A 922,746-nucleotide genomic window follows, 5' to 3' on the forward strand; every position below is an offset into this window, starting at 1 on the left:
GCCAGAGATTTCCTCAGAAAAATACGATTCTATTATTACTTCTCCTCCTTATTGTAATCGCTATGATTATACTCGTATCTACGCTTTGGAATTGGCTCTATTGGGAATAGATCAACTACAATTAAAACAATTACGTCAACAAATGCTTAGTTGCACTGTTGAAAATAAACCCAAAGAGTTACTAAAAATAAATGAACAATGGTCGCCAGCCATTGCCATAACTGATCGTCAAAAATTATTAGAAAGTGTCCTGGATTATTTAGAGGAATTAAAATCAAGCAAGGCCTTAAATAACCATGGTATTCCTCGGATGATCAGGGGGTATTTTCTGGAAATGTCTTGTCTAATTTATGAATGCTTTCGGGTTATGAAATCCTCTGGTATTTTCTGTATGATTAATGATAACGTTCGTTATGCGGGAGCTAGTATTTCTGTAGATTTAATTTTGTCAAAAATTGCTGAAGAAATTGGATTTAAAGTAGAAAATATTTTAGTAGTTCCTAATGGAAAAGGTAATAGTAGTCAGCAAATGGGATGTCATGGTAGAGAATCTTTAAGAAAATGTATTTATGTGTGGAGAAAGCCTTAATGGAAAAACCCTATCTCTTGCATTTAAACCAAAGTTGTGATTTGGATACTACCTATGAAGCTATCCGTTCAGGATTTATTACTCTAGCCTGAGAAAAAAATCAGAGAGCTACTCCTTTAATTGCAGAAGCAAGAACCTTAAAAATTATTGCCCAAACTGTAAACAATGCTAGAGATTTGCTAAACATCCCAGATATTCAAGCGGCTTTATTAACTGCATCGGGAATTTCTGATAAAGCTAAAAATTATTTACATCCCCAAGACAAGGTAGAAGCAATTCAAGAATTAATTGTCAATTTTCTGGAACCTGCGGGGACTAATTTTGTTGAGGAGTTAGTCTATAGATTTCTATTGATTCGGGGTGACACTTTAGGAGGAATCATGAGAAACGCAGGTGGCTCCTTAGCTCAAAGTAAATTTACTCGTTCTCTATTAGCAACTTTAAGAGTAGCAGGGATTGCTTATGATTGGCTCAATTCTAGTAATAATCAATGGAGAGCAGCTGAAGAAATGACACCTAATCTAGAAATCTTGGTTAGAGGTGTTAGCTGGTTAAATAACAGCCAACCAAGAACAATAATTTATAATGTCAATGTTCCCCTTGTTAATAACAACAATATTGATTTGTGCCTTTTAAAATGTGATTCGACGCAATTAGCTAATCAAAAAATCAAAAAACAAACCTTACAATCTCCTGATTTATACATTGCTTTGGGAGAATTGAAAGGTGGTATTGATCCCGCAGGAGCAGATGAACATTGGAAAACTGCTCGTACTGCTTTGCAGAGAATTGATGATGCTTTTAGAAAAATCTCTAAGCATCCTTATACTTTTTTTATCGGCGCTGCTATTGAACCAAAAATGGCTAGGGAAATTTATCAGCAATTAGAGACGCAAAAACTCACCAATGCCGCTAACTTAACCAATGATAATCCACTGGTTTCAATTATCCGTTGGCTATGCCATCTTTAACCTAGTTAACATCTAGAAAACTACACCTCAAATAAAGAAGTTATTTCACCATTAAGATAACTGCTGTAATTAACCTGCGTTATGGAATAAAATTACAATATATAGCGTTTACCAATCTCATGAGGTACACTAAAATCTTAACTCATGACTCCTAACTCCTCAAAACCTAAGACTCTGCACCTCACAACTATGGGAATTGCTATAGTAATTTCAATTAAGATTGAGAATATCAATGCCAGAGTCCATAAGAGTCTAACTGGTCTAGAGTGTATCAGACTTATCTGAAAGGACTATAAGATAAACTTCGCAGAATATACACACTCCTCCCCCCTGTTGCACCAAAAGCTACAATTTAATAAATCTTTACATTCTTCTCCCCTTAGTCCCTCCCCTTCGGGAGCGATAGGTTAGCATAGAGTGGGTGAAAACAATTTTTCTCCATTGATTTCGGGTATCTCATGCGTATTCAATGGGATGAAGCCAAACGACAGCGAGTTTTAACAGAACGTGACATTGACTTCACTCGGTTAAACGATCTGCTTTACAAACCTTACATCGAAGACCAACGCTCTGAGCAGCCAGAACAATATCGGATTGTTGGCTTTGCGGGCGGAACGTTAACAACATTCATTGTAGAATACAGAGTCGATGAAGTCGGTGATTACATTTGGGTTGTCACCGCTTGGAAATCAACTAAACAGGAGCGCAAAAGCTATGAGGAAACAGTCAACTGAAATTAAAGATATTGAGGAAATTGCTCAACAAGCACATCTAGGGAAAGATGTCTCTGAGCATTTCACAGGTAATTTTCAGGTTAAGCAACAAATTAATCTTGATTTTCCCCCGGAATTACTAGGAAGCATAGATGTAGAGTGTCAATTGCAGAACATGAATCGTCAGGATTGGATCAAGATGGTTTGCGTTGAAAAACTCCGTGCAATTCAATCTAGCAGAATAGCCAATACTGTTTAGTGGGGTCAAAGTATCCTACGCTACAATTTAATAAATATTTACATTTCTCGACTGGCGATTCACACAGTTGGCGAATCTCCATTCCTACAAATTACAATTGAGTTAAGATATTCATTTAATTTAAACAGGTGAGCGATGAAATCAAAAGTCAGTATTGAAATAGAAAAGAGAGAAGGAAGATATTCTGCTTACAGTCCTGAAATTAAAGGATATATAGCAGAAGGAAATTCTTTCAAGCTCATGAATCATTTTTAGCGGGTCTAACTCTTTACCAAAATCGTCCTGACAAAGAATATAGTCTCATTGATTGTATCTCTATGCAGACGATGCGAGAACTGGAAATTATCGAGATATTGACCCATGATCAACATTTTACTCAGGAAGGTTTTGTCATTTTGCTATAGTGCAATCGCCCTCGATTCTTAAGGTATTTAATCAAGTTATTAATTACTGACCCGATTCGATCGCTCCTTCGGCCTCATGGACAATTGCCCTCAATCGATCTAAAGTTTTCTGGTCTACCTGCGTCCATAATCCCCGTTGTTGAGCCTCTAATAATCTTTCGGCCATATCTCGCAATGCCCAGGGGTTTTTCTCCTGAATAAATTGTTGTACCTTCTCGTCAAATAAATAAGCTGCGGCTACTCCCTGATAAATAAAATCCTCCACTAGGTGAGTAGTGGCAGAGTAGGCAAAAATATAATCTACGGTCGCAGCCATCTCGAAAGCGCCTTTATAGCCGTGTCGCATCACTCCCGCTATCCATTTGGGGTTCACTACTCGCGAACGGTAAACGCGGCGAATTTCTTCCTCTAGACTTCTGATGCGGGGATTTTCTGGACGGGAATGATCACCAAAATAGGTGACGGGATTTTTGCCGGTTAAGGACCGGACACTGGCAGTTAAGCCGCCTTGAAATTGATAGTAGTCATCGGAGTCGAAAATATCGTGTTCTCGATTGTCCTGATTGTGCAGCACTATCTCTAATTCTTCCAGTCTATTTCTCAATACTTCCGGTAAAGAATGGGCAGTTCCTTGACTATCAATTGCATAACAACTCCAGTTAATATAAGCATTAGCTAAGTCTTGATCATTTTGCCAGTTTTGTGACTCGATTAACCCCTGTAAACCGGCCCCATAAGCACCCGGTTTGCAGCCAAAGATTCTGGCAGTAGCTCTCAGTTTCGCCTCTTTTTCTCCTAAGCCCTGACTTAGCCAAAACTCTTTCTCTGTCTTCACTTTCGCCGCTAAAGGATTAATTTTTTCCTCTTCCTCTTGACAAGCTACCGCATTTATGCAAGAATTAAGAAGATGTAGTATGCTGGGGAAACTGTCCCTAAAAAAGCCCGATACCCGAACGGTCACATCAATTCGAGGACGGCCTAAGCTAGACGGGGTAAGGATTTCAAACCCGACCACCCGACGGAAAAAACCATCCCAAAGGGGACGAATTCCCAGCAAAGCCATGACTTCGGCCACATCTTCGCCACTATTTCTCATCGTCGCAGTTCCCCAGATAGAAATCGCCAAAGTGCGGGGATATTCGCCATTTTCTTGGGTATAACGTTCAATTAGTGCCTCTGCGGCCTTTCTTCCCACTTCCCACGCGGTTTCTGTGGGGATTGCGCGGGTATCGACAGAATAGAAATTTCTGCCAGTGGGGAGAACATCGGGACGGCCGCGGGTAGGAGCGCCGGAAGCACCACTGGGGACGTATTGGCCAGCGAGACCTTTTAAGAGATAGGTAAGTTCATCGGGGGTTTGTTTTAAAGCAGGAATTAACTGATTTTCTAGCCAAACCAATTCTTTTGCCGTATTTTCGCCTAGAGGTTCAATTTTCTGGCTAATTAAATCCTGAGCGAGACTTTCCAGATAGGTAGTAGTATCGTTATATTCCGTCAGGGGGTCGCAGTCGAGATGGAGGTCAAGGGCGATCGAACGGGTTAAACCGGGGCGGTCGGGACTAGGAGAACGAGCGATCGATTGGATTAAATCAATTAACTGCTGACCCTGGGGACATTGACCGAAGATATGTAAACCGTCGCGGATTTGTGCTTCCTTGAGTTCACAGAGATAACCATCCACGAGGGTAAGAAATTGACCAAAGGAAGCGCTGGTCGCAACGCGCTCGCTACGCGAGATCGTGCCTAGCTCTCGATCGAGATTAGTTTTCGCCACCAGATCGTTAATCCGCTTGCGAATCAGAGCTAAACGAGAAGGATCAAGAGATTCTGCCTGATAATATTCATCGATGAGGGACTCTAACTTTTCCCAATCCCCATACAATTCCGCTCGCGTCATTGGGGGAGTGAGATGGTCGATGATAACAGCTTGGGAACGTCTTTTAGCGTTGGAACCTTCTCCGGGGTCATTGACAATAAACGGATAAAAATTCGGCAGCGACGAGAAAGCAATTTCGGGATAACAATGGGGAGAAAGAGCGAGACTTTTCCCGGGCAGCCATTCTAAATTGCCGTGTTTACCGAGATTAATCACAGCAGTGACTTGGAATTCCTGTCGTAACCAATGGTAAAAAGCGAGATAGCTGTGGGTAGGTTCCAGGTCGGGGGAATGATAATTAAGAGTCGGGTCAAGGTCATAACCGCGAGAAGGTTGAATACCGATAAAGACATTACCTAACTGGATGCCGGGGATAGGAAAATCCCTGTCTGGATGTCCCCAACGGTCAAGCAGAGCGCTTTGATTATCGGGGGGAAGGGAGGAGAAATAATCTAGATATGCTGCCAGGGAGAGAGATTGATAGATAGGTTTTAATTCCCTTGTCTCCGGGTCATTAGTGATACCGGAAATAAGCAATCGCATTAATTCATCGCTATGGTCGGGGAGGTCGGTGAGAGTATAACCTTGGGTTTGTAATGCGCGAAGAATTTCCAGACCACTAGCGGGAGTATCTAAACCGACTCCGTTAGCGATACGACCATCCTTATTGGGATAGTTGGGGAAAATGAGGGCAATTTTTTTCTGGGAGTTGGGAAGGGAGGAGAGTTGACAATAGTTTGCGGTTAAATCAGCGACAAAATCAACCCGGTGGGGGAGGGGTTGATAGATAACTATTTCCGTTTCTAGTTTCGGATGTCGGGTGAGGACAGATTTAAAGGAAATAGCGCGGGTGATAATTTTGCCATCCATTTCCGGTAAAGCGATATTCATGGCCACATCCCGGGGGGAAAGACCTTGATAACCCTGTTGATAAGCTTCTAAACTACTGCTGCTGAGGATAACTTGGAAGATGGGTTTATTGAGGGACTGCCAGAAGTGATGATTTTGTTTGTCTTCTGGTCGCTGGATAGAGAAGCTAGTGGTATCGAGAATTAGGTCTGGGGGATGGTGGGAAAAGAGGGTTAATAGTTCCTCTTGCACTTCAATTTCCCGGACAGAGGAGAGAAAGATGGGGACAGTTTCAATGTTTCTTTGGGTGAAAGCGCTGATTAAAGCATCGATAGCTTTGGTGTTACCCGCGAGATAATGGGAACGATAGAAAAGTATCCAAGTCCTTGCTTGGGGTTGGGATAGGGTTATCTGGGAATAGATTCCCAACCTAGGGACAACCCCAGGAGGAAAAGGGAGATAGTCGAGATGGAGACAGGTATGCGCGATAAATTTACAAGCATTAATCCAGTTATCTATCCCTGCTTCCGTGAAATAGCACCATAACTGATTAACAGTAGTTAGGGAAGCAGTGGAATGACTCATCAACTCTAAATCCGGTTTATCCTCTCCCGGGAGGACAAATAAACTCGCACCGGTTTCTTCGACAATTTCCTTAACTACTTCCAACCCGTAGGACCAACTCCCCCGTCCCCCCAATAAGCGCAGAATAATCACTCTTGCTTGGGATAGTACCTTGTCCCCATAGTTATCGATACTGTATTGCTGCTGTAACTGCGATAAATTCAGGGCGCGAATTGCGGGAAAATTATCGGGTAGATGGTCGATAGCTGCCGCTAGAGTTTGAATATCGGTATCGGCCATAGTGAGGAGGACAATCGGGGCCGGATTTTGGTCAATAATAATCACCCCTTCGGTATCTGCTGTCCAACCACCCGCTTGGGGAGCAATACGATGCATAAGTTTTGAGAGTCAGGTTAAATAATGATTAGGTTTTGAGAATCAGGGTCTCGATCGAGGGATCATTCCTAGGTAGATAGAGATGATTATATCTGTCTGCGGCAATTTAAAGAACAGGGAATAGGGATTAGGGGATAGGGATTAAGAAAAATCTTCACTAAAACCCCAACCCCAGTCCCCTTAATGATGACTGGGGTTTGGGGAAGTGGGAAAGTGGGGAAGTGGGGGAATTTCAACTAAAACCCTAAAACCCTAAAACCCCAACACCCTAAAACCCCAACACCCCACCACCCTATCTCCTGCCTTCTGATAACTGATAACTGATGACTGATAACTGATGAATGATAAATGAACGCTTCTCCCGCTTATGTTTGCTCTCAAGTGTTGTCATCTACTCACCTCGAACAAATTCGTTCTTGGTGGGGACAGTTGGCAATACAGGTGACAGGGCCGAGGATTAGTCTCAGTGAAAGAGATATTCCCCCACAGACGGGGGAAATCTATCAACTCTTGCTTTCCACTGACCTACAAGCTTTATTGTTAGCCAGTCCCCAAGGGCATAATTTTCAGTACGAAGTCCGCATTAGTTTTGAAACGAACACGATTAAAAATTTTCTGCAAGGACTGGCCGTCAAGTCTCTCCACCACCCGAAAATTCAGCAGGGTTATCAAATTTTAAATTTGCCTCTATCCATTAATGTCAGCAGTTTTCAAAATAAAATTTTAGTCAAAATTCTCTCGATAATTTCTGCTCCGTCTGCTGATGGGGGTTGTCCCCGCATCTTCTCCGTTTGTCAACCAGTAGAAGCTGCCCTATCCCAACAAATCGAACAGGAAAGATTATTAAACCAAGTCATCACCCAAATTCGTCAGAGTCTGGAGTTACCGGTGATTCTGGAAACCGTGGTTAGGGAAGCGCGGGAATTTCTGCAAGTGGACCGATTGTTAATTTATCAATTTTTCCCCGATACCGGTGAGGGAAAGGGAAAAATAACTTCCGAGTCGCGCATTTCCGACCAGATAAATTCCGTGTTAAATTTAACCCCCGAAGACGATTGTTTTTCCTATATTCCCCAATACAAGGAAAAGTATCGTCAAGGATTAATTATGGCCGTGGATGATGTGGATGTTAACTATTCTTCTTCCTTCTGTTTGTCCGAATTTTTGCGACAACACCAAGTGCAATCAAAATTAATCGCCCCGATTGTGGTACAAGAAGAATTGTGGGGTTTATTAATTGCCCATCAATGTCAACAAAAACGCCGATGGTTGCCGCAAGAAAAGAAATTTTTAGGTCAGATTGGGGAACATCTCGCCATCGCTATCTATCAAGCGCAATTATATTCCCAAGTCCAGGAACAAAAAGATATTTTTGAGTGCCGGGTAATAGAAAGAACCCAAGAATTACAAGATACTTTAATGGCCGCAGAAGCAGCTAACCTCTGCAAAAGTGAATTTTTAAATAATATGAGTCATGAGTTATTAACTCCCCTAACTTGTATTATTGGTTTGTCCAGTACCCTGCAAAAATGCTCGGCAGCCAGTAATTTTTTACCTCCCGACAAACAAAAACACTATCTACAAGTGATTCAGGATAACGGCAATAAACTATTAGAATTAATTAATGACTTGCTTAATTTCTCGCAAGTTTCGGCAGGAAAAGCCGTTTTAGATATTAAACAATTTTCGCTAAAATATCTCTGTAATCATGTTTTAGAGATTATCAAAATGGAGGCAAAAAATAAAGAAATTAATCTGATTTTAGAGATGAAAATCGCCGAAAAAGAGCATTATTTTTATGCCGATTATGATCGAGTTCAGCAGATACTTTTATACTTGTTAAAAAATGCCCTGAAATTTACCCCCGAACAGGGTGCTGTCACGCTGAGACTGTGGAAAGAAGGTAGTCAGGTCATTTTTCAGGTAGAAGACACGGGCATCGGCATTCCTGCTCAAAAAATACCGCTTCTGTTTGAAAAATTTACCCAATTGGATGGCTCTCGCAAACGTCGTTATGGTGGTGTGGGATTAGGATTGGCTTTAACTAAACAATTAGTGGAACTCCATCACGGCACGATCGAGGTAGAATCTTGCTTAGATAAAGGTTCCATCTTTACCGTCCGTTTACCTCAACAAAAGCCCCCCAAATCTCAACCCCAACCCTCGGATCATAATCCCCATTTTAATCACCACCATCCCACTGTAGTTTTAATTGAAAGTGACGAAGAAATTGCCAATCTTATTTGTGAGTTATTGATGGTGGCACATTATCAAGTTATTTGGTTAATCGATAGTGTCTCCGCTATCAAAAAAATTGAGATCGTGCAGCCAAGTATTATAATTGTCGATCGGAAAATGCCCGATATATATCATCTCTGTCATCTCTTAAAAAAATCCAGCCAAACTCAAGCCAGTAAAGTGCTAATCTTGAATGATACCCCCGAAATCAGCGTTGATTTCCTCGGTCGTCATGGCATTGACGACTATCTCCTCAAACCGATTCAACCCTCCCTATTGTTGGAAAAAATCCGCTATCTAACCGCTTTATAAGTAGGGTTTGCGGCAAAAAGTTTTTCGGTGGGGGTAGGGTGTGGGGTGTGGGGTGTGGGGTGTCGGGTTTTACCCATTTTCATCTGGTCAATTTTTTATCTTTTCGCCAGAAAATAGGACTTGAAAACTAACTATAAAATAGCTAATTTTCAAGTCCTTAATTGTAGGAATCCTAGGCTAAATTAGGATTCACTCTCGATATAGATAAATAACAAACCCATCACTACGGCTGGCATTAACCAACAGACGATCGGGATTAAAATCCAAGGCAGATAAGAAGCTGCGTAGGCACCAGTCATGTCAAATGCTCCTAGGAAAAAAATAAGGAAATGATAACAGGTAGAAAAAGGGTTAATTATTGATTAAAAACCCCGCGCATGATGCCATCAACGACACCAAGATTTTCTAGGAGGAAATAGGCCACAAAAGCGCCACCCATACCACCAATAAAGAAACCAGCGGCGAATTGACTCCAACCTTCCGCCGATTTCAGAGGATCACCACTAGCGGCCTTACCTTGGAAGGAGACAAGACCATAACTAGCTAAACAACCCGTAGCCAAGAGAACCATGGCCAAAGCGGGGATTAAGCCGCCAAGATTAGCATATTCCGAGTCTCTCAGGGGACCCAGGACAACCCAGGGACCACCGAGGAAATAACCGTGGGCCATACCCACTTCTAGACCGCGCAGAATCGGAGCTAGACCGGGACGATAGGCAGGTAAGTTACCAATAAAAGCTTTGGTAAAACCAGAAGCGGAAATGGGGGTAGCTAGATGACCAATGAACGGATCATCATTGTAGGGTGTCACCACCTGTTTGTATCCAGTTTCAGCCATTGTGTTTGAGTTCTCCTTTTTCCGATCAACAGGAAAATTGATCATAAAACTTTAAGATTACACTTTAGGCCTAAGAATTACTTCAAGCAACCCCATCGATCGAGTTTTCAAGGGTTGACGGCTGAAACTCTCACAATTCGTTACATTTCTCTCGGCAGACAGGTGTTGGGGGTTGGGGTGATGGGGTGATGGGGAGACAAATTCATAATACTTTAGTTCTGGTCTTTCCTTCTCTACTCTAGACGGCTATAACTTGCATTTTTTACTCAAAGACAAGGCCGATTTCATCATCCCCATCCCCGGGTTCAACTTAAGTGGGTGGGTGGAATTAAATATAAGATGAACGTAGGTTGGGCTTCGGCCGTGAGCTTTTGCCGAACGGTTGAAGCATGAAACCCAACGCCCGATTATGTTACGAAGTGCGCTAACCCATCCTACAAATAATTGTCCCTCCCTACTTAAGATGGAAGTTCTTTGGTTAAAGAGTCAAAAAATACCGCACCAAAAAATTTGTCAGTTAGCAGGAATCTCGCCAAATACCTTATTAACTTATCTTCGAGATGATCAAGAAGGCGGAAGAGAAAAATTAAAAGAAATCAACTTCTATCGCCTTAAAAGTGAATTACAGTCTCAAAGAGAAACAATCAAAAAATATTTTGAGAAGAATCCACCAGCCACAATAAATGAAGCGGTGTATAGAAGAGAATAATTGACAGGAATAAAAGGAAGTCCTCCCCAAGTAAGGAAATTCTTAAAATCCCTGGAAATGAAATGTTTAAAAGTAGGTTCTCTTCCTTCTAAAGCTGACCAGGATGAACAAGAAGACTACAAATAAAAAAAGCTAGAACCGAGACTAAATAATGCTAAAGAAGGAAAAAGGGCTGTTTTTTTTGTTGATGCCGCTCCCTTGGTTATGGGAGTTTTTCTCGGTATTGGTGTTTTGAGAGACTTTTCGTTAAGTCCCCGAACGGGCGTAAATGCTTTAATGTTTTAGGAGTATTAAATGGGATAACTCATGAAGTTATTATGGTAACAAATGACACTTATATTACAGCAAGTCTGTGACTTCTTAAAAAAATAGCTGGTTTAGGACTAACTATTCCCATCACTCTAGTGATAATGCCCGCTATCAAAAATGTAAAATTGTTGAGAAATTTGCTCTTTGTCAATAGAGTTACTCTATCTGCCGTCTTATTCGCCTAATCTAAATTTAATTGAAAGGCGGTGTAAATTGGTCAAAAAGAAATGTTTGTCTGGTCAATATTATGAAAACTTTTCTGAGTTTTATTCCGCTATTGATGGATGTCTGAATGATGCCCATCTGAAACATAAAAAAGAACTTGATTCCTTGCTCACTCTACGATTTCAGAAGTTAAATAAATCTCAGATTATCAACGTCTAAAGTATATAAAGACACTTTTTAGACCAATTCTCCAAAGTCTGACTACAAAAGTTTGCTCTCCCAATCATCCCCAACTGTCTAACTTAAAAGCAGTAGAACCTAGAATAGAAAGACTTTTAACTGAAATATTCGCTCAGGACTAAAAACACCCGTGTCTGCGGTTCAAATCTGCGTCTTAGCATTGATAATCCGACAATATTCTGCCAAAATAAGCACCTGACAGGGTGTTTCACCCCCATCCTTCCTGGGGGATTTTCGATGACAATTCCTGAGAGCTACTATATCATGGTAGATCACCTGTGATTCCTCAGACCGGCCAAGATAAAGATGGCAACAGGCAAAAATTAGGAAAAATCAGCGACAATCGAAACGGCAAGAGCAAAAAAAATTCTATTCTAGATTGACCCTTTCAGCAGACCAACTATCTCACCCTTCTAGACAACGACCGTAAGGATAACTTCTATGGCGCAACAAAATAACCTAAAAATCGACAATATTCAGCAAATTGATCCCTATTGGGGTCCCCCATGGCTCGTAGAAGAACGGGACGCTTGCGGAGTCGGTTTTATTGCCGATGTGCGCGGTTCGGGTAGCCATCAACTGATTGAACAGGCACTTTCGGCCCTCGGTTGTTTGGAACACCGGGGAGGCTGCAGCGCCGATCAGGATTCCGGTGACGGTTCTGGTATAATGACCGCTATCCCTAGAGCTATCCTCGCTCCTTGGTTCGCCGAAAATGGCTTAAATATGCCAGAATCTGAGCGTCTAGGGGTGGGTATGGTCTTTCTTCCCCAAGCAACCCAAGAACGAGCCGACGCTAAAGCACATATCGAGGAAATTGTCAATAAATATAATATTAAGATTTTAGGCTGGCGTACCGTTCCCGTCCGTCCTGAAACCCTCGGCCGACAAGCAAGGGAAAATCAACCCTTTGTCGAGCAAATTCTGGTTACTTCCCCCGATTTAGCCGGTTCTCAATTCGATCGCCTACTCTATATTGCCCGTTCTGAAGTCGGGAAGCAACTGGCCGATGATTTCTATTTCTGTTCCTTTTCCTGTCGTACCCTTGTCTATAAAGGCATGGTAAGGGGCGAAATCCTGCGAGAATTCTATCTAGACCTACAAAATCCCGCCTATAGCAGTCAATTCGCTATTTATCACCGACGTTTTAGCACCAATACCCAACCAAAATGGCCCCTCGCTCAACCGATGCGCTTATTGGGTCATAACGGCGAAATTAACACCCTTTTGGGCAATATTAACTGGATGTCGGCCCGGGAACCCGCTTTAGAAACCGAAGGTTGGACCCACGAAGAATTACAATCCCTGACCCCCATTGTTAACCCCGCTAACAGCGACTCCTATAACCTCGATAGCGCCCTAGAATTATTGGTGAGAACTGGTCGCAGTCCCCTAGAAGCAGCTATGATCCTAGTGCCGGAGGCCTACAATAATCAGCCGGATTTACAGGATTATCCCGAAATTATCGACTTTTACGAATACTATAGCGGTTTACAGGAACCCTGGGACGGTCCAGCTTTACTGGTATTTAGTGACGGGGGAATCGTCGGCGCTTGTTTGGATCGTAACGGTTTGCGACCGGCCCGTTATAGCATTACTAACAACGGTTATATCGTCGTTTCCTCGGAAGCGGGAACTATTCCCCTCAATGAAACCACCATTATGGAAAAAGGTCGTCTCGGCCCCGGTCAAATGATCGCAGTTGACCTAGAAAAAGGCGAAATTAAGCGTAATTGGCCGATTAAACAGGAAATTGCCCGAGCTAATCCCTACGGTGAATGGGTGCAATCCCAACGCACCTTGATTGACAAAGAAACAGCGATAGACATTCCCGCTCCCAGCAATCTCCTTCCCCTGCAAACCGCTTTCGGTTATACATCCGAAGATGTGGATATGATTATCGTTCCCATGGCAGAACAGGGAAAAGAACCGACTTTCTGTATGGGTGATGACACTCCCCTAGCAGTCCTCTCCAGTAAACCCCATCTTCTCTACGATTACTTTAAACAACGTTTTGCCCAAGTTACTAACCCTCCCATCGATCCTTTACGGGAAAGTTTAGTCATGTCCCTGACTATGTATCTGGGACGACGGGGTAATATCCTGAAATTGGGGGTTGATGACGCACATTTACTGAAATTAGACTCTCCTCTGCTCAATAATGCGGAATTAGCCAAAGTTAAAACCTCTAGCTACAAAACAGCCGAACTTTCTACCCTTTATGATCTGACCACCGGACCGCAGGGATTAGAAGATGCGATCGCTAATTTGTGTGCTGAGGCCGCCAAGAAAGTAGCATCGGGAGCGGAAATTTTAATTCTCAGTGACAGAATTAATCCTATTGACGAAAAAACTAGCTATATTCCCCCTTTATTGGCCGTTGGTGCTGTCCATCATCACCTGATTCGCTCACACTTGCGTTTAAAAGCTTCGATCGTTATCGATACGGCCCAATGTTGGAGTACCCATCACTTCGCTTGTCTAATTGGTTATGGTGCTTCCGCAGTTTGTCCCTATCTGGCCCTAGAAACGATCGCCCAGTGGTGGATCGAGCCAAAAACCCAGAAATTGATGGAAACCGGCAAATTAGAAGCTATTAGCCTCGAAAAAGCCCTAATTAATTACCGCAAATCCGTAGAAGCAGGATTACTGAAAATCCTCTCGAAAATGGGTATTTCTCTGCTATCTTCCTACCATGGGGCGCAAATTTTCGAGGCGATCGGATTATCAGCAGATTTAGTTAAACTAGCTTTTAACGGTACTACCAGTCGCATCGGTGGTTTAAGCATTGCTGAAGTGGCCCAAGAAGCGATCGCATTCCACAGCAAAGCTTTCCCCAATCTTACGGCCAAAAAACTAGAAAACTACGGTTTTGTCAACTACCGTCCGGGGGGAGAATACCACATGAATTCGCCAGAAATGGCGAAAGCACTCCATAAAGCAGTGGCTGCTCACTCCCAAGGTGAAGGATATGACCATTACGAAACCTATCGTCAAATCTTGCAGCAAAGACCTCTCACCGCTTTACGCGATCTATTAGAATTTAACAGCGATCGCGCCTCAATTGCCATCGAGGAAGTAGAATCGATCGAAAGTATCCTGCAACGCTTCTGCACAGGGGGAATGTCCCTCGGTGCCTTGGGCCGGGAAGCACACGAAACCCTAGCGATCGCCATGAATCGCATCGGAGGTAAGTCCAATTCCGGAGAAGGAGGAGAAGATCCGATCCGCTACACCAGCTTAAGCGATGTGGATGTAGAAGGACATTCCGTGACTATGCCCCATCTAAACGGCTTAAAAAACGGTGATACGGCTAATTCGGCCATTAAACAGATAGCTTCGGGACGTTTTGGAGTCACTCCCGAATACTTAATGAGTGGAAAACAGCTAGAGATTAAAATGGCCCAAGGAGCAAAACCGGGAGAAGGAGGTCAATTACCCGGGAAAAAAGTCAGTCCCTATATTGCCATGTTACGGCGATCGAAACCGGGAGTAACTTTGATTTCTCCCCCTCCTCACCACGATATCTACTCGATCGAAGATTTAGCGCAATTAATCTACGATTTACACCAAATTAACCCCCGGGCCAAAGTTTCCGTCAAATTAGTGGCTGAGATCGGTATCGGCACAATTGCGGCCGGAGTTGCCAAAGCTAACGCTGATATTATCCAGATTTCCGGACACGATGGTGGTACAGGTGCATCACCCCTAAGTTCGATTAAACACGCGGGTAGTCCCTGGGAATTGGGAGTGACGGAAGTGCATCGGATGTTAATGGAAAATCAACTGCGTCATCGGGTGATTTTGCGCGCAGATGGGGGACTGAAAACCGGTTGGGATATCCTCATGGCTGCTCTCATGGGTGCGGAGGAATTCGGTTTTGGTTCCATTTCCATGATTGCCGAGGGCTGCATCATGGCCCGCGTTTGTCACACGAATAATTGCCCTGTGGGAGTCGCTACCCAGCAGGAACGTCTGCGAGCTCGTTTTCCAGGAATTCCCGCTCATGTGGTCAATTTCTTTACTTTGGTGGCTGAGGAAACGCGGCAATTATTGGCGAAATTAGGCTATCACAGTTTAAATGAGGTGATTGGCCGGGCAGATCTGTTAAAAGTGCGCTCCGATGCTCGTTTAACTAAGACAGAATCCCTCAATCTCGATTGTTTGTTGAATTTACCCGATGGCCGAGACCGCTCTTGGTTGCAGCACGAGGAAGTACATAGTAACGGTGCTGTTCTCGATGACGAGATTCTAGCAGATAGCGAGATTAAACAGGCGATCGAGCAACAGGGAACCGTCAGCAAAACCTACAGGATTGTCAATACTGATCGCTCCGTCGGGGCGAGAATTGCGGGGGTAATTGCCCAAAAATACGGTAATGACGGCTTTGAAGGCGAAATTAAGCTCAATTTCCAGGGTGCAGCTGGTCAAAGTTTCGGATCATTTAATTTACCCGGTGTCAATCTCCATTTAGAGGGAGAAGCTAACGATTATGTGGGTAAAGGCATCTACGGTGGCGAAATTGTCATCGTACCGCCCCAAAACGCCAACTATCAGCCAGAAGATAACGCTATTATCGGTAATACCTGTCTCTACGGGGCCACCGGTGGGGTATTATACGCTAATGGTCGCGCTGGTGAACGTTTTGCTGTCCGCAATTCCACCGCGAAAGCAGTTATCGAAGCGGCCGGGGATCACCTCTGTGAATATATGACCGGGGGGGTAATTGTCGTGCTTGGTTCCGTCGGTCGTAACGTCGGCGCCGGGATGACGGGAGGATTAGCTTATATTCTTGATCCGTCCCTACCGGAGAAACTTAACCCCGAAATTGTCAAGATTCAACGGGTTGGCACGGCTGCCGGTGCGGAACAGTTAAAATCTTTAATTGAGGCCCATGTAGAACGCACTAATAGCCCCAAGGGTAAGTTAATTTTAGCTAATTGGGATAGCTATCTCGGTCAATTCTGGCAAGTGGTTCCCCCCTCGGAAGCGGATAGTCCCGAAGCGCAAATTAGCACGGAGAAAACCTTAACTTCGGTGTAATTTCTTTGGGGTGCGTTGCGCTTTGTCAACGCACCCATTGATTAATTTTTTGACTGCGGAGTTGATTAATGGCCATCCCCACCACCTATACTAGCTATACCCAAGCACAAGAACATTTTGTGCCGTATCTCCGATAAAATACCCCTTGACTTTTTGAAAAATCCATGGTAGAATTTACCAGACACTTTAGATATACTTTACGCAAGACCGTAAGAACTCAAAATGCCAAACATTAATAAGATTTTAGGGGATTCCGCCTATAGCTTTAAAAAGTTATTGCCGCAAAATATTATCGATTCTTTAAACCAGAGTTCTTTATATAAAATTTTACGGGAGAAGCGACTTACCAGTCGAAAAAGTTTATCGCAAGCTGCACAGGACTACTGGGTCATTAATGAGGCCTTCGATCACAAAGAGAAGGGTTATTTTGTCGAGATAGGTTCTGCGGATGGGATAAAAATCAATAACACTTATTTGTTAGAAAAATGCTATCAATGGTCGGGCATTTGTATTGAGGCAAACCCGATATATTTTGAACAGCTAAAAATAAATAGAAGTGCTATTTGCTTGAATGTTTGTGTGGATGACCGAGAGAAAGAAATTGATTTTATTTGCAGCGATCTTCATGGAGGAATTATCGATGAAGATACCGATAACAGAAAAAAAAACATTAAAAATGCAGAAGTCAGACTGTTAAGAACGAAAACTTTAGCGAATATTTTAGAGGAACACAAAGCTCCCGAGGTGATCGATTACCTGTCTATAGATGTAGAAGGTGCTGAAACGAGAATTCTCGCAGATTTCCCCTTTGACAAGTATATTTTTAATAGTATGACTATCGAGAGACCGAGTGAATTTCTGCATAACCTGTTAATCCAAAAAGGATATATATGGGTTAAGTTGATTCCTGGATTGGATAGTTTTTACATTCATAAATCTTTTCAAAAAATCTATGGATTAAATCAATGCAGTTATTACAGAACTTTGCGATCTATGTATTAGAGATTCGGCACTCTGTTCGTAACTGGGTAATTATTCTTAACTGGGTGATGTTCCTGCCACTTTTATGAATCCCCTCGTCAATTATTTTCGCAATCTGCAAGAAATCCACTCCTCCCAAGCATCGGTAAAAGAAACCTCCTACTACGGCACTTTCGAAACTCTCCTTAACGAAATCGGTAAAACCCTAAAACCGCGAGTTGGGTTTCATGCTTCAACCCAACCTACGTTCTGCGGAGTTGATTAATGGCCATCCCCACCACCTATACTAGCCATACCCAAGCACAGGAACATTTTATTCAGGTTTTAGAACAAGTAGAACTGGGAAACTCGATCGTTATTGTCCAACGTCAGGGTCATCATGATGTGGCCTTGATTGCTGCTGACGAATTATCCGCTTTATTAGAAGAAGTTTATCTTTTGCGCTCTCCAGCTAATGCTCAACGACTTTTTCAGGCCTTAAATTGGTCAAAAGAAGGATTATCTCAGACAGCTGCCACCACTTCTCTAGAAGAATTACGTCAAGAATTGGAGACCGAGATTGAGCAAGAAAAAGCCACAGAAGTCTGAAACCGAAATTGTGCGAGTTTGTCCTGAATTATCCCTAATCCAGTATCTCCAAATTGATTATATCGGGGCATATTAACATTAATTATCTAGACTACAGTTTTTATCGCTGCATAAGTCGGAACATTTGGTAAAATTAGGATATATTTACTTTGGCTATCTCTGGTGTCATCATTTTGCAATGACAAACGAAAAACTCAGATTTATCGATCTTTTTGCTGGTATTGGAGGATTTAGATTAGCTTTCGAGAGCGTTGGTTATGACTGTGTATATTCTTGTGAAATAGACGATAACTGTCGAAAAGTATATTTCAATAATTTTCAAGAAATTCCCGAACAAGATATTAGGAAAATTGCTATCCATGACCTGCCTGATTTTGAAGTGTTGACAGCAGGATTTCCCTGTCAACCCTTTAGCATTTCTGGAAAACGAGCCAGATTTAGAGATACAAGGGGAACTCTATTTTTTCCCATCTGCGAAATAGTGGAATTAAAGCAAGATACAAGCAATCAATCAATATTTAGCATCTTCTTAACCTCATCTAGAGAATAAGTTTGACTATTTTTTTCTTCTTCTTTTGCTTGTATTAAATCTTCCAAATCCTCTAAGTCTTCTAAGATTTCTTTAATTTTCATAAACTCCTCATAAGTTAAAACAGCAAATTCTTTTTTGCCATTTTTGATTAAGAATTCAGGATGTAATTCAATCATTGTTTTCTCCTTAATTTAATTGTAGATATTTTGTCGATGTTTAACACGATAAATCACTAAACTGATTTCTTCAACCTCAAATAGAATTCGATAGTTACCCACCCTTAACCGATAATTAGGGGTAAAATTCTTTAATTGCTTGACATCTCCTTGTAAATTATCCTTCAATGCTTCAATTTTAGCCATAATCCGAGTCCGATCTTGAAAAGAAAGTTTTTCTAAGTCTTTGATAGCTTTAGGCTTGAATTGAATTTGATATTTCACATTAGACCTCTTGCATAAATCAGAGAAATTGACGATTTCTAATTTTCGATTTTGGATTGAGGTATTTAGGACTTTTGCCAGAAATCTATTAATTGTACCTCAATCAGGTTGAGGTGGGCTATCAAGCCCAAATAAAACATCTTATAGTGATGGGCAAACCTTAGAACAAGCAGTAAGGTAGATGTTGTCAAGTTAGGACATCTAGTTGCACCAGGAGCAAGGAGCAGTCGTCCTAATGTAAATTTTTGTTACAAAAGCTGGCATTTCTGGGTTTGATAAGCTATTAAGCATTTAAATTGCTTGTTGAGATCAGGCAAGGGGGGGAGATTCAGCTAATTGCCTAATTAATTTTTGAGGGTTCAAAAACGGCAAAAATAAGGATTAAATGGCATAAAATATGTAAATAGACTATTTAGTTAATTATTATTCATTCTTAATTCTCCTGACGACCGACTCCTAACCCTAACAACAATTGATTTTTACAAGACTCCTCATGAATCCCCTCGTCAACTATTTTCGCAACCTGCAAGAAATCCACTCCTCCCAAGCAGCAGTAAAAGAAACCTCCTACTACGGCACTCTCGAAACTCTCCTCAACGAAATCGGTAAAACCCTAAAACCGCGAGTGCGCTGCATTATCAACCTCAGAAATCAGGGTGCGGGATTGCCGGACGGGGGACTTTTTAACGTCGATCAATTCCCCAAAAATCAAGAATTAGAGCCTTTTACGGCGGTTTTTCCCGAAAGAGGCGCGATCGAGATTAAGGGAACCAAAGAAGATGTCAAAAAAATCGCCGCCAGCGAGCAAGTACAAAAATACTGGCAAAAATACGGTCAAGTATTAGTCACCAATTATCGCAATTTTCTGCTCATTGGTCGCAATAGCCAAGGTCAACCGGTAGAATTAGAAGCCTATAGTTTAGCCCCGTCAGAAGCCGAGTTTTGGCTAAAAACCTCAAATCCATCCAAATTTGCCGCCGAACAGGGTGATAGCCTCTTAGAATACCTAAAGAGAGTGCTTTTACAGGCGGCTCCTATCACCTCACCGGCTGATGTTGCTTGGTTCCTCGCTTCCTATGCGCGCGACGCAAAAGCACGTTTAGAACATCATTCCGATCTTCCCGCTCTGGCCAATATTCGTCAAGCTTTAGAAAATGCCCTAGGTATCAAATTTGAACAGGAACGCGGAGATAAATTTTTTCGTTCTACCCTCGTGCAAACCCTCTTTTATGGTTTATTTTCTGCTTGGGTATTATGGCACAAGCAAAACCCCGATCGCCAGGATAATTTCGATTGGAAATTAGCAGCCTACTATCTCCATGTTCCCATGTTAGCGATTCTTTTTGAGCAGATCGCCGCACCGAGTAAGTTAAAATCTTTGGGATTAGTAGAAGTTTTGAACTGGACCGGTGCAGCTTTAAATCGAGTCCGACGAGAGGAATTTTTTCGTCAATTCGATGAAGGACAAGCGGTACAGTATTTCTATGAACCATTTCTGCAAGCTTTTGATCCCGATTTACGCAAGGAATTGGGAGTTTGGTACACTCCTCCGGAAATTGTTCGCTATATGGTAGCGCGAGTCGATCGAGTTTTACGAGAAGAATTAAATATCGAGGACGGTTTAGCTAATCCCGATGTTTATATTCTCGATCCTTGCTGTGGAACCGGCGCTTATTTAGTCGAGGTTTTGCGCTACATTACCGATACTTTACAGGAAAATGGCGCGGGTGCTTTAGCCATGGCTTTGGTGAAAAAAGCAGCCATAGAAAGAATTTTCGGTTTCGAGATTTTAACCGCTCCTTTTGTCGTCGCTCATCTACAATTAGGTTTATTCCTGCAAAGTTTGGGTGTACCTTTAATAGAAGATAGTGAACGCGTCGGGGTTTATCTGACTAATGCTTTAACCGGTTGGCAACCCCCAGACGAGGAAAGCAAACAGAAAATTCAACAGCTACAATTAAATTTTCCGGAGTTAAATCAGGAACGAGAGGCAGCTGATGAAGTTAAGCGCGGTAAACCGATTTTAGTTATTCTTGGTAATCCTCCCTACAATGCTTTTGCTGGAACCAGTCCCACGGAAGAAGCAGGTTTAGTGGAAGTATATAAACAGGGTTTGATCTCCGATTGGGGGATTAAAAAGTTTAATTTGGATGATCTCTATGTGCGCTTTTTTCGTTTAGCAGAAAGATGTATCTCTGAAAATACCGGTAAAGGAGTTGTTTGTTATATTTCTAATTTTTCCTATCTCGCTGATCCTTCTTTTGTGGTGATGCGGCAAAGATTTTTACAAGAATTCGATCGTCTTTGGTTTGATTGTCTTAATGGTGATAGTCGGGAAACAGGAAAGTTAACCCCCGAAGGTAATCCCGATCCTAGTGTTTTTTCTACTCAATACAATAAGGAAGGAATTCGAGTCGGGACAACTATCGGATTAATGGTAAGAAAGGAAGTAAGGAATAAAAATATTGATGTCTATTTTCGCCATTTCTGGGGAGTTTCTAAACGAGAACAGTTATTAGATAGTTTAAATAATCAAGATTTTGATGATTTTTATCAAGTCTCTAACCCAGAAAAGTCTAATCGCTATTCTTTCCGTCCCTCCGATGTTTCTTCTCACTATTTAGCATGGCCAAAGTTAACAGATTTATCTTGTCAAGATTCATCATTAATTATTCCATTACAGGGTATGGATGAAGATCGTGCAAATGCACTTATAGATTGTGAGCAAGATGTTTTATCATTAAGAATGCAAAAGTATTTTGATAAAACAACTGACTGGGATGAATTTTTAACTTTAAAAACTGGGTTAAGTCGAGATAGTGCGTCTTTTGATGCTAAAACTGTACGAAAAAAAGCACATCAATTAGATTCGTTTAAAGAAAATAACCTAAAAAGATATAATTTCCGTCCCTATGATACAAGATGGTGTTATATTACTTTAGCCCCTAATGTTTGGAAAAGAGTAAGGCCAGATTTATATGTACAATACACATATAAAAATTTATTTTTATTAAGTCGTTCTAAAGGAGTTGCTCAACCAGAAGGAATTCCATTTCTATTTACTCAAAGTCTTTTTGCTAGGGATTGTATGAGAGGTCATGCAGTTGCATTTCCCATGTTAATTTATCCTTCTGCGAAACATGAAGCAAAAAAACAAGATAAATTATTTAATGTTGAAAGTTATACAACTGTTAAAATAACAGCTAATCTCTCGGAGAAATCTCGTCAATACTTAAAGCAAATTGGTATTAATAATCTCGAGGAAAATATTGAGAATGCTTCCTTAATTTGGCTGCACGCATTAGCTATTGGTTACTCCCCCTTGTATCTTCGGGAAAATGCCGACGGTATTCGTCAAGACTTTCCAAGAATTCCCCTTCCCAAGAGCCAAGAATTATTAATTAAATCTGCCGAACTAGGACAAGCGATCGCCTCTCTTTTAGACACAGAAAATTCCGTTATAGGAGTGACAAAAAAACCGACTCCTGCACTGCAAAAAATCGCCTTGATTTCCTGCACTGATGGGGTAAATTTAAACCCAGATCAGGGAGATTTAATTATTAACGTCGGTTGGGGACACGGGGGTAAAAATGGCGTGACAATGCCGGGAAAAGGAAAAGCGATCGCAAGACAATATACGACCGCAGAAATGAGCGTAATTAGCCCAGAAATGCGAAAATTATTAGGAACAAAAACCTATGATATTTATCTCAACGATCGAGCCTATTGGCAAAATATACCATCCCGGGTATGGGAATATACCATCGGGGGTTATCAAGTCATTAAAAAATGGCTAAGTTATCGCGAGGAAAAATTATTAGGACGGGGATTAACTATCCCAGAAGTGCAGGAAGTAAGCGAGATGACTAGAAGAATTACTGCGATTATTCTCTTAGAATCAGAACTAGATGATAACTATCAAAATATCAAAACAGCCGTGTATTCTTTTTAATTAAATGATTGAAACCTGTCATTTCCTAGAATTGGTTAAAATCAAGCTATAGACCAACTCGGAATCGGCACGATAACAGTCTGACAACCCTGCTACAGCAAAACTGTGTTAAGATTTAAACAGATATTCAACGCAATTATATGAGTAGCTTTTTTCCTATGGTATTAGGTGAACTGGACTCAGAACAGTTATCAAAAGTTGAAGATCTTTGGCTTTTTTGGCTTGGGTTGCTCTAGAACCGGGAAATTCTCAAAATGCGATCGCTTAAGTTAGAATAGAGAGGTTCAGTTTCAGGGATGAAAAAGGTAAAATAGATTAAAAGCTTACAATTTTCTAACTCGCTGCTATGCCAGTCACTAGCCAAGCTCTTAAGCAAGACCTTGACCAACTAACTAATGATCAACTTCAGCAAGTTGCTGACTTCATTGCCTTTCTCAAGTTCCAAGATAAACGCCGCCGGATCATTCTCGATCCTAGTCAACTTGCTTCCCTTGCGACTGATTTCACCGAGGAAGACCGCATCTTTGCCGAGACTGGAATGGATGATTACGCGGTGATGCTTGCTCAGGAAGAGCATCCATGACTCAACAGCTTAAACGTGGGGAAGTTTGGTTAGCAAACCTCAATCCTGCTCAAGGTTCTGAGCAGGCAGGCATTCGTCCTATCATTATTTTCCAAAATGATATTGTTTCTCAATTTTCCACAACAACCATTACTATTCCCCTAACGACAAACCAACGCCGTGCTTCATTACCAATCTGTATGTTGATTAGACAGGGAGATGGCGGGTTATCGCAGGATTCAGTCGCACTTTGTTTTCAAATTAGAGTGCTAGACAAGACCCGTTTAATTCAGCGGTTAGGACAACTTAGGACTGAAACAATAGCTCAACTAGAAGATGTTGTGTTGGTAACATTAGGATACCAATTATGAAGATACTACGATCACCGATCTTGTCGGGTGCAAAACCCCGCAGGTAAGGCACCAATAATATCTTTGAGGCTCATCCCAATAGTTTTCTCTAGCTTCGGGAATTTCTCTGAAGAACCGGTAGGCGTTAGGCTGTATTTGTTATAACATCAATGCCCCGTATTGTTCTCGGTAAAACCCCACACCCCAGACCCCACACCCTACCCCCACGAAAAACTTTTTGGGCAAACCCTAATTATCGCCCCCTGAATAGCCATCTTTGCCCCGGGCGAGCAGCGAATGATTAATAATTTCTTTGTAAACGGCAAAACCGATAAAAATTTTCTATCAAAAAACTGGCAAAAATTGGCAGGACGAAAAATGCTGATCAGCTTGGAACATCTGAGATAGAGCATCGTCAATCTGGACATTCAAAATGTCACCAACTTGCCGTGATCCCGGTGCTAATAGTCCGAGGGAGACTTGCATGATTGCAAAATCTAAGTTAGTCTCTCTTAAAAGTCACCTTTAGGTATTTTGACTAAAAAGAAAGTGGCCTAACTTCTACTCTAGCCTCAAGGCTAATGCTGAAAGCTAGAATCATCGGCTTAATTGACTGGCTCTAGCTAACTCTTTACACCACAGGAGGTCTGTTTGAAAGAGACTTTTATCCACAACCCCATGACATCCGCTACCCCAGGGCAGAATTGCACTGCTGAGTCCAACCGAGTCCGTTACTCAGCTGCCCTGCTGGGATTAGCGCTCTCTCTGGGAGTACCTAGCATTCTCAACTCCACCTCAGAATCAGCCCAGGCCGCCAGTTCTCTACCCTTGGCATGGGAAGTGATCGACCTGTCCCCAAAAGCCAAGGATGCGGGCAAAAAACTAAAAGAACCGCAAATAATCCAATCCCCAGCACTTGCCACCGTCAAATTCATCGCCACATCAGTAGTTGAGCATCAGGTAAAACCGGGAGAATCCCTGTGGAGTTTAGCCGACACCTATCAAACCACCCCCACAGCGATCGCTAGTAGCAATAATCTCTCTCCCCAATCCGATCTGATTATCGGACAAACCTTAAAAATTCCCACTCCTGAGCAGTTGCCCCCAGCAGCAACTCCTGAGCAGTTGGATAGTTCTTCTGCTAGTCTGCGTCAAACCCGTCAACGTCTTCAAGAAAGTTTGGCCGCCTTGCGAACCGAGGAAAACCCCCATCAGTCCAATTCTGGGGAAACGGTAATCGTCACTGAAACTACCGCTCTCGTTCCCGATAATTCGCCAACCGGTGTCGAGATTCCCGTTATTGCTCCCGAAGAATCCCCCCGACCAACCAGCCAGGTGATCCCGATTCCCGTTCCTACCCCTGAAAGCGATCGCCCGATAGCCACAATTCCCGTTAATCCTCCCTTAACCAGCAGACCGGAAATTCCCAGCGTTGCCCTACGAAATCCGGCTCCTGTGACTGAAATTCCCGCCCTTCCCAATCCTCGCGTCATAGTTCCCCCAGAAAACCAAGTTTATCGGGTTCGGCCAGGGGATACCTTAAACACGATCGCTCGCGCTCTCGGCATCACCCCCGCCGAATTAGCCAGGGAAAACGGCATTGACAACCCCAACCGGATTAAAGTCAATCAAACCCTAGTGGTTCCCGATCGCTCTGCCAACGCTAGAGTTAATCAAAATCTTACCCCCTTAGTCGGCGATCGCCCGAGATTGTCCTTTAACCCCAGCAATCAGCAAAATTTGCCCGCCGCCACCGCCAGCACCGGGAGGGGGCAATTCCCCGAAAATATCACCGGCAGCTATCGGGAAAGATTGCGCCAAGAGGTGGCTAATCTGCGGGAAACTAACCTTTCGGAAACCCAGAAAAGTATCGCTATTCCCGTCGATAATCCCACAGAAACCCTCGATGATCAGCAAATAACCCCTAATCCCCAATGGACTGCCCTTCGTTCTCGTTCTAACCAAAGCACCCCCCCCACAGATTATCGGTTCGGCCCCTACCAATGTGGAAGAATATAATGACCGCCTACGAATTCCCGTCGGCGAAACCGTAGAACCTTCCCTTCCTCCCCTCGCTAATCCCGATGAGCATTTACCCAATCCCACCCCTATTTTTACCGGCTTTATCTGGCCCACTAGGGGTGTGTTAACCTCCGGTTTCGGCTGGCGCTGGGGCAGACCTCATCGCGGCATCGATATCGCCGGTCCAGTGGGTACACCGGTTGTGGCGGCGGCTGCTGGTGAAGTAGTCGCCTCCGGTTGGAATTCGGGCGGTTATGGCAATCTGGTGAAACTGCGTCACCCCGATGGTAGCACCACTCTCTATGCCCATAACAGCCGTCTTTTAGTGCGTCGCGGCCAAACTGTTCAGCAAGGCGAGCCAATCGCCCAGATGGGTAGCACCGGCTTTAGCACTGGCCCCCACCTACATTTCGAGATTCACCCCTCCGGCCGGGGAGCAGTTAATCCCATGGCTTTCCTGCCAGGTAGACGCTAAAGATGGCCAGAAAGGGAAGAAAAAATCTTCCCTTTTTTGCTCTTGTGCAATTGGGTGATTGTGTGTTATGATTGATGACTGTGTAAACAACGGCTTAGTAGCTCAGTTGGTCAGAGCAGGGGACTCATAAGCCCAAGGTCGGCAGTTCAAATCTGCCCTGAGCCATCGGAATAAAGCTCTTCTAGGGAACTTCTTGGAAAGTATCCCGACAATTTTTTGGGTCTTGTTGGGTCTTATTAGTCCCAAAAAATGAGATACTACCGTTTGTTGTTTGGAAACGGGGAAAATATTATCTTAAGGTCGATAACAACGGAACTTCGCAAGAGTGTCCTAATTGTGGTGCGTTCACTGGTAAAAAGTCGTTATCGGAAAGAGTTCACCGGTGCGATTCTTGCGGTCACATCGAACCAAGAGATACGGCATCAGCGAAGGTAATCGAGAACCGAGGAAAAAACGCGGTCGGGCTGACCGTGTTAGAAAACGCTTGCGGAGGCGGTCGGTTGGGGGTCGTTCTTACTACCATACCCCCTTTCTTTCGATACTTCGGTGGTCTAGGCTTGTTAGGTAATAATAAATCCGAGGACAGGCACTCATGCAAGAGGCACTCATGCAAAAGGGGGAATAGATAAGTACCTAAGCAAAATTAAGGGACTGGCGTGGGAATAATATCCCAGCTTTGAAAATCGCTCTGTAGAAGAATCAGACCAGCCAGATGGCACAGGATTCAAAGCGCAAGTCCCTTATTGGAAGGTGGCTCTCGAAGGCTCTCGCCCTACTTAGGGTGATCAGCAAACCCCCTCCGCGCGGAGGGCGCAGGTTCCAGGCGCCCCGACAGTAACGGATTTTGTCCACAATGTAGGGGCGAACTGCGTTCGCCCAAAAGGTACATTATCAAAGCGCAAGTCCCCTAGTGCGAACAGGAAACGCTATAACACGAACGCTTTTTGCTGTGATTAGTAAACAGTAATCAGTGATCAGTGATCAGTAAACAGTAATCATTAATCAGTGAAAAGACAGCAGGAAACTTCTATGTAATGCTGCTCACTTAAAACTCAAATCTGATAACTGATAGCTGTCTCGGAGTCTCGGAGTCTCGGAGTCTCGGAGTCTCGACTAAGAAATTAATTTTGCACGACTACTTAATCAGTTTTTAATAACCAGATTTAGTCTCAAATATGAGATGCACCCTCGGTAAATGGCGAGAAAGAGTGATTACCTAAGCAAAAAAAGGAAGAAATTAGCGCTAATTTCTTCCTTTTATATAAAGGCTGCTAAGTTTGGTCAAAAGTTGTCAAAATATTTGACATAATTGCCACTTTATGGTAAGAAATAGGGTCATTTTTGTCCCGTAAATTTTAAATTTCATCCCATCCAGTTAAGCCAGAAGACATAACATAACTGGTAACGGTTGCTTCAAAAAAGTTAGCTTTGGTGTGGCCTTCTTTTTTGGTATCGGAGAAGCGTTCCAGATGGGTATAGGGACTTTTGCTATACTTTTCTTCCCTGTATAAAGGCTCAAGTCCGATCGCTTTCAGCCGAATATTAGCGAGGTATTTGGTGTACTGTTCGGTACTGTATTCGGTAATACCTAAAATGTCGTTGCCAACAATGTGATTTGTCCAGCGACATTCGTGTTTAACGGCAGTATCGAACATCTCATAAATCTGTTCAACGGAATAGGAGAAAGTGGCCATAGCTTCCGGAATAAGTTTCTGATACAAACGGACGTGACTTAATTCGTCCCGGTTGATCATTTTGAAAACGTCAGCACTACCCGACATTAGCTGTCGAGAAGCGAGATTATAGAAAAAGATAAAGCCGTTGTAAAAGTACAAACTCTCCAGCAAATAATCGGCGACAAGGGCGATAAAATAGCTTTCAGTAGTTTGTTTGTCGATATATTGCTGGTAGAGACTAGCAATAAATTCACAGCGATCCCTGAGAACTTTATCAGTGCGCCAAAAGTCATAAACTTCGCCTCTGCGAGCGGAGGGAATAATCGTTTCAATTAAGTATTGATAACTTTGATTGTGCATGGCCTCTTGAGAAATTTGTTCCGCCATACAAAGACTAATTTCTGGGGCAGTGACGCTACCTTTTAGGTGGGGAATATTACAGGTTTGTACGGAATCAAGAAAAGTTAGATAGGACAAAATACCATCATAAGCAGATCTTTCTTCGTCGGTAAGATGCCCGTATTCAGTCACGTCTTGAGTGATATCTAATCGTTGCGGAATCCAGAAATTTTCACGCATTTGTTGATATAAACCCACCGCCCAAGTGTAGCGGACATCGTTTAATTGCATCAGGTTGGTGGTGTTACCAAACCAGATCGAACGGTTTTCGATCGCATCATCTCCCGCCGGATTGAATATCGGGGAAATGGGCATTGAATGGGGAGAATTAACTAAATGTAAGGACATAATTGCCGTTGATTGAAAGACAGGAATTGATTGACTCGGATATTACTGCTTGATTTAGCCAATCACCTAAATTATCCTCAAAATAAAGATTAACTCTCTTTTTTCCATGAACAGGTCTATCTCGCCGATACTTCCTGACGGCCTGCAAGGGACAATACCGCATCAGCTAAGTTAGGATTGATAGATTGGTTGGTTGTGGTATTCATGGCTATTAGGAATCAGCAGCTACGTTCACTATAGCAAAAGTCTGATAGACTGTCACTATCTGTAATAATCATTCGGGGGCGTTGCTGAATTAAGGTATGATTAGGCGAAATGGCGAGCATTCGGAGGAAAATAATTTCTATGATTTGAATAAGGAACTGGAACATCTTCAAATTTTAGGTAGTGAATTAGTAATCGAATTGAATGTCTTAGCATTTGTTCAGACTTAGAATAACAAAGAGTTTTTCGATGTAGCCTAGCCAAATAATGTCTTAGCCTAGTATTTTCTCCCTCTACTCTAGTCATATAGGTTTGGCTAATAATCTGATCTCCGTCGGGGATAAAATTAGGATAAACTTTCCATCCATCTTTCACCTAAAAATGACATTTCCACCGACTAACAACTTCCCATAAGTCCGCAAAAGTTTTAGCACTATGTTGCCGAAGGCACTCGCCTTGCGAGACCGCCTAAAACCCATCCTAAAATCCCTGTTTTAAAGTGGTCTACCGCTGTCCATAACCAGATTTTGTTTTTTTTGAGCCGACAAATGTTTCTAATTCATCTAATTCTCCCACATCGGGAATTGTTTGTGGGTCATAATAATCCGGTAAGAGTTTGCCGACTTGTTTAATCCAATTCATCCCAGTTTAACTCCGGGGACAAGGAGGAATCATAACGATAGGTGACAGGGGGTTTTTTCTTCTTGAAGTGGAGTTCTGTGCCAATATCGGGGCGCTGGGGATGTTCCTCACCATGATTATAACCCCAAGAGAGCCGAAAAAAAGCGAACTTCTCTAGGGAGAAATTCGCCTTAATTTCCAGAAATTCTGAATTTATTAATTAGGCACGAGCTTCGAGACGACCGTAGAAAATGCCGCGAATTTTCACTTCTTCAGCATCTTTTGCCCCTAAATCCGTGTCGGAAGGCTGTTCACTTTCAAAAACACCAGCAAACTCGCCAGTAGAAGCGTCAACTTTAGTCACCTGTAAAGACATAGTACCTTTACCCAGTTCCGTCGCTTTGACGTTAGCACGCTGGAAATCTTGACTATCAGCACTAGCGGGTAAAGCGACAGCATTATCATAACCCGTCACCACACCCCGACCTTTGGGATCCAAGAAACCAGCACCACGATAGGAAGGAACTTTAAAGTCGCCTTCAAAATCGGTGGAACTGTTAATCGAGCTAAATCCGGCCTCGGTTTTGCCAGTGAAACCTTTAATCGTAAAGAAGAGGGGAACTCTTTCACCTCCGGGTAATTGTACGGTAATGGGTTGGAAATCAATACCGTCTTCTTCCTTGAGGGTTAAAACACCATCTTCGCCTACGGTTAAGGTCGCTGTCATCTGTTCTAAACTGGTGGTATCTCTGGTTAAGAGTTTACCCGGGATAAAGGTGGCCGCTTCCCGCTTATTAATGGGTTCACCCTTGACAAAATATTCTTGGGGTTCCAAGCATAAATCTGTCACCACATAACTTTCGCCGCGTTCTAAGGGGAGAGTACCCCGGGTAAACTCGGAAATCTGCGGACATTTGTTAGCTAATCCCGTGTTTAAAATTTCATCATAGGTTAGCTCGTTTCTATTCAGGACGGCACTAGGCGCGTCGCTACAAGCTGTCAACACCCCTAAGCACAAAGCTAAAAAGGCAACTAACAAGGCACGAAATCTCATCTATGTCAACCTCTCTTTGTCAATCTTTACAATTACTACCCTTGATCCATAGCCTGATGAATCATCGAATCGGTTGCGCCAATTCACCGAAACCCAGTTTATCAAAGATCAGTGACCATTGAGAAGATGGGAGACAGGGGACGGCAGACGGGAGACAGGAGGCAAAAGGCAAAAGGCAAAAGGCAAAAGGCAAAAGGCAAAAGGCAGCTTTGTTCTCCCCACACCCCACACCCCACACCCTACACCCTACACCCTACTTCCCCACACCCCACACCCCACACCCTCTTTCAAGTCAGGAGACTCCAAGTAACTCATAACTGATGACTGATATGATTGGTGTGACTGTTTTCAGATGCAGAAATTTCAATGAATAGCCCATTGCCGGGAGATAATAGCCAATTAGATAGCCAACTAAATTCCCTTGTCACGACGGTGACAGCGATCGCCAAAGAACGGCAGGGAGATTGTAAGGGTTTGTTAATGTTGCTGCGAACTTTAGAAAATTTACATCGGCAAATTCGCGAGCAGATGTTTGAGCCATCTTTACCCAATACCCGCAAGGAATTATACGGATTACTCCGGGATATCGAGGAAACCGGGGGATGGCCCTATATAGAACGGATGAAGTTACAAATGTTAATAGAAAAATTATTAGCCAGTGAAGTCGGCGCGCTCGAGCCGGCGGCAAAAACCGATGATCGAGAAACCTGAAAAGGTATTGGGTTTTTAGGGTGTTAGGGTGTTGGGGTTTTGGGGTTTTAGGGTTTTAGGGTTTTAGCTGAAATTCCCCATTTCCCCATTTCCCCATTTCCCCATTTCCCCATTTCCCCATTTCCCCATCTCCCCATTTCCCCATTTCCCCATCTCCCCATTGCCTATCGCCAAGGGGTACGGAGCGGGGTAAAGTATTGGGAAAATGGATATTTTAGGGGTAGTTCGTAAATCATGACCACCGTGAACCCGATTAAATTTGGAACCGATGGCTGGCGCGGGATTATCGCCGCCGATTTTACTTTCGATCGAGTCGCTCTGCTCGCTCCCTTGGCGGCTCAAGTTTTGGCGGATAATTATGGTCAGATCACCGGTTCGCGGACGATGATCGTCGGCTATGATCGGCGGTTTATGGCGGAGGATTTTGCTCAAACTGCGGCGGAATCACTTCAAAAAGCCGGTTTTGATGTGCTTCTCTCCCAATCCTACGCTCCCACTCCCGCTTTTAGTTGGGCAGCTCGCTCAGAAAATGCTCTCGGTGCGATCGTGTTAACCGCCAGTCATAACCCAGCCAAATATCTCGGTTTGAAGGTAAAAGGTTATTTTGGTGGTTCTGTCTCGCCGGAAATTACCGAACAAATTGAAGCTTTATTGTCTAATCCGCCGCAATTTAACGCAAATACAGGTAAATTAAGCACTTTTGAGCCATGGTCAAGTTATTGTCAGGGTTTACGCCAAAAAGTTAATATTGCCGCTATTGCCAACGCGATCGAATCGGGACAACTAAAAGTTTATGCCGATGTCATGCACGGTGCGGCGGCTACGGGTTTAGAGCGTCTTTTGGGGGTGGAGATCACGGAATTACGCCGCAATCGCGATCCTTTGTTCGGTGGCGGCTCTCCGGAACCTTTACCGAGAAATTTGAGGGAAATCATCGATAAACTGGCTCACAGCGCAAATTTAGCCCCTTTGCGAGTAGGTTTGGTCTTCGATGGGGATAGCGATCGAGTAGCGGCGATCGATGGTCGGGGGAATTTTTTAAGCACCCAAAATCTCATCCCGATTTTAATCGAGCATTTAGCTGGCAAAAAGGGAATGAGAGGGGAAATCGTTAAAACGGTGAGCGGTTCCGATTTAATCCCCAAATTAGCCAGTTTATACGGTTTATCGGTCTTTGAAACCCCGATCGGTTACAAGTATATCGCCGATCGAATGTTGACCACTCCTGTGTTAATTGGTGGGGAAGAGTCGGGAGGTGTCGGTTATGGTACTCACATTCCCGAACGGGATGCTTTATTATCAGCTTTATACGTTTTGGAAGCAGTGGTGGAATCGGGCCAAGATTTAAGCGATCTTTACGCGCAATTACAGGATAAAACTGGTTTTCATTCTCAGTATGATCGCATTGATTTACCCCTAGCTAATATGGAAGCTCGCGATCAGTTAATTACTGCTTTGGATAACGATCCCTTAAGGGAAATTGCCGGTAAACAAGTCACTGATTGTAATACTATGGACGGCTATAAATTCCGTTTAGAAGATGGCAGTTGGTTGTTAATTCGCTTTAGTGGCACAGAACCAGTTTTGCGTCTCTACTGTGAATCTTCAACCCTCGATCGAGTTGATGAAATTCTCGCATGGGCAAAATCTTGGGCTACCTATATCTAGAATTTTACCGGGGCGGTACGACGATCAATTAAAGTACCGCCATCAACACTTTTGCCAGTCCTTAGCCGATAATTTTAAGCCAGATGGACATCCTTAAACGCCCCTAGCTGTTCTAGTAATTGCTGATGAGCCGGGTTATGTAGTAGGTAGGGATGATTGTAACAGATGGTGACGAGGGCTTGCAGATCATCCACTAAATCCTCAGCTGCAATGGATTCCTGGGGTTGATTGAGGAGAATAACTTGGATTTTGAAGAGACTGCACAAACCGAAGATAAAATCATGACAAAAGCGACTCACACTTTCCGCATGGTTTAAAACTAGACATTTCACCTCGCGGCCACAAATCATCTCCACTAGACGCATAAAACCAGGGTGATTGTGGCTGACTCCGTTGCCGATATCGGTGAGAATTTTAAAGGGTTGACCCTGTTGATGACAAAAGTCTTCTAACACTTTTATCTGGGTGTCTAATTGGGGTTTTTGTTCAGGTCGATTAACACGAGCATAGCCAATAATAGATGCAGTTTCTTGTCCAGATTGTAAGAGGTCTTCCCGTCGAAATCGGCGATGACCGCCGTAGGTAGGAATTGGGGAAATTTTACCCTGTTTTTCCCAGCGCCGAAGGGTTTTGATGCTAACTCCGAGCAAATCCGAGGCTTCCCGAATAGTGATGAGTTTATCCATATATATAACTCAGTTTTAAATTAAAGAAACTTATCGAGAGAGAATTGTCCAACTTCAGACAGTCAGTTGTCCACTTTCATACTGTGATCACCTGACACCAGTGATTGTGTATGAGTTAGGCAAATTAATCATCCCCCTTTGGATAGAGATATTAAACGGGACTTTTTTCTTTCTAAAACCTGAGTTTGTCCGGGGGTTTTGGGGTATGTCAACTCGTTATACCAAATTTCTAAATCCATGACAGACATCCACGCTCGAATGCTTGCCAAGCCTGCATTCGTTGTGACGCGAATAAAGAAAAATGGTATCCTATTGGTGATTTTCTCTCACTTAAGGTGAGCAGCAGAAGTTGTTCAAAGAGGGCGAAGGCAATTCGCCCCTACAATAATATTATTTCGCCAATGGTAGGGGCGCACCGCGTGCGCCCAAAATGTAATATAGATATTTCGACAAAATTGAGATGCACCAGGCATAACCATCTCTGTCATTACTTTTGAAAAATGGTATTAGGGAGTTGATTGCTATCGAACTCCAGTTTTAACGATCAAAACTGTTAAGTTTTATACATTGTCCCTCTCTTGATTAAGTTTTGTAACAATTTGAGAGATTTTTTTTTAAAGTAGAGTCTGTTGATTTGTCCAACTTTCACCAAAAAGCTTGGGTATATTTGTCAACTTTTGGGTAGTTATGCCCAAGAAAAACTGCTATAAATTGGCAAAAAATAGATAAATATTGCCGAAAAATAAATAATTTGCTAAAACACAGGGTAAGCGCATCTTAACAATCCTCAACAAAATGAACTTTATGTGAGTTGCTTACCCAGAGGGGGATTCAGGAATATTTGAGGAGAATTTGCCATCTCAATTTTTAAGCAAAAATCAACCAAATGTTAAGAATTCCTAACTATTTTGATTGACTGGTATCACTTGAAATGCCCCCACAGCAAGCGTATGACAAAATTGGTCAATGGTCAATAGCGTTTGAGCTGCGCTCACCCTGTTCTAAAACACTTGCTTTTTTTGAAAAGTTGCGCTAGAGTTCTATCAAGTCAAACAAAAAGTTATCAGCGAGCTTAACGCTTGCTTGACTTTTTTTGATGGCTATAGTACACACAATTAACGCTGGATAATTCAGTTATGATGACAACCAACAAATTAACCAAAACTTTTGCTTCTGGCTCCCTAGCCATCGGGGTTCTCGCCGGCGCGGTGCTTACCGCTACCAGTGCGAGTGCCGCCAGCATGATGTTAACTTGGGGGGAATGGACGGGAACCCCAACTACTCCCGGTACTCCTCTTCAAGTCGGCGACAAAATAGTTACGTACGTCTCGGGCTCCACTGTAGCCGATCCGCTGGATGATGTTGAGCTGATGGAGATGGGCGATCATTATTATTTCATATACGATGCCACGACTATGGCTTCCCCTAATGCCAATATGAGTGATGGGTCTTTCACATATACAATCGAGGTCATTGGCTCCCCCGATTATATTGTCGGGGTTGACCTAGATTCAGACGTATCATCCAACTACGGGACTGTAACCGAGACATTTGCTGAGATACCTGGGCTCTTCTTAGTTTCAAATAACGGCTCACAGGTCCCTGGTAGCGGTTTCATCGGTATTGACCCCATCAAAAAGTTGACCGTCACAAATACCCTAACTGATCCTATGAGCCCCGATGAAGGTCTATTCCAATTCCAAAATTCTTTCCACCAAACAACCGTTCCCGAACCGGGTACTATCCTCGGACTTCTGGCAGTGGGTGGTTTAGGATTGGTTTCCCGCTTCAAGAAACAAAAATAACAGTTACCAATGTCTCGTACACATTGATAACTGTAACGTTGAACAAGAATAGCTAAAGGTTAGATGCCCTGTTTGGTTTTCTAGCTTTTAGCTTTTCCCATAAGTGTTGATTCTAACGCAAGCCAAGACTTAATTTTTGTTTTTGATCAACTTCTGTAGGGGCGTACCGCGTACGCCCTACCTTCCCAGGCAATCCGGGCAAGGCAATTCGCCCCGACGGTGGGGAAAATTCGTATTCTGTAGGGGCGTACCGCGTACGCCCTACCTTCCCAGGCAATCCGGGCAAGGCAATTCGCCCCGACGGTGGGGAAAATTCGTATTCTGTAGGGGCGTACTACGCCCTCCCTTCCCAGGCAATCCGGGCAAGGCAATTCGCCCCCACGGTGGGGAAAATTCGTATTCTGTGGGGGCGTACTACGCCCTCCCTTCCCAGGCAATCCGGGCAAGGCAATTCGCCCCCACGGTGGGGAAAATTCGTATTCTGTGGGGGCGTACTACGCCCTCCCTTCCCAGGCAATCCGGGCAAGGCAATTCGCCCCGACTCACATCAGCCATTTCTAACCATGACTGAGTTACACCATGCTTTGAAAACAAGCGCAGATTATCAAGCGTTACCAGCTAAAGTAAGCCAGTTAGTATTAAAACAAGTAGCAAAAACCTTTAAATCCTTTCAAAAAGCACAAGAACAATTCAAAAAATCGCCCAATAAATTGACAGGAGAGCCGAAATTACCCCGCTATAAAGATAAGAAAAAAGGTAGAAACGTTTAGTAAATATATTATTGATCAATTACTAGATCATCAAATTAACCTTTTAGTTATTGGTCAGAATCAAGGCGGGAAACAAAACCTTAATATTGGGGATAGAAATAATCAGGCATTGGTGAATATTCCTCACTCAAGATTTATTTAACAACTAACTTACCAGGCAATTTTAGTCGGAATAAAAGTCATGACAACTAATGAAAGCTATACGTCTAAATGTAGTTTCTTAGATTGGGAACCAATTGGCAAACAAGAAAAATATTTGGGCAAGAGAGTTAAAAGAGGATTGTTTAGAAGTTCGTCAGGTTATCTCTATGGAGCAGATATTAATGGTTCGTTAAATATAGGGAGAAAGGTAGTCGGAGAGGTTGCATTTAGCAGGAATCCGATAGAGAGGCTTGTAGTTAGCCCTGTACGGGTCAAAGCGTACAAAGCTGATTTAAAGTGCGACGTTCGCGTACAGAATTAGTAACTATGGCTTACTCGACACAGCAGTTAATTGAAATCCTCGAGCGAGAAATGCACGCCACTTGGAAAGGGGAACGTCTCTTACTCTCCCCGGCAGAGCGCATTGATCATCCAGCGATCGCCAAGGCGATCAATCTAGAAAAGGTGGGCAAAGTCTTCGCCTATCAGGATTTTCGCCGCCAAGTTCACGATTATCAACAACAATATCAGGTTTCGGGCATTATCTGGCGTGTTTGTCAATGGGGCGATCGCACTCTCCGTTATCCCGAAATTCATAATCAATTAGTTGCCGTGGAGGGTGACAAGGAAATTCTCATGGCTGCCAAAGCCTCCGTTTTAGAGTTTTGGAACAGTATCACCCCTAATATGAATTTTTGGTTGGCGCTTAACTCTCGTCGTCCCATTGCTGCCGATTCTCTAGCAGAATTAGTCGCCCAGTCCGAATGGGCGGAATTAGATGTGGCGCGCACGGAATTATATCTCGGCCTCTGTTGGGGTAATCCTTTAGAACACCAGTATCAATGGGCGCAACCCTTTTCCGGTTGTCATCGCATTATCGCCGCCGTCGATGAACCTAGTTCGATTAAGGTATAAAAGGCGATTGATGTCTTGGGAGATGGGAATTGGGGTGTAGGGAGAAAAAAGCTGATCACTGAATACTGACTACTGATCACTGATTCCTGATCACTGACTTGAAAGAGGGTGTAGGTTGTGGGGTGTGGGGTGTAGGGAAGGAAACCTCTTTCATCTGTGGGGGTGAAAATTTTTTCATCGGGACTGATTACTGATTACTGATCACTGATCACTGATCACTGATCACTGTCTCCTATTGTAAAGTTTTGTTAATTTTTCTGGGATTAGGGCATTTTGTAAAAATAGATACAGAATTGTATGTTATATATATTAGTGGGTGATTAAAAAAGTTCAAAATGCGATTTGCAGATCGGAGGAAATGATTATGTCTACAGAACAACAAGCTCGCGCCTTAATGATGCGTCACCACCACGCCGTCAAAAATCGTCAACAATCGATGTTAGACAGAAGTGCTTCTGAAATCGGCATTGACAATGACAATGGCTACGGAGAAACCGTTCAACGTCGCTTCTCGGCCGACTTTTCTTCACAAACTTATGATCGCTCTGGTGCTACTCTGAGTTAGGCTCTTAGATTTCGCCAAAGTGTAAGCTTTCAATCTTAGAATTAAGTTAACAATCAGCCCACACAAACCGAGATCGGAAGGTGTGGGTTTTCGGTTTTTAGAGATAGGGGTCAGTTCTGGGCCGATTACGGGGTTTCATCGGGATTTATGCCTAATTGCCGTAATTGCGCCGCTAAACGTTCCGCTCGTTGACGTTCGCTTTCAGCCTGTTGATAGGCTGCCTGGGCGCGTTGACGTTCGATTTCAGCATTCTGACGTTCTATTTCGGCTAATTCCGCAGGTAGGAGAATTAAATTGCCGTCTAGGTCATAAAAACGTAGCCAAGGGGCTTCTTCTCGTTGGATGCTGCCCATCCAGACTCCTAACCATAATCCCAAACGTTGACACCATAACCAACCGCGCTGGTCGGGAATAATTTCTTGATAGCACTGATTTTGGTCTAAAGTCCAACCTTGCAGGGAAGTGGCATCAAAGGGATTATAAACGAAGTATTGGGAACAGCGAAAAGTCCGCTCATAGAGGTTTTTTTTGGTAGTTAAATCGATTTTTGCGGTGCTTTCTGACATTAATTCCACGATCACATCGGGATAACGTCCGTTTTCGTTCCAAACCACCCATCCTGGTCGTTTATAACTACCATCGATATCGAGGACAACGAAAAAATCGGGGCCACGAAAATCTTTATTAAAAACCCGCTCACGGCTAAAGTAAATAAACATATTACCGCCAACAAAAAAGTCTTCTCGATCCTGATAGGCTTGTTCGATAGAATCGATTAAGACATTCATAGCCTTGCGGTGACGGTGCGTTTCCAAAGGTTCTCCATCATCAAAAATCAAGTCTTCTGGGGGAATGGGTGGTTCTTCCCAATCGATAACTGGAGGAGTGAGGGGTTGAGTCATCGGGGTTACGTCCGGGATAGAGATGGTTTTATTTTATTTGTAAGACGAGGCGATATTTAGGTTGTCCGGTTCTCAATTTTTCCATAGCTTCATTCACCCGGGAGATAGGATAGGTTTCTGTCACCGGTTCAATGTCATGGCGGGAGGCAAATTCGATCATTTTACTGATGGTACTGGGACTACCCAAAGGACTGCCAGAAATCGATTTTTGACCCATAATCAAGGGAAAAGCATAGGTAGCCATGGGTTCAAGAACAGCCCCAACAATATGCAGACGACCTTTGGGACGTAAACAGGCGATATAAAGACCCCAATCGAGATTAACGTTAACGGTAGAGATAATGAAATCAAAGTAATTTTGTACCGATTGCAAGGCTTCGGGGTCTCTGGAATTGATAAAATGAGTCGCACCTAGTTCTTTTGCTTCTGTTTCTTTGTCAGGACTACTAGAAAAAGCGGTTACTTCGCAGCCCCAAGCTTTGAGGAATTTTAAGGCTATATGGCCCAATCCACCAATACCAATGACACCAACTCGGGCCGTGGGTTTAATATCAAATTGCACAATCGGATTAAAGACGGTAATACCACCACAAAAAAGCGGGCCAGCTTTGGCCGCATCCAACTGCTCCGGTAAGGGAACTAACCAACTATGATGGGCCCGGACTCTTTCGGCAAAACCGCCATGGCGACCGACGATAGTTCCTTCGGCAGTGGCACAAAGGTTTTGATCCCCCGACATACAAGTTTCACAGGTGGAACAGGAACGGGAAAACCAACCAAGACCGACTCTTTGCCCTATCTTTAATTCTTTGACTTTAGCACCAAGAGCGGCGATCGTACCGACCACTTCATGACCGGGGACAAAGGGATAGGTGGTCAGTCCCCAATCGTTATCGAGCATACTTAGGTCACTGTGGCAGATGCCGCAATATTCCACCGCGATTTCTACATCTTCATCCGCTAATATACCCGGATCGTAGTCAAAAGGCTCTAGTTTTCCCCCTTTTTCTCGGGCAGCATAGGCTCTAATCATGATTAAGTCCTCTAGAATGGGTTTATTGGTTATCTTATCCTAGATTTATCTGAGTATGGCTTATCTCTCTTCTGTCAAAGTGGCAAAACCCTTGTGATTTGTCAATCCCAGAACCTTTACCTAGACGGCGATCGCCCAATTATTTTCTATTAAGAAATCTATTTTGAGGTCAAATCGCCGGAATAACCATTTCATCAAGGGTTCGGCGATCGCCGTCTCCGAGAGTGACAAAAGAGACTCCACTAGCGATGGCCAAATAATCAAAAGCGTTATAAGACTTCCTGCAAAAGTAAGTTATCAAGGCACTATAGGCTCAAAATATCTAAAAAATCAGATAAATTTGACATAATACTCGTTTTTATGGTTATTATAGTTGTCTATTGTCTTTTTTCTCCTCTTGTTGACCGTTGATCGCCTCAGAGTCTCCTCACCTAATACCATTTTTCAAAAGTAATGGCAGAGATGGTTAATTGCTCTCACCCCCAAACACCCCCCCGATGTCGGGGGGCAGGGGGTAGGGAAGATGCCTGCCACGAATAAAGAAAAATGGTATAATGGAAAATTTTTGATTTTTGCAGGAGAGACTTTACCAACAAGTTTTGTTAAGATCGGATAAAAGTTGTCCCGTTTCATCTGGGCCAGATTAGACGAGGTAAAAAGCCCCTTGCCAATTTAGGGATAATTTTTGTCAGCGATTGTATTCTACATAAATACCGTTATTATTAGAGCGTCATGGGAAAAGTCATCGGCATCGACTTAGGGACAACCAACAGTTGCGTTGCTGTACTCGAAGGAGGTCAGCCGATTATAGTACCCAACTCGGAAGGGGGAAGGACAACCCCTAGTATCGTGGGATTCGGCAAAGGCCAGCACCTAGTGGGACAACTGGCCAAACGTCAAGCGGTCACTAATGCCGAAAATACCGTCTATAGCATCAAACGCTTTATCGGTAGGCGTTGGCAAGACACCGAGGCAGAAAGGGGACGAGTTGCCTATCGTTGCCAACGCGGTCGTGATGATACCGTCAATATCAAAATTCGCGATCGGGAATTTACCCCCCAAGAAATCTCGGCCATGATCCTGCAAAAATTAAAGGCCGATGCCGAGGCCTATCTGGGAGAACCGATCAAAGAAGCCGTGATTACAGTTCCCGCCTATTTTACCGATGCCCAACGTCAAGCCACTAAAGACGCGGGGATGATTGCGGGACTAGAAGTATTAAGAATTATTAACGAACCCACCGCCGCCGCCCTGGCCTACGGTTTAGATAAACAAAACGAAGATCAACATATCCTCGTTTTTGACCTAGGGGGAGGAACCTTCGACGTTTCCATCCTGCAACTGGGCAATGGAGTCTTTGAAGTGAAAGCCACGGCTGGCAATAACCATCTTGGGGGGGACGATTTTGATAACCTCTTAGTGCGGTGGCTGATCGAGAACTTTCAAAGCCAAGAAAACATCGATCTAGCCAGCGATCGCATGGCCATCCAAAGACTGCGAGAAGCGGCCGAAAAAGCTAAAATCGAGCTTTCTAGCCTGATTACCACCTCGATCAATCTCCCCTTCATCGCCGCTGACGAAACCGGCCCTAAACACCTAGAATTGGAACTAACTCGCGCTAAATTCGAGGAATTAACCAGAGAATTAGTGGAAAAAACCCTCGAACCCGTACAACAGTCCCTCAAAGATAGCGAACTGCAGCCTAGCGATATCGATTCGGGTCATTCTCGTCGGTGGTTCCACTAGAATGCCCGCCGTACAGCGATTAATCTCCCGTTTCTTTTCTACCGGCCAGATCGATCGCTCTGTTAACCCCGATGAGGCCGTTGCTTTGGGGGCGGCGATTCAAGCTGGAGTTTTAGGTGGAGAAGTGAAAGATGTCCTCCTACTCGATGTCACCCCCCTTTCCCTCGGCATTGAAACCCTCGGCGAAGTCTTTACCAAAATTATCGATCGCAATACCACTATCCCCACCAGTAAATCTCAGGTTTTTTCCACCGCTGCCGACGGTCAAACTTCGGTGGAAATTCAGGTTCTGCAAGGGGAAAGGGCTATGTCCCGGGATAATAAAACCCTCGGTAAATTTCTCCTGACGGGAATTCCTCCCGCCCCTAGGGGTGTGCCACAAATCGAAGTGGCCTTCGAGATCGATGTCAACGGCATCTTAAAAGTGGCCGCCAGCGACCAAGGCACCGGCAAAGAACAAAGCATTTTAATTAGCCATACTGGAGGGCTGAAACCGAACGAAATTGAAAAAATGCGCCTAGAAGCCGAAAAATACGCCGAATTTGATCGCCGTCGTCTGCAAATGATCGATATTCGTCACCAATCCGATAGTCTTTTCCATAGCTACGAAGTCACCCTCAGGGAAAACAGCGAGTTAGTCGCCCCCGATATCCGGCAACTAGCCGACCAGAAGCGGCAACAGTTGGAAATCGCCCTGCGCGACCCTTCCATATCCTCAGAAAAGCTAAAAACCACCCTGGAGGAATTTCGTCAGATTGTCCTCGAAATCGGTACCCGCATCTACACGGGGAGACAAGAGGAAAACCAAACCCGCAACGGTACTGATTTTGAACCGATCGATGTTACCCGAGAACTGACTCGACCTACCCGCACCCAAGCCACCTCCTTGAATACCTTCACCGAGGGGCCAACCCTCTCCCACAATAGAACCAGAACCTATAGTAATCTGGGAACTAAATCCACCAAATCGGGCAGTGATGATCCTCCCTACGATGGGGACGAAATGAGCGCCAGTGACTACGAGGCCGTAGATTAAAAAGTGATCAGTGATCAGTCATCAGTAATCAGATGTGAGTTTTCAGCTTTTTTCTCCCCTTCTCCCCACACCCCACACCCCACTTCCCCACTCCCCCACACCCCACTTCCCCACTCCCCCACTTCCTTACCAAAAAAATAGTAGGGATAACCCAACTAAACTATTATGTATAGTTTGTTAAAGTAACAACTAGACTTAAACTTTATTTATAAATTGCCAGCAGAACCATAGCCCCCTATGCCCACTGATTACTACGAAATTCTAGGTGTCTCGCGAGATGCCGGCAAAGAGGACATCAAACGCGCCTATCGTCGTCTCGCCCGAAAATACCATCCCGATGTTAACAAAGAACCAGGAGCCGAGGAACACTTCAAAGAAATTAACCGCGCCTACGAAATTCTCTCGGAACCAGAAACCCGCAATCGTTATGACCGCTTTGGTGAAGCTGGGGTTTCTGGGGGCGCTGCTGGTTTTGATGCCGACAATATGGGCGGTTTCGCCGATATCTTTGAGACAATCTTTAGTGGTTTCGGGGGCATGGGCGGCCAAGCAACCGCCCGCCGACGCACAGGCCCTACCCGGGGCGAGGATCTACGTCTCGATTTTAGACTAAAATTCCGCGAGGCGGTCTTTGGCGGCGAAAAGGAAATCCGCATCCGTCATCTGGAAACCTGTCAAACCTGTAAAGGCAGTGGGGCCAGACCGGGGACCAGTTCCCGTACTTGTACTACTTGCAATGGTGCTGGCCAGGTGCGTCGCGCCACCCGTACTCCCTTCGGGACTTTTGCTCAGGTTTCAGTCTGTCCCACCTGTGACGGTGCTGGAGAGGTGATCGAGGAAAAATGCGACGTTTGCGGCGGTTCCGGACGCAGACAGGAAACCAAAAAACTGAAAATTACCATCCCAGCCGGGGTTGACAACGGCATGAAATTGCGCGTTGCCCGGGAAGGAGACGCAGGACTTAAAGGCGGGCCGCCAGGGGATTTATTCGTTTATCTAACCGTGGAAAACGATGGGGAATTTCAACGGGAAGGCAATGATATTAAATCGGATATCACGATTAGCTATATCCAAGCGATTTTAGGATGTACCATTAAAGTTAATACTGTAGATGGCCAAGAAGACCTGACTATCCCTGCTGGTACTCAACCGAACACCGTACTGATTTTAGAAAATAAAGGGGTTCCCAAATTAGGCAATCCCGTCAGCCGCGGTGATCATCGTATTACCGTTAAAATCTCGATTCCTACCCGTGTCACCGGAGAAGAACGGGATTTACTGGAAAAATTAGCAAAAGTTGGCGGGGAAACCGTGGGGAAAGGCGGAATCGAGGGATTTTTAGGTAATATCTTCCATAAATAGGGCTGGCTGAATAAATCTGAAAACCTTGTCGGATAATGTCTTTGGGCTTTTTTGACATCAAAAAGTGCCTTAGCTAGGAGTGATCGGGGGGGAAAATTCAGGGACTTTTTCCCCGAAAATTAGGTAATTGACCCCATGAAAATGGGGAAAGCCCCACACCCCACACCCCACACCCCACACCCTACCCCCACGAAAAACTTTTTCAGCAAACCCTAAATAACTATGACTTTAGACCTGCGCGGCACTCCCTGCCCAATTAATTTTGTCCGCACAAAATTACAATTAGAGAAAATGCCCGCCAGAGAACGGTTGGAAGTCTGGTTAGATGCCGGGGAACCGATCGAACAGGTTCCCACTAGCCTGACAGTGGAGGGTTATCAGATAGAATCGATCGAAGACCGAGATAGCTTTTTTGTTCTCAAAGTCTATCGCCCCGATTCCTAAATGCTAGATGCACAATTAACCGATTTATACGGCACAGTGGTGGCTGTACAGGCGAATTTCTATCAGGTACGCTTGGATTCTGTCGTTATGGGCGAGAATCTTCTCTGTACCCGTCGCGCTCGCTTGCAAAAAATCGGTCAATCGGTGATGGTTGGTGATCGGGTGCGTGTGGAGGAGGCCAATTTTGATGATCGGCAGGGCGCGATCGCAGAAGTCCTCCCCCGCAGTACCGAGATTGATCGGCCGGCCGTTGCTAATATCGAGCAGATTTTGCTAGTTTTTGCCCTTGCTGAACCCGTCCTCGATCCTTGGCTGATCAGTCGTTTTTTGGTGAAAGCTGAGTCCACAGGCTTAGAAATTGCCGTCTGTGTCAATAAAATTGATCTGGGGGAACCCGAACAAATAGAGTTCTGGGGCGATCGCCTAGCTAGTTGGGGATACCAGCCTTTTTTTGTCAGTGTGGAGAAAAATCGGGGATTTGAGGCTTTATTGGCACAATTAAACCATAAAATCACTCTCTTGGCCGGTCCATCGGGGGTGGGAAAATCGAGTTTAATTAATTGCTTAATTCCTGAGATTAATCAACGGGTGGGGGATGTGTCGGGAAAACTGCAAAAAGGTCGTCACACTACCCGTCATGTGGAGTTATTTGCTTTACCAAATCGGGGTTTATTGGCCGATAGTCCAGGGTTTAACCAACCGGATATTAAGTGTTTACCGGAACAATTAACTTTTTATTTTCCGGAAGTGAGACAGCGTTTAGCTTTAGGAAATTGTCAATTTAATGATTGTACTCACCGTCGGGAACCTAACTGTGTGGTGAGAGGAGATTGGGAACGTTACCAACATTATTTAGAGTTTTTAGCAGCAGCGATCGCACGAGAGCAGACATCACAGAAAACTAGCACAAAAGAGTCAAGTTTAAAGTTAAAAATTAAGGAAGCAGGTCAAGAAACCTACGAACCGAAATTGGCTAATAAAAAATATCGTCGTCCTTCTCGTCGCGGCAAAAATCAAGGTCAGGAACGCTACGAAAATAAAACTCTCCAAGATATTTATAATGATGATTCTGAATAGACTTGGTTAAGTTGGGTTGACAGCAGTTATCTTAATGGTGAGATAGGAAGTTTTCCTTTTTGTATTCCCCACAATTACCCTAAAAATTATATTCACACCTAAATTGTGACTTTTGACCGAGGCTGAGGTTGATTTTTTTAAGCATTATTGCCATTCTGACTTCTAAGAGCCGAAAATAAACAGAGACGACCCAAACCTAAGATTGCTGGTGAGAAGGTTTCCTGACTGGGGGCGTCTAGATTGCAACCGGCAAATTCTTGCTGTATTCCCGTTAAGAAATAGGGCCAAATGGTCAAGAAAAAATTACCGCTAAAAATTATTCGATCGATATCCTCAAGACTTTTTTGCTGTTTTTCTAACAAATCATTAACTTTTTGTCTTAAATTATCTATATATGGTATAATGACCTTCTTATTTAAATCGGTGCGACTGACCGTCCAAGTATGACTGGCTAGAGAGGAGGTAAATTCGCTTTCTTCTTGAAGGATTAATTTAGTTAATCTAGCGGCTGCCAGTAAAGATTTTTTTAAGGGATTAGTATCGGTGAGATCGGAGGGGGAAAGAGGCAAAAAAGAACGCCAGAGAGGATAAATTAAGTGAGAGAGTATTGCCCGTTCATAGGTGTTTTCCCCGTAGTTAAAATGGCTAAGAGCGATCGCTTGACGGGATAAAGAGCGAGTTTGCGGCGGGACTTCCAGCAGTGCTAAAGTGGTAGTCTCCCGTTTCCCTTCGATAACCAGTAGGGTTTGGGTTTGGGGTTGGTCGCTAGTGGGAATATAGGCCAGAGCAGTGGCGATCGCTGTTTCCAGACTAGAGAGGCGATCGGGGGGTATTAGTTGCGCTGTGAGAAGGGCTTTTTTCAGGTCATCCGTGGGGGTTTCCCCGTCATCGGTGATAATAATAGCTTCTAATCGCTCTAGGGCTTCCCAGAGCCAAGAATCGGCAATAAAATCCCGATTAGATAGCCAGCTAATTAGATATTCGTCCACCTGGGAGCAGGGTAAGCGATCGCTTGTTCCCGTTGCCAGACTCCAAGAAAGAGGATAAAAATCGATCAATCCTTGGCTTTCCCGAAAAAAGACAACTTTTACCCCCTCTGGTTGCACCTCCATTCCTAGGGACCAACGGGCAACTTCAAGGGTTCGATCGGGGAATAATAAGGGAGAAAGCAGCGCTCTGGCCGATTCTAAATGTTGACGAGTAGCGATAATTGTCTCGGAAGTAACTTCTTGCGGGTTAACTAGAGAAGAAATCACCTTGGCAAGAATCCGATCGATCTCGGTCAGTAGGGAGGAAAAATCCTGTTTATTGGTCACTAGATAACTAAAAATACCCACGACTTTCCATTGTAGAATCACCCACCTAAAACGAACAAAATTTAAATATTAAACTATGGAAGAAAAACGCTATCCTGCCGAAAAATCAGCAGAGATTCAAAAATTATTGGATACCGCCATTTTATTTGTCGGTTTACCCCCTGAAGCCCTCGATCGAGTTACTTCTCATGTTGTCACCCGCACTCATCCTGCTAATCAGGCGATTTTATTAGAAAATGATTGGGGTGGTTCGGTTTACTTTATTCTCGATGGTTGGGTGAAAATTTGTACTCACAATGCGGAGGGCAAAGAAGTCACCTTAAATATCGTCGGTAAAGGGGAAATAGTCGGAGAAATGGCCGCTTTAGACGAATCTCCCCGCTCCACCGATGCTATCACCTTAACCACGGCCACAATTAGCAGTATTCCCGCCCAAGATTTTGTTAATCTGCTCAAATCGGAACCTTTAGCGGGAATTCGTCTTTCTCAGTTAATGGCCAAGCGTTTGCGTCAACTTAACCGGCGTTTACGTTTACGGGAGGCCAATAGTCTCTCGCGAGTCGCCGATACTTTACTCTTTTTAGCCGAAGGTCAAGGACAAAAAAGCGGCCAGGGTACGATAATTCCCAATTTACCTCACCGGGAATTGAGTGGTATGAGTGGCCTGGCCCGGGAAACCGTAACCCGAGCTCTGACCAAATTGCAGAAAAAAGGCCTGATTCAACGACAGCAGGAATCTCTCTGTATTCCCGATCTGGCCGCTTTAGAAAAAGCGATCACCTAAATTCAGTGATCAGTGATCAGTGATCAGTTATCGGTTATCATACTAAATCCGGTTATTAAAGACTGATTATCTATTCCTCCTTTTGCCTATTGCCTATTGCCTCTTGCCTATCCTGATATGTAGCCTATAATCAACGGATTTAGTATGACTGAAATATTAACCGATTTTGGAGTAGTGCTGGTGACAACAGCCAGCGAAACGGAAGCGGCTAACTTAGCGATCGCCTTACTGAACGAGCGCTTGGCAGCTTGTGTCAGTATTTACCCAATTCGTTCCATTTATCGTTGGCAGGGACAGATTGAAAACGAGCGCGAATGGCAATTAGCGATTAAAACCGATTTAAAGCAGTTTGAGCAGTTATCGGCGAAGATACAGGAACTTCATACCTATGCAGTCCCAGAAATCATCGCTTTACCGATTGTGGCGGGTTCTCAGACCTATTTAGACTGGTTAGCCTCCCCTACGGGTGGGGTGTCAGAATAGACCAATCGGCAACTTGAGCGAAAAAAATCTATACAATTCTTAATAAACTATCTCAGGAAGCGCAAAAAGTTTTAATCTAGATGCTGATTAAATGTTTAAACATCTGGTTTTAAGACCGATCGCCTCCACGATTGGAGAACTCAGCACATCGTCAAGGGAGATAGTTAAAATCCAATGAGTCTTAAGGCAAGCGGTGGCAGCTCCTTAGCGCGTCCCCAACTCTATCAAACCGTCCCGGTATCTGCCATTACCCAAGCAGAACAACAAGACCGCTTTCTCGATAAACCCGAACTCAATGAACTGATCGCCTACTTCCAATCGGGGAGCAAGCGTTTAGATATTGCCCAAACGCTCACCCGGAACTCCGATCTGATCGTCTCGCGGGCAGCTAACCGGATTTTTACCGGTGGTTCACCCATGGCCTACCTAGAAAAAACCCCCCGTGGAAGAATTGGCCCTGGTGGGTGCGGGTAAAGTTACCAACGTCCAGGAAGGGATGAAATTAGGAACCGTTACCTACGCTGAAAGCGGGTCCGGTGGCGGCAGTGGCCTTCTCGGTGGCTTAAAGGGGATTTTCACCTCTAGCGGCCCGATTCCCCCCGGATTCCGACCGATTAACGTCTCTCGTTACGGTCCGAGCAATATGCAGAAGTCCCTCCGGGATTTATCCTGGTTCCTGCGTTACATTACCTATGCGATCGTGGCCGGTGATACCAGTATCCTGATCGTTAATACCCGCGGTTTAAGGGAAGTTCTCGAAAATGCCTGTTCTATTGATGCCACCATCGTGGCCCTACAAGAAATGCGGGCCGCTTCGATCGAGTATTTCCAAAGAGACAAGGATGCGGCCACTTTAATCAGTGATTATTTCAATATCCTACTGGGGGAATTAAAAGCCCCCACCCCCTCTAATAAACTGCGTCAGCGTCCCAGTAGTGACCAACAGGGTTTAAGTCTTCCCCAAAGCTACTACAATGGCGCCGAAAAACGACAAAAGTTTGTCATGAAAACTGGTTTATCGGAGTCGGAAAAATCTTCGATTATCAAGGCCGCGTACAGACAAATTTTTGAACGGGACATCACTCGCGCCTACAGTCAGTCCATTTCTGACCTAGAATCGAAGCTGAAAAACGGCGACATCTCGATGAAAGAATTCGTCCGTCGTCTCGGTAAATCGCCTCTCTACCGCAAACAGTTCTTTGAACCTTTTATCAATAGTCGCGCCCTAGAATTGGCTTTCCGTCATTTCCTCGGTCGCGGTCCTTCCTCCCGGGAAGAAGTGCAGAAATACTTCTCGATCGTCTCTAGCGGCGGTTTAGCGGCGTTAATCGATGCTTTAGTCGATTCTCAGGAGTATTCCGACTATTTCGGCGAAGAAACCGTTCCCTATCTCCGGGGTTTGGGTGCAGAAGCACAGGAATGTCGTAACTGGGGGATGCAGATTGACCTGTTTAACTACAGCGCACCTTTCCGCAAAGTTCCCCAATTTATCACCACCTTTGCTAAATACGATCGCCCCTTACCGGATCAGCACGTTTACGGTTCCGGAAATGATCCCCTAGAAATCCAATTTGGGGCAATTTTCCCGAAAGAAACCCGCGAACCCAGTTCTAGTCCCGCTCCCTTCAGTAAGGATACCAAACGTATCCTCATCCACCGCGGACCGGCCACTAATAACCAAAATAGCAACCCGGGCGCCCGAGGTGAATTCCCCGGTACTTTGGGACCGAAAGTTTTCCGTCTCAATAACGAGTTACCCGGTTCTAGCAATGGGGTAAGCGTTAAATTTGGCGAAAGTTCCACCCAAAGAGTGATTTTAGCGGCTTATCGTCAGGTTTTCGGTCGAATGCCCTACGAAGGTCAGCGTTTATCCGTGGCCGAGATTAAGTTAGAAAATGGCGATATTACTCTGCGCGAGTTTATCAAAACCCTAGCTAAATCCGAGACTTTCCGGAAAATCTACTGGACTCCTCTCTATGTGGTGAAAGCGATCGAATATATTCACCGTCGTCTGCTCGGTCGTCCCACCTACGGCCGTCAGGAAATGAATCAATACTTCGATATCTGCTCGAAAAAAGGCTTCTATGCTTTAATCGATGCCATTATCGATAGTCCTGAATACACGGAAGCTTTTGGTGAAGATACGGTTCCCTACGAGCGCTATCTAACTCCCCAAGGGATGCAGTTACGGATGGTGCGTTTGGGTAATCTCCGCGAAGATATCGGCCAAAGAGTTGATCAAGAGGAAACCCCGCGCTTTATTGAATTGGGTACACCTTCGGTCTCGATTCGCACTGAACCCGATATTCAATCTCGTGTCGGTCAAGGTGTCACGGTTCAACGGGAACAAACTAAGATCTTTAAACTGTTAACTAATCTCGATAAAGTTGCCGTACAAAATACTGTTCGCGCTGCCTATCGTCAGATTTTTGAACGGGATCTAGAACCCTATATCATCAATGCCGAATTTACCGCTTTAGAAAGTAAATTAAGCAATGCTGAGATCACGGTGAAAGAGTTTATTGAGGGTTTAGGTTGTTCGGATCTTTACCTGAAAGAATTCTATGCTCCCTATCCGAATACGAAAGTAATTGAATTGGGAACCAAGCACTTCTTAGGTCGCGCTCCCTTGAATCAAAAGGAAATCCAGAAATATAACCAAATTCTGGCAACTCAGGGATTAAAAGCCTTTATCGGTGCTATGGTTAATAGCATGGAATACCTACAATTATTTGGTGAAGATACGGTTCCCTATCGTCGTTTCCCGACTCTACCGGCCGCTAATTTCCCCAATACGGAACGGTTATACAATAAGCTGACCAAACAGGATAGTGAACTGGTTGTTCCCAGTTTTAAACCAGTAGTTAAGGTCGGTGGTTAGTTAGTCCTTGAAGTTAGTTAATTTAGCTCGTGTTCAACACGAGCTTTTTTCGGGACAAATTACTGCCCAAAATTTATCATCGTCAATCAAGGGGGTAACAATGAGCCAAATTAAAGTTAAAAACTTCGGTCCAATTAAGGTGGGTTTAGTAGAAAATGATGGTTTTATCGACGTTCGGAAAGTAACGATTTTTATCGGTAATCAAGGAACTGGAAAAAGTAGCATTGCTAAATTAATATCAACATTAAGCTGGTTGGAAAAAGCTCTATATCGTGGAGATTTAGAAGAAAAATATGTGACTAAATATAATCGTTTTGTTAAATCTTTTTGTCAATACCACAATTTAACCAATTACTTTTTACCCGCAACCCAAATTGAATACAATGGAGATGTTTATAGAATTAGTTTTGAAAATGCTAAATTATCGATCGAGCGTACTGATAATCCAAAGTATCGAGTACCAAAAATTATGTATATACCAGCAGAGCGAAACTTTTTGAGTGCAGTAAGATGGCCAGAAAAACTCAAAGGACTGCCAGAATCATTATATACTTTCTGGGGAGAATTGGATCGCTCACAACAGGAATTATCTGGCAGTTTGACTTTGCCAGTAGGTGAGGTTAAATTGGAATTTGATCAACTCAATAGACTGGCCAAGATTGTGGGTAGTGATTATCAACTAAATCTATCAGAAGCTTCCAGTGGTTTTCAGTCTTTTGTTCCTTTATTTCTCGTTTCTCAAAATATTGCTTTATCGATTAATCGAACTCAAGAAACTTCCCGCAATCAACTCAGTGGAGAGGAGCAAAAAAGATTAAAAATGGAAATCGAGAAAATTCTCTCTAATGATAATCTTTCCGATGACCTAAAAAAGGCAGCACTAGAAGTGTTATCTTCTAAATACCGCAATGAGTGTTTTGTAAATATTGTGGAAGAAATTGAGCAGAATCTATTTCCCCAATCTCAGAAAAAGATTTTATATAAATTATTTGAATTTGCCAATTTAACCCAGGGAAATAAACTAATTTTAACTACTCATAGTCCTTATATTATCAACGATCTAACCCTAGCTATCAAAGCGGATAAAGTTATCAAAAAAATCCTATCATCAGCGATTTCTAACGCCGATTATCTCCAAGAAAAGCTCAACCAAATTGTCCCGAAAGCCTCTTGTATAGCGGCAGAAGATGCTATTGTATATGAATTAACAGAGCAAGGAGAAATCCGAGAACTTGCTACATATAATGGTTTACCTTCTGATGAAAATTATCTCAATCTTTCCCTGGGAGAGACAAATCAGCTTTTTGATGATTTACTAGAAATCGAAGAACAGTTATGAAGATAAATTTCTTTGATAAAAAATGTCAGAGTCAAACCCATCGGCATAAATTTGGAATTTGTGATCCGCCATCTCCCTCAGAAAATCCCGCTTATTTAGATACAGAAAATCCCAGTGATTGGATTGCTATTGTGGAAAACTCTCAAGAAATTGAAGTGACATTTACCGCTATTGATAAATGTATTGAAATTAGAAAAGTCGATGGTAGTGCTATGGATAAACGCTGTGAGGGAATGCTGACCTATGCCAATTGTTTGATTTTTGTAGAATTAAAAGAACGAAAGGGGAAAAATTCGGGGTGGGTAGGAGACGGAGAAAAGCAACTGAGAAACACAATTCGGCTATTTATTGAAAATCATGGTATAGAGGATTATTCGTCCAGAAAAGCCTACATTGCTAATAACAAAAAGCCTACCTTTCAGACTTCACAAACGGAGAGGATGGAAAAATTTCGCCAAGAAACTGGGTTTAGATTAATCATTCAAAATATCATCAAAATTGACTGATTTAATTCTCTTTGATTCGGTGGCTCTGAAGATATTGATTTTCTAGAGTGTAGAGATATCCTAGTTTGATGTTGAATCTCACATTGAATCCGTTGCCAAGCTGTGATAAACTGCTCACTCAAGGAGCGCAGAATAGAACCAGCTTCTCGAACACCGGCTTGAATTTCTAGTAACTTGATTATTGAGTCTCTGTCCTCAAACTTTTTCTAGGTACTGGTCAATCCTAATTTATACTAAATCTGGTTATTAAAAACTGATTATTTATTCCCCCTCTTGCATGAGTGCCTCTCCTGATATGTAGCCTATACTGTATGAATCAGTGTTATATTGGTAGTTAGGATGTGGGAAAAAGGCAAAGAAACGGTTACGAGAATGAAGTTTATTCACTGGAAAAAGCAGCAGTTATTGATGATTTTTGTCCTAGTGCTGGCAATTTCAGTTGCGTGGGGGACAATTTTGCCTATTTCTACTCAAACACCTCCTGCACCTAATCCTTGTGAACAACTTAGGGTAGATATTCAAAATCGAGCAAAACAAGATGCAGAAGCTGACCGGTTGAATTTTTTTAATACTGATAAAAAGAAAAAGACGATTGCTGATATTTTAAATTTGTATAAAGAGGCAAATTCTCAAGCTTCTTGTTTTCAACAGACTCAATTATGGGATATCTATGAACAACAATATGATATTCATAAATATCCTGCCTGGATACCTGTGCTTGCTATTCTTGTTTTGGGTGGTATTGTGGGGACTGTTATTAGTGGAATTAAATATAAGATGAACGTAGGTTGGGCTTCGGCCGTGAGCTTTTGCCGAACGGTTGAAGCATGAAACCCAACTTCACCAATTCTTTCACCACTTAAAATCCTTAAGGCGTGTAGCTTACAAGCTACACTACAGCAATATACAACAGATTGCTATCTGTTGTACGAATCGTAAGACCGTACCGAGGGTTCGAATCCCTCCCTCTCCGTATTTTTTGGGTATTTTCGATGACCGCTCACCATGATTATTTCTGCTCTGTATATGGTCCGGTTGCCTCTTGGCGTTTCGGCAGTTCCCTAGGCATTGATCCGATTGGTTTAGTTTCCACCTGTTCCTTTAACTGTGCCTACTGTCAGTTAGGAGAAATTGAGCAAAAAACCGAGCAACGAAAAATTTTTATTACTAGCGAACAAATTAGCAGGGATTTAAGCACTTTTGCCCCTTGGGACGTGGATATAGTCACTCTCAGTGGTAGCGGGGAACCCACCCTCGCCCTCAATTTAGGGGAAATACTGGCCACCGTCAAGGAAATGACCAAGCGGCCGGTGGCGGTCTTAACCAATAGTACCCTCTTGGGAGATGCCCAAGTGCGTCAGGACTTGAGCAAAGCTGATATCGTCGCCGCTAAAATCGATGCTGTTTCCGAGTCCCAATGGCGACGGGTTAACCGTCCAGTTCCCGGTCTGGATTGGCAGGAGCTTTGGTGGGGATTAAGACAATTTCGCCAAGAATGGTCGGGAAAACTAGCAATTCAAACCATGCTACTGGCCTCTTGGTCGCCCCAAGATCAAGACCGATACATCGATTTGATGCAACAGCTACAACCAGATGAAATTCAACTTAACACCCCGACCCGTCCCCGGGCCAGACAAAGACAATTAGAAACCCGCGGTAATAATCCCCTCACCGCTGCCGACGGAATGCAAATTCTCAACCCCGTAAACGCTGAAATATTGGCAATTTGGGCGGAAAAAATGGCAAAGGCCACGGGAATTACCGTGCGCTGTGTGCCGCTTACCGACACGGGTCTCTAGGGCTTCGGCCGGGGTTTTTCTTCTTTGGGTTTGATATTAAAATAGGCCTCCATTACCTGACGTACCATAGGTGCGGCCACTTTACCACCACCACCGCCGGAATGTTCCGCAAAGGCGACCACGACAATTTCGGGCTTGTCGAAGGGTGCGAAAGCTCCAAACCAAGCGTGGGACTTACCCGGAGGTGCTTCTGCCGTGCCGCTTTTGCCCGCTATGGGCGGTAAAGCGGGGTCTGATAGGGCCCGCCCCGTTCCTTCCGCTACCACGGCTCTCAGGGACTTTCTCAGGGTGTCTAGGGTGCTAGGTTTCATATTCAAAGACTTTCGCCATTCCTTAACATCCCGGGCATCCTGTAAAAGGTGCGGTTTCACCAAAAAACCACCGTTAGCGGGGACAGCAAACATCACAGCTACCTGTAGGGGAGTCGCCAGGGTAAATCCTTGACCGATCGACATATTAATCGTATCCCCTACCGACCAATCCCAGTTTTTAAAATTACGCAGTTTCCAATCGCGATCGGCAATTAACCCCGGGGTTTCTTCCGCTAATTCTATACCAGTTTTCTGACCGAAACCGTAGCGCCGAGCCATGGCAATTAAAGCCGGCCCCCCCACTCCGCGACCAATTTGACCGTGAAAAGTGTTACTACTCATGGCCATGGCCCGGACAAAACCGATCGGACCAAAACCAGCGTGATTCCATTCTCCAAAAGCTGTCCCCCCCACATAAAGGGCGGCAAAGGTATTTAAGACCGTATTGGGGGGAAATTTCCCCGATTCCATGCCGGCAGTGGCAGTGACGACTTTAAAGGTGGAAGCGGGGGGAAATCCTTGCAGGACGCGGTTAACAAACGGGTTGCCCTCCGCTTGCAGTTTTTTCCAAGTGGCGGTGGTAATTGGGGCCGAGAACACATTGGGATCGAAACTAGGATAACTGACCATGGCCCGCACGGAACCATCCCGGGGATCGATCGCCACGATCGCACCTTGGCGTTTTCCTAAAGCTGCCTCGGCGGCTTTTTGGAGTTTTAAATCTAGTGTCAGGGTGACATCTTGCCCCGGTTTAGCAATTTTTTGGCCGAGAATTTGGATTACTTGTCCCGATCCGTTGACCTCTAACTGCATTCCCCCCCATTCTCCCCGCAATTTTGACTCGTAGGCGGCTTCTACACCCATTTTACCGACGACATCTCCCAACCGGTAGCCCTGGGGTCTTTTGGCTTGATATTCCTCCGGGGTTAGTTCCCCGGTATAACCGAGAATATGCGCCCCGATTTTGCCATTGGGATAGTAGCGCACTGATTCCACGTCCACTTCAATGCCGGTTAATTCGTCTTTGTATTCCTCTAGGGCGATAATTTGGCCTGGAGTTAAACCCCTAGCAATCCGGATCAGGGTGGAGGGGTTTTCGTCCGCTTCGTTAATGCGTTTTTCTAGGTCGCTTTTGGGAATTGCTAAAATACTGGCTAAACGGTCAAGATTGAGTTTTTGGGCGGGATTACGCTGGGATTTGGGCCAAATATAGGCCGCATGGGTTAAACGGGCCGTAGCCAAAACTTTGCCATTGCGATCGAATAAGTTGCCCCGGACTGGGGGTTTGGGAAGAATGCGAATCCGGTTATTTTCTGCTCTTTCTCGGTTAAATTGCCCTTGCTGCAGTTGTAAATAGGCCAATCGTGAGCCAACTCCTCCTAGCAGGACAATGCTAATTAAGCCCATAATTAGCCATGACTGACGCTGACGACCGACCGAACACCTATCTTTGTCTTTGATTTTATTCTGTAATTTAGGCGGCGATGGCCGCGTCAGCGCGGTGAGCGGTTTTTGCGGTTTCAGTTTGACTTTGGTTTTTGATAGGAGTCCGCTATTACGCATTTGCTTAAAGTTAAAAGTTTAAAAGTTATTGGGGCAGTTATCAGTTATCAGTTATCAGTTATCAGTCATCAGTTATCAGATTTGAGTTCTAAGTGAGCAGTATGTATTAAGTGAGCAGTATTAAATAGTAGTTTGCCACTGTCTTTTCACTGATTACTGATTACTGTTTACTGTTCACTGAAAAGGACGCAATACTAGGTGATTTAGCTCCTCTGTTTACTAAAGTTAAGGGTATCCGCAATATATCTTAACAAAATCGGAGTAAATACAAAGGAGTGGAAGGAACCACACCAGACACAGAGGACACAAAGATTGATCGCTTCTATAGTAAGGGACTTGCGCTTTGATCATGTACCTTTTGGGCGAACGCAGTTCGCCCCTACATTGTGGACAAAATCCGTTACTGTCGGGGCGCCTGGAACCTGCGCCCTCCGCGCGGAGGGGGTTTGCTGATCACCCTAAGTAGGGGGAGAGCCTTCGAGATGTTAGGGACTTGCGCTTTGATCATGTGCCATAGGGCTGGTCTGGTTCTTCTACAGAGCGATTTTCAAAGCTGGGATATTATTCCTACGCAAGTCCCTAAGTTAAACTGATCACACAAAGAATAAGAGAGCCAGGAAACTGGCGCATACATTAGGAGTCTTTTGTCAAGTATTTCTTAACCTAATGTAACATTATCCCTGCTCAAAATGTAATCACGCTGCGGATAGAATCCCCTTGTCGCATCAGGTCAAAGGCCTCGTTAATTCTTGCCAGAGGTAGAACATGGGTGATTAAATCATCAATGTTAATCTTGCCTTCCATGTACCAATCGACTATTTTTGGTACATCTGTACGACCCCTTGCCCCACCAAAAGCCGTACCTTTCCAGACGCGTCCAGTGACTAATTGAAAAGGACGGGTACTAATTTCTTGGCCGGCCCCGGCTACACCGATAATAGTGGCAACACCCCAACCTTTATGGCAACATTCCAAAGCTTGACGCATAATCTGGACATTGCCGATACACTCAAAACTATAATCGGCCCCACCTTTAGTTAAATCCACCAGATAGGCCACTAAATCCCCCTCGATTTCTTGGGGATTAACAAAATGAGTCATCCCGAATTTTGCCGCTAAAGCTTGTTTCTGGGGATTGATATCGACCCCGACAATCATATCGGCCCCCACCAAACGGGCCCCTTGAATAACGTTTAAACCGATACCTCCCAGACCAAAAACCACCACTTTTGCCCCCGGTTCCACTTTAGCGGTATTAATCACCGCACCGATACCTGTAGTGACTCCGCAGCCGATATAACAGACTTTTTCAAAGGGAGCATCGGGGCGAATCTTGGCCAGGGAAATCTCCGGCAGTACGGTATAGTTAGCAAAAGTCGAGGTTCCCATGTAGTGATAAAGAGGCTGACCATCGAGGGAAAAACGACTGGTTCCATCCGGCATTACTCCCCGACCTTGGGTAAGACGAATCGCTTGACAGAGATTGGTTTTAAAGCTGAGACAGTATTCGCACTGACGACATTCGGGAATGTATAGGGGAATCACAGGATCGCCCACTTTCAGGCTAGTGACACCTTTTCCCACTTCTACCACGATTCCGGCCCCTTCATGGCCTAAAATTGAGGGAAATAAGCCTTCAGGATCGGCCCCAGAGAGAGTATAGGCATCGGTGTGACAAACTCCCGTGGCTTTGATTTCTACTAACACTTCCCCCGCTTGCGGTGGTGCTAATTGTACCGTTTCAATAGTTAGGGGTTTTCCCGCTTCTAGGGCAACTGCCGCTCGAACATCCATAGGCTCAAAGCAATAGGTTTTTTCCAGTATAATACCGTTAAACTGCTGAAGAGTTGTAATAGAACAATTCTCAACTTATCTCTATGTTAGTCCTCACCATCCGCGAAGAAGGAATTAACGATGGTGGCTTTACTGCTAGTCTCAATTTTGATAGCGGTAACAGCTACCCAATTACGGTTACTGACCCCTTTACTAACCAAGAAGAAAAACAACTAGAATGGTACTTTGAGGAATGGTTAGTATTTCCCACCCTAGACAGGGATAAAGCGCAAAAAGCCGCCAACAGCGTCCAAAACTATGGCAAAACCTATTTAAACAGGTTTTCCAGACTAATTTAAATGCTTATGGGGAATATCGAGACTTGCGAAAGCAGTTAAGTCAACTGCAAATTATTATCGAAAGTCAGTCGCCAGAATTTCAAGCTTTACATTGGGAAGCGCTGAAAGATCCTGATTTACCGCGTCCCTTTTCTATAGATTGTATCATCTCCCGCCAGCGTCGAGGGGCTACAGTTGTCCCGGTGCAAATGGCCACTTATCCTACTATCAATCTTCTGGTGGTGATTGCGCGTCCTAATGAGGAATCTGATGTTAACTATCGCACGATTTCCCGTCCTTTGGTAGAACTGGTAAATAGTAGTGAAATACCAGTAAAAATTGATATTTTGCGTCCCGGAACTTATGAATCACTAACCAGACATCTGGATGAGAAGGGAGAAGGATACTATCATGTTATTCATTTCGATGTTCATGGCGAATTGATGAAGTATGAACAGTACGAAAGACAGGTTCACGGGGACTCTTGGCGCTATCAAAGGGGATGGGGACTGGAGGATTTAGCAGAATATGAGGGAGTAAAAGCTTTTCTGTTTCTGGAAGGAGAAGAAAAAGGTCAAGCGACTCCGGTAGAAGCGACGGAATTAGCGAATTTACTCACCGGGAAAAATATCCCTATTTGTATTCTCAATGCTTGTCAGTCAGCAAAGCAAATTTCCCAGGAATCAGAAGACTATCGGGAAACCAGTTTAGGGAGTCGTTTGATGACTGCGGGAATGCAAGCTGTGGTGGCGATGGGATATTCGGTGACGGTTTCTGCAGCTAAGTTGATGATGAAACCAATTTATCAGCAATTATTGAACGGAAAAGACCTAACGGAAGCGATGCGAAAAGGACGGTTAGAGTTATTCAATAATAAGCAACGCCGCGCCTATTATAATACGATAATAGATTTAGAAGATTGGTTATTACCGGTGATTTATTGTCGCGGTAAAATTAATCTCAATTTGCGTCCATTTACTCCAGAAGAGGAGGAAAAATACTGGGAACATATCGGCAATCAATATGTCTTTCCTTTACCAGAATACGGCTTTGTGGGAAGGGATTTAGAAATTCTCAAAATGGAAAAGGCGCTGCTGAAACATAATATCCTTTTACTCAAAGGAATGGGAGGGACAGGAAAAACTACTTTACTCAATTATCTACGAGAATGGTGGCAGAAAACCAACTGGGCGACCCATATTTTCTATTTTGGTTATGATAGAAAAGCTTGGACGTTAGAACAGATTGTCTATGAAATCGGTCAGGGAATTTATAATCGCTTTGAACAGGCGAGTTTCCAAGGGATGAACCTGAGAGCGCGGGTAAAGAAACTAGAACAAAAACTCCGCAGTGAGGCGTATATTCTCATTTTAGATAATCTGGAGTCGGTGACGGGACAACCGTTAGCAATTCAGAATACTTTACCGGAGAATGAGAGGGAAGCAATCGCCGAATTTCTCAAGAATTTGGTCGGGGGAAAGACGAAGGTGATTTTGGGTTCTCGCAGTGAGGAAACTTGGCTGCAACGCAGGACTTTTAAGGAGAATATCTATCAGTTGCAAGGATTAGACCAAGAGTCGAGAACTGAATTAGCGGAGAGAATCTTAGAACGTCAGGCAAAGAGTCGGAAAAATGCGATTAAAAAGGATAATTATTTTAAACGCTTGATGAAGTTGTTGGCGGGGTATCCGTTGGCGATGGAAGTGGTGTTAGCGAATCTGAAGCGACAGTCACCGGAGGAGATTTGGCAAGGGTTACAGTTGGCGGAGTTAGTTAATGTGGGGGATGAAGATAAGACTAATAATATCATCAAGTGTGTGGAATATTCCCACAGTAATTTGTCGGAGGAGGCGCAGAAGTTGTTACTATGTTTAGCGCCTTTTAGTGGGTTTATTCACCGGGGTGTTATTCCTGAATATAGCCGACAACTACAGCAATTAGAACCCTTACAAGGCTATCAGTTTGATCAATTTGATGCAGCGATAGAAGAAGCGATTCATTGGGGACTGCTTTCGCCGATGAGTGAAGAATTGTCGAGTTTTTTGACTATTCAGCCCATTTTTCCCTACTTCTTGAAGACGAAGTTAAAGGAATTAGCACCAGAGACACAAGCAGCAATTTGGGAGGGTTTTAAGAATCATTACCGAGGCTTGGCAGATTATTATAGTAAATTACTAGATTCCAAAAATCCGCAAGAGAAGCAGTGGGGGATATTGTTCTGCCGCTGGGAGTATGAAAATCTGTTTAATGCTTTGCAGATTTGTTTGAAGAAGCAGGAAAATATTCATATTTTTTTCTGTTTACATCAATATTTCGCTGTTACTAAGGATGTTAGTAACAGACTGAAACTATGCGAGAGTGTCTGTCAGGCTTGTCAAACTTATCCTGAAGAGATTAAAACTGGGATAATCGGTGGTAATATTGCCAATGCTTTGGGCAATCTCGCCATCGCCTATCAAGATACAAAAAACTATGAACAAGCGAAACAGACCCTGCTAAAATTTATTGAATTAACTCAAAATCTCCAAGGGGTGGACGAGCAAAAAAAAGCCTATTCATTGGGTTCTGGATATCACAATTTGGGAATGGTAGCGCAACAATTGAGGGAATGGGTGCAGGCGGGGCACTACTACCGGCAGGCTCTCAAGATTTATATTGAATATGGGGATCGCTTTTCCCAAGCCAGACCCCTGCACAATTTGGGAGCCGTAGCACAAGAATTGAGGGAATGGGAGCTAGCCCGAAGCTACTACCAGCAATCCCTTAAGATCAAGATTGAATATGGGGACCGCTTTTCTCAAGCCAGCACCTTGCACCAGTTGGGAAACGTAGCGGCAGAATTGGGGAAATTGGAGCAAGCCCGAAGCTACTACCAGCAATCCCTTGAGATCAAGATTGAATATGGGGACCGCTTCTACCAAGCCATGACCCTGCACCAGTTGGGAAACTTAGCGCAAGAATTGAGGGAATGGGAGCAAGCCCGAAGCTACTACCGGCAAGCTCTTGAGATCTACATTGAATATGGCGCTGCCGGAGGCACGCAAAGCGCCCGCTATGAGCAAGCCAGCACCCTGCACAATTTGGGAAGGGTAGCGCAAGAAGTTGGGGAATTGAGCCAAGCCAAAAGTTATTACCTGCAAGCCTTACAAATTTGGGCAGAATTTAACGATAATTACAGCGTACAAACCTTTTCTTTGCCCCGTCTTGTTGCTCTTTATCAGCAAACGCAAGATGAGGAGATTTTCGTTGCTGTGGCTGATATTTTGGGGGTTGGGGTTGAGGAGGTGCGGGGTTTGGTCTAACTCCCCCCTAATACTAAATCCGGCTTTAAAAAGAGAGGGTGATGGGGTGATGGGGGGGTGATGGGGTGATGATCCTCCCTCACTCCCTCACGAACCTGGCTTGTTGTTGCGCTTCAGCGCTAACTATTTCGGGCTTGCTGAAAAAGTAAGGGCGAAGCATTCGGATAGGAAATCTACGGTTTCAGCGATAGGTTATCGCCCGAATGCTTCGCCCCTACAATGTTGTGATCTACGGATGAGGTGTAATAGCGAGAATAGTGATTTCCCCCGAATTAGGCCCATAACACCAGAAAATTCGATAGGCTCCTGGTGTATTCTGTTGGGCGTAGGCCTCAAAAACCTTCTGTGTCGGAGCGTAAGGGTTATCGAGAGAATTAAATTCATGGGTCTCCAGGCCTGGATGTCTTGGGTTTGCACTCAGGAGTTTGAGAGCTTTTGTTACCTGTTTGTAGAGACCCTCTTGTTTCGATGCTTTTGTTTTACCTTGAGCGAAGCGAGTCCTTTGAGCCTGTTCCGCTTCTGCTCGCAATTTGGATAGAGTATTTCGAGCTTCCTGTGTCTGTCGTAAAGAAAAACTCACCTACTCCTCGACCTCTTCAGGAATAGATGCAGCAAACTCAAACATAGCGTCTAAATCGACTGTTTCTTCAGCAAAATCTCCCCTGCGGGCTTCTGCGAGTCCCCGTTTGAGCGACTCGCGGACACTAGGATTCTGAAAAGCCCATAGTTCTCCCTCTGGAATCGCCACCATGGGAACCAAAAGAAGCTCCCCGCTTGCATTCATCAGTATTCGATAGTGACGGTTGCTACATTCAGTCCCAAGGCTAATCTGTCCCCAAGCATCAGCCTGAATATCTTCTTTAATGAGCGAAAAATTCTGATACTCCATCACGTCTCCTCCTCTCTTCATATACTTATTCTAGATAAGTTACCCAATTTGGGCAATAGGGTTATGTCCATTTAGCTCCTCACTATCTAAAGAAAACAGGTTAAACTTGTTCGGGCTAGAGCCTCGACAACAAACCCAGTTTGTAGTCGAAGCTCTCTTCGCTAAATTCTCTCCCCTTTCCTTGTAGGACAGGGTTCAGGGGAGAGGTCAATAATTAAGAACCCAATGCGATCGCAATATCTGGTAAAGATCAAGTATAATTAAGATAACCATGTTACTTAAAGAATAAAGTTAAGTTTGAATCTTCAATTGGTATAAATTATGCAACTCGAAGACTATTTTAATTTTCTTGCTCCTAACGATATTCGGCTAAAAGGAACCCGCGTCGGTATTGAAACTATTTTACACGATTTCATTTACCAAGCCAAAACTCCCGAAGAAATTGCTAATACTTATCCATCTTTAACCCTCGAACAGGTATATGCGACGATTCTTTATTATCTTCATGATAAAGAAAAAGTGAGCCAATACATCGCCGACTGGCTAGAATGGGGGCGAAAAATGCGAGAAGAACAGCGAAAAAATCCTCCGTCTGTGGTTGAACGACTGAGAAAATTGAAAGCTGAAATAACAGCCAAGCAGAAAGCTAATGACACTGAAATATTTAATTGATGAAAATGTTAATTCGGTGTATCCTCAACAATTGCGTCGCCGAGAACCAGAAATCATTATTCGAGTAGTTGGTGAACCAGATACACCAAAATTAGGTACATTAGACCCAGAAATCTTGATTTGGTGTGAGGTGATGGGATTTATTTTAGGGACAAATAATCGTGCTTCTCTGCCAGTACATTTAATAGAACACTTCAACCAAAACCGTCACATTCCTGGAATTTTTATTCTCAATCAAGATTTAAGTATTGGTGATAACTTGTTATAATTAATTGTAATTGCCAAAGGTTCTTTTGACAAGGAATATGAAGACCGAATTGTACATTTACCGTTAACTTAATCAAAGCCAAATGACCTTCTAAAGAAAACAGGTTAAACTTGTTCGGACTAGAACCTTGACAACAAACTAGGTTTGTTGTTGCACTTTCTTCGCTAAACTATGATTGACTTTGGAGGTTTTCTAGCTCTTTAGTAGCTTGTTGCCAATAGGCTAATTCTTCCTTTATTTTCATATTTTTAATGTCTTCATAGATTTTTTCGCTACCTAAACGTTTTATTGCCACACAATCAAATTGCTTAACCTTCATAATTAATAACCTCCAGAGGTGAATAAATATCTAGCTGTGAATATCCCTTGATTACATTAATAGCACGGTAAAGAGGAATTTTTTGAAAATGGACGATATGCTTAAAATTCCAACTCACAATCATTGTACATCCAGCAACACTTGCTAAAGCAACATGAAGCGCATCTAACATTGATTTCTGAGTCACCACACCATAATCAATATAAGCTTGCCTCAGTTGTAAAGCAGATTCAGTAATTTCAACTAACTCTGCATAGGTTATAACCTCTGCAAAAAATTGTCGAACCTTCTCAGGAGCAGGTTCAATTTCTCTTAAAACAACTGAAGAATTTATCAGGATTTTTTCGGCTTTTCTTGGCTATTTCAGCCTAATTTGTCCTGACAAGCTCAAGAATACGAAAGTTTTTGTCTAGAATTGCCCGGCCTGAGAGGGGAATGGTAAAGTTAGATAAGAAAATTAAAGATGGTGTGATTAAAATGAAATTTGCTGCTAGTACCTATTTTTCCCTGCTGCGCCATTGTGCCGTTCCTTTGCTGTCGATCGCTACTTTTACGCCAATTCTCTTAACTTATTTAGCCAAGGAAAAAGCAGAAACCCCGCAACCGCAGGCAAATCTAGAGACTTCCGCCTTTCCTTCCCCTATTATCCCATCTCCGATCGCACCCTTAATCGCGCCATCGCCGAAACTATTCCCCTCCCCCCAATCTTCTGCGACTCCAAAATCAGCACCCTCTCCCCAGTCTTCCCCCTCCGCGCCGAAAAAATTAGCAGCATCGGTTCGTTCCCCCAATACTTCCCCTAATACTTCCCCCGCTGCTGCTGCCAAACCGGTGACTAGACAACCTTTAGCGGTTCCCGCTAATTATACGCCGCCGGTCCTAGAAATTCGCGTGGCGATCAAAAGGGATGTGGCCAGTGTTTTGATGGGAGTTAACGGACCGGCGGTGATCACCGATCGCCAAGGTCGCGGTTTAAAAACGATTGCCACTAACGAGGGTTTACCGGTCATTCCAGAGGCCAATGGCTTAAAAATGGGCGATTTATCGCTGCCAGAGGTGATTTTTGTGCAGCCCACCAGTGCCGATGGTTTAGTTTATGTGGATGATAGTTGGTATCGGGGCAAAGTGCTGCTGGTGGCCCAAGGCGATCGCTTATTAGTGGTCAATCAGGTTAATTTAGAGGCCTATCTCTATAGTGTGGTGGGGAGTGAAATGCACTCCAGCGCACCAATGCACGCTTTAAAGGCACAGGCGATCGCCGCTCGCTCCTATGCCCTAGTACATATAATCCGCCCCGCTAATGCTTGGTTTCATCTGGGCAATAGCCAACGCTGGCAGGTATATAAAGGCATTCGCTCGGAGTATCAATCGACTCACCAAGCGGTTAATGCCACTGCTGGGCAGATTCTCAGCTATAAAGGCGGTGTAGTCGAGTCTCTTTATGCTGCCACCGATGAAATTGTCGCTTGGGCCCACGGTGGTCGCGGCATGAGTCAAACTGGAGCTTATAAATTAGCGGAAAAAGGCCTAGATTATCAACAAATTCTCGGTAATTATTATCCCGGAGTTGGTTTAGCTCGTCTAGTTCTCCAAAATTAGATTGATTGGCTTTCTCGATCGCTGGTGCTAGGCTGTTGACTATAGCAGGGAGAAATAGTTGAGCATTTGTACTAAAATTTCCAACAGCTTGCCGACCTGTTTCTTCTAGTTGATAACTGATAACTCAAATCTGATCACTGATAACTGATAACTGATCACTGATAACTGAAATGCCGACGATAGCAGATTTCTAGTAACCGTATTACAATAAACTTTCAAAATGCTATAGCAGTAAATCTCTCTATGAATAGCCCCTTTCTTGACTACCTCAACGGTCCCAAGCATCCCGTCCTCGTCTTTGATGGAGCGATGGGAACTTCCCTACAAAGCCAAAATCTGACGGCCGAGGACTTTGGTGGGGCAGAATACGAAGGGTGTAACGAGTATCTTGTCCATACGAAACCTAGCGCCGTAGCGAAAGTCCACGAAGCTTTTTTAGCAGTGGGTGCGGATGTGATTGAAACCGACACCTTCGGGGGAACCTCGATAGTTTTAGCCGAGTATGATTTAGCCGATCAAGCCTATTATCTCAACAAAAGCGCCGCCGAACTGGCCAAAGCTTGCGCTAATAAATACTCTACCCCCGAAAAACCCCGTTTTGTGGCGGGTTCCATGGGACCGGGGACAAAACTGCCCACTTTGGGTCATATTGACTTTGATACGCTCAAAAATGCCTATGTGGAACAGGTAGAGGGTCTGTACGATGGCGGGGCAGATTTATTATTAGTAGAAACCTGTCAGGATGTCCTGCAAATTAAAGCGGCTTTAAATGCTATTGAAGAAGTATTTCAGAAAAAAGGTCAACGATTGCCCCTCATGGTTTCGGTGACGATGGAAACCATGGGAACGATGTTAGTAGGAACAGAAATTAACGCCGTTGTCTCTATTTTACAACCCTATAAAATTGATATTTTGGGACTTAACTGCGCCACGGGTCCCGATTTAATGAAACCCCATATTAAATATCTCTCGGAAAATTCCCCTTTTATTGTTTCTTGTATTCCTAACGCTGGTTTACCGGAAAATGTCGGCGGTCAAGCTCATTATCGCCTCACTCCCCTAGAATTAAAAATGGCTTTAATGCACTTTATCGAAGATTTGGGAGTACAAATTATCGGCGGTTGTTGTGGTACTCGTCCTGACCATATTCAAGCTTTAGCGGAACTAAGTCAGGGTTTAACTCCGAAATCTCGTCATTATCATTATGAACCCTCCGCCGCTTCTATCTACAGCACCCAACCCTATATTCAAGATAATTCTTTTCTCATTGTCGGGGAAAAATTAAACGCCAGTGGTTCTAAAAAATGTCGGGAACTTCTCAATGCTGAAGACTGGGATAGTTTAGTATCGATGGCGAAAGCGCAGGTAAAAGAAGGGGCGCATATTCTCGATGTCAACGTCGATTATGTCGGCCGGGATGGGGTGCGCGATATGCACCAATTAGCCTCTCGTTTAGTTAATAATGTCACCCTACCTTTGATGTTAGATTCCACCGAATGGGAAAAAATGGAAGCGGGTTTAAAAGTAGCGGGGGGTAAATGTATCCTGAACTCCACTAACTACGAAGACGGGGAACCGCGTTTTTATCAAGTCTTGGATTTAGCGAAAAAATACGGCGCGGGGGTAGTAATTGGAACCATTGATGAAGAAGGAATGGGCCGCACTGCCGAGAAAAAATTCCAGATAGCTAAACGGGCCTATTATGCGGCGATAGAATACGGAATTGCTCCCTACGAAATCTTTTTTGATCCTCTAGCTTTACCGATTTCTACTGGTATCGAAGAAGACCGAGAAAATGGCAAGGCTACTATCGAAGCAATGGGCCGAATTCGCCAAGAATTGCCCGAATGTCACATTCTTTTAGGTGTGTCTAATATCTCTTTTGGCTTGAATCCGGCAGCGCGTCAGGTATTAAATTCTGTCTTCCTCCACGAAGCGATGCAGGTGGGGATGGATGGGGCAATCGTCAGCGCCAATAAGATTCTTCCTCTGGCAAAAATTGAACCAGAATATCAGCAAGTTTGTCGGGATTTAATCTATGATAATCGTCGTTTTGATGGCGATATCTGTGTTTATGATCCCCTGACCAAATTAACCGAATTATTTGCGGGTAAAACCACTAAAAAAGACCCCTCTAGTAATGCTAATTTACCCGTGGAGGAACGCTTAAAACAGCATATTATTGATGGGGAAAGATTGGGACTGGAAGAAGCTTTAAAGCAAGCTTTACAGGACTATCCACCCCTAGATATTATTAATATTTTTCTCCTGGATGGGATGAAGGTAGTGGGGGAGTTATTTGGTTCGGGACAAATGCAGTTACCTTTTGTTCTCCAATCAGCCCAAACTATGAAAGCGGCCGTGGCTTTTTTAGAACCCTTTATGGAGAAGAAAGAGGGGGATAATAATGCCAAAGGAACTTTTATTATCGCAACAGTTAAAGGGGATGTTCACGATATCGGTAAAAATTTAGTTGATATTATCTTGACCAATAACGGCTATAAGGTGATTAATTTGGGCATTAAACAACCCGTAGAAAATATCATCGAAGCCTACAAAGAACATCAAGCCGATTGTATCGCCATGAGCGGTTTATTGGTGAAATCGACGGCTTTTATGAAGGAAAATCTAGAGGTTTTTAATGAAAAAGGAATCACCGTTCCCGTTATCCTTGGTGGGGCAGCTTTAACTCCCAAATTTGTCCATGATGACTGTCAAAAAACCTACAAGGGACAGGTTATCTATGGTAAAGATGCCTTCTCTGACCTGCATTTTATGGATAAATTAATGCCCGCTAAAGCTGAGGGTCAATGGGATGATGGCAAAGGCTTTTTAGCGGAGTTTGCCGAGGCAGAAAAAACTACGGTTGTCGCAGAAGAATTAAAGGTTAATCCCGATACTATTTTTACCGATGGCACTGTGAACCAAGAATTAGTTATTGATACCCGTCGTTCGGAAGCGGTGGCAGTTGATATTCCCCGACCAACACCGCCCTTCTGGGGTACTAAAATATTAACAGCAGCAGAAATTCCCATCGAGGAGGTTTTCTGGTATTTAGACCTACAAGCTTTATTTGTCGGTCAATGGCAATTCCGCAAACCACAAAGCCAATCGAAGCAAGAATACGACCAGTTTTTACAGGAAAAAGTTCATCCAATTCTAGCAGCATGGAAAGAGAAAATTGTCAAGGAAAATTTACTAAACCCCACATTAATTTATGGTTATTTTCCCTGTCAGTCGTCCGGTAATTCCCTCTTAATTTACGATCCCGAATCGATACAAGCGGGCGAAAAACCCGAAAATCTGCAACCGATCGCCATTTTTGAGTTTCCTCGCCAGAAATCTGGTCGTCGTCTCTGTATTGCTGACTTTTTCGCCCCGCAGGAATCCGGTATCATCGACGTTTTCCCGATGCAAGCGGTGACAGTGGGGGAAATCGCCACGGAATACGCTAAATCTCTCTTTGATGCCAACGAATATACCGAATACCTCTATTATCACGGCATGGCCGTCCAAACCGCCGAAGCTATGGCTGAATGGACCCACACCCGCATCCGTCGCGAGTTAGGTTTCGCCGAGTTCGATCCTGATAATATCCGCGATATACTACAACAGCGTTACCGGGGTTCTCGCTATAGTTTCGGCTATCCCGCTTGTCCCAATATTCAGGATCAATACAAGCAATTAGATCTGTTAGGATGCGATCGCATTGGGATGTCTATGGACGAAAGCGAACAATTGTACCCAGAACAATCCACCACCGCCATTATCACCTATCACCCCACCGCTAAATACTTTAGTACCTAATCAGTGACCAGTGATCAGTGATCAGTGATCAGTTATCAGTGATCAGTGATTCAGTTATCAGGTGTGAGTTTTTATCGGTAAAACCCCACACCCCACACCCTACACCCTACACCCCACACCCCACACCCCACACCCCACACCCCACACCCTACACCCCACACCCTACACCCCACACCCTACACCCCACACCCCACACCCCACACCCCACACCCTACACCCCACACCCTACCCCCACCGAAAAACTTTTTCAGCAAACCCTAATTAGGGCAGCCATTCCAGTAAAATTCCCAGGGAGCTATCTTTACGAGCGCGGGAATTTTGGGCTTGAATATCGGCAGCTAAACGTAAATTAGAGGTAATCGCATAACCAACCGAAAGAGTAGTCAATCCCACCTCGTTAGCACCCCCTGGGGAGATAAAACTCTGACTGACGGTGATATCTGCCGCCCCCGTGCGAGAAAGGGCTAATTTGAGCTTTAATCCTAAGTTAAGCCCATCGGTGCTGTAATTTCCCGTTTGAATGTAACGATAGCCCACCATGGGAGCCAGATTGACATAATCGCCCAAAGGGAGGAAATAGTATTGTAAATTTGCTCCTATGGCCGTCCTTTTGCCGTTAAAAGCCGTCTGATAATCGCCACTTAGGGTTAAACTGGTTTGACCGAAAAACACATCTTCTACCCCCAAAATCACGCCACTGGAATTATCGCTAGAAGGAAACTCGGCATATCCTAAACGGATACGAGTGCGAAAACTAGGATCATTGCGAATATCTTCGGCGATATCGGGTATTTTTTCTAACCAACGCTCTAAAACGGGGCTTTCTTGCCGAATTTTCGGGTCTAAGTCTAACTCCGTTTCTGCCCACACCGGACCAATCGCCCCCCATAATAAACCAAGAGCGATCGCATTTACAGAACAGCAAGAGAGCTTAAACATGATCTGCATTATAATCAAAAAAGATCAGATTCCCCGCTATTCTTGAGAGGACGAGGGGCAGTAGGAGCAGCAATAGTGGTCAGAATATTAAAACTTTCGCAATTAAGTAGCGCGGAACGGGCAAAACTTCAGAAAAGAGCCGAGTTAGATATTGATAACGCCCTCAAAGTCGCTCAAACGGTGATAGAAACCATCCGCGAGCGGGGAGATGCCGGCGTTGTGGACTATGTGCGGCGTTTTGACTACGAGGGTGCGACGGTAGAAAATATCAAAGTCAGCGAGGCAGAATTTGAGCAGGCTTTTCAGTTAATTGAACCGGAAGTGAAAACCGCTATTGAACAGGCTTTCCGGAATATTCAAGAGGTACATCGTCGCCAAATGCCGGAAGAAATACAACTGGCAGAAATTGAAACGGGTGTCTTTGCCGGCGAAAAAATCTCTCCTATCCCCAGTGTGGGTTTATACGTTCCCCGGGGCCGCGGCGCTTTTCCCTCGATGATGTTAATGTTAGCCATACCGGCAATGGTGGCAGGAGTGGAAAGAGTTGTGGTTTGTACTCCCCCCGATAAACAGGGCAACGTGGAACCGGTTTCTCTGGTGGCGGCGCGCATGGCTGGAGTCAAAGAAATTTATAAATTAGGGGGCGTACAAGCGATCGCTGCTTTAGCTTTGGGAACAAAAAATATCAAAAGGGTTGACAAAATTACCGGTCCGTGCAGCGTCTATGGGGCGGCGGCCAAGCGGTTACTGTTCGGCACTGTGGATGTGGGTTTGCCGGCAGGTCCGAGTGAGTCGATAGTTTTGGCCGATGAGTCCACCGATGCCCGTTTAGCGGCCTTGGATTTATTAATTGAAGCGGAACACGGGGCGGATTCGGCGGCTTTATTAGTCACCCACTGTGAACAGGTGGCGATCGCTGCTAGTGAGTATGCACAGGAATACCTGCAAAAACTCCCGGATTGGCGACGGGAATTCTGTGAGGCGGGTTTAGCCGCCTATGGGGGCATAATTTTAACCGATAGTTTGCAGCAATCCCTCGATTTTGTCAATGAGTACGCCCCGGAACATCTAGAGCTTTTAGTTAGTAATCCTTTTGCCATTCTGGGCAAGATTAAAAATGCTGGAGAAATTCTCCTGGGCAATCATACTCCTTCCTCTATGGCTACCTACGCCATCGGGGTAAATGCTGTGCTGCCGACAGGAAGTTTTGCTCGTTCCTATTCGGCGGTTTCGGTTTATGATTTTCTGAAACGCTCCACTTTGGCTTATGTCACCCCTGAAGGCTTTGAAAAGTTAAAAGAAACCACAAAAACTTTAGCCGAGTACGAGGGTTTTCCCGCCCATAAATTAGCAATTCAACACAGGGAAATTTTACTCTAAATACAGGGAATAGGAAACAGGGAATAACTCTGATTTATTATCCTGTCTCCTATCTGCTACTATGATAAGAGCAGAGAATCAGGTAAGCATTTTATGAAAAAATTAATTGTTATTTTAATTCTGGGTTTTCTGAGCGAACAAATATCAATAAAATCACCAATTTCTGGCAATCAAACCCTCAATAATTTAGCCGTAGCTAACAACAATAATCGTCCCAATCCCCAGAAAAAACCTAGTCCTTCTCCACAATTCCGCTGCGATGGTAGAACTCACTGTTCCCAGATGACATCCTGTGCAGAAGCAACTTTTTTCTTGAGAAACTGCCCCAATGTCAAAATGGATGGAGACGGTGATGGAGTTCCCTGTGAAAGTCAATGGTGTGGAAAAAAATCCTCAGAAAAATGTTGGGAAAGTTCTCAAAATAACTAATTTTGGTTCCTCACCCCAATTCTCTTACTTCGAGAAAGAATCGGGGTAGAAACAATTAAGAAGCGGTAATCACGGGAGAATTAAGATATTGATAATTCCAGTCCGATTGTTGCCAAACGCGACCATCAAGGGCAATTTGTTCGATTAAACTAGCTAATCGTAAAGCTTTTAAAGCTTGTTCCCCACCGACAGAAGGTTGGTCCCCACCGCGCACACAATGAACAAAATGTTCTAATTCCGCGTGTAGGGGTTCAATATTGCTGGTATAAACTTTTTCAATTAAACCATCTTGACGGTAGAGAACTTGACCGTAATCGGTGCTATAGTTAGCGGTGGTTTGCCGGTGAATGAGGATTTCATTATTGAGAAAATCCGCTTCTGTGAGAGAATTTTTACAGTGGGCCGCTAAACGGCGAATCTTGCGATGAGTCACCTTACTAGCGGTTAAATTAGCCACTACTCCATTACTAAAACCAAGGGTGGCAGTGACATAATCGAGATAACCGGAATCAGTGGCAGCGCGACTACCACTAGCGGTTAATTTCACCACAGGAGCGGCGACTAATTCTAAAATTAAATCTATATCGTGGATCATTAAATCTAACACCACCGACACATCATTAGCGCGCTGGGAATAGGGACTCATGCGATGGGATTCAATCGCTAAAATCTCCTCGGTTTTCAAGACTTTCGATAACTCTTGGAAAGCGGGATTAAAACGCTCGATATGACCCACTTGCAGGATACAATCGTGATCGGCTGCTGCGTTGACTAAAGATTCCGCTTCACTAATACTAGCGGCGATCGGTTTCTCGATCAAGGTATGTACTCCCGCTTGCAGACAGTCCATCCCGACTCGATGGTGTAACCGCGTGGGGACAGCGATACAAACCGCATCTACCCTAGGTAAGAGGTCTAAATAATTTTCAAAAAAACGGACTCGGTATTTACTGGCAGTTTCCAGTCCCTTTTCGACGTTGACATCGGCCACCCCGACGAATTCCACGTCTTTTAATAAACTCAGGATGCGACTATGGTGTTGTCCCATGTTACCGACCCCGATAACCCCGACTTTAATCGGTTTCAGTTGATTTCTATTACCCGGAAAGTTTGCTGGTTGATTGGACATGAATTTTAGACTCCTGTGTTCACACTCCTCACACCACTTGATTAAATTAATCAAGCTGATTTTGTCCATTAATTACCAAGATGGTATCATGGTTATCCAGATTCTGACACGATGTCGGTGTCAATGGGGGTTCTAAGAAGATTTTCTGATTTCATCTGCGGGTTTTTACTCCTAAATGCTTATCAAAACATCATCCCTGAGTAGCGAGGACTACATTCAGCTAAATTTTAACTATGGACAATTCAACGGATTTGAACTCCTTACGGGGATTAAGTGTTTTTTTGCTAGGAATGATGGGGGCCGGCAAATCCACCCTGGGAGAGTTGCTTTCCCGACGTTTACAATATCGTTTTTTTGATACAGATATATTAATAGAAAGGGTCGCGGGAAAGAAAATCAGGGAAATTTTTGCCGACGAGGGAGAAGCGACTTTTCGGGAGTTAGAAACCCAAGTTTTGGCCGAATTATCCTCTCTGACTAAAACTGTGATTGCTACCGGGGGAGGGATGGTTTTAAAACCGATAAATTGGAGTTATCTTCGTCACGGTTTAATGATTTGGTTAGATGTTCCTCTGGAAGTCTTGGTTAAACGTTTAAAACAAGATACCTCTCGTCCCTTGCTTGAGTCCACTGATTTAGAAAGTAAACTGGAATTATTATTAGAACAAAGACGAGGACTTTATGCAGAAGCAGATCTTCGGATTGTTGTTTCTGACCTAGATACACCTGCTGATATCGTTGAGAAAATTTTAACAGCAATACCGACGGTGATTAAAGATTTTCATCCAGAAAGGGATCATAACTAATGACAGCAGCTTCAATTTTTGATTTACCTGAACTAATTCCTGACCGAGAAATTCTGGAAATTTTGGCCCAAAGTCAGGCTATTCGTCTGGAAAGAATTATTTCCACTGGTCAAACCACTCCCATCGGTCAATGGTACGATCAATCTGACTTTGAATGGGTAATTTTATTACAGGGTTTTGCCGAGATTAGTTATGAAGATGGCAGCCGAGTTAATCTGCAAGCAGGGGATTATCTACTGATTCCTCCTCACCAAAAACATCGAGTCGAATTGACTAGCAATAATCCCCCTTGTATTTGGTTAGCTATCCATTATCGCTAGTAAAATCTAGTTTCTAACTAGGGTCTGCTGAATAAATCTAAAAACCTTGTTGGATAAGACTTTTGGACTTTTTTCCCCTCAAAAAGTGCCAGCCATTGGAGTGATCGGGGGTAAAATTAAGGTACTTTTTCCCTGAAAATTAGGTAACTGACTACCTCAAAATCGGTAAAACCCTACACCCTACACCCTACACCCTACACCCCACACCCTGCCCCCACCAACAAACTTTTTCAGCAGACCCTGACTATTGCCAGCGATCGAATAAATCGGTTAAAACGATATTAGAAAACAAAAAACCTTCAGGGTCGCTTAATCTGACCCTGCTATCCCCCTCAATTATTACTAGATTACGCTGTTTATGCGGCTCTAAGACCTCTAAAATTGTTTTTTTGATTTCCGAACCAAAATTAGCTTCAATGGCGGGTAAACTCACTCCTTCCGCTAACCTTAACCCCAGCATCAAGGTTTCGAGAAGATCATCGATAAAACTATTTTTCTCCACCTCAATTGGGCAGCCTTCTTTCACCCAAGCGAAATATTCACGACTTTTGCGCGGACGGGTAAAACGTTGTTGATGAAGATAACTAGCAGCCCCCATACCAAAACCGTAATAGGGACGATTTTCCCAGTAAACTCGATTATGGCGGCATTGATAACCCAGTTTAGCATAGTTAGAAATCTCGTAATGTTGATAACCAGCTAAAGCTAGTTTTTCACCAGCTAAAACATACATTTTCGCCGTGGTTTCATCATCGGGTAAGGGTTTTTTCCCCGGTTGATACTGTTTACCGAAAGGAGTAACCGCTTCTAAGACCAAATCGTAACAGGAAAGATGGGCCGGCTGCAGTTCGATCGCTTTTTCTAGGGAATTTTCCCAATCTGTGAGGGTTTGTTGTGGCAATCCCGAAATCAAATCCAAACTATAGTTAACTATTCCCAATCCCCGAATTAATTCCACTGCCTGATAGATATCCTGAACAGTATGCGATCGACCAGAAACCTGTAATAATGGTTCTTGAAAAGCCTGTACTCCTAAACTAACCCGATTGACTCCTGCGCTAAGATAACCCTGTAATTGTTCTAAACTAAAGGTAGCCGGATCAATCTCCATAGAAATCTCTATATCGGCCGCAAAATCAAACTTTTTGGCTAAAGTATCTAGAATTGTCCCTAATAATTCCACTGGTAACAGGGAAGGAGTCCCCCCCCCCAAAAAAAATTGTTTCTAGAGGTTTCCCGGTTCCCTGACTAAGGCTAATTTCTTGTTGTAATATTTCCCCATACTCAATCACGGGGGGAAAAGTCGCTGGATTGGTGTGATTACCGACGACAAAAATCGGGAAATCACAGTAAAAACAGCGCCGACGACAAAAGGGAATATGAATATAAACCGAGGTTACGGGGTGAAAATAGGACATTAAAGCAGTTATCAGTGAACAGTGAACAGTAATCACAGAAAACGGGTTTCTCGGAGAAACCCGTTTTCTACTCATGCACTCATGCAAAACGGAGAATAAATAATCAGTTTTTAATAACTGGATTTAATATCCTACAGCCTTTCTCGTCAAGGTGAAGCAGAGACTAACCCTTGCTAATCAAGCATTTTAGATGCAAGAACGAACCTCATCTATCTGAGAAACGCTGTAACTCGCATCTGATAACTGATTCAAGGCTGAGGACTGTAATTTCGTTTATCTTCGTTAAGATGTATTATGGCTGGGGAGAACATCTCCTAGAATGAAAGCAACTTTCCCGACACAAATTAGGAGAAACCCACGGATATAATATAAAAGCATCCATACTCATTATTTTATCTACCATCATTCCCCTCTATCCTCTCTGGTATTATCCCCATGCTTGATGCTGTCATAATTTTACTATTCGTCTTCGCTATTGCCAGTATTGGTTATAGTGGTGTGGACTTGCTGCCGGTTACTGTCCAGTCGCAAATCAGCAATATTGAAGCTTTACGCTGGTTATCGGCGGGTTTTGCCTCAATTATTGGTTTAGCCCTTGGTTTAGTTGCCCAAACTACCTATCGTCGTCTAGAAATCCAAGTACGACAAACTCCGATCGAAGTTATTTTAACCCGTTCGGTCGGTCTAGTTATCGGTTTGTTGATTGCTAATCTGATCCTAGCTCCGATTTTCTTCCTACCGATTCCCAGAGAATTCTCGTTTATCAAGCCGATAATCGCCATTTTAGGCAGTGTTATGTTTTCCTATCTGGGGGTTAGTTTAGCTGATACCCACGGTCGCACTTTTTTGCGTCTGATTAACCCCAATAGTATGGAATCAATTTTAGTGGCAGAGGGAACCCTGCAAGCGGCCGCCACCAAAGTTGTTGACACCAGTTGTATTATCGATGGTCGTATCGAACAATTGTTAGACACGGGATTTGTCGAGGGACAGATACTCATTCCCCAATTTATCCTTCAGGAATTGCAACAGTTAGCGGATGGCAGTAACGACCAAAAACGAGTTAGAGGAAGACGAGGATTAGATATCTTAAACCGGATGCAGCAAGAATTCCCTGATCGCATTGTCATTCATCCGGCCGATTATGAGGATATTAGCACTGTAGATGCTAAATTAGTCCATCTTGCCCAAGAAATTAACGCCACCTTGCTCACTAACGATTATAATCTCAGTAAAGTGGCCAATCTGCAAAAAGTCACCATCTTGAATGTCAACGATCTCGCTCAAGCAGTACGCCCGATCTACTTGCCCGGGGATACGTTGGATCTGAAAATTCTTAAAGCAGGAAAAGAACCCACCCAAGGCATCGGTTATCTAGAAGATGGCACGATGGTAGTGGTAGAAGAAGGAAAAGATTATCTAGGGGGAGAATTACGGGTAGTGGTGACATCTGCACTGCAAACCTCTGCTGGACGGATGATTTTTGCGAAACCCCAAAATTCCCTGATTGCTTAAAGGGAATAAAACCTAAAAAAGCCTCAAATACAGGGCCAGAGGGGATTGTATTTGAGGAATTTCATTTTTTAAGGGAAGTTAAGTCACTAACTGAACCATCTAGCCAATTTATATCTAAGGGACTTGCGTGGGAATAATATCCCAGCTTTGAAAATCACTCTGTAGAAGAATCAGACCAGCCAGATGGCATATTATCAAAGCGCAAGTCCCTTTTTGTCCACAATGTAGGGGCGAACTGCGTTCGCCCAAAAGGTACATTATCAAAGCGCAAGTCCCTAAATTAGGCCGGTTTATTGATTACAGCCATGGACTGACGAGCAAAACCGAAATAACTATCCCAGAATTGTTTCTGACTATCGAGGGCAACTTTGGTGGCGGTTTCTTGGGCGGTTAGATAGGATTTAACCCATTCTTGTTGATATTCGAGGGATTTAACCAAAGTTTCCGGAAACTCAAACACTGATGTAGTCGAGGGAACACCATTACCCCAAGCGGACAGAAGCAGTTTCTGCCATTCGGCTAGGTATTTTTGGTATTCTTCAAGATAATTGGTGTTCATAGAAGTCAAACCGCTAACTAGCCCATCTGGAAGGAGATGGTGAGAAAGTGGGGCGGTGTTGCCACCTTCTCGAAAGCAAAACCGGTGCCGAGATAAAATATAATATTCTATCCCTTCTTTAATTATAACCTGAGTTTGTGATCAGCCCCAATCTTTATGAGATCGCCGTCAGCCCGTCCTATTTTTTGGTGACTGGGAACTAACGCTAAAATAGTCCTACTCTAGCCATTTTCTCCCAACTATGATCGATCGCCCTATTCATGTAATTGGTGGAGGATTAGCGGGGACTGAGGCGGCGTGGCAGATAGCCCAAGCAGGTATTCCCGTGATCCTGCACGAAATGCGCCCAATTCGCTCTAGTCCCGCCCATCATAGCCAATTTTTAGCCGAATTAGTCTGTAGTAACTCCTTTGGTGCCATGGCAGTGGATCGCGCTACTGGGTTACTCCATGAAGAATTACGACGCTTAAACTCTCTAGTTATTGCCCAGGCCGATCAGCATAGTGTCCCCGCAGGAGGGGCTTTAGCGGTCGATCGAGGGGTCTTTAGTCGAAATTTGACGGAAATCTTGGCCAACCACCCTCTAATCACCTTAAAACGTCAGGAGATCACGGAAATTCCCCGGGATGGTATCGTCGTTTTAACCACCGGACCGTTAACCAGTGCTGCTTTAGCCGCAGATCTGCAAAATTTCACGGGTCTGGACTATCTGAGTTTTTTTGATGCCGCTAGTCCGATTATTCTAGGGGAATCGATTGATCAATCGATCGCTTTTCTGGCCTCTCGTTACGATAAAGGTGAGGCCGCCTATCTCAATTGTCCCATGGATCGGGAACAATACCTGCATTTCTGGCAAGAGTTAAAACAGGCAGAACAGGCAGAATTAAAGGATTTTGAGCGAGAAAATGCCAAATTTTTCGAGGCTTGCCTACCAATCGAAGAATTAGCCTGTCGGGGAGAAGATACCATGCGTTTTGGTCCCCTGAAACCGGTGGGATTAGCGGATACCAGATATCCGGATCAACGTCCCTATGCAGTTATACAGTTGCGAATGGAAGATAAAGCGGGGCAATTGTGGAATATGGTGGGATTTCAAACTAATTTAAAATGGGGTGAACAAACACGAGTTTTCCGTCTGATTCCGGGGTTAGAAAAGGCCGAATTTGTCCGCATGGGGGTGATGCACAAAAACACCTTTATCAATTCTCCCCAGTTATTATCCTCCAGTCTCCAGTTTAAATCGCGACCGACGCTATTAGCGGCAGGACAGTTAATCGGGACGGAAGGCTATACGGCTGCGGCTGCTGGGGGATGGTTAGCGGGAACTAATGCCGCTCGTTTAGCTTTAGGATTAGAAACGGTGACATTGCCGACCACAACGATGATGGGATCATTATTTGAGTTTATCAGCAGTGCCGAACCGAAACATTTTCAACCGATGCCGCCAAATTTTGGCATTTTGCCAAATTTTACCAGAAAAATCCGCAATAAACGGGAACGTTACGGTCAATATGCCGATCGCTCTTTGCAGGATTTAGAAGCATGGATGAATCAGCTAAAAACTCCCTGTCTCGTCTAACTGTCAATCGCTAAATCGATCGCCCATAATAGAGAAGGAACCTATTTCTTTCTCTATCGCTATGCCAAACCCCGATTTTTTCCCTCCCCAATCCTACAGTCAAGAGGATGTGCAGGAAATTCTCTATTTGGCTATCTCCCGTCAAGGGGATAAGGGAGAAATTACCCGTCAACAGTTGTTAGAAATTGCCGACGATTTAGCTATTGAAGTTAAAGACTTAGAAGCGGCGGAAAAGGACTGGCAAGAGTCAAAAATGCTCAGTTATAAGCGGCAAGAATTCGATCGCTTTCGTCGCGAGGAGCTAAAACATAAAACCGTTCGCTATCTGATTATTAATAGTTTTTTTCTTACGATTAATTTAATTGGTGCGGGAACAATTTCTTGGGCAATTTATATCTTTTTGCTGATGGGTTTACCTCTTTCTCTCTCGGCTTGGAAAACTTTTCAAAATCAAGGAATTGCCTACGAAGAAGCATTTCAACGCTGGAAAATTAAGGAGGAAATGAAAGAGTCTTTTACAAATCTTTGGACACAAATTAAAAAGTTTTTACAGTTTTAATACTGTTGCCAAATTAAGCCTTTTTTGTTTTTGTGAACCACAGAGACACAAAGGACACAAAGTTGAGCTTTGCACGACTACTTAGGGTCTGCTAAATAAATCTAAAAACCTTTTTGGGTAAGACTTTTAGTGTCCTGTTTTGCTCTCACAGGTGCAAGATTTTGAGAGAATCGTGCTTCAAAACCTTGCGTCTTCATCGGCCCGCGTCCTGTAGGGGCGAAGCATTCGGGCAATAACCTATCGGTGAAACCGGAGATTTTCTATCCGAATGCTTCGCCCGTACTTTTTCAGCAAGCCCTACTTAGGGTCTGCTAAATAAATCTAAAAACCTTTTTGGGTAAGACTTTTAGACTTTTGGCAAATCAAAAAGTACCAAATATGGGAGTGATTGGGGGGAAAATTCAGGTACTTTTTCCCTGAAAATTAGGTAATTGACCCCCTCAAAATCGCTAAAACCCCACACCCCACACCCCACACCCCACACCCTGCCTCCACCAACAAACTTTTTGCCGCAAACCCTACTTACTGTCATCAAAAATATCTAACTGCTGCAGAGAGGGGGAATTATCCGACTTAACTGGTTTAATTTTCTTAATTCCTTGACGCAAACCGATGGCAATTTTACTATGTTTTTCGATTTGACCCATCACCTGCATGGCACGATCGATCACAGAAGCTGGTAAACCGGCTAATCTCCCCGCTTCGATACCGTAGGACTTATCCGCGCCTCCCGGTCGTACTTGGTGCAAAAATACTATCTCATGGGGTAATTCCTTGACTGTTACCTGATAATTGGCCACATTCTCTAAAATTGAGGCTAATTCATTCAGTTCGTGGTAGTGGGTGGCGAAAATCGTCCGCGATTGCAGTACCGTGGCTAAATATTCCGCCACAGACCAAGCTATGGATAAACCGTCAAAAGTGGCTGTCCCCCGGCCAATTTCGTCTAATAATACTAATGATCTCTCCGTGGCGTGATTGAGAATATTGGCAGTTTCGTTCATTTCCACCATAAAGGTGGATTGGCCGGTAGCGAGGTCATCCACAGCCCCCACCCGGGTGAAAATGCGATCGCAGATAGAGATTTTGGCCGACTTGGCCGGGACAAAACTGCCGGTTTGGGCCAACAATTGAATTAATCCCACCTGTCGCAGATAACAACTTTTGCCACTAGCATTGGGACCGGTGAGAATAATCAAGTCGGGGTACTCTAAACCCTCCTGATTGCCCAAATTAATCGAATTCGGCACAAAAAAGCCAGCCCCAAGGGATTGTTCCACCACGGGATGACGACCATCTTTAATATCGATAAGACGACCATCTGCGATTTCCGGGCGACAATATCCCTGATAAACGGCGATTTCTGCCAATGCTGCCAACACATCCAAAGCGGCGACTTTTGTAGCCACTTCCCGAATTTCTGGGGAAAATTCGGCCACTTGACGGCGTAAATCGCTAAAAATCTCGTATTCTAATTTATTTAATTCATCTACTGCCGTCAGAATTATATTTTCTTTCTCCTTTAACTCGGTGGTGATATAACGTTCCTCATTGACTAAAGTTTGCTTACGCACATAATCTTTTGGAGCGAAATCGGCTTTACTGCGGGGTAAACTGATATAATAACCGAAAGTTTTGTTATAATTAACCTTAAGATTACTGATACCCGTTCTTTCTTTCTCTGTCGTCTCTAGATTCTTAAACCAATCGATTACTTCCTGATAGTCGCGCCGCAGGGCATCCAATTGAGCATCAATTCCCTCGCGAATCACCCCCCCTTCCTTAAGGTGCAGCGGAGGAGATTCCACCAGATGCGCTATCACCTGCTGGCCTAATTTTTCCAAATCGGCGGGAATTTGCTGTAAAGCTTTCAAATAGGGCGAATTTCCCGAAGCAACCAAAGCCGCTAAATCGGCCAATTTGACTAAAGATGCCGCTAGGGAAAGTAAATCGCGGGCGTTAGCAGTTCCTGCACCAACACGACCGCTTAAACGTTCTATATCGTAGATTTCCCTTAATTTTTGCCGAATATCTTGGCGCAAGGAAGGATTATCCTTTAACTCTTGGATAGTATCTTGACGAGCGCGAATACCGCGAGAATCTAAGAGAGGTTGCAGTAACCAACGACGTAAAGCGCGACTACCCATGGCCGTACAAGTGCGATCAATAGCCCATAATAGAGAACCATAGAAGCTACCATCGCGCACCGTTTGGGTAATTTCAAGGTTACGACGGGTTTGCCCATCTAAAATCAAAAATTCCGAGACAGAGTAGGTTTTTAAGGGTTGTAGGGGGACTTGATTGGCTTTTTGGGTATCTTCAATGTATTCTAATAGGCCTCCGGCGGCGCGAATGGCGAGGGGTAAATGTTCGCAGCCCATCCCCTCTAGGGAACGCATTTTATAGGTGATTAGGAGACGATTTTTCGCTTCTGTGAGAGTAAAGATAGTTTGGGGACGGAGAGAATAACAAAAACTATCGGGTAAACAGGGGGGGAGATGGTCGGATTTTTCCCCGGGGCGCAAAATACGGTTTAAATCGGGGGCATTGATGGGAAAAAGGATTTCTGAGGGCTGTAAACGGGTTAATTCTAGGCTTAAAGCCGTTAAATCGCTGGCTTGGCTGGTGTAGAATTCTCCGGTGGAGATGTCTGCATATGCTAATCCCCAATTTTCTCCGGTAATCACCACAGCAGCCAGAAAATTATTCTTTTTTGCGTTTAACATTCCCTCATCGGTGAGGGTTCCGGGGGTGAGCAGTTTGGTGATAGCGCGTTCTACTAGCCGTTTTTCGGCGGCTGCTTCCGTTGAATCCTCTACTTGGTCACAAATCGCCACCGCATAGCCTTTTTCTACCAATAAACGACTATAGCGCTCTAGGGCGTGGTGGGGAACCCCAGTCATGGCCACTCTCCCAATACCTTTACCTCCTTCCTTGCTGGTAAGAACTAATTCTAATTCTCTGGAGATAATCACCGCATCCTGAAAGAAACACTCGAAAAAATCGCCCACACGATAGAGTAAAAGGGCATTGGGATAGGTTTCTTTTACCTCCACATAATGCTGGTACATGGGGGTGAGTTTACCGCGATCGAGTCCGCGATAATCACGATGGGGCTCCTTATTGGTAGCCGGTGGTTCTAGGGGAAAATCCGAGGGGAGAGTCATGGGTGAAAGAAAGCTGGACAATTCTTTATTCAATTTACCGCTCTTGAGAACCTACGATCAAAGAATCCCAATAGCCTAAGCTGCTGGTTCCTGTTATTCAACCCAGGGATTAATATCTGAGCTATCTGGGTGGATTTGACATCATTCCCCGTCCGAGAATTATATTTTTGTTAATAAGTAGTCGTGCAAAATTAATTTCCTAGTCGAGACAGCAGACTCCGAGACTCCGAGACTCACAAGACTCACAAGACTCCGAGACTCACAAGACAGCTATTAGGGATCGGATTTGAGTTTTCAGTTCACTGTTTACTGATCACAGCAGAAGTCTGACGGAGTAGTGGCTTAGATGTGTAATTAATTGTGCTTAGATACTTAACAGTTATTTTTAAGGGGTGGGCTGCAGTCTTTTATTATAAACTTCGTCGGGATTAATTGAAGTGATTATATCTTCTAAATCGAATTTTCGCAGGGTTTTATCTTTGGTATTGACCTGATAAACCAAACGATTAGTGATATCTAATCCGGTTAACCAATTACTATAGGGATGATAAGCTCCCGTGTCGATATCTAACCAACCGGCACCGGCGACTAATTGCCCCGGACTTACCTCCGGAAAAGTAAAAGTAATCGTGTGGCCAGTGATAATTAATTTATCGCCAAAAAAAGGTTCTGGCATACTGTGGAATTGATCGCGGATCCAACAAAAATGAGTGGCATCTTGTTCTTCGAGGGGCAAATCGGGATGAACCCCGGCATGAACCAGCCAAATATCGCCTAAATCGAGGTAAAGAGGCAATTTTTTCAGCCAATCGATGTGATCTTGCGGTATTTTGTGGTTATAGCTCACGAGAGTAGCTTGACCGCCGCTATAAAGCCAAGCCGGCAACATTTCCCCCATCAGTCCTTGGCTGCCCAACACTTCTAGCAGCATCTGTTCATGATTGCCCAATAGACAACGATAGCGGTGTTGACGAACGAATTCGACCACTTCGGCGCTATTGGGACCACGATCGATTAAATCGCCCAAGAAATAAACCGGTTCCTTTTCTTGAGGTGCGATTGCTTCCATTAGCTGCAAAAGAGCATCGTATTGACCGTGAACGTCACCGATGATGATTCGACGGGAGGACATGGTGGTAGAAGTTGGGTATCTGTGTTATTGTCCCCAGAGCGGGACTGATTCTAATATGCCCAGTTGAGACTTGGAAATTAACATTGATTTAGGGATTAGGGAAATGGGGAAATGGGGAAATGGGGAAATGGGGAAATGGGGAAATGGGGGAATTCAACTAAAACCCTAAAACCCTAAAACCCCAACCCCCTAAAACCCCAACCCCCAACCCCCATCACCCAACACCTAACCGGTCTAAATGTTAAGTTAAGTATCGAAGAGCGGAAGAGCGGCCGTTTCATCACCCAGTAGTAATATAATCACTGAGTTATCAACTTTGATCCTTGAGTATGACTGCATTCACCACAACCCCCACCCTTGCCAATTTGCCCGCCAGTGACAGCCGTAGCCGCGTCAGTGAATTGATGAAATCCCTACAGGATGAAATTTGTCGGGGATTAGAACAAGTGGATGGACAAGCAAAATTTATCGAAGATAGTTGGCAACGGCCCGAAGGTGGCGGCGGACGTTCGCGAGTTTTGCGGGAAGGGGCAATTTTTGAACAAGCAGGGGTGAATTTTTCGGAAGTTTGGGGGAAAGAATTACCTCCTAGCATTGCCAAACAACGGCCCGAGGCTGCCGGTCATCAATTTTATGCCACGGGAACCTCGATGGTCTTGCATCCTCACAATCCTTATATTCCCACGGTTCACCTCAATTATCGCTATTTTGAAGCAGGTCCGGTTTGGTGGTTTGGCGGTGGCGCTGATTTAACTCCCTACTATGCTTTTGAAGAAGATGCTAGTCATTTTCACCGCACTTTTAAACAGGTTTGCGACCAACATCATCCCGAATATTATCCCGTTTTTAAGCGCTGGTGTGATGAATATTTTTATCTCAATCATCGTCAGGAAGCCAGAGGCATCGGCGGGATTTTCTTTGATTACCAAGACGGTTTAGACCCTCTCTATCGTGGTCCTTTTGCCGAAAGTGATGCCGCTATCTATTCAGAAAAATTATCTCCCCAACAACCCCGCAACTGGGAAGAAATTTTTAGTTTCATTAATGACTGTGGCCGGGCTTTTCTACCCGCTTACGTTCCCATTGTCCAGAAACGGCGCTCGACGGAATACGGCGACAGAGAACGTCAGTTTCAACTCTATCGTCGCGGTCGTTATGTAGAATTTAATTTAGTTTATGATCGTGGCACAATTTTTGGGCTGCAAACTAACGGTCGTACCGAATCAATTTTGATGTCTTTACCTCCTTTAGTCCGTTGGGAATACTGTTATCAACCAGCACCCAACACCCCAGAAGCAAAACTCTATGATGTCTTCCTAAAACCCCAAGATTGGGTTAATTGGCAAGGTTAAATCAGTTATCAGTTATCAGTTATCAGTTATCAGTTATCAGTTATCAGTTATCAGTTATCAGTTATCAGTTATCAGTTATCAGTTATCAGTTATCAGTTATCAGTTATCAGTTATCAGTTATCAGTTATCAGTTATCAGTTATCAGTTATCAGTTATCAGTTATCAGTTATCAGTTATCAGTTATCAGTTATCAGTTATCAGTTATCAGTTATCAGTTATCAGTTATCAGATTTGAGTTTTAAGTGAGTATTATGTATTAAGTGAGCAGTATTAAATAGCAGTTTCCTACTGTCTTTTTAGTGTTTACTGATCACTGTTTACTGATCACTGTTTACTGATCACTGATTACTGTTCACTGAAAATACTTCCCAATTCATAATTCATAATTCATAATTCCCTTCTCCTTTTCTGGTTATCTGTCATTTGTCAAGTAAATAAATCTAAAAATTTTGGCTAATTTTTGGACACCTCTCCATACTCGTCTGGAAACCACGGTGAAAAAGGGACAATTACTACCTAAAAATGCGTCTCTGTTAGTGGCATTGTCGGCCGGTCAGGATTCCCTCTGTTTAGGTCAATTATTGCTGGATTTGCGCTCTCGTTGGGGTTGGCAACTAGCGATCGCTCATTGTGATCACCGTTGGTCCTACGACGGAGGATTAGTGGATCATGTGCAGAAAATCGCCGAAATTTGGCAATTACCTGTTTATATTGCCACCGCACCTCCCATGGCGGAAACGGAAGCCAAAGCACGACAATGGCGTTATCAAGCTTTACAAACAATCGCCCAAGAAGAGGGTTTTAATTATCTTCTCACGGCACACACAAGGAGCGATCGAGCGGAAACTTTTCTTTATAATCTCATGCGCGGGGCCGGTAGTGATGGACTTTCTGCCTTAACTTGGTGGACAAGTTTAACCCCAGATATTTTTTTAGTCCGTCCCCTCTTAAATGTCACTCGCGGGGAAACTTTCGCTTTTTGTCAAAGTCGAGAATTACCGATCTGGTATGATCGAGCTAATGAGAATTTACGCTATGCTCGCAATCGCATCCGTCGGGAATTATTACCCTACCTGCAAACTAATTTAAATCCCCAAATCGAAAAACATCTCGCCCAAACTGCCGAAATTTTGGAAGCAGAAAGCGATTATTTAGATAGTATTGCCCGGGATATTTTTCGTCAGGTTATCGATCTAGAGCAACAAAGACTCGAATCGCTCCCCTTTACAAATTCTACCTCTAGCGATACAAAGACGAGTGATTCGTTTATTTTTGGCTCAATATTTACCCTCATCGCCTAATTTTGCCGAAGTTGAGTCAGTGGTTAATCTCATTACTGGTGTTAATCGCGATGCCACTTCCTCCTTAACCGGTAAAATTCGGGTAGAAGTACAACAAAATTGGCTACATATCAGTTATCAGTTATCAGTGATCAGTTATCAGTGATCAGTGATCAGTGATCAGTGATCAGATTACAGTTTTAAGTGGACAGCATTAGGGGAAAACTTCGCTACTTTCTTTTCACTGCTTACTGTTCACCGAAAAAAACCATCTCCCCATTCTAGTTATCTCTAGCTAACTTTTACAGCAATTGGTTTAAGAAGAAACTATAATTAGTAATACAATTAAACTAAAAATAAAATTGCTGTGGAATAATGAGCGAAACTAAAGTAATTAATCGAGAAAATTTACTGGTCAATCTCCGGCAACAACTGCGCGCAGGACAACAGGAATTAGCCGATTGGCAAGGGGGAAAAATGGCCATTTCTGCGGTGCCGGGGGCGGGAAAATCCCACAGTTTGGCCGTAGCTGCCGCTATGGTTATTGCTCGTGAGCAACTTCATGCTAAAAAACAGTTAATTATTGTCACCTACACGCGCTCGGCTGCCGCTAGTATTAAAGCTAAAATTAAACAACGCTTGCAAGATTTACAACTTTCAGCCCAAGGTTTCAGCGTCCAAACTCTGCACGGACTGGCCCTACAATTAGCCCGTCGTTACCCGGAATTATCGGGATTAGACCTCGAATCTTCTACCTTAGTTATTCCGACTCCTAGCCACAGAATTATTAGAAACTCGGTGGAAAAATGGCTAATTGCCGATCCAATTCGTTATCAAAAGTTATTAGAAGGAGTAGAATTTGATGGGGAAGAAACCGAAAGATTACGCCGTCAATCGGTGCTGAGAACCGAAATTTTACCTAGTCTTGCCTATGGGGCTATTCATGAGCTAAAAAGTTCGGGATTATCACCGCAGCAAGTCTGGGAATTAAGCCACTATACCGACGATAATTATCAAATTCTCGCTATGGCTAGTGGTTTGTACCAACAGTATGAAATCCTGATGCGTCAGAAAAACTACATAGATTATGATGACATGATTTTAGGAGCCTTGCGAGTATTAGAGGAAGAAAAAATTCGCCGACAATGGCAAAAATCTGTCTTTGGAGTCTTTGAAGATGAGGCACAGGATTCTAGTCCTCTCCAAGAAAAACTAATTACTATTTTAGCAAAAAATAATGACAGGGAAACACCTAATTTAATTCGCGTCGGCGATCCCAATCAAGCCATTAATTCTACCTTTACACCCGCCGATCCTGTTTACTTTAATTGGTTTTGTGAAAGTTGTCAAAACGAAGGCAATTTATCCACTATGAACCAAGCAGGTCGCAGCAATACTAAAATTATCGAAGCTGCTAATTTAGTGTTACAATGGGTCGATCGAGATTGGAAACAGGGGAAAGATAATCATAAAGTTACCGAGGCTCCTTTTCGGGTTCAAGCGATTATTCCCGTCAGTGCTGAAGATCCCCAACCTAATCCAGTTAAGGAGGGAAAAGGATTAGAAATTTATCAACCCGATGACATTTATCAAACAGTAGAATTAATTGAAAAACGTCTAGTTAAATTACTCCAAGAAAATCCTCAACATAATGCGGCTATCCTCGTTAGAGAAAATCGACAAGGACACTTTTTTGCTCAAAAATTCGCCCATTTTTATAAAAGTTATCAAATCAGAATTTTTGAAGCTAACGAGATCGATCGCTTTTCTCAAATTCCCGCCGAAATGCTGAAACTATTAGCTTTTGTCGAACGTCCCCACTCTCCCGATTATCTCAAAGCGGCTTTAGAAGTGCTACAATTTAGGGGTTTAATTACTGCCCAAGACTTAAATCCTTTAGTTACCTATCCCGAACAATTTCTTTATCCCACTCCCCTCGATCCTGAACTGAAATCTAACGAAAAAATTGCCCGTCGTTATTGTTGCAGTTTACTAAAAGCTAGATTAGAATTACCCCATTATCAACTCCTATCTTTTTTCGCTATGACTCTCCAATATTCTGGGTCGGAATTAGCTACATTGCAAAAATTAACCGCCCGTATTTATCAGGAAACTGCTGGTAATAGTTCTCTAAAAAATACAATTAATACTCTCAATGAAATTATCGCCTCTGAGCGCTTTGAAGGAGTGGAAGAAGATAACGATGATTGTTATACTCGTCCCGGACAACTGACGATTATTACTATGCACAAAGCCAAGGGTTTAGACTGGGATTATGTTTTTATTCCCTTTCTTCACGAAGATATTATCCCGGGTAAACCTTGGGTTCCCAATGGGGCGAAATTTTTGGGAGATTTTAGCCTTGCAGAAGTGGCCAGAGCGCAAATTCGAGCAGCGGTTCACCAACGCTATTTAAACCCCGACAGAATACCAATTATTCCCCCACCTTTAAGCGCTTGGTTAGAAGCTGGACAACTTAAAAAAGCCGAAGAATACCGACTTCTATATGTAGCGATGACGCGAGCAAAAAGACTTTTATGGATGTCGAGTGAAAAAAAAGCTCCTTTCCGTTGGAACACTTTTCGCGGGGATGAAAGTAGTCAATTACAGGATAAAAATCCCTGTCCTGTCTTTCCTGTTTTAATCAATGCTTTCCCCGATTCTTTCTGTGTTTAACTGTTGCTGCAGCGTCCGCGGATAAAGAATTAGGAAGACAAACCACCAGAGGAGTATGGGAATAGATAGGAGTAGGGTTAACCAGAGACGCTGAGTTAAAAACCAACACCCAGCAATCAGGGTAATTCCTGTCAACAGAATCGACCAAGGTTGACACCAACGGGGTTTGTGGTCCCAAACGTTATCGGATTTCGAGTTAGACATTGGTTAAGGTTCGGTAATTTACTAACTTGATTTTATCGTACCTGACTATTCAGATCACTGCTATAATTTTGGGTAATTCTATCCATAGATTTTCTTATCTCTAGACAAACTAAGCTAAATTTTCCTATGATTGATGTCTTTTACCCGATTCCCAAGCTGTTAGATACTATTCTGACAGAGATTTATGCTGAAAATCGCCGTAAACATGAAGAAAGAATGGCAGAATTACAAATAATCTCTAATTCCTCCCTTCGCGATGCCTACGCTCAACAGCTATTATTAGATCGATTTCTTGCCCCCGTGGAAAATGCTCAACATAGCATTCAAAATGCCGCTAAACACGCTCAGTATATGGCAGAAATAGTTAATTATTATCATCACGATCACGGCTGTAGTCAAGAGCAAGCTCAAGAAATATCCCGTCAATTTCGGGTTTTAGCGGTTAAAATTTCTCAAATTGACTCTCTTTACGATTTAAAAATCATTTATCAAGTGGTTACTGTTTTCACCCAGCAATTATCAAGATTTAAACACCGAGAAAGAAATTATTCTTGGGAAAGGGAAATCAGAAAGGGCATTTTAGATCCCTTAAATACCTGCATTGCTGTGGAGAAAAATTTTCAAAGACGGATAGCTTTGATGACTGGTGAACCCGCATCAGCTAAGGTAAGTAGGATTGATTCATATTAGGGTTGATTCAAGGTAGGGTTGATTCATGAATCAACCCTACTAGGGTTGGGGGGGGGTTGCCTTTTGCCTCGTCTCAACAAGCAATTTAAATTAGGAAGAGCTTAGTTACTGACTCTAGGGACATTTTTGGGGGAGTTTTAATACAAAGTTCCCCCAATCATAGCTGCTAATAAAATAAAACCGACCCAAACATTTTGACCGAACATTTGACCATAAACTGGTTTAGGTAAATCCGATTGACGTAACAGCCGGTATTGACGCAACCAAGCGATCGCCGCTAGAACCAACCCTAGCCAAAAAGAGGCTGATAACTGCATTTTTTGCCCCTCCCAAGCCAATAAACCCACTGTCAGGGCAAAAAAGACCCCCACAGCTTCTGGAGCGTATTTGCCGAAAAATATGGCACTAGAGTTAATACCAACCTTGAGATCATCCTCTCGATCGGACAGAGCATAAATTGTATCAAATGCCAATGTCCAAAAAATCACCGCTCCCCATAATATAAATGTATTACTATTTAAGGACCCGGTGACGGCACTCCAACAGATTAAAACCGCAAAACCCCAAGCGAGAGAAAGAACCAATTGGGGTACAGGAAAAAAACGCTTGGCCAGAGGATAGCAGATAATCAAGGGAACGGCGGCTAAACATAGGCAAAAACTCAGGAAATTGAGATATAAAGCTAAAATTGCGGCGCAAAAGAAAGCAATCAGAGCGATAATCAAACCAACCTTGATCGATAAAGCTCTGGCCGCTAAAGGACGGTTACGGGTGCGATCGACTTGTGGATCGATATCCCGATCCCAAAGATCGTTAACCACACAGCCGGCAGCGCTAGTAGCCAAAGTTCCCAAAACGATCACCCCGATCAAGGGTAGTGGTGGCACCCCGTCTGCCGCCAAAAATACCGCCCATAAAGCGGGAACCATCAAAATTAACCTACCGGCGGGTTTATCCCAGCGCAAGAGGCGAATAATCGTCATCCAAGTGGGTTCTAGATCGGGTTGGGATATAGTCATAATTTCTCGTCAAAAGTAGAAACTAGGAGTTAACGGGGGAGTGGGGTTTTGGGGAAGTGGGGTTTTGGGGAAGTGGGGAAGTGGGGTTTTGGGGAAGTGGGGTTTTGGGGTGTGGGGTGTGGGGTGTGGGGTGTGGGGTGTGGGGTGTGGGGTGTGGGGTGTGGGGTGTGGGGAGAACAAAGCTGCCTTTTGCCTCCTGCCTTTTGCCTCTTGCCTTTTGACTTTTGCCCCTTCTGACAGGTAGCATAATGCTCAAAGGACTTAACCTGATTACCAGCCCCAACTATTGGGAACGCCTTTAAACGGACCAACCACATCGGAGGTTATCCATCCCCCGTAAAAGTTACCCGGTTGCGGTTGTACTAATTCCCCGTCGGCATAACAAGCGGTCATTTTGGCGGGATAAAAAGCCAAATAATTCTTAATTGCCTGAAACTCTGGTGTCGGGTCCGGATAATACCAAGCGGCGTTAATTGCCTGTTGATCCCCAACGGTGATATTGTAATATCCCGCTAAACCTTTCCACTCACAAAAAGACTTTTCTGCTGTCGCTTGCAGGTATTCCATTTTAATATCTTGGGGTGGTAGATAATAAACTGGGGGATGACTGGTTTCTAGAACTCGATAACTGCTTTTAGTATCGGCAATTATCACGCCATTAAAGATAATTTTTAGGTGTTTAGGCGATAATTCTAGGCGCGGGGGACGCGGATAATCCCAGACGGATTCCTGTCCTGCTTTTGCTGGTATCGGTTGGGGACGAAACATAATTTTTCAAGTTTATAGGGCCAGTAGGGGCGCATCGCGTGCGCCCAAATGTAATATAGATATTTGTACAAAATTGAGATGCACCCGATTACTTTTCACTGTTTACTGTTTACTGATCACTGAAAAGAGTTTTCTCAGGGTTTCCACTCGTTCTCGATTGACATTTAAATCCGATTCTCCTAACCGGGAGGCCGAGCGAACATCGATCGCATTTTTGTTAGGATTGAGAGAAAATTCCAGATCATCGACAAATCCCATCCATTGACTGCTAAATTCGGCGTAGAGATAGTTACTGTCTTGGCTAATAATTTTAGTTCTCGGTTGGGAAGCGATAATTTTAGCTAATTGCTCGATCGCTTTTTCACCGCTACCCTGATAACTAAGGGGTTCGATCGAATGAACCTGATCCTGACTCTGACTACTAACACAATTAGGAGTGGCCGGACAAGGGGCCAGTTTACCCTCCCTGACTCCCAAATAATCGGGACGAGTACCGGCGAATAAACTGACGCTATCGGGAGCAATTAACCTAATTCCTAGCCAGATGAGCAGTATTCCTAGGAAAATAAACGGGGTTAGCCGGAAAGATTTTTTCACCTTGTCGGAAGTTTCAGTCATGCTAGTCTTACAGAATCACTTCAATTAACTTAACATTGATAGGTGTGACAAGATCAGGAGATAGAATAAGATGTTTCTCGATGAATTACAACCCGTTGTTAAAGAACTGATTCAACAACCGATCGCTTTTTTCGGTGGTTTTGCCTCGGGATTACTGCGCTTGAAACTTTCGGACGATCCCCTCAAAAAATGGTTAGAACAGCAGGGATTAGTCAGTTTTAACGACAATAATCAGGATAACGGCAACGGTCCCCAGTCGATCTCGATCGATTAGGGATCAGGGGTTAGCTGTCGGGGATAAGGGTATTCTCCCATCCCCAACACCCCCCGCTTACCACCCCATCAGCTTAACTTTCGGCTGAAAGTAGATAAATTTCCTCGGCTACTCGTTTTAAGCGTCTTAATTGCGCTTCCATATCCTTTTTAGTCCATTTGGCGGCGAATTGCTGGAATCCCCACCCCACAACCGGATTAGGAATGGCAAACTCAAAACGATTGATTAGACAAGTGCCGCGATCATTGGGTTGACATTCCCAGCGATCGCATCCGCAAAAAAAGCCTTCAAATTGCCAGACAATTAATCCAGGTTCTCTTTCAATCACCGTACTTTTTAGCGTTGGCTGAATTAGGGGGATTTGAATCAAAAAACGACTTCTACCACCGATATCGGTCTTCCAATCGCCGATAGGTTCACAAACTAACACTGGATTCAACCAACGACGCATTAACTCTAAATCCGTGATACAACGCTCCACCGTCGTGGCACTAGCTTTAATCTGAATTGATTGTTCAAATACTTGACAAGATGACATTGATCTGCTTATAAATTGCTGGCTGAGAATTTCAGTAGTCGGACAAAAATAAAGTTAACTGTGCAGACAAGGCAACAGTAAGGGTTTCGTCCTTGGTTACATTTCTTAACATAGTCTTGTTTATAGCCTTTCTCATCAAGATGAAGTGTAACCTAATTTGCTATGGACGACCGGCGATCGACTCCCCAAAACGAAAACTTCCTACCTCACCATTAAGATAACTGCTCTCAGGCTCACTTTTTCACTAGCTTGAGCAACTCTCGAAAACGTTGGCGTAAACTCTCGATATTAACTGATAATAACATTGGTATCGATAACAAAGCATCTAGTCATCTTCATTTAAGAGAGATTCTAAAATTTCAGAGGTTAATCCTCTCTCTTGCGCTTTTTGTCCAATAGTAGCCATCGTTTTATATAATTTGTCCAGAGATTCTTTTCTAGATGAATTTGAAGATTGAACATAAAAAGCGATTTTTTCTGCTATTTGACGGCCTGCCGATTCCAGCAATTATTAGAAACGCCGAAGTCTAACCATTATGAGCGGAATTAATCGCGAGATTTTTCTTGACACTAAGCATATTTCTAAACATCTACCGAATACTCCACAATCACGGAGATTACTGTTACGAGGACGAGCTATTCATGTGTTTAAAGATGAAGATACAATGCTACGAGTTATTCAGGCTATCATGGAAAGGGGTGAATACACGGGAAATATTCGTAACTATGAACGCTATGGGCTATTTTTTGCCGAAGCGATTGGTTGTCGAATTAGCCCAGATGGTTTAAAGTCTTCTTTATTCTACGGCGAGGTTAAGATTAATGCAAACAACCAATATCACGCAATTCCTCGAACCCGACCTAGTGAAGGATAATTGGCGCTTCCTAGAAGTTTGGGTGGATTCTATGCAGTCGCCTCCCTATATCCTGCTAGTGTTGATCGATAAGGCGAGAGGGTGTTATGTTTTTGATCCTGCTGAACAGTACCGTCTCGTCAAGGCGTTTCCAGATTATGAAGAGGCTCAACTCTGGCTCTTGGAAGATGAATACGAACCGATTGAAGGACGATTATCTAGTGAGGAAAGCGCTTAGATTTGTTTAAACTTGTCGTTTGGAATAAAGTCAGAATATCGCCTGACCAGCGCCGTTAGGGTAAGCGCCGAGATAGTTACGAATGGAGTCAGGTTTGTCTAGAAAAGGGGTTTCTTAAAATCCCGACTTCAGGCTTATTGGGTAAAGAGAATCCCTTGGCATAAAGTACCCGATTAGCTTGGGCAATCTCGCCGTAGAATTGGCGCACTTACCACAATCCTAGCATATTTATTTTAGTCGAAGCCATCGGATTAGTGCAATGAGATCGCCATTTATCGAAAGACGACCAAGTAATACTAAATCCAGTTATTAAAGACTGATTATTGAGGATTTGCTGAAAAACTTTTTCAGCAAATCCTAACTATAACCTCAAGCTCACTTTTTCACTAGCTTGACAAATTCTCGAAAACGTTGGCGTAAACTCTCGATATTAGCCGATTTTCCGCCATAACGCCAATCAACGTAGGCGCAAGCAATCTCCTCGATAATATTCGCCACTGGGGGCGGTTGGACGCTGCGGGCGGCGGCAGCGTATTCTAAAGGGGTTTGAGCGGGATGTTTGCCATAACCGGCTTCTGTTAAGATTCCTAACATTTGCTGGTATAAACGCTCGATTGGTGGTAGTGTTGCCAACTTGCGACCCCGACGCCAACGATGGAACTGTCCCCATCCTAACCAACCAGCGTAAGCGAAGACGACCCCGACTAAACCGCCGAGAATTCCCCCCAAAAGACTGCCGGAAATAAAGCGCCATAACCAGGCCAATAACTGACCGATAGTAACGATAACATTTTCCCAAATCAGACCGAGAAAACCCGTTACTGGAGAGGGCAACCATCCGGCCACCCATTGCCAAAATTGCTTGAGGACGCTAAAAGGTTCCGCTTCCTCAAAGGATGGGGGAATTAATTCGTGGCCCGGGATAGGATCGAAAGTGTACCAACCGTAACCAGGAAAAAACACCTCTGTGATAGCGTAAGCGTCCGTATTTTGGACAACATAAAAGCCAGTGAAAGGATTAAACTGGCCAGGGGCAAAACCGGTGGCTAATCGGGCAGGAATACCGATCGAGCGTAACATAATCGTTAACACGCTGGAAAAATGATCGGCGTAACCCCCCTGAAAACGAAACAAAAAGGCCGAGACTAAATCCTCATTTTCGGCTAAAAAGGGCAAATCGGCTTTTAATTCGTAGTTTTGCTTCAATGCTTGGGCTAAATATAGGGCCTTCTCGTAGGGAGAGGTTAAAGGTTTGGGAGATTTGGCCAGCAATTCCTCGGTTTTTCGGCGGACTTTCGGGGCAATTTCGGCAGGAATTTCTAAATAATGCTTGAGAATAGCCTTCGGGTAAGTTTCTGGTGCTGACCGCAGTTGGCTGCGATTGCGTTCCGGCACTTGTGAGATTACAGTATAAGTTAGCCCTTCCGCTAACCCCCCCGGCGACCTCAGGCTATTTTCTCGGTCTAGAGATACCTGTCGGGTAGGAAAAAAGAGAAACTGGGGCGAGGTAAGAGCAGGGATAATATTTGGTAAACTGGAGACAATGCTGTAACTTTGGACTACCTGATGGGTTTTGGCCTGGGTTGCGGGTAACGGCACAAAAAAGCGATAGGACCAACTACTGCGATTTAAATCCTCTACCTCTTGATCTCGCGAGATTTCCCACCCTTGACCAGTATAGCGATCAAAGGCCATGGCGCGCCAGAATCCGGGGGCTTGAGAACGTACCCGCATGACTGTCTGGGGAGTCATACTTCCCCGCAGATTTTGGTTGATTTGGCGGTTAAAACCGTAATAAAAGGTAGAATCTAGCTGTCCTGACCCTGTAGCGGGACTATTACCGCTATTTACGCCACCATTCCCCGTTTCACCCTCGCGCACATAGCCGGGGTTGACGATTTGTCGGTCTCCCCGTTCAAAATCCTGATTTTCCATACCTTCGGGACTATTGACGGGAAAAGATTGAATTTGATAACCCGGAAAACGCGGCATCAGAGCAAAAATTGTCAATCCCAAGAAGAGAATTGTCAGGAAGAAAATCCCGAAACTTTTGGGAGAAAGGGGAGAATTTTGCAGGGAAACTAATTTTTTTGTGGCTAGACGCGGGGGTTTCTTTGAGAAGAAAGGGAGACTCTGATTGAGATTATCTAAACCTAAACGAGAACGATAGTCTAAAACTAGGGTAGGTAGGGATAAAAGCAGAAAGAGGATTAACCAAGGCGCAAAAGCGAGGGTTTGGGAGATTGTCCCGGCGACTCCCAAGAGAATTAAACCGATTACCATAGAATACCCTAAATCTTTGCGTCGGGGCAGGTCAAAACTATGGAGAATTTGCAGTTGAATTAATAATTGTGTTAGGGCAATGCGACTATCCTGCATCGCAACGATATTACCCAAGAATAGCGCCAACACCACTAACATTCCGATCGCTATACAAAATTTTGCCCCGATATTGCGCTTTTTCCTGCGTCGCCAACTCCAGATTCCGCCGATAATACTGAGAGGAACCGCCCAAATACTGGTATAACTATCGGTAGCCACATCGGTGGCGATAATACCCACGATTACTAAAGCTTGCACCAGAATTCTTAAAATAATCGATTCCTCGGTTTCTGGCAAGGGAGAAGATTCTATCTTTTGCCAGAGGGTTTTTAAGGAAGGTCTTGGACGAGCGGCACTGCTAACCATAGGGTAAATTGGGAGAAGGACAAAGAAGTTAATTTTATATTTCCCAGTTCACATCTCGATCGCTCCCTGGGGTAAAGTGGATTTTAGATGTCAGGAGTCAGGAGACAGGAGACAGGAGATAGGAGATAGGAGATAGGAGATAGGAGATAGGAGATAGGAGATAGGGAGATAGGGAGATAGGGAGCAAAAAGCTGATAACTGATGACTGATGACTGATGACTGATAACTGATTACTGATTACTGATTACTGATAACTGATAACTGATAACTGACCTATGATAGCCGTTACCAAGCCTGAAATTTTACCGTTACTTCATCCCCTGATTGGACAATTAGCCACAGCAATTCTGTCCGACTGGGAAAAATATCTTGATTTGTCGCCCTTTGAGTTGCCGGAAGGTTTAGGCTATGTGGAGGGACGTTTAGAAGGGGAGAAATTAATTATCGAGAATCGCTGCTATCAAACCCCCCAGTTCCGCAAAATGCACCTAGAACTGGCTAAACTGGGCAATGGTTTGGATATTCTCCACTGTGTTATGTTCCCCCGTCCAGAATATCCGCTGCCGATGTTCGGATGTGATATAGTCTCCGGCAAAGCGGGAATCAGTGCCGCTATTGTGGATCTTTCTCCCACCAGTGGCGATAAAACCCTCTCTAGTGACTATAATCAAGCTTTAGCGGCTTTACCTAGGGCCGATTTCGCCCAAGCTCGTGATTTGCCGCCTTGGGGTCATATTTTCTCCCAATATTGTCTGTTTATTCGTCCCGAAACCGCCGCCGAGGAACGACAATTTTTACAAAGAGTAACAGATTTCTTGACAATTCACTGCAAATGTGCTAGGGAAAGTCAGCCTCTTTCCGGGGAAGAAGCGCGTATTTATTTACAGGGACAACGGGATTATTGTAGTCAACAGCAGAAAAACGATAAAACTCGGCGTGTACTAGAAAAAGCCTTTGGTTGGGAATGGGCAGAGCGTTATATGACGGGTGTTCTCTTTGATTTGCCCGATTAAGTAGGGAGGCACAATTATTTGTAGGATGGGTTAATGGTATAAAACCCTACACCCCACACCCCACACCCCACAACCTGTCCCCAGGAAAAACTTTTTTAGCAAACCCTAATTAGGCCAGAAGTCTCTTGAAACTTAACAATATTAACAGACAAGGACGGGAGAATAATTGCTAGATTGGGTTAGGTACAGTTAAATGTAACCGCGAGAACAAGCGAAAAAAAGGCGGTTTTCCCAGGTAAAACCGTCAAAAGGCCTTAGCTTAATTTCTCGATTCTGACGATTAAATAAATATTAAAACAGCCGATGAATCTAACGAACTTTCCTTGGTTAACTGCCATCATCCTTTTTCCCATCGTCGCCGCTTTATTGGTTCCCATAATTCCCGATAAAGACGGTAAAACCGTGAGATGGTTTGCTCTGACGGTGGGATTAATCGACTTTGCCCTAATTATCTACGCTTTCTATACCAGTTACGATTTCGCTAATCCCAATCTGCAATTAGTGGAAAGTTACCAATGGTTGCCCGAAATTGACCTAAGATGGTCCTTAGGAGCCGATGGCCTCTCCATGCCTCTGATTATCTTAACGGGATTTATCACCACTCTGGCTATATTAGCGGCTTGGCCGGTGACTTTTAAACCGAAACTATTCTACTTCCTGATGCTGTTGATGTACGGGGGACAGATTGCAGTGTTTGCCGTACAGGATCTGTTACTGTTCTTCCTCGTCTGGGAATTAGAATTAGTCCCCGTCTATCTCATCCTCTCTATTTGGGGCGGTAAACGCCGTCTCTACGCAGCCACCAAATTTATCCTTTACACCGCCGGAGGCTCTCTCTTCATCCTTGTAGCGGCGCTGACGATGGCTTTTTATGGCGATACCGTCTCCTTTGACATGGTGACTATTGCTGGTAAAGACTTCCCCCTGAAACTGCAATTATTCCTCTACGCTGGTTTTCTGATTGCCTACGGGGTAAAACTGCCGATTTTCCCCCTTCATACTTGGCTACCGGATGCCCACGGCGAAGCCACTGCCCCTGCCCATATGTTACTAGCGGGAATTTTGCTTAAAATGGGTGGTTATGCGCTCCTACGCATGAATATGGGGATGTTACCCGATGCTCACGCCGTTTTCGCTCCCGTTTTGGTGATTTTAGGGGTAGTTAATATTATCTACGCCGCCTTAACTTCCTTTGCCCAACGCAATCTTAAGCGCAAAATTGCCTATTCTTCCATCTCTCACATGGGATTTGTCCTGATTGGTATGGCTTCCTTTACCGATATTGGTACAAGTGGGGCGATGTTACAGATGATTTCCCACGGACTGATTGGGGCGAGTTTATTCTTTATGGTCGGTTGTACCTACGATCGCACCCATACCCTGATGTTAGACGAGATGGGCGGTGTCGGCAAGAAAATGAAGAAAGTTTTTGCCATGTGGACCACCTGTTCCCTCGCTTCCCTGGCTTTGCCTGGGATGAGCGGTTTTGTGGCGGAATTAATGGTATTTATCGGTTTTGCCACCAGTGATGCCTATAGTCCCACTTTCCGCGTTATTATCGTCTTTTTAGCGGCTATCGGTGTCATTCTCACCCCGATTTATCTTTTGTCCATGTTGCGAGAAATTCTCTACGGGCCGGAAAATAAGGAATTAGAAGAACACCATGCCCTAGTGGATGCGGAACCCCGGGAAGTCTTTATTATCGCTTCTCTATTAGTGCCAATTATCGGCATTGGACTCTATCCCAAAGTGGCCACGACAATTTACGATGCTACTACCAATAAATTAACCGCCCTAGCGCGTAATTCTGTCCCCAGTTTAGTGCAACAGGCAAAGGCAAAAACCGCTAGTTTCTCCCTTTATTCCCTAAAAGCCCCGGAAATCTAAGAAGTTATCAGTTACCAGTTATCAGTTATCAGTTATCAGATTTGAGTTTTAAGTGAGCAGTATTAAATCCCACTTTCCGCACTTCTTAATATTCAATTGATAATTTTTACTAATATTAAATCCGGTTATTAAAGAATGATTATTTATTCTCCCTTTTGCCTATTGCCTTTTGCATGAGTGCCTCTCCTCATAACTAGCCTGTACTCAACGGATTTAGGATTATTATACTTTTAATTGATTGTGTCATTATTTTAATGCGATCACTACCGAGTACAGCCTGGAGAATTATGAGAATTGGTCCCCACTGGAGCAATCGCACCCACAGAAGATTAGGCGGTCGCAACGCGCTCGCTACGCGAGACCGCAACATAGCAAAATATAGGAGTTTAGCTCATGTCTAACGAAACCGTGACTTATTTCCTAGAAGCTGTTCTGACAAGGATTGAGGGGAAAATAGACAAAATCGATGAACGATTAACCAAAGTAGAAATAGGACAATCGGAGTTAAAAGGGGAGATTAAAGCCTTAGGGTTTAAGGTTGAGGGCATCGATAAAAGATTAGAGAAAGTAGAAAACGAACAATCTGTTTTAGTTAAGTCTGTTTCTGACTTACAGGGATTTCGGGGGTTAATTTTACCTCTGATTGTTGGGGGAATTAGTGCCGGTATCGGAGCAATAATCACCGTTAGTATCAGATTTTCTCTACTCGGTGGCAACCCCTAAATAAGGCGATTGTAACATAGCAAAATATAGGAGTTTAGCCCATGTCTAACGAAACCGTGACTTATTCCCTAGAAGCTGTTCTAACAAGGATTGAGGGGAAAATAGACTCTCTACAAAGGGATGTCAATCAAAAATTCGACAAAATCGATGAACGATTAACCAAAGTAGAAATAGGACAATCGGAGTTAAAAGGGGAGATTAAAACCCTGGATGAGCGACTAACCACAGAAATTAAAGGATTAACTGCAAGAGTCGCTAATCAGGAATTTACCAATCGAGGGATTCTAATCGCTTTGGTTGTTGCTATTTTAGGAGGGGCAGCTAAACTTTTTGGTTTTCTTCCCAATCCCTAACAGAGATCTAATTAGGAAGTTGCCGTTTTCTTTTCACTGATAACTGAAAAATCCCCACCCTACCCAATCACCTCATGTAAATCCGTCGGTGCGAGATGAGGATAAACCACTTCACCATCTTTAAACCAAATAATGCGCCCGGAATTACGCGCCACATCAGCCTCGTGAGTTACCATGACGATAGTAATGCCACTGTTATTCAATTCCGAGAAAATGGCCATCACCTCTTGGGTAGTTTTCGAGTCCAGCGCGCCCGTCGGTTCATCGGCAAGTAATAATATCGGTTGATTGACAATTGCCCTAGCAATAGCGACGCGCTGCTGTTGTCCCCCCGATAATTGATTGGGTTTATTGTGCAGTCGATGATCTAATTTTACCTTCGTTAAAGCAGCGATCGCTCTTTCCTTTCTTTCTTGGGGAGGAACCCCACCATAAATCATCGGTAACATGACATTTTCCAGCGCACTCATCTGGGGTAAAAGATGGAATTGCTGGAAAACAAAGCCAATTTTGCGATTGCGAATCTGAGCTAAATCCCCATCCGGCAGCGTGGAAACGTCGAGATTTTCTAGATAATAAGACCCCGAGGTGGGACGATCAAGACAGCCGATAATATTCATGGCTGTGGATTTTCCCGAACCCGAAGCGCCCATAATAGCGCAATATTCCCCTTTTTTCAGGCTTAAATTGACGTTATTGAGGGCTTTAACCATGGTTTCGCCACTGCCGTAGATTTTAGACACATTTTCGAGGCGAATAATTACCGGCTGATAGACTTCGGCTTGATCGTTGCGTTCGCTGAGAGAGGAAGTATCAAAACTCATCGAAAAATTGGGTCTGAAACCCCCTCCTTTTAGGTTGGCTTTACTGTTAAATACTAGCGCATTTACACCATATATGCTAGAACGTGAGGTATGGAGAAAGCCTATTCGTTTCGATTTTACCCCACAGCAGAACAAGAGTCGCTATTGCGGCGCACCTTGGGCTGTGTAAGATTAGTTGACAATAAAGCTCTCCATGTCAGAACACAAGCTTGGTACGAAAGACAAGAAAGAGTAAGATACAGTCAAACATCTTCAATGTTAACCGAGGGGAAAAAACAAGAAGAATTAGACTTTTTAAACGAGGTTAGCTGTGTCCCTTTGCCACAAGGTTTAAGATACCTACAAACAGCTTTGACTAATTTCTTTACTGGTCGTACTAAGTATACTAACCTTAAGAAAAAACATCGGGAGCATCTCACCTTTGTAACCCCTAAATCAGGTTTTTATGTCAAGCTATTTTGAAAGCCTTGCTAGAAACCAGTTTTATGGATAAGTATAATTACTCACTTGCATAAATGAGATGCTCCCAAAACATCAAGGAGGAAGTGCCGAATTTACTAAGTCTGCTTTTAACTTCAAAGACAGACAAATCTATTTAGCTAAATGCACGGAACCTTTACCTATTCGATGTTCAAGACAAATACCAGAAGGATGTGAACCAAGCACAGTAACAGTCATATTACATCCTTATTTCTGGACGTTGGCATATCTCAATAAGATTTGATGATCCAACAATTAAGCCATTACCAGTAACAGATAAAGCCATTGGGATTGACCTAGTAATTAGTAGCCTTATGATTACCAGCAACGGCGATAAAGTATCTAATCCTAAGCATTTTAAAAACCATTATCGGAGACTGCAAAGAGCATCGGAAAAGCCTTTCTAGAAAACAAAAATAATCAAAAAAACGAAAAAAGTGAGAATAAAAGTAGCCAAAATTAACGCTCAAATTACCGAGAGTAGAAAAGACCATTTACACAGGCTAACCACTCAATTAGTTTGTGAAAACCAAACGATTGTGGTTGAGGATTTAGCCGTCAATAATATGGTCAAAAACCCGAAATTATCTCAGGCAATATCTGATGTAAGTTGGGTAGAAATTACCCGACAATTAGCCTATAAATGCCGTTGGTAAGCTGTTGACTATCTAAATTACTCGTTAAGACTGCACCGGAGTGCCGGAGTTGGGAGCGCCGGAGTTGGGAGAATAAATAAAAGCTGACTACTGACTACTGACGACCGGCTACTGACTCCTAAACCTAACAACAATTTTTGATTTTTACAAGAGGTCTACTTTTTCCCTGAAAATTAGGTAATTGACCACCTGAAAATGGGTAAAACCCTACACCTAGCACCCCGCACCCCACACCCTGCCCCCACGAAAAACTTTTTGCCGCAAGCCCTATCTAGCCTGACAAGTCTAATGACCCAGAAAACAAGGAAGCGTGAGCGATTCATGTTAATTTTTATTAAGAAGCGATCTTTGATGAGAACAGACAACTATGAACTTCGAGATTCCCAGTGCCGTAAAAACTTGGTCACAATTTGGTCATCCCATTCTAATGTGGGTTTTATTAGGATTAACTATCTATGCGCTCTATTCGGGGCTACAATGGCGACGGACGCGTACAGCAGATAAAGACCTAAAAAAAGAATTATTGCCCCAGGATTTTCGCACTAAACACTATCAAATTGGCTCCCTAATCCTCGCTTTAATGGTCTTGGGGACGATCGGGGGTATGGCGGTAACTTATATTAATAACGGTAAATTATTTGTCGGTCCCCATCTGCTGGCGGGTTTAGGGATGGTGGGTTTAATCTCGATCAGTGCCGCTTTAGTACCTTTAATGCAAAAAGGCAATGAATTGGCTAGAATCACCCATATTACCCTTAATGCCGTCATTTTAGGTCTTTTTGGCTGGCAAGCCTTCACAGGAATGGATATAGTCCAGCGTATTCTCAGCAAAATGTAAGAAAATCTGAAAAGATAGGATGCGTCATCAGACGCATCCAACCCTAAAAAGTGCTTTCAAAATTAATCACAAGTTATAGAATCTTTCTGACGGGTAGAAACAAAAAGCAAAAAATCAAATAAAGAGATAAGTAAGTCGTGCAAAATTAATTTCCTAGTCGAGACTCCGAGACTCCGAGACGGGAGAGGGGAGACGGGAGACGGGAGACTCCGAGACAGGATACAGCTATCAGGGATCGGATTTGAGTTTTCAGTTCACTCAACCCCTTGCAAAAGTCAAAAAGTAATCAATAATGATATGCAAGGGTTAATTATTGCCCCCACGGCAAGAGTGCCTCTGGCCTGACTTCCACCAAAAGTCTGTTTTTAGGTTCGGGAATTGTCAAAACCGAGATGTAGTTACTCGTTGAAGGCCACAAAGGCTAAAATATGGAGTGTTATTTATGAGTCATTTATCCCTATCCGAACAGATTACCGAGGAACTTCTGGCAATCCTGATCGAAGAAGAAGACACCTATCCCTGGGATGTAACCGCTGTTGATAGTAATGATCCCTTAGACGTGACAGAAACGCCTTTTTCTCTGTTTGAAGGCTTAGATGTGACGGCGATAGAGGTACAAGCTGATAGATTCTTTCGCAATTTACACCAAAAATTCCCGACAGTTTCCGTTTCACCCCGGTCTAATATCTTTGATAAATTTGCCTCTTTACTGCCGGCCGAACATTTAAATCGTCTAGTAGAAAGTGCTGAAAATCTAGTTAATAGTCAATTAGATAACTTTGATCGCCTTGTTGTTTGTCTTAGCGATCTCTTTCCCCAATGGTCTCCAGAAGATTTACAGGTTTTTGCGCGTCCCTACGCCTATACTATGCGTAATGCCCAGAGCGAAACCACTATCGAAACCGAAAATTGGCAAAATCTTTCCGAAATTGAACAAATTCGACGGAGTGCAGCCATCGCCAGCCAGATTTTCCGCGACTTGTCTTCTCCTGAATAGTCATCTCATTTTATTTTGCACGACTACATTAGGTTACACTTCATCTCTAGGAGAAACCCTATAAGTACCTAAGCAAAATTAATTACACATCTAAGCCGCTACTCCGTCAGCTTTCTGCTGTGCTCAGTAAACAGTAGATCTCTTGCATAAGTCTAGACAAAATAGGATAAAATAGTCCAAGAGTTAAGATTGAAAGATGACTTACGAACAAGTAAAAACTTTAAAGCCAACAGAGTTCAAACACTTGTGTGGCGTGTATCCAGATACATTTAAGGATATGGTAACAGTCCTAAAGGCAGAAAAAGTTTGGCAAAAAAAGACAGGTAGACCTAGCAAATTGAGTACGGAAGACCAACTACTAATAACAATAGAATATTGGCGAGAATATCGCACCTATTTTCATCGGGGAAATAGTTGGGGTGTTAACGAATCAACGGCGTATAGAATTGTTAGGAAAGTAGAGAATATTCTCATCAAATCAGGTCTGTTTAATCTACCAGGGAAAAAAGCCCTATTAGAAAGTAATAGTGAAATAGAAATAATAGTGGTGGATGTGTCAGAACAGGAGATAGAAAGACCCAAAAAAAAACAGAAATCATACTATAGTGGCAAGCAGGGATACCACACATTAAAGTCGCAAGTCGTTGCCGATCAAAAAAGCGAGCAGGTAATCTGTGTCCGTTGTGAGAAAGGAAGAGTCCATGATTTTCGACTGTGGAAAGAGAGCAAAATAAGGTTAAATAAGGAAATAGAAATATTAGGGGATAAAGGCTATCAAGGAATTCAGAAAATCCATCAAAACAGTCAAATTCCTCATAAAAAAAAGAAAAAAGAAAAACTAAGTAAAGAGCAAAAAAAAGCCAATCGTCAGTTATCACAACGGCGCATAGTTATAGAACATATTCATCGTCGTCTCAAAATATTTCGGATACTTTCATCAAGATACAGAAATCGCAGACGGCGATTTGGTCTGAGATTGAATTTGATTGCTGGTATCTACAATTACGAACTTCGTTACCGACAAAAGGATATATCTTGATTACTTTTGCAAGAGCTCTAATGATCACTGACGAAGACAGCAACGGATCGGGTTAAGCGGTAATTCTGGTCAGGGATTGCCCTTGATAATTTTTGGTAATAATCTGGTGAATAGATTGGAAAAATTGCCGACAACGATTATTAGTTCTCAGGGGCAATTCATGATTTTTTACCAATAAATCAATCTGAAGTTCCGAGCTAGTGGGAGGATGAATAAATAATTCCACTTTCACTAACTGGGGAAAGAGAGCATCGTTAGGAACCTCCGATAAAAGCAAGACATCGGGCCGGCGCTTGATGATTTCAAATTCACCCAAACTTAATATATCATCGTATAAAAACCCGGTCTGATGAGGAGAAATCCCGACAAAATAGGAACAGCAATAGCGAGCCATGGCAGGGAAAAGATGATAAATTGGTCAAGGTTAATCGGTCAAAATCAGGCCATTGAACTACTACAAAGAGCGCTTGAAGTCAATTCGATCGCTCCCGCTTACTTATTCGCCGGCGCTAAGGGGATTGGACGCAATCTAGCAGCAAAATGTTTCTGTCAAGACTTGTTAACTAGAGATCGATCTCCGGAAACAAGGGAATTAATCCTGAAACGCTTTCTCGGGGGCAATCATCCCGATTTACTCTGGATTGAACCCACTTATCAACACCAAGGCAAACTGCTCACCGCAAAAGAAGCACAGGAAAGCAATCTCAAGCGCAAAGCTCCCCCGCAAATCCGCATCGAACAAATTCGCGAGATTACTAACTTTTTAAGTCGTCCTCCCCTCGAATCGGCCTGCTCTGTGGTGGTGATCGAGGAAGCAGACACCATGACGGAAGCGGCGGCAAATGCGCTCTTAAAAACGCTTGAGGAACCAGGAAAAGCCACTTTAATCCTAATTGCTCCTAGTCCCTCCTCTTTACTACCCACTCTCGTTTCTCGCTGTCAACAGATCCCTTTTCAGCGTCTTTCGGAAGAAAATCTCGCTCAAGTCCTGCGCTCTAACGGACACGCTCGCGTTCTCAATTATCCGGCAATTCTCGGTTTAGCTCAAGGTAGCCCGGGAGAAGCGATCGCTGCTTTAGAGTTTCTCGACAGTCTCCCCCAAGATTTACCGCGATCTTTCAGCAAATTTCCCCTAAGACTCTCCCAAGCACTGGAATTAGCCAAAATTATCGCTCAAACTCTTGACACGGAAACCCAATTATGGTATGTGAGTTATCTTCAGTATGAGGATTGGCAACGACGACGAGAGCGATCGATTTTAGAAATCTTGGAAAAAACCCGCCGGCAGCTGTTAGCCTACGTTCAACCCCGTTTGGTCTGGGAATGCACTTTCTTGGCATTGGCCAAGCTATCCACCGCCCAAAAGTCTTAAAATTGTTATATTTATCGATCGAGTGGGGAGAAAGACCATGAAAATCAAATCCTTAGTTTTGCTGATTCTGTTAACCTTGACTACGGTTTTAGGTGCTTGTCAGGGAGGAAAACAAGCCGAAGAACCGAAAAACGTCCCTACCACGGTGCAATCACCGCAAACAGACGCAGATGACGATGAAGACGGGGAAAATCGGCAAAAAGACGATGATAATGACCAGAATAAAGACGATGATGATGACGATGATGATAACTAAATCCCTAGCATAAAAAAATCGGGTGAGTCTTAACCCACCCGATCGCCTATGGATTGAAATCAACCTATAACTGTGGTACAAACTGTTCTTTTTCGGGAACGTAGGCGTATTCAGCCACAATTTGCCGGAATTCTTCCCCATTGATCGTTTCTTTTTCGATCAGCAGGTCCACCACTCGATCGATCACTTCGCGATGATCGCGGACAATTTGCCGAGAAATTTCATGGCAGTGTTCCACGATTGAGCGCACCTGATCATCGATGCGAGTAGCGACCTTCTCAGAATACTCGGAACGAGTCATCAAACCGCCACCGAGGAACACCTCACCCCCTTGACTTTCTAGGGACAAAGGACCCAAATCGCTCATCCCGAAACGAGTCACCATCTGACGCGCCATATCAGAGACTTGCTGTAAATCGCCACCGGCACCGGTAGTCACCTCATCATAGCCGAAGATTTCTTCCTCGGCCGCGCGACCACCTAAAGCACCGGAAATCCGGGCCATTAACTGCGCTTTCGTGGTTAAACCCTGTTCTTCGTTGGGAGTGAACCAAGTTAAACCCTGGGCCTGTCCCCGGGGAATCAGAGTCACTTTCTGGACGGGATCGTGATCTTTTAAGAGCGTACCCACGATCGCATGACCCACTTCATGATAAGCGATTAAGCGCTTGCTCTTGCTATCCACTAAAGGAGTGCCTTCCATACCAGCGATCACGCGATCTACCGCATCATCTATCTCTAACAGGGTAATGGCTTCTTTACGACGACGGGCGGTTAAAATTGCCGCTTCGTTCAGTAAATTGGCTAAATCTGCCCCACTGAACCCCGGAGTGCGACGGGCGATCGCTTCGATGGAAACGTCGTTGGCCAGCTTTTTATTGCGGGCATGAACGTCTAAAATCTCTAAACGACCTTTAAAATCGGGTGCATCGACGGTTACTTGGCGATCAAAACGGCCCGGACGCATGAGAGCGGAATCGAGAACATCGGGGCGGTTAGTGGCGGCAATGATAATAATTCCCGTATTCCCCTCGAAACCGTCCATTTCTGTCAATAATTGGTTTAGGGTTTGTTCCCGTTCATCGTTACCACCACCGATACCGGCACCCCGTTGACGACCTACTGCGTCAATTTCATCGATAAAGATCAAACAGGGAGCATTTTCTTTGGCTTTTTTGAACAAATCGCGCACGCGAGAAGCTCCGACACCGACGAACATTTCCACAAATTCCGAACCGGAAATGCTGAAGAAAGGTACACCCGCTTCACCGGCGATCGCTTTAGCTAACAGGGTTTTACCTGTACCCGGAGGACCAACTAAGAGGACTCCTTTGGGGATTTTGGCACCGACGGCGGTAAATTTCTCCGGTTGTTTGAGGAAAGTGACGACTTCCTGTAATTCTTCCTTCGCTTCGTCAATTCCTGCCACATCATCAAAGGTGATGCCGGTTTTCGCTTCCATCTGGAAACGAGCTTTTGATTTGCCAAAACTCATCGCTTGACCGGGGCCGCCTGGCATATTATTAGAACGACGGAACAGGAAAAAGAGAGCCGCAATCAGCAAAAAGGGGAAAAGTAGATTACCGAGGAATCCCCACCAAGCGCCATCATTCCGCATCGGGTGTGCATCGAAACTAATTTTAGAATCGCGTAAACGGGCGATTAAATCGGGGGAATTGGCCGGTAAATCGACCCGTAGGCGTTGTACTCGGTTTTCTAGTTCTGGATCTAGGGCCTGTACGATCGCCGTTCTGCCACCTTCGTAGAGATCGACGCTAACAACCCTACCACTGTCTAGGTATTCTAGAAAGCGTCCGTAGGTCATGCGGGTAGTGGCGGTGTTATTGCCGATATTACCGGTGGCCGTGGCAAAAGTGCCTTGCCAGAGGAAAAAACCGACCACAAGGGCGGGCAATGTCCACAGTAAAATCGTTTTCCAGGATAGTTTCATGTTTGTTTAGTGGTTCTAGGATAAAGATTTTTGCTTAACTCATTTAGCTGTTTTTGTCAAGGATTTTACGTTATTTTTTCGAGATTAATCCCCGCAGCCAATTAAATCTTAACTAAATGTAACGTAATTCTCATAATTCTGACAACAATGATGACGAGAGATTTTTTTAGTTCATTTGTTCTAACAAGGTCTCATGGTTTCTGCGAGCAGCTGTACTGAATTTAAACTGCCTAAAAGTTAAGTAGGGAGGCACAATTATTTGTAGGATGGGTTAGCGCACTTCGTAACCCATGCGGGCGTTGGGTTTCATGCTTCAACCCAACCTACGTTCATCTTATATTTAATTCCACCCACCCACTTAAGTACTATATCTATTAATACTAAAATGGCTCTCCTCGACTTTGTGTGATAATCAGCGCTTATCATTCGTAGGAGTCTTGCCAGACAAGGCTTTAAAGACTATATTTCCCGAAAATTATCGGCTGCATCTCCTATATGTGACTTTCCCTCACCTATAGGTGAGCAGCAGCAGTTATTCAAAGAGGGCGAAGGCAATTCGCCCCTACAATCATATTATTGCGCCAATGGTAGGGGCGCACCGCGTGCGCCCAAATGTAATATAGATATTTCGACAAAATTGAGATGCACCCAAATTATCCCTATTCTTCTTCCTTCCACACAAAAACCAGAGGAGCCCGAAAATCATCTCCAAAATCCTAGAATTGCTTCTTTTTCCCATATTTGATAATTTTGCTAGATGTAACCAATTAAAGATAGAGTTAGTATCTCAACAAAATTTTTACCCTGATTTGACCTTTATTCACGAGCCAACAGGAGCTAAGTTTGCTGTGGATAGAAATTACTGTTAATGAGGAGAGTGTTTAGTGAAGTTAACGCCACTGGTGCCACCGATTAAGTGTCAAGGAATTAAAACTAAATTGGTAAAAGATGTTAAAAATATTGTGTCTGATCTGAGCTTTGGGCGTTGGATAGAACCCTTTTATGGATCGGGAGTGGTGGCTTTTAATATTAATCCCAAAAAGGCTTTACTTGCGGACACAAATACTCATATTATCCAGTTTTATAATAATCTAAAAAATCAAGTTATTACCAGTAACACTGTCAAGCTTTTTTTGCAAGAAAATGGTCAAAGTCTTAAGGAGCAAGGAGAAAGTTATTATTATCAAGTACGAGAAAGATTTAATCAAGCTCCTAATTCTCTAGATTTTTTATTTCTCAATCGCTCCTGTTTTAATGGGGTGATGAGATTCAATCGGAAGGGACAGTTTAACGTACCTTACTGTCATAAATCAGAACGATTTTCTCAAGCATATATTACCAAAATAGTCAATCAAGTTATTGCCATAGAAAATATTCTGATTAAAAATGATTATACTTTTCAAGTTGCTGACTTTCGAGAGACTTTATCTGATTGGCAAAAAACAGACTTGATCTATCTCGATCCTCCTTATTTGGGGAGACACGTCGATTATTTTAACTCTTGGTCTGAAGAGGATGAAGATTGTTTGGTGACTATTTTAAAGGATATTTCTTGTCGGTTTATTTTGTCCACTTGGCACAGTAATCAGTTTAGAAGCAATCCTTTAATTAAAAAAAATTGGAGTGCTGATCAGTTTTATATCTATACTAAACAGCATTTTTATCATGTGGGTTCCACAGAAAAATTACGTCATCCGATCACCGAAGCTCTCATTACTAACTTTAACATTTCCTTGTTGCCAGAGCGAGGAACTGATTTGCAACAACTGTCATTATTCCCATCGACAGCAGAAAATGAGGGAGTGAGAACAGTCTAGAAGATGCCTAGTTGCTAATTCTCACTCCTTACTATTTATCCTTGGCTTTGGCGCAGATGTTCGTTAATTTGGCGTTTGCGCTTTTCTTGGGGGGTAGTGCTAGTAATTTCGCCAAAATCTTCGCTACTCATGGAAAGATGGGACATTATCTTTCTTTTGCGCTCTTTAGCAGTTAATTCCGGTGAAGGAGTTACTGGAGGCGGCGCTGCCACGGGGTCCGCTGCCACCGGAGGAGTTTCCACAATTGGCAGCGGTTTTTTGGGAATATAGTCAGCACCAGTGGTACTTCTGGAGAGATGATCGAGAATGCGCCGTTTGCGATCGTCAGTAGCCATAACAATCTTTGCCAGTCTAGTGTGAACTTTTGTAACTATCACCTATTGTCAAACATCCCTATCTCCTTGAGAAGTCAAGGGAGATTTTATTTTGAGGGATTGAAGACATATAATAACCTGCGATCGCATTTATCTGGCCGTGGAACTGGAGGTCTTCCCGCCCAAGGTGATAAGATAAAAAACTAAGTCTTTGAAAATATGACAAAGGATTTATCTATCATGACACCCTCTTTAGCTAACTTTCTCTGGAGCCTTGTTTTAGGTGCGGTTATCGTCCTGATCCCCGCCACTATCGGTTTGATTTTTATCAGTCAATACGACAAGATCAAACGGACTTAATTTAATCTAACTCTAAATGCCCAGACCGATCCGTCTGGGCATTTTAGCTAATTTTGGAACTGGCAAGAGCGATCGCACCGACTACCCGATATCCCTCTGTGCGTAAAACCTGCACAGCTTCCTCGATCGTGGTTCCCGTGGTATAAATATCATCAATTAAGAGAATCGGCACTGATTTCGGTAAATTTTTCCCCAGTTGAAAAGCCGCTTGCATCGTCTTTTTTCTTTCCTCGGCTGCCAGACTAAATAAAGCTGCCGTGTTCTTAATCCGAATTAATCCGCGACTAGCCAGAGGATAACCGGTTAAACGACAAAAACCCTCGCCAATAGCTTCTGCTTGATTAAAACCCCTTTCCTTTAACCTTTCTGGGTGGAGAGGGATAGGAATCACCGTCAAACGTTTATCGGTGAGGGGAGGACGAAGCAGCCAAGTTTCCCCCATGCAACTGCCCAGCAAAGAGCCGAGAGCGGGATGGCGATCGTATTTCATTTTAGCGATCGCCTGTTTTAATTTACCTTCATAGCGTCCCCAGATAAACAGGGGAATAGAACCACGCCAGAGAAAAAGAGGGTTATTCTGACGATAGGACTGTAATTGTCGCCCACAATCACGGCAAAGCTCTCGCTCGCTCTGCCGTTGACAAAGAGGACAGGGAGACTTAAGAAATAAAGCGAGAAAAGGTTCGAGCATGGGAAGCAAAAGTTTTAGCTAGATGCTGATTTCCATCGTCAAAAACGGTCAAATAATGGGGATTACTCCGCTCGATCGAAAGACTGATTCCTTGCGCTCCTTCGGACTCTAGATCTTGGAGATAACCCCCCTGATGCTGTTCTGCTTCCTCAAAAGAAGCAAAGGGACCAAAATAGTAGATACAGTGGGGGGAGAGCGAGGTAATTTTCAGCCACCAAGGTGTATTATCGTCAGAAATTTTATTTGTCTGCAAGAAAGATAAAATCATGTTCTGGTATTGATAGGGTACAGGGATTGCAGGAATCAAGGATAGGTTTGAGGAACTTTGCCCCCATAATTCCGATTTGCTGGCCAAAAAATCGAGCTTTTGGCCAAAGAGAGTCTTTTTATCGTATTAGAGTAACAAGGGGATCGCTCGCAAAATCGAAAGAGATTCTAAAAATTCCCCTCAGCCAAGGGGAAGCGGATCGAGATAGGATAGTAAAAAGTTTTTTTGTAGAAAGCTAAGGGGATCAGATAACTATGAGCCAGATCACAAACACGGATAAGAGTCTTGAGGCGATGAAGAATTTTGCCGAACAGTACGCTAGACGTACAAATACTTACTTCTGTAGCGATCTCTCGGTGACAGCGGTAGTAATTGAGGGATTAGCGCGTCATAAGGACGAATTAGGCGCTCCTTTATGTCCCTGTCGTCACTACGAAGACAAAGAAGCGGAGGTAAAAAATACTTTCTGGAATTGTCCCTGTGTACCGATGCGGGAACGGAAAGAATGCCACTGTATGCTATTTATTACCCCCGATAACGAGTTTGCCGGGGAAGAACAGGTAATTTCCCTCGACTATATCCAAGAAGTCCGCGAATCGATGAAGGGGCATTAGTTAGGGTAATGACAGCCAGCGCTTTTGGGCAAGGAATCGACGAATTTAATCGCCAGCAATTCTATGCTTGTCATGATACCCTAGAGGCTTTGTGGATGGAGTCCGCAGAGCCTGAAAAAACCTTTTATCAAGGCATTTTGCAGATTGCTGTCGCTTGTTACCATCTAGAAAATAATAACTGGCGCGGGGCGGTAATTCTTTTGGGAGAAGGAGTTAGACGTTTACAACACTATCAACCCGATTACGAGGGGATCAACGTGACGCACTTGGTTGGGGAGAGTTTGGATCTATTAAACTTTTTACAGAATCTCGATCCCCAAGCTTTACCGGCAGTGCTAGAAGGGATGAAAAGCAATCAGGAACATCCTCATCCCCACCTCGATCGATCTATCTGTTCTCTGCCGAAAATCCTCAAAAGTCATCCCGTTCTCTAAACAGCTAGATTAGTTAGTCAATACAATTACCTCTAAGTAGGTGGGTGTTAAAAATTGTCAGCACCCCCCTTATCAAGGGGGGATTAGGGGGGGATCAAAGACAAAATCTATCTTCAATTTAATTGAAACCATTTACTTATAGGTGACATTTCTATGAGAGCAAGATACACAAAAATCAGCGGATGGCTAGTTGCCCTCGTTTCTGCTGGCTTAATGGTAGGATTGGGCAATTCTTCCCTAGTTAAAGCACAGCAGAACATTGTACCCGGTAATGCCATGACAGTGCGATCGGATATTCAAGAGGCGAACTCAAAAACGGGGGTAATTACTGCTCGGGGTAACGTACAAGTGTTCTATCCCGCCCGCAAAATGCAGGCCACTTCTGCTCAAGCTCAGTATTTTAGCCGCGAACGTCGTTTAGTGATGACGGGTAATGTTTACGTTTTGCAGGAAGGCAACAGTATCCGCGCCGAAACGATGACTTATCTAGTCGATGAGGGTAGATTTATCGCTACTCCCCAAACCAGTCAGCAGGTGGAGTCAATTTATTTAGTCCAAGATAACGAAACCTCTCCCCAACCGGCTGCTTCCCCGACACCCGCACCCCTACCTTCCCCTTCCCTCCCCGCTGCCCCAATTATTAACCCGCAGTGATGGGGAGTCAGGAATCAGAATTCAGAAGGAGATAGGGTGATAGGGTTTTGGGGTGATAGGGTGATGAGACAGCTTCCCCACGTCCCCACTTCCCCATTTCCCACTTCCCCATTTCCCACTTCCCCATCACCCCACTTCCCCACGTCCCCACTTCCCCACTTCCCCATTTCCCACTTCCCCATCACCCCACTTCCCCATCACCCCACACCCCACATCCTACACCCCACATCCTACACCCCACGTCCCCACTTCCCCAACCCCCAACCCCCAACACCGGATAAAGATGACTTTAGTATTAGAAAATATCCATAAATCCTACGGTAAAAGGCTCGTGGTTAACCGAGTGAGTATTACTGTTGCCCCGGGGGAAATTGTCGGGTTATTAGGACCAAATGGTGCGGGGAAAACTACAACTTTTTATATCGCCACGGGATTAATTAAACCGAATCAAGGGCGCGTTTGGCTCGATCAAAAAGAAATTACCAAATTACCCCTTAATCAGAGGGCGCGTCTGGGTATTGGCTATCTGACGCAGCAGGCCAGTATTTTTCGTTATTTAACTGTATCAGAAAATATTCAGTTAGCCCTAGAACAGTCGGGGGTTCCCTTTTCCCAACGGGCAAATCGTCTCTATGATTTATTAAAAGAATTTCGCCTCGATAAGATTGTTCGCACAAAAGGAGCTTACGTTTCCGGAGGAGAAAGAAGAAGGACAGAATTAGCCCGCGCTTTAGCGGTGGGAGTCAACGGGCCAAGATTTTTGTTATTAGATGAACCTTTCGCTGGGGTGGATCCGATCGCTGTGTCTGAAATTCAAGCGATGATTGCTGGTTTAAGGGATCGTCAGATGGGAATTTTAATTACCGATCACAATGTGCGAGAAACTTTGGCTATCACTAATCGGGCTTATATTATGCGCGAAGGGCAGATTTTAGCGTCAGGAAGTGGCGAAGAACTTTATAATAATCCTCTGGTGCGTCAGTATTATTTGGGTGATAATTTTTTCAGATAATTGTTATTAATAAAAAACGCTATATTATATCATGAAAGTTGGCAATTGGCAAGGAAATTTAAGTAGAATACCCGGATTTAGCATCTTAGACCGCTATATTTTTGTCGAGTTATTATTGCCCTTTCTATTTGGTATGGGTTTATTCACTTCCCTGGGAGTGGCGATCGGCACTTTATTTGATTTAGTGCGACGGATTACTGAATCGGGTTTACCCTTGACTTTGGCCCTAAAAATTCTCTTATTAAAAATGCCAGAGTTTATCGTTTTAGCCTTTCCCATGTCGATACTTTTAGCGGCTTTAATGGCCTACAGTCGTTTAGCCAGTGATAGCGAATTAATTGCTTTTAAAAGTATTGGAATTAGTGTTTATCGCCTAATAATTCCCGCCATTGTGCTAAGTTTAATAGTGACGGGATTAACCTACGTTTTTAACGATTATGTGGCTCCAGCTGCCAGTTATGAAGCTAATGCTACCATGACGAAAGCTCTGCGACCAAATCGCAAATCTTTTATTGAAGATAATATTATTTATCCTGAATACGGCAAAGTGCGGCCAGCGGATGGAGGGGAAGCGCAAACGGTATTAAGAAGGTTATTTTATGCCGAAAGATTTAACGGTCAAGAAATGTTAGGTTTAACTATTCTCGATCGCACCCAACCGGAAGTTAATCAAATTATTACCTCAGAATCAGCTGCTTGGAATATTGAAAAAAATATCTGGGATTTTTATAACGGCACAATTTATCTAATTGATCCTAATGGTTCCTATCGTAATATTGTCCGCTTTCAACATCAACAATTAGCCCTACCGCGTACCCCTTTAGATTTAGCTTTTCGAGGCCGAGATGGTTCAGAAATGACCCTGAGACAAGCGCGGGAATACCTAAAAATACTGGAATTAAGTGGCAATCCCACCAAAATTAGAAAATTACAGGTTCAAATCGAGCAGAAAATATCTTTACCCTTTGTTTGTTTGGTTTTTGGGATGATTGGGGCAGCCTTGGGATTACGTCCGCAAAATTCTAATAAAGCCACCAGTTTCGGTATTTGTATTGTCCTAATTTTCTCCTATTATCTCCTATCTTTTGTCACCAGTTCTTTAGGAATTGGCGGAATTTTAACCCCCTTGATGTCTGCTTGGTTGCCCAATATTTTGGGATTAACTGCCGGGGGAATTTTGTTGGTTCAATCAGCTAAGTAATCGATGGTTAGCCGCAGGAATAAAAATTGATAATCATCAAATTTCTAAAGCTAATTTATACAAACGACTGCGGGACAAATTAGTAACTTGTGCTAATTGTTTGCTGGCTTGCGATCGACTAACTCCCCGTTCTATAATTTGTTTTAATTCCCGTTTCAATTCCTCCTCGGATAATTGGATAGTATCGGCCTGATTATTGCCCATAACTACGATCGTAAATTCTCCTTTAGGAGTTTTATTCTCCAGATATAAATTAATGGCCTCGGCGATAGTTCCTCGCCAAATTTCCTCGTAAAGCTTGGTTAATTCCCGACCTAAAACTATCTTTCTCGTTTGGCCAAAAGTTTCCCGTAAATCCTCCAAAGTCTTAATAAGTTTGTGAGGTGCTTCATAAAAAACCATCGTTCTCGTTTCGGTTTTTAAACTCTCTAAGCGCTCTTGTCTCAGCTTTTCCTTACCTGGAAGAAATCCTTCAAAACAGAATCTTTCCGTGGGTAATCCCGACACCGCTAAAGCAGTAATTACCGCCGTTACTCCGGGGATGGGAACCACTTCGATATTAGCTTCTATACAAGCTTTAATTAACTCATAACCCGGGTCAGAAATCCCCGGCATTCCTGCATCAGTAACCAAGGCGATATCCTCACCTTGGCTGAGATTATTTAATAACTGATCGAGACGGGAAAGGCGATTGTGTTCGTGATAACTAATTTGAGGGGTCGGAATATCAAAATGCTGTAATAATTTGCCTGTGTGTCTGGTATCTTCGGCAGCAATTAGAGCGACTTTTTTGAGAGTTGCCAGGGCCCGCAAAGTCAGATCGTCTAAATTGCCGATCGGCGTTCCCACCACATACAATTTACCGAGATTATTCATAAATTGGCTAAAAATAGGCTAAGTAGGGTTTGCTGAACAAGTTTTTCCTAGGGGTAGCGTGTTGGGTGTGGGGTGTTGGGGTAGTGGGGAATTTAGCTGAAATTTCCCTAAATCCCTATCTCCCTATCTCCCCCAATCCCTTTACTGTTACCAGAGTGCCTGATCTCAACAAGCAATTTAAATGCGCGGGCAGCTTACCGATTTTCAGGTGGTCAATTACCCAATTTTCAGGGAAAAAGTCCCGGAATTTTCCCCCCGACCACTCCAATAGCCGGCACTTTTTGATTTCGAAAAAGTCTAAAAGTCTTATCCAACAGGGTTTTTAGATTTATTCAGCCAACCCTAAATAAACTGCACAAGTTATTGAGAAAAAATCGGTAATTGCTTTAATTTTTGCCTTCCTGCGTCGATTTGAGCGGGGGAAATTGACGACGTAAAAGCAAGGAATTACTCACTACCATAACCGAACTAAAAGCCATCAAAGCTGCTGCTAGGGCCGGACTGAAAGCTAGACCCCAATGGGGTAGTAATAAGCCACCGGCAATGGGAATAGCAAAGGTATTATAACCCAAAGCCCAAAAAAGATTTTGTCGGATTTTTTGCCATGTGGCCAGACTTAAATGCAGAGATTGCACCACATCCTCTAGGCGATCGCTAATTAAAACGATCCCGGCCGTTTCCATGGCCACTTCCGTGCCACCGGCCAGAGCAATACCGATGTTAGCCTGTCCTAGTGCGGGAGTGTCATTGATACCATCCCCGACCATAGCGACGATTTTGCCTTCTTTTGTCTGTAGGTCGGCAATTAAGGCGGATTTTTCGGCGGGAGCAACTTGGGCATAAAATTGACTAATACCCAAACTATTAGCGATCGCTGTCACCACTTCTTGGCGATCGCCACTGAGTAAAATCACCTCTAAACCGAGTTTTTGCAACTGATTAACGGTTGTTTGAGCATCGGGACGCAATCGATCCTGAAAAGCGATCGCGCCGAGTAATTGTTCTTCCCTACCCAGATAAATCACCGTTTTACCCGCTTGTAAAAGCTCTTGAATGGAAGGGATGGTTTCATCAATTTTAATCCCGTTCTGGGCTAACCATTGCCGATTTCCTAGAACAATTTTCGACCCCTGCACCCTTGCCGAAACTCCCAATCCGGCCACAGTTTGAAAATCTTCCCCCGTCAGGTTAATAGGGGGAGTAACTGCGTCTAAAATCGCCCGAGCGAGAGGATGATTAGTACCACTCTCCACTACTGCCGCTAATTGTTGAATTTCCAGGGGATTAAGCGCAGAAAAACTCAAACAATCGGTAATTTCCGGATGACCTTGGCTGAGGGTTCCCGTTTTGTCAAAAACCACCGTTTGCAGTCGCGAGACGGTTTCCAAAACATCGCCCCCTTTAATTAAAATGCCCCGTTCAGCTGCTAAACTGGTTCCCACCAGTAGGGCCGTTGGTGTGGCTAAACCAAGAGCGCAGGGACAAGCGACCACAAGCACAGAAATCGCTAATTTTAGGGACAAAAGTAGGGGAGAAGTGGGTTGAATCATCTCGTGGTGTCCTGTGGTTGACCCTAACACCTCTGGAAAGAGCCTAGTTCCCCAAAAATACCAAAAGAGCAGCACAATTAGGGCAATTATCATGACTCCGTAGGCAAAATAACCCGCTACCCGGTCCGCTATCTTCTGCACCGGGGCCTTGCGAGTTTGCGCTGATTCCACGGCTGCGATAATCTTAGCTAGGGTGGTATCGGTTCCCACCTGACGAGTTTGCACGGCGATCGCTCCAGAGAGATTGAAACTGCCAGCAATGACTAGCTCTCCCATTTCCTTAACCACCGGCAGCGATTCCCCCGTTAACAAAGCTTCATCTACTGTGGTTCTTCCCTGAATAATCTCCCCATCCACGGGAATTTTTTCCCCGGGTAAGACGCGCACCCATTCCCCGACGCGCAACTGTTCCACCGGAATCGCCACGCCCACACGGTCATCTGTACTACCAATCAGGTGAGCCACTGCCGGTTGTAGGGAGGTAAGCGCTTCTAGGTCTGCGGCAGCGCGATGACGGGAATGCGCTTCTAGAGTCCGTCCGAGGAGAATAAACCCTAACAGCATGACTGGTTCATCAAAAAAGCACTCTAGACCGAGATTAGGCAAGATAAGAGCCAAACAACTGGCTATATAGGCGCTACCTGTGCCTAAACTAACGAGAGTGTTCATATTTGGCATCCCGTGCCGTAATCCGCGCCAACCATCGATGAAAATATCGCGACCGGGGAATAAAATGGCTAGGGTGGCTAAAGTCCAGTGAAAAGCAATACTTTGAAAGATGGGGATTTCCGGTCCCCCGATGTGGTGTAAGTGACCAATCAGGGAAAAAACCAGTAAACAGCAAGCGATCGCTAATCGGTATAATTGTTGTTGCCGTTCTTTTTGTTGGTTTTGCCGACGTTGATTTTGTTGGCCAAGGGGAGTCGATGCGGTGCGCGGTTGGGTGGGGAATCCGATTGCGGTTAATTTTGCGGCTAATTGCTCTGGTGCGATCGCATCTGGTTGGTATTCAATCACGGCAATTTCCGTGATTAGGTTAACCCGGGCCGATTTTACCCCTTGATTTTGGCTGAGTTGTCTTTCTACGGCACTCACACAGCCGGCGCATTTCATGCCTTTTACGTCTAGAGTAGCGGTTTTTAGTCCAGTTTCGGCGGCTAGGATCATGGAAAAAGTAGGCAAGGATGGTCTTTACTTCTATCCTAGAAATTCTCGGCCGATTTTTAAACTATTTTGGCGTGTAGGGTTACAGATAGATGAAATTTCATTAGAGATAGCTGAAATTTCAGGTAGCCGATCTTGTAGGGTGGGTTAATGAAATGTAACGCACCTTATCTAATGTTCAAAATTCGTGCGTTACGCTGACGCTAACACACCAGGCGTTGCTGATTTGAGATATGAATCTTCTTTTGTGGGATTTTTAAAACCTAGACCCAAACTAACTTTTGGATGGGTGCAAGGTTGTCATTCATACCTTGATTCAGCAACGCCCTAATTGCAATAAACGTCCTGTTTCCGTGATCTCGATGTGACGACCGACGCGATGGAATAATTTCACCCCGTATTCACTTTCTAGGGAGGCAATGGCGGCACTCACGGCCGGTTGGGTGATATATAATCAAGGAAAGTCTTCCCCTCGCTTTCTTGGCCTTGTCCTTAAGCTATGGATGGACGCTTTTCCAGCAGCAACCCAAATCTATTTGAGTTTTGATTTAATACAAATACATCTAAAAAGAAATTTTAGATTTTTTCCATACCATCTATAACTCAAGTGCCATACAATAACATCATCTTCTTGACCGTAGCCATCTCGATCATGTTATTTTTTCTCAAATCACCAGTGACGGAAAGCAAGACCAGCATTACACCGAAAAAAGTCAATCCCAATCGAGTCCGCGATCATCTGGCCAATGAACGCACCTATCTGTCTTGGATGCGAACAGCGATCGCATTAATGGGTTTTGGTATGGTTATTCTGCGCTTACGGGCCTTTCATCCTCCCCTGGTTCCCCGGCCCGGTTATGGTTGGAAATTAGGCTTAATGTTTGCTTTAGTGGGTTTATTGACCGTATTTTTGACCACAGCCCATTATTTTACAGTCAGACGAGATATAGATGAAGATACCTACGAACCAGCCGCTCGATGGGTGGTACTATTTAGTTTAGCGATCGTTATTCTCGGTGCGGGAATTATCTATTTTGTCGCCACCAGTCCCGATCTGTTGATCGGTAGTATGATGACTTTCGAGTCAACTGTGGGGGTTAGGTGGGTTGGAGTAGGCGCCAACTGACCGTGACTAGAACCGTATAAAGCAGTATTTTTAGGGCATTTTTGGGCAAATATTCCGATAATCTTGCTCCCACTACCACCCCCGGTATCGCACCTAACCAGATGGGAAGTACCAGATTCCAATCTACCGTTCCTAATCCCAGATGACCGATGGAAGTACAGGTTAAGAGGATGGACGCTTGCGATAGATCTGTACCGACTAATTTGCGAGAATCAAGGTGAAAAAAGGTCATCAAGACCAATGCAAACAAGGAACCACTGGAAATACTGGTTAAACCGACTAGATAGCCTAAAATTGCCCCTAATACCGTTGTTTTTATCTGACCCGATCGAGTGGTTAAATCTAATTTTGGCCAGGACCAAGGGGACAAATCGGGAAAAAATAAGGAGATTAGTAGTTCTAGGGCCGCTAGGACGGTCACGATCATCAAGACAAGACCGATGATATGAGGCAACCATTGATCGAGATTGAGGGAGCTATTCTGCTGAAAATAGCGAAAACCGACTAATCCTAACAGAGAACCGGGTACACTGCCAATTACTAGCCATTTTACCACCTCTAACTCGATCGTTTGCTGTTGCCAGTGACGAACGGTGCCGACCACTTTCATCAACCCGGCCGCTACCACATCGGAACCCACTGCGGTGGTAGCGGGAACCTGAAATACAAAGATCAATAGGGGTGTAATCAAGGATGAACCGCCAATTCCCGTTAATCCCACGACAATTCCGATAAAAAAGCTAAATATTGTCAATAAAGAATAGTCCATTTTTGCCTCAGTTGTCTCTTTTCTCCGGTGCGTTTCTGGTCGTTAAGGGACAAAATTAGTTAATTAAGCCTTTAAAAGAGCAAAAAACAGTAATAGTAAGCTTTTATCGCTGTTTAATCTTTAGGGAATCTCCGAATCGAAACTTAATTTTCTTGCTATCTTGTAAAATATGAGTGTATTTTAATACGATTGCGATTGAATCATAGTTAAAATACTGTCAAACCCTATACATTTTTTTGCCAGAGGATTAGCTACCGTGAGCATCATCATCGAGCGAGTATCGAAGAAATTCGGCACCTTTACCGCTTTAGACAACATCAACCTAGAGATCAAATCGAATCGTCTGGTGGCACTGCTGGGGCCGTCCGGTTCAGGAAAAACCACCCTCCTGAGAGCGATCGCAGGATTAGAACCCCCCGACACAGGCAAAATTATCATCAACGGCAAAGACACAACCAATTTAAATGTCAGAAAAAGGAATATTGGCTTTGTTTTTCAGCATTATGCGCTTTTTAAACACCTGACAGTGCGTCAGAATATCGCTTTCGGTTTAAAGATTCGCAAAGCTGCCCCGAACTATATTCAAGAACGAGTGGATAATCTCTTAAGTTTAATTCAATTGCAGGGATTAGGCGATCGCTATCCAGCCCAACTATCCGGGGGTCAACGTCAACGGGTTGCCCTGGCCCGGGCTTTAGCGGTGGAACCGGAAGTATTATTATTAGATGAGCCTTTTGGGGCCTTGGATGCCAAAGTTAGAAAAGAGCTAAGGGTTTGGTTGCGGCAGTTACACGAGGAAGTTCATGTCACCAGTGTTTTTGTCACCCACGACCAGGAGGAAGCCATGGAAGTGGCCGACGAGATCGTAATTTTCAATGAGGGTAAAATCGAACAGGTGGGGACTCCCGATCAAGTGTACGATCATCCTGCCTCTGCTTTTGTGATGAGTTTTATTGGCCGGGTGAATGTTTTGCCACCGACCTCGGCTGCACTGTTCGAGCAGCTGGGAGGGGGTACTAACGGAGTTAAGATTTTTATTCGTCCCCACGACCTAGAAATTCTCTATTTTCCCAATGGGTCTAGCATTGAGGCAAAAGTCGAGCGCATTATCCATCTGGGTTGGGCCATCGATGTGGAATTAATTCTACCGGATCGCTCTCTCCTGATTGCCCATCTGAATCGAGAACAACTGGCTCAACTCCATCTCCAAGTCGGGGAGCAAGTTTATGTTCGTCCTCGGGATGCTCGCGTTTTTAGTTAAAAGTCACCCTTATTGTTAGCACCTGACGGTCGCAGGATGAACAGCGATTATTTCCGGGTAACGGCTAAAATCGTCAACATTAAAGGTCAGAATATGTGTAATACCATTTTTCTTTATTCGTAGCAGGCATAACCGGGTGCATCTCCTGCTGGTGATTTTCTCTCACCTATAGGTGAGCAGCAGAAGTTGTTCAAAGAGGGCGAATGCAATTCGCCCCTACAATCATATCATTGCGCCAATGGTAGGGGCGCACCGCGTGCGCCCAAAATGTCATCTAGATATTTCGACAAAATTGAGATGTACCAGGCATAACCATCTCTGTCATTACTTTTGAAAAATGGTATAAGGTCATGAACGCACATGGCTGCTACTAGCTTCGCATCATGTACCTGCACACCCTTGACTGAATAGGTGAAGACCAAGCGTTCCCATTCGGGATAAATAGCGGGCAGATCGTCAATAATGGGAAAAAGTGACTTTAGGCGATCGATTTCCGCCTTGGCTGCGGCCACTGTGCGTCCTAAACCATTTCTATTAATTGGACGGGTGTAAACGTTCCAAAACTCGATTTAATTCTGTAGTGCGATATAGAGTTTTTCTCCTTGTCCCAATCATAGACTTGTCGCACCCACAGCATCGCCATACATGATGTGATCGGGTTCCGCACTTCGCAATAAGACATTAGTATCAACTAAAAAAGTCACAGTCACTCATCGTCATAGATACTATCGCGACTTACGGCATAGTCGGATAAAAGTGCGCTGCCTCGATCGTGACTACTTGCCCAATCCCGAAAAGCTTGCGCTCGTTCCGTCGGTGTTGCCGTCTCGTAAAAAGGTGTTTTTGGCTCTATCAGTTGTTTTAGCATTGTCTCCAAGAGAATTTCTACCTTTTCTGGTGATTGGTGGCTAATTCTTGCCAAAATCTCGGCAATTGCCTTTAAATCTTGCTGATGGGCTTTTTTGAAGTCTAGCAGCATTTCCGATCCCTCTCCATCTAGCGATCGCTGAGAAAAAGGGGTAATTTCCATAGATATCGCTCTCCTTGAAAACCGCTAAAACTTGATTCTGCCATAAAAACTTTTTTTAGAATAGATTGGGATCGACACCGATCGCCCCTTCACCGTCCGCATCTTGCAGGTTAGCACCGTCTAAACGAGTATTAGTGAGAGTGGTGGTAACGGCCTTAGCGATGGCAGCATGGAAGCAAGAAAAAACTGTGATTAGCAATAGACAGAAGGCTGTCAGTAGCGTCGGTTTCATCGTTTTTGATCTCCTTGAGTGATCTTTTTGAGTCTCTGTTTTCACTCTAGGCAATGGCTTTAATAAAAACAAATATTCTTTGTTTTCAAATCGATAAATTCCCTTTATGCAAAGCTGGGAAACCCCCTCGCCGTTCCATCACTTTTATTTATTAAAACGACAATTAAGAATATTTGCTTTTATGCTTGTCCCGTACCTAAGTTGATGGTGGCGGTCTCGTTAAGTTGGGGCTTTTTTAAGCGTGTTGTGGTGGAATAGGTCTGGCAGCAAGGGATTTTCTCAATTTTTTAGGAGCGTGTCAATCGTTATACTCCGGGAGGATGGGCGACCGTGACATAATTTGGGACTAGGTACGGTAAAAGTCGCTAGTGAACCCCGTTAGCCTTGGAGACTTCCTTGCTAGACACCATTTCCACCCTATCCCCAAAACTAACAGCGATCGAATCCACGGGAAATCCTCTCCCGAAAGTTGCTACTTGTTCCTCCACCTGTCGTTACTGTCGGTTTTATAAGTTTCAGGGGAGAGGAAATGGCTATTGTCAACGCTTGGGAGTCCCTGTTCACAGTCATTGGCGCGCCTGTCCTTTGATTTGTCCACCTTTTGCCCCTTCTTGGGAAAGGTCGGAAAATGGGCAATTCTAAGTAGTTATCTGGATTTTACCGCCTGTATCGAGCAATTTTCTCCCCATCCCGCTCCGTGCGAGGATGGGGTTTTAATCGAAACCGATGCTTTCCACTCCACCGCTATCGGGACTGGTGGCGACAAAATAGAGAATTCCTGAGCCTAGACAAGCGATTCGCTATACTAAAGCAAATAATCCAGACTTGAGCAGGTTCGTAGCTATTACTATCGATCGCCCGCCGGATGAGAAAATAGTGGCGCGTGGCGATGACAACGGTTAATAATCCCACCATAGCGAAGACAAAACCCAACAACCAACCTAGTCCCAGAGATGACGAAGATACTGTTCGTAAACGCAAAATGACCAGACCAAAACCCATCAAAGCGATGGCAGCGCGCATCCAAGACAGATAGGTGCGTTCGTTGGCCGAATGATCTCGCCAGTAATCAGGGTTAAATTTCTGCTTTGTCTTTTGGGATTTAAACAGCATAGAGGAGTTCCTAGCAGTGAAATTCAATAAAATCAAGTATTCTTTCTTCTGGTTTTAATAAATTGTTTTTATCATCTAGTTTTTCGCTTATCTTTAGCCAATTCAAGGGACTTAAGCAGATTATCATCCATAAATAGGGGGAGTTTACCGTCCCATTTTTCGATCGCTTTGTTCTGTAAAACTTCTGGACTTAAGGAATCTTGGAGAATGCGATGAGCTGCCGCCTCTCCCTTGGCCAGATTGATTTTTACTTCCGATTCTTTCAGAGCTTTCAGCACCATAAAACCGGCTTTTTTGGCCTCCTGTTCGGCAATTTGTTTGGCTTCCACCGCATCGGTAAAGCGATCGGAAAAGTTGACATGAACCAAAGAAATATCATCCACACCGATATGATAATTTTTCAGTCTTTCGCTCAAACGATGATCTACTTCTCCTTTCACCTCCTCCCGTTTAGTAATTAATTCTTCGGCGGTATATTTAGCCATAACTGCCTTAAGAATTTCCTCCACTGCTGGATCGATCACTCGTTCAATGACAGCCGCTTCATCGCCAATTTGTTGAAAAATATTATTAACTTCTGATGCTAAAATATGCCAATTCAGGGCCACATCTGTAAATACTTCCTGTAGGTCTTTGGAGGAAGCTTCGGCCGCTATCTGTTCTTTTTGGATTCTCACACTTAGTTTTTTCACCGTGTTAACAACAGGAATAATCCCATGGATTCCCTCATTAAGTATTTTCTCCTGTACTTGACCGAAGACCATTAAAACCCCTCTTTCTCCCGCATTGACAATCACGAAGGGATTAAAAATAATCGCCAAAATTAATAACAAAAAAAAGATATTACTTGGTCTAGCTAAAAGACGAATTTTGAGCATTTTAATTGAGAATAGAGATGGTTAATAGGATAGGTTTACAAATAAAAGGGCTGATTTTATCTTCGTAATCAGTGACAGTTTTATCTAGAAGAATTTCAGCAACTAGAAAATGAAGATTTAGTCTCGTCCTTTTCGTCCCGTCTGGCTGGCAAAATATCGGGAAATACTGGTCTATTTATAGTTATCATAGTCGCCGATTAAATGTCTTAGAAATCATAAATTTAAACGAGCATTTCGTTAGTTTTAGTCATAAATTTGATCAAAAAGGCATTTATTTATCCAAGAAAGTAATCGGGGTTATCCAGAAGCAATTATAACAAAATTTCCCTTGTCTTAAATGGTACATTCTCATTTCACCAGTCTAGCTGGTACTTTCTTTTATAGCAATTACCTTAACACAATCTAGTTTCGGCATAAACGATATTTTGTATAAAGGATATCTCAATAAATTGACTCACAAAAATGGCTATGGTAGAACCCTAAATACAGTAAGCGGATAAGCCTAACTGTACCTAATTCCATCCCCTAACGAGGTAATTTAATCACCCTTTTTCCTTGATCTGTGCGATCGAGGAATTTACCCTTTATTTTCGTCCGTGAGTATCTATGTCTGACCGTTACCGTTTCGAGACGCTGCAAGTACACGCCGGCCAGGAACCTGCCCCCGGAACTAACGCCCGCGCCGTTCCCATCTATGAATCGGTTTTACAGTCGATTCAACAACCGACGGCGATCGTGGCGATCGATTCGGATCTTCTTTATCCTCCCGTAGAACAAGAGGAGTTGGCGAAATATATCCCCAATTCGCAATTATTCTGGTTGCGATCGCCGCACGGTCACGATGGGTTTTTAATGGATGGCGATATGGATGCGTTGAATGATCTTCTCGTGGCTTTCCGTTTAGAAAGGGGAACTCGTGACGGTTGCGGGTTCGGGATGGCGGGGTAGAGGGCGATCGGCGTTGCTGCGCTGGAGGCGAGTGTGGTAAGGTTGTTATGATATAATCATTAGATAACATCGTACTGTTAGTGGATAAGCTCCTATGGCTTGTAAAGAGAATCACTTAACTGATTGGAAAATCACCAAACCTATTCTGATTAATAAAGATAACTCTAAAAAAATTTCCGATTCTTTTTCTTTTGATAATTATTTTAAAAAAGAATCAATCAAGCTTTTTTTGTTAAAAAATAAAATCGTCATTGTCAACTATCGCAATCAAAGTTTTTTTAGGAAGGTTGATGAATGTTTGACAAAAATTATTGAAAATTTATACGAAAGCAAAGTTTTTTTTGAATCTATTTCTTGGCAATCTGCAAAAACCAATGACGAAATAAACAAAGAAATTAAAGACATAGCTGGCAACATTAAAATTCTTTTTGAAAAAAGAGAATGGCATCAAGTCTACAATGCAATAGATCATGCAATTTTTGCAATTAAAAGTTTTGTTGAACTAAATTCACAAGACGCTACATATATCGACCGCGAAACCATCGATTTTTTAAGAGAAAAAGCTATAAATTTATATCGAGATTTTCGTATTCTCGATAACAATTGGAATTCTTTAAAAATAATTATCGCAAAATATTGCAGTTATTCTGAAAGAGATTTATTTTATCTAGAAGAAGATTTTTTAAAAGTTTTTTCAGAAAAATTAGAAACGTTTGGTGACAAGCTAGAAGATTACATTGATTTTTTTGATATTGAAACTCTTCAAGATATTCAAGTAATAATGAGCGATATAATCGATCAGTCTCGTAAAAAAAATATAGATTTCAGTACGCCGACTGATTCCAAAAACTCTTTTAGAGTTCGGATTCGCAATGCGGCTGGATTTATTGACAGACTAATTGATTTTGTGGTTGAAGAGTCGGAGTCCGAAGATCAAGAGATTCTGGAAGTGATCGCTAATCACAGTAATTTTACTTTTTTGAAAGAGGAAAATATAAAAGAGGAGTATGTTAAAAATTGAATCAAGTGTCCGTTTTTTATAAAAAAGGAGATGTGGTATATGCTCCCTTTCCCTATCAGGATAATACAGAAGAAGAGAAAGAAAGGCCTGTTCTAATCCTCGCTCCTGTATTAGAGGGAAAAGGGTTTATCTGCGCTTACATAACTAGCAATTCTAATAAAAGATCGGGGATGATCGAAATTAAGCGGAGGGATTTTAAAGAAGGACATCTAGATGATGAATACAAAGCTTCTTATGTTAAACCGGACCGCATATCCACACTTGATAGAGAATTATTTAGAAGAAAATGCGGGACTTTGAGAGATGAAGTCGTAGATAAAATTATTCAAACTCTTATTGAATTATTGCAAAAACCGCCTCAATCACCTCCCTCCCCTAAAAGTATAGAACGGCCTCCTAAACCTAAAAAGAAGAATTTTTAAAATAAAATATGCACTAAATCTGATAATCCATGACGAAAACCACCTTACCCCCCCGTGCGTTGGCACTTAAGGCCGCAGTCATCTTCTTGGGATAGGGGAGATTGAGATTATTCATCAACTCCACGAAATCCTCGCGGTCGCGGCCAGCGAAACGGGGATTCCAGTGCTTTTCCTCACCGATCGAGGAGACCGTTCTGCCCAGATAATCGTGACAGGGGTAAACTAGCGTATCGTCGGGGAGGGTGAACAACTTCTCCGTTACCGTCTTGTATAACACCTCCGGCGAACCGTTCTGAAAATCGGTACGACCGCAACCGCGAATTAAGAGTGCATCCCCCGTTAATAGGCGTTTTTCATCGATGAGATAGGCTATATGACTATCGGTGTGGCCCGGAGTGGCGATCGCTTTTAGCTGCTGACCTGCCACAATCCAGATGTCGCCATCGCGTACATAACCATCGATATCGCTCACTTCGGCGTTTTCGGGAACGAGGATCGAACAGTTGGTTAACTCCCGTAAGCGGTGCGCTCCGGTGATATGGTCGGCGTGGACATGGGTTTCCATGGTGTAGCCTAGGTTTAACCCCAACTGCCAAAGAATCTGCCGATCGCGATCAACCTGTTCGAGGACCGGATCGATTAAAATCGCCTCCCCCGTACCCGAATCAGCGATCAGATAGGTGTAGGTACTCGATTCCCTATCAAAAAGCTGACGGAAAATCGGCGCTGCCGGCCGGAATGCGATCGAGTAGGCCGCGGGGAGAGAAATTCTCTCTTTCAGCGATCGCAACAACTCCCGGGCCAGTTCGGCCGCCTGTAAACGCAGTTCGGGAATGGCGGTGGTTTCCCAGAGATCACCTTTGCGGGGATTTCCCAAGGTGTAGAGCGTTGGCGATGCCGTACCGTCTGGCCTGAGAATCGCCCCGTTGTCCGCGGTTTCGATGCCACAATTCAAAGGATGGGGACGGATTAACCCCCGTTGGCGAAGATGAACGACGAGGGGATCGGTTATGGTCGCGTAATCGTTACCCGCGCCGGTACAGTTAATGATTCGATCGACCGGTAGGTTTAACAGGTTTCCCGTTCCCCGTTGACGGATAGTAACCTCTACACAGCCGTTTTTATCCTCAGCAGTTTCAATTCTTCCCGCATGATAGGTTAATTGTCCCGATTCTACGGCCTGATCGAGGATACCGGCGATCTCATCGGCGACGCGATGGCGAAGAACCTCCCAATAGGCTTTCAGGTGGCGTAGAAATCTGGCGCGTTCGGCTATCGGCAGAGAATGCCATAGACCTTGAGATATAGGACGTAAGGCGTTTAAAACGGCGCGCCAGTCGTGACCTTGACTCTCTGCGCTTTTTACCTCCGCGCGAATTCGCCTTAGGAGTCCCCGCGCGGTCTTGGGTGCGGTTTCGAGGGTAAGGAACGGGGGATAGGGATCGGTGGGTCGGTGCGATCGGGGGAGCAGGCCATGACGGGAAACCGCGTGGATTTTGCCCGTGAATCCCCTTTGTGCCAGGGAAACCACCATATCCACCATCGTTAACCCCGTACCGACCAGCAGCATCGTCCCGTCGGGTTTTAGCTCGGTGAGTGTCTCCGTCTCCCAAGCGTCGCGGAGAGAGAGGGAATTGAGAGACGCGAGGGGTTGGGGAACCGTTGCGGGAAAATTGCCCAGCGCCAGAACTACTTTAGCGGCACTGATTTTCTTGCCTCCTTTGAGGGTAATCGTCGCTTTTTCCCCGTCGAGTACCAGATCGATCGCCGCATCGGTAAATGTTTCCAGACGGTGATCGGCAATGGCGTTGTCGCGCGCTTCTTCTAGGATCGATCGGATGTATTTGCCGTACACTAGACGCGGTACGAAGCTGGCCGGATCGATCGATCGATAGCCGTTATCCGCTAACCAGTGGAGGAAATGTTCGGGATCGTCCTCGAAGGCGCTCATTTTGCCTGCGGGAATATTGAGCAGGTGGCCGCTGTCTCGCGTTCCGTAGGCGATCCCCGTACCGAGGGGTTTTCGGCGCTCGATCAGGGCGATCGATAATGGAGTCCCTGTGTCGCGCAACAGGTTCGCTGTCACGAGGGAGCCACTAAATCCTCCCCCGATAATGGCGATGTCGAAAGTTGCAGAAAATTGATTCCGGTCAATGTAGCTCATAGATAAGGGGTATGGTAAGGGTGTCCTTGGGGAGATAAGATGCGTTTAGTTGAGCATTTCGGTCATCGATAGGCGATGCCCATTTGTTGAAAAATAGTATTAATTCGCCGATGTCGGTTTTTGCAGGAAGCTTCGGCCGCTATTTGTTGTTTTTTAATTGTCATAACAAATCCTTTTATAACTTTTCAAGAGGATTTAGTATTAGTTAGTCTAGCTAAGTGGCTGGGTGGAATTAAATATAAGATGAACGTAGGTTGGGTTGAAGCATGAAACCCAACGCCTGCTCATGTTACGAAGTGCGCTAACCCATCCTACAAATAATTTTGCCTCCCTACTTAAAAGACGATTTTTAGGCATTCTTGGTTAAGACATTAAAAATAAACGATAGGATCGGCTGTCAACTAATATATAAATCCCTAGAGAAATATAGATAAAAGGACTAATTTTATGTCCGTAGTTTGTAACCACTTTAGCTATCCTGGGATGGGTAATCAAAAAATAGCCTAGGATGCACCAAATCCCCATCATGAGATAAAAAACTATCATGATAATTAAGACGCGCATCGGGGAATTATTGGCAAAAAGAGAGGTATAGATACCAATATTATCACCACCATTAGCCACGGTCACGGCAGCAACGTAATAGGTTTGGGAGGGAAAACGAGGAACAAAGGAGCGATTTTTAGAATAATTAACATCTTCTCTTACTTCTTGAATGTAATCCTCATTTTCCCTTGACAAAAGTTGTTTAATGCCGATAATCAAAGGTATAAATCCTAATAGACCAATCCATTCTTTAGACACCAGTAACCCAAATAGTAAACCGAGGGAACTAGCTAGGAGAATCAGGGTAAAACCGAGGTATTGACCAACAATCAGGTGTCGAGGTCGAAAATTAGCATTAAGTCGCGAGAAAAACAACATTAGCACCATCAGATCATCAAGATTTGTGGCTACAAAACTCGTCACGCTAGTAATTAAAAGGGTTACTAACCAATTCATAGATTGAAAAAAGAGATAATCCTTCCCATTCTAAATCTCGTAGTGCCAGATGTCCTCCTCTCGTAAAAGAAGACGATGGACGGGAAGACGTTCCACGGCCCCCTGTTGTTCTAGACTATTAAGTGCGCGGGTAATTGTGACTCTAGTGGTTCCTAATAAGTCAGCGATATCCTGATGAGTTAGACGCACATCAATTAATTGTCCAGTACCAGTTTGTTTACCAAATTGATTACCTAACCATGACAGTAATTTCACAACCATAATATCAGTACGTTTGTAGCTACGAATAATACTTAGTTCTTGTGCTTGCTGAAGATGAGACAGCAGAATTTCTGCCATTTGATAACTCTCAACTGTGGAAAAGGAAACTGCTTGCACAGGAGTGATGCACTCAACTTGATAGGGATTGACTCTCTCTAGGGTTTTGCCAACAAAATTGCCGGGTCCCCACAATCCCAAGACGATCAGGGTTCCATCTTCTAACCAGGTGGAGGTTTTTACGACTCCACTCTCGATTTTCCAGAAATTAGGGTTTCTAAGGGGCAAAATCGCCCGATTATCAAAGTGCCAGCGATGGGGGGTTGATGGTTGATAGGTAAGCGTCATGATTGATAATTAATTTTGATTAGGTACTTAGCTAGTCAAAAGCACAAGGTCGTCGAGAAAGGGGCTTTTTAGACGAGTTAGTTTTTTTGGGAGAATTTTGGGGTAAAAACGATAATTACCCCAAAAAAGACTGATTTTATGCCCTTGCAAGCCCTATTTATTTCGGGGTGCTAGTCTTCTCCAGTTCCGTGGTAGCCGAGGAGATCAGTTCTTGCCAAGCTCGATCGCTTTCCTGTAGAGTTTGTTTAACTGCGTCGATGGTCTTTTCCACGCGAGTTTTCAGGAAAGGGGAAGCACTGTCTTTGAGTCGTTCGGTGTCGTCGGCCAAGATATCGATCGTCTCGGAGGTATTAACGAGGCTCTTTTCTAGGGTAATAAGGTTGTTTTGCAGGGTTTCACTGAGTTTAGCCCCGGATTTGCTCAATTTTTTCGTAAATTTACTCACTTTTTCCCCTAGATCGTCAATATTGTCCGCTAAGTCCTCTAGGTTGTCCTGTTGAGCTTCGATAATCTTCTTGTCGAGAGAAGGAGCGGCCAGTTGAGCATTTAGGTCATCGATAGCCGATTTTGTCGCTTGGATGGCTTTTTCATAGGCAATTTGGGCATCTTCCAGAATTTTTGGGCTAGAAACCTCATTTTTTTTCTTGACCGGTTCCACCACAGTGCCACCCGTTGCCGTTGCACGGTCGATGACGGCCAACTGTTCGGGGAGTAGCGGCAACGCGATCGCATTTCCTCTTCCCCCGAGGAGCAAAGTGACAGTTAAGAGGAAAATCAGCAGCCGGACAACTTGATTTTTGAGGCTTTGAAAGCTCTTATTTCGGTTAATCATAATTTAATTTTCTCCTGTTCAGAAAAATTTTTACTCTATCTAGATTTTATCATATCAAATTTTTATTTGATCAGAAATTTTATAAATAACTTATTGTATTTTTTTAACCAATAAATTGCAGATAAAACATAAGCTTTTTGAGCCAAAAGCCATTACAGAAAAGCTTTTACTCTCTTAATAAAATTAATTTTTATCGCTTTTTTTTATTAATGAGACGCTGAACTATCCGATGAATCTATTTCTTGATTAATCGGAGATATTTTCTTACGAGCTTTAATATATTTGGCTAAGGGTTGTTTTTTCTTCAGTCGTTTAATGCCACTGAGGGTGGAGAGAGTGAAAAAAGTTCCCACCAGAACCATCTGCCATAAACCGCAACCGGAAGCGGCGCCTAATCCTGCCGCTAACCAGATAGTCGCCGCCGAAGTCAAACCTTTCACTTGTACCTTATTTAGTTCCCGATGGGATTGTTGTAGGATGATTCCCGCCCCTAAAAAACCGACACCAGAAGCGACCCCTTGAATAGTACGACTGAGAGCATTAGAAGACGCATAACCCACATCTCCCTCCGCTTGTAGGGGAATCATCACGAACATGGCAGCCCCGAGACTAACGATGATAAAAGTTCTCAATCCAGCCGGACGACCGCCTCGCTGTCGGTTATAACCAATCAGACAGCCGACGGCCATAGCCATACTCAGCCGAAAAATAATCGTTTGCCAATCTGTCGAGTCAAAAAACATTGCTTAACCCATCAAATGAGATAAAAACTTCGCCTAACCAATCAAAGCCTTTTCCAGATACCGCTTTTAATCGTTCCTATTCTCGATCCCGATCGATAATCGTAGTAAAGTCGGTGTTATACCTCGTTTTAAGCCTTCTTTTTCCGGCATTGTCCCGTGAGTCATCAAAGAGGGATAACAGACCAAAGACTGTCCTATTAGTCGATATCTTCGAGGTCTTTAAATAGGGCCGTGCTGAGGTAACGTTCCCCGAAACTAGGCTGAATCATGACGATTAATTTATCTTCGTTTTCAGGTCTTTTGCCCACCTGAATTGCCGCCCATAAAGCCGCCCCGGCCGATATGCCCGATAGTAGTCCCTCCTGACGAGCTAACCGTCGCGCGTAGGCGAAAGCCTCCGTATCATCGACGATAATCACCTCATCGATTAATTCCGGTCGGAAAATTGCCGGAATAAAACCGGCCCCGATACCCTGGATTTTGTGTGGTCCAGGTTGTCCTCCCGATAAGACGGGACTATTAGCGGGTTCAACTGCGATCGCTTGACATTGGGGACGACGGGGTTTAATGGTTTCGGCAATACCAGTAATGGTTCCCCCGGTTCCCACGCCACCAATAACGATATCCACCAGACCATCGGTATCGGCCCAGATTTCTTCGGCGGTGGTTTCCTGGTGAATTTTCGGGTTGGCCGGGTTGCGGAACTGTTGCAAACTATAGGCGTTGGGGGTGTTTTCGACTATTTCCTCGGCCCGGGCGATCGCTCCTTTCATGCCTTGGCTACCAGGGGTTAACTCTAATTGCGCCCCGTAAGCTTTTAACATTGCCCGTCGTTCTAAACTCATGGTTTCGGGCATAGTCAGGACTAAGGGATAGCCTTTGGCCGCCGCTACCATGGCCAGGGCGATGCCGGTATTGCCGGAAGTGGGTTCCACCAGAATTGTTTTATCGGGGTGAATTAGTCCGGCGGCTTCAGCGTCCTCCACCATACTGACACCAATGCGATCTTTAACCGAGGCGGCGGGGTTCATACTTTCCAGTTTCACCACGATGCGGGCTTTTACTCCCTCTGCCACTGGGATTCGATTCAGTTGAACTAGGGGTGTCCGTCCTACCAATTGGGTGATGTCTTTTGCGATCGCCATAATCCCACTTGCTTTATACTTGTTGGCTATTTTGATTGTATATGTATTTAAAATGTTTTGCAATACTTTTGAGTTAGAGTAGGTGGGTTACGGCAAATACCTAGGGTTGGCTGATGAGCTTTGCCGAACGTCCGAACGCCCTGAAAATGGATAAAACCCCACACCCCACACCCTAACCCCACCAACAAACTTTTTGCCGCAAACCCTAAGTAAATATTCATACACAGCAACAATAGAACTAACTGTAACTTAGCTAAATGGATTGAAAAGCAAAATCTCGCAGCCTTCAAAGTCACGAATATTGTGCGTTACTAAAGTCAGTTTATGAATTTTAGCTGTTGCGGAAATTAGCATATCAGCTTCAGAACGAGTTTTGCCTTGAGTTCTTAATTTTACTCGTATTTCACCTGCATATAAAGCAATTTCAAAACTAATTGGTAAGTACCGCGCGCAAAATTAATTACTCATTTCCCTGTAAAGCTAAAATCGCTGTATTTTTTTTCTGTTCCCTGTTCCCTTTCACGACCAAGATTAGCCATTTGTTTAATTTTCTTCCAGTTAAGTAGATATTCATATTATAACCAACCATCACCTGCATCGTACAAATTTACTGAGTAGATAAAAATAAACTTGAGTCAACGTGAAAAAACTGTCCTAACTTTACAGCTTGTTTTTCTGTTATTATTTGTTTGCCAATAAGAATATCAGAAACTATTGTTCTTGAACCTAGTATATCTGATAAATCTTTTTCTTGTAAGTTGTTAGCTTCCATGAGTTCCCAGAGTATTGAATGGGGTTCTGATTCTTCAATGGGATAATTCTCTTGTTCGTATTTTTCGATTAAAGTCAAGAGTAAATTTAACAAGGTGGTTTCTTCTAGACTTCGATTTTCTCGATGAGATAAGGCTTCAGCTAGGGTAATAGCCTGTTCGTTTTCTGCATCGTTTTCTATCACTTTTGGTAGATACTCGGCTAGTAACCTTCCGTAGGTATCACAGTCCAAAGTAAGGGTCATTTTTCCACTCATCTTTGTCATACTCCGCGTGAGTCAAAATGTACTTGATGTAAATTACTTGGTCTTTGTAAACGATATCTACAATTAGACGATAGCGATTACCTTTGATATTAAAGACCGTGAAATTACCAACTGCTTCTGCTTGAGAATACACAGCTTGAACTTCAGCCAGGTTTTTCCACTCTGCTTTACTAGCAATTTTATACCAAGTATTAATGGCATTGGCAGCATCAGCGTGTTTTCCAGAAAATCGCCGCAGTTTTTTACGGCTGATGATGTGCATATTCTTATTGATTTAGAATAGCTCTTGTATTCTAGTTTATCATAGCCTTACTTGCGCCAGGGTGAGAGCATCTCAAAAGCTATTGACAATTGGCCAATTTTGTGATCCGCTTGCTGTGTGGGCATTTCAGGTGATACCAGTCAATCAGAATAGTTACGAAATCTTCACATTTGGTCGATTTTTGCTTAACAATTGAGATGGCCAATTCTCCTCAAATATGCCTGAATCGCTCTCTGGGTAAGCAACCTATATAAAGTTCATTTTGTCAATGATTGTTAAGATGCGCTTACCCTGGTAGATATTGGGGAGGATTATAGGCAATTTTTCATCTAAATTTATTTTTCTCTCAATTTCATCCTTTACCTATCTAGTTTTCTCACTTTTGTCAGCCTTAAAGTTGTACTTACAAATAATTAACTTTTTTTTACGGTGTAATTGACATTCCACCCCTTTTAAGATACTCTATAAATGTTGTATGTCTGCATTATGGGGCGATTCAAAATGTTTAACTGCAAAGTTTATTTACACCTTCCTTTAGAAGAATATCCATATACTGAAATTGCTTCTTACGATTTTGATCCAGGCCTACAAATTGGGGATAAAGTTAATGTTAAGGATTTAAAATGGCAAAAAATTCAAGATAATTTCTATGTACTTGCAGCCAAAAGTTTTTCCTTTGAAGCAATGGTAATAATTCGCCAATATATAATAGAACCTAAACGACCTACAAAAGATTCTCTTTTTTATTTAGAGATTGGACTAGAAATGGCAGATAAAGAAAAGCTACCAGAATTAGCAGAAATTATCAAATGTAACGAAAGTAATTCGTAACCGTTCAGGGGGTGACGAAGCCAGAAGTAGGCGTAAATATTTATTATTAAATAATTGTTTTCGTGCTATTCTAGTTCTTGCTGAATGGCAATAGATGGTATTGATGAGGCGTTGCTGAATTTACAGTTGATCAACTAGCTAAATGGATGACTCCAAATCCAATTGTCTCCTTCTGAGAAAGAAGCGATTAGATGAGTTTCTAGAGCTAATTATTAATTTCCTCTTGGGTGTCGATCGCCTTGGGTGTCTTTAATAACTGTCGCCACCAGAGATGAACTAGGAGAGACCAAGCGATCGCTAAAAGCCAAGCGGCAAGGATATCACTAGGAAAGTGAACCCCTAAATAAAGACGAGTCCAAGCAATAACCAAAACCAAGGGAATCCCCAGTAAAACTACCCCTAAAAACCAGCGCGTTCTCCAAGATAGGATCAGTAAAGAAACCACTAACAGGGAACTAAATAAAGCATGACCGCTAGGGAAGGAAAAATCATCGGGTAAGGGATAAAATAACTGCCAAAATTGCGGGCGATTCCGACGAAAAAGCATCTTGAGGTTATAACTAATTGCCCAACCTCCCGCCATAGTTACAAGGAGATAAGCGAAACCATACCAGTATTTTTTTAGGGCAAAAATCAGCAGTAAAATTGTCAGTATCGGGGCTACTCCGCAATAAGTACCTAATCCCGTTAGTTTTATGGCCAAAAAGTTTAGGTTTAAATTAGCGGTTTGATGAATAGATAGCATCAGGGATTTTTCCCAAGCAAACCCTTGGGGATACTGGCCAATAGCGATCGCTAAATCCGTAAAACTTAGCGATGCTAACAAGATGGCTAAGAAAATTAAGCTATTGTTTAAGTAGGTTTTGGGAATCACGGGGAAAAAGTGGCGATCGAGGATAACAGGGGCATTTCTAATACCTGAAAATGGATCAAGACCAGAATAACTAATGTATAGGCAGTCGAGGAAAGTAATCCATTTCTTAATTCTTTTGGCCAATTGCGTTCTTTTTTTTCTCCACCGATTAATTCTTTCGTCCCGAATTGCATTAGCAGAATTCCCACAAGATTAGATAACCAATAACCAACCATGGCCGCGGGTAGAAAAAAATCGGCGTGCAAGCAAGCAATTAAACGACCGAAACCGTAGGCGATCGGCAGATTAAAAATTAGATCGTTCCACCAACACAGGGGCGATAATAAGTAACCAATCAATACCAAGCTTCCGTTTTTGATTTTGTCAAGTAGATACATCTTTTTTTAGCTACTAACTATCAGTTTTGTTTTTTTTGCCATCAGCAATCAACTATCTCTGCTATCTAGCTGACAGCTGATGGCTCACTACTAATTAACGCTGAATTTGGTCAAAAATCGCCCCATCAGCGAAGAATTTTTTCTGGATCTCCTCCCAGCTACCGATCGCCGTATAGGAGAACAGATTCGGCACTTTTGGGTATTGTTTACTAAACTCTTTAGCCACATTAGCATTAACCGGACGGAAACCCACCTTGGCGAATTCTCGCTGCGCTTCGGGGGTAAAGAGAAATTGGGCAAAAGCTGTCGCTACTTCCCGGGTTTTGCGTTTATCAACTATTTTATCCACTACGGCCACGGGCGGATCGATCGAAACATTGACCGGAGGAATAGTATAGGAAAAACCCGTTTCTCCTTTTTGACGGGCCAGAATCACCTCGTTTTCGTAGTTAAGCAGCACATCCCCCTGATCCTGTTTAAAGAAGACATCGCTGGCTTCCCGGGCATCTTTGGGTAGTACAGGCACGTTTTTATAGACATTGCGGACGAAATTGGTCGCTTGTGCTTGATTGCCGCCAGTTTGAGTTACCGATCCCCACAGGGCCAGAAAATTCCAACGGGCTACCCCAGAGGTTTTCGGGTTGGCAGTGATGACTTTAATCCCCGATTTGGCTAGATCTGGCCAGTTACGGATTCCTTTGGGATTGCCCTGACGAGTAACTAAAGCTACCACGGAACGAGTGGCGATGCCGTTATTGGGTAATTCTTTCTGCCAACCGGGGTTAACTAAACCCGCTTTTTGCAAGCGTTCCACATCAGAACCGATGGCCAAATTTACCACATCTGCATCTAATCCGTCGATAACAGCGCGGGTTTGGGAACCAGAGCCGCCATAACTCTGTTTAATCACCACATCCTGTTTTTTCTCTCTTTTCCATTTGTTGACGAATAGAGGAATGATTTTTGAGTAGGCCGATTGAGTCACCGCGTAGGAAACTAGGGTGATTTCCACGGTTTTTTGTTTAGCTTGCTGTTTATCCGGACCTGCCAGCAGATTACCCGATGCCGATAGGGGGGTAAAAGCTAGTCCAATTCCCGTTGTGACGACGGCAGCCGTAGCTAGAGAAATAAAAGGTAAGAGGGTTTTCGGTTTTGGGGATCTAGGCTCATGGATCACGATGTCATCGGCTCCTTTGTTTATTTATGGGAGATTGCTAGGTATTTTCTCTAGAATTGTATTCTATGCGAAATAAAAAACATTTTCAATACATCAAAGAAAAAATTATACTGTTTGGGTTAGATGCCAATAAATCAAGCCATTAATAGCTTTATTAGCTTAAAAAACTGGAAATATTCGATTTATAACCCTTAAATGTGCCTTTAAATCTGCCTGAAGCCTCTTTATGTTTCCAGAATAGAGATTTTATCGTTTTTATGGAGAGGACTTGCATTAGGGAAGGCACCCTACAGCGATAGCGATCACACTGTGTTATACCCGATCGCTTTGGCAATCACTTAATCTTGACGATCGATATGATGTAGCGTGTGTTAGCGTTAGCGTAACGCACGGATTTTGAACATTGTATAAGGTGCGTTACATTTCATTAACGCACCCTACAAGATCGGCGATCTGCTACGCCGTGCCTTCGGCATCGCACTGAAACAATCCAGTAGGGTGTGTTAGCGTCAGCGTAACGCACGAATTTTGAACATTATATTAAGGTGCGTCACATTTCATTAACGCACCCTACAAGATCGGCGATCGCACTTTTGGTTTTACCAATGTAAAGCAATCCCTGATATAGCGCACCTAAATGAATTGTGAAAAAGCATCGTATTTCTTAAGGTTAGGAAAATTAAATAATTGAAATTTGGCAAAAAACTCGAACAAGCGTTTAACCACTCGAAAATTTTTGGCCAACCAATAAAATCTTCTCAAAAGATTTTTTAACTGTAGCCAAATTGCTTCTACTGGATTTTCTTCGGGAGCGTATCGGGCAAATTTATGACAGGTAATCTGCCAATCTTCTGGGGATAAACCCTGATTTTTTTCAGTAAGGAATTTGATCATCTCTTCTCCCGAATGATAGGAAGCTCCATCCCAAATAATCAGTATTTTTCGCCCAGGGTTGCTTTGAATTAGTTTTTTCAAAAAATCTACTGTATTCTCGACCTTCCCTGCTTTGTAAGGAGCTAAAATAAATTCTTTTTCCACTAAATTTAAAGCTCCATAATAAGTTTGTCTCTCTTTTTCATTCTTAATTTTTACCAAAGTTCTTTCGGGTAACTCTGAGGGATTTTGACCTTCTTTTAGTCTTTCTTTAATAAAGTTCCAGAGATGACCTAGAACATCTTTCCAGACCAGATGACATTCATCAAGCAAGTACACCGCAAGCTTTCCCGACTGAATCTCCTCTTTTTTGCTCTCCAATAATTGACTGATTTCTTCATTCTTTTTTTTTACCTCTTCTGCATCTTTTTTCGGGTTTACTTGTTCCGCCTTTTGCCAGCTAATTCTCGCTTCTTTTAGCAATTGGTAGTAGCTCTGTCTCGATTTAAACACAACCTCATAAGTTTCTAGTACATAAGTTTCTAGCTCCCAAATATCCCAGTGACTCTGGTTGATAATCCATTGAATTAATTCTTGTTTTTCCTCGGCATTTAGATAGGGTCTCGAACCTTTATACTTCAAGATAATCCCCTCAATTCCTGCTGAAATAAATTCCTTTTTCCATTTAGCAATGAATCCGGGGGTCACTCCAATAATTTCTTGAATTGCTCTATAAGCGTATCCCGACAAAGCCAGCTTAACCCCTAAGGCTCTTTTCAGTTCCCGGGAATCGGGATTAGTTTTGATGAACTCTTCGAGAATTTGAAGTTCTGCTTCCATTTGATTCTCCAAACACTTATATTTGTCTTCCTTTTATTCTAAAATATTTCGGGATTGTTGTCGGCATTCTAGTTTACATATCATTTAGGCGCACTATATCTATGCCTGACTGCGTAAATGCCAGGACAATCAGGAATGTCGCTAAAATCCCGGCTCAAGGGTTGGCATTGCTCAAAGGGAGTAAACGCAATTGCATCCAAGACGCTTCTTGCTTGGTTTTGTATTTCAGAGTTGTTCGTTGGCACGGAAGGTAGATTGTCGGTTGTCGAACTGATCATGCCACGGAAAAAGATGCTTTACATTTCATTAACGCAGCCCACAGGCACTGCAATCGCACTACAATATCCGCGTACTGCGATCGCAGTGCCTTCGGCATCCCACTTAGACTCACAACTTCAATCAATGAGCATGGTGCGTTCCCCAAAATCTATTGGTGGAACAGTGGGACTTGCATTAGGGAACGCACCCTACGGCGATTGCGATCTATTCAGAAACTGGCCGCATAACGGCTAAGTTATGCCGTGCTTCTCACCGACAAGACTGCGATCGCCTTAATTTTCAAGCGTAGCCGACAATATCATGGAATGAATAACCGACCAACCCCCTTGTAATTATCAATATCTACAGCAATTTCGATCAGTCGTTCAGCGCGGCGCTCTCTATACTCAGCTTCACTCAAACGATCGAGATTTCCAATCGTCAACACTGGAAACGAGTTCTCTGTGTTCTCTTCTCGCATAACCTGCTCAAGCGAATCACCACCCTTCATATTTCGGTTAGCAGTAAGAATCATCAACTCGTGTTCTTGAGCATAGCGCCAGACTACGCGATCGCTACTTTCCATCGACAATCCAACCTCTCTAAAGGTGACAAATTGGACAGACTGAAACTCAAGCCAACCACGTTTTGCCAATATACCAAGAAAAATCAGCGCATAACCGTCGAGGTTGTAGTCAACTAAGAAAGTCATTGTTTTTGTGCAGCACGTCTGGCTCTCTGCCCCTCAAGCTTCGCCCAAAACGCTTCTTGTCCGGGCTTATGTGGCATTGCTGCAATTCGAGCAAAGCGTTCACGGTTACGATCTTCCCAGTACTGGCGAATTTCTTCCCTATTCTGAAGAACCTCTTGATATTCAACCTCGACCTGAGCTTGGTTTGCCTCAATGTAGGACAAAGCTGCGTCAATTTGCGCGTCCGTGAGGTTAAACGTGTCACGAATCAGTTTAGGAGGATAATCAGCTTTTAGGAGATCGATTACAGCATAAAGGCTAGTGCGCGTGCCAGCGATCGTCAGCCCACGCTCTGTACGGATAATTTTCGCTTGTTGGTTTGCCGTCCAGGTCATTCCCTTAGCTCCTTAGAATCCACTTAATGGTCAATAGTTTCACCAGACAAATATTGGTCAATTTTTTCTGACCAATCAGGTTCACCCTGTAATTGCAGAGACTGAGCAGTTTCCAGAAACGTTTTAGGTGATTTTATTTCATTAGGTAAAACACTTTCAATGATAATTGTCACCCTCGTGCCTGCGGCTAGGTTTAAGGGTTCTTCCAATTGAAGGCTTTGCTATTTAGCCCTGTCATCGCCCGTATTAAGCGATCTTGTTTGAGTATCCTTTCTATATCTAGCATTCTTGGATTTTCTGATCATTGCTTTTTTTCTTATTATCCCTTATAACCCAACAAGTCTATTGTTTATTGTAGGGGCGAATTGCATTCGCCCTCTTTGAATAACTTCTGCTGATGACATTTTGGGCGCAGGCAGTCATTGGTGTCAACTTAAGGGAAGAGGTTCCCATATTTGTCGATGGAGAGCCTCTTTCTCTCGATGTCGCTGACGTTCAGCTTTAATCAGTCCAAAAAGTTGAGCGCGTTCGGCTAAATAGCTTATTACATCTGGGTTTTCGCCCCGAAAGAAAGCCTTCGCTACATAGTAAAGGCTTCTAAAAACCATCTCGACAGAAATTTTTTCTTGCGGCTGATGGAGAGCTACAGCCACATCTTGAACTATCTGAGTGAGAACAGTATAGAAAATCAAGGTAGTGAGAATTTGGATTTGTACGCCGTTAGTGTGTCCAACCCATAAATAGGTCAGTCCTAAGAGTCGCTTAGTTAAGAGAAAAGCTTCTTCTATCTGCCATCTTCTTCTATACAAATCACCAACTTCCTCAGCAGATAGTTGTTCAGAATCAAGCACATTTTTCAAATAATCATACCAAGTATTTCCCCAAAGAACTGAGACTAATCTGACGGTCGAATGGCAAGGATTAGAGCGATACTGACCGAGGGTAATAATCTCATCTCGGTAAAGTTTTCCTGCGGACAAAACTTGCTTTATTTGGTAAGATGTTTTCCCCCTCATGCGGGTAAGAAAATATTTTCCTTCCTTAGTAAATTGGTCAAACCACGGAAAACTAAAAAAGCCTAGGTCAACGACTAGCAAGCCTGATGTAGGTAGCTCATTTATTAATTGTTCTGCCCATACTTTATCGTTACATCTCTCATTTTTCTGATACCATCCTGTCACAGGTACTTGCGTAAATGCCTCAACAATCATCATTATTCTTCCAGCCAATTTCCCAGATTCTTTCTCGGAAGCTTTCAGCCTTTTCCTCAGATGCTCTAGGGTTGAGCCATCGGCTATCCAAATAACACTGAATTTTTATCTCACCTTTTGCCATTTCTCAGCTAGGCTAATTTTCCCTGACATTTCTTTTCTTTTTTCTCAAATATTTCTCAGCAGCAATACCAAGATTTCCTTAGGTAAGCTCATCAATCTTTTGGATACAGCTTGCTTACTTACTTTTAGAGGTTCTACCCAGAGTAATCCTTCCTCTTTTAAGACTCTTACAGCTTCACTTAATCCCGCTATCTGGCGATAGACTAAGCTATCCAATAAGGCGACCACCACGGGTAAGGTTAATAATCTATCTCTCATGATTTTTTCATGATTTCCTCGCATATATTTTAGCGGCGTAAATAATCTTGGCTCTAGGTATTTTTTAAGTTCTTCTATTACTTGTGGGATTTCTGGGCTTGGGCATTGATGTGGTCGCCGCAAATCTGGATTCCCCTGTTTTCTCGGTCGTTGCTTAGAGCGCTTTTTCACTGACCCACCTCTGACTTCTCCGCCTTATTTTACCATTTTTTACTGCCTTCCTCTTGGATAATCAGCTACTTTTTATAATTAAGCTTCTTGCTTAAGTTGACACCAATGGCAGGCAGTGCGCCCCTACCATTGGTGCAATAATATTGTTTATTGTAGGGGCGAATTGCATTCACCCTCTTTGAATAACTTCTGCTGCTCACCTATAGGTGAGGGAAAGTCACAAAATTGAGATGCAGCTGATAATTTTCGGGAAATATAGTCTTTAAAGCCTTGTCTGGCAAGACTCCTACGAATGATAAGCGCTGATTATCACACAAAGTCGAGGAGAGCCAATAATTTTAATTTCCTCCTCGCCTAATCCATAGAGTTTATTGCTTGCTTGTCCTGACATGGCCGATTATCCTAGGTTCGAGGACGACTCGAATTCTGGTACAGGGGAATTAAGGGAGGGATTAACTGCGGGATTACAAGAGAGGAGTTTGGGGGATGGGGTGAGAGATAGCGAGAATTTTTGCTAATTTTGAGCGAGTTTTCTCGATTTCTCCCTCTAACAATCCCGTGATAGTTTTGCCAGTTTTCACTAAAAGAAAAGCTTGGTCACTGCAAGGGGTTAGGATCAGATGACCCTGGGGACTGCGAATAGCAATTTGTTCCAGATCAGACCAGCTTAATTCCTCTTTTGTGTTATTGGCAAGATAGAGCATTGTTCCTGCTAAGATTAAAGCGCTATTCTGTTCCATGCCGCTCGAATCAGTCAAAGGTTGACCCTGGGGAGAAACAAGCATGATTGCCTCGATAGCGAGCGGTTTTTCGGCTAATTCTTGCAGGATTTTGGCAACTTCTGCCTGGTAATTTGGTTCCCTAGGCAAGGTATTTTTAGAGTTATCATAGTTATTATCGGTGGGATGTTGTCGTTCTTTGGTTTCTTTCGAGGAGATAAACCATTGTAGGGGTTTTTCTTCCCGCAGTTGCCGGTGGCTAAACAGACGAATATCTTTAGAAAGTTTAATCCCCAATTCAAAGGCCTTGGCATGATAATTGTCTGCTAAAACCACGGTGTCAAGGGAGATTTCAGCCTCATCTCTGGAAATACGTTTTAGGGGACCCGCTTCTAGACAGGCAAGGATTTTAACCAGTTGTTTCGAGTCGAGTAGCTCCTGTAAATAATAACAATGAAAGTAGGGGATATCCCCACGACCAAATTCATCCTTACCATCGTTAATTAACCAACCAAAGAGGGTATTATGGGAGTCAATTTGATGGACATAGACTCCTTTAAAGTTCCCGTCTGGAGGATTATAGTTGTCCCATAACTGAGAGACTATATGTTGATAAAAAACCTCTTGAATCCCTAGGGGGACATTGGCACCAGCGATATATTTAAATCCCAGTTGTGAGAAACTGCTATAAATCAGTTGTTCAACGATAAAAGACATGATCTCTAACGTTTAAGCACTCCTGCGCGCTTTTATAAATAATTTTCACACAATTGTATCTTGTTTCTAGTTTTTGGAGTCGTATTTTAGATCATTTCTCATCAAGACGATGTGTAACCTAATTCGGTATCGACCACCGAAGACCGACTCCCCAACCAAAACGAAAACTTTGTACCTCACCATTGAGATAACTGCTATCAGGCAGTCAGCAGATTTTTGAGAGATTTTTTGGCTAATCTTGGTCTAGATGGATCGGATTGCTGGTCATTTAGGAAATGTTTACCAGTTGTTGATCGATTTGAGACAATAACCAAGACAGGGAGTCTAAAGCTTGATTTGCTTGCAGTGTGCCTTGCTGGGAATCAATTAAAACTGTTGAGTAAAAAAAACGGTGATCAACTTTTTGCTCTCGCAGTTTTTGCTCTAATTCTTGCACTTTTATTTGTAAGTTTTGCCAGCATTTTTTGTCCGAGATAACTAGATCACATTTGCTGATAATAATGCCTAAATTAAACTGGATTTTATTATAATTAATTATCTCGATCAAGGTTTGAAAAATTTTCAGGTAGTTATTAGGCTTCTCTGCATCATTTAATAAACTTGGCGCTTCTAAAAACAGCAAACAAGCATCAGCCTGTAAAGCCATATTGACAAAAGCTAAATTATAGATTTGACAACTTTCTCCAGGTACATCCCACCAGCGAATTGTCGCCATTTTCTCTGAGCGATCACCGCTATTTTTCTCTAAATTAAAATCAAAGTTACTGATTTTTAAAGTGGCGGGGGGATATTGACCTGTTCTAGCGACATAATTGAGAATTTTTTCAATATCTTCTTCGCTTTCTTCCTCTTGAAATCTCAAGACAATATTAGCCTGATTTCCCGAAGTTGCTTGATTTTTGAAAGTCTGATAAGATGACGCTAGGAAAACTGTTTTTCCTGCGCCTCTTTGACCGATACTGAGAACTGTATAAATTTTGTTTTCTTTACTAAGATTTTCCTCATTATTAGTCATTTTAAACCTCTAAATAAATTGAATGAAAACAACAGAGAAGAAAAACTGACTTGAGATTAGTTAATCTTCTTGGCTCAACAATTACAGTTATTTTAACAGTAATTGAACTTGCTCTGACTGCTTGAGATGGAAATTTGGAGATTAAATTTTCCTGATTTTTAACGACAAAAGCCACAGCAAATCAGTAGAGATTCCCTCGCTATATTCCCAAGCAATCTCACCCATAAGATAATAAACACCCCCTAAGGCCCTAGGGTAAAGAACTTATATAACTTTTTTAACACAAACGATGATTGTTGTCAATTTAATTCCCCGATTCCCAGATAAAAACTATCGCCATCCCCAAAAAAATAGAGAGACGTTGTTATAATCAACGTCTCTAGATCAGCAATTAATGAATCAGGGCAAGCCCAGCTGTTTTAAAAAGAGGATTACTCACTAATTAACCGAATTATTGCCCACTTTAGTCACCGAAAATGCTATTTAAAACTCCTGAAACGATCGAAACTACGATCGAACCAAATAAAGCGGCAAAAAATGATTTTACCTCAAAGCCACTGATAAAATAGGAGGCTAAAGAAAAGGAAATGGCATTGACCACAAAAATAAATAACCCTAGGGTCAAAATAGTTAAAGGCAGGGTAAAAAGAATCAACAGGGGTCTAATAATAGCATTAATTAAACCCAAAGCGACAGCGGCTATCAATGCCACGGTAAAATTTTTAATTTCTATACCGGGTACTATTTGCGCTGTAATCAATAAAGAGACGGCGGTAATCAACCAACGGAGGAAAAAAGATAACATAAGTCCATCCAGCTAAGATAGTTCATCCTCATCTATTTTAATCGCTATCGCCACTTAAAGGGGCGGGGGTTTTCGGGGGATGGGAAAGAAAACTAATATTGACTCCTTCTTCTGCTCGAAAACCAGAGAGGGAACATAGTATCGGTTACACTCAATACTGACACTCCCAGAAAAGAGGCAGCACTAAAGATGATATCTAGAAAAAATTTTAGCCTGAGCCAGCAAGGGGGAGCGACTGCTATTTTAATGCTGGTGAGTCTGCTTTCTCTACTTTTAGTCCAACCTAGTTTAGCATCTCCATGGCCACCTAATTCGGTAATCGCTGCTGCCCGTCAAGATTTGAGTCGGAAAACCAAGATATCGGTTAATCGCTTGCAAATTCAAGCAGCACAACCACAAACCTGGCCCGATGGTTGTTTAGGATTAGCTAAACCGGAAGAATTTTGTACTCAAGCATTAGTGGAAGGATGGCGAATTATTCTGACTAATAACCAAAAAACTTGGGTTTATCGCACCGATAGCAGCGGCGCTAATCTCCGCTTAGAAAAGTGAATTTCCCCATTTCCCTTGATCTTTTCCGGCTGCTTTTTGGGCATCCTCAAAGCAGTTGGTCCGGCAGAAGGAGATAATATGTTTTTAGCACATCGATCGATTATTGGCACTCGTTTGGATGCCACCAGTTATCAAGATGCTTGCGATCGCATTCAGTCCTGGGTGGAAAATAATCTCTCCTGCTATATTGTCGCCGCTAACGTCCATGTGGTGATGATGGGTTATTGGCACAAGACCTATCGTCGTCTGATTAATGGCGCTAATCTGGTGACACCGGATGGAATGCCTCTCGTCTGGGGATTGCGCTTACTGGGGATTAAACAACAAAGTCGCGTCTATGGTCCTGATCTTATGTTAGCCTGTTGCGATCGAGCTGCCCGCTGCCAAATCCCCATCTATCTCTACGGTGCCACAGAAACAACCCTAATTCGTCTGCAAGCCAATCTTAGACGGCGTTTTCCTGATTTAATTATCGCTGGCAGCTATTCCCCCCCTTTTCGTCCCCTCAGCGACGATGAAGAGGCGCAAGATAGGGACAGAATCCAGCAATCTGGCGCTAAATTGGTTTTTGTCGGGTTGGGATGTCCCAAACAAGAACAGTGGATGGCCCGACAGCAGGGAAAATTAAAGGCTGTTATGTTAGGAGTCGGCGCCGCTTTTAGTTTCCACAGTGGTGAAGTGTCTCAAGCACCAGGTTGGGTGATGAAAATCGGCTTAGAATGGCTCTATCGTTTGTTTCAAGAACCAGGTCGTCTCTGGCAACGCTATTTAATTAATAATCCCAGTTTTTTGCTTCTTTTTGCCCTACAACTCCTGCGAGGCCAGGAAAAGTAAACGGTAATCCAGTCAACAGCCCTCAACTATCGTTAAGATGGATAGGAGAAGGCAAAGTTTTATCTACGTTTAGGAGTTCCTGCTAACGATGACACAAGCTACTCAGACTCAAGGAAAAGGAATTTTACTCAGTGAGGCCGCCCTCAAACACCTTACCACGCTCAAAGAGCAACAGGGTAAGGATTTATGTCTGCGCGTGGGTGTGCGTCAAGGTGGTTGTTCGGGAATGTCCTATATGATGGATTTTGAGCATCCTAGCAATATTAGCCCCCAAGATGAGGTTTTCGATTACGATGGCTTCAAAATTGTCTCTGATAAAAAAAGTCTGCTCTATCTCTACGGTCTCATGTTAGATTACAGCAACGCGATGATCGGCGGCGGTTTCCAATTCACTAATCCCAACGCCAGTCAAACCTGCGGTTGTGGTAAGTCTTTCGGCGTTTAATATTTCTCCAGGGTGATACCTTTCACCCCCGCCTCCCAGAGGCGATTTTTTTTGGCCAAAACCCTTGACAAAATCGGAAACTTGCCTTACCCTTTTTGTAGGGTGGGAATCCGTGCCTGCCTGCAAACTCTTCATTGGTACATTTAAAAACGGTATAGACCGATAGGCTATTCTGGCAACATGAGGATAAAGTCTAGGTGAGTCGCTGGTCGGAGAGAGGAATGTAAAGATATATTAAAATATATCTATTTTAGGATAGAGTTCGGAGGGGAGGGGGCAAAATTTCATTATCTTCCCTGCATAAGCTGGCTGACCCAGCTGCGAGGAAAGCGTTCCCACTTGTAAAAATCCTTTACTTTCTCATGAATATTAATAACTTGTCTAATTCGTTGCTTGCAAGCGCCGCACTTGGACTGGCGACTGCTCTTAGTGCCTTGTCACCGCAAGTGGCCCAGGCACAGGTAGGGGCGGTGATCTTTAACAATGCCGATCCATCTCTGGCCTCCGTCGCTCTTGGTGTCAATGATGCCGGTCATCTGAATTTTTCAGCTCCATTAGGCTTCGGTCCCGTCAATGCAGGGGCGACCGGCTTGTCCTATCGCTTCCCCGATGGAACCTGGCGGGATGCCACCTCCCCAGGTTGTCTCTGTGAAGGATGGGGCGTGGCTGTCACCGATCCGTTTGGCAGCCGCGTGGCTGGTTGGGTGAATCAATCTTCAGGCAGCGGAGGGCTGACGGGGGGGTCTTTTGGTTCCACGACCACAACAGCCTCCTCTTTCATTCAATTGGCCGACTATCCCGTTGACATTGGGCACTTCTACGGTGTTTCCTTAGTCCCCAATGTGTTTCAAGGCAACGTCACCATCACAAACAGCGGCACGGAAACAGTTACTGATCTGGTTTATCGCCGCGTGATAGATTGGGATGTGCCACCCGCTGAGTTTTTTGAGTATGTGAGCCACTTTGGGGTGGAAAGCAATCTCGAATCCGCCGGTGGCAAGGTGCGCTTTGCCAGCAACAACGGCTTCGCCAGTTCAGATCCGCGCTCAGACCCAGGAGAAATTTTTCTCTCCGATTCTTCAATCAATGTTGATTTCTTCCAAAAAGGATCGGCAGACCAAGGTTCCGTCTTTGATTTTGCCTTTGGTGATCTGGCCCCGGGTGAGTCCCGCACCTTCAATATCTTCTATGGAGCGGCTGCCAATCTCGCCGATGCCCAAGCGGCGATAGCGAAGCTTAAGCCAGATGTATGGTCCTTCGGTCAGTCCGCGAATTCAAGCTATATCCCACCAGAGGAACCAGTTGCCCCAGAGGAGCCAGTTGCCCCAGAGGAGCCAGTTGCTCCCGACGAGCCGGTTGATCTATCAATAGGTTTGCCAGTTGCTCCCGACGAGCCGGTTGATCTATCAATAGGTTTGCCAGTAGTTGAGAAATTCGCACCCGACTTTTGGTGGAAGTGGAAGAACACCCCCGCCGATGACTTGCCCACCTTTCTCTTTGCCTTTGGTGGTGTAGGTGGGGTGGAGCCTGGTACCACCCCTGGAGAGCAGGTGCTGCCTTTCGTACCAGCACCAGGCGAATTCGTTTTCCCTGCTCCCACCCCCCCCTATTGGTCTGACCCACCTTTTGTCCCAGAAGTTGGCTACTATCTTGGCTCGGGTGGGTCTTCCAGCGTCAAACCCATCTTCCTTCCCATCTCCCTTGATTTCACACCCAAGGAAGATAGTCTAGTCAAAGCTGGGCCACTGACGATGAAAGCGGTTCCCGAACCCAATTCTCTTCTTGGGTTGGTTGCCCTCGGTACTCTCGGCGCAGCTTCAACCCTCAAGCACAAACTCAAACCCTCCCAATCCACCACAAAAGAAACCACAAAAGTCGGCTAAATTGCCCACAAAAATACAATAAATTTCCCCTTCATTCAGTCAATTGAGGGGGGGTATTTTTTGGTATTCCTCCCTCAATTGACTGAATCCGGTTATTAAAGACTGATTATTTATTCCCCCTTTTGCCTCTTGCCTCTTGCATAAGTGCCTGTCCTGATCTGTAGATCTGGCTGAATAAATCTAAAAACCTTGTTGGCTAAGACTTTTAGACTTTTTGTCGGCGTTGCATAATAGAGATATGAATGGAGGAAATCAAAATGCAATGCCCTGAATGTGAATCTACCCATATCCGTAAAAATGGCATCAATAAACAAGGTAAACAAAATCATATTTGCGTCACCTGTAGTCGTCAATTTATTGATAGCTATGAAAAACAGAAAGGCTATGACGAAGAAACGAAGCGAGAATGCCTAACTGCCTATGTTAAAGGGATGGGATTTCGAGGTATAGAACGGTTGAAGGGAGTTCATCATACAACGATAATTAATTGGGTAAAATCTGTGGGAAATTTATTGCCAGTCGCCTATGACCCGGAAACAATTCCTGAAGTAGGGGAACTAGATGAATTGGAAACCTTTGTTGGCTCAAAAAAAAACAAAATCTGGGTGTGGACAGCCGTTGACCACTTTAAAAAAGGAATTTTAGGTTGGGTAATCCCCAGACCATAGTAGCGAAACGTTTCGCCCCTTATGGGAATTAGTTAAGTCTTGGGGATGCTATTTTTATGTGAGTGATGGATGGTCAGTTTATCCATGTTTTATAGCAGAGGGCGACCATATAGTTAGGGTATGCTGAAAAAGTTTCTCGTGGGGGTAGGGTGTGGGGTGTGGGGTGTAGGGTGTAGGGTTTTACCAATTTTCATCTGGTCAATTACCTAATTTTCAGAGAAAAAGTCCCTGAATTTTCCCCCCGATCCCCGCAATGGCTGGCACTTTTTGAGGGTAAAAAAGTCTAAAAGTCCTATCCAACAAGGTTTTTAGATTTATTCAGCAGACCCTAGTTAGTAAGACTTATATGACCAGAGTAGAGGGTGAGAACACAGGTTTAAGACATTATCTAGCCCGATTGCATCGCCAAACACTCTGCTATTCTAAGTCTAGAGAAATGTTAGGATACTCTATTCGTTTATTAATTCATTATCTGAAGTTTCAAGAAGTGCCTATTCCTTACTGATTCATAGCTTGATTCAGCAACGCCAAAAACCGTAAACTGTCTAAGTCGATTTCTGATGCTTCTTGGTATCAATTCACTGAATGGTTGAATTATTTTGCTAAGATTTATCGGATTGTCTGTGTTGCTGTTCCTCCCCATTTTACTAGCCAAGATTGTTCAGTTTGTGGTACGAGAGTTCAAAAAACATTAAGCACTAGAACTCATCAATGTCCTAACTGTAAAACAGTCTTAGATAGGGATCATAATGCAGCAATCAACATTCTTAAAAAAGGGTTGCAATACTTGGGAAATCATCTCAATGCCTCGACTTCGCTCGGCATTGACACTGAGCGAAGTCGAAGTGTCAACGGTACTGTTGGGCAAACAGAAACCGACCCAAACGCCTTGGGAGAGTCCGGTCTCTGGATTCTTAATGGAGACATTGAGAATCTAAGCTGTCTCGTTGAAGCACGGAATTTCCGATAGTGATAGGGAAAGAATCCCCCGTCACAGCGTAGCTTGACGGTGGGAGTATGTCAAAGGAACGTCAACGAGCGGAATCGGTTTTAGAACAAGTGGAACAGTTACGGGCGCGTTTGAGAGGGTTAGGAATAGAACTCAAGGAGATTTAGCGAGGGAAGCGGCGGACCGGAAACTTCAACCCCCTACTGCGGTTAAATTATCGTTTTTGTTTTAACGTTGAACCGATTCCCAACAGTCCGAAACCTAGCAATCCTAATATCGCAGAAGGTTCGGGAATGGGAGAAGCGTCAAGGGTTATGTTATCGAAATTGGTCTGAGTCCCCAATGATGTCAGACGAATTTGTAATGGCTGACCGATGAGGGGATCGCTCCTACCACTGGTATAGTTAACGGTGACAGGTGCGAAAGTGCCGGAAACGGGAATAATACTATTGTTAGAGGCTAGAACTGTATTTCCAGCTAAAAGTTCGATATTGTAGCCCGGAAAGGAAACATTATTTCGGCGTCCGACAAACGCGCCCAAAGTATATTGCCTGTTCGGTTGCAAAACTGCGGAAAGTTGCTGGGAGATACTTCCGCCGTCACTGAAGGCTACTTGAACTCCATGGGGAACTGGTTGATCGTAATAATTATTTCCGCCATCAGCAGCTTGAGATGCGCTTGGATTAAAAACCCCCTGAACTGCCCCACCGGATGAGCTAAGTACCCAGTTAGTGATGTCATTGTTGCTAAAATACTGACCACCGGGCTGTTGAGGAGCGGTCGGGGCTTCAAAGCTAGGATTCAATACGGTGACAGATGCCGCCTTAACCTGCACCTGCGGAACAATCATCAAGCAAGAGGAAGCGATCGCTATTTTTAAAAATCCTAGCTTATCTCCCCACCCGAAAATGATTAATTTAGCTAATGTTCGAGTCATAACGTCGATACTCCAAACGAAGGTAATTTTCGATGATTTTAGCAGCACTGCAAACTTTTAGCAACATTTCAGAGCTTGCCCGATTCAGCGAGCGTTACTTTTTCCGAAACCGAGGGGGAAAATTGGCGGGACAGATCTCGCCTTCCGCGTTACAGAGCGATCCCCGAAGAGCGTGATCGCCGATATTGTATTGCGATTGCTGATTTGGTAGGATGCGTCCCACGCACCATTTGCATTTGAAACTAAAAATGCTCCGTCACGCGCTCGCTAACACATTCTAGGTTATTCGTCGCCAATGTTGCGGGATTCACCGTTCGCTTAATTTTTTAAGGAAGGAGCTTCCAGTCCGGTATTCTGGGACTGCTGCGGCGCTGACATCTCCCCAAATCCTAGAGCCAAAAAAGACAGGCAGGGAGCCTGTCTAGAAAACCAAGCAAATTACCTATCAGCTTCTGAAGGCAAAAGGCAAAAGGCAAAAGAAAGAATCTGGCAATTCTCTTACCTAAAAATAAGGTTAGAAACTAAGTAGGGTCTGCTGAATAAATCTAAAAACCTTGTTGGATAGGACTTTTAGACTTTTTTACCCTCAAAAAGTGCCAGCCATTGCGGGGATCGGGGGGAAAATTCAGGGACTTTTTCTCTGAAAATTAGGTAATTGACCAGATGAAAATTGGTAAAACCCTACACCCTACACCCCACACCCCACACCCTACCCCCACGAGAAACTTTTTGCCGCATACCCTAAGTAGATCAAAGCTTTTAGCTTAATAAATTAGGTTTTAGTTTCTGGAGAGTTGGCCACAAATAAGGAGTTTTTGGCGTCAAATTTCCAAGCAATACCATCGGGATCTCTGATGCGACTCCAATCGGCAAATTCTGTTTCCGATTTATTTTTTTTGTTTCTACCCAAAACGGCTGGGGTAACTCCTAAACGTTTAGCCAAATCCGCCAAACTCATCGATGAGATGGTTTCAGATACAGTGGTTAGAGATTCTTCCCTAACTTCTGGTTCTGATTGGGATAAAGAACTGGCAGAACTGTTCAAACTAGGATTAATTATCTCCTCCGGTTCTTGAATTACCGTTTCTTGAACAGCGATCGCTGCGTTTTTTTCTTCCTCTTTTTCCTCAAATAATTTACCTAAATTAGTCAGAGGTTGGGAGGAGGAAATAACAGGAACCTCCGAGACAGAATTTTCGCTTTTCTCGGCGACAATCAGAGAGGATTTAGCCTCCTGGGATTGTTCTAAATTGGTCAGAGGTGATCTCGAGGCAGTAATCGCAGGAATTTGTTTTTCCCCTATTTCTTCTAAAGAGGGGTCACTCTCATCAAAAATACTACCCAAGGTACTGGCGGTGATAAAGTAATAGGCCATACCCTGATCGCCTACAGCTTTTTTTTGCGCCCCAAATTCCTCAGCTTTTTTGTCTAAAAATTGTCTAGCTAATTTGGCCGTGAGATTGGCTTTTGCCGATAGGTCAATCGGGGTAAGACAACCTTGATTGTCCTGTAAAAGTTGATTGAAATAGGGGTTAATCACCGTCGATAATTTTGACCAGCGATAGTCTTGCCACACCTTGACTGCAAGAGTTAAGAGGAAGACAAGTAGGATCAATGGCCAAGCGGTAAAAACAAGGATGATCAGCACCGCTAGGGGAATGATGAGGACGAGAAACCCCGCCGTTTGACGATCGATAATTTTTCCAGTCATAATTTCATAAGCTGCCACAATTAAAATTCTTAATGGCTAGTTTGACTATCTCCTGCCATAAGTGTATATGACCAGTTTAGGCTTTATTGGTCACGCCGGTTAGTTCTAGTCGTTCAAACAGGGCAAATCTTGCTTTCAGGGCCAGAGAATCATCAAGTTTTGTTAAAAAAATAGGCTTTTGATACTTTTGTTCTAAAGCTTTTTCGATTAACCAATCGGCTAAAAAGGGATTTTTGGGTAGTAAGGGACCGTGAGCATAGGTAGCGATCGCATTGTGGTAAAATGCCCCTTCATAACCGTCCTCTCCGTTATTTCCGTAACCGGTAATCACCTTTCCTAAAGGAGAAACGGTCTGTAAATAGGTACGACCCCCGTGATTTTCAAAGCCAATTACTAGCGGTTTTTCCCCGGTCATAGCTTTAATTTCCTCCGCTAAGGGAGAGGCCGTAATTTCAAAAACCACGTTACCGATACAGCGTTTTGCATCCGGTCCAGGATGTTTACTTACTAGGTCTAATAATCCCAATCCTTCGATTCTTTGACCGAAAGCTGGTTCGTAATAATGTCCTAATAATTGTGGGGAACCACAGGTAAAAACCCCCGGTATTCCAGCCGATAATTGTTCTTTCATCGCCGCTGCTTTTCTCCCCTGTAAATCCCGCATAACGATCTCCTGTTGCCGATTCCTGCGCCCCACCCCCAACAATTATATCTACTTGATAAAATGTCTCGGCTTCTGTTTGAGCATCTAGGGGAATAATTGTCACAGAAATATCACGCCATTGACATCTTCTTTGGATAGTAATAACATTACCTCGATCGCCGTAGGTACTCATTAAGGTCGGATATAACCAGCCGATTTTTAGTTCTAGTTCTTGCATAATTTCTTAGGGAATGGGGAAATGGGGAAATGGGGAAATGGGGAATGGGGAAATGGGGAAATGGGGAAATGGGGAAATGGGGAAATGGGGAAATGGGGAAATGGGGAAATGGGGAAATGGGGAAATGCAACTAACACCCTAACACCCTAACACCCCAACACCTAACACCAATCTTCACTCTTTTCTAATTTCTACAAAATCTTTCGTCCCGTGAGAATCTCTCGTACTTCTAACATAGCAGAATAGGTAGGTAAAATATGTAAAGTTTCTTCATTTTTGGTGTTATTAAGGGCAATTTGGATCGCTTTTTTTAAATCGGATTCAACAATTAAATTAACGGGAGAAGCGAGACTATCCTGACTATATTGTAAGCGTAAAGCCAGATCATAAAGTCGATCGCCCGTTACCACTAAAGTTGTTCCCAAACGGGTTAATTTTTCCGTATCCACATCCCAAATCCAAGAAACATCCGTACCGTCGGGGATGCGATCATTGAGAACTAAGAGAGTAGTAGAAGACTTTTCTTTCTGTAAAATATCAGCCACTGTGCGAATTGTTTCATTCATACCCACGGGATTTTTAGACAGTAAAATTCTAACTTTTTTACCCTCAATTTCTAATTCTTCGGCTCGACCAAAAGCCGCTTTAAAACCCTGAACTGTCTCAAAAATTTCTCGATCTTTAATCCCCAATTCCTGGGCTACTAAACCCGCCGCTAAAGTATTATATTTATTATAAACACCGATTAAAATCTGCGGCCAATCGTGACTATGAAAAGCAGGACTACTCTTTTTAAAGCCGCAACTAGGACAGCTAAAATCCCCTAAATGGGAGAGATAAACTCCGCGATAATCCAAAGAAGCACCACATTTAGGACAGTAAATAGAATCGACAGCATGGGGAATTTCTTCCAGATATAATTCTGGCTCACTTAAGCCAAAATATACAACTCTTTGGGGCAGTTGTTGACCCAAATGGGAAAGGGTGGGATCATCAGCATTGAGAATCACTAAAGTATTGGTGGGTAGGGGAGATATGGCTCCTTGCCAACGGCGACTAATCGTATCTACTTCCCCATAGCGATCGAGTTGATCGCGAAACAAATTGAGAGCTAAAATAGCGCGAGGACGACAATCTTTTAAAACCAAAGGGAGAATATTTTCATCCACTTCTAAAATGGCATAATCAGCCTTTAAAGTGCCGAATAAATTGGCATCGGCTAATAAAGCAGTGATTAAACCATTAATTAAATTCGCCCCGGTGGTATTATGGGTGACTTTTGCCCCCTGACGCTCTAGAATAGTTCTTAGGAGTAGGGAAGTGGTAGTTTTTCCATTCGTGCCAACCACCAAGATTACCCCCCGTCGGACTTGCCCACAGAGTAGCGGTAACAAACGGGGATGGAGACGACGGGCAATTTCCCCCGGCAAGACGCTGGCAGCCCCTAAACGGAGTCCTTTAACCAGAGCAGTAACGGTTTTAGCCACCGCTACGGCTATCCCTAAACGGATGCGATTCAAACAATTGCATGAACTGAGATTCTCATAACTGTTTCGTGATTTTACCGCTAAAAGAAGACCGGTAAACGGGGTAAGTTCCCATTGATTCTTTCCTGCCGACAAAAAAGACAGCCTATAATATAGGTAAGGTGCGAAACGTTTAGGCATGAAACAAGGCTGAAATGCCCGAAATAACCGCCTAGTAAGGTCTTCAGTCCCCTGACTGAATCTAATAGGTCAACCTCGACCAACCTTATAACTGTTTATATGTCCCAACGTTTAGTATCACCCGATACCAAACTAGGCAAGGGAACTCAAGGTCAATACACTTTGTAACAATTATTTACAATTGCTACAAAGGTGAGAGTAACGGCGATAGCCACCCCCAGATTCAGAAGTCACGACTCTGAGACTGAAGCGGGGAACGGAAGGCTCCTAGATGTAACCTAACATCCGAACCGAGACCACTGCCAACCATCCATGATTAGGCGTGAGCCAAATGTCTGACCTGAACCATCGTAAATATTAAGCAGTGAAACAGGTTGACACACTGCGTTCAAAAGAATAAGGGGAATAGTAAGGAACTCTTACAATCACTTACACAGACCTTTAAAAGTACCCCGATGGAGAGGACAAATCTAAAGATGGAACGCCCATATAAACGGAACGTGATAAATCCTTTTAGGCTCTGAGTATCGGTCGAAATACTCAGTAGTGACAAGTGTAAGCGCAAGCCTTTAAGGGTGTGAGATGTAACCAAAAGCCAACGCCTGACAGTAATAGTCAGGATATGCTAACAGGTTACGGTTTGTCTGTAAGGATAGAGTCTAGTAGGAGTCTATAGGACGAAAGCGAGAGAAGGTAAAGGATTCGGGAAACCGAAAACCACTAAGACTACGAATGTATGGAAGGCTATCCACTGGGCGAAAATCCAAAGATATGTTTTCAAGCTCCAAAAGAGAATATACCAAGCGGCTAAATCGGGACAGGATGCAAAGGTTAGAAAGTTGCAACGTCTATTAGTGAAATCATACTACGCTCGTCTATTAGCAGTACGCAAAGTAACCCAAGATAATCAAGGAAAGAAAACAGCAGGAGTCGATGGAGTGATAGCAGTATCCCCAGAACAAAGGCTAAATCTAACCGAAGAAATCAAGGGAACACTGAAAGCAAAACCGTTAAGAAGGGTGTGGATTCCTAAACCCGGTAGGGATGAAAAACGTCCACTAGGAATACCAACCACCAAAGATAGAGCTAGACAAGCGTTGGTTAAGTTGACGCTTGAACCAGAATGGGAGTCAAAAATGGAAGGAACCAGCTATGGTTTCCGACCCGGAAGGTCTGCCCATGACGCAATATCAAGGATATACACCACCATTAATACAGGTAGCTACTTTGTATTAGATGCCGATATTGCCAAGTGTTTTGACCGAATTAATCACGACTTTTTACTGTCTAAAATTCACTGTCCAAGTTCCCTGAAAAGAGACATTAAACAATGGCTCAAAGCAGGAGTATTGGATAACGGCGCATTTGAAGAAACAGATACAGGGACACCCCAAGGAGGGGTAATAAGTCCACTACTAGCCAACATCGCACTGGATGGAATGGCAAGATTGACCGAAACACAATTCCCTAAAAGGAAGAATAGAAATCAAGCTGTTCTAATAAGATACGCCGATGATTTTGTAGTGATTTCACCATCACTAGAAATTATTGAACAGTGCCAAACTGCCATTTCCGAATGGTTAAAACCGATAGGATTAGAACTCAAACCAGAAAAAACCAGAGTGTGTCACACACTTAACCCCATTGAGTACAAGGGGAAAATAGAAGAACCCGGTTTTGATTTCTTAGGATTCAATATCAGACAATACCCAGCCGGAAAATACAAAGCAGGTAAAATAACGAAAGGAATACCTAAAACATTCCTAACCCAGATTAAACCTAGCCAAAAAGCAGTTAAAGCCCACACAGAAGCGATTAAAGGTGTAATCAAGAAATACAAAACAACACCTCAATCAGCCCTGATTAGTCACTTAAACCCAATCATTAGAGGTTGGGCTAACTACTACTCAGGAGTAGTATCTATGGATACCTTCAATAAACTAGATTACACAATCTGGTTAATGTTAAGGGCATGGACAGTATCAAGATGCGGTAAAGCGAACTACAAAAAGCTGAGTAATTATTTTAGACCGGGAACAGTCAAACTCAGCGATGGGAAAGAAAGACACGAATCCTGGTTATTTCAAACCAAAGACGGGTTTCAATTATGGAAGCATAACTGGACTCCAATTGTCAGACATACCTTAGTACGCACCGACGCTTCACCTTACGACGGAAATTGGACTTACTGGGCGACCAGAAGAGGACAAGCAATCGACACACCTACAAGAGTAGCCAAACTACTTAAGAAGCAACAAGGCAAGTGTAGCCGATGTGGACAATACTTTACCCCCTCAGATTTAATTGAAGTTGACCACATTCACCCTATCAGCTTAGGCGGAAAGGATGAATACAAAAACCTTCAATTACTACACCGCCACTGTCACGATGATAAATCGGCAACTGATGGAAGCCTTAAATCATCTACATTAACATCATCAGAAGTTAGTGTAGATAATACAAGGTCAACCAAAAGAAGTCAAGTTGTATCCTTAACAAGGGAACAGTTAAACTAGGAGCCGTGTGAGGTGAAAGTCTCATGCACGGTTCTGAATGGGAGGGGAGGTCGGTGACGACCTTCTCGACCCCTAATTTTGGGGCCGATTCTACCGCACACGACATTTTAGGGCTAGAGCTTATGGGTTTATTGACAAGATTGGGGATTTCACTGGGATTACTCGCCCTAGGTGGTACTGTGGGGGTGCTAGGAAATCAGTATTTAAGCAGAAAAGCGCCCCTAGAGGTAAATAAACCGCCAGCAATCCTCCCCGCTTCCCTCTCTCTCCCTGTTATTCCCCAAACCGACGGTAATGTTAATTTTATCGCCCAGGCCGTGCAGAAAGTTGGGCCGGCGGTGGTGCGGATTGACTCGGCCCGGGAAGTGGCCGACCAAATTCCCGAAGAATTTAAACAGCCCTTTTTTCGGCGCTTTTTTGGTAATGAAGTGCCGATTCCCAAGGAGCATTTGGAACGAGGAACCGGTTCTGGGTTTATAATTAGTACAGATGGACTACTTTTAACTAATGCCCATGTGGTGGAAGGGACAACCCAAGTAAAAGTGACTCTGAAAAACGGTCAAACTTATCAGGGTAAAGTCCTAGGGGTTGACAATATGACCGATGTGGCCCTGGTGAAAATCGAGGCGGAAAATTTACCGACGGTGACTTTTGGCAAGGCCGAAACTTTAATACCTGGGGAGTGGGCGATCGCAATTGGCAATCCCCTAGGCTTAGATAATACGGTTACGGTGGGCATTATTAGCGCCTTGGGCCGGACTAGCAGCGAAGTGGGGGTTCCCGATAAACGGGTTCGTTTTATTCAAACCGATGCCGCTATTAACCCCGGCAATTCTGGTGGTCCGTTGCTAAACGCCAAGGGGGAAGTTATCGGTATTAATACGGCAATTCGGGCCGATGCCCAGGGTTTAGGGTTTGCCATTCCCATCGAAACCGCCCAAAAAGTGGCGGGACAGCTATCTAGCAAGGGTAAAGCGGAACATCCCTACATCGGTATCCACATGGTGACGCTAACCCCAGAATTACGGCAGCAATTGAACGAAACTAAAGAATTAAACTTTAATATTGACCAAAATGAAGGGGTAATCGTCCTGCGAGTGGTGGAAAATTCCCCCGCCCAAAAAGCCGGAATGCAAGCGGGTGATATCATCGAAACTGTGGCAGGAAACCCCGTTAAAACCGCTTCCGATGTGCAGCAAGGTGTAGAAACCAGTGCGATCGGTGGTAATCTGGAAATCGAGATTAACCGCAGGGGTAAACAACAAACTCTCACCGTTCAACCGGGGGTTTTTCCCAGCAAAACTAGCGATTAACCATCCCAACCGGTCAAGGGGCGACTCCTTACCCTACACTGGGAGGAGAGAAAATAGCAGCGGAGCGATCGAAATTGAGGCAGCGGTTACACTTAAAACTATCAATTGGGCGCGGGGCTGCCCTCCTAATCGGTTTGCTGGGATTAACGGCCTGTCAACCTCCCGATCCGCCGACAATTTCGCCGACAGCATCGCCTAAAATTGAGGAAACTGGCCGCTTAATTCTCAATAATGCCACTTTAGAACAGGCTAACCCTTCGGGACAACCCCTCTGGAAAATTCAAGTCAAAAAAGCTACCTACACCCAAGACCAAAAAATCGCCCGTCTGGAAAATGTCAAGGGTAATATCTATCAAGATGGGAAGGTGGTTTTACAGGTTAGTGCTGACCGCGGTGAAGTCTACAAGGAAGGCCAGGAAATTCTCCTCAAAGATAATATTGTGGCTGTGGATCCCCGCAATAAAGCCATTATTAACGCGCCCGAATTGCGTTGGCTACCCAAGGAAGGTATTTTAATCTCCCCCAAAGGGATCAAAGGTAGTCATCTACAACTAGAAGCCAAGGCGCGCCAAGGACGCTACGACACGCGCCAAGAAAAACTAGAATTACAAGGTCAAGTGGTGGCTACGGCCAAGGAATCTCGTGTTGTCCTGCAAACCGAGCGCCTGTACTGGGAAATTCCGCAACAGGTCATTAGTACCGATCAAAAAGTCGCTTTTGATCGCTATATTAGTAAAACTATTATCGATCGCCTTACTGCTATCGGCGGTCGTTGGGAAAGAAAAAATAATCAGGTTATCCTCCAAGAAAACCTCGAATATCGCTCTTTAGAACCACCTTTACAGATTTCTGGTTCTCAGGCAATTTGGAACTATCAAAATCGTACCCTAACGTCTGAGCGCCCCACGGAAATTTTTCAATATCAAGATTCAAATCACTATTACCGGTAATCGTGTGGTGGTGGAATTAGGCAATCGCATCGCTTATCTCAAGGATGGGGTTAAGGGAATTAATCAGAAAACTGGGGCGCAATTGTATAGTCAGATCTTAACTTGGAAAATGTCCGAAAAAATTGTCGAGGCCGAGGGGAATATTATCTATGAACAACAGGAACCAAAATTTAATCTCACCGGCGATAAAGCGATCGGCACCTTAGAAGATAATAACATTGTTGTTAGTAGTAGCTCCCCCGATCGAGTTGTCACCGAGATTTATCCTCGTTAAAGATTTATAGGATCTTCTCGACTTTTTGTGATAATTTTTGCTTATGGAATCGTGAAACGTTTACTGGGAAAGACTTTATCCACGTCCCAAGGAGCAAAATCGATTAAATCCCTGCTAATTTGTTCGCTAGTCATAAAAATTTGCAGAAATAATCCTGGGGAGCAGTCAACGACAATACCGAAAGAAGACGGAGAGGGAGGGATTCGAACCCTCGGTACGGTCTTACGATTCGTACAACAGATTAGCAATCTGCCGCATTCGACCACTCTGCCACCTCTCCAAGATGACATTGTTTTATTCTAACATGAAGGGCCGATTTTTGGCAAGTAATTTTTGGGCAGTTAATCCCTTAAACGACCATCCTCCATATTGACAATACGAACGGCAAAGCCGCGCCAAAGGCGATCGGCGATGTCGAGAATCCGGTTATCGTGGGTGACAAGTAAAATCGTGCAACCTTGTTCTTTTGCCAATTTCTGCATGATTTCCACCACATCACGCCCAGATTGTTTATCTAAGGCCGCGGTCGGTTCATCAGCGAGGACTAATTTGGGATGACTGACGAGGGCGCGAGCGATCGCCACCCGTTGTTTTTGTCCCCCCGATAGATCATGGGGATAATAATCAACGCGGTCCCCTAAACCCACAGATTCCAAAATTGCCGTGGCTTTTTGATCGAGATCTTGTTCTAAAAACTCCTCGTGCAGTTCCAAGGACATCCTAACGTTTTGTTTCGCTGTCAGGAATTTTAGTAAATTATGTGCTTGAAAAATATAGCCAATTTGTCGGCGAATTTTCAGCATTTTGCCCTTAGCAATTCCTAACATTTCTTGGCCGAGAATTTTTAAACTGCCCGCTTGTGCCGATCGCAAACCTCCCATTAAACTCAATAAAGTAGTTTTCCCCGATCCCGAAGGACCTGTTAAGATGACAATTTCTCCTAGATTAATATTAAGATTAATATCAAATAATACCTGTTTACGCAGTTTTCCTTCGCCAAAATAGTGGTTAAGAGAATTGATAGATATAACAGGTTCTAATGAAGTTACAGATTCAATTTGCAGCATTTCCATAGTTGTAACTATCCTCGAAACTAAAAAATATCAGCCGGGTCAGCAGAACGCAGTTTATTCATGGCGATCACTCCAGAAACAGCACACATAATAATTGTCAATATTAATACCATGACAGCACGACTAACCTTCATCATAATTGGTAATTGAGTAGCACTATAACCAAGTTGATACAGTCCGATCGAAAAGAAAAAGCCTGGAATATAACCTAAAATAGCTAATAATAATGAAGCCTGTATTAAGACACCGAGTAAGTAGCGATCGCTGTAGCCCATAGCTTTCATAGTAGCATATTCTGGTAGGTGATCTGATACATCAGCATAAAGAATCTGATAAACAATTACAATACCAACAATAAACCCTACCATTACCCCTAAACCAAAAACAAAACCAATCCCTTGAGCTTCCCAGTAATTAATCTCATTTTGAGCTAATTGAGCCGGAGTAAACACTTTCACATCTTTGGGTAAATTAGCTGTCAATTGTTCCTGAATTTTTTCAACAGAAGCTCCTGATTTTAACCTAATCAAACCCATAGATATTCTATCAGGTTTATTATCGGGAAAGAGGTTAAGAAAAGTCGAATCGCTGGTAATGACATTCCCATCAGTTACAAAAGAAGCTCCTATATTAAATAAACCTATCAAATCTACTGTTTTATCATTCATCTGGATTTCTACATTTCCTTGCTGTTTGAATAAATCAGTCATTGGTCCGTATTCTGGTCGAGATCCTTGATCAAATAGGATTCGGTTGAGTTGGTTTAACTGTGATTGATGTGACTTAATTTCTGTAGGGAGAAAAGGTGGATTAACAGGATCAATTCCCCAAACTAAAATATTGCGATTGATTTGAGTTTCAGGATTGCGCCACTGAGCAAACCCTATATAGATAGGTAAAACTGATTCTACTTGTTCATAAGCGAGGGTTTGAAATAATCGTTCTCTCGGAAATTGTTTAACCAAGTATAGGGTTTGAAACTGAGAGTTTACTAAGACTAGATCCCCTTGTAAAAGTTGATGAGATTTCGCAGCACCATCAAACAAAGCATCTAACATTCCTAATTGGAAAAACATAAGAATATCAGCAAAGGCAATTCCAGCGATCGCAACGCTAAGACGAATTTTTTCTTTCATTAGCTGAAGTAAAGCTAGGGGGGTTTTACGGAACAGTTTCTTGGGCATATATTGGCTCAATATTAAGGGTTTAAGAATTAGGATTGTCAACTTGTATTTCTACTTGTACTTGCAAATTAGTTAAGCTGGCTACCCGTTGACTATCTTGAGAATTGAGACGAATTTTGACTTCTATGACTCGGCGATCTAGGTTTTCTCCCGGTTGACTACTAAAGACATTTTGCCGATTTACTTGTAAACCAATTTGAGAGACAGTACCCTTTAATTTACCCGAAAAAGCTTGGCTAGTAATGACAGCTTGTTGTCCCAGTTTCACTTTATCAATATCAGTTTGATACACCTCTGCTACAGCCACCATATCATTTGTTTGTGCCAGTTCTAGCAAACCAGAATCACCAATTTTTTCGCCAACTCGCGTATGAATTTTGAGAATTTGTCCGTTAATAGGACTCTTGATGTAAACTTGATTTAAGTTAATCTCTGCTTGTTGTAAATTAGCCAAAGCGTTATCAACTTCCGCTTGAGCAATTTGTATATCAACGGGACGAACTTCAGCCACTTGATTAAGGGTGGCTTTTGCTTGTTGAATTTGCTGTGTTCCCGTTGCTTTAGTGCGCTCTAAGTTAGCTTGGGCTTCAGCAATTTGTTCTTGATAAGTATTGAGAATACGTTGAAGATTAGCTTGAGCTTCTTTTAAAGATTCTTGCAGAGTTTTTTGTTTGAGACATTTACTCTCATAATCAGAATTTGAGACGACTTCATTTTGATATAAAATTTGATAACGCTGACATTCAGTTTTAGAATTTTCTAGTTCTGCTTCTAACCGAGAAATTGTCGCTTTTTGTGTAGCTGTTTCTCCCTGTAACTGTGCTTGTAGTTTGGCTATGGTTGCTTTTTGTTCCCTAGTTTGTCCCTCTAAATCAGCTTTAGCCTTTTCTACCGTCGCTTTTTGAGCATTAATCTCTCCAACCTTTGCCCCTGCTTTAACTTGAGCTAGACGCGCTTGAACTACTTTTAACTGTTCTTGATTTTGTTTAACTACTGATTGTAAACGGTTACGAGAATCTAAAATGGCAATTACTTGTCCGGCTGATACTTTTGACCCCTCTTTAACTAATAATTGTTCCACGCGATCACCATCTAAAGGCAAGGGAACATCGAGACGAATAACTTCACTTTCAGGTTCCAATCTTCCCAAAGCGGCTACTTTACTAATAGGGGGTGTTGTTGCTTTTGATTCAGGGGTAGCTTGACTACTCCATCTAAGGGGCAAAACTTGATAAACTACACCCACACTGATCACAGTGGTGGCAACAGCAGCAACGGCTAAAATCCAGCGTAAAGGATGGGAATGCTTACATAATGAATCAGTTTTCATGGCTATTTCTTCCGTTTTGTTTTTGCTCTAGATAACTGGTAATCATGTTTAGTTTTCCTCAACTGCTGGATTATATTATATCACACATCCGTTATAAATAATTTAGACACAAAATAGTGACATTTTAGATACTTTTGTGCAGTTTATTCTTGGTGTTCTTAATAAAATATTAATGATTATATAAAGCTAAATTGTCATCAATAAGCCAGATAAAAATTTTGCTTCTATCTGGCCAAATTTGTTTAAGTTTTGATAGCTACTAATGCACAAAATTTATGCTTAACTACCACGGGATTTTGAGAGTAAAATCTCTGATTAGCATAACCAACAAAAGTCTCAAAGATTTGAGGGATTAAAGCCGGATCTAAGGCATCGATAAAACCAGCAGATGCCACAGATTTTAGCATATAATCAGCTATTTGCTCTCCATTAACACAAGGAATAATAACTTCACCATTCCATGCGTTTTGTGATTTAAGATGACCATGACCAAAAGTTTTAATCAAGTAATCGTTATTTTTAGGAAGATTGATATTTATATTTTTGATCATTGCATGAGGATAATCCATTAAAACCTGGGTGAATAGATCAGAAACATCTTTTAAAGAGGAAGAGGTATTGTCAATCATTCCGAAAAAACCACCTGTTTTTAGCACTCTTTCTAGCTGTTGTCTCAAGCGAGTATGATTCATATAGCAAGTTCCCCAACCACAAACCAAACCATCGAGACAATTAGAAGATAAACTCTCTAAAAATGAAAGGCCATCTAACTGAACAAAGCGAATATTGTTCAAATTTTGATTCAAAGCTTTTTCTTGATTTTTTTCGAGCATTCCAGCCGAGAGATCAACAGCAATTATTTGACCTGTTTGTCCAACTGCGTGAGCTAATTTGGTAGTAAAAAATCCAGTACCACAAGCAAGATCGACAATAACTTGGCCTTCTTTAACTGGTAATTTTTCCCAAAGTTCTAAAGCACTACTGCCAAGATTCCGAGAGTAGTAATCGTCGAAAGACACAGCCCCTTTATCATAATCAGCAATAGGGTTAGAATTCACTTGGCTTAGTTTTACCTTAGCAACTTGATAGATCAGCTTTGGCATTTTTAAAAGTGTCGTCATTTTTTTGCCTCTAAATGATAAAAATCAAATAAGAATAAAAACGAGAAAGAGAAAAAAACTAGAGAACACCAGATTAGAATGAAAAACTGGATAGCTATTAGCTTTGAATCTTTTTCAATTCATCAGCAACCGTTGCAACCGTAAAACGAATTTGCTCTTCGCTATGGGTACAACTAATGAAAAAACGTAACCGTGCCGTTTGTTCCGATACAGCCGGATAAATTACAGGTTGAACATTAATACCCCGATAGAAAAGAGCTTGAGAGAGTTGGATACATTGCAAAGAATTGCCAATAATTACAGGAATAACAGCAGAATCGTAGCTTAGTCCTGTATTCAGTCCCCATTCCTTGGCTAACTGGAGAAACAGTTTGGCTCTTTGATGTAAAAGTTCTACACGCTCAGGTTCTGAATTTAATAATCGAATGGCGGCTAAAGCTGCTGCTGCATTGGGTGGGGAAATGCCAACGCTATACACAAAACCGGGAGCAGTATATTTGAGATATTCAACTAGAGCATGGTTGCCGGCAATATATCCACCACAACTAGCGAAAGATTTACTTAAAGTCCCCATCCACAAGTCTACATCTGTAGGGTTAACTCCGAAATACTCCCCAATACCATGTCCTGACTTTCCAAGTACACCAATGGAGTGAGCTTCATCAATCATTAAAGCTGTCTTATAGCGTTTCTTAAGTTCAATAAACTGAGGCAAGTTGGCAATATCACCATCCATGCTATAGACCCCTTCAATAACAATCAAAGCTTTTTGATAGTTCGACCGTTTATCTTTAAGAATTTGTTCGAGAGCTTGCCAATCATTGTGAGCAAAAGAGAACAAATTTGCTCCTGAAAACAAACAACCTTGGAGAACACTATTGTGACTGAGGGAGTCATAAACAATTAGATCATCGGAACCAAAAAGATGACTAATAGTAATGACATTAGTGGAGTGTCCTCCCACATAAATGATCGCATCTTCTACCCCGAGTAAATTAGCAATTTCCTGTTCTAATTCTCGGTGGATGGGCTTTTCTCCTGATGCTACGCGACTAGCTGAGACAGAAGTTCCATAACGATCAATAGCATCTTTAGCCGCTTGAGAAACCTTCGGATCTCCAGACATCCCCAGATAGTTATAAGTTGAATAATTAATCAGTTCTTGCTCACCAATTTGAGTGATATTGCGAGCGACTCCTTGATGAACTTTGAAGTAGGGGTTTTGTAACCCGATGGCTTCAAGTTGCTTCAATTGCTGCTTCATTTGTTGGTAAGCGGGCTGTTGATCAAAGTTAGAAAAATCAACTAAATTCACTGGGGTTGAATTAGCTTTTTCTGTTTGACTCCGCAATTTTTCAAGAAGTTGAAGTTTTTGCTGGGAGGAAAGATTAGCTAAAGTTGGGCTAATATTAGTCATTGTGAAATCTCCTTAGTTAATTATGATGATACAGAATTTAAGAGAGCATCAATTTCTTGAGCCGTTAACTGGTTGAGTTGAGCTAACAACTCCTCAGAAATTGACTCCTCATCTACTGAATTAATGACAGAAACAGGAGAAATAGAGATTTTCTCGGTTAATTGTTCATTCACAAAAACGGCTAGGGTAATCACAGTAACATCTTCAGAAAACTTAGTGATAGGAATATCAACTCCCAAATCAACACTGAGCTTAGTTCTCATTTCAACAGCCATTAGGGAGTCAAAACCCATTGTTTTTAGGGGCTGTTCTAGGTGGATTTGCTCGGCATCTATCCCTAGACTCTTAGCAACTACACCTTGAATATGAGTGAGTAAAATTAAAATGCGATCATTACTGTCAGCCTCTTGCCACTCGGATAAAATGGGTGACTGAGTGCTTGCTAAGGCATCGTTTTCTCCGACATCTTGTGCTAATTGAGCCAATAAGGGAAGGATAAAAGGAGATGAACTCAGCAATTTTGACCAATCAACCGATAAGACCCCGATTTGAGCTAGATCTTGATTAATTAACTCTCCGAATATCTGTAAACCTTGCTCAATTCCTATGGGATTAATCCCCTGACTTGTAAAGCGAGTGTCTAGAGTCGCTGCCATACCGACCAAGGCCCAAGGACCCCAGTTAATACTTAAGCCGGGTTGCCCTAAACTGCGGCGATAGTGAGCTAGAGCATCCATAAAAGCATTAGCCGCAGCATAGTTAGCTTGACCTGCTGAACCCAACAACGAAGCCATGGAAGAAAAACAGACAAAGAAATCTAAAGGCAAATCCCCAGTTAAACAGTGTAAATTCCATGCTCCTGCTACTTTAGGACTCATTACGCTGTCAAAGCGTGGCCAATCTAGCTGTGATAATAAACCATCGTCTAAAACACCTGCAGCATGAACAAGACCACCCAGAGGGGGTAAGGATGATTTAATCTCATTGAGTAGTTTGATAACATCTTCTTGCTTAGAAACATCGGCTTTGAGGACTAGAACCTGAGTTCCTGTTTGCTGGAGTTGTTCAATAACTGCTTGAGTCTCGGCAGTTGGTTCACTTCGTCCGGTTAGAACTAAGTATTTAGCACCTTGAGAAACCATCCAATCAGCTACTTTTAACCCTAATGCTCCTAAACCTCCAGTAATTAAATAACTGCTATCAGAACGGATTTTCTCCAGTTTACTTGTGCTAGAGGTTTTGGTACTATGCTGCACCAGTCGGGCAACATGACGGATTCCTTGACGATAAATCACCTGATTTTCGCTGTCAGGAGCTAATATTTCGGCTAACAGAGGGGATTGAATCTGATTTTCTGAAGCTTCTAAATCCACACATACACATTGTAATTCTGGATGTTCTAGGGCGATCGCTCGTCCCAGTCCCCATAAAGGTGCGTGTTGAAGTTCTAAGGATTTTGCGGAAGAATCTAAGCTTTGGGTGTCTTGAGTCACTAACCACAGACGGGGTAATTTAGAACCTTGTTTTTGCAGTAATGCTTGAACTAAAGATAAGACACCACCACAACCGATAACTTGCGCTTGTTGTAAAGCTTCTAGAGATAAATCTGTAGATGAATGACTTTCACAACTCCATAAATGAACTATTCCTTTTAAGGGAGGTTTATTTTCTAAGCTCTCTTGGAAAAGTTTGGTAAAATCATCAGCAACAAGCGGATTAACCGTATAACTTTGTGAGGTTAGCTTCTGATAGTGAGAACCAACAGAAACCATAATACAATATTCACCTAATTGTGTCAGTTGATTGGCTAAAGATGAACCAATTCCATCACCAGTAGTCAATAGTAACCAAGTGCCAAGATTTTCGGCTCCGGTTAAAGGTAAGTTCAAATCACGGTTTTGTGGTCGCCAAACTATTTCATACAACCAGTTTTCTGCCTCCTCTTTTTGCAGAAATCGTCCTAGTATTTGGGAACTAACACGCTTGACTGATAATCCTTGAATTTGAGCAACTAGTAGGCCACTGTCATCAAATAGATCCACATCTGCGGTGATAGTTTGGGAAGGCTGAGAATAGTCTTGATTTAACTTAACTTGACTCCACAGATGAAGGGGTACAGAACCATAGACTTGATATTTCTCTAAACCTACTGGTAGGTAAGCACCCAGTTGATCTTGTCCTGATAAAGCTGCCCCTAATACTTGTAAACTAGCATCCAGTAAAACGGGATGTAATTTGTAGTTAGAAACTTCATTAACTAAAGATTCTGGTAACTGAATTTTTCCCAGAGCCATTCCTTGATCCTGCCACAGGTCTGTAATGGCTTGAAAACTTGCTCCGTAGTCCATTCCTCGTTGTTGTAATTGTTGATAATAATCTTCAACATTTACGGATTCAAGAGAATCAATTGATAAGTTTTCTAAGTTGACTGGACTGGGTTGAGTAATATCGGTTACTTTGATAATTTTACCCAAAGTATGAAGTGTCCAAGAATCGCCAACAGGATTAAGACTAAAGATTTCAAAGGTATAAGTCTGGGAATCTTGAGGAGTCAGAATTAACTCGATATTTTTGACCTGATTTCCCTCTAGAAATAAGGGCTGTTCAAGGGTTACATCTTCTATCCTGATCGAGTCAGATTTAAAAACATTTATCCCAGCGACAATAGCCATTTCTAGGTAAGCAGTAGCAGGGAAAATAGTGGTTTTTTGAATCCGATGGTCTTGGAGATAATTGGGGCAATCTTGACTGATTTGAGACGCAAAGATAATTGGTTTTAGTGGCGAATGTAACCGTTTTCCTATTAAGGGATGAAAATGTCCATTGCCATTGCTAGAGTATAACTCAAATTGCTGAGTACCCTGAGGATTGTTGTCAGAAATATGTCCTTTACCATTGGTTGACTCAACTCTTGTAGTTGAGCAGTCGGACAATATACTCTCATGGCAATACAATTGTCGGCTAAATTTATAAGTTGGCAGACTCAAACGATGATAGGAATAATCTTTTGAAAATCCAGTCCAATTTACAGGTGTTCCTTTAACATATAATTCTGCCAAACTTTGTAACATTTGTTGCCAATCTGATTTTCTAGATCGCAAACTTGGCAACCATACTCCCTTGCCTTCTGGAATACAATGACTTCCCATTCCTATTAAAATGGGTTGGGGACCAATTTCTAGATAAACCTCATAACCGTGGCTCGCTAGTGTATTCATTCCTGCGGCAAACTCTACGGTCTGGCGAATATGATTTACCCAATAAGAAGGCGTAGCTATTTCGGCTGTCGCTATTTTACCAGTGACATTAGAAATTAAGCTAATATTTGGTTTTGAGTAGGTGATTTCTCGGGCAATTTTGGCAAACTCGGCCAATATTGGCTCCATCAAAGGTGAGTGAAAAGCATGAGAAACTTGTAAGGTTTTTGTCTTCACCCATTCGGTATCTAAATTAGCGACTACTGCATCAACGGTTTGACTGTCCCCAGAAATAACAATGCTAGATGGCCCATTAATAGCAGCGATAGAAACCTGTTTTTCATAAGAAATAATGGCACGTCTGACAGTTTCTTCGTCGGCAGTAACCGCTACCATTTTACCGTTAGACGGTAATGCTTGCATTAAACGACCTCGATAAGCGATGAGTTTTAACCCATCTTCAAGACTGAACACCCCGGCAATGCAAGCGGCCACATATTCTCCTACACTATGACCCATAACTGCACTAGGTTCAATACCCCAAGATTTCCATAATTGAGCGAGTGCGTATTCTATGGCAAATAAGGCGGGTTGGGTGTAAGCTGTTTCATCTATGGGTGAGTTCTCTCCCTCTTGAGGATAGAGAATAGATAGCAAAGGTTTGTCTAAATAGATACTAAGAATCTCTTGACAGTGTTCAAGGGTTCTACGGAAAGTAGGTTGAGTCTCATAAAGTTCCCGGGCCATATTGATATATTGTGACCCCTGACCTGTAAAAAGAAACGCAATTTTCTGGTGTTTCTGGTGCGATAGTTCACCGGTCAAAATTCCCCCAGCTTCTTTGCCCTCAATAATAGCCTCTAACTGGGATTGTAATTGAGTTAAAGACTCAGTTTGAATAGCTAAACAATGAGGAAAATGCGAGCGCCCCACATCAGCACTAAAGCAAAAGTCTTGTAAGTTGATTTGCGGATTTGCTTGAAGATAATTGTGATAACTTGATACTAATTCTCGCAAAGATGACTTAGTTTTAGCGGTAATAGTCAAGATAGCAAGAGATGGTTCATGTTGCTCTTGCTCCAAGGTTTCTGGAACAAATTCTTCTAAAATAACATGAGCATTAGTGCCACCAAAACCAAAAGAAGATACCCCAGCTAATCGCCCTTTTTTACCCTTTTTCCAAGGCTGTAATTGAGTAGGAATAGATAAGGAAGTTCCTTCTAGAGAAATATAAGGATTGAGTTTTTGCAAATGAAGGTGAGGAGGAATTTCACGATTTTGTAAAGCGAGGCAAACTTTAATCAGTGCGGCAATTCCTGCGGCTGCTTCGAGATGACCAATATTAGTTTTTACAGAGCCGATCCAACAGGGCTGATCTAATTGACGATCCTCCATTAATACTTCTTTGAGAGCATTAAGCTCAATCGGATCCCCTAAAGATGTACCTGTACCATGAGCTTCCACGTAGCTAATATCTTTGGCGCTTACCTGAGCTTTGGCTAAGGCTTTTTTAATAACAGCTTGTTGAGCTTGTTTATTGGGTGCAGTTAGTCCATTACTGTGACCATCTTGATTAACTGCTGAACCGCGAATAATTGCATAAATGCGATCGCCGTCTTTAATAGCATCCTCTAGACGTTTGAGGATAACTACCCCACAACCTTCACCCCTGACATACCCATCAGCACTTTCATCAAAGGTTTTACAGTGACCATCAGACGCTAACATCCCTGCTTTTGAGAAATTAATGGTTAATTGGGGAGATAGGAGCAAATTTACCCCGGCTGCTAATGCGAGATGACATTCCCCATCGGTTAAGCTCTTACAAGCTTCATGGACAGCAACTAACGAGGAAGAACAGGCCGTATCTATAGCTAAACTAGGTCCATGGAAATCGAGGAAATAGGATAAACGATTAGCGGCCACGCAAAAAGCGTTACCTGTACCATAGTAAGCATCTATAGACTCATTATCTTGAGATAACAAGCGAGCATGATCATTAGTGCTGATGCCAATAAATACACCTGTTTGACTCCCTGCTAAAGTTTCCGGGGCAATACAAGCATTTTCGAGAGCTTCCCAACTGACTTCTAACAGAAGTCTTTGCTGGGGATCCATATCCACTGCTTCCCGAGGTGCAATACCAAAAAACTGAGGTTCAAAATCATAAACATTCTCTAAAAATCCCCCCCATCTGGTGTTTAGATGCCCAAAATCTTGGTAATTCCATCTTTGAGAAGATACTTCTGTTATTCCGTCTACTCCTTGGCGTAATAGTTGCCAGAATGTTTCTGGATCTTTAGCTTTGGGAAAACGACAGCCAATACCGATAATAGCGATCGGTTCATTTTGAGGTTGTGATGAGGTTTTTTGAGCGACTGTGGATGCAGTTGTAGCTAGAGCTTCAGAACTTAATCCATTTAGGGCTAAATAGCGAGCAACTGCATGAATGCTAGGATATTCATAAACCAGCATGGGAGATACACTTTTTCCGAGCCATTGCTCAAGCTCTCCCGAAAGACTTACTGCCGCTAAAGAACTCAGTCCATAACTTGCTAAGTCTTGTTGAATATCTATTTTTTCTGGTGCTATTTGCAAGATCTCTGCAACTTTTTTAATTAGCCACTCTTCAATTGCTTCTTGGGTATCGGACACAATTTGATTCTGACTGACCTCAGAGAATTCTTCAACAACCTGATAACTTTTGACTTGTTTTAGCAGAGAGTTAATATCTGATTTAAGCTGCTTAAATCCATTCTTATGTTCAGGATTCTTACTCCAATCCCCAATCACATTAAGAGTTCCTGCTAGGAAACTAGCTCGGCAAGCTTGACGTTGAATCTTGCCACTAGATGTCTTGGGAATACTTGCTGTTTTCAGCAGTGCCACGGCATAAACATCTAGTTGATGTTCTTCGGCAACAGAGCGAATAATTTGCTCAATTACCGCTGGTGAGTCTAATTTACGCAGATAGCTTCGTTCGACTTCTTGAACAACTACTAGCCTTTCTTGACCAGCAATTTCCACTGAAAATACTGCTCCACACCCTTGCCGCAATCCCGGGTAACTTTTTTCGACGGTGGATTCAATATCTTGAGGATAATGATTACGTCCTTGCACAATAATTAAATCCTTGAGTCTTCCTGTGATAAATAACTCACCAGCCAGTAAAAATCCTAAATCTCCTGTCCGCAGAAATGGCCCAACCTGGGTATCAGCTAAATAAGCTTTGAAAGTTTCTGCTGTCTGTTCGGGTCGATTCCAATAACCCTGAGCTACACTATCACTAGATACCCAAATTTCTCCTATTTCCCCATCTCGACATTCAGTTAAAGATTCAGGATTCACAATTACAATTTTTTCTGATAACCAAGCGTGACCACAACCAACTAATAATTGAGCATTCGGGGGTTGAGAGTTAATAGTAACGGCACTATTTTCTAAAAGAGCTAATTTATCAACTGCTGCAATCACGGGAGATTGATTTTTAATTCCCCCCGACACAAATAGAGTAGTTTCAGCCATCCCATAACAAGGATAAAATGCCTCTCTCTTAAAACCATAATCAGCGAAAGTATTAGCAAATTTTTCTAAGGTAGCTGCTCGAACAGGTTCGGCTCCAGTAAAAGCTACATCCCAACAACTTAAATCCAGATTTTCTCGCTCTTGAGGGTTAATTTTATCAGCACATAATTCGTAAGCAAAATTAGGACCGCCACTACTGGTAGCGTTGTAGCGAGAAATAGCCTGTAACCATCGGAGCGGTTTTTGGATAAATGCTTCTGGAGGCATAATCACACAAGGAAATCCGACGTACACTGGTTGTAATACGTTACCAATTAGTCCCATATCATGAAATAGTGGCAACCATCCCACACCAATAGTTTCGCTTGTATGTCCAAAGGCAGAAGCAATCAGTTTTTCATTATGAAGTAAATTTTTATGACTAACCATAACTCCCTTAGGCATACCTGTGGAACCAGAAGTATATTGTAGGAAAGCTATGTCCTCTAAAGAAAGATTCGGTTTTTGCCAGTTTTCTGCTTGCTTATCCGGGATGTTATTAGTAGCTAGGCAAGGTACTGTTACTAACTCAGGGTCACTCGAAAATTTTTCCTCAATAGTATTTAATAAGGATGTAGTAGTTAAGGCCAGTTTGGCTTGAGCATCTTTAGTTATTGCTTGTAGTCGAGAGAGCTTTTGATTACGTCGGGGAGGATAAACGGGAACGGCAATAACACCCGAGTATAAACAGGCAAAGAAAGCAATGATAAATTCTTCCTCCGATGGATAGAGCAATAAAGCTCTTTCTCCCGGAGTCATTTGTAACTGAAGTCGAGCCGCCAAAGCTTTTGCTTTTTGCTCTAATTGCTGATAAGTCAGTCTGGCGGTTTCTGTTTCTCCATTAGCCAAAAAGATATAAGCTGTTTGCTCGGCTTGCTGCAATGCTCTCTGGTTCAAAATATCTACAAAAGTAGAAATGTCCTGAAAAATTTCGCCTTCGCCTTGAGATTTTGACTCTACAGATAGATAAAGCATTTTTCCTCTACAACTGATTTCTGAAGTTCTTTTAACATAAAACTAATTACAAGGCCATCGCACGCACTTCAACATAACCTGACAATTGAGAATGGCAAAAAGTTTTGCTGATACAGGGTTTTGGCTTTTGATTGAATATTTGCTTTAGTATTGCTTACGTCAGGTTTATGACTGTTTCGTTACAAAGCAAAAGTCTGAAACGTTTGCATGGTCAATGGTCGAGGCCAAGCTGTATCTGTCAAGAGGTCTTTTTATGCGATTACCCTATCCCTCCTCAAAGACTGCTTACTGTTTTTTATTTTTACCGCTCCCACTTTTATTCTAGCGGCTTACCCTAAGTAAAAATACTTAGTTAAACAAAATTTAATTATTTAATTGTCAAGTCCGGTAGTAATTTTGTAACCGTTCAGGAGAGGTGTCAAGCCACCAGTGGCATTGACTCTGTGGAAGGACTCTCTTGGGGCAGCAGAGAAGGAGAAGCACTGCCTTTCCTAGAGGCGCGAATCGCTTCGGTCATAAGTACCGCGCGCACAATTAATTACACATCTAAGCCGTCAGCCGTCAGCTTTTTCAGTGATCAGTAAACAGTGATAATTACTATAGACAATGACGATACCGACGATAAAACCGACTACTGTACCTAAACCAAAGATAAAACCAATCGCTGTACCATTTGCCCAATAGGTTTTTTCCCTTTCAGCAAATTCTTTTAAAGTAAGGACTATTACTTCATTTTTAGGGAAAAGTGCCTGTAAATTGGCCTTAACTGCTTCGATATTTGCCCCCGGTTGCAGTTTAATCAGTCCTAGATCGATTTCGTGGGGTTGGCGTTCAGGAAAGAGCCTTAAAAAGGTAGAATCACTGCTAATGACGTTACCATCGGCAGCAAAGGAGGCACCAAGGGTAAAAATTCCCGCTACCTGTACCTCTTTTTTATTTAACTGAACTGTCAAATCGGGGTTTTTCTGGAGTAAATCGGCAATTAGACCGAATTCTGGTCTTCCTGCTTGATCATACAAGACGCGATTTAACATCTTTAGATCACTGGATTTTTGATTGACTTCTGGGAGAGTAAAAACCCGTTGACTGGGATCAAAACCAAAGACTAAAGTAGTTCTTTCTAGGGCAGTTTCGGGATTGCGCCACTGGGCAGAAGCAATATAAACTGGGGCTATAGATTGAATGCCCTCGACTCTTTTAGCTTGGTATAAGCGATCGCGAGAGAAACTTTTCACAGCAAAGAGGGTATCAAATTGGGGATTAATCAGGACTAAATCCGCATCGACGACATAATGGGGTTTAACGGAAGCATCAAATAAGGCATCCCGAAACCCCAACTGTGTAAAAATTAGGAAGTCAGCAAAAGCAATCCCGGCAATAGCCACAATCAAACGGGTTTTCTCTCGCGTCACCTCTAACCAAGATAGGGGCGTTTTTTTGAATAGATGGGTTAGTTTCATTGGGTGTTGGGTGTTGGGTGTTGGGGTTTTGGGGTGTTGGGGTTTTGGGGTGTTGGGGTTTTGGGGTTTTAGTTGAAATTCCCCACTTCCCCACTTCCCCACTTCCCCTAAAACCTACTCATTGATAGTTACAATTACTTGGGAATTGGTTAAACCTGCCACTTTTTGACTGTTTTCGCGATCTAAGGCAATGCGGACAGAGATAACCTTGCGATCGAAGTTTTCTCCTGGTTGATTGCTGAAGATATTTTGTTGGTCAACTTTTAAAGCAATTAAGCGCACTTTTCCCGTAATTTCGCCCTTAAACGCCGATCCGGTAATCGTGGCAGTTTGTCCCTCGCGAATTTTCTCGATGTCGCTTTGATAGATTTCGGCAATTACTTCCATGCGATCGGTTTCAGCGAGGTCAACAATTCCTTGAGCGCTGATTTGTTCCCCGATACGGGTATTGACTTTAATCACTTTGCCGGTAATTGGCGATCAAATATAGGCCTGATTTAACTCGGTTTGGGCTTTTTTAACGGCAACTAGGGCAGCATTTACCTCCGCTTCGGCTGCCCGCACATCGACTCCCCGCACTTCCGAGACTTGATTTAAAGTGGATCTGGCCTCTTTGAGCTGCTGTTGACCGGTGGATTCAATCCGGGCTAGGGTAGTCTTGGCTTCTTGTATCTCTTGTTTACCTGTCCTTTCAATTCTTTCTAGGGTAACTTTTGCTTCTGTGAGTTGTTGATTACTGGTTTCTAAATTCAGTCTTTTACTATCAAAACTAGAGGCGGAAATTGCTCCTTCTTGATAGAGTTTTTCGTAGCGATCAAATTCAGCTTTGGCATGGCGATATTCTGCTTCTAATTTGCCAATTGTCGCTTTTTGGGCAGCCCTATCCCCTTCTAATTGCGCTGTTAATCTTTGGATAGTTGTCCGTTGGGTTGCTTGATCTCCTAACCATTGTGCCTCGATTTTCCGCACGTTAGCAGCATTAGCATCGATTTCTCCGACTTTTGCCCCAGCTTTCACCTGTTCTAGCTTGGCTGCGGCTACTTTCACCTGTTCTTGTGCCTGTCGCAGGTTATCCTCTAATCTTTCCTGACTTTCGAGAATGGCGATTATTTGTCCCGTTTTGACGCTATCTCCTTCATCGACTAATAATTGCTTGACTCGATCGGAATCAAGCAACATCGGAGCAGATATGCTGATAATTTCTGTCCTCGGTTCAATTCTGCCTAAAGCGGTGATTTTTTGCGGTGCGGGCGACGCAATTACAGGGGTTTTGGTTTCGGGTTTGGTGGCGACTTGGGAAAGACTATAAAAGGTAGTTATTCCTAATAATCCTGTGCCTAATACTATTAACCCGATTATTAACTTTTGATTGGGTTTCACAAAAGTTTTGCCTTTCATAATTTTTTAGTTAATAAGTGATTGTTGGGGGTTAACAGTTTTTCTGTAAATAGGGAGTCAGAATTTTACCTAATAATTCCATTTGTTCATCGATCGCAATCTGTTCATTGCACCACAGGCGCTCTAATATCAGTCCATTAATAACGCTGACAACTAACCAAGCTACACTCGGATCGCTAATACCTAAAATCTCGATTACTGCCTGATGATAGCGGCGATCAACACGCTCAAAAAGTTGACTACGACTCAGTTCTTCTCGTCCTTGGTATTGAGAATAATCAATCCATAAGAATAATTGTTTGATGCAGGAATCCTCGCGATTAGTCATAAATTTTCCGAGAATTTTTAGCTTTTCTATCAGGGTTTTTCCTCGATCAATCTCGACTTTAGCTAATAAAACATCCTGCCGGCACATCTCCTCGACTAATTGCTCGAAAAGTGCCGCTTTACTGGGAAAGTAGTGGTATAGCGTTCCCGTGGACACTCCCAATCCTTGCGCTAATTCTCTCGTCGTCATGTCAGCATAGCCTTTCTCGGCAAAGAGTTCGGCACTTTTTAAGAGGAGTTCTTTTCGGTATTGTTCTACGTCTACTATCTTAGGCATAAATTTAATATTTAGCTTAAGATTACTATAAATGGGGAAATCGGTCGTCCCTTTGCCTGTATGCTAGAAAGAGGAGCTAATTCGTTATTGAGCGAGCTTTTTCGCAAGGATTGACAGTATGGGTAATATTCACGAGCAGTTATTAGAGGAATTAGCCGAAGTGGAGTGGAGTGACTTGATCCCCCATGCTCAAAGGGATGCGCTGATCCTGGTTTCCGATTCCCTCAATTTAATCGAAGTAGCAGAAGCGATCGCTGGTGATCAGGTTGCTCAAGTGCAGAATTGGATCGGTGAAAAACTACTCGAAAAACCGACACAAGAGCAATTAAGCGATTGGAATTCCCATCCCGATAACCTTTTTAATACACTAATCGTGCAACCTTTTGTGTTAATTCAGGCGGTAGTTTAGATGAAAAAATAGGAGGCTCTTCGTTATTCTTTATGCTAAATCAACAGACAAGATGCCAAGATAACATACTTCTAACCCAAAAATTCCGAAAGTTTCTAAAGCCATAGCCTCGCCGTTTTATTAGTTTAAGAGTGGTGATTCGGTAGTAGTGATGGCGGCTTAATCCTTTGCTTTGCTGTGCATTGTAGTCATGGATAAAATACCAAAGGGCTCCCCAACGTGATTCTCCATTTTTTTAGAGAAAGATAGACTCTCTCTCACCAGCCGAGAAATCCTTTGTCGACAGGTATTATTTAATCTTTCAATAGGATTAGTTTGACCAGTTTCTTTCCCGACCGGTCGATGACGTTTACTGGGAATTACTGTCTTATAGTACTCCCAAAAGTCTGTGTAAGCAACCGCACATTGTCGGTAAACGCCTGGTAAACTGGCCCCAAAGTTTTTTGGCTGATTGACGACTCCTATCTCCGCGCATAGCAACCAATAATTTCTCTTGTCTTTCTATCAATTAACCGCCAAATATAAACTTTTATCGTCTTAGAAAAAACAAAAGACCACATCTCATCACATTCTCTAACCAATTTACCTTTTGGTTTGTCCGAAACCTTTATTTGACGGGGGACAGCCGCCAGTTTATTGTTGACATAATTTTGTAACCATGACCAACTTACTCCTGTTACTCTAGCAATTCCTCGTCAGGAAATTCGTTCAAGCAAGAGTTGATCAATTAATTGTTTAGTTTCGTCAGAGACGGTTTTATTAGTGGGATTGATCACAAACGGTTGACCACATTCTTTACATTGACGTTTGGGTTTTCCCTTATGAATAGAACCATTCTTGATCCTATGGTGAGAACCACAACGCTTGACAGGGGAATAGAGGTGAACTAGGGGGGGTATTTTGTTCGGTGCCAGACTGATATTTCAGTAAGCCAGACAGGAGCCAGAAAAAGATATTTATCAGAAAAGTCATGAGCAAGCTAGAGGTTTAAAGACTGAGCGGGTTCCAATTATTTTTATTAATAAATATTTTACACAATTCATACCAGGTAAGCAAGAGAGCTACGCCACTACTACCGAATCATTACCATGAATAGAACCATTCTTGATCCTATGGTGAGAACCACAACGCTTGACAGGGGAATAGAGGTGAACTAGGGGGGGTATTTTGTTCGGTGCCAGACTGATATTTGAGTAAGCCAGACAGGAGCCAGAAAAAGATATTTATCAGAAAAGTCATGAGCAAGCTAGAGGTTTAAAGACTGAGCGGGTTCCAATTATTTTTATTAATAAATATTTTACACAATTCATACCAGGTAAGCAAGAGAGCTACGCCACTACTACCGAATCATTACCTCCTGCACGAACTTTTCTTTGTTATCATCCTGTGCATAGACTTCGGCATAGGCACGAAGGATTGAGTTGGAGCCGAAGACAATATCTGCCCGTGTCGCCGTCCATTTGACCTGATCCGTCTTGCGATCGCGGATTTCATACAGGTTCTTACCGGCTGGCTTCCATCGGTAGTTCATGTCCGTCAGATTAGACCTCCTGCAAAAATAGGAACTGATTATGTACAATAAAGTAAAACACTCAGAAAAACCATGACTTACGAAAAAGTAAAAAATTTGAATCCAGAAGAGTTTAAACGCTTTTGTGGAGTATATCCTGAAACATTTAAGGATATGGTGAAGGTTTTGGCTGCCGAAAAAGTTCTGCAAAAAAAATCGGGAAGACCAAGTAAATTAAGTCTAGAAGACCAAATCTTGATGACCTTAGAGTATTTACGGGAATATAGTACTTATTTCCATCTCGCAATTAATTGGGAGATTAATGAGACAACAGCCCTAGGAATCACTAGAAAGGTAGAAAATATTCTGAGCAAATCTGGATTGTTTAATCTGCCAGGAAAAAAGACAATTCACCAGGTCAATAGTGACCTAGAGGTAGTGGTAGTAGATGTAGCAGAGCATGAGATAGAAAGATCTCAAAAAAAGCAGGAAGATTACTATAGCTGGAACCAAGGCTATCATACAATAAAATCGCAAATTCTTGCGGCTCAAAAAACAGGAATGATAGTCTGTACCGCTCATGGGAAGGGAAGAATACATGACTTTAATCTTTGGAAAAATAGTCAAATTGGGATCGATAAAAATATTGAATGTTTAGCAGATAAGGGCGATCAAGGAATTCAAAAGCTGCACAAAAATAGTAGAATTCCTAACAAAAAAAAGAAAAATCAAGAATTAAGCTTAGAAGAAAAAGAATTTAATCGCCAGTTATCAAGAGAAAGAATTGTTATCGAACCTATTCACAGAAGTCTGAAGAGATTTAGAATTTTATCATCAAGATATAGGAATCGGAGACGACGTTTTGGTCTGAGATTTAATTTAATCGCTGGCATTTACAACTACGAACTTGCTTTAGGCTATCATCAAGTAGCTGAATAAGACTTTTGCAGGAGGTCTATTTAGTCTAAACTCCAAGAGTTAGTCTAAACTCCAGTGGAAAGCTTATGATGTATGGATTTCAGGGTTCTTATCCCCCTGTCAGTACATATCCCCACGCTGCGATGATGAACAGCGTGGGGATGCATATTAAGGGTTAGGCCGGCGTTGTCAGATCAGAATATGAAAGATGCAATGCAATCCTTGCTATCAAAGTAATTTGAGTTCCCAGCTGATTCGGATCATCTTTCAATTTGACAACGCCCATATTAAGGGAGGGTTAGGCCAGATCAAAGCGGTCGGCATTCATCACCTTCGTCCAGGCTGCCACGAAGTCCTGCACGAACTTTTCTTTGTTATCATCCTGTGCATAGACTTCGGCATAGGCACGAAGGATTGAGTTGGAGCCGAAGACAATATCTGCCCGTGTCGCCGTCCATTTGACCTGATCCGTCTTGCGATCGCTGATTTCATACAGGTTCTTACCGGCTGGCTTCCATAGGTAGTTCATGTCCGTCAGATTCACGAAGAAGTCGTTGGTTAATACGCCTTCGCGATCGGTGAACACACCGTGCTTGGTCCCGCCATAGTTGGTACCCAACACACGCATACCGCCAACCAGCACCGCCATCTCAGGGGCAGTCAACCCCATCAGTTGGGTGCGATCGAGCATCAGCTCTTCGGGTTTGACGGCATAGTCCTGCTTGAGCCAGTTACGGTAGCCATCGTGGATGGGTTCCAGCGGTTCAAACGATACGGCATCGGTCATCTCGTCCGTTGCGTCGCCCCGGCCAGGGTAGAAGGGAACGGTAATGTCAAAGCCAGCAGCCTTGGCTGCCTGCTCGATGCCGACACTACCCGCGAGGACGATGACATCCGCGACGCTGGCACCGGTATCCGCCGCGATGCCTTCCAGGACGGCCAGCACCTTGGCCAGACGGACAGGTTCGTTGCCTGCCCAATCCTTCTGCGGGGTCAGACGGATACGTGCCCCGTTAGCCCCCCCACGATTGTCCGAACCCCGGAAAGTTCTGGCACTGTCCCAAGCGGTGCATACCATTTCGCTAATGCTCAGACCGCCGGCTGCAATTCTGGCCTTCACGGACTGAACATCATAGCTAGCGTTCCCAGCGGGAATCGGATCCTGCCAGATGAGGTCTTCTTGCGGCACATCGGGGCCAATGTAACGAGTCTTTGGCCCCATATCCCGGTGGGTCAGTTTGAACCAGGCTCGCGCAAAGACGTCAGCAAAGTAGTCGGGGTCATGGTAGAACCGTTCGGAAATCTCCCAATACTTAGGATCCATCTTCATGGCCATGTCGGCATCGGTCATGACCAAATTGCGGCGGATTGTGGGGTCTTCAACATCAGTGGGTTTGTCTTCTTCTTTGACATTGATGGGTTCCCACTGCCACGCCCCTGCCGGACTCTTCTTCAGATCCCAGTCGTAATTCAGCAGCATGTGGAAATAACCGTTGTCCCATCGGGTGGGATAGGTCGTCCATGCGCCTTCAATGCCGCTGGTTACGGTGTCGCGACCAATGCCACGATGGGTCTTGTTGATCCAACCCAAGCCCTGTTCTTCGAGATCGGCGGCTTCGGGTTTTGCGCCAAGCAACGCAGTATCGCCATTACCGTGGCATTTGCCCACCGTGTGACCACCGGCGGTGAGGGCGACGGTTTCTTCGTCGTTCATGGCCATACGGGCAAAGGTTACCCGCACATCATGAGCGGTCTTGAGCGGGTCAGGATTACCGTCCACACCTTCGGGGTTAACGTAGATCAACCCCATCATCACGGCAGCCAGTGGATTTTCGAGATCCCGCTCACCGGAATAGCGGCTGTTGGGATTGTTGCTGGGGGCGAGCCATTCCTTCTCCGACCCCCAGTAAATATCTTTTTCAGGATGCCAGATATCTTCCCGTCCAAAGGCGAAGCCAAAGGTCTTCAGCCCCATAGATTCATAGGCGATGGTGCCAGCGTAGGCAATCAGATCCGCCCAACTGAGCTGGTTGCCATATTTTTTCTTGATGGGCCAGAGCAGACGGCGCGCTTTGTCCAGGTTGACGTTATCTGGCCAGGAGTTAATGGGCGCAAAACGCTGATTGCCGGTACCCGCACCGCCGCGACCATCCGCGATCCGATAGGTACCCGCTGCATGCCAGGACAGGCGGATCATCAGACCCCCATAGTGACCCCAGTCCGCTGGCCACCATTCCTGGCTGTCTGTCATCAGCGTGTGCAGGTCTTTTTTGAGCGCGGTTACGTCAAGTTTCTTAACCGCTTCCCGATAGTTGAAGTCTGCCCCCATCGGGTTGGTCTTGCTATCGTGCTGACTCAAAATATCGAGGTTGAGTACCTTGGGCCACCATTCCATGTTCGACATGCTAGCCGTCGTAATACTTCCATGCATCACCGGGCATTTGCCACTGGTGGTTGTCGTATTGTCATTCATCTTCAATTTCCTCTGGTGAGTTGATATACATTAGGACTTACGCATTGACAAAGTAGTAAAATAGTGGGTGTTGCTGAATCAAGGTATGAATGCCAACTGTGCGTCGTATCCAAAAGTTAGTTTGGGTCTAGGTTTTAAAAATCCCAGAAAAGAAGATTCATATCTCAAAGCAGCAACGCCCATATCTCTATTATGCAACGCCCGCCAATTTAACTTCTAGATATGTGCAAAATTGACATTCATATCTTGATTAAGCAGCGCCTAATTGTGCAACCTTTTGTGTTAATTCAGACCATAGCTTAGATAAAGCCAAACCCCCCAATCCGACAAGATTGGGGGGTTTTGAGGAAAGAATAATCCTGGCATCGAGCTATTGTCCCGGTCGGCAACCCGACAAGTATCTTGGCCACGGTGAAGTTTCACAACCGAGTTCGGGATGGAATCGGAGTGGTGCCATCACGTTAAAGACACCAGGAAGGGTAGAACCCTCAAGACTGCAAAAGCTAGGGAAAAAGTAAAGAAGAATGAGGTCAAGCCCTCGGTCGGTTAGTACTCCTCGACTGCACTCGTTACCGAGCTTCCATCTAGAGCCTATCAACGGGTAGTCTACCCGAGACCTTACTGGCTTAATGCCATGAGAGCAATCATCTGGAGGTGGGCTTCCCACTTAGATGCTTTCAGCGGTTATCCGCTCCGCACATGGCTACCCTGCGTTTACCGTTGGCACGATAACAGGTACACCAGCGGTGCGTCCTTCCCGGTCCTCTCGTACTAAGGAAGGCTCCTCGCAATGCTCTTACGCCTACACCGGATATGGACCGAACTGTCTCACGACGTTCTGAACCCAGCTCACGTACCGCTTTAATGGGCGAACAGCCCAACCCTTGGGACCGACTTCAGCCCCAGGTTGCGATGAGCCGACATCGAGGTGCCAAACCTCCCCGTCGATGTGAACTCTTGGGGGAGATCAGCCTGTTATCCCTAGAGTAACTTTTATCCGTTGAGCGACGGCCCTTCCACGCGGTGCCGTCGGATCACTAAAGCCGACTTTCGTCCCTGTTCGACTTGTGGGTCTCACAGTCAAGCTCCCTTCTGCTTTTGCACTCTATCGTCCCATTTCCAACGGGACCGAGGGAACCTTTGCGCGCCTCCGTTACCTTTTAGGAGGCGACCGCCCCAGTCAAACTGCCCACCTGAAACTGTCTCCCGCCCCGATTAGGGGTCAGGGTTAGAATTCTAGCCTCGCCAGAGTGGTATCTCACCGTTAGCTCCACCCTCCCCACGAGGAGAGTTTCAACGCTTCCCACCTATCCTGCGCAAGCGAAGCCCGAAGCCAATTCCAGGCTACAGTAAAGCTTCATAGGGTCTTTCTGTCCAGGTGCAGGTAGTCCGTATCTTCACAGACAATCCTATTTCGCCGAGTCTCTCTCCGAGACAGTGCCCAGATCGTTACGCCTTTCGTGCGGGTCGGAACTTACCCGACAAGGAATTTCGCTACCTTAGGACCGTTATAGTTACGGCCGCCGTTCACCGGGGCTTCGGTCGTCAGCTTCAGATTACTCCTGACCAACTTCCTTAACCTTCCGGCACTGGGCAGGCGTCAGCCTCCATACTGCGTCTTACGACTTGGCGGAGACCTGTGTTTTTGGTAAACAGTCGCCTGGGCCTATTCACTGCGACCCTCTTGCGAGGGTACCCCTTCTCCCGAAGTTACGGGGTCATTTTGCCGAGTTCCTTAGAGAGAGTTATCTCGCGCCCCTTAGTATTCTCTACTTCCCCACCTGTGTCGGTTTCGGGTACAGGCAATTAATGATTAACGTGGTTCGGGCTTTTCTAGGAAGCCTGATCAACGCCACTTCCCTCCCGTGGGAGGTGGGACTCGCGTCTTAGCTCCTGGTGTTTTCGCCACCTCTCATCGCCTCGACTGCTTGCACTGGTAACCAACATCCAGCTGACGTTGACCTTCTCCGTTCTCCGGCACAATCATTAATCGGTACGGGAATGTTAACCCGTTGTCCATCGACTACGCTTTTCAGCCTCGCCTTAGGTCCTGACTGACCCTCCGCGGACGAGCCTTGCGGAGGAAACCTTGGGGTTTCGGGGTGTGGGATTCTCACCCACATTTTCGCTACTTAAGCCGACATTCTCACTTCTATAGAGTCCACAGCTGCTTGCCGCTACTGCTTCACCCCCTATAGAACGCTCCCCTACCACTACAATGTAGTCCACAGCTTCGGTAGATAACTTAGCCCCGTTCATTTTCGGCGCAGGAGCGCTTGACCAGTGAGCTATTACGCACTCTTTTAAGGATTGCTGCTTCTAGGCAAACCTCCTGGTTGTCCATGCACTCCCACCTCCTTTCTCACTTAGTTATCATTTGGGGACCTTAGCTGGTGGTCTGGGCTGTTTCCCTCTTGACGATGAAGCTTATCCCCCACCGTCTCACTGGTAGTTTTTTTAGCCGTATTCAGAGTTTGCCTCGCCTTGGTACCGGTCTCCCAGCCCGCGGCGAAACAGTGCTTTACCCCGACTAAACTTCCACTACCGCTGCGCCTCAACACATTTCGGGGAGAACCAGCTAGCTCCGAGTTCGATTGGCATTTCACCCCTAACCACAGCTCATCCGCTAATTTTTCAACATTAGTCGGTTCGGACCTCCACTTGGTTTTACCCAAGCTTCATCCTGGCCATGGTTAGATCACCCGGGTTCGGGTCTACAAATTATGACGCTTCGCCCTATTCAGACTCGCTTTCGCTGGGGCTGTGGGGTCTTCCCCCTTCACCTGCCATAACCTGTAAGTCGCCGGCTCATTCTTCAACAGGCACACGGTCAGACGTTCAATCGTCCTCCCATTGCTTGTAGGCTAACGGTTTCATGTTCTATTTCACTCCCCTTGTCGGGGTTCTTTTCACCTTTCCCTCGCGGTACTGTTTCTCTATCGGTCACACGGGAATATTTAGCCTTACCTCGTGGTCGAGGCAGATTCACACGGGATTTCACGTGCCCCATGCTACTCGGGATGCAGTTAAGCTGGTTCCTTTTTCGACTACAGGACTTTCACCCTCTCTGGTGCGGTTTTCAGCCGCTTCGTCTAAATTTCCCAGTCTTTTGTTACTGTCCCACGACCCCAAGTTCCGCAGAACTTGGTTTAGGCTGTTCCCTTTTCGCTCGCCGCTACTGGGGGAATCGCTGTTGCTTTCTTTTCCTCTGGCTACTAAGATGTTTCAGTTCACCAGGTTTGCTCGCTCCACCCTATGTATTCAGGTGGTCGTGTTTAGGGTTGCCCCATTCGGATATCTTCGGATCAATGCTTGCTTCCCGCTCCCCGAAGCGTTTCGTCGGTAACTACGTCCTTCTTCGCTTCCGTGTGCCTAGGTATCCACCGTTAGCCCTTATTAGCTTGACCTTGCGGTCTTCTTTTTTGGCTTTTTCACCTAGCTCTATGCAGTTTTCAAGGTTCCTCTGGACTCTTTACTCAGAGCCAGCATTCTCTCTTACTATGTCAGTAAGATAAGGTGCTGATTCCTCGCTTCTCTTGTTTTTGCCACCTGTACAGGTGGGCCATCCTGGACTCGAACCAGGGACCTCACCCTTATCAGGGGTGCGCTCTAACCACCTGAGCTAATAGCCCTTGTTCCTGATTCAGGTCTTGTTTGAACCCAGAACCTAGTTTGAAAGCCAATTTTGCCTCGCTCCGACCTTTTGGGATTGATTCTTGGTAGCGACTACTTTTTTTTCGTCTCCTACCGGAATTAGGTCTCCCTTTAAGGAGGTGATCCAGCCACACCTTCCGGTACGGCTACCTTGTTACGACTTCACCCCAGTCACTAGCCCTGCCTTAGGCATCCCCCTCCTTGCGGTTGAGGTAATGACTTCGGGCGTGACCAGCTTCCATGGTGTGACGGGCGGTGTGTACAAGGCCCGGGAACGAATTCACCGCCGTATGCTGACCGGCGATTACTAGCGATTCCTCCTTCATGCAGGCGAGTTGCAGCCTGCAATCTGAACTGAGGCCGGGTTTGCTGGGATTCGCTGGCTCTCGCGAGTTCGCTGCCCTTTGTCCCGACCATTGTAGTACGTGTGTCGCCCAAGACGTAAGGGGCATGCTGACTTGACGTCATCCCCACCTTCCTCCGGTTTGTCACCGGCAGTCTCCTTAGAGTCCCCAACTTAATGCTGGCAACTAAGAACGAGGGTTGCGCTCGTTGCGGGACTTAACCCAACATCTCACGACACGAGCTGACGACAGCCATGCACCACCTGTGTTCGCGCTCCCGAAGGCACCCCCAGCTTTCACCAGGGTTCGCGACATGTCAAGTCTTGGTAAGGTTCTTCGCGTTGCATCGAATTAAACCACATACTCCACCGCTTGTGCGGGCCCCCGTCAATTCCTTTGAGTTTCACACTTGCGTGCGTACTCCCCAGGCGGGATACTTAACGCGTTAGCTTCGGCACGGCTCGGGTCGATACAAGCCACGCCTAGTATCCATCGTTTACGGCTAGGACTACAGGGGTATCTAATCCCTTTCGCTCCCCTAGCTTTCGTCCCTGAGTGTCAGATACAGCCCAGTAGCACGCTTTCGCCACCGATGTTCTTCCCAATCTCTACGCATTTCACCGCTACACTGGGAATTCCTGCTACCCCTACTGCTCTCTAGTCTGCCAGTTTCCACCGCCTTTAGGTCGTTAAGCAACCTGATTTGACAGCAGACTTGGCTGACCACCTGCGGACGCTTTACGCCCAATAATTCCGGATAACGCTTGCCTCCCCCGTATTACCGCGGCTGCTGGCACGGAGTTAGCCGAGGCTGATTCCTCAAGTACCGTCAGAACTTCTTCCTTGAGAAAAGAGGTTTACAATCCAAAGACCTTCCTCCCTCACGCGGCGTTGCTCCGTCAGGCTTTCGCCCATTGCGGAAAATTCCCCACTGCTGCCTCCCGTAGGAGTCTGGGCCGTGTCTCAGTCCCAGTGTGGCTGCTCATCCTCTCAGACCAGCTACTGATCGTCGCCTTGGTAGGCTCTTACCCCACCAACTAGCTAATCAGACGCAAGCTCTTCTTCAGGCCAATTAGGTTTCACCTCGCGGCACATCGGGTATTAGCAGTCGTTTCCAACTGTTGTCCCCGTCCTGAAGTTAGATTCTTACGCGTTACTCACCCGTCCGCCACTAGAATCCGAAGATTCCCGTTCGACTTGCATGTGTTAGGCACGCCGCCAGCGTTCATCCTGAGCCAGGATCAAACTCTCCATGATGAATCGTTTGATTCTTTTGACTTTTTTTCGTCTCCCCCTTGCGGGTTTGACTTCTTTGTTATAGAATTGCTTCTAAACGAGGCTTTTTTTGCTTGGCTTTCAAACTATTGTTTTGTCTAGGTTCGAGCGTCGTTTGTTTCGCTTCGCTTTCGCTTGGCTTCAACCGCGCATTTACCAATGTATCTAACTTCCCCATGTTTGTCAACCCCTTTTGGCAAAATTTTTTGATCTTTTTTCTATCCCTTGCTACGTAAGCCTTTCAGCTTTTAGGGTTTTTTGGTAGTCCTTGGCTCAGAACTATTGGTGCGGACACTTTAGTTTACTTGTACTAAATATTTTCCTCAATTTAATTTTTTCTTCAGTACCTCTCGATCGCTGGGTCGATTTTGGGGTATGGTTCCTTGAGAATGTATTTTCTGAAAGGAAAGCCCTCATGTCTCGCCGCGCTGCTTTACAATCCTATTTACTGGTGCGTTTACTCCTAGCTCCCTTGATGTTATGGACGATTGTGACGGTGGTTTTTCTGCTGATGCGTGTTGCTCCAGGTGATCCCACGGATGCGATTTTAGGCAACCGCGCTCCTGAAAGTGCCAAAAATGCCCTAAGAGAACAGTTAGGACTGAATAAACCCCTATTTTTCCAGTACCTAGACTATATTTTCAATCTAATGCGTCTCAACTTAGGAGACTCTTTAACCAGTAAGGGGGTGACGGTATGGGAGATTATTGCTAAACATTTTCCAGCGACGGTGGAACTAACTTTTTATGGGATGCTAATTGCGGTGATAGTGGGAGTCGGATTAGGAATTATCACTGCTTCTCGTCCGAATACTCCCTTGGACGCGGGGGGGCGTTTATTTGGACTGATAACCTATTCCTTGCCGATTTTTTGGGTGGGAATGCTCTTACAGCTAATTTTTGCGGTACAGTTGCGCTGGTTTCCTTTGGGGACTCGTTTTCCTTTGAGTGAGACTCCACCCCAAACAATTACGGGTTTATACACCTTTGATAGTCTGATGACTCTACAACTAGATAAGTTGCCTACGGCATTGTATTATCTAGCCTTACCTAGTTTTACTCTCGGCATTCTTTTGAGTGGGATTTTTGAACGGATGGTGCGAGTTAATCTGAAACAAACTTGGCAAGCGGACTATGTAGATGCGGCAAAAGCGAGAGGAATACCAGAAAAAACGATTATGGTTGCCCATGCGCTGAAAAATGCTCTAATTCCTGTAATTACTGTCTTAGGATTAACTTTTGCGGCTCTTTTAGGTGGTGCAGTCTTGACGGAAGTTACTTTTTCTTGGCCGGGTTTGGGAAATCAGTTATATCGGGCGATTTCTCGGCGGGATTACCCAACAGTGCAGGGATTAATGGCTTTTTTGGCGACAATAGTGGTTTTTGCCAGTATTTTGAGCGATCTAATCAATGCTTACATTGATCCTCGCATCCGTTATTAATCAGGGAGAGGGAATTATAGATTATGAATTAAGTAGTCATGCAAAATTAATTACCCAAATAAAAAATTAAGAAGTATAATACATGAAGAAACGAAGTAGCAGGAAAATACAATGAGATTTATTAGAGACCTAAACCCCGAGAGCCAGAAAATGCTAGAGAGAATTTATCGAGCTAGTAAACATCATCAAGTAAGAGAGCGAGCGAAATGTATACTCTTAAGTTTTCAGGGAACCACGATAGAAGAATTGAGCGGAATATTTGGAGTTACGAGAAAGACCATCTATAATTGGTTGACGGTCTGGGAAGATAGAAAACTAATTGGTTTTTATAATCGTCGAGGAAGAGGGAGAAACCCTAAATTGACAGAAGCACAAAGCCAACAAGTTATTGACTGGGTAAAAGAAGAACCGAAAAGCTTAAAAAAAATCCAGATCATTCTTGTAGAAGAATGGAAATTAACCGTAAGCAAAGACACGATAAAAAGACTAATAAAAAAAATCAACATGAGGTGGAAAAGGGTGAGAAGAGGGGTGGGCAAAACCCCTGATGAGTGGGAGCTTGAGGTCAAACTACCTATTTTAGAAGAACTCAAAAAACAGGAAGAAAGAGGAGAGATTGAGATAGGATATTTGGATGAAATGGGATGGGATTCAAAGCCTTGTATTCCTTATGCTTGGCAAGAAGAAAAAACCACGATAAAGTTACCACCAATTGAAGGTAAAAGACTAAATATTTTAGGAATAATGAAACGAGATAATCAATTATTTTATGAGACACAGGTCGGAACGGTTACTAGCGAGATAGTTATCAATTTTCTGGATAAATATTGCCAAAATATACAGAAAAAAACTGTCATAATAATTGACCAAGCTTCCATTCATACCAGCGATGCATTTATCGAGAAACTTGAGGAATGGGAAAAGAAAAACTTGAAAATATTTTGGTTGCCCACTTATTCACCTCATTTAAATTTAATTGAAATATTAGGTCGATTTTTAAAATATGAATGGATTGAATTTAGCGCCTATAAAGACCGAAAGAGCCTCCTCGCTTACGTTAAAAAAGTGCTGGACAATTTTGGAGGCGAGTATGTAATTAATTTTGCCTAGGTACTTAATAGGCTCAAACTCTTGTCTAAGATCGTATGGACATTCACTCAAAGACCATGTAGTCATAAAGATAGATTCATCCAAATTTATAACATTATCACTAACATTAGATGCTGCTCCAGAGAGCCATTTTAGGTTACTTAACGTTTCTGTATTAGGACAAGGTAGAAAAACATTTTTCAGATAAAATTTTTGAATGGCACACATTACTGGAAGATCGTAAATAAAATACTTGTTCGTATATCCAAGATTTTTTAAAAGTCTAAAAAAACTACCATAGCCACCACCAAATTCAACAATTTCTTGGAGATGATAAGACATTAATATTTGTGTATTCCAAGAGTCTAATCAAATGATATCCATGCTGAACCAGCAGTGGACTGCTTAAAGGATAAGAGGGATCTAAAAATGGTTTTCCTACCGGGGATTCAGTGAGTGCATTCTGGGCTCTTCTGGTTTTCGTGTGTTAATTTTTGTTATGAATTAAAGCAAGCAAACAGCTTAAGTCGAAGATGTTGAAAATTGGTAAATCCATAACTCATTCTTTTAATAAGCTTTATTTTGGTATTCATTCCCTCAATTAATCCGTTGGTTGTCTGATTTTCAAAGTAATTACAAATACCCAGCAAATGCTTCTGGATCATGCGGGCACTACTTTGATATAATATTCCGCCTATTCTTATCCATTTTTCCAATTTTCTCTCAGCACCTCTGAAGGTTCTACTACTTTGATAAATTTGTCTAATTTCTTCTTTCATTTCCCAGGCTATTCCCAAGCAGGGATGTTCTTTTAAGATAACTTCTAGTTGTTGTTTTTGCTCGTCCTTTAAGTCCTCTTTATTCTTCCATAATAAATGAGGTAATCCTTTTTCATGCACCCCCATTAACTTTCTCAATTTATTAAGCTCGTCATTGATGATAGCCATTACATGAAAACGGTCATAGATGATTTTAGCATTGGGAAATAATACCATTTTTCTGGCTCTTCGGGAATTGTTATGCAAATAATTAACTTAAAATAAAATTCAATGAGAGCAACTACGCTCAAAAGTAGCTGAAATTCATACAGGAAACGACTTAAGGCACAAATAGATTAATACCAAAAGATAGACAATTGAGTTAAGATTTGATATAATAGCCAAAAACGAGATTATTTTACTTATGATACTTGACAAATTTTTGAACCTACAAGGAACCTGTATTCAAGGCTATCGACACCTAGAAAATATCGGTATAGTTTTCCGAATCGAATCGAAAAATCAAAAAGCAGCCTGTCCTCGTTGTGGGTTAGAGAGCGATAAACTACACCAAAATCATCGACATTTAGTCAAAGATTTACCGCTCTCAGGTCAACCAGTGTACCTACAAGTTAATCGTCGTCAATTTAAGTGCGATAATTGTCGAAAACCCTTTAGCGAAGAGTTAGATTTTGTCGCCAAGAAACGAACCTATACGAAAAGACTAGCCGAGAATATACTCGAACAATTAAAAGAAGGAGATATTTTAAATGTTAGCCGAAGAAATGACGTAACGGAAGAAGAGATTCAAAGAATGATAGAGGACATAGCTGAAGAAATTACAGAGACAGACCTATCGAAATTAAAAAGACTAGGAATTGACGAAATCGCTCTAGTCAAAGGACAAAAAAATTATTGTGCGGTTTTAGTAAATTTAGATACGGGAAAACTAATAGCTATTCTAGAGAAGCGAACACAAGAAGAATTGAGGGAAACGCTTACGGGATGGGGAAAAGAGGTGTTAGAGCAAATTGAAGAAGTCAGCATAGACCTTTGGTTGCCCTATAAAAATTTGGTGAAAGAATTGATACCATCGGCCGAGGTAGTCGCCGATAGATTCCATGTAATGAAACAAATTAATCAAGAGTTAGACGAACAGAGAAGAGCAGAAAAAAGAGCGGTAGAAGCGCAGAAAAATAAAAAACAGAAAGCGGAAAAAGAAGCGAAGCTAGAAGTTTTAAAGCGAAGTAAATATAGCTTGTTAAAAAATGAAAAAGATTTAACGGAAACCCAAAAAATCAAACTAGAAGCTATCAAAGAAAATTGACCAAGTTTGAAAAAGATGCAGGAATTAAAGGAAGAATTTAGAAAGATTTATGAAACCTCAGAGAATCCGACAGAGGGAATGCTATCTATCTCAGAATGGTTGGCAAAATCCTCCAGTGTTTTTACCAAGAGTTGTCAAACAATCCGAAACTGGTTTGGAGAAATCATTAGTTATTTCGAGCAAAGGACAACGAATGGGGTGGTCGAGGGAATCAACAATAAACTTAAACTAATAAAACGGAGAGCCTATGGCTTTAGAAACTTTCGGAATTTTTGGGTTAGAAGTATGTTGTCTTGGCATCTTGTCTGTTGATTTAGCATAAAGGGTAACGAAGAGCCATTTTTCTTTATTCGCGTCACAACGAATGCAGGCTTGGCAAGCATTCGAGCGTGGATGTCTGTCATGGATTTAGAAATTTGGTATAATTCCTTGATCACTGCCGTAAATCCTGACCACATATCGACGCTCACTTCTTTCACCTTCTCCCGAACTGCGTCTGGCTGTGCTTTTAAGGCTTCCATTAATTCTTCTTGCTTATGTCCTTTAATCACATCTAGTAAAATTTTCTTGTTCAGATCTACGACCGTTGTTATGAAATCTTTATGTCCTTTTAAGTTACTAAATTCATCCAAGCTTATTCGTTCTGGTGCTTCCCACTCTTCCTTTTCTAGTTCTTTAGCACAGTGATTAAATATTAACTCAACTTCTTCCCATCCTCACCCTTCTTCTCGACTTATTTCTTCGATGCTACAATTTTTTACTCTCTCATAAATCATCGATTCATAGCGAATTGTCTGAGGCTGTCTTAATCTGATAAAACTCAGTCTTTCGCTGATATACTTTTGGCACTTTTGACAATGAAACTGGCGGCGTGGTACCTCTAAATATACCGGATTGCCTAATCTTGACAAATCTCTGACTAGATTATACTCTGTCTGATTGATTCTGTCCAAGGTTTGATGGCAATTCGGACATTCAATTGTTTCATTTAAAAGAGCGAGCTTTAGGAAAATTGTCTGAGCAATTTTTTGATAATTGACCACTGTTACATTTGGTAAATCGAGGAGTTGCTCAAAATTTATCCACATAACCCACCTCCTGTTCTGTGTTACTATTATACCATGCTCACACAGAACCTAGAAGAGCCCATTCTGGATAGCTGCCGTAAATTTATCGGAACTGAATATGTAGTTTAAATACTGAAATGAGAGTCCAAACTGATTGGGATGTACTATCCCACTCATTTTGGGAAATCTCAAAAATTCAGATGGATCGCCATTTCTAAAACAAGATATTATCTCATTACAATAATTTCTCCATGCTTCAGATATTTTTGAATTACTAAGAGTGAAGTTAATTTCTTCGATCAAATTATCAACAAAATCAAGTTTTGGAGATTCATAATTATTGATCGACTTTGAAATTAGTCTTCTTTTAAGAGAATTTAGCTTTCTTGTGATTAAATTCATGATCTTTTTCTCTAAAGGCAGATATACAACATTAAGTTAACTGCTTGTCAACAACATCTTGATAACTGCCAGATTTAACCATGCGCCCCTTTTCCATCAAATAAATGCGATCGCAGTGTTCCACTGTTGACAGGCGGTGAGCGATGATAATCAAAGTCCTCGTCCCGGCGAGTGACTGAATGGACTCATTGACCAGCCGCTCCGTTTCATTATCCAATGCTGCTGTCGCTTCGTCAAGTACCAAAATTTCCCGCTGGTGGTATAGCGCACGAGCAATTCCTACCCGTTGGCGCTGTCCCCCCGACAGGCGCACCCCCCTTTCCCCCACTTCAGTCTTGATACCATGAGGAAGTTGCTCCACTAACTCTGTCAATTGAGCCGAAGCGATCGCCTGTTGCAGTCTCTCTCTATCAATCAGTGAATCAGGAACGCCAAAGGCAATATTTCTCTCAATTGTATCGTCAGTCAGAAAAATTGACTGCGGGATGTAGCCAATTAAATTCTGCCAGGAACGAATATTATCATAGATAGATACCCCGTCAACCTGGATGTCGCCGCTTTCAGGAATGAGTAGTCCGAGAATCACATCCACTAAAGTTGTCTTACCTGCTCCCGATTTGCCGATAAGTGCAATCGATTCACCTTTTTTAAGGCTCAATGATATATTTTCAATAGCTAACTTGGATGTGTTAGGATAGCGATAAGTTAGATGCTTCAGATCGACTAGATTATTAAAGGACATAGTGGAGGTTCTACTGGATTTTGAACCAACGAAGTTATCGAATGAAAGCAGAGGCTGAGTTGTTACCTCTTTGTCTGCTTCCTTCAAATCTGAGTAGAGTACTTCAACCGCATGAGTTCCAGTTTGCAATTGTCCAATTGCTGCTATAAGCTGGCTTGCTGCGGGAATTAAACGAATTGAAGCGATTGCAAATACTGCCAGTGTTGACGTAATTTCTTGGAAATTTTGCTTCAGGAAGAGTTGAGAAATAGAAATAAAAAACATGACTACCAAAACCAAAAGAGTTTCAGTTAGGATGCGCGGCAGCATTTGAGCAGTATGTGATAAAGTATCTACCCTGGCATATTTCTGAGCCTGTACCTTCATCTGCGCCAGAAAGTAAGATTCACAGCCAATGATACGAGTTTCTTTGATACTCCCTAAACCGTGGTTTAGCAAGCGGATCATTTCCTGATTAGCTTCACTCGATTTTTGACCCCATTGCTTAAATTTATGCCTGAATTGATAAAACAGTAGGGATATGGGTAGGATTATCCCTAAAAGCATAATCAGTAGTAATATATTGGTTTGAGCCAGTAACCAAATGAGAACTGTTAAGACAATTAGATTAGATATACTGCTCAGTAATGGCAGCAGGCAATTGTGTAAAAAATGATGGGTCTCAAGAACAATATTCTTAATAAAGCTTGAAGTGTTTCTCTGCAAGTGAAAAGTATATCTAACTGTCAAATAAGCTTTCAGCAATCTTGTAAATAATTGTCCTCTTTGAATGTTACAAAAATCTCGGATATAGAACTGAGATAAAAAGTAAAGTAGCGATCTGAAACAGTATATTATAGCAATAACTAAACCGAGCAAGGCGACAAACTGCCCTGGAGATTGAAAGCCAAATTTAATATAACTCCAATCCAATACAGGTATTTTTTGAATGTAGCTCGGATTAGAAGCCAAGTTTAAAAAGGGAGCGATCAAGCTAATTCCTAAAACTTCTAAAATAGAGGAAAATATAAAGGTTATAATTAACCAAGGAAGTTGCTTTCTAACGCCTTTTAAAAGATACCAAACTTTTGATAAATAGGAGATCATTACTTGCTTCCTAAATTTAATTTGCTTAAGTTGCTACAGTTTATTTATTGATTTAGAGTAAACAATGCCTGTAACTATCTTTGGATAATAATTTTAGCCTTTTGGTGGGCAATGCCATCCTACCTTTAATTTTGTCAAGGTACTTATAAATTGGTTCTTCGGTTCGTGTTATGCACTGGACGGGGTTATAAGGGGTGAAACCCTTATAGAGAAAGACATTGATGCGATTTTTGCCAATTGTTTTAGCTCTAGAACGAACTAATCAATTAAGTCTCTTGCCAGATAAGGATTTAGTCGATTTATGCCCCCCGATCGAACCATACCAAGTAACGAAGAACCCAAAAATTATTCATTCGGCCTCCACGTCAATTCCCATTGCCTTCAGCTGTGCCGCCATGCGCTCTACCCTCCGTTTGGCTTGTTCGGCTCTTTCACGCTCCTGTTCGGCTCTTTCACGCTCCTGTTCGGCTCTTTCACTCCCCCACAATAGTAAATTTCCTGATTGATCCCACCAGCGCAACCAATGAGCCGTTACTGCTGCTTTTTTCCCCTGCCATACTCCTAGAAATAAACCGATTTCTGCCAGCCAGTAACGATAATTTTCATCAGCTTTCTGTAACTCATACTTGCCTGCTACTAAGCGATAAACTTCTAATTCCCCGATTGGCGGTTGAAAAATAATATAGACAGGTACTTGTAAGATTCGCTCATAGAAATACCACTTGCCATAGGGATAGTGGGGGTTGAGAGAATACTCCCCTCCCTCCGTTTCTGAGATGAATTCCATGACAATTGCTGGCACTTCCCCTTCTGCACGGGGCGTGTAGCTGCGGCGAATTTCTCCTTCTCGGATAGGTGCTACTGCGGGTACATAAACCCAATCGGGAGCTTTTACTACTGTCTTACCGCCAACGGTGGCGCAAATGCCAAAATTAGCAGCAATAAGACTCGCTTCCACAATTAAACCCGCTAATTCCAAAGATTCTCGCAAAGCCGCCGCGAGGAGGGGTTGTCGGGTGCTTTCCACTGGTTCATCAGGGAGGACAAAATCCGCTGGCAATTTCTCCCAGGTAATGGGGGGTAAAGTATCAGAGGTGCGAGGTGCTAATGGGATTGTCATTTAGGCTCTCGTGTGATGCTGGTTATGGCGGTTTAGCTTCTCCTGATAGCAGCTAAGGATTGCTATTGGCAAGATAGCACATATTTTATTAATCTTAGGGACTTGCTTTAAATTTTCGATGCGATTGCGGGATCATTTCAATATTTTATACCATTTTTCTTTATTCGCGTCACAACGAATGCAGGCTTGGCAAGCATTTGAGCGTGGATGTCTGTCATGGATTTAGAAATTTGGTATTAGAGACGGGTTAGCCTTATTTTGGTGAGAGCAAACCCCGACGCACAAGGATTAGAAGAAGAATTACTGGCGCTTAATCTCCTGGTTTAATTTGCCGAATCAAATAGCGAACTTCTGACAGCAAAACCTCAAAACGCTTGTCTGACTCTTCCTGTCTTTGCCTGATTTCGGCAATTTCTGCTTGCCGAGCTTCATTTTCTCGCTGTTGTTGAGCGGCTATTTGTAACAGTAGACCTCCTGCAAAAGTCTTATTCAGCTACTTGATTATAGCCTAAAGCAAGTTCGTAGTTGTAAATGCCAGCGATTAAATTAAATCTCAGACCAAAACGTCGTCTCCGATTCCTGTATCTTGATGATAAAATTCTAAATCTCTTCAGACTTCTGTGAATAGGTTCGATAACAATTCTTTCTCTTGATAACTAGCAATTAAATTCTTTTTCTTCTAAACTTAATTCTTGATTTTTCTTTTTTTTGTTAGGGATTCTACTATTTTTGTGCAGCTTTTGAATTCCTTGATCGCCCTTATCTGCTAAACATTCAATATTTTTATCGATCCCAATTTGACTATTTTTCCAAAGATTAAAGTCATGTATTCTTCCCTTTCCATGAGCGGTACAGACTATCATTCCTGTTTTTTGAGCCGCAAGAACTTGCGATTTTATTGTATGATAGCCTTGGTTCCCGCTATAGTAATCTTTCTGCTTTTTTGAGGTCTTTCTATCTCAGGCTCTGCTACATCTACTACCACTAGCTCTCGGTCACTATTCGCCTGGTGAACTGTCTTTTTCCCCGGCAGATTAAACAATCCAGATTTGCTCAGAATATTTTCTACCTTTCTAGTGATTCCTAGGGCTGTTGTCTCATTAATCTCCCAATTAATTGCGAGATGGAAATAAGTACTATATTCCCGTAAATACTCTAAGGTCATCAAGATTTGGTCTTCTAGACTTAATTTACTTGGTCTTCCCGATTTTTTTTGCAGAACTTTTTCGGCAGCCAAAACCTTCACCATATCCTTAAATGTTTCAGGATATACTCCACAAAAGCGTTTAAACTCTTCTGGATTCAAATTTTTTACTTTTTCGTAAGTCATGGTTTTTCTGAGTGTTTTACTTTATTGTACATAATCAGTTCCTATTTTTGCAGGAGGTCTAGTACCCTGCAACCCCTCCTAGCGGAGGCTCTGCGAGAATCGTTAGAATTAGCGACGGAAGGGGAGACAAGACAGTAGTGAGATCTGGAGTGACATCCAGCGGCGATCGCCTCTATAATTATCTATAATTTAAGCAGCTATTGAAACTGAGAAGAGAGAAAAACAAGCCATGACAAGAAGGGATGGGGAACGGACGAGATGGACAGATGAAATGCTAGATGAATTAGCAGACTCAGTTTCGGAAGTCAAAGACTCGGTTTCGAAATTGAGAGAATCAGTTTCAGAATTGCGGGAATCAGTTTCAGAAGTTAGAGATTCAGTGGAGGGGGTAAGATTAACGGCACAAGCTCTGCTACAAATCGCAGCACAGCAACAGCGTAATATGGATGAAATGAGACAAAGACAGGAAGAGTCAGACAAGCGTTTTGAGGTTTTGCTGTCAGAAGTCCGCTATCTCATTCAGCAAATTAAGCCAGAAAATCAATCGTAAGCTTGAGGAAACTGGCGGTGATCGCGTGTACAATTAAAGTCGCAATCTAAAATAAAACTATCTCAAGTCAATGACTAGAAAGATCAAAGTAGGATTTTACTGCCAGAATGATGGTTATGCCAATGTCGATTGCCGGTTTCCAGAAAAAGGCAACCCTGGCATTGGCGGAACTCAGTTTACTGAAATTGCTACAGTATATTACTTGAATAAATTTTATCCAGAACAGCTTGAAGTTTTGCTGTTGGCAAATCTAACAGAATTATTGCCACCTTCTTTAGAAGTCTCTCAAGTAGTAGACGTGGTAGATGCAGCATTGAAAAGTGAAAAAACTGGATGTGATATATTGGTTTTTAGAACTAGCTTTTTAACCAATGAGTTTATTCAGAAAATAGACAAACTCAAAGTAAAAATTATCGCTAGATCTAATAACTATCCAACTATTTTTGAATTAAATCAAATAGCAAATTGTCCAAAGATAGAGTGCCATGTCTGTGTTGGACAAGAACAATTAGATCTTTTGCGAGATCATAGAATTCTTGAAAAATCAACCAGAATTTTTGATTTGTTTAATTCTGAAAATTTTATTCCTAAAGATAAACCTGTAAAACAAGGAAACACAGTTGTATATATCGGAAGCCTCATTCCAGCTAAAGGATTCCACTTGCTTGCCAGAGTCTGGCCTAGCATTATTAAAAAGAGACCCGATGCAAAACTAATTGTAATTGGCAGTGGGAAAGTCTATAATCGGAATCAGCAATTAGGAAAATGGGGAGTAGCAGAAGAAGAATATGAAGCGAGTTTCATACGCCCATTTCTATCTGATAAAAATGGTGATATAATCAAGTCTGTTCATTTTGCTGGACTTCTAGGCGAGGAAAAGATTCAAATTTTGCAAGATGCTGATGTGGGAGTTGTCAATCCTACAGGTGGTACAGAAGTCTGTCCAGGAAGTGCATTGGAAATTCAAGCTTGCGGTACACCTGTCGTTTCCGCCGCTAAATGGGGATTGCTCGATACCGTAGTTCATGGTAAAACAGGATTATTGGGAAAGAGTGATAGAGACTTAATCAGAAATATTATTTATTTATTGGATAATCCTGACATAGCTAGACAATTTGGTCAAAATGGGATTGACTTTGTCAGGGAGAAATTTGACTACCGATTAATTATTAAAGAATGGCTAGAATTATTTATTGATGTCTATAATAATAGACCAGCCAAGCCACAGCCGATGAAACCTAATTATTTATATCAGGCTAAGTTTCTGAGAGAAGGTATGCGAATTATTAAAAAGAACATTCCCTTATTGCGTGGCGTTCCTTCTTTAGTTGAGATTAAATCTCAGGTGAAAGCATTTATTGGTAATCTATAAATACAAATTAATTTGGAGTAATTTAATGAGTAATTTTAATTTACAAACCTTAAGTATTGCGCCCAATCGCCAATCATCAAAAGTAACTAAAATAATTATAAGCGCAGTTTTTTATATCTGTCTCTCTTTAATTTTAATCTGGGGTTTCTCGATTGATGAAACTTCAGCCAAAGCTGCGAATATAACTATTATTCCTGGAATGTCAATAGCCCCTCTTATCCTTGCTGCTGCTACGACATTATATTTCGACAAAGAGTCACGCAAGTTGCTACTTAGTAAAACTGTTCTTTTATATACTTTTTTCATTGTTGTTTATACTGTAATTGGCTGGAGAATCTTTGGCAATAATTTAGAGGCAATTATTGCTGATTTATCGGTCTTTCGGGGGTTTTATTTGGGTTTATTTATGTTTCGCTTGATAGTTAAATCTTATAATCCAAAATTACAACTTCTCGCCTATCTAGTCCTTACAACTTTACTGATTGTCTTCGCTCACATACAAGCTATTAATAATTCAGGAATATCAATTAATGAAAGTATATATGGACAAAGAATAAATACTGGCGTGGAAACTGTTTATTTGATTTTTCTTCAAATACCATTTGCGATTGCCATAGGTATAATAGGTAGGCAGAAATTGCCTTGGGCAATTCTACTCTGGATAATAATTGGAATAAATTTCCTTTTTGTGGGATTGATTGCTGCCAAGAGATTTGTCATCGTATCTACAAGTATTTTATTGTTATCTTCAATCATTCCATTACTTTTTAAATTATCTAATGGAATTATAAGCAAATCATCATCTATTTTAAGTGTTAAGAAACTAAAGAAAATACTGTTTTGGACTTTTTTATCCCTGGCAATTGTGTTGACAATTGAATTCAGTTTTGATGTTAGTTCAGCATTTTTGAATCTATCAGTGTTTAAGAGATTTGAAGAAATTTCACAAGTAGATCGCTCCTCCGAATTACGAGTTGAAGAAGCTATTGGAGCAATTCAAGGTCTGCAAGATTTCGAGTTAATAGTAGGTAGAGGAATGGGTTCAGTTACTTTTGCGCCTAATAGAAATAATGAAGATACTATCTGGTGTCATATTGGAATATTCACGTTTTTACTCAAGGGTGGCTTAGTCTTATTTTCTTTTTTTGCTTATATTTTTTATGTTAAATTCCCTTGGCTGTATGTAAAAGCTTTGCTAAAGCCTAGCACTTTAGCTCCCAAAAAACGGACTGCTTTGCTAACTGTCTTGCCTGGAGTTTTTGCATGGTCAATATCCATATTAATGGAAGGAAGAACTACTCCAATTTTTACCATTGCATTAGGATTTGGTCTTGCTGCTTACTATCATTTTAAGAAGTATGGTCTCCGCCTTTAATCCTCTTGTAGCTTAGTGGTGCAGAAAAGTCAGTTGAGCCTCAACCCGAGAAAACTGTAACCCGAGAAAACTCAATTTGACAAGCTGGCGTTGCTGATTTGAGATATGAATCTTCTTGTGTGGGATTTTTAAAACCTAGACCCAAACTAACTTTTGGATGGGTGCAAGGTTGTCATTCATACCTTGATTCAGCAACGCCAAAATTAAAAATTAAAGATGCTGCCTGCAAAAAAAGTCGGTTCTTCGGTTTGTCTTATGCAACAGACAGGGTTACAAGAAATGAAACTCTTATAGAGAAAGACATTTGGCGATTTTTGTCAATTGTTTTCGATCTAGAGCGAACTAATCAATTAAATCCCTTGCCAGATAAAGATTTAGTCGATTTATGCCACCCTATCGAACCATACCAAGTAACGAAGAACCGAAAAGTCATGACACAAGAAGATATTAAGGTGATTATCCACCAACGAAATGCCCGAAATTCTGCAAGATAGGGAAATGCGGGACGATTACGACAGTAGTGTTGGTGCTTTGGGAGCGATATGGGAACCGCACTCGGAGTAATCTTTCCGCGATGCTCTGAAAGCAATTTTAGAAGAGTCTTTCGGAGTGCAGGTGATTAATGTTACTGAATAGGATGACGAAGGCAAAGTCTTTGGCAGGCCAGACCAGATAGAATTGGATTTGTTAATCAAAAATGGACTGTTGATAATTGGCGAAATCCAATCCTCCATGAGTAAAAGTACAATTTTATCAGCAGCGACACCAACAAGAATCCAACTGCAAGATAGTTATTTCACTGATGCTAGATTTCAAGGCGCAGCAAGTAGCTAAAAATTTAGGAATAGAAGTTTATAGTTCTGTAAGAGATGGAGAAGTCAGTTAATAACAGGAAGGTTAAGGAAGATAAATAGTACAAAGAAATTATCAAGTGATCGCTACTTGACAAAACGGACAAGATTTGTTAATATCAATCTGATTCAATTTATATCATTAATAAAACGGCGAGAAATGTCCAATATTTTATATGATTCTGATTTTGACTTGTGGATTGAGCAGACAATCCAACAATTAAAAGATCGTCAATTTGAACGACTAGACGTTGAACACTTAATTGAGGAATTACAAGACTTGGGCAAGTCAGAAAAAAGCACCTTAGAAAGTAACTTAATGGTTTTGTTGGCTCATTTACTCAAGCTCAAGATACAAGGCGATGCGCCTGATACGATGACAGGCAGTTGGTATGATTCAATCAACGAACACCGGCAGCGAGTTCAAAAAAGCTTACGAGATACTCCATCTCTCAATCCCTATCTGTCAACAGCAGTTTCCTCAGTCTATCCACACGCTCGCCAGCTGGCAATTAGAGATGGAAAAAAAGCTAAATTTGGCGTTCGCATACCATTAGAAAATGAGTATCCAATCACCTGTCCTTTTTCAATTGAGCAGCTCTTGGATGATGATTTCTACTTAAATGCGTCTTAGCCTAGAATTGTGATATAACATATAGTAATCCCCTAAACCCTTGAGAACAAGCAGCTGAACAGGGGGCTTAAGCCCCCTGCCCGTTCACGACTCATTGAGAATTGCTATAGCCAGTCAATTAAAGTAAGATTTGTCTGAAAGAGGGCAAAAAATCTAGGAAATCTAAATAACTAACCCCCAAAATATAGGAGAGAAATATGGAAACTCTAACTATTAGTCAACCAATGCAGTTAACTGCATTACCCACGCAAGATGAACTTCCCTGCGATGATGGAGTACCGATGGAAACTCAAAGGCATAAATGGCAGATGGATCTGTTAATAGACACTATATCCCCTTGGCTAGACCGACGAGAAGATGGTTATGCCAGTGGCAATATGTTCGTCTATTTCAGTACAGCACAACTTAAAAATCAAGACTTCAAAGGACCTGATTTTTTTGCCGTCTTAGGCGTACCAAAAGGGGAGCGAAAAAGTTGGGTTACTTGGGAAGAGGGAAAAGCCCCCGATGTAGTGATTGAACTACTCTCAGAAAGTACCACCCAAATAGACAAAACCGAGAAAAAAAAGATTTATCAAGATAAGTTACGAGTGCCTGAATATTTCTGGTACGATCCTTTTAACCCTGAAGATTTTGCCGAATTTATCTTGGTTGATGGCCTATATGAACCACGGCAACCCAACGAGAAAGGATGGCTAATCAGTGGTCGTTTGGGATTAGCTTTAGTTCGTTGGCAGGGAGAATATAGAGGGGTAACAACCGTCTGGATTCGCTGGGCAACTTTAGATGGAATATTGTTACCAACCGAGCGAGAGTCGGCTGAGGAAGCACAACAGAAAGCTGAGGAAGCACAACAAAAAGCTGAGGAAGCACAACAGAAAGCTGAGGAAGCACAACAGAAAGCTGAGGAAGCACAACAGAAAGCTGAGGAAGCACAACAGAAAGCTGAGGAAGCCGAAGAAAAAGCCGAACGATTGGCGGCTAAACTTAGGGAATTGGGGATTAATCCCGAAAGTCTCTAACTTCCTCTGGGCGGATTTTGGCAAGACTCCCCCGGTGGGGTACTTCATTTTTGCATCGGCATTTTCACCAATGGAAAACGAGGAATTGACGACCGTTCCGATTTATTTAATTTTGGGGGATTTCAGGAACTAAAAAATCAGAACTACTTATACTAGGTTAAGGTTCTACACGGGGCGATTACTTGTCCTCACGAACAGGATATTTGTCCTGATAAGCTTTATTTGGATTCAATCAAAGAAGGAGATACCTAATAGTTTAGGCTAATTCTCGCCTTGCTCAACCGTCGCCGGGGAAAGACTCGAGGATTTGTGCCGCTTTGGGTTGACAATTTGGCGGGGATAGTTCAAGATAACAGAAGTTGACAGTAAATTCGTCTATGACTGACTTCCCACTGACCACTCCTGTCGCCTTGCTAATTTTTAATCGACCAGACACGACGGCGAGGGTGTTTGAAGCCATCCGTCAGGCTAAACCACCTAAGTTATTAGTGGTTGCCGATGGTCCGCGTCCAGATAGAGCCGATGATATTGAGAAGTGTAAAGCGGCTCGTGCTGTTATCGAGGGTGTGGATTGGGATTGTGAGGTGTTGACGAATTATTCTGATTTAAATTTAGGTTGTAAGAAGCGGGTATCAAGTGGTTTAGATTGGGTTTTTGAGATAGTTGAAGAGGCGATTATTCTTGAAGATGATTGCTTACCACATCCTAGTTTTTTTCGATTTTGTCAGGGATTGCTTGATTATTATCGAAATGATAAAAGAATCATGGCTATTTCAGGGGATAATTTTCAGCTTGGTAGAAAGCGCACGGAGTACAGTTACTATTTTTCTCGCTATAACCACATTTGGGGTTGGGCAACTTGGAGGAGAGCGTGGCAATATTATGATGTTAAAATGAAGCTATGGCAAGAAGTTCGTGATGGTAACTGGCTTGAGTCTATTTTGGGAGAAACTCAGGCTATGAAATACTGGAGGAAGATTTTTCAAACTGCCTATGATAATAAAGTTGATACTTGGGATTATCCCTGGACTTTTGCCTGTTGGATTCAAAATGGTCTAACCATCTTGCCGAATCAGAACTTAGTTAGTAATATTGGGTTTGGCGAGGGTGCTACTCATACTGTTAATAGTGTACATCTTTTGGCTAATATACCTGTAAAAGCCATGATTTTTCCCTTAAAACATCCCCCCTTTATAATGAGAGATACGATTTTTGATAGTTTTTCACAAAAAAACATCTTTCAAAGAAATAGAATCGTTACCGTTAGAGAAAAGTTACGAAATAAGTTACAATCATGGAATTAAATTATAAATTGTTGTCTCTTTTCAAAAAAGTTACTAACCGATTAGGTATCAATATTACAAGGTACTATCCTGATGAAGTCAGGAGATGGTCACGAATCCAAGCATTCTTGAAAAGAACCGCCTCATGAGTTCAAACCAATTGGTTTCAAGGGATGGTTGAGCATCCCGTAAGGGGAGACGATTCAGCCATCGATAATGATAAGCTGTTCGTAATTTAAATTGGGCGTTGCTGAATCAAGATATGAATGCCAACTGTGCAGGTTCCCGTGCAAAAGTTAGTTTGGCTCTAGGTTTTAAAAATACCAAAAAAGAAGATTCATATCTCAAATCAGCAACGCCTTTCCGACTAATCTCTAGAACCTATTCTCCCGATACTTTCTTCCTAATCGCTGAAATGCTTGTCAATTCTTAAATTTAGAATTGCTGGTTCCACTAGCCTAGAGTTGACAATTTGGTCAGGGTGGCTTAGAATACCACGAGTTGACAGTAAATTCGTCTATGACTGACTTCCCACTGACCACTCCTGTCGCCTTGCTAATTTTTAATCGACCAGACACGACGGCGAGGGTGTTTGAAGCCATCCGTCAGGCTAAACCACCTAAGTTATTAGTAGTTGCCGATGGTCCGCGTCCAGATAGAGCCGATGATATTGAGAAGTGTAAAGCGGCTCGTGCTGTTATCGAGGGTGTGGATTGGGATTGTGAGGTGTTGACGAATTATTCTGATATTAACCTGGGATGCAAGAATCGAGTATCCAGTGGATTAAATTGGGTTTTTGACACGGTAGAAGAAGCGATTATACTTGAGGATGATTGTGTATCCGCCCCGACCTTTTTTCGATTTTGCGAGGAACTGTTAGAATACTATAGACATGACCAGCGAATCGCGGTGATATCGGGAAATAATTTTCAGTTTGGCAAAAAACGCACAGACTACAGCTATTACTTTTCCCGTTATAATCATTGCTGGGGTTGGGCGACTTGGCGACGAGCATGGCAGTATTATGATGGTGAAATGAAACATTGGCCACAAGTGAGAGATGGTGATTGGTTGACCGCCATTTTAGAAGAAACTCAGGCTGTCAAATACTGGACTAAGATTTTTCAAGCTACTTATGATAATAAAAATGATAGCTGGGCTTATCGATGGACATTTTCCTGTTGGATTCAAAATGGTCTAACCATCTTGCCGAATCACAACTTAGTTAGTAATATTGGGTTTGGCGAGGGTGCTACTCATACAGCAACGAAAAATAGTCGATTGGCTAATATTTCTAGACAAGAGATGATTTTTCCCCTAAAACATCCCCCCTTTATCCTCCGTGACGTATCCTTAGATAAATTTACTCATAATAGTGTTTTTAAAGCTAAATCATTTAGCTTACAGCAGTTATCTTATAGAGTGAGGTGGGAAGTCTCTGGTTTTAGGGAACAGGGAACGAGGAACAGGGAACAGTAGCTGGTCGTCCAGAGATGATGCCAAATCCTGTCATACTTCATCTTTATGAGAAAAGCCGTATTCAGAAAGGTAATCTCAAAAGCTTCAAAGCAACTTTCATAAAGTAGCTTTAAGATTCGATTCTAAATTGACAACTGTTAATCGTCATAAGATTAGTAAAATTGTATTTATTATGTCAGATTCTAGCCATAAACAGCCGATATGTTGTCCGATAAGTGGAAGCTCAGATATTGTTGCAGTTGAAAAAATATCTGTCAAGAATTTATCCCAGCTTTATCAAAAAATACTTAACGGCAATGATATAATTTCCGAGTTTACTGGTAGCGAAGAAATAGACTTATATCACTGTCCTGAATCCGATCTTTATTTCTTTTATCCAATGATAACGGGAACGGAAAAATTTTACGAAAAGCTACAGAAGTTTGACTGGTATTACCTAGAGGAAAAAAATGAATATGATTACGCCAGTAAGTTGATTAAACCTTCCGATTGTGTCTTAGAGATAGGCTGTGGAAAAGGAGCTTTTGCTCAAAAGATAGATAGCCAAAACTATACAGGTCTTGAATTCAGTCAGAAAGCAAAAGACCTAGCTAAGGGTGGTGTTAACATAATCAATGAATCAATTCAAGATCACGCTGTTTACTCACCCAAAAAATATGATGTAGTTTGTGCTTTTCAAGTGCTAGAACACATAGGAGATGTTCACTCTTTTATAGAATCTAGCATTGCCTGCCTGAAACCAGGGGGAATTTTGATATTTTCAGTTCCCAGTTATGATTCATTTAGCAAATATGTATCCAACTTTTTTCTTGATATGCCACCTCATCATGTTACGCGGTGGACTGATACAAGCTTAAAAAATCTAACGAAATACTTTCCCATTGAAAATCTAGAAATTTCGCATGAACCATTACAAGAAGTTCACAAATCATTTTATGCGACAACTATTGTCAAATTGGCATTGTTTAAGTTTCTTGGAAAAGATATAAGGAACATCGATTTTGGCATTACCTATAAAATCCTAGATATAGTTAGTAGAATGATAGGAAAGATTTTTGCTAAAGGTTTGATTTCTTCCGAATTATTTCCTCGAGGAATATCTGTGGTGAGTGTTTATCGTAAAATTTAGATAGATAACGTATAATTTTTGACGAATTGCCAACGAATATAGTAAGCTAATGAAACTCTTAAATTTTGGCTGTGGCTCTACTTTTCATCCCGCTTGGGTGAATATTGATATAGCGTCATCTTCACCAGAAGTTAGAGAATATGATATTCGTAAAAACTTGCCCTACCCAGATGCTGAATTTGATGCCTGTTATAGTTCCCATGTCTTAGAACACTTTCAACAAGATGAGGCAAAAAAACTGCTAACTGAATGTTACCGAATTCTTAAATGTAAGGGTGTAATAAGAGTCGTTGTCCCTGATCTCGAAGCAATAACTAGAGAATATTTGTCCACTTTAGAAAAAGTCGATTCAGGGATTAAAGAAGCAGAACCTAACTATGACTGGATGATGCTGGAGCTTTATGATCAAACTGTTCGCGGTGTTGGCGGAGGTAAAATGAAAGATTTTTTGCTAAACCCCATTATTAATAATAAAGATTTCGTGCGTTATCGAATTGGTGTGGAAGCGCAAAAGTTTTGGGAAATTCCACCTGATCAAAAGTCCCTGATCGAGAGAATAATGGCTAAGAGTCCCGCTTGGTTTTTACAGAAACTGAGAATTATCATAGCTAAATATCTAGTAGCACTTGTGGCAGGAAATCAAGCTAAAAAATCTTTTGAAGAGGGGATATTTCGGAATTCAGGGGAAATTCATCTTTGGATGTATGACCGCTATTCCTTAAAGCGGCTGCTGGAGCAAGTGGGATTTATTGATGTGCGTGTTTGTCGTGCTGATGATAGTAGAATACCAGATTTTAATAGTTACGGTTTAGATATGATAGAGGGCAAAATTCGCAAACCAGACTCTTTATTTATGGAGGCCATGAAACCCGAGAGATAACTACACTAAATTCAACTTCGGAGTGGCTAAGGAAAAAGGGAGCATCTCACTTATGCAATGAGTATTAATATTTATAGCAGTCAAAAACTAGAAAATCTTCAACTTGATCACAAAGAGAAATGGCGTTGCTGAATCAAGGTATGAATGACAACCTTGCACCCATCCAAAAGTTAGTTTGTGTCTAGGTTTTAAAAATCCCACAAAAGAAGATTCATATCTAAAATCAGCAACGCCATGAAACCTTAACGGAAAATTCATTAGGTGAGGATGGGTCGGTTAAATCTACTCGGTTGATCGTGGGAAATTCCGTCACCGTTACGGGTGAGCATCCCAGAAAAGGACAGACGGGGGAGATAACTGCGTTGCCCAATCCCTAAGCGGCCATCATCCTTTTCGACGATGGCAACAGGGAAATGTTAGGTTCGGACTTCCTTTCCCCAAAAACCATCGATGTGGCCGCTAAATTTCAGATCAGGGAAGGGCTGAATTACAGGGCCGGTAACGGCTGTGAGTGTTATGTCAGGGTAGAACAGGCTACTTGGGAGCGGCTGCTACGATACCGAAATCGCATCGGTACGGCAACCCTCGATGGGGCTATCAAACGAATGTTAGAAAGTATCGAGAACGGCCCACCCTAATACCAAATTTCTAATACTAAATCCGTTGAGTATAGGTAACATATTAGGATAGGCACTCATGCAAGAGGCAAAAGGGGGAATAGATAATCAGTTTTTAATAACTGGATTTAGTATTACTTATTCCAACTGACGGTTCGCTCATTTTCCACATATAGTGTTTTGGATTAAGCTATCCACTGTCTGTATTGGCATAAGTTGAACTAATACCAATACAGGTAGGTTTGATCAGTCATTGAAACACTACCTAGGGCTTGCTGAATAAATCTAAAAACCTTGTTGGATCAGACTTTTAGACTTTTTTTCCCTCAAAAAGTGCCAGCCGTTGCGGGGATCGGGGGGAAAATCCCTGGACTTTTTCCCTGAAAATTAGGTAACTGACCACCTGAAAATAGGTAAAACCCCACACCCCACACCCCACACCCCACACCCCACACCCTGCCCCTAGGAAAAGCTTTTTCAGCAAACCCTACCTATAGTGATTCCCCAACCGAGAGTACACTAGCGGAAATTAGATATTGGCAACGATCTCGCCGAAAGGAGCGAGAACCTGAACGGGTTGGGGTCGGATCGGCGCGCTCTCTACTGGTAAACGGGGAAACAACAGTTCGGCAGCCCGGTAGGCTTCCTCTAGATGGGGATAACCGGAGAGAATAAACGTCTCGATACCGAGATCTCGGTATTCGAGCAGACGGCGCGCTACCGTATCCGCATCCCCCACGAGAGCGGTTCCCGCCCCCCCGCGTACCAAACCCACCCCGGCCCAGAGATTGGGGCTAATTTCCAAGGCGGCGCGACTGCCGTTGTGCAATTGACTCATCCGCCGTTGCCCTTCCGAGTCCATGCGCGCGTAGGCGTTTTGGGCGGTGGCGATCGCTTCCTCGTCTACATAGCGGATCAATGTCTCCGCCGCCTCCCAAGCTTCGCTGGCCGTTTCCCGGACGATAACGTGTAAACGAATGCCGAATCGGAGCGTCCGACCGCGGGCCTCGGCTAAACGGCGCACGGTGATGATTTTTTCGGCCACCGCGGACGGGGGTTCGCCCCAGGTCAGATAGACATCGACGTGTTTAGCGGCGATCTCGTGGGCGATGGGCGAGGAGCCACCGAACCAAAGGGGTGGGTGGGGCTTCTGTACGGGGGGAAACAGGACTTTTCCTCCCTCGATCCGCAGGTAATCGCCTTGAAAGTCCGTGTTCGGTTTCGATAATAGTTGTCGCCATACCGTTAGAAATTCATCGGTTAGACGGTAGCGAGCATCATGGTTTAAATGTACGCCATCTCCCGCCAATTCCACTGGATCGCCTCCCGTGACGACGTTAATTAGTAAGCGCCCCTCGGAAAGGCGATCAAAAGTGGCCGCCATTCTCGCCGCCACCCCAGGAGAAACTAACCCCGGCCGCACCGCCACGAGAAAGCGCATCTGTCGCGTGTGCGTGACAAGGGTGGAAGCGACGATCCACGCGTCCTCGCAGGAACGCCCGGTCGGTAAAAGCGCACCCGTGTAGCCTAAATCGTCTACGGCACGCGCAATCTGCAACATATATGCGAAAGTAACGCTTCTCCCGCCGATCGCCGTTCCCAGATAACGTCCGTCGCCGTGGGTCGGGATAAACCAGAGTAATTGCATGGTCGGTATCCTTCGTGTAGAAATAATAACACATTAATTCTATCGAAATATTGTATTTTAAAAAGTATCATCTGGACGAAAATTTCTGTTACCATTTGCTCGGAATTTGACGGGTATGAACGGGTATAAAGTATCTCAAAAATTTTTATAGAACTTGAGCGTACCGATTAAATTTTTCCTCTGGAAAATAACCATTAGAGAGTTGGCTCGAAAAAGAAACCTGATGGAAATGGTAATCTAGTTCGAGTAAATTATAGACTAGCCGTAAAAAATAATCGTCCATCCAAAAATCTACGTCAAATAATGAGATACCGTATTGTCCATCTAACCTACGATTGAGGGTTTTTAATAGCCAAGACCATTGGGGTTTTAGGGTGGGATCGGTGTGGTTTCCAGAGCCAGGAGCGAAGAACTGAAATACCCGATCAGGACAAACCACTGTTACATCGTTTAACAACTTGATCGCTCTTGCGGAATCCGAATGAAACCAATGATTGGCGATTACCAAGTCCTGTAGGTAAGCGATAACAAGTTTGGGGTTTTCTTTGAGAAACCGCGATCGACAAACAATGCCTCTAAGGGAAGGAATTCTTAAACCGAAATTTTGATCTAGGGGTAATTTTTTGGCTGAAACGTATTCTTGAAAAATAGAAGTAAAAGTATCACAACATACATGGGCATCTATTTGTTTTTTTCTCAAGCTCATACTTGCCGTATGTGGATCTTCATTAACCAAGTGACAATCTCGACTGATCTCCAGTCCGTACAGGTTAAAAAGAGTGATAATAAATCGATGCGCATTGGAACCAAATAAGGTGGAAATACGCTTGCCTCTTAGTTCTGGAACTGTGGCGATTGGAGAGTCTTTAGGAAGCAGAATCCTCATATCTTCACCGAAAATATTATAAGAGGCAATCCCGATTAGTTTAGAACCGAAACTTAGATTGTTAAAAAAAATAGTACCATTGTTTAAAAGAGAAATATCGTCTAAAATACAGATATCTAAATCTCCTCTTTTCATTTGTTGATTCATTTGTTCACCACAAGCGAATTCAACGATCTGTAAGGTAAAATTTCGATCGATCTCGATATTTTTCTGAAAAATTGGTTGTTCGTTGGACTCTCGCTGTAGATCGAAAACATATTTAACTCCATAGCTGGCGATAAACTGTCCGATCGAATCCCGTTGAATTCCAACTCTGAGTATATTTTTCGTTGGCAAAGTATCGCTGGCAAAAATAAGATTCGGTTGAGGGGAAATTGCTAAATCATCCTGATCGATGCGAAAACTTCTAACCAAACTTTCTCCTAATATTAATAGCTCGCTAAAATGAGGGACGTGCAGATAGACTCCATATTCGTTGACATCCTGTATAGGTATTATCGATGCTGGATAATTCAAGAGTGAATTAAATTGGCAAAAATCAGGCAGGATAGTTGATTTATGGCTTTTTTTCAGAGAATCGAGAAGTTCTTGATAACTTTCAATGATTCGTACATCCCTTAGATAGTTTAATACAACTTGATTTTTACAAAGCTCTTGATAAATTTCATCTAAAAGAAGCAAGTCGGTTGGGTTTATATCTGAGATTTTAATCGATTTTTTGCCAGGAAATAGATCATTCTTACCGAAAGAAATCAGTTGGAAGCGGTGGGTAGTTAGTCTAGTACAATGATGTTTATCTTTATAAGCGGAGAAACTGTTGAGCATAATATCAATGTTTTTGGGCGAGGATTCGGCCAATAAACCTTGAGCGGATAGGGAAATCTCTTGAATATTTCGACTTGGAAAGCAAAGCTGAAATCGTCGCCAGTAATGTTTTAACCAGACTTCTACAATTAAAGGGGTAGCACCGAGAATTAAGTCTTCTCCGTCGGCACTTAAGGTCAGCTGAAACTCTCGTTGAAGGGTTTCCACAGTTTCTATCACCGGAAAGGTTTGAGAAATTAGCTTTCTACCCTGATTGGTTAGTTTGATCGAGCCAGGGGAGCGATTAACTAGCAATACTCCAAAATAATCCTCTAATTGCTTGACTTTTTTGCTAATTAATGATTGACTATAGCCCAATTGATAGGCCGCTTTAGAAAAGCTACCAGAATCATCGACCGTCTTGAGAATTTTCAGGTGATTTAGGGTAATGTCTTACGAGGTAATTCGACTCATAATTCACCGAGAAATTAAAGGATAGGGGTGTGAGTATCGATCGATCACCTGTTGATGAAAATAGAGAGCATCTTCCCGGGTGAATTCAAACTTGAAGATAATCAGGTCAACCCCGATAGATTCGTAGTCTCTCAAGCGACGGATCACCGTCTGTGGATCGCCGACAAATCGAGCCGAGAGGCCAAGATTTGCCTCGATCGTTTGACCGATATCTAGTTTATTGTGGGCTACTGCATTGGCATCGATTTGTTGTTGGAAATAACGAATTTTTCCAGTGTCGGCAGAGCGATAAATCTTGTCTAGTCTGGACTCGGCTTCGACCGTGGTAGGGCGGACAATGGCGAAAGCGCTCATCGCTACTTGAATCTGCCGTTGATAGCGATCGCTCGTCCATCGTTTTACCTTCTCCACCAGCGCGGCCGTTTTTTCCAGATCATCCGCATTAATAAAAAGATAATCCCCCAAACGAGCCGCTAGATCGATCGCTCGTTCCGATTCTCCCGCCATAAAAACGAGAGGAAGCGGTGTCGGTCGCTCGGCTAAAATGCCCTGGGTGATCGTGTAATATTTGCCCCGATAATTAAAATCGGCAGTCGTCCATAATCCCCGAATAATCTGAAGATATTCTTCTAATCTAGCGTAGCGATCGCCGTGGGAGAGCCAAACATCACCGTAGCTTTCCACTTCTAGTTGCCACCACCCCGCGATCCCGCTCAAACCGAACCGGCCTCCATCGGGTTGATTCTGGAGAGCGGCACTTAGCTTGGCCACCACTGCGGGCAATTTAAACCCCGGTTGTACGGCCGTGACGATTTTAATCTCTTGGGTCGCTAAACTCACCGCGCCGGCCGTGAGCCAAGCGTCAGTTACGTCATGATCCGGCCCGTGTACCGCATTGAGATAGTGTTCGGGAATGTAGTAGAAATCATAACCCACTCGATCGGCTTGAACGGCCAACTCGACCAGATCGCAAATCGACCAATTTCTCTCCGGATTAATCACTCGCAACCATCCACCACAAACGGGGGCCCAAATTCCAAACTGAAGCGGCATAGGTGTTTTCCAATACCCACGAGGGAGACGTGTTTTTTAGGAGCCATCACTCTATCATGTTCCTTCCGCAGAAGCGTTATCTTTCCTTATAGTTACTAATTCTGTCCGCAAATATTGCATCTAGAATTAGCTTTGTACGCTTTGACCCGTACTGGGTTAACTACGAACCTCTCTATCGGATTCCCGCTAAAGGCGGCCTCTCCGACTACCTTTCTTCCAATATTTAAGGAACCATTAATATCTGCTCCATAGAAATAACCCGACGAGCTTCTGAATAGTCCTCTTTTAATTCTCTTGCCTAAATAGCTTTTTTGCTTTTGAATAGACTCTAAGTCCAAGAAACTACATTTAGAGGTATAGCTTTCATTAGTTGTTTTGACCTCTATTCCTACTAAATTTGCTTTATAGGTAAGTTGTTCGATAAACCTTGAATGAGGAATATTTACGAATGACTGGTTATTTCTATCTCCAATATTAAGGTTTTGTTGACCGCCTTGATTATGACCAATAACTAAAAGGTTAATTTGATGAGCTAGTAATTGATCAATAATATATTTACTAGCGGTGTGGAGGTAATAATCCACCTGGCAATTACGCTTTAAAGTTAAACCTTGTATTCTTTTACTGGTCTTCTGTAGACTGGGTAATTCCGATTTGAGTTTAGCTAGTGTCTTGTTGTACTTTTGATTGCAGGATTTTAAGGCTTTTCCACATACTAAAGTTGGCGGAAATTCGGGAATATTAGAGGTAACAGCAGCTAGGTTATTTAAGCCTAAATCGATAAAAGCATATCTTTCTCCCTCTTGACTTGATGAGGAGGGTTGTTCATAGACAATCTCTAAACAATAAGCACCCAATTTAGGAATAATCCTGACCTCTAAGACTTCCTTTAAATTAGTTTTAAATTCTAAATTAGTCCCTGATAGCTTGATTAAACCTTGCTTCAACGCTTTTTGAGAAATGGCTTGATAGTTATAAGTTAAAACGTTTCTACCTTTTTCCTTGTCTTTGTATCTTGGCAACTTAGGCTCTCCTGTAAATTTATCTGGCGATTTTTTGTATTGTTCTTTCGCTTTTTGGTAGGATTTAAAGGTTTTTTCTACTTGCTTTAATACTAACTGACTTACTTTGGCGGGTAAGGCTTGATAATCTGGACTCATTTTTAAGGCATGATGTAACTCAGTCATTGTTAAAAATGGTTGATGTGAAAAGAAAACTTGACGGTTTAAATAAACAGCACAATTATACAGATTCTTCGATAAAAATCCTAATTTATCAATTACTGAATAATTTTTGTGATTAAATTTAATTAGATGTTTTTGAACTAATTTCATCATTCTCCTCAAGGCATTTAATTAAACATTCTGTCTTTCTATTTCGTCGTCTTAATGAGTATAATCGAGCGCAAAATGAGGTAATTATGCTCACGAAGTCTTGCCTTAAATCGTCTTTTCTTTCTTCTGCTAGATTAACGACCTCTAGCTCTCTATTTGTTTGAGTTAAAAGAACTTTCAGATAATTAAACCCTACTCTGCTTAAACGATCTTTATGTTCTACGACAATCAAATTATAATCAGTTTGTTCTAGAAGTTTTAATAATAGCTTTCGATGCTCATTGACTCCACTTCCTACTTCTTTAACTACTCGAACAATTTGATAGCCTTTCGCCCTACAATAAGCTTCCAATCTTTTTGCCTGAGTCTCTAAGTTAGATTTATTTTCTGAACTAGAAACTCGCGCATAAATAGCTACTTTATTTTCACCGCAAGAACGGTCATCTTCAAAAATAATAATTGTTCCTGTAGGAAGACGTTCTCCTTGTAACTGCCCTCGATTCCACATTCTCCAAGCAGTGTCATAACTGATCCCTTTCTTCTTAGCATAATCTGATAGTTTCATGTGAACTGCAATGTAAACTTGTACTAACCATAGTAGCAGTTGTTTGCAGTCATTTGCATATATTTTTTTACAAAACTTTACAATACCGAAATTCCTCTTGTCTATCACGATTTGGAATATTAGGTATTGAGGTTCGATTGGAGTACCCCTGGAAGACGCACCGTATTCCAAAATGGCATAGAAAAAGTCAATCGGGGTGTATCAAACTACGACGTCATCCTTGACTAGTGATTACACTGAAAGGCAATCAACTATATTTCGGTCGAATTACAGTATTCCTCTGCTCCAGGCTTGAGACAGAGCGAGTTTTGACCCCGATATAGGTAACTCGAATCTTGCTAGAAACAGCATTCTAAAGACTTGAGTTAGGGTGCTTGGCGATCGCTAAAAACGGGATCGCTCCTCCAGACGAACACGAAAGAGATCGTCCGAAATGACCGTGTACACCGGATTCTCGCGAACGGTGAAGCGATCGAACCAATAGTTTCCATCACGGAGTAACCGAATCATGGTAGATATTAAGTTCGCTTACTGGGTTCCCAATGTTAGTGGCGGGTTAGTGGTGAGTAAAATCCCGCAAAACACCGATTGGACCTACGATTACAACGCTTGGCTGGCACAGACTGCCGAAGAAGTCGGGTTCGAGTACGCGTTAGCCCAAGCCCGATTCATCGCCAGCTACGGCGCGGAGTATCAACTAGAGGCCTTTGCCACCGTCGCCGCCCTCGCCCCCGTAACCAAGAAAATCACCCTAATCGCCGCCGTCCATCCCGGTTTATGGCATCCCGGGGTAGTCGCCAAAATCGGCTCGACGATCGATGTCATTTCCAAAGGTCGTTTCGCCCTCAACATCGTCAGTGGCTGGTTCAAGGGTGAATTCACCATCTATGGTGAACCTTGGCTCGATCACGATGAACGCTATCGACGCTCCGAGGAATTCATTCGCATCCTCAAGGGACTGTGGACAGAAGACGAATTCCACTTCAAAGGGGATTTTTATCGCATCAATGGCGGTTGGGTCAAACCCCGCCCCGTTAATAATCATCCCCATCCCGAAATCTTTCAGGGAGGTAACTCCAAAGCCGCCCGACAGATGGCCGGTCGGGTATCGGACTGGTATTTCATGAACGGCAACTCGATCGAGGGAGTCCGCGAACAGATCGAGGAAGTTTCCGCCCTTGCCCGTCAAGCCGGCCGTAGTATCAAGTTCGGTCTCAACGCCTTTATCCTCGTCCGTGATACCGAAAAAGAAGCCCACGAGGTACTGCGGGAGATTATTGCCAAAGCCGACAAAGAAGCCGTGCAAGGATTTGGCGAAGCAGTCAAACAAGCGGGCTCCGCCACCAGTGAAAAAGTGGGAATGTGGGCCAACTCGAACTTTGAAGATCTAGTACAGTACAACGATGGATTCCGTACCGGACTGATCGGCACAAAAGAACAGGTAGCCGAAAAAATCCAGCAGTTTCACGCCGTGGGGGTCGATTTGATTCTCGGTGGTTTCCTGCACTATACGGACGATTTACCCGCCTTCGGTCGCGAGGTGATCCCGCTCGTGCGGCAACTGGAATCCCGTCGTTCCCCCAGAGAAGAGTTCGCCCTAGTTTAAGCGAAAGAAAGAAATACACTAAGGAAAAAATCAAATCGTAATGGAAGGGATTAGTCTCGCTAAGGCAGCTCTACTTGGACCGAGCGAGGGAATTGTCACCCTGATCGCGTTAGGTCTGGCTATGTTGATTGTTTCCTACTACGCTAAGTGGAAACTGGTAAAAAACACCCACGATTTTGTGATTGCCGGTCGCAAGCTGGGTTTAGGATTCGGGATTGCCGGCTTACTTTCCGTCTGGACTTGGGTGATCGGGATTTTACTGCCGATCGGGGTCACCTTTAAGTACGGATTATCGGGCTTATTTTGGTTTACCGTCCCCAATGGTGCAGCGGTCATTGCCGTGATTCCCTTTGCCAAAAAGTTACGGCGATTGATGCCCCACGGTTATACTATCAGCGAGTTTATCTCCGCTCGTTACGCGGGAGCAAAATTGGCTCGCGTGGTCGTAGTCGCTGGTATCCTCTTCGGGGCGATCCAAATTGTCACGGTGAATCTCAAGGGAGCATCCCTGATGGTGGCGACGATCTTCGGTCTTCCAGAGGGGGTAGTGGCAACCATCTCCTCGATCGTTATTCTCCTGTACATCAGTTTAGGGGGACTCTGGGCATCCATGGCTACTTCTACCTTGATGTGTCTGCTGATTATGGTTCCCTCTGTCCTGGTCACCACGGCGATCTTAGGCCAGGTGGGCGGGGCGGAAGCCTTGTGGCACACCGTACAGAGTCAGGGCGGCGAACTTCTTTCGGTGACGCGACCGGATGCCTTCCAGAATTTCGGCTTAACCTTCGCCCTCGCGCTGATTACCGCCACGATCGCAGGACAGGAATTCTGGCAGGTGGCTTGGGGGATCAAAGAACGGGAATTAGGCAAAACCTTTTTCTGGGGTGGGGGACTCTACTATGTGGTCGCCCTCTGTCTAGGGGTGGTAGGGCTGGTGGGCATCGCGCTCAAGGTGGATCTGGCCCGGGATATTGGTGGTGATCCCGCCGCATTGGGTCCTTTTTTGATTTCCCATTTAGGCTTGCCCGATTGGGTGATCTACCTGTTCGTGATCATTGTGCTGTCGGCCTGCTATTCCACCTGTGACGGCACATTGGCGGCGGTTAGTTCGGTTTCTGCGGTGGATGTGATCAAGCCCCTGTTCCCCGATATTTCCGATCGCTCCCTCTTCGCTTGGACGCGGTTTTCGATGGTCTTAGCGGCGGGAATTTCGGTGGCGGTGGTGCTATCGGGAATCGATCTGGTGACGCTGGTACTGGGGACTTCCATCATCCGCGCCGCCGTTCTCGTACCCCTGATACTGTCGATCATCTGGTCGCGAATGAATGCCACGGCCTTTACCGCCGGGACGATCATCGGTCTGATTGCCGGGGTTTTCACCCTCGCCAAGTTCGGCGAGGAGATCGGTACCTATACGGTAGTCGCAGTCAGCACGATCGTCCCAATTGTGATTGCCTTGACCAATTCCCGACGCTTCGATTACACCCAACTACGTCAGGCACAGGATCTATCCGAGATACCGGACACTTCTTCTGTCGCGCTGCGATAAGTTTTCACAGAATCACGATCATGAATAGTCTCTTGCAGATGATACCGCCCTCCTTGCGGACTTGGGCGAAGCGGCTCGGCTATTTCCTGGGCGGCACGATACTCACGGTTTTCTATGCCGGAGCGGTTCCCGCCCAAAGTCTCCCTAGTCGTCCCCTAACTCAAAATCCCTATTCCCCGACCACCATTATCGCCGGTGTTATTGCCGCTATCATCACGATTTTCTTTCTGCGGGGAATGTATCTCGTCTTGACCTACGCTTCGGCAACCTATGGACTCGAAGAGGAGGAAGAAGAGGGGAATCTAGAAGGGAGCCAGGAAAACAATGCCTTACTCTCTGGAGCCTTCGGTTGGATTATCGGTTCGGCTCTGATCATTACTTCCTACGGATTCGGCGGTCGGTTCTTGTATATCGGCCCGATCGTCTGTTTGCTCGGCCCTCTCGTTCCCATTTTCGCCATGAACCGCGATATCCAGAAATACCGGCAAGTTTTGGCCCGTAGGGCGAGATATCAGTCCTCGCGCTCTCTGTATTAAAAGCTAGGCCACTCTATCTCACAGTCTAGGAGTAGTAACCATGACCACGTTAGTAAATGTTGAAACGGAACCGACCGCCCATCTGATTCAAGACGATCGAGAAGCGATCGCTATGGCCAAAGAACTGGCCGCAGAATTTCTCCAAGAGGATTCCCTCCGCGATCGCGAACGCCGTCTACCGGTGGAGGAGGTAAAAAAATTCTCGCGAAGCGGGCTATGGGGGATCATCGTTCCCAAGGAATACGGGGGTGCGGGCGTATCCTACGCCACCCTAGCGGAAGTGATCGCCATTATTGCCGAGGCGGATTCTAGTTTGGGACAGATTCCCCAGAATCACCTCTATATGGTGGAAGCGATCCGGCTCGACGGTACGGAGGAACAGAAGCGATTTTTCTTTGACTTGGTACTGCAAGGCAAACGGTTTGGGAACGCCTTCTCAGAGATCGGCACCAAGTCAGTGACGGACGTGCAAACCAAATTAACTCCCTCGGGCGATGGCTACGTTCTCAACGGACGCAAGTATTACTCCGCCGGCGCCCTGCTGGCCCATTGGATTCCCACGATCGCCGCCGATGAGAACGGCAATACGATCGTCGCCTTTGTGGAACGGGATGCGGAAGGCTTGACTCTGCTCGATGATTGGACGAGTTTCGGTCAACGCACCACCGCGAGCGGCACGACGATTCTCGAAAATGTCCGGGTGAAACCGGAACACGTCATCCCTCACTATCTAGCTTTTGAACGGGCGACCCCGATGGGTGCGGTGGCACAGATTATCCAAGCGGCGGTAGACGTGGGCATCGCCAAGGCCGCCCTGCGGGATACCCTGTATTTCGTCCGCAACCATACCCGTCCCTGGGTGGATAGTAACCAGGAGAAGGGTTTTGAAGATCCCCTGACTCTCTACAATCTGGGCAACGTGATCCTACAGACCCATGCGGCGGAAGCCCTACTACGTCGCGCCGGGGAATTTATCGACGCGGCCTATGAATCCGGGTTAGAGGAGGCGAAAGTAGTGGCATCCTCGATCGCCGTCGCCGAGGCCAAAGCGATCGCCACGGAAGCCTCCCTACTAGCCACCAATAAACTCTTTGAACTGGCTGGCACGAAGTCCACCCTACAGGAATTTAACTATGATCGCCACTGGCGCAATGCCCGCGCCCACACCCTCCACGACCCGGTGCGCTGGAAATACTATGCGATCGGCAATTACTTCCTCAACGGTGCCAACCCGCCCCGCCATCCTTGGCTATAAGTCCGCAGGAGCAAGGGAAGCGCCCTCCCTCTCCTCCTGATTTCTACCTTCGATCGGTCACACTACTGTAGAGGAAATATGAGTGTTGCCCATCCGCTCCAGAAACGGAATATCTGGAAAAATCAACCCTTTAAGGGACTCTTGGTCATCGGCATTATCGCTGTGGTCAGTCTGGTTTTTGAACTGATCTTCACGGGCGTATTCGCTCTAGATGTAAACGAAAAATTAGTTTATATCACCCTCTGTTTTGTCTGGTGGTGGCATCTGGGTTTTTCCCTAAATGGCTATCCGGGTTCTCGATTTTTTTCCCATCGCTTCGGACGGGGAACCGTTAATTTAGCGATCTTGCTGCTGTTGGTCTATCTCACTGGAGAAGCGTGGAAATTTATCTTCACCCCCGCCCGTCTCACCGATACCCCCGTAGGTTTGTGGGGACAAACCGCGATTGTTGCCGCCTGTGCCAGTCTGTTCTTTTTCGATAACACGATCGTGGCTTCCGAAGAACTCCAAGACCGACATCCCACCAGTGGATTTCTCAACATCTTTTTTGCCGTTTTTATGGTCGCTCCCGCCCTCACTTTTCTACCGCAAATCTGGGGATTAAAACCGTTCTATATTCCTTGGTACTGGTATCCCCTCTCCACGGTATTCGGTAGTTTTTTCGAGCGCTGGCCGCTCGATCAACTGGGCCTAACCATGCCGCGTCTGGGCTTTCGACCTACCGGGGCGGTATTATTTCTCACCCTCCTGATGGCGTTTTTTCTCCAGCTGGCGGGGATGGATTTATTCACCACGGCGACCGGGCCGACCTTCGCCGCCATCTGGACAACGGTGGGTTTGGGTTTACTCCATTCGTGACAAGTTAAGGTCGTGCATCCTTTGTCAACTAGGTAATTACAAAATGTTACAAACCCTCAAAGTGCTTGCTAGTTCTAGCTTTGAAGGGTTCACTCCCGCACCGCAATCGCCACACTCCCTCAACGATTTGCGAAACTTGGAATAGAAAAATCCTCCTCCCGATGGTGAGACCTGATGAGTACAAAGCGCAAAACCAATCGTGACCACGCCAAAAAAGTCCAGCGTCCGATGGTGGAAGATGAAGCGATAGCAAACCAATTAGAAAACCTAGTTAAACCAGCCATAACCGCCCAAGAAAACTATTACCGTCAACTAGGATTAAGAGACCGGATTCTTAACCTCCCGTTGATGGTAGCGGCGGTATTAACTCTACTGTGGCGGGATGTAGCTGGAGTTAGAGAACTAAGCCGAATGTTAGCCAGAGAAGGGTTTTTATGGTGTTCACCCATCCAGGTAAGTCAACAGGCAGTTTCCCAAAGATTCTTAACCTTTCCCTCTCAATTGTTCGAGGGAGTCTTCAAGGAATTGCTCCCCCAATTAAGACAAGCTTGGCAGTGGAGAAATAAGCGTCCCCTGCCCGAAAGTGTTCAGTTGACCTTAAGCAAATTCGAGAGAATTTGGATAGCTGATAGTTCCACCTTAGAAGCCTTGTTTCGGAAACTGAAAAGCTTGGCCGATGTACCCCGAGGACAACTAGCTGGAAAAATGGCTATAGTAATTGATTTAATGAACCGACTTCCTGTAGAGATTTGGTTTCAAGAAAATCCGAAAGCTTCTGATACTAAGTTAGAATCGGATTTGTTAAGCTTAGTCAAGACCAACACCTTGCTGTTAATGGATCGAGGCTTCTATCACTTTTACTTTTGGCAGCAACTAATTGACCGGGGGATTCATTTTATTACCCGCTTGAAGAAAGGAGCCGCGATTCAAGTCCAGCAAGTTTTTACCGATAGTTATGGGCTTCGAGACCGCTTAATTCGCCTCGGCTCAGGAACTAAAGAGACTCCTTATATTACCTTACGTCTCCTTGAAGTGCGTTCGAGAAAGATTTGGCATTCCTATCTGACTTCAGTGCTTGACCCCAATATTTTACCTCCCTACGTTGTCGCTGATTTGTATCGACGGCGTTGGCGAATCGAGTCCGCATTTAACACGGTGAAACGACTGCTGGGGCTAAGTTATTTGTGGACTGGTTCTCTTAATGGAATTAAGTGGCAGATTTGGGGTACTTGGCTATTTTATGCGGTTTTAGTAGATTTAGGTGATGCTGTCGCTGACGAACTTTCTTTACCCTTTGACCGTATTTCTTTAGAAATGATTTATCGCGGTCTGTATCATTTTTAGGTGGCGCACCAAAAAGGCTTGGCTTCTGACCCCGTGAAGTATTTTGCCGCACCGGAGAATCGAGATTTAGGTATTGTTAAACAGCAGCGAAAACCCAATGTCAAACTTATTGTCGCCCCTTTTCCTGACCGACAACGAAGTTCGTCTGAATTCTTCTTCCAACCTTTTTCCCAAACCCCCTTGACAACTGGCATCCAGGCTTAACTTGTCACCAATGGGGCGACATCGAGTTCCTACGGGTTTGATCGCTACTGGCGGAATCTACGAACTTTTACCCTTCATGATCCTGTGGATTACAAAATTCGCGATCTGGGCAATTGGATTGTCAATGAAAAATTCCCAGAACCGAATTTTTATTCTTAATATAGCGGTATTCGCTTGAGTGAGATACAGGCAAAGTCTTGCCTAGACTGACTTATAGCTGGTTGCAGTATACCTCATTCGACTGCATACCGCTATATTAAAAGAGATGGAAATTTAGAATCCAATCAAGGAAAGTTTACTTTATTCTCTTTTCCCATACCAATAGGAACTACTGGACAAGTAGCGGCTAAATTAAGAGATATTGTGGCTGAAATTGTCAGCATTGCTCAAAGTTATCAATGTCCGATTGCTTGTGAGAATTTAGATTTTAGTAAAAAGAAAGCCTCGATACGCCATTGCTCAAAAGGCTACAATCGGATGCTGAGTGGGTTTATTTATGACAAATTCCGCGCCTTTTTGGTAGCCAGAGCCGAAAAGTACGGCATTGAAGTGGCTTTTAAAAATCCTTTTGCCACTAGCACCATCGGCAGGATTAAATAGGGTCTGCTGAAAAAGTTTTTCGGTGGGGGTAGGGTGTGGGGTGTGGGGTGTGGGGTGTAGGGTTTTACCGATTTTCAGGTGGTCAACTACCTAATTTTCAGGGAAAAAGTACCTCAATTTTCCCCCTGATCACTCCCATGCCTGGTACTTTTTGATTGACAAAAAGTCTAAAAGTCTTACCCAACAAGGTTTTTAGATTTATTCAGCATATCCTAAATATATGCCCAAATATGGTCTAAATTCGGCTTCTGCCGCAGCTATGGTCATAGCCCGAAGAGCATTAGGGTTTATTGAACGAATACCCCGTTCTTATTGGTCAGTTTTGGGGGTAGTCTCACCAGAGGATGGGGCTACCTCTAATTGGGGTCTATGGGGTAAAATCTGTAAGCTTTTAAGCGGACAGAAAATTTCTAGACACCAAATGTTTACACAAGCAAACGTCCTTGAGGTATTGCGTGATGCAGTTTCCCGAAGCGGAAAGACTAAAAATAAGTCTCGAAGGGGAAGGAAGGTCAAATCCACTTCTTGATCAGTAGCTTCTGTAGATAGTCCATCAACTAGGGAGTCACCGATGCCCCAATCCTGTTAATCTTATAATATTTTATAAGATTTTAATAGGTTTTTAGAAGGTGGAGACTAATCTTGAAAGTTATACATCTCAACACTAATGATCTCGAAGGAGGGGCGGCACAAGCAAGTTATCGCTTACATACAGGTTTGCGGGGAATCGGTATAGATTCTCAAATGCTGGTTCAAAGGAAAATCAGCGATGTTCCAACAGTAATTGCTCCTGCGACTAAAATAGAAAAAGCAGTCAGTCAAACACGACCGAGCTTAGATTTACTTCCTGTTCTTTTATACTCTAATCGCCAACGGACTCCTTATTCTATCCAATGGCTTCCCGATCGCCTTGTTTCTAGAGTAGCCCAAATTAGTCCAGATATTATTAACTTACACTGGATTAATGCGGGATTCTTACAAATTGAAACCTTAGCCAAATTTAAGCAACCTCTTGTTTGGACGGCTCACGATATGTGGCCTTTTACTGGTGGTTGTCACTATAGTGGAGAATGTAATAAATATACTCAGTCCTGTGGTCATTGTCCCCAATTAAAAAGTCAGCAAGATGGGGATATTTCTCGTTGGGTTTGGTGGCGAAAAGCCAAAGCTTGGAAAAATCTCAATCTGACTATTGTTACCCCCAGTCAATGGTTAGCATATTGTGCTAGAAATAGTTCTCTATTTCAGGATTTACGGATAAAAGTAATTGCCAATGGTTTAGACATTCAAAGGTATAAACCAATCGAGAAAAATACTGCTCGCCATCTCTTAGGATTACCCCAAGATAAACAGCTTATTCTCTTTGGTGCTATGACAGCAACAAGCGATAACCGAAAAGGATTTCATCTACTGCTGCCTGCTATAAAAAAACTCAGCCAATGGGAAATATGGCAGCATAAATTAGAGTTAGTGGTCTTCGGAGCCTCTGAACCAGTTAATCCGCCTGATTTTGGCTTGAAAACTCATTATTTAGGCAGATTAAATGATGATATTTCCCTAGCTTTAGTCTATGCCGCCGCCGATATTTTTGTCGCTCCCTCAATTGAGGATAATCTTCCCAATACAGTCATGGAAGCTCTCGCTTGTGCCACTCCCTCTGTTGCTTTTAAAATTGGTGGAATGCCTGATATGATTGAACATCAACAAAATGGTTATCTGGCTCACCCCTTCGAGGTGGAAGACTTGGCACGGGGAATTAATTGGGTATTAGAAGATACAGAAAGGTATAACCAACTGTGCATTCGGGCAAGAGAAAAAGTAGAACAAGAATTTACTCTTGAGATTCAAGCATCTAAGTATTTAAAGCTGTATAATGAAATATTGTAATATAAGCAACCTAGAAAAATTGCCTCTCTTTTCAATAACAGAAGCCTAAAAGCGCATAAATTCTTCGATCATTCTCAATAAGCTTGATTCATTACTTAATTCAAAAAATGGAGGTTATTAAACCGTGAAATCAATAGAAACCTTAGAAATTCCTGTAATTATTGCCTATTTTGGTGGGAAGCCAAATTATTTAAAGTTTGCCTTGAAATCAGCGGCAAACTTTAATAATACAGTTGTGCTTATAGGAGATGACACCAATAAAAGCTTTTGGAGAAATCACTGAAATACAACTTTAGTACGGTTTGATAAATATGAAAATTTTCAGAAATGCTATGTTCATATGTCAACTAATTCTCAAAAATTTGAAATTGCTTGTTTTAGAAGATTTTTTTGTTTGGAGAAATGGATGAAAGAAAAAAATGAAAAAAAATATTTTTGTTAGATGGCGATATTGTGACTTTTGCAGATTACTCAGAGCAAGTTTATTCAAATTTTAGTAATGATTATATAGCTGCTTTAATGACAACCAAAAATCAAGATAATTCTAGATGGGTATCTTCTCCTCATTTTTCATATTGGACGCTTGAGGCATTGGAGGATTTTACGAATTTTTGTATTGAGGCATACAGCAATAAAAATATACTAGATAAACTTGAAGAAAAATATCAAGGGCATATTGAAAACAATAAGCCTGGAGGAATATGCGACATGACCCTATTATATCTATGGTCTAAAGACAATCCCAAAGTAGCTAATCCTACTAGAGTAATGAATAATATGACTCTAGATATCAATATTAATTCATCAACTAACTACTTAGAGGATGAATAATAAATGCAATTTGGTTTAAAAAAACTTATATTCAATCCTTATGGATATAATAAAAATTTAAATAAGGAGATAAAATTTTTGTGCATTCATTGTCAGGGAGGGGCTAAAGGCGTGATGAGATTTCTGTATTATAAACAATTAAGAGATTTTTATTATATTGGAAACCTTGTTCGAGTAACTAAAGGAAAAATGAAGCTCTTAATCAAAAAGATTATAAGTAATAAATGAAAATAATAAAATTTGGAAGGATGTTGCAAATGGATGGTATTTTCTTTAAACCAGATTAGATTTTTAATATGGTAAAACATGAGCAAAGTTATTTGTTGATATCCCTCAAATAGTGCTACACTATGTACACAATGCGTACACAACGAGAGAGACATCCAAAAAAATCTATACCCCAGTCCTAGCAATGATATTCCTACTTGGTAATGCGATTTCTTATCCTTTTAGCTAAACAGCAACATTGCTCCTATGAAATTATCCTCCATTCCGACAAAACAGTACATCGAGCAACGAGAAGAAGAATATTGGCTCGAAGGAACTCGTATCTCCCTTGATTCAGTTGTCTATTCTTTCTTGAACGGAGAATCCCCCGAAAGCATTGCCCAAAATTTCCCACTCCTTTCCCTCGGACAGGTTTATGGTGCGCTCGCTTTCTATCTGGCCAATCGAGAGCTTGTCGACGCCTATCTGAAAAAAGGTGAAGCCGAGTTTCAGCGACTACAACAGTCTTGTAGAGAAAGGAGTCCTTTGCTGTACCAAAAATTGAAGGCAGCTCAAGCCGATAACATATGTTTAAAAAATCTAATTTCCTAGAAGAAGGCTATAATCACCATAGTATTTTGCCCCATCTCAATTCTAGCCAGTAGATTATTTTCCCCAGTGCCAGAGGAAAAAGCCCCATAAGTCTCATCACCAGCGTGACTCCGATGACTTCAACTATTGCCCCTTCTCCACTTTCACTGCCCACCCAAGATGAATTGCCCTGTGATGACGGCGTTCCCATGGAAACCCAACGACATAAACTCCAGATGGATATCCTCATGGACACCTTGTTACCCTGGTTAGCTGCTAGGGAAGATGGCTATGTAGGCGGCAATATGTTCGTTTATTTCAGTGCCGCACAGTTAAAAAGCGAGGAATTTCGCGGTCCCGATTTTTTTGCTGTCCTGGGGGTTCCCAAAGCGGAAAGAAAAAGTTGGGTGGTTTGGGAAGAAGGGAAAGCTCCCGACGTGGTTATCGAACTCCTTTCCGAAAGTACCGCTCCACAGGATAAAACTGAAAAGAAAGCCATCTATCAAGACCGTTTGCGAGTGCCAGAATATTTCTGGTACGATCCCTTTAATCCTGAAGACTGGGCGGGTTTTATCCTCAGAGACGGCAACTACGAGCCATTATCTCTAGAGGAGGGAGAAAGATTTTTCAGTGAAAGACTAGGGTTGTCCTTGGTACGCTGGCAAGGGGAGTATAAGGGAGTCGAGGCAGTGTGGTTGCGTTGGGCGACTTTTGCTGGCGATTTACTGCCCACGGAGTCAGAGCTAACCGAACAGGAAAGAATGCGGGCCCAACAGGAGAGAATGCGGGCCCAACAGGAAAGAATGCGGGCTGAGGATTTAGAAGCATTGCTTCAACGCTATCGAGAGCGTTTTGGAGATTTGCCCGAATAAATCTAGATATTGACCTGCTAAGTAGGTGGGTGGAATTAAATATAAGATGAACGTAGGTTGGGTTGAAGTATGAAACCCAACGCCCGCATGGGTTACGCTACCGCTAACCCATCCTACAAATAATTGTGCCTCCCTACTTAGTAACCAATCATCCCTTTAAATTAATTAAGGACTGGAGGATTGTTGATAATAACTCTCCAGAAAGCTAATAGGATAGGAATATGAAGCATGGACAACCAATAACCTTAGAAAACTCTTGTTTTCTTTCTGGGAGGAAACTGGTTAAAATTTTCTTGACAAGAAGTTGAACATCGGGTACAATGCAACGAAGCTAATTCTTAGATCGGGTCTTGAACCACTTGGCTAGTTACATTGCCTATTATAAATAACAGGCAGCCTTAAGAGAATTTTACCAAGAGTTAATGAAAGGCAAACAGCTAGTAACAGTTTGATAAAGGATACCAGTTTCGAGTTGGCGTTGACGATAAAACAGGGCAGTAAATATTAGTCGTGTAAAGGTTGACAATGTTAAAAAAATTACTTAACCGTATGCAAACCGAACAGGGGAGAAAAAATATTAAATTTGCCCTAGCCAGAAAAATATTCAATCCCCTCTTAAGAAATATTGGCTACACCCTAATTACTGACCATTTCTATCAGCCGATACCCAACCGTCAGGAAATTATGACATACGCGGGCAAAGAAAGGCCTCTTAGCTCAATTGAATGGCATCTAGACAAGCAAACTGAACTGGTTAAGTATTTACTGGAAAAATATGGTTTGGAATTTAACAATAAAGAAATTTTTTCAGCGTTTGGTTATTCTGAAGATAGTTCTGGCCTTATTAGTGGCGATGCAGAAGTCCTCTATGCTATGGTCAGAGAAAGGAAACCCTCTCAGGTAATTGAAATTGGGTCGGGTGGTAGCACTAAAATTATCGCCGCAGCTTTAAGAATGAATTTTAGAGAAAATTCCCAAAAATCACAACTGATCTCGATCGAGCCTTATCCTCAAGATTTTTTAAAGGACTTTGCTAATGTTAGTAAAGATTTTCTAGAATTTAGTTTGCTTACCCAGAAAGTAGAAGCCGTAGATTTGTCTGTTTTTGAATCCCTGCAAACCAATGATATTCTGTTCGTTGATTCTAGTCATGTGTTTAAGTCTGGTAGTGATGTGGAGTTTGAATTTCTTCAAGTTTATCCCCGTTTACAAACAGGAGTCTTAGTTCATATTCATGATATATTTTTTCCCTATGATTATCCCATCGAATGGAATCTAAAAGAATCGAGATACTGGAATGAGCAATACTTTCTAGAAACTTTTCTACAATTTAATAAAAAGTTTCTAGTTTTGGCATCCTTATCTATGGTATCTTATTATAATAATTCCGTATTTCTTGATAATATCAATGCTTATAATGAGGAGCGATTACCCGGTTCTTTCTGGATGATTGCTTGAAAATTACTCACTATTAAAAAATTATGACAACAATTAATCTTAATCATAACTTTTCCACGACTCGTCTGATGACTATGGAGATGCCAGTTATTGTTAACGATCCTTCTGCAAAAGTGCAATCTCATTTATTTTCGCCACCTAATCCAGAACGCAAGGGAGAAGGAGGATTAAGAACAAAGGGATATTTCAAGCAGTCCTACAGGGAGACAAGTGAGGTATCGGAAAAATTTGCAGTTCCTTTGGTTACTATTATAACGGTAGTTTTTAATGGAGAAAAGCACTTAGAGCAGACAATTCAGAGTGTTATTAGCCAGACTTACGATAATGTTGAGTATATTCTCATAGATGGCGGTTCTACGGATGGTACGGTTGATATTATTCGTAAGTATGAAGATAAGATTGATTATTGGGTGAGTGAACCAGATGCAGGAATTTCTGACGCTATGAATAAAGGGATAAGTTTAGCAACAGGAATTCTAATTAATCACTTACATGCAGGGGATAAATTTGCTGCTGACACAACCCTGTCGTCAGTGGTTTCATCTTATAATTCAGAAGGCTGGCGATGGTGTTTCGGTAATCAACTACTGAGAAGTCCTACAGACGATGCTATAGTGGGTTGCTTCTGTCCTCCTAAATTTAGTCAAAAACTACTTCACATAGTAAATACAATTCCCCATCCAACTGTTTTTTCTGAACGAGCTTTGATAGAAGAAGTAAATGGGTTTGACAATAATTATAAATGTGCTATGGATTACCATCTTTGGCTCAGGTTCACTCAATTATCAAAACCCAAACAATTTGATTATGCCACTGCTGAATTTTTACTGGGGGGTCGCTCCTCAGATATAAAATTAGCATTGAAGGAGGAGTTTAGAGCTAGAAAGGAAGTTTTAAGGCAGTCAAAACTAGAATTATTACTCTCTTTGGCAGTAGTAATAATGCGATATATTAAGCGACAACTGCGAATCACTACATTTGTCAAAAATAGTCCGGCATAATGGCAGTGAAGATAGATAATAAAAGTTGGGAGTAAATACCATATATGAAAATCGCTTATATTATTCCTCGTCTCAAAGATAGTGGTTTAACGAGAATACCCCTGTGGCTGTCTAATAGTTTTTATCCTGAGCTTGAGGTGAAGGTATTCTACTTCAGTGAAACTAATTCTCAAGAAAAATGCCTCAGCTTTAATGCTCCTGTTCAAAAAATAAGTTTCAACGGCTTTTGTCAAGAATTAAAAGATTACGATATAGTCCACTCCCATGGATTAAAACCCGATCTGTACCTTGCTATTAATTACCATAAGATTAAAGGCATAAAGATTACAACCATTCATGGCTATCACGTCGATGAACTTAGATACGAAAAAGACTCTCTACTAGGTTATATATGGGGAAATTTATGGAACCTAGCTTGCCGAAAATTAGATTTAGCAGTTTGCATAAGTCAGACAATGGAAAGATACTATCAAGGACTTGGCTATAAAAATACCACTGTAATTTACAATGGAATAAAAAAAATATATGACAGTAGAAAGACAATCAAAGGCAGTGATATAAAAACTGGAGATAAAATTGTCATAGGTACAGTTTCTATCCTAAATAAAAGAAAAGGAGTAGAGCAAATTATCCAAGTATTACAGAAAAATACCCTCTACCATCTCATGGCAATAGGGGGAACATCTCAAGACATTAATCGATTGCAACTCTTGGCAGAAAAACTAGGAGTTGATCAAAGATGTGTTTTTACAGGCTATCGAGAAAATCCCTGGGAAACCGCGATTAATATTGACGTTTTTGTTTTTCCATCTCGCTCGGAAGGATTTGGTTTAGCTCTAGTGGAAGCCGCTAATTTAGAAATTCCGATTATCTGTTCTGATATTCCGACATTTAGGGAAATTTTTGGAGAAAATGAAGTAACTTTTTTTCAGCTTGATGATATAGACGACTTGAACAACAAAATACTTATGCTAGATGAAATTAAAGACAAAGTTTCTCTGGCTAAGTTAAAAGCCGAAAAACTTTTTTCTTTGGAAAGTATGTGTGACAATTACTATCAGGAGTACAAAAATTTAATTGATGCTAATTAGCAACTATGAACTATAACCATATATGAAAATAAAAGGAGGCTCTATTGAGATGATTGGGATTTGTAATTTATGCGGTTCTGTGGTGGTTCGGATACATCTAGGATATTTTGGTACTCGTTGTTTAAACTGTAGATATACTAAAATTAATAGAGCAGTTGGTTTGACAATTGAATCTCTAAATTTTTCAACCAGTACCTCTGTTTACGAGTTGTCTTCTCGCGGAGCTTTGTATAAATTCTTAAAAGGTAAATTTAAAAATTTATACTTTTCTGAATACTTTGATGATGTACCTCTAGGGTTGATGAAGAAATCTGTTGTCTGTCAAGACGTTCAAAATCTTCTTCTCAACGACGAATCTTTTGATTTAGTGACTTCCACCGAAGTTTTTGAGCATGTTCCTGATGACAGCAAGGGGTTTTCTGAAATTTACAGAGTCCTAAAAAAAGATGGATACTTTATCTTTACCGTGCCTTTATTAGATAACCCGAAGACAGTTGAAAGATGTTTCTTACAGCCTGATGGGACTATCATACATCAACTTGAGCCTGAGTATCATGGCGACCAAATTCGTGGACAGGGAAGAGTTCTTGCCTTCAGAAATTACGGATTGGATATAACTAAACGGTTAGAAAGTTGTGGTTTTCATGCTGAAATACGTCTAGTAAACTCGATGCGCAATGTAATTGAAAAGCAGAAGGTTATTATAGCCCAAAAAATATAGTTCTACGACTGTCACTAAAAAATCAGCTGGAGATGAGAATAAAATGTTAATTTCCTACAAATACAACTTTCTTTTTATCCATAATCCCAAAGTAGCGGGGTCGTCTTTGGAGAAATCCCTGAGAAAAACTATCTTAAATGACTGGGAATATTTTAACTATAAAATTGATTGGGTATTAGGGAGAATTAACTTTCGTTTGGGGAATAAAGTTAATCTTCGCAATTACCTTTATTCTGACCCTATGGGTTGGGTTTATGATTCTTTTAAATTTCCTCAAGGCTATTTGAATCCTCACGCTTCAGCCCTAGATGTTAAAAACCTAATTGGTCAAGATAAATATAATGAACTTTTCAAATTTGCCTTTGTCAGAAACCCTTGGGATTTAGAGTTATCAATATATAAATATATCTGTTGGAGAAAGCTGCATCCTTTACATTATGTGGTTAGATCGATGAGTTTTGAGGAATATATATATTGGAAAGCTCAAAGAGGGATAGGCCTGCAAAAAAGGTTTTTAGCTGATGAAAATGGCGAGATTATCCTGGATTTCATCGGTAGATTTGAGACTTTACAAAAAGACTATGAGAAAATACTAGAATTGCTTAAGTTACCAAAAGTAAAACTAGCAAGCGTCAATCAAAATTATCAACGTCAGCGAGACTACAGGAGTTATTATAACCAAGAAACCAAAAATATTATTAGTGAACATCTCAAGGAAGATATAGAACTGTTTGGATACTCTTTTTAGTAAAAGATAGCTTTAGATACTTATGCAACTTACGGCCTCCCTTGTCCTTTACAAAAATGACCCAGAGATAGTTATTCAAGCAATTAAATCTCTGTTCAGCACACCAATAGAAATTAATTTATCAGTAGTAGATAACTCTCCCAGCGATGAACTCAAAAAAATTTTTGATAATTTTCAGGAATACGATATAGATTATTACTTCAATAAGGGTGATAACGTTGGTTTTGGCAAAGCACATAACCTAGCTATTACTAGAGCTAAAAAGTATGATTATCATTTAGTTATCAATCCAGATGTTTATTTTGATAATAATGTGATAACTGAGCTTATCCACTACCTCGATAAGCATCAAGATGTGGGATTGATTACTCCAAAAATATCTTACCCTAACGGGGACATCCAATACCTTTGCAAGCGTCAACCTACGGTTTTGACCTTATTTATTAGACGTTTTATACCAAAAAAAATGCAATTTCTTTTCAAAAAGAGATTGGACTGGTATGAAATGCGAGATATCAGCTACAATCAGATAATGGAAGTACCGATTATTAGTGGCTGTTTTATGCTATTTAACAGAAAATATTTAGATGAGATTGGCTACTTTGATAAAAATATGTTTATGTATTTTGAAGATTATGATTTGACCCTTAGAATGTCTAAAAAATACAAAACCATACTTTATCCCCATGTAAATATTTATCATCATTGGGCAAGAGGAGCGCACAACTCTACTAAACTGGCTATAGTTTTTGCTCAATCGGCTGTGTATTTTTTTAATAAACATGGGTGGAAATTTTACTAAACTTAATTGAATAATTAATAATGAAAAACGTTTTAGTTACAGGTTCTACTGGTTTCATTGGCAGCCACTTACTGCCAACTTTACACCAACATAATTGGCAAATAACAGCTGCAATTCGCCAGAAATTTGAGTTTCCCGCATCCCTGTCAATTAAGGCTATTCAGGTGGGTGAAATTGATGATATAACCGATTGGCAAGAAGCATTGCTAGGCATTGATACCGTTATTCATCTAGCAGGACGCGCTCATATCCTTCATGAGACTATTGCCAATCCAGAAGCATCATTTATAAAAGTTAACACTAAGGGTACTATTAACCTAGTTAAGCAGTCGCTAAAAGCGGGAGTTAAACACTTTATTTTTGTCAGTTCTATTCATGCTATGGCTTCCGAAAGTGATGATATTCTTAACGAAAATTCTCCCTGTCATCCTGATAGTCCTTATGGTGGTAGTAAATCGCAAGCAGAACAAGCTTTAATTAACCTTGCCAAAGATAGTAACATGACTTGGACAATCCTTCGTCCTACTCTAGTTTATGGGCCAGGTAATCCGGGTAACATGGATCGCTTGATGAAACTAATTAAACAGGGATTACCCTTGCCTTTTGGTGCGGTAAAAAATCGCCGCAGTTTTGTCTTTGTGGGTAACTTAGTTGATGCCATTATTACCTGTTTAGATCATCCTAATGCCGCTAATCAAATTTTTTAATTAGCGATAACCAAGCTGTTTCGACTCCCCAATTAATTCGACTCATTGCTCAACAAATTCAACAACCCTGTCAATTGCTGCCCGTCCCCACTACCCTGCTTAGATTCTTAGGTTATCTGGGTGATAGGGTAGAATCTATAACAGGGAAAAACCTCCCTTTTAATACCTATAATATCGATCGCTTGCTTGGTTCTCTTACCGTTGACTCTAGCTATATTCAAAAAACCCTGGATTGGCAACCTCCCTTTACTTTAGAGCAAGGATTAGCTCGAACAATTCAGCCAGAAAATTAGTGATCAGCTGGTCAAAAAGGCTTCATAATTCAAGTTCCGCTTTGACAAAATCGGCAGTTTTGTGGAGAGAAAACCCTACTTTGGTCGCTATCATCTGCATAGCGCGGTTATCCCTTAAAATTTGCCCTTCAATTGCCTCTAATCCTTCCTTTTTGCCAATAGTGACTAAACATTGTAGTAATTCTGTACCAATGCCCTGACCTTGATAGTCATCCCTAACTAATAGGTCAAATTCTGCCACATTAACGCCATGTAGTTTATTTAAGCGTCCTATAGCGATAATTTCTCGATCTTCCGTCTGATCGTTATTAATCTCTACCACTAAAGTCATTACTCGATCGTAGTCGATAAAACAAATGTGCGTAAGACGATCATAAGCGGTTTGGCGATCGAGATTGACAAGATGAAAATAACGATAATAAATGGTTTCTTCCGAAAGATATAGTCATTTCAATTAAGATTGAGAATATCAATCCCAGAGTTCATACGGATTTTGTCGGTCTAGACTGTATCAGACTTATCTGAAATGACTATAATGATGGAATTGTCGCACTAAAGGCTATCATTTCAGTTATTCTCGTCTGGGTGATCAGAGCTAAATCTAAGGGTGTGTTATAATGAATAAGTTTCAAACATAGTCTAAGGGTTATTGCCAAGAAAATTACTTTTTTAGGAAAAAGTCATTATGAATATGAGTAAGAAAAAAATATGCTTGACAACCTTAGCCATAGGTTCTAAATATAGGAAACACGCCCTACAACTTGCAGAAGATATTCACCACTGCTCACCAGATACGCCTTTTGTCGTTCTTACTGATAATCCTCAGATATTTGTTGGTATGGATTCGGTTATACCAATAAAACATGAAATTCAATCCGTAGGAATTTACCACGATAAACTCGACTGTATAGTAGAATCTTTCAAACAAGGTTTTAACTGTTGTATTTTTCTGGATGCTGATTGTCGCCTACTAACGGATATTACGGCATCTCGTCACTGGCAAGTTGGCCTAACCGCAAAAAGTTGTCATGACTTGAAAAGATATGTGATCAAAAATTCTGGGCAAAAGTCATCTAGGCTAATTTACGAACTAGCAGAAAAATATCAATTTTCTATAGAAGAATGTAAATTTATCTCAGAGTGGATATTTGTTGTTTGTCGAGACGAGCAGAATGATCAAGCAGATCAATTTCTACAATATTGGCGAGAAATCAGGGATTATATGGAAAATAATCGAGTTTTTGCGGGCGAAGGAGCGGCTATGGGCATAGCGTCCAATTTAGCTGGTTGGCCAGTTTATCATTACGATACCGGCTATCCCAATGAATCAGAGCGACATCAGATTGTTGATGCTTATAAGGACAGAATGTTCTATAAGAGAGAATCTATACCTGACCATCTCAAAGAAACGATTAAGAAACTAGATGAACAAAGGCTTGAAATTGAAAAACAATCTCGGTTATCCGCCAAAATTAATAAGCTAAAAAATCAATGCTATCAAGAGTTAAGATTTATGCGACTTAAGATTATATACCTTGCCAATTTACTAATTTAGTGATGGTGGCAATAGGAGACAATCATGAAAATCTTTTCCCCAATTGCCGCCTTCATTCTGAGCAAGAAAATAAACCATTTGCTACATCTTTTTTAAAGTCTTGAAGTTTTTCCTCTAGTTGATTAGTTAACATTTCAATGCGAGAATCCTTGCTCAAAACTGGAGACCGAGACAGGGCAGCTTGTTTCAGAGCTTGAGCAGCTTCTTTTTGGCGACTCCAATCCCTAATTGTCCGAAAAGGAGTTAGAATGTCCAGACTTTCTTTAGGGTGATGTAATCTTTTCATCCGAATAGGTTGATATTCTACACCGATCGAGGAACACCAATCTTGCCATTTAAAAGCAAGAATACTGGAGTTAGTAGTAATTGGCAGCCAAGGTACGCGAAGGGCATCAGCAATAATAGCACCGTGCATAGCTTCTGCTAATAAAATTTCTGTCTCACTAATACTTGATAAAACTTGCTCTACAGACCATCTAGGATCTATATAACCAAACCCTAAATTTTGACAAACGGTTTTCCATCCTTGGCCCGCAAGTTCATAATGAGGCATATAAGAAAAACGATATTTCTTTGGGGCCTGATTAGAAAAAACTTGACGAATTAAGACAGCACCATCAGTTATCGCTAGTTTCTCAGAAATGCCTAGGGCTTGAGCCGAAAGTAATCCCCTAACACAATAAATTGTATAAGACTCATCGAGCTTTGGAAACTCTTTTCCATAGCCGACACCCGTACCAAAAATAACAATTTTACGAGCATATCTTGTCCTTTTTGGTAAACCATTATTAATTAGGCTACCAATACCCACAAAGGCAACACTAGCATCCTCATCTAGAATACCAGGAATCAGTTTTTCCCAAAGCCAAGGATTAAGCTCATCTCCAAAGTTCCTCTCGCCATTAGGCAGTTTATAGTAACGTAGTTTCATTGTCCTAAATTCTCCAGTATTTATCTATTTTTATGCCGTCAAACCACCTTCAGGACAACTACCGATTCAGCCTCTAGGAAGGAAAACAACAACTAGGCTAATCTGATCAATCACCATGAAAATAATTTAGCTTGTGAGAATTATATAATAAGTTTGCCAAAATTTATCTGGCCATTGCTTGATCAGCTGGTCAAAAAGGCTTCATAATTCAAGTTCCGCTTTGACAAAATCGGCAGTTTTATAGAGAGAAAACCCTACTTTGGTCGCTATCATCTGCATAGCGCGGTTATCCCTTAAAATTTGCCCTTCAATTGCCTCTAATCCTTCCTTTTTGCCAATAGTGACTAAACATTGTAGTAATTCTGTACCAATGCCCTGACCTTGATAGTCATCCCTAACTAATAGGTCAAATTCTGCCACATTAACGCCATGTAGTTTATTTAAGCGTCCTATAGCGATAATTTCTCGATCTTCCGTCTGATCGTTATTAATCTCTACCACTAAAGTCATTACTCGATCGTAGTCGATAAAACAAATGTGCGTAAGACGATCATAAGCGGTTTGGCGATCGAGATTGACAAGATGAAAATAACGATAATAAATGGTTTCTTCCGAGAGATAATGGTGAAATTGTCGCACTAAAGGCTCATCTGCTGCTCGAATCGGACGAATTAGCACTTTTAAGCCTCTTTTCGTCGTCCAAGGTTCTATATAATGTTCGGGATAGGGACGGATTGCCGGATGAGATAACTTTTCTGGGGGAGTAGTTGGAGGATGAAGAAGGATAGAGGCGGAAAGAGCGATTAATTGCTCTGAATCGGCAAAAAAGGGATTAATATCGATAGTTTTAATGCGAGGTTGTTCACTAACCAGGTGACTAAATCTAACGATTATTTGCTCTAAATTCGCTAAATTAAGCGATTTAAGCCCATTTAGTCCCTGAAAAGCCCGATAAATCTTGGTTTTTTCTAAAAGTCGGCGCGCGAGATTAGTATTTAAAGGAGGTAGAGCGGTGGCGTAATCTTGAAAAATATCGACTAAACGGCCACCAGTCCCGAAAATTATCACCGGTCCGCACTGATCATCGTAATTAGAGCCGATAATTAACTCATATCCTCGATTTATCTCTAACATCGGTTGAATAATCACCCCGAAAAAATGCTCCCGACCCACTTGTGCGCTAATATTAGCTTCGATCGCCTGATACGCTTGCACCACTGCCCTAGGGGAAAAAAGCGGCAATTGTACCCCACCCACCGCGCTTTTATGGATAATCGTCTGGGAATGCAGTTTCATCACCACGGGATAACCGAGAGATTCAGCGAGATTAACTGCTTCTGCGGCACTTTCAGCGATTTCAGTGACAAGAACAGGGATTCCATAAGCTTTCAGTATAGCTAAAGACTCTGGCTCACTGAGAATTGTTCTATCCCCTACTTGCTCGATAATCTGGCTCACTAAAACTCGATCGGAGCCATTTTCCCGAGAATTGGCTAAAATTGGCGTTTGATAAAGACCGCGGAGATTCTCTTCATATTTCCAGAGCAAATTAAACACCCGGGCCGCCGAATCGGGATAGCGATAGGTGGGGATACCCTGCTGATTTAATAACGCTACCCCCTCTGTAATGCCCTCCCCCCCCCATCAAACTTGCTAAAATGGGTTTTTTAGTCTTTTGAGCAATTGAGGCAATGCTAAGGGCAATTTCTCGCAGATCGGTGTTAAAGCGAGGCGAGAGAATCATCAACACCGCATCGGTATGAGCATCCGCTAAAGCGATCTCTAGGGCGCGAGCGTAGCTATCGGGATCGCTGCTGCGACGCAGATCGATGGGATTTTGTGGGACAATATCCGCCGGAAAAAGAGGAGCTAGTTGCGCGATCGTTGCGGGGGTAAGGGTTGCCAGTTGTCCATCTTCCGCCAGTAAAGCCGAGGCCGCTAAAAGAGCGGGAGCAACACCATTGCTGATGATTGTCAAGCGTTTTCCCCGGGGAAATCGGGGAATTTTCCCTAAAACTTGCGTGATATTCAAGAGATCGGCCATTCTTTGTACTTCCACGATGCCAGAGCGAGCAAAGGCAGCGGAGAGAGTTAGTTGATCGCTGGTCAATTTGCCAGCACGGGAAAGATAAGTGGGGTCAAAGTCGGTACTGTGGCGACTAATGGCGATAATTGGTTTATTTAGGGCAACTTCTCGGGCCGAGGACAGAAAAGAGCGGGCATTATTCAGGGATTCCAAGTAGATAACGATGCTTTTGGTTTGGGGATCGTCTCCTAAATAATAGAGTAATTCGCCCCAATCCACATCTAAAAGGACTCCGAGGGAGATAAAGTGACTAAAACCGACATTTTCGCTTAAACTCCAATCAAGCACGGCAGCAGCGATCGCACCACTTTGACTAATCAGGGCAATTGAACCGGTTTTCGGCAGGATGGGGGAAAAGGTGGCGTTAAGATTTTGGCTTATATTGCAGATTCCTGAGCTATGGGGACCGATGATGCGTAATTTTTGACCAGCGATCGCTTTAATTTCCCTGAGTAAATTTTCCCCCATCTGGCCAGTTTCCCGAAAACCCGTGGAGAGAATCAGGGCGCATTTAACCTGTTTTTCGACAGATTGGGCGATAATAGCGGGAATTTCTGGAGCGGGAGCGGTGATAATTACCAGATCGATCGCCGCCTGGATATCCTGTAAACTGCCATAGGTGGGAAGATCGAGCCGGTTTTCGGGGTGAGGATTAACTAGATAAATGCGGTGCTGACCGGGATTATCATGGAGATTATTTAAAAGAGTGCGATCAAGTTGGGGATTTTGGCCATTAAATCCCACCACAGCGATGGTTTTTGGCTCAAAAAAGGCTCTTATGGTTTGATGTTCGCCACCACGAGCATCTAAGATGGAATTTAACATAAGTGGGTGGAATTAAATATAAGATCAACGTAGGTTGGGTTGAAGCATGAAACCCAACGCCCGCATGGGTTACGAAGTGCGCTAACCCATCCTACAAGTAATTGTGCCTCCCTACTTAAGTAGGCTAGGAGGTATTTAAACCGGTTAGGGACTTGCGCTTTGATAATACCATTTTTCTTTATTCGCGTCACAACGAATGCAGGCTTGGCAAGCATTCGAGCGTGGATGTCTGTCATGGATTTAGAAATTTGGTATAATGTACCTTTTGGGCGAACGCAGTTCGCCCCTACATTGTGGACAAAATCCGTTACTGTAGGGGCGCAAAGCTTGCGCCCTCCGCGCGCAGGGGGTTTGCTGATCACCCTAAGTAGGGGGAGAGCCTTCGAGAACCCCCTTCCAATAAGGGACTTGCGCTTTGATCCTGTGCCATCTGGCTAGTCTGATTCTTCTACAGAGCGATTTTCAAAGCTGGGATATTATTCCCACGCAAGTCCCTTATTGTTCCAGTGTTCCGGTGTTCCCCGATCGACCTAGACCAATTCTAGCTGTTTAATCAGGCCTCGATCGGTGTAATTAATTTTGTCTAGGTAGGGTTGGCAATAAAACAGCCCTAGCCGATGAACATTTTCCCCAAGAGATCTAGTAAACTATCTGATGCTGTAAATATTTAGAGACAGACGATGGAACTGGAATATCCCGAGGATTTGAGATACCTAGAAACCCACGAATACGTCAGACTCGAAGGTGAAATCGCTACCTTGGGAATTAGTGCTTTTGCCGTCGATCAATTGGGTGATATCGTGTTTCTGGAATTGCCCGAATTGGGAGAGGCGCTAGAATTAGGTAGTAGTTTCGGCACGATTGAATCGGTAAAAGCGGTAGAAGATCTTTATCCTCCCGTATCGGGAACCGTAGTTGATCGCAATCAAGCGATGATTGACTCCCCCGAATTAATTGCCGATGATCCCCACGGGGAGGGTTGGTTATTAAAAGTGCGGGTAGAAAATCCCGATAATGCCTTGGCTGATACCCTCTCCGCTAGTGAATACCGCGCCCAAGTAGCAGGGGAAAGTTAACTAATATTAACAACAGGGAGCCAGACCCTCACACTATCATAATCATAGAAAGAATTGAAAAAACAGGAAGCGATCGAGTCTTCCTGATTTTTGTCTCTAAACCGTGCTGAGACGAAATTCTTGCCCGAATCGAGTCAGGTTTCACTATTTACCCAATCTATGCTAAATCCTAATCTCGCGGCGATCGAACTTTCCAAAGAGGAGGTTCAACGCTACTCTCGACACATTATTCTGCCCGAAGTGGGCTTAGAAGGTCAAAAAAAACTAAAAGCCGCCAGTGTTCTCTGCATCGGCACCGGGGGACTCGGTTCCCCGCTTTTACTCTATCTAGCGGCGGCTGGCATCGGTAGAATCGGTATTGTTGACTTCGATATCGTCGATAGTTCCAATCTGCAACGTCAAATTATTCACGGCACTTCCTGGGTAGGTAAACCGAAAATTGTTTCCGCTAAGGACAGAATTCTAGAAATTAACCCCTATTGTCAGGTGGATTTGTACGAAACCCGCATAAGTTCCGAAAATGCCCTTGACATTTTAGCCCCCTATGATGTAGTCATCGACGGGACCGATAATTTCCCCACCCGTTATCTGACTAATGATGCTTGTGTTCTTCTCGACAAACCCAACGTCTATGGCTCAATTTTCCGCTTTGAAGGACAAGCAACCGTTTTTAACTACCAAGGCGGTCCCAACTACCGCGATCTCTATCCCGAACCGCCACCACCGGGGATGGTTCCCTCCTGTGCCGAAGGCGGCGTTTTAGGGGTTTTACCCGGAGTAATCGGCACAATTCAAGCCACAGAAGCCATTAAAATTATCCTCGGCGCTCCGGATACCCTCAGTGGTCGTTTACTGCTCTACAATGCTTGGGAAATGAAATTCCGTGAGTTAAAATTGCGTCCGAATCCCATCCGTCCCGTCATTGAAAAACTAATTGATTACGAACAATTTTGCGGTATTCCGCAAGCGAAGGCACAAGAAGCAGCAGAACAGCAAAAAATGACAGAAATAACCGTAGTAGAGTTAAAAGCACTAATTGACAGCGAGGCCAATGATTACATTCTCATCGATGTGCGTAATCCCAACGAGTACCAAATCGCTAATATCCCCAACTCGGTATTAATTCCCCTACCCGATATCGAAAATGGTTCGGCAATTCCCAAAATTAAGGAATTAGTCAACGGTTATCGTCTCATTGCCCATTGTAAGATGGGGGGACGTTCCGCTAAAGCCCTCGCTATCCTCAAAGAGGCAGGTATCGAAGGAATTAATGTCAAAGGTGGCATCAGCGCCTGGAGTCGCGAAGTCGATTCCTCTGTACCAGAATACTAAACTTAGCAGTCAGCCTTATCAGTTATCGGTTATCAGTGATCAGTTATCAGATGCGAGTTTTTAGTTCACTGATTACTGATTACTGTTTACTGATAACTGAACAACCCCCATTGCCCTTGAATCTGTTAAGATCAAGCCCAGTTAGCCTTAAAATCTTCGGTGTGAGCAGACCATGAAAAACCATATTAAAAAAATTGCTAGTTGGAGCGCGATCGCTACTATTTTCCTTGGCCTAGTAGAAATGAACCGAACAGCGATCGCATTTGGCAACAATAATCAATTTACTGGCTGTATCAGTCAGATTGTCGGCACGGGAGTCAGTCCCCAAGATGCTGCCAGTGCTTGTTCAGAAGCATTAATTCCCAAAGAATTATCCCGCTGTGTGGTGATGATTAAATCCAAAACCCCGATCGATGGTAATCTGGCTCTGCAAGCTTGTTTTCAAGTGCGTCGTCCCATCGACCTGGGTCACTGTGTGGTCGATATCCATCGCGCTGCCCCCTTGTTTGCCGCTAATTCCCCCAAACAAACGGAAACAGCCAAGGAACCCGATAAATTAGGGATTTCTACACAGATTTTGGATTCCTGTCGTCAAAGTTTATTACCCAGTCGCTTTTCCCAGTGCGTTATCGCTGTCAGTCGTGGTGTGGACAAAAATAACCCCTCCCAAGCTTTACAAACCTGTTTAAGTGCCGAGGATTTCCCCAGAGATCTATTCCCCAGTTATCCCCAAAATCAAGACCAGAGACCTTAATCAAGATTATTTCCACGAATGTTCCAGATTCCCTACCCAAACTCGTAGCGGGGTAGGGAGGGAATTAAAACTATGCCTTTAAGTTGGAATGAAATTAAAAATCGCGCCATCGCTTTTCAAAAAGAGTGGCAAGGAGAGACTTCAGAAAAAGCAGAATCTCAATCTTTTTGGAATGAGTTTTTTCATGTCTTTGGCATTTCACGGCGTAGGGTAGCCAGTTTTGAGCAACCGATAAAAAAAGCAGATAATAAACAGGGTTTTATTGATTTACTCTGGAAAGGAACGATTTTAGTTGAGCATAAATCGAAAGGGAAAGATTTAGAAAAAGCCACACAACAAGCTAAGGATTATTTTCCCAATTTAAAGGAACATGAGTTACCGCGTTATATTTTAGTCTCGGATTTTCAACGGTTTAAATTATATGATTTAGATTCGGGCAATCAATGGGAATTTGAATTAAATAATTTTGTTGATAACGTTCATTTATTTGATTTTATTGCGGGTTACGAAAAGCGAGTTTATAAAGACGAAGATCCCGTCAATATTCAAGCGGCCGAGTTAATGGGAAAACTTCATGATTGCCTGAAAGAAATTGGTTATATGGGGCATGATTTGGAAGTTTATCTAGTACGTTTATTATTTTGTTTATTTGCCGATGATACGGGTATTTTTAATCAGGGAATTTTCTGGGAATATATTGATCTACATACCAAAGAAGATGGCAGTGATTTGGCGATGCACATTGCTTCTATTTTTCAGATTTTGAATACACCAGAAGAAAAAAGATTAAAAAATCTCGATGAGAATTTAACTCAATTTCCCTATGTAAATGGCAAGTTATTTGAGGAGTCGTTACCTTTAGCGGCTTTTGATAGCAAGATGCGAGTCATGTTATTAGAAGCTTGTGCTTTTGATTGGGGAAAAATTTCTCCTGCTATTTTTGGCTCTATGTTTCAAGCGGTAATGAATCCAAAAGAACGACGCAATTTAGGGGCGCATTATACCTCCGAGAAGAACATTCAAAAGGTGATTAAACCCTTATTTTTAGATGATTTACACAGAGAATTTGAGAAGATTAAAGGCAATCGCCATAAATTACTAGAATTTCACAAAAAGATTGCTAATTTATATTTTCTTGATCCTGCCTGTGGTTGCGGCAATTTTTTAATTATTACCTATCGTGAGTTACGGGATTTAGAGATTTTAGTATTACAGGAATTAAATAAAACGGGACAGTTAGTAACAGATATTAGTACCATTATTCAGGTAGATGTTAATCAGTTTGCTGGTATTGAATACGATGAGTTTGCGGTAAGAGTTGCTGAGGTGGCGATGTGGTTAATTGATCATCAGATGAATATTAAGGTTAGTAATACTTTTGGTCAGTATTTTGTGCGTTTACCGTTGAAGAAAGCGGCAAAGATTGTTAATGGAAATGCTTTGCGGATTGATTGGGAGGAAGTTATATCAAAAGAGAAGCTCAATTTTATTTTAGGAAATCCTCCTTTTGTGGGGAAACAGTTACAAAATGCCCACCAAAAGGCTGACATGAATCATGTTTTAGGAGACGTTAAAGGAGCAGGTGTTTTAGATTATGTGACGGCATGGTATATTAAAGCAGCTGAATTTATTCAAAATAGTTTAATTCGTTGCGCTTTAGTTAGCACAAATTCTATTTCTCAGGGCGAACAAGTTGGGATTCTTTGGCAAGAGCTTTATCAAAAATATAAAATTAAAATTCATTTTGCCCATCGAACTTTTAGCTGGAGTAATGAAGCAAAAGGAAACGCCGCAGTTCATTGTGTTATTATTGGTTTTGGTCTAGAAGATATTGACAATAAACGCATTTTTGATTATGCTGATATTAAAGGTGAACCAACAGAAAGAAGGGTTAAAAATATTAATCCATATTTAACAGAGGGAAATGATTTAATCATTTTAAAGAAAATAAAACCTATTTGTAATGTGCCTGAAATGCTTAAAGGTAGCCAACCTACTGATGGTGGTAATCTTTTAATGACTAACGAAGAAAAAGAAGAGTATCTTAAACAAGAACCTGACGGCGAAAAATTTATTAAACCTTTTATTTCTGCTGATGAATTTCTGAATAATAAAAGACGCTGGTGTTTTTGGTTAACAGAAATACAGCCTAAAGAATTGAAGCAGTTACCCCTATTATTAAAAAGAGTAGAAGCTGTTAAAGAAATGCGTTTAGCTAGTTCTAAGCCTGCAACAGTTAAATGGGCGCAGTTCCCAACATTATTTACTGAAAATAGGCAACCTGAAACTGATTATGTATTAGTACCTAGAGTTTCATCAGAAAATAGAAAATATATTCCGATGGGCTTTTTTAATAAAAACATAATAGTTAGTGATACCTGTATTGCAATTCCAAGTGGGAATATTTATCATTTTGGTATCTTAACTTCAGAAATGCACATGACTTGGGTTAAATATGTTTGCGGACGATTAAAAAGTGATTACCGTTATTCAAACACCATCGTTTATAATAACTACCCCTTTCCTGAAAATATCACCGACAAACAAAAACAAACCGTCGAAACTTGCGCTCAAGCTGTGCTAGATACAAGGGTAAAATATCCCGATAGTAGTCTTGCGGATTTATACGACCCTTTAACCATGCCTCCTGACCTGATCAAAGCTCACCAAAAACTTGACAAAGCCGTTGATTTGTGTTATCGTCCCCAACCTTTCACCAGTGAATTAAACCGTATTGAATACCTCTTTGAACTCTACGAAAAATTAACCGCTCCCCTACTCCCTACCAGCAAACAAAAACCCGCGAAAAGAAAAAATCCTCAATAACAGTCAACAGTGGAACAAACTGATATAATAAAAATGCCAGTAAAAGATATTTATCATGATACCGTGAGAACTGCCCTAGAGAAAGAAGGCTAGACAATTACCCATGATCCACTAATTATTCGCTGGGGAAAACGATTAAAATTATTGATTTTTGACGAAATTGAGGAGGTTATTTTAAGATGGATAGTTTAAAAATGAGACAAATTATTATTGAATCTCTGCGTTATTATGCAAACTTGCGCTATGCTACTGGTGAGGTAAACCGACTCCAAATTATTGACAAAGACTCTGATAACTATCTAATTCTCTTAGAAGGTTGGGATAACCGCGAAAGAGTACATGGCTGTTTACTTCATTTACAAATTATTAACGGTAAAATCTGGATACAACCAGACGGAACTGAAGACGGTATTGCCGCTGATTTATTAGCCGCCGGTATTCCTGAGGAGCAAATTGTCCTTGTCTTTAAACCCGAACATATTCGACCCTATACTGAATTTGCTCTAAAATAGTACAGTAAAATGCCCTTGTATTTCTCTGTCTGACTTCTCACCTAATAACGGTTAACAGTGGAAAAAACTGATAACTAATAACTGATAACTGAAGCTAGTTTCTACTTAGCCTAGGGCGTTGCTGAATCAAGCTCTGAATGCTAATTGTGCATCCTATCCACAAGTTAGCCTAGTCCTAGGTTTGAAAAATTGCCTAGAGGACAATTCCTACTTAAAATCAGCAACGCCAAATTATCATCACCTAAACCACTTTCTAGCCTAATTAATTAATAGGGCCATTTCCAGTTAGTAATCTCGTCCTTATCGATACCATTGGTAAAAGCATAATCGAGGTTGTCGATAATGGCATTTTTCATGCGTTCTTTCACATGACCGGCAGCAGAACCTAATTTCGGCACGCGATCAATGACATCAATTACTAAATGAAAACGATCAACTTGGTTACGAATCGCTAATTCTAGGGGAGTATTAATATTCCCTTCTTCTTTGTAACCGCGCACATGAATACGTTCTTGATTGCTGCGACGGTAGGTAAGTTTATGAATCAGCCAAGGATAACCGTGGAAATTGAAGATAATTGGCTTATCGGTGGTAAATAAGCTATCAAAATCCCGTTCCGATAAACCATGAGGGTGTTCACTTTCCGACTGTAATTTAAACAGATCAACCACGTTGATAAAGCGAACTTTTAAGTAAGGGAATTCCTCCCGCAGAATTGCCGTTGCCGCTAAAGATTCTTTAGTGATAATATCGCCACAGCAAGCCATAATTACATCCGGTTCATCGGGATTTGTGCCGTCATCATCGTTACTTGCCCAATCCCAAATACCGATACCTTTGGTGCAGTGTTTAATTGCTTCTTCAATGGTCAAGTATTGCAGGTGTTTCTGTTTATCAGCAACGATAATATTAGTGTAATCCTTGCTCTTGAGACAGTGATTAGCCACACTTAATAAACAGTTACCATCGGGGGGAAGATAAACCCGCACCACGTCGGCACTTTTATTGGTGACTAAATCGATAAAACCGGGGTCTTGGTGACTAAAGCCATTGTGATCCTGCCGCCAAACCACCGAGGATAATAACAGATTCCAAGAGGAAACAGAAGCGCGCCAAGGCACATGATTTTTGCAGATATCGAGCCATTTAGCGTGTTGGTTGAACATGGAATCGATAACGTGGGCAAAAGCCTCGTAGGAGTGAAATAAACCGTGACGACCGGATAATAAATAACCCTCTAACCAACCGACTAAAGTATGTTCACTCAGCATCTCCATCACACGACCATCGGGAGATAATTGGCTACCATCTAAATCCTCTGGATAGGTATCAGCTAACCAAGCTTTTTTAGTCACTTCATAGAGAGCCGCTAAACGATTAGAAGCAGTTTCATCGGGACCAAAAACGCGAAAATTAGTCATATTATTTCGCATTACATCTCGCAAAAACACCCCCATCACTCCCGTATTTTCTGCTTCCACTTGGCCCGGATGGGTGACAGCCACGGCATATTGACGAAAATCGGGCATTTTTAGGTCTTTACGCAGCAATCCGCCATTAGCGTGCGGATTAGCACTCATGCGACGATGACCAATAGGAGCGAGTTCTTTAAATTCCGGCTTAAATTTACCCGTGGTATAGTCAAATAATTCCTCCGGGTTATAGCTTTTCATCCACTCCTCTAATTTTCTCAAGTGGTCGGGGTTTTCGTGCATAGCACCCATGGGGACTTGGTGAGCGCGCCAGAATCCTTCTACTTTATGACCATCAACGTTTTTCGGACCTGTCCAACCCTTAGGGGACCGGAGGATAATCATCGGCCAGGGGTAGCGTTTAGCAACTCCCGTGCTGCGAGCTTCCTGTTGATAGGAGCGAATCTGATTGATACAGTGTTCTAGGGTAGCGGCCATTTTTTGATGGCAGTGGAGCAGGTCTTCATCTTCCTTGCATTCGACGATGTAGGGAGTGTAACCGTAACCAACAAAGAGACTTTCTAACTCGTGGGTCGAAATACGGGAGAGAATGGTGGGATTAGCGATTTTATAACCGTTTAAGTTTAAAATTGGCAGTACCGCACCATCGCGAATCGGGTTAAGGAATTTATTCGAGTGCCATGCGGTGGCAAGGGGACCGGTTTCTGCTTCCCCATCACCAACGACCACGGCCGTAATCAGGTCGGGATTGTCAAAAACAGAACCGTAGGCATGGGAAACACTATAACCTAGTTCGCCGCCCTCATGGATAGAACCAGGAGTTTCGGGGGTGACATGACTACCGATGTGACCGGGAAAAGAAAATTGTTTAAAGAATTTTTGTAATCCTTCCTCGTCTTCACTTTTATCGGGGTAAATTTCCGAATAGGTTCCTTCTAGATAAACCGGACCGAGTACCCCCGGCGCTCCATGGCCAGGACCGGCCATAAAAATCACATCGAGGTCGTATTTTTTGATTAAACGGTTGAGGTGAACGTAGGTAAAACTTAAGGCCGGACTTGCTCCCCAGTGACCAAGTAAGCGATACTTAACGTGTTCGGGTTTAAGATGTTCCTTGAGCAGGGGATTATCGCGCAGATAAATCATACCTACAGCTAAATAGTTACAAGCGCGCCAATAGGCATGGGTTTTATAGAGTTCGTCTTGAGAAAGGGGATTTTGTTCTGTTAAGGGTCTTTCTGGTGCGAATACCATGAATATTTCTCCGATATCTATGAAGGATGAGATTAAGAGAGTTGATAGACAATTTCTCCAGATTATCGAGAAGGTCAACTCTCGGCCGGTTTTCAAACTGTAATCAAGAGTCTAACCTTTTGGGGCGCAAAAAACTATTAAAATAAACTATATTTTGCTGATCTGGCTTGGCTAATTTATGTCAGTTGGACGGCGTTTTTAAATGGCTTTTAAAGGAAAATTAATGTCTTCTTAACTTAGAGAGCAATAAATTCTCGAAAAACTTTTAATGATTTTTTAATGTCAACTTTTCCCAAAATACTATAGGATTACACCCTAGTTTGTCGGGAAGAGCCTAATTAGGCTTTCTCGATGCCGGTGGTGGGGACTACTAGGATAGCAAATTTATTATTTTTTATCTTGGAAGCACTGAAACTTAAAATCTTTCTATACTTCATCTAGCGATCAACAAAAGCTGATTAGCATATATAGTGATTCTCTACAGGCCAATCAATTCTCAAATTATTTTTTCTTGATCGTGCCTAAGCTTATCGCAGCTGCAAAGGAGTTTTTTTCATGACAAAAGTAAGAGTCGCTATCAACGGATTCGGTCGTATCGGTCGCCTCGTTTTTAGGGCGGGTATCCAAAATCCTGATTTCGAGTTTGTTGGTATTAATGATCTCGTCCCCTCCGATAATATTGCCTATCTGCTCAAATACGACTCCACCCACGGACGTTTTCAGGGTACGGTAGAAGCGAAAGAAGATGGCATCGTCGTGGATGGTAAGTTTATCCCCTGTTACTCGATTAAAGACCCCGCTCAACTGCCCTGGGGTGCAACCGGGGCCGATTATGTGGTTGAGTCCACCGGTTTATTTACCACCGCGGAAGGAGCAGCAAAACACCTAGAAGCAGGGGCCAAACGGGTAGTTATCTCCGCACCCACCAAAGATCCCGACAAAGTTCGTACTATTGTACTAGGTGTTAACGATGATGAATACGATCCCGCTAAGGATCTGATCGTCTCTAACGCTAGTTGTACCACCAATTGTTTAGCCCCGATCACCAAAGTTATTAACGATAACTTCGGACTAGCGGAAGGATTAATGACCACAGTACACTCGATGACCGCCACTCAACCCACCGTGGATGGTCCATCGAAAAAAGATTGGCGCGGTGGTCGCGGCGCGGGTCAAAATATTATCCCCTCCTCCACGGGGGCAGCCAAAGCAGTAACCCTAGTTATTCCTTCTCTAAAAGGCAAATTAACCGGTATGGCCTTCCGTGTGCCAACTCCCAACGTTTCGGCGGTGGATTTAACCTTTAAAACCGAAAAAGCCACCAGTTACGAGGAAATCTGCGCCGCGATGAAGGCCGCCAGCGAAGGACCAATGAAAGGTATCCTCGGTTATACCGATGAGGAAGTGGTATCGAGTGACTTTATCACCGACCCCCGTTCCAGTATCTTTGATGCTAAAGCTGGCATTCAACTTAATGCCAATTTCTTTAAGGTCGTCTCTTGGTACGATAACGAGTGGGGTTATTCCTGCCGGATGTTAGACCTGATGAAAATGATGGCAGCTAAGGAAGCAGTCCTAGTAACAGCCTAAATCAGTTATCAGTTATCAGTAATCAGTAACCAGTGAACAGTAAACAGTAACCAGTGAAAAGACAGCACTGTTAATGCCATGAGACATCTCCAAGAGTGAAACAAAATAGTTCTATGGCTGAAATGTATGTCTTTGTCTATTTAATATTGCTCACTTAATAAGTAGGTGGGTGTTAAAAATTGTCAGATCCCCCCTTATCAAGGGTGGCAGGGGTATCCCCCCACTTAATACTCAAATCTGATCACTGATAACTGATCACTGATCACTGATAACTGATAAGATGAATCCAAAATTTAAAGATATTACCGCTTGGGAACAGGCACAATTATTAATGCAACCTGCATTTATTCGGGTGCTGGATAATCTGCGTAAACAGTTAGAAAATTCCCTCTGGAAAGGAACCTATACAGAAATTCAAGATCCCTATCCCAGTTATCTGCTCTGTTTGACTTATCTCGATCGCTCCGTTACTGTAAATATTTGGGAACTTTGTTTTCAAGTCTGTTTTCTCGATTATCCCACCGATGAGGGAGAGACCGTCACCATCGATACCAGTCTCCTCGACCCCACCGGTGAACTAGATTGGCAGAGTTTGGAAACGAAAACCGAGCGTATTATTAACCGATTATTCGCTAATTTACCGCAATGAAAGCAGAGTTAGAAACGATCAAGGCAGAGTATGCCGCTAATTTTCTGAAAAATTACAGTAATGACCCCCAAAGTTTAGCATCCCAAACAATTTTAATCGATCGCTCCGATTGGGGTTTATTAGAATTAAAAGGCCAAGACCGACTGCGTTTTCTCCACAATCAAACCAGTAACGCTATCGATCGCCTGAAACCGGGTCAGGGTTGTGAGACAATTTTCCTTAACTCTACCGGTCGTACCCTCGATTTTGTCACAGTTTACGCCAGCGATGATTCCCTCCTCATCCTCGTTTCTCCCCCACGTCGTCAATTTTTACTGGAATTGATCGATCGCTATATTTTCCCCTTCGATAAGGTGGAAATTAGCGACTTAACCGATAATTTTGGCATTTTCACCCTAATTGGTACTGAAAGCGGGCAATACCTGCAAAAAATCGCCATTCCAGAGCAGATTTTAACGGGGGTGCAGCATAGTCATTATCTCCTTTCTGACCCCCCCCTAAGACTGGCCGTCGGCACCGGCTTAGACCTACCCGGATATACTTTAATCGTTGCCGCCGCCGAAGCAGGTTCCCTCTGGGAAAATTTAATAAAAAATGGCGTTATTCCCGCAGATGCACAGGTGTGGGAATACCTGAGAATCCATCAGGGCCGACCGGCTGTCGATCAAGAATTAACCGAAGATTATAACCCTTTAGAGGCCGGTTTATGGCGAGCGATCGTTTTTGATAAGGGTTGTTATATTGGTCAAGAAACTATCGCCCGTCTCAACACCTATAAAGGCGTAAAACAAAGACTTTGGGGCATAAAACTCAGCCAACCCGTCCCTAGCAATACCCCGATTATTTTAGAAGCGCAAAAAGTCGGTTTACTCACCAGTGTGCTGGAGAATTTTGGCTTGGGTTATGTGAAAACAAAAGCGGGAGGAGAGGGTTTAAAAGTACAAATCGGCGAGGCAACAGGAGAATTAATCCCTTTACCCTTCCTCTCTCACGAATACCCCTTTCAGTGAACAGTGAACAGTAAACAGTAATCAGTAATCAGTAAACAGTAAACAGTGAAAAGACAGTAGGAAACTTCTATTTAACACTGCTCACTTGAAAACTCAAATCTGATAACTGATAACTGATAACTGATAACTGATAACTGATAACTAATAACTGATAACTAATAACTAATAACTGATAACTGATAACTGAAAAAGTCCCTAACCCCAGCGACTAGCGATGGGCATTCGCCAACCAGTGCCAAAAGCGCGATCGCTAATTTTTAGACCTGGGGGAGCTTGTTTGCGCTTAAATTCGGCATTTTTAACTAATTTAATCACTTTCTGCACAATTTCAGGCTCAAAACCGGCGGCGATAATTTGTTGGGCGGATTGATGGCGATCGATTAATAGTGCTAAAATAGCATCTAAAATCTCGTAGGGAGGCAAAGAATCTTGATCCTTCTGATTGGGTTTTAATTCAGCACTAGGAGCTTTATTAATCACATTGAGGGGAATAATTTCCCCGTGCCGATTTAACCAGCGACAGAGGGAATAAACCCTGGTTTTCGGCACATCAGCAATCACTGCTAAACCACCATTCATATCACCGTAAAGGGTGCAATATCCCACCGCCATTTCTGATTTATTGCCAGTGGATAATAGTAAATGACCGAATTTATTAGAGAGAGCCATTAATAAATTACCGCGAATGCGTGACTGAAGATTTTCTTCAGCAATACCGAAATCAGTCCCAGCAAAAAGACCATCTAAAAGTTGATCATAAGCTGTCATAATTTCTTTAATTGCTAACTTCTCACTTTTGATACCTAAATTATTAACTAAAGCCACTGCATCGCTAATGGAATGGTCGGAACTATAGGGAGAAGGCATCATCACAGCGAGAACATTTTCTTTACCTAATGCGTCGGTGGCAATAGCGGCAACTAAACTGGAATCAATGCCACCACTCAAGCCAAAAATTACCCGTTTAAAACCGCATTTCTGCACATAATCTCGCACTCCTAAGACTAAAGCTCGATAAATTTCCTCATCTTCATCGACGGGTAAAGGATGAATAACTGCGGGTAACAAATCTTGATTAAACTCGATCAATTCTAGGCTAGAAGTAAATGCTTGGGCGCGATAAATCACTTCTCCTTGTCTGTTAAAAGCAACGCTATCACCATCAAAAATTAAATCATCATTACCCCCCACTTGATTGACATAAACTATAGGTAAATTATATCTAGTGGCACTATGGGATAATAAAGATTCTCGCAATTTTTGCTTACCGACACTGTAGGGAGAAGCGGAAAGATTAACGATTAAATCCACTTCCAAATTAGCTAAATCGGCGATGGGATTAACCGCGTATTGACGCTGACCCCAAAATTGTTCATCATTCCAAACATCTTCACAGATAGTCACACCGATTTTACAATTATTTTCTGTTAGTTGAAAATATTGACTTTCTTTCCCAGAAGCAAAGTAACGATCCTCATCAAAAACATCGTAGGTAGGCAATAAACGCTTGGTAAAAATTTGTTTAATCTCTTGACTTTTTAACAAAGCTATGCTATTAAATAACGGCTTTTCTCCCCGGACCGTTGCTGAGGAATTTTTTTCGACAAAACCGACTAATACAGCTAATTTTTCTGGTAATTGTTGGGACAATAATTGCAATTGTCGAGACATTTTCTCAACAAAACCCAGATTTAATAATAAGTCTCTGGGAGGATAACCACAGAGGGATAATTCTGGGGTTAAAAGTAATTCCGCTCCCCGATTAAATGCCGTTTGAGCAGCCTCTAAAATTCTTTGGGCATTTCCTTCGATATCTCCAACAATGGGATTTAATTGAGCGATAGCAATTCTCATATTTTTTCCTATTTAAACAAAAACTAACGGTTGCTCTTTAAAGGGAGCAAAAGCTTCTTCATCAAAGCGATATAAACTAGCAGGACGACCAGCACCACGAGAGACTTTTAAACCCATATCTTTGAGAAATCCTAATTTCAAGAGCCGATTTCTGAAGTTAGAATAATCACTAAAATTTTTACCTAAAATTGTCTCATAAAATTGATAAAGATCATTTAAAGTAAATAATTCTGGTAAAACCTCAAAAGCGACGGGACTATATTCTACTTTATTGCGTAATCTTCGCCAGCCATATTCTAAAATTTGACCGTGATTAAAGGCTAAATTTGGCACTTTATCAATCATATACCAAGTGATATTATAATCCCGTTCAGTGATTAATTTTGCTGCTTCAAACCGCACTAAAGCGAAGTAACTCACCGATAGATAACGTTTCCCAAAACTCTCGGCCGCTGCCGGGAAATCTCCCTCTGGACTGCCAAAAGTATATAACTGTTCTAGATAGAGATTATTGACGCTAATTTTCTCGGCTAAAATTCGATAGGCTGCCGTTTCCAGTGATTCCCCATTTCTCACTAAAGTTCCGGGTAAACTCCAGTAATTACTAAAGGGTTCTTCCCGTCGTTTAATCAGAAGCACCAGCAGCCGATTTAATTGGGTATCAACGGAAAAGATCACGTTATCAACTCCGACTTTAAAATCAGCTAGAGATTTATTAACTAGGGTATTTAGCGGTTTCATGCGTAAAGTTTTTGACCTTCGATATAATCTTTAATCGGTGCAGGAACAGCCTGTTTATCGCCTTTTTCTCGATAATCTGTTGAGGATACAGCTGGAGCAAATACATCGGCAATCAGACAATCACCTCCTAATTTTTCCAGTTGTTCAATATCATCTTGATTAATAGGATAGCCGGGACGAGGAATCACGAGAATTTTGACTTTTTCTAGTAATTCTTGGCTGCGATACCAGTGCCTAATTTGTCCGGCTAAATCCGAACCAATGACTAGGGTATATTCCTCCTGTTCTCCCCAAATTGCTTGCGCTTTTTCTACACTAATTAAACTACGTCGATCGCTTAATTCTCGTCGCAGTTGTATATTATCTCTTGGGGTTTGAATATCCCCGATGAGCAAATTTAACATCCTCAGACGATGTTCGAGACTGGTTTGATGATTTTTAAAGGGATTATCGGCAGCCCAAACCGCAACGATATCGTACTGTTCCGATAACCATTTTAGTATGGCTTGATGACCGGCAGTGGGAGGATCGGCACTGGTTCCAAAAAGGGCAATTTTAAGCATAGGATTCAATTGCTTGCTCACTGAGGGATTAGTTTAAGTCTGCTCAAGCTTGGCAAAGATTAACTTCTCCCCATTATAGTTGATTTTACCAAAATAGGGCAAGAGGATCAGTAATCTCCTGCAAAAGTAAGTTATCGAGTCGCTATCGGGTGAAAATATCTAAAACCCCGGATAAATTTGACATAATCTTAGGTTTTACGAATAGGATAGTTATCTCTTATCTTTTGTCTCCTATCGCTGTTCATTCTTTTTTCGGTGATATTTTAAGTTTTGCTGTAAATTTGACTCCAAATTCCATTCCCAACTCTAATTCAGCCTCCCATTCGAGATTCCGTTTTTTGCAAGCATTATTAAACTCATCATGAACTTTATCAATCAACTGGCTTAAGTCATCAATTGCCTGCTCAGGATCGATGAAGAGTGGAGCTAAAATCACCGACTCATCTTCACTCTCGCCAGATTTTTCAGTATTTCGACTCAGATCATCTCGTTGTACAAAAACGATTTTAGGTTCTAAGGAAACAATTTTGAGTTTTTGAGTTGGCTGGAGATTATCAGACACTTAATCTTTCCTAAATCTTGATGAATAATAGAGGAAACCACGTTAAAGCGAAATAAATAGCTTTTCTAGTTTAATAGTTTTTTGAGGATAATCAATGATTACCTTTAATTCTTTGAGAATGTCCCCTCCTAAAATCCCATCAATATAGTATTTTGAGAATACTCCCGGAAGAGAGCCAAAAAGAACTTCTGTTTCGCTAAACAAAATAGAACCTATTTCCAGTCTATCAAGCCTAGCAGTCCTATACCAAGAACTACCCGTTACACCACTTCCCCTAGCAGATGATTGAGATGTAGGTAAATCTAGAAAGTCTAATAAATCTGGATGAAAGACAGTCCCCTGTGACCCCGTATCGAGTAAGACATTAACCGTTCTTCGGTTGTCGTTAAACTCAACAGTGACTGCAATCACCCACATAGACAATCTTTCAAGATTGTGGTCTCCCTGAAATGTATGTTCAACGACAATGACGGCCATGTAGAGTAAAGATGATGGAGCAAGGATAAAAGCTGTAGCGTTGATAGCCAAGAGGCTCTTCTAGGTTCTGTGTGATCAGTTTAACTTACCATAGAAGCGATCGATCTTTGTGTCCTTTGTGTCTTTGTGGTTCGTTCCACCCCCTCGCTAGGAAGAATGTATCTTATGAATACATTTTACCCACCAAATCCAAGAGAGCCGCCAAGACTCGTTATCAACTTTAAGCAACTTTACTTCCGTCAACAAGACCTGTATAAAACAAATATAAGTCTCCCTTCAGATGTTTAGTCTCTTGTATCAGCTTACTTTTATCATCTGAATACCCAATAACCTTACCTTTCTCTGGCCAGCCATATTTGTCGCACCCAGTGATCTCTACGACCACCCATTGATCGGGGTAATAGGATGAGACATCGGCTATACTCAAATCTTCTGTTTTGTGGCTAAGTGTCTTCATGTCCGAGTTTGTGGCTTCTAACAGGCTCCCCTCTAAAATATATCCATTAGAGATAAGAGGTCAACCAACAATTGTTGCAAAGCTAAACCAACAATTGTTGCTATCATTAAACAATAATTGTTGGTACTCCATTTCAAAATATGCTAACTAGCTCGAAAGTACAGCCATGAAGATGCTCTCGTCAACTCTCCCATCACTATGCGATGCCCAAAAGCAGGCAAGAAACTGTGGTTTGGATATACCCAAGCTAGAAGCTTTGTTGAAAAAAATCGAACCCTTATCTGATAAATATAAGGGGATATTTTATCTGGCGGCTGCAGGACTTTATTCCGCCGATGACTTGGCTAAAATGTTCAATCATAGCCAAAGAAATCTAAACGCGGATTTCAACAAAAATCTAGGATCCCATCTTAAGGATTACCTTGAGTTAGATGACAGTGAGCGTCTGGGAATTACCTCTCTAAGAAGAATTCTTTTCAGGAACGGTTATTGCGTCATTGAAGATATTTTGACAACTAGATACGCAGAAAATTCGGAATTAGAACGATCTGCCTCATACACAATTAGTACAGAATCAGACCACTGAAAACTAGCGCATTTTTGAGGAGATTAATTTCAAATGAAAACTGAAAATTTATTGGACGTAACAAAATTGGCCAGTGGCCATCTTGACACAAGTGATGTATTGGTATTGTTAGCTCAACTAAAAAATGAAAAGGATAGAGATCGCCGGGCGGAGATTATCAGAACAATAGGACAATACTATAATCCTGAATCTCAAGCAACTCAAATCTCTGAGCTTCAAGTAATAAAAACGCTTTTAGATTTGGGAAATGATGTAGGTTCTGATGATTTTTTTAAATACGAAATTAAGCTTAGTTTGCATAAAATTTCGTACAAAATTGCTGCTCACTCTGATGTAGATATTGACTTTTTTCTCAAAAATCTAGCAATATTTCAATCCCAAGATAACAATTCTCAAGCTCCAAAAGTATTAATTGATGCTGATCTGATTGAAGAGTTTTTATTACGAAATCAGACGACTCTTAACAGGGAAGCTACTAGGGTTATGGGACTTGTTTTAGAGGGAAAAATTAATCCTTACATCGGCGAAATAGGATTAATCAAAATTTGGCATAATATCAAAAATCTGAAATCTCAAGAATATGCCAATCGTTCGATCATTGAACTTCTGAGTAAGATTAACGTCGGCCAAGTTAACTTGAAAGACATTGACCTAGAAAAATATCCCAACGTTAACTTAAAAACGGCAATTCAAGTTGAGATTGCCAGAAAGTATAGCCTAGCAGGTATTATCACCATCAGAGATCGAGAATTCATTGCCAGTGGATATCCTTTTGTGGGTTCCCCTTCCTTATTCTTACAGTTTTTAGGGGAAGATACCTCGCCGGCATCTATCGAAAGAACTCTCAAAAATCTCGGTAAAGCGGCAATGGAAAATGAACAAGTAAAACTCAATCGGCTTTTAGAGAATGAATTTCAACAAAACTTATTCTTTGAAGATAATCTCGTTCTCTTTCAAGGCTGGAAAATTGAGAACTTTGAAATTCTCTATGCTAACAACAATTTAACTTCTGCGACAGTTATCCTATGTAATACAAAAACCCAAGAGCGTTACACTGAATCGGCCTTTAAAAAAGGTTCAGTAGATGCACTTTGTACTGCTTTTGATGAGGCTCTAGCTCATTTAGTTGAAATTAAACATCACCTTAAATCTATCTATGTGGCTAACTTGACACCGGGTAAACAAGGAGCCACAACTGTCAAGGCGGTGGTTGAGTATGATGGTAAAGAAGTGATTACTATCCACACCCATGAAAATATTCTCAAGGCTTATTTTTTCGCCTACGTCAAAGCGATGATTGCCGTTTATGCACCCGATGAATATCACCCCGATATTGATAGCACAAAAGAATTGACATATTTGTACAAAATTGGCGAACGAGATTTTCGGGGACTGAATTTCAGCCAAGTCAATTTAATGGATGGTGAGGCCAATCTTTCCGATGCAAAATTGATGGGATGTAACTTCAGTCAGGCTAATCTTTCGATGGTTAATTTAACTAATGCTGATTTAACAGGAGCCGATTTAAGTCATGCCAATTTGACCGATGTTAAATTAGATGAAAATAATCTAACCCTCCTTGATGGCACAATTTTGACTAACACAATTATGCCTGAAATTAACATTGAAATTAGCGGCGAATCCCGTTTAGAAAAGGTTGCTCAACTACTCAAACACATTGATCCTCAAAGTGAATCTCGAATCTTGGCTATTCACTCCATGACAGATTCCATCTGGTGGGATAATCCTCTTGGTCAAAAATTCTGGGAAGTTAACAAAGAACTAATAAAAAGGGAGATTTCTATTCAACGAGTCTTTATTCTTCCTGAAGTTCCGACTCAAAAGCATTTACAAGTGATTCAGGAACAACTTAACTCTGGCATAAAAGTTGCTTGTATTTGTCATGAAAAAGCTAAAGATATTCAAGAATATTATTGGCATAATACCAACCTATTGATTAGCGAAAACTTATCTGTGCCAAGAAATTCTTTTACAGCGAGAAGAATTATGAATGGTCAAACAGAATCAGGTTATATTTCCTATCAAACAAGAGTTGTAGAGACAGATAAAAGTCTCTTTAACGCTCTATGGGAAAAATCCGAAAAACTCCCAACTCAAGCTAATCTTCAGGAACAATTAGCAAACCTGAATACCTGACAGGGTAAGCGCATCTTAACAATACTTGACAAAATGAACTTTATCTCGGTTGTCAACCGCGTTTGAGATGCGCTCACTCTACCGACGCGGTATGGCACAAAAAAGCAAAAGGACGGCTATGGATAATAACTAGATGATTGCTATGCTGAGACCCTTTTGTTAGTCCTAATTGAGATGCTCTTACCCCACCACAATCCCTAAAAAATAACCATAAAATTAATTAATAGAATATCGGAGAAAGACAAACATGATTATCGCTCAAGAAAAACCGACTATTGCGACAGTCACCAAAAACCCTGTCACTTTGGAAGCATATCGGGCGATCGCTGAAACTGCTCAGGAACGTTATGAATATTGCCATGGAGAAATGATTCTTATGCCTGGAGGAACCGCGACCCACAGCGCAATCGCGATCAACATCTCGGGTTATTTGGGATTTTTATTGAGAGATAGGGATTTTCGTCTGTATAACAGCGATCTGCGGGTGTGGATTCCTGAATATCATTGTGGAACCTATACCGATCTCATGGTCGTTAACCATGAACCGGAATTTAACGGCGATCGCAAAGACGAAATTCTTAATCCTTTATTTATTGTAGAGGTGCTTTCCCCCGCCACGGAAGCCTATGATCGAGGTGATAAATTTAGAAAATATCGTTCCCTGCCAAGTTTTTGTGAATATCTGCTCGTTAGTCAAACTGAACCCTACGTTGAGCAATATTTCAGACTCGAACAGAGCGATCGCTGGCAATTACAAACCTACGATCAACTTAGTCAAATAATCCCTCTGGAGAGTTTAAACCTTGAACTTCCCTTGCTAGAAATTTATCGTCGCATTAGTTTTGCGGCAGCTCCATAAAACCGCCATCGACAAAGAAGCGCTACATTTATTGGGGATGGTTAGGCAGAGAATGATATTGAAAAATGCCAAATATACTGCCGACACTGCCAATACTGAGAATACTGCCGACACTGCCAATACTGAGAATACTGCCAACACTACCAATACTGAGCATACTGCCGATACTAACCAGACTTAAAATGCTGCTGGCACTAGCGAGACTTAAAATACTGCCAGCACTGCCTAAACTCAAGATACAGCGATAACTAGCTTTGCTCAGATAATTAAGACCAGAAATCATTTTAAATCGGGGAAAGATTGGGGAATAGTTAGGGAAGTATTTTGCCAAACCTGTTTTGACACTCCCCGCTCTAAAGAGACGGGGATTCTTGGTTCACAGAGATTACTTGCTTAGACAGAATTGCTTCTGAAAAAGTAGAGGTATTCTCTCCCCAAGCGTTTATCGGAATCTAGCCCGAAAGTTCCCGTATGTCCTACGGTACTTAACCCTTTTTTAAGGATATTAATAGCGGCGTTTTCATCCCTATCTAAAACACACCCACACTTGCACTGATGGGTTCTAGTCGATAAAGATTTTTTGACAGTTTCACCACAGTTTGAACAGTTTTGGCTTGTATAATTCGGTGCGACAGCAATCGTTATCTTGCCGAATTTAACCCCAAAATACTCTATCCATTCCCGAAACTGATACCAGGCCGCATCATTTATCGATTTAGCTAGACAATGATTCTTGACTAAGTTCTTAACTCTTAAATCCTCATAGGCTATCACATCGCTAGAGTGAACTACGCACCTTGCTAACTTCACAGCAAAGTCTTTACGTTGCCTACTTACTTTAAGGTGAGCTTTAGCTAATCTTTGTCTAGCTTTTTGACGATTTTTGCCACCTTTTTTCTTCTTAGATAATCGCCTTTGAAGTCGTTTTAATCGTTTCTCGGACTTTCTCAAGAATTGAGGATTATCAACCTTGTTGCCATTGTGATCTGTATAGAAAGAAGCCAAACCTACATCTAAGCCAATACACTTACCTGATGGTTTAACATCTTCTTTAACGTCACAAGAAAGGACAAATTGACAATAATAACCGTCCGCTCTCCGAATCAACCTAACCCGTTTAATATCGGATTCTTGAAAGTACCCTAAATCCCAAGTTCCTACCAACTTAAGAACACCAATGTTTTTCTTGTCAGTGAACTTAACAGTTTTCGGGCTAAGAAGCTTCCATCCTGATTGTTTGTATTCAACAGAGCGAGATTTTTTAAATTGAGGATACCCCTTTTTGCCTGATACCTTGCGTTTACAGTTGTCGTAAAAACGACTAATTGAACTCCAAGCACGTTCAGCACTTGCCTGTCTAGCAGTTGAATTAAGTTCATCGGCAAATTTAAAGTCCTGAGCTAATTCTTTAGAATATCGGTATAAATCGTTCTTATCCGTACCTTTTGTATCCATCCATAACCTGACACATTTGTTACGGATGAATTGAGCAGTACGAATAGCATCGTCTATCGCTTGATACTGTTGAGTTTTAGCTTTAACTTTAAACTCTAAGACAAACATTTTACGCAGGGGGTACTTAGATAAAATCAGTATAACACAATAAAAGTTAAGTTAACAAGATATAGTTTAAAAAGCCGTCCTAAAAGGACGGGGCTTTAACCCAAAATTTCGGTAAACGCATAGCCGGCATAGTTAGATACAGAATATCACCTTGATCGAGAGTGATTTCCAGTAATTGCCAACCGTGGATAGTTTGACCTTGTTTTTCTAGGTAAAGTGGCACAAAATCCGCATTCATCGCCGCTTCCTTGACAATTTGACCCATAAAAGGATGATTCGGTGTGATTAATGTAGCCAAAGCAACCCAGAGGAGATCATCGGTCATGCCATTACCGAGAATTCTACCGCCCAAAGCGGCCGCGGCGAAGGAATAGGTAGCCAAATCCCGGGGACATAATACCGTATCAAAATCAAAAACTTCTTGAATCGATCGCCCGAATTGTTCCTGAGAGCAGCGTAAAACTAGATTAATTTTAGGAGCGATCGCTTTAGCAGTGAGAGCAATCTCCACATTAATCATATCCTCGTAAGTAACCACGATCAAAGATTCAGCGTTATTAATATTAGCCGTTTCTAGGGTAGCCACTAGACGCGCATCCTCGATGATGACGGGGATTCCCCAGGAGCGCACGGAATGCAAAAATCGATTATTTGGGTCCGATTCGATCACCACCACTTCACAGCCTTGCTCGTGCAATTGTCGCACGATCCGGGTGCCGATACCTCCTAAACCAGAGATAATGTGATGATTGCGGACGGGAATGCGGGTAGCATCCCAAAACTGTTTAAAGCGACTACCGAGGATAAAATCGTTGAGGAGAGCATAACAGATACCGATAACCCCTGCACCGACAATCATCATGACCACGGTAAAAATTTTGATACTATCGGGGGTAGATTCGGCCACTTTTTCGTTACCTCCGGCACCGGTAATCATCCCGACGGAGAAATAGAGGGAATCGACGAGGGAAATTTTTTGATTAACGCTGAGATAGGTAACGGTAGCAAGGGAAATCATCCCCAAAAGGGAAAGGGTGACAAGAATTACCGGTTGGACATAGTGCTGATAGGGACGCAGATTGAGCAGATTTCTCAGCCACTTTTGCAGTTTAAAACGCTGTTTTGCCCTAATTGTCGGTTTATTGCCGATAATGAGATGATCGCCAGTTCCGAGTTTTTTGCCTAAAAGAACTGCTGAAACCAGATCGATTTCGTCGTGAGCGGGGAGATAATAGATTAACATCCGGGCCGGATCGTCCCAAAGTTCGTAGAGGGGTAATCCCCACCAAGGATGATTTTCTTCGATAATTATCTCTTGAATTGGCCAAAGGCGATCGAATAGCTGTAATTGACCGATAGCTTTATTACCAAGGGCAGCAAAGGAAAAGATCGGAGCTGCTAGGGAAGCAACACTCATGCTAACGTGAGCAGGTAGGGTTTGATCGAGTCTTTCTCCCAAAGTTTCGTTAAATAGTCGGTTAACTATCCGAATTTTCGGGTTAATTATCCTTGAGCGGGTGAGAATTTCCAGATTGAGTGCGTCGTTATCAATGGCCAAAACTAGGGTTTCTGCATCTGGAAGGCCAGCTTGCAGGAGAGTTTTAGGAGAGCAGGGATCGCCGATGATAATATCAGACTGGTATTCGCAGACCATTTGGCGATCGCTAATCGCTACTACTGCCGCGGATTGTTGTTTGAGTAAACAAAAGATTTTATAACCCGTGCGACCTAATCCACAGACGATGATTTGCGGTTTCATTCGTCGAGCGCGTTTTTTGCTGATTAACCTTTCATTTCTAGCGCAAAAACTAGGAAAAATCTGTAACTAAAGCTGCAATATTGCCAATTTTTCCAATCAGGCTTTTAAAATGATAAAATAACCATCATCATCGATTTAATTACTTAGGTCTTGACTCGCTTTCTTTGGGATAAATTTAGTAAAGATTACCTCGAAACCTTTCTCTCTTCTTCCGGTGACGTGAAAACTAGCCTTGATGTGACGGCAGAAACTCAAGAAATCGATGTGTATTTTCGACCGACTTCCCCAGAAATACCGCCCGAATTAGGTTTATTGGGAAAATTAGCTCAAACCCCTTGTTTATTGGAACCCTATCGCAATCCGGTCACGATTGAGGGCATTATTGCCTGTTTATCTAAACTGTTGACTGTGCGGGAACAATTACAAAGAGAAGCTCACCGTCATCAACAACCCTTATTAGCAGAAAATATTCCCAGACTATGGATACTTACCCCCACGGCTAGTCAAAGAATTATAACTGCTTTTTCCGCTCTCAATAACCCAGATTGGGGAGAAGGAATTTATTTTTTACCTCCAGCATTAACCACAGCCCTTATTGTCCTCCATCAATTACCCGAAACCCCTGAAACCCTCTGGTTAAGATTATTAGGTAGAGGAGGAACCAGAACCAGAGCGATTGATGAATTAGAGGCCTTGTCTCCTAGTCATCCCTTCAAATCGGCTTCCTTAAAATTATTATACAATTTGAGTAGGAACTTGCAAGCCTTACCCAAAAGAACCCAGGAGGAGAGGAAATTTATTATGCATTTAGCCCCTTTATACGAACAAGATAGAGAAGCAGCGATTCAACAAGGAGAAGCCATTGGACTTCAAAAGGGCAGAATCGAAGGGATTCAACAAGGAGAAGCCATCGGACTTCAAAAAGGAGAAGCCAAGGTAGTGCTACGCTTACTTAACCGACGTTTTGGTGAACTGCCCCCGCATATTACCGAAACTATCCAAAAACTCTCAGTAGAAAAATTAGAAGACTTAGGAGAAGCATTGCTAGACTTTGAGAGTCAAGCTGACTTAATCAATTGGCTGAACTAATAAATAGGCTTTTAAAATGATAAAATAACCCTCATCATCGATTGAATCACTTCAGCCTTGACTCGCTTTCTTTGGGATAAATTTAGTAAAGATTACCTCGAAACCTTTCTCTCTTCTTCCGGTGACGTGAAAACTAGCCTTGATGTGACGGCAGAAACTCAAGAAATCGATGTGTATTTTCGACCGACTTCCCCAGAAATACCGCCCGAATTAGGTTTATTAGGCCGATTAGCTCAAACCCCTTGTTTATTGGAACCCTATCGCAATCCGGTCACGATTGAGGGCATTATTGCCTGTTTATCTAAACTGTTGACTGTGCGGGAACAATTACAAAGAGAAGCTCACCGTCATCAACAACCCTTATTAGCAGAAAATATTCCCAGACTATGGATACTTACCCCCACGGCTAGTCAAAGAATTATAACTGCTTTTTCCGCTCTCAATAACCCAGATTGGGGAGAAGGAATTTATTTTTTACCTCCAGCATTAACTACAGCCCTTATTGTCCTGCATCAATTACCCGAAACCCCTGAAACCCTCTGGTTAAGATTATTAGGTAGAGGAGGAACCAGAACCAGAGCGATTGATGAATTAGAGGCCTTGTCTCCTCATCATCCCTTTAAATCAGCTTCCTTAAAATTATTATACAATTTGAGTAGGAACTTGCAAGCCTTACCCAAAAGAACCCAGGAGGAGAGGAAATTTATTATGCGTTTAGCCCCTTTATACGAACAAGATAGAGAAGCAGCGATTCAACAAGGAGAAACCAAAGTAGTGCTACGTCAACTAAAGCGACGTTTTGGTGAACTGCCCCCGCATATTACCAAAACTATCCAAAAACTCTCAGTAGAAAAATTAGAAGAATTAGGAGAAGCATTACTAGACTTTGAGACTCAAGCTGACTTAATCAATTGGCTGACCTAATCCACAGGCTTTGAAGATGATAAAATAACCGTCATCACTGATTTAATCACTGGTTCTTCGTTACTTGGGGCTGGCTGAATAATGGTAAAACCCTTTGAAAATAAGGCTTTTGACCTGTTAAAGTCCGATGTTCATGCCGCGAACATAGGATTGGGACTTTCAAAAACCTGGCATTATCCTTCTTGTAGTACATTAATTGGTACAAAAAACTAGGGCAACAAAGCCTGAAACGACCGGCTACTGACGACTGGCTACTGACGACCGACTCCTACCCCCACCGAAAAACTTTTTCAGCAGACCCTAATTACACATCTAAGCCACTACTCCGTCAGACTGCTGCTGTGATCAGTAAACAGTGAACTGAAAACTCAAATCCGATCCCTAATAGCTGTCTTGTGAGTCTCGGAGTCTTGTGAGTCTCGACTAGGAAATTAATTTTGCACGACTACTTACTTGACGCTGAGAGCTTTTACCTACAGGAGCATTCCCCTATAGAACCCCATAACTCTAGTTTTCAAGGCTTCGGCCGTGAGATCAGCGTTCGACAAAAGCTCACGGCCGAAGCCCACACCCCACACCCTACCCCTAGGAAAAACTTTTTCAGCAAACCCTAGGTAAGTAATTATGCCAGTTGAGAAAGCGGCACGCTTAACCTTTCCCTAACCCATAAATTGCTATATATTTTAATTGTGTGAGGAGTGAGAAGAAAGCAAAGTCCTTGGGGTCGAAACACGGCAAGACTCCCAAGGGCTTTTCCATGTCTAGGTAACAATTGTCAGTCATGAACCAGCCTCAAGAGCGAGAACCTTTTGCCAGTCTAGTTTTATATCATCTCTTTAAATGGTCGATCGTTAGCCCAACCCTACACGGCTATTTTCGCGGTCGCGTTTACGGAGTGGAAAATGTCCCCCAGCGTCATCCTCTGATTATCGTCTGCAATCACGCCAGTTACTTCGATCCACCCCTATTGTCCTGTGCCGTACGTCGCCCCGTAGCTTATATGGCTAAAGAAGAATTATTTACTGTCCCGATTTTAAAACAGGCGATCGCTATTTATGGGGCCTATCCCGTTAAACGCGGCAGTGGTGATCGCGGGGCAATTCGGGCGGCGATGGGAGCATTAGCAGCGGGCTGGGCAGTGGGATTGTTTCTGGAGGGAACGCGCACCGAGGACGGATTGATCCATCAACCAAAGCTAGGTGCGGCGATGATTGCGGCTAAAGCGGGAGTTCCCCTGTTACCCGTCAGTTTGTGGGGGACAGAAAAGATTTTTCAAAAAGGTTCTTCTTTTCCCCGTAGTATTCCCTTAACTATTCGCATCGGGGAAGTGCTGCCGCCACCGATTTCTAGCAAAAGAGAAGCTTTACAGGCAGTTACCGAGCGCTGTGCCGAAATTATTAACGGATTACACGCCCTCGGACGCTAAATCTTAGTAGAAAACGGGTTTCTCGGAGAAACCCGTTTTCTGTGCGTTAGATTTCTTTCCCCTACACTTTGAAGTGGGGAATGTGGGTTAAAATTGGTATAACTCGACCATCGCCTCGACCATGTTCTTTTTTGTCCTCAGCTTCAATCTAGGCCTAACTTTATTTAATTGCTTTCTAGTCTGGAAATTGTGGCAATTGCGGCGGATTTTAGGGCGAGTGACCAAAATTTTAAACCGGGTGGAACGACGTTTACACCACATTTTTTACCCCACCCCAGAATGTATTATCATCGCCGGGGCGAAAACCGATCATCTCAGACAAAACTATCAACGCCTCTGCGGACAGATACAGATACTACAATCCCTATTCTTGACCTTCTCCCTGATTATCCGTTACTGGCAGCGTCAATCCCGTCAACGCCGTCGCCTGTGGTCGCTAAAATTGAGCAAAATCTCTAGCAACTAAGCAGCTAACAGCGATCGCCAACCAAAGTAATACACAAGTACGAGTTAAATTCAAAGCCTGTTCGACGGTTTTGACAGTAATCGGGTTGAGGTTATCGCCCAATAAAGCTTTTTCCACAATCTGGCCGCGGTATTGATTTTTCCCCCCCAATTGCACCCCCAAAATCGCCCCATAGACGCATTCACTCCAACCAGAATTAGGACTAGGATCCCGACGGGCATCGCGCCAACAAATGCTTAAAACCCGCCCCGGCTGTCCCGAAATCAGGGCGAGAGTTAATACCGTTAAACGACAGGGTAGCCATGTCAAAACATCCTCGCTTTTAGCACTAAACCAACCAATATGGGTGTAGGGTGGCCGACGATAGCCAATCATCGAATCGAGGGTACTAGCGGCTTTATAAGCGCAAGCGAGGGGAACTGGCCCCACACCCAGAAAAGCACCGAGAAGGGCATAAAAAAGCGGCGCGGTAACTCCATCCACACCATTTTCACTGACGGTTTCTAAGAGGGCGCGGAGGATTTCTTCCCGTCCGAGATTATCTGTGTCGCGACCAACGTATAAACTTAGTTGGCAACGAGCTAAGGTGATATTTTCCCCTTCTAAAGGTGCGATGACTGTTTCGGCAGCCCTGCGTAAACTTCTGCCGGCTAAACAACTAGCTAGGAGAATCATTTGTACTAGGTAACTCAGGCGCAAATTGACCTGACCTAACCATTGGATTCCTAGCCAAGTTAAGACCCCAGCCAAGATAATTAAACCTAGTCCCAGAATTATGCCCGCTAAACGTTGGCGAATTTTTTCCTGCGTCCAATTAAGGATAACTTTTGTGGCAACGGCAATCATCGCCCCCATCACCTGCACTGGATGAATCCATCCCCAAGGATCGCCGACCAGATAATCTAAAACCGCCCCTAATACTAAAATAATCGCCGTTGCCGCTTCCTTCACGATTACTCCCTTTTCCCATCGCTATCCCGAATTTTCTCAATATTGTCTTCCCAGTTAGCCCCATCAAAGAACTGGAACTGAAAATCTTCCAAGACATTGCCATCCAAACAGCGCAGGTTTATGTCTATAGCGTCAGGATGGGAGCGGGGACGATAGAAAGGATGAATACCACAAACACGACAAAAATAATGTTGGGCTGTGTGGGTATTAAATGTATAGGTACTTAAGAAATCTTCACCGCTTAGGAGGGTAAATTGTGCTGAAGGAACAATCAGATGCAGAAAGCCTTTTTTCTGACAAATCGAACAATTACAGTCTAGAGCTTGATCATGCTCGATCGCCACTTGAAAACGGATCGCTCCACAGTGACAACCCCCCCAATAAATCTTTGCTTGTTTTGTTGTTGTCATAACTTCTAAACTACTAAACAATAAAGCTGGTTTCTTCTCCCCTAGCGGCGATCCAGCTACGGGCATCGTAGTATAAATCGGCTAAGGTAATCTTCCCCAGGGCCTCTTTTAATTTTTCGTGTAGGTGTTTCCAGATAGTAAATGTCACCCAATCTTCTGCCTGTTCGTCCCTGGGATGATAGCCTGATAATGGCTCGATCGTCTCTCCCACTGCCTCCAAAATTTGCCCCAACGAGATACGATTTGCCGGCCTAGCCAATTGATAACCCCCTTGCGCTCCCCGAAAGGAGCGAACTAACCCCGCTCGTCGCATTTCTATCAGCAATTTCTCTAGATAAGCAGCCGGGATATCTTGACGCAGGGCGATCGATTTTACCGATACGGGAGTTGCCCTAGGTTGTAAACTAAGATCCAGCAAGGCTTTAACACTATAGTGACCCCTAGTTGTTAGCTTCATTATCCCTCATTTTTGCCTCTTTATCTCCATCCTACCCCCTCCTCTCATTGATGACAGAAAGGCTAACCTCCCTTACCCCGGCATCTCGATCAACATTGATAAATTCTGTTAAGATTTTGATCGAGAGATACCGTGTAATCAATTACAATCAATTTCCTCAAGCAAGTGATAATTTTTAGTTTATACCGTGTAAGATGAGTGTAGAGATCAATCGTAACCCGATTGTTTCTGGTCAGGGGGAGCAATTCTCCTCGACTAGCCTTGATGACCCTAACCTTTACTTATCTACCGCGAACTTAAATGAACAAAACTACTAATCCAGAACCCCTGACCGGCCTCGAACTAATTGAGAAAGTTAAACAGCTAGGCAACCTCAGCAAAGAGGAAAAAGCCCGGGAATGCGGCTACTATACTATGACAAAAAATGGTATTGAACGCGTTAATATGATGAAGTTTCTCAATGCTTTAATCGATGCCGAGGGAATTGACTTAGATAGCAGTGCCAATGGCCACGGACGAGGTGGGCGCTCGGCCAGCTACCGGATCAGTGTCCAATCTAATAATAATCTCCTGATCGGTTCGGCCTACACCAAAAAAATGGGACTCAAACCGGGAGATGAATTTGAAATTACTTTGGGGAGAAAACATATTCATCTCAAGCAAGTTGGCACCAGCGACGACGAAGAATAGCAATAATCAAGGAGAGAGCCGTTTAACTCTCTCCTTGCTATTGGATCGGGTCTGCTGAAAAATTCGTCCAGGAATTATGGTATTAAATACCAGTAATTTGTCGCCCAAGTGATAAGTTTTACTTTGTCCAAACAGCTTTAAACATAATTTTTATTAAAGATGTGTCCACATCTTAGTTCATTTGTTCGCAAAAAATCAAGAAAGACAAAAAAGCCCAAAAAAACTGCCGAAGCAGTTGGGAAAGATTGACAACCAAAAAGATAATAGCAAGGTCAGTTTCTGAAGTTTCAGGTAGTTTTGTCTTGATCAGATTGAAACTAAATCTTCTCTTAGCTTGTCCGAATTTCCTGGGTACATCTCAGTTTTGCAAAAATACCGACAATCAGCAATTATCAGTCATCCTTGAATTGGCGCAAATGTATAACAACCGCGTGTAAGCATCCCACTCCAAAAGCTAATCCGCGGGGCGATTGAGCGAAAAAATCGCCAATCACCCCCAATTTTAGCAGAGAGTTTCCCTTTAAACATCCCCACTGAGTAGATTGACAAAAATCAGATGCAGCCGTGGGCAAAGGCTGTAATTCAGTCAATCCCGAACGTCACCGAAACGACCGCGGTAATATCTTTGTCGATCGAGGAAGTGTCGTAAATTCCCGAGTCGCTCACGTCAGTGGAATTGCGCGAGGTGATCTGAAAAACTCCCGTTTTCGCATCGCGCACCCTTCCCACCCGACTGCCGGTACTACTAGCGATCGCCTCAGCCCTCGCTCTCGCATCTTTGGTCGCCGCAGCCACCATTTCCACCCGCAGCTTATCCAGTTGGGTGTAAAGGTATTGGGGAGGTTCGGAGACGAGGCTAATTCCCTCCTCGATCAATTCCGTTACCTGCCTAGAAAGTTCCGTGTAACGGGCTACATCGCTCGCTCGGATCTCGAAGCGTTGGGTGAGGCGATAGGCGAGAATTTGCCCAGTTTCCTGGCCGTTAGCTGTTACTTCGGGAATCGCCATCGTCTCGATCGCGTTAGTGGTGATTGCGTCGTCGGGAACTTGTTTTTCTTTGAGATAAGCTCGTATCCGCTCAGTTTGCCGGATCAGATCGCGGTAAGCATCCCGGGCGCTGGGTTGTTGACTGGAAACCGATAAACGCCAGAGAAGATAATCGGATGTAATCGCCCTTTTTGCCGAACCAGTCACGACAAAAACATCGCTCGCCCGTTTCACCGCCAAGAACGAGCGCGCCGCTATCCACGAACTCAAGACGAGAGAGATCGATAGCACCGATAAACCCGCGAATACCTGTGGGAAACGTCGGAATATAGAACTGTCTTTCATCATCCCCATCCTAGAAATCCGACGTTTCTATCCTATGCTAGTAGCGAGCGCGTTGAAATTATTATTTACAAAAATCAATGGAGGTCGCAATCTGACGGGATGCTTTCCCTTCCCCAAAAACTCCCTAGCGCCGACGGCGACAACGCCCGATAAGTTCAGCTTGACCATGGAATGGGCTTTATCCCCCTCTGTTTAACCCGAACTGAGCTTAAATAGGGTTTGCGGCAAAAAGTTTTTTCTGGTGGCAGGGTGTGGGGTGTGGGGTGTGGGGTGTGGGGGGAGTGGGAATTATGAATTGGGGAGGTGGGGAAGTGGGGAAATTGAACTAAAACCCCAAAACCCCAAAACCCCAAAACCCCAAAACCTGTCTCCTATCTCCTATCTCCTGTCTCCTGTCTCCTATCTCCTATCTCCTGTCTCCTATCTCCTGACTCCTCTAACCCCACCAACAAACTTTTTCAGCCAGCCCTAAATAAATACTTCGCTGAAAAAGGTTCCAGCGAAGTACCACAATAGTCAGTGACCAGTTATCAGTTATCAGTACCCTTAGTATAACACCTTTGATCCAAAAATCACAACTTTGTACAAAAAAAGGCCAAAAATAAATACTTCGCCGAAAAGGGTTTCAGCGAAGTACCACAATAGTCAGTGACCAGTTATCAGTTATCAGTACCCTTACTATAACACCCTTTTTCGATCAGTGCAAGACTTTTTGCAAATTTTAGGCCAAGAATTTTGGACCCAAACCGACTTTCGGCGCGTACACCGCCCGATCGCCCAATTCCGCTTCGATGCGTAATAAGCGATTATACTTAGCCACCCGTTCACTGCGACTGAGAGAACCGGTTTTAATCTGTCCGGCATTAGTAGCCACCGCCAGATCTGCGATCGTGGTGTCTTCCGTTTCTCCGGAACGATGACTGATGACAGAACGATAACCGTGACGGGTGGCCAGGGCGATCGTTTGTAGGGTTTCCGTCAAAGAACCGATCTGATTGAGTTTAATCAGGATCGAGTTAGCAATACCGAGATCGATCGCTTTTTGCAGACGGATAGGATTAGTCACCATCAAATCATCGCCCACCAACTGAATCCGCGCCCCCAGTTTATCGGTCAATAATTTCCAGTTATCCCAATCCTCCTCGTGTAAACCGTCTTCAATAGAAATAATCGGATAGCGATCGACTAAACTGGCCAAAAAATCCACCATTTCGGCGGGAGAATGGGCCGAACCATCGTAGAGGTATTGACCATCCCGATAGAATTCATTGGCGGCCACATCCATAGCCAAAGCCACCTCCGACCCTGGTTTATAACCAGCACGTTCGATCGATTCAATCAAAATATCCAAAGCTTCCTGATTTGAAGCCAAATTAGGAGCATAACCGCCCTCATCGCCCACACCGGTCAGTAATTTGCGTTCGTGCAAGGCCTTACCCAAAGCGGCGAATACTTCCGCCCCCCAACGCAAACCTTCCTTAAAAGAATCGGCCCCGATGGGGAAGATCATAAACTCCTGAAAATCGACGTTATTATCAGCGTGAGAACCGCCATTGATCACGTTCATCATCGGGACGGGTAGCACATTAGCCATCGGGCCCCCCAGATAACGATAGAGAGGCAATCCCAGATCCGCCGCCGCTGCTTTGGCCGTAGCCAGAGAGACGGCCAGGATAGCATTAGCCCCTAATTCTCGTTTATTGGCCGTGCCATCGCGCTCGATCATAGCTAAATCGATACTAGCTTGGTCGAAAGCATTCATCCCCTCCAAAACCGGGACGATTTTTTCGTGGACATTGCGAACCGCTTTCAGGACACCCTTACCACCGTAACGCTGGGGATCATCATCGCGTAATTCGTGGGCCTCAAAACTACCCGTAGAAGCACCACTGGGAACTTGGGCCAAACCCATCGCCCCCGATTCTAACAGCACTTCCGCTTCGATCGTGGGACGGCCGCGGGAATCTAGAATCTCCCTAGCTGCGATCGCTTCGATGGGAACTTCAATTTTATCTAACATAACTTATCGTCTCCAACTCAATTTACGGGGTAATTTCGGCTGATTACTAATTGCCTAAAGGGAAATCCACGTTGACAATCTGCTTTTGATCATCAAAAACGAGGATTAAAGTATCCGTCAGTTTTTGAAATTGAATCGACACCAACACCAGATCCACACCGTCCGTATCCGAACCTTTTCTGACCTGAGTTCCCACAATCCGACGCACGGGGCCGGTACGCTTAAGTAAATTTTCCCAAGCACCTTGTACTCTGGTGGGGAAAACCTCAGCTTTCAGGAAAGGGTGTAAAAAACCTCGGGCCAGGCCGTAGTCTTTATTGACCAAAGCCGTGACAAAAGCGATGCCAATCTCAGAAATACTGCGAAATTCGGGAAAATCGGCGGCAACTATCTGACCAGACCGGTTAAAGGTAATTACCACATCTTCGGTAACTTTCTCAAATTCAACGGTGACAATCACCAGATTGGCATTGATAGCATCGAGTAGCTTGCTTTTGACAATGCGCTTAAACGGTCCAGTATTGTCAGTGACTTGGCTTTCCCAGACCTTTTGCAGTTTTTCGGCAGTCCAGAGGGGTTTTAGTTGGGGTGACAAAGCTGCAATCACCTTGTCGTATTGTTTAGTTCCCAACCATTCTACTAACTGCCGAGCTTGCTTTTCTTCCTGAACGGGATCACCAAGAGCGATCGCGTTTGGTTCTAGGTTCGCCTGTACTGGTGAAACGCTGAACGCGGTCCAAGGCAGGGAAAAACCCATTAAACACAAAGAGAGAATCGATACCCGTTTCGCTAATGAAAGCCGCATCATTTCAGCTATTGCTCCGCAAATAAATAACGTTTTTTCACTTGACGATTGAATTGATGCCATTGTTCATTAGTTAAAGCATTCAACATCGGTCGATCGGGCAATATCTCTCCTCTTGTTATACTGGTTTAACGATTAAAACTACCGCCGAACGCGCTTGCACCCGATAAGTTTCCGATTCAATAGCGGTGACGGCATCTAAATCACAGGCTGCCTCGGACAATTGCCCAGCAGTATCGATGACACGATGCCATTTTTCCTCTGGGAATAGGGGGGGTAACTGGAAGTTGAGAGATTCCCAGTAAGCGTTGAGCATAATGTGTAAATACTCATTCGCCTTGGGATGACGCAGGGAAAAAGCTAAACTGCGGGAATCTTCCGACCAATCGGGTTTACTCAACTGTACACCATGCCAACTGAGATGGGGTTCAAGACTGGTATAGGTGACTTCTAGCAATTTTTCCTGACGGAAAAGAGCTAATTTTTTACTAAAATCGATCAGTCTCCTTACGAAACACCAAAGATCGAACTCTTGCTCTACCGCACTCCAATCGAACCAACTTAACTGGTTATCCTGACAATAGGCGTTATTGTTGCCCTTTTGGGTGCGTCGCACTTCGTCCCCCATCAACAGCATAGGTGTTCCTTGGGAAATGAACAGGATCGTTAAGAGATTTTTTATTTGTTGCAGTCGCAGGGTTTTAATCGCCTCGTTATTGGTTTCCCCTTCTATCCCACAATTCCAGCTAAAATTATCGTTGCCACCGTCCCGATTCTCCTCGCCGTTAGCCTCGTTGTGTTTCTCGCCGTAGGAAACTAGATCGTTAAGGGTAAAGCCATCGTGACAGGTAACAAAATTTATACTTCTATTGACATCGGTGTTAGGTCTGTGGTATATGTCGGGGCTTCCTAAAATCCGCGCCGCTAATTTGCTGACTATGCCGGTATCTCCCCGGACAAAAGCGCGCACATCATCGCGAAAAGGACCATTCCACTCGGAAAACCAATCGGCAAATTCGACAAATTGACCGACACTATACAATCCTGCCGCGTCCCAAGCTTCAGCGATTAATTTTGTGCCGGCTAAGACTGGATCCGATTCGATCGCCCAGATCATGTTATAACCTTTTTGTAGGATCGGTTCCCCGTCCACATTGCGCGATAATACGGCCGCTAGGTCAAAGCGAAAACCATCCACGTGCATTTCTGACACCCAATAGCGCAAACAATCCAGAATCATTTTGCCCACAATCGGATGACTGCCCTTGAGGGTATTACCACAGCCGCTATAGTTGCTATAGATGCTTTGATCTTCCCCATCGAGGATGTAGTAGGTGCGATTATCGATACCTTTCAAGGAAAGAGTCGGCCCGATTTCGTCCCCCTCGGCGGTATGATTGAAAACTACATCGAGAATCACTTCGATCCCCGCTTTGTGTAAAGCTTTCACCAGATCTCGAAATTCATTCAAAGGACCGAACGGTGAGCGATCGCTACTGTAATCGGCATGGGGCGCAAAAAAGCCGATCGTGCTATAACCCCAATAGTTAGTTAACCCCGGCATGGCCGCAGCGGGATCAAAGTAATGAATCGGTAACAATTCCACGGCTGTAATGCCTAGGTTGGTCAAATAGGGTATTTTTTCGATTAATCCCGCAAAAGTACCTCTTTTTTCCTCGCTAACGCCGGAATTCGGGTTGCGAGTAAAGCCCCCGACGTGCATTTCGTAGATAAAACTGTCAGAGTAGGGAGTGCGTGGCGGTGCGTCATCTTCCCAATCGTAGCGGCCTGGATCCACTACCAGACCCCGCAAAGCTCGAGGGCAATTATCGCCTTTTTCGCTGGCAGCTTGTCGATCATAAATTTCCGCACCGACAATCGCTTTCGCATAGGGATCAAGAACTACTTTATCAGGATCGAAGCGATGACCCAGGGCCGGATTATCCGGTCCATAGACTCGATAAGCATACACTTGACCCGCTCCAAGACCGTGAACGAAAATATGCCAATAGAAAAAGGTGCGGTTTGTTTGCGGGGTGAGGAGAATAGTCCGGCTAGGTACGGGAGAATTAGCATCATCAAATAATAATAATTCGATCGCAGTGGCATACTTAGAAAATAGTGAGAAGTTGACACCATCGGCCAAGACAGTCGCACCGACGGGATGGCTTTTACCGTGATCAGTTTTTAAGGTCATTGTCAAGAGAGAAGAAGTGATTAGAAGTAGTATAAGATTATTCGGCGTTGTTGAATCAAGGTATGAATGCTAACTGTGTATCGCATCCAAAAGTTAGTTTTGGTCTAGGTTTTAAGAATCTCACCCAAGAAGATTCAGAATTCAAATCAGCAACGCCAGATTTTCATGGAGATGGCGTGATTAATTTTCAAGACCTTGCCCTATTCAATAAAGCACTCAATTTACCGAGAGATCAAGGAAACAATTAGGGGAGTTTTAAATGGCCTTTACCGAAGATTTTAGGCTTGATTAAGCCAAAAGGTTTTTAGCATATTTTTCTCCACCGTTAAATGATACAGGATAAATGATTCAGACTAGCTCTAACCCAATTTTAACACAAAATCAACCCAACAAACTCCCCTGACCTCAATCTTTTAAATTAACGTCTTTAGATTATTTCATAATCAAAAGTTCATTACCAAAGCGAAAGAATTACGCAAAATGGTGATAGTCACTTTACCTATTTTTAAGGGAGGATAATTCATCTGCGATGACTGGGTGAAAATTAATCATTAAATCAATTTATAACAAGCAATCGAGGGTTTTACTATCGCGTTAATGTACCTAAAAAACTAGCTATCACTTTATTTTAGCTCTTGGAAATAAAATTAAGATAAAGCGTACTAGAATAGATAATTTATTCGTTTTAAAAAAACGCATTCAATCATCTATTTTAATAAATGTTCTATTTCTTCATCTGTAAAACCAAATTGTCTAAAAATTCGTAAAACATAAGCAGGGGACATTTCTTTTGCACCTATATCGATAGGAACGATTCGACGTTGATTATACAATACTCTACAATATAAACGATGATCACCTTTTCCTTCTCGATAAAATTGACAGCCTCCTTTTTCAAGAATTTTGATTAGTGCTTTGGGTTTAAGAGAAGGAATATTTTTAGGCATAAACTTTTCTGAGTTCGTAAGTTTCGGGAGTTTCAGAATCTCCCACAGTTAAAAATTCATGAAGTTCGTCTATAGGAATAGGACTGGTATAGATATTGGCTTGATCATGATAAATTTCCCAAAAAGATTCAATCGCTTCTTTTAGTTTCTCAATAGCTTTTTCCTGAGTTTCTCCTTGTCCAACTAATCCATTTTCAAGACATAATGAAACCCAATAATCTGCACTTTTTCTCAGAATAACAGTATAAAAGTTCATGGTGATTGTTCCGTTGAAATTTTAATCGGGGATTAGAATTTACTCCAGCTTAATTTTAACACAAGACCAACCCAACAAACTGCCTTACCTCAATCTTTTAAATTAACGTCTTTGGATCATTTCATCAATAGACAATAAATAAAGCGCATTATACTTTGTTAATGCAGCCGATCGGAAAAGCGATCACACTGCCAATATTCTGCCAAATGCGATCGCAAATCCCCATTTTTACAGAAAAAATGATAATATAAAACTCAAATTTGAACTATTGTTGTGGAAAGATACTAAGATGACAAAGTTACAATTAATTCAAGCGGAAATTGAAAGCCTTACTTCTGATGAATTTTTGTATTTAAGAAATTGGATTAATAAGTTAGACGATCAACAATGGGAAAAACAAATCAAATTTTAGCAAGAAAGAATTTTGAGCTTTTAAAGAGTGACTTAAATCATCCTTCTTTGTCTTTTAAAAAAGTTGGAAAGTTTTGGTCGGCAAGAGTTGGTATTAATTATAGAGCTTTAGCTTTTAAAGATGGGGAAGATTATATTTGGGTGTGGATAGGAAGTCATGAAAAACAGGAAAGATTATTAAAATAAAAGCGATCGCTTTTTTATTGCCAAAATGTAGTTAAACAAAGTGCAACCCAACACCAACCAAATAAATTAATAATTGATCATCTTGGATCGCACTCAATCTACAGGAGATAGCCATTTTAAAACAGTATTTTTAATAGTTCATCTTTACTTAGATTAAAATGTAGAGCGACATCACGCAAAATATTATTTAAAGTGCCTATTTTGAGAGGATTATGAGCAGGAATAGTAATCTGATGTGTACCATTTTCAGAAGTAGTTAGTCTAATATGGCTACCCGTTTGACGACTCACTTCATAACCTAACTCAGACAATTTTTTGATTAAGTCATCACTGGATAAATCTCTGGGTAGCTTCATACCGCAAATACCTCATCCCTAACAATATGTAAACGAATAATTTTAGGGCGATTTTCCCTATCATCATAATGACAATTAACGGCATCTTTTACCATTTCTCGTAAAGATTGTAAATCATCGGCTTCGGTAAAAATAGACTCGCCTAATGCCCTTGCTGTATATCCCCCTTCCGGTGCATCTTCCACTAAAAAAACTATTTCTGTCATATTTCCTTCTTGACTCTCTAAATTTTTGCAGTAATTTTAATTATAGTTTGTTTAGTTTTTTAGATAGCACTTTTTAAAGCTTACAAGATTAGCATTCGCCGTTTATCAACCCTAATCGCCCCTTTATTGCCAAAATGTAGTTAAACAAAGTGCAACCCAACACCAACCAAATAAATTAATAGTTGATCATGTTGGGTTTCGTGCCTCAACCCAACCTACAAGATCGGCGATCGCACCCGATCAGAAAAGCGATCGCACTTCATCAATTCACTCCGAGTTCGCCTTTTGAATTCCTCAATTCTTTTCTCTATCACTCTAGGGTTCGGGTTTTCCCAGTCATCTAGAGAATTATAAAGAATTGCTGGAATTAATACTTTTCTCTTTTTGTCAAATTTTATGTTAAGAAATATGTGACTATAGGATCGAGAAAACGGGTTTCTTAAAGAAACCCGTTTTCTCGACTCTGAGTCAAGTTAATCAGGTGGCTGGTAGGAGAAATCAAGGTTTAACCGCACCGAATTTAATTTGATTTTCTCTGATTCATGAATAAACCTGATGAATAAGCATATTTTATATCCTATTGACGGTAGAAAAAAACGGTCTTAGGATGATGGAAACCATTAATTGATGATTTGATAGTTTTTAAGCTTAACCAGCACTGCGGGTTAAATAGTTGGGGAGGTTTTGGGGACGGCGAACGGTGTATATTCCAGCAGTAAGCTCAGACGCATTTAAATTTAGATTGTCGATGCTTGAAGCCTTTGGCTGACATCGATTACTCGATCAACTTAAACGTCGAAAAGCTTAACAGCATGGCAACACCATGATGAGTTGATATACTCTAAGGATAGCATCTTGAAATATTGAGTCAATGCAAGTTATTTAAGTAATAGATGACACATTATGTTTTTAACAAAACATCCCGATCTGAAGCTAAACATTCCTTGGTATTTAACTCAAATTAGTTTTTTGCTGTTGCCTATCAACCCCTTATGGGGAATGTTAGTTATTTGTACAGCGATTATAATAATTTTTAGATTAAAATATAGAGTCATTATTTCTCAATATATTAATTGGGGATTTGCTATCTTAGGTGGCTCATTAATAATGACCAGCCTTTTTGCCTTTGATCGGGTTTCTGCCATCTCTGGATTGATAAATTTTTTCCCTTACTTCATTATTTTTGCTGGACTCAGCCAACTACTTTACTCAGTGAGTACATTAGAACAATTAGCAAGGATAATATACTTTGGTTCAGTTCCTATAACCGTGTTAGGCTTTGGACAAATTTGGTGGGGATTACAAGGAGAAATACAAAATATATTGATCCCTGGATGGTATTTAAGAGCAATGGGCAATCCTTCTGGTAGGATGTCATCTTTATTTTATCATGCTAATTTTCTAGCAAGTTTTCTAACTATTATTTGGGTGTTGGGACTGGGCTTAATAATTCTAGAGTTAAGAAAATCGAATACTGATAAAAAAATTTTTTATCTTAGTCTGCTTTTGGTCATCAATTCCCTAACATTTATTGCTCTAATTTTAACTCATTCTCGTAATGGTTGGATGACTACATTAGTAACTTGTCTTGCTTTTGCTATTTATTTAGGCTGGCGATGGATTTTGCTAACAGTAGCAATCGTGAGCGGGGCGATTATTATCGCTGCTTTTGGCAATCCTCCAGTAAGAGATTGGTTTAGATTAATTGTTCCAATGTTTATTTGGGCTCGAATAAACGATCAATTTTATCCTAATCGAGATGTAGAAACTCTCCGAATAACTCTGTGGAAATTCTCCTGGCATTTAGCCCTTAAGTCACCTTGGAAAGGATGGGGTTTAGGAAGTTTTAAACATCTCTATCAGCCTCAATCTCAGATAGTAATAGGACATTCACACAACTTAACACTGATGCTTCTGTCTGAAGTGGGGATTCCCTGGACAGTTTTTTTCTATTTTTTAGTTGGCTGGATATTGGCAAAAGGGATTATACTTTTAACCAAAATAAATCTGGATAACTCAGAAGAAAAATTGATTATATTTACTTATTTAACAGCTTTTTTTGCTTGTATATTATTTCATGTCTTTGATGTTACTATTTTTGATGAAAGAGTCAATCTTATATCCTGGTCGATTTTGTCAGCGATTCATGGCTTAACAAATAATAAAAAAAGAAAATATTTTACCTAAACTAAATATTCTTGTAAATGCTCATGAAATTCAGTATTGTTATAACAACATATAATCGCTTACCATTTTTAAAATGGTCATTAGAATCGGCAATCAATCAAACTATAAACTGTGAAATTATTGTTGTAGATGATGCTTCTTCTGATCAAACTGAAGAATATATCAAGCAGTTAGGTGATCGAGTTATATATCATCGCAACTCGATAAATTTAGGACATTCAGAAAGTGTTAATATTGGAGTCAAAATTGCCAAAGGAGAATGGATTAAGCTGATTGATGATGATGATTATATTATGCCTGAATGTATCGAAATTATCGGCAAATCTCTCGTTTATTTTCCTGATGCTGTTATTTGCTCTTGTCAGGCAAAAAAAATTGATATAATAGGCAACATTATCGATGATAAACATCAAGTTCAATTTAATAATTTAGCTCTTTGTATTCGGCAAGAAGACATACACTACGGTATGCTTTTGGATATCTGTCCTTTGGGAACACCTGTTCAAGTTGCTTTTCAAAAAAAAGCATTTTTGCGATCGGGAGGCTGGGATAAAGACTTTGACGGTAATTATGATGATATTAACTCATGGATAGAAATTGTCAAGTACGGCGATGCTGTATTTGTCGGTAAGTGTCTATGTTTTAAAAGAGTATGGTCGGGATGTTGCAATAGAAATATATCAATAAAAGAGCGATACAAAAAAAATATTTTAATCAAACAAAAAATTTATGATATGGTACATCCTAAACATCGGGAAAAGTTACCAGAATTGTCAGTTATAGAAGGTTATATTTGCCTGCATTGGCTTTTGATTTATATTAAAAAATTAAACATAAAAATTGTCCTAGAATTGATCCGCTATGATGCAATTAATTGGGATGCTTTAAAATTGATGTTTAAAATAATATGTATAAAAAGATTTAGGCTTTTATTTAAAAAAAATTTACCAGAATTACAGCAAATTGATATTAAATAATGGTACAGCCAATACCCGACTAGATGCCGAAATACTAATGTGTTTCTCTTTGTCTAGGATTTAAGAGATTTTCTGTTGCTTTTCAATAGCACGGGCAATGAGAGGAGCTTTTTTTGCTAATCCCTCTAGGGTGATTTCACCTTGTTCATACATTCTTAACCATTCTTCCCGTTGGCGTAGTATTCTTTCATCGTAATTTAAGCCTAGACGTTGCAGAGTAAATTCAGCTTTTTGGCGTTGATTATCAGGGACGCTATCGGTTAACACTAATTGTAACGATGGTAACAAAATTTCAAACCAATTATCTTCGACTTCAAAGGGATCAAGTAAGCGATCATCTAGGTTTTGTTTGCTACTATTAATCCAATTTGCTACATAGCGATAATTAGACCATTCATAGCTTAAATGACGGTAATTATGAAAAGATAAAAAGTGATCAACAGTGGCGGTAGGGTCATACATAACGGAATAGCCACATAAGTTATTAAATCCTTTTGCTAAATCTGCCCTAAAAAGAGACCAGTAATCTCTGGGGCGTTTTGCAGCAGGATTTTCGGCTAACCAAGTATTTCCTTTTTGACGACATTTTTGATCAAACTCGGTGGGTTCAGGAATCGGAATAAATTTCTGCATTTAATCATCAGCCTCCATTCTCACTATCCAACGGGGGAAAAAGGGATCATGACCCGGTAAGAGTTTAAGTAATTGTTGATGAATTTTTTCTTTGGTTCTTAAGTTTTCTGGAAATTGGTTCATATCGTCTTTTCTCATCCAAGCTTGGGCGGCTTCTATTGCTTGTTCTGCTTCTTGAGAACGGGCTTGTTTAAGTCCAAAAACCTCTGAAGTTAACCAACCAATCACATCACCTTGTTTTGCCCAGGTAATTTCATTTAAGGTTACTTGATTGTCATTAAGTTCAAATAGAAATAATTTATCTTTTTCTTGATCAAATAAGGGTTCAACTGAAGCCAAAACCAGGGGAGAATGGGTAGTAATAAAGAGTTGAATATCAATAATCAGTTCTAATTCTTTTAAGACAGTCAAAATTGCGGGTAGGATTGATCGTTGCCAACGAGGGTGTAAATGCGCTTCGGTTTCATCCATTAAAAAAATCAGTTGACGGGCTGGACTTCTTCCAAATAGTTGAGCAGTAATTAAATTTTCTGACTGCATCCAAACTAACATATAAGCTAGGCTTAGAATCCGTTGAATTCCCGCCGATGCTTCAGTAACAGGAATTGTTTCATAAGGAAGTTCTATCGTTGGAATACCTCGAATATCATCTAAAGACATTCGTGTGGGTTCACCAATTTTTATCTGCTCATTTTTTGCAGAAAGTTTTTGAATAATTTCAGCTAATAATTTAATATTTGATTGGTTGGGTTGATTTTGCCACTTAATCCAATCTTCAAGCAAACCATAGGAAATAATTTTATTTTTGACTTTTCGACCATACCAAACTTCTGTTGAAGAAAGTTTAAAAGCTTTTTCTTTGTAGGGTACATAGATAGAAAAGCCACCATCAACACGACAATAAATATTTAAACTATTGTTTCTGTCTGAAATATGAGGTTCTATTTCTATTGTTCGATTTCTTTTGTGATAACTACTAACAGGGTTTTGTCCTTGTTTATTGTTAATACACCACCAAATAATATCCAGCAAAAAAGTTTTACCGAGGCCGTTGTCTCCTGTTAATATATTAAGTCGAGAGGCACAGTCTAGATCAATCTCTGAGGCAGGGCTAACATTTTTAAGATGGATTTCTTGAAGCATTTTCAGTTATTTATAATTTTTCGTTTCCTGCCTTTTTTTTACTGGTAGAGAGTAAAGGAGAAGAATTAAAAACAATTTTCATAGAGATTAACAATTTTTTTCTCTATCTATGTCTTCCCTAATAAGATAAGAAAAATCGATTCCGATTAATTCTAAAATTTTCAAGAATATTTCTGGAGCCATTTCTATGACTTCTGCGGCTTTATGAAGACTGATGATACGAGAAACTAAAGCACCCACTACAAAAATAAATTGTTCTTTTTGTTCAAAATTATCAAATAATTGAATTTCGGCGGCGATTTCTTGAAAAGTGGTCGAAGTATTCATTGTCTTGTTAAGTTTTATTAATTAAGACACACCTGACCCGATTTTAACATAAAACCAACCCAACCAACTCCCCTGACCTAAATTTTTGGTTCTTCGTTACTTGGTATGATTCGATCAGGGGGCATAAATTGACTAAATCCTTATCTGGCAAAAGACTTAATTGATTAGTTCGCTCTAGATCAAAAACAATTGACAAAAATCGCTAAATGCCTTTCTATACAAATAAGGGTTCCATCCCTTATAATCCCCGTCCATTGCATAACACAAACCGAAGAGCCGTTATTGCGTGGTTATCTGTAAAAGGTAATTCATATAAATTGCTAACTTAAGCTATAGTCTAATAAATTCAATTGCAAAAGCGGGGAAATCTGTTGCGCTTGCGAGGTGTTTCTGAGATTTCGGCAGCTACAGGGGAAACTAACGCCCCAACCGATTATGTAACCTATCTGATCGAGAAGTATCAATAATGCGAGTTCTGATTGATACCAATGTCATTCTTGATTTTCTACAAGAACGAGAGCCATTTGTGGAAAACGCAGCAAGATTATTTGAGCGTATTGATGCTGGGGAAATTCAGGGATTTATCGCATCAACGACAATAACTAACATTAGTGGATAGAATGCACAAAATTAGCATTCAGGTCTTGATTCAGCAACGCCTTTGACACTGGCAATGATTTGTCCGATGTCTTGAGGAGTGGCACCTGTTGCCAACAGCGAGGGGATAAGCAATTCCAGTGAAACCGACGGATCGCCATTTTCAGCTTTGGCAATCCGAGGTTGACTAGAGCCGATTTTATTGGCCAGTTCACTTTGAGTCATTATCTTCTGCCGCTGACTTTTCAAACTTTTGCTAAGAGCTAGTTTGATTTCAACAAGGATAATCTCTTCGGGCGTTAACTCTAAAAAGTCGGAAACGGTTCCGATTTTCCAGCCTTTTGATTCCAAAAGCCCTTTTTTAGTCTCTTCCATCCTCTTATTCCTGCTGATCAGTATCGTATTTACTCAAGCGTTTCTTACAAACCTCAATTACACTTTTGGGTGTTGCTCTTGTTGTCTTATTAAACACCTCAATAATCAAGATTGCATCTTCATCAATTCGATAAATAATCCTCCAATTTTTATCGATGTCTCTAATGCGTAGCTCATGACAATGATAGCCTACACTTGGCATAGGACGCGAATGTGGCAAACCAAGGGGTTCGCCTTCCTGTAGTTGCCTGAGTAAGACACCTGCTTCGATCCGTGCTTCTAAACTGAAAGGTGGGGTCTTGATCTCACCATGCAGCCAAGCTAAAGGTTTGCTTTGATCAGCCATGATGTGTTTATATCATATCTGATGTACTAAAATATGGCAATCGCCTCACTACTATCTAACAATTCAAAGGTGGCGGAGCGACAAAATATGAACAGTGAACCTACTTTGAGCAACTCTCAAACTGATTGGTAATCATTAGAGGCGATATTGATAGCGATGTATGAGATTAGTCTTGAGATAATATAAGGTCGATGTCTGATAACTGATAATTGATCGCTGAATTTAACTTCTTAAAGAAACTTGGAACTGTTTAACTAAAGCTTCTCGCACTTTTGTCATTAAGGGTTCCACCTCTTCATCGGTTAAAGTTCGATCGCTGGCACGATAGACTAAACTAAAGGCCAAACTACAATGATTTTCTGGCACATTCTGTCCCTGATAGCGATCGAATAATTCGACTTTTTCTAGGAGATTACCTCCAGCATTTTTGATAGTTTTTGTCAATCTATCTACGGGTATATCTGTGGAAACAAAGAAGGCGATATCTCGTGCCGCTCCCGGATAGGTAGAATAGACCTGTAAACGCGGGGTAATTTTGGCACTATCCCTAAGATTTGCTAACAGGATCGGGAACTGGATTTCAAAAGCATAAACTGCCTCAATTAATCCCTTTTGCTGACGCAATTGCGGGTGTAGTTGACCAAAAATTCCTAAGCGTTGTTTACCAATCCATAAAGATGCTGTTCGTCCGGGATGAAAACGCGCATCTTCGGCATATTTTTCGTAGCTTACTGTCAGCGAAAGGCGATCGAATACTGCTTCTAAAATGCCTTTTGCTTCGTACCAAGTCATGGCCACCTCTTTACCCGATCGCAGCCAACGTCCAGCAGGGAAGAAATCACCGCCGAAAATACCAGCAATTGCATCGTATTCGTTGATATTATCCGATTCTAAGCGGAAAACTCGCCCGATCTCGAAGCCATTTAAGGAACCGTTACCCTGAGACTGATTATACTCAAACGCTTCGATTAAACCGTCGAGGAGATTAGTCCGCAAAGCAGAATACTCGACAAAAAGGGGATTAGCGAGGACAACTTCCGCTAATTCCGGTTTAACTAGGGAATACTGGACTAATTCCGTCAAACCCACCGCGCGAAAAGCTTCCCGCAGCCGACGCTGGATAGTTTCCTCAAAGGATAATCCTCCGGCTGCGGTTTTTGCTGGCAAAGTATCGACAAAGCGATCGTATCCGTACAGTCGCGCCACTTCTTCAATTAAGTCAATTTCTCGTTCTAAATCACGATAACGGTAGTCTGGCACTGTCACAGTCCACAGAACAGGATTTTTCGAGGTTAACTGCAATTCACAGCCCAAATTGCCTAAAATCCGCTCCACATCTTCGGCGAGAATTTCACCGATCGCACCATTATCTAGGGTAACTTGACCCAGTATTTGCTGTAAACGTTGTAAACGCAATTCGATCGAACGACTGGACTGATCAGCGCGATCATCAGCTTTAACCTGACTGCTGACAGTTCCCCCAGCTAACTCTAGAATCAAATCGATCGCCCTTTGACAAGCATATTCCAAAGCGGCGGGATTAACACCGCGTTCATAGCGTCCGGAAGATTCGCTGCGTAAACCCTGCGCTTTTGAGGAACGACGGATGGCGATCGGATCGAATAAAGCCGACTCTAGCACAAGATTAACGGTTTCCTCGTTAACTTCCGTATCTTGACCTCCCATCACTCCTGCTAAAGCTACCGGCTTATTATTGGCAGTAATTAATAAATTAAGCTCTTTTAAGCTTCTTTCCTGACCATCAAGGCTAATAATTTTTTCCCCTTCCTCGGCAAAACGGACCCCAATAGTAACGGATTTACCTCCGGCAAAACTCTGTAAACGATCGCGATCGAAAGCGTGTAAGGGTTGTCCCCACTCCAAGAGGACATAATTAGTAATATCGACCACATTATTGATCGATCGCAGTCCGGCAGCCTGTAAACGCTGTTGTAACCATAGCGGAGATGGGCTAATTTTTACCCCCTCGATCACCGTACCAATATAAGCGGGACAAGCTTTATTTTCGGTTATTTCCAGAGATAAATCTTTTTTAGGGGAAAATTCCCCTAATTTCACTTTTGGTAGGCTTAATTCTCCTCCTGTCAAAGCCGCCACTTCTCGCGCGACTCCGATCATACTCAAAGCATCGGCGCGGTTAGCGGTGGGAGAAATATCTAAAATCACCTCATCGAGTCCTAAAAGAGGACGAACATCTGTACCTAAAGGGAGATTTTCCTCAGTAAAGATGTGGATTCCTTCAGAATCCTTGGTTAATCCTAATTCTGCGAGGGAACAGATCATCCCTTCCGATTTTACCCCGCGCAATTTAGCCGGTTTAATCGTTAAATTGATTTTGGGTAAATAGGTTCCCAAAGTAGCCACGGGAACTAGAATATCAGCCCTAGCATTGGGCGCACCACAGACAATTGTACTAGGGTTTGCCTGACCGATATCCACCTGACAGACACTTAATTTATCTGCATTGGGATGGGGTTGGCGATCGATAATTTTACCAATAACCACACCCTTTGCCCATTCTCGGCGATCCTCAATGTCTTCCACTTCTATTCCCGCAATTGTCAATAATTCCGCTAATTCTTGGGGAGATTGGGCGACTTTGACTAATTCTCGTAACCAGTTGATCGAAATCCGCATCGTTAATTCTTGCTTGCCGTTGGTTCTTAACTATTGTAAACCGTGGGTAGTCAATGATTTAGAGATTAGGGCCGATCGGCTGTTAAAATGTTAGGGGAAGGATGGAAGGACTGTGTAAATAACCGATCATTTTCCTTGGCCAGGGGTGATATTATCTTTGAACAGATTACCGATAATTTGGGGAGATAATCAGTAGTTAGCTATCTATATCAAAAAGGATTATTGATGCCACCCGATCAAATAGAAAACCTCCTCAAGGGAATTTTGAGACAATACCAAAGTTCTTTTAGTGACAAAATCTATGGAGAAGAAAATGATGATTATGATTCGCTTATGAGGGTATTTGGAATTACTCCTAGTTTAAAAAGGGAAAATCGTCAGTATTGGGGCAGGGAACTAGGAATGTGTTGGCAACGTCTGGTGACAGAAGTTTTTACGGCTAATTGTTTAGATTATCAACCGGCTTTAAAGATTGCAGATGATCAACCTTGTGACTGCATTTTAGGTAGAGATGCCATTGATACTAAATATAGAATTGGTTCAGGAGATTCTGGCACACTTAAAAAGTTTAAACAGTATGGAAAACTATTACAGGAAAGAAAACTTAGACCTATTTTACTGATTGTGCGAGAGGATAACTTACCAGCAGCGATTAAAGCTTGTCATCTGGGTGGCTGGACTGTTTTGCAGGGCCAACAAAGTTTTGATTATATACTTGATCGCAGTGGGTTCGATTTGCTGAAAGCTTTTGATAAATTTTCTGAAACACAGGAGTTTTATATTGCCCGATGAATATCTCAAAAAGATGGCAACTTCTGCACGGTGATTGTAGAGAACTTCTCACTTTACTAGAAGAATCTAGTATATCTTGTGTGATCACAGATCCACCCTATAATTATGAGTTCATTGGCAGAAATTGGGATCATGATGAAATCCAAAGACGTAGAGAACGTATTCAAAACAGTTCCACACTGGTCAAAAATATTCCCTATGGAAGTGGGTTAGCCGGTGGGGTTCGTAATCAGCGTTGGTATCAACGCAATCGCGAAAATGTGGTCAATTATATTGAATGGGCAACAGATTGGTCAAAGGAACTAATGCGTGTTTGTAAAAGCGGGGCTGTTGTCGCTGTTTTTAGTAGCACAAGAACACTGGCTCATATTCAGATTGCTCTTGAAAATGCTGGTTTTTATGCTAGAGATGTGCTGGTTTATAGACGACATTCAGGCATTCCTAAAGGATTAAATATTGAGAAAAAACTTGACAAAATTGGTGATACTAATGCCAAACAATGGCAAGGTTGGCATACTTGCTTGAGAAATGAATGGGAAGCTATAGTTATTGTGCAGAAGCCTCTAAAAAACAACTATATTGAAACTATACAAATGACTGGATTAGGTCCCTTCAAAGCTATACTAAGTGACGGCTCTTTTCAATCCAATATTTTGGAGGGCTTTTCTAAAGGACGGGATGAAAATTTTGATGAGCATTGTACGATTAAACCTTTATCATTAATTAGAAAACTGCTCGAGTTATTTCTACCACAGGATAACAGTCATATAGTTCTCGATCCTTTTGCTGGAACGGGTACAACTTTAATTGCCGCTCTAGAATTAGGTTATCAGACTATTGGTATTGAAATTGAAGCTCAGTATATTAATATCATTCAACAACGTTTGGGGGAATATTTTGGCAAGATCGGACAGGAATTTGAGGTATTTGATTAGTCAATCTAAAAAGTTAACAATAATAACCGCTACGGTAGAAAATCGGCTCGACAATAAATCCCTCGGAGAATTAAGGAGAGTTAGTCAAGCTGAGGACATAATTAGTAATATCGACCAGATTATTTAGCGATCGCCATCCAGCAGCCTGTAAACGCTGTTGCAACCATAGCGGAGATGGGCTAATTTTTACCCCCTCGATCACCGTACCAATATAAGCAGGACAAGCTTTATTTTCTGATATTTCCAGAGATAAATCTTTTTTAGGGGAAAATTCCCGTAATTTCACTTTTGGTAGGCTTAATCCTCCCCCCAGTTGATCGAAATCCCCATCGTTAATTCTTGCTTGCCGTTGGTTCTTAACTATTGTAAACCGTGGGTTGTCACCGCGACCGGGTTGGCAGGAAAGCTCGCTTTCAGGTTTGCTGGGGATACTCATTTTTAAAAGTTGCCTTCAGCCAATTGTTATTATAGACTAATAAGTTACATGGAGTAAGAAAATCGATGAGGAAAGCAATCAGTCTATTTGCCTGTGGTGGAATTGGAGATATGGCTCTTCGCTCTGGGGGATTTGAAGTTGTAGTGGCGAATGAATTATTGAAAGATCGTGCAGAAGTATTTAAATTTAACCACCCAGAATCATTAATGATTATTGGGGATATATGGGATAAAAAAAATGAGATAGTTGCAGAAACAAAGCAGCGACTCTCTGGACAAACTTTAGACATTGTTTTTGCGACTCCTCCCTGCCAAGGTATGTCTAAAAATGGCAGAGGTAAGCTGCTTAATTCTATTCGTAAAGGCTCAAAAAATGAAATCGACCAGAGAAATTTATTAATCATTCCCACCCTAGAAGTTTTTCTGGCTAGTGGAGCAGAAACACTGGTCATGGAAAATGTGCCAGAAATGCAAAATACTTATATACACTTTCCCGAGAAAGAGGGTTATTTAGTAAATATTTTATGTTATATAAAACAGCGTATTGGTGATAAATTTTTGAGTTCGATTAGCATTATAGATTTTGCTGATTATGGAGTCCCGCAGAATCGTCAACGACTTATTTCAATATTTACTAAAAATGAGAAACTGAAGAATTATTTAAAAAAGAACACTTCTCTTTTTCCTAAACCAACTCATAGTAAAGAAGGATTAGAACTTCCTAAATGGAAAACTGTTCGAGACGCAATATATCATTTACCACCGCTTGACTCTCAACGAACAGAAACTGCTAAATCAGATGATATACCATATCACTATGTACCCCTATTAGATGAAGAAAAATATTTTTGGATCAGTAATACACCAGAAGAAAAAAGTGCATTTGATAATCAATGTATTAACCCTGTTTGTAGATATAATGGTAATCCAACACACAGCGCACGCAAAAATAATGAAGGAATCAATCGAGCTAGTACAGAAACCCCCCTTTACTGCCTTAAATGTGGACACATTCTTCCTCGTCCATGGGTTAAAGAAGATGGAAAATACAGGTTGATGAAAGGTTATACCAGTGCCTATAAAAGAATGAGTTGGGACGCACCAGGCAGTACAATTACACGAAATCTCTCCTATGCTTGTAGTGACAATAAACTACATCCTATTCAAAATAGAGTATTATCTCTGTATGAAGCAATGATTCTTCATACAATTACCGAATACCCATTTTCATGGAAACGGGCAGATGGCAAAAGAGTTAGTGATAAACTAATTAGAGAGTTAATTGGCGAAAGTATCCCACCTGCTGGATTACAAAAAATATTTGATCATTTAGTATCCATCCTCAATGATGATTGTTCTCTTGAGGAGCAAATCAAGGAAAAATATGAGCAGCTCTGTCTATTTTGAAATTAAATTGTCTTTGTTATATTTGTTGACAAAATTAATATATCTATTGTCATTCTTGATCATAATCCAGTTTTTATACATTTTCTTAACGCCTTGTCGTGACATAATTGAGACGCTAGTTGTTCTTCCACCGCCTTCTTTTGGCTGAACAATTTTACCCCAATCATTGTCAGTTAAGTTGTTGCCAAAAAAGACAGCAACTATTTGAGGTATAGTATTCTCAAAATCCCAGAGAATGCCAATAAGATTGTTGGTTTCTCTATGGTGAGCCTTCCAATCATAGCTTTTCATTACCTCGATTCTTGTGTCTCCCATATCGGGTTTTTCTTTTCCAGTTTTCTTTAATTCTCTTGGTGTAGGAACACTGCCACAAGTAGCTTTAACCTCTACTCCACCATTAGCAAATGGACTAAATGGAGACTTATCTCGTATTCGTCTTTCTTGGGAAAGTTGTTCAAAAAAAACTTTGCCATTCTTATCCATTAACAGCAAATCTGGATAGCCGTCTTGATGCGGATTGTTGATAAATAATCCCTGGGATTTATTGGCAAATTCTATGGCAAATAGCTCACCAATAAATGCAGAAAGATTTCTCATACCTAGAATTCTAAATATATCTACAGGTATATCTTGGACTATTTTTTTAACAACAGAATGACATTCAACTAATGAATGCTCAAATATGACTTTATCAATAGTTATTTTCTGACCTTGTTTTGAGAAAAAGCTGGTATCAGAATGTTTATTTATGATATAACTCATTAATTTCTTCCGCAACAGTATTGACAAAAGTAACAATATCCATGTCCAGAGCTGAAATAATTTGTTCTAAGGAGTCCAAAGTAATGTTTCTTACTCCCCTTTCAACTCCAGATATGTAGGTTCTGTCAAGATTAGCTCTATACCCTAAAGCTTCTTGACTCAGATTACGTTTCTTCCGCAATTTTCTTACAGTCACAGCAACAGCAGTGACTAGCTTTCCTGCCATATATAAACTACCAAAGAAGATATTGAAATTCTCTACAGTCCATTTTCCTTCTATGATGACTATTAATCTACGGACTATAAGTCACAAATGCTGATTCTGAATAAACCTTTATTCGGGAGCAGCAAAAACTCTGATTTTGTGTTTGACTAAAAATGTATCATAAAGATTGCCATCCCGTTGCGATTCTATCCGTGCCTTACTATTCCCAATATCCCGACGCTTTTACTCCCAGTTATCTGAGCGAACTACAAGGACAGATTCTCGCTTGTCCCCACTTCACAGTTAACAATTTAAATCGAGATTTCGTTAAAACCAAAGGCTTTTCCATCGCTTTTCGACGCACACAAATCAGCGCAGTAGAACGAATTTTCCCCTATTTTAAACCCTATCTCGATCGCAGTTTACAAGCTGACTGCAACGCTTTTTATCTTAATCCCTTGCTCTTGCAAACTGGTTCGCGAGTCGATCCCCATATCGATCGCTCCCTGCGTTCCTATTGTAAAACTATCGATCCTCCGCTCCTAGTTAGCGTCCTTTATGTGCAGGTTCCTAAAGATATTCAAGGGGGGGAACTGGTACTAGCAGCAGGCAATCGTTCCGTGGCCAAGATTCGTCCTCGTACTAACACCTTAATCCTGTTTCAAGGAGATATCACCCATTCAGTTAATCCCGTTAGCTGTTCTGGTATTCGTCTGAGTCTTGTCTGCGAACAATATCGTTTAGATGCGGAAGAATTGCGAGAGATTCCCGAAATGCAGATAGAATCCCGAACCATGAAACCAGAAAAGAAAAAAAAGAAAGATCGGGTCGTTGCCCTACAATAAAAGGGCATTTTTGTAAAGATATTCTAGATGGTGATGCGCGAACCGATCGTCGAATTAAGGGGAGTAACTAAAGCTTTCGGCAAGAAAGTAATCTTAAATAACGTCGATCTGAAAGTGTACGAAGGGGAAGCGATCGGTGTGATCGGTCCATCTGGTACGGGAAAATCGACGATTTTGCGCCTAGTCGCTGGATTACTGGCCCCCGATCGGGGAGAAGTGTACATATATGGCACAAAACGGCAGAGAACCGTAGAACAGGGGGAAGATCCCCTCGGTGTTGGTCTAGTTTTCCAACAATCGGCCCTTTTTGACTCCCTCACCGTCGGGGAAAATGTCGGTTTTGCTCTCTATCGCAACTCAAAGCTAAAACGAGCCGAAATACGCGATTTAGTGGAAGAAAAACTGGATTTAGTGGGAATGTCTGGTTCCTACGACCTCTATCCCTCTGAAATATCCGGAGGGATGCGAAAACGCGTCAGTTTAGCCCGGGCAATTATCAGCGATCCCTCGATCGCCGCCGATCGACCGAACATTCTCCTTTACGATGAACCCACTGCTGGACTGGATCCCGTCGCTTCTACCCGGATCCAGACGGTAATTATGGAACTTCTCAAGCTAAAAAAAGCCTGTGGGGCCCATCTCATTGTCACCCACGTCCACAGCACCATCGAAAATACCACCGATCGCATCGTTTTTCTCTATAAAGGTCAATTTCAATGGGTTGGACCGACTCAAGAGGCTTATCACTCAGAAATCCCCGTACTCAAGCAATTTTTTACCGGCAGTATCCACGGACCAATTCAGTGATCAGTAAACAGTAAACAGTGAACTGATAACTCGCATCTGATCAGTGAAATCCCCCGATTTCTCCTGTAAGATACCCCAAACAAAAACGATCGCTGTTGTGGCGAGCGCTCGAACCACTGATAACTGACAACCAAACCCTAATAATTCCATCTTGGCCCTTTTTCGCCTGCGCTTCGCCACCCCTTCCTATTCCGACGGTCGAGATGAACAAAAACCCGGCGCGCCCCATACCCTAACGCCCCAAACCAGTGCTGATCTAACCACGATTGAAACTTAGCCAAAGACGCGGGGTTAAACGGGCAAATATCAGCCGCGCAACCCTAAAGGTGCTGAGAGTTAGATGCGCCCCCGACGGCGCGATTAACGGCGGGCGGGCGATACTAGGGAGTAACTAGGGTTGGCTGAATAAATCTGAAAACCTTGTTGGGTAACACTTTTAGACCTTTTGTCAATCAAAAAGTACCCGATCGGGGAGTGATCGGGGGGAAAATTCAGGGACTTTTTCCCTGAAAATTAGGTAATTGACCCCCTCAAAATCGGTAAAACCCTACACCCCACACCCGTTCGGCTGAGCGTTCGACAAAAGCTCACGCCGAAGTCTCACGGCCGAAGCCCACACCCCACACCCTGTCCCCAGGAAAAACTGTTTCAGCAGACCCTACTTATGATAGGATTTAGGCTTTTGGCAAGCTCTAGCGATAGGTGATCGGGTAGTCAAGACGGAAGCGGGATGGCTAACGATCGGGGAATGGTTTTTGCTGTTAGCCTTAAAGAAACAACTGGGGTGAACCGATGGTTACATCACCGAATCCAACTCAGATAGTCTATCCCGATAGCGACGGGAAACCGATGGCCGATAATACAAGACAATTTCGCTGGATTACGACGATTAAATCGAATCTAGACTGGTTATTTGCCAATAATGCCGATGTTTTTGTCGCTGGCGATTTACTCTGGTATCCCGTGGAGGGAGATAATAAAATCCGTCAAGCACCTGATGTCATGGTAGCTTTTGGCAGACCGAAAGGCGAAAGGGGTTCCTATCAACAGTGGAAAGAGGACAATATCCCCCCGCAGGTGGTTTTTGAAATTCTCTCTCCGGGTAATACCCCAACGGAAATGAGCAGAAAACTGCTGTTTTATGACCGTTATGGTGTGGAAGAATACTACATCTATAATCCCGATAAAAATGATTTGGGCGGCTGTATTCGTCGGGAAAATCGCCTCGAAAGTCGGGAAAATCTCGATAATTGGGTAAGTCCCCGCTTGGGCATTCGTTTTCAATTAGCTGAACCGGAGTTACTCTTGTATTATCCCGATGGTCAACCTTTCACCAGTTACAACCAAGAACGGCAACGGGCCGAAACGGAACGGCAACGGGCCGAAGCGGAACGGCAACGGGCCGAAGCGGAACGGCAACGGGCCGAACGATTGGCGGCAAAACTGCGGGAGTTAAATATTAATCCCGAGGAGATTTAAAAAAATTATCGCTACAATGAAAGTAGATAAATATCAAGTCCTCTAGCTAGAGTCGGAACAGTAAGCCCAGAAAAAATGCCCTAGGGCAGGGTTGACTGATTCCCACTCTCCGATACTTTTTAAACAGGATTTAGGATCATCACCGTCCCTAAATAGTTGCTCCGATTTTTTATAGTAAATTTATCCTATTAAGGAAGCAAAGACGAAATTCTAGGGTTAAGCAATGGTTAGACAACTCGACGACAGCCCGAAAACCGCAATCGTCTATCCCGATAGCGACGGGAAACCGATGGCCGATAATACAAGACAATTTCGCTGGATTACGACGATTAAATCGAATCTAGACTGGTTATTTGCCCATAATGCCGATGTTTTTGTCGCTGGCGATTTACTCTGGTATCCCGTGGAGGGAGATAATAAAATCCGTCAAGCACCCGATGTGATGGTAGCTTTTGGCAGACCGAAAGGGGAAAGGGGTTCCTATCAACAGTGGCAAGAAGAAAATATCCCCCCGCAAGTGGTTTTTGAAATTCTCTCTCCGGGTAATACCCAAACGGAAATGAGCAGAAAACTGCTGTTTTATGACCGTTATGGTGTGGAAGAATACTACATCTATAATCCCGATAAAAATGATTTGGGCGGCTGTATTCGTCGGGAAAATCGCCTCGAAAGTCGGGAAAATCTCGATAATTGGGTAAGTCCCCGCTTGGGCATTCGTTTTCAATTAGCTGAACCGGAGTTACTCTTGTATTATCCCGATGGTCAACCTTTCACCAGTTACAACCAAGAACGGCAACGGGCCGAAACGGAACGGCAACGGGCCGAAGCGGAACGGCAACGGGCCGAACGATTGGCGGCAAAACTGCGGGAGTTAAATATTAATCCCGAGGAGATTTAAAAAAATTATCGCTACAATAAAAGTAGATAAATATCAAGTCCTCTAGCTAGAGTCGGAACAGTAAGCCAAAAAAGAATGCGCTAGGGCAGGGTTGACTAAATCGACGAAGCAATCGCTAAATAGGAGTAATTTCCGTCCACTTCTCCCCAATCCTGAACAGGAGAGGCAGAACCGAAGAATTTCTATAAAATTTCGGTAAGGGTGGAAAGATCAAGTAAGTTAGCGTTAGGGCTTAATCTTCGCCACGGAAAGGTAGAACTATGACAGTTTGTGAATATCGGCCAGGTTTAGAAGGAATTCCCGCCGCCCAATCGAGTATCAGCTTTGTGGATGGGCAAAAGGGAATCCTAGAGTATCGGGGCATTCGGATTGAGGAACTCGCCGAAAAAAGTACCTTCCTCGAAACCGCCTATCTCCTTATCTGGGGTGTTCTGCCCACGGCGGCGGAACTGGAAGAATTTGCCGATGAAATCCGTTATCATCGACGCATCAAGTACCGTATCGAAGACATGATGAAATGCTTCCCCGAAAAAGGCCATCCCATGGATGCGCTACAAACTTCGGCGGCGGCTTTAGGGTTATACTATGCCCGTCGGGCTTTGGATAATCCCGAATATATCCGTCAGGCAGTAGTGCGGCTATTAGCGAAAATCCCGACCATGGTGGCGGCCTTTCAATTAATTCGCAAAGGTAATCATCCCATTCAGCCCAATGATAGCCTTGATTATGCGGCCAATTTCCTCTATATGTTGACGGAAAAACGACCGACGGATTTAGCGGCGAAAGTTTTCGATGTCTGTTTGACTCTCCACGCCGAACATACCATGAATGCCTCGACTTTTTCGGCCATGGTGACGGCTTCCACTTTAACCGACCCCTACGGTGTCATCGCTTCAGCAGTGGGAACTCTCGCCGGCCCCCTCCACGGTGGGGCAAACGAGGAAGTATTGTTAATGTTAGAGGAAATCGGTTCGGTGGCTAATGTTCGTCCCTATGTGGAAAAATGTATCGCCAATAAACAAAAAGTTATGGGTTTTGGACACCGGGTATATAAAGTTAAGGATCCCCGGGCGACGATTCTACAAAACCTGGCCGAACAATTATTCGCGGAATTAGGTTCCGATGAATACTACGATATCGCCCTAGAATTAGAACAAGCAGTGGTGGATATCTACGGTGAAAAAGGTATCTATGCTAATGTGGATTTCTATTCGGGATTGGTCTATCGGAAATTAGGCATCCCCAGTGATTTATTTACCCCGATTTTTGCCATCTCCCGGGTGGCCGGTTGGTTAGCCCACTGGAAAGAACAATTAAATGCTAACCGCATTTTCCGTCCTACCCAAATCTACACCGGAGAACACGAAGTCCCCTATACACCGATCGAACAACGTTCTTAGATTTTATCTCGCATTCTTGATAGAAACACGATTTCTCGCCTTTGTCAATCTCACCTAGGCGAGATTTTTTGTGTAATTTCCTGTTATATTGATGGGACAAGAAAACTAGGCTGTTGACTATCTGCCTTTTTGGAGGGGGAAAAGTTCAGGCAGTTTCTGTGTCAGCAATGTTGGCAGAAAATCAACTTTTTCTCTTTGAGAGCATTGGAAGTGGGAATTGGGAAGTGGGGAGTTTTCTCAGTAAACAGTAATCAGTGAACTGAAAACCCACATCTGATAACTGATAACTGATCACTGATTCAAGAGGGCAATTGTTTAAAATCAAAATTTGTGTCTTTCCCCTTGACAGATGGCTCGGTTTGTGCTAGGCGATTAGCCATTTGTACCAGATCCACCCCAGTAGCTTGGCGCAATTGTTCAGCAAAGGCAGTCATTTTCGGGACAAGATTACCATCACCCCCGTCCACTACCGTCACCGTTTGTACCTGCACTTCTGGCACACTGGCGGCCATTAATTTGAGCAATAACTCCAATTTTTGGTATAAAAAGATGTTTTTAGCGTTATTTCCTGCTCCTTGCCAAGAAGCCGCCAGTTTTTTGGTTCCTTCCGCTTGCGCTTTCCCCTGTTCGATAATTTTGGCCGCTTCCCCCCGGGCTTTTGCGATCGCTCGTTGACATTCCGCCGCCGCCGGGGCGATCACATCTGCTTGTAATTGCTGTTTCACCTGCTTAATGCGGGCAGTTTGTACCGCCACTTCTGCCTGTACTTTAGCTAAATCGGACATAACCACCGATTCTACCTCGGCAATCATGGCGCCGCGCTTAGTTTGAGTGTCACGCACCCGTTTTTCTGCGTCAGCTTTGGCTATTTCTAAATCTTTTTGGATACGACGCAAAGCGGTGAGGCGTTGATTCTCGGAATCTTTGATAATCGACATTTTTCGGGCTTTTGCTTCTGCTATCCGGGCATCTCTCTGTAATTCGGCTTTTTGCTTCCGTCCGATTCGAATCGAGATAACGCACCTCATCGGAAATATTCTGGATCTGCAAACTATCCAAAACTAAACCCAATTTTTCTAGATCCTGTTCCGCTTCTTCCAAGAGACTTTTAGCAAAAGCAATCTGATCGGAGTTCGCTTGTTCTGGGGTTAAATTGGCCAAGACACCGCGCAAATTCCCCTCGAGGGTTTCTTTAGCCAATTGTTCGATTTCCTTGCGTTTCTTGCCCAATAAACGCTCGATCGCATTATGAATAATCGGTTCCTCCCCGGCAATTTTAATATTCGCCACCCCGGTGACGAGCAACGGCACACCGCCCTTAGAATAGGCATTAACCACCCTGAGATCGATGATCATGTTGGTCAGGTCCATTCGATACACTTGTTCTAGCATAGGTAAACGAATACTGCTGCCCCCTTTTACCAAACGATAACCGATGGTTTTGCCCGTGGCCGTGGGACGACGACTACCGGCAAAAATTAAAACTTCACTCGGTTGACAGATGTGGTAATAGTTACGGATGACCAATAAACCCGCACCTGTGCCTAAACCGAAAACTCCCAGTAAAACAGCGATAATTTCCATAGATTTTATTACGGTCGATGCTCGGATCAAATTAACTAAATTGTATCCATCAATTTCCAACTTTGACAGACCAGTAGTCTAGTAGGGTGTAGGTACATCGAAAATTAAAATAAGTAATGATAGAGTAAAATCCTCTAGTTTTATGTTGACTTCAATCAAATTGGAGCTAAAATCTACAGATAACTTTATTCGTAGAGCAAATTATTCAATCTATGAATAATCTCAAAAAATCTCTCGGCATTTGTTGACCGTCGCTTCTTCTGCTGTGGGTGTCCCCGAACCCACGGGTGTTCTTGGTTATATCACACTGGGCGGTTTAACGCTAGGGGGTGCTGTCCGCAAAGCGAGAAAATAATGTCCCAGAGAGAGGAGGCGCGGGTTTCCTCTCTCTTTTTTGGGGGGTTTTCGTGCCTTCAGGTTTCAGTATCTATCCCTAATTCCCGCAATCGTGCCGCTAGTTGTTCTGCTCGTTGTTTAGCCGCAGAAGCCTCTTGTTTAGCCGCAGAAGCCTCTTGTTTCGCCGCAGAAGCCTCTTGTTTCGCCGCAATTAACTCCTCATCGGCAAGGGGAATTAACTCTCCCTCCAGCGTCAACCAGCGCAACCATGGCCGCTCAATCCCCCGATAGGAACCTTGCCACAAACCCAAGCTCAATTCCAGTGGAGGAATCGGTAAGCGTCCCCCCACTAAAGCGACGGGTTGGTAATAACCGCCTACCAGTTCAAACGCTTGCAGTTGGTTAGTATAGCGACTGAAAACCACATAGTAGGGAATCCGCAGAATCTGTTCATAAACTGTCCACTTAGTTGGCGGTTCCCCTGGTTGGCGTAGTTCTTCTCCTAAATCTTGATTTTCCGTACCTGGAGACAATAATTCCACCACAATCGTCGGAGAAACCCCTTCCTGCCAAATCACATAGCTTAAGCGCAGGTCATGGCCATCGTAGAGGCGAGGAACACCAACCACCCCAAACCAATCGGGACGCTTGTACCATTGAGGGTGTCTGACATCGTAGTAAAGGTTGAGGTCAGCGGCGCTAAAAACTAGGTCTGGTTCCCAGTTGGGAGGCTGGAAAGTCAGCAGTAATAACTGAGGTTGTAATAGGTGAAATTCGTCAGGCAAACCGGGTTCAAGTGGATTGTCGCTAGGTAAATCATACATCGTCGGCAAGGATTGCCGGGGGGAAAGGGGAGGGTCAGATTGGGGAATGGTGAAGCTAGGTGTAGTCATAATTTTATTTTAGAAAACGGGTTTCTGAAAGAAACCCGTCTTTTGGGGAGCATCCTGCTCGCTAGGGTAATTTCTGAAACCCGGCTTGCAGGAAATGATTATCTAAGCTGAGAGCCGTGAAAATGCGGCGGTTTTCCATCACGATAAATGAGAGACAATCAGTCAGAGAGTAAGATTTATCTTGATATTTTTGAAAATATTGCCAACCTCGGTCGAACAAATCTCGGTCAATTTCTATTAATTCGATGTCGGGACTTTCCCGCAGCCGCTTCCCAATTTCAACCGCTTTACCGTGAAGGTTTCGACTGTTAAAAAAGGTGACAGTTTCATCAAAGACATAAGTGGTAGTCACCAAAAAGGGTTTAGACAGGGCGAGAGTAAGCCAGTTTTGTAGGACTTGCTCATGAGTATCTTCATTTGCTATTTCTAGGGCAATGATATAGCTGGTATCGAGGAAATAGCTCTTGTTCATTGTCCGTAGAGGTAGCGGTCGTGGTGAATTGCCCCGTCTTTGACCTCACATTCGACCGGATTCTTGCCTAAATCCCAGATTGAGGTCTGGCGGGGGGCGGGGGTAATAATAATTTGACCTTCTTGTTGAATTAATTCGACTTCTTGGCTTTCGCCCAATAATTCTTTAGGAATTAGCAATCCTTCCTCTGTGACTTTTAATTTCATCCTGTTCTCCTTTTCGGGTTTGATAATAGCTTGATTTTGACATATTAGTTGGCGGTTCCCCTGGTTGGCGTAGTTCTTCTCCTAAATCTTGATTTTCCGTACCTGGAGACAATAATTCCACCACAATCGTCGGAGAAACCCCTTCCTGCCAAATCACATAGCTTAAGCGCAGGTCATGGCCATCGTAGAGGCGAGGAACGCCAACCACCCCAAACCAATCGGGACGCTTGTACCATTGAGGGTGTCTGACATCGTAGTAAAGGTTGAGGTCAGCGGCGCTAAAAACTAGGTCTGGTTTCCAGTTGGGAGGTTGGAAAGTCAGCAGTAATAACTGAGGTTGTAATAGGTGAAATTCGTCAGGCAAACCGGGTTCAAGTGGATTGTCGCTAGGTAAATCATACATCGTCGGCAAGGATTGCCGGGGGGAAAGGGGAGGGTCAGATTGGGGAATGGTGAAGCTAGGTGTAGTCATAATTTTATTTTAGAAAACGGGTTTCTTTCAGAAACCCGTTTTCTAAATAGCGGTGGGAGTATGTCAAACTAAAAAGTAAAGCTTAGACAGCCTATCTTTATCATGCCAGATCAGCCAATCTCGATCGCCGAATACTACCACGAGCGGACCAAATACGACCCCCAGACGATCGCCTCAAAAAGTAAAGGTCTTGATTGGAGTCAACAACCCTATCCCTTCAAAGAATACAAAATCGGTCAGACTTTCGATCTCAAACCCTACCTCTCCCGTCAAACAGTTCCCCAAAAAGGAGACTTTTGGCGACGTATATCGCGAATTTTGGGCTGTAGCTATGGTTTAACTGCCAAAATCGCCACTATGGGTAGTCCCTTGTACCTACGTTCCGCACCCTCTGCTGGTGGATTATACCCCGCCGAGGTCTATCTGATCTCTCGTGGCACGGAATTCTTACCCGCCGGTCTCTACAGTTACCAAGGTCAAAGTCACTCGCTGCTTTTATTCTGGGAAAGTGATGTCTGGACTAACCTGCAATCTGCTTGTTTCTGGAATCCTGTTTTAGAAAATACCGATATCGCTGTAGTTACCAGTGCCATTTTTTATCGGTCCGCTTGGCGCTACGAAGATCGAGCTTATCGGCGTATTTTCCTCGATACAGGGCATTTATTGGGCAATATTGAGCTATCAGCCTCGATTAATGACTATCGCGCCCATTTAATCGGTGGTTTTAACGATAGCCAGATGAATGAATTGCTTTATCTTGATTCCGAGAAAGAAAGTGTCATGACGGTGATTCCTTTGGCAGATCTGCTCAATATCCGGCAAAATCTCCCCCCTAGTACCACGGCACTCCCTTCGGCAACCACGACTCTTTATGCCAAAATTCCCGAGGGAGAATTATTAAACTCTCTACACCGAGCCACTATCATAGCTACAGATGAGAAGATAGAAGCAAATATTACCCCCTCTAATTGGGAAGATAAATATAATTTTCCTTTTTGTCTAAAAGTTTCGGTGACATCCCGTCCCGTCAATTGGGGGGAAGATTTAATCGATCTGGAAAGTACGATGCTTAAACGCAGATCTACCCGCGCTTATAGTGGTGCTAGTCTCAGTTTAGACGAATTGCGAGCGCTGCTGCATTTCACCTATCAACCCCAAGATTATGCCGACCAAAATCTCGATCCCAATCCCGATTATTTTGATCTAGATTTATTGGAAACTTTTATCGCTGTTTCGGCAGTAACCGGATTAGAGGAAGGCTGTTATTATTATGCTCCTAAAGCTCAAGAATTGCGGCAGATTCGCTTTAAAAATTTCCGGCAAGAGTTACATTATCTCTGTTTAGGTCAGGATTTGGGACGGGATGCGGCTGCTGTGGTTTTTCATACGGCGGATCTGTCAAAAGCAGTGGCTAAATATGGCGATCGAGTTTATCGTTATCTTCATGCAGATGCGGGTCATTTGGGACAGAGATTAAATTTAGCCGCTATTCATCTGGGGTTAGGGGTTAGTGGTATCGGTGGTTTTTTTGATGATCAAGTTAATGAGGTGTTAGGAATTCCCTGGGATGAAGCAGTTATCTATATCACTACTTTAGGCCGACCGAAGGTTTTTTAAGGTGAGTTTGAAGCACTGAAGGGGTGAAAAGGAGGTTGAGGTCATAGGACTCTGTACCTTGACCGGTCCACTTTCTCGCCTGGACGTATTTTGTTTAAAGGTTAATCCAACTACGCACCATCTGTCGAGGTTTTCCTGAATTTTTAAAAGCGGTTCTATTGTGGCATAAAAAGCGATTATTAACGTAAAATACATCATCTTTTTTCATTTTGAAGCGGACTGTATTTTCCGGTTGTGAAAAAAAGTTGTCGATTATGTCAAGTGTTTTTGTGATAGCTTCCGGTTGCGCTATTTCTAGTTTGGAGTAAGCGACTTCAATCCAGTACCGCATATAACGAAAAACCAGACCCCGAGAATCGGCTGAGAATAAGGGGAAATTATTCTTTTGAATAGCTTCTTGAGAATTAATCTCTCCCGGTGTAATCACATCCCGCGCCAAAGGTTCGTAAAGATAGGGAACTAACTGTGTGTGGTGTTGCCAGAAATATTGATACAAATTGGCGGCGTTTACTACCAGGGAATCTCCTCCCTCATCCGCGGCAGCAAGACACAGTAAGCCAACAATATCAGGGAAGTAGTTTTTGGCTGTACTATCGGTATGATAGCCAGTTTCTGCATTCGTCATCGAAACGGGTATAGCTTCTTTAGTGTAATCCATTCCTCGATCGATTACATCAAAAAAATAGCCATAGCGGTGGTTTAGCAGTCCAAAAACACGAGAAATAAAAGCATAAATTAATCGCATTTCCGTTTCTGTTAATTCCGGTTCTAATCGGAAAATAATTATTCCTGGTTCCTGGAGCAATTTCTCACGAAATGGTAGGAAAAAATCAAGATTTTTATTGACTGTTTCCTGTCCTATTTCGTTGGGTTTTTCAAGCCATTTGTGATTGCTTCTTTTTAGTAAATCTGAGACTAATGATTCTGGTAAATTAAAAAATAGTTGAGAAGGATCAGGCAATTTTTTCCAAGTCAGTAATGAAATATTAGGATCAGAAATTGGTATAATCATTTTTGAATTTTGACAGCAACGTGAAGGGGAAGGTCAATAAGCGGAGTAAAAAATTCTGGGTCTAGTTCTAAATGTTCCTGATTAATTTTTAGTTCATAAACTTCTGGCATTTTTGTGAAGGCTGCTAAACGAAGAGATGTGAAGTAATCTTCCATAGTTTTATGAACACATTGCACGGCGACGGCTTTTCTATCTCTACGCCAAATCTCACCGGGGAATAATTGATTGCGTCCAGAAAAATAGCCAGCTTTGGGTTGAAAATAAAAGGGAAACTTATCTTTTTTCAGAAAAGGTAAAGAGGGATGGGGGACGGCGAACAGAAAATATCCACCGAATTTCAAAAGTTGATAGGCTTTCTGCATGGTGCTAATAGTTTCTGACACATTTAAGTAGTTGAACAAAAACATAGCCAGAACTAAATCGTATTGTTCGGACTCAGTGACCGCAAAATCACGAATATCACCAGTTTCATAAGAAACATTAGTAATCTGATACTCGTTTTTTTGAATCAAGGCCTGCTCGATCATTTGCGATGAAATATCAATCCCATGAACATATTGAGCGCCTCGGTTAATTAACTCTCTTCCTACATAACCTTCCCCACAGCCTAGATCTAATATATTCTTGTTGACAATCGGTTCACATAAATCAATGACAAACGGACGCGCGGAGTAATCAGAAAGCAAAATCGGTTCTACTCGTTGCCAGTCTCCTGCACTTTCGTCGTAAAGTTTTTTGGTTTCTTGTGTTGCTTTCATAGCTATCTAACGTGATAAAATTTGCACTAATTTTGTTTTAGTCTAGCACTGTGTAAGTAATTACCCATGAAACTTTTGCCAGTTAATCCGAAATCAGCTATCGCCAGAAAAATTAGCTCTTCTTCTCCTAAGTTCACAGATTGATGCACACACCAACGGGGAATAACAGCAAAAGTACCCGGTTCGACTTCGTTTTCGTATTGATCAACAATAACTTTTCCTTGACCCTGAAGAAATACAAATACGGTTTCATGTGCATGTCGGTGCATTTCATTCGTTTTTCCTGGCTTGACTATAACTAGGCGTGCATCTAAAACTTCTAGAGCAAATGGCAAGCGAAATACGTTAAAATCAATATTGAGTTGATCAACCTTATTGTTGTATAAAGCTTCTAAGTTGCTGGCGCTGATTGTTGAAATAAGCTCCTTAGCTGCTTGCACATGAGTCAAGCTTTTTTGTTCATTAATTTTTTCGGTCAATGCTCCCAGTCGCACCGTTTGAAAATCATGATAAAGTTGTGAAGCAAGCCTTAATATTGTTTGAGAACATTTGCATTCACCAGATGGCTCTGTCAGCCAATTTAACAAGTTCAGAACTTCTTCCCTGTGCTTTTCCCTTTGCATCCCGTATAGCAAAAGTGAACTCAATCCAGGTAGTAGTTTTTCCACTGGAACAGTAGATAAGTCTTCCGTCAATCCCCTACGCACGTCATTGATTTGAGGCAATAAAAGTTCCTGCTCCTGATTAGATAGCTTTTTGCTTTTAATCATTTTAGTGAACAGCGTAACAATCTTGAGTTGGTCGGATGATGTCAAAGATTTATCTAGCTCCAACGCACGTTCATACATATTGTCCCAGTAAGCAGCGCGTAGATTTAAGGCTTTTAACATTCCTTTCCGTAATTCCAGAACAGCCTGTTCGCTTTCACTGGCTAATTCCTTAGCAATCTCAACTAAAGTCAAGCTGTGTTCATCCTCCACTTCTGTATGTAAAGGAAAAAATACATATTGCTCTAAGGATAATGATGTATGTTTTTTGATCGCTTCAATAATGTGTTTGTAGATAAATTTAACAACAGATTCAGTCCCTAAACCTATGGCTCCAATAGCTTCGATTGAACTTCCATTCTGGAGCAGCGACAAGAATGATTCACGCCAGATTTCTACTTCAACACAAGGCGTTTGCGTGCTATCTACTCCCATAGCTTCTTGAAAACGCTTGAATAACTGTGGGTGAGGGATTTCCTGTACCCACTCATCCTTAATACCTAATTTACGGATTGCTTCCAGATATTGATCGTGTAGATGTCCGTTTTCTTCAGCTAAGTTCTTGAGCAGGTGATTTCGATGAGTGGGATTTTCTAGCTTTGATATTACTGCTGTTAAATAACGGGAAAACCAGTCACTATAAGCTCCGTATTGACTGGCAAAGTCTGTCAGAACTTCATCAATATGTTGAAATTCTCCTTTTTCTAAAGCAAGTAAATACGGATGATTAATCGCTCGATGGCTTAGTGCTTCCTCGATTAAATTTTCCATTTTTTCTTATTCCCCGATAGCCCCTCCTCTTTAAATACTATCACAAAGTTGGTCAATTGTCGATAGCGTTTGAGATGCGCTCACCCTGGGTTAAATATAGCCAGCTGACAGTTTTCTGTCGGGTTATCCCAGAAGGAGTAAGAATAAACCACAAAGGCACAAAGAACACAGAGAGGAGGATAGAGCGTTCTTGTTTAAGATTCTCTGAGATTTTCCCTCTCTAATTCGATTAAATTATCGATTTTCTTTAGCTTGGCATCCCCAGCAAGATAACCGATCCCGCGATGTAAATGTAAGCGAAATTGTTGAGTTAGAGTTTCTTTATCGGTTCCTAATCCGTCCTGATGACAACGTTGTTTGAGGGCAATTAAGAAAATATCGGCCATTTCTCCCCCGAATACTTTCCAAGATAATTCTACATTGCTATCGGCAGGAATGGGAACGGGAGAGGGGAGACTCGGTTCAGCAAGGGAACGACAAAAAGCCCAACGACAGAGGATATTCCATTGGTCAATTTTGGTGTAGCGTTTTAATTTTATTAGGCTATCTTTGGCGGTTTGAGATAGTCGAAAACGTTCGATCGGTGATTCCATAATCTATAATTATACCTCGCTCTGAACGATGAGAAAATAGTTAGTTATTCTCAATTCTGTTTAATAGGAGAGTGGAAAGTGGGGAGTTTTTTTCAGTGATCGGTAAACAGTGAACTGATAACTGATTCAAGTCTGGATCAAACCCATCGGCTGCCGCTAAACTATTTTTTAAGTTCTCGTAGGGGTGACTGGTTGATTGGTGTTGAATTAATTGGGCGAGGATTTTTTGGGAATTTATCTCAGTCATAATCTTCCCAAAAGTAGCGATCGGGGTGAATAGTAGTTTGACGTTGTTGGGAATTGTATTCTAGCAGGTATTTTCTAGCGATTACTTCCTGTTCTTCTAATAATTGTAGCTCATTTTGTCCAATTTCTGTATCGGTAGAAAGGAGGATGACTTGAGAGGAAGCAGCGGGAAAATAACGTTCAACTAAATTATGGCGATGGGAAGAATCTAAACGTCCGAGGGGTGTATCGATAGCGATGGGTAAATCTCGTCCGGAGACTCGCGCTAATCCCCACAAAAAAGCGATCGCTAATAGTTGTTTTTCTCCGGCAGAAAGACGGTGTTTAGGCACATTTTGTCCATCGGGACCAAAGAGAGATAGACCAAAAGTATCAGCATCGATCGCTATTTTCTGCACCAGATCGGACTTATGCAATAAATAACGAAAACATTCCGCCACTTCTCCCTCCAATCTATTTAATTTTTTTAAAGTTAAGCGTTCTTTAAATACTTTTAAAGTTTGCTGTGCTTTGACAATAGCATTGACGATATGTTCGTTACTTTGCGATTCTAAAGCTTTCTCACTATAGGCAAATAATTCTTTTTTAGTTTTCTCAATTTTCTTTTTGATTTCTTCATAATTTTTGTGGCTTTGCTCGTATTCTGCTTGAGCATTTAGATACTTTTTCTGAGCGGTTTTTAAGTTATTACTCAGGGTTTCGTATTCTTCGGGAGAGGCTGCTACTGCTAATTCTCGCTCTAAATTATCTAAGTCAGCTTCCAGATTTCTTAATTGTTCTATTGCTTGATGAGCGAGGTTAATTTGTGCCGGTAGTTGATGGGTTAAGACTCGATTTAATAACTCGATCGCCTCCTCGTCTAAATCTAAGTAAGGAGTAATCAAAGAATCGCTATCCTCAGCTAAAAACTGATTTTCTTGCTGTAAAAATTCTCTAATATTCTCTAATTGTTCTAAAGTTAAATTCAGTTGTTCTAAATAAGCAAGTAACTTTTTATCTCTGGATTCTAAAACCGATTGAGCGACTTGAGACGATTGAAATTTTAGCTCTTTTTCTCCCTGAATTTTAGCCGCTTCTAGGAGAGGAAAAATTAACTTTAAGGGTAAAAATTCCCCTGCCAATTGACCTAAATATTCTCTCTGTTTCTCTAACTTTTTATCTACCTCCTTTTTTCTGCTCTCTAATTGACTTCTTTCGGCGGCAATTTTTCCGCCATCAATGCGAAATTTATCCGAGACTGCATCAAAATCATTTCTAACCACATCTAAATTTTTTTGTTGAGTTTCCATTTCCTGTTTAGCCAATTCCAAATCTTCTTGGTACTGAGCTAATTTTTTCTCAATAGCTTCAATAGTTGCCAGTTCATTTTCTGCTGCTAATAACCGGCGCTTGCGACTAGCTAAAATATCAAGATCAACTGCTAATCTTTCCGCTAATTCTAACCCTAATAAAGTCTGCATCGAATCCTTAACGCTGTCAGGAGGTACATCCTGTTCTGCCAATTCTTTTACCTGTTCCCCATCAAATAAAAAGAGGTTAGAAATACCCAAAGGTAATAAAGTTTCAATATATTCATCCCAAGTGTTAGCTAGGGCGGGATCGGGCCAATCTTCATCTAAAATACCGAGGGTATCCCTACCATCTTTGGGCTGTTTTGTCCAGTATCTAACGATACGATATTGTCGCCATTGTTCATTAACTAGATGTTCAAAAGCCAGTTCAATTCTAGCTTGATCGATTAGGGAAGCTTGATGATTAACTGCTTGACTGAGAAACTCGGCATAACTTAAATTATTGCGAGTAGAACACTTTGCCCGCGCACCGTACAAAGCCAAACGAATCGCATCCATTAAAGTAGTTTTACCGCCCCCATTCATGCCTCCCAAAAGGATAATTGGACAGGGATTATTATCTTTTTCGGGACGTAAATTAATCACTTGACGACCGGCGTAGGGACCAAAATTTTGCAAAACCAATTCAGTAAAAATCATTAACAGTCAGCCTTAGTTAAGTCGAAAGTTTTAGGAAATCTCCTGTAACAATTATACGTGAAAAAGTGCCGCAGATATTTTTTTACACCCAAGAAAAAACCCCAGACTTTATACTATAGCATTGATCACCATCGCCTAGATATAATCAAGGTTTCCTGATTTTTACTTTCCAGTTTATTACTGGGCATTAGCCTATTTTTTGAAAAAATCGTTATGATCGGCGTGAAAGTGCCAACACAGGGGAGAAAATTGCTATGATCACCATCGGCGAATATTTATGCCAGTGTCTCCATAATTTAGGGGTTAATCATGTTTTCGGGGTGCCGGGGGATTATGTCCTCGATTTGATGGATGTTTTGGTAGAAAGTCCGATCGAATTAGTTTGCACCTGTAATGAGCTTAACGCAGGTTATGCCGCCGATGCCTACGCGCGAGTCAAAGGTATGGGTGCTGTCTGTGTCACCTACGGTGTTGGGGGATTTAGCCTCGTTAATGCTGTGGTCGGTGCTTACGCTGAAAGAGTTCCCCTAGTGGTAATTAGTGGAGCTTCTGATCGCTCGATTCGCCGGGATAATTTATTATTACACCACACCACGGGCGATTATAATCTGCAATTTTCGATCATGGAAAAAGCCACGGTTGCCTCGGTTATTCTCACTAATGCTGCCCAAGCTGCCAGTCAAATCGATAAAACTTTAGCAGCTTGTTTGCATCACAAACGTCCCGTGTATATCGAAATTCCCCAGGATCTGGTCTATCGTCCCTGTATCCCCTCAGAAAAGCCAATTTATTTAACCGATAATCTCACCGATGCTGCCGCTTTACAAGAAGCAGTGGAAGAAGCGGTTTTTTTATTAGAAAAAGCGGAAAAACCAATTATTTTAGCGGGGGTAGAATTTCATCGATTTAAACTCCAAGATAAGTTGCTGAAACTTTTAGAAGTAACGGGTTATCCCTTGGCTACTACTATTTTAGGTAAGTCGTCAATTTCGGAAATGCAGCCGCAATTTATCGGCACTTATGTGGGGGGATTAAGTCGCGAATACGTTCAGCAACGGGTGGAAAATGCCGATTGTGTCCTCTGTTTAGGGGCGATCATGTCCGATAGGAATTTAGGGGGATTTACGGCTAATTTAAATCCCAACAATTTGATTAATGCCAACTCCGAGAAAGTAAAAATTAAACATCACTTTTATCAACCAGTATTTCTAGGTAATTTTATCGATGGTTTAATTGATAAGCTAAGTCACAAAGAAGCGGCTACACTAGAGATTAAACCCGCAGCCGAATTGAAGAATTTAGAATTCATACCCGTGCCAGAGCAAAAATTAACTAATGCTCGTTTTTATGAGCGAATGAATCATTTTATAGCTCAAGAATCTTTTGTTATTTCCGATACGGGGGACGCAATTATTGCCACGATTGATTTATTAATGCCCCAAAAAACCGACTTTATTGGTCAAGCATTTTATCTCTCTATCGGTTATTCAATTCCTGCCTGTTTAGGAGTAGCTTTTGCCGCACCCAATGCTCGTCCTATCGTCTTTGTGGGTGATGGTGCTTTTCAAATGACTGCCCAAGAACTTTCGACAATTATCCGTCACCATCTCAATCCAATTATCTTTTTAATTAATAACGACGGTTACACGATCGAGCGGGTAATTCAGGATAATATTTATAATGATCTACAACCGTGGAAATATCACCAATTACCAGCAGTATTTAACGGGGAAAGTTGGAGTTGTCAAGTCAGGACAGAAGGGGAATTAGAAAAGGCTTTATCAATTGCCCAGGGTAACATCGATCGCCTATCATTTATTGAAGTACATCTCGATCGTTTTGACTGTTCCCAAGGCTTAACTCGTTTAGGTCAAGCTATACGTTCACCCCATGTTTAGACCGGTTATGCTATTAGGTTTTGACTGTGTAAAGCTGCCCTAAGACACCAGACTGAAACTCTTTTGGGTCCCAAGAGTCAACAATTAAGATACAATCGGTATCTTAATCAAAGTTTGATGGTGACAACCGCAACTAAAAACCCTATGAATGCTTTATGGAAACAAATCACTCTATTGAACTTTTCGCCCGCTTCTTGGTCAAAATATAGCTATCTGCATCGTTTCGTCGGCCTTTTTAGTCAATGGCGACAGGGTAGCCGGTTTGTCGAGTGGACAGAACTGATGGGTGCGCTGTTAATCTCTCTTCTTATCGCCACCGCGCCGTTTTTCTCCACCAGTCAAATCGGTTTTTTATTGTTAGCAATAGCGGGTTATTGGCTACTCTTAACCCTTGTGGATGAAGGCAAAATCGGGGTGACACCGATTCACATTTTGGTACTTTTATACTGGGGAATTGCCACGGTTTCTACGGCTTTTTCTCCCGTTAAAACCGCAGCTTTGGAAGGATTAATTAAATTAACTCTCAATCTCATCTTTTTTGCTTTTACTGCCCGAATTATGCGCTCACCACGCCTAACAAATTGGATTCTGACTACTTTAGTTTTAACCGCTTTAGTAGTCAGCGTTTACGGCATTCGTCAGCAAATTTTTGGTGCGGAACAGTTAGCAACTTGGAACGATCCTACTTCAGAATTAGCGGGGGATACTAGGGTTTATAGTTATCTCGGTAATCCTAATCTATTAGCTAGTTATTTATTCCCCGGTATTGCTTTTAGCGGTGCAGCCTTGTTTGTGTGGCAAGGATGGCTACCGAAAATTTTAGCGGCTTTATTAACTTTAGCCAATGCCGCTTGTTTATTTTTTACCGAGAGTCGTGGCGGTTGGATTGGTTTGATGGTCTTAGGAATTGTCTTCTTATTGCTATTATTTTATTGGTTCAAAAATTATCTACCAGTATTTTGGCAAACATGGCTTTTACCCTTAGTTTTAGGTGGTTTAGCCGTGGTGATTTTAGGGGCGATTTTATTGGTGGAACCGCTGCGAATTCGGGTGATGAGTATTTTCGCCGGCCGGGGAGATAGTAGTAATAACTTTCGGATTAATGTTTGGGATGCAGTTATCCGCATGATTCAAACTTATCCGCTTTTGGGCATTGGACCGGGTAATGATGCTTTTAAGAAAATTTACCCCCTATTCATGAAGCCAAAATACACGGCTTTAAGTGCCTATTCCGTGCTATTAGAAATCATGGTAGAAACGGGAATTATTGGTTTTACCTGTTTCCTCTGGTTATTAGTCACAACTATCGGCCAAGGCATCCATCAAATTAAACTTTTACGCAATAAAATGGATAGTCAAGGCTTTTGGTTAATCGGGGCAATTGCCGCTATGGCCGGAATTCTTGCCCACGGTTTCTTTGATACGGTTTGGTATCGTCCCCAAGTTAGTACCCTCTGGTGGTTAGTTTTGGGTTTAATTGCTAGTCGTTGTTATTCCTCCGATAGGGGGTTGAATCGTGGCAATTCTCTCCTCTAGAGGGGGGAAATGGGGGAGCATTGAGGAGTTATTTCAAATTACGGATAGGGCTGCTAGTCAAGGGGATTTGAGGTGCGTGTCGGCGTAGGCGAGGGGGATTATTAAGAAAAATCACAAATCTTCCATCCTACCATCTCTTGGTGGCCAAAGCAAGAGATAATTAGATTAAATCGTTTCCCAGTTTCTTCTGCGCTTGGCGCGATTTTCCAACTGCAATAACGAGAGTGAATCCCTGTGGCCGTTATAGAGACGAGGGAGGAAAATAATGGATCGTTCTCTTAAGTGGGCCGTCGCGATTGTCATAACTCTAATCCTCGTGCTTTTCCCAGTCTTTTTCCAGGGCTGTGGGGCGACAGAGTGGAACCCGAAAGGAGGGAACGGTCAAGATACAATGCTAACCCTTACTCGCACTGACAACGGCAAATCCATCACCATGCAGGTCAACGACCTCCTAGTAGTGTCCCTCGACGAGAATCCCACTACTGGCTTTCAGTGGGCGGTCGATGGTGGCGGGAGCGATTTAGTGAAGCTGCAGGCCTCTGACTATATCCCTGCCATAGAGTCGAGAGTCGGCGGGGGCGGTCAGAGAGTCCTGACCTTTAAAGCGCAACGGGCTGGGATAGACCAACTAAGGCTTAAGCTTTGGCGAGAGTGGGAGGGAGAGCCGTCAATTGTCGAACGGTTTACTGTCACGCTCCAAGTCCGGGAGTAAAGGCTTCTCAGACAGCCGGGGGCTAGTGAGTAACGACTTAGGAGGAAAGGAAAAATGAGTGAAACATTTGTAATTCCCGCAATGGGATGGTTGCCTGACTATCCCGACATCCGCGACCTGACACCAGAATCCGAGGTCATCGTACCCAGACTAAGAGCGTTGGGGCAACTGCCGGTCAAGGCGATGCTCGCCCAAGTGGGAGCGGAGGCCCCGGTGACGGCGCTGCCAGCCAGCGTGGACTTGAGGCCGTGGTGTTCCCCCATGGAGGATCAACAAACTATCGGTTCTTGTACGGCCCACGCCGGTGTCGGACTGGTGGAGTATTTTGAGCGGCGGGCTTTTGGCAAACACCTAGATGCTTCCAGACTCTTCCTCTACAAAGTGACGCGCAACTTGTTGCACTGGACGGGGGATACGGGGGCTTTCCTGCGGACGACCATGTACGCCCTCACCTTGTTTGGGGTGCCGCCAGAAGAATACTACCTCTACAACACCGCCGATTATGACAAGGAGCCACCAGCATTCTGCTACGCCTTTGCCCAGAGCTTCCAAGCGATCTCTTACTATCGCCTGGATCCGCCCGGGACGGCGAAGGACGCACTGTTAGCTCGGATTAAAACCGACTTGTCGAAAGGTCTGCCCTCGATGTTTGGCTTTACCGTTTACAGTTCCATCAATCAGGGCAACACGACCGGCAAGATTCCTTATCCGACTCGGGGCGAGAAAGTTCTCGGCGGTCACGCGATCGATGCGGTCGGTTACGACGACAACCTCAAGATCAAGAATACCAACCCCGGCGGTATCGAAACGACGGGTGCCTTGCTGATTCGCAACTCCTGGGGGACTCGATGGGGAAGCGCTGGCTACGGCTGGCTGCCCTACAAGTACGTCCTCGATGGTCTGGCAACTGATTGGTGGTCGCTAATCAAGAGTGAATGGGTCGATACGGGACAGTTCGGATAGGAGACCGATTCGATCAGGTGTGAGGGGCCAAATAAAGGCTTCTGGTGAGTTTTTTCAGAAATAGGGGGGACGCTGGGAAAACTCACCGTTTGTTGAATTTTTTAGGGTATGCAGACTACATCTTCAATCGATGCTATTCAACCTGAGTTCGGGATAAGCTAAAACCCTGATGCTACCGTAGCCTGAAACTCCTATTCTTTCGTGGAAGCTATGGCAAAATTCCCTTAAACCGAACTGGCGTTATTCAGAGCTTAGAGGGTATGAATTATGAATAATAATAAGGAGAAAAACGATAAGAAAGATAAAAAGGATTTCTGGGATATTAGTAAAATCGTGGTAACTTTATTATTTACAACTATAGGAGGAGCTATAGGAGGAACGTTTACAGGTCTAACCAATTATTATTTCCGTCAACAAGAACTCTATATAAAAAGAGTTGAAACAGTAGAAAAATTTATGCCTTATTTAATAGGTGAAGTAAATGGAACGCCTATTCCTAATAATCAATCAGCCAAAGAAAATACCATTATAGTTATTGCCGCTATAGGAGATGAGGAATTAGCAATTAACTTGGCAAAGCTTAATCCTAGCAAAGCATCTATTCTAGCTCTTCGTAGTATCGCTTTAAAGTCAATTCATCCAGATGCAGTTTCCGCTATTGGAGAAATAGGAAAAAATGCACAATCTGATTTAAAAGAAGATGCCATTTTAAAGCTTAAAAACATAATAGATCAATTGGACAAATCTAGCAAAAAAGCTGATATTTTGAAAATGGCGCAGACAAATTTGAAGGAATTGACTAAGGAAGCAGAAAAAGAATATAAAGATCCAAAAAAATCGAAAACTACGACTGTGACATGGGCTATAGTAATTGGTAGCGATACCAATTTAGCGGGAGCGCAAGATGAGCAAAAGCGAGCCAAAACTAAAACTTTCGGGAAAGGTGAAATTATTATCTATGAACGCCAAGGATGGTATGCCACTGTCGTTCAAGGTATCGATCAAGACAATAAAGTTAAAACCTTGAACTTTTGGCAGAAGGAATTTAGACCAAGCTCTTTTATGATTGATTTTAACGATTGGTGTAAAAACCCGTCTGAGGATAAAGAAGATGGATATTTTAAATGCGAGTAAGCATAAAAGCAAGCTGTGATTGGGTGATAATCTTTAGAGATGTCCACTTTTGGTTCCACACTGTGAACAGAACATTGTTTTCTCCTGAGAGCAGATTTTCCGTGGACTCACTAAATACTTTTACTCAAGTCTTTAGTTAGGGACTTGCGTGGGAATAATATCCCAGCTTTGAAAATCGCTCTGTAGAAGAATCAGACCAGCCAGATGGCACAGGATCAAAGCGCAAGTCCCTTATTGGAAGGGGGTTCTCGAAGGCTCTCCCCCTACTTAGGGTGATCAGCAAACCCCCTCCGCGCGGAGGGCGCAAGCTTTGCGCCCCTACAGTAACGGATTTTGTCCACAATGTAGGGGCGAACTGCGTTCGCCCAAAAGGTACATTATCAAAGCGCAAGTCCCTTAGCTAAGACAATACTAGCAATTAACAGATCGGCTCTAGCAATTTGGCAGAATTTAGAAATACCCTGAAATTTAAGCATAGATGCGATCCTCGATCGCCACCGATTGCAGAAGTCTTTCCACGATAGCTTTAGCTTGACGACCGTGACTAGGAATCAGACGATGGCAGAAGACGTAGGGAGTAATCAACTTAACATCATCGGGGATAGCATAATCGCGACCTTCGAGGAAAGCGTAAGCTTGAACTGCTTTTTGCAGAACCACACAACCCCGGGGACTGACTCCCAAAGTAATATCTTCGTGATTCCGGGTAGCGCGGACTAAATCGACGATATATTGCTGTAAAGTGGGAGCTACCTTGACCAGACTGACTAATCTTTGCAATTCTCCCACCTCTTCTAAGGAAATACAAGCTTCTAGGGATTTAACTGTCTCCTGAGAATGCTGTCTTTGTAACATTGTTAATTCTTCTGTGGCGCTGGGATAACCCAAACTCAGGCAAACGGCAAAACGATCCATTTGTGCTTCTGGAAGCGGAAAAGTGCCTTGATATTCGATCGGATTTTGGGTGGCAATAACAAAGAAGGGTTGGGGGACAGGACGCGCTTCTCCATCGATGGTAACTTGTTTTTCTTCCATAACTTCTAGAAGTGCCGATTGGGTACGCGGGGTGGCCCGGTTGATTTCATCGGCCAACAGGACGTTAGCAAAAGCGGGGCCGGGGATAAATTCAAATTCGCGACTGTTGGGGTTCCAAATCGTGGTTCCCGTGATATCACTAGGAAGGAGGTCAGGGGTGCATTGTACCCGTTGGAAACGACCGTTAATTGAACGCGCTAAGGATTTGGCTAACAGGGTTTTGCCGACTCCGGGGACATCTTCCAGGAGAGCGTGGCCGCCACTGAGTAAAGCCACCAGCACAATGCGAATCGATTCGGTTTGGCCGACGATGCTTTGGCTCAAATTTTCCATCAAAATATCAATAGCGTCTCTCATAGCACAAATGGGGTATTTTGTCAAGAAGATTAATGTTAAGTTTTTTTATCTTAACGATTCTTTTCCCAATTTGCCCACACTAGCGAGGAAAGTTGACAGACAATGGCGAGAAATTTTCTGCTAGGGAGCTAATCAGGGTTAGGGTGGCGAGCAGGGAGAAAATTAGTTAAGAATTGTTGCCAGTGGGCGAAATCAAGATTTTCAGTCGGTTCAGTCTGATAAAATCGGGAAGAATTTCTCTTAATCAGTGAAGATGAAAGCCAGTTCGCTCATTTTTAGTCTTGTTTTAGGAATCGCGGCCAGCACATTAACCAATAGTTTACCCGAAAATTTTACGTTCAATTCTCGGAAAATATTGGCTCAAGATCAGGCTCCTTCCTGTCCCCTTCCTCCAGATATTGCTATCACTTTTCGCAATAGTGAATGTCAGGCAATTACCCTAGAAAAACCCCAGACTTTCTTCCGTTATTATAGTGACGAAAATTACAAAAAAGGTCGTTTTCTGACCACGGATCAATATACCACCAATGTGGAGGTGATCAGAAATTTAGCCCTCGATCAAAAGTGGAATCCTCCCAATCAAGCGACCAAAGTAATATCGGTGACTTTACCTGCGGGAACAACGGTTTATCAAGGAATTGTCGCCCCCCAGAATCCAGCTGATTGTTATCCCGGTGGTGGTCAGCAAACTTTTATTAAAGACTCGCGAGATGCCAATATACAATGGGGAGAGGGGCGAGCAATAACGGTTACATCTCTTTCCTGTCGCTAGAATATTATGGAAACGAACATGAGGGAATTAGTTCAATCAATTGACCAAGCTATTACCGTGGCCGAACAGATGCGGAAAACAGAAATATCGACTCGGATTGAGGGTTTAATTTCTGTGCTGAAAAGCATCAAAAATCAGGCTTTAGCTGGTCAATTACCACCGTCTCAAGGTATTGTTACTCTAGGATTAGCGCGGGAAGTAGCTGATTGGATCGATTCCCTCGATTCTCCTTTATTGAAAGCGGTGGGTAAAGTGGAAAGAGAATACCAAAAATATTAGTAGTTGTCGGTTACAGAAGTTAAAATTAACCGAGAGCGATCGCAGTCTATCTCGATCTGATTTTTTAATCGATCGAGAGAATTAAATTTCTGTTCTGGTCGCAGGAATTGCACTAAATCCATCGTTAAAATACGATCATATACATGACCTGACCAATCCAATAAATGGATTTCCACACTGATAGTTTTTCCCTCGATTGTGGGACGATAACCGATGTTCATAACTGCTGGTAAGCGAGAAGCATCGAGATGCACCCAACCGCAATAAACCCCCAATCGCGGCAATAATTTATCGGGGGGAACCTGTAGATTAGCGGTATGAAAACCTAATTGTCTGCCCAGCTGTTTCCCGACGACCACACGACCAGTTAAACTGTAGGGACGACCTAACATTTGTCCGGCTTGCTCAACGTTTCCTGCTGCCAAAGCTTGACGAATTAGGGAACTACTAATTCGACCCGTCCCACAGTTTTTTAAAGCAACAATCTCGACTTTAATGTTAAATTGAGAGGCGATCTGTAATAAATCTTCGGCTGTACCTTGACGACGATAACCGAAGTGAAAATCTTGACCAACACTGATCGATTTAGCCTGTAATTTTGCTACTAAAATCTGTTCAACAAAAGCCAAGGGAGTCAGGGAAGCTAATTTAGCCGAAAAAGGCAGTAAAACTAATTGTTTAACGCCTAAATTCTCTAAAACCTCCACCTTTTCCCCTAGAGGAGTTAATAATTGCCATTTTTCTCCCGTAAAAAATTCCCGCGGGTGGGGAGTAAAACTAACAACGGTGGGATAAGCGGGTTCATCCTGAAAAATTGGCTGTAGGACGGTTTGATGACCTAGGTGCAAACCATCAAAGTTACCTAGTGCGATCGCACTAGGGGCTAAAATACGGGTATTAGGGGAATCTACAATCCACACGCTGACTTTAGGAACAGATAAAAGAGAATAATTCAAGCGATTAATCTTGAGTGTAGCCTTTTGATTCTATATCAATCGGGCGATCAAGCTAAAAAAACACCCCCAATCCCTTGGAGACCTTTGGAAGCTTTACCAAATTGAACGTGAACGATCCAGGTGCGATCGGCCCGGCATTCCCAATCAATTGCACCAGAAAGATGAGGGAAACAAGCATTCATTAATTGTTCAGTTCGTTCTTCTCTTGGTCGTCTGTGGTTGTTCTTCGTGCTGTTGTGGTTTCCCAATCTGATCAAGCATAAGGTTCTTGTTTTTGTTTCTTTTGTTCTAATCTTGTTTCTAATAATAGACGATCTTCTTGAGAAAGAACATCAATAACTTGTCAAAATGATAACAGTATCACAAATTTATTGTTTTTTTTCCAACATCTATAAACATCAAGATAGAGCGATCCCGAAAGTATCTAGCCAAAGGCGAGCGCACTTTAGTTAACTAACGGTTTACCATAGTAGGGTGGGCGATTTTTATACCACTTATTTTATTTATTGTGTATAATTAAGATGATGACGACTAATTTTGAATGGGATAAAGACAAAGCTAAGATAAATCTGAGAAAACACGATATTTCTTTTAATGAGGCTAAAACTGTCTTTGAAGATACCTATTCTTTGACTTTAGATGATCCTACTCATTCAATCTTAGAAGATCGTTTTTTGACAATTGGTTATTCTAGTCAAAACCGCTTGCTTTTAGTTGTTTATACTGAAAGACAAGGAAAGATCAGAATCATTAGTGCTAGGAGAGTAACTAAACATGAAAGAAAAATCTATGAACAAAGTAATGAATGATACCCTCAAAGATGATGAAATGTTAGATGATTATTCTGAGGTTTTAACGGAGTCTCACTTAAAAAGTGCAGTCAGAGGAAAGTATGCTCGGTCTTTAGCAGATAAAGATGCTTATACCGTTAAGATTATAGCAGAAAATGAAGAGAGATATGTTAACATGAAAACCATTGAGGTTGAAGCATTCGTTAACAATGAAGGTCAATTAACCGTACAAGTTCCCTCAAATTTAAAAGAAGGACAATATCATGCTGTATTGATTATAGAAGAACCCAAAAATGAAAATCAATGATCTTAGAATAGATAAAATCCCCAAAAAAAAACGCCCCCAATTACTTGGAGGCCTTTTCAGAAAAAATAACTGTCATTAACCTTCTGCTAATTTCAGATCCCGCAGGGTGCTAATATCCACTTGAATCGATGGCCCCATGGAGGAGGAAACGTAAACTGTGCGCCAGTAACGACCTTTGGCTCCGGAAGGACGGTTTCTGTCCACCGTTTCCTGCAAAGCTTTCAAATTGATTAACAGATCCTCGGTGCTAAAAGAAGCTTTGCCAAATTGAACGTGAACGATCCCGGTGCGATCGGCCCGGAATTCCAATTTACCCGCTTTAAACTCAGAGATTGCTCCCGTTAAATCCGTGGTTACGGTTCCCCCTTTCGGTGAGGGCATTAAACCCCGTGGACCGAGTTGACGACCTAATTTAGCCACTTTCGGCATCATATCGGGGGTGGCGATCAACACCTCGAAATCCATCATGCCCTTGGCGATTTCTTCGATTAATTCTTCCGAACCAACGATATCGGCCCCAGCGTTGTTCGCTTCCTGTACCTGTTCCCCGCGAGTAATGACCGCTACCCGCACCGTGCGTCCGGTTCCTTTGGGTAAACTTACCGTTGTCCGCAGTTGTTGGTCGGTATATTTAGGATCGATGCCTAAACGAATATGAGCTTCGGCGGTTTCGTCGAATTTCGCCGTCGCTAATTCCTTTAATAATGTCAGTGCCTCTAAGGGCTCGTAGGCTTTATTTTCTACCTTAGCCTGGGCATCTCGCAAACGTCGTGAAACTTTTTTTACCATCTGATTTGTTGCTCCTTGGGTAATAACGAAGCTGGGCTTCTCCCCGTAATAAAATTTAGTCTGAGATCTTGACACCCATATTTTTGGCCGTTCCCGCCACAATATTCATGGCCGCTTCGATGTCGTTAGCGTTAAGATCGGGCAGTTTAGTCTGGGCGATTTCCCGTAATTGGTCGCGGGTAATAGTGGCGACAAATTTCTTGTTGGGTTCGTTGGAACCTCTTTCCACACCGGCCGCTTTACGGATGAGAACGGAAGCGGGGGGAGTTTTGAGAATAAAGGTAAAACTACGATCCTCAAAAACGGAGATTTCCACAGGGATGATCATCCCGGCCTGATCGGCGGTTTTAGCGTTGTAATCTTTACAGAACGCCATGATATTCACCCCGTGTTGACCCAATGCAGGACCCACCGGAGGAGCCGGGTTAGCCTTACCAGCAGGTAAAGCTAGTTTAATAATTGCGACGACTTTTTTAGCCATGATTTAGTTTTGTTTTTCGACTTGATTAAATTCCAATTCGACCGGGGTATCCCTACCAAAAATGGAGAGCAGGGCCTTGAGTTTGCCGCGCTCGGGACTAACTTCGATAACTTCCCCTTCAAAGTCCTTAAATGGACCGGATAGGACCAAGATTTGATCGCCAACTTCCATATTGATTTTGACGACGGGTTCTTGAATCTGAGCTTGTTTGAAGATGCGATCAACTTCGGACATACTTAAGGGTAGCGGGGTGACGTGACCGCGGCCGCGTCCGTAGCGCCGCTTTTGTTCGGCCCCGACAAAGTTGATCACATGGGGGGTGTTTTTTACCACCTGCCAAGCGTCATCATCCATGATCATTCTGATCAGGACATAACCGGGGAAGACTTTTTCCTCTCCGTGCTGCCGTGAACCATCCTTGCGGACTTTGACGGTGGCCGCTTGGGGAATCTGGACTTGCAGAATGCGATCGGCCACATCGAGGGTGTGGATGCGCTGTTCCAAATTGGCTTTGACCCGTTTCTCACAACCGGAAGCCACCTGCACGGCATACCAACGGGGTTTTTTCGGTAGGCCGCTAAGATTGACTTCTTCAGGAAACTGCTCTTCTTCTAGATTCATGGGAACACCTTCCCCGCACCCCAGGCAAAGAATTTATCAATCAGATAGATGAGAGTGGCTACCAAAGTCACCATTAACATCACGGCCGCTGATTCACTCAAAAGTTGCTGACGGGAAGGCCAGACGACTTTGGCGAGTTCTTCTTTGGTTTCATTGACGAATTCCTTGACCTGAAAAGAGCTTCCCTCTTTCTTGTCGCTCGTGTCTTTTTCTAGGGTTTCTTTTTTGGCCACGATCGCTACTCCTTAAAATGATACTCAAGCTATCCTTAACTTATCATTTTCACCGGACAACCCACACTAACCCCCAGACATTTAGATCATGTCCTTTGCAGTTATCGGCTTGGTGATTACCAAACGCGCCCTGGAGGACTTGAACCCCCGACATCAGGTTTTGGAGACCTGCGTTCTACCAACTGAACTAAGAGCGCCCATTCGCTAAACTATTTGGCTTTTTTAAGGCCTTCATTTATTATAGCGTAGTTGTTGGCGATTGTGCAACTTTCTTGGTTAGGCTGTCGCCGGAAATTTTTTAGAGAGGGCGATCAAAACGTTCTTGTACCCTGGTGGCTTTGCCAACCCGATCGCGCAGATAGTAGAGTTTCGCCCGACGTACTTTACCACGACGGATGATCTTGATACTGGCAACCCGCGGCGAGTGGAGCAGGAAGACTCTTTCTACTCCCACACCCTGGAAAACTTTTCGTACTGTAATCGTTTCGTTGATACCGCCATGGCGTTTGGCGATGACAATGCCCTCGTAGGGCTGAATCCGCTCTTTATCTCCTTCAACGATTCGCACCCCTACCCGGATCGTGTCACCGACATGGATAATGGGCAGATCGCTCTTGAGATACTCGGCTTCGATTGATTTGATAATCTCTTCCGTTTTCATCGGCTTTCGTAAAACTCACAATTTCCCATCATACCATATTTTTTGAGTAAAAAGGAATAGCTATTAGATATCCGCCTTTTCAGTCACCCGTCACCAGCAGCCACTATTCATACTAAATCCTGTTTAAAACGTATAGGAAGGTGGGGTGGTGGGTAGGGCTGTTTCATTTAAATTAAGTACAGCTGATTTTGAGTCAATAAATTTGACCGAAGATTCTCAAGTTTATCTTTTTCTAATCAAAAGAGTTATTCACAATAACTAATCTTTAATCTTCTGCCAATATTTATTATGAATAAATTGATAAAGCTTCTTCTCAAGCCACTAAAAGCCTATCTCTCTTGAAATTCTCTGAGAGTACATCCTGTTAATTTCGCTAATTTTTCTGCTTCTTACGTCGATAAAACTATCAGTTTTTCCCAACGTTCAGCTAACCACCTCTGTCCCTCTGTTATTGAGAGAAACCCCAAGGAAAAAGATTCAATCCTATAGTTGTGAGAATTGACCAATTGCTGGCCGCTTGAAAATCACTTATCTGGCTTTTATCTTCCTCAAAAATTACATCTTTTACCCAATGTAACTGATTTTCTATTTTCCAATGTCCTCGAATAATTTCAGCAAATACTTGGGCGGATGCGGTTAGGCTACTGATATAGTAAGCTGTTTCTTTATAAGTTTTATCCCCGCGACTACCCTTTCTTTCTACTTTAATAAGTCTTCGCAAATTTTCCAACCCTTGTCTTTCATTTTTCCTCACTTTAAAAACTTCTATTTTTCTTGATATTTTTCGTCCATGACTATTATCTTGTTCAAGAAAGCAACTTTCTGGCTTTGAGGAATTACTCAGGTCTTGTATTCGCTGATCAAGATTTTTCTGATTTCCTTTAACGGTGATAACATAATCATTTTTACTCTTGATTATTAAGCTGATTGTTTTTTTTCTGACATTGTAAAGCATCGCCAGTAAAAACTTTATTTTGAAGAGAGCAATCTTCAGTTATAGCTTGATCTTCGTCGATTTCATACCCTTTTTTGTTTTCGATTCTTTTTATGTGTAATACTAATCCACTTTCTTGACTAAACAATGAGACAAACATAATAAAATTTTGTTGTTCATTGTTAGGATTCTTTAGGGTATTTTTGAGACTTTTTCCATCTATACCTAGCCAATTTATATCATCTCTTTGTCCATATTCTTGTAATGCCCATTCATTAAATACTCTTAACAAACTCTGCCTTTTAACTCCCATTATTACCCTTCTAATTGTTGAATAAGATGGGAGTCTTTCTGGAATTATGTTAAATTCTTGACTGAGCCTGTGCCGATTATTTTTGGCAAACTCTCCTAGCTCTCTATAACTTAAGTATCCTAGCATTGTTCCCAGTATTATTACTACTAATACTATCCATAAAGGGTGTCTTTTTCCTTTATCTTTCCGAAAGTCCTTGACTTGTTTCAGTTTTTCTATTAAGCTCAACATATATTTAAAAGGTTGGCGGTCACTTCTCATTTTACAAAGATAGTGATCGCTTTTACTTTTGATATTCTGATGGGAGAATGAAACAGCCCTGCCCCAACGGGGGGTCTTGAGACCCCTAATTATGAAAAAATAGGAATTGTTGGAAAACTGAGGCGAGTGGACTGTTCGACCATGAATCAATCAACAGAAATTGAAGTCAAAAATCTAGACCATCTGGGATTAGTAGCCGAAATTATCGATGAAATAGGAATCGTTGAAATTATCAACGAACAAGTCTCAATTGAGCGAGGAGAAATTGTCACAGCGGGGCAAGTCGTGAAAGCAATTATCCTGAATGGATTGGGATTTGTCGCCCGAGCCTTGTATTTATTTCCTCAATTTTTTGAAGATAAAGCAACGGAACATCTGCTGGGAGAGGGCATCGAACCCAAACAATTAAATGATGATAAAATTGGTCGAGTGATGGACAAACTTTATCAACTGGATGTTTCGGGTATTTTCCTACTCATTAGTTTAGCAGCCGTGAAAAATTTTGGTGTAGCGACCGAGAATTGCCATTTAGATTCAACTTCTCTATCAGTGGAAGGAGAATATATAGGGTCTGCTGAAAAAGTTTTCCCTGGGGGCAGGGTGTGGGGTGTGGGGTGTGGGGTGTAGGGTTTTACCGATTTTCAGGTGGTCAACTACCTAATTTTCAGGGAAAAAGTACCTGAATTTTCCCCCCGATCACCCCTAGCTAAGGCACTTTTTGATGGGAAAAAAGTCTAAAAGTATTATCCAACAAGGTTTTTAGATTTATTCAGCAGACCCTATATAGCGGTATGCAGTCGAATGAGGTATACTGCAACAAGCTATAAGTCAGTGTAGGCAAGACGATGGTCTGTATCTCACTCAAGCGAATACCGCTATAACAAGGAATACCCAACAGTAGAAATCCTGAAATCAGGAGCAGTGGAAGAAGAAATTGAAACCAGACAACAGCCAATAAAAATTAGGCGTTGTCAGATAAAGAGATGAGAAGGCAAAATAGATAGAAACTCAATCAAGGAAAAAGAAGGAAGAAATGTCCAGAATGTCAAAGTGACCACATCAATAAAAATGGTCATCGTGGTCAAAAACAAAACTATATATGTGTAAACTGTGGTCGTCAGTTCATCTGATAATGTGTTTCCATCTCTCCTCTGTCAGACGAATTAAAACCCCATTCTGATAAGTTGTATGAAGATTCATAGGTTCCGATTCAGTGCAAATAGACCTTTAAACCACACTTTCAACCCGATGAACCTTACTCCACCGTGACACTTTTGGCTAAATTGCGCGGCTGATCCACGTCTAAACCGCGACGGGCTGCGATATGATAGGAGAGCAATTGTAGGGGAACTACTGTTAAAATTGGCGATAATAATTCCTCAATTTCCGGCACACATAAGACATCATTAAAGACTTTCGGCGCTTCCGTATCACTATCAGCAACTACTCCCAATAACCGTGCATCCCTTGCTTTTGCTTCCTGTGCATTGGAGAGAACCTTATCATAAACTATCCCCGGCATCGCAATCGCTACTACGGGAACTTTTGCATCTAAAAGCGCAATCGGTCCGTGTTTCATTTCTCCAGCTGGATAGCCTTCCGCATGAATATAACTGATTTCTTTGAGTTTTAAAGCCCCTTCTAAGGCAATGGGGAAATTAATCCCCCGTCCCAAGAAAATAAAGTCTTGGGTGTCATTAAATTCATGGGCCAATTCTTCGATCGCTTTTTCCTGTGTTTCTAGGACAGTTTCGATCGATCTTGGCAGCGATCTCATTTGATTAATAATTTCCTCGATTCTCTCTAAGGACAAAGTTTGACGACGATAGGATAAATCCAAAGCTAAGAGATAAAAACCCAATAACTGTGCTGTAAAACTCTTAGTTGCCGCCACCCCGATTTCGATCCCCGCCTGGGTATTAATAATCTGATCGACCATTTGTGCTAGGGTACTTTCGGGGCGATTAGTAATCCCGATAATCCGGGCCTGATATTTTTTTTCTAATCCTAAACGACGCTGTTTTTCCGTTTCCAACGCCGCTAAAGTGTCGGCTGTTTCCCCCGATTGCGTCACCCCGATAGTTAAAGTATTGGGCATCAGTGGCGTGGGTGCATAACGAAATTCCGAGGCGTACTGTACCCTTGTGGGAATACCTGCCAACTGCTCGATCAAGTATTTACCGACTAAACTAGAGTGCCAACTGGTTCCACAGGCTAAAATCTGAATATGTTCTAAATTTTCGTAAATTTCTTCAGAAAAATTAATATTTATCGGGTTGACATTATACTCATTTTGTGCTTTCCAATCGGGTTGTAGATAGGTCCCTAAACAGTCGCGCACCACTCCGGGTTGTTCGTAGATTTCCTTGAGCATGAAGTGACGATAACCCTGTTTTTCTACGGTTGTCGGACTCCAATCGAGGACTCTGGGGCTTTTACGGACTCTTTTCCCTTCAAAATTATAGATTTCTACTCCCAAGGGTGTTAACCGAGCGATTTCGCCATTATCCAGGGACAGCACCGCCCGGGTATGGGGAACCAAAGCACTCACATCGGAGGCACAGAAAAACTCCCCTTGACCGAAACCGATGATTAAAGGAGCGTGTTGCCGCACGACAATCAATTCATCGGGATAATCGGGACTAATCACCCCTAGGGCAAAGGCTCCCTCTAAACGTTCAATTGCCCTTAAAACTGCCTTGAGGAAAGGACTCACCCCCAAGTATTCTTCATCGGTAGGCTTGGGTAGATAACTGGCGATTAGATGGGGAATAACTTCTGTGTCGGTTTCCGAGTCAAATATACAGCCTTTCTCCTTTAATTCTGTTCTTAATACCTGAAAATTTTCGACAATCCCATTCTGTACCACTGCCACCCGTTGATTATTATCGGTGTGGGGATGGGCATTACTTTCTACGGGTTTGCCGTGGGTTGCCCAACGGGTGTGACCGATGCCAATTTGGGAGGGATTAACTTCCTGTTCTAATTTTTCCCGCAGATTGTAGAGTTTTCCCTGGGCGCGGACTCGATGTAATTCACCTTCGAGAATTGTGGCAATCCCTGCCGAATCATAACCCCGATATTCTAAACGTTCCAATCCAGCTAGGAGAATATCGATCGCTGTTTGGGTTCCGATATAGCCAACAATTCCGCACATTCTTTCCCTGACCCCATTTAGGCTAAGTCCGATCTATTCTATCGCAAGCTTGACGCTTATTTGCTTAGAGGCTCAAGACGCAGGGGTAAGGGTAAAGTTTCCCTTTTAGGAGATTGGGATGTGGGATGTGGGGAGAATAAATAAAAGCAATATATATCACTCAGCAGCATACTTTGTTCTTTTTGTCAAAAAAACTTTCTCTTTGCAACAAAACTACATAATTAATTGATCAACGGGTTGGGTTTTAAAAGGCTCTTTAACCGCCATTTATTGCTGTTGCTGAATAGGTGAGTATAGATTTAGCAAAGGGTTTCAGGATCAGCAGACAGCTAAAAACCCAAAAAAGCACAGAAAAACCCATCATTTCATACTGCGAAATTATACCATAATCGCTGGAAGTATTGCAACCTCGTAAACAAATGACAATTATTTTCAATAAATTCTTAAGAAAAGATAAATATTGCGAAGTGTAAATTTAAATATTCTCAACTATTAACGCTTGTTTGATATAAAAAACTTATAAAAAGTGGTAATTTTTACTGACTGATGACTGATGACTGATTACTGATTAAGTAGTCGTGCAAAATTAATTTCCTAGTCGAGACAGGAGACGGGAGACGGGAGACGGGATAAAGCTATTAGGGATCGGATTTGAGGTTTCAGTTCTCTGTTTGCTCACCACCGCAGAAGTCTGACGGAGTAGTGGCTTAGATGTGTAATTAATTGTGCTTAGATACTGACTGATCACTGATTACTGATTACTGATTACTGATCACTGATTACTGACTGAGGATAACTTTACCCAGGAGTGACAACTGCTGTTAAAGCGGCAGTAACCGCGTCCATCGATTGATTACCGTCGATCTGGTTAAGAGTCCCTTTTTGACCGTAATAATCTAAAACGGGGGCAGTTTGGTCGATATAAACCTGTAGGCGACGGGCGATCGTTTCTTGAGTATCATCTTGACGACCCCGTTGCATGAGACGCTCAATCAAGACCGTATCCGGTACAGCCAAATTAACCACATAAGTGTAACTATCAGCCAATTCTTCCAGTAATGCGTCTAAAAAGCTCGCCTGTGCCACCGTGCGGGGAAAACCATCAAGAATCCAACCCTTAGCACTGTCAGGCTGTTTTAAACGTTCCTGAATTAAACCTAATAACAACTCATCGGGGACTAATTCGCCCTTTTCCACATAAGCTTGTGCTTGCTGACCAAGTTCTGTCTTCTCTGTAATTGCTTGACGTAAAATTTCACCGGTAGAAATATGGGGAATCGTCAGAGATTCCGCTAATTTTGCCGCTTGGGTCCCTTTTCCCGATCCGGGCGGTCCCAAAAATATCACACCGATCCGTTTGCTCATGGATTAAATATAGGGTTTTAAGGGAAAAAATAACCAGTAACCGCTAAAAGGTCACTGGCTAACTATCTAACTACCGTTTAATCATGTCCTCATAGCGTTGAGACATGACATAGGTTTGAATTTGTTTCGCCGTATCGATCGCCACCCCCACCAGAATTAACAGGGAAGTTGCCCCTAAACCGCGAAAAGTGGTGACACCGGTAGCGCTTTCTACTACAGTCGGCACAGTAGCCACCAAACTTAAAAACAGAGCGCCCAAAAGGGTGAGACGATTCAGCACCCCTTCCAGATAATTAGTGGTAGCGGTCCCAGGACGAATACCCGGAATACTGGCCCCCATTTTTTTCAGGTTTTGGGACATATCTTTGGGGTTAACGATCAGGGAAGCGTAGAAGAAACTAAAACCGAGAATTAGTAAGCTATAAAAAGCCACATAACCCCAACTATCGGGACGCAGGGCATTAACCAACTGGACTAAAACCTGACCAACCGGGTTATCCGTGGGTAAAGCTTGCACCAATTGGAAAGGTAACACCAACACTGCGGAGGCGAAAATAATCGGCATCACGCCCCCCTGATTGAGTCGTAGGGGTAGATAACTGGTTCTTTCCCGATAGAGACGACGACCGACCTGACGACGGGCAGAAACAATCGGAATCCGACGGGTTCCTTCCTGAACAAAAACAATGCCAATAATCATCACCAAGAAAACCAGCAAGAGAATCACCACTTGAGCGATCGCTTGTCGGCCACCCTGTTGAGCAAAAGTAATCGTATCACCGAGGGTTTTCGGTAAAACAGCGACAATATTCACAAAAATCAGCAAAGATGCTCCATTTCCCAGACCGCGTTCCGTAATCAGTTCCGAAATCCACATCACGAACATAGAACCGGCCACTAAAGCGAGAACCGTAGCAGCGATCGAGGGTAAAGTTCCAGCCACAACGCCGTTAGCGACTAATAAACCGAGAGTAATACCGATACTTTGAATAATTGCCCAACCAAAGGCAATATAACGGGTAATTTGGGCAATTTTCCGCCGTCCTGCTTCTCCTTCATTTTTCTGTAAATCTTCCAAAGAAGGAAGGGCAGCGGTGAGCAGTTGCACGATAATTGAGGCGTTGATATAGGGAAGAATGCCTAGTGCAAAAATCCCTAACGTCGATAATCCTCCCCCGGTAAACAGGTCAAGGATTCCCAAAGCGGCGTTACCTTGAATAATTTCTGCTAATCTTGCCCGATCCAAACCGGGTATCGGTACAAACATCCCAAAACGGAGCAGAATCAGTAAACCCAATGTAATCAACAAGCGACCGCGTAAACCGGCCGCCTGTGCCATTTGCATAAACGTTTCCTGTGCCGTGGGAGCCTTATCACGACTGACGACCATTAACAGTTACCTCTAGTGCAGTTTTTTTATGGGAAAAAGTAATCGAGGGGGAAAACTTTCTCGATTTTTTTAAGATTTCCCCTGTCTTTCTTATGATATAGCAATCAGGTCTTGGGGGTTGGGTGTTAGGGTGTGGGGTGTAGGGTGTGGGGTGTGGGGGGGTCACTGCGTGCGCGTTGCGGGGGAAGAATAAATAAAAATAATCTCCTGTCTCCCGTCTCCCGTCTCCCGTCTCCTGTCTCCTGTCTCCTAATCTCCTGGGGAAATTTATATCTCTTCCCAAGTACCTTGAGCGGCGGTAATTTTCTCTTTAGCACTATTGCTAAAAGCGGCGGCCTTAACCTTGAGGGGAACGGTAATTTCACCATCACCCAAAACTTTTAAAGGGCCGTCGTTGCTGGTGAGAATTTTAGCTTCTAGGAGACTTTCCAGGGTAACTTCCGTATTAGCGGGTAAAGAAGCTAATTTTTTCAGATTAACGATTGTGTATTGACGGGGGTTAACCAAAGGAAAATGCTTTAATTTCGGCACCCGACGATAGAGGGGCATTTGTCCCCCCTCAAAACCGGGACGAGTCCCCGTCCCAGAGCGAGATTTTTGTCCGCGCATTCCCAGACCGCAACTAGCGCCCTGGCCGGCCGAGACACCCCGTCCCACACGACGACGGCGTTTAGTGGACCCCGGTTGGGGGGCGATTTCGTGGAGTTTCATGGTGATTTCTTTAAGTGTACAGATGTTCTACAGATACGCCTCGATCCTTGGCCACTTCCGAGAAAGTGCGGAGGGTTTCCAGGGCGTTAACGGCGGCTCTAGCGTTATTGAGGGGGTTATCGCTACCGAGTTGTTTAGCGAGGATATTTTTCACCCCAGCTAATTCCAAAACGGTACGGACAGCACCCCCAGCAATAACCCCAGTCCCCGGAGCAGCCGGACGCATGAGCACTTGAGCGCCACCGGAAGCCCCCCGGGTAAGGTGAGTGATAGAACTAGCCTTAGTTAAGGAGACTTCAATTAGTTGTTTTTTGCCATCGGCCACGCCTTTACGGACGGCCCCGATAACATCCCCTGCTTTGCCGACTCCCACTCCCACCTGGCCGTTTTCATTACCGACCACGACGATAGCCCGGAAGCTGAGTTTTTTACCACCCTTAACCACTTTACTAACCCGGCGGATCTGGATGACCCGCTCTTGCCAAGTGGTTTCTTTTTCTTTTTCGCGGTTGCCTTTGCGACGTTTTGCCATAGTTTTATCAGTGTTGAAAGGATATTTTAGAAGTTTAAGCCGGCTGACCGAGCCGCTTCTGCTAAGGCTTTGACGCGACCGTGATAGAGATTGCCACCGCGATCAAAAACCACTTGTTCAATGCCTCTTTCTAGGGCCCGTTGGGCCACCAGTTTACCCACGGCAGCTGAGGCTTCTTGGGTAGCGGTGGATGCTAATTCCCCGCGCAAGGTGGCCTCTAGGGTAGAAGCGGCCGCGAGGGTATGTTGGGCTACGTCGTCGATAATTTGGGCGTAGATGTGGTTATTAGAACGAAATACGGATAAACGGGGCCGTTCAGCAGTGCCACTAAGTTTGCGACGCACACGCTGGTGACGACGACGGACTGATTCTTTGCGACTAAGTTTCATGGTTTATTTTTTACCTCCTTTACCGCCTTTACCGCCAGCTTTACCAACTTTGCGACGGACGACTTCACCAAGATAGCGAATCCCTTTTCCTTTATAAGGTTCGGGGGGACGAACTTCGCGGATTTTAGCGGCAATGTTACCGACCGCTTCTTTGTCGATGCCACTGACGATAACTTGGGTGTTGTTTTCTACGGCGACGGAAACACCATCGGGCATCTCCATTTCCACGGGTTTACTGTAACCAACATTAAGAACTAATTTACTACCCTGCGCCTGGGCGCGGTAGCCTACCCCTTGGATATCGAGGCGTTTTTGAAAGCCCGTAGCGACTCCTTCCACCATGTTGGCCACTAGGGTTCTACAGAGTCCATGGCGTTCTCTGGCGGTACGCGAATCGTCTTGACGGGTAACGAGGATGGTTTCGCCATCTTTATTGATGGCGACGGCGGTGGGTAGGGTTCTCTGGAGAGTTCCTTTGGGCCCTTTCACCGTCACGGTAGCACCATCGATATCGACGGTGACTTTATTGGGAATAGGAATCGGGCGTTTGCCAATACGAGACATAACAGTTATCAGTTATCAGTGGGTCAGTTATCACCGGAAGAGTTATCAGTGGGTCAGCTATCAGTTATCAGTTATCAGTTATCAGTTATCAGTCATCAGTGATCAGATTTGAGTATTAAGTGAGTAGTATTAAATAGCAGTTTCCTGCTGTCTTTTCACTGAATCACTGTTTACTGTTTACTGTTTACTGTTCACTGTTTACTGATCACTGTTCACTTATTTACCAGATGTAGCAAAGGACTTCGCCGCCAACGTTTTGTTTACGCGCTTCGCGATCGGTCATAATGCCTTTAGAGGTGGAAACAATGGCGATGCCAATGCCACCGAGGACGCGAGGTAAGTCTTTACTATTGGAATAAACTCGCAGGCCCGGTTTACTGACTCTGGTGAGGGTAGTAATGATCGGTTGACGGTTTTTGCCTTTATATTTGAGGGAAAGAACTAATTGAGATTTAATCCCCTCACCCACTTCCTCAAAGTCAGCAATAAAGCCTTCGTCTTTGAGAACTTGAGCAATACTGCGCGTCATCCGCGTGGTGGGAATTTGAGTAGTGGTCTGCCGAACCGCGCAAGCGTTACGGATGCGGGTCAGCATATCCGAAATGGTATCGTTAGCAGACATGAATTACCTGTTTTTCTCCTAAATTGGGATCAACATCAGTGGTCAGTTATCAGTTATCAGTCATCAGTGATCAGATTTGAGTATTAAGTGAGTAGTATTAAATAGCAGTTTCCTGCTGTCTTTTCACTGAATCACTGTTTACGGTTTACTGTTTACTGTTCACTGTTTACTGATCACTGTTCACTTATTTACCGGTCACTGTTTACTTTTCTCTTGATTGATTTATCTAAAGGGCATTCCCATCTCTTTGAGGAGGGCGCGTCCTTCTTCGTCGTTTTTAGCGGTGGTGATGATTGAGATGTCCATCCCGCGAATTTGATCGATTTTGTCGTATTCAATTTCGGGGAAGATCAACTGTTCACGAATGCCTAAACTGTAGTTACCACGACCATCAAAACTGTTACCGCTGATACCGCGAAAGTCGCGAATACGTGGTAAGGCCAGATTAATTAGACGGTCTAAAAAAGCGTACATTCGATCGCCGCGCAATGTCACCATCACACCCACGGGCATTCCTTCGCGAATTTTGAAGCCAGCGATCGCTTTTTTAGCTCTAGTCACTACCGGTTGTTGTCCGGTGATGGTGGACAGTTCCTCCTTGGAAGACTCCAAAGCTTTGGCGTTCTGTGAAGCTTCCCCAAGGCCGCGGTTAACAGTAATTTTGATAACTTTAGGTACTTGGTGGATATTGGTATAACCAAATTGTTCTTTCAGTTTCGGAACAATGGTTTCTTGATAGGTGGTTTTTAGTTTTTGGCTCATAGTTTTGCTGCTTGCTTTTCCTGGGCTTGGTCAGGAACTAGAATTGATGGGAAACTAATCAATAATTTCGCCAGTTTTCTTCAGTATCCGCACTTTCCGACCGTCTTCGGTAAAGGTATAACCCACCCGACTGGCGATTTTTTTCTTCTCGGAATAGAGCATCACTTTGGAACTGTGAATCGGTGCTTCGTAGGTAAGGATTTGACCCGATTCCCCTTCCTGTTGGGGTTTAGTATGTTTGGTGCGGATATTAACTCCTTTGACCACCACGGTACTTTCTTGGGGTAAGGCCCGTAAAATTTCGCCCACTTTGCCCTTATCGGAACCGGCGATTACTTGCACAACATCCCCTTTTTTAACGTGCATTTTTTGCCTTTGGGGTGGGGTTTGACTGTTTTTCTTACTCATTTTTTTTGACCTCCGATTGCCTTTATACTTCTGACTTTGATCAGAGAACTTCTGGGGCTAAGGAAACAATTTTGGTGTAGTTTTTATCGCGCAATTCCCGAGCGACCGGACCAAAAAACCCTAGTACCTTTGGGATTACCGTCATTATTAATAATCACGGCGGCGTTATCATCAAAACGGATGCTCATGCCACTATCGCGACGGACAGTTTGACGGGTCCGCACGATCACCGCAGTGACCACATCGGATTTTTTCACGGGCATATTGGGGATAGCGTCCTTAACCACGGCGATAATTTTGTCACCGATGCCACCGTAGGTACAGTTACCTGTTCCCAGCACCCGCAGACACATTAGTTTCCGCGCCCCGCTATTGTCAGCGACATTTAAGTAGGTTTGTTGTTGAATCACGGTTTTTACCTAGGTGAAATTTAATTATCGGTTAATATTTCCGCCACTGTCCAACGTTTGGTTTTACTGAGGGGGCGGGTTTCACGGATACGAACTCGATCGCCTTGTTTGGCTTGATTTTCTTCGTCGTGAGCCTTAAATTTCTGGGTTTTAACGACGATTTTGCCGTATTTAGGGTGAGGAGAGCGGTTTTCAATGGCTACCACTACGGTTTTATCCATTTTGTCGCTGACCACTACCCCAACTCTTTCTTTAACTGCCATAGTGGGTTATGCCTCCGGGGTGGACTGGGCTAGTTGGCGCTCCCGTTCTACGGTCAATAATTGGCCAAGACGGTGGCGGGTGTGTTTGAATTCGTGGGTTTTTTCCAAGCGGCGGGTGGCCTGCTGCAAACGCAATTCAAACAGTTTCTTTTTGGCAGCGAGGATAGCGTCAGCGATTTCGTCATCGCTCATCTTCCTCACTTCGGCGATTTTTGGTAGAGCCATTAGACAAAATCCTCCTCGCGAGTGATAAATTTGGTCTTAATCGGTAATTTTTGGGCGGCTAGGCGCATTGCTTCCCGGGCTACCGGTTCGGCTACCCCGGCAATCTCAAACATAATGAACCCCGGTTTAACCACAGCCACCCAGAATTCGGGGGAACCTTTCCCGGAACCCATCCGAGTTTCTGCGGCCCGTTGGGTGACGGGTTTATCGGGAAAAACGCGGATCCAGATTTTGCCACCCCGACGAATATAACGAGTCATTGCCCGTCTGGCCGCTTCGATTTGACGGGAAGTAATCCAACAGGGTTCGGTGGCTTGCAGGGCGAAATCGCCGAAATTAATCGTATTTCCGCCGGTGGCCAGCCCGCGCATCCGTCCGCGCTGTTGTTTGCGGAATTTTGTTCTTTTGGGACTTAACATGATGAGCTATTTACCACTGATAAATATTAGGGATCAGCCTTCGCTAGAGCGATCTTCAAACTGTTGACGTCGACGCTGTTGACGGCGCGGTGCTTGAGCGGGAACGGCGGCGGCAATTTCTTCTTGGCCGGGGATAATTTCGCCCTTAAAGATCCAAACTTTCACGCCTAGAATCCCGTAGATGGTGCTGGCGGTTTTATAGGAGTAATCAATATCGGCGCGCAGGGTATGCAGGGGAACCCGTCCTTCCCGCACCCATTCGGTGCGAGCGATTTCCGCCCCGTTGAGACGACCGCTAACTTGGATTTTGATCCCTTTGACTTCGGCCCTTTGCGCCCGTTGGATGGCTTGCCGCACCACACGACGGAAGGAAACCCGTCTTTCTAGTTGTTGGGCGATGTATTCGGCGATCAGATTGGCATCGGCATCCACGCGAGCCACTTCGATGACGTTAATGCGAATTTGACGCTGGCCACCGAGGGCTTTTTGCAAACCTAGGCGCAGCTGTTCGATTCCCGTGCCACCACGACCGACGACGACCCCGGGGCGGGCGGTGTGGATGGAGATATCTACTTGGTCGGCCTTACGTTCGATGCGAATATCGGCGATACCAGCATTAGCGAGGTTTTTCTCGACGTATTCACGAATGCGGCGATCTTCTTGCAGTAGTTCGGGGTAACGTTTCGCGTCGGCATACCAGCAAGATTTGTGATCTTTGATAACGCCGAGACGAAAACCGAGGGGATGGATTTTTTGTCCCATTGTGGTTTTTTTAGTTAAGGTGATTAGTCTTCGTTGCTAGGAGCGACGGCGACGGTGATATGACAGGTGGGTTTGCGAATTTGGTAGGCGCGGCCTTGGGCCCGGGGTCGAAAACGTTTTAGGGTCGGTCCGCCATCGGCAAAGGCTTGGCTAACCACCAAAGTGGCGGGATCGAGTCCTTCGTTATTTTCGGCGTTGGCAACGGCGGAACGCAGGACTTTGAGAATCGGGTCACAGGCCCGGTAGGGCATAAATTCGAGAATAATTAGGGCTTCCCGATAGGAGCGGCCGCGAATCTGATCGAGTACCCGTCTGACTTTCAGGGGTGACATCCGAATATAGCGGGCGATCGCTTTGACTTCGTTAGAGGTATCGATGGTCATTTCAGTTATCAGTTATCAGTTATCAGTTATCAGTCATCAGCTATCAGCTATCAGCTATCAGCTTTTATTTTTTGAAAATTAGCTAACTTGGTGATTTATGGTCACGACTATCTAGCTGACGACTGAGGGAGTAGCGGCTGATTTATTTCCGTCCTGCTTTTTTGTCGCTCTTGGCGTGGCCGCGGAAGGTGCGGGTGGGAGCGAATTCACCGAGTTTATGACCGACCATCTGCTCGGAAACATAGACGGGAACGTGCTGTTTGCCGTTGTGAACGGCGATCGTGTGACCGACCATATCGGGAATGATTGTCGAGGCACGGGACCAAGTTTTAATCACTTGTTTACTGCCCTGTGCGTTGAGTTTTTCGATTTTTTCCATCAGGTGGCCGGCGACAAATGGCCCCTTTTTCAGTGAACGACCCATAATTTTCAGTCAAAAGTAAAGTAATAATTTCTAACCCTGGTTACGACGGCGCACGATCAGATCGCTACTGCGTTTTTTCTTGTTGCGAGTTTTGCGACCGAGGGCGGGTTTACCCCAAGGAGTCATCGGTCCAGAACGTCCGATCGGAGCGCGACCCTCTCCACCTCCGTGCGGGTGATCGACTGGGTTCATGACGCTCCCCCGAACATGAGGTCGTTGACCGCGGTGACGGGTACGACCGGCTTTACCGAGACTGATATTTCTCGCTTCGGCGTTACCGACTTTTCCGATGGTGGCGTAGCATTCGCGCCGGATCATGCGTACTTCTTTGGAGGGGAGGCGGATGGTAACGTAATCGCCTTCTTTGGCTACCACTTGGGCGAAACCACCAGCGGCCCGCACCATTTGACCACCGCGACCGGGGACGAGTTCGATGTTATGAACTTCTGTCCCTAGGGGGATGCGACTTAAGGGTAGGGCGTTACCGACCTCGAAGGGAGCGTTTTCTCCGGCGATGACGGTATCACCAACGCCTAAACCAGCGGGGGCGATGATGTAGCGTTTTTCCCCGTCTTTGTAGAAAAGCAGGGCAATGCGGGCGTTACGGTTAGGATCGTACTCGATCGCCGCTACTGTGGCGGGAATATCCCGTTTATCGCGACGAAAATCGATAATCCGGTAGAGGCGTTTATGGCCGCCGCCCCGGTGACGACTGGTAACGACACCGCGATTATTCCGCCCCTGTTTACTGTGTTTGTGATGAGTTAGGGACTTTTCTGGTTCGGTTTTGGTGATCTCTTTAAAGTCGGAGATCGCCGCCTGCCTTGTCCCGGGGGTTAAAGGTCTAAAAGAACGAATACCCATAGTTTAGTTTTCCGTTATCGGGTTTCTTGGTGGTTATACGTCGGGATAGAGGGCGATCGAGTCGCCTGCTGCCAGGGTCACGATCGCGCGTTTGTATTGGGGTTTGTAACCGAGGAAACGGCCGACGCGTTTTTTCTGACGAGAGGGGCGGCTGGTGTTCACTTTCGTTACTTTCACGTCAAACAGCAGTTCGATCGCCGCTTGAATTTCCGGCTTAGTCGCTTTCAAGGCGACATCGAAGACGTATTTATTTTGTTCTAGGAGTAGGGTGGCTTTCTCGGTCACGATCGGCTTTAGGATCAGATCGGCGAGTTGTCTGGCTTCAGTTTTAAGCACCATAGACCTCCTCAATTTTAGCTAGGGCTGCGGCGGTGGCGATCACTCGATCGGCTAGGATGACATCATAGACGTTGAGACTATCGGCGCGAATAATTTTGAGATTGCAGATATTACGTCCCGATAAATAGACATTTTCGGGAATTTCCGTCAGAATCAGCAAAATTTTTTCCTCTGGACTGGCTCCCCAGCGACTTAAGGCAGCGGTCAGTTCTTTGGTTTTGGGTTGGGAGAATTGTTCAGCGAAGCTTTCAACCACGATAAAGTTATCGGCCTGGCCGATCAAAGCGGTTCTCAGGGCTAATCTTTTCTCTTTGCGATTGACCTTAACTTCAAAATCTCTGGGTTTCGGTCCGAAGATGACACCGCCACCACGCCAGAGGGGAGAACGGATCGAACCGGCCCGGGCCCGACCGGTGCCTTTTTGCCGCCAGGGTTTGCGACCACCGCCGCGCACTTCCGAGCGGGTTTTGCTCGAGGCGTTACCTTGGCGGGCCGCCGCTAGATGGCTGACGACGACGCGGTGAATTAGGTGTTTGGCGGTTTCGGGTTTAGCGGTTTTCAGTTCCAGGGTGCCTGTTCCCGCTTCTTCCCCTTGCCAATTTTTGACTGTGTAGTTAACCATGGCTTTAATCTTTCCTTGCCCTATTTACCAAACTTCTTGGCGGGGGTGATGTTTAACAGGGTTCCTGGTTTGCCCGGGACGGCTCCTTTGATCAGGATCAGGTTGCGTTCGCTATCGATTTTGACCACGGACAATTTGCGGATGGTCACTTGGGTGGCCCCGTATTGTCCAGCCATTCTCTTACCCGGGAAGACCCGACCGGGGGTAGTACCGGCACCGGTAGAACCGGGAAGACGGTGGTTTTTGGAACCGTGGGTCATGTTACCGCGCTTGAAGTTATGGCGTTTTTGATAGCCGGAGAAACCTCGTCCGATGGTGGTTCCGGCCACATCGACTAAATCGCCTTCTTGGAAGATGTCGGCGGTAATTTCTTGGCCTAAAGTATAAGCGGATGCGTCCTCAAGGCGGTATTCGATTAAATGCCGCAGGGGGGAGACACCGGCTTTGGCTAAATGACCGAGCAGTGGTTTGTTGAGGGCTTTTTCTTTGACGGTTTTGTATCCCACTTGGATGGATTCATAACCGTCGGTTTTTTTCGTTTTGACTTGGGTGACGGGACAAGGACCTGCCTGAACGACGGTGACGGGAATGGCAACCCCCGTTTTATTGTCGAAGATTTGGGTCATGCCCAGTTTTGTACCGAGGATACCGATAGACACGGATTCTTCTCTTTATCTTTACTAGACGACAATCAAAAATAACGTGGCCGTGGCTATAGGAGCGGGAAAGATTTTTCCCGCTTTATCAGCCTGCCCAACTTGAATGACTTTTTTCGAGTTATTTAAGCTGGCATCCCGTTAAATTCGTAAGTAAGACTAGACAGGGTTGCTGGTTCTGCCTAGATTGTTGCTGGTCTTTGTTTCTTCAGGACTTAAAGGGTTTATCTTCAGTATCCCGGCGAAGACCGAGCGACCAAGGCGGTTCTGCTCGGCAGTGCCTTCAGCACCACCTAACACCGATTTTGGCCACGATCAAACATTATATAATATTTGTGACTTTTTAGGCAAGGGGTTTTTTCAGTCACCGGCAATGATCCTATCTAGTCTGGCTGAAGGAAGGGGTGACAATGAGGTTGAAGTCTAGGCTGGGTGCAGGGTGTAGCCTGTGGTTTTTTGGGAAAATTTCCTCGCTGTCACCCTTCAAATTGATTAACTTAATTCTCTCGTCTTCATTGCGGGGAAAGTCTCAAGGTTTTTCCCTACCCCCCACACCCTGTTTCACTTTCAATCTGCTTGTCACCCCCTTCAGGTTTCTGGTACTTTTTTAGCCCAAAAATTCGCAAAACTCTTTTATAGCAAGGCTTAAACTGATATTCAGCAGCTCGCGCTTATAGTAGTTATCTTAATGGTGAGGTACAAAGTTTTTGTTTTGGGGAGTCGGTCGTCGATATCAAATTAGGTGACACTTCTTGATGAGAAACGCTGTAAATAGGGGGGGGATGACAGCATCGTACTATCATCCCTTGCCTAGAGGTTAAATCGCTTCGAGATCTTTTTCGCCGGTACGGATGCGGACGATCTGTTCCACGGGGGAGATGAAGATTTTACCGTCTCCGATTTCACCAGTACGCGCCGCAGAAATGAGCTTATCGACGACCATATCGACTTGATTATCTTCGACGACGATCTCGATCTTGAGTTTTTGGAGAAATTCGACGGTATACTCGGAACCGCGATAACGTTCCGATTGACCTTTCTGACGACCGAAACCTCTAACTTCGGAGACGGTCATCCCGACAATGCCCGCGTTAACTAGGGCGATTTTCACCTCTTCAAGTTTAAAGGGTCGGATAATCGCTTCTACTTTCTTCAAAATATCTATCTCCTCGTTGCGTGACGATACTTTCTTCGTAAATTACCTGTTAATTCTAAACGCAGAATCCCGACAATAGTGCTTAAAGTCATGATTTCTTCAATTATTGCCCTTGGCCACAGTCTCCCACCGTGAAAAATTTCCAGGTGGGAAATAGCCCACCCGAAGCCATAAATAAACCAACTAGAGAGATAATCCTAACTGAAGACCAAAAACACCGTGAACTAGCAGTAAAATCAGGGCAATACTGCCGATATAGGCGTGAATAGTCCGGAAAAGTTCTTTTTTATCGCCATTGAAGCTAGTTAGGGACAATAATCCATTGAAAGCTAATAAACCGATCGCGACCGATCCTGTCCAGAAATGGCTGCTTTCGAGGATGGGATGTTTCTGCATGACTAGGGATAAAATACCGCCAGTGTAACCGAGAACGATAAATAAAAACAGCCAAGGGGCGAGTTTGCGGTGATCAGCCCGATTTTTGGCCACTACGTCCCCATCTTTGCTTAAACGGCTTTGCCAACCGGCATAGGCAGTATAACTACCCATAACTAAACCCACAATCCCCATCATGACTGGATGTCCCCATTGACATCCTCGCCGCCGTAAAACGGACGGCGATTCCCAAACCTCACGATTTAGGTTTCTGCTTCTTTCCCTTGCGGGGTTCCGCACCTGCCTTAACAGATTTACTCTGTTCTGGTCTTATGGTCGCTCTACAGACTGACACCGCAAGCCCTGCGGCCAAAATATTTTTACTAGCGTTAATATCTCGGTCATGGTGAGTCCCACAGTCTGGACAATCCCATTCTCGAATATTTAACGGCATCTTTTCGACAATATGCCCGCAATTACTACACCGCTTAGAACTAGGAAACCATCTATTTATTTCGAGGTAATTTCTCCCATACCAACGGCATTTATAGGCTAATTGTCGAGTGATTTCTCCCCAACTAACGTCAGATATTGCCTGAGATAATTTCGGGTTTTTGACCAGATTCTTGATGGCTAAATTCTCAACCACAATCGTTTGGTTTTCACGAACTAATTGAGTGGTTAGCTTATGTAAATGGTCTTTTCTGCTATCGTTGATTTGAGCGTGAATCCTTGCCACTTTGATTCTTGCTTTTTCCCGATTTTTTGAGCCTTTCTGTTTTCTAGAAAGATTTTTTGGGTCCTTTCGCAGTCTCTGATAATGCTTTTTAAAATGCTTAGGATTAGATACCTTTTCTCCATTGCTGGTAATCACAAGGCTACTAATTCCTAAGTCAATTCCGATGGCTTTATCGGTTGGGGGTAAGGGTTTAATTGTTGGGTCATCAAATCTTATTGAGATATGCCAACGTCCTGAGGAATGTAATCTGACTGTTACTGTGCTTGGTTCACAGCTTTCTGGGATTTGTCTTGACCATCGAATAGGTGGCTCTTCGGTAATTGTTATGCAAATAATTAACTTAAAATAAAATTCGATAAGAGTACCTACGCTCAAAAATAGCTCAAACCCAAACAGGGAAAGATTTTAGGCACAAACAGGTTAATACCAAAAGATAGACAATTGAGTTAAGATTTGATATAATAGCCAAAAACGAGATTATTTTACTTATGATGCTTGACAAATTTTTGAACCTAAAAGGAACGTCTATTCAAGGCTATCTACACCTAGAAAATATCGGTATAGTTTGCCGAATCGAATCGAAAAATCAAAAAGCCACCTGTCCTCATTGTGGGTTAGAGAGCGATAAACTACACCAAAATCATCGACATTTAGTCAAAGATTTACCAATCTCAGGACAACCAGTGTACCTACAAGTTAATCGTCGTCAATTTAAGTGCAATAATTGTCGAAAACCCTTTAGTGAAGAGTTAGATTTTGTCGCCAAGAAACGAACCTATACGAAAAGACTAGCCGAGAATATACTCGAACAATTAAAAGAAGGAGATATTTTAAATGTTAGCCGAAGAAATGACGTAACGGAAGAAGAGATTCAAAGAATGATAGAGGACATAGCTGAAGAAATTACAGAGACAGACCTATCGAAATTAAAAAGACTAGGAATTGACGAAATCGCTCTAGTCAAAGGACAAAAAAATTATTGTGCGGTTTTAGTAAATTTAGATACGGGAAAACTAATAGCTATTCTAGAGAAGCGAACACAAGAAGAATTGAGGGAAACGCTTACGGGATGGGGAAAAGAGGTGTTAGAGCAAATTGAAGAAGTCAGCATAGACCTTTGGTTGCCCTATAAAAATTTGGTGAAAGAATTGATGCCATCGGCCGAGGTAGTCGCCGATAGATTCCATGTCATGAAACAAATTAATCAAGAGTTAGATGAACAGAGAAGAGCAGAAAAAAGAGCCGTAGAAGCGCAGAAAAATAAAAAACAGAAAGCGGAAAAAGAAGCAAAACTAGAAGTTTTAAAGCGAAGTAAATATAGTCTGTTAAAAAATGAAGAAAATTTAACGGAACCCCAAAAACTCAAACTAGAAGCTATCAAAGAAAATTTGCCAAATTTGAAAAAGATGCACGAGTTAAAGGAAGAATTTAGAAAGATTTATGAAACCTCAGAGAATCCGACAGAGGGAATGCTATCCATCTCAGAATGGTTGGCAAAATCCTCCAGTGTTTTTACCAAGAGTTGTCAAACAATCCGAAACTGGTTTGGAGAAATCATTAGTTATTTCGAGCAAAGGACAACGAATGGGGTGGTCGAGGGAATCAACAATAAACTTAAACTAATAAAACGGAGAGCCTATGGCTTTAGAAACTTTCGGAATTTTTGGGTTAGAAGTATGTTGTCTTGGCATCTTGTCTGTTGATTTAGCATAAAGGGTAACGAAGAGCCGAATAGGTAAAGGTTCTGTGCATTTAGCTAAATAGATTTGTTTGTCTTTAAATTTAAAAGCTGACTTAGTAAATTCGGCACTTCCTCCTTGATGTTTTTTCTTAAAGTTAGGATACTTAGTACGACCAGCAAAGAAATTAGTGAAAGCTGTTTGTAGGTGTCTTAACCCTTGTTGTAAAGGTACACAGCTTACCTCGTTGAGAAAGTCTAATTCTTCTTGCTTTTTCCAATCGGTTAGCATTGAAGAAGTTTCAGCATATCCTACTCTTTCTTGTCTTTCGTACCAACCTTGTGTTCTGAGATGGAGTGCCTTATTGTAAACCAATCTTACACAGCCCAAAGTGCGCCGCAATAGCGACTCTTGTTCGGGTGTGGGGTAAAATCGAAACGAATAGGCTTTTTCCATGGGGAGCATTTTAGCATATATGGTGTAAATGCGCTAGTATTTAACGGTAAAGCCGTCGTAGAACGACGGGGTTTCAGACCCAAAATTTTCGATGAACGATCGGTTCAGGAGTTCCGAGACTGCGAAAGGCAGCGGCGATCGGCTCTAGCGCATCACTTAAACTTTGATTCATGTTTGTTACCTAACTTTACAAAACCCTCTCGCCTAAGATTTTAGCCGATCTTTGGCTTGGAAAAACTGCGGTTAGTCGAAAAAATGTCAAGCCTTCGCTAAATTTCTTAACATTTCAGCTAGAGATTAGCGAAGAAATATAGAATAAAGGCAGGGGAGACGATCGATCCCCACGGGGATTAGCCCCCAGGAGGGCATTATGACTTATCTGCTCAAAGATCGGCGATCAGCAGGGAGACTATTAGCTAGTTACTTGACAGAATATACCAATAGTGCTACGGTGCTAGTCTTGGCTTTGCCCCGGGGCGGGGTTCCGATCGCCTTTGAAATTGCCCAAAGGTTACATTTACCCCTAGATCTGTGTTTAGTGCGAAAATTAGGTGTACCGGAGCGCAAAGAGTTAGCTTTTGGGGCGATCGGTCAAAATGGTGTGCGGGTAATCAATGAAAGTATCGTTGAAGACTTGCACCTATCGGAGGCGATGATGGAACGGGTAGCAAAAGAAGAAATGCTCGAATTAGAGCGACGCGATCGCTTGTATCGAGGGGGGCGGCCTTTTCCTAGCCTAACGGGAAAAACGATTATTCTAGTGGATGATGGTATCGCTACGGGAGCAACGATTAAAGCGGCGATTCTGACCCTTAAATCTGGAAATCCCGCTGCTATTATTATTGCTGTTCCTGTTGCCCCACCGGAAGTCTGTGATCAATTAGAAAAATTAGTCGATCGAGTAATTTGCCTACATAAACCATACGAATTGAGATCAATTTCCCTTTGGTACGAGGATTTTTCTCAAACCAGCGATGAGGAGGTGCAAACACTGTTAGCCAGCGTCGATAGTTCTTTGATTCAAGTTTAGGGAGATGGGAAGAATAAATAAAAGCAATCTCCTGAATTTAGAGTTCCACAGCATCGGTATCAACGGTATTGGTTGGGTAAGAAACTTCGGTTTGATTCTTCACTTCTCCTGGACGGCGAGTGCGATAATCAAGAACTAATCGCGATAATTCCGTGGTTAAAAGGGTGAGGACAATCCCATCATCGATCCAACCAATAATCGGAAAAACGTCAGGAGAAATATCGAGGGGGCTAAATAGATAAACCATAGTTCCCAGAATGATAATCCAACGATATTTAGGGTGACTGATTTTGCTGCTGTACCAGTTGTAAAAAGATTCAACAATCGGTTTCATTAATTTTTCCTCGTTGACTGCGATAATTTAATCTTGTCAGGTTGCCCCTGGGTCTGATAGTGGGTTTTTACTCCCCATTATGTAGGGTTATCCCCGCTAATTAATCAAAAAAAAATGCCCAGAAGAAAATTCACCTTTAGGGATGAGCCTTAAGTATGATTACTGGATGCTTAAGAGGGGAGATAGTGGTATCTTTTCGCCTTGCGGGCGTTGGTTAGCTCGCCAGTCAACCATCTACTGGCCGCTGGAAAAATCGTAACGTATTCGTTCACGGGTTTCCATCAATAGCTGACCGAGCATATTCAATCCAGTTCCATCTCCACCATCACCCCAGTATCTATCATTTTTTGTCTGCTCAATCAGCTTTAGATCACCTGTTGAAAGTATCTTTTCAGTCAAGTCAGGATGTTGTGTAAATTTGGCGTATAGAGCCTCTCGCATGACATCATCTTTGATGATTTCCCAATCTCGACGCAGTGGTCTGCGACGATCCCGTCCCATCTCGGCCGCCTCTCGTGCTGTTTTGGCTTGTCGAATTTCTTCTTCATGAGGAGTATTAACAAACTTCTGAGCCTGAAAGTAATGTTCTGAGGTAGGCCATATTCTATCTTTTAGATGGATTGGGTATGGTGCGAAATTCGAGAAAAACCCGTAAGGCTTATTTAAATGGTAAAACTTAATAGGCTCACTCCGAGCGTCGCTTGCATAGTCAATAGCATACTTCGCTAGAGTCGTTTGGATAAGTGTATTAATTTCCCGAGGAAGTGTTGCAATACCTCCGCCAATTGCATAACCAGGTATTGAGCTTTGATTTTGCCATCCTAAAACATCCCATCCCTGATCAAGCAGAAACTTTATATATTCCAAGTCAGATTCAACCACTTGTTGGTGAGTACGTCCGCCATAATCGCTGTAAGTCATTGTAGTAATGGGAGCAATTTGCAAACGCCTTTGTAATGTGGAGTATTTACCTTCCATCAGAGACTCCATCGCTTCCATGACCGCTGCTTGATTGGCTCCTGATGTATTAGTATTCCAATGACCGGATTCATAGGTCTTGTGAATTGTGACAGTTTGAGCATAGTTAGCCGAGTAGGTGATAGCAACACCAGATGACCCTATACTGATCAGCTTCTGTGCTTCAGCAATAATAGCGAGAGCTTGAGCAAATGCGGAAAGATTGTTTCCGCTTTCGTCTTTGTAAGGCAAGTAAAAATTGAATAAACTTCCCATGATAAGCACTTTGATTGAACTGACAAGCGATCAAACAGAGATGAATGCCGATTATGGCGGTCTTCATATTTATAAACTAAAGGATGCGGGAAACCGGTAATTACTAAGACCACGAATGTATGGAAACGTATCAATCAGGCGAAAGTTCAACCATAGGTTTTTAAGCTCCACAAGAAAATATAGCGAGCGGCTAAGATAAGCTGTAAACAATGGAACAGTCAAACTAGGTAGAGGCCGCGAGAGGTGAAAGTCTAACGCAGGGTTCTCAATGGGAGGGGATGAAGGCGACATTCCCGACCCGTAATAGATGAAGTATAACTTAATTTGGTATCGAGGACTGACTCCCCAAAAGGAAAACTTCCTATCTGACTATTAAGATAACTGCAATAACCGGGTATTCTAGGGAAGTGATCGGATTTCAGCCTTGAATCTATGGAAACCCTCTTTCATCTAGTTACTTTTGCCTTTGTTTTCGCTTTTGGTGCCTCGGTGGGCAGTTTTTTAAACGTGGTCATCTATAGATTACCCCAGGGGATATCTCTAGTTTATCCCCCTTCCCACTGTCCGAAATGTCACCATAGGTTGGGTAAAAGCGAGAATATACCCGTTTTCGGCTGGTTATGGCTAGGGGGTCGCTGTCACTGGTGTAGAACCCCGATTTCTTTCCGTTATCCAGCGATTGAAACTGTTACCGGTTTATTATTTTGTCTGGTTTTAGGAGATTTTAGCTTTTCTTGGCAGACCCTCGGCTATTGGATTCTCCTCAGTTGGTTATTAGCTTTAGCTTTGATTGATTTTGACACGATGACGCTTCCTAACTCCCTCACCCAATCGGGATTAGTTTTAGGGATAGTTTTTCAAACTTTCCTGGGTTGGCAAAATAATCAAAGTGTTATCTATCTCTTTTCAGCGATCTCTAGTGCGGTTTTAGGAGTCTGGTTATTTGATCTGATCCGGTGGGGGGGGAGTTTTGCCCTCGGACAACAGGCCATGGGGGGAGGAGATGCCAAATTAGCGGCCATGATCGGTGCTTGGTTAGGATGGCAAGCATTATTAGTCACCGGTTTTCTGGCCTGCGCTATTGGGGCGGCCATCGGTATGACGGGCATTTTTCTGGGGAAAATGGGGAAAAAACAAGCTATACCCTTTGGGCCATTTCTTGCCCTCGGCGCTCTGATGAGTGTCTTTTGGAGTGATCAGATCATCTCAGTCTATCAAACCATTTTTTTCCCTTTGTTGTAAAAAAGTTATCTTGTAATTAAATCTTGATACAATAGTTTTCCGTGTCTTGGATCACCATTAGAACAACCTCCAGTCGTTGGGAAGCCGATTGGCTGCAGGAAATGCTCAAAGCTCACGACATCCCCAGTCGCGTTATCGCTATTGGCCCTGGTATTTATTGCGGCCAGGGGCATCAGGCCGCCCTACAAGTGCGTCCCCAAGATCGCTGGACAGCACTTTTGTTATTAAGTCCTCTAGAAGAAAGTCGATAAATTGTCTTTATTTTAAACTATGTCTCTATTTGATTGGTTTGCAAATCGCCAAAAAACAGAACCCAAGGTTCAACAACAACAGGAACGAGAAATAGCCGATGGTTTATGGACAAAATGCCCAAATTGCGGTGTTTTGGCCTATACGAAGGATTTATTAGCTAATCAACTGGTTTGTCTCGATTGCGGTCATCATAATCGGGTGGAAAGTGAAGAAAGAATTCGCCAGTTAGTCGATGCTAATACTTGGAATTGCCTTGATGAACAGATTCGACCGACGGATCCGCTCAAATTTCGCGATCGGAAAAGTTATAGCGATCGCTTGCGGGAAAGCCAAGAAAAAACCGGTCTGACGGATGCTGTCCGAACGGGAACGGGGACGATCGATGGTTTACCCTTAGCTTTAGGGGTGATGGACTTCCGTTTTATGGGGGGTAGCATGGGATCGGTGGTGGGAGAAAAACTCTGCCGTTTAACGGAACGCGCTACCGATGAAAGTTTACCCCTGGTGATTATCTGCGCTTCTGGCGGGGCAAGAATGCAGGAAGGAATGTTAAGTTTAATGCAGATGGCCAAGATTTCTGGCGCCCTTAACCGGCATCGAGAAGCAAAATTACTCTATATTCCCGTCTTGACTAATCCCACCACAGGAGGAGTCACGGCCAGTTTTGCCATGTTGGGAGATATTATTATCGCCGAACCAAAGGCTACTATCGGTTTTGCTGGTAAACGGGTAATTGAACAGACTTTGCGCGAGAAATTACCGGAAGGCTTCCAAACATCGGAATACCTATTAAAACACGGTTTTGTCGATGCGATCATTCCCCGTACCCATCTCAAAAAAACTCTCGCCCAATTAATTAGTTTACATCAGCCCTTTTTCCCCTTGTTATCCCCCCTGAACAGTCATCATCACCACAGTCAGCCGGAGTTAATCCCTCTGAAAACAGTCCAAGGTCAAACAACAGTTTAATTCCTGTAAGACGGCACTGGAGTTGAAAGTCTGAGCATTTGTCCTAAAATTTCCTGATCGGCAGTTTCAATGTAGTACATCCCACACTTAACCGGGTTGACAGAGATCGCAAAGTCCAAAAAATTCGAGAGTATGGTAATAAACCTTGAATTGGTGGGATTTTTCGAGTTTTTCTGCCAATTCGTGAACGGGACACTCATTAAAGACGATAGACCGACCGCAATGAATACAGGTAAGATGGTGTTGATCCTGCTGAACGGAACTGTAGAGGGATTCCCCTGTGGCTAGGGTTCTCACCTGCACTGCACCCTGTAATTTTAGAGATTCTAGGGCGCGGTAAACAGTGGCTAACCCCATATTTTGGTCACGCTGACGGAGTTCCACAAACAATTCTTGAGCGGATACTGCCCGATTTAAGGTTTTGAGTAAGTGGATAATGCGCTCTTGCGATCGGGTGCGTTGGGGTTTCATATCAAAAAGGTCAGCGATCAAAATTAATTCTATGCCAAAAAATTATCGGTGCTGTATTTATGTTACTCTGCGTCCCTCGGTTCTCGATCCGGCGGGTACGGCGGTAGAGTCGGGATTAAAGCAATTAGGTTATGATACTGTGGCCGGGGTGCGAATTGGTAAGTATATTGAGCTTACCGTGACAGCAGCGGACGAAACCAGCGCCCGCACACAATTAGAGCGAATGTGCGATCAACTATTGGCTAATCCTGTAATTGAAAATTATCGCTTTGATTTGCATTGTCAGTAGATAGGGGATAGAGATTAGGGGATAGGGAAATGGGGAAATGGGGAAATGGGGAAATGGGGAAATGGGGAAATGGGGAAATTCACCCAATACCCCAATACCCTAACACCCATCTGATGAGAGCTTTTTGCACAATGAATTAACCAAGTTAAAAATTATGAAGTTTGGGATTATTGTTTTCCCGGGATCGAATTGCGATCGAGATGTGGCAACGGTGACGGAGGGGATTTTTCAGCAACCTACCCGCTATGTTTGGCATCAAGAGACGGATTTAGGGGATTTGGATGTGATCGTGGTGCCGGGGGGATTTAGTTACGGCGATTATTTGCGCTGTGGTGCGATCGCTCGGTTTTCGCCAGCGATGAAAACTGTCCGAGAAGAGGCCGAAAAAGGTAAATTAGTTTTAGGCATCTGTAACGGTTTTCAGGTATTAACGGAAATTGGACTGCTACCCGGTGCGTTAATTCGCAATCGCGATCTACATTTTATCTGCGATCAAGTGCCGGTAAAAGTGGAAAATAATCAATCTGTCTGGACGCGAGGTTATCAACCGCAACAGGTGCTTAATTTGCCGATTGCTCACGGAGAAGGGCGTTATTATGCCACAGAAGATACGTTAAAATCTCTGGGGGATAACGGACAAATTCTCTTTCGTTACTGTACTCCCACAGGAGAGGTAAATGAGTCAGGAAATCCCAACGGTTCGTTAAATAATATTGCAGGAATTACCAATAAAGCAGGAAATGTGCTAGGAATGATGCCTCATCCCGAACGTGCCGCCGATCCGATGCTCAATTTGACCGATGGTAGTCTGTTATTTCGGGAGATAACTCTGTATATTTAGGCTTTTTCTCGCCTTTTCGATATAGTTCTTCCCAGTAGGCTAAGGTATCGTTCCAGACAACACGCACACACCCGAACAATTGAGACAAAAGCCTCTTTTGTTGGTCTGTTGGGTAAATGCGGTGTTGATACCTTGCTTTCATTGGGTTAGAATGGGTGTGTTTGTAGTCTATAATCAGTGATCAGTAAACAGTAAACAGTGATCAGTGATCAGTAAACAGTGAGCAGTAAACAGTAAAAAGACAGTAAGAAAATTCTATTTAGGGTTGGCTGAATAAATCTAAAAACCTTGTTGGATAATACTTTTAGACTTTTTTCCCATCAAAAAGTGCCTTAGCTAGGGGTGATCGGGGGGAAAATTCAGGTACTTTGTCCCTGAAAATTAGGTAGTTGACCACCTGAAAATCGGTAAAACCCTACACCCCACACCCCACACCCCACACCCTGCCCCCAGGGAAAACTTTTTCAGCAGACCCTAGTTATTTCGTTTCTTCTGTGGGAGGTGTGCCATTGGAAGTTCTTAAGTGCTACATTAAGGAAAAACCGTCGTAAAACGACGGGGTTTTCAACCCAAATTTTCGATAACAGGTAATTGTGCTGTCCTGATGTGAGGAAGGATTATAATGAGTCGCCAAAAAGCTCTAGACTATAATTTTGGCAATAATTGGTTGTAGGATTGGATCATTCTTTCGTAACTAAAGCGAGTGGCATTGATAAAACCTTTTTGCCTTAAATCTTCCAGGCGATCGGGAGCGAGAAGATTTTCTGCAATAATGGTAGCGGCAGCCTCGTGTTCAGTGGGATCGAAATAGACTGCCGCATCGTCAGCGATAACAGTCATGGGGAGACGATTGGAGGTAAAGACGGGACAACCACAGGATTGAGCTTCAATAACGGGAACACCGAATCCTTCCTGAAAGGAGGGAAAGATTAAAGCAGTTGCTAGGCAATAAAAGGCGCGGAGATCCTCATCGGAGACGGTTCCTAATTCGATTACTTGTGCGGACAAGTTATTCTGATTAACAAATTCTCGCATATCCGGCAGTAAAGGTTTTCCCATCAGGATCAATCGGCAATTTTCCAGACCGGGGAAAGTGATTAACCTCTTGAATATTTTCAGCAATCCCAATCGATTTTTGTACCATTGGTCGCCCCCGACATGAATTAGCCAGGGACAATCACTATTAATGTTAAATTTGGCCACTAGATTTACCGATGCTTCTCTTGTCATCGGACCGTAGCCCTCACTCAAGCAATCCTCGATCACTTCCGTTTGTTCGGGGGTAATTTTGGTTAAACGGAGAACATCGGCACGAGTAGCTTCGGAAGAACAGACAACATATTTAGCCTGTTTGAATCCTTGCAAAATCATGGACTGATACTGTTTTCCCGTCCAACTGGTGGGATTTTCAGGAATTTCTCCTAGGGCGGAACGAATGGCCAGCAGATCGTGACAGATCACAAAATATTTGCAATCTTTTAGATAGGGAGTTAAATAGGATAAAGCTTGATCACAAATGCAGACGATATCGGCCCAATCAAGCTGCTGACGTAACTGCACTGGGAAAACAATTAACTTATCAATATACCCTAACCACTTGCCGAGTCCCCGGGGAGAGGATTTCAGTTGACCGAAAATAGGCTGTGCTTGCACTCGCCGAATTTCGTGTCCTTTTTGTCTGAGTCCTTTCTCGACTAAACCGACAAAACGATTGATACTGATCTGCCGATCGTTGACGTAATTTCCTACTATTAAAACTTTCATGATTAGGCTCCAAAAAATCAATTTTTATGGCGGTAAAACTCTCAAACAGTTGCCACCAGAAAGCGTCCTGTTTGACCGATTAGTTTTGTCAGTCCCTTGCCTTAATCGGGAATTTGCCGAGGCGGAAATAAGACAAGATGATCGGTAAAGGTTTTTAATTCTTCACTCTGAGTTTCGGTGATATTCTCCACCCGACGAGCCAATGGGGTAACATCCTGGTTTTGATGAAGATATTTGATCAGGTTAAAAGTTCTAAGGGACTGGCGTGGGAATAATATCCCAGCTTTGAAAATCGCTCTGTAGAAGAATCAGACCAGCCAGATGGCACATTATCAAAGCGCAAGTCCCTTATTGGAAGGGGGTTCTCGAAGGCTCTCCCCCTACTTAGGGTGATCAGCAAACCCCCTGCGCGCGGAGGGCGCAAGCTTTGCGCCCCTACAGTAACGGATTTTGTCCACAATGTAGGGGCGAACTGCGTTCGCCCAAAAGGTACATTATCAAAGCGCAAGTCCCTAACCTCGATTGCCCTGCGACTAGGCCGATAGGGAAAGTTATGGCAAAAAAGGACTAATATTCTCATAATTCTGGCTCGGCAGCGGTTTTTGACAATAATTCTACCGTTTCCTTTAGTTGGCTATACACGGGAATCTGAACTGGGTATTTCTCGATCTCCCCAAGGGTGACTTTTCCTCGCCCTGTTAAGAGCAATACGGGCTGACAACCGGCTTCTAGGGCGCATTCTAGATCACTGGCAGCATCGCCGATAAACAACGAGCCAGCCAAGTCGATTCTGTATTGGTGGGCGGCGGCCAGCAGCAGATAGGGGGAGGGTTTGCGGCAGAGACAACCTTCGTCGGGATGGTGCGGGCAGATGGCAAGATCGTGAAAATGCACCCCCAATTGTCGGTATTCCTCCATCATACGCCCGTGAATCGCCGCTAGATCGTCCCAAGTGAAATAGCCCCTAGCAAGTCCCGATTGATTGGTGATGATGATCAGCAGATAACCCGCATCCTGCCACTGTTTTAAGGCAGCCGCTGCCCCGGCGGGAATGCTCACCTGTTCTGGTTTACTCAGGTAGGGAATATAGTCAATAACTACCCCATCTCGATCGAGAAATAAGGCTTTGTTCTTTTTTGCTCCATCTTCGCTTTCGCGGTCAGAATTGCCAGCAGGCGGCGGATAGGGGGATTTTTGGTCGCCGTCATTGACAGAAATTGCGGGGAAAGGATTCATTATGTTGGACTTTTTCGAGTCGGGGACTAGAATTCTCAGTTCTGCTGTCAGAGACGAGAGCTTGAACTGATGCACAGATAAAATTCGAGGGATTGTAGCGATTTGTGCTAGTTTTCTCGACTAAATTGCTTCTCCTTACTATCTAGGTGTCAGAGTATAGCAATCACGGCATATTATACGCCTTCAGGCCTTTGGGCTTTTGATTATATCGGCGGTATTGTCAGGAATTGTTAACATTTTTGTCGGGCTAAACAAAAGGCCAAGACTGGCAAGGGTTGAATCCCCCGCTCAGAAATCCCCCATCCCAGCCAGAATAGGGACTTGCGTGGGAATAATATCCCAGCTTTGAAAATCACTCTGTAGAAGAATCAGACCAGCCAGATGGCATATTATCAAAGCGCAAGTCCCTTAGCTGCAGGGGTTCTCGAAGGCTCTCCCCCTACTTAGGGTGATCAGCAAACCCCCTCCGCGCGGAGGGCGCAAGCTTTGCGCCCCGACAGTAACGGATTTTGTCCACAATGTAGGGGCGAACTGCGTTCGCCCAAAAGGTACATTATCAAAGCGCAAGTCCCATACATCAAAAATTTATTTACAAACAAAACAAATTGTGCTAAGGTTGGGGCGTTTGTGGTATATTCCCAGAATAACCGGTAAGATATCACTGTTTTGACTCGATCGCTCTAGGTTTCTTTAGAACTATCGTTGGCCTGTTTTTCTTGCCCTGTGATAAATTCTACCATGCTAGGCGTTTTGTACCTAACTAATGGCGAGCAATTCTGGTCTTTTGATACTATTCAATGTAATGACAGGATAATCGAGAGTTAAATTTATTCAAATAATAGAAATTGGAACAATCAAACCTATGCGAATGGTGGAAAAATCAAACAAAAAATTGGATAGTTTCCAGAGTGATCCCTCTCTGTCACTTTTAATCAAGAATGAATTGGAAGAAGCTTATAACCTGAAGAAAAAACTACTAACCGATACAAAATATCTAGAGAAAATCCAAGAGATTTGCCAAGTATGTATCCATGCTTATCGCAACAACCACAAAGTATTAGTCGCCGGTAATGGGGGCAGTGCAGCCGATGCTATCCATTTTGGCGGTGAGCTGCACGGCCGATTTCTCAAAGAAAGACAGTCTTTACCCGTTCGCGTCCTCAACAGTGATATCGCCAGTTTAACAGCGATCGCCAACGATTATGGCTACGAATATATTTTTAGCCGCCAGATAGAAGCGGAAGGTAATCCGGGTGATGTGTTTATCGGTATTTCCACTTCGGGAAATTCCGCCAATATCCATCAAGCTCTGAAAGTTTGTCAAGTAAAAGGTCTCACTAGCATCGGTTTAACTGGGGCGAAGGGATTAGCTCTAGAGCAAAAAACCGATTATTGTTTGATGATTCCTAGCACCAGTACCCCGCGCATTCAAGAAGGTCATGGTTTTATTCTTCATACTATTTGTTTAGCGCTCGAAGAAGCGCTCTTTCCTAACTAAAATCTCCTAGCAAAAAATCAACCTAAACAGCCTACCTATGATCATCAGAACCAAAGCTCCTTTAAGATTAGGTTTAGGTGGTGGCGGCACCGATGTCGAGCCTTACTGTAGTCTTTATGGGGGTTATGTTCTCAACGCTACTATCGATCTCTATGCCTACTGTACAGTCACGGAAATTACTGACAAACAAGTCATTTTTGTGTCCGCCGATCGAGGAGAACAACAAATAGAAACCCTCCAGTTTCCTCTCCCCTATAACGGCGTTCTCGATCTCCATAAAGCGGTCTACAATCGTTTGATTAAAGACTTTAATCAAGGGCAACCTTTGCCACTGCAAATCACTACCTTTTCCGATGCGCCGGCTGGTTCAGGATTGGGTTCTTCTTCTACCCTAGCCGTGGCTATAGTTAAAGCCTTTGTGGAACTGTTAAAATTACCCCTAGGCGAGTACGATATCGCCCATTTAGCCTACGAGATCGAACGAATTGATCTAGGCTGGTTAGGGGGCAAGCAGGATCAGTACGCTGCTACTTTTGGCGGCTTTAATTTTATGGAATTTTATGAACAAGATCGAGTCATAGTTAATCCTTTGAGAATTAAAAATTGGGTGATCAATGAATTGGAAGTCTCTCTGATCCTCTACTATACAGGCATTTCTCGCTACTCATCTCAAGTCATTGAGGATCAAATTCAGAATGTCCAAGAAAAAAATGAGCAGGCGATCGCCGCTACCCATCAACTCAAAAAAGAGGCAATTCTCTTTAAAGAAGCACTGCTCAAATCAGATTTTATGGGGATAGCAGAAATTCTGAGAACTTCTTGGGAAGCGAAAAAGAAACTATCCAAATTAATTAGTAATCCGCAGATTGATCGCATTTATCAGGTAGCTAGGGAAACCGGGGCCTATTCAGGCAAAATATCGGGAGCCGGTGGCGGTGGTTTTATTATCTTTATGGTCGATCCTACCAAGAAAATCGAAGTAATTAAAGCTTTGAAAGCAGCAGGAGGGCAGGTGATTAATTTTCATTTCACTAAATACGGAACCCAAGCATGGACATTATAGCAAACCAAGGATCGACGGGGAAGGATTATACCTGTAACCCTAAAAATAGTTTTGAAAAGATTGGCAATAATTAAATTTTTTGAGGTGTATCTATGGACGTAATTATTCTGGCGGGTGGGTTAGGAACCAGGTTGCGATCAGTAATCAACACTTTACCAAAACCCATGGCTCCCGTTGCTGACAGGCCTTTTTTAGAATATCTATTAGATTACTTAATCTCTCAAAAAATTACCAACAAATTTTTAGTTTCTGTTGGCTATGAATATCAGAAAATTATCGATCATTTTGGCGATAATTACAAGGAATACGAACTAAATTATCTGATAGAAGATACACCCTTGGGAACTGGAGGAGCGCTTCGGTTGGCACTCAATAAAATTGAAACCGAACAAGCATTAATTGTTAACGGAGATACCTTGTTTAATGTCAATTTATCCGCCCTAATTAATTTACATAATCAAAAGAAATCCCTGATAACCCTTGCTCTGAAGCCGCTAACTGACTTTGAGCGTTATAATAATGTTCTCCTAGACGATGATCAAAAAATTATCGGGTTTGAATCCAAAAAATATCAACATAAGGGCTATATTAATGGTGGCATATATTGTGTAGGGAAAAACATATTATACAGCTTTGATCTGCCATCAAAATTTTCTTTTGAGGACGACTTTCTAAAAGTTCATACCGAGAAAGTTCCCATGTATGGCTTTATTTCTGACGAATATTTTATTGACATAGGCATCCCCCAAGATTACGAAAAAAGTCAGATTGAATTACCTGAACTTTTTAATTCCCGAAATCAGGTTCAACATCGGGATTAAAATACGAGCCGTAAAAGTTGGCAACTTTGGCTAAATTATGGTCTTGATACCATGTATGAGCATTGTCAGCAATTTGCTGAAGTTGACTCAAATCGAGACTAGACAGATTTTCATCAGCTACTAAATAATGTTTATTATTTTCTACTCCATCCGCTTCAGAAGGATTATAACGTGTTAGGACTGGAACCAAACCATGGGCAGCATAAGCAGCAAAGATAGTTGATTTACCTAAACCTCTTGGAAAACGGCTATAATCCAGAAAGCCTGCCCGTGAAGTTAACATCAATTCACTAACCACCTGATTAGGCTGAAATCCCATAGGGATTATCTCTATTCCTTTGAATTGACCTTCTGTGGCACTCAAATCACAGGGATCACCAACATCATAAATGCGTTCAATACCTAAAGCTCGACAGGCTTTTAACAGGTTTTTACTGAATTTTGTATAGACTAGGGGGCGACTGTGCTTGGAACCGAAAACAATAAGGTATGGTGGGCGTTCCTTTAGAGGAAGGATAGATTGAGGTTCACCCATAGTAGAAAAATTTGGTAAGCAAATAACTTAGGTTTTTCCAGTCAATCGTGAAACTATATTTTTAATTCTGGAAGTAGTAGTCACGATTGAATCAGCTAATCTGAAGATTTGATAAGACGTTAATAAAAATCTGAAAGCGGGGAAAATTATCCCTTTTCTTGTGTAAGTTGCGTTGAACTCATGGACTAGGATAATTAATTTAAAGTCTCCAGTTCTCTTGAGATTTTGTAATACTCTCAAGAGCCAATCGGGAACATCGTAGTGTCTACAGTTATAATGTAAGAGAACCCCCAAACAATCTGGAGTTATCAGTGAAGACAAAACACTGGGATCGTCCATATTCTTAATAGATTGATATTTGATCAGGCGGCTTCCTATACCAGTTTCTGCTCTAATCGCTTCAGCTAAAACAACGTTGAAATCTCCATCATGACTGGTAAATGGAACAATTTGGATAATTTGTTTTTGATTGACTGGTTTTGTTGTGTCAAACATAGATTTTTTCACTCAATTGACATACTCCCACCTTCACAGCCTAGCTTGACGGTGGGAGTATGTCAAGAAGTGGATAGGGTGTGTTGATAACTCATGGGAAATAAAAAGAGATTGGTAAAGTATCGCACGATAATTAGTCATGCTTTCCAGAGACTTTTGATTTTGGTCTTGATGCCATTGTATAACTCCTCGAAGACAAGATTCCAGAAATAACCATACTGGGGAAATCGCTTAACCAGTAAAGCATCGGAAGGAAAAAGAATTCTGGGGGTTTTCATGGAATAAGGTCTGACTATATATCTTATTTGACTGGGTTCGGGCATCCAATGGCCGATATACATATCTTTTTGAAAAAACTTCGCTTGCAGAAACAACCCTAAAGCTCTATCAAATCCCCAGAGAGGCAACCAAGTTAAAATTCCTCCTATCCTCATACTGCGGACAAAATCATCTAAGGCTTCTTTCACCAAGGCTGTTTTCCAAATATTATTATTGAAAGGTTCTAGATGATAGCCATGAAAATCTTTTCTTTTGGCGTAGGGCCATAAAGCTAGTCTTAACTCGAAAGGATTATCCAGGGGAGCGATAGGAACTTCCACTAAATCTTGGTATTTATCTTGTCTTTTTCTAGAGATATTTAACTGATTGATAGCGGGTAGCTCTGGCCAGGGAGCTTTAATTCTTTCCTCATCGAGATAATCAATTCCCCCCTTATGGAGACGTAAGAGCCAACTTTGGGGAAAATTATCAAAGTAATCTTTCGCTAAGGCAACCACTTGGGGATGCAAGAAATCATCATCATCGAGAGCCAACACATATTGACCAGAAGCATTGAGAAGACCGACGGCTCTCTGGGCTGTTTCTCCCTGATAAAGACTATGAAAAATTTTGACTCTGGGGTCTTCTACGCAAGGGGTAACTGCCCCGGGAGGATAAACCCAAATAAATTCTACTTCCCCTTGAATTGCCAGAAGTTGTTGCAACCAATATTCGGAAAATTTGCCCAGAGTTGGAGTAACGATTGATAGAATTGGTGAGTTGATCATGATTAGCTGACTATCCCTCTTTTCCTAGTCGATAAAGTACATATTTTTGGGGAACTTCCCTGAGATTGGTAATCACCAGATTCCAAATATATCCATACGGGAGCATTTCACCTTTGTAGGCCCTAAATTAGGTTTTATGTCAAGCTATTTTGAAAGCCTTGCCAGAAGCCAGTTTTAGCGACAGGTATAATTACTCGCTTGCATAAATGAGATGCTCCCTATCCATAAATAAACTAACGATATATTTGCAGGTTGCCTGTACCATTTGAGGGAGCCAGACTTTTTTATCAAAATTTTTAGGATGAGGGCTGTGATGATCTTTTCTTTCGCGCACAAAGCACATCAAATCTAACTTTCTTTTGTCAAAAGGAACGATGGGAATTTCCTTTAAGTAGCCACTTCGATCTGAGCCATCCTGATTTTTGGAGCTTTTATCCCACACAGTTAGTTCTTCTATCCGGGGCAGCGGTTGCCAGGGACTGCTCAGTTCTTTTGTTTCCCCATACTGAAATCGCTGAGTACAGAGTCTCATCACCCAGCTATCTGGAAATCGCTGGAAATACTGTAGAACCATGGTCAAGATATCGGGATGAAGCAACTCATCACAATTAATGGTTAGTGTGTAAGGTGCTGTCGCATTCATTAACCCACTAATTCTTTGAATAATTTCCCCCCGCAAGGGACTGACTATTTGCTGTACCCTAGGGTCGGACGTGGGGTACTTAGGTGCTGCTGGTGGATGAGAGATAAATTCTACTTCTCCCTTGACCTCAGTCAGCCCATTAAACCAGTGGTCAGCAAATCCTTCTCTAGTCGGAATAACAATTGATCGGCTTGGTGTGGACACCTTGTCCATAATAAAAAAATTTTCTCTCTATTTTTTGATGTCATTGTATCATAGTTCTCCGGCAACAAGGAAAATTTCTAGAAGATCGGAAAGCTGAGAGGTCAAGAGTGAGAATTCAAGAGAAATAAAATCGATATTCAATTTGTTTACAATCCTAAAATCTGATTTCTAGGTTTTTTAATCCGGCTCTTCGTTCTTGGAGAGTAAGTGGGTGGGTGGAATTAAATATAAGATGAACGTAGGTTGAGCTTCGGCCGTGAGCTTTTGCCGAACGGTTGAAGCATGAAACCCAACGCCCGCTCATGTTACGAAGTGCGCTAACCCATCCTACAAATAATTGTGCCTCCCTACTTACGAAGTTTAGAATGGGAAATCGAGTAACGGTTATGCGGCTAAGTCCAGCAGATCAGGATTGGGGATGGGGTCGGGTTTGGCGGCGAGTAATTTAGGCAAAAGTAGACTGGGTGGGCTTTGCGGGAAAAAGGCTTGGGCGAGGGTGTTGCAGGGCGAGTAGAGCAATCCGCTCGCTGGGGAAGCCATGGCAGGGAAGAGTGCTCCCCCAGCGAAGTGTACCCAAATGGTCTTAGGCAATTCTCAACTGAGAACTTGGAGTAAACCAAGGGCAAGGGCATTGAGAGTAACAAAACGTTCAAAGGCTTCGACTTTAGCCAAAATTTGAGCCTGAACATCCTGGTGATAGTCAGATTTCCCCCGGCAAGAACTTCGGCTCTCTTGGGTTTGGTGGGTAAAATGTATGCTAAGATACAGTCCTGCTGGCGAGGGAGTGGAAGGAACCACACCAGACACAGAGGACACAAAGATTGATCGCTTCTATGGTAAGTTAAGCTGATCACACAAAGAATAAGAGAGCCGAACTTCGCACTGTCCAGTACTCTAGAAGAGCCAAAAGTAAAAAGGAAAAAAACGGAGATAGGAGTGGGAAAATTAACACTGATCACTGATAACTGATAACTGATAATCCTGTGGCTGTTTTAAAAGATAATCGGGCTACCGTCCAAAAAGTTCTCTGGATCACCCTGCTGCTGAACATTTTGGTTATGGCGATCAAAGCGGTGGTGGGTTTGAGGATTGGTTCTTTAAGTCTACAAGCGGATGCTCTCCATAGTGTCACCGATAGTGCTAACAATGTCTTGGGATTGGTAGCGATGCGGTTTTCCTCTCCCTATCCCGATCGAGATCATCCCTACGGACATCTGAAATACGAAGCGATCGGAGCTTTAGCGATCGCCGCCTTTTTGGGGATTGCCTGTTTTGAAATCTTGCAAGGGGCGATCATGCGTATTATCAAAGGAGGAAAACCCGTCGAGATTGCTGGTCCTGAGTTATGGCTATTAATTATCGTTTTAGGGGTGAATATTTTTGTTACTTATTATGAAAGATCGGTGGGGCAGCGTGTCGGTAGTGCGATTTTGATTGCCGATGCTCGTCATACCATGAGTGATGTGTGGGTGACAATTACGGTTTTATTGGGTTTAGTGGGGGTTTGGGTGGGTAATACGGCTAATATTCCCCAATTACAATGGTTAGATGCGATTTTGTCCTTTCCCGTCGCTTTTTTGGTGTTTAGCAGTGGTTGGAAAGTCCTCAAGGAGAATTTACCTTTGTTAGTGGATGAAATGGCGATCGCTCCTGAAGTGCTTCATCAAATTGTGATGGAGGTGCCGGGGGTGCTTAATTGTCATGCGATCGCATCTCGGGGAGTGGTGGGAAGACAGGTATTTATAGAAATGCACCTAGTTGTCTCCGCTGAAGATGTGGAAACTGCTCACGCAATCACGGAAGCGGTAGAAGCAAGATTAACCCAACAATTTAGCCCTGTGAGAATTTTAATTCACGTTGAACCGCCGGATTATCGTTCCGATCAGATCACTTTTGATGAAGAAGTGTGAAGCAAAAAGGCCTAAAATAAGTAGCAAACTTTTGCTAGAGGTGGCCATGACGACAGAAAATCAAGCTAGAAGCATAGTAATTACTGGTGGAGCAGGATTTATCGGCTCGAATTTTGTTCATCATTGGTGCGAGAATTATCCTGAGGATCGTGTAATTGTTCTTGATGCTCTTACCTACGCGGGCAATTTGAATAATTTAGCGACACTGAAAGATAGAAAGAATTTCCGTTTTCTGCAAGGGGATATCTGCGATCGAGCTTTAGTTGATGAATTATTTACCAGTGAAAATATCGATACAGTTGCCCATTTTGCCGCCGAATCCCATGTGGATCGATCGATTCTTGGTCCTGGAGCTTTTGTGCAAACTAATATGGTGGGAACTTTTACTCTATTAGAAAGTTTTCGGCAACATTGGTTAAGTAATCATCAACCGGATAACTATCGTTTTCTGCACGTTTCCACCGATGAGGTTTATGGCAGTTTAGGAGTAGATGATCCAGCTTTTACCGAAACTACTCCCTATGCTCCTAATAGTCCCTATTCTGCCTCAAAAGCGGGGAGTGATCATCTAGCGAGAGCTTATTTTCATACCTACGGAATGCCGACAATTATTACTAATTGCTCTAATAATTATGGTTCCTATCATTTTCCCGAAAAGTTAATTCCTTTGATGTGTATTAATATTCTTTTGGGTAAACCTTTACCCGTTTATGGTGATGGTAAAAATGTTCGGGACTGGTTATATGTTCGGGATCATTGTCAAGCATTAGATACAGTTATTCACAAAGGAAAAGCGGGAGAAACCTATAATATTGGCGGAAATAACGAGGTAAAAAATATCGATTTAGTCAGGATGTTATGTGAGTTAATGGATGAATTAGCTCCCGATTTACCCGTGAAACCTGCTCGGAATTTAATTACTTTTGTTAAGGATCGCCCCGGCCATGATCGCCGGTATGCTATTGATGCGAGTAAAATTCGCACCGAATTAGGTTGGCAACCTCAGGAAACCGTAGAGGGGGGATTAAGAAAAACCATTCAATGGTATCTTGATAATCGCGATTGGTGGCAACCTTTGTTATCCAAAGAATATCAGGAGTATTATGATAAAGTTTACGGTTAGAGAAGGGTAAAAACTTTAATCTTAATTTTAGGTGTGTTAGCCAAAACTAACACACTTTAGCTAGATTAATATTTAAATTCTCAGTGATTAAGATCACAGGAAAATCTCAAAAAAATAGTTAGGTTTGAGAGATAATAGGATCAGAGCAGACTAAGACTGGCAATCTTTACTTTTTATTAGCAGCAACCATGGCTTATAAAAGAAATTATCGCCGCCGCAAGAATCGGCAATCGGGAAGGACAATTCCAGGGATTTTCATCTTTTTAGTTTTAATGTCCGTTGGGATGGCATTTAAAAACCAAAGTTCTCAACTGCTCAGGAATTTTCAATCATTTAAACCAGCAAATGATTTAATTTCTAATACTAAGAATCTGCAACTTTCTCAGCCAATTATTTCGGGGAATAATCCCCAAGTTAGACAGGGAAATTATCAAGATATTGATCGTCTAGCTCGCAGCATCAATTACCAAGGAAATTCTCTATCAGAATTAGCAACAATTCTATCTAAATATGCCAAAACAGAAGCAGAAAAAGCCCGCATTATTTACGTTTGGATTACCCATAATATTACCTACGATGTGGCAAGTTTTTTAAGGAGTAATTACGGTGATGCCAGTCCTTATACTGTCCTCAAAAATCGTTTTGCTGTCTGTTCAGGTTATGCCAATCTTTATCAAGCTTTAGCAGAAAAAATGGGATTAAAATCAGCAGTTGTTATCGGTTATGCTAAAGGATTAGGCTATCTAGTGGGCAATGCTAGTGATGCTAACCATGCTTGGAATACTGTCAGAATTAATAATGCTTGGTATCTAATTGATGCAACTTGGGGTGCGGGAGTAGTCAATAACAATCAATTTCAACGGCAATTTAATCCTCATTATTTTGCTACTCCACCCGCACAATTAATTTATAGTCATTTCCCCGAACAAACTCAGTGGCAATTATTACCGAAAGTTTATAGAAAACAACAATTTGATTCTTGGCCGATTGTGACATCACAATTTTTTCGAGATGGCATAAAATTAGTCAATCACAATAGTTATAATATCCAGTCTTCAGGAATAACAGAAGTTATTTTACAAGTTTCTCCTCACACCCATATTTATGCTCAATTGCAGCAAAATAATTTACCTATAAATAGCCATTTACCCTTAATTCAAAGAGTCAATGGACAAGCAACAATTAAAGTTTCCTTTCCCCAAGCTGGAAGTTATGATTTGATGGTTTTCTCTAAAAATAAATCCGATAAAAATAACTTTAATCATGCTTTATCTTATCGAATTACCAGTAGTGCTAAGGGTGTTTCTATACCGAAAACATATGCTACTTTTGAAGAAAATAATGCCTATCTTTATAGTCCCACAATAGCCAAATTAACTAAGAATCAATTGGTAAATTTTAAAATTGAAGTACCTAATGCTTTAGATGTGGTTATCATTGATCAATCATCGGGTAACTGGACTCCTTTAACTAAGTCAGGGAATTTATTTTTCGGTAATGTTAAAGTTGGTTCAGGAAATATAACCATCGCTGGCAAGTTTACGGAGGGTAATAACTACGCTAGTTTAGTTGAGTACGAGTAATTTATCTTTGAGTCATTAAGGAGCAAAAGAATGAATCTTGATACTTTTAACAACTCTCAGAAAATCCTTATCGAAGATGATAATAGTTTACTGATGTTTGAAAATAAAGAAATTATTTTGGTTGATCAATTCAAAAATCAAATAATTGAAGAATTAGAAGACTATATTTCTGACTTCGTTCTCGATGGTTTAATGTTAAAATCGAAAAGTTACATTTGTGGTCAGATAGCTAAACTAGATTGGGTTTATTATCCGAGAGATGGACAAATATTAAATCTATTAATTTTAGGAGAAAAACAATGGAGACAAGGTAAAATTAAAGTTTATGGTCAATGTGACTTTTCTCCTATTTTAGAAAAATTAGCCCATCAAGAATATGACTACTCGCAATTATTACAAATATTAAAAGAGCAAGGCTTTAAAAATTTCAATGAAACTCGTCAAATAAAAATTACCCTAGAGTTTATTCCTAAAAATAGCCCATTGGAACAAGAACCAGAATCACCCCTAGAGTAAATTTGTATGTTATTATGATTGAATAGGGAATAATTAAGGAGCAAAAGAATGAATCTTGATACTTTTAACAACTCTCGGAAAATTATTATCGAAGATGATAATAGTGTATTGATGTTTGAAAATGAAGAAGTTATTTTAGTGAGAAAATTTAGGGAAAAATCCAAGAAGATTTTTTGAAGTATATCGGCAAATATACTTCCTATGGAAGACTAAGAACAAATATATCAGACCGTTCTTCTACATTTGGTCAAATTAATAAAATTGAATGGTTTCATTATCCGAGTGAAGGGAAGGATTGTAAAGTATTAATACTGGGGGAGAAAGACTGGAGAACAGGAAAAGTTAAAACTTCTGGAGAATGTACTTTTTCTAGTGTTTTAGAAAAACTTTCAAAAAGTCCGTATATACATTGTAATTCTAGTGAATATGATATTTTATTTAAAGAAATCAGAAATCAAGGCTTTAACGATTTCAATGAAACTCGTCAAATAAAAATCACCCTAGAATTTATTCCCGAAAATAGACTACTGGAACCAGAATCACCCCTAGAGGAGATTCGGCAAATGCTGCGAGAAAATCCCGAAAAAACTAACTTCAATTCCTGAAAACCTAATTAGGGTTTGCTGAAAAAGTACGGGCGAAGCATTCGGATAGAAAATCTACGGTTTCACCGATAGGTTATTGCCCGAATGCTTCGCCCCTACAGGACGCGGGCCGATGAAGATGCAAGGTTTTGAACCACGATTCTCTCAAAATCTTGCACCTGTTTCGCTCGTAAAGCCCCAAAACCCTTACTTTGCATACATTTCACATTTATTCAGCCAGCCCTAATTAGGTAATGAGGAAAATAAATTAAAGCAATCTCCTGTCTCCTGCTGTAATTATCATGGCAAAAACTCCGAGAATACCGATTCCGATCGAAGTGAGAAAATATGTTTATCAAAGGGATAATTATCAATGTCAGAGTTGCGGTAAACCCGAAAAATTGTCCCAACTTTCCATAGATCATATAATTCCCTTAGCTTTAGGTGGCAGTAACGACATTAGTAACCTGCAAACCCTTTGTTTATCCTGTAATCGCCGCAAAAAAGACCATTTAGACCCGCGCTTTCGGCGTTATTTTCAATGAATATGCAATGGCTGCCGACCGGTTCCCTCGATCGCCACTTGTGGAAATACCGCCAGGATGAGTTAGAATCGGAAAGGAGAATTTTTGAGTAACCATGATCAAATTACGTCTAAAACGCTTTGGTAAAAAACGCGAAGCCAGTTATCGTATCGTTGCGGCCGTTAGCACCAGTCGTCGCGATGGTCGTCCCCTAGAGGAATTAGGATTTTACAATCCCCGCACCGATGAAGTGCGTCTGGATGAAGAAGGAATCATCCGACGCTTACAACAAGGAGCGCAACCGACGGACACCGTGCGCGGCATTCTCACCAAACAGAAAATTTTCGAGAAAATCAATGCCTAGTACCCCCAATTATCTCGAACTGGTGAAATTTATTATCGAGCCGTTTTTGGAAGAGCCGGCCAGTCTGAGATTGGATATCGAGCGCTGTAAGGAAAATCAACGTCTTTGGGTGCGTGTAGCCTTCGATGATGCCGATAAAGGCAAAGTTTACGGCCGGGGAGGACGCAATTTACAGGCGATTAGAACTACCCTAGAAATGGCGGCCGCGAGTGCGGGTCGCTCTCTTTATCTAGAAGTCTATGCGGCCGAAAATGAAGGCGAACAGCGCCGCACCCGTCGTTCTAATGGTAACTTTGAAGGTACGGAAAGAAGACCGAGCAATCGACGACCACCCGCACCCCGGCAGCTCAACAACTAACGAGCGATTTTAGGAAAACAGGGAAGGGGTTTCATCCTCGACCCTCTCCAGTTGCTCTAATTGCTGCCAAACTTTGGCGAGTAGAGTGGTTAATCCGGCTCCTGTTACGGCGGAAATAGTCAAAATCTCGGCATTGGTTATTTTAGCAAACTGCTTTTGATAGTTATCTATCGTTTCCTCGTCCACAGCATCAATTTTGTTGAAAACCAGTATTTGCGATCGCTTTTCTAAGCCTCGACCATAGGCGGCCAATTCTCCTTGGATAATTTGATAATCGGCGATCGGGTCTTCTGCTGTCAAGGAGACAAGATGAATTAACAGGCGCGTGCGTTCGATATGGCGTAAAAATTCGTGTCCTAGGCCGATTCCTCGGTGCGCTCCCTCGATTAATCCAGGAATATCGGCGAATACCGTCCCGTCTCCTGTGGGTTTGCGTACCACTCCCAAGTTAGGGATAAGAGTCGTAAAGGGATAATCGGCGATTTTGGGACGAGCAGAGGAAACAGCCGAGATTAGGGTTGATTTTCCCGCATTGGGCAGCCCGATCAGTCCTACTTCCGCTAATAACTTCAATTCTAGGCGTAAATGGCGTTTTTCTCCGTCTAAACCGGGTAAAGCGTATTCGGGTGCGCGGTTATTATTGCTTAAAAAGTGGCGGTTGCCTAATCCCCCTTTTCCCCCGGCAGCCACGATTAAAGTCTGTTCGGGAGTGACCAAATCGCCGATAATTGCCTCGCTATCGAGATCGTAAACCACTGTACCACAGGGAACTTTAATAATGCGATCGCTACCGTTGGCTCCGGTGCAGTTGTTCGGACCGCCCCGTTTACCGTCATCGGCCTTAAAATAGCGACTATACTGGAAATCTAGCAGGGTTTGCAGGTTCTGAGTGGCCACAAAAATCACCGAACCACCTTTTCCCCCATTACCTCCGGCCGGGCCGCCAGCGGGGACGTATTTTTCCCGACGGAAAGCGACGATTCCATCACCTCCCTTACCCCCTTCCACTTCTATTTCGGCGCGATCAATAAACTGCATAAGACTAAGTAGTTAAAGTGAAAAAATGATCAAGATCAAAGCTGTTATAGGTTAATATCTTGCCAATTTAAAGCTTCTGCGAATCCCTGAAAATGTTTGACATTAGTGGTAGCGATGACTAGATAACGGCTCGGATATTGTTTTTTTAAGTAGGGTTTGCTGAATAAATCTAAAAACCTTGTTGGGTAAAACTTTTAGACCTTTTGGCCATCAAAAAGTAATGGATATGGGAGTGATCGGGGGAAAAATTCCTGGACTTTTTCCCTGAAAATTAGGTAATTGACCCCCTCAAAATCGGTAAAACCCTACACCCCACACCCCACACCCTACACCCTGCCCCCAGGAAAAACTTTTTCAGCAGACCCTAGTTAAAGACATTGACGAGGCTCAACAGGAATAGGCTCAATGCCAACCCGCAACACTTCAACAACTAATGGGGGAGATTCTGGCACGATTAAATTGACACCCCCGTCGCACTAAGCGCTTCCGGTCTTCACCCCGACATTTGAGATAAAGCCCCGCGCCCCACTTCATCGACACTGGCAATTAAGGGTTCTTCGCTCATGACTCATCGGCAGTGGCGGAGGAACGACGACGACGACGACGCAGCACCGCGGTTTCAGGCTCTATTTGTGGCTCCTCTGTCACCTCGGCGCTCACCGGGGTCTCGAAAGGAATGACTTCACCGAGAAAAACTGGAGTTTCGGTCGTAATCGGTTCGGGGGTAAAAGTCACTGGCACACTAGCTTCTTGGTTGATTTCCTGACTAACTTCGCCAGTGGTGGGACGACGACGACGGCGCACCAGGGGGCGATTTTCGGATTCCTCGCTGGTTTCCATCCCTTCGACCGGTGCGACCTCGGCCTCTAGGGTGGGAGTCAAGGATATTTCAGGAATGGCAGACTTTTCTGGGTTTTCCACTTCTCTTTCCCCTGCCAGTTTCACGGAAACAATCACCGATTTCGGGTCTTTAAACTCCTTATCCACCAGAATCAGGGGAGAAATGCCCATTAAAGAATAAACTTCCTGTTCTACCTGGGTCATTTCCACGGAAACCCGCTCCCGTTCGCTGACGGGGATATTTTTGGCGGTGCTGGCATCTTCTCCCCGTTTCGAGAGACGGGCCGGGCGTTCTCGTTTTTCCTCAAAGCGTTGGGGTTCTGATTCCGGCTCGATTTCGTTGTTAACACCGTTAGTAGAGGCTTTTTCGCTCCGTTCCTCTTTTAGTAATAGTTCCGAGGGACGACGACGACGACGACGGCGAGAATTATTAACCTGTTCTTGATAATTGGGATGGAAGGAAAGATCCATCTCTTGAGCGTTTTCTTCGGCCTCAAATTCGGAGAAAACTTCTAGATAGGGTTCGGCCGCCGCAACGCTAGGAGCGCTCTTATCGGGCAGAACTTTTGTATTAATCGGGGCAACGACAAGGGTTTCTTTTTCCGCGCGGCTAAGAGTGGGGGTTTCCAGGGCGATGGCGTTGCCCTCTCCCGGTAGATGGGCTAAATGGCCCAGTCCGCCGCAATGGTCACAGGTTTTGCCGAATAATTCATAAATGTTTTTCCCCTGACGCTTACGAGTTAATTCCACTAACCCCAATTCCGATAATTGGGCAATCTGGGGCCGGGCCTTATCGCTTTTCAGGGCCTTGTTAAACAATTCCAACAGTTTCAACTGGTCGCGACGGGAATCCATATCGATGAAGTCCACCACCACCACGCCGCCGATATTTCTCAAGCGCAGTTGTCGGGCGATTTCTGTGGCGGCCTCGCTATTAGTCCAGAGTACGGTTTCTCGGGCCGTGGCCGAACGGGTAAAGGAACCGGAGTTAACATCAATTACCGTTAAAGCTTCCGTCGGTTCGATGATAATGTAGCCGCCGGAGGGTAAATCAACCCGGGGTTTCAGGGCCTCGCGAATGGCGGCGTTAACCCGGAAATAGTCGAGAATTGGCTGGGGTTCCCGATGGGAGTCGATATAAACCCCTTCGAGAGCTTTGCCGCCGCCCCAGTTCGTCAATTGCTGTTTAACTCGTTTTACCGCCATCGGGTTATCCACAACAATGCGATTGACGTCGGCACTGTACATATCCCGCAAAACCCTTTGAATAAAGTCATCATCCCGGTTAAGCAGGGCCGGGGCGCGGGTGCTGACGGCCATCTGTTGGATGCTCTCCCACTGTTTTTGCAGAAATTCCAAATCCTCGATAATCGCTTCTTCCGCTTTGCCTTCGGCCTCGGTGCGTACCAGCAACCCCATCCCCGCCGGTTTGACCAAAATCCCTAAAGCTCGTAAACGGGAGCGCTCGTCTTCACTGCGGATGCGACGGGAAAGATTCACCCCGCGACCATTGGGCATCAATACCAGATAACGACCGGGAAGAGTGACATTTCCCGTTAGCCGCGGTCCCTTGTTGCCGGTGGGTTCTTTCATTACCTGTACCAGCACTTTTTGCTGGGGGGCCAGTAATTCCGTGATAGCACCGGCGGTTTTTTTCAGTCTTAAGGGGCCCAGGTCGGTGACATGGATAAAGCCATTACGTTCCGCATCGCCAATATTGACAAAGGCTGCATCTATACCGGGGATGACATTTTCTACTAATCCTAGATAGATGTCGGCCACCTGCTGATTACCTGTGGCTACAACTAATTCCTGAATTTGATCTTCCCAAAAAACAGCCGCTATATGGTGTTGTTCGGCTATGATTATTTGTTTTGGCATTCAATTTCCTCAATCTTTCGGTTTCAAAAGCGACGGACCATGGGCTATTTGTCTATGCTTTGAGGCTACTTCTGGAAATCTGGTCTTGTTAAGAAAGTTCTAAGAAGATGAGTCCGCATCGTTAAAGCCTCATCTTGATATTCATCTGCCTCTCAGACCTGGGAACTGAGTCTTGGTTTCAGTTGTTAGGTCTGTTTGGCAAGTGCCAGCTTGACCCACAATTAGGTAAGCACAGCCAGGAGACGAGATTTTCAATTAATCCCTGAGTCTTGCTCGATAACAGCATTTTTTATCCGTTTCCGCCGTTTCTGTCTATCAGAATCTAGGAAAAAAGGAGTTTTTGAGTTACTCCCCTCGGCAACGGGTTTCTGTGGAAGGGAAAATAGCGCACTTTTCGATTTTCCAAAAACCACGATTCTTTTAAGAAATGCTTTAATCGAGTCTTATAGACGACTATAACTCACTCGGTCACTCTCTGACAAGATGATAAGTAGGGTTGGCTGAAAAAGTTTCTCGTGGGGACAGGGTGTAGGGTGTGGGGTGTGAGGTTTTAACCATTTTCAGGCTGACTTTTTCGGCTAAAATTCCCTTTTTATCCCCTTTTGGCTTTCTAAGAGCATTAATTAACCCGCTAGTCTAGTTAGGGTTTGCTGAAAAAGTACGGGCGAAGCATTCGGATAGAAAATCTATGGTTTCACCGATAGGTTATTGCCCGAATGCTTCGCCCCTACAGGACGCGGGCCGATGAAGACGCAAGGTTTTGAAGCACGATTCTCTCAAAATCTTGCACCTGTTTCGCGAGAAAAGCCACAAAACCCTTACCTTGCCTACATTTCACATTTATTCAGCAAGTCCTAGTTAGGATTATTGATGAGATGACCGGATTGACGGTCTCCTTAATCCCTTAATTCCCGTTCAGGCAGGGCGATAACGTTCAAAATTCCCTGTAAATCGGCTTCTGACTCGATTTCTAGCAATTCTTGCAGGTAGGGACGATAACGGTATAGTCGATAACCTTTCCCCTCTAACCATCGGGCTGCGGCCAAATTACTGCCTTGATTAGCGGCAATATTTTCGTAGAGGATAATCGGGGCAAAACGCTCAATTAAAAGTTGACTACCTTCTAAAACCAGTAATTCGTGGCCTTCCGCATCAATATTTAAGCAAGTCCACCCTTTCTAACTGATAGGTATCAATTAAACTATCGAGGGTAAGACAGGGAACTTGTTCGTAATTTTCTGACTTTAATTGGGTTGCATCGGTAACGACTTCATTTAATTCACTAGCTTGCTCAAGAGATAAATAAACATTTCCCCCTTGATTACTGGCTGCTCCTCCACAGGGATAAACCCAAGAAAATTGATTAACCCGACAGGTTTCTTCTAGCAACTGGATACATTGGGAAAAAGGTTCAATAGCGATAACTTTTCCCGTCTTACCGACTCGATGAGCGGCACTAAAAGTATAAACTCCGACATTAGCACCCACATCAATAACCGTCATTCCTTCCCTAATACTATGGCGCCAAAATTCCATTTCTGCTTCAAACCAATCCCCTTGGGCGAGTAAAACTCCCGTGACAAAACTGCGAAAACTTGCTTCTACAGCTAGGGTAATATCCCGCTCAAAATCGAGATAGGTAAAGGGCTGATTTACATCTAAATTTGTCCAACTTTTCCTCGTTACTTTCGCTGTTTCTAACCAAAAATTAGCTAATTGTTGTTGTCCTAATCCCCGATAGGCTAAATAAAGGGCTTGCAAATTGCCAGCATCTTCCGGATCGAGATTAACGGCGCGATGGAGATGAAATAAACCTTCTAGCTGTTGATTAATTAATTTGGCGATACCTAATTGACGATTGAGATGACAAGAATTGGGGTTAACATGATTAGCTAATTCCAGAAATCTTAACCCATTTTTATTATAAAAAGCCAGAGATGAGCGATATAATATTTCTGTAGATAAAATCAGGGTTTGCTCGTTATAATTAGCAGTCTCCAATAAATCCCTGAATAATTCCTGTCGGTTATGGGCAGGAAAATAATAAATTAACCCCAGGGGATAATTAGCATTAACCGATGATAGCACTTGGACTAAAGCATTAAAAGCATTTTGTGCCGCTAAATCTCGATCGCCGACTAGATAATAAACTAGAGCTAAATGGGCAGTAGTGAGGGGATAAACCGCCATTTCTAGGACCCTTTGCAGAGATTGAAAAGCCATCTCCACATACATCGATCGCATTGGGGAATTTTCCGCTTCAATTAAAGCCATCACCGCACAATTATGAAAATCTAAAGCCGTTTCCGGTTCATCCCAATTAGTAGATAGATTTTCTGCGATTAAAAACTCTCCATCCAGTGCAGGATTAATTGACTGGAGATACCGACGATAAAGCGCTAAATAATCACTCATAATCTAGTATGACCTGCACCCATTTGGGCGGACGAGAAATCGGATTACCAAGGCGATCAAGAACTAATAACGCCACTAAATGCACGGCAAATAAGTATAATAAACTATTGACAAATATGCCTACAACTGCTACCGATTGCACTTGCAGGAGCGTCGGTTTAGCGAGAATCCCTAACTGGGTAAAAATCCAATCAATAAAATTAGTCGCTTGGGTAATCACATATAACCAGAGATTTTCGCCTAAAAGAATTGAAAATAGCCAAAAACGAAAGAATAAGCCAAACGCCCCCAACAGTCCCCCCAGTCAAGATAGAAAATTCCCAGCGCGCACCCCGGCGCCAGCATAGCCCCAATTGTACCCCCATCAAGCCGTGGGGAATCAAAAAGACAATACTGCGAGTCGGTCCCATCAACACCGACAAAAGTAAACTAGAAACTAATGCTGTCATCCAGGCACAACGAGCGCCCCAACGTAAATAGGCTAAAGCGATAGGAATCGGGAAGAAAACCCTTAATAACGGTCCGAGGGGAAAATAATAATCAATTAACCAGATTAAACTGGTAGCACTGGCCAAAAAAGCCGTCTCCACCGTGATCAGAGTAGAGATAGACTTGAGGGGAGATGGTTGCATAGGTTTAGCAGTGGGTTTATCTAGGGGTTTCCCTTCCTCCCCCAGATCTACCCAATTGGTTTCATCTATTGTCTCTTCTGAGGATTGAGCGGGAGAATTAGCGTGAGGATCGTTCATTCTATAATTTATCCGGTGGTCGGGACGGGTTGGCAGGCTATTCTTAGCTTAGACTTGTGACTCCCAGTCAGACAAGAGGCAAAAAATACTAGGCTGTTGACTATCTAAATGGGAGAGGGGTCGGGGGTGAGGGAATTTAGGGAAAATTTCCCTGTTTCTCCTGAAAAAAACTGGCTCTAAATACCTTCTAAATCGGACCCCAACTCCCGTAAACGAGATTTTAATTGTTCTATTTGTTGTAAGGCTAAAACTTTCTCTTGATGTTCCTGTTTAGCCACTTCTGCGGGGGTAGGAATTAATTCCCCCTCCCTATGAAAATAGCGTAATTGTTGTTGATAAATACCCAGAAATAAGCCTAAGCGATCGCTCCATAGCCAACCCCTGTCCGTCGGTTCAATTGCTTGATATTGCCCTTCCATGAGCCGAAATCCTTGGAATTCTAAGGTTTCAGGATCGAACCAAAAATAATCGGGAGTGCGAAAAATATCTTGATAAATTTGTTTTTTCTCGCCGCGATCCATTTTGGCGGTACTAGGAGAGAGAATTTCCACGATAACATCGGGATATTTGCCCCCTTCTCCCCAAACTACCCAACTTTTTCGATCTAAGCGTCTTTCTGTTCCCAAAACGACAAAAAAATCTGGCCCGCGAAAATCCTCGGATTTTTTCTGATTAGGACTATAATAAATGCTCAAATTAGCGGCGGCAAAATAATCATTACGATCTTGCCATAACCATTCTAAACATTGAAGTAAAATCAGAATTTGTTGTAAATGAGCGTAGCTTTCCAAGGGGGGTTCCTCACTCCAGATATCCCTGGGGGGAAATTTTACCTCATCCGCACAAGACTCGTTATTATCGATGATGGGAAAAGTGGTCATCTTTTTTGAGGTTGGGTGTCGGCCATCTCATTATATCAAAAAAGGTGGGCTATAAACCCACCAAAAAAGTAATCAAAAAACCTTAACGATAATTAGGATTTTGGATATCTCTAAGACGCGCTTCGGGGCGTTTAAATCTGTCCATTTGTGCCTCAAAGAATTGACGATTTTTGAGTAAATGTTTGGGATTAGGATCGTCGAGGGGATAGAGTAAAGCAGTGCGTAGAGCTTGAATAACTGCCGAAGTCACATTATACATCGATCGCTGGAAACTAATCCCTAATTGAATCAAAATATCGTCTTCCCCCCGGCACTGTTGCTGATAGTAATCGATCAGATATTGGGGTAAAAAATGATACATATCATCCATTAACAACGTGGGAGGAATTCCCGCAGTACCCACGGGGAAAACATCAGCGTAAAGAATGCCATAGTGAAAGTCTTTTTGTTGGTAGGGAACCTGTTTTGCTTGGGCATTATAGGACTTTGTACCCCGGAAGGGAGCAGTACGATAAAAGACGGCTTCCACATAGGGTAAAGCCGCTTCATAAAGCCAAGTAAAAGCCTTTGATTTGGGGATAATTTCGTAGCATTGACCATCAATATAAACGTGATGATAAATTGGCCGGCCAGCGATGGCAAAAATGCCATTAACGAGGAAATTCATGGCATCAGGAACACCTTTAAATCCGCCTTCATCGTAGATATCAGACATCTCGAAAAACACCGGGGCCATCACTTCCCAGAATAGTCCTAAATTGGAGTAATAGGACATCATCCGCACCTGTTCCAAGAACATATCGGGGAACAGGTCATAAAGTTTCATCATCACGGGATTTTTCTTGAAATAGGCCTTAATAGCGCGGTCGGCATTTTGGCGATATTCTTCTGAATCAAGATAGGCATCAAATAAACCCCAACCCATATCGCGACCATGCCACAACATGGCTTGCATACAAGCTTCGGCAAATTCCATATTAATACGATCATGCCAAAGATGATGGATTAATCTGGGCATTTTTCGGGTTTTACCTTTATCCATAAATTCTAACAATTCAGGGTGAGCAGAACCCGTGCCGCGCCAGATGCGTAAATCGGCATTATCACCAGCGTAATGATTTTGTAGATCTAGGTATTCTTGGGGTAGAAAATATTTAAAAAAGGGCAAAGGATCCAAGAAAACTCGTTCGGCAATATAGAGCAGATCTCGCCAATAAAAATCCATCGGTACGGCATAAGCTTTATAAATGCCGATAATTTGCATCAGGTTTTCGGTAGTATCTGGTAACATGGATCCACCCGCTTCTAAACGGTGGATAATGTCGGCAAATTCGTGAGTAGAAGGGGGAAGTTTGGCTTTGATTAATGTCCCAGTCATAGTTTTAGGTAAAGTGATTAGGAACGGTTACAATAATTCGGAAACAGCAGGGGATAACTAACTATTACTCAAAAATTTACCCCGATTCAACCAGTTGGTTTTTGAGGACTTTTGCGGAGATTTTTTAAAGACAAAACTAGGTTTTGCTTCTCCCGATAAGCTGGCAACCATCGAGTTAGTGGTGGGTTCAATCCAACGGACTAAATAATTGGGTTGAATGCCTAAAAAGACGATTAATACCATTAGGACAAAAGCGGGAATAGTTTCCGATTTCAAGACTTTGGGATAGTAGGCAAGTTTATTATCCAATTTACCAAAACAGGTGCGATTAAGGAGGATAACAAAGTAAACCGCCGTTAAACCAGAAGCGATGATACAGAGAACCGTCTGCACGGGAAAACGGGAAAAACTACCCTGAAAAACGATAAATTCCGCCACAAATCCCACTAATCCGGGGATACCAGCGCTGGCCATACCAGCGAGAATTAACAGGGCGCTAACCAGGGGTAAACCGCGAATTGGGTTCATTAAACCGTTTAAAACGTCTAAATCTCTGGTTCCGGCTTTGCGTTCGACAATGCCCACCAGATAGAATAAAAGGGCGAGAATCAGACCGTGGCTAATCATTTGTGCGACGGCACCAAGGACGCTTAAACCCGTGCCGGCGGCGGCTGCTACCAGTATATAGCCCATGTGACCGATCGAACTGTAGGCCACCATGCGTTTAATGTCTTTTTGGGCAATAGCGCTCAAGGCCCCGTAAATAACGCTAATAACGCCGACAATTGCCAGTCCGGGGGCGATTAAAGACCAAGTTTCGGGGAATAATTGCAGACCAAAGCGAACTAAGCCATAAGTACCGAGTTTAGCGAGGATACCACCTAATAAAATTGCTGTAGCGGGGGAAGCTTCCGTATAGGCATCCGGTAGCCAAGTATGGAGAGGTACGAGGGGAATTTTGATGCCAAATCCCACTAACAGCAGAGTTAAGAGCAGTAACTGGGTTTTTTGGGAGAAATCGGCGGTCGAGAGGGAAGAATAGTCAAAAGTGCCGCCGTTGAGGAAACCTATGCCTAAAAATGCCGCTAGGACTAATAACCCGGAGACGGCAGTGTAGAGAAGGAATTTAATCGAAGCATAGCCACGTTTTTCGCCTCCCCAGATAGCAATCATCAGATAAAAGGGGATTAATTCTAGTTCATAGAAAACGATGAACAGCAGCAGGTTTTTGGCCATTAATGCCCCAGAAACCCCGGCGTTAATCAGGAGGATTAGGATGTAATAAAGTCGGGGACGCTCTATTTTTTCTTCGCTACTATAGATAGCTATTCCTGTCAAGAAACAGTTTAAAATAATTAACGGTAAGGACAAACCATCGACTCCGAGGTTATAACTTAAACCGATTGGTTTTGCCCATTCGCGGTATTCAGAAAATTGAAAGCCATTGCTGGTTAAGTTATATTGGGTCAGCAGATATAAAGACCAAAGGAGGACGGCGGCAACAAAAAAGAGGGTAATTTGACGTAATTTTGCTGGGGCGAATTTATCGGGGAAAAGACCGACTATAATTGCTCCAATTATTGGCAACCAAAGCAGGGTACTGAGCATATTGGGATCGAGCGAATTTATAATGACTGGGATGAGAAAACGATTAGCCAACCAACACGATGACTAATCGGGAATTGACTAAATTAAACTTACTTTGCCGCTATCGAGATCATAGTAGGCTCCGACAACTTTTAATTGTTTGCCGTCCACTAATTCACCGATAACTGGGGATTTGCCTAATTTCTCTACTTGATAATTAACATTAGCTTTGATCGCTCGCTCAAGTTTGTTAGAACCGGGTTGTCTTTCGGCCCGCTCAACTCCCACCTGTAGGCCATCGATTAAACGACCGATTTGTCCGGGGAAACGACCCCCTTCAATGGTGGCTTTTACCGCTCCACAACGGGAATGACCGAGGACAACAATTACCTTAGCTCCTAACACCAACGTGCCGAATTCTAGACTACCAATTTCTTCGGAAGTGGCTAAATTTCCCGCTACCCGACAAACAAACAGATCCCCTAATCCTTGATCAAAAACGATCTCCGCCGGTACGCGAGAATCGGCACAGCCCAAAATTGCCGCAAAAGGGGCTTGACTTTCGGCCACTTCTGTGAGTCGCCCTTGATCGCGATTAGGACTTTTTTGTCTTCGTTCCCAGAAACGTTGATTGCCTTCCATGAGCATAGTCAAAGCTTGGTCGGGGTTCAATCCTTTATTTTGAGCAGTTAGCCATGGCTGGGAATTAACAGCGGTTTGGGCGTTAGTTTGGGACAATTGCGAGCCTAAAATAGTAGCGGCCAGACCAGTTCCCAAAAAACCACCCCCATAACGGATTAATTGGCGACGAGAGGTATTGAACATCGGTAGTTGTTTCCATTAATCAGGACAAATCCTATTATCAGGGCCGGGGATGCTAAAGAAAAGCCTAAGTTATCAAATCTTTAACTGAAAACTAGAGAAATTTGTGATAGTAACGGCCAACAAATGATAATACCAATCAAAGCCACTCCCAAAATAATCGACAGAAAGTAAAATTGGGTCTGTCCCGAGACGTTATATTTCAAACTCTGACCACCAAAAACCGTGGCTAATCCCACTAGGTTAACGATACCATCCACCAGAAAGGTATCGATCCAGTTAATAATTTGCGAGATTAATCCGACCACAAAAACGATGGTAACTTTATACAATTGGGCTGTATAAAGGTCGTTGGCAAAGAAATCTTGAACGGCTTTCGGTTGAAAAACGATCGGTTTGGAGATATTTTCATTCAGATAAATATATGCTGCCGGAATTACGCCAGCAGCAGTGGAAAGTACCAAGAGAAAAGCCACTCCCAGATTTAAGTTACTTGGTAATAAATGCCATTGCGCCAATAAAATCGGCAGATGAAGGGCGAAACCCATGGTCACAGTCATGGGGATAACTAAGGGCCAAAGAGCTTCTGGAGAGCGCAGGGTCATCGGTTTGATTTTACCGCCAAAGAAAACGCAAAATTCTCTAGTGACACTAAAAGCAGTTAAAGCATTGACCAACAATAGCACTAATAACAGTAAACCACTGACTTCTGCGAGGCGATCGCCCATGCGCGCTAATGCCCAAAAACCACCAAAGGGAGGCAGTGCGACTAAACTAGCGGCACCGACGAGATAACAAAGACCAGAAACGGGACGACGGGACCATAAACCGCCGTATTGGCTTAAATCTTGGCTGATATTATTCCAAATGATGTTACCCACCACCATGACTAACAGGGACATAGCGATCGCGTATGTAAAGAGCAACACTAAAGCGGTTTCCGTTTGTCCGGTGGCAACAGCGATAAAAATCAGTCCCATGTAGGCACTGACGGAATAGGAAAGGGAGCGCTTGACATCGATCTGGGCGATCGCAATTAACCCCGCACCGATGGCAGTAACAGAGCCAACAATGGTCATCACCTGCAAGGTTAAGGGCGATAATTGTAGCACCGGCTCTAATTTCACCAATAACCAAGCACCAGTGGAAACGACGACGGTATTCCGCAGAATTGTCGCTGGCATCGGTCCTTCCATGGCCTCATCTAGCCATAAATGTAGAGGAAATTGAGCGCATTTGCCCATCGGACCAGCAATCAGGGCTAAACAGAGTAAATTAGCCACATTGGGGTTTAAATTGGCTGTAGCCGCCCATTCTGCCAATTGGTCAAAGTTCCATGTTCCCGCAAGGGGTAAAAGGGCTACTACTCCCATCAACAGGATTAAATCGCCAATCCGTTTAGTCAGAAAAGCATCCCGCGCCCCCGTCACCACCAGAGATTGATTGAACCAGAAACCAATTAGCAGATAAGTGCCGAGGGTGAGAACTTCTAGCACACAATAGCTGAAAAATAGCGAATTACAGATAACTAGGGCGCACATACCCCCTTCAAAGAGGGCGACGAGAGAATAAAATCTTGCCCAACCCCAATCCATTTCTAGATAGGCGATCGCATATACCTGAGCGGCGAGGTTTAAGCCGGTAATTAGCAGTAACGCCCCAATATTAACAGCTGAAATCTGCACATCTAAAGATATGCTTAAATTTGCGGCATTTAGCCAATTAAATGCTATGGATTGAGGCGGACGACCCCAAACGGCGATCAAAGCAAAAAGGCTATGGAAAAAAGCCAAGAAAGTCATGATCAAGTTCAGATAACCGGCCGGTCGCGGGCCGGTTTGCCGGATAATACCGGGAGACCAAGGTAGAGCGAGAAGTGCGCCGGCGAAGGCGTAAAGAGGTACCAACCAGATAGTCTGGCTGAAGGACTCGAACATATAAACACCTCAAGAAAAAAAATGATCCTGAATTAAAGTTTAAGGTTTAATGGCTCACGAATAAGCTGTGACCATTTTTTAACGGGGCATGAATCGGGATAGTTTGACTAGCTTCCAGCAGGTATTTTAAAAAAGCATCAGCAATCACGGAAAGTTGTTTTCCGGCCAAGTAACAAACGTACCAATTGCGCTGAATCGGAAACTGTTCCACGTCGAGGATGGCTAATTCTCCGTTTTCCCCTTCCGAGATGAGAGTATGCTTAGATAGTACCGATATTCCCAAACCGCCAGAAATAGCCTGTTTAATCGCCTCGTTACTGCCTAATTCCAAGCGCACCTTAACCTTAATATCGTGGAGATTAAATAATTTTTGTACCGCTTGCCTGGTTCCGGATCCCGATTCGCGCATAATAAAAGGTTGCTGGTTAAGAGACTCAAGGGGGAGATTTTTCTTACCCACCAATGGATGATCTCGTCGCGCCACCACCACTAGGGGATTTTCGAGGAAAGACTGAGAACAAAGTTCCACTTCTTCCGGCGGTTGACTGAGAATATAGAGGTCATCCTCGTTGTTTAACATTCGCTCTTGCAGTTTCTGATGATTAGTCACTTGTAGGGCGATGTCAATACCGGGATACTGTTGACAGAATGCCCCCAGTAATCGCGGCACAAAGTATTTAGCGGTAGTAATCACGCCTAAAGTCAGCTTTCCCTGTCTAGTTCCCTTAATATCGGCCACTTTCATCTGAAAGTTGTCCAATTTATTAAAAATCTCTTGACAGGTGAACAGTAATTCCTGACCCGCTTCGGTTAAAAACAAACGTTTGCCAATTTGCTCGAATAGCGGTAAACCCACGGCTTTTGTGAGTTGTTTGACTTGGGTTGAGACGGTGGGTTGAGTGATAAATAGCTCCTCGGCCGCCTTGGTGAAGCTACTGTGTCGAGCGGTAGCCTCGAAAACCCTTAACTGGTGCAGGGTTGCCTGTATCAAGTTCTTATCCCCTTCTCAATAACAACTATTTGTCACCATCAATCCTAGCGTCTTTATAGATTCTAGTCAATTAACTTTTTGATAAATATAGATTCTACTAGATATAACCGCCGCTTAAGACCTTTTTCAGCTTTTTCTCCCATCTCCCCACACCCCATCTCCCCACACCCCATCTCCCCAATTCATAATTCATAATTCATAATTCTTACTCCCTTATACCCAATTCATAATTACTATTAAGATATTTCAATTCAGCCTTTATTATCGATTAAAATCTTGCTATAATCAGAAAACAACCATCTATTAAAATTAAAAGACAATGGTTAGTTATCTTGATATTGACGACGATCTTCTTTTTCCAGATAGCGATGGTCAACCGATGGCAGATAATACCGAACAATACGAGTGGATTGTCAAAATTAAGGAGAATTTAGAGATTATCTTTGCGGATGACCCTAAGGTGTTTATTGCCGGAGATTTACTCTGGTATCCTCTGCGTTCTACTTTGGTTTCACCGGTTGCTCCTGATGTTATGGTAGCTTTTGGCCGTCCCAAAGGACGGAGGGGTTCCTATCGTCAATGGCAGGAAGAAAATATCCCTCCTCAAGTGGTTTTTGAAATTCTATCACCGAAGAATACAAAAGCAGAAATGAGTCGAAAATTGGAGTTTTATGACACTTATAGGGTAGAAGAATACTATTTATATAATCCGATGCGCTGTCGTTTACAAGGATGGCAAAGACAGGGAGAAAATTTAGCAGAAATTATCCCCATCAATGACTGGACAAGTCCTCGTTTAGGAGTGCGTTTTATCTGGAATGAATCAAGCTTAGAATTGTATCGTCCCGATGGAGAGAAGTTTTTAACAACTGTTGAGTTAGAGTCTCAAATGCGTCAAGAAAAACAGCGTGCGGATAAAGAGAAAAAACGTGCGGATAAAGAGAAAAAACGTGCGGATAAAGAGAAAAAACGTGCAGACCGACTAGCTGAACGCTTACAGGCGTTAGGATTAGGTTTAGAAGAAGAATAATACCATTTTTCTTTATTCGTAGCAGGCATGACCATCTCTATCTTTACTTTGGAAAAATAGTATTTAGGGTTTGCGGCAAAAAGTTTTTCTTGGGGGTAGGGTGTGGGGTGTGGGGTTTTACCGATTTTCAGGTGGTCAACTACCTAATTTTCAGGGAAAAAGTCCAGGGATTTTCCCCCTAATCACTCCCAGTCCGCTACTTTTTGATTGACAAAAAGTCTAAAAGTCTTACCCAACAAGGTTTTTAGATTTATTCAGCAAGCCCTAAATAAAGAAATTGGCGTTAGGTAAATATGTGTCTAGTTCACGACAAAGCTCAAAAGCATAACGAGCATGACCTCGTTTTTGACCTGATAAAAAACTGCCATCTATACCTATTTTAATCGAAGAATTCTGGTTCATTTTTTTATTTTTGGCAATTTATTGAGCTAAATATTTTGCAATTTTATCTTAAAAAAACCTAAAATATTGGCTAATTGTGAGATTAATAATAAACCAGAAAGGAATACTTTTGATGTTTGCTCACATTGGTTTAAAAATGGATAAGTTAGTAGTTGAAAGTAAAAGTTTAATGGCTCAACTTTCAGGGATGTTTGATTACGACGAGAACGAATTTGATGGAAATAGTAAGCACCACAACCATAGTTAAAATGTTGTCGCCAGAATTTAGTCAGGGTGAGGTGATGGGCATGGTAAATGATCGCATCGTCAATATAGACTAGGGGATAACTAGCCCCTAACCAGCGATCGCAAAATTCTCGATCTTCTCCGGCGGCGAGGGGAAAGCTAAGATCAAATTGTCCGACTTTTTGGAATAATTCTCTAGAAAGGGCGAAATTATTAGAAGCAAAAAACTGGACTTTTTGGGATTGGTGATTATAGTAATCGTAGAGGTAATCGATCAATAGTTGACTAGCAGTGGAATAGGGGTTATTGGGCAGGGCGTTGATCGTTTTTCCTCCTAAGAGAGCGTTTGGTGTTTCTAAGAAGCCTTTTTCAAGGGCTGAGAGCCATTTTTGATCAAGGGTGCAATCATCATCGGTAAAGGCTAAATATTCACCTTGGGCTGCGTTAGCACCAGTATTTCTGGCTTTAGCCGGTCCTGAATTATTCTGACGAATGAGAGTTAAATTTAATTGATTTTGGTAGGGGTTAACCAGGGTATCAAGGGGTTGATTACTGCCATCATCGACGATAATAATTTCAAAGTTATCTGGAGGATAATCGAGATTTAGGAGAGAGTCTAGGCAGGTTTTGAGTCTTTCGGGACGGTTATAGGTGGGAATAATAATAGAAAAAGTGATTGGCGTTTCTGTCATCATAAACTTGAATAGTTTCTTTATTTGCGGCTAGTTTTAGGAGAATTTCGCAGGAGATTAAGCGTGGTAAAAATTTGCGAAAATAATTGGGGGAAAGCGAAGCGGAGGGTGGCAGTATAGATAGTTATTCCCAGAAGGGAGCATATTATTAAACGACCTTGAGGTTCTAACCAAGGGCTGAGTAATTGTTGAGTTATTAAAATCGTTAAACCCATTATAACCGTGCTAGTAATGGGGGCGATAAATTGAGCTAGATAGGTTTTCCAAGAAAGGGAAATTAATTTACTTAAAAGCCATTGTCCGAGGGGAAAAACTAGATAATCACTGAGGACATAAGCTGTGGCTACGGCTAAAATGCCCCACTGCACGGCGATGAGGCAAGCGATAACATTTAAAGTGGCATTGAGTAAACCTAATTTAAATTGTAGCAAGGGTTGACCGAGGGAAACAAAAGCAGACCTTTGAAAGACAGTAATCGCCCGAAGTATTCCCACAAGGGAGATAATTTGCAGAATAGGAATAGCATTAGTCCATTTTTGTCCAAATAAACTAATTACTAATTCTGGACTGAGAATTATCACGGCAAAAAAGACTGGAAAAGCGATTAAGCTGGTAAATTGAGTGATTCGATAATAGGCGGCTATAAACCCTTGAGAATCTTTTTGCAAGCGCGAAAAAGTTGGTAAAGCAACTTGGTTTAATGTTCCGATTAACAATTGGGTCATTACTTCTAAAATTCGATGGGAAATTGCATAATAACCTAGGGCAACTTCCCCTAAAAAATAACCGACTAATAGATTATCAGTTTTCTGGTTAAAGAACTCCACCATTTTATATCCTAAAACATTGATACTAAAAGAAAATATTTCTGTTAAAGTTATCCAAGAAAATTGCCATTTAGGTCGCCAATTACTGGCTGTCCAGAGAACAATAACCCCCATAAGTTCGTAGGTTAACTGTTGGCTGACTAAACTCCAAACACCGTATCCTAAAAGTGCCATGACCACACCGACGATACCAGCAATGATGATTCCTAATAAAGAGCGAGTTGCCAGGACTTTAAATTTAAAATCACGTCTTAATAGAGATGCTTGAGTTTGACTAAAAGCATTAACAATAAAAACTAACGAAAGAATTTGTAGGATAGGAATTAAAGAGGGTTGATGAAAAACTTTAGATATTAAAATAGCAGAAAAAAAAGTGATAGTTGTTAAAAGACATCCCGTAAATACCTGTGTCCAAAAAACTGTATTTATATCTTGCGATTCTAAATCCTGTTTTTGAATCAATACTTGAGCAAACCCTTGATTTAAAAAAATCTGCATGAAGTTTATCAATACATTAGCCAATGCTACTAAACCAAAAGCTTCTGGAGTTAATAGACGAGCGAGAATTAAAAATATTATAAATGAACCCGCTTGACTACACCAATTTTGGAGTCCTGACCAAAAAATGCCTTGAATAGTTTTCTTTTTAATGTTCATCTTTAATATATTTTAATTTCAGCCTTTATTATAGATCAAAATCTTGCTATAATCAGAAAACAACCATCTATTAAAATTAAAAGACAATGGTTAGTTATCTTGATATTGACGACGATCTTCTTTTTCCAGATAGCGATGGTCAACCGATGGCAGATAATACCGAACAATACGAGTGGATTGTCAAAATTAAGGAGAATTTAGAGATTATCTTTGCGGATGACCCTAAGGTGTTTATTGCCGGAGATTTACTCTGGTATCCTCTGCGTTCTACTTTGGTTTCACCGGTTGCTCCTGATGTTATGGTAGCTTTTGGCCGTCCCAAAGGACGGAGGGGTTCCTATCGTCAATGGCAGGAAGAAAATATCCCTCCTCAAGTGGTTTTTGAAATTCTATCACCGAAGAATACAAAAGCAGAAATGAGTCGAAAATTGGAGTTTTATGACACTTATAGGGTAGAAGAATACTATTTATACAATCCGATGCGCTGTCGTTTACAAGGATGGCAAAGACAGGGAGAAAATTTAGCAGAAATTATCCCCATCAATGACTGGACAAGTCCTCGTTTAGGAGTGCGTTTTATCTGGAATGAATCAAGCTTAGAATTGTATCGTCCCGATGGAGAGAAGTTTTTAACAACCGTTGAGTTAGAGTCTCAAATGCGTCAAGAAAAACAGCGTGCGGATAAAGAGAAAAAACGTGCGGATAAAGAGAAAAAACGTGCAGACCGACTAGCGGAACGCTTACAGGCGTTAGGATTAGGTTTAGAAGAGGAATAGTTATTGATGGGAGTATCTCAGATTTATGGTACAATTAGGTATACGGTTCCGTTTTTAAAACAATTATGAAAGGAATTAACTTTGTAATTAATGAAAAAGGTGAAAAGAAAGCTGTCCTCATTGACTTAGAAGAATGGGGAGAACTTTGGGAAGATTTTTCAGATATTTTAGTCTCTCGTAGTCGGGAAAATGAATTAGAAATTTCTTGGGATGAGTTAAAACAAGAATTAGAAACAGAAAATACACTCAATGAATAATTATCGAATTCAATTTAAAACTTCTGCAGCCAAAGAATTCAAAAAATTACCCCCTTCGGTTAAGCAACGGGTGGGTGAAAGTCTTGATCAACTACAGCAAGAACCTCGTCCCTCTGGTGTTGTTAAACTACAAGGAGAAGATCAATTATATCGGGTTCGTGTCGGTGATTATCGCATTGTTTACACAATAGATGATCATGATAAAATAATAAAAATCACCAGAATTAGACATCGCCAAGATGTTTATAAAGAATGAAAAAGAAACATATTTTTTACAAATAATCCTTATCCTTAAAATTATAAACAGATCCGATTAATTATCATAAGTATAACCTGACAAGAATGAATACTGATTAATCTTTGTTTGGACTTGCTCAATTTGTTCAGGATTCCAAGCAATACTGTGACGGCTTTTATTGGGAGACTTATAGACGATTTTAGCACAATCTTCTAGGTATTCTTGGGTTGTCTCAACTCCTAAAAAATCACAAATTGCTTTGAGATAAATTTGAGGATTTTCCAAAAATAACTCGTGTTTAAGTTCATAGATTTCATGGGGAGCAAGCTGTGTCTTAAGTTGGGTGATCGCCTCACATAGAAAAAAATAGTGATCAATACTTTTTAATAAATCATAATCCAGCTTAGATGTTTTCTTAGACATAGTAGTAATATTATCATAGGGATTTCTCATAATATGAATAAATTTAATGGGAACATTGATAGTCTGACGTAAACGTTCTAAAGAAAGAGGATTGACTTGAATCCTTAAGGTTGTTCCCTCTCCTTGTTTATCCCCAATTACCTTTATTGAAGTAAATTTGCCTTGCCATTGCTTGGGTACATAATAATTATAACCTCCCAATTTACGCTCTTTTTCGGCTGATAATTCCGCTTTTTTCATCAAAAGATAATAAAGTTGCTCTCGTTTAAACCCTAAGTAGGCATACTTTAAATCACCCAATTCATGAGCAATAACAATATTAGGATGAGCGTTAAGTAATGCACCAATTAAACTATGTCCACTTCGGGGATAACCTAAAAATAAACAATAGGTATTAATATCTTGCCAAAGCTCTCTATTTTCCCAACCTCCATAAGCGGAGGGCAGATATAATTGAATGGCATCTAGTAGTTTGGCTAATTTTTCAGAAAATGAATCTTCTTTTTTGATTTTTTTCATTGGTCTTAGGAGAAAGTTGAGTAAAGATGAATAAGAATCCCGAAGTTTTTTCGCTCCTCTACTCTAAAGACACCACTCATTAAAATCTTTCCCAGTAAAAGTGCGTAATTGATTTATATCTTCTTGTAAATAATCGATTAATCGAATCCTTAAATCCTTTGATAACTGTGGTTTTTTGATGGGGGTGGAAAAAGGAAAATAAATTAACTTATTCAGATGGTATTTCCAGCTAGAGGGAAGATGATCAATTATTGACATAATCGGTAAGCTTGTAATCTGATTACCTAACTTTGTTTTTCTCCGTTTTTTAATAGATGTATGTATTTTTTTTTGACATTTAATGAATTCAGGATTGTCCGACACTTCTAAGAACTTGAAAATAGTTTGTAGAGTCTTTTGAGGTATGTTTGATAATTCTTCAGAGGAGATGACTAGAATGTTATTGGGTGAATAATACTGTAGATACTGCTCTATCTGCAGATAATACTGACTACGAGAAACATAAAAGTTATAGGATTCATTTTTAAAATTCATCAACGCTTCTGCTAAGGTTCTATCCTCTGTTCCACTGGCATATCTATGAACATAATGGGAAATAATTCTCTCAATGGGATCTCGAACAACATAAATTAATTTAGCATGAGGAATAACAGAGTGCATTCTTTCAGGAACTCCTCTGAAAATGGGATATTTTGTATAAGCAGGTGAAGCTTCTCCATAGATTTTAGCGTTACCTATAAATTGAGATTTATACCATTCAATACCTTTAGTCCAGTTGTTAGACTCTACAAAAAACCTGAGTTCTTTCTCCCGTGACATATAAATTTCTGGGTGACAGTTGAGGTAATAGTGTAGGCTAGTTGTTCCAGATTTCATTGCCCCAATAATAATAAAATCAGGGAGAGTTCCTTGTTTATTTTCGGACAAAGAGGTAGATTTAAGTAGATTGAGCATCATGATAACTTTGGTTAGAGATTGAATAAGGTTTGTCTGAATTGTTAATGAATTTTTACATTCTTAACTAACTCATCTTTTCTTAACTTTAGTTTTGGTCATTATTGTCAGTGAATGAATAATTTTTGAAACATTAATAAAAAACCAAATTATAGCTAAGGGAAGTACAAAATAGAAAATTCCGTGCCAATTTAACCATTCTCTAAAATTGATTAAATTTCTAATTCCATTATTAGCATTCCAGAGAATACTCAACAAGACAGCTAATCCTAAAGTTATTCCTTTAAGCCATAAAACTGGAATACCCGTAAACAGATTAATCGGAGATGGAAACAGCCTTTCTCTCAATTCTTGCCAATCAAAAAATAAGAGATAAATAATTATGATGTTCGTAAAAGTGATCACAAAGTAAAGGGCATTCATGGCGTGAAAAATTAAGGCTAGAGACAAAAAAAGATATCGCAATCTAGGATGAATCAAAGCTAAGATAAAGAGGACTTCAAAAATAACAATGAAGACTTGTAAACCGTAAGCCACTAGAGGATGATTTGCTACCCAAAATAAAACAGGATTAAGGGGTAAGTTGAAAAGACTTGACTCGATGCTTCTTATCAGAATATGATTCGACATTAGTTGTGGATAACCAAACCAAGCCCCTCCTATTGCTTTCCACATTCCCGTAAAGAACCACAATAAGCATAAAATCACTAATAAACTGCGAATTGGAACACTATAAGGAGGAGATGAATCAGAGGGATTAATAGGGATATGTCCTGAACGTTTTTTTAACAGTGAATCTAGGGAATAAGTATCCCCCCATCGATTACTCAGAAACATGAATAAAGGAATATAAAAAACGAGCATAACGGTAGAGTCTTCATTCGCTAATTTATAATAAAAGCTTTCCAGAACAGTTCCAAAAATTAGTAAGAGTAAGGTTACAATCCGAACTCTATATCCAATAAATAAAAGAATCAATAAGGCAACAACAATGGTTTCTAAGACTACCCAAGTCTGGGAAGGAAGAAATTTTAAGAAATTGTCAAAGGTAAATAAAAACTCAGTTCTGGACAAAGAAATTGGTACATAGCTTAACTTAATAGCAGAATGAAAACTCATGAACCAAAGATAGAAAATAGCAAAGATAATCCGGAAAAGCCCAAGTCGGCCAGCCGCATTTTTTTCGGGGTAAGTTAACCATTTGTCTATTGAGATATTAAGTTTTTGAACCCAAGAAAATTTTGACATAAAATAAACCTGATATGATAAGCTATTTATCCATCAATTACTATGGTGCTTCTTAAGTCTTTTTGCTTAGGATGTTCATGGTCTAAAGGAGGAAGATATAGGGGATTTACTGTCCACTGTAATTCCCATATTTCAATCTTATTAATGTCAACAGTTGGCAGAGTTTTTTGAATTAAATTAACCAGAGATTTTTTTGATGAATTTTTTTCATCTTGATCGACAATTTTTTGAATTAACGGCATGGTCAGCTTATCTAGGTGTTCATCTGATAAAATATCTTTCAGGGGTATCTCATAGACTTGATTGGTGTTACTGAATACTATTACTTGAAATGAAGTAGCTGAAGATGAGGGAAATGAAGGACGATAGCGAGAATATAGCGACCAACTGGTTATCGGCCAAAATTGTTTAGTAGAACCGACGAAAATAATAGCTAAACAGACAACTAATAAGGCAGTTTTTATAATTTTATATTGTGGATAAATCATCGTTTATTCCTCCTTGTCAAATGTTTCTTATGCTTTTGGCCGTTAGAAGTTGTTGATAAATTTCCAAAAAATGCTCAGTTCGCCTATCTTCGCTAAACCGCTCAATAGCCCGTTTTCGACCGAATTGCCCCATTTTTTCAGCTAAATCTCGTTCTTTTAAAATAGATAAAAGTGCCGTTGATAAAGCTTCCTCATCATTGGGGGGAACTAATAACCCAGTGACTCCCTCCTCGATAATCTCAGGCTGTGCGCCTACTGCACTAGCGACCACCGCCGTACCTCGCATCATCGCTTCCGTGGTGACATTGCCAAAAGGTTCATCCCAGATAGAAGGAACCACCTGTACCCAAGCACAATTAAAGGTATTTTCTAGCTCGGAGCGGGTTAAATAGCCTAAAAACTTCACATTTTGGCTAATCTTTAAGGCTTCCGCTAATTGGCGCAAATTCCCTTCTTCTTTTCCCTCTCCTGCAATCAGTAATTGAGCTTCAGGAAAAATAGGAACTATCTTGGCAAAGGCTTTGATAAGAACATCAACCCCTTTTTCTGAGGATAATCGACCAGCAAAGGCAACAATTGGCAGATTTTTTAAAGGAGGACGCATTTCTCTCAAGGGTACGCCATTATAAACTACCTGTACAGGTGATACCCCTTCTGCTTCTAGGCGAGCTTTCATCCGATGACTTAAGGCGACGACGGTATCAAACGCAGACCGCCAGCGTAGCCATAATTGACGCTGTACCATCAAAAATAGCCAAGATTGGGGGGTAACACAGCCCATTTTTAAACAAGCTTTCCCAGCCTGATGATAACAAGGACTACCATCGGGTAACATCTTTGTTCCGACTGGACAAATGGGACGATAAAGAGCGGTTTGATAGACACTAGGAAAAGGTTTGAGCAAAGGAAGAATTAAGGGAGACAATTGGGTTAAAAATAGGCGAACATGAACAACATCAGGCTTAAAATCTTGCAAAACTTTTTTAAGCTGAAAGTAGCTAGATAAGTTAGCTGTTTCTAGTACCACCTCTAAACGAGAATTAGTGCCAAAACAATGATAATCCGCTAATAAAGGACTATCTTGAACGGGAATACAATGACTGGTGAATAAACGAGCGTCATGTCCCCTCTCTTTGAGTCCTTGTCTGAGGGATAACATTTGTAATTCTGCTCCCCCAGTAGCTGTCCCATAGTCATTCATTAGGAGAATCTTCATACTTAGCTACGAGACGTTAAGGACAAAGATATAGGCTCTGAAGAATTATTATTGAATGAAGATGAATCATCAGTATTGAACCACTTTTTCGCGTATTGACTGGTTAAATAGTGATTAATCACCCTTTCAATCGGGGCAAAAAATCCATACATTAATAGTTTATTTAAAAGACGATTTTTAATTCCGAAGGTGAGAGAATTAATTATCGGCTGTAAGATAGTCTTTCTGCGTCGCCATCCCAGACCTTTATATTTTTGGCGAAAATACATATCTTCAGCTACTTGCCATTTTTGACGCAAATGGTTTAGGCTTCCCAATTCCCAAGCATCACTCCAGCGCAGCATATAAAACTCAATATCTGCCCAATTTAGGGTAATTCCGGGTACATAAGTCACTATGCTTTGGGGTTCAAAGTAAACTGTTCCGCCATTGTTGCGGACATTCATACAGAAATCCAAATGTTCTTTAGTATTGAGCATTTTTTCATCTAAATAACCCAGTTTTTCAAAAATTTCTCTGCGGACTAACATACAGTGAAATTCACACAATTCCGTTTCAGTTCGAGTCAGGGTAGGAAGCAGTTTTTCTACCTTATGACCTTGTTTATACATTTTTTCCCGTAAGCGCACTCTGCCTTTAATATCAGTAAAAAGATGGGCTTCTCCTCCTGCAAAATGGACTTCTTTGTGTACGGGTTCATACTGACACATCAAAGGTCCGACAATTGTTGCACCTGTACTTTCCGCACAGTGAATTAACTGGGTTAACCATCTCGGAGAAACAATCACATCATTGTCAACAAAAACCACATAGGGAGTTGTTACCCATTGTAAGCCCATATTTCTAGCTACATTGGGAATAAGATAATGTTCTGTCCGAATTAGCTCAAAACCTTTTTCTTGGGATTGTTTTTTCAAATAATCTCGAATGGGAGCAGGTGAACCCCCATCCACATAGACCAAGTTAAAAGGAATATCGGTCATTTCATAAATGTTTTCCAGAGAAGTCATAGTAAAACTAAAGCGTTCTCTGGGAACAACAACTAGGGTAACTTTCGGTGCAGTTTTATCTTGGTTCATAACTCCTCCAAAATCTGACAATAATTATTTGGGTTAAGGAATAAATTAGGAAGCCATCGCTATAGATTCGGGTTTAGGTTTCGTCATAAATTCCTCATGGTAAGAGCGCTCGGTATTGACTTTCCAGAGATTATGATTAGCCCCCATAATATTCTCAGCAGCTAGGATGGCCGATAACATAGAATGGTCTTGATTATTATAGCGGTGCATTCCATTTCTGCCCACAGATTGCAGATTTTCAAAACTATCGACATAGTTTTGAATTACCTGTAGATGTTGCTGGTATTCGTCGTCATAAACGGGATAAGCTTTCTTTTGGCGAATTACCGTCCCGTCCACCACTTTTTTGATGTCATCTACGAGGCCAAGATTAACTATTTCCTGACTAGCTAGTTTAATTAAATCCTGATTATTCATTTCCCATAAATCATCTCCTTCGCTACAAAAATACTCCATTCCTAAGCAAGTTTTCTGGGGGTCGGGAACCATTTTCGGACTCCAGTTTTTAAAGTTCTGAATCCGTCCTACTTTAAATTCGTGACTGTGAATATAAATCCAGTTATCGGGGAAAATATGCTCTTGATTGATGATAATTGGCACGATTAAAAAGTCACGGTATTTGAGTCCACGGGCAGCCTTGAGAACCTTTTCAGGAGGCAAGGGGTCTAAACGGTGCATTAGGGCAGTAATCGGCATGGTATTGATAAAATTATCGCCGGTAATCTCGGTTATTTCCTCTCCTTTTTTGATGAGAATACTGGTAATTTTCTGACTGTCTCTTTTAACTTTAATAACTTCCGTATCTAGCCACACAGGACAATCATGGGCTTCTAACTTTTCTTGAAAACGTTCCCACATCATCCCTGGTCCAAGCAGCGGATAATCAAACTCTTTAATTAAAGTTTTGGTATCATTTGCCCCAAAAAAAGCATTAATAACAGCTTTCTTTAAGGATAATCCTTGAATACGTTGGGCTGCCCAATCTGCCCGAATTTGGGTGCAGGGAATTCCCCAAACTTTTTCGGTATAACTTTTAAAAAAAGTTTGATACAACCGTTGACCAAAGCGATTAGTCACCCACTGTTCAAAGTTTTCTTCTACGGGTAAAGGATAAAATTTGACTTTGAAGTAACTATAAACAATTAATAAACTCTGAATAACCCCTAAATTACTGACAGCATTCATCGGTTCCAAGGGATAGCTAAAAAATTTACCCTGATAGTAAATCCGTGATAAACGGGGAACTTTAATAAAATCATCCCCTAACATTTCCCGCCACAGGTGTTGTACTTCGGGAACTTTGGTAAAAAAGCGATGACCACCGATATCGAAGCGATAATCCTTGTAGGTTTCGGTGCGAGAAATGCCCCCAACTCGATCGCCTTTTTCTAGTACAATTGAATGTAATCCGTGTTTGGCTAGGCAATAGGCGGCCGTTAATCCGGCCGGACCGCCACCAATGACGACGGTATGGGGAGAATTGAATTGATTTACTGTTGTCATAGTTTTTATGAATCAGGAATTTGTCGTTTATTTTGTCAAAATGCCTGTCAACTCAAGCCAGACGTTTCAGCCAATAGCGTCCTGTACCGAGGGCAAAAGCCAAACCACTGTAGAGATAATATAACCAGTGCCAAGGTAGGGTTAATATGACAAATCCTAATCCTCGCTTTTGTTGGAAAAACTTATAAACAGGTAAGTTTAACAGAACTAAGCCCAAGACTAACACACCCACGCCTAAAAGTAAATGAAAATACCATAAACTGGCTAACAGCAAAAATAAAAGCGTATAAACGAATACAACACTCCAACGGCTAGACCATTGTAAATTGAGGTCATTGACAAAATTTTGCTGACGGTGAATTAATTCTGTCCAGGGTAGGGCGCGATAGAAAAAATCTGCTTTTAACAGAGAAGTAAAAGTCCAATGTTTGAGATGTTTAACATAGATATCTTTGCACAAACGAATGCGGTAGCCGTGAGCTTTGAGACGATAACCCAGTTCGATATCTTCAATGGAAGGATGACGATAACTTTCGTCAAAACCGCCCATTTTCTCGAAAATATCTCGTTTAATCGCCCCGCAAGCTCCCCAAAAAGTGGAAGCTTCCTCACAACCAATTTGATGATTATAATGATGAAAAAGGTTTTTATACTGGGAAAGAAAATTAACCGCCCCGGGTTGGTCATCGTAGGAACCAATCAACGCCGCTAGGGTAGAATCTTGATGGAATACTTGGGCGATTTTTGCTAAAGTATCGGGATGAATAGTCACATCTGCATCCATAAAAAAGAGAATATCACCCTTAGCCATGGCCGCCCCTTGATTTCTTGCCACTGCCGGCCCTTGATTACTTTCTAACTGTAAGACTTCTGCCCCAAAACTGACCGCAGTTTCATAGGATTGGGGATCATTTCCATCAACCACGACAATAACTTCCGTGGGGGCGAGCAAACTGGTGGATAAGCTGGCTAAACAGTTATTAAAGGCTTGTCCGCCTCTATAGACTGGAATAATGATAGAAATTAAGGAATTACTAAAAAACTCATTCATCGGTTTTTTGGTCAAGTTTAATGTATATTAAAGCTCAGATTTGCTATCTTGTCAAGGAGTTGCTGATTTTTGCCAAGTATGTTCCTAAACAAAGCCATAATTTTTGCCCAAAAAAAGCCAATTTTATCGATTCTTACGCTTATTTTTGCTTGGCTGGCCGTTGCCTACTTAGCTAAAGGATTTTATACCCTAGCTTTTGATAGTAGTCCCTCTGGTGCCAGAGATTTATTAGAACGTTGGCAAGAACAACAGTATATTTATCTGGGAATTTACCCCTATCGCATGAATCCCGCCGATATTAATGCAGAATTGGGGAGAATTCGCTCCGGTGGCTATCCACCCTGGGCTTTTTTGACGGGATTTTTCATGTTTCCCCCCATTTCTTCGACTTTAACCCGTTTCTATCACGTTTTTTTAAATCTGATTTCTCTGGGCATTTTAAGCCGTTTTGCCTATCAATTAGGTTTGCCTTTTGGCCGAATGGCTGCCTATTTTTTTGTGTTTACTTCTCTGGCCATTAGTAGTAACTGTACCACCCTTAATAATGGGCAATACGGTTTAATTGTCAATGCTTTATTAATAATTGTTTACTGGTTATTACAAGCCAATAAAAATTATCTAGCGGGGGTATTTATGGGCATTGCTCTCGTTAAACCTAACATCTCAGCACCCTATCTTTTGAGTTTAGTAATTAAGAGAAAGTTTAAAACGGTACTTCTCGCTTTTGTCTATATTATCTCGGCTACTTTTGCTATCGCTCACACCACTAGATTAAACTTTGAGAAAGTAATCGGTAGCTTTTTAAATCAGATCAAATATGTGGCAGATGATGGTGTTTCAAGTATTAATATTATCATTAAATTCGGAATTAGTACAGAAATAACTCTTGTTTTATTAACCACAATTGGCCTAGTTCTAGGTATCGTGATTTTCCAAAAATTACAGCATACTTCTCTATTAACCCTGTTTGCCTGTGCTGCAGTTATTGGTCGGGTTTTCACCTATCATCGCCCCTACGACGATCTGATGTTAGTTTTTTTACTCTTGGCTTTACTAACCCTAGCTTTTAGTTACCCATCTCGCTTAAATATAATTATTGTGTCTTTAGTGGGATTAACTCTTTGGCTTCCCCTAAGTATTCAAAATTTAGCTAGTCCTTACTGGTCAATTTTTCAAAATACAATTTGGTTAATTGCCCTTGTTTATCTATTAGTTAATTCTTGGGAAAGGGAGAATAATGCCGATGATTGACTATTTCTGAGATAGGTTTGCCAGTTCGAGTCAGGGTTCATATTTGGGCGTTGCTGATTTTAAGTATAAATTATCCTCTAGGCAATTTTTAAAATCTAGAACTAAGCTATAGCAGTTATCTTAAGTACCTAAGCAAAATTAATTACACATATCTAACCACCTCTTGCCTCTTGCCTCTTGCCTATCTTCACTAGGAAATTAATTTTGCACGACTACTTAATATTGAGGTAGGAAGTTTTCGTTTTGGGAAGTCGATCATCTCCGAGTCAGGAGATAGGAGTCAGGAGTCAGGAGTCAGGAGATAGGAGTCAGTTATCAGTTATCAGTTATCAGTTCACTGAGAAAACTCCCCACACCCCACACCCCAAACCCTAACACCCCACTCCCCTAAACTTCTAATAAATTTTCTAGGCGATCGAGAACTATATCGGTGATACACTTAATCCGGTATAAACAGGCTTTAGTATCTGTGGAGTTGAAAGTACCATTTTCCCAATATTTGTTACTACCGGCACCACCCCCACAAACCCCAAAGTAATCGCATTTTTGCCGACATAAATCGACTCCACCGCGCATATCAGCGTAAATTTTTTGAAATTTCTCAGTTTCACAGATAGATTCTAGGGAATCGGTCAAAACATTACCAAAGATAAAATCACCGTAGGGTTGGGTTTTAATCGATAGTAATTCCGGATCAAAGGTGGAAAAATTACCTTGATTATCAAAATTGACAATCATAAAAGGTCGGTTCATATCGGTATTTTCTAAGCGTTCATCGGCATAAATCAAACTACAGATCGATTCAAATTCTCGCAGCTTAAATTCCCCTTGTTTGGCCGTGACTAACTCCCAAAATCTGGCGATAAACTGGCGATAACGTTGTTCAATGCCTAATTTATCTAAGGAAGATTGTGAATGAATCCCCTCGGTTTCTTCCATATTAAAAGCCACATCGGTAAGACCATGATCCCAAAAAAAGTTAAAAATTTCGTCGGGATAGTCGAGAGAATCTTCCGTTAAAACAGCGATGACACTCAGATCAATTTCATGTTTTTGCAAGAAAGAAATCCCCCGCATCGTCGCAGCATGACTGCCAGTTCCCTTGCGGTTTTGCCGGTGGATATCGTGAATAAAAGCTGGTCCATCAAGACTGACTCCCACATAAACATCATGCTTTTTAAATAATTGACACCAAGCATCGTTAATATAAGTGGCGTTAGTTTGTACCGAATGACGAAAACAGTAACCCTGCTGATTATATTTCTCGCTAACTTCCGCAATTTTAGCAAAGGCACTTTCATAAAAACTAATGGGAACTGCTAAGGGTTCACCCGCGTGCCAGCAAATTGTAAAATCATTTTGGAGAAAACGACTACTAAAAACCCTCTGAAAAATCGGCTCGATTAAATCTAAGGATAGGGTATTTTTTAAATGGCGATCGGGTAAATAACAGTAATCACAATTGAGATTACAAAAAGAAGTCGGCTGCACGACTACTAAGGTAATTGGACCACAATCAGACCAATCTATATTTAGGTTTTTTTTCATCATTCTATTTTTAAAATTCTCACTTAAGTACGATAACTGATTCTGGGAAGTGTATCTTAATTATACCTATACTATTCCCTCAATAATAAATAATATAACTGACCGGGAGTATTAATTAAACCGGCTCGATCGCCAGCATTTTTTCCTGTTCCCATAAAAATATCTACCCTCCCAGTACCTTTAATTGCGCTGCCAGTATCTTGATCGAGAACATAGCGACTAACTAATTTTTTATTAAGATTTCCCTCGGGAATTTCTGTCTCAATTACTGCTAAAGCACCGGGGGGAAAAATACTTTTATCTGTAGCGATCGATCTTTCTGGTAAAACTGGAACTCCAATACTACCAGTGGCAGGTGTGCCGTGGGTTTCTCGAAAGAAAATAAAGCGATTATTGCGGGGAATATAATTCTTTAATTGCTCGGGATTATTTTTGAGAAAATCTAAAACCATTGGTAAGGTTAAACCCTCGGCAGGAAAAATACCATCAGCAATCATTTCTTTTCCCAGACTTGTGTAGGGATGCTCGGTATTGCCATCAAAACCAATGCTCATAATTTGACCATTAGGTAAACGTAATTTTGCCGAACCTTGCACATGAACTAAATAAGCTTCTAAGCGATCTTTTAACCAGACTAATTCGTATCCCGCTAGACGGCTATTTTCCCCCAGTAAACCATCTTTTCCCTCTAATTCTACCCTAGCTGGATGGGGTTTAGACCAGCGAGAAAAGTTAGACGGTCGGCGATAGAGAGGATATTTATACTCGGCATTTTTTTGCCTACTTGCTTGATAAATTGGCTGAAAATAACCAGTAAATTTAACATTTCCCTGGCTATCATTACCTAAAGAACGATACCAAATAAATTCTTTTTTAACTGCCTTTTGTAGAGCTGCGGGAGTGGGAGAATTCTGCACTAATTGACGAAAACGTACTAAGGAACGCTGCACTCGCTGACGAGTTATTTCTGGAATAGGATAGTTTTGATAGGCGCGGATTGCTGCCGAGCTATTCAGATAACGTAAACTATGATCGATCGCTTGTAGTAGGGTTTTTTTGTCCGTTAGCAGTCGTTCGTCGTATCCCGTAGATGTTCCTAATTGTGAGATTTCAAGGCGTTCTAGGGGCAAATTTGCGGGGGTGAGGGCAATTAATCCCAAGCTGAGGGGGAGGAGTGTCAAAAGGTGTTTCATGGTGACAGGAGTGGGCGACTATTGACGCAATTAACAATCAGGAAGGAGCAATGAGAAAAGTTGTTTCTTATTTATATCATGAGGATAGTTGTTGCCGATAAATCTTAATTTGTTCCAAGCGAGGACCTACTTTAGAAATAATGGTAAATTCTAAATTTTGGTAATATAATTGTTCTCCCAATTTCGGTATTTTTTGCCAATGATGGAGGATAAAACCAGCAAGAGTTTGGTATTCATCGGCCAAGGGTAAACTTAAATTTAATGCTTTGTTCACGTCCTCTAAATTCATTTGTGCTTGTACGAGAAAAGTTGATTCATCGAGGAGTTGATATTCCACTATTCCTGATTGATCACTAGGGGTAAAAGTTCCTAGAATCTCGCCGATTAAATCTTTTAGGGTTAATAAACCGGCTGTTCTGCCAAATTCATCGACAATGATAACCATCTTTAAGGATGATTCCTGCATCACTGTCAGTAATTCATTTAAAGGAGTGGTTTCGGGGAAAAAACGCACAGGTTTTAACCAAGGTTTAATCGGAGTTTTTAAATTTAACTGACCTTCGGCAAGGGGTAAAGCTAAATCTTTAAAATCGATCAGACCACGAATATCATCACCGGAATCTCCTTGCACAGGATAACAAGAATAGCCACTGTTAACTACTTGGAGCAATAATTCCTCAAAAGTTGCGGTCGAGGAAATAGCTATTAAACGGTTATGGGGAACCATAATTTCCGCGGCAGTGATTTCGCCAAACTGGAAGACGTTATTTAAAATTTTCCTTTCCGCTGCTTCTAATCCCGTTAATTCCCCTTCCATGCTGATAATTAATTGTAATTCCTCGGAAGTTACCCGACTAGAACGCTGTAGATCCACTTCGGGAATACGGGTTAAAACCAATAAAAAACGAGTTGATTGGTTGAGAATACCGATAAAAGGCTTAAAAATCCGGGAAATAACGCCAATAGGTGCTGCTAATAATCGCGCCATCGGTTCGGCATAAATTAAAGCTAGGGATTTGGGATAAAGTTCCCCAAAAACTATCTGGAGATAGGCCACGATTAAAAAAGCTAGACAAAGAGAGAAACCATGGGAGAGAAGATTTTGCCAGTTTAAAGAAAAGGGTAAAAAACTTAGTAATTTCCTCACAAAAACGGTCATGGTACTCTCCCCGATCCAACCTAAAGCTAAACTAGAAAGGGTAATGCCTAATTGGGTAGTGGAAAGTAAGCGATCGAGACTTCTTTGTAGAGATTGTACCGTCTGCGCTGGCACATCTCCCGCAGCCACTAGCTGACTGACGCGGGTACGACGGACAGACACAAGCGAAAATTCGGCCGCTACGAAAAAAGCATTGAGGACGATTAGTAAAAAGACTAAAATTAAACGAGTCAATAAATCCTGATTATCCATAGCGAAAAGGCAAAATTCGCCTTTTTTGAAGTCTATCCTTTGGTTTCATCCTTTGATTGCGGTTTGTTTTTCTGTTGTTGCATATAAACTCTCACTCTTTTAATTACTTCTTCTTCCTTCACGGGGATAAAAGTTTGATTGCGACCATAACTGGTGCGATCATTGGTAAACTTTTTAGCGGGATTGATATCCGGTTGACTGACTCCCTTCAGGGAGGCGATTCCCAATTGATAGGCTACCCAACCGCTACCGAAGCCGGCGGCTAACATGGCTACCATCAAAAGGAGTCCTAACTGCAAGGAGGTGCTGATTGAAAAATTTTTCATCTTGGTGGGGCTGGATTTTCACGTTCGGAGTAACTACCGATCTATAATGAGTTATTAGTATAACCCAGGGTTGGCCGAGCGGTTGAGGCAACGAACTCATAATTCGTCCTAGGCAGGTTCAACTCCTGCACCCTGGATACTTTTGATGGCTTCGGGTGATCGGGTTTGACTGCACTAGAGATAAGTTAATCTTGTCTTTGTTGGTGCAGAACACAATCTTTTTAAGCCGCTGCATACTAAGGCGATCATGTCAAGAACTCCAGAGTCTCTTTTTCTAAGGCTCTGTCTTAAAGCGGTATTCAGAGTGTAGGGTGCGTTAGGCGGTTACTAATTTGGTCAAAAAACCAAAACTAACAAGCCGCCGTAACGCACCAAAATCAGCAAGATACCTACATTAAAAAGAGTTAATTTTCGCCATTTTTTGTGAGGGATTCCCAAGGACTAAAAACTTTGGTTGAGGTGAAATTAAAATCTTTAATATTACGGGTGACAATAACCAAATTATATTGGTAAGCTGTGGCTGCTATTAAGCTATCGATAATCGGTAATTTTCTACCGGTTGCTTCAGATTCACCACAATGTTTTGCCCAAATATCAAGTATATTGTTGCTCAATGGTAAAATTCTGTCAGCAAATCTTTGTTTTATTTGATTTAACCAATGTTCTAGCTTACGATAACGAGATGGTTGAGATTGTTTTATTTTGATGATTCCTTTTTTGAGTTCAGCTAAAGTTAAAACACTAAGAAATAAACTCGCTTCACTTTGTTCATCTACCCACTGAATAACCTGTATATTTGGGGTTTTCTTAATATATTCTGAAAGAACACAGGTATCTAATAAATAATTCATCAAAAAATCTCTCTACCTGTATCTTTATCCCGTTCAAACAAAATCTCATCTTCTTCTAATTCTGGTAGTAAAAGAAATTCTGAGAGTTTGCTTTTCATTTTTTCCGTGTCATTTTGTTTCTTTGCTTCACCATCTTCTGTAAGAAGAATAACCCGAACATCTTGATCTTTTTCTAAATATCTAAGATAATCTGATGGAATTTCTACAATTCCTTTATTGATCGTTGTTTGAAATTCATAAGCTTTCATTTTTTCCTCCTTAATTTAATTATTAATTAGATCGCCGACGAGTGTAGGGTGTGTTAGGCGGTTACCAATTCGGATAATAAAACAAAACTAACAATCCGCCGTAACGCACCAATTATATCATTAATTGTACCTGAATATCAAACAGGAACCAGAAGCCTGTTCCACGGGAAGATTGCTTCGGGGGGATATTGGTTGAGAGATGAAGATTAACTCTGGTATCACCCCCTCGCAATGACAGAGTTTAGGGTGTGTTATGCTATTCCTAAAAAAACCTAAGGAACTAATTCAAATTCAACCTTCATTTTTAGAGCTGTAGCGATGAGATTTAACAACAAAAAAGAGTTTCCTTCATAGTCAGCATTTTCTGAAGCTTCAATAATAGATTCATCAGTATGAATTAATTCTGCTAAAGCCTTTGTTGAAAGATGATATGTTTCCTTAATCTTAAATATTTTTCTGGCTACTTCGTCATCAATACGAGCTTTTTCTAATTCTAATTGACGCTCTGGATTATTGGCATAATAACGTTGGTAAAGAATTTTTAAGCCATCGGCTGTTGTTTGGGGTGTATTCATAGTAACTCCTGAAAATAAGTGTGTAATTCGGGATTCTTTTCAAATTTAGCCTTGTTTTTAATTGCTTGCTCGATTTCTAGCGGTGGAACTTCTTTTTCTTTAATTATACCATGAGAAATGACCACAGCTTGGTTTTTATAAAAAAAATAAATAATTCTATAATTTATCCCTTTAAAATTAACTCTCAATTCATAAATTTTATCTCGCAAAAAGTCTGCTTCTGGTCTGCGTAATTCATGTCCTAGTTCTGCCAGTTTTTGAGCTTTATCAGGAAGACTATCAAGCCATCCTAGAATTGGTATATTACCTCTTTCATCAATTTTATCAGGTTCATTTTTCAGGAAAGCTAAAAAAAAACAAGAATCCCAGTAGTGTAGCTTTTTTGATGAACGAATCAATTCCCCAATGCTAGGTAATAGCAAATCCTGTTTTGAAAAGCTGATAACAATCAATCATATAGTCATTTCAAAAAAGCTCGAATCATTAAAAATTTGATTTCCCCAAAACTTTGCGCTTTAAAGCTATAACACGAGGACGCGCACCTTGACTAGAAAATCCTAACCCTTCACGGAATATTTCGGGCATATAATAACGAACTGCATCTTCTTTATCCTTGTCCTCATAAATTACTCCCATTTGCTCAAGAACATTGACTGTATCAGCATCCAGCTTAAACTGTTCTAGAGAAAAAGGAATTTTTTTATCACTATATGTAGGTAAACTTTTTTGTACCCAGCTTTTAAATATAGGATATTCTTCCTCAGACTCTCTAACTTTTTCTCGACTACAGGGTTCAAGCGCTCGTCGAATCGCTTGGGGAGGTAACAGTCTAGTATTCGACCATTTAGAAAATTGTATTTCTTCTTTTGTTTCTACAGTAATATTAGCAGCATGATACAAAAATCTCACAATATCCCTCGCTTGCAGTCTTCCATTAAAATCGGTTAAAGCGGCAAAAATCCAATTGTCTGACTTAGCTTCTCTTGCATTATCTGCTCCTAATTTTTTGCCCCAAAGTCGTTCTAGTTTTTCTTTTAAATCTTCAATTGAACAATCGAATAAATCTTGAGACTGAGCATTAATAACCGATGATTGTATGCAGAGCCAATAGGAAAGTTTAAGAAACGATTCTAGATTCCAAGATAGATCATAATTACGATATAAGTTTTCAAATTGTTGCGAGTTTTGTGTGATTGTATATCTCAAGAAATCTCGACGCAGAAAGACAATCAATCCGAGATTAGATTGCCTAATTTCTGATAATTTATTGGGTAAATGATCGATCAAAGCTTTCAAGGCTTTTCGTTCACGGTTATCGTTATCATTGGCAACATTAGGAAAAGCATCTTCTAATCCATCAAATAAAAATATAATCTTCGAGTTTTTTTGTTGAAGGTATTCATGCAGTTTATGTAATTGACAATTTTCAGGATTATAACCTAAAACTCTCGAAATTTCTTTGATCCAAAAATTTGTCCAATCAACCTCATTCCAATCCTGATTTGATAGCGACTGCGTGATTCTGTCTCTTAAATCCGAGGAGGAAAATTGATAATCATTATTAAGAACATTATTAACATTTTGCCGTGCTTGCTCAAGAATATTTTTGGCATGATCATTTAAATTTTGTGATTGCAGTAAAGGAAATATTAAACCGAGATTTTCTAGGGAATTTTCTTGATTTTGAGGATCAACTTTATTTAAAAATTTTTCCCAAGACTGTAGGCGAGATAGCTGAATATAATTAAAGGTTTTTCCCGCACCTTTAGCACCAATTGAGATAACATTAGGTAGTTTATCTTGAAAATTACGAGCGAGATTTTTCAATGGCTCGGTAATGAGTAAATCTTCCCCTTCTCCCTTTTCTGCATAAATATATTTATTGCAAGTATCCCTGAGTTTTTTCACATCATCTAAGGAGTTATCTGAAGGTGTGACTGATGCAATGCTATTACTAGGTAATTTATCTTCTGCCCATTCTCTTGCCAGTTCCATCAAGGAAGTTGAACTTAATTTGTTTTGAGCTTCGTCCCAATTGTTAATATATAGTAACTCTTGGGCAAAATAAGTTTCTTTAATATCCAGTCTAGCAATATATAAAATCTCATCTTTTGGTTGAACATAAGCCGACTGTAATTGCTCTAAAATATTCTCAAATGCTGATAAATTTCTGACTTCTGGGGTTAAAAAACTAATAATTATCGAAGGATCATAATAATTATCATCCTTTACTTTTGAGTCACTGGGAGCTAGTAAGCCAATTTTTTCTAAAACCATCCTGACACCTCGCCAAGATTGCTCATTAACTGTTGTTACTAAAAATCTTTGGATTCTAGAGTCAAATAAAATTGGGCTAGAAATTTCACTTAATCCTGCTCTTAAATCAATAAATATATAATCTACTGCTAATTTTTGCCCTAATTGATGAATTGCATCCCCTACCTCCCAAGCACCCGACGGATTTCTAGCTAAATTTTCTGGCAGTATAGGAGTATCTAAGAGTTCTTCTTCTTCAATAAAAGCGGGTAAAAAATATAAAGTTGATTTATTTTGCTGTTTGGCAGTTTTCTTAATTTCTTGAGTTACCCAAGAGAGTGCCACCTCTAGAGATGGATTGGGATACTGATAAACTTCTAAAAAATTGCTCAAAGATACGGTTGCCTCTTGATTTTCATACCTTTGCCAATAGGTTAACCCCGGAGCCTCTAAATCTGAGTCAATAACTAAAATTTTAACTGGTTTATTTATCTCTTTTGCTCTTGCTAAGAGAGCAAGAATATAAGCGGCTAAATGTAGGGTTCTTCCCACACCACCTTTAAAAGAATAAAAAGCAACAATTTCTGGCTTATCTTGATAAGCATTTGGCAAAAAACTATCCGATTGCTCTGAATCTGTATTTGCTTTTAAATAAGCGACTTCTTGCCAAAAAGGTCGAATCGATGCCGAAAGGCAAGGACTATTATCTATTAAAATAAATTCCACGGGAATAGGAGCATTATCAATATCTAGCTGAATAATTTGTTCTGATTCTTGATACCAATCTCCAAACCATTCCTTTAATATTGAGTTAGCTTTGTGTTGATCATCTTGATTTTGAATACCAATCTCTAAAGCACTACTAAAACAACTAATTTTAACAATACCATCAGGTAAGTCATTTCCGTTAGCGGTTTCGCAAGCAATTTTTCTTTTAATATCAAACCAAGTTAGTAATGGCCGTCTTCTCATAGTCTCTGCAATTCCTGTGCAATCCAACTTAATATATCTAACAATTTTCTTTCTAATTCACCATCCTTGATATTTTCACAGCACCCCCCATATCGCCACATTTGATTAATTTCACCGCAAGAAAACTTTCTCTCTTGATTGTTTTTTAAAGGTTTCATACCTAGTTGTTTTTCTCCCGCAGCTAGTTTGTCTAGTAACTTATTTATATCATGCTGTACCTCAACTAATTCTCGACAAGAATCGGTGCAATCTTTACTTTGTCTTTTCAGTAAAACCGCTTTGAGACCACATTCAACGGAGTAAAATAGCAATAAACGATGAGCGTTAGTTCTTTTCTTCACGTTTGTCGCTTCTTGATTTTCTCTCCATGCTTTTTGTAGTTCTCTGTCTGTAAAAGGAATCACCCCACCCATCACCCCTTTGCACGATATAGTTCCATCTTAACAGAAAAAAAACCGCTTGCGCGGGCTTTTTCCACAAAACCAAAGTTTTAATTAACCTAACAACGCTTTTGCCTTCGCTACCACGTTATCCACAGTAAAACCAAACTTCTCTGACATTCCTAGAGAAAATATCGTAATTTTGTTAAAATAATCTCAAAGAAAAGCCTCTCAAATTAAAGATAATGCCTAAAACAGCGAAAAAACTTAGTAATTCTCCTTTTCGTTATCCCGGCGGTAAATTTTATGCCCGTAAGCTAATCTTAGCTTGTCTTCCCAGTCACCATAAGTATTGTGAACCTTTTGCAGGGGGAGCATCTATATTCTTTGCTAAGGAAAGTGTAGCAGAGAATATTCTCAATGACAAAGATGAGGAATTAATGAACTGTTATCGACATATCAAAGATCATCTTGATAGTCTAATTGAATTATTAAAAGATCTAAACGCTACCAAAGAATTACACAATTATTATAAAAATGAATTTCAACCAGCCAATGACCTAGAAAGAGCCATGCGTTGGTATTATCTAAATAGAACTTCCTACTCAGGAATTATGAAACTTGAAAATTGTTATTGGGGCTATGGTGATAAGTATTCTATGCGTCCTGAAAACTGGCCTTCTCACCTAAAAACCACTTCGGAAAAACTGCAAAATGTCAATTTATCTTGTTTAGATTTTGAAGATTTAATCAATCAATTACCCGATGATTACTTTTTATTTGTCGATCCTCCTTACTTTCAAGCAGATCAAAATAAATTCTATTCCTGCTTCTTCAGTCTAGAAGATCATGAAAGGTTATGTAAGACGTTGAAAAAACATCAACATCGATTTAAATTTCTTTTGACTTATGATAATTGCTCCGAAATTAGAGAAATGTATGATTGGTGTATTTCTTTACAAGATAATGAATGGAATTACACTATTAATCGAACTGATGATCAAAAAAATGGTTTGAAATTAGAACATGGTTATCAGAGTGAAAGACGCAAGGGCAAGGAGGTATTTATTGCTAATTATGATCTTGAGAAACCTGCAAGATTTACACCTCTACAATTAAGTTTATTCGATGTATCTTGATTCCTAATTTTAATCAAGTAAATCCTCTATTTTTTCTATCGGTAGCCATGGTTGTAGAGGTTCAGCCGTATTAACATCAAAGAAAATTTTGGGATAATTAGGGATGAAATTACAGTTGTGATCGTGGCATTTCTGGCGAGAACACTTGATATTATTGGTTTGATTTGCTGTTAAATCTTTACTTCTGGCAACGTACATTTTCAAAAGGGCTTCTTCTTGATTATTAATATTAATTTTGCTTAAAAATATTTGCTCTTTTGGTGTGGGGTTCCAAACAAATAGTCCCGTTTCTAAATTGGTCTGAAAAAAAGCATTGGCAAGAGATGTAATCACTAAATCAAAATCTGTTTCAATATATTGATCTTTGTGAATATTGAGGCTTGTTGAAGGTATTCCTATCAATTTAGACCTTTGTTCTGCCGCTTTGTCTCCTAAGGTTCTTGATCTCATACATTTGACTTCAATAAAAGGTCTGATACCTCCCTGAAGACGGAAACTACCTTTTTTGGCTAACTTACATTCAGCAGAGTATTTTTTGGCGTTTTTTTGATTGATAATAGCTACATCTATATCGTGAGAACCAGCTTGAGGATTTAAGCGAGGATTAGTAACTAAATAATTATTCGCGAGTATTTTTGACAGTTCATCTTGTACAGTGAACTCAAAAAACTTGCCACGAATCATAGGAATAACTTTTGGATCATTGAGAACTTCTGTAATATATTTGATATTCAAACTATAACTCTTACAAAAACTTTCTATTTTTTCAAACCATTCCCATTCAAGCTCGTTATCATGCAAAAACTGCTCAAGCAATTTAATCAAATCTTCTGACATCATCAGTATTTACATCGGAATTTATAGACATAGTGTTAAAAAGCTCCGAAAGACTTATGTTTAATGCTCTACATAAAGAAATCAAGCATAGTAAAGAAGGATTCCTTTTACCACGTTCAAGAAGACTGATGTAAGTTCTATCCAAATTGGCCGCTTCGGCCAACCTTTCTTGGGATAAACCCTTTTGAATACGAGCATTATGTAAACATCTGCCAAATTGAGCTAAATTGTCCTTTGCCATGCTTCGATTAAACTGCCTGACGTGACCCCTAGTCCACTGACTGACAGTCACAATAGAAAAACAAAAAAATGAGCCAGATTTTTCTGACTCATTACAGCTAAGATTTCAGGTAATTAACCTAACAACGCTTTTGCCTTCGCTACCACGTTATCCACAGTAAAACCAAACTTCTCTAGAATCACACCTCCCGGAGCAGAAGCGCCGAAGGTATCAACCCCCAACACATCCCCCTCATCGGTGATGTAGCGATGCCAACCCATAGTTGAACCCGCTTCCACCGCGAGACGTTTTTTCACTGCTTTCGGCAATACCGATTCTTTGTATTCTGCCGATTGTTCCTCGAATAGCTCCCAACAGGGCATAGAAACGACGCGAGCTTTAATTCCTGCCTCTTTTAACACCGCAGCCGCTTTATCGCAGAGATACAACTCGCCCCCCGTACCGATGAGAATCACATCGGGAGTACCTTCACAATCGGTGATAATATAAGCACCTTTAGCCACACCCTCCAGGGAAGTTCCCGCTAAATTAGGCAGATTTTGACGGGAGAGAGCCAATAAAGTCGGGCGTTTCTTTTCGCTCACCGCCACCTTATAAGCGCCGGAAGTTTCCGTACCATCTCCCGGACGCATGACTAACAGGTTAGGAATAGCGCGCAGAGAAGCAACGTGTTCCACGGGTTGGTGAGTCGGTCCATCTTCCCCTAAGGCAATGGAATCGTGAGTCATTACCCAGATGACGCGGGTTTCTGACAATGCCGATAAACGGATAGAATTCCGCATATAGTCGGTGAAAATCAGGAAAGTTGCCCCGTAGGGAATCAATCCCGTGTTATGGAGAGCAATCCCGTTACAAATCGCCCCCATCGCGTGTTCCCGCACGCCAAAATGGACGTTACGCTCCTGATAACTGCCTTTTTGGAAATTACCAAAATGCTCTAATTCCGTGTAGTTAGAGTGGGTTAAATCCGCCGAACCACCGATTAAACCGGGTAACACCCCCGCGAGGGCATTTAAGCAGATTTCCGAGTGTTTACGACTAGCGAGCGCCTTATCTTCGGGTTTATAAACCGGTAAAGCTTGCTCCCAACCTTCCGGCAGTTGACCGGTGGTTAACTGTTCAAATAAAGCCGCTTCTGCGGGATATTTAGCCTGATATTCGTTAAATAACTTATTCCAGTCTGTTTCTGCCGTCGATCCTTTGTCCACTGCTTGCCGGAAACGACTCAGGACATCATCGGGAACCACAAACGGCTCGTATTCCCAACCTAATGCTTTCCGGGTTAACTCGATTTCTGTGGCTCCTAAAGCTGCCCCGTGAACATCGGCGGTATTAGACTTATTGGGGGAACCATAACCGATGGTGGTGGTGATTTTAATCATCGAGGGTTTATCGGTGACAGCTTTGGCAGCTGCGATCGCATTGGCAATGGCATCTAAATCGGTGTTACCATTCTCCACGTGCTGAACGTGCCAACCGTAGGCTTCAAAACGCTTGCTCACGTCCTCGGTAAAAGCGATATCGGTGGAACCATCGATCGAGATATGGTTATCATCGTAGAGAGCGATTAACTTGCCTAAACCCCAGTGACCAGCTAAAGAACAAGCTTCCCCGGAAATCCCCTCCATATTGCAACCATCACCCAAAATCACATAGGTGTAATGGTCGATAATTTTGGCATCCGGTTTGTTGAAACGGGCCGCTAAATGGGCTTCTGCTAGGGCCAAACCGACCCCATTGGCAATCCCTTGACCCAGGGGACCGGTGGTCACTTCCACCCCTTCCGTGACGAAATTTTCGGGGTGGCCGGGGGTTTTCGATTTCCACTGCCGGAATTGTTTAATTTCCTCTAGGGGAACGCTATCGTATCCGGTCAGGTACATCAAAGCGTACTGCAGCATACAACCGTGACCGGCGGAGAGAACAAAACGATCGCGATTGACCCATTGGGGGTTTTTCGGGTTAAAACGCAGGAATTGATCCCAGAGAACAAAGGCCATGGGAGCGGCTCCCATCGGCAGTCCGGGGTGTCCGGATTTAGCTTTTTCTACGGCATCCACCGCTAAAAAACGCACCGCATTAATACAAAGTTCTTCGAGAGATTGGGAGGCGACAACCATAATGTTTTTTAGAATGAACTACAAAAATAAGACCAGGTTAAAGAGGGAGCCACTCACAGATTACTCTTTCAGGGGCATCGACTCAAGCATATTTTCTAAAAGCTAAGGTGACGTTATGGCCACCAAATCCAAAGGAGTTGGAGAGGGCAGCGTTAACTATCTGCTGACGACTTTCGTAGGGGACGTAATCGAGATCACAATCGGGGTCGGGATTGTCCAGGTTGAGAGTCGGTGGAATCCGATCATTAGCGATCGCCATGACCGTGGCCACGGCTTCAATGCCGCCAGAACCGCCTAAAAGGTGGCCTGTCATCGATTTGGTGGAACTGACGGGGATTTGGTAGGCCGATTCTCCTAAAGCTTTTTTAATCGCCTTGGTTTCCGTGGGATCATTGGCCCCCGTACTGGTCCCGTGGGCGTTGATATAGCTAATTTCCGCCGGAGTTAAACCGGCATCTTTGATCGCTAATTCGATCGCTCTGGTGGCTCCACGACCATCGGGAACCGGAGCCGTCATGTGATAGGCATCGCAAGTCAGACCATAACCGATCATTTCGGCGTAAATCCGCGCCCCACGGGCCAAGGCCGTTTCTAATTCCTCTATAATCAAGATTCCTGCCCCTTCCCCCATGACAAAACCATCCCGGTCCCTGTCAAAGGGACGACTGGCCCGGGTAGGGTCATCGTTGCGGGTGGACAGGGCCTTAGCGGAGGCAAAACCGGCCAATCCTAGGGGGGTAACGGCGGCCTCCGTCCCACCGCAGATCATCCCTTTGGCAAAACCCCTTTGTACTAGACGGAAAGCATCGCCGATGGCATTGGAACCGGCGGCGCAAGCGGTCACGGTGCAGTTACTCGGTCCCTTGGCCCCCGTGTGGATAGCGGTTAAACCAGCAGCCATATTGGCAATCATCATCGGGATCATGAAAGGACTACACCGGCTCGGACCTTTTGTCAAGTAAATTTCCTGTTGATCCTCAAGCACTTTTAGGCCACCCACGCCTGTACCGATTAGTACACCTATATCATCGGCATTGAGAGCGTCGATAACTAATCGAGAATCTTGCAGAGCTTGCAAACTAGCGGCGACGGCAAATTGAGCGAAACGGTCCATGCGCTTTGCCTCTTTGCGATCCACATAGTCGTGGGGGTCAAAACCCCGTACTTCCCCAGCAATGCGACAAGCGTGACGGGAGGCATCAAAGTGAGTGATTAAACCAATGCCACTTTTGCCGTTGATTAAGCCTGTCCAATAGTCTGCTAGATTATTGCCGAGGGGAGTTATCGCACCCATCCCCGTGATGACAACCCTTTTTAATGGCAATTCTGTCATGTCTGTTCAAAAATAAGGGCAGATTTTGCCCCAGATATTTAATTCTAATTGTCAATTTTCCCGCAATAATTAGGCGGTTGCTCCTACTTTCTCGCTAATATGGGCGACGGCTTTGCCTACAGTGTCAATTTGTTCGGCCGCTTCGTCGGGAATTTCAATATCAAATTCTTCCTCTAAAGCCATCACTAACTCGACCACATCGAGGGAATCAGCTTGCAGATCATTAGCAAAGCTTGCTTCGGGGGTAACTTTTTCCGGCTCTACTTCTAATTGTTCCACAACAACTTTTTTAACTCGATCGAAAATGTCTGCACTCATGGATGTCAATTTTTATCCGCTGGTTTACCGGACTCTAGCCTCTAGGGTCTGGGGAAATGGGGCGGTGTTACCATTTCCGACAATAAATTTCGGTTAGCTTTTTCACTGACCATTTTTCATCTTACTGGAAGTTGTTCCCCTCTTGATGAAGTTTTTTCTCGATCGTCAGGGGTGAGGGGGTGTAGGGTGTAGGGTGTGGGGTGTAGGGTGTGGGAATTATGAATTATGAATTATGAATTGGGGAGGTGGGGAAGTGGGGAAGTGGGGTAGTTGGGTGTGGAGTAGTGGAGTAGTGGAGTAGTGGGGTAGTGGGGTAGTGGAGCATTTGGATGAAATTTCCCTAAACCCCTAAATCCCTATCACCCTATCACCCTATCTCCTGACTTCCGACGACCGAATAAAAAGCAAAAATATAACGGATAACTCTGAAATTCAGATAATAATCATGGCTAACCATTACCCCAATTCTAGAATTTCCGTTTTTTTTAGGTTTTCTTCACTACTATTCGGCGGTAGCCAATCCGGTTTCGGTGCTGCCGGTGCTGCGACGACGGGTGAGAGTATTAAAGAGCATAATTCCGATCGCTTTGATCAGATTACCTTCCAACTCTTGGAACATTTTCATGTTCAGGCCAAAAGCGGCGTTAGCTTCGGTGACAATGCGATCGGCCATGGCTTGATCTACCGGTAACTCGTCGAGGGTTTGACGATAGTGATTTTTATAGGCTTTTTCGTCGGGAATATCTTTGAAATCATAGAAAGCTGTGCCACCAGTTTCCAGATTCATCGCTTTTTCGGCGATTTTTTTCAAGATTTGCCCCCCGGACAGATCGCCGAGATAACGAGTATAGGAATGGGCGACTAATAATTCGGGTTCTGTTGTGGCGATTTCCCGAATCCGGTCAACGTAGGCCTGACCTGCCGGAGATAAAGCGATCTCGTTGCGCCAATTAGGACCATAATAAAAATATAAATCCTGTTCCAGCGCATTTTTGCGATTGAGTTCAGGAAAACAGATTTTAGAAACGACGGGATGACTAGGAAGTTTTTCCATCTCCTCCTCCATGGCCGAATAGACGAAGTAGAGGTTAGCCACCAGTTTGCGATAGGAAGTTTTTTCTACCACACCTTTGAGAAAACACTTGACAAAACCGACGTTTTCTGCCATTGTGTGGGATTTTTTCGTGCCTTCCCGCAGTTGAGTTGATAAATTAACGCTCATATTATGATCACCTGTTGGGATGAGTAGAATGGATCGGGTTGGTTACAGATGCTTACTAAAACCGCCTATTTTGGTAGATTAAACTGAATCGATCGGTAATTTTATTAAGAATTTTTACAGTGCCGACGGGGGAGCTTAGGGGAGAAATTTAGCTCTAGAAGGACTTTCAGTCCGGTTAAAACCGGTATCGATCGAGACGGCGCAATTGTAAAGATTAGTGAAAAACCGCTTCTTAGTTGATCTTTGGGAGAGAGAGTGTGTAATCTAGCACAAATATCAATTCTCGACCAAGACTGTTCACACTTCTTAAAAATTCTTAACATTCAGGGACTTATATCAGCAAAATTTCACAAATTAAAACCGAATTTAGCAATCATGCTTATAATCAGTACAGGATTCTTTATGTTGTGCTAAACTCAAGCCCTTGAGAGACAAAGCCCTAGTTGCGATGTCAGCGAGAACACATTGAGCAACCCCCTACCCAAACCCTTAGTCATAACGCTCTGGTAATGCCCCGAATACTTGTAATCGATGATGATCCTGCAATCGCGGAATTAGTCTCCATCAACTTGGAGATGGCGGGTTATGACGTTAATCCCGCAGAGGACGGGATTAAAGGCCAGGCCTTGGCCGTCCAGTTACAACCCGATTTAATCATGCTGGATTTAATGTTGCCCAAAGTCGATGGTTTTACTGTCTGTCAGCGTTTGCGACGAGATGAACGCACGTCCGACATCCCGATTTTGATGCTCACAGCCTTGGGACAAACCCAAGATAAAGTGGAAGGTTTTAATGCGGGTGCCGATGATTACCTGACTAAACCTTTCGAGGTGGAGGAAATGTTAGCTAGGGTGCGCGCCCTCCTCAGGCGTACCGATCGCATTCCCCAAGCCGCTAAACACTCAGAAATACTCAGTTTTGGACCTTTAACCCTTGTTCCCGAACGTTTTGAGGCGGTCTGGTTTGAAAGTGTGGTCAAGTTAACCCATCTGGAATTCGAGTTACTCCACTGTCTTCTCCAACGTCACGGTCAAACCGTTTCCCCTAGTGATATTCTCAAGGAAGTCTGGGGATACGATCCCGATGATGATATCGAGACTATTCGCGTTCATATTCGCCATCTGAGAACGAAACTAGAACCCGATCCCCGTCATCCTCGCTATATTAAAACCGTTTATGGTGCGGGTTATTGTCTGGAGTTACCCACCAATGAACAGGTGGCGCTTGATTCATCGGTGGCAACAGTTTAAACAGGGAGCGATTGTCTAAATAGTCAATAGGGACAATTGTTTCCTCGCTCCTCCTCCTCTTCAGATTGAGAAGGTTTGACCAGGGGAAAGCACCCCCAGCAAGTCAGAACAATGGCGGGGGTAACTGGGGCTGGCTGAATAAATCTAAAAACCTTGTTGGGTAAGACTTTTAGACCTTTTGTCAATCAAAAAGTACGAGATATGGGAGTGATCGGGGGGAAAATTCAGGGACTTTTTCCCTGAAAATTAGGTAATTGACCCCCTCAAAATCGGTAAAACCCTACACCCCACACCCCACACCCCACACCCTGCCCCCACAAAAAACTTTTTCAGCAAGCCCTAACTACTGGTTCACGGTAAATCCGTCGCCCCCATCAAAAAGCGATCGCATTCCCTGGCAGCCCCGCGACCTTCATTAATCGCCCAAACCACCAAACTTTGACCACGACGACAATCCCCCGCTGCAAAGACTTTCGGCAAGCTAGTGGTAAATTGACCGTGTTCGGCCTTGATATTGCTGCGGGCATCCTTTTCTAAGCCTAAATCATCGAGTAAAGGCTGTTCTGGTCCCAAAAATCCCATGGCCAATAGAACTAATTGCGTCGGGATGACTTTTTCCGTTCCTGCCACCGGTTGGGGTATGAACTGCCCTTTTTCGTTGCGTTGCCATTCCACCTGTACCGTGTGAATCCCTGTGACGTTACCCGCGCTATCCCCCTCGAATTTAGTCGCTGTGGTGGTATAAACCCGGGGATCATCGCCAAAACGCGCGGCCGCTTCCTCTTGTCCATAGTCCAGACGGTAGATTTTCGGCCATTCGGGCCAGGGATTATCGGCGGCCCGTTCTCGGGGCGGTTGCGGCATGATCTCTAATTGGGTGACGCTACGGCAGTTATGACGCAGGGAAGTCCCCACACAGTCGGTTCCCGTGTCGCCACCGCCGATAATTACCACGTCTTTACCCGCGGCCGAGATAAAATCCTCCCCGGGCTGTCCGTCTAATAGTGCCTTTGTATTAGCGGTGAGAAACTCCATGGCGAAGTGAATGCCCTTTAATTGGCGACCTTCGATGTTTAAATCCCGGGGTTTGGTGGCCCCGGTACAGATAACGACGGCATCGTATTCGTTTAATAGGTCTTGGGCGCTGATATCCTTGCCCACTTCCGTGCTACAGACCATTTTTACCCCTTCCTGTGCGAGTATCTGGAGACGACGCAGAACGACTTCTTCCTTATCTAACTTCATGTTGGGGATACCATACATCAACAAGCCACCGGGGCGATCGGCCCGTTCATAAACTGTCACCCAGTGACCGGCTTTATTTAACTGGTCGGCAGCCGCTAATCCAGCAGGTCCGGAACCGATCACGGCCACTTTTTTGCCGGTACGGATTGCGGGGGGATTGGCAGTAATCCAACCGGATTCCCAACCTTTGTCAATAATCGAACATTCAATATTTTTGATCGTAACGGGGGGATTATGAATACCGAGAACACAGGAACCCTCACAGGGAGCGGGGCAGACTCTACCGGTAAATTCGGGGAAATTATTGGTTTTATGAAGGCGATCGAGGGCTTCTCGCCACAATCCTCGATAGATTAAATCATTCCACTCGGGAATCAGGTTATTAATCGGGCAACCACTGGCCATGCCACTAATGAGCGTTCCGGTGTGACAAAATGGTGTACCACAATCCATACAACGGGCGGCCTGATTGCGGAGTTTATCCTCAGGCATGGGAAGATGAAACTCATCCCAATTATGAAGGCGATCGAGAGGGGTAAGTTCGGAAGGAAGTTCACGCAGGAATTCGATAAAGCCAGTCGGTTTGCCCATAGTCTTTTTTGTCTCTGTCGTTTATTCCCTATCTTCCTTCAGGGTTCGATCGATCCTGGCAACTTTACCGATTTCTTTAATCTTATCCGCAACTGAGTGGACTAACAGGCGGTAATTTTGACAAATTCGGGAATTAACTATTGAGTTAAAAACAGGCGATTTCAAGAGGAGGGGGGCAATTCTAACGGGATAGCCCCGATTATTCCCTTGCGAAAATCATTGAGTAACTGCATGGCTGCCCTTTCTTTATCTTCTTGATATTTGAGATTGGCCAATTTTTCAATAAAATCCTCCCCGGTCATGTCTAGAGTATTCAACCCGTAACGAGATTGTAAAAGACCTTCATACTGTAATTCTCTTAATAAATCGACAAAAGCCGCCGCTATCCTTTGGTTATCATAACCGGCATCGCCAATATCCTCACAGATAGCTAATTTCACCGCATCCTTTTGATTTTCTAAACGGGAGGGAATCACCCCCGGCGCGTCTAATAATTCTAAGGTGTCGGAAATTCGTACCCATTGTAATTGTCGCGTTACTCCGGCCTTGCGGGCGCTGGCGACGACTTTTCGCCCTAATAAACGGTTAATCAGGGCAGATTTGCCCACATTGGGAAACCCGATCACCACGGCGCGCACTGGACGCGGTAACATTCCTCTTAGTTGACGTTTTTGGTTAATTTCATCGCCAATTTTTTCCGCCGCTTTGATAATTGCTTTAACTCTTTCTCCCTGTTTAGCGTTAGTAAAATAGACGGTTTTTCCTTGACTTTTAAACCATGTTACCCATTGTTGATGGGCAGATTCGGGAATCATATCGAGACGATTTAAGATTAACAAGCGCGGTTTATTGCCAATCCAATCGTCCACCTGCGGATGATGGGAAGCTAAGGGAATGCGAGCATCGCGCACTTCTAAGACCACATCCACGAGTTTAAGATGTTCCTTGAGTTTTCTTTCCGCTTTGGCAATATGACCGGGATACCATTGAATTAACGACATGGGAGATGGGAGTATAAAATTAAATTTTATCAGGAATAGTCCCTAGATAGCTATAATTGTCTGAGAAAAAGTTTAGTAATTTCACTGCAATTATAACAGGATTGTCGATGACTAATTTAAAAAAATGGCAAATTATTAAATCCGAGCTAGTTTTTCAGAATCGTTGGTGTCAAGTCCGTCAAGACGCGGTGAGGTTATCCTCTGGACAAGTTATCGATGATTATTTCGTTAATATTCGTCCTGAAATTGTTTTAGTTGTTCCAGTTACTGGGGATAATCAATTGGTTTTTGTACGTCAATATCGTCACGGAGTTAAGGAAATTTTATTGGAATTTCCCGCCGGGGCAGTAGATGCGGGTGAAGATAATATTAATGCGGCAGCGCGTCGGGAATTCGAGGAGGAAACCGGTTATCAAAGTGATTCTCTAATACCTTTGGCTGTTTTGTACGATAATCCTGTTAAAGATACTAACAAAATTCATATTTTTTTGGCTCTTAATGCTACTCCCACAGGTCAACAAAAGTTAGATATTACCGAGGAAATTGAAGTTATTCTTCGACCTTTACAGGAAATTAATCCCCAGGAAATTACTGTCTCTGGTAGTTTAGCTGCTTTCTATCTAGCGAGGGATTTTTTAAAGCAAAATTAAGAGGGTTTTAGTTTAAATTTCCCCACTTCCCGCTCTCCTACCTCTGCGCTTTTCTCTACTGTTTGAACAGGATTTGTATTACTTTAAGTTTTATTTTTTTTCACTTGTCTATGAGTAATTTTTTGATGATTGCTGGCTTTATTCTATCAGCTTATGCGATTGTTGCCAACGATTCCCTACAAACTTTAGGGACTTTTTTAAGTGCCAATGAAGAACGTCCCTGGTGGATTTTATGGCTGTACACCAGTATAATCTTAGCCTCGATTTTTATCGCTGGTTGGTATATTAATCAGGGAGATGTGGCTTATCATCGACTAGAAATGATTCCCTTCCCAGAAAATTTTACTTGGATTTATATCGTTCCTCCCCTGGCAATTTTAATTCTCACCACTTGGGGAATACCTGTGAGTACAACCTTTTTAGTTTTAACAGTTTTTGCTCCCCAATCTCTAGATGAAATGTTAGTTAAATCTGCTTGGGGTTATGCTATTGCTGTTATAGTGGGGTTAGTAATCTATCGAATTATTTATCAATTAGAAAACTTTTTCCTAGAAACAGTTAATAAAGAACCTCAAAAAATCTGGGTAGTTTTACAGTGGTTATCCACCGGGTTTCTCTGGAGTCAATGGTTAATGCAAGATTTTGCTAATATTTTCGCCTATCTTCCCAGACAGTTAGCGGCAACATGGTTAGTTTTATCTCTAACAGTTATGCTACTCCTGCAAACCATCATTTTTATTAATCACGGTGGTCAAATCGAGAAAATTGTCACTAGCAAAACTAACGCCCATGATCCACGTTCTGCAACAATTATTAACTTAATTTATGGCTTAATTTTACTGTTTTTTGTTGGCTATAATCATATTCCTATGAGTACCACTTGGGTATTTTTAGGTTTATTAGGAGGTCGAGAAATTTCTCTGACTTTAACAAGAGAAACCCCTAATTTAGCCGCTACAGGTAAACTGGTTTTAGGGGATGCCTTGAAAGCTTTTATCGGTATGATTGTTAGTGTTACTATCGCTCTTGCTTTACCTCTAATCGCTCAAAAAATTAACTATCTATAGGGAATTATGAATTATAAATTATGAATTATGAATTGGGACGCTTTTTTCAGTAATCAGTAATCAGTTAACTTAAAACTGACATCTGATAACCGATATTAGTGATTGTACCGCATAAGATTAAGAAAAGGTCTATTTTCAAAACTTAAGAATAACAAGATTGGGGAGATAGGCGATCGATTGACGACCCGGAGTGATAAAGTTTTCTATTACTGATAATCTCGAAATTATCGTTCAACCAGATTAAAGATGCTTCTGTGACTAGACCTTCTGCAAGAGTGACTAGGGAAAAATTGCGAGATTTACCCGTATCGGAGTGGAGAATGCGAGGGACACTAGCAGCATTCAAATAAACGGTTCCCCTGGAGGAAGTGACCACGGGATTGCGTAAACGGGAAGTAGTATGACGGAGACGGTGGTGCATATGACCGAAACTGACGAGAGGAACCTGTTTTTCTAATAGCTGTGCTTGTGCGATGGCCGCTGCTAAATCCGGGTCCCCGTGGTCTCCTCCCAAGGGTTGCCAATCGCGACCACAGATAGCTTCTGCTTCCTTTCCCAGTCCAGCCGGACCATTGTGACCTAAAAAAATCAGGTTATTATAGGCAGTATCTTGAATATTAGCGATAATTTTGGCAGTAGATTCGGCAAAATTGCTGATATTATAGCGTTCTTGCAAAAATTCTCCATTTTTCCACTCGGAACCACCCCAAGTAAAGGGACGACCCCCAACAATCGAAAGCTGTAAACTGGGTAGGTCTAGTTTTGAGTAACCCACATGAGCAACCCCTAATAATTCTAACTGGGCGGTGACACGATCTTCTTGATTGCGATCGTAGGGACATTGTTTTCGTCCCCAGGGGGTGGCACTATACCAAGCGTCATGATTACCGAGAATAACGGCTTTTGGTAAGGACAAACTAGCAATCCGGCCGACAATTTCTAGGGATTCATTGCCAAAATCGCCGACAAATAGGGCTAAATCGACTTGTAAAGCTTCTAGTGCTAAATTATCTTCTATTTCCCATTGGTCGTGAACGTCACCGATGACGGCGATTTTATAGGTGCGAGGGAAAGAACTTACCATTACCGGTTATTAACTATCATTTACCAGTAATGATCATAGCTAGGATTGGCTGAATAAATAGGGTTTGCTGAAAAAGTTTGTTGGTGGGGTTAGGAGTAAGGAGTAAGGAGTCAGTAGTCAGGAGAACTAAGAATGAGCATTAATCAATTAAATGCTCTATTTAGTTATTTTATGCAATTTTATGCTTATTTTTCTCATTTTTGCCCTCTCAAAAATTAATTATGCAAGAACTCTGGTAAAGATGTAAAGATTTCAAACAAAGTTACCCACAGTCATCGGTTTGTTTGTAAATTTAGATACAGAATTATCAGGGTGATCTGTGTATGTCTTTACTACAATCCCGCACTACTGCCGTTGTTACTTGCCCCCAAGCAAACACATGGGTACAACTCAGAATGCTTCCCTCTCCCTACAGCTTTGATGAAGCGCTACTACTCTGTGAACAGGATCAGGGCCGTTGGGTGGCATGGATTCCCGATTTTGGCGAAATTATCTTGATTGAAGGACAATTTGAGGCATAAACTAACTCTTGCTCACAATTAAAGCAGATAAACAGCGATCGATCACTTGTTTTAATACAAGCGCCGTCCAATCGATATCGGCTGCGCTGGTGTCCCTTCCTAGGGTTAAACGAATTCCCGCTAATGCTTCTCGATCGCTGTAGCCCATAGCTTTTAAAATTGGACTGGGGGAAAGTTTGCCACTATGACAGGCGGATCCAGAACTAATGCCGATTCCTGCTAAATTAAGCTGACGAACTAGCTGTTTTCCCGTGATGTGACTGTCATCGTCGGGACGGACAATAAAGCTGAGGTGGTGGGGTAAACGATAGAATCGGTCCCCGGTGGGCAGCAGATAAGGATAATCAGCTAAGAGGTCAAATAATCGATCTCGCAGGGACATTAAACGCATTTTTTCGCTAATTAAGTCTTTTTGGGCTAATTCGGCCGCTAAACCAAAAGATGCGATCGCTGGTACGGCTTGGGTTCCCGATCGCAGACCTTTTTCCTGACCACCGCCCCGCAGTAATGGTAAAATATCGACGCCGGCTCTGATGTATAAAGCCCCCGCTCCTTGCATTCCATAAATTTTATGGCTAGAAAGAGATAATAAATCTACGGGCAGTTTCCGCACATCAAGAGCGCATCTTGCCGCCACCTGCACCGCATCGGTGTGAAAAAGCACTCCCCTTTCTCTGGCAATGCTGCCCAATTCTTCAATCGGTTGTAGGGTTCCCACCTCACTTTGTCCGTAAATAATGGAAATTAAGACCGTATCGCTTTGAATTGCGGCTTTTAGATCTAAAGGATTCACCCTACCTTGACGATTGACGGGAAGACGAGTAATTTGCCAACCTTGCTGCTCTAATTGTTTACAGGGTTCAGCGATCGCCGAATGTTCCACACTAGAAATAATTATATGACGGGGGCGGTTATACTGTTGAGCAACCCCGATAATCGCTAAATTATCGGCTTCTGTGCCGCCAGAAGTGAAGATAATCTGGTCTGGATTGGCATTAATTAACCCTGCTACCTGTTCTCTAGCCATTTCGATGACTGTCGCCGTATCCTGTCCCCAACTGTGTAAACTGGAGGGATTGCCCCAATGATGCCGGAGAATAGTGGCAACCCGCTCGATTACTTGGGGATGAGTGGGGGTAGTGGCACTATAGTCAAGATAAATTTGCATTATTTTACAATCTGAGAAATGAGAGTCAAGACAGGCAGCTATTCTCATTTTAGGGGCTTAAGAGATTAGAAAGCGGGTTTCTTTAAGAAACCCGCTTTCTAAGAAACCCGCTTTCTTAAAGAAAGCGGGTTTCTTGGGTTTCTACCTACTCATCTAACAGCAGCCCCTTTAACTCTGGAGAGATGACATCTATATCCATCATCATAAATGAACGACAAGCAGCCATCGAGCCTAAAGTCGCGACAATAATTTCCAGATTGGGTAGTGTTCCTTCTCGCCATCCCACATATTCACGAAAACTGGAGAATTCCCATTCCTGGGGCTGACTTACCAAACGCGCTTTAACTGGATTACAGTGAATATACCTCGACAAATTTAACAAATACTCTGTGTCATTTACTAGAATTGCCTGAAACCGCCCTTGAAACAATGAGCCAACTCGCCCATATCGCTGATTCATGGCTTTGGTATAAGACAGGGAAAAGGCTTGCATTGCCGCAGAAAGCTCGGCTTTTTTCAGCCGTATTAGCAGGTGATAGTGGTTGGGCATCAAGCAATAAGCAATAACATCTAGCGTTTCTAGCAGATATTTACGCACCAATCGCAGAAAAAAAAGATAATTTTCTCGCTCAAAGAAGATATCTTGACGGTTATTGCCGCGATTATAGATATGGTAGTATTGTCCTACTTCAAAAGTATTATGACGATAGGGCATATTTATCTTATCTCTAGAAAACGGGTTTCTCTGGCTTACTATTCTAAGCTAAGAGAAACCCGAGAAAGCGGAGAAAGCGGGTTTCTGAGTTGATGATGAGAAACCCGCTTTCTGAGTTGATGAGAAAGCGGGTTTCTGAGTTGATGATGAGAAACCCGCTTTCTGAGTTGATGAGAAAGCGGGTTTCTGAGTTGATGAGAAACCCGCTTTCTGAGTTGATGAGAAAGCGGGTTTCTGAGTTGATGATGAGAAACCCGCTTTCTGAGTTGATGAGAAACCCGCTTTCTGAGTTGATGATGAGAAAGCGGGTTTCTGAGTTGATGAGAAACCCGCTTTCTGAGTTGATGAGAAAGCGGGTTTCTGAGTTGATGATGAGAAACCCGCTTTCTGAGTTGATGAGAAACCCGCTTTCTGAGTTGATGATGAGAAAGCGGGTTTCTGAGTTGATGAGAAACCCGCTTTCTGAGTTGATGAGAAAGCGGGTTTCTGAGTTGATGAGAAACCCGCTTTCTGAGTTGATGATGAGAAACCCGCTTTCTGAGTTGATGAGAAAGCGGGTTTCTGAGTTGATGATGAGAAACCCGCTTTCTGAGTTGATGAGAAAGCGGGTTTCTGAGTTGATGATGAGAAACCCGCTTTCTGATTTGAGAGAAACCCGCTTTCTAAAGATTTTTTAAAACTGTATCGTAAGATACAGTTTAGGGGGGGGGAGAGGGTAGTTTCGGAAGGGATCTTTAGGATCAGGTGGTGCCGTGTCTTGGCCTAACTGAAAAAAGCTGTAATCGCCAACAAATTTATCAATCTGGATGAAGTAATCATGAATGCAAAACTGAAAAATAGTGCCTTTGACAAACTGAAACTGGCTCCCATCGCCCTAGCGGCGGGTGTGGGCATGATGCTGGCGGCTGCCCCCGCACAAGCGGCAGTGACCTCTCTTACTCAGACAGTGACTCAGGGAGGGGTTGTATATTCTAATATCAGCAACTCCATAGTCTTTTCTCCTCTTCCCGTGCTTCCCGGTGCAACAGGAAGCAATGCCTATGGCATCAGTTCTGCGACGACTGTCGGCGGGCGAGCGGATGCCGTTGACGGCTTTGCTGGCATCACCGTCAACGGTGCAGCCTTCAATCAGCCCAATTTCCAGGTGGATCTGACCACCACTGGGGCGGGAACCTTCGTCAACACCATCAACCCCGTCAACCTTGGCGGCATCAACACCAGCCTGGACTACTTCATGAGTGCTTCCAGCCCCACTCTGCGGGTGTTTGGCACCTTCACCAACACCACCGCCAATCCCCTCTCAGCCGCGATCGCCTATGGCGGTCGCTTGGGTTGTGATAATGATTGTACGATCGAGGACAGCAGCACGGGAGACAATACCTTCCAGTCAGCCCTCGACCGTTGGTTCATTACCTCTGATGGTCCAAGTGATTTCGCTCCCTTTGTAACTTTCGTGCGCTTCGGGCCAGGGGGGCAACTTGCCTCTTCCACGCCGGCGGTACCGGGTGAGGACTTTAATGGTGCGTTGGATAACTTTGGGGATATCTGGACTTTGAGCCTTGCCTCTGGGGAGACTAAGAGCCTGATGTGGTTCGCTAACTTTAACGATAGTTTAGCCGAGGCCCAGGCAGGTACTTCGGTGTTCAATAACTTGAGTACCTTGGACACCGCTGGCTTGCTGGAGGGTTTGTCGCCCACCCAGATTGGGGCAATTGCCAACTGGGCGCCACAACAGCCACCCGCTGCTACTCCCGAACCTTCTAGCCTCATAGGATTGGGAAGTTTACTAGGTTTTGGGTTGTTGTCTAAGATCAAACGAAGAAACCAAAAGAAAGCTTAAAGAAACCCGCTTTCTAAGAAACCCGCTTTCTTGAAGAAAGCGGGTTTCTGGGTTAAAGAAACCCGTTTTCTAAAAAAATTTTCTGGCTTATACTATGCGCTCCAAATCTACAAAAACAACCGGTATAACCATTGAAACTGGATTCGATCGCCTGCGGACAGGTCGCCTCCAGGAAGCAGCAGCGATCGCGGATCAACTCCTCAGCAGTAATCCCAACCATCACGGCGCTCTCAACTTATCGGGGTTGATTGCCCTCAACCAAGGAGAAAAAGAACAAGCCGTCCGACTATTACACAGAGCAGTAAAATTAAAACCCAGGGAACCGATTTACCAGTGCAACTTAGGCGCAGCTTACCACCAGAGTCACCGCTATAACGAAGCAATTTCCGCCTGTCAAAAAGCCTTAAAACTGCGTCCCAACTATCCCAATGCCCTAACTACCCTCGCCAGTACCTACTTTGCAGCCGAGCAGTACCGGGAGGCGCTGACAACCTACGAACAGGCGATCGCGATCGCCCCAGAACAGGCTCTACTGCACGCCTACCGAGCCGATACCTTGCGGGAATTAGGGCGGATTCATGCGGCGATCGAAGCTTACCAACAGGCCCTCAATCTCTCTCCCGACTTACCCCACGCCATTGGCAATTTTGGACTAACTTTATTGGCAGTCGGGCAACCAGAACGCGCCCTAGAATATTGCCGCCGGGCTGCCGAATCCGAAGCCAAAAATAGTCAAGCCTGGATGAATTTGGGAACCGTCTTTCGCACCTTGGGACAGTTGGAAGCGGCCATGGATGCCTATGGCAAAGCTTACGATCTCAATCCCGATTCTGCCATGCTTTGCACCCTGATCGGCGGAATTTGGCAGGAAGTCAGCGAATTGCCACAGGCACTCACTTGGTACGATAAGGCCCTAGCAATTGAACCAGATCGCCTTGATAGCCGCTGTGCCTTCGCTGGGGCAATTCTCGACTTAGGGGATAGCGCCACCGCCATCACTCGCTACAAAGAAATTATCGAGCAGCATTCCGACTATGGCGAGGCCTATTCAGGACTCAGCCAAGCTCTCTGGGAAGATGGCGACGCAGAAGAGGCAGTCGCGGTGGCCTATCGAGCAGTAGAACTCAAGCCCGAAAATGCCGGCTTGCGGGCGCATCTAGCCAGCATTCTCGCCTCTGCCGGGGATGTGGAAAGCGCCAACGCCGCCAACCGCGAGGCCTTGGCCGTCAATCCTAACTGTATTCCCGCCCTGGTCAATTTAGCCCAGAATTTGCGGGGAAAACTGCCGCCAGAGGATGCTCAACAGATGGAGACATTACTCGAGGCCAAGTGGGCCAGAGAAGGCACACAGTCGGCGCTTCATTTTGGCCTCGCCCACTACTACGACGGTTGTAAGAACTACGGCCAGGCCGCCACCCATGCGATCGCTGCCAACAAACTACACACCGCCTACAAGCAGGAGCGAGGCTGGGATTACAATCCCGATGATTATGCCCAATATATCGACCAATTAATCGCCCACTTCACCCCCGAATTCTTCCAGCGCACTCAGGGGATGGGCAATCCCTCCACCGCCCCCGTTTTCATCGTGGGGATGCCCCGCAGCGGCACGACTTTGACGGAGCAGATTCTCGCGAGCCATCCCCAAGTATTTGGGGCCGGTGAGCGCAACTTTGCCGGCAATTGCTTTAACAGCCTACCCGCACTAATGGGGCATCCCGGCAGTACAACCGTCTGGGACTGTCTCCAGCGGCTTGGTCAACCCCAGATTCTTCACCTAGCCGATTGGCATCTGGCACAGTTAGAACAACTGCTCACCAAAGCAGGGACAGAGAGGGAGAATGTCCAGAGAATTGTCGATAAAATGCCCGACAATTACAGCCTTTTGGGCTGGATTGTTACTGCTTTTCCCAATGCCAAGATTATCCATTGTCGCCGCGATGTGCGGGATGTGGCGGTTTCCTGTTGGATGACTCAGTTTAAGTCTATTCGCTGGGCGTTTGACTTAACTCATATTGCCGAACGCATTCAGCAATATTGGCGGATTATGGAACATTGGCGGCGTGTTTTGCCGGTTCCCATGTTGGAAATTGACTATGAGGAAACTGTTGACCAGCAAACGGCGCAAACGGTTCGGCTCCTGGATTTTATCGGATTAGAATGGGATGATGCTTGTATGCAGTTCCATAAAACCGATCGCTTAGTGCGTACTGCCAGTGTTACTCAAGTAAGACAACCGATATATAAGCGCTCGGTAGAGCGCTGGCGCAGTTATGAAGAAGCCCTACAACCTCTGCTCGAAAGGTTAACCATCTAAGCTACAGCGTTCCCCATAACTGCGAAATGTTATAGAAAACGGGTTTCTCCGAGAAACCAGAAAACGGGTTTCTCCGAGAAACCCGTTTTCTAACCCAAGACCAATTAATTCTGATTAGAGTCAGTGGCTGCGGCCATTTGCATTCTCTGCACCAGATTATCGAGGGCTAATTCTAGATGTAAACCGGCATCTACGGCGGTCCAACCCTGTTCCGTTAGGTGTCGCCATTCAAAGTGTAGGTGCGGACCGGTAGAAAGTCCCGTACTACCCACACGACCGATAACCGCACCCTGTTCCACCCATTCTCCCGGTTTGACGGTAATTTCCGAAAGGTGGGCATAACGAGATTCTTGACTACCATCGAGGTGACGTAAAATCACCGTTAATCCGTAACCTCCCAACCAGTCGGCGGTGGCCACTTCCCCCGCGTAGGCGGCTAATACAGGTGTTCCCATTGGTGCGCCTAAATCAGTACCCGCGTGCATGGCCCGATTCCCGCTGACCGGATGATTTCGCCACCCGAAAACCGAGGTAATTTGGGCAGGAAGAGCGAGGGGAAAGATTAAATCCGTGCGTTGAGTTTGGTTAGAATCCGTGGGACTTAAACGGGTGGCCCGCTCATAGGTGGTCGCTTCGCTGATTGCTTCTACTTCTGCACGAGTCACTGGGGCCAAAGCCAATTTTACACCATTCCATTCCGGGGGATTGAGGGCTACCACCTGACTTGGAATCACCGTCGGGGGTGCAAGACGTACCGGGGCGCTAGAAGCGACGAGAGTGGGGGCATAACGACGCAGGGAATTATGAGCGATAACCGGCTGATTTCGGGGCTGCCGCCCTACCCGCACGGCCAGATTAGGATTGAGACGTACCCGGGCCAGATTAACCGGGGGTAAGGGTTTGGCCACAGTGCTGACCGGCTGACGACGGGAAGACCGGGCCGCCAGATTACAGCTACCTCCTACCAGTTGACCATTTTGGGCGATGGTTTGGCAACCACTGCGGCGCTCGGTGACAACAACGGAACTGGGGGGGTTAAAGTTTCTAGTATCGATAAAGTTATTTTTACCGCCGGCCCGGGGGGCAAGGGTAGGCATATCGGTTTGATGGTTTTCGGGGATAGCCAGACGGGGGGCGGGATTAGTATTTTCTTTGATAACGGGGGCTTTCAGAGTCGGGGCGGCATTTTCCACTACCGGGGTTTCGCTGCCAGTTTCGGAATTAGCGATCGCATTGGGAGCAAGAGTAATCAGACCGCTGATTACTAAACCGAGACCACTGCATAAACTCAGCTTCTTTTTTAAGGATTTTCCTAGAAAAAGTTTCAATATCACCGATGAAGGATACATAGGGCGGCCTCACTTCTCACAGTTTAGTCAAAAAAATATTTAGACTCAATTATAGCCGAGACTGACCCTACCGGCCGGCAGATGGATTTCGCTACTGGCATTGTCCGAAGTGAGTTTAACTTTTAATTCCCCTCGATCGCTTACCCCCGTTATTATGCCCTGATAGCCCTCAAAAACTATCTTTTGACCAAAATTAGCAAAAAATTCTAAATAGGAGGCTAATAGGGGTTTTATACCGTGATTGCAGTAATATTCATAGCCGTATAGGATAGCATCGCTGGTGACATCGGTTAATTGAGCGATCGAGGTGATTTTATTGCCAGCTAAAGCTTGTAAATTAATACCGGTGGGGGGGACAGGATTAGTCCAATTGATGCCCACTCCGATGACTGCTTGCGGGATGTTTTGACCCTGAATACGGGTTTCTAGGTTAATTCCCCCTAGTTTGCGCCCTAGTAATACTAAATCATTCGGCCATTTGATTTTAACAGGTATTTCTTGACAATTCAGATGATGAGCGATGCCCCAAACTGTAGCGAGAACGAGATGGGCAGATTTATCCACCTCTAAATCAAGATTTAACGCCAAAGATAAATATAATCCCCCTGGTTCAGAAATCCATTCCCGTCCCCATTGTCCTCTCCCGGCACTTTGTTGACTAGCAATCACCACAAAAGGCGGATTTTCCCCCGATTCTAATAATTGCCAAGCTTTAGTATTCGTGGAAGGTAATAGCTCAAAGTGATGGATTTTGGTCATAAATGAGGTGTGGGGAATATTTTCAGTGATCAGTAAACAGTAAACAGTAATCAGTGACCTGAAAACTCACATCTGATCACTGATAACTGATCACTGATTAGGTGCAGGGGAGAGAACGCAGGTATTCACTGAGGTGAGAACGTAAACTGATGCCATGGAAAAGCGGGCCACGACTGCCTAATTCGACGATACTGACAGCGGCCACGGGCATTTCAAATCGATCGCGATAACGGCCCACATCGATGCCCATCAGACTACAGAGCATGATCCGGATGGTGGCCTTGTGGGAAACGATCAGGATATTGCCCTTACTGTGGGTGTGTTCGATTTCCTCCAAAACGGCCGCAGAACGACGAGCGATATCGATGCCCCTTTCCCCGTTGGGGGGAGCATTCCAAGCGGGATCCGTCAACCAACGCACATAGAGATCATGATATTGATGATCGATATCGTTGGGGTGCATTCCTTCCCAAAGACCATAACCGATCTCTTGTAATCCCTGGCGGATTTCTAATTTCAGTCCCACCGCTTCACAGAGAGGTTTAGCGGTTTGAATAGCTCTTTGGAGGGGACTGACGTAGGCCGCGCGCCAAGGTAAAGAACGATAGACATCGGCGAATTCCTCCGCCATTTCCATGCCTTCGGCAGTCAAACCGGGATCATTTTCTGGAGTACCACAGTATCCTCCCGTTTTGCTATAGGCTGTCTGTCCGTGTCGTAGAAAATATAACATCAAGCACATAGTTTTTCAGGAGACCAAATCTGGGGCTTCCCTGGTTACTTTTGACTGGTTAGGTTCCCGCTCGCGAGCGCAGGTCATTGCGGATGTGAGAGCGATCGCCCATGACTTGAAAGAGGGGACCGTGTTCGGCTAATTCGACGATCGTCACCGAGGCCACGGGCATGGCAATTCGATCGCGATAACGGCCGATATCAATGCCTAAAAGAGAACATAACACGATTCGGATCGTTGCTTTATGGGAAACGATCAAAATATGGCCATCATCGTGATTATGGTCGATTTCCTCTAACACTTCCGAACTGCGACGAGCGATATCGATGCCTTTTTCGCCTCCTGTGGGAGAATTCCAGCCCGGATCTGCTAACCAGCGCACATAATCATCATGAAACTCCTGATTAACCTCGGCTGCGGTTTTTCCCTCCCATTGGCCGTAGGCAATCTCTTTTAATCCTTCCCGTTTGTGGATGGGAATACCTAAGAGATCGCTTAAAGGGGTGGCCGTGGCCAGGGTGCGTTTGAGGGGACTAGAATAGATCCCTGTCCAAGGCACATCTCGATAGGCAAGGGCGAAATCCTTGGCCATTTCATCGCCGGCCGAGGTTAGTTCCAAGTCTAATCGACCGCAAAAACTACCCGTTTGACTGGCTGTGGTTTCGCCATGACGCAAAAAGTAAAGTTTTAGACTCATTTTTTCGGTGCCTCTTAATATTTGTGACTCTCTCCCACCTATAGTGATACTAAATCTTGTTTAACAAGTACAGGAGAGCAGGGAGTAGAGAAAGTGGGAAGTTAGGAGAGCAGTAGAGATATTTCGGCAAAATTGAGATGCAAACGCTCTTTATCTAGCTCAATCATCCTTTTTATCCTCTGTTTCTCAGTAATTCTCTAAATTACCACTATATTTAGACTATGGGTCAGGCGATACCTCTGACTAAACTCTGACAGTTAACCGATTGCTGCGGGGAAAGTTGGCCAAACCCTGCCAAGGTTAGCTAAATCCGACAGCAAGCTAACTCAGCAATTTAAGCGAAAATTCTGCCATTCTCTAGGATGCCATTCTGGGTTAATCTGGGTTTTGTGACAATTTATGACTCAATTTTAAGAGGCAGTATGGAACGCACTTTCTTAATGATTAAACCCGACGGTGTGCAGCGCAATCTGGTGGGGGAAATTATTCGACGCTTTGAAACTAAAGGTTTTACGCTGGTTGGGTTGAAAATGATGCAGGTTTCTAGGGAATTAGCGGAAAAACACTACGCTGTTCATAAAGAACGACCCTTTTTCCGCTCTTTGGTCGATTTTATTACTTCCTCCCCCGTGGTAGCCATGGTTTGGCAAGGAGAAGGAGTAATTGTCTCCGCTAGAAAAATTATTGGCGCCACTAATCCCCTCAATGCTGAACCTGGTACGATTCGCGGTGATTTTGGCATTAGTGTCGGACGCAATCTTATCCATGGTTCCGATGGTCCAGATACCGCCAAAGATGAAGTTAGTCTCTGGTTTAGCGATGCAGAATTGGCTAATTGGACTCCCGCCATCACTCCCTGGGTGGTAGAGTAAATCCCCACTTGAAGCTGTCGGTTGTCAGTATTCTCCGAGTCAGGAAATAGGGTGGTCACTGCCTGCGCGACGTTCGGACGTTCGGCGAAGCTCAGTGGAACGCTCAGTCGAGCCGTTGCGGGGGGTGTTGGGGTGATAGGGTCTTAGGGTTTTAGTTGAAATTCCCCCACCTCCCCACTTCCCCACTTCCCCACTTCCCCACTTCCCCACCTCCCCACTTCCCCACCTCCCCACCTCCCCACTTCCCCACTTCCCCACTTCCCCACTTCCCCACTTCCCCACTTCCCCACTTCCCCACTTCCCCACTTCCCCACCTCCCCACTTCCCCACTCTGCCATAACTGATGCTGCATACTTTGTGCTTTTTGTCAAAAAAACTTTTTTTTTGCAACAAAACTACACACAAAAAAGATCATCGTTGTGGGTGAAATTGACTGATTTACCTGTCTGAATTAGGATCACCTTGTAGATGTGGCAAGGGTTTTAACCTTTGCTGTCCAAAAAAGCACAAAACACCCCATTATGAAATTCAGTAAAATCGCTGTAACTATTGTAACATCGTTGTTAAATAACAATCTTTCTCAATTAATTTTTAAGAATTTGTAAATATTGCGAAATGTTAATTTAAATATTCTCAAGTCTTTGGAGGCAATAAATAATTTTTGCTTATCTTTGTCGAACATTGGGTTAGAAGTCAGGAGATAGGAGATAGGGAGATAGGGTTTTGGGGTGTTGGGGTGTTAGGGTTTTAGTTGAAATTCTCCCACTTCTCCACTTCCCCACTTCCCCACTTCCCCACTTCCCCACTTCCCCACTTCCCCAATGCCCAATCAAGGTTGGATTTATCGAGATAAAATTAGCAAAAATCAGGCAGGATTAAGCTTATTAGCTTACTATACGGGCAAATATCCCCATTCTAGTCCAGAAGAATGGCTCGATCGCATTTTATCAGGAGCAATTCTAGTCAATGGTCGTCCCGCTTCCCCCGATACAGTCTTAGAAATCGGGCAGCAATTGACCTATCAGCGCCCGCCTTGGACAGAACCGGATGTACCGCTCTTTTTTGAGGTACTCTACGAGGATGCCGAGGTGTTAGTGGTGGCGAAACCTTCGGGATTACCCGTGTTAGCGGGGGGTGGATTTCTCGAACATACTCTTATCCATCTGGTACATCAGCATTATCCCGATGTCACTCCCTATCCAATTCATCGTCTTGGTCGCGGCACTTCGGGCATAGTCTTAATGGCTAAATCAAAGCCCGCTAGAGCTAAATTGAGTCAACAGATGCGAGAGGGGAAAATTACCAAAATATATCGAGCTTTAGTTGGTCGGGGTGACATACCAGATAATTTTACTATTAATCAAGCGATCGGGAAAATCGCCCATCCCATTTTAGGCTACATTTACGGTGCGAACGCAGATGGGTTATCGGCCCGCAGTGATGGTCGAGTCTTAAAAAAACATCCCGATAGTACCCTATTAGCAGTACAAATTTTTACAGGCAGACCCCATCAAATTCGCATTCATCTGGCCTTTTTTGGCTATCCTTTAATCGGTGATCGATTGTATGGTCTGGGAGGATTACCGCGACCGGATGCAGTCCCGGGAGATTGTGGTTATTATCTCCATGCCAATCAAATCGTTTTTAATCATCCCAGTACAGGCAAAACAATCCCTATTTCCTGTCAGGCCCCACCAGAATTAGAGATACTAAATCCTGTTTAAAAAGTATAGGAGAGTGGGAAGTGGGGGGAAACAATCCATAACTGGGTTTTTAAGGTTGGATTGGCAAACGTTTCGCACCACCTTTACCAATATTAGCTCCGGGGTGAATCTCGATGCCCGTGAAGATGCGGCCAAAATGCGCGAGAAAGCGGGGGAAAAAGGGTAATTTTCTTTGATGGAGCCAATGGGCGACCCGGTGTAAAGGTTACAGCCTTTGAAAACCCCTTTTTGAAAAATTTCCAATTTCCTTAATCATGCTTGCTACCAATAATGTGTTAATTTAGATACAGAATTGAATTCCGTGACAGCACTGGGGTAGCGAAAAGCGCTCGCTCCAGTTTTTTTATCATCGGTTAGTCGAGAATTAATAGCAAGGTCGAGAAGGTCGTCACCGACCTCCTCTCCCATTCAGAACTGTACATGAGATTTTTACCTCATACGGCTCCTAGTTTGACTGTTCCATTGTTAAGGCATTGAGATTGACATCCTCACCGCAACAAAGCCTGAAACTCCTGAGTCGGAGACTCCTGACTCCTAACCCCACCAACAAACTTTTTTAGCAAACCCTAATTGCTCTTAGACCTCGGCACTGAGATGTTCCCCCAGATGAACGGTTTTCACCCATTTTAAACGTTTAGGACGCAAAGCCATCCGCAGGCTGACACTGGGAATAATAATAAACCAGTGCATCATATAAATCATGCCGCGAATGGTTTGAGCAAGGATGTCTAAACCGAGAGCAAAAGTGAATTTTTTACCCGTATTAACTCGGATTAATCCTGTCACCATTCCCCAGACAGAAAGGGAAAGAGCTAAACCAGTTAAAGGAGTTAAAATCGGGGCTTGATGACGAGTAATAGTGATTAAAAGATCGGGAATAGCGGCCGCAGGTAAGATATATTGAACGATCAAAAAAGCAATTAAATCAAACTTTTTCGGCCAAGGCATGGGAGACTTTAAAATTGCTTTCCAATAGTCGAGATAACGCTGAAAACCACCTTCGGCCCAACGATTGCGCTGATGCCATAAAGCGATCGCAGTTGTCACCCCTTCTTCCGCTACTGCGGGAAAATTTAAGATATTAATTTTCCAATTATCGATATGGAGACGAATAGTTAAATCAAGATCGTCGGTGATCGTTTGTTCATTCCAACCCCCGCAACGATTTAAGGCACTACGACGGACAAATTGACCATTTCCGCGCAATTCTCCGATCCCTCCCACCGCAATCCGTTGCTGTTGGAAACAGCTATCAAAGATCATTTCTACCGCTTGTCCTTTTGTCCAGAAGTTTTCGGCGGCATTGGCGATCGCTTTTCGCACCTGTACCGCACCCACTTCTCGAGTGTCGAACATCGGCACGACATGACGCAGTAAATCGGAGGATAATCCCGCATCCGCATCGAATACGCCGATAATTTCCCCGTTAGTCAGGGATAAAACCTGATTCAAGGCGCCAGATTTGCCACCTCCGGCATTAGCAGGACGATGGAGAATTTTTAATTGGGGATATTCTAAAGCAAGGCGATCGAGAATTGCACCGGTGTTATCGGTGCTATAGTCATCGACGATCCAGACTTCTAACTTATCTTGGGGATAGTCTAGATGACAGAGATAATTAACCAGCTTCGTGATTACGGTTTCTTCATTTTTGGCCGCTACTAAGAGGGAAACCCTGGGGACAGAGGTTAAATCCCAATCTGGTAAAGGAATTGGTGGCGTTTCTGGTTTCGTGAACAGCAGCCGCAAAGCTTGCGCCGATAGTACCATAGTTAGGGCGATAATTGCCCAATAACCCCAACTCAGCCAATGAAGTGCGATAATTATTGTCCAGATCGCCATGAGGCTAAAAGCCGCTTTCTGTCTGCGTCCCGATCGGCCTTGAAAAATTTCGCTCCTAAATTCCTCCTCCTCGTCTTCGGGATCGGACCAGTCAGATAGGAGGGAACCAATCGGGTCTAATTCTTCGTTATCATCCTCTCGCGACCAATAATTTTCTGCCATAATCGACTCAGGTTAAGTAACTGTTCCAGTAGAAGCTTATTTCTTGCTTTATTTTACCGAAAATTGTTAAAATTTTTAACGGAATCTTAAGTTTTTTCGGGAAAGAAACCCCATTTTTTCAGGCTATTGGTTCCTTTTTCCCGATAAATGCGCTTTTTCGGCTAAGATTGCTTTGTTTACATTCGTTGAGAAAATTTAACATTTATCCCCTATGTCAAACCTGCTCCTCTGTGTCGGACTGATTTGTGGCTCAATTATTTGGGTGGAGATCGTGCGTGATTGCTATCATGCTCTGGCCCACCATTGGCAGCCCCTTTATCGTCTGCACGTCTGGCATCATCGGGTTTTTCGTCCCGATCTGTCGGTCATGAGCGAGGAAATTTATCGCAAGGCGCACTGGTACAATGATGTACCAGAGGCCTTGGTCATGTTGGCTTCTAGTGTTTTACCTGTACTACTGGCCTACTCTTGGGGGTTCGATCGCCCTTGGTTGGGTTGGTTAGGATCGCTTTATACTTTGGCTTTTCTCAGTACGGCGATCGGTCGAGGTTTAGGTATGGCAAATCTGGACGAATTAACCGATTTAACCCATCGTCCGGGGCAATTTGAGAGTTTACCGGCTCCATGGCGCGTTAATCGTACCTACCACTGGCGACACCATTTTGATAACCAAAAGGCTTATTATTGTGGAACTTTCACCTTTATGGATAAATTGATGGGGACGGCACTTTCTCTCAAGGGTAAAACGATCGCCATTACCGGAGCGAATGGAACTTTAGGGCGATCGCTGTTAAAGTACCTACAACTGAAGGGAGCCAAGGTGATCGCGCTCACTTCCGGGGAGAATGCGATCGCTATTGAAATTAACGGCGAATCCCTACCTGTAAAAACCGTAAAATGGCAAATCGGTGAAGAAACGCAACTTGAGAACCTATTTAAGTCTGTAGATATACTGATTTTAAATCACGGCGTTAATGTCCACGGCCAAAGAACCCCAGAAGCGATCGAATTAGCCTACCAAGTGAATACTTTTTCGGTCTGGCGTTTAATGGAATTATTCTTCAAAACTGTCCGCACTAACGAGCAAATTGCCCGCAAGGAAGTCTGGGTGAATACCTCGGAAGCAGAGGTTAATCCTGCCTTTAGTCCCCTCTACGAACTCAGTAAACGAGCGATCGGTGATCTGATTACCCTGCGTCGTTTAGATGCTCCCTGTGTGGTGAGAAAGCTAATTCTTGGCCCTTTTAAGAGTAATTTAAATCCTGTGGGTATTATGTCCGCTGATTGGGTGGCTAAACAGATTATCAAGGCGGTACAAAGAGATAGCCGCAATGTTATTATTACTATTAATCCCTTGACTTTTATCACCTTTCCAATTAAGGAATTCTCTGTTTCTACTTACTTAAAATTATTTACTCGTTCCCCAAAAAATCGGGAAAATACCTAACTATTGATCAAGTTACAGGGTTTCTAATCAAATGGTGAGCAGCAGAAGTTATTAAAAGAGGGCGAATGCAATTCGCCCCTACAATAACATTATCGCGCCAATGGACCGTGGTCAGTGAGTTTATCGAACTGCGTGCGCCCAAAAAATGTTAGGGGCCGATTGTCTCGGAGTCTCGGAGTCTCCCCAAAACGAAAACCTCATACCCCACCATTAAGATAACTGCTATCAGCCTGATTTATCCTTAATCGGGGATCAAGACTATTTTTCCGCGCACTCTTTCCGATTCACTATAATTATGAGCTTCTACCACCTGGGAAAAAGTATAGGTGCGATCGATTCTAACAGTTAATTTTCCCGATTCGATCGCTTCTTTGAGAAATTGCCAGTCAGACGCTTGTGCTTGAGCAAAAAATATCAGTTTCCCTTTTTGGGGCAACCAAGCACCGAGATAATTTAAGAGGATAATCCCTGGATTTGGTAGGGTGGTTATATAGGTTCCTTGAGGTTTTAAAAGCTGACGACAGTGCCAAAAAGAAGACTTAGCCACAGCATCGAAGATTATATCATATTTATGCTCAGTTTTTCTCCAATTTTCTTGGGTATAATCTATAACTTTATCTGCTCCTAAAGAGGTGACATAATCGATATTTTTACTACTACAAACTCCATCTACTTGCGCGGAGAAAATTTTCCCTATCTGCACGGCAAAGCTACCCACTCCTCCCGATGCACCATTAACTAAAATCCGATTTCCTGCTTGAATATTGCCAAAATCGCGCAAGACTTGCAAAGCGGTAGAAGCAGCCAAAGGAGTGGCGGCAGCTTCAATAAAACTCTGATTATGCGGTTTTTTAACTAACAGGGAAGCGGGAATAATTGCATATTCAGCATAGGTTCTACCCGGCAATTGATTGAGAAAACCAAAAACCTCATCTCCGATCTGAAATTGTTCCACCTGACTACCTTTTTCAACGATAATTCCCCCATAATCAAAACCTAATTGCAGGGGAAACTTATTACCTGTGGCTATTTTGAGCATTCCCCGACGAATCTTCCAATCAATCGGATTAATTCCCGCTGCCATAATCTTAATTAAGACTTCTTTCGCTTGGGGAATTGGCTTTTCTATTTCTGTGTATTGGAGAACATTACTATCGCCATAGCGATTAATGATAATAGCTTTCATAATTAAGAAAAAAGTTGATAAAATAGTAGGGGAGCAAAAGTAATGATCAGGAGAACAAAAATCCAAACTCGTCCCGCTAAAAGATTATAATCTTGCCCTAATCTTGACCAAGAGTGACCGGCGATAAAATGACCGAACAGAAACTCAAAACCCACTGTTAATACTAACCAAATTAAACCGATAGTAATTGCTTGACCAGAGGATTCTAGACCACAAAAATAGACAAGAGTGCCAATATAAAGGCTAAAAAAGAGGATTCCCGTCAGGGTAGAAATTTGATGAGCGCGCAGTTCATCGAGATATTTTCCGTAGGTGCTTTCCCTGAGAATACCGTTACTAATTCCTATTACGATCATCGGGAGCCATGCAACAATGTAGCGACTAATCATAAGTTGTTGGTTTAGAACTCGCTCTAATTTGGATTATATACTGCAGCTGCTCTGGGAAAATCTGTCAAGGCAAGAGAAAAAGACAAAAATTGCATTTATCCGATTAATTGGCCATTTTTCTAGTTACGGCGTTTCTCATAAAGATGAAGTATAACCTGATCGGGTATCGTCTTGGAGTCTCCCCAAAACGAAAACCTCATACCTCACTATTAAGATAACTGCCATAAGTTAGGACAAGGGGTGACAGTAGGGTAAATTGTTAATTTTTTTGGTAATTCAGCTATATTATCCTAAAAATGTCACACTAGAGGTAGGGGATCGTCAACTATCAGTCAACAGCTTTCAGCAATTTTCTGCTATTTCCCCGGGGTATTGCTGGCAATGGTTTTTATCCCTGAGCTTATCTGCTATCGAGGAGGCAATTCTATGAATAATACGGAAACAATCTCAGTCGATCGAGATACCAACAAACTCTATAATAAAATTCTCGTGGCTGTGGATTATCAAGATGTCACTCCAGAGGTATTGAATACGGCTATCCTCTTAGCGAAAACCTACGCTAGTGAGTTGCGGATTATTTATAGTCTATCTAAACCTTTGACTCCCTACACGGAAACTTTTATTTATGGTAATCTGATCGGTTATGGTGGCGGTTATCCCCCCGATATGATCGCCTTAGAACAACAAATCACCGAAGAAATGCAGGCGGAATTACAAGCTTGGTTAAACGGTTTAGTCGATCGAGCTAAGGAAGATAATATCACAGCCCGGGCTGATTATTATATTGGTGATCCGGGACAGAAAATTTGTCAAGTTGCCCAGCAAGAGGGGATAGATTTAATTATTGTTGGTCGTCACGGTCGATCGGGTTTATCTGAGTTAATCTTAGGTAGTGTCAGTAATTATGTGGTGCATCATGCTCCCTGTTCAGTTTTGGTGGTACAAATTACTCATTAATTAGAAAGGGTTGAAATCCATTTTTTGCTGTCCATTGAATCGCTCCATCTCTCCCAGTCCAGTAAGTCTTAATACCGGCTTTTCTCAGTTGATTTCTGGTATTACGGGAGAGATTGTTAGTGACAGCGATCGCTGTTTGAGGTCGAATTAACTCTAACCATTGTTTATCTAGATTACTTCCCTGCCATAATAACACTAGGGGGCTGACTTCTTGGGATAAATTAACGGGATTTTTCGGGTTGACAATCCATAGCCAGGATTGATTTTTTACCTGAAATTTAAATAAATTTTTCTCGAGCAATTGTCCAGTAATTTCGCCGAGATTAAATTTTTCTAACTGGGATAAATTAAGAGTCTTTTTGATCGGTATGCTCTCACTGATAGTTGAGAATTGCGCCGAATTATTGACGGTTATTGCCCCTTGTATTTGATTAATTCCCTCCTGTCGCAAAAAGGGCAAAACTGTATAACGTGCTGTTGCGGGTTCCTCCCCATTAATTAAGAGAGTATTTCCTCGATTTTGAATAATTATTACCGGCTGCGATTTGGTTGCTAAAACTGTCACTTGAGTTAAAGTTAAATGCTGATAAATAATCGGTATTAAAATTACAGTGAGGATAAATAAACCGATTAAATGCCAGCGTTGACGAAACCAGATATTAAAGCAGATTAAGGTAAGGCAAATATAAATAATTAGCATCACTCCTAAAGATAATTTACCCGTGGAGTAGGTACTAAAAGGAAGCAGACTAAAAAAGGTGGTAATTTGCAGTAATAACTCTAGAGGGTAATAGAGAATACTAGCGCCGATACTGCCCAAAGGGGGATAAATTAAGCCTAAAAAAGCAGTAAAAACTCCTCCTAAACTAATTAGAGTAATTAGGGGAGTTGTGATAATATTAATCGGGATATTATAAAGAGCGATCGAGTTAAAGGTATACATTAATAAAGGCATAGTCCAGAGAGTAGCAGCTAGACTAATAGCTATAGGTTCAGCGATTAAATTAGGTAAATAGTCAATTTTATTTTTCAGTAAGGGAACGGTAATAATTAATCCCAAAGTTGCTAAAAAACTTAACTGAAATCCTAAATCCCAAATCCAGAGAGGTTGCCATAATAATAGCATGGTAGCCGCTAGTAACAGGGAGCCTAAACTATTAACTTGTCGATTATAAAGCAGACCGATTAATGCACCAATTCCCATCAAAATCGCCCGCAGAACTGAAGGTTGTAACCCTGTTAAAGTGCCGTAAATTATTAAGATACTAACGGCAATAATAAACTGTTTTTTGGCGGATAAATTGCGAGTAACAGTTAAAACAAATCCCAACAAAATAGACACATGAAAGCCAGAAGCGGCTAAAATGTGAGCCAATCCAGTTTTAATAAATAAATCAGTGATTTTTGCTGGTAAATTAACCGCTTGTCGTCCGAGGGTAATCGAACTTAATAAAGTCCCTTTTTCTTGGCCCATTCCTTGAATTTGTGCCTCAACAATGCGCTGACGAATCTGCCAAACTCCCCAAGTCGGTGATTTTTTATCGATAATTATTTCCCCTTTTAAACCAGCAAAAGCACCCTGACGCGCTAGATAATTAGCAAAGTCAAAAGCATTGGGATTATTCGCACGACGGGGACGATAAAGTAATCCTTTAACTGTTATTTCTTGTCCGGGGTAAACCTGATTTTCTGCTAGATTTGGTAGAGTAACGTAGAGTTTACCCGTGGATTTTTCCTTTGGTAAATTCTTGAGGCTAAATTCTTTTACTTCTAACCAAAATTGCAAATTTTCTCGGCGATTGAGACGAATTTCTGATATAATACTGCCCGTGATTTTAATAGAGTTAACCACATTATTTTTTAAAAGATGACTGATATCGTTTGCGCTGGGGTAAGGAGTGCGAATTTCTAGATAAACAACGGCAAAGATAGCTATTAATCCCGCTATCAGCCAAATTTTTTGCGGGGGACTTTGCCACCAAAAACGACGGATAAAAGTTGTGGTTAACAGGGTAATTAGACTAATAATAACAATTCTAATTACCACTTCTTGCCATCGGTTTAACTGCGGACTAAAATCTAGCAGACCTGTAGATAACAATCCCAAAATATAGGCTAAACCGAGAATAACGCTATTAGGGCGATTCATAGAAATTTTTGTCAAACAATTTCAGAATTAGCGGGCATTATTTTTACCTAATATCAGCGAAAATCGAGATTAAAAAGTAACTTAGCATAAACACTATGGGGATCATTAAATGTAGGTAACTTCAATAATTCCTGCTGAAAATTTTGCCATTCCTGCGTCAAAGGGGGATTATTTTTAGTTAGAGGAGGAAGATAGGTTTGCAATAAATTAGAGACAAGTTCTTCTTGCCAACTTTGCGATCGAGGATATTCTTTAAGACTCCAATCATCTCCTAATTTAGCTGTTTTGGCCGCATATTGTACTGCCACTTCTAGACCACCAATTTGATCAACTAAACCAATTTTGACCGCATCTTTTCCCGTCCAGACACGACCTTGGGCCACAGTTCTAACCTTGTCTGGGGATAATTTTCGCCCCTGGGCCACCGTCTCGATAAATAAATCATAGAACCGATTAACTGCCGCTTGATAAATTTCTAATTCTTGGGGATTTTTCGGTCTGGTAATAGTAGATATATCAGCTAATTGTCCAGTTTTTACCGTGTCCCAATCGATGCCATTATTATTAGCAATCTTCTGAATATTTAACAATAATCCAAACACACCGATCGAACCAGTAATCGTATCATTATCGGCAAAAATTCTTTGACCCCCCATCGCAATCCAATAACCCCCAGAAGCTGCCACATCACCCATAGAAATAATTACTGGTTTTTTCGCATCTAAACGCTTAATTTCCCGCAGAATCACCTCAGAAGCGGTGGCACTTCCCCCCGGACTATTAATTCTCAAAACTACCGCTTTTACCTCCTCATTCTCTTGTAATTTTCGCAGTTCCTTAGCCAATTTATCCCCACCGATTTCGCCTCTATTTCCCTGACCTTCTACGATTGTTCCTTCTGCATAAACTATCGCTATTTGATCGCTACTATCTCCCCCCTCATCATCGAGAGAACTAGCATAATTAGCTAAAGAAATTTGCGAAAAGGAGCCAGAATTTCCCTCCTCATTAGTTTTATTTTTTGCTTCTCCTGTCAACTCCTTTGCTAAAGCAATTACCCGATCTAAATAGGCCACTTCATCAACAAAACCCGCCTTTTTCGCTGTGGTTGCTTCCAGAATACCTTGAGTATCAGAAATAGTTTGCACTTGTTGGGGGGGTAAATTGCGACTTTTGGCCACTGTGGCACTATAATTAGACCAAATTGTATCGAGTAGGGTTTGCAGCTGCTGACGATTCTGGACACTTAAATCCTGACGCGTATAGGGTTCCACTGCACCTTTAAAAGAACCCACTTTTACCACTTGCACCCCCACACCATATTTTTCTAGTGCATCGGCAAAAAAGGTTTGTTGACTAATTAAACCATTAATTTCCATTCTCCCTACGGGATTAATAATCACCTTTTCAGCAACGGAAGCGAGATAATATTCCTTTTCCGTCCATTCCACATCGTAGGCGATAATTTTTTTACCCGATTGGCGAAATTTTGCCAAAGCTTGCCGCACTTCCGTCAGGGTAGCATAGCCATATTCACCGACAGTGCCGCGACCGTAGAGCAACAGACCAACAATATTATCATCAAGGGCGGCCTTTTCGATCGCCGCTATCACTTGTCGCAAATTTAAAGTGGTCGTACTCTCACCGGTCAAACTATCGGCTAAACTGGAACTAGGGGGAGCATCGCTGATATTGGTGGCTAAGTTAAAGACTAAGACTGATTTTTCCTTAACTGAGGAGCTATCGCTAGAATTAAGGAAAGAAAGCAGTAAAAATGCTAATCCCCCCACACCTAGGGCTGAAAATACCAATAATCCCAATAAAGTTCCCAAGCAACTAGCGAAAGTTTGTTTAAAAAACTGCCCCATCGGTTTTCATCTGCTACTAATTATCCTGCTTCCTATTGTAGGGATTCCCCGCCCAGAAACAAGTTTTTTATCCGCAAACAAATGTACTAAAAAACTTGTGGATAGTGAGTGGAGTTGTGAGGGGTCAAGAGATCAGCTAAGATTGTGATAGACCTGACTGCCTGACAGAAGTAGGGGAAAGCCAATATCGGAGATTGTCGGTATTAATCCAGTATTTAAACAATTTCTCCATAAGTAGTCGTGCAAAATTAATTTCCTAGTCGAGACAGGAGACTCCGAGACGGGAGACTCCGAGACAGGATACAGCTATCAGGGATCGGATTTGAGTTTTCAGTTCACTGTTTACTGATCACAGCAGAAAGCTGACGGAGTAACAACTTGTATCAGAGCAGTGAAAGCTGTTGCGGTTCTAGTCACGACCATAACCACCATAGTCATGTTCCTAATCATGCTGTCGAAGATTTTAACCTCAGAAAAGAAGTAATGTCCGTTGTCTTAATTAGTATTTTGTTTATAGTAGGGTTTACTTTTGAAAATCAATACATAATACTTTTTACTCTATAGCTGAATATATAGTATTTATTACCGCTGATCTTTTCGTAGGTTGGAATGTCTTAATGAGTACGGAAAAAATATTGTAAGACTAAGATTTTTTGATGAAAACTGTTTAATGAACCTAGCAACTTTAGGAGCATTAGCTATTCACAAGTTACCCGAAGCTGTGGCTGTGATGCTATTTTTAAAAATTGGCGGACTTTTTCAAGATTTAGCGGTCAGTTGTTCTCGCAAATCTATTAAATTTTTATGAGAAATTCGTCCTGATTATGCTAATCTTATAATTAATGATACCATAGAAAAAGTTTCTCCATAAATCGTCAAAGTCGGGGAATTAATTCTTGTCAAATCAAGAAAAAAATACCTTTAGATGGTGAAATTATTAAAGGAAATTCTCAAGTTAACACCTCAGCATTAACAGGAGAATCAGTACCACGCACTGTTATAATAGGAAAATAGTATTAGCAGGAATGATCAATCAAACGGGAGTTTTAACGATTAAAGTTACTAAACTTTTTGGTGAATCTTCCATTGCTAAAATTTTAGATTTAGTGGAAAATGCTAGTAATAAAAAAGCACCTACCCAGAAATTTATTACTAAATTTGCTCAATATTATACTCCAGTAGTTGTCTTTGCTTCCTTAGCAGTTGCTTTAATTCCTCCTTTATTCATTCCTAATACCATCCATGCTGAATGGGTTTATCGGGCGTTGATTCTGTTAGTAATTTCCTGTCCTTGTGGTTTAGTAATTAGTATTCCTTTAGGTTATTTTGGCGGTGTTGGTGGTGCTGCTAAAAGGGGAATTTTAGTTAAAGGAGCGATGTATCTTGATTCCCTTGTGCAAGTTAAAACAGTAGTTTTTGATCAAACAATAACTTTAACAAAAGGTGTTTTTGAAGTAACAGAAATAGTACCTGAAAAGGGATGTACTGAAACGGAATTATTATCCTTAGCATCACAAGTAGAAGCTCAATCTAATCATCCCATAGCATAGCCCAATCTATTCGCAAAGCTTATAATCAATCTATTGATAATTCACAAGTAGAAAATTATCAAGAATTAGCAGGTTATGTAATAGCTGCTTTAGTCAATGGTAAATCTGTGATTGCTGGAAATGATAAATTTTTGCATCGAGAAAATATTGAACATAATACTTTTGATGTTGAAGTAACAGTAGTTCATTTGGCAGTAGATAATAGTTATATTGGCTATATTATCATTGCTGATAAGATTAAACAAGATGCAGTTTCAGCAATTTCTCGATTAAAACAGTTAGGAATTGAAAACAATGTTATGTTGACAGGATATAATAAAATTATTGCTTATCAAATTGCTCAAAAAATTGCCATAGATTCCTATGCGTCTGAATTATTACTAGAGGAAAAATTAGAATATTTAGAAAAATTAATCCGTCAATCTCAGGGTAAAGATAAAATTGCGGTAGTAGGTGATGGTATTAACGATGCTCCTATTATTGCGAGAGCAGATTTAGGTATGGCCATGGGTGGTTTAGGCTCAGATGCAGCGATTGAAACAGCAGATGTAGTGATTATGAAAGATGCACCCTCGAAAGTGGCTGATGCGATTAAAATTGCTCAAAAAACTCATACAATTGTTTGTGGCAAAATATTATTTTTGCTTTGGCTATAAAAGGGTCATTTATTATTTTGGGGGCTTTTGGGGTGGCAACTATTTGGGAGGCAGTTTTTGCTGATGTTGGGGTAGCTCTGATAGCGATTTTTAATGCGACTAGAGTGATCAGAAATTAAGACCTTGCTGATCTTAGGAATGAAATAAGGATAAATCGCTAAAAACCTTTTTTCGGAAATATCTCAATCTTATTTCATTCTGATTTCATAATTAGAAGCTATCATTGAAGAATACTAGCTATAAAGCATTTAATTTAGCTATCAGTCAAATAGGCTTTTACCTTGTAATCCATGATTTATCTTAAGAGGAATGTGTTATGAACAGGAAATTATTAGTTTATAGTCTTGCTGGTTTCTTTACAGGTAGTGCTGTTACCGCTTTAGCAATATTACCTATATTTAATCCTCAAGCAAATTTTTTGATTCCATCACTTTACTCTCAGACTCCTTCACCTAACAATACTCCGATGATGGGGGGAATGATGAATGAGCAACATTTTATCGTGATGATGATTCCCCACCATGAAGATGCGATCGCAATGGCTGATTTAGCCTTAAAACGCGCAACACACCCCGAAATTAAGGAATTAGCGCAAGCGATTAAAACCACCCAAACCCAAGAAATTGCACAGATGCAAAGCTGGTATAAACAGTGGCATGGTATTTATGTACCAAAATGGTCGCCTGGTATGGGAATGAATGGTATGGGAATGAATGGTATGGGAATGAATGGTATGGGAATGAATGGTATGGGAATGAGAATGACTCAAAGTGATCTAACTGCGCTGGAAAATGCGTCTGACTTTGACCGTGCTTTTATTGAGGATATGATACCCCACCATCAAATGGGTGTAATGATGACCCAAATGATGTTAGGTAATGATAATAACCATCCAGAAATGCAGCAATTAGGACAAAATATTATTAATGCACAAACCGCAGAAATTAATGAAATGCAGCAATGGTATCAGAAATGGTATCAATAAATTTTGGTTTTTGCCATATTTTCAGTTCAAATTATGGGGAGTATCAGGGTAAAAATACTCCCTTTTCCCAGTTCACTTTTGACTTCAATTTTTCCTTGATGACTTTGCGCAATCGCCTTAGCAATAGATAACCCTAAACCCGAACCTCCTTGACTTCTACTTCTAGCTTTATTAACCCGATAAAAACGGTTAAAAATCAGGTTTTGTTCTGTTTCTGGAATGCCAATTCCTGTATCTATAATCTTAATTATAGCTTGGTCATTTTTCTGATTTAAATTTAAAATTACTTGACCTTTTGCTTCAGTATAATTAATAGCATTGATCACTAAATTAGCAACTAAACGATATAATTGTTCTTCATTACCCCTAACTTTTAAAGATCGTTCAACTTCAATTTGTTTAATTAAGTTAATTTGATTAATAGTAGCCAAAGCATAAAATTCTTCATAAATATCATCAATTAAATCTTGAATATTAACTATATTTTTAGTAATTTGACTGTTGATTTCTAACTTTTGATCTATTCGACAAAGCATCAATAAATCAGCTACTAATTGGGAAAGTCTTTGATTTTGTTTATTGAGGTTTTGTAAGGTTTCTTTGGCTTCTATTTCCGTGAAAGTATCAGCCATTAAAGTTGATTCTATAGTCGCCCTAATTGCTGCTAAAGGAGTGCGTAATTCATGGGCTGCATCGGCGGTAAATTGTTGAATTTGTTGATAAGATTGATAAATAGGCTGCATCGCTTTTCGGGCTAAATACCAACTAAAAATTATTACTAAAATTATAATTATCGGTAAAATTAATAAAATTAATAACTTAACAGTTTTAACATAATTATCAAAATTTTGTAAATTTCTACCGACTTGAATATAACCCCAATCTTGACCATTTTTATTATGTAATTCTATAGTTATTTGACGATAACGAACTTGATGAATATCTTTTAAATATTTTAATTCCTGATCACTATAATTAATCTTTAATCCTTCAGGTTGAATCCCAGAAATAGCCCCTAAATTATATTTTAAATCAAAAAACTGAAAATAATATTTTTCTTGATAAATTGCACCTAATAAATGATAATTATTGGTTCTTTCAATACAATCACTATTAGTTAAACATAAATTAGGTTAAATATTAATAACATCTTGCTTTAAAACTCCAGGTTGTTCTAAAATTGGTTCAAGACTATCATGGATTGTACCAGCTACGGTTTTTAATTCTTGATTAATTGTAATGCGATGAGCATGAGCGATCGCTTGATAAACTCCTAAACCTGATCAACCGAGAATCATCGTTAAAATTCCTGCATACCAAGTAGTTAATCGCCACTTTGTTTGAGAAAATAATTGATTTTGTTTCATACAAATTTCAGAATTGAGATAACTATTAACTATTAAATCTATAACCTAAACCATAAACAGTTTCAATTAAATCATCACATTGATATTGAGCTAGTTTCTTGCGTAATAATCTAATTTGAGCAGCAACCACATTACTAACAGGCTCTAAACCAATTTCCCAAAGTTGCTCTAAAAGCTGATCTCTTGTTAAAATTTGATTAGGATGACGCATAAAATATTCTAATAATTGAAATTCTTTGCTAGTTAGTTCAATAATTTTAATATTTTCCGATGATTCCCTATATTTTACCGTATTAGTAGCATAATCTAAAGTCAAATTACCTACCTCTAGCTGTTGCGGTTGTAATTGGGGAGAGCGTCTTTGTAAAGCTCTAATTCTTGCTAATAATTCTACCATCCCAAAAGGTTTTACTAAATAATCATCCGCACCAGCATCTAAACCAATTACTCGCTCTTCTAAACTATCTTTAGCTGTTAACATTAAGATCGGTAAAGGATTATTTTGTTTTCTTAAACGTTTAATTAATTCTATCCCAGATAGATGGGGTAACAACCAATCAAAAATACCTAAATCATAGTTTAAAGATGGTGTCTCTAAATAGTCCCAAGCTTGTTGACCATCTAACACCAAATCAACAATATAATTATGTTGATTCAGAGTTTTTTTAATAGCATTACCTAAGTCTGGTTCGTCTTCAATTAAGATTATTCTCATCTTAAAATCTAGGAATTATAAGAACAATTATGAAAATTTTTAGATAATTTAAAAATTCTCTTACGCTTTATAAGCTTTTTCTCATTTAAAACAGTTATGTAACACAAGCATCCTACTTGTAACAGGCTAGAAGCCCGTGTTACGAATACCCATTTTAAACGATTAACAGCTTATTATACCATTGATATTGAGTAGTCAGAAAGATTAAAGTAAATTTACTATGAAGTTTTTACCTAAAGTTAGCAAAAATGTTTGAATTTTAGGATTTGTCAGTCTTCTGACAGATATTAGCACGGCAAGGATTCATTTAAGTTAAGTGGGTGGGTGGAATTAAATATAAGATGAACGTAGGTTGGGCTTCGGCCGTGAGATCAGCGTTCGACAAAAGCTCACGCCGAGGTCCGAACGGTTGAAGCATGAAACCCAACGCCCGATTATGTTACGAAGTGCGCTAACCCATCCTACAAATAATTGTGCCTACCTACTTAAAATTTAAAATTTACCCAAGAAAATAGTTATGTTTCAGTCTTTATTATTGTTTATCCTAGCAGGAATTTGTGAAATTGGTGGCGGCTACCTATTTTGGCTCTGGTTACGAGGGAAAAAAAGTATTTGGTTTGCTATTTTAGGAGTATTTATATTAGCTTTATATGGTATTGTTCCCACTTTACAACCCGTTAATTTTGGACGAGCTTATGCGGCCTACGGTGGTATTTTTATTATGTTATACCATTTTTCAAAAGTAATGACAGAGATGGTTATGCCTGGTACATCTCAATTTTGTCGAAATATCTAGATGACATTTTGGGCGCACGCGGTGCGCCCCTACCATTGGCGCAATGATATGATTGTAGGGGCGAATTGCCTTCGCCCTCTTTGAACAACTTCTGCTGCTCACCTATAGGTGAGAGAAAATCACCAGCAGGAGATGCACCCGGTTATGCCTGCTACGAATAAAGAAAAATGGTATTAGGGGTGGTTGTGTCTGCTGGTGCAACAAAAATTCAGCGATCGCTATTACATAAGGCTCAAATCCGAGAGCATCATTATTAGTCGCTTGATCGCTGACGCTAGTATTGCGGATAGATTCAGGAGAAAAAGACATTCTCATAATATCATCTAAACCCTATAGGTTCTGTCAGGTAGGGAATAGAAGATTTAACTATGTCTATAGAGTTATTGGGGTTTAGTTTTACTAGGAATCAGAATTAATGACCAGTAGGTAACAGCCTCTGGATCGATTTCGGTAATCGGAATAATTTGCTGATTGGGTAAGGTTGCTCGTTCGATGTAGAGGGCGCGTTCTAATAATCCTAATTCCTGGAGAATATCACGAACTTTAGCGAAATGTCTGCCTAATTTAATAATCGCCGCTGCATCGATAAATGCTAGGCGATCCCGCAATATTTCCGCCTCTAAAGTAGCCGGCATGATACTAAATACGTCATTTCGATAAGTGATAGGTACACCCAGCATTGCTGCACTTGCCATCACTGAAGAAATCCCCGGCACAACTTCAATGGAAAAGCGATCGCACAAGCGATTAAAGATATACATAAATGTGCCATACAACATCGGATCGCCCACACATAAAACCGCCACATCTCGACCTAAGTTTAACTGTTCGGCGATATTTTCCGCGGCAATATCATAATGAGGTTGAGAACTGCGCTCGACACTAAAAGGCAAAGGCATGGGAATTTCTATCTGCTCGGGACGGATAAAATCCGCCACAATTGCCCTTGCCAAAACTTTGCCACTTTCTAAGGTAGGATAGGCAATTACCGGAACAGTTGTGAGAATCCGGTGTGCTTTTAGCGTCAACAATTCGGGATCACCAGGCCCGATTCCTAATCCATAAAGTTTGCCTAATTTATTCATAATTCGTTCTCTTTTGCTAAAGCATTGACTGCTGCTGCTGCGATTGCGCTGCCTCCCCTACGTCCGTGCAGGGTAATAAATGGCACGCCACGACTATTAGTTGCTAATTCTGTTTTCGACTCTGCCGCTCCTACAAATCCGACGGGAAACCCTAAAATCAAAGCTGGTTTATCTACATTTTGATCGAGCAATTCTAGTATGCGAAAAAGTGCTGTCGGTGCATTACCAATAGCTACCACCGCTCCAGCTAAATGAGGTCGCCAAAGTTCTAAAGCGGCAGCGGAGCGGGTATTATTAATTTGCCGTGCTAACTCGCTCACTTCTGGGTGATTGAGGGTACAAATAATCGGATTATTTTTAGGTAAACGGGCTTTGGTAATGCCATTAGCGACCATTTGAGAATCACAGAGAATTGCTGCACCCCCAGCGAGGGCATTTCGTCCGATTTTAACCGCGTCCGGTGATGCTTCTAAATCTTCTGTTATGTCTGTCATCCCGCAGGAATGAATTAGACGAACCGCCACATGAGCTAAATCATCGGGGAGATTTTTCCAGTTAGTTTCAGCCCGAATAATAGCAAAAGATTTGCGGTAAATTTCCTCACCATTCTTAATGTATTCCATTCTATTCATCTAAATTTTTCGATTTTTGGGAGCTTAAAATTTGGGCTATGAGCGGGAGAATATTGGTAAATTCTCCCTCAAATATGGGTGTTTCTAAGAATTTTTGACTATCACCCAGATAGACTTGATAAGCTTCCAGTATTTGGCCATTTTGCTCGATAGTAGTTCCTAAAAGGGTAATTTCGGCTGGACTTGGTTGAGCGCAGGATTTAGCACAACCTGTCAAATGAATATTAACAGGAGAATTGCAGGTTAAGCGTTCTTTCAAATAATCTGCTAGGAGAGAAGCATGAATTTGAGTTGCAGTGGCCGCTGCTGCACAACCCGGTTTACCGCTACAGGCAACTATCCCCGCATCCCATCCGGGAGAAGCGGATAATCCTAGTGATGCCAGTTTTGGCAACAATTCTGACACTTTTTCATCGGGAATATCGGGTAATATAACAGTCTGCCAAGGGGTTAATCGTAACTGACCACTGCCAAAAGTTTCTGATAGTGCCGCTAATCCCCATAGTTGATTAGCCGTCAATTGTCCTAATCTTAATGATAGGCCAATATAAGACAATCCGGGTTGCTTTTGAGGATGAATTCCCAGATGAAAATAGGGTTGAGTGGAATGGGCAGCTTGCTGGTATTCTTGCCGTTGTATTATTCCAGTAGAAGTCCGCTGTAATTGAGAGTTAACTTGTTCGAGATATTTGGCCAATCCCCAATCTTTGAGCAGGTGTTTCATCCGCGGTTTTTTCCCCTTGATATTAGGGGTTTGTTGAACATAATCGAGATAAACCGTTACTAAAGCTTTGACCACAGCTAAACAGTTTTCTGGCTCAATTAATAAGTCCGTGTCGTATAATTGTTTATCTCCTGCGAGTGCTAATCGAAAGCAAACAATAGAAGTTAAATTTGTCGGATTCTTGAGGGCAATTGCTGACAGATGAATCTCGTTATAGCGGTGTTGCCAGGCCATAGTTGAACCGGTGCCAATTCCCACTGCACCACCGCCATCGATCCCGATACTAAATTTAGGACTTAGTTGGGCAATTGATGGATAATTTTGGATAAAATTATCTAATTCTTGGACTAATGGACGAGTATCGATCAATTCTTGGCAGTCAATTCCGGCAGTGGGACTAGACATGATGTTACGCAGATGATCGATACTGGGATTATGGGCAGCTAACCCTAATTTTTGCAGGGTTTGAAATTCTTCTAAACTGGGGGATTTTTGCAGTCCGCGAATTTGCAGATTTGCCCGATTGGTAACTTGTATTGTACTCTGCCATTGTTCGAGCCAAGTGGCGATCGCTTTTCCCTGTGGAGAATTGAGCCATCCACCGGGGGTGCGGAGACGAATTAAAAACCCATCCTGGGCAGCAGTTCCATAAAATAAACCTGGACAAGCATTTGCCTTAACTAACCAATTCACCGTTGTTTGTTCTCCATGCGACGCAGAGAAGTAGTTAGAAAATTAGTTGTCTATACTACCGATCAAAAGCTTGTAATTGGCATTCTGACTCGCAAGGAAAAAGGGAAGATGTACTCTTTTTACTTTTTACTTGATTACAGCTGCGGCACAGTACCAGAATTGCACTGGACTTTCCCAAAGACAAGTTTAAGGATTATACCACAGTTTGAGTTTTGGCGTTGCTAGATTAAAATCAGCTATACGCCGATTCCTCTATCCATCTGGCACAGACAACTCCTTTTAGAAGATGTACCAGACTGAGCCTGAATCCGCCGTAGTAATTACCCAATTATCTTAAGCACCACAAGCATTTCAGCTTTTTTCAGCAAGCCCTAACTACTGTGATTGTTAAAAATTTCTTTCTTTTTTGTTACAGTTTCTAACATTGCCTATAGACTCAACGTATTGACATTTTTTTCCCTTTGGGAGCATCTCATTTATGCAAGTGAGTAATTATACTTATCCATAAAACTGGTTTCTAGCAAGGCTTTCAAAATAGCTTGACATAATACCAAATTTCTAAATCCATGACAGACATCCACGCTCGAATGCTTGCCAAGCCTGCATTCGTTGTGACGCGAATAAAGAAAATGGTATCCTATTGGTGATTTTCTCTCACTTAAGGTGAGCAGCAGAAGTTGTTCAAAGAGGGCGAATGCAATTCGCCCCTACAATAATATTATTTCGCCAATGGTAGGGGCGCACCGCGTGCGCCCAAAATGTCATCTGGATATTTCGACAAAATTGAGATGCACCAGGCATAACCATCTCTGTCATTACTTTTGAAAAATGGTATAAACACCTGATTTAGGGGTTACAAAGGTGAGATGCTCCCCATTTTTTGTTTGGGAACAACACAATGAACCAATCTCTTAGGTTTAGCCAAATTCTCTCCCAATCTCTGGAAAGCGTATCTTACTCTCTTCAGGAATTCGCTACCAGTCCAGAATTTATTGACAAGATGAGACTTGCCTTTGGAGACAGTTTTGTGACGATTACTGCCCTTAACTTGGCACAAGATTGGCAAAAAGGTAATATAACTTTACCTTCCATTGAGATTCTTCCTGCTACGACCCTTAATGGTGCTTATGCCGGATATCCTAGTGCAACGAATACGATTCCTGATAACTTCATTATTCGTTATGAAGGAAGGAATATCTTAGAAACAGGATTTGTTGGAGGAAGCAAGACGGGAACGGTTCAAATTCCTGAAGGGGATTCTGATCAGTTAGAGATCATTGTAGCAACTAATGATGAAGGAACAGCATGGAATTATACGGTTGAAACCATTGCACCGGGGTTAAATATACAAGATGCTTATGTTGCTGTAGCAGAAGGAAGTAATCAAACGGCAACCCTTAAATTCCCTGTGATTCTCTCAGAAGCGGTTGATGTAGAAGTTACTGTTAACTATTTTACCCTCGTAGGAACGGCAGTAGATGGTGTAACGGGGAACGACAGAATAGATTACCGACCCATTACAGGGACATTAACCTTTGCCCCAAGAGAAACCAGTAAAGAAGTTGAAATCACAGTATTAGGAGATACCCCTGTTAATTATGGAGGCAATGCTAATTTTGAGATTTTCGCAAGGGATACAGCGTATCAGAATTGGGATAAAGGAGACGATATTGACTTTAACGGTAGTTTGTCTTATGGAGATTTAGGGTATCGAGTTGATCAATTTTTCAACGATGGCAGTACAGGTTTTCAGGCAACAGGATTAACTTCGGATGAAAATTTCTTTGTTTTAATCAGCAATCCTGTCCATAGCGAAATTAGCAAAGAGAGTGACCAAGAAAAAGATCGCTTATTGACAGATTTAGAAGAATTTCTCGGTCCAGATTTTGTAAATTCATCCTCCTATCAGAAAGTCCAAGAAACTCTTAATAATTTAGAAGCACAGGATACCTCTTGGGCGTTTGCGACGGGAACAATTTATGATGAAGGAAAAGCTCCCGTTTTGGCGATTCGGGGGACACAGCCCGATCAATTAAGAACAGATGTCTGGGATGATGCTAATCCCAATGGTATTGGTTATGGTCAATTTACGGCTAATCGAGGGGGTGTTAATCAATGGCTTGAGGAAATAAGTCAGCCAGAGGATAATCTCTCGGTAAAACCCCACATTACAGGTCATAGTTTGGGTGGAGCATTAACCCAATGGGTAGCGGCAGATTATTCTTCTCAAGGTGCTTTAGGAGATATTGTTACGTTTAATGCCCCAGGTATTTCAACGAGTGCGGCTAATAGTTTCGGTGGTGCAGAAAAAGTGACTCACTATATCCCTTCTATCGACATAGTGAGTATGGCAGGATTTCGTTACATTTCTGGACAATATGTTTTATCCAATCAATTACTTGTCCCTTCCTCATTTCCTAATCCTGTTGATGCCCATCTTCATCCTGTAATTATTCCAAAAACTGAGTCGAGTGGCTTGACTAAACCAAGTGGTTTAGGAATAGATACAGTTGGTAGCACAAACACTCTCAGCAGTGCTTTTTTTACCTATTTACCAGATCCTGATTATTTTGCGATTCAGGTTATCATCGCAGGATTAGGGGCAATCACGCCTATTCCAGGGGCGACAACAACAGGGGCTTATGTAGCGAGTGTATTAACTTTTCGTGGCACTACAGAAATAAATCGTCAACTCATTGGGGCTGTCATTTACGGTATCGATTATGCCATTGAATTTGCTAAAGCATCTGTTCAAGCGGCTTGGAATGCTGCCAAACAATGGGGACAAGATGCTTGGAATGCCATTACAGGGTGGGGAGAAAATGCTTGGGGTGCAGTGAGTAATTGGACAGTAGAGGCTTGGAATGCCACAACAGAATGGGTTAATCAAGCTTGGGATGCCACAACTCAGTGGACGAGTGATGCTTTGGCAAGCGACAACAGCATGGACTCCTGAAACTTGGCAAGCGACTATTGATTGGACAGATGATATGTGGCAAGCCACTGCTCAACTGGATAGTACAGGGGATGAAATCCTTTTTGGGACAATTGGCAATGATAATCTAAGTGGCAACGCTGGCAAAGATATTCTGGATGGGTTAGCCGCAAATGATCTTCTTGATGGAGGAGAAGGGGATGATATTATCAAGGGAAGTGGTGGCAATGATACCCTAACAGGGGGGACGGGCAGCGATAGTTTTGTCTTTGAGAGTCCCACAGAAGGGATAGATACTATCGAAGATTTTGACAGTAGTGAGGGCGATCGCATTGTTATTTCGGCAACGGGTTTTGGTGGAGGATTAACCCCCGATGGGGTTCTCGCAGACTCTCAGTTTGTCTTAGGAAAGACTGCGGTTGATAGTGTTGACATCCTCGCCGCCGTAAAACGGACGGCGATTCCCAAACCTCACGATTTGGGTTTCTGCTTCTTTCCCTTGCGGGGTTCCGCACCTGCCGCCCCAGTTTTACTCTGTTCTGGTCTTATGGTCGCTCTACAGACTGACACCGCAAGTCCTGCGGCCAAAATGTTTTTACTGGCGTTAATATCTCGGTCATGGTGCGTCCCACAGCTTGGACAGTCCCATTCTCGAATATTTAACGGCATTTTCTCAGCAATATACCCGCAATTACTACACCTTTTAGAACTAGGAAACCATCTATCTACTTCGAGGTAATTTCTCCCATACCAACGGCATTTATAGGCTAATTGTCGGGTAATTTCTCCCCAACTAACGTCAGATATTGCCTGAGATAATTTCGGGTTTTTGACCAGATTCTTGACGGCTAAATTCTCAACTACAATCGTTTGGTTTTCACGAACTAATTGAGTGGTTAGCTTGTGTAAATGGTCTTTTCTGCTATCGGTGATTTGAGCGTGAATTCTGGCTACTTTGATTCTTGCTTTTTCCCGATTTTTTGAACCTTTCTGTTTTCGAGAAAGGCTTTTCGATGCTCTTCGCAGTCTCTGATAATGCTTTTTAAAATGCTTAGGATTAGATATTTTGTCACCATCGCTGGTAATTACTAGGCTACTAATTCCTAAGTCAATTCCGATGGCTTTATCGGTTGGGGGTAAGGGTTTAATTGTTGGGTCATCAAATCTTATTGAGATATGCCAACGCCCAGAGGGATGCAATCTGACTGTTACTGTACTTGGTTCACAGCTTTCTGGGATTTGTCTTGACCATCGAATAGGTAAAGGTTCTGTGCATTTGGCTAAATAGATTTGTTTGTCTTTAAATTTAAAAGCAGATTTGGTAAATTCGGCACTTCCTCCTTGATGTTTTTTCTTAAAGTTAGGATACTTAGTACGACCAGCAAAGAAATTAGTGAAAGCTGTTTGTAGGTGTCTTAAACCTTGTTGTAAAGGTACACAGCTTACCTCGTTGAGAAAGTCTAATTCTTCTTGCTTTTTCCACTCGGTTAGCATTGAAGAAGTTTGAGCATATCCTACTCTTTCTTGTCTTTCGTACCATGCTTGTGTTCTGAGATGGAGAGCTTTATTGTAAACTAATCTTACACAGCCCAATGTGCGCCGCAATAGCGACTCTTGTTCGGGTGTTGGGTAAAATCGAAACGAATAGGCTTTTTCCATGTCTCACATTTTAGCATATATGGTGTAAATGCGCTAATATTTAACGGTAAAGCCGTCGTAGAACGACGGGGTTTCAGACCCAAATTTTCGATGACCGATTTATCTATGATCCAGCTACTGGAAATCTGTTCTTCGATCCTGATGGCAATGGTGCTGCACCTCAACAACAGATTGCTATTCTAACAGGCGCACCTAACTTGAGTGCAGGGGATATCTTTATTTCTGGCAATTCAACAACCCCTAGCATCAAAATTACCGCCCCATCCACTAATGTCAGTGACACCGAAGTAACCATTGAATGGAATGCCTTTGATGCTGACTCAGAAGCAACCATTAGCTTATTCTACGACACGGACAATCAAGGATTTGATGGTGTCTTGATCGCTGATGGATTAGCGGAAACTGATGGACAAGGAAGCTTTGTTTGGAATACCGAAAATATTCCCCTAAAAGATTATTTTATCTATGCTCAAATTTCTGATGAAACCCATTCTCCTGTTTTTAGCTACGCCAAAGGACAAGTTCTATTAAAACCTGTCGTAGAGGTAGAGGCCGATTTGTCGGTTACTAAAACCGCTAGTATAAGCTCGGTTGAATTAGGAGAAACCTTTACCTACACCATTCAAGTCACTAATAATGGCTCAGTTACGGCGCAAGGGGTGACAATTACAGAAATATTACAAGAACCTGTTACTTTTGTTTCTGCCAGTCTTACCCCCTCTCAACAGAGCGACAATGCTTTTACTTTCGATATTGGGGATCTCCCATCGGGTGAAAGTCAAATAATAGAAGTAATGGCGATCGCTCCTACACTATTAACGGGAACAATCATCTCTAATACCAGCGTTTCAAGTGAAACCAATGATCCTGATCTAACCAATAATGTCGCACTTTTAGCAACTGAAGTCACTGCAACCGCACTACCCGACTTAGTGGTAACTCGTACTGATAGTTCAGGTGAGGTTAATATTAACACTCCCTACAATTATACTTTAACTGTCACTAATAATGGTTCTGCCACAGCAACAGGGGTTATTCTTACAGAACAATTACCTTCGACGGTTGATGTGATCAGTTTTTCTAGTAATCTACCAGAACAGCCATCAAATTTGGTAGATATCATCAAGTTTGAATTAGATGCAGGGGAACGAGTCATTCTCGATCTTGATGCTCAAGAATTAGGTTCACCGCTAGATTCTGTGCTACGTTTATTCGATTCAGCCTGGAATGAATTAGCAGAGAATGATATTGATTTTGGAACTCCATTTCCATTAGATTCTTATATCGATTTTACGGCTTCGGTTTCTGGGACTTATTACGTTGGTGTTAGTGGATGGTCAAATTTATTTTACGATCCCTTTATTGATGGTAGTGGAGATTCAAGTTCCTCATATGGTGACTATACACTTGAAATTAAAGTAGGAAGTGGAGGTTCTACCAATCAGGTTGTTTTGAGTGAACCTAATAATATTATTTCCCAAGCAGTAGATAGTGGGTTGAGTTCAGCTAATCAGGGTATTTTCATCGGGACAGGTTCAATTCGGACTGATACCAATCCAATTACCTTTTTCAATGGAATTATTGCTGCTGATGTCGGTACTCTCAGTAGTGGTGAAAGTGCAACAATCGATTTGACCCTTTCCTCGATCGCTGCTGGTAATCTCAATAGTACAACTATTGTAACTGGCAATGAGTCAGATGCGAATCCCCTCGATAACTTAATTGCTGGCACACAAGCGGTTAATTCAATTGCCCCCGCGGAGATCGATTTAGAACTGACTCAAACGGTTAATAATTCTAATCCTGCGATTGGGGATGAAATTACCTTAACCTTAACCCTTGCTAATATCGGTCCTGGGGTCGCTAGTAATATTCAAGTGACCAATGTTTTGCCCTTAGACTTAGCGTTTATTTCTGTCGTTACTGAACAGGGGACTTATGACAGCAACACAGGCATCTGGGATGTCGGTAATATGCGAGATAATCTTAGCCGTACTCTGACAATTACTGCACAAGTAAATGGGGGTCAATCTCTTACGAATACGGCTCAAGTTACGGCAGTTTTTGAAGCAGACCTTGATTCTATTCCCAATAATAATGACCCCAATGAAGATGATCAAACTTCTGTTTTGATCGATGTTCAAAATGTCGCTCCAATCGTTCAAGGAAACAAAACCCTAACAGTTTTAGAAGATGCGTCTGCTACTTCCCTCAATATTTCTACGCCAACTGATGGGAATGGTGATAACTTAACCCTAACAGTAGAAACAATTCCAGATGGCACAAAAGGTCAAATTTTCTCAGGAAATAACTTAGTTAATACAGGGGATGTTTTAACACCACAGCAATTAACCAGTTTAGTCTTTGTTCCGATTGCTAATGCCAATGGTACGGCGGGAACGTTTAGTTATACCGTCAGTGATGGTCAAGGGGGTACAACTTCGCAAACGATTACATTAGCCATCACGTCAGTCAATGATGCGCCTGTTGCCCAAGCTGACACGGCGACTACCGCTCAAAATACGCCCCTTACCTTAGATATCCTTGCCAATGACAGTGATATTGAAGGTGACTCCCTTTCTCTGACTTCTTTTAACCAAACTTCCAGTCAGGGCGGTACAGTCAGCCGAGATGAAAACGGGACTCAAGGCGATCTCACTGATGACAAACTGCTTTATACTCCCGTAACTGGGTTTATTGGTATTGATAGCTTCACTTACACGATTAGCGACGGTACAGATAGTGGCACGGCAACGGTAAGTATTACTGTAATCTCTACCACCAACCAGCCGCCCCAAGCCGTTAATGATGTGGCGACTACGACACAAAATACCCCTCTAATTATTCCCGTTGCTACTCTCTTAAGTAATGATACTGACCCAGATTTGGGTGACAGTCTCAATCTTACAGGTGTTAGTAATCCCAGTAATAGCAGCGTCGAGTTGGATGGCTCAAACGTTATTTTTACGCCGTTGGCTGGCTTTATTGGTCAAGCTGACTTTGATTACAGTATAAGCGATAGTCAAGGAGAAACTAGCACCGCCAGCGTTGATATTGCTATCGATCCCTTCTTAGGAACTCCGGGTCGAGATACCGTTACTGGAACGGATCTTGATGATATTCTCATGGGGGGTTTAGGGGCTGATAACCTTACAGGAAACCAAGGTCACGATCAATTTGTTTATCAAAGTATCCGAGATGCAGGAGATGTGATCAAAGATTTTGAAGTGGGCATAGACTATATTGTATTTACTGCCTTACTTAATAGTCTTGGATATGGAGGTTCTAATCCGATTGCGGATGGCTATCTGAAATTTGGTTCACGCGGGAACGATACTGTCATTCTTTTTGATGTTGATGTTGGCAGTTTTGACCAGTCATCGGCTCTTACCGTTAATAATGCTCAACTATTTCCATTTAATCAACCCATTCCTGAATCAAGTTCTTTACTCAGTTTATTAGTTCCTCTCGGATTTTTTGCTGTATCATTTCTTCATCGGAGATAGACATGAACCTATTTCCTAAACAACTGACAATTACCTTATTAGCTCCATTAATATTATTAGTCAGTAGTTGTAGCTCAAAATTAATTTCTGCGCCGGGGATTAAGGGACGGTTTATCGAAGAGTCAACAGGAAAACCAATTGCCGGAGCTAAGGTGAGATATACTCATATAGGCGATGGATTGACCAAAGAGAGTACCACAGATGCTGAGGGTCGCTTTATTTTTCAGCCTGAATTTACAGAGGGTTATGCAGGATATCCCACATCGCCTGTAAGTTTACAAGTCAGTCTTGAACTGCTTATAAGAGATAAGCACAACTTCTCTTCCGCCTATCATTTTGTCAAAAATACTGATGTTGAGAATGCCCTCATTGATGTGGGTGATATTCGAGTTAATCAGTTTTTTCTAACACCCTCACCCTAATAACACTTTTCTATTTGAGGTAAGCGAGGGAAAATGCTTCTGTTTATACCTCCTAAACAACTGACAATTACCCTATTAGCTCCCTTGATGTTATTGGTCAGTAGTTGTAGCTCAAAATTAATTTCTGCGCCGGGGATTAAGGGACGGTTTATCGAAGAGTCAACAGGAAAACCAATTCTAGGAGCTAAGGTGAGATATACTAATATAGGCGAGGGCTTGACCAAAGAGAGTATCACCGATGCGGATGGTCGCTTTATTTTTCAGCCTGAATTTACAGAAGGCTATGCAGGATATCCCACATCGCCTGTCGGTTTACGGGTAAGACTTCAACTAATGATAAAAGATAAGCACAACTTTTCATCTGTCTATCCTTCTGTGAAAAATTCTGCTTATCCTTCTGTGAAAAATACAGATGTTGATAATGCTATGATCGATGCTGGTGATATTAAAGTTAATCGTTTTTTTTTAAACCCCTAAGACCCCTTTTTTCTTGAGGTAAAATATGTCATTAAGAATCAACCAGAAAACCAAGATCATACTTTGATTAAGCAACAACCAAAATTTTTTTTAAACATGGCGGATCGCAATTGTAAGTCGAAATGGCTATCGATCATAGGAATTGGTGAAGATGGCTTAGAAGGGTTAAGTTCAGTCGGGCGAAGTCTGCTTTCTTTAGCATCAGTTATTGTCGGTGGTGAACGTCATCTGGCAATGTTACCCCCAGAGGATCAACGGCAAAAACTGCTCTGGACTTCTCCCATTCAAGACTCTGTTAACGAGATCATCCGCCGTCGTGGTCAATCCGTCTGTGTTTTGGCCAGTGGTGATCCTATGTGCTACGGGATTGGTGTCACTCTCACCCGTCAGATTCCCCTTGAGGAAATGACGATTATTCCCTCTCCTTCTAGCTTTAGTCTTGCCTGTAGTCGTTTGGGTTGGTCCCTGAGTGAAGTGGAAACTTTGAGTTTGTGTGGTCGTCCTCCGGCTTGGTTGAATGGAGTGCTTTATCCCGGCGCTAAACTGCTGGTACTGAGTGCCGATGCCCAGACTCCTGCGATCGCTGCTCGGCTTCTAACCGAGGCAGGTTTTGGCGAAAGTCCCATCACGGTTTTAGAACATCTAGGGGGAACCCAGGAACGCCACATCCAAGGCATCGCCAACGATTGGCAGTTTACAGATCTGGCAGATTTAAATGTCATCGCCATTAGCTGTATCTCCTCCCATCCTCCTACCCGGGCGCCGCGCCTTCCCGGACTGCCGGATTCTGCTTACCATCATGACGGACAGTTGACAAAAAGAGAAGTTCGTGCTATCACTCTGAGTACATTGGCTCCCCTACCCGGACAATTGCTCTGGGATGTGGGAGCGGGTTGTGGTTCCATTGCCATTGAGTGGCTGCGTAGCGATCGCCGTTGCCAGGCTATTGCGATCGAACATCATCCCACCAGATTACAATACATTGCCGATAATGCCGCCGCCTTGGGAACGCCCCATCTGCAAATCGTCGCCGGAATCGCACCGAGCGCCCTGAAAGATTTACCGCCACCGGACGCTATTTTTATTGGTGGCGGTATCACCACACCCCACCTATTGGAAACCTGTTGGTTAGCCCTGCGCCCCGGGGGTCGTCTTGTTGCCAACACTGTTACAATTGAAAGCGAATTAGTCCTCTTGCAATGGCATAGTAAATTAGGAGGGGAACTGCTGCGGATTGGTATTGAAAAAGCCGAACCTGTCGGTAAATTTTTAGGTTGGAAAGCAATGGCCCCCGTAACCCAGTGGACTGTTCTGAAACCGAGATTGTAATTTGTAGGATGGGTTAGCGCACTCCGTAACCCATGCGGGTGTTGGGTTTCATGCTTCAACCCAACCTACGTTCTATCCAGCTTAACCCCGTTGATCGTTCCCTATCGCCTCTAGAAACCCCAGCCTTGGCTGATACGGGAGCCTTGCATCTCTGCATTCCTGCACATATTCAAATTCAGTTAAAATTAACTGAAATCGATCGCAAGGAGGTAATTTTAGCCGATGGTTCCCGTTGGTTCCCTACGTTGGGCCGATCGAAATTCGTTTCAAAAACCGCGTCGGTTTCGTCGGTGCCTTGGTGATGGGGGATCAAGTATTGCTTGGCGCTATCCCAAGGAAAGATTTGGACTTAATCATTATTCCGACAACCCAGACTATTGATATTAACCCCAATAGTCCTAATCTAGCTACCTCGATCGCTAAATAGATAGACCCCAGAAATTATATTAATTTATCAAAGTTCGGAGAATAATTGACTGTTGATTGATAGCGATCTAGATTGGAAAACCATTGTTAAAATGGAATCAGTTTGAACTTTTCCTATTCCCTTTGAGTCGCTTGTCTAACCTGTTCGATCTCTAATTCTAAAGCTTGTGCTATCTGTTCAACCTTCAATCCTAACGCCAATAAACGAGGAATAGAGGCTAATTTTGCCGCTAATTCGCCTTCTTCTAAAGCTTCCTGATACACTTTAGTTTGTTTTAAATCACTTAAACTAAACATCGCTTCTATCTACTTTCTACTGACTTGGGGTAACTTATAAACCAAAATTGTCTCTATCAATTCTAAAAGTTCTGGCTGTTGTTTGAGATTAGGGAATTCTTCTCTAATCCGTGGAATTAATTGTTTTCCCTGCTCGATCGCTCTTGCGGTTGGTGCTATGATTAATTGTAAAACCCTCATCAACAAAGTTTTACTTCAATATATGGAAGGCAATTAAACTCAGCACCAAGCATGACCCTTCCGTAATTCTACTTTAGGCTATAATTATAAGAACCATCAAATGCACCCTATTCTTATTCTTCAAAAATCAAGGTTTATATCATAAAAATCAAAAAGTTTTTGGAAAAAATCTACTACTATAGACTCATAGGTTTCTTGCATAATTTCATAAGCTCCAAATCGATAAACTTCATAACCTAGCAATTTTAACTTTCTATCTTCAGCTACCATTTCTGCATAAAGCTGAGGCTTCGCATATTCTCCATCAGCATAATGTTGTTTACCATCAATCTCGATAACAATTCTTTTTGATTTTGGCAATAATAATAAAAAATCCATACGTTGTCTTATCAATCTTCTCCCATTGTTATATCTTTTGAGTTCTTTGATAGTATAGGGATCATAATGTAAATAAACTTGTGGCAGTAGAGCGGGCGAATTTTCACCCCAACGACGACATAATTGCTCGTTTTTATAGTAAGTGTCAAAAAATCTAGATTCTACTCCATTATTTTGCAAGGATTCTTTAAGTCGTTTGTAAAGAGAATCTGCCGCTTCTGAATTTGACCAGCTAATAATTTTTTTATACTCTTTCCACCAATCAATTAACTCTATCCATAATAATCCATGACTTTGAATCGGCTTATCATAGATCAAACAGGATTCTTTATACTTCGTAATTTCAATATCATTGCTAAGTGAATCTGAAAAAATAATTTCTGGTTTAAAAGAATTAGAGGCAAAAATAATATTTTTGATATTTTGATGTCCTAGTTTTTTGGTTAAATGAATTGTGTAGCCATTACTATCAACTTGAAAACCACTTTTTTCACAAATTCCTCTTAAAGTTTGCTTATGCTCTTCCTTAACATTATAACTGTTGTATAAAAGTATTGATTCAATTACTTTCAGAAATTTCTGAATATCGTTTTGATTTTCCCAATCAATCTTTGAGTAGTATCCATTCAATTGATCTAGGCGCGTAGATGGACGAGGCTCGTATTTATCAAATCCCGCCTCCGTAAACCAACTATCTATTTGATCAATATAATATTTATATTTTAAGCAGCAAAATTCTCGAAACTCACTCTTTAATAAATCTAGAGATATATTCATAGAGACACATCAACTTTCGGAGAAATCACCGATACATACAATACCAAATTCTGGCAATTCAGCATTAGGATCAAAATCAACAGATTGGTGGGTTATGGCGAATACCTTATTAGTTGCTTAACTGTCTCATTTGTCATCGCCTAACCCACCCTACTATTTGGCTACCGGCAAAAGATAGCCACCAGCAATTGTATCAATTTGTAAAAGATGGTTGACGTTTGTGCCAATCGGTAGCCTGTTCGTAGGCGTGGGCGACATGAAATAATTGATCTTCGCGCAGCACATTACCGACTAATTGTAAACCAATCGGCAAACCTTGCCCATCAAAACCGCAGGGAAGACTTAACCCGGGTAAACCGGCTAAATTGACGGGAATAGTCATTAAATCCGATAAATACATACTCAGAGGATCCGCCGTTTTTTCCCCAGCTTTAAAAGCTGTGGTCGGTGAAGTGGGAGAAACTAACACATCTACCGATTGAAAAGCTCGATCGAAATCCTCTTTGATCAAAGTCCTCACCTTTTGTGCTTTCAGGTAATAAGCATCATAATAACCCGCCGAGAGGGTATAGGTTCCCAACATAATCCGGCGCTTAACTTCCGCACCAAAACCCTGAGCGCGAGTCTTGGTGTACATATCAATCAAACTATCGGCATCTTCCCGAATACCGTATTTAACCCCATCGTAACGGGCTAAATTCGCCGATGCCTCCGAGGGGGCGATAATGTAGTAGGTGGGCAATCCGTAACGGAAACGGGGACAGGAAATCTCTTTAATCGTAGCACCGAGAGCCTTTAACTGCTCTAAAGCTTGATTAACTGCCTCGGCAACCACCTGATCCAAACCTTCCCCGAAAGTTTCCTTAATTACGCCAATTTTTAACCCTTTTAAACTGGTTTTCAGGAATTGGCTATAGTCGGGAATCGGCAGATTGAGACTGGTAGAATCTTGGGGATCGTAACCCGCGATCGCTTGTAATAAAATCGCCGCATCTTCTACGGTACGACCAAAGGGACCGATCTGATCGAGAGAAGAAGCGTAAGCCACCAAACCAAAGCGAGAAACCAAGCCATAGGTCGGTTTTAGCCCGACAACGCCACAAAATGAAGCCGGTTGACGAATTGAGCCTCCGGTATCCGATCCTAGAGCGACCACGCATTCTTGAGCGGCCACAGCCGCAGCCGAACCCCCGGAAGAGCCTCCCGGCACCCGGGATAAGTCCCAAGGATTAGCAGTAACGTGATAACCAGAGTTTTCCGTGGAACTACCCATGGCAAACTCGTCTAAATTGGTTTTACCGACGATAACTGCCCCTAAATCCCGTAATTTTTGGGTAACGGTGGACTCGTAGGGGGGGACAAAATTTTCTAAAATCCGAGAAGCGCAGGTGGTGGGGATACCCTTGGTGCAGAGATTATCTTTTAATGCGATGGGAATACCTGCCAACAGATGCAGAGATTCACCTCTAGCTATTTTCTCGTCCACTTTTTGGGCTTGTGCGAGGGCTAAATCCGGAGTTAAATGGAGAAAGCTTTTTACTTGTGGTTCGATCGCTTCAATACGAGCGATAAATTCTGTGGCGATTTCGACGGCTGTTTTTTCTTTATTAACGAGTTGTTGATGCAGTTGACGAATCGAAGTCATGTTCAGTTACCGGTTACAACTACCGTCAGGAGCAAGCAACAACCCCGGACAGCAAAGACTATTTTAGCGTCAGTTTGGCTGTCGGTCAGCTAATCTCCTAAAATTAAAGGAAAGCCTGGGAGGAAAACCTACAGTTATGACTTTTAATATCCGACAATTAGATAATTTAGACTACGATGAAGCCGAACCCTTACTAGAAGATTATATTACTGGAGCGATCGAAGAATATATCAATTCTCCAGAAGGACAGGTCTATTATCAAGAAAAACAAGAAGGTGGTGGTTGGATTGCTACCTTGATCGAGTTGGGCTATCTCTATGAAGGTTATACCCTTGCTACCATGACTAAGGCAGATGTGCAAATCTTAATGGAAAAGATTTTACCACGCAAAATTACTATCCTCGATCCGACGGAAACCGAAGATGCTATCCCTGAATTAATTAGTTTTTGGCAATTTTTGGGACGAGAATATAAATTAACTCAGGCTAAGGCTATTATTAAATATTTAGAACAATTAGGCGATCGCTTTGGTCAACTGATGAACAATCCCAGCAGTGGCGGTTTTATGAAAAATCTCTTGTTACAAGCGCATCAGCAGGGTTTTGATATCACCAGTCAGGAGGGTTTAACAGCTTTTCAAGAAAAATATAATGCTGAACAACGCGCCAAACAGCAAGCGGCAGCAACATCGAAAAAAACGCCTCCAGCTGTTCCTAAATCGGAAAATGTTCCCAAGGCAATGCAGGCAAAATATCAAGAAATTATCGATATTACTGATAAATTTGCCGCTAAATATCTTAATGAAGAATACGCCCAACTTATTCGCCAATTAACCGCAACTTTAGCTCGTAAGCGTCCCTCTCCCCTAGAAAAAGGTAAAGCCAATTCCTGGGCTGCTGGCATTACTCACGCCCTAGGAATGGTCAATTTTCTCTTCGATCCTAGCCAAAATCCCCACATTTCGGCCACAGAACTTTATAAAGCTTTTGGGGTTGCTCAAAGTACAGGACAAGCTAAATCAAAACAAGTGAGAGATTTACTGAAGATGTCCTATCTTGACTCAGAATGGGCTTTACCAAGCAATTTAGAGAACCATCCTAGCACTACGGTCCGGCAGTTAATCAGTACCATGCTCGGTGATAATTAGGGTTTGCTGAAAAAGTCTGTTGGTGGAGTTAGAAGGCACTCTTGCAGCAGTAGATTCCTGAATGACCCAATCTCGATCGAGTTTGCCGACTAGACTCTAGTTACACTTTGCTGAATAAAGCTAAAAACCTTGTTGGGTAACACTTTTAGACCTTTTGTCAATCAAAAAGTGCTGGATATGGGAGTGATCGGGGGGAAATTTAGGCACTTTTTCCCTGAAAATTAGGTAATTGGCCACCTCAAAACTGGTAAAACCCCACACCCCACACCCTACACCCCACACCCTACCCCTAGGAAAAACTTTTTGCCGCAAACCCTAGTTACCTTTCCAGTTAAACTATAGTAGTCAATAGTTATAAAGTTTTAAACGATCACCTATTGTCAGCCTTTTTAACTGGTCACTTTATTACCTACCTATGTTAGACAGTTTCTCCCCCCAAACCTCTAGCGTTGTCCTCGCTTCGGTGGCGGACTATTTCAAAGTCCTGTCGGAAGTCAGTCGCCTACAGATTCTCAGTTGCTTGCAATTAGGCGCGATGAATGGTAAAGAAATCGCTGAAGCTACCGGACTAGGTCAGGCCAATCTCTCCAAACACCTGAAAGCTTTAACCCAAGCGGGAATTATCTCGCGGCAACCCCAAGGAGTCAGCGTTTACTATCAAATTACCGACCCCGTCATCTATGATCTCTGTCAGGTGGTTTGCGATCGCATTAGTCAGCAAATGCGTCAACGGGCCCGAGAATTCGAGAGTCTGCCGGCTTTCCATCTCCCTAAATAAAAATCCCTAAACCCTTGACATTTTGCGTTAATTATGATAGGTAAAAATTTTCATGCTCCTAGAAGAACTTTGTCAACGCTATCGGGAGGGAGAAAGAGATTTTCGGGGGATTAATTTGCGGGAAGGCGACTTAACTAGGGTCTGCTGAATAAATCTAAAAACCTTGTTGGATAATACTTTTAGACTTTTTTCCCATCAAAAAGTGCCTTGGCTAGGGGTGATCGGGGGGAAAATTCAGGTACTTTTTCCCTGAAAATTAGGTAGTTGACCACCTGAAAATCGGTAAAACCCTACACCCCACACCCCACACCCCACACCCTGCCCCCAGGGAAAACTTTTTCAGCAGACCCTAACTAATATTTCCCTCCCAGGAGTCAATTTTTGCCGTGCAGATCTGCGACAGGCCCGGTTAGGAAAGATAGGACTTTCGCGATCGCTGCTGAGAGAAGCGGATTTAAGTGAGGCGATTCTCTGGGGAGCAGATTTAAGTCAAGTGGACTTTTATCGAGCTTGTTTACGCGATGCGGACTTAAGCGGAGCTAATCTGATCGAAGCCAATTTAGAAGCCACTTATTTAACCAAAGCCGTCTTAAACGGTGTTAATCTCAATAGTGCTAATCTCCAGCAGGCCGTATTAATTGATACGGATTTTCGCTCCACTTCCGACCAACGCACGGACTTAGGCAAAACTAACTTTTGCGGAGCCGATCTCAACTATGCTAATCTGAGCGGCTCCCTGTTATATCGAGCCAATTTGGCTGATTGCCGACTTTGCCGGGTTAATTTTCGTGCTAGTCCCGAAAGAGACGGATTTATTACCGATCTCACCGGGGCCAGTTTCCAGGGTGCGGATCTCAGTTATGCGGATTTGCGCGGGGCAATTTTAGAAGATGTGGACTTGACTGATGCTGATTTAACCGGGACTTTGTTTTAATCTGGGGAGCTTTTTCAGTTATCAGTAATCAGTAAACAGTAATCAGTGAAAAGATCTTACTTCACTTAAAACTCAAATCCGATAACAAGGGCTGAATCTCAGACCTAATTGGTTAAGCTAAAAGCTTTGATGTGCTTAGTCTCTAACCTTCTTTTTAGGTAGGAAAATTGTCAGATTCTGTCTTTTGCCTCTTGCCTGTTGCCTCTTGCCTTCAGAAGCTGATAACTGCTCACTGATAACTGATAACTTCTCACTGATAACTGCTCACTGATAACTGATAATTAAGGGTCGATTTATTTAAAACCGACGGATGCTTGCCAAACAAAGGCCAGCAAGAGGAAAAATAGGGGAATCAGGGGCAAGACATCGACTAAGGGGTCGAAAATTTGGTATGCTTCCGGCAATTTGGCGAACAAAAGTGCAGTTTCCATCTCTCTATCTACCTTGACAAGAAAATTTTCAAACGTTTCCTGAAATTTTATCACGTTGGGGTAACATCTACGGCATCCTCAAGCCAAGGGGCAAAATCTTGGGCAAAAGTCCCTCCTAGGATAGATTGACGAATTTCACGGGTAAATCTGATTAATTCGGCGATATTGTGCAGAGATAAGAGAATATAACCCAACATTTCCCCCGATTTAATTAAATGATTCAGATAGGCACGACTAAACTGTTGACAGGTGTAACAGGGACAAGTCTCGTCTAAAGGGGCGAAATCCTCCTTAAAACGGGCATTTTTGAGGTTCCAACGCTCCCCCCGCACCAAAGCCGTGCCATGGCGACCAAAACGGGTGGGAATGACGCAATCAAACAGATCTATGCCACTAGCGATCGCCTTGGCCATTTCTCGATAGGTTCCCACTCCCATCAGGTAACGGGGTTTATTTTCGGGGAGTAAAGGGGCAGTTATCTGGACAATGCGATGAATTAGGCTCGTTTCTTCCCCCACACTCACGCCACCGATAGCATAACCGGGTAAATCGAGTTTTACTAAAGATTCCGCCGCCGCTGCCCGTAAATCCTCATAGATTCCCCCCTGGACTATGGCGAATAAAGCCTGTTCTTGGGGTCGTTGATGGGCCCTCAGACAGCGCTCTAACCAGCGATAGGTGCGTTCTATGGATGCTTTCATGGTCTCATGACTGACTCCCGTGGGGGGACATTCATCGAAGGCCATAATCACATCAGCACCGAGGGCATTTTGAATCTGAATCGATTTTTCTGGCGTAATTTCGATTATTCTACCGTCCCGGGGCGATCGAAAAGTGACTCCCGATTCTTTAATTTGCCGCAGTTGACTGAGGCTAAATACCTGAAATCCACCCGAATCTGTTAATATTGGCTGATTCCACGCCATAAACTCGTGTAAACCTCCCGCTTTCTCGATAATACTTTCTCCAGGCTGCAGATGCAGGTGATAGGTATTAGCGAGAATCATTTGCGCCCCCGTGCTGGCGATTTGAGCGGGGGTCAAACCTTTCACCGTGGCCAAAGTTCCCACGGGCATAAAACGGGGTGTTTCTACCGGTCCGTGGGGAGTATGCCAAACCCCAACCCGCGCACCAGTTTGGGGACACCGAGCGATTAATTCAAAGGAAAATCCCACTGTTTCAGTTATCAGTTATCAGTTATCAGTAACCAGTTATCAGTAACCAGTAACCAGTATTTTTGCTCGCTGCCTAAAAGGGGCAATCGTTGTCGTCTTCGTCTTCAAACTGCACATCCCACTTAGCAGAAAGTACCTGAGTAACCATGGCTTCGAGGGTATCAGCATTGAGACGGGCTTTCATCTCGGGGTCTTGCAGTGGATTACTCAGGGGAATCAGCCGTAATTGCCGATTGTCTTGGATCAGATCAAAATAGGTTTCACCGTCGGGAGAGCGGGTTAGACGCAGATAATCGAAGCTATAGGTATTGAGATAAAGACTGTAGTTAGCGACTAGGGTGCTTTGCTGATAATCGGCGAAAACTTCCACTATCCATCCCTCCCCTTCACTCTGAATCACCCCTTCGAGGCTGTGGATGTAGCGAACTCGTCCGAGATCATCGAGGAGACGACGCATATCTTCTTTAGCGATTACCACGCCAGAGTCAATAATACAGGGGGCGGGCAGGGGCTGTGAGGGTGGATGATAGTTCATAGGGATTGCCAGTAAAAAAATTTCCGTTAATAACCCACCGGGGGGTTTCTACCGATTCCTGTTGCAATTTTCTTCGGGTTACGTCTCGATCTTAACCCAATCCGCTAGAACTTTTCACTGTTATTTAATATTAATAACGACGATCGATGATTAATTTCCGCTTACTAAATATTTACAAAAATCTGGGTAGACAGAGCCTACCCAATCATAATTGTTTACCCCCTAGGGTTGGAAGCGGAAGGACTGCGATCGATCACTTGATCGATTAAACCATAGTCTAGAGCCTCTTCGGCGGACATAAAGAAATCCCTTTCCGTATCCTCGGCGATAAGGTCGAGAGGTTTACCCGTATGACTAGCTAGGTGTTCATTGAGTAATTGTTTGAGATAGAGAATTTCTTTGGCCTGAATTTCGATATCGGTGGCCTGACCTTGGGCGCCGCCGAGGGGTTGGTGAATCATGATCCGCGAGTTGGGTAGGCTCATTCTTTTGCCCGGTTTGCCGGCACTGAGGAGAAAAGCCCCCATACTGGCAGCTAAACCGATACAAATGGTGCTGACATCGGGACGGATTTGATTCATGGTGTCAAAAATCCCTAATCCAGCCGAAACGGAACCACCGGGGGAGTTGATATACAAGTAAATATCTTTTTCGGGGTCTTCTGCTTCTAGAAAGAGTAATTGGGCGACGATTAGGTTAGCCAGGTCGCTGGTTACTTCTTGTCCCAAAAAAACGATTCTTTCCCGGAGTAGTCGGGAGTAGATATCGAAGGCGCGTTCGCCCCGGCCTGTGGTTTCAATAACGGTAGGAATCATTGCACTTTCTTGTCTTGCTGCTGCGGTTAGTTTTTTGATTGTAACTTAGGGAATGGGGGGTAGGGATTAGGAGATAGGGGAATGGGGGGATAGGGAAATTGGGGAGGTGGGGAATTGGGGAGGTGGGGAATTGGGGAATTGGGGAAGTGGGGAATTGGGGAATTTCAACTAAAACCCTAAAACCCCAACACCCTAAAACCTAACGGCTAAAAATAATCTTCTCGAGGGCATCTAGGGCGGTTTCTAGGTCATCGTTGACGATTTGAGCGGGGAATTCCTCGCTGGCGGCCAATTCTTCTCGGGCGCGCTCTAGACGAAGGGCGATCGCTGTTTCGGCATCTTTGCCCCGGTCGCGCAAACGACGTTCTAATTCCTCGAAACTGGGGGGTAGGATAAAGATTCTCCTCGCTTCGGGGAAGCTTTGACACACCTGTCTGGCCCCCTCTAATTCGATTTCTAGAATTACGGTCTGGCCTGCCACTAATTGAGCGGCGATCGCTGATTGGGGAGTTCCATAATAATTGCCTGCGTATTCGGCCGATTCTAGAAATTCTCCAGCTGCCATTTTCTCCTCGAAACTGGGACGGTCGAGAAAGTAGTAATCTTTCCCCTCAATTTCACCCGGTCGAGGTGGGCGCGTAGTAGCGGATACGGACAGGTAGAGGTTAGGGAAACGAGTTAGTAAATGCCGGACTAGCGTACCCTTGCCCACACCGCTAGGGCCAGTAATGACGATTAATTGACCGGGTTGCATGGGGTTAATAACTTAGTTGCTACTATTAACAGGGGCTTCTTTGTTGACCACGAAACGGTGAGCCACGGTTTCCGGTTGAATGGCCGACAGCACCACATGACTAGAATCGGTGATGATCACCGCACGAGTCCGTCTTCCATAGGTAGCATCGATTAAACAGCCTTTATCCCGAGCATCACTGATGATGCGTTTGATAGGAGCCGATTCTGGGCTAACGATGGCGATAACCCGATTAGCGGAAACAATATTACCGAAGCCGATGTTGATCAGTTGTATATCCATAAGTTAACAAAGGTGTAGTTCTTTGTACAAAAGAGTGTGGAGGTATGATTACAATGTTATCGAGAAAGATTTAGCCTTACAACGCTAAAAATAACATTCTTAATCACATTTTAGTATTTTTTCAGGTTTTTTGCGATTTTAATTAAATTTGTTTACACGAGTCTCTATCTTAGGGAGTAAATAGTCCAAAAGTCGGGAAAATTAGGGAATTTTGAGGGTTTGGGGAGTTGGGTGATGGGGTGATGGGGAAGTGGGGTGTGGGGTGTAGGGTGTAGGGTGTGGAGTGTAGGGGGAGTGGGAATTATGAATTATGAATTATGAATTGGGGAGGTGGGGAAGTGGGGAAATTGAACTAAAACCCCAAAACCCCAAAACCCCAAAACCCCAAAACCTGTCTCCTGACGACCGACGACCGACGACCGACGACCGACTCCTGAATCCTGACGACCGATCACTGATCACTGTTAAGAATGTCCCCGGCAATGGCATGATAATTATGGTAACTAATAAGTATTCTCTATCCTTGGTGGGTGCGTTAGACTATGGGTTTTGCTGATCTATCGATCGCTGATATTGCGGCAGAGTACGATCTGGCCGATGAATCTGTGTTGTCACTTTGCGACCAATTAGGCATCTCCTATAAAGATCGGCAGACTAATCTCGCCCTAGAAGATGCTAAAGCAATTATCTCACTGATTTTATCCCAACGCTCAGGAGTAACCGCCTCTAAAACGGAAACGTCCCCTTGACTTTATTCCCCACTGCGATCTTCTCGGTGTCCGTGATCACTTAGAATCGATCAACACCCTCCCAGAGGAGAAAATTTTTTAGTCACCTTAAAATCCCCTTTCTTGGAACAATTGCGAGTAGGAGAACAATGATCAAACGTTTGATGGTAGCAGCGATCGCTGTAGTCTTTTTTGTATTACAATTCAATCTTAACGGCGCTAGTGCCTTAGAACTCGATGAAAAAACCCTCACCATCACCCTCAATGACGCAGGGGAATCGGTGACTTTGACTTCTGAACAAGCGACGGAAGGACAGAAACTTTTTGTCGCCAATTGTACTAAGTGTCACCTGCAAGGTAAAACCAAAACTAATAATAATGTCAGTTTGGGTCTGGGTGATCTGGCAAAAGCGGAACCCCCCAGAGATAATCTGTTAGCATTGATTGATTATCTAGAACATCCCACCAGTTACGATGGTGAAGATGATCTAAGCGAATTTCATCCCAATGTTAGCCGTCCCGATATCTTCCCAGAATTACGCAATCTCACCGAAGATGATGTGTATAACGTCGCCGCTTATCTGTTGGTTGCTCCCCGTCTAGACGAGCGCTGGGGTGGTACAATTTACTTCTAAATTGCACTCCATATATTCCCCGATCCCTCTAGATTTCTAGGGGGATTTTTGATTAGACAGCAAATAGTTGTAAAAATTCTTTGAGTTCATTTAATACTTCATGCTCAAAGTTCCAAATGTCTTTTTTGGTTAAAGCATGGGATAAATTACAATATTTCTTAGCCTCTCTTTTTTCATTCTGTGATGGTGTATCTTCCCTGATATAGTTTTGAATCCACAATTTATCAATTTTTTTACGATTTATATCAATATTTTTTTGTGCAAGACAGGATCGCCAAGCTTCTACACAATCAGCATGGGGAGAATCTTGGGTTTTAATTTCTCTCAACACTGTCTCTAGTTCCCCCTGTTCATTAACATGAAGAAAATGACAACCTATTTGAGTATTCGTAGAAGCATTTAATTGAAATAGCTTTTGGGTATCATCTATCCTGGCTGCTTCTCTAAAAACTCTTTGAATACATTGACTAACCAGAGCAAGTCTTTCTTGTCTGGTTTGTTCATCTAAATCTAAAACAATACCTATCTTTTGAATATCATCTTTGAGCAAGGTGTTATTAAGTCGTTTCAGCCGTTGTTCAAGGCTACGATAATTTTCTCGTTCTATTCCGTCTAGAATATAAAATTCAACAATAGTTATCGTTAGATGAGTCGATTCATTAATATGCTCAATAATAGCTCGTAAAAAAGCCGCATCATCTTGACTCTCAACAATCATTACATTAGCCACGATTCTACTCACCTCTGATTCGATCATTGTGCTTGAGAGCATAATCTAAGATATCTAATTCACTTTTAATACCGATAATTTTATCAGTTCTGGGACTTCTGGCTAGTTCAAAATAGGCTCCCTGTTCTGGATAATATTCTAACCCCACATCGGCAAAAGCTTGGATCATTTCTAAACTATGGGTTGTGGCAAAAATTTGGCTATCTAGTTCCATAGCTAATCGGAATAAAGTTTTCCAAAGCTCTGGGTAAGCAGTATAGTGAAGACCATTTTCTATTTGATCGATAAAAATAATTTTTTGCGGATTAAGCAGTAGAGCAAAAATCATCTCTATCAGACGATTAATAGCTTCACCAAACAGAGATATGGGGAGGCGTTTTCTTTCTTTTCTTTTCAGATATAAATTTGGTTCGCCCAGAAAAAAACTTTCTATTTTTTCAAGAGACGGATCGAGAATTTGTAGAGCTTTTAGCACTTCTTCTTCCTGTTCATTAAAAACTATTTTAGTATAGGACTCGCTCAATTCTTTCAAAGATTTATTGGCAGATGCGGCAATGATTACTGGTTCCTCATCACCCGCATCAGGTAAAGCTAGTATTCCCTCAGAACTAGCAATTAAAAAATAGTTCAGTTGACCATCATTTGAGTCATTATCATGGTCAAAACTTGTGTGAATATTTAAGATAGAAATAACTGATTTATTTTTAGCGATAAAATCGTATAATTTTTGTAAGTCTTCAGAGATGCCTAGAACAGTATCTTTAAGAGAATCGGAAATCGATATTTTTACCAATTTATCTCCTTGGTTAGATTGGGAGCCTTTTAACTCAATAATATTTTTTCTATCAAGATTGAATAATAAATTATCCCAAGCATTTTTAGGAACAGCCTGAACAACTGCTAAAGATTGCCTACGAATGATTCCTCTGATGTAGGGATGAATAGTATTTGGATAGGGATAACTATATAAAAATATTGCCTCTAACAAGGCGGTTTTCCCTGAATTGTTTTTACCACCAATTAAATTAACTCGCTCAAAACCTTCAATTTTGGTATGCTCAAAACATCTAAAATTACTAATTTCAATATCCTTAATCATATTGACCTCTGGGCTGAATAAGCATAAATTTAGGGGTAGGAATGACCCTGGCAAGATGGGGATTTTTTTACTTAATTCTAGACGAGAATCGCCTCCAACTCTCAAAACAGTGACTACCCCCCACCGAAACTGCCGCCCTAAGAGATAATAGAGACAGGGATTTATTTACATTTCTTCATCATGGCTAGAGACTTACGAGGATTTATTAAGCTTTTAGAAGATCGTGGGCAATTACGCCGCATTAGTGCATCGGTCTCTGCCGATTTAGAAATTGCCGAGATCGCTAATCGGATGCTACAGGTAGGGGGACCGGCCCTACTGTTTGAAAAAGTGCAAGGAGCAGAGTTTCCCGTCGCTATTAACCTGATGGGAACGGTAGAACGCATCTGTTGGGCGATGAACCTGAATAAACCCGAAGAATTGGAAGATTTAGGCAAAAAACTCGCCCTGTTGCAACAACCGAAACCGCCGAAAAAACTCTCCCAAGCGATCGATTTTGGTAAAGTGTTGTTTGATGTGCTGAAAGCCAAACCCAACCGTAACTTTTTCCCTGCCTGTCAACAGGTGATTTTAGAGGGGGATGAAGTAGATTTAAAGAAAATTCCGATGATTCGCCCCTATCGGGGGGATGCAGGCCAGATTATCACCCTAGGGCTAGTAATTACTAAAGATTGCGAAACGGGAACCCCTAACGTCGGTGTCTATCGCTTACAGCTACAGTCTCACAATACCATGACCGTCCACTGGTTATCCGTGCGCGGTGGGGCGCGTCACCTGCGAAAAGCGGCACAAATGGGCAAAAAATTAGAAATAGCCATCGCTTTAGGGGTTGATCCTCTGATTATCATGGCCGCTGCCACTCCCATCCCCGTAGATCTCTCAGAATGGCTGTTTGCGGGATTGTACGGCGGTTCCGGGGTACAGTTAGCCAAGTGTAAAACCCTCGCTTTGGAAGTGCCGGCCGACTCAGAAATCGTCCTCGAAGGAACAATTACCCCCGGAGAGGTATTGCCAGATGGACCCTTTGGTGATCACATGGGTTACTATGGCGGTGTGGAAGATTCACCCCTGATTCATTTCCACTGCATGACCCATCGTCGCGACCCCATTTACTTAACCACTTTTAGCGGTCGTCCTCCCAAGGAAGAAGCGATGATGGCTATCGCTCTTAATCGTATTTATACGCCGATTTTGCGGCAACAGGTGTCGGAAATCAGGGATTTTTTCCTGCCGATGGAGGCTTTAAGCTATAAAGCGGCGATTATCTCCATTGATAAAGCCTATCCCGGACAAGCGCGGCGAGCGGCCTTAGCTTTTTGGAGTGCCTTACCCCAGTTCACCTATACTAAATTTGTCATCGTCGTCGATAAGGAGATTAATATTCGCGACCCCCGGCAAGTAGTTTGGGCAATTAGTTCTAAAGTGGATCCGGTTCGCGATGTGTTTATTCTCCCGGAAACCCCCTTTGATAGCCTCGATTTTGCCAGCGAAAAGGTCGGTTTAGGGGGGAGAATGGGAATTGATGCCACGACAAAAATGTATCCTGAAACCGACCACGAATGGGGGGAACCTTTGGAGTCGGATCCGGCCATGGCGGTCAAGGTTTCCCAACGCTGGTTAGAATACGGTTTAATCGATATTAATTTACAAGAAGTGGATGCCAATAAGTTTGGCTACGAAATGTAGATTTAACCGACTAAATAGTCAATAGCTTATCTTGTCCCTAAATCTCAAAAAAATCGGGCTAGAAATATCTTCTAACCCGATAAGTGGTCGGACAAAAGTAAAGTTAACCGTGGGAGTCAGGAGTCAAGAGTGAGCAAGAATTGCCAGAATTACATTTCTTAAGACAGACGACAGAATTTATGTCCGACTACTTATTACTGATTAAATTCTCGACTTAGTAAGCGTCCTGTAGTTCGTAGAATTCGGGAGAAACGTAGTCTTTGCGTAGAGGCCAACCTACCCAATCTTCTGGCATTAAAATCCGTTTCAGGTGGGGATGTCCTTCATAAATAATGCCGAACATATCATAACTTTCTCGTTCTTGCCAGTCAGCTGCTTTCCAAATCCAGTAAACCGAAGCAACCCGGGGATTATCTCTGGGAAGAAAGACTTTTAAGCGCACTTCCACGGGACTATCGACATTATCGGTTACTTTGACCAGATGATAGAAACTAACTAATTCTTTCCCCGGTCCCAAATCGTAAGCACCCTGACATTGGAGATAATTAAAGCCATAAGCGTATAAAGCAGTGGCCAGAGGAATTAAAAAGTCTGCTTCTACTTTAATCAATTCCACACCACTATGGTCAGCTTCTAAAGCTTGATGCTCAAAACCATTTTCGCTTAACCAAATCGAAGTGGGGCCAGCTTGCACAATAGCTGTCGTTTCTTCAGTCATTTAGATTTCTTCCTTTTGTTTCGTGGTCAAAAGAGCGGGGGGAACAGGCATACCGGTGGCTTCTAGCAACTCTTTCGGAGGTGCTTGACGGGTGGCCGATTGCAGATATTTACCCGTAAGAATCGGTTCCGTGGCCTGCATTTTGTGGGTAGTGCTGTAATAACGATTGGTTTGCTGGAGGACAGTCCCACGTTCTTGAATAGATTCGTTAGCGACTTTTTTCCGCAGTTTAATAATCGCGTCGATAATCGCTTCCGGACGGGGGGGACAACCGGGTATATAGACATCCACGGGGATAAGCTTATCTACCCCTCTAACTGCGGTGGTGGAGTCACTGCTGAACATTCCCCCCGTAATCGTACAGGCACCCATGGCGATCACATATTTAGGTTCTGGCATTTCTTCATACAGACGCACCAAAGCGGGGGCCATTTTCATGGTAATTGTACCGGCAGTGATGATTAAATCGGCTTGCCTGGGACTAGAACGGGGAACTAAACCAAAGCGATCGAAATCAAAACGGGAACCAATCAAGGCTGCGAACTCGATAAAACAGCAAGCTGTACCGTATAGCATCGGCCAAAGACTTGACAAACGCGCCCAGTTATACAGGTCATCAACGGTAGTGAGTATGACATTTTCCGATAAATCCTGGGTAACTTTCGTGCGTTCGATGGGATTGAGGATTTTTTCGCTTTGTTGTTCGATAATTTGCTTAAATTCGCTGGTAGGGTTGGGAATCATCGGGTTATCCTCTCATGAAAAGTCAAAAATCAGGAAAATTATGGCCGTTATGACCATTCTAAGGCTCCTTTCCGCCAAGCATAGACGAGAGCAACCACAAGGATAGCAATAAAGATCAGTGCCTCTACAAAAGCTAATAGGCCCAATTGATTGAAAGCTACTGCCCAAGGGTAGAGAAAGACGGTTTCCACGTCAAAAACCACGAAAACGAGGGCAAACATATAGTAACGAATGTTAAACTGAATCCAAGCACCGCCGATCGGTTCCATCCCCGATTCATAGGTAGTGCGTCTTTCTGGACCACCACCACTAGGCCGTAGGACTTTGGAGGCCGTTAGGGATAGGATTGGTACTAAACTGCAAGCGAGCAGAAATCCTAGAAAATACTCGTAACCTTTGAGGACAAACACTTGGTTTTTTTCTCCTTATTCGCTATCGACAGGGAAAGTTGTCGGCATCTCTATGGCTACTTATTATATAGGCTTTAGCAACCCGTCTCTCTCTCAAAAGCAGCATTGAAGATTGCCAATTCAAAAATGAAACGCACGACTCCTCAAGAGTTGACAGAGAAAGGCTCATCAGGTACTGTCTGATCAATACAACAACAAATCAGACCCAAAAATGAGCCGCCAACATCTTAACATAGAACAAAGAAACTTGCTCTACGAACTTAGTCAAGAGGGAAATTTATCTCAACAGCAAATGGCCGTCTTGCTCGGATGTCATCAAAGCACAATATCACGAGAATTAAGAAGGAATCAAAGTTCCCTCGGCTGCTATCTACCTGACACAGCACAAGCTAAAAGCGAGACTCGCCCCAAAAACGCCAAACAACCCTGGCTCTTCGTTACTCTTTATGCTAAATCAACAGCCAAAATGCCAAGACAACATACTTCTAACCCAAAAATTCCGAAAGTTTCTCAAGCCATAGCCTCGCCGTTTTATTAGTTTAAGTTTATTGTTGATTCCCTCGACTACCCCATTCGTTGTCCTTCGCTCGAAATAACTAATGATTTCTCCAAACCAGTTTCTGATTGTTTGACAACTCTTGGTAAAAACACTGGAGGATTTGACCAACCATTCCGAGATGGATAGCAGTCCTTCTCTCGGATTCTTTGAGGTTTCGTACATCCTTCTGAATTCTTCCTTTAATTCGTGCATCTCTTTCAAATTTGCCCAATTTTCTTTGATAGCTTCTAGTTTGATTTTTTGGGGTTCCGTTAAATCTTCTTCATTTTTCAACCGACTATATTTACTTCGCTTTAAAACTTCTAGTTTTGCTTCTTTTTCCGCTTTCTGTTTTTTATTTTTCTGCGCTTCTACGGCTCTTTTTTCTGCTCTTCTCTGTTCGTCTAACTCCTGATTAATTTGTTTCATGACATGGAATATATCGGCGACTACCTCGGCCGATGGCATCAATTCTTTCACCAAATTTTTATAGGACAACCAAAGAGCTATGCTGACTTCTTCAATTGGCTCTAACACCTCTTTTCCCTAGTCTGTAAGCGTTTTCCTCAACTCAAGAGTGTGTTCGCTTCTCTAGAATAGCTATTAGTTTTCCCGTATCTAAATTTACTAAAACTGCACAGTATTTTTTTGTCCTTTGACTAGAGCGATTTCATCAATTCCTAGTCTTTTTAATTCCGATAAGTCTGGCTCTGTAATTTCTTCGGCGATGTCCTCTAACATTCTTTGAATCTCTTCTTCCGTTACGTCATTTCTTCGACTAACATTTAAAATATCTCCTTCTTTTAATTGTTCGAGTATATTTTCGGCTAGTCTTTTCGTATAGGTTCGTTTACTGGCGACAAAATCTAACTCTTCACTAAAGGGTTTTCGACAATTATTGCACTTAAATTGACGACGATTAACTTGTAGGTACACTGGTTGTCCTGAGATTGGTAAATCTTTGACTAAATGTCGATGATTTTGGTGTAGTTTATCGCTCTCTAACCCACAACGAGGACAGGTCGCTTTTTGATTTTTCGATTCGACTGGTCAAACTATACCGATATTTTCTAGGTGTCGATAGCCTTGAATAGAGGTTCCTTCTAGGTTCAAAAATTTGTCAAGTATCATAAGTAAAATACTCGGGTTTTTGGCTATTATATCAAATCTTAACTCGATTGTCTATCTTTTGGTATTAACCAGTTTGTGTCTTAAGTCTTTTCCTATATGGATTTCAGCTACTTTTGGGCGTAGGCGCTCTCATCGAATTTTATTTTAAGTTAATTATTTGCATAACAAATTCCGAAGAGCCTAAAATTTTCAACCAGGACTTTAAGACTTAATATCAAGAAATGTTACCTTTGTCACCAGTGTTAGGGAGCGGGCAGAATTATAGTCTGACAGCCAAGGAGAGATTCAGGTTATAATGGAAAATGCTGTCTTTACAGGTTAAATCTTTTTCGAGAAACCCCATGGCAAAAAAATCGATGGTAGAACGCGAGAAAAAACGCGCTCGTCTCAGACAAAAATACGAAGCTAAACGGACGGAACTAAAAGAACAATTCCGTACCGCCGAAGATTTTGAAGAAAAACTGGCAATTCACCAAAAATTACAGGAATTACCCCGCAATAGCGCCCCCAGTCGTCACCGCAACCGTTGTTTAGCGACCGGCAGACCGAGAGGATACTATCGCGATTTTGGTTTATCCCGCAACGTTTTACGGGAATGGTCCCACCAAGGTCTCTTACCAGGTGTGGTCAAGTCTAGCTGGTAGTCAGAAACAATATCTAGGGAAACTACCGGGATAGAGGCGTGGTTTTTGCGTCTCTATTGCTGTTTTTAGGTAATTTTAGCGATAAAAAAACCCTCGATCGAGCGATCGAGAGTTAACCATGAACAAAAAATTTACCTAGACTACAGTAGCAGCCTTACGGGCAGCGGCGGCCTCATCGGGATGAATACCGAGACGGGTGAGATTGAGACGACCTTTACTATCGATCTCCCGTACCTTGACTAACACCTCATCCCCCACGGCCACTTCATCCTCGACCTTACCGACGCGTCCCTCGGCCAATTGGGAAATATGGATCATTCCCTCTTTCCCCGGCAAAACTTCCACAAAAGCGCCGATTTGGATAATGCGAGTCACGCGACCGAGATAAACCTCACCCTCATTGAGTTTGCGGGTCATATTGTAGATCAGTCGTTTAGCTTTTTCGGCCTGTTCCCCATCGGTGGAGGAAATGGTGACAGTCCCATCGTCATCGATGTCGATTTTCGTGCCGGTCTGTTCAGTAATCCCTTTAACCGTCTTACCACCTGGCCCGATGACTAACCCGATCAGATCCGGATCGATCTTGATCGTCAATAACCGGGGTGCGTGGGGAGATAATTCCGTGCGCGGTTTTTCTAGGGTCGCTAACATCTTTTCTAGGATATGTTTGCGGGCCGGTAAAGCTTGTTCGATCGCCTTGGCCACCACTTCCAGGGTTAAACCGGGGATTTTCATATCCATCTGGAGAGCGGTGATGCCAGAATCAGTGCCAGCCACCTTAAAGTCCATATCTCCCAGAAAATCCTCGATACCCTGGATATCGGTCAAAATCCGCACTTCTTCCCCTTCTTTAATTAAACCCATGGCCGCACCGCTAACGGGTTTTTTCAGGGGAACACCGGCATCCATCAGCGCCAGGGTAGAACCGCACACGGAACCCATGGAGGTGGAACCATTAGAAGATAGGACTTCCGACACCACCCGCAGCACATAGGGAAACTCCTCCTGGGGGGGAAGGACAGGTACGATCGCCCTTTCCGCTAAAGCACCGTGACCGATTTCTCGACGGCCGGGAGAACGCATGGGACGGGTTTCACCGACGGAAAAGGGTGGGAAATTGTAGTGATGAAGATAGCGTTTTTCGTCTTCGGGATGGAGGTCGTCCCCCAAATCCTGAGCATCACCGGGGGTGCCAAGGGTGGCGATCGAAAGCACCTGGGTTAAACCGCGATTAAACAAACCGCTACCGTGAACCCGACGGGGTAAAACTCCCACCCGGCAAGAAATCGGCCGTACTTCGTCCAGTTTGCGACCATCAACCCGCACCCCATCCTCGATAATTTGGGCGCGCATCAGTTTTTTGGTCAGATCCTTGAAGAGATTACCGATTAACTTCGGTTCTTCCAGCGTTGGAGCTTTTAAGGGAGCTTCATCGGGGAGAGCGGTTATCGTTTCCTTGAGCCGATTTTCGATCGCCTCTAATTTCTCATCCCGTTCGGTTTTGCTGAGGGTAAACTGACAGAGAATCTGTTTAATTTCCTCTTTAGCTTGTTCTTTCAGGAAATTCTGCACAGTTTCGTTTACTGCCGGTGCTTCTCGGGTGACGAGGGGAATACCCAACTGATCGATCAATTCCCGTTGAGCGCTGATCAGGTCGCGGACCGCTTCATAACCAAAATCGATCGCCTCAATAATATCCCGTTCCGGTAACTGATTGGCTCCCGCTTCGATCATCACCACCCCTTCGGGACTACCGGCCACCACTAGATCCAATTCTCCGTTATGGATTTCCTTGTAGGTGGGATTGATGATAAATTCATCCCCTAGTAAACCGACGCGCACCGCTGCCATCGGCCCTTGGAAGGGAATCCCTGCCAACATAACCGCCACGGAAGCTCCAGTAACGGCCAAAACATCTGGGGGGACTTCCTCGTCCATCGAGAGGGTTGTAGCGACCACCTGAATATCATCCCGTAGCCAACTGGGGAATAGAGGCCGCAGGGGGCGATCAATCAAACGACCAGTCAGAATTGCTTTTTCCGGGGGACGACCTTCACGACGCAAAAATCCTCCCGGAATGCGGCCGGCAGCGTATAATCTTTCTTCGTAATCAACGGTTAAGGGCAAGAAATCTACTCCTTCTCTGGCTTTGGCTGTGGTTGCTGTCACTAAAACCGCCGTTTCTCCCGATTGGATCAGAACACTACCGCCAGCTTGGGGGGCTAAAAGCCCTATTTTTAGTCGAATATCCCTGCCATCAAAGGATATTGACTTGTCAAACTCTTCCATGTAAAGTTATATTCCTTTCTTTCACTTTTCTCTGTGCTGTGGCAATCCTAGCATTTTTTGTACCCCTTTCCGACAGGTTTAGTATTCAGTGATCAGTTATCAGTGATCAGTTATCAGTGATCAGTTATCAGTGATCAGTTATCAGTGATCAGTTATCAGTGATCAGTTATCAGTTATCAGCTTTTTTCTCCCTGCTTCCATCTCCCATCTCCCCCGCAACGCGCACGAAGTGGTCTCCCCACTACCCCACTACCCCACTGATAACTGGTTACTGGTCACTGATAACTGAAAATACTCCCCACTACCCCACTGATAACTGGTTACTGGTCACTGATAACTGAAAATACTCCCCACACCCCACACCCCACACCCCACTTTTAAACAGGATTTAAGATTACTTGCTCAAACTGTCCAAAAAATGATAGCTTCGGATATAGGAATAATCTGGTTAAGAAAAAAATGTCTTCCCTTGCCGCTTGCTGGCCCAAAAATATTTCTAAGTATTAGCAAAACTGACTGACTCTCAGCAGTTGAGCGGGATTTTTCCTAGCTCGAAGAACTCCAGACAAAGAAAATTAAGACAATTAAAAGGATTGCGTCTCTATTATCTGTCAGACGCTTCTAATCCAGTGAATTTGCGGGTTATCTTCAAATTAACCCCGTTTAACCCTATTGGTGGCTATCGATTATGGCTGAAAGTTATTTACTAAACAAACTGCAATCTGTAGAACAGACCTACAAAGAATTAACCCGTCGTCTAGCGGATCCCGATGTCACCGGTAATCCGGGTGAATTACAGCGTCTGGCCAAATCCCGCGCTTCCCTAGAGGAAACGGTCAACACCTACGAAATTTGGCAAAAAAGTCAAGAGGATTTAATCGGTGCGAAACAAATCTTCAAAGAATCCGCCAGTGATCCCGAATTACGCGAAATGGCCGCCCTAGAAGTGGCAGAATTAGAGGAAAAAATCGCCACTTTGGAAGACCAATTAACAATTCTGCTGCTACCCCGGGATCCCCTCGATGAAAAGAATATCATGCTAGAAATTCGCGCTGGGACTGGCGGTGATGAGGCCAGTATTTGGGCGGGGGATTTAGTGCGTTTGTACTCAAAATATGCCGAAACTCAAAACTGGAAAGTTAGCCTTTTGAGTGAATCTCCGGCGGATATGGGAGGATTTAAAGAGGCAATTTTAGAGATTAAAGGCGATAACGTCTATAGTAAGCTGAAATTTGAGGCGGGAGTCCATCGGGTGCAGCGGGTTCCCCTGACGGAAGCGAGTGGTCGCGTCCACACTTCCACCGCTACCGTGGCGATTATGCCAGAAGTGGACGATGTGGAAGTGCATATCGATCCCAAGGATATTGAGTTAACCACGGCTAGATCCGGGGGGGCAGGCGGTCAAAATGTCAATAAAGTGGAAACTGCGGTCGATTTAATCCATAAACCCACGGGAATCAGGGTTTTCTGCACCGAAGAGCGATCGCAATTGCAAAACCGGGAACGGGCCATGCAGATTCTCCGGGCGAAACTGTACGATATGAAGTTACAGGAACAACAGGAAGCGGTCAGTTCCATGCGGCGCTCTCAGGTGGGAACCGGTTCCCGTTCGGAAAAAATTCGCACCTATAACTATAAGGATAATCGTCTCACCGATCATCGCTTAAATCAGAATTTTTCCCTCGATCGCATTTTAGATGGCGACATCGAAGGGGTGATCCAATCCTGTATCGCCAAGGATCAACAGGGAAAACTGGCGGAATTAGCCGCTGCCCAAGAGACAGCTTAATCAGTGATCAGTGACCAGTGATCAGATTTTAGTTTTCAGTGAAATAGTATTAAGTGGCAAGTTCAGAGCTTTCTTTTCACTGATTACTGATTACTGGTTACTGTTCACTATTCACAACAAAAAGCTACCCACTCCCTGCACTTTCCCCACCGGTGCGTGAGTGCGGGTGGGGACTGATGCTGGTTCGTTCAACTCACGACTAATTCTATGCTTCCACTAAACGAAAAGCCGCACCTAAACCGACAGCGATCTCATCGGGAGAAATTTTCCCATCATGGTTAATATCGATCGCATCGAATACCGCGTCGGTTCCTGCCCATTCTTCCCGGGTGATAAAACCATCCCCATCATGATCATAGACTCGGAAAATATCTTCGGCGGCGTGTTCTAGGGTTGACTGACCTTCCAACTGGGTTAAACGTTGAATCAGCAATTGTTCTAATAATTCTAAAGCTTTGGTAAAACCTTGAATACCTTCCGTTAGTTTTTCGGAAGCCATGGCATCTTCGGCGTGCATTTTCTCAAAAGTGGCTTGATCCATGGGGATTTTGACAATATCAAGGGTTGCAGCCAATGCTGGATCGAGCTTCCGGGGTAAATCGGCTTCTGTCTCTTGCAATTGTTCGAGAAGTTTCGGAGAAATGGTTAAAAGATCACAACCAGCTAACTCGCAAATTTCACCGATATTGCGGAAACTTGCCCCCATAACTTCGGTTTTATAACCAAACTTTTTATAGTAGTTATAGATCTGGGTAACGGATTGGACTCCAGGATCTTCAGCGCCAACGTAGTCTTTACCAGTTTCTTTTTTATACCAATCGAGAATCCGACCGACAAAGGGAGAAATTAAGGTTACTCCCGCTTCCGCACAGGCGATCGCCTGATGGAAACCGAATAATAGGGTTAAATTACAGTGAATTCCCTCTTTTTCGAGGACTTCTGCGGCTTTAATGCCTTCCCAAGTTGAGGCAATTTTAATTAAGACTCTTTCTCTAGAGATAGCTGCTTGTTCATACTGGGAAATGAGATAACGGGCCTTGTGGATGGTAGCTTGGGTATCGTAGGAAAGACGGGCATCCACTTCGGTGGAGACGCGGCCGGGGACGATTTGCAGGATTTGTAGGCCAAAACCGATCGCTAGGCGATCAAAAGCTAATTTGGCCACATCTTCTGGGGTGGCCTGCTCCCCTAATTCTTTTCTGGCCGCTTGCAGGGTTTGATCGACAATCGGCTGATATTGGGGCATTTGGGCTGCAGCCGTAATCAGGGAGGGGTTAGTGGTGGTGTCTTGGGGGGTAAAAGCTTCGATCGCTTGGATATCGCCGGTATCGGCAACAACCACTGTAAATTGGCGTAATTGTTCTAGTAGGGTTTTAGCCATGACTTCTCCAGATGCGTGTTAACACGAGACTTCATCCACATCTTAGCGATTCGATCGAGAGGAAGGGGAAAAATTCCCGATTGATTTAATTCCCAAGCACAGACCTGGCCAAAGTCGGGATAAGCCGGGGAATCTTTTAGCTACTCCTTGCCCAAAGTCCTCTATTTGTGATATTATTAGTGATTGTGTCGATTTAATAAAAGGGAGTTTATGCCCAAGCTAAAAACGCGAAAGGCGGCGGCCAAACGATTCGAGGCCACGGGAAGCGGCAAAAAAATCAAACGTCGCAAAGCCTTCAAAAATCACCTACTCGATCATAAAAGTGCCGAACGCAAGCGCCGTCGTTTGTCCCAGATTACCCTGGTACACGAGCGCGACGAGAAGGAAGTGCGCTTAATGTTGCCCTATTTGTAAGTTTTCCAGAAAAATTGTCTAAAGGATTATCATGTCTAGAGTAAAACGGGGGAATGTCGCCCGCAAGCGACGCAAAAAAATTCTCAAATTAGCCAAAGGTTTTCGCGGTTCTCACTCGCGCTTATTCCGTACCGCTAACCAACAGGTAATGAAGGCCTTGCGGAATGCCTATAGAGACCGTCGCAAACGGAAACGCGATTTTCGTCGTCTTTGGATTACCCGCATTAACGCGGCTGCCCGTCAACAGGGCATCAGTTACAGCCAACTGACCGGACAATTAAAGAAAGCTAATATCCTCCTCAATCGGAAAATGTTAGCCCAATTAGCCGTCCTCGATCCCGTCGCTTTTGCTAAAGTGGTAGAACTAGCCAAAGGATAATTTAACCCCAAGCATGACGGAAACTTGGCAAACGATTCAATTCCCCAGTTCAGAAAGTGCGATCGCTTTAGCAGGTCATCAAGAAGCTAACCTCAAATTGATAGCCAGGCAAACTGGGGCGAATTTAGTCCTCAGAGGGATGGAATTACGGATTGCGGGGCAACCAACCCCCGTGGAGCGTGCGACAGCGATTGTACGCTCCTTAAGTATTTTATGGCAAGAGGCCAAGTTAATCGCCGAAGCCGATATTATGACCGCTATCCATGCCCTCGATACGGGGCGTTCTAGCGAGTATAAAGAACTACAGCAGGATATTCTCGCTCGTACCCGTCGCGGGGAGCCAATTCGGGCGAAAACCTTCCGTCAGCGTCAATATATCCAAGCGATTCAAAGTCACGATATCACCTTTTGTATTGGACCTGCCGGCACGGGGAAAACCTTTTTAGCCGCCGTTTTAGCCGTACAGGCTTTATTAGAAGATAAAGTAGAACGGATTATCCTTACCCGGCCGGCCGTGGAAGCAGGGGAAAAACTAGGCTTTCTCCCGGGGGATTTACAGCAAAAAGTCGATCCTTTTCTGCGTCCCCTCTACGATGCTTTATACGAATTTATCGAAGCGGCTAAAATTCCCGACCTGATGGAACGGGGTAAAATCGAAATCGCTCCCTTAGCTTATATGCGGGGACGAACCCTAGCTAATGCTTTTGTTATCGTTGATGAGGCCCAAAATACCACCCCAGCACAGTTAAAAATGGTCTTAACTCGCTTGGGATTTGGTTCGCGCATGGTAGTAACTGGAGATGTCACTCAAACCGATTTACCGCAACCACAGGAATCGGGGTTAATTGCCGCTCAAAAAATCCTCAAATCAGTAGAAGGGATCGCTTTTTGTTACCTATCGCGAGCCGATGTGGTGCGTCATCCCCTAGTACAAAAAATCGTCTCAGCCTACGAACAGCACGAAAAATAACAGACTGTTGAGATAGTCGCTCTTGTACTCTTGCGAGAGGGTTAGCAAGATGTCTAATTAATTTTGCTTAGGTACTTACTGCTCTTACTCTCGTCACAGAACGGTACAATTAGAGAGATTAGCTGCCCTATTTCCTCAACCAATTACCTTTGAAAGCAGAAGAAGAAATTTACAGAGGTTTCTCAAGTTACCGCAATTAAGTGTGAAATTCTTATGGTTTCCGGTTCTTCGTTAAGTAGGGTTTGCGGCAAAAAGTTTTTTGTGGGGGCAGGGTGTGGGGTGTAGGGTGTGGGGTGTAGGGTTTTACCGATTTTGAGGTAGTCAGTTACCTAATTTTCAGGGAAAAAGTACCTGAATTTTACCCCCGATCACTCCAATGGTCAGCACTTTTTGAGGGGAAAAAAGTCTAAAAGCCTTATCCAACAAGGTTTTTAGATTTATTCAGCCAACCCTAATTATGATTGAGAAAAAGGGAGAATAATATAGCGAATGACTGTTCCTAGTGAAATTGTTCCCAAGATGCCGATTAACGTCCAAATCTGTGCTTTCTGAGAGCCTTTTAATTCTTTTATATCTTCTTTTACCCCTTCAATATCTTTTTCTAAACTATCGACTTTTTCCTCTAATCTTGCCTGTACTATTTTAATATCCATAACATCTTTTTGCAGATTATCTAACTTCTGATTAATTGAACCTCAAACTTCTTTGAGGTCTTGTTCAAGAGTAACTGACATCTAAGGATTCTCCTATAGCGGTATGCAGTCGAATGAGGTATACTGCAACAAGCTATAAGTCAGTCTAGGCAAGACGATGGTCTGTATCTCACTCAAGCGAATACCGCTATAATAATGATAGTTATCAGTATTATTGTCTATCTTGTCTCAGGTGCTTGCCAAACATTGCGCCTCATTTTACCTTCCTGCATTCCCTAATTGTTGCCCTACCGCTACCATTATCTCAACTAATCTCCGAGCCGATAATGCCTGATTTTCCTGTAAAATTCCGGGTTCATCGCCTTAATCTAGCTGACGGCTGACTTAACCCTAATAACAATTTAAGCCAACCCTTTCTCAGCCAACCATTGAGGATTATATAAACGAGATTGATAACGGGCCCCACCATCACAAAGAACAGTAACAATAGTGTGGCCTGGCCCCATTTGTTTAGCTAAAGCTACTGCAGCACCAACATTAATACCCACAGAACCCCCCATAAATAAACCATCTTTTTGTAATAGTTGATAAACAACTTTGATGGCAGTGGGATCATCAATTTGAATGGCATCATCTATAGGTGCGCCTTCCATATTAGCCGTAATACGACTATTACCAATCCCTTCAGTAATTGAACTACCTTCAAGGGTAATTGTCCCGGTTTTCACATAACTATATAAACCGCTACCCATCGGATCCGCCACCAGGCAGCGCACCTGGGGATTTTGGTCTTTTAAAAACATCGCCACCCCCGCGTAGGTTCCCCCAGTTCCCGTGGCAGCCACCCAAGCATCAATTTTACCGTCGGTTTGTTCCCAGATTTCCTGGCCAGTGGTTTCGTAGTGAGCGCGACGATTAGCCAGATTATCGAATTGATTAGCCCAGATAGCATTTTCCATCTCGCTGGCCACTCTCCCCGATAATTTAACGTAATTATTGGCATCCCGGTAAGGAACGGCGGGAACAGTACGCACTTCCGCGCCAAGGGTTCTCAATAGGTCAATTTTCTCTTGGGATTGGGTATCGGGAATGATAATCAGGCATTTATAACCTTTAGCATTGCAGATATGCGCCAAACCGATGCCAGTATTGCCGGCGGTTCCTTCGACAACGGTTCCCCCCGGTTGGAGAGTACCAGCTTTTTCCGCTTCTTGGATAATATATAAAGCGGCGCGATCCTTGACCGAACCACCGGGGTTAAGAAATTCGGCCTTACCGAGAATCTCGCAGCCAGTTTCCTCGCTAAAACTATTGAGACGAATTAGGGGAGTATTACCCACCGCATCGACGAAACCATTTTTAATATCCATAATCTGTTATTTTTCGTGCTGTTCGTAGGCTGAGACGGTTTTTTGTCCTAAGGGATGACGCACCACATCGGCCCGCGATAGGTAAGAAAAAGCGATCCCTTCTACTGATTTTAGGATTTTTTGAGCGGCAATTAACCCCGATTCCTGTGGTTGCCGTAAATCGGTTTGGGTGACATCTCCAGTTACTACCATGCGCAAACCGAATCCCAAGCGAGTTAAGACCATCAATGCGATCGCACTTTCTCAACTGGGGAATTGAATCGTTGGCCAAATTCTACCACTTTAGCAAAAGCGACGGGAGCGAGGATGGCTAATTGGGCTAACATTTTTCAATTGTTGTCTTCGCTGGAAATATTGATTAAATTGGAAGTTTTTTAGCTGTTATTAGTTACTTAACCTAATATGGTGGTGGCATTCTGTAAGGAGTCCCGCCGTGACTAACAATTCGATCGAGCCTTTGACTATTGGCAATACGATTAATACTGCCTTCCGTCTTTATCGCAATCGCTTCCAAACTTATGTATTCTTTGCTGTCCGCGCCTGCTTGTGGTCGCTTCTTCCCTTAATTTTGCAATTAATTCTCAGTCAATTACTTTATCAAACAATTACCCCCGAAGAAGGCAGCGATATCGGTTTACGTTTATTTCTTTTCCCGATACAAATTTTCTCGGCCGCTAAGTCTCTTTTCAATAATGCGGTTATCTCACGATTAGCTTTTCAAGACATCATTTATCAGCCGGAAACTTCCGGACAAGCAGAAAAAAAAGTTAAGCCGAAAATGTGGCGCCTGTGGTGGTTGCAGGTTTTGATCGGTTTGTTGGGAGCGGCAATAATTTTGGCGATAACGCTGTCTCTGGTGCTAGTAAGTTTTATCCCCATCCTTGGTGTATTGCTTATTTTACTGGCTTTTTTCTGTCTTCCTTTTTTCTTCCTTTGGTTATCTGCTCGGATTTACATTGCCGAATTGCCCTTAGTAATTGAAGATAATTTAGGTAGTTGGCAAGCAATCAAGAGAGGTTGGCATTTAACTAAAAACTCGGCTTGGAGAATTGTGGGTGTGATATTGATTGCCAGTTTATTAATTATTCCAGTTTATCTTCTGTCGGCGGTTTTGGCTTCAATTCCCCTCTGGGTCAATTTTTTCTCTTTTTATAGTAGTTTGGAATCGGTGGAGGACTGGGAAACGCTCACGGAAAATCCTCTTTTTTTCCGACAAATGGCGATGTCTTCCTATGGGCTGATTACTATTTTCTCACTTCTGAGTATTTTATTAGTTCCTTTTTGGCAATCTCTCAAAAGTGTGATCTATAATCATCTTTTGAACCAGAAAAAAATAATGGGGGAGAATACTAATAACTGAGCGGCTGTTGGTCAGGGTAAGCTCATCTAATTTGGTATAAATTGTACTTGACAAAGATTTATAAATAGGGTAGGAAACTCCCTATAGCACTGTCCCGCACCGCCAGTACCCAGACTTAGCCTCTGCTACCTATGTATAGTTTATAAGTAGCCTTAGTCTAACTGTTGTTGATTAAAATTAAGGATCTTCGGGACTTGTTATGGGAATAATTAATTTAAAATAAAATTCGATGAGAGCGCCTACGCCCAAAAGTGGCTGAAATTCATACAGGTAAGGACTTTAGGCACAAACGGGTTAATACCAAAAGGCTGAAGAAATTATTGCTCAAGACCTATCGAAATTACGGCGGATTCATGTTTGTTCCGGTACATTCTCCACGCCGAAAGGCTTATCCAATAAGGAATTGACTGTGCCATAGGCATCAAGCAACCGCCGTAAAAAGACTAGGAATCGATGAAATCGCTCTAGTCAAAGGACAAAAAAATTACTGTGCAGTTTTAGTAAATTTAGATACGGGAAAACTAATAGCTATTCTAGAGAAGCGAACACAACATGAGTTGAGAAAAATGCTTACAGGCTGGGGAAAAGAGGTGTTAGGGCTAATTGAGGAAGTGAGCATAGACCTTTGGTTGCCCTATAAAAATCTGGTGAAAGAATTGATACCATCGGCCGAGGTAGTCGCCGATAGATTCCATGTAATGAAACAAATTAATCAAGAGTTAGACGAACAGAGAAGAGCAGAAAAAAGAGCCATAGAAGCGCAGAAAAATAAAAAACAGAAAGCGGAAAAAGAAGCCAAGCTAGAAGTTTTAAAGCGAAGTAAATATAGCCGGTTAAAAAATGAAGAAGATTTAACGGAAACCCAAAAAATCAAACTAGAAGCTATCAAAAAAACTTGGCCAAATTTGAAAGAGATGCACGAATTAAAGGAAGAATTCAGAAGGATGTACGAAACCTCAAAGAATCCGAGAGAAGGACTGCTATCCATCTCGGAATGGTTGGCAAAATCCTCCAGTATTTTTCCCAAGAGTTGTCAAACAATCCGAAACTGGTTTGGAGAAATCATTAGTTATTTCGAGCGAAGGACAACGAATGGATTAGTCGAGGGAATCAACAATAAACTTAAACTAATAAAACGGCGAGGCTATGGCTTGAGAAACTTTCGGAATTTTTGGGTTAGAAGTATGTTGTCTTGGCATTTTGTATGTTAATTTAGCATAAAGAGTAACGAAGAAGCAAATTTTATATGTCTGAACCGCCTCAATTTCTCCAACAACGTCTTTTTTATCAGGGTCGCGTCTTTCAATTTGAAGTCTCGAAACTCCGTTTACCTAACGGTGTCGAGGGAGAATGGGAATGTGTCCGTCATCCAGGGGGCGCTTTAGCAGTTCCGATCACCAAGGAAGGTCAATTAGTTTTAGTACGCCAGTATCGATTTAGTTTGCAAGCTCGAATTCTGGAATTTCCCGCAGGAACGATCGATGAAGGAGAAGACCCTGCTACGACGGTCAAACGAGAATTAGAGGAAGAAGCGGGCTATCGGGCGCACAATTGGCAATCTTTGGGTAAATTTGCCCTAGCACCAGGTTATTCCGATGAATACATCTATGCTTTTCTGGCGCGGGAGCTGGAAAAATTAAGCTTGCCCCCCGCTCAAGATGTCGATGAAGATCTAGAAGTGGTTTTTATGAGTTTTGAGGAAATGGAATCAGCGATCGCCAAGGGAGAATCGATCGATGCTAAAACTATTACTAGCTTCTATCTGGCCCGTTTAGCTCTTAATTAATCTTTTCAATCACCGCTTGTCCTAGTTGAATCAACTCAAAACCGATAAAAAGGCTTAAAATCAGGGTGACAGCCTGATTAAGCAGGGGTATATTGCCTTTGCCTAGAACAGAAGCGACGAATTTGACCACAACTAAAACGAGAGCGCTAACAACGGCGATTTTGACGGCTATCATAGATTAATTTTTCCTCACGGTTAACCAAAGTATACTATTTCTACACTTTTTCTGGCTAGTTTCACCTTGGGCTTGATACAAAATGTAGCATTTTGGTGGAGAGCGCTCCTGTCATTGCCAAAAATGCACAGGATTTTGTTAAGAATTTTACAATATAGTTGGATTTATTTGCTCAGAAGGAGATTTATGTCTAACCAAGAATCGATTTTTCCGTTCTCTCAAAAACCAGTGTATTCCTCCCTATTAAAGTCGATTTTATCGATAATATCAGTTATTTTAATTATGTTAGCAGTGATCGGCGGGCTAATGATGGTCAGTTTATCATTATGTTGGTCAGAACACAATATTGATCGATTAATCCTTGGCTTAGTAGAAGAAATTTTTAACCCATTTGCTTGGATCAAAGTTCCCACAGTTACTAATAGCTATCAATTATTATTACCCACAGTTATCCTGCTAATTTTTACCCAGTCAATCATTTTCTTGTCTCCGCGTCCGCAAGTTTGGTCAAGATTAGTCATTATTTCTATCACCCTAGCTATCACCCTGCGCTATCTACTCTGGAGAATTCTGGAAACCTTAAATCTTTCTACCCCTCTCAATGGCTTTTTTAGTTTACTCCTTTTAGGCATTGAGATGATGGTTTTAAGCAGTAGCATGATTCAGTTAGTTTTAGTCTTAACCACGAAGGATAGACGCAAAGAAGCTGATTTTTATAGCCAAGCGGTGATCGATAAACAGTATTTACCGACGGTAGATATCCTGATTCCCACCTATAATGAACCAGCTTTCATCTTAAAAAGAACTATTATTGGTTGTCAAGCCCTTAATTATCCCCATAAAAATATTTATATTCTCGATGATACCCAGAGAGCAGAAATTCATCAATTGGCAGAAAAATTAAATTGTCATTATCTGACTCGTGAGGATAGAAAAAACGCTAAAGCAGGTAATTTAAACCATGCTCTCAGACAAACTCAAGGAGAATTAGTGGTGGTTTTTGACGCAGATTTTATTCCTTGTCAGAACTTTCTAGAAAGAACTGTTGGCTGGTTTCAAAATCCCAAAATTGCCTTAGTGCAAACTCCCCAAAGCTTTTATAATGCAGATACTATTGCCCATAACTTAGGTTTAGAAAATATCGTTACTCCCGACGAAGAATTATTTTATCGTCATATCCAACCAGCTAAAGATGGGGTGGGTAGTCCTGTCTGCGCTGGCACTTCTTTTATTGTCAGAAGAAAAGCCTTAGAGGAAGTGGGCTACTTTAATATAGAATCTATTAGTGAAGACTATTTTACCGGGATTGCTATCTCTGCCAAAGGTTATGAAGTTATTTACTTAAATGAAAAACTCAGTGCTGGTTTATCTGCCGAAAGTTTATCAGCTTATTTACGGCAAAGATTGCGCTGGGCAAGGGGAACTTTACAGGCCTTTTTTATCAAAGCTAATCCCCTAAAAATTGCGGGACTAACTATACCCCAAAGATTGGCACACTTAGAAGGACTTTTATCTTGGTTTTCTCCCTTAGCTCGTTTATTTTCTCTGCTTATTCCTCTCCTTTATACCTTTGGATATATCGTACCTTTGAACATTACCATCGATGAGACAATCTATATCTTTTTACCCTACATGATGCTGCAGTTAGGCACTTATCACTGGTTAAATTCTCGCTCGCGCTCGATTGTTTTTTCTGAGGTACTATCGATGATTATTTGTGTCCCAACATCCCTAACAGTTCTCCATGTTCTTTGGAAACCCTTTGACAAAGGATTTCAGGTGACACCGAAGGGAATTGCTCGCCAAAATTATCAATATAATTGGCGTTTATCCTACCCATTGCTCTTTTTCCTAACTATTACTTTAATTAGTATTTTCTTTAATTTAAATCATCATAATTATCAAGAAAGTCACCTAAATTTTGGCTTGATTTTGGCTATATATAACGTGGTTATTATCATGACTGCTTTAGTGGCTTTATTGGAAGCTCCCCTCGCCCTAGAAACTCAATACCAATTGCTGGAATATCCTGTTAACTTGATAACAGAATCGGATATAATCATACAGGGCAATCTGAAAAAACTTTCGGAAATAGGGGCAGAAATTAACCTGAGTCAACCCATCTACCCGCCCGAATTACTCCTAGATATTTTAGGCGAAGATTTGCGCCTATCGTCTCATCTAGTCAATCTAGAAAAACGAGGAAAAATCTGGCAAGCAACCCTTAAATTCCAGCCACTTAGCCTATCAGAGCAGAGAAAACTAATTAATTTTCTGTTCTGTCGTCCTCAGCGCTGGCCAGTGAAAAATACGGCGGGAGAATTACAATCTCTTTGGTTGCTAATTATCAGCTTTTGTCGGGGAATAGGCTTGATTTGTCGGGTATTTCTGAATCGAAAAACAGCCCTTTAGTTTCGTCAAAAGTCGAAAATACTTATCGGACAATTACCTGCTGTTTGTCGTATCAACTGGCCTTTGTCTGTGATTTTACTCACAGTGCTATTCCTGTATTCTCACAGTTGTCACTTGACCAAAACTTGACAGTATTATAATAAAAGTAACCATTCTTAGATGGACTGGCTTATGAAAAATCGTTTATACCTTGACCTGATGGCTAATAAGGAAAAAGGGTTTGCCTTGCCTCTTGCCCTGTTAATTGGACTTATCCTGATGGGAACAGGAATAACTATGATGATGCGCGCGCAAGGAGACCAATCGAAAGTAGTTGCCCAAAAAGCCCGGGCTGATAGTTTAGCAAGTGCCGAAGCTGGGGTAGCTCGCGTGCAGGATTTACTCAATAGCGTTCGAGTTATGGCGAAGTTTCCTAGTCATTGTAAATCTGGGGAAGACTGTTGGCAGACCGCCGAAGTGGCTACTAATCCCAGTACCAAATTACAAAAAGATTTAAAAAAATTAGCCATTGCCACCGCCTGTGGTAATGACAGTCGTAGGGATGAAATTGCCAACAAAATCCTCGCACCAACTAATCAACGAGCAGAAAATCCAGGATTAAGAGATTTGACTACTGGTGAATGGTTTGATCTCGGTAATAATCGTTATTATCGCATGGTTGGATACAATTTTACCCCAAGGTCTGACCCCAAGATTCTGGGTTGGGGATATCTCACCCTCGAAGGACGTTCTCGCACCAGTCCCGAAACAGACTTAACTAAAACTAATATCGATAGAGATAGTGACGATAATGCCGCCTCCCGTAACCGGGTGGTGGTAACTATCCATATTGTTGGTTCCCTTCCCCCCGCATTCAATCGCTCCAAGGCTCCGGCTTTGTGGATAAACAAGGGGGCCACGGAAGATGCAGATCAAACCAGCCAGATGAGGTCGAATGCGGAGTATTCTGGCGGTGCTAAATTTGAAGGGGATGTGGTGATGAGCGATACCACATTTGACAAGGGAACTTTGCAACCAAAGCTAGAATGTTTTATTAACACGAACAAAATTCAACAGCCCAGACCTGCACTCGATACCCCCTACAAAGCGCAATTTGTCGATGAGAGCTTACCCAGTTTACCGAAGATTCCCGACAACGTTCCCGATAACCAGCGAAACCTAAAACTCTCCGAGAGCAAGACCATTTTTCCCAGAAGAGATGGGGATGGTGACATCACTGATACCACTTCTACCCGCAAGATTAACGATCAAGACGTAGAGGTATACGAGTATATCTTTGATTCTATCGACTTGAATGATCGGGAAATTACCATTACTCCAGGAGAACGGGTAATTTTCTATGTTAGACAGGATATTACTGGTAACGGTGGCATCGAACACGACTGCAGCACTGTTAGCTCACCCACGGTTTGTAAAGCGGGCAATCTACAGATTTATGCCTATAATCAATTAGCTTCAGATTCTGCGCAAATTTGTCTGAAAGGGAGCAAAAAACTAGAAGCGTTTATCTTTGCTCCTAACTATTCCCTCGGCAAAAACGGTAGCGGTGCTTTCGTCGGTGCCGCCTGGGGTAAAGATTGGGGCAAAAAGACGGACTGTGGCTCAAATAACGATGCTGTTGCTGTTACCCAAGGGGTAGAATGGACTGACTTACTCATCCCGAAACCAGGCTACTTAAAAAGTTTGCCCCGAGTTGGTAAGATTGCCAGTTGGTGTCAGGAACCCATACCGGAAAAGGATGATACCCCCACGAAGCCATCTAAGTGTGTACCCGATTAATTTCCCGATTGCTTCACCCTCTCCCAGTCCCTAAAAAACTTGAATAGAGAAAGGGTGGATTCAGTCCATCCTTTTTTTAACTTATCGGGTTGTTGAGGGGGGTTGAGGATTTCGGTTCAGGACAGGTTTTATTGGTGAAATCACAGCGATAAATTGCCGGTTTTTGCCAACTGAGGGGAATTTCCAGCAAATCCCTCGAACCGGTCATGGCTTGTCCCAGAAAGAGAGCCAGAGCGATACAATTGAGAATTGTATGGGCAATGCGCCAACGATGGGAACGGTCTTTATAGATATCTTCGACAATGGCCAGAGAGAAAATCATCAGTAATGATGCCGCCATACCGATATAGTAGTGGGACCAGTACCATTGGGCCGAGAGTCGCCAGACTCCATCCTGAGAACCGATAATAATTAAACCCATGCCAGTCAGGGTGGCAAAAATTCCGCGCCAGAGGCCTTGTCTAGCGCGGTAGAGACAGACCAAAGAGGTAATGGTGACAAAAAACATCAAAATCACAAAAAAGACCTGAAAGGAGTCTAATTTTCCGTCTTTTTGTTGATCGACAAAACCATTAAAACCGTAAACGACCGAGTAAGCTAGTGCTAACAGGTTAACCCCTACCACTGTACCCGTTAACCAGCGGCCTAAGCGTAGATGTTCTGGCCCAGCCACTGGGGGAATTTTACTTTTATTTCCTGCGTTGGTTTCTAGGCGACGTTGACGGGTTTGCCAAGCAAAGTTAACTACGAGGCCGATAATAGGGAAAACGACCACTATTGCTAGGACAGGATGAATTAGAGCCAGAAAATCGACGAATTGCATATAAATATCCCGAAAATCTCCGCAGAAAATCGTCAATAGTTGACAAGCTATAGCCTTGTTTTTTCAGCTTATCGCAGATATCAGGAGCCTGTCGTCAGGAGATTATTTTTATTTATTCTCCCCACACCCTACACCCCACACCCTACACCCCACACCCCACACCCTACACCCCACAACACCCCACACCCTACACCCCACACCCCCACTTGCCATTTCGGTCTAGGAACCTCTTTGATTATCGGCTAATCTAAAAGCAGCAATCCCTAGATTCAATCCTGACTATGAAACTGCAAGAACTTTTAACAAATATAACTCCGGTTTCCCCGATTTCTTCTCCTATCGCTTCTATTACCGAGATTACAGGAATTTCCACCAACTCCCATGCTTGTCAACCGGGAGATCTATTTATCGGTTTACCCGGTACTCGCGTCGATGGCGGCGAATTTTGGCGTTCTGCTTTGGAAACCGGGGCCGTAGCGGCGATTATCTCCCCGGCAGCCGCAGCTAAATTTCCCCCTCCGGAGGATGCTTCGGTGATGGTTGTGGAAGATTTAGTTGCTGCCACTGCTGCGATCGCTGCCAAATTTTATCATTATCCTGCCCAAACCCTAAAATTAATCGGTGTGACGGGAACCAACGGCAAAACCACCACCACCCATCTAATTGAATATTTTCTCAGCCAAGCAGAGATTCCCACCGCTTTATTCGGTACTCTTTACACCCGTTGGCAAGGATTCCAAGAAACCGCTAATCATACCACCCCTTTCGCTAACGAGTTACAAGCTAGTTTAGCCAAAGCGGTGAGCGCCGGCAATGAAATCGCCGTCATGGAAGTTAGTTCCCATGCACTGGCCCAGGGACGGGTACAGGGTTGTACTTTTCCCGTGACGGTGTTTACCAATCTCACCAGGGACCATCTCGATTATCACCTCGATATGGAGGATTATTTTGCCGCTAAAGCTAAATTATTTAGTCCCGATTATCTGCAAGGTAAGGCGATTATTAACCTTGATGATGAATATGGTCAACGATTAGCGGCCTCCCTCTCTCCACAACAGGTTTTAACCTATAGTGTGTCCGATGCTAGTGCCGATTTTTATACTAAAGATTTACACTATCAACCCACGGGAGTGGAAGGGGTGATGGTGACTCCCCAAGGGGAAATAGCCTTTGCTTCTCCTCTGGTGGGTCAATATAATCTAGCTAACCTCTTAGCGGCGGTGGCGGCAGTGTTAGAATGTGGTGTAGATTTAGGGAAAGTAATCGGTCAAATTCCCCAGTTTTCAGGAGTACCGGGGCGGATGGAACGGGTTAGCACCGCCCCTGACCAAGATATCAGCGTCATTGTCGATTATGCCCATACTCCCGACAGTTTAGAGAATGTTTTAACAGCTTCCCGGCCCTTTATTTCCGGTCGGATGATTTGTGTTTTTGGTTGTGGCGGCGATCGAGATCGAACCAAACGGCCGTTAATGGGTAAAATAGCCGCAGAATTAGCAGATTTAGCCATAGTTACCTCCGATAATCCCCGCACAGAGTCTCCCGAACGAATTCTTGAGGATATTATCGCTGGCATTCCCCCAGAAATTACTGTTCAGGTAATTAGCGATCGCGCTTTGGCCATTGACACGGCTATTCAAGCAGCACAACCGGGAGACGGAGTAATTATTGCGGGTAAGGGTCACGAAGACTATCAAATTTTGGGGACAGAAAAAATCCCTTTCGATGACCGCGAACAGGCCCGGACCGCTTTGGTGAAAGTGAAAAAGTGATTAGGGGATAGGAGACAGTTATCAGTTGCCAGTAAACAGTTATCAGTGACCAGTGAACAGGCCATCGGCGAATTTTTACCTAAAATGTCGGATGAATGCCCCCGCTACATTTTTCGACAAGATAAGCTTTTACGCATTTAAGTTACATTGACAGCATTACCCTTATTTTTCAGTGGGTGGAATTAAATATAAGATGAACCTAGGTTGGGCTTCGGCCGTGAGCTTTTGCCGAACGGTTGAAGCATGAAACCCAACGCCCGATTATGTTACGAAGTGCGCTAACCCATCTTACAAATAATTGTGCCTCCCTACTTATTAAACGGGTAAGAGTTGTTAGACGTGCTGACGGTTATTATTGCCAGTTTTTGATTGACGTAGAACGGCAAGAATACAACGGGACAAATAACAGGAATTGACTTAGGGTTAAAGGAATTTTATACCGATGCTCAAGGCAATACCGTAGAAAATCCACGTTATTTAAGCAAATCAGAAAAACGACTAAAAAAAGCACAAAGGAGATTATCAAAACGGTTCCGTCAAGGAAAAAAACAGTCTAAAAACTATCACAAGCAACGGATAAAAGTAGCTAGGCTTCATCTTAAAGTGTCAAGACAACGTCAAGACAAAGCAATTAAAGACGCTTTGGCGTTAGTCCAGTCTAATGATCTGGTAGTCTATGAGGCTTTAAAGGTAAGAGACTTAGTCAAAAACCGTAAGCTGGCCAAGTCGATTTCTGATGCTTCTTGGTATCAATTCACTGAATGGTTGAATTATTTGGCGTTGTCAGATCAGAATATGAAAGACGCAATGCAATCCTTGCTATCAAAGTAATTTCAGTTCCCAGCTGATTCGGATCATCTTTCAATTTGACAACGCCAATTATTTTGCTAAGATTTATCGGATTGTTTGTATTGCTGTACCACCGCATTTTACTAGCCAAGATTGTTCAGTTTGTGGAACGAGAGTTCAAAAAACCTTAAGCACTAGAACTCATCAATGTCCTAATTGTCAAACAGTCTTAGATAGGGAGCATAATGCAGCAATAAATATTCTTAAAAAAGGGTTACAATATTTGGGAAATCATCTCAACGGTACTGTTGGGCAAACAGAAACCGACCCAAACACCTTGGGAGAGTCCGGCAAGAAAGGTTCTTAATGGAGACATTGAGAATCTAAGCTGTCTCGTTGAAGCACGGAATTTCCGATAGTGATAGGTCAAGAATCCCCCGTCACAGCGTAGCTTGACGGTGGGAGTATGCCAAAGTTTTTCTATGTGTTAGGATTGAGGAATCAAGATTGGCAATCCTAGCATTACCAGTCTTCCAATTCCGAGAATCCCTCGCATGAGTGCTTCGGGGAGCGTCAAGGCACAATCCTTTAAAGTTAAAATATCTCCCAAAACTGAAAGCGGAGATAGAGCAAAAATTTCCTGATAGCGAAGGGCTAAATGCTTGCCGCTATAGGAATGAAAACCCCTAATAAGGTCAATTAGTGACTCTAGATGAGCTACTGCGTTAATCCAGCCTGTTCTCAACCGAAAAACGCTCCGACAGCGTCAATCTGCGAGAATTGCGGTTCAAAACTTCTTCTGCACGAGCGTTATCAAATCCTAAGGATTTTAGGGAAAGGAGGGTTTGGGGCAACTTTTGCTGCATCGGATCTGTCCCTACCGGGTAAACCAATATGTGTGGTCAAACAACTGCGACCTTCCACTGACGATCCTAAGGTTTTTCGCATGGCCAAAGAACTGTTCGAGCGAGAAGCGGAAACCTTGGCTAAATTGGAGATTCATCCCCAGGTTCCCCGATTATTAGATTATTTTGAAGATAATCAACAGTTTTATCTAGTTCAAGAATACGTTAAAGGTCATAACCTGCACCAAGAGGTAAAAAAACGCGGTCCCTTTAGCGAAGCGGGGGTCAAACAGTTTTTAAGCGAACTTTTGCCGATTTTGAAATATATCCACGCACATAAGGTAATTCATCGGGATATCAAACCCGCTAACCTAATTCGTCGGCAAACAGACCGAAAATTGGTTCTAATTGACTTTGGGGCGGTTACAAATCAAGTCAACACTATGATTGCTCATACCAACTCTCAAACCCCTTTCACTAATTTTGCCTTGGGAACCCAAGGTTTTGCCCCTCCTGAACAGATGGTCATGCGTCCCGTCTACGCTAGTGATATCTATGCGGTGGGAATTACCTGTCTCTATCTACTCACGGGCAGCTCTCCTAAAGATATCGAAGTTGATGTCAATACAGGTGAATTACTCTGGGAAAAATTAGTCAAGGTTAGTCCCCAGTTTGCCCAAGTCCTGAAAAGAATGCTGGAAGTCTCTGTCCGTCATCGCTACAAATCCGCCCAAGAGGTAATGGATGCTTTAGACATGACAGCTTATGCCGATAGTCTAGCCCAAAGTTTAATCGCCGCTCCACTGGTTACTTCCCCGAAACCCCGACAAGATTCAAACCTGATAGCCAATTCCTCCGTTTCTGCCCCGCCAAGTTGCAAATTTCGCCCCAAAAATCCAGGGGCCTCTCCAGATAATATGCTGGGGGGACAGATGGCTTTTTCAATTATTAATACATCTGTATTGGCTAAAGGTAAAGCCCGCAGCACCAAAGAGCTAACCTCACTGAAGAAAAAACCCCGCTTAGATGAAAAAGCGATTCTCGATGCTTACAATAACGGCCGGCGCAATTTTGCCCAAGAGGAATTACCGAATCTCAATCTGGCCAAAGCAAAACTTTTGGGGGTAAATTTCTATCAATCCAAATTAACAGGAACTAATTTACAAGGGGCAGATCTGTCCAATGCTGATCTGGGCCGGGCTAATCTCAGTCAAGCTATTCTCAAAAATACCAATTTAAATAATGCCTATCTCGGTTATGCAGACCTCGAAAGCGCCGATTTACGCGGGGCTAATCTCACCCACGCCCATCTTCGCCACGCTAATCTCAAAGATGCTAATCTTTGTGGGGCTAATCTCTGTGATGCCCAAGTAACTCAAGAACAAATCGCCTTAGCAAAAACCAATTGGTTAACAGTTATGCCCAGTGGCAAACGCGGTTTCTGGTAAGGGACTTGCGCTTTGATCATGTACCTTTTGGGCGAACGCAGTTCGCCCCTACATTGTGGACAAAATCCGTTACTGTCGGGGCGCCTGGAACCTGCGCCCTCCGCGCGGAGGGGGTTTGCTGATCACCCTAAGTAGGGTCTGCTGAATAAATCTAAAAACCTTGTTGGATAATACTTTTAGATTTTTTCAGCAAACCCCACTTAAAACTCAAATCTGATAACTTACCCACTGATAACTGATAACTGATAACTGATAACTGATTTAACCGCCGCTTTCCTTGAAGGTTTTGTAGGCGGTTTCGGAGTCGAAAATATGGCAATAATCAACAATTCGCTGCATTAATGCCCAAGAAAACTCGGTTTCTTTCAGGTGACTACCCCAATTTTCTTGGAGACTAGCGTGAACTTTGCGGAGGTTATAGGAAGGAATCGCCGTCGAGATATGATGGGGGATATGGACATTAATATCGTGACAGAGCATTTCTACCCAACGGGGATAGCTACAGTGAACTGTTCCTTCTAGTTGCGCTAAAGCTTGATTCCAGTCTTCGGGATAGGAAAATTGAATATCGGGATCCGTGTGATGGACAAGGGTAAAGGTACTCATCCAAAAATGATAGACAAACCAAGGCACCACCCAAAATTTAACCAATCCCCAGACACCAGTGTAGAAAATTAGGGTTGGGAAAAAAATAGCGGCAAAAACTAGGACGACAATCATCGAAAAGCGCGCTTTTTCCCGTTCGTTCTCTTTGAATTGTTCGATATTGAAGTGTAGAATAGCCCAGTGGGCGATCGAACCGAGCCACCAGAAACGTCCGCGAATGCCGCGATAAAAGAGACGCACTAGGGGATTGGCCGAGTTAAAAGCTTCTAATTCCCACGGATCCCAAGCATTATCTATAGTTACCATGTTAGTTTTAGTATGATGGCGATCATGGAGGAAACGCCAGCAGTGGAAGGGATAGATAAGCGGTAAGAGGAAAATATGACCGACAAGATCATTAACCCAGGGTCGATTAGAAAAAGACCGATGACCGCAATCATGGGCGATCACAAAGAATCCCGTTAAAGCTGTACCAGTGAAAATCCAAGCTAAAGGCAGTAAATACCAGGGAGAATAAACTAGCATTGCATAACCGGCAATGACCGCCAAAATATTCGTAATCACACCAAACCAAGCTTTAACTGGGTCTTTCTGGAAATATTCTTTGGGAATGCTTTTAATAATATCTTTCAGTTTAAAGTCTGGCTCGATCGAGGTGATCAACTCCCCATGCAATTTATCCGTCGTTGCCGTCATGAAATCTCCAATTACACTTAGGTGAACCCTTGACAATAAATCAGCTAGGAGGTTTAGCTAAATTCTGCTCCGTACCACAAGCCAATTTTTTTGTCAATATATTTTTAACTTTAATTAATAAACTTCCGCGAAGCTTAATAATCCTTTACTTTATATACCATAAGAGGAGATTTTCTGTTTTGGTAAAATTTGCAACCAATGATGGGGTGATGGGGTGATGGGGTGATGGGGTGATGGGGTGATGGGGTGATGGGAGAAAGCTGATAGCTACAATAACTGATAACTGATAAAAACCCCTAAATACTGACTATTTTTAGCCATTTTTTAACGACTGGCGGTGCTTTCTAGGGATTTAATCTCCTCCTGTACCTTACGGTGTTCGCGATTTAACTGTTTTTTGACCGATTCGGGGAGTTGTTCCTGTTTTTTCAGGGCATTATTAAAGTAATCTAATGCCAGTTTCAAAGAGCCGGTATTTTTATCCGTATTGCCTTGAATTCTCAGGATTTGACCCTTCAGATACATTAATTCCGGATTATCGGGGGTCGCTTTCAGAGCGTTATCGATAAACCGCAACGCCTGATCATACTGCTTTAAATCCCGGTAAGCTAGAGCTATACCTCGATCGACCAAGTAATCTGGACTTCCGTAGGTTTCTAGCCGTTGAATTGCCTCTTGGGGACTAGAAAAGGGTAGATTAACCGCTAAAATCAGATCCATATAACCCTTTAACAGGTTCAATTCCGGATCCGTAGGATTAGCCTTTTCCGCGGTTTCCAAATACTGAAACACCTGTTGTAATCTGGGGATAGCCGATACTGCTCCTTCGGTTTGAAAAACGTAGGTTCCCTCCAAAAAACTCCCCACCGCGAGATACAAATTTCCCCTTAAAGGGTCGCTGTCCTGCATTTGCTTGGCCGCTGCCTTAGTTTTCTCGGAGTAGGTTTTTAGGGTGTTCCAATCCTGGTCGGTAAAAGCAAGAGAGGCGCGCATAGCATGGGCCAAAGGTTCTTGGGGTTCCTTTTCTGTGGCCTCAACAATTAATTTTTTTGCCTCTAGATAATTACCTTGTTTAAAAATAGCGTTAAAAGCGGCCTCGGTCTTATCGCCAATCGGTCGGGGATTAGTTTTGCGGAAAGGATCTCCGGCCAACCCAGGACCAATCCAGTTAACCACTACCATAACAGTCAGCGAAGCACCGATCGCCATTTTTTTCGTTAAACCTAACCTCAGCACCATGGTCAAAAGTCTCCTTGAGCGAATGAAAAAATCTGTCACAATAGAAACGAGTTTCTCGACTTAATTTCCAGTTATTTTCCTGTCAATGCTTTATCTCAAAGATGTGGTTTATCATCCTCCCGCTGCTCTCAATCCCATTTTACAGGGGATTAATCTCGAATTAGCCCCCCAAGAATTAGGTCTGATTGTCGGCCCCAGTGGTTCTGGAAAAACGACTCTTTTGGAAATTCTAGCAGGCTTTGCCGATAAAACAGGAGGGACGATTCACTGGCGCGACCAAGAATTAACGGTGCTGCACCTGCAACAATTAGGAGGAATCGTTTTTCAGTTTCCCGAACGTCATTTTTGCGGTAAAACCATCCTTGAGGAGTTGCGTCTCGGTCATCCAGAAATTAAAAGCGATCGCCTAACAACGGCCTTAAAGGAGGTAGGATTAGAAAATACTCCTCTAGATACTTCTCCCCACAATCTTAGTGGTGGTCAACAGCGTCGTTTATCCCTCGCTGTCCAGTTAATCCGGCAGCCTAATCTGTTACTTCTCGATGAACCTACGGCCGGTTTAGATTGGTCGATGCGTCGTCAATTGGCTAAACTTCTCGCTAGTCTCAAACAACACTGGACTTTATTAGTAGTTAGTCACGATGCTGGGGAATTATTGCCTATTGCTGACCGTCACTGGAAAATTGAACAAGGACATTTGAGGGAAGTGAAAAATGAAAAAACAGATAGTTGAGGTTTTAGGGTTTTGGGGTTTTAGAGTGTTGGGTTGGTCACTACGTCCGCGTTGCGGGGGGTGTTGGGGTTTTAGGGTTTTAGGGTTTTGGGGTATTAGTTGAAATTTCCCCACTTCCCCACTTCCCCATTTCCCCACTTCCCCACTTCCCCACTTCCCTGATACCTGATGACTGATGACTGATGACTGATGACTGATTACTGATTACTGAATTAATGATCCTTCCTGAATTATTTGACCTTTGGCAAGAAACCCTAGAATGGCGACCCGATGGAGCCATACAAGCGCGATTTCAACAACTTTATGACTTGATTTTAGAGGGTAATCAACGTTTTAATCTCACCCGAATTACTCAACCAGAGGAGTTTTGGGAAAAACATCTTTGGGATTCTTTATCGGGTTTAGCTTGGTTACAAAAATCCCGGCCAGATCTATTGACAAAATCCCTATCAGTCATCGATTTGGGGACCGGGGCCGGGTTTCCGGGGGTGCCAATTGCGATCGCCTATCCCCATTGGTCGGTGACTCTCTTAGATTCCACCCAAAAAAAGATTAATTTTCTTGAAGAAGTTATTGACAAATTAGAGTTAAATAACACGAAAACTCGTTTAGGTCGGGCGGAAATCGTCGGGAAAAACCCTAAACATAACTGTGCTTACGATATCGTCTGTTTGCGAGCGGTAGCTAATGTGGATATCTGTGTTAACTATGCTTTGCCTTTCCTGAAAAAGACCGGAATCGCTATCCTCTATCGTGGTCAGTGGTCATCGGAGGATAGTTTGAGTTTAGAGAAGAATCTAGGGAAAGCTGGCGGTAAAATCCTCGAAATTGCCAGTTTTACCACTCCCTTAAGCCAAAGCATCCGTCATTGTCTATATATCGGCAAGGAATAACTTTAAGCGGTGAGAGGATGAAAAAGAAAGCCAAGGCCAGGATAGCATAGGTAGCTAAGAGTAACATTCCTTCTAACCAATTCGATCGCCCATCACTACTAATCGAATTAGCCAACCACACCGCCACCGCCACTGCCACTAACTCAAAGGGATTAAAATTTAAATCCATGGGTTGACCGATCATATAACCAATAATAACCAAAACCGGAGCCACAAACAGGGCGATCTGCATACTGGAACCGACGGCCACAGATACCGATAGATCCATTTTATTCTTAAGAGCGACGGTGACGGCCGTAGCGTGTTCGGCCGCATTACCGATAATAGGCAAAAGAATCACCCCGGTAAACAGTGCCGTTAAACCTAGCTCTTCCGTAGCCTCCTCTAGGGATGCCACTAATAACTCCGATTCTACGGCCACAGCGATAGTAACGATCAATAAAATCAAAGCCCAAAACCAGATTTTCGGCTTTGCACGGTTTTTTGTGGCACTTTCCTCCTCGATACCGGCAACCCCGACATCGTAGAGATAGGTGTGGGTTTTCATGGAAAACAAGAGACTTAAACCATAGACGAAAATTAACACCGCTGCCACGGCCACGGATAGACGTTGCAGGACTGGTTCCCCCACTCCCGTGGAGGTAAATTGCACGGCAGTGGGTAAAAGGAGCGCCACCACCGCTAAATTCATAGCTGAAGCGTTTAAACGAGCGGTTATCGGTTGAAATTCCTGTTCTTTGAAGCGTAAACCGCCTAAAAACATCGATAATCCCATAACCAAGAGTAAATTACCGATAATTGAGCCAGTAATCGTCGCTTTGACCACATCGATAAAACCTTCCCGCAAAGCGACATAGGCGAGAATTAATTCTGTGGCATTGCCAAAGGTGGCATTCATCAAACCGCCAATATTTGGCCCAACCACCACCGCAATCGCTTCCGTGGCTTCCCCCATGTAGGCCGCTAGGGGGATAATGGCTAGACAAGCGGTGATAAAAACAAATGTTCCGCCCCAGTGTAACAGGGAACCGGCGATCGATAGCGGCACAAAAATTAATAAGATGGCGAAAATGGTATTTTTGTTTAACATAAAGTGGGTAATTTTGTCAAGATAATTTTATTTCGAGCGGAGATGGGGAATAGAATCGGATTCTAGCCAAAATTCCCCAGTAGAACCGGTTATTATCCATAATATTGCCCTAAAACCGTCTCTGAGCGACTTTTCTAGGGGTTCGGGGGGTGATTGGGAGGGAACAGTCACCGGTTTAATCACGATTCCGCGACTACCAAAAACAATTTCTCCCACTAATCGCGCCCTTCTCATGTGATTATCGGAAGTGACTAGATAGACACTATCAATACCTTGGGCTTTCAGTTGATCGGCTAGGCTAGTAAAGTTAGTGACAGTATCTCGCGCATTGTAATCGAGATGGAGACGTTCTAGGGGAATTCCCGCTTTTTTAAAAATCTTTTTCACATATCGTCGCGGACTACCGGAAGACACCCAAATCGGTAGATCAGGATATTCCTTAGCTAATTTTGCCGCAAAACGTTCTCGATCGGCATGACCTCCCAACACAAAAATCGCTTCCGGTTTTGCCCACTGGTAACGTAAATCGTGGTATAACCAGCCTAAACTCGCCAAAATTAGCGGAATAGCCAGCAATTTTAACCTAGATTTGCCTAACTTCGCTTTCAGAGAAACTCGCTTTTTCCTGCGAGAATTAGCCTTGAGAACCATATATCAGTGATCGGTGATCAGTTGTCAGCCTTCAGCTTTGTGGATTAAAGTGATCGAGGGTGAGTCATCGAACTCACATTGACGTAGGAGATAGGGATTTTATTCCCCAACTGACCGATAATTTTCCCAGAACTCAGGTTGATTGATGCGGTCGCTTACATCCCCCACCAACGGGCCACCGCTTCGGGAAGGGGTAGCAAAATACTTAATAACAAAGCCAGGGAAAATAAACCTAATAAATCTCGTTTATTATCCAATTCGGTGACATCATTTAATGCAGGTTGATCGCTGACTGGCATTAATAAGAGAATAATCGCCCAGAGTAAAAAGTCTGGCTGCACTAGGGCTAAAATAAACAGGAATAATCGAGTTAATTGACCGATAATTATGGCGGTTTTCTGCCCATACATGGCGTGAACAATATGACCACCATCCAATTGACCTACGGGCATTAAATTTAGGGCTGTAACGATAATTCCCACATAACCGGCCACCGCTAAAGGATGTAAATGGATGGCTTTTCCCGCGATTAAATCACTGCCGAGAGCTAGTTTAGCTACGATAGATAAGAAAAAAGAAAACTGCGGATTTAAGGCCTGAAAATTTAATAAACTGCTTTGATTAGTTAGGGGAACTATTTCCGAGAGGGACAATCCCCAAAACAGTAGAGGAATAGCGATAATTATACCCCCCAAAGGACCGGCCACTGCCACATCAAATAAAGCTTTGCGGGTGGGAACCGGGGAGCGCATTTGAATGAAAGCCCCGAAGGTGCCTAGGAAGAAAGGAATGGGGATAAAATAGGGCAAAGTAGTTTTAATTTTATATTTAAGGGCGGTAAAGTAATGGCTAAATTCGTGCAGTCCTAAAATGGCAATTAAGCCTAAACTGTAGGGTAAACCTTGCAATAATAAACTAGAATTATTTTCTAATTGTTGAGAGGTAATGCCACTTAATCCCGCACCGATGACTGTGGTAGTTAAGAGAGTTAATAACAATAAACCCAGGGCAAGAAAGGGGCGAGTAATTTTTTCAGTTTCTATAGTTTCTGTTTTTTGCTGCCAGGGATTAGCCACAAGAGCGAAAAAAGGTTGTCCCTGAAAACTTTCTTGGAAAAGCAATAAAAAGCGATCCCCAAAAACCTTTTCCACATTGTTTTTAATCACTTGATAAGCTTCTTCGGGAACTGCTCGCAATTTCCCCCGACAGAGAATGGCCTGGGGACGATAATCGATATTTTGCAGATAATAAATACCCCAAGGAAAACAATCTCGTAGGAATTTTTCCTCTTCGGCAGTGATCGGTTTTAAATCATTTTTAGGTGCAGGATTATCGATATTTTCTAGGACTAAATTCGCTTGTTTCGGGGGTGATGGGGTGCTTTCTTGGGGAGTAACCCGACCCTTCTGTACTAGCCACCAATACAAAAAAGGGCAGATCACAAAAGGACCGATGAGCAAAAATGCCGGCATGGGGGTATCCTCTCCATAGATTAACGTCCAGCCGGTCCAAATTAGAGCCGGAGTCATCAGGACTAACCAAATTAACCAAATTGGTGTTGTCGTGATTTTGGCCACGCTACGCTTGACGATAAAATAGGTGAAACCGCCAAGAATCCCTAATAACAACCACATTTCCATATCGGCTCTTTTCTCTTGAGTAAAAGGCGGCTAATTTCAGCCAGCCTGGTCATCGATCGTGCTAAGTTATAAACCGCATTGATTGTGATTTGGATAGGCAAACCATGCGATCGGAAACCGAATCGTCCCCTTTAGAGGTTAGCAAAACCACAAAACCCCCTCGATTAATTCTAGAAGGTTTATACGCTTTCTCGCCTAATCGGGAAACCCTAGGGGGAACCTCTTATCTTATTGTAGAAAATACTGGTAATATTCTGGTGGATTGTCCTAGTTGTGACGAGAGCGAGCGGGATTTTCTCCGAGAAAAGGGAGTCCGTTACTTATTTTTTACCCATCGCGGGGGTCAGGGGAAACAGAGCGATTCTCTGCAAAGTTGGCTTGATTGTGAGATTATTCTCCAGGAACAGGAAGCTTATCTGCTTCCTCACCGTCAAATTACCGTTTTTCAGCAGCAAATCCAGTTATCTCCCACTTGTAGCGGTTTTTGGACTCCCGGCCATTCTCCCGGTTCCTCCTGTCTCTACTGGAACCGTCACGGGGGGGTTTTATTTACCGGTCGTCATCTTCTCCCCGACAGCAAGGGTCAACCGCGACCCCTACAGACAGCGAAAACTTTCCACTGGCTGCGGCAATTGCGATCGCAACAGACTATTTTAGACCGTTTTAACCCAGAAACCCTCTCCTATCTTTGTCCGGCGGCCAATACCGGCTTTCTGCGCGGTCGAGGAATTATCGATCGCGCCTACGAAAAAATCATCTGACCTCTTGCAAGAGTGCATCGTTACAATTCTCAAACATCATGAATTTAACCGTTAAAGATTTGGGTGAACAGGGATTGCTACCGATTCTGCAAAAATATTGTCCTGCGGAGATTATCGGTGATGATGGGGCGATTTTATCCCTCAAAGATGGTTATTCTCTCGTCGTCACCACTGATGTTTTAGTGAATAACGTCCACTTTAGCGATCTTACCACCTCTCCCGAAGATGTGGGCTGGCGAGCGGCGGCGGCTAATTTATCCGATTTAGCGGCTATGGGAGCAGAACCCCTGGGAATTACGGTAGGATTGGCTTTAACTCCCGCTCTAGCCATCGATTGGCTAGAAGGACTCTATCGGGGTCTTAGCTCTTGTCTGCAAGTATATCAGACGGCGATCGTTGGTGGTGATGTCTGTCGGGCCACGGAGATTAACATCAGCATCACCGCCCTGGGACAAGTGGCAAAAAATGAAGAAATTAGACGTTTTAACGCAAAAGTGGGCGATAGTATCGTTGTTACAGGTTATCACGGTTTATCGCGGGCTGGATTAGAATTACTCTTCCACCCTGAAACCGGCAGGAATTTAAATTCCGCCCAAAAAAAGCGATTAATCCAAGCTCATCAACGGCCGCGACCGAGACTCGATTGCATACCACATTTACAAAAAATTGTCAAGCAATTTCCCATCGCTGGCATGGATAGCAGTGACGGGTTAGCAGATGCCATCATCCAAATTTGTCGCTGTAGTGGGGTTGGTGCTGAAATCGAGACGATTCCCCTGCATCCAAGCCTGAAAGAATATGTAGGAGCCGAAAAAGCTCTAGAATGGGCTTTATACGGCGGTGAAGACTTTGAGTTAGTTTTGTGTTTGCCCCCGGACAGTGCCAAAGAATTGCTGGAGAAAGTGGGAGAAGATGGGGCGATAATCGGTCAAATTGTCCCCGGGAAAGAGATAAAATTAGCCGACGGTAGAAACCTCAGTTTAAGCTCTGGATTTCAACATTTTTAAGGGTAAGAGCGGCGGTCTTCAGCCCGACATTGAGATAAAATCGATCTAGTTAAAAATTTAATTCCGAAACTATGTTCGACGCACTGGCCGACCGCTTAGAAGACGCATGGAAAAAGTTACGAGGTCAAGATAAAATCTCCTCGGCCAACATACAAGATACCCTAAAAGAAGTCCGGCGGGCTTTATTAGAAGCAGATGTCAACCTACAGGTGGTCAAGGGATTTATTGCTGAGGTCGAGAAACAAGCCCTCGGCGCTGAAGTTATTTCTGGAGTCAATCCCGGTCAGCAATTTATCAAAATTGTCTACGATGAATTAGTCAAAATCATGGGGGAAAGCAACGTCCCCCTAGCGCAGGCCGATAAACCCCCCACCGTAATTTTAATGGCTGGGTTGCAAGGGACAGGAAAAACCACCGCCACCGCTAAATTAGCCCTATATCTCCGCAAACAGTCGAAAAGCTGCCTGATGGTGGCTACCGATGTCTACCGTCCGGCGGCCATTGACCAATTAATCACCCTCGGTAAACAGATTAACGTTCCCGTTTTTGAGATGGGTTCTCAGGCTAATCCCGTCGATATCGCCCGTCAAGGTGTGGAAAAAGCCAAAGAATTAGGCGTAGATACGGTTATCATCGACACAGCCGGTCGTTTGCAGATAGACACCCAGATGATGGGCCAACTAGCACAAATCAAGAAAATTGTCAAGCCTGACGACACTTTATTAGTGGTGGATGCGATGACCGGCCAGGAAGCGGCCAATCTCACCCACACTTTTCACCAACAAATCGGCATCACGGGGGCAATTCTCACCAAACTTGACGGTGATACTCGCGGTGGGGCTGCCTTATCAGTGCGGCAAATATCGGGACAACCGATTAAATTTGTTGGGGTTGGGGAAAAAGTCGAGGCTTTAGAGCCATTTTATCCCGATCGCCTTGCTAGTCGCATCCTCAATATGGGTGATGTCCTCACCCTAGTGGAAAAAGCTCAGGAACAGTTAGACCTGGAAGACGCAGCCAAAATGCAGGCCAAGATTTTAGAGGCTAAGTTTGATTTTAATGACTTCCTCAAACAGATGCGGCTGTTAAAAAATATGGGTTCCTTGGGGGGAGTCTTAAAATTAATCCCCGGTCTGGGCAAACTGAGCGGGACGGACATCGAAAAGGGCGAAAAAGAGTTAAAACGCACGGAAGCGATGATTAATTCCATGACCGCGGAGGAACGCACTAACCCCGATTTGTTGGCTAAGTCTCCTAATCGTCGTCGTCGCATTGCCAAGGGTTCAGGACATCCAGAAACGGAAGTTACCAAACTAATTTCTAATTTCACCAGAATGCGATCGATGATGCAACAGATGGGGCGGGGACAAATGCCCAGTCTGCCCGGGATGCCGGGGATGGGGGGCGGAATGTTTGGAGGTGGTCAACCGGCACCGGGATTTCGTGGTCAAGGTGGCAGCCCGAAAAAACCGAAGAAAACCAAGAAAAAGAAAGGTTTTGGCGATTTATAGAGGAAATTACCAGTTAAGACTCCATGGGAGAGGGTAGAAGAGAGCAGGGAAAGGGTTTGGGACTGAGGGATTTGGTGATGGTTTGCCGTTGACTAATCTCTGATCACTAGGGGCGATTGCAGGGTAATATTTAAATCTCGATCGGGGTTAACAGAGTATAACTGCACGGAACTACCACCGACAATTCCCGCCGCCGGTAAGCCCCATCCGGCAAGGGTTCCCACGGCTGCCCCCGCTAAGACATCGAGAAATTCGATCTTGCGATCGCCAGTGAGAGCAGCGATCGCTGTGGCTGCCCCCGCACCGGCGACGGTTCCCCCTAAGATATCTTGAGTTTTTGCCCCTTTACGCAAGGTTTCAGTGGTGGTAATTAATCGCGAAGTAGCATTGAGGGGAATAGTGCGATTGCCCCCATCGAGGCCAATTTCATCGGCAATAAACCGCACACCTCGGCCGGCCGCTTCTAAAGTACCCTTGACTTCACTTCCTGCTGCAATCACCACAATCCCATTCTGGTTACGAATATCTCTAGCTACGGTTAAAGTCAGAGGAATAACATCACTTTTAGAAACTAAAATTTTATCGGCTTTTTCGTAATTCAAAGGGATAACTGTTCCCACCGGAATCGAGATTTGTTGAGCGATAAGACGTTGCCGATTAATATTACTTTGAGCGAGGACGGGAAAAGTACCGGACATGGAACCCATGAGCAGGGTAATCAGTAAAGCTGTGCCGGCTCTAGTAACAGGATTCATAGACATAGCGGTTATCCTCTGAAAAAAACAACAGTGAACTTTCTCTGTTTCTAGATTATTTTTTTTCTGTCTGTCATGTCAGTCCCCTCCACAGGGAATTTTTTCCCTTTCTATAGGGAAAAAAGTAGAATAGGAGAATTTCTGCATTTTGCCCATCGACCGCAAAAGAGAGCCGAAAAGCCTAGAATGGTAAAAAACCTCGGATTGCCATCGTCTATGGAACTCGCTGCCGGAAAAATCCTTAGTCATCGCTACCAAATTATCCGTCAATTGGGAAAAGGGGGATTCGGACAGACTTTCTTGTCCTGCGATCGCCAGTTACCCAATCAAAATCGCTGTGTGATCAAACAATTTCAACCCCAGTGCCAGGATGCCGAAACTGTAGCCACCGCTAGACGACTCTTTGAAACCGAGGCGAAAATCCTGCAAGAATTGGGCAGTCATCAGCATATTCCCCGTTTATTTGCCTATTTTGAGGAAAATGGGCAATTTTTCCTCGTGCAAGAATACATTGAAGGGGAAGATTTAGCCACAGAAATTACTGCCGGTGTCTATAGGCAAAATGAAGAGAAAGTGGTGGCTTTATTAACAGAAATTCTCTCAATTATCGAATTTGTCCATCAGAAACAGGTGATCCATCGCGATGTTAATCCCTTCAATCTTATTCGTCGCCGTCAAGATGATCAATTGGTTTTAATTGATTTTGGTGCTGTCAAACAAATTAGCACTCAAGTAGTTAAAGAAGGTAAAACTGTTTCTACCATCGCTATCGGTACCCCGGGTTATTTCCCCAGTGAACAGGCCCAAGGTTATCCCCGTTTTAGTAGTGATATTTATGCCGCCGGTATTATTGGATTACAAGCTTTAACCGGTAAAGCTCCCGAAGATATTCCCCTGGATGCTCACACGGGAGAAATTCTCTGGCAACATTTGGCTATGACTAGCCCCGAGTTTGGTTATATTATCGATCGCATGATCCGCTATGATTTTCGTCAGCGTTATACCAGTGCCAGTGAAGCATTAATCGCTCTGAGAAAATTAGGGAAAATTCATCATCTGGCTCCGAAAACTACCCAGGGGGTGAAACCTCAAAGTCGAGTTGATCGTCAAGGGAAATCTTGGCTAACAAAAATCCTGTTTGTCTCTGGGACAATTGGCTTAATAGCTGGTGCTTATCTGGGTTTTGACTATTGGCAAAATTCTCGTAATTCTCTTGGTTACTATCAACAAGGGCAGACTTTTTATCAACTCAAACGCTATACCGATGCCCTCAATGCCTATGGTCAAGCCTTAAAAATTAATCCCGATTATCTTGAGGCATTACAAGGAAAAGCTGATACTTTATTAGCTTTAAAAAGATACTCGGAAGCTTTAAATACCTACGAAAAAGCTATTCAAATTAACCCAGATTCCGCTTGGCCAGCTTGGCTCGGTCGCGGGGAAGCTTTAGATAAATTAGATAAGAATCAGGAGGCCTTAGAAAGTTTTGATCGGGTCTTATCTTTTAATCCTGCCGCTAGTCAAGCTTGGCAAGGTAAAGCCGATATCTATTTAGAACTGCAACAATATTCCGCCGCCCAAAAAGCTCTTGACAAATTGTTAACTTTTCAGCAAAATGATGCCAAAGCATGGTATAAAAAAGGCTGGTCATTACAAAATCTTGAGGATTATGAAGGGGCAGTTAAAGCCTACGATCAGGCTCTAGCGATCGAGTCAGATAATGCCTTAATTTGGTATCAAAAAGGTAATAGTTTGTATCAATTAAATAAAATTAATGATGCTTTAGAAAGTTATAGCAAAGCCGGACAATTTAATCCTCAATTTTCCCAAGCTCACTATAGTCAAGGGATTATTCTGCAAAAATTAGGTCGCAATTCAGAAGCTTTGGAGGCATTTACTCAAGCAACTAAAGCCAATTCTAATTATTATCAAGCTTGGTTAAATCAAGGGGCATTACTTCATCAAATGGAAAGATTTCAAGAAGCGATCGCATCCTACGAAAAAGCTCGCCGCATTTCTTCCCAAAAAGCCGAAGTTTTTATCGGTATCGGTAACGCTTGCTATCGTTTAGGCGACAATTCCCAAGCTATAACTGCCTATCAACAGGCGATTCAAAGACAAAAAGATAACCCCGAAACCTGGAAAAGTTTAGGCAATAGTTGGTTTAAACTCGGTCAATACGAGCGAGCGATTCAAGCTTATCAAGAATCACTTCGTTATCGTTCCAATGACCGAGAAGTGCAAACACAAAAACAACTGGCAGAAACTCGCTGGCAAGAACTTCAGCAATCTTCCCAAAACCAAAGCAAAGAGGAACAGGTTCCCTAACTTCCGCTCTTTTTACCGGTATTTCTCGGCAATAATTCCCGTCCTTGATAAAACTGTTTTTTCAGTTCTCCCAAGCGCCAATAAGCTCCCACCATAATTACAGTTAATGCTGTCAGCACTGTCACGGGAAGGAGGGCTGATTGACCGAAAATTAGGGCCAAAAGTGGTAAAGATAGACCAAGAATAATAGCGATCGCTAATGTTAACCCCCGGAGACGATTAATATTTTTTAAAGCCCCTTGACAAACAGCACAATTTTTGGTATGGGACTGATAGCGTTCGAGGAGAATCTCTTTTGATTGTCGGGGGGGGAAAGGTTGACCAGCGAAAGGATCAGCTTGGTATTGATTAACCCAATTGCGATACTCAAACACGAATAAATCCGCTTTGGTGGGGAGATAACAAGCTTGACTAAAATTCTTACTATCCCCCTGAGCTTGTAGATAACGCTGTTGATAGTAGAGAAAAATCTGATCATCTTCAAGAATAGCGTTTTGATTGATGTGGGAATACCAAGTGGGGGTAAGCTTAATGAAGAATTTCGGCAACTTAGAGTTAAATTTAAAGGGAAAACGCGCAAAGAGACGACATTCTCCCTGACGGATGGGAGTTGCATAGACCGCGGTTAAAGTCCGTCCGAACTTTTCCGAGGTGAGATCGTGGTAAATGAATCCGGGGGCGATAAAATTGCTGTATTGCTGACCTAATTGACCTTTACGCGGTCCTTCGGGCCAAATTCCCTTAAATCCCTGACGATTGGACTCGATAATTTCTAATTCCAGAGGAGCGGCATTGGCCCGATTACCGATGGTGAGATGATGGGTATAGGGAATATGACTAGAATCAATAATATTTTCCATTAGAGTGACGGCCGAGTAGGGTAGATCTCGGAAGGTATCCAAACAAATCCAAGCATCAGCATCCTCCTCCATGGGTTCAATAATCGGAATCGTAGTCAGGGGAGCATTTTCGGGATTACCCGCATAAACGAATAATAATCCCTGACGGATAGCCGTGGGAAAAGACCGCACACAAGCGCGTCGAGAGGTGTTAGCTTGACTGTTCTCCGGTTGTTGGGGAATAAATTCACAGTTTCCCCCTCCGGAAAAAGACCAACCGTGATAGGGACATTCTAGATGTCCGCTTTCGTTAAGACGACCTTCTGAGAGAGGAGCGAGACGATGGGGACATTTATCCTCGAAAACTCGCCATTCTTGCTGATTTTTGTCCCACCAAATCACTAAATCCTCTTCTAGAAGAGTAAAGCGTTGGGGCTGCTTTTTGTCTAAATCTTTGACGTAGTAGATAGGATACCAAACTTGACGACAATCAAAGCGATCGATATCTGTTCCCCCGACGGGATAGGTAGCAGTGCTGGTCAACATAAATCTTAAAATAAGTTAACATTTCTCTTACAAAATCTAACAAATTTCATCGACAAAAGGGGACAGATACCGGTATCTGCTGGGGAAACAACCACCGGCACTACATTTGGGGTGATAATTAAAGGATAGTCTCCCATGGATAAAGCGAGAATGGGAGAAGGTTCAAGATAAAACTAAGGGGAGTTTACCAGAATGTCCGGAGAAACCGTCACTTATTCCCTAGAAACTGTCTTAAAGGATATCAAAGACAGCGTTAAGGATGTTAGTCAAAAAATGGACTCTCTACAAAGGGACGTTAATCAGAAATTTGACAAGATTGATGAGCGCTTTGACAGAATCGATGAACGGTTAAATAAAGTAGAGATAGGATTAGCTACTCTCACCGAGAAAGTGGGAGGGATGGATAAACGACTCGAAAAGGTGGAAAATGAACAAGCTAAACAGATAGGATTAGTTACCCTCACCGAGAAAGTGGGAGGGATGGATAAACGACTCGAAAAGGTGGAAAATGAACAGGCTACCATGATTAAAGCTATTTCCGACCTACAGGGATTCCGAGGTCTAATTTTGCCGATCATTGTCGGTGCGCTCAGTGCTACTATTGGTGCGGTGATTACCGTAGCGGCAAAAATGTTGTTGATCGGCAATAGTCCCTGATCGAGATAAGATTAATTCTCGTGGTCTAGATGGGGGAGATTTGTGAATAAACTAAGCATTCTGGTTCTGCACGGGCCGAATTTAAACCTATTGGGGAAAAGAGAGCCGAATCTCTACGGTAACGTTAATTTAGAGACGATTAACCAGTTTTTAAACGAAGAAGCTACCCGTTTAGGGGTGAATTTAACCGCACACCAGTCCAATCAGGAAGGGCAATTAGTGGACTGGATTCAGCAAGCATGGGGTCAGCATGACGGTATTTTGATTAATGCGGGAGCTTATACTCATACCAGTATCGCCATCCGCGACGCACTATTAGGCACAAAAATGGCCTGTGTGGAAGTACACTTAAGCAATATTTACAAACGCGAGTCTTTTCGTCATCATTCCTACATTGCCGATATAGCCATCGGACAGATTAGCGGTTTTGGGGCCGAAAGTTATCGTCTAGGATTATGGGCATTAGTCGATTATTTGCACAAGAATAGAGAATGTTGATTAGGCAAGGGATTCTCCCACTTCTAAGAGGGGACAAAAGGGAAAATAGGGGGAAACCGTCCAACGATAGAATTTTTTGCTGCTGGTGGACTGAAGATTAAAACGCAGGGAAACAAAGGGGAAAAAGGGAGATACGGAACAATTCCAACTGAAAGCCGGCTTAGAAGTGCTATGATCGCCCTGCAAAGACCAAGCGGGGTATTGAAAAACCTCCCGGATGAGGGATTTTCCTTCATCGCTAACTTGGGCGCAGCTGCGACTAATGCCCGAAACCAAACAGAAACTATTACCGATACAATTGTCATTAGAAGCCACGATCAGGAGATCTTCCCCGGTGGTGGTTAGTTCAAAAGCGATAAAATCTCCAGCTTGCCAACGACTAAGGACTTGTCCCTGGGCATTCTGGTAGATAGCGCTGCAGTTTTCGGGATCGAGAAGACGATTACTATCGGGATCTAAGTAACCGCAAACCTTTCCCATCAGACGAGTTCCATCCTGAAACCCATACACCCAATCAAAGGTATCGATCTTAGCGGCCCCTTGATTGCTTTTGTTGACCAATAGTAATCGATCGCTGACCACGGTTATTAATTCTCTATAAAACTAAGCTTCCCTTAATAACAAAGGTATCACTAAATACCAATTTCCCAACGAAAAGATTTATTAAGTTTAACTTCTCGTCCCTCTGGGAGAGTGAACCAGTCAGCTTAAATCAAGGCCAAAACCTGCTATCTTATGGGGAGAGAAAAATTATCTAGATCTTGTTTTAGCGAGTGGTAGTAAGGGCATGGCGTACAAGCGGGTATTATTAAAACTGAGTGGGGAGGCCCTGATGGGCAATCTCGGCTATGGGATCGACCCGATGGTGGTTTCCGCTATCGCCCAGGAAATCTCCGAAGTGGTTGACCAGGGCATCCAATTGGCGATCGTAGTCGGTGGGGGCAATATTTTTCGCGGGGTGAAAGCCGCCTCGGCCGGCATGGATCGGGCTACAGCCGATTATATTGGTATGATAGCAACAGTCATGAACGCTATGACCTTGCAGGATGCCCTAGAACGAGCGCAAGTACCGACTAGGGTATTAACAGCGATCGCGATGCAGGAATTAGCTGAACCCTACATCCGCCGGCGGGCAATCCGTCATCTGGAAAAAGGTCGGGTGGTGGTTTTCGGTGCGGGATCGGGTAATCCTTTCTTTACCACCGATACCACGGCGGCCTTGCGCGCTGCCGAAATCGATGCGGAAGTGGTGTTTAAAGCGACGAAAGTGGATGGAGTTTATGATTCCGATCCCTCCCATAACCCTAAGGCGCGACGCTTTCAAAGTCTCACCTACGGTCATGTGCTGACTCATGATCTGCGGGTGATGGACGGAACGGCGATCGCTCTGTGCAAGGAAAATAATATCCCGATAGTCGTTTTCGATCTGTCGGTAGCAGGTAATATTGTTCGCGCTGTCAAAGGTGAACCCGTTGGAACATTGGTAGGAGGATTCTGTGAAGTTAGCTGAAGTTCAAGACCACATGCAGAAAACCGTCGAATCGACCCAGAGAGCTTTTAATACGATTCGCACCGGCCGCGCAAATGCTTCTCTTTTAGATCGGATCGTGGTGGAGTATTATGGCATGGAAACTCCCCTCAAGTCCCTAGCGACCATTAGCACTCCCGACGCAACCACAATCGCCATTCAACCCTTCGATCGTACCAGTATGGGGGCGATCGAAAAGGCGATTTCTCTCTCGGACGTGGGTTTAACTCCCAGTAATGACGGTCAGACCATTCGTTTAAATATCCCTCCCCTCACCAGCGATCGCCGCAAGGAATTGGTCAAATTGGCGGCGAAATTGGCCGAAGAGGGAAAGGTGGCCGTCCGCAATATTCGCCGGGATGCGATCGATGCTATCCGTAAACAGGAAAAAGGTCACGAAATTTCTGAGGATGAATCCAGGGATTTACAGGATCAAGTCCAGAAATCCACCGATAAATTTATTGCCAAAATCGAGGATTTATTAGCGACAAAAGAAAAAGATATCATGACCGTTTAAGTTTTTTTCTCCTAAGGGATAGAACAGGCTTTTTGTCTGTTCTATTAAGCTTTTTGTCCCTAGCAAATCTGCTCTAATCGCAGCTAAGGAGGGGAAGGCTTGGGGGTGAAGTCTTTCAGGATCGTGGGCAGCTTAGGAGTTGGCGTAAATTACCTTCTAGACGGTGGAAAGCAACTTGTTACTCCCACTCTCAACTATGGTAACTGAACTGACTGAAAAAATCAAATCAAGCTTGAAAGATGCGGCAAAAAAGCTGACAGGTTTTAAGCAAAGGGCTTTTATGGCACCAGTAACTATAGACTATTTTAACTCTTCGCCGCGAAAGGCAGCAACAGAATTGGGATGGTCACGGCAGGCGATAGCGACGGGATTGAAAGCTCTGGAAACTGGAATTTTTGTGTTGATAATTATCGTGCTATAGGAAGAAAAAAACAGAGAAATTGCTGCCAAATTTAGCAGAAGATATCAAAAGCTTGCTGGAAATGCACTCCCAAGCACACCCTAAATTTCAAACCAATTTTGCCTTCAATAAAATGAGTGCTAGCTCTGTAAGAGAAGCTTCAATAAGTGGGTGGGTGGAATTAAATATAAGATGAACGTAGGTGGGGCTTCGGCCGTGAGCTTTTGCCGAACGGTCGAAGCATGAACCCCAACGCCCGCTCATGTTACGAAGTGCGCTAACCCATCCTACAAATAATTGTGCCTCCCTACTTACAAGAAAAAGTCTACAGGGATGAAGAATTGTCCTGTCGTCAAACCCTTGGAGATATCCTGAATCGAATGGGCTATAGTTTAAAAAAAACACAAAAAATAAAACCGCTCAAGAAAATACCAGAAACCGATGGGATTTTTGAGAATGTATCTCAAGCCAATCAATCGGCTGATAATCAGACTAAATCTTTAAGAATTTCCTTGGATAGCAAAGCTAAAGTCAAGATAGCTAATTGATCTCGGGCGGGCTTTGCCCGCCATTTAGAACCTTTAAAAGCCGATATTTGGGTGAGTTTCTTAACCAGAAAGACTTTTAGTCTTAAGATAATATTAGGTCGAGGTCTAGTAAACTGAAACCTCACATCTGATAACTGGTAACCACTCACCGATCACTGATTAAGACTGTCCACTTAAAACTAAAATCTGATCACTGATGACCGATGACTGACATAAAATGCCGATGAAAAAATTAATTCTAGCCACGAGTAACCCGGGTAAATTGCGAGAGATAGGCGAATACTTAACTGATATCGACCTAGAATTGCAGTTAAAACCCGATTATTTAGAGATAGAGGAAACAGGGGCGACCTTTGCCGAAAATGCTTATTTAAAAGCTTCTCAAATTGCCCTAACTTTGGGAGAATGGTCGATCGCCGATGATTCGGGATTGGAAGTAACCGGGTTAGGAAATGCACCGGGGATTTACTCGGCCCGCTACGGTCAAAATGATCGAGAAAGAATCGAGCGCTTAGTCAGAGAATTAGGAGATAATCAGGATCGATCAGCCCGTTTTGTCTGTGTAATTGCGATCGCGTGTCCCGAGGGTGAGATTGCCTTTACTTCCACAGGAATCTGCACGGGAGAAATTCTCACCAGTCCTAGGGGTGAAGGTGGTTTTGGTTATGATCCGATTTTTTATGTTCCCGAATACGCTTTAACCTTTGCGGAAATGTCTCCCGAATTAAAAAGAAAAATTAGCCACCGAGGACGAGCTTTTCAGCAATTACTGCCCCACCTCAAGACTCTGAACTGATTTTAGCCGATAACCTCGTCATCCTCTATCAACAGTATTTTCATTAGCTCGGATTAAAAAAGCAATGTTTTTAACTGAAATGTCGCGAGAAGTCCCTTTTAATGTCGCGGATACAAATTCATTAACGTCCTGACTTGTTCAGCATGATAAGAGCTTCTTGTCAAGGGACTGGCAACAATTTGTAAAAATCCTAGAGACTCACCGTATTGGCACCAAGCGTTAAACTGTTCGGGGGTGATAAATTCCTGCACAGCGAGATGTTTTGGCGATGGTTGCAGATACTGCCCGATGGTGAGAAGATCACAATCGACGGCCCGTAAATCGCGCATCACTTGCCGCACTTCCTCATCGGTTTCCCCCAATCCCACCATAATGCCCGATTTTGTGTAAGTAGCGGGAACAATGGCGCGGGCCCGCTGCAATAATTCTAGAGAACGCTGGTAATCACCCTGGGGACGCACGCGACGATAGAGACGGGGAACAGTTTCGGTATTGTGGTTGAAAACTTGAGGTTTAGCGGCAAGAATTAAAGCTAAAGCCTGCCAATTGCCACAAAGATCGGGAATCAGCACTTCGATAGTGGTTTTCGGGGAAATGCGGCGAACCTCCTCGATGCAACGGACAAATTGACTGGCACCCCCATCAGCCAAATCATCGCGATTGACAGAAGTGATCACTACATGGTTAAGATCGAGACGTTGAACTGCTGCCGCTAGTCGCAGGGGTTCCGTGGGGTCTAAAGATTGGGGTTTTTTTTCAAAATCGATATCACAGTAAGGACAGGCGCGAGTGCAAGCAGGACCCATAATTAAAAAGGTAGCCGTCCCCGCATGGAAACATTCACCGATATTGGGACAAGAAGCCTCCTCACAAACGGTATTTAAGCCTAAATCGCGTAAAACCTCCTTAACACTGCCGACTCGCTGCCATTGCGGTGCTTTTACCCGTAACCACTCTGGTTTTACCGTCACGCCTGAATTACTCCGATAATTTTTGTCGATCCTTTAACATTCTAGCAAGTCTCGACTCTATCAAGGCAGAATATGCTATGATGGTTGAGATAAAAATTTTCGGGATGTAGCGCAGCTTGGTAGCGCACTTCGTTCGGGACGAAGGGGCCGCAGGTTCAAATCCTGTCATCCCGATTTCTCTTATTCTGTTTAAGCACTATGCCTTTATTATCCAGCGCTCGGCTGTGATGATTGAGTTCTAGGGGTGATTTTAATCAAAAGGATTCCAAGCAGGGGGAGCGGAAAGTAAAAAATCTGTCACCTGAGGGCGAAATAACTCTGGAGAAATCTGGCTTTCTGTTGCATCAATTAAAGACAATCGAGGTGTAATCTCCTCTACCCCATCAAACTGCCAGTAAGCTTCGTCGTTTTCCTGTTGGGTTAATTGTTCTGCCAGAGTTTTCAATTTAACCCTTGGAGTTAAGCGTTGGGAAACAGACTGAATCCAAGTTTCATAACGATCGCAATTCATACTTCCTCCCCTGAATTAACAACAAACAAAAGCAGCAAGTGGCATTATGTAATGCCATTGGGTGAGGATTAGAGAACTTTTCTGGTAGAGTAATTATTACCAAATTTAAAGGGGGAATTTCTTCTATATGAATTTAACCTTGTTCAATCGCTATTTTACTTTTTTGTATTTCTGAGTCCTGGGGGTTCCCAGAGGGTTAAAAAGCATCAAGATTAGTGATCATACCATTTTTCTAAAGTCCTGACAGACATAGAGCTTCTAAAATCCAAGACCATCCCATCAAATATCCAATTGTGTCATTGGAGAGAGAATTTAAAAGATGGTAAAGTTTACTTCTTAAGTTAAGCTGTACTGAATTTAAACTGCATATTAAATTTAGTACAAATGCTCAAACTGCCTCTCCCTGCTCCGCAGATCCGGTGATCCCCTGCAATCTTAACGAGTAATTTAGATAGTCAACAGCTGATCAAGGGAGTTAAAATTACCCCAGTTCAATAAGTTTTTAAAATATAGCCAAACTGTCTCAATGGGATTTACTTCTGGACAATAGGGAGGTTGATAAAATAGGATAATATGATCAGGGATGTCTAGGTCGTTCGCCGTATGTGGGGGAGCATTATCTAATTGAATAATATGTAATTCCTCGGAAAAAGCTTGGGAAAAAAGTGTTAAATATTGATGAAAAATTCCCCGTCTAAATGGGCAAACTCAGAGAATGCTACCTGTTCGAGGTTCTATTAAACCATAAAGCCAAAGATATTGAAAATTATACTGAAAATTACCAAGAAGCTTGCTGCCTTTAATTGTTATTTTATTCCTGACAATAGTATGACAAGAGAAGCCAATTTAATCTTGACAGCATCAGCGGGTTTTTAAATATTGACTAACTTTTTCAAATTCTTTGTCTAGTAAAGCTTGTAGCTGTTCAGATAGATTATTTTTGAATAAAACCCTGAGAGTAGACAGCTATCAGTTATCAGTGGGTAAGTGATCAGTTATCAGATTTGAGTTTTAAGTGTACAGTATTAAATAGGGTTTGCGGCAAAAAGTTTGTTGGTGGGGTTAGGAGTCGGTCGTCTCCGAGTCGGTCGTCTCAGAGTCGGTCGTTTCAGGTTTTGTTGCCCTGCTTTTTGTACCAGTTTATGTACTAAAAAAGAATAATGCCAGGTTTTTGAATCTCCCAATCCTATATTCGCAGCACTAACATCGGATTTTAACAGGTCAAAAGCCTTATTTTAAAAGGGTTTTACCATTATTCAGCCAGCCCTAAATAGAAGTTTCCTACTGTCTTTTCACTGATTACTGATTACTGTTTACTGCTCACTGATTACTGTTCACTGCTCACTGAAAAATCCCATTTCCCTATCTCCCCATTTCCCTATTCCATCCACAGATACTGTTAGCAAGTGAAAATTTATCGAAAATTTCGGTTTAAAACCCCGTCGTAAAACGACGGCTTTGTGCTAAAGTATTTGTAGGTTGCTGACCGTGAAAACGTGAGGAAACAGGTTAAACGTCCTACTCCGTGATCTCAAAATCGCTAACCATCACTGGTAAAAAAAATCAAGTCCAGATGGTAAGAGCGTACCACAAATCAAATAGCGTGGGACACACGCAAATTTACGCTTGTGGGAGTGACTCGTTAAGAGGCTTGTACCCGAAAGGTAAGGAGTCGAGTCAGACATGAAACTGTAAGACCAAAACTAGCATTGCTGGTAGAGGCAAGATTCAGCCCAAGAATCCCCAAGCCTTTAGGCAACGGGAGTGTCAAGTCACAATGACTCTATAAGGGCGATTTTTTACTGGATCGCTGGGGCCGTCTAAGCTAAGACGTATTTAAATCGCTTATTCTTAGATTAGCCGAATCTCCCCCAATCTCTTTACTGTTGCCTCTTGCACTCTTGCAAGAGTACCTCATCTCAACAAGCAATTTAAATTACGAACAGCTTATTAATCGAATCGATGTCTTTGAAGAACGTAGCCCCAAACTGGAAACCTGACTTTTCTTACCCATTCTTGCCACTACTAGCGGAATTTTTCTCCCTTTTGTCTTATCCACGGGAATTTTTGAGCTATTGCTGAGATTGGCATTTTGTCACTTCCCGTTAGTTGAATCCAACAAAAGAAGCTGTTTAGGAGCAATTTATGTTACACCGCAAGATTTATCAATTCTGTATGGATGGTCAGGAAGTCTGCATTTTCTTGCGCGATCAGCAAAGATGGATTGATAATGCTCGTATTGTCGATCTAGAAAGCGATCTCGTCACCATTCGCTACGAAACAGAAGAAGAAGACGAGATTAGTTCTTGGGAAGAAATGGTGCGTTTAGAAAGTATTGGTGCGGTTAGCAGAAAACTGGCCTCGGTGTCGCGGACGAATCCTGATATTAATGTCTCGGAAGATTGTCCGGAAGCAGAACAACTTCATCCCCATTCTCCCGATAGCTTAGATTAGTTTTGTCGATTTAACTGACGGTGGCTAGAAGTTCCGAGGTTTTAACCATAGCCAAGGGACTTTTAGGGGATAGAAGGAAAGAGAGCCAGTAAGTAGGGAGGCACAATTATTTGTAGGATGGGTTAGCGCACTTCGTAACATGAGCGGGCGTTGGGTTTCATGCTTCAACCCAACCTACGTTCTTTTAGGGAATGGAAGGCGAGAGAGCCAGAAAGAATCACCACTTGTTGTAAAATTATCGTCAAAGCCGCCAGATTTTCTCTATTATCAGTTGCAGGAGCAAAATGAATTCTAATACCTACTTCGCTGGCCAGGATATCTATCAAAAATTTGTGGCAGTAGTAATAGTTTTAATTAGTTGTTGGTTAGTAACTTTTCCCGCCTTCGCTGGCTCCGCCCCTTTAGAAGTTAAAATTAGTCTAGGCTCTGGACAAGGAGAATTAAAATTCTTTCCTAGTCAATTAGACTTTGTTGCTGGACAAAAATACAAATTAATCCTCGATAATCCCAGTCCCACTAAACATTATTTTACCGCTAAAGACTTCGCCGATGCTAGTTGGACGCAGAAAGTTGCAGCGGGAAATGTGGAGATTAAAGGGGCAATTCACGAACTAGAATTAAAACCTAATGCACAAGCAGAATGGGTAATAGTTCCTCTCAAAACCGGTAAGTATAAATTAGTCTGTACTATTCCGGGTCATGCTGAAGCGGGAATGGTGGGGGAAATCGCCATTAATAACCCATGAATTTAAGAAAAATTGTCTCCTTTGCTTTCCTATTATTTATTCCCCTATCGGTGGTCGCTAGTCGTCTTAATTGGGGAGATCAAGCTATTTTTATCACTGCCGCTTTATCGATCATTCCCCTGTCAATTTGGTTAAGTACGGCCGTGGAAAGAGTTGCCGTAGTCACTGGGCCAACTTTGGGAGGATTAGTTAATGCTATCTTTGGCAATACTACCGCTTTAGTTATTGCCTTAATTGCCCTAAAAAAAGGCTTGGTGGACATCGTACAAGCCAGTATTACCGGTAGTATTCTCAGCGATTTATTATTATTTATGGGCATGGGAATGCTCACGGGAGGAATTCGCTACAAAGAGCAGGAATTTAAACCGATTTTAGCGCGGGTAAATGGTTCTTCCATGGCTTTAGCAGTAATAGCGATCGCTTTACCAACTTTGGTAATATATACTTCTAACGTGGTGGAAGTTGCCGATATTCTCAGTCTTTCCCTAGTCACCGCCACGGTTTTATTAATAGTTTACGGGTTAACTTTATTATTTTCCCTCAAAACCCATAGCTATCTCTACGAAGTGGGATTAAGTAACGAAAATACCCCCGACAATCAGGTTAGTGAGGAAGAAAAAGCTCAAGTCTGGATTTGGTTACTTGTCCTGCTTACTTCCACCGTAGCTGTAGCTTATGAGTCGGATTTATTTGTTAATGTAGTGGAATCGGTGATGGAAGGATTTAATCTCACTCCTCTCTTTATCGGGGTAATTTTCATTCCTTTAATTAGCGATGTTTCTGGAATAGTTACCGTCACTCAATTAGCCCTAAAAAATCAGATGGATTTAACGGTTTCCGTGGCTATGGGGGATAGTTTATTGGTGGCTTTATTCGTGGCACCTTTATTAGTTTTTATCGGTCAATTTTGGCAGCAACCGATGGATTTAAATTTTAATCCCTTTAACGTGGTGGCTTTGATTGTAGCGGTGGTTGTCACTAATTTAATCAGCTTTACCGGTCGTTCCAATTGGTTAGATGGAACCCTATTACTAGCCACCTATTTAATCTTGGCAGTGGCTTTTTATTACCATCCCACCTAGCCAAAAAAGAGATTCCGGTATTTTCTGAGATTGGGTGCATCTCATTTTTGTAAATCTACTAAGTTGGGATTTTAAAGGGGAAACTCTCTGCTATAGCGGTTTTCAGTTGAATGAGGTACAAAGGGATGACTAGGCAGGCTCTTGATTAGGCTCTTTAAAAGGGGTATCGCAATAACAACAATGGGTAAACCAATGATGAATGTCTTTCAACGTAATCTGACTAAGGGACTTGCGCTTTGATAATGTACCTTTTGGGCGAACGCAGTTCGCCCCTACATTGTGGACAAAATCCGTTACTGTCGGGGCGCAAAGCTTGCGCCCTCCGCGCGGAGGGGGTTTGCTGATCACCCTAAGTAGGGCGAGAGCCTTCGAGAGACCCCTTCCAATAAGGGACTTGCGCTTTGATAATGTGCCATCTGGCTGGTCTGATTCTTCTACAGAGCGATTTTCAAAGCTGGGATATTATTCCCACGCCAGTCCCTAAAGGCTTGAACGATCGCTTTTTCTAGATCGGCATATAGCGGTATTCGCTTGAGTGAGATACAGACCATCGTCTTGCCTAGACTGACTTATAGCTTGTTGCAGCATACCTCATTCGACTGCATACCGCTATATATCAAAGTTGTAGAACCCGATTCTAGCGTTTTTCAGTCTGCTGAGGTACAAAAGTTATGGGTTTTAGGCAAAAGGCAAGAGGCAAAAGGGAAGAAAAATAGGTGTACCTCACTAGCTTAGGAAACGCTATATAAATTCATGAAATCTTTTATACTTGACGATAGAGGAATTACAATAGCAGGAACAATGGGCTGCATACCTATAAACTTTAAGGCTTATTTACCAGCTGGTCTTCAAACAATTGACTTAGATATAATTGATACATTAGGAGAAATTTGGCGAAAATCTTGGCAAGATGTTCATGATGAGATGTGGCAAGAAACATTAAATAAAATTCAGACAGCAGATGCGGTTTTAGTTATTTTAGAACCTTATCGAGAGATTATTAATCCTGAAAAATACAATCTAATATTTTTTTTATTTTCTTCAAGATAATTAAACCAGTTAATTAAATCAGATTGAGAGGTAAAATCTAATAAAGCTTCTCCTAAATCTTCTAATTGTTCTAAAGATAATTCTTGAATTTTGTTGACCCAATCAGTTGAAATATTACCAACTCGGCGATTAATTTGTTTAAGAATTAGATTGGCTTCGCCTTTTTTAAAGCCTAAAATCTCACCTTCTGTGATTCCTTTAGCGAGAATTTCTTGATCAATAACCGATTCCTTCATAATTTCCTCCTTGAGCAATCTTTTAATGATAGATTGATTTAAAACTAACCCTGCAATAATACCAGTTGAGGCAGCAATGTTATTGCTCTCTATGTTATCAGAAATTTTTTCAATTTGACGAGCTACTTGTTGTAATACTTTTGCTGGATTATCAGTTTAAGACAACACCGCAAACGGAAGTAAACCTGATACATCTAGAAAAGTGTCACTGGGAACTTCCCAGAGTCTAACTACATTATAACGATGTTGTAGTTCTCATAACTCAAAGGTATTAATTTTGACAGCAGCAGATTGATTTTTTCTCAGATAAATAACCACTTGATAAACTCTTTTTTGAGGAAAACGAAGATAAATACTCAGACGATAATCAGCCATTCTAAAAGGAATATCTTCTTTCGGATCTGTCTGAAATTCGATGGGAAGAATTAAGTCTTCTGATTGTAAAAAAATCAAACTATCTACTCTAATTGGCTCTAGCAGTAACTCAGTCGGTTCCAACTCGGTTAATGCAATCGGTTCTCCCATTAACCAAGTGGCTATATCCCTTGAAAAAAGTGACGCTAAGGTTCGACAAACATTATCATACATTCTTTCATCATATCATAAATTAGTCTCATTGTAGAATTTGCCATCTCAATTGTTAAGCAACAATCGACCAAAGGGGTAGAGTTCGTAACTATTCTGATTGACTGGTATTACTTGAAATGCCCACGCAGATCACAAAATTGGCCAATTGCCAATAGCGTTTGAGATGCGCTCACCCCGGGTGGTGAGGATGTCAAAGAATGATCAAAAATAGCAGCGGTTGCCCCCTAGTTCTATAATCAGATCACGGCTAATTTGATTGGCTATCGACCCTATTCATGTCTATCTCCCCACCCCGTTCGGGTTACACTTTACCGGTTTTTGCCTGTGCCAGTGCGATCGCATCTCTCCAGCATCTTCACGGCGAAAATGAGCTAAATTCCGTTACTTTTAATCTTTTAGAACCGCCAGAAGCCGTTACTATTGCCATCGAACAAGTTGCCCGACTTAACCCCGATGCTGCCCTAGCTATCACCCGCAGCGATCCGGGGGACAATTTAGATTTAACTAGAAATACCCCTATATGGGCGTTAGTAGAAAGAAAGACGGGTAATCAAGAGATAGAGATTCAAGGCGGCGAAGGAATCGGCATACAGGTTGATAATGGCGGAAAATCAGCTATCTATAGTTATGCCCAGCGTCTCCTGCAAGAAACCCTCAGACCCCTGTTACTGCCCCAAGAAAGCATCAAAGTGACGATTATCCTTCCAGAAGGCAAAAAACTGGCCACAAGGACTTCTAACGCCGCTTTTGGGGTAGTAGAGGGATTATCTTTGTTGGGTACTACTGGCATTTCCCAACCCCTCAGCGCTCCCGGACAGTTGGAAATCTTTCGCGAGCAATTAAAAAATTTATCCCGTCGTTTCGATCGCTTGGTGTTTTGTATCGGGGAAAATGGCTTAGATTTAGCCCCTCAAATGGGTATTAATCCTGATATTTTGGTAAAAACAGCCAATTGGATCGGGCCGATGTTATTAGAGGCACAATTACAGGGAATCTCTGAAATTCTTTTGTTTGGTTATCACGGTAAATTAATTAAACTTGCCGGGGGAATCTTTCAGACTCACCATCATCTCGCCGATGGTCGTCGGGAAATTCTTACCGCCTACGCCGCTAAAATGGGTTTAGCTACCCCCCATCTCCAGCAAATTTTTGACAGTAGCACCAGCGAAAACGGTCTGGAATATCTGCGTCAATTAGACCAGCAAACGGGAGATAATTGGGTGGAACGCATCTATGGAGAAATGGCTAATACGATTGATCGCCGTTGCCAAGAATACGTTTATAACCACAGTAACGGTCATCTTAGCGTCGGTTGTATTTTATTCGATCGCTCTCGTTCTTTGATCAGCAAAAGCGAAAATGGCCTTAAATTTTTGCAAAATCTACAAGTCACTCCCCAGTGACCGTGCTATGATCGTGGGAATATTTAGTCTTAAAAAATGAAACTAATAAGGCCATACCATTCTAGCTTATTTTCAGAACAATAGCCGATTTAGTTCACAAATCTTTAACCTTTTCCTGTCAGTTTCTTTTCTTGATCGTAGTGACAACTCAAACCCCCCTTCCCACCCCCCAAGAGACTTTGCCCTCAGAGTCCTTCACTAATAGCCTTAATCGTCAAATAATCATCATTCTTGACTTTGGCTCCCAGTATTCTGAATTAATCGCCCGCAGAATCCGGGAAACGAACGTTTACTCCGAAGTTCTCTCCTATCGTACCAGTGCCGAACAATTGGCACAGATCAACCCGAAAGGAATAATTCTTTCGGGCGGTCCCAATTCCGTCTATGATCCTGGAGCGCCCCACTGTGATCCCGAAATTTGGAATTTAGGTGTACCCATCCTCGGAGTTTGCTACGGGATGCAGTTGATGGTACAGCAGTTAGGAGGCAGGGTAGAACGGGCAAAACGGGCCGAATACGGCAAAGCATCCCTATTTATCAACGATCCTACCGATTTATTAACCAATGTCGAGGACGGTTCCACCGCCTGGATGAGTCACGGGGATTCCTGCGTGGAATTGCCTGCGGGTTTTGAAATTCTCGCTCATACCGATAATACCGATTGTGCCGCCATTGCCGATCACAAGAAAAAACTCTTTGGAGTGCAGTTTCACCCAGAAGTTGTCCATTCTGTGGGAGGAATCGCCTTAATTCGCAATTTCGTCTATCATATCTGCAAATGCGAACCCACTTGGACCACGGAAGCTTTTGTCGAGGAATCGATCCGAGAAATTAGGGCAAAAGTGGGCGATAAGCGCGTTTTATTAGCTTTATCCGGCGGTGTGGACTCCTCTACCTTAGCATTCCTGTTACATCGAGCGATCGGTGATCAACTAACCTGTATGTTTATCGATCAGGGATTCATGCGTAAGGGTGAACCAGAACGATTAATGCAGATATTTAACGAGCAATTCCATATCGGAGTCCAGTATGTCAACGCTAGAAAGCGATTTTTAGCACAAGTGGCCGGTGTCACCGATCCCGAGGAAAAGCGCCGTCGTATCGGCCATGAATTTATTCAGGTGTTTGAAGAAGAATCGAATCGTTTGGGACCCTTTGATTATCTGGCCCAAGGGACCTTATATCCCGATGTGATTGAATCGGCCGATAGTAATGTGGATCCCAAAACCGGGGAAAGAGTCGCGGTTAAAATTAAAAGTCATCATAACGTTGGTGGACTGCCGAAAAATCTCCGGTTTAAATTAGTCGAACCTCTGCGAAAATTATTTAAGGATGAGGTGAGAAAATTAGGTCGATCGATCGGTCTTCCGGAAGAAATTGTTCGTCGTCAACCTTTCCCCGGCCCTGGTTTAGCGATTCGCATTTTAGGGGAAGTCACCGCAGATAAATTAAATATTTTGCGCGATGCAGATTGGGTAGTGCGCGACGAGATTAATAAGCAGGGAATGTACCACGATTTCTGGCAAGCTTTCGCGGTTTTATTGCCTGTCCGCAGTGTGGGAGTGATGGGAGATCAACGCACCTACGCTTATCCCATTGTCCTCCGGTTAGTCAGCAGTGAAGACGGAATGACAGCAGATTGGTCGCGGGTTCCCTATGATTTATTGGAGACAATTTCTAATCGCATTGTCAATGAAGTTAAGGGAGTTAACCGCGTGGTTTATGATATTACTTCTAAGCCCCCCGGAACTATAGAATGGGAGTAGTTTTGTTAGATTAGAGTCAATCCCGTCCAAATATTGGGGCGGGATTTTTGCAGAATAGACAATTGAGGAGATTAATTACTACCATGACACAGTTAGAGCTTTTAGAAGACAGAGAAGATGTGGATTTTGCGGAAGAAGAAGAAGATATTGAAGGAGAATCAGCAAGCGAAAAAAAGCTACAACTCAAAGAAATCTCCGAGACTGTTGTTGCTGGAAGTGATTGGACTACCGCAACGATCCGCGATCAATTAATTCGAGAAAATATTCAACTCAATCCGCGCTTTCAAAGACGAGATGCTTGGAATATTACTCGTAAAAGTCGATTTATTGAATCCCTAATTCTAGGGTTTCCAGTCCCACAGATTGTCTTAGCTACTAATAATAAGGAAAAAGGTAAATTTATCGTTCTTGATGGCAAACAACGCCTACTAACAATTTTACAGTTTTATGGTGACAGTGCCACACCTAATAATAGTTTTACTTTAAAAGATTTAGAATTTCTAGATAATCTCAATGGCTGCCAATATCAAGATATAAAAAATGACTTCAATTTGAATGATATCTTAGACCAACTGGATAATCAAACTATCCGCACGATTGTTATCCGTAATTGGAAAACCGAGAGTTTCCTCCATAAAATTTTTCTGCGTCTCAATGTGGAAAATACCCCTTTGTCTTCTCAAGAATTAAGACAAGCATTACACCCAGGGGGTTTTATTAATTTTTTAGATGATCGAGCGATCGAAAGTCAAGCATTAAAGAAAATATTTAAATCTTCCTATCCCGATTTCCGGATGCGCGACACTGATATACTATTGCGTTATGTAGCTTTTCATTATTATTTATCCGATTATCGCGGTAATCTTAAAGTATTTCTTGATAATGCTTGTGTCTCGCTTAATGATCAATGGGATCAAAACTCAGAAGAAATCAAAAATATTATTGATCAATTTGAAAATGCTGTTCAGACAACGATTAATATTTTTGGAGAGAAAAACTTTTCCCGTCTCTGGCTGCCTGAATCGGCAACTTATCGAAGTCAGTTCAATCGAGCAATTTTAGATGTGATGGTTTTTTACTTTTGTGATGATCTAATTAGAGCAGCTGCCGAGAAAAACAAAGAACAGGTAGAAGACGCATTTAAAAGTTTATTTCTTCCTGCCGTTGATCAATTTAAAAATGCTGTATTAATTAGTACAAATACTAAACAATCAACCTATGATCGTTTTCATTTATGGGGTCAAGCTTTATCAGAAGTATTAGATATTAACTTCAATATTCCTCAGATGGAAGACAATCGTATTATTTTTAAGGGGTTAAGATAGTTAGTTTTTTTATTATGCCGAAATCTCCGATATTTAGACAACTAACCAAAGAATTAAATCGACTAAAAAAACAATTCCTACCTCGTAAATTCAGCGAGATAAATAACTATTCTGAAAGACAATTGGCTTTAACTCTTGCCTATCGAGTTTTCGCTCATGCTGAGATTGAATCCTATCTTGAAGATCGAGTTTGGGATACTGTACTGGCAGCAAAAAAGATCTGGGATAATCAAGGTAAAGCTAGTCGAGTTTTGTTATGTTTAATCGCTTTTTCTGGTCAAGAAATGGAAAATCCTCCCGATACCATTACTCCTCTTAAAGGTAACAAAAATGTGCCTGAAGATAAACTAAAAATAAATAAAAAAATTGACATGGCGATTGGATGTTTTAAATCAGTTATTGATCAAAATCATGGGATTAAAGAAACTAACCTATTAAAATTACTCTTACCAATCGGCATCGATAGTGACGATTTAGATCAAGTTTGGTTAGCAAACATGAATACTTTTGGAGAAGAACGCGGTGAAATCGCTCATTCCTCAGCAATAAAAACGAAACAACCGCCTAACCCTGCCGACGAATTAGAGAGAGTTAAACAAATTATTGAAGAATTAGAAAGAGTCGATCAAAGGAAGTGTTGGTTTCAGTCATGGTTTTGGGATAACCAGTGGAGCAAATCTGCCTCATTTTCAAAGTCCAGGAGAGCTTCTCCCAAGTCTTCCAATTGCTCAACAGATAATTGACGGACTTGTTTCTCGACACTGGTTGTAACTTGACCGAGACGGCGGTTTAGTAAGCGTAATACCAGGGTGGCTTCACCTCGCTGCATTCCCAATCTTTCCACGCTAGTAATATAAGGCATTCTCGTTTCCTCCTCTAGTTGACGGATTTTACTCTCTAAACTTGACTGTAATTCAGTAGATAAAGTCATCATATTGTCGATGATTTCAAACAGTTTAATTATCTGTTCCCTCTCAAACTCCTTTTCATATAATCCCCTGATTAACTGCCACTTCCACTGTTCCCGTTCTGGCAGCTTCCCAGTAGTCGCTTTTGTTTTCAAGTGTGCCATCACTATTATAGCAAAGGGATTACCACTTGATTCCAATTAGTCACTGATAACTGGTAACTGATAACTGTATAAACTTTGTCAGCGAAACGTTTTTTTGTCTTAAAGTCCAGAAAACGGGTTTCTTCAAGAAACCCGTTTTCTAGTCCAATTAAAACCACAGAGGACAAAGAATTAACCTTAAACTAATACAAATATATCAGAGGCGGAAATACTCGGTTTAGAACTAAGAGTTGCAATTTGAATAGCTGCTAGTGTATCTGTCCCGTCCCCATCAAAGAATAGTCCTCCAGTGATTGTATTATAAATTAAGCGATTGCTGGCATTTAATGCAGTTGTTCCTAATACAAATTGAGCGGCTGTAATCGCAACTCCTGCGGCTAAACCACCGCCAAAACCCGCAGCAGAGAGAGCAATTTTATCCCCCTGACTGGAGAGAAAATCAGTAATTGTATCAATCCCTTCATTGCGGTTGTTAAAGGTGAATTGATCGCTACCTGCACCCCCTGTTATGGTATCCTTACCTAAGCCACCAATTAGAATATCATTGTCCAGAGTACCAGTGAGAATATCATCGTTTGATGACCCGATAATGGGTTCTGGGACGTTAGCAGAAACTGCTAGACTACTAGCTATATTGGGTAAGGGATTACCAATCTGATTATCACCATTAAAATCTTGTTGGAAGTTGGTTTCTTGAGTAAAAGCTTCCGATGAGTTTAATCCCCACCATCCAGTGGAAGATTGCCAATTCCAATTACTATCTAATGTCCACAGATGCAGATAATTACCATCGTTATATTTCCACAAAACTTGATTGACTCCGTTGACGGTTTCTGCTGCTAGAGTTTGCCAACCCGGATAGATATTTGTGGTAATCTGAGTGGCACCAATTTTAATGGCGATGGGGTTATTATTGCCAATTTGGGTGTAAAGTTTGTTAGTCGCGTCTTTGACTAATTTGGTGTTACCGAAAGTTTCGATTGGGGTGAAGGGTTGACCAATGACTCCATCGCTATTAAAATCTTGTTGGAAGTTGGTTTCTTGAGTAAAAGCTTCCGATGAGTTTAATCCCCACCATCCAGTGGAAGATTGCCAATTCCAGTTACTATCTAAACTCCACAGATGCAGATAATTACCATCGTTATATTTCCACAAAACTTGATTGACTCCGTTGACGGTTTCTGCTGCTAGAGTTTGCCAACCTGAATAGGTATTTGTGGTAATCTGAGTCCCACTTATATTGATGGCAGTGGGGTTATTATTGCCAATTTGAGCGTAAAGTTTGTTAGTTGTGTCTTGGACTAATTTGGTGTTACCGAAAGTTTCGATTGTGGTGTAGGGTTGACCGATGATTCCATCACCGTTAAAGTCTTGTTGGAAGTTGGTTTCTTGGGTGAAAGCTTCCGATGAGTTTAATCCCCACCATCCGGTGGAAGATTGCCAATTCCAGTTACTATCTAAACTCCACAGATGCAGATAATTACCATCGTTATATTTCCACAAAACTTGATTGACTCCGTTGACGGTTTCTGCTGCTAGAGTTTGCCAACCCGGATAGATATTTGTGGTAATCTGAGTCCCACTTATATTGATGGCGATGGGGTTATTATTGCCAATTTGGGTGTAAAGTTTGTTAGTCGTGTCTTGGACTAATTTTGTGTTACCGAAAGCTTCGATTGGGGTGACACTGACATCATCATTGGTAATTGTTCCTAATCCTTCATTATCTGTAATCAGCGCATTGCTAGGATTAGAAAGGTTAATCAAGAAAGTCTCATTCGGTTCAATTGCAGTATCACCATTGACGGAAATAATAATATCTTGGCTGATTTGTCCCGGGGTAAAGGTGAGAGTCCCTGTTTTAGCTATATAGTCGCTTCCTGCTGTTGCTGTGTTATTAGCAGTGGCATAATTTACGGTAATTGTTTGGGTACTTGTGGTTGACAATGTAACTTTAAATACCAGATTGTTTGTTCCTGAATTGTTTTCTGCAATTGTCGGATTTGAGATAGTAAAGAATGGTCTATTCCAATCGGCTGCTGTCCAGGTTGTTGTTGCTTGCCAAGTTTGGGGTGTCCATTCATCAATACTTTTCCAAGCATCTCCTGACCATTTAGTTGTAGCTTGCCAAGCGTCATCTACCCAATAGGCAGCTGCATCCCAAAAATTGTTGATTTCGGTTGATTGTGCAGTTGCATTTGATGTTTGACTCAATGACTGAAGTGCTAGATTGGAAGAGGAAGTATTTCCTGTTCCAAAAATGAATTCTAAGGTCTTCCTCGATACTCGAATAATAGCATCATACGCATCTGGTAACCATGATTGCATCGCATCATAGGCTTTTTGTAATGATGTTTGTACTATAGTAGATAATGTTTCTAAAGTTGAGATAATATTATCGAAAGCGTCTTTGAAGGTTCCGGCGGTCTTTCTCGCATTTTCGGTTGTTCCTCGAAATCCCAAAGCAGCCGCTAGAAGCGGATTGAGTGTTTTTGCGACGGCAAGTTGAAGGACTGAATAATCAGCATCAGGCAAATATGTAAACCAGTAATCACTTAAATCAGTGGTATTTCCGTTGGCAACTTTCCGAATTAAATCTGTCGGCTTTGACAAATTAGTTCTTGTAATAGTTTGATTTAAAACGGGAACTGAATGTTTTTTAAGAGTAATTGCAGATCTTAGTTGTGAATATTTTTCTAAGTTCCAGACTCCACTCAGATATTTTGAACCTGCCATGCTAATTAAATCAGCCGAAGTTATGTAATGGGTTACACCTAAGTTATTAGTAGCATTTAAATTGATGCCGGGTTGTTGAGAAATACCCGGACTATTGAAAGTAACAATCTTTCCGAGTTGTCCTGTATAACTACCTCCTACCCACTGACTTAATGCACCGCCTAAACTATGTCCTGTAATATTAGGTTTTAGAGTCAAGCCGCTTACAGGATTAGTTACTTCTGAAAGCCATTGATTGACTGCGGCTTTATTGTTAGTAAATTGATCATAGCCAATTCCTTGGGTGGTTGCATCACTTAATAGATCTTGGAGGCTTTGAGTACCCTGAATCGCTAAAACAGGAGGTTTAGCAAGGTCATAAATTGTGCCATTAGTGAAGGTATAGGATTGATTGGCGCTGGTGAGTTGGTTGATTAGATTCTGTCCAGCAGTATAGGCGGCGGTATTGTTACCGCCTGAAGTGTTGGCAATATCTTGCAGTAAGTTATTGCTATTGGATGTAAATTCATTAGCATTAAGGGGATTGGCTAAAACCAGAAAGAACTTTTCATCAGAAGTTAAACCAAAAGCATCAAATCCTGTGGTAGAATCTTTGAAGACTTTATTGATACGATAGCCTTCGTAACCCAGGTCACTATAGTCATATTTCTTATCTACTTCTTTACCTTTGTCCGTATCTGTCCAATCACGATAAGCGGTATCTTTGGCCAAAATCTCAAAGGTTTGGTCGGTAGGAGGCGCACTTCCTAAAACGGTAATTTCTATTTGTTTGCTGGTTTCTCCTGGGAAAAAGGAGAGGGTTTGTTTGACAACATTGTTAAAATCTTTTAATTGGGTAGAGTCTATTGAATTGGCACTTCCATCAAGGGTATAGTAATCAACGGTTATGGGTTTATCATAGGTTGAGGACAGTTTAACCTCGAATGTAAGAACTTTTGTTTGATTAGTCCCTGCGGGAATATCGACCCACGCATTACTGACTGATATCGTTGGTTTAGGTGGAGGATTAGGAGTGGGTGGGAGTGCGGTAAAAGTGCCAGCATCAAATATATTTGGATATGTTGGATGTATTGGATTTGCTATCAATTTACCACCAATTGTCCAGCTGTATTTGTCTGTAGTTGGATGTTCATCTGGGTTTCCATACCAAACTCGGTTCGCCGTATTTCCACTAATAATACTATTTGAACTCCATGTACCCGTATAATGATTGTAAATACCACCACCTAAGCCGGCACTATTGCCAGTAATAATGTTATTCGTTAATGTTAATGTTCCATTAGCATTACTAATCCCCCCTCCCCATACATAATCACCAGTATTACCAGATATTATATTGTTGGTTAATGTTAATGTTCCAGTGCCCTGGGAAATTCCCCCTCCAGAATTACCAGATATTGTATTGTTGGTTAATGTTAATGTTCCACCATATTCGTTGTCAATCCCCCCTCCTACATTAGCCGTATTACCAGATATTGTATTGTTGGTTAATGTTGCACTTCCAGCGTTGCGAATTCCCCCTCCATCATAATTAGCCGTATTACCAGTTATTGTATTGTTGTTTATTGTTAATGTTCCCTCGTTGGAAATTCCCCCTCCATAAACAGCCTTATTACCAGTTATTGTATTGTTGGTTAATGTTGCACTTCCAGCGTTAAAAATTCCCCCTCCATAATAATTAGCCGTATTACCAGTTATTGTATTGTTGGTTAATGTTAATGTTCCAGAGTTGTAAATCCCTCTTCCTGCTTTATTGCTGATATAGAGATTATTTAATGTAACTCCAAGTTGACTAGCGTTAGAGTTAATTATAATTCTATTATTATCATTTTGCCTAGGGATAGGACTAGCATTATTAACAATAGAAGCTAGTGCTGTTCCATCAGCTTCAATGGTAATCGTACCTTTCGTCCCCAAACTGCGATCGCCTGTTGTCGTATTATTAACATAAGTCAATTCATAAGTCGTTCCTGATTTCAGCTTAATAATATAGGGAGTATTAGGACTTGTGTTAGCAATTGTAACAGCATCCCGCAAGGATAAACCAGTGCCAATAGTGGCACTTCCATCATTCTCATCTATAGTAGTATTGACGATTAAAGTAATTGGTGCTGCTTGTTCAACCCCTATAAATTGTCCCCCTAAATTAATAACAGAACGATCATCTTCTGTTTGAATATAAGTTAACTCAGCCTCAGTTAAATTAACCCCTCTCACCAGATGAGAAAATAATTCTCCCTCATCCCCCACCGTATCTACCCTATTAACTTGAGCATCCACATAATGCCCAATTTCTTCTAAAATCACCTTAACTAGCGATTCTGAGGAAGCAACATTCAAAAAAGACTCTGATAGATAAATTTTATTAGTGCTAACCGCATAAGCACCCTTCGCTGTCCCTAAAACTTCGCCACTGAGTACCTCAATTGGGGGAAGTTGACTGAAATTGCGACTTTGCCACTGATTTCGTAATTCTGTTGCCTTAACCACATCATAACTTGTGCCAAAAGCGATTGCCAAATTAGCCCAAAAATCATCAGATTGAGCGAAATTAAACAAAATATCGTCAACAGCAGGAAGAATCGGCAAAAGAGAAGAAGTCATGACATTAACTGCAAAGGTTTATTGCTAACAGTTTTAGCTCAACAAGTGTCGATTTTTCAAGACCCCTGTAACAGAAATTAATATTACCAGAAAACGGGTTTCTCAAAGAAACCCGTTTTCTAAATAGTTTCTCAAAGAAACCCGTTTTCTAAATGCAGAAAACGGAAATTAACATTTATTACCAGAAAACGGGTTTCTAAATAGTTTCTCGAAGAAACCCGTTTTCTCATTTGTTGCGAAGATGCGATCGCTAACGTCAAAGCTAGGCATTATAAAGTATTTAACCAAGTGATTAAATCTTCAACCCTAGAGAAATCGAATAAAGCTTCTCCTAATACTTCGACATCATCAATACTTAACTCCATAATTTTAGTTTCCAATGAAGGATTAATCTCCCCTAACTTGCGTTTAAGTAGGCGAAGAATCAATGTCTTTTCCCGTTCAATACCTTGTTCAATACCTTGTTCAATACCTTGTTCAATACCTTGACGCATCCAACTGGTGGTAATTTGCATAACTCCCTCCTGTACGGGTTGACTAAATGTGCTAATCTCTTCTTGAAATTGTATCTCTTCGACCGGATTTAGATTGAGATAAGTATCAATAAATCCAGAAATTAATTGCATTTTCGCAGGATTTAACCTTAAAGTAATTAACAAGCGCAGACATTCCGCTTTTACCTTGGCTCGCTCTTTCTCGGCAATGTTCATCTTAGCCATCAAAGCTGAAGCAACCGGATTCGACTGATTGAGAAAATCTCGCCAATTTAATCGATTTAATTGCACTACTTGATAGTTAAATTCTAATACCTTAAAATCGGGAAAATCGACTACATATTGACTAATCGCTTCTCTTTTTGGCTTTGAATAAGAAAAAATTACAATGGGATAAATCGGTAAGACAAATTTCTCATGAAAGCGAGCAAAATAAGTAAACATTCGCCGATTAAACCACTTTCGCGAACTTTCCTGCGCCTCTACATGAATCAGAAAAAAAGATTCTTTTCCTCGAAACTTAACCTGTGCGACTAAATCGCTTTCATGTCTTTCTCCTTCCGTGACATCGGTAAATACTTCTTTGTCTAAAAAAGTAATCGAGTCCCTATCTAAATAATCCATTAATTCAGGAAAAAATAACTCGATAAATTCGACAAAAAAGGTGGAGATTAACTCCTTAAATAAGCGGTCATGGTCAATATTATTAGTCATGTAATATCATCTTAACTAATCGGAGCGATGAATGACTACTCTTCTCCATTGTATTCTGAAAAGTCGGTTTTGGCAACGGATTGTTATGACCTCACCCCCTTAACCTACAGCTATTGCCAAATTCGCCCAAAATCCATCAGATTGAGCTAAATCGAACAAAACATCGTCAACAGCAGGAAGGCTCGGCAAAAGGGTAGAAGTCATGACATTAACTGCAAAAGTTTATTGCTAACAGTTTTAGCCCAACAATCGCCAATTTTTCAAGGGTGCTATCACAAAAATTAACATTTACCAGAAAACGGGTTTCTCAAAGAAAACGGGTTTCTAAATAGTTTCTCGAAGAAACCCGTTTTCTCATTTGTTGCGAAGATGCGATCGCTAACGTCAAAGCTAGGCAGTTAAAGTATTTAACCAATTGATTAAATCTTCAACCGTAGAGAAATCGAATAAAGCTTCTCCTAATGCTTCGACATCATCAATACTTAACTCCATAATTTTAGTTTCTAATGAAGGATTAATCTCCCCTAACTTGCGTTTAAGTTGACGAATAATCAATGTCTTTTCCCGTTCAATACCTTGTTCGATACCTTGACGCATCCAACTGGTGGTAATTTGCATAACTCCCTCCTGTACGGGTTGACTAAATGTGCTAATCTCTTCTTGAAATTGTCTCTCTTCCACTGGATTTAGATTGAGATATGTATCAATAAATCCGGAAATTAATTGCATTCTTGCCGCATCTAACCTTAAAGTAATTAACAAGCGCAGACATTCCGCTTTTACCTTAGCTCGCTCTTTCTCAGCAATGTTCATCTTCGCCATCAAAGCTGAAGCAACCGGATTCGGTTGATTGAGAAAATCTCGCCAATTTAATCGATTTAACTGCACTACTTGATAATTAAATTCTAAGACTTTTAAATCAGGAAAATCGACTACATATTGACTAATCGCTTCTCTTTTTGGCTTTGAATAAGAAAAAATTACAATCGGATAAATCGGTAAGACAAATTTCTCATGAAAGCGAGCAAAATAAGTAAACATTCGCCGGTTAAACCACTTTCGAGAACTTTCCTGCGCCTCTACATGAATCAGAAAAAAAGATTCTTTTCCTCGAAACTTAACTTGTGCGACTAAATCGCTTTCATACCTTTCTCCTTCCGTGACATCGGTAAATACTTCTTTGTCTAAAAAAGTAATCGAGTCTCTATCTAAATAATCCATTAATTCAGGAAAAAATAACTCGATAAATTCGACAAAAAAGGTGGAGATTAACTCCTTAAATAAGCGATCATGGTCAATATTATTAGTCATGTAATATCATCTTAACTAATCGGAGCGATGAATGACTACTCTTCTCCATTGTATTCTGAAAAGTCGGTTTTGGCAACGGATTGTTATGACCTCACCCCCTTAACCTACAGCTATTGCCAAATTCGCCCAAAATCCATCAGATTGAGCTAAATCGAACAAAACATCGTCAACAGCAGGAAGGCTCGGCAAAAGGGTAGAAGTCATGACATTGACTGGAAAGGTTTATTGCTAACAGTTTTAGCCCAACAATTCCCAATTTTTCAAGGGTGCTATCACAAAAATTAACATTTATTGCAAGAAAACGAGTTTCTCAAAGAAACCCGTTTTCTCAGTTTCTCCTAGTGTTCACCACCTGATGAGATAAACCCATCAGATTGAGCAAAATTAAACAAAACATCGTCAACAGCAGGAATAATCGGCAAAAGAGAAGAAGTCATTACATTGACCGCAAAGGTTTACTGCGACAATACAGTATAATGAAAAGCAGACAATAGAGAACTAATTATCAAGGTGAAACATAGACCAATTGCGATCGATTTATTTGCTGGCTGTGGTGGGATGTCCCTTGGTTTAGAAGCGGCAGGATTTGATATTGCTATAGCAGTAGAATTTGATGCAGTGCATTCCTTGGTTCATCATTTTAATTTTCCTTACTGTCAAACTATTTGCCGGGATATAGCCAAAGTAACCAGTAGGGAAATATTAGACTTATTAAAACTAAAAGGCTATGCCACCGATGTTAGTTTAATTGCTGGTGGTCCCCCCTGTCAAGGTTTTTCACTTATTGGCAAACGACAAATAGATGATCCTAGAAATTCCCTAGTATTTCAATATCTGCGAATTGTCAAGGAAATTAAACCCAAGTATTTTATCTTTGAAAATGTCCCCGGCATGGCTACGGGTAAACATAAACAATTTTTAGAGGAATTAATCTCTGAATTTGAAGCTATTGGCTATAAAATTGATCAACCAATTAAAATCCTTGATGCTAGTGAATACGGCGCACCTCAAAAGCGCAGAAGATTAATCTTAATTGGTAGTCGAAAAGACGTGACAATGGCTACATATCCTGCTATTTTGTCAGGAGAAAAATCAGCTTTTACCAGCGTCTATGATGCCATCTCAGATTTAGAATTAATACCGGCCTTTATCGATACTGATTTAGGCATACCCGCATCAAAATTAGATTATAGTGGCAAGAGGAAAAAATATTCAGTGCAGCCAAGGGATATTTTTAAACTTTGCCATCAAAGAACAGTAGATACAAAAATTTATGGACATATAGGCTCAGTTCATACTCAAAAATCAATTGATAGATTTATCGTAACCGAACCGGGTACAGTGGAGCCAAAAAGTCGCTTTTTAAAGCTTTCCCCCACTGGATTATGCAATACTCTCCGCGCCGGAACAAATAGTGACAAAGGGGCTTATACTGCTCCTAGACCTATTCACTATTCTATTCCCCGTTGTATTACTGTTCGAGAAGCTGCCAGACTGCATACATTCCCCGATTGGTTTCAGTTTCACCGCACAATATGGCATGGTTTTCGTGAGATTGGTAATGCGGTTATTCCGCTATTATCGAAAGAACTTGGTGATGCTGTGATGAGAGCAATGAACGTCAATACTGCCAATCTCAACCGAGTTATTTTAGAAAAAATGCCAGCCGAATTATTACTATATAATATGTCTCAGGCATCAAACTATTGGGGAATCTCTGATGATGTTATCCCGAAAAGAAAACGAGGTGTCTCTCAGAGGTTGGTCAGTATTTAAATTATACCAAATCAGTTTTTAATAGTACGATTAACTGCCTTTTTATTATTCGGTTACTGTCCACCAAGCGAGAGCAAAAGCTTGTTCTTTCTCATTAACTTGTTGACGATATTGAACCCGAATTTTATAGTTTCCAGAGATGGGTACAGGACAAAAAATATGCTCTAAACTATCACTATCACTCAGGGAAGCACAGGTGTATTTAGTATTATTATCCTCTTGAGCGGGTAAAAGATAAACATCTAAATTATTCAGTCCGCGATCTCGGAAACTTTCATCGAGATCATAGAGATTATTGCGATTAGTATCGATTAGTTCTACCAAACGATCCCAAGCTAAAGTTATCGAAACAAAACTATTAGCTTTTAATGGCTTCTCTAGGGCATAATCTTGATAACTATTAGCGGTAACTGTACCGTAATCCCAACCAATAGCAGGAATAGATTCTGTGGCTGACCATTGACCATTACTAAACTGTTGGTAGGCACGAAAAGTGTTAAGATGTCCCGTCCCCATCTGCATATCTAAAGGAATTTTCGGGTCTTTATAAGCATCGGACTCTAACCAAGTTTTTTGGTCTTTAGTTAAGACTGTCCGTCTCATACCTAACCGTAAGCCATCACCCGTATCTTTAATTTTATCGGCAGCATTAAGCATCACTGCCTTCATCACTTGATGATGACGAGAATCGACACTCCAATGGGGATTTTTTTGATTAATTTGTTGATCGCCGTATTCTTGTAAAAGTGCCACCGATGCCGTAATATGAGGGGCGGCGAAACTGGTGCCACTAACAGTATTTAATTTACCTTTGAGGTCATAAAGCTCTATTTTATTGCCGGGGGCAACTAAATTAATTGACCGCCGGGAACCATCATTAATTTCCCGTTTAATTAAACTGCGACCAATACCCACTGGCAAAGCACTAATATTAGCAAAATCAACTTTAGTGAATTTTCCTTCTCTTTTGGCTGTATAAGCGGTAGTAATGCCGTTAAAATGATCGGTGGGAATCGGAATTCCTCCCTTACCTTGATTACCTGCAATTACATAAAGAACATCATCAACTCGCGATGACCAATCAACACATTGAGTTAATAAAGCTTGACCATCTAATTTTGCTTCCTGTCGCTGATCTCTTTGCAAGGATTCCCCAAAACTAAAGTTAATCGCCCGCACATCACCGCTATTTTGTCGGGCAATATTTTGACTAGCAAGACATTCTTCCGGTTGTCCGCCGCGTCGCAAAGAACCCACCGCCCCCGAATATAATCTCGCTTTTGGGGCCACTCCGGGGATTTTTTTATCATCACTGACCATCACCGTTGCCACCATAGCGGCGTGATTATCTAGATAGGTGTTGGGTTTGGCAATTTGATCGCGAAAAAAAACACCAGCTAATTTATAGGGAGGCTGCCAAGCTGCCACTTTATCATAACCGAACTGAGCCGGTCGGCCGATTTCCACTTGACCGATGGCAATTTTTCGTCCTAATAAATTATAGGGTTCTGCCCGCAGGCGATCGGCATAAATTCCCTGTTCACCGATGGAATTAGAAAGAACTAGGGAAGGAAGCAGAATTATCGTTACTACTAACCCGACGACAAACCAAAACCCTCTTTTCATCATCAGCAATCCTGCGGCGGTAAGGTGATATCGATCCATTCTAAGACAGAAATCTCAGGAGTGAATCTCACTTATGCAGAAATACCGACAATCAGCAATTATAGCGGTATGCAGTCGAATGAGGTATACTGCAACAAGCTATAAGTCAGTCTAGGCAAGACGATGGTCTGTATCTCACTCAAGCGAATACCGCTATAGGGGTATTTCTAGTTAAATCTAAATTGTCCCCCGGATCGCTGCGGGTGATAGCTAGGGCAGCATCGGGGTTAAGTCGGGCAACTTGTTCGATGACAATAGTAACGGCTTCTGGCGGTTCTAAAAGATTAAAAGTAACGGAATTTAGCTCATTTTCGCCGTGGAGATGCTGGAGAGATGCGATCGCACTGGCACAGGCAAAAACCGGTAAAGTGTAACCCGAACGGGGTGGGGAGATAGACATGAATAGGGTCGATAGCCAATCAAATTAGCCGTGATCTGATTATAGAACTAGGGGGCAACCGCTGCTATTTTTGATGATTGTAAGGACTTGCGTTTTGATAATGTACCATTTAGGGCTGGTCTGATTCTTCTACAGAGCGATTGTCTGGCTGGGATATTATTCCTACACAAGTCCCTTATCTTATCGAAAAAACTGCAATCTAATAGCTGATAACTGAAATCCCCAATACCCCAACCCCTAACCCCGATGCTGATTTAAAATAGCCATCATCTTTTGAGCGACCGCTGCTGTTTGTTCGAGCATGGCAAAATGACCACAATCGGATAACTCAATTACGTTGCTGCCAGTTTCAAACAAGGTATGAAAACTGGCCAGATGGTTAACGTACTTAACTTCCATAATCGTATCCTCTTTCCCCGCCAGAAAATAGACCGGTTGCGGGAGACGGGAGACAATCTGGGGTAAAAGATGAACTTCGCTGATAGTGGTGGTTTCCAAGAGTGACCCCAGGGCCGCTTGGTAATCGGCCCTGACAAAATCAATCACTCGCTGTTTGCCCCATTTTTTACTTAGGGTTTGCTTGACCATCATCCGCGAGAATAAAAGATCAATAAAGGGAACACGGGGCAACCAAGGCGGTCTTCTCTGTAAAATCTGTCTTCCGGCTTCCCGAAATCGCTCAAATTCCTCCTTTAGATAGATGCCACCGCCAGCATTCATACAGATTACCCCTTTAATGCGGTCAGGACAGATATCCGCGGCCCACAAAGCCACACTACCACCGAGGGAATGACCAACTAACCAAGCAGCATCGAGGTTTAAGCGGTTAAGAAGGGTAATAACGTCTTGGGAGTAGGATTCAAGGTTATAACTGCTAGGAGGACTGTTAGAGGTGATTTTTTGGGAGTCGCCAAAGCCCCGAAGATCATAGACTAGACAGGGATAATCCGGGGAGAGAATATCTACCAAAGGCTGCCAATAGTGACGACTCAGCAGCCAACCGTGTATAAAGACTAAAACCGGTTTATCCGCTCGGGGCGAAAATAACTCGTAACTGTGGGATACTCCCGATATGTCGATGGTCGGCATATAATCAATCTCAACCTAAAGTGAACCGTTGATAGGGGTTACTAGGGAAACTTCTAGAGAAAAATAGGTGTATTGAGCCTTGTTTATAGAGCAAAATCAGGAAAGCTGAGGCTATTCCCCTGATAGCTGTTGACTCACTGCTATAGACAATTTCAAAAGCTTCTACTTTAAAGTATAAAACACTGGAGATACTTTCCTAAAATAGGATGAAAACCCTAGACCAGGATTTATCTATGAAATGCGATCGCTTTTTAACTCTTTCCCTAGTGTTAAGTCTGGGATTAGTTTTTCCCCCCTCTTTACCCGCTCAAAATCCCCCCGCTACCACCTTTCAACCGGGTCCTTGGCAGCCTGTTGCTAGGGTGAATATGAGTCGTCCCGTGGAGATTAAAATCATCAATCAAACCGATATTGATCTCAATTATGACCTATCGGCCAATATTAATTCTTCTCCTCAATTATTATCTCCGGGTACGGAGACAACCCTAAGAGGTTTCGTAATTCCGGCATATATTCTGATTAATCGGGCTAATACTGCTGCGGATCGCTATTCTTCTAGTTTAATCTATGCCGTAGAGGTCAATGATGATAATTTAGTCACGATTACTGTCACCAAAGTTCCGGGGAGTACCCCTGGTTATACCACCTTTAACCTCAATCAACAGGGCGCTATTTATATTTACTAGCTCTAGCTTAATCTGTTGTGGAGCCACCTCGATAATTATCCCTGCACTTTCTTAATTAATTCCTCCCGCAGCGGTTGTAGGAGAGTATCGAATTCGGGGAAATAATCGGGAGTAGCAAACAGATTATTAAACCATGTAGTGACGGCAATATTATCGACCACGGGAGTAAAATCAAACGGTTGAACCCCATCGATATGACGACTATTTACCCCAAAACCTGCCCTTTGACGACGATATAGCCAAGGGGTTGCCTTTTCTCTTAACCAGAGGTCAAAGTTAGCAGATTTGGCCATGGAATCGGCTAAATTTTTCTCTATCTCGGTCGGTAAAAAACTTTTTTGAGATTGTAACCATGCTTGTGCTAAAAGCTTCCCTCTTTCAGGGGGATTTAACCAAGCTTGTTTCAGTAAATCTACCCCGGGTAAGGGATTTTTTAGGGAGGGATTTAATAAAGCTTTTCCCACTTCTCCCCCGGATTTTTGCCAATCTTGGGCTGCTTTCAGTTTATCCCCGCGCCACCAGGACAAACTCCCACGATAAAAATGCAGATTATTTTTCAAATTCTCAGAAGGGTTACTTTGCAAAAGCTGACTATAAATTGAATCAACCCTGTCTAACATTTTTGTGTATATTGGTTGTAGGCTGGGTAAACGCCAGAGGGGACTGGTAATAAATAAAGGGTCACGCACAGCTTCTAAAGCAAAAGCTTCTATGGCTAAATCGGATTGATTTTGGGCTAGTAAACTGACAGCCAAACCCTGAAAAACTCCTCTTTTAGCGGGGATTAATTTTATTGATTCAATAAAGGATTTACTGGCTGCGCTGGGATTTTGCCTCAGTTGTAACCATCCCAGATTACTGTGGCCGAATTCTTGATAGGGAGAAACCTGATTTCCTACTTGAAAATATTTAATTCCCTCGTTTAAAGCCTGAGGATTATTGGTATTAATAGCTAAATCGCCTAAATTCCAACCTAATTGATAGGTATAATAGGGTTCCCAGGGTGCTAATTGATGGGCTTTAATCAGAGTATCGCGAAAAGGTGCGATCTTTTTTTCTGCCAAAAAATCGAAGCCATAACTAGAAAGTTGCCAAGCGCGATGAATAGGAAGTAACCAAATTATCATGACTAACACAATTCCCAATCCTGTAAAAAAGATAACTTTTGGGGGAATAGCTACAAACTTAGTTTCTTTTCTGGGTAAGGAAGAAGTCAGACAAGCGAGGTAAATAGTTAAGGTTCCGGCAATGGCAATATTATCTAATTGATAATCGGTTAAACTCATTAATCCGTAGCCGAATAATCCTGTATAAACACAGGGCAGTAAAATTTGATCGCTGAAATTGTCAGGGGCAGGAGAACGAAAAAAATGAAAAATCAGCACTATAACCAGTCCAATCCCTGCTAAAATGCCCCAAATACCTAATTCAGCAAATAATTGGGCGGGGGTGCTATGCAGTTGATAAATTAATTCTGATGCCCTTCCCGCTATCAGGGGACGGTAGTGCTGATAAGTGATAGGAACATTGCCTAAACCAATCCCCGTCCAAAAATTTTCACTTCCCATCTGCCCACCGATAAGGGTATTAATCCAACGATAGGAAAATTCGTTATCTCCTCCTCCCTGTACTAGGGAAGTTATCACAGTTTTTAGACGATTATTAGCGAAGATAACAAGCAATAAAAACAGCAAAGTTGCTAATCCTCCTAATCCTAACCAGAGTCGGGTAATTTGACTTCTAAAAATTAAAATTCCTAATCCTACCACACAAACCCCGATTAATCCTAGCCAACCACCCCGAGAACTGGTAGTGTAGAGATCGAGAATGCCTAAACCAAGACCGGTAAACCATAGCCAACGCTGCCAATTTTTAGCCAATATAGCTAATCCTAATAGTAAAGGTAAGGCAAGAACGAGAAAACCCGCCACATAATTCTGATGACCCAAGGGCGCCCAATTGCGTAACTCTAAGACTGAAAAATCAAAAGAAATCTCGACTCCATTTTGCTGTAATTCCCTAATCCTTGCTAATTCTGGTGATAAAGTTTGGCTTGTCCACAAAAAAAGACTGATAATAATAAAAGCCATACTAAGATAACCTTGAAAACTGAGGATAGCATAGCGTCGCTGGGGAGAATTATCAGTGATAATCCATTGATGCAGGGCGTATAAAGCGCAGATAATACCAATAGCTGCCCAACTATACCAGCGCGCTTGATTGGGAAAGGGGGAGAAAAGACTAGAAATAATTAATCCCAAGACTATAATCCCAGTTATCAGATCAAAACCATTGCCCAAACCGGTCAAGCTTTTATGGTGCCAAATCTGGGATAATAACCATAAAATCGGACAGAGTAACCCGATTTGCCAGATAGCTACCCAAGGCCACTGTACCATGAGACTATGACTATCGGCCATCAGGGTAAAAATTGCGTAGAGAAAAGCAGTAAGCAGTAACCACAGACGGGAAGTGGCAATATCGTTAGTAGTTTCAGTCATAGCGGGTGGGATCAAGGATTAAAATTAATAAGTTATCTCAATTATTGTCTATCGAAAACCACCTCAGCCAGTTTCTTGGTTTAAATTAGTGATAGTTAAGTCAATAGAGTTAGGATTCTTGTTCTTACTATTCCCCAATGATGGTTAGAAATTAAATAGATGTTTAATCAATTTCCGCGACGACAATTTCTCTATCTAACGGGGGGATTGACTGTCACCTTAGCAAGTAATAATGGGTTAAAAGCCGAAATATTGCCAAAAAAAATAGAAATAGAGGCTTTTAGCCCCGATGGTCAACCTTTAAATAAAAAAGCCCTCAATCAACTCTATTTTCTCACCCTTGCTGCCCAACCTTTACCAAATCCCCCCCGCAATCTGGAGGAGGGAAAATTATTTTCTTCCCTTCCCCTCTCCCCTGTAGCGATAACTCTTAAGTTACCGGTGAAGGGTTTCGGGGAAATGTTCCTAGAGGCAGATAATCGGGGTTTCGGTTACTCTGCAGCTGATTTTCCCTTAAATTTTAATTTAGCTGCCGCTGACTCCCATTTTTATCGGGTTAAACAGTCTCTCGAAGTCTGGCAGCAACAGGGTGGGCAATTTTCCCCCGCTATTTGGCAACGTCTGGAAACAGCGAAAAGCTATCTCGATTTAGCCAAAGCCAGCGATAATAATAGAGAAAGGGTGCAATACTGTGATCAAAGCTTAACTGAGAGTCTCTGGGCGGGTGAAATGGCAGTTATCAGTAAAGCAACCCAAATTATCGCTCAAAATCCGCCACAACCAGACTTTCTCTTTGGTTGTAATTTTTTTGGCTACCCCCAACAGGGAGAAAAATACCAAGAATTATTGCAAGCAGTCTTTAATTTTGCAACAATACCCTTTTATTGGCGATATTTTCAGCAAAATGAGACGGATAAACGAGTTGATTGGCTACTTAATCACAATATTATCCCCAAAGGTCATCCTCTCGTCTGGTTTCATCCCGTGGGCATTCCCGACTCGATTCGCGATCAACCCTTTGCAGAGATTAAAAAATTAGTAGCAACGCGAGTTAGGGAAGTTACGGCATATTATCGCCGAAAAATCAGCTATTTTGACGTGATTAACGAGGCTAACGGCATTAAATGGGCAAATGATTTAAATTTCTCCCTCAACCAGTTGATCGAATTAACCGAGATTGCCTGTCAAGAATCCCGTCGCGGCAATCCGCAAGTGTATAGAATTGTTAATAGTTGTTGCACTTGGGGCGAAAATGTGGCATACCATCAACCGCCCCAACATAGTCCTTTAGAATATCTGCAAACTTGTCTAGAGGCGGGTATTGAATTTGAGGCGATCGGACTACAATTATATTATCCTGATCGAGATTTATTCGAGATCGATCGACAATTGGAACGTTTTAGTCAATTAGGAAAACCAATTCATATCACGGAATTAGGCATTTCTTCCGCCACCACCGTCGATGAATTATCCTATTTAAAGGAACCCCTAGGACGATGGCGCAGTGACTGGAGTGAGGCAATCCAAGCCGATTGGGTGGAACAATTCTACACCCTTTGTTATAGTAAATCCTATATCAAAGCAATTAGTTGGTGGGATTTAACCGATAACGGTAATTTCTGGCCTCACGGAGGTTTAGTTAATAGGGATCTAACTCCGAAATTAGCCTACAAAAAGTTAAAAAATCTCCTACAAATCTGGCGAGGACAAGCATGAATACAATCAGTAATTTTTTAGCTAGTGCTATTGTCGGCGGCTGGATTATGACCATGGCAGTTTTTGCTATCCAAAATATCCAACCAGTTTCTTTAAAGTTTCTACAATTTGAGTCAATTAAAGTACCTATCGGCATTTTATTGGCTTTTTCTTTGGGAATGGGATTTTTTATCGCCGCAGTTATTCCCACTTTTTTTAGAAAGTCGAAAAAATCTCCTCGCAGTCGCTTTTCTCCCCCACAATCAGGGTTAGACGAGTTTGATTTTTAAATAGGATTTGCTGAATAAACCGAAAAACCCCGTTGGATAAGACTTTAGAGCTAGTCATGGAAGTGAGCAGGGGGAAAATTTAGGCACTTTTCCCTAGCTAATTGACCACGGCTCAACTGAGCATCGCCGAACGTCCGAAGTTTCACGGCCGAAGCCTTTTGCCTCTCCTCATAACTAGCCTATACTCAACGGATTTAGTATTACTCCTAATGAAGAACTATTTTTCAGCCGGGGGAAACCAATTATCATCTAATGTTTGTTCGAGGGATATATGAGCGTCTGAATTGAGGGAAAAAAGCTGAGAAACCGATTTAATCGTCACTGGATAAACCTTATCATACATAGCAGCTAATTCTGGCCGTAAGCTGGGACTGTCTTCTAAACGATGCTGAATTTGTGCGCGAAAATTGACTATTTCTGCCGCCCAATGATTACCTGACCGTTTTTTTTCTTCTTGCCAATAAGCCAGCTTTAAAAGATGTTCGATAAGACGGGTTAACAGACTCATTAAAGCTCGTCTATCACTTTTTCCCATACTCTCGATTTCTTCAATTAAATTATCCCAATCCACCTGCTCAAAATTACGCTCTCGTAACTGTTTTACCGTCTCTTTTAGCCATTGATTATAATCAGTTTCGTAGGCAGTTGATGACATAAGACCTCTTGTAAAAATCAAAAATTGTTGTTGGGGTTAGGAGTCAGTAGCCAGTAGTCTCCGAGTCAGGAGAATTAAGAATGAATAATAATTAATTAAATGGTCTATTTACAGATTTTATGCAATTTAATCCTTATTTTTGCCGTTTTTGACCACTGAAAAATTAATTATGCAAGAGGGTTATAATTTAACTCTCCATATAAAATTACTTAGGACTGGCTGCATAAATCTACTTTTGTTGGAGAGGAGAATTACGGTCAGTAAATTCTAGCCAATATACTCCATCCCCGTCTATTAAGAAATATTACAATAAACATGAGTAGATTGAGAAAGGTTAATGAGTTTATCCATTGACGGATAAAAGTTTTCGGGCATTACAGTACATATGTATAGTAAAAGTTCAGACATATAGAACAACTGGCGATTACGATTCACGACGGTTGTAGTAATGTATAATGTAATGTATATACTTAAACTGGCTATGGTCAGCAAAATCCGCAAGCAAATTTATATCGAAGCCGAGCAGAATAATTTACTAAAAGAGAAAGCCCGACAGACGGGACTGAGCGAGGCCGAGATCATCCGACAGGCGATCGACCGACACATAATTTCCGTCAAATCTATCACCCCGAACTTGAGCGCTTGGGAGCGAGAAAAGGCCTTTATCGCCAGTCTAGAAAACCGCCCATCACAACCGGGTAAAAGGGATTGGCAAAGGGAGGACCTCTATGAACGATAGAGTCATGCTCGATACCAATATTCTGGTCTATCTCTACGATATCGCCGAGAAAAGCAAACGGGAACGGGCATTAACCGTTGTCGATGACCTGATCCGCACGACCCGTGCCGTCATTAGCCCGCAGGTGATGGGAGAATTCTTTCAGGCCGTCACCCGCAGCCGTCGCCCCCTGCTAACCCACGAAGAAGCCCTGACCCGCATCCGTCAATATCTAATAGCCTGTGAGGTAGTTCCGATCACCGAGTTGATCGTTCTGGAAGCGACCCGTGGAGTAGAAAGTTACCAGTTTTCCTACTGGGATGCCCAGATCTGGGCGACCGCTCGCTTAAATCAAATCACCACGGTCTATAGCGAGGATTTTAATTCCGGGGCTACCATTGAGGGAATTCATTTCGTCAACCCCCTGAACGATAATTTTCTGCTGCCGTGATCGAACGGCGGCGACGAAAAACTTTTTGCCGCAAGCCCTATCTAGGAGAAGCCGAATTTTGTTCAAAAGTTAACTCCTCTAATACTTCCGTAACCAATTTGCCGTTGGCTAAACGCTTTAAACTTCTAATCTGAATATTTACTTGGGGAGTTTCTTCTAACTGTTGGATCAAAAAATCTGCATATTTGATTATCGCCTCACGCGCCGCACTTTTTTTAGTCCAAACTCGCGCCATTTCTAACATATTAGTAACTCCGATAAACTCCTCTCCTTCCCCATCTAAACTATGATTAGCTGCATAGGCATTAGCAGTAGGACACAACAATAAAACATAGCCTAAATGTCCTTTTGTTGGTGTGCCAAATCCTTTAGCCATAAAAAATTCTCCTCAAGATAACAAATCAAGCGCGATTGTTGATGATAGCTGAGATTCTATCACTTGATGACCGAGATTAACCGGTCGAGCATTTCCCTCTACTGGCGCGCAATAACGGGGAATTGGGCTAGAAACGAGGCTAATATGACGGTCACTCACCGCTAATCCATGGGTAGGATCATAACCTTTCCAACCGCCCCCCGGCAAGTACACCTCCACCCAAGCGTGTAAATGTCTTTCTCCTTGGTCTAAATCTCCTTCTTGATAGCCACTGACAAAACGGGAAGCCAATCCCACACAGCGACACACATCCATAAATAAAACCACCAAATCGCGACAGGAACCCTGCTTATTTTTCCAAGTGTTTCCGGGTAGGTAGGGTTCCCCAGTAAGACGAATAATTTGCTGACAATTTCGGTAAATTTTGTCATTGAGATTAAATAGGAAAGATAGCACCTGTCCTTCGGTTTCCTGCATAATTTCTTGGGCTAATGCTGCCATATCAGGGTCATTAGCTAACCCATAAAATTGTCTGTAGGGTTGTAATTGACTGTGGAGAGAAATGGGATAATCAAAGGGTAAACAGGTCGCCCAAGGTTCCAACAAATACTGAAAAGGATTAACTCCATGGGTTTCTACTTCACTCACCACATCAATTAATAATTCTTCCGTCGGTTGATTAAACCAAATTTGTAAACAAGAATTACCATCGAGGTCGATAATATTAGTTATCGTTAAAGGTTCCGGGTTAATTTTGAGCGTGAACTCTCGTAAAGTTTGCCCACCATCGGATTTTGGTCGCAAGCGCAGCAGATGGGGCGATAAAATCACGGGTTGATTATAGAAATAGTTAGTTTGATGCCGAATGTGATAACGCATTAAGTTGTTAATTGGGATTGATATTGAAAGTTATTTACTGGCAGAGGTGGGGCAAGTTCGGGATTAAAAACAAAGAAAGTTTCTGTCATTTTTATTCCCACATCATTAACTCTTTTTTGAATGTGGTCGAGGAATTCATGCAATCCCGTTTCAATAATATCCTCGATAGTTAAATAACTCATTTCCGCACAAAGTCGCCCTAAACTTCTTTCTACCGAATTCCCCCAAGTTCCTATAGGAGTACCAGTAACTTGATGCAAACAGTGGTCTAATTCCCGCAGACAAAAGTGAATTGAACGAGGAAATTCTCGATTCAGAATTAAAAATTCGGCCACGTCACTAGGAGTAATCCGTCGTTGACATTTACGATACATTTCGTAGGCACTCACCGACCGCAGTAAAGCAATCCATTGAATTTGGTCTAGAGAAGTTCCTACCCATTGAGCGGAAGGTAAGAGATAATAGTATTTAACATCAAGAATTCTGGCGGTTTTATCGGCGCGTTCCTGTAATCTTCCCATAACGCCAAAATGCCAACCTTCATTATGAGTCATCGTCGCATCCATTACCCCCGCAAAACGGTGACTAGCCAATTTAACTTGAGTAAAAAAGTTAGGTAAAGTAGTTTGAGGATGGTAAGAGGAAGCATCTTTTACCATCAAGAAAAAACCATTAACCTGTTCCCACATTTCCGAAGAAATAATCTCGCGAACTGACCGAGCATTTTCTCTGGCCCAGCGCAAACAAGAGATAATTGAACTACTATATTCCGTGTCAAATGTCAAGAAATTGATCACATTTTCTGCGGTGGCTGTGCCGTAACGTTTCTTGAATTGTTCTAAATCTCCCGTGGTTAAAACCAAAGGTTCCCACTGTTGCAAAACACTGGTAGGAATATCCAACATTAAATTAAGGTTAACATCCATAAACCGGGCTACATTTTCCGCCCGTTCAATATAGCGATTTAACCAATAAATTGAATCAGCAACTCTACTAAGCATAATTAACCGGGAAGAAGTGAAAAGGAAAAAGAAAAGGGTAGGGTGGGTTACTAACCCACCAAAATTTTGATTATTGTCCTGATTACTTGGTTAAAACCCAAGTGTCTTTACTGCCACCACCTTGAGAGGAATTAACCACTAAAGAACCCTTTTTCAAAGCCACGCGAGTTAAACCACCGGGATGCACATAAATTTCATCACCCCGATGGAGAATATAGGGACGTAAATCCACATGACGACCTTCAACTTCCGTGTCAATTAAAGTTGGAACCCTAGAAAGACTTAACACTGGTTGAGCGATATAATTGCGGGGATTAGCAGCAATGCGTGGGGCGAATTCTTCTCGTTCTTTCGAGGTAGCTTGAGAACCGACTAACATCCCATAACCTCCCGACTCATTAGCGGCTTTCACAACTAATTTATCGAGATTATTTAAGACATAATCTAAGTCTTTTTCTCGCCAACAAAGATAGGTAGGAACGTTATTTAAAAGCGCTTCTTCTCCCAGATAATAACGAATCATATCGGGGACAAAAGCATAAATAACCTTATCATCAGCGACTCCCGTACCCGGGGCATTAGCTAAAGCGACGCGGCCTTCCTGAAAAACTTTTAATAATCCGGGTACACCTAACATCGAATCGGGACGAAAAACCGCCGGATCTAAAAAGTCATCATCGAGGCGACGATATACCACATCTACCCGTCTTAATCCCTTGGTGGTTTTCATTTGTAGATAACCATCAAAGACGACTAAATCACGCCCTTCCACTAATTCTACCCCCATTTGTTGGGCGATAAAAGAATGTTCAAAGTAGGCAGAATTATAGGTTCCGGGGGTCAAAACCACTACGGTGGGATTAGGTAATTGGAGCGGTGCTAAATTAAGGAGAGTTTCCAACAGATGGGAAGGATAATCATCCACCGGTTTAACATTCATTGTCTGGAAAATATCGGGGAAGGTGCTTTTCATTACCCGACGATTTTCGAGGACATAAGAAATACCAGAAGGAACCCGCAAGTTATCCTCTAAAACGTACCATTGACCATCCTTATCGCGGACTAAATCCGTTCCCGTGATGTGACACCAGATACCTCCGGCGGGTTTCAGTCCCAGACAGGGTTTAAGAAATCCCGTCGCCGAGGCGATTAATTCGGAGGGAATAATGCCATCTTTAATGATTAACTGGTCGTTGTAGATATCGGAGAGAAAAAGATTGAGAGCTTTAATGCGTTGTTTCAGGCCTCTTTCCAAATAATCCCAGTCCTCAGCCGAGACAATTCGGGGAATAATATCAAAAGGAAAGATTTTTTCCACCCCTTGATTGTCGCTATAGACATTGAAAGTCACCCCCAATTCAAACAGGGCTGACTGAGCCGTTTCCCGGTGTTGTTGAAGTTCTCGGGGCGGCAGATTCTGCAACCATTTGATTAAAGGGGACGAGTGGGGACGAGGTTGACCATCATCTAAGAATAGTTCGTCGTAGAAGCCTTCGGGATCGTAGGTATTTAATAGCACGCTGACCTCATTTCATACCTTACCAAAATTTTGGGTTAAAGCACCGTCCTTTTAGGACGGCTTGATGTTAAAATAAAACTGGTTTGAATCCCCTGAGTGGGCGGTAGTGAATGGCTCGATTGAGTTGAACCCTTGAACTCGAAAGTCTGCATAAGAGACAAAAAGGGAGGGTAGCGAAAACCTCGTCAAACATAGCGCAGTAGCCGATAAACAACGGTGAATGAAAAACCAGTAAAAATCTTTGTCGTAAGACAGATAGGGTGGGGCATACCCAAATCTTGGTTGAAAGACCAAAACGCTTGGAGAGTGAACCATAAAAAGGATAACTAGATAGCAAGTGATATTCTAGTAGGTTCGGTTCAGACATAATCGTGTAAGACCTAAGTAAGGGAAACCAGAAAGGGCTGTGATGAGCTTCAAGAATCCTCACGCCTTTAAGCTGAGGAGTGTCAACTATTCCCAGTGTCGGACAATTAGCCCGATTTTTTGTAGTCTAGGAGACATTTTAAGGGAAATTTTAGGAAGTTACGTTTTTTGAGGCTGGCGATCGCCGATTGCTCCCCACCGGTGGAGAAACCTGACCAGAGCGAGAATTAGCCCTGAAAACTGTGTTACATTTTTTAAAGGTCAAACCTTAAATCTTTCATTTTTCTTACTGGTTACGCGATGTTTACCAAACAAGTAACGGATTCTAAAGCCTATCAATGGTTTCAGGAACGCTTAGAAATTCAAGGGATCGCTGATGATATCAGCACCAAATACGTTCCCCCTCACGTCAATATCTTCTACTGTCTTGGTGGTATCACCCTTGTGTGCTTCGTGATCCAGTTTGCCACTGGTTTCGCCATGACCTTCTACTACAAACCCACTGTAGCAGAGGCCCTCTCCTCCGTACAGTACATCATGAACGAAGTCAACTTTGGTTGGTTAATTCGTTCTATCCATCGCTGGTCCGCCAGTATGATGGTATTAATGATGATCCTGCACGTTTTCCGCGTCTATCTGACCGGTGGATTCAAAAAACCTCGCGAATTAACCTGGGTAACTGGGGTTGTCCTGGCCGTGATCACCGTTAGCTTCGGTGTCACCGGTTACTCCTTACCCTGGGATCAGGTGGGTTACTGGGCGGTTAAAATTGTTTCCGGTGTACCTGCTGCTATTCCCGTCGTCGGTGATCAACTCGTCACCCTGATGCGCGGTAGCGAAAGCGTCGGTCAAGCAACTTTAACCCGTTTCTACAGCTTACATACCTTTGTCCTGCCCTGGTCAATCGCGGTCTTCATGTTGCTACATTTCTTGATGATCCGTAAACAAGGCATTTCTGGGCCTCTATAATTCAGAAAAGTATCTCTGTCGATCCGAAATCATTTTTAGGAGACATTATCCATGTCCACATTAAAAAAGCCCGATCTCAGCGATCCCGCTCTGCGCGCTAAGTTGGCTAAAGGGATGGGTCACAACTACTACGGTGAACCCGCTTGGCCTAACGATCTACTCTATGTCTTCCCGGTGGTTATCTTTGGTACGATCGGACTCTGCACCGGTTTAGCGATTATGGATCCCACCATGATCGGTGAACCGGCCGATCCTTTCGCTACTCCCCTAGAAATTCTGCCAGAGTGGTATCTTTATCCCGTTTTCCAAATTCTCCGTATTCTTCCTAACAAACTCTTAGGTATCGCTTGCATGGCCGGCGTTCCCCTAGGCTTGATGTTAGTTCCTTTTATTGAAAGCGTCAATAAATTCCAAAATCCTTTCCGTCGTCCCGTCGCTACCGCTATCTTCCTATTTGGTACTGTGGTCACGATCTGGTTAGGTATTGGTGCCACTTTCCCCATCGATATATCTTTAACTCTCGGTTTGTTCTAAGTTACTGAACACCACCGGTTTGTTGCCCACGCTTGTGATTCCTGACTTGGGAAGAGCGATCGTGGGCAATTTTAATTGGGGTTTGCGGCAAAAAGTTTTTCTTGGGGGCAGGGTGTGGGGTGTGGGGTGTGGGGTTTTACCGATTTTCAGGTGGTCAACTACCTAATTTTCAGGGAAAAAGTCCAGGGATTTTCCCCCTGATCACTCCCAGTCCGGTACTTTTTGATTGACAAAAAGTCTAAAAGTCTTACCCAACAAGGTTTTTAGATTTATTCAGCCAACCCTAATTGTGATTTCCTCTAACGGGTAATTTGTTGTACCAAAGCGATAACATCGCTGCGGCTGAGTTTTTCCTTACCCAAAGCTAGGACTTCGAGAGTGCCATGGGCTAAAGCGAGGGGAATCTTACAAAAATCAAGTGCTGGCCCTTGGGGCAGCGATTGAGTGTAATAATCGGCTAATTTCAGATTACGACGGGCATAATTATGAATATCGCTAATTGTCCAACCCTGGGGTAGAAAACTTACCCCCCGGCGCAGATCCTCCCCGTGGTTGCGGGCAATATTAACCGCTTGTAAACCCCGACCAAAACCGATGGCATAACTGCGATTAGTTTGGGTCCCGTCGTACCAATTCCAGAGGTCAGACAGCAATAAACCCACGGCACCAGCCACACTAAAGGTATATTGATCTAATTCTATTTCTGTGCGAATATCCCAGTTATTCCCAGCCCAGTAGGCCATGCGATCGGCCATGGCCGCCGTGGCATCCCAAACCCTCGGGGCGATCGAATCCGGCGCTAACATCGCCCATTCGCCAATTCTCAGGGTTACTTCCGGCAAAATCTCCCGATGGACTAAGCCAAAAGCAAAGTCCTCTTTGGTAGAATTTTCAGTACCTGCTTGTAAATTCAGGCTAATTTGTCTTAATATCTGGGATTTACTGAAGTTATCTAGGTCGGGATGGTCTTCTACTTCATCAATCGCCCGCATACAGAGATAAGCTGAGGCTACCGCCTCGAGCAGACGATCCGGTAAACGACTTATGGGAATATAAAAAGTTCGACTCGTTTCTTGCAGAATCGTTAAAGCATTATCGCGCAAATTCATTCAGTCCACTCCTCACGCCAACTTAGGTAACCACGAGTTAAACCAATCAGATAGATCGGTTTAAGTTATTCCGATGTTCCTAAGACAAAGTTGCTGTCTATTGTAGTATGATTATTCAAAATTTCCCGATTATTCTCGAAAAAATCAACCTTTAGGGTATTCTTGACAATTTTTCTTGCTGGGATAGCTGAGGGACAATTACGGGAATTTTTCGAGATTACAGGCTTAAAAAACAGTTTTTGCCCGTTTTTAAGCAGTATTTTTCGGCTTCATGCCGGGGATTGAAAGGAGGTCACTTGTAAAACTGGCCCGATCATGGCCAGAGTCATCACATCTGAGCGAATTTGACCTATGACTGTCACTTTTGCCTTTTTTTGGGTTAATTCGGCGGGAGGGTCTATTAATTCGTAGGTTTGACCGTTATCAGCCATTAATGCCCAAGTTCCTGTGCCTATTTCGATTCTTTTCACCTGACCCGTTACACTAATACTCATGCTTGAATTTCGCTCATCAATGCGATCGCAATTTACGCCACTGTTACAAGCATTCTATCGATATCTTTCCTCGGCATTGATTGTCAATTTTGCTGGACTTTAACCCGATCAATCAGTTTTTTTTATCTAAAAAGCGATTGCCACTTCCGCCACCACCGCCAAGAGGGAGGCCACAGCCGCTAAAATTATTATTTCTCGATCGGATTGTCTCATGGCTATCTGAGTATAAATTACTAATCCTAGTCTATACCACATCTAACCTAGAGTTAAATTGCTCTAAATTATTTTATCCATAGATAAAAAGCTATAAAAGTGCTCATTGCTCGGCAAAAACGGCGAAATCTATGTCCAGATTGCCCTGTATTATTTGTTCAGGAAGCCCTAATTAAGCCTAACTGTTAATAGCGTGATGATAGCCACTACCATTAGATTCCATAGGTGTCAACCACTGGGAGATAGTTTCTAGTTTTTGACGGATTTGATCGAGATGATCCTGCACGGGTTGCAGGAAAGTTTCGTACTGTTGTACCTGAGTTTTTAAGCGCAATAATGCCAGATTAGCATCGCGCCATTGTCGCTCCTGTTCTTCAAATTCACGAGTTTTTTGCTCTAAATCCGACCATTGACCGTCAAGACTATCGCTGGTTTTTTGTAAATCCTCTTGTATTCGCTCGATTTCTGCCGCTAAACGTTGACTTTCTTCGAGATTATTTTGATAATTATCGGCCAACAGAATTAACAATGGTTCAAAGCTACATTTTTGGGCCTCTTCTGGAGATAAAATTCCCTGTCTCCGTTGCAGAATTTTCAGATGTTGAGAGCGAATAGCTTGCCTTTCCTGAAGATTACGTCTTTGTCCGACTAAAGTTGCCGTCAGCATTCCTTTTCTTTCCTGTTCCTCGGCTAATTCTTCTTCTAAATTAGCTCGCTGGGATTCATCTATTGTGGCCATTCTTGCTGCTAATTCTTCCACGGTTTGGGATTGGAGAGTTAATTCTTCCTCTTGGTCGTTGACAAAAATTTCCAAGTGCTTGAGGTCTGTTTGTAAATTGTTAACTAAGCTCTCCAATTCTTCTAAAGGCATTTTTTCAAGAGCTTGTCGCTCGATTTTACCATCAAAACCTAGGTCTTCCCCTTGAGCGAAACTAAGGAGCATTTGTCGAGCAGAATCAGTGGTTTGTAGGGTGAGGTTAAGACGCTCGAATAATTCCTGTTTTTGACTCAGAACAGTTTCTTGTATTTGTAGTTGTACTTTAGCTGTTTCCAAAGCACTGCGACTCGTCTGTAATTCCCTAGCTCTTTGTTCGAGATGATTGAGCATTTGTTCGTTGGCCACCTGACGTTCTTCTACTGCCTTTTTCTGCTCCTCTAAACTCTGCCAACAACTATTTAAAATTGTCTGTTGTCCCTGCACAGATTCAAGAGTGGAATGGAGAATTTGTGAGGGAGAATTGCCCCGATCATGATGATTAGCTAAACGCTCCGTTAGAGAGCGAATAAATTGTTGTTGTTCTGGGGAAAGATTGGGGTAGGAGTTGTAATTTATTTGTCCTTCTTCCAGTTGTCGCTGTTGCTCGTTTAATTGTTGTTTTAGGGTTTCTAGTTCTTGTCTTTTGCGCTCTAAATACTCGAATTCCGCCTCTATTTCTTCAATTTGCTCGATTCTTGCCTCCATTTCCATTTTCTGGCGGTTAAGAATCTCGCTTTGATAGGTGAGAGATTGTTTCCACTGCTCGATTTTCTCTTGATCTTTTTTGCTGCGCTCCATCAAACGGGAAATCTTTTGCAGTTGCCGCACCATCTCCGCTCCCGCTAATTCCGGGTTTCCTTGCAGTTGACGATTATTGCTCAAATTCACCAAGAGAAGCGCACCTTCACCCAGGGAGTTAGTTTCGTCGTAGGTGAAGATATCTTCCCCCGGTATGACACTCCAAGTCTGATCCTTATGCTGACAGGCCAATAGTTTCAATTCGGTTTTGTAACCGCCGATAAAACCTCTAGTCTGTTTTTTTACTTCTGCAAGGTGTAGCACGAGTAGTCGTCCTCTATAATCAAAGTTTTTGTGATCGGTTTTAGAGAGAGTTAGCGATCGAGGCTAGGAGCAGCCCCTCTATGGTTTTAGTGTACCCATCTGATCTCCAAAAATTTTTAATTTCTATGATTCGAGATCGTTTTTCTTTTTTATTCATACATTTGTTCTCATTTTTCTCTCTAGCCACTGGAAAATTTTTGACGATTTTTCAGCGCCAATTTACTGTCCTAGTCTCAAAAAAATCGCCAGTCAATCTCATAAATCGGCTCGTGTTTTCCGACCCTTTTCACCTCTGGCTGCAGTTTAAATAAGCTGACCACAGGGCTAAATTATCGGTTAAGACGGCGTGAGAGCAAGAAGCAAGGATAGGGAGCTAGACCGTTTGTACTGAAAATCTCCCAGGCCAGTTTAAATGCAGTAAAGCTTACTGAAAAATATGTTACATAATTAGCTTATCAGATTTATTATAGCGGTTTTCAGAGAAGTTAGTCCCGATTGAAACGCTGAAACGCCTATCTATCAAGGGAGTTACTATACCTTATTAGACTGAAAACCGCTATATTAGTGACAAGAGGAGGGAAGAAAGCGTTTCTCATCAAGATGAAGGATGAAGGGATTTGGCATCATCCCCAGACGACCAGCTACTGTTCCGGCGTTCCGCAGTTCCAGCGTTCCCCAAAACCAGAGACTTCGTACCTCATCCTTAAGACTGCTATAAGTTCTCCTAGACTAAAAGAAATAGCGTCTAGCGGGGGAGATTCCGAGAAATTATGCCAAGAAACTTCAATGAGATTGACATTGGCAGTATCTTACAATTGATTGAAGCCCCCGCCCTTGCCCCCTCAGGGAGAGCATTGATGCTGATCTCAGTATTCGTGAAAAAGTCGGGAGTATTTGAGAAAATTCTAACTATTCTGGTAGTCTTTTCGGTGATCCCCTAGAAGCTCTCGCTCAAACTATAGCGCTCGAACCCGCTCTCATTCTCTGCGATATCGCCCTAGCAAAACTCGAAAGCTTTTAGCTTAACAAATTAGGTTTTAGGTGCGGTCGAGTGAAAAGAAAGTTCCGAAGTTTTCAGCAAACCCTACTTAAAACTGCAATCTGATCAGTGATCAGTAATCACTGAAATCCCCAAACCCCAAAAAAATCTCTTGGCTAGTCGTTTTTAACAGTGGAATGGGGAACTATAGAGATGAAGCCCGAAAGGGTGAATGAAGTCCTTGTTTAGAGGGAAAACCCCTGATAAATTTCAGATGGCGTTGGAGGCAAAAATGGGAGCAATTTCGGAGCATCGGGTCAACGGGAACTATTATCGGGCATATTTTTCCATTGTTGTCGTTGGCAGCCTAGCTAGGTAGGGAGTTATGAGCGAAATATTGCTGGTAGAAGACAGCCAAACGCAACGGGAACTGATCTGTGATCTACTCCGCAATAGCGGCATTAAGGTCACGATCGCCACGGATGGGGTGGAGGCCCTCGAACATATTCAGAGAGCCAATCCCGATCTCGTCGTCCTCGATATCGTCATGCCCCGCATGAATGGTTATGAGGTGTGTCGTCGTCTCAAGTCGGATCCAAAAACCAAAAATGTCCCCGTGGTCATTTGTTCCTTGAAAGGGGAAGTCTTTGATCGCTATTGGGGCATGAAAATCGGAGCCGATGCCTACATTGTCAAGCCCTTTGAACCGATTGAGTTCATTTATACCATTAAACAACTGCTGCGGGGATAAAATCGCCTTCCTCAGGGACAGTCTAGCTATGGCATAGGTCAAGACAGCTAAAAATGCCGCCCGAACTATTAGTTGCAAGAGAACTAAACTAATGCTTAACAACGCCGATTTTTTTGCCAGTGACGCTCAAAATATCGCCCCCGACGGTCAGGAATTACAAAGTCCCGTCGGTGAACTGCACTTGCGATTTTATCTACCCTCTCAGGACGAGTTTGCCCTTAGTGCCGTGGGCATTTGCGAGGTGATGCAGCAACCAATCGATCGCATCACCCCAATTCCCAATGCTTCACCCTTACTCCTGGGCACGATCAATCTGCGGGGTCAAGTGATCTGGGTGGCGGATCTCGGTCAATTTTTGGGGGATAACAGCCGCTTAAACACCAATCGCTCCGAAATTCCCGTAATTGCGCTCGAAGAACAGGAAACGATCCTAGGTTTAGCGGTGGAACGTTTGGGAGATATGGAATGGCTCGACCTAGATCAACTAGGTCGTGCCGCCAGTATTCCCGCTCAGATCGCCCCATACGTGCGGGGAGAGTGGATTCTGGGCCAAGAATCAAAAAAAACCTTAAGATTACTTGATCATCTGGCTATACTCCGTTCTGCCCGTTGGGCGGCTTAAAATCTGAAAAAAATAGCAGAATAGCATTTATAGCAATTCTTTCTTTAAACTACTAAATACTTGACCACTTTATCTTGACTAGGGGAGAGGCCAATGCCGTCAGGGACAGAATACGCAAAACTCTATGGACAGGCTAACATCGCCTATTGCCAGGGCAACCTTGAGAATGCTGCCGTCATTATCAAAGACATGATCGGCAAGTATCCCGATGATCCCAACGTGCTGCTTTTACAGGGCCACATTGATCTAGGACTACAAAAATACAGCTTGGCTAGGGAAAGTTACGAAAAAGTGCTGCAATTGGCTAAAAATTCCCCCAATCGCTCCGATCTGGTGGATTATGCTCGACAGGGGCTCGATCAGATTCGGCAATGGCGTTTTAAAGCCGAGGATGAAGATTTTACGATCGCTGCTACGGAAAGCATTGCCTACAGGGAGGCAGCTTTCGATCCAGGTCAAGGTTTTAGCAATTCTCGGTCGAGGGAGTCGCAAGCGGCTGACCCCGATTGGCAAAATGAAGGGATGGATTCGGATAGTGGTCTTTTCAATCAGGAGGCTCTCAGCGAGCCTAGGGTGGGTAAAGTCGATTCCTATGACGATGATTTTGGGGAATCGGAGGAAACCGCCTTTAGTTCCCTTACCCTGTCCAGTTCAGGCTCTCACGGTTCCCAGTGGTCTGGCGATTCTGCAAAAGGGGAACCAGCTTTCCCCTTTGTAGAAGCAGCGGAGATTGACTCGCTGCAGGAAGGGTGGGGCGGTGAGTTAGGGTCAACGGGAGAAGCCCCTTTTATGGTTTCCTCTGACCGGCGGGAAAATCCCCTCACTGGTAGAGATCAGGAGTTATCCTCTACCGATACCCTAGGAGAAAGCAATTTTGCCATTGACCTGGAACCGACCCAGCGACAAGGGGCAAAAACTGGCCTTAATCAGGGCAGAGTCCCTCAAAAAAGATACGAGGAGGACGACGCCAGAGATTTTAGGGAACCAAAACTCAATGATGAGGATTTAGACGGTTTTCCCCCACTGGCTCTGACGGATCTGGCCCGAGGACTGGGGGACTCAGATCTATTTACCCGTTCGGGAGGGGAGGCATTAAGCAGTGGTTTTGCCCCCGAAGCCAGTGGGTCCCTTAATGCCAGTTCTGGTGTGGGAGAGCCTAATTTTAATCCTTCTCGTCTAAAAATTCCCGATGACAAAAGAGATAGTCATCTTGCCAATGCTTCCGATCGCTTGCTCAAGCCAGTGGTGGAAGTCAATCCGGGCAAATTAGCCTTTTTTGTCAATGCTTCTTTAGGCAAAAAGCAACTAATTTTAGCGGCTTTAGCGGGTATTACCCCTGTAATCTTAATTTTTGCCGTTAGTAACGCCTCTTGGATTTCTAACCTCTTGACTGCCAAACCAGCCCCGAATAGCAAGGAAAAAACCGAAAAAGTTGCCCCCAAACCAGCCCCAGCCAGCCTTTCCCCTTTTAGTCAACCGAAACCAGCAATGATGTTATTAACTGGAGTGGGAACCTTTGCCCTGACTTGGCTAGGTTTACAGTTGCTAATTAGTCAGATTAAGCGGAGTCTCAACGATCTGCAAAGCCAATTCGCTCACCTCTCGGAAGGTAATTTTAACGCTAAAGCGACGATCTACTCGGAAGATGAATTCGGTCAACTGGCCAATCGCTTCAATCAGATGGCCCGGGTGGTGGTAACGACCACCCGGGAAGCCCAAGGCCGCGCCGCCGAAACGGAACGGGAACGGGAAGACCTACAACGGCAAGTGATTCGACTTCTCGATGATGTGGAAGGAGCCGCTAGGGGGGATCTCACCGTGGAAGCGGAGGTAAGCGCCGATGTTTTAGGGGCGGTGGCCGATGCTTTTAATTTGACTATCCAAAACTTGCGCGAAATTGTCCGACAGGTGAAAAAAGCGGCAAAACAGGTGAATCAAGCCAGTACCAATAGTGAATCTTTCGCCCGCAATCAGTCTAGCGATGCCCTGCGGATGGCGGAGGAATTGGCCGTCACCCTTAATTCGGTGCAGATGATGACCGACTCAATTCAACGGGTGGCAGAAAACGCCAGAGAAGCCGAAGATGTCGCCCGCACTTCCTCGATTACTGCCCTGAAGGGGGGCGATTCCGTGGAAAGAACCGTGGTGGGAATTCTGCAAATCCGTGACACGGTATCAGAAACGGCGCGAAAAGTCAAGCGTTTGGCGGTAGCTTCCCAGGAAATCTCGAAAATTGTTGCGGTAATCTCTCAGATTGCCTCGCGGACTAATTTATTGGCTCTTAATGCCTCGATTCAAGCGGCGCGAGCGGGAGATGCGGGCCGCGGTTTTGCAGTTGTGGCCGATGAGGTGCGCCAGTTAGCCGATAGATCTGCTAAATCTCTTAAGGAAATTGAACAGATCGTTTTACAGATCCAATCGGAAACGGGTTCGGTAATGACGGCGATGGAGGAAGGGATTCAGCAGGTTATCGATGTCACCGAGCGCTCGGAACAGGCGAAGAAGTCCCTAGAAGATATTATCCAAGTTTCTAACCGCATCGATACGCTGGTGCGATCGATTACCGCCGATACGGTCAAACAACGGGAAAATTCCCTCAATGTCGCCCAAGTTATGCAGTCGGTGGAGTTAACCGCTCAGGAAACTTCCCAAGAATCCCAACGGGTGGCGGGTTCTCTGCAAAAATTGGTGAGTATCTCCCGGGAGCTGCTGTCTTCGGTAGAACGGTTTAAGGTAGACTCGGAGGATGATCAATAATCGGTTGGTTATTGATTGGCCGCTAGAGTGATTGACGCTCCCATCGCACTCAAGCGAGGGATTCCCTGTTCATCCAGTTACCTTATCTATTAAGCTTTCACCTAATAGACAGTGGGTAGTCTGTAGTCGGGCTTGAATTTCTGTCCGCCCGACAGTATTGGCGCGTGCGAGAATGTTTATAGCGGCGTTTTCATCTCTATCCAAGACACACCCACAAGAACAAATATGAGTTCTTACAGACAATGTTTTCTTGACAAGATTGCCACAATCAGAACATTGTTGGCTAGTATATTGTGGGTTCACTGCTATCACAAACTTTCCGTGTATTTTCCCAAAGTAGTCTAGCCAATCGGTGAACATCGACCAACTTGCATCTGAAATAGATTTAGCAAGCTTAGGATTTTTCCCCATACTGGACACCTTCAGGTCTTCATAGACTACCAAATCGTTAGATTGGATTAACGCTTTTGCTGTCTTTACGGCAAAATCTTTACGTTGTCGAGAAACTTTTAGATGAAGGCGAGCTACTTTAGATTTCTGTTTTAACCTTTTCTGGCTTCCCTTTTTCTTCTTTGAGAGCTTACGCTGTGCTTTTTTTAAGCGTCTTTCTGCTTGACGAAGAAATCGTGGGTTATCAATTTTATCCCCATTAGAGTCGGTTAAGAAATGGTTTAAACCTAAATCAATGCCCACTTCTTTCCCCGTAGAGTTAAAGGGTTCTACTCGCTCAATGTCTAAAACAAATTGACAATAAAAGCCGTCTGCTCGTTGAATAAGCCTGACTCTCTTGATTGTGGTTTTGTCTAAGAGTTGACGGTTAAAAGTGCCGATTAGCTTTAATTTACCGATCCCTGTTTTATCCGTGATCTGGATAAACTTTTTGTCTTCTGTTAGCTTCCAACCAGAAGTTTTGTACTCGACAGACCTTGAAAACTTTTTGAATTTAGGATAGCCTTTTTTCGCCAAACCCTTTTGGCAGTTGTTGTAGAAACGGGATATAGAAAACCAAGCTCTTTCGGCACTTGCCTGACGAGCCATAGAGTTGAGTTTACCAACAAAAGAAAATTCAGGACTATTAGATAATTCGGTAGTTAGCCTACATAAAGTAGCATAGTTAACCTTATCTTCTTTGGTAGAGTCCATCCAAAATCTTAGACACTTATTCCGAATAAACTGTCCCACTCTTATAGCCTCCTGAATGGCTATTTCTTGGTGTGAATTGGTTTTTAACTTAAACTCTATGACTCCCATCGATTCGACCCCTCAATGTGTTATGCTATTATCATAGCGATTCATCGTACAAAGTGTCAAGAGGATGAAAACTAATTATCTTAAAACTCGTGCTGTTTTCCCCTGAATATTACCGGTGCTTCGCTGTTTTATACTGGTCGGTTTTTCATCTCGTCGGTGAAACCGAGAGCCTTCAAACCGACATTTAAGGTAAAGTTATGCCTAAACTTAGTCTCTGCATGATTGTCAAAAATGAAGCCGAAAATCTCCGGCGCTGTTTGGATAGCGTCAAAGAGGTAGTGGATGAGATGATCGTTATGGATACGGGTTCGACCGATGATACGATTGCTATTGCTCAAAGTTACGGTGCCATAGTTCCTAGCTACGATTGGCGGGGTAATTTTTCCGATGCCAGAAATGAGGCTTTAAAATATGTTACTGGCGATTGGATTTTAGTCCTTGATGCCGATGAGGAATTAAATCCGGCTATCGTACCGAAAATGCGTCGGGCAATGGAAAAAGAGGAAAATTTAGTTATTAATTTAATCCGCCATGAAATCGGAGCCGTACAATCACCTTATTCTCTAATTTCGCGGCTATTTCGCCGACATCCTCAAGTCACTTTTACCCGTCCCTATCACTCAATTATTGATGATAATGTGGCCATCTTATTAAAAAAAGAACCTGATTGGAAAATAGTTGAACTGCCAGAAATTGCGATATTTCACTACGGTTACACCGTCGATAAAATAGCCAGCTTAGATAAGTTTGAACGGGCAAGAAAAGCGATGGAGGGTTTTTATCAGCAACATCCCCACGATCCCTATGTGTGTAGTAAATTGGGAGGGTTATATCTGAAGATTGGCAGGGATAAAGAGGGTTTTAAGCTGCTCAAACATGGTTTAAAATGCCATGGCTCTAATCCGCATATTTTATACGAGTTATATTATCATCTCGCTAATTATTATTATTCAGTGGAGGAATTAAAAAAATCAGTCGATCATTTTATTAAGGCGATCGAGCAGCCAATTTTAGCTCAATTAAAACTGGGTGCTTATAATAATTTAGGTGGGTTATTATACGAAGGAGAAAACTACGAAACTGCCTTATCTATCTTTGAGAAAACCGTAGAAATTGATCCTAGCTATGCCGATGGTTACTATAATTTAGGACTGGTTCTCAAACAACTGCATCGGCTACCAGAATCGATTAAAGCTTATAAAAAAGCTCTCAAGTTAAACCCCGATAATCCCACTATTTACCAAAATCTAGGGGTTGCTTATATAGTTTTCGGTAGTTATAATGAGGCGATCGAGATTTGGCAAAAAGGCCTACAATTATTAAAAGATCAGGGTAATATTTCTCGCGCTGAAATGCTGCAAGAAACCCTAAAAGCTCTGGGAGCAAGTGTATTGAAGGATGAACAGTAACTGTTCAGAGTTGTTGGCAAGATTGGGAGCAGCCACTGTACTAAAATTCTCAATAGGCAGTTTAAATGCAGTACATCTGATTGCTAAAACCCTGTCTAGTCAAATCCTGTGAGGATTTTTCCGAATTAATTCTTAATAGGATTATCGAGGAGTTAGACGCTGAAGACTCAGGGGTTTTGATAGAAATTATCAAGAGATAATTGCTGCCGTGTAATTGACCTTGACAAGAAATGCTATAATTTCCTAGCAAGGGGGGAATTTAATCCCTCTCAGGGTTGCCATCGCACAATTTTGTCGGTTGCCAGTTCTCGTCAGCTTGTTTGTCAAATATGCCCATTCCAGTTTGAATCGGTGCTGTTATGTCAAGATTCAAGATTTCTGGCTGCAACGGAACTGGAAAATCAAACAATCTATTTCTTCAAATCTTCTTACCTTAGACAAAAATAATGAAATTCGAGGAAATCCAAGAGATTCTTAATCGGCAACTGCTCAAGCTTGAGAATCGCTGTCTCAATGACACAGAACAATTATTATTGCGAGGACTTTGGCAGAAAAAGAACTATCAAGAAATTGCCCAAGAAAACGGTTATAGTAGCAGCTATCTTGCCAATGTAGTTGCGCCACGACTCTATGATAAAGTCTCGCAACTGATCGGTTCTCCGATCAATAAGAAAAATTTTTTATCTAGACTACAATCTCATTTTACCAACTCCACATCGCTTCAGTATTGCGGTAATGAATATCCCCAGAATGAGCGTTCAGAATACCCCGATGCTCCTGTTCCCTATAATTCTTATTATTATCTAAAACGAACAAAACTTGAAGCAAAAATTATCGAGGAACTCGGTCAATCTGGGGCGTTAGTACGCATTAAAGCGCCCAAAAAATGGGGGAAAACGTCTTTATTATTAACAATTTTAGAGGTTTGTCAACAACAATTCGGTTATCGAGTTGTTAGGTTAGATTTACAACAAGCAGACCAAGACATTATAGCAAATTTTAACAAGTTCTTACGCTGGATTTGCCGTAATTGCGCTCGGCAGTTGAATTTAGAAGCCAAATTAGATGATTATTGGGATGAAGATATAGGAATTAAAATGAGTTGGACAATTTATTTTGAAGAGTATATTTTACGAGAAATAAAACAGCCACTGGTATTGGCTTTAGATGGAGTGCATCGAGTCTTTGAACATCCGAAAGTAGCGGAAGATTTTTTCCCTTTAATCCGAGCTTGTTATGAAGAATCTAAGCGATCTCCCCTGTGGCAGAAATTACGTTTAATTATTGTTCAATCCACAGAATCTTATGTTTCTCTGCGATTAGAACAGTCTCCTTTTAATGTGGGATTACCCATAGAGTTACAGGGTTTTGATCAAGAACAAGTGGCAGAATTGGCAAAAAAATATCAATTAAATGAATTAGCAACCAACGAAATTCAACAATTGATCGACTTAGTGGGGGGACATCCTGCCTTGATTCATTTAGCAATTTATCATCTTAGCCAAGAGCGAATCACGATGCCAGATTTAATCAAATCAGCAACTACATCAACGGGGATTTATTCCTCTCATTTACAGCTTCACTGGGTTACTTTACAAAAACAACCCGAACTTGCCGATGTTTTTCAACAGATTTGTCAAGGGAATCAACCAATTATACTCGATCCAATTATTGCTTATAAACTTAATAGTATGGGTTTAATTAAACTGAGAGAAAATCAAGCAATTGTCAGTTGTCAACTATATCAAAAATACTTTGGAAGTCAATATACTGGTTCAGTTTAAGATAGCGATCGCTCAAGCCAATCAGTATTAAATATCGTCTGATAAATACGATTATGAACGTCCATTTTACCATGGCGTTTTACCACTAATCCAGATAAAAATAAATCAGGTAAATAGGGATTGTTATCAATCTGTATTGCTTCTTGATGCAGGATTTGTCGATACAAGGTTAATAATTGGGGTCGGTTTGGACTTTGAAGAAGGCGATCTTGAATGGTTTTTAAATGTTCAGGTTGATCCTGCATCTCCCAATCTTGAATAATTTTTTCTGCTACTAACTGAGCTAACCATTGTTCTTCTTGATTAGAGGGGATTGGCTGCTCACTATCCCGCATCAGTTGACAGAGTTTTTGAGTTAAGAAAGGTTGCCCTCCCGTCCAGCTTAAGACTTGTTTGAGCATTGTCTGAAGATTACTGACTTTTTCTGTTAACCCATATAATAAAGGTTGGGCTTCGTGTTCTTTAAAACTTGCTAATTCAATAGCGTTACCAATATTAAAAGGTGTTTTCTGGGGGTCAGTAATTAAAGCTGAAGGTGTGGTAGCACCAAAAAAGGCAAAAGTTAGCTCTTGAAATTGAGGTCGAATCGCTCTATGGTTATAAAAAGAACGAATTAAAGCAAAAAAGTCAGAGACATCAAATTTTAACCCTAAAATGCTATCAATTTCATCAATAAATATAACAGTCGATTGTCTAGATTGCCACTGATTAAAATCGTTATTAACTAGAAGAAACTCTTCTATAAATTGTCCCAATCGTTGTACAGGAGGCAGGTCTAATTGTTCACTCCACCAAGCTTTAAAAGGTTTCAATTGTTTGATTAATCCAAAACTGCGGAGCAGATCAACGGCTAATCCTTTATACCATTGTTCGGGGGTAATATTATCTGTTCCTAGCCGAGTTAAGTCAATTACTGCACATCTAATTCCCTCCTTTTGTAACTGGCTCATCATCCGTACCATTAAGCTAGATTTTCCCATTTGACGTGCATTTAAAACATAGCAAAATAGACCTTGTTTGAGAGCTTTATAAAGATTACGATCGGCTTGTCGAACTACATAATTCGGTGCATCCATCGGTAAACTTCCCCCCACTTGATAGACAAATTTGGGAGGTTGTTCAGCACTTTTAAGCAGGTCATTTTCAAAGATAAGTTCTGCTTGAGTTGCTTTCAGTACCTCTAAAGTATTTGTGAGTTCTTTAGTGCGTTCTTGCACTCTTTGTTCTAAGTTTTGATAGAGTCTGGAGTTATCAATAGAGATAGCAGCTTGAGCCGCTAAAATGTTTAATAGTTCTACTCTTTCATCAGTAAATGCACCTGTGGTTAGATTATTTTCTAAATAAACAATTCCTTTTATTTGACCTTGATTGAGTAAAGGAATACAAAGCATAGATTTAGTTTGTTTAGCCACAATATAATAATCATTGGTAAATTGACCTTCAGAAGTGGCATCATTTAAAACGATAGTTTCTTTTGTGCGAGCGACATAATTAATAATGCTAGTGGGTAAAATGGGAATTGAGTTATCATGGTCGATAGATTCTATGGGAATTGACTGTAAGATATTAATAGTTTCTTGATCAATTGTGCCTTGGGCTTCAATAACCCAATTTTCTTCCTTTTCTAAAATCAGATAACCTGTTTGCGCTCCTGCATTTTCAATGACAATTTTCATTAAATTTTGCAGAAGATTTTCTAGCTTGATTTCTCCAGAAATTGCTTGGGATGCTTTGAGAATAGTGCTTAAATCAAGAACTTCTCCATCATTTCCAGTGGTAGAGATAGTGGTACTTAATCCCTTAGATTTGTTTTGATTGCTGATGCCTAATAAATATTTAGGGTATTCTTCTTCTAATTGTTTAACTTTGGCCTTTGCACCCCAACGCGTATAACAATGATAAGCATTTCTGAGATATAGTTTACCGATTTCTTCTCTACCTAAAGTAAAATAAAATTCAGAGGCACGTTCGTAAGCTAAAGCCTCTTCATGGATAAATTCATATTTTTTTGCTCCCTGAATTGCTTTTTCATAAAATTCTTGAGCTTTCCAGTTTTGACCTAAGACTCGGGCTTTTTCTGCTTCAACTAGATCATATTTATGTTGAAAATTAGCTTGACAATGACTTGCCCATTTTGCCATATTTTTCTGATGTTTTGCAACTTTATTCAATGACTCCTGTTGTTGATTATGATCGCAGTTAGGATAGTGAGCTAAGAAGCTCAAAGAAAAGTAAAAATTATGTTGTGCTTTAAATAGGGCTGCACCGCTTGTTACTGCTACATATTTTTCTGTATGTTGACTGTTTTCTAAGGATTCAGAAAAGGCTTTAAAAATATAACAATTAAGCATTTTACCGAAATAATAAATAAAGAGCAGCCATTGATTATTTTGATCAAGATATTCTTGGAGATGTTTATCTTCTTCCTCTTGGGAAGTTCCTAGCAATAAAAAATCTTGATGGTGATCAATATCTCGGACATTTTTAGCAGTATTTGTCAAAATAACTAAGAATTTATGAGAATACTCTTGATTAAGTTTTTCCACAAAATGAATGTATTTTTCACAATCTCGTTCTACTTCTTCTAACTGGCATCCTCCCAAAAATTTGATAGCACAATAGGCTTGAGCAAGAAAACCAAAATATTTATTGTGTTCTACATCTACTCCTTGTTGTAAACCCTCCAATAGTTTTTCTTGGAGGACTGGATGATTAATAGGATTTTTCCAACACCACACATAGGCATAATACAAAAAGAAGACCTGTGGTTTTGATAGTAAATTATTATATTTTTCTAGTAATTTAACAGCCAGGTTGCCAAAATTATAACCATACTCAATTTCTTCCATGACTCCACATAAAAGCATTCCATAATAACTATAAATAACATCGGCTTGCGGGGGAGTTCCATGTTTAATACAAAGATAAGATAAAATTAATACTAATTCCATAAATAGAGAAAAATTAATTACATTTGCAGCCGATAGTATGGAAAGCATTATTGTTATTGATGCTAATTTTTTTGAGTCGGCTATCATTGTTTTATCGGCTAATTTTTCAATTGATTGATTTTTTAATAGCAATTTTATGGATTTATGTCGGTTACTAATTCTTTTTTTAATTTCATTTTCTTCTAGAGAAATTTTGATACCTAGTTTTGGCAAAATCTTGAGAGCAATATCTATCGCTTTTTGAGGTTGAAATATGGTAAAGTGGTAGGTAATTTGTATTTCATATACTCTGAGTTGATCAAATATGTTTTTAGCCCTATTCAAGACGGTAGCCGATAATTCCTCGATTTTGGCAAATTGAGTATTTAAGTAAAGAGCTTCTAAGGTTTCGACATGAAGTTCTAGCGTTGATTGATAATCCATTTTCCAGCTATCCAATGCTAACAATTCTAAGCCCTTTTCTAAATATCTTAAAGCCGAGTCGTATGCCGTTGATGCTTTGGCTTTTCTACCCGCTTGAAGATTTAAGTTAGCCAGTTCGTTTTTTTCTGATTGCTCAGTAATTAATATTGCTCCCTCATTAAGCTGATTAACAATATCAAAAATTTTATCTTGTAGCTGATGAGCTTGATAATTTTCTAATAAAATACGTCCTATTTGCCGATGAAAATATTTTTTTTCTTCTTCAGAAATGAGAGAGTAAGCCGCTTGTTGCACTCGGTCATGTAAAAATCGATAGTAAATATCGGCGGAATAGTTAAAAGCATCTTGTTGTCGATTATTTGACAAGTCTTCTGCATTCAATAGTAGAGGAATCTTATAATTTTTGTCTAAGGGAATAACTAAGCCTTCATCTAGGGACAACTGTAGTTCTTGAGCGGTAATAATTGCAGATTTTTGATTAATAATAGCAAGAATTTCTAAATTAAATTGATTGCCAATACAAGCCGCTAGTTTGAGAACTTGTTGAGTTTCTTGGGATAATTTCTCAATGTTATCCACCATTAAATCAACTACATTATCAGTTATAGATACACTTTCAATCTGTTGTATATTCCATTGCCAATAAACTGTTTTTTTATGTTTTTGCTTCTTGAAATCTAAATTTTCACCAATAAATAACAATTTTCTATCGTAAAGAGAATAAAGCAACTGTGTTAAGAAAAAAGGATTTCCGTTGGTTTTTCTGTTGAGCAAATCCCCTAAAGGTTTAGCTAATTCTCTAGAACAATTGAGGGTATCAGCAATTAACTGATTAATCTCTCTACTTTTTAAAGGAGAAAGAGAGAAGGTATTAATTGTTTTTTGAGCTTGATTAATTTTGTCTAAAGTGTGCATTAGTGGATGAGTTGGTTCCACTTCATTGTCTCGATAAGCACCAATTAGGAGAAAATAGTTAATATCTGGATCTGAGATTAATTGCTCAATTAGATTTAGAGAAGATAAATCTGACCATTGTAAATCATCAATAAAAACAACTAGGGGATGTTCTGGTTGACACAAAATCCTGAGAAACCGCTTAAAAAATAAGTTAAAGCGATTTTGACTTTCTGTTTTATCCAGTTGTTCTACAGGAGGTTGTTGACCAATAATTTTTTCGAGTTCAGGGATTACATCAATAATAATTTGGCCATTATTTCCTAACGCCTCTAAAATTTTGTCTTTATACTTATTAAGGTGTTTTTCTGGTTCACTTAACAACTGTTTTACTAAATCTTGAAAAGCTTGAGTAATGGCTGAGTAGGGAATATCTCGCTGTAGTTGGTCAAATTTACCCTTAATAATTCGTCCCCGTTTACCTGTGATTGGTTTGTAAATTTCATTAACCAAAGCTGTTTTACCAATACCAGAATAACCCGAAATTAATATCAATTCCGATGATCCTTGACTGACTTTTTCAAAAATGTTTAGGAGTTTTTGAACTTCTAATTCTCGACCATAGAGTTTTTGCGGAATCTGAAATTTTTCTGGAAGATCCCGACTTCCTAAAGGAAATAGCTGAATCTGTTCCCCTCTTTTGAGTTGATTGAGACAAATTTCTAAATCATTTTTAATTCCCCAAGCACTCTGATATCTTTCTTCTGGGGTTTTTGCTAATAGTTTTTTGATAATATTAGACACAGCCAAGGGAAGGTCTGAAATCAGTTCGTGTAGGGGTAAAGGGTCTTGAGCAATATGACAATGAACTAACTCCATTGGGTCTGTAGTTTCAAAAGGAATTCTGTGGGTTAAAAGTTCATAAAAAGTGACTCCAAGGGCATAAAAATCACTACGATAGTCAAGTCCACGATTCATTCTTCCTGTTTGTTCAGGGGCAATATAAGCTAACGTTCCTTCTAATTGATAGGGAGAAATAACGCTGATAAATTCTTGAGCTAACTGGCTAGAAATACCAAAATCAATAACTTTAAGTTGTTCGGTTTTGGGGTTATAGACAATATTAGAAGGGTTAATGTCTTTGTGAATAATATTAGCTTTATGAATAACACCCAAAGCTTCAGTAATCTTAAGGGCAATTTTTAAAAATTCTTCTAGGTTGAATTGACTTTGCTCTAGTAATGATTTTAAAGATTGACCACCAAAGTCTTCTAAAAGCATAACTAAACTGTTTTCATATCGCTGTAAATCATAAGCTTTAATAATATTATCAACATTAAAAGAGCGAGTGATCTGGTATTCTTGTTGATAGCGAGTGAGTTCCGATGGCGTTGGGTAATTTTCTTTGAGAATTTTAAGGATAACTGCTTGATTATTGGCACGAAGAAAACCTCGATAAACTAAGGAGTTAGCACTTTCGTAGAGTTTTTCGCTGATTTGATATTTTTTTTCCATTGGCTTATCAGTTCAGTCAGAAAATCAAGCTGATCAATTTGCGTCATCTCTTGATTCTCTGACCAATTTTCATAATTAAAATTGAAGATAATTACAAACAACTCAGGGGAATATAAGGTGAAGGTGGATAAACGTGCTTCAATTGGTGATTCTTCCAGTCATCACTATTTTTGATAGGATAAAATGGATAGGGACCATCATGCTCATTTGCCTTTGCCCAAGTTTCAATGTCAGATTGGCTAACATTGAATTCCCCAGGTCTGGGTGGATAGGGGACTGTTATTTTACTAGCTGGAAAATCTTTCCCTGTATGAACAAGTTCAGTCATAACACCATGAAAAAGCTCCCAAGTAACATCAAGGCCGTATTCAAAGATTAGCTGATAGATACTGCCAATTGGCTCCCAAATCTGGGCAAAATGTTCATGTTTATCGGGATAATAAAAGTTAACTTTATCTTTATAGAAAGCTTGCCCACACAGCAAAAGAGCCAAAGCAATAAAGTCATAACTTATATTGTCTGGTTGAATCAACCAACTACATTTGGGGGTGGGTTTTTCACTATCTCCTAATAGTTTTCTGGATAAATCGATCTCACTTATAGGTTTTTCAGCTTCTTGGGGGTTATCAAGCCAATAAGTACACACTTTTTGGTGAGGAAATCTCAAAATTTTTCTAACCAAATTCACTTTTGCTTTCATTTCATCTGGTATATTTTCTGGCTCAAGCCATGTGTAAGCAATCATCTGAGATAGCTTTCGTGTTTGTAATAAGAAATAAACGGTACTCAATTCTGCTTGAGCTAAAGGATACTTATCTGGGTCTTGACCTGATGGGGAAAATTCGCTGTCAACCTTAGCTCCTGAGCTAGGAAAACTTGAGGGAGCTAAATTATATTTTGTTTGTAAAGCTTCCTTAGTTCCATAGACTAATTTAGGGGTGTCTTCATTTTCAAAAATAAGTAGCTGAAAATAGTATTGATTGTATTGATCGCCATTGATCGATTTTGGTTCTTGTCCAATCTTTATAGACAAATTTGATTGTAAATTTTGAACATAACTGCGAGTAAAGACCTGTGCCATTGGTGAATTCCTCCTGGGAGTTAGTTAATAAATTTGATTTTACTGTAAAAACTCAGACTGAGCCATAAAAACGGGTAGGATTGTACGCAAGTATCTTTTCCACTGTTTCTTTAGCTAAATCTTTCTCAAGCTGAACTATTTGACTAACAATATCGGGCTTATGATCCATGTGTGGATAATCTGAGCCAAAGATAATATTATCACTGCCAATATAGTCTATAAGCTGAGATAGATAGGGTTCAGAGGGGTCAACGGCAATAAAGCATTGACGGCGAAAATACTCTGATGGCATTAATCTTACCCGATCTTTGACCTCCCAAGGTGTAACTTGATACTCTTCGTCAAGTCTCCATAACCAATAGGGTAGCCAACCGCAGCCCGACTCTAAAAATCCGATTCTTAGCTTAGGATGACGTTCTAACACCCCTCCTTCTATTAAGGCTAACAGTGCCATCATCTGCTCCATGGGGTGAGAACAAGCATGAAGGGCAAAACGGGTGTGAAATCGATCGGCGCCGGTGGTGGGTAAACGACTCCAATGTCCCTCATGAATTCCTACAGCCATGTCCAAATCCTCGCAGGCCGCCCAAAAGGGTTCGTATGCCGGATCGCTCAAAATTCTGCCTTTAACGGGGTTAGGGCGCAAAAAAACCGCCTTCCAGCCCAAGGTTGCGCTGCGGTGTAGCTCTTTGACCATATCTTCGGGATCATGTTGATTGACTGCAGCGACTCCTTTCAGTCTAGCGGGGTCATAGCTACAAAATTCTTCATATAACCATGTATTGTAAGCACGGACAAAAGCCCCCATCACTTCGGCGGGTAGGCTATCAATGGCAAATAACCACAGTCCATAATTGGGATAAATAAAAGCCACATCTATGCCCATTTGTGTCATAGATTGAACATGGGATTCCGGGTTATAGCGATTGAGATAAGCGTGGGGATGAGCTTGCATCATCTGCTTATTCCCTTCTGCTTGGACTTGTGGGGAGATTTTTTGACTAATCGGTTCTCCTTTGATTTTCATGTCAGCAGAAGGAGCAAATTCCCTAAATTTAGGTTCTAGGTATTGGCCCCACATTGCGGGGGGTTCAATGACGTGGGAATCAGCATCAATAATTTTGTACCCGTTGAGCATAGCGATTTTTAGGCAATTTTCTACCTAGATTATATTTGATCGGGAAAAAGTGATCGCTTTTTTGAGGTTAATAACCATTACCACAACTCTCTGAAGGGGTTTTGAGCTTGACTCAACCTTCTAAGATACATATAATGTATGTATGACATTTGAATATGATCCCAGAAAAGCAAAAACCAACTGGCAAAAGCACCGTGTTTCCTTTGCAGAAGCTGAAATGGTGTTTTTTGATCCCCTCGCTATTCATGATCTTGCTCCCGATTGTGTGACAGAAGAACGTTTTATTGCAGTGGGGATGGGAAACATGGGATCACTATTAGTGGTTATTTATACTTTGCGGGGTGAAGTCATTCGCTTGATTTCTGCTCGTCGTGCTACAAAACAAGAGAGAAAAACTTATGAGAAAGGAATATGATTTTTCTAAAGGAAAACGGGGGGCGCTCATTTCCTCTAAGGGAAAAACACGCATTACCATTTATCTAGATGATGAGATTCTAGCTTATTTTCGAGAACAGGCTGAAACCGCAGGAATGGGCTATCAAACCCTAATTAATGAGGTTTTAAAACAATATATCCAATCTCCTAAGGAGCGATCGCTCACTCAGTCCGATTTACCGAAAAATTGGGTTTAAAGCCTCGCCCTTTTAGGGCGACTTTATAGGATGTATGATATTAATAAGAATAGCGGGCAGGGTAAGCAACCGCTTAAAAAACCCAGTCATCAACCGATGAACGCACCTTGAAAACTAGAGTTATGGGGTTCTATAGGGGAATGCTCCTATAGGTAAAAGCTCTCAGCGTCAAGTACCAAAGAAACCAATTATTTTAGAGGTTTTGAACTGTATCGTAGGGCATACGAGAACAGGCTTCTGTAAGGTCGCGAAAGTCTGAGGAGAGAACCACCTCTGGGTGGGATTTCGCCAGGAATCTAATTCAAGTGGACTCGTCGAAGCCCGAAATTCTCAGCAGTGATGCTAGAAGAATCCACGTCCGTTTACGGCGTGGGGTATGTCAAGCCGTATTCTTCGGGAAGAATTATCAGCCCTCCAATAATGTTGCTTGTGATAGTTACAAGTTAGCCGATCGCTGTGTTGTTCTGAGGAATAGCGATCGCTTTTTAATTTTTTCTGGTCAAGGTTTAGTTAAACGGTAAGAGGGGTAATTTTGTAAAGATGTGCTAAATTGGAAGCTTTTTGTAGATCACCTTGACGAAGGGCTTCCCGGACATCATCTAATTTTTGAGCGTCTTCTAATGATAAATAGGGCGACCATCCTTCGGGAGTCTCAATCAGTTCGACTTCCACTTCAGCCATGTACTCTCCAATGTGGATGAGTTTAATAGATCTCTTGCATAAGTCTAGACAAAATAGGATAAAATAGTCCAAGAGTTAAGATTGAACGATGACTTACGAACAAGTAAAAACTTTAAAGCCAACAGAGTTCAAACGCTTGTGGGTCGTGTATCCAGATACATTTAAGGATATGGTAACAGTCCTAAAGGCAGAAAAAGTTTGGCAAAAAAAGACAGGTAGACCTAGCAAATTGAGTACGGAAGACCAACTACTAATAACATTAGAATATTGGCGAGAATATCGCACCTATTTTCATCGGGGAAATAGTTGGGGTGTTAACGAATCAACGGCGTATAGAATTGTTAGGAAAGTAGAGAATATTCTCATCAAATCAGGTCTGTTTAATCTACCCGGAAAAAAAGCCCTATTAGAAAGTAATAGTGAAATAGAAATAATAGTGGTGGATGTGTCAGAAGATGAGATAGAAAGACCCAAAAAAAAACAGAAATCATACTATAGTGGCAAGCAGGGATACCACACATTAAAGTCGCAAGTCGTTGCCGATCAAAAAAGCGAGCAGGTAATCTGTGTCCGTTGTGAGAAAGGAAGAGTCCATGATTTTCGACTGTGGAAAGAGAGCAAAATAAGGTTAAATAAGGAAATAGAAATATTAGGGGATAAAGGCTATCAAGGAATTCAGAAAATCCATCAAAACAGTCAAATTCCTCATAAAAAAAAGAAAAAAGAAAAACTAAGTAAAGAGCAAAAAAAAGCCAATCGTCAGTTATCACAACGGCGCATAGTTATAGAACATATTCATCGTCGTCTCAAAATATTTCGGATACTTTCATCAAGATACAGAAATCGCAGACGGCGATTTGGTCTGAGATTGAATTTGATTGCTGGTATCTACAATTACGAATTTCGTTACCGACAAAAGGATATATCTTGATTACTTTTGCAAGAGATCTCTTCTGAGAAGTTTTGGGCATATTCTTCTTCAAATTCTGACCAAGGAATTATATTGGCCATAATTACCCAACGATTGTCTGGGGATAATTTCCCCTCCGAGGAAAACTCGAAGTTTTCTGGTGAGGTTGGGAGTAGCTCGACTCTGCGGTACATTTGTACTAGCCAAGAAAGGTGCAAGGGTTTTAAGCGATTTTAGCAGATTTCCTTGCACCTGAGCGACTCTCAATTCAGCTAAAAGCCTTTTCCGATAAAGGTTACAGCTTCTTTCAGCCAGCCCTATTTAGGCTCACAGAGCAAAAATAATGTGTAAATTGGGAGATTGCACTTGGCGGTCGTTGGCTTGGTAATCGTTCTCATGAGCTGTCTTGTCAGAAGAGACTCTCTTCCATGAGTAAATCAAATCTGAGAGGGTTTCGTCAAGAGGTCAGGCGATAAATTGTATCCTTAGCTACCAAAATTAGAGGATGCAAATTTGAGCCTTTTTGTCAATGCGTAAGTCCTACCATTCTCCCAATACTTTCTTCCTGATCGCTGAAATGCTTGTCAATTCTTAAATTTAGAATTGCTGTCCTATGCCCATGCTAATCACAAAATTGGCTAATTGTCAATAGCGTTTTAGGTGCGCTTACCCTGCTAACTTAATTGACGACGAAAACGGTTGATCCCGATAGATAGTATCAGTAGAGCAAATCCAACGAGTGCAGTTGCTTCAGGCCAAAGTGTATCGAGATTAAGTCCTTTGAGTAGAATTGCCCTAGTGATATTAACATAATGACGTAGAGGGTTTAATAAAGAGAAATATTTAAGAATAAGAGGCATACTTTCAAGAGGGGCAATTGATCCAGATAGTTGAATTAAAGGCAAATTGACAAAAAAAGATAAAAGGAAAGCTTGCTGTTGTGTTCGGGAAATTGTTGCTAATATAATTCCTATCCCAATTCCTATAAGGATATAAACTCCTGATAGAACCATAAATAAAGCAAAATTACCTCGTAAAGGAATTTTGAAAACGATTATGCCAAGTCCTAAAGATAAGAAAACATTGCCCATTAGCAACATAAATAAAGGGACTATTTTCGCTAGTAAAATTTCCCACGCTTCCGATGGAGTCATTAGTAATTGTTCTAAAGTACCTGTATCTTTCTCTCGTATCACTGTACCAGAAGAAACTAAAGAACTGGTTAAAGTAAAAATAGCTCCCATGATTCCAGTCACAAAAAACCAACTACTAGTTAGTCCTGGATTGTAAAGAAAAATAGTTTGTGGAATAATTAATGGACTAACTTTGTCTAGATTCAATTTTTGATTATATTGCCTAATTATTTGCTTGATATAGCCCCAGGAAACTCCAGCAGTATTTGCATCAACTCCATCAATAATAATTTGAATTTCAGTGATTTTATCTTGACTTAATGTTCGAGAAAAATCAGGAGGGATTACTAAACCAATAGTTAGCTTACCTTCTTTAACTTTTTTGTCTAATTCTTTCTCATTTTTTAAAATTATCTCCAAATTAAAAGCTTGATTTTCAGTTAATTCAGAAATTAATTCACGACTTTGAAAAGTGTTATCGTAATTAACTACTCCTAATTTTAATTGTTGAATATCTGGATTAATAGAATAACCAAAAATTAATAATTGAACAATAGGAGAAAATAGTAAAAAAACCAACAAATTTTTATCTCTTACAATTTGATTAACTTCTTTAAAAAATAGAGCCAAAAAACGACTATTTGATATATTTTTTAATAAACTTAAAAGCATAATTTATTAATCCTTAAGTTGCATTTTTTTGATTAATTGATAAGTTAGATAAAAAACAATTATTCCCCAAAGCATCAAAATAAGTAAAGAAAGCCAAACTCCACTCCATCCAATTCCTCTAACATAAGCATCCCGACTTATTTCAATATAATATCTAGTGGGAATGAGATAAGAAATTAGAGATAGAGGAAAAGGAATATTGTTAATAGGATAAATAAAACCTGAAAGAAGTAAAGCTGTTAAAAAACCAGTCATAGCAACGGCTTCAATGGCCGCAGTTTGATTGGGTGCACGAATTCCAATAAAAATTCCATATAAAGTAGAATTAAATAAAAAAATGATAGTTCCCAATAATAAAGTTGTAGGATCAATAACTAATTTTAGTTTCCAAATTAATAAGCCACAAACCATGATGAAAACTGCTTCTAAAATACCGATAAAAAGATAAGCAAAACTTTTGCCTAAAATAAATTCTGTGGCTGTTATAGCGGAAGAATAAACTTGAACGATTGTTCCTTCAGTTTTTTCCCTGATCATGGCAATAGCTGCTAATAGCGAGGGATAAGTCCATAAAATTAATCCATATAATCCAGGTATAATATAAAGATGTTCTTGACGACCCGGATTAAACCAAATCCGAAGATGTGCTGTTAAATTATTGTTGCTGGTTTGTAATCCCTCATATTGTAAAAAAAAGAAAGTAGTAGCCTGTATGCTATTTTTGATTAGACGGGCATTATTAACATCACTTCCATCGACTAAAATTTGAACAAAACTAGGAGAATTTGATTTAATTTTTTTGCTAAAATCGGGAGGAATAATAACAGCTACTTTAGCAATACCTTGAGCAATTAAAATATCAGTTTGTTGCCCTGAATACTTAGATAAAAATTTATCATCTATTCGCTTAAACTGATTAGTTGCGAGGAGACGTTCAATATAAGCACGACTTAAGGGAGTTAACGAAAAATCTTGAATATATATCGGAATATTTTTAGATTCTAAGCGAATGGCAAAACCAAAAATCAAGAGAGTCATGAAAGGTAACACGAATGCAAGTGCTAAAGTCAGACGATCTCGCTTAAATTGGGATAATTCTTTAATGCATTGAACAAAAATTTTTTTCATCTTTTTGAATCGAGAGTCTGCTTCGTCGAATTAACTCCAATTTTCTTGAAGTTTTTGAGGGACTTTAGTCACGTTTTGAATGACGTTCAACAATAGTAATAAAAACATCTTCTAAAGAAAAGGGAATAGGACGTATCAAAAATATCTGAATATTAGCCACTTTTAGAAGAGTTTTAATCTGAGAGATTTCAAAGTCAGGGTTAATTACAATAACATGAAGGCGATCTCCAAAAAAAGAGACCCGCCAAGGCTCTAGCTCCTTTTTAAGTAAATCATAAGTCTGTTGAATATTATTAGTTGATAACTCAATTAATTCTCCAGGTTGAGTCGCTTTCAGTTCACTAGGAGAACCTTGAGCAACAATTTCTCCTCCTACCATAAATCCAATTCGGTTACATTGTTCAGCTTCCTCTAGATAGTGAGTCGTTACTAAGATTGATGTACCAGAACGGGCGAATTGATTAATTAGTTTCCAAAATTGACGACGAGCTAAAGGATCGACACCAGACGTAGGTTCATCTAAAAAAAGGATACTTGGTTCATGCATTACAGAAGCTCCAAAAGCTACCCGCTGCTTCCAACCACCTGGTAAATTACCGGTTAACATCTTTTCTTTCCCGTGTAAACCACAAGTTTCTAAAACCCATTCTATTTTACGACGGCGCAATCGACGAGAAACACCATAAACTCCACAATAAAACTCTAAATTTTCTAAAATTGTTAAATCATCATAGAGAGTAAACTTTTGGCTCATATAGCCAATTTTTTGTCGCAGTTGACTACTACGAGAATTAACTTGAGTCCCAGCCAGAGATAATTGACCTGTAGTTGGTTCAATTAAACCACATAACATTTTAATAGTAGTTGTTTTACCTGCTCCATTAGCTCCTAATAATCCATAAATTTCCCCATATTGAACTTCCAAATTAATCTCTTTAACAGCTTTAAAATTACCAAATACTTTTCCTAAAGAATTTACTTCAATAGCTAAATCTGAATTTTCTCGAAAGTGATTACCCTGATCATGGGGGAATGGTTTAAAAGGCGGGGGATTTTCTAATTGTTGTAACCGAGTAATAAAAACATTTTCTAAAGTCGGCTCAACCACTTGAATAGAGTCTAATTTAATTTTATTTAATTGACAAAGATTTTTAATTTCAGTTTTTCCATGATGGGAATTTTTAACCAATACATCTAGGCGATCTCCAAATGTTTGTACATCTACCAAGAATTTTTTATGGCAGTGTGCGATGAGGATTTTTTCAAGAGATTCTAATTCTAGAGTTCGTATTTCTAACCGTTTTAAAGCTAAACTGTCTCGGAGTTCTGAAAGAATACCTATTTGCTCAATTTTTCCTTTATGGATGAAAGCAATTCGATGACAACGTTCAGCCTCATCAAGATATGGGGTCGCAACAACAATTGTCATTCCTGCATGAGCAATTCCTACTAAAATATCCCAAAACTCACGACGAGAAACGGGATCAACGCCTGTTGTTGGTTCATCTAATAAAAGAATTTCTGGTTGAGAAATTAACGCACAACATAGAGCCAATTTCTGTTTCATTCCCCCTGAAAGTTGTCCAGCCAAACGGTCACTAAATCCCTGTAAATTAACTAATTGCAAATATTTATTACGTAATTGAGTATAAACATGAGAAGAAACTTGGCATACTCCGGCACTGTAACGTAGGTTCTCTTCAATCGTCAAGTCTGAATATAAAGAAAATTTCTGAGTTAAATAGCCAATGGAGAGGCGAACTTGGCGAGGTGGGTGTCCCAAAACCGTTACTTTTCCGGCTGAAGCTTCCATTATACCACCTAAAATATGGAAGGTACTCGTTTTTCCTGCACCATCGGGTCCAATTAACCCAAAAATTTCTCCTTTTCGCACAGAAAAATTAATCCCTTTAATAGCCACTAATTCATCATAATGTTTATAGAGGTCTTTAACTTCAATAACCTTCAAGGCTGAAGATGAATTAACATCAGCTTGAAAAGAGTTATCAAAATGTGATTGTAAAATTTGACGACTCATCACGACTCTTCCTCTAGCTTAATTTCTGCATCAGCTGGCATTCCAGGTTTTGCAAACCCCTGGGGATTGTCTAGACTGAATTTTATTCCAAAAACTTGTTTGACTCGATCTTCTTGAAAATAGATATTTTCAGGGGTAAAAGATGCTTGAGTATCGATCGCACTAATGTGTGCACTGAGAGGCCGATCAGGAGCAGAATCTAAAAAAACTTGAGCTTGTTGACCAATTTTGATTTTCCCAACTTCACCTTCGGGAATATATCCTCGAAGATAAACAGTATCAGGATTAATAACTGTCAACAGAGTTTTGCCAGCAGAGACAACAACTCCTGGTTCGACAGTGCGAACTATTACAATCCCATCAATCGGACTAATTACGTTTAAATCGTCTATTTTTGTTTTTATTTGTTGCTCTTCCGCTTTAGCATTAGCGACTTCTGCTTGGGCTGCTTTATATCGTAAACGCGATTGAGCTAACTGGTTGGTTAAACTTTGAAGTTGAGTCAGACGAATTTGAGAATTTAAAAGGGTCGTTTGTGCTAATTTTAACTCTCCCTCTGCTGCTTCAATTAATTTTTGAAAAGAATTTACGGAAGCTTGACGAGCTTTGACTGTGGCTTGACTTGTGGCTAATACTGTTTCAGCTTGATCGAATTGCTGTTGAATAATCACTCCTTCTGTAAATAATGTTAAAAAACGATTATAATTAGTTTGTGCCAGCTTGAGTTCAGCTTTAGCTTGATCAAGTTGACTATGTGCTTCATTGAGTTGGGATTTACTAGAATCGAGATTGGCTTTAGCTTGAAAAAGACGCGCTTGGGAGTCTTGTTTAGACTGCTCTATATTAAGTTTGACTTCTTGAATTTGATTTTCAATAATACTTATTTGTAAAGCAGCTTCACCTTCCTGTTGTTGAGTAACGAGTAAACGGGCCTTTGCCCCTTGTAGTTGAGATCGAATTTCTTCGTCATCTTGACGGACAAGTATCTGATTTTTAGAAACTTTATCTCCCTCTCTAACAGCAACAAAGTTAATTCTTCCTGAAACTTTAGAGCTAATATCAGTTTCATAGGCTTCTACGCGTCCACTGATTCGCAATGGGTGAACTTTTTTGAGAATTGAAAAATACCAAAAGCTACCTAATGTTCCTACAATGGATAAACCTAAAACCAGTAAAGATACTCGAAACAATCTTCGACTAGAAGAAGATGGGGCAAAAGTTTTAATTTTTTCTTGCTGAAGTTTTAAATTGAGTTGATTCATACTTGTTTGAGTCATGTTGTTAGGAATATTTTGTTGTTTTTGACAAATTATTTATACATTAAATAATTTGGTTTGGGTATTGATTAAGATTGAATCAGACGATCCCTAATAAAAGCTACAGTTTGAGATTCAGCGATAACGGTTGGATGTTCTGGGCGATCAACATAATTCACTCCTAAAACCGAATGTGCTAAGGGATTAATCCCATGTTGATTACCAATAGAGGAATCAATTTCGATCACTAGAAAGTTAGAGCCAAAAGCCTGACGAAGTCTCCGAAACCTTTGGGAAGGAACGAAGATATCATTGGTAAATCGCAACCCTAATAAACAAATGTTTTGTTCAGCACTTCTGGCTTTTGCTTGTTCTAGGGTATTTTCATCAACTCCTACCTCTGATTGACGGGACAGTGTTAGGGCAAACGGAAGTGAAGGATTGCAAACAACAGGGGCTAATACCGCCTCTTCTATCATCATTGCCAAAGCAAAACCTCCTGTAAGACACATTCCAATAGCTCCGACTCCAGGTCCGCCAGATTGACTATGGGCATATCGGGCTAACAATCTTAACCAAGAGGTCACCGGACTGTTTTTATTGGTTGCTAATACGGTAAACTCTTGCATAACACAAGCACGACCTAAAGAGTTTGCTATGTAGGGGATACTGACCTTTTTGCCTGGTTTACCTAACAATGAAGGCAACCAAACCGATAAACCCGCATTACAAAAAGCATTGGCTAACCGAATCACTCCAGGGTGAATCCCCGGAATCTCGTGCATAACAATTACTGCTGGCCCTTGACCTTTGCGAAAAACAGTACGAGTTTCATTATCAAAAGTCAATTCAAGCTCGTCAAAATCAGATAAATTCTGTAACATAAATACTGCAATGACTGAAATTAAAGATTAAGAACAATAGATATCCCCAATAATCTAGATTTAACCCTACAGAACAGTTTACATTTTAACAATTTACAGTTTACAGGGAGCATCTCACTTATGCAAGTGAGTAATTATACTTGTCGCTAAAACTTGCTTCTGGTAAGGCTTTCAAAATAGCTTGACATAAAACTTAATTTAGGAGTTACAAAGGTGAGATGCTCCCAGTTTACAGTTTACACGGGTTTGAGGTTAATTTATGGAAATATCTAATAAATGCCGTGTTTCTTCAAAATTAAGCTCAGTCCCAGCCCCCCCAGTAATGCTAAACCTGTATTAGATAAGGGTTCCGGAACAGCCACAACTTGAAGTGAAGCATTATAAACAATGGGACCGAGGAAATTGTCGGGAGTCAATAGACTAGCAGGTAAACCAGGCGGAACATTCGGAGCAAAATGGACTACAGCAGCTTGAACTTCATTGGTGATGAAATCAGTTAATATCCCTGTTAGATCAGATGAGATACTAAGAATTAAAGGATCTAATGGATTAGGTGAATTAGGATCAAGCACAACCCTTCGATCAACTGTGTGCAACTCAAATGAGAAGTTAACAAAATTGGGAATCGTTAGGCTCAGAAAGTCACTTACATATAAACTAGGATCGTTAGAGCCATGAAACAAAGGGCCTGATTGGGTAATTAATCCATTGGAGATACCTTCATGAACATCCCGAATTGCCCCTAGTTGTGAAGGATTTATCAGTGCCGTAGCAAAAGACCCCGTGGCATTATCAACTTGAAAATTTCCCAAGACATTCGGATTAGGTACCAGATTAGAAGCGTCAATATAATCGAACTGATTATAACTGCCAAAGACATAGCCAGAAAAATCAATGCGACTTCCAACCGTTGCTCCTTTAGCTATACTGGAATAGGTCACTACACTGGTTACTATCAATGGAATCATTGCTATAGCACTCAGAAATTTAAGTTTCATGGAATTCTCCCTTGTCGGAATAAATTAGAAGTCAGAAATGTTACTTTTCAATTTTCAACGTTTCATCATAAATGCTCAGAAAAGAATCCGATTACTGGTTTTAAGCCCTATTTTAAAGCTGTAGATCGAAGAAATTTGTAACTTATCCCGTTTCCCCATCTTTAATGCGTAGCTGCTCAGGTTTTAAATCTAGCCACTCTAAAGAGCTAGTTACATACCGTCCTAACAAGATTTTATTTTCTGCCATAAAATCCATTAAAGAGAAAAGAAATCGCCAGAGAGAACGAGGGGCTTTTCCTTCACGAATTAATTGCGAAAATTCTGGTTTATAAGGATTATAACCCAAATTTTTCAAGTCAGAATAAATAAGCAGCCAATTCAAAGTAAAGTTACTCAGAACAGGATTGACATACCAGCGATTTTTAGCTAGACCCAATTCGACAACTTTTGCCATGACTTCTTCTTGGTTGTAATCCCAAGCATGAAAGGGAGCGATAATACGAGGAAATTTGTCACCTTTTTCATATATATTAGGATTCCAGAACAGAGCTTTCTCAGACTCTTCAAACAAACCATTTTCAAACAATTCGTAGGGAGTCCAGTCTTCTCGTATTCTGTCTTGAGGCATTTCGTAAAGCATCCGATCTGGGTCAGGTTGACCAGGAGAATACCCTGTAATAATTAGGGGAATGTTCTTGTCCATGGCTAAACGAAGAATGTCTCCTTCTCTAATATCTAACCAAAAATAACAAACTGTATAAACAGCACCCCGCTTATCTTGATTACACAAAAGATAGCGAATAAATCGCCGATAAAGCTCTTTTGACGGAGTCACAACATGATGAGCGACATTAAGCTGCTTCACCGTACGACGGATATTATCCCAAGTATTGGGGGGAATATCAAAGTCGCTTGTGTAAGCCAAAACCCGTAAGTTGTAATCTTTGACCAGTTTATAAAGTAGATAACAACTATCTTTGCCTCCACTAAAAGAGAGGATACAGTCGTATTCTCCATTACCTGAAGGTTTTCTAAGGATTTCTTCAAGTTCTTGCTTTCGTAAGGCTCGTTCTCTCTCCTGTTGCTGATTATTGTTACCTTGCTTTTCCCATTCTCGACAGAAGTTACAGACCCCATGAGGATCGAGACTGACTCCTTCGAATTGTGTTGTTAATAGGCATTTTTTGCAGGTTTTGGTCATCCTATTTAATCTCTCATAACCTATTGTGCATTAAAACTCTCATGTATTTGAACTGAGTGGCAAGCTCCCTAAAAAATAGGGGAGCTTGCATTTGTCCAACTACTTAAACAGTTAAATTAGACATACGAGCATATACTTCTTTGGCATAAGTCATAGCATCTTCAAGAAAGTCAGCATAAGAATTAAGCGCATTAGCTGCTGTTTCTACAAGGATATCTGTATAGTCAGGATGCTCACTAACCAATTTATCAACAATTTCAAAATTTGTTTCGGTATGTTCAACATCAGCCACAACGTGCTTATGTAAAAAACTAATATTAGGTAGAGAGTGTTGCCCCATAGAGGCAACCCATTTCTTAATCAAAGTTGGCCCGTAGGTCGTCGAGATTAATTCGATCTCAACATCAATGGCTAATTCAGCCCAAGGGTAATCTCCTTCAATTACTTGCTCGTGTAACTGATGATAACGTTTGACAGCAGTACTCATTTTATTAGCCAGTAACTCTTGAGCATCTAGAGGAAAGTTAGATTCTTCTTTATTCCATACAGCAACGAGATTTTCTACATCTTCGATAGCCCAATTTTCGTGACCATCTTCTTCTCCTTCATGCTCATAGAAAAAGTCAGCCATCTCTTGTAAACCTAAGTCTTGACATCCATCACCAGCACGTTTTAAGTAAACGGGAATAGGTTCAGTAAGTCCAGCACTCAAGGCACACCAATGAATCATAAAAAGTTTTAAGAGTGTTGGTTCGACTTCCTCTTCCCATATTTCTTTGACAACAGGTCTTGAGGCAAACTCTTGACGTAGTAATTCACATCTTTTTTGGTATTGATTTTGATGGATTTTGGCTTTTTCTACAGTAGTCATGGCATTATTTCTCCTATGGTTAAATGAAAATTGGTCTGTACTGAACTAATAGAGTCGATAGTTTTACTTGGCTAAAGCCTTATTGAGGTAAAAAAGGTGGGGAAAATCAAGGAAATAAATCATTGATTAGACTTAATGTCAAATAGTAAGCGACGTGCCTCCTCATCCATCTGGAAATCCCCTTGAATAGGTTCACCCACTTCGTAAGCCCTTTTGACAGCTGGACGTTCAGAAATACGAGTAACCCATTGGGCAACACTTGGAAAATCGGCAAGGGGGACGTTAATGAGGTCGGAAAATTTGATCCAAGGATAGCAAGCCATATCTGCGATCGAATAATCTCCTGTCAGATACTCTCTATCACTCAATTGTTTTTCCATTACTCCTAACAATCGCTTGACTTCGCTGACATACCTTTTTTTGGCATAAGGAATATCTTCGGGAGCATATCGAGTAAAATGATTCGCCTGTCCCATCATTGGACCAATTCCCCCCATCTGCCACATTAGCCATTGAATGGTTTGATGACGAATCCCTAAATCCGATGCTAAAAATTGATCGGCTTTCTCGGCGAGATAGATGAGAATACTGCCTGATTCAAACAAGGCCAGGGGTTTATTTCCCTCAGCAGGCGAATGATCAATAATTGCAGGAATACGGTTATTGGGGGCGATCTCCAAAAAATCAGCTTGAAATTGCTCTCCTCGCAAGATATTTATTGGTTTGATTTGGTATGGTAATCCAGTTTCTTCAAGGAAGATTAAAGGTTTATAACCATTCGGTGTAGGCCAGAAATAGAGATCAATCATAGTCAAAAACCAACTAATTACTGGTTACTAAATCCATCGGACGATACTGGGATCTCAAAAATCCCGTCAAACCCGATCCCTTTTCCACAATCTTTAGCCCTTGAATTTTCTTTTTAGCTGTTAAAAGACTAGAAATACCATCAGCAACTTGGTTGATTGCCTCCTCTTCTAATCCTAAAATGGGCACAGCAAAACGAACCAAGCAAAGCTTATTCGCTATCTGAGTTAGAGAGCTAGAATTGAGAGAGCCGCGAATTCCATAATCTTTAAACAGTTGATAAAGAAAAGCTTGGGCTGGGTGATGAGTATCAGGAAGCTCCAAACACTGAGCATTGATCTCCAGAAAGACTCCATGTCCTCCCACTGGTTGAACTAAATTCTGGTGGTTTCTGAGAGCTTCGTGCAGTTTTTTGACAAGATTGATTCGTCGGCGAACCAAATAAGTTACCCTATCCATGTCAATTATGGCATACGATAGTAATTCTTGAGCATCATGACTCAAACCGCTTCCGAACAGCACTAAGTTATCCAGACAACGATAAAATAGTTCAGTATCTCGTACAGCTAGAAAGCCGCCGATTGAGGTAGGAAAATCCTTAGTGGCACTCATGGTACACCCGTCTGCATAGGAGCAGAATTGGCGGATAATCTCATCAATGGGAGTATTTTGATATCCCTCTTCTCGCTCCTGAATCATCAGAGCATTATCGATAATTCTACAGCTATCCAAATAGACAGGAATCTGATAATGACGAGCTAACTCAGCAACAGCGCGCATATTTTCTAGAGACATCGGATGTCCACCTACGGCATTGTTACAAGGCTCGATGCAAATATAAGGAATCCAATTCGGATGATAAGTTTCAATGATCTGTTCAAGGGCGTTGAGATCTATATTTCCTTTGAAAGGATATGAGTTCCTTATGTCTAAAGACTCAGGACACATTACTTCCACAGATGTCCCACCATGACGTTCTTGATGAATCCTTGTAGTCGGAAACAAAGAACTACTGGGGATATAATGACCATTGCGTATTATCGCCTGACTTAAAATGGTTTCAGCTAAGCGACCCTGAGAAACAGCCATAACATAGGGGAATCCAAAATATTGGCTAAATATTTGCTCAGGACTCAGTCTATCGGCAGAGTTTTGTTGACTCAATTTAGAGTCTCGGCCTAGTATAGAACTCTTTTGGTGAATAAGACTATCAGTCTGTAGATCAAGCTCAATATGTTCTCTAGGAACAATATCTAGATTATGTCCAGCAAGTTCCAAAATTTGCATTCGAGAAGTAAGACTCATGTCTGTTCTCCTTCAAATTCGGATCGAAGTTCACTGACATCGACAATCTCATAGCTCATCCGAAACAAATCGAAAAACATGGCTTTTGGTAATACAATCGGCTTTCTTGAGCCAGGGATAATGCCATCTAATAGATAGGCTATACACTCTGTTGCCAGTAAAGAACTCCCAATGACAGGCCCAACCGCGAGAGTGGGAACTTTCCCGATTTGTAAACTCTTACCAATAACATCAATTTGCTCAGGGACAAACCACTCCTTAAAAATATCAGGAAGTGCTGTAGCCTGTTTAGCATTGCGCAAAGTCTTTGTCCAGAACTCCATACTCATTCCCTCAGGGGAAGAACATAAAGCAAAGCACCCAAATCCCAAAATTGGGGCGACTACACTAAATATTCCCAAGTCTCTGGCTTTTTGATGCATCGTTTCTCGAAGTTCATAGGGAACCGCTGCATCCAAACAATCAACAAGGATATCAGCCCCCTTGAGAAAGTCATCCTGATTATCGTTGGTGAGACCTTTGTTAAAGACTTGAATTTGAGCCTCAGGATTAATATCAAGAATCAGATCTCGATAAACCTCTGCTTTATTCTTGCTCATTGTGGAAACCGTTGCTCCCCATTGTCGATTCATATCAGGGGGATCAAAATCGGCAGGATCTGCTAAATGAAAAGACCCAATTCCCAAGCGGCACATTGTCAAGGCCATTGCCCCACCAATCCCACCACATCCAGCAATAACAATTTTCTTCTTAGCTAAACATTCTACACCAGCGTTGGTAAGGAGGGGTAAGCTTCGATTAAGAAAATAGTCTGGTGAATTAATAGATAATGTCATTATCATTTACCAAATGTGTCCTTCAGATGAGTTATGAAAGCAGCAATTCTCATTTTAAGATTCACGAGAGTTGTCTGTTCCAGACGGATAGAGGAACAGCTGGATCAATCTTGTGCTTTCTAAAATGGCGTACACTTAGGGTAAAATGAGAATTGCTTTATAAAACAGTTGCCGTTAATACTAGGCTAAATATGTCAAGTATTTATGATGCTATCAAGTTATTAGATAGCAAAGAACTAATACTCCAATCATACTTGCCTAGATTAACTTCTCCTTGGTTGACATACATAAACTGAGCTTGAACGCTATGAATTGTAATTAACCCCCCAGGTAGGTTTCTCATCCCTAGTCGAGATAAGGTGCGATGGTTCGCAGAGGGCAGTAAAGGCATTCCTAAACACAAATCCAAATCAGATTGACCTTGGAAAAGTTTGAGAGCAGCACCAGGTAAAGCTATCGCTAAAACAGTGTTTTCCACTTTGATTCGTCTATACTTTTTGGCGACAATATTGTAGGTTGAAGTCATAACTTTCTTGTATCCTTGACTAAGGATGAAAGCCATCGATTCCTCTGTCATCACCCCAAAGTAGGATAAAAAACGCGAGGCTAGGATTTGTAAGTCGATGTAGTTAATCAGACCAAGAGCAGCAATATCTCCGCCTTCTGCAAAAAGAATTATTTTGTCAGCAGCTAGAAACTTGTCGGAATGTTTAATAGATAAACCTTCTAATCCTAACTCCTCAATCGCCTCAGTCCATTGAACTTGCCAAAATTTATAGGCTTCATTATATAGAAACCTTTGCATTGGTTCTTTTTTGTCGATTAACTGTAGTTGAATGGAGTTGTCTGCTATCATTTTTAGATATTTTACCCTCAATTAATAAGTGTGCATCAAGTCAAGTATTGACATACTCCCACCGTCAAGCTACGCTGTGACGGGGGATTCTTTCCATATCACTATCGGAGCGGGTTGGGCTCTTCTCGACTTTGTGTGATAATCAGTGCTTATCATTCGTAGGAGTCTTGCTAGGCAAAGCTTTGAAGACTATGTTTCTGGAAAATTATCCCTATCCTTCTTCCTTCCACACAGAAACCAGAAGAGCCCGGGTTGTTATGAATCTCTTTTGTGGGATTTTTAAAACCTAGACACAAACTAACTTTTGGATGGGTGCAAGGTTGTCATTCATACCTTGATTCAGCAACGCCCTTGATTAGACTAAGCTAATCGCAACAAAACGGTAATTATGTTCCAGCTCATAGCAAACAAACAGAGGATTCCTACTGCGTAGGCAATAGTTCGCCATGGCTGTAACCCTAGAAGATAGGTTAAGGTATGAAACAGACGTGCTATGTTGACACTCCCGTCGCTGAAAGCGAGGGATTCTTGGTTCACTGACTCAAGTTGTCTTGACAGGTATTGCTACCAACCAAAATAGAGCTTAAATCTCCCCAAGCGTTTAGGTCTGATGACCAACTTCCGATATGTCCTATCGTAGCTTTTTTGAGTATATTTAATGCCGCCATTTTGTCTCTATCTTCTACATATCCGCAAGAACAAACATGGGTTCTAACCGATAGAGACTTTTTAATTAACTTGCCACAATTAAAGCATTCTTGGCTAGTATAGGCGGGATTAACAGCAATAGTCAATCTGCCGTATTTAATGCCAAAATACTCTATCCATTTTCTTAATTGTGACCAGCCCGCATCATTAATACTCTTAGCTAGTTTTCGATTACGCACAAGGTTCTTGACTTTTAAATCTTCATAAGCTATCAAGTCGTTTGACTGAATTAAGCGGAGTGCCAATCTTTTAGCAAACTCTTCTCGCTGCCTACTTACTTTTAAATGTCCCAAGCGCGTACTTTTGTCTAGCCTTTTTGTAGTTATTAGACTGCTGTTGCCCTCTTCTAAACTTTTTAGATTTTCTCCTATTTAGTTTATTAAGACGCTTCTCTGCTTTTCGATAATATTTAGGAGGTTCTACTGTATTGTTGTCGCTATCGGCATAAAGATACTTTAGTCCCATGTCTAAACCTACACATTTTTTGGTAGGCTCTAATTTTGGGGTTATATCTCTCACGTCAAGTTTTAACATTAACTGGCAATAATACCCATCAGCACGTTTAACTATTCTCACCCTTTGAATTTGCCATTCTTGGAAACAGAACAAGTCTCGACTACCAATTAGTTTTAACTCTCCGATGTTTTTACCATCGGTGAAAGTTATTCTTTTGGTATCTCGATTAATCTTCCAGCCTGATTTTTTAAACTCAATAGAATGAGTACGTTTAGAGTATTTAGGGTATCCCTTTTTGCCAGGGATTTGGTTTTTACAGTTGTTATAGAACCTTAAAATAGCAGTCCAAGTCCGTTCGCAAGCTTGTTGACAAGCTGTAGAGTTAAGGTCTTTGACGAAAGAATATTCGTTTCTTAATTCGGTTGTGTATCGATAAATATCCTTTTGTCCTACACCTTTGTTATCTTCCCAATATCTAAGGCATTTATTCCGAACAAACTGAACTGTCCGAATTGCCTCATCAATGGCTTGATATTGAGATGGTTTTCCTCTAAGCTTGTACTCTAAAACGAACATCTTGCGTGCCGACCTACTACGCAAACTATTCTAGCACGCTAAGAATTGAGTTGTCAATCGTGCTTCGCTATTTCTATGCTGGCGGAACCTTTCATCTCATCGGTAAAACCGAGAGCCTTCAAGCCGACATTTCAGGTAAAAATCGAAAATAGCCAACTGGCATACTTGGGAGGCGCTCCAAGGAAGACATAAGCTATTCCAAGACTACAAAAGATAGGGATGTTCTCCAAGTCATTGAGCCAAGCTTTGGATGCACGTCGGACTTGCGGTAATTCTTCGGCTGCAGGATGTTTTTGAAAGACTTGGGCATCTTCTGGATTGAGAAAGACACGCCGGCTAAGACGATAAAAACCTTGATATGCTGAAGTGGCGAACATTTTCAAAAATAAGACAACAACACACAAGGAATACCAGTCAAGAGCATTTTCCATCAATTTCTTCTCAAATTCCATTGCCTTAGACAGATACTCTCCTGATAAATTCTTGTTGGTCAAACTCAAAGGCCAATTTTGCTCCACTAGCAGCATCCGAACCCCAACCATCTTTTAAACAAGTCCAAACGGTTTGACGAAATCGATTGGAGGTAATCCACATAAGGGAAAACAATGGATGTCCTACAAGTAAATTGTTGACAGCCCGTGAAGCAATTCCAATAGAAGGTTCGGGAGTATCTACGCAGTGCCACCACCATTGGGGAGAAAAAAGAACATCTCCTGGTTCTAATACTGTCGTAAACTTGGGAATATAGCGATACAAAGGATAGCCATCAGCTTCAATCTCATTGAGACTTTTCTTCCAATCAATCATGGTGGTTACATAAAACATATCTTTGCGGGTTATCGGATACATCCACATAGAGTGCTGTGGATGAACTAAAGTCCATTCTTTGCGCCCATAGACCATCGTAAACAGATTAGGTCCGCCTGTGGCGTGCCATGCTGAACGAACTCCTCCACCCGATAAAAAAAGCTGGGTTGACATAATTCGCTGTTGTCGCATACTAAGGTATTTCCCAAGTGTTTTGAGATCCAGTGCTTCACGCAAAGCAGGATTTCTGTTAAATAAATCCTCAGTATGTCCTGGATAATAAGTGCCACCGTTTTTAATGTTCTCTACGACCTCAGACAATGGAATATCTATATAGCGTAGTGCTTCCTCATTGAGTTCGTTAGCACGTACACGAGTAGAAACCATTTCGTTGCCATAATTTGAGGCAAAAAATTCAGGAGTCCAAATTTTAACTGCTTCCCAATGCTTTGCTGCTCCTCGAAAAACAACTGGTGTATTGGGTTTCACCTACACTTCGTGAAATTGTTCTGGCGAAATTTCATCAATCGTCAACTCAGGTATTGGCAGTGTAGGAGAATCTCCAGAGGGGATTGACTGATTTTTGATGCTCTCTTCAATAGGCTTCATTTTCTTAATACACCAAGGTGAACCATAAGCTCCATATTGACTACGACCAACAAAGTAGTAACGATACAGAAAAAGTCCCCAATATTTTAGTGTTGTCAGATGGTCAACACTAGGTGAACTACTAAGATCAACAGTGGGAAAAGAATACATTTGTTTTATGTCGGACAGCATTTTTTCTCCAGTTTGGGAATATCGGCAGAAGTGTTGAATCCTGCAATAAAACTTGACAAAACCAGTATTTTACTGATGCTCAATTGCTTCACTATTGAGAATGGAGTCAATAAGCAGTCCTTTTTGGTATCATCAGAGCGAATACATAACTTGGTCATGATCTTCAAAATCTTAACATTCAACACTTCTGCTAAAGTAAAAACCCATCTAGTATAAAGCGTACTTGACAAACCACGGAAGTGTTGAATCCTGTAATAAAACTTGACAAAACCCAGCAATTCTAAATTTGGGAAATTAGGATGAGTTGGCAGCTTGAATGTATAGTTATTTCAAATAAGAACGAGACACTAGGCAACACAATAAGTACGAATAATTTCATCAAGGGGTGTCCCCACAGGAGCATACATTCTGGCTCTCTTTAATGCACTAAAATCATGTTCGATATCATTTAAATCAGGAGAGTATTTTGGCAAAAACACTACCTGATGACCTGCTTCCTCTACCAGTTGTCTAATCACTGTCTTCCGATGAATTGGTGCATTATCCATAATTAATACTGATGTTATGGCTAGAGAGGGCAATAAATATCAGGGTAATCGCATGTTGATAGAGTTCTCAAATTCCGAGGAGTTAGGTCTAAAATTCGATGGGCAACTCAGGCTTTGACCTGCACAAGGCGACCGAATCTCTGGTTTTGCCAGTCATTATGGCCTAACAAACCCCGAACTGAGCTTATCTACTCAGTTCCTTAAATTCCCAAAACTCCTGATCAACTGCAAGATTAACATCTACCTCCCCTCTCTGTCAACGGCACTGGCGGCTAAGATTTTCACCATGAAATCATTGTTCATGCCTGCCTTATACCGTTTCATCTTTAGGCTCATTTTTGAGGGTTCTCGCTTTAACAGATTCACACTTAAACGGCGCAACAGACCTAGGTTTTCCGCTCCATAGCCTAGACGAATCCGACTGGCATCTTCATTAAAGGTAACATCGAGTACCCAATGGAGACTATTTTCGATACTCCAATGCCTGCGAATCACCTCGGCCTGTTTTTGGGCATCGGCTGCTAAACTACTGATGAAGAAGCGAATTTCTGTCGTAGTTTTATTCCATAATTGGCGGACACTGCGAACCATGACTAGGGTGGTTAGGCCAGGCCAGAGACTCTGCCGATGCAGGGGCGGTAATTGAGACACTGGCACTACCCAAATTTGACGGGTTTCGAGCCGGTGATGCCCCGACTCCACCTTTTCGTGGTAGCTGTATTCAATCCCTTGCCAATCCCCGGCTATAGCTTGGTCAAACCAGCCTTCTACTTGTTGAAAGAGCTTGCCCTGATTGCCTTTGAGGGCTAAGACGTAATCTCCAGCCCCAGACTTGATTTGTTGGGCAATTTCAGTCTGGGTTCCCATGGCATCCAAGGTGACTATCGCTCCCTTGAGATTGAGCAATTGCAGCAGGTGCGGCACGGCGGTAATTTCATTGGATTTACTGTCCACTTTTTCTTGGGCTAAGACTAACCCATGTTCGCTACTCCAAGCACTGACGGTGTGCAAAGCTTTCAGCTTTTCCTCTCGGTCATAAGAATTTCTGGCCGTTTTCCCATCTATGTGGATTAGTTCTATGTTCAATTTCTCGGTGATTTCCTCTATCCAAGCCAGGAATCCTGACTGTAATTGCTTGGGTTCTAGCATCCCTAGCACTCTGCCAAAGGTATCGTGGGAAGGTATGCCATTCGGTAGGTCTAAAAATGTTTCCAACCAAGATTGCTTGGCTTGTCCGTAGGCTTCTATGGCGACAAACCCATCGGCACCAGCTAATACCGCCAAGATAGCTATGGTAATTATCGAGACTAGGCTATGATTGCGCCCCCTGTCCGCCCTCGGGTCTTCTAGATGCTGAAAATGTTTCAAGACACTGTTTCTTAAAACCTTTGCCTCTCGCTCTTGCTTGGGGTTTAAAACTAGGAGACCAAAACCGGATGCCATGCTCAACTGCTACACCATGTAACTTTTTGCTTCCTCTCAGATTAACTTATATCAGCTCGTCCTGCTAGGCATGACATTCAGTCACCTCTGTCTGTTACGTTTTCTACAAAACGACGTGCGATTACCCTGCAATAAATATAAAGATAACCACCCTTCAAAACCTTCGGCATTCAGGCTTCTTGTAAATACCATCGGGGCAATAAAGTCTTTTTTTCCCTTTCTTCTCCCGGCCACAAGGTTCTCTCTTTTTCCTCGTTTTCCTTGTCTATCTCCCAAGACTTTCTTCCCTTTTTTTGCCCAAGCATAAAAACAGGCTTGAAATTCTTCAAACCCTGACTCATCAATAAATATAAGGCTTTTACTTCCAGACATTTTAATCAATTCTCTCAGCACTCTGTAGTATTTCATTCTTTCTTCTCGGTTTCTTTCTCTATAACGAAGTTCCTTCTTTTTTCTGGTAATTTTCATTTTTTTTAAGGCATAGCAAATGGCACTTGGTCTCACTCCAAACTTCTCGGCTCTGTCTCTTAATCTTGCCTCGGGATTTTCTTGGACATCTTTTGACAATGCTTTCCAGTCTAGCTTTCTTTGACTGTGTTTTACCTTTGTCGCTTCCAGTTTTTCCCTACCTAGCCATCTATATATTGTGGCTCTTCCTATATTAAATAGAGCGGCGGCTTTGGTTATGCTTCCCCCATTCTCTACATAATCAATTACTTTTTTTCTCAAGTCTAGGCTATAAGACATTTTTCTGTATGGGTTGCTCGTTTCTCTTTATTTTACCTTATTTTTCCCTCGTCTCACACTTATTTGAAATGACTATAACCGTTCAGGGGGGGGTGTCAAGCAGCCAGTGGTATTGACCCTGTAGAAGTACTCTCCTGGGGTAGCAGAGAAGGAGAAGCACTACCTTTCCTAGAGGCGCGAATCGCTTCGGTCATGAATTCCAAGACATTGCGGTTCTGAGAACGCAGACTGGTGACTACCGTCAGCATCCGCGCCACAAAAATACTACCCGCCTCACTTTGAGAGCCAAAGCTAGTGCGCCGCCACAGCACCGCCGGACGAATTGCCCTCTCAGCCGCATTGTTCGTTGGCTCTAACCCCTCCACCGTGACAAACAACCATAGGGCGGACTCCACCTTCAGCAGTTGCCGGCAGGTGCGAACGGTTTTAGCCAAAGGAGTCTTCTCCCTGGAGCCAATCTGATAATCCGCTCCTGAAGAGAGTAAACTTCTGACTCGTTCTCGAATCGGCGACACTAATAACTCAAACTCACTCCGGCTAAGGGTTCCATCTCGCACTCGTTGACCGGGGCGAAACAACTTTTTCTGTTGGGCGAGCAAATCTCGTCCTAGTTGACGGGAGACTCCACTGCGTTCGGAGATTTTGGTGAACTCTCGCTTGAGATGTGCCCAACACAGTTGTCTTCGGTCAACATCGACCCAATTGTAGGCATTATAGCGATCGCTATTGAGAATCCCGCTGAAGTTCTCTCCCAATAACCCTTGAGCCGCCGCCGTCGAGCGCGACAGATCCACACAGAAGAAGCTGACCAAGGGGGTGACGGCTACCTACAGCCAAGCTCTCTTCTGGTGAGGATTTTGCCCATCAGTATTTCCCTGCCCGAACCCCGTCTCGTCGGCTCCGACTATCGGCTGCGACTGCACGTAAGCTTTGGCCTCTTCTACTGCCCCCGAAACCGCTGAGGAAGTTTCCTTTCTCAGGCGATTGACAGTCCCCAGAGACATTTTCACCCCAAACAAGTCCGACATCGCCGAAACCACCATCCTTACTGAATGACGGTACATCCCGCTCAAGACCGAGACGATGGCTACCACTCTCCCTCCGTAGCCGCACTCTTCTACTTCGACCGGGAGGACCGCTCTGGTTTTCTCACCGCAATGATGGCAAGTTAGTTGGTGTAGGCGATGCTCTTCGATGTGCAGTTGGATGGGGGGTATCTCTACTACTTGATGGCGATAGGGGTTGGGGTCAAATCCTGTGAGTTTCTCCCCACAACAAGTGCAAGTCTGGGGATAGTAGTCGGTGCGGAGCGCACACTCTTCCACTGGATACAGGGAAAGACTATGACCTGGGTGTCCGGGTTGCCCCCCTCGCTTTTTCTGGGTTTTCTTTTTTTTCTTGGTGTTCTCGACGTTGGGAGAGTCTGAGGCAGGAGAGCTATGGGAGTTCTGTGAGTTTCGATTGACTTTCTCTTCTAGCCCCTCTTTTGAGTCTTGTAATTCTTTGAGGTGTTGCTCTAGTTGCTCTATCTTCAAGCCTAACTGCACTACTAGCTGTCTGACACTGAGTGGGGTCTTTACCCAATCCTCTGCGTCTATTCCTGACATCTCTAGTGGCTGCTTCTCATCCATGTCTCTCAGATTACCAGATTTCGTACCCCCCTGAACGGTTACGCTTGAATAGGTTCAAACTCATCCAACATAAAAGAAAACAAATGCTGCCAACTATCAGATCTCTTGCAAAAGTAATCAAGATATATCCTTTTGTCGGTAACGAAGTTCGTAATTAGATCTCTTGCAAAAGTAATCAAGATATATCCTTTTGTCGGTAACGAAGTTCGTAATTGTAGATACCAGCAATCAAATTCAATCTCAGACCAAATCGCCGTCTGCGATTTCTGTATCTTGATGAAAGTATCCGAAATATTTTGAGACGACGATGAATATGTTCTATAACTATGCGCCGTTGTGATAACTGACGATTGGCTTTTTTTTGCTCTTTACTTAGTTTTTTTTTCTTTTTTTATGAGGAATTTGACTGTTTTGATGGATTTTTTGGATTCCTTGATAGCCTTGATCCCCTAATATTTCTATTTCCTTATTTAACCTTATTTTGCTCTCTTTCCACAGTCGAAAATCATGGACTCTTCCTTTCTCACAACGGACACAGATTACCTGCTCGCTTTTTTGATCGGCAACGACTTGCGACTTTAATGTGTGGTATCCCTGCTTGCCACTATAGCATGATTTCTGTTTTTTTTTGGGTCTTTCTATCTCCTGTTCTGACACATCCACCACTATTACTTCTATTTCACTATTACTTTCTAATAGGGCTTTTTTTCCTGGTAGATTAAACAGACCTGATTTGATGAGAATATTCTCTACTTTCCTAACAATTCTATACGCCGTTGATTGGGAGCAAGTCAGTTTTGTCAGAACATAAATACTATTCAATAGCTAAAGACTGTTATTTAGGTAAGCACAGCGGTGTTTAAGCACTCGAGGGATATTTTCTTCATTCCACTGGGCTCCAGAAATTTTCAGTCGTCGGTCAATCTGTTTAACCGTGGATTCAACGGCTCCCGAAGCAATAGAGCAAATCTCTTCTTGTTGATAGTAATTATAATTAACAATTCGATGACGATGAATCTCTAAATAACGACAGAAATTTTCAGCTCGTTCGTTTTTTAAAGGAGAGATTAATGCTATTGTTTCCTCAATTTTGCCCTGCCATAATAAACTTTCTGCTTTTTTCAATCTCTTCACTGAACCGCCGACTTTATGAAGATTTTCTACCAAATGAAACCAGTCAAGTATTTCTCTTTTTTCTCCTGGACAATCCCAGTTTTTCACAATTTTCCAAATACCGGGATGTCCGTCTCCCAAACAGGTAAGGGGGTCAGATAAAGGTTGTTGATTAACCCAATATATTAACGATTCATTCTCTCCAAACCAAGCTTTTCTTAGGAAAGTATCAACACAGATTGCTTTATAATCTTTCCAGATACAAGCCTCTCCCTTAGTTTCGGTTCTTAAGCGCACTTTTCCTCCATCTAGACTAATTTCTTGAACGGGGTTTCCTGATTCTTCTTCGGCAAATTGGTGGCGATGGACTAATCGTTGTTGAGTCCTAGCCGAGACCTTCATCCCTGTATAAAATTGAATATCTCTGGCGGCATTTTCATAAGAAACATTGGCACTAGCTCTTAAACAACAGCGTTCTAAGTAAGGACTAATTTGGTTATTACGAGGAATATTTAAACGGATTGCTTGTTTTTCTGTCAGGCATAATTCTCCGATGATGCTTTTTATTTTTCTCGGTCTCCCGGCTTGAGTTCCTGTCGTTTTTGTGACCAAAAAAAATCCTAGTTTCGGAGTTATATATTTTCAGGTCTGTTCTCTTATTGTCGTCTCTATTCCCTCTAAAGTTTGGATTTTTTCAGCCTCAGCTTCCTGATGAAGAATCTTGGCTATCGCTTGAATATGTTGGTTAAGTTCTTGTTGTTGCTCTGGAGTCATTTTTGTCTTTTCCCCACTCTTTTCTCTATCCCATACCCAATTGATGCTTTTGTCAAGTAGTTTATTTGTTCTTCAGCTTTGACTTGCTCCCCCGTTGATTCGTTAACACCCCAACTATTTCCCCGATGAAAATAGGTGCGATATTCTCGCCAATATTCTAATGTTATTAGTAGTTGGTCTTCCGTACTCAATTTGCTAGGTCTACCTGTCTTTTTTTGCCAAACTTTTTCTGCCTTTAGGACTGTTACCATATCCTTAAATGTATCTGGATACACGCCACACAAGCGTTTGAACTCTGTTGGCTTTAAAGTTTTTACTTGTTCGTAAGTCATCTTTCAATCTTAACTCTTGGACTATTTTATCCTATTTTGTCTAGACTTATGCAAGAGATCTAATGTGAGGCTTTTTTGTCATGGTTTTCTCCTTGTAAGACTAGCAGACAACGCCCTTGAGGATATTCCGGGTAATCTTCGGGGATGACAACTTCTCTAATACTCATCATCCAATAATAGCATCTCCTTGCTCAGGGCAGGTGTTTTCCTTGAGGAATAGCGATCGCTTTTTTGCTTCTTTTCATCCCCTGAAACCGCTACAAGTCAGAGGATAAAGGGGTTTTGAGGATTTTAGCCGCCCGATTAATTCATTAGTTCTACTTAAAAAGTACGCAATTATACCATAAAGTGACCCTTTAAAGTTAATATAAATCTAATATTACAGGAAAAATTAGACCCGCTCAAAAAAATACCCTATCTGTAGGGGTACAAGTTTTGTAGCAACACCATCTGTAGAGTTTTTGCCTAACTGATCTAACATCCATACTTCAAAGATGCTACATCCGAGAGAGTGGGATATTTTTGGAGATTACGACTAAATAGCATCTGGTTTCATCTTTGAAAGCGATCGCATCTCTTGATTTTCTGAGAAAAACGGGCGTTTTTTAGGCTTTCCTTGAATAAATCCAGCAATAAATCCCTGAAATCGCAACAAATCAGCATATAAAAGAGTTTTACTCATTCTAGTTAAGGTAAATCGGGTTTAATCTCTTAAATCTGTCTGATTAATTCATCTGTTCTACTTCAAGGGTTAGGGGATTATACCATAAAGTGACGCTTGAAAGTTAATATAAATCTAATATAATTTCCGATAAAAGTTAATATTCTGCTCGAAAAAACCTATTAGAAAAGTATTAGATTTATAGATTGCCATTACTCAAAATAAAACTTATTCTGGTATCAAAGGTGATTAAACCAATCACTTTTAACCCAAAAGACAAGGCATTTTGCTTAAAAGCATTATGGCTAACTCAAAAAATTCAGAAATGGATTTTTGAGAATGTCTTGAATATCAATATATTTCAACTAATTTGAGGTAAATATCATGGCTTCGTGCGCTCCTTTTAACGTCAATTTTTCTGGAACTGCCCAAGATTTGTTCGATAAAATATCATCGTTAATTCATCAACATGGTGGTACAATTTCGGGCGGTCTATCTGACGGGAATTTTTCTGTACCTGTTCCTGTATTTGGCACAGTAGCCGGAAATTATTATTCAGTAGCAGGACAAACAGCTACAATCAATATTACTCAACGTTCTTTCTTTCTTCCCTGTAGCACAATAGAATCGTTCATTAAGTCCAATATCCCAACTGTGGAAAGAACGCCTATGGAGGCATTAATTTCTATGCCAATAGGAGCAATGAGTTATCAAGAAGGAATTACCACAAATGTATTAAGTGTTCCAGAAACAGCAGAAGTTAGTGCCTCACTCTCACAATTTAAAGCACTTGAGCAGTCTCACCCTGTTCCTGCTAATTTAACAGTACCAAGTTTACAAGAAGTTTGTAAGACTTATAATACATTAAAACCATATATTCCGGTTTTAATGCCAATTATCAGCAAAATTCCGGTGATTGGAAGCAAAGCATCCACAGTTCTACAGACTCTAACTACCATTGCTGATCTTGCCTGTCCTGTTCTTGGTGCAAATATTCAGATGGCTAATGTTCCCATGAGTTATTCTTCTATAAGTAGTCCTATTGGAGTTCTACGAACAATCACCCTTGCTGGCATCTTTGCTGAGAAAGATACAGAAGATACGAACTATAAGTCAGCTAAAATCTCTAACGGATATGGTCTTGTCACTCGCGCAGGTGTCAGCGTACAGCGTGGAATTACAGCGCACCTAGATGTTAAGTTCACTATAAACACCATCAGCAATAATAGTTTTAAGCAATGGTTGGACTCGCAAAAGCACAATTTTTCTAAAGAAGAATGGCATACTCTTGAAGAAAACTATGCTGCGGGTGGCTTTCTAGGTGGTGTTCTCGCTGGAGCGTTTGGCTTACTATTTGGAGGAGGAACTTATAATCATTACAAAAATGCTCACGACAAAAACGTCGAAGCTGATAGCACTGAAAAACAAGGTTTTCTTAAGTCACTGTCTCAAGTTCAGCAATCACTTGTTACCATTCAGGGTAGTATTGATGCTGTCGGTACTAGCTTTATTCCTGTTCAGGGATATGTATTTGTTGAAACAACCACAATTGAATTTAACAATGGTGAAAGCTTGACAGTAGTTAACTCTAGCAGTCCTGTTGTTGCCGATTCAACAGGCGACACCTCAAAACTTTCAACACTACCGAATCAGAAACTTAGCATTCTTAACTAATTCTGATTTAGCTTTGACACTTTTTTGGTGCCTATTGTAAAGACGCTCTTTGTCAACACAAATCTTATTGGGTTAGGTTTTCTTTAATTGAGTTAACTTAAAACCTAACCTTTTATCCATTTCAGTTCAAAAAACGAAGATAATTCAAAAATATCTAAAGGAGTAAATTATGAACAATCAGGAACTCAACCAATTATGTTAATTTTTATATAGAATTGCAGAGTTAGACAAATCATCTAATCCTGTCAACACTTTACTGAATAATTCTTTTGGAGTAATGTCAAAGATCACTTGCACTCCTAAATCACTACTAAAGCATTTAGTGCGATCGCCCTTTCTTCTTGGTTCCATTGAAACAACGAAACCCAATACTAATAAAGGTGTGTTACCTTAGTGACATACCTTTTATCTATCAGTCATCAGGAGAGCTTATTTATTTTCTGCTTAGATCAATTAGAATTGAAAGATAGCCTCTAACCTGTGAGTAGTATCTGTGGTAAATTCTTCCAAGCGATCGCCAATCTCCCTCGAATTGCTAATCTCTGAAATAGAAGCAACCCCCAGAGAATATTGGACAGAACTACTAGAAACACTGCGCCAATTTCGACAAACAATTCCATCAACAACTTCAGCGATTATTAACCCAGAACAAGCTCAAAAAAATCAAGCAGCGATTAATCTTTTAGACTCTTGGTTAAGCGAAGATGAAGATGCTTCCGAACATCAACAAACTTGGGACTATTTAAAAAAGGCTATAGATGAAGACCGTTTATCAGATCGCCCCCTATTCCCATGAATCGCTTAATTTTATTAGATTCGGGTCGATTAGGTATGGTAACAAATCCCAAGGCCAAAGGACTTCCGCTCGCTTGTCAACAGTGGCTAAAAACGCTTCTAAAACGAGGTGAACGATTTGCGATTCCTGAGATTGCAGATTATGAAGTCCGTCGAGAACTGCTCCGTGCGAATTTATTAAAAAGTGTCCGTCGTCTCGATCATTTAACACAAACCCTTGAATATATTCCTATTCAAACAGATACCATGTTGTTAGCCGCAAATCTTTGGGCAGAAGTCAGAAAAAGGGGACAACCCACTGCCGATCCCAAGGCATTAGATGGGGATGTTATTCTAGCTGCTCAAGCACAAATATTGGCCAATGAGACGGCAGAAGTAATTATTGCAACAACAAATGTTGGTCATTTGAGCCGATTTGCTACAGCATTAAATTGGCAAGATATTGATTAAATGGGCATGGGCAATCACTTTTTTATATTTCATAATTTGTGATCGCCGAAGAGTGTAGGTTAGTGATCTTGTAGATCTTGTAGGTTGGGTTGAGGTAACGAAACCCAACACCAGCAAGGGTTACGCTACCGCTAATCCATCCTATAAATAATTGTGCCTCCCTACTTACCCCTAGGGACAATTCATGAATTGCCCCTACGGGTAGCGTACCTGCGTAAGTCCTTTAGGGACTTGCGTGGGAATAATATCCCAGCTTTGAAAATCGCTCTGTAGAAGAATCAGACCAGCCAGATGGCACATTATCAAAGCGCAAGTCCCTTAGCTGCAGGGGTTCTCGAAGGCTCTCCCCCTACTTAGGGTGATCAGCAAACCCCCTCCGCGCGGAGGGCGCAAGCTTTGCGCCCCGACAGTAACGGATTTTGTCCACAATGTAGGGGCGAACTGCGTTCGCCCAAAAGGTACATTATCAAAGCGCAAGTCCCTTGGTTAGATTCAGTGGGATGCCTACGGCACTGCATAGCAGCACGCCACTCGCTGAAAGCGCACCGAAGAAAGTGTAGGCAAGATTGAACGATGGTGAAACCCAACCGTATTTTATCTATTCCTTGCTGAGATTCAGTTAAAATTGTAGCGTTATCAGCATGAGTTAAATAGAACCCAACATCCATGATCATCTCTCTCAAAGAAGCCCAGGCTAAACTCCCCGAACTGATTGACAATCTCAAACTGGGGGAAGAATTGTTAATCACCGACAACAATCGTCCGATTGCCCAATTAATCGGGCAAATACCCACATCGCCCCAACGTCCGCGCCCCGGACTATGTCAAGGAATGATTGCCATCGTAGCTGATGACGAAGAACATTTGCAAGATTTTTTGAAAACTTAAATAGAGATTTAACATTATGACTAAATTAGATATAGCTCAAGCTAAATCCGATCTCTCAAAACTTCTCGATTTGGCAATTAACGGAGAAGAAATCGTTATTATGCAAGGCGACGAGCCAGTAGCCAAAATTTCCCCCATCAAACGACCCTTAAAACGAGGAAGTGCTAAGGGAAAAGTATGGATGAGCGATGACTTTGATGAACCTCTTGAAGACTTTCAAAATTCCAGGGAATGACTTTTTTATTGGACACACATATTTTTCTTTGGTTTGTTAATGACGATCCTAGATTAAGCAATGCTCTCAAAGATTTAATTGAAGATGAGAACAATTTTAGTTACCTTAGTATCGCCAGCCTTTGGGAAATGTCTATTAAATAGAATTTAGGAAAGTTAAGGTTAGTTCCTTCCTATGAAGAGTTTATTGAGAAAGAAGTGAACGAAAGTAGGATTGTTTTACTAAATCTTGAACTAGAGCATCTAAAAATTAATGCTTCTCTACCTTTTCCCCACAGAGATCCTTTTGATCGCATTATTATTGCTCAATCTATGGCTGAAAATCTGCCTATCATTACAATGATTCAATTTTCAGTCAATATTCGATTGCGCTTATTTAGTGTAACTCAACAAATGGAAATATTATTGATCTTAGATCAAGATGAAGGAATAGCTCCCAATGATCCAGCCACTTCTTCTAGATTAGATTGAAACAACGAAAGCTAACACTAATAAAGGTGTGTTACTGTGGTGGCATACCTTGTAGCAGTACGCCGATCTTGTAGCGATTGTCTTAAAAGTCAAGGGGAATAAAGAAAATCTTTTGTACCCCAAATAGGCAAGACAAAGTAACGGCACCAGTCATCCGTTTTGTCAGCGATGAAATTGTTCGGAAAACTGGACTAAGCGGGTGCTTGCCAGCATTTATTATCACGAATCATGGCATTGAGGATAACCAGCAATTTCCTCATACAGGCAACTAAGGCCACCTTTTTCAACTTGCCATTGGTCAACAACCGTTCGTAGAACTTCCGAATCACCGGGTTATGACGAATGGCTACCAATGTGGCCATGTACAAGCCACAGCGAACCGAGGTGCGTCCCCCCGAAATCATGCGTTTACCCTTGTGCTGGCCACTATCGTGGTTGATAGGAGCGACCCCGACCAGCCGGGCAATCTGTTTTTCCGAGAGTGTTCCCATCTCGGGTAATTCCGCCAAACATAGGGCAGATGAAACTTTGCCGATCCCTTTAACGGATTGTAAGATTTCATTTTTGCGTTGCCAATCGGCTTGCTGTTGGGCGAGGGACTGAATCTGCTCGTTGAGGCTTTCAATACGCTGTTGGATTTCCTCAATATGGGCTTTGATATCTAGTTGCACCGTCTCAGACGCACGACTGAGGCGGTTTTTCTCCGCCACCTGCATCTCCACCAACTGCTGTCGTCGTCGTACTAGGTCGCTCAATTGTTGGGCTTGGGGGGCAACCACGGGTTGGGGTTGGGGTTGCACGGCTCGTGCGAATTGAGCGATTACCTGTGCGTCCAATTTGTCCGTTTTTGCTTTCCCCAATGCCGTCGCAAACCCTTTGACCTTGCGGGGGTTGGCGATCGCTACCGGTATTGTGGCGGCTTGTAAGCCCGATACGAGTGCGCGCTCTAATCCACCCGTCGATTCCACCACCACCAAACTCGGTGAGAGAGGATGTAATTGTTCAATCAGCGATTGAACGCCAACGTCGCTGTTGGGTTGTTGCAAGGTCAGACCTTGCGGCAACACGTAGATATCTAGAACCTCTTTACTGACATCGATCCCTACCCATGTTTTTTCTTCTGTCATCGTTTATGCTGGGGTTAAGTTATTTTGTCCCTTTGGTAACTCGTCCTTGCGAATACGAGGTTAATCCTCCAGCGATTGTTCGAGCTTGTCTCATCGGGATGACGGCGTGGCTCCGGTGGCTACCCAACGGTGTCAAGCACCTCGGTTGAACTGGATGTCCACGCCCTTTTTCAGAATATAGGCACCCAAGCTACAAAGCGGTATTTTTTACCTAGGTTGGGACGGGTTGCCTACTTCTCAAGATACAAGAGACCTCTTGCATAATTTTTTTATGGTATAATGTAAGGTTTTGCTTTTTTCTCAATTCTTAGATTGAAGTGGAAAAAAGAATAAAATGTGATCTTAGGTCAGGAAATCATCTATAATTTTGCTATGTTTATTAGCAAAATTATGGATTATCAAAACTTATCAGATGAACAATTCAAACGCCGTTTCGGTGTGTATAAACAAACATATAGAAAGATGGTAGAATCAGTAAAAAGTGTTGAAGCCGACTCTAATTCACCATCTAAAAGGGGACCGAAACCTAAACTATCTATAGAAGAACAAGTTTTAGTAACGTTAGAATATTGGCGAGAATATAGAACATATTTTCACATTGGTACAAGCTGGGAACTATCAGAATCAACTATATGTCGGATTGTAAATAAGACGGAAAAAATGCTTTTACAATCGGGAAACTTCCGTTTAAAAGGAAAAAAAGCTTTACTCAATCAAGCAGAGATACCGGTCATAACGGTAATGGATGTAACGGAAACTCCCATTGAACGCCCCCAAAAGAAACAGAAAGATTTTTTTTCGGGTAAAAGAGGTTATCATACTTTAAAATCCCAATTAGTAGCTGATCAAAATACCGAGGAAATTATCTGTGTCTTTTGTGGGAAAGGTAGAGGTCATGATTTTAGTTTATTTAAAAAAAGTCGAGTTCGTTTTCATCCTTTAACTACCAGCATAGAAGACAGTGGTTATCAGGGAATAGCTGCATACCATAGTAATAGTTATACACCGAAAAAGAAATCGAAAAATAGAAAATTAACAGAGTTAGAAAAAGAGTATAACAAGGCTTTAGCCAAAGAAAGGATTATCATTGAACATATAAATAGGAAACTCAAAATCTTTAAAATCTTATCCTGTAAATATCGGAATCGTCGTCGAAGATATAGTTTAAGAGTTAACTTGTTGGCGGCTATTTATAACTGTGAGTTAGGGATAGGTATAGCAGCTTCTTAAAAGTTGCCTAAAGATTAAGCAAGTCAAGGATAATTTATTCTCAATTTTTATAATTGAGATAGTTTGTGCCGCTTAAATAAAGAGGTTTTGATAACCAAATTAAAGCAGCTCTAAAGAGTTTTGAGTTAAAAGTTAAACTTCAAGTTTTCATTCAGGACGAATGTACTGATTAACTAATTTTTTGGGGAAAATTAGTTAACCCATTATTATAACATATAATTAATTTGCAAGAGTTCTAAGGTTGGGTTGAGGCAACGAAACCCAGCAACTTACCCATGATCTGATATTAAAAGATTGTGGGTAAGTTATTATGATTGGGAATTGGGTTATCTTTAATTAAGTTTTTCCCTTGCTTAAATTATTACAAAACAATTGAATGTCATTGATTATGGTTTGATAAGAATTAACAATTTGATGGGCGATGATTAAGACCTTTTCCTCATCTAATTGGCAAGAATAAGCACTTCTCACCAGATGACGAAACCGCCTTAACTCATCCAAAATGAGCCTTGTTTCTTCTGTGATAACCGCTTTTCTCACCTTAGGTATATCAACAGACATTTGCTCTAATAAATCTCGATGCCATTTATCCCCCGTTGGAAATCTTTGATCAATTTTTTTAGCAATAACCTCAAAAATACGCTCAATTCCAGTATAAACTCCATGCAAATTAAGCGCAATAGAATTAATTAATGCGTTTTGATACATGACATACGATTGATTAGATAATTCTCTTAAAAATATCTCTAACTGTTGCAGAGATTGAAGAATTTTCTTGATTAATTCTATCTTGAATTAGTAAATTATTCATAGTTCAATCCCCTGAGCAATTGCCTCTAAAATATAGGAATGAGCCTTTTGAACTTCTACTAAATCCACCTCAAAATCCTGTCCATTATCTAATTCTGCGATCGCTTTAAAATAATCTTTCTCTGGTAAATCCCAAACCGCTAAATCAAGATCAGAATGGGGAGTTATTTCTTCATCATTTAACAATGAACCAAATAAAACAACTTTCGTGACTCCATACTTCTCTTTAAGGAGATTAGCACATTTTTGAGCAATTTTTAACCCTGCTTGTTGCCGTTGTTTCATCTCTAAGAGAAATTGTTTACGGTTTGCTCTCGCTGCTAAAACTTCAGTAATAATCTCTTGTTTTTGTTCTTCAGTTAACGGTGTCATTATGATTACCCTTAATATCAATAGTTTCTATAATAGCAATTTTTGTGATAGGCGATCGCCGATCTTGTAGGTTGGTTTGAGGCAACGAAACCCAACAATATTTTATTTAAGGTGTGTTACTTTAGTGACACACCTTACAGCGTTGATGGTTATTGTCATTTCGACTCAGTACGGCAATAAGCGCAGAAGCATCGCACAAAATCAAGATAATTCCTCTCTTTTTAGCTGTTTTTCCTGCATTAATTCCGCAAATTTTTCTCCTGTTTGGGTAGAAAGATCTGGGGAAGCTCCTTCAATGATACCCACTTTTCCCTTAAGGACCTCAGCTAGGGAGTTACTAGGGGGTGTCTTTTCCTCGCCTGAAATGGCATCCAGTACGATGAGCCTTACTTTTCTTCCTTTTAATTCAGAAGCACAGACGGCGATTTCTTCCCAAGTTCCTTCATAAATTCGTTGTCTCATGAGAATTATGCTTGTTTAAATACTTACTGATCTTACTTGAAAACATTGAAAGGGTAAACCCATTCTCCCTCTAGTGCGATGCCTACAGCAATGCGTAGTAGCACGCCTAATCTTGTGGGTTGAGTAGTCTTCGACGCTGCTATGCAGATGAAACAACAAAAACCAACACTAATTAAGGTGTGTTACTTTAGTGACATACTATCAGTTATAATGGAAAGGTTTGAAGCCTAGACTTTCATCAAATGATGCTCATCTCTCTGAAAAATCCTGGTATCGTATCGTACATACATAGTGTAATGTCGTTGTCACTACATTATGTTAAAATAATTAAGTTTGGAATTACACCCCCATCTTATGAGTAGTAAAACAAAAAGTAAGACTCCGCGTAATACCCTAAATTTGCGAATTAAGCGAGAAGAACGCAATTTGATCGATATGGCAGCCAAAGTGCAAGGTAAGAATAGAACTGATTTTATTTTGGAAGCCGCGCGGAATGCTGCGGAGGAAACTTTGCTCGAACGTACTATTTTTTGGGCTAGTCCAGAGACTTATGCAGAATTTATCGCACTTCTAGATGCACCACCTCAACCTAATGAACGTTTACGCAAAACCATGCAGACGATCGCACCTTGGGAGAAGGAATGAATTTGACACCACCTGAACCTCTGGCTAGTTATCACTCAATCACTGATTTTTCCTGTGGAATTACTTCTCTTGATGATTGGTTGAAGCGTCGAGCTTATGCTAATCAAGCCAGTGGTGCAACTAGAACTTTTGTTACCTGCGTTGACAATAGGGTAGTTGGGTATTACGCCCTTGCTTCCGGGGCGATTAGTATACAATCAGCTAATGGTAAATTTCGGCGGAATATGCCTAACCCAATTCCAGTGGTAATTTTGGCACGATTGGCAGTAGATACTTCTTCCCAAGGTCAAGGTTTAGGACGCGGTTTATTTCGTGATGGTGCGCTACGGGTTGTTAAAGCGGCTGATACCATTGGTATTCGGGGAATTATTGTTCATGCTATTTCAGAAGAAGCTAAGAATTTTTATTTGGCTTTAGGTTTTGATGTGTCTCCTCTTGAACCGATGACGTTGATGATTACTCTTAATGATTTACGCGCTTGTATTGCTTAGGGACTTCCAAAAAATAAACTATTCATTCTCAAGAATAATAATCATTCTCGGAGTGTAGGAGGTAGGGGTCGATGGTTGCCTCCTCCTTCCAATTTTGTAGTAGAATTAATCCTGTACATTATTAATCAAGTTTTTCTTTGTAAGTGTATATGGAATTAACTGATTCCCTCAAGAAATTGCTCAGTGAAACTGCACTTCAATTAAAAGGTGCAGCTAAAAGAAGATTCATGGCGCAAACAGTCTTAGAATTAGGCTATGGGGGACAAACCCTTGCTGCACAGGAGTTAGGCTGGAATCTAACTACTATTCGTCAAGGAATTAAAGAACTAAAAAGAGGTATTATTTGTGTTGATAATCATTCAGCTAAGGGGCGGAAAAAAGCAGAAGAACATTTACCTTTTCTCTTGGAAAACATCAAAAGTTTAGTGGATTCTCAAAGCCAAACTGACCCAAGTTTTAAAAGCCAAAGGCTTTATGTGAGACTGAGTGCGGCCGAAGTCCGAAAGCAATTAATCTCTAAATATGGGTACAGTGATGAGGATTTACCGAGCGAGGAAACTATTCGGGTTAAATTAAATAACTTAGGTTATCGTCTGAAAAGAGTCGCTAAAGTTTTACCTCAAAAAAAATTCCAGAAACCGAGGCAATCTGTGAGGAATTAGCTAACATTAATCGGGAAGCGGATGAAGACCCTACGATGTTACGTCTTAGTTTAGATGCCAAAGCCCGTGTTAATATTGGACTGTTGGATCGAGGAGGTAAGAATAGAATAACTGTCGAAACAAACGATCATGATTTTAATCCGAAAACAACCCTAACCCCTTACGGAATATTTATTCCAGAATTTGATGAGTTGTTTTTGTATTTCACTGCCTCCACAGTCACCCGTGACTTTATTGTTGATATATTAGAAGATTTCTGGGAGTCGGAAAAATCTCGTTTTGAGAAAATTAAAACTTTGATAATTAATCAAGATAATGGCCCAGAAAATAATTCGAGACGAACTCAGTTTATGAAACGTATAGTTGAGTTTTCCCAAAAATATCAAGTTAATATACGTTTAGCTTACTATCCCCCCTACCATAGTAAATATAATCCTATTGAACGAACCTGGGCTGTGTTAGAAAACCCTTGGAATGGGAGTATTTTAGATGAAATCGAAACCGCTTTGAAATTCGCCCAAACTATGACTTGGAAAGGAAAACACCCGATTGTTAAGTTGATTACTGAAACTTACGAAAAAGGAGTAAAGCTTACTAAAAAAGCCAGGGGAAAAATCGAAGAAAAAATCGAACGTCTCACAGAATCAACGAATCAAGACTTTCCCGATTTGGGGCAATGGTTTATTGATATTTATTATGATAAGACCTAGTTTGTAGTTAACTAAGATGGTTAGCTAAAAACTGTATTTGATTCTTTAACTTGTCCTTGTTATACTCGAAAAAGCTCGGAAGTATAAAAGTTTATGCTGCTATTTTTTCGGAAAAATAGGTTGTAATGGGAGACTCTTTGTTTTCCTAGACAAAAATAATTACTTTTTCAAAAAAACACTTTTCTATTTTTTTGTTGGGTATTTTATTCTCTGGAAGTCCCTAAAAAAGACTGAAAATGCAGCCATCACGGCATCTTCTACCTGATATTTTCTATTATTTCTAGGTTTCCTCTCATCGGGTAAATCATGTAATTTTTGACGTAAAAATTGCCTTAATTCCGAAATTTCCTAGGGTTGCCGCTTTTTGAGCCATCTTGGAATAATTTGACGTGCTGGTGGATTTCTAACTCCCCCATTTTACCTTAGCTGACAATAATTATAAATTTTTATTTCCCTTGAATTCCCTATTCTAAAAACAGAACTATCTTCCTGAATTAACCCCGTTCGTTCTCAGCCAACCCCTTTGATTGCTTGAGTATTTATACTTAATTTGTCCAACCAATTGTTTTTTTAGTGATCGCCTCTCCTCGAAAATAGTTATTTTGTACTATATTTCCCCTGCCAAAATCGGGGTTAATGCTCTATTTATTTCAAAATGAGAATTGCTGACTTCTTTGTCTTGGTCAGGATCAAGTAGGATAGATTGGATAGTTTCGGCGACTATAATCTTCTCAAAGCAACTATTGGCTCTAATTTAGCGGCACGATGAGCGGGAACAACACCGAAAATCAGACCGATGGCACTGGAAACTCCTAAAGCGAGAATTATCGCGGGGATTGAGACACTGGTAGTTAAAGCGGCAAAAATTCCCGCTAGATACATTCCTTGAATGCCGACAAAAATCCCGATAATTCCGCCAGTGGTGGCTAAAATCACCGATTCAATGAGAAATTGACCTTTTATATCCCCTTCTTTGGCTCCTAAAGCCTTTCTTAACCCGATTTCTTGGGTTCTTTCCGTGACTGACACCAGCATAATATTCATGACGCCGATTCCTCCGACAAAAAGGGAAATACTGGCGATCGAGGCTAACATTCTAGTTAAACTATCGTTAGTTTCTTTGGCCATTTCTAAGACTGCGGTTTGGGGGAAAATCTGCACATAATTCTCATCGCTGACCTGATGACGCATTTGCAGCAGGTTGCTAATCTGAAACTGGGCGGCTTTAATTTGGGCGGAGTTTTTGGCCAAGACAGAAATATGAGTTAGGGGAATGCCAAAGATAGCTCTGCGGCCTTGAACCTGATTAGACATGGTAGTTAGGGGAATTAAGGCTCGATCGTCCTGATTAGTCTCAAATAAGGAGCCTTTCGCCTGCAAAACTCCAATGACTTGAAAACTAAGATTGCCGATGCGAAGATTTTCGCCGACGGGATTGCGATTACCAAAGAGATTTTTAGCTAATTCCGATCCCAAGACTATCACGCGATTATCCCGTTTCAGGTCAGATTCCATAATAAATCTACCTTTAGATAGTTGACGGTTACGCACGTTTAGGTACTCGGCTCCCACCCCGATCAGGGGGCTATTACTGGTTCTATTACCGAAGGATAAGATTCTTGTACCGCTCAATTCGGGAGAAATGGCGGCAATGGCGGGAACTTGAGATGCGATCGCTTGAGCGTCTTCGTAGGTGAGGGGCCGGGGATTAGGAATTGTCCGCCGGACATTGCGCGAGGAGGTGGAAACAAATAAAACATTCGGACCGAGCGCTTCAAACTGCTCGATAGCAACTTTTTGCGCTCCTTCACCCACTCCCACTAGGGCAATGACGGAGGCGTTACCGATAGCAATTCCTAGCATGGTTAGACCACTACGCAGTTTATTGCCCATCAAAGCGGAAAAAGCCATTTTCAGGTTTTCGAGTATTTCCATGGTTAGTTACATTCAGTGATCAGTGATCAGTAAACAGTGATCAGTAAACAGTAAACAGTAAACAGTAAACAGTAATCAGTGAACAGTAAGTAGTCGGCAAAATTAATTTCCTAGTCGAGACTCCGAGACTCCGAGACTCCGAGACTCACAAGACAGCTATTAGGGATCGGATTTGAGTTTTCAGTTCACTGTTTACTGATCACAGCAGCAGTCTGACGGAGTAGTGGCTTAGATGTGTAATTAATTGTGCTTAGATACTTAAACAGTAAACAGGTATAAAGATAAAGATAAAGATAAAGATAACTAACGGCTCTTCTGGTTTCTGTGTGGCAACGAGGTCTATGCTGATAGAATATCCGCAAAATAGTCCTAAAAGTCTTGCCCAGTAAGTTCAATTCCATAAGCAAAAATTATCACACAAAGTCGAGAAGAGCCGATTTATTTGATCGTCGGGGGAACAATCCCTACTGCCACCACCCGGCATTAAAACAAGCGGAAAAGGGAATCCGAGAGAAATTCTACCTCGATCGCCCCGCAGCGGGAATTCCCTTCGATAACGGCTAATTCTCGCCAGTAGAAGCACCTCTAACCCCTAATCCCTCACTGAATCGCCTGTTTTAAACTATGGCAGAATTCTTCGAGGGATTTTAACCCATCGCTGGGGGAATTATCGGCCAGACGTTTAACCATGGCACTGCCGACAATTACCGCATCAGCCCCCCAGTTTTTGACCTGTAGTGCCTGTGTCGGGTCAGAAATGCCAAATCCTACCCCCACGGGTTTATCGGTGACAGAACGAATAGAATCGAGCAATTCCTCCACTCTGGTGGCCACTTGGTTCCGCATTCCCGTCACTCCCGTGACACTAACCAGATAAATAAAACCTTGCGATTGCAGGGCGATCGCTTGTAGGCGTTCGCGGGGACTGGTAGGCGCTACCAATAAAATCACTTCAATTCCCTTAGCAGCAGCTGGTTGCAGCAGACTTTCCGCTTCCTCTAGGGGTAAATCAGGAACCACCAAACCACTCACCCCAGCTGCTTTAATTTGGTCTAAAAAGACATCTATCCCGCGATGATAGATCGGATTATAGTAAGTAAAGAGAATAATGGGAGCCTTCACCTCTCCCTGGGCATTTTTGACAATTTCTAGCACATCTTCCAACTTGACACCCCGATTTAAAGCGCGGGTGGCTGCCGCTTGAATCACCGGACCATCCGCAAGAGGATCGGAATAGGGAACCCCCAACTCGATCAGATCGGCCCCTGCCCGGTCTAAAATACGTAAAGCTTGGGCAGTAGTGGACAAATCGGGATCACCGGCAGTAATAAAGGGAATCAAGGCACAATTGCCCTGGGAACGAAGATAACGAAAACACTCGGAAACAGCAGTCATCGAAAATTACTGAAGACATAAAGCACCTTCTATTATCTCATGGCGGGGAATAGCTCATTGCCGGTCGCTACAAGCTCAGGTAAAGAATTTTTCAAGTAATACTCAAGGAATATTGACAAAATGGCGATCAAGGGTACAATAGGCGCAGTCTGGTAGTTTTGAGAAAATCTCTTGTATAAACTGGTTTTCATTCCGCTTTTTCCGGTACAAAATAGGACTACTGCCCGATCGGGTTTCGTATAATCAAACACCATATATCTATGTTTTCCATTTACATTCTCACCCATAACGAAGAAATTGATATTGCCGCCTGTGTGGAGTCGGCACTTCTATCCGATGATGTGATTGTGGTTGACTCCTACAGTAGCGATCGCACTGTAGAGATCGCTTCTCGTTATCCAGTGTGCGTGATTCAGCATCAATTCGAGAGTCATGGTAGACAAAGAACTTGGATGTTAGAAAATATCGAGACTAAATACGATTGGGTTTATATTCTCGAAGCAGATGAAAGGATGACACCCCAACTCTACGCAGAATGTCTGCGTGCCACTCAACAGACAGAATTTACTGGTTTTTATGTGGCCGAAAGAGTTATGTTTATGGGGACGTGGATCCGTCGCAGCACCCAGTATCCTCGTTACCAAATGCGTCTATTTAGAAAAGATCAAGTCTGGTTTAGCGATTATGGTCACACGGAAAGGGAAGAATGTCGAGGAAAAACCTCTTTTTTACAGGAAACCTATCCCCACTACACCTGTAGTAAAGGTTTAAGTCGTTGGATTGAAAAACATAATCGTTACTCTACCGATGAAGCGGCAGAAACCCTACATCAGTTGGCTAATGGTGGTGTTAGTTGGAAAAATTTATTTTTTGGTAAAACCGAAGTAGATAGACGGAGAGCTTTAAAAGATTTATCTCTACGATTGCCTTTTCGTCCCTTGCTTCGTTGGTTTTATATGTATTTTATCTTGGCAGGAATTCTCGATGGTAAAGCTGGTTTTGCTTGGTGTACTCTGCAAGCTTTTTATGAGTATTTGATCCTCTTAAAAGTGGCGGAAATGAAACAGGGTTTACCCACTCCCCCCGAAGTCAGAAATCCTTTTCATCCCCCGCAAAATGGTGACAATCTTAATTCCCATAGGTCTGACTTCGTCTCCCTAAAAGGAAAAGCCGATTAACATTTAACTAGGGTTGGCTGAATAATGGTAAAACCCTTTTAAAATAAGGCTTTTGACCTGTTAAAATCCGATGTTCATGCTGCGAAAATCGGATTGGGACTCTCAAAAACCTGGCATTATCCTTCTTTTAGTACAAAATTGGTACAAAAAGAGAGGGGAACAAAGCCTGAAACGACCGGCTACTGACGACCGACGACCGACTCCTAACCCCACCAACAAACTTTTTCAGCAGACCCTAACTATTATTAATCAGTCAGCAATTACCTAACAACAAGCTAGAGACAAAAAGCAATCCTGAGCCTTTTTTTTATTAGCTGTGACATCAATTTCACGGACACCTCGAAAAATCGAAAGATTTTCTAAAAACCAGAGACATAGGGAGCAAAAAGCCTTTAACTAGGGTTGGCTGAATAAATCTAAAAACCTTGTTGGATAAGGCTTTTAGACTTTTTTCCCCTCAAAAAGTGCTGACCATTGGAGTGATCGGGGGTAAAATTCAGGCACTTTTTCCCTGAAAATTAGGTAACTGACTACCTCAAAATCGGTAAAACCCTACACCCTACACCCCACACCCCACACCCTGCCCCCACTAACAAACTTTTTGCCGCAAACCCTAACTAGAGGGGAGAGTCCTTATGACCAGACGAAAATGGTAAAAAGACAGGGGAGAGTCAAAAAACGCCAGTCAAGGCTAGAAGATCGCCAAGACAAGTTATACTTTAGACGTTGATAATCTGAGATTTATTAAACTTCTGAAATCGGAGAGTAAGCAAGGAATCCAGTTCTTTTTTATGTTTCAGATGGGCATCATTCAGACATTCATAAATAGCTGAAGAAAAGTCAGGAAAGTTTTCATAATATTGACCAGACAAACATTTCTTTTTGACCAATTTACACCGCCTTTCAATTAAATTTAGATTAGGCGAATAAGACGGCAGATAGAGTAACTCTATTGACAAAGAAAGAGCCAATTCCTCAACAATTTTACATTTTTGATAGCGGGCATTATCTAATACTAGAGTAATGGGAATATTTAGTCCTAAAGCAGCTATTTTTGACCGGAGTTCACAGACTTGCTGTAATATAAGTGTCATTTGTTACCAGAATAACTTCATGAGTTATTGCATTTAATGCTCCTCAAACATTAAAGCATTTACGCCCGTTCGGGGACTTAACGAAAAGTCTCTCAAAACACCAATACCGAGAAAAGCTCCCATAACCAAGGGAGCGGCATCAACAAAAAAAACAGCCCTTTTTCCTTCTTTAGCCTCATTTAGTCTGGGTTCTAGCTTTTTTTCTTTGTAGTCTTCTTGTTCATCCTGGTCAGCTTTAGAAGGCAGAGAACCTACTTTTAAACATTTCATTCCCAGGGATTTTAAGAATTTACTCACTTGGGGAGGACTTCGTTTTATTCCCGTCAATTCTTCTCTCCTATATACAACTTCATTTATTGTGGCTGGTGGATTTTTCTCCAAATATTTTTTGAGCGTTTCTCTTTGAGACTCTAATTCACGTTTAGGACGATAGAAGTTGATTTATTTTAATTTTTCTATTCCGCCTTCTTGAGCATCTCGAAGATAAATTAGTCAGGTATTTGGCGAGATTCCCACTAACTGACAAATTTTTGGTTGCGGTATCTTTTGACTCTTTAACCAAAGAACTTCCATCTTAAGTTGAACCCGGGGATGAGGATGATGAAATCTTTCCTAATACAGTGAGTTCTTTTCTTCCTCCGTGAATTTTAGGTTAATCATGTTTTTAATGAGTGCTTTGCTTCTAATTATGACTCTTAAACTATATTATTGTCTTTGAGTCAAAAATGCAAGTTATAGCCGTGCAAAGTATAGCTAGTTAACGTCCCGTTAATTTCACTACCCCAATGCCCCCAAAGTATAGACCTAATACCGCCCCTGCTAACAGGGATTGGGTGAGAGGATCTGTGGAAGGGGTTAAAATAGCGCCTAAAATCACCGCCCCTAAAACCACGAAACGCCAACCCGATAACATCGTTTGCGAGGAAATAATGCCTAAAAAGCTCAAAATCAATTGAATAACGGGAATTTGAAAGGCGATGCCAGTACTAAAAAGTAAAAGTAAGACAAATTCAAAATAGCGCTCGATCGACCAAGCTTGTTCGACCACTTCCGCCCCATAATTGACAAAAAAGTTTAAAGCGGCGGGAATCAGGGCAATATAGGCAAAAAATAAACCAGCAAAAAATAAAACACTCGATCCTAAGACTACCGGGACAATTAAACGCCGTTCGCGACGGGTTAACCCCGGCAGCACAAAGAGGATAATTTGCAAGAGAATGACCGGACTAGCCACCAGTAGGCCGCTATATCCAGCTACTTTTAGGGAGACGAAAAAAAATTCTCCCGGGGCCAACTGCAAAAATTTTACCCCTTGGGCAGGAACTTCCAGCACTTGTACTAGGGGTTTAACGAAGATAAAACATCCCACCGCACCTACAGCCACGGCAATTAAACTATAAAAAATCCGGCGCCGCAACTCCTCCAAGTGGTCAAATAAGGACATTTCCACTTCTCCTGGTAACTCATCGAGGAATTCAGGACTGTCTGGGGGTGGGGTTTTTACTTCTGTCGATGACATGGCTTTGGCTCGATCGTTCTCTACTCAAGCCTTTATCCTAGCATTGATAACCCTTAGCCTTGAATCAGTTATCAGTTATCAATTACCAGTTATCAGATGTGAGTTTTTAGTGGACAGTCTTAATCAGGGGTCATTGATCAGATAAGAGAAGAGAATTTGACACTCCCATCGCACTCATGCGAGGGATTCTTGGTTCAACGAGTTTTCTTAATCTGACAGGACTTGTCCAACCAAATCAGAGGAAATCTCTCCCCAAGCTTGAGTTCCGGTATGCCCTACCGTACTTAGTCCCTTTTTGAGAATATTGATAGCGGCGTTAATATCTCTATCTTCTACATAGCCACAATGGGGACAAACATGGGTTCTCGTAGATAGAGATTTAGGGACTTTTTGATCACAATTAGAACAGTTTTGACTCGTGTTATGGGGGGCTACTGCTACCGTAGCCTTACCATATTTAAAACCAAAATATTCTAACCATTGCCGAAAAGTTGACCAAGCCACATCATTGATAGATTTAGCTAGTCTAGAGTTTTTTACCATGCCTTTAACATTTAAGTTTTCGTAGGCGATGAAATCGTTAGATTTAATGACGCGCAATGCCTCTTTTGCGACAAAGCCTTTACGTTGCCTACTTACTCTTAAATGCTTTCTAGCATACCTCTTTCTAGCCTTTTGGTAGTTGTTTGATTGGGGTTGACCTTTTCTAAACTTTTTAGATTTTTTACGATTCAGACGGTTTAATCTTTTTTCTGCCTGGCGATAGTATTGGGGTATTTCTACCGTTTCCCCATCGCTGTTAGCGTAGAAAACTTTTAAACCTACATCCAATCCCACACATCTTTTTGTTGGTTCTAGGGGTTTCGCATATTCCCGAATATCAACGCTTAGACAGAATTGGACATAATAACCATCCGCTCGTTTAACAATCCTAACTCGTTTAATTTGGTCGATAGGGTAAAAGTTTAAGTCTCTAGTTCCTTTTAGTTTAACTGTGCCAATATTTTTCTTATCTGTGAAAGTTATTTTCTTTCTATCCTCCGATAGTTTCCAACCAGAGTTTTTGTATTCCACAGAACGATTATTTTTCTGAAACTTAGGATAACCCTTTTTACCTTTTATTTTTTTCTTACAATTGTCATAGAAACGAGCAATAGCTGACCAGGCGCGTTCGGCTGATGCTTGTCTAGCCGTAGAATTTAGAGTATCGACAAACTTGAACTGAATGGCCGCGAACTGCACAATATTTATTGAGAGAATATTTATCGATTTTGTCTTCTCTCTTGGCATCCATCCAAAGCCTTAATGCTTTGTTTCTGATGAATTGTACTGTACGAATAGCCTCATCAATGGCAGAACACTGACTCGGTTTGACCACAGCTTTCATTTCTAAGACAATCATTGTTTATCGACCTCAAACAACTATTTTTATGCTAACGCATCCGCACAAAATTGTCAAGGATTCAATCGTGCTTCGTGTCACTGAGCCTTTACATTGAGCAGCCCGAGTGAGCCTCGCCGAACTCCTGTCGAAATGTGTTGAAGTGCTTTTTTATACTGGTCGGGTTTCATCCCGTCAGTGAAACTGAGGGTCTTCACCCGACACTTAAGATAAAGTGAGCAGGATTAAATGGCAGTTTTCTGCGGTCTTTTCACTGATTACTGCTTACTGTTTACTGATCACTGAAAAAAGCTCCCACTCCCTAATCTCCTCAAAAAAATTTGCTATGATATAGAAACTGGTTTAGTATTTGGTAAAAATAACCATAAATCCCACCGTGTTCACAACTGTTCAACCCGCAAATCGATCGAGCTTACCTGATGACCTATTTACAGCTATTAAAGAGCTTAAACGGGAATTAAACGCCGTTATTTTGGCTCACTACTATCAAAATTCTGACATACAGGATATAGCTGATTATATTGGTGATTCTCTAGGTTTATCCCAACAGGCTGCCCAAACGCCAGCAGATGTGATTATATTTGCGGGGGTTCACTTCATGGCAGAAACAGCTAAAATCTTAAATCCAGATAAGTTGGTATTGCTGCCGGATTTAGATGCAGGATGTTCTTTAGCTGATAGTTGTCATCCTGAAGATTTTGCTCGTTTTAAAGCCCAATCTCCCGATCATATCGTGATTTCCTATATCAATTGCAGTGCAGAAATTAAGGCCATGAGTGATATTATCTGCACCAGTTCCAACGCAGTCAAAATAGTGAATCAAATTCCTGTCCATCAACCGATTATCTTCGCTCCTGATCGCAATTTAGGCCGTTACGTCAGTCAGCAAACTGGTAGAGATTTAGTTCTCTGGCAGGGTAGTTGTATTGTCCATGAAACTTTTTCCGAACGCAAGATAATAGAATTAAAAGTTGCCCATCCAGAAGCAAAAATTATCGCCCATCCTGAGTGTGAACCATCGGTTTTAGTCCATGCCGATTATATTGGTTCCACGACGGCACTATTAAATTATTCCCTGAAAAGTTCCGAAAAAACCTTTATTGTCGCCACAGAACCAGGGATTATTCACCAGATGCAAAAATCCGCCCCAGAGAAAGTATTTATACCCGCACCAGCTTTAAATAACTGTGCTTGTAATGAGTGTCCCTACATGAGACTGAACACTCTCGAAAAATTGTATCTGTGTATGCGAGATAGAACTCCAGAAATTACTATTTCTGAAGATTTAAGAGTTAAGGCACTGTTGCCGATTCAAAGAATGTTAGAAATGTCTTAATCAGTTATAGTGCGCCTAAATGATATGTAAACTAGAATGCCGACAACAATCCCGAAATATTTTAGAATAAAAGGAAGACAAATATAAGTGTTTGGAGAATCAAATGGAAGCAGAACTTCAAATTCTCGAAGAGTTCATCAAAACTAATCCCGATTCCCGGGAACTGAAAAGAGCCTTAGGGGTTAAGCTGGCTTTGTCGGGATACGCTTATAGAGCAATTCAAGAAATTATTGGAGTGACCCCCGGATTCATTGCTAAATGGAAAAAGGAATTTATTTCAGCAGGAATTGAGGGGATTATCTTGAAGTATAAAGGTTCGAGACCCTATCTAAATGCCGAGGAAAAACAAGAATTAATTCAATGGATTATCAACCAGAGTCACTGGGATATTTGGGAGCTAGAAACTTATGTACTAGAAACTTATGAGGTTGTGTTTAAATCGAGACAGAGCTACTACCAATTGCTAAAAGAAGCGAGAATTAGCTGGCCAAAGGCGGAACAAGTAAACCCGAAAAAAGATGCAGAAGAGGTAAAAAAAAAGAATGAAGAAATCAGTCAATTATTGGAGAGCAAAAAAGAGGAGATTCAGTCGGGAAAGCTTGCGGTGTACTTGCTTGATGAATGTCATTTGGTCTGGAAAGATGTTCTAGGTCATCTCTGGAACTTTATTAAAGAAAGACTAAAAGAAGGTCAAAATCCCTCAGAGTTACCCGAAAGAACTTTGGTAAAAATTAAGAATGAAAAAGAGAGACAAACTTATTATGGAGCTTTAAATTTAGTGGAAAAAGAATTTATTTTAGCTCCTTACAAAGCAGGAAATGGAGAGAATACAGTAGATTTTTTGAAAAAACTAATTCAAAGCAACCCTGGGCGAAAAATACTGATTATTTGGGATGGAGCTTCCTATCATTCGGGAGAAGAGATGATCAAATTCCTTACTGAACAAAATCAGGGTTTATCCCCAGAAGATTGGCAGATTACCTGTCATAAATTTGCCCGATACGCTCCCGAAGAAAATCCAGTAGAAGCAATTTGGCTACAGTTAAAAAATCTTTTGAGAAGATTTTATTGGTTGGCCAAAAATTTTCGAGTGGTTAAACGCTTGTTCGAGTTTTTTGCCAAATTTCAATTATTTAATTTTCCTAACCTTAAGAAATACGATGCTTTTTCACAATTCATTTAGGTGCGCTATATCAGTTATCAGATAAGTGGGTGGGTGGAATTAAATATAAGATGAACGGCTCTTCGTTACTCTTTATGCTAAATCAACATACAAGATGCCAAGATAACATACTTCTAACCCAAAAATTCCGAAAGTTTCTAAAGCCATAGCCTCTCCGTTTTATTAGTTTAAGTTTATTATTGATTCCCTCGACCACCCCATTCGTTGTCCTTTGCTCGAAATAACTAATGATTTCTCCAAACCAGTTTCGGATTGTTTGACAACTCTTGGTAAAAACACTGGAGGATTTTGCCAACCATTCTGAGATAGATAGCATTCCCTCTGTCGGATTCTCTGAGGTTTCATAAATCTTTCTAAATTCTTCCTTTAATTCCTGCATCTTTTTCAAACTTGGTCAATTTTCTTTGATAGCTTCTAGTTTGAGTTTTTGGGGTTCCGTTAAATTTTCTTCATTTTTTAACCGACTATATTTACTTCGCTTTAAAACTTCTAGCTTCGCTTCTTTTTCCGCTTTCTGTTTTTTATTTTTCTGCGCTTCTACCGCTCTTTTTTCTGCTCTTCTCTGTTCGTCTAACTCTTGATTAATTTGTTTCATTACATGGAATCTATCGGCGACTACCTCGGCCGATGGTATCAATTCTTTCACCAAATTTTTATAGGGCAACCAAAGGTCTATGCTGACTTCTTCAATTTGCTCTAACACCTCTTTTCCCCATCCCGTAAGCGTTTCCCTCAATTCTTCTTGTGTTCGCTTCTCTAGAATAGCTATTAGTTTTCCCGTATCTAAATTTACTAAAACCGCACAATAATTTTTTTGTCCTTTGACTAGAGCGATTTCGTCAATTCCTAGTCTTTTTAATTTCGATAGGTCTGTCTCTGTAATTTCTTCAGCTATGTCCTCTATCATTCTTTGAATCTCTTCTTCCGTTACGTCATTTCTTCGGCTAACATTTAAAATATCTCCTTCTTTTAATTGTTCGAGTATATTCTCGGCTAGTCTTTTCGTATAGGTTCGTTTCTTGGCGACAAAATCTAACTCTTCACTAAAGGGTTTTCGACAATTATTGCACTTAAATTGACGACGATTAACTTGTAGGTACACTGGTTGTCCTGAGATTGGTAAATCTTTGACTAAATGTCGATGATTTTGGTGTAGTTTATCGCTCTCTAACCCACAATGAGGACAGGTGGCTTTTTGATTTTTCGATTCGATTCGGCAAACTATACCGATATTTTCTAGGTGTAGATAGCCTTGAATAGACGTTCCTTTTAGGTTCAAAAATTTGTCAAGCATCATAAGTAAAATACTCGGGTTTTTGGCTATTATATCAAATCTTAACTCAATTGTCTATCTTTTGGTATTAACCTATTTGTGCCGTAAGTGTCTCCCTGTATAGATTTCAGCTACTTTTAGGCGTAGGCACTCTCATCGAATTTTATTTTAAGTTAATTATTTGCATAACAATTACCGAAGAGCCAGATGAACGTAGGTTGGGCTTCGGCCGTGAGCTTTTGCCGAACGGTTGAAGCATGAAACCCAACGCCCGCATCGGTTACGAAGTGCGCTAACCCATCCTACAAATAATTGTGCCTCCCTACTTATGAGTTTTGGCTCTTCGTTGCTCTTTATGCTAAATCAACAGACAAGATGCCAAGACAACATACTTCTAACCCAAAAATTCCGAAAAGTTGGTAGAGCAAGTTTCTTTGTTCTATGTTAAGATGTCTAGGGCTTCGTTTTTGGGTTTGATTTGTTGTTGTATTGATCAGACAGTACCTGATGAGCCTTTCTCTGTCAACTCTTGAGGAGTCGTGCGTTTCATTTTTGAATTGGCGAACTATAATTGTTGTCTTTGAGTAAAAAATGCAAGTTATAGCCGTGCAAAGTATATTAGCCGTCCTAGGAGATAGGAGACAGGAGTGGGGAGAGGGATGTGGGAAGTGGGAAGTGTGGAGACCACTTCGTGCGCGTTGCGGGGGGAAAAGGAGGAAGGGAAGCTTGACGGAGTAGCGGCTGATGGCTGATGGCTAAAAAGCTGATAAAATTTGACGGCTGAAAACTAATTAAGCCAGAAAGCTAGAGATTGATTCTAGATTGAGTAACAAAGTGAAATATTTTTTCTTAACGGCAGGTTGGACAATAGGACGAGTGTGGGAATTTGGCGGTTTATGGGATCATGCGAGTAGTTGGCGACGACCACCGCAGATAGAGAGATTAAATATCGGTATTTTAGAGGGAGAACAGGTTTTATGGCTTTATAAGGTGGAAGAAGCCGTGATTATGGTAGAAGTTGCCCCCAAGAGTGCCGAAATTGCCGATACTGTCCCCACCATCGGGCAAGTGGTGCTAAAACGCTTGATTAGTGCCGAACAAGTCCTCGAAATCCTGCAAAATGCCGAAGAATTGCTGAGGAAGTAATCAGTGATCAGTGATCAGTGATTACTGATCAGTTATCAGATGTGAGTTTTCAGTGAGTGGTATTAAGTGAGGAGCATTAAATAGCATTAACAGTGCTGTCTTTTCACTGATTACTGATTACTGTTTACTGATCACTGAAAAAAGCTCCCCACACCCCACACCCCACACCCTGATCTGGACTATTCTGGCGGAAGACCGATCGCAAAGACTTGAAATCTGTTCTAACAATAGTTACACTTCTTTAGAATAGATACACTTTTCAAGGGATAATGTAGGTCGGCTAACTCTTGCACTTAACCGTCGAGATTGTTGGGCTTATATTTTGACCCTGAATATAAAAAGCGTCTAAGTGGACACTAAATTGTCAATAGGAGGAGCGTAGTCAATGGGACTACCTTGGTATCGAGTACACACAGTCGTTCTCAACGACCCGGGCCGTTTAATTTCCGTTCACCTGATGCACACCGCACTGGTAGCGGGTTGGGCTGGCTCCATGGCCCTCTATGAGCTGGCTATTTTTGACCCCAGTGACCCCGTATTAAACCCGATGTGGCGGCAAGGAATGTTCGTGCTGCCCTTCATGGCCCGTTTAGGTGTCACCGGTTCTTGGGGTGGCTGGAGCGTCACCGGCGAAACTGGTGTTGACCCCGGTTTCTGGTCTTTTGAAGGCGTTGCCGCCGCTCACATCGTCTTATCCGGTCTGCTATTCCTAGCGGCGGTTTGGCACTGGGTTTTCTGGGATTTAGAATTATTTATCGATCCCCGCACGGGCGAATCTGCCCTCGATTTGCCGAAAATGTTCGGTATTCACCTGTTCTTATCCGGTTTACTTTGCTTTGGTTTCGGTGCTTTCCATCAAACAGGCCTTTGGGGTCCCGGGATGTGGGTTTCCGATGCCTACGGTTTAACCGGTCATGTGCAGCCCGTAGCTCCCGAATGGGGACCTGCTGGTTTTAACCCCTTTAACCCCGGGGGTGTGGTAGCTCACCACATTGCTGCGGGTATCGTCGGGATTATCGCCGGTTTATTCCATTTAACCGTTCGTCCCCCCGAAAGACTCTATAAAGCCCTGAGAATGGGTAATATCGAAACGGTGCTTTCTAGCAGTATCGCGGCCGTTTTCTTTGCCGCTTTCGTCGTGGCTGGAACCATGTGGTACGGTAATGCTACCACGCCGATCGAACTCTTTGGCCCGACCCGTTACCAATGGGATAAGGGCTATTTCCAAGAAGAAATTGAGCGTCGCGTCGAGGCCAGCATCGCCAATGGGGCCACCATCGCCGAAGCTTACCAAGCAATCCCCGAAAAACTGGCTTTCTATGATTATGTCGGTAATAGCCCCGCTAAAGGTGGTTTATTCCGTACTGGTGCCATGGATAGCGGTGACGGTATCGCTAAATCTTGGTTAGGACACCCTGTGTTCAAAGATGGCGAAGGTCGCGTCCTTAGCGTGCGTCGGATGCCTAACTTCTTTGAAACCTTCCCCGTTGTCCTGACTGACTCGGAAGGTATCGTTCGCGCTGATATTCCTTTCCGTCGTGCGGAATCGAAACTGAGTATCGAACAAAGTGGTGTTACCGTTTCTTTCTACGGTGGCGCTCTCGATGGTCAGGTCTTCAGCGATCCTGCTGATGTGAAGAAATTTGCCCGTAAAGCGCAACTCGGTGAAGCTTTTGAGTTTGACACTGAAACCCTGAAGTCTGACGGGGTATTCCGCACTTCTCCGAGAGGTTGGTTTACTTTCGGTCATGCTGTCTTTGCTTTACTATTCTTCTTCGGTCACATCTGGCACGGTTCTCGTACCATCTACCGCGACGTATTCGCTGGGGTAGATCCCGATCTGGAAGAACAAGTGGAATTCGGTTTATTCCAAAAATTGGGTGATCTTAGCACTCGTAAACAAGAAGTTTAGTTTTAGCTAAATCATCCATATAACTAAAGGAGTCAAGTCTTTGACTCCTTTTTTTGTTAATCACACTATTAAAAACGGATTTATCCTAAATCAGCAGAAAACGGGTTTCTCCGAGAAACCCGTTTTCTGTGCGTTACTCAACGGATTTGGTATTAGTATAAAGTTCGATCGAGCTTTACTTTAAACTGAATACTGAAAAAACCGCTAGTTATAGAAAGAACTAGCGGCTTTTTGCCTGGGGGAAATTACCCGTATATGGAATTACATAGAGGAACCTAAACCGGCGTAAGCTCCGTAGAAGAAAAGACCAACCACGGCGATAACGCCTAGACCGGCGATGGTGGCGACTAACCACAAAGGAATACGACCTTCTGCGAACATGAATAACACCTCCTAATTGCGATGAGAATAAATCGGGACTAATTAGTTAAAGAAATAGCTGGAAAATAAAATTCCCAAGACAGCAACTAGGAGTAAACCTAGGTAAAGAGAAGTACGATTTAACTCGACAGCTTGCCGATTCGGATTAGGTGTTCTTTCCATAATTGTTCTCCTAGCGTTGAATAAACTGCATTGCCGCAATTGCACCGATAAAGAAGACAGTGGGAACCGCTAAGGTATGAACTGCCAACCAGCGAACGGTGAAAATGGGGTAAGAAATGGGTTGATTGGGATTACCACTAGCCATTGTTTTTATCCTTAATTAAAGTAAACTACTGATTAAACTGCTCGATTTGATTTTTGGCCTCAAAGCGATCATTAATGATCGGTAATTCTTGACGCTCTTGAGTGTAATACTCATCGGGACGGGGAGTGCCAAAAACATCGTAAGCTAAACCGGTACTCACGAATAACCAACCTGCGATAAAGAGCATGGGGATGGTGATGCTATGGATAATCCAGTAACGAATACTGGTAACGATATCGCCAAAAGGACGTTCGCCGGTACTACCTGACATGGACGGTTCTCCTCGGAATGATAGGACTTGAAAAATTCAATCTCTATAATAGAGACTTTCTTGACCCTGACACAAGTTTTAGGCCGGTTCGCTAGGGGGATTATATTTCAGTAAAACCCCATTTTGTCCCAAGACAAAACCCTTGTCGGAATTGATAAAAACAATTCGATAGAGATTGGAGGGGACACTTTCCACAGCGCGATTCTTTTTGCCAAGATTGGCCGCTGTCATGACTGACCAAGAGATTGCCGCTACCACCAGCGACCCAAATTTCTTCGGGGGTGCGGTAGTTGAGGTCCAAAAGTCCCCAACTGGTGGAAAATTCGGGGAATACCTTATCTTCCCATGTATCGAGATCATTGGGGCTAGTAAATTGTAGTTGACCACCCCGGGCCAGGGCCCACAGTTCCCCATTTTCACCATAACCGACTTTTTGTAAGCGGCGGGAGGAAAGACGATTGTGGGGTTGCCATTCTGTTGACCCCGGTTCCCAAGTGGAATAAAAGTTCCCGCGTGCGGAAACGGCCACGTATTTACCATCATGGGAACGAACAATTGTCCGGGCCACACCCACAGCACCTTCCACTAAAGCTTGCCAAGTTTTGCCCCCGTCTTTGGTGCGGTAGATAGCGCCTAAATCCGTGACCATTTCGGCGGTTTTGTCGTTCAGGGCGATAATTCCGTAGGGAGAACCGGGTAATTTTTCACTTAAGGGGATACGGGACCAGCTGCTGCCCCCGTCTTCGCTATGGAGAAGAATTGAGGGTTTACCGACAATCCAACCCTCTTGGTTGTGGAAACTGACGGCGCTAAAGCTAACTTTTTCGTCGCCAAGGTTGAGGACTTTTTGCTGCCAGTTGTCCCCCCCATCGCTGGTTTCAAAGAGGGTAGATTTGGTTCCCACTAACCAACCATGCTGCAGGTCGTCGGTAAAGGCGATATCGGCAAAAGTGGAGTCAGTGTCGAGGGTGAGGATTTGCCAAGGACTATTGCTCAGGGATGGCACACTACTACAGCTAAAGCAGAAAAAGGCTACAGCTAGAAATATTACGAATTGTTTCAGTTTTCTCATCAATGGTTCAGAGGTATTGGTCAAGGAATCGGGACGGATTAAGGTTTGTACCCGATGGGTTACAGGCTCATAAGAGCCGTTAGATTTAAAGATAATGAGTGCTTGAGTTAGTTTAAACCATATAAACTAATAAAGAAAACAAATCCTAGCGCTAAAGCCCCGAAAATCAAAATATTTTTTTGTGCGGGAGTGAGACGGTTGACTCCAAAACCATAGCTAAGATTTTCTTGGAATCCCGAAGGAGCATCTTTAGCTCCAATGTTGATAAATTGGGAACGACGCACACCACACACGGGACAGCGCCACGTTTCTGGCAATTCCTCGAAGGGGGTTCCAGCGGGAGTGTTGGTTTTACTATCTCCCTTGCTGGGGTCGTAAACATAGCCGCAGGAGCGACATTCATAGTTGGCAGGGGCCTGGTCGGCTAGAGTTAGTTCTGGTGGGCGATCGCTCATGACTAAGATTAAAGGAATTTTCAACACTCTGTTACAAATTATCCTTGAAAATTGACCCCTCTCACGGGCAAGCCCTGACAGAATACCAAGTTTTCAAGTCTTAAAAGGATTAGCGAGGCAGCATATCGGCTTTAAAAAAGTAAGATTAATCTATTAGGGCTTAAATGTCTATTAAAACTTTATTAAGTTTATATTTGGATTATTTACCCTGATTTTGGTACTCAAATTTATTCCGAAAAATTGAGAAATTTTAGGCAGGGAAGAAATCAGAGGTGAGAAATCACACCTCTAACCGATTATTCTCGACTAAATTGACTAAATCCCCGGCTTAATTTCTTCTTAGAGGCGAGAGTGAAGCTAAATTACTTGTCTCCACCTGTCATATTGAATAAATTTAATCACTTTTAGCGATCGCTTTTATATTTTGGCATAAATGGGCTGCTCCCTCTCTGTTCCCGAAAACGAAAACTTCGCAGCTCACCATTAAGATAACTGCTATCAACCTTATATTATAGGTATATAATCAACCTTAACTAAAAAGAGAGTAAAAATTGTGTTCAACCAGCTTGATTGGAATCCTGCCTACTCAATTGAAACCCTAGAACCAAATACGGTATTTTTTCTATCTGAGCGAGAATCAATCTGTTTTCAAGAGCCGCTTTATTATCGTTTGGTAAGATTAATTGATGGTCAACGTAATCTTGATGAAATTATTGATATTCTTCAGTTAGAATTTTTACAAAATCAAGAAATCAATCCCAATAATCCTAATTTGTTTGCAGTTATTATTAATTATAGTCTGGCAATTCAAAAAGCGATTTTTCAGTTATATAAACGAGGGTTTTTGTTAGAAAAAAAAGAATTATTGCCGTCTAATTTAGCAATTTTATGCCATCATCTTCAGGTTTCTCTATCCCAAGCTTTTGAACGATTACAATCTCTTAAGGTTACGGTTAAAAGCCTAGGCTCAATTCCCCAGCAAGATTTGATCAATATTTTGAATTCCTTGCAAGTTCAAGTCGCAGATGAAGGAGATTTAACCATTATTTTAACCGATAATTATCTTCATCCTGATTTAGATAGTATTAATCAACAAGCTTTAGTCTCACAAAAGCCTTGGTTATTAGTTAATCCCCTGGGAAATCTAGCATGGATTGGTCCCTTATTTGATCCCGATAAAACTGGTTGTTGGCATTGTTTGGCTCAACGATTACGAGATAATCGTCCCGTGGAGGAATTTATCATTAGACAGAGAGAAAATAAGATTTCTTTAATTTCTCCTTTAGGGTTTTCTTCGGCGACAATACAGACGGTTTTAAATATGACGGCTATGGAGATTTTTAAGTGGATTATTCAAGGTAAAAATCAACGTTTAGAAGGAATAATAATGACTTATGATACTTTAAATTTACAATTTCAAGAGCATATTTTAGTTAAACGTCTGAACTGTCCTAGTTGTGGATATTCTCTAAATAAAACACCTTTACCCGTGGTTTTAGGACATCGAAAAAAGGCGTTTACCAGTGATGGGGGACATCGTTTTTGTTCTCCTGAAGAAACCCTAAGAACCTATCAACATCTTATCAGTCCTATTACGGGAATTGTGCGAGAATTAAATAAGATTCCTGGGAATACTTTAGTTCATACTTATGTAGCGAAACATCATTTTCGCGGCCTGTTTGATGATTTAGCCAGTTTACGGCAAAATATTGGAGGTAGAAGTGCGGGAAAAGGCCGTACAGATAGTCAAGCAAAAGCAAGTGGATTTTGTGAAGCTATTGAGCGCTATTCGGGAGTTTTTCAAGGGAATGAAATCAGAGAAAAAGCCAGCTATCAAGCGTTAGGAGATAAAGCTATTCATCCGAATAATTGTATGAATTTTAGTGAAAAACAATATCAACATCGAGAAGAATGGAATGCGAAGAATCAAGGATGGTTTCAAAAAGTGCCTGAACCTTTTGATGAAACTAGAATCATTGATTGGACTCCTGTATGGTCTTTAACTGCTCAAGATTTTAAGTATTTACCGACAGGATATTGTTACTATGGTTATTCTCAATCTGAACCCTTAGATTGTTGGGCAGATTCTAATGGCTGCGCCGCAGGAAATACGATAGAAGAAGCGATTTTACAAGGATTTATGGAGTTAGTGGAACGAGATTGTGTGGCCTTATGGTGGTATAATCAATTAGTTAAACATTCCGTTAATTTAGAGAGCTTTGATGAGCCATATTTTGAGCAATTAAAGCAATATTATGAGGTGTTAAATAGGGAGCTATGGGTGTTAGATATTACCAGTGATTTGAATATCCCTTGTTTTGCTGCTATTAGTCCGATAAAAGAGCGGGAAGTGGAAGATATTTTATTAGGATATGGGGCGCATTTTGACCCGAAAATTGCCATTAGTAGAGCGTTAACGGAGGTTAATCAAATCTTACCGAATGTGTTATCTTTTAAGGAAGATGGGACAACGATTTATAATCCTTCTGCGGATCCTTTGGCGGTTAAATGGTGGCAAACCGCAAGGTTAAGCAATCAATCTTATTTAGTTCCCGATAGTAAGATAATACCGAAAAAAAGCAGTGATTATTTACAATTAGCCAGTGATGATTTATTAGAAGATGTTAAATTGTGTCAGCGAATTGTTGAGTCAAAGGGGATGGAAATGTTAGTATTAGATCAGACTCGTCCCGATATTGGTTTAAGGGTAGCTAAGGTAATTATCCCCGGAATGCGTCATATGTGGAAGCGTTTAGGGGCAGGAAGATTGTATGATGTTCCTGTTAGCATGGGATGGTTAAAAGAAGCTTTAACCGAAGATGAATTAAATCCTTTTCCCATGTGGATGTAAATTTTTAGGGTTATTAGAGTGTTGGGTTTCGTTGCCTCAATCCAACCTACACTCGTCGGTGATCGCACTGTGTTTGTTAACTCTCGTCGTTATTTAGTCCCAGAATCTTAGTTATTCTGGACTTAAACGTACCTGTAGGGGCAAACCCCCTGTGGTTGCCCCCGTGTTGCCCCTGTAGCGCACTAAGGGACTTCCAGAGAATAAAATACCCAACAAAAAAATAGAAAAGTGTTTTTTTGAAAAAGTAATTATTTTTGTCTAGGAAAACAAAGAGTCTCCCATTACAACCTATTTTTCCGAAAAAATAGCAGCATAAACTTTTATACTTCCGAGCTTTTTCGAGTATAACAAGGACAAGTTAAAGAATCAAATACAGTTTTTAGCTAACCATCTTAGTTAACTACAAACTAGGTCTTATCATAATAAATATCAATAAACCATTGCCCCAAATCGGGAAAGTCTTGATTCGTTGATTCTGTGAGACGTTCGATTTTTTCTTCGATTTTTTCCCTGGCTTTTTTAGTAAGCTTTACTCCTTTTTCATAAGTTTCAGTAATCAACTTAACAATCGGGTGTTTTCCTTTCCAAGTCATAGTTTGGGCGAATTTCAAAGCGGTTTCGATTTCATCTAAAATACTCCCATTCCAAGGGTTTTCTAACACAGCCCAGGTTCGTTCAATAGGATTATATTTACTATGGTAAGGGGGATAGTAAGCCAAACGTATATTAACTTGATATTTTTGGGAAAACTCAACTATACGTTTCATGAACTGAGTTCGTCTCGAATTATTTTCTGATCCATTATCTTGATTAATTATCAAAGTTTTATTTTTCTCAAAACGAGATTTTTCAGATTCCCAGAAATCCTCTAATATATCAACAATAAAGTCACTGGTGACTGTGGAGGTAGTGAAATACAAAAACAACTCATCAAATTCTGGAATAAATATTCCGTAAGGGGTTAGGGTTGTTTTCGGATTAAAATCATGATCGTTTGTTTCGACAGTTATTCTATTTTTACCTCCTCGATCCAACAGTCCAATATTAACACGGGCTTTGGCATCTAAACTAAGACGTAACATCGTAGGGTCTTCATCCGCTTCCCGATTAATGTTAGCTAATTCCTCACAGATTGCCTCGGTTTCTGGAATTTTTTTTGAGGTAAAACTTTAGCGACTCTTTTCAGACGATAACCTAAGTTATTTAATTTAACCCGAATAGTTTCCTCGCTCGGTAAATCCTCATCACTGTACCCATATTTAGAGATTAATTGCTTTCGGACTTCGGCCGCACTCAGTCTCACATAAAGCCTTTGGCTTTTAAAACTTGGGTCAGTTTGGCTTTGAGAATCCACTAAACTTTTGATGTTTTCCAAGAGAAAAGGTAAATGTTCTTCTGCTTTTTTCCGCCCCTTAGCTGAATGATTATCAACACAAATAATGCCTCTTTTTAGTTCTTTAATTCCTTGACGAATAGTAGTTCGATTCCAGCCTAACTCCTGGGGAGCAAGTCAAAGCTGAAGAACAAATAAACTACTTGACAAAAGCATCAATTGGGTATGGGATAGAGAAAAGAGTGGGGAAAAGACAAAAATGACTCCAGAGCAACAACAAGAACTTAACCAACATATTCAAGCGATAGCCAAGATTCTTCATCAGGAAGCTGAGGCTGAAAAAATCCAAACTTTAGAGGGAATAGAGACGACAATAAGAGAACAGACCTGAAAATATATAACTCCGAAACTAGGATTTTTTTTGGTCACAAAAACGACAGGAACTCAAGCCGGGAGACCGAGAAAAATAAAAAGCATCATCGGAGAATTATGCCTGACAGAAAAACAAGCAATCCGTTTAAATATTCCTCGTAATAACCAAATTAGTCCTTACTTAGAACGCTGTTGTTTAAGAGCTAGTGCCAATGTTTCTTATGAAAATGCCGCCAGAGATATTCAATTTTATACAGGGATGAAGGTCTCGGCTAGGACTCAACAACGATTAGTCCATCGCCACCAATTTGCCGAAGAAGAATCAGGAAACCCCGTTCAAGAAATTAGTCTAGATGGAGGAAAAGTGCGCTTAAGAACCGAAACTAAGGGAGAGGCTTGTATCTGGAAAGATTATAAAGCAATCTGTGTTGATACTTTCCTAAGAAAAGCTTGGTTTGGAGAGAATGAATCGTTAATATATTGGGTTAATCAACAACCTTTATCTGACCCCCTTACCTGTTTGGGAGACGGACATCCCGGTATTTGGAAAATTGTGAAAAACTGGGATTGTCCAGGAGAAAAAAGAGAAATACTTGACTGGTTTCATTTGGTAGAAAATCTTCATAAAGTCGGCGGTTCAGTGAAGAGATTGAAAAAAGCAGAAAGTTGATTATGGCAGGGCAAAATTGAGGAAACAATAGCATTAATCTCTCCTTTAAAAAACGAACGAGCTGAAAATTTCTGTCGTTATTTAGAGATTCATCGTCATCGAATTGTTAATTATAATTACTATCAACAAGAAGAGATTTGCTCTATTGCTTCGGGAGCCGTTGAATCCACGGTTAAACAGATTGACCGACGACTGAAAATTTCTGGAGCCCAGTGCAATGAAGAAAATATCCCTCAAGTGCTTAAACACCGCTGTGCTTACCTAAATAACAGTCTTTAGCTATTGAATAGTATTTATGTTCTGACAAAACTGACTTGCTCCCTAACTCCTGTGCAGCAAGGGTTTGTCCCCCATAGCCTAATTCTAAGACTGTTTGCGCCATGAATCTTCTTTTAGCTGCACCTTTTAATTGAAGTGCAGTTTCACTGAGCAATTTCTTGAGGGAATCAGTTAATTCCATATACACTTACAAAGAAAAACTTGATTAATAATGTACAGGATTAATTCTACTACAAAATTGGAAGGAGGGGGCAACCATCGATCCCTACCTCCCACACTCCGAGAATGATTATTATTCTTGAGAATGAATAGTTTATTTTTTGGAAGTCCCCTAGGGTAGTTTCTCCTAAGCAAAAACAAGTAATTAATTTAGAGCCAGAATTCATTAAAAAACAAGATGGGCATCAAAAACAAGACTGTGAAAATGCGGTCGTTAAAAGATGGTTAAATAAGAATCATAAAAATAAGTATGGTTATCCTGTAACTCTTTTAGGAGACGACTTATATTCTCACGAACCTGTTTGTGAATTAGCGGTAAAACAAGGTTATAGTTTTATTTTTGTTTGTTTAGAAACGTCGCATAAAACTTTATATGAATGGCTAGAATTTTTAGAAAAAAGTGGCGAAGTTACGACCGTTGAAAAGAAACAATGGGATGGACGAAAAAATCTAATTTATCGTTATCGTTATGCTTCTAGAGTTCCCTTAAGAGAGGGGGACTCAAGTCTCGAAGTTAATTGGTGTGAAGTGACTGTTATTAATGAGAAAACCCAGAAAACTATCTACCAAAATAATTGGATAACTAATCATAAAATCACGGAAAATAATGTCGAAGAAATTGTCAAGGCTGGGCGCGGCAGATGGAAAGTTGAAAATGAAGGCAATAACGTTCTTAAAAATCACGGTTATAATTTAGAGCATAACTTTGGTCATGGTCAGAATCATTTGTGCGAGTTCTTATTGTCTTTGAATTTACTAGCTTTTTTATTTCATACCGTTTTGGATTTAGTTAATTACACCTATCAAAAGATTCGTGAGCTATTAGTAACTCGGACTTCTTTCTTTAATGATATTCGTACCCTATTAAAATTTATTTGGTTTAAGAATTGGTCGGAATTTTTCTTATTTATTCTCACCGAATATGTCCCATTGAAAAAAGTAAATTCTAGTTGAAAATGTCACATCTCTTGAAGGAGAAAAAGAAAGTTATTTATAAAAAAAACTAAAAATTTTGTTAGAATTTTATCCAGATTTATGAGTTGAAATCGATTTTTCATGGACAGAGTTCTTAAAACCTGTCTATTTATTTGTCAGATTGATTGGCTCTGCTTAGGTTTTGCACGATCGATCGAAGGACTAATATCTTTAACCAAAAAGTAAATCATGGAGGATTGCTAAACGCTGGTCATCTTCACGAACAATAGCACCATAATAATTTTTTTTATTCTCTAGCCAGAGTAATTCAAACTCGATCGCCTTGGACCAAGCTAAACTAAAATTATCCAAAGCTTGGGGACAATCAAAGATAACTTTGCGCGTCTCGAAGCGGTCAAAATGTCCTTGGCAGAACATTTTGAAAAACGGTAAAGAATCTAGTGACACCCCACCCCCAATAGCCACAGTCAAACCGGCAGCCTTAGCTTTTTTTGCCAAAGGTAAAGCCAGATCTAAAACTTGCTCGCTATTGACATCCCGGCGAGTTAATCCCAAAGAAGAGGCTAAATCCATGCGTCCGATGACGATACCATGGAGAGATTTTATCTCTGGAATCGCCAACATTTCCTGAAAATTATCACAGGCAGTAATCGTTTCGATATTAACTAATAACTCCACATCTTCCACCCCTTGATCGGCTAAAACCCTCCTAGCTGCCCGCAGATATTTTTGTAAAGCGTAGGCTGTTTCTACCATGGGAGCAATCAAGCGATCGACTCCTAAATTAACTGCATCAAAGATATCTCTGATCGCTTCGCAACCGGCGATTTTCAGATTAAAATCTACCCCCGCTTTCAGACTAATTTCTTTCAACCGCATCGCTTCCGTCAGTCGGGTTCCTTCCGTCTCGAATTCCGCTTTTACCCCTGAAACATGGTGATCTTCCCTGAGTTCTCTTAACAGTTGCACCATTTTTTTTTCTAAGGAATTCATGATTTTAATCTTTCAAAATCGCTAACTGCTAGATGAGCCTTGTTGATTATAGCCGATCTGCGAAAAGCCGATAGCTGAGGACTAGGAGACCATAAAAATACCCTAAACAAGAGGACAAAAGCGACAAAATACTGGCATAATGAGCAAGGCCGTCTGATTTTTTTCTGGCCACATCCTTTCTATACTACATTCGTAATATAAGTAATTCTCTAGTTAGACTATGCGAACTCACTACTGTGGCGACCTTAGCGCGATCGAAATTGAAAAAAGTGTCACCCTCTTTGGTTGGGTCGATCGCCGTCGCGATCACGGTGGCGTTATTTTTATCGATCTGCGGGATCGCAGTGGTATTGTCCAGATCGTCAGTGATCCCCAACGAACCCCCGCTTCCTACCCGATCGCTGAAACCGTTAGAAACGAGTATGTCCTCAAGGTGACGGGAACAGTCAGTCAAAGGCCGCCCGAATCCCTGAACCCGCGCATTGCCACAGGAGAAATCGAAATTTACGCCACTAGCATCGAGATTCTCAACGGGGTTACTAAACAACTGCCTTTTGTCGTCTCTAGTTCCGAAAGTGAATCGGTACGGGAAGATGTGCGCTTGCGATACCGCTATCTAGACCTACGCCGGGAGCGTATGAGTCAGAATTTACAACTACGTCACCAAGTTGTCAAAGAAATGCGCCGTTTTCTCGAAGATGAACAGCATTTTATCGAAGTGGAAACGCCAATTTTAACTCGATCGACTCCCGAAGGGGCGCGGGATTATCTAGTTCCTTCCCGTGTCAACCCCGGCCAATGGTACGCTTTACCCCAATCACCGCAATTATTTAAGCAATTATTAATGGTGTCAGGAATGGATCGCTACTATCAAATCGCCCGCTGTTTCCGCGACGAAGATCTGCGCGCTGATCGTCAACCGGAATTTACTCAGTTGGATATGGAGATGAGTTTTCTCTCTTTACCTGAGATTTTAGCCCTGAATGAGGCTTTAATCGCTCATATCTTCAAAAAAGTCAAAAATATTGATATAAGCCTGCCCCTGCCCCGTTTAACCTATGCTGAGGCTATGGATCGCTATGGGATCGATCGCCCCGATACCCGTTTTGACCTGGAATTGGTCAATGTGGCGGAGATTTTTGCCGATTCGGGATTTAAGGTGTTTTCAGGGGCGATCGCTAGTGGTGGGACGGTGAAAGTTTTACCGATTCCCAACGGTAACGAGGCGATTTCTAACGTCAGAATCAAGCCTGGTGGGGATTTATTCAAAGAAGCCACCGATGCCGGAGCCAAAGGAATCGCCTACATCCGCGTGCGCGAGGACTACGATTTTGATACCATTGGTGCAATTAAAGATAACCTGACAGAGGCACAAAAACAGGCTTTAATCGAGAAGACTGGCGCAAAACCAGGCCATCTGCTCTTATTTGGGGCAGGAGATACCGATACAGTCAATAAATCCCTATCTCGCCTACGCTTAGTTTTAGGGGAACAATTGGGATTAATTGATCCCGAGAAAATCAACCTCCTCTGGGTGACGGATTTCCCGATGTTTGAATACAACGCCGAGGAAAAACGCCTAGAAGCATTGCATCACCCCTTTACTGCCCCCAATCCCGAAGATTTAGACGATCTAGCCCAGGCTCGCGCCCTAGCCTACGATATGATTTTTAATGGTATTGAAATCGGTGGCGGCAGTTTGCGGATCTATCAACGGGAAGTACAGGAAAAAGTCTTCGCTACCATCGGTCTATCCCCAGAGGAAGCCTATAATAAATTCGGCTTTTTGTTAGAAGCTTTTGAATACGGAACCCCTCCCCACGGTGGTATCGCCTACGGTTTAGATCGCTTGGTGATGTTGTTAGCAGGAGAAGAATCGATTCGCGATGTGATTGCTTTCCCGAAAACCCAGCAAGCTAGTTGTTTACTCACTTCTGCACCTTCGACAGTGGCAGCCAAGCAATTAAAAGAATTATGCGTTGCTTCTACCTACAAACCGCCATCCTAAGATTAAGGTGGGCATTGCCCACCTAATTTTTAAAAGTCTGTTGACACTAAGTTAAATTCTTTTCTGCCCTCACTTCATCCTCTTTAGCCGTGGCTAAAAATTCCTAGAGTTTAGTTTTGGGAACTAGGGGAAAAGTGCAGGGTAAGCGCATCTTAACAATCCTTGACAATTGTTAAGCAAAAATCGACCAAATGGGTCGATTTCGCCCCTACAAAATCGACTTTCTCTGCTCGCGGTGACGTTAATTCCCTTTATTCGGGAAAGAGGACTAAATTTTATCGGTCGCTGGCTATATTCGTCTCCAATTGACTTTGTAGGCAATCAAATGCAGTTGAGCTTCAGAGATGCACAGCTTTTTGGTTTTTGTTTAGGCACAGCCAGTAGTGGCGCTCGTCATATAGTGGGGGAAGAGGGGATAAGACTAATTGAAACCTACTACGCTAAACTTATCTACGAAATCGGTATCGTCGGTTTTATCGCTTTTATGGCACTGGTGACAATTCTCTGTATTCTCACCTTTAAAGCCTATTTAAAAGTAAAAAATCCCGCTTTAAAGCATTGGGGTCTCTGTATCTGGATTTTTATAGTCATTTCAGATAAGTCTGATACAGTCTAGACCGACAAAATCCGTATGAACTCTGGGATTGATATTCTCAATCTTAATTGAAATGACTATATACTTTTTATTAGCTATAATCCCTACTATTATCCTCTCTCCGTCGAGCCTGTTTCTGTTTACTATTGGTTATTCGCTGGAATATTGCTAAAACTGCCAGAAATCAGCGATAAATTGGAAGATGAGGCGGGATTTCCCCAAAAAAATTAATATGGGCAACAATCTCTAGGCGATCGCTGGAGAGTAACGAGACTTTCTCACTTTCCCCACCCGCGACCTTTTTCGGTTAGATTATCAATCTATTCATAGCGTTTCCTGTTCACAAGAGGTACATTTTTAATCCTAAAAAGCTTAATCAGCAAAGGTTAAGCTGTACCTCACATATGCGAGAACCGCTATAGTGATTATAAATAGCCGAAATTGCCCGCTTATAGCATTATAAGTTCTACAGATGAACAAAATTGAATTTTTTGATTAATTCGATATTGGCTCTGGGCTAATAATTGGTTGTGGGCGAACGCGGTTCGCCCCTACAGATAAACAAAATTGAATTTTTTGATTAATTCGATATTGGGGGTGGGCTAATAATTGGTTGTGGGCTAATAATTGGTTGTGGGCGAACGCGATGCGCCCCTACTGTTTTATGTTCTCGCTTAAAACAACAAATCTAAATATAATTCTTGTGATTGTCGATCGATTGGCAGATAATCTCGATCATTTGGCCAGTTTTTGGGATTGTTAATAATATATTCTCGAACAACTGCTAGATACTTTTCATCTCGAAGAATTGATTCATAATAATTGCGTTGCCAGATAGGAGTATCTGTGTTCTGTCGAAGCAAATTAATTCGTTTAGTAACCGCCGATTTAAACCCCGCAATACATGACGATAAAGAATTCGGTTTCTGCTGTGGGGGCGCATCGTGGTCAGTGAGTTGATCGAACTGCGTGCGCCTAAATCTAGAGGCTGATTGCCCGTTGCCCAAACTCTGATTGTCGCCAGAATAATCATTAATTATAACAATTCCATGGAAATGATTGGGCATAATAACCCATTCAGCCAATTGAAAATTAGGTCGAATTTTGCAGGTTTTTAGCCATTCATCAGCAACAATTTTTCCTAATTGATTAAGGTACATTTGACCATTTTTGATTTCTCCAAACCAAGGTCGTTTTTGGTAGGTACAAATAGTCACAAAATATGCTCCAGGTTGGGAATAATCATAATTTCTGAGGCGAATAGAACGACGATGATGTTTTTCAGGATCAAAGGTCATATATATTCCCGCAATACTCACAAAACCTCTTATCAATTCCCATCATAAGCGATCGCAATTCACACCGACGTATTTTTTCTGAAACCCCCCAAAAACCACCCCCAAACCCGTAGGGGCGCATCGCGTGCGCCCAAATCCCCCCAAATCCCCACAAATGCCCCAAAAAACCCAAACCCCCAAAAACCACCCCAAAACCCGTAGGGGCGCATCGCGTGCGCCCAAATCCCCCCAAATACCCCAAAAAAACCCAAATCCCCAAAAACCACCCCCAAACCCGTAGGGGCGCACCGCGTGCGCCCAAATCCCCCCAAATCCCCCCAAATACCCCAAAAAACCCAAACCCCCCAAAAACCACCCCCAAACCCGTAGGGGCGCACCGCGTGCGCCCAAATCCCCCCAAATACCCCCAAATACCCCAAAAAACCCAAACCCCCCAAAAACCACCCCCAAACCCGTAGGGGCGCACCGCGTGCGCCCAAATCCCCCCAAATACCCCCAAATACCCCAAAAAACCCAAACCCCCCAAAAACCACCCCCAAACCCGTAGGGGCGCATCGCGTGCGCCCAAATCCCCCCAAATACCCCAAAAAAACCCAAATCCCCAAAAACCACCCCCAAACCCGTAGGGGCGCATCGCGTGCGCCCAAATCCCCACAAATACCCCAAAAAACCCAACCCCCCCAAAAACCACCCCCAAACCCGTAGGGGCGCATCGCGTGCGCCCAAATCCCCACAAATACCCCAAAAAACCCAAACCCCCCAAAAACCACCCCCAAACCCGTAGGGGCGCATCGCGTGCGCCCAAATCCCCACAAATACCCCAAAAAACCCAAACCCCCAAAAACCACCCCCAAACCCGTAGGGGCGCATCGCGTGCGCCCAAATCCCCCCAAATCCCCCCAAATACCCCAAAAAACCCAAACCCCCAAAAACCGCCCCCAAACCCGTAGGGGCGCATCGCGTGCGCCCAAATCCCCCCAAATCCCCCCAAATACCCCAAAAAACCCAAACCCCCAAAAACCGCCCCCAAACCCGTAGGGGCGCATCGCGTGCGCCCAAATCCCCCCAAATCCCCACAAATACCCCAAAAAACCCAAACCCCCAAAAACCACCCCAAAACCCGTAGGGGCGCATCGCGTGCGCCCAAATCCCCCCAAATCCCCCCAAATACCCCAAAAAACCCAAACCCCCAAAAACCACCCCCAAACCCGTAGGGGCGCATCGCGTGCGCCCAAATCCCCCCAAATCCCCACAAATACCCCAAAAAACCCAAACCCCCAAAAACCACCCCAAAACCCGTAGGGGCGCATCGCGTGCGCCCAAATCCCCCCAAATACCCCCAAATACCCAAACCCCCAAAAACCACCCCAAAACCCGTAGGGGCGCATCGCGTGCGCCCAAATCCCCCCAAATACCCCCAAAAAACCCAAACCCCCCAAAAACCACCCCCAAACCCGTAGGGGCGCATCGCGTGCGCCCAAATCCCCCCAAATCCCCCCAAATACCCCAAAAAACCCAAACCCCCCAAAAACCACCCCCAAAACCCGTAGGGGCGCATCGCGTGCGCCCAAATCCCCTGATTAACCCGATAATTGCCGGCGGGCGAACGCAGTTCGCCCCTACAAAATCGACCCGCCTAAGGGCGGGAAAGAAAAGAAAAGAGAAAAAATAGGGAATGAGGGTAAAAAGGGAAAAAAGAGAAAAAGGGTTACAGAGTCCTCCCAGCACCGCACACCACCCGAAAACCGTAGTTGTCGACGTTGTCGCGGCGGTCCTTGTCGTAGCGGCAAGCGGAACGGCAGTAAGGCGGAGTGTCGAACCAAGAACCGCCCCGCAATAGAGAACGATTATCATCACCATTTTCTATCCAGACACTGCCATCCGTCGGCGCACCATCATAATTATTGTGCCAGGTATCGGCACACCACTCCCAGACATTGCCGTGCATATCGTACAGCCCGAAAGCATTGGGGGGAAACTTGCCGACAGGGGTGGTTTCTTGACGATAAATACCTTTAGGGCCTTGAGCATAAATATAATTGCCATCGTAGTTGGCTAAATCGGGGGTGATGGTTTCCCCGAAATAGAAGGGAGTGGTGGTTCCCCCACGACAGGCATATTCCCACTGCGCTTCCGAGGGGAGGCGATAGTCTCGTCCCGTCGCTTTCGAGAGTCGCTGACAGAATTCCACCGCATCGTACCAAGAGACTTTTTCAACAGGGCGATTATTGCCAGAGAAGTTAGAAGGATTTAAGCTGAGGTCACGTTCAATTTTTGGCAGGGAGGCCACTGCTTTCCACTGGGCCTGAGTGATAGGATATTTGCCCATAAAGAAGGCAGAAACAGTCACTAGATGTTGGGGACGTTCGTCATCACTTCCTTGTCCATCGGGTGAACCCATCTTGAATTGTCCTGGTGGAATAGCGACCATTTCCAGGGTGATACCATTGCCTAAGTTTTCTGTAAAATACTGCGCTTGTTTCTTTTCTCGTTTGACTTCTTTCCCTCGACTATCGACGGTGACAGTTTGAAAATCAAAAAATTGAGCATTACTAGGTAATTGGCGACGGAGTTGGTTAAGTTGAGAATGATTGGGATAACGTTCCAACGCAGCATTAAGGTTCGATAAAGCTTCTTGCAATTGACCTGAATTCAGCAATTTAATGCTACGTTGGTAAAAAGATTCAGCACTCAATTGTTCTGACAATAAACCTTTAACTTGAGTGGCAAGCTGACGACTTTCTAGTTCTGCCAAACAGTGATGTAATTTATTACAATACACTTCATCTGCTGCGGTAACAACACATTTCATCGCTTTAATCGCTTGCTCTAAATTATTAGGAGGATTTATCCCCCGCAATCGCAACCAAGACTTAACGGAATAATCCAGCTGTTCTTTGGCCCAAGATTTATCAGGTAAAGCAGTTAAACTATCAGCTAAATCTAATGCTAATTCAGGCATCCAAGCGGGGCGTTCATTTTCTAAAGCCTCATAAACCTGACGATAGCCAGAAACGATAGTCTTTAATAACTTAGGATCATCAATACCTCGCATTAAATCGGGGATAAGCTTAGGCAAAATGGGCGGGACATTGTGATGAATTAGGTAGTGAATATCGGCAATCCAACCGCCTACCAGTGATTGACATTTGACTAAAAACTGACAGAGATATTCAAAATCCTTAGCCGTAACTTTATACGGTTGAGTCGCCAAATCACTGACATCGATTCCCGCACTCTTGAGAGCTTCTTCGTCTTGTAAAATTTTCAAATTAAAGGCATTATCCCTCCCATATTGCCGATCAATTTCCTCCGAAGATTTATTTAATTGTTTTGCCAGTTGCTCTCTTTTTTCTCGCCATTGTCTTGCTCTAATTTTAACAGATTCATAGACAACTTCTCGATAGGGAAGATTAGAAATAATCGATTGATAAAAATATTTTTGCTGTCCTTCTCCCCAATAGCCCACATTAAGATGAAGATAATCCCCATCAATTTGTGACTCTAAAATTAACATGGGTTCAGATTTTAATAAGGCAAAAAGACCTATAATAGCCGCACCGCCATGATAGCGTTTACTATCCCATCCACCATCAATTAGTTCGATCGGTCTTTCGGTACTTTGGAAAGAATAATGTTGATTAAAAAATTCCCGTAATCCTTGCGCCAAAGCAGTTTCAATATTAGGAAAACTTTTATTGTTGCCACCAAATTGATCAAAATCGATAACGGGAGGTGCGGGAATTACTCTCAGAGAAAGTAAATTCTCATCATGATTAGCATTCAAAATTTGATCGGGAACAATTCTCAGAGGCCAGTTTTGAAATAATTTCTGATCTTGAACAACTTGACGGGCAGTATTTCGTTGTTCTAGGGCTACTTGTAACTGAGTTTTACGGTTATGTTCAGCAAGTTCTTTCTGCAATTGCTTCTGTTTTTCAAATTGCTCTCGCTGAAATTCCTGATTATTTAATTGTTGCCATTTTTGAAATTCCTGTCGCTTATCCTCCAGTTTTTCCGTCGCTTGTCTCGCCAATTGACTATTAATTAAATTGACAACCCCATTAACAACATAAAATCCCATCATTTCAGCAGTCATAAGATTCCCTCTCCCAGATAAAATTTGCTCAAGTAGTTTTAAACGGCCAAGCTTCCGCCGGTTTATCGGTAATTAAAACCTCCCCGGTCAACTGCTCATTTGCTTGTTCAATTTGCGAACAAGACCAAAACTTTTCCTCATAGGGAAAATTAGAATCAATCCCCCGATAACCAATAACGTCACCATCGAGATTTCGGCTAACATCGGTTAAAGTAATCGCGTGCCAAGATTGAGAATCGGGATAGGAAATCGGGTCTAAATCGTGGGCATCCCCGACAAAAACCACGGGACGATTCTCATCTAAAGCATTAGCCAATTCCTGATGGTCAAAATTTGCCCAATGGGAGGGGATATCATAAGAACTCAAAATTTCTTGATAATCTTCAGGATTTAATGCACCTCCTCGACCGGGATAGTCTATTTGCAGTTGGTCTGAGAAATTATTCGTAATCTCGGGATGGAAACACTGGACAATATTTTCAATGGTTTCGTAACCACAGGTTGGACCCGTTTGTAAATCTGCCAACAAATGCACATTTCCTAACCCCGTAAACCCTAATTCTTGATGGGGAATATCATTAATTAAAGCTTCTGGCGATTCATAATGGAAATCTTGATGGCAGTGGGATACATCTTGCCAAGACTCATCAGGTTGATAGTTGAAAGAATCCACCATCATCTCATTTTGCCAATTCCAACCCCCTTGAGTCGGCATTTCCTGCCAACCGCTTTCGGTTTCCGGCAGATTCACCTCCGTAAAATCTGGGGAAACTAACTCCAAAGCTTCACTATCTAAAGGGTTAAGCGAATAGTCTTCTGGTGCAAAGCCTTGGCTATAGAGGTCATTCATGGTTGCCTCCGCTTCTTGACTGGGGCTATTTTTTAACCTAGAGAATCGGCATCACTAAGTATTTATACTTCGATGATACTCCCAACCCATGAAAGTCTAGTCTGGACGTTGATAAAAGTTAACTGATGTTCACAGCCTCGAATTTTGGGCGCAAGGCTTCACTGGTGTTAACTTAACGGTTGAGATTCCCTGTTTTTTTGATGGGTAACAATAAACCTCTCGCATAATTGATTTTTGAGGATTCAAAAACGTCAAAAAGGAGGATTAACTGGCATAAAATCCCTAAATAAACCATTTAATTGATTATTACTCATTCTTAATTCTCCTGTCTCGGAGTCTCCTGTCTCCTAACCCCACCAACAAACTTTTTCAGCAAACCCTAGTTAATTATTTTTAGCTAGTTGACTAACAACCCATGCTCTTAAATTCTTTTCTGCTTTAACTTCATCCTCTTTAGCAGTGGCTAAAAATTCATAGAGTTTAGTTTTCGGAACTAGGGGAAAAGTGGGACTAAATTCTCCTTCCTGATAAACACCCTTTTCTAACCGATAAATGCGCCAAATTTGTCCATTAAAACGCCATAATTCCGGCACTCCCAAACGGGCATAAAGTGCTAATTTATTAATATCCGTGTGGGTAATATCCACTTCCACCACTAAATCTGGGGGCGGATCTTCAGTTAAATTAATCCTTTTTCCTAGCACTTTGGCTTGATTTTGAATATAGTAAGCATTATCCGGTTCTGCTCCTCGTTCTAAATCTTCCCTAGCTAGAGTTGTGGAACCCAGACTTTTAATTTTTAAACCCAATTCTACCACCAAAATCCGAATAAATAATCCGATTAATTCTCGATAAAACTCGTGTTCTTCTAGGGGCATAGTAATCTCTAAAGTACCACGATCATAAAATAAATGGGCGCGATTATTTTCTCCTATTGCTTGTAAAATTTGCTGATAGGATAGCCAACTGAGATGATTAAAAACTACCCGTTTTTCGCCCCTAATTTGCTCAGTATTTAACTCCAGAGGAACTGTCACCATAATTACCTCAACTTTTAGCTAGTTGACTGACAAACCATGCTCTTAAATTCTTTTCTGCCCTCACTTCATCCTCTTTAGCAGTGGCTAAAAATTCATAGAGTTTAGTTTTGGGAACTAGGGGAAAAGTGGGACTAAATTCTTCTTCCTGATAAACCCCCTTTTCTAACCGATAAATGCGCCAGATTTCTCCATTAAAACGCCATAATTCCGGCACTCCCAAACGGGCATAAAGTGCTAATTTATTAATATCCGTGTGGGTTATATCCACTTCCACCACTAAATCTGGGGGCGGATCTTCAGTTAAATTAATCCTTTTTCCTAGCACTTTGGCTTGATTTTGAATATAGTAAGCATTATCCGGTTCTGCTCCTCGTTCTAAATCTTCCCTAGCTAGAGTTGTGGAACCCATACTTTTAATTTTTAAACCCAATTCGGACACCAAAAAATAGATAAAACGTCCGATTAATTCTCGATAAAACTCGTGTTCTTCTAGGGGCATAGTAATCTCTAAAGTGCCACGATCATAAAATAAATGAGCGCAATTATTTTCTCCTAGTGCTTGTAAAATTTGCTGATAGGATAACCAACTGAGATGATAAAAAACTAGCCGTTTCTCACCCCTAATTTGCTCGGTATTGAACTCCAGAGGAATCGTCACCATAACTGCCCCGAAAAGCGAAATTTATGCCCAAAAAAGGGGGTTGATTCACCCCCTTATTATCTTATCAAACCAGTGCTGGAACCTGGGGCCAACGCCCGATCGCCTTACCAATGACAGCTAACTCCTGAGTTAATCGATCGAACCGGTCCGGAGTCAAAGATTGCGGCCCATCAGATAGGGCTTTCGCCGGGTTAGGATGTACCTCAATCATCAAGGAATCGGCCCCGGCTGCCAGGGAAGCCATGGCCATGGTCGGTACATATTCCCATTTACCCGTACCGTGGCTAGGATCAATCATGATCGGCAGGTGGGTTAAAGTTCTTAAAACGGGAATACAGGATAAATCTAGGGTATTGCGGGTATATTTACTGTCAAAGGTGCGGATACCGCGTTCGCAGAGAATAACATTGCTATTTCCTGCCGCAAGGATATATTCTGCCGCCATCAACCAATCTTCAATAGTAGCCGCCATGCCGCGCTTGAGTAGGACTGGTTTCGGTTGCGCCCCAACTTTTTTCAGGAGGGAAAAATTCTGCATATTGCGGGCCCCCACTTGCACCACGTCGGCTATTTCAACAATCTTAGGGAGGTCCGCCGCGTCCATTACTTCCGTGATAATACCCAAACCACTGGCATCTCTAGCCGCCGCTAGTAATTCTAGAGCGCTTTCCCCGTGACCTTGGAACGCATAGGGAGAGGTGCGGGGTTTGTAGGCCCCACCGCGGAGGAATTGCGCTCCGGCTGCCGCCACTCGTTTGGCAGTTTCCACGATCATGGCCTCATTTTCCACCGAACAGGGGCCGGCGACAATGCTAACGGGATGATTTCTGCCGATGGGGATAACACCGTTAGGAGTGGGGACTAAAACCTCGCTGTATTCCCCGTGACGGTATTCTAAACAGGCGCGTTTGAAGGGTTGTTCGACTCGCAGGACGGTTTCGATCCAAGGGCTTAATTCTTGGATTTGTAGGGGGTCTAATTCCCTGGTTTCTCCGACTAAACCGATGACAACTTTATGCTTACCGACGATTTTTTCGGGACTTAATCCCCATGCCTCGAATTCGGCACCGATGCGCTCGATTTCAATTTCCGGGGAACCAACTTTCATGACAACAATCATGGCATTAACCTTGTTATTTTTTTCCTTTAATCTCTATTGTTGACGATTTCTAGCGGTTGTCTATTTTTCTTCCACTTCTTTTTTGCCCGACCGCCAAGCGGCGATCGTTCTGCCAAAATTAGCTTGAAATTCTTGCCATCCTAGCCAATCCCCCACCCGATCCTCATCCCAAGAAGCGGAGAAGATGCCATAACTCAGACCGATGAAACCTAGACCAAATAGGCTTAAACTGACGAGCATGGCGACGTAGGAAGGGATTTCGAGAAGATTGTGGCTAATAATCCAGTAGAAGCCAAAAAAGGAAGTTATCCCCAATACTGTCGGAATGCCACAAAATACCGCCATCCGTTTGGCCATCCGTTGACTGACCACTTGGGGAATCGCCTTTAAGCTGGTTTCCTCGGAGCGATTTTTTAGGGGCGGTGGCACGGGACTAGGGGCAATTTTCGGGGGTTTTCGCTTATTTTGGCGCGGCTCAAAGGGGAGACGCTCTTTTTTCTCCGTCGATTTCGATTCAGAGGCCATGGTAGGGATGCAAAGGGGGTAAGCTTAACGGCGAATTCCGAGACGACCAATCAGGGTTTGATAACGTTGTTGATCTTTCTTCTGAATGTAGGTTAACAGTCCCCGACGACGACCGATCATCTGGAGTAATCCCCGGCGGGAAGCGTGGTCTTTTGGGTTAGCTTTCAGGTGTTCGGTCAGTTGGTTGATTCTCTCGGTTAAGAAAGCTACCTGTAACTCCGATGATCCTGTATCGGTTTCGTGGGCCTGATATTGGCTGATTAGTTCTTGTTTTTTGGTCTGGGTTAAGGCCATAGGACTCGTGATCTCTGCTTAAACACTGCAACCTATCATAGTATCACGTTTCCGGTCGATCCGTAAACATTGTTCGGGTGATAGGGTTTTGGGGTGATAGGGTTTTGGGGTGATAGGGTTTTGGGGTGATAGGGTTTTGGGGTGATAGGGTTTTGGGGTGATGAGACAACTTCCCCACTTCCCACTTCCCCACTTCCCCATTTCCCACTTCCCCACTTCCCCACTTCCCCACTTCCCCATTTCCCACTTCCCCACTTCCCTATCTACCCCACTTCCCCACTTCCCCACTTCCCCACTTCCCTATCTACCCCACTTCCCCACTTCCCTATCTACCCCACTTCCCCACTTCCCTATCTACCCCACTTCCCCACTTCCCTATCTACCCCACTTCCCCACTTCCCCACACCCCACACCCCATTTCCCCATTGCCGCAAATCATGGCAAAATCTTAGAGATAGCGTCTAACTTACCTTGAAGATTCCATGCTGTTAAAATCCACGACCCGTCATATTCGCATTTATACGGCTGAAGTAAAAAATAATCAATTAATCGAGAGTAACAATGTCTTGACTCTTGATGTGGATCCCGATAATGAATTTAATTGGGAAGAAGTGGCTCTCAATAAGGTTTATAGTAAGTTCGATGAATTGGTAGAATCCTACAATGGGGAAGAACTGAGCGAATATAATCTCCGTCGCATCGGTTCAGATCTAGAACATTTTATCCGTTCTCTCCTGCAAAAAGGGGAAATTAGCTATAATCTCAACGCCAGAGTGCAGAACTATAGTATGGGTTTACCGAAATTAGGGTGAACAATCCTGCGTCAGTCCCCACCAGGACTCCTAGCGGGGTGGGGAAGTTGCATCGCGGCAATGAGGAGTTTCACCCCTTGCGGGTGAGCGACGAATTGCCTGTTACCCTTTTGGTTTTGGTAGTCGCTTAATGTATTCTCATAAAATTTGAGCCGTACTAACATCTTTAGATTTCTTGCATAAATCAAAAAATTTTCGGAACTTTATCTGAGTTGCTTACCCACGATTCAGGCATATTTGAGGAGAATTTGCGATCAAATGGCTCGATTTCGTAACTATTCTGATTGAATGGTATCACTTAAAATGCCCACGCAGATCACAAAATTGGCCAATTGTCAATAGCGTTTGAGATGCTCTCACCCTGGTGGAACTACTGATCTCACGCCGAAGTCTGACGGCTTAGATGTGTAATTAATTTTGCTTAGGTACTTACTTATGGTAAGCAGCAGAAGTTATTCAAAGAGGGCGAAGGCAATTCGCCCCGACAATAATATTATTGCGCCAATGGTAGGGGCGCACTGTGGTCAGTGAGTTGATCGAACTGCGTGCGCCCTGTCATATAGATAGATATTTCGACCAAATTGAGATGCAGCCCGGTTATGTTGTTACCAGTATTGATGCTTACGAACAAAAGTATCGTCAACGCACCCTTTCTTATCTTGAGAAAAAGGCTCAGGCTCTAGGTTTCAAAACCGTTCCTCATTCCTCTACTGGTGAATGTGTTTCTTGAGAGTTTTCAGTTCACTGATTACTGATTACTGTTTACTGTTCACTGTTGACTGAAAATACTTCCCACTCCCCTCACCGCTCATGCTGCGATCGCTAGATGAGAAAATTGCACATTTTGTCATCTAGATTGCATCCTGATGGGAAACCTCTGGGTAATCTATGAGTAGAGATACTCAAACCTCCTCTTCATCGGTGCGTTCCTGAGAGGGATATTTTTTTCTCTCATAAACTTTACAATATTTAATAATTGTTGTAATATTAGTTAAATAACCAAGGTTCTTACTACTTGCCATTTATGCCCAAAAACTCTATATCTAGCTGAAAACAGGACTATAGAGGCAATTAAATCGTCAATTAAATTCCTCTCTATCCTTGAGTAATCACTTACTGATCTCTTTACAAAACTAGAAAAAACCCTGATAGCATCTCCTTAACTGCCCCTGGGGAAGCGATCTGAAAAACGCCCTCAATCCCTGAATATCAACCCTCAATCGACGCGCACTCATGAAAACCTCGAAAAACCCCACCGATCCAGTTCGCGCCTATCTCAGAGAAATTGGCCGAGTTCCCCTTCTCAGCCATGAAGAAGAAATTCTCTACGCGAAACAGGTACAAAGATTAATTTTTCTGGAAAAAATCAAGGAATCCCTAAAAGCTAAACTCGGCGGGGAACCTAGCGATCGCCAGTGGTCAGAAGCGGCGGAAATTAGTGAAGAACAACTGCGTCGAGAATTAGGGGCAGGGGATTTCGCCAAACGCAAGATGGTAGAAGCGAACCTGCGTCTAGTGGTTTCCGTCGCTAAAAAATACCTAAAACGCAATCTAGATCTATTGGACTTAATCCAAGAGGGAACGATTGGGATGCAAAGAGGTGTGGAAAAATTCGATCCCACTAAAGGCTATCGCTTTTCCACCTATGCCTATTGGTGGATTCGGCAAGCCATCACCCGGGCGATCGCAGAAAAAAGTCGCACCATCCGTCTGCCCATCCACATCACCGAAAAACTGAATAAAATCAAAAAGGCCCAGCGTCAACTAGCTCAAGATAAAGGTCGCGCTGCCACCATTGCCGAATTAGCCGAGGAATTAGACCTAACTCCCAAACAGGTGCGAGACTACTTGGAAAGGTCCCGTCAACCCCTTTCCCTTGACTTAAAGGTGGGGGACAATCAAGACACGGAATTAGGGGAACTCTTGGAAGATACGGGACTTTCCCCGGAAGATTACACTGCCCATTCTTCCCTCCAGGTGGACTTAGAAAAACTGATGGCAGACCTCACCCCTCAACAAAAAGAAGTGATTTCTCTGCGTTTTGGTTTAGATAATGGGCAGCCCCTCACCTTAGCGAAAATAGGAGTTCGACTCAATATCAGTCGTGAACGCGTCCGTCAGATCGAACGAGAAGCGATCGCTAAATTAAGAAAACGCAGGGGCAACATCAGAGAATATCTAGCTAGTTAGGGTTTGCGGCAAAAAGTTTTTCGTGGGGACAGGGTGTGGGGTGTGGGGTGTCGGGTGTGGGGAGAACAAAGCTGCCTTTTGCCTTTTACCTTTTGCCTCCTGCCCCCTGCCTTCGTTAAGGGTCAAATTGATCGTCTGGATAACAGCGAGAAAAATGACCCATTTCTAGGTTCATCGGCGACTTTTCTCGACTATTTCTCTATTTCTTCAAGATATTTTTTCAAAAAGAGAGCTAATTTTTCTTTAGTGGCGACGGGAACAGAATCTAGACGGGTAAGAATAGCGTATTTAAGGGCAGAATGAGCGGCAGAAACGGGAGGATTAGCTACCAGACGGCGCACCGTTTCTTGGATAACTTTTTGGGCATTAATAGCGTTATGGTGTAGATTTTCGATCACCATTTCCACAGTGACATGATCGTGATCGGGATGCCAACAATCGTAATCGGTAACTAGAGCTAAGGTAGCGTAGGCAATTTCCGCTTCTCGGGCTAATTTTGCCTCGGTTAAATTGGTCATACCGATCACGGTTGCACCCCAACTTCTATAGAGATTTGATTCCGCTTTGGTAGAAAAAGCCGGTCCCTCCATACAGAGGTATGTACCACCCCGATGCAGGGTAACTTCCGGTAGGTTTAAACTAGCGACGGCATCCCCTAAAATGTTTGCTAATTGGGGACAAACGGGATCACCAAAGGCGACGTGGGCAACAATTCCTTCCCCAAAAAAAGTCGCCATTCTCTCTTTAGTTCTGTCAATAAATTGATCGGGAATGACTAAATCTAGGGGTTTAACTTCCGCTTTTAGGGAACCAACGGCCGAAGCAGAAATAATATATTCAACTCCTAATTGTTTGAGGGCATGAATATTAGCTCGAAAGGGTAATTCGGTCGGTAAAAAATGGTGACTTCTGCCATGACGCGCTAAAAAGGCGACTTCGGTTCCCTCTAAAGTCCCGAGAATTAAAGCATCGGAAGGAGAACCAAAAGGAGTATCGAGGGATACTTCCCGCACATCCTTGAGGGCATCCATTTTATACAAACCACTGCCGCCAATGATGCCAATTTTTACCGTCGTCATAGTCTTGGAAAGAATTAGTTATCGTTGCCTTGATGTTACCATAATTGAGCGATAAAACTGTGATAATTTTTCCGTCAAGGCCTTACTTTTTCTTTTTCTTACCCTTGAGGGAACCATTAATCAAACCATTAAAGCCATAAATTTCTTCAGTTCCCGCAATGGCAACTAATTCCACTTCTTTCGTGTCTCCCGGTTCAAATCGAACTGATGTACCCGCGGGAATATTCAGATGGGTTCCTTTGGTTAATTCGCGCTGGAACTCCAGTGCCTGATTAACTTCATAAAAATGATAGTGGGAACCCACTTGAATCGGTCGATCGCCTGTATTAGCCACAGAAATACGCAGGGTCTCGCGACCGACATTAATCTCGATCGCTCCAGATGGTGTGATAATTTCTCCCGGAATCATAACTGCTAAAAATCTCCTGTTAATGAATGGGATTGTGAACGGTAACTAATTTAGTACCATCGGGAAAAGTCGCTTCGATCTGCACTTCCGTAACCATTTCCGGGATACCTTCCATTACCTCCTCGCGAGTTAATAAAGTCGTGCCGTAACTCATCAATTCAGCCACGCTACGACCTTCCCTGGCACCTTCGAGGATGGCGGCGCTAATATAGGCGATCGCTTCGGGATAATTTAACTTGATACCGCGATTTTTGCGTCTTTCGGCGAGCAGTGCCGCTGTGAAAATGAGTAATTTATCTTTTTCTTGGGGCGAAAGTTGCATAGATAGGCCTTTTTTGACACAGATGCTAGAGTTATTGTAGTTGTTGGCCGGATAGTTGTAGCGATCGAGTTGTGAAAATTTATTAGATCTTCTGCAAAAATCAAAAATCTTCCGTTAGGTGAGGAAACTGCGAGACAGGAGGAGAAAAAAGACAAGAGACAACTACAATATCCATAAAACCTAAGATTATGTCAAATTTATCTGAGGTTTTGGATATTTTGATTCGATAGTCTCAAGATAATATTAGGTTGAGGTCTAATGTTCTGGGAGATTCTTCGTTTCGCTAAGCTCCACTCAGATAGCTGAGGTGTTATCTTAAGGTTTAGCAAAACAATAATTTCCTATTTCATCTCGCTTAAGAGACAATTTTCCAGTTTCATATTCATATACTGGTGACTGAAATTGAGGGAGTCCATCCCTCTCAATAATTTCTCCTTTTTCATTCCGCAATACAGGACATAGGACTAACTTTCCTGTTTGATCAAATACCCATTTGTGTGTCTGGGGATCTCGCAAGGGAAGGGGATAAATAGGTAAGCCGCGAGAACTTTTTAATATTTTGCCCGCTGCATCTTGTAGGGGTTCTAAATAAATCGTTTCTCCTTGTAGATTTTTGGCTATTTCATTGGTCAGCGGGTCTCGTAAAGGAATTGCTTGGTTGGTAGCAAGATCAAGCTGCTGGTGTTCCCCAAAAGCGGGATGTAAACTCGGTAAATTGTCTCCAGTAACTTGAAAGTGTTTAGTATATTGAATGGCTGATTCGGTGAAGCCGTACCTTTTTAATAAAGCGTGAATTCCTGTCTGCTCAATAGAAACTAATAGATCTATATCAGTTACTTGTAATTCTGCTGCTTTCTTTAAAGCTGCGTCAATTAAAAGCTTAATTGTTGGCGGATGCTGGTGCTTTTTTTCCACATATAAACCCAATACTGCTCCAACTCGACGCGGGATAAATGGATTTTCTAGCATCTCCAATTCTTCCTTAATTTGCGGCGGAGGTGCTTCATCATAAAAGTAAATAGAGAGAAATCCAACTAACTCCTGTTCGTACTCTAAAACAAAGCAGAAAGAGAGCGGTTTGCTCAACTGATAGCCGACATATTTGGCAAAATCAAAATCAGATTTAATTCCCATTGACGGATCAGCTTTTTCCCGTTCAACAGCAAAAAAACGCCAGAGAGAAGCGAGTGCGTTTTTATCATTAGGAGTGGCAAGTCGTTGGAGGTAAGACATAAAACTTAGTTTCTTTTTTTATCAAAATTACCGTTAACATTTAAGGCAATTATAACAGCAAAAGACGTTATTAAATTCTTGTTAAAGACTGCTTAAATTCTTGAAGAGAATTGGCGGTAACTGCTAATTGTAGTAGCTCTTCTAAGATAGTAAGGTTAGTAATTTTGTCGATTATCTCTTCAATTTCTGAAGAAATCTCTCCAAATCGCACAGTTAAAACTGTTTTTATGTCATCCCGGCTATTTTCTAACGCCCCAATTTTCCTTCCTCGTAACTCCATATTACTTATTAAAGACATGGTTCTTTCCTCCTCAAATTGTTTGATTTTACTCTCTCAACTTAACTGCAATTCAGTTGATAAAGTCATCATATTGTCGATGATTTCAAACAGCTTAATTATCTGCTCCCTCTCGACCTCTTTCTCATACAACCCCCTGATTAACTTCCATTTCCACTGTTCCCGTTGTGGCAGCTTCCCTGTAGTCGCTTTCGTTTTCAGGTGTGCCATGACTATTATAGCAAAGGGATTGCTACTTGCTTCCGGTTAGTCACTGATAACTGATAACTGGTAACTGATAACAATAGAGTTTGTCAGCGAAACGCTTTTTCAGAAAACGGGTTTCTTCAAGAAACCCGTTTTCTAGGTTAATGCTTCTTTCCAAGGTTCATCATAATTAGCGGTTGTTTGGTTCATTGGAGTTGTCTGCTTACCCGTAGGGTATGAAGCACAATAGCGTAACGCACCGATTTAATAATAGAGGTGGTGCGTTACGGCGGATTGTTGATGCGTGTTTTTTTGACGGAATTGATAGCCGCAAACAGGCAATCTACACTCTTTTGGCATACTGTTTCTTGAGAACAGGTATAACGCCTAGTAGGATAAATAAACCTATATTTAGACTGGGTTCAGGTATAGTTACAGGGTCATTGGCGGGGACAATAGGGACAATTTGAATTAATTGACTTAGATTAGTTGGATCATTAGCGGCTAAGGTTCCATCAGCAAAATTTGTTTGACTCAAATCTACATTTAGGATTAAATTAGAGCTACCTTTTCCGATAACTTGAAAGTGCATTAAGCTAAATTGTTCTAGTTGATTCAGTCCCAAGATTGAACCTAAACCGGCATCAGGAAAAGATGCTCCCCCTAAGTCGGTAATTGTCCCATTAATGTTATTTAAGGTTCCTCCCCGAAAGAGAGTAAAGTTAGCAGTAACTAAGGGACTGTTATCATCAACTGGATTAAAAGGAATGTCAATATTTTGGATTTTGTTGGCTTCAAAATTGAGATTGATAGCACTACCAGTTAATCCGATAGGATTACTATGAATATCCCTCATTAAGACTTGAACAAAAAAGCGATCGCCTATATTTAAGGGATTATTTTGATTAAGGAATCCACTGGGGGTTCCTGCGATGTCTTCCCTCAGATTAAATTCAACGGCTAAATTAGGCATAATTTTCTGTCAATTTGTGAATGGATAAGACTAAATCAGGTTGTAGATTACTCGTGGCACTCGTAGGCTGTGTGAGCGATAGGGTAACGCATAAATTGAATGATAGAGGTGGTGCGTTACAGCGGATTGTTAATTTTATTTTTTTGACCTAACGCACCCTAAACTCTACACTTTTCATTGCTATAAATTAGGTTAGAACAAGCTTAGTCCGTAGTCAGAATTTAAGACTAAGAAGTCACCTAAATTGATTCCACCGTCTCCATTAATATCAGCAGTGGGATCGTATTTAGGACTACCAATACTACTGTTGAAAGCGGCTTGTAATGGTGCTAAGTCACCCCGATCTACTTTACCATTGTAAGTAATATCGCTGTTAAAGGTTGATTTACCAGTTAAGGCGACATTATAGGCTGTGTTATTGATAGCGTTACTGTGAATAACTAAACCATCATTGAGGTTAAAGCTTTCTCGCGCTGCGGTGGGTGCATAAGTTAATTGAACACGCCAAGTTTGTCCCGGATTGAGTAAGATATCTCCCTGACTGAAATCAGCGTTAGTGGTAACATTGGAGGCTTTAACTTCTATGTTGGAAATGGCGAGAATATCTTCGGCGTTAACTCCTGTATTGGTGATGTCAATGTATCGGAATGTATCAGCAAATTTGGGACGAACTAGGTTACTGTTACTCCAACCTTGACGATATTGTGAGAGGGGAGTCCCGAAAGTAATCGCGTTTTTATCAATAGAGATCCCTTGTTCTCGAATATTGGTAACACTGACGGTGAGTTGTTTTTCATAAAATAAACCGCCTTGGTCTGTAGTCTTAACCCGGATACTGTAATTATTCTTAGTTTCGTAGTCGAAAATAGCGTTAGTTTTGAGTTGGTTTCCGTCGATGGTGAAGAGACTGTTATCAGTGGAACCTATACCAGTAACTAAGCCATAGGTGAAGGTATTACCGGTATCGGGGTCAGTAGTGGTGAAGTTACCGATGGGGGTATTGATGGGTGAGTTTTCCGCGACGCTGTTGTTGGATAGGGTGAGATTTGTGGGAGATTCATTGACATCATTGAAGTCACTCACATCAATAATCTGCAATCCGCCTGCACGAGCAGCCACATAGGCATAATTATCGACTACTTTCACATCAAAAGCATAGTCATAGTAGTTTTGATAATTACCTTTTATAGTGGGATTAGTAGGGTTGCTGATGTCGATGATTTGCAGTCCTGAATACCCAGCAGCTACATAAGCATAATTTCCCACTACTTGCACATCAGTAGCTTCGCCAGAACCATAATAACTGCCTTTTAAGGTGGGGGTGGTGGGATTGCTGATGTCGATGATTTGCAGTCCTGAATTATAATCAGCTACATAAGCATAATTTCCCACTACTTCTACGTCACGAGGATAGCCAGGAGTATCGTAAATACCTTTTAATGTGGGGTTGGTGGGATTGCTGATGTCAATGATTTGCAGTCCTGAAAAATAATCAGCCACATAAGCATAATTACCCACTACCTGTACACCATCAGCAAAGCCAGAACTATCATCATAACTGCCTTTTAATGTGGGGTTGGTGGGATTGCTGATGTCGATGATTTGCAGTAATGAATTCCCATTAGCCAAATATGCGTAATTCCCCACTACTTGCACATCAACGACTGCACTAAAATTGTCATAATTACCGATGAAAGTGGGATTATTAGGATTACTGATGTCGATGATTTGTAGTCCTGAACCCCCATCAGCTAGATATGCGTAATTCCCGACTACTTCGATATCCCAAGCGTCGTCAGTATCATAATTACTCTTAAGAGTAGGTAATGCGGGATTGCTGATGTCGATTATTTGCAGTCCTGAATTATAGTCAGCCACATAAGCGTAATTTCCCACTACCTCTACACCAAAAGCCCATCCAGAAGTATCATATTTGCTGATGAAAGTGGGGGTAGGGGGGTTGATATCGTCATTAATTGTTCCCGTCACAGTGGTGGTCGTCCCCACTGTATAACCAGTCCCGGTCGCGAGGGTTAAAGTTACAGTTTCATCCGGGTCAGCCATATTATCTGCTGTCGGGTCAATTGTTACGGTAGCAGTAGTAGCATTAGCGGCGAAAGTAACTGTCCCTGTTGTACTGGTAAAACTGGCTGCACCAGTTTGACTGTAATCTGTATTAAAGGTAGCTGTACCCCCAACTGTATAGTTAACTGTCAAAGCATTGGTTGTTACACCGTCGCGGTAGAAGTAGTAAACTAAGTTGCTTGTCCCATCTTCGGTAACAAGACTAGGAACAACCTGAAGAGTAACACTGGTATCATCATTGAGAATCATCCCCGTCACTGGAGTAGTTGTCCCAACTGTATAGTCAGTCCCAGAAGTGAGGGTTAAGCTGACGGTTTCGTCATCTTCAACTGTGGTATCTGCTGTGGGGTCAATTGTTACAGTTGCAGTCGCAGAATTAGCAGCGAAAGTCACTGTCCCTGTTTCACTTGGGAAACTTGGGAAACTGGCTGCACCAGTTTGACTGTAATCTGTATTAAAGATGGCTGTTTTCCACCAGTCTGTATCATCGACTGTTGTAAAATTGACCGTCAAAAGATTGGTTGTGTCTCCTGTGCGGGTGAAAGTGTAAACTAAATTAGTTGTTCCATCTTCAGTAACACTGGTGCTGGAAACTGCTAAGGTGACACTTGGTAAAGGCGATGGGTTATTGAAGTCGCTCACATCAATAATTTGGAATCCGTCTTCACCAGCAGCTACATAAGCGTAGTTGCCTACTATTTCCACACCCTCAGCATAGCCAGAAGTAATATAATTATCCACAAGGGTAGGAGCGGCTGGATTGCTGATGTCGATGATTTGCAGTCCTGACCCATCAGCTACATAAGCATAGTTGCCTACTATTTGCACATCAGAAGCAAAGCCAGAAGTATCATAATTACTCACAAAAGTGGGAGCGGCTGGGTTACTGATATCGATGATTGTCAGTCCTGACTGCCCATCAGCTACATAAGCGTAATTGCCGACTATTTCCACACCTGAGGCATTGCCATAAGTATCATAATTACCCACAAGAGTGGGAGCGGCTGGGTTGCTGATGTTGATGATTTGCAGTCCTAAAACCTCATTAGCCACATAAGCGTAGTTGCCTACTATTTGCACACCTAAAGCATAGCCAGAAATACCATCATAATTACCCACAAGAGTGGGAGTAGTCGGGTTGCTGATATCGAAGATTTGCAGTCCTGCTGACCAATAATCAGCTACATAAGCGTAGTTACCGACTATTTCCACATCCTCAGCAAGGCCATAAAAAGGAGTATCATAATTACTCACAAAAGTGGGAGCGGCTGGGTTACTGATATCGATGATTGTCAGTAATGAAGACCCATTAGTAGCCACATAAGCGTAGTTACCGACTATTTCCGCATCATAAGCAGAGACAGAAATACCATCATAATCACCCACAAGAGTGGGAGTAGTCGGGTTGCTGATATCGAAGATTTGCAGTCCTGAAGACTCATCAGCTACATAAGCGTAGTTACCGACTATTTCCACATCCTCAGCATTGCCAGAAGGATCATAATTACTCACAAAAGTGGGAGCGGCTGGGTTACTGATATCGATGATTTCCAGTGATGAAACCCCATTAGTAGCCACATAAGCGTAGTTACCGACTATTTCCGCATCATAAGCATAGCCAATACCATCATAATTACCCACAAGAGTGGGAGTAGTCGGGTTGCTGATGTCGATGATGTCGATGATTTGCAGTCCTGACCAATCCAAATAATCAGTTACATAAGCGTAGTTGCCGACTATTTCCACATCATAAGCAAGGCCAGAAGTATCATAATTACCCACAAGAGTGGGAGCGGCTGGGTTGCTGATGTCGATGATTTGTAGTCCACCCCCTCCATCAGCCACATAAGCGTAGTTGCCTACTATTTCCACATCCTCAGCATTGCCAGAAGTATCATAATTACCCACAAGAGTGGGAGCGGCTGGGTTGAAAATGTCGAAGATTTGCAGTCCTGGTGACCAATAATCAGCTACATAAGCATAGTTACCGACTATTTCCACATCATAAGGAAGGTCAGAAGTATAAGCAATATCCACAAAAGTGGGAGCGGCTGGGTTGCTAATGTCGATGATTAGCAACCCTCCATCAGCCACATAAGCGTAGTTGCCTACTATTTCCACATCATAAGAATTGGCAGAAGTATCATAATTACTGACAAAGGTGGGAGTATCTGGGTTACTGATATCGATGATTGTCAGTCCTGAATACAAATCAGCTACATAAGCATAGCTACCGACTATTTGTACATCTTGACCATCGGAAATATCGTAATTCCCCTTGAAAATCGGGTCACTGGGATTACTAATATCAATGATTTCCAGTGTATCCCCCACCGCGTAGGCGTAGTTACCTACTACTGTCACCGCCTTAGCATAGCTTAAACGATCCCACCTTCCAACTAAAGAAAGAGCAAATACTCCCTCATAAGTCGCTAAAGTCTCCCCATCAAACGCCAAGGAAATATTCAAATTTTGCTCACTTTCAGTGCGAGAAACTATTGCCTCTAAATCCCAATCTCCTCCCCATTTACTACTTCCCGTAGGTGTCGCTGAAGCCATCACCGTCGCACCTGTCAACTGATGCAACTTCTCAATAAATTCTTCTCCTGCATCTCCCGCCGCTACCTGACAACCGTACAGTAGAATACGATTAATCTTTGCCCAATTCTGTAACTGTTGGCGGCAATCGTAAATATTTGTTAAATTAAGTTGACAATTCCCTAAATATAAGCATCCTGGCGCACCATGAGAGACGAGGTGAATGGTGGTAATCTGGGGATTTTGTTGTAAAAAAGCGGTGATTTGTTCGATTCCGTCTTCCTTGGCAGAGAGAATAACGGTGGCGACTTCTGGAATTACCCCAGCTTGGAGGGTTTGATAATCGGTAATACCAGCATCGAGGAAAACTACGGACTGGTTGAGATTAGTTTGGCGAGACATAATGCAAGGGTTCCTGGTAAGTGGTGTAGGGTGGACATTGCCCACAAGCTGCTTCAATATTATTTATTCAGTCGAGTCAGCCTGTTTTCCGCAACCGCAGCCAGTCGAGGTTAGGCTTGAAGACTGTCAAATCATCAATTAACCGTCTCTACCATTTTGAAAGCGTTTTTTTCTACCGTCAATAGAATATAAAATATGCTTATCATCAGGTTTATTCATGAATCAGAGAAAATCAAATTAAATTCGGTGCGGTTAAACCTTGATTTCTCGCACCAGCCACCTGATTAACTTGACTCAAGCCATCAGATTGAGCAAAATCAATCGCCATAAGTCCAGAAAACGGGTTTCTTTAAGAAACCCGTTTTCTCGGTTCTCAATTACTCCCTGATAATGACAATTTTAGCGGGTTGTTGCGAAGAGGCGATCACTAACGTCAAAACTAGGCAGTTAAAGTATTTAACCAATTGATTAAATCTTCAACCGTAGAGAAATCGAATAAAGCTTCTGCTAATACTTCGACATCATCAATACTTAACTCCATAATTTTAGTTTCCAATGAAGGATTAATCTCCCCTAACTTTCGGTTAATTTGACGAAGAATCAATGTTTTTTCCCGTTCGATACCGCGTTCAATACCTTGTTCGATACCTTGACGCATCCAACTGGTGGTAATTTGCATAACTCCCTCCTGTACGGGTTGACTAAATGTGCTAATCTCTTCTTGAAATTGTATCTCTTCCACTGGATTTAGATTGAGATATGTATCAATAAATCCGGAAATTAATTGCATTCTCGCCGCATCTAACCTTAAAGTAATTAACAAGCGCAGACATTCCGCCTTAACTTTGGCTCGCTCTTTCTCGGCAATGTTCATCTTGGCCATCAAAGCTGAAGCAACCGGATTCGTCTGATTGAGAAAATCTCGCCAATTTAATCGATTTAATTGCACTACTTGATAGTTAAATTCTAAGACCTTAAAATCAGGAAAATCGACCACATACTGACTAATCGCTTCTCTTTTTGGCTTTGAATAAGAAAAAATTACAATCGGATAAATCGGTAAGACAAATTTCTCATGAAAGCGAGCAAAATAAGTAAACATTCGCCGATTAAACCACTTTCGGGAACTTTCCTGTGCCTCTACATGAATCAGAAAGAAAGATTCTTTTCCGCGAAACCTAACTTGTGCGACTAAATCGCTTTCATGTCTTTCTCCTTCCGTGACATCGGTAAATACTTCTTTGTCTAAAAAAGTAATCGAGTCCCTATCTAAATAATCCATCAATTCAGGAAAAAATAACTCGATAAATTCAACAAAAAAGGTGGAAATTAACTCCTTAAATAAGCGATCATGGTCAATATTATTAGTCATGTAATATCATCTTAACTAATCGGAGCGATGAATGACTACTCTTCTGTATTATATTCTGAAAAGTCGGTTTTGGCAACGGATTGTTATGACCTTACCCCCTAACCTACGAGGAGAGGGGGAACTACGAAAAGAGGGGGATGCTTTCCGCGTTAACCCTTCTTTTTCCACTAAAAACCCCCCCAAAGCAATCTTACCCCTTGTCATGGCGAAGATGCGATCGCTAACATCAAAACTAGGCAGTTAAAGTATTGGCTCTTCTGGTTTTTGTGTGGAAGGAAGAAGAATAGGGATAATTTGGGTGCATCTCAATTTTGTCGAAATATCTAGAGGAGATTTTGGGCGCACGCGGTCATTGGTGTCAACTTAAGCAAGAAGCTTAATTATAAAAAGTAGCTGATTATCCAAGAGGAAGGCAGTAAAAAATGGTAAAATAAGGCGGAGAAGTCAGAGGTGGGTCAGTGAAAAAGCGCTCTAAGCAACGACCGAGAAAACAGGGGAATCCAGATTTGCGGCGACCACATCAATGCCCAAGCCCAGAAATCCCACAAGTAATAGAAGAACTTAAAAAATACCTAGAGCCAAGATTATTTACGCCGCTAAAATATATGCGAGGAAATCATGAAAAAATCATGAGAGATAGATTATTAACCTTACCCGTGGTGGTCGCCTTATTGGTAAGCTTAGTCTATCGCCAGATAGCGGGATTAAGTGAAGCTGTAAGAGTCTTAAAAGAGGAAGGATTACTCTGGGTAGAACCTCTAAAAGTAAGTAAGCAAGCTGTATCCAAAAGATTGATGAGCTTACCTAAGGAAATCTTGGTATTGCTGCTGAGAAATATTTGAGAAAAAAGAAAAGAAATGTCAGGGAAAATTAGCCTAGCTGAGAAATGGCAAAAGGTGAGATAAAAATTCAGTGTTATTTGGATAGCCGATGGCTCAACCCTAGAGCAGCTGAGGAAAAAGCTGAAAGCTTCCGAGAAAGAATCTGGGAAATTGGCTGGAAGAATAATGATGATTGTTGAGGCATTTACGCAAGTACCTGTGACAGGATGGTATCAGAAAAATGAGAGATGTAACGATAAAGTATGGGCAGAACAATTAATAAATGAGCTACCTACATCAGGCTTGCTAGTCGTTGACCTAGGCTTTTTTAGTTTTCCGTGGTTTGACCAATTTACTAAGGAAGGAAAATATTTTCTTACCCGCATGAGGGGGAAAACATCTTACCAAATAAAGCAAGTTTTGTCCGCAGGAAAACTTTACCGAGATGAGATTATTACCCTCGGTCAGTATCGCCCTAATCCTTGCCATTCGACCGTCAGATTAGTCTCAGTTCTTTGGGGAAATACTTGGTATGATTATTTGAAAAATGTGCTTGATTCTGAACAACTATCTGCTGAGGAAGTTGGTGATTTGTATAGAAGAAGATGGCAGATAGAAGAAGCTTTTCTCTTAACTAAGCGACTCTTAGGACTGGCCTATTTATGGGTTGGACACACTAACGGCGTACAAATCCAAATTCTCACTACCTTGATTTTCTATACTGTTCTCACTCAGATAGTTCAAGATGTGGCTGTAGCTCTCCATCAGCCGCAAGAAAAAATTTCTGTCGAGATGGTTTTTAGAAGCCTTTACTATGTAGCGAAGGCTTTCTTTCGGGGCGAAAACCCAGATGTAATAAGCTATTTAGCCGAACGCGCTCAACTTTTTGGACTGATTAAAGCTGAACGTCAGCGACATCGAGAGAAAGAGGCTCTCCATCGACAAATATGGGAACCTCTTCCCTTAAGTTGACACCAATGGCACGCGGTGCGCCCCTACCATTGGCGCAATCATATTATTGTAGGGGCGAATTGCCTTCGCCCTCTTTGAATAACTGCTGCTGCTCACCAATAGGTGAGGGAAAGTCACATATAGGAGATGCAGCCGATAATTTTCGGGAAATATAGTCTTTAAAGCCTTGTCTGGCAAGACTCCTACGAATGATCAGCACTGATTATCACACAAAGTCGAGGAGAGCCAACTAACTAACTAATTAACTTAAAACTTACATCTGATAACTGATAACTGATAACTGATTAGCGGGTAGAGATTTGGATCGTTTCCGGTTTGCTTAAATCGCCGGTAATAGTTAAACTGCGCCGATTAGCGTTGAGATGACGGACAATTTTATAGATAGCTTCAACTTGGTCACTAGCGCCGATTTTGGCTGCTAGAGTGGCTAGGTCAAGAGAAGTCCCCGTTTCCCGAACAACTTGCACGATTTTTCTTTGTAAATCCAGAATGGAAGCGGCGGCTTTTTTCCCCGCTTCTACCCCGGGTTGATGGTAGGCGTTAATGTTAACTAAACTAGCATAGAAACTAACGGCCCGTTCGTAGAGGGCGATTAAGGCCCCCACCTGACGAGGAGTAACCTCTGGGATCGTGATAGTGATAGAGTGGCGACTATTTTCGTATAAAGCTTGTCGAGTACCTTGCAGTAATCCTGAGAGGAAATCGCCAGCAGTGGAGCCGGTTTCCACTTCGATGGAATCTCCTTGCCGGTCTTTTAACACTTCAATAAAAGTAGCGAAGAAATTGGGAACACCTTCGCGTAATTGTTGGACGTAGGCGTGTTGGTCGGTGGAACCTTTGTTACCATAGACGGCGATACCTTGGTACACCGTCTTACCATCGAGGTCTTTTTCTTTACCGAGGGACTCCATTACCAGTTGTTGCAGATAGCGGCTAAAGAGATAGAGACTGTCTTTGTAGGGCAGAATCACCATATCTTTCTCTCCCTTGCCGTTGCCCTCATGATACCAAGCTAGGGCTAGTAGGGCGCTAGGATTTTTTTTCAGGTTATGGATGCGGGTGGCGATGTCCATTTCTTTGGCCCCGGCTAACATTTCATCAATGTCGATACCCTGCAAAGCGGCCGGGAGAAGACCGACGGCGGATAGTTCTGATGTACGACCACCGACCCAATCCTGCATGGGGAAACGAGTTAGCCAATCTTGAGCGTATTTGTCCAGTTGGCTACCAGGCATGGTGACGGCGACCGCGTGTTGCGGAAAGTCTAAATCTTGTTGTTCGTAAGCGTTGCGGACTTCTAACATTCCGTTTCTCGCTTCGGGAGTGCCGCCGGATTTACTGGTGACGATAACGAGGGTGGTAGCTAGGGGTAAATGGGCTAGGGTGCGATCGATGCCTTTGGGGTCGGTATTATCAATAAAAGCAATCTCTAAGGGGGGAAAATCGGGCGCTAGAGCCGAACCGACGAATTGGGGACCCAAAGCAGACCCCCCGATGCCTACACAGAGAATATGGCTAAATTTTTCTTGATCAGGCGGTTTAATTGCTCCGGAGTGAATTTTCTTGACAAATTCTTTAATCTGTGCTATGGGTTCGGTGATTTCGGCCTGCAATTCCTGGTTAGGAGCGAGTTCAGGAGCGCGCAGCCAGTAGTGGCCGACCATACGCTGTTCGTCGGGATTGGCGATCGCACCCTGTTCTAAAGCTGTCATATCTTGGAAAGCGCGCTCAAATTTTGCTTCTAGACCTTTGAGAAAAGCCTCATCGAAGGGAATCCGACTGACATCGAGATAAAGTTCTAGGTTAGGGTGATAGTATAACCAATCTTGGTAACGTTGCCAGAGTTGCAGATTATCCATAAAAAAAAGCGAAATTTTTGTTTAATTACTCGTTTAGGAGAGATAAGATTCTATCCTCTCCAATCATCATACAGGTAGTTTTAGACTAGAAGATGACGGTTAAGCATATATTAGGGGTTGGCAAAATGTTAACAGTGACGGAACTATCCCCTAATTGTTCGGTTTGCTGGTGTTGGCTGTTGATTTTTTAACCGGTCCTATGGCTATTTACTCATCCCCTCTCAAAATCGGTAATTTAGAAGTACATAGCCGCGTCTTGCAATCACCTTTATCCGGTGTCACCGATTTAGTTTTTCGGCGCTTGGTGAGACGCTTTGCTCCCGATTCGATGCTCTATACGGAGATGGTTAATGCGACAGAAATCTCCCAGCTGCGAGAGTTACCGCAATTAATGGTTATCGGGGACAAAGAACAACCAATTAGTATGCAATTATTTGATTGCCGTCCCGATTTTATGGCTGTGGCGGCGGAAAAAGCGGTTAAGGAAGGAGCAATGACCATCGATATTAATATGGGTTGTCCTGTTAATAAAATTACTAAAAAAGGCGGTGGTTCTTCACTTTTACGACAGCCAGAAATTGCCGAGCAAATTGTTAGGGAAGTGGTGAGAGCGGTATCGGTGCCGGTAACGGTGAAAACTCGCTTAGGATGGAACGCTCAGGAGATTAATATTATCGATTTTGCCCGTCGTTTGGAAGATGCGGGAGCGCAAATGTTGACCCTGCACGCACGCACTAGGGAACAGGGTTATCACGGGCCAGCCGATTGGCAATGGATTAAACGGGTGAAGGAGGTTTTATCGATTCCTGTCATCGCTAATGGCGATATTGTTTCTGTGGAAGCGGCGATTAATTGTTTGGAATTTACCCGGGCCGATGGGGTGATGTGTTCGCGGGGAACCCTCGGTTATCCCTATTTGGTGGGGGAAATCGATTATTACCTCAAAACAGGCAAAAAGTTGCCGAAACACACCTCTATTGACCTGTTAAGCCTAGCTAAAGAGCATTTACAGGGGCTATGGCTATATAAGGGACAACGCGGTATCTGGCAGGCGCGGAAACATTTGGCTTGGTATTGTCAGAATTTTACTGGTGCGGCGGTTTGGCGCGATCGGTTTTCGCGGATTGAATCGGTAGGGGAAGGCTGTGATTTAATTGATAGAGTTATTGCCCAATTAAACCTTGAAAAGGAGAATATTGACAGATAACGATCGCACTGACCCGCTATCATCAACCTTGAATAATATTATTAGTCTAACTCTCGGTCGGGTGCAGTGATTGGTTAGATCGCTCCTAATTCTTACCTAGAATCTTGTCATACTCGGAGTGCGACCCAACCCAGAACCAAACTATCTTTTCTTCATCTGACTTTTTAATCCCTAATGCTCGCCATCCAATGCCGACTCTGACTGACCAGATTTTTTCTCTTGGTTTCACCTCTTTGAACTCTAGGCTGGGGTGAAATGGATTTTCTTTCCAAATCTCGTAATTTTTCTTGGCTGTTTCTTGTACCCTTTGCGGCAAACTTAGAAAAAGTTGACGAAACCTCTTGGTTCTGGCTGACTTTATTCTTCCCCAAAGCCTTTATCTTCTGTTCTCCCCTCTTGTTCTTCTATAAGGGCTTCCTGTGCCATTGTTATTAAAGCTCCCAATTCCAGATCCTCGTTGGCAAGGCTTTGCTGCCATTTTAATTCACTTTCAATGTCTTCCAGCAATTGTTGAGCAAGTTCATCTTGAAGATGCTCTGGCAGTTTCTGGATTTCTGTGAATGCTTTTTGCAACAGAGTAGTCATGTTTTGTTGATGTTTTACGCGCATTGGACTATTTTACTACTTTTTCTACTCTTGCAATTCAACTATTAATTAGGGTTTGCGGCAAAAAGTTATTGAAAAGTACAGGTCTCTTAATCAATGATTTCACTTAGCTACAAGCATAAGCTTTAGTTGTTGATTAATCTCTAAGTTATAACTTATTGTAATTATTGACCGAGAAAAAGTGCTGTTTTTCCATTTCAGACATAAAAAAGCCCAAAAAACCTGCCGAAGCAGGGTGGAAAGATTGATAACTAAAAAAGTAATAGCAATGGCTGTTTCCGATGTTGAGGGAAGTTTTGCCATCACGCGATTGAGGCTAAATCTTCTTTTAGCTTGTCCAAATTTCCCTTCAATAGCATTAAGAATTCTTTCATCTTCAAGAGCTTGTTTTTTCTTTTCTTTACTAATATTTGCTGGCGGTCTTCCTAAAGGAGGTCCACTCATTCTAATACCTCTTTCTCGACAATAGGCTCGATTCTCCCGTGTCCGATAAATTTTGTCTACATGAACTGATTCAGGATAAAAGCCCGTATAACGCTTAAATTCTGCTATTTGTTCTTTCAAGTCCCCAGATTCATTGAAATTATCCCAACTTAGACGGTCTAAAAATACATAGCCATTGTAACAGCTTGCTGACAGTTTAGCGCCGAATTCCACTGGTTTTCCAGCTTTTCCTCTGACAATAGGACGTACATGAGGTTGGGTTAAACTGACGATTCTGTTCTCAATACTCTGTTTTCTATTTGACCACATCCATAACTGTTGACGGTAAACTTCCGTCACGACTAGCATCATTTTATACTGCCTTTTACTCAGCCAAGAAAGTGAGGCTCCGACCGCCATTAACTGCTCAATATGAGCTAAGTTTCTTTTGATATATTGGAGTTGTTTTTTAATAGCTTTTCTCCGTTGTTTTTGAGATGGACTGCGTCTTTTGGCCACTTCTAAGTAGGCTTTCCTCGCTTTTTCTCGGTAAGTTTTCGGTTTTTTCGGGAATTTGTCTTTGATGGGTTCGTAGAGGGAGTCGATAATTTCTTCGGTTTGTTCTCTGGCTTGATTTAATATTCCTAAGTCATTGGGATACCTAATGTCAGCCGGCGCACAGGTGGCATCTACAATTAATTTTCCTTGATTTTTTGGCTCATTTTTTTCTTCTCCCTTTTCTTCTTTTTCGGGCTTTTTTTCTCCCCGGTGAAAGCCGGTTAATCCTCCCTGGTTGATGACCATTTTTTTGTTGACTTGGTTGACTAAATTAGACCCGATTCTTTCTCGAAAATAGACTAACATTGAGGCTTCAAAGGGAGCTTCATTGCTGTAAGCCGATAGCCCTAAAAAGTATTGTAGATAAGGGTTCTCTCTAATTTGTTCGACGGTTTCCCTATCACTTGTTCCCAACTTCTCTTTAATGATTAATGCTCCTAATGCCATCCGAAAGGTTTTGGCTGGTGCACCCATTTCTTCTGAGAAGTTTTGGGCATATTCTTCTTCAAATTCTGACCAAGGAATTAGATTGGCCATGATAACCCAACGATTGTCTGGGGATAATTTCCCCTGCGAGGGAAACTCGAAGTTTTCTGGTGAGGTTGGGGGTAGCTCGACTCTGCGGTACATTTGTACTAGCCAAGGAAAGTGCAAGGGTTTGAAGCGATTAAGCGCGGATTCAGGGGCACCTGAGCGACTCTCAATCAAGCTAAAAGCCTTTTCCGATAAAGGTTACAGCTTCTTTCAGCAGACCCTAATTATACAGAAACTTTCCGAATAACCAGAGTAAGGATATGCCGAAAGTTTCCGCATATCACCCCGTTTTGTGCATTCCTGACAATCAGCCGAAATAACATCAGCTTTTCCCAAGGTTGCAGCACCAAAAATAGACCATTTAACTGATTATTATTCATTCTTATAGTTACTAATTCTGTCCGCAAATATTGCATCTAGAATTAGCTTTGTACGCTTTGACCCGTACTGGGTTAACTACGAACCTCTCTATCGGATTCCCGCTAAAGGCGGCCTCTCCGACTACCTTTCTTCCAATATTTAAGGAACCATTAATATCTGCTCCATAGAAATAACCCGACGAGCTTCTGAATAGTCCTCTTTTAATTCTCTTGCCTAAATAGCTTTTTTGCTTTTGAATAGACTCTAAGTCCAAGAAACTACATTTAGAGGTATAGCTTTCATTAGTTGTTTTGACCTCTATTCCTACTAAATTTGCTTTATAGGTAAGTTGTTCGATAAACCTTGAATGAGGAATATTTACGAATGACTGGTTATTTCTATCTCCAATATTAAGGTTTTGTTGACCGCCTTGATTATGACCAATAACTAAAAGGTTAATTTGATGAGCTAGTAATTGATCAATAATATATTTACTAGCGGTGTGGAGGTAATAATCCACCTGGCAATTACGCTTTAAAGTTAAACCTTGTATTCTTTTACTGGTCTTCTGTAGACTGGGTAATTCCGATTTGAGTTTAGCTAGTGTCTTGTTGTACTTTTGATTGCAGGATTTTAAGGCTTTTCCACATACTAAAGTTGGCGGAAATTCGGGAATATTAGAGGTAACAGCAGCTAGGTTATTTAAGCCTAAATCGATAAAAGCATATCTTTCTCCCTCTTGACTTGATGAGGAGGGTTGTTCATAGACAATCTCTAAACAATAAGCACCCAATTTAGGAATAATCCTGACCTCTAAGACTTCCTTTAAATTAGTTTTAAATTCTAAATTAGTCCCTGATAGCTTGATTAAACCTTGCTTCAACGCTTTTTGAGAAATGGCTTGATAGTTATAAGTTAAAACGTTTCTACCTTTTTCCTTGTCTTTGTATCTTGGCAACTTAGGCTCTCCTGTAAATTTATCTGGCGATTTTTTGTATTGTTCTTTCGCTTTTTGGTAGGATTTAAAGGTTTTTTCTACTTGCTTTAATACTAACTGACTTACTTTGGCGGGTAAGGCTTGATAATCTGGACTCATTTTTAAGGCATGATGTAACTCAGTCATTGTTAAAAATGGTTGATGTGAAAAGAAAACTTGACGGTTTAAATAAACAGCACAATTATACAGATTCTTCGATAAAAATCCTAATTTATCAATTACTGAATAATTTTTGTGATTAAATTTAATTAGATGTTTTTGAACTAATTTCATCATTCTCCTCAAGGCATTTAATTAAACATTCTGTCTTTCTATTTCGTCGTCTTAATGAGTATAATCGAGCGCAAAATGAGGTAATTATGCTCACGAAGTCTTGCCTTAAATCGTCTTTTCTTTCTTCTGCTAGATTAACGACCTCTAGCTCTCTATTTGTTTGAGTTAAAAAAACTTTCAGATAATTAAACCCTACTCTGCTTAAACGATCTTTATGTTCTACGACAATCAAATTATAATCAGTTTGTTCTAGAAGTTTTAATAATAGCTTTCGATGCTCATTGACTCCACTTCCTACTTCTTTAACTACTCGAACAATTTGATAGCCTTTCGCCCTACAATAAGCTTCCAATCTTTTTGCCTGAGTCTCTAAGTTAGATTTATTTTCTGAACTAGAAACTCGCGCATAAATAGCTACTTTATTTTCACCGCAAGAACGGTCATCTTCAAAAATAATAATTGTTCCTGTAGGAAGACGTTCTCCTTGTAACTGCCCTCGATTCCACATTCTCCAAGCAGTGTCATAACTGATCCCTTTCTTCTTAGCATAATCTGATAGTTTCATGTGAACTGCAATGTAAACTTGTACTAACCATAGTAGCAGTTGTTTGCAGTCATTTGCATATATTTTTTTACAAAACTTTACAATACCATTTTTCTTTATTCGCGTCACAACGAATGCAGGCTTGGCAAGCATTCGAGCGTGGATGTCTGTCATGGATTTAGAAATTTGGTATTAATTCTCCTGACTACTGACTACTCGCTAATGACTCCCAACCCTAACAACAATTTTTGATTTTTACGGTTCTTCGGTTTGTCTTATGCAAAGGACAGGATTACAAGAGATGAAACCCTTATAGAGAAAGATATTTGGCGATTTTTGTCAATTATTTTTGATCTAGAGCTAACTAATCAATTAAATCTCTTGCCAAATAAGGATTTAGTCGATTTATGCCCCCCTATCGAACCATACCAAGTAACGAAGAGCCATTTTTACAAGAGGTCTAAAGTACCAAACAGCCCTAATGTGATTTTCCATTTTTTTAGAACCAACCGAGAAATCCGTTGACGAACGGTATTATTTAATCTTTCAATAGGATTAGTTTGACCAGTTTCTTGACCGACCGCTCGATGACGTTGACTCGAAATTACTGTCTTATATGACTCCCAACAGTTGGAGACCACGGCCATGGATGACTTAATTAATGATCCCTCCCCTTCTCCCCAAGAAATAGAAATGACGCGGACTCCCCCTTGGGGAACGGTGACGGTATTGGAGGAAGGTCCCCGGTATCGCATCAATCGCATTGTCATTAAACCCGGTCATCACATGAGTACCCAAATGCACTACCATCGCAGTGAACACTGGATTGTCGTCTCCGGTACAGCGCGGGTAATCTGTGATGAAAAAGAAACTCTCCTCAAACAAAAAGAATCTACCTATGTTCCCATGAATACCCGTCATCGGGTGGAAAACCCCGGTTCTATTCCTTTGGTGATGATCGAGGTGCAAAATGGCGAATATTTAGGCGATGATGATATTCACCGTTTTGATGATCGAGAATAGGACAGTTTTCTCCCCTATATACTTTAGTTGTTTGCCAAAATCTCGATCGTGGATGAAAAAATTATCCTGGTGACAGGGGCTGCCCGTTCTGGGAAAAGTGAATGGGCCGAATATTTAGCCAAAATCAGCCAAAAACCCGTTATTTATATCGCCACCTCCTCGGTGGATGAAAAAGATCAAGAATGGTGCGATCGCATTGAAAGACACCGGCAGCGACGTTCCCCCCAATGGCAAACCCAAGAAATTCCCCGACAATTAAGCGAAACTATTGATAATAGCCCATTTTCTCACTGTTTATTGATCGATTCCCTCGGTACTTGGGTAGCCAATTGTTTAGAAATGTCGGCAGCCGAATGGTTAGAAATCCGCGATCGATTCTTGCATTCCCTCAAAAATGCGGCGGTTGATGTTATTCTGGTAGCGGAAGAAACTGGTTGGGGTGTGGTTCCCGCTTATCCCCTCGGTCGTCTGTTTCGCGATCGTTTAGGCGATCTCTGTCGTAGAATTGGCACAATAGCAGACGCGGTTTATCTAGTTACCGGCGGCCATGCTCTTAATTTAAGTCAATTGGGTCAGTCTTTGTCGATAATTGGGCAGTAGAGAAGATGAGCAACGATTATCGCCGAGAAATCGAGAAAAATGCCACCGATCAGGGGGTATGGCAAGATGCAACCACTTTTTTTGTCACTGCTAGTAAAAGTTAGAAAAAGATCATGAGTCAAGTTAAAACCATCTCCGGACGAGCTTTACCCTTGCGAGGCAACGATATTGACACCGATCGCATTATTCCGGCTCGTTTTTTGCGTTGTATCACCTTTGAAGGTTTAGGAGAACAAGTGTTCGCCGATGATCGAGCCGCTCTACAGGGAAGTCATCCTTTCGATCTACCCCAGTACCAAGGAGCGAAAATTTTGGTAGTTAATGGTAATTTTGGTTGTGGCTCTTCTCGGGAACACGCACCGCAAGCGATTTTACGTTGGGGAATTCAAGCAATTATCGGGGAAAGTTTCGCCGAAATATTTTTTGGCAATTGTATCGCTAATGGGGTTCCCTGTGTCACTGCTGAGGCTAAAACCATCGCGCATTTACAGGATTTAATTGCAGCTAATCCCGAAATTCCCGTCGATCTTTCTTTGAGGACTATGACGGTGGAATGGGGGGATTTTGTCGCTACCGTCTCTATGAATGAAGGTTCCCGACAGATGTTAATAGAAGGGGGTTGGGATACCTGCGGACAGCTTTTACAAAATCTCGATCTAATTCAATCTACCGCACAAAAGTTACCCTATTTAAGTTTCGTTTAGAGAAACAATCTAGGCTGAGGGTGCGTTAGTAACAGATTAACGTACCCCGGCAGGGATTTTGTTTGAGATGCAGCAGCTGTAAATATTAAAAAATCTGCCCTATGACTAATCCTGATCATAATCTCCAAAATATCCAAGAACCGATTTTAAATGCTCCCGAAGATGTGCGAAAAATCATCGATCGCGTTTTAAAATTGGAGAGAGATAAGTTATACCAGCGCAATCCTCGCAATATCAATGATGATGTTTTAACAATTATTAAAGAAGTAATTCAATGATTAGCTATCAGTTATCAGTTATCGGTTCACTGTTTACTGTTTACTGTTCACTGAAAAAACTTCCCCATCATCCCCTCTATATAAATATGAAACTACTATCAATAAAGTTATGTAATTTTCGACAATTTTATGGTAAGACTCCTGAGATACATTTAGCGGCAAGTTCTCGCAATACAACGGTAATTTATGGCAATAATGGGGCAGGAAAAACAACCATTTTAAATGCTTGTACTTGGGTGCTTTATGAAAAATTTACAGCAGCTTTTGCCGAACCAGAGTTATTAGTTAATAAACGGGCAATTACAGAAGTAACCACGGGAACCTCCATAGAATGTTCCGCAGAAGTGAACTTTGAACATGAAAATAAACGCTATCAGGTAAAACGAAAATTTTTCGCCTACCAAGATGTAAATAGTAAAATTCAATACGGTCAAAATAGTTTATATATGCTCTACGCTGGTGATGATGGCAATTGGTACGCACCCCATCAACCCCCGGAGGATATTATTAATCAAATTTTACCCGAAAGTTTACACCGTTATTTCTTTTTTGACGGGGAATATATCGATCATCAATTTCGCAGTAGTAGCCAAGGTAAAATCGCAGAAGATACAAAGGAATTATTGGGAGTTAAAGTATTAGATCGAGCGATCGAGCATTTAAAAAAAGCTAGAAAATCTTTACAAGATGAGCTTAAAGATTTAGGGGAATCGGATTTAAAAAAGTTATTAAAACAGGAAAGTAAAATTGAGCAGGATTTAGAGAAGTTAACCCAGCGTCAGCAGGATATTATTACCCAGTTATCCCAGCAAGAAGAATTAAAAAAAGCCGTGACTAATCGCTTATTAGAGTTAAGTGGTGCCGAAGAATTAAAACAGTTAAAAGAAAAATTAGAACAACAGGAAAGAAATCTGCGGCAAGATTTAGTCAGAACTAAGGATAAGTTAAAGAAATTAATTTCCCAGCAAGCTTATCAAGTCTTTTTAAAAGAAATTAATCAAAATTTTCAGCAATTAATCGATCGCCTACGACAACAAGGGGAATTACCCAGTGGGATTAAAAAGCAATTTGTCCAACAACTATTAGAGCGGAAAAAATGTATTTGTGGCCAGGAATTACAGGAGAATAGCCAAGCTTATTTACAGGTACAAAATTGGATGAATAAAGCAGGGATGGCCGATGTGGAAGAAGCAGCTATTCGCTTATCTTCCACAGTCAAAGAAATGGATAAAAAAGTCTTAGATTTTTGGCAAGAAGTGGATAATTATCAAGCTAATATTCACCAATGGCGCTTAGAATTATCTTTAGTAGAATCAGAATTAGATGAAGTGCGGGATAAATTTCGCCATTATCCCGATGAAGATATTAAAAATCTGCAATCTCGCTTAGATGCGATCGAGGATTCCCTAAAAGATTTACGCTTGGAACAGGGCAGCAATAAAAATCAACTAGATATCTATGAAAAAGAGTTAGAATACCTGCAAAAACAGGTACAAAAACAGCAACAAAAAGAGGAAAAATATAATTTAGGACAACGACGTATTTTAGCGACTCAAGAGGCAATTAATCGCATTAGTGAGGTAAGACAGAGATTAGAAAATCAGTTTCGTTTGTCCTTAGAAAAACGGGTACAGGAAATCTTTAGCTCAATTTCTTTTACTCCCTATATTCCCCGTATTAGTCCCGATTACGAGGTAAGATTATTAGAAAATACCACAGGATTTGCCATTCCCGTGGCAGCTTCCACTGGAGAAAATCAGATTCTCAGTTTATCTTTTATCGGGGGAATTATCGATCGAGTGCGCGAAGGTCGTCAGAAAAATACTTTGATGGGAATTGATAGCAGCACTTTTCCTCTGGTGATGGATTCCCCTTTTGGTAGTCTCGATCATATCTATCGTCGGCAAGTGGCGATCGCTATTCCTAAATTAGCCAATCAGTTAATTGTTTTAGTGACAAAAACTCAATGGAGAGGAGAAGTAGAAACCGAGATTTCTCCCTATATTGGCAAAGAATATGTGTTAGTTTATAATTCTCCGAAAGCGGATTGTCAAGAGGATTTAATTAATCTTCATGGTGTTGATTATTCTCTGGTGAAACGCAGTCCTAATAATTTTGAATATACGGAAATTATCGAAGTTAATCGATTCTAAATTTTAACTTCTAATAAAACGATCGATTGCTGTGTTCATTACCCCAACACGACTGGATAATTCCACAAGTTCCGTGGTGACAATATTATAATCCCCTAAATATTTCTGGAGATTAGTTCCCTCCTGTTGATTGCCAATTTCCACTAACCTTTCCTCTCGCAATTCTTGCAAATGATCGAGGACTTCTTCTAAAGTGTCTTCCAGGGGAGGTAAGGGAAGAGGAGGATTATTTGCTTGCAAAGCTTCGGTTAATTGTGTCAAAGCTTGGGTTATTTGTTGCGTGAACAGACTGAGATTAGGATGGGGAGGACTACCGCGATATTGTTCCAATTCCGTCAATAAAACTGTCACCCCGCGACCAAAACGGGGAATATAATTACTTAAAGTGATTGCTGGTTCCATTTGTGGAAAAGGTGTGCTAGGATCATCAATTAATCTTTGTAGGGCTGTTTGCATAGTTGTATTTGCTCGTCGAGCTTTATTGCGATGGGAAGATAAACTTGCAGTTTGATAGGATGATTCTCCTAAATAAACTGCCATAACTGACTGAAAATATATTTGATTAGCTTCTAATGCTTTAATGGCAGCGAGAGAAAAACGTTCATCTTCATTAACCCGTAAAAAACCGAAGGAAAGTACAAAAGCTAAAGCACTACCGATTAAAGTATAAACTATTCTGATATACTCTAAATTAATCCCGTCATTGCTGGTATCGAGACGACTGATAATTAAAGCAAAAATTGTGATAAAAAATACGGCTAAACTATAGTGAAATCGCACCAAAGTTAAAGCGATCGCTATAGAAATAACCCCAATAATTTCTAACCAGAGCGGATTATCTATAATTCGCAACAATGCCAAAACAAAAAACGAGCCTAAAATCGTGCCAAACACCCGATTAAAAAAGCGTTGAAAAGTCAAGCTAAAATCTGGTTTTAACACAATAACTAAGGTTAAACCAATCCAAAAACTATGGGTAATTCCTAGCTTATGGTAAATCAAGACTCCTAGCGCACTTCCCAAACCCAAGCGTAAACCATGACGAAATAGGGGCGATTCTAGATTAAAATTAGATTTTAATGGTTCCCACCAAGCTTTTTCTTGACCGTACTCTTTTTCTATTCCTTCAAAGTTCCGCTGCCGGGGATTTTTTTTATCTGAAAAGTCCTCGCTTTGCCGCAAATGTTGCGCTGTTTCACTGGCTATTTTTAGCTGTTTAAATAATTTTTTTAAACGATTATTTAATTGCGAAATTGCCACATAACTGCTATAATCATCCCCAGCATTTTCTAAAACTTTAGCTTGCAGGTTTTTTTGTTGCTCGATCGCCTTGAGTAATAGCTGCAAGCGCTCACAATCGGGTTCTTTATTTCTACCCAAAATTAACCAGGCAATATTTTCGCTAATTTCCGCCACTTGCACGAGAATATCTTCTAATAAAATACCCACCGTCGTCAGTTGTGGCAAGGGATGAAGATGAAGCAATTCTCGCAGCGCGATTAAGCTGGTATTAATGCGATCGCTATCTTCGATCAAGACGATTAACAATTCCCGCAGCTCACTTTTTCCCCAACGTCCCCGACGCGTCAAGGTGACAGTTTTCCTAGAACGTAGCAACAGCTGGCGGATTTTGTCAAAATATGGCTCCTCATTAGCATTAGAACGAGAGTGTAAAGGCAAAGAGCGGAGATAGGTGGCGATACCCTGAAAATTTTCCGCCGTTACCTGACGTAAAGGCTGATTAGGGCGAAAAGGCCAGATAAACAGGGCTAAAAAAATTGTCCATCCCCCTCCCAACACAGCGATTCCGGCCCGTTGTAAAGCGACGACCATATCTCCCGATGGCAAAGAAACAGCAAAAAGCAGCAATAAACTGATTACTACCCCAGCTAACGCCCCATTTTCCCCGTAAACCGTCAAATAACCCGCTAGAAACAAACCGCAAAAAACTATCCCTACGGTCAATCCTAACCAAGCACTGGCTAATGTGCCGATAATCAAAGCTAGAGCCATCCCGATAGTCGTAGCGACTAGGGTTTTCGCTCTCAGGCAGTAAAGTCCCCCCACATCGGCTAAAATCAAGATTTGAGCCGCTAAACCGACCATTAAACCCAATTCTGACCGAGCTAAAATATCACCGATAATAATCGGTACCGCGATCGCTAATAAAGTCCGAATCCCCCGCTCGATCTCGATATCGCCACTAGGACGCAATAAAAAACCAAATCGCTGAAGTAGCATATAGCACTTATCTTAAATGGTGAGGTATGAGGTTTTCGTTTTCGGGAGTCAGCATTCTCCCAGTCACCTGATTAGGGAAAGATTTCTCTCCTGACTCCTAACTCCTTAATTCTGCTCTATTAGGGCAGCCAACGGGGTTTAAAACCAGCGTTGAGTTCTTGAGGTAAAATTTTCGGGGTGCTATTGGGACTGAATTGATCAGGGAGTGGTAATAACCAAAGACGACCATCGGCAATGCTCGACCCCTCCCCGGTGACTAGATCATTTCTGACTCCAAAGGGTGTGGTTACTAACTGATCAAATAATAAGGCCACGCCATCGGGAGACATACTCATCTGCACGTCACGATAATTAGGTAAGGCCAGCAGGGGCATCATTTTAGCCGTTTTTAGCTCAATAATCGCTAAAAAAGGTTCTTCTTTCACTTTGCCATCGCTGCCCATGACCAGATCGCTTTTCAGACAGTAAAGGGTTTTTTCTTGTCGCGGTTCAAATTCACAGCTAATAATCGGATTAGCTGTTCTTAATAGTAGTCTTGACTCTCCCTGATCGTTGAGCAAAAATAGCGATCGCTGATTATCTGGTTCTGATTTCACCATTAATTTTTGGCGACCATCCCGGGAAAAAGCGAGTATTTTCTCGTAGGTAGGCAAAAATTGCGGTTTTCCCGCTTGGACATCCAAAGGAATCACCGCTACCCCTCCCGTTTGACTGACAACCGCTTTTTTCCCGTCGGGAGATAGTAAAAAATTATCCCCTTGTATTCCTAACGGTCGCGATTGTCCATCATCGCTGATTACCCATAAACTGGCATCCCCCGGATTCCCATGATTAATTCTCTGCACAATTAGGGTTTTGCCGTTATCTGAGAGATTAAAGCGAAGATTTTGATAGGTTTTTGCGTCTAAAAACCTTTCTATACGACCACTGGGCAAATTTTGACCATGTTCGTCATGATTTAACCCCGTGGTAATTGTGTAAAGTTGCTGTTTTGGGGTATCTCGTCCTAAGTCAGAGCGATCGAAGGCCGAGAATAAAATTCTCTCCCCCGTCGGATAGATTTGAAAATCCGTGACCACCAAATCCGCAGGGGTAAGGATGGTTTTTTTCAGTTCTGTGACGTTATTTGCCCCCTGAATGATATTACAGACGATTAAACGGCCTCTTTCCTCTTGGTTGACTCCAATATAGGCAAAAGCTCGATCGTGGCTGTAAAATTCGCCGATCAAGTCCTCACCTTGGGCAATGGGTAACTTTACTTGATATTTTTTGCCGTAGATGGGCAATTCCGTCAAAGTATAGGTCAAGCGATCGCCAGCCCAGCTAATTTTACTCCGCAAGGGAGGATTGATCACCAAGCTGGTTTCCACGTCTGAACGGTCAATCGGTCGATTAAAACTTAAAGTAAAATAATTGTCCCTAACGCCGATTTTTCGCCCTTGCCAGCTAAAATTCTCCCCTCGGGTAGGAACTTGATTTCCCTGGATCAAAATCGACGATATCGCGGCAATTAAAGCCAAAATACTCGCTAACACTAAGCGATCGAACCAAGCTAATCTTTTCATTAGTTATCAGTTATAAGTTATCAGTAGTCGGTCGTCAGGAGATTGCTTTTATTTATTCTCCCATCTCCCCCCTCTACAATAATTACTCGCAACCAGAAACACCTTGGGTGCCTATCATACTTTGGGCTTTTTGTCAAAAAAACTTTTTTTTTGCAATAAAACTACATAAAAAAAAGATCATCGTTGTGGGTGAAATTGACTGATTTACCCGTTTTAATTAGGATCACCTTCTAGGTTTGACAAGGGTTTCAACCATTGCTGACCAAAAAAGCACAGAATAACCCATTGTGAAATTCTATCAAATCGCTGTAACCAGCATAACATCGTTGTTAAATAATAATCTTTCTCAATTAATTCTTAAGAATTTATAAATATTGCGGAATGTTAATTTAAATATTCTCAAGTTTTTACGGTCAATAAATAATTTTTACTTATCTTTGTCGGAAAATAGAACTCCTGCAAAAATCCCACATCTACCATTGGGTTAGGAGTGAGGAGTCAGGAGATAGGAGGTAGGAGGTAGGAGATTATTTTATTTATTCTCCCCACACCCTACTTCCCCACTTTCTTATCAGCTTTAGTAATGATTGTCATCGGTTTTTTCAATCGAATAAATAAAAACGCCCCCAAAAAGGAAGCGTTTTTTAACTTATCATGAGGACTTAGCAAAATGTGTGCAGAGTTAGAACGCGGATGTTGGATGGGGATCCAGCATCTGTTTATTTTTAACCATCGATCGCCGGTCCCGTCAAGGCCATGGGAATAGCATCACCGGAAGCTAAATCGAGGGGGAAGTTATGAGCGTTGCGTTCGTGCATCACTTCAAAACCAATGTTAGCGCGGTTGATCACATCCGCCCAAGTTGCGGTCTCGCGTAGCGAGCGCGTTGCGACCGCACGTCCCTGGGAATCAATAATCGACTGATTAAAGTTGAAACCGTTGAGATTAAAAGCCATGGTTGAGATACCCATAGCGGTGAACCAGATCCCCACTACCGGCCAAGCTCCGAGGAAGAAGTGTAGGCTGCGGCTATTGTTAAAGGAAGCGTATTGGAAGATTAAGCGTCCAAAGTAACCGTGAGCGGCGACAATATTGTAGGTTTCTTCTTCTTGACCGAATTTGTAACCGTAGTTTTGTGATTCCGATTCGGAAGTTTCCCGGACGAGGGAGGAAGTCACCAAGGAACCGTGCATAGCTGAGAAGAGAGAACCACCGAAGACACCCGCAACACCCAACATATGGAAGGGGTGCATGAGGATATTATGTTCTGCTTGGAACACGATCATAAAGTTGAAGGTTCCAGAGATTCCCAAAGGCATCCCATCGGAGAAAGAACCCTGGCCGATCGGATAGATTAGAAAAACAGCAGTGGCAGCCGATACAGGGGCCGAATAAGCAACACAGATCCAGGGACGCATTCCTAAACGGTAGCTCAGTTCCCACTGACGACCCATCCAGCAGAAAATGCCGATGAGGAAGTGGAAAACCACTAATTGGTAGGGACCACCGTTATACAGCCATTCGTCTAAACTGGCCGCTTCCCAGATGGGTATAGAAGTGCAAACCGATACCATTGGAGGAAGGGACTACGGCACCAGAAATGATGTTATTACCGTAGAGTAAGGATCCAGAAACCGGCTCGCGAATACCGTCGATATCCACGGGAGGAGCGGCAATAAAGGCGATAATATAGCAGATGGTTGCGGTTAAGATCGTCGGGATCAGGATGACACCGAACCAACCTATATAGAGACGGTTATTAGTGCTGGTGATCCACTGACAAAACCGCTCCCAAGCGGAGAGATTGTCTTGAGTTCTGATGGTGGTGGACATAAAATAACTCAGCCATTTAATTGGGTATATATGTAGCAAAGATTAGTTTGCATTATATGTTCAAGTATATTTACAGCCACCGCGATTGTGTCCCTTTTTTGGGTTTATTTATTTCAAAATTTATCTCTTTATTTGTATATTTTTAAACTTGTATAAAATTGATTTAATTTTTGTAAAAAGTAGTTGACAAAATCCGATCAAGATCAAGGATTACCCTATCCTTAAGGTTGACAAAATATGGTAAGGTGGACTGAGTAATAAAACTTATCACTAAAATCAGTGACAAGTGCCAAATTCACCAGACAAGGCTAAATATAACTATGTCCAAACGGTTTAAATTCGACTCCTCCGAGATGATTTATCTCACCGATAAACTGATGAATGCGGCCAGCAATCGTTACTCCATCGTCGTGCAAGTCGCTAGACGGGCCAAACGCGTCCGCTACGATACCGTAGAAAATATCGACGACCCGATGATTAAACCCGTCCAACGGGCCCTGATGGAAATGACCGACGAATTAACCGAACCGGAATTATTACGCGATTAATCCCCTAAAATTGCCAGGGAACCCCACCCTTATCTTTCATCGGGGTTGATACCCAGTGATCTTAGTCTTGCCGCTAGTCGTTGGGCTTTTTGTTCCGCTTCCTCTTTGGCTAAACGTTCTTGCTGGGCGAGCAAACCTGCTTGAGCGGCGCTCGCTTCCGCTTCCTCTTTCGCTAGACGTTCTTGCTGGGCGAGCAAACGTTCTTGCTGGGCGAGCAAACCTGCTTGAGCGGCGCTCGCCGCCGCTGCCCTCGCCCTTTCCTCTGCGGTTAAATAGCGATTTCCCGATTGATCATACCAATACAGCCATTCTCGCACCCAAGCGATATGTTCTCCCTGTTCATATCCCAACGCTAACCCGATTTCTGGCAACCATACCCGATTATTTTCCGGCTCTAAAAGCTCGTATTTCCCCGCTATAAGCTTATAAACCTCTAATCTCTCTCTATTTTTAAACCTTCCCCTTCTACTCGTGTTTTACCATTTTAGCAGACAACCCCGCAAGGAGCTCGCGATTATGCGAGCAGTATCCAAAATCGGAGAAGCTGGTAGGTTGACATCCTCACCGCCGTAAACGGACGGTGATTCCCAAACCTCACGATTTGGGTTTCTGCTTCTTTCCCTTGCGGGGTTCCGCACCTGCCTTAACCATTGGTGACAAGTTAAGCCTGGATGCCAGTTGTCAAGGGGGTTTGGGAAAAAGGTTGGAAGAAGAATTCAGACGAACTTCGTTGTCGGTCAGGAAAAGGGGCGACAATAAGTTTGACATTGGGTTTTCGCTGCTGTTTAACAATACCTAAATCTCGATTCTCCGGTGCGGCAAAATACTTCACGGGGTCAGAAGCCAAGCCTTTTTGGTGCGCCACCTAAAAATGATACAGACCGCGATAAATCATTTCTAAAGAAATACGGTCAAAGGGTAAAGAAAGTTCGTCAGCGACAGCATCACCTAAATCTACTAAAACCGCATAAAATAGCCAAGTACCCCAAATCTGCCACTTAATTCCATTAAGAGAACCAGTCCACAAATAACTTAGCCCCAGCAGTCGTTTCACCGTGTTAAATGCGGACTCGATTCGCCAACGCCGTCGATACAAATCAGCGACAACGTAGGGAGGTAAAATATTGGGGTCAAGCACTGAAGTCAGATAGGAATGCCAAATCTTTCTCGAACGCACTTCAAGGAGACGTAAGGTAATATAAGGAGTCTCTTTAGTTCCTGAGCCGAGGCGAATTAAGCGGTCTCGAAGCCCATAACTATCGGTAAAAACTTGCTGGACTTGAATCGCGGCTCCTTTCTTCAAGCGGGTAATAAAATGAATCCCCCGGTCAATTAGTTGCTGCCAAAAGTAAAAGTGATAGAAGCCTCGATCCATTAACAGCAAGGTGTTGGTCTTGACTAAGCTTAACAAATCCGATTCTAACTTAGTATCAGAAGCTTTCGGATTTTCTTGAAACCAAATCTCTACAGGAAGTCGGTTCATTAAATCAATTACTATAGCCATTTTTCCGGCTAGTTGTCCTCGGGGTACATCGGCCAAGCTTTTCAGTTTCCGAAACAAGGCTTCTAAGGTGGAACTATCAGCTATCCAAATTCTCTCGAATTTGCTTAAGGTCCACTGAACACTTTCGGGCAGGGGACGCTTATTTCTCCACTGCCAAGCTTGTCTTAATTGGGGGAGCAATTCCTTGAAGACTCCCTCGAACAATTGAGAGGGAAAGGTTAAGAATCTTTGGGAAACTGCCTGTTGACTTACCTGGATGGGTGAACACCATAAAAACCCTTCTCTGGCTAACATTCGGCTTAGTTCTCTAACTCCAGCTACATCCCGCCACAGTAGAGTTAATACCGCCGCTACCATCAACGGGAGGTTAAGAATCCGGTCTCTTAATCCTAGTTGACGGTAATAGTTTTCTTGGGCGGTTATGGCTGGTTTAACTAGGTTTTCTAATTGGTTTGCTATCGCTTCATCTTCCACCATCGGACGCTGGACTTTTTTGGCGTGGTCACGATTGGTTTTGCGCTTTGTACTCATCAGGTCTCACCATCGGGAGGAGGATTTTTCTATTCCAAGTTTCGCAAATCGTTGAGGGAGTGTGGCGATTGCGGTGCGGGAGTGAACCCTTCAAAGCTAGAACTAGCAAGCACTTTGAGGGTTTGTAACATTTTGTAATTACCTAGTTGACAAAGGATGCACGACCTTAACTTGTCACGAATGAGCGGGGATGGAGATGCCGAGAGCTTGGACGGAGAATTCTATCCTGCGTCGAATTGGTCTGGCTTTGTTGGCTGGTTGTTTACTTAAAGCGATCGCTGCTGTCGGCGAACCGCTCGCTACAGGACCTTGGGATAAGAAACCCCAACCAACTGCTGGTCGTTTGAGCCATCACCTCAATATTCAGTAGATGGAAAAGTTTTTGTCCAATAGCGATCGCTAAATGATAGGGGCTAAAAAATTAGGGATTTTTTTAGTATTTATGTACTCAGGCAACGACTAATGATAAGTAAAAGTTATCTATATCTAGATTGACTAATCAAAGAAAAAATCGCTCAAAAAAACATAAAAATGTTAGAATAAACTCAATAAACTTCAGCAATAAATTTGAAAATTGATTAACGAAAACCGCCAAATACTACTAACAGAATCAGAAACATTACCAACAACAATTGATTGTTTAATTCAACATATCCCTCTCGAAACTCAGGGTGGATTTACTGCCTCAGACTTGTATCAAATATTAGTCAGGGCAGCCAGCAATTGTGACAGCATTGAAAACACATCTAAAATGCTTAAAAATGCTAGGTGTGGTCGAAATATTCGCCATCACTTAGACAAAATAAATGATTTTGATACCTTAGAGTCGCCAGTTAATCTAGCCTGACAAAGTCAGGTATTACCAAGAATCAAAAAAAGAAAGCTTAAATTAGCAATTGACCTAAATTTAATTCCTTATTATGGTGAACCATCTGATAGCGAAAAACCTTATATTTACCGAAGTCAGGCTAAACAGGGAACTTGCTCGTTTTATGCTTATGCGACCTTATATCTTATTAAAAAAGGAAAAAGATTAACTTTAGCTATCAGGGGGATTCGGAATACGGACACAACTGTCGCCATTATTACCTATTTATTAGCATTAGGCTCTTCTCTAAAGATAGATTTTAAAACTCTTTATTTAGGGTTTGCTGAATAAAGCTAAAAACCTTGTTGGGTAAGACTTTTAGACCTTTTGTCAATTAAAAAGTACTGGATATGGCAGTGATCGGGGGGAAATTTAGGCACTTTTTCCCTGAAAATTAGGTAATTGGCCACCTCAAAACTGGTAAAACCCCACACCCCACACCCTACACCCCACACCCTGTCCCCACTAAAAGACTTTTTCAGCAAACCCTATTTAGACCGAGGCTTTTTTAGTATTGCTGTTATTCGTTGGTTACAAGCTTTAAAAATCCCTTTCATTATGCCAGCAATTATCCGAGGTAAAACAGGGGGAATTAAGCAATTTATTCAAGGAAATAAAAGTTATCAAACTACTTCCACTATGGGGAAAGACCAAAATAATTGTGTAACTTTTGATTTATGGATAGTTTGTCAATATAAAAAAGGCAAGAGAAACCAGCAGGGAATTCAATATTTTGCTTATGTCGTTTATTTACCATCTATTAAACTAGATTATATTCATACTGCCTATCGTCAGCGGTTTGGGATTGAGACTAGCTATAGAATTAAAAATATTTGTCGCCTTAAAACCACTAATAAAAAGCCAGTTATTCGTTTATTATTTATCGGAATTTCCTTTCTTCTTGTTAATATTTGGATTAATTTATTATGGCGAAAAGTTTGTTTTCCGAGACGGGGTGGACGCTTAATTTATCGAGAGTTATTTACTTTTCAACAAATGCTATCGTTTTTAAGGCAAGCCGTTGATAAAATCTATCAAGTTGTTGATACTATCTATCTATTTGCCTTCTGGCTAATAGCAATAGTCTTTTTTCTTAGACATAAGTTTTCTTAATTAGTTTCTCTAAGTATTTTGTATCAGATGTTACTAAATACTCTGGTTATTCAAACTTTTCCATCTACTGAAATTAGGCTGAGTTTACCTCTGCTATTATCCGTCATTATTGCTTTGACAGACCAGTAGGTTCTTGGGGTAATGGAGTCGTGGACAATTGATAGTCCCTCCATTATCTCCTAAACTCATAAAATCAACCTTGACAGACCACTAGACTTTAATCTCCTTGTCACCCCTCTAGAGAGGAGTCACAATAGACCAAAAGTGCTAGCATGGAGATTAAGCAAATATTTTGTTAAGGAGAGGGCTATGCCTCAATATCTTTCTCCGGGCGTTTATGTTGAAGAAGTACCTTCAGCAGTCAAAGCGATCGCCGGAGTTAGCACCAGCATCCCCGGATTTATTGGAATTGTACCAGACAAAATCCACCTGGTCGCCAAAGAGCCGACAACGCCAGGAAGCACTAAGTTTGTGGACTTTGCGCCGCCGCCGGCCAAGATAGCTAAATTGATTACCAATTGGACCCAATTTACCAAATTCTTTGGCGATCTAATCGGCGACGAAACAAAGGCAGCAACGGCAGATGCCAATCCTGCCATTAATCCTGGACACCAACACCTGGCTCACGCAGTTTACGGATTTTTCAACAATGGCGGCAGCAGTTGCTATGTAGTGCGGATTGTTGACAATACACAACTTGATGATGCTCTCAAAGCTTTTGCCGCGATCGATCCAATTTCACTGGTAGCAATCCCAGGAAACACCGATGACGCGATCCGAGATAAAGTGGTAGCTCATTGTCAAGCCACTGGCGATCGCTTTGCCATCTTAGATGGGCCATCAACGGCTGACGATTTAACCACTCTGACCAAAATTCCGGCTGACTCAGGAGTCATGCCGAAAAGAACCGATTTGGCCGCCTGGTATTTCCCCTGGATCAAGGTTTTTGACCCAGCGACTAAACTACAAAATCCTAGTGGTGATGGGTCGCTCATTGTCCCCCCTAGTGGACATCTGGCAGGAGTCTATGCTCGCGTTGACAACGAGCGGGGAGTCTTCAAAGCACCGGCCAATGAGGTAATTTTTGGCGCACAAAACGTGAGCCAGCCCCTCAGTAAAGCTGACCAGGATAACTTGAATCCTAAAGGAGTCAACTGCATCCGCGTCCTCAATGGCAACATCCTAGTCTGGGGAGCCAGAACCGTCGGCGGCGATGACAATGCTGACTTGAAATACATCAACGTCCGCCGCACCCTGCTCTTTCTGAGGGAATCGATTGACGAAGGCACCCAGTGGGTGGTCTTCGAGCCGAATACTCCCGCCCTCTGGCAACAAATTACCCGCAACGTTTCGGCATTCCTCACCAATGTCTGGCGCTCGGGGGCTTTGTTTGGCAATACAGCCCAGGAGGCGTTTTACGTCAAGTGCGATGCCGAAAACAATCCGCCCGAGTTGCGCGAATTGGGCCAAGTCGTCACGGAAATTGGCGTGGCGATTGTCCGTCCGGCTGAATTTGTCATCTTCCGCATCAGCCAGATGGCCCAAACCAGCTAAAAAAGAGGTGAGCTATGGAGATCGACTGTAAAACGCCAGGTGTCTATCGAAAGGAAAGCTTCCGCCAACCAGAAGCCAAGCTACCCACTGGCATTCCTGGATTCGTCGGCTTCTTTCAGGCTAAGCCATCAGAGAAGGATTTCCCCATCAACACCCCAAGGGCATTACACCGTCAGGAAGAATTCAGCGAAAAATTTATCGCCCAAGGCTATCTATTAGAGGCAGTGACTGGCTTCTTTGCCAATGGGGGTACTCGCTGTTATGTAGTGCGAGCAGACTCCAATCAAGAGCCAAAATCAGCCTTAGAAGCGGCTTTGTCGTCTCTCGCTCCCCTGAAGGATTTGGACTTACTGGCAGTTCCCGATGCTATGAAGCTGACGGATGAAAGTGCTATTATCCAAGTGCAACAGGCAATGTTGCAACAATGCGCCCAACAGGGCGATCGCTTGGCCCTTCTCGATGCTCTAGCGACAGTCAAAAAGCAGCAAGAGGCAATTGTCCGCGGCCAACCCGAACCGATTAACGCGGCTCTCTACTATCCCTGGCTGAAAAATACCCAAGGGCGCTGGGTTCCCCCCTGCGGTCATATTGCTGGTATCTTTGCTCGCAGCGATCGCGCTAGGGGTGTCTTCAAAGCCCCAGCCAATGAAGAGATTCAGGATGCCCTCGATTTGCAAGTGGCGATCGACAATTCCCTTCAAGGTGAGTTGAATCCTTTTGGCATCAACTGCCTGCGGGCTTTTCCCGGTCGCGGACTGCGCGTCTGGGGAGCGCGGACCCTCAGTCAAGCTCCCAACTGGCGTTATCTCAACGTCCGGCGGCTATTCCTCACCTTGGGGCGGTGGATCGACCAAAATCTCGGCTGGGCAAGCTTTGAACCCAATTCCCCCCGCTTGTGGGTGAGAATTGGGCGAGAACTGAGTGCTTACTTAACCCAACTGTGGCAGTCAGGGGCACTCCAGGGAGCCAGCCCAGCCCAGGCATTCTATGTCAAGTGCGATGCTGAAACTAACCCGACCGACCTCCGAGAAAAAGGAGAGGTGCTAACTGAAATTGGTTTAGCAACTGCTGCTCCTGCTGAGTTTCTCGTGATTCGGATCGTTCATCGGGCGGGAAGCGTGGAAATTCGCCCAACCGCTTGATTACTAACCATTCAATTGTCTTACTGGCTGTTTAACAAGGAGATTTTCTATGGCTGACAGAGTTGATCCCTATCGAGGTTTCAATTTTCGCGTTGAAATCGACGGCATTCAAGAAGCAGGCTTCCGCGAATGCAGCGGTCTAGATGCGACAACCGATCCCGTTGACTATCGGGAAGGAACCGATGCCAACCACGGCCGTAAATTGACCGGTTTGAATAAATTCGCGCCAATTACCTTAAAACGGGGCATCACCGATTCCAAGACCCTCTGGGAATGGCGACAAACCGTGATCAGTGGGAAAACCACCCGCAAAAATGTCTCGATTGTCCTATTCAACGAAGCGCAGGAAGAAAAATTGCGCTGGAATTTGCGGGAAGCCTGGCCTTCTAAATGGACAGGACCAAGTTTTAATGCCACCAGCAATGAAGTAGCTATTGAAACCCTAGAAATTGTCCACGAAGAAATGGTTAAAGCTTAATCCCCAGCTAAACTGATCACCCAATCATGCTCCAGACTGAATTTCCCTTTACCTTACCCCTGGGGTATATAGATGGGGAAGGCAACCTGCATCGGGAAGGTGTGATGCGCCTAGCCACTGCCTTCGATGAAATTGCCCCCCTCAAAGATCCCCGTGTCCGTAGCAACCAAGCTTATCTGCTGATCGTCCTGCTGTCGCGGGTCATCGCTAAGCTTGGCAGCCTGGAGTATATCAACCCGAAGGTGATTGAAGGACTGTACGCGGCAGATTTGGCTTACTTACAAGACCTCTACTGCCGCATCAATCAAAATGGTCACAACCGGGTTCATACCCAATGCCCTTACTGCGACAAAGAGTTTGACGTGGAACTCACTAGCTTGGGGGAGTAAGGCGCTACCCCCTCGAACGGCTTTATGAGGAGGTAGCCTACATCGCCTACCACTTTCACTGGCAGCCGGAACAAATTCTGGGATTGGAACACCCAGAACGCCAGCAGTGGGTAGCAGAAATCGCCAAGATTAACCAGCGTTTTAACGAACAAACTTGAGCAAACAGGAGGAAATAACCGATGCCATCCTTGGGCTTAAACGCCGCTTTCAGTTTGGCGACCAATCTTTTGGGAATTCGCAGCGATCCCTATCAGGTCTTCAATTTTTTGGTCGAGATTGAAGGAATTTTGGCAGGAGGGTTCTCTGAATGTAGCGGTTTGCAGGTAGAAACTACTATTGAAGAGTACCAGGAAGGCGGTGTCAATGACTACATACATCGCTTTGCCTGGCGCAGCAAATCCCCAGCCTTGATTCTCAAACACGGACTTACCCCGATTGATGGACTGTGGAGTTGGCATCAGGATGTAGTTCAAGGCAAGATTGAACGCCAAAACGGCACAATTTATTTGCTGAACAAGCAGCGCATCCCGGTCATTTGGTGGAACTTTAAAGAAGCTTTTCCTTATAAGTGGACTGGCCCAGAATTGCGAGCAGATTCAGGCAACGTCGCCTTTGAAAGCGTCGAATTATTTCACCGAGGACTCAGCCGTCCTAGCGTGAGTAGTTTGGTAGGAGGAATCGCCGCTGAACTAAGTGCATCTGTCAATATTGGTTTCTAAAAAGGTGTATAAGATGGTCGATTCTCCTGATGAAAAATCTGTTCTGGTAGAGCGTCTCCTTCGCCGCCACAGTGAACCTGTTGGGGTGATTAACCTAAAACAATTCCAGACTCAATTAGCACGAGTTCCAAGCTGGATGGTTCAGCGTTCCCGTTTCCTAGAAAGGTGGCAATCTCGTTATGCTTTTGGTGAGAGTGAACCAGGTAGCGGTACGGAATTAATGTTGGCTACACCAGTGCAGCCAATTACAACCGAACCGAACCTCACTAGCCAATTGTCTTCAGCAATGTTATCTGAACGGATATATCAGGAGAAGATTGCGCCAACAATAGAAAAGATTTCTGATTCCCAAGCCGGTCAAACTTTTCGCCTCAGTCGCAAAGCTGTTCCCTTAGCACCAGATTCTAATTCTTTAAGTAAACAAGTAAATTCCTCTGAGAAGATAGATGCTCCAGCAAACACTTCTGAAAAAAATAGCCCATCCTTGCGGACAATTGTTGAAAGTGTAACGGTGTCAAATCCTGACTCCAAGCCAGCGGCTACCTTAGCTCAACCACCGAGAACAGTTGCGCCAAAAGAGGAAGAAACAAAAGTTACTTTAGTTGAATTAAAACAGATTCAAGTAAGCAATTTAAGCACACCAAATCCTTTGTTGTTGCGCCAAAATTTGCACCAGCCAGTCGAAGTATCTGAAGGAAAGAAGATAGATTATTTAACAGCCACTTCGGAAGAATCTACTTCCTCTTTGAGAACAATTACTGAAAGAATAAATACTTCCAATTCTAACTCAGAATCAGCAGAAATATCTCTCAAACCAGAGACAAAAGTTACCGCTATTGAACAAGAACAATCTTTAGTTAGTAACGAAGCAATAACCAATCCTTTAGTATTCAGAAAAAACTTGCAGCAACCCGACGAAACATCTGAGGAAAAAAAGATAGATTCTTTAACCTCTACTTCGGAAGAATCTACTTCCTCTTTGAGAACAATTACTGAAAGAATAAATACTTCCACTTCTAACTCAGAATCAGCAGAAATATCTCTCAAACCAGAGACAAAAGTTAATGCTATTGAACAAGAACAATCTTTAGTTAGTAACGAAGCAATAACCAATCCTTTAGTATTCAGAAAAAACTTGCAGCAACCCGACGAAACATCTGAGGAAAAAAAGATAGATTCTTTAACCTCTACTTCGGGAGAATCTACTTCCTCTTTGAGAACAATTACCGAAAGAATAAATACTTCCAATTCTAACTCAGAATCAGCAGAAATATCTCTCAAACCAGAGACAACAGTTACCGCTATTGAACAAGAACAATCTTTAGTTAGTAACGAAGCAATAACCAATCCTTTAGTATTCAGAAAAAACTTGCAGCAACCCGACGAAACATCTGAGGAAAAAAAGATAGATTCTTTAACAGCCACTTCGGGAGAATCTACTTTACCTTTGAGAACAATTAATGAAAGAATAAATACTTCCACTTCTAACTCAGAATCAGCAGAAATATCTCTCAAACCAGAGACAAAAGTTAATGCTATTGAACAAGAACAATCTTTAGTTAGTAACGAAGCAATAACCAATCCTTTAGTATTCAGAAAAAACTTGCAGCAACCCGACGAAACATCTGAGGAAAAAAAGATAGATTCTTTAACAGCCACTTCGGGAGAATCTACTTTACCTTTGAGAACAATTAATGAAAGAATAAATACTTCCACTTCTAACTCAGAATCAGCAGAAATATCTCTCAAACCAGAGACAACAGTTACCGCTATTGAACAAGAACAATCTTTAGTTAGTAACGAAGCAATAACCAATCCTTTAGTATTCAGAAAAAACTTGCAGCAACCCGACGAAACATCTGAGGAAAAAAAGAGAGATTCTTTAACCTCTACTTCGGGAGAATCTACTTTACCTTTGAGAACAATTACTGAAAGAATAAATACTTCCACTTCTAACTCAGAATCAGCAGAAATATCTCTCAAACCAGAGACAAAAGTTAATGCTATTGAACAAGAACAATCTTTAGTTAGTAACGAAGCAATAACCAATCCTTTAGTATTCAGAAAAAACTTGCAGCAACCCGACGAAACATCTGAGGAAAAAAAGATAGATTCTTTAACAGCCACTTCGGGAGAATCTACTTTACCTTTGAGAACAATTAATGAAAGAATAAATACTTCCACTTCTAACTCAGAATCAGCAGCTACTTTAGACCAATCAGAGGCAATAGTTGCGTCAACAGAAGGAGAAACAAAAGTTACCTCAGTTGAATTAGGACAACCTCAAGTAAGCAATTTAAGCACAGCAACCCCCTTGTTGCTGCGGCAAAGCTTACAATCGCTAGATAAAGAATCTAACCGACTAACAACAGGTTCAGGTACAATACACAGAGAGGCGATCGGAGGACAAAAACAGTCAGGAAATCAAGCAAATAGAGATATTGCCGCCGTTAACTCCGAATTAGCAACAACTTTGATCGCCGTCGTCCCAGAAATTCCCTCTAGAGAGGTTCCAGGAAACCTCTCAGTCCCGACCAATCTGGTTTGGCGTAAAACTACCAGTGAACCAGCGAGGACAGTTTTCTCCGCCGCCAACAACGGCTATACTGACTCCTCTTTGCCGTCAGTCAGTATCCCAGTCAATCCTAATCGTCCCAATATCCTGCGCCAGATGTCAAATACGGCTTCCGAGATGGAAGCTATGCCATCAAATGCTGCTATACCAGCGATCGCTCAGACAGCAAACCAGACTCCGGTAGTCAATGTGGCAGACATTGCCGAACAAGTCAGCCGTCTGCTGTTTCGCCAGTTAACCGTTGAACGTGAACGTCGGGGGATAAGCCAATGGCACTAGAAACACCTACTAAATTAAAGATTAAACCTCTACCACCGTCTAAGCTGCGAGAAATTACGGTGCAATTCAATCCGACTGCTTACTCAATTACCAAACCAGTCACCTGGAGTCAGCAAGTATCTGCTGGTACTTCAACAGACATCTCAAAGCAAATTGCTGTCCAGAGAAACTTGAATGCACCAGTTTTGCAATTTGGGGGAGGCGGAGGTCGCATCCTAAATCTAGAATTGTTTTTCGATGTTACAGAACCTGTCATGCGCCAGGGTCAGACCGTCAAGATTGATGACGTGCGCCAACTTACCAATGAAATTGTCAAACTGACGCGCATTGAACGGGATGCTAATCCTCAGCAACCCCCAATTTGTGAACTATCTTGGGGAAATCCCCTTGATGCACCTGAGTTTCCCTTTATTGGAGTGGTGACTAACTTGGTGCAAAACTTCACCCTCTTCAAAAGTGATGGCAAACCCCTACGCGCTAGGCTGACAGTGACTTTTACTGAATGGATTGATCGAGAAAAAGACCTCAAACAAACTGATCCAGAACAAACGACACGCCTAGTCAAGCGAGGAGATACTTTAAGTAGCCTAGCGGCGGAAGTATATGGAGATCCCAATCTCTGGCGCATTATCGCCCAAGCAAATAATCTAGACGATCCGCGCCATTTAAAAGTGAGCAATCCTCTAATTATTCCGAAACTACGTTGATGAATTATGAATTATGAATTGGGAATTGGGCAGGTGACAGAGTTATATGGCAGCGAACAGGGAACAGGGAAAAAACTCATCTAAAATCTAAAATCAGGAGAATTATCGATAATGCCGACAACGAGTACGCCAAATTTGCTGTTACCGAGTTTTGCTCTGAAAATTGGCGGTTCACCACTGCCAATTGAGACAGAAATTCAGGTTATTAGCATCACCGTTGAGGATGACCTGACTCTACCCAGTATGTTCACAGTGGAACTGACTGGACTTGAAACTCAGAATAGTCAGATTTCCTTACTCGATGACGCTCTTTTTGCTCTTGGTACCGAAGTAGAGGTTAAACTGGGTTATGGGAGCCAAGTGGCCACCTTAATTAAGGGAGAAATTACCGGATTAGAACCAGAATTTACGATTAATCGCCTGCCTAGCTTGATCGTGCGCGGTTACGATCGCCGCCACCGACTACAAAGAGGACGCAAGACTCGTACTTTCCTCCAGAAAAAAGACAGCGACATCGCCGCTCAAATTGCCAGTGAAGGAGGACTTACTGCCAAAGCCGAAGATAGCCAAGTCACCCATGACTATATTATGCAGGCTAACCAGACCGATCTGGAATTCTTGCAAGCACGAGCGCGGCAGCTCCAGTATGAGGTAGTAGTAGAGGACAAAACCCTCTTGTTCCGTCCGGTAGGGAATGCCAGTAGCGCCGTCTTAACCCTGACTCTGGAAGATAACCTGCTGGAATTTTATCCCCGCCTCTCCTCTCTCGGACAGGTGAACCAGGTGTCAGTGCGCGGCTGGAGTGTCAAGGACAAGCAAAAAGTTCTTGGACAGGCTAAGGCAGGGGATGAAGTCTCGACGATGGGGGGACAGTTGAGTGGTGCCAAGCTTAGTGAGAGTGCCTTCGGTGAGGGGATAGGAGGCATTAGCGATCGCCCCGTTGCCAGTCAAGCTGAGGCTGATCAATTTGCTAAAGCTCAATTTAATCGGGAGGTACTAGGATTGATTACTGGTCAAGGCATTTGTCGGGGTAATACCCAAGTACGGGCTGGTAAAGTCATTGAGATCGATGGTATTGGGGAACGATTTAGTGGACTGTATTACGTCACCGCGGCCAGCCATCGCTACGGACCTCGCGGTTACTTCACCTATTTTACAATTCGGAGGAATGCAATATGAATCTCTTTGAGGTGACAGTAGATACGGAAACTAGGGAAGCGATCGCTGGTCGTATTTTCGGAGTGGTCGTAGGTGTAGTTACCAACAATAAAGACCCGGATAACTTAGGTCGAGTCAAGTTGAAATTTCCTTGGCTTAGCGATAAAGATGAAGATGAAAGCAACTGGGCGAGAATTGCTGCCCCAATGGCCGGCAAAGAAAGAGGGCTCTACTTTCTCCCAGAAGTAGATGATGAAGTTCTGGTAGGTTTCGAGCAGGGAAACCCGCGTTTTCCTTACGTTTTGGGGGTTCTTTGGAATGGCAAAGATGCACCTCCAGCTAATAATAGCGACGGGAAAAATAACCTGCGGCTGATCAAATCTCGCAGCGGTCATGCCATTCGTCTCAATGATGAAGATGGCAAAGAAACTATTGAGATTATCGATAAAAGTGGCAATAACAGTCTAATTTTCGATACATCTAATAACACAATTACTATTACTGCTGACAAAGACATTACCCTTTCTGCTACTAAAGGGACGATCAAACTAGACGCACAAAAAATCGAAATTAAGTCTTCCGCCGACAGCAAAATAGAAGCTGGTGCAGGCATGGATATCAAAGCCAGCGCCACCATGAATCTTAAAGGCGCAACTATCAACCTCAATTAGTTTTAAATCCAAAATCCAAAATCTAAAATCTAAAATCCATTATGGGACAACCCGCAGCTAAACAAGGCGACCAAATTATTGCCACCGACACCCACATTGTCATGGTGCCAGCACCGCCAGGGCCACCAGTTCCGACTCCTCTTCCCCACCCCTTTATTGGCATCATCAACGGCCACCTCAGTGCAGATGTCAAGATTATGGGGATGGCAGCCGCCACCGTGGACAGCACGGCAGACAACACTCCGCCCCATATCCCTACCCCTCCTGGTACGGCATTCCAGAAACCTCCTGCCAACAAAGCCACCATTAAAATCGGTAGCCCAACCGTCAAGATCAACGGTAAGATGGCAGCGCGTAACAGCGATACAGCCCAGACGTGCAATGATCCAGCCGATTTGCCCGTAGGACAGGTCATTGCTGTTGGTACTGTCTTAATTGGTTAAGGGGAGGATGGAGATGGAGAAATCTTTTTTAGGTGTTGGCGTAGGATTCCCCATTCAGGTCGATTCGGGGGCGCTCAAATGGGCAAAGTACGAAGAAAGCGTCCGTCAGTCCATCTGGATCATTCTGGCGACGGCTAAGGGCGAGCGCGTGATGCGCCCCGATTTCGGCTGCGGGATTTACGACCTCGTTTTTGAAATGAATACAGCAGCCACCGCTGGCAAAATTTCCCAACAAGTGCGAGAAGCTTTGCTCTTGTTCGAGCCTCGCATTGATGTACTAGACGTTCAAGTGATTCCCCAATCCGACAGCGACGGAGAAAAACTGATCATCAGTATTGACTATCAGGTGCGAGCAAGTAATAACGTTTTTAATCTCGTCTATCCGTTTTATTTAGAAAGAATGTAATTCCTAATTCCTAATTCCTAATTCAATGGTTAAATCAGCCCCGAAAATTGACAAGCGCACAGCAACTGAGATTACCCAGCAGTTGCAGGAATTACTGCTTAAATATGCACCCACTTGGCGGGAAGATGAAATAGAGCCGGTAACAGGCAAGAGACTGCCGAAAAAGGGGACTATCAGTGCCGCCTTAATTGGCACCTTCGCCCGCTTTGCCGAAATTATCATCGAGCGCTTGAACCAAGTCCCAGACAAGAATTTCTTGGCATTCCTGGACTTGTTAGGAGCCTCCCGCCTCCCACCTCAAGCCGCTCGCACTCCCCTGACCTTTTCTTTGGCGGCTGGCTCTACAGTGGATGTAGTGGTTCCAGTGGGAACTCAGGTAGCCGCTCCCCCAGCGGAAGGGGAAAAAGCCCCGGTCATCTTTGAAACAGAAGCCGAATTAGTCGTTACCGCTGCTCAACTCACCTCCGTATTTGTGCAGGAGCCGCAGCAGGATACCTGGAGCGATCGCACTGCTTGGCTGACGACCGGAACTTCAACTGCGGGTTTTGTCTTTCATGGCGATGCGGGAGTCGAGCACAGCCTGTACTTAGCTTGCGACGACCTGTTCACCCTACCAGTTGCTAAAACCGCCCTCTTAACAATTCAATCTGAGGATGCTCAGAAGTTAGCAGAACTCCCCCTTACTTGGTTTTATTGGGATGGTAAAGATTGGCATCCCCTCTCAGCCCAACTGAAAAATATCATCAGTGGCTTAACTGTTACAGTTAATCCTCAATTGAGCAGGACAGTTATTATTAGCCCTGGGGAAGCAGTTGACAATCAAGGACAGAAAATTAAACTCAATAATCCTCAGCAAGTTAATCTACCAGAAAACTACAGGAATCAAACAGTCTTCCTAACAATCTCTTACGATCTAGAAAATCCTAATACACCACGCATTTCAACTTTGCTAGAGGCAGAAGCCAACCAATATCCCCTTGGAGTCTATCTCCGGTTAGCTCGCCTAGCGATTGATCCAGAAGGTCAAATCAGCCAATTAGTCAGTAATACCTCAGAAAATAACCAAAGTTGGCAAGTATCAATTCCTAACTTTCCCGTTCCCGTTAAACAAATCATCAACGGTGTAGAAGCGTCCTGGCTGAAAGTTGCGCTCAATCAGTCTTTAATCCCTGGTTCTCCTCCCTTACCGAAAATTCAAAGGATTACAGCAGGAGTGAGCGTTACTCAGTCCAATTTACTGCCTGATCTCGGTTTTACCAATTCTTCACCCCTCGACCTAACCAAAGACTTCTTTCCCTTTGGCGAAAACCCCCGCCTCAGTGACACACTCTACCTAGCCAGTCAGGAAGTCTTGGCCAAAGCAGGGGCTAGGATAACAGTCAACATCGCCCTCAATGAAACTGTCCCCGTCAACAGCGAAAATGAAGTTGAATTAGCCTTCGATGCTTGGGATGGCAAGGCTTGGCAGCCATTATTGGTAACTCCCAGTAGTCCAGCAACTGCCAAATTCACCCAAAGCGGCTCAATTACTTTTACTTTGCCCAATCAGATAGGATTAGGTGAAGTTAATAGCAAGACTAATTATTGGATTCGCGTGCGGATTGTTCGGGGAAACTATGGCACGGGGACTTCCTCTCAACCCCCTACTTTTACTACCCTCAGACAAGAAATTAGGGAAAACACCGAGCAAATTATCGTCAACAGTAGCCGGGGGTTTATGCCAGGCGATCGCATCCAAATTGCCACGGGAACTAACACTCAGGAGGTCCGAACTATCGGGGTTGTTAATACCTCAAATAATAGCCTGACGTTGACAGAAGCCCTACAATCGCCTCATCCAGTGGGGACAGGAGTATGGTTAATTTCTAACACCCTTTCTCCCCCTTTGCTCAAATCCCTAACCCTAAGTTATACCTATGATGCTACTCAGTCCCTTTCTGCTTGTCAAACCTACAATAACTTTACATACATTCAACAGAAAGAACAACCATTTATTCCTTTTGAAGCCCTCACAGAATCTCATCCTTCGTTATATCTAGGATTTACCCTCCCGCCAACTCGATCCAATTTCCCCAATCGTCCTCTGAGTCTTTTTGTCTCCTTAGCAGACTTGAAATATGGGGAAAAATTTATCCCTCTTTCTCCCCCCTACAGTCGTCAAGTTGGGACAACTGGGAGAGTCACTCATCCCCTGTGGGTAACAAATGATACGGATCAATCAGTCACTTGGCGAGTGGAAATTTCGGGCAATAATTGGGAGACGACAATCTCAGAAGCAGGGACTTCAATTACTCTTGCTCCTGGGGAAACAAAATCCTTAAAAGTGCAGATTACTATTCCCGAAGATCTCAATCAGGAAAACCGAGATATTGCTTTTGTGCGCCTGAGCCGTCCTGATACTTTTGCTACTATTTATACTGCTACTTTAGAAACCTTTGTGGCAGACCAACTACCACCAAGGTCGCCAGTCTGGTTATCTTGGCAATATTGGAATGGACAAGCTTGGTCAAAACTTACGGTCGAGGATGGCAGCGAAAATTTCACCCTTTCAGGATTAATTAAATTCTTGGTTCCGGCTGACTGTCAAACTAAAGCCGAGTTTGACTTATGGGAACGTTACTGGTTACGGGTACAGTGGGAAACAGGAGACTATCTCATTGAACCTAGAATCATCAACCTTGCCCTCAATACAACTTTTGCCAGCCAAACGATCACGATTGTCAAGGAAATTTTAGGTTCTAGTAACGGGTCAGAAAATCAAATTTTCCAAACGACTCGCTTTCCCGTCCTGCAAAACCCACAATTGGAGGTCAGAGAACCAGAAAAACCTTCAGAACTAGAGCTAGAGAGACTAAAACTGCAAGGAAATAGCAACCCGATTACCCCAATTCCCAATTCTCGAGAAGTCTGGGTACAATGGCAGCAAGTTGCTGATTTTTATGGCTCAAGTTCTCGCGATCGCCACTACGTCCTCGACCAGCTTACGGGCAAAATTCAGTTTGGTAACGGACGCAACGGGCTGATTCCGCCTCTGGGAACTGGTAATCTAAGGATAGCGCGGTATCAGACAGGCGGCGGTGAAGCGGGGAATAAACCTGTTGATAGTATTGTGCAACTGAAAACCACAGTTCCCTACATCGAGAAAGTAACCAACTTACAAGCGGCGGTGGGTGGTACAGAAGCAGAGACCCTGGAATCCCTGCGCGATCGCCTCCCTGGAACCATCCGCCACGGCGATCGCGCCGTCACCCTAGAAGATTACGAAGACTTAGCCAAACTGGCTTCCCCAGAGGTAGTGCGGGCGAAATGCGTTCCCTTACGCAATCTGGTTGATGACCCACTGGATCTAAACCCTATCACACCGGGAGATGTTAGCATTATTATTGTCTCCCGTTCCACCGAGATTAAACCCTTGTCTAGTATAGGACTGCTCAACCGCGTCCAAGACTACTTGGAAACCTATGGGATTCCTACTGCCAATATCGCCGTAGTTGGACCTTTGTATCTCAGCGTGAGTGTCACCGCAGATATTGCCCTCACCTCTCTAGAAGGAGCAAGTGCAGTTGAGGGGGCGGTCAATCAAACTCTTACTCGCTTCTTACATCCCCTCACCGGTGGCTTAGATGGCAAGGGTTGGGACTTTGGTCGCAAACCGCACAATTCAGACTTCTACGCCCTGCTGGAATCTGTCTCCGGTGTGGACTATATCCGCTCTCTCAAGGTAGATCCCCCGGAAGATCTAGAAAGTTTGTCAGAGGAGGTGAAACAAGTAATGAAAACAAATCGCTTTTTAGTTTACTCCGGCAAGCATACTGTTAACCTGTTTTTTGAGAAATCCTGAGAAGTCAATATGCCGCTAGAATTACCTAACCTAGATGACCGCAGCTATGAGGATCTGGTGCAAGAGGCTCTCAGCCTGATTCCTAGCTACGCACCGGACTGGACAAATTATAATCCCTCCGATCCAGGCATAACCCTGATTGAGTTGTTTGCCTACCTCAGCGAACTGTTGATTTATCGGCTCAACCGGGTGACAGATACCAATCAATACGCTTTCTTGAAACTGCTGAATGGGCGAGATTGGCAGCCTTCACCGCAGAAAACCCTGAATGAAGAAATTCGAGAAACTGTGCTTAAGCTGCGGCAGTCAGAACGTGCCGTCACCTGCAAGGACTTTGAAAACCTAGCTTTAGCAGCAGACTCAAAGATAGCCCGTACTCGCTGCCTTCCCCGACGCAATCTAGTCTCAGAAAACCCGTTAAAGCCAGAAAAAAGACCCGGACATATCAGTGTGGTGATTGTTCCCTATGCCCCACCAGAAACTTTAAAACCCCAGCCGACAGAAGAACTAATTCAGAAAGTAACTAAATACCTCGAACCTCGACGGCTGTTAACTACAAGAGTACACGTAGTTGCACCGCGATATGTTGAGGTGGGAGTGCGGCTGACTCTACATCTTAACCGTGATGTCCGGGAAGCAGATATTCGTCCCAAAGCGATCACTATCTTGCAAAAGTTCCTCCATCCCCTGACAGGAGGTACAGACGGCAAAGGCTGGCCTTTTGGTCGAAATGTTTATGTTTCAGAAATTTACGAGTTACTTGACAAATTGGAGGGAATAGATTTTGTAACTGCTACCAACAAACAAGAAGAACTAACAGTAAGTGACCCTGACCGTTTGTTGCGAGACAATGGTAAACTGATAGCGATCAAAATTCAGCCAGAAGAAATTGTTGTTCCAGGTACTATCGCTCTGAAATTTGAGTCTCCCGTAAAGTAATCAAGAAATCGGAAGTTGGATTCTCATGCCTAGCACTCCTACCAGAACCCCCAGCAGCCTGCTCGAGTACCTCCCCGCCATTTACCAGGCAGACCCATTCCTCGGTCAATTTCTCTTGGCCTTTGAAAAGATACTTTTGGGAATTAAAGATGAAGTTCCCTTCCCTGAAATCGAGAATAACCGCAACTTCCCCCCCAATGGCTTAGAAGAAATTATTGCCGGAGTGGCGACTTATTTTGATCCCCAACAAACCCCTGATGAATTTCTCTCTTGGCTGGCGAGTTGGACGGCCCTTAGCCTGCGAGCAGATGTCAACCCCATTATCCAGCGACAGTTCATTGCCAATATTATTAAACACTATCAATTACGGGGGACAAAGACAAACTTAGAAGAACTGTTGCGGATTTTTGTTCTGGGTAAACCTAGCGTTATTGAAACCGCAGAGGCAGAATTTCAGATTGGGGTACATTCCACCATCGGGAAAGATACTTATTTGGGTGGTGGTCCGCCGCACTTTTTTACTGTTACTATCGCTTTAGCAGAAGAATTAAAGAGCAAACCCCAAGAGTTAGCACGACAGTTGGAAATTGCTAATGCACTGATTCAACTAGAAAAACCGGCACATACAGATTACAAACTTATACCGATTTATCCCGGAACTATCCAAATCGGCAATAAAGATTCCAGTGTTTTAGGAATCAACACTATCCTCGGAACCATGCCCACACAACCAACCACAAGTCCTTAAAATTTAGCAAATATCAGGAAATATGGAGATTAGAGATTATGGCAGAGATTAAGCGCCCAAATTATTTCACTTCCGAATTTTTGGTAGAAAAAGATTTCATCGACGAACAGACATATCACCGTGATATGCGCTATCGCCACAATCAATTACTTCATAGCTGGGGAGTAGTTGATGGATTAATTGTCAGCAAAACTGGTGACAAACAAGTTACCATCAGCCCCGGTATAGCAATTAATAAAGAGGGTAAAGAAATTATCCTACCCTCTGACCCACCACCGCAACCCCTCAACCTCACTGGGACTGGTGATATATATGTGACGATTGAGTATCAGGATGTCAAAGATGAGGCTGATAAAGATACCACCAGTGGTGTGACTGATCAATACAGGCGCATTACTGAACGCCCATTAGTCAAAAGCACGACATCACCACCAAGCAATGACGGTACGCTGATTCTGTTAGCAAAGGTAACACTTGCTAATGATAAGATCGAAGGAAATCCTGACAATTCCGTGCGGACATTCGCCAGTGCCAAAATTGCCTCCGGTAAGGTGACAATTGACCAACTCGCGGATAATTCGGTTAATGCTGCCAAAATTATTGATGGTTCAGTCGGCACCAATGAACTAGCTAACGGAGCAGTTAACGTTAACAAATTAGCAGATAATTCGGTTAATGCTGCCAAAATCATTGATGGTTCAGTCGGCACCAATGAACTGGCTAATACAGCAGTTACTGTTGACAAATTAGCAGATAATTCGGTTAATGCTGCCAAAATCATTGATGGTTCAGTCGGCACCAATGAACTGGCTAATACAGCAGTTACTGTTGACAAATTAGCAGATAATTCAGTTAATGCTGCCAAAATCATTGATGGTTCAGTCGGCACTAATGAACTAGCTAACGGAGCAGTTAACGTTGACAAATTAGCAGACAATTCAGTTAATGCTGCCAAAATCATTGATGGTTCAGTCGGCACCAATGAACTAGCTAACGGAGCAGTTAACGTTGACAAATTAGCAGATAATTCAGTTAATGCTGCCAAAATCATTGATGGTTCAGTCGGCACTAATGAACTGGCTAATGGCGCAGTTACCGTTGAGAAATTAGCAGATAATTCAGTTAATGCTGCTAAAATTATTGATGGTTCAGTTGGCACAAATGAACTGGCTAACGTAGCAGTTACTATTGGCAAATTAGCGGATAATTCAGTTAATGCTGCCAAAATCATTGATGGTTCAGTTGGCACCAATGAACTGGCTAATACAGCAGTTACCCTTGAGAAATTAGCGGATAATTCAGTTAATGCTGCCAAAATCATTGATGGTTCAGTTGGCACCAATGAACTGGCTAATACAGCAGTTACCCTTGAGAAATTAGCGGATAATTCAGTTAATGCTGCCAAAATCATTGATGGTTCAGTTGGCACCAATGAACTGGCTAATGGAGCAGTTAATGCTTACAAATTGTCTCCCTTGCAAGTTCAGGGAGAAGGCTTTCAACGATGCCTCTATACCAATTCTTCCGCTTCTTCCAATGATTTATCTATCGCCCCTCTCGCTTACGGGATTCAGAACAGTGCCAACGCATCGACTGCCGCGGTAGGCACTACTTCTAATTTCTCTTATGCCCAAAGTTTTGGGATCTCTAACAGTGCTAATGCTTCTACTACTGCTTCCGAATACTCGAACGTCTATAGTTACGGACTCTCTAGCTCTGCTAATGCTTCTAGCACTGCTTCCGGTTCTCAGATAGATAGTAACTATTACGGTACCTACGCCCAGAGTTACGGAGTAAGTGCCTCTGCCAATGCTTCTACCACTGGTAAACTCTCAAATGCTTATAGTTTCGGAGTTTCTGGCACCGCTTCTGCTACTTCTACAGAGCAATCTGCCATTAGTTACGGAGTTTATGGCAGCGCTTCTGCCAGCCAGGAAAGAGCGCAAACTTACGGAGTTTATGGTTTTGCCAATGCGGGGCAATCATATTCAAGTTCGCCAGTTTACGGAGTCTTTGCCCAGGGCTATTTTTATAGTCCTAACCCTACTCAGATCCAGTCCCCAATATACGGGGTCTATGCCAGGAGTGATGTTTATAATGCTACTCAGGTAAACTCCTCAATATACGGGGTCTATGGCGAAGTAAGTGTCACTGCTACTGAGATCAAATATCCAGTTTACGGGGTCTATGGGTCTGCCTATGCTTCTCAGGCCAATTCCCGAGCCTACGGGGTTTATGCCGCGGCTAATAATGGTGTTCCCTTATACGTTGCCGGGAAAGCGATTATTACAGGGGGCGTGTCATCCGGACACATCACAGATCGGTTTATTAATCGCAGCGGACAGCGCTTGCGAACAGGGGATGTGGTCAAACTGAAAGGGACACCCATCGCCCGCTTTAGTGGCGAAAATAACAGGATTCCCCTTCCCGAAGTCATCCTCTGCGATCAAGAAAATGACAGCAAAGTCATCGGCATTGTCGATAGCGAAGCCATTCCAGGACCAGAGGTTCCTGACACCCGCATCGGAGCCGACGATCCCACTTTTATCGAAGATGGGGGCGATTTGTATGTGGTGATTTTAGGTACTTATGCTCACTGTAAGGTGGACGCTACAGAAGCCCCGATTGAAGTGGGTGACTTACTTACCTCCTCTAACAATCCTGGCCACGCCAAGAAAGCCACCGATCCCAAACTTGGCACCATTATTGGCAAAGCCTTAGAACCGCTGGAGAAAGGAACAGGTTATATTGCTGTATTTGTGAATATTCAATAGGAGGGAATTATGCCTGTAGCATTCTTTCAAGTTCCGCTATCTGTGCAGCCTAAAAGGGGGGCAGCGGCGGAGATTATTGTGCCTGAAGTCTTGCGCGATCTCAACTATGGCTTTGTTATTGTTAAAGAGGGAGCAGAAGAAGGGATTGTTCGCGTTGACGCATCCGAAACTGATTTAGAGAAAATCACAGGGGATGCAAATTGCACAAGACTTGACTCAGAAACCATGAAAGCTCTGTACGATAGTTATCCCCAACCCAAGCTGAAGCAGCAGTATCAAACAAAAGTACCCATACCTCAACCTTTGCCAGCAGCAGGGGAAGCTCTGCAACAGGCCATACCTCAACCTCCCCAAGTAGCAGGGGAAGCTATGCAACTCCCACCCCCTCAACCTCCCCAAGCAGCAGTTGGGGACAACATTCCAGGACAACAATTCGAGACGGATGAACAAGGCAATCCTGTTGTGATTACCTTGCAGACAGTCCGCTCAGGATTTTATCTGATTGATGTACCAATTGTAGAAAAACTCTAATACCACAGGAGCAAAATTATGACTTTTCCAATTGATGGCGATCTCTATGTTACTGGAAAGACTGGACTTGGTATTGAGCAACCCCAAGAAAGATTAGAAGTCGATGGCAAAATTAAAACTACAGATTTACAAGCTAGTGGCACTGTACAAGCACTCTCCTTTCAAGGGGATGGTTCAAACTTAACTGGAGTCATCAAAAACCTCGACTCAGTGGTTAAAAAAGCCGGAGATATTATGGCAGGTCCTCTGACGATTCAAGATAACCTGACGGTTAATGGAAATTTCCGCATTAACCAAGGGACACAGTCTAGTTTTGGCAGCCATCTCTACCTTAGCAAAACTGATGGTTCGCCCGGTCGTGGGCAGTGGCATATTAACATTGCTCCCAATAATGCCCTCAATTTTGTCGAGTCCGGTATTGCTGACTATCGGTTAGCCATCACACCAGGAGGAAATGTCGGCATCGGAACCCCTACTCCAGGTACTCCCCTAGAAATTGTATCCACACAAGATTCCATTCTCAGGCTGCGACAGAATGAATCAGGACATCCCTGGAACTACATTGAGTGGTGGAACATGAGTTCTAGGCTTTGGTGGAGCGGAACTACACCTAGTAATACTTTTGCCATTGGTACTTATTTAGGAGGAGGAACGGTACTCAGCCTTTCAACTAATGGTAACGTCATTGGTAAGTTTGTCCAAAGTTCTTCCAAAGAACTAAAAGAAAATATTGGCCTGCTTTGCCTCCAGGAAGCAGCTCAAATCTTAGCAGGACTCAATCCCGTTAAGTTCAATTACAAAACCGATAGTGACCAACATCAAAATATCGGATTTATCGCTGAAGATGTACCGGAATTGTTGGCAACTTCTGATCGAAAAGGAGTGAGCATTATGGACATTGTTGGCGTATTAACAAAAGTCTTGCAAGAGCAACAAAAAACAATCTTAGAATTGGCAGAAAAAGTCAAATCTTTAGAAGCAAAAATTCCTAATTGTGATTTGGGATGAGCAGACAGAGTTAAAAAATAAGTAATGGCCGCCAAAGACTTATTCCATCAAGCTGTGAAACAGGCACTCCTAAAAGAGCAGTGGGTAATTACAGCAGATCCACTGAAAATTAAGATTGAGGGAGTGAGATTTGAGATCGATTTAGCAGCAGAAAAGATATTGGCGGCTGAGAAAGAAGAACGCAAAATTGCTGTTGAAATCAAAAGTTTTCTTAATAACTCGGTGCTGACTGATTTTCATGTTGCCTTGGGGCAGTTTTTAAACTATCGACTTGCCCTACAAATGAGTGAATCGGATAGGATGCTATATCTAGCAGTGCCACTTGATACATTTGATTCTTTCTTTCAAGAAAGATTTGTTCAGGAAGCATTAAAAATATATCAAGTCAAGCTGATAGTTTACGAACCACAAAAGGAGATAATTCTTGTATGGAAAGAATAGATTATTACCGTCAATGTATCCGTAATATACTCACTGAAAAAGCAGCAAAAGAAGCCGACAATCCAGACATTGAATGTCAATTAATTTTTGACAGAGAAAATGACCACTACCAGTTACTAGATATAGGCTGGCAGGGGCTGAAAAGAGTTTATAATTGTTTCATACATTTAGATATAAAGGAGGGAAAAATTTGGATTCAGCGGAATATGACTGAGACAGATATTGCCAAAGAATTAGTAGAAATGGGTGTATCCAAGGAAGATATTGTCTTGGGTTTGCATCCAAGCTATAAGCGCCCTTATACAGGCTATGGAGTCGCCTAAGCTGTTCATCATTATAATATAATACAGCAACAAAAAAACTCTGTGTCCTCTGTATCTGGTGTGGTGTTTATTATTGTGTAGAATTTTAATGAAACAATAAAAGGAGGTGAGCGTAAATGGCTTATAGCAATTTCAAATTAGATGAATTAGTAAAGATTTTCAATTTAACCATTCAGGAAAACTCTGAATTATTTGATACCATTCCGGAACTAGAGTGTAGTGAACATTTAATAACAACTCTCCAGGAAACAGTCGATTTAGCAGTAGCTATCAACACCGAAAAAGCTCGTTCTGAAATGATTGTTGTTCCCGTTTTATTAGAGTTGCGAAGGCAATTAAAACACCAAATCAGTCTATTTTCTGGAGTTGATTTTACTGTAGATTTCAGCCAAAGCTTGAACGGTATTTGCGACTTTATTATCAGTAAAAATCCAGAACAGTTATTTATTCGTCAGCCGATTGTTACAATTGTCGAAGCGAAAAATGAAAACTTAAACTCAGGATTTGGTCAGTGCATTGCTGAAATGATCGCCGCTCAAATCTTCAATCAAAGAGAAGGTAATGAACTTCCTGCTATTTACGGAGTAGTGACGACTGGAACCATCTGGAGGTTTTTAAAACTTGTCGGTAAAACAGTTGAGATTGATTTGAGTGAGTATTACATCAAAGACATCAACAAAATTTTAGGCATCTTATATCATGCTATCATCAATAAAGAGCCAGGAGAGTAGATGATTTATGAAACCAGCGATAATTAATCTGCCCAACCATTGCAAAATCAGCCAACAACAGTTTAAAAAACTAGCAATAGCCAACCGAGAACTCCGCCTTGAACGCAGTAATACCGGCGAATTAATCATGATGTCACCTACTGGAGGAAGCACAGGGAAATACAACGTTAAACTCGCCAGTCGTTTTGTCATTTGGAACGAACAAACCCAATTAGGAGAGGTTTTTGATTCCTCCACAGCATTTAGCCTTCCCAATGGCGCAAACCGTTCTCCTGATGTCGCTTGGGTTAGTCGAGAACGATGGAATTGTCTAACCCGCGAACAACAAGATACCTTTCCCCCATTATGTCCTGATTTTGTCTTAGAATTGCGCTCTAAAACAGACAAGATGAAACCCTTACGGGAGAAAATGCAGGAATACCTAGCCAACAAAATGCGCTTAGGCTGGTTAATTGATACCAAAAATAAACTTGTCGAAATTTATCGCGCTGATCAACCCGTAGAAGTCTTAAAGAAGCCTGCTACTTTATCAGGAGAAGATATTTTACCCGGATTTGTTCTTAATTTACAATTTTTGTGGTACGATCTAGAAACCCTAGTTTAAAAACTAACTTTTCCCACGATTTATTCCTATGAAAGAACAAATCAAAGAACGCATCGAACAACTCAAAGCCGAATATGAGTCCGGTCAAAAAATGTTAGCTGATCTAGAAATACAAGAGTCTAATCTAAGAACTACCATGATGCGCATCAGTGGCGCTATTCAAGTATTAGAAGAATTACTTGCTAAAACCGAGGAAGAAGAAAATCTTGACATTGTTGAAATAGCCGACATTAAAGATGATTGACCACAACAAAAAAAACTCTGTGTCCTCTGTGTCTCTGTGGTGTTTATTATGGTTATCGAGGCTAGTAAAGCCTGGTCGGAAAATCTGTTACCAGCTTTGCAGTGGTTAGACAAACTGTTAGAAAAAGCCATAGTTGCCGCTCAAGCAACCTATGCCAAAGACCCAGCAACTGAAGCCTATCAAGGTCTGTATATCAGTCACGAAGATGTAGAGCGATTGTTAGTACGTGAGCCAGGAACCCCCCTCCTGAAACTGGAAGGAGAAGCCGGAGAACCATCCTTTTCTGAGTTAGCAGTTAAAGCATCGCGCCTGGCCTGGCTCAAACAAACCTTTGACCTGTCTGTCTTCGACCTAGCGCTAATCGTGATTGCCCTCGCTCCCGAACTCGACCTGCGCTACGAAAGGCTTTACGCCTACCTCCAGGACGACGTAACTCGTAGGCGACCCACAGTAGATCTCGCCCTCAACCTGTTGTGTCCTTCAGCCTCAAGCAAGCTTTGGCAAAGGTCTAGGGTTGCGCCAGATGCGCCCCTAATCCGCCATCGACTGCTCCATCTGTTGGCGGACCCCCATCAGGTGCAGCCTCCCTTACTTGCTTGCTACCTCAAGCCTGATGAGCAACTAATCCGCTACCTGCTAGGACAGGAGGGACTCGACTCCCGATTGGCCACATTCTGCCAGATAGTTAAGCCGATTCCAGAATCAGAGTCACTGTCGTTAGATACCAAAATCCAGGAAGCTTTGCTCGCCTTAGCACTCCAGGCGAGGGAAGCCAATCAGCCTTTACACCTTCACTTTCACGGTCCCCAGGGAGTGGGAAAGCGCCAAGCAGCAGAAGCGATCGCCCTCAAGTTGGACATGAGGCTGTTAGTAGCAGACATCGCCACAGCGATCGCCGCCAAAACCGAGCTAGAGTCAATCTTGCCTCTTCTTTTCCGAGAAGCCCAGTTTCAAGATGCGGTGCTGTATCTCGAAGGACTCGACCCACTGCGTTCCCAAGAGCAGGCCAGCAACTATCAGCGACTATTGCAGGCGATCGCCCGATTTGCCAGCATCGCCATCTTAGAAGGAGTAGCACCAAGCCTGTCAGAAATTCCTGGCTCCACCCGCACCATTCTTCCGGTCTCCTTTCCCCTACCCGACTTTGCCCAACGTCGGGACAACTGGCAAGCCTATCTCTCCCAGTCTGGCATCTTACTCCCCGATGCCAAGGAGCTAGACACCCTCGCTGACCGTTTCCGCCTGACTCCTGAACAAATTGGTGATGCAGTCGCCTCAGCCCAGCAGCAAGCCCGCTGGCAGGCAGCCCAGACATCCCAGGAGTCCCCTCCTTCCTTAACCCTAGAAGACCTATTTGCTGCTGCTCGTACCCACTCAGGTCAGGCTTTGACTTCCCTAGCCCGCAAGATTTCCCCTCGCTCCACCTGGAACGATCTGATCCTCCCATCCGAGGGGCTAACTCAACTCCAAGAAATTTGCCATCAGGTCAAACACCACCACCTCGTTTGTGGTCAGTGGGGTTTCGAGGAGAAACTCTCCCTCGGCAAAGGACTAAATGCCCTCTTCTCTGGCTCACCTGGTACGGGTAAAACAATGGCGGCCGAGGTCATCGCCAAGGAGTTGCACCTTGACCTCTATAAGATTGATCTCTCCCAAGTGGTCAGTAAGTACATTGGCGAGACGGAAAAGAACCTAGAGAGGATTTTTACCGCCGCTCAGAGTGCCAATGCCATCCTCCTATTTGACGAAGCAGATGCCCTCTTTGGCAAGCGCTCCGAGGTTAAGGATGCCCACGATCGCTACGCTAATCTTGAAATTGCCTATCTGTTGCAGAAAATGGAGGAATACGAAGGGGTGACGCTCCTAACCACCAATTTGCGGCAGAATCTAGATGAAGCCTTCACTCGGCGCATCCGTTTCATTGTCGAGTTTCCCTTTCCTGAAGCGGACTACCGCCTGCAAATCTGGCGGCGCATCTGGCCCAAACAGACACCCCTGGCAGCCGATGTGGATCTCGAAGGCATGGCGCGGCAATTCAAGCTGGCAGGAGGTAATATTCGCAACATCGCCCTGGCGGCTGCCTTCCTCGCCGCAGAAAACAGCCAGTGTGTGACGATGAAACATCTACTGCAAGCAACCAAGCGGGAGTTTCAGAAGATGGGAAGACTGATTGGGGAGGAGGAGTTTTTGCCATTTAAACAAAAATAACTGGAAAAATATTCCGTAGGGGCGCATTGCGTGCGCCCATCACCCTATTTCCTAGCCAAAGGGGAAAGCCAAATTAAATCTAACATTGTCAAGCTAATGCCTCAATTAAAAATCCATCTCCATTGTTCTGCCAAGTATCATGGATCAAGAAAGCCAAACCGGGATTAATCCAGCCATGCCTGATGACCTTGCCCGACACCATGAGGTGGCAAAGGGCCTAACTTATCTCCATGCACGCACAAATGCCACGGCAGGGCGCACCCTAGAAGCCGCCTCCTTCGTCTATGCGCTCATCGAACTGCTGACAGAAAAAGGCTTACTCGATCTTGACGAAATTGACACAAGGAAAAAGCAGGTAGCCCAACGACTGCTCAAACGTTTCCTGCAGCAAGATCCGGGCGTTTCCTTGCAGGAACCAGAACAAGATAAATATACCTTTTCCCAACCCGTCGCCATTGACTGCGAAAATCGGGTACATTTGTGCCAGGCTGCCTGCTGCAAAATGGTTTTTCCCCTTTCGCGCCAAGACATCGAAGAAGGAGTCATCCGCTGGGAGTTGAGCCAACCTTATGTTATTGCCAAAGGTGCGGACGGCTATTGTCACCACTTTGATCGCCAAAGTTTAGGCTGTACGGTGCATTCCCAGCGCCCCATCCCTTGCCGAGCCTACGATTGCCGCAACGACAGGCGCATCTGGCTCGACTTTGAAAATAAAATTGTCAATCCTAAGCTCAACGAGCCAAACTGGCCCCACAACTTGAGTGCAGAAGAAATGGAACTTCCCGGGGGTGAAATTTAATGATCCACGACCTTGACGATACGCTTAAAGAATTGCTGGTGCAAAAAGTACCACTCGATCCTAATGCGATCGATATCAAGTTTGAAGTGCCGAACAAAGACGACTGGAATCCCAAGCCGAATAAGCCGACAATTAATTGTTTTCTCTACGACATCCGCGAGAATCACGAGTTACGCAGCAATGAGCGCTATCTCACTCGCAACGGAACCACAGGAACAGGAACCGAAAAAATTGCCCCCACTCGTATTGATTTATCCTATCTAATTACCGTTTGGACAACCGATGTCGCCGACGAACATCGACTGTTAGGCAATATTTTGCAGACCTTATTGAGCTATCCAATTTTGCCAACAGAAGTCCTCAAGGGGCAAATAGCCAATCAATCTCTACCTCTCCGCGCCTGGGTTTCCCAACCTGAACGCACCCCGAACGCCTGGGATTTTTGGGGAGCGCTTGACGGACGGATGAAAGTGGGGATTAGCTACATGATAACAGTTGCCGTTGAACCCTTTGCGCCAGTTGATGTTCATTTAGTAACAGAAAAAGTTCTCAAAGTCGAGTCAAAGTAAGTAGTTAAGCTGTTGCATATTAGACCTCTCCAGAAAAGATTTTGATAGGCTCGTAGTAAGGGCTTCAGCCCTTATGTTGACAATTGTTGGAGAGGTCTATTTAGGGCTGGCTGAATAAATGTGAAATGTATGCAAAGTAAGGGTTTTGGGGCTTTACGAGCGAAACAGGTGCAAGATTTTGAGAGAATCGTGGTTCAAAACCTTGCATCTTCATCGGCCCGCGTCCTGTAGGGGCGAAGCATTCGGGCAATAACCTATCGGTGAAACCGGAGATTTTCTATCCGAATGCTTCGCCCGTACTTTTTGCTGCAAACCCTATTTATTTCTCCCAAAATATCTCAATTTTTGACAAAAGCTCTTAATTTTCGCTGCGTTACGCTACCATAAAACAACAGAAGATCTTGACAATCCCTTGGAGAACCCCCTTGGCAACACTGACCGACATTGGCAAACTGATCGCCATCGATCCCCATAATAATCGTCCTGTACTCGCAGGAACAAGAACATCTGTTCGGAAAATCGCCGGTTTATATAACCAAGGTAACAACGCCGAAGAGATAGCTAGAAGATTAAATCATTTAAATATCACTCAAATTTATGCAGCATTAACCTATTATCATGCTAATAGAGAGGAAATAGAGCGAGACATAGCAGCCGAACAAACTGCCTATGAAGAACTCGCCAAACAACATTATCAAAAAAAACAACTCCTAGAATGACCAAAATTCGTCTGTATTTAGATGAAGATACGATGGATAGCGATCTTCTAACGGCTTTACGTCGTCGCAACGTTGATGTTATATCGACTGAAGAAGCTCAAATGTTATCCAGTAGCGATGAAGAACAATTACAATGGGCATTAAAGCATCAGTGCGTGACTTATAGCTTTAACGTGCGAGACTTTTATAAAATCCATACTAATTGGATTGATAACAGACAAAATCATTCAGGAATTATTTTAGGGGTTCAAAACTATTCCATTGGTGAACAAATGCGTAGAATTTTGCGAATAATTGCTAGTAAATCAGCAGAAGATATGAAAAATCAAGTCGAATTTCTGAGTGCTTGGGGAGAAGAATAGCACGCTCGCACTACGGATGCAAGCTTTGTCATCTAAATGTAATACCAAATCCACCTTAGCGAAAATTTTCGATTTAAAACCCCGTCCTTTGAGAACGGCTTTGTGCTAGGATGATAAAATAGTGGCCAAAGGGCATGAGGAGAATTTTCATTGCCTTGGAGAAACTGTCAGACTACTTTTGATACGAGGTGTGCCATGCGTGATCGCCAATCGACCCCCGACACCAAATCCCAGCACTCCCAGCCGACTAAGGAACGGGAAGCACAGAGGGCGACTGCCCAAGAAGATGTTCTGGCAACCCAACAAGACCCCCTAACACAGGCCATCAGTCGGATTGGCAGTGCTCCCTCTGCCAAAGTTCATGCTGACTTGCTCAGTCGGGCGACCTCAGACTACCCTGCCCGCAGCCGCCAACTGATGCTCCAGATGCAACGGCAGTACGGCAATCGCTATGTGCAGCGGGTGATGGAACTGTCACGCCAAGGGGAGGGAGAAGCCGAAGCCACGCCAGAAGTGGAAGCAGCGATTGAACAGGCGCGGGGTGGAGGGCGATCGCTCGATTCTGGCATCCAGCGACAAATGGAATCTGCTTTTGGCACCAATTTCAGTGGGGTGCGGGTGCATACCGACAGCACGGCTGATGCCCTCAATCAATCCCTCAGCGCTCGTGCTTTCACCACAGGACAAGACATCTTCTTCCGCCAAGGGGAATACAATCCAGGTAGTTCTGGTGGCAAGGAATTGCTGGCCCATGAGTTGACCCATGTGGTGCAGCAAACGGGAGGAATCCAACCTAAGCTGATTGTCGGGCAACCAAGAGACAGGTACGAACAGGAAGCTGATCGAGTTGCATCGGCTATTATACAGCATCCATGCAGCAATTCCATCCATGACTTAGCACCAACCAACACCCTGCAACGCAAGTGTGAAGCCTGTAAACGTGAAGAAGGTCATCAAGTGATCTCCATTCCTGCTGAAGGCAAAGAAGAAATTATAGACATTGGATTATCGCCACATCCTATGACGAAAGTGATATCCAGCACATTTCAAGGGGGGTTGCAGATGAATGGCAATAATGATTGTGCTCAACCGATGAGCATGACGAAAGTAGTATCCGGCATATTTCAGGGGGGATTGAAGATGGATGACTACTACCCCTATCTAGCTGGGGGAGGTTTCTGGCAGCACGCAGATTCGGGAGGTACCTGGGATACTGGAAACCGCGTCGGTGCAAACGCTCAGTTGTTTGGTACCATTCCGAGTCCTTGCCGTCCAGAACAATTTTCACTGGCTCAAACCGTCACTTATACTCGTGCACTATTTGATGGCGTTCGTCACCCTAAAGAAGGCATTGTGCAAGATGACATTGCCAAATCTGGGCAAGATGCTTCTCGCCCTCCATTTCGCCAAGCATGGCTTGGTGGTGGTTACAACATTTCGATGGCAGATCCGCCGAGCGTTCCTTACACCTCTACTAGCAATATCGAGTTTGATCGATCATTTGTTACATCGCTCGTGGGACCAGGTGGGCGCCGATCAGTGAATTGGTCCACCTCAATCCAGGTCGTCAATGGCACTGTTACTCGCAATACGATTTCATAATCGGTCACTTCAATGCTTATACTGCTGATTATTAGTTTTTCTTTGAGTGTCCGAGCCTGGATGGTTTCATTATCTAGTCTTACTCATTCAATTCTAGGAGTTAATCTAATGCCAAGTTTATCGCTTGAGTCAGAGGTTGAAGCCTTGCTGACGCAACTCGAAGCTAAATCGCCTATTATCTACGACTTGGGGACACCACAAATTGTAGAAACTCAAGCCGTGAGAGATTTACTTGCACTCGGTCAACCCATCCTTCCTTACCTGCTTGATCGATTGCAAACAGCTTCTCCGAAAGTCACTGCGTATCTTGTGTTTGTTCTGGGGCAGTTGGGTGATTCAAGCACGATCATCCCGTTACAAACCGTAAGGACTCGATACAAAAACATCTCGAATAAGTCCGAGTGGGAATATGTCGTGATTGGTCAATGTAATATCGCAATTGATAATCTTGAACCCGTTAATTCATCTCCATAAATGCGATCGCCGATCTTATAGTGCGATCGCTGGTCTTGTAGGTTGGGTTGAGCGAATCAATGTTTTTTGACCAAACTTATCGATTTAATTCAGTGCGATCGCTGGTCTTGTAGGTTGGGTTGAGGGGAGCATCTCACTTGTGCAATGAGTATTAATGCTTATAGCAGTCAAAAACTAGAAAATCTTGAACCTGATCACAAAGAGAAATGAGATTATAATAGTTATAACTTACGATTCAGAATATATCTCGATGGGAGGAACAGTCCAATGTTATCAGAAAATGAAAAAAGAATTAAAGAGTTATGTCAAGAGTTAGGGCAATGTCTTTATGAACAATCCCAAGTTGAGAAATTTAATAACTTGGCAGAGATAGAAGAGACTGTTAGAGATTTAATGATTCAGTATGTCAACCCAGAAATCGGTATTTTTTTGTCAAAACAAGCACAGGAGAAACAGCCGGTCGGACAAGAAAAGTAAAAAGTATTTTGGGCGAATTACCAATTACAGAAAAACAAGCGAAGAAGTTAGAAGTAAAGCCTCGGACTCAGATGAGTCCAATGTTAGAGAAGAACTGTTTGCTATTAAGTGGCGATGAATCCTACGAGAAATCGGCGCAGAAAATCAAATCATTGACAGGAATTGCTGTTTCTCACAGTACCCAACAACGCCTCGTACATCGCTATGCTTTTGAAGAATTACCGTCTAACCCAGAAGTTGAAGTCGAAGAAATGAGCATAGATGGCGGTAAGGTACGACTAAGAACTGCCAAGGGAAAAGCCTTGATTTGGCGTGATTATAAAGCAGTGAGTTTTCATCAACTGGGGGTAGCGGCCTTTTTTCAAGATAACTCGGCTTTATTAGATTTGGTTAATTCTCAAGTTTTGGCTGAACCTTTAATTTGTTTAGGAGATGGACATGATGGTATCTGGAATTTATTTGGTCAGATAGGAGAGAAACAGGAAAGAATTGAAATATTGGATTGGTATCATTTAATCGAAAACCTCTATAAAGTTGGCGGGTCATTCCAGCGGATTGATGAGGTAAAATGTTTTCTATGGAAGGGGGAAGTGGATGCTGCTATCTCCTGTTTTGAGGGATGGTCAGAGCCGCAAGTGGAGAATTTTATTATTTATTTGAACAAGCATAAACATCGAATTGTCAATTATGGTTATTTGCAGGCAGAGGGCATTTCGATTGGCTCTGGCTCTGTTGAATCAAAAATTAAACAAATTGCTCATCGTCTTAAAATTACTGGTGCAAGTTGGGAATCTGGTAATGTACCGCAAGTCCTTCGTCATCGCTCTGCCTATCTAAATGGTTGCCTTTTTTAACTTTTTTATTGAGTTCATTAAGCATTTCTACTTATTACAAAGGTGAGATGCTCCCGGGTTGAGGAACGAAACCCAACATCATAAATGTTAAGATCATAGAAAAATTTCCCCAAAAACTTACTATTAAATGCCAACCCATGAACAAGCTATTGCCTCAGTCTGTGTCTGTCAATCTCTCTCAGATATGTTGCAGCCTATCCACTTGTTTAGATACGATCCACTCTATAAATACATTTATATTTTAGCTGGAATCAATGAGGGAATAGAAATTATAATTTTTGAAGAGGGAAACTGGGAGTTTTACGAAGATGACGAAACCTAACTTTAAACAAATGACTCGTAAAGAATTAAAAACTTATATCAGACAAAACCCTACGGATGATGAGGCGATTAGAGAATTATTTGTCAATCGTCGTAGTCCTAATGCTAAAATATATCCTTATCCCTATAACATGACCAAAGAAGAGTTAGACAATGTTTTTCGCCCTCAGTGCGATCGCCCATCGCCGTAGGTTGGGTTAAGTGCGATCGCCGCTCTTGTAGGGTGCGTTAATAAAATGTAACGCACTACAATATAATACAATATACAAAAGCTCAAGGATGGGGAGTCTGATAATTTGCCAACCTCAGCACAAGCGATTCAAGCAGTTATTCTTTGTCAGTGGTTATCTAATGGTTATCAACCTATCAACATTTTTCGCTATGATACCAAATTAAAAACGATTTATATTCAAGGGGGTGTCAATGATGAAATAGCATTGGTAATCTATTCTGATGGAAACTGGAGGTTTTTCTCATGACTGATTTAACTCAAATGACAGTAACAGAATTAAAACACTATTTATCAGAAAATCGCAATAATGATGATAAATTTAGTGAAGCACTAGCAGAATTATTAAAGCGCGATCCAAATCCTGTAATTTATTCTAAAGATATGCCTTTAGAAGAACAAAAACGAATTTTCATGGAAAAAATTACAAAACATTAGTGCGATCGCGCTCTTGTAGTGATCGCTGCTCTTGTAGGGTGCGTTAACGAAGTGTAACGGACCGTATTAATGGGTGGTGTGTTACGCTATCGCTGTCCAGCATCCGTGACCCGTCAACCAACATTTATAATGTAAATATTACGTTTAGAAGGATAATTGCCTAAAAAAATCATGCTTAACTCGATTGAAGCTTTATTTGACGGTCAAGTATTTCATCCAGATCAACCCGTCGCCTTAAAAGCAAATACCCGTGTCCGCATCATTATCGAAAATTTATCATCAGAAGAAAACGAATTAACCTCTTTTTTAGATACAGCAGAATCGTTGAATTTAGACGGACCTTCTGACTGGTCTGCGAATATAGATCATTAGGCGTTGTCAGATGTAAAGATGAATCAAGCAAAAGTGTAGGGAACTGGAACATCCTTAAACTTAAGGTAATGAACTAGAAGCGGTAGGGAATTTTCTAACATTTTGACACATTTTGAAGAGCCGAGAGTCTGACGATGAAGACGGGCTAAGTAATGACGTAATCTTGGATTTTCTCCCTCTACCCTTGTCCGATAAGTTTTGCTAACAATCTGATCCCCATCAGGGATAAATATTGGATACACTGGATTTCCATCACTTACCCAAAAATATAGTCATTTCAAATAAGTGTGAGACGAGGGAAAAATAAGGTAAAATAAAGAGAAACGAGCAACCCATACAGAAAAATGTCTTATAGCCTAGACTTGAGAAAAAAAGTAATTGATTATGTAGAGAATGGGGGAAGCATAACCAAAGCCGCCGCTCTATTTAATATAGGAAGAGCCACAATATATAGATGGCTAGGTAGGGAAAAACTGGAAGCGACAAAGGTAAAACACCGTCAAAGAAAGCTAGACTGGAAAGCATTGTCAAAAGATGTCCAAGAAAATCCCGAGGCAAGATTAAGAGACAGAGCCGAGAAGTTTGGAGTGAGACCAAGTGCCATTTGCTATGCCTTAAAAAAAATGAAAATTACCAGAAAAAAGAAGGAACTTCGTTATAGAGAAAGAAACCGAGAAGAAAGAATGAAATACTACAGAGTGCTGAGAGAATTGATTAAAATGTCTGGAAGTAAAAGCCTTGTATTTATTGATGAGTCAGGGTTTGAAGAATTTCAAGCCTGTTTTTATGCTTGGGCAAAAAAAGGGAAGAAAGTCTTGGGAGATAGACAAGGAAAACGAGGAAAAAGAGAGAACCTTGTGGCCGGGAGAAGAAAGGGAAAAAAAGACTTTATTGCCCCGATGGTATTTACAAGAAGCCTGAATGCCGAAGGTTTTGAAGGGTGGTTATCTTTATATTTATTGCCCTCTCTAGCCATAACATCAGTATTAATTATGGATAATGCACCAATTCATCGGAAGACAGTGATTAGACAACTGGTAGAGGAAGCAGGTCATCAGGTAGTGTTTTTGCCAAAATACTCTCCTGATTTAAATGATATCGAACATGATTTTAGTGCATTAAAGAGAGCCAGAATGTATGCTCCTGTGGGGACACCCCTTGATGAAATTATTCGTACTTATTGTGTTGCCTAGTGTCTCGTTCTTATTTGAAATAACTATACCTCTAAAACACCCCTGATCATTTTAGCGATTCCGTCGAGAAGCCGGATGAGAGCGAGAGAGCAAAACGGCAATAAATAATAAGAATTATGTAAAAGACTTGACAAATGTGCGAGGGGAGGGGATAACATCTCTGGAATTTACAACGCTCAAAGAGCTTGATTTTAGGTGAAACTAACGATTATGGGCATTTTATCTGGGGTTGCCTTCGCGAATCTGGGCATCTCTGGCGTTGCAGAAGCTTTTCAACTGATTCCTTCTGGTCTTAGTCCTGGTAATCAGTATCGCGTGGTATTTGTTACGGATGGCACGATTCAAGCAACAAGCACTGACATAAATACCTACAACACCTTTGTTGACAATGAGGCGCACACCTCAACAATATTAAATGACGCTTTTACGAATGTAGGAATCGACCCTGCTAGTATCGGATCGAGCTATGGAACGAACGTAACTTGGATTCGTTATGGGAGCGATTTTGGTCCAGGGTTTAACGGTCCGGTAGCATTCCGCCCTTTGTACGGAATCTCCTCGGTGCTGACCGTTCCCACCCCGACTGCGACCACCCCAGAACCTTCTAGCCTTCTCGGTTTTATCACCTTGGGCGGATTAATGCTAGGGAGTGTCGCTTGCAAAGCCCGCAAGTGATTGATACAAGGGAGAGAAGGCGCAGGTTTCCTCTCTCGAAGCGGAGGTTTTCGATACTTTATTTGGTATCATCAAGTAAGAGAAGCTTGATTTATGTTGGTACAGAAATGATGAATCAAAAAATTACTGCTATTTTCAATGGAGAAGCTTTTTATCCTACTGAAACCTTTAATCTTAAGCCGAATACTAAAGTAAAATTGACAATAGAAACTCAATTAATTGATGAAGATCAATTGCAAATAATGGCAGATGATCTGGATATTTTAGGAGAAATAGCTACCATTAATCAGGAGTTTATGGTCTCTGAAATGGACGGTTTGTAGAAAATGACTATCGCAAGAGGTGAAATTTATAGTTATTTCAAATAAGAACGAGACACTAGGCGACACAATAAGTACGAATAATTTCATCAAGGGGTGTCCCCACAGGAGCATACATTCTGGCTCTCTTTAATGCACTAAAATCATGTTCGATATCATTTAAATCAGGAGAGTATTTTGGCAAAAACACTACCTGATGACCTGCTTCCTCTACCAGTTGTCTAATCACTGTCTTCCGATGAATTGGTGCATTATCCATAATTAATACTGATGTTATGGCTAGAGAGGGCAATAAATATAAAGATAACCACCCTTCAAAACCTTCGGCATTCAGGCTTCTTGTAAATACCATCGGGGCAATAAAGTCTTTTTTTCCCTTTCTTCTCCCGGCCACAAGGTTCTCTCTTTTTCCTCGTTTTCCTTGTCTATCTCCCAATACTTTCTTACCTTTTTTTGACCAGGCATAAAGGCAGGCTTGAAATTCTTCAAACCCTGACTCATCAATGAATACAAGGCTTTCACTTCCATATGTTTTAATCAATTCTCTCAGCACTCTGTAGTATTTCATTCTTTCTTCTCGGTTTCTTTCTCTATAACGAAGTTCCTTCTTTTTTCTGGTAATTTTCATTTTTTTTAAGGCATAGCAAATGGCACTTGGTCTCACTCCAAACTTCTCGGCTCTGTCTCTTAATCTTGCCTCGGGATTTTCTTGGACATCTTTTGACAGTGCTTTCCAGTCCAGCTTTCTCTGACGGTGTTTTACCTTTGTTGCTTCCAGTTTTTCCCTACCTAGCCATCTATATATCGTCGCTCTTCCTATATTAAATAGAGCGGCGGCTTTGGTTATGCTTCCCCCATTCTCTACATAATCGATTACTTTTTTTCTCAAGTCTAGGCTATAAGACATTTTTCTATATGGGTTGCTCGTTTCTCTTTATTTTACCTTATTTTTCCCTCGTCTCACACTTATTTGAAATGACTATATTTCGTTAATCTTAACCCGATTCAAGGAAAAGAGCAAGCAGGAACTAGACCAGTTTTAGTATTATCTATTGATGTTATCAATCAGTTACCCTTAGTGGTGATGGTAGTGGTGGGGACGAAAGGAGAAAATATTCGCCAAGATTATCCGACTAATGTTCGCGTTTCGACTGATGAAAGTGGGCTTCCTTTAGAAACAGTCTTTCTTGGTTTTCAAATTCGTTCAATTGATAAAAATCGCTTCCCCTCGGCACCAGTTGGGAAACTATCCGAAGAAAAAATGCAAGAAATTGAAACGGCAGTCCGATATTGCCTAGGATTGTAAGGAGATTTTATATTTTTGGTACGGCGTTTATATTGATGGCGCTCCACATCGTAGCCAGATCAATGACTTCAGTAACTACGGCAGTTACGGACCATTCACCGATGATGGCCACCAGATTGATCGCGCCCAAACCCTTACAGTTCATCGGGGTTGATACCCAGTGATCTTAGTCTTTCCGCTAGTCGTTGTGCTTTTTGTTCCGCTTCCTCTTTGGCTAAACGTTCTTGTTGGGCATTCAAACGTTCTTGTTGGGCATTCAAACGTTCTTGAGCGGCGATGGCCGCCGCTGCCCTTGCCCTTTCCTCTGCGGTTAAATAGCGATTTCCCGATTGATCATACCAATAAAGCCATTCTCGCACCCAAGCGATATGTTCTCCCTGCTCATATCCCAACGCTAACCCGATTTCTGGCAACCATACCCGATTATTTTCCGGCTCTAAAAGCTCGTATTTCCCCGCTATAAGCTTATAAACCTCTAATCTCTCTCTATTTTTAAACCTTCCCCTTCTACCGCTCAAGGGATTGTAAATGGCGTAATAGAGAATGCCTAGGGTTTGATAATCCGCTAACTTTCCCTCATATTCCCCATTATATTTCTCAGAAATCACTTCCAGGGCCAATATCGGCATAATATAAGCTTCTTCCCAGAGAACATAGCTTAATCTTCCCCTTTCGCCGGTATCGTGTTTGACTCCAATGGCTAAAAATCCATCGGGTATGATCGCCGGTTCGTCGGGATTGTAATAAACTCCCATATCGACACCAAAATACCAGTCGTCCCGCCCCATCCAAATAAATGCTAATAAACTAAGTAATAGATTGGGAATGTCGTTCTGTAACTGGTTATCCACGGGTGTTTCGTCAGAACAGGGTAATTCTTCAGCGCTGGGAAGAAGGCGATTTTTATTGTAGGAAAGGTTAACCATAGCGATTGTTTTGACTAGGGAAATTACCAAGTATTCGGTTGAAAGTCGGCATCATTAATAATGGCCACCGTATCCCCGGAGGGTTTAATCACAAATAGACCTTTTTTATCAGCGTATCGAACGATCCCCTCGTTAATTTCAATACCGGCGACTGCACCGTAAGCTCGATAGTTTTGATAATGGGGAAAAGCGATTTTAAAGCGAGTCAATTTTTCGATAAATTCATCTACATCATCTTGAGATAATCGAGATTTACATTCCACCACCACGAGATCGGTATCATCGACGGCTAGGATATCAATTTCCATGGCGATGCCTTGACGTTTGACTCTAGCGCGGGGATAAACTTCCTTAATATCAAGGCCTTTTTCCTGAAAAAGCCGTAAAACCGCCGGTTCTACCAATTCTTCCACAAATCGACCCCAGCGAGTGGTGAGACTATCTACCGCTTTGCTGGTTCGTTCAACCGTCCGTTTCAGTTCTGCCATCGAGCGATCGCTTTCTAGTTTAGATTCGGCGAGGAGGTTCTCTATTTCGACTCTATGGCGATCATATTCCGCCTTGGATTGGGCAGCCCGGCGATCATATTCCGCCTTGGATTCGGCGGCCCGGCGATCATATTCCTCGGCGGAGGCGCGGAATAGCTGGTAAATATCCTCAAGAGTTACCGGTTCACTCATAGACTTGCCTCTAAAACACCCCTGATCATTTTAGCGATTCCGTCGAAAAGCCGGACGAGAGCCAGAGAGCAAAACGGCCAGAAATATTAAGAATTATGTAAAAGACTTGACAAATGTGCGGGGGGGTAGAATATGTATGGAATTTACAACGCTCAAAGAGCTTAATTTTAGATGAAACTAAGTAGGGCTGGCTGAATAATGGTAAAACCCTTTTAAAATAAGGCTTTTGACCTGTTAAAATCCGATGTTAGTGCAAGAATATAGGATTGAGACCTTCAAATCTGCCTTCTGCCTGCTTCAATTTCTCTGACAACGCTCGAATTGAGGAATAAAAATGAACATCAAGTTTTCACCTGTTCCTGTTGAAGACCGAGAAAGGGGAAGAAACGGTAATTGTTACAACCCACTTTCCGCACTTCTTAACATTCAATTGATAATTTTTACTAATATATTGCTGACAACCCTTTGCCAGTAAGGATTATAGCTACAATCATGGATTTTTATCAAGGTGAAGAATTGTAAATTTTTTTCTCAGAAAAAATCAATTATTGAAAATGTTCTCAATAGTAGTTTCTACAATCAAGGTTTTTTGTCAAAACATCTTGGGGAATGTAAAAATATATAAAAGTATATGAAGATGTGCGGAATGTCGGTTTTTATTATAGGAAAGGTTAACCATAGCTCCTGCAAGCGTGGTGTTTGATTGATGACAATTCTAGCAGATAGCATCAATGCGCTTTGACCAAGGCAGTCCTTTCACCGATAACTATATCGCTCAACTTCCGCGAGAATGCTAATATAAAAAAGCTATTGGCTAATTTTTTCCTATTTTAACTTGCAATATGCTCCCGTCTAATCTCGATCGCATCGTCGAACGCCTCAAACGTCGTACCGATCCTAAGCAAAAATACGAACAATTACTAGCTTTTGCTAAAAAACTAGAACCAATACCAGAATCTGCCAAAATACCCGCCAATAAAGTTCATGGCTGTGTATCCCAAGTTTATATCACCGCCGACCTCGAAAATGGCCAGGTTTGGTACAAAGGCGATTCCGATGCGCAATTAGTCAAGGGTTTAGTTGCTTTGTTAATCGAGGGGTTAAATGGACTGACTCCCACAGAAATCCTGCAAGTCACCCCGGATTTTATCGAAGAAACCGGTTTAAAAGTCAGTCTTACTCCTTCCCGCGCCAACGGCTTTTATAATATTTTCCAATTAATGCAGAAAAAAGCTCTCGGTTTTCAGTTGGGAATGTCCGCTTAGATGCCTAGTTTTCCGGTTCCGGCTCCTTTGATTCGGGAATCTCGCAGTTTTGGAAACGAGTATCCACCAGCGAACGCGTACAGCCCCAATTACTCGGTATTCCCGACGGCCAACCCATCCGCAAAGCTTCCGGACAGATGGCCATCACCGTTAACTGACAGTCAATTAACTGAAAACCCTCTTTCTCACACTGTTTGAGACTGTGTTTGAGGATAGAATCATTGTTAAATTCGATGGTTTTATTGCACTGAATACAGACCAAATGATGATGGTGGTGGGGATAGGGTTGATTGAGTTCGTAGTGTTTATGACCTTCGGCCAATTCCAACTCCCGCAAAATTCCCATCCGCGACATCAGTTTAACACTGCGGTAAATTGTCGATAAACTAATTCCTTCCCCCCTTTTGTCCAGCAATTCCTGCAATTCTTCGGCACTGAGATGATTGCCTTTCGGTAAATTCTGGAAAACGTGCAGAATTTTCTCTCGCTGGGGAGTTAAGCGCCACCCCCGCGCGTTGAGTTCCGCTTTCAGGGAGGAAGCAGTGTAGGCAGACATAAGCGATCAACTCTCAATAAAAGCTATTTAATTGACAATGATAGTCGTTTCGGCGAGCCATTGGCAACAATTTTAAGTAGTTGAAAATTCTCCCCACACTCAAGTATGAAAAATTACTATGAAATCCTGCAAATTCCCCGTCATGCCAGTAATAATCAGATAAAAGCCGCTTTTCGTCGTCTGGCCCGGCAATATCACCCCGATTATAATCCCGATGATCCGGAGGCAGTGACAAAATTTCGGGAAATTGAACAAGCTTATCGGGTTTTGAGCGATAAAGAGCAAAGAAAAGAGTATGATCGCAGTTTATCCCCGGAAATACCCACTTTTCACCGCAGTGCTGAGGATTTTTATCAACAGGGATGGCACCACGCTCAAGAGAGAAATTATCAACTAGCGATCGCATTTTACCAGCAAGCGATCGCAATTAATCCGCAATTTTGGCAGGCCTATCTGCAACGGGCGGAAGTTTACTACCATAATCAGCAGGATAGGCAAGTTTTAAGCGATTGTCGGCAAGTTTTGCAGTTAAAACCCGATTGTTCCCAAGCTTACTATTACCTCGGTTTATCCCGTCAACGACTCGGTTACACCCAATCCTCCCTAGAAGCTTATGGAAAAGCGATCGCCATTGACCCAGATAACCCCCAATTCTATTATCAAAGGGGATTGGCTCTAGAGGAACTCTCGGAACTGCCAGCAGCACGAAAAGATTTACAAATAGCGGCCAAGAAATTTAAGCAACGGGGAAATTTTCGCCGCTATCATGCCATTGAAAATAAATTAAGAGACCCTCGGAAAATTTATCGACAACAGCAATCGATCAAGTGGTCAAAAACTATTTTTATTGTTTTTAATTTGCTGAAAATCTCTTGCTCATCTTTGCTCAAACCCAAGACCGGTTTAGCAGAGGCTTTTTTAAAGCTTAACCGTAATCAGGCTTTAGCTACGGGGGTATTGGCAGCAATCATCAGCAGTTTTTTCATCGCTTTGACTTGGCAAAACTGGACAGTTAAATCCGATTTTTTACTGTTATTAGGCTGGGCAGTATTTCCTTTTATTATTCTGACTTTATCTAGTTGGTTGGGCAGAAAATTAAGTAATGAATATGGTAGTATCGCTGGCGATATATTTTTAGGTGGCTTGATAATTTTGCCCTTTTCCCTCGTCATTTTGCTCACTTCCTATTTATCCATAAATGGCGATATTGTCGGCGCAATTATCGGTGTAACGGGGGGTTATCTAACTGGAATGCTCTACTATAGTTATCGCCATTTATCCAATATTTCTTGGCCGATCTCTTTACTTTTACTCCCTTTTGTGCTAGGTTTTCTCACGGTTAATATCTGGGGAGTTTATTATTATCTCTAAATCTTCTGGGGTATTACAGTTAAATAAAATCTCGGAATTATCGATGATTAATTCCTCCACCACAGCGACATTTAACCATTTTTGAAAAGAAGTTCCCCCTTGCTGAATATAACTCTGCAAAGATGCTAAACAACGACGATGATAAAAAGCACAGAGAGGCTCCCAACGCTCACCGCAGCGGGGAACGAAAGCGATGGCATTTTCTGGTACAGTGGCTAATAATCTTGACCATTCTTGAATAATTGAGGACCTTAGTAAAGGTAAATCGCAAGGGAGTAATAAAACCCAATCGGTTGATACAAAAGTTAATCCCAAGGCAAAGGCCAATAAAGGCCCCCTACTGGGGAGAGGTTCCTTGATTATTTGACAGTATTGGGGAATGATAAGTTCATAACGTTCTGGCCAAGGCGTAATCACAGACACTTGTACGGCACAATTTTGGGCAATTAAACAGATATTTTCCAGAAAAGAGACACCCTGAAAAGATAACAAAGCTTTATCTCGTCCCATCCTGGAACTTTGACCACCAGCCAGAATTAACGCCGTTAAAGCGGGAAAATCACTCATCGAAAATTTTGGGTCTGAAACCCCGTCGTTCTACGACGGCTTTACCGTTAAATACTAGCGCATTTACCAAATATATGCTAAAATGTGAGACATGGAAAAAGCCTATTGGTTTCGATTTTACCCCACACCCGAACAAGAGTCGCTATTGCGGCGCACTTTGGGCTGTGTAAGATTAGTTTACAATAAAGCTCTCCATGTCAGAACACAAGCATGGTACGAAAGACAAGAAAGAGTAGGATATGCTGAAACCTCTTCAATGCTAACCGAGTGGAAAAAGCAAGAAGAATTAGACTTTCTCAATGGAGTAAGCTGTGTACCTTTACAACAAGGGTTAAGACATTTACAAACAGCTTTTACCAATTTCTTTGCTGGTCGTACTAAGTATCCCAACTTTAAGAAAAAACATCAAGGAGGAAGTGCCGAATTTACCAAATCTGCTTTTAAGTTCAAAGACAAACAAATCTATTTAGCTAAATGCACAGAACCTTTACCTATTCGATGGTCAAGACAAATCCCAGAAAGCTGTGAACCAAGCACAGTAACAGTCAGATTACATCCTTCTGGACGTTGGCATATCTCAATTAGATTTGATGACCCAACAATTAAGCCTTTACCAGTAATAGATAAAGCCATCGGAATTGACTTAGGAATTAGTAGCCTTGTGATTACCAGCGATGGCGATAAAGTGTCTAATCCTAAGCATTTTAAAAAGCATTATCGGAGACTGCGAAAAGCACAAAAAAATCTTTCTAGAAAACAGAAAGGGTCAAAGAATCGAGAAAAGGCGAGAATCAAAGTAGCCAAAATTCACGCCCAAATTACTGATAGTAGAAAAGACCATTTACACAAGCTAACCACTCAATTAGTTCGTGAAAACCAAACGATTGTGGTTGAGAATTTAGCCGTCAAGAATCTGGTCAAAAACCCGAAATTATCTCAGGCAATATCTGACGTTAGTTGGGGAGAAATAACTCGACAATTAGCCTATAAATGCCGTTGGTATGGGAGAAATTACATCGAAATAGATAGATGGTTTCCTAGTTCTAAGCGGTGTAGTAATTGCGGGTATATTGCTGAGAAAATGCCGTTAAATATTCGAGAATGGGACTGTCCAGACTGTGGGACACACCATGACCGAGATATTAACGCCAGTAAAAATATTTTGGCCGCAGGGCTTGCGGTGTCAGTCTGTAGAGCGACCATAAGACCAGAACAGAGTAAATCTGTTAAGGCAGGTGCGGAACCCCGCAAGGGAAAGAAGCAGAAACCTAAATCGTGAGGTTTGGGAATCACCGTCCGTTTTACGGCGGTGAGGATGTCAAAATAACCAGTTCTATCGGACAAATACCATGATTAATCACGATCCTTTCGGCGATCGCAAATTAGAGCGCCTGCAATTAATGTTATATCTAATCCCCTTTCTAGGAGTGATTCCCTCCGCTTGGACATGGTATCGAGGAGAAGGAAAGGGAAAAGAAGGGCAAATTAGTCGCTTATCCTTGAATTTAACGCTAGGATGGCTACTTTTTTACGCTTTCCTCTGGACTGGGTCCACTTTCAGCGACCAAACCTTGAGTTTTCGCTTTTTATACTTAAACGGTTTATTAACCTCTGCTTATATTCTCCTCTGCCTAGGAATTATCTTCAAAGTTTGGCGGCAAAAATAAATAGCTAGGCAGTCAACTTGATTCTTTTGGCCAAGTCAAGGCCAAATCCCCTGAATAGGAATCTAGCCAACTTGCTCAAATCTATGCTAGTCTCTTGATACTTAATATTAATATCTTCATAAACAAGCACTAGATGAATTCCAATTTAATCAAAGTTCCCTTTGTCGATTTAACTTGGCAAAATCAGCCCCTACAAGCAAAAATTACCGAAGCAATCCAAACAGTTATCGACCGGGGAGATTTTGTTTTAGGCCAAGCTTTAGCCGAATTTGAAACCGCCTTTGCCCAAGCTTGCGGAGTCGAGTATGCTGTGGGAGTAGCTTCTGGCACTGCCGCTCTTGCCCTGGCTTTACAAGCTTACGGCATCGGTGCCGGGGATGAAGTGCTAGTACCCGCTAATACCTTTGTCGCCACCCTCATGGGTGTTATTCAAGCGGGAGCCAAACCGATTTTAGTTGATTGTCACCTCGATACGGCCCTAATTGACCTCGCAGCGGCTGCCCAAAGAATTACCCCCAACACCCGCGCCATTCTCCCAGTACACCTGTACGGACAGATGGTGTCCCCCCAACAATTACAGGATTTTGCCCGCAGCTATAATCTGATTATCTTTGAAGATGCGGCCCAGGCCCATTTAGCCAGTAGAGGAGGTTATCGCGCCGGCAGTGTCGGTGTAGCGGCCGGGTTTAGTTTTTATCCCAGTAAAAATTTAGGTGCTTTTGGCAATGGCGGAATGTTAGTGAGCAATGATCGCGAAATTAGCCAAAAAGCCCGCAGTTTAAGAAATTATGGCGCACCGAGCAAGTATTTCCACACCGATATCGGCACTAATAGCCGTTTGGATAGCATACAAGCCGCCATTTTAAACGTTAAATTACCCCATCTGGAAAGCTGGAATCGCTCCCGTCATCGAGCGGCAAGACAATACGACAGGCTTTTGGCTCCTTTAGCCGATAAAGGCATTTTACCCGTACGAGACGAAACCGAGACTGGTCATGTCTATCATCTCTACGTTATTCGCATTCTCCCCCATTGTTCCGTTGAGCGCCAACAACTACAAGAACAATTAACTGCCGTCGGAATTCAAACCGGCATTCATTATCCGATTCCTTGTCATCTGCAACCGGCCTATCGCTACCTGGGTTATCAACAGGGAGACTTTCCTCATGCAGAGAGCCTCTGTGAAGAAATTGTCTCTCTCCCCATGTACCCCGGCATCAGCGAGGAGCAAATTGACATCGTGGTTGAACAGATCACTGCGATCATCGGGTAACATAAATTCAGAATTTGTCACTAAATCGCTCTGTCCTATGGGTATTAGTCCTTCCCTATCCCCCGTCTCCCACAAAAATCGGCAATCTTGGCTGATTATCGGTTTCTTGGCGGTTATCTATGGTCCGGTGATCTTTCACTGGTACGATGGTTGGCTGAATAAATCGATCGGCATCGAACACGAATACTTTAGCCACGGCTTGATTGGCCTTCCCTACGCCGCCTATATTGTCTGGCAGAATCGTAAAAAATGGCAACGCCTCGAAGATCGCTCCCACCCCCTCGGAGCGTTTTTGTTAACCCTAGGAGCGATTTTTTATCTCCTCGGTTCCTCTCTTTGGGTTAGTATGTCTTTCCCGATTATTTTAGCGGGAATCTGTCTCTGGTTAAAAGGAACGGAAGGTTTTAAATTACAGGGATTTCCCCTACTTTTAACAGCTTTAGCGACTCCTAATCCCATACCCTACCTGATCACTCCCTATACCCTACCCCTACAGGTTTTTATTGCCGCTTGCTCTGGTTTTATTCTCCAGCAAGCCGGCTTAGATGTCTCCGTTGACGGTGTCTATATAGCGGTGGAAGGTAGGATGGTGGAAGTCGCTCCCTACTGTGCGGGGCTGAAAATGTTATTTACCAGTCTTTACGTCACGCTGCTGCTGCTCCATTGGACTAATACCATCGAAAACGGTCGCAAAACCCGCTTTATGCTCCTCAGTGCCTTGGGAATTAGTATCGGGGCTAATATCATTCGTAATGCGCTTTTAGCTTGGTTTCACGGCACAGGACAAGAGGAAAACTTTAAATTACTCCACGATAGCTGGGGGGGTGATTTATACTCCGTCTTGATGTTATTACTCATCCTTTTGGTCTTCCAAATCATGCAGTATCGCGAGGCGGTCAAGAAACAGTCCCTAGCTCAAGGGGAAAGTAACCAGGATGATTAGTCAAAAAATTCCAGCCGAGGTAACTTTAGTGTTAGATAAAGTCAAAAAAAAGCTCCCGGGTAATTATTTACTGCTGTTGTGCCTGCTGCTGCTGTTGATTTTAGGCGGTATCCTGCCCAATTTAATTTCTGGCCATTGGTCTTGGGTGGAGCAACCGAGAATCGCTAATATTCAGAAAATGCGGGTCATCCAAAAATCAGGAATCGAGTTGTCTGACCTGAAAACCATCGACCAGAGCCAAGCCCAAATCGGTGAGGGACAATGGTCGGTACAAGTAGTGGAAAGTCCCGATGGCAAGAGGATCACCGTGCTTTTAAAGCCACAGGTCTACTATAAAAATCAACCAGGGTTAGAATGGTCGGATATCAATTCGATTAGTCGTTGGCATCAGGGAGAAACAACCGAGCTATTAATACCCACCCAGTCGGGAGGAAAGGCCACGGCTCGCTTCTATCGTGCCTGGACACAAAATACTTTTGCCGTGGTGCAATGGTATGCTTGGCTAGGTGGTGGTCATTACGATCCCTCGGTGTGGTATTGGCTTGACCAATGGGCGCAATTAAAAAGACAGAGAGTACCTTGGATAGCCGTTTCCTTGCTGATTCCCTTAGACCCGACGAAAGAACTGCAAACTCTCACTCCCTTTGCTCTCAGTCTCGCCAGCGAAGTTCAAAGTCACTTAGAACAAAATGTCTTAAATCAATTAACTTCTCTCCCTGAGACCAAAAAAGAAAAGTAATTTGGCAGCAGCCAACCATCTCTTTAAAAAAACTAGCTCAAGGCACTTTTCTAGTCCTTAATAGCTTCTTTGTTCCTCCCCCACTAGATAAACTCCCAGAAAATAAATTGATAGATCTGTATGATTCCACCAATGCACAACAAGTTTTTGCCAGTTAATTTATCCAGAACCGGGGCTATAGCCTTATCAGGGTTGAGTCTGACAGGGTTCTTATGGGTAATTCACTCCGAGAGCCTCAAGGCCCAGGGTCCTTTGTCCATACCCCAGACTCAACCGGGAGCCGGGTTGGAATTTTTGCCCCCCCAACCCCCTAATCCCACCTTTCCCGAAAACACGATTCCACCCACCGGCTACAGTCCACCGGTTTACTCTCCCAATAATCGCCAATCCCGACAAATTCAGGCCTATCGACTTGATATCGGCGATCAAATTACTGTCTCGGTTCCCGATTTTCCCGAATTTAATTCCACGGGGCCAGTGGATCCCGATGGTAATTTTCTGGTGCCGATTTTAGGGCGTATTCCTGTGCTGGGCTTGACTTTAGACGAAGTACAAACTAAAATCCGCCTCGAATTGGGGCGAAAATACTTGCGGGAGGAACCGGAAGTGATTGCGGTTTTAACCACTGCCCGTCCCGTCCAGTTAACCATTCTGGGAGAGGTACAGCGACCGGGGTTTTATAATGTTGCGCCTAATACTCCCCTAGCGCAGGTACTTTTAGCGGCGGGGGGTGGCACTCCCAGAGCCGATCTGCGTTCGATCGTTGTCCGTCGGGTTTTAGTCGATGGTACAGTATTAGAGGAGAAACTTGACCTTTATACTCCCTTAATTAAAGGAGACCGCTTGCCAGATCTGCGTCTGCAAGGGGGCGATGCCGTGATTGTTTCCAAGTTAGAAGTAGGCCAAGAAACGGGATATAATCGCACCCTAGTGGCTAGAACCACCCTCACCCAGCAGAATATCACTATCAGGGTTTTAGCTCCCTTAGTTCCTTCGGGAATTGCCCTGAGAAATGTTTCGATTCCCAATGGCAGTACCTTCCTCGATGTGGTGGCTAGTTTACCAGTTTCCGATCGCCTGCGGATTAATGTCAATGAAGTGTCCCTGCTACGTTTTGACAGTGCCAAAGGGGGAATTGTTAGTCAAACTTTGAGTCCGATAGCGGCAGTTAGGGGAGATATCTCCCAAAATGTTCCCTTAGAAGATCAAGACGTAATTATTGTCACCCGCACCCTATTAGGGGAAATTTTCGCCGCTTTTAATATTATTACCCAACCCATCCGGGATATTACCAGTTTTACCAATACAATTCTCAACCTTAGCAATCAATTCGATAACTTCCAATAATTGAGGGGCAACTCGCTCGTCTCACTCCTTAAGACAACTTCATAAGCTAGGATTTCGAGGCCAAGAATAACTCTTGACCGCTAAAATGGAAAAAATCTGGGAATATATTAAAAAGCTATGGCTCTACCAATTGTTAAACGATTTCTCATCTCGCTAGATCAGAACAAATTTGTGGGAATATTCGTCTTCCTCGTCTGTTTAGGCGGTTCTGTGATCTTTGCTTTCCTACCCGATCCTGAGAAACCCCCCACCTTTTATCGGGCGGTGGGACAATTGGCCTACCGGGTGCCGCCGCCGGCTTTTACCAGTACAGGAACCCAACTGCAAGAACAAGGGCGGGCTATTGATCGCGATTTACTGCTGTCTCCCCGGGTATTGGTCAATGCGGCCAGAAAATTGCAATTTAATCCGGAACAGATGGTTAAAATTCGCGATCAAGATTTAAAAATCACCTTCCCTGGTGAAGTGGAGGGACAAAAAAATAATAGCAATCGATCTCGAGAAACCGACCAACCCCAAGAGGTACTTTTAGAGTTAACGGCCGACTCCCAGGCCAAGGCGGAGTTAATTCTCGAAACCTTGATGAAGGAAATGGTGGAATACAGTCGCTGGCTGAATACATCCCAGTTACGCGCCCGCATAGAAGCTCTCAGTGTCCGACTCAAAGAAGTCCAAAAAGATTTAACCAGAGCCGAAGAAAAGTTTTATCGCTACATTAGTACCCAGGGTTCAGATTTATTGGCGATTCAAGACGGGAGTTTATTCACCGCTATCACCAGCAGTCAACAGCAACAGCGAGAAATTCGCCTAGAACTGCAAGGTATTCAAGGACAAATTGATAGTCTGAGTAAACAACTCGATTTAACCCCCGATCAAGCTTACACCTCCTCGGCCCTTAGTGCCGACCCGATTATTGCCAGTATCCGAGGGCAGATCTTGGACACGGAAGCCCAATTGGAGCGACTAGAGAAGGATTTACGTCCCGAACATCCCACCGTCGTTAAATTACGCAAACAACAGCAAGTTAACGAATCTCTCTTACAAAAAAGAGCCGCCGAGGTGATCGGAAAAGATGGCGTTCTTACCGCTCTTCCCAGCAGTCGCATCCGTCAGCAAAGTAATCTCGATGCCACTCGTCAACAACTAGCGGCTCAATTAGTCACCCTGCAAACCCAGCGTGAGGGTTTAACGAAACAATTAGAATCCTTGGTGACTCAGGAACAGCAATTACGCTCCCAATACGAGAAATTCCCCGATAAACAGCTACAGCAAGCTCGTTTAACCCAAGCCGTCGCCTTTCAACGGGGTATCTACGAGAATATTCTCAATGCTCTGGTGGATGCTCAGGCCGCAGAAGCGGAAACCGTGGGTAGTCTCACTGTCGCCCAACCACCGGTTGCTCGACAGGTCGAACAGGTGTTTCACCGCAAGAATCGTCTCTTAATTCTCTTGGCGGGTGCTGGTTTGGGAACTTTAGCTGGATTGGGTACGATTCTGCTGTTAGCAGTGATCGATGATCGCCTGCACAGTCCCCAAGAATTGCGGGAAGCTTTGGTTAGTCGGGATATCCTGCTCTTGGGACAATTGCCCATTGTCCGGAATTTAGAGGGCGAGGAAATCGAGCCGATTCTCGCCGATGCTAATGCCAATTATCTCCCCTACTACGAACGTTTACGCAGTACCCTGCGACGTATTGGCAGCGGCGAAATGGTGAAAGTGGTTATTGTCACCAGTATTACTGGCGGAGAAGGTAAAACCGCCACTGCCTATAATCTGGCGATCGCAGCGGCTTTAGCGGGCCGACGGACTCTGTTAGTAGAAGGAGATCTGAGAAGTCCTTCTAAGGCCGAAGAAATCGGAGTCATTCCCGATCCTAATTCTTTCCGAGAACCCCTACTTTACTACGGGGCAAAAAGTAAATCGATCCGGCTGGCCCCAAATATTGAAAACCTTTCCATTTTGCCTAGTCCCGGTCCGCAAAAACAAGCGGCAGCTATCATTGAATCGAGCGAATTACAATTAATTCTCAAAGATTCTCGCGGCCGTTTCGATCTGGTGATTGTGGATACTCCTTCTCTGTCTAGCTGTAATGATGCGCTGCTCTTAGAAGAACTAGCGGATGGGATTATTCTGGTAACGCGCCCAGCCATAACTCGTTCTAGTCTCCTGAGTGAAGCAACTGACCAGTTAACGGAAGCGGAAGTGAAAATTTTAGGGGCGGTGATTAACTACGTCGATATTACACCGACTATCAACACCGCCGAAACGGAACTGCCGCCTTTAATGGTTCCCCCACTACAGGAAAAAACAGAGATAGAGGAAGTGAAAGTGGAGGTGTAAATGGGGTTATATTTGACAAAATCTTCGGGCTCGATCGAATTGTGGTTCTTGCCAAGAAAAAGCAAAATGACTGATACTATCTATGGTGGGAAAAGCAATGCGAATCGCTGCCATTTGCACTTCTAAGGAGGGACGATTGTTATAGGGTTGTCCCCATAAACCGGCTAAAGCTGGGATAACAGGAGTTTGATTTCCCCTGCTTTCCACTACTCTTTTGATCTGATTAACTACACAGGTAGTATCGTTACAATTAGCGTAGGACATGGGATGCCATTCTAGGGAAGCGGGAAAACTATCCCAAGCTTGTAAACGGGAATCAAAACCTTGATTACCCACAAGACGATTTCCATCGGGAAAAAACACTGCCCCGGCAGGAATTCCCTGACGTTCTACTAGGGTAGAAAAATAACTAATATAATCAATGATACCCTGGGCAGCATGGGCAACCGCTAGGAACCAAAGTTCTAGTTTCAGGCGATCAAAACGACTTTTAACTGATTGTTTCATCTCCTCTTCTAAAGGTATTCTTCCTTGCCAAAGAGGGGCGGTTTCTTGGGGATAAAGGCGATCGGCTTCAACTATATCATCAGGGGAAATTTTGCCACGAGTCAGATAGCGATCGATTAAAAATTTGCCCTTATTATTTAATGCTCGATTAATTAAAGCTTGTCGGGATGAGGGACTAAAAATCCATAAATCTTTGACATCATCAGCAACGGAATCGACTCCCGTTCCTCTGGGATAGCGAATATAATCAAATAAAACTCCATCGGGACGACGTTGTAAAATGGCTTCTAGGAGAATTAAATAATCCTGTCGCGCTTGATTGCTGTAGGGATCGACAAAAGTTTGGGATCGATCATCGACAAAAGAGGTGCTATCTTGTCCTTTACCATTGCGTGCTAACACCTCCTGTCGCTCGGGTTTTAAGCTATAAGCATAGCCAAAATTGAGGCTAAATAACCAAGCATAAACCTTTAAACCGCGTTTATGTCCCTGTTTGATCGCTTCTGCTAATAAATCCACATTTCCGGCACTGGGATTTTTAATGACGCTATCCCAAACGGTGGGATTATTGTGAGGAGGTAATAAGACTTGACCATCGGCAAAAACTTCCAGATAAACTGTATTATAACCTTTGGCCACGATGCGATCAAGGATACTTTCGAGCGATCCGGGACGGGTATCACAGGAGTAGAGACGTAACCAGATCGCCTGTTCCTGTAACCAGTGTCGGGAACGACAAAAGCGCAATTGTTCAGCATATTTCTGCAATAAAATGTTATATTCTCGGGTCGAAGTTTGACGCAGATTTTCTTGTTGTTTGATTTCTGATTCGGACAGTTGACAATTATCATTGACAGCGAGACTAGAGTTAATCCCGAGAGGGCTACTCCAGAGGATTGTAGCGAGGAAACAAGATAGCGATCGCAGATAATTAACTTTCTTTAACATAGTTGTTCACAGCGTTTGCTATTTTTTATTGTTTTTATTTTCAGATCAATAGCCATTTTTCAGGAGAAAAGCTCTTAGGGCAGTGGGAAAGTCTGGATATTTGCCGATCACTGTATTTTCGCCATGTATATCGAGACCCCAATCGGAGTTTTTATCGTAATTAGCGAGGAGAAATTGCCAAGCTTCTTGGTATTCTCCTAGGAGAATTTTCTGTGCCACATAACCAGCCAAAATGCCATTAACTTCGGCTTTTTCTTTTTTAGCTAACTGAAAAGCTTTCAACATTGCTGCTAAAGTTTTTCTTAATTCTTGGGGATATTTTCTAGTGACATCTGCTAATTTACCCTGTTGAAAAGTATAAATTTTGGAGGGAGGAAAAGAGGCGGCGTAGGAACTAAAAGCATACAAAAAAGCATTATCAACGGTGACAAATTCATAATTATTATCTCCATCTAAATCTTCAAAGGAACCACCACTACCATCTAAAAACCCCGTTTCTTCTCTAATAAATTTATCTTTTTGCCAAGTATAAATTACCAAAGATGTGCAGCAATGAGCACCGCCGCTATAGGTGGAGACGATAATCTCATCGATGCCATTATTATCTAAATCTCTTAATTCGACATAGCCAGATCCAAAGGCACTATACTCGCTATTTTGCTGATAAAGTTGCTCGTTATAAAAGATTTGATAAGAAACATTATTAATATCAGAATTGTCATCAATTTTCTCGTTTAGTTCGATGGGTTGATAGCTAACTTGTACCTTAATTTTCCCCGATTTAATCACTTGATTTCTTAGGGGTTGACCGGTATCAAAATCGAGTTTAGTTACGGCTAAACTCGCGGCTGCATTGCCCAAAAGTTGAGATAATAAGCAGCAAATAAAGCAAGTTTTGCTAATATCCATCGGCCGATTCACAGAGAGAGATTAATTTCAGTGTATCTTAGTTGTTCCTCCCGACAATCAGCCGTTAACTTTTCGAGAAAAACTATCTATTCCAAAGTTTTAACGCTCAAAACTTGGGGGGGGGTGGCATCGGGGGGATAGAGAAAATCCAGATTAATGTCGCGTCGGTTGCCGGGGGGAAGTTCCACCTGTACTAAAGCTTCTCCCTGTTGTCCTTCCCGTTGAACGAGATGGAAAAAACGTTCCTCGGTGCGTCCCAGTACGTTACGATAGGTAACGCGCACTGCACCCCGGAAAAATACTGGTCCCTGAACGGGTTCAACAAATAGCAAGCGATCGAGATAATTGTCTTCTTTGATTGGGGTTTGAATACTCAAAGCCACCACCTGCGTCTTGCTAGTGTTGTTATATAGAGGTAAAGTCAGATAGTAGTGAACACCGTAATTACCGTGAGCTTTGAAAGCCGTATCGGGATAACGCACTAACATGGGGGCGCTTTGAATTTGTCTGGTTCCGAAAGTAGCTGCTGTCACCGTACTTAAAGGATAGGCAAAAGCTTGACCGGGTTGAGGAATGGTGAGATTAATTCCCCCTTTGGGATCGACAATCCGGGTTGCCCATTCCGAACCCACAGAAATTCCGGCCACGCGACCATAAAAATTTCTTCTTCCGGGGAACCATTGATCGGGAGGAGTGGGGGGAAAATCGCGAGGAGCCGCTAAATCACCTCTAACTAATAGGGTACGCCATTCCTCTAGGGTAGGGGGACGAAAGGTTTCTATTTCCCGATCTTCGATTTTGACTTTTTCGGCAACTTCGTAGAGGGCTAAATTGGCCATATAGACGGGTCCATCGCTGTAGAGACGGAGGAGAGTCGAGCGGGCGCTACTTCTGGGGATAACTAGATCGAAGAGCATCCGACTTTGGCCGGGGGGAATGACGATCTGGGTGGGAAATTGGGTATCATGGCGACGACGCATGATATCGCTGGCTAAACGGGAACCGGGACCGGAAAAAACCCGGCCATTGGGATCTTCCACCAGAGAGGGTAAATCGACAAAAGGGGCATCGGCGGAGGTGACGTAACTGACTCCTTGCAGGATGCGGATAACGAGGTTTTTGGAGGTGGGATTAGTAACGATCAGACCCTGGTGTAAGTCGCGATTGGGATCGGTTTGACGGGCGATGTGGTGGGTGAAAACGTCAAAACGTCCTTGTAGGGGATGATTGAGATGGGCTACGGGATAACGTTTTCCTTTACCGGGGAAAGTGGAGAGGAGAATTCCCTCTTTTTCTACGACTTCGGGACTATTGCTATTAAAAACTAGAACGTCATTCAGTTGACCGGGCAACTGACGCACTTCCTGATATTGGGTGATTAATTTCCTCTCTATCTGGGGCAGAACCGAGGCGGACTGAGCTAAAAGAATAGTGGGTAAGAAAGAAAGCATAGAGATTCTATATTTATAGGATCTAATTAGGGTTGGCTGAATAAATCTAAAACCTTGTTGGGTAAGAATTTTAGACTTTTTGGCAATCAAAAAGTACCAAGTATGGGAGTGATCGGGGGGAAAATTCCGGGACTTTTTCCCTGAAAATTAGGTAATTGACTACCTCAAAATCGGTAAAATCCTACACCCCACACCCCACACCCACGAAAAACTTTTTCAGCAAACCCTAATTAAGGGTGAGTCGATGGAGAGTTGAAGTTATACAACAATATAGGCGAGTTTGTCCTGGCGATCGATAAAGCATCTTAATATATTTTTAAGGTCTGATCAAGTCATGTCAGGGGTGATGTGAGCTAGGGACGGTTTTCTCGGTTAGCAAGGGAGAAAAACCCTTGCTATTGCCGATTTTAACCGTTAAGTTGACAATGACCAGTAACTGCTCACCCTAGCTTTAAATTTCGCCGCGAATGTCTTCGACTATGCCATCTCTAAGCACGAGTTCCACATTCATTTTGGCCACTAAGTTATCGCCTTTTTCGACCCGGAAAAAGCTTTCTAGTTGTGCTTGGGCGACTTCTTGATTGAGTTCCAAGAGTTGTACCTGTTGCAATTGTTGCAGATACTGGTTTTTTTGTTCGAGAAACTCACTTTTCTGTTGATTGACTTGGATTTGAATATTGTCAATCTGTTGGGCAGCCGCGGGGGGTAAGGGGATCAGACTCTGACGCTGAATTTCCGCGATCGCTCTTTGACCTTGGGTTTCTAATTGTTGAATTTGTGCGTCAATTTGAGCCATTTGTGCTTGTAATTGCTGTTGTGCTTCTTCTTTCCAGCGCGGGGTCACGATTACTTTAATTGTTACCGGGCGCTTCAGTAATAAACTGGTTTGTGCGTCATCCATGATTTGCTTATCCTAAAAAGGTTTTTTTGTCAAGGGGTTAGAAAATATTTGCCAGAAATATTTACTTGGCAAACATCTCGTTAATCATATCGCGATAGCGTTGCGTTACTACCGGTCGTTTAATCTTTAAAGTTTGGGTCATCATGCCGTTTTCTAGGGAAAAAGGCTCTAAAATTAACTCAAAGGTTTTAATCTGGTCATCGGTACGATAACTGGGCCGATTTCTGACCTCGCGCTTTAATTCTTGTTGGTAGAGAGCCAAGACTTTTTTGCTGTAGAGATCGCTAGAAAGAATCGTTGAGCGATCGCTGTGAAGAGCGGGTAAATTTAAGGATAGTTTCTGTTCTTGGGCCCAATTGGCCAGTATATCAAGATTAGGCACGATCAAAGCCCCCAAAGCTTTTTGATCCTGTCCCACTAGCATGATTTGGGAGATAAAGGGACTGCGTAAACAAGCATCTTCAATCGGTTGCGGTTCGATATTTTCACCATTGCTCAAAACAATTGTATCTTTGGCCCGTCCAGTTAAGACTAAATCCCCAGCAGCGGTTAACCAACCAATATCACCGCTATCAAACCAACCATCGGGAGAAATCGCTTTTTCGGTTGCTTCTGGTTTTTTATAGTATCCCTGCATCACCTGCGGACCACGAATCAAGACTAAACCGTGTTTTTCTGTCGGTAAGACTTCTTTGCTGTGTAAATCGACAATACAGATTTCTGTCTGAAAGACGGGACGACCGGCAGACCCGCGCAGGTTATGATCGATACGACGGACGGTAGCGACAGGAGAAGTTTCTGTCAGTCCATAACCAATTAAAATCGGGATTCCGGCAATCTCATAGAAAGTATCTAGATGTCTGGCTAAGGAACCACCACCACTAACGAAGATTTTAACTTTATTTCCCACTGCTTGGCGAATTTTGCCATAAACTAGCTTGTCACCGATGGCATGGAGGGGATAGAGTAAGAGGGATTGAATTCTTGCTTTGAGTCTTTCTTTGGGGGAAGCGTGAAGATGATCTAGACTGAGATTATCGGCGATACGTTTAGCAATAACGTACTTTTCTGATTTTTCTAGAAAAAACTGCACCAATTTCTGTTTTTTAGCCGGTTGTTGACTAAATTGTTTTTGGATACCTTCGTAAAGAGATTCCCAAAGACGGGGAACTCCCACCATTAATTGGGGACTAAATTGCTTTAAATCCTGCTTAAAAGTGCGAATACTGGTATAAATCTGGGTGCAACCTTGAGCTAGACTGAAATACTCACAACTGCGCTCGTAGGAATGCCATGAAGGTAGTATACTTAAAACTCGATCGCCGGGATCCGGTTGAAAGATAGCATTTAAGTTGCGTACCTGATGCAGCAGATTACCGTGACTTAACATCACCCCTTTGGGTTGTCCCGTCGTCCCCGATGTGTAGATGAGGGTAGCCAGATCATTTTCGCCCTTGGTGATGGGTTTAAGGGTGTTCTCAGCCCCGATCGCCATTAGTTGCTTGAAATTTAAGGTCTGCACGGAAATCGCCCCCGTAGCGGGGGCTTCGTCGGTGAGCAGCACGATTAATTTCAGGGGCAATTCAGGGATTTTCGCCAGCAATTTCCCTAAAGTTTGGTTATTTTCGACAATCAGCGTCTGACTGTCACTATCAGCGAGAATATAGGCTAATTCCTCTGCATCTGCCTGAGCAGATCGTACCGCGTTGGCGGCCCCGGCTGCCATGGAACCTTGGTCGGCAATAAACCACCGGGGACTATTATCGGCAAATAAAGCGACATTTTCGGTTTCTGTGACTCCTAATGCTTGCAAAGCGGCGGCAAATTGCTGAATTTGTTGATAAAGTTCTCGATAGGTGAGAATTACTTCCGGTTTACTGTGGGGATCGTGCAGAGCGATAATATTGGGGAAACGTTGGGCAACTATTGACCAAACTTCGGGTAAAGATTGAATATTTGAATAGTCAATTAGGGTTGTCATAGCAGTAGTTATAGTGGGTTACAAGAGTAATAACATATAGATTAACCATTCGAGGCTCTTTTTGCTGGTTCTCCTAGACAGTATTTCAACAGGTATCTAGTCCTGCAAAGTTAATTTCCTAGTGGAGACTCGGAGACAGGAGACTTTTCAGTTATCAGTGAACAGTGAACAGTAATCAGGGAATGCTAACGGCTTAGATGTATAATTAATTTTGCTTAGGTACTTAATATAGTTGTGATTAGGATAAAAAACGATGATTGCTTTATCTAACTATAATAATCTCACTCCAGAAGAATATCTTCAGTTTGAAGAAAAAAGTCCCATTAAACACGAATATATCGATGGGCAAATTTACGCCATGGCAGGAACGACGGATACTCATAATATTGTTGCGGGGAATATATACACAATTATTCGTAATCATTTGCGGGGTTCCGATTGTCGGGTTTATTTTGCCGATTTGAAAGTCAGATTAGAGAAACGCAATCACTTTTATTATCCTGATATTATTGTCACCTGCAATGACAGAGATAGAGAAACTGCTACCTACAAAAGTTTTCCTAAATTGATTATTGAAGTTCTCTCCGATTCCACAGAAGCTTTTGACAGGGGGGATAAATTTAATGATTATCAAACTCTAGAAAGTTTAGAGGAATATGTCTTAGTGAATAGCAAACACCAACGAGTGGAAACTTTTCGACGGGGTGAACAGGGTTTATGGATTTTGCAAACCTATCAGCAAGAAAGTTTTAGTTTGCAGAGTATTAATCTGACGGCATCTTTTCGGGATTTATACGAGGATGTCACCCTAGAAACGGTTAATGATACTACCGAAAGTCCTTAAGAAAATATCCTTCAATAATTAAACCCATGATTGCTTTATCTAACTATAATAATCTCACCCCAGAAGAATATCTTCAGTTTGAAGAAAAAAGTCCCATTAAACACGAGTATATCGATGGACAAATTTACGCCATGGCAGGAACGACGGATACTCATAATATTATAGGACTCAATTTCACTTTTATCATTCGTAATCATTTGCGGGGTTCCGATTGTCGGGTTTATTTTGCCGATGTGAAAGTCAGATTAGAGAAACGTAATCACTTTTATTATCCTGATATTATTGTCACCTGCGATGACAGAGATAGGGAAACTGCTACCTACAAACGTTTTCCTAAATTGATTATCGAAGTTCTCTCCGATTCTACAGAAGCTTTTGATAGGGGTGATAAATTTAATGATTATCAAACTCTAGAAAGTTTGCAGGAATATGTCTTAGTGAATAGTAAACACCAACGAGTGGAAACTTTTCGACGGGGTGAACAGGGTTTATGGATTCTGCAAACCTATCAGGAAGAAAGTTTTAGTTTGCAGAGTATTAATCTGACGGCATCTTTTCGGGATTTATACGAGGATGTCACCCTAGAAACGGTTAATTATTCCGTGGAATAAATGGAATAAATTATTGTTTTTTACCAGGGGGAATAAAACGGATTTCAATTCTGCGTCTGCTTGCATCTGCGTCACGATTAACCGCAGCTAATTTACCCGATGGGAGGTATAACTGTCCTGCGGAAAAAGCTCGAAATTTGACGTTTTTTAGTTTACCGGTGTTGTCGATTTCTTGCACTACTGCTAAAGCGCGCATTAATCCTAAATCAGTGTTAGAACCGGGTACTAGCATTTTCACAGATTGTTTTCTGCTGGCAACCGATTCGATATTTTTATCGAGATTACTTGTCTGTTGTATTCCCTGTCCGTCGGTGTGTCCAATTACTTGAATAAAGTCGATTTCTCTGTCTTTAGTAATGGTTTCGATAGCGGGAATAATGCGCTGACGAATATAGGTTTTTAAAGCGGGGTTTAATTCCGCACTTCCCGACTGAAATTTAAATTTTCCTGATTTTTCATCGATAACTATGGGGGTTGCTGTTTGCAGTTTTCTGTTAGCTTCCTCCAGTTTGCTGATGAGATTATAGGACTGAAAAAGTGCCAAGAGGAGAAATAAACTCAGAATCATGAAAGCATTGGACATTAAATCGGTAAATGCGGGATAAACATCCACCGATTTATCTTCATCTCGGTAGTAGGTACGTCTAGACATAATTGCTTAGAATTTGTTAGTGAAGTTATCAAATATGGTGTTAATCCCCTTCTCAACATCTTTTTGGGTAGGATTAGGGATTGTCTCAAAAAGTTTTTCTATCTTATCCTTTAAGTTAGAAAATTCAGAACTCATTTCGCCAATTTTTTCCAGTTGTGCTAAACATTTTTGAATTTCTCCATAGATGTGTTCAATCATTTTCTGATTCGATTTATTTTCCTTAGCGACGACTTTCTCTAACTTATCTCGCAAAGATTCTAAGTTAGCAGTTAATTGACTGGTGTTGGTGTTCATCGCGTTAATTACTTGAGAAAAATCTGATTTAAGGCTGCCAAATTGATTGGCTGTTTTCTCAATAGATTGGGAAACTGCTTTTAATTGTTCTGAGTTCTTAGTTAATTTATCGTCAACTACTGTCGCTAAGTTATTGCTTAAAAGGTTTAACTCAGACTGTAAGCTTTCCTTGACTTGAGTAACTTGCTCTGTCACTGTATCAATTAACTGAGACAAGTTAGCATTAGTCACATCGAGATTATTACTAGAGCGCTCAATCCCATGGGAAGCAGTGAGGATTTTATCGGAGGTTTGGGAGAGTCTTTCATCGAGACGATTGATAAGTTGATTGCCTAATTGTTTCGACTCGGAGTTAAAACTATCTTGATAGGTTTTCACGGTTTCGATTAATTTTACTAATTCTCCCTGAATGTTAGATAACTTTTCTTGTTCGGTGACTGAGCGTTGCTGATTTTGTTCTAGGATTGTCTCAGATTTTTGATTCAAGTCAGTAATTTTTATTCCTAACTCAACCATAGTTGTCATTGAACGCTGGAAGTCTTGAGTTAAAGAAGCTAGAGATTGAGTTGATTGGTTTAAATCTGTAGTAGAATTGGCAAACTGTTGATGAGCAGTCATTAAATCTGCGGTTGCTTGCACTAACTTATCAGCAAATTGACTACTTTCGATTTTTTCGGAAGCTTCCAGAAAACCTAGCGCACTATCCTGTAATTTTTGAGAAGATTCTTGGATATTTAAATACACTTGTTCTGCTAAATCGTTAGCTCTTTTATTACTGCTGATAATCTCCCCGATATTCTGCTCTAGTAGTGCAGTGGATTGAGAAAATCTCGCTTGAGTTTCTGCTAAACTAGCGGTAAACCTTTCGATATTACCAGAGAAGTTACTTTTTTCAATTAACTCTGACGCTTGTTTAAAAAGCAGTACACTATTTTTTAGTTCCTGAGAGGATTGTGTAAACTCTCGGTTTGCTTGCGTGATAATTGGTACTTGCTCGTTAAGTTCAAAAGCTGAATGCTGAAAAGTCGATGCACCGGTAGATAAAGTTCCTGCGGTTTCAGTTAATCTATCACAAACTTGGGTGACTAATTTAGCAGTTTCCTGATTACCATCAGCAATTTTTTTAGCAACTTTCTCTAAAGAAGATTCTAATACTCTCGTCACCTCGGTATGAAAGTTAGTCAGAAATGCTTGCTGTGTATCCACCATGCGATTAACCGCTTTATCCAAGCGACTATTCCCTTCTACAGTCGGCTGCAAGATGTTATCTAAATAGTCTTCTAGGGAACTAATTAGATTTACTTTAGCAAGGTTGGTATTAAAGATTAAGTTAATCACAGTCAGTAAAGAACTACAAGCTAAACCAATTAAGCTAGTGATAAAAGCAATCCCCATACTTTCTAGGGGAGTTTTGAGCTTTTCTCCCAAACTTTGCACATCGACATTATTGATATCGATAAGTGTACTGATTCCCGTCAGATTGAGAGTAATTCCGAGGAAAGTTCCCAACAAACCAAAAGCGAGGAGGAGATTGGGTAAGACTCTCACAAAATAATCCCATTTCTCGCAACTAAGAGATTTAGACATGAACGTAAATTGTTCTTCATGGTATAAACCATCTACCAAAGCTGCGGTATTAACATCATCTAGTTGACTACTGGCTATCTTAAATCTATTCTCTAGATTAGAGATAATTTTAGGTTGAACCCCGCGACTTTCTCCCCGAATTAAGCGCTTGACTTTTACAGTTGACTCTTGGAGATGTTTATAGAGAGTAATCCGGATTCCCAGAGTTAAGACGGTGGGAAAAATAACCAAGACTAGAGTTAAAACAATCAGATAGGGAGGAAAAAGGTTAAGTAATGCCATGATAGTTATTGGATACCTCGAATTGTGGTTGATAGAGAGAGTTGGGGGTGAATGTTTCCTCAGATAGCTGGGGAAACATCATTAAGATTGCTCAATTTTATCATTCATCAGCAGTGCTAACTTCTGCGGGTAAACTGGGTTGACTACCGTTATTACTTTTTCCCAATAAAGTTTGTTGCTTTTGCTGTTGTTTTTCGAGTTTTTTATGTTCAGCATCACGTTTTTCTAGTTCCATTTTCAGTTGATTAACAAAACGGGTAATAATCCCTTCTTTTGCCTCCTGTTGAGCATTTCCATCTTGTCCAGCTACCTTATCTTTGTAGCGATAATTAGGGTGATAGGAGGGTAAATTTTTGACATTATTGACAAAATAGCTGACGTTCTGGAAATAATCACCCTCGTTAGTAAATAATAGAGGAGGATTAGCCAAAATCTCATTTTTTGCCTGATTAAGCAGTATCTGTAAAGCATTAATCATGTCCTTACGAGAAGCAAATTGTTCTAAAGCAAGTCGCCAATTACCGCTAATATCGATAAGGGACTTATTGTTAAATAAATCGCCTTCGATGACTAATTGATAAGTATCATCTTCCTCATCGTATTCTAGTAAACCGAGAGCAATTGCGGGATAGAAAATAAACTCTAATTCTTCAATTAATTTGGCAGGTGGTGGGATAATATCAGCAAAATTTATCCTGTAATCATTGTGTAAAATGCTGATTCTCTTTTGGTCTTGATAGATTTTTTGCAACCCAGATAAATCAGTAATGATTCTTAGGGGAAACCCACCAAACTCGTAGGTAATTAGGATTTCTTCGTCCGTTTGAATTGATTCAAAACAAGTCCCCAGATTAATATTTAAATCAGATTCAAGAGTCTTCATAAATCTTTGCATGGTGGGTGAATTATCGTCCTTAGTCCCAATTAGTAATGCTTTATCTGGTTCCAAGCGATAGTAAGCATCATTAACATTTATCGGTAAAATTAAATCAGCTTCCCGCAGAATTTGCCCCAAGCGTTCAGGAAAATCATGGGGTTTATATTGACCCATAAATCGCTTAATTACTGCATCAATTTTATTAGTGCTTACTGATTGAAACTGTTTCTCAATTGTTGCTGTTAGGGTCTCTTTGAGAGTTTCATTATCAATAACAAAAGATTGGCTAAATAAACTGAATAGGGAAGCATTATAGCCTAAATTATTGGTGACTTTTTGGCTAACGGAAATGTATTGAGTTCGGGAGTTACTGTCAGGGATACAGTTATCAATATTCTCCTCTGGAAAAATACCTTCCCCAGTCATCTCGTCGAGATTTAACTGCATTAACTCCTGTTCGTATTTATCGTATTCTGCGATTAGCTGATATAGGGTTTCTTTCAGTTGTTGTATCTGCAGCATTCGACTAGAAATATGCTTGAGAATCGCTTCGACAATCTTTCTGGATTCGCAATTAATGCTGAAATTAAAGTTCTGCTGAATTAATTTTTGTCCGCTTTGAACGTAGTCTCTTAACTCGGCCTTGATTCTCTCACTATTGGCATTTTTATTGAACATCTTGAAGACAGACTTTTTCCCGTTTATATCTTCGAGAGTTTGTTTAACATTTCGCCAAATGTTATCAATTTTTTCCGAGGAATGAAACCCTTTATTATCCTGAGATAATTCCTCTAGATTCCCCTTGTAGGTATTAATCTGTGCTTGTAAAGCGACCAAAAAAGATAGGCTATTTTCCAAAGAAAATTCTAAGCTATCAGGATTAAGAATAATCTCCAAAAATTGGTCAATATCTGACTTAAATTTTTCGATTAACTTAGGTTGCGTTTGTTGGGTCAGAGTTAACCAGATTCCGCGACTGCTATCTGTTTCTCCCCCTTGTACTTTCCGAAACTCTTTTTCTAGGGATTGCTTGACAGTTTGGGGTAAATTCTCCAAATCTTGACTATTAGATATTTCTTCCTCTAGGGAATTTTTCCACGAGGTTAAAGTCTTAGAAAAAGTTTTATTATTCTCTAGGGTTGCTTCTTCCAATCTGGCAGTAAAATAATCCTTATTACCTTGGGTACTCCAATTAGCTAGAAACTTACTTAATAACTCTTGTCCACTGGGACTTTGACCATATCCTTCTAACCAAAATTTAATTAATTTGAGACTAAAACGATTGAGACCGATCTGCACAATTCGGTCGCGAGTAAAATAAATCCTCGCTAGCCCAAAGGAGATATAACCTTGACACATTTGAAAAGGATGATTATCTTTACGAATCATCGGGTCTTTATAGTTATCCCGATTGCTTTTGATGTGAGGAGATAACTCATCGGCAAAATCCAAGAAAATCTTGTAAGCAATAATATTACATAATTTACCTTTGTTGTTAATCCGGTAATCTCCCGCAGTGCGATTAGAAACTAAGTAGGCAAAATCAAAAGGAGAACGTTTTTCATCAATGTTGACGAAATTTTGTTGATCATAACAGACTTGAAAGGAATTACTTTCATTGGTATAATGGTCTAACTCTTTCAAAGCTGCATAGGTATTAGCTCTCATAATTGCCCCATCACCATAAAGTTTAGGACTAACTACCAAATAACCAAAGGATGTATATTCGGCGGTTTGTTGTAAAATATGACGCAAAGTGTAGGCCACATCGAGGAAAATACCGCTACCAGTTCCCCCACACAAAGAACCGACAACAAAGACATTTAAACCCTCTTGGACATTAAAACTTTGACCGTTAACTTTACCGCTAAACATAAAGGGTTCATGACCAGCAGTTCGTCTTTCCGCTGCTTCAATTGCCTCCTGAATTTTTTGATAGTTATGGAAGAAAGCTAAACGACCGACGGGACGAATACCTCCCGCACCATTTTCAATGGCAGTTATTTGTTTTTTTAGTCTTGGGTCTAACCAGCTTTCAATATGGGAAAAGGGACTTTCAAAAAGGGTTTTGTGTTCAAGTTCATAGGTGAGATTGTTAACATCCTGAGCATTCATATTAATGAATACTCTTTCGGCAGCTGATAAAAGAATTTCTTCTCCGTGATAGCTATTTCCTGTGGGTAGACCAGAACCATTGAAAGCGTTTTTGTCTGTATCAATATGAACAAAACTGACAACGGGTAGGTTAGATAACTTCCCGTATTTATCAATAATAAAGCGACGAATTCTCATTAACACATCTCGACCAGTACCACCTAATCCGATGATAATTGTCCGTTTGATAGCGCGGGTTTGACTGGTATTAGCCATGGTTTAAATCTCCTGAGTTATTTTTTGCTAATCTGAATTTGTAGGTCGAAATCTTGATTGTTATGGTGATAAGTTAAATTCAGGTAATTTTTATCTATTTTCACCTCCTGAGTTAGTTGATTACCTCGATAAAAAATCTCTGCTTGTTTAGTGGGTTTCAGATATAACTGATTGCCGCGTCTTTCTAAATAGCAGCGAATTTCTTCCCCAGCACGAGAAAAGGTATTCTTATTATATTCTTCACCACCGATGTTAATTCTTTCGGATGTTTTTAAAATATATCTTTGGGTTTCATCTTCATCCTGATAAGATGAAACTTCAATAGTCCAAGCAGTATTTAACTGCAACCAGTAACGAATTCCCAAAATACTCGCTACTATTCCCCCCATTCCCATTAATGTAATTACCAATGCTGGCAACCATAACTGACTGAAGAGATAAGGATTAATCAAACAGGTTTCTTGTCCTCCCGGTGCAGGAGTACAGAACTCCTGTGCTGTGGGAGCAATATCGACAACTGATAGTTTATATTTATTGCCGTTAGTGGCAGTAATTTCTTGGGGTCTTAGATTAATTGGTAGGGAATTAAGCCAGTTTTGTCTCTCCAAACTTTCGGGAGAATTAGCAAGACGAAAAGGGCTATTTTTTGGGGTTTCTATCCACTGTTGCGAAGTAATCCCTAGGGGAGTAGAAAGGGGTGCATCGGTAATCCAAACTACCGACTGGGGTTTGATAGCTTGATTGGCAGTTAAACGACACTGATTTAAGCGTGCCAGCTGGGGATAAACGTGCCATTCTGCGCGTTGAATATCGGTATTTTTAGCACTCTGGCTAGATTGCCAAGGAATCGCTTTTAAAACCGCATCTATATCTTCCTGACTGCGAATTAAAATCGGTTCTGCAATCGGTTGGACATTATCAGCAAAGGGAACTAAATAAACGGAATCGTTATTTTTTAAACTATCGCGAATAATTTGACCGAGGCGCGTGCGTCCTTCATCATTAAAGTTAACACTACCGGTAAGATCGATCGCTAGGATAACATCTCGTCCCTGCCAACGAGCCACCAAATCTAATCCCACTTTTTGCCAATCGGTAAGCGATTCCCCGGGGGATCCCGTTAAACAGTCAGCACTTTTCATCTAGCCTTGTCCAAGAGTGAAAAATTGAGCTTATCCCTATCCTTACCCCATTGTACTAAAAAAATAATACTTCTTAAAAGTTTTTTTCGCTTTTATTCTCGACTTACTCTAGGTTATTGTCAATAGTAACCCTAGATTAAACTAAATTTTAAAGTTCAGCTGCCCGCGCATTTAAATTGCTTGTTGAGATAAGGCAAGAGGTAACAGTAAAGGGATTGGGGGAGATTCAGAGGTTAAAATCGGTCCTAGCTTAACATCTAACCACCTAATCCTAATTCTCGTCTGAGCAATTGAATTGATTTATCCCCAATATAATTATCACTACAGATAATTTCTGGCAGACGAATTAAGTCCGATCGCACTTCCTTAATTAGATTTTTAATTAAAGTATAACTCGCTTGATCACTGATAATTGTCTGGGAAGTTCTGGCTAAAACTTTTAACTTATCCGTTTCATGAATTTGAGCAGACATGACTAATAAATCATCACCCCGTAAACTATGAATTAAAATTTCGGCCACCTTAATAATACCAGTGCTAACACTGACAATTCCCAAGCGGCTATCGGTGGGTAATTTTTTGATTAATGCCAATTCTTTGCTGTAATCGTAGATATCGATGGGAATGACTCGTAGGTGAAAAGGAGTGGCAATTTCCTCTGCCACACTGATAAAATAGCGACTGGTGACAACAGTGGCAGATTTAGTATTGGCTAAAACTTGGGCTAAATCCTCCATTGCCACTAATTGGACGGGAATTTTGAGGGATTGCTCTAATTCTCTTAACATTAGTTCCCCTGCACCCAAATCGTGACGGGGAATGGTGACAAGAACTTGGGAACTACACTGCGATCGCCAATCGATTTCCGCCAGTAATAACTCGCGAATTTCCTCTAAAGTTAAACCTTGAGCGAGAAAACTGGCTAAACTCTGGCGAATTAGTCGGCCTATTTCTGGATTTTGTTCCAATAGGGGCGAACCTAATAAATTATCGTTTTCATGTCCGCGAGCCTTGACATAAATCCCCGAACCTGCTATGGATTCCACTAACCCATCGTCTTCCAGTTGTTGATAAATTTTACTTATCGTATTACGGTGTAATCCCGTGATCATAGCTAGTTGACGGGTGCTAGGTAAACGATGGCCCGGTGGATACTGACGAGAGGCGATAGCGAAGCGAATTTGGTCAAATAATTGCTTAGAGGCGGGAATTTCACTGTCTGGCTGGATTTGGAACTGCATCGGATCACTTCGCTCACAAACTACTTTCGCTGATGCCCATTCTATCATTAGACCCCCGGCAGCAATCGGACATCTTCCCCGCTCTGAGGGGTCTCCGAGGCAGTATTCAGGAGCTAAAAGTAGAAAAAACCAAGACGTTATCCTAAATCCGTTGAGTAACGCACAGAAAACGGGTTTCTCGGAGAAACCCGTTTTCTACTCATGATTTAGTATTATTTATTTAAACCAGAAAAGCTACTTTTTTGCTTAAAAATAGTTAAAACAATAATTTTAATCCGTCCCCGAAATCCCACTTGTGCGGTAGATAGTCAACAGCTGATTAAGGTGATTGATCCTCGTGGAGAAGTTTTAAGCGATCGCTCAAGGTTTTGGTTAAGCGGACAGTTTCCCGTTTTAGCGAATTTGGTTGATAATCAAGCACATTAATCCCTTGACCGATGTTTACAGTCGCTTCGCTTCCCCATCCGGGGTAAGGCTGATTATAACTAATGCTTACCGGTAAAATCTTTATATCTGCATCGGGTTTCATCGTCTTAACTTCCAACGCAATCCGCGCTACCCCCGGTTTAAGAGGATGAACCACTCGATCGCGAGAGATACCCCCTTCCGGAAAAATCGCCACCATTTCCCCCGCAGCCAAAAGTTCGACACTATGGACCAGACTACCCATACCGGGGTGATCGGTGTTGACGGGAAAACCCCCCAAACGTCGGATAAACCAACCTTGCACCCCTTTCATCTCGTTAGCGGAAACCATAAAGCGCAAATCCCGTCCACTAACTAAACGTCCCACCGCGTAGGGTAAAATCAAGGCATCCCAACGGGAACGATGGGTAGGTGCAAGGATGACACCCCCCGTTAGGGGAATATTTTCCTGTCCTGTGACGGTTATTTTCCTGAAAAAAGCCGGTAAAACTAGATAATTTCCCAGAAAATAACAAAAGCGAATTAAACAGGGATTAATTCGGGAATTGACAGCAGGACTTTTTCTAATGGTGAGGGACTCGTCAACGATAGTGCTTTGAGACATCCGAAGTGTTAGGGAAGATCGAGACTTTCTGACCATTTCTACTTTAGAGTAGTTGTCTGGGGGTCGCTATCTTGTCCTGACCAGTTCGGCAATTGTCTTGGGGGATTAATGGTTAGGATTGCGGTTCTACTCCCGATCCTACCGGTGCGATCGAGTTTAATTGCAAAGAGGGATGATCTTCTTTAACTTGCTGTAAATTCCACTCATTTTTGAATAATAAGACAGGACGACCCCAGTAATCTTTGACAGTTAGAGTATTAAAGAGTTTACCGGCTTTTTCTAAAGCGGCCCAACCCCCGGCGACCCAACGGGCTAAACTATAGGCTAGGGGTTCGAGGGTAGTTTCGACTCCGTACTCGCTTAAAAGACGGAATTGCACCACTTCAAACTGTAATTGACCGACAGCGGCTAAAATTGGGTCGCGTTTAAATTCATCGATCGAGGATAATATCTGTACGGCCCCTTCTTCCTGTAATTCCGAGACTCCTTTTTGAAACTGTTTGAACTTGGAAGGGTTAGGATTTCTGAGATAGGCGAATAATTCCGGAGAAAAACAGGGAATACCTTCGTATTCGAGCTTTTTACCCATATAAATCGTATCACCGATCGCAAAGACCCCGGGGTTATTCAATCCGATCACATCTCCGGGATAAGCTTCTTCTATAACTGCGCGATCTTGGGCAAAAAGTTTCTGAGGACGGGATAAACGGATAGTTTTACCAGTTCTAGCGTGATTTACTACCATATCCTTCTCAAATTTCCCCGTACATACCCGCACAAAGGCCACCCGGTCCCGATGTTTGGGGTCCATGTTTGCTTGCAGTTTGAAGACAAAACCGGTGAAATCGGGATAGGTGGGATCAAGGACACCGAGGGAGGAATTGCGTCCTCTGGGTGGTAATCCATAGTCGAGGAAGGATTCTAGGAATAATTTCACCCCAAAATTGGTCATGGCGCTACCAAAAAAGATCGGGGTCATTTCTCCTGCGTGGACTGCTGGCAAATCCAAGTCCGCACCCAATTCCGAGAGTAGTTCTATATCCTCTTTTAACTGGTAATACAGGTCTTTTTCGAGATAATCCTCAATTTTGGGGTCGCCAAGCTCGATCACGGTTTCCTGCGCCTCCTGAGAGCCGTGGGAGCGACGTTCAAACAGGTGTATGGTCTGGGTGGCCCGCTCAAAAACTCCCCGAAAGCGATCGCCAATTCCGATCGGCCAATTGACGGGATAGGTTTGTAATCCTAATTCTCGCTCGATTTCGTCCAATAAATCCAGAGGTTCGCGGCCGGGGCGATCCATTTTGTTAACAAAGGTAAAGATGGGTAACTGACGCAGTTTGCACACTTCAAACAGTTTTCTCGTTTGCGGTTCCAAACCTTTGGCTGCGTCAATTAACATCACCGCATTATCGGCAGCGGCTAGGGTACGATAGGTATCTTCGCTAAAATCTTGGTGGCCGGGAGTATCGAGGAGATTAATCTGAAAATCACGATAATCGAACTGTAAAACCGTGGAAGTAATCGAAATTCCCCGTTGTTTTTCCATTTCCATCCAGTCGGAGGTGGCTTTGCGTTGGTCGCGTCTTGCTTTGACTGCACCCGCTTGATGGATTGCACCCCCGTATAGTAACAGTTTTTCGGTCAGGGTGGTCTTTCCCGCGTCAGGATGGGAGATAATGGCAAAATTTCGCCGTTTTTCCAAGACAGATTCGCTGGTTTCTAGTTCTTTTTCAATTTCGGTCGTCATTCTAATTTCGATCGCTTTCCTATCTTTCTATTCTAGTTTAGCTGGGGAGTTAGATATCTTTATGGCTCTGATTCTAGGTTAAACTCAATACGGCTCTGTAAAACCATTTCTGTAATTACCGCTCCTCCTTTACCTTGAGCTAAAACCCGATCAAAACGGTTGATTAGTTCTGGAATATTGATCACTTCCTCCACAGATTCTAGATATCTTTCGACAATTGCCCTGATCTTGTATCTTATCTTAGCTTGCTCCGCAACTTTTTCTAAAATCTCCTCGCAAGTCTGCTCGGTTTTAACCACAAAAGTAATGGGATATTTTTGCACTTTATCAATATCTAAAAAATATTTATCAGCATCGATTGTTTCCGTAACTTGAAAAAATCGACCTAGGGGTTTCATGACAAAATCTATCCCCCCGTCATTGGCATTTGTTCGACCAGTTTTATAGAAAAGTAAGTATTCAGAGTTTAACCGATCGGGCGACCATCCCCAATATATTTTCTGTTCCCCATAATACTCTTTAAGAATTGCATAACTGACAATCTCAAAAACTCTAGCATCAATGTTGGGTCTCAGTAAACTCCGAATAAATTCAATGGCTCTCTGGGGGTCTTGCTGTTGAATATCAATCATCTGTTGACAATAGCTGATAAATTGATTAAATGCTTTTTGTCTTGTTTGCACATAGGCATCAATTATATCTATAATAATCGGCGCAATATTAACTTGATTACCCTCTAGAGAAACCTTAATTAGATTCTCATTAATCCAGTATCTATTGGTTTTAATATCTCTAATTATCGGTAGATAAGATAAAGTGGGAAAATATTTTTTAAATTCCTCATTTAATCGATGATTGAGGGCATGATTTTGTAATTTATTGCCAAAAGGAAGCTGCCTTTGTCTCCGAAAAAGTGTGATATACTGAGCGCCTTGATACTCGTCGTATCCATCCTTAAGATGAAACTCATTATTAATATAGTCTTCCACTAAAACATAAATAGCATAATGATTAGCCAATCCTGCTCGGGATTTAGAACCTCGATTAGCGGCTCTAGTTTTAATGTTCAAATATTGCAATAATTCCCTAGAGTTTAAAATGCTATTTCCCTGATTGGGAAAGTAATTATCGATAATTTGAACAATTGTATTAGTAAATTCATGCTTTACTATCGACATCGAAAAGACTCTCCTGTACAAAGTTAGATTCTTGTTCATTTTCGCTTTTTCTACTATAGCTTTTTTGAGGAGGGAGTAACTTTTCTCCCTTGTATTCTTGCCATCCGAGAATCCGTCGAAGACCAATTTTTAAATACTCCTCTTGTAATTCTATACTAATAGAAATTCTTCCCAAGCGTTTAGCTACAGCAGCAGTTGTAAAAGTTCCTGCAAATGGATCAAGAATAATTCCATTTTTATTAGTGCTGGACAGAATAATTCTTTCTAGCAATGATTCAGGTTTTTGTGAGGGATGATTTTCGTATTCATCCATGCGATATCTTACCCTAGGAAAATACCAGACATTGCCCGGTACTTTCTCTGTATTGTATTGACTGGGAATCGCTTTTCTATAATCAATTAGTTTTCGTTTTGCTCCAGTTTTTGCTTCTATCTTAATATCCTTTGAATTAAAAGTGTAATTATTTTTATCTTTGACACAATGCAGTATTGGTTCATACATCGAACCAAAGTATTTTGTTGCTTGTACTCCTGAACTATCATAATGCCAGATAATGCGACTAAGAATCGTCATTTTTTGTCTTAAGTAAAGATCAAAGTAAGGCATTGCTTGAGTGCTGGCCATAACATATAATGTTCCCTGGGGTTTCAAGATGCGAAGGCAATGATCAAGAATTTGGTTTGCCCAATTTATATAATCATTTTCCGATTCCCATTTGTCGTAAAAATCAGCAAAATGCTTACCTATATTATAGGGAGGATCGAGAAAAATCAGATCTACAGAATTAGAGGCAATCTCACTGGATAAAATCGGCAAAGAATCACCATGAAATATAACTTGTTCATCAGCTTCGTATCGTTTAAACATGATCATTTTTTTAATTTAAAGTAGTTGGATTTTTACTAGCTATTAGCGTTCAGCACCTAGAGAATTTTTCAGATATCAGAACATCCACTTTTAGTTCTTTATTTTTCAATTAAGCTGAGGGCTTCAAGATCAATCCTATAAGATTTGTTGGGAAAATTTATATTTGTCAACAAAATTATAAAGTATTGTAAATATTGTTAAAAAATGTATCGAATGTCAACTATTGGTCAAATAATTTTGACATAATTGGGGTGGAGGGGTTGACAGGTAAAATTTTTGTGTTTTATCCAGCATTTCTTAAGTGTAACTAGGATAGTTTAAAATCCACAACTGATAGTGTTATGAGTGATAATACCAAACAAATTTATAACTACACTGTTATTCTAGAAAAAGAGTCAGACGGTGGTTATCACGCTTTTTGTCCTGCGCTTAAAGGTTGTCATTCTCAAGGAGACACTTTTGAAGAAACGATTGTCAATATTACAGAAGCTATGGAATTGTACCTCGAAAGTTTGATAGATTTTGATTTTTAAGCCTTTAAATATTTTAATATGAGTCAGTATCCTGCGGTCTAATAATCGGGCCGAATTATTTCCAGTAAATTTCTTGCTACTGCCTCCACCACTGGTACAGGAACAGCATTTCCGAATTGTTTTTTAGCAATTGCATCCTGTTGATGATAGATAAAATTATCGGGGAATCCTTGTAATTTACGCGCATCTTGGGGAGTAATTTCTCGAAACTTTTTGGGTTTATAGATTTTCTTTAAAAACAATTGTTTGTATTCTTGGGGATGAGTAGCGGTAATTGAAATAGTAGCAATATAATCTTTAGCACCCGTAGCGGTTAGGGTAGGAATAATATCGGCCGTCGGTAAAATAATCCGATAAATGCCGTTAATTCCTGTCATATTTTTCGAGTTAATAAATTCATACTTACCCTCCTGCGTTTGCCAACAAATCCCCAGAGAAACTAACTGATTTAGTTCCTCGATTTTTAGATCGGGTATAATTTCCAAAAAAGTAGAAAAAGCCACGGGATGACCATCTTTTTCGCCATACTTTTTACTGCGTCTTAATTTCAGCAAAGCTAAACAGATACTTTTTTGTCGTTCCGTAGTTTTGATAATATCCCAAGAATGAATAGTTGTGTGACCATTTCTTAAATCAGAAAAAATAAAGAAGTCATTTAATTCATCTTCTTTTTGAAAACGAGTTCTCGATGGAGGAACAAACCCATTAAATAAAGTATCTGCGGATAACTTGACTTTCTCGACGGGTTGAATATTCTTGATGTCTTCTAAAATATCCAAAACCTTCGGATGGATACCCAAAGGTAAGGGAAATTTAAACCGCTCATAGTTGTCTATATCTTTTCTAATTCCTACGATAAAAACTCTCTCGCGATTCTGGGGTAAACCAAAATCGTAGGCATTTAATAACTGCCAGTAAACTTGATAACCACAATTAGCTAATTCATTGATAATTAATTCTAAATTCTCTTGATTGCGAGGACTAGCTAACCCACTGACATTCTCGAAAATAAAGCTTTTCGGTTGACTTTTATCGACTAATTTAATCACATCAAACCAGAGTTTTCCCCGGGGGTCATCAAATCCTCGTAAACATCCCGCCACCGACCAAGGTTGACAGGGAACGCCGCCGACAATAAGATCAAGATTATCGGGTAAATTGCTAATTTTACTCACATCTCCGAAAGCAATTTCATCGCTGTTGAGATAGCTAATAAAATTTTGTTGATAAACTTGGATGGCCTGTTGATCGATTTCTGAATAGCCTAAACAACGTCCTCCCAATTTCTCCAAAGCGATTCTAAAACCACCGATTCCCGCGAATAAATCGACAAAACGATACTGGGGACGGGTGATAACTAGATGTAGGGGTAATTGGGTTTGTCTGCTGAATTTAACTGTGGTTTTCAAGGGTAAATAATTCCTTTTCACCGTCTGGGAAGATGGGTATCTGTACTAACTATTTTAGTAGAACTTAAGAGGTTTTTCTCGGTATTTTCAGCCGATTGATACAATTTTCAAAAGTAATGGCAGAGATGGTTAATTAGATGCCTGCCACGAATAAAGAAAAATGGTATAAACCTTGAAAACGAGAATATTTACAGATAACGGTGAAGTTAGGCGAATTCAGCGACTATAGGGTTGCTCCATGCTCAAGCCTGGGATGACTCGATAGTGCTTCACGTTGAAAGTGCAAAGGGTTGCATTATGCCCCACAGCACAAGCGGCAATTAAGGCATCAATCAGTCCGACTTTGTGAGACAGATGGTAAGCCGTAAAGTCAGATAAAGCACGGGTACAGTCAGTTTCAGTAGGCCAAACAATCGGTAACGGTGCTACAAGCTGTAGGACTTTACGAACCTGTTGCTGGTTCTGAGCATCCTGAATCAACTCCATCACAACAAAGCCAGGGATACTTGGCAGTTCTGGGAGAGAGGCAAACCAAGCGAGTGCAGGCCCATAACCCCGCTGAATATCAATCATGACATCAGTATCGACAAGGTACATTTACTACCTAAGCCCCCTCACGGGTTTCAGCCTCATGGCGCAATTTGCTTGCCTGCTCCTGGCTATCGGTAATATCAGGTCGGGAGCCAATAACCCCAACGCTTTCCCAATAAGCAACTAGCTCCAGCCCTGTTTTAGGAGGATTTTGAAGAAAAGGGCGAAAGGAGAGGACACGCAGAATATACTCTGCTAAAGGCAATTTGAGATGAGAAGCTTCTGTAGATAACTCATTCTCTAGCTCTGAAGGTAGATCTAGGCTGATGTTCACGGTATTTCCTCAACGTTCAATGACCTGTCTTTGATCATATCGGATATATTCAGTTAAACGAACAGGCTGGGTTGACGCAAGGAAACTCAGTCTCTTCCATGTATTGTCAAGTTTTGTTGATTCTTGATTCTCCTATCTCCTGACTCCTCACCTAAAGGAAGATTTGTGATTTTTGCAGGAGATCTATCGAGTCGAGGAATACTCGTAGTCTTCGATAATGTGGAGAAGTCGCATAGCTGAACTACAGGATTCTTCTAAAATTTCCTGTTTCTCCTGAGAATCTTCGATTAAATCCTCAGATACCAGACGCAAAGAACCTAAAAGACTATTAAGACTGCTTCTCGCTTCGTAGGATAAATAAGCTTTTCTTTTTTGCTCATCTTCCCTATTCTTAGAGTCGTCCTCTTTGCTATCACTAAATTGCAGAGCGTGTAAACGGGCATAATGACCACCTTGAGCTAATAATTCCTCATGATTGCCGATTTCTGCCACTTTTCCCTTGTCCAGCACCACAATTTGATAGGCTTTTTGAACTGTGGAAAGACGGTGAGCGATCACAAGAGTAGTCCGCTCGCGACAGAGTTCATCGATCGCTTCCTGCACTAAACGCTCAGAAATTGTATCCAAAGCACTGGTGGCTTCATCGAGAATGAGAAGATCTGGATCTCGCAGTAAGGCACGAGCGATCGCTAATCTTTGTTTTTGTCCCCCCGAAAGTCTCACTCCCCGATCGCCAATTTCCGTATCCAGTCCTTCCGGCAGTTTGGAGATAAACTCGTAGGCATTCGCCCTTTTTGTCGCCTCTAAAATTTCTGCATCACTAACATCGCTTAATCCGTAGGCAATATTAAAACGGAGAGAATTATTAAAGAGAAAAGTGTCTTGACTGACTATTCCCATCGCTTTTCTCAGAGATTTGATCTCATAATCGCGTAAATCGTGACCGTCAAAAAGAATCCTCCCGGCTGTAGGATCATAAAAGCGTGGTAATAAATCAGCAATTGTCGATTTTCCCGCCCCTGAAGCACCAACAAGAGCGATCATTTTTCCTTTTGGAATCCACAGATCGATGCCCTTGAGAACTAATTCTTGATGACCAGGATAGGAAAATTGGACGTTATCAAAATGAATACCTGTCTCTAATCTTTGATAGGGAATAGAGCCATTGCTCATAAATGGTTTATTCTCTCGAATGAGAAAATCCGCTACCACCTCTACTGCGGAAACATCACCCAATAGACTACCCCTAGCACTGTTAATTTGACTAACTATCGGCAAGGCCCGGAAAAGCACATAGAGATAGGTCAATAAAATTGTCGCTAAAGCTTGCAGTTGTTCATTGAAAAGATAACGACCAGCAATGATAATTAAAGCAATAATAATTACCCCACCGATCTCATTGAGCGGTCCGATTACAGCATTATTAGTCTGGGCATCTAAACCCGCTTTCTCCCGGGCTTCGATATCTTCCACAATAGATTCTAATTCGTATCTTTCATTTCCTACCGCTTTAATTAGCCGAATTCCTGTTAACAGTTCCAACAGTTTATTAGTTTGCTGTTTAGCCGTTAGGGTGATAATCTCTCCAAACTTTTTCGATCTCTTGACAAAGTATTGATTAAGTAGAGCTAAAAAGCCCCCCAAAATAGTAGAAAGAATAGTTAATTGCCAAGAAATTGATAATAAAATAGCAAAGTACATGAAAGCTGTGGCGATAACCTTAATCAGGTTTATGTAATTTCTAATTGATGCCACGGCTCGATTAATCTCCGACATGAAACGATTAAAAATATCTCCTATTTTACTTTTTACATAAAAATCTATATCCACTTCTAGCAGCAGAATAACTGAATCAATTCGCATATCTCTTGCCATAATCAAAGACAAGTAAGTGCCTAGCAAATTACTGACAAAATTGGTAATGTGCTTGAGAATTAAAATCAATAATATCGCCGCAAACATCCAGAAAAAACGAGTATCGACCGAGAAAACATCGAAAACGGAGAGCAGCTTTTTGATAATTTGGGGGGCATTTTTTAAGAGATCATTTTCGGGATTAATAAAAGAAATTAGCAAAGGGATAACTAAAACAGTTCCTACCCCATTAAATATGGTACTGGCAAAGCCTATGACAATGCTGAAAACCACTAATATCCAGTGTTTAAGCGTATATTTAAGGAGGATTTGATTAGGATTCATCGCTCTAAGTAATAAAGTAAACAGTCAACGGTCAATTATCCTACTCCCTACACTCTAATATTTCCCTTCCAGAGAAGTAATTATGCCAGAGAGAGTTGTCGCCATGGCGGTGGTACTATAGGAGGCGATACAGCGCTCTCTCGCTTTTAGTCCTCGTGCATTAGCCGAGTCGAGATGATTAAAAACTTCGCTAATCATGGCAGCTAGTTGCTCTGGCGATCTAGGTTCGACTAAATAGCCAATATCAGCTAAAATTTCGGGAATATCTGCCACTTTAGTGGAAATAATCGGTTTAGCCATCGCCATACCATCGGTGAGTTTAATCGGAAATTGGGCGTTAGCCGTAGCTTCATCCCTCTGGGGAACGATAATAGCATGAGCAGCGGCCACAACTTCCGGCATTCGATCGATCGGTTGAGCAGGTAAATGAATTAACCAAGGTTGACCTTTTTCCAACAAACTATCCAGATAACCATCCCCGATTTGGCGACCTCCCACCACCACCAATTTAAAATCAGGATCACCAATTTGATCTAAAGCGATTAACACATCTTCTAAACCTTTGTGGGGTCTAGCTGTACCCGGGAACATTAAGACTTTATAGGCGGATAAACCGTATTTTTGACGGCAAGCGACAGGATCGTAGAGATTGGGATCGAAAAGTTGCGTATCCTTGCCATTCGGTAAATAAATCCCCCCGTAACGCTTTTGCAAAAATTGATTATTAACCGTCACCCCATCGGCGCGGTTAATTAAATTTTCCATCCAACGCAGATAGAGAGGGTGATTCGGGTCTCTAAGCGCACCATTTTTTTTGAGGATATCCCTAGCTAATTGTCGGGGATGAGGACGATAGGACCATCGATCGCCACCAAACCAACTCATTTCCCAATCGTCAATATCGAGAATCAGGGGACGTGGGGAAAAAAAACGTTTCAGTAAACCGATGCCGAAACTGGTGGGACGGGGTTTAACCGCATAGATAATCTCTCCGGAGAGGCGATCGAGTAAAGTTTTGATCTGGCCAAAAAACTGGGGATAATTATTGCCTTTGACCGATACCACCGGTATATTCCCCGGTGGGGTTGGATAGATTTCCTGGCCAAAAACAGGGCCATAAACCGTCACCTGACAGTTTAGCTGTTGCAAGACTTGAGCAATCAAATAGACTCTTGTACCACCCCCACCGGATAAATCTGGTGCTAAAACAGAGATTTTTTTGTTCACGATCGCCGATCAATCCAGATTATCTAGCACGATAGGAGAATGTTAATCAATGTTAACGTTTTTGTCAATCTTAGGCGAACTTAACATTAATACCCCCAGAGATGGATTAGACAAAGAAAACTAACATATACATTGCCGAGACGACTAACTGAGTAAACATCACTGGTAAACCGTAGCGCAGAAAGGTATGAAAGGTAATTTTGCCCCCGTGTTGTTCGGCGATGCCGGCAGCGACAATATTAGAAGAAGCTCCCACTAAAGTACCATTACCTCCTAGGGTGGCTCCGTACATCATCGCATAGAAAAGCGGTAAAACGGACGGGGGAAAGGAACCAGCATAATCGGGGGAAAGCACTTCTATCCCGACTAAATTAACATTAACAAGGTACTGTTTCAGTAGTGGAACCATGGCCACCACTAGGGGAATATTCGGAACGACACTGGAAATAAAACCGACAAAAAACAGCAAGACTAGAGAACCTAAAAAGATATTTTTGCCTAAAATTATCGCCAGAAATCCCGATAAACTATTAACTACACCAGTTTTTTCTAAGCCGCCAATTAGGACAAAAATTGACATAAAAAATAATAGGGTACTCCAGTCCACATCCCGGAGAATATTATGAACCGTATCGATTTTCGATTGCTGGGCTAAAAGTAGGGCTAAAGCTGCTCCCATCAAAGCCACGGCAGCAGGAGCAAGGGGTACGGGAAAAGATTCACCGACCACGAATAAAAATAAGACTAAAAAGACGATAATTCCCCCCAGAGCTAAGACGCGCGGATGATTAATTTGCGGATGGGGTAAGTCTTCTAAATGCTCGAATTTTGTCCGCCAGATTTTGGGGAATAACCAAGGTAACATCACCAGAATGGTAATTACTGCCAGCGCACCACCTAAACTCAAACGCTGTAGGTATTCCATGAAGGTTATATTAATAGAATCACCGACGATATAAGTAGCAGGATCACCAACGATAGTTAATAACCCGGAACTGTTGGCCACGAAAACCATTAGGATTAAGAGAGGCACAAAATCTACCCCTATATCTTGAGCTAGGGGGGGAATTAGAGGTGCTAATAACATCACCGTGGTAGCGTTAGGTAACACCGCACAGATCGGGGTAGTAATGGCGACAATTCCTATTAGTAATAATTTGCCATTTCCCTTGGCTAAAAGCACCATTTGTGCTGCTAAATAATCAAAAATCTTCGTTGGTTCAAAGGCTCTCACTAACACCATCACCCCAAAAAATAGGGCGAGAGTGGCATAACTGCGACTGATATAACCCACCGCCTCCTGGAGAGTCATGATATGGGTAAAAACTAAGATTAAAGCTCCTAATAAAGCCGCTACGGTAATATGAAGCCACTCGAACATAATAACCACAATGACTGCAACAAAAGTCATCGCAGCAATCCACATTGGTAAAGATTCCAGCATTTTTGATCCTGTTTTTACTCTCGGTTTCTCGATACAACTAAAAGTTTGCCCGGATGTACGGCAAACTCATAGAAAATATGGTTATCTACGGAAAATCTTAAAATTGTTCTGATCGGTAAGCTAACATGACAATCCCCATAAACAATGTCTCCTTTGAGTTATGACTATCAAGTAGTCCCAGCGACATAACTGAACCGATCAAGACATTGCTAGGAATGTAGTGATGTTTCAGTCTTCCCCCCCCACGCCTACGAAGTTAGCTGACGGGCTAGGATAGAGAGATATCCTTTTCTAGTCCAAAAAATCTAGAAATACGCCCCCAAATGTGGTTCCTCCGCTCCGAATTTGTCTAGCTAATATCTAGCATAGAAACTCGGATTAGGCTGACTTACTCTATTTAGTGATCCACCATAACATACTAACCCAAAAAAAACTATATAGTCCTATACCAGACCTATCCTGTCAGTTATCCCCCGGGTTGCTAGGATAGAACAATGATAAGCTAATAGCTAACGACTGACCGCCATAGCAGCCACATCAGCAATTTCTATGAATAGAAGACCCCGTTATACTCCTCCCCGATCGCGCGATCGTGATTATGACCGCTCCTATGGCGATGACTCCCGCGCTTCGGCCCCCGGGGGCCTATTGGCCAAATTAAACTATACCATGATCGCCCTGATTGGTGGTATTTTTGTACTAGGAGTGGGTCTCGGTCTGGTATTCAGTTCCACCGCTAATTTTAGCCCCGAAAACGTCGCTTCCCGGGAAGTAATCGATCGCAGCGCCCCCAATGCGGAATTATGCGTGCAATTTGGGGCCAGTGCCATTGTCACCGATTTGCGGGTTTATGTCACTCTTAACCCCTTTAATGTTTTTGTTACCCAACCAGTCATGCAACCCGGTTGCGTTTTGCGACGCAATAACTGGTCAATTTTAGAACAACAAAAATTAGTCGATGGACAGCAGGTACAAAGTTGCAAAAACCGGATGAATACCTTTGGTTATACCGGTCCCTTGGAAGGCAAACCGAAAATCGATTGTATCTTCCAAAATGAAGCCGGGGGTAATCTTTTTGTTAATCCCGCCGGTGCTGTTGGCCCCAGACCAGATACAGATAAATTCTAAACCGGAAAAGCTCATTCTCCTGACTGCTGACTCCTGACCACTGACTCCTAATTAACTACGACAATTTTGATTTTTACGAGAGGTCTAATGAGTTAGCCATTGGGCCGTAGTCACCACAAAAATTCCGCCAGCTTTTTTTAAAATAGGCTGAATTTCATCGATCAGACGATTAAGTTGTTCGTCACTATTACAAACCGTCATAATGTAGTTACCACTGTAATCACAATCCAAGTCATCACAGGATAAACCTCGATCACCTTTTCCCGAAGTACTGCCAAAGACGGTATAACCGGAAACTCCGACAACATCAAGAACGCTTAAGATTTCTTCCAGAAAAGCATGACTAACAATTATGTCCACTTTTTTGACAGTTTGTAGGGAAGGATGCGGGGATTCAAGCATGGTAGTTCAGTAAAAAAGGGACAAGTGAAAGAGAAAAATTTTGACAGGAATTATTGAAAACTCGCCTGGCTTTTTAGACTCCGCAGCCAATGATTTTGATCATCTCTAGGTACAGAGGAATACCGATGATGATATTGAAAGGAAAAGTTAAAGCCAACGCCATAGAAACGTATAAACTAGGATTCGCTTCGGGAACAGTCATTCTCATGGCCGCAGGAACAGCAATATAAGAGGCACTGGCACACAAAACAGCGAATAATAAAGCATTGCCCTGTTCAAATCCGAGAACCTTAGCGATGAGAATGCCAACTATAGCATTGATGACGGGAATGAACACCGAGAAACCGATGAGAAAAGCACCAGTTTTGCCTAATTCTCGGATTCTTTTCGCCGCCACTAATCCCATATCAAGGAGAAAGAAAGTTAAAGCACCATAAAAAATCTCTTGGGTGAAAGGTTCTAATTTTTCCCAGCCTTTTTCCCCCGTCAGCATACCAACAACAACACTACCGACTAAGAGAAATACCGAACCATTTAAAAAGGCTTCATGTAAAACTTTTGACCAAGAAAACGCTTCTTCTTCGCCATTTTTCTCTTTAAAGACTCGCACCAGGATTAAACCCACTACAATTGCCGGCGATTCCATTAAAGCTAAGGCCGCTACCATGTGACCGCCATAGGAAATATGAAGTTTTTCTAAAAAAGAACTGGCGGTGATGAAAGTAACGGCACTAATGGAACCATAGGCTGCTGCGATCGCTGCTGCATTGGCACTATCGAGTTTAATTTTCAGGATAAAGAAAGTGTAAATGGGAACGATGCAAGCCATAACCACAGAGGCAATCAAAGTTAAAGCGATTTGGTTATTGATGCCACTTTCCGCTAGTTCATAACCTCCCTTGAAACCAATCGCCATCAACAGATAGAGAGAAAAGAGTTTAGGCAGTGGTTGGGGAATCTCTAGGTCGGATTTAAAAAATACTGCCAGCATTCCTAAGAAAAAGAACAAAACTGGCGGATTGAGAATATTGAACAGGATTAAGCTGCCATCCATAGGTTTGCGTACACTAAGTTATTTCAATCTATACTATTCGATTTTGAGAATACTGGGAAAATGTTAAGAACCAGATTAAAACGCTTAACGATGGCCGCCCAAAAAATGCCGTCAGCTTTTCTCCCCTCTCCCCTCTCCCTTCTCCCCCTCTACAATAATTACTCGCAGCCAGAAATACGTTGGGTCACTATCATACTTTGTGCTTTTTGTCAAAAAAACTTTTTTTTTGCAATAAAACTACATAAAAAAAAGATCATCATTGCTGGTGAAATTGACTGATTTACCCGTCTTAATTAGGATCACCTTCTAGGTGTGGCAAGGGTTTCAACCATTGCTGCCTAAAAAAGCACAGAATAACCGACTATGAAATTCTACCAAATCGCTGTAACTATTGCAACATCGTTGTTAAATAAAAATCTTTCTCAATTAATTGTTAAGAATTTATAAATATTGCGGAATGTTAATTTAAATAGTCTCAAGTGTTTGGAGTTAATAAATAACTTTTGCTTATCTTTGTCGGAAAATAGAACTCCTGCAAAAATCCCACATCTACCATTGGGTTAGGAGTCAGGAGTCAGGAGATTATTTTTATTTATTCTTCCCCCGCAACGCGCACGCAGTGACCCCCCCACACCCCACACCCCACACCCCACACCCCACACCCCACACCCCACACCCCACACCCCACACCCCACACCCCACACCCCACACCCCACACCCCACACCCCACACCCCACACCCCACACCCCACACCCCACACCCCACACCCCACACCCCATCCCCTGTTCCCTGTTCCCCGATCAATGCCAAAAATACAGATTAAAACCCCAAAATCCCCACATCTTGCCGCCATGGTAGCCCTCGATCGCACCAGTCTCGGCGGTATTTGGACCCTATCCGGTTATGAACGGGAATTAAACAGCCCCAACAGTGAATTATTAATTCTTACCGTGGACGGGGAGGACGAAACCCTAATCGGATTAGCTTGTTTTTGGGCAATTCTCGAAGAAGCGCATATTACCCTCCTAGCAATTTATCCCGACTATCAAAGACAAGGATTAGGAAAACTGCTTCTCTACAAACTGCTTGAGAAGGCTGTACAAAGACAACTGGAAAGGGCTACGCTAGAGGTGAGGGGATCGAACCATTCAGCGATCGCACTCTACGAGCATTTTGGCTTCCGCATCGCTGGAGAGCGGAAAAATTATTATTCGCAAACTGGCGAATCGGCCCTAATTTTCTGGCGCAACGATCTACAAACGGCCGCTTTTCGGGAACAATTAAACAAGTGGCGACAAGAGATCCTCTCAAGACTGGCGCGGGGGCGCTCTGCCGCCTGCTGGGGTGTTTTCGCTTCAATGAGTGCAATCCGCAACCCTGAAGACTGTAACGCGCAGGCTAGCACCAGACCCACAATGCTACCACCGACAATGACCACATCGTAGATGAGATCATTGTCGGCATCATGGGCAGCTAGAGGATTAATGGCACTCATGGTCGTACAAGCCTATCACCCGTTTGCGTAGACAACACCTCGCTCATCGGGACATTGGCACGCGCCGCCCGAAACATCCCAAAGCGACACAGCCCAGCGCCAAAGGCTAACCGCATTAAGAGAAATGTCGGCACTTCTCGCAATGATTTAATCAACCCGATCACGCCAAACCGAATAATTCCCTCTGGACGCACTACTCCCTGCCAGATGGAGTCGAGCCACGAGGGTAGGGTTTCCACTGTCCAGTCAGCAGTGGTGACTTCACCCGCAACCAGTCCAGTTGCCTCCAGTAATTCTGCAAATCCTTCAATGCTAGAAAACGCGGGGTGAGACCACTGATCGAGTAGTTGTCGCATGACTGGCTTTTCCCAAAAATTGAGTGGAAGCTGACGATCGTCCCGCTGATTCCAATCAGCAACCACCAAAATTCCGCCTGGTTTTAGAACGCGCAATAGCTCTCTGGCGAACTGGGCTTTATCGGGCATGTGCGGACCCGCCTCGATCGACCAGACTACATCAAAGCTGGCATCCTGGAAAGACAGTGCCAGTGCATCATCAACTTGGAACTGGGCACTCACCCCAGGTGGTGTCAATTCTTGGGCACGTCTAACTTGCTGGGGACTGATGGTAATGCCAGTCCCATGGAAGCCATAATCCCTTGCTAGAATGCGACTACTGCCACCAATGCCGCAGCCCACATCCAAAACGGTAGTACCAGGAGGCAGGCGATCAAGTCTGCCCCAGCGCACCATCTCATGCACAAAGTCTTCCTTGGCTTTGAGAAAATCCTTTTTGCGAGGGGGAGAGCCATAGTGCCCCAGGTGGATGTGTTCGCCCCAGTAAAATTCCAGAATGCCGTCATTTGTCCAGTCATCATAGGAATTCGCAACAGAATTAGCAGACTGATACTTACGAGCCGTAAGGAGATAGAGTGCAATCCCAATGATCAGGAGCGTCAGGAAAGTTCCCAGCATTGCAACTAATCCATTCATCTAGACTAAACCTCAACCTTTAATACTTTTGACTGTTGCATTATCTATTTCCCCTCCGTTTTTACAAACAGAGGTTGGGTTTACCATTACCTCGGTCGCTTGACGAAAGGATGCGATCGAAACTAAACGGTTCGAGTCTGCATCCCACAGCAGGAATTGGGAGCAGTCGAGCAGGTCTCCAATTCGCAGTGTCTTGACATCCGAGAGCAGATGACTATTTTGACGATGACAAGCGGCAAGATGGTAATTTGGAATTCTTTCGGAGAGATGGTGAATCGTGTGATAGCCGATGTCTGCGGTAACCCATCTGAGAGTAGCTGCTAATTCTAGATAACTGCTGCCCTTAACCGCTCCCAAAAAATAGTTCCAGTCTTCTGTTTTGTGAGCATACGCCCCCTCAAAAATGTGTTGGACAAAAAAGACCCAGATGAAAATCGTTGCAGAACAACTGATCGTAATGGAGTAAATACTCCAAAACAGCCCAAAGCCCCACAAATGGCTCAGAAAGATCCAGCTACCGATAACACAAATGTTGTTAAGCAGGAGATCCCAAAACTCAGTAGCCGATTGCCAGTGTTTTGATTGATGGGCAGATATTCTTTGCGCTAAATTCAACTCCGAACCCTGCTTCAGATCAATGAATAGATGATGGATAAAATCATAAACTCCCATGATTAAAACTAGCCTGGGCTTGATGACAAGATAGAAAAAACCGCCAGGAATACCCATCAATGGATGTCGCAGGACTTCATACAGTCTTTGATTGAACGGTTCGAGCTTAAAAAACTCCTCGGTAGATAAGAAATCTGCAACGCCCCGATATCGCTCCCAGTCACCATTGGTTTTGTGATGGTAGGCATGATCTCTTGACCACCCATATTGGGGAATCGCATTGATCACACCCAGCAGGAACCCAACGATTCGATTCACTCGTTTTGACCGAAAGAGAGAAGAGTGTCCGCAATCATGCATCAAAGAAAAACAGCGAAGTGAAAAGAGAATTAACAGCGCAATGATAGGGGGTAGAAGCCATAGGGAAATTGATGCTGCTTTCACAGCTAAAATCCATAAAAGAACATAAGGTACAACGGTATTGAGAATTTGGTAAGTTGCCCGCAGGTTGCTACTTTTGATATATGGAGTCAAAACAAAGTCAGTTTTTTTGATCATATCTAGTGGTATTAGTTGACGGGCAAATTCATGTTTTTCAAATGGATGAATCGCTGCTGGGATCTGTCCAGTGCGATTCAGGTAGTATTTGAGCATAATTAGGTTTCAGTTCAGGGATACGTCGGGATGAGGGGATGGCCGGGCGATTCTCGTTTCAAGATGCTACGCGATCGCCCCTTAGGGTTACTGCACAACCTCCCGCTGCAATGAACAAACGGCTGGCTGAAATTCCTCCCAGGTCTTACAAACTTGCTCGTAGCATTGGGGTGGCGTGATCGGCAAATTTTTCAGGTAAAAGAACGTCACCTGGTTAAACGACTCCAGCAGGAAGACCAATTCAGTCGTTGGATTGTAAGAATCTACAGCTTCCAGAATGTGAGCATTCATAAAATGGTGGCGCAGAATCACCGTATCGGGAGCCGCTAACCAGGCATTCAAGAAAGCAGCGAGACGCGATCGCCGAACAAAGTAGGTGCGGAACGATTCCCCCGCAACGCCAACCGCTGGAGAATTGGTGCTGCAAATGATCGCACCCCGCTCACCGCCTAAGTAACCTGTCCAGGCGTTATAACCGATCGCCAACAAATTCGTGGCAATAAATTCTTGCTGCCAGTCCATCAAATCAGAGTCTTTGTTCATACAAATCTCCGGGGGCTTGATCAAGTTGGAACTCTACCCAACGCCGTTGCACCTGTTGGTAACAATTCATTGGAGAAACTTTGAGGTTTTGCAATAGATTAATATCTGCCCGTCCGTTTTCATTAATTAACAACAGGATTGACTGGGCAGGGTTGTAGGATTGAACCGTATCAATTAGCCGTTCAATTAAAGTTGCCTCTAGGCTGAAAGTCTGTAAATAGGCTGAAACACTGGACAGGGAAACAAACCGAACTGTATAGTCCACGATGTCACTGTTCCAATCCACAGATTCATCCTCGACGAGCGTCACATCGCATACCACCATGCCCCGCCCTTGAGTGATAAACCCCTGCCAGGCAGCGTGTCCCAGAGGTAACAGATTTTCCCGAATGAACAGATTTTGCCAGTAGCCAAAATAACCTTGCCAGAGACTATCGTGTGGTCGCATCATACCTACCTTGACGATTTTGCACGATTGACAGACCGACGGAGACTAGCCCCCAGTACACCAGCAAGAGCGATCGCCACTATACTGGTGGGTTCAGGAACCGACTGAGAATGAATGACACCCACTGCCTCCAGATCAAAGCCGCCAGATCCGGGAATAGGGGTTTGCCAAGGGTCATAAATGGGTCGGTTTTCTGAATCTAAAAATGTGCCATTACCCGGAATATCAACAATGCGAACAAAGTTAATGCTATTAAGATTAACAACGCCAGATTGAACCAGGGGAAGATCTTTTAAAACGCTTAAATCGAAAGGTGTTCCCCAAGAACTCCGCACAAAGGAATTACCTGCAAAAACTACGCCATTATTAACGTGCTTTCCTGCCAAATTATCAACCGGTGTGGGATCAATTCGTCCTTCAGGGGCAATAGAATCTTGGGTTAAAGAAACCCTAGGAAAGCGAACAAAATCTATCCCATTAGTAGAAACTTCTACATAAGCTAATTCTGCAAATAAACTGCCCGTTTCATCGAAGCCAAATCCATTTTCAAAGACAGCAAAATCTGCGCCATCGCCATCAATAATTGCAGAATCAAAGGTTAAGGTAATTTGCCCCGGGGATACTCCGTCCGTGATTTGTTGAGCCGTTAATTCTCCTAAAGAGGCAATACCATCAAAAGTCCCTGTCACTTGTCCTAATGTTCTTTCTGGGGTTTGCCATTGGGGTAAAACACCAGGAGCGGGTAAATAATTAGTAAATCCTGTTGCCCATCCTTTAAAAATCGGATTAACGGTGTTATTCGGTGAAATGACACCTAAACCGTCAGGTCCAACAAATCCAGGAATTCCTGAATCGATTTTACCTGGGTCGAAGGCGAAGCCAGAAAACGTCCCACCCAATGCGTTACCGCTCGCAAGAGTGAACGTGAATGTCGCCGTCAGGGTCGCTTGCCAGAGGGTTTTGAACTTATACATGATTGGTTTTCCTGTTTGTTTTGATTACAGTTGTGTTTCAGATGGTGCAATGGTAAGTAGGTGGGTGGAATTAAATATAAGATGAACGTAGGTTGGATTGAAGTATGAAACCCAACCCACACATGGGTTACGAAGAGCGCTAACCCATCCCACAAATAATTGTGCCTCCCTACCTAGTTGTCGTTATGGTTTAGGTGATATTTCCTGACGTAACCGATGAGTTGCCTCTACCATGTTTTTCAGCGATGGAATCACTTCCTCCCAGCGGCGTGTTTTTAATCCGCAGTCTGGATTTACCCAGATTTGTCTCAACGGTAAATTCAGGATGCCTGCTTGCAATTGCTGCACCAGTTGTTCAGTCGTTGGCACTACTGGACTGTGAATGTCATACACGCCATTGCCAATTTGATGGGAATAGCCTGCCTCCGTGACCTCTTGTAAGGTGCGATTGTTACTGCGGCTGTTTTCGATCGAAATCACATCGGCATCCAGACGCTCAATGTCTTTGATGATGTCGCCAAACTCGCAATAGCACATGTGGGTGTGAACTTGCGTATGGGGTTGAGCGATCGCCGTTGCCAGTCGAAACGCATCTACCGCCCAAGATAGGTACTGATTCCAGCGTTCCAGTTTCAGCGGTAAGCCTTCCCGTAAAGCGGGTTCATCCACTTGGATCACCTGTGCGCCTGCGGCTTCTAAATCGGCAACTTCCTCGCGTAACGCCAGCGCAATCTGGAATGCCTGTTCCTGACGAGAAATATCACTACGCGGAAATGACCAGTTGAGGATGGTGATAGGACCTGTGAGCATTCCTTTTACAGGTTTTTCAGTCAATGCCTGCGCCACCTGAAACTCTCGCACAGTCATAGGTTGAGGACGCGCTACATCACTATAAATAATCGGGGGACGTACATAGCGACTGCCATAGCTTTGCACCCAACCCTGTTCGGTAAAGGCAAACCCAGCCAGTTGCTGACCAAAATATTCCACCATATCCGTGCGCTCAAATTCGCCATGCACCAGCACATCAATGCCGATGTCTTCCTGAAGTTTGATGCACTCAGCAATCGCAGCGTCGATCGCTGTCTGATATTCTGCTTCTGTCAGTTCTCCTCGCTTATATTTCACCCGTAGCTGCCGTACTTCGGAGGTTTGGGGAAAGGAACCAATCGTGGTGGTAGGGAGAGCAGGTAAGGGAATCTGTTTGTCTAAGCGTAGAGAATAGGAGAGCGATCGCTGAAAGTCATTCGTCGTCAAATTTTTGAGCGCAGCCTGCGTACCAGGATTTACAGGGCTGAACTGCTCAAAGGTTTGCCACTGCGTTTGCACTACTGCTAATCGATCTCCCGGATCATCGACCGCCAATGTCTGTGCCAGAATCACAACCTCTTCTAGTTTCTGTTCCGCGAAACTCAACACATTTCGCAGGGGTTCCGGCAATTTCGTTTCGCGCATTGCATCATAGGGAACAAATTGCAGGGATGATGAGGGATGCAACCGAATATTTGGCGTAATGCTGTGAAGGGTTTCTAGTGTTGATAACACTGATTCAGGGCGAACTTTCCAGATATTTCGCGCATCCACAATCCCCACTCCCAATTGTTTATCTGCTGGGAATCCGTGCTGTTGCAATAACTCTAAGTTGCGTCCACGGGTGAAGTCTAAACTGATGCCAGCAACGGGCATTTCCATCACCCAGGGATAAGTCACTCCCAGATCATCAAAATAGGTGACGAGGTGAATCGGTACACCCATTTCGGCAAGCTGGCTGTAGGTAGTTGCAATCGCTTCTCTCAGATCCGCTGCACTGCTGGTGACGAGAATCGGTTCATGTAACTGCACTTCTGTGATGCCCAGTGCTTTGAGTTGAGCGAACAAATCACTATAAAGCGGCAATAGTTTTTCGAGATGTGTTGCCAGATCACCTTCTAAACGGCTTAAACCCAATAGGGTGACAGGACTGAGGATGATCGCCACGGCTTGCTCACCCAGGAGGGCTTGCGATCGCTGCACCGTTGCTAAAAAATCTGCGAAGTTTGCCTCTGGCTCTACATCCGCCGCAATTTCGGGTACCAAATAGTGATAGTTGGTATCAAACCATTTGGTCATCTCCAGCGCTGGAATGCCATCTTTGCCGCGTGCCATTGCAAAATATTGGTCGAGTCCCGATAGATGACGAAAGCGATCGGGTATTAGCCCCAAACGAACACTCCAATCCAAAACATGGTCATAAAGCGTCGTGTCACCGATTCCAATACGATCGATCCCAGCTTCGAGTTGTGTTTTCCAGTTCGCAAATTCCACCTCTCGAACCGTTTGTAGCAAGGTTTCTGTATCAGATTTACCGCTCCAGAAGGCTTCTAATGCCTTTTTAACCTCACGATTTTTACCAATGCGGGGATACCCCAATGTTGTAGTTTGAATAGTCATAGCTGTAGCGTTCCAAATTCTGTGAAAAACAGGTAAAAGCGACTGTCTCCCGGTAGGGAAGCAGGGCGTTGTCAAATTGAAAGATGATCCGAATCAGCTGGGAACTCAAATTACTTTGATAGCAAGGATTGCATTGCATCTTTCCTATTCTGATCTGACAACGCCCCCGGTAGGGAAGCAGACCATAGTTAGGGATAGCGAAGGTGTCATCTGTAATTACCAGCGCAAACACTAGCCACCTTCTCAGGTAGCTTTGCTAAATCTCAACCTCGCGTTCAACTCAAATCGTCAACTCAGAACGCTACAACCTTAATATTCCAACGAACAGCTGATTGCGCAGCATCTCGCAGAAAATTGCAAAAGCTTGAAGTCTTCATCATCTTTACCTCGCAGATGTTTATGTAACGGGTTTACTAATCGGCGGGCATTCTGACTCAGAGAGTTGCGCCTCTCCTTACAGCTGCGGGACAGCGGCAGATTCGCACTGCACTTTCCCCCTTGCGTTTGATGGCTGCTCCCCATCAAAACCGACTTGAACCTAATGATAACACAATAAGGGTGTTTTGACATCCTCAGTTCGGGATAAGAAAAGGGGTTCTGTCGCAAAAAGGGAAAGCTTCCTGTAGTATAATGGAAACCCCGAATCGAACAACCCGAACTCATCCAGACGATAATTAATAAAGGTCAAGTAGAGGGAGTTAGAAAAAGGCAGGGGTTAGAGCAGAAAAAATTTGTAGAATCCCTCTTCGGAATCGCCGGCTAAAAGTTAGCTTAACACAAGTTTCTCAGCTCTGAAAAAAAAATTTGCGACAGAACCCCGATAAATGCCAAAAATCCAGATTAAAACCCCAAAATCCCCACATCTTGCCGCCATGGTAGCCCTCGATCGCACCAGTCTCGGCGGTATTTGGACCCTATCTGGTTATGAACGGGAATTAAACAACCCCAACAGTGAATTATTAATTCTCTCCCTACCCAGCAATCCGGAAACCATCATCGGATTGGCTTGTTTTTGGGCAATTCTCGAAGAAGCGCATATTACCCTTCTGGCAATTTATCCCGACTATCAAAGACAAGGATTAGGAAAACTGCTTCTCTACAAACTGCTTGAGAAGGCTGTACAAAGACAACTGGAAAGGGCTACGCTAGAGGTGAGGGGATCGAACCATTCAGCGATCGCACTCTACGAGCATTTTGGCTTCCGCATCGCTGGAGAGCGGAAAAATTATTATCCGCAAACTGGCGAATCGGCCCTAATTTTCTGGCGCAACGATCTACAAACGGCCGCTTTTCGGGAACAATTAAACAAGTGGCGACAAGAGATCCTCTCAAGACTGGCGCGGGGAGAGTGGCAATTAGAGGAAGAAACCAGAGCCAAAATAGATACCATGGGGATGCAATGATTACTTACCAGCTTAAATCAGGTCGAGGTTAGGGAAAAATGAGGATTTTAGTGTTAGCGTGGGAATTTCCACCGCGATTAGTGGGCGGTATCGCCCGTCATGTCGCCGAACTCTATCCCGAAATCGTCAAACTCGGTCATGAAGTCCATTTAATCACGATCGAATTCGGTCAGGCCCCCAGTTACGAACTGGTGGAAGGTATTCACATCCACCGCGTCCCCGTACCCCCCGGCAATGACTTTTTCCATTGGGTGGTCAACATGAATAACAGCATGGGGCAACAGGGCGGCAAACTAATCGCCGAATACGGAAAATTTGACCTTGTTCATGCCCACGATTGGTTAGTAGGAGATGCAGCCATCGCCATGAAACATCTCTTTAAAATACCCTTGATTGCCACTATTCACGCCACGGAATACGGACGTTATAACGGACTGCACACCGACACCCAACGCTATATCGGCAGCAAAGAGGGAACCCTCGTCTATAATGCTTGGCGCGTTATCGTCTGTACCGGCTATATGCGTCATGAAGTCCATCGAGCTTTGGGCGCACCCTGGGATAAAATCGATGTGGTTTATAACGGTATTCGGGCCGAGAAAAAGCAAAGAGACCCTAACTTTGATTACCGAGCTTTTCGTCGTCAATATGCCGAAGATCACGAAAAAATCGTCTATTACGTCGGGCGCATGACCTTTGAAAAGGGGGTTTCGGTGTTACTCAACGCTGCCCCAAAAGTCCTCGCTCAGACTGGGGCTAAAACTAAATTTGTCATTATCGGTGGCGGCAATACCGACAAACTCAAACAACAGGCCTGGCATCTCGGTATCTGGCATCATTGTTATTTTACGGGCTTCATGTCCGATGAAAACCTCGATCGCTTCCAAATCGTGGCCGATTGTGCCGTTTTTCCCAGTCTTTACGAACCTTTTGGTATTGTCGCCCTGGAAAGTTTCGCCGCTAGGGTTCCCGTGGTAGTTTCCGATACCTGCGGTTTTCCCGAAGTTGTCCGTCATGGCCAAACGGGAATTGTCACCCGGGTCAATAATCCTGATTCCCTCGCTTGGGGCATTTTGGAGGTTTTAAATCATCCTGAATACGCCCAAGAATTAGTTAATAACGCCTACGAAGACCTAGAAAAACGCTTTCATTGGGCGAATTTAGCCCGTCAAACCGAGACAGTATATGGTTTGGTTGTCCAAGAACGACAATTGGTAGAATGGCGTTAATCAGGGAGCGGTTTTTTAGCCGTCAGCCATCCTGAAGCCGTCCCGATTTTCTTCTGGACAAACCCAATGAACTAGAGCATAATCTTAGGAAAATAATTTCCTCGACACAAAATTATGAATATGCTGAAAATGACTAAGGATTTTAATCCCGCTCAACTAGCAAGTGTCCTGGTCAATTTCATCGGTTTTGTGGTTTTATTGACCTGTGTACTTCTTTCTCCCCATGCTCTCGTTTATGATGAAGTTTATCACTTCCCGTTAGTAGATTTATTAAATCAATACGGTTTATCCTATCGATTCTTACGCGGCACAGGACAATCAGCCCCAGGTCCACTATACCCGATAATTCATTATATCTTTCAGCCCTGGACCAATTTGCAAGCCCCTGCCATTAGATTGGTTAATATTCTTCTTTTATTACTGTTAATTTTAGTCCTCAGTTTAACCCTGAAAAAAATTTTCAAAATTCCCCGGTCAATAGTCTCTAGTTTGGCAATTATGGGCTTACCGATGATTTGGGTGATTACGGGCATGGCTCTCACGGAAATCCCTGCTATGCTCTTGGCAACCTTAGCAGTTTTCTTGATATTTATAGCTCTAGAAAAAATTGAAGATAACCAGCAAATGAGCTTAGGAATAGCGGCTCTGAGCGGATTATGTTTAGGGATAGCAATCCTAGGCAGACAAACTTTTCTCATTTTAGTGTTTATCTTGCCAATACTAACAATTAGTTCCTCAAAAAAATCTTGGCAACCTTTACTATTATGCTGGTTAACTTCTGGAATTTTCCCCGCTATTGTTTTTAGCGTGTGGGGTGGATTAGTTCCCCCCGGCCAAAGTTCATTATCTTCTGGATATTCTCTGGTTAACGGATTTCTTTCCTTTGCCTACACCGGTCTTTTATTATTTATCCTCGCTCCCAAATGGTTCAGTTTGAATAAGGTGATAATAATATCTGTCTTGGTCAGCAGCTGCCTGGGCAACGCTCTCTTTAAAATCCTTTCTATTCGTCCGGCCTACCACGTTTTCAAGAAAATTATTCCTGATCCTACTTTGCTAAGTTTCTTTTTCTATTTAGCTTCCTCCTGTTTACTTGCCTTTGGAATTCTTTTTCTGATTGCCAGCCTCAACAATTGCCGAGATCACAAGAGAGATAGTAAATTTCTGTTTTTAAATGTTGCCGTGATCGTAGTTGCCGCTACAGCTTTTAAAATTACCCATTATTATTCGACTCGCTATACAGCTACAGCTATTCCCTTCTTGATCCTGTTAGCCCAGTATTATACCAAAGATAACTATTTCAAGGTAGCTCGCTTATTGCTGGGCAATATTGTCGGCTGTTTGATGTTAGTTTCTTATTTTTTACGTCCTTGGAACTAGAAATCTGGCTAGATGAGATTCTTGTATTTTTGACAAGGATATACCCTAAAATAACAAAGGCACAACTTAACTTCTCCAAATATGACTATGAAAGCAGCTGAAATTATGACCACGGAGGTGGCCAAGATTAAAGGTTCGGAAACCGTCGCCAAAGCGGTACAATTGATGAGAGAAAAGAACATTAGAACTCTCATTGTCGATCGCCGTCACGATGAAGATGCTTACGGAATTATCACTGAAACGGATATTGTCTATAAAGTCGTCGCTTTCGGTCAAGATCCGCACAAGGTGCGCGTCTACGAAGTGATGAGCAAACCCTGCATCGTGATTAATCCCGACCTCGGGGTTGAATATGTGGCCCGCTTATTTGCTAATACTGGTATTCGTTTCGCACCGGTAATTAAAGGTGATTTGCTCGGTGTTATCTCTGTTAGTGACATCCTCCATAAAGGTAACGCCGTCGAAAAGCCCCGCAGTCTTGATTTAGAAGCGGAGATTATCAAAGCGAGAGATATTGCCCGGGCAGTGTGTGCTGAAAAAGGAGGAAATTCTCCCGATTGTGCCGCAGCTTGGGATATTGTTGAGGAATTACAGGCAGAATTGGCACACCAACGCGCTAAAAAACCGGAAAAAACCTATTTTGAGGAATACTGTCAAGAAAATCCCGATGCTTTTGAAGCGCGTATTTATGACACCTAATCTCCATCGGTTTTCGGTATTCTCCGATACCTCAAACTTTTTAATCCGGCAAAAGTAGTGTATAAAGGTTTTATTTGCTAATAATCGAGGAAAAACTATGGCTGATCTATTTGTCATCGCCTATGAGGACGAATTTAAAGCGGAAGAAGTTCGTTTAACTTTGGCTAAACTGCAACGGGAACATCTGATCGAGTTAGAAGATGCAGCCGTAGTGGTTAAAAACAAAGATGGCGAGATTAAACTCAAGCAAGCGGTCAATTTAACGGCAGCAGGAGCGGCAAGTGGCAGTTTCTGGGGATTATTAATCGGAATGCTCTTTTTATCCCCTTTATTAGGGGCTGTCCTCGGTGCTGCTGGTGGCGCTTTGGGAGGTGCTTTAAGTGATATCGGTGTGGATGACAATTTTATGCGGGAATTGGGAGAAACCATGCAGCCCAGTACCTCTGCTCTCTTTGTTCTCGTCCAAAAAGTTACCCCCGATAAGGTCCTCGATGAAGTGGCCCCCTACGGAGGTAAAGTGTTACGCACTTCTTTGACCAAAACCGACGAAGCTGAATTACAGAAAGTTCTCGACCAAAGAGGTGTTAAACCCGAAGCGGTTTAGGATATGGGTCCATAAAAGCCAGAAAAAGGGAATATATTTCCCTTTTTGCTTTTTGAGCAAAAATGGGTTTAGCATGACCACCACAATAGTTATAAAATAAAAAACAATCAATAATTATTAATGAACTTTAAGCTTCGATCGAGAATAAAAGTGCTTCAGTGTCGTAGTATTTATTCGTTAATCCCATTGATTGCATTCCTAATCTTTCGGTGACACGAATTGAGCGATAATTATCGGGATTAACCACCGCGTAGATAATCGGCAATTGTAAGGTGATTAAGCCGTATTCTAGAATAACTTTAGCCGCTTCGGTTATGTATCCTTGTCCCCAATAATCGCGTCGTAAATGCCAACCAATTTCGCTATCTGGGGTAGGATAACCGTAGTTATCGGGTAAATTCTGTAAAATTATCGAACCGATAATCTGATTATTTTTTCGATCGATCATTGCCCACCAATCGCTGCCATTACCCTGATTACGAACAGTTGCTAATCTTTCGGAAAAATGGGCATTTAAACTCTCAATATCCGTGGCTAACTGACGAATTCTCGGTAAAAAATAAGTGACTTCGTAATTTTGATAGATCTGAAAAAAAGACTCTTTGTCTGCGGGTAGTTGCCAAGGACGGAGAATTAGGCGCTCGCTTTTCATTGTTTTTGTGAGCAAATTATAGCAATTCTCTGGCTGAGATTAGGGATTATTGTCGATAAAAAAGCTTCTAAATCCCACAGCTAGTAAGGAACCACTTAAGACAGTTATCAATGTCCAAATTTGATTCTTTTGGGTTCCTTCGACTTTCTCTAAGCGTTTATTCATGTCATCAAATTTACTATCAAGAGTTTTAATATCACCTTTAACTTCCGTCAGTTCAATCTTTAAATCGGTAGTATCTTTTTGAATAGTTTTGACATCAGCTTTCATTTCCGCTTGTCCATTCTCAATCACCTTCAATCGATTGTCCACCTCAATCAGTCGAGTTTCCACGGTAGTCAGTCGATTGTCCATGGTAGTGAGTCGAGTTTCCACGGTAGTGAGTCGAGTTTCCATGGTAGTGAGTCGAGTTTCCATGGTAGTGAGTCGATTGTCCATGGTAGTGAGTCGATTGTCGATTTCGTTGAATCGATGTTCGATTATCTTCTGTCCATTGAGGATTAAATCTTCTAGTCTTTTTAAATCATTATCGGTAGTAGTGGTGATGGTCATTGATTAAACTCCTATCATTTCCCTTGGTATTATTTTTATCATTATACCAAATCCGTTTTAAATCGTGTGATTAACTCCCAAGTTATGGATTGTTTTTTCCCACTTCCCACTTCCCCTATACCTTTTAAACAGGATTTATTATTAGCTATAGCTTTGCTGCTTGAGCAAATATGTTCACCGATCATCACTCCCGTTAGAGTGGGATAAGATTAACTCTTATTCCTCACCCTAACTACTAGGAAAAACCAGCAATTAAATTACGCACCTTGCCGTAATTTATCCAGAACCGATCGATCTTCTAGAGTAGAAGTATCACCGGAAATCTCTTGACCTGATGCTAAAGTTCGCAAGAGACGACGCATAATTTTACCCGATCGCGTTTTTGGCAGTACATCGGTAAAACGGATTTCTCCCGGTCGAGCAATAATGCCAATTTCCTTGACAACGTGATCCTTTAATGCTTGCGCTAACTCCTGACTCGCTTCATAATGCCCCTCGAGAGTCACAAAAGCATAGACCTCTTCCCCCTTAATTTCATCCGGTCGTCCCACCACAGCCGCCTCTGCTACCGCGGGATGAGATACTAAAGCTGATTCGATCTCCATTGTCCCTAAACGGTGGCCAGAAACGTTAATCACGTCATCGACGCGCCCCATTACCCAGAAATAACCGTCTTCGTCCTGACGACTACCATCCCCAGCAAAATAGAGATATTGGCCATCTTTGGGGGCGATCTGTTCCCAGTAGGTATTGCGGAAGCGCTCGGGATTTTTATAGACTGTTCGCATCATACCGGGCCAGGGATATTTCACCACCAGATAACCCCCCTCATTCGCTTGGGTGGGATTGCCCTCTAGGTCCACCACTGCGGCGATAATACCGGGAAAAGGTAGGGTTGCTGACCCCGGTTTGGTGGCAATTGCCCCGGGTAAGGGAGTAATCATAATTCCCCCGGTTTCCGTTTGCCACCAAGTATCGACAATCGGACATTTTTCCTTACCGATAACCCGGTGATACCACATCCACGCTTCCGGGTTAATCGGTTCTCCCACGGTTCCCAGTAAGCGCAAAGAGGATAAATCCCGGCTATTGGGGATATCTTCACCCATTTTGATAAAAGCGCGGATAGCAGTGGGGGCAGTATAAAAGATATTAACCCGATATTTCTCGATTACATCCCAAAAACAGCCTAAATTAGAGGGACGGGGAACCCCTTCATACATTACCGTCGTTGCACCATTGGAAAGCGGTCCGTAAACGATATAACTATGGCCGGTAATCCAACCCACATCGGCAGTACACCAGTAAACATCGGTATCTTTCAGGTCAAAAATCCATTTGCTGGTGATATGGGTATAGAGATTATAACCACCGGTGGTGTGGACGACTCCTTTCGGTTTGCCGGTGGAACCACTGGTATAGAGGATAAATAACATATCTTCGCTATCCATGGGTTCGGCCGGACAGTTAGCAGATACCTGTTTTTGTAGATCATGCCACCAGTAATCGCGATCGGCAACCATATTGATGGGTTCCTTGCTGCGCTGGACAACGAGAACTTTTTCCACACTGGGGGCGCTATTATCGGCTAGAGCCAGATCTACCTGTTCCTTGAGGGCAACTACTTTATCCTTGCGGAACCCCCCATCGGCAGTGATTACCACCTTAGCGGCCGCATCATTAAGACGATCGCGCAAAGCATCGGCACTAAATCCCCCAAAAACTACACTGTGGGGCGCGCCAATTCTGGCACAGGCTAACATGGCGATCGCTGCTTCGGGAATCATCGGCATATAAATTCCGACCACATCGCCTTTTTTTACGCCTAATTCCTTTAAAGCGTTGGCAAATTGACAGACTTCTCGGTGTAGCTGTTCGTAGGTAATGGTGCGACTGTCTCCCGGTTCTCCTTCCCAGATAATGGCAGCTTTATTGCGTCTCCATGTCGTGAGATGTCTGTCAATACAGTTGTAACAAATATTAATCTTGCCGTTGACGAACCATTTAGCAAAGGGGGGCTGCCAGTCAAGAACCTCTGACCATTTTTCAAACCAATGTAGTTCTTTTTCGGCTAATTGGGCCCAAAAAGCCGGGGGATCAGCCTTGGCTTTGGCGTAGAGTTGCTGGTATTCTTCAAGGCTTTTAATGGTGGCATTCTGAGCAAATTCGGCACTGGGAGGAAACAGCCGATTTTCCTGTAGGATTGATTCGATCGCTATTTCTGTCATACTGGCAAACGAAATAAATTATCTTGCGATCCAGATTACCTTTTTCGGTTCCCCCCGTAACCCCGGCAAGCAATTCTTTAAGGCTATTTTAGGATTAGCCGAGATGCGACTAGCGATCGCCATTTAGACCCAAGTGTTACAGAGTTTAAAGTTATGTCACCGATCGAGCGATGAACAGATCGCTGTAAGGTAAACTAACCGATAAACCCGAAATTTAACATGGAGAACACTCGGTAAGGAGTCATAATTCAATGTCTCATAGCGTTAAAATTTACGATACCTGTATCGGTTGCACCCAATGCGTTCGGGCTTGTCCCCTCGACGTGCTGGAAATGGTTCCCTGGGATGGCTGTAAAGCTGCCCAGATTGCCTCCTCCCCCCGCACTGAAGACTGTGTTGGTTGTAAACGTTGCGAAACGGCTTGTCCGACGGATTTCCTAAGTATTCGGGTTTATCTCGGAGCAGAAACCACCCGCAGTATGGGTCTAGCCTACTAGGCCTGGCAATCATTCTGTGTTTAATATTTAGCGAAAACTAATCTTGTTAAGAGGACTAACCTGTCCTCTTTTTTTGTTATACTCCCTTCGCTAGTGAAGATTTTAGTTAGGGCTGGCTGAAAAAGTACGGGCGAAGCATTCGGATAGAAAATCTACGGTTTCACCGATAAGTTATTGCCCGAATGCTTCGCCCCTACAGGACGCAATCGCCGATCAAGATGCCAGGTTTTTGAGCCACTAGCTTTAAAATCTTGCACCTGCTTCGCCAAACAGGCCCCAAACCCCTTACCTCGTCTATATTTCACATTTATTCAGCAGACCCTAGTTAGGTAATTCCCCAAAAAGTTGACGATATTTTTGCAGTTTTGCCTCCATTTCTAATAACTGCTGATTAGCCTGTTCTGCCCGTTGGCGTTCATTTTCTGCCCGTTGGCGTTCATTTTCTGCCCGCTGCTTTTCCTGTTCCAGTAGTTGATTAATTTCGCTGTAGGACAAAAATTGAGTGCCATCAGGACGATAAATTTTTAACTCGTCGGTTAAGTCAAAACGAATGCCTAAACGGGGACTCCCCCAATTATTAACCTCACTAACACTGTCTAAACTGTCACCAATTCGCTGCCAAGCTTCTAGACTATTATCATCGGGATCATAGACGTAGTATTCTTGCACTCCATAGCGATCATAAAATAGCAATTTTTTGGCCATTTCGATGGAGGTATTACTGGGAGAAAGAATCTCAAAGACGACTTGAGGAGCAAGATTATCTTCTTGCCATTGTTTGTAGGAACCTCGATCGCCTTTCGGTCTGCCAAATACTACCATCGTATCAGGAGCGGCGGCAATTTTCGGCTGGCCTTCCACAGGATACCACAACAGATCCCCCGCTACAAATACCTGGGGATCATCGATATATAACCAGTCGAGATTCTGCTTAATCGTTACTATCCAGTGGAATTGTTTAGTATTATCTGCCATCGGTTTACCATCGCTCTCAGGATAGATAATCTCAGTTTTGTTAACTTGACTAACCATGGGGAATACCTGCCGAAATCATTGGGCTATTTTTATTATATAATAACTTTAAACTAAGTAAGGAAAAAACTCACCTTGATTTTAGAACTACAACAGGTTAATTTAGCGGTAAGACGAGGAAGTGCTTATCTATTAGAAGATATTACTTTTAGCGTCAAGCAAGGAGAAAATTTAGCTATTGTCGGAGCATCTGGGGCTGGAAAAACGACTCTTTTGCGCTTGTTAAATCGTTTGCAAGAACCCAGCACGGGAAATATTTATTTTCAAGGTAAATCGATTAAGGAAATACCAGTTATTTCCCTGCGACAAGAGATAGTTTTATTGCTACAAGAGTCAAAGTTATTAGGAATGAACGTTCGAGAGGCTCTCGCTTATCCTTTGCAATTAAAAAAACTTAACCCTGCTGAAATTAATCAGAGAATTGACCGTTGGACATCCCTATTAAAAATTCCCGAACAGTGGTTTGAATGCGGGGAGTTAGAATTATCTTTAGGACAAAGACAATTAGTGGCAATTACCAGAGCTTTGCTGTTAGAACCAAGCGTACTATTATTAGATGAACCCACCTCTGCTCTAGATACAGGCACGGCCAGCAGGTTATTAGAAGTATTAAATAATCAAAGTTCAATGACGATAATTATGGTCAATCATCAACTGGATTTTTTAGAAGAATTTGCCGAGCGAGTCATTTATCTAGAAGCGGGAAAAATCAGGTCAGATTGCCTCGCCAATCAATTAGATTGGTTAGGGTTAAAAACGCAGTTAATTGACTTAGAAAAATCTCGACAAAGTGACCACTGGTAAGATTAACTTAAAATTGCTGCGCCCTCCTGAAAAACTAATAATTCTCCTGCATTAATCGGTGTCCAAACTTCATTATCAGTCTAAACCCTCAAAAAAAGCAATTCCCCAACCGTCTCGATGTTCGTCGGTTTTTCCTCCCCGCGCACAAAATCCCTCGAAGGAAAAACAGATATCCGTGGGGACATTACAATTCATGCCTAAAAGTTGACCGAAAATTTGGGTACAAGCCCCGCCCTTTAGTGTAGGGTCGGGCGGCTTTAAATAAATATGTATTGTCAACTTAAAGAATTTTGTGTTAAGATATTGATAGTAGGTCAAGCATTGTCAAAATGTTTGTACTAGAATACAAAGTTAAGCCAAAACCTAATCAGATAGAAGCCATTAATGAGGCAATACGAACAACCCAATTTGTTCGGAATAAAGTTCTGCGTTATTGGATGGATAATCGGGGTGTTGGCAAAACAGAGTTATTTCGGTACAACACAGCATTAAGAAAAGAGTTTAAATTTGTTGATGATTTAAACTCCCATGCTTGCCAGACTGCCGTAGAAAGAACCTTGCGAGCAATTACTCGGTTTTACGATAATTGCCAAAATAAAGTTAAAGGAAAGAAAGGCTACCCTAAGTTTAAAAAACATTCTCGTTCCGTTGAGTATAAAGTATCTGGATGGAAGCTATCAAAAGATAAACGTCATATTACCTTTACAGACAAAAAAGGTATTGGCACTCTTAAACTGATTGGTTCTAGAGATATTAATTACTATCAACCAGAACAGATTAAACGGGTAAGAATCCTTAATCGTGCCGATGGTTATTATGTGCAGTTCTGCCTTAAATTAGACCCCAGAGACACGGTTAAACCTTTAACGCCTTCCCAGAAAGCAACTGGGATTGATGTCGGATTAAAGTTTTTCTTAGTAGATAGCGAAGGTAATCAAATTGATTGTCCGAACTACTATCGAAAAGCTGAAAAACAATTAAACCGATTAAACAGGAAAAAGTCAAAGAAATACCGTAAGGGTAAAAAACAATCTCGTAATTATCACAAAGCTAGAAAGCGAGCTGCTCGGAAACATTTAAGAGTAAGTAGGCAACGAGAAGAGTTTGTCAAGAGTGTGGCACTCCGTTTAGTTAGGGCTTGCTGAATAAATGTGAAATGTATGCAAAGTAAGGGTTTTGGGGCTTTACGAGCGAAACAGGTGCAAGATTTTGAGAGAATCGTGGTTCAAAACCTTGCATCTTCATCGGCCCGCGTCCTGTAGGGGCGAAGCATTCGGGCAATAACCTATCGGTGAAACCGTAGATTTTCTATCCGAATGCTTCGCCCGTACTTTTTGCTGCAAACCCTAGTTAAGTCTAACGACTTAATCGCTCAGGTCAACTTAAATATCAAAGGCATGGTCAAGAATCGTCATTTAGCGAAGTCGATAACCGATGCAGGATGGTCTGTTTTTAGGCAATGGCTAGAGTATTTTGGGGACAAATACTGCAAGTTAACTATAGCTGTCTCACCTCATAATACGTCTCAAAATTGTTCTAATTGTGGACAAAAAGTCCGAAAGTCGCTATCTACTCGAACCCATGTTTGTCCTCATTGTGGATATACAGATTGTCGAGATATCAACGCCGCTTTAAACATCTTGCAAAAGGGATTAAGTAGCGTGGGGCGCACGCAAACTTTAAACGCTTCGGGAGAGATTCCCTCTTGGTTGGTTGGAGAAATCCTGCTTGCTAACGGAGACTCAATGAACGAAGAATCCCCATCTCTTTAGAGCGGGGAGCGTCAAACATAGTTGCTTGAGTTTGAACATCAGATGCTGGCACAATTACTGCCAGCAGTCGTGACAGGAGACAGGAGAATTTTTTCCAGCTGCCTCTTGCCTATCCTAGCTAAGAAATTAATCTGGCACTACTAAGTAGTCGTGCAAAATTAATTTCCTAGTCGAGACTCCGAGACTCCGAGACTCCGAGACGGGATACAGCTATTAGGGAGCGGATTTGAGTTTTCAGTTCTCTGTTTGCTCACCACCGCAGAAGTCTGACGGAGTAGTGGCTTAGATGTGTAATTAATTGTGCTTAGATACTTGCTAATTAGGGTTTACTGAAAAAGTTTCTTGGTGGGTGTGGGGTTTTACCGATTTTCAGAAGGTTTTTAGATTTATTCAGTAAATCCTAATTAAATCAACTTCTGAAAGACAAAAAGGGCAAACAATCAGATTTTTAGCGATATAATAGCTATTTTTTGACCAAAAAGGTCATTTATTGGCTGTTACTGCCTGTTGTCTCCCCGCATCCCTGTTTTAACTCCCATGAATCCCAATAGGGCGATCGAGATTAATTTTTTGGACTGCTTATTGGATAAAATAGGAGACTGGGCCATCTAATCAAATCTGTATCCTTAAGGCTATGACAATTATTTCTCGATCGATCCCCCAATCACCCACTAAATCCTCGTCTATCGGCGGCTGGCGCGGTTTGATCGAAGAATATCGCCAATTTCTGCCCGTAAGCAGTAAAACCCCTGTAATTACACTTCTAGAAGGCAATACACCTCTGATCCCCGCCCCCTATCTCTCAGCACAAATCGGGCGCGATGTCAAGGTTTTTGTCAAATATGATGGTTTAAATCCCACCGGCAGCTTTAAAGACCGGGGCATGACCATGGCCATCTCGAAAGCTAAAGAAGAAGGGGCAAAAGCGGTGATTTGTGCCAGTACCGGGAACACCTCGGCGGCGGCGGCAGCCTATGCAAGAAGGGCCCGGATGCGGGCCTTTGTGATTATCCCCGACGGTTATGTGGCCTTAGGAAAATTAGCCCAAGCTTTATTGTACGGGGCGGAAGTCATCGCTATCAATGGCAACTTTGATGATGCCCTGAAGATTGTCCGCCAACTATCAGAAAATTATCCCGTAACTTTAGTCAATTCCGTCAATCCTTACCGTTTAGAGGGTCAAAAAACGGCAGCTTTCGAGATTGTCGATGTCTTGGGTAATGCCCCCGACTGGTTATGTATTCCCGTGGGTAACGCGGGCAATATTAGCGCCTATTGGATGGGATTCTGTCAGTATCACCAGATAGGTAAATGTGAACGACTGCCGAAGATGATCGGTTTTCAGGCCGCCGGGGCCGCCCCTTTTATCTCCAAACAACCGGTTGACCATCCCGAAACCCTAGCCACGGCTATCCGTATCGGCAACCCCGCTAACTGGGAAAAAGCCTGGGCTGCTAGTCACGCTAGTCAAGGGCAATTTCACGCGGTCAGCGATGAGGAAATATTGGCAGCCTATCGGATTTTAGGGGGCCAAGAGGGGGTTTTCTGTGAACCAGCCAGCGCCGCTTCTGTGGCAGGATTATTAAAAGTGCATCAACAGGTTCCCGATGGGGCCACCGTAGTGTGTGTTTTAACGGGAAATGGACTAAAAGACCCAGATTCGGCGGTAAAACACAGCAATAATCAACTAAAATCTGGGGTTGCGCCCGAATTAACCCAAGTGGCTCAAATTATGGGCTTCTAAGCTAACGTCAATTCGGGTTAAGCAGTGCTTCTATAAAACTCCCTTAGAACTAGGAATTATACCGGCACGACGGGGATCGATCGCTATGGCCATACTCATCGCCCGGGCAAAAGCTTTAAAAGTAGCCTCAATAATATGATGGGAATTAATCCCGTCTAATTGGCGAATATGTAGGGTCATTTGACTGTGATTGACCAAAGCAACGAAAAATTCCCGCACTAGCTGAGTATCGTAGGTTCCCACTCTTTGGGTGGGAATTTCTAGACCATAACTGAGGTGGGGGCGACCGGAAAAATCGAGGGCAACTTGTACTAAAGCTTCATCGAGAGGGGCGACAAAATGCCCGAAACGGACGATCCCTTTTTTGTCCCCCAAAGCTTGCAGTAAAGCTTGTCCAAGGGTGATTCCCACGTCTTCATTGGTGTGATGGTCATCAATTTCTAGATCTCCGGTGGCGCGTACATCGAGATCGATCGCAGCGTGGGAGGCGATTTGCTGCAACATATGATCGAGAAAGGGAATTCCTGTCTGGGCGCGACAATTGCCGCTACCATCAAGATCGATCGTCACCTCTACATCGGTTTCTTTGGTAGTACGACTAACGGAGGCGCGACGGCAAGGTGAGACAAAAGAATCGGGGATTTGGGAAGTGGAAATCATTTGAGTAAAAATATGAACTAGGGAGATGAGAGTTTTTTCAGTAATCAGTGAACTTAAAACTCACATCTGATCACTGATCACTGAAAAGAACGTAGGTTGGGTTGAAGCATGAAACCCAACGCCCGCTCATGTTACGAAGTGCGCTAACCCATCCTACAAATAATTGTGCCTCCCTACTTAGCTTAACAAATTAGGTTTTAGATTCGGCCCTTGTAAACAGTAAGGGACTTGCGCTTTGATAATGTACCTTTTGGGCGAACGCAGTTCGCCCCTACATTGTGGACAAAATCCGTTACTGTCGGGGCGCCTGGAACCTGCGCCCTCCGCGCTGCGGGGGTTTGCTGATCACCCTAAGTAGGGTCTGCTGAATAAATCTAAAAACCTTACAGGAAAGGGCTTTTAGCTTGATTGAGAGCTTCCCAAATGCACTTAAATCTGCGCTTAATCGCTCAAAACCCTTGCATCACCCCTGCATCTTCTCTCATTAGTGCTAATGTACCGTAAAAGCGAGTTACCTTCAACCCCACCGGAAAACTTCCAGCTGCCCTTTGAGGGGAAATTATCCCAAGACAATCGTTGGGTAATTATGGCCAACCTCATTCCCTGGTCAGAATTTGAGGCGGAATACCCATTACTTTTTTCAGAAGAAATGGGCGCACCCGCCCAAACATTTTGGATAGCATTGGGAGCCTTAATTATTAAAAAAAAATTAGGAACAAGCGATAGAGAAACGGTAGAACAAATCAAGGAAAATCCTTATTTACAATACTTCTTGGGGTTTTCAGCTTACAGTAATCACCCCCCGTTTGAAGCGTCAATGTTGGTTCACTTTCGAGAAAGAATCCCTCGGGAAATAATTAATAAAGTGGATCGCTTTATGGTTAAAAATGCGAGATAAATAAAGGGAGAAGAAAACCCCGCAAAAAAGTTAGAAAGTGAAACCAAAAGTCAACCCGAAAATCTAGGCAAATTAATTTTAGATGCAAGTTGTGCCCCCGCAGATATTAGTTATCCTACGGATTTAAACCTGTTAAATCAAGGAAGAAAACAAACCGAAAAAATTATTGATATTCTCTATGAAACTTTAAAAGGAAAACTTGTTCACAAACCGAGAACCTATCGTCTCCTAGCCAGAAAAAGTTATTGAGAAGTAGCGAAAAAAAGAAAACCTACCGTCAAACAAAGACAATAGGTTCCCTGAAAAAACAACGGCAATATCTGAAAAGAAATCTCGACCATATTGAACAACTTTTAGCAGAAGGAGCCTCTCTACAAAGCTTGAAAAAAAGAGACTATAAACTGTTGTTAGTAGTCACAGAAGTTGCTCGCCAACAACTCTGGATGTACCAAAATAACAAACAGAGTATTGAAGACAGAGTTGTCAGCTTAACTCAACCCCACATCCGTCCGATAGTCAGAGTAAAAGCTGGAAACCCCGTAGAATTTGGGGCAAAATTCTCAGCAAGCTGTATTGATGGTTACATATAACTTTTTCAGCAAGCCCTAAATAACTCCTCAGAACTACTATTTCTCCTTCGGGAACAAAAGAGGGAGCCAACAAACCATAACTGTGCAATTGTTGTAACCACTGACAGTCAAGCACATCGCTTTTTCTCCCGGGGACATTTTTGACGCTTTTGGCGTTGACGAGAAAGACTTGGAACTGGCGTTCACTTAAGATTTGAAACAGGGGAATCCATTCAACTCCCGTGGATTCCATCGCCACACTGGTGATACCACAATCTTCTAACCAATCGGCTAACAATAGCAAATCGGGAGTGGTACAACCAAAACTCCTGGTATTCTCCTGACACAATTGTTGGGGGACACAGACCCAATGTTCTCTGGCTCCCAGGTCAATTCCCGCCGCCTTGGCATTAATGATGTTTAACTTCTGGTCACTACTTTGGGTTTTGGAAGACTTGTTTCGGGATTTGGTCATGGCTTTGTTGGCTTCGAGTTATGATCGGGGAAGTACCCTGGTTCTAGGCAGGGTTTTTTACTTGATTCTCGACCACGGGTTCACGAGTTAATCCTCGTCTCGCCAATTCTTTTTTCCTCTTTCCTAGGGACCTAGCTGATAATCGGGTCTAATGACACCATTGTTACTCCGGTTTGAGTTCAGGATACTTCCAGATTTATAAGATCAGGGCTTGTCCCTAGTTTCTCTTTTTCTTTTTAGGGCGCGTAGCGTCCTTCAGGAGCTGATAACTGAATATGACAACCGTGGGGGAATTGGGCGAAAATTTGGTGGCGGATTGGTTGCAATTACAGCAATGGCATATCCTCCAGCGTCGTTGGCGTAGTCGTGGCGGTGAAATCGATTTAATCGTCTTATCTAAATCTCAGGCGATTCTCGCTTTTGTCGAGGTGAAAACCCGCAGTGCTGGCAATTGGGATTTAGGGGGCAAATTAGCGATCAATGACCGTAAACAAGAGAAAATTTACCAAGCTGCCCAGATATTTCTCGCCTTTTATCCCCAATGGTCCGATTTAACCTGTCGCTTCGATGTGGCGTTAGTTAGTTGTCAAAAAAGTTCTCTATTAGCTTTACCTGAGTTTTCCCTTGATTATCCCTGTCAGCTACGGCAAGGTTATCAATTGCAGTTACAGGAATATCTCGTGGCAGTTTTCTAAAAACACAATATGCCCGCCTAGGGAGGCGGGCTTTATCCTGTACAAACGATATGGACTCCTAAAAAATTAACGGACTCAATACAATAGAGGTTTACAGAACCCACAACAGTCTATCTGTCAACCATCAAGATTTCTCAGTTTACCGACTCAGGTGCTGATTACGGCTCACTCTATCCGTCCTATCTTGAGCGACAGAGGTGAAACCATACTTTACTTTACAAACTTTGAGAATCTGCGTCCGATTTAGCTGTTGCGTTGATCTAGAGCAGGTGGCACAGGCTCTAGGTCTTTTTGCCCGGAAGGAAGTTGAGTCGCTTCCTTTGTGCCTTATGTTTTTAATATAACACCTTTGTCGGGACTCGATCGAGCTTGTGATTAAAGTTTACATTTATTGATTTTTAGTAAAAATTGCCGTTACAAAACTATGGGAATTATGAATTATGAATTATGAATTATGAATTGGGGAAGTGGGGGAAGTGGGGAAGTGGGGGAAGTGGGGGAAGTGGGAATTATGAATTGGGGAAGTGGGGAAGCTGTCTCATCACCCTATCACCCCAAAACCCTATCACCCTATCACCCGATTCTCCTGACTTCCGACTCCTGATCACTGATTACTGATTACTGATTAGGGACTGAATCTCCTGTCTGTAGGCAAAAGGAGCGAGACTGAGAGCCTCTTGAAAGAGGGGTTGAGCCTCTTGATTTTTGCCCTGTTCTTTCAGTACGATCGCTGTCGCTAAAATCGGTCGGAAATCGTTAACATCCATTTGTTGAGCTTGTTTATAGGCGTTTAAAGCTTCCGGATAATTTTGCTGCTCGAAATAGATTTTGCCTAAAAGTAACTGAACGGCAACGATATCGATTAAACTAGCAGGATTATTGGGATCGGCAGCAGCTTTTAAAGCGCGCTCAATCGTGTCTTTGACCAAACTAATCGCCTCGATAGAGCGGTTTTGGCTGAGAAATAAATTAGTCAATCCAGTTAGGGCCCGGAGATCTTGGGGATGGGAAGCTAAAAGGGCGCGATAACTGCCTGTGGCTCCTGCATAATCCTCTATTTGCCGTTTCGCTTCTGCCAAAAGTAGTAGATAATCGGATTGTTGGGGGTTAAGTTGCGCTAATTTTTCTAAAGGTTCGATCGCTTGCCTTAAATCGCCCTGCTGTAGGCGAATATCTAATAATCCCCGCAAAGCCGCCTGATTATCGGGTTCACGCTCTAAAACCATCTGATAACCGAGCGCTTGACTGGCTAATTTCTCTTGTTCCACTGCGGACAGATGACTCTGGCCCGAGGAGTGCTGACTCTGGAGAATAGAAGTCAATAGCGGCATGATCGAGAAAGACAGCAAAGCAAATAACATCAGGATGAGACCGATGGACAGCCAACGACGGTTAGAGAGAGAGGTTTTCATAGACTGGGGTGCGAGGGGACAGACAAGAAAATGTTATAGAAATCTGGAGATTTGATGAGGGGAGCGCTCGAATTCGCCGCTCTTTATCTCAAATGTCGGGGTGAAGACCCTCGCATGAGCGCGACGGGATGAAACCCCAGCCAATATAAAGCAGCACTTCGACGCATTTCGACAGGCTCAATGTCAAGGCTCAGTGACACGAAGCACGATTAAAAATAAGCGTCCAGTCTCCTGAAAAAATCTCGAATGACCTTCTTCTTTTAAGGGTCTTGACCTACTCAGGCTAAATAGCTACTATATGAGTATAGCGGATAGGGTAATTAACCGCTTTAAAAACATAAGTAGTCTAATCACTACAACCTCTGCACCTTGACAATTAAAGATATGGGGTTCTACTCAATAGTTCTAGTTTCTCACCCGCTCGTGATGTAAAATCTTTGCAGGAACTAGACAAAGCAGTATTTGGAGCTAACGTTTCAATTCAAGCAAACTTTGTAGAAATACAACTATCGTAGGGTATACGAAAAGTAATGCACAGGCGTGAGAACCACCTCTGGGTTGGATAACGCAAGGTATCTAGTTTAAGTGGACTCGTTGAACCAAGAATCCCTCGCTTGAGTGCGACGGGAGTGTCAATGAGTAGAATGGGCAAACGGTCAAGACTCAAAAGGGTTTTGACTGGGTTGACAGTCAGAAGATCATGGTTCTTAATATATTAGATGCCAGTAGATTCGCCCTAGAGGGTTATTGCAACCCGCCAGATCGCGCTTTTGACTTGCTTGATTACTAATTTACTATGTGTCTCCGCCGCTAGGAGTGTGATATGAATCGTCCTGGGAATCGGTTTACCGAATCACCGAAAACCCCCCCGACTCCTGAAGTTCCACTTCAGGAAGTCCCCCTTGAGTCCCCCCCTACTGAGGCTGACTTAGCCGTAGAGTCAGCCACCCCCGAAGAAGTCAAACGTCAACAACCGATCCCCCCTCCCAGTCATCTGCGGCAGTATCGGGCGATCGGTCTCGTCTATGGCCATTATCAGCGATCGGAGGAACAATTAACTAAAGGCAATATTTTAACTGCCGATGGTACTCTGATCGATTCTGTGATTCTCGGTCGGGTAATCAGTTTGGTTAAAAATCATCTCGATCTGGAAAAACCCCATCTTTGGGTAGTTTATCCGCGCACCCGTCAGGAAAATGATGCCCTTCATGTTCAGATTGTCGGTGTTTGGGAACCAGAAACCCTGAAAAAGAAGGAAGATGATCCAGAGATAGAGCCTCTCCTCGCTTCTACCCCGGGTTATTTCTCGATTCGAGGTGAAGTTATCTTTACCGAACGGGAAAATCAAGCGGTAGTGGTCAAAATCCGACAAATGCCCAAAACTGAAGCGGAGAAACCCAAGTTTTTTAAACTAAAATTGCGCGGCACTTTACCAGGTAAACCGGTCAGTCGTTTTTGGGATTTTCAGGTACAACTTAAAGGGGATGCCTTAACCATTTTGGAAGGTTTAGACCTCGGTTTTGCCAGCAAGAAAAAACCGATGGGTAAGGGAGGTTTTAAAAAGCCTTTTGATAAAAATCGTCATCCCTCGGTCGATAGATATTCTCGACCTGAAGGGGAAGGAGAAAAGCGACCTTTTACCCCCGGACAATCCCCTATCCCTCGGCCTTCCCGACCCAAACCCGTATCGGAAAACTAATTTTTTTCTAAGGATGGGTGAGAAACCCATCCCTAGTCTAGAACTTGGTTTTGGGAGCTATTTGATACTTAGTATTAGGAATATAAGCGCGAATGTTATAACTATAATCCGTTCCTAAAATCTCGGTGATAAAAACCGCTAACTGAGTGCCTAAAATCGCTTCATCGGCAGAATTAAAAGATTTATAATCTTCTATTAACCATTCTTGACCACCATTAACTAAAGTACATTTAAAGGTACCAAGAGATTCGGCAATTTCTGTATTTTCTGTATAGTTTCTCGTTTTTACTTCCCCCGCACTATCTGCCCTCAAACACAATTGATTAAGTTCTGCATAAAATTTGGCAGGAATTTTGTCTAAATCACCCCCTTTAGTCACCCAACGCATGAAAAGATGGAAGGACCAAGGAAGATTGAGGTAAACTAGATAAGATAAACCCAGAATAATTGTTAAATATAAGGAGGGGATCAGGAATTTATTATATTTCCTTTTTTGAGATCGATTTAAATGTTTTGCTAAATCTAGCTTTGATTTTTTCATGAATTTTAATTAGTCAAAAGTAATTAGTAAAAAATAAGATGTATAAAAAAATCCTGCGTTTTGCTCCGATTATCCTGTCTTTGAGTTTATTTATTCTAGCGGTCTGGGCAATTAGTCAAGAATTTAAACACTACACTTTTGCCCAACTCTTGGCTAGTTTAAATCATATTACCACAAGTCGTAAGCTAGAAGCTATTTTTTGGATGGCTTTGGGTTATTTATCGATGACGGGTTATGATCGCCTAGGTTTTTATTATATCAATCATCCCTTAGCTTTAGGCACTATTATCCGCACTGCTTTTATCAGTTATGCCCTTGGTAATACCATTGGTTTAACCTTATTTTCTGGGACAGCGATTCGTTATCGTTTCTATACTCCTGCGGGGGTGGGGGTGGTGGATATTGCCAAAGTTATTACTTTTACCCATTTAAGCTTTTGGCTAGGAATGTTAGGCATTGGTGGTGTAAGTTTCCTCCTCGATCCCCAAAGGATTCCTCAACTTTTAAAATTACCTTTTTTAACTACCAAACCTTTAGGAGTAATTTTTTTATTGCTAGTTACGGGCTATTTTTTCTTGACTCTCACCTATAAAAAACCGATAAGAATCGGTAAAGAAAATATCTATTTACCCTCTTGGATCCTTTCCCTGGCTTTGATTTTGTTGACTTTTATTGATTGGATATTAGCCGCTAGAGTTCTATATCTTCTTCTCCCGGGCAACTATAATACTTCGTTTTTAGGATTTTTCGGTCTCTATGTATTTGCCATGACGGCAGGGGTATTAAGCAATGTGCCGGGGGGAATAGGTGTTTTTGAGTTTATCATGCTGAGATTACGCCCCGAATATGTATCTAATGCCGAGCTTTTAGGTTCTCTAATCGCCTATCGAGCTATTTATTATTTCCTGCCTTTAATTGTCGCTTTTGTCTGGTTATTAGGTTATGAAGCGCGCAGAAAATAAGGTCTTCAAATTAGCTTAAACGGACAAAAAAAGTCCCCATGCCGTCATAGCTGGGGAGCATCAATCTAGTAGGCTAAAGTTTCTAAAGTTTCCCGTAGATAGGAACAAATGCGAGCATCAGCATCGTCTCTATTTTTACCTAATTCTAGTTGTTCTTGCTGCCAACGCCGAAAACCGGAACTAGCGGCGATGGCTTGTTTTAAATGCTCCCAAGTGTGATGATCTTTGTGAAGTGGGGTGTCAGAAAATGTGGTGGAGTTGCCCATCTTTACCTCTGGTGGTAGGGTTGCACTTTTTAACATAACTTAAAAATGGCTGGAAATTCTGATAACTGGGACACAATTAGCCAGAAAAAAGGTGTTGCCTGGCTGGAAAGCTGCGGGGATGCCAACACCTTTTTTCAGGAAATCTAGCGGATTTTTAGGAGATTTTGCAGGTTTCTGCCGCTTCTTCCGCCTCCACTGCCGCGTTTAAAGCTGCGGGGGGAATGGGGATAGGAAATACCGACGGCAGGTTAGCAGCGGCATCTTCAGGAGGCTGCCCGGGGTGAAAACGACGGTAGGTTAAAACACCGGCTACGGTGATTGCTCCTGTAGCGGCGGCAACCCCTAAAATAAGTTTGTTAGGATCCAGATGGAAGGTGGTATTGCTGCCAAAAATGCTTTTACCTTTAGCGAAAGCACAAGCGGAGGCACTGCCAGCATCAAGAGTACCTAAAACAATACCACTGACGAGGGTGGCACTAACGGCGATGGAGGTGAAAAAAGTTTTCTTCATAATTGCCTTGCGGATAGGTTGTCAATAGCGATTATCCTTGCATTATAGATATATAAATCACAATTGTCTATTTTATTTCCGTTGGTGACATTAAAATAACTTTGTTTAAGAATCATGAATTATCAATATCGTGTCGGGGGTAGTCTTGCCTATAACCATCCTACCTATATCGAGAGAAATGCCGATCGAGAACTGTTAACGGCGTTAAAAAATGGTCAATTTTGCTACGTTTTCAACTGTCGTCAGATGGGCAAATCCAGTTTAAGGGTACGAGTGACTCATATCTTACAGCAATCGGGCAGGGATTGCGCGGCGGTAGATATAACCAGTCTTGGCAGTAATGATAATTTATCCCAATGGTATAACGGGGTGATTACCCGTTTGTTTTTAGGATTTAATCTGACGGGAAAAATTAATCTTAAATTCTGGTTGCGCGAGCGAGAGGATTTACCCCCCGTGCAGCGTTTGGGACAATTTATTGAGGAAGTTTTATTAGTTTATTGTCGGGGAGAGAAAATATATATTTTTATCGACGAGATCGATAAAATTCTCAGTTTACAGTTTTCTCTAGATGACTTTTTTTCCCTGATTCGTTATTGTTATAACCAAAGGGCGGAAAATGCCCAGTATGAAAGAATTACTTTCGCTTTATTCGGTGTGGCTACCCCAGCAGATTTAATTCGCGAAAAGACCCAAACATCTTTTAATATCGGCCAGGCGATCGAATTAACAGGATTTAATCTGGCAGAAACTGCTCCTTTAGCCGCAGGATTATCTAGTCAAAGTAATTATCAACCCGACTGGTTAGAAAAAGTTATTTTTTGGACGGGAGGACAGCCATTTTTAACCCAGAAAATCTGTCAGCTATTGCTGGAAAGTAATTTAGATATTGAGACGCTGATCAAAGAGAAAATTATTAATAATTGGGAATCTCAAGATGAACCGGTTCATCTGCGAACTATTGCCGATCGCTTGTTAAGAAATCAAGACAAAGCGGGTCGTTTGTTAGGCATCTATCAACAAATTTTAGAAAAGGGGGCGATTCTGTGCGATGATAGTCCAGAACAAGGGGAATTAAGGTTATCGGGATTAGTGGTAAAAAAAGATAATCAATTAGTAGTTTATAATCCTATTTATCGAGAAATATTTAATCTCAATTGGGTGGAAAAACAATTGGAGCAATTGCGTCCCTACTCAGAAGCGATCGCCGCTTGGCAACAGTCTAATTATACCGATGAATCGCGGCTTTTACGCGGAAAAGCTTTAAATAATGCTCTCGATTGGTCTCAGGGAAAAAGCTTAAGTAATCTTGATTATCAGTTTTTAACTGCTAGTCAAAATCTCGATAAAAGAGAGGCAGAAATTAGCCTAGAAACTCAGAGACAAGCTAATAAAATTCTAGCAATTGCTCACCAAAAAGCCACGAAAAGAATTCAAATTGGCTCAGTAATTTTAATTGCTTCTCTCTTGGGTTCTCTCTTAGCTTTTATTCAGGTAAAACAAGCGTGGCAGCAAGTAGAAACCGCTCAAATAGGTATTCAATTACAGCGTAAGGGTGATAGTTATTGGCAACAATTTCAATTTGAACAACTAGAATCTTTAATTGCGGCCATGCAAGCAGTAAATAGTTTAAAAAATATCGTTACTGATGGGCAACCCTTGAGTAAATATCCTGCCACCAGTCCAATTATTACCCTGCAACAAATTTTAGATCGCATTCAAGAAAAAAACCAACTGCAAGGACACCAGGGAACTATTTATAGTGTTAGTATTAGTCCCGATGGTCAAAAAATCGCCACTGCTTCTCAAGATGGGACGGTAAAAATTTGGAATCAAAAAGGTGAGAATATTCAAACTTTGACAGGTCATCAGGGAGCAGTTTATAGTGTTAGTTTTAGTCCCGATGGTCAAAAAATCGCTACTGCTTCCGAAGATAAAACCGCCAAAATTTGGAACTTACAAGGACAAAATTTAGTCACCTATCCTGACCATCAAGAATCAGTTTATAGTGTTAATTTTAGTCCCGATGGTCAAAAAATTGTGACTACTTCCAGGGATAAAACCGCTAGATTATGGAATTTATCAGGTCAAACTTTACAGGTATTTAAGGGACATAAAAGATCGATAGATGCAGCTAGTTTTAGTCCCGATGGTCAAAAAATTGCCACCGCTTCCCGGGATGGTACGATTAAAATCTGGGATTTATCAGGTAAAATTATCTTGAGTTTAGGTCAAGATAATATTGGGGCTTTTTATGGTGTTAATTTTAGTCCCGACGGTCAAAAAATTGCCGGGGCAGCGGCCGATAAAACTGCTAAAATCTGGGATTTACAGGGAAATTTAATAGCTACTTTCCGGGGACATCAAGATTTTGTCAACAGTGTTAATTTTAGTCCTGATGGCCAGTTTATAATTACCGCATCTAGTGACGGTAGTGCTAAAATTTGGGGACTGCAAGGAGAAGAAATAACTACTCTCAGAGGACATCAAGAATCAGTTTTTACTGCTGTATTTAGTCAAGATGGAAAAGAGGTGGTAACTGGATCGAGTGATGAAACGGCTAAAATTTGGCAACTGAACAATTTAAATCAAACTAGGGTCGATAATACCAGTGTTAGCATTAATTCCCAGGGCAATATTATCGCTATTGCTAATAAAGATGGTCAAATTACTTTACTCGATTCCCAGGGAAAAAAAATTAGAGAATTTGCCACAAAAATGCGCTCAATCTATAGTATAGCTTTTCATCCCGATAGTAATCAGATAGCGATTACAGGAAGAAATGGAAAAGTACAAATCTGGAGTCAAAAAGGAACAATGCTTCAAGAATTTACTGCTAGTCAAGTACCGATTTATAGTCTTGCTTTTAATAGAGAGGGAACAGCAATAATCACGGGAACAAGCGAGGGAAAAGTTCAATACTGGCATTTAAGTAATCATCCACCTCAATTAATTAATTCTTGGACAGTTGATGATCATATTATCTATGATTTGGTGTTTTCTCCCGATGATCAAAAAATTGCTACCGCTGCTAGGGGAAAGATTAAAATTTGGGATTTGCAGGGTAATCTTTTCGAGGAGATTAAAACCGATTCTTTTCCCGTTTATGGAGTTAGTTTTAGTCCCGATGGTGAAAAAATCGCCGCTATTTCAAGGGATGGTACAGCTAGACGCTGGGACATGGACGGAAATTTGCGATCGGAGTTTAAAATAGAAGAAGATATCGTCTATGGGATTACTTTTAGTCCTGATGGTCAAGAGATTGTGATTATTGCTAGGGACGGTCAAAAGCATCGATGGCCCTTAGAAACAGAATATAATTATTTACAAAAATTGCTTGATCGAGGTTGTCTTTGGTTAGAAGATTATCTCGGAAATAGTCCCGAAAAACGAGAAGCTCTATCCCTGTGTACTAGGAAAATAAAACCATCGAATTAAATTAATGCTTCAAGTCATATTGTCAACTTGGTTTCAGTGGGTGGGGGATACCACCCGCTAAATAATCTTAAATTTTAATCCGATGGGGGGGGATTTTCTTGCTTTGGTGATCGAGTTTCTGGGGGAGTATCTTTTCCGATAATTTCCCCTTGGGGCAAATCTTCCCCGGTAACTTCAATCATCACCGTTTCGCTAACAGCAATAGTTTCGACTTCAACATTTGCGACAGGTTCAGTCGGGGGAATTTCTGAGGGATTTTCGGAGGGGTTGATATCTTCTATTGCCAAATCAAAATCATTGAAATCATCGAAAGTTTCCCCATCATCAATAATTTCTTCAGCTTTTTCCCCAATTTCTGTCACTGATTCTGTAATAGTTTCCCCGATAGCTGCCGCTTTTTCGACAACGGGAGCAACCGTTTCTTGAGCTTTTTCCCCAATTTCTGTCACTGATTCTGTAATAGTTTCCCCGATAGCTGCCGCTTTTTCGACAACGGGAGCAACCGTTTCTTTAACCGTTTCTTTAACTTTTGCCGCTACTTTCTCAGCTTTAGCTTTAGTTTTAGGGGATTGAGAGGGAGTAACTTTACCGAGACGATTACCTAACCAACCGACAATAGTAAATAATTTAACCGGTTTGTCGGGATAAAAAAGTGCTTGTCTGAGTTTGAGAGTTTGCCACGCAAAAGCAATAAATAATATGGCTGCGGCAGCTTGTCCCAGGAGGATCGCGCCTGTAATCCTTCCCGCGCACAACCAGAGGACAAGGGCATAGAATAATCCTACCGCACTCCAGAGAAAATCATCTTGACGGTGGCGATCGGGGGCGATAAAAGCGGTGGTGAGGAGGTAGAGACTACTTAATCCCACCACGATCGCTAGGATATAGGGCAACATTTGCGATTCTCCTTTGACATTTCCTTTTTTATTGTGCGTTATTTGGGGTCGATCGAGTCTATTTTTTGATTAATTTGGGAAATTATCGAGTCAGATCGTCTTTACCTGTGTTTATGAATAGCCATAGTTAATATTAGGAAATTCTTGGTTTATCCTCTTATGCTTCTGCTGGTGAGATTAAACAAGCTTTGGGAGCAAACGATTAAGTTTTGGTCTTTAACAAGCAAAGAGAAATTAGGAACCCTTGATGAACACACAGACAAACTGTTATCTGGTTCTTCGGTTTGTCTTATGCAACAGACAGGGTTACAAGAAATGAAACTCTTATAGAGAAAGACATTTGGCGATTTTTGTCAATTGTTTTCGATCTAGAGCGAACTAATCAATTAAATCCCTTGCCAGATAAAGATTTAGTCGATTTATGCCACCCTATCGAACCATACCAAGTAACGAAGAACCTGTTATCTTTAGTAATTAGTGCCGATGGTAAATATTTAATTATTGGTATTGCTGACAAAACTGTAAAAATTTGGCAAAATGGGTAATAGTAACAACTCAAGATAACTGCTATAATTAGAAACTTATGCCGACAATATTTTATTGGGGAGAAGATGAATTTGCGATTAACCAAGCGGTGAAAAATCTGCAAGCCAAACTTCTCGATCCCAATTGGATACAGTTTAATTATGATAAAATCAACGGCGATCGCAATGAGGCAATTATCGAGGCCCTTAATCAAGCGATGACTCCAGTTTTCGGACTGGGAAATCGTTTAGTTTGGTTAGCCGATACGGTTATTTGTCAACAATGTTCCGAGGATATTTTCCAGGAATTACAGCGCACTTTACCCAATTTACCCGAAAATTCCTATCTGTTATTAACCAGTGCCAAAAAACCCGACTCCCGCTTAAAATCGAGCAAGTTTATCCAAAATCAGGCGGAGGTTAAAGAATTTGAACTAATTCCGCCTTGGAAAGTCGAGGAAATTGCCCAAAGAGTTAGGGAAATTGCCAAAGAAGTGGGAGTAAAATTAACCCCCGATGCGATCGAACTCTTAGCGGAAGCGGTGGGAAATAACAGCCGCTTGCTGTGGATGGAGTTAGAAAAACTGCGTTTATTTAAAAATAATTCGGCGGGAACTATTGACAAAAAGGACATTTTAAGCCTAGTCAATGCCAGCAATCAAAGCAGCCTACAGTTAGCCAGTGCTATTTTAAAACGGGAGACAGGCAAGGCCCTCGAATTAGTTAATGAATTATTAAATCGCAACGAGAACCCCTTGGGGATCACCGCCACCCTAGGGGGTCAATTTCGCACTTGGGCAATAGTAAAATTAAAAATTGAAGAAGGAGAAAAAGACGAGAAAAATATCGCCGCTGCCGCCGAAATTGCCAATCCCAAGCGACTGTATTTCATTCGCAAAGAGATACAATCCTTTTCTTCTAAGCAACTTCTGGCCACCTTGCCCATACTTCTCGAATTAGAATATCGTCTCAAACGGGGTGCAGAACCTTTGGCAACTTTGCAAACAAAAATTATTGAACTTTGTTGTTTATTGGTGACTTAATACCCTTCCTTGCTGTTCAGAAATCCTCTAGAATAAGATTCTATAGACTTCTCAATAGCCACAATGACCGATGATGCCATCCCTAGTCTAAATTTAGCCATCTCTAGTTTAGCCACGAGTAATAATTTCGCCCGTTGGGTGACGAAAGCACCCCTACCGGGGGGATATGTGCATCATGACTGTGAATGGACCGAGAGTCTAACCAGGGAATGGATGGCATGGCAGGAAATGTTCTGTCTGGAAAAAATGCCGACCTTGCCGATGTTAGAGCAATTAGAAGCAAATTCTCGACCTAAACTGACTCTTGCGGGAGAAGGCGGCAGTTATAGCGGTCAATTGATGCAGAAACTAGGTATTAGTCTCTGGCAATGGTTATTTCAAGCATCAATTAGTCAAAGTTTCGCCCAAAGTCAGGGAATCGCCCTCGGCAAAAATCAGCCCCTGCGAATTCGCTTGGAATGTCGCAATCCCCATTTAATTCTGCTGCCCTGGGAAATTATGCAGCAAGCAGGTAAACAGGCCATATCTCTGCATCCGAATATACTCTTTAGCCGCACCACCAGCGATGTGGACCCACTGCCACCGATAAAATCGAGTAATAGTCTCAATATTCTCTTAGTTATCGGCGAAAAACAGATTAAAACCGCGGCTAGTTCCCTCAACTTCACCGCCATTAATACGGGTGAAGAAACTAATTCCGACCAGGCACTGGAATCCGAGGCCGCCAATCTCATCCAGGCTATCTCCCCTGGGGGCAGTAGTTTCCTCCAGAATTGGGGAGTGAAAGTCAAAGTCGATACCTTAATTCGACCGCAGGCCGAAGAACTGACCAGGGCCTTGGATACGGGTAAATATCAAGCTTTTTTCTACGCCGGTCACGGAATGGCCGCCCCCAATGGCGGTTCCCTATTTCTGCGGACGGGGGAACAGCTAAATGGGACGGAGTTAGCCCAAGCTTTGGTGAGAAATCAGGTCATTTTAACGGTTTTTAATGCCTGTTGGGGTGCTTATCCCGCTAAATCGGGTCAGGAGATGATCCCCCGCAGCAGTCTGGCGGAAGTCTTGATTCACCACGGCGTTCCCGCAGTTTTGGCTATGCGAGATGCGATCGCCGATCGAGAGGCCTTGAGTTTTATCGAGGTTTTTACCCGCAGCCTCCTCGGTTTCAAAGATAAAGAAGCGCAGATGTCTAAGTTGCTTCCCAGTCCGAGAGTCCCTATCGATCAGGCCGTTCGCATCGCCCGGCAGCAGTTATTAACCCTCTACAAGTACAATCAGCCCGCTTGGACTTTGCCGATCCTCTATATGCACCCGGAATTCGACGGGCAATTGCTGCAAACCTTTGATGAGACCCAATCACCGACGGTTATGCCCAGTATTTCTGGAACCATGCCCGCCGCTTTCTTATACTATCTTGATCGTCCCGAAAGAAAATGGTCAATCCGTGGTGGTGGCATGAATATAGGACGGGACAGGGAAAATGATCTACAGATTGCTGAAAAATGGGTTAGTAAAAACCATTGTCGGATAATTTGCCGCAAAAATGCCGAGCATCCAGACTATCAATACTTTCTCGAAGATTTCTCCCGTTTTGGTACTTTTATCTACCAAGATGGCCACTGGAAGCAGGTTCATAACCAAGAAGTTCCCCTCGAGTCCGGTTTACAGATTCGCTTCGGCAGTCACCAAGGCCAAATCCTCGCATTTGTAGTGGAATAATTAGGGTTTGTCGAAAAAGTTTGTCGTCGGGGCAGGGTGTGGGGTGTGGGGTGTGGGGTGTGGGGTGTGGGGTGTGGGGTGATGGGGTGATGGGGTGATGGGGAAGTGGGGAGCTTTTCAGTAAACAGTAAACAGTAAACAGTGAACTGATAACTGATAACTGATAACTGATAACTGATAACTGATAACTGATAACTGATAACTGATAACTGATAACTGATAACTGACTCCTGCCTTCGTTAACTAACTTTTTGCTTCCTCTTTCAGGGAATAAATTGGTTTAAACCAACCTTTGCGCCAGAAGTAGAAAATCAAGCCCCCCGCTACGGCTAACATGACTAACCAGACAATGAAATAACTCCATTCTCCTTTTAATTCTGGCATATTATCGAAGTTCATGCCATAGACACCAACGATAAAAGTTAAGGGAATAAAAATCGTCGAAATTACGGTTAAAAACTTCATAATTTCGTTTAATTTATTGCCCATAGTGGACATATAAACATCCATCAAACTCGCCGCTAATTCTCGATAAGCTTCGATAATTTCCAGAATTTGAATGACGTGGTCGTAGGAATCACGAAAATAAATTTGTACTTCATCGCTGACTATACCATGATGGTCACGCATCAGTAGATGTAGGACATTTCGCATCGGCCAAATTAAGCGACGCAGTGCCAATAATTCCCGACGGACATCATAGATTTCCTGCATTGTATCTCGATCGGGATTACTAATGATCATATCTTCCAACGCTTCAATCCGATCTTCGTAGTGTTCTACCACGGGAAAATAACCATCGATAATCGTATCTAATAATAAATAGGTTAAATAATCCGCCCCCGATTTCCGTACTCGTCCCTGGGAAGTGCGAATTCGATCTCTGACTATCTCAAAACAGTCCTGTAATTCCTCCTCTTGAAAACTTAAAAGATAGCGTTTTCCCAAGACAAAACTCACCTGTTCTGTATCAAAACCGCTTTCATCTTCTTTCAGTCGCACCATCTGAGAAATCACTAACAATTGATTGTTATAATCTTCTAACTTGGGACGCTGCGGCACATTAACCACATCTTCTAATAACAAAGGATGCAGATTAAAAATTTCCCCTACTTGTTTTAAAACCGTCTCACTCCCTAACCCTTGAATATCCATCCAAGACACGGTATTTGTGCCAATATAGGGGGCGCAAGCATTGGGGGTAATATCCATCTTGCGAATGGCGTTATCTTCATCGTAGTCGATTAAAATAATCCGCGAGGGTTTGGCATCTGGTTCGATAATTAATGTCCCCGGTTCACTACCCGGTTCATCATAAAAATAATCGAAGTAGTCTTCTTCCTCGTCTCCATCGGTATCGGGACGGCTGTTAACAAATATATCCGGTTGTAGTTGGGTCATAAGCTTACAACAATCTGGCTAATTTGGGCAATAAGAAAACAGAAAAGTTAAAAAATTTAATTTGCCTAAAGTTACTATCTATCGCCATGAGATTACAGTAAACTGAAAATTGTTTACTGATTTATTCCCTCCTGATAATTGTCAACGATGAGATTAATCGGGAGAATTAGCAATATTGACGGCCAAAATTTATGGAATCCGCCTCTTTTATTCCCCGTCTAGTTATCCCCGTCGGTGATCCCGCCGGAATCGGCCCTGAAGTGGTGTTAAAAGCGATCGCCGATTCCTCAATCTCGTCCGGTTGTCAGATTACTCTAATCGGGACAAGAACGCTTCTCGAAAAAGCCTATCACGATCCCCATCTTCTCGATCGCTTTTCTCTGATCGATTTGCCCTACAATCAAGAAAAAATCGTTTGCGGGCGTGGGGATGCCCATAGTGGCGAAATTAGCTTTCTTTACCTGCAAGAAGCCATAAAACGCACCCTCAAGGGCGAATTTGATGGTATTGTCACCGGTCCGATCGCTAAATCCTCTTGGCAGTTGGCCGGTTATGATTTCCCCGGTCAAACGGAGGTTTTAGCTACCATGGCGGGAATTAACCGTTATGGGATGCTATTCGTCGCTAAATCCCCTCACACCGGCTATAACTTACGCACTCTCCTCGCCACTACCCACATCCCCCTGCGAGAAGTTCCCGATGCTCTTAACCCCGATCTGATGACCCGAAAACTAGACCTATTGATCGAGTCTTTAAAGCTAGATTTCGGCATCGATCGCCCAAAAATCGCCATATCTGGCCTTAATCCCCACAGTGGCGAAGCGGGAAAACTGGGAAGGGAAGAAAAGGACTGGTTACAGCCTTGGTTGGACTCAATGGGACAAAAATACCCGCAAACCCAATTAATCGGCCTTGTCCCCCCCGATACCCTTTGGGTGGAACCGGGACGCGCTTGGTTTAGCGGTGCAGGGCAACCCGCCGACGCATATCTGGCATTATACCACGATCAGGGCTTAATTCCCGTCAAATTAATGGCTTTTGACTGTGCTGTTAACACTACCATCGGTTTACCTTTTGTTCGCACCTCTCCAGACCACGGCACGGCTTTTGATATCGCCGGTCTTGGCATCGCCAGGGCCCAGAGTATGCAAGCGGCGATCCAATTAGCGATCGAATTATGTCAGCAGCGGGACAACCGGAGAACTAAACTAGAGATATAGCCCTCGATAGGAGACAATTGGGATATGGGTATCGCTTCAGTTAACCCTGCCACGGGAGAAATTCTCAAGACTTTTACCCCTCTAACCTCGGAGGAATTGGCGGCGAAATTAGCCCTAGCTGACGCGACTTTTCAGCAGTATCGCCGCACCGCCATCAGTGAACGGGGACAGTGGTTACGGCAAGCGGCGGATATTTTGGAACGGGATCAGGTGACATTGGCTAAAACCATGACTTTAGAAATGGGGAAACCAATCAAATCAGCGATCGCAGAAGTCCTCAAATGTGCCTTGGTTTGTCGTTTTTATGCCGATCATGCCGCCGGTTATCTGGAAGATGTGTTGATTGCCACCGATGCTAGTCGCAGTTTTGTCCGTTATCAACCTTTAGGGGTAATTTTAGCGGTTATGCCCTGGAATTTCCCTTTATGGCAAGTATTTCGCTTTGCTGCCCCCGCTTTAATGGCGGGAAATGTCGGCCTACTCAAACACGCTTCTAATGTCCCCCAATCAGCTTTAGCGGTGGAAAGAATTTTATTAGAAGCTGGTTTTCCCGAAGGTGCTTTTCAAACTCTTTTGATCGGGGCTGATCACGTTAGTGATTTAATTAACGATGAACGGGTAAAAGCCGCCACTTTAACCGGTAGTGAACCAGCGGGGATTAGTTTAGCAGCCGCCGCCGGAAAACAGATCAAAAAAGTGGTTTTGGAGTTGGGAGGTAGTGATCCTTTTATCGTTTTAGATACTGCCGATATCGAGGCGGCAGCGGCTACGGCAGTGACAGCGCGATTGTTAAATAATGGTCAGACTTGTATCGCCGCTAAACGGTTTATTGTTATGGAAACTGTCGCTGATCAATTTGAACAGTTATTGGTGGCTAAATTTCAAGCTTTAAAAGTTGGTGATCCTCTCGATGAAACTGTTGATATTGGTCCTTTGGCCACGGTATCGATCGTCTCGGAAATTGCCGCCCAAGTGGAAAAAACCGTCGCTATGGGTGGTAAAATCCTTGTAGGGGGTCAACGTTTAGAGGGAAAAGGTAACTTCTATCTACCGACGATTTTAACCGATATTCCTGCTGGTTCTCCGGGGGAAAAAGAGGAATTTTTTGGACCGGTGGCTTTACTATTTCGAGTCAAAAATATCGAGGAAGCGATCGCTTTAGCTAATGATAGTCCCTTTGGTTTGGGTTCTAGTGCCTGGACGAATAACCCCGAAGAAATTGAGCGTTTAATTAGCGAAATTGAGGCCGGTTGTGTGTTTATTAACGGTATGGTTAAATCCGATCCTCGCTTACCCTTTGGGGGGATTAAACGTTCCGGTTTTGGACGGGAATTAAGTGTGGAAGGTATTCGCGAATTTGTTAATGTTAAAACTGTTTGGATTAAGTAAATAAATTCAGTTATCAGTAGGGTGGGTTAGCAACGCGTAACCCACCCCCATAACCAATTAAAAATATGCCGCGCATTTTTGATAATATTGAGTCCCATTTATTGCCAATTTTACAGGAAAGTTTATTAGCAGCCCAACGCGCTGATTTTTGCGTGGGTTATTTTAATTTGCGCGGTTGGCAGTCCATAGACACCTATATTGATCACTTTCTCGGTGGTGATTTGTCCTGTTGTCGTCTCCTGATTGGTATGCAGAAAGCACCCCAGGAATTACTACAGCAATCCCTGTCTTTATTGCCTAGATTAAATGGTATAGATAAGGCAACTTCCGCTCGTTTAAAAAAACAAATTGTTCAGGATTTTTGCCAGCAATTAACTTGGGGGAATCCTAGCAATCGCGATCAGGCAGCTTTGCAACGTTTGGGTCAACAAATCCAAGCGGGTAAGCTAGTAATTCGCCTATTTTTGCGCTATAATCTCCATGCTAAATTATACCTTATTCATCGAGATGATGTCAATAATCCAATGGTGGGATTTTTAGGTAGCAGTAATCTAACTTTTGCGGGATTACAACAACAGGGAGAATTAAATATTGATGTCCTTGACCACGATGCTTGTGCCAAATTACAAAAGTGGTTTAATGATCGTTGGTCAGATACTTGGTCTTTAGATATTTCTGCGGATATTGTCGAGGTAATTAACCAAAGTTGGGCCAGGGAAAGTCTGATTCCTCCCTATCATATCTATTTAAAAATAGCTTACCATCTTTCCTTTGAAGCGAGAGCCGGTTTAGCAGAATACAAAATTCCCCGACAGTTTGATCAAGACTTACTAGATTTTCAGAAATCGGCCATTAAAATTGCCGCTCGTTATGTGCAAAGACGCGGTGGGGTTTTAATTGGCGACGTGGTGGGGTTAGGAAAAACGCGCATCGCTTCCATTCTAGCATATATTTTGCAGGAAGACTACGATTTAGAAATCTTAATTATTTGTCCGAAAAACCTCCTAACTATGTGGGAGGATTACAGCCATAAATATAAATTAAGAGCGAAAATTATCCCCTTAAGTCAGGTGATGCAGGAATTGCCTAATCTGCGGCGCTATCGAGTGGTAATTATCGATGAAAGTCATAACCTGCGTAATCGGGAGGGTAAACGTTATCGGGTGATACAGGAGTACATTAACACCAATGAAAGTCGCTGTATTCTCTTGACTGCGACTCCCTACAATAAAAACTATCTTGACCTGTCCAATCAACTGCGTTTATTCATTCAAGAGGATACTAATCTCGGAATTCGTCCCGAAAGACTACTGGAATCTCTGGGAGGAGAAATCGAATTTAATCGCAGACACCAATCTCCGGTTAGGTCCCTAGCTGCCTTTGAAAAAAGTGACTCTCCCGACGACTGGAGAGACTTAATGCGTCTCTATTTGATTAGACGGACTCGCGGTTTTATCAAAAATAATTATGCTACAGAAGACGAACAGGGTCGCAAGTATCTAAAATTTGCCGATGGGTCGAGGGTATATCTTCCCCAACGACAACTAAAGACAATCAAGTTTGACCTACAAGACTCGGTTTATGCGCGTTTATATTCGGAAGCAGTGGTGATAACTCTCAACGGATTGAAGTTACCCCGTTACGGATTGGGAAATTATCTGATTAAAGGATGTAAAGGGACAGGAGAGGAGGAAACTATCTTAAAAAGTCTCTCCCGCGCGGGTAAAAGATTAATGGGATTTTGTCGGACGAATTTATTTAAACGTTTGGAGAGTGGGGGGTATGCTTTCCTACAATCCCTTGACCGTCATATTCTCCGCAACTATATTTTCCTTCATGCCATGGCCAATAATTTACCCCTTCCCATCGGGAGTCAGGATCTAGCTTTGTTAGACACTCGTTATCTGGATGAGGATTTAGTCACTCATGGAGAAGAAGACAGTATAGAAACCGAGGACACTGGGGGGATAACCGGGTTAGAAAAAGAGTATCAAAAAAGAGCCGAACAAGTGTATCAAAAGTATGTCAGTGATTATCGCAAGCGCTTTCAGTGGATTAAAACCGAGGTGTTTGAACCCGCGCTGAAAAAAGACTTACAATCCGATGCTTTGATTTTAATAGCGTTATTGCACACCTGTGGGACCTGGCAGCCAGAGACCGACGAAAAGCTAGAGAAGTTATGGCAGCTGTTACAGGAAAATCATCCCCAAGAAAAGGTGTTAATTTTTAGTCAATTTGCAGACACGGTGACTTATTTAGTTACTCAGTTGCAAAATCGGGGAGTGGATAAGATTGCGGGAGTGACGGGAAAATCTCTGAATCCTGCGGAAATGGTCCATCGTTTTAGTCCCCGCAGCAATTCTCAGCAAGTGGAGGAAGAAATACGAGTCCTAGTTGCGACGGATATCCTCAGTGAAGGGTTAAATTTACAGGATTGTGCCATTATCGTTAATTATGACTTGCCCTGGGCAATTATTCGTCTCATTCAACGGGCCGGAAGGGTAGATAGAATCGGTCAAAAAGCAAGTCAGGTTCTCTGTTATTCCTTTTTACCTGCGGAGGGAGTGGAGAGAATTATTAAACTACGGACGAGACTATCTCAAAGACTGCGAGAGAATGCGGAAGTGGTGGGGACCGATGAGATATTTTTTGAGGAGGAGATGGATAACCAGACTTTATTAGATCTGTATCATGAAAAATCTGAGGTTATCGATGAGGATGAGGATCAAGAAGTGGATTTAACTTCGGAAGCGTATCAAATTTGGAAAAATGCGATCGAAGTTGACCCTAGTTTAAAACATACCATAGAGAATCTGCCGGCGGTGGTTTATTCCACCCGTTGCCATACCCCCACAGCAACCCATCCAGAGGGAGTCATGGTTTATCTAAAAACTGCCGGAGGAAATGATGCTTTAGCATGGATTGATACACAGGGAAATAGTGTGACTCAATCCCAACTAACTATTTTACGTTCCGCTGCCTGTCATCCCCAAACTCCCCCGATTCCTCTCCATCCCCAACACCATCAGTTAGTACAAAAAGGTACAGAATTAATTGCGGAGGAGGAAACCCATTCCGGGGGACATCTCGGACGAATGACGGGGGCAAAATTTAAAACCTATCAGCGCTTAAAAAGATATGCTCAAGATAGCAGCGATAATCTTTTTCCCCCAGAGGTTTTTAATCAAGCAATCGCTCAACTCTATCATTATCCCCTCAGACAGTCCGCTCTCGATCGCTTAAATCGTTGTTTAAGAACTGGTATCTCTGACCAACAGTTGGCCGATTTGGTAGTATCTTTGTATCAAGATGACCGTCTCTGTATTGTTCACGAGGAAGAAACAAATCAAGAACCCCAGATTATCTGTTCCTTGGGTTTATTTCAACCTTCTTAACTCCCCCTTATCAACGGGGATTTAGGGGGATATGACCTCCGTGACTCCTAACCCTAACAACAATTTTTGATTTTTCCAAGAGGTCCATTATGTCCCTTAACTTCTCCCGGACTCGCGACTTATTATCTAACTTCCAATTTGGGGAACTGTTTATCGAGGAATTGGGATGGTCCCATCCTCGCGGGAAAAAATCTCTCCCTGTTACCATCGAGAATCAGGAATATAATTGTCAGAGAATCGCGGAAGTGTCGGGAGTGGTGGTATTAGAGGTAAGTCGGGAAGATATCCCCGATAGTCAAACTCGTCAGGAAATTCAGAGACAAGTTACCGAAAGAATAGCTGAAAATCTGCTGATTTTTGTCGATAGCAAACGGACGCGCAGTTTATGGTACTGGGTAAAAAGAGAGGGAAGTAAAAGTCAAATCCGCGACCATCTATATATAAAAGGACAACCGGGAGATTTATTTCTCAGTAAACTAGCGGAATTAGTTCTCGATATCACCGACTTTGAAGATGGGGAACCCTCTGTAGTCGAAATTGCCCAACTCTTACAAAAGGGTTTCGATATCGAAAAGATTACCAAAAAATTTTATCAGGAATTTCAGCGAGAGCATTTACAGTTCCTCCCCTTTATCCAGGGAATCGATCGAGAAAGCGATCGAAAATGGTACACTTCCGTTATCCTCAACCGTTTAATGTTCGTCTATTTCCTGCAGCGCAAGGGATTTATCGACAACGACTTCAACTATCTGCAAAATAAGTTCCAAGCAAGTCAACGACGCGGGGAAAATTTATTCTATCGTCAGTTTCTGCAAACCCTCTTTTTCCAAGCATTCGCAAAACCGGAATCCCAACGAGACGCATCTGTAACTGCATTGGTGGGAAAAGTCAAATATCTTAACGGAGGATTATTTCTCCAACATCCCCTAGAAAATCGTTATCAAAACATTTGTATTGATGACCAAGCATTTGAGAATATCCTTGATTTATTTTCCCGTTACTCTTGGAACCTTGACGACACTCCGGGGGGACGGGATGACGAAATTAACCCCGATGTCTTGGGATATATCTTTGAAAAGTATATCAACCAAAAAGCTTTCGGTGCTTACTATACCCGTCCGGAGATTACCGAATATCTCTGTGATAGGACGATTAATAAATGGATTGTCGAGAGAAGTAATCAACTTTATCCCCGCAAACAATTTGCCAGTATTTCTGAACTATTAATCAATCTCGATTCTCCCCTCTGTGAGATTTTGATTAAAGATATTCTTCCCCAGCTTTCTATTTTAGACCCTGCCTGTGGTTCCGGTGCTTTTTTAGTGGCTGCGATGAAAACTCTCATCGCGATTTATAGCGGGGTAATTGGAACAATTGAACTGCGAGGAGACAGCAAGTTAAAACAGTGGTTAGCAGAGGTAAGAAAATCCCATCCTTCCCTCGGATATTACATCAAAAAACGGATTATTTCCGATAACCTCTACGGTGTCGATATCATGGAGGAAGCGACAGAAATCGCAAAACTGCGTTTATTTCTTGCTTTAGTTGCTGCCGCGCAATCGGTGACGGAATTGGAACCCCTACCGAATATTGATTTTAATATCATGTCGGGAAATTCCCTCATCGGATTGATTCGCGTGGACGAAAAAAGTTTTAATCTCATGGGAGAGGAAAATATCCTACAATCTCTCACCGCGCAAAATTATCAGGCAATTCTCACGGAAAAAAATCGCAGTATTGAATTATACAAGGAACACGCTTTTCAGTTGGGAGAAGTGGAGGGAACCCCCCAAGAAAACCGTCTCCAGATGTTACGCAATCACATCGAGGATGTTAACCGCGAATCTTTGGTGAAATTAAACCAAATTCTCCTAGAGGAGTTTAGCGGTAAGTTGTCAATTAAGTACGAATCCGCACAATTAACGGGAAAAGCAAAGAAACGTTTATTAACTCTCTCTGATATGCAATCCCTGAAACCCTTCCACTGGGGTTATCACTTCGATAAACTGATTACGGAAAAGGGTGGTTTTGATGTGATTATCACTAATCCTCCTTGGGAAGTCTTTAAACCGCAAGCGAAGGAATTTTTTTCTCAGCATAGCGACTTGGTGACTAAAAATAAGATGGACATCAAGACGTTTGAAAAGGAACAGAAAAAACTGTTAACTAATCCCGAAATTGCTCAAGCATGGTTAGATTATCAAAGTCAATACCCCCACGTTAGTCTCTATTTTCGTTCCTCGGAACAATACAAAAATCAAATCTCTATTGTGAATGGTAAAAAGCAAGGGACGGATATTAATCTCTATAAGCTTTTTGTTGAACAATGTTTTAATCTCCTCCATCCCCAAGGTGAATGTGGAATGGTTATTCCCAGTGGGATTTATACCGATTTGGGAACCAAGCAACTGCGAGAAATGTTATTTTCTCAAACAAAGGTGACAGGATTATTTTGTTTTGAAAATCGTAAAGAAATTTTTGACAACGTTCATAGAAGCTTTAAATTTGTTATCCTCTCCTTCGAGAAAAATAAACAAACTCTTTCCTTTCCTGTGGAGTTTATGCGTCACGATGTTGAGGAATTACAACGTTTTCCCCATAAAGACAGTTTAGTAATTAGCGTCGATTTAATCCGCAAACTATCCCCCGATTCCCTCTCGGTAATGGAATTTAAACAGGATATAGATATTCAGATTGCCGAAAAAATGTCTCGTTTTCCCCTGTTAGGAGAAACCCTTCCCGATACATGGAATCTCAAGTTAACATCAGAATTTCACATGACTAATGATAGTCATTTATTTAAAACTGAACCCGCAAAGGGAAGATTACCTCTCTACGAAGGAAAAATGATTCATCAATTCACCCATCAGTATGCTTTACCGAAATACTGGTTAGATGAAAAAGAAGCAAGACAAGCTTTATTAAAACGCGGTGAAGTCGATAACGGTCAAATCTTAGACTATCAAACCTATCGTTTAGGATTTCGTGATGTTGCCAGAAATACGGATATTAGAACCATGATAGCGACAATTTTACCTCCTAATGTGTTTTGTCCTCATACAATGAGTTTAGAGAAAATTGATAAGCAACCAACTATAAATTTAAAAGAAAGATGTTATCTATTATCTATTTTTAATAGTTTTGTTTTTGATAGAAGTATCCGAGATAAAGTCACATCTCATTTATCGTTTTTCTACATCTATCAAACTCCTATCCCCCGATTAAAAGAGGGAGATAGATACTTTGAGGAGATAGTAGAAAAGGCAGCAAAATTGATTTGTGTAAGCGAAGAATTTGACGAATTAGCGAAAGAAGTGGGGATAGGTTCCCATAAAAATGGAGTGACAGAGGAGACAGAAAGAGCAAAAATTCTGGCTAAACTAGATGCAATAGTAGCCCACTTGTATGAATTAAATGAGATAGAATTTCAGCATATATTAAGTACCTTTCCCCTCGTTTCCGAAAGCGTCAAAACTGCCACCCTCAAAGCGTACCAAAACCTGTAGGGGAAGTGGAGAAGGGAGAGGGGAGAAAAAAGCTGAATACTGACTCGGAGAATACTAACCCAATGTTGGACAAAGATAAGCAAAAATTATGTATTGACTCTAGACACTTGAGAATATTTAAATTAACATTCCGCAATATTTATAAATTCTTAAAAATTAATTGAGAAAGATTTTTATTTAACAACGATGTTACAATGGTTACAGCGATTTTGCTGAATTTCATAATGGGTTATTCCGTGCTTTTTTGGGCAGCAATGGTTGAAACCCTTGCCACACCTAGAAGGTAATCCCAATTAAGACGGGGGAATTAGTCAATTTCACCCACAACGATGATCTTTTTTTTGTGTAGTTTTATTGCAAAAAAAAAGTTTTTTTGACAAAAAGCACAAAGTATGATATGAGGGCAACGGATTTCTGGCAGCCAGTAGTTATTGCAGAGTGGGGAGACCACTTCGTGCGCGTTGCGGGGGGAGAATAAATAAAAGTAATCTCCTATCTGCTGATGTCTTAACGAGTACGGAGGGAGTCGAACCCCCGACACCCAGGACCGGAACCTGGTGCTCTATCCTCTGAGCTACGTACCCACGATAAAATACCATTACATTATACCACTAGCTGGCGCAGTAGAGCAGAAATTCCATGACTAGCGATCGCTCTTTAAAACTACTTATCAGTAATGACGACGGCATTTCCGCCCTAGGAGTCCGCACCCTTGCCAACACCCTCGCTGCCGCCGGTCATCAAGTCACCGTAGTTTGTCCCGATGGCGAGCGCTCTGCTACTGGTCATGGCTTAACCCTACACCATCCCATCCGGGCCGAACAGGTGGAAGGAATTTTTCATCCCGAGGTGATTGCCTGGTCCTGTTCGGGAACTCCGGCCGATTCGGTGAAATTTGCCCTTAGTGCCGTCCTCAAAGAGCCTCCCGATTTGGTTTTAGCTGGCATTAACCACGGGTCTAATCTCGGCACTGATATCCTCTATTCTGGCACGGTTTCCGCAGCCCTGGAGGGCTTAATCGAAGGTATTCCCAGTATTGCTGTTAGTCTCGCTAGTTTTAAAGCCTGTGATTTCCAACCGGCTGCGGATTTTGCCCTCAAGTTAGTCAGGAAAGTTACCCTTAACCCTTTTCCGGTTCCCACTTTACTCAATGTCAACGTCCCTCCGGTTAGTAGTGCCGAAATCAAGGGAGTGAAAATCACTAGGCAGGGATTGCGACGCTACGAGGAAACCTTCGAGAAAAGACTCGACCCCAGGGGTAAAAGTTATTACTGGTTAATTGGGGAAGTGGTGGAGGATATCGAACAACCGGACTACAGCCATTTACCCCCCGAAGTGCCTACGGATGTGCGCGCTATTGGCGAGAATTTTATCACCATCACGCCCCTCCAATACAATTTAACTGATGTGCAGGGTTTTCGACATTTGCACCGGAATTCTTGGCTTGATTGAGGAGCATCTCATGATATTCTGATTCAATCATTAGCGTTTGAGAGCCTATGTCCCCTCAATTTAATTTTCAAGAAAACGAACTCGAAGAAGCGGATATCATAACCCTCTGGGATGAGCAAGGTCGATCTCTAGACTGTTATATTGAGAATGCCTATGAAACCGATGACCTTACCTATATGCTTCTTGTCCCCGTGGATACCCCGGTGATGATTCTAGCTTGGGATGAGGAATCGGAGGAAGAAGAATCCGATGCCTTCTTAATCGAAGATAGCGAGGAAATCGAGCGGATTTTCGCCGATGCTAAGGCAGTTTTAGCAGAATTAGACCTATTGCTCAAACCCACTGCTCACACTTTAACTGTTAGTGGTGAATTACCGCCCCTAGAAGAAGATAATGTTCTCAGTTTAGAAATCGATAGCGATGAACCCTCCTCGTCATCAGAGCCGGAAGAATTGCAATTTCTCGCCAGTTTCTTTTCGGAAGACCAAAAATACTCGATTTACAGTCCCCTTGCTCCTTTGTTATTCTTAGCCGCCGGTGATGGGGAAGGGAAAGTTGAATTAGTTTCCCCCGATGATGACGGTATGGGACCGATTCTAGAGGAACTTTTGTTTGATGAACTCGATTAATTACTTGATTTTACCAAATCCGCTGACCAAAATTATTGATAAATCTAGTCACAGTATATCTTTCGGGATTTCATCATCATCGGGATTAAAACGGATTTGGTATTTTTTCTTTAAATTAGGGCGTTTCTCATAAAGATGAAGTATAGCCTAATTGGGTATTGACAACAGGCTCCTGTCTCCCCAAAATAAAAACCTCATACCTTACTATTAAGATAAATGCTATATCACCACAACCCGGGAGAGCTTTAAAGATTAGCTATTTTTCTGGTGATAGTAAGGATGAAAGGTTTCCAAGTAAGACTGATTAAATAACCCAATCCTGCCACTAAAATAATTGTTGCCCCCGAGGTGAGATTTAAACTATAGGATAACCATAAACCAACCAAAGTAAAGACAATTCCTAAAATAATCGCTAGGACCATCATTCCCTTCATATTTTTAACAAATTGTCCACTGATAGCCGCAGGAATAGTTAACAAAGCAATTACCATAATTAATCCTACCACCTGCATTACTGCCACAATAGTTAAAGCAGTTATTCCCATTAAACCCAAATAAATTATCTCTACGGGAATATTACGAATAATCGCAAAGGTTTCATCAAAAGATATGGCTAACAACTCCTTATAAAAGATACTAACTAAGGTGATAATTAATATATCTATTGCTGCCATTATCCATAAATCATCCCTCGGTACAGTTAAAATACTACCAAAAAGATAACTCATTAAATCAGCTTTATAACCGGGGGTTAAATCAATAAAAATTACCCCAATCGCCATACCAATCGCCCACATCACGCCGATTAAAGTATCGGCTCTCTCCTGGATACGACGCTGTAAAAATCCCATGCCTAAAGCCGAAAAAAAGGTAAAAAATATCGCCCCCACCACAGGATTAATCCCAAAAAAATAACCGATTCCTATCCCTCCATAGGCAGCGTGAGCGATTCCCCCACTGATAAAAACCACGCGATTAACTACTACCAAAGTACCCACAATCCCACAGGCAATACTAACTAATATTCCTGCGGCGATTGCCTGGCGCATAAAATCAAATTGTAAAGCCTCTAGCATAGGGTGTGGGGAAGTGGGGAAGTGGGGAGGTGGGGAAGTGGGGAAGTGGGGAGGTGGGGAAGTGGGGAAGTGGGGAAGTGGGGAGGTGGGGAAGTGGGGAGGTGGGGAAGTGGGGAAGTGGGGAGGTGGGGAAGTGGGGAAGTGGGGAGGTGGGGAAGTGGGGAGGTGGGGAAGTGGGGAAGTGGGGAGGTGGGGAAGTGGGGAGAATAAATAAAAATAATCTCCCGTCTCCTATCTCCTGACTCCTGAATCCTGACTCCTGAATCCTGATAACTGAATCCTGAATCCTGATAACTGCTAACTGATAACTGATAACTGATAACTGATAACTGATTATTGATAACTCTCAATTACTTGACGAAATTCGCTTTTTTGTTTGACTCCGCGCATTTCCTTGACTAATTCCCGGTCCTTAAAGAATTGTACCGTGGGAGTCCCGGTTACTTGACCCATTTTGGCAATTTCTGGGTCAGCTTCGATGTCAATTTCCACAAAATAAATTTTGCCATCGTACTCATCCACCACTTTATCTAAAATCGGTTTCAGGGTTTTACAGGGGCCACAGGTGGGAGAAACATATTTTACCATTAACAAGCGATCGCCGTCGTGGAATAATTTCCGCAAAGCATAACCCCCAACGTGACGGGTTTTGTGAATATCAAAAGTCTCCTCCGTATCGGCCGGGGTTTCGCTAACGGTTTTCGTCTCGTAATGTTCAGAAGTGGCTGATTGACGGTATTCTTGGATTAAATTATGCTCCGATAACCATCTTTCTGCCAATAACGCCGCCATACACCCCGTACCTGCGGCAGTGATGGCCTGACGGTATTCGTGGTCCTGCACATCTCCTGCGGCAAAAACTCCCTCGACGCTGGTAGCAACAGTCCCCGGTTTAACTTTTACATAACCCACCTCGTCTAATTCTAATTGTCCTTGGAATAGGGAAGTATTGGGAGTGTGACCGATGGCATAAAATAACCCTCTAACGGCTAATTCGCTGATTTCTCCCGTTTGCGAGTTTTTAATGCGTAATCCTGCCATTTTACCGCCTGTACCGAACACATCCACCGCTTGGGTGTGAAAATGAACGGTAACTTTCGGATTATTTAACACCCGGTCCTGCATTGCTTTTGAGGCACGCATCGCTTCCCCGCGCACCAATAAATGGACGTGGGAGCCGTATTTAGTTAAATATACGGCTTCTTCTGCCGCCGAGTCACCGCCACCAATGACAGCGAGGTTTTCCTCTCTAAATATCGGTGTAGCACCGTCACAGATAGCACAAGCGGAAATCCCGTTACTCCAAAATTGGGCCTCGCTGGGTAATCCTAAGCGCTTGGCAGTGGCTCCGGTGGCGATAATAATACTATTGGCCTTAACTTCCCGGTCCGTGGAACGAATGGTAAAAGGACGCTGACTTAAATCCACCGAGATAACATCTTCGGTATAGCATTGGGTCCCCCATCTTTCGGCCTGTTCCTTCATTCTTTCCATCAGCTGCGGACCGGTGATTCCTTCGGGAAAACCGGGGAAATTTTCTACTTCTGTGGTGGTCATCAATTGTCCCCCCGGAATGCCTCCCGCTTGGAAACCCTCAAACATCAAGGGTTTTAAGTTCGCTCGCGCCGCATAAATCGCCGCCGTATATCCCGCGGGTCCCGAACCAATAACGACTAAATTCTCGACAGTCATAACCGTAAATGCAACTCATAACGACTACGCTTTTTAGTATAGCAGCATCAGTTACTGGTTATCTGTGTAATACTAAATGCGGTTATTAAAGACTGATTATCTATTCCTCCTTTTGCCTATTGCCTATTGCAAGAGTGCCTTTTACCTATCCTTATAAGTAGCCTATACTCAACGGATTTAGTGTCATATTCGTCCTAACCTACCAAGAAGTAGATTTCTGCCTAAAAATCCAGAATATCTCGGATAATAGCTTTTAAATCGGCATCAGCAGGACGTTTGACAAACTGCTCATGGCTGTAAATCCAAACCAGTTTAACTGTGTAGGTAGTCGCGCTCACTAAATACATTAATCTAATTTGCCCCGCAGCACCTTTTGAAACCCGGATATCGAGCTTGTGAAAAGTCCAGCTTTCCGGCAACTGAATTTTCCCCGGTAGAGGTTCCTGGCGGGAGTTATGGGGATATTGGTCATCGATTAAATCCTCTAAAGTTTTGGCAATAAGTTCAACAAAGCTATTTTTGTGAACTTTTGCCAGTTTTTTGAAAGAGCGCTCGAAGTTGTCAGAAGATTCAATCGAGAAGGGAATTGAGCCAGTCATGCACTTCTCCTTTCCCAATAGGATGAGAAGATTTCGTAGCCAATGCCTCCTTCAAAACTTCAGACATGGCCGGTTTGTAGGCAGGATGTTCCTGTTCTATCAAATCAAGCTTTTGATAACCTAATGCTTTCATATCATCAAGGAGAATTGGCTCTGTGGAACTTTCTTCTGGTGGCAGACCTTTACGAGCCTTTTTCCAAGGAAACTCCGCGTGAGTCATATCACTCAACCGATAGGCGTGGTAGTTACCGAAATATTGCCAAATTTCTTCTAAAAGTTCTTTTTTCTCCGATGGCAGCCCAGACAAGGATTCTTGGCGAGGAATTGGTAATTGTTTAGCCTCAAAATCACTGTAGAACTTATAAGCAGCAGGACAAACCGGACCGTAACGCCATGCTTGAATTTCCTCCTTAAACAATGGTTCATCGTATAGGGCCAAATGCAAGCTCTGTGCATAATATAAAAGCTTTTGGACTTTCATATTAGTCATTTCAGCGTCTATACCATCCTCGTAAGCTCTGATAATAAAGTAGCGAGCCACAGTCAGGCAGTCAATCATAGCTCCACAAAATTTTTGGAATATCGACCTATGACCATTGTAGAAGAAATTGACAATTAGTACAAGTGTATGAAGAAAGCTTAACAATGCTCATGGGGTAATGGGGGAAGTTTTAATATTTTTCGTTACTAACTCTACCAGTGGGTAAAGTCTGCCGCAAATTGAGATAGGGATAACAGCTTAATGCGGGTATCTTGAGCAACTTTTTGGCGCATTTGAGCGGTATTATATCCCCAATCGGCTAAATATAAGCCCACATCGTTTAAATCTGCTTGTTGTTGCACTAATTCCAACGCATCGAGACGATCCTCGACAAACCACAAATTAGCGGGATATTCTGGTAAATCAGCTAGTATTTGCTGAATAGTGACGTATTTCGGCTGTTTAATTTCCTTGCCAATTAATCTCGCTGTAGGAAAATTAATTGCTACTTTTTGTAACAATTGCTTGACAAAACGGCTTTCTTTGGTAGTGATGATATAAACCAAAAAATCCGAGTCTAAAAGAGAGGCCAGGCGATCGATCGCGGGGTGATAAAATTGATGTAAGGCTAACCAAGACTCTAGATCCGACTCAATCCATCGATCCCGAAGACCATCGAGAGCATTTGAGAGAACTTTTTTCGCTATTTTCTCCCTTTCTAGTATATTTTGGACGATTGACGGCCAATTATTTAAAGCTTCCTCGTCAGGAATATCGAGAACGAGCGATCGCAACAGTAAAGGCATTTCCCAACCGGTTTCGATAACGGGACGAAGTTGCGAAAACCTAGGAAAAAAATCCTCGGGAATTGTTTCCGGCCAAAGGGTTTCATAGGTGCGTTTGCTAATCTGAAAATACTCGATCATGCCATCACAAAGAACACCATCAAAATCGAGTGCTAGAATGCGGGGGGATTGATTCATAAATGCTGGTTTAATCTCAATAATGGCAGTATAGCGCAGGGAAAATTAAAAAATTGTCTGGTACATCATGCTATTAGGTGTTCATCGCTTCATCGTTGATATAACATAGCTGTCTGATGATTTCTGTAACAGAATTTTTTAATCCCTCTACATGAATCCAACCCACATATACAGCATATACGATATTTTGATGATTGTCCTGTATATAAACATGATGGACACGATATAGATCTGAGCTTAAATAAATATAACCACTAGCATCTTTAAATTTACCTTCTAGTAATATTTTTTCTTTTAAAGGTTTCATTTTTACCACATCTTTAGTTACTCCAGATATTTTGGCTATTCTTTCTATGGCAAGATCAACACAAGTGTTATTACTGTAACTATGGCCATGATTATAATCCTGCTGATTAAAATAAATTGTCTCTACGATATTTTTGGCCACTTTATCTGATGTTAGATAATAGGTATGAGCATTAAGGGAATTCAAGACAACGGCAGCAATTTCTACAGAATCAAAAATATTGCCAGTCGCTTCTAGATAATAATCGCTCATTAAAATCTTGGATACATCGGTTATAGAATCAAAAAGAGGACGAATTGGGTAAGCGATAATATCGGAGGAATTGATCAGATTATTCCAGAGCAAACGCCGGACTTGATGCTGGCTAATAAATTTTTCAATTTGATTGGTATCAATGCCTAAAGTTAAATTCAAAAATGGGATCGGTGAACCCATTGTTGTTACACTAGCTAGGGAAAGTTTGCCCCGTTCTTTACCGATAAGATCACGAATTTCATGAGTGGGATCCTTAGGATCAAAACGCTCGGAAAATAACAGATCCCAAAGGATTACAGTACCCAAAGAATGGGCAACTATATGTAATTCGCTTTCCTGGGGATAAGCTTGAATAAGATCGATTAATTGATCGGCAATAATGCGGCGAATTTGTTTTCCTCGATCGCTGCCTAAATAGCTAAATGCGTCACCGATAAAATAAGATAAATACTCTTTTCTAAAATTTTGATAGCGAAAGGATTGCTCGGGATTAAAATTACTATTTTTCTGTTTTTGTGTCTGTAATTCTTGATCAATATCTCGCCATAATTTTTCGGTTCCTTTGAGAACATTTCCCCAAAATCCCGCATAACAGCAGGGAATCACCAGATTTTTGCGTTTACATTCTTCTTCAATTAGTTTAATTAATTTATTTATTGGCATAACTAGCGTCTCTTGTGGCCACTCCATGAATAAAATAAATAAGCATAATAGATTTATCTCAATAAGCGTTGATCGGAATCTTTCTTAATATACCCTTCTAGCTTCAGAAAAATATCAGGATAGAGCGAGATATAGTAATGCACAAGTTATCCTATTTGTCAAGAGATGGTGGACTAGGCCTTGTTAACCCAGCCGAAGAATTGCTATATAATACAAATGCCCGCTATTATAGAATTATATTTTTCACTTTTAACTTAGTCTTATGGTTTCGCAACTAGATAAAACTAACGTCACTGAAATTATCTACCCCGATAGCGATAGTCAACCTATGGCCGATAATACCCTACAATTTCGTTGGATCACGACAATTAAAACTAATTTAGACTGGCTATTTCGCGAGCAGTCTGATGTCTTTGTTGCGGGGGATTTACTCTGGTATCCCGTGGAAAATGATAATAAACTGCGTCAAGCGCCAGATATCATGGTGGTTTTTGGCAGACCAAAAGGGGAAAGAGGTTCCTATCGACAATGGCTAGAAAATAACATTAGTCCCCAGGTGGTTTTTGAAATCCTCTCTCCGGGTAACACCCTCACGGAAATGGCCAAAAAACAGCTATTTTATGACCGTTATGGGGTCGAGGAGTATTATCTTTATGATCCCCATAAAAACGATGCCAGTGGTTGGATAAGAGGCGAAAATCAGCTAGAAATTCTGGAAACTCTCGATAATTGGGTTAGTCCCCGTTTAGGTATTCGTTTTCAGTTGGGGGAACCGGAAATGTTGCTTTTTTATCCCGATGGACAAGCTTTCACTAGCTATAACGAGGAAAAACAACGAGCGGAACGATTAGCCAATAAACTGCGGGAATTGGGCATTAATCCTGACCAAATCTGAGAGGATGTTTCTTGGCTACTATTAAAAACGGATTTGCTCTGAGAGTGCCTATTGACTAGAGGTAATACCGCGCTGACGTAATTGGTCGATAAAAAATTCTTCGAGGGAAGCACGAGCTAAATTAAGACTGATCAAGCGAACATCCATACTAGACAGGGCAGCCAGAAAAGCATCGGGTTCTCCCTGTAATTGTCCGTGCCAACAATTATCGCGCCAATGCAAACCGAGGAGCCATTGCTGTAGTTGATCCTCCCCACCACCTTGAACAATCACCTGATAGACATCAGCACGACCGAGAATTTGATCGAGGGAACCGACACAGAGTAATTCTCCCCGGGCCAACAGGGCAATGCGATCGCAAATTTGTTCCACATCGGAGAGAATATGAGAGTTAAAAAAGATGGTTTTCCCCCGTTGTTTGAGGGATTGAATAATTTCTCGCACCTGATAGCGACCGATAGGGTCCAGTCCCGACATCGGTTCATCGAAAAAGACTAATTCGGGATCATTGATTAATGCTTGAGCTATACCGATCCGTTGCATCATACCCTTAGAATATTGACGCAATTGTTTTTTCTGGGCAGTTTTGCGGTCTAATCCCACTAAATCCAATAATTCAGGAATGCGTTTTTTCTGCACAGAAGAGGGAATTTGAAAAATGCCGCCGATTAATTGCAGGAATTCCCAGCCGGTGAGATAGTCGTAGTAGTAGGCATTTTCAGGAAGATAGCCGATGCGTTGCCTGACCGAGCGATCGCCAATTGGTTGACCGAGAATCAAGGCCCGTCCGGAAGTGGGTCGAACAATCCCCAAAAGGGTTTTTAAGAGCGTGGTTTTGCCGGCCCCGTTCGGGCCTAATAATCCAAAGGTTTCGCCCTCATGGACAATTAAAGTGCAGTTTTTCAAGGATTCGATTTTCTTATTTAACCAGAATCCCGTCCGATAAGTTTTTTGTAAGTTTAACGTCTCTAGCACAGTTTGACGGCTGGTATTCGTCATTGTTTTGGAATCATCTGAGACAGAATACATGGGTCTGATATCCCTTTTCCTACACTTTGCCTTTATTATCCCCAAATTGTCACCAGCAATGTCAACGGTATCAAAATAGCCCGGTTTTGGAACCCAGAAAAATTCCAACCGGTCTTGAAGAGGGGTATTTGTCGGCTCTGGCATTGGTGAGAATTGCGGCTAAAATCTGTTAGACAGGTAACTTTGACACTTGAGCAGCAACTGGTACAATAGGGCGAACGCTTATGGAAACCAGACTCTGATACAAACACAGCATGAAACAACTCCTCAATAGCCTCAATTCCCTGACAGTGGCCAGTGTAGCCACTATCGCCTTGGCCTACCCTAGCATCGCTCAAGTTAATCTGTCTGTTTATCCCTATCCCCCCTCGTCGAACGAATCCATAGAATTATACGTTCCCCCGCCAGAAAACAATAACACCAATAATAATACCTGTACTCAATTGATTGGGGCAAATATCGATAAAGTTATTAGTCAAGCTCCCAATCAGTGGGGTATATTAATCGAATCTATCGATCGCCAAACGGTTATTTATAGTCATAACGCCGATCGCTATTTTATCCCTGCTTCTAATACAAAGTTATTTACCACGGCTGCCGCTTTACAAGTGATGAACCCGGAAACGACAATTCAGAAGAAATCCCTGCGCGATTGGGTGAATATCACTAATCAGAGAAGTAATAATTTCTACGCTGACACTCTTTTTCGCTTTATCGGCGGTTCTAAAAATGTTACTGCCATCTTGGCACAATTGGGCATCAATCCCAGTGGTTTTCGTCTCGCCGATGGTTCGGGATTATCCCGTCGTAATACCGCTACTCCCCGCTCGATCGTGGAAATTTTGCGGGTGATGTATTATTCTCCTAATCGAGACACTTTCTATGCTTCCTTACCAGTAGCGGGAATTAGTGGCACCCTGAGAAACCGAATGCGTCAGACGGCCGCTACTGGCACAGTTTACGCTAAAACCGGCACTCTTACCGGTGTGCGGGCCCTATCGGGTTATCTAGAAAACCCCCACCAAGAACCGATGTTATTTAGCATTATCGTTAATAATCAACGGGTTTCCGGACAGGCTCTAGTGAAAGCGATCGATACTATTGTCCTACAGATGACCCAATCTCGTTCCTGTCAAGCTCAGTAGCTCTCCTGTAAAAAAACCCAATCGTCCTGACAGTTAGTGGAAACCCGATTGGGTAAGGATTTCCCTTCTGTCTCCCGACTCCTAACTCCTCAATTCTGCTGTGTGCAAGAGGTTTAATCCCGGGGCGATTCTCGCGAGTCAATCCGATTTTTTTTTGCGGAACTGATGGCCAAATTCCCTTAACCCGAGATGGGGTTAATAATAGCCATAATCTGCTTCAGTTTGGGTTTGGGTTTGGGGGGAGAGATATTCAAAATTAGAAGGATCTCGCAGAAAACGAAATATTTCCTCTTCGAGACGATGAATTAGATAGGGTTCTATGGAACTAGAATCGCGTAAACAGGCTAAATAGCCTTCTACATATAGCCGGATTTCATCAAAACGCGAGCCACGGTGCCAAAGATCCACCATGTCATCGGTTAGTCTTTGATAGTAACGAATGGATTGGGTATCTTGGAGCATGGGCAGTAGAACAAAAAAGAGAGAGTGGGGGTAAGTGTTTATCGATAATCGTAGGGAGAATTGCTGTTCTTGGTCTCCTATATCTCTATTGTACCGACCAAATCGCCAAAACACAGACGAGGGTATTTTCAGTGATCAGTAAAGGGTGTGGGGTGTGGGGTGTGGGGTGTGGGGGAAGTAGGGTGTGGGGTGTGGGGGAAGTAGGGTGTGGGGAGTGGGGGAAGTAGGGTGTGGGGAGAACAAAGCTGCCTCCCGCCGACCGCCTTCCTATAGATTATTCAGGGTTTCTTTGTCTTTTTGCCCGTTCAATTTCTGCCTGTAGTTCTGCTATTTGTCGCTGTAATCTTTCGCTTTCGCTATCATTAGCATCAACATTAATTGAGCTTTTTACCCCTGTTTTGGCATAGTTACCGCGCCGAATTTGACGATAGGATTCCGAGTTAAACCATTCCTGTAGATACTGGACTCTTTCCACGGAAAAAGGATGGGTTAAAAAGGAACCATTACCGCCATTATAAATGAGAAATTTATAAATCTGGTTTAAGTTATCTTGGTCTAATTGTCGGTAGGCTTCCCCTTGGCGAATAAATTCTTCTAAGTTGCATTCATGCAGATATTTTTGGCTTCCTCCTGCACATTTCATTAAAGTTCTCAGGACTAAATTTAAATCATCGGTAACTAATAAAGCCGCTCTGTCTGCTGATAATTCGGCTTTTCTTCGCCATTCATAAAAGGCATAAACTAGACCAGTAGTAATGGCTTTTCCTAGTCCTAAAGTGATGTCTCCAAGGAAATTAGCCGCCCCCATCACCCAAAAAGACATTTGAATTAAAATACTATGATCACATTTTAAATGACCTAATTCGTGGGCAAGAATTACCCGAATTTCTTCTTCATCTAATAGGTCTAAAAGGGCAGTATTAAAGACAATGTAGGGATGTTCTGAACCCAAAGAATAGGCATTGGCTAAAGGATTTTGACTGACATAAAGATTCGGTTCTGGGAACATATCTAAATCCCGCAGACATTGGCGATATATACCGTATAAAGTGGCGTATTGACGCGGGCCGACTTTTAGATCATTGCCCATTAATAAAATTTGTTGAGGACGTTCATAGAGATATTCAGAAAAACTTTTCGCTAATAAGTCAAACCCCGGAACTGATCTTAAGGCCTGTTCAGCTTGCTGATCTAGGGGATGTTTAAAAGCTTGACTGGAAATATCAGGATAAGTTGGCATATTAATCAAACCTCTTGTAAAAATCAAAAATTGTTGTTAGGGTTAGGAGTCAGTAGCCGGTCGTCCGGAGAATTAAGAATGAATAATAAGCAATTAAAGGCTCTATTTACAGATTTTATGCCATTTAATCCTTATTCTTGCCGTTTTTGAAACCTCAAAAATTAATTATGCAAGAGGTTTATAGAATAAAAAAGTCAAAATTTGTCCTAAATTGATCCTATACAAATGCTTGATACATCTGCAAAATTGCGGATTCTAGCGTTTATTTGGTTGCGGTGACATAGAATATATCTGTGGGAGAAATGAGCTTTATTATTGTTAACTATACCTTAGCAATAATTCCTAGATTAGATAACAAAGCTTCTAGGTTAGTTTGCACGGTAGCGGGTTGGTATCTCTTAATAGTTTCTAGGGAATTATCAGCGAGTTTTTGCCACAATTCCCTATGATCATAGAGTTCGATCACTGCTTGGGCAAATTCCTCGGCAGTATCGGCAATTAAAACATCTTGGTGGTCAATTAATCCCATACCTTCGGCACCAATTTTTGTGGTAATAGTGGGTAATCCTAGGGAAAGACTTTGACCTATTTTACCCTTCATTCCCGCACCAAATCGCAGGGGAGCAACAAAAATGCGACTCTTTTGAAAATAGGGTTCTACTTCGGGAACATAACCGGTGACAATTACTTGATCATTGGCTAATTCCTTAACTTCATCCTTGAGGTTACTTCCCAATAAATTAACGGTAATGTCAGGACGGGATGCCCAAACTAAGGGCATAATTTCTAAACATAACCACTTAACTGCATCAATATTAGGAGGGTGATTGTAGCTACCAATAAATACTAAACCTGATCGCTGGTCAAAAGCAACTTTTTCTGACAGGGAAATTTCTTCATGGATATTGGGGATTACCCAAACATTTTTCACTCCTAAAGAGGATAAAACCTGCTTTTCGTCTTCCGTTACTACCACGGTTGCTTCCGCTTGGTTAGCATAGTTTAACTCTAATTTTTGATAGGTTTGCCAACTCCAGCTAGTATTTTGATAACTGGGATCGAGATAGTCTTTTTGTCGTTTTAAACGTAGAAAATGCAGGTCGATTGTATCATAAATAATTGGTGCTTTTGTTTTTAAGCGAATTAAATCCATATACTTATCGCACAATTCGGGACGACACAACCAAACTCCATCTATCAGAGGTAAATATTTGATTAATTTTTCTTCTAGATTATATCTTTGCGGTGTGCCATAAATAACCTCAATTCCCAGCTGTTGCAGGACGGAAGTATAGGGTTGTTCAGGATAGCCATTATCGGGAAAGAAAATCACTGAATAGCCTAAATTGAGCAGGAGCTTAAGAATATTTAATAAACGCACACAGCCGGATTCTCGATCGTATAGTGGAACGTAGGAGTCAATGACTAAAATTGTCGGGTTTCCTTGTAAACGTCGGGCAGCTTTGGGTACATTATTAGCATCGTTATCTAAGTGTTTGGTTAATACCTTTGACCATTTTTCTCGAAACTTAGTTTGATTAATAACTTGATATTGTTTTATCCCAGTAGAAAGGTCTGTTCCTGAGGTGATTCCTTCGTAGTGAATGACGTTAGATTGGGGTTGATAGAGGACTTGATAACCCAATTCTCGGATGGCAAAACATAAGTCTGTATCTTCGTAATATGCGGGGATAAAGTCTTGACAAAAACCACCTAATTGCTTAAATAAGTCCGTAGGAACTAATAAACTTGCTCCCGAACAATAGTCCACGGGACGCACATAATTATATTCCGGCTCCTCGGGACTATCTAAGCGTCCATAATTCCAACCATCGGCAGAATTCCAGATAATTCCTCCCGCTTCTTGTTGTTTACCATTAGCATAAATTAACTTAGAACCCACCGCACCAACTTGGGGATTATTGATAATTAATTTCACTAAACTTTCTAGACAATTTTCCAGAATACGAGTGTCGTTATTGAGAAAATATAGGTATTGACCTTTTGCTTGACTAGCTCCATAATTACAGGAACGAATAAAACCAGAGTTCTCCGCATTCGTTAATACTTTAATTCCTTTAACTAAAGTGGCTAATTGTTCTAAGGTTTCATCAGTGGAAGCATCATTAACAATGATTATTTCATAAGCTAAATCAGAACTTAAGTTAACACTCAAGGATTCCAGACAGTTAAAGGTGTAGGCAAATTGGTTATAAACAGGAATAATAATCGAGACTAAAGGATTGTCACTACTGGCAATTTCTAGGGGTCGGGGTTCGGCTAATTTAGCACTTTCAAGCACCTGTTCTTCAAATTCAGAGGAACTCTTTCCTGTGAGAATTTTAATAATTTTTCGTTTCGTCTTTTTGAGTGCTGGGTTCCATCCTTCCTCTTGGAGACTAAAGACAAATTTTTTGAGCAGTTTTTTAACTTTAAAAATAATCATTATTACCATAATTTTTCCTCTAGAGAAACCCAATCTTGTGCTAAATTTAAATCTCTTTCTGCTCTAACAATAGCTCCTTCCTTTAATTGTTGCTTGAGGTAGTTTCTCTGTTGTTCCATAATATATAATTTAATCGCTTCATTAATTAAATTATTATATTCTTTTTCAGGATAATCACTACTCGCCAACCATCGATCGAGAAGTTGCATAGTATCTTCAGGGAGACTTATCTGAAGTTGTCTGGTCATTTTGTCTTTCCTAACTATATCTAGATAATAACAATTATAAACCCCCAGAGCAATTTTAGTTCCTATCGGGATAAATTCTCGGGGCTGCAGCGATTAATTTTTGGGTGTAGGGGTGTTGGGGATGGCTAAAAATTTGTTCAGTGTCACCCATTTCAACAATTTTACCCGCAGTCATCACCGCAATTCGATCGCAGAGGAATCTCGCTAACCAAAGATCATGAGTTATAAATAAATAAGTGAGATTAAATAACTTTTGTAACTCTAACATTAACTCTAAAACCTGTGTCTGGACAGTCGCATCGAGCATACTAACCGGTTCATCACAAATAACTAATTCGGGACGAGTAATTAAAGCACGAGCAATGGCTACCCTTTGCTGTTGTCCCCCCGATAACTCTCTAGGATAGCGTCGATAAAATTCCTCTGTTGGTGTTAAACCGACTCGCTCTAACATTTCTAAAACCTGTTTTTTAGCCGTTTCTAGGCTAACTTTTTGATGAATCAAAAGCGGATCGGCGATACTTTCTCCCACCGTCATTAGAGGATTGAGACAAGCGAGGGGATCTTGAAAAATCATCTGCATTAAGCGCCGTTTTCGACGCATTTTTTCCCCCGACAAAGGGGTTAAATCTTCTCCTAAAAATTCCACTTTTCCCCCCGTGGGTTTAATTAACTGTAATAGGGTTCGCGATAGGGTACTTTTCCCACATCCCGACTCCCCAACTAAACCGAAAATTTCCCCTCGATACAGTTCAAAATTGACTTCATCCACCGCTTTAATAAATTTCTTTTCTTTTTTGAAAAAACTATCTAAAAAGTTAGCTTCTAGGGTATAATACTGTTTTAAATTATCCACCTTTAACACCGTTTCTTTGCGTTGAATTGCTGTGAAATTTTCCTCCCGTAATTGTAGGTGTAAAGCGGCGGCCAAAAGAGAACGAGTGTAGGGGTGTTGAGGTGTATTAAAAACTGTTTTTACCGCTCCCGATTCGACAATTTTGCCCCCCTTCATCACCGCTAATTGATCGCAATATTCTCCCACCAGCGCTAAATCATGGGAAATTAACAATAATCCCATCTGTTCCTCGCTACATAAACGCTTTAATTCCCGCAGAATTTCCGCCGAAACTGTCACATCTAAACTGGTGGTGGGTTCATCGGCAATCATTAACTTAGGGTTTAATAATAAAGCTAAAGCAATAGCCACTCTTTGCCGCATTCCCCCGCTAAATTCGTGAGGATATTGGGACCAACGATTAGCGGGAATTTTTACTTTTTCTAGGACAGTACAAGCTTGAATTTTAGCTTGACGATAGGTTAAATTTCCTCGATGAGCTTGCAAAGTTTCCACACAATGATCGCCAATAGTCATCAGCGGATCTAGTCGCGTCATCGGATCTTGAAACACTAACCCCACCTTTTCCCCGCGAAACTTTTCTAACTCTTTGCTAGATAAAGATAAAAGCGATCGCCCTTCAAAGGTAATCTCCCCTTCCACGTGAGTGTGATTAGGTAATAACCTTAAAATAGCCTTACCGATGGTCGATTTTCCACAACCAGATTCACCCACTAATCCCAGAGTTTCCCCTTTGCCTATACTAAAAGACACCCCATCGATCACCCAAGAAGGAGAACTTAATTCGGTCGGGTAGGCAATTTTTAGGTCTTTAATTTCCAACATAATGCGATCGGTAACGATAAAAGTTAGGACTTAGGGTCAAGTATGCCACACAAACGGCGATCGAGCATTTAATCACTAATCGACAACTGCCCCTAACAAAACCCGACAATACCCCTTTAAAGTCGCCACTCGCTCGCTAATTATCCGTAAACGCTTCTCCCGTCCTTGCCGCGCCGAGGCCAAAAATAACCAATCCGTCTCCAGCAATCGCCACGATCGATATAGTTCCGTCTGGACCGCGCGCCAACGATTAGCCACCTCTGGGCTGAAATTGTCATCATTTAGTGACAATATCTCCCCTTCTAGACAGGTTTGTAAAGCTTGAAAAGATTGTAACCCCGTGGAAGCATCCCCATCCAGAAGGGCAAGACTGAAATCCTCCAGTTTTCTTAACAAAGATTTGTAGGCTTGATGGTAATTTGTCGGTAGCATCCAATACAAAGCGCGTTAGAATTTGTTACATAAGATTAACGATTTGCCGTCACGGTTGCAAGTCCTCCTCCCGACCAGAGACAAAAACTTAAAAGAATCCCGCCCTTTTCGCCGATCGATCCGATTCCAGTGTTAGAGAGTTAAGCAATCTGGCATCCCTTCGGCCTAATAATTTGCTAGTTATCCGTCTCCATCACCCCTATTCTCCATCTCCCCGATCTAACCATGAACGCCATCACTGCCATCCAACCAGAACCCCTGACCGTCCTTCCCCGGGCCACGGAACCGAAAAAAGCGTTAGTTTTACCCGATTGGCTGAAAGAATGCCTAATTACCCACGAAAACGACCCCCAGAATCCCGATATCGATTTAATCTCTAGGGCCTTTAATTTCGCCCACAAACTCCACGCGGGCCAGTATCGCAAATCCGGGGAACCCTATATCGCCCATCCTATAGCTGTAGCGGGATTACTGCGAGATCTGGGGGGTGATGGGGCAATGATCGCAGCGGGATTCCTTCACGATGTGGTGGAAGATACGGAAGTCACCCCCGAAGAAATCGAGGATAGATTCGGTGTCGAGGTGCGTAATTTGGTGGAAGCGGTGACAAAACTCTCCAAATTCAACTTTTCTAGCAAAACTGAACGGCAAGCGGAGAATTTTCGCCGAATGTTCCTGGCGATGGCTCAAGATATCCGCGTCATCGTGGTCAAATTAGCTGATCGCCTGCACAATATGCAAACCCTCGAACACCTCAACCCGCAACAGCAGCAACGCATCGCCCTCGAAACTAGAGAAATCTTTGCTCCTCTGGCTAACCGTTTAGGGATTGGGCGATTTAAATGGGAATTAGAGGATTTATGCTTTAAATACCTCGAACCCGATGCTTATCGTCAAGTCCAGTTATTGGTATCGGAAAAACGCATCGATCGAGAGGCCCGCATCGAAACCGTTACTAACACATTGCGGGAAAAATTGCAAGAAATTGGCATAAAAGTTCTTGATTTACAAGGTCGCCCCAAACATCTCTACGGCATCTATCATAAAATGCACAATCAGGGCAAAGAATTCGAGCAGATTTATGATATCGCCGCCGTCCGCATTATCGTCGAAACCAAAGAGGAATGTTATCGTTGTTTAGCCGTAGTTCACGACCAATTTACCCCGATTCCCAACCGTTTTAAAGACTATATCGGTTTACCAAAAGCTAACCGTTATCAATCCCTCCACACCACCGTTGTTGGTTTAAATGCCCGTCCCCTAGAAGTGCAGATTCGCACCCTAGAAATGCACCATGTTGCTGAATACGGGATTGCAGCCCATTGGAAGTATAAAGAAACTGGTTCTAGTCAAACAACTTTAACCGCTGCGGATGAAAAATTCTCTTGGCTGCGTAATCTTCTTGACTGGCAAAAAGACCTGAAAGATGGCCAAGAATACATGGATGGTCTGAAAAATAATTTCTTTGAAGAAGATATCTATGTTTTCACCCCCAAAGGTGATGTGGTGGCCCTGGCCCAAGGTGCGACACCAGTAGATTTTGCCTATCATATTCATAGCGAAGTAGGTAATCAGATGAAAGGGGCAAGAATTAATGGTAAATGGTCAGTTCTTGATGCTCCCTTGCAAAATGGTGATCTGGTGGAAATTCTCACCAGCAAGCATAGTCACCCTAGTTTAGATTGGTTAAATTTTGTCGTTACTCCTAGTGCCAGAAATCGCATCCGACAATGGTACAAAAAATCGCGACGAGAAGAAAATATTAGCCGAGGTCGTGATTTATTAGAGAAAGAATTGGGTAAAACTGGCTTCGATGCTCTGCTGAAATCGGAACGAATGCAATCGGTGGCTAAACAGTGCAATTATGTGGCAGTAGATGATTTATTGGCGGCTTTGGGTTACGGCGAAGTTACCCTAAAAAATGTGGTTAATCGTCTGCAAGAAACAGTTAAAAATCAACAGGAAATTTTAACGGTCAAAAATCCGCCCGATGTCCTGACTGATTCCCAATTGATTCTACCATCTTCTCCCGTTCAAAGGGCTTTACCTGCTAGTAAATCACCCATCGCCGGTGTGGAGGGATTACTCTATCGTTTAGCCGGTTGTTGTTGTCCTTTACCCGGGGAAAATATTACTGGTATAGTTGCCCATGCGGGGGAAGGCATTGTTATTCACCGTCAGGGCTGCTCGAATGTGGAAAAAGCCGAAGCTGAACGCCTAATCCCTGTTAGTTGGAACCCTATAGATGACCAGGGACGTTATCCAACTTATCCGGTAAATATTCAGATTGAAGTGATTGATCGCGTCGGGGTTTTAAAAGATATTCTCTCTCGTTTAAGTGACCAAAATATTAACGTTCGCAATGCCGGAGTTAAGACTAATTTCGGTAAACCCGCTTTGATTTCCCTGAAAATTGAAGTAAAAGACCTGCAACAATTTGAACGCTGTGTTAGTCAAATTAAGCTGATCAGCGATATTTTAAACGTTCGTCGCATCAGTCAGGTAAAAAGCGATCGAGAGTAGGTTAAACCTGGAATTGCTGCTCATATCCCCCAAACGCCGAAGCACCTTTGCTTTTGAATTGGCACTTTTTGTCACCGAACAACGTAGGATCGATAATTAATCTGAGCGCAAAAATCCTTATGTTATTATCCCTACTGTCAGTCATCAGTTTTCTGATTAGTTTTCTGGTGGTTGCCCTGATTAAACAACGTTTTAGTCAACAATTGTTAGATATTCCCAATGAGCGTAGCAGCCATAGTCAACCCACACCTAGGGGGGGTGGACTCGGTTTTGTCGTCGCTTTTGCTCTGACTAGCGGCCTCAGTTTTTTTCTCCTTCCTCCTTCCCTACCTCTTATTCCCCTGTGGTTGTCCCTGACTCCTTTAATTATTATCGGCCTTCTCGATGATCGTCGCGGTATTCCCTCTAGTATTCGCTATTTAGTGCAGTTATCCTCCGCTAGTATTGCGGTCACTTTTTTCGGTGCTTTTCCCCAATCTTGGCTATTAGATTTAGGTTTTGGCGGCAAAATTTTAGCTGTTATTCTCACAATTATCGGCCTGACTGCGATCATTAACTTTTATAATTTTATGGATGGTCTCGATGGCTTTGTGGCTGGCTGTACGGCGGTACAATTAGGATTTCTCGCTCTCTATTTTCAGCAACCAATTTTATGGCTTTTAGTGGCAGCTTTAGGCGGTTTTCTCCTCTGGAATTGGTCGCCAGCGAAAATTTTTATGGGCGATGTGGGTAGCACCAGTCTAGGGGCAATTGTCGCTATGGTTTTACTTAATAACCAGGGCAATCAAAGTCAAGCTTGGTCAGCTTTAACTATCACTTTACCTCTGATTGGTGATGCTATTTATACCCTGATTTGTCGATTATTAAAAAAGGAAAATATCTTCCAAGCTCACCGCAGTCACCTTTATCAAAGATTACAAAAATCTGGCTTGTCTCATCCACAAGTAGCAATTATTTATATGGGGATAACTCTCCTGATTGCTCTTAGTATTAACTACTTAGGAATCCTAGGAGCATGGCTGAGTTTACCTCTGATTATAGCATTAATTGTTCTCGGAGAAATTTATCTGAACAGGAAAGTTAGCGAGCATAATTTATCAGTGATAAGAAAAGAATAAAAATTTTTTGCTATGGACTGAGGGGTTATTAAAACAGGGCGAATTGCATTCGCCCCTACAATAATCTTATTTCCCATTCATCAACGATTTTTATTCTGTGTATCCTGCGCTGCCGGGCAAAAATAGCTAGTTATATGTTCGCCGATTTGTTTTGCTTATACCAAATCAGTTTTTAAATGGATTGTTCCCCCACTTCCCACTCTCCTAGAAAGTATTTTATTTCACTCAAAAACTGATGGTTTTAAGCTGGCAAAAACAGCGCAATTCACCTATTATCCCTACTAACCAAGAGAAAAGAAAAAATTAATATTTATTGACCAGGGTTAGCTGATATGATTAGGGAGATGACTATCATTACAAGGTCAATGAGCGCAAGAACGTTATTCGATAAAGTCTGGGACGCACACACGGTTAAGATTCTTCCCAGTGGACAGACACAATTATTTATCGGACTGCATCTAGTGCATGAAGTCACCAGTCCGCAAGCTTTTTCGATGCTAAGAGAAAGGGGTTTAAAAGTATTATTTCCCAGACGGACTATTGCCACCGTCGATCACATCGTCCCCACCGAAAATCAGGCGCGTCCTTTCCTTGACGATTTGGCCGAGGAAATGATCCGGGCGATCGAAACTAATGTTCAAACCAATCATATTCCTTTCTACGGCATCGGTTCCGGCAATCAGGGCATAGTTCATGTGATCGCTCCCGAACAGGGCCTAACCCAACCGGGTATGACGATCGCCTGTGGTGATTCCCACACCTCCACCCATGGCGCTTTTGGGGCGATCGCTTTTGGTATCGGCACTTCCCAAGTACGCGATGTTCTTGCTACCCAAACCCTATCCCTATCGAAATTAAAAGTGCGTCGAGTGGAGGTAAACGGCGATTTAAACCCCGGGGTCTATGCTAAAGATGTAATTCTCCATATTATCCGTCAATTAGGCGTTAAAGGCGGTGTGGGTTACGCCTACGAGTACGCTGGTAGTACAATTGAACGGATGTCCATGGAAGAAAGAATGACGATTTGTAACATGGCGATCGAAGGTGGGGCCCGATGTGGTTATATCAACCCCGATCAAATCACCTACGATTACCTCAAAGGTCGTGATTTTGCGCCTAAAGACTGGGAAAGTGCGGTTAATTGGTGGGAAAGCATTAAAAGCGATGCCGATGCGGTTTATGACGATGTGGTGGTCTTTGATGCTGGCGAAATCGAACCCACAGTTACTTGGGGGATCACTCCGGGCCAAGGAATCGGGGTTAACGAAGTCATTCCCACCCCCGATACTTTACCAGAAAGTGAAAGAGCGATCGCAGAGGAAGCCTATCAATACATGAAACTTACCCCCGGCACCCCGATTAAAGGCACAAAAATCGATGTCTGCTTCGTCGGTAGCTGTACTAACGGCCGGATCAGTGATCTGCGCGAAGCGGCCAAATTTGCCCAAGGTCATCGTGTTGCCCCCAATGTGAAAGCTTTTATCGTCCCCGGTTCCGAAAGAGTCAAAAAACAGGCGGAAGCGGAAGGATTAGACCAAATTTTCCTAGCATCGGGCTTTGAATGGCGCGAGGCTGGCTGTTCTATGTGTTTAGCCATGAATCCCGATAAATTGCAGGGAGATCAGATCAGCGCCTCCTCCTCCAATCGTAATTTTAAAGGTCGTCAAGGTTCCGCTTCCGGGCGTACTTTGTTGATGAGTCCGGCGATGGTGGTAGCGGCAGCAATTAAAGGGGAAGTCACCGATCCAAGGGAGTTATTAAATTAAATAGGGTTTGCTGAAAAAGTTTGTTGGTGGAGTGAGGAGATAGGGTGATAGGGTTTTGGGGTGATAGGGTTTTGGGGTGATAGGGTGATAGGGTTTTGGGGTGATAGGGTTTTGGGGTGATAGGGTGATGAGACAGCTTCCCCACTTCCCCACTTCCCCACTTCCCCACTTCCCCACTTCCCCACTTCCCCACTTCCCCACTTCCCCACTTCCCCACTTCCCCACTTCCCCACTTCCCCACTTCCCCACTTCCCCACTTCCCCACTTCCCCACTTCCCCACTTCCCCACTTCCCCACTTCCCCACTTCCCCACTTCCCCACTTCCCCACTTCCCCACTTCCCCACTTCCCCACTTCCCCACTTCCCCACTTCCCTCTCCCTTCTCTACAATAATTACTCGCAACCAGAAATACCTTGGTTTCCTATCATACTTTGTGCTTTTTGTCAAAAAAACTTTTTTTTTGCAATAAAACTACATAGGGTTTGCTGAAAAAGTTATTGAAAAGTACAGGTCTCTTAATCAATGATTTCACTTAGCCACAAGCATAAGCTTTAGTTGTTGATTAATCTATAAATTATAACTTATTCTAATCATTGACCGAAAAAAAGTGCTGTTTTTCCATTTCAGACATAAAAAAGCCCAAAAAACCTGCCGAAGCAGGGTGGAAAGATTGATAACTAAAAAAGTAATAGCAATGGCTGTTTCCGATGTTGAGGGAAGTTTTGCCATCACGCGATTGAGGCTAAATCGAATTAGATTGGCCATGATAACCCAACGATTGTCTGGGGATAATTTCCCCTCCGAGGGAAACTCGAAGTTTTCTGGTGAGGTTGGGGTTAGCTCGACTCTGCGGTACATTGGTACTAGCCAAGGAAAGTGCAAGGGTTTTAAGCGATTTTAGCAGATTTCCTTGCACCTGAGCGACTCTCAATCAAGCTAAAAGCCTTTCCCTATAAGGTTTTTAGCTTGATTCAGCAGACCCGAGTTAAGTTTCTGGAGAGTGATCAGTGAACAGGGAACGGGGAACAGGGAACGGGGAACAGGGAACAACGTTGATTTATTATCCTGTCTTCTGACTCCGAACTCCTGACTACTGGCTACTGTCTCCGTTCGGCTGATCTCACGGCCGAAGCCTGTCTCCTAACCAAGCAGGACAATTTTCGATTTTTACAAGAGGTTTATTACAAAAGTCCTTCTAGACGACGACGGATGCTGTCTAATTCCGCATCGGGAATCTCGGAAAACTCCTCCTCGGCGGGGGGGACTTCCTCTTTTTGCCAATCCAACTCTGAGGCATTGCTTTCGGGGGGAATTACCAACATACCCGCTTCAATCATTTCCGCTTGATAGCCGGCGCCGCGACAAAATTCCTCCACTTCCTCCGAATCAATTTTCTCTACCGTGGGAGTCGGAAAATCCTGTGCCTCTAACAGCAGCGCATAACGGGTGGCATCATCTTCTGATTCAAACATCAACACCTTATTGATAGCTCCCATTTGAATCGTATGGATACCTTCGTTTTCCGTACCCGCGTTAAAAAGTAGTACAAATACACGCATAGTTACTATTAGCGATCGATAAGCAGTGGTAGTCTATGCTCATTTTACCCCCCTTCTCGATCGCTAATCCTCAGCAATTTTAGTTTCTAGTCAACCACTTTTGACCGTTAAGCCGTTGCAGGGTGTAAAACAACAGTAAATCAAGACTAACTTTCCTTTCATCGATCATAAATGACTCAAGGGTACTAGGTTGAGCACCGCCCTCAGCTTGCGAAAAAGCTTTTTTACCATTGATGTCTTCTTCGAGAAAATAAATGCTAAATTGACGCATTCCATCGAGCCAATTGCCGGTTAACTGCCAACAGGGAGAGCTAGAAAGGCCCTGCACAGGAATTTTATCCTGTTTAAAGGATAGCTTCGTATCAGTTATACCGAGCTTTTGCAAGGCTGCCGCCAGTGCGGGCTGAAAATGCCGCTCAATAAATTCCGCCAAGGGTTTTTCTTCGACGGTAGGCTCCTTGGGCTTTTTGGCAGCCGCAGGTTGAGCCAGTTTTGCCGCTGCTGCTGCCGGAGTTGCGGGGGTGGTGATTTCTTCTGCCATAGGAATTAATCAGGAATGGGTAAGTAGCTACAATTATATTTTCTCCCGGGTTATCAGTTATCAGCTTTTTAGCCGTCAGCCTTGAATCAGTTATCAACTTCTGAAGGCAAGGGGCAACAGGCACTCATGCAAAAGATAGAATCTGGCAATTCTCCTACCTAAAAAGAAGGTTAGAAACTAGGTAGGGTTTGCGGCAAAAAGTTTTTCGTGGGGGCAGGGTGTGGGGTGTGGGGTGTAGGGTTTTACCGAGGTAATGATTCGGTAGTAGTGGCGTAGCTCTCTTGCTTACCTGGTATGAATTGTGTAAAATATTTATTAATAAAAATAATTGGAACCCGCTCAGTCTTTAAACCTCTAGCTTGCTCATGACTTTTCTGATAAATATCTTTTTCTGGCTCCTGTCTGGCTTACTGAAATATCAGTCTAGCACCGAACAAAGTACCCCCCCTAGTTCACCTCCGTTCCCCTGTCCTAATTCTGGTTCTCACCATACTATCAAGAATGGTTCTATTCATAAGGGAAAACCCAAACGTCAATGTAAAGAATGTGGTCAACCGTTTGTGATCAATCCCACTAATAAAACCGTCTCTGACGAAACCAAACAATTAATTGATCAACTCTTGCTTGAACGAATTTCTTTACGAGTAATTGCTAGAGTAACAGGAGTAAGTTGGTCATGGTTACAAAATTATGTCAACAATAAACTGGCGGCTGTCCCCCGTCAAATAAAGGTTTCGGACAAACCAAAAGGTAAATTGGTTAGAGAATGTGATGAGATGTGGTCTTTTGTTTTTTCTAAGACGATAAAAGTTTATATTTGGCGGTTAATTGATAGAAAGACAAGAGAAATTATTGGTTGCTATGCGCGGAGATAGGAGTCGTCAATCAGCCAAAAAACTTTGGGGCCAGTTTACCAGGTGTTTACCGACAATGTGCGGTTGCTTACACAGACTTTTGGGAGTCCTATAAGACAGTAATTCCTAGTAAACGTCATCGACCGGTCGGAAAAGAAACTGGTCAAACTAATCCTATTGAAAGATTAAATAATACCTGTCGACAAAGGATTTCTCGGCTGGTGAGAGAGAGTCTATCTTTCTCTAAAAAAATGGAGAATCACGTTGGGGAGCCCTTTGGTATTTTATCCATGACTACAATGCACAGCAAAGCAAAGGATTAAGCCGCCATCACTACTACCGAATCACCACCGAGGTTTATTATTGTAGGGGCGAATTGCATTCGCCCTCTTTGAACAACTTCTGCTGCTCACCCTAAGCGAGAGAAAATCACCAATAGGAGATGCACCCGGTTATGGCTGCTACGAATAAAGAAAAATGGTATCAGTTGTGAGTTTTCAGTTCACTGATTACTGTTTACTGTTCACTGTTCACTGAAAATACTTCCCACTCTCCACTTCCCACTCCCCTCGTTCACTTCCCTCACTATTGCGGGGGGGACATCTTGAAAGAATCCGTCTTTTACCAAAGTATTCTCAAAAAAGGTTGAAAAGAAGGGGCTCTCCTCGACTTTGTGTGATAATCAGTGCTTATCATTCGTAGGAGTCTTGCCAGACAAGACTTTAAAGACTATATTTCTGGAAAATTATCCCTATTCTTCTTCCTTCCACACAAAAACCAGAAGAGCCGGGGTTCTGACATCAATTAAGCTGTACTGCATTTAAACTAGGTATTAAGTGTTTTAGTACAAATGCTCGAACTTCCTCTCCGGCTCTCCCAACTCCGGTGCAGTCTTAACGAGTAATTTAGATAGTCAACAGCCTAATTCCCTGCCCTCAAGAAAAAAAATCGCCCTGACGATTAGAATAGAGTTAACTTTTCCCCTCCAGGCTCTGCTCAATTAACTAACATTATGACATCCTCCTATTTTGGTCTAGAAACCGAAGAAAATAAACTAATTAACTCTAATAATCTCTCGTTCGCCGCTTCTCTTGGTATTCATGCCCTGCTTTTGGCGATTATCTTACCTAATTTCCTCAATAATCCAGTGCAGGAGCCAAAAAAGGAGTTACGCAACGTCAATCTGATTGAATTGAACCCTCTAGAGCAGTCACGTCTTCCCAATCTCGACCCCTCCCTGTCCAGCTTACCGGAACTGCCTAACCCCAATTCGTCTTCTTCCTCTTTGCCTCCTCTCCCCCCCATGGATGGTGTCTATAACAGCACCTTACCTCCTTTACCCTCGGTTTCTTCCCTTCCCCCTTTACCTTCCTTACCTGCTTTACCTCCCCTCTCCTCTTTACCCTCCGTCAATATCTATTCTCCTCCCGTGGCATCTATCCCCTCCCTGGGGAGATTACCGGTTCCTCGCAATTTTCCCACTTCTACCCCCAGTTTACCTAGTCCTCCTTCTGTTCCCACCCTGCCGGACAATAATAATCTGCCTAGGGAGACTAATAACAACCGGATACCGCCTTACTTCGACCCCTACCAAGATAATCTAACTTTAGATAGATTGCGAAATTCGCCCCGTAGTGCATCGCAACAGGCGCAGGAACAATTAAACAATTCCTTGGCCCGCACGTCGGAGCCGAATGGTCAATCGCCCCTCGATGAACAGCGTCGTCAACAATTAAGGTGGGAAATGCAGGAACGTTTGCGCTCCCTGGAGGCGGATAAAAGTAATACCAGTAACGATGAGGCCAGGAGAAATCTGGTGGATTGGCTGGCCAGAGTCCAAAAAACTAATCCCAATGCCTTAAATGAACTAAATCAGCCGAATCAGGGCAGCGGAGGCATAACTACCGTCAATTTGACCGGTAATTATCCCGCTGCGGCTTGTTCCCGTCAATTAGCGGGGACGGCGGTTTATGGGGTGACGGTGGATGGTCAAGGCCGCCTCAGCAGTGAACCCCAGTTAATTAAAAGTGCTGGCTTCCCGATTTTCAATCAACAGGCAGCTAGGGAAGTGAGATCAATTAGTTTAAAAAATCCCAGTGGTGAGTCGAGAAGCTATCGTGTGCAAGTCAGTTTTGCCCCTAACCCGGAAGTGTGCCGAGGCGCGATCGCTAATCCCCCGCCACCAGACGGTAGTAACCTCAATACCCGTAACTCTCCCCCCGTAACGCCGGCAATTGAAACCCCGCTTCGTCCTAATCAACCGCCGCAGCCCGCCGTTAGTCCCCAACCGGATAACGTCAAGCCGCCCGCAACCACAGGGCCAAATCCACCGCAAACCCAGCCAGAACCGCCCAAAGAAGCGATAATCGAGGAAAAAGCCCCGGAAACTCCTCCCCAACCCCCCGCTCTCAATCAGCCGGAGGTTTCCCCCGCTAGTCCCCCCACTAGCCAAAATCCTCAACCCCTGAGCGAGGAAGCCTTGCCCCCCGGTCCGCCGGCGGAAGCTAAAGTTGAACCAGAAAGTTAGGCCGTCAGCCTTTTCAGTTATCAGTTATCAGTTATCAGTTATCAGTTCACTGAGAAAACTCCCCACACCCTACACCCTACACCTGAACGAAAAGGCACTCCCGCGAGGGGGTGCTTTTTTGTTTCTTTCAGAGAAGAGGCCAGAATCTAGGGATAATGGGGGATAATCAGGCTAATTGATTAAGCTTCGCTGGTGCGGCGAATACCTTCGTCGAGAATGAAGAACTGAGGGTTAAGAGAAGCCAACGGCTCTCGCAGCTTTTCAATTTCGGCAGCGGGAGCGTGAACTTCTAGGCGAATAATCTTGGCGATTTTGAGAACTTCGTCTAACAGTTCCCCAACGTTTTGCAGGTGAGCAAGAACTGCGGAGGCATCGACGTAACCCTCGCGGCAATGAACAATATTGCCGCTAAAGGAAAAAGCATAATGGATACAGCCATCTTCGGTGCGGGTTCTCTCAACGAACTTGGGTCCTAGTTCCTTAAACGCAGCAATTTTTCCTTCTGGTACTTCAAAGTAGGGTACGAGGGTACAGCAAGTATCGAGTTTGAACATCAGATTCTCCTTTTAGGTAGGTGGGTGGAATTAAATATAAGATGAACGTAGGTTGGGGTGAAGCCTTGTAAGCCTCCCTTTTCCCCATCTCCCACTCTATTTTAATTTGACTGCCATAATTGCCAAGCTTTAACGAGATTTCCCCCCATCAAGGCAGCCACTGCATTTAAAGTCTTAATTTCCTCACTATCGGGATTTAATTGTCTAGCTTTATCTAAGACTTTTTGGGCTGCTTGCGGTTGCCAATCGTAGAGATAAATAAAACCTTGATAAGCATAATGATAGGGATTATAGGGGTCAATTTTAATCATTTCCTCCGTGGCTTTTATGGCCCCTGCCACATCCTGTTGTAGTACCTTAGAAATTGCTAATCCGTAGGCTAAAGATAATTTATCGGGGGGATTTTGTTGCTGTAAACGATAGGAAAAGACCTTGTCTGCTTGCAGCACATAATCCTGAATCAAATCGTATTGATTGATACGATTAGTTAACTCAAAAATTGGTTCAATACCCGTTAATCCTTGCCCAATATTAGCAGACTTTAAGCGCAATTGGGTCACTAAATCTAATTGGGGCGTTGCTAAATTGGCAACTTGAGGATCGATGGTAATTTCAGCATTAGTTTTAATCGGATAGGTTTCGCCAGTTTCCCGATTGAGATAGACAGCAGATAAGCGATAAACTCCGGGGGTTGCTGCCGACTGCATGGCGGTTTTTTCAGTAACTTCAAAACCCTTTTGTTGCTCTTCTGGAGTTAATTTTTCTGCCATTAATCCCCCCATAGCAATACCGTGATCGTGCATCCAATAATCCTTACCGTCCACTTCTTGCCAAGTTAAAATTACTATCCCTGACTTTAATTGTTGCCAGTCTCCTGCCCATTTGTAAACCACGGGAATGGGTTGATTAGGAGAGGCTTTTTCAGCAATGGCAATCTCTCTTAATTCCACCTGTTTTGACCCATTTTCAAGGGGTTTAACCGTGACGGAGGGGGAGATTTTACTGTGTAGGGACAGGGTGCTATCATCCGGTAGCTGCCAAGTTTTCTCTACTTGGAAATCTAGCCCAGTGGCGACTCGATTAACAATTTTTTTCTGGACATCGGGGACGGAACCCTGTTCACCAGTTTTAGTTAAAAACCAATCTAAAGAATTGACATCCTTTTCTATATCTTCTTCCCTAACTCCCACCTGTCTCCCAGCAACCTGGGAATTATGTTTACCACCGTAGAAAGAGAAGGTATGTTGATTTAATTCGGGGGTGGAAGGTAAAACCCCTAGGGTACTGCGAAGATAGGGAGAATCGGCTAGAATCTCTTTAACTACTTCTTCGTGCTGCCAACCAGTTTTTAAATAGGGATGGTGTTGTAATTCGGGACTGAAAACGTTAGTAATTATATCTCCCCCCAAGGGGAATAAATTTAAGCTGGTGAGGATAGCGGCAATAGTTATCGTTCCCCAACGGATACTGGGGGCAAAACGACCGCGCCAAGATAATAAACCAACGGATAAAATTAAGGATAAAGTCGGTAAAAGCGGCAAAATATAACGAGCATCTTTATTGATATTGAGGGATGATAATAGGTATCCCCCCAGCAGAAAAACTCCTAACCAAATCCACACAGGACGATTAACCTTATCTTCGGTTTTTCTATGGCGTAAGGAGATTAATAATCCCACCAGGGGAACTAATAACAACACCCAAGAAAGAAAATAGGGTAAAACTTGGGCGTAAAATGTCCATGCGTCTGGACTGGTAAGAGGGGGATCTCCCTCCAAAATCGCCGAATCTACCGTGGCACGTTTGCCCGCAGTTAACATTAATAACCAATTCGTCCGATACCAGGGAAACATTAACAATGCTGCCGTCAAAAAACTCAGCATTAATTGCGCTAGATTACCCCAACGTTTTCGCCAGAGATTTTCGCCCAATACCCACAAAATCGGCAAAAAGAGGAAAAATAGGGCGGTTTGTTTGACTAACATCCCTAAACCGAAAGAAATCCCCAAAGCGATCGCTTTTAGCCAGCCCTGCCCACTAAATCGCCACCATGTCAAGCAGAAGTAAGAAAACGTTACAATTGCCGCTAAGGGAAAATCTAAGAGATATTCAAGGCGATAATAGTATAAACCGGGGAGAAATTGACAGATTAAGACCGCCCAGAGTGCTACAGTTCCATTAAAGAGGATAATTCCCAATCCGTACACAGAAAAGAGCAGTAGGGCGCTATAGATGGCCATTACCCACATACCCGCGTTAAGGCTAATACCAAAGAGATTAAAGAAGGGAATCGTTAAAAGATAGGTTAAAGGGGGAATTTTCGGAGACATTAGCCATAAACCGCGCCACCAATCCCCATCAAACCAGCGCGGATTTTGGAAAGCTTGGGTATAGATAATCCCACCGTTGAGATAATCGGCCTGATCCCAAGCTGGAATAGTATGATCGAGACTAAACCAGAATCTATCGACTAATATCCCCAATATCCACATAATAGTGACAATAATTAATTCCTGTCTCCCATCTAGCGATCGCTTCAAAATCACTTCTCCCTAGTGCAACTCTCAATTATTCTGCCACGCTCTCAAGTACCCCTGAAAAAATCGCCCCCAAGAAACACCAGACCGATCGGGTAAAATAAAGATTTAGTGAAAAATTGTAACAGGAACTTGACAAATGCGAGTGGTGATCGTTGGTGCAGGGTTAGCGGGAATGGCAACAGCTATCGATCTGGTCGATGCGGGCTGTACAGTAGAAATCTTAGAATCTCGTCCCTTTGTCGGGGGAAAAGTCGGTAGTTGGGTAGATGCGGACGGTAATCACATCGAGATGGGCTTGCACGTCTTTTTTGGCTGTTACTATAATCTTTTTGAGTTAATGAAAAAAGTGGGCGCTTTTCAATCCCTACTGCTCAAAGAACACACCCACACTTTTATCAACGAAGGGGGAAACATCGGCGAATTAGACTTTCGTTTCGCCGCAGGTGCGCCTTTTAACGGTTTAAAAGCCTTTTTTACCTCCTCCCAACTCTCGGCAGCCGATAAAATCTTTAATTCTCTAGCATTAGGTACAAGTCCCATCGTCCGCGGTCTGATAGACTTCCAAGGAGCGATGAAAACGATTCGGGATCTGGACTCGATTAGTTTTGCCGATTGGTTTCGTAGCCATGGTGGTAATCAAGGCAGTTTAAAAAAAATGTGGAATCCGATCGCCTATGCGTTAGGATTTATCGATACGGAAAATATCTCGGCCCGTTGTATGCTGACGATTTTCCAATTTTTTGCCGCTAAAACCGAAGCTTCCGTCCTGCGGATGTTGGAAGGTTCCCCCCACGAATACCTGCATAAACCGATTATTAACTATCTGGAGGCCCGGGGTGCCAAAATCTCTACCCGTCGTCAGGTGCGGGAAATTCTCTATTCTGGAGAGGGCGAAAATCTGCAAGTTAATGGCATGATCGTCGCTAACGGAGAAACCACAGAAACTATCACCGCAGATGCCTATGTTTGCGCTGGTGATGTCCCCGGTATTCAGCGTCTTATTCCCCAAGATTGGCGAAAAATGCCGATTTTTGACAATATTTTCCGACTAGAAGCCGTTCCCGTCGCTACGGTACAATTGCGTTTTGACGGTTGGGTGACGGAGTTAAATGATGCCGAAAAACGGCGACAACTGCAAAAAGCGGTGGGAATTGACAATCTTTTGTACACCCACCAAGCGGATTTTTCCTGTTTTGCAGATCTTGCTCTCACCAGTCCTAGGGATTATTATCGCCCCGGAGAAGGTTCTTTATTACAGTTAGTTTTAACCCCCGCGGATCCTTTTATTAAAGCTAAAAATGAAGATATTGCCCAGCAGGTTTTAGCGCAGGTCCATAAGTTATTTCCCTCCTCGCGGGAGTTAAAGATGACTTGGTTTAGCGTGGTGAAATTGGCCCAGAGTCTCTATCGGGAAGCACCGGGGATGGATGTCTATCGTCCCTCGCAAGCGACTCCTATTGCTAACTTTTTTCTTGCTGGTAGTTATACCCAACAGGATTACATTGATAGCATGGAAGGAGCCACTTTATCCGGTAAACAGGCAGCCAAGGCAATCTTACAACAGGCCGAGCGCTGGAAATCTTTAGCCACGGTTTGAGCAAACAGTAGGCAATCTCGTCCCTTGAGAAGGGATTGCCCCTCAGGCCAAGCTATACAAAAAAGACCGATCAAGCTAGACTCGTAAAAAGATCACTCCATCTAGAAGGCTTACCCTAGACTGGAAAGAATGTCGGAAAAATCTCGTCAGAAATTAGGAGTCAATCGAGTTTATGCCAGAGCTTGCTGTACCATTAGAGCTTGATTTCACCAGCGAAACCTATAAATCAGCCTATAGTCGCATTAATGCCATCGTTATTGAAGGCGAACACGAGGCCAATAGCAATTATATTCAATTAGCAGACATCCTCGCCGATCACAAAGAAGAGTTACACCGTCTGGCAAAAATGGAAAACCGTCACATGAAAGGTTTTCAAGCTTGCGGCCAAAATTTGCAAATCACTCCTGACATGGATTATGCCAAAGAATTCTTTTCCTCTCTGCACAATAACTTCCAAATTGCCTACGCAGAAGGTAAAGTTGTCACCTGTTTATTAATCCAATCTTTGATTATCGAAGCTTTTGCGATCGCTGCCTATAATATTTATATTCCCGTTGCTGATCCTTTTGCCCGTAAAATTACTGAAGGCGTAGTTAAAGACGAATATTTACATCTCAATTTTGGCGAAGAATGGCTAAAAGCGAACTTTGAAACCGCTAAAGAGGAATTAGAAGCGGCAAATCGCACTAATCTACCCATTGTCTGGAGAATGCTCAATCAAGTCGAGGATGATGCTCGCATCCTCGGTATGGAAAAAGAGGCCCTCGTGGAAGACTTTATGATTAGCTACGGGGAAGCGTTAAGCAATATTGGTTTCAGCACCCGTGATATCATGCGGATGTCTGCCTACGGATTAACTGCTGTCTAAAGCTTGAGCATCGAGATTTCTTTTTTTCCCCTGCTGCCGCTCAACACAGAGCGGCTCTTTTGTGTATTATATTTAAGAGTCTTAACGATTTCTTAGCAATATCCTCATTTTTATCTTAAGTGTCGGGTGAAGACCCTCAGTTTCACTGACGGGATGAAACCCGACCAGTATAAAAAAGCGAAGCACGATTGAATCCTTGACAATTTTGTGCGGATGCGTTAGCCTAAAAATAGTTGTTTGAGGTCGATAAACAATGATTGTCTTAGAAATGAAAGCCGTGGTCAAACCAAGTCAATGTTCTGCCATTGATGAGGCTATTCGTACAGTACAATTCATCAGAAACAAAGCATTAAGGCTTTGGATGGATGCCAAGAGAGAAGACAAAATCGATAAATATTCTCTCAATAAATATTGTGCAGTTCTCGCCAAACAGTTCAAGTTTGTTGATACTCTAAATTCTACGGCTAGACAAGCATCAGCCGAACGGGCATGGTCAGCTATTGCTCGTTTCTATGACAATTGTAAGAAAAAAATAAAAGGTAAAAAGGGTTATCCTAAGTTTCAGAAAAATAATCGTTCTGTGGAATACAAAAACTCTGGTTGGAAACTATCGGAGGATAGAAAGAAAATAACTTTCACCGATAAGAAAAATATTGGCACAGTTAAACTAAAAGGAACTAGAGACTTAAACTTTTACCCTATCGACCAAATTAAACGAGTTAGGATTGTTAAACGAGCGGATGGTTATTATGTCCAATTCTGTCTTAGCGTTGATATTCGGGAATATGCGAAACCCCTAGAACCAACAAAAAGATGTGTGGGATTGGATGTAGGTTTAAAAGTTTTCTATGCTAACAGCGATGGAGAAACGGTAGAAATACCCCAATACTATCGCCAGGCAGAAAAAAGATTAAACCGTCTGAATCGGAAAAAATCTAAAAAGTTTAGAAAAGGTCAACCCCAATCAAACAACTATCAAAGGGCCAGAAAGAGGTATGCTAGAAAGCATTTAAGAGTAAGTAGGCAACGTAAAGGCTTTGTCGCAAAAGAGGCATTGCGCGTCATTAAATCTAACGATTTCATCGCTTACGAAAACTTAAATATTCAGGGCATGGTAAAAAACTCTAGACTAGCTAAATCTATCAATGATATGGCTTGGTCAACTTTTCGGCAATGGTTAGAATATTTTGGTTTTAAATATGGTAAGGCTACGGTAGCAGTAGCCCCCCATAACACCAGTCAAAACTGTTCTAATTGTGATCAAAAAGTACCTAAATCTCTATCTACGAGAACCCATGTTTGTCCCCATTGTGGCTATGTAGAAGATAGAGATATTAACGCCGCTATCAATATTCTCAAAAAGGGACTAAGTACGGTAGGGCATACCGGAACTCACGCTTGGGGAGAGATTTCCTCTGATTTGGTTGGACAAGTCCTGTCAGATTAAGAAAACTCGTTGAACCAAGAATCCCTCGCATGAGTGCGATGGGATTGTCAACTAGTGCCATCTAGTCTAACGAAAGAACAATCAATGTTTGGTCTTATAGGTCATCTTACCAGTTTAGAACACGCCCAATCGGTCGCCGACGATCTAGGTTATCCTGAATATGCTAACCGGGGATTAGATTTTTGGTGTGCTGCTCCCCCGCAAATTGTCGATGATTTTCATGTCACCAGCATCACGGGGCAAACCATCACGGGTAAATACATCGAATCCTGTTTTTTACCGGAGATGTTGTCGAATCGTTGGGTAAAGTCTGCTATTCGTAAGGTGCTAAATGCCATGGCACTCGCTCAAAAAAGTGATATCAACATCACCGCACTCGGCGGTTTTTCTTCAATTATTTTCGAGGAGTTTAATCTCAAAGATAATCGACAGGTGCGGAATATCGAGCTAGATTTTGGCCGTTTCACCACTGGTAATACCCACACCGCTTACGTCATCTGCACTCAGGTGGAAACCCTCGCTGAAAAAATGGGCATCGATTTAGCTCAATCTACCGTCGTGGTTTGTGGGTCCACCGGAGATATCGGCAGTGCCGTTTGTCGTTGGTTAAATGAAAAGACCGATACAAAAGAACTAATCTATGTGGCACGCAATCAAGAGCGTTTACAATCCCTCCAAGAGGAGTTAGCACGCGGTAAAATTCTCCCCCTAGAGGAGGCTTTACCCCTGGCTGATATCATTGTTTGGGTGGCTAGTATGCCTAAAGGGGTGGAAATTGATCTAGATAAACTCAAGCGCCCCTGCATTATTATTGATGGTGGTTATCCGAAAAATTTAGGCATGGTATTAAATGCCCCCGATGTTTCGGTGATTAAGGGCGGTATTGTCGAGCATTCCCTCGATATTGACTGGAAAATTATGAAAATTGTCAATATGGATATTCCCTCTCGTCAAATGTTTGCCTGTTTTGCTGAGGCGATTTTATTGGAGTTGGAGGGTTGGCAAACTAATTTTTCCTGGGGACGCAATCAAATTACCGTCCCTAAAATGGAACGAATCGGCGCAGCTTCCCGCAAACACGGGTTTCAACCTTTGTTATTTTAATTAATATCCCCAACCCCCCACCGACCACGGAATTAGAAGTTTTAGGCGACAAATAATTAGGAGTGAGCGCTTGACTTTGGCGGCGGCTTGGGTTATGATTGTCTTATAATGGGATGGTCGTGTCAAACACTAAATGCTTAGATTACCATTATGAATAAACTCTTTTAAAAATATTATCCCAAAATCTGCCGACAAAAGCAAGCAAAATTTCGCCATCAATTGTTAAGTTTTGTTAAGAAAATCCTAAGAGTGGCAAGGAAGAGAACTCCCTTAACAGATCAGTCCGATTTCTTTGATAGTTTCTCAGGGCTTTTTGGGGAATTATAGAGATGTGGGCCTGATTTTTAGCTTTCTAAGTAGTCGTGCAAAATTAATTTCCTAGTCGAGACTCCGAGACAGGAGTCAGGAGACGGGAGACAGCTATTAGGGATCGGATTTGAGTTTTCAGTTCACTGTTTACTGATCACAGCAGAAGTCTGACGGAGTAGTGGCTTAGATGTGTAATTAATTGTGCTTAGATACTTAGCAAAGACGACAAAACCACTAAACCCTATGAAAACTTGGTTAGAAGATCGCGGTATCTTACCCGCTTACGGTGGTGGGGTAATCATGGGCATTACCCTCTGTTTTTTCGGAGCTGCGACTAATACTATGGCGGGATGGTTGTATGCTATCTGTGGCACGACGATCGCTGTTTTAATTTTATCGATAATTTTACCCCGTCGTTCCCTTCTTCCCCTGAAAGTGCGTCGTCTTGCCATTGTACCCGTGAGTGCGGGAGACGATCTTAGTATTAGCCTAGAGATAGAAAATACGAGCAATCAGCCGATAAATCTGTTAGAAGTGACAGATCTGCTGCCAATTGTCCTCGATCAGCCAAAAATAACCCCAATAGAAGCGATTGCCCCCAAAAGTTGCCATCGTTGGACTTATTATTTACCCACCAGTAAACGGGGTATTTATCACTGGCAAGAAGTACAATTAAGAACAGCAGCCCCTCTCGGTTTATTTTGGTGTCGTCGTTGTCAGCAAGCGGCGGCTAAAGCTTTAGTTTATCCCCAAGTTTTACCCTTACAACAATGTCCCCTGATCGATTCCCTCGGTCAAGAGATGGAGCAAAAATTAGAAAATAATCGCTATTATCAAAGGGCTAGTCAAGGACTTACCCGTAACCTGAGACAATATCGCTACGGTGATTCTACCCGTTTAATTCACTGGAAAACTAGCGCCCGTTTAGGAGAATTGCAAATTCGGGAGTTAGAAGTGTTAACGGGAGGACAGGAAGTGATTATCTGTCTCGATACCCTCTGTGATTGGCAAGAAGACAGTTTTGAACGGGCGATTATTGCCGCTGCTTCCCTCTATTTTTATGCCCATCGTCGGCAATTAAATGTGAAACTCTGGACTGGTGAAACGGGTTTAATTCAGGGAGAAAGGGTGATTTTAGAAACTTTAGCCAGTATAGAGGCAAAAGCTAGTCAAAAAAAGGCTAATCTGCCTAATTTACCTGTAATTTGGTTGACCAGTAACTTCAATGCCATCGAACAACTCACCCCCGGCAGCCGTTGGTTATTTTTCCTCGCTGCCGATTCTAGGGAGAGTCCTTCACCCTTAATCCGACAGTTTAGCGGATTGGCGATCGAACCAGAAATTTCTCTACAACAACAATTGCAAAAACCCCCTCGTTGAGAAAATTTCCCTTGAGAGTCTAGATTGAGGAAAAAAAATGCTCGTGTCCCCGAAAAAGATGTTATGATAGAAAAGACTCGGACTCATGCGATCGCAACGCCTTAACCTTGTCAGGACCGGAAGGTAGCAGCAATACGGGATGCTTGTGACTGGCGTGATCTCCGGGTCTTTTTGTTGCCTGTGACGGTCACTGTCGTGAACGCTTTCAAAACTTTTCGATCACTTACTGCCGAAACTCGTCGTCAACTACTCATCCTCTTCGTCACGGCGCTGTTTTTCTGGATAAGTATCACCACTCTCGTCCCCACTCTCCCCACCTATATTGACTCCCTAGGCGGTAGCAAACAAGATATCGGTTTTGTCATGGGGGCCTTTGCCATCGGTTTAATTTTATCGCGCAGTTGGTTAGGCAATCTAGTTGATCGCCGCAGTCGCAAATTAGTGGTTTTATTTGGAACTATTGTCGCCGCTACCGCACCCCTCGGTTATCTATTTTTTCGCGATCTTTCCTCTTTATTCGTCGTTCGCGCCTACCATGGACTCAGTATCGCCGCTTTTACCACCGGTTACAGTACCCTAGTGGTGGATTTTTCGCCGGTTCGTCAACGGGGAGAGATAATTGGTTATATGAGCTTAACTGCACCCATAGGCATGGGAATCGGTCCAGCTTTAGGCAGTTATCTCTACGAATCGAGCGGTTATGACGGTTTATTTCTAGTTTCCGCCACTTCAGGAGCGCTCGCTTTTCTCCTGGGTTTCTCCATTCAAGAACCGGACTTCAAGAAAAAATTAGCCGAAATGAAGGCAGAAAATCCGACAATTGAGCGCAGTTTTTGGGCATTATGTCAAGAGCGGGCTTTTTTAGTTCCTACCTTAGTTTTTCTGCTGGTTGGTACTTTATTCGGCGGTTTAGTCGCTTTTTTACCCCTGTTTCTCCTCGAAAATCAGATACCTTTCAGTGCTGGTGTATTCTACAGTTATGCGGCACTATCGGGCGTAATCGGACGGATTTTGTCGGGAGGAGCCAGTGATCGCTATGGAAGGGGTTTATTCATCACTATTAGCGTTTTTTGCTATGGTTTATCCATGTTGGTTCTATCTTCTGCCCGATCTCCTTCCGATTTAATTTTAGCCGCTATCCTCGAAGGTACGGGAGGGGGGATTTTATTCCCTATGTTACTGGCTTTAATCTCCGATCGCTCTGGGCCCCAAGAACGCGGCCGGGCCTATTCTATCTGTATCGGCGGTTTTGATGTGGGAACAGCCTTAGCCGGTCCAATTCTGGGGGTTTTAGCAATTTCCTACGAAACTATGTTTATTTTATCGTCAGGATTAGCTGTTATCGCTCTCTTTCTCTTTTTTACTCTCTCTAACCCTACCATACGCCATTCTTTTCTCTTCGCTTTCGGTTTAGAAAAAGATCTTTATGCCCTGCGCGGACAAGTACAATAGGGTTTACTGAAAAAGTTTTTCCTAGGGCAGGGTTATTTAATAGGTTTGAGGTGGAAAATTATCGGGAATATCTAATTCAAATACTTGGTCATGAATCCGAGCCACATAAAGCCCTTCTTGCAGAATTTTTTCCCGTAATTCCGGGGATAAATCAACCGCCGCTAATATGCCATAGAGTTTTTTATCTTTGTGTTCAGGAAAAAAGCGGCGAAACCGTTGCAAAATACTTTTTAATTGTGTAATAGACTCCTCTCTGGCATGACTTTTAACCTCAACGATATAAGCAGTATTTAGCTCACCATTGGTATAGGCAAGAACATCAATTTCTAGGTGTTTTCCTTCTTTACTGGCGCGCACACTGGGACTAACAACTTCCATACCAAAGCGTTGTCTGAGAATCGTTTCCATTGAGGGAAGGGCAAGTCCTTCGGTAAAGCTGCCGAATTTGGCACCAAGTCCCCCAATTTGTTTGCCCAGTTCTTTGAGTTGTTTGTCAGTTTCCTTCTGTTGTTGGGCGTTTTCCTTGAGTTGTCGGTCAGTTTCTTTTTGAGCGGTAGTTAATTCGGCTAAGAGTCGCCATACATCTTCGGATGTGGTTGCCATAGATAATTTTTTCCTTCTGCTCTGGTCTATTGCTATTTTAGTCAATCGCGCCGATACTTCCTAATTTTTAACCCGCAATGATGTCTTTTTTGTCCAGTACATCTTATCCCATTTTAGATGAGCTTACCCTAGCAACCTTAAGCGAACACTACCGTGCGATTAGCGTAAACCAAAACGCGATTTTGCAAGTGTAAACGTACCGCTCGCGCTAACACCACCCTTTCTAAATCCTTACCTTGACGAATTAAATCTCCCACGGTATCGCGATGACTAACTCTGACCACATCCTGCTCGATAATTGGCCCCTGATCGAGATCGGCAGTGATATAATGGGCGGTGGCTCCAATAATTTTTACCCCTCGATCGTAGGCCCGTTGATAGGGATTAGCTCCCGCAAAAGCTGGTAAAAAAGAATGATGAATGTTGATAATATTGGGAAAAAAGTTAATAAAATCTGGGGTGAGAACCTGCATATATTTAGCTAAAATCACTAAATCTATCCGGTATTCCCGCAGTAACTCTAATTGTCTGGCTTCCTGTTCAATCTTGGTTTCAGCGGTAATGGGAAGATGATAAAACTCAATACCAAATTGATTGGCAACTGATTGTAATTCTCGATGATTGCTAATAATTAAAGGAATTTCTGCCCTAATTTCTCCCGCCTGTTGTCGCCATAATAAATCCAGGAGACAATGATCCTGTTTTGTCACCCAAATGGCTAGACGCGGGACAGTATCGGAAAAATGTAAGCACCAACTAGCCTGCAAAGGTTTGGCAATAGCGGCGAAAGCTGGTTCGATCATCCCACGGGGTAAATTAAACCCCTCTAATTGCCATTCTATCCGCATCAGGAACAATCCCGCCGAAAAATCCGTGTGTTGGTCAGCGTGGATAATATTGCCGCCATTAGCGTAGATAAAATTAGCGATTTTCGCCACTAGACCAATCTGGTCGGGACAAGAAATTAACAAGGTTGCAGTGGCAGCAGTCATAAATTATCGGCGGCAAGAATTGACTTTTTCTATCCCTAATTTATTACAATTTTAGGCACTTCGTCCCTTTGATGCACAAAAAAGATCGCTTGTCAATAGCGATCGCCAATTAAATTTCCAGTTAAACTGATAGGCTCTTCCCTTGCTCAGAAGTGGCAAAATGCCGCTCGATTAGGGAGGGGACATCTTGGGGAGCTACCTGATTATAATGCTTTTTATCGGGCATAACCACCAGATTCGGGCCTTTTTTGCACTGTTTTAAACAGCCGGTTAATTTAATATTCACCGCTTCTCCCAGTCCTTTTTCCTCTAAACCACTCTCCAACCTTTGGCAGACTCTCGCACCGCCATTTTTCCAACAATCGGACTTCTGACAGATTAAGACGGTGGCTTTTTTCGCTTTTGCCGGGGCGACTTCTGGGGTTTTTTCGCCGGATAAATGCTCGATCCCCAGTACCCTCAGGTTTAATTTTCCCGTCTTTGAACAAAGACTACTTTCTCCCGTCACTTTTAGCCATGAGTGGAGAGCAATATTGAGAGGTATGTGGTCTCGCAGTGTTTTTTCGGGCTTAAACCAATATTCCCGTTTATCCACACTGATTCTCAGATATTTTACCTTATATCCGTCCTTGAGGACAAAACCGAGGAATTGACCGACCACTTGAAAGGGAACCATGGTAGTTGCAGATTTTGACATACTTTCTCACTTTTTACTCTCAGATTGCTAATTTTTCTCAAGGATTATGCCTGCCAACAGGGTTCCAGCCAACCGATTAAAGAGCCTCGATAAGCCTCTACCTGTCGCAGGACAATCCACAGCTGTAAAAGTTGAGCCGGTCTAGCGATGCGAACCTGCAAAGGCTTATGGAGCAAACATTTATCTTCAATGTCCAGGGACGGCAGCCGGTGGTAAACCTGCCAGCGATCCCAAGCACTAAGAGGGAAGATTTTCTCTCCTTCCGATGGCAATTTGTCTATACTCATGGGGCTTTTAATTGAGAACTATTAGCAATATAACTCTAGGCTGATGTTCTCAGTATAACCGACAACTGCAAATAATTATCAATAATCTGAAGAAAAAAAAGTTGTCCGGTAGCGGCGATCGGCTAAAATCTTGCTTGTCCGCTTTGCCGACAGGAATCGCTACCGCCTACAATTGTCAAAGGGATAAAAATGGAGATAACAAGATTTATTGACGAAAATTATGCATAAAAAACCTCAAAAAACCGATAATTCAGCAATTCTTTATTTTGATGGTGGTTCTCGCGGCAATCCGGGGAGAGCAGCTGGTGCAGCGGTAATAGTTTTAGCCGAGGGCAATTCCTTGACCACGACTAGATATATGGAGAGAGCCACTAATAACGAAGCTGAATACACGGGATTGATTATTGGATTGGAAAAAGCCCAAGAATTAGGCTTAAAAAGCCTAGAAATTCGCGGAGACAGTCAATTAGTCATCAATCAAGTTAAGGGAGACTGGAAGGTAAAAAGCGATAGTTTACGTCCCTTTTATCAGCGTGCTTGTCAATTAATTGCCCAATTCGATCGCATTAGCTGGCGCTGGATTGAACGAGCTAAAAATAGTTTGGCTGACGCTGCCGCTAATCATTGTCTGGATGCGGCGAAAAAATCGCCAGAAAAACCCGAGGAAGGCGAAACTAATCTCGATATTCTGCTCCAATCCCTGAACCCAATCCTAAATACTGAAGAATTCGTTTTCTCTTCCCTCACAGCAACAGCACTAGAACAGCTACAATTAAACCCTATCTGCCAATTTCAGGAAGAGGAAGGCATAACGGTGATTATTCCCCGTCAGCAAGCCGATCGCACGGATTTGCAGTACAAATATATTTATAGACAAATTACTCTTTCTGTGCATTCCAGTTTAGCAGCGGTGGGATTTTTAGCGGTAATTAGCGAGAAACTGGCCGCAGCAGCAATTAGCGTCAATGTCATTTCCGGTTATTATCACGATCATTTATTTATCCCTAGGGATAGGGTGACAGAAGCGATGGCTATTCTCGAAGAAATCAGTCGCTCCTAATAGTAGTCAGTTATCAGTTATCAGTTACCAGATGTGAGTTTTCAATTCACTGATTACTGATTACTGTTCACTGATCACTGAAAAAACAGGATTTAGGATTATTTGCCCTCCTCTGAGGAATTTTTCACCGTTTCTTCTAGGAAAACTACCGGTTCTTTTTCCTGCTGCTGCGAGCGGATGATATCGATGGTACTTTTCAGCACACTAGCGATGGGAACTGCTATCAATAAACCGAGAATTCCTGCCACTTTGCCCCCGATAAAAAGAGATAGGATAATCCAGACGGGATTAAGTCCGATCATACCTCCCATTAACCGAGGGGCGATGACATTATCATTAATTTGACCGACAATAATGGTCAGGGTCAAAACTTTTAAACCTAACCAAAAATCCTGAAACATCAGTAGGGTACTAATGCCAATAATGGTAAAGGCACTGGCAAAAGGAATTAATGTAGTTAGACCGATCGCCACCCCGAATAATAGGGCATAATCGACCTTGAGAATGACAAAAACAAAAATTTGAGCAAGGCTGAGAATTCCCGCTAAAATGGTTTGACCAGCAAAATAGGTTTCAAAAGTTTGACGAATAATCGTTCTTAATTTTAAATTCCAGGGAGCAGGAATCCAACTGAAAATTCCCTCCCAAATTTGTTCGCCATAGAGAACCAGAAAGACAGTTAGAACCAGAACAAATAGAATGTTTAAGATACTGTTGATAGTTCCTAGTACAAAGCTCAGTAATTGAGTGCTAAGAGTTTGTAAAACATTGGTTAGTCGTTCCGATAACTGGGTGATTGATTGCTCGATATAAATCGCATATTTCTGAGTTTTATCCCACTTTTCTAAATTTTGTATCTGTTCGGTTCCCGACTCGATCCACTGGGGCAAACTATTGATTAAACTGCTTAATTGTTCGACAATCTGGGGAATTAAAATTAAACCTAAAACAATCAAAATTAATAGGGCAATTAAAAAGACAATAGCGATCGAACCACTGCGATTAACCCCGCGTCTTTGCAGCAGTTTGATGGGAACATCTAAGACAAAAGCTAGTAAACTAGCAGTGACAAAAATACTGACTAAGGGTTCTAGATAGCTAAATAATTGGAATAATAACCAGCCATTGAGAAATAAGAGCGGAAAAACTAGACTTAGCCGCAACCAACGAGGTAGTTGCTTAAAAAGCTCTATCATTAGACCTCTTGTAAAAATCAAAAATTGTTGTTAGGGTTAGGAGTCAGGAGTCAGGAGTCAGTAGTCAGGAGAATTAAGAATGAATAATAATCAATTAAACGGTCTATTTACAGATTTTATGTAATTTAATCCTTGTTTTTGCCTTTTTTGAACCCTCAAAAATTAATTATGCAAGAGGTTTATTAATTTTGTCCTGAGAGAGTATTGAGGGAAAAAGAGAGTTTTCTAACCAGAAATCCTCTTTCAATCTACCATCTCCGTGCCACTTTTCTAGCCCCAGTAACCCTGAAACTCTTATCTTAACTGTATGGAGCTAAGCGGATTCGAACCGCTGACCCCCTCAATGCCATTGAGGTGCTCTACCAACTGAGCTATAACCCCTTGAAGACCATCTTTGAGTATGGCTTAAATAGAATCATTTTGTCAAGGGGTGGAGATAAAAAAATTTGTCACTCAAAAGGCGATCGCTGATCGACAATGGTAAAACAATCGCCTCCATTTAGACAGGAGCCGGAATTTGGGTTAAATAGGTTAAACAGTGACCCATGAGGAAATAAACTACTAACATAGCCGCTGCCGCTGCTGCCACTAAGGTTCCCGCCAGCATCAAGGAAAACTCTTGCTTGTCGAACGCTTGCTGCATCAGATGCAATGACCAAGCCACAAGACCGAGGTCAAAGATGAGAATCGGAACTAACATATTTTAAATTTTGTTAACTTTCATCTATTCTAATACATAATTTTCCCGAGGGATAATCGGACGGAAGTTAAAAACAGGGATTTTTTGCCGGTTTCTCGATCACGGCTGTCAGCCGTCAGCCATTGGCTTTCAGTAATAGGTGTAAACCTTGCTCTTCTGGGGTTGCAGCCTAAAGAAATCCTTTTCCCGAAAAACCGACTTAATCACTAGATTAAGTTCTGCAAATCTTGCCCTCATTTTCCCTGGCTAACGCACGGGTACTTGTTGATTTTGCAGATAATTTTTGACCTCAGCGATCGTTAATTGACCATAATGGAGCAAAGAAGCCAATAAAGCCGCTTCTGCCCGCCCTTCCGTCAATGCTTCGTAAATATGCTGACAATTACCCGCTCCTCCAGAGGCAATCACAGGAATCTCCACCCTTTCTGCGATCGCTTTTGTCAAGGCCAGATCGTAACCTGCTTGCGTGCCGTCGGCATCCATACTGGTAACTAACAACTCACCCGCCCCGCGTTTTTCCACTTCTTGGGCCCATAATAAAGCATCAATACCCGTATTTTCGCGTCCACCCCGAACATAAACCTCCCAACCGGGGTTATGCTCATCCTTGCGTCGTCTAGCATCGATCGCCACCACAATACACTGTTGACCAAAGCGATCGCTGGCTCGATCGAGCAATTCCGGCTTGCGCACGGCAGCCGAGTTAATGCTGACTTTATCGGCCCCGGCTCTTAACAAATTTTTAATATTTTCTAAGGATTGGATGCCACCACCCACGGTCAGAGGAATAAAAACCTGTTCCGCCGTACGATAGACTACATCAATAATCGTGTCGCGATCTTCATGGGTAGCAGTAATATCAAGAAAAACCAACTCATCGGCCCCTGCCTGATTATACAAGCGAGCTAACTCCACGGGGTCGCCAGCGTCCTGAAGATTGACAAAATTAACCCCTTTAACCACCCGACCTTTATTGACATCCAAACAAGGCAAAATCCGCTTCGCTAACATATCCTAGACTCTTGATTGTAACAATGGCTATCAAACGATCGCATAATTCCCCTCCAGCTGCCGAGGAAAATCTGCTCACTCCCAATCCCACTATAGAAGAAACGGAAAAAGCAGCAGCGCAGATCCGTCCGCAATCCCTAGAGGATTATATCGGTCAACAGGACTTAAAGGCTAATCTAAAAGTCACCATCGCCGCAGCCAAAGCTAGACAAGAAGCGATCGATCATTTGCTCTTCTACGGACCGCCGGGGTTAGGAAAAACCACGATGGCTTTAATTTTAGCGGCCCAGATGGGAGTAAATTGCCGCATTACTGCCGCCCCCGCTTTAGAGCGTCCCCGGGATATTACCGGCATCCTGATCAATCTTCAACCCCGGGATATTCTTTTTATCGACGAAATTCATCGACTGAATCGGGTGACGGAGGAGTTATTATACCCAGCGATGGAGGATTATCGGCTGGATGTGACGATTGGCAAGGGTCAAGCGGCGAAAATTCGCAGTATTTCTTTACCTCCCTTTACTTTAATCGGTGCTACTACCAAAGTTGGCTCTTTAACTTCCCCTTTGCGCGATCGTTTTGGCCTGATTCAACGTCTGCGTTTCTATACAATCGAGGAATTGACGGCAATTATTCTCCGAAGTGCCACTATTTTTAATATTCCCATAACTGAAGCGGGTGCGATCGAAATTGCCCGTCGCAGTCGGGGAACTCCACGCATTGCCAATCGTTTATTAAAACGAGTACGCGACTATGTACAGGTGAAGGGAGAAACGGTGATTACTCCCCAGTTAGCTGATCAGGGATTAAATGAATTAAATGTGGATTCTATGGGTTTAGATTGGACTGATCGATTAGTATTAAAGACGATGATCGAACAGTTTCAAGGTAAACCCGTGGGATTGGAAGCAGTAGCGGCAGCCACGGGAGAAGATGCCAAAACGATTGAGGAGGTGTACGAGCCTTATTTATTACAAATAGGTTATCTTAATCGTACTCCCCGGGGTCGCGTAGTGACATCGGCCGCCTACGAACATTTAGGTTTACCGGCGAAATTGCCGAAAAATAATGCTCGGAGTTTACCTTTGTTCGAGTTCTAGTTTTCTAGATATTACGTCGTTTTTTTGATAGATGAGGTACGTTTTCGCCACTCAAATCTGGCTCTTCGGCAAAGTTTAATTTATACTTCACCTTTACGAGAAAGACTGTAGGAATAATCTGGTCGCTTCTGTCCCTTCTCAGTTAACATTTCTGGGCGTTGCTGATTTGAGATATGAATCTTCTTTTGTGGGATTTTTAAAACCTAGACACAAACTAACTTTTGGATGGGGGCAAGGTTGTCATTCATACCTTGATTCAGCAACGCCCAATTCCCCTCCAGCTGCCCAGGAAAATCTGCCCTGTGTCTTTAAATACTGGCTTGACCGCGTGAAATCACACAAGTCTTCATATAAAGGTCGTATCATCAAGATCGTAGTATTACATTGTTGCCATTGCTTGCCACTTCTAATCCAGACTGTATTGGGATTGGTCAAAGCTAATTGTAATAGTGATCTTTTACAGCCAATGATTTTTTAAGTCTGTTAACACCCCATGTCTGTCCTAAATAAAGAAAATCTTAAATTGGAAACTCTCACCCTGTTTCAAAAATACCAAAAAACAGGAGACAATATGTTACGGGATCAGATTATAGAGTTAAACCTAGGATTAGTCAGAAAGGAAGCTCATCATTGGGTCAATCAATGTCATGAAAATTACGAAGATTTAGTGCAGGTTGGCTGTATGGGACTAATTCGGGCGATCAACCGTTTTGACAGCAGCAAAGGTCATGCTTTTAGTTCCTTCGCTATTCCCTATATTCGCGGCGAAATTCAACACTATCTGCGCGATAAAGGTTATATAGTTCGTATTCCTCGTCGTTGGTTAGATTTAGGCAGACAAGCGACAAATATGCGTCGGGATTTCCAGACCCTCTACAATCGTCAACCCAATGATACGGAAATCTCCCTCGCTTTAAATATTTCGATCGAAGAATGGCAAGAGGTAAAACTGGCTTTCCAAAACCGTGAACCTCTGAGTCTCGATGCGACGGTTAATAACGATGAAGATAATAACACCTGTTTAAAAGACATCGTTCCCGATCCCCGTTATCGCAGCTTTCAACTTTGTCAAGAGGATCGCATTCGTTTGCAACAAGCTCTCGCTCAATTAGAAGACAAAACCCGTCATATTCTCGAATTTGTCTTCCTTAAGGATCTTACTCAACGGGAAACCGCCGAACAATTAGGCATTAGTGTCGTTACCGTCTCCCGTCGGGTGAAAAAAGGTTTAGAAATGCTCAAGGAAACCATGCTCCAAGAGGCATTTTAGCCCAATTATCGGTTCTCATCGCAAGTCCGTTATTAACTCCCAATCCAACTTTAAAAACTCAGTTATGGATTTTTTTCCCTGCTCCGATGCTCCCCGCTTATCTTGGCTCCAATAGCAGGGAATTTAAAACCTCAGCTAAATATTCATACTGCTCGATCGAATTATAGTAGTGAGCAGAAATTCTCACAATCAATGATGCTTCTCCCCAAGCAATTATCGGCACTTCAATCCGATATTTTTCCCACAGTTGTCTAGATAAATCTTCTGCTGTCCAAGCATAACTAGGCATTAGAATTGAGGACATCGCTCCAATCATTGATTCTGGACAGGGATAATTGACCTGCAAGGCACGACAAAGCAAATTTCTGGCTTTTAAAACCAAATTACGATTCCTCGCCATCAGACCCAGTAAACCATCAATAGAGAGAGAATTTAAAAACTCGATCGCTGTTGGCACCGATAAATAAGCACTGGGATCATCGGTTCCCATCCAAGCAAATTCTAACTGAAAACGGGAGCGATCTTGTCGAGGAGAATTCGCTCCATGGCTAATAGTTAAAGGTCGAATTATTGCCTGTTTATCCCCGCGCACATAGAGAAAAGCAGCCCCCTTGGGACTACATAACCACTTATGACAATTAGCAGTATAATAGGTGGGATTAATTGCCCCGATATTAAGGGGTAAAAAACCTAAAGCATGAGCGCCATCGATGAGAGTATCAATACCCCGATTATTTAATTCTTGCACAATTTCTGCGATTGGCCAAATTAAGGCCGTGGGACTGGTGACATGATCTAAAACTACTAATTTTGTCCGGGGAGAAACTGATGCTAAAATTGCTTGACTAATTTCTAAAGGGGATTGCACGGGAAAGGGAATTTTAGCGATAATTACCTTTAAACCCCATCTTTTAGCTATATGTTTAACTGCATTAGCACAAGCATTATAGGTTTGATCGGTGATCAGAATTTCCTCATTTTCCTGAAAAGTTAAGGAATTTAATACTGCATTCACTGCTGTGGTTGCATTGGGAACAAAGACTAAATCATCGCTATTTACTCCCACTAAATTCGCTAATTTTTGCCTAGCAATATCTAATAATCCCTCTAATTCTCTCCCCAAAAATGCTAAAGGTTGTCTTTCCATTCGTTCCCGCAATTGTTGCTGATAATCCAAGACTATTCTAGGGGTTGCACCATAGGAACCATGGTTAAGAAAATAAATATCATCGGGAATTAACCAAGAGTTTTTGGACATATTGAATTAGTTTGATTTTATTGAGAACTAGAAAAAATAGCTGAAAAATTGCCTATTGTATTCAGAGACTGAATAGCTAGTATATTTATGATATAACGACCCATTTTTGAAAACGATGAATAATTTCAGTGACAAAAGTTTCTCCATCTATGAGAGGATGATTTTCTGATGCAAAGATAGCTTCATCTATTTTTTGCCGAATATCTTCTCTCCATTCTGCATCAGTTATTTTTTCGTATTCATCTTTGGGAGATTGATATTTTCCCGTTTTCACTTTCTGTTGGATTAGATGCTCTGGTTGTGGAGTAAGATGTCGGTTCATCGGTATTATGACTATCTACTGAGAAAATAAGCTTTATCTTAATTTTAAACTAAATATCGACAAAAAAAAGCTCTCCGGGAAAAAGGAGAGAGGAGAGAACGAGTTAGAAAAAATTATTAATGTAACCATCCTTTCAGACGACGTGCGACTTGAGGACGACGTAATTTTCGCATCGCTTTAGTTTGAATTTGACGTACTCGTTCGCGAGATAAATTGAACATTCCCCCCACTTCCTCTAGGGTATAGGGTTGACTGGTAGCTAAACCATAACGGAGGGAGATAACATCTTTTTCCCGTTCCGTGAGAACATCACTTAAAACTGCGAAAATTTCCTGACGCATCATCATCTCATTCATTTTATCTTCGGGAAGTTGTAGATCATCATCTTCCAACAGATCCACTAATTCCGTATCTTCTCCCTTCCCTACACGATGATTTAAAGAGAGAGATTGACGACGCAATTGTAATAATTGCCGCAATTGTTCAGGAGTCATTTCTAACGCTTCTGCGAGTTCCCGTTCATTGGGATTGCGCTGTAAATCTTGCTTGAGAATGCGCTGCGCTTTTTTGAGTTTATTGAGTTTTTCGACAATGTGAATCGGTAAACGAATTGTCCGCGCATCGTTAGCAATGGTGCGGGTGATTGCTTGTCGAATCCACCAATAAGCATAGGTAGAGAATTTATAACCTTTATTGGGATCGAATTTTTCGGCCGCACGGTTGAGTCCGATCGCACCTTCTTGAATTAAATCTAAGAAAGGAACCCCGCGATTTAAATAGCGTTTAGCGATGGAAACCACTAAGCGCAAATTAGAACGAATCATTTTCCGTTTAGCTGTTCGTCCGCGATAAAGACGGTTTTCCAGTTGACGTTCATTATCTAATTGTAAAGCGCTTGCCCATTCCGTTTTCGTCGGGGGACGATGTAAATTTTCTTGCAGTTTTTGGCGCACTTCTTCCGCTTCCATGAGAAACTTAACCGAGTGGGCTAATTCAATTTCTTCTTCCGCATTAAGCAGGGGATAACGGGCCATTTCTTTAAAAAATGCCCCAACAGTATCTTCATTGTTACTTTGAGCGTATCCTGTTCCACTACCCCCACGAGTGGTTTTTAGGGTTTCCAGTAAAGGTTCAGTCAGATCCTCGTCAGTTCTTTCAGCAAAATCCACGCTGTCTAGTTCTAAAGGACTTGTCTCAAGGGCAATGATTTGATTAAAATTATCATCAGCGGCTAGTTTAGAGATTTTCATAAGCAGTTATCGATGGAGTGGGGTTATAATAGCGGGGAAAAACTTAGTTTCTCCCAATGGGATGATTGTTACATTGAATTTTCGGGGAGCAGATTTTTTAAACGTTTTCTTAATTAATGGCGGCCATTTCTGGGATATAATTGCGCGATTCTGTGTCGATGGTTACAAATCGCCGCACCAGATAATCAGATTTTCTGGTAAATGGGAGGAGCTTTCAGTGTTTCTACTCATACACTCTAACTAAGGTTTTCGGTATTTGACTAGGTAAAGATCACGCTTCTTAACAATCAAGATAGCAGTCAGCTTTTTATTACTATTCTTCGCTTTTTTTATTGAGAACCATTCTCAACTTTTGACTAACTATGGTGCGATTTAATAGCTAATAGTCAATAATTATCATTAACTTTATCAATGCTCAACGCTGGACAAAAATTCTTTGGGGAAGAATTCACTAGCTAAAAATCACAATTTGTGAGCAAAAAAGCAATATTTAAACTGTTTTTAGACAAAATTAGCTAGTTTTATTCCCCTCAAGCTTTAAACTATAATTTAAATACCCCATTCTCCCCATCACCCTATCACCCCATCTCCCCACTGACTATGCTCGATCGCCATGCTACCCTGACTGTAGCAGAACCTCCCACACCCTACCAATTAACCACAACTGGGCAACCGTGGTTAGAGGTTTTGGTTGATCGCCCTTATCCTAGAGATAGTCAAGAGGATCAGCAAATATTAACCTATAGTGTCCCCCCGTATTTAACGGTAGAAATTGGCGATATTTTAAGCGTTCCCTTCGGTTCTCAGGTAATTGGTGGAATTGCTCTTAGATTTCTCGAAAATTTGCCCGCAGGACTAGAAGAAAATCAAATTCGTCCCGTGGAAGATGTGATTGCCAAGGGGTTTTTTCCCGATAATTATTGGCAGTTATTAGCCAAAATTGCCCAATACTACGCGACGGATTTAATCACCGTTGTTCGCGTCGCTTTACCTACGGGTTTACTGCGAAGTTCCCAACGTCGCATCAGATTAAAACCAGCAGCGATTCCCCCCGGTGCGGAAGTTTTTTGTACTCCCCTCTCCCGTCAGATTTTATCCCTGCTCAAAAATCAAAAAGAAGGCGATTATTCGGCGAAATACCTGCAAGAAAAAGTAAAAAATGCTAATTACGGGATCCGAGACTTAGTTAAGCGCGGTTGGGTAGAAAGTTATCTAGAAGCACCCAAAAGTACCAATATTAAACAAAAAAAAGCCATTACCCTGCTAATAACCGACTTTCCTGCTGATTTAACTGAAAATCAGCGCAAAATTGTCGAAATCTTACGTCACCAGGGAGGAGAAATGTGGCTGCCAGAATTGGCAGAACTTGCGGGGACGAAATATTTTAAACCGCTCATTGACAAGGGTTATGTGGTGATTCAGGATCGGGAATTTCTGCGCTTATCTTCGTCAATAATGAGCAGAGATCAACCAAAAACCCTCACTTCTAGTCAAAAACAAGCTCTAGAAGCGATTCAAACCCTAAAAGGTGGTGAAAGCGCTCTCTTACATGGAGTGACGGGATCGGGTAAAACAGAAGTCTATCTACAGGCGATCGCACCTATCTTAGCAGCGGGTAAATCTGCTTTGGTTTTAGTCCCCGAAATTGGATTAACACCGCAACTAACCGATCGCTTTGTGGCCCGTTTTGGCGATCGAGTCTATGTTTATCATAGCGCTCTCTCGGAAGGAGAAAGATACGATACATGGCGACAGATGTTGACAGGAACCCCACAAGTTATTATCGGGACAAGATCGGCGATTTTTGCCCCTTTACCCCATCTAGGCATGATTATCCTCGATGAAGAACACGATAGCAGCTTTAAACAAAGTCAATTACTCCCCACCTATCACGCGCGTACCGTGGCTAAATGGCGCGCTCAATTAAACCATTGTCCCGTAATTTTAGGCTCGGCCACGCCATCCCTAGAAACATGGCTAGAATCCCGAGTTAATCCCAGTCTTTACCTATCTTTGCCCGATCGCATCCAAAATCGCCCCTTACCGCGGGTGGAAATCGTCGATATGCGACGGGAATTGCAACGGGGTAATCGTTCTCTTTTTAGTCAATCTCTGCGTTCAGCGCTGGAAACTCTGCGCGACAAGGGAGAACAGGCAATTTTATTCGTCAGTCGTCGGGGACATAGTACCTTTGTATCTTGCCGAAGTTGCGGTTATGTGCTAGAATGTCCCCACTGCGATGTCTCCCTCTCCTATCACCACACCCACGAGGGAGCCGAAGAATTACTCCGCTGTCACTACTGCAACTATGGTCGCATTCATCCGAAACAATGTCCTGAATGTGGTTCTCCCTATCTGAAATTTTTCGGTACTGGCACTCAGCGAGTCACCCAAGAATTAAGTAAAGAATTTCCCGATTTGCGTTGCTTGCGTTTTGATAGTGATACCACCCGTAACAAAAATGCCCCCCGGGAACTATTAAAACTATTTACTGATGGTGAATTCGATGTCTTAGTCGGAACCCAAATGCTCACCAAAGGATTAGATATCGATCGAGTTACTTTAGTAGGAGTAATGGCAGCCGATGGCCTACTTTATCACTCCGATTATCGCGCCTCCGAACGCGCTTTTCAAACCCTCACCCAAGTAGCAGGGAGAGCAGGAAGGGGAGAAACAGAAGGAAAGGTGATTATCCAAACCTATACCCCCGAACATCCCGTGATTAGAGCAGTGCAAACCCACGATTATGAGGGTTTTGTCGAGACGGAATTAATGCAGAGAGAGGGTTTAAATTATCCTCCCTACGGCAGTTTAGTCTTAATTCGCTTTAGTGGTTTAGATGGGGAAGCAGTGCAGAAAAGTGCCGAAAATGTCGCGGAGGAATGTGTTAATAATTTCGGTTCCGATTGGGATATTTTAGGGCCTGCACCCGCAACAATTATGCGCGTGGCTAACCGTTATCGCTGGCAAATTCTGTTAAAATTATCGGGAGAAAAGGCTGATATCGGTCGTCTTTTTCTTCCTTTGAAAAGCTTAGTTTTGCCCAAGGTAAGTATGGCGATCGATGTGGACCCCTTAACTATAGAATAATCAAGGATGGATGATGCGCTCGCAACGCGCTCGCTACGCGAGATCGCTATTGTTCACGGGTGCAACCAGTTGTCTAAATCTGTCAAAGTGTCAAAGTCTAATAAAGCGAGTCCTAAGTCTTCTAAGCGCTCCACAGGAAGGTTACGGATGATTTCCTCAAGATTATGAGGTATTTCGCCTAAACGTCGCTGAAGTTGACGGAGGACTAACTTTAATGCTTCCTGTTGTACACCTTGCTGTACACCTTGCTGAACCCCTTGCTGTAGTCCTCTTTTAAGTCCCTCTTGAACCGCTTGTTCTCTATCCTGTTGGTAAAGTGGAGCTAAACGCATAATAAACTCCCTATCCTCCTGTGTTTTTTTCGATAACGCTTCTAAATTTCTACTCAAATTATACAATAAGTTTAAGGAAGCCGATTTTAGGGGATTATTCGGTGATAATCTCTCTAATTCATCGATAGCTCTCTCTCTTGTTCCTCCTCTACCCAATAATCTTAACCATAATGTCTCTGGGATTGCGGGTAACTGATGAATCACTATTATCGCTGTACCGAAACCCTCCGGGAGAAAATAAACCCCTTCTCCCCAATTGGGTTGTAATTGGGCAGTAAACAGGGATAAAATGCGCTCACTAGCTGTAGGGGTGAGAATCCACAACTTAGGTATCTCCTCCTCCGATATTCTCTGTTTATTTCTCTTTGCTTCTCTGTGGAAGATTTCACGGATAGCAAAGCGCTTAGACAGACAATCATTGATACCATCAAGGGTAATCCCATTGCGATAGGGTTCCAATAAACAGGGATTTTGGCATAATCTGCCTAATAATCCTAACTGAGAGGGAATTTTAGCGGTATTAGGACTAAAATACACATCAATTTCTTTAATTTCTGAGGTGACTTCTTTGCTGACAACTACTGTACCGTAGGGAGAAAGAAGGGTTTCTAGGAAGTCTTTGCTAAATTTATCCCAAATAAAGCGAGTCACGGGTGCAACCAGTTGTCTAAATCTGCCAGATTGTCAAAGTCTAATAAAGCGAGTCCTAAGTCTTCTAATCGCTCCACAGGAAGGTTACGGATGGTTTCTTCTAGATTTTGCGGTATTTCACCTAAACGTCGTTGAAGTTGACGGAGGACTAACTTTGCTTCTCCTCTTTGTTCACCTTGCTGTACCCCTTGCTGTAGTCCTCTTTTAAGTCCCTCTTGAACCGCTTGTTCTCTATCCTGTTGGTAAAGTGGAGCTAAACGCATAATAAACTCCCTATCCTCCTGTGTTTTTTTCGATAACGCTTCTAAATTTCTACTCAAATTATACAATAAGTTTAAGGAAGCCGATTTTAGGGGATTATTCGGTGATAATCTCTCTAATTCATCGATAGCTCTCTCTCTTGTTCCTCCTCTACCCAATAATCTTAACCATAATGTCTCTGGGATTGCGGGTAACTGATGAATCACTATTATCGCTGTACCGAAACCCTCCGGGAGAAAATAAACCCCTTCTCCCCAATTGGGTTGTAATTGGGCAGTAAACAGGGATAAAATGCGCTCACTAGCTGTAGGGGTGAGAATCCACAACTTAGGTATCTCCTCCTCCGATATTCTCTGTTTATTTCTCTTTGCTTCTCTGTGGAAGATTTCACGGATAGCAAAGCGCTTAGACAGACAATCATTGATACCATCAAGGGTAATCCCATTGCGATAGGGTTCCAATAAACAGGGATTTTGGCATAATCTGCCTAATAATCCTAACTGAGAGGGAATTTTAGCGGTATTAGGACTAAAATACACATCAATTTCTTTAATTTCTGAGGTGACTTCTTTGCTGACAACTACTGTACCGTAGGGAGAAAGAAGGGTTTCTAGGAAGTCTTTGCTAAATTTATCCCAAATAAAGCGAGTCACGGGTGCAACCAGTTGTCTAAATCTGCCAGATTGTCAAAGTCTAATAAAGCGAGTCCTAAGTCTTCTAATCGCTCCACAGGAAGGTTACGGATGGTTTCTTCTTGATTTTGCGGTATTTCACCTAAACGTCGCTGAAGTTGACGGAGGACTAACTTTAATGCTTCCTGTTGTACACCTTGTTGAATACCTTGCTGAACCCCCTCTTGAACCGCTTGTTCTCTATCCTGTTGGTAAAGTGGAGCTAAACGCATAATAAACTCCCTATCCTCCTGTGTTTTTTTCGATAACGCTTCTAAATTTCTACTCAAATTATACAATAAGTTTAAAGAAGCCGATTTTAGAGGATTATTCGGTGATAATCTCTCTAATTCATCGATAGCTCTCTCTCTTGTTCCTCCTCTACCCAATAATCTTAACCATAATGTCTCTGGGATTGCGGGTAACTGATGAATCACTATTATCGCTGTACCGAAACCCTCCGGGAGAAAATAAACCCCTTTTGGCCAATTGGGTTGTAATTGAGCCGTAAACAGGGATAAAATGCGCTCACTAGCTGTAGGGGTGAGAATCCACAACTTAGGTATCTCCTCCTCTGATATTCTCTGTTTATTTCTCTTTGCTTCTCTGTGGAAGATTTCACGGATAGCAAAGCGCTTAGACAGACAATCATTGATACCATCAAGGGTAATCCCATTGCGATAGGGTTCCAATAAACAGGGATTTTGGCATAATCTGCCTAATAATCCTAACTGAGAGGGAATTTTAGCGGTATTAGGACTAAAATACACATCAATTTCTTTAATTTCTGAGGTGACTTCTTTGCTGACAACTACTGTACCGTAGGGAGAAAGAAGGGTTTCTAGGAAGTCTTTGCTAAATTTATCCCAAATAAAGCGAGTCACGGGTGCAACCAGTTGTCTAAATCCGTCAAAGTGTCAAAGTCTAATAAAGCGAGTCCTAAGTCTTCTAATCGCTCCACAGGAAGGTTACGGATGATTTCTTCTAGATTTTGCGGTATTTCACCGAAACGTCGTTGAAGTTGACGGAGGACTAACTTTGCTTCTCCTCTTTGTTCACCTTGCTGAACCCCCTCTTGAACCGCTTGTTCTCTATCCTGTTGGTAAAGTGGAGCTAAACGCATAATAAACTCCCTATCCTCCTGTGTTTTTTTCGATAACGCTTCTAAATTTCTACTCAAATTATACAATAAGTTTAAGGAAGCCGATTTTAGGGGATTATTCGGTGATAATCTCTCTAATTCATCGATAGCTCTCTCTCTTGTTCCTCCTCTACCCAATAATCTTAACCATAATGTCTCTGGGATTGCGGGTAACTGATGAATCACTATTATCGCTGTACCGAAACCCTCCGGGAGAAAATAAACCCCTTCTCCCCAATTGGGTTGTAATTGAGCCGTAAACAGGGATAAAATGCGCTCACTAGCTGTAGGGGTGAGAATCCACAACTTAGGTATCTCCTCCTCCGATATTCTCTGTTTATTTCTCTTTGCTTCTCTCTGGAAGATTTCACGGATAGCAAAGCGCTTAGACAGACAATCATTGATACCATCAAGGGTAATCCCATTGCGATAGGGTTCCAATAAACAGGGATTTTGGCATAATCTGCCTAATAATCCTAACTGAGAGGGAATTTTAGCGGTATTAGGACTAAAATACACATCAATTTCTTTAATTTCTGAGGTGACTTCTTTGCTGACAACTACTGTACCGTAGGGAGAAAGAAGGGTTTCTAGGAAGTCTTTGCTAAATTTATCCCAAATAAAGCGAGTCACGGGTGCAACCAGTTGTCTAAATCTGCCAGATTGTCAAAGTCTAATAAAGCGAGTCCTAAGTCTTCTAATCGCTCCACAGGAAGGTTACGGATGGTTTCTTCTAGATTTTGCGGTATTTCACCGAAACGTCGTTGAAGTTGACGGAGGAGTAAATACGCTTCTCCCTGTTGTCTTCCTTGTTGAATACCTTGTTGTACCCCTTGCTGTAGTCCTCTTTTCAGTCCCTCTTGAACCGCTTGTTCTCTATCCTGTTGGTAAAGTGGAGCTAAACGCATAATAAACTCCCTATCCTCCTGTGTTTTTTTCGATAACGCTTCTAAATTTCTACTCAAATTATACAATAAGTTTAAAGAAGCCGATTTTAGAGGATTATTCGGTGATAATCTCTCTAATTCATCGATAGCTCTCTCTCTTGTTCCTCCTCTACCCAATAATCTTAACCATAATGTCTCTGGGATTGCGGGTAACTGATGAATCACTATTATCGCTGTACCGAAACCCTCCGGGAGAAAATAAACCCCTTTTGGCCAATTTGGTTGTAATTGAGCCGTAAACAGGGATAAAATGCGCTCACTAGCTGTAGGGGTGAGAATCCACAACTTAGGTATCTCCTCCTCCGATATTCTCTGTTTATTTCTCTTTGCTTCTCTCTGGAAGATTTCACGGATAGCAAAGCGCTTAGACAGACAATCATTGATACCATCAAGGGTAATCCCATTGCGATAGGGTTCCAATAAACAGGGATTTTGGCATAATCTGCCTAATAATCCTAACTGAGAGGGAATTTTAGCGGTATTAGGACTAAAATACACATCAATTTCTTTAATTTCTGAGGTGACTTCTTTGCTGACAACTACTGTACCGTAGGGAGAAAGAAGGGTTTCTAGGAAGTCTTTGCTAAATTTATCCCAAATAAAGCGAGTCACGGGTGCAACCAGTTGTCTAAATCTGCCAGATTGTCAAAGTCTAATAAAGCGAGTCCTAAGTCTTCTAATCGCTCCACAGGAAGGTTACGGATGGTTTCTTCTAGATTTTGCGGTATTTCACCTAAACGTCGTTGAAGTTGACGGAGGACTAACTTTGCTTCTCCTCTTTGTTCACCTTGCTGTACCCCTTGCTGTAGTCCTCTTTTAAGTCCCTCTTGAACCGCTTGTTCTCTATCCTGTTGGTAAAGTGGAGCTAAACGCATAATAAACTCCCTATCCTCCTGTGTTTTTTTCGATAACGCTTCTAAATTTCTACTCAAATTATACAATAAGTTTAAAGAAGCCGATTTTAGAGGATTATTCGGTGATAATCTCTCTAATTCATCGATAGCTCTCTCTCTTGTTCCTCCTCTACCCAATAATCTTAACCATAATGTCTCTGGGATTGCGGGTAACTGATGAATCACTATTATCGCTGTACCGAAACCCTCCGGGAGAAAATAAACCCCTTCTCCCCAATTGGGTTGTAATTGAGCCGTAAACAGGGATAAAATGCGCTCACTAGCTGTAGGGGTGAGAATCCACAACTTAGGTATCTCCTCCTCCGATATTCTCTGTTTATTTCTCTTTGCTTCTCTCTGGAAGATTTCACGGATAGCAAAGCGCTTAGACAGACAATCATTGATACCATCAAGGGTAATCCCATTGCGATAGGGTTCCAATAAACAGGGATTTTGGCATAATCTGCCTAATAATCCTAACTGAGAGGGAATTTTAGCGGTATTAGGACTAAAATACACATCAATTTCTTTAATTTCTGAGGTGACTTCTTTGCTGACAACTACTGTACCGTAGGGAGAAAGAAGGGTTTCTAGGAAGTCTTTGCTAAATTTATCCCAAATAAAGCGAGTCACGGGTGCAACCAGTTGTCTAAATCTGCCAGATTGTCAAAGTCTAATAAAGCGAGTCCTAAGTCTTCTAATCGCTCCACAGGAAGGTTACGGATGGTTTCTTCTAGATTTTGCGGTATTTCACCGAAACGTCGTTGAAGTTGACGGAGGAGTAAATACGCTTCTCCCTGTTGTCTTCCTTGTTGAATACCTTGTTGTACCCCTTGCTGTAGTCCTCTTTTCAGTCCCTCTTGAACCGCTTGTTCTCTATCCTGTTGGTAAAGTGGAGCTAAACGCATAATAAACTCCCTATCCTCCTGTGTTTTTTTCGATAACGCTTCTAAATTTCTACTCAAATTATACAATAAGTTTAAAGAAGCCGATTTTAGAGGATTATTCGGTGATAATCTCTCTAATTCATCGATAGCTCTCTCTCTTGTTCCTCCTCTACCCAATAATCTTAACCATAATGTCTCTGGGATTGCGGGTAACTGATGAATCACTATTATCGCTGTACCGAAACCCTCCGGGAGAAAATAAACCCCTTTTGGCCAATTTGGTTGTAATTGAGCCGTAAACAGGGATAAAATGCGCTCACTAGCTGTAGGGGTGAGAATCCACAACTTAGGTATCTCCTCCTCCGATATTCTCTGTTTATTTCTCTTTGCTTCTCTCTGGAAGATTTCACGGATAGCAAAGCGCTTAGACAGACAATCATTGATACCATCAAGGGTAATCCCATTGCGATAGGGTTCCAATAAACAGGGATTTTGGCATAATCTGCCTAATAATCCTAACTGAGAGGGAATTTTAGCGGTATTAGGACTAAAATACACATCAATTTCTTTAATTTCTGAGGTGACTTCTTTGCTGACAACTACTGTACCGTAGGGAGAAAGAAGGGTTTCTAGGAAGTCTTTGCTAAATTTATCCCAAATAAAGCGAGTCACGGGTGCAACCAGTTGTCTAAATCTGCCAGATTGTCAAAGTCTAATAAAGCGAGTCCTAAGTCTTCTAATCGCTCCACAGGAAGGTTACGGATGGTTTCTTCTAGATTTTGCGGTATTTCACCTAAACGTCGTTGAAGTTGACGGAGGACTAACTTTGCTTCTCCTCTTTGTTCACCTTGCTGTACCCCTTGCTGTAGTCCTCTTTTAAGTCCCTCTTGAACCGCTTGTTCTCTATCCTGTTGGTAAAGTGGAGCTAAACGCATAATAAACTCCCTATCCTCCTGTGTTTTTTTCGATAACGCTTCTAAATTTCTACTCAAATTATACAATAAGTTTAAGGAAGCCGATTTTAGGGATTATTCGGTGATAATCTCTCTAATTCATCGATAGCTCTCTCTCTTGTTCCTCCTCTACCCAATAATCTTAACCATAATGTCTCTGGGATTGCGGGTAACTGATGAATCACTATTATCGCTGTACCGAAACCCTCCGGGAGAAAATAAACCCCTTCTCCCCAATTGGGTTGTAATTGGGCAGTAAACAGGGATAAAATGCGCTCACTAGCTGTAGGGGTGAGAATCCACAACTTAGGTATCTCCTCCTCCGATATTCTCTGTTTATTTCTCTTTGCTTCTCTGTGGAAGATTTCACGGATAGCAAAGCGCTTAGACAGACAATCATTGATACCATCAAGGGTAATCCCATTGCGATAGGGTTCCAATAAACAGGGATTTTGGCATAATCTGCCTAATAATCCTAACTGAGAGGGAATTTTAGCGGTATTAGGACTAAAATACACATCAATTTCTTTAATTTCTGAGGTGACTTCTTTGCTGACAACTACTGTACCGTAGGGAGAAAGAAGGGTTTCTAGGAAGTCTTTGCTAAATTTATCCCAAATAAAGCGAGTCACGGGTGCAACCAGTTGTCTAAATCTGCCAGATTGTCAAAGTCTAATAAAGCGAGTCCTAAGTCTTCTAATCGCTCCACAGGAAGGTTACGGATGGTTTCTTCTTGATTTTGCGGTATTTCACCTAAACGTCGCTGAAGTTGACGGAGGACTAACTTTAATGCTTCCTGTTGTACACCTTGTTGAATACCTTGCTGAACCCCCTCTTGAACCGCTTGTTCTCTATCCTGTTGGTAAAGTGGAGCTAAACGCATAATAAACTCCCTATCCTCCTGTGTTTTTTTCGATAACGCTTCTAAATTTCTACTCAAATTATACAATAAGTTTAAAGAAGCCGATTTTAGAGGATTATTCGGTGATAATCTCTCTAATTCATCGATAGCTCTCTCTCTTGTTCCTCCTCTACCCAATAATCTTAACCATAATGTCTCTGGGATTGCGGGTAACTGATGAATCACTATTATCGCTGTACCGAAACCCTCCGGGAGAAAATAAACCCCTTCTCCCCAATTGGGTTGTAATTGGGCAGTAAACAGGGATAAAATGCGCTCACTAGCTGTAGGGGTGAGAATCCACAACTTAGGTATCTCCTCCTCCGATATTCTCTGTTTATTTCTCTTTGCTTCTCTGTGGAAGATTTCACGGATAGCAAAGCGCTTAGACAGACAATCATTGATACCATCAAGGGTAATCCCATTGCGATAGGGTTCCAATAAACAGGGATTTTGGCATAATCTGCCTAATAATCCTAACTGAGAGGGAATTTTAGCGGTATTAGGACTAAAATACACATCAATTTCTTTAATTTCTGAGGTGACTTCTTTGCTGACAACTACTGTACCGTAGGGAGAAAGAAGGGTTTCTAGGAAGTCTTTGCTAAATTTATCCCAAATAAAGCGAGTCACGGGTGCAACCAGTTGTCTAAATCTGCCAGATTGTCAAAGTCTAATAAAGCGAGTCCTAAGTCTTCTAATCGCTCCACAGGAAGGTTACGGATGGTTTCTTCTAGATTTTGCGGTATTTCACCTAAACGTCGTTGAAGTTGACGGAGGACTAACTTTGCTTCTCCTCTTTGTTCACCTTGCTGTACCCCTTGCTGTAGTCCTCTTTTAAGTCCCTCTTGAACCGCTTGTTCTCTATCCTGTTGGTAAAGTGGAGCTAAACGCATAATAAACTCCCTATCCTCCTGTGTTTTTTTCGATAACGCTTCTAAATTTCTACTCAAATTATACAATAAGTTTAAAGAAGCCGATTTTAGAGGATTATTCGGTGATAATCTCTCTAATTCATCGATAGCTCTCTCTCTTGTTCCTCCTCTACCCAATAATCTTAACCATAATGTCTCTGGGATTGCGGGTAACTGATGAATCACTATTATCGCTGTACCGAAACCCTCCGGGAGAAAATAAACCCCTTCTCCCCAATTGGGTTGTAATTGAGCCGTAAACAGGGATAAAATGCGCTCACTAGCTGTAGGAGTGAGAATCCACAACTTAGGTATCTCCTCCTCTGATATTCTCTGTTTATTTCTCTTTGCTTCTCTTTGAAGATTTCACGAATAGCAAAGCGCTTGGATAGACAATCATTGATACCATCAAGGGTAATCCCATTGCGATAGGGTTCCAATAAACAGGGATTTTGGCATAATCTGCCTAATAATCCTAACTGAGAGGGAATTTTAGCGGTATTAGGACTAAAATACACATCAATTTCTTTAATTTCTGAGGTGACTTCTTTGCTGACAACTACTGTACCGTAGGGAGAAAGAAGGGTTTCTAGGAAGTCTTTGCTAAATTTATCCCAAATAAAGCGAGTCACGGGTGCAACCAGTTGTCTAAATCTGCCAGATTGTCAAAGTCTAATAAAGCGAGTCCTAAGTCTTCTAATCGCTCCACAGGAAGGTTACGGATGATTTCTTCTAGATTTTGCGGTATTTCACCGAAACGTCGTTGAAGTTGACGGAGGACTAACTTTGCTTCTCCTCTTTGTTCACCTTGCTGAACCCCCTCTTGAACCGCTTGTTCTCTATCCTGTTGGTAAAGTGGAGCTAAACGCATAATAAACTCCCTATCCTCCTGTGTTTTTTTCGATAACGCTTCTAAATTTCTACTCAAATTATACAATAAGTTTAAGGAAGCCGATTTTAGGGGATTATTCGGTGATAATCTCTCTAATTCATCGATAGCTCTCTCTCTTGTTCCTCCTCTACCCAATAATCTTAACCATAATGTCTCTGGGATTGCGGGTAACTGATGAATCACTATTATCGCTGTACCGAAACCCTCCGGGAGAAAATAAACCCCTTCTCCCCAATTGGGTTGTAATTGGGCAGTAAACAGGGATAAAATGCGCTCACTAGCTGTAGGGGTGAGAATCCACAACTTAGGTATCTCCTCCTCCGATATTCTCTGTTTATTTCTCTTTGCTTCTCTGTGGAAGATTTCACGGATAGCAAAGCGCTTAGACAGACAATCATTGATACCATCAAGGGTAATCCCATTGCGATAGGGTTCCAATAAACAGGGATTTTGGCATAATCTGCCTAATAATCCTAACTGAGAGGGAATTTTAGCGGTATTAGGACTAAAATACACATCAATTTCTTTAATTTCTGAGGTGACTTCTTTGCTGACAACTACTGTACCGTAGGGAGAAAGAAGGGTTTCTAGGAAGTCTTTGCTAAATTTATCCCAAATAAAGCGAGTCACGGGTGCAACCAGTTGTCTAAATCTGCCAGATTGTCAAAGTCTAATAAAGCGAGTCCTAAGTCTTCTAATCGCTCCACAGGAAGGTTACGGATGGTTTCTTCTAGATTCTGGGGTATTTCCCCGAAACGTCGTTGAAGTTGACGGAGGACTAACTTTGCTTCTCCTCTTTGTTCACCTTGCTGAACCCCTTCTTGAACCGCTTGTTCTCTATCCTGTTGGTAAAGTGGAGCTAAACGCATAATAAACTCCCTATCCTCCTGTGTTTTTTTCGATAACGCTTCTAAATTTCTACTCAAATTATACAATAAGTTTAAGGAAGCCGATTTTAGGGGATTATTCGGTGATAATCTCTCTAATTCATCGATAGCTCTCTCTCTTGTTCCTCCTCTACCCAATAATCTTAGCCATAATGTCTCTGGGATTGCGGGTAACTGATGAATCACTATTATCGCTGTACCGAAACCCTCCGGGAGAAAATAAACCCCTTTTGGCCAATTGGGTTGTAATTGAGCCGTAAACAGGGATAAAATGCGCTCACTAGCTGTAGGAGTGAGAATCCACAACTTAGGTATCTCCTCCTCTGATATTCTCTGTTTATTTCTCTTTGCTTCTCTGTGGAAGATTTCACGAATAGCAAAGCGCTTGGATAGACAATCATTGATACCATCAAGGGTAATCCCATTGCGATAGGGTTCCAATAAACAGGGAGTTTGGCATAATCTGCCTAATAATCCTAACTGAGAGGGAATTTCCGCGGTATTAGGACTAAAATACACATCAATTTCTTTAATTTCTGAGGTGACTTCTTTGCTGACAACTACTGTACCGTAGGGAGAAAGAAGGGTTTCTAGGAAGTCTTTGCTAAATTTATCCCAAATAAAGCGAGTCACGGGTGCAACCAGTTGTCTAAATCTGCCAGATTGTCAAAGTCTAATAAAGCGAGTCCTAAGTCTTCTAATCGCTCCACAGGAAGTTTACGGATGGTTTCTTCTAGATTTTGCGGTATTTCACCGAAACGTCGTTGAAGTTGACGGAGGACTAACTTTAATGCTTCCTGTTGTACACCTTGTTGAATACCTTGCTGAACCCCTTCTTGAACCGCTTGTTCTCTATCTTGTTGGTAAAGTGGAGCTAAACGCATAATAAACTCCCTATCCCTTCTCCCCAATTGGGTTGTAATTGAGCCGTAAACAGGGATAAAATGCGCCCATCCCATTTTTCAAAAAGTATGTCATACTTGGTCAAGGTATAATTTATGCAGTAAAAAGGCAATGAGTGGAGTTACTAATATTAATATTGCTGAGTCAGTAGAAGACTTAAAATCCTTACTAAAGCAACAAGTAACCTCTTTAAACTTTGCTAAAGTACAATCCTTATATCTACTAAAAATTAAGGCGGTAGAAACGGTTCGTCATCTCGCCGTGCTAATAGGACGCTCAGAAAGAACTCTTCATCGCTGGTTAAATTCTTATCGAGAAGGAGGAATAGAAAATCTCTTGTCAGAACCAGAAAAACTGGGAAGACCTCAAAAGATTTCAGTAGAAGAAGCCGCTAGATCTCTGTCACCGTCATAACCACAAAACTTCCCGATGATAACGATTATCCTCAGTAGCCAGAGAGGATACTTTTTGCCTTGGTTGCCACGATCGTCTGGGATTTGCTTTAATTGCTCTAGAAGGAGCATTTTTCTACAGTAGCCTCTTTACTTACACTCTGTAGTTTACTCCTTCTCTTTTTTTATGAAACCACCCTAGGTGGAAAAATCTCCCCACTGGGTCAACAAGGCAAAAGTAAAGAATTATTTTTGATCGGCCTTTTTGCTTGACTTATCGCCCATTTTGTACTTACGCAAGAAGCGATCGACCCGGCCTTCCGTATCGATCATCTTCTGGGTTCCCGTATAAAAAGGATGATTACCCGACCAAACCTCCACATGAATTTCTGGTTTTGTCGAACCCACCGTCATCACCAGTTCACCATTACAGATCACCTTGGCTTCCGGATACCAAGTAGGATGAATTTTTTTCGGCATAATAAACCTCTCTATTAACCTAACGTTTCGAGTATTGAGGCGCTTTGCGCGCTTTGTGAAGACCGTATTTTTTCCGTTCCTTCGCCCGGGGATCCCGAGTCAGATAACCTTCACTCTTGAGGGGAGGACGATTTTCGGGGGCCAATTGACATAAAGCTCTAGCGACACCCAATTTCACTGCGTCCGCTTGGCCAGTCAAACCACCGCCCTCGGCCTTAACAATGATATCGTACTCGTTTTCCAGTCCCAAAGTCTCCAGAGGAGCCTTGATCGTCTGGATATAGGTGGGAATGCGGTTAAAATGGGTTTCTCCATCGCGACCGTTAACGGTAATTGCCCCCGTCCCCGGCACGAGACGCACGGAAGCGACCGCCGATTTGCGTCGTCCCGTTCCCCAATAAACTACCTTATTTTTACTATCCGTGGCTTGCATTGACTTAATTTCCTCCTGCGGGAATCGTATTAATCGCTAAAACTTCCGGTTGTTGTGCCTGATGGGGATGTTCTGCACCGGCATAAACTTTCAGTTTCGTGAACAATTTCCGACCTAAGCTATTTTTCGGGAGCATTCCCTTAACAGCGTGTTCGATAATCCGTTCGGGAATGCGTTTTTGCAGTTTATCGAAGCTTTCTACCTTCATACCACCCGGTCTGCCGGAGTCGCGGCGATAAACTTTCTGTTGGCGTTTTTTGCCTGTCACCGCCACTTTTTCGGCGTTAATAACAATGACAAAATCCCCCGTATCCAGATGGGGGGTGAAGGTGGCTTTATTTTTGCCCCGTAGAATCATAGCGATCTCGGTGGCCAGACGACCTAAACGCTGATCGGCCGCATCAATGACGTACCATTTCTGCTCTAGAGTCTCTAAATTTGGTAGAGGTGTTTTGTTCATGGTCAGTTTGCCTTGCTTTACAAAAATTAATTTTTTTTATTGCCCACCTGGGTGTTGGGGGGTTAGGGTTTTAGGGTTTTAGGGTTTTAGTTGAAATTCCCCTATTTCCCTATCTCCCTATTTCCCTATCTCCCTATTCCCCTATCTCCCTATTCCCCTATCCCCTCTGCTCGGAAATAATAAAGGGGCTGAGTCTCGCACCAGATGCTATCGGCAAAGGGAAAATCAGCGTAACCCACCCGCAGTAAACATAGTCCTTTAGCTGGTGCGGCGTATTTGACCAATTCTCGGCGCTGATTGACCCAGATGTCGGTAAAGTTTTCTAGCGATCGCTCACCAGTTCCCACCTCTACCAACATTCCCACCAATAGGCGCACCATCCCGTACAAAAAGCCATTGGCTTGGATTTCCATCTGTACAAACGGCCCTTGACGGTAGCATTCCACCCCTTGTACTTCTACCCAAGAATGGTCACGACTAGAGTTAGCACGGTGAAAGGCGGCCAGATGGTGCTTTCCCAACAGGGGCTGCAAGGCCTTGGCCATCAAATCGGCATCGAGGGGACGATGGTAGTAGTGCCAACTAAAGGGGCTAACAAAGAGATTGGGGATGGGGTCGGTATAGAGGGTGTAACGATAACGTCGCCAGAGGGCCGAGAAACGGGCGTGCCAGCGATCGGGAACCTGAGCCGAGGCCCGAATGACGATATCGTCATCTAGCCGAGCATTGAGAACCTTGGCCCAATGGGCAGGTGGGATCGGACTCTGCTGCTGGAAATGGGCAACCTGGGCGGCGGCGTGAACACCGCTATCGGTACGTCCGGCCCCGTGGAGAGTGACGGCATGACCGAGAATATCGGCCAGGGCCTTCTCGATTTCTTCCTGCACGCTCCTGTGATGGGGTTGCCGTTGCCAGCCGTGGAAATTAGTTCCCACATACTGGATAACTAGGGCGATCCGCGACTGGGGGCAAGCTGTCATCTTTACATCAGTTCGATAATCGCCATGGGGGCATTATCCCCGCGACGGCGCAGGGTCCGCACGACCCGGGTATAACCGCCGTTACGGTTGCCATAACGGGCCTGGGCGCCTTCAAAGAGGGCGTGAACCAGTTGTTTATCGTAGATGTAGCCCATAGCTTGGCGACGGGCGCTCAGGGAACCGTCTTTAGCTAGGGTGATAATGTGGTCTACCTCTGCTCGCACCGCCTTCGCTTTCGCTAGGGTGGTGGTGATCTGACCGTGGCGAATTAGCTGGGTGGCCAAGCTGCGCAGCAGTGCCTTTCTTTGGTCAGCCGGTAGACCCAATTGAGGCACTTTACATCGATGTCTCATGGTATTTTCCTGGAATTGGGTTTACTTGCTTTTTTCTTGGGGTAGGGTGATGCCTAACCGTTTTTGTAGGGCTTCAATGACTTCTTCAGCCGATTTCTGCCCAAAGTTTTTGATTTCTAAGAGATCTTCTTGGCTGTAATCGAGGAGGTCGGCTACGGTGTTGATCTGCGCTCGCTTCAGGCAATTGTAGGCGCGCACGGATAATTGTAGTTCCTCGATCGGAATTTGGTTTTCTTGGTTGATCTCTTGGTCGTCAAAGTTACCGGAGGATTCGAGGGCGTTGAGATCCTTGAGCGGGTTAAAGAGATTAACCAGCATATCGGCCGCTTGGGAAAGGGCTTCTTTGGGGTTAATGCTCCCGTTTGTCCAAATTTCTAAGAGCAGACGATCTCTAGCTTGACCGCTTTCGGAACGGATATCTTCGACGCTGTAGTTGACTTTGGTTACGGGCATAAAAATCGAGTCGATTTGCAGAAAGTCTAGCGAAGTGGCTTCTTCTTTACTGCGATCAATCGCCCGATAGCCTTTGCCTTTTTCCACGCGAAATTCCATCTCTAGCTTGGCCCCTTCGGCCAGGGTAGCGACGTACTGATTGCGATCAACTATCTCGACTTCTGAGGGTAAATCGAATTGTGCCGCCACTACCGTCGCCGGTCCAGTTGCCACTAAACGCCCGATCTGGGTTTGATTGGTGTAGCTTTTGAGGATGATTTCTTTCATGTTGAGCATGAGTTCCATCACGTCCTCGCGTACTCCCTGGACGGTGGCAAATTCGTGATTGACTCCCGCGATCCGCAGGGCCGTCACGGCCGCTCCTTCCAGATTGGAAATGAGAATCCGTCTCAGGGCATTACCTACGGTTGTACCTTGGCCTCTTTCTAGAGGTTCTAGTACAAACTTACTGTACTGACTCTGATTCTTGTAAGTTTTTGCTTCTACACACTCGATTTGAAATTGCGCCACCGATTGACCTCCCTTGTTCAGTTATTCAGTTATCAGTTATCAGTTATCAGTTTTCTTTAGCTTTCAGCGTTTAGCGTTCGGCGTTCAGCTTTTTGATCAGATGGTCTTTGACGACCCGATTCTGCTGCTGATGCGCTCAAAGCTAACGGCTGTCGGCCTCAAGAGCCCTGTCACCTGAAAAAGCTGTTCACTGTTTACACTCTCCGGCGTTTGGGAGGACGACAACCATTGTGGGGGATGGGGGTCACGTCCCGGATCAGGGTGATTTCTAATCCTGCTCCTTGCAGGGCCCGGATTGCGGTTTCCCGTCCTGCCCCAGGGCCACTAACCATTACCTCTAGTTGACGCATTCCCTGTTCGATCGCTCGGCGGGCGGCGTTATCGGCGGCGGTTTGGGCGGCGAAGGGGGTTCCTTTTTTGGCTCCTTTAAAACCACTCGATCCCGCCGATGCCCAAGAGATCACATCGCCTTTGGTATCGGCGATCGTGACAATGGTATTGTTGAAGGTCGATTGAATGTGAGCGACTCCGGTAGGAATATTTTTCTTCTGTTTTTTTGGTCCGGTTTTTTTGGTTGGTCGCGCCATAGTTTTTCTTGATTGGGGGATATCGCAATGAATAAAAAATTATTTCTTGGAGGGGGCTTTTTTCTTCCCTGCCACTGTCACCCGACGACCGCGACGGGTCCGCGCATTGGTTCGCGTCCGTTGCCCGCGCACGGGTAATCCTAGCCGATGCCGACGACCCCGATAGGTGCCGATATCGGCGAGGCGTTTGATGTTCATCGCCTCCCAGCGTCTCAAATCCCCCTCGATTTGATAATTTGTTTCGATATAAGTCCGTAGCGCCGCCACGTCTTCATCGCTGAGATCCTTGACCCGAGTGTCAGGGTTAACACCCGTCGCGGATAAGACTTCTTGGGAACGCGATAGACCCACTCCGTAGAGATAGGTCAGGGCGATTTCCACACGCTTATCGCGAGGTAGGTCTACACCAGCTATCCTTGCCACGCTTTTTCTTTCTCCCTATGAACGATTTTTTTCCAAAAACGACTACAATTAACGGTAACGATTCTCTGCCCCAAGACAGTGACTTTGGTGGGTTAACCTTGTCTCTGCTTGTGTTTGGGGTTAGAACAAATTACCATGACTCGACCGCGCCGACGGATGACGCGGCACTTTTCGCACATTTTTTTGACAGACGCTCTAACTTTCATGCCTAACTATTCTGGCAACACTGCAAGCTTATTATTATATCAGATTTCTTTTACCCGTGTCACCTATTTTTTAAAAATAAATTTGGCCGCTTATTAGACTTTTTTGCTTCTCTGCCCCTATTTATCGCTATTTTTTCTGATTTTTCAGGCGATAGGTAATTCTGCCTTTGGTTAGGTCGTAGGGGGTCAGTTCCACTTTGACTCGATCTCCTGGGAGGATTTTGATATAATTACGGCGGATTTTGCCGGATATATGAGCTAAGACGTTGAAACCGTTATCTAAATCCACCCTAAACATGGCGTTGGGCAAAGATTCGGTGACGGTTCCTTCCATTTCGATTAGATCTTGTTTAGACAAAATTAATTCCTCAATTTCACTGGAGACAATTTATTTAATGATTCGGCAGCAGCAACGGGTGCTATTAGCACAGTTCCCCCAGTATAGCTGATCAGATGCGAGTTTTCAGTTCACAGCAAAAAAGCTCCCCATCTTCCCTCTCCCATCTCCTGACTCCACTCCCCACCCCCATCTCCCCACTCCTAGGCAGTATTAAGTAGTAAGATTTAGATAAGTACCTAAGCAAAATTAATTACACATATCTAACCACCTCTTGCCTTTTGCCTTTTGCCTTTTGCCTTTCTTCACTAGGAAATTTATTTTGCACGACTACTTAATAAACATTTTAACATTGCTGTCTTTTCACTGATTACTGATTACTGGGGTGCATCCCACATTTGCAGAAATACCGACAATCAGCAATTATCAGTGACTCTTAAATTAGTACAAAAATATGAACAATCGCGTGTAAGCATCCCACCGAAAAGCTAATGCGCTCCGGGGTTTGGGGGCGGTGCCACGCCCCCAACGGGGGGTTTGGGGGGTTCTACCCCCCAAAAGCTGGGATTGAGTGATAAAACCGAAAGTAACGCCCAATTTTAGGAGAAAGTTTCCCCTGAAAAATCCCAAATTAGTAGATTTACAAAAATGAGATGCACCCGATTACTGTTCACTGTTCACTGAAAAGCTCCCCACTCCCAAGCAGTATTAAGGAGTAATATTTAGATAATCAACAGCTTAACAGTGCTCTCTTTTCACTGATGACTGATTACTGTTCACTGTTCCCTAAAAAGCTGGATTATTCTACGACAATTCGCCATTCATGGAGTTCGTATTCCACACAACCATTCTCGATTAAAGGATCGCGAACTATAATTGCTTGGGCTTCCTCAAGAGAATCGGCCTTAAATAATAACATTCCGCCGCCCCTTTCTGCCCAATAACCAGTTTTTGCTGCTCGTCCTTGGCTAATTAAATCACGCACATAGTCCTTATGGGCGCTGACAGAGCGATCGAAGGTAGCTTTATCAACAATGCCTTTTTCTATCTTGACAAACCAGGGCATAAATTTTCAGTAGGCTAGGACTGATTAACAATCATATAATTATACGGATTAATCTTGGCCGTCGATGGTGCAATGTAAAAACCGTCAACCTCAAGGAATTAGCCCTAGGTTTTGAAGGTCGGGTATTGGTAGAGTCCGATTACAAACGATGACAACGCTTTTTTGGGGACTTCGAGAGAGATTACCCCGAAATAGCCTGCATTGTAGTCCAGTGGCTCAATATCCCTCAACCCTGGGTATTGAGTATTGACCGCACCAATTGGTCATTTGGTAGTCATCACTACAACATCCTCACAGTCGGCATTGTCCATGAAGGGGTAGCGAGGTGGATGCTCAAGAAGAAAAAGGCAACTCGAACAGCGATGAACGGAGGCGTTTCAAGAAACATGGTCGCCGAGCAAAAAGCCTTTTTCGGCTAGGTTTAGACCACCTTCGTCATCTTATTCTCAATCCTTCATTACCTAACTTTTCTCTTTTTCTCCAGTCCTTACATTTTTTGTCCTGTACTTAGTCTGCTAATAAATGAGCTTCTGCTTTGACCTCTATCTTTTTCAGTTTTGACGAGCTTTTTGGACGAGGATTTATCGCTTGTTCTAATCCTTCTTCCACAAATCTTTGTCTGACTCTTTGTATTGTTCTTATACTTAGGGTTGGCTGAATAAATCTAAAAACCTTGTTGGGTAAGACTTTTAGACTTTTTTGACCTCAAAAAGTGCCAACCATTGGAGTGATCGGGGGTAAAATCCCTGGACTTTTTCCCTGAAAATTAGGTAATTGACCCCCTCAAAATCGGTAAAACCCTACACCCCACACCCGTTCGGCAAAAGCCCACGGCCGAAGCCCACACCCCACACCCTACCCCCACGAAAAACTTTTTCAGCAGACCCTACTTACATCCAAGGCTTCACTGATCTGAGGAGCATTCCACCCCCCATTTTCTTGACTAATATCTGCTTTAAGCAAGATACGAGCATGATTGATTTTTCGGGCAGCAGCTTTCCCTTTTTGGGTTAATTCTTGCAGAAAGGCTCGTTCATTCTCTGTTAGGGAGACGATATATTTTTTAGCTGGCATAATTGGACAAATTGGCTTGAATTTACCTAAAATGTCGGATGAATGCCCCGCTACATTTTTCGACAAGATACTCACCTTTGTGGGGGATGAAATCCGATCTCAGATACCAGGGAAAAAGGGGTTTCCTCGGTTCAAAAAACCTAACCGTTCGGTTGAGTACAAACTAACAGGCTACCAACTATCTGATCAGGGACGTAAAATCAAGTTCACCGATGGCTTTAAAGCAGGAGAATTTGATTTATGGTGTAGTCAAAAGACATTAGTTTATTATTCAGAGCAACAGATTAGACGGGTAAGAGTTGTTAGACGTGCTGACGGTTATTATTGCCAGTTTTTGATTGACGTAGAACGGCAAGAATACCATAAACCAACGGGAAAAATAACAGGACTTGACTTAGGGTTAAAGGAATTTTATACCGACGCTCAAGGCAATACTGTAGAGAATCCACGTTATTTAAGCAAGTCAGAAAAACGACTTAAAAAAGCACAACGACGATTATCCAAAAAGTTTCGTCAAGGAAAGAAACAGTTCAAGAAATTCTTAGTCAATGGGAAACCTTACTTTAGAGGTGATCACGATATTAGCTTGAGAAAGTTTCAGGCTTATTTAGGGTTAGGGTATTCTTATCAGATCTCGGGTGATACTTCTGCCAAACAGGACAAGGTTAAAAAGTCGTGGAAGGGTTCCGACTTAATGCGCTCTCACTTGTAGGCTCACGCACTGGTGACTATTTGCCCGAATAAACCCGCTAAAACCGAGATTATTGTCAAGCTTAAGCATTCTTGGCTTAATCCCCGGATTCATATCTATTACGACCACGAAAATGGTCAAAGAATCGAAAAAAAGAAAGAATTACCCAGCTTGAAGGCACTGGGTAAGGATGGTCTCTGTCGCTTGCTATTTTACGAAACTAGGCTTTTGTATCAGCTTTTGACGGACAATTTAGTAAAGTGATAGATCAATGATTGTCACTTGTAATATTTACATTACAATTATGTGACAGAATAGAGATAACGACTCTCAAAGGGACGTTATTTAGGAATGAATCCCGAAAACGATTGATATCCATAGGTTTGCCAGAATGTCCAACGCTAAAAGTTACAAAGATACCGTTAATTTGCCCCAAACTGACTTTGATATGCGGGCAAATGCCAGCAAACGTGAGCCAGAAATTCAGAAATTCTGGCAAGATGAGCAAATATACGAGAAACTAGCGCAAAATAACCCCAAAGAATTATTTATTCTCCACGATGGTCCCCCCTACGCTAACGGGTCCCTGCATATCGGTCATGCTTTAAATAAAATTCTCAAAGACATTATCAATAAATATAAACTGCTGCAAGGCTACAAAGTGCGCTATGTGCCGGGTTGGGATTGTCACGGGTTGCCGATCGAACTGAAGGTTTTACAAAGTCTCAAAAGCTCGGAAAAAGAGGGTCTAACCCCTTTAAAATTACGTCAGAAAGCCCACGATTTTGCCCTTCAAACGCAAAAAGAACAGTGTGAAGGTTTCAAAAGGTATGGAGTCTGGGGAGACTGGGAAAATCCCTATTTAACCCTAAAACCTGAATACGAGGCCGCTCAAATTGCCGTATTCGGAAAAATGGCCCTGAAAGGTTATATTTATCGGGGACTAAAACCGGTTCACTGGAGTCCTAGTTCTCAAACCGCTTTAGCTGAGGCAGAATTAGAATATCCCGAAGGTCACACTTCCCGCAGTGTCTATGTTGCTTTCCCAATTACGTCAGTTTCAACCCCGGTTTTAACGTCATTTTTGCCTAATTTATCCGTGGCTATCTGGACGACTACTCCCTGGACTTTACCCGGGAATTTAGCCGTCGCATTAAATCCAGAATTAAACTATTCAGTGGTAGAAACTAGCGAGTCTAATTATCTAATCGTAGCGACGGATTTAGTCGAAAAATTGGCCGACACTTTTAACACAACTTTGACGATTAAAGCAACGGTTAAAGGTCAGGATTTAGAACATACTAAATATCGTCATCCTTTGTTTGACAGAGAAAGTGCTATTCTCATCGGTGGAGATTATGTCACCACTGATTCCGGCACCGGATTAGTTCATACTGCTCCCGGTCATGGTCAGGAGGATTATATCGTCGGCCAACGTTACGGTTTACCGATACTTTCTCCTGTGGATGATCAGGGAAATTTCACCGCAGAAGCGGGACAATTTGCGGGTTTAAATGTCTTGAAAGATGCTAATGAAGCAATAATTTTAGCACTGACAGAAAAGGGTGCATTACTTAAAGAAGAAGCATATCAGCATAAATATCCCTACGATTGGAGAACCAAAAAACCGACAATTTTCCGCGCAACAGAACAATGGTTTGCTTCCGTGGAAGGATTCCGAGAATTAGCTTTAGAAGCAATTGATTCGGTGCGTTGGATTCCTGCAACGGGTAAGAATCGCATCACTTCTATGGTCAGTGAAAGAAGCGATTGGTGTATCTCTCGTCAGCGCAGTTGGGGGGTTCCTATTCCTGTTTTTTATGACGAAGAAACTAATGAACCTCTGTTAACGGAGGAGACGATTAATCACGTTCAAGCTATCTTCGCAGTCAAGGGTTCTAATGCTTGGTGGGAGTTATCGGTAGAGGAATTGTTACCGACCAGTTATCGCGATAATGGTCGCAGTTATCGCAAGGGAATGGATACTATGGATGTGTGGTTTGATTCTGGTTCTAGTTGGAATGCGGTGGCTAATGCTCGACCAGAATTAAGTTATCCTGCTGATATGTATCTAGAAGGATCGGATCAGCATCGGGGATGGTTTCAATCGAGTTTATTAACCAGTGTGGCTGCTAATGGTATTGCTCCCTATAAAACGGTGTTAACTCACGGTTTTGTTTTGGATGAACAGGGACGAAAAATGAGTAAATCTCTGGGTAATGTAATCGATCCCAATGTGATCATTAATGGGGGTAAAGACCAGAAAAAAGAACCCGCTTATGGGGTGGATGTGATTCGTTTATGGGTGTCCTCGGTGGACTATACCAATGATGTGAATATCGGTCAAAATATTCTCAAACAGTTGGTAGATATCCGTAATAAAATCCGTAATACTGCCAGGTTTTTACTGGGGAGTTTAAATGATTTTGATCCCGTTAAAGATGCGGTAGCTTATCAGGACTTACCAGAGATTGATCGCTATATGTTACATCGTATCTCGGAAGTGTTTACGGAAGTGACGGCAGCTTTTGAAAGTTTCCAATTTTTCCGCTTTTTCCAGACGGTACAGAATTTTTGTGTTGTCGATTTATCTAACTTTTATATCGACATCGCTAAAGATCGTTTATACATTTCTGACCCTAATTCTTTCCGTCGTCGCAGTTGTCAAACAGTTTATGCTATTGCTTTAGAAAATCTTGCTAAAGCGATCGCTCCTGTCCTGTCTCATCTAGCGGAAGATATCTGGCAATTTCTACCCTACAAAACTCCTTATTTATCGGTATTTGAGTCAGGATGGCTAAACATCGATCCTGCTTGGAATAATCGCGAATTAGCCGATAAATGGGCGAAATTCCGGCAGCTACGCACCGAAGTTAATAAGGTGATGGAAACTGCCAGAAATGATAAGGCGATCGGTGCTTCTTTAGAGGCAAAAGTTTTACTTTATGTTCCCGATGAAACCTTAAAACAGGAGTTAGAATTATTCAACAATTGTGATAGTTTAACGGGGAATAAAGTCGATGAATTGCGTTATCTATTCCTCTCTTCTCAAGTGGAATTAGTTAGTGATATTAGCGCGATTCAAACCGCAGAATATAAGGGAGAATCGGACTTTGTTTCGGTGGGAATTGTCAAAGCAGACGGCGAAAAATGCGATCGCTGTTGGAATTATTCCACTCAAGTGGGAAAATTTGCCGATGATCCTACTATTTGTGAGCGTTGTAATGCCGCTTTAAAAGGAGAGTTCTAAGCTGAATTAAAAGGGTGCTTTATTGTTTAATAAAGTACCCTTAGTTGCTTCTACAAACTTAAACTTATGGAAATTCAAAATCAAGAAAAATATGAATGTTAGCGATCTTAAGAAAACTGCCTTGATATATTGGCCAGTTGAATTAGCAGAAAAAGAAAAACTATCTAGTATAATTCCCTTACTAATACGAACTCAAGAAAGTTTTATCAGTATATTACGAATAGCATCTAAAGATCCATTCTCATGGATAACAGCCTTAGATTTATGTGATGAACTTTATCCTAATCTATTTTTAAAACATCTCTGTGTTCTATCTGATATTGGTGGAGAAAATTTAAAAAGATTCTCTTCAGAACTTTCTAGTGATTTTTATTCTAAAGATTTTGAGTTTATATTTCGAGACAAAATTTATCAATACCAGTTTGTTTCTTTGAAAAATAGAGCTACATGGAATAATAAAAATTTGGGATTAGACGGGGAGGGGATATTAAACCCTTGTTCTCTTAGCCAAGAAATCCGAGATGTTATTATGCTAATAATGTTCGGTGGTTTGGCAACCTCTATAAATGTTCCTGATGAAATAGAAGAAAAATGTATTATTGGTGCTATGATAGGTAACATTAGACTTCTGGAAGAATATATTAAGCATCGTTACATCTGGGTTAGTAAAATTACTGGGGGAGCAAAATCGAATAAAATGGGTCAGCTTGCTCAAGAATACATTAGAGAAAAATTGAAAGTATATTTACCTGAGTGGGATTTTTCTAGAAAATCTATACCAGGAATAAGTCAAAATGAGGGTAGAACACTAACCAAATTTGATATAGTGGGAATACCACCTCATGATCAACCACCTTACTGGGGTATTGAAGTATCATTTCAATTTACTACTAACAGTGTTGTAGAAAGGAAAGGAAAATTGGCTAGAGATAGACGAGAAATTTTAAACAGACAGCACCATAAAGTTGCTTATGTAGTTGATGGAGCGGGAAATTTTGACAGAAGTTCTTTTATACAAGACTTAATTGATTTTAGTGACTGTGTTGTTAACTTTAGTGAAAATGATCTTAAGCGTTTAGCTAAAACTATGGAGGATTCAATTAAAAATGAGCCACAAAAGTGAAAATTGTCTGCCACTAAAAGTTATTGAAATACAGCCTTCTGCGTTAGAAGATAATTATCAAACTATAGGCAAAAACTCTAATGTCTATTTTCTTCATCTTCCGACTATTAAACAATGTAAACTCAAAAAAATATCTAATCTTAAAGATTACCTAATTAGTTTTGCAAATGAATTAGATGATAAAAGTGTATTGTGTATCTTGTCCAATGCAGAAATTGCCTGTCAAGTCATATCGTTTTTAGAAAAATCTACATATTTCAAGCTATGGGTTGCTATCAAAAGAAGTCAAGCATTAATGGATGAGAGCTATATGTTAGATAACCATGTGTCTTTGACGATGTTTACTAAATACCGTTCACCTTTAAAGCATAATAAAACTTTAATTCAGTATTCTTATTGTCCCTCTTGTAATAAAACGACAAAAGATTATGGAGGTAAAAAACATTTATATAGTCCATTTGGAACATTAATGTCAGATGTGTGGAGGGACATAAGTTATTCTCATCAAAAAATACCTCAAGATATTCTTGAAAGAATAAAGGATCTTTTTGGTTTAGAACCATATCAATTTGTGTACTATATAGATCTACAAAATTATTTTGCCACCATCGACAATAATCAAAAAATAAAACCTATAGAAAATACAACTAATAATGTCATATACAAACAACCAAGTAATTTGATTAAAAGCAATCTACTAATTAATGATGATTGCTTAAATTATCTACGATTATTACCCAATAATTCAATAGATTTTATTTTTGCAGATCCTCCCTACAATATCCAAAAAAAATATGATATATGGAATGATTGTCAGGATAATAATCAATATATAAAGTGGTGTATTGAATGGGTAAATGAACTGGCTAGAGTATTAAAGAATGGAAAAACTCTAGCACTCCTCAATATTCCTATATACCTGGCTAAATACTATGAATTTAGTCAAGGAGTTTTAGAATTTCAAAATTGGATAGTTTGGGAAAGTCTTAGTCTTCCTGTGAGACAAATAATGCCTTCACATTATGGTATTTTGTGCCTAAGTAAAGGTGAACCAGAAATTAAAAAAATTAGCAATGAAAGTATTTATGATTATAATTTTTCTTTAAAAGAATGGTATTGTATTAGAGATCAATGTATCAAAAAAAGAAATAAAGATAAAACCGTAGATAGAGAACCGTTAACTAATATATGGTGGGACATTCATAGACTCAAGCATAATTCAAAACGTGTAGATCACCCATGTCAACTACCTCCAACACTAATGAAACGTATTCTCACTATATTTACCGAGGAAAATGATGTAGTATTAGACCCCTTTAATGGCTCTGGTACAACTACTCTTGTTGCCTCTATCATGAACAGACGATACATTGGCATTGAAATTTCTGAACAATATCATTATTTAGCTGAACAAAGACATATAGAGTTAGAAAATGGTCTTGATCCATTTGCTAAAAGAGATATTATTCCTCAGGCTAAAAATAGTAGAGTTAATCGTATTAAAAAACAAAAATATGATGTTTCTAAAAAAACTTTACAGCTAGAAGTGAGAGATATAGCGCTAAAAATAGGGCGAAAACCAACCAGAGAAGATATAGAAAAGTACAGCCAATACCCTTTCAGATACTTTAACGAATATTTTGCTGATTGGGGAGAAGTTTGTAGTGCTGTCGGTGATAAGGGTATGCAAGAAAACAAGGACATAGATAACTATCCAGACTTTAAGCAGCTTGAGCTACCATTTGAGTGATTCTTAATGAAGAATTGCAACGTCATAAATGTTGACTTATTTCTCAGATGATCGCTTAGTCAAAATTAAACCCCCGATCAGCGAAAATTAACTGTAAGCGATCGAAAAACTGGGAAAATATTCAATTGATTCAATGTCATCTTTTTTAACTATGCTGCCCATGAATAATCAGGTCATCCGTACTGATAAAGCCCCAGCCCCTGTGGGTCCCTATAATCAAGCGATCGCTGCTACTGGTCCTTTTCTCTTTGTTGCGGGACAAATTCCCCTAGATCCCGTCACGGGTGAAATCGTCTCCGGGGAAATTAGCGCCCAAACCGAACAAGTCATGGCCAATCTAGAGGGCATTTTAACCGCCGCGGGAGCCAATTGGTCAAATGTGGTCAAAACTACCGTCTTTCTCTCGGATTTAGCCAATTTCGGGGCGATGAATCAAGTTTATGCCCGTTATTTCCCCCCAGAAACTGCCCCGGCCCGGGCCTGTGTGGAAGTGGCCCGTCTTCCCAAAGATGTCCTAGTAGAAATAGAATGTATTGCCGTTTTAGCCTAAAAATTAAGGTGGGCATTGCCCACCCTAGTTCAATCTCTCTCTAGACCACCAAAGCTTCTAGAATCGTCTTATTGTAGATAATTCGCCCTACAGTAGTACGCACATACTGAGAAATTATCTGACCATCCTTCTCCCGGGTTTTGCGTTCCCGATAATATTTCCAGATGCTGCCATCGGGGAGAGTTTCCGTTTCCAGGACTTCCTCATCTGGTTTATTAGTTTTCACCTTTTCTCCGACGGGTAAACGCAACCACACAGAAGCGTGTAGATCCACCAATCCCTGATCAAAAGCGCGAATAGCGTCATCCATGCTGGCGAAATAACGACCCCCACCCTTTTGGGCCTTGGGATTTTCGGCCGTGAGATAATAACAACCCAAAACCATATCCTGAGAAGGGGCAACAATCGGGCGACCAGTCGCCGGTGAGAGAATATTATGACAGGCCAACATCAACAAACGCGCTTCCGATTGTGCTTCCAGAGACAGGGGAATATGTACGGCCATTTGGTCCCCGTCAAAGTCAGCGTTAAAAGCGGGACAGACGAGGGGATGTAACTGAATCGCCCGGCCCTCCACTAAGATCGGTTCAAACGCTTGAATGCCCAAACGGTGCAGGGTGGGGGCGCGGTTTAACATCACCGGGTGTCCTGTGATTACTTCATCCAAGACGTGCCAAACATTGGCATCCCCCCGTTGGATCATTTTCTTGGCTGCCTTGATATTATTGACGATGCCTAATTTAATTAAACGATGGATAACGAAGGGTTGGAACAATTCGATCGCCATTTCCCTGGGTAAACCGCATTGATAGATCTTCAATTTCGGACCGACAACGATAACCGAACGTCCCGAATAGTCCACCCGTTTACCGAGGAGATTTTGACGGAAACGCCCCTGTTTACCCTCGATAATATCCGATAAAGACTTCAGGGCGCGATTATTGGCCCCCACCACCGTGCGACCACGACGACCGTTATCAATTAAAGCATCGACGGCCTCCTGTAACATCCGTTTTTCGTTGCGGACGATAATTTCGGGGGCGAGAATTTCTTGCAGACGGGATAAACGGTTATTGCGGTTAATCACCCGACGGTAGAGATCGTTCAGGTCAGAGGTGGCAAAACGGCCGCCGTCCAACTGCACCATGGGGCGTAAATCGGGGGGAATCACGGGAATTACGCTTAAAACCATCCATTCTGCCTGAGAACCCGTGGCGATAAAGTTATCGATTACCCGGAGACGTTTAATTAATTTTGCCCGTTTTTGCCCCTTACTTTCGACAATTTCCGTCCGCAGTCTTTCCGCTTCTTCTTCCAGGTTAATTTCCTGTAAGAGTCTTTGGATAGCCTCGGCCCCAATACCCACTTCAATGCCGACTAATTCCGAATCCTCCGCGTAGATTTCTTCTTCGATCTCTAACCATTGATCTTCGCTGAGGAGTTGTTTATAACTAAGATTGCCGGCATTACCCGGATCGAGAACCACATAGGCATTAAAATAGACGATTTGCTCCACGTCCCGCAGGGGCATATCGAGCAGGATACTGAGATAACTGGGAATACCTTTGAGATACCAAACGTGGGTGACGGGGGCAGCTAATTTGATAAAACCCATGCGATGACGACGTACCCGGGACTCGGTGACTTCCACCCCGCAACGTTCACAGACAATTCCCCGGTGACGGACGCGTTTGTATTTACCACACCAACATTCCCAGTCTTTCGAGGGGCCAAAAATTTTCTCGCAGAATAACCCATCCATTTCCGGTTTGAGAGTCCGATAGTTGATCGTTTCTGGTTTGGTTACTTCTCCGACGACTTGACCGTTAGGCAGGTTTCTTTCTCCCCATTGCCGAATTCTTTCGGGGGACGCTAAACCGATTTTGACGTAATCAAATCTTTGATCTGTTGGAGTCTTCATTCTGAATCTTTTACTATGGGTAATGATCTGGGATAAGCGATCGCTCTCGCGTTCTCGATGCCCCGATGACAACTATTGGGCAGAAACGACAGTTAACTCAGTCACTTTTTCTTGGGGTCAAGCTGGCCCGACCGAGTCCGGGACATTACATTATACAATTTTTCTAGTTCGATCGACCATTAAGTGATATTTTCCCAGATGGTGATGCTGCCGTCGGCCGCGGCCGCCGCTAGGTGGCAATAATCGGGGCTGAGAACTAAACTGGAGATGGGCGATGATCGCCCATCGGCGGCGCTGAGAGTTGCGATCGCCTGTTGATAATTGGCTAACCAGATTTTAATCTCTCCGTCGGTTCCCCCGGTAAATAACCATTGACCCTCCTCTCCGAATAGCAAGCTTGTCACCTGACCATTATGGGCATTGATCACCCTAATTGGCGCAAAATGACCGCTTTTCTCGCAGTCGTATCGCCAGATTTTCACCGTCCCATCCACACAACCAGCGGCAATAATCTGACTATCGGCAGCGATCGCCAGACTCTGCACCGAAGAAACGTTACCAGATAAGACGGCGATTTTTGCTCCCGATCCCAATTGCCAGAGGGTGACAGTGCCATCACCCCCGGCCGCGGCAATAAAATCTTGATTAGGAGCCACTGCTAGGGCATAAATTGCCCCTAGACTGTCATAGGAGCTAAATGCTTCGTTTTCCTGCTCTAAATTCCACTGTTTTAGGGTTTGATCGTAACTACCGCTAACCAAAAAATGCCAACGGGGGGCAAAATCCAGGCCATGAATCGAACCGAGATGACCGAGGAAAATTTGATTTAATTCCAGACTACTGGCATCGCCGGCTAAAGTCCATAATTTAACGGTTTGATCGAATCCTCCCGTCGCTAGATGATAATCGCCGTTTCCGGTGACTGCTAGGGCTAAAATGCCCTGATCGTGAGCTTCAACCGTATTAATCAGGGTTCCTCTCGCAAAATCCCAGATTTTTAGGGTACGATCCCAACTAACGCTAATTAAAAACCGTTGATCGTCGGTAATTGCGATCGCTGTAATCATTTCCCGATGGGCGGTCAGACGGCGATAATAGTGCCAATGGGGTATATCGACGGGGGGGGAAGTGGGAGTTAAATTAAGGGCGGGTAGGGTGATTTGTGGCTCATTTTCCGCTTTTGTTGCGCTAATATCCGCCGATTCTTCGTTAATCGGCAAAATCTCTCTGTGTAAGCGACCGTAGGATTTTTCTAGATGTTCGATGCGTTCCAGGAGAAGGTTACGGTTGATATATTGAATAATTTGATTGTAGGACTGTTCGAGGGCGAGAATATTCTCCTCTAATTCTGCGACCGCATGGGCGTTATCCCTGGCCACCGCGGGACTCAGGGACTGTATTTGTGCTGATAAAGCTTCTTTTTCTTCTTCCCACTGACTCTGTAATTGACCGGTCATCTCAGTTAAGCGTTGACGTTGCAGGGTTCTTTCTCGGAGACGATTGAGAATATTCAACCCGAAAGTCACAACTAGGAGGAACAAAGGCAAAAACCCCGCACCCATGGCCATAAGGGTAAGCAGGGTTAATCCTAGGGCGATATATTCCGCTAATTCTAGCCAATGGGGGCGATGGTCGGTCATTTTGCAGTTACCGGTAAAGGAATTTTGATCATCTCCTGATTTCAGACTCATGCTAACGCTAATTGCTGCCTTGGGATTGACTAAAATTAATTTTTAAGCAGCAGTTAAGACCTTTTCCTTAGTTTCTATCGGTGCGGTTAAAGCGGATTCTAAATCAGCCTTCCCTAGTCTTGCTTCCAAAATTTTCAGCACTTCTCGTCCAAAATCATCGGGATTTTGTCGCCATGCTTGCAGACAAACTTCGCCAAAGAATGACCCCAAAGGTTCAGGATTCCAGAGCAGTTTTTTGGCTGTCCAGGGCATTAAACTCATGGGATCGTAGTCGGGTTTAATAATTTCTTTTTTGAGGGCGTATTCTTCTAGATGGGTGTGGGGTTGTAGTCCGATAAAAAAGATGGCTGGTTCCACTTTATCGACTCCAAAAATATTTTCTAATTCTCGATGATAGGCGATGGTTTGACGAATAGTTTCCAGGGTTTCATCAATGACATTAAAGGAATAATTTACTGAAACCAGATCATTAAAACCCGCCGCTTTTAAGTCTCGACAATTTTGCAGAACTGTCCGCAAATTATAGCCCATACGCATTTTACGGACTAATTCCTGAGAGCCACTGGTGATACCAATTTCAAAGTAGTTCATGCCTGTTTTTACCATTAAATCGCACAATTTCGGGGTGAGATTATCGGCACGAATATAGGCAGCCCAACGGATATCTTTCATCCCAGCGGCGAGGATTTTTTCTAATAGTTCCTCTGCCTCGTCGATAAATTTTCGGGCGGGGATAAATTGGGCATCGGTAAACCAGAAATTGCGAATGCCGCGGTCGTATAATTGGCGAATTTCCTTAACTACTTCCTCGGCGGGATTAATGCGTACTTGTTTCCCTTCGACGACGGTATAGATGCAGTAGCAGCAGTTATGGGGACAGCCGCGCTTGGTTTGTACCCCGATATAAAAGTCGTTTTCTTGGAAATAGTAGGAAAATTCCGGCCAAATACTGGCGATGTAGTCGTAGTTACAAGCGGATTTTTCTAACGGGGTGGGGGATTCGTGGATTAAACGCGGCCTAGGTGTGGTTTCTCCGACGACATAACAACGTTCATCGCTAAAGTCGCGGCCGGAGAGGAATTTTTCTAGCAGGGTTTCCCCTTCTCCCACTGATACAATTGTTCCTGTGGGCAGTTTGGTTTTTAGTTGTTCGTAGAAAACACTGACGGCACCACCTCCGACGATAACTCGCGCTTCGGAGTGGTATTTTCTGGCCCGCTGCAACCCTCGGCGAATTAGTCCCTGATTGCGCCATAATTCGCCGTAGTAGGCGGTTGTCACCTTTAAACCTCCTAAAGCACCTCGCAGCTTGATTAGGGGGTTTTTAGCGTAGTAAAATTCAAAGGCGTTTTGCAGGGGATTGCCACCGCGACCACCGACGGGGGCATATATTTGAATATCGCGCCAAGAGAATACTAGCAGGGTAGGCCGAAATTCGTCAACACAGCGATCGAGGGCTTGGTTAAAGTCTAAGGGGGGGACGGTACCAAGGTCAAAAATCCTTTGTTCGATGTCGGGGAATAGTTTATGAACGTGGTCGGAAAGGTAAACGACACCGATAGGGAAAATGGGGTTACAGGGGAGTCTAACGTAGAGGATGCGTTGCGCTTGCGGTTGAGTCATGAGATTTCTGAATGGGACAGGGACGCATTCTGAGTCATCTTAACATAACTTAACTTTGTCTGGCTTGTCTGGCAGAGGTTAAACTTCAAATTCGGCCTTGAACCAGTAAAACTTTCTAGGAAATAAGGTTGAACATGAGATTTTTTCGACTTGTTCAAAGTGGCCGTCGGGCATTCGGACAATCAAACCGGACGGGTCGGAAAGCGTAAGACTACCGCTAAGGTAGCGGCATCCTGGGTCGCGTCAACCCCGTTGACGCGACTACCCTAAAAAGGTAGCGTGGCCAGGAATCACCGTCCGTTGACGGCGGTGAGGATGTCAAACAAAACAACGTGCGATTACCCTGCTTGTAAATATCGATAAATTTGCTCGGTTTTTTCTGCTAGTCGTTGCCAAGTGAATTTTTCTTCTACTTTTCTTTGACCAGCCATTCCGAGACTAGCGGCTAAATTATTAGCTAATAATACCTGACAAATTGTCTCTGCTATGGCTTGAGATTCTTGGGGTACTAAAAAGCCATCAACCCCTTGAGAAATCACCTCAGCAACCGCAGGAATATCACAACCGATAACGGGTTTAGCAAAACTCCAGGCTTCTGTATAGACTCCTCCAAAACTTTCTTGGGTTGAAGGCACACAGAGGAGAGTACAAGCAGCTAAAGCGTCGGTTTTGGTCTGTAAATCCACACTACCTAAACGAATAATTCTAGGGTCTTGATATCGAGCGTAAATCTGTTCAGAATTGCCCAGGCGTGGACCGACAAAAACAAATTTCGTTTCGGGGATTTTTTGCCAAATTTGACTAGCTGCTTGCAGGAGTTGCTGATAACCTTTGTAGGGATAGTGTTGCCCCAAAAAAAGTACCATCGGTTCATTGATTTGATAACGTTGTTTAAAATCTTCGGGATAGGCATTAGCGGCAAGAATTGGACCGACTCCAGTGGTATGAATTTTGTCTTCTTTTACTCCTAATTGAATCAGGATTTGTTTTTCGCTATTGGTTAGGGTAATCACCGCATCAGCTAATTGATAAAGTTTAATATATTCTCGATAGCGCCATCCCAACCACCGGGGATGATGCACAGGGGTGAAAACGAAGGGAATATCTAGTTTTTTAGCGAGATTATAGGAAGCGTAACTGAGTCCCTCGCGACCAATTCTGACGTTATGAATTAAATCTTTATCTTGAGCATAATTAGTTAA

General features: G+C 42.6%; 813 protein-coding genes, 8 tRNA genes, 3 rRNA genes, 1 other RNA gene, 115 pseudogenes and 3 riboswitches (2 of these 943 cut by a window edge). Of the genes and pseudogenes, 438 read left to right on the top strand and 502 right to left on the bottom strand.

Going from position 1 to position 922,746, the window contains the following annotated elements; translation table 11 throughout:
- The 5 genes and pseudogenes from GQR42_RS11110 to GQR42_RS28655 form a co-directional block, all read left to right on the top strand.
- Nucleotides 1-589, top strand: partial view of a DNA methyltransferase gene (locus tag GQR42_RS11110; RefSeq protein WP_158200035.1) — the final stretch only. It extends 824 nt beyond the left edge of the window; the window shows 589 of its 1,413 coding nt (coding positions 825-1,413); its start codon lies off the left edge, out of view; the stop codon is at nucleotides 587-589.
- A pseudogene (locus GQR42_RS11115) lies at nucleotides 562-1,560 on the top strand (AvaI/BsoBI family type II restriction endonuclease). Before GQR42_RS11110 ends, GQR42_RS11115 begins: the two are co-directional and overlap by 28 nt.
- A 458-nt stretch (nucleotides 1,561-2,018) precedes the next feature.
- The gene (locus GQR42_RS11120; RefSeq protein WP_052275984.1) at nucleotides 2,019-2,294 is read left to right on the top strand and encodes a hypothetical protein; all 276 of its coding nucleotides are present in this window, start codon (nucleotides 2,019-2,021) and stop codon (nucleotides 2,292-2,294) included.
- Entirely contained in the window at nucleotides 2,275-2,532 is a 258-nt protein-coding gene (locus GQR42_RS11125; RefSeq protein WP_052275983.1) for a hypothetical protein, read from the top strand. The genes GQR42_RS11120 and GQR42_RS11125 overlap by 20 nt, the downstream gene beginning before the upstream one ends.
- A 248-nt stretch (nucleotides 2,533-2,780) precedes the next feature.
- Nucleotides 2,781-2,936: pseudogene (locus GQR42_RS28655) on the top strand (type II toxin-antitoxin system VapC family toxin); the annotation flags it as partial.
- A gap of 43 nt (nucleotides 2,937-2,979) precedes the next feature.
- Here GQR42_RS28655 and cobN read toward each other — a convergent pair.
- The gene (gene cobN, locus GQR42_RS11135; RefSeq protein WP_158200036.1) at nucleotides 2,980-6,621 is read right to left on the bottom strand and encodes a cobaltochelatase subunit CobN; all 3,642 of its coding nucleotides are present in this window, start codon (nucleotides 6,619-6,621) and stop codon (nucleotides 2,980-2,982) included.
- A 348-nt stretch (nucleotides 6,622-6,969) separates the two neighbouring features.
- On the opposite strand from cobN, the gene GQR42_RS11140 reads away from it, so the two are divergent.
- Entirely contained in the window at nucleotides 6,970-9,171 is a 2,202-nt protein-coding gene (locus GQR42_RS11140; RefSeq protein WP_158200037.1) for a hybrid sensor histidine kinase/response regulator, read from the top strand.
- Nucleotides 9,172-9,353: 182 nt separating this feature from the next.
- Here the strand turns inward: GQR42_RS11140 and GQR42_RS11145 are convergent, their stop codons facing one another.
- Nucleotides 9,354-9,470, bottom strand: coding sequence for a photosystem I reaction center subunit VIII (locus GQR42_RS11145; protein ID WP_002737043.1), 117 nt, complete (start codon nucleotides 9,468-9,470; stop codon nucleotides 9,354-9,356).
- Nucleotides 9,471-9,526: 56 nt separating this feature from the next.
- Complete coding sequence (locus GQR42_RS11150) at nucleotides 9,527-10,009, bottom strand: photosystem I reaction center protein subunit XI (RefSeq protein WP_158200038.1); 483 nt, start codon at nucleotides 10,007-10,009, stop codon at nucleotides 9,527-9,529.
- A 457-nt stretch (nucleotides 10,010-10,466) separates the two neighbouring features.
- Between GQR42_RS11150 and GQR42_RS11155 the strand changes: the two are divergent.
- From GQR42_RS11155 to GQR42_RS11180, 6 genes and pseudogenes are all read left to right on the top strand, one after another.
- Nucleotides 10,467-11,411, top strand: a pseudogene (locus tag GQR42_RS11155) (IS630 family transposase); the annotation flags it as partial.
- A 462-nt stretch (nucleotides 11,412-11,873) separates the two neighbouring features.
- Nucleotides 11,874-16,475, top strand: coding sequence for a glutamate synthase large subunit (gene gltB, locus GQR42_RS11160; protein WP_158200039.1), 4,602 nt, complete (start codon nucleotides 11,874-11,876; stop codon nucleotides 16,473-16,475).
- A gap of 222 nt (nucleotides 16,476-16,697) precedes the next feature.
- Nucleotides 16,698-17,477, top strand: coding sequence for an FkbM family methyltransferase (locus GQR42_RS11165; RefSeq protein WP_158200040.1), 780 nt, complete (start codon nucleotides 16,698-16,700; stop codon nucleotides 17,475-17,477).
- A gap of 64 nt (nucleotides 17,478-17,541) precedes the next feature.
- Entirely contained in the window at nucleotides 17,542-17,721 is a 180-nt protein-coding gene (locus tag GQR42_RS11170) for a hypothetical protein (protein WP_158200041.1), read from the top strand.
- On the top strand, nucleotides 17,721-18,044 hold the full coding sequence (locus GQR42_RS11175) for a type II toxin-antitoxin system Phd/YefM family antitoxin (RefSeq protein WP_158200042.1): 324 nt from the start codon (nucleotides 17,721-17,723) through the stop codon (nucleotides 18,042-18,044). The genes GQR42_RS11170 and GQR42_RS11175 overlap by 1 nt, the downstream gene beginning before the upstream one ends.
- Before the next feature lie 178 nt (nucleotides 18,045-18,222).
- Nucleotides 18,223-18,594, top strand: a complete 372-nt coding sequence (locus GQR42_RS11180) for a DNA cytosine methyltransferase (protein WP_158200043.1) — start codon at nucleotides 18,223-18,225, stop codon at nucleotides 18,592-18,594.
- On the opposite strand, the gene GQR42_RS11185 is transcribed toward GQR42_RS11180, so the two are convergent.
- Together GQR42_RS11185 and GQR42_RS11190 are read right to left on the bottom strand one after the other, a co-directional pair.
- Nucleotides 18,552-18,752, bottom strand: coding sequence for a type II toxin-antitoxin system Phd/YefM family antitoxin (locus GQR42_RS11185; protein WP_158200044.1), 201 nt, complete (start codon nucleotides 18,750-18,752; stop codon nucleotides 18,552-18,554). The genes GQR42_RS11180 and GQR42_RS11185 overlap by 43 nt on opposite strands.
- Nucleotides 18,753-18,767: 15 nt before the next feature.
- Nucleotides 18,768-19,016 carry a type II toxin-antitoxin system RelE family toxin gene (locus GQR42_RS11190; RefSeq protein ID WP_158200045.1) on the bottom strand — a complete coding sequence of 83 codons (249 nt, stop codon included), beginning with the start codon at nucleotides 19,014-19,016 and terminating at the stop codon, nucleotides 18,768-18,770.
- A 493-nt stretch (nucleotides 19,017-19,509) separates the two neighbouring features.
- On the opposite strand from GQR42_RS11190, the gene GQR42_RS11195 reads away from it, so the two are divergent.
- The 7 genes and pseudogenes from GQR42_RS11195 to GQR42_RS28660 all read left to right on the top strand — a co-directional run.
- Entirely contained in the window at nucleotides 19,510-22,968 is a 3,459-nt protein-coding gene (locus GQR42_RS11195) for a type ISP restriction/modification enzyme (RefSeq protein ID WP_158200046.1), read from the top strand.
- 346 nt (nucleotides 22,969-23,314) lie between these two features.
- Entirely contained in the window at nucleotides 23,315-23,551 is a 237-nt protein-coding gene (locus GQR42_RS11200; RefSeq protein WP_158200047.1) for a hypothetical protein, read from the top strand.
- On the top strand, nucleotides 23,548-23,901 hold the full coding sequence (locus GQR42_RS11205) for a type II toxin-antitoxin system PemK/MazF family toxin (protein ID WP_158200048.1): 354 nt from the start codon (nucleotides 23,548-23,550) through the stop codon (nucleotides 23,899-23,901). The genes GQR42_RS11200 and GQR42_RS11205 overlap by 4 nt, the downstream gene beginning before the upstream one ends.
- A 149-nt stretch (nucleotides 23,902-24,050) precedes the next feature.
- Nucleotides 24,051-24,185 (top strand): hypothetical protein, encoded by a 135-nt coding sequence (locus GQR42_RS29505; protein WP_257792632.1) that lies wholly within the window; start codon nucleotides 24,051-24,053, stop codon nucleotides 24,183-24,185.
- A gap of 373 nt (nucleotides 24,186-24,558) precedes the next feature.
- Nucleotides 24,559-26,377: pseudogene (locus tag GQR42_RS11210) on the top strand (peptidoglycan DD-metalloendopeptidase family protein).
- A gap of 91 nt (nucleotides 26,378-26,468) precedes the next feature.
- Nucleotides 26,469-26,542: transfer RNA gene (locus GQR42_RS11215), tRNA-Met, on the top strand.
- An 83-nt stretch (nucleotides 26,543-26,625) separates the two neighbouring features.
- Nucleotides 26,626-27,006: pseudogene (locus GQR42_RS28660) on the top strand (zinc ribbon domain-containing protein); the annotation flags it as partial.
- 726 nt (nucleotides 27,007-27,732) lie between these two features.
- Here the strand turns inward: GQR42_RS28660 and GQR42_RS11225 are convergent.
- The 3 genes and pseudogenes from GQR42_RS11225 to GQR42_RS11235 form a co-directional block, all read right to left on the bottom strand.
- Nucleotides 27,733-28,800: a ribonucleotide-diphosphate reductase subunit beta gene (locus GQR42_RS11225; RefSeq protein ID WP_199273306.1), complete on the bottom strand. Its 1,068-nt coding sequence runs from the start codon at nucleotides 28,798-28,800 to the stop codon at nucleotides 27,733-27,735.
- A gap of 306 nt (nucleotides 28,801-29,106) precedes the next feature.
- Nucleotides 29,107-29,652, bottom strand: a pseudogene (locus GQR42_RS11230) (IS1 family transposase); the annotation flags it as partial.
- A 193-nt stretch (nucleotides 29,653-29,845) separates the two neighbouring features.
- Nucleotides 29,846-30,679 (bottom strand): photosystem II manganese-stabilizing polypeptide, encoded by an 834-nt coding sequence (locus tag GQR42_RS11235; protein ID WP_158200049.1) that lies wholly within the window; start codon nucleotides 30,677-30,679, stop codon nucleotides 29,846-29,848.
- A 126-nt stretch (nucleotides 30,680-30,805) separates the two neighbouring features.
- Between GQR42_RS11235 and GQR42_RS11240 the strand changes: the two genes are divergently transcribed.
- The 3 genes from GQR42_RS11240 (at nucleotide 30,806) to GQR42_RS11250 (ending at nucleotide 33,058) form a co-directional block, all read left to right on the top strand.
- Complete coding sequence (locus tag GQR42_RS11240; RefSeq protein WP_158200050.1) at nucleotides 30,806-31,000, top strand: CsbD family protein; 195 nt, start codon at nucleotides 30,806-30,808, stop codon at nucleotides 30,998-31,000.
- Between the two features lie 45 nt (nucleotides 31,001-31,045).
- Nucleotides 31,046-31,390, top strand: coding sequence for a hypothetical protein (locus GQR42_RS11245; RefSeq protein ID WP_158200051.1), 345 nt, complete (start codon nucleotides 31,046-31,048; stop codon nucleotides 31,388-31,390).
- A gap of 234 nt (nucleotides 31,391-31,624) precedes the next feature.
- The gene (locus GQR42_RS11250) at nucleotides 31,625-33,058 is read left to right on the top strand and encodes a phosphoglucomutase/phosphomannomutase family protein (RefSeq protein ID WP_158200052.1); all 1,434 of its coding nucleotides are present in this window, start codon (nucleotides 31,625-31,627) and stop codon (nucleotides 33,056-33,058) included.
- A gap of 74 nt (nucleotides 33,059-33,132) precedes the next feature.
- Here GQR42_RS11250 and GQR42_RS11255 read toward each other — a convergent pair whose 3' ends face one another.
- Entirely contained in the window at nucleotides 33,133-33,744 is a 612-nt protein-coding gene (locus GQR42_RS11255; protein WP_158200053.1) for an IS607 family transposase, read from the bottom strand.
- 1,136 nt (nucleotides 33,745-34,880) lie between these two features.
- Between GQR42_RS11255 and GQR42_RS11260 the strand changes: the two genes are divergently transcribed.
- From GQR42_RS11260 to GQR42_RS11275, 5 genes are all read left to right on the top strand, one after another.
- Nucleotides 34,881-35,549, top strand: coding sequence for a PEP-CTERM sorting domain-containing protein (locus tag GQR42_RS11260; RefSeq protein ID WP_158200054.1), 669 nt, complete (start codon nucleotides 34,881-34,883; stop codon nucleotides 35,547-35,549).
- Between the two features lie 563 nt (nucleotides 35,550-36,112).
- Nucleotides 36,113-36,319, top strand: coding sequence for a transposase (locus tag GQR42_RS28665; RefSeq protein ID WP_233271355.1), 207 nt, complete (start codon nucleotides 36,113-36,115; stop codon nucleotides 36,317-36,319).
- 181 nt (nucleotides 36,320-36,500) lie between these two features.
- Entirely contained in the window at nucleotides 36,501-36,782 is a 282-nt protein-coding gene (locus tag GQR42_RS28670; RefSeq protein ID WP_233271356.1) for a hypothetical protein, read from the top strand.
- A 5-nt stretch (nucleotides 36,783-36,787) separates the two neighbouring features.
- Complete coding sequence (locus tag GQR42_RS11270; RefSeq protein ID WP_158200055.1) at nucleotides 36,788-37,375, top strand: hypothetical protein; 588 nt, start codon at nucleotides 36,788-36,790, stop codon at nucleotides 37,373-37,375.
- A 364-nt stretch (nucleotides 37,376-37,739) separates the two neighbouring features.
- Nucleotides 37,740-37,940: a hypothetical protein gene (locus GQR42_RS11275; RefSeq protein WP_158200056.1), complete on the top strand. Its 201-nt coding sequence runs from the start codon at nucleotides 37,740-37,742 to the stop codon at nucleotides 37,938-37,940.
- Between the two features lie 125 nt (nucleotides 37,941-38,065).
- Here the strand turns inward: GQR42_RS11275 and GQR42_RS11280 are convergent, their stop codons facing one another.
- On the bottom strand, nucleotides 38,066-38,842 hold the full coding sequence (locus tag GQR42_RS11280; RefSeq protein WP_158200057.1) for a Uma2 family endonuclease: 777 nt from the start codon (nucleotides 38,840-38,842) through the stop codon (nucleotides 38,066-38,068).
- Nucleotides 38,843-38,870: 28 nt separating this feature from the next.
- Nucleotides 38,871-39,875: an NADPH-dependent aldehyde reductase Ahr gene (ahr, locus tag GQR42_RS11285; protein ID WP_158200058.1), complete on the bottom strand. Its 1,005-nt coding sequence runs from the start codon at nucleotides 39,873-39,875 to the stop codon at nucleotides 38,871-38,873.
- A gap of 732 nt (nucleotides 39,876-40,607) precedes the next feature.
- Here ahr and dnaK point away from each other — a divergent pair.
- Nucleotides 40,608-42,657, top strand: a pseudogene (gene dnaK / locus GQR42_RS11290) (molecular chaperone DnaK).
- 14 nt (nucleotides 42,658-42,671) lie between these two features.
- Here the strand turns inward: dnaK and GQR42_RS11295 are convergent.
- Nucleotides 42,672-42,812 (bottom strand): hypothetical protein, encoded by a 141-nt coding sequence (locus GQR42_RS11295; protein ID WP_158200059.1) that lies wholly within the window; start codon nucleotides 42,810-42,812, stop codon nucleotides 42,672-42,674.
- Nucleotides 42,813-42,894: 82 nt separating this feature from the next.
- Between GQR42_RS11295 and dnaJ the strand changes: the two genes are divergently transcribed.
- The 3 genes from dnaJ (at nucleotide 42,895) to rsgA (ending at nucleotide 45,540) form a co-directional block, all read left to right on the top strand.
- Nucleotides 42,895-44,019: a molecular chaperone DnaJ gene (gene dnaJ, locus GQR42_RS11300; RefSeq protein WP_158200060.1), complete on the top strand. Its 1,125-nt coding sequence runs from the start codon at nucleotides 42,895-42,897 to the stop codon at nucleotides 44,017-44,019.
- Between the two features lie 222 nt (nucleotides 44,020-44,241).
- A complete protein-coding gene (locus tag GQR42_RS11305) occupies nucleotides 44,242-44,463 on the top strand; it encodes a sulfurtransferase TusA family protein (RefSeq protein WP_158200061.1) in 222 nt (73 codons plus the stop codon).
- Nucleotides 44,464-45,540 carry a small ribosomal subunit biogenesis GTPase RsgA gene (rsgA, locus tag GQR42_RS11310; RefSeq protein ID WP_158200062.1) on the top strand — a complete coding sequence of 359 codons (1,077 nt, stop codon included), beginning with the start codon at nucleotides 44,464-44,466 and terminating at the stop codon, nucleotides 45,538-45,540.
- Nucleotides 45,541-45,677: 137 nt separating this feature from the next.
- Here rsgA and GQR42_RS11315 read toward each other — a convergent pair whose 3' ends face one another.
- Nucleotides 45,678-46,877, bottom strand: a complete 1,200-nt coding sequence (locus GQR42_RS11315; protein ID WP_158200063.1) for a hypothetical protein — start codon at nucleotides 46,875-46,877, stop codon at nucleotides 45,678-45,680.
- A gap of 55 nt (nucleotides 46,878-46,932) precedes the next feature.
- Between GQR42_RS11315 and GQR42_RS11320 the strand changes: the two genes are divergently transcribed.
- The 7 genes and pseudogenes from GQR42_RS11320 (at nucleotide 46,933) to GQR42_RS11350 (ending at nucleotide 54,648) form a co-directional block, all read left to right on the top strand.
- Nucleotides 46,933-47,640, top strand: a complete 708-nt coding sequence (locus tag GQR42_RS11320; RefSeq protein WP_158200064.1) for a Crp/Fnr family transcriptional regulator — start codon at nucleotides 46,933-46,935, stop codon at nucleotides 47,638-47,640.
- A 144-nt stretch (nucleotides 47,641-47,784) separates the two neighbouring features.
- Nucleotides 47,785-48,123: a divalent-cation tolerance protein CutA gene (gene cutA / locus GQR42_RS11325; RefSeq protein WP_158200065.1), complete on the top strand. Its 339-nt coding sequence runs from the start codon at nucleotides 47,785-47,787 to the stop codon at nucleotides 48,121-48,123.
- A gap of 174 nt (nucleotides 48,124-48,297) precedes the next feature.
- A pseudogene (locus GQR42_RS11330) lies at nucleotides 48,298-51,004 on the top strand (phycobilisome rod-core linker polypeptide).
- 100 nt (nucleotides 51,005-51,104) lie between these two features.
- Nucleotides 51,105-52,343 carry an AAA family ATPase gene (locus GQR42_RS11335; RefSeq protein WP_158200066.1) on the top strand — a complete coding sequence of 413 codons (1,239 nt, stop codon included), beginning with the start codon at nucleotides 51,105-51,107 and terminating at the stop codon, nucleotides 52,341-52,343.
- Complete coding sequence (locus GQR42_RS11340; RefSeq protein ID WP_158200067.1) at nucleotides 52,340-52,849, top strand: hypothetical protein; 510 nt, start codon at nucleotides 52,340-52,342, stop codon at nucleotides 52,847-52,849. Before GQR42_RS11335 ends, GQR42_RS11340 begins: the two co-directional genes overlap by 4 nt.
- A gap of 339 nt (nucleotides 52,850-53,188) precedes the next feature.
- Nucleotides 53,189-53,611 (top strand): annotated as a pseudogene (locus tag GQR42_RS11345) (NACHT domain-containing protein); the annotation flags it as partial.
- A gap of 230 nt (nucleotides 53,612-53,841) precedes the next feature.
- A complete protein-coding gene (locus GQR42_RS11350; protein ID WP_158200068.1) occupies nucleotides 53,842-54,648 on the top strand; it encodes a radical SAM protein in 807 nt (268 codons plus the stop codon).
- Here the strand turns inward: GQR42_RS11350 and mrdA are convergent.
- Nucleotides 54,645-56,522, bottom strand: a complete 1,878-nt coding sequence (mrdA, locus tag GQR42_RS11355; protein WP_158200069.1) for a penicillin-binding protein 2 — start codon at nucleotides 56,520-56,522, stop codon at nucleotides 54,645-54,647. The genes GQR42_RS11350 and mrdA overlap by 4 nt on opposite strands.
- Nucleotides 56,523-57,206: 684 nt before the next feature.
- The gene (locus GQR42_RS11360; RefSeq protein ID WP_158200070.1) at nucleotides 57,207-58,316 is read right to left on the bottom strand and encodes an S-(hydroxymethyl)glutathione dehydrogenase/class III alcohol dehydrogenase; all 1,110 of its coding nucleotides are present in this window, start codon (nucleotides 58,314-58,316) and stop codon (nucleotides 57,207-57,209) included.
- Nucleotides 58,317-58,399: 83 nt separating this feature from the next.
- Between GQR42_RS11360 and GQR42_RS11365 the strand changes: the two are divergent.
- Nucleotides 58,400-61,935 (top strand): annotated as a pseudogene (locus tag GQR42_RS11365) (tetratricopeptide repeat protein).
- A gap of 229 nt (nucleotides 61,936-62,164) precedes the next feature.
- On the opposite strand, the gene GQR42_RS11370 reads toward GQR42_RS11365, so the two are convergent.
- Together GQR42_RS11370 and GQR42_RS11375 are read right to left on the bottom strand one after the other, a co-directional pair.
- Nucleotides 62,165-62,515 (bottom strand): hypothetical protein, encoded by a 351-nt coding sequence (locus GQR42_RS11370; RefSeq protein WP_158200071.1) that lies wholly within the window; start codon nucleotides 62,513-62,515, stop codon nucleotides 62,165-62,167.
- The gene (locus GQR42_RS11375; RefSeq protein WP_158200072.1) at nucleotides 62,516-62,824 is read right to left on the bottom strand and encodes a hypothetical protein; all 309 of its coding nucleotides are present in this window, start codon (nucleotides 62,822-62,824) and stop codon (nucleotides 62,516-62,518) included.
- Between the two features lie 321 nt (nucleotides 62,825-63,145).
- Here GQR42_RS11375 and GQR42_RS11380 point away from each other — a divergent pair, with 321 nt between their 5' ends.
- A complete protein-coding gene (locus tag GQR42_RS11380) occupies nucleotides 63,146-63,496 on the top strand; it encodes a DUF433 domain-containing protein (protein WP_158200073.1) in 351 nt (116 codons plus the stop codon).
- Nucleotides 63,474-63,836: pseudogene (locus tag GQR42_RS11385) on the top strand (DUF5615 family PIN-like protein). Before GQR42_RS11380 ends, GQR42_RS11385 begins: the two are co-directional and overlap by 23 nt.
- Nucleotides 63,837-63,933: 97 nt before the next feature.
- Here the strand turns inward: GQR42_RS11385 and GQR42_RS27710 are convergent.
- Both GQR42_RS27710 and GQR42_RS27715 read right to left on the bottom strand, forming a co-directional pair.
- A complete protein-coding gene (locus GQR42_RS27710; protein WP_002766465.1) occupies nucleotides 63,934-64,083 on the bottom strand; it encodes a hypothetical protein in 150 nt (49 codons plus the stop codon).
- Complete coding sequence (locus GQR42_RS27715; protein WP_199273307.1) at nucleotides 64,073-64,255, bottom strand: hypothetical protein; 183 nt, start codon at nucleotides 64,253-64,255, stop codon at nucleotides 64,073-64,075. Before GQR42_RS27715 ends, GQR42_RS27710 begins: the two co-directional genes overlap by 11 nt.
- Nucleotides 64,256-64,518: 263 nt before the next feature.
- Here GQR42_RS27715 and GQR42_RS11395 point away from each other — a divergent pair, with 263 nt between their 5' ends.
- The 3 genes from GQR42_RS11395 (at nucleotide 64,519) to GQR42_RS27720 (ending at nucleotide 69,842) form a co-directional block, all read left to right on the top strand.
- Nucleotides 64,519-65,682 (top strand): SpoIID/LytB domain-containing protein, encoded by a 1,164-nt coding sequence (locus GQR42_RS11395; protein WP_158200074.1) that lies wholly within the window; start codon nucleotides 64,519-64,521, stop codon nucleotides 65,680-65,682.
- Nucleotides 65,683-65,925: 243 nt separating this feature from the next.
- Nucleotides 65,926-69,489 carry a methionine synthase gene (gene metH / locus GQR42_RS11400; RefSeq protein WP_158200075.1) on the top strand — a complete coding sequence of 1,188 codons (3,564 nt, stop codon included), beginning with the start codon at nucleotides 65,926-65,928 and terminating at the stop codon, nucleotides 69,487-69,489.
- Between the two features lie 38 nt (nucleotides 69,490-69,527).
- The gene (locus GQR42_RS27720; RefSeq protein ID WP_199273308.1) at nucleotides 69,528-69,842 is read left to right on the top strand and encodes a hypothetical protein; all 315 of its coding nucleotides are present in this window, start codon (nucleotides 69,528-69,530) and stop codon (nucleotides 69,840-69,842) included.
- On the opposite strand, the gene GQR42_RS11410 is transcribed toward GQR42_RS27720, so the two are convergent.
- Nucleotides 69,751-70,437, bottom strand: a complete 687-nt coding sequence (locus tag GQR42_RS11410) for a hypothetical protein (RefSeq protein ID WP_158200076.1) — start codon at nucleotides 70,435-70,437, stop codon at nucleotides 69,751-69,753. The genes GQR42_RS27720 and GQR42_RS11410 overlap by 92 nt on opposite strands.
- 66 nt (nucleotides 70,438-70,503) lie before the next feature.
- On the opposite strand from GQR42_RS11410, the gene hisD reads away from it, so the two are divergent.
- Both hisD and GQR42_RS11420 read left to right on the top strand, forming a co-directional pair.
- Nucleotides 70,504-71,808, top strand: a complete 1,305-nt coding sequence (hisD, locus tag GQR42_RS11415; RefSeq protein WP_158200077.1) for a histidinol dehydrogenase — start codon at nucleotides 70,504-70,506, stop codon at nucleotides 71,806-71,808.
- A 93-nt stretch (nucleotides 71,809-71,901) separates the two neighbouring features.
- Nucleotides 71,902-72,237, top strand: a complete 336-nt coding sequence (locus GQR42_RS11420) for an excalibur calcium-binding domain-containing protein (RefSeq protein ID WP_158200078.1) — start codon at nucleotides 71,902-71,904, stop codon at nucleotides 72,235-72,237.
- Between the two features lie 55 nt (nucleotides 72,238-72,292).
- On the opposite strand, the gene GQR42_RS11425 is transcribed toward GQR42_RS11420, so the two are convergent.
- Nucleotides 72,293-73,366: a Gfo/Idh/MocA family protein gene (locus GQR42_RS11425; protein ID WP_158200079.1), complete on the bottom strand. Its 1,074-nt coding sequence runs from the start codon at nucleotides 73,364-73,366 to the stop codon at nucleotides 72,293-72,295.
- Nucleotides 73,367-73,599: 233 nt separating this feature from the next.
- Between GQR42_RS11425 and GQR42_RS11430 the strand changes: the two genes are divergently transcribed.
- On the top strand, nucleotides 73,600-74,172 hold the full coding sequence (locus tag GQR42_RS11430; protein ID WP_158200080.1) for a shikimate kinase: 573 nt from the start codon (nucleotides 73,600-73,602) through the stop codon (nucleotides 74,170-74,172).
- On the top strand, nucleotides 74,172-74,492 hold the full coding sequence (locus GQR42_RS11435) for a cupin domain-containing protein (protein ID WP_158200081.1): 321 nt from the start codon (nucleotides 74,172-74,174) through the stop codon (nucleotides 74,490-74,492). Before GQR42_RS11430 ends, GQR42_RS11435 begins: the two co-directional genes overlap by 1 nt.
- A 244-nt stretch (nucleotides 74,493-74,736) precedes the next feature.
- Here GQR42_RS11435 and hemW read toward each other — a convergent pair.
- A pseudogene (gene hemW / locus GQR42_RS11440) lies at nucleotides 74,737-75,910 on the bottom strand (radical SAM family heme chaperone HemW).
- Nucleotides 75,911-76,345: 435 nt separating this feature from the next.
- On the opposite strand from hemW, the gene GQR42_RS11445 reads away from it, so the two are divergent.
- Nucleotides 76,346-77,425 (top strand): PIN/TRAM domain-containing protein, encoded by a 1,080-nt coding sequence (locus GQR42_RS11445; protein ID WP_158200082.1) that lies wholly within the window; start codon nucleotides 76,346-76,348, stop codon nucleotides 77,423-77,425.
- Between the two features lie 280 nt (nucleotides 77,426-77,705).
- Here GQR42_RS11445 and GQR42_RS11450 read toward each other — a convergent pair whose 3' ends face one another.
- Nucleotides 77,706-77,984: a hypothetical protein gene (locus tag GQR42_RS11450; RefSeq protein WP_004266820.1), complete on the bottom strand. Its 279-nt coding sequence runs from the start codon at nucleotides 77,982-77,984 to the stop codon at nucleotides 77,706-77,708.
- Between the two features lie 241 nt (nucleotides 77,985-78,225).
- Here GQR42_RS11450 and trmFO point away from each other — a divergent pair, with 241 nt between their 5' ends.
- A complete protein-coding gene (trmFO, locus tag GQR42_RS11455) occupies nucleotides 78,226-79,563 on the top strand; it encodes an FADH(2)-oxidizing methylenetetrahydrofolate--tRNA-(uracil(54)-C(5))-methyltransferase TrmFO (RefSeq protein ID WP_158200083.1) in 1,338 nt (445 codons plus the stop codon).
- 61 nt (nucleotides 79,564-79,624) lie between these two features.
- Complete coding sequence (locus GQR42_RS11460; protein WP_158200084.1) at nucleotides 79,625-80,122, top strand: 2TM domain-containing protein; 498 nt, start codon at nucleotides 79,625-79,627, stop codon at nucleotides 80,120-80,122.
- Between the two features lie 346 nt (nucleotides 80,123-80,468).
- Here the strand turns inward: GQR42_RS11460 and GQR42_RS28675 are convergent, their stop codons facing one another.
- The 3 genes from GQR42_RS28675 to GQR42_RS11470 all read right to left on the bottom strand — a co-directional run bounded on the left by GQR42_RS28675 (nucleotide 80,469) and on the right by GQR42_RS11470 (nucleotide 84,421).
- The gene (locus GQR42_RS28675) at nucleotides 80,469-80,654 is read right to left on the bottom strand and encodes a hypothetical protein (protein WP_233271358.1); all 186 of its coding nucleotides are present in this window, start codon (nucleotides 80,652-80,654) and stop codon (nucleotides 80,469-80,471) included.
- On the bottom strand, nucleotides 80,641-83,289 hold the full coding sequence (gene mutS / locus GQR42_RS11465; RefSeq protein ID WP_158200085.1) for a DNA mismatch repair protein MutS: 2,649 nt from the start codon (nucleotides 83,287-83,289) through the stop codon (nucleotides 80,641-80,643). Before mutS ends, GQR42_RS28675 begins: the two co-directional genes overlap by 14 nt.
- A gap of 385 nt (nucleotides 83,290-83,674) precedes the next feature.
- Entirely contained in the window at nucleotides 83,675-84,421 is a 747-nt protein-coding gene (locus GQR42_RS11470; RefSeq protein ID WP_158200086.1) for a metallophosphoesterase family protein, read from the bottom strand.
- 329 nt (nucleotides 84,422-84,750) lie between these two features.
- Between GQR42_RS11470 and hemF the strand changes: the two genes are divergently transcribed.
- The 4 genes and pseudogenes from hemF to GQR42_RS11490 all read left to right on the top strand — a co-directional run bounded on the left by hemF (nucleotide 84,751) and on the right by GQR42_RS11490 (nucleotide 89,729).
- Nucleotides 84,751-85,773 carry an oxygen-dependent coproporphyrinogen oxidase gene (gene hemF / locus GQR42_RS11475; protein ID WP_158200087.1) on the top strand — a complete coding sequence of 341 codons (1,023 nt, stop codon included), beginning with the start codon at nucleotides 84,751-84,753 and terminating at the stop codon, nucleotides 85,771-85,773.
- Complete coding sequence (locus GQR42_RS11480; RefSeq protein ID WP_158200088.1) at nucleotides 85,761-86,015, top strand: hypothetical protein; 255 nt, start codon at nucleotides 85,761-85,763, stop codon at nucleotides 86,013-86,015. Before hemF ends, GQR42_RS11480 begins: the two co-directional genes overlap by 13 nt.
- Nucleotides 86,016-86,222: 207 nt before the next feature.
- Nucleotides 86,223-87,219: pseudogene (gene tilS / locus GQR42_RS11485) on the top strand (tRNA lysidine(34) synthetase TilS).
- Nucleotides 87,220-87,428: 209 nt separating this feature from the next.
- Nucleotides 87,429-89,729, top strand: a complete 2,301-nt coding sequence (locus tag GQR42_RS11490; protein WP_158200089.1) for an ATP-dependent helicase — start codon at nucleotides 87,429-87,431, stop codon at nucleotides 89,727-89,729.
- Here the strand turns inward: GQR42_RS11490 and GQR42_RS11495 are convergent.
- Nucleotides 89,694-89,933, bottom strand: a complete 240-nt coding sequence (locus GQR42_RS11495; RefSeq protein WP_158200090.1) for a DUF6737 family protein — start codon at nucleotides 89,931-89,933, stop codon at nucleotides 89,694-89,696. The two genes, GQR42_RS11490 and GQR42_RS11495, sit on opposite strands and share 36 nt — an antisense overlap.
- A 126-nt stretch (nucleotides 89,934-90,059) precedes the next feature.
- Here GQR42_RS11495 and GQR42_RS11500 point away from each other — a divergent pair, with 126 nt between their 5' ends.
- Nucleotides 90,060-90,623, top strand: a complete 564-nt coding sequence (locus tag GQR42_RS11500) for a hypothetical protein (RefSeq protein WP_158200091.1) — start codon at nucleotides 90,060-90,062, stop codon at nucleotides 90,621-90,623.
- A gap of 137 nt (nucleotides 90,624-90,760) precedes the next feature.
- Here the strand turns inward: GQR42_RS11500 and GQR42_RS11505 are convergent, their stop codons facing one another.
- From GQR42_RS11505 to GQR42_RS11520, 4 genes are all read right to left on the bottom strand, one after another.
- Nucleotides 90,761-91,642: a 4-hydroxybenzoate solanesyltransferase gene (locus GQR42_RS11505; RefSeq protein WP_158200092.1), complete on the bottom strand. Its 882-nt coding sequence runs from the start codon at nucleotides 91,640-91,642 to the stop codon at nucleotides 90,761-90,763.
- Nucleotides 91,643-91,664: 22 nt separating this feature from the next.
- Nucleotides 91,665-91,889: a hypothetical protein gene (locus GQR42_RS11510; protein WP_158200093.1), complete on the bottom strand. Its 225-nt coding sequence runs from the start codon at nucleotides 91,887-91,889 to the stop codon at nucleotides 91,665-91,667.
- Nucleotides 91,890-91,912: 23 nt separating this feature from the next.
- Entirely contained in the window at nucleotides 91,913-92,410 is a 498-nt protein-coding gene (locus GQR42_RS11515) for a DUF427 domain-containing protein (protein ID WP_004163102.1), read from the bottom strand.
- A 102-nt stretch (nucleotides 92,411-92,512) separates the two neighbouring features.
- The gene (locus GQR42_RS11520; protein WP_158200094.1) at nucleotides 92,513-93,028 is read right to left on the bottom strand and encodes a DUF1499 domain-containing protein; all 516 of its coding nucleotides are present in this window, start codon (nucleotides 93,026-93,028) and stop codon (nucleotides 92,513-92,515) included.
- A 70-nt stretch (nucleotides 93,029-93,098) separates the two neighbouring features.
- Between GQR42_RS11520 and GQR42_RS11525 the strand changes: the two genes are divergently transcribed.
- Complete coding sequence (locus GQR42_RS11525; RefSeq protein ID WP_002762986.1) at nucleotides 93,099-93,302, top strand: hypothetical protein; 204 nt, start codon at nucleotides 93,099-93,101, stop codon at nucleotides 93,300-93,302.
- 73 nt (nucleotides 93,303-93,375) lie between these two features.
- Here the strand turns inward: GQR42_RS11525 and GQR42_RS11530 are convergent, their stop codons facing one another.
- Nucleotides 93,376-93,840 carry an SRPBCC family protein gene (locus GQR42_RS11530; RefSeq protein ID WP_158200095.1) on the bottom strand — a complete coding sequence of 155 codons (465 nt, stop codon included), beginning with the start codon at nucleotides 93,838-93,840 and terminating at the stop codon, nucleotides 93,376-93,378.
- A 325-nt stretch (nucleotides 93,841-94,165) separates the two neighbouring features.
- The gene (locus GQR42_RS11535) at nucleotides 94,166-94,348 is read right to left on the bottom strand and encodes a hypothetical protein (protein ID WP_158200096.1); all 183 of its coding nucleotides are present in this window, start codon (nucleotides 94,346-94,348) and stop codon (nucleotides 94,166-94,168) included.
- Between the two features lie 28 nt (nucleotides 94,349-94,376).
- Here GQR42_RS11535 and GQR42_RS11540 point away from each other — a divergent pair, with 28 nt between their 5' ends.
- Nucleotides 94,377-94,715, top strand: coding sequence for a DUF6972 family protein (locus tag GQR42_RS11540; protein WP_158200097.1), 339 nt, complete (start codon nucleotides 94,377-94,379; stop codon nucleotides 94,713-94,715).
- Nucleotides 94,705-94,932 carry a hypothetical protein gene (locus tag GQR42_RS11545; RefSeq protein ID WP_233271359.1) on the top strand — a complete coding sequence of 76 codons (228 nt, stop codon included), beginning with the start codon at nucleotides 94,705-94,707 and terminating at the stop codon, nucleotides 94,930-94,932. The genes GQR42_RS11540 and GQR42_RS11545 overlap by 11 nt, the downstream gene beginning before the upstream one ends.
- A gap of 375 nt (nucleotides 94,933-95,307) precedes the next feature.
- Here the strand turns inward: GQR42_RS11545 and GQR42_RS11550 are convergent, their stop codons facing one another.
- Nucleotides 95,308-97,620 (bottom strand): transglutaminase TgpA family protein, encoded by a 2,313-nt coding sequence (locus tag GQR42_RS11550; protein ID WP_158200099.1) that lies wholly within the window; start codon nucleotides 97,618-97,620, stop codon nucleotides 95,308-95,310.
- Between the two features lie 275 nt (nucleotides 97,621-97,895).
- On the opposite strand from GQR42_RS11550, the gene GQR42_RS11555 reads away from it, so the two are divergent.
- From GQR42_RS11555 to GQR42_RS11570, 4 genes are all read left to right on the top strand, one after another.
- Nucleotides 97,896-98,633, top strand: coding sequence for a phycocyanobilin:ferredoxin oxidoreductase (locus GQR42_RS11555; protein ID WP_158200100.1), 738 nt, complete (start codon nucleotides 97,896-97,898; stop codon nucleotides 98,631-98,633).
- A 303-nt stretch (nucleotides 98,634-98,936) separates the two neighbouring features.
- On the top strand, nucleotides 98,937-100,520 hold the full coding sequence (gene ndhD1 / locus GQR42_RS11560; RefSeq protein ID WP_045360515.1) for a photosynthetic/respiratory NAD(P)H-quinone oxidoreductase subunit D1: 1,584 nt from the start codon (nucleotides 98,937-98,939) through the stop codon (nucleotides 100,518-100,520).
- Nucleotides 100,521-100,913: 393 nt separating this feature from the next.
- A complete protein-coding gene (locus GQR42_RS11565; RefSeq protein WP_158200101.1) occupies nucleotides 100,914-101,243 on the top strand; it encodes a hypothetical protein in 330 nt (109 codons plus the stop codon).
- A gap of 41 nt (nucleotides 101,244-101,284) precedes the next feature.
- Complete coding sequence (locus GQR42_RS11570; RefSeq protein WP_158200102.1) at nucleotides 101,285-101,596, top strand: DUF4164 family protein; 312 nt, start codon at nucleotides 101,285-101,287, stop codon at nucleotides 101,594-101,596.
- A gap of 59 nt (nucleotides 101,597-101,655) precedes the next feature.
- Here the strand turns inward: GQR42_RS11570 and GQR42_RS11575 are convergent, their stop codons facing one another.
- Nucleotides 101,656-102,420 carry an ABC transporter ATP-binding protein gene (locus GQR42_RS11575; RefSeq protein WP_158200103.1) on the bottom strand — a complete coding sequence of 255 codons (765 nt, stop codon included), beginning with the start codon at nucleotides 102,418-102,420 and terminating at the stop codon, nucleotides 101,656-101,658.
- Nucleotides 102,421-102,510: 90 nt separating this feature from the next.
- On the opposite strand from GQR42_RS11575, the pseudogene GQR42_RS29955 reads away from it, so the two are divergent.
- The 4 genes and pseudogenes from GQR42_RS29955 to GQR42_RS11600 form a co-directional block, all read left to right on the top strand.
- A pseudogene (locus GQR42_RS29955) lies at nucleotides 102,511-103,553 on the top strand (RNA-guided endonuclease InsQ/TnpB family protein); the annotation flags it as partial.
- 370 nt (nucleotides 103,554-103,923) lie between these two features.
- Nucleotides 103,924-104,394 carry a DUF4079 domain-containing protein gene (locus tag GQR42_RS11590; protein WP_158200104.1) on the top strand — a complete coding sequence of 157 codons (471 nt, stop codon included), beginning with the start codon at nucleotides 103,924-103,926 and terminating at the stop codon, nucleotides 104,392-104,394.
- A gap of 442 nt (nucleotides 104,395-104,836) precedes the next feature.
- Entirely contained in the window at nucleotides 104,837-105,391 is a 555-nt protein-coding gene (locus tag GQR42_RS11595) for a hypothetical protein (protein ID WP_158200105.1), read from the top strand.
- 196 nt (nucleotides 105,392-105,587) lie between these two features.
- Nucleotides 105,588-106,430: an IS5 family transposase gene (locus GQR42_RS11600; protein ID WP_158200106.1), complete on the top strand. Its 843-nt coding sequence runs from the start codon at nucleotides 105,588-105,590 to the stop codon at nucleotides 106,428-106,430.
- Nucleotides 106,431-106,482: 52 nt separating this feature from the next.
- Here the strand turns inward: GQR42_RS11600 and GQR42_RS11605 are convergent, their stop codons facing one another.
- On the bottom strand, nucleotides 106,483-106,824 hold the full coding sequence (locus tag GQR42_RS11605) for a hypothetical protein (RefSeq protein ID WP_158200107.1): 342 nt from the start codon (nucleotides 106,822-106,824) through the stop codon (nucleotides 106,483-106,485).
- Nucleotides 106,825-106,836: 12 nt separating this feature from the next.
- Between GQR42_RS11605 and holB the strand changes: the two genes are divergently transcribed.
- Both holB and GQR42_RS11615 read left to right on the top strand, forming a co-directional pair.
- Nucleotides 106,837-107,802, top strand: coding sequence for a DNA polymerase III subunit delta' (holB, locus tag GQR42_RS11610; protein ID WP_158200108.1), 966 nt, complete (start codon nucleotides 106,837-106,839; stop codon nucleotides 107,800-107,802).
- A gap of 37 nt (nucleotides 107,803-107,839) precedes the next feature.
- Nucleotides 107,840-108,058: a neurohypophysial hormones like protein gene (locus tag GQR42_RS11615; RefSeq protein WP_158200109.1), complete on the top strand. Its 219-nt coding sequence runs from the start codon at nucleotides 107,840-107,842 to the stop codon at nucleotides 108,056-108,058.
- A 64-nt stretch (nucleotides 108,059-108,122) separates the two neighbouring features.
- Here GQR42_RS11615 and ftsH2 read toward each other — a convergent pair whose 3' ends face one another.
- Entirely contained in the window at nucleotides 108,123-110,009 is a 1,887-nt protein-coding gene (gene ftsH2 / locus GQR42_RS11620; RefSeq protein WP_103113280.1) for an ATP-dependent zinc metalloprotease FtsH2, read from the bottom strand.
- A gap of 704 nt (nucleotides 110,010-110,713) precedes the next feature.
- Between ftsH2 and GQR42_RS11625 the strand changes: the two genes are divergently transcribed.
- Entirely contained in the window at nucleotides 110,714-110,878 is a 165-nt protein-coding gene (locus GQR42_RS11625) for an EcoRV family type II restriction endonuclease (RefSeq protein WP_257792643.1), read from the top strand.
- A gap of 15 nt (nucleotides 110,879-110,893) precedes the next feature.
- The gene (locus tag GQR42_RS11630; RefSeq protein ID WP_158200110.1) at nucleotides 110,894-111,826 is read left to right on the top strand and encodes a DNA adenine methylase; all 933 of its coding nucleotides are present in this window, start codon (nucleotides 110,894-110,896) and stop codon (nucleotides 111,824-111,826) included.
- Nucleotides 111,827-111,861: 35 nt separating this feature from the next.
- On the opposite strand, the gene GQR42_RS11635 is transcribed toward GQR42_RS11630, so the two are convergent.
- Nucleotides 111,862-112,161 (bottom strand): hypothetical protein, encoded by a 300-nt coding sequence (locus GQR42_RS11635; protein WP_158200111.1) that lies wholly within the window; start codon nucleotides 112,159-112,161, stop codon nucleotides 111,862-111,864.
- Nucleotides 112,162-112,380: 219 nt separating this feature from the next.
- On the opposite strand from GQR42_RS11635, the gene psbX reads away from it, so the two are divergent.
- A complete protein-coding gene (gene psbX, locus GQR42_RS11640) occupies nucleotides 112,381-112,500 on the top strand; it encodes a photosystem II reaction center X protein (RefSeq protein ID WP_002733679.1) in 120 nt (39 codons plus the stop codon).
- A gap of 43 nt (nucleotides 112,501-112,543) precedes the next feature.
- On the opposite strand, the gene GQR42_RS11645 is transcribed toward psbX, so the two are convergent.
- Nucleotides 112,544-113,191 carry a ComF family protein gene (locus GQR42_RS11645; protein ID WP_158200112.1) on the bottom strand — a complete coding sequence of 216 codons (648 nt, stop codon included), beginning with the start codon at nucleotides 113,189-113,191 and terminating at the stop codon, nucleotides 112,544-112,546.
- Entirely contained in the window at nucleotides 113,160-113,459 is a 300-nt protein-coding gene (locus GQR42_RS11650; RefSeq protein ID WP_158200113.1) for a DUF1816 domain-containing protein, read from the bottom strand. The genes GQR42_RS11645 and GQR42_RS11650 overlap by 32 nt, the downstream gene beginning before the upstream one ends.
- Nucleotides 113,460-113,713: 254 nt before the next feature.
- Between GQR42_RS11650 and GQR42_RS11655 the strand changes: the two genes are divergently transcribed.
- The 3 genes from GQR42_RS11655 (at nucleotide 113,714) to GQR42_RS11665 (ending at nucleotide 115,161) form a co-directional block, all read left to right on the top strand.
- The gene (locus tag GQR42_RS11655) at nucleotides 113,714-114,073 is read left to right on the top strand and encodes a ferredoxin-thioredoxin reductase catalytic domain-containing protein (RefSeq protein ID WP_158200114.1); all 360 of its coding nucleotides are present in this window, start codon (nucleotides 113,714-113,716) and stop codon (nucleotides 114,071-114,073) included.
- An 8-nt stretch (nucleotides 114,074-114,081) separates the two neighbouring features.
- Nucleotides 114,082-114,507, top strand: coding sequence for a DUF309 domain-containing protein (locus GQR42_RS11660; RefSeq protein ID WP_158200115.1), 426 nt, complete (start codon nucleotides 114,082-114,084; stop codon nucleotides 114,505-114,507).
- A gap of 153 nt (nucleotides 114,508-114,660) precedes the next feature.
- Complete coding sequence (locus GQR42_RS11665; protein ID WP_158200116.1) at nucleotides 114,661-115,161, top strand: LptA/OstA family protein; 501 nt, start codon at nucleotides 114,661-114,663, stop codon at nucleotides 115,159-115,161.
- Between the two features lie 14 nt (nucleotides 115,162-115,175).
- Here the strand turns inward: GQR42_RS11665 and GQR42_RS27725 are convergent, their stop codons facing one another.
- Nucleotides 115,176-115,343 carry a hypothetical protein gene (locus GQR42_RS27725; protein WP_199273309.1) on the bottom strand — a complete coding sequence of 56 codons (168 nt, stop codon included), beginning with the start codon at nucleotides 115,341-115,343 and terminating at the stop codon, nucleotides 115,176-115,178.
- A gap of 101 nt (nucleotides 115,344-115,444) precedes the next feature.
- Here GQR42_RS27725 and lptB point away from each other — a divergent pair, with 101 nt between their 5' ends.
- The gene (lptB, locus tag GQR42_RS11670) at nucleotides 115,445-116,173 is read left to right on the top strand and encodes an LPS export ABC transporter ATP-binding protein (protein WP_158200117.1); all 729 of its coding nucleotides are present in this window, start codon (nucleotides 115,445-115,447) and stop codon (nucleotides 116,171-116,173) included.
- A 31-nt stretch (nucleotides 116,174-116,204) separates the two neighbouring features.
- Nucleotides 116,205-117,374 carry an LptF/LptG family permease gene (locus tag GQR42_RS11675; protein ID WP_158200118.1) on the top strand — a complete coding sequence of 390 codons (1,170 nt, stop codon included), beginning with the start codon at nucleotides 116,205-116,207 and terminating at the stop codon, nucleotides 117,372-117,374.
- Between the two features lie 36 nt (nucleotides 117,375-117,410).
- Here GQR42_RS11675 and rsmI read toward each other — a convergent pair whose 3' ends face one another.
- The 3 genes and pseudogenes from rsmI to GQR42_RS11690 form a co-directional block, all read right to left on the bottom strand.
- Entirely contained in the window at nucleotides 117,411-118,250 is an 840-nt protein-coding gene (gene rsmI, locus GQR42_RS11680; RefSeq protein WP_158200119.1) for a 16S rRNA (cytidine(1402)-2'-O)-methyltransferase, read from the bottom strand.
- Between the two features lie 386 nt (nucleotides 118,251-118,636).
- Entirely contained in the window at nucleotides 118,637-120,967 is a 2,331-nt protein-coding gene (locus tag GQR42_RS11685; protein ID WP_158200120.1) for a heavy metal translocating P-type ATPase, read from the bottom strand.
- 325 nt (nucleotides 120,968-121,292) lie between these two features.
- A pseudogene (locus GQR42_RS11690) lies at nucleotides 121,293-121,418 on the bottom strand (LysR family transcriptional regulator); the annotation flags it as partial.
- Between GQR42_RS11690 and GQR42_RS29960 the strand changes: the two are divergent.
- Nucleotides 121,412-121,504, top strand: a pseudogene (locus GQR42_RS29960) (cadmium resistance transporter); the annotation flags it as partial. The pseudogenes GQR42_RS11690 and GQR42_RS29960 overlap by 7 nt on opposite strands.
- A gap of 112 nt (nucleotides 121,505-121,616) precedes the next feature.
- Nucleotides 121,617-122,090, top strand: coding sequence for a YidH family protein (locus GQR42_RS11695; protein ID WP_158202451.1), 474 nt, complete (start codon nucleotides 121,617-121,619; stop codon nucleotides 122,088-122,090).
- Here GQR42_RS11695 and GQR42_RS11700 read toward each other — a convergent pair.
- The gene (locus GQR42_RS11700; RefSeq protein WP_158200121.1) at nucleotides 122,062-122,859 is read right to left on the bottom strand and encodes a sulfite exporter TauE/SafE family protein; all 798 of its coding nucleotides are present in this window, start codon (nucleotides 122,857-122,859) and stop codon (nucleotides 122,062-122,064) included. The genes GQR42_RS11695 and GQR42_RS11700 overlap by 29 nt on opposite strands.
- 256 nt (nucleotides 122,860-123,115) lie before the next feature.
- On the opposite strand from GQR42_RS11700, the gene GQR42_RS11705 reads away from it, so the two are divergent.
- Nucleotides 123,116-124,120 carry a sulfate/molybdate ABC transporter ATP-binding protein gene (locus GQR42_RS11705; protein WP_158200122.1) on the top strand — a complete coding sequence of 335 codons (1,005 nt, stop codon included), beginning with the start codon at nucleotides 123,116-123,118 and terminating at the stop codon, nucleotides 124,118-124,120.
- Nucleotides 124,121-124,347: 227 nt separating this feature from the next.
- On the opposite strand, the gene GQR42_RS28680 is transcribed toward GQR42_RS11705, so the two are convergent.
- The 3 genes from GQR42_RS28680 to GQR42_RS27730 all read right to left on the bottom strand — a co-directional run bounded on the left by GQR42_RS28680 (nucleotide 124,348) and on the right by GQR42_RS27730 (nucleotide 125,382).
- Nucleotides 124,348-124,632 carry a hypothetical protein gene (locus GQR42_RS28680; protein ID WP_233271361.1) on the bottom strand — a complete coding sequence of 95 codons (285 nt, stop codon included), beginning with the start codon at nucleotides 124,630-124,632 and terminating at the stop codon, nucleotides 124,348-124,350.
- 194 nt (nucleotides 124,633-124,826) lie between these two features.
- A complete protein-coding gene (locus tag GQR42_RS11715) occupies nucleotides 124,827-125,150 on the bottom strand; it encodes a hypothetical protein (protein ID WP_158200123.1) in 324 nt (107 codons plus the stop codon).
- Nucleotides 125,151-125,205: 55 nt separating this feature from the next.
- Nucleotides 125,206-125,382, bottom strand: a complete 177-nt coding sequence (locus GQR42_RS27730; RefSeq protein ID WP_199273310.1) for a hypothetical protein — start codon at nucleotides 125,380-125,382, stop codon at nucleotides 125,206-125,208.
- Between the two features lie 396 nt (nucleotides 125,383-125,778).
- On the opposite strand from GQR42_RS27730, the gene GQR42_RS11720 reads away from it, so the two are divergent.
- The gene (locus GQR42_RS11720) at nucleotides 125,779-126,024 is read left to right on the top strand and encodes a hypothetical protein (protein ID WP_049898451.1); all 246 of its coding nucleotides are present in this window, start codon (nucleotides 125,779-125,781) and stop codon (nucleotides 126,022-126,024) included.
- Nucleotides 126,025-126,095: 71 nt separating this feature from the next.
- On the opposite strand, the pseudogene GQR42_RS11725 reads toward GQR42_RS11720, so the two are convergent.
- Both GQR42_RS11725 and GQR42_RS11730 read right to left on the bottom strand, forming a co-directional pair.
- A pseudogene (locus GQR42_RS11725) lies at nucleotides 126,096-126,495 on the bottom strand (YidH family protein).
- A 71-nt stretch (nucleotides 126,496-126,566) separates the two neighbouring features.
- Nucleotides 126,567-127,373 (bottom strand): prohibitin family protein, encoded by an 807-nt coding sequence (locus tag GQR42_RS11730; protein WP_158200125.1) that lies wholly within the window; start codon nucleotides 127,371-127,373, stop codon nucleotides 126,567-126,569.
- Nucleotides 127,374-127,979: 606 nt separating this feature from the next.
- Between GQR42_RS11730 and GQR42_RS11735 the strand changes: the two genes are divergently transcribed.
- The 3 genes from GQR42_RS11735 (at nucleotide 127,980) to GQR42_RS11745 (ending at nucleotide 129,764) form a co-directional block, all read left to right on the top strand.
- Nucleotides 127,980-128,321: a hypothetical protein gene (locus GQR42_RS11735; RefSeq protein WP_158200126.1), complete on the top strand. Its 342-nt coding sequence runs from the start codon at nucleotides 127,980-127,982 to the stop codon at nucleotides 128,319-128,321.
- Nucleotides 128,322-128,415: 94 nt separating this feature from the next.
- Nucleotides 128,416-129,342, top strand: coding sequence for a hypothetical protein (locus tag GQR42_RS11740; protein WP_158200127.1), 927 nt, complete (start codon nucleotides 128,416-128,418; stop codon nucleotides 129,340-129,342).
- Nucleotides 129,343-129,347: 5 nt separating this feature from the next.
- Nucleotides 129,348-129,764 (top strand): type II toxin-antitoxin system PemK/MazF family toxin, encoded by a 417-nt coding sequence (locus tag GQR42_RS11745; RefSeq protein ID WP_233271403.1) that lies wholly within the window; start codon nucleotides 129,348-129,350, stop codon nucleotides 129,762-129,764.
- Between the two features lie 13 nt (nucleotides 129,765-129,777).
- Here the strand turns inward: GQR42_RS11745 and GQR42_RS29965 are convergent, their stop codons facing one another.
- From GQR42_RS29965 to GQR42_RS11795, 10 genes are all read right to left on the bottom strand, one after another.
- The gene (locus tag GQR42_RS29965) at nucleotides 129,778-131,928 is read right to left on the bottom strand and encodes an FAD/NAD(P)-binding protein (protein WP_158200129.1); all 2,151 of its coding nucleotides are present in this window, start codon (nucleotides 131,926-131,928) and stop codon (nucleotides 129,778-129,780) included.
- A 363-nt stretch (nucleotides 131,929-132,291) separates the two neighbouring features.
- The gene (locus GQR42_RS11755) at nucleotides 132,292-132,930 is read right to left on the bottom strand and encodes a cadmium resistance transporter (RefSeq protein ID WP_158200130.1); all 639 of its coding nucleotides are present in this window, start codon (nucleotides 132,928-132,930) and stop codon (nucleotides 132,292-132,294) included.
- 30 nt (nucleotides 132,931-132,960) lie between these two features.
- Entirely contained in the window at nucleotides 132,961-133,536 is a 576-nt protein-coding gene (locus tag GQR42_RS11760) for a Crp/Fnr family transcriptional regulator (protein WP_158200131.1), read from the bottom strand.
- Nucleotides 133,537-133,693: 157 nt separating this feature from the next.
- Nucleotides 133,694-134,368, bottom strand: coding sequence for a hypothetical protein (locus GQR42_RS11765; RefSeq protein ID WP_158200132.1), 675 nt, complete (start codon nucleotides 134,366-134,368; stop codon nucleotides 133,694-133,696).
- Between the two features lie 206 nt (nucleotides 134,369-134,574).
- On the bottom strand, nucleotides 134,575-135,111 hold the full coding sequence (locus GQR42_RS11770) for an MgtC/SapB family protein (RefSeq protein WP_158200133.1): 537 nt from the start codon (nucleotides 135,109-135,111) through the stop codon (nucleotides 134,575-134,577).
- A gap of 66 nt (nucleotides 135,112-135,177) precedes the next feature.
- Nucleotides 135,178-135,297 (bottom strand): PLP-dependent transferase, encoded by a 120-nt coding sequence (locus tag GQR42_RS29510; protein ID WP_257792633.1) that lies wholly within the window; start codon nucleotides 135,295-135,297, stop codon nucleotides 135,178-135,180.
- Between the two features lie 11 nt (nucleotides 135,298-135,308).
- Nucleotides 135,309-136,256: a cysteine synthase A gene (gene cysK, locus GQR42_RS11780; protein WP_158200134.1), complete on the bottom strand. Its 948-nt coding sequence runs from the start codon at nucleotides 136,254-136,256 to the stop codon at nucleotides 135,309-135,311.
- Between the two features lie 249 nt (nucleotides 136,257-136,505).
- A complete protein-coding gene (locus GQR42_RS29515; RefSeq protein ID WP_158202452.1) occupies nucleotides 136,506-136,691 on the bottom strand; it encodes a PIN domain-containing protein in 186 nt (61 codons plus the stop codon).
- 172 nt (nucleotides 136,692-136,863) lie between these two features.
- On the bottom strand, nucleotides 136,864-137,283 hold the full coding sequence (locus GQR42_RS11790; RefSeq protein WP_158200135.1) for a helix-turn-helix domain-containing protein: 420 nt from the start codon (nucleotides 137,281-137,283) through the stop codon (nucleotides 136,864-136,866).
- A complete protein-coding gene (locus tag GQR42_RS11795) occupies nucleotides 137,249-137,554 on the bottom strand; it encodes a type II toxin-antitoxin system HigB family toxin (protein WP_158200136.1) in 306 nt (101 codons plus the stop codon). Before GQR42_RS11795 ends, GQR42_RS11790 begins: the two co-directional genes overlap by 35 nt.
- Nucleotides 137,555-138,055: 501 nt before the next feature.
- Here GQR42_RS11795 and GQR42_RS11800 point away from each other — a divergent pair.
- Nucleotides 138,056-138,385 carry a hypothetical protein gene (locus GQR42_RS11800; RefSeq protein ID WP_158200137.1) on the top strand — a complete coding sequence of 110 codons (330 nt, stop codon included), beginning with the start codon at nucleotides 138,056-138,058 and terminating at the stop codon, nucleotides 138,383-138,385.
- Between the two features lie 205 nt (nucleotides 138,386-138,590).
- Here GQR42_RS11800 and GQR42_RS11805 read toward each other — a convergent pair whose 3' ends face one another.
- The 11 genes and pseudogenes from GQR42_RS11805 to GQR42_RS11860 all read right to left on the bottom strand — a co-directional run bounded on the left by GQR42_RS11805 (nucleotide 138,591) and on the right by GQR42_RS11860 (nucleotide 148,889).
- Complete coding sequence (locus tag GQR42_RS11805) at nucleotides 138,591-139,259, bottom strand: phosphatase PAP2 family protein (protein WP_158200138.1); 669 nt, start codon at nucleotides 139,257-139,259, stop codon at nucleotides 138,591-138,593.
- A complete protein-coding gene (locus GQR42_RS11810; protein WP_158200139.1) occupies nucleotides 139,256-139,636 on the bottom strand; it encodes a hypothetical protein in 381 nt (126 codons plus the stop codon). The genes GQR42_RS11805 and GQR42_RS11810 overlap by 4 nt, the downstream gene beginning before the upstream one ends.
- 94 nt (nucleotides 139,637-139,730) lie before the next feature.
- Nucleotides 139,731-140,813 carry a sulfate ABC transporter substrate-binding protein gene (locus tag GQR42_RS11815; protein ID WP_158200140.1) on the bottom strand — a complete coding sequence of 361 codons (1,083 nt, stop codon included), beginning with the start codon at nucleotides 140,811-140,813 and terminating at the stop codon, nucleotides 139,731-139,733.
- Between the two features lie 633 nt (nucleotides 140,814-141,446).
- Complete coding sequence (locus GQR42_RS11820; protein WP_158200141.1) at nucleotides 141,447-142,526, bottom strand: IS630 family transposase; 1,080 nt, start codon at nucleotides 142,524-142,526, stop codon at nucleotides 141,447-141,449.
- 577 nt (nucleotides 142,527-143,103) lie between these two features.
- Complete coding sequence (locus GQR42_RS11830; protein WP_158200142.1) at nucleotides 143,104-143,496, bottom strand: DUF5615 family PIN-like protein; 393 nt, start codon at nucleotides 143,494-143,496, stop codon at nucleotides 143,104-143,106.
- Nucleotides 143,493-143,870, bottom strand: a complete 378-nt coding sequence (locus GQR42_RS11835; RefSeq protein ID WP_158200143.1) for a DUF433 domain-containing protein — start codon at nucleotides 143,868-143,870, stop codon at nucleotides 143,493-143,495. Before GQR42_RS11835 ends, GQR42_RS11830 begins: the two co-directional genes overlap by 4 nt.
- 23 nt (nucleotides 143,871-143,893) lie before the next feature.
- Nucleotides 143,894-144,079, bottom strand: a complete 186-nt coding sequence (locus GQR42_RS11840; protein WP_158200144.1) for a hypothetical protein — start codon at nucleotides 144,077-144,079, stop codon at nucleotides 143,894-143,896.
- 219 nt (nucleotides 144,080-144,298) lie between these two features.
- Nucleotides 144,299-145,633 (bottom strand): annotated as a pseudogene (locus GQR42_RS11845) (IS4 family transposase).
- A 464-nt stretch (nucleotides 145,634-146,097) separates the two neighbouring features.
- Nucleotides 146,098-147,069 carry a roadblock/LC7 domain-containing protein gene (locus tag GQR42_RS11850; RefSeq protein WP_233271362.1) on the bottom strand — a complete coding sequence of 324 codons (972 nt, stop codon included), beginning with the start codon at nucleotides 147,067-147,069 and terminating at the stop codon, nucleotides 146,098-146,100.
- Nucleotides 147,070-147,337: 268 nt separating this feature from the next.
- A complete protein-coding gene (locus GQR42_RS11855) occupies nucleotides 147,338-148,084 on the bottom strand; it encodes a TRAFAC clade GTPase domain-containing protein (protein WP_158200145.1) in 747 nt (248 codons plus the stop codon).
- A 463-nt stretch (nucleotides 148,085-148,547) separates the two neighbouring features.
- Entirely contained in the window at nucleotides 148,548-148,889 is a 342-nt protein-coding gene (locus tag GQR42_RS11860) for a phage holin family protein (protein WP_158200146.1), read from the bottom strand.
- Between the two features lie 189 nt (nucleotides 148,890-149,078).
- On the opposite strand from GQR42_RS11860, the gene GQR42_RS11865 reads away from it, so the two are divergent.
- The 7 genes and pseudogenes from GQR42_RS11865 to GQR42_RS11895 form a co-directional block, all read left to right on the top strand.
- A complete protein-coding gene (locus GQR42_RS11865; RefSeq protein ID WP_158200147.1) occupies nucleotides 149,079-149,441 on the top strand; it encodes a hypothetical protein in 363 nt (120 codons plus the stop codon).
- 15 nt (nucleotides 149,442-149,456) lie between these two features.
- Nucleotides 149,457-150,275: a WecB/TagA/CpsF family glycosyltransferase gene (locus tag GQR42_RS11870; protein ID WP_233271363.1), complete on the top strand. Its 819-nt coding sequence runs from the start codon at nucleotides 149,457-149,459 to the stop codon at nucleotides 150,273-150,275.
- 88 nt (nucleotides 150,276-150,363) lie between these two features.
- On the top strand, nucleotides 150,364-150,720 hold the full coding sequence (locus tag GQR42_RS11875) for an iron-sulfur cluster assembly accessory protein (protein WP_158200148.1): 357 nt from the start codon (nucleotides 150,364-150,366) through the stop codon (nucleotides 150,718-150,720).
- Between the two features lie 1,754 nt (nucleotides 150,721-152,474).
- Nucleotides 152,475-152,603: pseudogene (locus GQR42_RS11880) on the top strand (PEP-CTERM sorting domain-containing protein); the annotation flags it as partial.
- Between the two features lie 257 nt (nucleotides 152,604-152,860).
- Nucleotides 152,861-153,386, top strand: a pseudogene (locus GQR42_RS11885) (IS1 family transposase); the annotation flags it as partial.
- Nucleotides 153,387-153,599: 213 nt separating this feature from the next.
- Nucleotides 153,600-153,776 (top strand): annotated as a pseudogene (locus tag GQR42_RS11890) (IS1 family transposase); the annotation flags it as partial.
- A 24-nt stretch (nucleotides 153,777-153,800) separates the two neighbouring features.
- Nucleotides 153,801-154,278: pseudogene (locus GQR42_RS11895) on the top strand (RNA-guided endonuclease InsQ/TnpB family protein); the annotation flags it as partial.
- Nucleotides 154,279-154,434: 156 nt separating this feature from the next.
- On the opposite strand, the gene GQR42_RS11900 reads toward GQR42_RS11895, so the two are convergent.
- The 3 genes and pseudogenes from GQR42_RS11900 to GQR42_RS11910 all read right to left on the bottom strand — a co-directional run bounded on the left by GQR42_RS11900 (nucleotide 154,435) and on the right by GQR42_RS11910 (nucleotide 157,749).
- Complete coding sequence (locus GQR42_RS11900; protein ID WP_158200149.1) at nucleotides 154,435-155,157, bottom strand: PEP-CTERM sorting domain-containing protein; 723 nt, start codon at nucleotides 155,155-155,157, stop codon at nucleotides 154,435-154,437.
- 772 nt (nucleotides 155,158-155,929) lie between these two features.
- Entirely contained in the window at nucleotides 155,930-156,868 is a 939-nt protein-coding gene (locus GQR42_RS11905) for a hypothetical protein (RefSeq protein ID WP_158202454.1), read from the bottom strand.
- Between the two features lie 76 nt (nucleotides 156,869-156,944).
- Nucleotides 156,945-157,749, bottom strand: a pseudogene (locus tag GQR42_RS11910) (type 1 glutamine amidotransferase).
- A gap of 21 nt (nucleotides 157,750-157,770) precedes the next feature.
- Here GQR42_RS11910 and GQR42_RS29525 point away from each other — a divergent pair.
- Nucleotides 157,771-157,899 carry a hypothetical protein gene (locus tag GQR42_RS29525; protein ID WP_257792635.1) on the top strand — a complete coding sequence of 43 codons (129 nt, stop codon included), beginning with the start codon at nucleotides 157,771-157,773 and terminating at the stop codon, nucleotides 157,897-157,899.
- A 41-nt stretch (nucleotides 157,900-157,940) separates the two neighbouring features.
- Here GQR42_RS29525 and GQR42_RS11915 read toward each other — a convergent pair whose 3' ends face one another.
- Entirely contained in the window at nucleotides 157,941-159,269 is a 1,329-nt protein-coding gene (locus GQR42_RS11915; protein ID WP_158200150.1) for a Mur ligase family protein, read from the bottom strand.
- Nucleotides 159,270-160,162: 893 nt separating this feature from the next.
- Between GQR42_RS11915 and ltrA the strand changes: the two genes are divergently transcribed.
- From ltrA to lptC, 3 genes and pseudogenes are all read left to right on the top strand, one after another.
- Nucleotides 160,163-161,932 carry a group II intron reverse transcriptase/maturase gene (gene ltrA, locus GQR42_RS11920; RefSeq protein WP_233271405.1) on the top strand — a complete coding sequence of 590 codons (1,770 nt, stop codon included), beginning with the start codon at nucleotides 160,163-160,165 and terminating at the stop codon, nucleotides 161,930-161,932.
- 122 nt (nucleotides 161,933-162,054) lie between these two features.
- Nucleotides 162,055-163,245 carry an HhoA/HhoB/HtrA family serine endopeptidase gene (locus tag GQR42_RS11925; RefSeq protein ID WP_158202455.1) on the top strand — a complete coding sequence of 397 codons (1,191 nt, stop codon included), beginning with the start codon at nucleotides 162,055-162,057 and terminating at the stop codon, nucleotides 163,243-163,245.
- 74 nt (nucleotides 163,246-163,319) lie between these two features.
- Nucleotides 163,320-164,469, top strand: a pseudogene (lptC, locus tag GQR42_RS11930) (LPS export ABC transporter periplasmic protein LptC).
- Nucleotides 164,470-164,657: 188 nt separating this feature from the next.
- On the opposite strand, the gene GQR42_RS11935 reads toward lptC, so the two are convergent.
- The 10 genes and pseudogenes from GQR42_RS11935 to GQR42_RS11980 all read right to left on the bottom strand — a co-directional run bounded on the left by GQR42_RS11935 (nucleotide 164,658) and on the right by GQR42_RS11980 (nucleotide 181,792).
- Nucleotides 164,658-164,749 (bottom strand) — tRNA-Ser (locus GQR42_RS11935).
- 61 nt (nucleotides 164,750-164,810) lie between these two features.
- Complete coding sequence (locus GQR42_RS11940; protein ID WP_158200151.1) at nucleotides 164,811-165,542, bottom strand: DevA family ABC transporter ATP-binding protein; 732 nt, start codon at nucleotides 165,540-165,542, stop codon at nucleotides 164,811-164,813.
- A 20-nt stretch (nucleotides 165,543-165,562) separates the two neighbouring features.
- Nucleotides 165,563-166,726 (bottom strand): ABC transporter permease DevC, encoded by a 1,164-nt coding sequence (gene devC, locus GQR42_RS11945; RefSeq protein WP_158200152.1) that lies wholly within the window; start codon nucleotides 166,724-166,726, stop codon nucleotides 165,563-165,565.
- A gap of 22 nt (nucleotides 166,727-166,748) precedes the next feature.
- Entirely contained in the window at nucleotides 166,749-168,056 is a 1,308-nt protein-coding gene (locus GQR42_RS11950; RefSeq protein ID WP_158200153.1) for an ABC exporter membrane fusion protein, read from the bottom strand.
- A 242-nt stretch (nucleotides 168,057-168,298) separates the two neighbouring features.
- Entirely contained in the window at nucleotides 168,299-169,177 is an 879-nt protein-coding gene (locus GQR42_RS11955) for a class I SAM-dependent methyltransferase (RefSeq protein WP_158200154.1), read from the bottom strand.
- A gap of 97 nt (nucleotides 169,178-169,274) precedes the next feature.
- Entirely contained in the window at nucleotides 169,275-170,594 is a 1,320-nt protein-coding gene (locus GQR42_RS11960; protein ID WP_158200155.1) for an aminotransferase class I/II-fold pyridoxal phosphate-dependent enzyme, read from the bottom strand.
- A 20-nt stretch (nucleotides 170,595-170,614) separates the two neighbouring features.
- Complete coding sequence (locus GQR42_RS11965) at nucleotides 170,615-178,330, bottom strand: type I polyketide synthase (RefSeq protein WP_233271365.1); 7,716 nt, start codon at nucleotides 178,328-178,330, stop codon at nucleotides 170,615-170,617.
- A 599-nt stretch (nucleotides 178,331-178,929) separates the two neighbouring features.
- A pseudogene (devC, locus tag GQR42_RS11970) lies at nucleotides 178,930-179,790 on the bottom strand (ABC transporter permease DevC); the annotation flags it as partial.
- A gap of 114 nt (nucleotides 179,791-179,904) precedes the next feature.
- Nucleotides 179,905-181,188: pseudogene (locus GQR42_RS11975) on the bottom strand (HlyD family efflux transporter periplasmic adaptor subunit).
- A gap of 31 nt (nucleotides 181,189-181,219) precedes the next feature.
- On the bottom strand, nucleotides 181,220-181,792 hold the full coding sequence (locus GQR42_RS11980) for a TetR/AcrR family transcriptional regulator (protein ID WP_158200156.1): 573 nt from the start codon (nucleotides 181,790-181,792) through the stop codon (nucleotides 181,220-181,222).
- A 118-nt stretch (nucleotides 181,793-181,910) separates the two neighbouring features.
- Here GQR42_RS11980 and GQR42_RS11985 point away from each other — a divergent pair, with 118 nt between their 5' ends.
- Nucleotides 181,911-182,201 carry a DUF2288 domain-containing protein gene (locus GQR42_RS11985; protein WP_002749972.1) on the top strand — a complete coding sequence of 97 codons (291 nt, stop codon included), beginning with the start codon at nucleotides 181,911-181,913 and terminating at the stop codon, nucleotides 182,199-182,201.
- A 178-nt stretch (nucleotides 182,202-182,379) separates the two neighbouring features.
- Here GQR42_RS11985 and GQR42_RS11990 read toward each other — a convergent pair.
- Both GQR42_RS11990 and GQR42_RS11995 read right to left on the bottom strand, forming a co-directional pair.
- A pseudogene (locus tag GQR42_RS11990) lies at nucleotides 182,380-183,100 on the bottom strand (IS1 family transposase); the annotation flags it as partial.
- 440 nt (nucleotides 183,101-183,540) lie between these two features.
- Nucleotides 183,541-183,732 (bottom strand): hypothetical protein, encoded by a 192-nt coding sequence (locus tag GQR42_RS11995; protein WP_199273311.1) that lies wholly within the window; start codon nucleotides 183,730-183,732, stop codon nucleotides 183,541-183,543.
- A gap of 72 nt (nucleotides 183,733-183,804) precedes the next feature.
- Here GQR42_RS11995 and GQR42_RS12000 point away from each other — a divergent pair, with 72 nt between their 5' ends.
- Nucleotides 183,805-184,650, top strand: a complete 846-nt coding sequence (locus tag GQR42_RS12000; RefSeq protein ID WP_158200157.1) for an IS5 family transposase — start codon at nucleotides 183,805-183,807, stop codon at nucleotides 184,648-184,650.
- 277 nt (nucleotides 184,651-184,927) lie between these two features.
- Here GQR42_RS12000 and katG read toward each other — a convergent pair whose 3' ends face one another.
- The 5 genes from katG to GQR42_RS12025 form a co-directional block, all read right to left on the bottom strand.
- Nucleotides 184,928-187,102 (bottom strand): catalase/peroxidase HPI, encoded by a 2,175-nt coding sequence (katG, locus tag GQR42_RS12005; protein WP_158200158.1) that lies wholly within the window; start codon nucleotides 187,100-187,102, stop codon nucleotides 184,928-184,930.
- A gap of 357 nt (nucleotides 187,103-187,459) precedes the next feature.
- Nucleotides 187,460-187,577 (bottom strand): 5S ribosomal RNA (gene rrf, locus GQR42_RS12010).
- Nucleotides 187,578-187,628: 51 nt separating this feature from the next.
- Nucleotides 187,629-190,509, bottom strand: a 23S ribosomal RNA gene (locus GQR42_RS12015).
- A 151-nt stretch (nucleotides 190,510-190,660) separates the two neighbouring features.
- Nucleotides 190,661-190,734: transfer RNA gene (locus tag GQR42_RS12020), tRNA-Ile, on the bottom strand.
- Between the two features lie 134 nt (nucleotides 190,735-190,868).
- Nucleotides 190,869-192,357, bottom strand: a 16S ribosomal RNA gene (locus GQR42_RS12025).
- The 16S, 23S and 5S rRNA genes sit together here with 1 tRNA gene alongside, the layout of an rRNA operon.
- A 433-nt stretch (nucleotides 192,358-192,790) precedes the next feature.
- Between GQR42_RS12025 and GQR42_RS12030 the strand changes: the two genes are divergently transcribed.
- Both GQR42_RS12030 and GQR42_RS12035 read left to right on the top strand, forming a co-directional pair.
- Nucleotides 192,791-193,816, top strand: coding sequence for an ABC transporter permease (locus GQR42_RS12030; RefSeq protein WP_158200159.1), 1,026 nt, complete (start codon nucleotides 192,791-192,793; stop codon nucleotides 193,814-193,816).
- A gap of 111 nt (nucleotides 193,817-193,927) precedes the next feature.
- On the top strand, nucleotides 193,928-194,926 hold the full coding sequence (locus tag GQR42_RS12035; RefSeq protein WP_158200160.1) for an IS630 family transposase: 999 nt from the start codon (nucleotides 193,928-193,930) through the stop codon (nucleotides 194,924-194,926).
- 476 nt (nucleotides 194,927-195,402) lie between these two features.
- On the opposite strand, the pseudogene GQR42_RS12040 reads toward GQR42_RS12035, so the two are convergent.
- Nucleotides 195,403-195,894 (bottom strand): annotated as a pseudogene (locus GQR42_RS12040) (ISL3 family transposase); the annotation flags it as partial.
- A 193-nt stretch (nucleotides 195,895-196,087) separates the two neighbouring features.
- Between GQR42_RS12040 and GQR42_RS12045 the strand changes: the two are divergent.
- Nucleotides 196,088-197,302, top strand: a pseudogene (locus tag GQR42_RS12045) (ISL3 family transposase).
- Nucleotides 197,303-197,385: 83 nt separating this feature from the next.
- On the opposite strand, the pseudogene GQR42_RS12050 reads toward GQR42_RS12045, so the two are convergent.
- Nucleotides 197,386-198,078 (bottom strand): annotated as a pseudogene (locus tag GQR42_RS12050) (transposase); the annotation flags it as partial.
- 412 nt (nucleotides 198,079-198,490) lie between these two features.
- Nucleotides 198,491-200,287: an ABC transporter ATP-binding protein gene (locus GQR42_RS12055; protein WP_158200161.1), complete on the bottom strand. Its 1,797-nt coding sequence runs from the start codon at nucleotides 200,285-200,287 to the stop codon at nucleotides 198,491-198,493.
- Between the two features lie 145 nt (nucleotides 200,288-200,432).
- Here GQR42_RS12055 and GQR42_RS29970 point away from each other — a divergent pair.
- A pseudogene (locus tag GQR42_RS29970) lies at nucleotides 200,433-200,628 on the top strand (hypothetical protein); the annotation flags it as partial.
- Nucleotides 200,629-200,636: 8 nt separating this feature from the next.
- Here GQR42_RS29970 and GQR42_RS12060 read toward each other — a convergent pair.
- The gene (locus GQR42_RS12060; protein WP_158200162.1) at nucleotides 200,637-201,407 is read right to left on the bottom strand and encodes a Uma2 family endonuclease; all 771 of its coding nucleotides are present in this window, start codon (nucleotides 201,405-201,407) and stop codon (nucleotides 200,637-200,639) included.
- A gap of 485 nt (nucleotides 201,408-201,892) precedes the next feature.
- Nucleotides 201,893-202,737 (bottom strand): annotated as a pseudogene (locus GQR42_RS12070) (IS5 family transposase).
- A 229-nt stretch (nucleotides 202,738-202,966) separates the two neighbouring features.
- Here GQR42_RS12070 and GQR42_RS12075 point away from each other — a divergent pair.
- The 12 genes from GQR42_RS12075 (at nucleotide 202,967) to GQR42_RS12130 (ending at nucleotide 213,950) form a co-directional block, all read left to right on the top strand.
- A complete protein-coding gene (locus GQR42_RS12075; protein WP_158200163.1) occupies nucleotides 202,967-203,287 on the top strand; it encodes a hypothetical protein in 321 nt (106 codons plus the stop codon).
- Between the two features lie 70 nt (nucleotides 203,288-203,357).
- Nucleotides 203,358-204,659, top strand: a complete 1,302-nt coding sequence (locus GQR42_RS12080) for a glycosyltransferase family 4 protein (protein WP_158200164.1) — start codon at nucleotides 203,358-203,360, stop codon at nucleotides 204,657-204,659.
- Between the two features lie 25 nt (nucleotides 204,660-204,684).
- Nucleotides 204,685-206,034, top strand: a complete 1,350-nt coding sequence (locus GQR42_RS12085) for a hypothetical protein (protein ID WP_158200165.1) — start codon at nucleotides 204,685-204,687, stop codon at nucleotides 206,032-206,034.
- 119 nt (nucleotides 206,035-206,153) lie between these two features.
- On the top strand, nucleotides 206,154-206,528 hold the full coding sequence (locus GQR42_RS12090; protein WP_233271366.1) for a hypothetical protein: 375 nt from the start codon (nucleotides 206,154-206,156) through the stop codon (nucleotides 206,526-206,528).
- Between the two features lie 211 nt (nucleotides 206,529-206,739).
- A complete protein-coding gene (locus GQR42_RS28700) occupies nucleotides 206,740-206,868 on the top strand; it encodes a hypothetical protein (RefSeq protein WP_233271407.1) in 129 nt (42 codons plus the stop codon).
- A gap of 177 nt (nucleotides 206,869-207,045) precedes the next feature.
- Nucleotides 207,046-207,519 carry a DUF29 domain-containing protein gene (locus GQR42_RS12100; protein ID WP_199273312.1) on the top strand — a complete coding sequence of 158 codons (474 nt, stop codon included), beginning with the start codon at nucleotides 207,046-207,048 and terminating at the stop codon, nucleotides 207,517-207,519.
- A gap of 197 nt (nucleotides 207,520-207,716) precedes the next feature.
- The gene (locus GQR42_RS12105) at nucleotides 207,717-208,541 is read left to right on the top strand and encodes a Uma2 family endonuclease (protein WP_158200166.1); all 825 of its coding nucleotides are present in this window, start codon (nucleotides 207,717-207,719) and stop codon (nucleotides 208,539-208,541) included.
- 377 nt (nucleotides 208,542-208,918) lie between these two features.
- The gene (locus GQR42_RS12110; protein ID WP_158202459.1) at nucleotides 208,919-209,845 is read left to right on the top strand and encodes a glycosyltransferase family 2 protein; all 927 of its coding nucleotides are present in this window, start codon (nucleotides 208,919-208,921) and stop codon (nucleotides 209,843-209,845) included.
- Nucleotides 209,846-210,343: 498 nt separating this feature from the next.
- Entirely contained in the window at nucleotides 210,344-211,303 is a 960-nt protein-coding gene (locus GQR42_RS12115; protein ID WP_158200167.1) for a glycosyltransferase family 2 protein, read from the top strand.
- Nucleotides 211,304-211,475: 172 nt separating this feature from the next.
- Complete coding sequence (locus tag GQR42_RS12120) at nucleotides 211,476-212,432, top strand: class I SAM-dependent methyltransferase (protein WP_158200168.1); 957 nt, start codon at nucleotides 211,476-211,478, stop codon at nucleotides 212,430-212,432.
- A 49-nt stretch (nucleotides 212,433-212,481) separates the two neighbouring features.
- Nucleotides 212,482-213,312, top strand: a complete 831-nt coding sequence (locus GQR42_RS12125) for a class I SAM-dependent methyltransferase (RefSeq protein WP_158200169.1) — start codon at nucleotides 212,482-212,484, stop codon at nucleotides 213,310-213,312.
- A gap of 413 nt (nucleotides 213,313-213,725) precedes the next feature.
- Complete coding sequence (locus GQR42_RS12130) at nucleotides 213,726-213,950, top strand: hypothetical protein (protein WP_158200170.1); 225 nt, start codon at nucleotides 213,726-213,728, stop codon at nucleotides 213,948-213,950.
- A gap of 508 nt (nucleotides 213,951-214,458) precedes the next feature.
- Here the strand turns inward: GQR42_RS12130 and ssuD are convergent.
- The 5 genes from ssuD to GQR42_RS12155 form a co-directional block, all read right to left on the bottom strand.
- Nucleotides 214,459-215,577: an FMNH2-dependent alkanesulfonate monooxygenase gene (gene ssuD, locus GQR42_RS12135; RefSeq protein ID WP_158200171.1), complete on the bottom strand. Its 1,119-nt coding sequence runs from the start codon at nucleotides 215,575-215,577 to the stop codon at nucleotides 214,459-214,461.
- Between the two features lie 145 nt (nucleotides 215,578-215,722).
- On the bottom strand, nucleotides 215,723-217,717 hold the full coding sequence (locus tag GQR42_RS12140) for a LysR family transcriptional regulator (protein ID WP_334310629.1): 1,995 nt from the start codon (nucleotides 217,715-217,717) through the stop codon (nucleotides 215,723-215,725).
- A 27-nt stretch (nucleotides 217,718-217,744) separates the two neighbouring features.
- Nucleotides 217,745-218,794, bottom strand: coding sequence for an LLM class flavin-dependent oxidoreductase (locus tag GQR42_RS12145; RefSeq protein WP_158200172.1), 1,050 nt, complete (start codon nucleotides 218,792-218,794; stop codon nucleotides 217,745-217,747).
- A gap of 95 nt (nucleotides 218,795-218,889) precedes the next feature.
- Entirely contained in the window at nucleotides 218,890-220,128 is a 1,239-nt protein-coding gene (locus GQR42_RS12150; RefSeq protein WP_158202461.1) for an RNA-guided endonuclease InsQ/TnpB family protein, read from the bottom strand.
- Nucleotides 220,100-220,693 (bottom strand): IS607 family transposase, encoded by a 594-nt coding sequence (locus tag GQR42_RS12155; protein ID WP_158202460.1) that lies wholly within the window; start codon nucleotides 220,691-220,693, stop codon nucleotides 220,100-220,102. The genes GQR42_RS12150 and GQR42_RS12155 overlap by 29 nt, the downstream gene beginning before the upstream one ends.
- Before the next feature lie 508 nt (nucleotides 220,694-221,201).
- On the opposite strand from GQR42_RS12155, the gene sfnG reads away from it, so the two are divergent.
- From sfnG to GQR42_RS12255, 19 genes and pseudogenes are all read left to right on the top strand, one after another.
- Nucleotides 221,202-222,299 (top strand): dimethylsulfone monooxygenase SfnG, encoded by a 1,098-nt coding sequence (sfnG, locus tag GQR42_RS12160; RefSeq protein WP_158200173.1) that lies wholly within the window; start codon nucleotides 221,202-221,204, stop codon nucleotides 222,297-222,299.
- Between the two features lie 40 nt (nucleotides 222,300-222,339).
- On the top strand, nucleotides 222,340-223,848 hold the full coding sequence (locus GQR42_RS12165) for a sodium:solute symporter family protein (protein WP_158200174.1): 1,509 nt from the start codon (nucleotides 222,340-222,342) through the stop codon (nucleotides 223,846-223,848).
- A gap of 20 nt (nucleotides 223,849-223,868) precedes the next feature.
- Nucleotides 223,869-224,384, top strand: coding sequence for a hypothetical protein (locus GQR42_RS12170; RefSeq protein ID WP_158200175.1), 516 nt, complete (start codon nucleotides 223,869-223,871; stop codon nucleotides 224,382-224,384).
- Nucleotides 224,385-224,424: 40 nt separating this feature from the next.
- The gene (locus GQR42_RS12175) at nucleotides 224,425-225,639 is read left to right on the top strand and encodes an SfnB family sulfur acquisition oxidoreductase (RefSeq protein ID WP_158200176.1); all 1,215 of its coding nucleotides are present in this window, start codon (nucleotides 224,425-224,427) and stop codon (nucleotides 225,637-225,639) included.
- Nucleotides 225,640-225,717: 78 nt separating this feature from the next.
- The gene (locus GQR42_RS12180; RefSeq protein ID WP_233271367.1) at nucleotides 225,718-226,497 is read left to right on the top strand and encodes a hypothetical protein; all 780 of its coding nucleotides are present in this window, start codon (nucleotides 225,718-225,720) and stop codon (nucleotides 226,495-226,497) included.
- Nucleotides 226,498-226,725: 228 nt separating this feature from the next.
- A pseudogene (locus GQR42_RS12185) lies at nucleotides 226,726-228,045 on the top strand (IS4 family transposase).
- Nucleotides 228,046-228,408: 363 nt separating this feature from the next.
- Complete coding sequence (locus tag GQR42_RS12195) at nucleotides 228,409-228,645, top strand: hypothetical protein (protein ID WP_233271368.1); 237 nt, start codon at nucleotides 228,409-228,411, stop codon at nucleotides 228,643-228,645.
- Nucleotides 228,646-229,287: 642 nt separating this feature from the next.
- A complete protein-coding gene (locus tag GQR42_RS12200) occupies nucleotides 229,288-230,532 on the top strand; it encodes a glycosyltransferase family 4 protein (protein WP_158200177.1) in 1,245 nt (414 codons plus the stop codon).
- 124 nt (nucleotides 230,533-230,656) lie between these two features.
- The gene (locus tag GQR42_RS28705; RefSeq protein ID WP_233271369.1) at nucleotides 230,657-230,815 is read left to right on the top strand and encodes a hypothetical protein; all 159 of its coding nucleotides are present in this window, start codon (nucleotides 230,657-230,659) and stop codon (nucleotides 230,813-230,815) included.
- Nucleotides 230,816-230,967: 152 nt separating this feature from the next.
- The gene (locus GQR42_RS28710; protein ID WP_233271370.1) at nucleotides 230,968-231,363 is read left to right on the top strand and encodes a hypothetical protein; all 396 of its coding nucleotides are present in this window, start codon (nucleotides 230,968-230,970) and stop codon (nucleotides 231,361-231,363) included.
- A 474-nt stretch (nucleotides 231,364-231,837) separates the two neighbouring features.
- Nucleotides 231,838-232,182, top strand: coding sequence for a DUF433 domain-containing protein (locus tag GQR42_RS12215; protein ID WP_158200178.1), 345 nt, complete (start codon nucleotides 231,838-231,840; stop codon nucleotides 232,180-232,182).
- 113 nt (nucleotides 232,183-232,295) lie between these two features.
- The gene (locus tag GQR42_RS12220) at nucleotides 232,296-233,033 is read left to right on the top strand and encodes a Uma2 family endonuclease (RefSeq protein WP_158200179.1); all 738 of its coding nucleotides are present in this window, start codon (nucleotides 232,296-232,298) and stop codon (nucleotides 233,031-233,033) included.
- A gap of 525 nt (nucleotides 233,034-233,558) precedes the next feature.
- Nucleotides 233,559-234,491, top strand: a complete 933-nt coding sequence (locus GQR42_RS12225) for a class I SAM-dependent methyltransferase (RefSeq protein WP_158200180.1) — start codon at nucleotides 233,559-233,561, stop codon at nucleotides 234,489-234,491.
- A gap of 23 nt (nucleotides 234,492-234,514) precedes the next feature.
- A complete protein-coding gene (locus tag GQR42_RS12230) occupies nucleotides 234,515-235,492 on the top strand; it encodes a glycosyltransferase family 2 protein (RefSeq protein ID WP_158200181.1) in 978 nt (325 codons plus the stop codon).
- Nucleotides 235,493-235,536: 44 nt separating this feature from the next.
- Entirely contained in the window at nucleotides 235,537-236,583 is a 1,047-nt protein-coding gene (locus tag GQR42_RS12235) for a glycosyltransferase family 4 protein (protein ID WP_158200182.1), read from the top strand.
- A gap of 49 nt (nucleotides 236,584-236,632) precedes the next feature.
- Complete coding sequence (locus GQR42_RS12240; protein ID WP_158202462.1) at nucleotides 236,633-237,304, top strand: class I SAM-dependent methyltransferase; 672 nt, start codon at nucleotides 236,633-236,635, stop codon at nucleotides 237,302-237,304.
- A 43-nt stretch (nucleotides 237,305-237,347) separates the two neighbouring features.
- Nucleotides 237,348-238,052 carry a sulfotransferase family 2 domain-containing protein gene (locus tag GQR42_RS12245; RefSeq protein ID WP_158200183.1) on the top strand — a complete coding sequence of 235 codons (705 nt, stop codon included), beginning with the start codon at nucleotides 237,348-237,350 and terminating at the stop codon, nucleotides 238,050-238,052.
- Nucleotides 238,053-238,074: 22 nt separating this feature from the next.
- A complete protein-coding gene (locus GQR42_RS12250) occupies nucleotides 238,075-238,854 on the top strand; it encodes a glycosyltransferase (protein WP_158200184.1) in 780 nt (259 codons plus the stop codon).
- Between the two features lie 20 nt (nucleotides 238,855-238,874).
- Nucleotides 238,875-239,854, top strand: a pseudogene (locus GQR42_RS12255) (NAD-dependent epimerase/dehydratase family protein).
- Between the two features lie 22 nt (nucleotides 239,855-239,876).
- Here GQR42_RS12255 and GQR42_RS12260 read toward each other — a convergent pair.
- Nucleotides 239,877-240,296 (bottom strand): annotated as a pseudogene (locus tag GQR42_RS12260) (GNAT family N-acetyltransferase); the annotation flags it as partial.
- Nucleotides 240,297-240,539: 243 nt separating this feature from the next.
- Here GQR42_RS12260 and GQR42_RS12265 point away from each other — a divergent pair.
- On the top strand, nucleotides 240,540-241,409 hold the full coding sequence (locus tag GQR42_RS12265; protein ID WP_158200185.1) for a hypothetical protein: 870 nt from the start codon (nucleotides 240,540-240,542) through the stop codon (nucleotides 241,407-241,409).
- A 52-nt stretch (nucleotides 241,410-241,461) separates the two neighbouring features.
- Here the strand turns inward: GQR42_RS12265 and GQR42_RS12270 are convergent, their stop codons facing one another.
- Nucleotides 241,462-242,340: a polysaccharide pyruvyl transferase family protein gene (locus GQR42_RS12270; protein ID WP_158200186.1), complete on the bottom strand. Its 879-nt coding sequence runs from the start codon at nucleotides 242,338-242,340 to the stop codon at nucleotides 241,462-241,464.
- A gap of 201 nt (nucleotides 242,341-242,541) precedes the next feature.
- Nucleotides 242,542-245,251, bottom strand: a pseudogene (locus GQR42_RS29975) (bifunctional acetate--CoA ligase family protein/GNAT family N-acetyltransferase).
- Nucleotides 245,252-245,931: 680 nt separating this feature from the next.
- On the opposite strand from GQR42_RS29975, the gene gcvH reads away from it, so the two are divergent.
- The 5 genes from gcvH (at nucleotide 245,932) to GQR42_RS12300 (ending at nucleotide 251,751) form a co-directional block, all read left to right on the top strand.
- Complete coding sequence (gcvH, locus tag GQR42_RS12280) at nucleotides 245,932-246,327, top strand: glycine cleavage system protein GcvH (protein ID WP_158200187.1); 396 nt, start codon at nucleotides 245,932-245,934, stop codon at nucleotides 246,325-246,327.
- A gap of 159 nt (nucleotides 246,328-246,486) precedes the next feature.
- The gene (moeB, locus tag GQR42_RS12285) at nucleotides 246,487-247,659 is read left to right on the top strand and encodes a molybdopterin-synthase adenylyltransferase MoeB (protein ID WP_158200188.1); all 1,173 of its coding nucleotides are present in this window, start codon (nucleotides 246,487-246,489) and stop codon (nucleotides 247,657-247,659) included.
- A gap of 172 nt (nucleotides 247,660-247,831) precedes the next feature.
- Nucleotides 247,832-248,413, top strand: a complete 582-nt coding sequence (locus tag GQR42_RS12290) for a hypothetical protein (RefSeq protein ID WP_158200189.1) — start codon at nucleotides 247,832-247,834, stop codon at nucleotides 248,411-248,413.
- Nucleotides 248,414-248,485: 72 nt separating this feature from the next.
- Nucleotides 248,486-251,239 (top strand): DNA methyltransferase, encoded by a 2,754-nt coding sequence (locus tag GQR42_RS12295; protein WP_158200190.1) that lies wholly within the window; start codon nucleotides 248,486-248,488, stop codon nucleotides 251,237-251,239.
- 179 nt (nucleotides 251,240-251,418) lie between these two features.
- Nucleotides 251,419-251,751, top strand: a complete 333-nt coding sequence (locus GQR42_RS12300; protein WP_158200191.1) for a XisI protein — start codon at nucleotides 251,419-251,421, stop codon at nucleotides 251,749-251,751.
- Between the two features lie 266 nt (nucleotides 251,752-252,017).
- On the opposite strand, the gene GQR42_RS12305 is transcribed toward GQR42_RS12300, so the two are convergent.
- Nucleotides 252,018-254,438: a phosphoketolase family protein gene (locus GQR42_RS12305; protein ID WP_158200192.1), complete on the bottom strand. Its 2,421-nt coding sequence runs from the start codon at nucleotides 254,436-254,438 to the stop codon at nucleotides 252,018-252,020.
- A 555-nt stretch (nucleotides 254,439-254,993) separates the two neighbouring features.
- Here GQR42_RS12305 and gap point away from each other — a divergent pair.
- The 3 genes from gap to ygfZ all read left to right on the top strand — a co-directional run bounded on the left by gap (nucleotide 254,994) and on the right by ygfZ (nucleotide 257,687).
- The gene (gap, locus tag GQR42_RS12310; RefSeq protein ID WP_158200193.1) at nucleotides 254,994-256,028 is read left to right on the top strand and encodes a type I glyceraldehyde-3-phosphate dehydrogenase; all 1,035 of its coding nucleotides are present in this window, start codon (nucleotides 254,994-254,996) and stop codon (nucleotides 256,026-256,028) included.
- Nucleotides 256,029-256,308: 280 nt separating this feature from the next.
- Nucleotides 256,309-256,677 (top strand): hypothetical protein, encoded by a 369-nt coding sequence (locus GQR42_RS12315; protein ID WP_158200194.1) that lies wholly within the window; start codon nucleotides 256,309-256,311, stop codon nucleotides 256,675-256,677.
- Nucleotides 256,674-257,687, top strand: coding sequence for a CAF17-like 4Fe-4S cluster assembly/insertion protein YgfZ (gene ygfZ / locus GQR42_RS12320; protein ID WP_158200195.1), 1,014 nt, complete (start codon nucleotides 256,674-256,676; stop codon nucleotides 257,685-257,687). Before GQR42_RS12315 ends, ygfZ begins: the two co-directional genes overlap by 4 nt.
- 195 nt (nucleotides 257,688-257,882) lie before the next feature.
- Here the strand turns inward: ygfZ and GQR42_RS12325 are convergent, their stop codons facing one another.
- The 6 genes from GQR42_RS12325 to GQR42_RS12350 all read right to left on the bottom strand — a co-directional run bounded on the left by GQR42_RS12325 (nucleotide 257,883) and on the right by GQR42_RS12350 (nucleotide 262,341).
- On the bottom strand, nucleotides 257,883-259,541 hold the full coding sequence (locus GQR42_RS12325; protein WP_158200196.1) for an NAD+ synthase: 1,659 nt from the start codon (nucleotides 259,539-259,541) through the stop codon (nucleotides 257,883-257,885).
- A 12-nt stretch (nucleotides 259,542-259,553) separates the two neighbouring features.
- Nucleotides 259,554-260,282 (bottom strand): NUDIX hydrolase, encoded by a 729-nt coding sequence (locus tag GQR42_RS12330; RefSeq protein WP_158200197.1) that lies wholly within the window; start codon nucleotides 260,280-260,282, stop codon nucleotides 259,554-259,556.
- Nucleotides 260,279-260,845: a nicotinate-nucleotide adenylyltransferase gene (locus GQR42_RS12335; protein ID WP_158200198.1), complete on the bottom strand. Its 567-nt coding sequence runs from the start codon at nucleotides 260,843-260,845 to the stop codon at nucleotides 260,279-260,281. Before GQR42_RS12335 ends, GQR42_RS12330 begins: the two co-directional genes overlap by 4 nt.
- 241 nt (nucleotides 260,846-261,086) lie before the next feature.
- A complete protein-coding gene (locus tag GQR42_RS12340; protein ID WP_002793132.1) occupies nucleotides 261,087-261,407 on the bottom strand; it encodes a hypothetical protein in 321 nt (106 codons plus the stop codon).
- A 42-nt stretch (nucleotides 261,408-261,449) separates the two neighbouring features.
- Nucleotides 261,450-261,935: a retropepsin-like aspartic protease gene (locus GQR42_RS12345; protein WP_233271376.1), complete on the bottom strand. Its 486-nt coding sequence runs from the start codon at nucleotides 261,933-261,935 to the stop codon at nucleotides 261,450-261,452.
- A gap of 169 nt (nucleotides 261,936-262,104) precedes the next feature.
- Nucleotides 262,105-262,341 (bottom strand): hypothetical protein, encoded by a 237-nt coding sequence (locus GQR42_RS12350; RefSeq protein WP_069474846.1) that lies wholly within the window; start codon nucleotides 262,339-262,341, stop codon nucleotides 262,105-262,107.
- A 172-nt stretch (nucleotides 262,342-262,513) separates the two neighbouring features.
- Between GQR42_RS12350 and GQR42_RS12355 the strand changes: the two genes are divergently transcribed.
- From GQR42_RS12355 to GQR42_RS12365, 3 genes are all read left to right on the top strand, one after another.
- A complete protein-coding gene (locus GQR42_RS12355) occupies nucleotides 262,514-262,927 on the top strand; it encodes a hypothetical protein (RefSeq protein ID WP_158202464.1) in 414 nt (137 codons plus the stop codon).
- 33 nt (nucleotides 262,928-262,960) lie between these two features.
- A complete protein-coding gene (locus GQR42_RS12360; RefSeq protein WP_158200199.1) occupies nucleotides 262,961-265,084 on the top strand; it encodes a pentapeptide repeat-containing protein in 2,124 nt (707 codons plus the stop codon).
- A 247-nt stretch (nucleotides 265,085-265,331) separates the two neighbouring features.
- Complete coding sequence (locus tag GQR42_RS12365; protein ID WP_158200200.1) at nucleotides 265,332-265,943, top strand: Uma2 family endonuclease; 612 nt, start codon at nucleotides 265,332-265,334, stop codon at nucleotides 265,941-265,943.
- 28 nt (nucleotides 265,944-265,971) lie between these two features.
- Here the strand turns inward: GQR42_RS12365 and GQR42_RS12370 are convergent, their stop codons facing one another.
- The 3 genes and pseudogenes from GQR42_RS12370 to GQR42_RS12380 form a co-directional block, all read right to left on the bottom strand.
- Nucleotides 265,972-266,226 carry a hypothetical protein gene (locus GQR42_RS12370; protein ID WP_158200201.1) on the bottom strand — a complete coding sequence of 85 codons (255 nt, stop codon included), beginning with the start codon at nucleotides 266,224-266,226 and terminating at the stop codon, nucleotides 265,972-265,974.
- Between the two features lie 70 nt (nucleotides 266,227-266,296).
- Nucleotides 266,297-267,506 (bottom strand): annotated as a pseudogene (locus GQR42_RS12375) (RNA-guided endonuclease InsQ/TnpB family protein).
- A 79-nt stretch (nucleotides 267,507-267,585) separates the two neighbouring features.
- The gene (locus GQR42_RS12380) at nucleotides 267,586-269,265 is read right to left on the bottom strand and encodes a potassium channel family protein (protein WP_158200202.1); all 1,680 of its coding nucleotides are present in this window, start codon (nucleotides 269,263-269,265) and stop codon (nucleotides 267,586-267,588) included.
- Nucleotides 269,266-269,415: 150 nt separating this feature from the next.
- On the opposite strand from GQR42_RS12380, the gene GQR42_RS12385 reads away from it, so the two are divergent.
- The 4 genes from GQR42_RS12385 (at nucleotide 269,416) to GQR42_RS12400 (ending at nucleotide 273,170) form a co-directional block, all read left to right on the top strand.
- The gene (locus tag GQR42_RS12385; RefSeq protein WP_158200203.1) at nucleotides 269,416-270,354 is read left to right on the top strand and encodes a DUF4351 domain-containing protein; all 939 of its coding nucleotides are present in this window, start codon (nucleotides 269,416-269,418) and stop codon (nucleotides 270,352-270,354) included.
- 57 nt (nucleotides 270,355-270,411) lie between these two features.
- The gene (locus GQR42_RS12390) at nucleotides 270,412-271,278 is read left to right on the top strand and encodes a DUF4351 domain-containing protein (protein ID WP_158200204.1); all 867 of its coding nucleotides are present in this window, start codon (nucleotides 270,412-270,414) and stop codon (nucleotides 271,276-271,278) included.
- A 781-nt stretch (nucleotides 271,279-272,059) separates the two neighbouring features.
- A complete protein-coding gene (locus tag GQR42_RS12395) occupies nucleotides 272,060-272,704 on the top strand; it encodes a lysophospholipid acyltransferase family protein (RefSeq protein WP_158200205.1) in 645 nt (214 codons plus the stop codon).
- Between the two features lie 217 nt (nucleotides 272,705-272,921).
- Nucleotides 272,922-273,170, top strand: a complete 249-nt coding sequence (locus GQR42_RS12400) for a hypothetical protein (RefSeq protein WP_233271377.1) — start codon at nucleotides 272,922-272,924, stop codon at nucleotides 273,168-273,170.
- Here GQR42_RS12400 and cbiB read toward each other — a convergent pair.
- From cbiB to GQR42_RS12415, 3 genes are read right to left on the bottom strand one after another with little or no spacing between them, the layout of a single operon-like run.
- On the bottom strand, nucleotides 273,141-274,121 hold the full coding sequence (gene cbiB, locus GQR42_RS12405) for an adenosylcobinamide-phosphate synthase CbiB (RefSeq protein ID WP_158200207.1): 981 nt from the start codon (nucleotides 274,119-274,121) through the stop codon (nucleotides 273,141-273,143). The genes GQR42_RS12400 and cbiB overlap by 30 nt on opposite strands.
- Nucleotides 274,122-274,123: 2 nt before the next feature.
- Complete coding sequence (locus GQR42_RS12410) at nucleotides 274,124-274,597, bottom strand: GFA family protein (protein WP_158200208.1); 474 nt, start codon at nucleotides 274,595-274,597, stop codon at nucleotides 274,124-274,126.
- Entirely contained in the window at nucleotides 274,545-274,988 is a 444-nt protein-coding gene (locus GQR42_RS12415) for an Rrf2 family transcriptional regulator (protein ID WP_158200209.1), read from the bottom strand. Before GQR42_RS12415 ends, GQR42_RS12410 begins: the two co-directional genes overlap by 53 nt.
- Nucleotides 274,989-275,288: 300 nt before the next feature.
- Between GQR42_RS12415 and GQR42_RS12420 the strand changes: the two genes are divergently transcribed.
- Complete coding sequence (locus GQR42_RS12420; RefSeq protein ID WP_158200210.1) at nucleotides 275,289-275,678, top strand: AbrB family transcriptional regulator; 390 nt, start codon at nucleotides 275,289-275,291, stop codon at nucleotides 275,676-275,678.
- A gap of 137 nt (nucleotides 275,679-275,815) precedes the next feature.
- Here the strand turns inward: GQR42_RS12420 and GQR42_RS28730 are convergent.
- Nucleotides 275,816-276,024, bottom strand: a pseudogene (locus tag GQR42_RS28730) (transposase); the annotation flags it as partial.
- Between the two features lie 236 nt (nucleotides 276,025-276,260).
- Nucleotides 276,261-277,010: an SIMPL domain-containing protein gene (locus GQR42_RS12430; protein ID WP_158202465.1), complete on the bottom strand. Its 750-nt coding sequence runs from the start codon at nucleotides 277,008-277,010 to the stop codon at nucleotides 276,261-276,263.
- A 241-nt stretch (nucleotides 277,011-277,251) separates the two neighbouring features.
- On the opposite strand from GQR42_RS12430, the gene GQR42_RS12435 reads away from it, so the two are divergent.
- Nucleotides 277,252-277,482 (top strand): hypothetical protein, encoded by a 231-nt coding sequence (locus GQR42_RS12435; RefSeq protein ID WP_199273313.1) that lies wholly within the window; start codon nucleotides 277,252-277,254, stop codon nucleotides 277,480-277,482.
- 249 nt (nucleotides 277,483-277,731) lie between these two features.
- On the opposite strand, the gene eno is transcribed toward GQR42_RS12435, so the two are convergent.
- The 3 genes from eno to glgX form a co-directional block, all read right to left on the bottom strand.
- The gene (eno, locus tag GQR42_RS12440; RefSeq protein WP_158200211.1) at nucleotides 277,732-279,030 is read right to left on the bottom strand and encodes a phosphopyruvate hydratase; all 1,299 of its coding nucleotides are present in this window, start codon (nucleotides 279,028-279,030) and stop codon (nucleotides 277,732-277,734) included.
- 46 nt (nucleotides 279,031-279,076) lie between these two features.
- Entirely contained in the window at nucleotides 279,077-279,838 is a 762-nt protein-coding gene (locus GQR42_RS12445; RefSeq protein ID WP_158200212.1) for a DUF3887 domain-containing protein, read from the bottom strand.
- A 115-nt stretch (nucleotides 279,839-279,953) separates the two neighbouring features.
- Entirely contained in the window at nucleotides 279,954-282,032 is a 2,079-nt protein-coding gene (gene glgX / locus GQR42_RS12450; RefSeq protein ID WP_158200213.1) for a glycogen debranching protein GlgX, read from the bottom strand.
- Nucleotides 282,033-282,082: 50 nt separating this feature from the next.
- Here glgX and GQR42_RS27740 point away from each other — a divergent pair, with 50 nt between their 5' ends.
- A complete protein-coding gene (locus tag GQR42_RS27740; protein ID WP_233271378.1) occupies nucleotides 282,083-282,280 on the top strand; it encodes a hypothetical protein in 198 nt (65 codons plus the stop codon).
- Nucleotides 282,281-282,739: 459 nt separating this feature from the next.
- Here the strand turns inward: GQR42_RS27740 and GQR42_RS12455 are convergent, their stop codons facing one another.
- Together GQR42_RS12455 and GQR42_RS12460 are read right to left on the bottom strand one after the other, a co-directional pair.
- Nucleotides 282,740-282,979, bottom strand: a complete 240-nt coding sequence (locus GQR42_RS12455) for a type II toxin-antitoxin system HicA family toxin (protein ID WP_002798208.1) — start codon at nucleotides 282,977-282,979, stop codon at nucleotides 282,740-282,742.
- Complete coding sequence (locus tag GQR42_RS12460; protein ID WP_002737641.1) at nucleotides 282,972-283,235, bottom strand: type II toxin-antitoxin system HicB family antitoxin; 264 nt, start codon at nucleotides 283,233-283,235, stop codon at nucleotides 282,972-282,974. The genes GQR42_RS12455 and GQR42_RS12460 overlap by 8 nt, the downstream gene beginning before the upstream one ends.
- A gap of 387 nt (nucleotides 283,236-283,622) precedes the next feature.
- Here GQR42_RS12460 and GQR42_RS12465 point away from each other — a divergent pair, with 387 nt between their 5' ends.
- Nucleotides 283,623-283,832 carry a hypothetical protein gene (locus GQR42_RS12465; RefSeq protein ID WP_158200214.1) on the top strand — a complete coding sequence of 70 codons (210 nt, stop codon included), beginning with the start codon at nucleotides 283,623-283,625 and terminating at the stop codon, nucleotides 283,830-283,832.
- A gap of 116 nt (nucleotides 283,833-283,948) precedes the next feature.
- Here the strand turns inward: GQR42_RS12465 and GQR42_RS12470 are convergent, their stop codons facing one another.
- Together GQR42_RS12470 and GQR42_RS12475 are read right to left on the bottom strand one after the other, a co-directional pair.
- Nucleotides 283,949-284,188, bottom strand: a complete 240-nt coding sequence (locus GQR42_RS12470) for a type II toxin-antitoxin system HicA family toxin (protein WP_158200215.1) — start codon at nucleotides 284,186-284,188, stop codon at nucleotides 283,949-283,951.
- Nucleotides 284,185-284,394 (bottom strand): hypothetical protein, encoded by a 210-nt coding sequence (locus tag GQR42_RS12475; protein ID WP_002747310.1) that lies wholly within the window; start codon nucleotides 284,392-284,394, stop codon nucleotides 284,185-284,187. Before GQR42_RS12475 ends, GQR42_RS12470 begins: the two co-directional genes overlap by 4 nt.
- A gap of 903 nt (nucleotides 284,395-285,297) precedes the next feature.
- Between GQR42_RS12475 and GQR42_RS12480 the strand changes: the two genes are divergently transcribed.
- Nucleotides 285,298-286,581, top strand: coding sequence for an O-antigen ligase family protein (locus GQR42_RS12480; RefSeq protein ID WP_158200216.1), 1,284 nt, complete (start codon nucleotides 285,298-285,300; stop codon nucleotides 286,579-286,581).
- A 23-nt stretch (nucleotides 286,582-286,604) separates the two neighbouring features.
- On the top strand, nucleotides 286,605-287,558 hold the full coding sequence (locus GQR42_RS12485; protein WP_233271379.1) for a glycosyltransferase family 2 protein: 954 nt from the start codon (nucleotides 286,605-286,607) through the stop codon (nucleotides 287,556-287,558).
- A gap of 60 nt (nucleotides 287,559-287,618) precedes the next feature.
- On the opposite strand, the gene GQR42_RS12490 is transcribed toward GQR42_RS12485, so the two are convergent.
- From GQR42_RS12490 to GQR42_RS29980, 4 genes and pseudogenes are all read right to left on the bottom strand, one after another.
- Entirely contained in the window at nucleotides 287,619-288,191 is a 573-nt protein-coding gene (locus GQR42_RS12490) for a hypothetical protein (protein ID WP_158200218.1), read from the bottom strand.
- Nucleotides 288,192-289,334 (bottom strand): AAA family ATPase, encoded by a 1,143-nt coding sequence (locus GQR42_RS12495; protein WP_158200219.1) that lies wholly within the window; start codon nucleotides 289,332-289,334, stop codon nucleotides 288,192-288,194.
- An 87-nt stretch (nucleotides 289,335-289,421) separates the two neighbouring features.
- Nucleotides 289,422-289,661 carry a hypothetical protein gene (locus GQR42_RS12500; RefSeq protein WP_158200220.1) on the bottom strand — a complete coding sequence of 80 codons (240 nt, stop codon included), beginning with the start codon at nucleotides 289,659-289,661 and terminating at the stop codon, nucleotides 289,422-289,424.
- Nucleotides 289,662-289,704: 43 nt separating this feature from the next.
- A pseudogene (locus tag GQR42_RS29980) lies at nucleotides 289,705-289,921 on the bottom strand (hypothetical protein).
- A gap of 206 nt (nucleotides 289,922-290,127) precedes the next feature.
- On the opposite strand from GQR42_RS29980, the gene GQR42_RS12505 reads away from it, so the two are divergent.
- Complete coding sequence (locus tag GQR42_RS12505) at nucleotides 290,128-290,280, top strand: type II toxin-antitoxin system VapC family toxin (RefSeq protein ID WP_002768178.1); 153 nt, start codon at nucleotides 290,128-290,130, stop codon at nucleotides 290,278-290,280.
- Between the two features lie 11 nt (nucleotides 290,281-290,291).
- Here the strand turns inward: GQR42_RS12505 and GQR42_RS12510 are convergent, their stop codons facing one another.
- From GQR42_RS12510 to pheT, 3 genes are all read right to left on the bottom strand, one after another.
- A complete protein-coding gene (locus GQR42_RS12510) occupies nucleotides 290,292-290,633 on the bottom strand; it encodes a helix-turn-helix domain-containing protein (protein WP_002763718.1) in 342 nt (113 codons plus the stop codon).
- A 4-nt stretch (nucleotides 290,634-290,637) separates the two neighbouring features.
- Nucleotides 290,638-290,979: a type II toxin-antitoxin system RelE/ParE family toxin gene (locus GQR42_RS12515; RefSeq protein ID WP_002763716.1), complete on the bottom strand. Its 342-nt coding sequence runs from the start codon at nucleotides 290,977-290,979 to the stop codon at nucleotides 290,638-290,640.
- Nucleotides 290,980-291,201: 222 nt separating this feature from the next.
- Nucleotides 291,202-293,637: a phenylalanine--tRNA ligase subunit beta gene (gene pheT / locus GQR42_RS12520; RefSeq protein ID WP_158200221.1), complete on the bottom strand. Its 2,436-nt coding sequence runs from the start codon at nucleotides 293,635-293,637 to the stop codon at nucleotides 291,202-291,204.
- 225 nt (nucleotides 293,638-293,862) lie between these two features.
- On the opposite strand from pheT, the gene GQR42_RS12525 reads away from it, so the two are divergent.
- Nucleotides 293,863-294,429 carry a restriction endonuclease gene (locus GQR42_RS12525; protein WP_158200222.1) on the top strand — a complete coding sequence of 189 codons (567 nt, stop codon included), beginning with the start codon at nucleotides 293,863-293,865 and terminating at the stop codon, nucleotides 294,427-294,429.
- The gene (locus GQR42_RS12530) at nucleotides 294,426-295,364 is read left to right on the top strand and encodes a DNA-methyltransferase (protein ID WP_158200223.1); all 939 of its coding nucleotides are present in this window, start codon (nucleotides 294,426-294,428) and stop codon (nucleotides 295,362-295,364) included. Before GQR42_RS12525 ends, GQR42_RS12530 begins: the two co-directional genes overlap by 4 nt.
- 70 nt (nucleotides 295,365-295,434) lie before the next feature.
- Here the strand turns inward: GQR42_RS12530 and GQR42_RS12535 are convergent.
- Nucleotides 295,435-295,674 (bottom strand): annotated as a pseudogene (locus GQR42_RS12535) (phenylalanine--tRNA ligase beta subunit-related protein); the annotation flags it as partial.
- A 191-nt stretch (nucleotides 295,675-295,865) separates the two neighbouring features.
- Here GQR42_RS12535 and GQR42_RS12540 point away from each other — a divergent pair.
- The gene (locus tag GQR42_RS12540; RefSeq protein ID WP_158200225.1) at nucleotides 295,866-297,206 is read left to right on the top strand and encodes a DNA cytosine methyltransferase; all 1,341 of its coding nucleotides are present in this window, start codon (nucleotides 295,866-295,868) and stop codon (nucleotides 297,204-297,206) included.
- Here the strand turns inward: GQR42_RS12540 and GQR42_RS28735 are convergent.
- Together GQR42_RS28735 and GQR42_RS12550 are read right to left on the bottom strand one after the other, a co-directional pair.
- Nucleotides 297,198-297,968 (bottom strand): hypothetical protein, encoded by a 771-nt coding sequence (locus tag GQR42_RS28735; RefSeq protein ID WP_233271380.1) that lies wholly within the window; start codon nucleotides 297,966-297,968, stop codon nucleotides 297,198-297,200. The two genes, GQR42_RS12540 and GQR42_RS28735, sit on opposite strands and share 9 nt — an antisense overlap.
- Nucleotides 297,949-298,194: a helix-turn-helix domain-containing protein gene (locus GQR42_RS12550; RefSeq protein ID WP_002749478.1), complete on the bottom strand. Its 246-nt coding sequence runs from the start codon at nucleotides 298,192-298,194 to the stop codon at nucleotides 297,949-297,951. Before GQR42_RS12550 ends, GQR42_RS28735 begins: the two co-directional genes overlap by 20 nt.
- 191 nt (nucleotides 298,195-298,385) lie before the next feature.
- Between GQR42_RS12550 and GQR42_RS12555 the strand changes: the two genes are divergently transcribed.
- From GQR42_RS12555 to GQR42_RS29530, 3 genes are all read left to right on the top strand, one after another.
- Complete coding sequence (locus GQR42_RS12555; RefSeq protein WP_158202468.1) at nucleotides 298,386-299,018, top strand: 2OG-Fe(II) oxygenase; 633 nt, start codon at nucleotides 298,386-298,388, stop codon at nucleotides 299,016-299,018.
- 27 nt (nucleotides 299,019-299,045) lie between these two features.
- Complete coding sequence (locus tag GQR42_RS12560; RefSeq protein ID WP_158200226.1) at nucleotides 299,046-299,825, top strand: ABC transporter ATP-binding protein; 780 nt, start codon at nucleotides 299,046-299,048, stop codon at nucleotides 299,823-299,825.
- Between the two features lie 151 nt (nucleotides 299,826-299,976).
- A complete protein-coding gene (locus tag GQR42_RS29530; protein ID WP_257792636.1) occupies nucleotides 299,977-300,102 on the top strand; it encodes a hypothetical protein in 126 nt (41 codons plus the stop codon).
- Nucleotides 300,103-300,145: 43 nt separating this feature from the next.
- Here GQR42_RS29530 and GQR42_RS29985 read toward each other — a convergent pair.
- Nucleotides 300,146-300,205: pseudogene (locus GQR42_RS29985) on the bottom strand (D-Ala-D-Ala carboxypeptidase family metallohydrolase); the annotation flags it as partial.
- 412 nt (nucleotides 300,206-300,617) lie between these two features.
- On the opposite strand from GQR42_RS29985, the gene GQR42_RS12565 reads away from it, so the two are divergent.
- The 3 genes from GQR42_RS12565 to GQR42_RS12575 all read left to right on the top strand — a co-directional run bounded on the left by GQR42_RS12565 (nucleotide 300,618) and on the right by GQR42_RS12575 (nucleotide 303,602).
- On the top strand, nucleotides 300,618-301,304 hold the full coding sequence (locus tag GQR42_RS12565; RefSeq protein WP_158200227.1) for a Uma2 family endonuclease: 687 nt from the start codon (nucleotides 300,618-300,620) through the stop codon (nucleotides 301,302-301,304).
- A gap of 223 nt (nucleotides 301,305-301,527) precedes the next feature.
- Complete coding sequence (locus tag GQR42_RS12570; protein ID WP_158200228.1) at nucleotides 301,528-302,202, top strand: Uma2 family endonuclease; 675 nt, start codon at nucleotides 301,528-301,530, stop codon at nucleotides 302,200-302,202.
- Nucleotides 302,203-302,462: 260 nt separating this feature from the next.
- Nucleotides 302,463-303,602 carry a citrate synthase gene (locus GQR42_RS12575; RefSeq protein ID WP_002771485.1) on the top strand — a complete coding sequence of 380 codons (1,140 nt, stop codon included), beginning with the start codon at nucleotides 302,463-302,465 and terminating at the stop codon, nucleotides 303,600-303,602.
- A gap of 299 nt (nucleotides 303,603-303,901) precedes the next feature.
- Here the strand turns inward: GQR42_RS12575 and GQR42_RS12580 are convergent.
- A pseudogene (locus tag GQR42_RS12580) lies at nucleotides 303,902-305,186 on the bottom strand (flotillin family protein).
- Between the two features lie 262 nt (nucleotides 305,187-305,448).
- Here GQR42_RS12580 and GQR42_RS28740 point away from each other — a divergent pair.
- Nucleotides 305,449-305,541 (top strand): annotated as a pseudogene (locus GQR42_RS28740) (PEP-CTERM sorting domain-containing protein); the annotation flags it as partial.
- 58 nt (nucleotides 305,542-305,599) lie between these two features.
- Here the strand turns inward: GQR42_RS28740 and GQR42_RS12590 are convergent.
- The 4 genes and pseudogenes from GQR42_RS12590 to GQR42_RS12605 all read right to left on the bottom strand — a co-directional run.
- Nucleotides 305,600-306,415, bottom strand: coding sequence for a Uma2 family endonuclease (locus GQR42_RS12590; RefSeq protein WP_158200229.1), 816 nt, complete (start codon nucleotides 306,413-306,415; stop codon nucleotides 305,600-305,602).
- Between the two features lie 61 nt (nucleotides 306,416-306,476).
- Nucleotides 306,477-306,887: a type II toxin-antitoxin system VapC family toxin gene (locus GQR42_RS12595; protein WP_158200230.1), complete on the bottom strand. Its 411-nt coding sequence runs from the start codon at nucleotides 306,885-306,887 to the stop codon at nucleotides 306,477-306,479.
- Nucleotides 306,884-307,093 carry an AbrB/MazE/SpoVT family DNA-binding domain-containing protein gene (locus GQR42_RS12600; RefSeq protein WP_002749765.1) on the bottom strand — a complete coding sequence of 70 codons (210 nt, stop codon included), beginning with the start codon at nucleotides 307,091-307,093 and terminating at the stop codon, nucleotides 306,884-306,886. Before GQR42_RS12600 ends, GQR42_RS12595 begins: the two co-directional genes overlap by 4 nt.
- A gap of 46 nt (nucleotides 307,094-307,139) precedes the next feature.
- Nucleotides 307,140-307,565, bottom strand: a pseudogene (locus GQR42_RS12605) (Uma2 family endonuclease); the annotation flags it as partial.
- Nucleotides 307,566-307,667: 102 nt separating this feature from the next.
- Here GQR42_RS12605 and GQR42_RS12610 point away from each other — a divergent pair.
- Nucleotides 307,668-309,182, top strand: coding sequence for a SagB/ThcOx family dehydrogenase (locus tag GQR42_RS12610; protein ID WP_158200231.1), 1,515 nt, complete (start codon nucleotides 307,668-307,670; stop codon nucleotides 309,180-309,182).
- Between the two features lie 94 nt (nucleotides 309,183-309,276).
- Here GQR42_RS12610 and GQR42_RS12615 read toward each other — a convergent pair whose 3' ends face one another.
- From GQR42_RS12615 to dndD, 6 genes are all read right to left on the bottom strand, one after another.
- The gene (locus GQR42_RS12615; protein ID WP_158200232.1) at nucleotides 309,277-310,194 is read right to left on the bottom strand and encodes a TauD/TfdA dioxygenase family protein; all 918 of its coding nucleotides are present in this window, start codon (nucleotides 310,192-310,194) and stop codon (nucleotides 309,277-309,279) included.
- Nucleotides 310,191-310,952, bottom strand: coding sequence for a class I SAM-dependent methyltransferase (locus tag GQR42_RS12620; protein ID WP_158200233.1), 762 nt, complete (start codon nucleotides 310,950-310,952; stop codon nucleotides 310,191-310,193). The genes GQR42_RS12615 and GQR42_RS12620 overlap by 4 nt, the downstream gene beginning before the upstream one ends.
- A 26-nt stretch (nucleotides 310,953-310,978) precedes the next feature.
- Nucleotides 310,979-312,490 (bottom strand): cupin domain-containing protein, encoded by a 1,512-nt coding sequence (locus tag GQR42_RS12625; RefSeq protein WP_158200234.1) that lies wholly within the window; start codon nucleotides 312,488-312,490, stop codon nucleotides 310,979-310,981.
- A gap of 194 nt (nucleotides 312,491-312,684) precedes the next feature.
- Nucleotides 312,685-313,083 (bottom strand): DNA sulfur modification protein DndE, encoded by a 399-nt coding sequence (gene dndE, locus GQR42_RS12630; RefSeq protein WP_002735106.1) that lies wholly within the window; start codon nucleotides 313,081-313,083, stop codon nucleotides 312,685-312,687.
- 40 nt (nucleotides 313,084-313,123) lie between these two features.
- The gene (locus GQR42_RS12635) at nucleotides 313,124-313,330 is read right to left on the bottom strand and encodes a hypothetical protein (protein WP_158200235.1); all 207 of its coding nucleotides are present in this window, start codon (nucleotides 313,328-313,330) and stop codon (nucleotides 313,124-313,126) included.
- Complete coding sequence (dndD, locus tag GQR42_RS12640) at nucleotides 313,323-315,320, bottom strand: DNA sulfur modification protein DndD (RefSeq protein WP_158200236.1); 1,998 nt, start codon at nucleotides 315,318-315,320, stop codon at nucleotides 313,323-313,325. The genes GQR42_RS12635 and dndD overlap by 8 nt, the downstream gene beginning before the upstream one ends.
- 254 nt (nucleotides 315,321-315,574) lie before the next feature.
- Between dndD and GQR42_RS12645 the strand changes: the two genes are divergently transcribed.
- From GQR42_RS12645 to GQR42_RS12665, 5 genes are all read left to right on the top strand, one after another.
- Nucleotides 315,575-317,218: an alpha-keto acid decarboxylase family protein gene (locus GQR42_RS12645; RefSeq protein ID WP_158200237.1), complete on the top strand. Its 1,644-nt coding sequence runs from the start codon at nucleotides 315,575-315,577 to the stop codon at nucleotides 317,216-317,218.
- A 144-nt stretch (nucleotides 317,219-317,362) separates the two neighbouring features.
- Nucleotides 317,363-318,754 carry an IctB family putative bicarbonate transporter gene (locus GQR42_RS12650; RefSeq protein WP_158200238.1) on the top strand — a complete coding sequence of 464 codons (1,392 nt, stop codon included), beginning with the start codon at nucleotides 317,363-317,365 and terminating at the stop codon, nucleotides 318,752-318,754.
- A 265-nt stretch (nucleotides 318,755-319,019) separates the two neighbouring features.
- Nucleotides 319,020-319,466 carry a protease inhibitor I42 family protein gene (locus tag GQR42_RS12655; RefSeq protein WP_158200239.1) on the top strand — a complete coding sequence of 149 codons (447 nt, stop codon included), beginning with the start codon at nucleotides 319,020-319,022 and terminating at the stop codon, nucleotides 319,464-319,466.
- Between the two features lie 54 nt (nucleotides 319,467-319,520).
- On the top strand, nucleotides 319,521-320,429 hold the full coding sequence (locus tag GQR42_RS12660; protein WP_158200240.1) for a C1 family peptidase: 909 nt from the start codon (nucleotides 319,521-319,523) through the stop codon (nucleotides 320,427-320,429).
- 267 nt (nucleotides 320,430-320,696) lie between these two features.
- Entirely contained in the window at nucleotides 320,697-321,563 is an 867-nt protein-coding gene (locus tag GQR42_RS12665) for a hypothetical protein (RefSeq protein ID WP_158200241.1), read from the top strand.
- Between the two features lie 468 nt (nucleotides 321,564-322,031).
- Here GQR42_RS12665 and GQR42_RS12670 read toward each other — a convergent pair whose 3' ends face one another.
- Entirely contained in the window at nucleotides 322,032-322,955 is a 924-nt protein-coding gene (locus tag GQR42_RS12670; protein ID WP_158200242.1) for an AAA family ATPase, read from the bottom strand.
- A 253-nt stretch (nucleotides 322,956-323,208) separates the two neighbouring features.
- On the opposite strand from GQR42_RS12670, the gene GQR42_RS12675 reads away from it, so the two are divergent.
- Nucleotides 323,209-323,727, top strand: a complete 519-nt coding sequence (locus tag GQR42_RS12675; RefSeq protein ID WP_158200243.1) for a hypothetical protein — start codon at nucleotides 323,209-323,211, stop codon at nucleotides 323,725-323,727.
- 6 nt (nucleotides 323,728-323,733) lie between these two features.
- Nucleotides 323,734-324,006 carry a hypothetical protein gene (locus GQR42_RS12680; protein WP_199273314.1) on the top strand — a complete coding sequence of 91 codons (273 nt, stop codon included), beginning with the start codon at nucleotides 323,734-323,736 and terminating at the stop codon, nucleotides 324,004-324,006.
- Here GQR42_RS12680 and GQR42_RS12685 read toward each other — a convergent pair.
- Entirely contained in the window at nucleotides 324,003-324,926 is a 924-nt protein-coding gene (locus GQR42_RS12685; RefSeq protein WP_158200244.1) for a bifunctional riboflavin kinase/FAD synthetase, read from the bottom strand. The two genes, GQR42_RS12680 and GQR42_RS12685, sit on opposite strands and share 4 nt — an antisense overlap.
- Nucleotides 324,927-325,009: 83 nt before the next feature.
- Entirely contained in the window at nucleotides 325,010-325,144 is a 135-nt protein-coding gene (locus GQR42_RS29535) for a hypothetical protein (protein ID WP_257792637.1), read from the bottom strand.
- Nucleotides 325,145-325,483: 339 nt separating this feature from the next.
- On the opposite strand from GQR42_RS29535, the gene GQR42_RS12690 reads away from it, so the two are divergent.
- Together GQR42_RS12690 and GQR42_RS12695 are read left to right on the top strand one after the other, a co-directional pair.
- Complete coding sequence (locus GQR42_RS12690; protein ID WP_158200245.1) at nucleotides 325,484-325,771, top strand: BrnT family toxin; 288 nt, start codon at nucleotides 325,484-325,486, stop codon at nucleotides 325,769-325,771.
- The gene (locus GQR42_RS12695; protein WP_158200246.1) at nucleotides 325,737-326,060 is read left to right on the top strand and encodes a hypothetical protein; all 324 of its coding nucleotides are present in this window, start codon (nucleotides 325,737-325,739) and stop codon (nucleotides 326,058-326,060) included. Before GQR42_RS12690 ends, GQR42_RS12695 begins: the two co-directional genes overlap by 35 nt.
- A gap of 75 nt (nucleotides 326,061-326,135) precedes the next feature.
- On the opposite strand, the gene rplA is transcribed toward GQR42_RS12695, so the two are convergent.
- From rplA to GQR42_RS12730, 7 genes and pseudogenes are all read right to left on the bottom strand, one after another.
- Nucleotides 326,136-326,849 carry a 50S ribosomal protein L1 gene (gene rplA, locus GQR42_RS12700; protein WP_158200247.1) on the bottom strand — a complete coding sequence of 238 codons (714 nt, stop codon included), beginning with the start codon at nucleotides 326,847-326,849 and terminating at the stop codon, nucleotides 326,136-326,138.
- 55 nt (nucleotides 326,850-326,904) lie between these two features.
- Entirely contained in the window at nucleotides 326,905-327,330 is a 426-nt protein-coding gene (gene rplK, locus GQR42_RS12705) for a 50S ribosomal protein L11 (protein ID WP_158200248.1), read from the bottom strand.
- 3 nt (nucleotides 327,331-327,333) lie between these two features.
- Nucleotides 327,334-327,951, bottom strand: a complete 618-nt coding sequence (nusG, locus tag GQR42_RS12710) for a transcription termination/antitermination protein NusG (RefSeq protein WP_151694838.1) — start codon at nucleotides 327,949-327,951, stop codon at nucleotides 327,334-327,336.
- Nucleotides 327,948-328,184, bottom strand: coding sequence for a preprotein translocase subunit SecE (gene secE, locus GQR42_RS12715; protein ID WP_002765998.1), 237 nt, complete (start codon nucleotides 328,182-328,184; stop codon nucleotides 327,948-327,950). Before secE ends, nusG begins: the two co-directional genes overlap by 4 nt.
- A 124-nt stretch (nucleotides 328,185-328,308) precedes the next feature.
- Nucleotides 328,309-328,381: transfer RNA gene (locus GQR42_RS12720), tRNA-Trp, on the bottom strand.
- Nucleotides 328,382-328,482: 101 nt separating this feature from the next.
- Nucleotides 328,483-328,845, bottom strand: a complete 363-nt coding sequence (gene rplS / locus GQR42_RS12725; protein WP_002738040.1) for a 50S ribosomal protein L19 — start codon at nucleotides 328,843-328,845, stop codon at nucleotides 328,483-328,485.
- Between the two features lie 389 nt (nucleotides 328,846-329,234).
- Nucleotides 329,235-330,323: pseudogene (locus tag GQR42_RS12730) on the bottom strand (ISAs1 family transposase).
- Nucleotides 330,324-330,494: 171 nt separating this feature from the next.
- Here GQR42_RS12730 and GQR42_RS12735 point away from each other — a divergent pair.
- Both GQR42_RS12735 and GQR42_RS12740 read left to right on the top strand, forming a co-directional pair.
- Nucleotides 330,495-330,917: pseudogene (locus GQR42_RS12735) on the top strand (IS1634 family transposase); the annotation flags it as partial.
- A gap of 467 nt (nucleotides 330,918-331,384) precedes the next feature.
- A pseudogene (locus GQR42_RS12740) lies at nucleotides 331,385-331,480 on the top strand (IS1/IS1595 family N-terminal zinc-binding domain-containing protein); the annotation flags it as partial.
- Nucleotides 331,481-331,608: 128 nt separating this feature from the next.
- Here GQR42_RS12740 and glmS read toward each other — a convergent pair.
- From glmS to GQR42_RS12860, 24 genes and pseudogenes are all read right to left on the bottom strand, one after another.
- Nucleotides 331,609-333,510, bottom strand: a complete 1,902-nt coding sequence (glmS, locus tag GQR42_RS12745; RefSeq protein ID WP_158200249.1) for a glutamine--fructose-6-phosphate transaminase (isomerizing) — start codon at nucleotides 333,508-333,510, stop codon at nucleotides 331,609-331,611.
- Nucleotides 333,511-334,308: 798 nt separating this feature from the next.
- Nucleotides 334,309-334,875 carry an adenylate kinase gene (locus GQR42_RS12750; protein ID WP_158200250.1) on the bottom strand — a complete coding sequence of 189 codons (567 nt, stop codon included), beginning with the start codon at nucleotides 334,873-334,875 and terminating at the stop codon, nucleotides 334,309-334,311.
- A 70-nt stretch (nucleotides 334,876-334,945) separates the two neighbouring features.
- Nucleotides 334,946-336,265: a preprotein translocase subunit SecY gene (gene secY, locus GQR42_RS12755; RefSeq protein WP_158200251.1), complete on the bottom strand. Its 1,320-nt coding sequence runs from the start codon at nucleotides 336,263-336,265 to the stop codon at nucleotides 334,946-334,948.
- Nucleotides 336,266-336,532: 267 nt separating this feature from the next.
- Complete coding sequence (rplO, locus tag GQR42_RS12760) at nucleotides 336,533-336,976, bottom strand: 50S ribosomal protein L15 (protein WP_151695078.1); 444 nt, start codon at nucleotides 336,974-336,976, stop codon at nucleotides 336,533-336,535.
- 10 nt (nucleotides 336,977-336,986) lie between these two features.
- Nucleotides 336,987-337,508 (bottom strand): 30S ribosomal protein S5, encoded by a 522-nt coding sequence (gene rpsE / locus GQR42_RS12765; RefSeq protein ID WP_002757584.1) that lies wholly within the window; start codon nucleotides 337,506-337,508, stop codon nucleotides 336,987-336,989.
- A 26-nt stretch (nucleotides 337,509-337,534) separates the two neighbouring features.
- On the bottom strand, nucleotides 337,535-337,897 hold the full coding sequence (gene rplR / locus GQR42_RS12770) for a 50S ribosomal protein L18 (protein ID WP_158200252.1): 363 nt from the start codon (nucleotides 337,895-337,897) through the stop codon (nucleotides 337,535-337,537).
- 3 nt (nucleotides 337,898-337,900) lie between these two features.
- Nucleotides 337,901-338,461, bottom strand: a complete 561-nt coding sequence (gene rplF, locus GQR42_RS12775; RefSeq protein WP_158200253.1) for a 50S ribosomal protein L6 — start codon at nucleotides 338,459-338,461, stop codon at nucleotides 337,901-337,903.
- Nucleotides 338,462-338,681: 220 nt separating this feature from the next.
- Nucleotides 338,682-339,083 carry a 30S ribosomal protein S8 gene (gene rpsH, locus GQR42_RS12780; RefSeq protein WP_002734721.1) on the bottom strand — a complete coding sequence of 134 codons (402 nt, stop codon included), beginning with the start codon at nucleotides 339,081-339,083 and terminating at the stop codon, nucleotides 338,682-338,684.
- A 222-nt stretch (nucleotides 339,084-339,305) separates the two neighbouring features.
- A complete protein-coding gene (rplE, locus tag GQR42_RS12785) occupies nucleotides 339,306-339,845 on the bottom strand; it encodes a 50S ribosomal protein L5 (RefSeq protein WP_002734750.1) in 540 nt (179 codons plus the stop codon).
- Between the two features lie 54 nt (nucleotides 339,846-339,899).
- Nucleotides 339,900-340,253, bottom strand: a complete 354-nt coding sequence (gene rplX / locus GQR42_RS12790; RefSeq protein ID WP_002757582.1) for a 50S ribosomal protein L24 — start codon at nucleotides 340,251-340,253, stop codon at nucleotides 339,900-339,902.
- A 40-nt stretch (nucleotides 340,254-340,293) separates the two neighbouring features.
- Nucleotides 340,294-340,663, bottom strand: a pseudogene (gene rplN / locus GQR42_RS12795) (50S ribosomal protein L14).
- 20 nt (nucleotides 340,664-340,683) lie between these two features.
- On the bottom strand, nucleotides 340,684-340,926 hold the full coding sequence (gene rpsQ, locus GQR42_RS12800; protein ID WP_158200254.1) for a 30S ribosomal protein S17: 243 nt from the start codon (nucleotides 340,924-340,926) through the stop codon (nucleotides 340,684-340,686).
- A gap of 6 nt (nucleotides 340,927-340,932) precedes the next feature.
- On the bottom strand, nucleotides 340,933-341,151 hold the full coding sequence (gene rpmC, locus GQR42_RS12805; protein ID WP_158200255.1) for a 50S ribosomal protein L29: 219 nt from the start codon (nucleotides 341,149-341,151) through the stop codon (nucleotides 340,933-340,935).
- Entirely contained in the window at nucleotides 341,151-341,570 is a 420-nt protein-coding gene (gene rplP / locus GQR42_RS12810) for a 50S ribosomal protein L16 (protein WP_002734310.1), read from the bottom strand. Before rplP ends, rpmC begins: the two co-directional genes overlap by 1 nt.
- A 33-nt stretch (nucleotides 341,571-341,603) precedes the next feature.
- Nucleotides 341,604-342,332, bottom strand: a complete 729-nt coding sequence (rpsC, locus tag GQR42_RS12815) for a 30S ribosomal protein S3 (RefSeq protein WP_061432468.1) — start codon at nucleotides 342,330-342,332, stop codon at nucleotides 341,604-341,606.
- Nucleotides 342,333-342,355: 23 nt separating this feature from the next.
- Nucleotides 342,356-342,715, bottom strand: a complete 360-nt coding sequence (gene rplV, locus GQR42_RS12820) for a 50S ribosomal protein L22 (protein ID WP_150978028.1) — start codon at nucleotides 342,713-342,715, stop codon at nucleotides 342,356-342,358.
- 142 nt (nucleotides 342,716-342,857) lie between these two features.
- Nucleotides 342,858-343,139 (bottom strand): 30S ribosomal protein S19, encoded by a 282-nt coding sequence (rpsS, locus tag GQR42_RS12825; protein WP_002753908.1) that lies wholly within the window; start codon nucleotides 343,137-343,139, stop codon nucleotides 342,858-342,860.
- A gap of 30 nt (nucleotides 343,140-343,169) precedes the next feature.
- A complete protein-coding gene (gene rplB, locus GQR42_RS12830; RefSeq protein WP_002771036.1) occupies nucleotides 343,170-344,003 on the bottom strand; it encodes a 50S ribosomal protein L2 in 834 nt (277 codons plus the stop codon).
- A gap of 33 nt (nucleotides 344,004-344,036) precedes the next feature.
- Entirely contained in the window at nucleotides 344,037-344,342 is a 306-nt protein-coding gene (locus GQR42_RS12835) for a 50S ribosomal protein L23 (protein WP_002771034.1), read from the bottom strand.
- Nucleotides 344,332-344,964 carry a 50S ribosomal protein L4 gene (gene rplD, locus GQR42_RS12840; RefSeq protein ID WP_158200256.1) on the bottom strand — a complete coding sequence of 211 codons (633 nt, stop codon included), beginning with the start codon at nucleotides 344,962-344,964 and terminating at the stop codon, nucleotides 344,332-344,334. The genes GQR42_RS12835 and rplD overlap by 11 nt, the downstream gene beginning before the upstream one ends.
- A 20-nt stretch (nucleotides 344,965-344,984) precedes the next feature.
- Nucleotides 344,985-345,623 carry a 50S ribosomal protein L3 gene (gene rplC, locus GQR42_RS12845; protein WP_002796429.1) on the bottom strand — a complete coding sequence of 213 codons (639 nt, stop codon included), beginning with the start codon at nucleotides 345,621-345,623 and terminating at the stop codon, nucleotides 344,985-344,987.
- Between the two features lie 814 nt (nucleotides 345,624-346,437).
- Nucleotides 346,438-346,776: a P-II family nitrogen regulator gene (locus tag GQR42_RS12850; protein WP_158200257.1), complete on the bottom strand. Its 339-nt coding sequence runs from the start codon at nucleotides 346,774-346,776 to the stop codon at nucleotides 346,438-346,440.
- 183 nt (nucleotides 346,777-346,959) lie between these two features.
- Nucleotides 346,960-347,364: pseudogene (locus GQR42_RS12855) on the bottom strand (DUF4079 domain-containing protein); the annotation flags it as partial.
- 43 nt (nucleotides 347,365-347,407) lie between these two features.
- Nucleotides 347,408-348,208: pseudogene (locus GQR42_RS12860) on the bottom strand (RNA-guided endonuclease InsQ/TnpB family protein); the annotation flags it as partial.
- Between the two features lie 170 nt (nucleotides 348,209-348,378).
- On the opposite strand from GQR42_RS12860, the gene GQR42_RS12865 reads away from it, so the two are divergent.
- Nucleotides 348,379-349,593 carry an ISL3 family transposase gene (locus GQR42_RS12865; protein ID WP_158200258.1) on the top strand — a complete coding sequence of 405 codons (1,215 nt, stop codon included), beginning with the start codon at nucleotides 348,379-348,381 and terminating at the stop codon, nucleotides 349,591-349,593.
- 24 nt (nucleotides 349,594-349,617) lie between these two features.
- On the opposite strand, the pseudogene GQR42_RS12870 reads toward GQR42_RS12865, so the two are convergent.
- Together GQR42_RS12870 and GQR42_RS29990 are read right to left on the bottom strand one after the other, a co-directional pair.
- Nucleotides 349,618-350,025: pseudogene (locus GQR42_RS12870) on the bottom strand (RNA-guided endonuclease InsQ/TnpB family protein); the annotation flags it as partial.
- Between the two features lie 91 nt (nucleotides 350,026-350,116).
- Nucleotides 350,117-350,197, bottom strand: a pseudogene (locus tag GQR42_RS29990) (DUF4079 domain-containing protein); the annotation flags it as partial.
- A 198-nt stretch (nucleotides 350,198-350,395) separates the two neighbouring features.
- Between GQR42_RS29990 and GQR42_RS12875 the strand changes: the two are divergent.
- Nucleotides 350,396-351,055 carry a phosphoribosyltransferase gene (locus GQR42_RS12875; protein ID WP_158200259.1) on the top strand — a complete coding sequence of 220 codons (660 nt, stop codon included), beginning with the start codon at nucleotides 350,396-350,398 and terminating at the stop codon, nucleotides 351,053-351,055.
- Nucleotides 351,056-351,092: 37 nt separating this feature from the next.
- On the opposite strand, the gene GQR42_RS12880 is transcribed toward GQR42_RS12875, so the two are convergent.
- Nucleotides 351,093-351,389 (bottom strand): YkvA family protein, encoded by a 297-nt coding sequence (locus tag GQR42_RS12880; RefSeq protein WP_158200260.1) that lies wholly within the window; start codon nucleotides 351,387-351,389, stop codon nucleotides 351,093-351,095.
- Nucleotides 351,390-351,623: 234 nt separating this feature from the next.
- Nucleotides 351,624-352,622 carry an NADAR family protein gene (locus GQR42_RS12885; RefSeq protein WP_233271381.1) on the bottom strand — a complete coding sequence of 333 codons (999 nt, stop codon included), beginning with the start codon at nucleotides 352,620-352,622 and terminating at the stop codon, nucleotides 351,624-351,626.
- A 432-nt stretch (nucleotides 352,623-353,054) separates the two neighbouring features.
- Between GQR42_RS12885 and GQR42_RS12890 the strand changes: the two genes are divergently transcribed.
- The 3 genes from GQR42_RS12890 to accD are packed head-to-tail and all read left to right on the top strand — an operon-like array spanning nucleotide 353,055 to nucleotide 355,085.
- Nucleotides 353,055-353,864 carry a prepilin peptidase gene (locus tag GQR42_RS12890; protein WP_158200261.1) on the top strand — a complete coding sequence of 270 codons (810 nt, stop codon included), beginning with the start codon at nucleotides 353,055-353,057 and terminating at the stop codon, nucleotides 353,862-353,864.
- Nucleotides 353,865-353,905: 41 nt separating this feature from the next.
- Nucleotides 353,906-354,115: a hypothetical protein gene (locus GQR42_RS12895; RefSeq protein WP_158200262.1), complete on the top strand. Its 210-nt coding sequence runs from the start codon at nucleotides 353,906-353,908 to the stop codon at nucleotides 354,113-354,115.
- Nucleotides 354,116-354,134: 19 nt separating this feature from the next.
- On the top strand, nucleotides 354,135-355,085 hold the full coding sequence (gene accD, locus GQR42_RS12900) for an acetyl-CoA carboxylase, carboxyltransferase subunit beta (protein WP_158200263.1): 951 nt from the start codon (nucleotides 354,135-354,137) through the stop codon (nucleotides 355,083-355,085).
- 87 nt (nucleotides 355,086-355,172) lie between these two features.
- On the opposite strand, the gene GQR42_RS12905 is transcribed toward accD, so the two are convergent.
- Entirely contained in the window at nucleotides 355,173-355,556 is a 384-nt protein-coding gene (locus tag GQR42_RS12905) for a Fur family transcriptional regulator (RefSeq protein WP_158200264.1), read from the bottom strand.
- Between the two features lie 31 nt (nucleotides 355,557-355,587).
- Here GQR42_RS12905 and purS point away from each other — a divergent pair, with 31 nt between their 5' ends.
- On the top strand, nucleotides 355,588-355,845 hold the full coding sequence (gene purS, locus GQR42_RS12910; RefSeq protein ID WP_158200265.1) for a phosphoribosylformylglycinamidine synthase subunit PurS: 258 nt from the start codon (nucleotides 355,588-355,590) through the stop codon (nucleotides 355,843-355,845).
- Between the two features lie 154 nt (nucleotides 355,846-355,999).
- Nucleotides 356,000-356,686 (top strand): phosphoribosylformylglycinamidine synthase subunit PurQ, encoded by a 687-nt coding sequence (gene purQ / locus GQR42_RS12915; RefSeq protein ID WP_158200266.1) that lies wholly within the window; start codon nucleotides 356,000-356,002, stop codon nucleotides 356,684-356,686.
- Here purQ and GQR42_RS12920 read toward each other — a convergent pair.
- Nucleotides 356,640-356,828, bottom strand: a pseudogene (locus GQR42_RS12920) (helix-turn-helix domain-containing protein); the annotation flags it as partial. The gene purQ and the pseudogene GQR42_RS12920 overlap by 47 nt on opposite strands.
- A 328-nt stretch (nucleotides 356,829-357,156) precedes the next feature.
- On the opposite strand from GQR42_RS12920, the pseudogene GQR42_RS30300 reads away from it, so the two are divergent.
- Nucleotides 357,157-357,237 (top strand): annotated as a pseudogene (locus tag GQR42_RS30300) (IS200/IS605 family transposase); the annotation flags it as partial.
- Between the two features lie 94 nt (nucleotides 357,238-357,331).
- Here the strand turns inward: GQR42_RS30300 and GQR42_RS12930 are convergent.
- The gene (locus GQR42_RS12930) at nucleotides 357,332-358,450 is read right to left on the bottom strand and encodes a glycosyltransferase family 4 protein (RefSeq protein WP_158200267.1); all 1,119 of its coding nucleotides are present in this window, start codon (nucleotides 358,448-358,450) and stop codon (nucleotides 357,332-357,334) included.
- Between GQR42_RS12930 and GQR42_RS12935 the strand changes: the two genes are divergently transcribed.
- Nucleotides 358,449-358,598: a hypothetical protein gene (locus GQR42_RS12935; RefSeq protein WP_158200268.1), complete on the top strand. Its 150-nt coding sequence runs from the start codon at nucleotides 358,449-358,451 to the stop codon at nucleotides 358,596-358,598. The genes GQR42_RS12930 and GQR42_RS12935 overlap by 2 nt on opposite strands.
- A 428-nt stretch (nucleotides 358,599-359,026) precedes the next feature.
- Here GQR42_RS12935 and GQR42_RS12940 read toward each other — a convergent pair whose 3' ends face one another.
- Complete coding sequence (locus GQR42_RS12940) at nucleotides 359,027-359,686, bottom strand: D-glycero-alpha-D-manno-heptose-1,7-bisphosphate 7-phosphatase (protein WP_158200269.1); 660 nt, start codon at nucleotides 359,684-359,686, stop codon at nucleotides 359,027-359,029.
- An 862-nt stretch (nucleotides 359,687-360,548) separates the two neighbouring features.
- Here GQR42_RS12940 and GQR42_RS12950 point away from each other — a divergent pair.
- From GQR42_RS12950 to GQR42_RS12960, 3 genes are all read left to right on the top strand, one after another.
- On the top strand, nucleotides 360,549-361,184 hold the full coding sequence (locus tag GQR42_RS12950) for a D-sedoheptulose-7-phosphate isomerase (RefSeq protein WP_158200271.1): 636 nt from the start codon (nucleotides 360,549-360,551) through the stop codon (nucleotides 361,182-361,184).
- Between the two features lie 37 nt (nucleotides 361,185-361,221).
- A complete protein-coding gene (locus tag GQR42_RS12955; protein ID WP_158200272.1) occupies nucleotides 361,222-362,247 on the top strand; it encodes a GHMP family kinase ATP-binding protein in 1,026 nt (341 codons plus the stop codon).
- Between the two features lie 92 nt (nucleotides 362,248-362,339).
- The gene (locus GQR42_RS12960; protein ID WP_158200273.1) at nucleotides 362,340-363,068 is read left to right on the top strand and encodes a nucleotidyltransferase family protein; all 729 of its coding nucleotides are present in this window, start codon (nucleotides 362,340-362,342) and stop codon (nucleotides 363,066-363,068) included.
- On the opposite strand, the gene GQR42_RS12965 is transcribed toward GQR42_RS12960, so the two are convergent.
- The 5 genes from GQR42_RS12965 to GQR42_RS28745 all read right to left on the bottom strand — a co-directional run bounded on the left by GQR42_RS12965 (nucleotide 363,034) and on the right by GQR42_RS28745 (nucleotide 366,807).
- Nucleotides 363,034-363,603, bottom strand: coding sequence for a hypothetical protein (locus GQR42_RS12965; protein ID WP_158200274.1), 570 nt, complete (start codon nucleotides 363,601-363,603; stop codon nucleotides 363,034-363,036). The two genes, GQR42_RS12960 and GQR42_RS12965, sit on opposite strands and share 35 nt — an antisense overlap.
- A gap of 27 nt (nucleotides 363,604-363,630) precedes the next feature.
- Nucleotides 363,631-364,098 (bottom strand): hypothetical protein, encoded by a 468-nt coding sequence (locus GQR42_RS12970; RefSeq protein WP_158200275.1) that lies wholly within the window; start codon nucleotides 364,096-364,098, stop codon nucleotides 363,631-363,633.
- A gap of 137 nt (nucleotides 364,099-364,235) precedes the next feature.
- Nucleotides 364,236-365,144, bottom strand: a complete 909-nt coding sequence (locus tag GQR42_RS12975; RefSeq protein WP_158200276.1) for a glycosyltransferase family 2 protein — start codon at nucleotides 365,142-365,144, stop codon at nucleotides 364,236-364,238.
- Nucleotides 365,145-365,334: 190 nt separating this feature from the next.
- Nucleotides 365,335-365,991 carry a hypothetical protein gene (locus GQR42_RS12980; RefSeq protein ID WP_233271383.1) on the bottom strand — a complete coding sequence of 219 codons (657 nt, stop codon included), beginning with the start codon at nucleotides 365,989-365,991 and terminating at the stop codon, nucleotides 365,335-365,337.
- 594 nt (nucleotides 365,992-366,585) lie between these two features.
- Entirely contained in the window at nucleotides 366,586-366,807 is a 222-nt protein-coding gene (locus GQR42_RS28745) for a hypothetical protein (RefSeq protein WP_233271384.1), read from the bottom strand.
- A 167-nt stretch (nucleotides 366,808-366,974) separates the two neighbouring features.
- Here GQR42_RS28745 and GQR42_RS12990 point away from each other — a divergent pair, with 167 nt between their 5' ends.
- The 8 genes from GQR42_RS12990 to GQR42_RS13025 all read left to right on the top strand — a co-directional run bounded on the left by GQR42_RS12990 (nucleotide 366,975) and on the right by GQR42_RS13025 (nucleotide 372,953).
- The gene (locus GQR42_RS12990; RefSeq protein WP_158200277.1) at nucleotides 366,975-367,901 is read left to right on the top strand and encodes a cation diffusion facilitator family transporter; all 927 of its coding nucleotides are present in this window, start codon (nucleotides 366,975-366,977) and stop codon (nucleotides 367,899-367,901) included.
- Between the two features lie 46 nt (nucleotides 367,902-367,947).
- Nucleotides 367,948-369,024, top strand: coding sequence for a dTDP-glucose 4,6-dehydratase (gene rfbB / locus GQR42_RS12995; RefSeq protein ID WP_158200278.1), 1,077 nt, complete (start codon nucleotides 367,948-367,950; stop codon nucleotides 369,022-369,024).
- A gap of 188 nt (nucleotides 369,025-369,212) precedes the next feature.
- Nucleotides 369,213-370,607 (top strand): transglutaminase domain-containing protein, encoded by a 1,395-nt coding sequence (locus GQR42_RS13000; protein ID WP_158200279.1) that lies wholly within the window; start codon nucleotides 369,213-369,215, stop codon nucleotides 370,605-370,607.
- A gap of 30 nt (nucleotides 370,608-370,637) precedes the next feature.
- On the top strand, nucleotides 370,638-371,123 hold the full coding sequence (locus tag GQR42_RS13005) for a KGK domain protein (protein ID WP_158200280.1): 486 nt from the start codon (nucleotides 370,638-370,640) through the stop codon (nucleotides 371,121-371,123).
- 173 nt (nucleotides 371,124-371,296) lie between these two features.
- Entirely contained in the window at nucleotides 371,297-371,728 is a 432-nt protein-coding gene (locus GQR42_RS13010) for a KGK domain-containing protein (RefSeq protein ID WP_233271385.1), read from the top strand.
- 281 nt (nucleotides 371,729-372,009) lie between these two features.
- Nucleotides 372,010-372,252: an HNH endonuclease gene (locus GQR42_RS13015; protein WP_158200281.1), complete on the top strand. Its 243-nt coding sequence runs from the start codon at nucleotides 372,010-372,012 to the stop codon at nucleotides 372,250-372,252.
- Between the two features lie 94 nt (nucleotides 372,253-372,346).
- The gene (gene rpsP / locus GQR42_RS13020; RefSeq protein ID WP_002780060.1) at nucleotides 372,347-372,595 is read left to right on the top strand and encodes a 30S ribosomal protein S16; all 249 of its coding nucleotides are present in this window, start codon (nucleotides 372,347-372,349) and stop codon (nucleotides 372,593-372,595) included.
- Entirely contained in the window at nucleotides 372,588-372,953 is a 366-nt protein-coding gene (locus tag GQR42_RS13025; protein WP_158200282.1) for a KH domain-containing protein, read from the top strand. The genes rpsP and GQR42_RS13025 overlap by 8 nt, the downstream gene beginning before the upstream one ends.
- A 9-nt stretch (nucleotides 372,954-372,962) precedes the next feature.
- On the opposite strand, the gene obgE is transcribed toward GQR42_RS13025, so the two are convergent.
- The 12 genes and pseudogenes from obgE to GQR42_RS13085 all read right to left on the bottom strand — a co-directional run bounded on the left by obgE (nucleotide 372,963) and on the right by GQR42_RS13085 (nucleotide 387,472).
- Nucleotides 372,963-373,991, bottom strand: coding sequence for a GTPase ObgE (obgE, locus tag GQR42_RS13030; protein ID WP_158200283.1), 1,029 nt, complete (start codon nucleotides 373,989-373,991; stop codon nucleotides 372,963-372,965).
- Nucleotides 373,992-374,552: 561 nt separating this feature from the next.
- Nucleotides 374,553-376,712: an Rne/Rng family ribonuclease gene (locus GQR42_RS13040; protein ID WP_158200284.1), complete on the bottom strand. Its 2,160-nt coding sequence runs from the start codon at nucleotides 376,710-376,712 to the stop codon at nucleotides 374,553-374,555.
- 896 nt (nucleotides 376,713-377,608) lie between these two features.
- Nucleotides 377,609-377,758: a hypothetical protein gene (locus GQR42_RS13045; RefSeq protein WP_233271386.1), complete on the bottom strand. Its 150-nt coding sequence runs from the start codon at nucleotides 377,756-377,758 to the stop codon at nucleotides 377,609-377,611.
- A gap of 18 nt (nucleotides 377,759-377,776) precedes the next feature.
- Nucleotides 377,777-377,869: pseudogene (locus tag GQR42_RS29995) on the bottom strand (FkbM family methyltransferase); the annotation flags it as partial.
- Entirely contained in the window at nucleotides 377,865-379,127 is a 1,263-nt protein-coding gene (locus GQR42_RS13050) for an FkbM family methyltransferase (protein WP_158200285.1), read from the bottom strand. The gene GQR42_RS13050 and the pseudogene GQR42_RS29995, both read right to left, overlap by 5 nt.
- A pseudogene (locus tag GQR42_RS13055) lies at nucleotides 379,120-379,876 on the bottom strand (DUF2232 domain-containing protein). Before GQR42_RS13055 ends, GQR42_RS13050 begins: the two are co-directional and overlap by 8 nt.
- A 176-nt stretch (nucleotides 379,877-380,052) precedes the next feature.
- Nucleotides 380,053-380,757, bottom strand: coding sequence for a Uma2 family endonuclease (locus GQR42_RS13060; RefSeq protein ID WP_158200286.1), 705 nt, complete (start codon nucleotides 380,755-380,757; stop codon nucleotides 380,053-380,055).
- Nucleotides 380,758-380,839: 82 nt separating this feature from the next.
- Nucleotides 380,840-382,135, bottom strand: coding sequence for a CO2 hydration protein (locus GQR42_RS13065; protein WP_158200287.1), 1,296 nt, complete (start codon nucleotides 382,133-382,135; stop codon nucleotides 380,840-380,842).
- 57 nt (nucleotides 382,136-382,192) lie between these two features.
- Nucleotides 382,193-383,743 (bottom strand): NADH-quinone oxidoreductase subunit M, encoded by a 1,551-nt coding sequence (locus GQR42_RS13070; RefSeq protein ID WP_158200288.1) that lies wholly within the window; start codon nucleotides 383,741-383,743, stop codon nucleotides 382,193-382,195.
- Between the two features lie 78 nt (nucleotides 383,744-383,821).
- Nucleotides 383,822-384,547, bottom strand: a complete 726-nt coding sequence (locus GQR42_RS13075) for a carbonic anhydrase (protein ID WP_158200289.1) — start codon at nucleotides 384,545-384,547, stop codon at nucleotides 383,822-383,824.
- An 80-nt stretch (nucleotides 384,548-384,627) separates the two neighbouring features.
- Nucleotides 384,628-386,481: an NAD(P)H-quinone oxidoreductase subunit F gene (locus GQR42_RS13080; RefSeq protein WP_158200290.1), complete on the bottom strand. Its 1,854-nt coding sequence runs from the start codon at nucleotides 386,479-386,481 to the stop codon at nucleotides 384,628-384,630.
- Nucleotides 386,482-386,527: 46 nt separating this feature from the next.
- Nucleotides 386,528-387,472 (bottom strand): LysR family transcriptional regulator, encoded by a 945-nt coding sequence (locus GQR42_RS13085; protein WP_158200291.1) that lies wholly within the window; start codon nucleotides 387,470-387,472, stop codon nucleotides 386,528-386,530.
- Nucleotides 387,473-387,791: 319 nt separating this feature from the next.
- On the opposite strand from GQR42_RS13085, the gene GQR42_RS13090 reads away from it, so the two are divergent.
- Nucleotides 387,792-388,502, top strand: coding sequence for a Uma2 family endonuclease (locus tag GQR42_RS13090; protein WP_158200292.1), 711 nt, complete (start codon nucleotides 387,792-387,794; stop codon nucleotides 388,500-388,502).
- A gap of 428 nt (nucleotides 388,503-388,930) precedes the next feature.
- Here GQR42_RS13090 and GQR42_RS13095 read toward each other — a convergent pair whose 3' ends face one another.
- Together GQR42_RS13095 and GQR42_RS13100 are read right to left on the bottom strand one after the other, a co-directional pair.
- Nucleotides 388,931-389,824 (bottom strand): glycosyltransferase family 2 protein, encoded by an 894-nt coding sequence (locus GQR42_RS13095; protein WP_158200293.1) that lies wholly within the window; start codon nucleotides 389,822-389,824, stop codon nucleotides 388,931-388,933.
- A gap of 17 nt (nucleotides 389,825-389,841) precedes the next feature.
- On the bottom strand, nucleotides 389,842-391,305 hold the full coding sequence (locus tag GQR42_RS13100; protein ID WP_158200294.1) for a lipopolysaccharide biosynthesis protein: 1,464 nt from the start codon (nucleotides 391,303-391,305) through the stop codon (nucleotides 389,842-389,844).
- Nucleotides 391,306-391,391: 86 nt separating this feature from the next.
- Between GQR42_RS13100 and GQR42_RS13105 the strand changes: the two genes are divergently transcribed.
- The 3 genes from GQR42_RS13105 to GQR42_RS13115 all read left to right on the top strand — a co-directional run bounded on the left by GQR42_RS13105 (nucleotide 391,392) and on the right by GQR42_RS13115 (nucleotide 392,594).
- On the top strand, nucleotides 391,392-392,081 hold the full coding sequence (locus GQR42_RS13105; protein ID WP_158200295.1) for a Uma2 family endonuclease: 690 nt from the start codon (nucleotides 391,392-391,394) through the stop codon (nucleotides 392,079-392,081).
- A gap of 65 nt (nucleotides 392,082-392,146) precedes the next feature.
- Complete coding sequence (locus GQR42_RS13110) at nucleotides 392,147-392,338, top strand: hypothetical protein (protein WP_158200296.1); 192 nt, start codon at nucleotides 392,147-392,149, stop codon at nucleotides 392,336-392,338.
- The gene (locus GQR42_RS13115; RefSeq protein WP_158200297.1) at nucleotides 392,331-392,594 is read left to right on the top strand and encodes a type II toxin-antitoxin system RelE family toxin; all 264 of its coding nucleotides are present in this window, start codon (nucleotides 392,331-392,333) and stop codon (nucleotides 392,592-392,594) included. Before GQR42_RS13110 ends, GQR42_RS13115 begins: the two co-directional genes overlap by 8 nt.
- A gap of 57 nt (nucleotides 392,595-392,651) precedes the next feature.
- On the opposite strand, the gene GQR42_RS13120 is transcribed toward GQR42_RS13115, so the two are convergent.
- From GQR42_RS13120 to GQR42_RS13155, 8 genes are all read right to left on the bottom strand, one after another.
- Nucleotides 392,652-393,518, bottom strand: a complete 867-nt coding sequence (locus GQR42_RS13120) for a sulfotransferase family protein (protein WP_158200298.1) — start codon at nucleotides 393,516-393,518, stop codon at nucleotides 392,652-392,654.
- Nucleotides 393,519-393,581: 63 nt separating this feature from the next.
- Nucleotides 393,582-394,475, bottom strand: a complete 894-nt coding sequence (locus GQR42_RS13125; RefSeq protein ID WP_158200299.1) for a sulfotransferase family protein — start codon at nucleotides 394,473-394,475, stop codon at nucleotides 393,582-393,584.
- A 69-nt stretch (nucleotides 394,476-394,544) separates the two neighbouring features.
- Nucleotides 394,545-395,720, bottom strand: a complete 1,176-nt coding sequence (locus tag GQR42_RS13130; protein ID WP_158200300.1) for a hypothetical protein — start codon at nucleotides 395,718-395,720, stop codon at nucleotides 394,545-394,547.
- Nucleotides 395,721-395,746: 26 nt separating this feature from the next.
- The gene (locus tag GQR42_RS13135; RefSeq protein WP_158200301.1) at nucleotides 395,747-396,208 is read right to left on the bottom strand and encodes a hypothetical protein; all 462 of its coding nucleotides are present in this window, start codon (nucleotides 396,206-396,208) and stop codon (nucleotides 395,747-395,749) included.
- A 16-nt stretch (nucleotides 396,209-396,224) separates the two neighbouring features.
- A complete protein-coding gene (locus tag GQR42_RS13140) occupies nucleotides 396,225-397,424 on the bottom strand; it encodes a glycosyltransferase family 4 protein (protein ID WP_158200302.1) in 1,200 nt (399 codons plus the stop codon).
- A gap of 2 nt (nucleotides 397,425-397,426) precedes the next feature.
- Nucleotides 397,427-398,503, bottom strand: a complete 1,077-nt coding sequence (locus GQR42_RS13145; RefSeq protein WP_158200303.1) for a glycosyltransferase family 2 protein — start codon at nucleotides 398,501-398,503, stop codon at nucleotides 397,427-397,429.
- Between the two features lie 45 nt (nucleotides 398,504-398,548).
- Nucleotides 398,549-400,006, bottom strand: a complete 1,458-nt coding sequence (locus GQR42_RS13150; protein ID WP_158200304.1) for an NAD(P)/FAD-dependent oxidoreductase — start codon at nucleotides 400,004-400,006, stop codon at nucleotides 398,549-398,551.
- A 52-nt stretch (nucleotides 400,007-400,058) separates the two neighbouring features.
- A complete protein-coding gene (locus GQR42_RS13155; protein ID WP_158200305.1) occupies nucleotides 400,059-401,057 on the bottom strand; it encodes a glycosyltransferase family 2 protein in 999 nt (332 codons plus the stop codon).
- Between the two features lie 78 nt (nucleotides 401,058-401,135).
- On the opposite strand from GQR42_RS13155, the gene GQR42_RS13160 reads away from it, so the two are divergent.
- Nucleotides 401,136-402,308 (top strand): glycosyltransferase 87 family protein, encoded by a 1,173-nt coding sequence (locus tag GQR42_RS13160; protein WP_233271387.1) that lies wholly within the window; start codon nucleotides 401,136-401,138, stop codon nucleotides 402,306-402,308.
- 387 nt (nucleotides 402,309-402,695) lie between these two features.
- Here the strand turns inward: GQR42_RS13160 and grrM are convergent, their stop codons facing one another.
- The 4 genes from grrM to GQR42_RS13180 all read right to left on the bottom strand — a co-directional run bounded on the left by grrM (nucleotide 402,696) and on the right by GQR42_RS13180 (nucleotide 406,786).
- Complete coding sequence (gene grrM, locus GQR42_RS13165) at nucleotides 402,696-403,856, bottom strand: cyclophane-forming radical SAM/SPASM peptide maturase GrrM/OscB (protein WP_158202472.1); 1,161 nt, start codon at nucleotides 403,854-403,856, stop codon at nucleotides 402,696-402,698.
- A gap of 71 nt (nucleotides 403,857-403,927) precedes the next feature.
- Nucleotides 403,928-405,049 carry a murein transglycosylase A gene (gene mltA, locus GQR42_RS13170; protein WP_158200307.1) on the bottom strand — a complete coding sequence of 374 codons (1,122 nt, stop codon included), beginning with the start codon at nucleotides 405,047-405,049 and terminating at the stop codon, nucleotides 403,928-403,930.
- A gap of 76 nt (nucleotides 405,050-405,125) precedes the next feature.
- The gene (locus tag GQR42_RS13175) at nucleotides 405,126-406,460 is read right to left on the bottom strand and encodes a hemolysin family protein (protein WP_158200308.1); all 1,335 of its coding nucleotides are present in this window, start codon (nucleotides 406,458-406,460) and stop codon (nucleotides 405,126-405,128) included.
- A 32-nt stretch (nucleotides 406,461-406,492) separates the two neighbouring features.
- On the bottom strand, nucleotides 406,493-406,786 hold the full coding sequence (locus tag GQR42_RS13180; RefSeq protein ID WP_158200309.1) for a hypothetical protein: 294 nt from the start codon (nucleotides 406,784-406,786) through the stop codon (nucleotides 406,493-406,495).
- A 64-nt stretch (nucleotides 406,787-406,850) separates the two neighbouring features.
- Here GQR42_RS13180 and GQR42_RS13185 point away from each other — a divergent pair.
- Nucleotides 406,851-406,923 (top strand) — tRNA-Ile (locus tag GQR42_RS13185).
- A gap of 267 nt (nucleotides 406,924-407,190) precedes the next feature.
- On the opposite strand, the gene GQR42_RS13190 is transcribed toward GQR42_RS13185, so the two are convergent.
- From GQR42_RS13190 to GQR42_RS13215, 6 genes are all read right to left on the bottom strand, one after another.
- Nucleotides 407,191-407,637, bottom strand: coding sequence for a type II toxin-antitoxin system VapC family toxin (locus GQR42_RS13190; RefSeq protein WP_158200310.1), 447 nt, complete (start codon nucleotides 407,635-407,637; stop codon nucleotides 407,191-407,193).
- Nucleotides 407,637-407,885: a hypothetical protein gene (locus GQR42_RS13195; protein ID WP_158200311.1), complete on the bottom strand. Its 249-nt coding sequence runs from the start codon at nucleotides 407,883-407,885 to the stop codon at nucleotides 407,637-407,639. The genes GQR42_RS13190 and GQR42_RS13195 overlap by 1 nt, the downstream gene beginning before the upstream one ends.
- A 272-nt stretch (nucleotides 407,886-408,157) precedes the next feature.
- Nucleotides 408,158-408,460: a hypothetical protein gene (locus GQR42_RS13200; RefSeq protein WP_158200312.1), complete on the bottom strand. Its 303-nt coding sequence runs from the start codon at nucleotides 408,458-408,460 to the stop codon at nucleotides 408,158-408,160.
- The gene (locus tag GQR42_RS13205; RefSeq protein ID WP_233271388.1) at nucleotides 408,457-408,912 is read right to left on the bottom strand and encodes a type II toxin-antitoxin system RelE/ParE family toxin; all 456 of its coding nucleotides are present in this window, start codon (nucleotides 408,910-408,912) and stop codon (nucleotides 408,457-408,459) included. The genes GQR42_RS13200 and GQR42_RS13205 overlap by 4 nt, the downstream gene beginning before the upstream one ends.
- A gap of 31 nt (nucleotides 408,913-408,943) precedes the next feature.
- A complete protein-coding gene (locus GQR42_RS13210) occupies nucleotides 408,944-411,688 on the bottom strand; it encodes a KGGVGR-motif variant AAA ATPase (RefSeq protein WP_158200313.1) in 2,745 nt (914 codons plus the stop codon).
- Entirely contained in the window at nucleotides 411,685-412,092 is a 408-nt protein-coding gene (locus tag GQR42_RS13215) for a hypothetical protein (RefSeq protein ID WP_233271389.1), read from the bottom strand. The genes GQR42_RS13210 and GQR42_RS13215 overlap by 4 nt, the downstream gene beginning before the upstream one ends.
- A gap of 221 nt (nucleotides 412,093-412,313) precedes the next feature.
- Here GQR42_RS13215 and GQR42_RS13220 point away from each other — a divergent pair, with 221 nt between their 5' ends.
- Nucleotides 412,314-413,207 carry a DNA adenine methylase gene (locus tag GQR42_RS13220; RefSeq protein ID WP_158200315.1) on the top strand — a complete coding sequence of 298 codons (894 nt, stop codon included), beginning with the start codon at nucleotides 412,314-412,316 and terminating at the stop codon, nucleotides 413,205-413,207.
- 9 nt (nucleotides 413,208-413,216) lie between these two features.
- Here the strand turns inward: GQR42_RS13220 and GQR42_RS13225 are convergent, their stop codons facing one another.
- From GQR42_RS13225 to GQR42_RS13250, 6 genes are all read right to left on the bottom strand, one after another.
- Entirely contained in the window at nucleotides 413,217-414,047 is an 831-nt protein-coding gene (locus GQR42_RS13225) for a hypothetical protein (protein WP_016515557.1), read from the bottom strand.
- Nucleotides 414,025-414,285, bottom strand: coding sequence for a helix-turn-helix domain-containing protein (locus GQR42_RS28755; RefSeq protein ID WP_036386251.1), 261 nt, complete (start codon nucleotides 414,283-414,285; stop codon nucleotides 414,025-414,027). Before GQR42_RS28755 ends, GQR42_RS13225 begins: the two co-directional genes overlap by 23 nt.
- Before the next feature lie 113 nt (nucleotides 414,286-414,398).
- Nucleotides 414,399-416,405, bottom strand: a complete 2,007-nt coding sequence (gene tkt, locus GQR42_RS13235; RefSeq protein WP_158200316.1) for a transketolase — start codon at nucleotides 416,403-416,405, stop codon at nucleotides 414,399-414,401.
- Nucleotides 416,406-416,487: 82 nt separating this feature from the next.
- On the bottom strand, nucleotides 416,488-417,738 hold the full coding sequence (fabF, locus tag GQR42_RS13240; RefSeq protein ID WP_158200317.1) for a beta-ketoacyl-ACP synthase II: 1,251 nt from the start codon (nucleotides 417,736-417,738) through the stop codon (nucleotides 416,488-416,490).
- A 69-nt stretch (nucleotides 417,739-417,807) separates the two neighbouring features.
- Nucleotides 417,808-418,056, bottom strand: a complete 249-nt coding sequence (locus tag GQR42_RS13245) for an acyl carrier protein (protein ID WP_158200318.1) — start codon at nucleotides 418,054-418,056, stop codon at nucleotides 417,808-417,810.
- Nucleotides 418,057-418,558: 502 nt separating this feature from the next.
- Nucleotides 418,559-419,278 (bottom strand): biliverdin-producing heme oxygenase, encoded by a 720-nt coding sequence (locus GQR42_RS13250; protein ID WP_158200319.1) that lies wholly within the window; start codon nucleotides 419,276-419,278, stop codon nucleotides 418,559-418,561.
- Nucleotides 419,279-419,787: 509 nt separating this feature from the next.
- On the opposite strand from GQR42_RS13250, the gene GQR42_RS13255 reads away from it, so the two are divergent.
- Entirely contained in the window at nucleotides 419,788-420,528 is a 741-nt protein-coding gene (locus GQR42_RS13255; RefSeq protein ID WP_158200320.1) for a response regulator transcription factor, read from the top strand.
- Between the two features lie 351 nt (nucleotides 420,529-420,879).
- On the opposite strand, the gene GQR42_RS13260 is transcribed toward GQR42_RS13255, so the two are convergent.
- Nucleotides 420,880-422,364 (bottom strand): glutamate synthase subunit beta, encoded by a 1,485-nt coding sequence (locus GQR42_RS13260; RefSeq protein WP_158200321.1) that lies wholly within the window; start codon nucleotides 422,362-422,364, stop codon nucleotides 420,880-420,882.
- Between the two features lie 161 nt (nucleotides 422,365-422,525).
- The gene (ylqF, locus tag GQR42_RS13265; RefSeq protein ID WP_158200322.1) at nucleotides 422,526-423,365 is read right to left on the bottom strand and encodes a ribosome biogenesis GTPase YlqF; all 840 of its coding nucleotides are present in this window, start codon (nucleotides 423,363-423,365) and stop codon (nucleotides 422,526-422,528) included.
- A 107-nt stretch (nucleotides 423,366-423,472) separates the two neighbouring features.
- Between ylqF and GQR42_RS13270 the strand changes: the two genes are divergently transcribed.
- Nucleotides 423,473-424,015 (top strand): NUDIX hydrolase, encoded by a 543-nt coding sequence (locus GQR42_RS13270; RefSeq protein WP_158200323.1) that lies wholly within the window; start codon nucleotides 423,473-423,475, stop codon nucleotides 424,013-424,015.
- Between the two features lie 125 nt (nucleotides 424,016-424,140).
- Nucleotides 424,141-425,082 carry a hypothetical protein gene (locus GQR42_RS13275; protein ID WP_158202474.1) on the top strand — a complete coding sequence of 314 codons (942 nt, stop codon included), beginning with the start codon at nucleotides 424,141-424,143 and terminating at the stop codon, nucleotides 425,080-425,082.
- A gap of 142 nt (nucleotides 425,083-425,224) precedes the next feature.
- Here the strand turns inward: GQR42_RS13275 and GQR42_RS13280 are convergent, their stop codons facing one another.
- Complete coding sequence (locus GQR42_RS13280; protein ID WP_158200324.1) at nucleotides 425,225-426,166, bottom strand: TIGR04168 family protein; 942 nt, start codon at nucleotides 426,164-426,166, stop codon at nucleotides 425,225-425,227.
- Between the two features lie 323 nt (nucleotides 426,167-426,489).
- Here GQR42_RS13280 and GQR42_RS13285 point away from each other — a divergent pair, with 323 nt between their 5' ends.
- Nucleotides 426,490-426,687 (top strand): hypothetical protein, encoded by a 198-nt coding sequence (locus tag GQR42_RS13285; protein WP_002768518.1) that lies wholly within the window; start codon nucleotides 426,490-426,492, stop codon nucleotides 426,685-426,687.
- A 1-nt stretch (nucleotide 426,688) separates the two neighbouring features.
- On the opposite strand, the gene GQR42_RS13290 is transcribed toward GQR42_RS13285, so the two are convergent.
- Together GQR42_RS13290 and GQR42_RS13295 are read right to left on the bottom strand one after the other, a co-directional pair.
- The gene (locus GQR42_RS13290; protein WP_158200325.1) at nucleotides 426,689-427,855 is read right to left on the bottom strand and encodes a cysteine desulfurase family protein; all 1,167 of its coding nucleotides are present in this window, start codon (nucleotides 427,853-427,855) and stop codon (nucleotides 426,689-426,691) included.
- 145 nt (nucleotides 427,856-428,000) lie between these two features.
- Entirely contained in the window at nucleotides 428,001-428,570 is a 570-nt protein-coding gene (locus GQR42_RS13295; protein WP_158200326.1) for a transposase, read from the bottom strand.
- 92 nt (nucleotides 428,571-428,662) lie between these two features.
- Between GQR42_RS13295 and GQR42_RS13300 the strand changes: the two genes are divergently transcribed.
- The 3 genes from GQR42_RS13300 to GQR42_RS13310 all read left to right on the top strand — a co-directional run bounded on the left by GQR42_RS13300 (nucleotide 428,663) and on the right by GQR42_RS13310 (nucleotide 432,727).
- The gene (locus tag GQR42_RS13300) at nucleotides 428,663-429,247 is read left to right on the top strand and encodes a hypothetical protein (RefSeq protein WP_233271390.1); all 585 of its coding nucleotides are present in this window, start codon (nucleotides 428,663-428,665) and stop codon (nucleotides 429,245-429,247) included.
- Between the two features lie 140 nt (nucleotides 429,248-429,387).
- Nucleotides 429,388-430,410: a PEP-CTERM sorting domain-containing protein gene (locus GQR42_RS13305; RefSeq protein WP_158200328.1), complete on the top strand. Its 1,023-nt coding sequence runs from the start codon at nucleotides 429,388-429,390 to the stop codon at nucleotides 430,408-430,410.
- Between the two features lie 94 nt (nucleotides 430,411-430,504).
- Nucleotides 430,505-432,727: a tetratricopeptide repeat-containing sulfotransferase family protein gene (locus tag GQR42_RS13310; protein WP_158200329.1), complete on the top strand. Its 2,223-nt coding sequence runs from the start codon at nucleotides 430,505-430,507 to the stop codon at nucleotides 432,725-432,727.
- A gap of 104 nt (nucleotides 432,728-432,831) precedes the next feature.
- Here GQR42_RS13310 and GQR42_RS13315 read toward each other — a convergent pair whose 3' ends face one another.
- The 4 genes from GQR42_RS13315 to GQR42_RS13330 form a co-directional block, all read right to left on the bottom strand.
- Nucleotides 432,832-434,076: a M23 family metallopeptidase gene (locus GQR42_RS13315; RefSeq protein ID WP_158200330.1), complete on the bottom strand. Its 1,245-nt coding sequence runs from the start codon at nucleotides 434,074-434,076 to the stop codon at nucleotides 432,832-432,834.
- A 45-nt stretch (nucleotides 434,077-434,121) separates the two neighbouring features.
- Nucleotides 434,122-434,835, bottom strand: coding sequence for a biotin--[acetyl-CoA-carboxylase] ligase (locus tag GQR42_RS13320; protein ID WP_158200331.1), 714 nt, complete (start codon nucleotides 434,833-434,835; stop codon nucleotides 434,122-434,124).
- A 97-nt stretch (nucleotides 434,836-434,932) separates the two neighbouring features.
- Nucleotides 434,933-435,577, bottom strand: a complete 645-nt coding sequence (locus GQR42_RS13325; RefSeq protein WP_158200332.1) for a histidine phosphatase family protein — start codon at nucleotides 435,575-435,577, stop codon at nucleotides 434,933-434,935.
- A gap of 49 nt (nucleotides 435,578-435,626) precedes the next feature.
- The gene (locus GQR42_RS13330) at nucleotides 435,627-436,265 is read right to left on the bottom strand and encodes a histidine phosphatase family protein (RefSeq protein ID WP_158200333.1); all 639 of its coding nucleotides are present in this window, start codon (nucleotides 436,263-436,265) and stop codon (nucleotides 435,627-435,629) included.
- Between the two features lie 422 nt (nucleotides 436,266-436,687).
- Here GQR42_RS13330 and ndk point away from each other — a divergent pair, with 422 nt between their 5' ends.
- Nucleotides 436,688-437,137 carry a nucleoside-diphosphate kinase gene (gene ndk / locus GQR42_RS13335; protein ID WP_158202475.1) on the top strand — a complete coding sequence of 150 codons (450 nt, stop codon included), beginning with the start codon at nucleotides 436,688-436,690 and terminating at the stop codon, nucleotides 437,135-437,137.
- Nucleotides 437,138-437,176: 39 nt separating this feature from the next.
- Here the strand turns inward: ndk and GQR42_RS30000 are convergent, their stop codons facing one another.
- Nucleotides 437,177-437,443, bottom strand: a complete 267-nt coding sequence (locus tag GQR42_RS30000; RefSeq protein ID WP_199273385.1) for a hypothetical protein — start codon at nucleotides 437,441-437,443, stop codon at nucleotides 437,177-437,179.
- Between the two features lie 380 nt (nucleotides 437,444-437,823).
- Complete coding sequence (locus tag GQR42_RS27755; protein ID WP_199273315.1) at nucleotides 437,824-437,970, bottom strand: hypothetical protein; 147 nt, start codon at nucleotides 437,968-437,970, stop codon at nucleotides 437,824-437,826.
- Here GQR42_RS27755 and GQR42_RS13345 point away from each other — a divergent pair.
- Nucleotides 437,959-438,861: an RluA family pseudouridine synthase gene (locus tag GQR42_RS13345; protein WP_158200334.1), complete on the top strand. Its 903-nt coding sequence runs from the start codon at nucleotides 437,959-437,961 to the stop codon at nucleotides 438,859-438,861. The two genes, GQR42_RS27755 and GQR42_RS13345, sit on opposite strands and share 12 nt — an antisense overlap.
- A gap of 576 nt (nucleotides 438,862-439,437) precedes the next feature.
- On the opposite strand, the gene GQR42_RS13350 is transcribed toward GQR42_RS13345, so the two are convergent.
- Nucleotides 439,438-440,865: a glycosyltransferase gene (locus GQR42_RS13350; protein ID WP_158200335.1), complete on the bottom strand. Its 1,428-nt coding sequence runs from the start codon at nucleotides 440,863-440,865 to the stop codon at nucleotides 439,438-439,440.
- Nucleotides 440,866-441,076: 211 nt separating this feature from the next.
- Between GQR42_RS13350 and GQR42_RS13355 the strand changes: the two genes are divergently transcribed.
- On the top strand, nucleotides 441,077-442,312 hold the full coding sequence (locus tag GQR42_RS13355) for a bifunctional sterol desaturase/short chain dehydrogenase (RefSeq protein WP_158200336.1): 1,236 nt from the start codon (nucleotides 441,077-441,079) through the stop codon (nucleotides 442,310-442,312).
- Between the two features lie 241 nt (nucleotides 442,313-442,553).
- Here the strand turns inward: GQR42_RS13355 and GQR42_RS13360 are convergent, their stop codons facing one another.
- Entirely contained in the window at nucleotides 442,554-443,498 is a 945-nt protein-coding gene (locus GQR42_RS13360) for an NAD(P)-dependent alcohol dehydrogenase (RefSeq protein ID WP_158200337.1), read from the bottom strand.
- A gap of 2 nt (nucleotides 443,499-443,500) precedes the next feature.
- Nucleotides 443,501-443,887 (bottom strand): hypothetical protein, encoded by a 387-nt coding sequence (locus tag GQR42_RS13365; RefSeq protein ID WP_158200338.1) that lies wholly within the window; start codon nucleotides 443,885-443,887, stop codon nucleotides 443,501-443,503.
- 426 nt (nucleotides 443,888-444,313) lie between these two features.
- On the opposite strand from GQR42_RS13365, the gene GQR42_RS13370 reads away from it, so the two are divergent.
- On the top strand, nucleotides 444,314-444,844 hold the full coding sequence (locus tag GQR42_RS13370; protein ID WP_158200339.1) for a universal stress protein: 531 nt from the start codon (nucleotides 444,314-444,316) through the stop codon (nucleotides 444,842-444,844).
- Here the strand turns inward: GQR42_RS13370 and GQR42_RS13375 are convergent.
- Nucleotides 444,834-446,993: a ComEC/Rec2 family competence protein gene (locus GQR42_RS13375; RefSeq protein WP_158200340.1), complete on the bottom strand. Its 2,160-nt coding sequence runs from the start codon at nucleotides 446,991-446,993 to the stop codon at nucleotides 444,834-444,836. The genes GQR42_RS13370 and GQR42_RS13375 overlap by 11 nt on opposite strands.
- Nucleotides 446,994-447,046: 53 nt before the next feature.
- Complete coding sequence (sppA, locus tag GQR42_RS13380) at nucleotides 447,047-448,861, bottom strand: signal peptide peptidase SppA (RefSeq protein WP_158200341.1); 1,815 nt, start codon at nucleotides 448,859-448,861, stop codon at nucleotides 447,047-447,049.
- A 670-nt stretch (nucleotides 448,862-449,531) separates the two neighbouring features.
- Between sppA and GQR42_RS28770 the strand changes: the two genes are divergently transcribed.
- The 5 genes from GQR42_RS28770 to GQR42_RS13390 all read left to right on the top strand — a co-directional run bounded on the left by GQR42_RS28770 (nucleotide 449,532) and on the right by GQR42_RS13390 (nucleotide 452,052).
- Nucleotides 449,532-449,669 (top strand): hypothetical protein, encoded by a 138-nt coding sequence (locus tag GQR42_RS28770; RefSeq protein WP_233271391.1) that lies wholly within the window; start codon nucleotides 449,532-449,534, stop codon nucleotides 449,667-449,669.
- A 107-nt stretch (nucleotides 449,670-449,776) separates the two neighbouring features.
- Entirely contained in the window at nucleotides 449,777-449,875 is a 99-nt protein-coding gene (locus GQR42_RS29540; RefSeq protein WP_257792646.1) for a P-type ATPase, read from the top strand.
- Between the two features lie 11 nt (nucleotides 449,876-449,886).
- The gene (locus tag GQR42_RS28775; protein WP_257792638.1) at nucleotides 449,887-450,411 is read left to right on the top strand and encodes a P-type ATPase; all 525 of its coding nucleotides are present in this window, start codon (nucleotides 449,887-449,889) and stop codon (nucleotides 450,409-450,411) included.
- A 32-nt stretch (nucleotides 450,412-450,443) separates the two neighbouring features.
- Nucleotides 450,444-451,067 carry an HAD-IC family P-type ATPase gene (locus GQR42_RS28780; RefSeq protein ID WP_233271410.1) on the top strand — a complete coding sequence of 208 codons (624 nt, stop codon included), beginning with the start codon at nucleotides 450,444-450,446 and terminating at the stop codon, nucleotides 451,065-451,067.
- Nucleotides 451,068-451,383: 316 nt separating this feature from the next.
- Nucleotides 451,384-452,052: a DUF305 domain-containing protein gene (locus GQR42_RS13390; RefSeq protein WP_158200342.1), complete on the top strand. Its 669-nt coding sequence runs from the start codon at nucleotides 451,384-451,386 to the stop codon at nucleotides 452,050-452,052.
- A gap of 26 nt (nucleotides 452,053-452,078) precedes the next feature.
- Here GQR42_RS13390 and rppB read toward each other — a convergent pair.
- Nucleotides 452,079-453,173: pseudogene (rppB, locus tag GQR42_RS13395) on the bottom strand (two-component system sensor histidine kinase RppB); the annotation flags it as partial.
- Between the two features lie 271 nt (nucleotides 453,174-453,444).
- Entirely contained in the window at nucleotides 453,445-454,134 is a 690-nt protein-coding gene (gene rppA, locus GQR42_RS13400) for a two-component system response regulator RppA (RefSeq protein ID WP_158200343.1), read from the bottom strand.
- 517 nt (nucleotides 454,135-454,651) lie between these two features.
- Here rppA and GQR42_RS13405 point away from each other — a divergent pair.
- The gene (locus tag GQR42_RS13405) at nucleotides 454,652-454,930 is read left to right on the top strand and encodes a YnfA family protein (RefSeq protein ID WP_158200344.1); all 279 of its coding nucleotides are present in this window, start codon (nucleotides 454,652-454,654) and stop codon (nucleotides 454,928-454,930) included.
- A 102-nt stretch (nucleotides 454,931-455,032) separates the two neighbouring features.
- Here GQR42_RS13405 and GQR42_RS13410 read toward each other — a convergent pair whose 3' ends face one another.
- The 4 genes from GQR42_RS13410 to cobG form a co-directional block, all read right to left on the bottom strand.
- Entirely contained in the window at nucleotides 455,033-455,239 is a 207-nt protein-coding gene (locus GQR42_RS13410; protein ID WP_158200345.1) for a hypothetical protein, read from the bottom strand.
- A 71-nt stretch (nucleotides 455,240-455,310) separates the two neighbouring features.
- Entirely contained in the window at nucleotides 455,311-456,015 is a 705-nt protein-coding gene (gene cobI / locus GQR42_RS13415; RefSeq protein WP_158200346.1) for a precorrin-2 C(20)-methyltransferase, read from the bottom strand.
- Nucleotides 456,012-456,638 (bottom strand): precorrin-8X methylmutase, encoded by a 627-nt coding sequence (locus GQR42_RS13420; protein ID WP_158200347.1) that lies wholly within the window; start codon nucleotides 456,636-456,638, stop codon nucleotides 456,012-456,014. Before GQR42_RS13420 ends, cobI begins: the two co-directional genes overlap by 4 nt.
- Nucleotide 456,639: 1 nt before the next feature.
- Nucleotides 456,640-458,064 (bottom strand): precorrin-3B synthase, encoded by a 1,425-nt coding sequence (gene cobG / locus GQR42_RS13425; RefSeq protein ID WP_158200348.1) that lies wholly within the window; start codon nucleotides 458,062-458,064, stop codon nucleotides 456,640-456,642.
- 57 nt (nucleotides 458,065-458,121) lie between these two features.
- Nucleotides 458,122-458,262, bottom strand: a riboswitch (cobalamin riboswitch).
- A gap of 700 nt (nucleotides 458,263-458,962) precedes the next feature.
- Here cobG and GQR42_RS13430 point away from each other — a divergent pair.
- Complete coding sequence (locus tag GQR42_RS13430; RefSeq protein ID WP_158200349.1) at nucleotides 458,963-461,020, top strand: Calx-beta domain-containing protein; 2,058 nt, start codon at nucleotides 458,963-458,965, stop codon at nucleotides 461,018-461,020.
- A gap of 34 nt (nucleotides 461,021-461,054) precedes the next feature.
- Nucleotides 461,055-461,213: pseudogene (locus tag GQR42_RS28785) on the top strand (hypothetical protein); the annotation flags it as partial.
- A gap of 257 nt (nucleotides 461,214-461,470) precedes the next feature.
- Here the strand turns inward: GQR42_RS28785 and GQR42_RS13440 are convergent.
- Nucleotides 461,471-462,658 carry an RNA-guided endonuclease InsQ/TnpB family protein gene (locus tag GQR42_RS13440; protein ID WP_158200350.1) on the bottom strand — a complete coding sequence of 396 codons (1,188 nt, stop codon included), beginning with the start codon at nucleotides 462,656-462,658 and terminating at the stop codon, nucleotides 461,471-461,473.
- Nucleotides 462,659-462,855: 197 nt separating this feature from the next.
- Here GQR42_RS13440 and GQR42_RS13445 point away from each other — a divergent pair, with 197 nt between their 5' ends.
- The 5 genes from GQR42_RS13445 to GQR42_RS13465 all read left to right on the top strand — a co-directional run bounded on the left by GQR42_RS13445 (nucleotide 462,856) and on the right by GQR42_RS13465 (nucleotide 468,694).
- Nucleotides 462,856-466,164 (top strand): Ig-like domain-containing protein, encoded by a 3,309-nt coding sequence (locus GQR42_RS13445; protein WP_158200351.1) that lies wholly within the window; start codon nucleotides 462,856-462,858, stop codon nucleotides 466,162-466,164.
- 2 nt (nucleotides 466,165-466,166) lie between these two features.
- Nucleotides 466,167-466,586: a carboxypeptidase-like regulatory domain-containing protein gene (locus tag GQR42_RS13450; RefSeq protein ID WP_158200352.1), complete on the top strand. Its 420-nt coding sequence runs from the start codon at nucleotides 466,167-466,169 to the stop codon at nucleotides 466,584-466,586.
- An 87-nt stretch (nucleotides 466,587-466,673) separates the two neighbouring features.
- Complete coding sequence (locus GQR42_RS13455) at nucleotides 466,674-467,063, top strand: carboxypeptidase-like regulatory domain-containing protein (protein WP_158200353.1); 390 nt, start codon at nucleotides 466,674-466,676, stop codon at nucleotides 467,061-467,063.
- 96 nt (nucleotides 467,064-467,159) lie between these two features.
- Nucleotides 467,160-468,392, top strand: a complete 1,233-nt coding sequence (gene cbiE / locus GQR42_RS13460; RefSeq protein WP_158200354.1) for a precorrin-6y C5,15-methyltransferase (decarboxylating) subunit CbiE — start codon at nucleotides 467,160-467,162, stop codon at nucleotides 468,390-468,392.
- Nucleotides 468,393-468,442: 50 nt separating this feature from the next.
- Nucleotides 468,443-468,694 carry a hypothetical protein gene (locus tag GQR42_RS13465; RefSeq protein WP_233271392.1) on the top strand — a complete coding sequence of 84 codons (252 nt, stop codon included), beginning with the start codon at nucleotides 468,443-468,445 and terminating at the stop codon, nucleotides 468,692-468,694.
- 238 nt (nucleotides 468,695-468,932) lie between these two features.
- Here the strand turns inward: GQR42_RS13465 and GQR42_RS27760 are convergent, their stop codons facing one another.
- From GQR42_RS27760 to gatA, 4 genes are all read right to left on the bottom strand, one after another.
- Nucleotides 468,933-469,115, bottom strand: coding sequence for an aspartate aminotransferase (locus GQR42_RS27760; RefSeq protein WP_199273316.1), 183 nt, complete (start codon nucleotides 469,113-469,115; stop codon nucleotides 468,933-468,935).
- A gap of 9 nt (nucleotides 469,116-469,124) precedes the next feature.
- On the bottom strand, nucleotides 469,125-469,295 hold the full coding sequence (locus GQR42_RS27765; protein ID WP_199273317.1) for a DUF2887 domain-containing protein: 171 nt from the start codon (nucleotides 469,293-469,295) through the stop codon (nucleotides 469,125-469,127).
- 120 nt (nucleotides 469,296-469,415) lie between these two features.
- Complete coding sequence (locus GQR42_RS13475; RefSeq protein WP_158200355.1) at nucleotides 469,416-470,450, bottom strand: hypothetical protein; 1,035 nt, start codon at nucleotides 470,448-470,450, stop codon at nucleotides 469,416-469,418.
- A 193-nt stretch (nucleotides 470,451-470,643) separates the two neighbouring features.
- Nucleotides 470,644-472,095 (bottom strand): Asp-tRNA(Asn)/Glu-tRNA(Gln) amidotransferase subunit GatA, encoded by a 1,452-nt coding sequence (gatA, locus tag GQR42_RS13480; RefSeq protein WP_158200356.1) that lies wholly within the window; start codon nucleotides 472,093-472,095, stop codon nucleotides 470,644-470,646.
- Nucleotides 472,096-472,231: 136 nt separating this feature from the next.
- On the opposite strand from gatA, the gene GQR42_RS13485 reads away from it, so the two are divergent.
- The 3 genes and pseudogenes from GQR42_RS13485 to hetL form a co-directional block, all read left to right on the top strand.
- Nucleotides 472,232-473,242 carry a DUF6398 domain-containing protein gene (locus GQR42_RS13485; RefSeq protein ID WP_158200357.1) on the top strand — a complete coding sequence of 337 codons (1,011 nt, stop codon included), beginning with the start codon at nucleotides 472,232-472,234 and terminating at the stop codon, nucleotides 473,240-473,242.
- A 415-nt stretch (nucleotides 473,243-473,657) separates the two neighbouring features.
- A complete protein-coding gene (locus GQR42_RS13490; RefSeq protein WP_002738764.1) occupies nucleotides 473,658-474,020 on the top strand; it encodes an ArsR/SmtB family transcription factor in 363 nt (120 codons plus the stop codon).
- Nucleotides 474,021-474,369: 349 nt separating this feature from the next.
- Nucleotides 474,370-474,954, top strand: a pseudogene (gene hetL, locus GQR42_RS13500) (heterocyst differentiation pentapeptide repeat protein HetL); the annotation flags it as partial.
- A 293-nt stretch (nucleotides 474,955-475,247) separates the two neighbouring features.
- Here the strand turns inward: hetL and GQR42_RS13505 are convergent.
- From GQR42_RS13505 to remA, 6 genes are all read right to left on the bottom strand, one after another.
- Nucleotides 475,248-475,385, bottom strand: a complete 138-nt coding sequence (locus GQR42_RS13505; protein ID WP_002739211.1) for a photosystem II reaction center protein K — start codon at nucleotides 475,383-475,385, stop codon at nucleotides 475,248-475,250.
- Between the two features lie 50 nt (nucleotides 475,386-475,435).
- Nucleotides 475,436-476,560, bottom strand: coding sequence for a tRNA guanosine(34) transglycosylase Tgt (gene tgt, locus GQR42_RS13510; RefSeq protein ID WP_158200358.1), 1,125 nt, complete (start codon nucleotides 476,558-476,560; stop codon nucleotides 475,436-475,438).
- A gap of 73 nt (nucleotides 476,561-476,633) precedes the next feature.
- Nucleotides 476,634-477,095 (bottom strand): hypothetical protein, encoded by a 462-nt coding sequence (locus tag GQR42_RS13515; RefSeq protein ID WP_158200359.1) that lies wholly within the window; start codon nucleotides 477,093-477,095, stop codon nucleotides 476,634-476,636.
- Nucleotides 477,096-477,310: 215 nt separating this feature from the next.
- Nucleotides 477,311-477,949, bottom strand: coding sequence for an ATP-dependent Clp endopeptidase proteolytic subunit ClpP (gene clpP, locus GQR42_RS13520; RefSeq protein WP_257792647.1), 639 nt, complete (start codon nucleotides 477,947-477,949; stop codon nucleotides 477,311-477,313).
- Between the two features lie 160 nt (nucleotides 477,950-478,109).
- On the bottom strand, nucleotides 478,110-478,664 hold the full coding sequence (gene gmk, locus GQR42_RS13525; protein WP_158200361.1) for a guanylate kinase: 555 nt from the start codon (nucleotides 478,662-478,664) through the stop codon (nucleotides 478,110-478,112).
- Nucleotides 478,665-478,676: 12 nt separating this feature from the next.
- Nucleotides 478,677-478,946, bottom strand: coding sequence for an extracellular matrix/biofilm regulator RemA (remA, locus tag GQR42_RS13530; RefSeq protein WP_002737924.1), 270 nt, complete (start codon nucleotides 478,944-478,946; stop codon nucleotides 478,677-478,679).
- Nucleotides 478,947-479,256: 310 nt separating this feature from the next.
- Here remA and GQR42_RS13535 point away from each other — a divergent pair, with 310 nt between their 5' ends.
- The 3 genes from GQR42_RS13535 (at nucleotide 479,257) to psbV (ending at nucleotide 480,309) form a co-directional block, all read left to right on the top strand.
- A complete protein-coding gene (locus GQR42_RS13535; protein ID WP_158200362.1) occupies nucleotides 479,257-479,502 on the top strand; it encodes a hypothetical protein in 246 nt (81 codons plus the stop codon).
- On the top strand, nucleotides 479,489-479,695 hold the full coding sequence (locus tag GQR42_RS13540) for a hypothetical protein (protein WP_002735525.1): 207 nt from the start codon (nucleotides 479,489-479,491) through the stop codon (nucleotides 479,693-479,695). The genes GQR42_RS13535 and GQR42_RS13540 overlap by 14 nt, the downstream gene beginning before the upstream one ends.
- Before the next feature lie 128 nt (nucleotides 479,696-479,823).
- Nucleotides 479,824-480,309 (top strand): photosystem II cytochrome c-550, encoded by a 486-nt coding sequence (gene psbV / locus GQR42_RS13545; RefSeq protein WP_158200363.1) that lies wholly within the window; start codon nucleotides 479,824-479,826, stop codon nucleotides 480,307-480,309.
- Nucleotides 480,310-480,361: 52 nt separating this feature from the next.
- On the opposite strand, the gene GQR42_RS13550 is transcribed toward psbV, so the two are convergent.
- Both GQR42_RS13550 and GQR42_RS13555 read right to left on the bottom strand, forming a co-directional pair.
- The gene (locus GQR42_RS13550; RefSeq protein ID WP_158200364.1) at nucleotides 480,362-481,066 is read right to left on the bottom strand and encodes a DUF3226 domain-containing protein; all 705 of its coding nucleotides are present in this window, start codon (nucleotides 481,064-481,066) and stop codon (nucleotides 480,362-480,364) included.
- Nucleotides 481,044-482,138 (bottom strand): AAA family ATPase, encoded by a 1,095-nt coding sequence (locus GQR42_RS13555; RefSeq protein WP_158200365.1) that lies wholly within the window; start codon nucleotides 482,136-482,138, stop codon nucleotides 481,044-481,046. Before GQR42_RS13555 ends, GQR42_RS13550 begins: the two co-directional genes overlap by 23 nt.
- Nucleotides 482,139-482,318: 180 nt before the next feature.
- Between GQR42_RS13555 and GQR42_RS13560 the strand changes: the two genes are divergently transcribed.
- Nucleotides 482,319-483,824 (top strand): UbiD family decarboxylase, encoded by a 1,506-nt coding sequence (locus GQR42_RS13560; protein ID WP_158200366.1) that lies wholly within the window; start codon nucleotides 482,319-482,321, stop codon nucleotides 483,822-483,824.
- A gap of 214 nt (nucleotides 483,825-484,038) precedes the next feature.
- Here GQR42_RS13560 and GQR42_RS13565 read toward each other — a convergent pair whose 3' ends face one another.
- From GQR42_RS13565 to ndhC, 3 genes are read right to left on the bottom strand one after another with little or no spacing between them, the layout of a single operon-like run.
- Nucleotides 484,039-484,542 (bottom strand): NAD(P)H-quinone oxidoreductase subunit J, encoded by a 504-nt coding sequence (locus tag GQR42_RS13565; RefSeq protein ID WP_002780471.1) that lies wholly within the window; start codon nucleotides 484,540-484,542, stop codon nucleotides 484,039-484,041.
- Nucleotides 484,543-485,286: a photosynthetic/respiratory NAD(P)H-quinone oxidoreductase subunit K gene (ndhK, locus tag GQR42_RS13570; RefSeq protein WP_158200367.1), complete on the bottom strand. Its 744-nt coding sequence runs from the start codon at nucleotides 485,284-485,286 to the stop codon at nucleotides 484,543-484,545.
- A 47-nt stretch (nucleotides 485,287-485,333) separates the two neighbouring features.
- Nucleotides 485,334-485,696 carry a photosynthetic/respiratory NAD(P)H-quinone oxidoreductase subunit C gene (gene ndhC / locus GQR42_RS13575; protein WP_002739390.1) on the bottom strand — a complete coding sequence of 121 codons (363 nt, stop codon included), beginning with the start codon at nucleotides 485,694-485,696 and terminating at the stop codon, nucleotides 485,334-485,336.
- A 211-nt stretch (nucleotides 485,697-485,907) separates the two neighbouring features.
- Between ndhC and GQR42_RS13580 the strand changes: the two are divergent.
- Nucleotides 485,908-486,162: pseudogene (locus GQR42_RS13580) on the top strand (helix-turn-helix domain-containing protein); the annotation flags it as partial.
- Here GQR42_RS13580 and GQR42_RS13585 read toward each other — a convergent pair.
- Nucleotides 486,151-487,365, bottom strand: a pseudogene (locus tag GQR42_RS13585) (ISL3 family transposase). The pseudogenes GQR42_RS13580 and GQR42_RS13585 overlap by 12 nt on opposite strands.
- Before the next feature lie 341 nt (nucleotides 487,366-487,706).
- Between GQR42_RS13585 and rpsN the strand changes: the two are divergent.
- A complete protein-coding gene (gene rpsN / locus GQR42_RS13590) occupies nucleotides 487,707-488,009 on the top strand; it encodes a 30S ribosomal protein S14 (protein ID WP_158200368.1) in 303 nt (100 codons plus the stop codon).
- A gap of 135 nt (nucleotides 488,010-488,144) precedes the next feature.
- On the opposite strand, the gene GQR42_RS13595 is transcribed toward rpsN, so the two are convergent.
- On the bottom strand, nucleotides 488,145-490,298 hold the full coding sequence (locus GQR42_RS13595; protein ID WP_158200369.1) for a polyribonucleotide nucleotidyltransferase: 2,154 nt from the start codon (nucleotides 490,296-490,298) through the stop codon (nucleotides 488,145-488,147).
- Between the two features lie 530 nt (nucleotides 490,299-490,828).
- On the opposite strand from GQR42_RS13595, the gene GQR42_RS30005 reads away from it, so the two are divergent.
- Both GQR42_RS30005 and prfA read left to right on the top strand, forming a co-directional pair.
- Nucleotides 490,829-491,008: a hypothetical protein gene (locus GQR42_RS30005; RefSeq protein WP_158200370.1), complete on the top strand. Its 180-nt coding sequence runs from the start codon at nucleotides 490,829-490,831 to the stop codon at nucleotides 491,006-491,008.
- Complete coding sequence (prfA, locus tag GQR42_RS13605; RefSeq protein WP_158200371.1) at nucleotides 490,987-492,087, top strand: peptide chain release factor 1; 1,101 nt, start codon at nucleotides 490,987-490,989, stop codon at nucleotides 492,085-492,087. Before GQR42_RS30005 ends, prfA begins: the two co-directional genes overlap by 22 nt.
- 205 nt (nucleotides 492,088-492,292) lie before the next feature.
- Here the strand turns inward: prfA and GQR42_RS13610 are convergent, their stop codons facing one another.
- Nucleotides 492,293-493,468: a transaldolase gene (locus GQR42_RS13610; protein WP_158200372.1), complete on the bottom strand. Its 1,176-nt coding sequence runs from the start codon at nucleotides 493,466-493,468 to the stop codon at nucleotides 492,293-492,295.
- Between the two features lie 210 nt (nucleotides 493,469-493,678).
- Here GQR42_RS13610 and rpmI point away from each other — a divergent pair, with 210 nt between their 5' ends.
- The 4 genes and pseudogenes from rpmI to GQR42_RS28795 all read left to right on the top strand — a co-directional run.
- Nucleotides 493,679-493,882 (top strand): 50S ribosomal protein L35, encoded by a 204-nt coding sequence (gene rpmI, locus GQR42_RS13615; RefSeq protein WP_002781071.1) that lies wholly within the window; start codon nucleotides 493,679-493,681, stop codon nucleotides 493,880-493,882.
- 31 nt (nucleotides 493,883-493,913) lie between these two features.
- Nucleotides 493,914-494,261, top strand: a complete 348-nt coding sequence (gene rplT / locus GQR42_RS13620; protein ID WP_151696679.1) for a 50S ribosomal protein L20 — start codon at nucleotides 493,914-493,916, stop codon at nucleotides 494,259-494,261.
- Nucleotides 494,262-494,274: 13 nt separating this feature from the next.
- On the top strand, nucleotides 494,275-495,231 hold the full coding sequence (locus GQR42_RS13625; protein ID WP_158200373.1) for a PhoH family protein: 957 nt from the start codon (nucleotides 494,275-494,277) through the stop codon (nucleotides 495,229-495,231).
- Between the two features lie 94 nt (nucleotides 495,232-495,325).
- Nucleotides 495,326-495,463: pseudogene (locus GQR42_RS28795) on the top strand (IS4 family transposase); the annotation flags it as partial.
- A gap of 223 nt (nucleotides 495,464-495,686) precedes the next feature.
- Here GQR42_RS28795 and GQR42_RS13630 read toward each other — a convergent pair.
- From GQR42_RS13630 to GQR42_RS13640, 3 genes and pseudogenes are all read right to left on the bottom strand, one after another.
- The gene (locus tag GQR42_RS13630; protein WP_233271411.1) at nucleotides 495,687-495,920 is read right to left on the bottom strand and encodes a hemolysin XhlA family protein; all 234 of its coding nucleotides are present in this window, start codon (nucleotides 495,918-495,920) and stop codon (nucleotides 495,687-495,689) included.
- A 365-nt stretch (nucleotides 495,921-496,285) separates the two neighbouring features.
- Nucleotides 496,286-497,254: a cysteine synthase A gene (locus GQR42_RS13635; protein ID WP_158200374.1), complete on the bottom strand. Its 969-nt coding sequence runs from the start codon at nucleotides 497,252-497,254 to the stop codon at nucleotides 496,286-496,288.
- Nucleotides 497,255-497,260: 6 nt separating this feature from the next.
- Nucleotides 497,261-497,479, bottom strand: a pseudogene (locus GQR42_RS13640) (PhoH family protein); the annotation flags it as partial.
- A 208-nt stretch (nucleotides 497,480-497,687) separates the two neighbouring features.
- Between GQR42_RS13640 and GQR42_RS13645 the strand changes: the two are divergent.
- The 3 genes and pseudogenes from GQR42_RS13645 to GQR42_RS13655 all read left to right on the top strand — a co-directional run bounded on the left by GQR42_RS13645 (nucleotide 497,688) and on the right by GQR42_RS13655 (nucleotide 500,400).
- Nucleotides 497,688-498,607 (top strand): annotated as a pseudogene (locus tag GQR42_RS13645) (hypothetical protein).
- A gap of 441 nt (nucleotides 498,608-499,048) precedes the next feature.
- Nucleotides 499,049-499,825, top strand: a pseudogene (locus tag GQR42_RS13650) (ISL3 family transposase); the annotation flags it as partial.
- Between the two features lie 35 nt (nucleotides 499,826-499,860).
- Complete coding sequence (locus GQR42_RS13655; protein ID WP_158200376.1) at nucleotides 499,861-500,400, top strand: NUDIX hydrolase; 540 nt, start codon at nucleotides 499,861-499,863, stop codon at nucleotides 500,398-500,400.
- Here the strand turns inward: GQR42_RS13655 and GQR42_RS13660 are convergent.
- Nucleotides 500,393-500,575, bottom strand: a complete 183-nt coding sequence (locus GQR42_RS13660) for a hypothetical protein (RefSeq protein ID WP_158200377.1) — start codon at nucleotides 500,573-500,575, stop codon at nucleotides 500,393-500,395. The genes GQR42_RS13655 and GQR42_RS13660 overlap by 8 nt on opposite strands.
- Before the next feature lie 186 nt (nucleotides 500,576-500,761).
- Between GQR42_RS13660 and GQR42_RS13665 the strand changes: the two genes are divergently transcribed.
- Complete coding sequence (locus GQR42_RS13665) at nucleotides 500,762-502,987, top strand: glycosyltransferase (RefSeq protein ID WP_158200378.1); 2,226 nt, start codon at nucleotides 500,762-500,764, stop codon at nucleotides 502,985-502,987.
- 171 nt (nucleotides 502,988-503,158) lie between these two features.
- A complete protein-coding gene (locus GQR42_RS13670) occupies nucleotides 503,159-504,766 on the top strand; it encodes a DUF7305 domain-containing protein (protein WP_158200379.1) in 1,608 nt (535 codons plus the stop codon).
- Between the two features lie 76 nt (nucleotides 504,767-504,842).
- Here GQR42_RS13670 and GQR42_RS13675 read toward each other — a convergent pair whose 3' ends face one another.
- A complete protein-coding gene (locus tag GQR42_RS13675) occupies nucleotides 504,843-505,589 on the bottom strand; it encodes a DUF4079 domain-containing protein (RefSeq protein WP_158200380.1) in 747 nt (248 codons plus the stop codon).
- A gap of 39 nt (nucleotides 505,590-505,628) precedes the next feature.
- Here GQR42_RS13675 and GQR42_RS13680 point away from each other — a divergent pair, with 39 nt between their 5' ends.
- The 4 genes and pseudogenes from GQR42_RS13680 to GQR42_RS13700 all read left to right on the top strand — a co-directional run bounded on the left by GQR42_RS13680 (nucleotide 505,629) and on the right by GQR42_RS13700 (nucleotide 510,443).
- Complete coding sequence (locus tag GQR42_RS13680; protein ID WP_158200381.1) at nucleotides 505,629-505,835, top strand: hypothetical protein; 207 nt, start codon at nucleotides 505,629-505,631, stop codon at nucleotides 505,833-505,835.
- Between the two features lie 35 nt (nucleotides 505,836-505,870).
- Nucleotides 505,871-507,361: a UDP-N-acetylmuramoyl-L-alanyl-D-glutamate--2,6-diaminopimelate ligase gene (locus GQR42_RS13685; RefSeq protein ID WP_158200382.1), complete on the top strand. Its 1,491-nt coding sequence runs from the start codon at nucleotides 505,871-505,873 to the stop codon at nucleotides 507,359-507,361.
- A 314-nt stretch (nucleotides 507,362-507,675) separates the two neighbouring features.
- Nucleotides 507,676-508,606 (top strand): annotated as a pseudogene (locus GQR42_RS30010) (RNA-guided endonuclease InsQ/TnpB family protein); the annotation flags it as partial.
- Between the two features lie 256 nt (nucleotides 508,607-508,862).
- Nucleotides 508,863-510,443 (top strand): serine/threonine-protein kinase, encoded by a 1,581-nt coding sequence (locus GQR42_RS13700; protein WP_158200383.1) that lies wholly within the window; start codon nucleotides 508,863-508,865, stop codon nucleotides 510,441-510,443.
- Nucleotides 510,444-510,704: 261 nt separating this feature from the next.
- Here the strand turns inward: GQR42_RS13700 and GQR42_RS13705 are convergent, their stop codons facing one another.
- The gene (locus GQR42_RS13705) at nucleotides 510,705-511,745 is read right to left on the bottom strand and encodes a fatty acid desaturase (protein WP_158200384.1); all 1,041 of its coding nucleotides are present in this window, start codon (nucleotides 511,743-511,745) and stop codon (nucleotides 510,705-510,707) included.
- A gap of 324 nt (nucleotides 511,746-512,069) precedes the next feature.
- Nucleotides 512,070-512,984, bottom strand: a complete 915-nt coding sequence (locus tag GQR42_RS13710; RefSeq protein WP_158200385.1) for a Sll0314/Alr1548 family TPR repeat-containing protein — start codon at nucleotides 512,982-512,984, stop codon at nucleotides 512,070-512,072.
- Between the two features lie 85 nt (nucleotides 512,985-513,069).
- Here GQR42_RS13710 and GQR42_RS13715 point away from each other — a divergent pair, with 85 nt between their 5' ends.
- Nucleotides 513,070-513,717 carry an ABC transporter ATP-binding protein gene (locus GQR42_RS13715; RefSeq protein ID WP_158200386.1) on the top strand — a complete coding sequence of 216 codons (648 nt, stop codon included), beginning with the start codon at nucleotides 513,070-513,072 and terminating at the stop codon, nucleotides 513,715-513,717.
- Between the two features lie 215 nt (nucleotides 513,718-513,932).
- Nucleotides 513,933-514,610: a 16S rRNA (guanine(527)-N(7))-methyltransferase RsmG gene (gene rsmG / locus GQR42_RS13720; RefSeq protein WP_158200387.1), complete on the top strand. Its 678-nt coding sequence runs from the start codon at nucleotides 513,933-513,935 to the stop codon at nucleotides 514,608-514,610.
- On the opposite strand, the gene cax (GQR42_RS13725) is transcribed toward rsmG, so the two are convergent.
- The 3 genes from cax (GQR42_RS13725) to GQR42_RS13735 all read right to left on the bottom strand — a co-directional run bounded on the left by cax (GQR42_RS13725) (nucleotide 514,555) and on the right by GQR42_RS13735 (nucleotide 517,991).
- Complete coding sequence (cax, locus tag GQR42_RS13725) at nucleotides 514,555-515,700, bottom strand: calcium/proton exchanger (RefSeq protein ID WP_233271394.1); 1,146 nt, start codon at nucleotides 515,698-515,700, stop codon at nucleotides 514,555-514,557. The two genes, rsmG and cax (GQR42_RS13725), sit on opposite strands and share 56 nt — an antisense overlap.
- A gap of 27 nt (nucleotides 515,701-515,727) precedes the next feature.
- A complete protein-coding gene (locus tag GQR42_RS13730) occupies nucleotides 515,728-516,351 on the bottom strand; it encodes a YdcF family protein (protein WP_158200388.1) in 624 nt (207 codons plus the stop codon).
- Between the two features lie 155 nt (nucleotides 516,352-516,506).
- Complete coding sequence (locus tag GQR42_RS13735; protein WP_158200389.1) at nucleotides 516,507-517,991, bottom strand: site-2 protease family protein; 1,485 nt, start codon at nucleotides 517,989-517,991, stop codon at nucleotides 516,507-516,509.
- A 104-nt stretch (nucleotides 517,992-518,095) separates the two neighbouring features.
- Here GQR42_RS13735 and GQR42_RS13740 point away from each other — a divergent pair, with 104 nt between their 5' ends.
- The 3 genes from GQR42_RS13740 to ffh all read left to right on the top strand — a co-directional run bounded on the left by GQR42_RS13740 (nucleotide 518,096) and on the right by ffh (nucleotide 521,270).
- Nucleotides 518,096-518,752, top strand: coding sequence for an MBL fold metallo-hydrolase (locus GQR42_RS13740; protein WP_158200390.1), 657 nt, complete (start codon nucleotides 518,096-518,098; stop codon nucleotides 518,750-518,752).
- Between the two features lie 38 nt (nucleotides 518,753-518,790).
- The gene (thiL, locus tag GQR42_RS13745) at nucleotides 518,791-519,759 is read left to right on the top strand and encodes a thiamine-phosphate kinase (RefSeq protein ID WP_158200391.1); all 969 of its coding nucleotides are present in this window, start codon (nucleotides 518,791-518,793) and stop codon (nucleotides 519,757-519,759) included.
- Between the two features lie 71 nt (nucleotides 519,760-519,830).
- A complete protein-coding gene (gene ffh, locus GQR42_RS13750) occupies nucleotides 519,831-521,270 on the top strand; it encodes a signal recognition particle protein (protein ID WP_158200392.1) in 1,440 nt (479 codons plus the stop codon).
- Between the two features lie 92 nt (nucleotides 521,271-521,362).
- On the opposite strand, the gene GQR42_RS13755 is transcribed toward ffh, so the two are convergent.
- A complete protein-coding gene (locus tag GQR42_RS13755; protein ID WP_158200393.1) occupies nucleotides 521,363-522,031 on the bottom strand; it encodes a hypothetical protein in 669 nt (222 codons plus the stop codon).
- Between the two features lie 210 nt (nucleotides 522,032-522,241).
- Between GQR42_RS13755 and GQR42_RS13760 the strand changes: the two genes are divergently transcribed.
- Entirely contained in the window at nucleotides 522,242-524,353 is a 2,112-nt protein-coding gene (locus GQR42_RS13760; RefSeq protein WP_158202477.1) for a serine/threonine-protein kinase, read from the top strand.
- On the opposite strand, the gene GQR42_RS13765 is transcribed toward GQR42_RS13760, so the two are convergent.
- Nucleotides 524,350-525,738: an aromatic ring-hydroxylating dioxygenase subunit alpha gene (locus tag GQR42_RS13765; RefSeq protein ID WP_158200394.1), complete on the bottom strand. Its 1,389-nt coding sequence runs from the start codon at nucleotides 525,736-525,738 to the stop codon at nucleotides 524,350-524,352. The genes GQR42_RS13760 and GQR42_RS13765 overlap by 4 nt on opposite strands.
- A gap of 192 nt (nucleotides 525,739-525,930) precedes the next feature.
- Here GQR42_RS13765 and GQR42_RS13770 point away from each other — a divergent pair, with 192 nt between their 5' ends.
- Both GQR42_RS13770 and aroQ read left to right on the top strand, forming a co-directional pair.
- Nucleotides 525,931-526,395: a hypothetical protein gene (locus GQR42_RS13770; protein WP_158200395.1), complete on the top strand. Its 465-nt coding sequence runs from the start codon at nucleotides 525,931-525,933 to the stop codon at nucleotides 526,393-526,395.
- Nucleotides 526,396-526,437: 42 nt separating this feature from the next.
- Nucleotides 526,438-526,893, top strand: a complete 456-nt coding sequence (aroQ, locus tag GQR42_RS13775) for a type II 3-dehydroquinate dehydratase (RefSeq protein WP_158200396.1) — start codon at nucleotides 526,438-526,440, stop codon at nucleotides 526,891-526,893.
- Here aroQ and GQR42_RS13780 read toward each other — a convergent pair whose 3' ends face one another.
- Complete coding sequence (locus tag GQR42_RS13780; protein ID WP_158200397.1) at nucleotides 526,894-527,475, bottom strand: hypothetical protein; 582 nt, start codon at nucleotides 527,473-527,475, stop codon at nucleotides 526,894-526,896. It abuts the gene before it with no gap.
- A gap of 205 nt (nucleotides 527,476-527,680) precedes the next feature.
- Between GQR42_RS13780 and pyrH the strand changes: the two genes are divergently transcribed.
- The 5 genes from pyrH to rdgB all read left to right on the top strand — a co-directional run bounded on the left by pyrH (nucleotide 527,681) and on the right by rdgB (nucleotide 530,682).
- The gene (gene pyrH, locus GQR42_RS13785) at nucleotides 527,681-528,403 is read left to right on the top strand and encodes a UMP kinase (protein ID WP_158200398.1); all 723 of its coding nucleotides are present in this window, start codon (nucleotides 527,681-527,683) and stop codon (nucleotides 528,401-528,403) included.
- A gap of 13 nt (nucleotides 528,404-528,416) precedes the next feature.
- Nucleotides 528,417-528,938, top strand: a complete 522-nt coding sequence (gene frr, locus GQR42_RS13790; RefSeq protein WP_371731322.1) for a ribosome recycling factor — start codon at nucleotides 528,417-528,419, stop codon at nucleotides 528,936-528,938.
- 196 nt (nucleotides 528,939-529,134) lie between these two features.
- Nucleotides 529,135-529,359 (top strand): hypothetical protein, encoded by a 225-nt coding sequence (locus GQR42_RS13795; RefSeq protein ID WP_158200400.1) that lies wholly within the window; start codon nucleotides 529,135-529,137, stop codon nucleotides 529,357-529,359.
- A 278-nt stretch (nucleotides 529,360-529,637) separates the two neighbouring features.
- Nucleotides 529,638-529,886, top strand: coding sequence for an ISAzo13-like element transposase-related protein (locus GQR42_RS13800; protein ID WP_233271395.1), 249 nt, complete (start codon nucleotides 529,638-529,640; stop codon nucleotides 529,884-529,886).
- A gap of 223 nt (nucleotides 529,887-530,109) precedes the next feature.
- Nucleotides 530,110-530,682 carry an RdgB/HAM1 family non-canonical purine NTP pyrophosphatase gene (gene rdgB, locus GQR42_RS13805; RefSeq protein WP_158200401.1) on the top strand — a complete coding sequence of 191 codons (573 nt, stop codon included), beginning with the start codon at nucleotides 530,110-530,112 and terminating at the stop codon, nucleotides 530,680-530,682.
- A gap of 98 nt (nucleotides 530,683-530,780) precedes the next feature.
- Here rdgB and lipA read toward each other — a convergent pair whose 3' ends face one another.
- Nucleotides 530,781-531,683 (bottom strand): lipoyl synthase, encoded by a 903-nt coding sequence (lipA, locus tag GQR42_RS13810; RefSeq protein WP_257792648.1) that lies wholly within the window; start codon nucleotides 531,681-531,683, stop codon nucleotides 530,781-530,783.
- A gap of 70 nt (nucleotides 531,684-531,753) precedes the next feature.
- Between lipA and GQR42_RS13815 the strand changes: the two genes are divergently transcribed.
- Nucleotides 531,754-531,827: transfer RNA gene (locus tag GQR42_RS13815), tRNA-Pro, on the top strand.
- A 76-nt stretch (nucleotides 531,828-531,903) separates the two neighbouring features.
- On the opposite strand, the gene GQR42_RS13820 is transcribed toward GQR42_RS13815, so the two are convergent.
- The 3 genes and pseudogenes from GQR42_RS13820 to GQR42_RS13830 all read right to left on the bottom strand — a co-directional run.
- Entirely contained in the window at nucleotides 531,904-532,164 is a 261-nt protein-coding gene (locus GQR42_RS13820) for a DUF6687 family protein (protein WP_158200403.1), read from the bottom strand.
- A gap of 232 nt (nucleotides 532,165-532,396) precedes the next feature.
- Nucleotides 532,397-532,507 (bottom strand): annotated as a pseudogene (locus GQR42_RS13825) (IS630-like element ISMae27 family transposase); the annotation flags it as partial.
- 122 nt (nucleotides 532,508-532,629) lie between these two features.
- Nucleotides 532,630-533,112, bottom strand: a pseudogene (locus GQR42_RS13830) (transposase); the annotation flags it as partial.
- Nucleotides 533,113-534,309: 1,197 nt separating this feature from the next.
- Here GQR42_RS13830 and GQR42_RS13835 point away from each other — a divergent pair.
- From GQR42_RS13835 to GQR42_RS13850, 4 genes are all read left to right on the top strand, one after another.
- Nucleotides 534,310-534,618 (top strand): DUF6679 family protein, encoded by a 309-nt coding sequence (locus tag GQR42_RS13835; protein WP_158200404.1) that lies wholly within the window; start codon nucleotides 534,310-534,312, stop codon nucleotides 534,616-534,618.
- 284 nt (nucleotides 534,619-534,902) lie between these two features.
- The gene (locus GQR42_RS13840) at nucleotides 534,903-535,364 is read left to right on the top strand and encodes a cupredoxin domain-containing protein (RefSeq protein WP_158200405.1); all 462 of its coding nucleotides are present in this window, start codon (nucleotides 534,903-534,905) and stop codon (nucleotides 535,362-535,364) included.
- Nucleotides 535,361-536,446: a calcium/proton exchanger gene (cax, locus tag GQR42_RS13845; RefSeq protein WP_158200406.1), complete on the top strand. Its 1,086-nt coding sequence runs from the start codon at nucleotides 535,361-535,363 to the stop codon at nucleotides 536,444-536,446. The genes GQR42_RS13840 and cax (GQR42_RS13845) overlap by 4 nt, the downstream gene beginning before the upstream one ends.
- Nucleotides 536,447-537,199: 753 nt before the next feature.
- Nucleotides 537,200-537,496: a hypothetical protein gene (locus tag GQR42_RS13850; RefSeq protein ID WP_158200407.1), complete on the top strand. Its 297-nt coding sequence runs from the start codon at nucleotides 537,200-537,202 to the stop codon at nucleotides 537,494-537,496.
- Here the strand turns inward: GQR42_RS13850 and GQR42_RS13855 are convergent.
- Nucleotides 537,433-538,320, bottom strand: a pseudogene (locus tag GQR42_RS13855) (Rpn family recombination-promoting nuclease/putative transposase). The gene GQR42_RS13850 and the pseudogene GQR42_RS13855 overlap by 64 nt on opposite strands.
- A 275-nt stretch (nucleotides 538,321-538,595) precedes the next feature.
- Between GQR42_RS13855 and cbiD the strand changes: the two are divergent.
- From cbiD to GQR42_RS13875, 4 genes and pseudogenes are all read left to right on the top strand, one after another.
- Nucleotides 538,596-539,723, top strand: a complete 1,128-nt coding sequence (gene cbiD, locus GQR42_RS13860) for a cobalt-precorrin-5B (C(1))-methyltransferase CbiD (RefSeq protein ID WP_158200408.1) — start codon at nucleotides 538,596-538,598, stop codon at nucleotides 539,721-539,723.
- A 140-nt stretch (nucleotides 539,724-539,863) separates the two neighbouring features.
- Entirely contained in the window at nucleotides 539,864-541,489 is a 1,626-nt protein-coding gene (gene guaA / locus GQR42_RS13865) for a glutamine-hydrolyzing GMP synthase (protein ID WP_110579225.1), read from the top strand.
- A gap of 83 nt (nucleotides 541,490-541,572) precedes the next feature.
- Entirely contained in the window at nucleotides 541,573-542,814 is a 1,242-nt protein-coding gene (locus GQR42_RS13870; RefSeq protein ID WP_158200409.1) for a DUF262 domain-containing protein, read from the top strand.
- Between the two features lie 14 nt (nucleotides 542,815-542,828).
- Nucleotides 542,829-543,443 (top strand): annotated as a pseudogene (locus GQR42_RS13875) (HEPN domain-containing protein); the annotation flags it as partial.
- 14 nt (nucleotides 543,444-543,457) lie between these two features.
- Here GQR42_RS13875 and GQR42_RS13880 read toward each other — a convergent pair.
- From GQR42_RS13880 to GQR42_RS13905, 5 genes and pseudogenes are all read right to left on the bottom strand, one after another.
- Nucleotides 543,458-543,922, bottom strand: a pseudogene (locus GQR42_RS13880) (DUF4351 domain-containing protein); the annotation flags it as partial.
- Nucleotides 543,892-544,053, bottom strand: coding sequence for a hypothetical protein (locus GQR42_RS13885; protein WP_158200410.1), 162 nt, complete (start codon nucleotides 544,051-544,053; stop codon nucleotides 543,892-543,894). The pseudogene GQR42_RS13880 and the gene GQR42_RS13885, both read right to left, overlap by 31 nt.
- A 10-nt stretch (nucleotides 544,054-544,063) precedes the next feature.
- Nucleotides 544,064-549,226 carry a Calx-beta domain-containing protein gene (locus tag GQR42_RS13890; RefSeq protein WP_158200411.1) on the bottom strand — a complete coding sequence of 1,721 codons (5,163 nt, stop codon included), beginning with the start codon at nucleotides 549,224-549,226 and terminating at the stop codon, nucleotides 544,064-544,066.
- Between the two features lie 269 nt (nucleotides 549,227-549,495).
- Complete coding sequence (locus GQR42_RS13895; protein ID WP_158200412.1) at nucleotides 549,496-550,434, bottom strand: DUF4351 domain-containing protein; 939 nt, start codon at nucleotides 550,432-550,434, stop codon at nucleotides 549,496-549,498.
- 390 nt (nucleotides 550,435-550,824) lie between these two features.
- Nucleotides 550,825-551,745 (bottom strand): DUF4351 domain-containing protein, encoded by a 921-nt coding sequence (locus tag GQR42_RS13905; protein WP_158200413.1) that lies wholly within the window; start codon nucleotides 551,743-551,745, stop codon nucleotides 550,825-550,827.
- A gap of 510 nt (nucleotides 551,746-552,255) precedes the next feature.
- Here GQR42_RS13905 and GQR42_RS13915 point away from each other — a divergent pair.
- A complete protein-coding gene (locus GQR42_RS13915) occupies nucleotides 552,256-553,521 on the top strand; it encodes a DNA cytosine methyltransferase (RefSeq protein ID WP_158200414.1) in 1,266 nt (421 codons plus the stop codon).
- 45 nt (nucleotides 553,522-553,566) lie between these two features.
- Here the strand turns inward: GQR42_RS13915 and GQR42_RS13920 are convergent, their stop codons facing one another.
- From GQR42_RS13920 to GQR42_RS13930, 3 genes and pseudogenes are all read right to left on the bottom strand, one after another.
- The gene (locus GQR42_RS13920; protein WP_158200415.1) at nucleotides 553,567-555,186 is read right to left on the bottom strand and encodes a S8 family serine peptidase; all 1,620 of its coding nucleotides are present in this window, start codon (nucleotides 555,184-555,186) and stop codon (nucleotides 553,567-553,569) included.
- Between the two features lie 154 nt (nucleotides 555,187-555,340).
- A pseudogene (locus GQR42_RS13925) lies at nucleotides 555,341-555,586 on the bottom strand (cobalt-precorrin-5B (C(1))-methyltransferase); the annotation flags it as partial.
- A 237-nt stretch (nucleotides 555,587-555,823) separates the two neighbouring features.
- On the bottom strand, nucleotides 555,824-556,675 hold the full coding sequence (locus tag GQR42_RS13930; protein ID WP_158200416.1) for an alpha/beta fold hydrolase: 852 nt from the start codon (nucleotides 556,673-556,675) through the stop codon (nucleotides 555,824-555,826).
- 233 nt (nucleotides 556,676-556,908) lie between these two features.
- Here GQR42_RS13930 and GQR42_RS13935 point away from each other — a divergent pair, with 233 nt between their 5' ends.
- A complete protein-coding gene (locus GQR42_RS13935) occupies nucleotides 556,909-557,361 on the top strand; it encodes a hypothetical protein (protein WP_158202478.1) in 453 nt (150 codons plus the stop codon).
- A 35-nt stretch (nucleotides 557,362-557,396) separates the two neighbouring features.
- On the opposite strand, the gene GQR42_RS13940 is transcribed toward GQR42_RS13935, so the two are convergent.
- Entirely contained in the window at nucleotides 557,397-559,862 is a 2,466-nt protein-coding gene (locus GQR42_RS13940) for an O-antigen ligase family protein (RefSeq protein ID WP_158200417.1), read from the bottom strand.
- A 159-nt stretch (nucleotides 559,863-560,021) separates the two neighbouring features.
- On the opposite strand from GQR42_RS13940, the gene GQR42_RS13945 reads away from it, so the two are divergent.
- A complete protein-coding gene (locus GQR42_RS13945; RefSeq protein WP_158200418.1) occupies nucleotides 560,022-561,578 on the top strand; it encodes an endo-1,4-beta-xylanase in 1,557 nt (518 codons plus the stop codon).
- On the top strand, nucleotides 561,575-561,847 hold the full coding sequence (locus tag GQR42_RS13950) for a lipopolysaccharide assembly protein LapA domain-containing protein (protein ID WP_158200419.1): 273 nt from the start codon (nucleotides 561,575-561,577) through the stop codon (nucleotides 561,845-561,847). Before GQR42_RS13945 ends, GQR42_RS13950 begins: the two co-directional genes overlap by 4 nt.
- Nucleotides 561,848-562,064: 217 nt before the next feature.
- On the opposite strand, the gene GQR42_RS13955 is transcribed toward GQR42_RS13950, so the two are convergent.
- Nucleotides 562,065-562,502: a DUF29 domain-containing protein gene (locus GQR42_RS13955; RefSeq protein ID WP_158200420.1), complete on the bottom strand. Its 438-nt coding sequence runs from the start codon at nucleotides 562,500-562,502 to the stop codon at nucleotides 562,065-562,067.
- 448 nt (nucleotides 562,503-562,950) lie between these two features.
- Between GQR42_RS13955 and GQR42_RS13960 the strand changes: the two genes are divergently transcribed.
- Together GQR42_RS13960 and GQR42_RS13965 are read left to right on the top strand one after the other, a co-directional pair.
- Nucleotides 562,951-563,241, top strand: a complete 291-nt coding sequence (locus GQR42_RS13960) for a CopG family transcriptional regulator (protein ID WP_158200421.1) — start codon at nucleotides 562,951-562,953, stop codon at nucleotides 563,239-563,241.
- Nucleotides 563,231-563,671 carry a PIN domain-containing protein gene (locus GQR42_RS13965; RefSeq protein ID WP_158200422.1) on the top strand — a complete coding sequence of 147 codons (441 nt, stop codon included), beginning with the start codon at nucleotides 563,231-563,233 and terminating at the stop codon, nucleotides 563,669-563,671. The genes GQR42_RS13960 and GQR42_RS13965 overlap by 11 nt, the downstream gene beginning before the upstream one ends.
- Nucleotides 563,672-563,708: 37 nt before the next feature.
- Here the strand turns inward: GQR42_RS13965 and GQR42_RS13970 are convergent, their stop codons facing one another.
- The 4 genes from GQR42_RS13970 to GQR42_RS13985 all read right to left on the bottom strand — a co-directional run bounded on the left by GQR42_RS13970 (nucleotide 563,709) and on the right by GQR42_RS13985 (nucleotide 567,446).
- On the bottom strand, nucleotides 563,709-564,047 hold the full coding sequence (locus tag GQR42_RS13970; protein ID WP_158200423.1) for a hypothetical protein: 339 nt from the start codon (nucleotides 564,045-564,047) through the stop codon (nucleotides 563,709-563,711).
- 12 nt (nucleotides 564,048-564,059) lie between these two features.
- On the bottom strand, nucleotides 564,060-564,926 hold the full coding sequence (locus GQR42_RS13975) for a transglutaminase family protein (protein WP_158200424.1): 867 nt from the start codon (nucleotides 564,924-564,926) through the stop codon (nucleotides 564,060-564,062).
- Entirely contained in the window at nucleotides 564,926-565,927 is a 1,002-nt protein-coding gene (locus GQR42_RS13980; RefSeq protein ID WP_158200425.1) for an alpha-E domain-containing protein, read from the bottom strand. The genes GQR42_RS13975 and GQR42_RS13980 overlap by 1 nt, the downstream gene beginning before the upstream one ends.
- An 82-nt stretch (nucleotides 565,928-566,009) precedes the next feature.
- Nucleotides 566,010-567,446, bottom strand: coding sequence for a circularly permuted type 2 ATP-grasp protein (locus GQR42_RS13985; RefSeq protein ID WP_158200426.1), 1,437 nt, complete (start codon nucleotides 567,444-567,446; stop codon nucleotides 566,010-566,012).
- Nucleotides 567,447-568,112: 666 nt separating this feature from the next.
- Between GQR42_RS13985 and petB the strand changes: the two genes are divergently transcribed.
- Nucleotides 568,113-568,781: a cytochrome b6 gene (petB, locus tag GQR42_RS13990; RefSeq protein WP_045362199.1), complete on the top strand. Its 669-nt coding sequence runs from the start codon at nucleotides 568,113-568,115 to the stop codon at nucleotides 568,779-568,781.
- 51 nt (nucleotides 568,782-568,832) lie between these two features.
- On the top strand, nucleotides 568,833-569,315 hold the full coding sequence (gene petD, locus GQR42_RS13995) for a cytochrome b6-f complex subunit IV (RefSeq protein ID WP_002738373.1): 483 nt from the start codon (nucleotides 568,833-568,835) through the stop codon (nucleotides 569,313-569,315).
- A 299-nt stretch (nucleotides 569,316-569,614) separates the two neighbouring features.
- On the opposite strand, the gene GQR42_RS14000 is transcribed toward petD, so the two are convergent.
- The 4 genes from GQR42_RS14000 to hmpF form a co-directional block, all read right to left on the bottom strand.
- Nucleotides 569,615-570,424 carry a squalene/phytoene synthase family protein gene (locus GQR42_RS14000; protein ID WP_158200427.1) on the bottom strand — a complete coding sequence of 270 codons (810 nt, stop codon included), beginning with the start codon at nucleotides 570,422-570,424 and terminating at the stop codon, nucleotides 569,615-569,617.
- A 269-nt stretch (nucleotides 570,425-570,693) separates the two neighbouring features.
- Complete coding sequence (locus GQR42_RS14005) at nucleotides 570,694-570,918, bottom strand: hypothetical protein (RefSeq protein WP_158200428.1); 225 nt, start codon at nucleotides 570,916-570,918, stop codon at nucleotides 570,694-570,696.
- Between the two features lie 126 nt (nucleotides 570,919-571,044).
- Entirely contained in the window at nucleotides 571,045-571,173 is a 129-nt protein-coding gene (locus tag GQR42_RS29545; protein WP_257792579.1) for a hypothetical protein, read from the bottom strand.
- A gap of 136 nt (nucleotides 571,174-571,309) precedes the next feature.
- Complete coding sequence (gene hmpF / locus GQR42_RS14010; protein WP_158200429.1) at nucleotides 571,310-572,950, bottom strand: pilus motility taxis protein HmpF; 1,641 nt, start codon at nucleotides 572,948-572,950, stop codon at nucleotides 571,310-571,312.
- Between the two features lie 1,364 nt (nucleotides 572,951-574,314).
- On the opposite strand from hmpF, the gene GQR42_RS14015 reads away from it, so the two are divergent.
- From GQR42_RS14015 to GQR42_RS14025, 3 genes are all read left to right on the top strand, one after another.
- Nucleotides 574,315-574,680: a response regulator transcription factor gene (locus GQR42_RS14015; RefSeq protein WP_158200430.1), complete on the top strand. Its 366-nt coding sequence runs from the start codon at nucleotides 574,315-574,317 to the stop codon at nucleotides 574,678-574,680.
- Nucleotides 574,681-574,771: 91 nt separating this feature from the next.
- Nucleotides 574,772-575,302 (top strand): chemotaxis protein CheW, encoded by a 531-nt coding sequence (locus GQR42_RS14020; protein ID WP_158200431.1) that lies wholly within the window; start codon nucleotides 574,772-574,774, stop codon nucleotides 575,300-575,302.
- Nucleotides 575,303-575,395: 93 nt separating this feature from the next.
- Entirely contained in the window at nucleotides 575,396-578,059 is a 2,664-nt protein-coding gene (locus GQR42_RS14025) for a methyl-accepting chemotaxis protein (RefSeq protein WP_158200432.1), read from the top strand.
- A 69-nt stretch (nucleotides 578,060-578,128) separates the two neighbouring features.
- On the opposite strand, the gene GQR42_RS14030 is transcribed toward GQR42_RS14025, so the two are convergent.
- Nucleotides 578,129-579,310 (bottom strand): RNA-guided endonuclease InsQ/TnpB family protein, encoded by a 1,182-nt coding sequence (locus GQR42_RS14030; RefSeq protein ID WP_158200433.1) that lies wholly within the window; start codon nucleotides 579,308-579,310, stop codon nucleotides 578,129-578,131.
- Between the two features lie 197 nt (nucleotides 579,311-579,507).
- On the opposite strand from GQR42_RS14030, the gene GQR42_RS14035 reads away from it, so the two are divergent.
- On the top strand, nucleotides 579,508-580,719 hold the full coding sequence (locus GQR42_RS14035) for a glycosyltransferase (protein ID WP_158200434.1): 1,212 nt from the start codon (nucleotides 579,508-579,510) through the stop codon (nucleotides 580,717-580,719).
- 446 nt (nucleotides 580,720-581,165) lie between these two features.
- Nucleotides 581,166-582,503, top strand: coding sequence for an AAA-like domain-containing protein (locus tag GQR42_RS14040; protein WP_158200435.1), 1,338 nt, complete (start codon nucleotides 581,166-581,168; stop codon nucleotides 582,501-582,503).
- Here GQR42_RS14040 and GQR42_RS14045 read toward each other — a convergent pair.
- The 3 genes from GQR42_RS14045 to GQR42_RS14055 all read right to left on the bottom strand — a co-directional run bounded on the left by GQR42_RS14045 (nucleotide 582,500) and on the right by GQR42_RS14055 (nucleotide 590,505).
- Complete coding sequence (locus tag GQR42_RS14045) at nucleotides 582,500-588,286, bottom strand: AAA family ATPase (RefSeq protein WP_158200436.1); 5,787 nt, start codon at nucleotides 588,284-588,286, stop codon at nucleotides 582,500-582,502. The two genes, GQR42_RS14040 and GQR42_RS14045, sit on opposite strands and share 4 nt — an antisense overlap.
- A gap of 91 nt (nucleotides 588,287-588,377) precedes the next feature.
- Nucleotides 588,378-589,367, bottom strand: a complete 990-nt coding sequence (locus GQR42_RS14050; protein WP_158200437.1) for a hypothetical protein — start codon at nucleotides 589,365-589,367, stop codon at nucleotides 588,378-588,380.
- A 52-nt stretch (nucleotides 589,368-589,419) separates the two neighbouring features.
- Nucleotides 589,420-590,505, bottom strand: a complete 1,086-nt coding sequence (locus tag GQR42_RS14055; protein ID WP_158200438.1) for an amidohydrolase family protein — start codon at nucleotides 590,503-590,505, stop codon at nucleotides 589,420-589,422.
- Between the two features lie 142 nt (nucleotides 590,506-590,647).
- Between GQR42_RS14055 and GQR42_RS14060 the strand changes: the two genes are divergently transcribed.
- From GQR42_RS14060 to GQR42_RS28800, 3 genes are all read left to right on the top strand, one after another.
- Nucleotides 590,648-590,920 carry a BrnT family toxin gene (locus GQR42_RS14060; protein ID WP_158200439.1) on the top strand — a complete coding sequence of 91 codons (273 nt, stop codon included), beginning with the start codon at nucleotides 590,648-590,650 and terminating at the stop codon, nucleotides 590,918-590,920.
- Nucleotides 590,904-591,137 (top strand): BrnA antitoxin family protein, encoded by a 234-nt coding sequence (locus GQR42_RS14065; RefSeq protein WP_158200440.1) that lies wholly within the window; start codon nucleotides 590,904-590,906, stop codon nucleotides 591,135-591,137. Before GQR42_RS14060 ends, GQR42_RS14065 begins: the two co-directional genes overlap by 17 nt.
- 305 nt (nucleotides 591,138-591,442) lie before the next feature.
- Nucleotides 591,443-591,658 carry a hypothetical protein gene (locus GQR42_RS28800; RefSeq protein ID WP_233271009.1) on the top strand — a complete coding sequence of 72 codons (216 nt, stop codon included), beginning with the start codon at nucleotides 591,443-591,445 and terminating at the stop codon, nucleotides 591,656-591,658.
- Here GQR42_RS28800 and GQR42_RS27790 read toward each other — a convergent pair.
- A complete protein-coding gene (locus GQR42_RS27790) occupies nucleotides 591,648-591,818 on the bottom strand; it encodes a hypothetical protein (RefSeq protein WP_002738933.1) in 171 nt (56 codons plus the stop codon). The genes GQR42_RS28800 and GQR42_RS27790 overlap by 11 nt on opposite strands.
- Before the next feature lie 88 nt (nucleotides 591,819-591,906).
- On the opposite strand from GQR42_RS27790, the gene GQR42_RS14075 reads away from it, so the two are divergent.
- Nucleotides 591,907-592,749 carry an IS5 family transposase gene (locus tag GQR42_RS14075; RefSeq protein WP_158200441.1) on the top strand — a complete coding sequence of 281 codons (843 nt, stop codon included), beginning with the start codon at nucleotides 591,907-591,909 and terminating at the stop codon, nucleotides 592,747-592,749.
- Between the two features lie 17 nt (nucleotides 592,750-592,766).
- On the opposite strand, the pseudogene GQR42_RS14080 reads toward GQR42_RS14075, so the two are convergent.
- From GQR42_RS14080 to GQR42_RS14205, 26 genes and pseudogenes are all read right to left on the bottom strand, one after another.
- Nucleotides 592,767-592,922 (bottom strand): annotated as a pseudogene (locus GQR42_RS14080) (IS5/IS1182 family transposase); the annotation flags it as partial.
- A 480-nt stretch (nucleotides 592,923-593,402) separates the two neighbouring features.
- Nucleotides 593,403-594,533 (bottom strand): ABC transporter permease, encoded by a 1,131-nt coding sequence (locus GQR42_RS14085; RefSeq protein WP_158200442.1) that lies wholly within the window; start codon nucleotides 594,531-594,533, stop codon nucleotides 593,403-593,405.
- A gap of 6 nt (nucleotides 594,534-594,539) precedes the next feature.
- The gene (locus GQR42_RS14090) at nucleotides 594,540-595,661 is read right to left on the bottom strand and encodes an ABC transporter permease (protein WP_158200443.1); all 1,122 of its coding nucleotides are present in this window, start codon (nucleotides 595,659-595,661) and stop codon (nucleotides 594,540-594,542) included.
- 64 nt (nucleotides 595,662-595,725) lie between these two features.
- On the bottom strand, nucleotides 595,726-597,699 hold the full coding sequence (locus GQR42_RS14095; RefSeq protein ID WP_158200444.1) for an ATP-binding cassette domain-containing protein: 1,974 nt from the start codon (nucleotides 597,697-597,699) through the stop codon (nucleotides 595,726-595,728).
- A complete protein-coding gene (locus GQR42_RS14100) occupies nucleotides 597,699-598,976 on the bottom strand; it encodes an HlyD family secretion protein (protein ID WP_199273184.1) in 1,278 nt (425 codons plus the stop codon). Before GQR42_RS14100 ends, GQR42_RS14095 begins: the two co-directional genes overlap by 1 nt.
- Nucleotides 598,977-599,044: 68 nt before the next feature.
- Entirely contained in the window at nucleotides 599,045-599,839 is a 795-nt protein-coding gene (locus GQR42_RS14105) for a dienelactone hydrolase family protein (RefSeq protein WP_158200445.1), read from the bottom strand.
- Between the two features lie 269 nt (nucleotides 599,840-600,108).
- Complete coding sequence (locus tag GQR42_RS14110) at nucleotides 600,109-600,837, bottom strand: hypothetical protein (RefSeq protein WP_158200446.1); 729 nt, start codon at nucleotides 600,835-600,837, stop codon at nucleotides 600,109-600,111.
- A 142-nt stretch (nucleotides 600,838-600,979) separates the two neighbouring features.
- Nucleotides 600,980-602,038 carry a hypothetical protein gene (locus GQR42_RS14115; protein WP_158200447.1) on the bottom strand — a complete coding sequence of 353 codons (1,059 nt, stop codon included), beginning with the start codon at nucleotides 602,036-602,038 and terminating at the stop codon, nucleotides 600,980-600,982.
- 103 nt (nucleotides 602,039-602,141) lie between these two features.
- Nucleotides 602,142-602,909 carry a hypothetical protein gene (locus GQR42_RS14120; RefSeq protein ID WP_158200448.1) on the bottom strand — a complete coding sequence of 256 codons (768 nt, stop codon included), beginning with the start codon at nucleotides 602,907-602,909 and terminating at the stop codon, nucleotides 602,142-602,144.
- Between the two features lie 119 nt (nucleotides 602,910-603,028).
- On the bottom strand, nucleotides 603,029-603,718 hold the full coding sequence (locus GQR42_RS14125) for a glutathione binding-like protein (protein WP_158200449.1): 690 nt from the start codon (nucleotides 603,716-603,718) through the stop codon (nucleotides 603,029-603,031).
- 13 nt (nucleotides 603,719-603,731) lie between these two features.
- Nucleotides 603,732-605,021 (bottom strand): tryptophanase, encoded by a 1,290-nt coding sequence (locus GQR42_RS14130; RefSeq protein ID WP_158200450.1) that lies wholly within the window; start codon nucleotides 605,019-605,021, stop codon nucleotides 603,732-603,734.
- A complete protein-coding gene (locus GQR42_RS14135) occupies nucleotides 605,018-605,857 on the bottom strand; it encodes a ThiF family adenylyltransferase (protein WP_158200451.1) in 840 nt (279 codons plus the stop codon). The genes GQR42_RS14130 and GQR42_RS14135 overlap by 4 nt, the downstream gene beginning before the upstream one ends.
- A 202-nt stretch (nucleotides 605,858-606,059) precedes the next feature.
- The gene (locus GQR42_RS14140) at nucleotides 606,060-606,713 is read right to left on the bottom strand and encodes a hypothetical protein (RefSeq protein WP_158200452.1); all 654 of its coding nucleotides are present in this window, start codon (nucleotides 606,711-606,713) and stop codon (nucleotides 606,060-606,062) included.
- A 360-nt stretch (nucleotides 606,714-607,073) separates the two neighbouring features.
- Entirely contained in the window at nucleotides 607,074-607,250 is a 177-nt protein-coding gene (locus tag GQR42_RS30015) for an MAPEG family protein (protein WP_199273185.1), read from the bottom strand.
- Nucleotides 607,247-608,453, bottom strand: a pseudogene (locus GQR42_RS28805) (RNA-guided endonuclease InsQ/TnpB family protein). The gene GQR42_RS30015 and the pseudogene GQR42_RS28805 overlap by 4 nt, the downstream one beginning before the upstream one ends.
- Nucleotides 608,454-608,584: 131 nt before the next feature.
- The gene (locus GQR42_RS14155) at nucleotides 608,585-608,995 is read right to left on the bottom strand and encodes an MAPEG family protein (protein WP_371730637.1); all 411 of its coding nucleotides are present in this window, start codon (nucleotides 608,993-608,995) and stop codon (nucleotides 608,585-608,587) included.
- A complete protein-coding gene (locus GQR42_RS14160) occupies nucleotides 608,910-609,749 on the bottom strand; it encodes a cupin-like domain-containing protein (RefSeq protein WP_158200453.1) in 840 nt (279 codons plus the stop codon). Before GQR42_RS14160 ends, GQR42_RS14155 begins: the two co-directional genes overlap by 86 nt.
- Nucleotides 609,750-610,040, bottom strand: coding sequence for a hypothetical protein (locus GQR42_RS14165; RefSeq protein WP_158200454.1), 291 nt, complete (start codon nucleotides 610,038-610,040; stop codon nucleotides 609,750-609,752).
- A 347-nt stretch (nucleotides 610,041-610,387) separates the two neighbouring features.
- Nucleotides 610,388-610,627 (bottom strand): annotated as a pseudogene (locus GQR42_RS14170) (transposase); the annotation flags it as partial.
- 201 nt (nucleotides 610,628-610,828) lie between these two features.
- Nucleotides 610,829-612,031, bottom strand: coding sequence for an ISAs1 family transposase (locus GQR42_RS14175; protein WP_233271010.1), 1,203 nt, complete (start codon nucleotides 612,029-612,031; stop codon nucleotides 610,829-610,831).
- A gap of 129 nt (nucleotides 612,032-612,160) precedes the next feature.
- Nucleotides 612,161-612,778 (bottom strand): annotated as a pseudogene (locus tag GQR42_RS14180) (IS630 transposase-related protein); the annotation flags it as partial.
- A gap of 95 nt (nucleotides 612,779-612,873) precedes the next feature.
- Nucleotides 612,874-614,409: pseudogene (tnpC, locus tag GQR42_RS14185) on the bottom strand (IS66 family transposase).
- A gap of 175 nt (nucleotides 614,410-614,584) precedes the next feature.
- Nucleotides 614,585-615,195 (bottom strand): annotated as a pseudogene (locus GQR42_RS14190) (IS5 family transposase); the annotation flags it as partial.
- A gap of 39 nt (nucleotides 615,196-615,234) precedes the next feature.
- A pseudogene (locus GQR42_RS14195) lies at nucleotides 615,235-616,296 on the bottom strand (ISKra4-like element ISMae42 family transposase).
- Nucleotides 616,297-616,388: 92 nt separating this feature from the next.
- Nucleotides 616,389-616,628, bottom strand: a pseudogene (locus GQR42_RS14200) (helix-turn-helix domain-containing protein); the annotation flags it as partial.
- 535 nt (nucleotides 616,629-617,163) lie between these two features.
- Nucleotides 617,164-617,310 (bottom strand): hypothetical protein, encoded by a 147-nt coding sequence (locus GQR42_RS14205; protein ID WP_158200455.1) that lies wholly within the window; start codon nucleotides 617,308-617,310, stop codon nucleotides 617,164-617,166.
- A 363-nt stretch (nucleotides 617,311-617,673) separates the two neighbouring features.
- Between GQR42_RS14205 and GQR42_RS27805 the strand changes: the two genes are divergently transcribed.
- The 6 genes and pseudogenes from GQR42_RS27805 (at nucleotide 617,674) to GQR42_RS30020 (ending at nucleotide 621,710) form a co-directional block, all read left to right on the top strand.
- Entirely contained in the window at nucleotides 617,674-618,963 is a 1,290-nt protein-coding gene (locus tag GQR42_RS27805; protein ID WP_199273188.1) for a hypothetical protein, read from the top strand.
- Between the two features lie 493 nt (nucleotides 618,964-619,456).
- Nucleotides 619,457-619,759 (top strand): hypothetical protein, encoded by a 303-nt coding sequence (locus tag GQR42_RS14215; protein WP_199273189.1) that lies wholly within the window; start codon nucleotides 619,457-619,459, stop codon nucleotides 619,757-619,759.
- Nucleotides 619,756-620,208 (top strand): nucleic acid-binding protein, encoded by a 453-nt coding sequence (locus GQR42_RS14220; protein WP_158200456.1) that lies wholly within the window; start codon nucleotides 619,756-619,758, stop codon nucleotides 620,206-620,208. Before GQR42_RS14215 ends, GQR42_RS14220 begins: the two co-directional genes overlap by 4 nt.
- 666 nt (nucleotides 620,209-620,874) lie before the next feature.
- Nucleotides 620,875-621,096 (top strand): type II toxin-antitoxin system Phd/YefM family antitoxin, encoded by a 222-nt coding sequence (locus tag GQR42_RS14230; protein ID WP_158200458.1) that lies wholly within the window; start codon nucleotides 620,875-620,877, stop codon nucleotides 621,094-621,096.
- Nucleotides 621,097-621,112: 16 nt separating this feature from the next.
- Nucleotides 621,113-621,331 (top strand): type II toxin-antitoxin system Phd/YefM family antitoxin, encoded by a 219-nt coding sequence (locus GQR42_RS14235; RefSeq protein WP_158200459.1) that lies wholly within the window; start codon nucleotides 621,113-621,115, stop codon nucleotides 621,329-621,331.
- A pseudogene (locus GQR42_RS30020) lies at nucleotides 621,328-621,710 on the top strand (type II toxin-antitoxin system VapC family toxin). The gene GQR42_RS14235 and the pseudogene GQR42_RS30020 overlap by 4 nt, the downstream one beginning before the upstream one ends.
- A gap of 282 nt (nucleotides 621,711-621,992) precedes the next feature.
- On the opposite strand, the gene GQR42_RS14245 reads toward GQR42_RS30020, so the two are convergent.
- Nucleotides 621,993-622,928: an IS110-like element ISMae40 family transposase gene (locus GQR42_RS14245; RefSeq protein ID WP_079205656.1), complete on the bottom strand. Its 936-nt coding sequence runs from the start codon at nucleotides 622,926-622,928 to the stop codon at nucleotides 621,993-621,995.
- On the opposite strand from GQR42_RS14245, the gene GQR42_RS27810 reads away from it, so the two are divergent.
- Together GQR42_RS27810 and GQR42_RS14250 are read left to right on the top strand one after the other, a co-directional pair.
- The gene (locus GQR42_RS27810) at nucleotides 622,910-623,077 is read left to right on the top strand and encodes a hypothetical protein (protein ID WP_170863687.1); all 168 of its coding nucleotides are present in this window, start codon (nucleotides 622,910-622,912) and stop codon (nucleotides 623,075-623,077) included. The two genes, GQR42_RS14245 and GQR42_RS27810, sit on opposite strands and share 19 nt — an antisense overlap.
- Before the next feature lie 223 nt (nucleotides 623,078-623,300).
- Nucleotides 623,301-624,158, top strand: coding sequence for an IS5-like element ISMae4 family transposase (locus tag GQR42_RS14250; RefSeq protein ID WP_002732125.1), 858 nt, complete (start codon nucleotides 623,301-623,303; stop codon nucleotides 624,156-624,158).
- A 336-nt stretch (nucleotides 624,159-624,494) separates the two neighbouring features.
- Here the strand turns inward: GQR42_RS14250 and GQR42_RS14255 are convergent, their stop codons facing one another.
- The 3 genes from GQR42_RS14255 to GQR42_RS14265 all read right to left on the bottom strand — a co-directional run bounded on the left by GQR42_RS14255 (nucleotide 624,495) and on the right by GQR42_RS14265 (nucleotide 625,802).
- Complete coding sequence (locus GQR42_RS14255; RefSeq protein WP_233271014.1) at nucleotides 624,495-624,866, bottom strand: hypothetical protein; 372 nt, start codon at nucleotides 624,864-624,866, stop codon at nucleotides 624,495-624,497.
- Nucleotides 624,867-624,965: 99 nt separating this feature from the next.
- The gene (locus tag GQR42_RS14260) at nucleotides 624,966-625,340 is read right to left on the bottom strand and encodes a nucleotidyltransferase family protein (protein WP_158200460.1); all 375 of its coding nucleotides are present in this window, start codon (nucleotides 625,338-625,340) and stop codon (nucleotides 624,966-624,968) included.
- A gap of 201 nt (nucleotides 625,341-625,541) precedes the next feature.
- Nucleotides 625,542-625,802 (bottom strand): hypothetical protein, encoded by a 261-nt coding sequence (locus tag GQR42_RS14265; protein WP_158200461.1) that lies wholly within the window; start codon nucleotides 625,800-625,802, stop codon nucleotides 625,542-625,544.
- Between the two features lie 354 nt (nucleotides 625,803-626,156).
- Here GQR42_RS14265 and GQR42_RS14270 point away from each other — a divergent pair, with 354 nt between their 5' ends.
- From GQR42_RS14270 to GQR42_RS14280, 3 genes are all read left to right on the top strand, one after another.
- The gene (locus GQR42_RS14270; RefSeq protein ID WP_158200462.1) at nucleotides 626,157-626,447 is read left to right on the top strand and encodes a type II toxin-antitoxin system TacA family antitoxin; all 291 of its coding nucleotides are present in this window, start codon (nucleotides 626,157-626,159) and stop codon (nucleotides 626,445-626,447) included.
- Nucleotides 626,444-626,938, top strand: coding sequence for a GNAT family N-acetyltransferase (locus GQR42_RS14275; protein WP_158200463.1), 495 nt, complete (start codon nucleotides 626,444-626,446; stop codon nucleotides 626,936-626,938). Before GQR42_RS14270 ends, GQR42_RS14275 begins: the two co-directional genes overlap by 4 nt.
- A gap of 149 nt (nucleotides 626,939-627,087) precedes the next feature.
- Nucleotides 627,088-628,310, top strand: a protein-coding gene (locus GQR42_RS14280; RefSeq protein WP_158200464.1) for an ISAzo13-like element ISMae28 family transposase whose coding sequence is annotated in 2 segments (ribosomal slippage) — nucleotides 627,088-627,568 and nucleotides 627,568-628,310 — 1,224 coding nt in all. Because the reading frame shifts where the segments join, the coding sequence is not laid out codon by codon here.
- 222 nt (nucleotides 628,311-628,532) lie between these two features.
- Here the strand turns inward: GQR42_RS14280 and GQR42_RS27815 are convergent.
- Both GQR42_RS27815 and GQR42_RS14285 read right to left on the bottom strand, forming a co-directional pair.
- A pseudogene (locus GQR42_RS27815) lies at nucleotides 628,533-628,683 on the bottom strand (ISNCY family transposase); the annotation flags it as partial.
- Between the two features lie 347 nt (nucleotides 628,684-629,030).
- Nucleotides 629,031-630,245 (bottom strand): ABC transporter permease, encoded by a 1,215-nt coding sequence (locus tag GQR42_RS14285; RefSeq protein WP_158200465.1) that lies wholly within the window; start codon nucleotides 630,243-630,245, stop codon nucleotides 629,031-629,033.
- A 378-nt stretch (nucleotides 630,246-630,623) separates the two neighbouring features.
- Here GQR42_RS14285 and GQR42_RS14290 point away from each other — a divergent pair, with 378 nt between their 5' ends.
- The gene (locus GQR42_RS14290) at nucleotides 630,624-630,809 is read left to right on the top strand and encodes a hypothetical protein (protein ID WP_158200466.1); all 186 of its coding nucleotides are present in this window, start codon (nucleotides 630,624-630,626) and stop codon (nucleotides 630,807-630,809) included.
- A gap of 36 nt (nucleotides 630,810-630,845) precedes the next feature.
- Here GQR42_RS14290 and trpA read toward each other — a convergent pair whose 3' ends face one another.
- Nucleotides 630,846-631,640, bottom strand: a complete 795-nt coding sequence (gene trpA, locus GQR42_RS14295; protein ID WP_158200467.1) for a tryptophan synthase subunit alpha — start codon at nucleotides 631,638-631,640, stop codon at nucleotides 630,846-630,848.
- 260 nt (nucleotides 631,641-631,900) lie between these two features.
- Between trpA and GQR42_RS14300 the strand changes: the two genes are divergently transcribed.
- The gene (locus GQR42_RS14300; RefSeq protein WP_158200468.1) at nucleotides 631,901-632,818 is read left to right on the top strand and encodes a glycosyltransferase family 2 protein; all 918 of its coding nucleotides are present in this window, start codon (nucleotides 631,901-631,903) and stop codon (nucleotides 632,816-632,818) included.
- A gap of 70 nt (nucleotides 632,819-632,888) precedes the next feature.
- Entirely contained in the window at nucleotides 632,889-633,086 is a 198-nt protein-coding gene (locus GQR42_RS14305; protein ID WP_158200469.1) for a hypothetical protein, read from the top strand.
- A 451-nt stretch (nucleotides 633,087-633,537) separates the two neighbouring features.
- Here the strand turns inward: GQR42_RS14305 and GQR42_RS14310 are convergent.
- From GQR42_RS14310 to GQR42_RS14320, 3 genes and pseudogenes are all read right to left on the bottom strand, one after another.
- Nucleotides 633,538-634,572 (bottom strand): annotated as a pseudogene (locus GQR42_RS14310) (IS630 family transposase).
- Nucleotides 634,573-634,669: 97 nt separating this feature from the next.
- Nucleotides 634,670-635,431 (bottom strand): twin-arginine translocase subunit TatC, encoded by a 762-nt coding sequence (gene tatC / locus GQR42_RS14315; protein WP_158200470.1) that lies wholly within the window; start codon nucleotides 635,429-635,431, stop codon nucleotides 634,670-634,672.
- 194 nt (nucleotides 635,432-635,625) lie between these two features.
- Nucleotides 635,626-636,833, bottom strand: a pseudogene (locus tag GQR42_RS14320) (RNA-guided endonuclease InsQ/TnpB family protein).
- 376 nt (nucleotides 636,834-637,209) lie between these two features.
- Here GQR42_RS14320 and nadA point away from each other — a divergent pair.
- On the top strand, nucleotides 637,210-638,169 hold the full coding sequence (gene nadA / locus GQR42_RS14325; protein ID WP_158200471.1) for a quinolinate synthase NadA: 960 nt from the start codon (nucleotides 637,210-637,212) through the stop codon (nucleotides 638,167-638,169).
- Nucleotides 638,170-638,272: 103 nt separating this feature from the next.
- A complete protein-coding gene (locus tag GQR42_RS14330) occupies nucleotides 638,273-639,352 on the top strand; it encodes an IS630 family transposase (RefSeq protein WP_158198637.1) in 1,080 nt (359 codons plus the stop codon).
- Nucleotides 639,353-639,434: 82 nt separating this feature from the next.
- On the opposite strand, the pseudogene GQR42_RS14335 reads toward GQR42_RS14330, so the two are convergent.
- A pseudogene (locus tag GQR42_RS14335) lies at nucleotides 639,435-640,649 on the bottom strand (ISL3 family transposase).
- An 810-nt stretch (nucleotides 640,650-641,459) separates the two neighbouring features.
- On the opposite strand from GQR42_RS14335, the gene GQR42_RS14340 reads away from it, so the two are divergent.
- On the top strand, nucleotides 641,460-641,771 hold the full coding sequence (locus GQR42_RS14340; protein ID WP_002749272.1) for a hypothetical protein: 312 nt from the start codon (nucleotides 641,460-641,462) through the stop codon (nucleotides 641,769-641,771).
- Between the two features lie 385 nt (nucleotides 641,772-642,156).
- Nucleotides 642,157-643,683, top strand: coding sequence for a photosystem II chlorophyll-binding protein CP47 (gene psbB, locus GQR42_RS14345; RefSeq protein ID WP_149986009.1), 1,527 nt, complete (start codon nucleotides 642,157-642,159; stop codon nucleotides 643,681-643,683).
- 261 nt (nucleotides 643,684-643,944) lie between these two features.
- On the opposite strand, the gene GQR42_RS14350 is transcribed toward psbB, so the two are convergent.
- The 7 genes and pseudogenes from GQR42_RS14350 to GQR42_RS14375 form a co-directional block, all read right to left on the bottom strand.
- Entirely contained in the window at nucleotides 643,945-644,064 is a 120-nt protein-coding gene (locus GQR42_RS14350; RefSeq protein WP_043995402.1) for a photosystem II reaction center protein J, read from the bottom strand.
- A 42-nt stretch (nucleotides 644,065-644,106) separates the two neighbouring features.
- Nucleotides 644,107-644,226 carry a photosystem II reaction center protein L gene (locus GQR42_RS14355; RefSeq protein ID WP_002735805.1) on the bottom strand — a complete coding sequence of 40 codons (120 nt, stop codon included), beginning with the start codon at nucleotides 644,224-644,226 and terminating at the stop codon, nucleotides 644,107-644,109.
- 10 nt (nucleotides 644,227-644,236) lie between these two features.
- Nucleotides 644,237-644,371: a cytochrome b559 subunit beta gene (gene psbF / locus GQR42_RS14360; protein ID WP_002736175.1), complete on the bottom strand. Its 135-nt coding sequence runs from the start codon at nucleotides 644,369-644,371 to the stop codon at nucleotides 644,237-644,239.
- Nucleotides 644,372-644,396: 25 nt separating this feature from the next.
- Nucleotides 644,397-644,642, bottom strand: a complete 246-nt coding sequence (gene psbE / locus GQR42_RS14365) for a cytochrome b559 subunit alpha (RefSeq protein WP_002749269.1) — start codon at nucleotides 644,640-644,642, stop codon at nucleotides 644,397-644,399.
- Between the two features lie 78 nt (nucleotides 644,643-644,720).
- Nucleotides 644,721-644,873, bottom strand: coding sequence for a YCF48-related protein (locus GQR42_RS28825; RefSeq protein ID WP_233271017.1), 153 nt, complete (start codon nucleotides 644,871-644,873; stop codon nucleotides 644,721-644,723).
- Nucleotides 644,824-645,714: pseudogene (locus GQR42_RS14370) on the bottom strand (photosynthesis system II assembly factor Ycf48); the annotation flags it as partial. The pseudogene GQR42_RS14370 and the gene GQR42_RS28825, both read right to left, overlap by 50 nt.
- A 107-nt stretch (nucleotides 645,715-645,821) precedes the next feature.
- A complete protein-coding gene (locus GQR42_RS14375) occupies nucleotides 645,822-646,169 on the bottom strand; it encodes a rubredoxin (RefSeq protein WP_002757647.1) in 348 nt (115 codons plus the stop codon).
- Between the two features lie 553 nt (nucleotides 646,170-646,722).
- Between GQR42_RS14375 and GQR42_RS14380 the strand changes: the two genes are divergently transcribed.
- Complete coding sequence (locus GQR42_RS14380) at nucleotides 646,723-649,020, top strand: TOMM precursor leader peptide-binding protein (RefSeq protein ID WP_158200472.1); 2,298 nt, start codon at nucleotides 646,723-646,725, stop codon at nucleotides 649,018-649,020.
- 407 nt (nucleotides 649,021-649,427) lie between these two features.
- Here GQR42_RS14380 and GQR42_RS14385 read toward each other — a convergent pair.
- A pseudogene (locus GQR42_RS14385) lies at nucleotides 649,428-650,530 on the bottom strand (ISAzo13 family transposase); the annotation flags it as partial.
- Nucleotides 650,531-650,612: 82 nt separating this feature from the next.
- Here GQR42_RS14385 and GQR42_RS14390 point away from each other — a divergent pair.
- Nucleotides 650,613-651,674 (top strand): annotated as a pseudogene (locus GQR42_RS14390) (ISKra4-like element ISMae42 family transposase).
- 40 nt (nucleotides 651,675-651,714) lie between these two features.
- On the opposite strand, the pseudogene GQR42_RS14395 reads toward GQR42_RS14390, so the two are convergent.
- Nucleotides 651,715-651,855, bottom strand: a pseudogene (locus GQR42_RS14395) (ISAzo13-like element ISMae28 family transposase); the annotation flags it as partial.
- A 146-nt stretch (nucleotides 651,856-652,001) separates the two neighbouring features.
- On the opposite strand from GQR42_RS14395, the pseudogene GQR42_RS14400 reads away from it, so the two are divergent.
- Nucleotides 652,002-652,761: pseudogene (locus GQR42_RS14400) on the top strand (ISNCY family transposase); the annotation flags it as partial.
- Between the two features lie 278 nt (nucleotides 652,762-653,039).
- On the opposite strand, the gene GQR42_RS14405 reads toward GQR42_RS14400, so the two are convergent.
- Nucleotides 653,040-653,822, bottom strand: a complete 783-nt coding sequence (locus tag GQR42_RS14405) for an aldolase/citrate lyase family protein (RefSeq protein WP_158200473.1) — start codon at nucleotides 653,820-653,822, stop codon at nucleotides 653,040-653,042.
- A 220-nt stretch (nucleotides 653,823-654,042) separates the two neighbouring features.
- On the opposite strand from GQR42_RS14405, the gene aspS reads away from it, so the two are divergent.
- Nucleotides 654,043-655,830, top strand: coding sequence for an aspartate--tRNA ligase (aspS, locus tag GQR42_RS14410; protein WP_158200474.1), 1,788 nt, complete (start codon nucleotides 654,043-654,045; stop codon nucleotides 655,828-655,830).
- 46 nt (nucleotides 655,831-655,876) lie between these two features.
- Here the strand turns inward: aspS and GQR42_RS30025 are convergent.
- Nucleotides 655,877-655,966: pseudogene (locus GQR42_RS30025) on the bottom strand (Uma2 family endonuclease); the annotation flags it as partial.
- Nucleotides 655,967-656,050: 84 nt separating this feature from the next.
- Between GQR42_RS30025 and GQR42_RS14415 the strand changes: the two are divergent.
- A pseudogene (locus GQR42_RS14415) lies at nucleotides 656,051-656,656 on the top strand (hypothetical protein); the annotation flags it as partial.
- Nucleotides 656,657-657,099: 443 nt separating this feature from the next.
- Here GQR42_RS14415 and GQR42_RS14420 read toward each other — a convergent pair.
- From GQR42_RS14420 to GQR42_RS14460, 9 genes are all read right to left on the bottom strand, one after another.
- On the bottom strand, nucleotides 657,100-657,723 hold the full coding sequence (locus GQR42_RS14420) for a transposase (protein ID WP_158200475.1): 624 nt from the start codon (nucleotides 657,721-657,723) through the stop codon (nucleotides 657,100-657,102).
- A 1,708-nt stretch (nucleotides 657,724-659,431) separates the two neighbouring features.
- Complete coding sequence (locus GQR42_RS14425) at nucleotides 659,432-661,822, bottom strand: SUMF1/EgtB/PvdO family nonheme iron enzyme (RefSeq protein ID WP_158200476.1); 2,391 nt, start codon at nucleotides 661,820-661,822, stop codon at nucleotides 659,432-659,434.
- A 28-nt stretch (nucleotides 661,823-661,850) separates the two neighbouring features.
- On the bottom strand, nucleotides 661,851-662,672 hold the full coding sequence (locus GQR42_RS14430; protein WP_158200477.1) for a hypothetical protein: 822 nt from the start codon (nucleotides 662,670-662,672) through the stop codon (nucleotides 661,851-661,853).
- Nucleotides 662,673-663,055: 383 nt separating this feature from the next.
- A complete protein-coding gene (locus GQR42_RS14435; RefSeq protein WP_158200478.1) occupies nucleotides 663,056-663,712 on the bottom strand; it encodes a Uma2 family endonuclease in 657 nt (218 codons plus the stop codon).
- Nucleotides 663,713-663,719: 7 nt separating this feature from the next.
- Nucleotides 663,720-664,373, bottom strand: coding sequence for a Uma2 family endonuclease (locus GQR42_RS14440; RefSeq protein WP_158200479.1), 654 nt, complete (start codon nucleotides 664,371-664,373; stop codon nucleotides 663,720-663,722).
- Between the two features lie 64 nt (nucleotides 664,374-664,437).
- On the bottom strand, nucleotides 664,438-665,493 hold the full coding sequence (gene aroF, locus GQR42_RS14445; RefSeq protein WP_158200480.1) for a 3-deoxy-7-phosphoheptulonate synthase: 1,056 nt from the start codon (nucleotides 665,491-665,493) through the stop codon (nucleotides 664,438-664,440).
- Nucleotides 665,494-665,553: 60 nt separating this feature from the next.
- A complete protein-coding gene (locus GQR42_RS14450) occupies nucleotides 665,554-666,018 on the bottom strand; it encodes a PAM68 family protein (RefSeq protein ID WP_158200481.1) in 465 nt (154 codons plus the stop codon).
- Nucleotides 666,019-666,042: 24 nt separating this feature from the next.
- On the bottom strand, nucleotides 666,043-666,312 hold the full coding sequence (gene rpsO / locus GQR42_RS14455) for a 30S ribosomal protein S15 (RefSeq protein WP_002738807.1): 270 nt from the start codon (nucleotides 666,310-666,312) through the stop codon (nucleotides 666,043-666,045).
- 18 nt (nucleotides 666,313-666,330) lie between these two features.
- Nucleotides 666,331-666,600, bottom strand: coding sequence for a hypothetical protein (locus tag GQR42_RS14460; protein ID WP_233271018.1), 270 nt, complete (start codon nucleotides 666,598-666,600; stop codon nucleotides 666,331-666,333).
- A 194-nt stretch (nucleotides 666,601-666,794) separates the two neighbouring features.
- On the opposite strand from GQR42_RS14460, the gene GQR42_RS14465 reads away from it, so the two are divergent.
- The 4 genes from GQR42_RS14465 to GQR42_RS14475 all read left to right on the top strand — a co-directional run bounded on the left by GQR42_RS14465 (nucleotide 666,795) and on the right by GQR42_RS14475 (nucleotide 669,314).
- The gene (locus tag GQR42_RS14465; RefSeq protein WP_002738864.1) at nucleotides 666,795-667,124 is read left to right on the top strand and encodes an NAD(P)H-quinone oxidoreductase subunit M; all 330 of its coding nucleotides are present in this window, start codon (nucleotides 666,795-666,797) and stop codon (nucleotides 667,122-667,124) included.
- Complete coding sequence (locus tag GQR42_RS29550; protein ID WP_257792580.1) at nucleotides 667,121-667,255, top strand: hypothetical protein; 135 nt, start codon at nucleotides 667,121-667,123, stop codon at nucleotides 667,253-667,255. The genes GQR42_RS14465 and GQR42_RS29550 overlap by 4 nt, the downstream gene beginning before the upstream one ends.
- Before the next feature lie 455 nt (nucleotides 667,256-667,710).
- Nucleotides 667,711-667,854 carry a hypothetical protein gene (locus GQR42_RS14470; RefSeq protein WP_199273367.1) on the top strand — a complete coding sequence of 48 codons (144 nt, stop codon included), beginning with the start codon at nucleotides 667,711-667,713 and terminating at the stop codon, nucleotides 667,852-667,854.
- Nucleotides 667,855-668,357: 503 nt separating this feature from the next.
- Complete coding sequence (locus GQR42_RS14475; protein ID WP_158200483.1) at nucleotides 668,358-669,314, top strand: RNA polymerase sigma factor, RpoD/SigA family; 957 nt, start codon at nucleotides 668,358-668,360, stop codon at nucleotides 669,312-669,314.
- A 191-nt stretch (nucleotides 669,315-669,505) separates the two neighbouring features.
- On the opposite strand, the gene GQR42_RS14480 is transcribed toward GQR42_RS14475, so the two are convergent.
- The 8 genes and pseudogenes from GQR42_RS14480 to GQR42_RS14515 all read right to left on the bottom strand — a co-directional run bounded on the left by GQR42_RS14480 (nucleotide 669,506) and on the right by GQR42_RS14515 (nucleotide 680,211).
- Nucleotides 669,506-670,393 (bottom strand): S-methyl-5'-thioadenosine phosphorylase, encoded by an 888-nt coding sequence (locus GQR42_RS14480; RefSeq protein ID WP_158200484.1) that lies wholly within the window; start codon nucleotides 670,391-670,393, stop codon nucleotides 669,506-669,508.
- Between the two features lie 82 nt (nucleotides 670,394-670,475).
- Nucleotides 670,476-670,802 (bottom strand): urease subunit beta, encoded by a 327-nt coding sequence (gene ureB / locus GQR42_RS14485; protein ID WP_158200485.1) that lies wholly within the window; start codon nucleotides 670,800-670,802, stop codon nucleotides 670,476-670,478.
- Nucleotides 670,803-670,821: 19 nt separating this feature from the next.
- Nucleotides 670,822-671,124, bottom strand: a complete 303-nt coding sequence (ureA, locus tag GQR42_RS14490) for an urease subunit gamma (protein WP_151696325.1) — start codon at nucleotides 671,122-671,124, stop codon at nucleotides 670,822-670,824.
- A gap of 315 nt (nucleotides 671,125-671,439) precedes the next feature.
- The gene (locus GQR42_RS14495) at nucleotides 671,440-672,357 is read right to left on the bottom strand and encodes a GNAT family N-acetyltransferase (protein ID WP_158200486.1); all 918 of its coding nucleotides are present in this window, start codon (nucleotides 672,355-672,357) and stop codon (nucleotides 671,440-671,442) included.
- Nucleotides 672,358-672,427: 70 nt separating this feature from the next.
- Nucleotides 672,428-672,898 (bottom strand): annotated as a pseudogene (locus GQR42_RS28830) (hypothetical protein); the annotation flags it as partial.
- Nucleotides 672,899-673,184: 286 nt separating this feature from the next.
- A complete protein-coding gene (locus GQR42_RS14505; protein WP_158200487.1) occupies nucleotides 673,185-673,814 on the bottom strand; it encodes a PEP-CTERM sorting domain-containing protein in 630 nt (209 codons plus the stop codon).
- Between the two features lie 192 nt (nucleotides 673,815-674,006).
- Entirely contained in the window at nucleotides 674,007-678,839 is a 4,833-nt protein-coding gene (locus GQR42_RS14510) for a DUF4347 domain-containing protein (protein ID WP_158200488.1), read from the bottom strand.
- A 439-nt stretch (nucleotides 678,840-679,278) separates the two neighbouring features.
- Nucleotides 679,279-680,211 carry a DUF4351 domain-containing protein gene (locus GQR42_RS14515; protein WP_158200489.1) on the bottom strand — a complete coding sequence of 311 codons (933 nt, stop codon included), beginning with the start codon at nucleotides 680,209-680,211 and terminating at the stop codon, nucleotides 679,279-679,281.
- A gap of 31 nt (nucleotides 680,212-680,242) precedes the next feature.
- On the opposite strand from GQR42_RS14515, the gene GQR42_RS14520 reads away from it, so the two are divergent.
- The gene (locus GQR42_RS14520; RefSeq protein ID WP_158200490.1) at nucleotides 680,243-680,455 is read left to right on the top strand and encodes a hypothetical protein; all 213 of its coding nucleotides are present in this window, start codon (nucleotides 680,243-680,245) and stop codon (nucleotides 680,453-680,455) included.
- A 214-nt stretch (nucleotides 680,456-680,669) separates the two neighbouring features.
- A pseudogene (locus GQR42_RS14525) lies at nucleotides 680,670-682,004 on the top strand (IS4 family transposase).
- Between the two features lie 284 nt (nucleotides 682,005-682,288).
- Here GQR42_RS14525 and GQR42_RS14530 read toward each other — a convergent pair.
- Complete coding sequence (locus tag GQR42_RS14530) at nucleotides 682,289-683,863, bottom strand: glucose-6-phosphate isomerase (RefSeq protein WP_158200491.1); 1,575 nt, start codon at nucleotides 683,861-683,863, stop codon at nucleotides 682,289-682,291.
- A gap of 199 nt (nucleotides 683,864-684,062) precedes the next feature.
- On the opposite strand from GQR42_RS14530, the gene dusB reads away from it, so the two are divergent.
- Entirely contained in the window at nucleotides 684,063-685,070 is a 1,008-nt protein-coding gene (gene dusB, locus GQR42_RS14535) for a tRNA dihydrouridine synthase DusB (RefSeq protein WP_158200492.1), read from the top strand.
- 85 nt (nucleotides 685,071-685,155) lie between these two features.
- On the opposite strand, the gene GQR42_RS28835 is transcribed toward dusB, so the two are convergent.
- The 6 genes and pseudogenes from GQR42_RS28835 to GQR42_RS30030 form a co-directional block, all read right to left on the bottom strand.
- Complete coding sequence (locus tag GQR42_RS28835; RefSeq protein WP_046660479.1) at nucleotides 685,156-685,431, bottom strand: ParE family toxin-like protein; 276 nt, start codon at nucleotides 685,429-685,431, stop codon at nucleotides 685,156-685,158.
- Nucleotides 685,428-685,655 carry a hypothetical protein gene (locus GQR42_RS14545; protein WP_158202483.1) on the bottom strand — a complete coding sequence of 76 codons (228 nt, stop codon included), beginning with the start codon at nucleotides 685,653-685,655 and terminating at the stop codon, nucleotides 685,428-685,430. Before GQR42_RS14545 ends, GQR42_RS28835 begins: the two co-directional genes overlap by 4 nt.
- Before the next feature lie 123 nt (nucleotides 685,656-685,778).
- Nucleotides 685,779-687,287: an IS5 family transposase gene (locus GQR42_RS14550; protein WP_158200493.1), complete on the bottom strand. Its 1,509-nt coding sequence runs from the start codon at nucleotides 687,285-687,287 to the stop codon at nucleotides 685,779-685,781.
- Nucleotides 687,288-687,582: 295 nt separating this feature from the next.
- Nucleotides 687,583-688,821, bottom strand: a complete 1,239-nt coding sequence (locus tag GQR42_RS14555) for an RNA-guided endonuclease InsQ/TnpB family protein (RefSeq protein ID WP_158202461.1) — start codon at nucleotides 688,819-688,821, stop codon at nucleotides 687,583-687,585.
- Complete coding sequence (locus GQR42_RS14560) at nucleotides 688,793-689,386, bottom strand: IS607 family transposase (RefSeq protein WP_158202484.1); 594 nt, start codon at nucleotides 689,384-689,386, stop codon at nucleotides 688,793-688,795. The genes GQR42_RS14555 and GQR42_RS14560 overlap by 29 nt, the downstream gene beginning before the upstream one ends.
- A gap of 384 nt (nucleotides 689,387-689,770) precedes the next feature.
- A pseudogene (locus GQR42_RS30030) lies at nucleotides 689,771-689,991 on the bottom strand (hypothetical protein); the annotation flags it as partial.
- 19 nt (nucleotides 689,992-690,010) lie between these two features.
- Here GQR42_RS30030 and GQR42_RS14570 point away from each other — a divergent pair.
- The 5 genes from GQR42_RS14570 (at nucleotide 690,011) to GQR42_RS14590 (ending at nucleotide 694,123) form a co-directional block, all read left to right on the top strand.
- Nucleotides 690,011-690,388: a phosphomannose isomerase type II C-terminal cupin domain gene (locus GQR42_RS14570; protein WP_158200494.1), complete on the top strand. Its 378-nt coding sequence runs from the start codon at nucleotides 690,011-690,013 to the stop codon at nucleotides 690,386-690,388.
- Between the two features lie 48 nt (nucleotides 690,389-690,436).
- Nucleotides 690,437-690,988 (top strand): bifunctional adenosylcobinamide kinase/adenosylcobinamide-phosphate guanylyltransferase, encoded by a 552-nt coding sequence (gene cobU / locus GQR42_RS14575; RefSeq protein ID WP_158202485.1) that lies wholly within the window; start codon nucleotides 690,437-690,439, stop codon nucleotides 690,986-690,988.
- Between the two features lie 113 nt (nucleotides 690,989-691,101).
- Complete coding sequence (gene leuD, locus GQR42_RS14585) at nucleotides 691,102-691,692, top strand: 3-isopropylmalate dehydratase small subunit (protein ID WP_158200495.1); 591 nt, start codon at nucleotides 691,102-691,104, stop codon at nucleotides 691,690-691,692.
- A gap of 101 nt (nucleotides 691,693-691,793) precedes the next feature.
- Nucleotides 691,794-691,970, top strand: coding sequence for a hypothetical protein (locus GQR42_RS27820; protein WP_199273191.1), 177 nt, complete (start codon nucleotides 691,794-691,796; stop codon nucleotides 691,968-691,970).
- 86 nt (nucleotides 691,971-692,056) lie between these two features.
- Entirely contained in the window at nucleotides 692,057-694,123 is a 2,067-nt protein-coding gene (locus GQR42_RS14590) for an AAA family ATPase (protein WP_158202486.1), read from the top strand.
- Nucleotides 694,124-694,126: 3 nt separating this feature from the next.
- Here GQR42_RS14590 and GQR42_RS14595 read toward each other — a convergent pair whose 3' ends face one another.
- The 3 genes and pseudogenes from GQR42_RS14595 to psbA all read right to left on the bottom strand — a co-directional run bounded on the left by GQR42_RS14595 (nucleotide 694,127) and on the right by psbA (nucleotide 699,762).
- Entirely contained in the window at nucleotides 694,127-696,364 is a 2,238-nt protein-coding gene (locus GQR42_RS14595) for an FUSC family protein (protein ID WP_158200496.1), read from the bottom strand.
- Between the two features lie 119 nt (nucleotides 696,365-696,483).
- Entirely contained in the window at nucleotides 696,484-697,929 is a 1,446-nt protein-coding gene (locus GQR42_RS14600; RefSeq protein WP_158200497.1) for an Ig-like domain-containing protein, read from the bottom strand.
- A 725-nt stretch (nucleotides 697,930-698,654) separates the two neighbouring features.
- Nucleotides 698,655-699,762 (bottom strand): annotated as a pseudogene (gene psbA / locus GQR42_RS14605) (photosystem II q(b) protein).
- 320 nt (nucleotides 699,763-700,082) lie between these two features.
- On the opposite strand from psbA, the gene GQR42_RS14610 reads away from it, so the two are divergent.
- Nucleotides 700,083-700,310: a DNA-directed RNA polymerase subunit omega gene (locus GQR42_RS14610; protein WP_002761217.1), complete on the top strand. Its 228-nt coding sequence runs from the start codon at nucleotides 700,083-700,085 to the stop codon at nucleotides 700,308-700,310.
- A gap of 29 nt (nucleotides 700,311-700,339) precedes the next feature.
- Here GQR42_RS14610 and GQR42_RS14615 read toward each other — a convergent pair.
- Both GQR42_RS14615 and GQR42_RS14620 read right to left on the bottom strand, forming a co-directional pair.
- Nucleotides 700,340-700,783, bottom strand: a pseudogene (locus GQR42_RS14615) (Uma2 family endonuclease); the annotation flags it as partial.
- A 188-nt stretch (nucleotides 700,784-700,971) separates the two neighbouring features.
- Nucleotides 700,972-702,291 (bottom strand): annotated as a pseudogene (locus tag GQR42_RS14620) (IS4 family transposase).
- A 250-nt stretch (nucleotides 702,292-702,541) separates the two neighbouring features.
- Here GQR42_RS14620 and GQR42_RS14625 point away from each other — a divergent pair.
- From GQR42_RS14625 to GQR42_RS14810, 39 genes and pseudogenes are all read left to right on the top strand, one after another.
- Complete coding sequence (locus tag GQR42_RS14625; protein WP_199273368.1) at nucleotides 702,542-702,715, top strand: hypothetical protein; 174 nt, start codon at nucleotides 702,542-702,544, stop codon at nucleotides 702,713-702,715.
- Nucleotides 702,716-702,919: 204 nt separating this feature from the next.
- Nucleotides 702,920-703,192, top strand: a complete 273-nt coding sequence (locus tag GQR42_RS14630; RefSeq protein ID WP_158200499.1) for a hypothetical protein — start codon at nucleotides 702,920-702,922, stop codon at nucleotides 703,190-703,192.
- Nucleotides 703,193-703,615: 423 nt separating this feature from the next.
- Complete coding sequence (locus GQR42_RS14635; protein ID WP_199273192.1) at nucleotides 703,616-704,326, top strand: transposase; 711 nt, start codon at nucleotides 703,616-703,618, stop codon at nucleotides 704,324-704,326.
- Between the two features lie 309 nt (nucleotides 704,327-704,635).
- Nucleotides 704,636-705,880 (top strand): phage tail sheath family protein, encoded by a 1,245-nt coding sequence (locus tag GQR42_RS14640; RefSeq protein WP_158200500.1) that lies wholly within the window; start codon nucleotides 704,636-704,638, stop codon nucleotides 705,878-705,880.
- Between the two features lie 14 nt (nucleotides 705,881-705,894).
- Complete coding sequence (locus tag GQR42_RS14645) at nucleotides 705,895-707,022, top strand: phage tail sheath family protein (protein ID WP_158200501.1); 1,128 nt, start codon at nucleotides 705,895-705,897, stop codon at nucleotides 707,020-707,022.
- Nucleotides 707,023-707,071: 49 nt separating this feature from the next.
- On the top strand, nucleotides 707,072-707,500 hold the full coding sequence (locus GQR42_RS14650) for a phage tail protein (RefSeq protein ID WP_158200502.1): 429 nt from the start codon (nucleotides 707,072-707,074) through the stop codon (nucleotides 707,498-707,500).
- Between the two features lie 26 nt (nucleotides 707,501-707,526).
- On the top strand, nucleotides 707,527-707,889 hold the full coding sequence (locus GQR42_RS14655; protein ID WP_158200503.1) for a phage tail assembly protein: 363 nt from the start codon (nucleotides 707,527-707,529) through the stop codon (nucleotides 707,887-707,889).
- 20 nt (nucleotides 707,890-707,909) lie between these two features.
- Nucleotides 707,910-708,047, top strand: a pseudogene (locus GQR42_RS30035) (DUF6760 family protein); the annotation flags it as partial.
- 21 nt (nucleotides 708,048-708,068) lie between these two features.
- Nucleotides 708,069-708,608: a phage tail protein gene (locus GQR42_RS14660; protein ID WP_158200504.1), complete on the top strand. Its 540-nt coding sequence runs from the start codon at nucleotides 708,069-708,071 to the stop codon at nucleotides 708,606-708,608.
- Nucleotides 708,609-708,621: 13 nt separating this feature from the next.
- Nucleotides 708,622-711,462 carry a hypothetical protein gene (locus GQR42_RS14665; RefSeq protein WP_158200505.1) on the top strand — a complete coding sequence of 947 codons (2,841 nt, stop codon included), beginning with the start codon at nucleotides 708,622-708,624 and terminating at the stop codon, nucleotides 711,460-711,462.
- The gene (locus tag GQR42_RS14670; RefSeq protein ID WP_158200506.1) at nucleotides 711,453-712,169 is read left to right on the top strand and encodes a CIS tube protein; all 717 of its coding nucleotides are present in this window, start codon (nucleotides 711,453-711,455) and stop codon (nucleotides 712,167-712,169) included. The genes GQR42_RS14665 and GQR42_RS14670 overlap by 10 nt, the downstream gene beginning before the upstream one ends.
- 111 nt (nucleotides 712,170-712,280) lie before the next feature.
- Nucleotides 712,281-713,348 (top strand): phage late control D family protein, encoded by a 1,068-nt coding sequence (locus GQR42_RS14675; protein ID WP_158200507.1) that lies wholly within the window; start codon nucleotides 712,281-712,283, stop codon nucleotides 713,346-713,348.
- Nucleotides 713,345-713,998, top strand: a complete 654-nt coding sequence (locus tag GQR42_RS14680; protein WP_158200508.1) for a phage baseplate assembly protein V — start codon at nucleotides 713,345-713,347, stop codon at nucleotides 713,996-713,998. Before GQR42_RS14675 ends, GQR42_RS14680 begins: the two co-directional genes overlap by 4 nt.
- Nucleotides 713,999-714,039: 41 nt before the next feature.
- On the top strand, nucleotides 714,040-714,441 hold the full coding sequence (locus tag GQR42_RS14685) for a PAAR domain-containing protein (RefSeq protein WP_158200509.1): 402 nt from the start codon (nucleotides 714,040-714,042) through the stop codon (nucleotides 714,439-714,441).
- A gap of 13 nt (nucleotides 714,442-714,454) precedes the next feature.
- On the top strand, nucleotides 714,455-714,847 hold the full coding sequence (locus GQR42_RS14690; RefSeq protein WP_158200510.1) for a GPW/gp25 family protein: 393 nt from the start codon (nucleotides 714,455-714,457) through the stop codon (nucleotides 714,845-714,847).
- A gap of 25 nt (nucleotides 714,848-714,872) precedes the next feature.
- Nucleotides 714,873-718,688 (top strand): putative baseplate assembly protein, encoded by a 3,816-nt coding sequence (locus tag GQR42_RS14695; protein WP_158200511.1) that lies wholly within the window; start codon nucleotides 714,873-714,875, stop codon nucleotides 718,686-718,688.
- A 9-nt stretch (nucleotides 718,689-718,697) separates the two neighbouring features.
- Nucleotides 718,698-719,627 (top strand): baseplate J/gp47 family protein, encoded by a 930-nt coding sequence (locus GQR42_RS14700; RefSeq protein ID WP_158200512.1) that lies wholly within the window; start codon nucleotides 718,698-718,700, stop codon nucleotides 719,625-719,627.
- A gap of 25 nt (nucleotides 719,628-719,652) precedes the next feature.
- Nucleotides 719,653-720,375, top strand: coding sequence for a phage tail protein (locus GQR42_RS14705; protein WP_147069012.1), 723 nt, complete (start codon nucleotides 719,653-719,655; stop codon nucleotides 720,373-720,375).
- 38 nt (nucleotides 720,376-720,413) lie between these two features.
- A complete protein-coding gene (locus GQR42_RS14710; RefSeq protein ID WP_158200513.1) occupies nucleotides 720,414-723,149 on the top strand; it encodes a hypothetical protein in 2,736 nt (911 codons plus the stop codon).
- 9 nt (nucleotides 723,150-723,158) lie between these two features.
- A complete protein-coding gene (locus tag GQR42_RS14715) occupies nucleotides 723,159-723,680 on the top strand; it encodes a hypothetical protein (protein ID WP_158200514.1) in 522 nt (173 codons plus the stop codon).
- Between the two features lie 18 nt (nucleotides 723,681-723,698).
- Nucleotides 723,699-724,688, top strand: coding sequence for a tail fiber domain-containing protein (locus GQR42_RS14720; RefSeq protein ID WP_158200515.1), 990 nt, complete (start codon nucleotides 723,699-723,701; stop codon nucleotides 724,686-724,688).
- A 24-nt stretch (nucleotides 724,689-724,712) separates the two neighbouring features.
- A complete protein-coding gene (locus GQR42_RS14725) occupies nucleotides 724,713-725,129 on the top strand; it encodes a XisH family protein (protein ID WP_158200516.1) in 417 nt (138 codons plus the stop codon).
- Nucleotides 725,117-725,452 (top strand): XisI protein, encoded by a 336-nt coding sequence (locus GQR42_RS14730; RefSeq protein ID WP_158200517.1) that lies wholly within the window; start codon nucleotides 725,117-725,119, stop codon nucleotides 725,450-725,452. The genes GQR42_RS14725 and GQR42_RS14730 overlap by 13 nt, the downstream gene beginning before the upstream one ends.
- A gap of 116 nt (nucleotides 725,453-725,568) precedes the next feature.
- A complete protein-coding gene (locus tag GQR42_RS14735; protein ID WP_158200518.1) occupies nucleotides 725,569-726,183 on the top strand; it encodes a hypothetical protein in 615 nt (204 codons plus the stop codon).
- Between the two features lie 7 nt (nucleotides 726,184-726,190).
- Nucleotides 726,191-726,787, top strand: coding sequence for a Uma2 family endonuclease (locus GQR42_RS14740; protein WP_158200519.1), 597 nt, complete (start codon nucleotides 726,191-726,193; stop codon nucleotides 726,785-726,787).
- 28 nt (nucleotides 726,788-726,815) lie between these two features.
- On the top strand, nucleotides 726,816-727,031 hold the full coding sequence (locus GQR42_RS14745; RefSeq protein WP_158200520.1) for a hypothetical protein: 216 nt from the start codon (nucleotides 726,816-726,818) through the stop codon (nucleotides 727,029-727,031).
- 48 nt (nucleotides 727,032-727,079) lie between these two features.
- Nucleotides 727,080-729,239: an ATP-binding protein gene (locus GQR42_RS14750; protein WP_158200521.1), complete on the top strand. Its 2,160-nt coding sequence runs from the start codon at nucleotides 727,080-727,082 to the stop codon at nucleotides 729,237-729,239.
- A gap of 139 nt (nucleotides 729,240-729,378) precedes the next feature.
- Entirely contained in the window at nucleotides 729,379-730,038 is a 660-nt protein-coding gene (locus tag GQR42_RS14755) for a YkgJ family cysteine cluster protein (protein ID WP_199273193.1), read from the top strand.
- On the top strand, nucleotides 730,038-730,607 hold the full coding sequence (locus GQR42_RS14760) for a DUF4255 domain-containing protein (protein ID WP_158200522.1): 570 nt from the start codon (nucleotides 730,038-730,040) through the stop codon (nucleotides 730,605-730,607). Before GQR42_RS14755 ends, GQR42_RS14760 begins: the two co-directional genes overlap by 1 nt.
- A 425-nt stretch (nucleotides 730,608-731,032) precedes the next feature.
- The gene (locus GQR42_RS14765; RefSeq protein ID WP_158200523.1) at nucleotides 731,033-731,326 is read left to right on the top strand and encodes a DUF433 domain-containing protein; all 294 of its coding nucleotides are present in this window, start codon (nucleotides 731,033-731,035) and stop codon (nucleotides 731,324-731,326) included.
- Nucleotides 731,323-731,688 (top strand): DUF5615 family PIN-like protein, encoded by a 366-nt coding sequence (locus GQR42_RS14770; protein ID WP_158200524.1) that lies wholly within the window; start codon nucleotides 731,323-731,325, stop codon nucleotides 731,686-731,688. The genes GQR42_RS14765 and GQR42_RS14770 overlap by 4 nt, the downstream gene beginning before the upstream one ends.
- A gap of 195 nt (nucleotides 731,689-731,883) precedes the next feature.
- Nucleotides 731,884-733,290, top strand: coding sequence for an eCIS core domain-containing protein (locus GQR42_RS14775; protein ID WP_158200525.1), 1,407 nt, complete (start codon nucleotides 731,884-731,886; stop codon nucleotides 733,288-733,290).
- Nucleotides 733,291-733,398: 108 nt separating this feature from the next.
- Complete coding sequence (locus GQR42_RS14780; RefSeq protein WP_158200526.1) at nucleotides 733,399-733,764, top strand: hypothetical protein; 366 nt, start codon at nucleotides 733,399-733,401, stop codon at nucleotides 733,762-733,764.
- A gap of 267 nt (nucleotides 733,765-734,031) precedes the next feature.
- A protein-coding gene (locus GQR42_RS14785) for an ISKra4 family transposase (protein WP_158200527.1) occupies nucleotides 734,032-735,095 on the top strand; the annotation gives its coding sequence in 2 pieces (ribosomal slippage) (nucleotides 734,032-734,188 and nucleotides 734,188-735,095; 1,065 coding nt in all).
- 127 nt (nucleotides 735,096-735,222) lie between these two features.
- Nucleotides 735,223-735,417, top strand: a complete 195-nt coding sequence (locus GQR42_RS14790; protein WP_158200528.1) for a DUF6888 family protein — start codon at nucleotides 735,223-735,225, stop codon at nucleotides 735,415-735,417.
- Nucleotides 735,404-735,607 carry a DUF6887 family protein gene (locus tag GQR42_RS14795; protein ID WP_158200529.1) on the top strand — a complete coding sequence of 68 codons (204 nt, stop codon included), beginning with the start codon at nucleotides 735,404-735,406 and terminating at the stop codon, nucleotides 735,605-735,607. The genes GQR42_RS14790 and GQR42_RS14795 overlap by 14 nt, the downstream gene beginning before the upstream one ends.
- A gap of 105 nt (nucleotides 735,608-735,712) precedes the next feature.
- Nucleotides 735,713-735,895 carry a DUF6888 family protein gene (locus GQR42_RS14800; RefSeq protein WP_158200530.1) on the top strand — a complete coding sequence of 61 codons (183 nt, stop codon included), beginning with the start codon at nucleotides 735,713-735,715 and terminating at the stop codon, nucleotides 735,893-735,895.
- Nucleotides 735,892-736,083, top strand: coding sequence for a DUF6887 family protein (locus GQR42_RS14805; protein WP_158200531.1), 192 nt, complete (start codon nucleotides 735,892-735,894; stop codon nucleotides 736,081-736,083). Before GQR42_RS14800 ends, GQR42_RS14805 begins: the two co-directional genes overlap by 4 nt.
- Nucleotides 736,084-736,254: 171 nt before the next feature.
- Nucleotides 736,255-736,455 carry an antitoxin family protein gene (locus tag GQR42_RS14810; RefSeq protein ID WP_158200532.1) on the top strand — a complete coding sequence of 67 codons (201 nt, stop codon included), beginning with the start codon at nucleotides 736,255-736,257 and terminating at the stop codon, nucleotides 736,453-736,455.
- 23 nt (nucleotides 736,456-736,478) lie between these two features.
- On the opposite strand, the pseudogene GQR42_RS14815 reads toward GQR42_RS14810, so the two are convergent.
- Nucleotides 736,479-736,724 (bottom strand): annotated as a pseudogene (locus tag GQR42_RS14815) (IS1 family transposase); the annotation flags it as partial.
- A 75-nt stretch (nucleotides 736,725-736,799) separates the two neighbouring features.
- Between GQR42_RS14815 and GQR42_RS14820 the strand changes: the two are divergent.
- The 3 genes from GQR42_RS14820 to GQR42_RS14830 all read left to right on the top strand — a co-directional run bounded on the left by GQR42_RS14820 (nucleotide 736,800) and on the right by GQR42_RS14830 (nucleotide 738,646).
- Complete coding sequence (locus GQR42_RS14820) at nucleotides 736,800-737,648, top strand: IS630 family transposase (RefSeq protein ID WP_158199237.1); 849 nt, start codon at nucleotides 736,800-736,802, stop codon at nucleotides 737,646-737,648.
- Between the two features lie 195 nt (nucleotides 737,649-737,843).
- Nucleotides 737,844-738,323 (top strand): PEP-CTERM sorting domain-containing protein, encoded by a 480-nt coding sequence (locus tag GQR42_RS14825; RefSeq protein WP_158200533.1) that lies wholly within the window; start codon nucleotides 737,844-737,846, stop codon nucleotides 738,321-738,323.
- A 107-nt stretch (nucleotides 738,324-738,430) separates the two neighbouring features.
- Nucleotides 738,431-738,646 (top strand): hypothetical protein, encoded by a 216-nt coding sequence (locus tag GQR42_RS14830; protein ID WP_158200534.1) that lies wholly within the window; start codon nucleotides 738,431-738,433, stop codon nucleotides 738,644-738,646.
- Nucleotides 738,647-738,701: 55 nt separating this feature from the next.
- Here GQR42_RS14830 and GQR42_RS14835 read toward each other — a convergent pair whose 3' ends face one another.
- Nucleotides 738,702-739,550, bottom strand: coding sequence for an IS630 family transposase (locus GQR42_RS14835; protein ID WP_158199409.1), 849 nt, complete (start codon nucleotides 739,548-739,550; stop codon nucleotides 738,702-738,704).
- Between the two features lie 87 nt (nucleotides 739,551-739,637).
- Between GQR42_RS14835 and GQR42_RS14840 the strand changes: the two are divergent.
- A pseudogene (locus GQR42_RS14840) lies at nucleotides 739,638-739,949 on the top strand (type II toxin-antitoxin system PemK/MazF family toxin); the annotation flags it as partial.
- 134 nt (nucleotides 739,950-740,083) lie between these two features.
- On the opposite strand, the gene GQR42_RS14845 reads toward GQR42_RS14840, so the two are convergent.
- Both GQR42_RS14845 and GQR42_RS14850 read right to left on the bottom strand, forming a co-directional pair.
- Nucleotides 740,084-740,875: a Uma2 family endonuclease gene (locus GQR42_RS14845; RefSeq protein ID WP_158200535.1), complete on the bottom strand. Its 792-nt coding sequence runs from the start codon at nucleotides 740,873-740,875 to the stop codon at nucleotides 740,084-740,086.
- 23 nt (nucleotides 740,876-740,898) lie between these two features.
- Nucleotides 740,899-741,555, bottom strand: a complete 657-nt coding sequence (locus GQR42_RS14850; protein WP_158200536.1) for a YraN family protein — start codon at nucleotides 741,553-741,555, stop codon at nucleotides 740,899-740,901.
- An 842-nt stretch (nucleotides 741,556-742,397) separates the two neighbouring features.
- On the opposite strand from GQR42_RS14850, the gene GQR42_RS14855 reads away from it, so the two are divergent.
- Nucleotides 742,398-742,820: a SufE family protein gene (locus GQR42_RS14855; RefSeq protein ID WP_046663438.1), complete on the top strand. Its 423-nt coding sequence runs from the start codon at nucleotides 742,398-742,400 to the stop codon at nucleotides 742,818-742,820.
- A 4-nt stretch (nucleotides 742,821-742,824) separates the two neighbouring features.
- On the opposite strand, the gene GQR42_RS14860 is transcribed toward GQR42_RS14855, so the two are convergent.
- On the bottom strand, nucleotides 742,825-743,376 hold the full coding sequence (locus GQR42_RS14860) for a transcriptional repressor (RefSeq protein ID WP_002737956.1): 552 nt from the start codon (nucleotides 743,374-743,376) through the stop codon (nucleotides 742,825-742,827).
- Between the two features lie 105 nt (nucleotides 743,377-743,481).
- On the opposite strand from GQR42_RS14860, the gene GQR42_RS14865 reads away from it, so the two are divergent.
- Nucleotides 743,482-744,747 carry a J domain-containing protein gene (locus GQR42_RS14865; RefSeq protein WP_158200537.1) on the top strand — a complete coding sequence of 422 codons (1,266 nt, stop codon included), beginning with the start codon at nucleotides 743,482-743,484 and terminating at the stop codon, nucleotides 744,745-744,747.
- On the opposite strand, the gene GQR42_RS14870 is transcribed toward GQR42_RS14865, so the two are convergent.
- Entirely contained in the window at nucleotides 744,700-745,314 is a 615-nt protein-coding gene (locus tag GQR42_RS14870) for a molybdenum cofactor guanylyltransferase (protein ID WP_158200538.1), read from the bottom strand. The genes GQR42_RS14865 and GQR42_RS14870 overlap by 48 nt on opposite strands.
- A 91-nt stretch (nucleotides 745,315-745,405) precedes the next feature.
- On the opposite strand from GQR42_RS14870, the gene GQR42_RS14875 reads away from it, so the two are divergent.
- The 7 genes from GQR42_RS14875 (at nucleotide 745,406) to GQR42_RS14905 (ending at nucleotide 753,623) form a co-directional block, all read left to right on the top strand.
- Nucleotides 745,406-746,593 carry an RNA-guided endonuclease InsQ/TnpB family protein gene (locus tag GQR42_RS14875; RefSeq protein WP_158200539.1) on the top strand — a complete coding sequence of 396 codons (1,188 nt, stop codon included), beginning with the start codon at nucleotides 745,406-745,408 and terminating at the stop codon, nucleotides 746,591-746,593.
- A gap of 70 nt (nucleotides 746,594-746,663) precedes the next feature.
- The gene (locus GQR42_RS14880; protein WP_158200540.1) at nucleotides 746,664-746,981 is read left to right on the top strand and encodes a hypothetical protein; all 318 of its coding nucleotides are present in this window, start codon (nucleotides 746,664-746,666) and stop codon (nucleotides 746,979-746,981) included.
- A gap of 133 nt (nucleotides 746,982-747,114) precedes the next feature.
- Nucleotides 747,115-748,254 carry a DegT/DnrJ/EryC1/StrS family aminotransferase gene (locus GQR42_RS14885; protein ID WP_158200541.1) on the top strand — a complete coding sequence of 380 codons (1,140 nt, stop codon included), beginning with the start codon at nucleotides 747,115-747,117 and terminating at the stop codon, nucleotides 748,252-748,254.
- Nucleotides 748,255-748,291: 37 nt separating this feature from the next.
- Entirely contained in the window at nucleotides 748,292-749,197 is a 906-nt protein-coding gene (gene crtB / locus GQR42_RS14890; protein ID WP_158200542.1) for a cyanoexosortase B, read from the top strand.
- On the top strand, nucleotides 749,190-749,936 hold the full coding sequence (locus tag GQR42_RS14895; RefSeq protein ID WP_158200543.1) for a cyanoexosortase B system-associated protein: 747 nt from the start codon (nucleotides 749,190-749,192) through the stop codon (nucleotides 749,934-749,936). The genes crtB and GQR42_RS14895 overlap by 8 nt, the downstream gene beginning before the upstream one ends.
- Nucleotides 749,937-750,068: 132 nt before the next feature.
- A complete protein-coding gene (locus GQR42_RS14900; RefSeq protein ID WP_158200544.1) occupies nucleotides 750,069-751,283 on the top strand; it encodes a polysaccharide biosynthesis/export family protein in 1,215 nt (404 codons plus the stop codon).
- 117 nt (nucleotides 751,284-751,400) lie between these two features.
- Nucleotides 751,401-753,623, top strand: coding sequence for a GumC family protein (locus GQR42_RS14905; RefSeq protein WP_158200545.1), 2,223 nt, complete (start codon nucleotides 751,401-751,403; stop codon nucleotides 753,621-753,623).
- A 6-nt stretch (nucleotides 753,624-753,629) separates the two neighbouring features.
- Here GQR42_RS14905 and GQR42_RS14910 read toward each other — a convergent pair whose 3' ends face one another.
- The 5 genes from GQR42_RS14910 to GQR42_RS14930 form a co-directional block, all read right to left on the bottom strand.
- Nucleotides 753,630-755,078 (bottom strand): family 10 glycosylhydrolase, encoded by a 1,449-nt coding sequence (locus tag GQR42_RS14910; RefSeq protein WP_158200546.1) that lies wholly within the window; start codon nucleotides 755,076-755,078, stop codon nucleotides 753,630-753,632.
- 45 nt (nucleotides 755,079-755,123) lie between these two features.
- Nucleotides 755,124-755,987 (bottom strand): hypothetical protein, encoded by an 864-nt coding sequence (locus GQR42_RS14915; protein ID WP_158200547.1) that lies wholly within the window; start codon nucleotides 755,985-755,987, stop codon nucleotides 755,124-755,126.
- A gap of 86 nt (nucleotides 755,988-756,073) precedes the next feature.
- Nucleotides 756,074-757,438 carry a DUF3370 domain-containing protein gene (locus GQR42_RS14920; RefSeq protein WP_158200548.1) on the bottom strand — a complete coding sequence of 455 codons (1,365 nt, stop codon included), beginning with the start codon at nucleotides 757,436-757,438 and terminating at the stop codon, nucleotides 756,074-756,076.
- A gap of 451 nt (nucleotides 757,439-757,889) precedes the next feature.
- Nucleotides 757,890-758,339, bottom strand: coding sequence for a YlqD family protein (locus GQR42_RS14925; RefSeq protein ID WP_072923740.1), 450 nt, complete (start codon nucleotides 758,337-758,339; stop codon nucleotides 757,890-757,892).
- A gap of 61 nt (nucleotides 758,340-758,400) precedes the next feature.
- On the bottom strand, nucleotides 758,401-760,320 hold the full coding sequence (locus GQR42_RS14930; RefSeq protein WP_158200549.1) for a long-chain fatty acid--CoA ligase: 1,920 nt from the start codon (nucleotides 760,318-760,320) through the stop codon (nucleotides 758,401-758,403).
- A 253-nt stretch (nucleotides 760,321-760,573) separates the two neighbouring features.
- Between GQR42_RS14930 and GQR42_RS14935 the strand changes: the two genes are divergently transcribed.
- Nucleotides 760,574-761,164, top strand: a complete 591-nt coding sequence (locus GQR42_RS14935) for a Uma2 family endonuclease (RefSeq protein WP_158200550.1) — start codon at nucleotides 760,574-760,576, stop codon at nucleotides 761,162-761,164.
- A gap of 26 nt (nucleotides 761,165-761,190) precedes the next feature.
- Entirely contained in the window at nucleotides 761,191-761,775 is a 585-nt protein-coding gene (locus tag GQR42_RS14940) for a Uma2 family endonuclease (RefSeq protein WP_158200551.1), read from the top strand.
- 10 nt (nucleotides 761,776-761,785) lie between these two features.
- Here GQR42_RS14940 and GQR42_RS14945 read toward each other — a convergent pair whose 3' ends face one another.
- The 9 genes from GQR42_RS14945 to yhdJ form a co-directional block, all read right to left on the bottom strand.
- The gene (locus tag GQR42_RS14945) at nucleotides 761,786-762,427 is read right to left on the bottom strand and encodes a hypothetical protein (RefSeq protein WP_158200552.1); all 642 of its coding nucleotides are present in this window, start codon (nucleotides 762,425-762,427) and stop codon (nucleotides 761,786-761,788) included.
- 6 nt (nucleotides 762,428-762,433) lie between these two features.
- Nucleotides 762,434-764,590: a methyl-accepting chemotaxis protein gene (locus GQR42_RS14950; RefSeq protein WP_158200553.1), complete on the bottom strand. Its 2,157-nt coding sequence runs from the start codon at nucleotides 764,588-764,590 to the stop codon at nucleotides 762,434-762,436.
- 100 nt (nucleotides 764,591-764,690) lie between these two features.
- Complete coding sequence (locus GQR42_RS14955; protein ID WP_158200554.1) at nucleotides 764,691-767,837, bottom strand: tubulin-like doman-containing protein; 3,147 nt, start codon at nucleotides 767,835-767,837, stop codon at nucleotides 764,691-764,693.
- A 17-nt stretch (nucleotides 767,838-767,854) separates the two neighbouring features.
- Nucleotides 767,855-768,979 carry a vWA domain-containing protein gene (locus GQR42_RS14960; RefSeq protein WP_158200555.1) on the bottom strand — a complete coding sequence of 375 codons (1,125 nt, stop codon included), beginning with the start codon at nucleotides 768,977-768,979 and terminating at the stop codon, nucleotides 767,855-767,857.
- A 257-nt stretch (nucleotides 768,980-769,236) separates the two neighbouring features.
- Nucleotides 769,237-770,268, bottom strand: a complete 1,032-nt coding sequence (locus tag GQR42_RS14965; protein ID WP_158200556.1) for a GntR family transcriptional regulator — start codon at nucleotides 770,266-770,268, stop codon at nucleotides 769,237-769,239.
- 271 nt (nucleotides 770,269-770,539) lie between these two features.
- Nucleotides 770,540-771,250 (bottom strand): lysophospholipid acyltransferase family protein, encoded by a 711-nt coding sequence (locus GQR42_RS14970; RefSeq protein ID WP_158200557.1) that lies wholly within the window; start codon nucleotides 771,248-771,250, stop codon nucleotides 770,540-770,542.
- Nucleotides 771,251-771,362: 112 nt separating this feature from the next.
- Nucleotides 771,363-772,997: a peptide chain release factor 3 gene (gene prfC, locus GQR42_RS14975; protein ID WP_158200558.1), complete on the bottom strand. Its 1,635-nt coding sequence runs from the start codon at nucleotides 772,995-772,997 to the stop codon at nucleotides 771,363-771,365.
- A gap of 59 nt (nucleotides 772,998-773,056) precedes the next feature.
- Complete coding sequence (locus GQR42_RS14980; RefSeq protein WP_158200559.1) at nucleotides 773,057-774,175, bottom strand: restriction endonuclease; 1,119 nt, start codon at nucleotides 774,173-774,175, stop codon at nucleotides 773,057-773,059.
- Nucleotides 774,156-775,043: an adenine-specific DNA-methyltransferase gene (gene yhdJ, locus GQR42_RS14985; RefSeq protein WP_158200560.1), complete on the bottom strand. Its 888-nt coding sequence runs from the start codon at nucleotides 775,041-775,043 to the stop codon at nucleotides 774,156-774,158. The genes GQR42_RS14980 and yhdJ overlap by 20 nt, the downstream gene beginning before the upstream one ends.
- A 341-nt stretch (nucleotides 775,044-775,384) precedes the next feature.
- Between yhdJ and GQR42_RS14990 the strand changes: the two genes are divergently transcribed.
- A complete protein-coding gene (locus tag GQR42_RS14990; protein WP_158200561.1) occupies nucleotides 775,385-775,576 on the top strand; it encodes a type II toxin-antitoxin system HicB family antitoxin in 192 nt (63 codons plus the stop codon).
- Between the two features lie 38 nt (nucleotides 775,577-775,614).
- Here the strand turns inward: GQR42_RS14990 and GQR42_RS14995 are convergent, their stop codons facing one another.
- The 6 genes from GQR42_RS14995 to GQR42_RS15020 form a co-directional block, all read right to left on the bottom strand.
- Nucleotides 775,615-776,985 carry a DNA cytosine methyltransferase gene (locus GQR42_RS14995; RefSeq protein WP_158200562.1) on the bottom strand — a complete coding sequence of 457 codons (1,371 nt, stop codon included), beginning with the start codon at nucleotides 776,983-776,985 and terminating at the stop codon, nucleotides 775,615-775,617.
- A 216-nt stretch (nucleotides 776,986-777,201) separates the two neighbouring features.
- Nucleotides 777,202-777,582, bottom strand: coding sequence for a PIN domain-containing protein (locus GQR42_RS15000; protein ID WP_158200563.1), 381 nt, complete (start codon nucleotides 777,580-777,582; stop codon nucleotides 777,202-777,204).
- 7 nt (nucleotides 777,583-777,589) lie between these two features.
- Nucleotides 777,590-777,850, bottom strand: coding sequence for a hypothetical protein (locus tag GQR42_RS15005; RefSeq protein WP_158200564.1), 261 nt, complete (start codon nucleotides 777,848-777,850; stop codon nucleotides 777,590-777,592).
- A 183-nt stretch (nucleotides 777,851-778,033) separates the two neighbouring features.
- Nucleotides 778,034-780,049, bottom strand: coding sequence for an ABC transporter ATP-binding protein (locus GQR42_RS15010; protein WP_158200565.1), 2,016 nt, complete (start codon nucleotides 780,047-780,049; stop codon nucleotides 778,034-778,036).
- 54 nt (nucleotides 780,050-780,103) lie between these two features.
- On the bottom strand, nucleotides 780,104-781,276 hold the full coding sequence (locus GQR42_RS15015; protein ID WP_158200566.1) for a glycosyltransferase family 4 protein: 1,173 nt from the start codon (nucleotides 781,274-781,276) through the stop codon (nucleotides 780,104-780,106).
- A 106-nt stretch (nucleotides 781,277-781,382) separates the two neighbouring features.
- On the bottom strand, nucleotides 781,383-782,720 hold the full coding sequence (locus tag GQR42_RS15020) for an ArsB/NhaD family transporter (RefSeq protein WP_158200567.1): 1,338 nt from the start codon (nucleotides 782,718-782,720) through the stop codon (nucleotides 781,383-781,385).
- 231 nt (nucleotides 782,721-782,951) lie between these two features.
- Nucleotides 782,952-783,081: riboswitch (cyclic di-AMP (ydaO/yuaA leader) on the bottom strand.
- A 188-nt stretch (nucleotides 783,082-783,269) separates the two neighbouring features.
- Between GQR42_RS15020 and GQR42_RS15025 the strand changes: the two genes are divergently transcribed.
- On the top strand, nucleotides 783,270-783,848 hold the full coding sequence (locus tag GQR42_RS15025; protein ID WP_158200568.1) for a DUF3172 domain-containing protein: 579 nt from the start codon (nucleotides 783,270-783,272) through the stop codon (nucleotides 783,846-783,848).
- 84 nt (nucleotides 783,849-783,932) lie between these two features.
- On the opposite strand, the gene GQR42_RS15030 is transcribed toward GQR42_RS15025, so the two are convergent.
- Complete coding sequence (locus tag GQR42_RS15030) at nucleotides 783,933-784,250, bottom strand: P-II family nitrogen regulator (RefSeq protein WP_158200569.1); 318 nt, start codon at nucleotides 784,248-784,250, stop codon at nucleotides 783,933-783,935.
- Between the two features lie 73 nt (nucleotides 784,251-784,323).
- Nucleotides 784,324-785,304: a sodium-dependent bicarbonate transport family permease gene (locus tag GQR42_RS15035; RefSeq protein ID WP_158200570.1), complete on the bottom strand. Its 981-nt coding sequence runs from the start codon at nucleotides 785,302-785,304 to the stop codon at nucleotides 784,324-784,326.
- Between the two features lie 619 nt (nucleotides 785,305-785,923).
- Here GQR42_RS15035 and GQR42_RS15040 point away from each other — a divergent pair.
- Together GQR42_RS15040 and rimI (GQR42_RS15045) are read left to right on the top strand one after the other, a co-directional pair.
- Nucleotides 785,924-786,127: a hypothetical protein gene (locus GQR42_RS15040; protein WP_158200571.1), complete on the top strand. Its 204-nt coding sequence runs from the start codon at nucleotides 785,924-785,926 to the stop codon at nucleotides 786,125-786,127.
- Nucleotides 786,108-786,629, top strand: a pseudogene (rimI, locus tag GQR42_RS15045) (ribosomal protein S18-alanine N-acetyltransferase); the annotation flags it as partial. The gene GQR42_RS15040 and the pseudogene rimI (GQR42_RS15045), both read left to right, overlap by 20 nt.
- Here the strand turns inward: rimI (GQR42_RS15045) and GQR42_RS30040 are convergent.
- From GQR42_RS30040 to metE, 7 genes are all read right to left on the bottom strand, one after another.
- A complete protein-coding gene (locus tag GQR42_RS30040; protein WP_371731323.1) occupies nucleotides 786,512-786,799 on the bottom strand; it encodes an NAD(P)-binding protein in 288 nt (95 codons plus the stop codon). The pseudogene rimI (GQR42_RS15045) and the gene GQR42_RS30040 sit on opposite strands and share 118 nt — an antisense overlap.
- A complete protein-coding gene (locus GQR42_RS15050; protein ID WP_024970435.1) occupies nucleotides 786,796-787,791 on the bottom strand; it encodes a methyltransferase domain-containing protein in 996 nt (331 codons plus the stop codon). The genes GQR42_RS30040 and GQR42_RS15050 overlap by 4 nt, the downstream gene beginning before the upstream one ends.
- A 12-nt stretch (nucleotides 787,792-787,803) precedes the next feature.
- The gene (locus tag GQR42_RS15055; protein WP_233271020.1) at nucleotides 787,804-789,057 is read right to left on the bottom strand and encodes a fatty acid desaturase; all 1,254 of its coding nucleotides are present in this window, start codon (nucleotides 789,055-789,057) and stop codon (nucleotides 787,804-787,806) included.
- Nucleotides 789,058-789,144: 87 nt separating this feature from the next.
- Nucleotides 789,145-789,600, bottom strand: coding sequence for a hypothetical protein (locus tag GQR42_RS15060; RefSeq protein ID WP_158200572.1), 456 nt, complete (start codon nucleotides 789,598-789,600; stop codon nucleotides 789,145-789,147).
- The gene (locus tag GQR42_RS15065) at nucleotides 789,584-790,051 is read right to left on the bottom strand and encodes a hypothetical protein (protein ID WP_158200573.1); all 468 of its coding nucleotides are present in this window, start codon (nucleotides 790,049-790,051) and stop codon (nucleotides 789,584-789,586) included. The genes GQR42_RS15060 and GQR42_RS15065 overlap by 17 nt, the downstream gene beginning before the upstream one ends.
- Before the next feature lie 2 nt (nucleotides 790,052-790,053).
- On the bottom strand, nucleotides 790,054-791,022 hold the full coding sequence (locus GQR42_RS15070; RefSeq protein ID WP_158200574.1) for a PEP-CTERM sorting domain-containing protein: 969 nt from the start codon (nucleotides 791,020-791,022) through the stop codon (nucleotides 790,054-790,056).
- Between the two features lie 183 nt (nucleotides 791,023-791,205).
- Nucleotides 791,206-793,452, bottom strand: a complete 2,247-nt coding sequence (gene metE, locus GQR42_RS15075; RefSeq protein ID WP_158200575.1) for a 5-methyltetrahydropteroyltriglutamate--homocysteine S-methyltransferase — start codon at nucleotides 793,450-793,452, stop codon at nucleotides 791,206-791,208.
- Between the two features lie 402 nt (nucleotides 793,453-793,854).
- Nucleotides 793,855-793,999: riboswitch (cobalamin riboswitch) on the bottom strand.
- A gap of 277 nt (nucleotides 794,000-794,276) precedes the next feature.
- Here metE and rimI (GQR42_RS15080) point away from each other — a divergent pair.
- From rimI (GQR42_RS15080) to GQR42_RS15100, 5 genes are all read left to right on the top strand, one after another.
- Nucleotides 794,277-794,855, top strand: coding sequence for a ribosomal protein S18-alanine N-acetyltransferase (rimI, locus tag GQR42_RS15080; RefSeq protein WP_158200576.1), 579 nt, complete (start codon nucleotides 794,277-794,279; stop codon nucleotides 794,853-794,855).
- 38 nt (nucleotides 794,856-794,893) lie between these two features.
- Nucleotides 794,894-796,084, top strand: a complete 1,191-nt coding sequence (locus GQR42_RS15085) for a glycosyltransferase family 4 protein (RefSeq protein ID WP_158200577.1) — start codon at nucleotides 794,894-794,896, stop codon at nucleotides 796,082-796,084.
- A 114-nt stretch (nucleotides 796,085-796,198) separates the two neighbouring features.
- Nucleotides 796,199-797,464, top strand: coding sequence for a glycosyltransferase family 39 protein (locus GQR42_RS15090; RefSeq protein WP_158200578.1), 1,266 nt, complete (start codon nucleotides 796,199-796,201; stop codon nucleotides 797,462-797,464).
- 81 nt (nucleotides 797,465-797,545) lie between these two features.
- Nucleotides 797,546-798,163, top strand: a complete 618-nt coding sequence (locus GQR42_RS15095; protein ID WP_158200579.1) for a CP12 domain-containing protein — start codon at nucleotides 797,546-797,548, stop codon at nucleotides 798,161-798,163.
- Between the two features lie 97 nt (nucleotides 798,164-798,260).
- A complete protein-coding gene (locus GQR42_RS15100; protein WP_158200580.1) occupies nucleotides 798,261-798,767 on the top strand; it encodes a DUF1269 domain-containing protein in 507 nt (168 codons plus the stop codon).
- A gap of 127 nt (nucleotides 798,768-798,894) precedes the next feature.
- Here GQR42_RS15100 and GQR42_RS15105 read toward each other — a convergent pair whose 3' ends face one another.
- The 3 genes from GQR42_RS15105 to acs form a co-directional block, all read right to left on the bottom strand.
- Entirely contained in the window at nucleotides 798,895-799,419 is a 525-nt protein-coding gene (locus GQR42_RS15105) for a GNAT family N-acetyltransferase (protein ID WP_158200581.1), read from the bottom strand.
- Between the two features lie 39 nt (nucleotides 799,420-799,458).
- The gene (locus GQR42_RS15110) at nucleotides 799,459-799,971 is read right to left on the bottom strand and encodes a hypothetical protein (protein ID WP_158200582.1); all 513 of its coding nucleotides are present in this window, start codon (nucleotides 799,969-799,971) and stop codon (nucleotides 799,459-799,461) included.
- Between the two features lie 257 nt (nucleotides 799,972-800,228).
- Entirely contained in the window at nucleotides 800,229-802,199 is a 1,971-nt protein-coding gene (acs, locus tag GQR42_RS15115) for an acetate--CoA ligase (protein WP_158200583.1), read from the bottom strand.
- Nucleotides 802,200-802,450: 251 nt separating this feature from the next.
- Between acs and psaC the strand changes: the two genes are divergently transcribed.
- Entirely contained in the window at nucleotides 802,451-802,696 is a 246-nt protein-coding gene (gene psaC, locus GQR42_RS15120; RefSeq protein WP_002764973.1) for a photosystem I iron-sulfur center protein PsaC, read from the top strand.
- Nucleotides 802,697-803,017: 321 nt separating this feature from the next.
- Here psaC and GQR42_RS15125 read toward each other — a convergent pair whose 3' ends face one another.
- Complete coding sequence (locus GQR42_RS15125) at nucleotides 803,018-803,728, bottom strand: Uma2 family endonuclease (protein ID WP_158200584.1); 711 nt, start codon at nucleotides 803,726-803,728, stop codon at nucleotides 803,018-803,020.
- 75 nt (nucleotides 803,729-803,803) lie between these two features.
- Between GQR42_RS15125 and GQR42_RS15130 the strand changes: the two genes are divergently transcribed.
- Nucleotides 803,804-804,532, top strand: a complete 729-nt coding sequence (locus GQR42_RS15130; protein WP_158200585.1) for an ATP-binding cassette domain-containing protein — start codon at nucleotides 803,804-803,806, stop codon at nucleotides 804,530-804,532.
- A gap of 81 nt (nucleotides 804,533-804,613) precedes the next feature.
- On the opposite strand, the pseudogene GQR42_RS15135 reads toward GQR42_RS15130, so the two are convergent.
- Nucleotides 804,614-804,727: pseudogene (locus GQR42_RS15135) on the bottom strand (class II glutamine amidotransferase); the annotation flags it as partial.
- 134 nt (nucleotides 804,728-804,861) lie between these two features.
- Between GQR42_RS15135 and GQR42_RS15140 the strand changes: the two are divergent.
- The 3 genes and pseudogenes from GQR42_RS15140 to thrC all read left to right on the top strand — a co-directional run.
- A pseudogene (locus GQR42_RS15140) lies at nucleotides 804,862-805,659 on the top strand (RNA-guided endonuclease InsQ/TnpB family protein); the annotation flags it as partial.
- 219 nt (nucleotides 805,660-805,878) lie between these two features.
- A pseudogene (locus GQR42_RS15145) lies at nucleotides 805,879-806,304 on the top strand (RNA-guided endonuclease InsQ/TnpB family protein); the annotation flags it as partial.
- Nucleotides 806,305-806,938: 634 nt separating this feature from the next.
- Entirely contained in the window at nucleotides 806,939-808,048 is a 1,110-nt protein-coding gene (gene thrC / locus GQR42_RS15150) for a threonine synthase (protein WP_158200586.1), read from the top strand.
- A 30-nt stretch (nucleotides 808,049-808,078) separates the two neighbouring features.
- Here the strand turns inward: thrC and hisB are convergent, their stop codons facing one another.
- Nucleotides 808,079-808,708 carry an imidazoleglycerol-phosphate dehydratase HisB gene (gene hisB / locus GQR42_RS15155; RefSeq protein ID WP_002756684.1) on the bottom strand — a complete coding sequence of 210 codons (630 nt, stop codon included), beginning with the start codon at nucleotides 808,706-808,708 and terminating at the stop codon, nucleotides 808,079-808,081.
- A gap of 493 nt (nucleotides 808,709-809,201) precedes the next feature.
- Here hisB and GQR42_RS15160 point away from each other — a divergent pair.
- Nucleotides 809,202-810,193 (top strand): annotated as a pseudogene (locus GQR42_RS15160) (IS5 family transposase); the annotation flags it as partial.
- Here GQR42_RS15160 and GQR42_RS15165 read toward each other — a convergent pair.
- A complete protein-coding gene (locus tag GQR42_RS15165) occupies nucleotides 810,123-810,650 on the bottom strand; it encodes an IS110 family transposase (RefSeq protein WP_199273195.1) in 528 nt (175 codons plus the stop codon). The pseudogene GQR42_RS15160 and the gene GQR42_RS15165 sit on opposite strands and share 71 nt — an antisense overlap.
- Before the next feature lie 275 nt (nucleotides 810,651-810,925).
- On the opposite strand from GQR42_RS15165, the gene GQR42_RS15170 reads away from it, so the two are divergent.
- Together GQR42_RS15170 and GQR42_RS27825 are read left to right on the top strand one after the other, a co-directional pair.
- Nucleotides 810,926-811,345, top strand: coding sequence for a YraN family protein (locus GQR42_RS15170; RefSeq protein WP_158200587.1), 420 nt, complete (start codon nucleotides 810,926-810,928; stop codon nucleotides 811,343-811,345).
- Nucleotides 811,346-811,792: 447 nt separating this feature from the next.
- Complete coding sequence (locus GQR42_RS27825) at nucleotides 811,793-811,963, top strand: hypothetical protein (RefSeq protein ID WP_199273196.1); 171 nt, start codon at nucleotides 811,793-811,795, stop codon at nucleotides 811,961-811,963.
- On the opposite strand, the gene GQR42_RS15175 is transcribed toward GQR42_RS27825, so the two are convergent.
- On the bottom strand, nucleotides 811,957-812,757 hold the full coding sequence (locus GQR42_RS15175) for a tetratricopeptide repeat protein (RefSeq protein WP_158200588.1): 801 nt from the start codon (nucleotides 812,755-812,757) through the stop codon (nucleotides 811,957-811,959). The genes GQR42_RS27825 and GQR42_RS15175 overlap by 7 nt on opposite strands.
- 823 nt (nucleotides 812,758-813,580) lie before the next feature.
- On the opposite strand from GQR42_RS15175, the gene GQR42_RS15180 reads away from it, so the two are divergent.
- On the top strand, nucleotides 813,581-814,456 hold the full coding sequence (locus tag GQR42_RS15180; protein WP_158200589.1) for a hypothetical protein: 876 nt from the start codon (nucleotides 813,581-813,583) through the stop codon (nucleotides 814,454-814,456).
- A gap of 37 nt (nucleotides 814,457-814,493) precedes the next feature.
- Here GQR42_RS15180 and GQR42_RS15185 read toward each other — a convergent pair whose 3' ends face one another.
- On the bottom strand, nucleotides 814,494-814,997 hold the full coding sequence (locus tag GQR42_RS15185) for a hypothetical protein (protein WP_158200590.1): 504 nt from the start codon (nucleotides 814,995-814,997) through the stop codon (nucleotides 814,494-814,496).
- 38 nt (nucleotides 814,998-815,035) lie between these two features.
- On the opposite strand from GQR42_RS15185, the gene GQR42_RS15190 reads away from it, so the two are divergent.
- Nucleotides 815,036-815,959 (top strand): lysylphosphatidylglycerol synthase domain-containing protein, encoded by a 924-nt coding sequence (locus tag GQR42_RS15190; RefSeq protein ID WP_158200591.1) that lies wholly within the window; start codon nucleotides 815,036-815,038, stop codon nucleotides 815,957-815,959.
- Nucleotides 815,960-816,024: 65 nt separating this feature from the next.
- Here GQR42_RS15190 and GQR42_RS15195 read toward each other — a convergent pair whose 3' ends face one another.
- Entirely contained in the window at nucleotides 816,025-816,261 is a 237-nt protein-coding gene (locus GQR42_RS15195) for a hypothetical protein (RefSeq protein ID WP_158200592.1), read from the bottom strand.
- Between the two features lie 118 nt (nucleotides 816,262-816,379).
- A complete protein-coding gene (locus tag GQR42_RS15200) occupies nucleotides 816,380-816,736 on the bottom strand; it encodes a hypothetical protein (protein ID WP_158200593.1) in 357 nt (118 codons plus the stop codon).
- A 114-nt stretch (nucleotides 816,737-816,850) separates the two neighbouring features.
- On the opposite strand from GQR42_RS15200, the gene GQR42_RS15205 reads away from it, so the two are divergent.
- Nucleotides 816,851-820,174, top strand: coding sequence for an AAA-like domain-containing protein (locus tag GQR42_RS15205; RefSeq protein ID WP_158200594.1), 3,324 nt, complete (start codon nucleotides 816,851-816,853; stop codon nucleotides 820,172-820,174).
- 74 nt (nucleotides 820,175-820,248) lie between these two features.
- Here GQR42_RS15205 and GQR42_RS15210 read toward each other — a convergent pair whose 3' ends face one another.
- Nucleotides 820,249-821,070 carry a Ycf66 family protein gene (locus GQR42_RS15210; protein ID WP_158200595.1) on the bottom strand — a complete coding sequence of 274 codons (822 nt, stop codon included), beginning with the start codon at nucleotides 821,068-821,070 and terminating at the stop codon, nucleotides 820,249-820,251.
- Between the two features lie 350 nt (nucleotides 821,071-821,420).
- On the opposite strand from GQR42_RS15210, the gene GQR42_RS15215 reads away from it, so the two are divergent.
- From GQR42_RS15215 to GQR42_RS15225, 3 genes are all read left to right on the top strand, one after another.
- On the top strand, nucleotides 821,421-821,615 hold the full coding sequence (locus GQR42_RS15215) for a hypothetical protein (protein ID WP_233271022.1): 195 nt from the start codon (nucleotides 821,421-821,423) through the stop codon (nucleotides 821,613-821,615).
- Nucleotides 821,616-821,653: 38 nt separating this feature from the next.
- Entirely contained in the window at nucleotides 821,654-822,637 is a 984-nt protein-coding gene (gene holA, locus GQR42_RS15220; RefSeq protein ID WP_158200597.1) for a DNA polymerase III subunit delta, read from the top strand.
- 63 nt (nucleotides 822,638-822,700) lie between these two features.
- Nucleotides 822,701-824,356 carry a CHAT domain-containing protein gene (locus tag GQR42_RS15225; protein ID WP_158200598.1) on the top strand — a complete coding sequence of 552 codons (1,656 nt, stop codon included), beginning with the start codon at nucleotides 822,701-822,703 and terminating at the stop codon, nucleotides 824,354-824,356.
- A gap of 243 nt (nucleotides 824,357-824,599) precedes the next feature.
- Here GQR42_RS15225 and corA read toward each other — a convergent pair whose 3' ends face one another.
- Nucleotides 824,600-825,757, bottom strand: coding sequence for a magnesium/cobalt transporter CorA (gene corA, locus GQR42_RS15230; RefSeq protein WP_158200599.1), 1,158 nt, complete (start codon nucleotides 825,755-825,757; stop codon nucleotides 824,600-824,602).
- 191 nt (nucleotides 825,758-825,948) lie between these two features.
- On the opposite strand from corA, the gene pdxA reads away from it, so the two are divergent.
- The 4 genes from pdxA (at nucleotide 825,949) to GQR42_RS15250 (ending at nucleotide 835,267) form a co-directional block, all read left to right on the top strand.
- Nucleotides 825,949-826,977, top strand: a complete 1,029-nt coding sequence (gene pdxA / locus GQR42_RS15235) for a 4-hydroxythreonine-4-phosphate dehydrogenase PdxA (RefSeq protein ID WP_158200600.1) — start codon at nucleotides 825,949-825,951, stop codon at nucleotides 826,975-826,977.
- A 24-nt stretch (nucleotides 826,978-827,001) separates the two neighbouring features.
- Nucleotides 827,002-828,366: an NAD-dependent succinate-semialdehyde dehydrogenase gene (locus GQR42_RS15240; protein ID WP_158200601.1), complete on the top strand. Its 1,365-nt coding sequence runs from the start codon at nucleotides 827,002-827,004 to the stop codon at nucleotides 828,364-828,366.
- A 65-nt stretch (nucleotides 828,367-828,431) separates the two neighbouring features.
- Nucleotides 828,432-831,761, top strand: a complete 3,330-nt coding sequence (locus tag GQR42_RS15245) for a helicase-related protein (RefSeq protein ID WP_158200602.1) — start codon at nucleotides 828,432-828,434, stop codon at nucleotides 831,759-831,761.
- 89 nt (nucleotides 831,762-831,850) lie between these two features.
- Nucleotides 831,851-835,267, top strand: coding sequence for an Eco57I restriction-modification methylase domain-containing protein (locus GQR42_RS15250; RefSeq protein ID WP_158200603.1), 3,417 nt, complete (start codon nucleotides 831,851-831,853; stop codon nucleotides 835,265-835,267).
- 511 nt (nucleotides 835,268-835,778) lie between these two features.
- On the opposite strand, the gene GQR42_RS15255 is transcribed toward GQR42_RS15250, so the two are convergent.
- Nucleotides 835,779-835,851 (bottom strand) — tRNA-Arg (locus GQR42_RS15255).
- 55 nt (nucleotides 835,852-835,906) lie between these two features.
- Here GQR42_RS15255 and surE point away from each other — a divergent pair.
- On the top strand, nucleotides 835,907-836,719 hold the full coding sequence (gene surE, locus GQR42_RS15260) for a 5'/3'-nucleotidase SurE (RefSeq protein ID WP_158200604.1): 813 nt from the start codon (nucleotides 835,907-835,909) through the stop codon (nucleotides 836,717-836,719).
- A 47-nt stretch (nucleotides 836,720-836,766) separates the two neighbouring features.
- The gene (locus GQR42_RS15265) at nucleotides 836,767-837,348 is read left to right on the top strand and encodes a DUF3727 domain-containing protein (protein WP_158200605.1); all 582 of its coding nucleotides are present in this window, start codon (nucleotides 836,767-836,769) and stop codon (nucleotides 837,346-837,348) included.
- Between the two features lie 245 nt (nucleotides 837,349-837,593).
- Here the strand turns inward: GQR42_RS15265 and GQR42_RS15270 are convergent, their stop codons facing one another.
- On the bottom strand, nucleotides 837,594-838,424 hold the full coding sequence (locus GQR42_RS15270; protein WP_158200606.1) for a metal ABC transporter permease: 831 nt from the start codon (nucleotides 838,422-838,424) through the stop codon (nucleotides 837,594-837,596).
- A gap of 5 nt (nucleotides 838,425-838,429) precedes the next feature.
- On the opposite strand from GQR42_RS15270, the gene GQR42_RS15275 reads away from it, so the two are divergent.
- Nucleotides 838,430-838,666, top strand: coding sequence for a hypothetical protein (locus tag GQR42_RS15275; RefSeq protein ID WP_233271023.1), 237 nt, complete (start codon nucleotides 838,430-838,432; stop codon nucleotides 838,664-838,666).
- Nucleotides 838,667-838,757: 91 nt separating this feature from the next.
- On the opposite strand, the gene trxB is transcribed toward GQR42_RS15275, so the two are convergent.
- From trxB to GQR42_RS15300, 5 genes are all read right to left on the bottom strand, one after another.
- Entirely contained in the window at nucleotides 838,758-840,116 is a 1,359-nt protein-coding gene (trxB, locus tag GQR42_RS15280) for a thioredoxin-disulfide reductase (protein WP_158200608.1), read from the bottom strand.
- Between the two features lie 221 nt (nucleotides 840,117-840,337).
- Complete coding sequence (locus GQR42_RS15285) at nucleotides 840,338-840,715, bottom strand: hypothetical protein (protein ID WP_158200609.1); 378 nt, start codon at nucleotides 840,713-840,715, stop codon at nucleotides 840,338-840,340.
- Nucleotides 840,687-841,274: a Panacea domain-containing protein gene (locus tag GQR42_RS15290; protein WP_158200610.1), complete on the bottom strand. Its 588-nt coding sequence runs from the start codon at nucleotides 841,272-841,274 to the stop codon at nucleotides 840,687-840,689. The genes GQR42_RS15285 and GQR42_RS15290 overlap by 29 nt, the downstream gene beginning before the upstream one ends.
- Nucleotides 841,275-841,408: 134 nt before the next feature.
- Nucleotides 841,409-842,179, bottom strand: coding sequence for an HAD family hydrolase (locus tag GQR42_RS15295; protein ID WP_158200611.1), 771 nt, complete (start codon nucleotides 842,177-842,179; stop codon nucleotides 841,409-841,411).
- Between the two features lie 73 nt (nucleotides 842,180-842,252).
- A complete protein-coding gene (locus GQR42_RS15300; RefSeq protein ID WP_233271025.1) occupies nucleotides 842,253-843,404 on the bottom strand; it encodes a hypothetical protein in 1,152 nt (383 codons plus the stop codon).
- Between the two features lie 262 nt (nucleotides 843,405-843,666).
- Here GQR42_RS15300 and GQR42_RS15305 point away from each other — a divergent pair, with 262 nt between their 5' ends.
- On the top strand, nucleotides 843,667-844,299 hold the full coding sequence (locus tag GQR42_RS15305; RefSeq protein ID WP_002755412.1) for a Uma2 family endonuclease: 633 nt from the start codon (nucleotides 843,667-843,669) through the stop codon (nucleotides 844,297-844,299).
- A 48-nt stretch (nucleotides 844,300-844,347) separates the two neighbouring features.
- Here the strand turns inward: GQR42_RS15305 and GQR42_RS15310 are convergent, their stop codons facing one another.
- Nucleotides 844,348-845,328: an ABC transporter ATP-binding protein gene (locus tag GQR42_RS15310; RefSeq protein ID WP_158200612.1), complete on the bottom strand. Its 981-nt coding sequence runs from the start codon at nucleotides 845,326-845,328 to the stop codon at nucleotides 844,348-844,350.
- Nucleotides 845,329-845,582: 254 nt separating this feature from the next.
- On the opposite strand from GQR42_RS15310, the gene dacB reads away from it, so the two are divergent.
- Nucleotides 845,583-846,473 (top strand): D-alanyl-D-alanine carboxypeptidase/D-alanyl-D-alanine endopeptidase, encoded by an 891-nt coding sequence (dacB, locus tag GQR42_RS15315; protein ID WP_158200613.1) that lies wholly within the window; start codon nucleotides 845,583-845,585, stop codon nucleotides 846,471-846,473.
- Between the two features lie 195 nt (nucleotides 846,474-846,668).
- Here the strand turns inward: dacB and GQR42_RS15320 are convergent, their stop codons facing one another.
- The 6 genes from GQR42_RS15320 to patD form a co-directional block, all read right to left on the bottom strand.
- Nucleotides 846,669-846,935 carry a DUF6761 family protein gene (locus GQR42_RS15320; protein WP_002739044.1) on the bottom strand — a complete coding sequence of 89 codons (267 nt, stop codon included), beginning with the start codon at nucleotides 846,933-846,935 and terminating at the stop codon, nucleotides 846,669-846,671.
- Between the two features lie 274 nt (nucleotides 846,936-847,209).
- A complete protein-coding gene (locus GQR42_RS15325; RefSeq protein WP_158200614.1) occupies nucleotides 847,210-848,175 on the bottom strand; it encodes a M48 family metallopeptidase in 966 nt (321 codons plus the stop codon).
- A 322-nt stretch (nucleotides 848,176-848,497) separates the two neighbouring features.
- Nucleotides 848,498-850,630 carry a glycosyltransferase gene (locus GQR42_RS15330; RefSeq protein WP_158200615.1) on the bottom strand — a complete coding sequence of 711 codons (2,133 nt, stop codon included), beginning with the start codon at nucleotides 850,628-850,630 and terminating at the stop codon, nucleotides 848,498-848,500.
- Nucleotides 850,624-850,869: a hypothetical protein gene (locus GQR42_RS15335; protein WP_158200616.1), complete on the bottom strand. Its 246-nt coding sequence runs from the start codon at nucleotides 850,867-850,869 to the stop codon at nucleotides 850,624-850,626. The genes GQR42_RS15330 and GQR42_RS15335 overlap by 7 nt, the downstream gene beginning before the upstream one ends.
- 55 nt (nucleotides 850,870-850,924) lie before the next feature.
- Nucleotides 850,925-852,550: a dipeptide ABC transporter ATP-binding protein gene (locus GQR42_RS15340; RefSeq protein WP_158200617.1), complete on the bottom strand. Its 1,626-nt coding sequence runs from the start codon at nucleotides 852,548-852,550 to the stop codon at nucleotides 850,925-850,927.
- 75 nt (nucleotides 852,551-852,625) lie between these two features.
- The gene (gene patD / locus GQR42_RS15345) at nucleotides 852,626-852,982 is read right to left on the bottom strand and encodes a heterocyst frequency control protein PatD (protein ID WP_158200618.1); all 357 of its coding nucleotides are present in this window, start codon (nucleotides 852,980-852,982) and stop codon (nucleotides 852,626-852,628) included.
- 225 nt (nucleotides 852,983-853,207) lie between these two features.
- Between patD and GQR42_RS15350 the strand changes: the two genes are divergently transcribed.
- The 3 genes from GQR42_RS15350 to leuC all read left to right on the top strand — a co-directional run bounded on the left by GQR42_RS15350 (nucleotide 853,208) and on the right by leuC (nucleotide 858,389).
- Nucleotides 853,208-855,505 (top strand): RelA/SpoT family protein, encoded by a 2,298-nt coding sequence (locus tag GQR42_RS15350; protein ID WP_158200619.1) that lies wholly within the window; start codon nucleotides 853,208-853,210, stop codon nucleotides 855,503-855,505.
- Nucleotides 855,506-855,624: 119 nt separating this feature from the next.
- Nucleotides 855,625-856,623: an MraY family glycosyltransferase gene (locus GQR42_RS15355; RefSeq protein ID WP_158200620.1), complete on the top strand. Its 999-nt coding sequence runs from the start codon at nucleotides 855,625-855,627 to the stop codon at nucleotides 856,621-856,623.
- A 365-nt stretch (nucleotides 856,624-856,988) separates the two neighbouring features.
- Nucleotides 856,989-858,389: a 3-isopropylmalate dehydratase large subunit gene (gene leuC / locus GQR42_RS15360; RefSeq protein WP_158200621.1), complete on the top strand. Its 1,401-nt coding sequence runs from the start codon at nucleotides 856,989-856,991 to the stop codon at nucleotides 858,387-858,389.
- Here leuC and GQR42_RS27830 read toward each other — a convergent pair.
- The 4 genes and pseudogenes from GQR42_RS27830 to GQR42_RS15380 all read right to left on the bottom strand — a co-directional run bounded on the left by GQR42_RS27830 (nucleotide 858,361) and on the right by GQR42_RS15380 (nucleotide 860,490).
- On the bottom strand, nucleotides 858,361-858,837 hold the full coding sequence (locus GQR42_RS27830) for a hypothetical protein (RefSeq protein ID WP_199273369.1): 477 nt from the start codon (nucleotides 858,835-858,837) through the stop codon (nucleotides 858,361-858,363). The two genes, leuC and GQR42_RS27830, sit on opposite strands and share 29 nt — an antisense overlap.
- A 120-nt stretch (nucleotides 858,838-858,957) precedes the next feature.
- Nucleotides 858,958-859,140 (bottom strand): annotated as a pseudogene (locus GQR42_RS15370) (transposase); the annotation flags it as partial.
- 431 nt (nucleotides 859,141-859,571) lie between these two features.
- Nucleotides 859,572-859,949 carry a DUF3110 domain-containing protein gene (locus tag GQR42_RS15375; protein ID WP_149986445.1) on the bottom strand — a complete coding sequence of 126 codons (378 nt, stop codon included), beginning with the start codon at nucleotides 859,947-859,949 and terminating at the stop codon, nucleotides 859,572-859,574.
- Nucleotides 859,950-860,028: 79 nt separating this feature from the next.
- Complete coding sequence (locus tag GQR42_RS15380) at nucleotides 860,029-860,490, bottom strand: DUF2996 domain-containing protein (RefSeq protein ID WP_158200622.1); 462 nt, start codon at nucleotides 860,488-860,490, stop codon at nucleotides 860,029-860,031.
- 410 nt (nucleotides 860,491-860,900) lie between these two features.
- On the opposite strand from GQR42_RS15380, the pseudogene GQR42_RS15385 reads away from it, so the two are divergent.
- Together GQR42_RS15385 and GQR42_RS15390 are read left to right on the top strand one after the other, a co-directional pair.
- Nucleotides 860,901-861,648: pseudogene (locus GQR42_RS15385) on the top strand (IS1 family transposase); the annotation flags it as partial.
- A 708-nt stretch (nucleotides 861,649-862,356) separates the two neighbouring features.
- Nucleotides 862,357-863,871: an energy transducer TonB gene (locus tag GQR42_RS15390; RefSeq protein ID WP_158200623.1), complete on the top strand. Its 1,515-nt coding sequence runs from the start codon at nucleotides 862,357-862,359 to the stop codon at nucleotides 863,869-863,871.
- Nucleotides 863,872-864,050: 179 nt separating this feature from the next.
- On the opposite strand, the gene GQR42_RS15395 is transcribed toward GQR42_RS15390, so the two are convergent.
- Nucleotides 864,051-864,425 (bottom strand): putative quinol monooxygenase, encoded by a 375-nt coding sequence (locus GQR42_RS15395; RefSeq protein ID WP_158200624.1) that lies wholly within the window; start codon nucleotides 864,423-864,425, stop codon nucleotides 864,051-864,053.
- Between the two features lie 101 nt (nucleotides 864,426-864,526).
- Nucleotides 864,527-866,965: a glycosyltransferase family 39 protein gene (locus GQR42_RS15400; RefSeq protein WP_158200625.1), complete on the bottom strand. Its 2,439-nt coding sequence runs from the start codon at nucleotides 866,963-866,965 to the stop codon at nucleotides 864,527-864,529.
- 136 nt (nucleotides 866,966-867,101) lie between these two features.
- Here GQR42_RS15400 and zds point away from each other — a divergent pair, with 136 nt between their 5' ends.
- The 7 genes and pseudogenes from zds to GQR42_RS15435 all read left to right on the top strand — a co-directional run bounded on the left by zds (nucleotide 867,102) and on the right by GQR42_RS15435 (nucleotide 875,122).
- The gene (gene zds, locus GQR42_RS15405; RefSeq protein WP_158200626.1) at nucleotides 867,102-868,562 is read left to right on the top strand and encodes a 9,9'-di-cis-zeta-carotene desaturase; all 1,461 of its coding nucleotides are present in this window, start codon (nucleotides 867,102-867,104) and stop codon (nucleotides 868,560-868,562) included.
- A gap of 172 nt (nucleotides 868,563-868,734) precedes the next feature.
- On the top strand, nucleotides 868,735-869,430 hold the full coding sequence (locus GQR42_RS15410; RefSeq protein ID WP_158200627.1) for an aldehyde oxygenase (deformylating): 696 nt from the start codon (nucleotides 868,735-868,737) through the stop codon (nucleotides 869,428-869,430).
- Nucleotides 869,431-869,683: 253 nt separating this feature from the next.
- A pseudogene (locus tag GQR42_RS15415) lies at nucleotides 869,684-870,890 on the top strand (RNA-guided endonuclease InsQ/TnpB family protein).
- 71 nt (nucleotides 870,891-870,961) lie between these two features.
- Nucleotides 870,962-871,981 (top strand): long-chain acyl-[acyl-carrier-protein] reductase, encoded by a 1,020-nt coding sequence (locus GQR42_RS15420; protein WP_158200629.1) that lies wholly within the window; start codon nucleotides 870,962-870,964, stop codon nucleotides 871,979-871,981.
- A gap of 552 nt (nucleotides 871,982-872,533) precedes the next feature.
- The gene (locus GQR42_RS15425; protein ID WP_158200630.1) at nucleotides 872,534-873,670 is read left to right on the top strand and encodes a DUF58 domain-containing protein; all 1,137 of its coding nucleotides are present in this window, start codon (nucleotides 872,534-872,536) and stop codon (nucleotides 873,668-873,670) included.
- Nucleotides 873,671-873,744: 74 nt separating this feature from the next.
- Nucleotides 873,745-873,841, top strand: an RNA gene (gene ffs / locus GQR42_RS15430) — signal recognition particle sRNA small type.
- A gap of 9 nt (nucleotides 873,842-873,850) precedes the next feature.
- Nucleotides 873,851-875,122: an MFS transporter gene (locus GQR42_RS15435; RefSeq protein WP_158200631.1), complete on the top strand. Its 1,272-nt coding sequence runs from the start codon at nucleotides 873,851-873,853 to the stop codon at nucleotides 875,120-875,122.
- A 36-nt stretch (nucleotides 875,123-875,158) separates the two neighbouring features.
- On the opposite strand, the gene GQR42_RS15440 is transcribed toward GQR42_RS15435, so the two are convergent.
- The 4 genes from GQR42_RS15440 to GQR42_RS15455 all read right to left on the bottom strand — a co-directional run bounded on the left by GQR42_RS15440 (nucleotide 875,159) and on the right by GQR42_RS15455 (nucleotide 877,701).
- Entirely contained in the window at nucleotides 875,159-875,725 is a 567-nt protein-coding gene (locus GQR42_RS15440) for a DUF3782 domain-containing protein (RefSeq protein ID WP_158200632.1), read from the bottom strand.
- 137 nt (nucleotides 875,726-875,862) lie between these two features.
- Nucleotides 875,863-876,717, bottom strand: coding sequence for a formyltetrahydrofolate deformylase (gene purU / locus GQR42_RS15445; protein ID WP_158200633.1), 855 nt, complete (start codon nucleotides 876,715-876,717; stop codon nucleotides 875,863-875,865).
- Nucleotides 876,718-876,838: 121 nt separating this feature from the next.
- Nucleotides 876,839-877,414, bottom strand: a complete 576-nt coding sequence (locus tag GQR42_RS15450) for a (2Fe-2S) ferredoxin domain-containing protein (RefSeq protein ID WP_158200634.1) — start codon at nucleotides 877,412-877,414, stop codon at nucleotides 876,839-876,841.
- Between the two features lie 44 nt (nucleotides 877,415-877,458).
- Entirely contained in the window at nucleotides 877,459-877,701 is a 243-nt protein-coding gene (locus tag GQR42_RS15455) for an Asr1405/Asl0597 family protein (protein ID WP_158200635.1), read from the bottom strand.
- Between the two features lie 220 nt (nucleotides 877,702-877,921).
- Here GQR42_RS15455 and GQR42_RS15460 point away from each other — a divergent pair, with 220 nt between their 5' ends.
- Nucleotides 877,922-878,761 carry an ACT domain-containing protein gene (locus tag GQR42_RS15460; RefSeq protein WP_158200636.1) on the top strand — a complete coding sequence of 280 codons (840 nt, stop codon included), beginning with the start codon at nucleotides 877,922-877,924 and terminating at the stop codon, nucleotides 878,759-878,761.
- A gap of 98 nt (nucleotides 878,762-878,859) precedes the next feature.
- Here the strand turns inward: GQR42_RS15460 and GQR42_RS15465 are convergent, their stop codons facing one another.
- From GQR42_RS15465 to hisF, 4 genes are all read right to left on the bottom strand, one after another.
- Complete coding sequence (locus GQR42_RS15465; RefSeq protein WP_158200637.1) at nucleotides 878,860-879,957, bottom strand: AI-2E family transporter; 1,098 nt, start codon at nucleotides 879,955-879,957, stop codon at nucleotides 878,860-878,862.
- 308 nt (nucleotides 879,958-880,265) lie between these two features.
- Nucleotides 880,266-880,338, bottom strand: a tRNA-Ala gene (locus GQR42_RS15470).
- 118 nt (nucleotides 880,339-880,456) lie between these two features.
- Nucleotides 880,457-880,657: a hypothetical protein gene (locus GQR42_RS15475; protein WP_002796074.1), complete on the bottom strand. Its 201-nt coding sequence runs from the start codon at nucleotides 880,655-880,657 to the stop codon at nucleotides 880,457-880,459.
- Between the two features lie 246 nt (nucleotides 880,658-880,903).
- Nucleotides 880,904-881,668, bottom strand: a complete 765-nt coding sequence (gene hisF / locus GQR42_RS15480) for an imidazole glycerol phosphate synthase subunit HisF (RefSeq protein ID WP_158200638.1) — start codon at nucleotides 881,666-881,668, stop codon at nucleotides 880,904-880,906.
- Nucleotides 881,669-881,691: 23 nt separating this feature from the next.
- On the opposite strand from hisF, the gene ruvB reads away from it, so the two are divergent.
- Together ruvB and GQR42_RS15490 are read left to right on the top strand one after the other, a co-directional pair.
- On the top strand, nucleotides 881,692-882,768 hold the full coding sequence (gene ruvB / locus GQR42_RS15485; protein WP_158200639.1) for a Holliday junction branch migration DNA helicase RuvB: 1,077 nt from the start codon (nucleotides 881,692-881,694) through the stop codon (nucleotides 882,766-882,768).
- Between the two features lie 493 nt (nucleotides 882,769-883,261).
- On the top strand, nucleotides 883,262-884,038 hold the full coding sequence (locus GQR42_RS15490) for an RNA polymerase sigma factor SigF (RefSeq protein WP_158200640.1): 777 nt from the start codon (nucleotides 883,262-883,264) through the stop codon (nucleotides 884,036-884,038).
- Between the two features lie 97 nt (nucleotides 884,039-884,135).
- Here GQR42_RS15490 and GQR42_RS15495 read toward each other — a convergent pair whose 3' ends face one another.
- The 3 genes from GQR42_RS15495 to GQR42_RS15505 form a co-directional block, all read right to left on the bottom strand.
- Nucleotides 884,136-885,296 (bottom strand): aminotransferase class V-fold PLP-dependent enzyme, encoded by a 1,161-nt coding sequence (locus GQR42_RS15495; protein ID WP_158200641.1) that lies wholly within the window; start codon nucleotides 885,294-885,296, stop codon nucleotides 884,136-884,138.
- Nucleotides 885,297-885,381: 85 nt separating this feature from the next.
- Nucleotides 885,382-885,618 (bottom strand): transcriptional regulator, encoded by a 237-nt coding sequence (locus GQR42_RS15500; RefSeq protein WP_158200642.1) that lies wholly within the window; start codon nucleotides 885,616-885,618, stop codon nucleotides 885,382-885,384.
- 116 nt (nucleotides 885,619-885,734) lie between these two features.
- Nucleotides 885,735-886,868 carry an RNA polymerase sigma factor, RpoD/SigA family gene (locus tag GQR42_RS15505; RefSeq protein ID WP_158200643.1) on the bottom strand — a complete coding sequence of 378 codons (1,134 nt, stop codon included), beginning with the start codon at nucleotides 886,866-886,868 and terminating at the stop codon, nucleotides 885,735-885,737.
- A 600-nt stretch (nucleotides 886,869-887,468) separates the two neighbouring features.
- Here GQR42_RS15505 and priA point away from each other — a divergent pair.
- Nucleotides 887,469-889,958 (top strand): primosomal protein N', encoded by a 2,490-nt coding sequence (gene priA / locus GQR42_RS15510; protein WP_158200644.1) that lies wholly within the window; start codon nucleotides 887,469-887,471, stop codon nucleotides 889,956-889,958.
- 53 nt (nucleotides 889,959-890,011) lie between these two features.
- Here the strand turns inward: priA and GQR42_RS15515 are convergent, their stop codons facing one another.
- The 13 genes and pseudogenes from GQR42_RS15515 to GQR42_RS15575 form a co-directional block, all read right to left on the bottom strand.
- A complete protein-coding gene (locus GQR42_RS15515; RefSeq protein ID WP_158200645.1) occupies nucleotides 890,012-890,941 on the bottom strand; it encodes a DUF4351 domain-containing protein in 930 nt (309 codons plus the stop codon).
- A complete protein-coding gene (locus GQR42_RS15520; protein WP_158200646.1) occupies nucleotides 890,938-891,855 on the bottom strand; it encodes a DUF4351 domain-containing protein in 918 nt (305 codons plus the stop codon). The genes GQR42_RS15515 and GQR42_RS15520 overlap by 4 nt, the downstream gene beginning before the upstream one ends.
- Nucleotides 891,852-892,757 carry a DUF4351 domain-containing protein gene (locus tag GQR42_RS15525; protein ID WP_158200647.1) on the bottom strand — a complete coding sequence of 302 codons (906 nt, stop codon included), beginning with the start codon at nucleotides 892,755-892,757 and terminating at the stop codon, nucleotides 891,852-891,854. The genes GQR42_RS15520 and GQR42_RS15525 overlap by 4 nt, the downstream gene beginning before the upstream one ends.
- Nucleotides 892,754-893,647 carry a DUF4351 domain-containing protein gene (locus GQR42_RS15530; RefSeq protein ID WP_158200648.1) on the bottom strand — a complete coding sequence of 298 codons (894 nt, stop codon included), beginning with the start codon at nucleotides 893,645-893,647 and terminating at the stop codon, nucleotides 892,754-892,756. Before GQR42_RS15530 ends, GQR42_RS15525 begins: the two co-directional genes overlap by 4 nt.
- Nucleotides 893,644-894,573, bottom strand: coding sequence for a DUF4351 domain-containing protein (locus tag GQR42_RS15535; protein ID WP_158200649.1), 930 nt, complete (start codon nucleotides 894,571-894,573; stop codon nucleotides 893,644-893,646). Before GQR42_RS15535 ends, GQR42_RS15530 begins: the two co-directional genes overlap by 4 nt.
- On the bottom strand, nucleotides 894,570-895,487 hold the full coding sequence (locus GQR42_RS15540; protein WP_158200650.1) for a DUF4351 domain-containing protein: 918 nt from the start codon (nucleotides 895,485-895,487) through the stop codon (nucleotides 894,570-894,572). The genes GQR42_RS15535 and GQR42_RS15540 overlap by 4 nt, the downstream gene beginning before the upstream one ends.
- The gene (locus GQR42_RS15545; RefSeq protein ID WP_158200649.1) at nucleotides 895,484-896,413 is read right to left on the bottom strand and encodes a DUF4351 domain-containing protein; all 930 of its coding nucleotides are present in this window, start codon (nucleotides 896,411-896,413) and stop codon (nucleotides 895,484-895,486) included. Before GQR42_RS15545 ends, GQR42_RS15540 begins: the two co-directional genes overlap by 4 nt.
- A pseudogene (locus GQR42_RS15550) lies at nucleotides 896,410-897,326 on the bottom strand (DUF4351 domain-containing protein). Before GQR42_RS15550 ends, GQR42_RS15545 begins: the two are co-directional and overlap by 4 nt.
- Nucleotides 897,323-898,228, bottom strand: coding sequence for a DUF4351 domain-containing protein (locus GQR42_RS15555; RefSeq protein ID WP_158200651.1), 906 nt, complete (start codon nucleotides 898,226-898,228; stop codon nucleotides 897,323-897,325). The pseudogene GQR42_RS15550 and the gene GQR42_RS15555 overlap by 4 nt, the downstream one beginning before the upstream one ends.
- Nucleotides 898,225-899,141 (bottom strand): annotated as a pseudogene (locus tag GQR42_RS15560) (DUF4351 domain-containing protein). Before GQR42_RS15560 ends, GQR42_RS15555 begins: the two are co-directional and overlap by 4 nt.
- A complete protein-coding gene (locus GQR42_RS15565) occupies nucleotides 899,138-900,031 on the bottom strand; it encodes a DUF4351 domain-containing protein (RefSeq protein ID WP_158200652.1) in 894 nt (297 codons plus the stop codon). The pseudogene GQR42_RS15560 and the gene GQR42_RS15565 overlap by 4 nt, the downstream one beginning before the upstream one ends.
- A complete protein-coding gene (locus tag GQR42_RS15570) occupies nucleotides 900,028-900,921 on the bottom strand; it encodes a DUF4351 domain-containing protein (protein ID WP_158200653.1) in 894 nt (297 codons plus the stop codon). The genes GQR42_RS15565 and GQR42_RS15570 overlap by 4 nt, the downstream gene beginning before the upstream one ends.
- The gene (locus GQR42_RS15575) at nucleotides 900,918-901,172 is read right to left on the bottom strand and encodes a DUF4351 domain-containing protein (RefSeq protein WP_158200654.1); all 255 of its coding nucleotides are present in this window, start codon (nucleotides 901,170-901,172) and stop codon (nucleotides 900,918-900,920) included. Before GQR42_RS15575 ends, GQR42_RS15570 begins: the two co-directional genes overlap by 4 nt.
- 130 nt (nucleotides 901,173-901,302) lie before the next feature.
- Here GQR42_RS15575 and GQR42_RS15580 point away from each other — a divergent pair.
- Nucleotides 901,303-901,584, top strand: a pseudogene (locus GQR42_RS15580) (helix-turn-helix domain-containing protein); the annotation flags it as partial.
- Between the two features lie 245 nt (nucleotides 901,585-901,829).
- On the opposite strand, the gene rpmE reads toward GQR42_RS15580, so the two are convergent.
- The 11 genes from rpmE to GQR42_RS15635 all read right to left on the bottom strand — a co-directional run bounded on the left by rpmE (nucleotide 901,830) and on the right by GQR42_RS15635 (nucleotide 907,871).
- Nucleotides 901,830-902,063: a 50S ribosomal protein L31 gene (rpmE, locus tag GQR42_RS15585; RefSeq protein ID WP_002760058.1), complete on the bottom strand. Its 234-nt coding sequence runs from the start codon at nucleotides 902,061-902,063 to the stop codon at nucleotides 901,830-901,832.
- A 19-nt stretch (nucleotides 902,064-902,082) separates the two neighbouring features.
- Nucleotides 902,083-902,496, bottom strand: a complete 414-nt coding sequence (gene rpsI, locus GQR42_RS15590; RefSeq protein WP_002737094.1) for a 30S ribosomal protein S9 — start codon at nucleotides 902,494-902,496, stop codon at nucleotides 902,083-902,085.
- Between the two features lie 4 nt (nucleotides 902,497-902,500).
- A complete protein-coding gene (gene rplM, locus GQR42_RS15595; RefSeq protein WP_158200655.1) occupies nucleotides 902,501-902,956 on the bottom strand; it encodes a 50S ribosomal protein L13 in 456 nt (151 codons plus the stop codon).
- Between the two features lie 149 nt (nucleotides 902,957-903,105).
- Nucleotides 903,106-903,936, bottom strand: a complete 831-nt coding sequence (gene truA / locus GQR42_RS15600; RefSeq protein WP_158200656.1) for a tRNA pseudouridine(38-40) synthase TruA — start codon at nucleotides 903,934-903,936, stop codon at nucleotides 903,106-903,108.
- A 2-nt stretch (nucleotides 903,937-903,938) separates the two neighbouring features.
- Entirely contained in the window at nucleotides 903,939-904,289 is a 351-nt protein-coding gene (gene rplQ, locus GQR42_RS15605) for a 50S ribosomal protein L17 (RefSeq protein WP_002766099.1), read from the bottom strand.
- Nucleotides 904,290-904,310: 21 nt separating this feature from the next.
- A complete protein-coding gene (locus tag GQR42_RS15610; RefSeq protein WP_158200657.1) occupies nucleotides 904,311-905,252 on the bottom strand; it encodes a DNA-directed RNA polymerase subunit alpha in 942 nt (313 codons plus the stop codon).
- Between the two features lie 194 nt (nucleotides 905,253-905,446).
- Nucleotides 905,447-905,839, bottom strand: a complete 393-nt coding sequence (gene rpsK / locus GQR42_RS15615; protein ID WP_002735413.1) for a 30S ribosomal protein S11 — start codon at nucleotides 905,837-905,839, stop codon at nucleotides 905,447-905,449.
- Nucleotides 905,840-905,878: 39 nt separating this feature from the next.
- Nucleotides 905,879-906,262, bottom strand: a complete 384-nt coding sequence (gene rpsM, locus GQR42_RS15620) for a 30S ribosomal protein S13 (protein WP_002735415.1) — start codon at nucleotides 906,260-906,262, stop codon at nucleotides 905,879-905,881.
- A 92-nt stretch (nucleotides 906,263-906,354) separates the two neighbouring features.
- Complete coding sequence (gene rpmJ, locus GQR42_RS15625) at nucleotides 906,355-906,468, bottom strand: 50S ribosomal protein L36 (RefSeq protein ID WP_012593611.1); 114 nt, start codon at nucleotides 906,466-906,468, stop codon at nucleotides 906,355-906,357.
- A gap of 127 nt (nucleotides 906,469-906,595) precedes the next feature.
- Nucleotides 906,596-906,826, bottom strand: a complete 231-nt coding sequence (infA, locus tag GQR42_RS15630; RefSeq protein ID WP_002737109.1) for a translation initiation factor IF-1 — start codon at nucleotides 906,824-906,826, stop codon at nucleotides 906,596-906,598.
- A 778-nt stretch (nucleotides 906,827-907,604) separates the two neighbouring features.
- Nucleotides 907,605-907,871: a YciI family protein gene (locus GQR42_RS15635; RefSeq protein ID WP_158200658.1), complete on the bottom strand. Its 267-nt coding sequence runs from the start codon at nucleotides 907,869-907,871 to the stop codon at nucleotides 907,605-907,607.
- 74 nt (nucleotides 907,872-907,945) lie between these two features.
- Here GQR42_RS15635 and GQR42_RS28840 point away from each other — a divergent pair.
- A pseudogene (locus GQR42_RS28840) lies at nucleotides 907,946-908,250 on the top strand (IS4 family transposase); the annotation flags it as partial.
- Between the two features lie 134 nt (nucleotides 908,251-908,384).
- Here the strand turns inward: GQR42_RS28840 and GQR42_RS28845 are convergent.
- A pseudogene (locus GQR42_RS28845) lies at nucleotides 908,385-908,519 on the bottom strand (IS630 family transposase); the annotation flags it as partial.
- 228 nt (nucleotides 908,520-908,747) lie between these two features.
- On the bottom strand, nucleotides 908,748-908,945 hold the full coding sequence (locus tag GQR42_RS15640) for a hypothetical protein (protein ID WP_158200659.1): 198 nt from the start codon (nucleotides 908,943-908,945) through the stop codon (nucleotides 908,748-908,750).
- 97 nt (nucleotides 908,946-909,042) lie between these two features.
- Here GQR42_RS15640 and GQR42_RS15645 point away from each other — a divergent pair.
- From GQR42_RS15645 to GQR42_RS15670, 6 genes and pseudogenes are all read left to right on the top strand, one after another.
- A pseudogene (locus GQR42_RS15645) lies at nucleotides 909,043-909,486 on the top strand (transposase); the annotation flags it as partial.
- A 183-nt stretch (nucleotides 909,487-909,669) separates the two neighbouring features.
- Nucleotides 909,670-909,900, top strand: a complete 231-nt coding sequence (locus GQR42_RS15650; protein WP_233271026.1) for a hypothetical protein — start codon at nucleotides 909,670-909,672, stop codon at nucleotides 909,898-909,900.
- Between the two features lie 127 nt (nucleotides 909,901-910,027).
- Nucleotides 910,028-912,886 carry an isoleucine--tRNA ligase gene (gene ileS / locus GQR42_RS15655; RefSeq protein ID WP_158200660.1) on the top strand — a complete coding sequence of 953 codons (2,859 nt, stop codon included), beginning with the start codon at nucleotides 910,028-910,030 and terminating at the stop codon, nucleotides 912,884-912,886.
- A gap of 91 nt (nucleotides 912,887-912,977) precedes the next feature.
- Nucleotides 912,978-914,009, top strand: a complete 1,032-nt coding sequence (locus tag GQR42_RS15660) for a hypothetical protein (protein ID WP_024970175.1) — start codon at nucleotides 912,978-912,980, stop codon at nucleotides 914,007-914,009.
- On the top strand, nucleotides 913,993-915,759 hold the full coding sequence (locus GQR42_RS15665; protein ID WP_158200661.1) for a DNA methyltransferase: 1,767 nt from the start codon (nucleotides 913,993-913,995) through the stop codon (nucleotides 915,757-915,759). The genes GQR42_RS15660 and GQR42_RS15665 overlap by 17 nt, the downstream gene beginning before the upstream one ends.
- Before the next feature lie 133 nt (nucleotides 915,760-915,892).
- Nucleotides 915,893-916,309 carry a RidA family protein gene (locus GQR42_RS15670; RefSeq protein ID WP_233271027.1) on the top strand — a complete coding sequence of 139 codons (417 nt, stop codon included), beginning with the start codon at nucleotides 915,893-915,895 and terminating at the stop codon, nucleotides 916,307-916,309.
- 40 nt (nucleotides 916,310-916,349) lie between these two features.
- Here the strand turns inward: GQR42_RS15670 and GQR42_RS15675 are convergent, their stop codons facing one another.
- The 4 genes from GQR42_RS15675 to GQR42_RS15690 all read right to left on the bottom strand — a co-directional run.
- Nucleotides 916,350-918,230, bottom strand: coding sequence for a DNA-directed RNA polymerase subunit gamma (locus tag GQR42_RS15675; RefSeq protein ID WP_158200662.1), 1,881 nt, complete (start codon nucleotides 918,228-918,230; stop codon nucleotides 916,350-916,352).
- Nucleotides 918,231-918,409: 179 nt separating this feature from the next.
- Nucleotides 918,410-919,921 (bottom strand): WD40 repeat domain-containing protein, encoded by a 1,512-nt coding sequence (locus tag GQR42_RS15680; RefSeq protein WP_158200663.1) that lies wholly within the window; start codon nucleotides 919,919-919,921, stop codon nucleotides 918,410-918,412.
- A 42-nt stretch (nucleotides 919,922-919,963) separates the two neighbouring features.
- On the bottom strand, nucleotides 919,964-921,544 hold the full coding sequence (locus tag GQR42_RS15685) for a photosystem II high light acclimation radical SAM protein (RefSeq protein WP_158200664.1): 1,581 nt from the start codon (nucleotides 921,542-921,544) through the stop codon (nucleotides 919,964-919,966).
- Between the two features lie 338 nt (nucleotides 921,545-921,882).
- Nucleotides 921,883-922,746: the 3' portion of a glycosyltransferase family 4 protein gene (locus GQR42_RS15690; RefSeq protein ID WP_158200665.1), read on the bottom strand. 321 nt of this gene lie beyond the right edge of the window; the window shows 864 of its 1,185 coding nt (coding positions 322-1,185); its start codon lies off the right edge, out of view — the gene reads right to left on this strand; the stop codon is at nucleotides 921,883-921,885.

The sequence above is a fragment of the Microcystis aeruginosa FD4 genome (genome assembly GCF_009792235.1).
Taxonomy (GTDB): Bacteria; Cyanobacteriota; Cyanobacteriia; order Cyanobacteriales; family Microcystaceae; genus Microcystis; species Microcystis viridis.

Excerpts from the sequence above, each read along its gene's own strand:
- GQR42_RS13245 (WP_158200318.1), bottom strand. The coding sequence starts at position 418,056 with ATGAGTGCAGACATTTTCGATCGAGTTAAAAAAGTTGTTGTGGAACAA.
- GQR42_RS13555 (WP_158200365.1), bottom strand. The coding sequence starts at position 482,138 with ATGATTAAGGATATTGAAATTAGTAATTTTAGATGTTTTGAGCATACC.
- GQR42_RS13135 (WP_158200301.1), bottom strand. The coding sequence starts at position 396,208 with ATGATTTATCCACAATATAAAATTATAAAAACTGCCTTATTAGTTGTC.
- rsmG (WP_158200387.1), top strand. The coding sequence starts at position 513,933 with ATGATCCTTCCTGAATTATTTGACCTTTGGCAAGAAACCCTAGAATGG.
- rplD (WP_158200256.1), bottom strand. The coding sequence starts at position 344,964 with ATGGTTAACTACACAGTCAAAAATTGGCAAGGGGAAGAAGCGGGAACA.
- GQR42_RS11950 (WP_158200153.1), bottom strand. The coding sequence starts at position 168,056 with ATGAAAACTGATTCATTATGTAAGCATTCCCATCCTTTACGCTGGATT.
- GQR42_RS14270 (WP_158200462.1), top strand. The coding sequence starts at position 626,157 with ATGAGTAGTAAAACAAAAAGTAAGACTCCGCGTAATACCCTAAATTTG.
- GQR42_RS11195 (WP_158200046.1), top strand. The coding sequence starts at position 19,510 with ATGAATCCCCTCGTCAACTATTTTCGCAACCTGCAAGAAATCCACTCC.
- GQR42_RS14795 (WP_158200529.1), top strand. The coding sequence starts at position 735,404 with ATGACGAAACCTAACTTTAAACAAATGACTCGTAAAGAATTAAAAACT.
- GQR42_RS13225 (WP_016515557.1), bottom strand. The coding sequence starts at position 414,047 with ATGATGTCAGAAGATTTGATTAAATTGCTTGAGCAGTTTTTGCATGAT.
- GQR42_RS12270 (WP_158200186.1), bottom strand. The coding sequence starts at position 242,340 with ATGAAACTACGTTACTATAAACTGCCTAATGGCGAGAGGAACTTTGGA.
- GQR42_RS14435 (WP_158200478.1), bottom strand. The coding sequence starts at position 663,712 with ATGGTGACAGTTCCTCTGGAGTTAAATACTGAGCAAATTAGGGGCGAA.
- GQR42_RS12075 (WP_158200163.1), top strand. The coding sequence starts at position 202,967 with ATGACAAGAAGGGATGGGGAACGGACGAGATGGACAGATGAAATGCTA.
- GQR42_RS13710 (WP_158200385.1), bottom strand. The coding sequence starts at position 512,984 with ATGGTGCTGAGGTTAGGTTTAACGAAAAAAATGGCGATCGGTGCTTCG.
- GQR42_RS11125 (WP_052275983.1), top strand. The coding sequence starts at position 2,275 with ATGAGGAAACAGTCAACTGAAATTAAAGATATTGAGGAAATTGCTCAA.
- GQR42_RS13760 (WP_158202477.1), top strand. The coding sequence starts at position 522,242 with ATGGAACTCGCTGCCGGAAAAATCCTTAGTCATCGCTACCAAATTATC.
- GQR42_RS11565 (WP_158200101.1), top strand. The coding sequence starts at position 100,914 with ATGTCTAACGAAACCGTGACTTATTTCCTAGAAGCTGTTCTGACAAGG.
- GQR42_RS12330 (WP_158200197.1), bottom strand. The coding sequence starts at position 260,282 with ATGAAACCGCTAAATACCCTAGTTAATAAATCTCTAGCTGATTTTAAA.
- GQR42_RS11245 (WP_158200051.1), top strand. The coding sequence starts at position 31,046 with ATGAATAGCCCATTGCCGGGAGATAATAGCCAATTAGATAGCCAACTA.
- GQR42_RS15440 (WP_158200632.1), bottom strand. The coding sequence starts at position 875,725 with ATGGCAACCACATCCGAAGATGTATGGCGACTCTTAGCCGAATTAACT.
- ftsH2 (WP_103113280.1), bottom strand. The coding sequence starts at position 110,009 with ATGAAACTATCCTGGAAAACGATTTTACTGTGGACATTGCCCGCCCTT.
- GQR42_RS11800 (WP_158200137.1), top strand. The coding sequence starts at position 138,056 with ATGTTTAACTGCAAAGTTTATTTACACCTTCCTTTAGAAGAATATCCA.
- GQR42_RS14135 (WP_158200451.1), bottom strand. The coding sequence starts at position 605,857 with ATGACATTATCTATTAATTCACCAGACTATTTTCTTAATCGAAGCTTA.
- GQR42_RS15665 (WP_158200661.1), top strand. The coding sequence starts at position 913,993 with ATGAGCCACAAAAGTGAAAATTGTCTGCCACTAAAAGTTATTGAAATA.
- GQR42_RS13315 (WP_158200330.1), bottom strand. The coding sequence starts at position 434,076 with ATGTATCCTTCATCGGTGATATTGAAACTTTTTCTAGGAAAATCCTTA.
- GQR42_RS13320 (WP_158200331.1), bottom strand. The coding sequence starts at position 434,835 with ATGACCAAAATCCATCACTTTGAGCTATTACCTTCCACGAATACTAAA.
- GQR42_RS12110 (WP_158202459.1), top strand. The coding sequence starts at position 208,919 with ATGACTGACTTCCCACTGACCACTCCTGTCGCCTTGCTAATTTTTAAT.
- cobN (WP_158200036.1), bottom strand. The coding sequence starts at position 6,621 with ATGCATCGTATTGCTCCCCAAGCGGGTGGTTGGACAGCAGATACCGAA.
- GQR42_RS12165 (WP_158200174.1), top strand. The coding sequence starts at position 222,340 with ATGGAAGGGATTAGTCTCGCTAAGGCAGCTCTACTTGGACCGAGCGAG.
- dacB (WP_158200613.1), top strand. The coding sequence starts at position 845,583 with ATGAAACAACTCCTCAATAGCCTCAATTCCCTGACAGTGGCCAGTGTA.
- GQR42_RS13660 (WP_158200377.1), bottom strand. The coding sequence starts at position 500,575 with ATGATAGCCGTCAAAATCGCCGTTGTTAGCGCTCTCGTTTTAGTTGTG.
- GQR42_RS14095 (WP_158200444.1), bottom strand. The coding sequence starts at position 597,699 with ATGAGTCGTCAAATTTTACAATCACATTTTGATAACTCTTTTCAAGCT.
- GQR42_RS12365 (WP_158200200.1), top strand. The coding sequence starts at position 265,332 with ATGATTATCGCTCAAGAAAAACCGACTATTGCGACAGTCACCAAAAAC.
- GQR42_RS14865 (WP_158200537.1), top strand. The coding sequence starts at position 743,482 with ATGAAAAATTACTATGAAATCCTGCAAATTCCCCGTCATGCCAGTAAT.
- GQR42_RS11575 (WP_158200103.1), bottom strand. The coding sequence starts at position 102,420 with ATGAGTTTTGATACTTCCTCTCTCAGCGAACGCAACGATCAAGCCGAA.
- GQR42_RS13180 (WP_158200309.1), bottom strand. The coding sequence starts at position 406,786 with ATGAAAAATTTTTCAATCAGCACCTCCTTGCAGTTAGGACTCCTTTTG.
- rpsQ (WP_158200254.1), bottom strand. The coding sequence starts at position 340,926 with ATGGCAGTTAAAGAAAGAGTTGGGGTAGTGGTCAGCGACAAAATGGAT.
- GQR42_RS13980 (WP_158200425.1), bottom strand. The coding sequence starts at position 565,927 with ATGCTTAGTAGAGTTGCTGATTCAATTTATTGGTTAAATCGCTATATT.
- GQR42_RS15305 (WP_002755412.1), top strand. The coding sequence starts at position 843,667 with ATGGTTTCGCAACTAGATAAAACTAACGTCACTGAAATTATCTACCCC.
- GQR42_RS11185 (WP_158200044.1), bottom strand. The coding sequence starts at position 18,752 with ATGATTGAATTACATCCTGAATTCTTAATCAAAAATGGCAAAAAAGAA.
- GQR42_RS15640 (WP_158200659.1), bottom strand. The coding sequence starts at position 908,945 with ATGCCAGCTAAAAAATATATCGTCTCCCTAACAGAGAATGAACGAGCC.
- GQR42_RS15240 (WP_158200601.1), top strand. The coding sequence starts at position 827,002 with ATGGGTATCGCTTCAGTTAACCCTGCCACGGGAGAAATTCTCAAGACT.
- GQR42_RS15090 (WP_158200578.1), top strand. The coding sequence starts at position 796,199 with ATGAATATGCTGAAAATGACTAAGGATTTTAATCCCGCTCAACTAGCA.
- GQR42_RS11505 (WP_158200092.1), bottom strand. The coding sequence starts at position 91,642 with ATGACTATATCCCAACCCGATCTAGAACCCACTTGGATGACGATTATT.
- GQR42_RS14715 (WP_158200514.1), top strand. The coding sequence starts at position 723,159 with ATGCCTGTAGCATTCTTTCAAGTTCCGCTATCTGTGCAGCCTAAAAGG.
- GQR42_RS15330 (WP_158200615.1), bottom strand. The coding sequence starts at position 850,630 with ATGGTAATAATGATTATTTTTAAAGTTAAAAAACTGCTCAAAAAATTT.
- GQR42_RS13465 (WP_233271392.1), top strand. The coding sequence starts at position 468,443 with ATGCTTCAACCCAACCTACGTTCTATCCAGCTTAACCCCGTTGATCGT.
- yhdJ (WP_158200560.1), bottom strand. The coding sequence starts at position 775,043 with ATGTTTAAACGATACGAAGCTGATGAACAAGTTATATTTCATGGTGAT.
- GQR42_RS15035 (WP_158200570.1), bottom strand. The coding sequence starts at position 785,304 with ATGGATGGCAGCTTAATCCTGTTCAATATTCTCAATCCGCCAGTTTTG.
- GQR42_RS15165 (WP_199273195.1), bottom strand. The coding sequence starts at position 810,650 with ATGACCAAATCCCGAAACAAGTCTTCCAAAACCCAAAGTAGTGACCAG.
- GQR42_RS13295 (WP_158200326.1), bottom strand. The coding sequence starts at position 428,570 with ATGCCCTATCGTCATAATACTTTTGAAGTAGGACAATACTACCATATC.
- GQR42_RS11510 (WP_158200093.1), bottom strand. The coding sequence starts at position 91,889 with ATGCTACCTGTCAGAAGGGGCAAAAGTCAAAAGGCAAGAGGCAAAAGG.
- prfA (WP_158200371.1), top strand. The coding sequence starts at position 490,987 with ATGGCTGAAAGTTATTTACTAAACAAACTGCAATCTGTAGAACAGACC.
- rpsE (WP_002757584.1), bottom strand. The coding sequence starts at position 337,508 with ATGGCAAAACGTCGCAAAGGCAACCGCGAAAAAGAAAAAGAAACCACT.
- GQR42_RS14350 (WP_043995402.1), bottom strand. The coding sequence starts at position 644,064 with ATGTTCGCAGAAGGTCGTATTCCTTTGTGGTTAGTCGCCACCATCGCC.
- holA (WP_158200597.1), top strand. The coding sequence starts at position 821,654 with ATGCCGACAATATTTTATTGGGGAGAAGATGAATTTGCGATTAACCAA.
- GQR42_RS11525 (WP_002762986.1), top strand. The coding sequence starts at position 93,099 with ATGTTTCTCGATGAATTACAACCCGTTGTTAAAGAACTGATTCAACAA.
- GQR42_RS14900 (WP_158200544.1), top strand. The coding sequence starts at position 750,069 with ATGCACAACAAGTTTTTGCCAGTTAATTTATCCAGAACCGGGGCTATA.
- GQR42_RS11695 (WP_158202451.1), top strand. The coding sequence starts at position 121,617 with ATGTTATTTTTTCTCAAATCACCAGTGACGGAAAGCAAGACCAGCATT.
- GQR42_RS13325 (WP_158200332.1), bottom strand. The coding sequence starts at position 435,577 with ATGTGCTTGATGTTATATTTTCTACGACACGGACAGACAGCCTATAGC.
- GQR42_RS14425 (WP_158200476.1), bottom strand. The coding sequence starts at position 661,822 with ATGACTGCTGAAATGATGGGATTTTATGTTGTTAATGGGGTTGTCAAT.
- metE (WP_158200575.1), bottom strand. The coding sequence starts at position 793,452 with ATGACTATTCAAACTACAACATTGGGGTATCCCCGCATTGGTAAAAAT.
- prfC (WP_158200558.1), bottom strand. The coding sequence starts at position 772,997 with ATGACGACCGAAATTGAAAAAGAACTAGAAACCAGCGAATCTGTCTTG.
- rpmE (WP_002760058.1), bottom strand. The coding sequence starts at position 902,063 with ATGCCGAAAAAAATTCATCCTACTTGGTATCCGGAAGCCAAGGTGATC.
- GQR42_RS12180 (WP_233271367.1), top strand. The coding sequence starts at position 225,718 with ATGAGTGTTGCCCATCCGCTCCAGAAACGGAATATCTGGAAAAATCAA.
- GQR42_RS13065 (WP_158200287.1), bottom strand. The coding sequence starts at position 382,135 with ATGACTGGGACATTAATCAAAGCCAAACTTCCCCCTTCTACTCACGAA.
- GQR42_RS14430 (WP_158200477.1), bottom strand. The coding sequence starts at position 662,672 with ATGAATGACCTCTATAGCCAAGGCTTTGCACCAGAAGACTATTCGCTT.
- GQR42_RS14550 (WP_158200493.1), bottom strand. The coding sequence starts at position 687,287 with ATGTACCGCAGAGTCGAGCTACCCCCAACCTCACCAGAAAACTTCGAG.
- GQR42_RS14690 (WP_158200510.1), top strand. The coding sequence starts at position 714,455 with ATGGAGAAATCTTTTTTAGGTGTTGGCGTAGGATTCCCCATTCAGGTC.
- GQR42_RS14600 (WP_158200497.1), bottom strand. The coding sequence starts at position 697,929 with ATGAAAAGATTAGCTTGGTTCGATCGCTTAGTGTTAGCGAGTATTTTG.
- GQR42_RS13050 (WP_158200285.1), bottom strand. The coding sequence starts at position 379,127 with ATGAGTGATTATTTAGCGCTTTATCGTCGGTATCTCCAGTCAATTAAT.
- GQR42_RS12505 (WP_002768178.1), top strand. The coding sequence starts at position 290,128 with ATGCGAGTTCTGATTGATACCAATGTCATTCTTGATTTTCTACAAGAA.
- GQR42_RS15475 (WP_002796074.1), bottom strand. The coding sequence starts at position 880,657 with ATGTTAGTTCCGATTCTCATCTTTGACCTCGGTCTTGTGGCTTGGTCA.
- GQR42_RS12625 (WP_158200234.1), bottom strand. The coding sequence starts at position 312,490 with ATGGAAAATTTAATCGAGGAAGCACTAAGCCATCGAGCGATTAATCAT.
- psbV (WP_158200363.1), top strand. The coding sequence starts at position 479,824 with ATGATCAAACGTTTGATGGTAGCAGCGATCGCTGTAGTCTTTTTTGTA.
- GQR42_RS13300 (WP_233271390.1), top strand. The coding sequence starts at position 428,663 with ATGATGAGAAACCCGCTTTCTGAGTTGATGAGAAAGCGGGTTTCTGAG.
- GQR42_RS15410 (WP_158200627.1), top strand. The coding sequence starts at position 868,735 with ATGCCAGAGCTTGCTGTACCATTAGAGCTTGATTTCACCAGCGAAACC.
- GQR42_RS11850 (WP_233271362.1), bottom strand. The coding sequence starts at position 147,069 with ATGTCTTTTATCGTTGAACAACTGATTTATAGCAGTTTCTCACAACTG.
- GQR42_RS14920 (WP_158200548.1), bottom strand. The coding sequence starts at position 757,438 with ATGCTTTCTTTCTTACCCACTATTCTTTTAGCTCAGTCCGCCTCGGTT.
- GQR42_RS15455 (WP_158200635.1), bottom strand. The coding sequence starts at position 877,701 with ATGAGTATAGACAAATTGCCATCGGAAGGAGAGAAAATCTTCCCTCTT.
- petB (WP_045362199.1), top strand. The coding sequence starts at position 568,113 with ATGTTTACCAAACAAGTAACGGATTCTAAAGCCTATCAATGGTTTCAG.
- GQR42_RS14040 (WP_158200435.1), top strand. The coding sequence starts at position 581,166 with ATGAAATTCGAGGAAATCCAAGAGATTCTTAATCGGCAACTGCTCAAG.
- GQR42_RS12030 (WP_158200159.1), top strand. The coding sequence starts at position 192,791 with ATGTCTCGCCGCGCTGCTTTACAATCCTATTTACTGGTGCGTTTACTC.
- GQR42_RS15375 (WP_149986445.1), bottom strand. The coding sequence starts at position 859,949 with ATGCGTGTATTTGTACTACTTTTTAACGCGGGTACGGAAAACGAAGGT.
- hemF (WP_158200087.1), top strand. The coding sequence starts at position 84,751 with ATGACTGCATTCACCACAACCCCCACCCTTGCCAATTTGCCCGCCAGT.
- thrC (WP_158200586.1), top strand. The coding sequence starts at position 806,939 with ATGACAATTATTTCTCGATCGATCCCCCAATCACCCACTAAATCCTCG.
- GQR42_RS12295 (WP_158200190.1), top strand. The coding sequence starts at position 248,486 with ATGCCTTTAAGTTGGAATGAAATTAAAAATCGCGCCATCGCTTTTCAA.
- GQR42_RS13735 (WP_158200389.1), bottom strand. The coding sequence starts at position 517,991 with ATGGAAATGTGGTTGTTATTAGGGATTCTTGGCGGTTTCACCTATTTT.
- GQR42_RS29535 (WP_257792637.1), bottom strand. The coding sequence starts at position 325,144 with ATGAATGCTTGTTTCCCTCATCTTTCTGGTGCAATTGATTGGGAATGC.
- GQR42_RS13755 (WP_158200393.1), bottom strand. The coding sequence starts at position 522,031 with ATGTCTATGAATCCTGTTACTAGAGCCGGCACAGCTTTACTGATTACC.
- leuD (WP_158200495.1), top strand. The coding sequence starts at position 691,102 with ATGAGTCAAGTTAAAACCATCTCCGGACGAGCTTTACCCTTGCGAGGC.
- gap (WP_158200193.1), top strand. The coding sequence starts at position 254,994 with ATGACAAAAGTAAGAGTCGCTATCAACGGATTCGGTCGTATCGGTCGC.
- GQR42_RS12250 (WP_158200184.1), top strand. The coding sequence starts at position 238,075 with ATGCAACTTACGGCCTCCCTTGTCCTTTACAAAAATGACCCAGAGATA.
- GQR42_RS13475 (WP_158200355.1), bottom strand. The coding sequence starts at position 470,450 with ATGAATATATCTCTAGATTTATTAAAGAGTGAGTTTCGAGAATTTTGC.
- GQR42_RS12905 (WP_158200264.1), bottom strand. The coding sequence starts at position 355,556 with ATGAAACCCCAACGCACCCGATCGCAAGAGCGCATTATCCACTTACTC.
- GQR42_RS13490 (WP_002738764.1), top strand. The coding sequence starts at position 473,658 with ATGTTAGACAGTTTCTCCCCCCAAACCTCTAGCGTTGTCCTCGCTTCG.
- GQR42_RS12620 (WP_158200233.1), bottom strand. The coding sequence starts at position 310,952 with ATGAAAGCAACACAAGAAACCAAAAAACTTTACGACGAAAGTGCAGGA.
- GQR42_RS13595 (WP_158200369.1), bottom strand. The coding sequence starts at position 490,298 with ATGGAAGAGTTTGACAAGTCAATATCCTTTGATGGCAGGGATATTCGA.
- GQR42_RS14165 (WP_158200454.1), bottom strand. The coding sequence starts at position 610,040 with ATGCTGTCCGACATAAAACAAATGTATTCTTTTCCCACTGTTGATCTT.
- GQR42_RS14510 (WP_158200488.1), bottom strand. The coding sequence starts at position 678,839 with ATGTCTCGCCAAACTAATCTCAACCAGTCCGTAGTTTTCCTCGATGCT.
- GQR42_RS11335 (WP_158200066.1), top strand. The coding sequence starts at position 51,105 with ATGAGCCAAATTAAAGTTAAAAACTTCGGTCCAATTAAGGTGGGTTTA.
- rplB (WP_002771036.1), bottom strand. The coding sequence starts at position 344,003 with ATGGGTATTCGTTCTTTTAGACCTTTAACCCCCGGGACAAGGCAGGCG.
- GQR42_RS11450 (WP_004266820.1), bottom strand. The coding sequence starts at position 77,984 with ATGAACACCAATTATCTTGAAGAATACCAAAAATACCTAGCCGAATGG.
- GQR42_RS15100 (WP_158200580.1), top strand. The coding sequence starts at position 798,261 with ATGGCTGATCTATTTGTCATCGCCTATGAGGACGAATTTAAAGCGGAA.
- ygfZ (WP_158200195.1), top strand. The coding sequence starts at position 256,674 with ATGAAAGCAGAGTTAGAAACGATCAAGGCAGAGTATGCCGCTAATTTT.
- GQR42_RS14755 (WP_199273193.1), top strand. The coding sequence starts at position 729,379 with ATGGATCAAGAAAGCCAAACCGGGATTAATCCAGCCATGCCTGATGAC.
- GQR42_RS15105 (WP_158200581.1), bottom strand. The coding sequence starts at position 799,419 with ATGAAAAGCGAGCGCCTAATTCTCCGTCCTTGGCAACTACCCGCAGAC.
- GQR42_RS14895 (WP_158200543.1), top strand. The coding sequence starts at position 749,190 with ATGATTAGTCAAAAAATTCCAGCCGAGGTAACTTTAGTGTTAGATAAA.
- GQR42_RS11755 (WP_158200130.1), bottom strand. The coding sequence starts at position 132,930 with ATGAATTGGTTAGTAACCCTTTTAATTACTAGCGTGACGAGTTTTGTA.
- rplT (WP_151696679.1), top strand. The coding sequence starts at position 493,914 with ATGTCTAGAGTAAAACGGGGGAATGTCGCCCGCAAGCGACGCAAAAAA.
- GQR42_RS14725 (WP_158200516.1), top strand. The coding sequence starts at position 724,713 with ATGGCCGCCAAAGACTTATTCCATCAAGCTGTGAAACAGGCACTCCTA.
- GQR42_RS27725 (WP_199273309.1), bottom strand. The coding sequence starts at position 115,343 with ATGGGGAAGTGGGAAATGGGGAAGTGGGGAAGTGGGGACGTGGGGAAG.
- rpsK (WP_002735413.1), bottom strand. The coding sequence starts at position 905,839 with ATGGCGCGACCAACCAAAAAAACCGGACCAAAAAAACAGAAGAAAAAT.
- GQR42_RS13190 (WP_158200310.1), bottom strand. The coding sequence starts at position 407,637 with ATGAATTATTTATTAGATACCTGTGTTCTTTCAGAATATATTAAGAAA.
- GQR42_RS15285 (WP_158200609.1), bottom strand. The coding sequence starts at position 840,715 with ATGACTGGCTCAATTCCCTTCTCGATTGAATCTTCTGACAACTTCGAG.
- tatC (WP_158200470.1), bottom strand. The coding sequence starts at position 635,431 with ATGTCATCGACAGAAGTAAAAACCCCACCCCCAGACAGTCCTGAATTC.
- GQR42_RS13610 (WP_158200372.1), bottom strand. The coding sequence starts at position 493,468 with ATGGCTAAAACCCTACTAGAACAATTACGCCAATTTACAGTGGTTGTT.
- GQR42_RS13285 (WP_002768518.1), top strand. The coding sequence starts at position 426,490 with ATGTCTTTACTACAATCCCGCACTACTGCCGTTGTTACTTGCCCCCAA.
- GQR42_RS13765 (WP_158200394.1), bottom strand. The coding sequence starts at position 525,738 with ATGTTGACCAGCACTGCTACCTATCCCGTCGGGGGAACAGATATCGAT.
- GQR42_RS11250 (WP_158200052.1), top strand. The coding sequence starts at position 31,625 with ATGACCACCGTGAACCCGATTAAATTTGGAACCGATGGCTGGCGCGGG.
- GQR42_RS11875 (WP_158200148.1), top strand. The coding sequence starts at position 150,364 with ATGACACAAGCTACTCAGACTCAAGGAAAAGGAATTTTACTCAGTGAG.
- GQR42_RS12085 (WP_158200165.1), top strand. The coding sequence starts at position 204,685 with ATGAGTAATTTTAATTTACAAACCTTAAGTATTGCGCCCAATCGCCAA.
- mutS (WP_158200085.1), bottom strand. The coding sequence starts at position 83,289 with ATGACTCTCCCCTCGGATTTTCCCCTAGAACCACCGGCTACCAATAAG.
- GQR42_RS13485 (WP_158200357.1), top strand. The coding sequence starts at position 472,232 with ATGACTTTTAATATCCGACAATTAGATAATTTAGACTACGATGAAGCC.
- GQR42_RS14000 (WP_158200427.1), bottom strand. The coding sequence starts at position 570,424 with ATGAATTTGCGCGATAATGCTTTAACGATTCTGCAAGAAACGAGTCGA.
- GQR42_RS12325 (WP_158200196.1), bottom strand. The coding sequence starts at position 259,541 with ATGAGAATTGCTATCGCTCAATTAAATCCCATTGTTGGAGATATCGAA.
- GQR42_RS13080 (WP_158200290.1), bottom strand. The coding sequence starts at position 386,481 with ATGTTCGAGTCCTTCAGCCAGACTATCTGGTTGGTACCTCTTTACGCC.
- GQR42_RS12175 (WP_158200176.1), top strand. The coding sequence starts at position 224,425 with ATGACCACGTTAGTAAATGTTGAAACGGAACCGACCGCCCATCTGATT.
- GQR42_RS13290 (WP_158200325.1), bottom strand. The coding sequence starts at position 427,855 with ATGCAAATTTATCTTGACTATAGTGCCACTACCCCCACTCATCCCCAA.
- GQR42_RS11820 (WP_158200141.1), bottom strand. The coding sequence starts at position 142,526 with ATGGAAGCAGAACTTCAAATTCTCGAAGAGTTCATCAAAACTAATCCC.
- GQR42_RS13715 (WP_158200386.1), top strand. The coding sequence starts at position 513,070 with ATGCTTTATCTCAAAGATGTGGTTTATCATCCTCCCGCTGCTCTCAAT.
- GQR42_RS12230 (WP_158200181.1), top strand. The coding sequence starts at position 234,515 with ATGACAACAATTAATCTTAATCATAACTTTTCCACGACTCGTCTGATG.
- GQR42_RS11430 (WP_158200080.1), top strand. The coding sequence starts at position 73,600 with ATGGACAATTCAACGGATTTGAACTCCTTACGGGGATTAAGTGTTTTT.
- GQR42_RS11570 (WP_158200102.1), top strand. The coding sequence starts at position 101,285 with ATGTCTAACGAAACCGTGACTTATTCCCTAGAAGCTGTTCTAACAAGG.
- GQR42_RS12670 (WP_158200242.1), bottom strand. The coding sequence starts at position 322,955 with ATGAGAGACGCTATTGATATTTTGATGGAAAATTTGAGCCAAAGCATC.
- GQR42_RS15195 (WP_158200592.1), bottom strand. The coding sequence starts at position 816,261 with ATGTTAAAAAGTGCAACCCTACCACCAGAGGTAAAGATGGGCAACTCC.
- GQR42_RS11865 (WP_158200147.1), top strand. The coding sequence starts at position 149,079 with ATGATATCTAGAAAAAATTTTAGCCTGAGCCAGCAAGGGGGAGCGACT.
- GQR42_RS14685 (WP_158200509.1), top strand. The coding sequence starts at position 714,040 with ATGGGACAACCCGCAGCTAAACAAGGCGACCAAATTATTGCCACCGAC.
- GQR42_RS13920 (WP_158200415.1), bottom strand. The coding sequence starts at position 555,186 with ATGGATCGATATCACCTTACCGCCGCAGGATTGCTGATGATGAAAAGA.
- rplF (WP_158200253.1), bottom strand. The coding sequence starts at position 338,461 with ATGTCTCGTATTGGCAAACGCCCGATTCCTATTCCCAATAAAGTCACC.
- GQR42_RS13740 (WP_158200390.1), top strand. The coding sequence starts at position 518,096 with ATGCGATCGGAAACCGAATCGTCCCCTTTAGAGGTTAGCAAAACCACA.
- GQR42_RS14885 (WP_158200541.1), top strand. The coding sequence starts at position 747,115 with ATGAATTCCAATTTAATCAAAGTTCCCTTTGTCGATTTAACTTGGCAA.
- GQR42_RS15010 (WP_158200565.1), bottom strand. The coding sequence starts at position 780,049 with ATGAATCCTAATCAAATCCTCCTTAAATATACGCTTAAACACTGGATA.
- GQR42_RS11280 (WP_158200057.1), bottom strand. The coding sequence starts at position 38,842 with ATGACTCAACCCCTCACTCCTCCAGTTATCGATTGGGAAGAACCACCC.
- GQR42_RS13270 (WP_158200323.1), top strand. The coding sequence starts at position 423,473 with ATGACTAATTTAAAAAAATGGCAAATTATTAAATCCGAGCTAGTTTTT.
- rpsP (WP_002780060.1), top strand. The coding sequence starts at position 372,347 with ATGATCAAATTACGTCTAAAACGCTTTGGTAAAAAACGCGAAGCCAGT.
- GQR42_RS11650 (WP_158200113.1), bottom strand. The coding sequence starts at position 113,459 with ATGATTTTATCTTTCTTGCAGACAAATAAAATTTCTGACGATAATACA.
- ssuD (WP_158200171.1), bottom strand. The coding sequence starts at position 215,577 with ATGCAATTACTCTGGTTTATCCCGACCCACGGCGACGGACGTTATCTG.
- GQR42_RS13160 (WP_233271387.1), top strand. The coding sequence starts at position 401,136 with ATGTTCCTAAACAAAGCCATAATTTTTGCCCAAAAAAAGCCAATTTTA.
- cbiE (WP_158200354.1), top strand. The coding sequence starts at position 467,160 with ATGGCGGATCGCAATTGTAAGTCGAAATGGCTATCGATCATAGGAATT.
- GQR42_RS12515 (WP_002763716.1), bottom strand. The coding sequence starts at position 290,979 with ATGGCTGATCAAAGCAAACCTTTAGCTTGGCTGCATGGTGAGATCAAG.
- GQR42_RS11835 (WP_158200143.1), bottom strand. The coding sequence starts at position 143,870 with ATGACCTGGACGGCAAACCAACAAGCGAAAATTATCCGTACAGAGCGT.
- GQR42_RS13685 (WP_158200382.1), top strand. The coding sequence starts at position 505,871 with ATGAAACTGCAAGAACTTTTAACAAATATAACTCCGGTTTCCCCGATT.
- GQR42_RS12500 (WP_158200220.1), bottom strand. The coding sequence starts at position 289,661 with ATGAATACTTCGACCACTTTTCAAGAAATCGCCGCCGAAATTCAATTA.
- GQR42_RS13275 (WP_158202474.1), top strand. The coding sequence starts at position 424,141 with ATGATTGCTGGCTTTATTCTATCAGCTTATGCGATTGTTGCCAACGAT.
- ndhK (WP_158200367.1), bottom strand. The coding sequence starts at position 485,286 with ATGATTCCCAACCCTACCAGCGAATTTAAGCAAATTATCGAACAACAA.
- GQR42_RS12485 (WP_233271379.1), top strand. The coding sequence starts at position 286,605 with ATGAAATTCAGTATTGTTATAACAACATATAATCGCTTACCATTTTTA.
- GQR42_RS13540 (WP_002735525.1), top strand. The coding sequence starts at position 479,489 with ATGGGTTTTGCTGATCTATCGATCGCTGATATTGCGGCAGAGTACGAT.
- GQR42_RS14175 (WP_233271010.1), bottom strand. The coding sequence starts at position 612,031 with ATGGCATCCGGTTTTGGTCTCCTAGTTTTAAACCCCAAGCAAGAGCGA.
- GQR42_RS11175 (WP_158200042.1), top strand. The coding sequence starts at position 17,721 with ATGGCCATCCCCACCACCTATACTAGCCATACCCAAGCACAGGAACAT.
- psbF (WP_002736175.1), bottom strand. The coding sequence starts at position 644,371 with ATGGCTAGTGGTAATCCCAATCAACCCATTTCTTACCCCATTTTCACC.
- ruvB (WP_158200639.1), top strand. The coding sequence starts at position 881,692 with ATGGCTATCAAACGATCGCATAATTCCCCTCCAGCTGCCGAGGAAAAT.
- GQR42_RS15125 (WP_158200584.1), bottom strand. The coding sequence starts at position 803,728 with ATGGTTAGTCAAGTTAACAAAACTGAGATTATCTATCCTGAGAGCGAT.
- GQR42_RS14050 (WP_158200437.1), bottom strand. The coding sequence starts at position 589,367 with ATGGCACAGGTCTTTACTCGCAGTTATGTTCAAAATTTACAATCAAAT.
- GQR42_RS11700 (WP_158200121.1), bottom strand. The coding sequence starts at position 122,859 with ATGGACTATTCTTTATTGACAATATTTAGCTTTTTTATCGGAATTGTC.
- GQR42_RS12525 (WP_158200222.1), top strand. The coding sequence starts at position 293,863 with ATGCCACCCGATCAAATAGAAAACCTCCTCAAGGGAATTTTGAGACAA.
- ylqF (WP_158200322.1), bottom strand. The coding sequence starts at position 423,365 with ATGTCGTTAATTCAATGGTATCCCGGTCATATTGCCAAAGCGGAAAGA.
- GQR42_RS11595 (WP_158200105.1), top strand. The coding sequence starts at position 104,837 with ATGAGTCATTTATCCCTATCCGAACAGATTACCGAGGAACTTCTGGCA.
- GQR42_RS12235 (WP_158200182.1), top strand. The coding sequence starts at position 235,537 with ATGAAAATCGCTTATATTATTCCTCGTCTCAAAGATAGTGGTTTAACG.
- GQR42_RS12880 (WP_158200260.1), bottom strand. The coding sequence starts at position 351,389 with ATGAAACCGATTGTTGAATCTTTTTACAACTGGTACAGCAGCAAAATC.
- GQR42_RS15335 (WP_158200616.1), bottom strand. The coding sequence starts at position 850,869 with ATGACCAGACAACTTCAGATAAGTCTCCCTGAAGATACTATGCAACTT.
- GQR42_RS12370 (WP_158200201.1), bottom strand. The coding sequence starts at position 266,226 with ATGATTTCTGGTCTTAATTATCTGAGCAAAGCTAGTTATCGCTGTATC.
- GQR42_RS14735 (WP_158200518.1), top strand. The coding sequence starts at position 725,569 with ATGGCTTATAGCAATTTCAAATTAGATGAATTAGTAAAGATTTTCAAT.
- purS (WP_158200265.1), top strand. The coding sequence starts at position 355,588 with ATGCCAAAAAATTATCGGTGCTGTATTTATGTTACTCTGCGTCCCTCG.
- GQR42_RS15325 (WP_158200614.1), bottom strand. The coding sequence starts at position 848,175 with ATGCCAACTTATCCTGATATTTCCAGTCAAGCTTTTAAACATCCCCTA.
- rpsO (WP_002738807.1), bottom strand. The coding sequence starts at position 666,312 with ATGGCCTTAACCCAGACCAAAAAACAAGAACTAATCAGCCAATATCAG.
- GQR42_RS13360 (WP_158200337.1), bottom strand. The coding sequence starts at position 443,498 with ATGAAAGCTATTATCATTAATCGCTATGGCGATAGTAATGTTCTCCAA.
- GQR42_RS11590 (WP_158200104.1), top strand. The coding sequence starts at position 103,924 with ATGAACTTCGAGATTCCCAGTGCCGTAAAAACTTGGTCACAATTTGGT.
- GQR42_RS15185 (WP_158200590.1), bottom strand. The coding sequence starts at position 814,997 with ATGAAAAAATCAAAGCTAGATTTAGCAAAACATTTAAATCGATCTCAA.
- rplR (WP_158200252.1), bottom strand. The coding sequence starts at position 337,897 with ATGAAACTTAGTCGCAAAGAATCAGTCCGTCGTCGTCACCAGCGTGTG.
- GQR42_RS15055 (WP_233271020.1), bottom strand. The coding sequence starts at position 789,057 with ATGCTCAAATACTACCTGAATCGCACTGGACAGATCCCAGCAGCGATT.
- GQR42_RS14220 (WP_158200456.1), top strand. The coding sequence starts at position 619,756 with ATGAATCGCTTAATTTTATTAGATTCGGGTCGATTAGGTATGGTAACA.
- GQR42_RS14505 (WP_158200487.1), bottom strand. The coding sequence starts at position 673,814 with ATGCCTAATTTAGCCGTTGAATTTAATCTGAGGGAAGACATCGCAGGA.
- GQR42_RS12470 (WP_158200215.1), bottom strand. The coding sequence starts at position 284,188 with ATGAAGCTACCCAGAGATTTATCCAGTGATGACTTAATCAAAAAATTG.
- GQR42_RS14955 (WP_158200554.1), bottom strand. The coding sequence starts at position 767,837 with ATGGCTAATACCAGTCAAACCCGCGCTATCAAACGGACAATTATCATC.
- GQR42_RS11790 (WP_158200135.1), bottom strand. The coding sequence starts at position 137,283 with ATGAGTGGAAAAATGACCCTTACTTTGGACTGTGATACCTACGGAAGG.
- GQR42_RS14440 (WP_158200479.1), bottom strand. The coding sequence starts at position 664,373 with ATGGTGACGATTCCTCTGGAGTTCAATACCGAGCAAATTAGGGGTGAG.
- GQR42_RS13965 (WP_158200422.1), top strand. The coding sequence starts at position 563,231 with ATGAACGATAGAGTCATGCTCGATACCAATATTCTGGTCTATCTCTAC.
- GQR42_RS13100 (WP_158200294.1), bottom strand. The coding sequence starts at position 391,305 with ATGAACATTAAAAAGAAAACTATTCAAGGCATTTTTTGGTCAGGACTC.
- GQR42_RS28670 (WP_233271356.1), top strand. The coding sequence starts at position 36,501 with ATGACAACTAATGAAAGCTATACGTCTAAATGTAGTTTCTTAGATTGG.
- GQR42_RS11940 (WP_158200151.1), bottom strand. The coding sequence starts at position 165,542 with ATGGAAATGCTGCAAATTGAATCTGTAACTTCATTAGAACCTGTTATA.
- pdxA (WP_158200600.1), top strand. The coding sequence starts at position 825,949 with ATGGAATCCGCCTCTTTTATTCCCCGTCTAGTTATCCCCGTCGGTGAT.
- rplE (WP_002734750.1), bottom strand. The coding sequence starts at position 339,845 with ATGAGCCAAAAACTAAAAACCACCTATCAAGAAACCATTGTTCCGAAA.
- GQR42_RS15300 (WP_233271025.1), bottom strand. The coding sequence starts at position 843,404 with ATGCCAATAAATAAATTAATTAAACTAATTGAAGAAGAATGTAAACGC.
- leuC (WP_158200621.1), top strand. The coding sequence starts at position 856,989 with ATGAGCGCAAGAACGTTATTCGATAAAGTCTGGGACGCACACACGGTT.
- GQR42_RS14875 (WP_158200539.1), top strand. The coding sequence starts at position 745,406 with ATGGAAAAAGCCTATTGGTTTCGATTTTACCCCACACCCGAACAAGAG.
- GQR42_RS11675 (WP_158200118.1), top strand. The coding sequence starts at position 116,205 with ATGAAAGTTGGCAATTGGCAAGGAAATTTAAGTAGAATACCCGGATTT.
- rimI (WP_158200576.1), top strand. The coding sequence starts at position 794,277 with ATGCCAAAAATCCAGATTAAAACCCCAAAATCCCCACATCTTGCCGCC.
- GQR42_RS13960 (WP_158200421.1), top strand. The coding sequence starts at position 562,951 with ATGTATAATGTAATGTATATACTTAAACTGGCTATGGTCAGCAAAATC.
- GQR42_RS15380 (WP_158200622.1), bottom strand. The coding sequence starts at position 860,490 with ATGGCAGAAGAAATCACCACCCCCGCAACTCCGGCAGCAGCAGCGGCA.
- GQR42_RS15395 (WP_158200624.1), bottom strand. The coding sequence starts at position 864,425 with ATGTTCAAACTCGATACTTGCTGTACCCTCGTACCCTACTTTGAAGTA.
- GQR42_RS13000 (WP_158200279.1), top strand. The coding sequence starts at position 369,213 with ATGGCTTATAAAAGAAATTATCGCCGCCGCAAGAATCGGCAATCGGGA.
- GQR42_RS11995 (WP_199273311.1), bottom strand. The coding sequence starts at position 183,732 with ATGAACTACCGATGGAAGCCAGCCGGTAAGAACCTGTATGAAATCCGC.
- GQR42_RS13675 (WP_158200380.1), bottom strand. The coding sequence starts at position 505,589 with ATGCAATTCGTCGATTTTCTGGCTCTAATTCATCCTGTCCTAGCAATA.
- GQR42_RS14205 (WP_158200455.1), bottom strand. The coding sequence starts at position 617,310 with ATGAGTAAAACTCTTTTATATGCTGATTTGTTGCGATTTCAGGGATTT.
- GQR42_RS12930 (WP_158200267.1), bottom strand. The coding sequence starts at position 358,450 with ATGAAAGTTTTAATAGTAGGAAATTACGTCAACGATCGGCAGATCAGT.
- GQR42_RS11905 (WP_158202454.1), bottom strand. The coding sequence starts at position 156,868 with ATGACTGGAAAAATTATCGATCGTCAAACGGCGGGGTTTCTCGTCCTC.
- GQR42_RS12610 (WP_158200231.1), top strand. The coding sequence starts at position 307,668 with ATGCCAGATCAGCCAATCTCGATCGCCGAATACTACCACGAGCGGACC.
- GQR42_RS12240 (WP_158202462.1), top strand. The coding sequence starts at position 236,633 with ATGATTGGGATTTGTAATTTATGCGGTTCTGTGGTGGTTCGGATACAT.
- GQR42_RS11275 (WP_158200056.1), top strand. The coding sequence starts at position 37,740 with ATGTCTACAGAACAACAAGCTCGCGCCTTAATGATGCGTCACCACCAC.
- GQR42_RS14235 (WP_158200459.1), top strand. The coding sequence starts at position 621,113 with ATGACTAAATTAGATATAGCTCAAGCTAAATCCGATCTCTCAAAACTT.
- GQR42_RS12245 (WP_158200183.1), top strand. The coding sequence starts at position 237,348 with ATGTTAATTTCCTACAAATACAACTTTCTTTTTATCCATAATCCCAAA.
- GQR42_RS12680 (WP_199273314.1), top strand. The coding sequence starts at position 323,734 with ATGGAAACGAACATGAGGGAATTAGTTCAATCAATTGACCAAGCTATT.
- GQR42_RS14965 (WP_158200556.1), bottom strand. The coding sequence starts at position 770,268 with ATGATAGAATGGGCATCAGCGAAAGTAGTTTGTGAGCGAAGTGATCCG.
- GQR42_RS12835 (WP_002771034.1), bottom strand. The coding sequence starts at position 344,342 with ATGGTGCTTAAAACTGAAGCCAGACAACTCGCCGATCTGATCCTAAAG.
- GQR42_RS11470 (WP_158200086.1), bottom strand. The coding sequence starts at position 84,421 with ATGTCCTCCCGTCGAATCATCATCGGTGACGTTCACGGTCAATACGAT.
- GQR42_RS13060 (WP_158200286.1), bottom strand. The coding sequence starts at position 380,757 with ATGACCACTTTTCCCATCATCGATAATAACGAGTCTTGTGCGGATGAG.
- GQR42_RS14870 (WP_158200538.1), bottom strand. The coding sequence starts at position 745,314 with ATGAGTGATTTTCCCGCTTTAACGGCGTTAATTCTGGCTGGTGGTCAA.
- GQR42_RS14820 (WP_158199237.1), top strand. The coding sequence starts at position 736,800 with ATGTCTTATAGCCTAGACTTGAGAAAAAAAGTAATTGATTATGTAGAG.
- GQR42_RS12750 (WP_158200250.1), bottom strand. The coding sequence starts at position 334,875 with ATGAGCAAACGGATCGGTGTGATATTTTTGGGACCGCCCGGATCGGGA.
- GQR42_RS14090 (WP_158200443.1), bottom strand. The coding sequence starts at position 595,661 with ATGAAAAAAATTTTTGTTCAATGCATTAAAGAATTATCCCAATTTAAG.
- GQR42_RS27810 (WP_170863687.1), top strand. The coding sequence starts at position 622,910 with ATGTTTTTTCTTCTGTCATCGTTTATGCTGGGGTTAAGTTATTTTGTC.
- GQR42_RS12970 (WP_158200275.1), bottom strand. The coding sequence starts at position 364,098 with ATGTTTGACACAACAAAACCAGTCAATCAAAAACAAATTATCCAAATT.
- GQR42_RS12665 (WP_158200241.1), top strand. The coding sequence starts at position 320,697 with ATGAATAATAATAAGGAGAAAAACGATAAGAAAGATAAAAAGGATTTC.
- GQR42_RS13410 (WP_158200345.1), bottom strand. The coding sequence starts at position 455,239 with ATGTCTTTTTCTCCTGAATCTATCCGCAATACTAGCGTCAGCGATCAA.
- GQR42_RS13095 (WP_158200293.1), bottom strand. The coding sequence starts at position 389,824 with ATGATGACAGAAACGCCAATCACTTTTTCTATTATTATTCCCACCTAT.
- GQR42_RS14375 (WP_002757647.1), bottom strand. The coding sequence starts at position 646,169 with ATGAGCGATCGCCCACCAGAACTAACTCTAGCCGACCAGGCCCCTGCC.
- GQR42_RS12415 (WP_158200209.1), bottom strand. The coding sequence starts at position 274,988 with ATGAAGCTAACAACTAGGGGTCACTATAGTGTTAAAGCCTTGCTGGAT.
- GQR42_RS12875 (WP_158200259.1), top strand. The coding sequence starts at position 350,396 with ATGACTTATCTGCTCAAAGATCGGCGATCAGCAGGGAGACTATTAGCT.
- GQR42_RS14990 (WP_158200561.1), top strand. The coding sequence starts at position 775,385 with ATGAGTGATAATACCAAACAAATTTATAACTACACTGTTATTCTAGAA.
- GQR42_RS13370 (WP_158200339.1), top strand. The coding sequence starts at position 444,314 with ATGAATAATACGGAAACAATCTCAGTCGATCGAGATACCAACAAACTC.
- GQR42_RS11655 (WP_158200114.1), top strand. The coding sequence starts at position 113,714 with ATGAGCCAGATCACAAACACGGATAAGAGTCTTGAGGCGATGAAGAAT.
- GQR42_RS12540 (WP_158200225.1), top strand. The coding sequence starts at position 295,866 with ATGAGGAAAGCAATCAGTCTATTTGCCTGTGGTGGAATTGGAGATATG.
- nusG (WP_151694838.1), bottom strand. The coding sequence starts at position 327,951 with ATGAATCTAGAAGAAGAGCAGTTTCCTGAAGAAGTCAATCTTAGCGGC.
- GQR42_RS14475 (WP_158200483.1), top strand. The coding sequence starts at position 668,358 with ATGAAAACCTCGAAAAACCCCACCGATCCAGTTCGCGCCTATCTCAGA.
- GQR42_RS13420 (WP_158200347.1), bottom strand. The coding sequence starts at position 456,638 with ATGGAATACATTAAGAATGGTGAGGAAATTTACCGCAAATCTTTTGCT.
- GQR42_RS14005 (WP_158200428.1), bottom strand. The coding sequence starts at position 570,918 with ATGAGTATTAGTGTAACGGGTCAGGTGAAAAGAATCGAAATAGGCACA.
- GQR42_RS11375 (WP_158200072.1), bottom strand. The coding sequence starts at position 62,824 with ATGGAGTATCAGAATTTTTCGCTCATTAAAGAAGATATTCAGGCTGAT.
- cysK (WP_158200134.1), bottom strand. The coding sequence starts at position 136,256 with ATGGCGATCGCAAAAGACATCACCCAATTGGTAGGACGGACACCCCTA.
- GQR42_RS14880 (WP_158200540.1), top strand. The coding sequence starts at position 746,664 with ATGATTAATCACGATCCTTTCGGCGATCGCAAATTAGAGCGCCTGCAA.
- GQR42_RS14750 (WP_158200521.1), top strand. The coding sequence starts at position 727,080 with ATGGTTATCGAGGCTAGTAAAGCCTGGTCGGAAAATCTGTTACCAGCT.
- cax (WP_233271394.1), bottom strand. The coding sequence starts at position 515,700 with ATGTTAAACAAAAATACCATTTTCGCCATCTTATTAATTTTTGTGCCG.
- GQR42_RS12445 (WP_158200212.1), bottom strand. The coding sequence starts at position 279,838 with ATGATGCGGCTTTCATTAGCGAAACGGGTATCGATTCTCTCTTTGTGT.
- GQR42_RS12645 (WP_158200237.1), top strand. The coding sequence starts at position 315,575 with ATGATCACCATCGGCGAATATTTATGCCAGTGTCTCCATAATTTAGGG.
- GQR42_RS11960 (WP_158200155.1), bottom strand. The coding sequence starts at position 170,594 with ATGACTAATATTAGCCCAACTTTAGCTAATCTTTCCTCCCAGCAAAAA.
- GQR42_RS13955 (WP_158200420.1), bottom strand. The coding sequence starts at position 562,502 with ATGTCATCAACTGCCTACGAAACTGATTATAATCAATGGCTAAAAGAG.
- GQR42_RS15175 (WP_158200588.1), bottom strand. The coding sequence starts at position 812,757 with ATGAAAACCTCTCTCTCTAACCGTCGTTGGCTGTCCATCGGTCTCATC.
- GQR42_RS30040 (WP_371731323.1), bottom strand. The coding sequence starts at position 786,799 with ATGAGTGCCATTAATCCTCTAGCTGCCCATGATGCCGACAATGATCTC.
- GQR42_RS15060 (WP_158200572.1), bottom strand. The coding sequence starts at position 789,600 with ATGAACAAAGACTCTGATTTGATGGACTGGCAGCAAGAATTTATTGCC.
- GQR42_RS11635 (WP_158200111.1), bottom strand. The coding sequence starts at position 112,161 with ATGGCTACTGACGATCGCAAACGGCGCATTCTCGATCATCTCTCCAGA.
- GQR42_RS12935 (WP_158200268.1), top strand. The coding sequence starts at position 358,449 with ATGATTAGGCTCCAAAAAATCAATTTTTATGGCGGTAAAACTCTCAAA.
- rplA (WP_158200247.1), bottom strand. The coding sequence starts at position 326,849 with ATGGTAAAAAAAGTTTCACGACGTTTGCGAGATGCCCAGGCTAAGGTA.
- GQR42_RS13430 (WP_158200349.1), top strand. The coding sequence starts at position 458,963 with ATGAACCAATCTCTTAGGTTTAGCCAAATTCTCTCCCAATCTCTGGAA.
- GQR42_RS12265 (WP_158200185.1), top strand. The coding sequence starts at position 240,540 with ATGAATATGAGTAAGAAAAAAATATGCTTGACAACCTTAGCCATAGGT.
- GQR42_RS14670 (WP_158200506.1), top strand. The coding sequence starts at position 711,453 with ATGGCACTAGAAACACCTACTAAATTAAAGATTAAACCTCTACCACCG.
- GQR42_RS13625 (WP_158200373.1), top strand. The coding sequence starts at position 494,275 with ATGACGGAAACTTGGCAAACGATTCAATTCCCCAGTTCAGAAAGTGCG.
- GQR42_RS11860 (WP_158200146.1), bottom strand. The coding sequence starts at position 148,889 with ATGTTATCTTTTTTCCTCCGTTGGTTGATTACCGCCGTCTCTTTATTG.
- GQR42_RS14495 (WP_158200486.1), bottom strand. The coding sequence starts at position 672,357 with ATGTCTTACCTCCAACGACTTGCCACTCCTAATGATAAAAACGCACTC.
- sfnG (WP_158200173.1), top strand. The coding sequence starts at position 221,202 with ATGGTAGATATTAAGTTCGCTTACTGGGTTCCCAATGTTAGTGGCGGG.
- GQR42_RS27820 (WP_199273191.1), top strand. The coding sequence starts at position 691,794 with ATGACTAATCCTGATCATAATCTCCAAAATATCCAAGAACCGATTTTA.
- GQR42_RS27710 (WP_002766465.1), bottom strand. The coding sequence starts at position 64,083 with ATGAAGGTTAAGCAATTTGATTGTGTGGCAATAAAACGTTTAGGTAGC.
- GQR42_RS13450 (WP_158200352.1), top strand. The coding sequence starts at position 466,167 with ATGAACCTATTTCCTAAACAACTGACAATTACCTTATTAGCTCCATTA.
- GQR42_RS11900 (WP_158200149.1), bottom strand. The coding sequence starts at position 155,157 with ATGACTCGAACATTAGCTAAATTAATCATTTTCGGGTGGGGAGATAAG.
- GQR42_RS14285 (WP_158200465.1), bottom strand. The coding sequence starts at position 630,245 with ATGGAAATACTCGAAAACCTGAAAATGGCTTTTTCCGCTTTGATGGGC.
- rplS (WP_002738040.1), bottom strand. The coding sequence starts at position 328,845 with ATGAAAACGGAAGAGATTATCAAATCAATCGAAGCCGAGTATCTCAAG.
- GQR42_RS14330 (WP_158198637.1), top strand. The coding sequence starts at position 638,273 with ATGGAAGCAGAACTTCAAATTCTCGAAGAGTTCATCAAAACTAATCCC.
- GQR42_RS14450 (WP_158200481.1), bottom strand. The coding sequence starts at position 666,018 with ATGGCCTCTGAATCGAAATCGACGGAGAAAAAAGAGCGTCTCCCCTTT.
- GQR42_RS12965 (WP_158200274.1), bottom strand. The coding sequence starts at position 363,603 with ATGGGTGAACCTCAATCTATCCTTCCTCTAAAGGAACGCCCACCATAC.
- GQR42_RS13040 (WP_158200284.1), bottom strand. The coding sequence starts at position 376,712 with ATGCCAAAACAAATAATCATAGCCGAACAACACCATATAGCGGCTGTT.
- GQR42_RS15245 (WP_158200602.1), top strand. The coding sequence starts at position 828,432 with ATGCCGCGCATTTTTGATAATATTGAGTCCCATTTATTGCCAATTTTA.
- GQR42_RS14255 (WP_233271014.1), bottom strand. The coding sequence starts at position 624,866 with ATGTATCAAAACGCATTAATTAATTCTATTGCGCTTAATTTGCATGGA.
- GQR42_RS13945 (WP_158200418.1), top strand. The coding sequence starts at position 560,022 with ATGTTTAATCAATTTCCGCGACGACAATTTCTCTATCTAACGGGGGGA.
- holB (WP_158200108.1), top strand. The coding sequence starts at position 106,837 with ATGATAAATTGGTCAAGGTTAATCGGTCAAAATCAGGCCATTGAACTA.
- GQR42_RS12495 (WP_158200219.1), bottom strand. The coding sequence starts at position 289,334 with ATGCTTCAAGAAATCCATCTTAAAAATGTTAGCCCTGCCTCAGAGATT.
- rplK (WP_158200248.1), bottom strand. The coding sequence starts at position 327,330 with ATGGCTAAAAAAGTCGTCGCAATTATTAAACTAGCTTTACCTGCTGGT.
- GQR42_RS15025 (WP_158200568.1), top strand. The coding sequence starts at position 783,270 with ATGAATAGAAGACCCCGTTATACTCCTCCCCGATCGCGCGATCGTGAT.
- GQR42_RS14845 (WP_158200535.1), bottom strand. The coding sequence starts at position 740,875 with ATGGTTAACCTTTCCTACAATAAAAATCGCCTTCTTCCCAGCGCTGAA.
- GQR42_RS12565 (WP_158200227.1), top strand. The coding sequence starts at position 300,618 with ATGGTTACATCACCGAATCCAACTCAGATAGTCTATCCCGATAGCGAC.
- hisB (WP_002756684.1), bottom strand. The coding sequence starts at position 808,708 with ATGATTTCCACTTCCCAAATCCCCGATTCTTTTGTCTCACCTTGCCGT.
- GQR42_RS13280 (WP_158200324.1), bottom strand. The coding sequence starts at position 426,166 with ATGGTAAGTTCTTTCCCTCGCACCTATAAAATCGCCGTCATCGGTGAC.
- GQR42_RS28825 (WP_233271017.1), bottom strand. The coding sequence starts at position 644,873 with ATGACAGCGGCCAATCTTGGCAAAAAGAATCGCGCTGTGGAAAGTGTC.
- GQR42_RS13550 (WP_158200364.1), bottom strand. The coding sequence starts at position 481,066 with ATGATCGAATCAGAGGTGAGTAGAATCGTGGCTAATGTAATGATTGTT.
- dnaJ (WP_158200060.1), top strand. The coding sequence starts at position 42,895 with ATGCCCACTGATTACTACGAAATTCTAGGTGTCTCGCGAGATGCCGGC.
- GQR42_RS15205 (WP_158200594.1), top strand. The coding sequence starts at position 816,851 with ATGAATTATCAATATCGTGTCGGGGGTAGTCTTGCCTATAACCATCCT.
- GQR42_RS11550 (WP_158200099.1), bottom strand. The coding sequence starts at position 97,620 with ATGGTTAGCAGTGCCGCTCGTCCAAGACCTTCCTTAAAAACCCTCTGG.
- GQR42_RS12305 (WP_158200192.1), bottom strand. The coding sequence starts at position 254,438 with ATGGTATTCGCACCAGAAAGACCCTTAACAGAACAAAATCCCCTTTCT.
- GQR42_RS11270 (WP_158200055.1), top strand. The coding sequence starts at position 36,788 with ATGGCTTACTCGACACAGCAGTTAATTGAAATCCTCGAGCGAGAAATG.
- GQR42_RS13075 (WP_158200289.1), bottom strand. The coding sequence starts at position 384,547 with ATGTTCAATACCTCTCGTCGCCAATTAATCCGTTATGGGGGTGGTTTT.
- GQR42_RS14645 (WP_158200501.1), top strand. The coding sequence starts at position 705,895 with ATGGAGATCGACTGTAAAACGCCAGGTGTCTATCGAAAGGAAAGCTTC.
- GQR42_RS12395 (WP_158200205.1), top strand. The coding sequence starts at position 272,060 with ATGAACCAGCCTCAAGAGCGAGAACCTTTTGCCAGTCTAGTTTTATAT.
- GQR42_RS14760 (WP_158200522.1), top strand. The coding sequence starts at position 730,038 with ATGATCCACGACCTTGACGATACGCTTAAAGAATTGCTGGTGCAAAAA.
- GQR42_RS28675 (WP_233271358.1), bottom strand. The coding sequence starts at position 80,654 with ATGACAGTAAGTAGGGTTTGCGGCAAAAAGTTTGTTGGTGGAGGCAGG.
- GQR42_RS13150 (WP_158200304.1), bottom strand. The coding sequence starts at position 400,006 with ATGACAACAGTAAATCAATTCAATTCTCCCCATACCGTCGTCATTGGT.
- GQR42_RS14155 (WP_371730637.1), bottom strand. The coding sequence starts at position 608,995 with ATGGTTGGGGTTCGGATGCTGCTAGTGGAGCAAAATTGGCCTTTGAGT.
- GQR42_RS13260 (WP_158200321.1), bottom strand. The coding sequence starts at position 422,364 with ATGGGCAAACCGACTGGCTTTATCGAATTCCTGCGTGAACTTCCTTCC.
- GQR42_RS27760 (WP_199273316.1), bottom strand. The coding sequence starts at position 469,115 with ATGTTTAGTTTAAGTGATTTAAAACAAACTAAAGTGTATCAGGAAGCT.
- GQR42_RS12955 (WP_158200272.1), top strand. The coding sequence starts at position 361,222 with ATGATCATCAGAACCAAAGCTCCTTTAAGATTAGGTTTAGGTGGTGGC.
- GQR42_RS14805 (WP_158200531.1), top strand. The coding sequence starts at position 735,892 with ATGACTGATTTAACTCAAATGACAGTAACAGAATTAAAACACTATTTA.
- GQR42_RS11520 (WP_158200094.1), bottom strand. The coding sequence starts at position 93,028 with ATGACTGAAACTTCCGACAAGGTGAAAAAATCTTTCCGGCTAACCCCG.
- GQR42_RS12885 (WP_233271381.1), bottom strand. The coding sequence starts at position 352,622 with ATGGGAAGTTTATTCAATTTTTACTTGCCTTACAAAGACGAAAGCGGA.
- GQR42_RS13405 (WP_158200344.1), top strand. The coding sequence starts at position 454,652 with ATGTTTCAGTCTTTATTATTGTTTATCCTAGCAGGAATTTGTGAAATT.
- GQR42_RS15170 (WP_158200587.1), top strand. The coding sequence starts at position 810,926 with ATGACAACCGTGGGGGAATTGGGCGAAAATTTGGTGGCGGATTGGTTG.
- GQR42_RS14065 (WP_158200440.1), top strand. The coding sequence starts at position 590,904 with ATGAGAAAGGAATATGATTTTTCTAAAGGAAAACGGGGGGCGCTCATT.
- GQR42_RS15390 (WP_158200623.1), top strand. The coding sequence starts at position 862,357 with ATGACATCCTCCTATTTTGGTCTAGAAACCGAAGAAAATAAACTAATT.
- GQR42_RS28665 (WP_233271355.1), top strand. The coding sequence starts at position 36,113 with ATGACTGAGTTACACCATGCTTTGAAAACAAGCGCAGATTATCAAGCG.
- GQR42_RS14030 (WP_158200433.1), bottom strand. The coding sequence starts at position 579,310 with ATGGGAGTCATAGAGTTTAAGTTAAAAACCAATTCACACCAAGAAATA.
- ureB (WP_158200485.1), bottom strand. The coding sequence starts at position 670,802 with ATGATTCCGGGAGAAATTATCACACCATCTGGAGCGATCGAGATTAAT.
- pyrH (WP_158200398.1), top strand. The coding sequence starts at position 527,681 with ATGGCGTACAAGCGGGTATTATTAAAACTGAGTGGGGAGGCCCTGATG.
- GQR42_RS15250 (WP_158200603.1), top strand. The coding sequence starts at position 831,851 with ATGTCCCTTAACTTCTCCCGGACTCGCGACTTATTATCTAACTTCCAA.
- GQR42_RS14945 (WP_158200552.1), bottom strand. The coding sequence starts at position 762,427 with ATGTCTAGACGTACCTACTACCGAGATGAAGATAAATCGGTGGATGTT.
- GQR42_RS13930 (WP_158200416.1), bottom strand. The coding sequence starts at position 556,675 with ATGCCGACCATCGACATATCGGGAGTATCCCACAGTTACGAGTTATTT.
- GQR42_RS15050 (WP_024970435.1), bottom strand. The coding sequence starts at position 787,791 with ATGAATGGATTAGTTGCAATGCTGGGAACTTTCCTGACGCTCCTGATC.
- GQR42_RS12420 (WP_158200210.1), top strand. The coding sequence starts at position 275,289 with ATGAACAAAACTACTAATCCAGAACCCCTGACCGGCCTCGAACTAATT.
- GQR42_RS14595 (WP_158200496.1), bottom strand. The coding sequence starts at position 696,364 with ATGCTACTTCAGCGATTTGGTTTTTTATTGCGTCCTAGTGGCGATATC.
- GQR42_RS12000 (WP_158200157.1), top strand. The coding sequence starts at position 183,805 with ATGACTTACGAAAAAGTAAAAAATTTGAATCCAGAAGAGTTTAAACGC.
- GQR42_RS12675 (WP_158200243.1), top strand. The coding sequence starts at position 323,209 with ATGAAAGCCAGTTCGCTCATTTTTAGTCTTGTTTTAGGAATCGCGGCC.
- GQR42_RS13795 (WP_158200400.1), top strand. The coding sequence starts at position 529,135 with ATGGTAACTGAACTGACTGAAAAAATCAAATCAAGCTTGAAAGATGCG.
- purQ (WP_158200266.1), top strand. The coding sequence starts at position 356,000 with ATGAAGTTTGGGATTATTGTTTTCCCGGGATCGAATTGCGATCGAGAT.
- GQR42_RS12570 (WP_158200228.1), top strand. The coding sequence starts at position 301,528 with ATGGTTAGACAACTCGACGACAGCCCGAAAACCGCAATCGTCTATCCC.
- GQR42_RS13950 (WP_158200419.1), top strand. The coding sequence starts at position 561,575 with ATGAATACAATCAGTAATTTTTTAGCTAGTGCTATTGTCGGCGGCTGG.
- GQR42_RS15670 (WP_233271027.1), top strand. The coding sequence starts at position 915,893 with ATGTCATCTTTTTTAACTATGCTGCCCATGAATAATCAGGTCATCCGT.
- psbB (WP_149986009.1), top strand. The coding sequence starts at position 642,157 with ATGGGACTACCTTGGTATCGAGTACACACAGTCGTTCTCAACGACCCG.
- cax (WP_158200406.1), top strand. The coding sequence starts at position 535,361 with ATGAATTTAAGAAAAATTGTCTCCTTTGCTTTCCTATTATTTATTCCC.
- rfbB (WP_158200278.1), top strand. The coding sequence starts at position 367,948 with ATGACGACAGAAAATCAAGCTAGAAGCATAGTAATTACTGGTGGAGCA.
- GQR42_RS15000 (WP_158200563.1), bottom strand. The coding sequence starts at position 777,582 with ATGTACCTTGTCGATACTGATGTCATGATTGATATTCAGCGGGGTTAT.
- patD (WP_158200618.1), bottom strand. The coding sequence starts at position 852,982 with ATGCTACCGACAAATTACCATCAAGCCTACAAATCTTTGTTAAGAAAA.
- gatA (WP_158200356.1), bottom strand. The coding sequence starts at position 472,095 with ATGACTTCGATTCGTCAACTGCATCAACAACTCGTTAATAAAGAAAAA.
- GQR42_RS14650 (WP_158200502.1), top strand. The coding sequence starts at position 707,072 with ATGGCTGACAGAGTTGATCCCTATCGAGGTTTCAATTTTCGCGTTGAA.
- GQR42_RS12510 (WP_002763718.1), bottom strand. The coding sequence starts at position 290,633 with ATGGAAGAGACTAAAAAAGGGCTTTTGGAATCAAAAGGCTGGAAAATC.
- GQR42_RS14555 (WP_158202461.1), bottom strand. The coding sequence starts at position 688,821 with ATGAAATTAGTTCAAAAACATCTAATTAAATTTAATCACAAAAATTAT.
- GQR42_RS13665 (WP_158200378.1), top strand. The coding sequence starts at position 500,762 with ATGTCTAACCAAGAATCGATTTTTCCGTTCTCTCAAAAACCAGTGTAT.
- GQR42_RS13015 (WP_158200281.1), top strand. The coding sequence starts at position 372,010 with ATGGCAAAAACTCCGAGAATACCGATTCCGATCGAAGTGAGAAAATAT.
- GQR42_RS11660 (WP_158200115.1), top strand. The coding sequence starts at position 114,082 with ATGACAGCCAGCGCTTTTGGGCAAGGAATCGACGAATTTAATCGCCAG.
- tkt (WP_158200316.1), bottom strand. The coding sequence starts at position 416,405 with ATGGTTGTCGCCTCCCAATCTCTCGAAGAACTTTGTATTAATGCGGTG.
- GQR42_RS11360 (WP_158200070.1), bottom strand. The coding sequence starts at position 58,316 with ATGGATGTTCGAGCGGCAGTTGCCCTAGAAGCGGGAAAACCCCTAACT.
- GQR42_RS15070 (WP_158200574.1), bottom strand. The coding sequence starts at position 791,022 with ATGTATAAGTTCAAAACCCTCTGGCAAGCGACCCTGACGGCGACATTC.
- GQR42_RS15340 (WP_158200617.1), bottom strand. The coding sequence starts at position 852,550 with ATGTTGGAAATTAAAGACCTAAAAATTGCCTACCCGACCGAATTAAGT.
- metH (WP_158200075.1), top strand. The coding sequence starts at position 65,926 with ATGAATAGCCCCTTTCTTGACTACCTCAACGGTCCCAAGCATCCCGTC.
- GQR42_RS11500 (WP_158200091.1), top strand. The coding sequence starts at position 90,060 with ATGATTGATGTCTTTTACCCGATTCCCAAGCTGTTAGATACTATTCTG.
- GQR42_RS14610 (WP_002761217.1), top strand. The coding sequence starts at position 700,083 with ATGTCCAAACGGTTTAAATTCGACTCCTCCGAGATGATTTATCTCACC.
- dndE (WP_002735106.1), bottom strand. The coding sequence starts at position 313,083 with ATGGAATCACCGATCGAACGTTTTCGACTATCTCAAACCGCCAAAGAT.
- GQR42_RS11120 (WP_052275984.1), top strand. The coding sequence starts at position 2,019 with ATGCGTATTCAATGGGATGAAGCCAAACGACAGCGAGTTTTAACAGAA.
- GQR42_RS13895 (WP_158200412.1), bottom strand. The coding sequence starts at position 550,434 with ATGACTAATAATATTGACCATGACCGCTTATTTAAGGAGTTAATCTCC.
- GQR42_RS12170 (WP_158200175.1), top strand. The coding sequence starts at position 223,869 with ATGAATAGTCTCTTGCAGATGATACCGCCCTCCTTGCGGACTTGGGCG.
- GQR42_RS12125 (WP_158200169.1), top strand. The coding sequence starts at position 212,482 with ATGAAACTCTTAAATTTTGGCTGTGGCTCTACTTTTCATCCCGCTTGG.
- GQR42_RS13515 (WP_158200359.1), bottom strand. The coding sequence starts at position 477,095 with ATGAACTATCATCCACCCTCACAGCCCCTGCCCGCCCCCTGTATTATT.
- GQR42_RS14660 (WP_158200504.1), top strand. The coding sequence starts at position 708,069 with ATGCCATCCTTGGGCTTAAACGCCGCTTTCAGTTTGGCGACCAATCTT.
- GQR42_RS29545 (WP_257792579.1), bottom strand. The coding sequence starts at position 571,173 with ATGTGGTATAGACTAGGATTAGTAATTTATACTCAGATAGCCATGAGA.
- GQR42_RS14910 (WP_158200546.1), bottom strand. The coding sequence starts at position 755,078 with ATGTTAAAGAAAGTTAATTATCTGCGATCGCTATCTTGTTTCCTCGCT.
- GQR42_RS13700 (WP_158200383.1), top strand. The coding sequence starts at position 508,863 with ATGAGCTACTGCGTTAATCCAGCCTGTTCTCAACCGAAAAACGCTCCG.
- cobI (WP_158200346.1), bottom strand. The coding sequence starts at position 456,015 with ATGAATAAATTAGGCAAACTTTATGGATTAGGAATCGGGCCTGGTGAT.
- GQR42_RS11225 (WP_199273306.1), bottom strand. The coding sequence starts at position 28,800 with ATGTCCTTACATTTAGTTAATTCTCCCCATTCAATGCCCATTTCCCCG.
- GQR42_RS15295 (WP_158200611.1), bottom strand. The coding sequence starts at position 842,179 with ATGAATCAATCCCCCCGCATTCTAGCACTCGATTTTGATGGTGTTCTT.
- GQR42_RS12560 (WP_158200226.1), top strand. The coding sequence starts at position 299,046 with ATGGTGATGCGCGAACCGATCGTCGAATTAAGGGGAGTAACTAAAGCT.
- cutA (WP_158200065.1), top strand. The coding sequence starts at position 47,785 with ATGACTGAAATATTAACCGATTTTGGAGTAGTGCTGGTGACAACAGCC.
- GQR42_RS14520 (WP_158200490.1), top strand. The coding sequence starts at position 680,243 with ATGACTACTCTTCTGTATTATATTCTGAAAAGTCGGTTTTGGCAACGG.
- GQR42_RS15460 (WP_158200636.1), top strand. The coding sequence starts at position 877,922 with ATGCATAAAAAACCTCAAAAAACCGATAATTCAGCAATTCTTTATTTT.
- truA (WP_158200656.1), bottom strand. The coding sequence starts at position 903,936 with ATGACAGCTTGCCCCCAGTCGCGGATCGCCCTAGTTATCCAGTATGTG.
- GQR42_RS15095 (WP_158200579.1), top strand. The coding sequence starts at position 797,546 with ATGACTATGAAAGCAGCTGAAATTATGACCACGGAGGTGGCCAAGATT.
- GQR42_RS15465 (WP_158200637.1), bottom strand. The coding sequence starts at position 879,957 with ATGATAGAGCTTTTTAAGCAACTACCTCGTTGGTTGCGGCTAAGTCTA.
- glmS (WP_158200249.1), bottom strand. The coding sequence starts at position 333,510 with ATGTGCGGAATTGTTGGCTATATCGGAACCCAAACAGCGATCGATATT.
- GQR42_RS11240 (WP_158200050.1), top strand. The coding sequence starts at position 30,806 with ATGGGAGACAGGGGACGGCAGACGGGAGACAGGAGGCAAAAGGCAAAA.
- GQR42_RS12660 (WP_158200240.1), top strand. The coding sequence starts at position 319,521 with ATGAGTGAAACATTTGTAATTCCCGCAATGGGATGGTTGCCTGACTAT.
- GQR42_RS12080 (WP_158200164.1), top strand. The coding sequence starts at position 203,358 with ATGACTAGAAAGATCAAAGTAGGATTTTACTGCCAGAATGATGGTTAT.
- GQR42_RS14230 (WP_158200458.1), top strand. The coding sequence starts at position 620,875 with ATGATCATCTCTCTCAAAGAAGCCCAGGCTAAACTCCCCGAACTGATT.
- GQR42_RS13365 (WP_158200338.1), bottom strand. The coding sequence starts at position 443,887 with ATGATTAGTCGCTACATTGTTGCATGGCTCCCGATGATCGTAATAGGA.
- GQR42_RS15685 (WP_158200664.1), bottom strand. The coding sequence starts at position 921,544 with ATGACTCAACCGCAAGCGCAACGCATCCTCTACGTTAGACTCCCCTGT.
- rdgB (WP_158200401.1), top strand. The coding sequence starts at position 530,110 with ATGAAAAAATTAATTCTAGCCACGAGTAACCCGGGTAAATTGCGAGAG.
- GQR42_RS11600 (WP_158200106.1), top strand. The coding sequence starts at position 105,588 with ATGACTTACGAACAAGTAAAAACTTTAAAGCCAACAGAGTTCAAACAC.
- GQR42_RS13110 (WP_158200296.1), top strand. The coding sequence starts at position 392,147 with ATGAAAGGAATTAACTTTGTAATTAATGAAAAAGGTGAAAAGAAAGCT.
- GQR42_RS13730 (WP_158200388.1), bottom strand. The coding sequence starts at position 516,351 with ATGGTTCTCAAGGCTAATTCTCGCAGGAAAAAGCGAGTTTCTCTGAAA.
- psaC (WP_002764973.1), top strand. The coding sequence starts at position 802,451 with ATGTCTCATAGCGTTAAAATTTACGATACCTGTATCGGTTGCACCCAA.
- GQR42_RS11955 (WP_158200154.1), bottom strand. The coding sequence starts at position 169,177 with ATGACGACACTTTTAAAAATGCCAAAGCTGATCTATCAAGTTGCTAAG.
- GQR42_RS14970 (WP_158200557.1), bottom strand. The coding sequence starts at position 771,250 with ATGTCTCAAAGCACTATCGTTGACGAGTCCCTCACCATTAGAAAAAGT.
- GQR42_RS11435 (WP_158200081.1), top strand. The coding sequence starts at position 74,172 with ATGACAGCAGCTTCAATTTTTGATTTACCTGAACTAATTCCTGACCGA.
- obgE (WP_158200283.1), bottom strand. The coding sequence starts at position 373,991 with ATGCAGTTTATTGATCGCGCCGAAATAGAAGTGGAAGGGGGTAAGGGA.
- rpsH (WP_002734721.1), bottom strand. The coding sequence starts at position 339,083 with ATGTCTGCTAACGATACCATTTCGGATATGCTGACCCGCATCCGTAAC.
- GQR42_RS14850 (WP_158200536.1), bottom strand. The coding sequence starts at position 741,555 with ATGAGTGAACCGGTAACTCTTGAGGATATTTACCAGCTATTCCGCGCC.
- GQR42_RS15265 (WP_158200605.1), top strand. The coding sequence starts at position 836,767 with ATGTCCCCTCAATTTAATTTTCAAGAAAACGAACTCGAAGAAGCGGAT.
- GQR42_RS14950 (WP_158200553.1), bottom strand. The coding sequence starts at position 764,590 with ATGGCATTACTTAACCTTTTTCCTCCCTATCTGATTGTTTTAACTCTA.
- GQR42_RS11165 (WP_158200040.1), top strand. The coding sequence starts at position 16,698 with ATGCCAAACATTAATAAGATTTTAGGGGATTCCGCCTATAGCTTTAAA.
- GQR42_RS11925 (WP_158202455.1), top strand. The coding sequence starts at position 162,055 with ATGGGTTTATTGACAAGATTGGGGATTTCACTGGGATTACTCGCCCTA.
- ndhD1 (WP_045360515.1), top strand. The coding sequence starts at position 98,937 with ATGAATCTAACGAACTTTCCTTGGTTAACTGCCATCATCCTTTTTCCC.
- GQR42_RS14720 (WP_158200515.1), top strand. The coding sequence starts at position 723,699 with ATGACTTTTCCAATTGATGGCGATCTCTATGTTACTGGAAAGACTGGA.
- GQR42_RS15355 (WP_158200620.1), top strand. The coding sequence starts at position 855,625 with ATGTTATTATCCCTACTGTCAGTCATCAGTTTTCTGATTAGTTTTCTG.
- GQR42_RS14665 (WP_158200505.1), top strand. The coding sequence starts at position 708,622 with ATGGTCGATTCTCCTGATGAAAAATCTGTTCTGGTAGAGCGTCTCCTT.
- trmFO (WP_158200083.1), top strand. The coding sequence starts at position 78,226 with ATGATCGATCGCCCTATTCATGTAATTGGTGGAGGATTAGCGGGGACT.
- GQR42_RS12695 (WP_158200246.1), top strand. The coding sequence starts at position 325,737 with ATGAAAGAAAAATCTATGAACAAAGTAATGAATGATACCCTCAAAGAT.
- devC (WP_158200152.1), bottom strand. The coding sequence starts at position 166,726 with ATGCCCAAGAAACTGTTCCGTAAAACCCCCCTAGCTTTACTTCAGCTA.
- GQR42_RS14935 (WP_158200550.1), top strand. The coding sequence starts at position 760,574 with ATGATTGCTTTATCTAACTATAATAATCTCACTCCAGAAGAATATCTT.
- rsgA (WP_158200062.1), top strand. The coding sequence starts at position 44,464 with ATGCTAGATGCACAATTAACCGATTTATACGGCACAGTGGTGGCTGTA.
- GQR42_RS11145 (WP_002737043.1), bottom strand. The coding sequence starts at position 9,470 with ATGACTGGTGCCTACGCAGCTTCTTATCTGCCTTGGATTTTAATCCCG.
- GQR42_RS14780 (WP_158200526.1), top strand. The coding sequence starts at position 733,399 with ATGCCAAGTTTATCGCTTGAGTCAGAGGTTGAAGCCTTGCTGACGCAA.
- GQR42_RS12595 (WP_158200230.1), bottom strand. The coding sequence starts at position 306,887 with ATGAACAAGAGCTATTTCCTCGATACCAGCTATATCATTGCCCTAGAA.
- GQR42_RS27730 (WP_199273310.1), bottom strand. The coding sequence starts at position 125,382 with ATGAAACCGACGCTACTGACAGCCTTCTGTCTATTGCTAATCACAGTT.
- GQR42_RS11305 (WP_158200061.1), top strand. The coding sequence starts at position 44,242 with ATGACTTTAGACCTGCGCGGCACTCCCTGCCCAATTAATTTTGTCCGC.
- corA (WP_158200599.1), bottom strand. The coding sequence starts at position 825,757 with ATGACCCAACTACAACCGGATATATTTGTTAACAGCCGTCCCGATACC.
- pheT (WP_158200221.1), bottom strand. The coding sequence starts at position 293,637 with ATGCGGATTTCGATCAACTGGTTACGAGAATTAGTCAAAGTCGCCCAA.
- GQR42_RS12455 (WP_002798208.1), bottom strand. The coding sequence starts at position 282,979 with ATGCCTAAAAATATTCCTTCTCTTAAACCCAAAGCACTAATCAAAATT.
- GQR42_RS14930 (WP_158200549.1), bottom strand. The coding sequence starts at position 760,320 with ATGACAACCCTAATTGACTATTCAAATATTCAATCTTTACCCGAAGTT.
- GQR42_RS28775 (WP_257792638.1), top strand. The coding sequence starts at position 449,887 with ATGATCAATCAAACGGGAGTTTTAACGATTAAAGTTACTAAACTTTTT.
- GQR42_RS12115 (WP_158200167.1), top strand. The coding sequence starts at position 210,344 with ATGACTGACTTCCCACTGACCACTCCTGTCGCCTTGCTAATTTTTAAT.
- rpmI (WP_002781071.1), top strand. The coding sequence starts at position 493,679 with ATGCCCAAGCTAAAAACGCGAAAGGCGGCGGCCAAACGATTCGAGGCC.
- GQR42_RS11765 (WP_158200132.1), bottom strand. The coding sequence starts at position 134,368 with ATGATTAACCGAAATAAGAGCTTTCAAAGCCTCAAAAATCAAGTTGTC.
- GQR42_RS14105 (WP_158200445.1), bottom strand. The coding sequence starts at position 599,839 with ATGTTACAGAATTTATCTGATTTTGACGAGCTTGAATTGACTTTTGAT.
- GQR42_RS11495 (WP_158200090.1), bottom strand. The coding sequence starts at position 89,933 with ATGTCTAACTCGAAATCCGATAACGTTTGGGACCACAAACCCCGTTGG.
- GQR42_RS11965 (WP_233271365.1), bottom strand. The coding sequence starts at position 178,330 with ATGCTTTATCTATCTGTAGAGTCAAAATCTCAAGGCGAAGGCGAAATT.
- GQR42_RS11810 (WP_158200139.1), bottom strand. The coding sequence starts at position 139,636 with ATGTATCTACTTGACAAAATCAAAAACGGAAGCTTGGTATTGATTGGT.
- mltA (WP_158200307.1), bottom strand. The coding sequence starts at position 405,049 with ATGAAACACCTTTTGACACTCCTCCCCCTCAGCTTGGGATTAATTGCC.
- GQR42_RS12950 (WP_158200271.1), top strand. The coding sequence starts at position 360,549 with ATGCGAATGGTGGAAAAATCAAACAAAAAATTGGATAGTTTCCAGAGT.
- GQR42_RS29525 (WP_257792635.1), top strand. The coding sequence starts at position 157,771 with ATGGGGAAATGGGGAAATGGGGAATGGGGAAATGGGGAAATGGGGAAA.
- GQR42_RS11205 (WP_158200048.1), top strand. The coding sequence starts at position 23,548 with ATGACTCAACAGCTTAAACGTGGGGAAGTTTGGTTAGCAAACCTCAAT.
- GQR42_RS13355 (WP_158200336.1), top strand. The coding sequence starts at position 441,077 with ATGTCAAACCTGCTCCTCTGTGTCGGACTGATTTGTGGCTCAATTATT.
- GQR42_RS12550 (WP_002749478.1), bottom strand. The coding sequence starts at position 298,194 with ATGGCAGGAAAGCTAGTCACTGCTGTTGCTGTGACTGTAAGAAAATTG.
- petD (WP_002738373.1), top strand. The coding sequence starts at position 568,833 with ATGTCCACATTAAAAAAGCCCGATCTCAGCGATCCCGCTCTGCGCGCT.
- GQR42_RS14625 (WP_199273368.1), top strand. The coding sequence starts at position 702,542 with ATGCCGAGAGCTTGGACGGAGAATTCTATCCTGCGTCGAATTGGTCTG.
- GQR42_RS12035 (WP_158200160.1), top strand. The coding sequence starts at position 193,928 with ATGAGATTTATTAGAGACCTAAACCCCGAGAGCCAGAAAATGCTAGAG.
- GQR42_RS14530 (WP_158200491.1), bottom strand. The coding sequence starts at position 683,863 with ATGGATAATCTGCAACTCTGGCAACGTTACCAAGATTGGTTATACTAT.
- GQR42_RS11460 (WP_158200084.1), top strand. The coding sequence starts at position 79,625 with ATGCCAAACCCCGATTTTTTCCCTCCCCAATCCTACAGTCAAGAGGAT.
- GQR42_RS11985 (WP_002749972.1), top strand. The coding sequence starts at position 181,911 with ATGGGTAATATTCACGAGCAGTTATTAGAGGAATTAGCCGAAGTGGAG.
- gmk (WP_158200361.1), bottom strand. The coding sequence starts at position 478,664 with ATGCAACCCGGTCAATTAATCGTCATTACTGGCCCTAGCGGTGTGGGC.
- GQR42_RS15425 (WP_158200630.1), top strand. The coding sequence starts at position 872,534 with ATGAAAACTTGGTTAGAAGATCGCGGTATCTTACCCGCTTACGGTGGT.
- GQR42_RS11425 (WP_158200079.1), bottom strand. The coding sequence starts at position 73,366 with ATGTCCAATCAACCAGCAAACTTTCCGGGTAATAGAAATCAACTGAAA.
- GQR42_RS13330 (WP_158200333.1), bottom strand. The coding sequence starts at position 436,265 with ATGAGTCTAAAACTTTACTTTTTGCGTCATGGCGAAACCACAGCCAGT.
- GQR42_RS14055 (WP_158200438.1), bottom strand. The coding sequence starts at position 590,505 with ATGCTCAACGGGTACAAAATTATTGATGCTGATTCCCACGTCATTGAA.
- cbiD (WP_158200408.1), top strand. The coding sequence starts at position 538,596 with ATGTCTATCTCCCCACCCCGTTCGGGTTACACTTTACCGGTTTTTGCC.
- GQR42_RS15030 (WP_158200569.1), bottom strand. The coding sequence starts at position 784,250 with ATGCTTGAATCCCCGCATCCTTCCCTACAAACTGTCAAAAAAGTGGAC.
- fabF (WP_158200317.1), bottom strand. The coding sequence starts at position 417,738 with ATGACAGAATTGCCATTAAAAAGGGTTGTCATCACGGGGATGGGTGCG.
- GQR42_RS11830 (WP_158200142.1), bottom strand. The coding sequence starts at position 143,496 with ATGACTTTCTTAGTTGACTACAACCTCGACGGTTATGCGCTGATTTTT.
- GQR42_RS12430 (WP_158202465.1), bottom strand. The coding sequence starts at position 277,010 with ATGAAAGACAGTTCTATATTCCGACGTTTCCCACAGGTATTCGCGGGT.
- GQR42_RS29965 (WP_158200129.1), bottom strand. The coding sequence starts at position 131,928 with ATGAGCTACATTGACCGGAATCAATTTTCTGCAACTTTCGACATCGCC.
- GQR42_RS15420 (WP_158200629.1), top strand. The coding sequence starts at position 870,962 with ATGTTTGGTCTTATAGGTCATCTTACCAGTTTAGAACACGCCCAATCG.
- GQR42_RS12865 (WP_158200258.1), top strand. The coding sequence starts at position 348,379 with ATGATGCTTGACAAATTTTTGAACCTAAAAGGAACGTCTATTCAAGGC.
- GQR42_RS12350 (WP_069474846.1), bottom strand. The coding sequence starts at position 262,341 with ATGAAGACACTTAGCCACAAAACAGAAGATTTGAGTATAGCCGATGTC.
- GQR42_RS12960 (WP_158200273.1), top strand. The coding sequence starts at position 362,340 with ATGGACGTAATTATTCTGGCGGGTGGGTTAGGAACCAGGTTGCGATCA.
- GQR42_RS13835 (WP_158200404.1), top strand. The coding sequence starts at position 534,310 with ATGTTACACCGCAAGATTTATCAATTCTGTATGGATGGTCAGGAAGTC.
- priA (WP_158200644.1), top strand. The coding sequence starts at position 887,469 with ATGCTCGATCGCCATGCTACCCTGACTGTAGCAGAACCTCCCACACCC.
- GQR42_RS14915 (WP_158200547.1), bottom strand. The coding sequence starts at position 755,987 with ATGGATATTAGCAAAACTTGCTTTATTTGCTGCTTATTATCTCAACTT.
- GQR42_RS11685 (WP_158200120.1), bottom strand. The coding sequence starts at position 120,967 with ATGATCCTAGCCGCCGAAACTGGACTAAAAACCGCTACTCTAGACGTA.
- GQR42_RS12490 (WP_158200218.1), bottom strand. The coding sequence starts at position 288,191 with ATGCAGAAATTTATTCCGATTCCTGAACCCACCGAGTTTGATCAAAAA.
- dusB (WP_158200492.1), top strand. The coding sequence starts at position 684,063 with ATGGCTATTTACTCATCCCCTCTCAAAATCGGTAATTTAGAAGTACAT.
- GQR42_RS12360 (WP_158200199.1), top strand. The coding sequence starts at position 262,961 with ATGAAAACTGAAAATTTATTGGACGTAACAAAATTGGCCAGTGGCCAT.
- GQR42_RS15660 (WP_024970175.1), top strand. The coding sequence starts at position 912,978 with ATGAATGTTAGCGATCTTAAGAAAACTGCCTTGATATATTGGCCAGTT.
- rsmI (WP_158200119.1), bottom strand. The coding sequence starts at position 118,250 with ATGAATAATCTCGGTAAATTGTATGTGGTGGGAACGCCGATCGGCAAT.
- GQR42_RS12600 (WP_002749765.1), bottom strand. The coding sequence starts at position 307,093 with ATGAAATTAAAAGTCACAGAGGAAGGATTGCTAATTCCTAAAGAATTA.
- GQR42_RS13210 (WP_158200313.1), bottom strand. The coding sequence starts at position 411,688 with ATGAGAAGACGGCCATTACTAACTTGGTTTGATATTAAAAGAAAAATT.
- GQR42_RS13565 (WP_002780471.1), bottom strand. The coding sequence starts at position 484,542 with ATGACTGAAGAAACGACAGCTATTGTGCAAGCTGGCCCCACTTCGATT.
- GQR42_RS14790 (WP_158200528.1), top strand. The coding sequence starts at position 735,223 with ATGCCAACCCATGAACAAGCTATTGCCTCAGTCTGTGTCTGTCAATCT.
- GQR42_RS13305 (WP_158200328.1), top strand. The coding sequence starts at position 429,388 with ATGAATGCAAAACTGAAAAATAGTGCCTTTGACAAACTGAAACTGGCT.
- GQR42_RS15225 (WP_158200598.1), top strand. The coding sequence starts at position 822,701 with ATGACCGATGATGCCATCCCTAGTCTAAATTTAGCCATCTCTAGTTTA.
- GQR42_RS14115 (WP_158200447.1), bottom strand. The coding sequence starts at position 602,038 with ATGACCAAAACCTGCAAAAAATGCCTATTAACAACACAATTCGAAGGA.
- GQR42_RS15500 (WP_158200642.1), bottom strand. The coding sequence starts at position 885,618 with ATGAACCGACATCTTACTCCACAACCAGAGCATCTAATCCAACAGAAA.
- GQR42_RS13940 (WP_158200417.1), bottom strand. The coding sequence starts at position 559,862 with ATGACTGAAACTACTAACGATATTGCCACTTCCCGTCTGTGGTTACTG.
- GQR42_RS12690 (WP_158200245.1), top strand. The coding sequence starts at position 325,484 with ATGATGACGACTAATTTTGAATGGGATAAAGACAAAGCTAAGATAAAT.
- GQR42_RS15200 (WP_158200593.1), bottom strand. The coding sequence starts at position 816,736 with ATGAAGAAAACTTTTTTCACCTCCATCGCCGTTAGTGCCACCCTCGTC.
- ndk (WP_158202475.1), top strand. The coding sequence starts at position 436,688 with ATGGAACGCACTTTCTTAATGATTAAACCCGACGGTGTGCAGCGCAAT.
- remA (WP_002737924.1), bottom strand. The coding sequence starts at position 478,946 with ATGGATATACAACTGATCAACATCGGCTTCGGTAATATTGTTTCCGCT.
- GQR42_RS14860 (WP_002737956.1), bottom strand. The coding sequence starts at position 743,376 with ATGTCTGCCTACACTGCTTCCTCCCTGAAAGCGGAACTCAACGCGCGG.
- GQR42_RS12100 (WP_199273312.1), top strand. The coding sequence starts at position 207,046 with ATGTCCAATATTTTATATGATTCTGATTTTGACTTGTGGATTGAGCAG.
- GQR42_RS27805 (WP_199273188.1), top strand. The coding sequence starts at position 617,674 with ATGGCTTCGTGCGCTCCTTTTAACGTCAATTTTTCTGGAACTGCCCAA.
- rplP (WP_002734310.1), bottom strand. The coding sequence starts at position 341,570 with ATGTTAAGTCCCAAAAGAACAAAATTCCGCAAACAACAGCGCGGACGG.
- ileS (WP_158200660.1), top strand. The coding sequence starts at position 910,028 with ATGTCCAACGCTAAAAGTTACAAAGATACCGTTAATTTGCCCCAAACT.
- GQR42_RS12055 (WP_158200161.1), bottom strand. The coding sequence starts at position 200,287 with ATGATCTCCTATTTATCAAAAGTTTGGTATCTTTTAAAAGGCGTTAGA.
- thiL (WP_158200391.1), top strand. The coding sequence starts at position 518,791 with ATGAATTTAACCGTTAAAGATTTGGGTGAACAGGGATTGCTACCGATT.
- GQR42_RS12410 (WP_158200208.1), bottom strand. The coding sequence starts at position 274,597 with ATGCCCGTAGCTGGATCGCCGCTAGGGGAGAAGAAACCAGCTTTATTG.
- GQR42_RS13090 (WP_158200292.1), top strand. The coding sequence starts at position 387,792 with ATGGTTAGTTATCTTGATATTGACGACGATCTTCTTTTTCCAGATAGC.
- GQR42_RS11350 (WP_158200068.1), top strand. The coding sequence starts at position 53,842 with ATGACCGCTCACCATGATTATTTCTGCTCTGTATATGGTCCGGTTGCC.
- GQR42_RS13310 (WP_158200329.1), top strand. The coding sequence starts at position 430,505 with ATGCGCTCCAAATCTACAAAAACAACCGGTATAACCATTGAAACTGGA.
- GQR42_RS14740 (WP_158200519.1), top strand. The coding sequence starts at position 726,191 with ATGAAACCAGCGATAATTAATCTGCCCAACCATTGCAAAATCAGCCAA.
- GQR42_RS11730 (WP_158200125.1), bottom strand. The coding sequence starts at position 127,373 with ATGCTCAAAATTCGTCTTTTAGCTAGACCAAGTAATATCTTTTTTTTG.
- GQR42_RS11980 (WP_158200156.1), bottom strand. The coding sequence starts at position 181,792 with ATGCCTAAGATAGTAGACGTAGAACAATACCGAAAAGAACTCCTCTTA.
- GQR42_RS13905 (WP_158200413.1), bottom strand. The coding sequence starts at position 551,745 with ATGACTAATAATATTGACCATGATCGCTTATTTAAGGAGTTAATCTCC.
- GQR42_RS13670 (WP_158200379.1), top strand. The coding sequence starts at position 503,159 with ATGAAAAATCGTTTATACCTTGACCTGATGGCTAATAAGGAAAAAGGG.
- GQR42_RS11340 (WP_158200067.1), top strand. The coding sequence starts at position 52,340 with ATGAAGATAAATTTCTTTGATAAAAAATGTCAGAGTCAAACCCATCGG.
- rpsC (WP_061432468.1), bottom strand. The coding sequence starts at position 342,332 with ATGGGACAAAAAATCCATCCCCTCGGTTTTCGTCTCGGCGTTATCAAA.
- GQR42_RS27825 (WP_199273196.1), top strand. The coding sequence starts at position 811,793 with ATGAATTATGAATTGGGGAAGTGGGGGAAGTGGGGAAGTGGGGGAAGT.
- GQR42_RS13350 (WP_158200335.1), bottom strand. The coding sequence starts at position 440,865 with ATGGCAGAAAATTATTGGTCGCGAGAGGATGATAACGAAGAATTAGAC.
- rppA (WP_158200343.1), bottom strand. The coding sequence starts at position 454,134 with ATGAGAATAATCTTAATTGAAGACGAACCAGACTTAGGTAATGCTATT.
- GQR42_RS14015 (WP_158200430.1), top strand. The coding sequence starts at position 574,315 with ATGAGCGAAATATTGCTGGTAGAAGACAGCCAAACGCAACGGGAACTG.
- rpsI (WP_002737094.1), bottom strand. The coding sequence starts at position 902,496 with ATGCAAGCCACGGATAGTAAAAATAAGGTAGTTTATTGGGGAACGGGA.
- GQR42_RS13120 (WP_158200298.1), bottom strand. The coding sequence starts at position 393,518 with ATGAAAAAAATCAAAAAAGAAGATTCATTTTCTGAAAAATTAGCCAAA.
- GQR42_RS11490 (WP_158200089.1), top strand. The coding sequence starts at position 87,429 with ATGAGCGAAACTAAAGTAATTAATCGAGAAAATTTACTGGTCAATCTC.
- GQR42_RS15065 (WP_158200573.1), bottom strand. The coding sequence starts at position 790,051 with ATGATGCGACCACACGATAGTCTCTGGCAAGGTTATTTTGGCTACTGG.
- GQR42_RS11320 (WP_158200064.1), top strand. The coding sequence starts at position 46,933 with ATGGAAGAAAAACGCTATCCTGCCGAAAAATCAGCAGAGATTCAAAAA.
- GQR42_RS15495 (WP_158200641.1), bottom strand. The coding sequence starts at position 885,296 with ATGTCCAAAAACTCTTGGTTAATTCCCGATGATATTTATTTTCTTAAC.
- GQR42_RS15575 (WP_158200654.1), bottom strand. The coding sequence starts at position 901,172 with ATGCGTTTAGCTCCACTTTACCAACAAGATAGAGAACAAGCGGTTCAA.
- GQR42_RS12335 (WP_158200198.1), bottom strand. The coding sequence starts at position 260,845 with ATGCTTAAAATTGCCCTTTTTGGAACCAGTGCCGATCCTCCCACTGCC.
- GQR42_RS28755 (WP_036386251.1), bottom strand. The coding sequence starts at position 414,285 with ATGGCAAAGGACAATTTAGCTCAATTTGGCAGATGTTTACATAATGCT.
- GQR42_RS14695 (WP_158200511.1), top strand. The coding sequence starts at position 714,873 with ATGGTTAAATCAGCCCCGAAAATTGACAAGCGCACAGCAACTGAGATT.
- GQR42_RS14025 (WP_158200432.1), top strand. The coding sequence starts at position 575,396 with ATGCCGTCAGGGACAGAATACGCAAAACTCTATGGACAGGCTAACATC.
- GQR42_RS13935 (WP_158202478.1), top strand. The coding sequence starts at position 556,909 with ATGAAATGCGATCGCTTTTTAACTCTTTCCCTAGTGTTAAGTCTGGGA.
- GQR42_RS14560 (WP_158202484.1), bottom strand. The coding sequence starts at position 689,386 with ATGAAACTATCAGATTATGCTAAGAAGAAAGGGATCAGTTATGACACT.
- GQR42_RS11740 (WP_158200127.1), top strand. The coding sequence starts at position 128,416 with ATGGCTTGTAAAGAGAATCACTTAACTGATTGGAAAATCACCAAACCT.
- crtB (WP_158200542.1), top strand. The coding sequence starts at position 748,292 with ATGGGTATTAGTCCTTCCCTATCCCCCGTCTCCCACAAAAATCGGCAA.
- GQR42_RS12575 (WP_002771485.1), top strand. The coding sequence starts at position 302,463 with ATGACAGTTTGTGAATATCGGCCAGGTTTAGAAGGAATTCCCGCCGCC.
- GQR42_RS14775 (WP_158200525.1), top strand. The coding sequence starts at position 731,884 with ATGCGTGATCGCCAATCGACCCCCGACACCAAATCCCAGCACTCCCAG.
- GQR42_RS13635 (WP_158200374.1), bottom strand. The coding sequence starts at position 497,254 with ATGGATATTAAAAATGGTTTCGTCGATGCGGTGGGTAATACTCCCCTA.
- GQR42_RS11170 (WP_158200041.1), top strand. The coding sequence starts at position 17,542 with ATGAATCCCCTCGTCAATTATTTTCGCAATCTGCAAGAAATCCACTCC.
- ffh (WP_158200392.1), top strand. The coding sequence starts at position 519,831 with ATGTTCGACGCACTGGCCGACCGCTTAGAAGACGCATGGAAAAAGTTA.
- GQR42_RS12940 (WP_158200269.1), bottom strand. The coding sequence starts at position 359,686 with ATGAATCCTTTCCCCGCAATTTCTGTCAATGACGGCGACCAAAAATCC.
- gltB (WP_158200039.1), top strand. The coding sequence starts at position 11,874 with ATGGCGCAACAAAATAACCTAAAAATCGACAATATTCAGCAAATTGAT.
- GQR42_RS13840 (WP_158200405.1), top strand. The coding sequence starts at position 534,903 with ATGAATTCTAATACCTACTTCGCTGGCCAGGATATCTATCAAAAATTT.
- GQR42_RS14480 (WP_158200484.1), bottom strand. The coding sequence starts at position 670,393 with ATGACGACGGTAAAAATTGGCATCATTGGCGGCAGTGGTTTGTATAAA.
- GQR42_RS12650 (WP_158200238.1), top strand. The coding sequence starts at position 317,363 with ATGAATGCTTTATGGAAACAAATCACTCTATTGAACTTTTCGCCCGCT.
- GQR42_RS12145 (WP_158200172.1), bottom strand. The coding sequence starts at position 218,794 with ATGCCGCTTCAGTTTGGAATTTGGGCCCCCGTTTGTGGTGGATGGTTG.
- GQR42_RS14855 (WP_046663438.1), top strand. The coding sequence starts at position 742,398 with ATGCTCCCGTCTAATCTCGATCGCATCGTCGAACGCCTCAAACGTCGT.
- grrM (WP_158202472.1), bottom strand. The coding sequence starts at position 403,856 with ATGAAAAAAAACCTAAATATAGATTGGTCTGATTGTGGTCCAATTACC.
- GQR42_RS11140 (WP_158200037.1), top strand. The coding sequence starts at position 6,970 with ATGAACGCTTCTCCCGCTTATGTTTGCTCTCAAGTGTTGTCATCTACT.
- GQR42_RS15110 (WP_158200582.1), bottom strand. The coding sequence starts at position 799,971 with ATGACCATCACCACTACTACCGATAATGATTTAAAAAGACTAGAAGAT.
- GQR42_RS14075 (WP_158200441.1), top strand. The coding sequence starts at position 591,907 with ATGACTTACGAACAAGTAAAAACTTTAAAGCCAACAGAGTTCAAACGC.
- GQR42_RS11530 (WP_158200095.1), bottom strand. The coding sequence starts at position 93,840 with ATGTCATCTTGTCAAGTATTTGAACAATCAATTCAGATTAAAGCTAGT.
- GQR42_RS11615 (WP_158200109.1), top strand. The coding sequence starts at position 107,840 with ATGAAAATCAAATCCTTAGTTTTGCTGATTCTGTTAACCTTGACTACG.
- GQR42_RS14705 (WP_147069012.1), top strand. The coding sequence starts at position 719,653 with ATGCCTAGCACTCCTACCAGAACCCCCAGCAGCCTGCTCGAGTACCTC.
- GQR42_RS13345 (WP_158200334.1), top strand. The coding sequence starts at position 437,959 with ATGCCCAATCAAGGTTGGATTTATCGAGATAAAATTAGCAAAAATCAG.
- GQR42_RS15310 (WP_158200612.1), bottom strand. The coding sequence starts at position 845,328 with ATGTATTCTGTCTCAGATGATTCCAAAACAATGACGAATACCAGCCGT.
- GQR42_RS12655 (WP_158200239.1), top strand. The coding sequence starts at position 319,020 with ATGGATCGTTCTCTTAAGTGGGCCGTCGCGATTGTCATAACTCTAATC.
- GQR42_RS12155 (WP_158202460.1), bottom strand. The coding sequence starts at position 220,693 with ATGAAACTATCAGATTATGCTAAGAAGAAAGGGATCAGTTATGACACT.
- GQR42_RS12380 (WP_158200202.1), bottom strand. The coding sequence starts at position 269,265 with ATGAAACCGCAAATCATCGTCTGTGGATTAGGTCGCACGGGTTATAAA.
- GQR42_RS11540 (WP_158200097.1), top strand. The coding sequence starts at position 94,377 with ATGAGCGGAATTAATCGCGAGATTTTTCTTGACACTAAGCATATTTCT.
- GQR42_RS15085 (WP_158200577.1), top strand. The coding sequence starts at position 794,894 with ATGAGGATTTTAGTGTTAGCGTGGGAATTTCCACCGCGATTAGTGGGC.
- GQR42_RS12530 (WP_158200223.1), top strand. The coding sequence starts at position 294,426 with ATGAATATCTCAAAAAGATGGCAACTTCTGCACGGTGATTGTAGAGAA.
- GQR42_RS27765 (WP_199273317.1), bottom strand. The coding sequence starts at position 469,295 with ATGAGGGTTTTACAATTAATCATAGCACCAACCGCAAGAGCGATCGAG.
- GQR42_RS12130 (WP_158200170.1), top strand. The coding sequence starts at position 213,726 with ATGTTAGGTTCGGACTTCCTTTCCCCAAAAACCATCGATGTGGCCGCT.
- GQR42_RS13070 (WP_158200288.1), bottom strand. The coding sequence starts at position 383,743 with ATGCTCAGTACCCTGCTTTGGTTGCCAATAATTGGAGCAATTATAGTC.
- GQR42_RS13655 (WP_158200376.1), top strand. The coding sequence starts at position 499,861 with ATGTCTGAACCGCCTCAATTTCTCCAACAACGTCTTTTTTATCAGGGT.
- GQR42_RS13175 (WP_158200308.1), bottom strand. The coding sequence starts at position 406,460 with ATGGATAATCAGGATTTATTGACTCGTTTAATTTTAGTCTTTTTACTA.
- GQR42_RS15290 (WP_158200610.1), bottom strand. The coding sequence starts at position 841,274 with ATGATTGACTGCCTGACTGTGGCTCGCTACTTTATTATCAGAGCTTAC.
- GQR42_RS13105 (WP_158200295.1), top strand. The coding sequence starts at position 391,392 with ATGGTTAGTTATCTTGATATTGACGACGATCTTCTTTTTCCAGATAGC.
- GQR42_RS13195 (WP_158200311.1), bottom strand. The coding sequence starts at position 407,885 with ATGAAAGCTTATGAATTTCAAACAACGATCAATAAAGGAATTGTAGAA.
- GQR42_RS14545 (WP_158202483.1), bottom strand. The coding sequence starts at position 685,655 with ATGACTACTCTGTTGCAAAAAGCATTCACAGAAATCCAGAAACTGCCA.
- GQR42_RS13970 (WP_158200423.1), bottom strand. The coding sequence starts at position 564,047 with ATGGCTAAAGGATTTGGCACACCAACAAAAGGACATTTAGGCTATGTT.
- GQR42_RS13115 (WP_158200297.1), top strand. The coding sequence starts at position 392,331 with ATGAATAATTATCGAATTCAATTTAAAACTTCTGCAGCCAAAGAATTC.
- GQR42_RS13870 (WP_158200409.1), top strand. The coding sequence starts at position 541,573 with ATGACACAGTTAGAGCTTTTAGAAGACAGAGAAGATGTGGATTTTGCG.
- GQR42_RS15190 (WP_158200591.1), top strand. The coding sequence starts at position 815,036 with ATGTATAAAAAAATCCTGCGTTTTGCTCCGATTATCCTGTCTTTGAGT.
- GQR42_RS14275 (WP_158200463.1), top strand. The coding sequence starts at position 626,444 with ATGAATTTGACACCACCTGAACCTCTGGCTAGTTATCACTCAATCACT.
- GQR42_RS14035 (WP_158200434.1), top strand. The coding sequence starts at position 579,508 with ATGCCTAAACTTAGTCTCTGCATGATTGTCAAAAATGAAGCCGAAAAT.
- eno (WP_158200211.1), bottom strand. The coding sequence starts at position 279,030 with ATGTTAGATAAAATTGAAGTTCCCATCGAAGCGATCGCAGCTAGGGAG.
- GQR42_RS28770 (WP_233271391.1), top strand. The coding sequence starts at position 449,532 with ATGAACCTAGCAACTTTAGGAGCATTAGCTATTCACAAGTTACCCGAA.
- GQR42_RS14305 (WP_158200469.1), top strand. The coding sequence starts at position 632,889 with ATGTTCATGCTGCGAAAATCGGATTGGGACTCTCAAAAACCTGGCATT.
- GQR42_RS12465 (WP_158200214.1), top strand. The coding sequence starts at position 283,623 with ATGGGAAAAACAAATCAAATTTTAGCAAGAAAGAATTTTGAGCTTTTA.
- GQR42_RS13145 (WP_158200303.1), bottom strand. The coding sequence starts at position 398,503 with ATGAACCAAGATAAAACTGCACCGAAAGTTACCCTAGTTGTTGTTCCC.
- rpmC (WP_158200255.1), bottom strand. The coding sequence starts at position 341,151 with ATGGCTCTACCAAAAATCGCCGAAGTGAGGAAGATGAGCGATGACGAA.
- GQR42_RS11380 (WP_158200073.1), top strand. The coding sequence starts at position 63,146 with ATGCAACTCGAAGACTATTTTAATTTTCTTGCTCCTAACGATATTCGG.
- GQR42_RS14925 (WP_072923740.1), bottom strand. The coding sequence starts at position 758,339 with ATGGATGACGCACAAACCAGTTTATTACTGAAGCGCCCGGTAACAATT.
- GQR42_RS15350 (WP_158200619.1), top strand. The coding sequence starts at position 853,208 with ATGAACGCCATCACTGCCATCCAACCAGAACCCCTGACCGTCCTTCCC.
- GQR42_RS27790 (WP_002738933.1), bottom strand. The coding sequence starts at position 591,818 with ATGGCTGAAGTGGAAGTCGAACTGATTGAGACTCCCGAAGGATGGTCG.
- GQR42_RS14405 (WP_158200473.1), bottom strand. The coding sequence starts at position 653,822 with ATGAATTCCTTAGAAAAAAAAATGGTGCAACTGTTAAGAGAACTCAGG.
- GQR42_RS15180 (WP_158200589.1), top strand. The coding sequence starts at position 813,581 with ATGAATCGTCCTGGGAATCGGTTTACCGAATCACCGAAAACCCCCCCG.
- GQR42_RS14905 (WP_158200545.1), top strand. The coding sequence starts at position 751,401 with ATGGCTCTACCAATTGTTAAACGATTTCTCATCTCGCTAGATCAGAAC.
- surE (WP_158200604.1), top strand. The coding sequence starts at position 835,907 with ATGACTAGCGATCGCTCTTTAAAACTACTTATCAGTAATGACGACGGC.
- GQR42_RS14745 (WP_158200520.1), top strand. The coding sequence starts at position 726,816 with ATGAAAGAACAAATCAAAGAACGCATCGAACAACTCAAAGCCGAATAT.
- GQR42_RS13535 (WP_158200362.1), top strand. The coding sequence starts at position 479,257 with ATGAATTATGAATTGGGGAGGTGGGGAAGTGGGGAAATTGAACTAAAA.
- aspS (WP_158200474.1), top strand. The coding sequence starts at position 654,043 with ATGCGAACTCACTACTGTGGCGACCTTAGCGCGATCGAAATTGAAAAA.
- GQR42_RS14420 (WP_158200475.1), bottom strand. The coding sequence starts at position 657,723 with ATGACCTTTGATCCTGAAAAACATCATCGTCGTTCTATTCGCCTCAGA.
- GQR42_RS13125 (WP_158200299.1), bottom strand. The coding sequence starts at position 394,475 with ATGATGCTCAATCTACTTAAATCTACCTCTTTGTCCGAAAATAAACAA.
- GQR42_RS14245 (WP_079205656.1), bottom strand. The coding sequence starts at position 622,928 with ATGACAGAAGAAAAAACATGGGTAGGGATCGATGTCAGTAAAGAGGTT.
- GQR42_RS12355 (WP_158202464.1), top strand. The coding sequence starts at position 262,514 with ATGCTCTCGTCAACTCTCCCATCACTATGCGATGCCCAAAAGCAGGCA.
- GQR42_RS11515 (WP_004163102.1), bottom strand. The coding sequence starts at position 92,410 with ATGTTTCGTCCCCAACCGATACCAGCAAAAGCAGGACAGGAATCCGTC.
- trxB (WP_158200608.1), bottom strand. The coding sequence starts at position 840,116 with ATGACTGTCGAGAATTTAGTCGTTATTGGTTCGGGACCCGCGGGATAT.
- rplO (WP_151695078.1), bottom strand. The coding sequence starts at position 336,976 with ATGAAACTCCACGAAATCGCCCCCCAACCGGGGTCCACTAAACGCCGT.
- GQR42_RS14980 (WP_158200559.1), bottom strand. The coding sequence starts at position 774,175 with ATGTCGATAGTAAAGCATGAATTTACTAATACAATTGTTCAAATTATC.
- GQR42_RS13130 (WP_158200300.1), bottom strand. The coding sequence starts at position 395,720 with ATGTCAAAATTTTCTTGGGTTCAAAAACTTAATATCTCAATAGACAAA.
- GQR42_RS12315 (WP_158200194.1), top strand. The coding sequence starts at position 256,309 with ATGAATCCAAAATTTAAAGATATTACCGCTTGGGAACAGGCACAATTA.
- rpsN (WP_158200368.1), top strand. The coding sequence starts at position 487,707 with ATGGCAAAAAAATCGATGGTAGAACGCGAGAAAAAACGCGCTCGTCTC.
- secY (WP_158200251.1), bottom strand. The coding sequence starts at position 336,265 with ATGGTCGTCAGTCGTGATAAGGCTCCCACGGCACAGGAAACGTTTATG.
- GQR42_RS14265 (WP_158200461.1), bottom strand. The coding sequence starts at position 625,802 with ATGAGACAACGAATTTATGAAGGAACTTGGGAAGAAATCGCCGTCTGT.
- dndD (WP_158200236.1), bottom strand. The coding sequence starts at position 315,320 with ATGATTTTTACTGAATTGGTTTTGCAAAATTTTGGTCCCTACGCCGGT.
- GQR42_RS14835 (WP_158199409.1), bottom strand. The coding sequence starts at position 739,550 with ATGTCTTATAGCCTAGACTTGAGAAAAAAAGTAATCGATTATGTAGAG.
- GQR42_RS11855 (WP_158200145.1), bottom strand. The coding sequence starts at position 148,084 with ATGACTAATAATGAGGAAAATCTTAGTAAAGAAAACAAAATTTATACA.
- GQR42_RS13140 (WP_158200302.1), bottom strand. The coding sequence starts at position 397,424 with ATGAAGATTCTCCTAATGAATGACTATGGGACAGCTACTGGGGGAGCA.
- GQR42_RS11760 (WP_158200131.1), bottom strand. The coding sequence starts at position 133,536 with ATGACGCTTACCTATCAACCATCAACCCCCCATCGCTGGCACTTTGAT.
- GQR42_RS11200 (WP_158200047.1), top strand. The coding sequence starts at position 23,315 with ATGCCAGTCACTAGCCAAGCTCTTAAGCAAGACCTTGACCAACTAACT.
- GQR42_RS14770 (WP_158200524.1), top strand. The coding sequence starts at position 731,323 with ATGACCAAAATTCGTCTGTATTTAGATGAAGATACGATGGATAGCGAT.
- GQR42_RS15635 (WP_158200658.1), bottom strand. The coding sequence starts at position 907,871 with ATGCCCTGGTTTGTCAAGATAGAAAAAGGCATTGTTGATAAAGCTACC.
- GQR42_RS12120 (WP_158200168.1), top strand. The coding sequence starts at position 211,476 with ATGTCAGATTCTAGCCATAAACAGCCGATATGTTGTCCGATAAGTGGA.
- glgX (WP_158200213.1), bottom strand. The coding sequence starts at position 282,032 with ATGACCTTAAAAACTGATCACGGTAAAAGCCATCCCGTCGGTGCGACT.
- GQR42_RS13820 (WP_158200403.1), bottom strand. The coding sequence starts at position 532,164 with ATGAATTGCGATCGTTATGAAACTTGGATTCAGTCTGTTTCCCAACGC.
- GQR42_RS15270 (WP_158200606.1), bottom strand. The coding sequence starts at position 838,424 with ATGCTAGAGGCTTTACAATTTGATTTTATGCGCCAGGCAATCGCCGCA.
- GQR42_RS13705 (WP_158200384.1), bottom strand. The coding sequence starts at position 511,745 with ATGACGGCAACGACGGATAAATTGCATGGGGAGTTGATCACCTCGATC.
- GQR42_RS14940 (WP_158200551.1), top strand. The coding sequence starts at position 761,191 with ATGATTGCTTTATCTAACTATAATAATCTCACCCCAGAAGAATATCTT.
- GQR42_RS15680 (WP_158200663.1), bottom strand. The coding sequence starts at position 919,921 with ATGAGTCTGAAATCAGGAGATGATCAAAATTCCTTTACCGGTAACTGC.
- rplQ (WP_002766099.1), bottom strand. The coding sequence starts at position 904,289 with ATGAGACATCGATGTAAAGTGCCTCAATTGGGTCTACCGGCTGACCAA.
- GQR42_RS14675 (WP_158200507.1), top strand. The coding sequence starts at position 712,281 with ATGCCGACAACGAGTACGCCAAATTTGCTGTTACCGAGTTTTGCTCTG.
- GQR42_RS12300 (WP_158200191.1), top strand. The coding sequence starts at position 251,419 with ATGGATAGTTTAAAAATGAGACAAATTATTATTGAATCTCTGCGTTAT.
- GQR42_RS14640 (WP_158200500.1), top strand. The coding sequence starts at position 704,636 with ATGCCTCAATATCTTTCTCCGGGCGTTTATGTTGAAGAAGTACCTTCA.
- GQR42_RS13375 (WP_158200340.1), bottom strand. The coding sequence starts at position 446,993 with ATGAATCGCCCTAATAGCGTTATTCTCGGTTTAGCCTATATTTTGGGA.
- GQR42_RS14125 (WP_158200449.1), bottom strand. The coding sequence starts at position 603,718 with ATGATTGATCTCTATTTCTGGCCTACACCGAATGGTTATAAACCTTTA.
- GQR42_RS14590 (WP_158202486.1), top strand. The coding sequence starts at position 692,057 with ATGAAACTACTATCAATAAAGTTATGTAATTTTCGACAATTTTATGGT.
- GQR42_RS12590 (WP_158200229.1), bottom strand. The coding sequence starts at position 306,415 with ATGACTACACCTAGCTTCACCATTCCCCAATCTGACCCTCCCCTTTCC.
- rpsS (WP_002753908.1), bottom strand. The coding sequence starts at position 343,139 with ATGGGTCGTTCACTGAAAAAGGGGCCATTTGTCGCCGGCCACCTGATG.
- GQR42_RS12105 (WP_158200166.1), top strand. The coding sequence starts at position 207,717 with ATGGAAACTCTAACTATTAGTCAACCAATGCAGTTAACTGCATTACCC.
- GQR42_RS29505 (WP_257792632.1), top strand. The coding sequence starts at position 24,051 with ATGCCCCGTATTGTTCTCGGTAAAACCCCACACCCCAGACCCCACACC.
- GQR42_RS13390 (WP_158200342.1), top strand. The coding sequence starts at position 451,384 with ATGAACAGGAAATTATTAGTTTATAGTCTTGCTGGTTTCTTTACAGGT.
- aroF (WP_158200480.1), bottom strand. The coding sequence starts at position 665,493 with ATGATTGTTGTCATGAAAGTTGGTTCCCCGGAAATTGAAATCGAGCGC.
- GQR42_RS14700 (WP_158200512.1), top strand. The coding sequence starts at position 718,698 with ATGCCGCTAGAATTACCTAACCTAGATGACCGCAGCTATGAGGATCTG.
- GQR42_RS12890 (WP_158200261.1), top strand. The coding sequence starts at position 353,055 with ATGGAAACCCTCTTTCATCTAGTTACTTTTGCCTTTGTTTTCGCTTTT.
- moeB (WP_158200188.1), top strand. The coding sequence starts at position 246,487 with ATGCTAAATCCTAATCTCGCGGCGATCGAACTTTCCAAAGAGGAGGTT.
- GQR42_RS14960 (WP_158200555.1), bottom strand. The coding sequence starts at position 768,979 with ATGAAAAGTGCTGACTGTTTAACGGGATCCCCCGGGGAATCGCTTACC.
- katG (WP_158200158.1), bottom strand. The coding sequence starts at position 187,102 with ATGAATGACAATACGACAACCACCAGTGGCAAATGCCCGGTGATGCAT.
- GQR42_RS12060 (WP_158200162.1), bottom strand. The coding sequence starts at position 201,407 with ATGACAATCCCATTAGCACCTCGCACCTCTGATACTTTACCCCCCATT.
- acs (WP_158200583.1), bottom strand. The coding sequence starts at position 802,199 with ATGACAGAAATAGCGATCGAATCAATCCTACAGGAAAATCGGCTGTTT.
- GQR42_RS12635 (WP_158200235.1), bottom strand. The coding sequence starts at position 313,330 with ATGACTGAGATAAATTCCCAAAAAATCCTCGCCCAATTAATTCAACAC.
- GQR42_RS13255 (WP_158200320.1), top strand. The coding sequence starts at position 419,788 with ATGCCCCGAATACTTGTAATCGATGATGATCCTGCAATCGCGGAATTA.
- GQR42_RS11180 (WP_158200043.1), top strand. The coding sequence starts at position 18,223 with ATGACAAACGAAAAACTCAGATTTATCGATCTTTTTGCTGGTATTGGA.
- GQR42_RS14570 (WP_158200494.1), top strand. The coding sequence starts at position 690,011 with ATGGATGACTTAATTAATGATCCCTCCCCTTCTCCCCAAGAAATAGAA.
- GQR42_RS14300 (WP_158200468.1), top strand. The coding sequence starts at position 631,901 with ATGTTTTCCATTTACATTCTCACCCATAACGAAGAAATTGATATTGCC.
- GQR42_RS14045 (WP_158200436.1), bottom strand. The coding sequence starts at position 588,286 with ATGGAAAAAAAATATCAAATCAGCGAAAAACTCTACGAAAGTGCTAAC.
- GQR42_RS13025 (WP_158200282.1), top strand. The coding sequence starts at position 372,588 with ATGCCTAGTACCCCCAATTATCTCGAACTGGTGAAATTTATTATCGAG.
- GQR42_RS15320 (WP_002739044.1), bottom strand. The coding sequence starts at position 846,935 with ATGCTCCAAGATACCCAATCCATTCGTTACTATCAAAGACTAACCGAT.
- GQR42_RS12150 (WP_158202461.1), bottom strand. The coding sequence starts at position 220,128 with ATGAAATTAGTTCAAAAACATCTAATTAAATTTAATCACAAAAATTAT.
- GQR42_RS15490 (WP_158200640.1), top strand. The coding sequence starts at position 883,262 with ATGTCTGTCCTAAATAAAGAAAATCTTAAATTGGAAACTCTCACCCTG.
- GQR42_RS13440 (WP_158200350.1), bottom strand. The coding sequence starts at position 462,658 with ATGGAAAAAGCCTATTCGTTTCGATTTTACCCAACACCCGAACAAGAG.
- GQR42_RS11150 (WP_158200038.1), bottom strand. The coding sequence starts at position 10,009 with ATGGCTGAAACTGGATACAAACAGGTGGTGACACCCTACAATGATGAT.
- GQR42_RS15020 (WP_158200567.1), bottom strand. The coding sequence starts at position 782,720 with ATGCTGGAATCTTTACCAATGTGGATTGCTGCGATGACTTTTGTTGCA.
- GQR42_RS13200 (WP_158200312.1), bottom strand. The coding sequence starts at position 408,460 with ATGAATACACCCCAAACAACAGCCGATGGCTTAAAAATTCTTTACCAA.
- GQR42_RS14260 (WP_158200460.1), bottom strand. The coding sequence starts at position 625,340 with ATGACACCGTTAACTGAAGAACAAAAACAAGAGATTATTACTGAAGTT.
- accD (WP_158200263.1), top strand. The coding sequence starts at position 354,135 with ATGTCTCTATTTGATTGGTTTGCAAATCGCCAAAAAACAGAACCCAAG.
- GQR42_RS11235 (WP_158200049.1), bottom strand. The coding sequence starts at position 30,679 with ATGAGATTTCGTGCCTTGTTAGTTGCCTTTTTAGCTTTGTGCTTAGGG.
- GQR42_RS11645 (WP_158200112.1), bottom strand. The coding sequence starts at position 113,191 with ATGCTCGAACCTTTTCTCGCTTTATTTCTTAAGTCTCCCTGTCCTCTT.
- GQR42_RS11255 (WP_158200053.1), bottom strand. The coding sequence starts at position 33,744 with ATGGATAAACTCATCACTATTCGGGAAGCCTCGGATTTGCTCGGAGTT.
- GQR42_RS14730 (WP_158200517.1), top strand. The coding sequence starts at position 725,117 with ATGGAAAGAATAGATTATTACCGTCAATGTATCCGTAATATACTCACT.
- psbX (WP_002733679.1), top strand. The coding sequence starts at position 112,381 with ATGACACCCTCTTTAGCTAACTTTCTCTGGAGCCTTGTTTTAGGTGCG.
- GQR42_RS14020 (WP_158200431.1), top strand. The coding sequence starts at position 574,772 with ATGCTTAACAACGCCGATTTTTTTGCCAGTGACGCTCAAAATATCGCC.
- GQR42_RS14060 (WP_158200439.1), top strand. The coding sequence starts at position 590,648 with ATGACATTTGAATATGATCCCAGAAAAGCAAAAACCAACTGGCAAAAG.
- GQR42_RS14810 (WP_158200532.1), top strand. The coding sequence starts at position 736,255 with ATGCTTAACTCGATTGAAGCTTTATTTGACGGTCAAGTATTTCATCCA.
- GQR42_RS14470 (WP_199273367.1), top strand. The coding sequence starts at position 667,711 with ATGCAGCCCGGTTATGTTGTTACCAGTATTGATGCTTACGAACAAAAG.
- GQR42_RS11260 (WP_158200054.1), top strand. The coding sequence starts at position 34,881 with ATGATGACAACCAACAAATTAACCAAAACTTTTGCTTCTGGCTCCCTA.
- GQR42_RS12225 (WP_158200180.1), top strand. The coding sequence starts at position 233,559 with ATGTTAAAAAAATTACTTAACCGTATGCAAACCGAACAGGGGAGAAAA.
- GQR42_RS12290 (WP_158200189.1), top strand. The coding sequence starts at position 247,832 with ATGAAAAACCATATTAAAAAAATTGCTAGTTGGAGCGCGATCGCTACT.
- GQR42_RS13155 (WP_158200305.1), bottom strand. The coding sequence starts at position 401,057 with ATGAATGAGTTTTTTAGTAATTCCTTAATTTCTATCATTATTCCAGTC.
- GQR42_RS28735 (WP_233271380.1), bottom strand. The coding sequence starts at position 297,968 with ATGAGTTATATCATAAATAAACATTCTGATACCAGCTTTTTCTCAAAA.
- GQR42_RS14110 (WP_158200446.1), bottom strand. The coding sequence starts at position 600,837 with ATGAAACTTAAATTTCTGAGTGCTATAGCAATGATTCCATTGATAGTA.
- GQR42_RS11795 (WP_158200136.1), bottom strand. The coding sequence starts at position 137,554 with ATGCACATCATCAGCCGTAAAAAACTGCGGCGATTTTCTGGAAAACAC.
- GQR42_RS11555 (WP_158200100.1), top strand. The coding sequence starts at position 97,896 with ATGATAGCCGTTACCAAGCCTGAAATTTTACCGTTACTTCATCCCCTG.
- GQR42_RS15210 (WP_158200595.1), bottom strand. The coding sequence starts at position 821,070 with ATGTTGCCCTATATCCTAGCGATCGTGGTGGGATTAAGTAGTCTCTAC.
- GQR42_RS12220 (WP_158200179.1), top strand. The coding sequence starts at position 232,296 with ATGACTTCAACTATTGCCCCTTCTCCACTTTCACTGCCCACCCAAGAT.
- GQR42_RS14680 (WP_158200508.1), top strand. The coding sequence starts at position 713,345 with ATGAATCTCTTTGAGGTGACAGTAGATACGGAAACTAGGGAAGCGATC.
- lptB (WP_158200117.1), top strand. The coding sequence starts at position 115,445 with ATGACTTTAGTATTAGAAAATATCCATAAATCCTACGGTAAAAGGCTC.
- GQR42_RS11445 (WP_158200082.1), top strand. The coding sequence starts at position 76,346 with ATGCTTGATGCTGTCATAATTTTACTATTCGTCTTCGCTATTGCCAGT.
- GQR42_RS13220 (WP_158200315.1), top strand. The coding sequence starts at position 412,314 with ATGCCTAAAACAGCGAAAAAACTTAGTAATTCTCCTTTTCGTTATCCC.
- GQR42_RS15450 (WP_158200634.1), bottom strand. The coding sequence starts at position 877,414 with ATGTCAAAATCTGCAACTACCATGGTTCCCTTTCAAGTGGTCGGTCAA.
- GQR42_RS13505 (WP_002739211.1), bottom strand. The coding sequence starts at position 475,385 with ATGGAAACTGCACTTTTGTTCGCCAAATTGCCGGAAGCATACCAAATT.
- GQR42_RS12460 (WP_002737641.1), bottom strand. The coding sequence starts at position 283,235 with ATGAACTTTTATACTGTTATTCTGAGAAAAAGTGCAGATTATTGGGTT.
- ahr (WP_158200058.1), bottom strand. The coding sequence starts at position 39,875 with ATGATTAGAGCCTATGCTGCCCGAGAAAAAGGGGGAAAACTAGAGCCT.
- GQR42_RS15505 (WP_158200643.1), bottom strand. The coding sequence starts at position 886,868 with ATGAAAATCTCTAAACTAGCCGCTGATGATAATTTTAATCAAATCATT.
- GQR42_RS11770 (WP_158200133.1), bottom strand. The coding sequence starts at position 135,111 with ATGTTTTTTGACTCGACAGATTGGCAAACGATTATTTTTCGGCTGAGT.
- GQR42_RS11420 (WP_158200078.1), top strand. The coding sequence starts at position 71,902 with ATGAAAAAATTAATTGTTATTTTAATTCTGGGTTTTCTGAGCGAACAA.
- GQR42_RS14250 (WP_002732125.1), top strand. The coding sequence starts at position 623,301 with ATGTTTATTAGCAAAATTATGGATTATCAAAACTTATCAGATGAACAA.
- GQR42_RS15675 (WP_158200662.1), bottom strand. The coding sequence starts at position 918,230 with ATGAAGACTCCAACAGATCAAAGATTTGATTACGTCAAAATCGGTTTA.
- frr (WP_371731322.1), top strand. The coding sequence starts at position 528,417 with ATGCAGAAAACCGTCGAATCGACCCAGAGAGCTTTTAATACGATTCGC.
- GQR42_RS11605 (WP_158200107.1), bottom strand. The coding sequence starts at position 106,824 with ATGGCTCGCTATTGCTGTTCCTATTTTGTCGGGATTTCTCCTCATCAG.
- rplX (WP_002757582.1), bottom strand. The coding sequence starts at position 340,253 with ATGAGTAAGAAAAACAGTCAAACCCCACCCCAAAGGCAAAAAATGCAC.
- zds (WP_158200626.1), top strand. The coding sequence starts at position 867,102 with ATGCGAGTGGTGATCGTTGGTGCAGGGTTAGCGGGAATGGCAACAGCT.
- GQR42_RS14100 (WP_199273184.1), bottom strand. The coding sequence starts at position 598,976 with ATGACTCAAACAAGTATGAATCAACTCAATTTAAAACTTCAGCAAGAA.
- rplV (WP_150978028.1), bottom strand. The coding sequence starts at position 342,715 with ATGACCATCGATACCTCTAACGAAGTCAAAGCGATCGCCCGCTATATT.
- mrdA (WP_158200069.1), bottom strand. The coding sequence starts at position 56,522 with ATGCGTAATAGCGGACTCCTATCAAAAACCAAAGTCAAACTGAAACCG.
- GQR42_RS14710 (WP_158200513.1), top strand. The coding sequence starts at position 720,414 with ATGGCAGAGATTAAGCGCCCAAATTATTTCACTTCCGAATTTTTGGTA.
- GQR42_RS13005 (WP_158200280.1), top strand. The coding sequence starts at position 370,638 with ATGAATCTTGATACTTTTAACAACTCTCAGAAAATCCTTATCGAAGAT.
- rplM (WP_158200655.1), bottom strand. The coding sequence starts at position 902,956 with ATGAACAAAACACCTCTACCAAATTTAGAGACTCTAGAGCAGAAATGG.
- GQR42_RS14655 (WP_158200503.1), top strand. The coding sequence starts at position 707,527 with ATGCTCCAGACTGAATTTCCCTTTACCTTACCCCTGGGGTATATAGAT.
- trpA (WP_158200467.1), bottom strand. The coding sequence starts at position 631,640 with ATGACTGCTGTTTCCGAGTGTTTTCGTTATCTTCGTTCCCAGGGCAAT.
- GQR42_RS11410 (WP_158200076.1), bottom strand. The coding sequence starts at position 70,437 with ATGCAGATCATGTTTAAGCTCTCTTGCTGTTCTGTAAATGCGATCGCT.
- GQR42_RS12215 (WP_158200178.1), top strand. The coding sequence starts at position 231,838 with ATGAAATTATCCTCCATTCCGACAAAACAGTACATCGAGCAACGAGAA.
- GQR42_RS11715 (WP_158200123.1), bottom strand. The coding sequence starts at position 125,150 with ATGGAAATTACCCCTTTTTCTCAGCGATCGCTAGATGGAGAGGGATCG.
- hisF (WP_158200638.1), bottom strand. The coding sequence starts at position 881,668 with ATGTTAGCGAAGCGGATTTTGCCTTGTTTGGATGTCAATAAAGGTCGG.
- GQR42_RS13890 (WP_158200411.1), bottom strand. The coding sequence starts at position 549,226 with ATGACTTCTTCTCTTTTGCCGATTCTTCCTGCTGTTGACGATATTTTG.
- GQR42_RS27715 (WP_199273307.1), bottom strand. The coding sequence starts at position 64,255 with ATGTTAGATGCGCTTCATGTTGCTTTAGCAAGTGTTGCTGGATGTACA.
- psbE (WP_002749269.1), bottom strand. The coding sequence starts at position 644,642 with ATGTCAGGTAGTACCGGCGAACGTCCTTTTGGCGATATCGTTACCAGT.
- GQR42_RS14120 (WP_158200448.1), bottom strand. The coding sequence starts at position 602,909 with ATGACTACTGTAGAAAAAGCCAAAATCCATCAAAATCAATACCAAAAA.
- GQR42_RS13560 (WP_158200366.1), top strand. The coding sequence starts at position 482,319 with ATGGCTAGAGACTTACGAGGATTTATTAAGCTTTTAGAAGATCGTGGG.
- purU (WP_158200633.1), bottom strand. The coding sequence starts at position 876,717 with ATGACTGCTGCCACTGCAACCTTGTTAATTTCTTGTCCCGACCAGATT.
- GQR42_RS14140 (WP_158200452.1), bottom strand. The coding sequence starts at position 606,713 with ATGATAGCAGACAACTCCATTCAACTACAGTTAATCGACAAAAAAGAA.
- GQR42_RS14130 (WP_158200450.1), bottom strand. The coding sequence starts at position 605,021 with ATGAGTCTTACTTCTCGAATGCAAATTTTGGAACTTGCTGGACATAAT.
- GQR42_RS14355 (WP_002735805.1), bottom strand. The coding sequence starts at position 644,226 with ATGGAAAGAACACCTAATCCGAATCGGCAAGCTGTCGAGTTAAATCGT.
- GQR42_RS13770 (WP_158200395.1), top strand. The coding sequence starts at position 525,931 with ATGTCCGGAGAAACCGTCACTTATTCCCTAGAAACTGTCTTAAAGGAT.
- GQR42_RS13975 (WP_158200424.1), bottom strand. The coding sequence starts at position 564,926 with ATGCGTTATCACATTCGGCATCAAACTAACTATTTCTATAATCAACCC.
- GQR42_RS14465 (WP_002738864.1), top strand. The coding sequence starts at position 666,795 with ATGCTGTTAAAATCCACGACCCGTCATATTCGCATTTATACGGCTGAA.
- GQR42_RS12475 (WP_002747310.1), bottom strand. The coding sequence starts at position 284,394 with ATGACAGAAATAGTTTTTTTAGTGGAAGATGCACCGGAAGGGGGATAT.
- GQR42_RS13250 (WP_158200319.1), bottom strand. The coding sequence starts at position 419,278 with ATGAGCGTTAATTTATCAACTCAACTGCGGGAAGGCACGAAAAAATCC.
- GQR42_RS13455 (WP_158200353.1), top strand. The coding sequence starts at position 466,674 with ATGTTATTGGTCAGTAGTTGTAGCTCAAAATTAATTTCTGCGCCGGGG.
- GQR42_RS12975 (WP_158200276.1), bottom strand. The coding sequence starts at position 365,144 with ATGATCAACTCACCAATTCTATCAATCGTTACTCCAACTCTGGGCAAA.
- ureA (WP_151696325.1), bottom strand. The coding sequence starts at position 671,124 with ATGCAACTTTCGCCCCAAGAAAAAGATAAATTACTCATTTTCACAGCG.
- GQR42_RS12480 (WP_158200216.1), top strand. The coding sequence starts at position 285,298 with ATGTTTTTAACAAAACATCCCGATCTGAAGCTAAACATTCCTTGGTAT.
- sppA (WP_158200341.1), bottom strand. The coding sequence starts at position 448,861 with ATGGGGCAGTTTTTTAAACAAACTTTCGCTAGTTGCTTGGGAACTTTA.
- GQR42_RS14515 (WP_158200489.1), bottom strand. The coding sequence starts at position 680,211 with ATGACTAATAATATTGACCATGATCGCTTATTTAAGGAGTTAATTTCC.
- rpmJ (WP_012593611.1), bottom strand. The coding sequence starts at position 906,468 with ATGAAAGTTAGAGCGTCTGTCAAAAAAATGTGCGAAAAGTGCCGCGTC.
- GQR42_RS14830 (WP_158200534.1), top strand. The coding sequence starts at position 738,431 with ATGATGAATCAAAAAATTACTGCTATTTTCAATGGAGAAGCTTTTTAT.
- GQR42_RS11665 (WP_158200116.1), top strand. The coding sequence starts at position 114,661 with ATGAGAGCAAGATACACAAAAATCAGCGGATGGCTAGTTGCCCTCGTT.
- gcvH (WP_158200187.1), top strand. The coding sequence starts at position 245,932 with ATGGAACTGGAATATCCCGAGGATTTGAGATACCTAGAAACCCACGAA.
- GQR42_RS11395 (WP_158200074.1), top strand. The coding sequence starts at position 64,519 with ATGGTAAAGTTAGATAAGAAAATTAAAGATGGTGTGATTAAAATGAAA.
- GQR42_RS14085 (WP_158200442.1), bottom strand. The coding sequence starts at position 594,533 with ATGCTTTTAAGTTTATTAAAAAATATATCAAATAGTCGTTTTTTGGCT.
- GQR42_RS13850 (WP_158200407.1), top strand. The coding sequence starts at position 537,200 with ATGAAATCTTTTATACTTGACGATAGAGGAATTACAATAGCAGGAACA.
- GQR42_RS12615 (WP_158200232.1), bottom strand. The coding sequence starts at position 310,194 with ATGATTATACCAATTTCTGATCCTAATATTTCATTACTGACTTGGAAA.
- GQR42_RS11735 (WP_158200126.1), top strand. The coding sequence starts at position 127,980 with ATGTCTGACCGTTACCGTTTCGAGACGCTGCAAGTACACGCCGGCCAG.